Origin of the sequence: Bradyrhizobium sp. CCBAU 51765 (genome assembly GCF_015291725.1) — a bacterium.
Lineage (GTDB): Bacteria > Pseudomonadota > Alphaproteobacteria > Rhizobiales > Xanthobacteraceae > Bradyrhizobium > Bradyrhizobium liaoningense.
In genome coordinates, this window is sequence record NZ_CP030038.1 from 4090192 (window position 1) to 4997438 (window position 907247).

Annotated in this window: 865 protein-coding genes, 9 tRNA genes and 7 pseudogenes (2 of these 881 only partly in view); 393 read left to right on the top strand and 488 right to left on the bottom strand. The window is 64.6% G+C overall.

All coding sequences use genetic code 11. The features are described 5' to 3' along the window. The 8 genes from XH96_RS19660 to XH96_RS19695 all read right to left on the bottom strand — a co-directional run. Positions 1-122: the 5' portion of a hypothetical protein gene (locus XH96_RS19660; protein WP_194393880.1), read on the bottom strand. It extends 151 nt beyond the left edge of the window; the window shows 122 of its 273 coding nt (coding positions 1-122); it begins with the start codon at positions 120-122; its stop codon lies beyond the left edge, outside the window. Positions 123-136: 14 nt separating this feature from the next. Continuing rightward, positions 137-829, bottom strand: a complete 693-nt coding sequence (locus XH96_RS19665; protein WP_194393881.1) for a hypothetical protein — start codon at positions 827-829, stop codon at positions 137-139. A 450-nt stretch (positions 830-1279) separates the two neighbouring features. Continuing rightward, on the bottom strand, positions 1280-1561 hold the full coding sequence (locus XH96_RS19670; RefSeq protein WP_194393882.1) for a hypothetical protein: 282 nt from the start codon (positions 1559-1561) through the stop codon (positions 1280-1282). A 198-nt stretch (positions 1562-1759) separates the two neighbouring features. Further along, positions 1760-2233: a hypothetical protein gene (locus XH96_RS19675; protein WP_194393883.1), complete on the bottom strand. Its 474-nt coding sequence runs from the start codon at positions 2231-2233 to the stop codon at positions 1760-1762. A gap of 5 nt (positions 2234-2238) precedes the next feature. Continuing rightward, complete coding sequence (locus XH96_RS19680; RefSeq protein WP_194393884.1) at positions 2239-2634, bottom strand: hypothetical protein; 396 nt, start codon at positions 2632-2634, stop codon at positions 2239-2241. After that, positions 2631-3353, bottom strand: coding sequence for a hypothetical protein (locus tag XH96_RS19685; RefSeq protein WP_194393885.1), 723 nt, complete (start codon positions 3351-3353; stop codon positions 2631-2633). The genes XH96_RS19680 and XH96_RS19685 overlap by 4 nt, the downstream gene beginning before the upstream one ends. A 185-nt stretch (positions 3354-3538) precedes the next feature. After that, positions 3539-3937, bottom strand: coding sequence for a hypothetical protein (locus XH96_RS19690; protein ID WP_194393886.1), 399 nt, complete (start codon positions 3935-3937; stop codon positions 3539-3541). 377 nt (positions 3938-4314) lie between these two features. Then, complete coding sequence (locus XH96_RS19695) at positions 4315-4512, bottom strand: CopG family transcriptional regulator (protein ID WP_194393887.1); 198 nt, start codon at positions 4510-4512, stop codon at positions 4315-4317. Between the two features lie 85 nt (positions 4513-4597). Between XH96_RS19695 and XH96_RS19700 the strand changes: the two genes are divergently transcribed. Continuing rightward, entirely contained in the window at positions 4598-5302 is a 705-nt protein-coding gene (locus XH96_RS19700; RefSeq protein WP_194393888.1) for a hypothetical protein, read from the top strand. Beyond that, the gene (locus tag XH96_RS19705; RefSeq protein WP_194393889.1) at positions 5299-5784 is read left to right on the top strand and encodes a hypothetical protein; all 486 of its coding nucleotides are present in this window, start codon (positions 5299-5301) and stop codon (positions 5782-5784) included. The genes XH96_RS19700 and XH96_RS19705 overlap by 4 nt, the downstream gene beginning before the upstream one ends. A 249-nt stretch (positions 5785-6033) precedes the next feature. Here the strand turns inward: XH96_RS19705 and XH96_RS19710 are convergent, their stop codons facing one another. The 7 genes from XH96_RS19710 to XH96_RS19740 all read right to left on the bottom strand — a co-directional run bounded on the left by XH96_RS19710 (position 6034) and on the right by XH96_RS19740 (position 12627). Then, complete coding sequence (locus XH96_RS19710) at positions 6034-6360, bottom strand: hypothetical protein (RefSeq protein ID WP_246790136.1); 327 nt, start codon at positions 6358-6360, stop codon at positions 6034-6036. An 80-nt stretch (positions 6361-6440) separates the two neighbouring features. Then, positions 6441-6842 carry a hypothetical protein gene (locus XH96_RS19715; RefSeq protein ID WP_194393890.1) on the bottom strand — a complete coding sequence of 134 codons (402 nt, stop codon included), beginning with the start codon at positions 6840-6842 and terminating at the stop codon, positions 6441-6443. Between the two features lie 85 nt (positions 6843-6927). Continuing rightward, positions 6928-7278 carry an STAS-like domain-containing protein gene (locus tag XH96_RS19720; protein WP_210337896.1) on the bottom strand — a complete coding sequence of 117 codons (351 nt, stop codon included), beginning with the start codon at positions 7276-7278 and terminating at the stop codon, positions 6928-6930. Next, positions 7275-8330 (bottom strand): hypothetical protein, encoded by a 1056-nt coding sequence (locus XH96_RS19725; RefSeq protein WP_194393891.1) that lies wholly within the window; start codon positions 8328-8330, stop codon positions 7275-7277. The genes XH96_RS19720 and XH96_RS19725 overlap by 4 nt, the downstream gene beginning before the upstream one ends. Before the next feature lie 460 nt (positions 8331-8790). Then, positions 8791-8866 (bottom strand) — tRNA-Lys (locus tag XH96_RS19730). Positions 8867-9161: 295 nt separating this feature from the next. Beyond that, complete coding sequence (locus XH96_RS19735) at positions 9162-11828, bottom strand: glycosyltransferase (protein WP_194393892.1); 2667 nt, start codon at positions 11826-11828, stop codon at positions 9162-9164. 211 nt (positions 11829-12039) lie between these two features. Next, positions 12040-12627, bottom strand: coding sequence for a beta-1-3, beta-1-6-glucan biosynthesis protein (locus XH96_RS19740; protein WP_194393893.1), 588 nt, complete (start codon positions 12625-12627; stop codon positions 12040-12042). Positions 12628-12939: 312 nt separating this feature from the next. On the opposite strand from XH96_RS19740, the gene XH96_RS19745 reads away from it, so the two are divergent. After that, a complete protein-coding gene (locus XH96_RS19745) occupies positions 12940-14517 on the top strand; it encodes a beta-(1-6) glucans synthase (RefSeq protein ID WP_246790137.1) in 1578 nt (525 codons plus the stop codon). Here XH96_RS19745 and XH96_RS19750 read toward each other — a convergent pair. The 3 genes from XH96_RS19750 to XH96_RS19760 all read right to left on the bottom strand — a co-directional run bounded on the left by XH96_RS19750 (position 14477) and on the right by XH96_RS19760 (position 16935). Further along, a complete protein-coding gene (locus tag XH96_RS19750; protein ID WP_194393894.1) occupies positions 14477-14857 on the bottom strand; it encodes a hypothetical protein in 381 nt (126 codons plus the stop codon). The genes XH96_RS19745 and XH96_RS19750 overlap by 41 nt on opposite strands. A 95-nt stretch (positions 14858-14952) precedes the next feature. Then, the gene (locus tag XH96_RS19755; protein WP_028178747.1) at positions 14953-15393 is read right to left on the bottom strand and encodes an MgtC/SapB family protein; all 441 of its coding nucleotides are present in this window, start codon (positions 15391-15393) and stop codon (positions 14953-14955) included. A 135-nt stretch (positions 15394-15528) separates the two neighbouring features. Continuing rightward, on the bottom strand, positions 15529-16935 hold the full coding sequence (locus XH96_RS19760) for a hypothetical protein (protein WP_194393895.1): 1407 nt from the start codon (positions 16933-16935) through the stop codon (positions 15529-15531). A gap of 176 nt (positions 16936-17111) precedes the next feature. Here XH96_RS19760 and glmU point away from each other — a divergent pair, with 176 nt between their 5' ends. After that, positions 17112-18467: a bifunctional UDP-N-acetylglucosamine diphosphorylase/glucosamine-1-phosphate N-acetyltransferase GlmU gene (gene glmU, locus XH96_RS19765; RefSeq protein WP_194393896.1), complete on the top strand. Its 1356-nt coding sequence runs from the start codon at positions 17112-17114 to the stop codon at positions 18465-18467. Between the two features lie 129 nt (positions 18468-18596). Here the strand turns inward: glmU and XH96_RS19770 are convergent, their stop codons facing one another. Then, positions 18597-18815 (bottom strand): hypothetical protein, encoded by a 219-nt coding sequence (locus XH96_RS19770; protein ID WP_035673956.1) that lies wholly within the window; start codon positions 18813-18815, stop codon positions 18597-18599. A 220-nt stretch (positions 18816-19035) separates the two neighbouring features. Here XH96_RS19770 and glmS point away from each other — a divergent pair, with 220 nt between their 5' ends. From glmS to panE, 4 genes are all read left to right on the top strand, one after another. Beyond that, positions 19036-20862, top strand: a complete 1827-nt coding sequence (gene glmS / locus XH96_RS19775; RefSeq protein WP_194393897.1) for a glutamine--fructose-6-phosphate transaminase (isomerizing) — start codon at positions 19036-19038, stop codon at positions 20860-20862. Positions 20863-20951: 89 nt separating this feature from the next. Continuing rightward, positions 20952-21722, top strand: coding sequence for a DUF502 domain-containing protein (locus XH96_RS19780; protein ID WP_194393898.1), 771 nt, complete (start codon positions 20952-20954; stop codon positions 21720-21722). A 105-nt stretch (positions 21723-21827) separates the two neighbouring features. Further along, entirely contained in the window at positions 21828-22697 is an 870-nt protein-coding gene (locus XH96_RS19785) for an NAD(P)-dependent oxidoreductase (RefSeq protein ID WP_194393899.1), read from the top strand. A 233-nt stretch (positions 22698-22930) separates the two neighbouring features. Next, positions 22931-23860, top strand: coding sequence for a 2-dehydropantoate 2-reductase (gene panE / locus XH96_RS19790; RefSeq protein WP_194393900.1), 930 nt, complete (start codon positions 22931-22933; stop codon positions 23858-23860). On the opposite strand, the gene recG is transcribed toward panE, so the two are convergent. Continuing rightward, on the bottom strand, positions 23857-25965 hold the full coding sequence (gene recG / locus XH96_RS19795; protein ID WP_194393901.1) for an ATP-dependent DNA helicase RecG: 2109 nt from the start codon (positions 25963-25965) through the stop codon (positions 23857-23859). The two genes, panE and recG, sit on opposite strands and share 4 nt — an antisense overlap. 213 nt (positions 25966-26178) lie before the next feature. On the opposite strand from recG, the gene XH96_RS19800 reads away from it, so the two are divergent. The 5 genes from XH96_RS19800 (at position 26179) to XH96_RS19820 (ending at position 32229) form a co-directional block, all read left to right on the top strand. Continuing rightward, complete coding sequence (locus tag XH96_RS19800; RefSeq protein WP_194393902.1) at positions 26179-26466, top strand: succinate dehydrogenase assembly factor 2; 288 nt, start codon at positions 26179-26181, stop codon at positions 26464-26466. Further along, positions 26463-29981, top strand: a complete 3519-nt coding sequence (gene mfd / locus XH96_RS19805) for a transcription-repair coupling factor (protein ID WP_194393903.1) — start codon at positions 26463-26465, stop codon at positions 29979-29981. The genes XH96_RS19800 and mfd overlap by 4 nt, the downstream gene beginning before the upstream one ends. A gap of 247 nt (positions 29982-30228) precedes the next feature. After that, the gene (locus XH96_RS19810) at positions 30229-30438 is read left to right on the top strand and encodes a cold-shock protein (RefSeq protein ID WP_028178759.1); all 210 of its coding nucleotides are present in this window, start codon (positions 30229-30231) and stop codon (positions 30436-30438) included. 145 nt (positions 30439-30583) lie between these two features. Beyond that, on the top strand, positions 30584-31756 hold the full coding sequence (locus tag XH96_RS19815) for an acyl-CoA desaturase (RefSeq protein ID WP_194393904.1): 1173 nt from the start codon (positions 30584-30586) through the stop codon (positions 31754-31756). Positions 31757-31986: 230 nt separating this feature from the next. Beyond that, complete coding sequence (locus XH96_RS19820) at positions 31987-32229, top strand: hypothetical protein (RefSeq protein ID WP_194393905.1); 243 nt, start codon at positions 31987-31989, stop codon at positions 32227-32229. A 12-nt stretch (positions 32230-32241) separates the two neighbouring features. Here the strand turns inward: XH96_RS19820 and XH96_RS19825 are convergent, their stop codons facing one another. The 3 genes from XH96_RS19825 to XH96_RS19835 all read right to left on the bottom strand — a co-directional run bounded on the left by XH96_RS19825 (position 32242) and on the right by XH96_RS19835 (position 36902). Beyond that, positions 32242-33465 carry a GGDEF domain-containing protein gene (locus XH96_RS19825; protein ID WP_194393906.1) on the bottom strand — a complete coding sequence of 408 codons (1224 nt, stop codon included), beginning with the start codon at positions 33463-33465 and terminating at the stop codon, positions 32242-32244. Positions 33466-33550: 85 nt separating this feature from the next. Continuing rightward, a complete protein-coding gene (locus XH96_RS19830; protein WP_194393907.1) occupies positions 33551-35053 on the bottom strand; it encodes a class I adenylate-forming enzyme family protein in 1503 nt (500 codons plus the stop codon). A 4-nt stretch (positions 35054-35057) separates the two neighbouring features. After that, positions 35058-36902: an extracellular solute-binding protein gene (locus tag XH96_RS19835; protein ID WP_194394185.1), complete on the bottom strand. Its 1845-nt coding sequence runs from the start codon at positions 36900-36902 to the stop codon at positions 35058-35060. 259 nt (positions 36903-37161) lie between these two features. Here XH96_RS19835 and XH96_RS19840 point away from each other — a divergent pair, with 259 nt between their 5' ends. Continuing rightward, complete coding sequence (locus XH96_RS19840) at positions 37162-37968, top strand: invasion associated locus B family protein (RefSeq protein ID WP_194393908.1); 807 nt, start codon at positions 37162-37164, stop codon at positions 37966-37968. A 72-nt stretch (positions 37969-38040) separates the two neighbouring features. On the opposite strand, the gene hspQ is transcribed toward XH96_RS19840, so the two are convergent. Next, a complete protein-coding gene (gene hspQ, locus XH96_RS19845) occupies positions 38041-38373 on the bottom strand; it encodes a heat shock protein HspQ (RefSeq protein ID WP_061881708.1) in 333 nt (110 codons plus the stop codon). 106 nt (positions 38374-38479) lie between these two features. On the opposite strand from hspQ, the gene XH96_RS19850 reads away from it, so the two are divergent. Further along, the gene (locus tag XH96_RS19850; protein ID WP_194393909.1) at positions 38480-39433 is read left to right on the top strand and encodes an AEC family transporter; all 954 of its coding nucleotides are present in this window, start codon (positions 38480-38482) and stop codon (positions 39431-39433) included. A 6-nt stretch (positions 39434-39439) separates the two neighbouring features. Here XH96_RS19850 and XH96_RS19855 read toward each other — a convergent pair whose 3' ends face one another. Next, positions 39440-40624 carry a UbiH/UbiF family hydroxylase gene (locus tag XH96_RS19855; RefSeq protein WP_194393910.1) on the bottom strand — a complete coding sequence of 395 codons (1185 nt, stop codon included), beginning with the start codon at positions 40622-40624 and terminating at the stop codon, positions 39440-39442. Between the two features lie 87 nt (positions 40625-40711). Between XH96_RS19855 and pcsA the strand changes: the two genes are divergently transcribed. From pcsA to XH96_RS19870, 3 genes are all read left to right on the top strand, one after another. Further along, complete coding sequence (gene pcsA, locus XH96_RS19860; protein ID WP_194393911.1) at positions 40712-41491, top strand: phosphatidylcholine synthase; 780 nt, start codon at positions 40712-40714, stop codon at positions 41489-41491. Next, positions 41488-42222: a TerC family protein gene (locus tag XH96_RS19865; protein WP_194393912.1), complete on the top strand. Its 735-nt coding sequence runs from the start codon at positions 41488-41490 to the stop codon at positions 42220-42222. The genes pcsA and XH96_RS19865 overlap by 4 nt, the downstream gene beginning before the upstream one ends. Before the next feature lie 75 nt (positions 42223-42297). Continuing rightward, a complete protein-coding gene (locus XH96_RS19870) occupies positions 42298-43272 on the top strand; it encodes a quinone oxidoreductase (RefSeq protein WP_194394186.1) in 975 nt (324 codons plus the stop codon). A gap of 164 nt (positions 43273-43436) precedes the next feature. On the opposite strand, the gene XH96_RS19875 is transcribed toward XH96_RS19870, so the two are convergent. Both XH96_RS19875 and XH96_RS19880 read right to left on the bottom strand, forming a co-directional pair. Beyond that, positions 43437-44627, bottom strand: a complete 1191-nt coding sequence (locus XH96_RS19875) for an acetylornithine transaminase (RefSeq protein WP_194393913.1) — start codon at positions 44625-44627, stop codon at positions 43437-43439. Between the two features lie 268 nt (positions 44628-44895). Beyond that, entirely contained in the window at positions 44896-45534 is a 639-nt protein-coding gene (locus XH96_RS19880) for a hypothetical protein (RefSeq protein ID WP_194393914.1), read from the bottom strand. Between the two features lie 334 nt (positions 45535-45868). Between XH96_RS19880 and XH96_RS19885 the strand changes: the two genes are divergently transcribed. From XH96_RS19885 to XH96_RS19900, 4 genes are all read left to right on the top strand, one after another. Then, on the top strand, positions 45869-46816 hold the full coding sequence (locus XH96_RS19885; protein WP_194393915.1) for a hypothetical protein: 948 nt from the start codon (positions 45869-45871) through the stop codon (positions 46814-46816). Positions 46817-46974: 158 nt separating this feature from the next. Continuing rightward, positions 46975-47406: a MerR family transcriptional regulator gene (locus XH96_RS19890; RefSeq protein ID WP_194393916.1), complete on the top strand. Its 432-nt coding sequence runs from the start codon at positions 46975-46977 to the stop codon at positions 47404-47406. Further along, a complete protein-coding gene (locus XH96_RS19895; protein WP_194394187.1) occupies positions 47339-47758 on the top strand; it encodes a carboxymuconolactone decarboxylase family protein in 420 nt (139 codons plus the stop codon). The genes XH96_RS19890 and XH96_RS19895 overlap by 68 nt, the downstream gene beginning before the upstream one ends. Next, positions 47755-48576, top strand: coding sequence for a hypothetical protein (locus XH96_RS19900; RefSeq protein ID WP_210337897.1), 822 nt, complete (start codon positions 47755-47757; stop codon positions 48574-48576). Before XH96_RS19895 ends, XH96_RS19900 begins: the two co-directional genes overlap by 4 nt. 240 nt (positions 48577-48816) lie before the next feature. Here the strand turns inward: XH96_RS19900 and rimO are convergent, their stop codons facing one another. Next, the gene (gene rimO / locus XH96_RS19905; RefSeq protein WP_194393917.1) at positions 48817-50142 is read right to left on the bottom strand and encodes a 30S ribosomal protein S12 methylthiotransferase RimO; all 1326 of its coding nucleotides are present in this window, start codon (positions 50140-50142) and stop codon (positions 48817-48819) included. A gap of 110 nt (positions 50143-50252) precedes the next feature. Between rimO and XH96_RS19910 the strand changes: the two genes are divergently transcribed. The 5 genes from XH96_RS19910 to XH96_RS19930 all read left to right on the top strand — a co-directional run bounded on the left by XH96_RS19910 (position 50253) and on the right by XH96_RS19930 (position 56074). After that, positions 50253-50843, top strand: a complete 591-nt coding sequence (locus XH96_RS19910) for an ANTAR domain-containing response regulator (RefSeq protein ID WP_061881694.1) — start codon at positions 50253-50255, stop codon at positions 50841-50843. After that, the gene (locus XH96_RS19915; protein ID WP_194393918.1) at positions 50840-52003 is read left to right on the top strand and encodes a CmpA/NrtA family ABC transporter substrate-binding protein; all 1164 of its coding nucleotides are present in this window, start codon (positions 50840-50842) and stop codon (positions 52001-52003) included. The genes XH96_RS19910 and XH96_RS19915 overlap by 4 nt, the downstream gene beginning before the upstream one ends. A gap of 334 nt (positions 52004-52337) precedes the next feature. After that, the gene (locus XH96_RS19920; RefSeq protein ID WP_194393919.1) at positions 52338-54119 is read left to right on the top strand and encodes a NirA family protein; all 1782 of its coding nucleotides are present in this window, start codon (positions 52338-52340) and stop codon (positions 54117-54119) included. Next, a complete protein-coding gene (locus tag XH96_RS19925; protein WP_194393920.1) occupies positions 54116-55720 on the top strand; it encodes a sulfite reductase subunit alpha in 1605 nt (534 codons plus the stop codon). Before XH96_RS19920 ends, XH96_RS19925 begins: the two co-directional genes overlap by 4 nt. 201 nt (positions 55721-55921) lie before the next feature. Next, the gene (locus XH96_RS19930) at positions 55922-56074 is read left to right on the top strand and encodes a hypothetical protein (RefSeq protein ID WP_035677849.1); all 153 of its coding nucleotides are present in this window, start codon (positions 55922-55924) and stop codon (positions 56072-56074) included. 127 nt (positions 56075-56201) lie between these two features. Here XH96_RS19930 and XH96_RS19935 read toward each other — a convergent pair whose 3' ends face one another. Genes XH96_RS19935 through pxpB form a run of 3 tightly spaced genes read right to left on the bottom strand, consistent with a single transcriptional unit; the run spans position 56202 to position 58767 of the window. After that, positions 56202-56969, bottom strand: a complete 768-nt coding sequence (locus XH96_RS19935; protein ID WP_194393921.1) for a LamB/YcsF family protein — start codon at positions 56967-56969, stop codon at positions 56202-56204. Between the two features lie 32 nt (positions 56970-57001). Next, positions 57002-58039 carry a biotin-dependent carboxyltransferase family protein gene (locus XH96_RS19940; protein WP_194393922.1) on the bottom strand — a complete coding sequence of 346 codons (1038 nt, stop codon included), beginning with the start codon at positions 58037-58039 and terminating at the stop codon, positions 57002-57004. After that, positions 58036-58767, bottom strand: coding sequence for a 5-oxoprolinase subunit PxpB (gene pxpB / locus XH96_RS19945; protein ID WP_194393923.1), 732 nt, complete (start codon positions 58765-58767; stop codon positions 58036-58038). The genes XH96_RS19940 and pxpB overlap by 4 nt, the downstream gene beginning before the upstream one ends. Positions 58768-59026: 259 nt before the next feature. On the opposite strand from pxpB, the gene XH96_RS19950 reads away from it, so the two are divergent. Both XH96_RS19950 and XH96_RS19955 read left to right on the top strand, forming a co-directional pair. Beyond that, positions 59027-59725 (top strand): ribonuclease activity regulator RraA, encoded by a 699-nt coding sequence (locus XH96_RS19950; protein ID WP_027550912.1) that lies wholly within the window; start codon positions 59027-59029, stop codon positions 59723-59725. A gap of 24 nt (positions 59726-59749) precedes the next feature. Further along, the gene (locus XH96_RS19955) at positions 59750-60154 is read left to right on the top strand and encodes a cupin domain-containing protein (RefSeq protein ID WP_194393924.1); all 405 of its coding nucleotides are present in this window, start codon (positions 59750-59752) and stop codon (positions 60152-60154) included. 51 nt (positions 60155-60205) lie between these two features. Here the strand turns inward: XH96_RS19955 and XH96_RS19960 are convergent, their stop codons facing one another. After that, complete coding sequence (locus tag XH96_RS19960) at positions 60206-61075, bottom strand: DUF2147 domain-containing protein (RefSeq protein WP_194393925.1); 870 nt, start codon at positions 61073-61075, stop codon at positions 60206-60208. 411 nt (positions 61076-61486) lie between these two features. Between XH96_RS19960 and XH96_RS19965 the strand changes: the two genes are divergently transcribed. After that, positions 61487-62281, top strand: a complete 795-nt coding sequence (locus tag XH96_RS19965) for an alpha/beta hydrolase family protein (RefSeq protein ID WP_371740150.1) — start codon at positions 61487-61489, stop codon at positions 62279-62281. A gap of 28 nt (positions 62282-62309) precedes the next feature. Here XH96_RS19965 and XH96_RS19970 read toward each other — a convergent pair whose 3' ends face one another. Next, positions 62310-63092 carry a transporter substrate-binding domain-containing protein gene (locus XH96_RS19970; RefSeq protein ID WP_194393926.1) on the bottom strand — a complete coding sequence of 261 codons (783 nt, stop codon included), beginning with the start codon at positions 63090-63092 and terminating at the stop codon, positions 62310-62312. Positions 63093-63206: 114 nt separating this feature from the next. Here XH96_RS19970 and XH96_RS19975 point away from each other — a divergent pair, with 114 nt between their 5' ends. After that, positions 63207-63704 carry a DUF1993 family protein gene (locus XH96_RS19975; protein WP_194393927.1) on the top strand — a complete coding sequence of 166 codons (498 nt, stop codon included), beginning with the start codon at positions 63207-63209 and terminating at the stop codon, positions 63702-63704. 65 nt (positions 63705-63769) lie between these two features. Here XH96_RS19975 and XH96_RS19980 read toward each other — a convergent pair whose 3' ends face one another. The 6 genes from XH96_RS19980 to XH96_RS20005 all read right to left on the bottom strand — a co-directional run bounded on the left by XH96_RS19980 (position 63770) and on the right by XH96_RS20005 (position 69883). Continuing rightward, the gene (locus XH96_RS19980; protein WP_194393928.1) at positions 63770-64267 is read right to left on the bottom strand and encodes a hypothetical protein; all 498 of its coding nucleotides are present in this window, start codon (positions 64265-64267) and stop codon (positions 63770-63772) included. Between the two features lie 169 nt (positions 64268-64436). Next, on the bottom strand, positions 64437-65426 hold the full coding sequence (locus XH96_RS19985; protein WP_194393929.1) for a hydroxyacid dehydrogenase: 990 nt from the start codon (positions 65424-65426) through the stop codon (positions 64437-64439). 34 nt (positions 65427-65460) lie between these two features. Continuing rightward, the gene (locus XH96_RS19990) at positions 65461-66561 is read right to left on the bottom strand and encodes an ABC transporter ATP-binding protein (protein WP_194393930.1); all 1101 of its coding nucleotides are present in this window, start codon (positions 66559-66561) and stop codon (positions 65461-65463) included. 6 nt (positions 66562-66567) lie between these two features. Next, the gene (locus XH96_RS19995; protein ID WP_194393931.1) at positions 66568-67479 is read right to left on the bottom strand and encodes a carbohydrate ABC transporter permease; all 912 of its coding nucleotides are present in this window, start codon (positions 67477-67479) and stop codon (positions 66568-66570) included. Continuing rightward, positions 67479-68417 carry a carbohydrate ABC transporter permease gene (locus XH96_RS20000; protein WP_194393932.1) on the bottom strand — a complete coding sequence of 313 codons (939 nt, stop codon included), beginning with the start codon at positions 68415-68417 and terminating at the stop codon, positions 67479-67481. The genes XH96_RS19995 and XH96_RS20000 overlap by 1 nt, the downstream gene beginning before the upstream one ends. A gap of 125 nt (positions 68418-68542) precedes the next feature. Then, positions 68543-69883 carry an ABC transporter substrate-binding protein gene (locus XH96_RS20005; RefSeq protein WP_194393933.1) on the bottom strand — a complete coding sequence of 447 codons (1341 nt, stop codon included), beginning with the start codon at positions 69881-69883 and terminating at the stop codon, positions 68543-68545. A gap of 479 nt (positions 69884-70362) precedes the next feature. Between XH96_RS20005 and XH96_RS20010 the strand changes: the two genes are divergently transcribed. After that, a complete protein-coding gene (locus XH96_RS20010; RefSeq protein WP_194393934.1) occupies positions 70363-71145 on the top strand; it encodes a Spy/CpxP family protein refolding chaperone in 783 nt (260 codons plus the stop codon). A gap of 111 nt (positions 71146-71256) precedes the next feature. After that, entirely contained in the window at positions 71257-71634 is a 378-nt protein-coding gene (locus XH96_RS20015; RefSeq protein ID WP_194393935.1) for a response regulator, read from the top strand. Between the two features lie 44 nt (positions 71635-71678). On the opposite strand, the gene XH96_RS20020 is transcribed toward XH96_RS20015, so the two are convergent. Beyond that, complete coding sequence (locus XH96_RS20020) at positions 71679-71882, bottom strand: hypothetical protein (RefSeq protein WP_194393936.1); 204 nt, start codon at positions 71880-71882, stop codon at positions 71679-71681. A gap of 146 nt (positions 71883-72028) precedes the next feature. After that, positions 72029-73000, bottom strand: a complete 972-nt coding sequence (gene glk / locus XH96_RS20025; protein WP_194393937.1) for a glucokinase — start codon at positions 72998-73000, stop codon at positions 72029-72031. 266 nt (positions 73001-73266) lie between these two features. On the opposite strand from glk, the gene pncA reads away from it, so the two are divergent. The 16 genes from pncA (at position 73267) to XH96_RS20105 (ending at position 91139) form a co-directional block, all read left to right on the top strand. Further along, a complete protein-coding gene (gene pncA, locus XH96_RS20030; RefSeq protein WP_194393938.1) occupies positions 73267-73893 on the top strand; it encodes a bifunctional nicotinamidase/pyrazinamidase in 627 nt (208 codons plus the stop codon). A gap of 16 nt (positions 73894-73909) precedes the next feature. Beyond that, on the top strand, positions 73910-75025 hold the full coding sequence (locus tag XH96_RS20035; RefSeq protein WP_194393939.1) for an alpha/beta fold hydrolase: 1116 nt from the start codon (positions 73910-73912) through the stop codon (positions 75023-75025). A 150-nt stretch (positions 75026-75175) separates the two neighbouring features. Continuing rightward, positions 75176-77209 carry an NAD(+) synthase gene (locus tag XH96_RS20040; RefSeq protein ID WP_194393940.1) on the top strand — a complete coding sequence of 678 codons (2034 nt, stop codon included), beginning with the start codon at positions 75176-75178 and terminating at the stop codon, positions 77207-77209. A 36-nt stretch (positions 77210-77245) separates the two neighbouring features. Beyond that, the gene (locus XH96_RS20045) at positions 77246-77629 is read left to right on the top strand and encodes a GrlR family regulatory protein (protein ID WP_194393941.1); all 384 of its coding nucleotides are present in this window, start codon (positions 77246-77248) and stop codon (positions 77627-77629) included. Between the two features lie 102 nt (positions 77630-77731). After that, positions 77732-79000 (top strand): DUF1236 domain-containing protein, encoded by a 1269-nt coding sequence (locus tag XH96_RS20050; RefSeq protein WP_194393942.1) that lies wholly within the window; start codon positions 77732-77734, stop codon positions 78998-79000. A 453-nt stretch (positions 79001-79453) separates the two neighbouring features. Continuing rightward, positions 79454-80269, top strand: a complete 816-nt coding sequence (locus tag XH96_RS20055) for a sugar phosphate isomerase/epimerase (RefSeq protein WP_194393943.1) — start codon at positions 79454-79456, stop codon at positions 80267-80269. 29 nt (positions 80270-80298) lie between these two features. Next, positions 80299-81936, top strand: a complete 1638-nt coding sequence (locus XH96_RS20060; protein WP_194393944.1) for an ABC transporter substrate-binding protein — start codon at positions 80299-80301, stop codon at positions 81934-81936. A gap of 1 nt (position 81937) precedes the next feature. Further along, a complete protein-coding gene (locus XH96_RS20065) occupies positions 81938-82921 on the top strand; it encodes an ABC transporter ATP-binding protein (protein WP_194393945.1) in 984 nt (327 codons plus the stop codon). Beyond that, positions 82918-83904: an ABC transporter ATP-binding protein gene (locus tag XH96_RS20070; protein WP_194393946.1), complete on the top strand. Its 987-nt coding sequence runs from the start codon at positions 82918-82920 to the stop codon at positions 83902-83904. Before XH96_RS20065 ends, XH96_RS20070 begins: the two co-directional genes overlap by 4 nt. Next, positions 83904-84833 (top strand): ABC transporter permease, encoded by a 930-nt coding sequence (locus XH96_RS20075; RefSeq protein WP_194393947.1) that lies wholly within the window; start codon positions 83904-83906, stop codon positions 84831-84833. Before XH96_RS20070 ends, XH96_RS20075 begins: the two co-directional genes overlap by 1 nt. Further along, positions 84830-85690, top strand: coding sequence for an ABC transporter permease (locus XH96_RS20080; RefSeq protein WP_194393948.1), 861 nt, complete (start codon positions 84830-84832; stop codon positions 85688-85690). Before XH96_RS20075 ends, XH96_RS20080 begins: the two co-directional genes overlap by 4 nt. A 164-nt stretch (positions 85691-85854) precedes the next feature. Further along, positions 85855-87705 (top strand): dihydroxy-acid dehydratase, encoded by a 1851-nt coding sequence (gene ilvD, locus XH96_RS20085; protein ID WP_194393949.1) that lies wholly within the window; start codon positions 85855-85857, stop codon positions 87703-87705. Positions 87706-87876: 171 nt separating this feature from the next. After that, positions 87877-88251 carry a hypothetical protein gene (locus XH96_RS20090; RefSeq protein WP_194393950.1) on the top strand — a complete coding sequence of 125 codons (375 nt, stop codon included), beginning with the start codon at positions 87877-87879 and terminating at the stop codon, positions 88249-88251. A gap of 910 nt (positions 88252-89161) precedes the next feature. Beyond that, positions 89162-89776 (top strand): hypothetical protein, encoded by a 615-nt coding sequence (locus tag XH96_RS20095; RefSeq protein WP_194393951.1) that lies wholly within the window; start codon positions 89162-89164, stop codon positions 89774-89776. A 63-nt stretch (positions 89777-89839) separates the two neighbouring features. Continuing rightward, entirely contained in the window at positions 89840-90637 is a 798-nt protein-coding gene (locus XH96_RS20100; protein WP_194393952.1) for a PAN domain-containing protein, read from the top strand. 412 nt (positions 90638-91049) lie between these two features. Next, positions 91050-91139, top strand: a tRNA-Ser gene (locus XH96_RS20105). A 710-nt stretch (positions 91140-91849) separates the two neighbouring features. Here the strand turns inward: XH96_RS20105 and XH96_RS20110 are convergent. Next, positions 91850-92458, bottom strand: coding sequence for a hypothetical protein (locus XH96_RS20110; RefSeq protein WP_194393953.1), 609 nt, complete (start codon positions 92456-92458; stop codon positions 91850-91852). A gap of 67 nt (positions 92459-92525) precedes the next feature. Here XH96_RS20110 and XH96_RS20115 point away from each other — a divergent pair, with 67 nt between their 5' ends. From XH96_RS20115 to XH96_RS20135, 5 genes are all read left to right on the top strand, one after another. Beyond that, positions 92526-92762: a hypothetical protein gene (locus XH96_RS20115; RefSeq protein WP_194394436.1), complete on the top strand. Its 237-nt coding sequence runs from the start codon at positions 92526-92528 to the stop codon at positions 92760-92762. Between the two features lie 210 nt (positions 92763-92972). Beyond that, positions 92973-95006, top strand: a complete 2034-nt coding sequence (locus XH96_RS20120) for a VTT domain-containing protein (protein WP_194393954.1) — start codon at positions 92973-92975, stop codon at positions 95004-95006. Then, entirely contained in the window at positions 95006-95680 is a 675-nt protein-coding gene (locus XH96_RS20125; protein WP_194393955.1) for an endonuclease/exonuclease/phosphatase family protein, read from the top strand. Before XH96_RS20120 ends, XH96_RS20125 begins: the two co-directional genes overlap by 1 nt. A 226-nt stretch (positions 95681-95906) precedes the next feature. Next, positions 95907-96098 carry a hypothetical protein gene (locus XH96_RS20130; protein ID WP_061881641.1) on the top strand — a complete coding sequence of 64 codons (192 nt, stop codon included), beginning with the start codon at positions 95907-95909 and terminating at the stop codon, positions 96096-96098. Between the two features lie 368 nt (positions 96099-96466). Further along, a complete protein-coding gene (locus tag XH96_RS20135; RefSeq protein ID WP_194393956.1) occupies positions 96467-96784 on the top strand; it encodes a DUF1476 domain-containing protein in 318 nt (105 codons plus the stop codon). 17 nt (positions 96785-96801) lie between these two features. Here the strand turns inward: XH96_RS20135 and XH96_RS20140 are convergent, their stop codons facing one another. Then, entirely contained in the window at positions 96802-97275 is a 474-nt protein-coding gene (locus XH96_RS20140; protein ID WP_194394190.1) for a GNAT family N-acetyltransferase, read from the bottom strand. A 47-nt stretch (positions 97276-97322) separates the two neighbouring features. Further along, positions 97323-97901 carry a TIGR00645 family protein gene (locus tag XH96_RS20145; RefSeq protein WP_194393957.1) on the bottom strand — a complete coding sequence of 193 codons (579 nt, stop codon included), beginning with the start codon at positions 97899-97901 and terminating at the stop codon, positions 97323-97325. Between the two features lie 161 nt (positions 97902-98062). Here XH96_RS20145 and XH96_RS20150 point away from each other — a divergent pair, with 161 nt between their 5' ends. Next, positions 98063-98353 (top strand): hypothetical protein, encoded by a 291-nt coding sequence (locus XH96_RS20150; protein WP_194393958.1) that lies wholly within the window; start codon positions 98063-98065, stop codon positions 98351-98353. 31 nt (positions 98354-98384) lie between these two features. Here the strand turns inward: XH96_RS20150 and XH96_RS39650 are convergent, their stop codons facing one another. Further along, positions 98385-98513 (bottom strand): hypothetical protein, encoded by a 129-nt coding sequence (locus tag XH96_RS39650; protein ID WP_256439367.1) that lies wholly within the window; start codon positions 98511-98513, stop codon positions 98385-98387. A gap of 795 nt (positions 98514-99308) precedes the next feature. On the opposite strand from XH96_RS39650, the gene XH96_RS20155 reads away from it, so the two are divergent. Next, the gene (locus tag XH96_RS20155; protein ID WP_194393959.1) at positions 99309-100232 is read left to right on the top strand and encodes a septal ring lytic transglycosylase RlpA family protein; all 924 of its coding nucleotides are present in this window, start codon (positions 99309-99311) and stop codon (positions 100230-100232) included. Here XH96_RS20155 and XH96_RS20160 read toward each other — a convergent pair. Continuing rightward, complete coding sequence (locus XH96_RS20160; RefSeq protein WP_194393960.1) at positions 100226-101182, bottom strand: alpha/beta fold hydrolase; 957 nt, start codon at positions 101180-101182, stop codon at positions 100226-100228. The two genes, XH96_RS20155 and XH96_RS20160, sit on opposite strands and share 7 nt — an antisense overlap. Positions 101183-101336: 154 nt before the next feature. On the opposite strand from XH96_RS20160, the gene XH96_RS20165 reads away from it, so the two are divergent. The 9 genes from XH96_RS20165 (at position 101337) to XH96_RS20205 (ending at position 111153) form a co-directional block, all read left to right on the top strand. Continuing rightward, a complete protein-coding gene (locus tag XH96_RS20165; RefSeq protein WP_194393961.1) occupies positions 101337-102599 on the top strand; it encodes a D-alanyl-D-alanine carboxypeptidase family protein in 1263 nt (420 codons plus the stop codon). A 2-nt stretch (positions 102600-102601) separates the two neighbouring features. After that, positions 102602-103288 carry a dTMP kinase gene (gene tmk / locus XH96_RS20170; protein WP_131868692.1) on the top strand — a complete coding sequence of 229 codons (687 nt, stop codon included), beginning with the start codon at positions 102602-102604 and terminating at the stop codon, positions 103286-103288. After that, a complete protein-coding gene (locus XH96_RS20175) occupies positions 103285-104331 on the top strand; it encodes a DNA polymerase III subunit delta' (RefSeq protein WP_194393962.1) in 1047 nt (348 codons plus the stop codon). The genes tmk and XH96_RS20175 overlap by 4 nt, the downstream gene beginning before the upstream one ends. Before the next feature lie 110 nt (positions 104332-104441). Then, complete coding sequence (gene metG / locus XH96_RS20180) at positions 104442-106481, top strand: methionine--tRNA ligase (RefSeq protein ID WP_194393963.1); 2040 nt, start codon at positions 104442-104444, stop codon at positions 106479-106481. 10 nt (positions 106482-106491) lie between these two features. Then, positions 106492-107268, top strand: a complete 777-nt coding sequence (locus XH96_RS20185) for a TatD family hydrolase (RefSeq protein ID WP_194393964.1) — start codon at positions 106492-106494, stop codon at positions 107266-107268. Positions 107269-107281: 13 nt separating this feature from the next. Continuing rightward, a complete protein-coding gene (locus XH96_RS20190) occupies positions 107282-108079 on the top strand; it encodes an MBL fold metallo-hydrolase (RefSeq protein WP_194394191.1) in 798 nt (265 codons plus the stop codon). Between the two features lie 147 nt (positions 108080-108226). Continuing rightward, complete coding sequence (locus tag XH96_RS20195) at positions 108227-108820, top strand: TRAP transporter small permease (protein ID WP_194393965.1); 594 nt, start codon at positions 108227-108229, stop codon at positions 108818-108820. A gap of 2 nt (positions 108821-108822) precedes the next feature. Then, complete coding sequence (locus XH96_RS20200) at positions 108823-110136, top strand: TRAP transporter large permease (RefSeq protein ID WP_194393966.1); 1314 nt, start codon at positions 108823-108825, stop codon at positions 110134-110136. A gap of 39 nt (positions 110137-110175) precedes the next feature. Next, positions 110176-111153, top strand: a complete 978-nt coding sequence (locus XH96_RS20205) for a TRAP transporter substrate-binding protein (protein WP_194394192.1) — start codon at positions 110176-110178, stop codon at positions 111151-111153. A gap of 59 nt (positions 111154-111212) precedes the next feature. Here XH96_RS20205 and XH96_RS20210 read toward each other — a convergent pair whose 3' ends face one another. The 6 genes from XH96_RS20210 to XH96_RS20235 all read right to left on the bottom strand — a co-directional run bounded on the left by XH96_RS20210 (position 111213) and on the right by XH96_RS20235 (position 117033). Then, a complete protein-coding gene (locus tag XH96_RS20210; protein ID WP_194393967.1) occupies positions 111213-112874 on the bottom strand; it encodes an acyl-CoA synthetase in 1662 nt (553 codons plus the stop codon). Positions 112875-112895: 21 nt separating this feature from the next. After that, positions 112896-114785: a TRAP transporter large permease subunit gene (locus XH96_RS20215; protein ID WP_194393968.1), complete on the bottom strand. Its 1890-nt coding sequence runs from the start codon at positions 114783-114785 to the stop codon at positions 112896-112898. A gap of 15 nt (positions 114786-114800) precedes the next feature. Continuing rightward, positions 114801-115832: a TRAP transporter substrate-binding protein gene (locus XH96_RS20220; protein ID WP_194393969.1), complete on the bottom strand. Its 1032-nt coding sequence runs from the start codon at positions 115830-115832 to the stop codon at positions 114801-114803. A gap of 317 nt (positions 115833-116149) precedes the next feature. Continuing rightward, on the bottom strand, positions 116150-116557 hold the full coding sequence (locus XH96_RS20225) for an aconitase family protein (RefSeq protein WP_194393970.1): 408 nt from the start codon (positions 116555-116557) through the stop codon (positions 116150-116152). Then, a complete protein-coding gene (locus XH96_RS20230) occupies positions 116554-116772 on the bottom strand; it encodes a hypothetical protein (RefSeq protein ID WP_194393971.1) in 219 nt (72 codons plus the stop codon). Before XH96_RS20230 ends, XH96_RS20225 begins: the two co-directional genes overlap by 4 nt. A gap of 81 nt (positions 116773-116853) precedes the next feature. Then, on the bottom strand, positions 116854-117033 hold the full coding sequence (locus XH96_RS20235) for a hypothetical protein (RefSeq protein WP_194393972.1): 180 nt from the start codon (positions 117031-117033) through the stop codon (positions 116854-116856). A 291-nt stretch (positions 117034-117324) separates the two neighbouring features. Between XH96_RS20235 and XH96_RS20240 the strand changes: the two genes are divergently transcribed. Next, a complete protein-coding gene (locus tag XH96_RS20240) occupies positions 117325-120912 on the top strand; it encodes an AIDA repeat-containing protein (protein ID WP_246790172.1) in 3588 nt (1195 codons plus the stop codon). Between the two features lie 784 nt (positions 120913-121696). Here the strand turns inward: XH96_RS20240 and XH96_RS20245 are convergent. Together XH96_RS20245 and XH96_RS20250 are read right to left on the bottom strand one after the other, a co-directional pair. Beyond that, a complete protein-coding gene (locus XH96_RS20245; RefSeq protein ID WP_194387366.1) occupies positions 121697-122257 on the bottom strand; it encodes a hypothetical protein in 561 nt (186 codons plus the stop codon). A 21-nt stretch (positions 122258-122278) separates the two neighbouring features. Further along, positions 122279-124060, bottom strand: a complete 1782-nt coding sequence (locus tag XH96_RS20250; RefSeq protein WP_194387367.1) for a caspase family protein — start codon at positions 124058-124060, stop codon at positions 122279-122281. A gap of 190 nt (positions 124061-124250) precedes the next feature. On the opposite strand from XH96_RS20250, the gene XH96_RS20255 reads away from it, so the two are divergent. From XH96_RS20255 to XH96_RS20270, 4 genes are all read left to right on the top strand, one after another. Next, positions 124251-124961, top strand: a complete 711-nt coding sequence (locus XH96_RS20255) for an isoprenylcysteine carboxylmethyltransferase family protein (protein ID WP_194387368.1) — start codon at positions 124251-124253, stop codon at positions 124959-124961. 411 nt (positions 124962-125372) lie between these two features. Beyond that, positions 125373-127244 (top strand): caspase family protein, encoded by a 1872-nt coding sequence (locus XH96_RS20260; protein WP_194387369.1) that lies wholly within the window; start codon positions 125373-125375, stop codon positions 127242-127244. Positions 127245-127280: 36 nt separating this feature from the next. Continuing rightward, complete coding sequence (locus tag XH96_RS20265) at positions 127281-128291, top strand: hypothetical protein (protein ID WP_194387370.1); 1011 nt, start codon at positions 127281-127283, stop codon at positions 128289-128291. Between the two features lie 92 nt (positions 128292-128383). After that, positions 128384-129562, top strand: coding sequence for a hypothetical protein (locus XH96_RS20270; RefSeq protein WP_194387371.1), 1179 nt, complete (start codon positions 128384-128386; stop codon positions 129560-129562). Positions 129563-129578: 16 nt separating this feature from the next. Here the strand turns inward: XH96_RS20270 and XH96_RS20275 are convergent, their stop codons facing one another. From XH96_RS20275 to XH96_RS20285, 3 genes are all read right to left on the bottom strand, one after another. Beyond that, on the bottom strand, positions 129579-130241 hold the full coding sequence (locus XH96_RS20275) for a DUF4384 domain-containing protein (RefSeq protein WP_194387372.1): 663 nt from the start codon (positions 130239-130241) through the stop codon (positions 129579-129581). A gap of 18 nt (positions 130242-130259) precedes the next feature. Then, on the bottom strand, positions 130260-132050 hold the full coding sequence (locus XH96_RS20280; RefSeq protein ID WP_194394193.1) for a caspase family protein: 1791 nt from the start codon (positions 132048-132050) through the stop codon (positions 130260-130262). A gap of 140 nt (positions 132051-132190) precedes the next feature. Next, positions 132191-133924, bottom strand: coding sequence for a hypothetical protein (locus XH96_RS20285; RefSeq protein ID WP_194387373.1), 1734 nt, complete (start codon positions 133922-133924; stop codon positions 132191-132193). A gap of 159 nt (positions 133925-134083) precedes the next feature. Here XH96_RS20285 and XH96_RS20290 point away from each other — a divergent pair, with 159 nt between their 5' ends. Together XH96_RS20290 and XH96_RS20295 are read left to right on the top strand one after the other, a co-directional pair. Next, positions 134084-134365, top strand: coding sequence for a hypothetical protein (locus XH96_RS20290; protein ID WP_194387374.1), 282 nt, complete (start codon positions 134084-134086; stop codon positions 134363-134365). Between the two features lie 51 nt (positions 134366-134416). Next, complete coding sequence (locus XH96_RS20295) at positions 134417-135445, top strand: DUF4424 domain-containing protein (protein WP_246789684.1); 1029 nt, start codon at positions 134417-134419, stop codon at positions 135443-135445. A 7-nt stretch (positions 135446-135452) separates the two neighbouring features. Here the strand turns inward: XH96_RS20295 and XH96_RS20300 are convergent, their stop codons facing one another. From XH96_RS20300 to XH96_RS20340, 9 genes are read right to left on the bottom strand one after another with little or no spacing between them, the layout of a single operon-like run. Continuing rightward, positions 135453-137264, bottom strand: coding sequence for a serine/threonine-protein kinase (locus tag XH96_RS20300; protein ID WP_194387375.1), 1812 nt, complete (start codon positions 137262-137264; stop codon positions 135453-135455). Beyond that, positions 137261-138037 carry a PP2C family serine/threonine-protein phosphatase gene (locus tag XH96_RS20305; RefSeq protein ID WP_194387376.1) on the bottom strand — a complete coding sequence of 259 codons (777 nt, stop codon included), beginning with the start codon at positions 138035-138037 and terminating at the stop codon, positions 137261-137263. The genes XH96_RS20300 and XH96_RS20305 overlap by 4 nt, the downstream gene beginning before the upstream one ends. Before the next feature lie 6 nt (positions 138038-138043). Beyond that, complete coding sequence (tagF, locus tag XH96_RS20310; protein WP_194387377.1) at positions 138044-138745, bottom strand: type VI secretion system-associated protein TagF; 702 nt, start codon at positions 138743-138745, stop codon at positions 138044-138046. Next, positions 138742-142293 carry a type VI secretion system membrane subunit TssM gene (gene tssM, locus XH96_RS20315; protein ID WP_194387378.1) on the bottom strand — a complete coding sequence of 1184 codons (3552 nt, stop codon included), beginning with the start codon at positions 142291-142293 and terminating at the stop codon, positions 138742-138744. The genes tagF and tssM overlap by 4 nt, the downstream gene beginning before the upstream one ends. Positions 142294-142335: 42 nt before the next feature. Then, positions 142336-143868, bottom strand: coding sequence for a type VI secretion system protein TssL, long form (tssL, locus tag XH96_RS20320; RefSeq protein WP_194387379.1), 1533 nt, complete (start codon positions 143866-143868; stop codon positions 142336-142338). Further along, positions 143865-145202, bottom strand: a complete 1338-nt coding sequence (tssK, locus tag XH96_RS20325; RefSeq protein WP_026201979.1) for a type VI secretion system baseplate subunit TssK — start codon at positions 145200-145202, stop codon at positions 143865-143867. Before tssK ends, tssL begins: the two co-directional genes overlap by 4 nt. A gap of 47 nt (positions 145203-145249) precedes the next feature. Then, positions 145250-146626: a type VI secretion system-associated FHA domain protein TagH gene (gene tagH, locus XH96_RS20330; protein ID WP_194387380.1), complete on the bottom strand. Its 1377-nt coding sequence runs from the start codon at positions 146624-146626 to the stop codon at positions 145250-145252. 12 nt (positions 146627-146638) lie between these two features. Next, a complete protein-coding gene (locus XH96_RS20335; RefSeq protein WP_246789685.1) occupies positions 146639-147151 on the bottom strand; it encodes a hypothetical protein in 513 nt (170 codons plus the stop codon). A 56-nt stretch (positions 147152-147207) separates the two neighbouring features. After that, positions 147208-149076, bottom strand: a complete 1869-nt coding sequence (locus XH96_RS20340) for a type VI secretion system Vgr family protein (RefSeq protein ID WP_194387381.1) — start codon at positions 149074-149076, stop codon at positions 147208-147210. A 358-nt stretch (positions 149077-149434) separates the two neighbouring features. On the opposite strand from XH96_RS20340, the gene XH96_RS20345 reads away from it, so the two are divergent. From XH96_RS20345 to XH96_RS20385, 9 genes are all read left to right on the top strand, one after another. Continuing rightward, entirely contained in the window at positions 149435-150748 is a 1314-nt protein-coding gene (locus XH96_RS20345; RefSeq protein ID WP_194387382.1) for an ImpA family type VI secretion system protein, read from the top strand. Positions 150749-150871: 123 nt separating this feature from the next. Further along, positions 150872-151399, top strand: coding sequence for a type VI secretion system contractile sheath small subunit (tssB, locus tag XH96_RS20350; protein WP_028178526.1), 528 nt, complete (start codon positions 150872-150874; stop codon positions 151397-151399). A gap of 17 nt (positions 151400-151416) precedes the next feature. Further along, positions 151417-152919, top strand: a complete 1503-nt coding sequence (gene tssC, locus XH96_RS20355; RefSeq protein WP_194387383.1) for a type VI secretion system contractile sheath large subunit — start codon at positions 151417-151419, stop codon at positions 152917-152919. Positions 152920-152969: 50 nt separating this feature from the next. Further along, the gene (locus XH96_RS20360) at positions 152970-153455 is read left to right on the top strand and encodes a type VI secretion system tube protein Hcp (RefSeq protein ID WP_028178524.1); all 486 of its coding nucleotides are present in this window, start codon (positions 152970-152972) and stop codon (positions 153453-153455) included. A 182-nt stretch (positions 153456-153637) separates the two neighbouring features. After that, complete coding sequence (tssE, locus tag XH96_RS20365) at positions 153638-154186, top strand: type VI secretion system baseplate subunit TssE (protein WP_194394195.1); 549 nt, start codon at positions 153638-153640, stop codon at positions 154184-154186. 1 nt (position 154187) lies between these two features. Next, the gene (tssF, locus tag XH96_RS20370; protein ID WP_194387384.1) at positions 154188-156155 is read left to right on the top strand and encodes a type VI secretion system baseplate subunit TssF; all 1968 of its coding nucleotides are present in this window, start codon (positions 154188-154190) and stop codon (positions 156153-156155) included. After that, positions 156119-157183 carry a type VI secretion system baseplate subunit TssG gene (tssG, locus tag XH96_RS20375; protein WP_194387385.1) on the top strand — a complete coding sequence of 355 codons (1065 nt, stop codon included), beginning with the start codon at positions 156119-156121 and terminating at the stop codon, positions 157181-157183. The genes tssF and tssG overlap by 37 nt, the downstream gene beginning before the upstream one ends. A 97-nt stretch (positions 157184-157280) precedes the next feature. Next, positions 157281-159920, top strand: coding sequence for a type VI secretion system ATPase TssH (tssH, locus tag XH96_RS20380; protein WP_194387386.1), 2640 nt, complete (start codon positions 157281-157283; stop codon positions 159918-159920). Between the two features lie 5 nt (positions 159921-159925). Continuing rightward, on the top strand, positions 159926-161512 hold the full coding sequence (locus XH96_RS20385; protein WP_194387387.1) for a class I SAM-dependent methyltransferase: 1587 nt from the start codon (positions 159926-159928) through the stop codon (positions 161510-161512). Between the two features lie 236 nt (positions 161513-161748). On the opposite strand, the gene XH96_RS20390 is transcribed toward XH96_RS20385, so the two are convergent. From XH96_RS20390 to XH96_RS20420, 7 genes are all read right to left on the bottom strand, one after another. Beyond that, positions 161749-162978, bottom strand: coding sequence for a matrixin family metalloprotease (locus XH96_RS20390; protein WP_194387388.1), 1230 nt, complete (start codon positions 162976-162978; stop codon positions 161749-161751). Positions 162979-163141: 163 nt separating this feature from the next. Further along, positions 163142-164347, bottom strand: a complete 1206-nt coding sequence (locus XH96_RS20395) for a hypothetical protein (RefSeq protein WP_246789687.1) — start codon at positions 164345-164347, stop codon at positions 163142-163144. 122 nt (positions 164348-164469) lie between these two features. Next, entirely contained in the window at positions 164470-165498 is a 1029-nt protein-coding gene (locus XH96_RS20400) for a hypothetical protein (RefSeq protein WP_194387389.1), read from the bottom strand. An 81-nt stretch (positions 165499-165579) separates the two neighbouring features. After that, entirely contained in the window at positions 165580-166143 is a 564-nt protein-coding gene (locus XH96_RS20405) for a hypothetical protein (RefSeq protein WP_194387390.1), read from the bottom strand. A gap of 267 nt (positions 166144-166410) precedes the next feature. Continuing rightward, positions 166411-167226 carry a hypothetical protein gene (locus XH96_RS20410; protein ID WP_194387391.1) on the bottom strand — a complete coding sequence of 272 codons (816 nt, stop codon included), beginning with the start codon at positions 167224-167226 and terminating at the stop codon, positions 166411-166413. A gap of 85 nt (positions 167227-167311) precedes the next feature. Further along, positions 167312-168604 carry a siderophore utilization protein FsrB gene (gene fsrB / locus XH96_RS20415; RefSeq protein ID WP_194387392.1) on the bottom strand — a complete coding sequence of 431 codons (1293 nt, stop codon included), beginning with the start codon at positions 168602-168604 and terminating at the stop codon, positions 167312-167314. A gap of 220 nt (positions 168605-168824) precedes the next feature. Beyond that, on the bottom strand, positions 168825-169700 hold the full coding sequence (locus XH96_RS20420) for a helix-turn-helix domain-containing protein (RefSeq protein ID WP_246789688.1): 876 nt from the start codon (positions 169698-169700) through the stop codon (positions 168825-168827). A 256-nt stretch (positions 169701-169956) separates the two neighbouring features. On the opposite strand from XH96_RS20420, the gene XH96_RS20425 reads away from it, so the two are divergent. From XH96_RS20425 to XH96_RS20445, 5 genes are all read left to right on the top strand, one after another. After that, positions 169957-171177, top strand: a complete 1221-nt coding sequence (locus tag XH96_RS20425; protein ID WP_194387394.1) for an amino acid ABC transporter substrate-binding protein — start codon at positions 169957-169959, stop codon at positions 171175-171177. A 63-nt stretch (positions 171178-171240) separates the two neighbouring features. Next, a complete protein-coding gene (locus tag XH96_RS20430; protein WP_194387395.1) occupies positions 171241-172116 on the top strand; it encodes a branched-chain amino acid ABC transporter permease in 876 nt (291 codons plus the stop codon). Beyond that, complete coding sequence (locus tag XH96_RS20435; RefSeq protein WP_246789689.1) at positions 172113-173783, top strand: ATP-binding cassette domain-containing protein; 1671 nt, start codon at positions 172113-172115, stop codon at positions 173781-173783. Before XH96_RS20430 ends, XH96_RS20435 begins: the two co-directional genes overlap by 4 nt. Then, positions 173776-174507, top strand: coding sequence for an ABC transporter ATP-binding protein (locus XH96_RS20440; protein WP_194387396.1), 732 nt, complete (start codon positions 173776-173778; stop codon positions 174505-174507). Before XH96_RS20435 ends, XH96_RS20440 begins: the two co-directional genes overlap by 8 nt. A 35-nt stretch (positions 174508-174542) precedes the next feature. After that, positions 174543-175994: an aldehyde dehydrogenase gene (locus XH96_RS20445; RefSeq protein ID WP_194387397.1), complete on the top strand. Its 1452-nt coding sequence runs from the start codon at positions 174543-174545 to the stop codon at positions 175992-175994. A 53-nt stretch (positions 175995-176047) separates the two neighbouring features. Here XH96_RS20445 and XH96_RS20450 read toward each other — a convergent pair. The 3 genes and pseudogenes from XH96_RS20450 to XH96_RS20460 all read right to left on the bottom strand — a co-directional run. After that, positions 176048-176374: pseudogene (locus XH96_RS20450) on the bottom strand (TonB-dependent receptor domain-containing protein); the annotation flags it as partial. Between the two features lie 93 nt (positions 176375-176467). Further along, the gene (locus XH96_RS20455; RefSeq protein WP_194387398.1) at positions 176468-178462 is read right to left on the bottom strand and encodes a primary-amine oxidase; all 1995 of its coding nucleotides are present in this window, start codon (positions 178460-178462) and stop codon (positions 176468-176470) included. A gap of 15 nt (positions 178463-178477) precedes the next feature. Further along, a complete protein-coding gene (locus tag XH96_RS20460) occupies positions 178478-179674 on the bottom strand; it encodes a serine hydrolase (protein ID WP_194387399.1) in 1197 nt (398 codons plus the stop codon). Positions 179675-179851: 177 nt separating this feature from the next. Between XH96_RS20460 and XH96_RS20465 the strand changes: the two genes are divergently transcribed. Then, entirely contained in the window at positions 179852-180841 is a 990-nt protein-coding gene (locus tag XH96_RS20465; RefSeq protein WP_194387400.1) for a helix-turn-helix domain-containing protein, read from the top strand. 6 nt (positions 180842-180847) lie between these two features. Here XH96_RS20465 and XH96_RS20470 read toward each other — a convergent pair whose 3' ends face one another. From XH96_RS20470 to XH96_RS20480, 3 genes are all read right to left on the bottom strand, one after another. Further along, positions 180848-181513 (bottom strand): methionine ABC transporter permease, encoded by a 666-nt coding sequence (locus XH96_RS20470; protein ID WP_194387401.1) that lies wholly within the window; start codon positions 181511-181513, stop codon positions 180848-180850. Further along, positions 181503-182645 carry a methionine ABC transporter ATP-binding protein gene (locus XH96_RS20475; RefSeq protein ID WP_194387402.1) on the bottom strand — a complete coding sequence of 381 codons (1143 nt, stop codon included), beginning with the start codon at positions 182643-182645 and terminating at the stop codon, positions 181503-181505. The genes XH96_RS20470 and XH96_RS20475 overlap by 11 nt, the downstream gene beginning before the upstream one ends. A 242-nt stretch (positions 182646-182887) precedes the next feature. After that, a complete protein-coding gene (locus tag XH96_RS20480; RefSeq protein WP_194394198.1) occupies positions 182888-183694 on the bottom strand; it encodes an enoyl-CoA hydratase/isomerase family protein in 807 nt (268 codons plus the stop codon). A 119-nt stretch (positions 183695-183813) separates the two neighbouring features. On the opposite strand from XH96_RS20480, the gene nthA reads away from it, so the two are divergent. The 6 genes from nthA (at position 183814) to XH96_RS20510 (ending at position 187459) form a co-directional block, all read left to right on the top strand. Next, entirely contained in the window at positions 183814-184437 is a 624-nt protein-coding gene (nthA, locus tag XH96_RS20485; protein WP_194387403.1) for a nitrile hydratase subunit alpha, read from the top strand. Continuing rightward, positions 184434-185093 carry a nitrile hydratase subunit beta gene (nthB, locus tag XH96_RS20490; protein ID WP_194387404.1) on the top strand — a complete coding sequence of 220 codons (660 nt, stop codon included), beginning with the start codon at positions 184434-184436 and terminating at the stop codon, positions 185091-185093. Before nthA ends, nthB begins: the two co-directional genes overlap by 4 nt. After that, positions 185093-185470 (top strand): nitrile hydratase accessory protein, encoded by a 378-nt coding sequence (locus tag XH96_RS20495; RefSeq protein ID WP_028182021.1) that lies wholly within the window; start codon positions 185093-185095, stop codon positions 185468-185470. Before nthB ends, XH96_RS20495 begins: the two co-directional genes overlap by 1 nt. Before the next feature lie 218 nt (positions 185471-185688). Continuing rightward, positions 185689-186219: a hypothetical protein gene (locus XH96_RS20500; RefSeq protein ID WP_246789690.1), complete on the top strand. Its 531-nt coding sequence runs from the start codon at positions 185689-185691 to the stop codon at positions 186217-186219. Beyond that, a complete protein-coding gene (locus tag XH96_RS20505) occupies positions 186219-186812 on the top strand; it encodes a hypothetical protein (RefSeq protein ID WP_194387405.1) in 594 nt (197 codons plus the stop codon). Before XH96_RS20500 ends, XH96_RS20505 begins: the two co-directional genes overlap by 1 nt. Continuing rightward, positions 186809-187459 (top strand): hypothetical protein, encoded by a 651-nt coding sequence (locus XH96_RS20510; protein WP_194387406.1) that lies wholly within the window; start codon positions 186809-186811, stop codon positions 187457-187459. Before XH96_RS20505 ends, XH96_RS20510 begins: the two co-directional genes overlap by 4 nt. A 2-nt stretch (positions 187460-187461) precedes the next feature. On the opposite strand, the gene XH96_RS20515 is transcribed toward XH96_RS20510, so the two are convergent. From XH96_RS20515 to XH96_RS39190, 3 genes are read right to left on the bottom strand one after another with little or no spacing between them, the layout of a single operon-like run. Then, a complete protein-coding gene (locus XH96_RS20515; RefSeq protein WP_194387407.1) occupies positions 187462-188241 on the bottom strand; it encodes an ABC transporter ATP-binding protein in 780 nt (259 codons plus the stop codon). Then, positions 188238-189296, bottom strand: coding sequence for an iron ABC transporter permease (locus XH96_RS20520; protein WP_194387408.1), 1059 nt, complete (start codon positions 189294-189296; stop codon positions 188238-188240). Before XH96_RS20520 ends, XH96_RS20515 begins: the two co-directional genes overlap by 4 nt. After that, positions 189296-191038 (bottom strand): ABC transporter substrate-binding protein, encoded by a 1743-nt coding sequence (locus XH96_RS39190; protein ID WP_246789691.1) that lies wholly within the window; start codon positions 191036-191038, stop codon positions 189296-189298. The genes XH96_RS20520 and XH96_RS39190 overlap by 1 nt, the downstream gene beginning before the upstream one ends. On the opposite strand from XH96_RS39190, the gene XH96_RS20530 reads away from it, so the two are divergent. Continuing rightward, entirely contained in the window at positions 191037-193088 is a 2052-nt protein-coding gene (locus tag XH96_RS20530; protein ID WP_246789692.1) for a TonB-dependent receptor, read from the top strand. The two genes, XH96_RS39190 and XH96_RS20530, sit on opposite strands and share 2 nt — an antisense overlap. A gap of 6 nt (positions 193089-193094) precedes the next feature. Here XH96_RS20530 and queC read toward each other — a convergent pair whose 3' ends face one another. Further along, entirely contained in the window at positions 193095-193808 is a 714-nt protein-coding gene (gene queC / locus XH96_RS20535) for a 7-cyano-7-deazaguanine synthase QueC (protein WP_194387411.1), read from the bottom strand. Between the two features lie 126 nt (positions 193809-193934). On the opposite strand from queC, the gene mazG reads away from it, so the two are divergent. Beyond that, positions 193935-194789, top strand: coding sequence for a nucleoside triphosphate pyrophosphohydrolase (gene mazG, locus XH96_RS20540; protein ID WP_194387412.1), 855 nt, complete (start codon positions 193935-193937; stop codon positions 194787-194789). A 38-nt stretch (positions 194790-194827) separates the two neighbouring features. Here mazG and hflX read toward each other — a convergent pair whose 3' ends face one another. From hflX to XH96_RS20560, 4 genes are all read right to left on the bottom strand, one after another. Next, positions 194828-196207 (bottom strand): GTPase HflX, encoded by a 1380-nt coding sequence (gene hflX / locus XH96_RS20545; protein WP_194387413.1) that lies wholly within the window; start codon positions 196205-196207, stop codon positions 194828-194830. 11 nt (positions 196208-196218) lie between these two features. After that, a complete protein-coding gene (hfq, locus tag XH96_RS20550) occupies positions 196219-196467 on the bottom strand; it encodes an RNA chaperone Hfq (protein WP_007591126.1) in 249 nt (82 codons plus the stop codon). 302 nt (positions 196468-196769) lie between these two features. Further along, on the bottom strand, positions 196770-198140 hold the full coding sequence (locus tag XH96_RS20555; RefSeq protein WP_131868639.1) for a sigma-54 dependent transcriptional regulator: 1371 nt from the start codon (positions 198138-198140) through the stop codon (positions 196770-196772). Between the two features lie 17 nt (positions 198141-198157). Beyond that, positions 198158-200560: a PAS domain-containing sensor histidine kinase gene (locus XH96_RS20560; RefSeq protein WP_194387414.1), complete on the bottom strand. Its 2403-nt coding sequence runs from the start codon at positions 200558-200560 to the stop codon at positions 198158-198160. A gap of 173 nt (positions 200561-200733) precedes the next feature. Here XH96_RS20560 and XH96_RS20565 point away from each other — a divergent pair, with 173 nt between their 5' ends. After that, complete coding sequence (locus tag XH96_RS20565; protein WP_194387415.1) at positions 200734-200880, top strand: hypothetical protein; 147 nt, start codon at positions 200734-200736, stop codon at positions 200878-200880. Between the two features lie 168 nt (positions 200881-201048). Here the strand turns inward: XH96_RS20565 and ntrC are convergent, their stop codons facing one another. The 3 genes from ntrC to dusB are packed head-to-tail and all read right to left on the bottom strand — an operon-like array spanning position 201049 to position 204674. Beyond that, a complete protein-coding gene (gene ntrC, locus XH96_RS20570) occupies positions 201049-202491 on the bottom strand; it encodes a nitrogen regulation protein NR(I) (RefSeq protein ID WP_025036261.1) in 1443 nt (480 codons plus the stop codon). A gap of 9 nt (positions 202492-202500) precedes the next feature. After that, positions 202501-203676, bottom strand: a complete 1176-nt coding sequence (locus tag XH96_RS20575) for a nitrogen regulation protein NR(II) (protein WP_194387416.1) — start codon at positions 203674-203676, stop codon at positions 202501-202503. Beyond that, positions 203673-204674 (bottom strand): tRNA dihydrouridine synthase DusB, encoded by a 1002-nt coding sequence (gene dusB / locus XH96_RS20580; RefSeq protein WP_194394200.1) that lies wholly within the window; start codon positions 204672-204674, stop codon positions 203673-203675. Before dusB ends, XH96_RS20575 begins: the two co-directional genes overlap by 4 nt. 278 nt (positions 204675-204952) lie before the next feature. Between dusB and XH96_RS20585 the strand changes: the two genes are divergently transcribed. Together XH96_RS20585 and XH96_RS20590 are read left to right on the top strand one after the other, a co-directional pair. Continuing rightward, positions 204953-206149: a bifunctional 2-C-methyl-D-erythritol 4-phosphate cytidylyltransferase/2-C-methyl-D-erythritol 2,4-cyclodiphosphate synthase gene (locus XH96_RS20585; RefSeq protein WP_194387417.1), complete on the top strand. Its 1197-nt coding sequence runs from the start codon at positions 204953-204955 to the stop codon at positions 206147-206149. 3 nt (positions 206150-206152) lie between these two features. After that, positions 206153-206761 carry a CinA family protein gene (locus tag XH96_RS20590; protein WP_194387418.1) on the top strand — a complete coding sequence of 203 codons (609 nt, stop codon included), beginning with the start codon at positions 206153-206155 and terminating at the stop codon, positions 206759-206761. Between the two features lie 22 nt (positions 206762-206783). Here the strand turns inward: XH96_RS20590 and XH96_RS20595 are convergent, their stop codons facing one another. After that, positions 206784-207560 (bottom strand): mechanosensitive ion channel family protein, encoded by a 777-nt coding sequence (locus XH96_RS20595; protein ID WP_194387419.1) that lies wholly within the window; start codon positions 207558-207560, stop codon positions 206784-206786. 160 nt (positions 207561-207720) lie between these two features. Next, entirely contained in the window at positions 207721-207900 is a 180-nt protein-coding gene (locus XH96_RS20600) for a hypothetical protein (RefSeq protein ID WP_194387420.1), read from the bottom strand. Between the two features lie 1100 nt (positions 207901-209000). Here XH96_RS20600 and XH96_RS20605 point away from each other — a divergent pair. The 6 genes from XH96_RS20605 to XH96_RS20630 are packed head-to-tail and all read left to right on the top strand — an operon-like array spanning position 209001 to position 214045. After that, positions 209001-209612: a cytochrome c gene (locus tag XH96_RS20605; protein ID WP_371740173.1), complete on the top strand. Its 612-nt coding sequence runs from the start codon at positions 209001-209003 to the stop codon at positions 209610-209612. 8 nt (positions 209613-209620) lie between these two features. Further along, the gene (locus tag XH96_RS20610) at positions 209621-210862 is read left to right on the top strand and encodes a cytochrome c (protein ID WP_194387422.1); all 1242 of its coding nucleotides are present in this window, start codon (positions 209621-209623) and stop codon (positions 210860-210862) included. Positions 210863-210881: 19 nt separating this feature from the next. After that, entirely contained in the window at positions 210882-211058 is a 177-nt protein-coding gene (locus tag XH96_RS20615; protein WP_027542758.1) for a hypothetical protein, read from the top strand. Continuing rightward, on the top strand, positions 211055-211621 hold the full coding sequence (locus tag XH96_RS20620; RefSeq protein ID WP_194387423.1) for a cytochrome C oxidase subunit II: 567 nt from the start codon (positions 211055-211057) through the stop codon (positions 211619-211621). Before XH96_RS20615 ends, XH96_RS20620 begins: the two co-directional genes overlap by 4 nt. Next, positions 211608-213230 (top strand): b(o/a)3-type cytochrome-c oxidase subunit 1, encoded by a 1623-nt coding sequence (locus XH96_RS20625; RefSeq protein WP_194387424.1) that lies wholly within the window; start codon positions 211608-211610, stop codon positions 213228-213230. Before XH96_RS20620 ends, XH96_RS20625 begins: the two co-directional genes overlap by 14 nt. Then, entirely contained in the window at positions 213230-214045 is an 816-nt protein-coding gene (locus XH96_RS20630; RefSeq protein ID WP_194387425.1) for a c-type cytochrome, read from the top strand. The genes XH96_RS20625 and XH96_RS20630 overlap by 1 nt, the downstream gene beginning before the upstream one ends. Before the next feature lie 160 nt (positions 214046-214205). Here the strand turns inward: XH96_RS20630 and XH96_RS20635 are convergent, their stop codons facing one another. Beyond that, positions 214206-214688, bottom strand: coding sequence for a type II toxin-antitoxin system RatA family toxin (locus XH96_RS20635; RefSeq protein WP_131868627.1), 483 nt, complete (start codon positions 214686-214688; stop codon positions 214206-214208). 6 nt (positions 214689-214694) lie between these two features. Beyond that, positions 214695-215651 carry a lipoyl synthase gene (gene lipA / locus XH96_RS20640; RefSeq protein WP_194387426.1) on the bottom strand — a complete coding sequence of 319 codons (957 nt, stop codon included), beginning with the start codon at positions 215649-215651 and terminating at the stop codon, positions 214695-214697. Positions 215652-215781: 130 nt separating this feature from the next. Between lipA and XH96_RS20645 the strand changes: the two genes are divergently transcribed. Then, complete coding sequence (locus XH96_RS20645; RefSeq protein WP_194387427.1) at positions 215782-216384, top strand: DNA-3-methyladenine glycosylase; 603 nt, start codon at positions 215782-215784, stop codon at positions 216382-216384. A 110-nt stretch (positions 216385-216494) separates the two neighbouring features. Here the strand turns inward: XH96_RS20645 and XH96_RS20650 are convergent, their stop codons facing one another. The 11 genes from XH96_RS20650 to XH96_RS20700 form a co-directional block, all read right to left on the bottom strand. Then, a complete protein-coding gene (locus XH96_RS20650) occupies positions 216495-219371 on the bottom strand; it encodes a valine--tRNA ligase (protein WP_194387428.1) in 2877 nt (958 codons plus the stop codon). Between the two features lie 125 nt (positions 219372-219496). Beyond that, positions 219497-220267, bottom strand: a complete 771-nt coding sequence (locus XH96_RS20655; RefSeq protein ID WP_194387429.1) for a PopZ family protein — start codon at positions 220265-220267, stop codon at positions 219497-219499. Between the two features lie 302 nt (positions 220268-220569). Beyond that, a complete protein-coding gene (locus XH96_RS20660) occupies positions 220570-221955 on the bottom strand; it encodes a TolC family outer membrane protein (protein WP_194387430.1) in 1386 nt (461 codons plus the stop codon). Positions 221956-222158: 203 nt separating this feature from the next. Continuing rightward, positions 222159-222827 (bottom strand): protein-L-isoaspartate O-methyltransferase, encoded by a 669-nt coding sequence (locus XH96_RS20665; RefSeq protein WP_194387431.1) that lies wholly within the window; start codon positions 222825-222827, stop codon positions 222159-222161. A gap of 139 nt (positions 222828-222966) precedes the next feature. Further along, positions 222967-223146, bottom strand: a complete 180-nt coding sequence (locus tag XH96_RS20670) for a hypothetical protein (RefSeq protein WP_028176399.1) — start codon at positions 223144-223146, stop codon at positions 222967-222969. Between the two features lie 210 nt (positions 223147-223356). Next, positions 223357-223431, bottom strand: a tRNA-Asn gene (locus XH96_RS20675). 391 nt (positions 223432-223822) lie between these two features. Next, complete coding sequence (locus tag XH96_RS20680; protein ID WP_194387432.1) at positions 223823-224206, bottom strand: RidA family protein; 384 nt, start codon at positions 224204-224206, stop codon at positions 223823-223825. A gap of 13 nt (positions 224207-224219) precedes the next feature. Next, the gene (locus tag XH96_RS20685) at positions 224220-226550 is read right to left on the bottom strand and encodes an acetamidase/formamidase family protein (RefSeq protein WP_194387433.1); all 2331 of its coding nucleotides are present in this window, start codon (positions 226548-226550) and stop codon (positions 224220-224222) included. Positions 226551-226817: 267 nt separating this feature from the next. Continuing rightward, complete coding sequence (locus XH96_RS20690) at positions 226818-228059, bottom strand: acetamidase/formamidase family protein (protein WP_194387434.1); 1242 nt, start codon at positions 228057-228059, stop codon at positions 226818-226820. Between the two features lie 43 nt (positions 228060-228102). Further along, complete coding sequence (locus XH96_RS20695; RefSeq protein ID WP_194387435.1) at positions 228103-229725, bottom strand: amino acid ABC transporter permease/ATP-binding protein; 1623 nt, start codon at positions 229723-229725, stop codon at positions 228103-228105. Then, positions 229725-230645 carry an ABC transporter substrate-binding protein gene (locus tag XH96_RS20700; RefSeq protein WP_194387436.1) on the bottom strand — a complete coding sequence of 307 codons (921 nt, stop codon included), beginning with the start codon at positions 230643-230645 and terminating at the stop codon, positions 229725-229727. Before XH96_RS20700 ends, XH96_RS20695 begins: the two co-directional genes overlap by 1 nt. A gap of 846 nt (positions 230646-231491) precedes the next feature. Between XH96_RS20700 and XH96_RS20705 the strand changes: the two genes are divergently transcribed. Continuing rightward, positions 231492-231698 carry a hypothetical protein gene (locus tag XH96_RS20705; protein WP_194387437.1) on the top strand — a complete coding sequence of 69 codons (207 nt, stop codon included), beginning with the start codon at positions 231492-231494 and terminating at the stop codon, positions 231696-231698. Positions 231699-231776: 78 nt separating this feature from the next. Here XH96_RS20705 and XH96_RS20710 read toward each other — a convergent pair whose 3' ends face one another. The 7 genes from XH96_RS20710 to XH96_RS20740 all read right to left on the bottom strand — a co-directional run bounded on the left by XH96_RS20710 (position 231777) and on the right by XH96_RS20740 (position 242174). Then, on the bottom strand, positions 231777-231923 hold the full coding sequence (locus XH96_RS20710) for a hypothetical protein (protein WP_194387438.1): 147 nt from the start codon (positions 231921-231923) through the stop codon (positions 231777-231779). Positions 231924-232099: 176 nt separating this feature from the next. Beyond that, positions 232100-232173 (bottom strand) — tRNA-Cys (locus tag XH96_RS20715). 94 nt (positions 232174-232267) lie between these two features. Next, positions 232268-233002 (bottom strand): tRNA-uridine aminocarboxypropyltransferase, encoded by a 735-nt coding sequence (locus tag XH96_RS20720; protein ID WP_194387439.1) that lies wholly within the window; start codon positions 233000-233002, stop codon positions 232268-232270. A gap of 36 nt (positions 233003-233038) precedes the next feature. Beyond that, a complete protein-coding gene (locus XH96_RS20725; RefSeq protein ID WP_194387440.1) occupies positions 233039-236143 on the bottom strand; it encodes an efflux RND transporter permease subunit in 3105 nt (1034 codons plus the stop codon). After that, positions 236143-239292: an efflux RND transporter permease subunit gene (locus XH96_RS20730; protein ID WP_194387441.1), complete on the bottom strand. Its 3150-nt coding sequence runs from the start codon at positions 239290-239292 to the stop codon at positions 236143-236145. The genes XH96_RS20725 and XH96_RS20730 overlap by 1 nt, the downstream gene beginning before the upstream one ends. Positions 239293-239329: 37 nt before the next feature. Next, the gene (locus XH96_RS20735) at positions 239330-240733 is read right to left on the bottom strand and encodes an efflux RND transporter periplasmic adaptor subunit (protein WP_194387442.1); all 1404 of its coding nucleotides are present in this window, start codon (positions 240731-240733) and stop codon (positions 239330-239332) included. After that, positions 240723-242174: an efflux transporter outer membrane subunit gene (locus tag XH96_RS20740; protein ID WP_246789693.1), complete on the bottom strand. Its 1452-nt coding sequence runs from the start codon at positions 242172-242174 to the stop codon at positions 240723-240725. Before XH96_RS20740 ends, XH96_RS20735 begins: the two co-directional genes overlap by 11 nt. 758 nt (positions 242175-242932) lie before the next feature. Between XH96_RS20740 and XH96_RS20745 the strand changes: the two genes are divergently transcribed. Beyond that, the gene (locus XH96_RS20745) at positions 242933-243967 is read left to right on the top strand and encodes a cysteine synthase A (RefSeq protein ID WP_194387444.1); all 1035 of its coding nucleotides are present in this window, start codon (positions 242933-242935) and stop codon (positions 243965-243967) included. A gap of 50 nt (positions 243968-244017) precedes the next feature. Here XH96_RS20745 and XH96_RS20750 read toward each other — a convergent pair whose 3' ends face one another. The 6 genes from XH96_RS20750 to XH96_RS20775 all read right to left on the bottom strand — a co-directional run bounded on the left by XH96_RS20750 (position 244018) and on the right by XH96_RS20775 (position 253239). Further along, positions 244018-246261, bottom strand: coding sequence for a tetratricopeptide repeat protein (locus XH96_RS20750; RefSeq protein WP_246789694.1), 2244 nt, complete (start codon positions 246259-246261; stop codon positions 244018-244020). Between the two features lie 123 nt (positions 246262-246384). Further along, the gene (locus XH96_RS20755; RefSeq protein WP_194387445.1) at positions 246385-248625 is read right to left on the bottom strand and encodes a tetratricopeptide repeat protein; all 2241 of its coding nucleotides are present in this window, start codon (positions 248623-248625) and stop codon (positions 246385-246387) included. Positions 248626-248726: 101 nt separating this feature from the next. Beyond that, positions 248727-249464 carry an amino acid ABC transporter ATP-binding protein gene (locus XH96_RS20760; RefSeq protein ID WP_028176414.1) on the bottom strand — a complete coding sequence of 246 codons (738 nt, stop codon included), beginning with the start codon at positions 249462-249464 and terminating at the stop codon, positions 248727-248729. An 11-nt stretch (positions 249465-249475) separates the two neighbouring features. Beyond that, positions 249476-250996 carry an amino acid ABC transporter permease gene (locus XH96_RS20765; RefSeq protein ID WP_194387446.1) on the bottom strand — a complete coding sequence of 507 codons (1521 nt, stop codon included), beginning with the start codon at positions 250994-250996 and terminating at the stop codon, positions 249476-249478. Beyond that, positions 250993-252198, bottom strand: a complete 1206-nt coding sequence (locus XH96_RS20770; RefSeq protein WP_194387447.1) for an amino acid ABC transporter permease — start codon at positions 252196-252198, stop codon at positions 250993-250995. The genes XH96_RS20765 and XH96_RS20770 overlap by 4 nt, the downstream gene beginning before the upstream one ends. Before the next feature lie 24 nt (positions 252199-252222). Then, the gene (locus tag XH96_RS20775; RefSeq protein ID WP_061881546.1) at positions 252223-253239 is read right to left on the bottom strand and encodes an amino acid ABC transporter substrate-binding protein; all 1017 of its coding nucleotides are present in this window, start codon (positions 253237-253239) and stop codon (positions 252223-252225) included. A 395-nt stretch (positions 253240-253634) separates the two neighbouring features. Between XH96_RS20775 and metC the strand changes: the two genes are divergently transcribed. Together metC and XH96_RS20785 are read left to right on the top strand one after the other, a co-directional pair. After that, a complete protein-coding gene (gene metC, locus XH96_RS20780) occupies positions 253635-254822 on the top strand; it encodes a cystathionine beta-lyase (RefSeq protein WP_194387448.1) in 1188 nt (395 codons plus the stop codon). Between the two features lie 178 nt (positions 254823-255000). Continuing rightward, positions 255001-256692, top strand: a complete 1692-nt coding sequence (locus tag XH96_RS20785; RefSeq protein WP_194387449.1) for a Na/Pi cotransporter family protein — start codon at positions 255001-255003, stop codon at positions 256690-256692. Positions 256693-256694: 2 nt separating this feature from the next. Here XH96_RS20785 and XH96_RS20790 read toward each other — a convergent pair whose 3' ends face one another. The 6 genes from XH96_RS20790 to XH96_RS20815 form a co-directional block, all read right to left on the bottom strand. Next, positions 256695-257033 carry a lipid-A-disaccharide synthase N-terminal domain-containing protein gene (locus XH96_RS20790; protein ID WP_028176420.1) on the bottom strand — a complete coding sequence of 113 codons (339 nt, stop codon included), beginning with the start codon at positions 257031-257033 and terminating at the stop codon, positions 256695-256697. Then, positions 257030-257764: a glycosyltransferase family 2 protein gene (locus tag XH96_RS20795; RefSeq protein WP_194387450.1), complete on the bottom strand. Its 735-nt coding sequence runs from the start codon at positions 257762-257764 to the stop codon at positions 257030-257032. Before XH96_RS20795 ends, XH96_RS20790 begins: the two co-directional genes overlap by 4 nt. 65 nt (positions 257765-257829) lie before the next feature. Next, positions 257830-258675 (bottom strand): phosphatase PAP2 family protein, encoded by an 846-nt coding sequence (locus XH96_RS20800; protein ID WP_194387451.1) that lies wholly within the window; start codon positions 258673-258675, stop codon positions 257830-257832. A gap of 1 nt (position 258676) precedes the next feature. Further along, positions 258677-260419 carry a glycosyltransferase family 39 protein gene (locus XH96_RS20805; RefSeq protein ID WP_194387452.1) on the bottom strand — a complete coding sequence of 581 codons (1743 nt, stop codon included), beginning with the start codon at positions 260417-260419 and terminating at the stop codon, positions 258677-258679. A 50-nt stretch (positions 260420-260469) separates the two neighbouring features. Then, on the bottom strand, positions 260470-262578 hold the full coding sequence (gene pbpC / locus XH96_RS20810) for a penicillin-binding protein 1C (protein WP_194387453.1): 2109 nt from the start codon (positions 262576-262578) through the stop codon (positions 260470-260472). 95 nt (positions 262579-262673) lie between these two features. Next, a complete protein-coding gene (locus tag XH96_RS20815) occupies positions 262674-267878 on the bottom strand; it encodes an alpha-2-macroglobulin (RefSeq protein WP_194387454.1) in 5205 nt (1734 codons plus the stop codon). Between the two features lie 403 nt (positions 267879-268281). On the opposite strand from XH96_RS20815, the gene XH96_RS20820 reads away from it, so the two are divergent. After that, positions 268282-268358 (top strand) — tRNA-Arg (locus XH96_RS20820). Between the two features lie 213 nt (positions 268359-268571). Then, positions 268572-268790 carry a hypothetical protein gene (locus tag XH96_RS20825; protein ID WP_246789695.1) on the top strand — a complete coding sequence of 73 codons (219 nt, stop codon included), beginning with the start codon at positions 268572-268574 and terminating at the stop codon, positions 268788-268790. A 48-nt stretch (positions 268791-268838) separates the two neighbouring features. Here the strand turns inward: XH96_RS20825 and XH96_RS20830 are convergent, their stop codons facing one another. After that, positions 268839-270113, bottom strand: coding sequence for a hypothetical protein (locus XH96_RS20830; protein WP_194387456.1), 1275 nt, complete (start codon positions 270111-270113; stop codon positions 268839-268841). A gap of 113 nt (positions 270114-270226) precedes the next feature. On the opposite strand from XH96_RS20830, the gene XH96_RS20835 reads away from it, so the two are divergent. Further along, complete coding sequence (locus XH96_RS20835; RefSeq protein WP_028176428.1) at positions 270227-270454, top strand: DUF2171 domain-containing protein; 228 nt, start codon at positions 270227-270229, stop codon at positions 270452-270454. A 137-nt stretch (positions 270455-270591) separates the two neighbouring features. Here the strand turns inward: XH96_RS20835 and XH96_RS20840 are convergent, their stop codons facing one another. After that, the gene (locus XH96_RS20840) at positions 270592-270804 is read right to left on the bottom strand and encodes a hypothetical protein (RefSeq protein WP_061881515.1); all 213 of its coding nucleotides are present in this window, start codon (positions 270802-270804) and stop codon (positions 270592-270594) included. A 252-nt stretch (positions 270805-271056) separates the two neighbouring features. Between XH96_RS20840 and XH96_RS20845 the strand changes: the two genes are divergently transcribed. Further along, positions 271057-271251, top strand: coding sequence for a hypothetical protein (locus tag XH96_RS20845; RefSeq protein ID WP_194387457.1), 195 nt, complete (start codon positions 271057-271059; stop codon positions 271249-271251). Between the two features lie 109 nt (positions 271252-271360). Then, positions 271361-271522, top strand: a complete 162-nt coding sequence (locus XH96_RS20850) for a hypothetical protein (protein ID WP_028176431.1) — start codon at positions 271361-271363, stop codon at positions 271520-271522. A 419-nt stretch (positions 271523-271941) separates the two neighbouring features. Here the strand turns inward: XH96_RS20850 and XH96_RS20855 are convergent, their stop codons facing one another. The 3 genes from XH96_RS20855 to XH96_RS20865 all read right to left on the bottom strand — a co-directional run bounded on the left by XH96_RS20855 (position 271942) and on the right by XH96_RS20865 (position 273431). Further along, positions 271942-272697, bottom strand: a complete 756-nt coding sequence (locus XH96_RS20855; protein ID WP_194387458.1) for a hypothetical protein — start codon at positions 272695-272697, stop codon at positions 271942-271944. A gap of 182 nt (positions 272698-272879) precedes the next feature. Next, positions 272880-273116, bottom strand: coding sequence for a hypothetical protein (locus XH96_RS20860; RefSeq protein ID WP_194387459.1), 237 nt, complete (start codon positions 273114-273116; stop codon positions 272880-272882). Between the two features lie 78 nt (positions 273117-273194). Next, positions 273195-273431, bottom strand: coding sequence for a hypothetical protein (locus XH96_RS20865; protein WP_194387460.1), 237 nt, complete (start codon positions 273429-273431; stop codon positions 273195-273197). A 264-nt stretch (positions 273432-273695) separates the two neighbouring features. Here XH96_RS20865 and XH96_RS20870 point away from each other — a divergent pair, with 264 nt between their 5' ends. Continuing rightward, entirely contained in the window at positions 273696-274043 is a 348-nt protein-coding gene (locus tag XH96_RS20870) for a DUF6481 family protein (RefSeq protein WP_194387461.1), read from the top strand. A gap of 134 nt (positions 274044-274177) precedes the next feature. On the opposite strand, the gene XH96_RS20875 is transcribed toward XH96_RS20870, so the two are convergent. Next, entirely contained in the window at positions 274178-274423 is a 246-nt protein-coding gene (locus tag XH96_RS20875) for a pentapeptide MXKDX repeat protein (protein WP_028176436.1), read from the bottom strand. 315 nt (positions 274424-274738) lie between these two features. Between XH96_RS20875 and dctP the strand changes: the two genes are divergently transcribed. The 3 genes from dctP to XH96_RS20890 are packed head-to-tail and all read left to right on the top strand — an operon-like array spanning position 274739 to position 277667. Then, the gene (dctP, locus tag XH96_RS20880; RefSeq protein ID WP_194387462.1) at positions 274739-275761 is read left to right on the top strand and encodes a TRAP transporter substrate-binding protein DctP; all 1023 of its coding nucleotides are present in this window, start codon (positions 274739-274741) and stop codon (positions 275759-275761) included. Next, positions 275758-276312: a TRAP transporter small permease gene (locus XH96_RS20885; protein ID WP_028176438.1), complete on the top strand. Its 555-nt coding sequence runs from the start codon at positions 275758-275760 to the stop codon at positions 276310-276312. Before dctP ends, XH96_RS20885 begins: the two co-directional genes overlap by 4 nt. Continuing rightward, positions 276309-277667, top strand: a complete 1359-nt coding sequence (locus tag XH96_RS20890; RefSeq protein WP_061881506.1) for a TRAP transporter large permease — start codon at positions 276309-276311, stop codon at positions 277665-277667. The genes XH96_RS20885 and XH96_RS20890 overlap by 4 nt, the downstream gene beginning before the upstream one ends. 96 nt (positions 277668-277763) lie before the next feature. Here the strand turns inward: XH96_RS20890 and XH96_RS20895 are convergent, their stop codons facing one another. After that, on the bottom strand, positions 277764-278444 hold the full coding sequence (locus XH96_RS20895; RefSeq protein WP_194387463.1) for a GntR family transcriptional regulator: 681 nt from the start codon (positions 278442-278444) through the stop codon (positions 277764-277766). A gap of 231 nt (positions 278445-278675) precedes the next feature. Between XH96_RS20895 and XH96_RS20900 the strand changes: the two genes are divergently transcribed. The 4 genes from XH96_RS20900 to XH96_RS20915 all read left to right on the top strand — a co-directional run bounded on the left by XH96_RS20900 (position 278676) and on the right by XH96_RS20915 (position 282558). Further along, on the top strand, positions 278676-279284 hold the full coding sequence (locus XH96_RS20900; protein WP_194394202.1) for a TRAP transporter small permease: 609 nt from the start codon (positions 278676-278678) through the stop codon (positions 279282-279284). Continuing rightward, a complete protein-coding gene (locus XH96_RS20905; RefSeq protein WP_194387464.1) occupies positions 279284-280549 on the top strand; it encodes a TRAP transporter large permease in 1266 nt (421 codons plus the stop codon). The genes XH96_RS20900 and XH96_RS20905 overlap by 1 nt, the downstream gene beginning before the upstream one ends. A gap of 22 nt (positions 280550-280571) precedes the next feature. Continuing rightward, entirely contained in the window at positions 280572-281555 is a 984-nt protein-coding gene (locus XH96_RS20910) for a TRAP transporter substrate-binding protein (protein WP_194387465.1), read from the top strand. A gap of 76 nt (positions 281556-281631) precedes the next feature. Next, positions 281632-282558, top strand: a complete 927-nt coding sequence (locus XH96_RS20915; protein WP_194387466.1) for a dihydrodipicolinate synthase family protein — start codon at positions 281632-281634, stop codon at positions 282556-282558. Between the two features lie 103 nt (positions 282559-282661). Here XH96_RS20915 and XH96_RS20920 read toward each other — a convergent pair whose 3' ends face one another. From XH96_RS20920 to XH96_RS20935, 4 genes are read right to left on the bottom strand one after another with little or no spacing between them, the layout of a single operon-like run. After that, positions 282662-283573 (bottom strand): hydroxymethylglutaryl-CoA lyase, encoded by a 912-nt coding sequence (locus tag XH96_RS20920; RefSeq protein ID WP_194387467.1) that lies wholly within the window; start codon positions 283571-283573, stop codon positions 282662-282664. Position 283574: 1 nt separating this feature from the next. Further along, positions 283575-285578 (bottom strand): acetyl/propionyl/methylcrotonyl-CoA carboxylase subunit alpha, encoded by a 2004-nt coding sequence (locus XH96_RS20925; RefSeq protein ID WP_194387468.1) that lies wholly within the window; start codon positions 285576-285578, stop codon positions 283575-283577. A gap of 4 nt (positions 285579-285582) precedes the next feature. Continuing rightward, complete coding sequence (locus tag XH96_RS20930; protein ID WP_194387469.1) at positions 285583-287187, bottom strand: carboxyl transferase domain-containing protein; 1605 nt, start codon at positions 287185-287187, stop codon at positions 285583-285585. A gap of 23 nt (positions 287188-287210) precedes the next feature. Continuing rightward, positions 287211-288383 (bottom strand): isovaleryl-CoA dehydrogenase, encoded by a 1173-nt coding sequence (locus XH96_RS20935; RefSeq protein WP_194387470.1) that lies wholly within the window; start codon positions 288381-288383, stop codon positions 287211-287213. Between the two features lie 112 nt (positions 288384-288495). On the opposite strand from XH96_RS20935, the gene XH96_RS20940 reads away from it, so the two are divergent. Further along, positions 288496-289524: an AraC family transcriptional regulator gene (locus XH96_RS20940; protein ID WP_194387471.1), complete on the top strand. Its 1029-nt coding sequence runs from the start codon at positions 288496-288498 to the stop codon at positions 289522-289524. A gap of 94 nt (positions 289525-289618) precedes the next feature. Here XH96_RS20940 and XH96_RS20945 read toward each other — a convergent pair whose 3' ends face one another. From XH96_RS20945 to XH96_RS20955, 3 genes are all read right to left on the bottom strand, one after another. Then, the gene (locus XH96_RS20945; RefSeq protein ID WP_194387472.1) at positions 289619-289915 is read right to left on the bottom strand and encodes a DUF3551 domain-containing protein; all 297 of its coding nucleotides are present in this window, start codon (positions 289913-289915) and stop codon (positions 289619-289621) included. 218 nt (positions 289916-290133) lie between these two features. Next, the gene (locus XH96_RS20950) at positions 290134-290631 is read right to left on the bottom strand and encodes an Lrp/AsnC family transcriptional regulator (protein ID WP_194387473.1); all 498 of its coding nucleotides are present in this window, start codon (positions 290629-290631) and stop codon (positions 290134-290136) included. 303 nt (positions 290632-290934) lie between these two features. After that, positions 290935-291240, bottom strand: coding sequence for an ETC complex I subunit (locus XH96_RS20955; RefSeq protein WP_194387474.1), 306 nt, complete (start codon positions 291238-291240; stop codon positions 290935-290937). Positions 291241-291487: 247 nt separating this feature from the next. On the opposite strand from XH96_RS20955, the gene XH96_RS20960 reads away from it, so the two are divergent. Together XH96_RS20960 and XH96_RS20965 are read left to right on the top strand one after the other, a co-directional pair. Continuing rightward, positions 291488-292663: an OpgC domain-containing protein gene (locus tag XH96_RS20960; protein ID WP_194387475.1), complete on the top strand. Its 1176-nt coding sequence runs from the start codon at positions 291488-291490 to the stop codon at positions 292661-292663. A 162-nt stretch (positions 292664-292825) separates the two neighbouring features. Beyond that, positions 292826-293251, top strand: coding sequence for a translational machinery protein (locus XH96_RS20965; protein WP_194387476.1), 426 nt, complete (start codon positions 292826-292828; stop codon positions 293249-293251). A gap of 59 nt (positions 293252-293310) precedes the next feature. On the opposite strand, the gene XH96_RS20970 is transcribed toward XH96_RS20965, so the two are convergent. The 3 genes from XH96_RS20970 to XH96_RS39200 form a co-directional block, all read right to left on the bottom strand. Then, entirely contained in the window at positions 293311-293505 is a 195-nt protein-coding gene (locus tag XH96_RS20970; protein ID WP_194387477.1) for a hypothetical protein, read from the bottom strand. A 163-nt stretch (positions 293506-293668) separates the two neighbouring features. Then, positions 293669-293851 (bottom strand): hypothetical protein, encoded by a 183-nt coding sequence (locus XH96_RS20975; RefSeq protein ID WP_194394416.1) that lies wholly within the window; start codon positions 293849-293851, stop codon positions 293669-293671. A 433-nt stretch (positions 293852-294284) separates the two neighbouring features. Further along, a complete protein-coding gene (locus XH96_RS39200) occupies positions 294285-294482 on the bottom strand; it encodes a hypothetical protein (RefSeq protein ID WP_246789696.1) in 198 nt (65 codons plus the stop codon). Between XH96_RS39200 and XH96_RS39205 the strand changes: the two genes are divergently transcribed. Beyond that, a complete protein-coding gene (locus tag XH96_RS39205; RefSeq protein WP_246789697.1) occupies positions 294481-294888 on the top strand; it encodes a hypothetical protein in 408 nt (135 codons plus the stop codon). The two genes, XH96_RS39200 and XH96_RS39205, sit on opposite strands and share 2 nt — an antisense overlap. A 138-nt stretch (positions 294889-295026) precedes the next feature. Then, positions 295027-295188, top strand: coding sequence for an RNA-binding protein (locus XH96_RS20985; protein WP_246789698.1), 162 nt, complete (start codon positions 295027-295029; stop codon positions 295186-295188). A gap of 55 nt (positions 295189-295243) precedes the next feature. On the opposite strand, the gene XH96_RS20990 is transcribed toward XH96_RS20985, so the two are convergent. The 4 genes from XH96_RS20990 to XH96_RS21005 form a co-directional block, all read right to left on the bottom strand. Further along, positions 295244-295320: transfer RNA gene (locus XH96_RS20990), tRNA-Pro, on the bottom strand. A 116-nt stretch (positions 295321-295436) separates the two neighbouring features. Beyond that, entirely contained in the window at positions 295437-295922 is a 486-nt protein-coding gene (locus XH96_RS20995) for a DUF192 domain-containing protein (protein WP_194387479.1), read from the bottom strand. A gap of 116 nt (positions 295923-296038) precedes the next feature. After that, on the bottom strand, positions 296039-296701 hold the full coding sequence (locus XH96_RS21000) for a cold-shock protein (RefSeq protein ID WP_061881880.1): 663 nt from the start codon (positions 296699-296701) through the stop codon (positions 296039-296041). 200 nt (positions 296702-296901) lie between these two features. Continuing rightward, positions 296902-297663 carry an NAD-dependent protein deacetylase gene (locus XH96_RS21005; RefSeq protein WP_194387480.1) on the bottom strand — a complete coding sequence of 254 codons (762 nt, stop codon included), beginning with the start codon at positions 297661-297663 and terminating at the stop codon, positions 296902-296904. A 169-nt stretch (positions 297664-297832) separates the two neighbouring features. On the opposite strand from XH96_RS21005, the gene XH96_RS21010 reads away from it, so the two are divergent. Then, entirely contained in the window at positions 297833-298084 is a 252-nt protein-coding gene (locus XH96_RS21010; RefSeq protein ID WP_194394417.1) for a hypothetical protein, read from the top strand. A 79-nt stretch (positions 298085-298163) separates the two neighbouring features. Here XH96_RS21010 and XH96_RS21015 read toward each other — a convergent pair whose 3' ends face one another. Further along, complete coding sequence (locus XH96_RS21015) at positions 298164-298451, bottom strand: hypothetical protein (RefSeq protein WP_028176458.1); 288 nt, start codon at positions 298449-298451, stop codon at positions 298164-298166. A 196-nt stretch (positions 298452-298647) separates the two neighbouring features. Here XH96_RS21015 and XH96_RS21020 point away from each other — a divergent pair, with 196 nt between their 5' ends. Continuing rightward, complete coding sequence (locus XH96_RS21020; RefSeq protein ID WP_246789699.1) at positions 298648-298968, top strand: hypothetical protein; 321 nt, start codon at positions 298648-298650, stop codon at positions 298966-298968. 84 nt (positions 298969-299052) lie between these two features. Further along, complete coding sequence (locus XH96_RS39655; RefSeq protein ID WP_256439286.1) at positions 299053-299181, top strand: hypothetical protein; 129 nt, start codon at positions 299053-299055, stop codon at positions 299179-299181. Between the two features lie 124 nt (positions 299182-299305). Here XH96_RS39655 and XH96_RS21025 read toward each other — a convergent pair whose 3' ends face one another. The 3 genes from XH96_RS21025 to XH96_RS21030 form a co-directional block, all read right to left on the bottom strand. Next, positions 299306-299503 (bottom strand): hypothetical protein, encoded by a 198-nt coding sequence (locus XH96_RS21025; RefSeq protein WP_194387481.1) that lies wholly within the window; start codon positions 299501-299503, stop codon positions 299306-299308. 600 nt (positions 299504-300103) lie between these two features. After that, complete coding sequence (locus tag XH96_RS39660) at positions 300104-300238, bottom strand: hypothetical protein (RefSeq protein ID WP_256439287.1); 135 nt, start codon at positions 300236-300238, stop codon at positions 300104-300106. Positions 300239-300939: 701 nt separating this feature from the next. Next, positions 300940-301236, bottom strand: a complete 297-nt coding sequence (locus XH96_RS21030) for an HU family DNA-binding protein (protein WP_018323108.1) — start codon at positions 301234-301236, stop codon at positions 300940-300942. Positions 301237-301643: 407 nt separating this feature from the next. Between XH96_RS21030 and XH96_RS21035 the strand changes: the two genes are divergently transcribed. Further along, complete coding sequence (locus XH96_RS21035; RefSeq protein WP_194387482.1) at positions 301644-301946, top strand: hypothetical protein; 303 nt, start codon at positions 301644-301646, stop codon at positions 301944-301946. 958 nt (positions 301947-302904) lie between these two features. On the opposite strand, the gene XH96_RS21040 is transcribed toward XH96_RS21035, so the two are convergent. Further along, positions 302905-303132, bottom strand: coding sequence for a hypothetical protein (locus XH96_RS21040; RefSeq protein WP_028182153.1), 228 nt, complete (start codon positions 303130-303132; stop codon positions 302905-302907). Continuing rightward, positions 303126-303359 (bottom strand): hypothetical protein, encoded by a 234-nt coding sequence (locus XH96_RS21045; protein ID WP_194387483.1) that lies wholly within the window; start codon positions 303357-303359, stop codon positions 303126-303128. The genes XH96_RS21040 and XH96_RS21045 overlap by 7 nt, the downstream gene beginning before the upstream one ends. A gap of 89 nt (positions 303360-303448) precedes the next feature. On the opposite strand from XH96_RS21045, the pseudogene XH96_RS21050 reads away from it, so the two are divergent. Both XH96_RS21050 and XH96_RS21055 read left to right on the top strand, forming a co-directional pair. Further along, positions 303449-303652 (top strand): annotated as a pseudogene (locus XH96_RS21050) (DUF3072 domain-containing protein). A gap of 58 nt (positions 303653-303710) precedes the next feature. Next, complete coding sequence (locus tag XH96_RS21055) at positions 303711-303863, top strand: hypothetical protein (RefSeq protein WP_165935832.1); 153 nt, start codon at positions 303711-303713, stop codon at positions 303861-303863. A 146-nt stretch (positions 303864-304009) separates the two neighbouring features. Here the strand turns inward: XH96_RS21055 and XH96_RS21060 are convergent, their stop codons facing one another. From XH96_RS21060 to XH96_RS21070, 3 genes are all read right to left on the bottom strand, one after another. Next, positions 304010-304273: a hypothetical protein gene (locus XH96_RS21060; RefSeq protein WP_194387484.1), complete on the bottom strand. Its 264-nt coding sequence runs from the start codon at positions 304271-304273 to the stop codon at positions 304010-304012. Next, positions 304273-304473, bottom strand: a complete 201-nt coding sequence (locus XH96_RS21065; RefSeq protein ID WP_194387485.1) for a hypothetical protein — start codon at positions 304471-304473, stop codon at positions 304273-304275. Before XH96_RS21065 ends, XH96_RS21060 begins: the two co-directional genes overlap by 1 nt. A gap of 78 nt (positions 304474-304551) precedes the next feature. Beyond that, positions 304552-305226, bottom strand: coding sequence for a transposase (locus tag XH96_RS21070; RefSeq protein ID WP_194387486.1), 675 nt, complete (start codon positions 305224-305226; stop codon positions 304552-304554). Positions 305227-305552: 326 nt separating this feature from the next. On the opposite strand from XH96_RS21070, the gene XH96_RS21075 reads away from it, so the two are divergent. Then, a complete protein-coding gene (locus XH96_RS21075) occupies positions 305553-306317 on the top strand; it encodes an outer membrane protein (protein ID WP_194387487.1) in 765 nt (254 codons plus the stop codon). A gap of 524 nt (positions 306318-306841) precedes the next feature. Here XH96_RS21075 and XH96_RS21080 read toward each other — a convergent pair. Next, on the bottom strand, positions 306842-307045 hold the full coding sequence (locus tag XH96_RS21080) for a hypothetical protein (RefSeq protein ID WP_194387488.1): 204 nt from the start codon (positions 307043-307045) through the stop codon (positions 306842-306844). 605 nt (positions 307046-307650) lie between these two features. Between XH96_RS21080 and XH96_RS21085 the strand changes: the two genes are divergently transcribed. From XH96_RS21085 to XH96_RS21095, 3 genes are all read left to right on the top strand, one after another. Continuing rightward, complete coding sequence (locus XH96_RS21085; RefSeq protein ID WP_194387489.1) at positions 307651-308310, top strand: oxidoreductase; 660 nt, start codon at positions 307651-307653, stop codon at positions 308308-308310. Positions 308311-308561: 251 nt separating this feature from the next. Further along, positions 308562-309014, top strand: coding sequence for a VOC family protein (locus XH96_RS21090; protein WP_028177532.1), 453 nt, complete (start codon positions 308562-308564; stop codon positions 309012-309014). A 287-nt stretch (positions 309015-309301) separates the two neighbouring features. Next, positions 309302-309940, top strand: coding sequence for a glutathione S-transferase family protein (locus tag XH96_RS21095; RefSeq protein ID WP_194387490.1), 639 nt, complete (start codon positions 309302-309304; stop codon positions 309938-309940). A gap of 126 nt (positions 309941-310066) precedes the next feature. On the opposite strand, the gene XH96_RS21100 is transcribed toward XH96_RS21095, so the two are convergent. Genes XH96_RS21100 through XH96_RS21110 form a run of 3 tightly spaced genes read right to left on the bottom strand, consistent with a single transcriptional unit; the run spans position 310067 to position 310796 of the window. After that, the gene (locus XH96_RS21100; protein ID WP_035678397.1) at positions 310067-310234 is read right to left on the bottom strand and encodes a hypothetical protein; all 168 of its coding nucleotides are present in this window, start codon (positions 310232-310234) and stop codon (positions 310067-310069) included. Positions 310235-310239: 5 nt separating this feature from the next. Continuing rightward, positions 310240-310485, bottom strand: coding sequence for a hypothetical protein (locus tag XH96_RS21105; protein WP_194394204.1), 246 nt, complete (start codon positions 310483-310485; stop codon positions 310240-310242). A 56-nt stretch (positions 310486-310541) separates the two neighbouring features. Next, complete coding sequence (locus XH96_RS21110; RefSeq protein WP_194387491.1) at positions 310542-310796, bottom strand: PilZ domain-containing protein; 255 nt, start codon at positions 310794-310796, stop codon at positions 310542-310544. Between the two features lie 221 nt (positions 310797-311017). On the opposite strand from XH96_RS21110, the gene XH96_RS21115 reads away from it, so the two are divergent. From XH96_RS21115 to XH96_RS21145, 7 genes are all read left to right on the top strand, one after another. Beyond that, positions 311018-311092 (top strand) — tRNA-Glu (locus tag XH96_RS21115). A 119-nt stretch (positions 311093-311211) separates the two neighbouring features. Further along, complete coding sequence (locus XH96_RS21120; RefSeq protein ID WP_246789700.1) at positions 311212-311862, top strand: hypothetical protein; 651 nt, start codon at positions 311212-311214, stop codon at positions 311860-311862. A 174-nt stretch (positions 311863-312036) separates the two neighbouring features. Continuing rightward, positions 312037-312657 (top strand): PilZ domain-containing protein, encoded by a 621-nt coding sequence (locus XH96_RS21125; RefSeq protein ID WP_194387493.1) that lies wholly within the window; start codon positions 312037-312039, stop codon positions 312655-312657. Between the two features lie 103 nt (positions 312658-312760). Then, a complete protein-coding gene (locus XH96_RS21130; RefSeq protein ID WP_035675605.1) occupies positions 312761-313033 on the top strand; it encodes a hypothetical protein in 273 nt (90 codons plus the stop codon). A gap of 603 nt (positions 313034-313636) precedes the next feature. After that, complete coding sequence (locus XH96_RS21135; protein WP_028177540.1) at positions 313637-314677, top strand: PrsW family glutamic-type intramembrane protease; 1041 nt, start codon at positions 313637-313639, stop codon at positions 314675-314677. Between the two features lie 73 nt (positions 314678-314750). Continuing rightward, positions 314751-315329: an HdeD family acid-resistance protein gene (locus tag XH96_RS21140; RefSeq protein ID WP_194387494.1), complete on the top strand. Its 579-nt coding sequence runs from the start codon at positions 314751-314753 to the stop codon at positions 315327-315329. Between the two features lie 235 nt (positions 315330-315564). Next, the gene (locus XH96_RS21145; RefSeq protein ID WP_194387495.1) at positions 315565-316650 is read left to right on the top strand and encodes a 3-deoxy-7-phosphoheptulonate synthase; all 1086 of its coding nucleotides are present in this window, start codon (positions 315565-315567) and stop codon (positions 316648-316650) included. Between the two features lie 163 nt (positions 316651-316813). On the opposite strand, the gene XH96_RS21150 is transcribed toward XH96_RS21145, so the two are convergent. From XH96_RS21150 to epmA, 3 genes are read right to left on the bottom strand one after another with little or no spacing between them, the layout of a single operon-like run. Further along, positions 316814-317068: a hypothetical protein gene (locus tag XH96_RS21150; RefSeq protein WP_194387496.1), complete on the bottom strand. Its 255-nt coding sequence runs from the start codon at positions 317066-317068 to the stop codon at positions 316814-316816. 37 nt (positions 317069-317105) lie between these two features. Further along, complete coding sequence (locus XH96_RS21155; RefSeq protein ID WP_194387497.1) at positions 317106-318200, bottom strand: lysine-2,3-aminomutase-like protein; 1095 nt, start codon at positions 318198-318200, stop codon at positions 317106-317108. Then, positions 318197-319249 carry an EF-P lysine aminoacylase EpmA gene (gene epmA / locus XH96_RS21160; protein WP_194387498.1) on the bottom strand — a complete coding sequence of 351 codons (1053 nt, stop codon included), beginning with the start codon at positions 319247-319249 and terminating at the stop codon, positions 318197-318199. The genes XH96_RS21155 and epmA overlap by 4 nt, the downstream gene beginning before the upstream one ends. 162 nt (positions 319250-319411) lie before the next feature. On the opposite strand from epmA, the gene efp reads away from it, so the two are divergent. The 3 genes from efp (at position 319412) to XH96_RS21175 (ending at position 322695) form a co-directional block, all read left to right on the top strand. Next, on the top strand, positions 319412-319978 hold the full coding sequence (gene efp, locus XH96_RS21165) for an elongation factor P (RefSeq protein ID WP_028177546.1): 567 nt from the start codon (positions 319412-319414) through the stop codon (positions 319976-319978). Between the two features lie 44 nt (positions 319979-320022). Further along, positions 320023-321624 (top strand): M23 family peptidase, encoded by a 1602-nt coding sequence (locus tag XH96_RS21170; protein ID WP_194387499.1) that lies wholly within the window; start codon positions 320023-320025, stop codon positions 321622-321624. Between the two features lie 84 nt (positions 321625-321708). Beyond that, entirely contained in the window at positions 321709-322695 is a 987-nt protein-coding gene (locus XH96_RS21175) for a DUF808 domain-containing protein (protein WP_194387500.1), read from the top strand. Positions 322696-322722: 27 nt separating this feature from the next. Here XH96_RS21175 and XH96_RS21180 read toward each other — a convergent pair whose 3' ends face one another. Then, positions 322723-323226 (bottom strand): cupin domain-containing protein, encoded by a 504-nt coding sequence (locus XH96_RS21180; protein WP_194387501.1) that lies wholly within the window; start codon positions 323224-323226, stop codon positions 322723-322725. 21 nt (positions 323227-323247) lie between these two features. Then, complete coding sequence (locus XH96_RS21185; protein WP_194387502.1) at positions 323248-323727, bottom strand: carboxymuconolactone decarboxylase family protein; 480 nt, start codon at positions 323725-323727, stop codon at positions 323248-323250. Positions 323728-323781: 54 nt separating this feature from the next. Between XH96_RS21185 and XH96_RS21190 the strand changes: the two genes are divergently transcribed. Then, positions 323782-324309 (top strand): MarR family winged helix-turn-helix transcriptional regulator, encoded by a 528-nt coding sequence (locus XH96_RS21190; RefSeq protein ID WP_194387503.1) that lies wholly within the window; start codon positions 323782-323784, stop codon positions 324307-324309. Between the two features lie 47 nt (positions 324310-324356). Here XH96_RS21190 and XH96_RS21195 read toward each other — a convergent pair whose 3' ends face one another. Continuing rightward, the gene (locus XH96_RS21195) at positions 324357-324608 is read right to left on the bottom strand and encodes a hypothetical protein (protein WP_194387504.1); all 252 of its coding nucleotides are present in this window, start codon (positions 324606-324608) and stop codon (positions 324357-324359) included. 67 nt (positions 324609-324675) lie between these two features. Then, on the bottom strand, positions 324676-324933 hold the full coding sequence (locus tag XH96_RS21200) for a hypothetical protein (protein WP_028177553.1): 258 nt from the start codon (positions 324931-324933) through the stop codon (positions 324676-324678). A gap of 148 nt (positions 324934-325081) precedes the next feature. Between XH96_RS21200 and XH96_RS21205 the strand changes: the two genes are divergently transcribed. Next, the gene (locus tag XH96_RS21205) at positions 325082-326311 is read left to right on the top strand and encodes a lytic murein transglycosylase (RefSeq protein ID WP_194387505.1); all 1230 of its coding nucleotides are present in this window, start codon (positions 325082-325084) and stop codon (positions 326309-326311) included. 6 nt (positions 326312-326317) lie between these two features. Here the strand turns inward: XH96_RS21205 and XH96_RS21210 are convergent, their stop codons facing one another. The 3 genes from XH96_RS21210 to recJ form a co-directional block, all read right to left on the bottom strand. Beyond that, the gene (locus tag XH96_RS21210) at positions 326318-327115 is read right to left on the bottom strand and encodes an aldolase (RefSeq protein WP_194387506.1); all 798 of its coding nucleotides are present in this window, start codon (positions 327113-327115) and stop codon (positions 326318-326320) included. Between the two features lie 97 nt (positions 327116-327212). Beyond that, the gene (locus XH96_RS21215) at positions 327213-328022 is read right to left on the bottom strand and encodes an SDR family NAD(P)-dependent oxidoreductase (protein WP_194387507.1); all 810 of its coding nucleotides are present in this window, start codon (positions 328020-328022) and stop codon (positions 327213-327215) included. A gap of 90 nt (positions 328023-328112) precedes the next feature. After that, complete coding sequence (recJ, locus tag XH96_RS21220) at positions 328113-329954, bottom strand: single-stranded-DNA-specific exonuclease RecJ (protein WP_194387508.1); 1842 nt, start codon at positions 329952-329954, stop codon at positions 328113-328115. 287 nt (positions 329955-330241) lie between these two features. Between recJ and XH96_RS21225 the strand changes: the two genes are divergently transcribed. The 4 genes from XH96_RS21225 (at position 330242) to XH96_RS21240 (ending at position 334311) form a co-directional block, all read left to right on the top strand. Further along, on the top strand, positions 330242-331318 hold the full coding sequence (locus tag XH96_RS21225; RefSeq protein WP_194387509.1) for a methyl-accepting chemotaxis protein: 1077 nt from the start codon (positions 330242-330244) through the stop codon (positions 331316-331318). A 399-nt stretch (positions 331319-331717) separates the two neighbouring features. Continuing rightward, positions 331718-332461, top strand: coding sequence for an SDR family oxidoreductase (locus XH96_RS21230; RefSeq protein ID WP_194387510.1), 744 nt, complete (start codon positions 331718-331720; stop codon positions 332459-332461). A 50-nt stretch (positions 332462-332511) separates the two neighbouring features. Then, positions 332512-332940 carry a cupin domain-containing protein gene (locus tag XH96_RS21235; protein WP_194387511.1) on the top strand — a complete coding sequence of 143 codons (429 nt, stop codon included), beginning with the start codon at positions 332512-332514 and terminating at the stop codon, positions 332938-332940. 399 nt (positions 332941-333339) lie between these two features. Continuing rightward, complete coding sequence (locus XH96_RS21240; RefSeq protein WP_194387512.1) at positions 333340-334311, top strand: MBL fold metallo-hydrolase; 972 nt, start codon at positions 333340-333342, stop codon at positions 334309-334311. A 64-nt stretch (positions 334312-334375) separates the two neighbouring features. Here XH96_RS21240 and XH96_RS21245 read toward each other — a convergent pair whose 3' ends face one another. The 7 genes from XH96_RS21245 to XH96_RS21275 form a co-directional block, all read right to left on the bottom strand. Beyond that, positions 334376-334900 (bottom strand): DUF4269 domain-containing protein, encoded by a 525-nt coding sequence (locus XH96_RS21245; protein ID WP_194387513.1) that lies wholly within the window; start codon positions 334898-334900, stop codon positions 334376-334378. After that, a complete protein-coding gene (locus XH96_RS21250; protein ID WP_194387514.1) occupies positions 334881-335294 on the bottom strand; it encodes an ASCH domain-containing protein in 414 nt (137 codons plus the stop codon). Before XH96_RS21250 ends, XH96_RS21245 begins: the two co-directional genes overlap by 20 nt. A 61-nt stretch (positions 335295-335355) precedes the next feature. Continuing rightward, entirely contained in the window at positions 335356-336075 is a 720-nt protein-coding gene (locus XH96_RS21255; RefSeq protein WP_194387515.1) for a haloacid dehalogenase type II, read from the bottom strand. A gap of 151 nt (positions 336076-336226) precedes the next feature. Next, a complete protein-coding gene (glpX, locus tag XH96_RS21260; RefSeq protein WP_194387516.1) occupies positions 336227-337228 on the bottom strand; it encodes a class II fructose-bisphosphatase in 1002 nt (333 codons plus the stop codon). 80 nt (positions 337229-337308) lie between these two features. After that, positions 337309-338625, bottom strand: coding sequence for a homoserine dehydrogenase (locus XH96_RS21265; protein WP_194387517.1), 1317 nt, complete (start codon positions 338623-338625; stop codon positions 337309-337311). Between the two features lie 29 nt (positions 338626-338654). Beyond that, complete coding sequence (locus XH96_RS21270) at positions 338655-339875, bottom strand: LL-diaminopimelate aminotransferase (RefSeq protein ID WP_194387518.1); 1221 nt, start codon at positions 339873-339875, stop codon at positions 338655-338657. A gap of 213 nt (positions 339876-340088) precedes the next feature. After that, positions 340089-340364, bottom strand: coding sequence for a hypothetical protein (locus XH96_RS21275; RefSeq protein ID WP_194387519.1), 276 nt, complete (start codon positions 340362-340364; stop codon positions 340089-340091). Between the two features lie 253 nt (positions 340365-340617). On the opposite strand from XH96_RS21275, the gene XH96_RS21280 reads away from it, so the two are divergent. Together XH96_RS21280 and XH96_RS21285 are read left to right on the top strand one after the other, a co-directional pair. Then, positions 340618-342426 carry an alpha/beta hydrolase gene (locus XH96_RS21280; RefSeq protein WP_194387520.1) on the top strand — a complete coding sequence of 603 codons (1809 nt, stop codon included), beginning with the start codon at positions 340618-340620 and terminating at the stop codon, positions 342424-342426. A 62-nt stretch (positions 342427-342488) separates the two neighbouring features. Then, positions 342489-342887 (top strand): MAPEG family protein, encoded by a 399-nt coding sequence (locus XH96_RS21285; RefSeq protein WP_194387521.1) that lies wholly within the window; start codon positions 342489-342491, stop codon positions 342885-342887. 160 nt (positions 342888-343047) lie between these two features. On the opposite strand, the gene argC (XH96_RS21290) is transcribed toward XH96_RS21285, so the two are convergent. The 5 genes from argC (XH96_RS21290) to XH96_RS21310 form a co-directional block, all read right to left on the bottom strand. Further along, positions 343048-344094: an N-acetyl-gamma-glutamyl-phosphate reductase gene (gene argC / locus XH96_RS21290; RefSeq protein ID WP_194387522.1), complete on the bottom strand. Its 1047-nt coding sequence runs from the start codon at positions 344092-344094 to the stop codon at positions 343048-343050. Positions 344095-344193: 99 nt separating this feature from the next. Then, positions 344194-345192: an N-acetyl-gamma-glutamyl-phosphate reductase gene (gene argC, locus XH96_RS21295; RefSeq protein WP_194387523.1), complete on the bottom strand. Its 999-nt coding sequence runs from the start codon at positions 345190-345192 to the stop codon at positions 344194-344196. Then, positions 345189-345854: an FMN-binding negative transcriptional regulator gene (locus XH96_RS21300; RefSeq protein WP_194387524.1), complete on the bottom strand. Its 666-nt coding sequence runs from the start codon at positions 345852-345854 to the stop codon at positions 345189-345191. Before XH96_RS21300 ends, argC (XH96_RS21295) begins: the two co-directional genes overlap by 4 nt. A gap of 256 nt (positions 345855-346110) precedes the next feature. Continuing rightward, a complete protein-coding gene (locus XH96_RS21305; protein WP_246790175.1) occupies positions 346111-348741 on the bottom strand; it encodes a DUF3857 domain-containing protein in 2631 nt (876 codons plus the stop codon). 167 nt (positions 348742-348908) lie between these two features. After that, positions 348909-349439 carry a DedA family protein gene (locus XH96_RS21310; protein WP_194387525.1) on the bottom strand — a complete coding sequence of 177 codons (531 nt, stop codon included), beginning with the start codon at positions 349437-349439 and terminating at the stop codon, positions 348909-348911. 272 nt (positions 349440-349711) lie between these two features. On the opposite strand from XH96_RS21310, the gene parE reads away from it, so the two are divergent. The 4 genes from parE to XH96_RS21330 all read left to right on the top strand — a co-directional run bounded on the left by parE (position 349712) and on the right by XH96_RS21330 (position 354297). Then, on the top strand, positions 349712-351754 hold the full coding sequence (parE, locus tag XH96_RS21315) for a DNA topoisomerase IV subunit B (RefSeq protein ID WP_194387526.1): 2043 nt from the start codon (positions 349712-349714) through the stop codon (positions 351752-351754). Positions 351755-352228: 474 nt separating this feature from the next. Beyond that, positions 352229-353011 (top strand): outer membrane protein, encoded by a 783-nt coding sequence (locus XH96_RS21320; RefSeq protein WP_194387527.1) that lies wholly within the window; start codon positions 352229-352231, stop codon positions 353009-353011. A 308-nt stretch (positions 353012-353319) separates the two neighbouring features. Further along, a complete protein-coding gene (locus XH96_RS21325) occupies positions 353320-353505 on the top strand; it encodes a hypothetical protein (RefSeq protein ID WP_194387528.1) in 186 nt (61 codons plus the stop codon). A 21-nt stretch (positions 353506-353526) separates the two neighbouring features. Next, the gene (locus XH96_RS21330) at positions 353527-354297 is read left to right on the top strand and encodes an SDR family NAD(P)-dependent oxidoreductase (protein WP_194387529.1); all 771 of its coding nucleotides are present in this window, start codon (positions 353527-353529) and stop codon (positions 354295-354297) included. A gap of 111 nt (positions 354298-354408) precedes the next feature. Here the strand turns inward: XH96_RS21330 and XH96_RS21335 are convergent, their stop codons facing one another. From XH96_RS21335 to XH96_RS21350, 4 genes are all read right to left on the bottom strand, one after another. Further along, on the bottom strand, positions 354409-355176 hold the full coding sequence (locus XH96_RS21335) for an outer membrane protein (protein WP_194387530.1): 768 nt from the start codon (positions 355174-355176) through the stop codon (positions 354409-354411). Positions 355177-355353: 177 nt separating this feature from the next. Next, the gene (locus tag XH96_RS21340) at positions 355354-356601 is read right to left on the bottom strand and encodes an FAD-dependent oxidoreductase (RefSeq protein ID WP_194387531.1); all 1248 of its coding nucleotides are present in this window, start codon (positions 356599-356601) and stop codon (positions 355354-355356) included. A gap of 229 nt (positions 356602-356830) precedes the next feature. After that, positions 356831-357097, bottom strand: coding sequence for a hypothetical protein (locus tag XH96_RS21345; protein ID WP_246789701.1), 267 nt, complete (start codon positions 357095-357097; stop codon positions 356831-356833). Positions 357098-357140: 43 nt separating this feature from the next. Then, on the bottom strand, positions 357141-358655 hold the full coding sequence (locus XH96_RS21350) for a caspase family protein (protein WP_194387532.1): 1515 nt from the start codon (positions 358653-358655) through the stop codon (positions 357141-357143). Positions 358656-358845: 190 nt separating this feature from the next. Here XH96_RS21350 and XH96_RS21355 point away from each other — a divergent pair, with 190 nt between their 5' ends. The 3 genes from XH96_RS21355 (at position 358846) to XH96_RS21365 (ending at position 362876) form a co-directional block, all read left to right on the top strand. Continuing rightward, positions 358846-359826: a helix-turn-helix domain-containing protein gene (locus tag XH96_RS21355; protein WP_194387533.1), complete on the top strand. Its 981-nt coding sequence runs from the start codon at positions 358846-358848 to the stop codon at positions 359824-359826. 299 nt (positions 359827-360125) lie between these two features. Further along, positions 360126-361643, top strand: a complete 1518-nt coding sequence (locus XH96_RS21360; protein WP_194387534.1) for a DEAD/DEAH box helicase — start codon at positions 360126-360128, stop codon at positions 361641-361643. 165 nt (positions 361644-361808) lie between these two features. Continuing rightward, the gene (locus tag XH96_RS21365; RefSeq protein ID WP_194387535.1) at positions 361809-362876 is read left to right on the top strand and encodes a GGDEF domain-containing protein; all 1068 of its coding nucleotides are present in this window, start codon (positions 361809-361811) and stop codon (positions 362874-362876) included. A 60-nt stretch (positions 362877-362936) separates the two neighbouring features. Here the strand turns inward: XH96_RS21365 and XH96_RS21370 are convergent, their stop codons facing one another. The 9 genes from XH96_RS21370 to XH96_RS21410 all read right to left on the bottom strand — a co-directional run bounded on the left by XH96_RS21370 (position 362937) and on the right by XH96_RS21410 (position 371862). Then, positions 362937-363398, bottom strand: a complete 462-nt coding sequence (locus XH96_RS21370; RefSeq protein ID WP_194387536.1) for a TfoX/Sxy family protein — start codon at positions 363396-363398, stop codon at positions 362937-362939. A gap of 202 nt (positions 363399-363600) precedes the next feature. Next, entirely contained in the window at positions 363601-364011 is a 411-nt protein-coding gene (locus XH96_RS21375; RefSeq protein ID WP_082822077.1) for an iron-sulfur cluster assembly accessory protein, read from the bottom strand. A gap of 48 nt (positions 364012-364059) precedes the next feature. Beyond that, positions 364060-364431, bottom strand: a complete 372-nt coding sequence (locus XH96_RS21380) for an SUF system Fe-S cluster assembly protein (RefSeq protein WP_018641712.1) — start codon at positions 364429-364431, stop codon at positions 364060-364062. Further along, complete coding sequence (locus XH96_RS21385; RefSeq protein ID WP_194387537.1) at positions 364428-365675, bottom strand: cysteine desulfurase; 1248 nt, start codon at positions 365673-365675, stop codon at positions 364428-364430. Before XH96_RS21385 ends, XH96_RS21380 begins: the two co-directional genes overlap by 4 nt. Next, the gene (gene sufD, locus XH96_RS21390) at positions 365672-366976 is read right to left on the bottom strand and encodes a Fe-S cluster assembly protein SufD (protein ID WP_194387538.1); all 1305 of its coding nucleotides are present in this window, start codon (positions 366974-366976) and stop codon (positions 365672-365674) included. The genes XH96_RS21385 and sufD overlap by 4 nt, the downstream gene beginning before the upstream one ends. Before the next feature lie 11 nt (positions 366977-366987). After that, complete coding sequence (gene sufC, locus XH96_RS21395) at positions 366988-367737, bottom strand: Fe-S cluster assembly ATPase SufC (protein ID WP_035675958.1); 750 nt, start codon at positions 367735-367737, stop codon at positions 366988-366990. A gap of 132 nt (positions 367738-367869) precedes the next feature. Next, a complete protein-coding gene (gene sufB / locus XH96_RS21400) occupies positions 367870-369366 on the bottom strand; it encodes a Fe-S cluster assembly protein SufB (RefSeq protein WP_194387539.1) in 1497 nt (498 codons plus the stop codon). 114 nt (positions 369367-369480) lie between these two features. After that, positions 369481-370620, bottom strand: coding sequence for a cysteine desulfurase family protein (locus tag XH96_RS21405; protein ID WP_194387540.1), 1140 nt, complete (start codon positions 370618-370620; stop codon positions 369481-369483). Positions 370621-370668: 48 nt separating this feature from the next. After that, the gene (locus tag XH96_RS21410) at positions 370669-371862 is read right to left on the bottom strand and encodes an acyltransferase family protein (protein WP_194387541.1); all 1194 of its coding nucleotides are present in this window, start codon (positions 371860-371862) and stop codon (positions 370669-370671) included. 179 nt (positions 371863-372041) lie between these two features. Here XH96_RS21410 and XH96_RS21415 point away from each other — a divergent pair, with 179 nt between their 5' ends. Both XH96_RS21415 and XH96_RS21420 read left to right on the top strand, forming a co-directional pair. Continuing rightward, the gene (locus XH96_RS21415) at positions 372042-372890 is read left to right on the top strand and encodes a LytTR family DNA-binding domain-containing protein (protein WP_246789702.1); all 849 of its coding nucleotides are present in this window, start codon (positions 372042-372044) and stop codon (positions 372888-372890) included. A gap of 333 nt (positions 372891-373223) precedes the next feature. Beyond that, positions 373224-373871, top strand: coding sequence for an alpha/beta hydrolase (locus XH96_RS21420; protein WP_024337874.1), 648 nt, complete (start codon positions 373224-373226; stop codon positions 373869-373871). 64 nt (positions 373872-373935) lie between these two features. Here the strand turns inward: XH96_RS21420 and XH96_RS21425 are convergent, their stop codons facing one another. Beyond that, the gene (locus tag XH96_RS21425; RefSeq protein ID WP_194387543.1) at positions 373936-374613 is read right to left on the bottom strand and encodes a glutathione S-transferase family protein; all 678 of its coding nucleotides are present in this window, start codon (positions 374611-374613) and stop codon (positions 373936-373938) included. Between the two features lie 96 nt (positions 374614-374709). Next, complete coding sequence (locus tag XH96_RS21430; protein ID WP_194387544.1) at positions 374710-375813, bottom strand: anhydro-N-acetylmuramic acid kinase; 1104 nt, start codon at positions 375811-375813, stop codon at positions 374710-374712. A gap of 165 nt (positions 375814-375978) precedes the next feature. Between XH96_RS21430 and tyrS the strand changes: the two genes are divergently transcribed. From tyrS to XH96_RS21450, 4 genes are all read left to right on the top strand, one after another. Next, entirely contained in the window at positions 375979-377232 is a 1254-nt protein-coding gene (tyrS, locus tag XH96_RS21435) for a tyrosine--tRNA ligase (RefSeq protein WP_194387545.1), read from the top strand. Between the two features lie 56 nt (positions 377233-377288). Then, a complete protein-coding gene (locus XH96_RS21440; RefSeq protein WP_194394207.1) occupies positions 377289-378560 on the top strand; it encodes an MFS transporter in 1272 nt (423 codons plus the stop codon). Between the two features lie 218 nt (positions 378561-378778). After that, a complete protein-coding gene (locus XH96_RS21445) occupies positions 378779-379216 on the top strand; it encodes a DoxX family protein (RefSeq protein ID WP_194387546.1) in 438 nt (145 codons plus the stop codon). A 365-nt stretch (positions 379217-379581) separates the two neighbouring features. After that, on the top strand, positions 379582-381276 hold the full coding sequence (locus XH96_RS21450) for a methyl-accepting chemotaxis protein (protein ID WP_194387547.1): 1695 nt from the start codon (positions 379582-379584) through the stop codon (positions 381274-381276). 159 nt (positions 381277-381435) lie between these two features. On the opposite strand, the gene XH96_RS21455 is transcribed toward XH96_RS21450, so the two are convergent. Next, positions 381436-385245 carry a DUF3971 domain-containing protein gene (locus tag XH96_RS21455; RefSeq protein ID WP_194387548.1) on the bottom strand — a complete coding sequence of 1270 codons (3810 nt, stop codon included), beginning with the start codon at positions 385243-385245 and terminating at the stop codon, positions 381436-381438. Positions 385246-385440: 195 nt separating this feature from the next. On the opposite strand from XH96_RS21455, the gene XH96_RS21460 reads away from it, so the two are divergent. Both XH96_RS21460 and XH96_RS21465 read left to right on the top strand, forming a co-directional pair. Further along, the gene (locus XH96_RS21460; protein WP_194387549.1) at positions 385441-386130 is read left to right on the top strand and encodes a peroxiredoxin; all 690 of its coding nucleotides are present in this window, start codon (positions 385441-385443) and stop codon (positions 386128-386130) included. Positions 386131-386241: 111 nt separating this feature from the next. Then, positions 386242-387597 carry a M23 family metallopeptidase gene (locus tag XH96_RS21465; RefSeq protein WP_194387550.1) on the top strand — a complete coding sequence of 452 codons (1356 nt, stop codon included), beginning with the start codon at positions 386242-386244 and terminating at the stop codon, positions 387595-387597. Between the two features lie 32 nt (positions 387598-387629). On the opposite strand, the gene XH96_RS21470 is transcribed toward XH96_RS21465, so the two are convergent. Then, entirely contained in the window at positions 387630-388823 is a 1194-nt protein-coding gene (locus tag XH96_RS21470) for a DUF5666 domain-containing protein (protein ID WP_194387551.1), read from the bottom strand. Then, positions 388820-389698: a DUF6502 family protein gene (locus XH96_RS21475; protein ID WP_194387552.1), complete on the bottom strand. Its 879-nt coding sequence runs from the start codon at positions 389696-389698 to the stop codon at positions 388820-388822. The genes XH96_RS21470 and XH96_RS21475 overlap by 4 nt, the downstream gene beginning before the upstream one ends. 125 nt (positions 389699-389823) lie before the next feature. Between XH96_RS21475 and XH96_RS21480 the strand changes: the two genes are divergently transcribed. The 5 genes and pseudogenes from XH96_RS21480 to XH96_RS21500 form a co-directional block, all read left to right on the top strand. Continuing rightward, complete coding sequence (locus XH96_RS21480; protein ID WP_194387553.1) at positions 389824-389985, top strand: hypothetical protein; 162 nt, start codon at positions 389824-389826, stop codon at positions 389983-389985. 8 nt (positions 389986-389993) lie between these two features. After that, positions 389994-391922 carry a glycosyltransferase gene (locus XH96_RS21485; protein WP_194387554.1) on the top strand — a complete coding sequence of 643 codons (1929 nt, stop codon included), beginning with the start codon at positions 389994-389996 and terminating at the stop codon, positions 391920-391922. A 3-nt stretch (positions 391923-391925) separates the two neighbouring features. Then, positions 391926-392666, top strand: a complete 741-nt coding sequence (locus XH96_RS21490; RefSeq protein ID WP_194387555.1) for an ABC transporter ATP-binding protein — start codon at positions 391926-391928, stop codon at positions 392664-392666. Further along, positions 392663-394042 (top strand): glycosyltransferase family 1 protein, encoded by a 1380-nt coding sequence (locus XH96_RS21495; protein WP_194387556.1) that lies wholly within the window; start codon positions 392663-392665, stop codon positions 394040-394042. The genes XH96_RS21490 and XH96_RS21495 overlap by 4 nt, the downstream gene beginning before the upstream one ends. A gap of 11 nt (positions 394043-394053) precedes the next feature. Next, positions 394054-395313, top strand: a pseudogene (locus XH96_RS21500) (O-antigen ligase family protein); the annotation flags it as partial. Here XH96_RS21500 and XH96_RS21505 read toward each other — a convergent pair. The 5 genes from XH96_RS21505 to XH96_RS21525 form a co-directional block, all read right to left on the bottom strand. Continuing rightward, positions 395222-396229: a DMT family transporter gene (locus XH96_RS21505; protein WP_246789703.1), complete on the bottom strand. Its 1008-nt coding sequence runs from the start codon at positions 396227-396229 to the stop codon at positions 395222-395224. The pseudogene XH96_RS21500 and the gene XH96_RS21505 sit on opposite strands and share 92 nt — an antisense overlap. A 138-nt stretch (positions 396230-396367) precedes the next feature. Next, the gene (locus XH96_RS21510) at positions 396368-397246 is read right to left on the bottom strand and encodes an NAD(P)-dependent oxidoreductase (RefSeq protein WP_194387558.1); all 879 of its coding nucleotides are present in this window, start codon (positions 397244-397246) and stop codon (positions 396368-396370) included. 2 nt (positions 397247-397248) lie between these two features. Continuing rightward, positions 397249-398380, bottom strand: a protein-coding gene (gene prfB, locus XH96_RS21515; protein WP_194387559.1) for a peptide chain release factor 2 whose coding sequence is annotated in 2 segments (ribosomal slippage) — positions 397249-398310 and positions 398312-398380 — 1131 coding nt in all. Because the reading frame shifts where the segments join, the coding sequence is not laid out codon by codon here. Positions 398381-398491: 111 nt separating this feature from the next. Next, complete coding sequence (locus XH96_RS21520) at positions 398492-400993, bottom strand: penicillin-binding protein 1A (RefSeq protein WP_028177224.1); 2502 nt, start codon at positions 400991-400993, stop codon at positions 398492-398494. Positions 400994-401220: 227 nt separating this feature from the next. Further along, a complete protein-coding gene (locus tag XH96_RS21525) occupies positions 401221-402516 on the bottom strand; it encodes an N-acetylmuramoyl-L-alanine amidase (RefSeq protein WP_194387560.1) in 1296 nt (431 codons plus the stop codon). A 707-nt stretch (positions 402517-403223) separates the two neighbouring features. Between XH96_RS21525 and XH96_RS21530 the strand changes: the two genes are divergently transcribed. Together XH96_RS21530 and XH96_RS21535 are read left to right on the top strand one after the other, a co-directional pair. Continuing rightward, positions 403224-406358: an Rne/Rng family ribonuclease gene (locus XH96_RS21530; protein ID WP_194387561.1), complete on the top strand. Its 3135-nt coding sequence runs from the start codon at positions 403224-403226 to the stop codon at positions 406356-406358. Positions 406359-406421: 63 nt separating this feature from the next. Beyond that, positions 406422-407654: an FAD-binding oxidoreductase gene (locus XH96_RS21535; protein WP_194387562.1), complete on the top strand. Its 1233-nt coding sequence runs from the start codon at positions 406422-406424 to the stop codon at positions 407652-407654. Here the strand turns inward: XH96_RS21535 and XH96_RS21540 are convergent. The 4 genes from XH96_RS21540 to XH96_RS21555 form a co-directional block, all read right to left on the bottom strand. After that, a complete protein-coding gene (locus XH96_RS21540; RefSeq protein ID WP_194387563.1) occupies positions 407651-409735 on the bottom strand; it encodes a tetratricopeptide repeat protein in 2085 nt (694 codons plus the stop codon). The two genes, XH96_RS21535 and XH96_RS21540, sit on opposite strands and share 4 nt — an antisense overlap. Before the next feature lie 194 nt (positions 409736-409929). After that, positions 409930-411264, bottom strand: a complete 1335-nt coding sequence (locus XH96_RS21545; protein WP_194387564.1) for a dicarboxylate/amino acid:cation symporter — start codon at positions 411262-411264, stop codon at positions 409930-409932. Between the two features lie 82 nt (positions 411265-411346). Then, positions 411347-411904 carry a biotin transporter BioY gene (locus XH96_RS21550; protein WP_194394208.1) on the bottom strand — a complete coding sequence of 186 codons (558 nt, stop codon included), beginning with the start codon at positions 411902-411904 and terminating at the stop codon, positions 411347-411349. A 92-nt stretch (positions 411905-411996) separates the two neighbouring features. Beyond that, positions 411997-413184, bottom strand: a complete 1188-nt coding sequence (locus XH96_RS21555) for a pyridoxal phosphate-dependent aminotransferase (protein ID WP_194387565.1) — start codon at positions 413182-413184, stop codon at positions 411997-411999. 191 nt (positions 413185-413375) lie between these two features. On the opposite strand from XH96_RS21555, the gene XH96_RS21560 reads away from it, so the two are divergent. From XH96_RS21560 to aat, 10 genes are all read left to right on the top strand, one after another. Next, positions 413376-414776 carry a M48 family metalloprotease gene (locus tag XH96_RS21560; RefSeq protein WP_194387566.1) on the top strand — a complete coding sequence of 467 codons (1401 nt, stop codon included), beginning with the start codon at positions 413376-413378 and terminating at the stop codon, positions 414774-414776. Positions 414777-414874: 98 nt separating this feature from the next. Continuing rightward, positions 414875-415642 carry a DsbA family protein gene (locus tag XH96_RS21565; RefSeq protein WP_194387567.1) on the top strand — a complete coding sequence of 256 codons (768 nt, stop codon included), beginning with the start codon at positions 414875-414877 and terminating at the stop codon, positions 415640-415642. A gap of 223 nt (positions 415643-415865) precedes the next feature. Then, positions 415866-416738, top strand: coding sequence for a DUF1236 domain-containing protein (locus XH96_RS21570; protein WP_194387568.1), 873 nt, complete (start codon positions 415866-415868; stop codon positions 416736-416738). A 224-nt stretch (positions 416739-416962) separates the two neighbouring features. Then, positions 416963-417430, top strand: a complete 468-nt coding sequence (aroQ, locus tag XH96_RS21575) for a type II 3-dehydroquinate dehydratase (RefSeq protein ID WP_194387569.1) — start codon at positions 416963-416965, stop codon at positions 417428-417430. 35 nt (positions 417431-417465) lie between these two features. Next, positions 417466-417954 carry an acetyl-CoA carboxylase biotin carboxyl carrier protein gene (accB, locus tag XH96_RS21580; RefSeq protein ID WP_028177212.1) on the top strand — a complete coding sequence of 163 codons (489 nt, stop codon included), beginning with the start codon at positions 417466-417468 and terminating at the stop codon, positions 417952-417954. 83 nt (positions 417955-418037) lie between these two features. Next, positions 418038-419396 carry an acetyl-CoA carboxylase biotin carboxylase subunit gene (gene accC, locus XH96_RS21585; protein ID WP_194387570.1) on the top strand — a complete coding sequence of 453 codons (1359 nt, stop codon included), beginning with the start codon at positions 418038-418040 and terminating at the stop codon, positions 419394-419396. A gap of 105 nt (positions 419397-419501) precedes the next feature. Next, a complete protein-coding gene (locus XH96_RS21590; RefSeq protein ID WP_194387571.1) occupies positions 419502-421028 on the top strand; it encodes a CHASE3 domain-containing protein in 1527 nt (508 codons plus the stop codon). Continuing rightward, positions 421025-421465, top strand: coding sequence for a response regulator (locus XH96_RS21595; RefSeq protein ID WP_028177209.1), 441 nt, complete (start codon positions 421025-421027; stop codon positions 421463-421465). The genes XH96_RS21590 and XH96_RS21595 overlap by 4 nt, the downstream gene beginning before the upstream one ends. Continuing rightward, complete coding sequence (locus XH96_RS21600) at positions 421462-422565, top strand: sensor histidine kinase (protein WP_194387572.1); 1104 nt, start codon at positions 421462-421464, stop codon at positions 422563-422565. Before XH96_RS21595 ends, XH96_RS21600 begins: the two co-directional genes overlap by 4 nt. A 61-nt stretch (positions 422566-422626) precedes the next feature. Next, entirely contained in the window at positions 422627-423307 is a 681-nt protein-coding gene (gene aat, locus XH96_RS21605) for a leucyl/phenylalanyl-tRNA--protein transferase (RefSeq protein ID WP_194387573.1), read from the top strand. Positions 423308-423326: 19 nt separating this feature from the next. Here the strand turns inward: aat and XH96_RS21610 are convergent, their stop codons facing one another. Further along, positions 423327-424349: a DUF2155 domain-containing protein gene (locus XH96_RS21610; RefSeq protein WP_194387574.1), complete on the bottom strand. Its 1023-nt coding sequence runs from the start codon at positions 424347-424349 to the stop codon at positions 423327-423329. 201 nt (positions 424350-424550) lie between these two features. Here XH96_RS21610 and XH96_RS21615 point away from each other — a divergent pair, with 201 nt between their 5' ends. Genes XH96_RS21615 through XH96_RS21625 form a run of 3 tightly spaced genes read left to right on the top strand, consistent with a single transcriptional unit; the run spans position 424551 to position 426849 of the window. Further along, positions 424551-425498, top strand: coding sequence for an alpha/beta hydrolase (locus XH96_RS21615; RefSeq protein WP_194387575.1), 948 nt, complete (start codon positions 424551-424553; stop codon positions 425496-425498). Between the two features lie 10 nt (positions 425499-425508). Then, on the top strand, positions 425509-426567 hold the full coding sequence (locus XH96_RS21620) for a Na+-dependent transporter (RefSeq protein ID WP_246789704.1): 1059 nt from the start codon (positions 425509-425511) through the stop codon (positions 426565-426567). A gap of 27 nt (positions 426568-426594) precedes the next feature. Continuing rightward, positions 426595-426849, top strand: a complete 255-nt coding sequence (locus XH96_RS21625) for a PepSY domain-containing protein (RefSeq protein ID WP_131868455.1) — start codon at positions 426595-426597, stop codon at positions 426847-426849. A 103-nt stretch (positions 426850-426952) separates the two neighbouring features. Here the strand turns inward: XH96_RS21625 and XH96_RS21630 are convergent, their stop codons facing one another. From XH96_RS21630 to XH96_RS21655, 6 genes are all read right to left on the bottom strand, one after another. After that, positions 426953-427282: a cytochrome c gene (locus XH96_RS21630; RefSeq protein ID WP_194387576.1), complete on the bottom strand. Its 330-nt coding sequence runs from the start codon at positions 427280-427282 to the stop codon at positions 426953-426955. 10 nt (positions 427283-427292) lie between these two features. Continuing rightward, complete coding sequence (locus XH96_RS21635) at positions 427293-428534, bottom strand: molybdopterin-dependent oxidoreductase (RefSeq protein ID WP_210337754.1); 1242 nt, start codon at positions 428532-428534, stop codon at positions 427293-427295. Positions 428535-428579: 45 nt separating this feature from the next. After that, positions 428580-428807, bottom strand: coding sequence for a hypothetical protein (locus XH96_RS21640; protein ID WP_194387577.1), 228 nt, complete (start codon positions 428805-428807; stop codon positions 428580-428582). A gap of 213 nt (positions 428808-429020) precedes the next feature. After that, positions 429021-429911, bottom strand: coding sequence for a LysR family transcriptional regulator (locus XH96_RS21645; RefSeq protein WP_194387578.1), 891 nt, complete (start codon positions 429909-429911; stop codon positions 429021-429023). Positions 429912-429913: 2 nt separating this feature from the next. Continuing rightward, positions 429914-430972 carry a YeiH family protein gene (locus XH96_RS21650; protein ID WP_194387579.1) on the bottom strand — a complete coding sequence of 353 codons (1059 nt, stop codon included), beginning with the start codon at positions 430970-430972 and terminating at the stop codon, positions 429914-429916. Positions 430973-431206: 234 nt separating this feature from the next. Then, positions 431207-432145 (bottom strand): GlxA family transcriptional regulator, encoded by a 939-nt coding sequence (locus tag XH96_RS21655; RefSeq protein WP_194387580.1) that lies wholly within the window; start codon positions 432143-432145, stop codon positions 431207-431209. A 109-nt stretch (positions 432146-432254) separates the two neighbouring features. Here XH96_RS21655 and XH96_RS21660 point away from each other — a divergent pair, with 109 nt between their 5' ends. Then, positions 432255-432941, top strand: a complete 687-nt coding sequence (locus XH96_RS21660) for a DJ-1/PfpI family protein (protein WP_194387581.1) — start codon at positions 432255-432257, stop codon at positions 432939-432941. A gap of 423 nt (positions 432942-433364) precedes the next feature. Here the strand turns inward: XH96_RS21660 and XH96_RS21665 are convergent, their stop codons facing one another. Continuing rightward, on the bottom strand, positions 433365-433772 hold the full coding sequence (locus tag XH96_RS21665) for an NADH:ubiquinone oxidoreductase subunit NDUFA12 (RefSeq protein WP_194387582.1): 408 nt from the start codon (positions 433770-433772) through the stop codon (positions 433365-433367). Positions 433773-434015: 243 nt separating this feature from the next. On the opposite strand from XH96_RS21665, the gene XH96_RS21670 reads away from it, so the two are divergent. The 3 genes from XH96_RS21670 (at position 434016) to XH96_RS21680 (ending at position 437635) form a co-directional block, all read left to right on the top strand. Then, positions 434016-434732, top strand: coding sequence for a BA14K family protein (locus XH96_RS21670; protein WP_194387583.1), 717 nt, complete (start codon positions 434016-434018; stop codon positions 434730-434732). A gap of 246 nt (positions 434733-434978) precedes the next feature. Continuing rightward, positions 434979-435401: a response regulator gene (locus XH96_RS21675; RefSeq protein ID WP_131868447.1), complete on the top strand. Its 423-nt coding sequence runs from the start codon at positions 434979-434981 to the stop codon at positions 435399-435401. Beyond that, entirely contained in the window at positions 435398-437635 is a 2238-nt protein-coding gene (locus XH96_RS21680; protein WP_194387584.1) for a CHASE3 domain-containing protein, read from the top strand. Before XH96_RS21675 ends, XH96_RS21680 begins: the two co-directional genes overlap by 4 nt. A gap of 99 nt (positions 437636-437734) precedes the next feature. Here the strand turns inward: XH96_RS21680 and XH96_RS21685 are convergent, their stop codons facing one another. Further along, positions 437735-438631, bottom strand: coding sequence for a DMT family transporter (locus tag XH96_RS21685; RefSeq protein ID WP_194387585.1), 897 nt, complete (start codon positions 438629-438631; stop codon positions 437735-437737). Between the two features lie 806 nt (positions 438632-439437). Here XH96_RS21685 and XH96_RS21690 point away from each other — a divergent pair. Continuing rightward, a complete protein-coding gene (locus tag XH96_RS21690) occupies positions 439438-443208 on the top strand; it encodes a vitamin B12-dependent ribonucleotide reductase (RefSeq protein ID WP_194387586.1) in 3771 nt (1256 codons plus the stop codon). A 264-nt stretch (positions 443209-443472) separates the two neighbouring features. Next, positions 443473-443988, top strand: a complete 516-nt coding sequence (locus tag XH96_RS21695) for a ParB N-terminal domain-containing protein (RefSeq protein WP_194387587.1) — start codon at positions 443473-443475, stop codon at positions 443986-443988. Between the two features lie 325 nt (positions 443989-444313). On the opposite strand, the gene XH96_RS21700 is transcribed toward XH96_RS21695, so the two are convergent. Continuing rightward, positions 444314-444580: a DUF2312 domain-containing protein gene (locus tag XH96_RS21700; protein WP_194387588.1), complete on the bottom strand. Its 267-nt coding sequence runs from the start codon at positions 444578-444580 to the stop codon at positions 444314-444316. Between the two features lie 275 nt (positions 444581-444855). Between XH96_RS21700 and XH96_RS21705 the strand changes: the two genes are divergently transcribed. The 3 genes from XH96_RS21705 to XH96_RS21715 all read left to right on the top strand — a co-directional run bounded on the left by XH96_RS21705 (position 444856) and on the right by XH96_RS21715 (position 448553). Then, entirely contained in the window at positions 444856-446058 is a 1203-nt protein-coding gene (locus XH96_RS21705) for a calcium-binding protein (RefSeq protein WP_194387589.1), read from the top strand. 81 nt (positions 446059-446139) lie between these two features. Then, the gene (locus tag XH96_RS21710) at positions 446140-447345 is read left to right on the top strand and encodes a calcium-binding protein (protein ID WP_194387590.1); all 1206 of its coding nucleotides are present in this window, start codon (positions 446140-446142) and stop codon (positions 447343-447345) included. Positions 447346-447755: 410 nt separating this feature from the next. Then, complete coding sequence (locus tag XH96_RS21715; RefSeq protein ID WP_194387591.1) at positions 447756-448553, top strand: transglycosylase SLT domain-containing protein; 798 nt, start codon at positions 447756-447758, stop codon at positions 448551-448553. A gap of 136 nt (positions 448554-448689) precedes the next feature. Here the strand turns inward: XH96_RS21715 and XH96_RS21720 are convergent, their stop codons facing one another. The 6 genes from XH96_RS21720 to XH96_RS21745 all read right to left on the bottom strand — a co-directional run bounded on the left by XH96_RS21720 (position 448690) and on the right by XH96_RS21745 (position 452226). Then, positions 448690-448965 (bottom strand): hypothetical protein, encoded by a 276-nt coding sequence (locus XH96_RS21720; protein ID WP_194387592.1) that lies wholly within the window; start codon positions 448963-448965, stop codon positions 448690-448692. Positions 448966-449247: 282 nt separating this feature from the next. Next, on the bottom strand, positions 449248-449784 hold the full coding sequence (locus XH96_RS21725; RefSeq protein ID WP_194387593.1) for a helix-turn-helix domain-containing protein: 537 nt from the start codon (positions 449782-449784) through the stop codon (positions 449248-449250). 158 nt (positions 449785-449942) lie between these two features. After that, complete coding sequence (locus tag XH96_RS21730; RefSeq protein WP_194387594.1) at positions 449943-450620, bottom strand: cell envelope biogenesis protein TolA; 678 nt, start codon at positions 450618-450620, stop codon at positions 449943-449945. Positions 450621-450682: 62 nt separating this feature from the next. Beyond that, on the bottom strand, positions 450683-451087 hold the full coding sequence (locus tag XH96_RS21735; protein WP_194387595.1) for a VOC family protein: 405 nt from the start codon (positions 451085-451087) through the stop codon (positions 450683-450685). Between the two features lie 204 nt (positions 451088-451291). Further along, complete coding sequence (locus XH96_RS21740; protein WP_194387596.1) at positions 451292-451651, bottom strand: c-type cytochrome; 360 nt, start codon at positions 451649-451651, stop codon at positions 451292-451294. Between the two features lie 122 nt (positions 451652-451773). Next, positions 451774-452226 (bottom strand): pyridoxamine 5'-phosphate oxidase family protein, encoded by a 453-nt coding sequence (locus XH96_RS21745; protein ID WP_194387597.1) that lies wholly within the window; start codon positions 452224-452226, stop codon positions 451774-451776. 170 nt (positions 452227-452396) lie between these two features. Between XH96_RS21745 and XH96_RS21750 the strand changes: the two genes are divergently transcribed. Beyond that, entirely contained in the window at positions 452397-452570 is a 174-nt protein-coding gene (locus XH96_RS21750; RefSeq protein ID WP_018644642.1) for a hypothetical protein, read from the top strand. 110 nt (positions 452571-452680) lie between these two features. Further along, positions 452681-453031 carry a zinc ribbon domain-containing protein YjdM gene (locus XH96_RS21755; protein ID WP_028179780.1) on the top strand — a complete coding sequence of 117 codons (351 nt, stop codon included), beginning with the start codon at positions 452681-452683 and terminating at the stop codon, positions 453029-453031. 6 nt (positions 453032-453037) lie between these two features. Here XH96_RS21755 and XH96_RS21760 read toward each other — a convergent pair whose 3' ends face one another. The 3 genes from XH96_RS21760 to XH96_RS21770 all read right to left on the bottom strand — a co-directional run bounded on the left by XH96_RS21760 (position 453038) and on the right by XH96_RS21770 (position 454890). After that, a complete protein-coding gene (locus XH96_RS21760) occupies positions 453038-453958 on the bottom strand; it encodes a DMT family transporter (RefSeq protein WP_194387598.1) in 921 nt (306 codons plus the stop codon). A gap of 192 nt (positions 453959-454150) precedes the next feature. After that, on the bottom strand, positions 454151-454405 hold the full coding sequence (locus tag XH96_RS21765) for a hypothetical protein (RefSeq protein WP_194387599.1): 255 nt from the start codon (positions 454403-454405) through the stop codon (positions 454151-454153). A 320-nt stretch (positions 454406-454725) separates the two neighbouring features. Continuing rightward, complete coding sequence (locus XH96_RS21770) at positions 454726-454890, bottom strand: Flp family type IVb pilin (RefSeq protein ID WP_194394210.1); 165 nt, start codon at positions 454888-454890, stop codon at positions 454726-454728. Positions 454891-455227: 337 nt separating this feature from the next. Here XH96_RS21770 and XH96_RS21775 point away from each other — a divergent pair, with 337 nt between their 5' ends. Next, positions 455228-456526 (top strand): hypothetical protein, encoded by a 1299-nt coding sequence (locus tag XH96_RS21775; protein WP_194387600.1) that lies wholly within the window; start codon positions 455228-455230, stop codon positions 456524-456526. 8 nt (positions 456527-456534) lie between these two features. On the opposite strand, the gene pdxY is transcribed toward XH96_RS21775, so the two are convergent. After that, positions 456535-457353: a pyridoxal kinase gene (pdxY, locus tag XH96_RS21780; protein ID WP_194387601.1), complete on the bottom strand. Its 819-nt coding sequence runs from the start codon at positions 457351-457353 to the stop codon at positions 456535-456537. A 40-nt stretch (positions 457354-457393) separates the two neighbouring features. After that, positions 457394-458035: an FMN-binding negative transcriptional regulator gene (locus XH96_RS21785; protein ID WP_194387602.1), complete on the bottom strand. Its 642-nt coding sequence runs from the start codon at positions 458033-458035 to the stop codon at positions 457394-457396. Positions 458036-458427: 392 nt separating this feature from the next. Here XH96_RS21785 and XH96_RS21790 point away from each other — a divergent pair, with 392 nt between their 5' ends. Continuing rightward, positions 458428-458772: a multidrug efflux SMR transporter gene (locus XH96_RS21790; protein ID WP_194387603.1), complete on the top strand. Its 345-nt coding sequence runs from the start codon at positions 458428-458430 to the stop codon at positions 458770-458772. A 19-nt stretch (positions 458773-458791) separates the two neighbouring features. On the opposite strand, the gene XH96_RS21795 is transcribed toward XH96_RS21790, so the two are convergent. From XH96_RS21795 to XH96_RS21810, 4 genes are all read right to left on the bottom strand, one after another. Beyond that, entirely contained in the window at positions 458792-459112 is a 321-nt protein-coding gene (locus XH96_RS21795) for a hypothetical protein (protein ID WP_194387604.1), read from the bottom strand. A gap of 73 nt (positions 459113-459185) precedes the next feature. Further along, positions 459186-459392, bottom strand: a complete 207-nt coding sequence (locus tag XH96_RS21800) for a hypothetical protein (protein WP_194387605.1) — start codon at positions 459390-459392, stop codon at positions 459186-459188. Between the two features lie 131 nt (positions 459393-459523). Further along, the gene (locus tag XH96_RS21805) at positions 459524-459805 is read right to left on the bottom strand and encodes a hypothetical protein (RefSeq protein ID WP_028179792.1); all 282 of its coding nucleotides are present in this window, start codon (positions 459803-459805) and stop codon (positions 459524-459526) included. A gap of 127 nt (positions 459806-459932) precedes the next feature. Further along, positions 459933-461855: an FAD-binding monooxygenase gene (locus XH96_RS21810; protein WP_194387606.1), complete on the bottom strand. Its 1923-nt coding sequence runs from the start codon at positions 461853-461855 to the stop codon at positions 459933-459935. A 96-nt stretch (positions 461856-461951) separates the two neighbouring features. Here XH96_RS21810 and XH96_RS21815 point away from each other — a divergent pair, with 96 nt between their 5' ends. Then, on the top strand, positions 461952-462416 hold the full coding sequence (locus XH96_RS21815; RefSeq protein ID WP_061876627.1) for a MarR family winged helix-turn-helix transcriptional regulator: 465 nt from the start codon (positions 461952-461954) through the stop codon (positions 462414-462416). 117 nt (positions 462417-462533) lie between these two features. Then, entirely contained in the window at positions 462534-462962 is a 429-nt protein-coding gene (locus XH96_RS21820) for a hypothetical protein (protein ID WP_194387607.1), read from the top strand. A gap of 73 nt (positions 462963-463035) precedes the next feature. On the opposite strand, the gene XH96_RS21825 is transcribed toward XH96_RS21820, so the two are convergent. Beyond that, positions 463036-463632 carry a L,D-transpeptidase gene (locus XH96_RS21825; RefSeq protein ID WP_165935844.1) on the bottom strand — a complete coding sequence of 199 codons (597 nt, stop codon included), beginning with the start codon at positions 463630-463632 and terminating at the stop codon, positions 463036-463038. A gap of 345 nt (positions 463633-463977) precedes the next feature. Here XH96_RS21825 and XH96_RS21830 point away from each other — a divergent pair, with 345 nt between their 5' ends. After that, complete coding sequence (locus XH96_RS21830; protein ID WP_194387608.1) at positions 463978-465030, top strand: hypothetical protein; 1053 nt, start codon at positions 463978-463980, stop codon at positions 465028-465030. Between the two features lie 482 nt (positions 465031-465512). Then, complete coding sequence (locus XH96_RS21835; RefSeq protein WP_061021818.1) at positions 465513-465743, top strand: hypothetical protein; 231 nt, start codon at positions 465513-465515, stop codon at positions 465741-465743. Positions 465744-465838: 95 nt separating this feature from the next. Here XH96_RS21835 and XH96_RS21840 read toward each other — a convergent pair whose 3' ends face one another. Continuing rightward, positions 465839-466624: an SDR family NAD(P)-dependent oxidoreductase gene (locus tag XH96_RS21840; protein WP_194387609.1), complete on the bottom strand. Its 786-nt coding sequence runs from the start codon at positions 466622-466624 to the stop codon at positions 465839-465841. A 127-nt stretch (positions 466625-466751) separates the two neighbouring features. On the opposite strand from XH96_RS21840, the gene XH96_RS21845 reads away from it, so the two are divergent. Both XH96_RS21845 and XH96_RS21850 read left to right on the top strand, forming a co-directional pair. Further along, positions 466752-467144, top strand: coding sequence for a hypothetical protein (locus XH96_RS21845; protein WP_194387610.1), 393 nt, complete (start codon positions 466752-466754; stop codon positions 467142-467144). A 216-nt stretch (positions 467145-467360) separates the two neighbouring features. Beyond that, positions 467361-467609 carry a hypothetical protein gene (locus XH96_RS21850; RefSeq protein WP_194387611.1) on the top strand — a complete coding sequence of 83 codons (249 nt, stop codon included), beginning with the start codon at positions 467361-467363 and terminating at the stop codon, positions 467607-467609. Positions 467610-467630: 21 nt separating this feature from the next. On the opposite strand, the gene XH96_RS21855 is transcribed toward XH96_RS21850, so the two are convergent. The 5 genes from XH96_RS21855 to XH96_RS21875 form a co-directional block, all read right to left on the bottom strand. Continuing rightward, entirely contained in the window at positions 467631-467816 is a 186-nt protein-coding gene (locus XH96_RS21855) for a hypothetical protein (protein WP_035676245.1), read from the bottom strand. Between the two features lie 183 nt (positions 467817-467999). Further along, the gene (gene minE / locus XH96_RS21860) at positions 468000-468281 is read right to left on the bottom strand and encodes a cell division topological specificity factor MinE (protein ID WP_025035955.1); all 282 of its coding nucleotides are present in this window, start codon (positions 468279-468281) and stop codon (positions 468000-468002) included. Continuing rightward, entirely contained in the window at positions 468278-469093 is an 816-nt protein-coding gene (gene minD / locus XH96_RS21865; protein ID WP_194387612.1) for a septum site-determining protein MinD, read from the bottom strand. The genes minE and minD overlap by 4 nt, the downstream gene beginning before the upstream one ends. 21 nt (positions 469094-469114) lie before the next feature. Further along, positions 469115-469813 (bottom strand): septum site-determining protein MinC, encoded by a 699-nt coding sequence (gene minC / locus XH96_RS21870; RefSeq protein WP_194387613.1) that lies wholly within the window; start codon positions 469811-469813, stop codon positions 469115-469117. A 282-nt stretch (positions 469814-470095) separates the two neighbouring features. Next, a complete protein-coding gene (locus XH96_RS21875) occupies positions 470096-471112 on the bottom strand; it encodes an ABC transporter substrate-binding protein (protein WP_194387614.1) in 1017 nt (338 codons plus the stop codon). Positions 471113-471212: 100 nt separating this feature from the next. Here XH96_RS21875 and XH96_RS21880 point away from each other — a divergent pair, with 100 nt between their 5' ends. From XH96_RS21880 to XH96_RS21905, 6 genes are all read left to right on the top strand, one after another. Beyond that, positions 471213-471860 (top strand): TetR/AcrR family transcriptional regulator, encoded by a 648-nt coding sequence (locus XH96_RS21880; protein ID WP_028180814.1) that lies wholly within the window; start codon positions 471213-471215, stop codon positions 471858-471860. An 83-nt stretch (positions 471861-471943) separates the two neighbouring features. Continuing rightward, complete coding sequence (locus XH96_RS21885) at positions 471944-472714, top strand: ABC transporter permease (RefSeq protein WP_061876625.1); 771 nt, start codon at positions 471944-471946, stop codon at positions 472712-472714. Between the two features lie 20 nt (positions 472715-472734). Then, a complete protein-coding gene (locus XH96_RS21890) occupies positions 472735-473772 on the top strand; it encodes an NAD(P)-dependent oxidoreductase (RefSeq protein WP_194387615.1) in 1038 nt (345 codons plus the stop codon). Then, complete coding sequence (locus XH96_RS21895; protein ID WP_194387616.1) at positions 473759-474580, top strand: GNAT family N-acetyltransferase; 822 nt, start codon at positions 473759-473761, stop codon at positions 474578-474580. The genes XH96_RS21890 and XH96_RS21895 overlap by 14 nt, the downstream gene beginning before the upstream one ends. A 6-nt stretch (positions 474581-474586) precedes the next feature. Then, on the top strand, positions 474587-475642 hold the full coding sequence (locus XH96_RS21900; RefSeq protein ID WP_194387617.1) for a dihydrodipicolinate synthase family protein: 1056 nt from the start codon (positions 474587-474589) through the stop codon (positions 475640-475642). Next, positions 475630-476412, top strand: coding sequence for an ABC transporter ATP-binding protein (locus tag XH96_RS21905; RefSeq protein ID WP_194387618.1), 783 nt, complete (start codon positions 475630-475632; stop codon positions 476410-476412). The genes XH96_RS21900 and XH96_RS21905 overlap by 13 nt, the downstream gene beginning before the upstream one ends. A gap of 147 nt (positions 476413-476559) precedes the next feature. Here the strand turns inward: XH96_RS21905 and XH96_RS21910 are convergent, their stop codons facing one another. From XH96_RS21910 to XH96_RS21920, 3 genes are all read right to left on the bottom strand, one after another. Then, the gene (locus XH96_RS21910) at positions 476560-477651 is read right to left on the bottom strand and encodes a TRAP transporter substrate-binding protein (protein ID WP_194387619.1); all 1092 of its coding nucleotides are present in this window, start codon (positions 477649-477651) and stop codon (positions 476560-476562) included. 123 nt (positions 477652-477774) lie between these two features. Next, positions 477775-478032 (bottom strand): hypothetical protein, encoded by a 258-nt coding sequence (locus XH96_RS21915; RefSeq protein WP_024338019.1) that lies wholly within the window; start codon positions 478030-478032, stop codon positions 477775-477777. 65 nt (positions 478033-478097) lie between these two features. Continuing rightward, the gene (locus tag XH96_RS21920; RefSeq protein ID WP_194387620.1) at positions 478098-479117 is read right to left on the bottom strand and encodes a DUF2778 domain-containing protein; all 1020 of its coding nucleotides are present in this window, start codon (positions 479115-479117) and stop codon (positions 478098-478100) included. A 121-nt stretch (positions 479118-479238) separates the two neighbouring features. Between XH96_RS21920 and XH96_RS21925 the strand changes: the two genes are divergently transcribed. Then, positions 479239-479679 carry a DUF1810 domain-containing protein gene (locus XH96_RS21925; protein ID WP_194387621.1) on the top strand — a complete coding sequence of 147 codons (441 nt, stop codon included), beginning with the start codon at positions 479239-479241 and terminating at the stop codon, positions 479677-479679. A 92-nt stretch (positions 479680-479771) separates the two neighbouring features. After that, the gene (locus XH96_RS21930) at positions 479772-481853 is read left to right on the top strand and encodes a methyl-accepting chemotaxis protein (protein ID WP_194387622.1); all 2082 of its coding nucleotides are present in this window, start codon (positions 479772-479774) and stop codon (positions 481851-481853) included. A gap of 97 nt (positions 481854-481950) precedes the next feature. On the opposite strand, the gene XH96_RS21935 is transcribed toward XH96_RS21930, so the two are convergent. Continuing rightward, positions 481951-482541, bottom strand: coding sequence for an NADPH-dependent FMN reductase (locus XH96_RS21935; RefSeq protein WP_194387623.1), 591 nt, complete (start codon positions 482539-482541; stop codon positions 481951-481953). A gap of 50 nt (positions 482542-482591) precedes the next feature. After that, positions 482592-483539, bottom strand: a complete 948-nt coding sequence (locus tag XH96_RS21940; RefSeq protein ID WP_194387624.1) for a helix-turn-helix domain-containing protein — start codon at positions 483537-483539, stop codon at positions 482592-482594. Positions 483540-483839: 300 nt separating this feature from the next. Here XH96_RS21940 and XH96_RS21945 point away from each other — a divergent pair, with 300 nt between their 5' ends. From XH96_RS21945 to XH96_RS21955, 3 genes are read left to right on the top strand one after another with little or no spacing between them, the layout of a single operon-like run. Further along, a complete protein-coding gene (locus XH96_RS21945; RefSeq protein WP_194387625.1) occupies positions 483840-484949 on the top strand; it encodes a DUF2336 domain-containing protein in 1110 nt (369 codons plus the stop codon). Further along, positions 484946-485275, top strand: a complete 330-nt coding sequence (locus tag XH96_RS21950; protein WP_194387626.1) for a PilZ domain-containing protein — start codon at positions 484946-484948, stop codon at positions 485273-485275. The genes XH96_RS21945 and XH96_RS21950 overlap by 4 nt, the downstream gene beginning before the upstream one ends. A gap of 58 nt (positions 485276-485333) precedes the next feature. After that, complete coding sequence (locus XH96_RS21955; RefSeq protein WP_194387627.1) at positions 485334-486455, top strand: HD-GYP domain-containing protein; 1122 nt, start codon at positions 485334-485336, stop codon at positions 486453-486455. Between the two features lie 362 nt (positions 486456-486817). On the opposite strand, the gene XH96_RS21960 is transcribed toward XH96_RS21955, so the two are convergent. Beyond that, the gene (locus tag XH96_RS21960; protein ID WP_194387628.1) at positions 486818-487495 is read right to left on the bottom strand and encodes a nitroreductase; all 678 of its coding nucleotides are present in this window, start codon (positions 487493-487495) and stop codon (positions 486818-486820) included. 108 nt (positions 487496-487603) lie between these two features. On the opposite strand from XH96_RS21960, the gene XH96_RS21965 reads away from it, so the two are divergent. Beyond that, a complete protein-coding gene (locus XH96_RS21965; RefSeq protein WP_194387629.1) occupies positions 487604-488566 on the top strand; it encodes an alpha/beta hydrolase in 963 nt (320 codons plus the stop codon). A gap of 7 nt (positions 488567-488573) precedes the next feature. On the opposite strand, the gene XH96_RS21970 is transcribed toward XH96_RS21965, so the two are convergent. Next, entirely contained in the window at positions 488574-489038 is a 465-nt protein-coding gene (locus XH96_RS21970) for a cupin domain-containing protein (RefSeq protein ID WP_194387630.1), read from the bottom strand. Positions 489039-489239: 201 nt separating this feature from the next. On the opposite strand from XH96_RS21970, the gene XH96_RS21975 reads away from it, so the two are divergent. Beyond that, positions 489240-489488, top strand: coding sequence for a hypothetical protein (locus XH96_RS21975; RefSeq protein ID WP_194387631.1), 249 nt, complete (start codon positions 489240-489242; stop codon positions 489486-489488). A 252-nt stretch (positions 489489-489740) separates the two neighbouring features. Next, positions 489741-490832: a type II asparaginase gene (locus tag XH96_RS21980; RefSeq protein ID WP_210337756.1), complete on the top strand. Its 1092-nt coding sequence runs from the start codon at positions 489741-489743 to the stop codon at positions 490830-490832. 90 nt (positions 490833-490922) lie between these two features. On the opposite strand, the gene XH96_RS21985 is transcribed toward XH96_RS21980, so the two are convergent. The 3 genes from XH96_RS21985 to XH96_RS21995 form a co-directional block, all read right to left on the bottom strand. Continuing rightward, positions 490923-492545 carry an ABC-F family ATP-binding cassette domain-containing protein gene (locus XH96_RS21985; RefSeq protein ID WP_194387632.1) on the bottom strand — a complete coding sequence of 541 codons (1623 nt, stop codon included), beginning with the start codon at positions 492543-492545 and terminating at the stop codon, positions 490923-490925. A 181-nt stretch (positions 492546-492726) separates the two neighbouring features. Further along, entirely contained in the window at positions 492727-493080 is a 354-nt protein-coding gene (locus tag XH96_RS21990; protein ID WP_194387633.1) for a hypothetical protein, read from the bottom strand. Between the two features lie 77 nt (positions 493081-493157). Then, positions 493158-493412, bottom strand: coding sequence for a hypothetical protein (locus tag XH96_RS21995; protein WP_194387634.1), 255 nt, complete (start codon positions 493410-493412; stop codon positions 493158-493160). A 166-nt stretch (positions 493413-493578) separates the two neighbouring features. On the opposite strand from XH96_RS21995, the gene XH96_RS22000 reads away from it, so the two are divergent. Next, positions 493579-494310 carry a DUF3750 domain-containing protein gene (locus XH96_RS22000; RefSeq protein WP_194394212.1) on the top strand — a complete coding sequence of 244 codons (732 nt, stop codon included), beginning with the start codon at positions 493579-493581 and terminating at the stop codon, positions 494308-494310. Between the two features lie 80 nt (positions 494311-494390). On the opposite strand, the gene XH96_RS22005 is transcribed toward XH96_RS22000, so the two are convergent. The 6 genes from XH96_RS22005 to XH96_RS22030 all read right to left on the bottom strand — a co-directional run bounded on the left by XH96_RS22005 (position 494391) and on the right by XH96_RS22030 (position 499055). Further along, on the bottom strand, positions 494391-495095 hold the full coding sequence (locus XH96_RS22005; RefSeq protein ID WP_194387635.1) for a hypothetical protein: 705 nt from the start codon (positions 495093-495095) through the stop codon (positions 494391-494393). Positions 495096-495346: 251 nt separating this feature from the next. Continuing rightward, positions 495347-495496, bottom strand: coding sequence for a hypothetical protein (locus XH96_RS22010; protein ID WP_007609497.1), 150 nt, complete (start codon positions 495494-495496; stop codon positions 495347-495349). A gap of 72 nt (positions 495497-495568) precedes the next feature. Further along, a complete protein-coding gene (locus tag XH96_RS22015; RefSeq protein WP_194387636.1) occupies positions 495569-496390 on the bottom strand; it encodes a tetratricopeptide repeat protein in 822 nt (273 codons plus the stop codon). A 32-nt stretch (positions 496391-496422) separates the two neighbouring features. Then, on the bottom strand, positions 496423-497106 hold the full coding sequence (locus tag XH96_RS22020; RefSeq protein ID WP_194387637.1) for a substrate-binding domain-containing protein: 684 nt from the start codon (positions 497104-497106) through the stop codon (positions 496423-496425). A gap of 18 nt (positions 497107-497124) precedes the next feature. Beyond that, positions 497125-497826, bottom strand: a complete 702-nt coding sequence (locus XH96_RS22025; RefSeq protein WP_194387638.1) for a GrlR family regulatory protein — start codon at positions 497824-497826, stop codon at positions 497125-497127. A gap of 194 nt (positions 497827-498020) precedes the next feature. Next, positions 498021-499055, bottom strand: a complete 1035-nt coding sequence (locus tag XH96_RS22030; RefSeq protein ID WP_124158961.1) for a glutamine synthetase beta-grasp domain-containing protein — start codon at positions 499053-499055, stop codon at positions 498021-498023. A 543-nt stretch (positions 499056-499598) separates the two neighbouring features. Here XH96_RS22030 and XH96_RS22035 point away from each other — a divergent pair. After that, positions 499599-499802 carry a DUF2735 domain-containing protein gene (locus tag XH96_RS22035; protein ID WP_028181961.1) on the top strand — a complete coding sequence of 68 codons (204 nt, stop codon included), beginning with the start codon at positions 499599-499601 and terminating at the stop codon, positions 499800-499802. A gap of 113 nt (positions 499803-499915) precedes the next feature. Here XH96_RS22035 and XH96_RS22040 read toward each other — a convergent pair whose 3' ends face one another. Beyond that, complete coding sequence (locus tag XH96_RS22040; RefSeq protein ID WP_194387639.1) at positions 499916-500227, bottom strand: MliC family protein; 312 nt, start codon at positions 500225-500227, stop codon at positions 499916-499918. 70 nt (positions 500228-500297) lie between these two features. Here XH96_RS22040 and XH96_RS22045 point away from each other — a divergent pair, with 70 nt between their 5' ends. Beyond that, a complete protein-coding gene (locus XH96_RS22045; protein WP_194387640.1) occupies positions 500298-501041 on the top strand; it encodes a tyrosine-protein phosphatase in 744 nt (247 codons plus the stop codon). Here the strand turns inward: XH96_RS22045 and XH96_RS22050 are convergent, their stop codons facing one another. After that, positions 501042-501779: an SGNH/GDSL hydrolase family protein gene (locus tag XH96_RS22050; protein WP_194387641.1), complete on the bottom strand. Its 738-nt coding sequence runs from the start codon at positions 501777-501779 to the stop codon at positions 501042-501044. 119 nt (positions 501780-501898) lie between these two features. Here XH96_RS22050 and XH96_RS22055 point away from each other — a divergent pair, with 119 nt between their 5' ends. The 3 genes from XH96_RS22055 (at position 501899) to XH96_RS22065 (ending at position 503763) form a co-directional block, all read left to right on the top strand. Beyond that, positions 501899-502579: an SDR family oxidoreductase gene (locus XH96_RS22055; protein ID WP_194387642.1), complete on the top strand. Its 681-nt coding sequence runs from the start codon at positions 501899-501901 to the stop codon at positions 502577-502579. A gap of 96 nt (positions 502580-502675) precedes the next feature. After that, complete coding sequence (locus tag XH96_RS22060; RefSeq protein ID WP_194387643.1) at positions 502676-503362, top strand: DUF2161 domain-containing phosphodiesterase; 687 nt, start codon at positions 502676-502678, stop codon at positions 503360-503362. 95 nt (positions 503363-503457) lie between these two features. Beyond that, complete coding sequence (locus XH96_RS22065) at positions 503458-503763, top strand: hypothetical protein (RefSeq protein ID WP_028182079.1); 306 nt, start codon at positions 503458-503460, stop codon at positions 503761-503763. Between the two features lie 80 nt (positions 503764-503843). Here XH96_RS22065 and XH96_RS22070 read toward each other — a convergent pair whose 3' ends face one another. Continuing rightward, positions 503844-504449, bottom strand: coding sequence for a GNAT family N-acetyltransferase (locus tag XH96_RS22070; protein WP_194387644.1), 606 nt, complete (start codon positions 504447-504449; stop codon positions 503844-503846). A gap of 153 nt (positions 504450-504602) precedes the next feature. Next, the gene (locus XH96_RS22075) at positions 504603-505001 is read right to left on the bottom strand and encodes a PaaI family thioesterase (protein ID WP_028182077.1); all 399 of its coding nucleotides are present in this window, start codon (positions 504999-505001) and stop codon (positions 504603-504605) included. A 118-nt stretch (positions 505002-505119) separates the two neighbouring features. On the opposite strand from XH96_RS22075, the gene XH96_RS22080 reads away from it, so the two are divergent. The 3 genes from XH96_RS22080 (at position 505120) to XH96_RS22090 (ending at position 508224) form a co-directional block, all read left to right on the top strand. Continuing rightward, a complete protein-coding gene (locus XH96_RS22080) occupies positions 505120-505929 on the top strand; it encodes a cobalamin-binding protein (RefSeq protein WP_194387645.1) in 810 nt (269 codons plus the stop codon). Between the two features lie 325 nt (positions 505930-506254). Next, positions 506255-507673 carry an LLM class flavin-dependent oxidoreductase gene (locus XH96_RS22085; RefSeq protein WP_194387646.1) on the top strand — a complete coding sequence of 473 codons (1419 nt, stop codon included), beginning with the start codon at positions 506255-506257 and terminating at the stop codon, positions 507671-507673. Continuing rightward, positions 507670-508224 (top strand): flavin reductase family protein, encoded by a 555-nt coding sequence (locus tag XH96_RS22090; RefSeq protein WP_194387647.1) that lies wholly within the window; start codon positions 507670-507672, stop codon positions 508222-508224. Before XH96_RS22085 ends, XH96_RS22090 begins: the two co-directional genes overlap by 4 nt. Before the next feature lie 18 nt (positions 508225-508242). Here XH96_RS22090 and XH96_RS22095 read toward each other — a convergent pair whose 3' ends face one another. Next, positions 508243-509193: a helix-turn-helix domain-containing protein gene (locus tag XH96_RS22095; RefSeq protein WP_194387648.1), complete on the bottom strand. Its 951-nt coding sequence runs from the start codon at positions 509191-509193 to the stop codon at positions 508243-508245. A 258-nt stretch (positions 509194-509451) separates the two neighbouring features. Between XH96_RS22095 and XH96_RS22100 the strand changes: the two genes are divergently transcribed. Next, positions 509452-510705, top strand: coding sequence for an acyl-CoA dehydrogenase family protein (locus XH96_RS22100; protein ID WP_194387649.1), 1254 nt, complete (start codon positions 509452-509454; stop codon positions 510703-510705). A 39-nt stretch (positions 510706-510744) separates the two neighbouring features. Here the strand turns inward: XH96_RS22100 and kynU are convergent, their stop codons facing one another. The 5 genes from kynU to XH96_RS22125 all read right to left on the bottom strand — a co-directional run bounded on the left by kynU (position 510745) and on the right by XH96_RS22125 (position 515972). After that, positions 510745-511947 carry a kynureninase gene (kynU, locus tag XH96_RS22105; protein WP_194387650.1) on the bottom strand — a complete coding sequence of 401 codons (1203 nt, stop codon included), beginning with the start codon at positions 511945-511947 and terminating at the stop codon, positions 510745-510747. An 8-nt stretch (positions 511948-511955) separates the two neighbouring features. Next, positions 511956-512795 (bottom strand): tryptophan 2,3-dioxygenase, encoded by an 840-nt coding sequence (kynA, locus tag XH96_RS22110; RefSeq protein ID WP_028180727.1) that lies wholly within the window; start codon positions 512793-512795, stop codon positions 511956-511958. Between the two features lie 35 nt (positions 512796-512830). Next, positions 512831-513640: an alpha/beta hydrolase gene (locus tag XH96_RS22115; RefSeq protein WP_194387651.1), complete on the bottom strand. Its 810-nt coding sequence runs from the start codon at positions 513638-513640 to the stop codon at positions 512831-512833. A gap of 273 nt (positions 513641-513913) precedes the next feature. Next, the gene (locus tag XH96_RS22120) at positions 513914-515191 is read right to left on the bottom strand and encodes an ArgE/DapE family deacylase (protein ID WP_194387652.1); all 1278 of its coding nucleotides are present in this window, start codon (positions 515189-515191) and stop codon (positions 513914-513916) included. Positions 515192-515246: 55 nt separating this feature from the next. Further along, the gene (locus tag XH96_RS22125; protein ID WP_194387653.1) at positions 515247-515972 is read right to left on the bottom strand and encodes a pyridoxamine 5'-phosphate oxidase family protein; all 726 of its coding nucleotides are present in this window, start codon (positions 515970-515972) and stop codon (positions 515247-515249) included. 75 nt (positions 515973-516047) lie between these two features. Between XH96_RS22125 and XH96_RS22130 the strand changes: the two genes are divergently transcribed. After that, a complete protein-coding gene (locus XH96_RS22130; RefSeq protein ID WP_194387654.1) occupies positions 516048-517517 on the top strand; it encodes a PLP-dependent aminotransferase family protein in 1470 nt (489 codons plus the stop codon). Positions 517518-517584: 67 nt separating this feature from the next. Beyond that, positions 517585-517830, top strand: coding sequence for a DUF6719 family protein (locus XH96_RS22135; RefSeq protein WP_194387655.1), 246 nt, complete (start codon positions 517585-517587; stop codon positions 517828-517830). A gap of 12 nt (positions 517831-517842) precedes the next feature. On the opposite strand, the gene XH96_RS22140 is transcribed toward XH96_RS22135, so the two are convergent. Both XH96_RS22140 and XH96_RS22145 read right to left on the bottom strand, forming a co-directional pair. Continuing rightward, on the bottom strand, positions 517843-518205 hold the full coding sequence (locus XH96_RS22140) for a hypothetical protein (RefSeq protein ID WP_194387656.1): 363 nt from the start codon (positions 518203-518205) through the stop codon (positions 517843-517845). 32 nt (positions 518206-518237) lie between these two features. Beyond that, positions 518238-518402, bottom strand: coding sequence for a hypothetical protein (locus XH96_RS22145; protein ID WP_165936172.1), 165 nt, complete (start codon positions 518400-518402; stop codon positions 518238-518240). 411 nt (positions 518403-518813) lie between these two features. On the opposite strand from XH96_RS22145, the gene XH96_RS22150 reads away from it, so the two are divergent. Then, positions 518814-519008, top strand: coding sequence for a hypothetical protein (locus XH96_RS22150; protein WP_246789706.1), 195 nt, complete (start codon positions 518814-518816; stop codon positions 519006-519008). Between the two features lie 39 nt (positions 519009-519047). On the opposite strand, the gene XH96_RS22155 is transcribed toward XH96_RS22150, so the two are convergent. Both XH96_RS22155 and XH96_RS22160 read right to left on the bottom strand, forming a co-directional pair. Then, positions 519048-519996 (bottom strand): IS630 family transposase gene (locus XH96_RS22155; RefSeq protein ID WP_194394098.1). Its coding sequence is split into 2 segments (ribosomal slippage): positions 519048-519659 and positions 519661-519996, totalling 948 coding nucleotides; the frame shifts between segments, so codons are not numbered across the junction. 98 nt (positions 519997-520094) lie between these two features. Continuing rightward, positions 520095-520643, bottom strand: coding sequence for a CreA family protein (locus tag XH96_RS22160; protein WP_028180735.1), 549 nt, complete (start codon positions 520641-520643; stop codon positions 520095-520097). Positions 520644-520851: 208 nt separating this feature from the next. Here XH96_RS22160 and XH96_RS22165 point away from each other — a divergent pair, with 208 nt between their 5' ends. The 5 genes from XH96_RS22165 to XH96_RS22185 all read left to right on the top strand — a co-directional run bounded on the left by XH96_RS22165 (position 520852) and on the right by XH96_RS22185 (position 526427). Next, complete coding sequence (locus XH96_RS22165) at positions 520852-522384, top strand: L,D-transpeptidase (protein ID WP_194387657.1); 1533 nt, start codon at positions 520852-520854, stop codon at positions 522382-522384. Positions 522385-522472: 88 nt separating this feature from the next. Further along, complete coding sequence (locus XH96_RS22170) at positions 522473-523042, top strand: glutathione peroxidase (RefSeq protein WP_194387658.1); 570 nt, start codon at positions 522473-522475, stop codon at positions 523040-523042. 162 nt (positions 523043-523204) lie between these two features. Beyond that, on the top strand, positions 523205-524230 hold the full coding sequence (locus tag XH96_RS22175) for a polysaccharide deacetylase family protein (RefSeq protein WP_194387659.1): 1026 nt from the start codon (positions 523205-523207) through the stop codon (positions 524228-524230). Positions 524231-524237: 7 nt separating this feature from the next. Then, the gene (locus tag XH96_RS22180; RefSeq protein ID WP_194387660.1) at positions 524238-524789 is read left to right on the top strand and encodes a dihydrofolate reductase; all 552 of its coding nucleotides are present in this window, start codon (positions 524238-524240) and stop codon (positions 524787-524789) included. Positions 524790-525317: 528 nt separating this feature from the next. Further along, on the top strand, positions 525318-526427 hold the full coding sequence (locus XH96_RS22185) for a helix-turn-helix domain-containing protein (protein WP_194387661.1): 1110 nt from the start codon (positions 525318-525320) through the stop codon (positions 526425-526427). Between the two features lie 3 nt (positions 526428-526430). On the opposite strand, the gene XH96_RS22190 is transcribed toward XH96_RS22185, so the two are convergent. Beyond that, positions 526431-526883 carry a DoxX family membrane protein gene (locus tag XH96_RS22190; RefSeq protein WP_194387662.1) on the bottom strand — a complete coding sequence of 151 codons (453 nt, stop codon included), beginning with the start codon at positions 526881-526883 and terminating at the stop codon, positions 526431-526433. A 320-nt stretch (positions 526884-527203) separates the two neighbouring features. Further along, positions 527204-529513, bottom strand: coding sequence for an NADP-dependent malic enzyme (locus XH96_RS22195; RefSeq protein WP_194387663.1), 2310 nt, complete (start codon positions 529511-529513; stop codon positions 527204-527206). Positions 529514-529760: 247 nt separating this feature from the next. Here XH96_RS22195 and XH96_RS22200 point away from each other — a divergent pair, with 247 nt between their 5' ends. Next, positions 529761-531731, top strand: coding sequence for a hypothetical protein (locus tag XH96_RS22200; RefSeq protein WP_194387664.1), 1971 nt, complete (start codon positions 529761-529763; stop codon positions 531729-531731). A gap of 164 nt (positions 531732-531895) precedes the next feature. Here the strand turns inward: XH96_RS22200 and aspS are convergent, their stop codons facing one another. Continuing rightward, entirely contained in the window at positions 531896-533668 is a 1773-nt protein-coding gene (aspS, locus tag XH96_RS22205; protein ID WP_194387665.1) for an aspartate--tRNA ligase, read from the bottom strand. Between the two features lie 189 nt (positions 533669-533857). Between aspS and XH96_RS22210 the strand changes: the two genes are divergently transcribed. The 6 genes from XH96_RS22210 to rnd all read left to right on the top strand — a co-directional run bounded on the left by XH96_RS22210 (position 533858) and on the right by rnd (position 541296). Beyond that, complete coding sequence (locus XH96_RS22210) at positions 533858-535330, top strand: YdiU family protein (protein ID WP_194387666.1); 1473 nt, start codon at positions 533858-533860, stop codon at positions 535328-535330. Between the two features lie 247 nt (positions 535331-535577). Further along, positions 535578-536426, top strand: a complete 849-nt coding sequence (locus XH96_RS22215; protein WP_194387667.1) for a phosphodiesterase — start codon at positions 535578-535580, stop codon at positions 536424-536426. Position 536427: 1 nt separating this feature from the next. Continuing rightward, positions 536428-537378 (top strand): carbohydrate ABC transporter permease, encoded by a 951-nt coding sequence (locus tag XH96_RS22220; RefSeq protein ID WP_194387668.1) that lies wholly within the window; start codon positions 536428-536430, stop codon positions 537376-537378. After that, complete coding sequence (locus XH96_RS22225) at positions 537375-538244, top strand: carbohydrate ABC transporter permease (protein WP_194387669.1); 870 nt, start codon at positions 537375-537377, stop codon at positions 538242-538244. Before XH96_RS22220 ends, XH96_RS22225 begins: the two co-directional genes overlap by 4 nt. Positions 538245-538255: 11 nt before the next feature. Then, positions 538256-539587 carry an ABC transporter substrate-binding protein gene (locus XH96_RS22230; RefSeq protein ID WP_194387670.1) on the top strand — a complete coding sequence of 444 codons (1332 nt, stop codon included), beginning with the start codon at positions 538256-538258 and terminating at the stop codon, positions 539585-539587. 560 nt (positions 539588-540147) lie between these two features. Then, a complete protein-coding gene (rnd, locus tag XH96_RS22235) occupies positions 540148-541296 on the top strand; it encodes a ribonuclease D (protein WP_194387671.1) in 1149 nt (382 codons plus the stop codon). 163 nt (positions 541297-541459) lie between these two features. Here the strand turns inward: rnd and XH96_RS22240 are convergent, their stop codons facing one another. From XH96_RS22240 to XH96_RS22260, 5 genes are all read right to left on the bottom strand, one after another. Continuing rightward, positions 541460-542842: an aspartate aminotransferase family protein gene (locus XH96_RS22240; RefSeq protein ID WP_194387672.1), complete on the bottom strand. Its 1383-nt coding sequence runs from the start codon at positions 542840-542842 to the stop codon at positions 541460-541462. Between the two features lie 186 nt (positions 542843-543028). Beyond that, complete coding sequence (locus tag XH96_RS22245; RefSeq protein ID WP_162832002.1) at positions 543029-543199, bottom strand: hypothetical protein; 171 nt, start codon at positions 543197-543199, stop codon at positions 543029-543031. A gap of 30 nt (positions 543200-543229) precedes the next feature. After that, on the bottom strand, positions 543230-543793 hold the full coding sequence (locus tag XH96_RS22250) for an isochorismatase family protein (RefSeq protein WP_194387673.1): 564 nt from the start codon (positions 543791-543793) through the stop codon (positions 543230-543232). Positions 543794-543818: 25 nt separating this feature from the next. After that, positions 543819-544439: a GNAT family N-acetyltransferase gene (locus XH96_RS22255; RefSeq protein ID WP_194387674.1), complete on the bottom strand. Its 621-nt coding sequence runs from the start codon at positions 544437-544439 to the stop codon at positions 543819-543821. Then, positions 544426-545043 carry a hypothetical protein gene (locus XH96_RS22260; RefSeq protein WP_194387675.1) on the bottom strand — a complete coding sequence of 206 codons (618 nt, stop codon included), beginning with the start codon at positions 545041-545043 and terminating at the stop codon, positions 544426-544428. The genes XH96_RS22255 and XH96_RS22260 overlap by 14 nt, the downstream gene beginning before the upstream one ends. Before the next feature lie 71 nt (positions 545044-545114). Here XH96_RS22260 and XH96_RS22265 point away from each other — a divergent pair, with 71 nt between their 5' ends. Beyond that, entirely contained in the window at positions 545115-546155 is a 1041-nt protein-coding gene (locus XH96_RS22265) for a LysR family transcriptional regulator (protein WP_194387676.1), read from the top strand. Between the two features lie 18 nt (positions 546156-546173). On the opposite strand, the gene XH96_RS22270 is transcribed toward XH96_RS22265, so the two are convergent. Beyond that, positions 546174-547358 (bottom strand): autotransporter outer membrane beta-barrel domain-containing protein, encoded by a 1185-nt coding sequence (locus XH96_RS22270; protein WP_194387677.1) that lies wholly within the window; start codon positions 547356-547358, stop codon positions 546174-546176. A 381-nt stretch (positions 547359-547739) separates the two neighbouring features. Here XH96_RS22270 and XH96_RS22275 point away from each other — a divergent pair, with 381 nt between their 5' ends. Then, positions 547740-547946: a cold-shock protein gene (locus XH96_RS22275; RefSeq protein WP_028180514.1), complete on the top strand. Its 207-nt coding sequence runs from the start codon at positions 547740-547742 to the stop codon at positions 547944-547946. A gap of 91 nt (positions 547947-548037) precedes the next feature. On the opposite strand, the gene purN is transcribed toward XH96_RS22275, so the two are convergent. Both purN and purM read right to left on the bottom strand, forming a co-directional pair. Next, the gene (gene purN, locus XH96_RS22280) at positions 548038-548691 is read right to left on the bottom strand and encodes a phosphoribosylglycinamide formyltransferase (RefSeq protein ID WP_194387678.1); all 654 of its coding nucleotides are present in this window, start codon (positions 548689-548691) and stop codon (positions 548038-548040) included. Continuing rightward, positions 548691-549764, bottom strand: coding sequence for a phosphoribosylformylglycinamidine cyclo-ligase (gene purM / locus XH96_RS22285; protein WP_028180510.1), 1074 nt, complete (start codon positions 549762-549764; stop codon positions 548691-548693). Before purM ends, purN begins: the two co-directional genes overlap by 1 nt. Before the next feature lie 156 nt (positions 549765-549920). Here purM and XH96_RS22290 point away from each other — a divergent pair, with 156 nt between their 5' ends. The 4 genes from XH96_RS22290 to ppx all read left to right on the top strand — a co-directional run bounded on the left by XH96_RS22290 (position 549921) and on the right by ppx (position 555124). Continuing rightward, positions 549921-550463, top strand: coding sequence for a CDP-alcohol phosphatidyltransferase family protein (locus XH96_RS22290; RefSeq protein ID WP_028180509.1), 543 nt, complete (start codon positions 549921-549923; stop codon positions 550461-550463). A 122-nt stretch (positions 550464-550585) separates the two neighbouring features. Next, positions 550586-551263, top strand: a complete 678-nt coding sequence (locus XH96_RS22295) for a DnaA ATPase domain-containing protein (protein WP_194387679.1) — start codon at positions 550586-550588, stop codon at positions 551261-551263. Positions 551264-551416: 153 nt separating this feature from the next. Then, the gene (locus XH96_RS22300) at positions 551417-553606 is read left to right on the top strand and encodes an RNA degradosome polyphosphate kinase (RefSeq protein ID WP_194394214.1); all 2190 of its coding nucleotides are present in this window, start codon (positions 551417-551419) and stop codon (positions 553604-553606) included. 15 nt (positions 553607-553621) lie between these two features. Then, a complete protein-coding gene (gene ppx / locus XH96_RS22305; RefSeq protein WP_194387680.1) occupies positions 553622-555124 on the top strand; it encodes an exopolyphosphatase in 1503 nt (500 codons plus the stop codon). Between the two features lie 58 nt (positions 555125-555182). Here ppx and XH96_RS22310 read toward each other — a convergent pair whose 3' ends face one another. Genes XH96_RS22310 through XH96_RS22320 form a run of 3 tightly spaced genes read right to left on the bottom strand, consistent with a single transcriptional unit; the run spans position 555183 to position 557541 of the window. After that, the gene (locus tag XH96_RS22310) at positions 555183-556553 is read right to left on the bottom strand and encodes a sensor histidine kinase (protein WP_194387681.1); all 1371 of its coding nucleotides are present in this window, start codon (positions 556551-556553) and stop codon (positions 555183-555185) included. Next, a complete protein-coding gene (locus XH96_RS22315) occupies positions 556550-557215 on the bottom strand; it encodes a response regulator transcription factor (protein ID WP_194387682.1) in 666 nt (221 codons plus the stop codon). Before XH96_RS22315 ends, XH96_RS22310 begins: the two co-directional genes overlap by 4 nt. After that, complete coding sequence (locus XH96_RS22320; RefSeq protein WP_194394215.1) at positions 557215-557541, bottom strand: PepSY domain-containing protein; 327 nt, start codon at positions 557539-557541, stop codon at positions 557215-557217. The genes XH96_RS22315 and XH96_RS22320 overlap by 1 nt, the downstream gene beginning before the upstream one ends. Before the next feature lie 234 nt (positions 557542-557775). On the opposite strand from XH96_RS22320, the gene XH96_RS22325 reads away from it, so the two are divergent. The 5 genes from XH96_RS22325 to XH96_RS22345 all read left to right on the top strand — a co-directional run bounded on the left by XH96_RS22325 (position 557776) and on the right by XH96_RS22345 (position 563436). Beyond that, on the top strand, positions 557776-558054 hold the full coding sequence (locus XH96_RS22325; protein WP_194387683.1) for a PepSY domain-containing protein: 279 nt from the start codon (positions 557776-557778) through the stop codon (positions 558052-558054). An 11-nt stretch (positions 558055-558065) separates the two neighbouring features. After that, positions 558066-558629, top strand: a complete 564-nt coding sequence (locus XH96_RS22330; protein ID WP_194387684.1) for a cytochrome b/b6 domain-containing protein — start codon at positions 558066-558068, stop codon at positions 558627-558629. 383 nt (positions 558630-559012) lie between these two features. Beyond that, the gene (locus XH96_RS22335; protein ID WP_371739872.1) at positions 559013-560053 is read left to right on the top strand and encodes an efflux RND transporter periplasmic adaptor subunit; all 1041 of its coding nucleotides are present in this window, start codon (positions 559013-559015) and stop codon (positions 560051-560053) included. Further along, entirely contained in the window at positions 560054-563128 is a 3075-nt protein-coding gene (locus tag XH96_RS22340; protein ID WP_194387686.1) for an efflux RND transporter permease subunit, read from the top strand. Then, a complete protein-coding gene (locus tag XH96_RS22345) occupies positions 563125-563436 on the top strand; it encodes a DUF3240 family protein (RefSeq protein ID WP_194387687.1) in 312 nt (103 codons plus the stop codon). The genes XH96_RS22340 and XH96_RS22345 overlap by 4 nt, the downstream gene beginning before the upstream one ends. A 6-nt stretch (positions 563437-563442) precedes the next feature. Here XH96_RS22345 and XH96_RS22350 read toward each other — a convergent pair whose 3' ends face one another. The 3 genes from XH96_RS22350 to ndk form a co-directional block, all read right to left on the bottom strand. Beyond that, complete coding sequence (locus XH96_RS22350; RefSeq protein WP_371739873.1) at positions 563443-565779, bottom strand: TonB-dependent siderophore receptor; 2337 nt, start codon at positions 565777-565779, stop codon at positions 563443-563445. Positions 565780-566115: 336 nt separating this feature from the next. Then, positions 566116-566976 (bottom strand): TerC family protein, encoded by an 861-nt coding sequence (locus XH96_RS22355; protein WP_194387688.1) that lies wholly within the window; start codon positions 566974-566976, stop codon positions 566116-566118. Positions 566977-567020: 44 nt separating this feature from the next. Beyond that, positions 567021-567443: a nucleoside-diphosphate kinase gene (gene ndk, locus XH96_RS22360; protein WP_035670008.1), complete on the bottom strand. Its 423-nt coding sequence runs from the start codon at positions 567441-567443 to the stop codon at positions 567021-567023. A gap of 313 nt (positions 567444-567756) precedes the next feature. On the opposite strand from ndk, the gene XH96_RS22365 reads away from it, so the two are divergent. From XH96_RS22365 to XH96_RS22375, 3 genes are all read left to right on the top strand, one after another. Then, complete coding sequence (locus XH96_RS22365; RefSeq protein ID WP_028178706.1) at positions 567757-568011, top strand: hypothetical protein; 255 nt, start codon at positions 567757-567759, stop codon at positions 568009-568011. A gap of 212 nt (positions 568012-568223) precedes the next feature. Further along, positions 568224-568397 carry a hypothetical protein gene (locus XH96_RS22370; RefSeq protein ID WP_194387689.1) on the top strand — a complete coding sequence of 58 codons (174 nt, stop codon included), beginning with the start codon at positions 568224-568226 and terminating at the stop codon, positions 568395-568397. Positions 568398-568443: 46 nt separating this feature from the next. Continuing rightward, entirely contained in the window at positions 568444-570303 is a 1860-nt protein-coding gene (locus XH96_RS22375) for an ABC-F family ATP-binding cassette domain-containing protein (protein WP_194387690.1), read from the top strand. Positions 570304-570393: 90 nt separating this feature from the next. On the opposite strand, the gene XH96_RS22380 is transcribed toward XH96_RS22375, so the two are convergent. The 5 genes from XH96_RS22380 to XH96_RS22400 all read right to left on the bottom strand — a co-directional run bounded on the left by XH96_RS22380 (position 570394) and on the right by XH96_RS22400 (position 576110). Beyond that, entirely contained in the window at positions 570394-571362 is a 969-nt protein-coding gene (locus tag XH96_RS22380; protein ID WP_194387691.1) for a tripartite tricarboxylate transporter substrate-binding protein, read from the bottom strand. Positions 571363-571530: 168 nt separating this feature from the next. After that, positions 571531-572202, bottom strand: a complete 672-nt coding sequence (locus XH96_RS22385; protein WP_194387692.1) for a 3'-5' exonuclease — start codon at positions 572200-572202, stop codon at positions 571531-571533. A 1-nt stretch (position 572203) separates the two neighbouring features. Beyond that, positions 572204-574006 (bottom strand): putative nucleotidyltransferase substrate binding domain-containing protein, encoded by a 1803-nt coding sequence (locus tag XH96_RS22390; RefSeq protein WP_194387693.1) that lies wholly within the window; start codon positions 574004-574006, stop codon positions 572204-572206. Between the two features lie 113 nt (positions 574007-574119). Next, positions 574120-575811 carry a cation acetate symporter gene (locus XH96_RS22395; protein ID WP_194387694.1) on the bottom strand — a complete coding sequence of 564 codons (1692 nt, stop codon included), beginning with the start codon at positions 575809-575811 and terminating at the stop codon, positions 574120-574122. Further along, a complete protein-coding gene (locus XH96_RS22400; RefSeq protein WP_194387695.1) occupies positions 575808-576110 on the bottom strand; it encodes a DUF485 domain-containing protein in 303 nt (100 codons plus the stop codon). The genes XH96_RS22395 and XH96_RS22400 overlap by 4 nt, the downstream gene beginning before the upstream one ends. A gap of 99 nt (positions 576111-576209) precedes the next feature. On the opposite strand from XH96_RS22400, the gene XH96_RS22405 reads away from it, so the two are divergent. Together XH96_RS22405 and XH96_RS22410 are read left to right on the top strand one after the other, a co-directional pair. Next, positions 576210-576488, top strand: coding sequence for a hypothetical protein (locus XH96_RS22405; protein ID WP_194387696.1), 279 nt, complete (start codon positions 576210-576212; stop codon positions 576486-576488). 59 nt (positions 576489-576547) lie between these two features. Continuing rightward, positions 576548-577282 carry a class I SAM-dependent methyltransferase gene (locus XH96_RS22410; RefSeq protein ID WP_246789708.1) on the top strand — a complete coding sequence of 245 codons (735 nt, stop codon included), beginning with the start codon at positions 576548-576550 and terminating at the stop codon, positions 577280-577282. A 10-nt stretch (positions 577283-577292) separates the two neighbouring features. Here XH96_RS22410 and XH96_RS22415 read toward each other — a convergent pair whose 3' ends face one another. The 3 genes from XH96_RS22415 to XH96_RS22425 all read right to left on the bottom strand — a co-directional run bounded on the left by XH96_RS22415 (position 577293) and on the right by XH96_RS22425 (position 579905). Then, positions 577293-577781 carry a hypothetical protein gene (locus XH96_RS22415; protein ID WP_194394217.1) on the bottom strand — a complete coding sequence of 163 codons (489 nt, stop codon included), beginning with the start codon at positions 577779-577781 and terminating at the stop codon, positions 577293-577295. Between the two features lie 165 nt (positions 577782-577946). Further along, positions 577947-578399 carry a DNA polymerase III subunit chi gene (locus XH96_RS22420; RefSeq protein WP_061876475.1) on the bottom strand — a complete coding sequence of 151 codons (453 nt, stop codon included), beginning with the start codon at positions 578397-578399 and terminating at the stop codon, positions 577947-577949. A gap of 6 nt (positions 578400-578405) precedes the next feature. Beyond that, entirely contained in the window at positions 578406-579905 is a 1500-nt protein-coding gene (locus XH96_RS22425) for a leucyl aminopeptidase (protein WP_194387698.1), read from the bottom strand. A 338-nt stretch (positions 579906-580243) separates the two neighbouring features. Between XH96_RS22425 and lptF the strand changes: the two genes are divergently transcribed. The 9 genes from lptF (at position 580244) to XH96_RS22470 (ending at position 590241) form a co-directional block, all read left to right on the top strand. Beyond that, positions 580244-581413 (top strand): LPS export ABC transporter permease LptF, encoded by a 1170-nt coding sequence (lptF, locus tag XH96_RS22430; RefSeq protein WP_194387699.1) that lies wholly within the window; start codon positions 580244-580246, stop codon positions 581411-581413. Next, entirely contained in the window at positions 581410-582507 is a 1098-nt protein-coding gene (gene lptG / locus XH96_RS22435) for an LPS export ABC transporter permease LptG (protein ID WP_028178692.1), read from the top strand. Before lptF ends, lptG begins: the two co-directional genes overlap by 4 nt. Then, a complete protein-coding gene (locus XH96_RS22440; RefSeq protein ID WP_194387700.1) occupies positions 582507-584996 on the top strand; it encodes an LPS-assembly protein LptD in 2490 nt (829 codons plus the stop codon). The genes lptG and XH96_RS22440 overlap by 1 nt, the downstream gene beginning before the upstream one ends. A 61-nt stretch (positions 584997-585057) precedes the next feature. After that, positions 585058-585996 carry a SurA N-terminal domain-containing protein gene (locus tag XH96_RS22445; RefSeq protein ID WP_194387701.1) on the top strand — a complete coding sequence of 313 codons (939 nt, stop codon included), beginning with the start codon at positions 585058-585060 and terminating at the stop codon, positions 585994-585996. Then, positions 585996-587045 (top strand): 4-hydroxythreonine-4-phosphate dehydrogenase PdxA, encoded by a 1050-nt coding sequence (pdxA, locus tag XH96_RS22450; RefSeq protein ID WP_194387702.1) that lies wholly within the window; start codon positions 585996-585998, stop codon positions 587043-587045. The genes XH96_RS22445 and pdxA overlap by 1 nt, the downstream gene beginning before the upstream one ends. Then, a complete protein-coding gene (gene rsmA / locus XH96_RS22455) occupies positions 587045-587899 on the top strand; it encodes a 16S rRNA (adenine(1518)-N(6)/adenine(1519)-N(6))-dimethyltransferase RsmA (RefSeq protein WP_194387703.1) in 855 nt (284 codons plus the stop codon). The genes pdxA and rsmA overlap by 1 nt, the downstream gene beginning before the upstream one ends. A 25-nt stretch (positions 587900-587924) precedes the next feature. Then, the gene (locus tag XH96_RS22460) at positions 587925-588983 is read left to right on the top strand and encodes an alcohol dehydrogenase (protein ID WP_194387704.1); all 1059 of its coding nucleotides are present in this window, start codon (positions 587925-587927) and stop codon (positions 588981-588983) included. A gap of 75 nt (positions 588984-589058) precedes the next feature. Beyond that, the gene (locus XH96_RS22465) at positions 589059-589280 is read left to right on the top strand and encodes a hypothetical protein (protein ID WP_194387705.1); all 222 of its coding nucleotides are present in this window, start codon (positions 589059-589061) and stop codon (positions 589278-589280) included. Positions 589281-589521: 241 nt separating this feature from the next. Further along, positions 589522-590241 (top strand): Crp/Fnr family transcriptional regulator, encoded by a 720-nt coding sequence (locus XH96_RS22470; RefSeq protein ID WP_194387706.1) that lies wholly within the window; start codon positions 589522-589524, stop codon positions 590239-590241. A 115-nt stretch (positions 590242-590356) separates the two neighbouring features. Here XH96_RS22470 and XH96_RS22475 read toward each other — a convergent pair whose 3' ends face one another. After that, complete coding sequence (locus XH96_RS22475; RefSeq protein ID WP_194387707.1) at positions 590357-591094, bottom strand: Crp/Fnr family transcriptional regulator; 738 nt, start codon at positions 591092-591094, stop codon at positions 590357-590359. A gap of 157 nt (positions 591095-591251) precedes the next feature. On the opposite strand from XH96_RS22475, the gene XH96_RS22480 reads away from it, so the two are divergent. Further along, positions 591252-591491: a hypothetical protein gene (locus XH96_RS22480; protein WP_194387708.1), complete on the top strand. Its 240-nt coding sequence runs from the start codon at positions 591252-591254 to the stop codon at positions 591489-591491. Positions 591492-591508: 17 nt separating this feature from the next. Further along, positions 591509-592210 carry a Crp/Fnr family transcriptional regulator gene (locus tag XH96_RS22485; protein WP_194387709.1) on the top strand — a complete coding sequence of 234 codons (702 nt, stop codon included), beginning with the start codon at positions 591509-591511 and terminating at the stop codon, positions 592208-592210. A 20-nt stretch (positions 592211-592230) separates the two neighbouring features. Here XH96_RS22485 and XH96_RS22490 read toward each other — a convergent pair whose 3' ends face one another. Continuing rightward, the gene (locus XH96_RS22490) at positions 592231-592551 is read right to left on the bottom strand and encodes a low affinity iron permease family protein (protein ID WP_194387710.1); all 321 of its coding nucleotides are present in this window, start codon (positions 592549-592551) and stop codon (positions 592231-592233) included. Positions 592552-592618: 67 nt separating this feature from the next. Then, a complete protein-coding gene (locus tag XH96_RS22495; protein WP_194387711.1) occupies positions 592619-593233 on the bottom strand; it encodes a cupin in 615 nt (204 codons plus the stop codon). A gap of 456 nt (positions 593234-593689) precedes the next feature. Between XH96_RS22495 and XH96_RS22500 the strand changes: the two genes are divergently transcribed. Next, positions 593690-594607, top strand: coding sequence for an NADP-dependent oxidoreductase (locus XH96_RS22500; protein WP_194387712.1), 918 nt, complete (start codon positions 593690-593692; stop codon positions 594605-594607). Between the two features lie 184 nt (positions 594608-594791). On the opposite strand, the gene XH96_RS22505 is transcribed toward XH96_RS22500, so the two are convergent. Next, a complete protein-coding gene (locus tag XH96_RS22505) occupies positions 594792-595775 on the bottom strand; it encodes an ABC transporter substrate-binding protein (protein WP_194387713.1) in 984 nt (327 codons plus the stop codon). A 521-nt stretch (positions 595776-596296) separates the two neighbouring features. Between XH96_RS22505 and XH96_RS22510 the strand changes: the two genes are divergently transcribed. The 3 genes from XH96_RS22510 (at position 596297) to XH96_RS22520 (ending at position 599516) form a co-directional block, all read left to right on the top strand. Next, on the top strand, positions 596297-597643 hold the full coding sequence (locus XH96_RS22510) for a caspase family protein (protein WP_194387714.1): 1347 nt from the start codon (positions 596297-596299) through the stop codon (positions 597641-597643). A 28-nt stretch (positions 597644-597671) separates the two neighbouring features. Continuing rightward, positions 597672-598154 carry a hypothetical protein gene (locus XH96_RS22515; protein ID WP_194387715.1) on the top strand — a complete coding sequence of 161 codons (483 nt, stop codon included), beginning with the start codon at positions 597672-597674 and terminating at the stop codon, positions 598152-598154. 150 nt (positions 598155-598304) lie between these two features. Then, complete coding sequence (locus XH96_RS22520; protein WP_194387716.1) at positions 598305-599516, top strand: hypothetical protein; 1212 nt, start codon at positions 598305-598307, stop codon at positions 599514-599516. Here the strand turns inward: XH96_RS22520 and gmk are convergent. The 9 genes from gmk to XH96_RS22565 all read right to left on the bottom strand — a co-directional run bounded on the left by gmk (position 599449) and on the right by XH96_RS22565 (position 608242). Beyond that, complete coding sequence (gene gmk / locus XH96_RS22525) at positions 599449-600108, bottom strand: guanylate kinase (protein WP_194387717.1); 660 nt, start codon at positions 600106-600108, stop codon at positions 599449-599451. The genes XH96_RS22520 and gmk overlap by 68 nt on opposite strands. Positions 600109-600111: 3 nt before the next feature. After that, a complete protein-coding gene (locus XH96_RS22530) occupies positions 600112-600999 on the bottom strand; it encodes a YicC/YloC family endoribonuclease (RefSeq protein ID WP_194387718.1) in 888 nt (295 codons plus the stop codon). Positions 601000-601213: 214 nt separating this feature from the next. After that, positions 601214-602488: an endolytic transglycosylase MltG gene (gene mltG / locus XH96_RS22535; RefSeq protein ID WP_194387719.1), complete on the bottom strand. Its 1275-nt coding sequence runs from the start codon at positions 602486-602488 to the stop codon at positions 601214-601216. A 125-nt stretch (positions 602489-602613) separates the two neighbouring features. Next, positions 602614-603879 carry a beta-ketoacyl-ACP synthase II gene (gene fabF, locus XH96_RS22540; RefSeq protein ID WP_194387720.1) on the bottom strand — a complete coding sequence of 422 codons (1266 nt, stop codon included), beginning with the start codon at positions 603877-603879 and terminating at the stop codon, positions 602614-602616. Between the two features lie 107 nt (positions 603880-603986). Then, positions 603987-604226, bottom strand: a complete 240-nt coding sequence (locus XH96_RS22545; RefSeq protein WP_008551805.1) for an acyl carrier protein — start codon at positions 604224-604226, stop codon at positions 603987-603989. 309 nt (positions 604227-604535) lie between these two features. Further along, a complete protein-coding gene (gene fabG, locus XH96_RS22550; RefSeq protein ID WP_027574176.1) occupies positions 604536-605273 on the bottom strand; it encodes a 3-oxoacyl-[acyl-carrier-protein] reductase in 738 nt (245 codons plus the stop codon). Between the two features lie 102 nt (positions 605274-605375). Next, positions 605376-606335 (bottom strand): ACP S-malonyltransferase, encoded by a 960-nt coding sequence (fabD, locus tag XH96_RS22555; RefSeq protein ID WP_194387721.1) that lies wholly within the window; start codon positions 606333-606335, stop codon positions 605376-605378. A gap of 173 nt (positions 606336-606508) precedes the next feature. Beyond that, complete coding sequence (locus XH96_RS22560) at positions 606509-607534, bottom strand: fatty acid desaturase family protein (protein WP_194387722.1); 1026 nt, start codon at positions 607532-607534, stop codon at positions 606509-606511. 3 nt (positions 607535-607537) lie between these two features. Next, positions 607538-608242, bottom strand: coding sequence for a TetR/AcrR family transcriptional regulator C-terminal domain-containing protein (locus XH96_RS22565; protein ID WP_194387723.1), 705 nt, complete (start codon positions 608240-608242; stop codon positions 607538-607540). A gap of 343 nt (positions 608243-608585) precedes the next feature. Here XH96_RS22565 and rpsF point away from each other — a divergent pair, with 343 nt between their 5' ends. The 4 genes from rpsF to rplI all read left to right on the top strand — a co-directional run bounded on the left by rpsF (position 608586) and on the right by rplI (position 611060). Beyond that, positions 608586-609053 (top strand): 30S ribosomal protein S6, encoded by a 468-nt coding sequence (gene rpsF, locus XH96_RS22570; protein WP_024338128.1) that lies wholly within the window; start codon positions 608586-608588, stop codon positions 609051-609053. A 5-nt stretch (positions 609054-609058) separates the two neighbouring features. Further along, on the top strand, positions 609059-609298 hold the full coding sequence (rpsR, locus tag XH96_RS22575; protein ID WP_007592020.1) for a 30S ribosomal protein S18: 240 nt from the start codon (positions 609059-609061) through the stop codon (positions 609296-609298). Between the two features lie 133 nt (positions 609299-609431). Next, positions 609432-610412: a DUF2232 domain-containing protein gene (locus tag XH96_RS22580; protein ID WP_194387724.1), complete on the top strand. Its 981-nt coding sequence runs from the start codon at positions 609432-609434 to the stop codon at positions 610410-610412. 48 nt (positions 610413-610460) lie between these two features. Then, the gene (gene rplI, locus XH96_RS22585; RefSeq protein ID WP_194387725.1) at positions 610461-611060 is read left to right on the top strand and encodes a 50S ribosomal protein L9; all 600 of its coding nucleotides are present in this window, start codon (positions 610461-610463) and stop codon (positions 611058-611060) included. A 118-nt stretch (positions 611061-611178) separates the two neighbouring features. Here rplI and XH96_RS22590 read toward each other — a convergent pair whose 3' ends face one another. The 3 genes from XH96_RS22590 to XH96_RS22600 all read right to left on the bottom strand — a co-directional run bounded on the left by XH96_RS22590 (position 611179) and on the right by XH96_RS22600 (position 613309). Continuing rightward, the gene (locus XH96_RS22590) at positions 611179-611646 is read right to left on the bottom strand and encodes a PaaI family thioesterase (RefSeq protein WP_194387726.1); all 468 of its coding nucleotides are present in this window, start codon (positions 611644-611646) and stop codon (positions 611179-611181) included. 11 nt (positions 611647-611657) lie between these two features. Beyond that, the gene (locus tag XH96_RS22595; RefSeq protein ID WP_194387727.1) at positions 611658-612254 is read right to left on the bottom strand and encodes a TetR/AcrR family transcriptional regulator; all 597 of its coding nucleotides are present in this window, start codon (positions 612252-612254) and stop codon (positions 611658-611660) included. Between the two features lie 107 nt (positions 612255-612361). After that, positions 612362-613309 carry a hypothetical protein gene (locus tag XH96_RS22600; protein ID WP_194387728.1) on the bottom strand — a complete coding sequence of 316 codons (948 nt, stop codon included), beginning with the start codon at positions 613307-613309 and terminating at the stop codon, positions 612362-612364. Positions 613310-613585: 276 nt separating this feature from the next. Here XH96_RS22600 and XH96_RS22605 point away from each other — a divergent pair, with 276 nt between their 5' ends. Further along, entirely contained in the window at positions 613586-614836 is a 1251-nt protein-coding gene (locus XH96_RS22605) for a cyclopropane-fatty-acyl-phospholipid synthase family protein (protein ID WP_194387729.1), read from the top strand. Between the two features lie 10 nt (positions 614837-614846). On the opposite strand, the gene XH96_RS22610 is transcribed toward XH96_RS22605, so the two are convergent. Continuing rightward, entirely contained in the window at positions 614847-615053 is a 207-nt protein-coding gene (locus XH96_RS22610) for a transcriptional regulator (RefSeq protein ID WP_194387730.1), read from the bottom strand. Between the two features lie 545 nt (positions 615054-615598). Between XH96_RS22610 and XH96_RS22615 the strand changes: the two genes are divergently transcribed. Beyond that, a complete protein-coding gene (locus XH96_RS22615) occupies positions 615599-617110 on the top strand; it encodes a replicative DNA helicase (RefSeq protein ID WP_194387731.1) in 1512 nt (503 codons plus the stop codon). Positions 617111-617156: 46 nt separating this feature from the next. After that, positions 617157-618434 (top strand): alanine racemase, encoded by a 1278-nt coding sequence (gene alr, locus XH96_RS22620; RefSeq protein WP_194394218.1) that lies wholly within the window; start codon positions 617157-617159, stop codon positions 618432-618434. 146 nt (positions 618435-618580) lie between these two features. Here alr and XH96_RS22625 read toward each other — a convergent pair whose 3' ends face one another. Further along, positions 618581-618799 (bottom strand): cysteine rich repeat-containing protein, encoded by a 219-nt coding sequence (locus XH96_RS22625; RefSeq protein ID WP_194387732.1) that lies wholly within the window; start codon positions 618797-618799, stop codon positions 618581-618583. 40 nt (positions 618800-618839) lie between these two features. On the opposite strand from XH96_RS22625, the gene XH96_RS22630 reads away from it, so the two are divergent. Continuing rightward, the gene (locus XH96_RS22630) at positions 618840-619610 is read left to right on the top strand and encodes an exodeoxyribonuclease III (protein WP_194387733.1); all 771 of its coding nucleotides are present in this window, start codon (positions 618840-618842) and stop codon (positions 619608-619610) included. A 3-nt stretch (positions 619611-619613) separates the two neighbouring features. Here the strand turns inward: XH96_RS22630 and XH96_RS39665 are convergent, their stop codons facing one another. Beyond that, on the bottom strand, positions 619614-619745 hold the full coding sequence (locus tag XH96_RS39665) for a hypothetical protein (protein ID WP_256439292.1): 132 nt from the start codon (positions 619743-619745) through the stop codon (positions 619614-619616). Between the two features lie 132 nt (positions 619746-619877). Further along, entirely contained in the window at positions 619878-620654 is a 777-nt protein-coding gene (locus XH96_RS22635) for a potassium channel family protein (protein ID WP_194387734.1), read from the bottom strand. Between the two features lie 401 nt (positions 620655-621055). On the opposite strand from XH96_RS22635, the gene XH96_RS22640 reads away from it, so the two are divergent. Beyond that, positions 621056-621781 carry a sulfite exporter TauE/SafE family protein gene (locus XH96_RS22640; protein ID WP_194387735.1) on the top strand — a complete coding sequence of 242 codons (726 nt, stop codon included), beginning with the start codon at positions 621056-621058 and terminating at the stop codon, positions 621779-621781. Between the two features lie 11 nt (positions 621782-621792). Here XH96_RS22640 and XH96_RS22645 read toward each other — a convergent pair whose 3' ends face one another. Both XH96_RS22645 and XH96_RS22650 read right to left on the bottom strand, forming a co-directional pair. Next, entirely contained in the window at positions 621793-623844 is a 2052-nt protein-coding gene (locus XH96_RS22645) for a putative bifunctional diguanylate cyclase/phosphodiesterase (RefSeq protein ID WP_371739874.1), read from the bottom strand. A 17-nt stretch (positions 623845-623861) separates the two neighbouring features. Next, positions 623862-625010: an ABC transporter substrate-binding protein gene (locus XH96_RS22650; protein WP_371739875.1), complete on the bottom strand. Its 1149-nt coding sequence runs from the start codon at positions 625008-625010 to the stop codon at positions 623862-623864. A gap of 395 nt (positions 625011-625405) precedes the next feature. On the opposite strand from XH96_RS22650, the gene XH96_RS22655 reads away from it, so the two are divergent. The 6 genes from XH96_RS22655 (at position 625406) to XH96_RS22680 (ending at position 633089) form a co-directional block, all read left to right on the top strand. Then, positions 625406-626809: an adenylate/guanylate cyclase domain-containing protein gene (locus tag XH96_RS22655; protein WP_194387737.1), complete on the top strand. Its 1404-nt coding sequence runs from the start codon at positions 625406-625408 to the stop codon at positions 626807-626809. Between the two features lie 85 nt (positions 626810-626894). Continuing rightward, positions 626895-628340: a DNA repair protein RadA gene (radA, locus tag XH96_RS22660; protein ID WP_028178043.1), complete on the top strand. Its 1446-nt coding sequence runs from the start codon at positions 626895-626897 to the stop codon at positions 628338-628340. 167 nt (positions 628341-628507) lie between these two features. After that, positions 628508-629137 (top strand): CvpA family protein, encoded by a 630-nt coding sequence (locus XH96_RS22665; protein WP_061876699.1) that lies wholly within the window; start codon positions 628508-628510, stop codon positions 629135-629137. 28 nt (positions 629138-629165) lie between these two features. Then, on the top strand, positions 629166-630689 hold the full coding sequence (purF, locus tag XH96_RS22670; RefSeq protein WP_131871524.1) for an amidophosphoribosyltransferase: 1524 nt from the start codon (positions 629166-629168) through the stop codon (positions 630687-630689). 160 nt (positions 630690-630849) lie between these two features. After that, complete coding sequence (locus tag XH96_RS22675; RefSeq protein ID WP_194387738.1) at positions 630850-631590, top strand: SDR family NAD(P)-dependent oxidoreductase; 741 nt, start codon at positions 630850-630852, stop codon at positions 631588-631590. 272 nt (positions 631591-631862) lie between these two features. After that, entirely contained in the window at positions 631863-633089 is a 1227-nt protein-coding gene (locus XH96_RS22680; protein ID WP_194387739.1) for an ABC transporter substrate-binding protein, read from the top strand. Between the two features lie 103 nt (positions 633090-633192). Here the strand turns inward: XH96_RS22680 and der are convergent, their stop codons facing one another. The 7 genes from der to XH96_RS22715 all read right to left on the bottom strand — a co-directional run bounded on the left by der (position 633193) and on the right by XH96_RS22715 (position 640984). Continuing rightward, positions 633193-634578, bottom strand: coding sequence for a ribosome biogenesis GTPase Der (der, locus tag XH96_RS22685; protein ID WP_194387740.1), 1386 nt, complete (start codon positions 634576-634578; stop codon positions 633193-633195). A gap of 169 nt (positions 634579-634747) precedes the next feature. Next, positions 634748-635290: a hypothetical protein gene (locus tag XH96_RS22690; RefSeq protein ID WP_194387741.1), complete on the bottom strand. Its 543-nt coding sequence runs from the start codon at positions 635288-635290 to the stop codon at positions 634748-634750. A 32-nt stretch (positions 635291-635322) separates the two neighbouring features. Further along, positions 635323-635976: a tetratricopeptide repeat protein gene (locus XH96_RS22695; protein ID WP_194387742.1), complete on the bottom strand. Its 654-nt coding sequence runs from the start codon at positions 635974-635976 to the stop codon at positions 635323-635325. 167 nt (positions 635977-636143) lie between these two features. After that, positions 636144-637736: a class I adenylate-forming enzyme family protein gene (locus XH96_RS22700; RefSeq protein WP_194387743.1), complete on the bottom strand. Its 1593-nt coding sequence runs from the start codon at positions 637734-637736 to the stop codon at positions 636144-636146. Positions 637737-637809: 73 nt separating this feature from the next. Further along, complete coding sequence (locus XH96_RS22705) at positions 637810-638394, bottom strand: NnrU family protein (protein WP_194387744.1); 585 nt, start codon at positions 638392-638394, stop codon at positions 637810-637812. A gap of 310 nt (positions 638395-638704) precedes the next feature. Continuing rightward, the gene (locus XH96_RS22710; RefSeq protein ID WP_194387745.1) at positions 638705-639247 is read right to left on the bottom strand and encodes a hypothetical protein; all 543 of its coding nucleotides are present in this window, start codon (positions 639245-639247) and stop codon (positions 638705-638707) included. Positions 639248-639361: 114 nt separating this feature from the next. Beyond that, positions 639362-640984, bottom strand: a complete 1623-nt coding sequence (locus XH96_RS22715; RefSeq protein WP_131871515.1) for a peptide chain release factor 3 — start codon at positions 640982-640984, stop codon at positions 639362-639364. Between the two features lie 157 nt (positions 640985-641141). On the opposite strand from XH96_RS22715, the gene sugE reads away from it, so the two are divergent. Continuing rightward, positions 641142-641456: a quaternary ammonium compound efflux SMR transporter SugE gene (gene sugE, locus XH96_RS22720; RefSeq protein ID WP_194387746.1), complete on the top strand. Its 315-nt coding sequence runs from the start codon at positions 641142-641144 to the stop codon at positions 641454-641456. On the opposite strand, the gene XH96_RS22725 is transcribed toward sugE, so the two are convergent. From XH96_RS22725 to XH96_RS22755, 7 genes are all read right to left on the bottom strand, one after another. Next, entirely contained in the window at positions 641449-642456 is a 1008-nt protein-coding gene (locus tag XH96_RS22725) for an inorganic phosphate transporter (protein ID WP_194387747.1), read from the bottom strand. The two genes, sugE and XH96_RS22725, sit on opposite strands and share 8 nt — an antisense overlap. A gap of 70 nt (positions 642457-642526) precedes the next feature. Next, the gene (locus XH96_RS22730) at positions 642527-643171 is read right to left on the bottom strand and encodes a DUF47 domain-containing protein (RefSeq protein WP_028178030.1); all 645 of its coding nucleotides are present in this window, start codon (positions 643169-643171) and stop codon (positions 642527-642529) included. Between the two features lie 155 nt (positions 643172-643326). Next, a complete protein-coding gene (locus tag XH96_RS22735) occupies positions 643327-644295 on the bottom strand; it encodes a branched-chain amino acid ABC transporter permease (protein ID WP_028178029.1) in 969 nt (322 codons plus the stop codon). Position 644296: 1 nt separating this feature from the next. Then, a complete protein-coding gene (locus XH96_RS22740; RefSeq protein WP_028178028.1) occupies positions 644297-645160 on the bottom strand; it encodes a branched-chain amino acid ABC transporter permease in 864 nt (287 codons plus the stop codon). A gap of 72 nt (positions 645161-645232) precedes the next feature. Next, on the bottom strand, positions 645233-646456 hold the full coding sequence (locus XH96_RS22745) for an ABC transporter substrate-binding protein (protein ID WP_194387748.1): 1224 nt from the start codon (positions 646454-646456) through the stop codon (positions 645233-645235). Positions 646457-646568: 112 nt separating this feature from the next. After that, positions 646569-647315, bottom strand: a complete 747-nt coding sequence (locus XH96_RS22750; protein ID WP_194387749.1) for an ABC transporter ATP-binding protein — start codon at positions 647313-647315, stop codon at positions 646569-646571. Further along, positions 647308-648063, bottom strand: coding sequence for an ABC transporter ATP-binding protein (locus XH96_RS22755; RefSeq protein ID WP_131871509.1), 756 nt, complete (start codon positions 648061-648063; stop codon positions 647308-647310). Before XH96_RS22755 ends, XH96_RS22750 begins: the two co-directional genes overlap by 8 nt. Before the next feature lie 309 nt (positions 648064-648372). Here XH96_RS22755 and XH96_RS22760 point away from each other — a divergent pair, with 309 nt between their 5' ends. Further along, positions 648373-649053, top strand: a complete 681-nt coding sequence (locus XH96_RS22760) for a hypothetical protein (RefSeq protein ID WP_194387750.1) — start codon at positions 648373-648375, stop codon at positions 649051-649053. Positions 649054-649056: 3 nt separating this feature from the next. On the opposite strand, the gene XH96_RS22765 is transcribed toward XH96_RS22760, so the two are convergent. Beyond that, positions 649057-649416 (bottom strand): ArsC family reductase, encoded by a 360-nt coding sequence (locus XH96_RS22765; RefSeq protein WP_194387751.1) that lies wholly within the window; start codon positions 649414-649416, stop codon positions 649057-649059. A gap of 104 nt (positions 649417-649520) precedes the next feature. Between XH96_RS22765 and XH96_RS22770 the strand changes: the two genes are divergently transcribed. Next, a complete protein-coding gene (locus XH96_RS22770; RefSeq protein WP_194387752.1) occupies positions 649521-649892 on the top strand; it encodes a tRNA-binding protein in 372 nt (123 codons plus the stop codon). A gap of 2 nt (positions 649893-649894) precedes the next feature. Here the strand turns inward: XH96_RS22770 and XH96_RS22775 are convergent, their stop codons facing one another. From XH96_RS22775 to XH96_RS22790, 4 genes are all read right to left on the bottom strand, one after another. Next, positions 649895-650599, bottom strand: coding sequence for a glutathione S-transferase family protein (locus XH96_RS22775; RefSeq protein ID WP_194387753.1), 705 nt, complete (start codon positions 650597-650599; stop codon positions 649895-649897). A gap of 89 nt (positions 650600-650688) precedes the next feature. Continuing rightward, positions 650689-650835 carry a hypothetical protein gene (locus tag XH96_RS22780; RefSeq protein WP_194387754.1) on the bottom strand — a complete coding sequence of 49 codons (147 nt, stop codon included), beginning with the start codon at positions 650833-650835 and terminating at the stop codon, positions 650689-650691. 13 nt (positions 650836-650848) lie between these two features. Beyond that, positions 650849-651217, bottom strand: coding sequence for a hypothetical protein (locus XH96_RS22785; protein WP_194387755.1), 369 nt, complete (start codon positions 651215-651217; stop codon positions 650849-650851). Further along, a complete protein-coding gene (locus tag XH96_RS22790) occupies positions 651214-651879 on the bottom strand; it encodes a DUF429 domain-containing protein (RefSeq protein WP_194387756.1) in 666 nt (221 codons plus the stop codon). Before XH96_RS22790 ends, XH96_RS22785 begins: the two co-directional genes overlap by 4 nt. 970 nt (positions 651880-652849) lie before the next feature. On the opposite strand from XH96_RS22790, the gene XH96_RS22795 reads away from it, so the two are divergent. The 3 genes from XH96_RS22795 (at position 652850) to XH96_RS22805 (ending at position 655894) form a co-directional block, all read left to right on the top strand. Continuing rightward, a tRNA-Arg gene (locus tag XH96_RS22795) sits at positions 652850-653006 on the top strand. A gap of 108 nt (positions 653007-653114) precedes the next feature. Continuing rightward, positions 653115-654440, top strand: a complete 1326-nt coding sequence (locus XH96_RS22800; protein WP_194387757.1) for a TROVE domain-containing protein — start codon at positions 653115-653117, stop codon at positions 654438-654440. 113 nt (positions 654441-654553) lie between these two features. Beyond that, a complete protein-coding gene (locus XH96_RS22805; RefSeq protein ID WP_194387758.1) occupies positions 654554-655894 on the top strand; it encodes an RtcB family protein in 1341 nt (446 codons plus the stop codon). Between the two features lie 83 nt (positions 655895-655977). On the opposite strand, the gene XH96_RS22810 is transcribed toward XH96_RS22805, so the two are convergent. The 4 genes from XH96_RS22810 to XH96_RS22825 all read right to left on the bottom strand — a co-directional run bounded on the left by XH96_RS22810 (position 655978) and on the right by XH96_RS22825 (position 660147). Continuing rightward, positions 655978-657075, bottom strand: a complete 1098-nt coding sequence (locus tag XH96_RS22810; RefSeq protein ID WP_246789709.1) for a serine hydrolase — start codon at positions 657073-657075, stop codon at positions 655978-655980. 157 nt (positions 657076-657232) lie between these two features. Continuing rightward, positions 657233-657925 carry a GNAT family N-acetyltransferase gene (locus XH96_RS22815; RefSeq protein WP_194387759.1) on the bottom strand — a complete coding sequence of 231 codons (693 nt, stop codon included), beginning with the start codon at positions 657923-657925 and terminating at the stop codon, positions 657233-657235. Positions 657926-657929: 4 nt separating this feature from the next. Continuing rightward, on the bottom strand, positions 657930-658277 hold the full coding sequence (locus XH96_RS22820; protein ID WP_028178016.1) for a Lin0512 family protein: 348 nt from the start codon (positions 658275-658277) through the stop codon (positions 657930-657932). Positions 658278-658482: 205 nt separating this feature from the next. After that, complete coding sequence (locus tag XH96_RS22825; RefSeq protein ID WP_194387760.1) at positions 658483-660147, bottom strand: acetolactate synthase large subunit; 1665 nt, start codon at positions 660145-660147, stop codon at positions 658483-658485. A 218-nt stretch (positions 660148-660365) separates the two neighbouring features. On the opposite strand from XH96_RS22825, the gene XH96_RS22830 reads away from it, so the two are divergent. Together XH96_RS22830 and XH96_RS22835 are read left to right on the top strand one after the other, a co-directional pair. Next, entirely contained in the window at positions 660366-661238 is an 873-nt protein-coding gene (locus tag XH96_RS22830) for a bifunctional helix-turn-helix transcriptional regulator/GNAT family N-acetyltransferase (protein WP_194387761.1), read from the top strand. A 55-nt stretch (positions 661239-661293) separates the two neighbouring features. After that, complete coding sequence (locus XH96_RS22835; RefSeq protein ID WP_194387762.1) at positions 661294-661680, top strand: ester cyclase; 387 nt, start codon at positions 661294-661296, stop codon at positions 661678-661680. A gap of 21 nt (positions 661681-661701) precedes the next feature. On the opposite strand, the gene XH96_RS22840 is transcribed toward XH96_RS22835, so the two are convergent. From XH96_RS22840 to XH96_RS22850, 3 genes are all read right to left on the bottom strand, one after another. Beyond that, positions 661702-662922 (bottom strand): MFS transporter, encoded by a 1221-nt coding sequence (locus XH96_RS22840; protein ID WP_194387763.1) that lies wholly within the window; start codon positions 662920-662922, stop codon positions 661702-661704. 301 nt (positions 662923-663223) lie between these two features. After that, positions 663224-664207: an NAD(P)H-quinone oxidoreductase gene (locus tag XH96_RS22845; RefSeq protein WP_194387764.1), complete on the bottom strand. Its 984-nt coding sequence runs from the start codon at positions 664205-664207 to the stop codon at positions 663224-663226. Continuing rightward, positions 664204-664755: a hypothetical protein gene (locus XH96_RS22850; protein WP_194387765.1), complete on the bottom strand. Its 552-nt coding sequence runs from the start codon at positions 664753-664755 to the stop codon at positions 664204-664206. The genes XH96_RS22845 and XH96_RS22850 overlap by 4 nt, the downstream gene beginning before the upstream one ends. A gap of 123 nt (positions 664756-664878) precedes the next feature. Between XH96_RS22850 and XH96_RS22855 the strand changes: the two genes are divergently transcribed. Both XH96_RS22855 and XH96_RS22860 read left to right on the top strand, forming a co-directional pair. Then, positions 664879-665796 carry a LysR family transcriptional regulator gene (locus XH96_RS22855; protein ID WP_194387766.1) on the top strand — a complete coding sequence of 306 codons (918 nt, stop codon included), beginning with the start codon at positions 664879-664881 and terminating at the stop codon, positions 665794-665796. Between the two features lie 66 nt (positions 665797-665862). Beyond that, a complete protein-coding gene (locus XH96_RS22860) occupies positions 665863-666324 on the top strand; it encodes a cupin domain-containing protein (protein ID WP_194387767.1) in 462 nt (153 codons plus the stop codon). A gap of 18 nt (positions 666325-666342) precedes the next feature. Here the strand turns inward: XH96_RS22860 and XH96_RS22865 are convergent, their stop codons facing one another. Together XH96_RS22865 and XH96_RS22870 are read right to left on the bottom strand one after the other, a co-directional pair. Further along, positions 666343-666921 (bottom strand): DUF308 domain-containing protein, encoded by a 579-nt coding sequence (locus tag XH96_RS22865; protein WP_194387768.1) that lies wholly within the window; start codon positions 666919-666921, stop codon positions 666343-666345. 89 nt (positions 666922-667010) lie between these two features. Next, positions 667011-667595, bottom strand: a complete 585-nt coding sequence (locus XH96_RS22870; RefSeq protein WP_194387769.1) for a TetR/AcrR family transcriptional regulator — start codon at positions 667593-667595, stop codon at positions 667011-667013. Positions 667596-667675: 80 nt separating this feature from the next. Here XH96_RS22870 and XH96_RS22875 point away from each other — a divergent pair, with 80 nt between their 5' ends. Next, entirely contained in the window at positions 667676-668173 is a 498-nt protein-coding gene (locus XH96_RS22875; protein WP_194387770.1) for a peptide deformylase, read from the top strand. A 109-nt stretch (positions 668174-668282) separates the two neighbouring features. On the opposite strand, the gene XH96_RS22880 is transcribed toward XH96_RS22875, so the two are convergent. Further along, positions 668283-668936 carry a hydrolase gene (locus XH96_RS22880; protein WP_194387771.1) on the bottom strand — a complete coding sequence of 218 codons (654 nt, stop codon included), beginning with the start codon at positions 668934-668936 and terminating at the stop codon, positions 668283-668285. A 151-nt stretch (positions 668937-669087) separates the two neighbouring features. Here XH96_RS22880 and XH96_RS22885 point away from each other — a divergent pair, with 151 nt between their 5' ends. After that, the gene (locus tag XH96_RS22885; protein WP_194387772.1) at positions 669088-669969 is read left to right on the top strand and encodes a LysR family transcriptional regulator; all 882 of its coding nucleotides are present in this window, start codon (positions 669088-669090) and stop codon (positions 669967-669969) included. Between the two features lie 31 nt (positions 669970-670000). Here the strand turns inward: XH96_RS22885 and XH96_RS22890 are convergent, their stop codons facing one another. Together XH96_RS22890 and XH96_RS22895 are read right to left on the bottom strand one after the other, a co-directional pair. After that, positions 670001-670363, bottom strand: a complete 363-nt coding sequence (locus XH96_RS22890) for a helix-turn-helix transcriptional regulator (protein ID WP_194387773.1) — start codon at positions 670361-670363, stop codon at positions 670001-670003. Continuing rightward, on the bottom strand, positions 670363-671025 hold the full coding sequence (locus tag XH96_RS22895; protein WP_194387774.1) for an SRPBCC family protein: 663 nt from the start codon (positions 671023-671025) through the stop codon (positions 670363-670365). Before XH96_RS22895 ends, XH96_RS22890 begins: the two co-directional genes overlap by 1 nt. Positions 671026-671200: 175 nt before the next feature. Between XH96_RS22895 and XH96_RS22900 the strand changes: the two genes are divergently transcribed. Further along, positions 671201-671572, top strand: coding sequence for an AraC family ligand binding domain-containing protein (locus XH96_RS22900; RefSeq protein ID WP_194387775.1), 372 nt, complete (start codon positions 671201-671203; stop codon positions 671570-671572). A 54-nt stretch (positions 671573-671626) separates the two neighbouring features. Here XH96_RS22900 and XH96_RS22905 read toward each other — a convergent pair whose 3' ends face one another. The 4 genes from XH96_RS22905 to XH96_RS22920 form a co-directional block, all read right to left on the bottom strand. Next, the gene (locus XH96_RS22905) at positions 671627-672508 is read right to left on the bottom strand and encodes a GyrI-like domain-containing protein (RefSeq protein ID WP_194387776.1); all 882 of its coding nucleotides are present in this window, start codon (positions 672506-672508) and stop codon (positions 671627-671629) included. Positions 672509-672643: 135 nt separating this feature from the next. After that, positions 672644-673903 carry a serine hydrolase gene (locus XH96_RS22910; protein WP_194387777.1) on the bottom strand — a complete coding sequence of 420 codons (1260 nt, stop codon included), beginning with the start codon at positions 673901-673903 and terminating at the stop codon, positions 672644-672646. Positions 673904-674033: 130 nt separating this feature from the next. Next, complete coding sequence (locus XH96_RS22915) at positions 674034-675101, bottom strand: linear amide C-N hydrolase (RefSeq protein WP_194387778.1); 1068 nt, start codon at positions 675099-675101, stop codon at positions 674034-674036. Positions 675102-675228: 127 nt separating this feature from the next. After that, the gene (locus XH96_RS22920; protein ID WP_194387779.1) at positions 675229-675822 is read right to left on the bottom strand and encodes a TetR/AcrR family transcriptional regulator; all 594 of its coding nucleotides are present in this window, start codon (positions 675820-675822) and stop codon (positions 675229-675231) included. Between the two features lie 161 nt (positions 675823-675983). Here XH96_RS22920 and XH96_RS22925 point away from each other — a divergent pair, with 161 nt between their 5' ends. The 3 genes from XH96_RS22925 to XH96_RS22935 all read left to right on the top strand — a co-directional run bounded on the left by XH96_RS22925 (position 675984) and on the right by XH96_RS22935 (position 677491). Then, positions 675984-676382 (top strand): RidA family protein, encoded by a 399-nt coding sequence (locus XH96_RS22925; RefSeq protein WP_194387780.1) that lies wholly within the window; start codon positions 675984-675986, stop codon positions 676380-676382. 378 nt (positions 676383-676760) lie between these two features. Next, complete coding sequence (locus XH96_RS22930; protein WP_194387781.1) at positions 676761-677060, top strand: hypothetical protein; 300 nt, start codon at positions 676761-676763, stop codon at positions 677058-677060. Then, positions 677057-677491 (top strand): type II toxin-antitoxin system VapC family toxin, encoded by a 435-nt coding sequence (locus tag XH96_RS22935; RefSeq protein WP_194387782.1) that lies wholly within the window; start codon positions 677057-677059, stop codon positions 677489-677491. Before XH96_RS22930 ends, XH96_RS22935 begins: the two co-directional genes overlap by 4 nt. A gap of 56 nt (positions 677492-677547) precedes the next feature. Here the strand turns inward: XH96_RS22935 and XH96_RS22940 are convergent, their stop codons facing one another. The 5 genes from XH96_RS22940 to XH96_RS22960 all read right to left on the bottom strand — a co-directional run bounded on the left by XH96_RS22940 (position 677548) and on the right by XH96_RS22960 (position 681379). Continuing rightward, positions 677548-677988 carry a PIN domain-containing protein gene (locus XH96_RS22940; RefSeq protein ID WP_194387783.1) on the bottom strand — a complete coding sequence of 147 codons (441 nt, stop codon included), beginning with the start codon at positions 677986-677988 and terminating at the stop codon, positions 677548-677550. Continuing rightward, positions 677985-678269: a hypothetical protein gene (locus tag XH96_RS22945; protein ID WP_194387784.1), complete on the bottom strand. Its 285-nt coding sequence runs from the start codon at positions 678267-678269 to the stop codon at positions 677985-677987. Before XH96_RS22945 ends, XH96_RS22940 begins: the two co-directional genes overlap by 4 nt. A gap of 272 nt (positions 678270-678541) precedes the next feature. After that, a complete protein-coding gene (locus XH96_RS22950; RefSeq protein ID WP_194387785.1) occupies positions 678542-678871 on the bottom strand; it encodes a hypothetical protein in 330 nt (109 codons plus the stop codon). Between the two features lie 294 nt (positions 678872-679165). Beyond that, on the bottom strand, positions 679166-680764 hold the full coding sequence (gene guaA, locus XH96_RS22955; protein WP_194387786.1) for a glutamine-hydrolyzing GMP synthase: 1599 nt from the start codon (positions 680762-680764) through the stop codon (positions 679166-679168). A 162-nt stretch (positions 680765-680926) separates the two neighbouring features. Beyond that, complete coding sequence (locus XH96_RS22960; protein ID WP_194387787.1) at positions 680927-681379, bottom strand: helix-turn-helix domain-containing protein; 453 nt, start codon at positions 681377-681379, stop codon at positions 680927-680929. Positions 681380-681474: 95 nt separating this feature from the next. On the opposite strand from XH96_RS22960, the gene XH96_RS22965 reads away from it, so the two are divergent. The 3 genes from XH96_RS22965 to XH96_RS22975 all read left to right on the top strand — a co-directional run bounded on the left by XH96_RS22965 (position 681475) and on the right by XH96_RS22975 (position 683600). Further along, positions 681475-682737: an MFS transporter gene (locus tag XH96_RS22965; protein ID WP_194387788.1), complete on the top strand. Its 1263-nt coding sequence runs from the start codon at positions 681475-681477 to the stop codon at positions 682735-682737. A 60-nt stretch (positions 682738-682797) separates the two neighbouring features. Then, positions 682798-683130 carry a DHCW motif cupin fold protein gene (locus XH96_RS22970; RefSeq protein WP_194387789.1) on the top strand — a complete coding sequence of 111 codons (333 nt, stop codon included), beginning with the start codon at positions 682798-682800 and terminating at the stop codon, positions 683128-683130. Positions 683131-683390: 260 nt separating this feature from the next. Then, positions 683391-683600 carry a cold-shock protein gene (locus tag XH96_RS22975; RefSeq protein ID WP_015686739.1) on the top strand — a complete coding sequence of 70 codons (210 nt, stop codon included), beginning with the start codon at positions 683391-683393 and terminating at the stop codon, positions 683598-683600. Positions 683601-683751: 151 nt separating this feature from the next. Here XH96_RS22975 and XH96_RS22980 read toward each other — a convergent pair whose 3' ends face one another. Next, complete coding sequence (locus XH96_RS22980) at positions 683752-685053, bottom strand: RsmB/NOP family class I SAM-dependent RNA methyltransferase (protein WP_194387790.1); 1302 nt, start codon at positions 685051-685053, stop codon at positions 683752-683754. Positions 685054-685121: 68 nt separating this feature from the next. After that, entirely contained in the window at positions 685122-685544 is a 423-nt protein-coding gene (locus XH96_RS22985; RefSeq protein ID WP_194387791.1) for an MAPEG family protein, read from the bottom strand. 122 nt (positions 685545-685666) lie between these two features. Between XH96_RS22985 and XH96_RS39865 the strand changes: the two are divergent. Next, positions 685667-685762: pseudogene (locus tag XH96_RS39865) on the top strand (acriflavin resistance protein); the annotation flags it as partial. A gap of 69 nt (positions 685763-685831) precedes the next feature. Beyond that, entirely contained in the window at positions 685832-686674 is an 843-nt protein-coding gene (locus tag XH96_RS22990) for a metallophosphoesterase (protein WP_194387792.1), read from the top strand. 14 nt (positions 686675-686688) lie between these two features. On the opposite strand, the gene XH96_RS22995 is transcribed toward XH96_RS22990, so the two are convergent. The 3 genes from XH96_RS22995 to guaB form a co-directional block, all read right to left on the bottom strand. Beyond that, positions 686689-686985 carry a hypothetical protein gene (locus XH96_RS22995; protein WP_194387793.1) on the bottom strand — a complete coding sequence of 99 codons (297 nt, stop codon included), beginning with the start codon at positions 686983-686985 and terminating at the stop codon, positions 686689-686691. A gap of 150 nt (positions 686986-687135) precedes the next feature. Further along, positions 687136-688158, bottom strand: a complete 1023-nt coding sequence (locus tag XH96_RS23000; RefSeq protein WP_194387794.1) for an NADP-dependent oxidoreductase — start codon at positions 688156-688158, stop codon at positions 687136-687138. Between the two features lie 253 nt (positions 688159-688411). Further along, positions 688412-689905 (bottom strand): IMP dehydrogenase, encoded by a 1494-nt coding sequence (guaB, locus tag XH96_RS23005; protein WP_194387795.1) that lies wholly within the window; start codon positions 689903-689905, stop codon positions 688412-688414. 454 nt (positions 689906-690359) lie between these two features. Between guaB and XH96_RS23010 the strand changes: the two genes are divergently transcribed. Then, entirely contained in the window at positions 690360-691850 is a 1491-nt protein-coding gene (locus XH96_RS23010) for an MFS transporter (protein WP_194387796.1), read from the top strand. A 125-nt stretch (positions 691851-691975) separates the two neighbouring features. Here XH96_RS23010 and XH96_RS23015 read toward each other — a convergent pair whose 3' ends face one another. Together XH96_RS23015 and XH96_RS23020 are read right to left on the bottom strand one after the other, a co-directional pair. Beyond that, positions 691976-692674 (bottom strand): RlmE family RNA methyltransferase, encoded by a 699-nt coding sequence (locus XH96_RS23015; RefSeq protein WP_194387797.1) that lies wholly within the window; start codon positions 692672-692674, stop codon positions 691976-691978. A 2-nt stretch (positions 692675-692676) separates the two neighbouring features. Further along, on the bottom strand, positions 692677-693762 hold the full coding sequence (locus XH96_RS23020; protein ID WP_194387798.1) for a Ppx/GppA phosphatase family protein: 1086 nt from the start codon (positions 693760-693762) through the stop codon (positions 692677-692679). 209 nt (positions 693763-693971) lie between these two features. Here XH96_RS23020 and XH96_RS23025 point away from each other — a divergent pair, with 209 nt between their 5' ends. Next, positions 693972-696344 (top strand): xanthine dehydrogenase family protein molybdopterin-binding subunit, encoded by a 2373-nt coding sequence (locus XH96_RS23025; RefSeq protein WP_194387799.1) that lies wholly within the window; start codon positions 693972-693974, stop codon positions 696342-696344. Between the two features lie 129 nt (positions 696345-696473). Here XH96_RS23025 and XH96_RS23030 read toward each other — a convergent pair whose 3' ends face one another. Next, positions 696474-697274 carry a hypothetical protein gene (locus tag XH96_RS23030; RefSeq protein WP_194387800.1) on the bottom strand — a complete coding sequence of 267 codons (801 nt, stop codon included), beginning with the start codon at positions 697272-697274 and terminating at the stop codon, positions 696474-696476. Between the two features lie 104 nt (positions 697275-697378). Here XH96_RS23030 and XH96_RS23035 point away from each other — a divergent pair, with 104 nt between their 5' ends. From XH96_RS23035 to XH96_RS23045, 3 genes are all read left to right on the top strand, one after another. Then, on the top strand, positions 697379-697870 hold the full coding sequence (locus tag XH96_RS23035; RefSeq protein ID WP_194387801.1) for a YaiI/YqxD family protein: 492 nt from the start codon (positions 697379-697381) through the stop codon (positions 697868-697870). A gap of 2 nt (positions 697871-697872) precedes the next feature. Then, on the top strand, positions 697873-699684 hold the full coding sequence (locus XH96_RS23040) for an ABC-F family ATP-binding cassette domain-containing protein (RefSeq protein WP_194387802.1): 1812 nt from the start codon (positions 697873-697875) through the stop codon (positions 699682-699684). 112 nt (positions 699685-699796) lie between these two features. Next, complete coding sequence (locus XH96_RS23045; RefSeq protein ID WP_194387803.1) at positions 699797-700876, top strand: D-TA family PLP-dependent enzyme; 1080 nt, start codon at positions 699797-699799, stop codon at positions 700874-700876. A gap of 100 nt (positions 700877-700976) precedes the next feature. Here the strand turns inward: XH96_RS23045 and XH96_RS23050 are convergent, their stop codons facing one another. The 8 genes from XH96_RS23050 to XH96_RS23085 all read right to left on the bottom strand — a co-directional run bounded on the left by XH96_RS23050 (position 700977) and on the right by XH96_RS23085 (position 710475). Next, positions 700977-702218 (bottom strand): TIGR03862 family flavoprotein, encoded by a 1242-nt coding sequence (locus tag XH96_RS23050; RefSeq protein WP_194387804.1) that lies wholly within the window; start codon positions 702216-702218, stop codon positions 700977-700979. A 169-nt stretch (positions 702219-702387) separates the two neighbouring features. After that, positions 702388-703305 carry an SDR family NAD(P)-dependent oxidoreductase gene (locus tag XH96_RS23055; protein WP_131871457.1) on the bottom strand — a complete coding sequence of 306 codons (918 nt, stop codon included), beginning with the start codon at positions 703303-703305 and terminating at the stop codon, positions 702388-702390. Between the two features lie 230 nt (positions 703306-703535). Continuing rightward, entirely contained in the window at positions 703536-704015 is a 480-nt protein-coding gene (locus XH96_RS23060; RefSeq protein WP_131871456.1) for a MaoC family dehydratase, read from the bottom strand. Continuing rightward, positions 704016-705734: an AMP-binding protein gene (locus XH96_RS23065; RefSeq protein ID WP_194387805.1), complete on the bottom strand. Its 1719-nt coding sequence runs from the start codon at positions 705732-705734 to the stop codon at positions 704016-704018. Continuing rightward, positions 705734-706624 carry a 3-hydroxyisobutyrate dehydrogenase gene (gene mmsB, locus XH96_RS23070; RefSeq protein ID WP_194387806.1) on the bottom strand — a complete coding sequence of 297 codons (891 nt, stop codon included), beginning with the start codon at positions 706622-706624 and terminating at the stop codon, positions 705734-705736. Before mmsB ends, XH96_RS23065 begins: the two co-directional genes overlap by 1 nt. A gap of 25 nt (positions 706625-706649) precedes the next feature. Continuing rightward, a complete protein-coding gene (locus tag XH96_RS23075) occupies positions 706650-707717 on the bottom strand; it encodes an enoyl-CoA hydratase/isomerase family protein (protein ID WP_194387807.1) in 1068 nt (355 codons plus the stop codon). Beyond that, positions 707714-708859, bottom strand: a complete 1146-nt coding sequence (locus XH96_RS23080) for an isobutyryl-CoA dehydrogenase (RefSeq protein WP_194387808.1) — start codon at positions 708857-708859, stop codon at positions 707714-707716. The genes XH96_RS23075 and XH96_RS23080 overlap by 4 nt, the downstream gene beginning before the upstream one ends. Before the next feature lie 119 nt (positions 708860-708978). Beyond that, positions 708979-710475, bottom strand: a complete 1497-nt coding sequence (locus XH96_RS23085) for a CoA-acylating methylmalonate-semialdehyde dehydrogenase (RefSeq protein ID WP_194387809.1) — start codon at positions 710473-710475, stop codon at positions 708979-708981. 101 nt (positions 710476-710576) lie between these two features. On the opposite strand from XH96_RS23085, the gene XH96_RS23090 reads away from it, so the two are divergent. Then, on the top strand, positions 710577-711485 hold the full coding sequence (locus XH96_RS23090; RefSeq protein ID WP_194387810.1) for a LysR family transcriptional regulator: 909 nt from the start codon (positions 710577-710579) through the stop codon (positions 711483-711485). 132 nt (positions 711486-711617) lie between these two features. Here the strand turns inward: XH96_RS23090 and XH96_RS23095 are convergent, their stop codons facing one another. Both XH96_RS23095 and XH96_RS23100 read right to left on the bottom strand, forming a co-directional pair. Continuing rightward, positions 711618-712238 carry a TetR/AcrR family transcriptional regulator gene (locus XH96_RS23095; protein ID WP_194387811.1) on the bottom strand — a complete coding sequence of 207 codons (621 nt, stop codon included), beginning with the start codon at positions 712236-712238 and terminating at the stop codon, positions 711618-711620. 69 nt (positions 712239-712307) lie between these two features. After that, on the bottom strand, positions 712308-712835 hold the full coding sequence (locus XH96_RS23100) for a PaaI family thioesterase (protein WP_061876779.1): 528 nt from the start codon (positions 712833-712835) through the stop codon (positions 712308-712310). Positions 712836-712992: 157 nt separating this feature from the next. Here XH96_RS23100 and XH96_RS23105 point away from each other — a divergent pair, with 157 nt between their 5' ends. The 3 genes from XH96_RS23105 (at position 712993) to XH96_RS23115 (ending at position 716642) form a co-directional block, all read left to right on the top strand. Further along, complete coding sequence (locus XH96_RS23105; RefSeq protein WP_194387812.1) at positions 712993-713763, top strand: enoyl-CoA hydratase; 771 nt, start codon at positions 712993-712995, stop codon at positions 713761-713763. Positions 713764-714040: 277 nt separating this feature from the next. Beyond that, positions 714041-715237: an acetyl-CoA C-acyltransferase gene (locus tag XH96_RS23110; protein ID WP_194387813.1), complete on the top strand. Its 1197-nt coding sequence runs from the start codon at positions 714041-714043 to the stop codon at positions 715235-715237. Positions 715238-715352: 115 nt separating this feature from the next. Next, positions 715353-716642: an MFS transporter gene (locus XH96_RS23115; RefSeq protein ID WP_194387814.1), complete on the top strand. Its 1290-nt coding sequence runs from the start codon at positions 715353-715355 to the stop codon at positions 716640-716642. A 137-nt stretch (positions 716643-716779) separates the two neighbouring features. On the opposite strand, the gene XH96_RS23120 is transcribed toward XH96_RS23115, so the two are convergent. Then, entirely contained in the window at positions 716780-717274 is a 495-nt protein-coding gene (locus XH96_RS23120) for a hypothetical protein (RefSeq protein ID WP_194387815.1), read from the bottom strand. Positions 717275-717429: 155 nt separating this feature from the next. Between XH96_RS23120 and XH96_RS23125 the strand changes: the two genes are divergently transcribed. Further along, positions 717430-718899, top strand: a complete 1470-nt coding sequence (locus XH96_RS23125; protein ID WP_194387816.1) for an FAD-binding oxidoreductase — start codon at positions 717430-717432, stop codon at positions 718897-718899. 7 nt (positions 718900-718906) lie between these two features. Here the strand turns inward: XH96_RS23125 and XH96_RS23130 are convergent, their stop codons facing one another. From XH96_RS23130 to XH96_RS23140, 3 genes are read right to left on the bottom strand one after another with little or no spacing between them, the layout of a single operon-like run. Further along, a complete protein-coding gene (locus XH96_RS23130; protein WP_194387817.1) occupies positions 718907-719560 on the bottom strand; it encodes a TadE/TadG family type IV pilus assembly protein in 654 nt (217 codons plus the stop codon). Continuing rightward, positions 719560-720117, bottom strand: a complete 558-nt coding sequence (locus tag XH96_RS23135) for a TadE/TadG family type IV pilus assembly protein (protein WP_194387818.1) — start codon at positions 720115-720117, stop codon at positions 719560-719562. Before XH96_RS23135 ends, XH96_RS23130 begins: the two co-directional genes overlap by 1 nt. 9 nt (positions 720118-720126) lie before the next feature. After that, positions 720127-721554, bottom strand: a complete 1428-nt coding sequence (locus XH96_RS23140) for a TadE/TadG family type IV pilus assembly protein (RefSeq protein ID WP_194387819.1) — start codon at positions 721552-721554, stop codon at positions 720127-720129. A 512-nt stretch (positions 721555-722066) separates the two neighbouring features. On the opposite strand from XH96_RS23140, the gene XH96_RS23145 reads away from it, so the two are divergent. Beyond that, entirely contained in the window at positions 722067-722480 is a 414-nt protein-coding gene (locus XH96_RS23145) for an FAD-binding oxidoreductase (protein ID WP_246789710.1), read from the top strand. Here the strand turns inward: XH96_RS23145 and XH96_RS23150 are convergent. The 4 genes from XH96_RS23150 to XH96_RS23165 form a co-directional block, all read right to left on the bottom strand. Continuing rightward, positions 722452-723045, bottom strand: a complete 594-nt coding sequence (locus XH96_RS23150) for a hypothetical protein (RefSeq protein ID WP_194387820.1) — start codon at positions 723043-723045, stop codon at positions 722452-722454. The genes XH96_RS23145 and XH96_RS23150 overlap by 29 nt on opposite strands. 251 nt (positions 723046-723296) lie before the next feature. After that, positions 723297-724994 carry a GMC family oxidoreductase gene (locus XH96_RS23155; RefSeq protein ID WP_194387821.1) on the bottom strand — a complete coding sequence of 566 codons (1698 nt, stop codon included), beginning with the start codon at positions 724992-724994 and terminating at the stop codon, positions 723297-723299. A 92-nt stretch (positions 724995-725086) separates the two neighbouring features. Next, complete coding sequence (locus XH96_RS23160; RefSeq protein ID WP_194387822.1) at positions 725087-726646, bottom strand: acyl-CoA carboxylase subunit beta; 1560 nt, start codon at positions 726644-726646, stop codon at positions 725087-725089. Next, complete coding sequence (locus tag XH96_RS23165; RefSeq protein WP_194387823.1) at positions 726576-727550, bottom strand: IclR family transcriptional regulator; 975 nt, start codon at positions 727548-727550, stop codon at positions 726576-726578. Before XH96_RS23165 ends, XH96_RS23160 begins: the two co-directional genes overlap by 71 nt. Before the next feature lie 94 nt (positions 727551-727644). Between XH96_RS23165 and XH96_RS23170 the strand changes: the two genes are divergently transcribed. The 4 genes from XH96_RS23170 to glsA all read left to right on the top strand — a co-directional run bounded on the left by XH96_RS23170 (position 727645) and on the right by glsA (position 733391). Next, a complete protein-coding gene (locus tag XH96_RS23170) occupies positions 727645-727866 on the top strand; it encodes an acetyl-CoA carboxylase biotin carboxyl carrier protein subunit (protein ID WP_194387824.1) in 222 nt (73 codons plus the stop codon). A gap of 166 nt (positions 727867-728032) precedes the next feature. Further along, positions 728033-729199 carry a TAXI family TRAP transporter solute-binding subunit gene (locus XH96_RS23175; protein WP_194387825.1) on the top strand — a complete coding sequence of 389 codons (1167 nt, stop codon included), beginning with the start codon at positions 728033-728035 and terminating at the stop codon, positions 729197-729199. 247 nt (positions 729200-729446) lie between these two features. Next, positions 729447-731522 carry a TRAP transporter permease gene (locus tag XH96_RS23180; RefSeq protein ID WP_194387826.1) on the top strand — a complete coding sequence of 692 codons (2076 nt, stop codon included), beginning with the start codon at positions 729447-729449 and terminating at the stop codon, positions 731520-731522. A 21-nt stretch (positions 731523-731543) separates the two neighbouring features. Then, entirely contained in the window at positions 731544-733391 is a 1848-nt protein-coding gene (gene glsA, locus XH96_RS23185) for a glutaminase A (protein WP_194387827.1), read from the top strand. 124 nt (positions 733392-733515) lie between these two features. Here the strand turns inward: glsA and XH96_RS23190 are convergent, their stop codons facing one another. The 14 genes from XH96_RS23190 to XH96_RS23255 form a co-directional block, all read right to left on the bottom strand. Further along, complete coding sequence (locus tag XH96_RS23190) at positions 733516-733818, bottom strand: nucleoside triphosphate pyrophosphohydrolase family protein (RefSeq protein ID WP_061876794.1); 303 nt, start codon at positions 733816-733818, stop codon at positions 733516-733518. A gap of 26 nt (positions 733819-733844) precedes the next feature. After that, positions 733845-734372: a carboxymuconolactone decarboxylase family protein gene (locus XH96_RS23195; protein ID WP_131871432.1), complete on the bottom strand. Its 528-nt coding sequence runs from the start codon at positions 734370-734372 to the stop codon at positions 733845-733847. A gap of 484 nt (positions 734373-734856) precedes the next feature. After that, positions 734857-735216, bottom strand: coding sequence for a Zn-ribbon domain-containing OB-fold protein (locus XH96_RS23200; RefSeq protein ID WP_194387828.1), 360 nt, complete (start codon positions 735214-735216; stop codon positions 734857-734859). Further along, positions 735213-736349, bottom strand: a complete 1137-nt coding sequence (locus XH96_RS23205) for a thiolase family protein (RefSeq protein WP_194387829.1) — start codon at positions 736347-736349, stop codon at positions 735213-735215. Before XH96_RS23205 ends, XH96_RS23200 begins: the two co-directional genes overlap by 4 nt. A gap of 125 nt (positions 736350-736474) precedes the next feature. Further along, the gene (locus XH96_RS23210; RefSeq protein ID WP_194387830.1) at positions 736475-737674 is read right to left on the bottom strand and encodes a CaiB/BaiF CoA-transferase family protein; all 1200 of its coding nucleotides are present in this window, start codon (positions 737672-737674) and stop codon (positions 736475-736477) included. A gap of 129 nt (positions 737675-737803) precedes the next feature. Next, positions 737804-738010 (bottom strand): hypothetical protein, encoded by a 207-nt coding sequence (locus tag XH96_RS23215; protein ID WP_124158772.1) that lies wholly within the window; start codon positions 738008-738010, stop codon positions 737804-737806. A 122-nt stretch (positions 738011-738132) separates the two neighbouring features. Further along, entirely contained in the window at positions 738133-739302 is a 1170-nt protein-coding gene (locus XH96_RS23220; protein ID WP_194387831.1) for an acetyl-CoA acetyltransferase, read from the bottom strand. Between the two features lie 60 nt (positions 739303-739362). After that, a complete protein-coding gene (eda, locus tag XH96_RS23225) occupies positions 739363-740013 on the bottom strand; it encodes a bifunctional 4-hydroxy-2-oxoglutarate aldolase/2-dehydro-3-deoxy-phosphogluconate aldolase (protein WP_194387832.1) in 651 nt (216 codons plus the stop codon). Between the two features lie 10 nt (positions 740014-740023). Continuing rightward, entirely contained in the window at positions 740024-740992 is a 969-nt protein-coding gene (locus XH96_RS23230; RefSeq protein WP_194387833.1) for a sugar kinase, read from the bottom strand. 26 nt (positions 740993-741018) lie between these two features. Continuing rightward, positions 741019-742005 carry a D-erythronate dehydrogenase gene (denD, locus tag XH96_RS23235; protein WP_194387834.1) on the bottom strand — a complete coding sequence of 329 codons (987 nt, stop codon included), beginning with the start codon at positions 742003-742005 and terminating at the stop codon, positions 741019-741021. Positions 742006-742073: 68 nt separating this feature from the next. Next, positions 742074-742997, bottom strand: coding sequence for a carbohydrate ABC transporter permease (locus tag XH96_RS23240; protein ID WP_061876804.1), 924 nt, complete (start codon positions 742995-742997; stop codon positions 742074-742076). Continuing rightward, positions 742990-743907, bottom strand: a complete 918-nt coding sequence (locus XH96_RS23245) for a carbohydrate ABC transporter permease (RefSeq protein WP_194394220.1) — start codon at positions 743905-743907, stop codon at positions 742990-742992. The genes XH96_RS23240 and XH96_RS23245 overlap by 8 nt, the downstream gene beginning before the upstream one ends. Positions 743908-744007: 100 nt before the next feature. After that, positions 744008-745327 (bottom strand): ABC transporter substrate-binding protein, encoded by a 1320-nt coding sequence (locus XH96_RS23250; protein ID WP_194387835.1) that lies wholly within the window; start codon positions 745325-745327, stop codon positions 744008-744010. Positions 745328-745381: 54 nt separating this feature from the next. Beyond that, the gene (locus XH96_RS23255) at positions 745382-746449 is read right to left on the bottom strand and encodes an ABC transporter ATP-binding protein (protein ID WP_028179109.1); all 1068 of its coding nucleotides are present in this window, start codon (positions 746447-746449) and stop codon (positions 745382-745384) included. A 201-nt stretch (positions 746450-746650) separates the two neighbouring features. Here XH96_RS23255 and XH96_RS23260 point away from each other — a divergent pair, with 201 nt between their 5' ends. The 5 genes from XH96_RS23260 to XH96_RS23280 all read left to right on the top strand — a co-directional run bounded on the left by XH96_RS23260 (position 746651) and on the right by XH96_RS23280 (position 751703). Continuing rightward, positions 746651-747751: a LacI family DNA-binding transcriptional regulator gene (locus tag XH96_RS23260; protein WP_194387836.1), complete on the top strand. Its 1101-nt coding sequence runs from the start codon at positions 746651-746653 to the stop codon at positions 747749-747751. 121 nt (positions 747752-747872) lie between these two features. Beyond that, complete coding sequence (locus tag XH96_RS23265; RefSeq protein ID WP_194387837.1) at positions 747873-749702, top strand: IlvD/Edd family dehydratase; 1830 nt, start codon at positions 747873-747875, stop codon at positions 749700-749702. A 132-nt stretch (positions 749703-749834) separates the two neighbouring features. Continuing rightward, positions 749835-750566: an SDR family oxidoreductase gene (locus tag XH96_RS23270; RefSeq protein ID WP_194387838.1), complete on the top strand. Its 732-nt coding sequence runs from the start codon at positions 749835-749837 to the stop codon at positions 750564-750566. Between the two features lie 17 nt (positions 750567-750583). Beyond that, complete coding sequence (locus XH96_RS23275; protein WP_194387839.1) at positions 750584-751330, top strand: SDR family NAD(P)-dependent oxidoreductase; 747 nt, start codon at positions 750584-750586, stop codon at positions 751328-751330. After that, on the top strand, positions 751311-751703 hold the full coding sequence (locus XH96_RS23280; protein WP_194387840.1) for a hypothetical protein: 393 nt from the start codon (positions 751311-751313) through the stop codon (positions 751701-751703). Before XH96_RS23275 ends, XH96_RS23280 begins: the two co-directional genes overlap by 20 nt. A gap of 16 nt (positions 751704-751719) precedes the next feature. On the opposite strand, the gene XH96_RS23285 is transcribed toward XH96_RS23280, so the two are convergent. Continuing rightward, complete coding sequence (locus XH96_RS23285) at positions 751720-752601, bottom strand: DMT family transporter (RefSeq protein ID WP_194387841.1); 882 nt, start codon at positions 752599-752601, stop codon at positions 751720-751722. Positions 752602-752687: 86 nt separating this feature from the next. Between XH96_RS23285 and XH96_RS23290 the strand changes: the two genes are divergently transcribed. The 3 genes from XH96_RS23290 (at position 752688) to XH96_RS23300 (ending at position 754789) form a co-directional block, all read left to right on the top strand. Beyond that, positions 752688-753554 (top strand): LysR family transcriptional regulator, encoded by an 867-nt coding sequence (locus XH96_RS23290; RefSeq protein WP_194387842.1) that lies wholly within the window; start codon positions 752688-752690, stop codon positions 753552-753554. A 75-nt stretch (positions 753555-753629) separates the two neighbouring features. After that, positions 753630-754310: a site-2 protease family protein gene (locus tag XH96_RS23295; RefSeq protein WP_061876814.1), complete on the top strand. Its 681-nt coding sequence runs from the start codon at positions 753630-753632 to the stop codon at positions 754308-754310. 56 nt (positions 754311-754366) lie between these two features. Next, positions 754367-754789: a hypothetical protein gene (locus XH96_RS23300; RefSeq protein ID WP_035674567.1), complete on the top strand. Its 423-nt coding sequence runs from the start codon at positions 754367-754369 to the stop codon at positions 754787-754789. On the opposite strand, the gene XH96_RS23305 is transcribed toward XH96_RS23300, so the two are convergent. The 6 genes from XH96_RS23305 to XH96_RS23330 all read right to left on the bottom strand — a co-directional run bounded on the left by XH96_RS23305 (position 754777) and on the right by XH96_RS23330 (position 760556). Further along, positions 754777-755589 carry an energy transducer TonB gene (locus tag XH96_RS23305; RefSeq protein WP_194387843.1) on the bottom strand — a complete coding sequence of 271 codons (813 nt, stop codon included), beginning with the start codon at positions 755587-755589 and terminating at the stop codon, positions 754777-754779. The two genes, XH96_RS23300 and XH96_RS23305, sit on opposite strands and share 13 nt — an antisense overlap. A gap of 9 nt (positions 755590-755598) precedes the next feature. Then, a complete protein-coding gene (exbD, locus tag XH96_RS23310) occupies positions 755599-756057 on the bottom strand; it encodes a TonB system transport protein ExbD (protein ID WP_061876817.1) in 459 nt (152 codons plus the stop codon). Positions 756058-756060: 3 nt separating this feature from the next. Further along, positions 756061-757026: a tonB-system energizer ExbB gene (gene exbB, locus XH96_RS23315; protein ID WP_194387844.1), complete on the bottom strand. Its 966-nt coding sequence runs from the start codon at positions 757024-757026 to the stop codon at positions 756061-756063. Then, positions 757023-757712, bottom strand: a complete 690-nt coding sequence (locus XH96_RS23320) for a Fe2+-dependent dioxygenase (protein ID WP_194387845.1) — start codon at positions 757710-757712, stop codon at positions 757023-757025. Before XH96_RS23320 ends, exbB begins: the two co-directional genes overlap by 4 nt. A gap of 2 nt (positions 757713-757714) precedes the next feature. Continuing rightward, complete coding sequence (locus XH96_RS23325) at positions 757715-760114, bottom strand: TonB-dependent siderophore receptor (protein WP_194394221.1); 2400 nt, start codon at positions 760112-760114, stop codon at positions 757715-757717. A gap of 202 nt (positions 760115-760316) precedes the next feature. Continuing rightward, positions 760317-760556 carry a hypothetical protein gene (locus tag XH96_RS23330; protein ID WP_027571757.1) on the bottom strand — a complete coding sequence of 80 codons (240 nt, stop codon included), beginning with the start codon at positions 760554-760556 and terminating at the stop codon, positions 760317-760319. A gap of 379 nt (positions 760557-760935) precedes the next feature. Between XH96_RS23330 and XH96_RS23335 the strand changes: the two genes are divergently transcribed. The 3 genes from XH96_RS23335 (at position 760936) to XH96_RS23345 (ending at position 765879) form a co-directional block, all read left to right on the top strand. Then, positions 760936-762102: an efflux RND transporter periplasmic adaptor subunit gene (locus XH96_RS23335; RefSeq protein ID WP_194387846.1), complete on the top strand. Its 1167-nt coding sequence runs from the start codon at positions 760936-760938 to the stop codon at positions 762100-762102. After that, positions 762099-765245: a multidrug efflux RND transporter permease subunit gene (locus tag XH96_RS23340; RefSeq protein ID WP_194387847.1), complete on the top strand. Its 3147-nt coding sequence runs from the start codon at positions 762099-762101 to the stop codon at positions 765243-765245. The genes XH96_RS23335 and XH96_RS23340 overlap by 4 nt, the downstream gene beginning before the upstream one ends. Positions 765246-765309: 64 nt before the next feature. Beyond that, a complete protein-coding gene (locus tag XH96_RS23345; protein WP_194387848.1) occupies positions 765310-765879 on the top strand; it encodes an invasion associated locus B family protein in 570 nt (189 codons plus the stop codon). A gap of 139 nt (positions 765880-766018) precedes the next feature. On the opposite strand, the gene XH96_RS23350 is transcribed toward XH96_RS23345, so the two are convergent. Next, a complete protein-coding gene (locus XH96_RS23350; protein ID WP_194387849.1) occupies positions 766019-768307 on the bottom strand; it encodes an arylsulfatase in 2289 nt (762 codons plus the stop codon). Between the two features lie 108 nt (positions 768308-768415). Between XH96_RS23350 and XH96_RS23355 the strand changes: the two genes are divergently transcribed. Further along, on the top strand, positions 768416-769072 hold the full coding sequence (locus XH96_RS23355; protein ID WP_246789712.1) for a TetR/AcrR family transcriptional regulator: 657 nt from the start codon (positions 768416-768418) through the stop codon (positions 769070-769072). Positions 769073-769104: 32 nt separating this feature from the next. Here XH96_RS23355 and XH96_RS23360 read toward each other — a convergent pair whose 3' ends face one another. The 7 genes from XH96_RS23360 to XH96_RS23390 form a co-directional block, all read right to left on the bottom strand. Beyond that, positions 769105-769467 (bottom strand): DUF1428 domain-containing protein, encoded by a 363-nt coding sequence (locus tag XH96_RS23360; RefSeq protein WP_194387851.1) that lies wholly within the window; start codon positions 769465-769467, stop codon positions 769105-769107. Between the two features lie 165 nt (positions 769468-769632). Then, positions 769633-769706 (bottom strand) — tRNA-Gln (locus XH96_RS23365). 230 nt (positions 769707-769936) lie between these two features. Then, positions 769937-770839, bottom strand: a complete 903-nt coding sequence (gene rnz / locus XH96_RS23370) for a ribonuclease Z (protein ID WP_194394222.1) — start codon at positions 770837-770839, stop codon at positions 769937-769939. Positions 770840-770886: 47 nt separating this feature from the next. Then, positions 770887-771870 (bottom strand): antibiotic biosynthesis monooxygenase, encoded by a 984-nt coding sequence (locus XH96_RS23375; protein ID WP_194387852.1) that lies wholly within the window; start codon positions 771868-771870, stop codon positions 770887-770889. 11 nt (positions 771871-771881) lie between these two features. Next, the gene (guaD, locus tag XH96_RS23380) at positions 771882-773279 is read right to left on the bottom strand and encodes a guanine deaminase (protein WP_194387853.1); all 1398 of its coding nucleotides are present in this window, start codon (positions 773277-773279) and stop codon (positions 771882-771884) included. A 14-nt stretch (positions 773280-773293) separates the two neighbouring features. Beyond that, positions 773294-774511, bottom strand: coding sequence for a multidrug effflux MFS transporter (locus tag XH96_RS23385; protein ID WP_194387854.1), 1218 nt, complete (start codon positions 774509-774511; stop codon positions 773294-773296). A 394-nt stretch (positions 774512-774905) separates the two neighbouring features. After that, a complete protein-coding gene (locus tag XH96_RS23390; protein ID WP_194387855.1) occupies positions 774906-775679 on the bottom strand; it encodes an alpha/beta fold hydrolase in 774 nt (257 codons plus the stop codon). A 145-nt stretch (positions 775680-775824) separates the two neighbouring features. Here XH96_RS23390 and XH96_RS23395 point away from each other — a divergent pair, with 145 nt between their 5' ends. The 3 genes from XH96_RS23395 (at position 775825) to XH96_RS23405 (ending at position 779443) form a co-directional block, all read left to right on the top strand. Further along, on the top strand, positions 775825-776475 hold the full coding sequence (locus XH96_RS23395) for a GntR family transcriptional regulator (RefSeq protein WP_194394223.1): 651 nt from the start codon (positions 775825-775827) through the stop codon (positions 776473-776475). After that, positions 776472-778001 carry an aldehyde dehydrogenase gene (locus XH96_RS23400; RefSeq protein ID WP_194387856.1) on the top strand — a complete coding sequence of 510 codons (1530 nt, stop codon included), beginning with the start codon at positions 776472-776474 and terminating at the stop codon, positions 777999-778001. Before XH96_RS23395 ends, XH96_RS23400 begins: the two co-directional genes overlap by 4 nt. A 74-nt stretch (positions 778002-778075) precedes the next feature. Next, positions 778076-779443, top strand: a complete 1368-nt coding sequence (locus XH96_RS23405) for an MFS transporter (RefSeq protein ID WP_194387857.1) — start codon at positions 778076-778078, stop codon at positions 779441-779443. Between the two features lie 291 nt (positions 779444-779734). Here the strand turns inward: XH96_RS23405 and XH96_RS23410 are convergent, their stop codons facing one another. Beyond that, positions 779735-780340, bottom strand: a complete 606-nt coding sequence (locus XH96_RS23410; protein WP_194387858.1) for a TetR/AcrR family transcriptional regulator — start codon at positions 780338-780340, stop codon at positions 779735-779737. Between the two features lie 201 nt (positions 780341-780541). Between XH96_RS23410 and XH96_RS23415 the strand changes: the two genes are divergently transcribed. Both XH96_RS23415 and XH96_RS23420 read left to right on the top strand, forming a co-directional pair. Continuing rightward, positions 780542-781786 (top strand): efflux RND transporter periplasmic adaptor subunit, encoded by a 1245-nt coding sequence (locus XH96_RS23415; RefSeq protein ID WP_194387859.1) that lies wholly within the window; start codon positions 780542-780544, stop codon positions 781784-781786. 180 nt (positions 781787-781966) lie between these two features. Further along, positions 781967-785155: an efflux RND transporter permease subunit gene (locus tag XH96_RS23420; protein WP_194387860.1), complete on the top strand. Its 3189-nt coding sequence runs from the start codon at positions 781967-781969 to the stop codon at positions 785153-785155. A gap of 50 nt (positions 785156-785205) precedes the next feature. On the opposite strand, the gene XH96_RS23425 is transcribed toward XH96_RS23420, so the two are convergent. The 6 genes and pseudogenes from XH96_RS23425 to XH96_RS23450 form a co-directional block, all read right to left on the bottom strand. Beyond that, on the bottom strand, positions 785206-785703 hold the full coding sequence (locus XH96_RS23425) for a hypothetical protein (RefSeq protein ID WP_194387861.1): 498 nt from the start codon (positions 785701-785703) through the stop codon (positions 785206-785208). A 92-nt stretch (positions 785704-785795) separates the two neighbouring features. Beyond that, a pseudogene (locus XH96_RS23430) lies at positions 785796-786241 on the bottom strand (MaoC family dehydratase). Positions 786242-786628: 387 nt separating this feature from the next. Next, positions 786629-787051 (bottom strand): hypothetical protein, encoded by a 423-nt coding sequence (locus tag XH96_RS23435; protein WP_194387862.1) that lies wholly within the window; start codon positions 787049-787051, stop codon positions 786629-786631. Between the two features lie 12 nt (positions 787052-787063). Further along, complete coding sequence (locus tag XH96_RS23440) at positions 787064-787285, bottom strand: hypothetical protein (RefSeq protein ID WP_007592399.1); 222 nt, start codon at positions 787283-787285, stop codon at positions 787064-787066. Positions 787286-787486: 201 nt separating this feature from the next. Further along, on the bottom strand, positions 787487-788305 hold the full coding sequence (locus tag XH96_RS23445) for a lytic transglycosylase domain-containing protein (protein WP_194387863.1): 819 nt from the start codon (positions 788303-788305) through the stop codon (positions 787487-787489). 36 nt (positions 788306-788341) lie between these two features. Continuing rightward, positions 788342-790195 (bottom strand): NAD(P)/FAD-dependent oxidoreductase, encoded by a 1854-nt coding sequence (locus XH96_RS23450; protein WP_194387864.1) that lies wholly within the window; start codon positions 790193-790195, stop codon positions 788342-788344. Between the two features lie 177 nt (positions 790196-790372). On the opposite strand from XH96_RS23450, the gene XH96_RS23455 reads away from it, so the two are divergent. Together XH96_RS23455 and XH96_RS23460 are read left to right on the top strand one after the other, a co-directional pair. Continuing rightward, on the top strand, positions 790373-791998 hold the full coding sequence (locus XH96_RS23455; protein ID WP_194394224.1) for a long-chain fatty acid--CoA ligase: 1626 nt from the start codon (positions 790373-790375) through the stop codon (positions 791996-791998). A gap of 56 nt (positions 791999-792054) precedes the next feature. Continuing rightward, positions 792055-793266: an acyl-CoA dehydrogenase family protein gene (locus XH96_RS23460; protein ID WP_194387865.1), complete on the top strand. Its 1212-nt coding sequence runs from the start codon at positions 792055-792057 to the stop codon at positions 793264-793266. A 207-nt stretch (positions 793267-793473) separates the two neighbouring features. Here XH96_RS23460 and XH96_RS23465 read toward each other — a convergent pair whose 3' ends face one another. The 5 genes from XH96_RS23465 to XH96_RS23485 form a co-directional block, all read right to left on the bottom strand. Beyond that, positions 793474-794382: an amino acid ABC transporter substrate-binding protein gene (locus XH96_RS23465; protein ID WP_194387866.1), complete on the bottom strand. Its 909-nt coding sequence runs from the start codon at positions 794380-794382 to the stop codon at positions 793474-793476. Between the two features lie 137 nt (positions 794383-794519). Next, a complete protein-coding gene (locus XH96_RS23470) occupies positions 794520-795953 on the bottom strand; it encodes an amidohydrolase family protein (protein WP_194387867.1) in 1434 nt (477 codons plus the stop codon). 27 nt (positions 795954-795980) lie between these two features. Further along, a complete protein-coding gene (locus tag XH96_RS23475; RefSeq protein WP_194387868.1) occupies positions 795981-797006 on the bottom strand; it encodes an ABC transporter substrate-binding protein in 1026 nt (341 codons plus the stop codon). Positions 797007-797045: 39 nt separating this feature from the next. Then, positions 797046-797822, bottom strand: coding sequence for an ABC transporter permease (locus XH96_RS23480; protein ID WP_194387869.1), 777 nt, complete (start codon positions 797820-797822; stop codon positions 797046-797048). After that, complete coding sequence (locus tag XH96_RS23485; protein ID WP_246789713.1) at positions 797822-798679, bottom strand: ABC transporter ATP-binding protein; 858 nt, start codon at positions 798677-798679, stop codon at positions 797822-797824. Before XH96_RS23485 ends, XH96_RS23480 begins: the two co-directional genes overlap by 1 nt. Positions 798680-798875: 196 nt before the next feature. On the opposite strand from XH96_RS23485, the gene XH96_RS23490 reads away from it, so the two are divergent. Continuing rightward, complete coding sequence (locus XH96_RS23490) at positions 798876-799634, top strand: GntR family transcriptional regulator (RefSeq protein ID WP_194387871.1); 759 nt, start codon at positions 798876-798878, stop codon at positions 799632-799634. Here XH96_RS23490 and XH96_RS23495 read toward each other — a convergent pair. Beyond that, positions 799631-800047 (bottom strand): nuclear transport factor 2 family protein, encoded by a 417-nt coding sequence (locus tag XH96_RS23495; protein WP_194387872.1) that lies wholly within the window; start codon positions 800045-800047, stop codon positions 799631-799633. The two genes, XH96_RS23490 and XH96_RS23495, sit on opposite strands and share 4 nt — an antisense overlap. A gap of 149 nt (positions 800048-800196) precedes the next feature. On the opposite strand from XH96_RS23495, the gene XH96_RS23500 reads away from it, so the two are divergent. After that, entirely contained in the window at positions 800197-801438 is a 1242-nt protein-coding gene (locus XH96_RS23500; RefSeq protein ID WP_194387873.1) for an amidohydrolase family protein, read from the top strand. 234 nt (positions 801439-801672) lie between these two features. Continuing rightward, the gene (locus tag XH96_RS23505; RefSeq protein WP_194387874.1) at positions 801673-801978 is read left to right on the top strand and encodes a hypothetical protein; all 306 of its coding nucleotides are present in this window, start codon (positions 801673-801675) and stop codon (positions 801976-801978) included. Here the strand turns inward: XH96_RS23505 and XH96_RS23510 are convergent, their stop codons facing one another. The 6 genes from XH96_RS23510 to XH96_RS23535 are packed head-to-tail and all read right to left on the bottom strand — an operon-like array spanning position 801979 to position 806868. Next, on the bottom strand, positions 801979-802902 hold the full coding sequence (locus XH96_RS23510; protein WP_194387875.1) for a DUF1932 domain-containing protein: 924 nt from the start codon (positions 802900-802902) through the stop codon (positions 801979-801981). Continuing rightward, a complete protein-coding gene (locus tag XH96_RS23515; RefSeq protein ID WP_194387876.1) occupies positions 802902-803771 on the bottom strand; it encodes an ABC transporter substrate-binding protein in 870 nt (289 codons plus the stop codon). Before XH96_RS23515 ends, XH96_RS23510 begins: the two co-directional genes overlap by 1 nt. A 24-nt stretch (positions 803772-803795) precedes the next feature. Then, the gene (locus XH96_RS23520; RefSeq protein WP_194387877.1) at positions 803796-804479 is read right to left on the bottom strand and encodes a 4-carboxy-4-hydroxy-2-oxoadipate aldolase/oxaloacetate decarboxylase; all 684 of its coding nucleotides are present in this window, start codon (positions 804477-804479) and stop codon (positions 803796-803798) included. Then, on the bottom strand, positions 804476-805189 hold the full coding sequence (locus XH96_RS23525; RefSeq protein ID WP_194387878.1) for a PIG-L deacetylase family protein: 714 nt from the start codon (positions 805187-805189) through the stop codon (positions 804476-804478). Before XH96_RS23525 ends, XH96_RS23520 begins: the two co-directional genes overlap by 4 nt. Before the next feature lie 51 nt (positions 805190-805240). Continuing rightward, positions 805241-806125 carry an amidohydrolase gene (locus tag XH96_RS23530; RefSeq protein WP_194394225.1) on the bottom strand — a complete coding sequence of 295 codons (885 nt, stop codon included), beginning with the start codon at positions 806123-806125 and terminating at the stop codon, positions 805241-805243. A gap of 32 nt (positions 806126-806157) precedes the next feature. After that, entirely contained in the window at positions 806158-806868 is a 711-nt protein-coding gene (locus XH96_RS23535) for a TetR/AcrR family transcriptional regulator (RefSeq protein WP_194387879.1), read from the bottom strand. A 117-nt stretch (positions 806869-806985) separates the two neighbouring features. Between XH96_RS23535 and XH96_RS23540 the strand changes: the two genes are divergently transcribed. The 4 genes from XH96_RS23540 (at position 806986) to XH96_RS23555 (ending at position 809678) form a co-directional block, all read left to right on the top strand. Continuing rightward, positions 806986-807963, top strand: coding sequence for a tripartite tricarboxylate transporter substrate binding protein (locus XH96_RS23540; RefSeq protein ID WP_194387880.1), 978 nt, complete (start codon positions 806986-806988; stop codon positions 807961-807963). A gap of 43 nt (positions 807964-808006) precedes the next feature. Beyond that, entirely contained in the window at positions 808007-808150 is a 144-nt protein-coding gene (locus XH96_RS23545) for a hypothetical protein (protein ID WP_246789714.1), read from the top strand. Between the two features lie 252 nt (positions 808151-808402). Continuing rightward, positions 808403-808639 carry a MarR family winged helix-turn-helix transcriptional regulator gene (locus tag XH96_RS23550; protein ID WP_246789715.1) on the top strand — a complete coding sequence of 79 codons (237 nt, stop codon included), beginning with the start codon at positions 808403-808405 and terminating at the stop codon, positions 808637-808639. Between the two features lie 121 nt (positions 808640-808760). Further along, positions 808761-809678: a PepSY domain-containing protein gene (locus XH96_RS23555; protein ID WP_194387881.1), complete on the top strand. Its 918-nt coding sequence runs from the start codon at positions 808761-808763 to the stop codon at positions 809676-809678. Positions 809679-809699: 21 nt separating this feature from the next. Here XH96_RS23555 and XH96_RS23560 read toward each other — a convergent pair whose 3' ends face one another. Then, on the bottom strand, positions 809700-810839 hold the full coding sequence (locus XH96_RS23560; RefSeq protein ID WP_194394226.1) for a mechanosensitive ion channel family protein: 1140 nt from the start codon (positions 810837-810839) through the stop codon (positions 809700-809702). A 127-nt stretch (positions 810840-810966) separates the two neighbouring features. Between XH96_RS23560 and XH96_RS23565 the strand changes: the two genes are divergently transcribed. Further along, positions 810967-812217 (top strand): DUF763 domain-containing protein, encoded by a 1251-nt coding sequence (locus XH96_RS23565; protein ID WP_194387882.1) that lies wholly within the window; start codon positions 810967-810969, stop codon positions 812215-812217. Between the two features lie 33 nt (positions 812218-812250). On the opposite strand, the gene XH96_RS23570 is transcribed toward XH96_RS23565, so the two are convergent. The 5 genes from XH96_RS23570 to XH96_RS23590 all read right to left on the bottom strand — a co-directional run bounded on the left by XH96_RS23570 (position 812251) and on the right by XH96_RS23590 (position 815605). After that, positions 812251-812493 carry a hypothetical protein gene (locus tag XH96_RS23570; RefSeq protein WP_194387883.1) on the bottom strand — a complete coding sequence of 81 codons (243 nt, stop codon included), beginning with the start codon at positions 812491-812493 and terminating at the stop codon, positions 812251-812253. A gap of 224 nt (positions 812494-812717) precedes the next feature. Beyond that, positions 812718-812903: a hypothetical protein gene (locus XH96_RS23575; protein ID WP_061877672.1), complete on the bottom strand. Its 186-nt coding sequence runs from the start codon at positions 812901-812903 to the stop codon at positions 812718-812720. A gap of 143 nt (positions 812904-813046) precedes the next feature. After that, the gene (locus tag XH96_RS23580; RefSeq protein WP_194387884.1) at positions 813047-814312 is read right to left on the bottom strand and encodes a cytochrome P450; all 1266 of its coding nucleotides are present in this window, start codon (positions 814310-814312) and stop codon (positions 813047-813049) included. Positions 814313-814404: 92 nt separating this feature from the next. Further along, positions 814405-814725, bottom strand: a complete 321-nt coding sequence (locus tag XH96_RS23585) for a hypothetical protein (RefSeq protein ID WP_194387885.1) — start codon at positions 814723-814725, stop codon at positions 814405-814407. A 106-nt stretch (positions 814726-814831) separates the two neighbouring features. Then, entirely contained in the window at positions 814832-815605 is a 774-nt protein-coding gene (locus XH96_RS23590) for a ferredoxin--NADP reductase (RefSeq protein ID WP_194387886.1), read from the bottom strand. A 156-nt stretch (positions 815606-815761) separates the two neighbouring features. Here XH96_RS23590 and XH96_RS23595 point away from each other — a divergent pair, with 156 nt between their 5' ends. Then, the gene (locus tag XH96_RS23595) at positions 815762-816958 is read left to right on the top strand and encodes an amidohydrolase family protein (protein ID WP_028178544.1); all 1197 of its coding nucleotides are present in this window, start codon (positions 815762-815764) and stop codon (positions 816956-816958) included. 275 nt (positions 816959-817233) lie between these two features. On the opposite strand, the gene XH96_RS23600 is transcribed toward XH96_RS23595, so the two are convergent. From XH96_RS23600 to XH96_RS23635, 8 genes are all read right to left on the bottom strand, one after another. Continuing rightward, positions 817234-817701, bottom strand: coding sequence for a MarR family winged helix-turn-helix transcriptional regulator (locus tag XH96_RS23600; protein WP_194387887.1), 468 nt, complete (start codon positions 817699-817701; stop codon positions 817234-817236). 13 nt (positions 817702-817714) lie between these two features. Continuing rightward, positions 817715-818419 carry an ABC transporter ATP-binding protein gene (locus tag XH96_RS23605; RefSeq protein ID WP_027571698.1) on the bottom strand — a complete coding sequence of 235 codons (705 nt, stop codon included), beginning with the start codon at positions 818417-818419 and terminating at the stop codon, positions 817715-817717. After that, complete coding sequence (locus XH96_RS23610; protein WP_194387888.1) at positions 818416-819207, bottom strand: ABC transporter ATP-binding protein; 792 nt, start codon at positions 819205-819207, stop codon at positions 818416-818418. Before XH96_RS23610 ends, XH96_RS23605 begins: the two co-directional genes overlap by 4 nt. After that, positions 819204-821093, bottom strand: a complete 1890-nt coding sequence (locus XH96_RS23615; protein WP_194387889.1) for an ABC transporter permease — start codon at positions 821091-821093, stop codon at positions 819204-819206. Before XH96_RS23615 ends, XH96_RS23610 begins: the two co-directional genes overlap by 4 nt. A gap of 161 nt (positions 821094-821254) precedes the next feature. After that, the gene (locus XH96_RS23620; protein WP_194387890.1) at positions 821255-822457 is read right to left on the bottom strand and encodes an ABC transporter substrate-binding protein; all 1203 of its coding nucleotides are present in this window, start codon (positions 822455-822457) and stop codon (positions 821255-821257) included. Between the two features lie 80 nt (positions 822458-822537). After that, on the bottom strand, positions 822538-823122 hold the full coding sequence (locus XH96_RS23625; protein WP_024338309.1) for an amino acid synthesis family protein: 585 nt from the start codon (positions 823120-823122) through the stop codon (positions 822538-822540). Between the two features lie 26 nt (positions 823123-823148). Next, positions 823149-824045, bottom strand: coding sequence for a UPF0280 family protein (locus XH96_RS23630; RefSeq protein WP_194387891.1), 897 nt, complete (start codon positions 824043-824045; stop codon positions 823149-823151). Further along, complete coding sequence (locus XH96_RS23635; protein ID WP_194394227.1) at positions 824042-825499, bottom strand: 6-hydroxynicotinate reductase; 1458 nt, start codon at positions 825497-825499, stop codon at positions 824042-824044. Before XH96_RS23635 ends, XH96_RS23630 begins: the two co-directional genes overlap by 4 nt. A gap of 240 nt (positions 825500-825739) precedes the next feature. Here XH96_RS23635 and XH96_RS23640 point away from each other — a divergent pair, with 240 nt between their 5' ends. Together XH96_RS23640 and XH96_RS23645 are read left to right on the top strand one after the other, a co-directional pair. Continuing rightward, positions 825740-826222, top strand: coding sequence for a (2Fe-2S)-binding protein (locus tag XH96_RS23640; RefSeq protein ID WP_194387892.1), 483 nt, complete (start codon positions 825740-825742; stop codon positions 826220-826222). Continuing rightward, on the top strand, positions 826222-829752 hold the full coding sequence (locus tag XH96_RS23645) for a molybdopterin cofactor-binding domain-containing protein (RefSeq protein ID WP_194387893.1): 3531 nt from the start codon (positions 826222-826224) through the stop codon (positions 829750-829752). Before XH96_RS23640 ends, XH96_RS23645 begins: the two co-directional genes overlap by 1 nt. A 210-nt stretch (positions 829753-829962) precedes the next feature. Here XH96_RS23645 and XH96_RS23650 read toward each other — a convergent pair whose 3' ends face one another. Beyond that, entirely contained in the window at positions 829963-830928 is a 966-nt protein-coding gene (locus tag XH96_RS23650; protein WP_194387894.1) for a catechol 2,3-dioxygenase, read from the bottom strand. Between the two features lie 436 nt (positions 830929-831364). Here XH96_RS23650 and XH96_RS23655 point away from each other — a divergent pair, with 436 nt between their 5' ends. From XH96_RS23655 to XH96_RS23665, 3 genes are all read left to right on the top strand, one after another. Continuing rightward, positions 831365-833104 (top strand): ATP-binding protein, encoded by a 1740-nt coding sequence (locus tag XH96_RS23655; protein WP_194387895.1) that lies wholly within the window; start codon positions 831365-831367, stop codon positions 833102-833104. A gap of 137 nt (positions 833105-833241) precedes the next feature. Next, complete coding sequence (locus XH96_RS23660; protein ID WP_194387896.1) at positions 833242-833823, top strand: peroxidase-related enzyme; 582 nt, start codon at positions 833242-833244, stop codon at positions 833821-833823. Between the two features lie 10 nt (positions 833824-833833). Beyond that, positions 833834-834337, top strand: coding sequence for an MgtC/SapB family protein (locus tag XH96_RS23665; protein ID WP_194387897.1), 504 nt, complete (start codon positions 833834-833836; stop codon positions 834335-834337). A gap of 109 nt (positions 834338-834446) precedes the next feature. Here the strand turns inward: XH96_RS23665 and XH96_RS23670 are convergent, their stop codons facing one another. From XH96_RS23670 to XH96_RS23680, 3 genes are all read right to left on the bottom strand, one after another. Then, a complete protein-coding gene (locus XH96_RS23670; protein ID WP_165936397.1) occupies positions 834447-834614 on the bottom strand; it encodes a hypothetical protein in 168 nt (55 codons plus the stop codon). A 149-nt stretch (positions 834615-834763) separates the two neighbouring features. After that, positions 834764-834907, bottom strand: coding sequence for a hypothetical protein (locus XH96_RS23675; protein WP_194387898.1), 144 nt, complete (start codon positions 834905-834907; stop codon positions 834764-834766). A gap of 138 nt (positions 834908-835045) precedes the next feature. Then, the gene (locus XH96_RS23680) at positions 835046-835669 is read right to left on the bottom strand and encodes a ParB-like protein (protein ID WP_194387899.1); all 624 of its coding nucleotides are present in this window, start codon (positions 835667-835669) and stop codon (positions 835046-835048) included. Between the two features lie 318 nt (positions 835670-835987). Between XH96_RS23680 and XH96_RS23685 the strand changes: the two genes are divergently transcribed. The 6 genes from XH96_RS23685 (at position 835988) to XH96_RS23710 (ending at position 840774) form a co-directional block, all read left to right on the top strand. Further along, positions 835988-836329, top strand: coding sequence for a hypothetical protein (locus XH96_RS23685; protein WP_131874546.1), 342 nt, complete (start codon positions 835988-835990; stop codon positions 836327-836329). Positions 836330-836563: 234 nt separating this feature from the next. Beyond that, positions 836564-836851: an acyl carrier protein gene (locus XH96_RS23690; RefSeq protein WP_007592476.1), complete on the top strand. Its 288-nt coding sequence runs from the start codon at positions 836564-836566 to the stop codon at positions 836849-836851. Between the two features lie 10 nt (positions 836852-836861). Beyond that, positions 836862-837332, top strand: a complete 471-nt coding sequence (locus XH96_RS23695) for a 3-hydroxyacyl-ACP dehydratase FabZ family protein (RefSeq protein WP_194387900.1) — start codon at positions 836862-836864, stop codon at positions 837330-837332. After that, a complete protein-coding gene (locus XH96_RS23700) occupies positions 837329-838534 on the top strand; it encodes a beta-ketoacyl-ACP synthase (protein WP_194387901.1) in 1206 nt (401 codons plus the stop codon). The genes XH96_RS23695 and XH96_RS23700 overlap by 4 nt, the downstream gene beginning before the upstream one ends. 21 nt (positions 838535-838555) lie before the next feature. Continuing rightward, a complete protein-coding gene (locus XH96_RS23705) occupies positions 838556-839833 on the top strand; it encodes a beta-ketoacyl-ACP synthase (protein WP_028178562.1) in 1278 nt (425 codons plus the stop codon). Positions 839834-839841: 8 nt separating this feature from the next. Beyond that, complete coding sequence (locus XH96_RS23710; RefSeq protein ID WP_194387902.1) at positions 839842-840774, top strand: lipid A biosynthesis lauroyl acyltransferase; 933 nt, start codon at positions 839842-839844, stop codon at positions 840772-840774. 24 nt (positions 840775-840798) lie between these two features. Here the strand turns inward: XH96_RS23710 and XH96_RS23715 are convergent, their stop codons facing one another. The 7 genes from XH96_RS23715 to XH96_RS23745 form a co-directional block, all read right to left on the bottom strand. Beyond that, positions 840799-841911, bottom strand: coding sequence for a polyamine ABC transporter substrate-binding protein (locus tag XH96_RS23715; protein WP_194387903.1), 1113 nt, complete (start codon positions 841909-841911; stop codon positions 840799-840801). 2 nt (positions 841912-841913) lie between these two features. Continuing rightward, positions 841914-843092 (bottom strand): aminotransferase, encoded by a 1179-nt coding sequence (locus XH96_RS23720; RefSeq protein ID WP_194387904.1) that lies wholly within the window; start codon positions 843090-843092, stop codon positions 841914-841916. Between the two features lie 8 nt (positions 843093-843100). Further along, positions 843101-843427 carry a rhodanese-like domain-containing protein gene (locus XH96_RS23725; RefSeq protein WP_194387905.1) on the bottom strand — a complete coding sequence of 109 codons (327 nt, stop codon included), beginning with the start codon at positions 843425-843427 and terminating at the stop codon, positions 843101-843103. A 155-nt stretch (positions 843428-843582) separates the two neighbouring features. Next, on the bottom strand, positions 843583-845511 hold the full coding sequence (locus XH96_RS23730; RefSeq protein WP_194387906.1) for a potassium transporter Kup: 1929 nt from the start codon (positions 845509-845511) through the stop codon (positions 843583-843585). 140 nt (positions 845512-845651) lie between these two features. Further along, positions 845652-847553, bottom strand: coding sequence for a potassium transporter Kup (locus XH96_RS23735; protein ID WP_061877698.1), 1902 nt, complete (start codon positions 847551-847553; stop codon positions 845652-845654). 172 nt (positions 847554-847725) lie between these two features. Beyond that, complete coding sequence (locus XH96_RS23740; RefSeq protein WP_131874557.1) at positions 847726-848556, bottom strand: flagellar motor protein MotB; 831 nt, start codon at positions 848554-848556, stop codon at positions 847726-847728. Between the two features lie 23 nt (positions 848557-848579). Continuing rightward, on the bottom strand, positions 848580-849353 hold the full coding sequence (locus XH96_RS23745) for a motility protein A (protein WP_061877700.1): 774 nt from the start codon (positions 849351-849353) through the stop codon (positions 848580-848582). A gap of 303 nt (positions 849354-849656) precedes the next feature. Between XH96_RS23745 and XH96_RS23750 the strand changes: the two genes are divergently transcribed. Further along, on the top strand, positions 849657-849947 hold the full coding sequence (locus XH96_RS23750) for a hypothetical protein (RefSeq protein WP_028179974.1): 291 nt from the start codon (positions 849657-849659) through the stop codon (positions 849945-849947). Positions 849948-849963: 16 nt separating this feature from the next. Here XH96_RS23750 and XH96_RS23755 read toward each other — a convergent pair whose 3' ends face one another. The 4 genes from XH96_RS23755 to XH96_RS23770 form a co-directional block, all read right to left on the bottom strand. Further along, positions 849964-850683 carry an RraA family protein gene (locus XH96_RS23755; protein WP_194387907.1) on the bottom strand — a complete coding sequence of 240 codons (720 nt, stop codon included), beginning with the start codon at positions 850681-850683 and terminating at the stop codon, positions 849964-849966. 123 nt (positions 850684-850806) lie between these two features. Next, the gene (locus XH96_RS23760; RefSeq protein WP_194387908.1) at positions 850807-851688 is read right to left on the bottom strand and encodes a phosphatidylcholine/phosphatidylserine synthase; all 882 of its coding nucleotides are present in this window, start codon (positions 851686-851688) and stop codon (positions 850807-850809) included. Between the two features lie 79 nt (positions 851689-851767). Next, positions 851768-852466, bottom strand: coding sequence for a phosphatidylserine decarboxylase (locus tag XH96_RS23765; RefSeq protein WP_194387909.1), 699 nt, complete (start codon positions 852464-852466; stop codon positions 851768-851770). 78 nt (positions 852467-852544) lie between these two features. Next, complete coding sequence (locus XH96_RS23770; protein WP_194387910.1) at positions 852545-854503, bottom strand: ABC transporter ATP-binding protein/permease; 1959 nt, start codon at positions 854501-854503, stop codon at positions 852545-852547. Positions 854504-854705: 202 nt separating this feature from the next. Here XH96_RS23770 and XH96_RS23775 point away from each other — a divergent pair, with 202 nt between their 5' ends. After that, entirely contained in the window at positions 854706-855311 is a 606-nt protein-coding gene (locus XH96_RS23775; protein ID WP_028179969.1) for a TIGR00730 family Rossman fold protein, read from the top strand. A gap of 4 nt (positions 855312-855315) precedes the next feature. Here XH96_RS23775 and XH96_RS23780 read toward each other — a convergent pair whose 3' ends face one another. The 4 genes from XH96_RS23780 to cysS all read right to left on the bottom strand — a co-directional run bounded on the left by XH96_RS23780 (position 855316) and on the right by cysS (position 859596). Then, positions 855316-855693, bottom strand: a complete 378-nt coding sequence (locus XH96_RS23780; RefSeq protein ID WP_194387911.1) for a VOC family protein — start codon at positions 855691-855693, stop codon at positions 855316-855318. 130 nt (positions 855694-855823) lie between these two features. Beyond that, entirely contained in the window at positions 855824-857431 is a 1608-nt protein-coding gene (gene cimA / locus XH96_RS23785) for a citramalate synthase (RefSeq protein ID WP_194387912.1), read from the bottom strand. A 178-nt stretch (positions 857432-857609) separates the two neighbouring features. Next, the gene (locus XH96_RS23790) at positions 857610-858101 is read right to left on the bottom strand and encodes a GNAT family N-acetyltransferase (protein WP_194387913.1); all 492 of its coding nucleotides are present in this window, start codon (positions 858099-858101) and stop codon (positions 857610-857612) included. A gap of 115 nt (positions 858102-858216) precedes the next feature. After that, positions 858217-859596, bottom strand: a complete 1380-nt coding sequence (gene cysS, locus XH96_RS23795) for a cysteine--tRNA ligase (RefSeq protein ID WP_194387914.1) — start codon at positions 859594-859596, stop codon at positions 858217-858219. 289 nt (positions 859597-859885) lie between these two features. Between cysS and XH96_RS23800 the strand changes: the two genes are divergently transcribed. Together XH96_RS23800 and XH96_RS23805 are read left to right on the top strand one after the other, a co-directional pair. Then, entirely contained in the window at positions 859886-860191 is a 306-nt protein-coding gene (locus tag XH96_RS23800; protein ID WP_194387915.1) for a hypothetical protein, read from the top strand. A 142-nt stretch (positions 860192-860333) separates the two neighbouring features. Further along, positions 860334-861527 carry a DUF2865 domain-containing protein gene (locus XH96_RS23805; RefSeq protein WP_194387916.1) on the top strand — a complete coding sequence of 398 codons (1194 nt, stop codon included), beginning with the start codon at positions 860334-860336 and terminating at the stop codon, positions 861525-861527. A gap of 273 nt (positions 861528-861800) precedes the next feature. Here the strand turns inward: XH96_RS23805 and XH96_RS23810 are convergent, their stop codons facing one another. The 3 genes from XH96_RS23810 to XH96_RS23820 all read right to left on the bottom strand — a co-directional run bounded on the left by XH96_RS23810 (position 861801) and on the right by XH96_RS23820 (position 865426). Continuing rightward, positions 861801-863558: an NAD+ synthase gene (locus XH96_RS23810; RefSeq protein ID WP_194387917.1), complete on the bottom strand. Its 1758-nt coding sequence runs from the start codon at positions 863556-863558 to the stop codon at positions 861801-861803. A 121-nt stretch (positions 863559-863679) separates the two neighbouring features. Then, positions 863680-864033 (bottom strand): diacylglycerol kinase, encoded by a 354-nt coding sequence (locus XH96_RS23815; protein ID WP_194387918.1) that lies wholly within the window; start codon positions 864031-864033, stop codon positions 863680-863682. A 4-nt stretch (positions 864034-864037) separates the two neighbouring features. Continuing rightward, complete coding sequence (locus XH96_RS23820) at positions 864038-865426, bottom strand: class II 3-deoxy-7-phosphoheptulonate synthase (protein WP_194387919.1); 1389 nt, start codon at positions 865424-865426, stop codon at positions 864038-864040. 181 nt (positions 865427-865607) lie between these two features. Between XH96_RS23820 and XH96_RS39870 the strand changes: the two are divergent. After that, positions 865608-865697 (top strand): annotated as a pseudogene (locus XH96_RS39870) (alpha/beta hydrolase); the annotation flags it as partial. Between the two features lie 110 nt (positions 865698-865807). Here the strand turns inward: XH96_RS39870 and XH96_RS23825 are convergent. Together XH96_RS23825 and XH96_RS23830 are read right to left on the bottom strand one after the other, a co-directional pair. Next, on the bottom strand, positions 865808-866071 hold the full coding sequence (locus XH96_RS23825; protein ID WP_194387920.1) for a hypothetical protein: 264 nt from the start codon (positions 866069-866071) through the stop codon (positions 865808-865810). Between the two features lie 155 nt (positions 866072-866226). Next, positions 866227-867000 (bottom strand): response regulator transcription factor, encoded by a 774-nt coding sequence (locus XH96_RS23830; protein WP_194387921.1) that lies wholly within the window; start codon positions 866998-867000, stop codon positions 866227-866229. 391 nt (positions 867001-867391) lie between these two features. On the opposite strand from XH96_RS23830, the gene XH96_RS23835 reads away from it, so the two are divergent. The 5 genes from XH96_RS23835 to XH96_RS23855 are packed head-to-tail and all read left to right on the top strand — an operon-like array spanning position 867392 to position 871829. Beyond that, positions 867392-868624: an acyl-CoA dehydrogenase family protein gene (locus XH96_RS23835; RefSeq protein ID WP_194387922.1), complete on the top strand. Its 1233-nt coding sequence runs from the start codon at positions 867392-867394 to the stop codon at positions 868622-868624. A gap of 17 nt (positions 868625-868641) precedes the next feature. Then, the gene (locus XH96_RS23840; RefSeq protein ID WP_246789716.1) at positions 868642-869190 is read left to right on the top strand and encodes an NAD(P)H-dependent oxidoreductase; all 549 of its coding nucleotides are present in this window, start codon (positions 868642-868644) and stop codon (positions 869188-869190) included. Positions 869191-869244: 54 nt separating this feature from the next. Then, positions 869245-870045 carry an alpha/beta fold hydrolase gene (locus tag XH96_RS23845; protein WP_194387924.1) on the top strand — a complete coding sequence of 267 codons (801 nt, stop codon included), beginning with the start codon at positions 869245-869247 and terminating at the stop codon, positions 870043-870045. 21 nt (positions 870046-870066) lie between these two features. Further along, a complete protein-coding gene (locus XH96_RS23850) occupies positions 870067-870510 on the top strand; it encodes a cupin domain-containing protein (protein WP_035701455.1) in 444 nt (147 codons plus the stop codon). 41 nt (positions 870511-870551) lie between these two features. Continuing rightward, positions 870552-871829 carry a nitrate/nitrite transporter gene (locus XH96_RS23855; protein WP_246789717.1) on the top strand — a complete coding sequence of 426 codons (1278 nt, stop codon included), beginning with the start codon at positions 870552-870554 and terminating at the stop codon, positions 871827-871829. Between the two features lie 231 nt (positions 871830-872060). Here the strand turns inward: XH96_RS23855 and XH96_RS23860 are convergent, their stop codons facing one another. Genes XH96_RS23860 through XH96_RS23875 form a run of 4 tightly spaced genes read right to left on the bottom strand, consistent with a single transcriptional unit; the run spans position 872061 to position 874151 of the window. Then, complete coding sequence (locus tag XH96_RS23860; protein ID WP_194387925.1) at positions 872061-872645, bottom strand: TIGR00645 family protein; 585 nt, start codon at positions 872643-872645, stop codon at positions 872061-872063. A gap of 32 nt (positions 872646-872677) precedes the next feature. After that, complete coding sequence (locus XH96_RS23865) at positions 872678-873316, bottom strand: TerC family protein (RefSeq protein ID WP_131873298.1); 639 nt, start codon at positions 873314-873316, stop codon at positions 872678-872680. Further along, positions 873313-873675 (bottom strand): hypothetical protein, encoded by a 363-nt coding sequence (locus XH96_RS23870; RefSeq protein ID WP_028181516.1) that lies wholly within the window; start codon positions 873673-873675, stop codon positions 873313-873315. Before XH96_RS23870 ends, XH96_RS23865 begins: the two co-directional genes overlap by 4 nt. 2 nt (positions 873676-873677) lie before the next feature. Then, on the bottom strand, positions 873678-874151 hold the full coding sequence (locus tag XH96_RS23875) for a TerB family tellurite resistance protein (RefSeq protein WP_194387926.1): 474 nt from the start codon (positions 874149-874151) through the stop codon (positions 873678-873680). A 474-nt stretch (positions 874152-874625) separates the two neighbouring features. Between XH96_RS23875 and XH96_RS23880 the strand changes: the two genes are divergently transcribed. Next, complete coding sequence (locus XH96_RS23880; protein ID WP_194387927.1) at positions 874626-874811, top strand: hypothetical protein; 186 nt, start codon at positions 874626-874628, stop codon at positions 874809-874811. Between the two features lie 350 nt (positions 874812-875161). Then, complete coding sequence (locus XH96_RS23885; RefSeq protein ID WP_194387928.1) at positions 875162-876301, top strand: hypothetical protein; 1140 nt, start codon at positions 875162-875164, stop codon at positions 876299-876301. A gap of 3 nt (positions 876302-876304) precedes the next feature. On the opposite strand, the gene gor is transcribed toward XH96_RS23885, so the two are convergent. Genes gor through rpiA form a run of 3 tightly spaced genes read right to left on the bottom strand, consistent with a single transcriptional unit; the run spans position 876305 to position 879000 of the window. Next, complete coding sequence (gene gor / locus XH96_RS23890; RefSeq protein ID WP_194387929.1) at positions 876305-877693, bottom strand: glutathione-disulfide reductase; 1389 nt, start codon at positions 877691-877693, stop codon at positions 876305-876307. Positions 877694-877738: 45 nt separating this feature from the next. Further along, the gene (locus XH96_RS23895) at positions 877739-878284 is read right to left on the bottom strand and encodes a DUF2059 domain-containing protein (protein ID WP_194387930.1); all 546 of its coding nucleotides are present in this window, start codon (positions 878282-878284) and stop codon (positions 877739-877741) included. Next, positions 878281-879000 (bottom strand): ribose-5-phosphate isomerase RpiA, encoded by a 720-nt coding sequence (gene rpiA / locus XH96_RS23900; protein ID WP_194387931.1) that lies wholly within the window; start codon positions 878998-879000, stop codon positions 878281-878283. The genes XH96_RS23895 and rpiA overlap by 4 nt, the downstream gene beginning before the upstream one ends. Positions 879001-879155: 155 nt before the next feature. Here rpiA and XH96_RS23905 point away from each other — a divergent pair, with 155 nt between their 5' ends. From XH96_RS23905 to XH96_RS23925, 5 genes are all read left to right on the top strand, one after another. Further along, entirely contained in the window at positions 879156-879863 is a 708-nt protein-coding gene (locus XH96_RS23905) for an HAD family hydrolase (protein ID WP_194387932.1), read from the top strand. Positions 879864-880001: 138 nt separating this feature from the next. After that, entirely contained in the window at positions 880002-880472 is a 471-nt protein-coding gene (locus XH96_RS23910; RefSeq protein WP_194387933.1) for a hypothetical protein, read from the top strand. Positions 880473-880580: 108 nt separating this feature from the next. Further along, positions 880581-881615 (top strand): GTP 3',8-cyclase MoaA, encoded by a 1035-nt coding sequence (gene moaA, locus XH96_RS23915; RefSeq protein WP_194387934.1) that lies wholly within the window; start codon positions 880581-880583, stop codon positions 881613-881615. Between the two features lie 171 nt (positions 881616-881786). Then, entirely contained in the window at positions 881787-882368 is a 582-nt protein-coding gene (locus tag XH96_RS23920) for a TRAP transporter small permease subunit (protein ID WP_194387935.1), read from the top strand. Between the two features lie 26 nt (positions 882369-882394). Then, positions 882395-884050, top strand: coding sequence for a TRAP transporter large permease subunit (locus tag XH96_RS23925; protein ID WP_194387936.1), 1656 nt, complete (start codon positions 882395-882397; stop codon positions 884048-884050). A gap of 231 nt (positions 884051-884281) precedes the next feature. Here XH96_RS23925 and XH96_RS23930 read toward each other — a convergent pair whose 3' ends face one another. The 5 genes from XH96_RS23930 to XH96_RS23950 form a co-directional block, all read right to left on the bottom strand. Continuing rightward, positions 884282-885673 carry a HAMP domain-containing sensor histidine kinase gene (locus XH96_RS23930; protein ID WP_194387937.1) on the bottom strand — a complete coding sequence of 464 codons (1392 nt, stop codon included), beginning with the start codon at positions 885671-885673 and terminating at the stop codon, positions 884282-884284. 1 nt (position 885674) lies between these two features. Continuing rightward, positions 885675-886349: a response regulator transcription factor gene (locus XH96_RS23935; RefSeq protein ID WP_028179683.1), complete on the bottom strand. Its 675-nt coding sequence runs from the start codon at positions 886347-886349 to the stop codon at positions 885675-885677. Between the two features lie 203 nt (positions 886350-886552). Further along, positions 886553-889888, bottom strand: coding sequence for a CHAT domain-containing protein (locus XH96_RS23940; protein WP_194387938.1), 3336 nt, complete (start codon positions 889886-889888; stop codon positions 886553-886555). Between the two features lie 85 nt (positions 889889-889973). Beyond that, entirely contained in the window at positions 889974-891593 is a 1620-nt protein-coding gene (locus XH96_RS23945; RefSeq protein WP_194387939.1) for a hypothetical protein, read from the bottom strand. Between the two features lie 13 nt (positions 891594-891606). Next, positions 891607-892833: a CHAT domain-containing protein gene (locus XH96_RS23950; protein ID WP_194387940.1), complete on the bottom strand. Its 1227-nt coding sequence runs from the start codon at positions 892831-892833 to the stop codon at positions 891607-891609. Between the two features lie 400 nt (positions 892834-893233). On the opposite strand from XH96_RS23950, the pseudogene XH96_RS23955 reads away from it, so the two are divergent. Continuing rightward, positions 893234-893455 (top strand): annotated as a pseudogene (locus XH96_RS23955) (C4-dicarboxylate ABC transporter); the annotation flags it as partial. A 67-nt stretch (positions 893456-893522) separates the two neighbouring features. After that, positions 893523-893732, top strand: a complete 210-nt coding sequence (locus XH96_RS23960; protein WP_194387941.1) for a hypothetical protein — start codon at positions 893523-893525, stop codon at positions 893730-893732. 249 nt (positions 893733-893981) lie between these two features. Here the strand turns inward: XH96_RS23960 and XH96_RS23965 are convergent, their stop codons facing one another. Then, the gene (locus XH96_RS23965) at positions 893982-895772 is read right to left on the bottom strand and encodes an adenylate/guanylate cyclase domain-containing protein (protein WP_194387942.1); all 1791 of its coding nucleotides are present in this window, start codon (positions 895770-895772) and stop codon (positions 893982-893984) included. A 365-nt stretch (positions 895773-896137) separates the two neighbouring features. Between XH96_RS23965 and XH96_RS23970 the strand changes: the two genes are divergently transcribed. After that, on the top strand, positions 896138-896572 hold the full coding sequence (locus XH96_RS23970; protein WP_194387943.1) for a hypothetical protein: 435 nt from the start codon (positions 896138-896140) through the stop codon (positions 896570-896572). A gap of 160 nt (positions 896573-896732) precedes the next feature. Here the strand turns inward: XH96_RS23970 and XH96_RS39875 are convergent, their stop codons facing one another. Next, positions 896733-897065 (bottom strand): DUF952 domain-containing protein, encoded by a 333-nt coding sequence (locus tag XH96_RS39875; RefSeq protein WP_194394229.1) that lies wholly within the window; start codon positions 897063-897065, stop codon positions 896733-896735. Positions 897066-897120: 55 nt separating this feature from the next. After that, complete coding sequence (locus XH96_RS23980; protein ID WP_194387944.1) at positions 897121-897648, bottom strand: GNAT family N-acetyltransferase; 528 nt, start codon at positions 897646-897648, stop codon at positions 897121-897123. Between the two features lie 136 nt (positions 897649-897784). Here XH96_RS23980 and XH96_RS23985 point away from each other — a divergent pair, with 136 nt between their 5' ends. Both XH96_RS23985 and XH96_RS23990 read left to right on the top strand, forming a co-directional pair. Beyond that, the gene (locus tag XH96_RS23985; protein ID WP_194387945.1) at positions 897785-898165 is read left to right on the top strand and encodes a BlaI/MecI/CopY family transcriptional regulator; all 381 of its coding nucleotides are present in this window, start codon (positions 897785-897787) and stop codon (positions 898163-898165) included. Continuing rightward, complete coding sequence (locus XH96_RS23990; protein WP_194387946.1) at positions 898165-899796, top strand: M56 family metallopeptidase; 1632 nt, start codon at positions 898165-898167, stop codon at positions 899794-899796. Before XH96_RS23985 ends, XH96_RS23990 begins: the two co-directional genes overlap by 1 nt. Before the next feature lie 223 nt (positions 899797-900019). Here the strand turns inward: XH96_RS23990 and XH96_RS23995 are convergent, their stop codons facing one another. From XH96_RS23995 to XH96_RS24015, 5 genes are all read right to left on the bottom strand, one after another. Next, complete coding sequence (locus tag XH96_RS23995) at positions 900020-900370, bottom strand: hypothetical protein (RefSeq protein ID WP_194387947.1); 351 nt, start codon at positions 900368-900370, stop codon at positions 900020-900022. A gap of 262 nt (positions 900371-900632) precedes the next feature. Next, positions 900633-901721 (bottom strand): TRAP transporter substrate-binding protein, encoded by a 1089-nt coding sequence (locus tag XH96_RS24000; RefSeq protein WP_194387948.1) that lies wholly within the window; start codon positions 901719-901721, stop codon positions 900633-900635. 166 nt (positions 901722-901887) lie between these two features. After that, entirely contained in the window at positions 901888-902976 is a 1089-nt protein-coding gene (locus XH96_RS24005; RefSeq protein WP_194387949.1) for a TRAP transporter substrate-binding protein, read from the bottom strand. A 203-nt stretch (positions 902977-903179) separates the two neighbouring features. Further along, entirely contained in the window at positions 903180-904316 is a 1137-nt protein-coding gene (locus XH96_RS24010) for an Mrp/NBP35 family ATP-binding protein (RefSeq protein ID WP_194387950.1), read from the bottom strand. Between the two features lie 129 nt (positions 904317-904445). Beyond that, on the bottom strand, positions 904446-904883 hold the full coding sequence (locus tag XH96_RS24015; protein ID WP_194387951.1) for a VOC family protein: 438 nt from the start codon (positions 904881-904883) through the stop codon (positions 904446-904448). Positions 904884-905067: 184 nt separating this feature from the next. Between XH96_RS24015 and XH96_RS24020 the strand changes: the two genes are divergently transcribed. Next, positions 905068-905940: an NAD(P)-dependent oxidoreductase gene (locus XH96_RS24020; RefSeq protein ID WP_194387952.1), complete on the top strand. Its 873-nt coding sequence runs from the start codon at positions 905068-905070 to the stop codon at positions 905938-905940. Between the two features lie 230 nt (positions 905941-906170). Continuing rightward, on the top strand, positions 906171-907247 hold the 5' portion of the coding sequence (locus XH96_RS24025) for a sodium:proton antiporter (protein WP_194394230.1). It continues 324 nt past the right edge of the window; 1077 of the gene's 1401 nt are visible here — the first part of the coding sequence; its start codon is at positions 906171-906173; its stop codon lies off the right edge, out of view.

The following is a 907247-nucleotide window of genomic DNA, read 5'->3' on the forward strand; positions in this document are numbered from 1 at the left end:
AAAATCTGCCCATCAGCTAGGACTTCTTGTATCCAATGTCCGTCATCGCAGGCGCATGCAGGCGTGGTCGCGATAGCGCCCATGACTGCTACGGCGCAGAGCGGCACCAGCCTGATCTTCATTCGGAGTTTCTCCCTCAAGCTCCCGCCGGTCCTTGCGCGATGTCGATCACGTGCCGATCAGTGCCAACGGTAATGACGATAGTGTACGTTTTCGGTCGTCCGCTCTCACTTGCAACTGGTGGCGCCAGATGCAATTGCCCGCCGTACCATTCACCCGGCATCAAGGTGTTGTCCTTAATGACCGCTTGCTCCAATGCCGCCATGTTGCGCTGCCCCGTCTCGACAGTGGCGGCGATCATCGCTTCGTTTTGAGCGGCCGCATTGTTCTGCGCGATCACAGCCGCAGTGGGGCTGTAGAACGTTCCGGTGCGTCCGCTGGGGGTGGTGTAGCTGCCATGACCAGCGTTCGCGGCGCTGTAAGCGTTGGCACCCGCGGCCAAGCCGGTGAGGAGGGCGGCGGCAACCTGCCGGTTTCGCTCCTCTTGGACCAGCATCTCGTAGGTCACGACCTTCATCTCGAAATCAGAGCCTGCGGCGTGCTGGACAGCCTCGACTTGCCCGACGCGGAAGTCGACCGGCTGCTTGCCTAGATTGTTGATGCCGACGACAAACACCGGCCGTCCGTTCGCTTGCATTTGACGCGACGCTGGTCGTACCAGGACGAGCGAGCTCTTTTGTCTGGAGACGAGGGCGGGCTGCCCGTCTCGCATGAGGGCCTGCTGCTGCGGATTTGACGCTCGGAAAGAAACCGTCTCGCCGGTCGACATACAGCCGCCCAAGAGGGCGCAGAGCGCTAAAATACCCAAACTACGCATAGAGGATCCCCCGACCCGACAAGCGCATCAAAACGCAACTGTCGCGCGAGATCAAGGGCCGGCACCAGTTTCGAAATCGATCGCTGTTGAAGGTCAAGGCCCGTCCAGGGTGCTGGTCGGCGAGAGCCAACCCTTCCACCTTGAGGCACGTTACGCATGGCTCAGGACACAGCCGCCTTGCACGCGTGGGTTAGCGCGCGTGCGAACCGAGCAGCATGGCTCTGAGCTATGATCTACGATCCTTCTATCAGTCGGGAACAAGTGGCAATCTGGCGCATTCCTTCTTTGCTCCGGTGTACCCCAAGAGCCCCCCTGAAGTCGGAGCAGACCCCAACGGCCTCAGCTGCCGCCCAGCTGAGGCCGCCCCTTTTGTCCCGAAGGGTCACGGCAGGGCGGGGATGCTCAGAGGCGCTTCTGAGACGCAAATTGGGGTGGACTGCCGCTCGCGAAGTCCGGCCTGACATCGGCTCCACGGTTGCCGCATCCGCCGCACACGAAGCGCGGCTCGACATCAGACAGGCGAACATCGTTCGGCCAGCGATCAGCCGTCAGAGCAGTATGATGGCCGCAATGGCAGTAGACCAGGACGCCGCGCAGGCCCATCTGGCGCATATCGCCAAAGGTGATCTTCACGGGACGGCCGTCACCGTGCGTGGGCCTGTAGCGTCGAGGAGAACGAGGCATGCCGCCATCAAAGCGGCATCGTTAGTACCTCGCAAATTATCGATTCCTGGTGGCTCGGGACTCGCGCGAGCTACGGCCGCTAGTAGGTGTGGACAGACTGAAATCCCCCGGTCCGCTACCCGGGAATTTTCGAGCGTGCAGGGCATCAAGGGGGCCGCCTTCCTCGGTCGCCGACGAGGCGCCCTGAAATGCCTATTTTCATAGGGTCTGCGTGCGCCCTGCCGACGCTTGGGCTAGGGTGGTAGCCCGCAGCATGAATTTGCCCTTGAGGTGGCGGAGATCTTCCCCATATTGGGCGCCGGTCACGGAGTTGCCGGTTCCCGGGCCCTCGCTGCTGCGGTCGATGACCAGCAGGACCACGCCCAAGCCACGGAGAGCGACGCGATCGGCGCAGTGCGGATTGAGGTCGACCGGGCGGGGACCACCTAGACGGTCCCGGGAGCCACGCCTGAACGGCGAGAAGGGCGCCCGCAAGCCCCTCACGTCGTTGTCCGACAAGATCGAGGCGGCCCTACCGCCGCGGCGAGATGCGGGGAGAAGCGCCGGCGGATGATGGCCGAGCGCACCGGTTTTCGGATAGATGAACTTCGACCAAACGTTCCAGAGGAAGCCGGCCGCCGAAACCACTAAAGAAAAAACACCGATAATGAGAGCCCAGTCAGCAGTTTGCATGGGCTCTATCTGGGGTGAGGCCGCAGCTTCGAACTGGCATTGACTGGAAGATCGAAAAGGCCGCTTTCGGTTACGGATACTTGGGTGCTCATCAACGGGACTAGGCGAATCACGCGCCAAGCGGTTTCGGCGACGCTGAATTTCAGCCACGCGCCCGTCAGGAAAAAGAAGACGATCTTCGACCTTTCCAACGCTAGCCGCTCATGAGGCCGCGTTTTGAGCCGCCGCTCCATAGTGAGAGCTGCCCAACCGCCTTCGGCATCTAGTGCACTTATCCAGTCAACATCCTTCGTGTTTGCCGCAAACTTATTCCGTAAAGAAACGATTTTGTGCTCTGGAAAAATAGGCTGCAGGCAATCTGCGATGGTGAAACTGATGTTGTTATCGACCAACAGTTTCAAGCAACGAGCTTTCGTTCGAAACTCACTGCATCTCTAACTTCGGTGACCGAGACGTTGTAGAGGAATGCGACCTTTTTTGTAGACCCCTCGAGGCCAACAGCCCGCGCCAGCACTTCAGTCGGAACTCCGGTGCTACTGATCGGGCGGCCGAAAGCTCGTGCAGGATCGATTACGATCGAACGTCGCTGGATCCCTAAAGGAAACCAACGGGACACAGCGGATGCATCAAACTCGAGGTCCTTTAAGCTCGGTTCGACTATCGTGCGGAAGACGTTCTGGCGATGGCGGAGGTCGACGAGCTTAGGTTCGTCAAGACCCTCCGTAATCTCCAGGAAGATCGTCTTGCCGTCCGTTCTAAACCGTTGTGTTGAAAAAGGTCGATCGTCTTTCACTTCTTCCGCGGCTCGCTCATAGCAAGCGCGAATCGTCGGAAGGCCAATCCCGATGTCGCGGAAGGCCTTTACGAATCGAAGCTCGATCAAGTCGCGGAAACTGAGCTCCACCAGATTATTGTCATTTTGATAATCAGGACGCCAAAGCGGCTCGGAATGCCCCTCATGGTCTGGACCGAAGTCATAGCCCTGTAGCCATCTGACTACCGTGTTCCGTGAAATGTGCCGAGTAGCCGCCGTGCGACTGAAATTGAGCAGGCGAAGTGCCTCTGAGGCACTGTAAGCACCCCGACTAAGTGCATCTAGCTCTTGCTCTACTTTGGCCATGATAACTGTTTAGCCGATGTTTTACTCTCAGCAAAGTTCCATCTACATGAGGGATTGTCCAAGGAATCAGCCGCTCATCAATCCTTGACCCGGTTCGCCGAGCCTCATTTGCCCGTTGCGTATTCGTGCAGTCCGCTGTCGTTGTCGGTCTTCCGACTGACACACAATCAGGCCGACGCACTCTGTTATCTAAGCCATTCTCTCAGCCAGGCCTTCGCTTGATCAAGATACGTTCCTCCGCCAAACCGCTTCATCAGCGCCTGACACGCGGCCTTTCTGTTGTCGTAGGCCGAAATCCATTTCCGGTCGTCAACGTCGAGGCCGGCAACTCCAAACCTGTCCAGCTTCCGTAGCGCGTCGCCTTCAAAAACGTAGAGGACATAGGAGCCGTTGCTCTCGTAGACCCGGCAACTTTTCAAGTTTATGTCCGACCTAGTCTCCTGCGGGTTTTCACGGACCGCCGGGAAGCCTTGTGGAATGTATGATGTGTAATATGTGCTCTCGTTTTCATCTGCAGCACGAGCTTGAGCGACAATCAGGAGAGCGGTCAATGCGACCCCGTAGACCACCGCAAAATTAGGCATGAATTCCCCCCAATAAAGCCGCATCCAACCGCAACCGCAGGGTGAGCGCAAGGGACGAGGCTAGAAGGCGAGGCAAGACTATTTTTTCACGCCGCTATTTTAGCCGCCTCCCTTGCACCCATTGCGGTAGGGACGCGTTCACATCGAGTGTGAAAACGACTTCATCTCGGATGCGCCCGCGCGTCGCGGCGGCTCGGGGCGCGGTGTTTCAACATTGCGACTGCACTCTCCCTAGCAAAGCCAGCGATAAAGCCCCCAACCGGCCAGCAGCACGGCGGCAATCACAAACTCAATTCGCCGCGGGCGGCTCACTTGGTTCGCTTTGTCATCGCCGCGCCCGAGTAAGAGCGCTATGGGCGATGCCAACCCAGAACATCTCATGGGCGCTTTGCCTTCAGCCCGATCTCGACGAGGCGGCGGATGGCTTCGGAGCGGACCGTGCCGTTTGCTGCGCTCCATGCGTCGACTTCTGAAATCAGATTGGACGGCATCCGGACGACCACCTGCGGGTCCTTGCCGGTGGCCGGGCGCCCGCGCCTTTTTTTGGGCATTACCTTTATTGACTTTGCCATCATTTAGGCATTACCCTAAAAGCAAGCCGAGGGGAAGGTACCAGCTTCCGCCTCGGCTCTAACCCCGATCAAGAGAGGCAGTTACCCCATGACCGAAGCTGACCGCGTGCGTAGCACGCCACCCCTAAACTCGTCCTCAAACAATGTCGCCAGGGCGACAACCATTGATCCCGTCGAGACCTCATCTCGACGCCGATTCCTTGCCCAAGCTGCGGCTGTCACCGCTGGAGGTGTCGCTCTTGGACCGGCACTTCCGCTGCCCGGATCGGCCGCAGCCGCTGGACTGACTTCTAATCCGATCCTGGAGGCCGTTACGGGAGCGCCCTTGCAAGCGCCGACGCTGACCTTGGACAGCTCGCTCGCGAGCGACGAGCTTCGATCGGCTTGCAGAAAGGTGGATGACACGCACGAAACTCTGAAGGCCGCTTGGACTGAGTACCAGAGGGTACAAGAACTGGGGCGAGATTGGAATCGACAGCATCCGGCCCCGGACGGTAGCAGACGAGCCTACCGGAAATGGGAACGTCGCTGGTGCAAGCATCGTGATGAGGTGAACTTTGACGGCGCTCAGGCCGCATATTTTGAGGCGCGGACGGATTTTGAAAAGGCCAAGGTCGCCGTGGCGCTCGTAGATGCCCGCGACCTGAACGAATTGGCTCTCAAGGCGGCCGTCGCCTACGTGTACGAGGACCCGCGCGAGCGGCATTTGCGCAACCTTACCCCAACGATCGCAGCCTCGGTCGCTGTTGGGCTGGCGATCATGGTGGCCCGGGCGAAGGGAGCCTCGGCATGAGCCATCAACATCAGCAACATCTCGAAGAGATCGACCGAAGCCTCGCCGACATTCAGGTGATGGGACAAGTCGCGATGCGGTCGGCGCAGAATCTCCAGCAAGACGGTTCGGGTGGTTATCGTCTGCCAGAGCAAGAGACGTCTACACTGTTGTTCAGCGTTCACGATATCCTGGACCGGATCGGGAAACTGAGAGCCAACCTCGTGCCAGAGAATGAGGTGGGGCCGGACGCTGGGACGGTCGACGAGGCGGACATCCCCGAGGGCGGCATGAATACCCACCCGACCCCGAAAGATGATGTTCTCGACGGGATATGGTGCCTTGAGCGGATGACGCTCGTCGGGATTCGGTTGCTCGACGGCGCCTCTGTTTTTAAAGATGCAGAGGGCTTCGACGCCCTCTCGTTTTGCCTTCACGACCTGCTTGAGCGCATCCAAAAAATGGATCGCACCGCGAGGCAGATCCAAATGCCGGCGTCATAGGCCTGGGTCCGATTGAGACCAGCCCATATCCAAGTGAAAGGCCCGGACTAGCTCCGGGCTTTTTCATGAGCGCCGACGACGCAGGCCGGTCTGAAGTTGAGCGCGGATGATTGATTGCGAGATCGTCGGTCATGCCGGCCGGGCTTCCGCGGTCCTAATTTCATCCCAACACAACCATACAACCGCAAAAATCGCTTTTAGGTTGTTAGCAGGAACAAAGCTGGCACAAACTGCATTTGATCTGCCGCCTCAGTTGGCGGCCGCTTTCGCAAATTGCGGTGGCTTGCCGCTCTCGAAATCCGGCCTGACATCGGCTCCACGGTTGCCACAACCGGCACAGACAAAGCGCGGCTCGATATCGGAAAGCCGGACCTCATCAGCCCAGCGATCGGCCGGCAGCCGGAGGCTATGGCTGCACCGATAGTCGGGGCAAAAGACGAGGACGCCGCTCAGACCCATCTCGCGCATCTCACCGAACGTGATCTTGAGCGGCCGGCCGTCGGGGGTGCGTGGGCGTGTGGCGGCGGGCAGGGCGGGGGCATGGCGCCATCCAAGCGCCGCGCGATCGGGAGTCAAATTATCAATCCCTTGGGCCTCAAGACGCGCGCGCGAGCTACTGCGCGTCGTAGTCAGCTTCAGCCGAGTCTAAGCCCCCCTCAGACCTTCGGCGTCCACCATCTCGTAAAGGATGCGAGTCGCGACCGCCTGATTTCTACCACCAAAGCGCTTCCGGCATGTTGCGCCGCCGCGGCGGTCGACTGAGATGGGGCGCGATTGTGCACACCAAAATCACCGCCAGTCGCCTGTCTGACAAAGCTGCTTTCGAGGTCAACCAAGCGCTCGTCAGCAAGACCGAGGACGAACTTGCTGAGCGTGACGCGCATCGTCGCGATCCTGACCAGCCCTGAACTTATGCGAGCCTGCAAGACAGGTATTTTGGCGTCCGCCTGAGGCGTGATCCAGTACTCGCTGGCTAGATCAGCCAGTTTCGTGATCTCAGCACAAAGATCATCGATTCTTTTCTCGGCATGATCGAGACTCGCCTTCCAGCGGCTCACCCATATGCCGCTGAGAAGAGCCGAGAGTATTGCAGGGAGTATGATCTTCGTAACATCGAAGATCAGCGAGGGTTCGCTAGTTGCGCTAATGGGCGGCGGCCTTTAGGGCGTCGCGCAAATACGACTTCGCATCCTTGACGAAGCTAGCGTAAATCGGATCATTGGATCGGAGCTCTAAGTGGTCCGTAATTTCCCTCGGGGAAAAAAGCCCGGTCCGAACAAGGCCGCCAAAGGCTTCCTCAAGAAACGAAGACGAGTAGCTGAAGGCTCCGTCGAGGTCGACAACTAGCTTCTGCTTTTTCGAAATGGCATCGCGGAGTGCAGGCGCCAAAACCTGATCGCGGAATCGCTCGCCATTGAACGGCCCGTCCGCAGGGTAGCGGCCGGCCGGGGAGGCGGAATAATCGTTCGCGATGGACAGCATCTTGTCACTCATGGCTGAGCCTGATGGAGCAAAGCTTCCAGCTCCAGGTAGGTTCCCAAAAATGGGACGGCGTGCGTTTGTATCAGCTTGGAACCGTCGGCGCTATACGTGTAATCGCCGCACCGGCTCACGATCCTGAGACGCCCTTCCGGGCAACCTCGGATGATTTCGAGGATCTTAGGTAGGCCCTTTCCCCGAAAACTCAATCCCGTGGACGTGGCTAAGGTCATCGCAAGTTCGATAGCTTGGCCATCGTTAGCGGGATCTTGAGGGTCGAAGTTCAGTGAGAAATCGGACAGGAATTTCTCGATGATTTGGTTAAGGCCCCACTTCATCGGAAGCGCCCTCGGTATAGAGATGCCTTGATCCAAGATTGCCAAAGTGAGCTTGCCTGAGGCTTGGTCAACGGCACCCGTAAACCACCATTTTGGCACTGAGAAGGGATTGGCGGTCGGGTAAGCGTGGCTGCGTACATTTTCAACTGCATCCGTAACGGCGCTCGCGAGTTGCAATCTAAGCCCAGGGTCGCCGCCCATGCGATCAAACAACCGCCGGATCGCTTCATTAACAGGCGCCATATTGACTTCACTGCCGCTGACCATCTTCTCGATCATCAGCCCGCCGGTGCTCGCCGGCACGTCGACCCGCAGGCGTAGAAGATCGAAAAAACCGAGCTCCGCCAATGTTCCCTTTACGGAGGCGTCCCACTTATGAAGGTCGATCGTTGCGGGCGGATTTCCGGTGACCGAGCTGATGCGGTCGTATTCCGCAGCAAGCATCAGAGCTGCACCAGCGGATATGTGTTTGAGCGTGGTGAAGTCTCTGGAATTGCGGACCCAGCCGATCCTGGAACTCCTTGATTTGGTGGGCTGCTTGAGGGCTCCCGTGACGCGGCGCGACGTCCGAACACGCAACTCGGAGAGCATCCCGATCGTGTCGAGGTAGTTAGTATCCAAGCACATGACGGCTGGGATCTTGCCCACCCGATCGAGCCGCACGAGGCGCGTAGCGGTGGCAGTCGAAATCAGGTGCAGCGCCCCACTCGACCCCGGCCGGCGTTTCATGCCTTTTGTGGCTCGGTAAATCAGCCACCGATGGTAACGCGGGGTCAGCCGTCTCACGGATGCACGCCAATTGGTCCACGGGGCCCCCGACGGAGCCGATCAAAATTCTCGAAGCACTCGATTCGCGCGCCGCGTTGTACCGACGAGGGCGTAACGCCAAGTGGGCAAATCGGAGCGTGGGGGGGGGGAAGCCTTTGGGAAGATCCGACTCGGCCTATCGGCAAGGTTGCGGCGGGTGTTAGCTTCACGCGTTAGCGGGAGTCAATTGGCGGTTGGAAGGGCTACAGCTTTGAACGATCAGCACGACGTCGACGAACTCGCTGTCGCGTCGGCAGCGCACTCCCATCTCCAAGCTCAATGCTCGTCGACAGGGATTGCGGACACAGTGCTGACACGGACCCGGAGGCCATTTGGAGGGTCATCCGCGTGCCAGGCAACATATTGAAGAATTTGTGGTTTTTGGTGAGCGCGCTGGGGCTCGAACCCAGGACCCCGTGATTAAAAGTCACGTGCTCTACCGGCTGAGCTACGCGCTCCCATGGCCGCTGATGGCTTCGACAGAGATCGCCATCGTGCTCGGACATTCGAGAAGCATGTCTTGCCGCTGCGCTCTTAAGCTTGCGTCGCGGGGAAAAACCGGCTGTTTCCGGATCATGCTCTCGGCCCGCGCTGTGTAGGGGGAGTGGCCGCGGAGGTCAATAGTGCGGGTGGTTGCCGAAGTTCATGGCAGGAGCGAGGATTCGCTCGCTGCTTCCGCTGGTTAGGCCGGGAATCTCAACCTGATTGGCGGGCCGCCATCCACGCCGAACAGCGAGGATGGCCTCCTGCCTGTCAGTTCGTCTCGCGCCGCACCTCGCTCGGCACGGTTTGCGGCGCGCCGACGGGGGGCAGGGCGACCGGGCGGAGGCCGATCAGCTCGGCGGTGCGGATCGCGCTGTCGCGCCAGAACTGGAACGAGTTGATGCGGCTGAGCTCGAGGATGGCGATGGCGACCGCGGCGAGGAACGGCAGGCTCTGCAGCACCAGCACGCCGGCGAAGATGTAGATCTCGGTGATCTGCCGGAAGCTGTTGGAGGCGACCAGCACGCCGGCGCCGATCAGGAGCAGGGAGCCGATCACGGCTTCCCAGAATGCCTGGAACTCGATCGACATCCTGCTGAGGCCGCCCTTGGAGGTGCGGGCGAATGCGATGTGCTCGGTGATCAGGCCCTGCGCCACCGCGCGCGACACCGTCCACTGCACGCTCATCGCCGCGATCATCGCGCCCAGCATCTGGCCCGGCTTGATCGCGACGCGGGCGCGGTACATCGACAGGAAGTGCGCCAGCGAGACGACGAAGGCGCCGATGATCGGCAGCGTCAGGATCTTGTCGGGAATGGCGATGTCGGCAAAGGCGACGATCGGCACCCAGACGAGGTTGAGCAGCGCCACGACCACGCCGAGGCTTTCCGCGCCCAGCCAGTTCAGCCAGCCGAGGCCATATTCCCGCTTCTGGTCGGGCGTCAGCCGGCTCGCACCGGGCAGGAAGCGGCGCCAGTGCTTCTTGACGATCTGGAGGCCGCCATAGGCCCAGCGGTGCCGCTGCTTCTTGAAGGCCTCGTAGGTATCGGGCAGCAGGCCTGCGCCGTAGCGCGTGTTGGTGTAGTGGGTGACCCAGCCGAGCTCCTGGATCGCAAGGCCGAGATCGGAGTCCTCGCAGATCGTGTCGCTCGACCAGCCACCGGCCATGTCCATCGCGGCGCGGCGGATCAGGCACATCGTGCCGTGCACGATGATGGCGTTGGCCTCGTTGCGCTGGACCATGCCGATGTCGAAGAAGCCGGCATATTCGCCGTTCATGATGTAGTGCATGATCGACAGGTCGCCGTCGCGATGCTCCTGCGGCGCCTGCACGAGGCCGACGCGCGGATCGGCGAAGGCCGGCACGAGATCCCTAAGCCAGTCGGCCTCGACGACATAGTCGGCATCGAGGATGCCGATGATCTCGGCATCGGCGGCGGTGCGGTCCATCGCGATGCGCAGCGCGCCGGCCTTGAAGCCCTGCACCTTCTCGGCGTTGATGAACTTGAAGCGTTCACCGAGCGCGCGACAATGGTCCTGGATCGGCTGCCAGAAGGCGGGATCCGGCGTGTTGTTGATGATGACCACGCATTCGTAGTTCGGATAGTTCAGCCGCGACAGCGCATCCAGCGTCTGCTTAAGCATGTCGACCGGCTCGAAGTACGCCGGGATATGGATCGAGACCTTCGGATAATAACTCTCCGGCACGTTCTCGACCGGCTTGCTCTTGGTGAGAAGCCGCTGCGGCGGCCGGCCGAAGGCGACCGCGGCGATCTCGTCGATGCGCGCCATCGCGATGAGAACAAGGGGAACAAGGAGGATCATGCCGAGCGTCAGCGCGAAGGCCGAGCCAAAGATGAAGTAGTGGCTATTCCAGAAGGCGAACACGGTCGCGGCCCAGGCGCCGACGCCGTTGGCGGTCGCCGAGAGCAGGAAGGCCTGCTTCGCGGTCGCTTTCTGGATCCGCAGGATCGGCAGCGACAGCAGGATGCCGACCAGCAGCGCGATGCCCATCAGCTTCCAATAGTCGGGATTCTCCACCGGGCCGGTCCAGGCGAATTTCGGCTCGCGGCTGGCGTTGAGGATGCCCCAGTACGGACCGACGCCGCCTTCGAAGAACTTCCAGGGCTGATCGATGGCTTCGACGATGTTGTATTCCATACCGATGGCCTCGGCACGGGTGACGAAGTCGCGCAGGATCAGCGCCTGCTGGAACGGACCCGGGTCGGCGTTGCGCAGATTGTAGCCCTGGCTCGGCCAGCCGAACTCGGCGATCACGATGCGCTTGCCGGGGAACAGGTTGCGCAGCAGGTTGTAGCGGTCGACGGCCTGGTCCACCGCCTGGTCCGAGCGGAAGTTTTCCCAGTAGGGCAGCACGTGGGCGGCGATGAAATCGACGTTGGAGGCAAGGTCGGGATTGTCGCGCCAGATGTTCCAGATCTCGCCGGTGGTCACGGGCACGCGGACCGCGCCCTTCACCTTCTTGATCATGTCGATGAGGTCTTCGACCTTCTGCTCGCCGCGATAGATCACCTCGTTGCCGACGACGACGCCGACGACGTTGCTGTTCTTGCGGGCGAGCTCGATCGCGGCCTTGATCTCGCGCTCGTTGCGATCCTTGTCCTTGTCGATCCAGGCGCCGACGGTGACCTTGAGGCCGAACTCGGCCGCGATCGGCGGCACCAGTTCCACGCCGCCCGTGGACGAATAGAGGCGGATCGCGCGCGTCATGGTCGACAGCGTCTTCAAGTCGGCGCGGATTTTCTCGACGGTCGGAATGTTGTCGATGTCGGGGTGCGCCGAGCCTTCGAACGGCGCGTAGGAAACGCTCGGTAGCAGGCCCTTGAAGTCAGGCGCGGGTTCCTTGTCGCGCAAGACCCCCCAGACTCCTGCATGGAGCATAGACACGAGCAACAGAACGGCGGCGACAACGCGCATCGCGGCTAAACCAAAAGGGGCTGAGGTGGCAGGGAAGCGGATCCGACCCCTAGATCCGACCGAGTCCGCGGCAAAGGGAGCATACCTCTGCCGCGCGGTTTCACAACTGTCATGGCCTCATGTCCTTATGAGGGCATGCCTTTTGGGATGCGTGGCAGTGCCAACCGTCTCTATCGCCGATCGTTCCTGAACGGCAGCTGAAACGATCGCGCTATTTCGAGGGGGCCGGGGACGGGCTTGCCGCAGGCGAGGGGCTCGCGGCCGGCTGGGGTGCCGGGGAGTTGCCTGCGGCCGGCGCTGCCGGGGAGGCCGCGGCCGCCTGCTGCGGCTGCGCGTTCGGGTTGATCCAGCACGCGTGCACACGGCTGTCCAGGGTCTCGGCCACCTTCGGATCGATCTGGCCACCGAACCGGGTCAGGCAGCGGAACGCGGCCTGGATGTGGCCGCCGGGACAGCCGAAGCGGTCGTAGAGGTCGAGATGGCGGAACGCGGTATCGAGGTCGTCCCGCCACATCAGCCGCACCACGCGCCGGCCGAGCCAGACGCATTCGGGGTTGCCGGCCGGGCCGTTGATGACCTGCGCCGCTTCCGCGAACTCGTCGGTGCGGCGCTGATTCTGGGCTGCGTCCTTGGCGGCGTCGGCGGGCTGGGCGGCCGCCTTGCCCTGGTCAGGGGCCGGCGTGCCGCTCTGGGCGGAGGCGCCGCCGACACCGATCAGAGCGAGCAAGGAGGAGACGGCCAAGGTGGCGGCGAACTGCCGCAGGACCGCATTTCGTAACTCGAACACCCGTTGCCGCATGAATTCCCCAATATATCCGCTAACCGTCCGCGCCGAGACCTCGCGGACGCGCTAGCTGATGGCGTCCAAATGGGTCTCCAATGCGGCGGAAAATTCCCGTCGAATCCCATGACCTGTATTTCGAATTTTGTCCAGCAAAGTCACGATCCTAGCGCACGGTTGAAGGGCCGCAGCCAAATTCCGCAGGGTGAGGAGCGGGTCGGTCGCCTGTTACCCCTTGGCAGAAGGCGTGCGAGCAGGTAATCGACGGACCCTTCGCGGAGGACGGAACCGATTTCTCTTCGTACGCCACTGGCGCTTCTGCTCGTTTCATTGGGTGCGATCGCTGCCGTGTGGTGGTGGCTTGCCACGCCGATCACGCTCGCGCGCGCCCCGATCGACCCCGCCGACAAGGTCCAGTGCGTCTCCTACGCGCCGTTCCGCGGCGAGCAGTCGCCGCTGGACGCATGGACCCATATCGAGGCCGACCAGATCGAGCAGGACCTGCGCCAGCTCAGGCAGATCACCGACTGCATTCGTACCTATTCGATGGAAAACGGGCTCGATCAGGTGCCGGCGGTTGCCGCCAAGGTCGGCGGGCTGAAAGTGCTCCAGGGCATCTGGCTCTCCAGCAACCGCACCAAGAATTTCGAGCAGGCCGCGCTCGCCGTTCGCCTCACCAAGGAATTCCCCGACATCATCAGCGCGGTGATCGTCGGCAACGAGGTGCTGCTGCGCGGCGAGATGACGACGGCGGACCTCATCTCGATCATCCGCTCGGTGAAGGCGCAGGTCAGCGTGCCCGTCACCTATGCCGATGTCTGGGAATACTGGCTGAAGAACCGCGAGGTCTATGACGCCGTCGACTTCGTCACGATCCACATCCTGCCCTATTGGGAGGATTTCCCCGTCAGGGCGAAATTCGCTGCCGCCCATGTCGAGCAGATCCGCGAGCGCATGGTGGTGGCGTTTCCCGGCAAGGAGATCCTGATCGGCGAAACCGGCTGGCCGAGCGCGGGCCGCATGCGCGATGGCGCGTTGCCGTCACGCACCAACCAGGCGCGCGTCGTTTCGGAAATCCTCGGCCTTGCCAAGGCGCAGAAGTTCCGCGTCAATCTGATCGAGTCCTACGACCAGCCGTGGAAGCGCAAACTGGAAGGCACCGTCGGCGGCTATTGGGGCCTGTATGATTCGGTGCGACGAAACCTGAAATATCCGCCGGGACAGCCGATCAGCAATTTCCCGTACTGGAAATGGTACATGGGCGCGGGCATGGGCCTCAGCGTGCTGGTGTTCGCCGTCGCGCTCATCACGCTGCGCCGGCGGCCGTGGACGCCGCGCTTCTCGGCCTGGCTCGGCGTCGGCATCTCGGCGACGACGGCGGGCAGCCTGCTCGGTATCGGCATCGACAAGATGTACTACGAGAGCTACGGCATCGGCGGCTGGCTGCTGTGGGGCGCGCTGCTGCTCGCCGGCATCCTGTCGCCGATCTTCTGCGCGCAGGCGATGGTGATCGGCCGCAGCCTTCCGACCTTCCTCGATCTGCTCGGCCCGCGCGAGGGCCGGAAATGGTCGAAGCTCACCGCCGTGCTCGGCCTGACGCTGGCGGTCACGGCCGTGATCGCGGCGCAGACCGCGCTCGGCTTCGTGTTCGACCCGCGCTACAAGGATTTTCCCTACGCCGCGCTGACGATGGCGGTGGTGCCGTTTGCGCTGCTGATGCTGAACCGGCCCCAGATCGGCCAGCGTCCGATCGCCGAAGCGGTGTTCGCGGGCGTGCTGACGCTTTCGGCCGCCTATGTGCTGGTCAACGAGGGCCGCGACAATTGGCAGTCGCTGTGGACCTGCGCGATCTATCTGTTGTTCGCCCTTACGCTGTGGCGGGCGCGGGCCGAGCAAACCCAAGAATGAACAGCCCGATCGCAAGGCCGGACAACACGACGTTGTAGAGCACGATGCCGAGGCCGGCGGCGACGATGCCGACGGTGAGCAGCACGATCGACGGCCGCATCAGGTTCAGCGTCGCCACCACCAGCGCGACGATGCCGAACACCGAATTCTTGAACAGGACGGTCGCGACCGAACGCGCCTTGCAGATTGCGGTCTGCAGGCCGGCGTCGCAGGCAAGCGCGACCGTGGAGAGCTCGATGCCGAGATAGCGCAGGTAACTGGCATAGCCGACGGTGACGAAGCCGACGACGATCAGGAACTGCACCTGGTAGGGCGTGAGGCGGAAAGGCTTTTTTGTCATGGGCGCAATATGATCGGGATGGCGCGGGCAGGCAACAGGGCAGGCGATGTTTCCGCTGGTCCGATCCGGGCGGACGTGTCCTGCCGACGCCCGGATTACTTCAGCCCCAGCCGGCGCTCGACCCAGCCCAGCACGAACAGCACGAGCAACGTCACCGCGATGGCTGCTCCGACGAGCAGCCAGGCTCCCAGCGCGCAGGCAATGCCGAGGCCGGCCGCGATCCAGACCGTTGCGGCCGTGGTGAGGCCGTGGACCGTCTTCGCCTTGGCGTCGTGCAGGATGACGCCGGCCCCGATGAAGCCGACGCCGGTCAACACGCCGGCAACGACGCCCTGAATGACCCTGGAGATCGCATCCGGGTGGTCGCGCAGGTTCTGGAACTCGATCACGGAGATCGAAACCAGCGCGGAGCCGAGAGCCACCAGCGCCAGGGTTCGCATTCCCACCGGCTTGTCGTTCATGTCGCGATCGATGCCGATCAGCAGCCCTGTTCCGGCCGCGACGAGAAGCCTCAGGACATCATCCAGCTCGTTCATCGAAACCCACGAGTTCGGAAACGGACCGACATTTGGATTGCGGCGGACATGACTGCAAGCTTGCTGCGAAAGAGCGGCTCACGTCCAAGCGGCCGTTGGTCGCATGCCCGCAGCTTCCGTTCGGGGCGGAGGCGTTTACCGCCTGAAGAACGACGACAGCGTCGATCCCGCTGACGTCGATGCTGCCTCCGGTTTCGCCGGCGCCGGCGCGGGCTGCGCCGCGGGAGCGGGCGCGGGCTCCTCGCGCTTCGATCGTTTCGAGGAGTAGTTGCGGCGGCGCTGCGGCTTCTCGGGCTTTGCGCTCGGCGCCGCTTCGGCTTGCGGCACCGCGTCCTGATTCTTCTCCGGGCTCTTCTCTTGAACCCTGTCCTGGGCCTTCTCTTGCGCTTTATCTTGGCCCTTTTCCTGGCCCTTCTCTTGTCCCTTCTCCTGGCCGCCACGCATCGACAGGCGCTGACCGTCGAACACGGTGGTCTCGCAGGGACGGTCGTTCTCGGCGAGGCTCGCGCAGAATTTTGCGGCGACGGCGGCGTTGACCAGTGGGCCGGCCCCCAAGCGGAGCTGCATGCCGAGGCCGGTGGTGCCTTCCTTGATCATGATAATCGGCCGCAGCGCTGCGATCTCCGGATGGGACTTGGTCAGGCCGCGCCAGAGCGCGCGCAGGCCATCGATCGAGTTGGCGCCGCCGAGATCGATCGCAAAACGCGTCTGCTGAACCGCGATCGCAGGGGATTCGTTCTCGGCTGCTTCCGGCGGCCTTGCCGCTGCCGCGACGACCTCGGCGGGGGCGGGCGCCGGCTCGGCTTTTTTCTCGGCAGACTTCTCGGCAGACTCCGGTTGAACCAGTTTCGACACGGACGGATCCGGCGGCGCCATGAGTGACTTCGACGGCACCAGCGGAATGGCCGGCAGCGCCGAATTCATTGCCGGAGTCTGTTGCACGAGCGAGGCGGCGGCCGCGGTCTGCGGCGGTGGGCTCGGCGGCTCCTTCAGCGATTCCTTCGGAGCGTCCTTCTGAGAATCCTTCTGAGAATCCTTGGCGGCTTCGGTGCGCGGCTTGTCGTTCGCCGGAGTTGGACTAGAGGCGACCGGCGCGACGCTGGGAGCTGCGGGCGCCGGGTCCTGCGGCTTCGCGACCTGCTGCGGCATGGCGGTCTGCTTCGCAATGGCGCCGGTGACGGAATCGAGCCCTTGCTCCAGCACGGTGACGCGCGAATAGAGCCGGTCGCGATCGGTGTTCAGCGTCTCGACGGCGGCGGCGAGGCGGCGGGCCTCGTTCTGGCTCTCCCTGGTCAGCATCTGGAGCCGGTCGGCCTGGCGCGCGAGATCGGCGGCAGCAGCGTGGTCGCGCCGCCAGCCGAACTGGGCCTGGTTGGCCATCACCGCGATGACGACCGCGCCCACGGCCGCTACGCCCCACGAGCCCAGCCGCCACATCATGCGACGGTCGAACGCGCTTTCCTCCGCCAAAAGTCCGGAGAACAGCCCGCCGGTCTCCTTGGTGCCGAAGGCATCCGCCAGTCGGTCGGAATCCTTTGCCATGTACGTTAAGTGCCCAGCCCCGGTCCGGGCTTCCCCGAATCAATCAGGGAACATTAACAGGAAAAGCGCCTCGCACTTGAATTCCTGGCGTTTGCGGGGGTAGCAAGGCGATAGCCTTCCGAGGGCGCTCGCTGCCCGTTGCGCCAATTGATTCGGCCATAGCTGTCAGGATTTCGATGACCGCCCGTTCCAGCCTCACGATCGTGCTCGCCGCCGGTGAAGGCACGCGCATGCGATCGAGCCTGCCGAAGGTGCTGCATCCCGTGGCTTCGCAGACGCTGCTCGCCCACGTGCTCGCCGCCGCACCGAAGGGAGCCGGCACCTCGCTCGCGGTCGTGATCGGCCCCGATCACCAGGCGGTCGCGGATGAAGCGAAGCGCATCCGCCCCGACGTGCTCATCTTCGTGCAGAACGAACGCCTCGGCACCGCGCACGCGGTGCTGGCGGCGCGCGAAGCGATCGCGCGCGGCGTTGACGATCTCCTCATCGCCTTCGGCGACACGCCGCTGATCTCGGCCGAGACCTTTGCGCGGCTGCGCGCGCCGCTCGCCGGCGGCGCCGCGCTCGCCGCGCTCGGGTTTCGCGCCGCCGATCCGACCGGCTACGGCCGCTTCATCGTCGAGGGCGGCCGCCTGGTCGCGATCCGCGAACAGGCCGACGCCAGTGCGGATGAGCTCAGGATCGATCTGTGCAACGCCGGCGTGATGGCGATCGACGGCCGCCGCGCGCTCGACATCCTCGGGCAAATCGGCAATGCGAATTCCAAGGGCGAATATTATCTGACGGACGCAGTCGAAATCGTCCGCGAAAAGGGATGGGAGTCCGTCGTGATCGAGACCAGCGAGGACGAGGTGCGCGGCATCAACACCAAGGCGCAGCTCGCCGAAGCGGAAGGCGTGATCCAGGCGCGCTTGCGCAAGGCAGCGATGGAGGCCGGCGTCACACTGATCGCGCCGGAGACGGTTTATCTCTCCGCGGACACCGTGTTCGGCAAGGACGTGACCATCGAGCCGTTCGTGGTGATCGGCCCCGGTGTGTCGATCGCGGACGGCACCGTGATCCATTCCTTCTCGCATATCGTCGAGACCACGCTTGGCAAGAACGTCTCGATCGGCCCCTATGCGCGGCTTCGTCCCGGCACCTCGCTCGGCGACGGCGCACGCATCGGCAATTTCGTGGAGACCAAGGCGGCGACGCTGGAGGCTGGCGTCAAGGTCAACCATCTTTCCTACATCGGCGATGCCACCGTCGGCGCCAACTCCAACATCGGTGCCGGCACCATCACCTGCAACTACGACGGCTTCAAGAAGCACAAGACGGTGATCGGGCAGGGCGCATTCGTCGGCACCAACTCTTCGCTGGTCGCGCCGGTGACGATCGGCAAGGGCGCCTATATCGGTTCCGGCTCGGTGATCACGAAGGATGTACCCGACGACGCGATGGCGCTGGAGCGCAGCCAGCAGGTCATCAGGGAAGGCGGCGCGGCGCGCTATCGCGAGCTGAAGACGGGCGGCAAGAAGCCGGAGAAGTAAGCGGCCGCTATTCTATTGGGCCCGCTGGAAGCGGGCGTCTCGAAGGATGGCCGCGGGCTAGATGCGGGCCTTCATGGTTCGAGACGCACTTCGCGCTCCTCACCATGAGGGTCTCCTTCCGCTGCGGCGCTATTCGTCGTCGGCGAATTCGGAGAATATGGCGCGGGTCAGGCGCCAGCCGCGCGGCTTGGCGCGCTTCACCGGCTCGCCTTGCGAATGCTTGACGAAGACAGGCTTGCTTTCCTTGCCGCGCTGGGGAGGCGGCCAATGCGCGAGGTGCGTGCCCGTGGTCTCGCTGGCGCGGACGGACATCGATGACAGGCCTTTGCGGTCGGACGAGCCCTTCATGACCTTGTGTCTCCCGGGTCAATCGTTGGTCAAATCTGTTGACAACAAGTTAAGGCGCGCGGTTTAAGGCCGGCCAATTCGACGCAGGCGAAGCGCAGGGCGTACGGTGTGCTGTCTCAATCGGCAATAATTATTGAGTATCTGGTTCGCGGGGAACTTCGCTAAAAACTGAGCGCGTCGTTTAGGCGATTTTTCGACGATTTGGGGGATAGTGATCCGCATGTGCGGGATTGTCGGCATTCTCGGGCGCGAGCCGGTTGCAGAGCAATTGGTGGATTCGCTCAAACGTCTTGAATATCGCGGCTATGATTCCGCGGGCGTCGCCACGCTGGAAGGTGCGCACCTGGAGCGCCGCCGCGCCGAGGGCAAGCTGAAGAATTTGGAGAAGCGGCTCGAAGCCGAGCCTCTGAAGGGCACCACCGGGATCGGCCACACGCGCTGGGCCACCCACGGCAGGCCGACCGTCAACAATGCCCATCCGCACGCGACTGAGCGCGTCGCTGTCGTTCACAACGGCATCATCGAGAATTTCCGCGAGCTGCGCGAGGAGCTCGAGAAGAACGGCACGGTGTTCCACACCGAGACCGACACCGAGATCGTACTGCATCTCGTCGACGATCTGCTCGCACGCGGCAACAAGCCGGTCGAAGCCGTCAAGCTGACGCTGGCGCGGCTGCGCGGCGCCTTCGCGCTCGGTTTCATCTTCTCCGGCGACAACGACCTCATGATCGGGGCCCGCAACGGACCGCCGCTGGCGATCGGTTACGGCGACGGCGAGATGTATCTCGGCTCCGACGCCATCGCGCTCGGCCCGTTCACCGACACGATCAGCTATCTCGAAGATGGCGACTGGGTGGTGCTGACCCGCAAGAGCGCGACGATCTTCGACAAGGACGGCTACACCGTCCAGCGCGACAAGATCAGGCACGCCGCCTCGACCTCGCTGGTCGACAAGGCCAATTACCGCCACTTCATGGCAAAGGAGATCCACGAGCAGCCGGAAGTGGTCGGCCACACGCTGGCGCGCTACGTCGACATGGCGACCGAGCGCGTCGCGCTGCCGGTCAAGCTCCCGTTCGACCTCAAGACCATCCAGCGCATCAACATCACGGCGTGCGGCACCGCGAGCTATGCCGGCTTCGTCGCGAAGTACTGGTTCGAGCGCTTTGCGCGCGTGCCGGTCGAGGTCGATGTCGCCTCCGAATTCCGCTACCGCGAGGCGCCGTTGCGCAAGGGCGATCTCGCCATCTTCATCTCGCAGTCCGGCGAGACCGCCGACACCCTGGCCGCGCTGCGCTATGCCAAGGCGCAAGGCGTGCACACGGTTGCCGTCGTCAACGTGCCGACGTCTACGATCGCGCGCGAGAGCGAGACCGTGCTGCAAACGCTGGCGGGACCGGAGATCGGCGTCGCCTCGACCAAGGCTTTCACCTGCCAGCTCATGGTGCTGGCAAACCTTGCGATCGCAGCCGGCAAGGCGAGAGGCGAATTGTCCGACGAGGACGAGACCAGGCTGGTCCATGGCCTCGTCGAGGTCCCGCGCCTGATGGCAGACGCGCTCACCACCGAGCCCCAGATCGAGAAGCTCGCGCACCGGATCGCCAAGTCGCGCGACGTGCTCTATCTCGGCCGCGGCACCAGCTTTCCGCTGGCGCTCGAAGGCGCGCTGAAGCTGAAGGAGATCTCCTACATCCACGCCGAAGGCTATGCCGCCGGCGAGCTCAAGCACGGGCCGATCGCGCTGATCGACGAGACCATGCCGGTCGTGGTCATCGCGCCCCACGACAGGGTGTTCGAGAAGACGGTCTCCAACATGCAGGAGGTCGCCGCGCGCGGCGGCAACATCATCCTGATGACGGACGCCAAGGGTGCCGCGGAGGCGACCGTCGAGTCCCTCGTCACCATCGTCATGCCTGACATGGCGGCGGCTTTCACGCCGATGGTCTACGCCGTCCCCGTGCAGCTGCTTGCCTATCACACGGCTGTCGTCATGGGTACCGACGTCGACCAGCCGCGCAACCTCGCCAAATCGGTGACCGTGGAATAGGCAAAACGGACATCGGTCGGTCGCTTCGTGGTCTTCCAAAACCTGCTAGAAGACCCTAGCTTGTTGCTAGCGACCGACCTGGAACCCGAATGACCCCCCGCGACGACGCGCCTGCGCCTGTTGATCCCGTCCCGGAACCGCATACCGGCCTGATGGGCCGCTTCCGCAATTATTTCCTGACCGGCCTCGTCGTGACCGGGCCGATCGCGATCACGCTGTATCTGGTCTGGTGGTTCGTTACCTGGGTCGACGGCGTGGTGCGGCCCTTCGTGCCGCTGGCCTACCGGCCTGAAACCTATCTGCCCTACGTCATTCCCGGCTGGGGACTGGTCGTCGCATTCTTCACGCTGACGCTGGTCGGCTTCCTGGCGGCCAATCTGATCGGCCGGACGCTGGTCGATGTCGGCGAGACCTTGCTGGGCCGGATCCCGGCGGTGCGCGCCATCTATCGCGGCCTGAAGCAGGTGTTCGAGACGCTGTTCTCGGGCAAGGGCTCGAGCTTCCGCAAAGTCGGCCTCGTCGAGTTTCCCTCGCCGGGCATGTGGTCGATCGTGCTGATCTCGCAATCGCCGAACGAGGATATCGCGCGCAGCCTGCCGGGCCAGGAGGAGCACGTCTCGGTGTTCCTGCCGTGCTCGCCGAACCCGACCACCGGCTTCTTCTTCTATGTCCCGAAGAGCAAGATCATCGAGGTCGATCTCACCGCCGAGGATGCCGCGACCCTGATCATGTCGGCCGGCGTAGTGCAGCCGGGCTCGGCCCCCGATCCGAAGAAGGCGGCCGCGCTTGCCGGCGTGGCGAATGCCGCGCGTATCGCCAATGCCTCCAAGCTCCAGCCCGAACCTGCGAAGGCGGAGTAGGGCCATTCCGTCGCGGGATGGCCGCGTTCACGCAGGCGTTTTCGTCCTCTGCTATTCTCTGGTTGAACCCGAGCCTGTCGCCCGGAATTCGATCTGGAGTGCACGATGTCCGAAATGACGTCAAAGACCATTGCGATCCTCGCTCCCGGTGCCATGGGCAGCGCCGTGGCCCGCCGTCTCAGCGAGAACGGAGCGCGCGTGCTGACGTCGCTGAAGGGACGGAGCGAGGCGACCTTGAAGCGGGCCGTGGACGCCGGCATGGTCGGCGCCGAGGACGAGGCGATCGCCGGGGCCGATATCATCCTCTCGATCGTGCCGCCGGGCGAAGCCGTCGCGCTGGCCGAGCGCCTGGCGTCGCTGATCGTCCGGCGCGCAAAGAAGCCTGTTGTCGTCGACTGCAACGCCGTCAATGTCGATACGGTGCAAAGGATCGAGGAGATCATCGGCTCGGCGCAGGCGCCGTTCGTTGATGCCGGCATCATCGGCTTCCCGCCGCAGCCCGGCGGCAAGGGCCCGGCCTTCTACATGTCCGGCGAGCACGCCAAGGACGTCTCCGTGCTGAAGGACCTCGGCCTCGACGTGCGGATCGTCGAAGGCCCGGTGGGCGCGGCCTCTGCGCTCAAGATGTCCTACGCCGGTATCGTCAAGGGCCTCGCCGGCATCGGCTCGGCCATGGTGATTGCGGCCACGAAGGCCGGCGCGGCCGATGCGCTCCGCGACGAGCTCGCGCTGAGCCAGCCGGCGATCCTGGCGCGGCTCGAGGTCGCGCTGCCCGACATGATCCCGAAAGCGTATCGCTGGGTCGCGGAGATGCGGGAGATTTCCGGATTCCTCGGGCCCGATCACCCGGCCAGCCAGATCTATGAGGGCTTTGCGCGCTGGTTCGAGCATCTCGCGGGGGATGCGAAAGCTGAGGCGGTGGATGCGGAGCTGATGAAGGCCTTCGCGGCGAGCATCGCGCAGAAGAAGACCTAGTCGTCAGGAACTGCGGAAGCCGACTCCAGAAAGCCCTGGACGTCCCGGTCGCGTTTCAAGCGTACAACGTGTGCCGAACTCCATCCACATCGTCATTGCGAGCGAAGCGAAGCAATCCAGGATCTTCCCGTGGAGGGACTCTGGATTGCTTCGCTTCGCTCGCAATGACGGGGAGGAGACGGCGCGAGGCCCCTCTGTTACTATTCTGCGGAAGCAGGCGCATGGGAGTTCGAATGAGAGTGCTTGTGATCGGCGCGGGCGCGCTTGGCGGGTATTACGGAGCTTGCCTCGTCCGGGCAGGCCGCGACGTGACCTTCCTGGTGCGCGAGAAGCGGGCCGAGCAATTGCGGCGGAATGGATTGCAGGTCGTGAGCCCGCACGGCAACTTCGCGGTGCAGCCGAAGCTTCTTGCGGCTGACGACCTCAAGGAGGCGTTCGACATCGTGCTCGTCGGCGTGAAGGCCTACTCGCTCGGCGACGCGATGGGCCAGTTTGCGCCCGCCGTCGGCCCCGACACGATGATCCTGCCGATCCTGAACGGGTTGAAACATATCGACGCTCTCATCGGCAGGTTCGGCGCTGCTCGCGTCCTCGGCGGGCTCGCGAATGTCAGTGCCGGGCTCGATGCGGAGGGCCGGGTCGTTCAGTTCATGGCCAACCAGACGATCGTTTTCGGCGAGATCGAGGGGACGCTGAGCGAACGTGCACTCGCAGTGGAGACACTGCTCCAGGTCCCCGGCATCGACGTGCGTGCCAGCGAAGCGATCATGCAGGACATGTGGGAGAAGTTCGTGCAGCTCTCGACGCTCGCCGGCATCACCTGCCTGATGCGCGCGAGCATCGGAGACATCCTGGCCGTCCCCAACGGGGAGCAGTCGATTTTCCGTCTGTTTGCGGAGTGCTGCGCTGTTGCGACAGCTTCAGGCTTTGAGCCACGCGCGCCGTTCATCGAGTTTGACCGCAAGCTGTTCACCACCCTGGATTCGCCGCTGAAGGCCTCGATGCTGCGCGACATCGAGCGCGGCTCGATTACGGAGGCAGAGCACATCCTGGGCGATATGGCCAACCGCGCCCGTGTGCTCGGCATTGACACGCCGCTGCTGGATCTCGCCCGCGCGCATGTGGCGGCTTATGAGGTTGGGCGCCGAAGAGCGGCAGGCTAACCCGCTCCGATCAGCGGGATCGCTTCGTCCCGTTCATACAGATACAACAGGCAGCGCAGCGCCTCGCCGCGCTCGCCCTTGAGCTTGGGATCGTCCTTCAGGATCCGCAGCGCCTCGTCTCTGGCCTGGGCGATCAGCTGGCCGTGCACCTCCGGGCGCGCGATGCGATAGCCGGGCAGGCCGCTCTGGCGCACCCCGAGCACGTCGCCTTCGCCGCGCAGCTTCAAATCTTCCTCGGCGATGCGGAAGCCGTCGGTGGTCTCGCGGATCACTTTCAGCCGCGCCTTCGACATCTCGCCGAGCGGCTCGCCGTAGAGCAGAATGCAGGTCGAGGCTTCCGAGCCGCGTCCGATGCGGCCGCGCAGCTGGTGCAGCTGGGCAAGGCCAAAGCGCTCGGCGTTCTCGATCACCATGATGGTTGCGGCGGGCACGTCGACGCCGACCTCGACCACGGTGGTCGCGACAAGGAGTCCGATCTCGTGCGCGGCGAACTGGCCCATCACGCGATCCTTCTCGGTGCCCTTCATCTGGCCGTGAACGAGGCCGACACGCTCGCCGAAACGTTTTTGCAGGCTCTCGAAACGCTTGGTCGCGTTGGTCAGGTGCTCGGTGCCCTCGGCTTCGGATTCCTCGACCAGCGGGCAGATCCAGTAGACCAGCTTGCCGGTTTCGAGCGCGCGGCCGACACCGTCCATCACCTCACCGAGCCGGCTCATGGCCACGGCGCGGGTGTCGATCGGCTGGCGGCCGGCGGGCTTTTCGCGCAGTTCCGAGATGTCCATGTCGCCGAAATAGGTCAGCACCAGCGTGCGCGGGATCGGTGTGGCGCTGAGCACCAGCACGTCGACGGCTTCGCCCTTGGACGTCAGCGCGAGACGTTCGCGGACGCCAAAGCGATGCTGCTCGTCGACGATGGCGAGCGCGAGATCCCTGAAGATCACATCGTCCTGGATCAGCGCGTGGGTGCCGGCGAGGAGGTCGATCTCGCCCTCGGCAAGTTTTGTGATGATCTCGCGCCGCTCCTTGCCTTTCTCCCGGCCGGTGAGAATGGCAACGCGCATGCCGGCGCGCTCGGCGAGCGGGGCGATGGTCTTGATGTGCTGGCGGGCCAGGATCTCGGTCGGCGCCATCAGCGCGGCCTGCTTGCCGACTTCGGCGACGGCGGCGGCTGCGAGCAGCGCCACCACGGTTTTGCCCGAGCCAACGTCGCCCTGGAGCAGCCGCAGCATGCGCAACGGTTGCTTCAGGTCTTCGGCGATGGCCGCGGCGGCGCTGCGTTGCGAGGGCGTGAGCGCGTAAGGCAGGGCGTCGATGATCTTGTTGCGCAAATGTCCATCGCCGGCGTTGCGCACGCCGGCCGGGCGGCGCAATTGCGCTCGGATCAGGGCAAGCGCGAGCTGGCCGGCCAGCAGCTCGTCGAAGGCGAGGCGGGACCAGAACGGCTGGTCCGGCAGGATGTCCGTCAGCTCGACCGGCTGGTGCACGCGGGTGAGCGCTTCCGCGATGGGAGGGAAGTTGCAGCGCCGTATCACCTCCGGGCTGATCCATTCGGGCAGCGCCGGCAGCTTTTGCAGCGCCTGCGCGATCGCGCGGCGGAGCGAGCCGAGCGCGAGGCCTTCGGTCAGCGGATAGACAGGATCGATGCCGGAGAGCTTCGAGATCGCCTGCTCGTCGAGCACGCGATCGGGATGCACGATCTGCGGAATGCCGTCGTACATCTGCAGCGTGCCGGAGACGTAGCGCTTCTCCCCGACCGGCAGCAGCTTTTCGACATAGCCCGGCTTGGCGCGGAAGAACGTGAGCACGACATCGCCGGTGTCGTCGCTGGCGTAGACCAGATACGGCGCGCGCGCATTACGCGGCGGGGGCGGGCGGTGGCGATCGACGGTGATCTCCAGCGTCACCATGGTTCCGACGGCCGCGTCGCGGATCTTCGGCCGGGCCCGGCGGTCGATGACCTGGCTCGGCAGATGCAGCAGCAGGTCGACCAGCCGCGGCGTCTCGCTGCGGCTGAGCAGGTACTGCAGCAGCTTGTCCTGCTTCGGACCGACGCCGGGCAGGCTGGTCACGGGAGCAAACAGGGGATTGAGCAGGCTGGGGCGCATTCGGGGAATCTAGGATCGTTCCTCGCCGTCATGCCCGGCTTTATGCCGGGCATCCACGTCTTTTTTCAGCCCGGTGTGGATGGCCGGGCCTTCGCCTCGCCGAAGCGGCTTCGGCCGCGCAGGCGCAACAAAGGGCTGACACGGCCGCCTCGAATGGCTATATCACCCCGGCCCGGCACGTCCGGGCTTTCTGCGTTTGACTGGATTTGAGACATGACGGGAACGACACGATCGAGCGACGGGCTGGACGACCGCCGCAAGCGGCTTCTGTTCCGCTGCTGGCACCGCGGCACGCGCGAGATGGACCTGATCCTCGGCCGCTTCGCGGATGCCGAGATCGGCAACCTGTCCGACGCCGAGCTGGACGAACTCGAGCGCCTGCTCGAAGTCAACGATCCTGATCTCTATGCCGCCATCAGCGGCGACAAGGTGCTGCCAGCTGTCACCGGCGCGCTGTTTGCCCGCATCAAGGCGTTTCCGATCACGGACGGCAATCTATGAAGCATGGGATGAAGTCGCCGGCGGAGCTGCTCACGCCCGGCCGCGCGCTGACGCTTGCCAATGTCGCAGAGGGCGCGGAAGGGCTCGTCGTCTCCGATCTCGCCCGCGCCATTGCGGCGCGGCCGAAGAAGCCGGCGGTCAGCCTTGCCGTGGTCTGCCGCGACGGCGGGCGCATGCAGTCGCTCGAACGCGCGCTGAGATTCTTCGCGCCGGATCTGCCGGTGCTGACCTTTCCGGCCTGGGACTGCCAGCCCTATGACCGCGTCTCGCCGCATGGCGGCATCCTGGCACAGCGCCTGACCACGCTGGCCCGGCTGGCTCCTCTCACCGGCAGCGACAAGCCGCTGATCGTGCTGACGACCGTGAACGCCGTGGTGCAGCGCGTGCTCGCGCGCGAGCTCGTGGCGGCGCAGGCGCTGTCGGTCGCCCCCGGCAATGTCGTGCCGATGGACACCATCGTCGCCTGGCTCGAGCACAACGGCTACAACCGTTCCTCGACCGTGCGCGAGCCCGGCGAATACGCCGTGCGCGGCGGCATCCTCGATCTGTTTCCGGCCGGCCTCGAACAGCCTGTGAGGTTCGACTTCTTCGGCGACAGCCTGGAATCGATCCGGTCCTTCGATGCCGAGACCCAGCGCACGCTGCTCGACATGCGCTCGCTCGACCTCGTGCCGGTGTCCGAGTTCCAGCTCGTCACCGACACCATCCGTCGTTTCCGCATGGGCTATGTCGCCGAGTTCGGCGCGCCCGAGCGCGACGATGCGCTGTACGAGGCCGTCAGCGAAGGCCGCCGCCATCCCGGCATGGAACACTGGCTGCCGCTGTTCCAGGACCGGATGGACACGCTGTTCGACTATCTGCAAGGCGCTCCGATCGCGATCGAGCCGCAGGCTGAGGACGCCGTGCGCGAACGCTTCAAGCAGATCCTCGACTATTACGAGGCGAGGCGCGAGGCGATGGAGCATCCCGGCGGTGGCGCCATCTACAAGCCGCTGCCGCCCGATCGGCTCTATCTGACCGAGGAGGAATGGGGCAAGCGCCTCGGCGATATCCCGCTGGCGCGGCTGACGCCGTTCTCGGTGCCGACCGACGGCACAGGCGTGGTCGATGCCGGTGCGCGCAAGGGCCGCGACTTCGCCCCCGAGCGCAACGACAGCAATGTCAACGTGTTCGAAGCCGTCGTCGCGCATGTGATGGCCTTGCAGGCCCAGCGCAAGAAGGTCGTGATCGCGCTGTGGTCCGAAGGTTCGCGTGACCGCATGACGTCGATGCTGCGCGATCACAAGCTGACCCACACCACCAGCGTCAACAGCTGGCGCACGGTGCAGGCGACGCCGCGCAACGAGACCATGCTCGCCGTGCTCGGCCTCGAGAGCGGCTTCGAGACCGACGAGATCGCGCTCATCAGCGAGCAGGATATCCTCGGCGACCGCCTGGTGCGGCCGCGCAAGGCCAGCCGCAAGCTCGATAATTTCATCTCGGAGGTGACGAGCCTCAATGCCGGCGACATCGTCGTGCATGTCGATCACGGGATCGGCCGCTTCATCGGCCTGCAGACGCTCGACGTCGCCGGCGCGCCGCATGACTGTCTCGAACTGCATTACGCCGCCGAGACCAAGCTGTTTCTCCCCGTCGAGAACATCGAGCTGCTGTCGCGCTACGGCTCCGACCAGACCGACGTCGAGCTGGATCGACTGGGCGGCTCGGGCTGGCAGACCCGCAAGGCGAAGCTGAAGAACCGCATCCGCGAGATCGCGGGCGAGCTGATCAAGATCGCCGCCGAGCGCATGCTGCACGAGGCGCCGAAACTGCCGGTGCAGCAGGGCCTCTATGACGAGTTCTGCGCGCGCTTCCCCTATGACGAGACCGAGGACCAGCTCGGCGCCATCGAATCCACGCTGAAGGATCTCGAAAAGGGCCGGCCCATGGACCGGCTGATCTGCGGCGACGTCGGTTTCGGCAAGACCGAGGTCGCGCTGCGCGCCGCCTTTGCGGTGGCGCTGGACGGCAAGCAGGTTGCGGTGGTGGTGCCGACCACGCTGCTCGCCCGCCAGCACCACCGGACCTTCACCGAGCGGTTCAAGGGTTTCCCGGTCAACGTTGCCCAGGCCTCGCGCCTGATCCCCACGAAACAGCTCAACGAGGTCAAGAAGGGCCTCACCGACGGCTCCGTCGACATCGTCGTCGGCACCCATGCGCTGCTCGGCAAGGCGATCAAATTCCGCGATCTTGGCCTGCTCATCGTCGACGAGGAGCAGCATTTCGGCGTCAGCCACAAGGAGCGGCTGAAGGCGCTGCGCGCCGAGGTCCATGTGCTGACGCTGTCGGCGACGCCGATCCCGCGGACGCTGCAATTGGCGCTCACCGGCGTGCGCGAGCTCTCGATCATCGCCTCGCCCCCGGTCGACCGCCTCGCGGTCCGCACCTTCGTCGCCCCGCACGATCCTCTGATGATCCGCGAGGCGCTGCTGCGCGAGCGCTATCGCGGCGGCCAGGCGTTCTACGTCGTGCCGCGCATCGACGACCTCGCCGAGGTCAAGGACTTCCTCGACAAGAACGTGCCGGAGATGAAGGTCGCGGTCGCGCACGGCCAGATGCCGCCCGCCGTGATCGAGGACATCATGACCGCGTTCTACGACGGCAAGTTCGACATCCTGCTGTCGACCACCATCGTCGAGTCCGGCCTCGACATCCCCAACGCCAACACCCTGATCGTGCACCGCGCCGATATGTTCGGCCTGGCCCAGCTCTACCAGCTCCGCGGCCGTGTCGGCCGCTCGAAGCTGCGGGCCTATGCGCTATTCACGCTGCCGGCGCAGCAGAAGATCACCGCGCAGGCCGAGCGCCGGCTCACCGTGCTGCAATCGCTGGAGACGCTGGGCGCGGGCTTCCAGCTCGCTTCCCACGACCTCGATATCCGCGGCGCCGGCAATCTGCTCGGCGAGGAGCAGTCCGGCCACATCAAGGAGGTCGGCTTCGAGCTTTATCAATCGATGCTGGAGGAGGCGATCGTCAACCTCAAGGCCGGCGTCTCCGAGCCCGCTGCCGACCGCTGGTCGCCACAGATCACCATCGGCATGCCCGTGCTGATTCCGGACGACTATGTCAGCGATCTCTCGGTGCGGCTGTCGCTGTACCGGCGGCTTGCCGATCTCGACACCGAGGAGGAGATCGAGAACTTTGGCGCCGAGATGCGCGACCGCTTCGGCGTGCTGCCCGACGAGGTGCGTTATCTCTTCAAGGTCGCCGCGATCAAGGCGTTCTGCCGCAGGGCCAATGTCGAGAAGATCGATGCCGGTCCGAAGGGAGCCGTCATCGCCTTCCGCGACAATTCCTTCGCCTATCCCGATCGCCTCGTGACCTTCATCCGCAGCCACGGCCAGGCCGCCAAGGTGCGGCCCGACATGAAGGTTGTGTTCCTGCAGGACTGGGAAACCCCGGAAGAGCGCCTCGCCGGCACGACGGAGATCATGCGGCAGCTGGCACAGCTCGCCGAGAGCAAGAAGGCGGCGTAAGCGGCTACCTCAGCCAAGTGCGGCGCAGCGCGAACAGCGCACTGCACTTGGGCCCGAAGGGGGTGACATATCGTCACTTGCGGAATGACCAATAAATAGCCATGTTGAAACCTTCGAGTTTCGGCCGAACGACTTGGCCTCGCCGCTATTTGCGCGCCTGACTGATGACCCTCCCTCCAGATCTCGAATTCGCTGACCGCACTCCTGTGCGGCTCTAAAGACTTATCTATCTCAAAGGACGCTCCCCATGACGACGGGAACTGTGAAGTGGTTCAACAGCCAAAAGGGTTTCGGTTTCATTCAGCCGGACCAGGGAGGCCAGGATGTTTTCGTTCATATCAGCGCGGTTGAACGTGCCGGCATGAGTTCCCTCAACGAGGGTCAGAAGGTTTCCTTCGACGTCGTTGCAGACCGCCGGACCGGCAAGTCTGCTGCGGACAATCTGCGCGCCGCATAAGCTGCCGCAGCCGGCGCCTGTCGCTTTGACCATGGATGTATTGGGAGAGCTTCAGGTTCTTGCGACCCGCGACTGGTTTACCGGCCGCGGGCTTTTTGCACTGCAAGCGCGGTGGTCCGCCCGCCGCAACAGCTGAGGTTCGAGCGTGTCTGCGAATATCGAGTCAGATGAGGAACATGACGACGTCATGTATCCGCAGGTTCTGCCGTTCTTGTTGATTCACGTCGGATGTGTCGCGGCGATCTGGTCGGGTGTTTCGTGGCAGGCGGTCGGGCTTTGCGTCGCGCTGTATTGGCTGCGCATGTTTGCGATCACGGCCGGATATCACCGGTACTTCTCGCACCGGGCCTACGCGACGAGCCGGGTGTTCCAATTCGTCCTTGCCTTCCTTGCCCAGAGCAGCGCCCAGAAGAGCGTGCTGTGGTGGGCCGCCAAGCACCGCCATCATCACCTTCACTCGGACACTGCGCAGGATGTGCATTCGCCCCGGCACAAGGGCTTCCTCTACAGCCATGTCGGCTGGATCTTCTATCGGCAGCACGACGGGACCGACCTGCTGAAAGTGTCGGATCTGGCGTCGTATCCCGAGTTGATGTGGCTGCACAGGCTGGAGCTACTGCCGGCAGTTGTGCTCGCGGGGCTCTGCTTCCTCATCGGCGGCTGGTCCGGACTCGTGGTCGGATTCCTCTGGAGCACCGTGGTTCTGTATCACGCCACGTTCTGCATCAACTCGCTCGCACATGTTCATGGACGCAAACGGTATGTGACCGGCGACGACTCCCGCAACAACTGGCTGCTGGCCCTGCTGACGATGGGTGAGGGGTGGCACAACAACCATCATGCCTACCAGGCCAGCGCCCGGCAGGGATTCTACTGGTATGAGATCGATCTGACCTATTATGTTCTGGTGGCGATGTCCTGGCTCGGAATTGTCTGGGATCTGAAGACGCCACCCATGCAGGTTCTGCGCAACGAGCATCGCCTGGGATCGCGCGCGATAAGGCAAGCGGCCGAGCAGCTTGCCGGCCGCTTCAATCCCGAACACATCGCGTCAGCGATCAAGACATCGATTCATGAAACCGAATTGTCGCTGCGGGACGCGCTCCTTCTGTTGCAGCAGCGTGCCGACTTGCGTCTGCCCAGCGTGCCGACTCGCGACCAACTGCTGGCCGAAGCGCAGCGCATGTTCGCGAAGACGATCTCTCTGGAGGACATTGTCGACCGCGCCCACGAACTCCTGAGCGACTCCGTTAGCTTTCTCCTGGTCACTCCCGCCCAGCCGGTCCACGCGAAATCGACGGCGAATGGTGGCATTTAGGGCAGGTGATACCCATATAGCGGTATGACACATTGGCAGAAGTCCAGTCCGCGACAAGCACCCAGATCCAAGGCCGAACTCCGGGAGATGCTGACCGAAGCGGTCCGCAACACGCGCCCCGTCCGTGATCGAAACCAGGCGAAGGCGCCGACGATCGCCGAAGGCCCGTCTGTTTCCAGTCAGGCGCTCAAAGTCCTTCCGGCGGTTCGCTGACCGGGAGCAAGTGCTGCATGCGCAAGTTTCCCGATCCTACCGAACAAGAGCTGACCGAGGGCCCGCAAGCCGTGGCCTTCCAAATCGCGAATGGGAATAGGCGGCAGAACTGCGTCCTGCAAACGAACTTGCCGACCAAGATGCAGGCGCAGCGATATCTTCTCGCGAACTGGCCGGTCGTCGAGAGGATGGCCCGCGACGCTCTCGCGCTGGGGAAGGTCGAGAACGGCGAGATCAGGCTCGTGATGCCGTCGACGTAAGCGCATCGCGCTTCAGGATGCCGCCCGCGACGCATCCGCCGATAGCCGCGCCAGCAGCGACCGCGCCGTATCCGACGGGGACAGCGAATCCACGCTGACCACGGGATCGCTGCGCATCTCGTGCTTGCCATTGGACGTGTGCCGCATCACCGCCGACAGGCGGCGGGCGATCATGTGCGCCGTGCGGAAGTCGGTCTCCGCGAACACGACGATCACTGAACCGTCCTTTTGCGCCGCGCCGAAATCCATCTGCCGCATCAGGCGGCTGAGGATTCGCGCGGCATCGAGCTGGGCACGGGAATTGCCGGGATCGAAAGCGAAGCGCGCGACCGAGAGGCCGCCGCCGCGGGCGAGCGCCTGCTCGACCGCCTTGGCAAAATCGCGGGCAAAGGCCTCGACCGTGAGCAGGCCGCTGCGCGGATCGAGCCAGCCGCCCGCATCGATCGAGCGCAGCGTGCGGCTCAGCTGCGCTTCCATCGCGTGCTGGCGGATCAAGGGCAGCGCATTGGCGGCGACCTTCGCAGGCTCGCCGGCAATCAGCTCGAGATTGGGGAGATCATAAGTCTGCGTCAGCTGATGCGCGGTGAGGACCACCGGCAGGCTGCGGAAGCGGGTGTCCTCCGCGAGCACCGTGAGGAAGGCATCGGTCACGCGCGGAGTAAAACCTTCGGCCAGCACGACGCCGTCGAGGTCGCGGGTGTTGAGGTGTTTGGCGGCGGCCTCGATCGAGAGCGCGCCGACCACGCCGAAGCGCTCACCCAGCGCGACGGAGAGCGCGGGATAGGCTGCGCCGCGACCGATCAGGAGCACGGTGGCATCGCGTGCGGGATCGCCCTCCGGCAGCGCGAGCTTCGCTTCCGGCAGCCGACGCAGAACCGTTGCATGCAGTGTGCGCACGCGTAGCGCGGCACGAAGCCGCGCGATCAGGCGCTCGGGATTGCCTCCGCGCGAGGAGAAGGGCAGCGCGTTGTGCGGCAGCGTGCCCGCCGCATCCAGTGTCACGAAAGGCACGTAAGGCGATTGGTCGGCGATCTTCTTTGCGAGCGCCGTCACAGGCGGCTCGTGTTCGGCATGCATCGCAGCGAGAACCGCGGCCGGTTGCACCTCGTCGACCGCGCGCGCCGCGCTGGCCCAATCGGTGTCGACGACGGGAAAGAGCCGGGCCTCGTCCAGCGCGGCCACGAAGGCGGGGCGCTGGGCATCGGACACAAACAGGATCGGGCCCGCCTGGGACATCGACAAACTCTGATCACGCGACAGATGCCGCGCAGCCTAGTTCGGCCGCCTTAATGCAGTGTCAACGGAACGGGCAAAACTATGCCTAGACCGAGCCGGAGCGGTCGCGAAAGGCCTCGACCATCAGGGGGTTAAGCCCGAGCTCGCTGAGCGCTTCGCGGGCGCGGGCATTGTCCTGGGCGCGTCCCGCCAGCCGGTGACCCGAGAGGCGGTCGGGCAGCGCCGTGAGCAGGGCGCCCTGGCCGAGCCGGCGCGCCCATTCCTGGAGGTCGTTGGAGAGGAAACGGTAGCCGCCGACGGCCATGATGCCGGAGGGCGGCGCAGTGATGCAGATCGCGCCACTCGGTCGGTCGAGCCGCGCGGCGTAACCGGTGTCGACATAGTCGCGCGGCGGCTGCGCGGTCAGCGTCTCGCCGACCGGCTGCGGTGGGGCGTAGGCCGCGATCGGCACCATCGCGCCGCGCAGGCCGAGCGTGCCCTTCGGTGTCAGCAGGATTTCGCCGGCAATGGAGGAGCCCGACTGCTCGCGCGGGGCGCCGTGCGGTCCTGGCATGACCGGCACCGGCATGCCGTCCTCGCCGCGGCGGGTGCCGAACAGTCCGGCCTCGCCGAACAGATAGACGTCGGTCAGCGGCGCATGCGGCGCGATCCAGGCATCGCTCGTCGCGACCTGCTCGGGCGCACGCCACAGGCCGATGACGTTGCGCAACGAGGGCATCCGTGCCGCGAGGTCGGCATCACCGAGCCGCAACGCAAGCTGCGCCGGCGCAATCAGCACCTCGCATTCGTGCGCGTTGATCTGCTGCTCCAGCACCTCGTTCTCGAACGGGTGATGCAGCGCCAGCGTGCCACCCGAGAGCAGCCATACCGCGAGCGAGGAGGCGAGGCCCGCGAACGACATCGGGGCGAACGCCGCCATCACGGTCGCACCCTGCCTGATGTCGGCTTCCAGCGACATGGCGAGCCCCCCGGCGATCAGGCTGAAATGCGGCCGCGGCACCGGACGGAAGCCTTCGGCGGTGACGTCGAAGGAGATCATCGCCGCCTTGCGGCCGTCCTGGATCACGGCGCGCGTCAGGCCGGGCGGGCGGGCGAGGACGTCGTCGAGCGACGCCATGCCTTCCGGGAGGTCGGCGCCGAAGCCGCAGACGTGACGGATGGAGAAGGCTTCGGCGGCCGCATGCATCGCGAGGTCGGCATAGCTGACGCCGTCGACCGTGCTCATGGTGACGATGGCGCGTGCCGCGGTGCGGTTCAGCGCAGCAGTCAGTTCCGCATGCCGCCAGAGCAGCGGCAGCACCGCGACGACGAGGCCGGCGCGATGGGCCGCCAGCACGGTGAGCACGAACTCGACCGTATTCGGCAGCTGGATCGCGATGACGGAATTGGCCGGCAGGCCCGATTCGACGAAATGTGCCGACAGCGCCTCGATGGCCGTATCGGCCTCGGCATAGGTCATCCGCCGCGGCTGGTGCCCGGTCACGCGCGCCTTGTTGAGGGGATCGAGCAGAGCGAGCGCGTGCGGCTGCCGAATCAGCGTGCGCTGAAACAGCGTGTCGAGCGTCGGCGATATTGCTGGCTGGTTCACGGCGTCACTTTGCCTGATGAGCTTGCGGCTGCCCCTTCGCCCACCAGGTCTCCGGCAAATAGCCGGAGAGCGAGGTGGCCTTGGGCCGTTCTATCCGATTCCAGCGCGCGATCCATTGCTCCGATATGTTAAACAGCGGGATTGTGTAGAAGCCCGCGATCAGAGCGCGGTCGAGCGCCCGCACCGCCGGGACGAAGTCCGTATGTTCACGGGCCTCCAGCAGGGCGGCGATCATGGCATCCACCGCGGGATCCCTGGCGCCCATGTAGTTGCGCGTGCCGGGATTGTCCGCGGCAGCACTGCCCCAATAGAAATATTGCTCGTTGCCGGGCGAGAGCGACTGGTCCCAGCGGTTCTGGATCATGTCGAACTCGTAAGCGAGCCGGCGCTGGTCGAATTGCACGGGATCGACCGAGCGAACGGTCGGCTCGATGCCGGCGCGCTTGAGGTCGCGCTGGAAGGCGAGCGCGATGCGCTCCTGATCGCGGGTCGTCACCATGATCTCGAAGGTGAAGGGCGCCTTGGTCGCACGATTGCGCAGCACGGTGCCGTCGAGATCGTAGCCGGCCTCCGACAACAGCTTCAGCGCGGCGCGCAGCGTCGTGCGGTCGCGGCCCGATCCGTCGGTGACCGGCAGGCGATAACTGCCATCCATGATATCGGGCGGAATCCGTGCGGCGAACGGCTTGAGCAGCTCGCGTTCGCGTGCATCCGCCGGGCGGCCATAGGCCGACAGGTCCGAGCCGGCGAAATAGCCGGCAGCGCGCGAATAGAGCCCGAAGAAGTAATTGCGGTTGACCAGCTCGAAGTCGAACAGCAGCGTCAGGGCCTGGCGCACCCGGATGTCGGCGAAGATCGGGCGGCGGGTGTTGAACACCAGGAATTCGGAGGGCTGCGGCAAGCCGGGCTTGGCGGTGTCGCGGATCACGTCGCCGCTCCGTGCGGCCGGAAAATCGTAACCGTCGTGCCAGCGCAGCGGCTCGTGCTCGATGCGGAAATCGTAGAGCCCGCGCTTGAAGGCTTCGAACTGGCCGTTGGCCTCGCGAAAGTAATCGAGCCGGATCTCGTCGAAATTGTAGATCCCGCGGTTGATCGCGAGGTCGCGGCCCCAATAGTCGGGATTGCGGGTCAGCGTCACGCTGGCTCCGGGCTTCACGGCCGTGACCCGATAAGGGCCCGAGCCGACCGGCGCCGTCAGCGTGGTTTCCTCGAAGGCCGCGACGTCGATTGCGTGCTTCGGCAGGACCGGCATCAGGCCGAGAATCAACGGCAGCTCGCGGTCGTTGGCACCTGTGAGATCGAAGCGGACGGTGAGGGGATCGGGCGCCGTGGCCTTGGCAACTTTGGCGTAGTACTGCCGGTGGTTGGGGCGGCCGTGGTCGCGCAGCAGCTGCCAGGAGAACAGTACGTCCTCGGCCAGCACGGGTTTGCCGTCGGAGAAGCGGGCGCGCGGATCGAGGCGGAAGGTGACGAAGCTCCGTTCGTCGTCGGTTTCGACCGTCCTGGCGAGCAGGCCATAGAGCGTGAACGGCTCGTCATTGCCGCGGGCGAGCAGGCTCTCGACCACGTAGCTCCGCATCTGCTGCACGGCCAATCCTCTCACGATGAAGGGATTGAGGCTGTCGAAGGTTCCGAGAATCCCCCAGGTCAAGCGGCCGCCCTTGGGGGCGTCGGGGTTGGCGTAGGGCATGTGGGTGAAGTCGGCCGGCATCGCCGGCTTGCCGTGCATGGCGATGGCATGAGCCTCCTCGGCCCGGGCGGCGCCTGCCGAAAGTCCGGTGACCACAGCGAGGGCGACGACGCAGAGGCGGACGCCGAAGCCTTCGAGAAGGCGCTGGAACATGAACATCGGCACACGGTGATTCGACGACCGGCGGGACTGAATCCTATCACAGGGAATTTGGTGGGGCGTTGGCGCCAAGCCGGCCAAAGGCGGTTGTCGGCATTGATCTTTTCGTCGGCCACGTTAAAAGGCGGGCAATCGCGCAAGAGCGTCGAGCCCGTCACCTATCCGCCTCAATTGACGGGGAGAGAGCCGCGCCCAAGGCGGCCAGGTTCGGCGCTTCGGAGCGGTTCGGGCACTTCCCGTTCAGAAAGGGTTTTCCGCAATGAATTTCCGTTACTTGGCCGCGTCCGTCCGGCCGCGCGGGCGACTTCTCGCCCTGTTGACGGCGACGGCGTTGGCCATTCCGTTTGCCGCCGAGGCCCAGACCCCTGCGCCAGCCCCGGGCGCGCCCAAGGCGGCTCCGGCTCCGAAAGCGGCTCCCAAGGCTGCCCCCAAGGCGGCTCCGGCGCCCCAGGCCCAGGCACCAGCCCCGGGCGCTCCGGCGCAGCAGGGCGCGGCCCAGCCCGCTGACCAGCAAATCCAGCTGATCTACGCCCCCTGGACCAAGTTCTGCCTCAAGGGCCAGGACGCCAATGCCAAGCAGGTCTGCTTCACCGGCAAGGACGGCCGCATCGAGTCGGGCCAGCCGGTCATTGCCGCCGTCATCATCGAGCCGGAAGGCGAGCCCAAGAAGATCCTGCGCGTGACGCTGCCGCTCGGCATGCAGCTCGTGCACGGCACCCGCATCATCGTCGACAACAATGCGCCGCTGCAGAGCCCGTATGTGATCTGCTTCCAGAACGGCTGCATGTCCGACTACGAGGCCACGCCCGAGCTCATCAACAACATGAAGAAGGGCCAGAATCTCGTTGTCCAGGCGATCAATGCCAACGGCGCGCCGCTGACCCTGCCGCTGCCGCTCGCCGGCGAATTCCAGAAGGCCTATGACGGTCCGCCGACCGATCCGAAGGTGTTCGAGGAAACCCAGAAGAAGCTTCAGGAAGAGCTTCAGAAGAAGGCCGACGAGCAGCGCAAGAAGCTCGAGCAGCAGGGCGGCGCGCCCGGGGCACCTCCGACTGCGCAGAAGTAATCAGGCCAGATTCCGATATGAAAAAGGCGCTCGTTTCGAGCGCCTTTTTTGCTTGCCGCCCACCGGCGACGATCAGTTCAGCGATGAGTTGCGGGGGCGATAGCCGCCGGCCTTGTCCTTGATGAAGATCTCGGCGACCTGCGAATGCCGGACCGGCTCGCCGGAATCGTCCGGCAACAGGTTCTGCTCCGAGACATAGGCGACGTATTCCGATTCCGCGTTCTCCGCGAGCAGGTGATAGAACGGCTGGTCCTTGTTGGGCCGCACCTCCTCGGGGATCGACAGCCACCACTCCTCGGTGTTGTTGAATTCCGGATCGATGTCGAAGATTACCCCCCGGAACGAGAAGATCCGGTGGCGAACGACCTGTCCGATCTGGAATTTCGCGGTCCGCGCTTTAATCATTCCCCGTCGATAGACCAGGATTGTGGCCGATGCTAGTGCCCTCGTCTGGAATTAACCTTCGTTTCCGGGGCGGATAGCCCCCAAGCCTTCAGAAAACACTTCACCAATGGTCGATATCCTCAATCTGGCGTTGCCTTATTTTGGCTTGATCTTCGTCGGCTTCGCCTGCGGCAAGGTCAAATCCCTCCCGGAATCGGGCCTCGCCTGGATGAACTTCTTCCTGCTCTACGTGTCGCTGCCGGCGCTGCTGTTCGCGATCATGTCGAAAACACCGTTTTCGGAATTGAATAACCCGCCATTCCTGGTCGCGACCACGCTGTCGACGGTTGCCGCGTTCACGCTGGCGCTGGTCGTCGGCAAGGTCTTGGGCCGGCTGTCGCTGCGCGAGGCGACGCTCGCGGGTCTGTCCGGCGGCTACGGCAATATCGGCTATATGGGACCGGGTCTGGCGCTCGCGGTGCTGGGGCCGAAGGCGTCGGCGCCGACGGCGCTGATCTTCTGTTGCGACAGCATCTTCCTGTTCACGATCGTGCCGCTCTTGATCGAGCTCTCCGACCGTGACCATCCCTCGCTCGTGCACGCCTTTGGCGTCGTGCTGAAGCAGATCGTGCTCAACCCGCTGATCATGTCGGCCTGCTTCGGCGCGGCTGTGGCTGCGCTGCATATCGAGCTGCCGGTCGCGCTCGACCGCACCATCACCTTCCTCCAGAACGCAGCCGCTCCGACCGCACTGTTCGTGCTCGGTGTGACCGTGGCGCTGCGTCCGTTCGATCGGGTGCCGTGGGAAGTGCCTGCTGTGATCGCGGTCAAGCTCCTGATTCATCCGCTCGCAGCGTTCGGCCTGATGCTGGCGTTCGGTCCGTTCGCACAGCCCTGGGCGGCCACCGCCGTGCTGATGGCCTCGCTGCCGCCGGCGCTGAACGTGTTCGTGATCGCCCGGCAGAACAATGCCTGGATCGAATCCGCCTCCGTGGCAGTGCTGCTCGGCACCTTCGCCTCGGTGGTCACGCTGACCAGCGTGATGTGGTTGCTCCAGACGGGACGGCTGGCGTTTCCGTGAGGAGGCTTATCGCCGCCACGTCGGCGTCAGCCCCTCACGCATCGCAAATCGCCTGAGCGGGCCGATGGCGCCGAGCAGGTGCATGCCGACGGCGCGGACCGGCTGGAGCGGCAGAAAATCGTTGAGCAGGGAGCGGTTGGCGATGTCGATCGCAAAGGTGCGGCTCAAAATGTCCGGGCGCCGCGCACGGTCGTAGCGCCTGAGGATCTCGTCCGCGCCGGGATCCTGCCCCGAGGCGATGGCATCGTTCGCGAGCCGGGCAATGTCGGCGGCATCGCGCAGGCCGAGATTGAGGCCCTGGGCACCGATCGGCGGAACCACATGGGCGGCTTCGCCGACCAGCGCGATGCGATCGCGGCCGAAGGATTTCGGACGTTCGATCGCAAGCGGGAACAGGTTGCGCCCGGGCTCGACCGTCATGCGTCCCAGGATCGAATGCGACTGCTTCTCGATCGCGCCAGACAGCTCCTCATCGCTCAAGCCGCGAAGCCGCTCGGCTTCCGCCGGCGCCGAGACCCAGACGATGCTGGAGCGGTCGCCAGGCAGGGGGACGAACACGCAAGGCCCGTGCGGCGTGTGGAACTCGGTCGAGACATTGCGATGCGGCCGTGCGTGGCCGACGTTGAAGGTCAGGGCGGTCTGGCTCAGCTCGCGCCGCGTCACCTCGATGCCGGCGGCCTCGCGGCACAGCGAGTGCCGGCCGTCGGCACCGACCACCAGGCGGGCCGAGAGAAATTGTCCGGAGGCCGTGCGCACCGCGACGTCGTCGGCTTCGATGACGACGCTCTCGGCCTCGTCGTCGAAGCGGACGAGGTTGGGCAGCTCGCCCGCGCGCTCTTCCAGCGCCAGCATCAGCGAGCGGTTGTCGATGTTGTAGCCGAACGCGTCGAGTCCGATTTCGTGACAGGAGAATCGCACCTCCGGCGCGCGGAACAGCCGGCCGGTGTCGTCGACGAGGCGCATGACCTCGAGCGCGGCCGCCTTGTCCTTGCAGCGCGGCCAGACGTCGAGGCCTTCCAGGAGATCGACGGAGGCGCCCAGCAGCGCAGTGGTGCGATTGTCGGCGTAGGGCACGCGCCGTGCCACCAGCGCGGTCCGGGCACCCGCCTGCGCCAGTGCGATGGCCGCCGCAAGTCCCGCCGGTCCGCCGCCGATCACGGCCGTGTCATGGAGTGTCGATGCGTCTGTCATGGAACGACATTGGACACGGCCGGCGGCGAATTCAAGCCCACCTATATTTCCCTGATTTTATGGCGAATTGTGCGATCGTGCGCCGCAATGGCGGATGTGCAAACCGGTCCCATTCTGATAGCAGAAGCCATGGATAGCCAGCAGGATTCCCTGAAACCGAGACCGGCGATCCGCGCCGCGGCGCTCTCGGTGCACATCTTCACCGCGTTCGGCGCGGCGATCGCGCTATTGGCGATGCTGGAGGCCGTGCGCGAGCACTGGGCGGCGATGTTTCAGTGGCTGGGCGTCGCCCTCATCATCGATGCGATCGACGGGCCGATCGCGCGCCGGCTCGACGTCAAGAACGTACAGCCGAACTGGTCGGGTGACGTGCTCGATCTCGTGGTCGACTTCGTCACCTATGTCTTCGTGCCGGCCTACGCGATCGTGGCGAGCGGGCTGTTGCTGCCGGTCGCGGCTCCCTTGCTCGGCATCGCCATCATCGTCACCAGCGCACTTTATTTCGCCGATCTGCGCATGAAGGCCGACGACAACCATTTCCGCGGTTTCCCGGCGCTGTGGAACGCGGCGGCGTTCTACCTGTTCCTGTTGCACTGGCCGCCGCTCTGGTCGACGCTGCTGGTGGCCGCGCTCGTCGTGCTGACCTTCGTGCCGTTCCACGTGCTGCATCCGGTCCGCGTTGTGCGGCTGCGCTGGCTGACGATGTCGCTGATCGCGATCTGGGCGGTGCTGGGCATCTACACGCTGGCGATGGATTTCCGCGTCGGCACCGGCGTGACCATCGTGCTCTGCGCCATTGCGCTCTGGATCAGCTTCAGCGACGCCTTGATCCGCCTGGCGAGATCCTTGGCGAGATCCTTGGCGTGATGCACCTGTTGACCAGCCCGGAAGCCTGGGCCGCGCTGCTCACCTTGACGGCGCTCGAGATCGTGCTCGGCATCGACAACGTCATCTTCATCTCGGTGATCGTCTCGCGCATCCCGGAGCAGCAGGCGTACCGCGCCCGCCAGATCGGGCTGGCGCTGGCGCTGGTGTTCCGCATCCTCCTGCTCAGCGTGCTGGTCTGGCTGATCGGCCTGACTGAGCCGGTGCTCTCGTTTGCAAGTTACGACTTCTCCTGGCGCGACCTCATCCTGATCGGCGGCGGCCTGTTCCTGATCGCCAAGGCGACGCACGAGATTCACGCCGAGGTCGAGGCCGATGACGGCGAGGGCGACCACAAATCCGGCGCGAGCGCCTTCTTCTGGGTGATCGTCCAGATCATCGTCATCGATATCGTGTTCTCGCTGGACTCGATCATCACCGCGATCGGCATGGCGCAGGACATCGAGATCATGGTCGCGGCCGTCGTGATCGCATGCCTGATCATGTATATTTCGTCGGGCCCGGTGTCGCGATTCGTCGCGGAGCATCCGACCACGAAGATGCTGGCGCTGGCGTTCCTGGTGCTGATCGGCGTCGCGCTGGTCGCGGACGGATTGGCGTTTCATATTCCACGCGGCTACATCTATTTCGCGATTGCGTTTTCGGCGGCGGTGGAATTCTTCAACGTGCTGGCCAAGCGCAACCGCAGGAAGGCCGGCAAGTCGTCTGCTTGATCGTTGCGGCCGGCCCCGAGTTGACAAGGCTGGCGCGATGGCTTTCGCTCAGTCGCGAGAAGAGGAGGTCAAATGATGACCAAAGCCATCCGCGTGCACAAGGTCGGAGGCCCCGAGGCCCTGGTCTATGAGAGCGTCGACGTGCCGGCGCCTGGGCCGGGCGAGGTGCGCATCCGCCAGCATGCAGTCGGCCTCAACTTCATCGACGTCTATTACCGCACCGGCCTCTACAAGGCGCCGGGTCTGCCCTTCATCGCGGGCAACGAGGCCTCGGGCGAGGTCGTCGCGGTCGGGCCGGGCGTCACGAATTTTCATCCCGGCGATCGCGTCGCCTATTATTACAATCTCGGCGCCTATACCGGCGAGCGCAACATCCCCTGGGAGAAGCTGGTCAAGCTGCCCGACCACATCACCTACGAGCAGGGCGCCGTGCTGATGCTGAAGGGGCTGACGGTCTGGTATCTCCTGCACAAGACGTTCAAGGTCGAGCCGCATCACCGCGTGCTGATTCATGCAGCCGCCGGCGGCATCGGCCTGCTTGCCTGCCAATGGGCGAGGGCGCTCGGCGCGCATGTCATCGGCACGGTCGGCTCGCGCGAGAAGGCCGAGCTTGCGGAGGCCAATGGCTGCGATCACGTCATCCTCTACAACGAGGAGGATTTCGTCGCCCGCGTGAAGCAGATCAGCCGCAACGAGGGCTGCGACGTCGTCTATGACGGCGTCGGCAAGGCCACCTTTCCGGGTTCGCTGTCCTGCCTGAAACCGCGCGGCATGTTCGTCTCCTTCGGCAATGCCTCGGGTCCGGTGCCGCCATTCTCGATCGCCGAGCTGAACAATCACGGCTCGCTGTTCGCGACGCGGCCCAAGCTCAACGACTATGTCGGCACACGCAAGGAGCTGCTGGAGGGCGCCGACACGCTGTTCGCCGCCGTCATCAACGGCAAGCTGCACGTGCCGATCAACCACGCCTATGCGCTCAAGGACGCCGCCAAGGCGCATATCGATCTCGAAAGCCGCAAGACCACGGGGGCTTCGATCCTGAAGCCGTAGGGCTTCCCCATCATTCGCTGCCGTGTCCCGGACAAGCTGCAATGCGCGAGCATTGCAGCGCCGAGCCGAGACCCATATGCGGCACATGATGCGGAGAGATTGGCCCCGGCTCTGCAGCGCACCACCGCCGAAGGGGCGCTGCGCTGTGTCCGGGGCACGAGGCCCTACGCCACCCGCCGTGCCGCGCCGGCCTTGGTCAGGATGCCGTCGAGGCAATCGATCATCTCGGCGATCTCTGCCTTCGTGACGTTGAGTGCCGGCATGAAGCGCAGCGTGTCGAGCTGCGGTGCGTTCAGGAGCACGCCGGCCTCGAACGCCTGCGCGACGATGCCCGGCGCGATCGGCAGCTTGAGATCGAGCGCGAGCAAGAGCCCACGTCCGCGTACGCCGCCGAGCCCGTGCCGGGCCGAGACTTTCTGCAACTCGCTTTCGAGCAGGAGGCCTGTCTCGGTGACCGCCTTCAGGAAGTCGGGCTTGCTGACCTCCTCGAGCACCGCGAGCCCCGCCGCGCACATGATCGGGTTGCCGTTGAACGTGCCGCCCTGGTCGCCGTGCTCGAAGCAGGAGGCGCGCTCGGTCGCCAGCAGCGCGGCGAGGGGTACGCCGCCGCCGATGCCCTTGCCGAGGGTCATGATGTCGGGCGCAATCCCGGTGTGCTCGTAGTGGAAGAGCTTGCCGGTCCGACCCATGCCGGTCTGGATCTCGTCGAAGATCAGCAGCAGGCCGTGCGCCTCGGTGAGCGCGCGCAGCTCCTGCAGGAACTGGTCTGTCGCGGGCCACACGCCGGATTCCCCCTGGATCGGCTCGAGCATGATGGCGACGGTGTTGTCGTTGATCAGCTTCTCGACCGAGGCGATGTCGTTGAGCTTGGCCTTCTTGAAGCCCGCGACCTTCGGCTCGAACAGCGGCTCGAATGCCTTCTTGCCCGAGGCCGACATCGTCGCCAGCGTGCGGCCGTGGAAGCCGCCCTCGAAGCTGATGATCTCGAACGCGCCGCCCTTGTGCACGCTGCCAAATTTGCGCGCGAGCTTGATCGCGCCTTCATTGGCCTCCGCGCCGGAACTGGCAAAAAACACCTGATCGAAAGCACTGTTCTCGACGAGTGCCTGCGCGAGTTTGAGGCTCGGCTCGTTGTAGAAGGCCGGGCTCGGCGTCAGCAGCCGCCTGGCTTGCGCACCAAGCGCGTCAGCGACCGCGGGCGGGGAGTGCCCGAGGCAGTTCACGGCCCAGCCCTGCACGAAATCGAGATAGCGCTTGCGGCTGTCGTCCCAGAGGTAGGAGCCGGCGCCGCGGACGAACACGGCCTTGGGCCGTGCGGTGATGTCCATCAGCGCGTCATACGGATGCGTGGTCATGTCGATCTCCTCTGGAGGCGGGTGGAAAACGGGCGCAAAAAGCAGAAAGGCCGCACCTTGCGGGTGCGGCCTTCTCGAAGACTTGAGCTGAATTCTAGTGGTTCAGCGGCGTCGTCGGACATGGCGCACCCTCTCATCGTCGCGGGAGCGACGACGGAGCATTGCGGTGCGCTGGTTGGTCCGGTTGATCATGGGGCGCGGCAATACATGCGAATGCCGGGGCTTGTCAAGCGGGCGTTTTGCCGAATACCCGCCTGGCGTGCATCGGTCAGGTCAGGTGGGCGGCTTCCTCGGCATCCTCGTCGCCCCAATCCGCGTCCGCAATCGCGGCGTCGATGAATTCGCCGCGCATCAGCTTGAGCGGCGAATTCCAGTACAGCGCGATGTTGTGGAACGGGTCGGTCAGCACCTTGAACGCCCATACCAGGCCGGTCGTGAGGTCGCGCGTGACGAAGAGCTGGAGCATGCGCGCCAGTCCGCCGCCGATGCCGATCGCGAGCCAGAGCGTGCCGACGTGCCGGACGAAGTCGAGGCGCCCGGCCGGCGGATCGAACAGTCCGAACAGCGTCGGAAAGGCGAACAGCACAAGCGGCGCACTGCCCCAGACCAGCAGCAGCACGATCTTGCGGGTCTGGTTGTAGCCGACCTTGACCGCTTCCTTGTACTCGTTGCTGACGCCGTTGACGGCGTCATAGCCGTTCGGCTCGAAGAAGAAATGACCGGTCTGCCGCGTCAGCATCGCAAGCCAGCCGACGATGCCGGCGAGCGCGGGGTCTATGAACAGCAGCGCGTAGCAGCACAGGAAGATCACGGCGCTGAAGAGGTGCAGCGTCTGGTTGACGGTGCTCTGGTGGTAGAAGCGGTAATCGTCGAAGCGCTGTGTGCGCAGCATACCCGAGAGGCTCATCTTCGTTCCTCGCTCGCGTTGAAAGCGCGGGCAGAGTTAGGCCGAGTCCGTGACCTCTGCGTGAATGCACTATAGTGTCACAATACGCGCTCCGCAGGCAATTTCGCGCGTCGCGCCGCGGCGGCCGAGACGACGAAGCGTGCGAGCGAGGCGATGCGATCGCCGGCGCGCGCATAGTCCGCTCCCGATACCGCTGGTTTCCCGCCATTTCATTGTCGCCCCGCAGAAACCATCGCGTCGCTGGCGCGTTTGTGATCGAGATACGCGACTTGGTTCGAACCGGACCCACGGCGGCTCAGACCAAGAGGGCGGGACCAACAGACAGTTTGCAGCCTTGTCCGACACGCCTTATCCGATCGATCTCGACAGCATTCGCGGCGCATTTCCGCCGGGGATCGAGACGCCGCGGCTGCTGGTCGACTTCGCCGGCTGGCTCGAGGGACGTCCCTGGGGCAGCGTCGGTTGTTTTGCGCTGCAAGGCCAGTTCGCAGATCATGCGCCGATCGTCGACGGCAGTCCCCTGCGCGACAGGTTCTCGCTGTTCATGCGATTGCCCGACGGGTCGGCCGTCGGCGGCTGGTATGGTGCCGGTCTCGACCGCGACGATCCGCCGATCGTGGGACTGGGGTCGGAGGGCGACTACGAGCTGCTTGCACCGAGCCTCGATGCTTTGCTCGGCAAGCTCACATCGCAGGCCTTCGACCGCGCCTGGAGCGATCTGCGGCCGCGTGAGGATGTCGCGTGTCAGACGGTCGAGCTTGCGCAATGGCTCGCCGGGCAGCCGGCTGGCGACAAGTCGACATCTGAAGAAGGTGCGCCGGATCTGCCCGACTTCCGCGGCTTTGTCGAAAAGTGGAGCAGGGATCGCGAGGACTATTGGGCCAATCACCGCTTGATGGCCGAACTCGGCTGGCGGCTTGCCGCGCATCTGCCCAAGGGCAAGACTCCCTGGGACAAGACGCATTTCGAGGTCGCGATCGTCGGCAAGCAGTACGAGGCGCGCGTCCTGTCGCGCGGGCCGCAGCCGTTCGGGGAAGCCGCCTCGATCGAATCCCTGCTGCGCGATCTGCGCGAGGACATGCGCCGCGCGCAACCCGAGCTCGGGCTATGGTATGCGATGAAGTTCGGCCTCTATGCCGACGGCCGCGTCATGCCGAGCTTCGAATACGATGTGCGCCCGACCATCGACGGCGAGCCGGCGCTGCTATCCGAAGCGAAGGCTGATCTCGCCCGCGCTCCGCGCCCGGAACGCTGGGTGCCGAAATGGCTGGCGGCATCCTGAAGCTCGGAATCCCGCGATCCTGCCGCCCAGCCGGCGTGCCCCAAATCTTCTGCTGTCGCACCATCCTGACCTCGCGGGAACAGCACCTTCGATCCCCCTTGACTTAGAGTGCGCTCGAAGGGGTATCTGTGCGTGCGTCAGTACGAGAACGGGCACACATGAAGATCGGCGACCTCGCAAAACGAACCGGCTTGTCGACTCACACGTTGCGTTACTATGAGCGCATCGGGCTGCTGCCATACGCTGACCGGGATCGCTCCGGCCAGCGTGACTTTGACGCATCGATCCTCACATGGATCACATTCATTGGTCGCCTCAAGACCACGGGAATGCCGATCCGGGACATGTTGCGTTACGCGGCGCTTCGCGACGAAGGCGAAGCCACCGGGCCCGCCCGGCGGCAGATGCTGGAAATCCACCGGGAACAGGTTCGCACGCAGATTGCCGAACTCCAGGAATGCCTGCTCGTCCTTGATACCAAGATCGCCGGCTATGCCGGCGATGAACAGAGGACGAAAGAAAATGACGCACGCCCAAACACAAGCCGAAAGCCGCTTCGATCGCGGTCAGCGGGCCCTGTCACGCATTGACGGCGGTGCCGGCGAAAAGGTCATCGCCTCGCTCGCCGACATAGCTCCGGATTTCGCGCGATACGTGATCGAGTTTCCGTTCGGCGACATTTACTGCCGCCCCGACCTCGGGCTGCGCGATCGAGAGATCGCGACGATCGCCGCGCTGACGGCGCTCGGAAATGCTGCGCCTCAGCTCAAAGTGCATCTCGAGGCGGGTTTGAACGTCGGGTTGTCTCGCGACGAGATCGTGGAGATCATCATGCAGATGGCCGTCTATGCGGGCTTCCCGGCCGCGCTGAACGGGCTGTTCGCCGCCAAGGAGGTGTTCGCCGCCTATGACGTACGGCAGGCGTCGGGAGAAGCGGCATGACCAACCGGCTCCAAACATTCTTTCTGCTCGGCAGCCTTGGCATTGCAGCTTCCCTCACGTGCCTTGCCCCGGCGCCGGTCCGCGCCGAGCACCAGTCGCCGGTGAAACTGTGGGACGGTTTCAAGTCGCCGACCGGCATTGCCGTCGGCGCCGATGGAACGGTCTATGTGTCCAACTGGAGCGGCGACACTGTCGAGCGGATCACGCCGGATGGCGGTCGATCCGTGTTCGCCGCTGCAATTTCGTCACCGGCGGGCCTTGCCATTGGTGCGGACGGCAGCTTCTACATCTCCTCCTACTCTGACGACTATATCGAGCGCGTCGCACCAGACGGCACCCGCGCGCGCGTTGCCAAGGATCTTGCCATGCCGGCCGGTATCGCACTCAGCCGAAATGGCAGGCTGCTCGTCACGAACCGGTCGTCAGGCGAGATTCTCAGCATTGACGTCGCCAGCGGCGACCGCAGGGTCGTCGCGCGTTCGCTGTCCTTGCCGGTGGGCGTGGTGGAGATGGCGGACGGCAGTCTGGTTGCCACACAATATGGCGGACGGCTGACGCGCGTTCTTCCGGATGGCAAGACCCAAGAACTTGGCGAGAGCTTCGATCGGCCTGGCGTAGGCATCGTGGCAGACGGGGCCGATGCAGTCCTTGCGATCGACAACGGGGCTGGCGTGGTGCGTCGCGTGTCGTTTGGCGGCTTGTCGCGAGTGGTCGTGAACGGCCTCGATGGCAGCGCCGTCGCGCTCGGCCGGATGGCGAATGGTGATCTGCTCGTTGGAACCTGGGGCGTCGGCGCCGTGTATCGCGCAACCCCATAGTACGGCGCGCCTAGGGCTGAACGCGGGCCGGTGGAATGCCTGAGGCGCGCGGGTCTTGCCCGCGTGCCGCGGCCGGAACGCTGGAATGGCTGGTTTGATTGAGCTGTGGCTCCAGCGACGCTAGCCAGCGGCTGCGCTTGCGTGCGCTTATTCTCGATAGGCCGTCATGCCGGGTGTCAACGCGCGGCCGGGACAAGCCCGGCCATGACGTCGTGGCAGCATTGGTGTACGCGAGTTCCTTCAGAACCCCGCAACGCTACCGTGCAGGTCGTAGGCGTCCGCGCGCTCGATCTTTGCGGTGACGATCTCGCCGACGCGCAAGGGGCGGCGGCTGGTCAGATAGACCGCGCCGTCGATCTCCGGCGCGTCGGCCTTGGAGCGACCCTTTGCAACGGTCGGGCCGACCTCGTCGATGATGATCTGCTGGCGCGTGCCGACCTTGCGCTTCAGCCGGCGTGCCGAGATCTTCTGCTGGCGCGCCATCAGCGCGTTGTAGCGCTCCTGCTTGACCTCTTCCGGCACTGGATTCTCGATCGCGTTCGAGGTGGCGCCGGCGACCGGCTCGTATTTGAAGCAGCCGAGGCGGTCGATCTCGGCCTCATCCAGCCAGTCGAGCAGGTAAGCAAAGTCTGCATCGGTCTCGCCGGGGAAGCCGACGATGAAGGTCGAACGCAGAGCGAGATCGGGGCATTCCTCGCGCCAGCGCTTGATCCGCGCCAGCGTCTTGTCCTGTGCCGCCGGACGCTTCATCGCCTTCAGCACCTCGGGGCTCGCATGCTGGAACGGGATGTCGAGATAGGGCAGCACCTTGCCCTCGTTCATCAGCGCGATGACCTCGTCGACATGCGGGTAGGGGTAGACATATTGCAGGCGGACCCAAGCCCCGAGCTCGCCGAGCTCGCGCGCGAGGTCGAGGAATTTGGCGCGGACCTGGCGGTCCTTCCACGGGCTCTCGGCATATTTGAGATCGACGCCATAGGCCGAGGTGTCCTGCGAGATCACCAGGAGCTCCTTGACGCCGGCGCCGACCAGCCGCTCGGCCTCGCGCAGTACGTCATTGGCCGGGCGCGAGACCAGGTCGCCGCGCAGCTTCGGGATGATGCAGAAGGTGCAGCGGTTGTTGCAGCCCTCGGAGATCTTCAAATAGGCGTAGTGGCGCGGCGTCAGCTTGATGCCCTGCGGAGGCACCAGGTCGACATGCGGATTGTGCGCCGGTGGCAGCGCGCGGTGCACGGCGTCGAGCACGCTCTCATATTGCTGCGGGCCGGTGATGGAGAGCACGCCCGGATAGGCCTGCTCGATCGCTTCCGGTTCGGCGCCCATGCAGCCTGTCACGATCACCTTGCCGTTCTCGGCCATGGCCTCGCCGATCGCCGAGAGCGACTCCTGCTTGGCGCTGTCGAGGAAGCCGCAGGTGTTGACGATGACGATGTCGGCCCCGTCATGCTTGCGGGCGAGCTCGTAGCCCTCGGCGCGCAGGCGCGTGATGATGCGCTCGGAATCCACCAATGCCTTGGGACACCCGAGCGACACGAAGCTGACCTTGGGCGCAGCCGCCTGATCCATATCTGATCTGCCTGATTGACCGGCCTGAGCTAGTCCCAATTGCCCATAATTACAACCCTTTGCAGGGCGTTCCGGCGTGCTATGGATGAATCAGCTGCCGTGAGTGAGCCATGAGCGCCGAACAGTCGCCCAAAATCGTGATCGTCGACGAAAGCCCTGTCAGGGCCGCGATCCTCGAGGAAGGGTTGCGGGACGCCGGATTCACCCAGGTCGTCCATATCAGCGAAATGCAGAGCCTGCTCGCCCGTATTTATGCGGTCGACCCCGACATCATCCTCATCGACCTGGAGAACCCCAGCCGCGACGTGCTGGAGGCGATGTTCCAGGTCAGCCGCGCCGTGAAGCGGCCGATCGCCATGTTTGTGGACCAGAGCGATTCAGCCTCGATCCAGGCCTCGGTCGAGGCGGGGGTGTCCGCCTATATCGTCGACGGCCTGAAGAAGGAGCGCATCAAGCCGATCCTCGACCTCTGCGTGTCCCGCTTCAACGCCTTCGCCAAGCTCCAGGAAGAGCTGGAGCGGACCAAGTCGCAGCTCGAGGACCGCAAGGTCATCGAGCGCGCCAAGGGCATTCTGATGAAAGTGAAGGGCCTGACCGAGGACGAGGCCTATGTGCTGCTGCGCTCCACCGCGATGCGCGAGAAGAAGAAAATCGGCGAGATCGCGCAGTCGATCATCACCGCGTCGGAGATGCTGAAATGACCGTTCCCCTCCGCATCGGGTTCATTCCGCTGGTCGATGCCGCCGCGCTGATCGTCGCCGTCGACAAGGGATTTGCCGCAGCCGAGGGGCTCGACGTCGAACTGGTGCGCGAGGTCTCCTGGTCGAACGTGCGCGACAAGCTCAATATCGGCCTGTTCGACGCGGCGCATCTGCTGGCGCCGGTGGCGATCGCGTCCTCGCTCGGGCTCGGTCACGTCAAGGTGCCGATCGCCGCGCCCTTCAACCTCGGCATCAACGGCAATGCCATCACGGTGTCGCCGGCGCTCCATGCCGCACTGATGGAGGAGATCGACGGCGATCGGTTTGACCCGATGGCGACCGCGAAGGCGCTGGCGAAGGTCGTTGCCATCAGGCGCAAGGCAGGGGCCGAGCCGCTGACCTTCGGCATGACCTTCCCGTTCTCCACCCACAATTATCAATTGCGGTTCTGGATGGCCGCGGCGGGCGTCGATCCCGACGAGGACGTGCGCCTCGTGGTGCTGCCGCCGCCCTATATGGTCGACAGCCTCAAGAACGGCCATGTCGATGCATTCTGCGTCGGCGCGCCCTGGAACTCGGTCGCGGTCGATCTGGGCATCGGTCACATCCTGCATTTCGTCTCCGACATCCTGGTCCGTGCGGCGGAGAAGGTGCTAGCGGTCCGCCAGGCCTGGGCCGACAAGAATCCGGACGTGGTCGCAGCCCTGGTGCGCGCGGCCGTGAAAGCCGCCGAGTTCATCGAGCATCCCGAGAACCGCACGGAGGCGGCGCAGATCCTGGCCCAGCCGGAGCGGATCGGCGTCGATGCCGAGGTCATCCAGCGCACCCTCACCGGACGCCTCAAGATCTCGCCCGACGGCACCTTTCGCGAAAGCGGCCGCTACCTCCTCGTCGGGCGCGAAGGGGCAGGGCGCCCCGATCCGGTCCAGGCCGCCTGGCTCTATGCCCAGATGGTGCGCTGGGGGCAGACGGCCCTGACCCCGGACGGCGTCAAGACGGCAATGGCGGTGTTCAGGCCCGACCTTTACGACGCAGCCCTGGGCAGCACGGCGCCCGTCGAAGCTCCAGCGGCGTTCGGCGCCTTCGCCGGGCCTGTGTTCGATCCCGACAACATCCGGGGGCATCTGGAAGCCTTCGAGGTCGGGCGCTGGAAGGCCTGATTCGGATCTGCTTCGTTTTCGAGCACGTAAGTTCGTTGGCTAATGTTTGGGCTGACTGCTCGAATTTCGGGAGAGCTCTCGGACCAGTATTTTCCGAAGCGTGTCATAATCACCTGATATCAATAGGTTTTTTATTTCGATCGAGCTGGCACGCAACTTGAATCTTGCACTGCGGCCAGCTTGTCATAGGTGCCTGCTGAGCCAAGTCCCACAGCAACGAAGCTGAATGGACCGTCGGGTTGCGAAGCGGGCTCTTGTGCCGGCCGAGTTTCCCGCGGGTCGCACAATTTCCGTCGAAGCCACTTTGGTGGCCGCAGGAGCTTCGTTACCGACCATGAAAATCGAAACGCTCTCAGTCGACTTCACCGACGAGCAGAAACGCTATCTCGAAGGCTTCACCACCGGCTTGCAGATCAGCCGGGTGGGCCGCGGTCTCGGCGCGGGGGCCGGCAAGGCGAATGCCGAGCCGACCGGTCCCGACGCCGTGCACATCAAGGCGCAGGACAAGGTCATCGCGTCCGGCAAGAAGCTCGCCGACCAGGAGAAGTTCAAGCGCGACGAGCATCCCTTCGATGCCTATCCGCGGCTGCGCCAGCAGGCGCACGACAACGCGCCACCGAGCCCGGCTGACAATTTTCGCTGGCGCTATTACGGAATCTTCTACGTCGCGCCGACGCAGGACTCCTACATGTGCCGCCTGCGTATTCCGAACGGCATCATGAAGCACTGGCAGCTGGCTGGCCTTGCCGATCTCGCCGACGAGCTCTGCGGCCCGTACAGCCACGTCACGACGCGCGCCAACCTCCAGCTGCGCGAGATTCCACCGAAGAACGCGGTGAAGCTGATCGAGGGCATCCAGGACCTCGGCCTGTGCTCGCGCGGCTCCGGCGCCGACAACATCCGCAACGTGACGGGAACGCCGACGGCCGGCATCGATCCGCAGGAAATCATCGACACGCGGCCCTATGCGCGCGAATGGCACTACCACATCCTCAACGACCGCTCGCTCTACGGCCTGCCGCGCAAGTTCAACGTCGCCTTCGACGGCGCCGGCCGGATCGCGGTGCTGGAAGAGACCAACGACATCGCGTTCACGGCCTATGAGGTGAAGGACGGTTTCGGCGTCGAGCCGGGCGTCTGGTTCCGCCTCGGCCTCGGCGGCATCACCGGCCACAAGGACTTTGCAAAATATTCCGGCATCATCGTCAAGCCGGAGCAGGCGACGGCCGTCGCCGACGCCATCGTGCGCGTGTTCATCGACCATGGCGACCGCACCAACCGCAACAAGGCGCGGCTGAAATACGTGCTCGACGCCATGGGCCATGACGGCTTTCTCAAGCTCGTTGAGGAGCGGCTGAAGGCACCATTCACGCGCGTGCCGGAAGAGGCGTTCGCGCCGCGGCCCGCCGCGGATCGCATGGCGCATGTCGGCGTGCACAAGCAGAAGCAGGAGGGCATCAACTGGATCGGCGTCTCGCTGACCCTCGGCAAGCTCAGCTCCGACCAGATGCGCGGCCTCGCCAAGGTCGCGCGGGATCTCGGTGACGGCGAGATCCGCCTCACGGTCTGGCAGAACCTCTTGATCCCGGGCGTGCGCGACGAGAATGTCGAGCTTGCGGTCGCGGCGATCAAGCAGATCGGGCTCGCCGTGGAAGCCTCGCATATCCGCGCCGGCCTGATCGCCTGCACCGGCAATGCCGGCTGCCGCTTCGCCGCGGCGAACACCAAGCGCCATGCCGCCGAGATCGGCGACTGGTGCGAGCCGCGCGTCGCGATGGACAAGCCGGTCAACATCCACGTCACCGGCTGTCATCATTCCTGCGCGCAGCATTACATCAGCGACATCGGCTTGATCGGCGCGCGTGTGCCGGTCGGCGAGGAAGACACGGTCGAAGGCTATCACCTCTTCACCGGCGGCGGCTTTGGTCCCGACGCCGATGTCGGGCAGGAGGTCTATCACGACCTCAAGGCCGAGGACGCGCCGAAGACGGTCGAACGACTGCTCAAGGCCTATATCGCCCATCGCTCGTCTCCCGACGAAACCTTCCTGTCTTTTGTGCGCCGCCATGACGGCGAAACGCTGCGCAAGCTTGCCGATGCACAGGTGTCCGCATGAACCAGATCACCCCTCCGCCCAAGCTCGACATCATCCCACCCAGCGCGCCGTTCTCCGACGCGCAGCGCTCCTGGCTGAACGGCTTCTTCGCCGGCCTGCTTTCGCCCGACGTCGCAACTCCATTGTCGGCGGAGCAGGGCGCGGCCGTCATGCAAGCCGGTGACGGCGACGATGGCGAGGCGCCGTGGCACGACCAGACCATGCCGATTGCCGAGCGGATGAAGCTCGCCGAGGGACGACCCCTGCGCCGCAAGATGATGGCGGCGATGGCGCAGCAGGACTGCGGCCAGTGCGGCTACAATTGCCACGATTATTCGGAGGCGATCGCGGGCCGCAGCGAAGCGCGGCTCAACCTCTGCGTTCCCGGCGGCAAGGAAACCGCGCGGATGCTGAAGTCGCTGTACGAGGAGCTCGACAAGGCCCCGGTGGCCAAAGCGGCGGACAAGCCGGACGCGGCGGCACCCGCCGTGACCGTGACGATCGCAGAGCCAGGCCGTTCGCGCGACAACCCTGTGACCGCAACCTTCCTGTCACGCCGCCTTCTCAACAAGGGCAAGTCGGAGAAGGAGACCTATCACGTCGAGTTCGATCTCTCCGAGAGCAAGCTCGACTACGTCGTCGGCGATTCCTTCGGCGTGTTCGCGCGCAACGATGTCGGCCTCGTCGACCAGATCATCGCGCTGCTCGGCGCCTCCCACACGACGAGGGTCAATGGCAAGACGCTGCGCGAGGTGCTGATCGACGACGTCTCGCTGTCGCCGGCACCCGACACGCTGTTCGAGCTGATCTCCTTCATCACCGGCGGCGCGGCGCGCGAGAAGGCGCGGGCGCTGGCGCAGGGCGAGGATCCCGACGGCGATGCTGCCACCCTCGACGTCATGGCGGCGCTGCAGAAGTTTTCGGGCACGCGGCCGCACCCCGAAGCCTTCGTCGAGGCGCTGGAGCCGCTGCAGCCGCGGCTCTATTCGATCTCGTCCTCGCACAATGCCACGCCCGGAAGGCTGTCGCTGACGGTGGACTCCGTGCGCTACGTCGTCGGCAAGCGCAAGCGGCTCGGCGTCGCCTCGACCTTCCTCGGCGAGCGCATCAATGACGGCGACAAGCTCAAGGTCTACGTGCAGAAGGCGCACGGTTTCGGCCTGCCGCAGGACCCGAAGACGCCCATCATCATGATCGGCCCCGGCACCGGCATCGCGCCGTTCCGCGCCTTCCTGCTCGACCGCAAGGCGACCGGTGTACCCGGCAAGAACTGGCTGTTCTTCGGCCATCAGCGCAGCGATTGTGACTTCTTCTACCAGGACGAGCTCAACGCCATGAAGACATCGGGCGTGCTCACGCGCCTGTCGCTCGCCTGGTCGCGCGACGGCGAGAAGAAGTTCTATGTGCAGGACCGCATGCGCGAGGTCGGCCGCGAATTGTGGACCTGGCTTGCCGACGGCGCGCATTTCTACATCTGCGGCGATGCCAAGCGCATGGCCAAGGACGTCGAGCGCGCGCTGGTCGACATCGTCGCACAGTTCGGTGCGCGTTCGACCGACGAGGCCGTCAGTTTCGTCGCCGAGCTGAAGAAGACCGGCCGCTTCCAGGCGGATGTGTACTGACCGCTGCGCTCACTGTTATCCGAGCCGGTTCCGACTGGCTCGGATTTGAACGAATAAGATTCTCGGAACCTGGGCCCCAAGAGAATTTACGTCTGCGAGACGGCCGCCTCGGAGGAGGCGCATCGCTATTTTTGCCACCATCTTGCCTCCCGCCCTGGTTGATCCCTCATACTCCCGCAAATGGGGCGTTGGAGATCGACCATGCGCGAACTATCGGCGGAAGCCAGGCTGCACTTCTACGCGCGCTCGCTCTCGCGGCAGACCCGGGCGAACGCCCATCATCTGGCGCTCTACAGCGCGTTTGCGGTCATCGCGGCGATCGTGTTCGGCACGCTCTCAGTGCATCCGTTTTAGAGTTCTCGCAAGGTGGCAAAAGCGCGCTCTTCGCGCCGTGCCCATCAGCGCTCAACGATCTCAATCTTGATGGTGGGCAGGCTTCGCTTTGCCCACCCTACGCACTAATTCGCCCTACGAACAAGCCTCACCCGCGCTTGAACGGCGCAACCTCGATCCCTGCAGCCTTCAACGCCTGACGCACACCGCGCGCGATGTCGACGGCGCCGTGCGTGTCGCCGTGGATGCACACCGTGTCCGTGCGCATCTTGATGACCTTGCCGGTGACTGAGACGACCGCGCCGTCCTGCACCATCCGCACCACGCGGTCCGCGATGGCCTTGGCATCGTGCAACACCGCGCCGGGCTTCTTGCGCGAGACGAGGTTGCCGTCGTCCTCATAGGCGCGATCGGCGAACACCTCGTGCACCATCGGCAGATTGGCCGCCTCGCCGGCCTTCACCAGCTTGGAATTGGCGAGCACGACGAAGATCAGGCTGGGATCGACCGCCTTGATGCCGGCGGCAATCGCCTTCGCGGTCATGTCGTCCTCGCAGGCGACATTGGAGAGCGCACCATGCGCCTTCACATGCGTGACCTTGTGGCCGGCGGCGGTCGCGATCGCCTGCAGCGCGCCGATCTGGTAGGCGACGAGGTTCTCGATCTCGGAAGCCTTCAGGCCCGCGATCGGATGGCGGCCGAAGCCGTGCAGGTCGCGATAGCCGGGATGCGCGCCGACCGAGACGCCGCGCGCTTTCGCCAGCTCCACCGTCCGGCGCATGATGTCGGGGTCGCCGGCATGGAAGCCGCAGGCGACATTGACCGAGCTTGCGAGCTCGATCATCGCGGCGTCGTTGCCCATCTCCCACGCGCCGAAACCTTCGCCGAGATCGCAATTGAGATCGACTGTCTTCATGGGTGCTCTCCGCCTCTGGTCTTCGTTGTGGCTTACGGCTCGGCCGTGACCTGCCAGGTCCCGGCATCGACCGCGCTGACCGCATAGCCCGCCACGTTAGCATCGCTGAGCGCCGCGATGTTGAGCGCGACGGTGTCGGAGGAGCGCAGCCGATCGGGCAGGCTGCGGATCAACCGTGCAAACTTGCGCGCCTCGTCCTGCGCCTCGGCCATGCTGACGGCCTTGAAGCGGAACGCGGTTCCCGCCGAGGTCTGGGCGAGGCGGCCGACATCGGCCGTAATCACGGTTGCGATCTTCGGATAGCCGCCGGAGGTGCCGCGATCCATCATCAGTGCGATCGGCGCGCCGTTGCCGGGCACCTGGATGCTGCCGTTGACGGTGCCGTCGGAGACGATGTTGTGGCCGTGCAGATGCTTGATCGCGGGGCCTTCGAGCCGGTAGCCCATGCGGTCGGAAGTTGCCGAGATCTTCCACTCGCTGTTCAGGAACAGCGCCTTGTTGGCCTCGTCGAACTCGTCGTCCTGCGGGCCCAGCAGGACCCGGATCGGACCTGTCGCAGGCTTCGGCAATTCGATGCGTCGCTCCGGCGTACCGCTCGCAGCATCGACGCTGAACTCGTCGCCGGCCTGGAGCGGGCGCGGGTAGGGGCTGCCGAGGCCCGCGCGGGCATTGACTGCGAGACTGCCGAATACCAGCTCGCCCTTGATGCCGCCCTCGATCGCGAGATAGGTGAAGGCGCCGCCGCGGGCAAAACCGAGCGTCAGGGTCTCGCCGTCCTTCAGCGTCACCGATGTGTCCATCGCGACCGGGGTCCCGGCGATGTCCGCATTGCGCGGCGCGCCTGATATCGCGATGCGGACGGCGCCGTCGCGGGCAGTGAAGGAGGCGCCGAACGGGCCGATCTCCACGGCTGCCGCGAAAGGCTCGTTGCCGACCAGCGTGTTCGCCGCCGCGAGCGACAGGCGGTCCATCGCCCCGCTGACCGTCAAGCCGTAGCGCTGTGCGCCGAAACGGCCGCCATCCTGGACCGAGCTCGCAGGGCCGATGCTGGCGACGACCAGGCGGCTCATGCGTCCACCTGCTCGGCGACGATCTCGCCGGCTTCCGCGGCGCGGTCCAGGTCCGCGAACGTCTTGTGGTCGATGGCGAAGAACGTCACGCGATCGCCGGGCTCAGTGAGGAAGGTCGGATTGCGGTGGAGCTGATAGGTTCGCACCGGCGTGCGGCCGAGCAGATGCCAGCCGCTCGGCGCGGCGAGGCACTGGATCCCGGCCTGGATGCCGCCGATCGAGATCGTGCCGGCCGGCGTCAGCAGCCGCGGATTCTGCCGCCGCGACATGTGCAGCGATTTGTCGAGGCCGCTGAGATAGGACCAGCCCGGCGTGAAGCCGATCATGGCGACCTTGTAGTCGCCGCCCGCATGTCGGGCGATGATGTCGTCGGGCGTGGTGTTGAGCGCCTTCGCGACATCCTCGAGGTCGATGCCATGCTCGCCGCCATAGGCGACTGGAATGCGCCAGCGGCGCGCCTTGGTGACCGGCGGCAACGGCCGGGTGGCGATCGGGAGGATCTTTTCGCCGAGCGCGTCGAAACCGATCTTTTCGGGGTCGTAGTGCACCAGCAGCGAGCGATAGGTCGGCACGGTCTCGGTGATGCCGTCGATGGGGCTCGCTGCGAGCGCCTTGTCGAGCGCCAGCACGCGCTGGTTGGCGTCCTCGTCGATCGTGCGGCTGAACTCGACCGTGACGGCGCTGTCGCCACTGGGCAGAAGGCGGGGCGGGGGAAGCGTCGCGGCCATTGAGCTGTCGAAGAGCTGTCGAAATCGGACTTTTGGAAGTGCGCGGGCTCGACGTTGAGTTCCGCGTCACCCTGCTTCGCGTAAATGCGCCCGCAAGTCCAATAAATTAATGCAGGGGGAGCCGATAAAGCCTTGTTATCGCGTCGCATAACAGCTCGGCGGCCCTGCGTAATTGGGACCCTCTTGGCCCTTGACGCAAGGGCTGCGGCTCGCAAGATGCGCGCGTTCTTTCCCGCCTATCCGGAGCTCGTTCTCGTCCATGTCGCTGTCCCCCGAAGCCCGCAAGACCCTCGCCGGCATCACCACCGCCACGATCACCACGGTCCTGCTGAAAAAGGGGCTGCGCAATGTGTGGATGCGCGGAGCCCGGCCGCTCCGCCCGGGTCTGCCGCGCCTGGTGGGTCCGGCCTTCACCCTGCGCTTCGTGCCGGCGCGTGAGGATCTGGCGACGCCGGAATCCTGGTCGTCGCCGATCTCGACCCGCACCGCGATCGAGGCGATGCCGGAAGGATGCATCGCCGTGGTCGACGCCATGGGCATCACCGATGCCGGCATCTTCGGCGACATCCTGTGCGCGCGCATGGTCAAGCGCGGCGTCACCGCGCTGGTCACCGATGGCGTCGTGCGCGACGTCGAGGGCGTGCTCGGCACCAATCTTCCTGTATGGTGCGACGGCTATGCCGCGCCGCCTTCCGTTGCGGGCCTCACCTTCGTCGGCTGGGGCGAGCCGATCGGCTGCGGCGGCGTTGCCGTTTTCCCGAACGACATCGTCGTCGCCGATCAGGACGGCTGCGTCCTGATCCCGCAGGCGATGCTCGATCACGTCCTCGCCGAGGGCGTCGAGCAGGAGCGGATGGAGGCCTGGATCGTCAACGAGGTGAACAACGGCGCGGTGCTGCCGGGCCTCTACCCCATGAATGCCGAAACCAAGGCGCGCTACGCCGCGAGCAAGAAGTAACCGGGAAGAAGAGAGGTCATTTCGATGGAGATCACTGTTGCAGGCACGCGGCCGACCCGCCACGCGCCCAAGGAACACTTCACCGGCACTGTCTTGCAGGACCCCGTGATCATGGCGCCCGCGCCGGCACGGCTGAACTGCTCGCGCGTGTCGTTCGAGCCGGGCGCGCGCACCAACTGGCATCACCATCCGCTCGGGCAGACGCTTTACGTCATTTCCGGCGTCGGCCGCATCCAGGCCAAGGGCGGGCCGATCCGCGAGATCCGTCCCGGCGACACCGTCTGGATTCCGCCGGGCGAACTGCACTGGCACGGGGCATCGCCAACCAACGCCATGTGCCACATCGCCATGCAGGAAGCGCTCGACGGCGTCTACTCGACCTGGCTCGAGCCGGTCACCGACGCGGAGTACGGAGCCGCGATCGGCTAAATCTCTCGAGTCCCGGACCGGAATGACTCGGTATTGGAGCGTGCAAAAAACTCAGTTCACGCGGGTCCAGGTCTGGCCGCCGCAGAACATGCCGCCGAACGCGCAGCCCTGCACGCGCAGCCGGTCGGTGCCTTTCATCGCGATGGTGGAATCATAGGTCGAGCCGGAGTTTGGATCGAGGATGCGGCCGGACCATTTCTGGTCCTTGCCGGGCTTCATGTTGATCAGGACCTGCTCGCCGTTCTGGTTCGATCTGCTGTCGACCGAATAGCCGCAGAGATTGCTGCCGCATTGCTCGATGCGGACCTTGCCTTCCTTCTCTTCGGTCAGCCAGACGCCGAGCGGTGAATTGAGATCGCGCGTGGGCGCCGCTGCAGGAGCAGGCGGCGCGACGGCAGCCGCCTGGACGGGGGCGGTTGGCGGGGTCGGAGCGGGCGGCGCCGCAGCCACGGCCGGGGCCGGCGGCGGTGGCACGGCCGGAACTGCCTGCTGCGTGGCTGGTGCAGGCGCCGGAGGCGGCGCGGGCGGCGGCAGCACGGCAGTCTCGGCCGGCGCATTGCTGGCGGTTGCCGCCGGAGGCGGAGCAGGCGGTGCTGCTGCGGCGGGTGCAGCGGGCACAGGTGCCTGCGCAGCCGCGGGCGGTGGGGCGACGGGAGCGGGGGCGGGAGCTGGCGCGGCCGGCGTTTGGGGCTCGACCGTGGCCTGCTGCGGCGCCTGCTGGCCCGGGGCCGTCTCGTTCTTCTTGGCCTTCTTGGCCTTCTTGGCCTTGCTCTGGCCGGTGTTGTCGTAGACGCCGGGGATCTGCACCGTGCCGCGGTCCGGATCGATGCGGATGGTGCGCCCGCCATATTCGAACGTGTACTGCGCCTGCGCTGCGGTGCTCGCCAAAAGGAATGCGGCCGTGGCCAACAGCTTCCTCATTTCCGTCTCCTGAACAGGTGGTCCCCGGACCAACGCTTACGCGCCGGTTCGCTCGCAAAAAGTGATCTAGATCACTGTCGTTGGTGTAAGTCGTTCGCCGATAGTACCGGGTTCAATGACAGCAAAGTCAGCCTAGGGTTGGACACCCGCGGCGTCACCCCTAGACGGGGCGGGGAATGGACAGGTATAACCGCTATGGTTGAGAATATGTAGAAGCACACGTTGATGTCACGACCGAGGCTTGGCAGAGGAGTTCTGGCCGCAGTCTGCTGCCTCGTCGCGACGCTGGCGCAAGCGGCTGGGTTGAGCTTTCTCGAAGTGCCGGCCGATGCCCGTGGGCCAGCGCTCAGGGGGATGGTGTGGACACCGTGCGCGGCGCCGCAGTCTGAGGTCCCGCTGGGGGGCGGGGTCGTGGTTCCAGGCGTCAAGGATTGTCCGGTTTCGGGCAATCGGCTGCCGCTGATTGTCATCTCGCACGGGCGGCGCGGCTCGTTTTTGTCGCATAGTGACACCGCGGCTGCGTTGGCCGACGCCGGCTTCGTAGTTGCCACCGTCAACCATCCGGGCGACACCGCTAGGGACAGTAGCCGGACTGATGAATTCTCTGTGTTGGTCGAACGCCCCGCCGACATGAAGCGCCTCACGAATTTCATGCTCGGTGCCTGGAAGCAAGCTGCGGTACTGGACCCGCAGCAGGTCGGCCTGTTTGGATTTTCACGCGGTGCCTATACCGGTCTCGTGGTAATCGGCGGCAATCCCGATTTCGGCGCTCTGGCTGCGCTCTGCGAGGGGACCACAACGCCGAAATGTCGGGATATTCGCGAGGGCCGCCTGCCGACCGCGCCGGCGGTCCACGATCCTCGCGTGAGAGCCGCGATATTGGCGGATCCGCCCCTCTTTGAGGGCCTCTTCAGTCGTGAGCGCCTAGCCAACGTGACAATCCCACTGCTGCTGTGGCGTTCCGCGCTCGGTGGCGACGGCGTCGCGCCCGAAGCAATCGATTTGCTGGTACCGCTGCTACCCGTACGGCCCGACTATCGGACCGTGCCGAACTCCGCACATTTCTCCTTCATTACTCCATGTCCGCCCAAACTCGCAGAGATGGCGCCAATCCTGTGCACCGATCCGCCAGGCTTCGATCGCACCGCGTTTCACAACGAGTTCAATGCCGCGGCTGTCGCCTTTTTCCGCGCGCACTTGGAGTGACGACGGGCGCACGCCGCGAGTGCATCAGCTAGTCGAACCAGGCGGCGTAGATTTTCTTGTAGCTGCCGTCCTCCATGGAGATGTGCAGCCATTGGTCGACGAAGGCTTTCAGCGCCATGTCGCGCTGGAGCCAATAAGCCTTCTCGGAGAAGTCGAACGGCTTTTCGGGATGCACCGCGCAGAGCACGCCGGCATGCTGCTTCTGCTGGTAGCGGGTTTCGGACGCGTCGGTCATCATCAGGTCGGCGTTGCCCTTGGCAATTTCATCGAAGATCACGGTGTTGTCGGCGAAGACAGTGATCTCGGCATCCCTGATGTTGGCTCGCGCGAAGCGCTCGTTGGTGCCGCCGGGATTGACGATGATGCGGGTGCCCTTCTTGTCGATGTCGGGAAGCGTCTGGTATTTGCCGACATCGGAGCAGCGCGCGATCGGGGTCTTGCCCTCGCGCATGATCGGTGTGGAGAACAAGCCTTTCTTCTGCCGGTCGAGCGTCACCGAGACCCCGCCCATGGCGATGTCGAACTGGTCGGCCTCGAAATCCTTCATCAGCTTAGGCCACGCGGTGGGCACGAATTCGACCTTGACGCCGAGCGCCTTGCCGAGGGCCTGCGCCATGTCGACGTCGAAGCCGCTGAACTGCTGCGTGGTCTTGTCCAGATAGGTGAAGGGCTTGTAGTCGCCGGTCATGCCGATGCGGAGCGTGCCGCGGTTGACGATCTCGTCGAGGCGCGAGGGCACGGCCTGCTGTGCCTGCGCCGGGACATTCAGCAGCAACGCCACGGCCAAAGCCGTCCACAACCGAACGATCATCTCTTTTCCACCCATGCCCGAGCTGTCATTGTGCAGCCCTTGAGCGGTGGATTTAGACCAGATGCCCGTCGCTGGCGAGGCAGAATTGAAGGGAATCCAGAGGTGACGATCTCGATGTACGAGGCCTCAGTCGGCCTCTTCGTGCCTTATTTGCGCAACCTGTCAGCGCTGCTCGACAAGGGCGGCGCCCATGCGGAGGCCCGTAAGTTCAATCCGACGGTTCTGCTCGGCATGCGCCTTGCGCCGAACATGTACGATCTGGCGCAGCAGGTCGGCGAAGCCTGTCGTCATGCGGTGGTCGCGCCGGCCTTGCTGGCGCAGTGCGAGCCGGTGGCGCTGCCGGCCCTCGAGCACGACATGGCCGGTCTTCAGGCGCGCATCGCAACGTCCATCGAGTTCATCGAAAGCTTGCCGCGCGCGGAGATCGACGCGGCTGCGGAACGGAATGTCGTCTTCAGGTTAAAGAACGGGACCGAGCTGCCCTTCACCGGGCGGACGCTGCTGCTGACATTCAGCGTCCCGCAGTTCTTCTTTCACGTCACCACCGCCTACGACCTGTTGCGGCACGCCGGCGTCGAGCTGGTGAAGAAGGATTATCTCGGCAGGAAGTAGGGCCAGGCTCGATGGTCACCTCTCCATCGGGAGAGGTGACCGAGATGCCGGGCCACGGAAAACCCTTACGCTTCGCCCTTGCGCTCGTAGTCGGCGAGCGAACTTCGGCCGGCGATCTCGCTGCGCAGCTCTTCGAAGCGACGATGTGACTCGTCCTCCCGTTCGTCAACGAAGCGCACGGCGGCCTCGCTCGTCATCGGGCCGCTGACCACGGGGGCAGATTGCTCTCCGATGGTCTCATGGACGTAGAACTGGCCGTCATCGCCGCGATGGACCGTCCATTTGAGGCGGATCGCGACCATCGGACCGGGGCCAACCTTGCTGTAGCCATCCGCATCGATGTGCTCCGGCACCAGCGGCTGCTCGTCGATCATCGGATGCTCTTCGACAGCATGATGTTCTTCGACCGACGGCTCCTCAGCGACGACGACGATCTCGGTCTCCCGGATGGTTTCGGTTTCCCGGATGGTTTCGGTTTCACGAACGACGAGGACGGGCTCGGGGTGCTCCAGGATGCTGGCGATGGTGGCGAGCGCGTGGTCGGTCGGGTCGATCTCTGACAAGGGTTCATCCTCCAGCTCGACGCGGCCGGCCAGTCTGTCCCACTGCCGCCGCGGCGGGTCTTATTACGCGCGTTTGATTAAGGCTGAGTTGGGGCTCGATCTGCACCAAAATGGGACGCTTTCTGGCACTCCGAAGGCGGGCGCATCCGATGCCCGCCCGCAGTTCGGCTCAGCCCAGCACGTCCTGGTTGATCACGTTCTGCCTGATCGGATCGCCATCGAGCACACTCAGGATGTTACGCGCGGTCTGCTCGCTCATGCGCTGGACGGCTTCGACTGTCACGCCGGCGACATGCGGGGCGACGATGACGTTGGGCAGCGCGAACAGCGCGTTGCCGACCGGCGGCGGCTCGACCTCGAACACGTCGATGCCGGCGCCGGCGAGCTTGCCGGAGATCAGGGCGTCGTACAACGCAGCCTCCTTCACGATGCCGCCGCGCGCGGTGTTGATGAGGTAGGAGTTCGGCTTCATCCGCCCGATCCTGTCAGCATCGAACAGACCAACGGTTTCCGGCGTCTTCGGGCAGTGGATGGTGACGAAATCGGCGTTGGGGAGCGCCGCGTCGAGGCCGGTGACGGGCTCGCAGCCGGCGGCCTTGATTTCGGCGGCTTCCTTGTAGGGATCGTAGACCTGGACGTTCATTTCGAATGCCAGGCAGCGCTTGGCGGTGCGACTGCCGATGCGGCCGAAGCCGACGATCAGCACGGTCTTGCCGTAGAGGTCGAACGGCAGCATGCCGAGCCGGTCGGCCCATTTGCCGTCCCTGACACAGGCGTGCATCTCCTGCGCGCGCTTGGCCAGCGTCAGCATCATGAACAGCGCCGCTTCCGCGACTGAGGGCGAGTTCGCGCTGCCCGCGACCATCAGCGGCACCTTGCGGCGGGAGAGGGCGGGCACGTCGACGGCGTCGTAGCCGACGCCGATCCGGGTCACCACCTTCATGTCCCTGGCGGCTTCGAGCTCGGTCTCGCCGAAGGCCGTTGCGCCAAGGGCCACGCCGTGGACAGGGGCATGGCTCTTCAACAAGGCCTCGAAGTCCTTCGCCGAGATCAGGTTCGCAAACTCGACGAGCTCGATATCGTCCCGCCGGGTGAGGAGGGCGCGTGCACCTTGCGACAAAGTTTGTGTAACGAAAATCTTCTTCTTGTTGGTCCCCATCGTCCCCTGCCTGCGCGAGTTTCTTGTCCGGCCGTCACAAGACGACGCCGGTTGCCTCGTTTAGCAGGTGCATATTGTTGAGGTCCATCGCCAAACGCATGGGTGCCCCGTCCTTGGCGCCGGCATTGGGATTGACGCGGCCGCAGATCGGCGTGCCCTCGAGCCCGAAATAGACCAGCGTCTCCATCCCCATCGGCTCGGTGACGTCGAGCACGGTGTCGAAGGTCTCGACGCCGGGCTCCAGATGCGCGTGCGACTCGGTGAGATGCTCGGGCCGGAGCCCCAGCAGCAGCTTGTCGGTGCGCGGCAGCGCGTTGTAGCGCGCGGCGCGGGCCGGCGGCAGCGGGAAGGCGATGCGGTCGGTGAGGCGGATCTGGAGCCTGCCGCCGACATCCTCGAGACGGCACGGAATGAAGTTCATCGCCGGCGAGCCGATGAAGCCCGCGACGAAGCGCGTCGCCGGCTTGTGGTAGAGCTCGTTCGGCGTGCCGATCTGCTCGATCCGGCCCTTGTTCATCACCACCACGCGATCGGCCAGCGTCATCGCCTCGACCTGGTCGTGGGTGACGTAGACCGTGGTGGTGCGCACCTTCTGGTGCACTTTCTTGATCTCGATCCGCATCTGCACGCGGAGCTTGGCGTCGAGATTGGACAGCGGCTCGTCGAACAGGAAGACCTTCGGGTTGCGTACGATGGCCCGGCCCATCGCGACGCGCTGGCGCTGGCCGCCGGAGAGCTGCTTCGGCTTGCGGTCGATCAGGTCGGTGATGTCGAGGAGGCGCGCGGCCTCCGTCACCCGTGCCTTGATCTCGGCCTTGGGGTAGTGCTTCAGGCGCAGCCCGAACGACATGTTCTCGGCGACCGTCATGTGCGGATAGAGCGCGTAGTTCTGGAACACCATCGCGATGTCGCGGTCCTTTGGCGGCACGTCGTTGACGACGTCGCCGCCGATCATGATGTCGCCGTCGCTGATGTCCTCGAGGCCTGCGATCATGCGCAGCGTCGTCGACTTGCCGCAGCCGGAGGGGCCGACCAGCACGATGAACTCATGGTCGGCGATGTCGAGGTCGATGCCGCGCACGGCTTCGACATCGTCGTAACGCTTGACTACCTTCCGCAAAGCAACTTCAGCCATGAGCCATCAACCCTTTGTCGCGCCGGCGGTCAGGCCGGCAATGTAATAGTCCATCAGGAAGGCGTAGATGATCAGCGGCGGCGCAGCGCCCAGCAGCGCGCCGGTCATGATCTGTCCCCAGTTGAAGACGTCGCCCTTGATCAGCGTGGTGGTGATGCCGACCGGCAGCACGAGCTGATCGACAGACGTCGTGAACACCAGGGGATAGAGGAATTGCGCCCAGGACACGGTGAAGGCGAAGATGGTCGCTGCGATCAGCCCGGGCAGGGCGACCGGGATGAAGATCCGCGTCAGGGTCTGCAGCCAGGAGGCGCCGTCGATGAGAGCGGCCTCATCCAGCTCCTTCGGAATGGAGGCGAAATAGCCGATCATGATCCAGGTGCAGAACGGCACCGTCAGCGTCGGATAGATGAACAGCAGCACGTACCATCGGTTCAGCAGCGTGATGCCGGTCAGGTCCTGGACCATCGCCAGCATCTTGAACAGCGGTATGAACAACAGGCTGTCCGGAATGAGGTAGGTGAGGAAGACGCCGGTCGCCAGCGTCGTCGAGCCCCAGAACTTCATCCGCGCCAGTGCAAACGCCGCGGGAACGCTGATCAGCATGGTCACGAGGACGACTGCGAGCGAGACGATCGACGAATTCCAGAAGAAGCGCAGGAACTGGTTGGAGGTCAGGAGCTCGACATAGTTCGACAAGGTCGGGTGAAACACCCACCAGGGATTTGTCGCCGCCGATATTTCCGCGCTGCTCTTGAGCGAGGTGATCAGCATGTAGATCGGCGGCGTCAGGAAGAAGATCGCGAACAGCACCAGGAAGAAGTAGGACCAGCGCAACGCCCAGGCGCGGTCCCGGCTCATGCTGCCGTACTTGACCTTGCGCGACGGTCCGGCCTTGTCGATTGCAAGCGTGCTCATCAGGCTTCATTCCCGCGTTTGGAGACATCGCGCAGGATGAAAATCGCTGCGATGGCGAGGATCGGCACCATGAACAGCGAGACGCTGGCGCCAAGCGGAATGTCGCTGCCTTCGATGCCGACCTTGAAGGCCCAGGTGGCGAAGATATGCGTCTGGTCAAGCGGGCCACCCGAGGTCAGGATGCGGACGATGTCGAAATTGGCGAAGGTCACGATCAGCGAGAACAGCGCCGTGATCGCGATGATGTTCCGCATCATCGGCAGCGTGACATACCAGATCTTCTGCCACCAATTGGCGCCGTCGATCGCGGCGGCCTCGTAGAGCTGGTCCGGCACCGATTTCAACGCGGCCAGATACATGATCATGAAGAACGGCGCGCCGTACCAGACGTTGACGAGAATGACGGAAAAGCGAGCCCATACATTGTCGCCGAGCCAGTTGATCGGGCCGATGCCGAAGAATGAGAGCGTGTAGTTGAAGGCGCTGTAGGAGGGGTCGAACAGCCACAGCCACGCCAGCGTGCTCATCGCCGGCGGGATCACCCAGGGCACCAGCAGCATGCCGCGCCATTTGCGCTGCCCCTTGGCCGGAATGTTGTGTACGAAATGGGCGACGATGAATCCGATCAGCGCCTTGAAGAACACGGCCGTGACGGCAAAGATGCAGGATTGCTTCACCACCATCCAGAAGGTGTCGCGCTTGAACAGGAACAGGAAGTTGCCGAAGCCGACGAACTTCTGCATCGACTTGTTCAGGGTCGCGAGATGGACGGAGTAGACGGCGGGATAGAGCACCAGGAGCGCTATCAGCAGGATCAGCGGCAGCGTCAGGAAGAACGCGACCGTCGATTTTCGTCCCAGGACATTGCGAAGGCTGGCCGGCTTGCGCGCGCGCGCCGCACGGACCGCTTGACCTTGCTCAACGACGACATCGGCCATGGCGTAGCTTTCTCGGAAATTGTCGACTGGCGAAGCCGGCCCGATCGACCGGCTTCCTCGATTGGCGGCACGCGATGCGTGGCGGCTCACGCCTCAAGCGTGAACCGCCTGGCACACGCCCGGCATCAACTCCGCATGAAGCCCTCGCACTCGCCTTCGGCCCAGGCGAGCGTGGCCTCCATCTTTTCGCCCTGCGCATAGCGCAGCGCCATCTTGGTCAACGTCGCCTGGAAGTAGATCTGCTGCGCGATCTTGGGCGGCGCGGGAGATGCCGCGATCGACAGCGTCTGATGGTTGTTGGGGTTCGGATAGTGATACAGCGTCCCCTTCGGCGGCCCTTCCTCCGCCCAGGTCTTCAGCGTCGTCATGTTGGCGTAGGCGGGCAGATCGTAGCCGCCGCTCGCCGCGACGAACTTTTCGATCGATGACGGCTGCGACAGGTAGGTGAGGAGGCTCTTGGCCGCTTCCTTGTTCTTGCTGAAGCTCCAGAGGCCCCAGAAGTACGGCAGGTAGGGTGCGAACCGGCCCTTGGGCCCGGACGGCATGCCGTGCGTCCAGCACTGCTCGGCGATCTGCGGCGCGTCGCGCCTTGCGACCGCCCAGGCGCTCGGCGGATTCAGGATCATCGCGCCGCGGCCCGAGATCAGCCATTTGTTGTTCGAGGCATCGTCCCAGGACGGAGCGTCCGGCGGCAGGAAGGCGATCAGCTTCTTGTAGTATTCGAGCGCCTGACGAACGGCATCGGTCTTCACCGTGACGTCGCCCTTGGCGTTGACGAGCTCGGCACCGAACGACTGGAAGATCGCGCCTGCGGTGTCGACGCTGTCGGTGGTTTCGCCGAGGCCGATCCCGAATGGCACGCCGCCCTTGTGGCAGGCCTCGGCCGCCTTGAGGAAGGTCTCCAACGTCCAATTGTCCGCCTTTGCGGGCGCACCGACAGGGTACATCTCCTGCACGTCGATGCCGGCATGCTTCTTCATCAGATCGATGCGGGAGCAGGGTCCCTTGATCTGGCTTCCCGGGGTTGCGGGAACGGCGAGCCACTTGCCGCCGGCCTGACCGAGATATTTGACGGTGCCGTTGACCTCGCCGTTCTGCTTGATGAGCGGCTCCATGACGTCGTTCACCGGCTCGAGATTTTCAGCGTAGGCGTGCGGCCACCAGGTCGGCATCTGCAGGATGTCGTGACCGGATTTTGCCTGGGCCTCGGCTGCGACCGTAAGTTGGATCTTGTTGTTGTTGCTGGTGATGTAGTCGATCGAGACTTCGACCTTCTCTTTTTCGCCCCATGCTTTGACCATGGCGGTGGAGGCGTCGTTGGCATTCGGAACCCAATGGTCCCAGAAGCCGATCGAGAGCTTGCCGGCGGCGTAGGCGCCCCGGACGTAGGGCGCCGTGATCAGCGCCGCGGAGGACATTGCAGTGGCAGCCACAAATTGACGTCGCGTCAGTGTCTTGCGTGACATCTCGTTTCCTCGCCTGGGTGTTGTTGTTGGAGTTTCCTCTGAGAGATTTTTGAGTTTCTTGTTTTCGAATTTTCTTATTGATGCCGGCGGTCGACGTGAAAATTCACGCCGCCCGGGGCAAATTGGTAGCGCGATCAGATCATGATTGATGGCGTCTGTCGAGAAAGCCGAGCGGCTCCGCGTCTAAAACTAACGTTGGGCCCAAGACGCGCGTCGCTGCATGTCAGGGCCATGCGTCGAACGTGAACCGCGAACGCACATTTTGCGACGCACACAGCGCACAGACCAACCCGGAACGATCCGTTGCGCAATTACGCCGCAGTTTCGAATAAGCCTGCATAACCGCTTCGCGCGACAGACTTTTCCGGCGTGGACAGCACTCGGCTGTGTCTGGACCGCAAAGCGCTGGAAACGATAGAGTTCAGCTGGTGGTTTGCTTCCGCCCGCCAAGACCAATTGGATCGACGATGGAGACGAGAATGATCAATGCGGCGCCGCCAGCGCGGCCTTACCTGCGACGATGGCTCGCGCTGGGGTCCATGCTCGCGCTGTTGCTCGGTGCAGCGACTTGGGCGAATGCTCAGGGATTGGTCAAAGGGGTTCAGGAAGGCGCTGCGGCCGGGAACAAGGCCGCAGGTCCGGTCGGTGGCGTGCTCGGCGGCGCAATCGGCGGCGTGGTTGGCGTCTTCACGGGCGTGCTCGGCGTCGGCAATAACAACGGCGGCAATCCTCCGCCGGCCGCCAGGGAGTCCAGCAAGGACGCCAAGCAGCAAGGCGCAGCCAAGGACAAGGATGCCAAGAGTGCCAAGCCGGGTAAGGGCGCCAAGGCGACCAAAGAGGCGAAGAACGCGCCGCAAGACAAGGGCAAGGACGTCACGGTTCTCACCCAGCCCGGCACGCCGCAGCTGACCGCCGAACAGATCGTCGCCAACAGCGATTCCTACATCGAGCGGATCAAGACCCAGCTGAACCTCACGCCGGAACAGGAGAAGCACTGGTACGGCTTCTCGAGTGCGATGCACTACCTCGGGCATAATGGTGCAGAGCGGCTCAACTTGAGGGTTGCGCGGGCCAAGCGGGATCCGCCCGACGACATCATCGAGCAGATGCGCAACGAGGCCCAGTTCCTGATTGATCGCGCCGCCGACCAGCGCAACGTTGCCGACGCCGCCGAGCCGCTTTATTCGAGCCTCGACGACAAGCAGAAGCAGGTCTTCATTCAGGAGATGGTGCACCTCAGTCACGAGCGGGGACTGGACTGATCAAGTTGAATCGGTCCGGGCGCGGTTGAATTAACGGCGCCCGCCACGAATTCGTGAATCCTCCCCGCAATTCGGTTATGGTTAGCTTCGTAAGCTGACTGCGGGGTTGATATGGCGGACGGACTCTCCGTTTTCCTGGTCGAAGACGAGGCGTTGATCCGGATGATGATGGCCGACATGGTGGCGGAACTCGGCCACCACGTCGTCGCGGAAGCGGACAATGTGCGCGACGCCAGCGCCTTTGCCATGACCGCGCAATACGACATGGCCATCCTCGACATCAATCTCATGGGCGTCTACGTCGATCCCGTCGCCGACCTGATCGAACGTCGCGGAAAACCGTTTCTGTTCGCCACAGGCTACGGCCCGGAACTGCTGCCGTCCTTGCTCCGGCGCAGGCCGATCCTGCGCAAACCGATCGCTATGGATCAGCTCAAGGCGATGATCGATTCGATGTTTCCCGAGCCGTCAACCAAAACTCTGGGCTGACCGATCTCGCCCGACGCGCACGGCCACAAGGTGATTTTGCCGGCTCAGTTGCGACCGTTCCTCAGCACCCTGGCGATGGTGTGGGCCGTCATGGCTGCGCGATCCGACGCGCGCTGAGCAGCCAGCCGGTCGCGCGCCTTTTCCTCGATCAGGAGTTCGATCAGGGCCAGCCGCTTGTCTTCGCTGTCCGCTTCGCTCAGCAGACGGTGATAGCGGTGATAGTCGAAACCCAGATCCTGCTTACGCATGTCACGCCCCCCGCAACTACGCCACACACGGGGAGATTGTTTCGCATCTGAAACATGCACGCAAGCACGTTCCGGGCTGGAACCGGGCGCGTGCTGAATCATCTGTGAATTACTGGAACGCGCCGGCAGCGGAGCGTGATCGTCCGTCAATCCGCAGTGTGGTCGGCAAACATCTTCAGGCCGACGAAGCTCGCATCGGGCTTGATCACGAGCCTGGTCGGGATGTTGCGCAGATAATCCTGGAAGCGTCCCTTCGCTTCAAAGCGTGCCCGGAACGCGGAGGCCGCGAGGAACTCGCGAAAGCGCGGCACGATTCCGCCGGCGATATAGACGCCGCCGCGCGCGCCGAAGGTCACCGCGAGATTGCCGGCAACCGAGCCAAGGATGGCGCAAAACATCTCCAGCGTCGCGCGGCTGACGGGACAGCTGCCCTCAAGCGCAGCCTTGGTGATGGCAGCGGCATCGCGGTGCGGCACCTGTACGCCATCGATCTCGCCCAAGGCTTCATAGAGGTTCTGCAGTCCGGAGCCCGAGAGGGCGCCACGTTCGATGGAGACATGGCCTAGGCGCCGGCGCAAGCAGGCGATCACGCGTTCCTCGCGCTCATTCTCCGCCGGCAGGGTCGCATGTCCGGCCTCAGTGACGACGGCCAGTCGCGAACCATGGCGTTCGATCAGGCAGGAGACACCAAAGCCGGTTCCGGGCCCGACGACCAGCAACGGCTCTCCGGGCAGGCCATCGCCTCCGCCGAGCGGAATCAGATCGGCAGGCTGCAAGGCGGGCAGGGACCAGGCCACCACCTCGAAGTCGTTCAGCACATGCACGCTGTCGAAGCCGAGCGCGGGCTGCAGCTCGTTGCCGTCGATGACCCAGGGGCTGTTGGTCATGACGCAGCGGTTGTTGGTGACGGGACCCGCCACGGCCAGCACCGCTCTTTGGGGCTGCTCGCCGCCTGACCGGCCCGCCAGGACATCCGCGATGGCTTCTCGTACGGTCGGGAAGTCGGCGACCTTCACGTAGTCGATCGGTCCGGTCTGATCGTTCCGGTTCAGCGCAAATCGCGCATTTGTGCCGCCGATATCGGCGAGAAGAATGGTTCCTGACTTGCCGATGCCCATAGCCCTGCGGCTTCCGCGGCCTTGCGGCCCTCGGGAACCTTCGCCTCCGTTCCTGATCCGATCCGCAAACCGCGGACGGTCTGAGAATCCTCGCTTGGTTGTTCCTAGTCAACACGGACAAGGTCAAACCGTTGCATTCTAGGCAAATCCCGGCCGTCAGCCCGGTATCGCCGCACGCGGTCGGTGGTTGCTAAGCTGCGCCGGAAGATCGACATTGGGAAGGAGCGTCCGGCGCCGACGCCGGGCGGATCGAGTGGGGCCTTGCAATGAAGATTTCCGACCGTGACGTGTTGCTGGTGATCGACGTGCAGAACGACTTCTGTACCGGCGGAGCCCTCGCCGTTCCCAGTGGCGAGAAGGTCGTCCCTGCCATCAATCGGATCGCCCAAAAATTCGCCAATGTGGTGCTGACCCAGGACTGGCATCCGAGCGACCATGTCTCGTTCGCGTCGAACCATGCGGGCAAGCAGCCGTTCCAGGCCATCGAGCTCGACTACGGCACGCAGGTGCTATGGCCGGCGCATTGCGTGCAAGGCACGGCGGGCGCCGAATTTCATCGCGATCTCGACGTGACGCGGGCTGGCCTCGTGGTGCGCAAGGGCTTTCGCCGTGGCATCGATTCCTATTCGGCGCTGTTCGAGAACGACCATCGGACGCCGACAGGACTGCTCGGCTATTTGCGCGAACGCGAGCTGAAGACCGTCTTTGTCGCCGGTCTGGCGCTGGACTTCTGCGTTCGCTTCTCGGCGGAGGATGCGCGTAAGGCGGGGTTGGAGGTGGCCGTCATCGAGGATGCCTGCCGTGGCATCGATCTCGACGGCTCGGTGGCCGCGACACATCAAAGTTTCAGGGACCGCGGCATCGCTGTTGTCAGCCTCGAGGCGTTCCTGTGAGGATATAGAGGTAGCCATGGTGGAGAGGACCGCCAAACAGCCACGTGGACCAGGGCATGCCCCTGACGATCCACGGCTGTGGCCGTTTGCGGCGGCGCAGCTGGCCATGGATGCCTGCTTCTGGTGGCTGGAGCGCGGACCCGCGAAGCAGGGTGAGAGCAGCCTGCCATGGACGACGCCCAACAGCGTTGCCCTGGAGCTCGCAACGATGCAGCTGCGCGATTGCTCGCGGACCCGGTCCGGCCAGCCGGCGCTGGTCTGCGCCCCCTATGCGCTGCATCGGGCCCTGATCGCTGATTTCGCGCCAGGCCATAGCGTGGTGCAGTCGCTGCAAGAGGGCGGTGTCGACAGGGTCTATGTCACCGACTGGCGGTCGGCCACCCCGAGCATGCGCTATCTCTCGATCGACAGCTATCTCGCCGACCTCAACGTCGCCATCGACGAGATCGGTGCGCCGGTCGATCTCGTCGGCCTTTGCCAGGGCGGATGGCTGTCGCTGCTCTACGCGGCGCGCTTTCCAGCCAAGGTGCGGCGGCTGGTCCTGGTCGGTGCGCCCGTGGACTTGTCGATCGATTCCTCGCTTTCCCGCCTCGCCCGCAACGCGCCCGAGCTGGTCTACGACCAGCTCGTTTCGCGCGGCGGCGGCAATGTCAGCGGCGAGGAGATGTTGCACTTCTGGTCCAAGGCGCCGAGCCGCGACGATATCGTGGCGGCATTGCAGCGGGATCTCTCGGATGAGCAGGGCATCGCGCTGCTCGCGCGCTTCGACCGCTGGAACGCCGAGACGCTCAATCTGCCGGGCACTTACTATCTCGAGATCGTCAACGGGATTTTCCGGGAGAACCGGATTGCCGGGGACAGATTTGTCGCGCTCGGCCGCCCGATTCATCTGAAGGACGTCGTGGCGCCGATCTTCCTGCTCGCCGGGCTCGACGACGATGTGGTGCCTGCGACGCAAGCACTCGCCACCGCCGGGCTTGTCGGCACACCGCCAGCCTTCATTGCGGCGGCTTCCGAGCCGAGCAATCATCTTGGACTGTTCATGGGAGCGCGCACCCACGCGCATGTCTGGCGCCGGATCGCCGGATGGCTGCGCGACGATCTGCCCGGCGTGCTGGCCCGCAGCGCCTGAGCTCGCCGGGGCCGGGCGGGCCGCGCTGCAGGTCCGTTATGCATGCCGGCGGATGGCTCGCACGGGACCCGGTCGATGGGCTACATAGGATCCGGGGCTGAACGGCTTCGCCAGCGAAGAGATTGTAGAGATTTAAGGGTACGGCGCTCGATGACTTTCCACTCGATCTACGCTCACGGATTTGCGCGCGTGGCGGCCTGTGTCACCACGTCCCATGTCGCCGATCCCACGGCCAACGCCAAGGCTGTCCTGGCAGCGGCCGATGCCTGCCACGAGCAGTCGGCGGCGGTCGCGGTTTTCCCCGAGCTGTGCCTGTCTGGCTATGCGATCGAGGATCTGGTCAAGCAGGATCCGTTGCTCGATGCCGTCGAGCGCGGGCTCGCCGCGATCGTTGAAGCCTCCGCGGGGCTGATGACGGTCCTGATCGTCGGGGCGCCGCTACGCTTTGGTCATCGCATCTACAACTGCGCTGTCGTCATCCATCGCGGCAACGTCCTCGGCGTGGTGCCGAAATCTTACCTGCCGACCTACCGCGAGTTCTATGAGGGACGGCATTTCGCCTCCGGCGCCGGCATCGCCGGCGAGACGATCACCTTCGGCGGCCTGCAGGCCCCGTTCGGCGTGGATCTCCTGTTCGCCGCCGAGGACGTTCCGGGCCTCACTATCGGCGTCGAGATCTGCGAGGACATGTGGATCCCGGTGACGCCGGCTTCGGAGCTCGCGCTCGCGGGTGCGAGTGTTCTGATCAATCTTTCCGGGAGCCCGATCACGATCGGCCGTGCGCGCTCGCGCGCGCTGCTGTGCCAATCGACGTCGGCGCGCTGCCTCGCGGCCTACGTCTATTCGGCCGCCGGGGTTGGGGAATCGACCACGGATCTCGCCTGGGACGGCCAGACCTCGATCTTCGAGAACGGCGTGCTGCTGGCCGAGGGCGAGCGATTCCGCCAGGGCGGCCAGATCACGCTGGCCGACGTTGATCTCGACCTGCTCAGGCAGGAACGCGCCCTGATGGGAACGTTCGACGACAACCGCCGGCAGCGCGAGGCCTTCTACCGCAAAGTGACATTCGCGCTGAAGCCGCCAGCCGCTGACATCGGCTTCCTGCGCAAGGTCGAGCGCTTTCCGTTCGTGCCGAGCGACGAGAGCCTGCTCGAGCAGGACTGCTACGAGGCCTACAACATCCAGGTCGCCGGGCTGGTGCAGCGCATGCGCGCGACTGGTACCAAGCGCGTCGTGATCGGCGTATCCGGCGGGCTCGATTCCACCCATGCACTGATCGTGGCCGCCAAGGCGATCGATCTGCTCGGCCTGCCGCGCGAGAACATCCTGGCCTACACCATGCCGGGTTTTGCCACCGGCAGCGAGAGCAAGTCCCATGCGCTGGCACTGATGCAGGCGTTGCGGACGAGCTGGCAGGAGCTCGATATCCGCACCACCGCAACCCAGATGCTGAAGGACATCGGTCATCCCTTCGGCAAGGGCGAGAAGGTTTACGACGTCACCTTCGAGAACGTGCAGGCGGGCCTTCGGACCGATTACCTGTTCCGGCTCGCCAACCATCACGGCGGCATCGTCATCGGAACCGGCGATCTCTCCGAACTCGCGCTGGGTTGGTGCACCTATGGTGTCGGCGACCAGATGGCGCACTACAACGTCAATGCGGGCGTGCCGAAGACGCTGATCCAGCACCTGATCCGCTGGGTGATCGCATCCAGGCAGTTCAGCGACGACGTCAATCGGACACTTGGCTCGATCCTGGCCGCCGAAATATCGCCCGAGCTGGTGCCGGTGCAGCCCGGCGAGAAGCCGCAGAGCACGGAAGCGTCCGTCGGGCCTTACGAGCTGCAGGACTTCAACCTGTTCTACACGCTGCGCTTCGGCATGCGGCCGTCCAAGATCGCCTTCATGGCTTTCCAGGCGTGGAAGGACGTTGCCAAGGGCGAGTGGCCGCCAGCATTCCCGAATGATCGGCGCAAGGCCTATGATCTGCCGGAGATCTGCCGCTGGCTGGAAGTGTTCCTGCGCCGCTTCTTCGCGTTCAGCCAGTTCAAGCGCTCGGCCATGCCGAACGGGCCGAAGGTCTCGGCCGGGGGCTCGCTGTCGCCGCGCGGCGACTGGCGTGCGCCGTCGGATTCGAGTGCGGCCGCTTGGCTCGAGGATCTCGAAAGGAACGTGCCGGACTGATCGGCGCGGCCGATCGGCATTGTTGGGAGACGATCGATGTCGACCGGAGATGGGGCGCAAACGAGCGAGGAGGCCAAGGTCACCAACGGCCTCTACATCTTCGACATCGAAATGCGCGATGGCAAGCGCGGGCGGGCGAGAGGCGTGGTCGTGCTCTGCGACGGCCGCATCATGGGCGGCGACAGCTATTTTTATTACACCGGCAGTTACACCTTCCGGAACGGCAAGTGGCGTGGCGACTTGGTCGTCAACCAGCACACCGAGGCGGTCGGCAGGACGCTTGCATTCGGCGGCAGGGAGGTCACCTGCGGCTTTTCCGGCGACTATTTTCCCGGCGGTGCGGAAGTCGAAGGCATGGCACTGGTCGGCAAGACCAGCGTGACGTTCACGGCGCGACTGACTCTCAAGGATGCGATGTGAGCGCGGCCTGATCTGCTTACTAAACGCCACGTTCCTGCTCAGGAACCTTCGCTAGGACAGAACGTTCGCGTCTGTTGTTGCGAATTGTTGAGGAGAGGGACCATGCGTAAACACTTGATGCTATCGACTGCGGCCATCGGACTCATGCTCGCATCCGGTTTAGCCTACGCTCAGGCGCCGGGTGAGCGAAGGGACGAGCCGAAACGAACCGAGGAACCGGCGAAAGGCGCCGCGCCGCAGCGCGGTGGCCCCGCCCAAGGCGCTCAAGAGCGCGTTCAAGAACGTGCGCAGGGCGCTCAGGAGAGACTGCAGGGAGCGGGACGCGAGGACAAAGGCGGCGCGGCCAGGCGCGAGGCCGACGACGACAAGCGCCAGCCGCCCCCTTCTGCCGAGCGAGATCAACCGAAGGCGAAGGATCAGGCACGAGACGCTCGCGAACCTTCACGCGATCGCAACCGCGAGGCTGAGAGCGCGAAGCCGGGACGCGACAGCGGCAAGAGCAGCGCGGAGACGAAGCAGGACAAGTCAGCGCCGCAGAAATCAACGGCCGAGTCCGAGAAGTCCAGGACCGCTCCAACTGGCCAGCAGAACGAGCGCGCGGGAGCTGCGGCCAACCAGAACGAGCGCAACCAGGCTCAGCCGCCGCGCAATGCCGCCGAGCAACAGCAGCCAGCACAACAGACCAACCGGCCGACCACCGCGACGGATATGAGCCGGACGGCTCCGGCCGGCAATGCGCAGACCGCACCCGGCACATCGGGCACGCAGACCAATCAGGCCAATCAAGCCACCCAGACCAACACGCAGGTCAATCAGCAGGCCCAGGTGACGACCGAGAAGCAGGTGCGGATCTCCGAAACGATGAGCCGCACACGCCTCGCGCAGCCGGAGCGCAATCTGAACATTTCGATCCGGATCGGCGAGACGATTCCGCCGCGCGTGCGTCTCCACCGGCTGCCGCCCGAGATCGTCTCGATCGAGCCCGAATATCGGGACTACGAATATTTCGCAACGGACGACGAGGTGGTCATTGTCGAGCCCCGGACGCATCGCATCGTCAGCCAGGTGCCCCGCGATCCGTCGCGGGCGCGTGCACAAATGGGCGGCAGCGCCTCGTCGAGCATGGCGGCGGCCGGCGGAAGCCCTTTGAACTGCCAGATCATGCGGCGTGACGCCTCGGGCAATGTCGCCCAAGCGGAACCCTCGACCGTTGGCTCGACTGCGCGCACCGATTCCTTGAGCGTGACGGTCCAGATGCCCGACGGCGGCTCGTCCGCGCCGATCGCGCTCGGCGCTCCCGCGGGCAACATCGTGGTCGCAACGCAAGGGCAGGGCGACTGCACCGTGACGATCGAGCCGCAGACGCGCTGACTGCGACGACGCTGAAACGACAACGCGCCGCCCGGCAGAAACCAGCCGGGCGGCGCGATTGCGTTCGATGTCGAAAGTTTCGAGGTCCGGAGTGCCTAGGAGTCCGGACCTCGTCACCTTGCCCCAGCCTTAGATCCCCCGCCCCATGTGGTCCCCCAACCCCGAGGTGCGCGATCAGAAGGTGATGCCTCTTGAAGTGCCGCCGATCGATGTCGCGCGATGTACGCGAGATCTGGATAGGATTCAAATCCGGATCACTACGGACACGATCGAACTTGCTGCTGCGGGAATCTGCAGATGCCTGCATTGACGGCAGCACCGCTGCTCAACATCGTTGCTTGCAATGCGCAGGATGTCCACATCTCGTCAGCGCCGCCGAAGACACATTCACGGGCCTGTCATTGAACTGGTCTAGCGCTGCTCCCGTCATCGCCGACGGTCAAGGAGCAAGCCATGTCGAAGCCGGTGCTGGGCGCCGCATTGTCCATCAAATCGATCCCCGCGCATCGCGACTGGCTTCTCGAACGGCAGCGCGATCTCGAGATCCAGGATTTTTTCCGCGCCGATCTGCTCGACAGCGATTGGCGGAGCACGGCGGGCGAGATCAAGCAGATGCTTTCCGGCCATACCGGCCGGCTCGGCATCCACGGCCCGTTCTGGGGATTCAAGATCGACAGCCACGATCCGATGATCCGTCAGGCGGTGACCAAGCGCCTGCTTCAAGGGCTGGATGCCGCCGAGTTCCTCGGCGCGACGCAGATGGTGATCCACTCGCCGTTCACCACCTGGGATCACAACAATCTCGATCTCTATCCCGATAACCGCGGCAACATCGTCGAACGCGTCAAGGCGACGCTCGCCGAGGTGATTGCGCGCGCTGAAACCATCGGCTGCGAGATCGTCATCGAGAACATCGAGGACAAGGATCCGCGCGACCGTGTGCGCCTTGCCAGGGCGCTCGAAAGCAGCAAGGTCCGCGTCTCGCTCGACACCGGGCACGCCAACTACGCGCACATCTCCACCGGCGCGCCGCCGGTCGACTATTACGTCGAGACCGCCGGCGACATGCTCACGCACGTGCACCTCCAGGACACCGACGGCTTTGCCGACCGGCACTGGGCGCCGGGTGAAGGCAATATCCCGTGGGTGGCCGTGTTCCGCGCCCTTGGCCGCCTGACGTCAAATCCGCGGTTGATCCTCGAGCTCCGCAATCACGACGACGTCCGCGCCGGCGCCGCCCATCTCGCCGCGCTCGGCCTCGCCGAATAACCGTCATTACAAAGGGCAGGGTCATCATCATGAGCAAGCTTACCCGTCGCAGCATCCTGAAATCCGGCGGCGTTGCCGCGAGCACGCTGCTGCTCCCGCGCTTTGCGATCGCGCAAGGCGACAACCGTCCGTCGGTCACGATCGCCGTGCAGAAGGTCACCAACTCGAACGTGCTCGACGTGCTGCGCGAGCAGTCCAATGTCGGCGAGCGCGTATTCTTCTCCTCGGTCTGGGAAGGCCTGATCTCCAAGAACTGGCGTGGCAATCTCGAAGCCGTGCCCGGCCTTGCCACCGAATGGCGCCGCATCGACGATCAGACCGTCGAGGTGAAGCTGCGCCAGGGGGTCAAGTTCCACAATGGCGACGAGCTGACGGCGGACGACGTCGTCTTCACCTTCAGCCGCGAACGCATGTTCGGCGAGACCGAGGCCAAGAACCGATCCACCATCAAGGCGTTCGAGAAGGTCCCGACGCCGCGGCCGGGCAAAGAGCTGCCGCCGGATGTGCCGGCCGTCGCCCGCCGCATCTGGCCGGACCTCGTGCGCGTCGATGCCGTCGACAAGTACACCGTGCGCTTCTACAACGCGACGCCCGACGTCACCATCGAGGGCCGGCTGTCGCGCTACGGCTCCGACATCATGAACCGCCGCGCCTGGGATGAGTCCGCGAGCTATCTCGACTGGGCGCGCAAGCCGATCACCACCGGCCCCTACAAGGTCGTCGAGCTCAAGCCCGACGTCTCGCTCACGCTCGAAGCCCACGACGAATATTGGGGCGGCCGTCCGCCGCTCAAGCGCATCCGGTTCCTCGAAGTGCCTGAAGTCGCGAGCCGCATCAACGGCCTGTTGTCGGGCGAATACCAGTTCGCCTGCGATATCCCGCCGGACCAGATCGCCGGCATCGAGAAGAACGCCGCATTCGAAGTGCAGGGCGGCACCATCCTCAATCACCGCCTGACCGTGTTCGACAAGAATCATGCCGTGCTTGCCAATCCGCTTGTGCGGCGCGCGTTCACCCATGCGATCGACCGCCAGGCCATCGTCGACAGCCTGTGGGCCGGCCGCACGCGCGTGCCGAAGGGCCTGCAGTGGGAATTCTACGGTGACATGTTCAATGCCGACTGGAGCGTGCCCGCGTATGATCCCAAGCTTGCGCAGGATCTGCTCAAGCAGGCCAATTACAAGGGCGATCCGATTCCCTATCGCCTGCTCAACAATTACTACACCAACCAGGTCGCGACCGCGCAGATCCTGGTCGAGATGTGGAAGTCGGTCGGGCTCAACGTGCAGATCGAGACCAAGGAGAACTGGTCGCAGATCATGGAGCGTGGACCCGCGCGCGCCGTCCGCGACTGGTCGAACTCGGCCGCGTTCAACGATCCCGTATCCTCGCTGGTCGCCCAGCATGGGCCGAATGGCCAGCAGCAGCAGATCGGCGAATGGACCAATGTCGAGCTGAACAAGCTCTCGGAGTTCCTGGAGACCTCGACCGACCGCGCCGCGCGCAAGAAGGCGTTCCGCCGGATGCTGGAGATCGCCGAGCGCGAAGACCCCGCCTACACGGTGCTGCACCAGAACGCGACTTTCACCGCCAAGCCGAAATCGATCAAGTGGAAGGCATCTCCCGCCTTCGCGATGGATTTCCGCGTCGGCAATTTCGAGGCCTGACGTGCCGCAGCTGGTCAGCATTGCAGGCTTGAGCGTCGCCTTCGGCGGCGTGCCGGTCCTGCGCGGCGTCGATCTCGCCTTGGAGAAGGGCGAGGCTCTCGGCCTCGTCGGCGAGTCCGGGTCGGGCAAGTCGGTCACATGGCTCGGCGCGCTGGGCCTCCTGCCGCGCCATGCCCAGGTCTCCGGCTCGGTGCGGCTCGAGGGACGAGAGATCCTCGGCGCGTCGGCTGCCGAACTCGATCGCGTGCGGGGCGGACGCATTGCCATGATCTTCCAGGATCCGGCGAGCGCGCTCAACCCGGTGCTGACCATCCGCAAGCAACTCTGCGAAGCATTGGCCCTGCATCGTGATCTCCAAGGCAACGGCGTGAAGGCGGAAGCGCGCCGGCTGCTCGATCTCGTCGGCATTCCCGACGCAGGCCGGCGGCTCGAAGCCTATCCGCACGAATTCTCCGGCGGCCAGATCCAGCGCATCATGATCGCGATGGCGCTCGCCGGAAATCCCGATCTCCTGATCGCGGATGAACCGACGACGGCGCTCGATGCCACCATCCAGGCCCAGATCCTGGAGCTGCTCTCCACCGTCCGCCGCGAGCTCGGCATGGCGATGGTGCTGATCAGCCACGATCTCGGCGTCGTCGCCGAGAATTGCGACCGTGTTGCGGTGATGTATGCTGGCCGCATCGTCGAGCAGGCGCCCAGCAACCAGCTGTTCGCCGATCCCGTGCATCCCTATGCGCAAGGCCTCATCGGCGCGCTCCCGCCGCTCGATGGACCGCGTCGGCGTCTCACCGCCATTCCCGGGACGGTGCCTGATCCGGCGCACATGCCTGATGGCTGCGCCTTCGCGCCGCGCTGCACGCTGGCGGCCGAACCGTGCGGCCTTGCCGCTCCCAGCCTGGCGCCGATCGCGGATGACCGCAGCGTCGCCTGCATCCGCGCCGAGGCCTCGCGCCGCGCGCTGCTTGGGGTCGCGGCCGAATGAGTCCGCCGCTCGTCGAGGTGTCTGCGGTCTCGCGCAGCTATGCCATGCGTTCCGGAATGTTCGGCCGCAGCACGGCCGTGCACGCGGTCGATGGTGTGTCGCTCACGATCGCCAAGGGCGAGACGCTGGGGCTCGTCGGCGAGTCCGGCTCGGGCAAGTCGACCACGGGGCGTATCGTGCTCGGCCTCGAGCCGCCCGATGGAGGCGAGGTGCGCTTCCAGGGCAAGCCGATGGCTGCTCCCGGGACGGCCGCCTGGCGCGCGCAGCGGGCACGCATGCAGATGATCTTCCAGGATCCGCTCGGCGCGCTGGACCGGCGCCTGCCGGTGGCGACGCAAATCCGCGAGCCGCTGGACATTCATGGCCTCGGCACGCCCGCCGAGCGCGAGGATCGCGTCCGCGAGTTGCTGCGCGCCGTCGAGCTGACGCCGGCGCATGGTGCGCGCTATCCGGGCGCACTGTCCGGCGGCCAGCGCCAACGCATCGTGCTGGCGCGGGCGCTCGCCACCAAGCCTAATTTCTTGGTCTGCGACGAGCCGGTGAGCGCACTCGACGTCTCGATCCAGGCGCAGGTGGTGAACCTGCTCGCCGATCTGCAGGCCCAACTTTCGCTGACGCTGCTGTTCATCAGCCACGATCTGCGCGTCGTCAGGCAGATCAGCACTGTCGTTGCCGTGATGTATCTCGGCCGCATCGTCGAGATCGGCAGCGCCGACGACCTGTTCGCGCGGCCCGAGCATCCCTACACCCAGGCGCTGGTCTCCGCATCGCCGGCACCGGGCCGCCGCAGCGCCGGCCGCATCGTCCTGTCGGGCGATCCGCCGAACCCGGCGGCACGGCCGAGCGGCTGCGCCTTCCACCCGCGCTGCCCGCGCGCCATCGCGCGCTGTGCGAGCGAGGTGCCGGCACTCGCGGCCGTCGGCGGCAACAGGCAGGTCGCCTGTCATCTCGTCGCGGGCGCCGCGACACGGGACGCAGCCTGATGGGACGCTATTTCGCCATTCGGATCGGGCGCGCGGCGCTGACGATCGTGCTCGTCGTCACCTTCGCCTTCGTCGTGCTTCGCCTCTCCGGCGATCCCGCGCTGATGATTCTGGGGCCGGAGGCGCCGCCCGAGGTGCTGGCCGCCTTCCGCAAGGCCTGGGGCCTCGATGATCCCATCTGGTTCCAGTATCTCGATTACTTCGGCGCCATCGCCAAGGGCGAGCTCGGCCGCTCCATGCGCGATGGCCGGCCGGCGATCGAGCTGGTGCTGGAGCGGATTCCAGCAACGCTGGCGCTGACCTTGCCCGCCTTCTTCTTCAAGGTCGCACTCGGCGTTCCCGCCGGCATCTACGCCGCGCTGCATCGCGGCTCCGCGATCGACCGCGCCGTGATGATGACGGCGGTCGCCGGCTTCACGGTGCCGAGCTTCGTGCTGGCGCTGCTGCTGGTGCTGGTCTTTGCCGTGCAGCTCGGCTGGCTGCCGTCGGGCGGGCAGGACAGCTGGCGCCACGCCATCCTGCCGATCGCAACCCTTAGCCTTGGCGGCGCTGCGGTGCTGGCGCGCTTCACCCGCAGCGCGATGCTGGAGGTGCTGGGCCAGCCCTATATCCGGACCGCCTCGGCCAAGGGCGTGCCGTGGCGCAGGGTGGTGACGTCGCATGCGCTGCCGAATGCGGCGATCCCGACCGTCACCATTCTCGGCTTCATGGTGGGCACGCTGATCGCGGGCGCGGTCGTGGTCGAGAGCGTGTTCGCCTGGCCGGGGGTAGGGCGCCTGCTCGTGGTCGCCGTCGCCAATCGCGATCTCGCGGTCGTGCAGTGCATCCTGTTGTTGGTCGCGATGACCATGGTGACGTCCAACCTGATCGTCGACTTCGTCTACGGCTTCCTCGACCCGCGGCTGCGCACCAAGGGAGCGCACGCATGACCGACGCCACGTTGAAGGATACCGCCTTGCGGCGCCGCATCAGCCTGCCCGCCATCCCGGTCTCGGTCGCGCTCGCGGTCGGCTGGATCGTCGCGATGCTGGTGATCGCGGCATTCGCGGAAAAGATCGCGCCTTACGGCTTCACCCAGCTCGATCTGCGCAACCGGCTGGCGGCGCCCGGCAATGCCGCGCACTGGCTGGGCACCGATGAGCTCGGCCGGGACGTGCTGTCGCGGCTTCTGGTTTCCATCCGTATCTCGCTGCTGATCGCCTTCGGCGCCACCGCGATCTCGGCGATCGTCGGCACAACGCTGGGCTTCCTCGCCGCGCATTTCCGTGGCGCCGTGGAGCAGCTCGTGCTGATGCTGACCGACTTCCAGGCCAGCATGCCGTTCCTGATCATGGCGCTGGCCGTGCTCGCCTTCTTCGGCAATTCGCTGCCGCTCCTGATCGGCCTGATGGGCATGTTCGGCTGGGAGCGCTATGCTCGCATCGCGCGGGGCCTGGCCATCTCCGCCAATGCGCAAGGCTATGCGGCGGCGGTGCGCCAGCTGGGGGCGACGCCGTCGCGGATTTATCTCCGCCACATCCTGCCCAACATCGCCTCGACCCTGATCGTCTCGACCACGCTGGTCTTCCCCGAGGTGATCCTGATGGAATCCGGGCTGTCCTTCCTCGGCCTGGGCGTGCAGCCGCCAATGACCAGCCTCGGCAACATGGTCGGCTACGGCCGGGAATATCTGACCAGGGCGCCCTGGATCATGCTGGCGCCGGCCGCCACGATCGTCGTCACCACGCTGGCGGTCTCCGTGATCGGCGACTGGCTGCGCGACCGGCTCGATCCGACGCTGCAGTAAATGCTCCGTCATGGCCGCCTGTGCCCACGCGCCGGGAGCAGGGGAGCCCTGTCATGTCCAAGTTCCCGTTGCACCCGCCCATCCCGTGCGCTATCCGGCCGGAAAGGCCTGAGGCGGCTCCACATTTTCCCGCCCGGTCCCCAAACCCGAGGACGGAAACCGCCATGCCAGCCTATCGCTCCCGCACCACCACCCACGGCCGCAACATGGCGGGCGCCCGCGGCCTCTGGCGCGCCACGGGCATGAAGGACGCCGATTTCGGCAAGCCGATCATCGCGGTCGTCAACTCCTTCACCCAGTTCGTGCCCGGCCACGTGCACCTGAAGGACCTCGGCCAGCTCGTGGCCCGCGAGATCGAGCAGGCCGGCGGCGTTGCCAAGGAATTCAACACCATCGCGGTCGACGACGGCATCGCCATGGGGCACGACGGCATGCTCTACAGCCTGCCATCGCGCGAGCTGATCGCCGACAGCGTCGAGTACATGGCCAACGCGCACTGCGCCGACGGCCTCGTCTGCATCTCCAATTGCGACAAGATCACGCCCGGCATGCTGATGGCTGCGCTGCGCCTCAACATCCCCGCCGTGTTCGTCTCGGGCGGCCCGATGGAGGCCGGCAAGGTCAAGCTGCAGGGCAAGACCAAGGCCGTCGACCTCATCGATGCCATGGTCGCCGCGGCCGATTCCAAGGTCAGCGACGACGACGTCAAGGTGATCGAGCGCTCGGCGTGCCCGACCTGCGGCTCGTGCTCCGGCATGTTCACCGCCAACTCCATGAACTGCCTGACCGAGGCGCTGGGCCTCGCGCTGCCCGGCAACGGCTCGGTGGTCGCCACCCATGCCGACCGCAAGCGCCTGTTCGTCGAGGCCGGCCACACCATCGTCGATCTCGTCCGCCGTTACTACGAGCAGGACGACGCCAGCGTGCTTCCGCGCAACATCGCCAACTTCAAGGCGTTCGAGAACGCGATGACGCTCGACATCGCCATGGGCGGCTCGACCAACACCGTGCTGCATCTCCTGGCCGCGGCCCATGAAGGGCAGGTGGCGTTTACTATGCAGGACATCGACCGGCTGTCGCGCCGCGTGCCCGTGCTGTGCAAGGTCGCGCCGTCGGTCGCCGACGTGCATGTCGAGGACGTGCACCGTGCCGGCGGCATCATGGGCATCCTGGGCGAGCTCGATCGCGCCGGGCTGATCGATACCTCGGTCTCGACCGTGCACGCGCCGACCATGAACGAGGCGCTGGAGCGCTGGGACATCAAGCGCACCAAGAGCGAGGCGGTGCGGACCTTCTATCGCGCCTCGCCCGGCGGCATCCCGACGCAAGTCGCGTTCAGCCAGGAGCGCCGTTACGACGAGCTCGATGCCGACCGCGAGAAGGGCGTGGTGCGCGACCTCGCGCATGCCTTCAGCAAGGACGGCGGTCTTGCCGTGCTCTACGGCAACCTCGCGCAGGACGGCTGCATCGTGAAGACCGCCGGCGTCGACGCCTCGATCCTGAAATTCTCCGGCCCCGCGCGCGTGTTCGAAAGCCAGGACGCCGCGGTCGAAGGCATCCTGGGCGGCAAGGTCATCGCCGGCGAGGTCGTGGTCATCATCTACGAAGGCCCACGCGGCGGCCCCGGCATGCAGGAGATGCTGTATCCGACCAGCTACCTGAAATCGATGGGCCTCGGCAAAGCCTGCGCGCTCGTCACCGACGGACGCTTTTCCGGCGGCTCGTCCGGCCTGTCGATCGGCCATCTATCACCGGAAGCCGCCGAAGGCGGCAACATCGGCCTGGTCCGCACCGGCGACATCATCGCCATCGACATTCCAAACCGCAGCATCACGCTGGAGGTCTCCGACGAGGAGCTTGCCGGCCGCCGCGCGGCGGAAGAGGCGAAGGGCGATGCCGCCTGGCAGGCGACGGGCCGCAAGCGCAACGTCTCGACCGCGCTGCAGGCTTACGCTGCGCTCACCACCAGCGCCGCACGCGGCGCGGTGCGCGAGGTCAAGCGCCGCTCGAACTGAGCGCACGCCGCGTTTGCGCGGCACGCAGATGGTCAACGAGTTCTGAACGGCCGGCGAAAGCCGGCTGTTAGCATTAAGGATGCCTCGACGAAGTTCGGCAGCCGAGGATTTTGCGGCGTATACTGCGGCGACCTTCGCAAATCCATTTCGGGCAACTGGGGCACCGCTACAATGTCTCGTACTTTTGCTGTCGTTTTCTCCACGGCCGTGGCCGCGATCTCCTTGACGGGCGCAGCCTCTGCCGGCTGCTACAATTGCTACACCCCGCCGCCGTGCACCACCTGCTATCAGCAGCAATACGTGCCGCCGCAATACCGCACGGTCGACGAGACCGTGATGGTGTCGCCGGGCTCCGTGGTCGCGCACCGCACGCCGGCGCAGTACCGCACCGTGATGGTGCCGCAGACCGTGATGGTCGCGCCGCCTAGCGTCCAGTACGAGCGCATCCCCCCGCAATACGCCACGCGCCAGCGCGTCGAGATGGTCTCGCCGGGCTATTCCTACTACGCCCCGGTCCAGATGGGCTGCGCGTCCTGCGGCTACTGAGCCGACACGGAAGAGCATCACGCGGCGCTCCCTCGAGGGCGCCGTTTTCTTTTCCGGTGCTGCTTCAGAGCGCGAACAGGCAGAACTTCCGTGATCGCCGGCACAATCGGATCGTTGACACGGATACGCCCGATCCGCAGGCCGCGGAAACAGCAACGCCGCCTGCTTGAAATATGGCAGGCGGCGTTGCTCCAGCCCCAGGGAGGGAAATGCAAAATCCCCGGTTGAAGGTAGGTCTGCATGACGCGTGCCAAGGTTCATGTGCCAGCCTGGGACAGCCGTCGAGCCGCCAACCCGCTGCGAATTGCCGGTTGTTCGTGGGAGCTGCCGTATTTGGGGGATCTACGCACTGTTTCCATCGGCCGCTGGCGACGGCCGGATGTTGATCTGCCTCAATGCTGAGACGACGTGTTCAAGAACGGGATTGCCTCGCCTCGGCTGCTCGGCAACCGATCCAATCGGCTGCGAGGCGCCGCAGTGCCTCCTTGCCGACCTCATCAGTTGCGGCCGCCGTCTGGCGTGGACGGCCTCTGTGACTTCAGCGCCGTGCACAGCCATCAACAAGACGACGAGGTGCCGCTCACGCGGTGCACATTGATCGACATCAAGTTCAAGAGACGTATGTCTACTGGATTGAAAGCGTTGACATCTTGCAGCACGTCCTCGATTCGCAATCGACCGCAGATGCGTGTTGGCACGGCGGTCGGAAATCGCATTGAGGAAGGTGCAGCTTCTTCTCGCAGCAATGCGCGCTCTCCGCACTCCCGGTTTGCGAGTGTGGAAGGCTCTTGATTCTCAGTCGCGCGGAGGACTTTGATGCGTCGGTCGTCCAGCTGGTTTCGCTTGTTGTGCAATTGTTCCGGCATTCCAAGGAGGCCCCCCGGAGACGGCTGCGTGAGATTTGCCGCGCGTGAGAATCCATCGCCCGGATCTCGCCATCTACAGCCAGACCGAAGTAGCGTCCTTCGGGTGGGATCCGACCTGGAATAACCCGAATATCGTCACCAACGACTGGGGACCGTTCCATCTGATGGAAGCGGTCGAAGCGCGGATTGCCAACTATGGCGGGGTTGTCGGACTCGCGGTCGGCGCAATCGTGGGTGTGATTGCAGGGGTCGCGGTTGCTGCAGCGATTGGCTGCGAAACTCCGATCCTCTGCCTGCTGGCGCTCCTCGCTGCAATCATTGTAGCAATCGTCTGCGCGATCCTCGGCGCCATTGCGGGCGGGCATGCGGGCAAGGCCGCCGGCGAGGACGAGCCTGACGTATTCGAGGAGGCTGGAGCCTCCACGGTCGGAGAGCTGGTCACCTTTTGGGGCAATCTGGCGACCAGAAGATTTTCTGGTTTGTGGACGAGGCGGCTACTCACGGAATGGCAGCCACAACGCAGAGCAACCCGTACTGCTACTGCGAGATCGACGACGAACTCCCGGTGGGTGCCGACGGCGGCTGCTCCGAGATCTATTGAGCTGCCGACAACAACACGTGCCGCTGCTCGCGGTCGCGGACCTTTGCGGGCGGTTTGATCAATCTCAATGCGGGCGCACCCGGCCGGGCTACGAAACGGCATTCGTGTGGAGGCGGCTTCCATGACGCTGAGATCGAAGACCTTCGAATGGCAGCGAGTGTCACTCCTGGCCTTCGCCGCTGCGACCGCCGCCATCTCCAACGTTCGACCGGCGAAGGCGGATTACACCCGAAGCTGCACGGCCATTCTCGAGGTGCGTCCGTCAGGCACCAGCACCGCGCGCAAAGCCTATCGGTGGTCGGTGCGCAACACGGTCACGCATTACTACCAAGTCAATGAGGCACGGCGGGAGGCGCGGCGCGCGATCACCTCCTGCGTACGGGCCCATTGGGATGCTCGCGACGTCGCTGCCGTACCGTATGCTTGCCAATCGCACGACAGCCTCGAAGTCCAAGACTATCCCTTCGTGAATCTCCCGGAAAGGCTTCATACCGACCTCTGCGCCGCTCGCCCGACTGACTACGCCCAGGACGTCGATCTCGTGCTGTTCATCGAAGGCGAACGCGGCTGCGTGGTCGACGGCGGCAACATTAATCCCGCGACAAGGGTCAACATCGCGAGCGGCTATCACATAAGTTGTCCGGTGCCATCGGGCGAAGGATGGGCGTGCATCGGCGAGGACTGCCACGCACCCCTGCCAGGCATCCGCCTTCCGGGCCATGACATCAGCCACAGTGAGATTCCGGGTCAGGATTGGCGCCGCTGCCGCCAGCTGTGCCGGGACACGGCCGCCTGCCGTGCGTGGACCTGGCGGCGGGCGGGCAGTTCGGGAGCGGGCTCTGCCGAGAACTGTTTGCTCAAGAGTGCGGCGGGCGTGCGGGTTCGTGATAGCTGCTGCCATTCCGGGATGAGGGACTAGGCTTTTGGGCGACAATCGGCGCAACTTGAAGGCCAATCCCGTGGTGCTGGCTTATGCGCGGAAAGTCGCGACGTGCCCGGTGTCCGGTACTGATCTCGGAGACCATTCGCGTGCGCTGACATCTGGACTTGCGCTGCATACATCAGCGACCGAGCGGACGCCTTTGCTCCGTCGTCCAGGAAGAGAAGTCGCCCGCATTCACATGTCCGTTCCCAACCCACAGGTTTCGCCCGCTGCTTGCTTCGAGGAGTTTTGAAGCTGGACGACAAGATGTCGGGGACCCCGAACGCCTTGGGAGCGGGCATCCTCGGAGCTTGAGCATTGAGCATGTTGGGCTCAGATGATCGCAAATTCAGTTCGGTCGCCTTGCGTTCAACGCCGCCATTGGCTAAGTGCTCGATCCCGTTGACAGGGAAGGGTGGCCGAGTGGTTTAAGGCACCGGTCTTGAAAACCGGCGTGCCCGCAAGGGTACCGTGGGTTCGAATCCCACCCCTTCCGCCAAAAAATCAGCAAGATCAGGTGTTTGAGCTGAGCTCTACCTGCCGACGCACAAGTGAAGGTACAATCGTTTCGGTACGGCCATGACAGCGGTTGATATCGTCGCATGGCTTCTGCCGGTGGTGATGTGCTGTCAATCACATCAGGTTGGACTGGGTAAAACGAGCCCGCTTCATGGTCCACCATCAAGGCTACCACCGACCAGCATGCGCGTCTTGAGACGCGCAAGATGCCGTTCATCGGGTATTCAGCGCCTCCGTCATACGTTGTGCGGAGGGAGACGGATCATGATCATTAGTGTTGCCGCGGCTGCGCTCGCCTTTCACCTCGGGACCTCGGTGGCACAGGACATTTCACCCGAGATTCAGACTGTCCAATACCATGTCCCCGTGAGGCCGCCTCCGTGCGGCCACGGTTGGGATGTGAGCGCCCGTGACGGCATGTGCTATCCAAACGGGTACCTTCCTCCTCAAGAACAGGCTGCGCGGCAGTACTACTATCGCGGTGGTGGAGGTTACGGCAGATATCGTGTTCCCTGTGGTCACGGCGCAGACGTCGATGTTCGAGACGGTCAATGCTACCCCAACGGTACGGTCCCGCCGCAGTTTCAGCAGGGTCGACAGGGGTACTATGGCTACGACGACTATGAACGCCGCCCCAGACGCCGCTATTATTGAGAAACCGCGCCAGCGGTGAACTGGCGGGCCTCGACTTCAGCTCTTCGTATCAGCGCCCTTCAGCGCATTCCACGCGGCTTGGTTTGCTTGATCGAACGCCTTCCGGGATTCGGCAAGCGCGGCGCTCAGGACTGACCAGGATTCGCTGCCGGCCTGCTTCAGCTTCTGCAGACGTGCTTCCGCTTCGGACGCGTCGGACTTCATCTGCTTGAGTGCGGCATCGACGTCGGCGGTGCGCGCCGTAGTCACTTTGCCCGCTGCCTCGCGGAATTTGTCCGCCGCTTCGCGCCAGGCCTTGGCCTGTGCCGCCGCAACGTCCTTGAACGTGGCCTGCTGCTGCTCGAGCTGTTTGCCAGCGTCTTCGAAGAAGGTCTTCATTTGGGCTTCGAATCCAGCCCATTGCTTCTCGAGATCCGTCTTGGCACCGGCCCAAGCGGCTTCGCCCGCCTCCGCCTGGGTCTTGAGCTGGGCCTGAAACTCATCGCGACGCTTCTTCAGGTCGGACAGGAATTGATCGGTCTTGACCTTGGATTCAGTCTTGGCTTGGCCGGCCTTGACCTCGAAGGAAGCCAACGCGGCATCCATTTCGTCGATCCGCTCCTTGGCCCAGTTGAGGTAAAAATGCATGCTGCTCTGCTGTGACATGGCCGCCTCCGTTGACTTGCAAAATCAGAATTCCAGAGTTCGGGCTTGCTCGTATTGACCTGTCTCAATGACCTTGCGGTCTGAAGCGCTCGCGAATGGTGACGTACTTCTTCATACTGCAAAGGGGGAAAAGCGCGTCAGGAACGCTATCGAATTCGAGAGATTGGATCCCGACAGGAAGCTTCACAGCGGGCAACGCATGTTCTTCTTTTTCTCGAACCGGCTGGGATGTCTCGGCTCGCTGCTGATCTCCGGCTTGATCACTGTGGCGCTGCTGTTCCTGTTCGGGATACTCCGGTTTTGATCCTCAGCGCGTGGGTCCAAGGCTGCGCCCGCGCCGGAGGGACGGCAGAAGCTGGAAGGTCTGCCTTTGCGCTCCGAACCGCGATCGTGGGAACCCCTTGGGCATCCAACGCGTTTAGACGCGAATGCGAATTGCGAGGTCCAGCTGCTTCAGAGTTCATCGACCCTGATCCCCGGCAACACCGTCTGGCGGCGGTGCGAAGCGCGGCGTGTGGCGGTTCTGAACGATGCTGCCGCTTATTTCGCGGCCCTGCGGGAGACGCTGCTGGAGGCGCAAGATCTCGTCTATATCGTCGGGTGGGACATCCACAGTGAAACCCAGCTGGTCGGAGCTTCCGGACGAGCCGATGATGGCTTGCCGGAACAGCTCGGCCCGTTCCTGCGCGCGCTGGTTCAACGCCGGCCCGCCTTGCGCATCAACATTCTCGTCTGGGACTTCGTCTCCTTTTATGCCTCCGAAAGGGAGTGGAATTCCGCGGCAAAATTTACCGCCGGAACAGATGGCCGCGTCCGGTTTCATCTGGACTCCACGCTTCCGTTTGGTTCGGCCCAACACCAGAAGATCGTCTGTGTCGACGGTTCACTGGCGTTCGTCGGCGGGCTCGATCTGACGATCAGGCGCTGGGACACGAGTGACCATCGCGCCGATCACGCATTGCGCTGCGACCCCCAGGGGAAGCCATACCTGCCGTTTCATGACGTCCAATGCATGGTCGACGGGGATGCCGCAGTGTTGCTGTTCGAACTCGCGGAGGCACGCTGGCGTGCGGCAGGTCAACAGAGGCATGATCGGCGTGCGCTGAAGAGCGTTCGGTGGCCGACCAATGCGCCGGTCGAGGCCGAGCACTTGCCCGTCGGTATCGCCAGGACCGAGGTGGCCTGTCCAGCAGGTTCGACCATCAGGGAGGTCGAGCGTTCCCTGATTGCAGCGATCCGGTCTGCGACGAGCTTCATCTACATCGAAAATCAGTTCACCAGCGCCACCAGGATCGCCCGCGAATTGGCGGAGCAGATGCGTCGCGTGCCATCGCTTCGGGTTCTGGTGGTCGCTCCGAAGTTGCATTCCTCGTGGTTGGAATCCCAGGCCATGCAGAACGGCCGCGGCGCATTCATCGACTGCTTCGGTGCGGCTGGGGTCGCAGATCGCATTCGCTTTCTCTATCCGGTCTCACGCAGCGGAAATATGGAAGCTGCCGTGATGGTGCACAGCAAGCTCATGATCGTCGATAACAGGATATTGAGAATCGGCTCGGCTAACCTTAACAATCGGTCGATGGGGGCCGATAGCGAATGTGACCTCATTTTCGAGGCCGCATCCGAGGAGCATCGGGATTTCATCGCCTCGGTTCGCCATCGCTTGATCGCCCATTTCTGCGGTCTCGAAGAACAGACCCTCGCGCAAAATGAGGATCGGCTTCTTGCTCTCATCGACGACATGTCGAGAGGTGATGGGACGAAGACGCTGCGGAAAGTGGAGTCCTCGGGTTTGACCAGTACACTGGCCACGATGGTTCAGCCGGTGGCGGACCCTGAGGGGCCTCTTCATTTGGAGCGAGCGGCATCTCGCATGTGGACCACGAAGACGATAATCGGGATCATATCGATCGCCCTGGCGCTTCTTGGGCTGGCGCTGGCCTGGTCGTACACATCCTTGAGCGATTTCGCCGATGAAGGCCGCATTTCGACGCTCCTCTCTACCTATTCGCAATCCATCTGGGGACCATTCTTCGCGATCGCAGCGTTTGTCATCGGCGGACTGGTCGTGTTTCCGATTCTCGTCCTCATTGCCGCAACTGCGGCTGCACTCGGGCCATGGCTGGGTTTCTTCACTGCAATGGCTGGCGCCTTGCTCAGCGCCCTTGTCCTTTTCTCGATCGGACGGGTACTCGGCCGGGAACGCCTCCAGCATCTGCTTGGACGACGCGCAGCACGCATCCAGGAACGGATTGTAGGCAGAGGCATTCTGGCCGTCGTCGTCATCAGGATGATTCCCGTCGCGCCGTACTCGATCGTGAATGTCGTCGCCGGTGCGAGCACGTTGCCGCTTCGAGACTTCATGGTTGGAACGCTGCTGGGTATCACGCCCGGGATTCTCGCGATGGCTGTCCTGGGAGCTCAGATCGCAGATCTGGCCAGGAATGCGTCCTGGAGCAACGTTTTGCTGCTCGCACTGGCGTTTCTGGGCTGGCTCGGGTTCTGCGCGGGCGCACAATTCCTCGCGACCTGGCTCGCCGGGAGGCGCTGATGGCGCCGATGCGCTTCATGACATGGAATGTGCACGGCACGTTCAGTCTCAATCCGAAATTCAATCTGGAGGGTGTTTGCTCCATCATTCGCAAGTGGTCGCCGGATGTCGTCGCGCTCCAGGAGGTGGATTCCCGATCCCGGTCAGACGATCCGTTTGGGAAGCTCGCGAGTGTGGTCGGCGATCATCGCGTCCACGCCAAGTCGATCGTCACGGAGGACGGTGACTACGGTCAGATGCTCCTGAGCCGCTTTCCGTTCTCCGGCGTGCCGGAGATCGTCGACGTGTCGTATCGGGAGCGGGAGCCACGCAGAGCGATTGCCACGGGATTGCTGACGCCTCTTGGCGACGTCCGCGTGGTCGCGACTCATCTCGGCCTGAGTATCCACGAGCGTTATGCGCAGGCTCAGGCCCTGGTGAGCCTGGTGAAGCCTGGAAGAACTGTCGTCCTCGGCGATTTCAACGACTGGTTCTGGGTGAAATCGGTACGCCGCGTGCTCGCGCAGGCCTGCCCCAACCGTACGCGGCTGCGAACCTTCCCGGCGCGCTTACCCTTGCTTCGGCTCGACCGGATCTATGCAACGGGCGATAGCCGGTTCGGGAAAGTCTGGACCGACGACGAGGCGAGGGCCTATTCGGACCATTTGCCTGTGATCGCGGACATCGAGATCTGATCTGCCGGCGCCCGTTTCAATTCTCCTCTCGCCGTGAGGCCAAGAAGGGGAACCCGGTCAGACGATGGTCCGAGGGACGAACGGGCTCTTGCGCCCTTAAAAAAGCGTTGTCGCAGCAGGACTTATCTACTGTGCATGGGGTTGTTTTCGCAAATCTTCATGCATGAGCCTATGCCCTTCAACGGGACCATACGGAACTTTTGCCTTGCCGCCGCGTTCATTTGGCATGACTGAAGACCTTTCCTTTCGACGCAAACCCCTGACCCCCGAACAGCGCCAGGCGCGCGATGCGGCACGCCGGATCGAGGCCGAGAAGGCCATGCGCGACCATGAAGCAGCGCAGAAGGCGTTTTACGCCAACAAGGAACGGCTGAGGGCCGAGCGCTTGGCACGTGAGGCGGCGGCGCCAAAGGGCTGAGCGGACGCGCTTGCTGCCCGATCTTTGAAGCGTTTCTCCAGGCGGCCCTTTTGGCCGCTTGTGTCAGTTGGACACTCAGGGCCAGCTTCAGCGTCAGGACGGCCTCTGCCAAGGCCCGCGGCGCGCCGCTTCGGCCGCGCTGCGACAATCGTCGGCGACTTTCAGCAGTTCGTTTTCTACGCATCGCCAGCCTGGCCGGGTTGATTGGCCCGGGGGCGGTGCGTTCCGTCTACCCGCGTGCATCGGCAGGCTTGACGGCGTTCGGCTTCCGGGAGGAAGCTTCAAATGATCCCAAACTGACCTGAAGCACGGAGACCTTCGCTCCCAGCAAGTCCGATCCTCATCAGCGAACCAGAATGGAGCTGACCATGACCACGTTCGACAAGCGCGAGCAGGGCTTTGAAGCCAAATTCGCTCACGACGAGGAGTTCATGTTCAAAGCCGCCGCGCGGTCCAACAAGCTGCTCGGGCTGTGGGCCGCAGGCCAGCTCGGGCTCAGCGGCGATGCCGCGGCAAGCTACGCGACCGCGCTGGTGACGGACCATCTGGAGAGCCGGACGATCGACGATATCGTCGGCAAGGTGTCAGGCGATCTCGCAGACAAGGGCGTCGTGCGTGAGCAGGTCGCTCTTAAGCTTCAGGAGTATATGCACCAGGCCGTTCAGCAGCTCCAAGCAGAATCCTGAGCGTGTGCAACTGGCGCTCATAGCTCCATGTGGACGATTTCGATGGGCTCGCCGCCGAGCCCGTGAGAGAATTGCCCTCTGCCCGTGCTCCTGAATCCGTATCGTCGGTAGAATGCCTCGGCGTTGATTGTGGCTTCAAGACGGATCGGTCCGTCATGGCCGAGCCGCGCCTGGGCGACGCCGATGTCGAGCAGCCGCTGACCGAGCCCGGAACCGGCCGCTTCGGGCAGCACGAACAGACGGGTGACCTCGCCGGGCTCCGCATCGACGAAACCGACGACGATCCCGTTGCGAAGGCTGACGGTCATTCGCCCCCTGGCGATGAGATCCTCGTAGAACCGGGGTGTGCGGTCGCCCATCCAGTTCTCGATCTGGGCCTGCGAATAGCACCCACGCGACAGACCCGCGATCGAGGCTCTGGTGATGTTGTATACCGTTTCCGCATCGTCGGGACGGGCGGTTCTGAAAGACACCTCACTATCGGCTGGCATGAAACCTCTCAGGCAGGCGGTGGATTGCAGGCTGCGCGGGCGGTCCTTCACTCCACACTTTTGCGCATCCCGGACTCGCTGAGCTTGTCGACATAGGCAATGCCGATCGCCGAGACCACGAAGGTGAGGTGGATCAGCACCTGCCACATCACGCCGGTTTCGGTGAAGCCGGCGCGGTTGGAGCCGAGATTACCGGCCTCGATGAAGGTGCGGAGCAGTGCGATCGAGGAGATGCCGATGATGGCCATTGCGAGCTTGATTTTCAGGACGCTCGCATTGACGTGGCCGAGCCATTCCGGCTCGTCGGGATGGCCCTGGAGGTCGAGCCGCGAGACGAACGTCTCGTAGCCGCCGACGATGACCATCACGAGCAGGTTGGAGATCATCACGACGTCGATCAGTGCCAGCACGCTCATCATGACCTGCTGCTCGGTGAGGTCGAGGGCGTGCCAGGAGAGGTGCCAGAGCTCCTTGAGGAACAGCGCGATGTAGACGCATTGCGCCACGATCAGCCCGAGATAGAGCGGCAATTGCAGCCAGCGCGAGCCGAAGATGATCGTCGCCAGCAGGCCGAGCCGCGGCGAAGGCGGGCGGGGGCCAGTTCTGGTTTCGGGCTCAACCGACATTCAGGCTGCAATCTCGCATGGGACGATCTCGCCGTCATGTACCTCGACGAGATGGCCGGCGTAAGACGCGACGCGCCGGTGCCGCTTTCCATGGACAGTGCTGTTTCGTGCTACCTTGCCGACCGGCCGCCGGGTGACGGCCGGCGAGCTGGAGGTGGGAAGTGTCTCGGAGCAGCCTTTGCAAGTGGTCCGGCGCAGTTGCATGCGCGGGGGCCGTGCTGGTTGGCGCAGGCGGTGCCGAGGTCTCGGCGACGCCGCTGACGCCGTTTCGCTACGAGGCGCAGGCGCAGCGTCATTGCCCGCATGACAGGGTGGTCTGGCTCGACTTCAGGAAAGGCGTCTACTACCGCAAGGGTCAGAAGCGTTATGGCCAGGGATTCGAGGGCAGCTTCGTCTGCCAGAGCGAGGCCCGCGACGGCTTCTATCGCCGTTCACTGCTGGGTCTGCGCTGAGCCACGTGATCCAAGCTTGCCGACGCGCCGGCTATTTCTGCGCCGGCAGGTTGATCGGCACGTGCGGGCAGGTGCTGATGATCCGGGGACTTCCATCCGGACAGGTGCGGTCGCCGCGGATCAGGGATTCCAGAACCAGGAAGAATTTCTCGGCAAGCATCTGCGTCACCCTCGTTGGTGATGGCTCTCGCAATTGGTCGAGGCGCCGAACGCAGAAATTCAATCAACTGAATGGGAGCGGGACAGTGGCGCTTGCTGCGCCACGGTGGAGCTATGTTTGGAGATCGGAAGCAGGCCCCTCAGGCAAATGCCAGGGCCACGAGGCTCGAGCAGAGCAGCACCAGGCCGCCCGCGGTCAATGCCAGGAAACCATCGGATACGAGGTCATGGTTGCGCATGGGACACCTGCTGCTCTCGTCTACGATGCTCGGTCGGATCCATCAAAATCGTCCGAACGGGCCGCCTTGAAACTTGAAAGAGGTGACGCTTATCGCCCGCGCGAGTGCCTTTAGGCCCTCGTGCGGTAACCTTCGAACGCATGGGCCAGGAAGATCCCCGCGCTTACCAGACCCATCAGTGCCGAAACCGTCTCGATCATCGTTAAATTCCAATCCGCCCCTGCCAGCCGAGAAGACGCGTGCGGCCTTGCACAGTCAAAAGAATTTCGGTGAGCGCCGCGACAATGGGGGTGGGGTGAGGATTTGGCGCAACAGCTTGTCCAGCGGTGGCACAGAGCAGGGCGCCCAGGTTCCGTAGATCAGCGGGAGAAGCGAACCTGCCGTTTACCATGTCGGCGTGATCGCTGTGGGCTCCCCATTTCCGCCGTGTTCGGGTTGCGTTATCCTTACTACTTCCGACGCGGTGGTGGGCCGCCTTGGAATCACAGGACCGGATGGCGCTCTCCGTTACCAAAGCGGGTTGGGTACGCCTCCGGCGGAATGGTATTTTGGGGCGCATGGGGATCCGACGGTCAGATTCGGTTTTGCGGGCCGCGCGCGGTGTTGCGGCGGTCGCGACCTGCGTCGCGCTCGCCAATTGCGCCTCGTCCAACAAATTCGCCAGCCGCGTCGATCCGAAATACGGCGTGTCCTCGAGCCCCCGGGTGGTGGCCTGGGGCGAACCGGTCCCGAAGGGCGGCGGCACCTACCGTGTCGGCAAGCCCTATGTCGTGGCAGGCCGGACCTACGTGCCGGAGGAGGACGTCAACTACCGCGCCGAGGGCATGGCGTCCTGGTACGGCGACGATTTCCACGGCCGTTTGACCGCCAACGGCGAAGTGTTTGACATGACCTCGCTGACTGCGGCGCATCCGACCCTGCCGATGCCGTCTTACGCGCGGGTGACCAATATCTCGAACGGCAAATCGCTGATCGTCCGCGTCAATGATCGCGGGCCCTATCACGGCAATCGCCTCATCGACGTCTCGAACAAGGCTGCCGAACTCCTTGAATTCAAAGGCAATGGTGTCGCCAAGGTCCGCGTCGAATATGTCGGCCGGGCGCCGCTTGAAGGCTCCGACGACCGCCAGCTGATGGCCACCTTGCGCACCGGCGTTCCGGCACCGTCGCCCTCGATGGTCCGCGTCGCCTCGGCAAAGCCGTTCGTGCCGGAGCTGCCGTCATCGAGCCGCGGCTCCATCCGCGGCGAGGTCCCGATGCCGGAAGGACGCCCCTACAGTCTCGGCAACACCTCGGCCGACATGGCATCGCTCAATGCGACCTCGGAAATGTCGGCCTCGAGCCGCGGCCGGGGTCGAGCGCTCCAGAACGCCCGCGCGGTGTCCTATGACGAGGACCGCCGCGACCTCGCCGAGAGCGCGCGCTCATCGGATGGCGCCGCCGAGGCGCGCAACATCCTGAGCGGCCGCGGGCTCTACTGAGCCGCGCTCGCCGTCAGGAATTTCACCAGCGCCGCGTTCACCTCGTGGGGCCGCTCCTGCTGCACCCAATGGCCGGCGCCCTCGAGGATCAGCCTGCCCTTGAGATTGGGCAGCACCCGCTCGAGCTCGTTGACGCGCTTGGCGCCGATCAGGCCGGTGATCACCGCGTCTTTTGAGCCTGCGATGAAGAGGGAAGGCTGGTGGATCTGTGCGTCCTGCCAGGGCGCGGTCAGCTCCCAGTTGCGGTCGATGTTGCGGTACCAGTTCAGCCCGCCGCGGAAGCCGGACTTGCGGAAGGCTTCGGTGAAATAGGCCAGATCAGTCTCGCTGAGCCAGCCGGGCAGCGGCTCCTCGGCGCCCGCATGGCCGAGAAAGCCCTTGCCCTCCTGCACGAACATGGCCGCGGTCGGATCGGCGAGGCCGCGTCCGCCGAGCACGATGCGCATGGTGCGGGCGACGTCGCGCTCGAGCTCGGCCTCGGCGACGCCCGGTGTTTGGAAATACTGCCAATAGAAATTGGTCACGCCACCCTGGCGCAGCAAATCGAGCGGCCTGCCGCGCCCGCGGAACGGTGGCGGCACGCTGAGGCCCGCGACCGCCGTGAAGATGTCGGGCCGGAACAACGCCGCGTGCCAGGCGACCGGGGCACCCCAATCGTGGCCGACCACCATCGCCCTGGTCTCGCCGAGTGCCTGGACGAGGCCGACCACGTCGCCGACCGTATCGAAGATCGAATAGGCCGCAACATCAGGCGGCGCCGCGCTCTGGCCGTAGCCGCGCATGTCGGGCGCGACGACGTGAAAACCGGCCTCGGCGAGCGCGGGGATCTGGTGGCGCCAGGAGTAGGACAGTTCCGGCCAGCCATGACACAGAACCACCAACGGTCCCTGGCCGGCTTCGCGGACGAACAGCTCGACCCCGTTGGCCTTGATCATGCGGGTTGAGGACATTCGCTTTTCCGCCTTGTTTCAGGGGTTTGGTCGGGAAATATGAGATGCCACGATAGGGGCGCGAGGAGAATCGTGCAATCTCACGGGCAAGCATCCAACCGCGTGTTGTTCGCATCTGTTCCAACTGTTAGAACGCCTCCCTCAGGGCTTCGCCATGGCATTTCGTCTTCCTTTGCTTCGTCGCAACCGGCTCACCGCCGGCACGCTGGTGCGCGGGCTGATCGCTGCGGCCCTGGTGGCGGGGATCGGCTGGGGCGGGGCGCTCTATGCCGCCAACCAGAGCGTCCAGGGCGCCAAGAAGGCGGAAGAGGCCGGCTTCGATGGCGATGCCCCGACTGCGATCCTGATCGAAGCCTCCAGCGGCAGCGTGCTGTTCGAGAAGAACGCCGACGAGCTGCGCGCGCCCTCGAGCATGATGAAGCTGATGACCGCGGAGGTGGTCTTCAATGCGATCACGAAGGGCGACATCAAGCTGACGGACGAGTACCGGATCAGCGAGAATGCGTGGCGCCGGGGCGGTGCGCCCTCGGGCGGCTCGACCATGTTCGCGGCCATCAACAGCAAGGTCTCGGTCGACGATCTCCTGCACGGCGCGATCATCCAGAGCGGCAATGACGCCTGCATCGCGCTTGCCGAAGCCATGGCGGGCAATGAGCGGATCTTCGCGGCCGACTTCATGACCAAGCGTGCACGCGAACTTGGTCTCACCAAATCGACCTTCGCCAATTCGAACGGCTTGCCCGACCCCGGCAACAAGATGACGGTACGCGAGCTCGGCATGCTCGCGCGGCATATCATTCTCGACTTTCCCGACTTCTACAAACTGTTCGGCGAGAAGGAGTTCACCTGGAACAAGATCCGCCAGTTCAACCGCAATCCGCTGCTCAATTCGATGGAAGGCGCCGACGGCCTCAAGACCGGCTACACCAAGGAAGGCGGCTATGGCATGGTGGGCTCGGCCGTGCAGAACGGCACGCGGCTGATCGTCGTCGTCAATGGCCTCGAAGACCCCGAGGATCGCGCCACGGAAGCCAAGAAGATGCTGGAATGGGGCTTCCGCAATTTCGAGACCCGCACCCTGATCCCGGCCGAGCAGCCGGTCGGTTACGCCAAGGTGTTCGGCGGCGAGAGCCGCTCGGTCAAGCTCGTCGCCAGGACGCCGGTGAAGGTGATGGTGCACAAGAACGGCAGCGACAAGCTGATTGCGCGCATCGTCTATAGCGGTCCGGTGCGGGCGCCGATCGAGGCCGGTCAGCGGGTCGGCGTGGTCAGGGTCTGGCGCAGCGGCAACATCGCGGTCGAGACGCCGGTCTATGCGGCGGAAGCGATCGGAACCGGTTCGACCATGCGCCGCGCGATCGACGGTGCCAGCGAGCTCGTGATCGGCATGTTCCGCGCAGGCGCCGAGAAGCTCTGATCATGAGTGAGAGCGCGGTACAGCGGCCGTCCGGACGTGGACGCTTCATCACCTTTGAAGGCGGCGAGGGCGCGGGCAAGTCGACCCAGATCAAGAAGCTCGCTGACCGCCTCAAGGCGGCAAAGCTGCGCATCCGGGTCACGCGTGAGCCGGGCGGCTCGCCAGGCGCCGAGATCATGCGTCACCTGGTGCTGTCGGGCATGGGCAAGCTGCTCGGCCCCGAGGCAGAGACGCTGCTGTTTGCCGCCGCGCGCGATGACCATGTCCGCACCGTGATCCTGCCTGCGCTCAACCAGGGCACCTGGGTGCTGTGCGACCGCTTCGCCGACTCGACTCGGGCCTATCAGGGCAGCCTCGGCCGCGTTCCCGAGGGCCTGATCAACGCCATGCAAAGGGTCACGATCGGCGATCTCAAGCCTGATCTCACCATCATCCTCGATTTGCCGGTCGAGATTGGCCTGCAACGCGCTGCCGCGCGCCGCGGCAGCGGGACGCCTGACAGGTTCGAGGCCGAGAAGCTCAGCTTCCACGAGGGCCTCCGCGAAGCCTATCGCAAGATCGCGGCGGACGAGCCCGCGCGCTGCGTGCTGATCGACGCCAATTCCGATCCTGACACGGTCGCGGCCCGAATCTGGACGGCGCTGCGCGATCGTCTTCTTCCCACGCCGGCTTCGGTGATTTCGGCATGAGCCCGCGTCAGGCCGAGCGCGAAACCGCCATTCCCCATCCGCGTGAGACATCGTGGCTGTTCGGCCATCGAGAGGCCGAGGCCGCGCTGCTCGCGGCCTATCGCAGCGGGCGCATCCCACATGCCTGGCTGATCGGCGGGCCGCAAGGGATCGGCAAGGCAACGCTGGCCTATCGCATGGCGCGCTTCGTGCTCGCCCATTCTCAGCCGCTCGCGCCCGCCGTGCAGGGCGCCGAGAACCTTGCGATCGATCCTGACGACGCGGTCGCGCGGCAGGTGGCCGCCGGCTCGCATGGCGGCCTGCTGGCGCTGGAGCGAACCGTCAATGATCGCGGCGTGATGCGCACCGTGATCACCGTGGACGAGACGCGCGAGACGATCGCGTTCTTCGGCTCGACCGCGGCAGCCGAAGGCTGGCGCGTCTGCATCGTCGACACCGTCGATGAGCTCAATCCAAACGCGGCCAATGCGCTTCTGAAGATCCTCGAGGAGCCACCCCAGCAATCGCTGTTCCTTCTGGTGAGCCACGCGCCCGCGCGCGTGCTCGCCACGATCCAGTCACGCTGCCGCAAGCTGCGCCTGCGGCCGCTCACCACGGATGACGTGATCGCGGCCGCAGCTTCGGCGGCCGAGCTTGATCCGAACGATCCCGCGCTGCGCGAGGCGGCGGAAGCCTCCGAGGGCAGCGTCGCACGGGCGCTGACGCTGCTCGGCGGCGACGCCCTGAAACTTCAGCAGCGCACGGCGGCGCTGCTGGCGCGCCTGCCGCAGGTCGATCCGCGCGAATTGCACATGCTCGGCGATTCGCTCGGCACCAGCGACCGCGTCGCGCTTGCCGCCTTCATCGACGGCATCGACCGCTGGATCGCGGAGCGGCTGCATGCGGATGAGGCCAATGCCAACCAGAACCTGCCGCGCCTTGCGCGCCTAGCTGAGGTATGGGAAAAGATCGTCCGCGCCGCGCGCGACACCGAGACCTACAATCTGGAGCGCAAGCCCTTGGTCTTCTCGGTGTTTGGCTGGCTGGCGGACGCAACGCGCTAGAGCATGATCCGGAAAAGCGCGGAGCGGTTTTCCGAATAGATCATGCGCAAAACAACAACCTAACGCAGGTTCGTTTCCAGATTTCGGACAAGCCGGTAAAGGAATTCGTGGTGGCAACGCGAGCTAAGAAGACCGTCAAAGGCAAGAGCAGCAAGAAGAAGGCTGCCAAGAAGGCCGTGAAGAAAGCCGCTGGGAAGGCCGCTAAGGCGCGCGCGGCCAAAGCCGCCAAAGAGACCAAGAAGACCAAGAAGACCAAGAAGACCAAGAAGGCCGCTGCCAGGAAGGGCGTGACGAAGAGCGCTGCAAAGACGACGAAGAAGGCCGGCAAAAAGGCTGCGAAGGGGCAGGTCGTCGCCAAGAAGGCTTCTAAGAGATCAGCTGCCAACAAGCCGGCCAAGACTCCGGCAAAGGCTCCTGCCAAGACGCCGCCAAAGGCTCCGGCGAAGAAGGTCGCGAAGAAGGCGGCTGTACCTGCCGTGACCGCCGCGCCGTCTCCGGTCGTCACGCCGCCGAGGGCTGTGACGCCCAAGGCGTCGAAACCCAAGAGCCCGCGTGCACCGAAGCCGGTTGCTGCTCCACAGGTCGCCGCACCCGTTGCCGCTCCCGCGCGCGGCAACGTCTTCTACATCACGACCGCAATCGCCTATCCCAATGGCAGCCCGCATATCGGTCACGCCTATGAGGCGATCGCGACCGACGCGCTGGCGCGCTTTGCGCGGCTCGACGGCAAGGACGTGTTCTTCCTGACCGGCACCGACGAGCACGGTCAGAAGATGGTTCAGACTGCGGCCGGGGAGGGCATGTCCGCCGCCGCGCTCGCGACCCGCAATGCCGGCCGCTTCAAGGAGATGGACGAACGTCTGAACGTGTCGTTCGACCGCTTCATCCGCACCACCGAGGAGCAGCATCATCGCTCCAGCCAGGAGATCTGGCGGCGCATGGAAGCGAACGGCGACATCTATGCCGACACCTATTCGGGCTGGTACTCGGTCCGTGACGAGGCCTATTACGCCGAGGACGAGACGCGCGTGAACGACGACGGCGTGCGCTTGGGCCCGCAGGGTACGCCGGTCGAATGGGTCGAGGAGAAGAGCTATTTCTTCCGCCTGTCGGCGTACCAGGACAGGCTGCTCAAGCTCTACGCGGACCACCCTGATTTCATCGGTCCGGACTCCCGCAAGAACGAGGTGGTGAGCTTCGTCAGGGGCGGCCTGCGCGATCTCTCGATCTCGCGCACCACCTTCGATTGGGGCGTGAAGGTGCCGGGCGACGAAGGACACGTGATGTATGTCTGGGTCGACGCGCTGACCAATTACATCACCGGCGTCGGCTTCCCCGATGAGAGCGAAAGGAACTGGCGCTACTGGCCGGCCGACGTGCACATCATCGGCAAGGACATCATCCGCTTCCATGCGGTGTATTGGCCGGCCTTCCTTCTGTCGGCCGGCATCCCTCTGCCGAAGCGGGTCTATGCCCACGGCTTCCTGTTCAGCAGGGGCGAGAAGATGTCGAAGTCGGTCGGCAACGTCGTCGATCCCTTCAATCTCGCCGACCAGTACGGCGTCGACCAGATGCGCTATTTCTTCCTGCGCGAGGTGCCGTTCGGACAGGACGGCAACTACAATCACGAGGCCATCGTGGCGCGCATCAATGCCGATCTCGCCAACGACCTCGGCAACCTCGCCCAGCGCTCGCTCTCGATGATCGCCAAGCAGTTCGACGGCGTGCTGCCCGAGCCCGGGGACTTCAGCGACAACGACAAGGCGATTCTGGCAATGGCCGACGGCATGATCGCTGCGTCGCGCGAGGCCATGGCGACGCAGCAGATCCATCAATGGCTCAACGCCGTCTGGGCCGTGGTCGCAGAGGCCAACCGCTATTTCGCCGGCGAGGCGCCGTGGGCGCTCGCGAAGACGGATCCAGCCAGGCAGAAGACGGTGCTCTACGTCACCGCCGAAGTCGTGCGCCAGGTCGCGATCCTGGCTCAGCCCGCGATGCCGATCGCCTCAGGTAAGCTGCTCGACGGCCTCGGCATCCCCGAGACCGAGCGCAACTTCGCCATGCTCGGCGGCGCCAAGCGCATCGCACCGGGCTCGACGCTGCCGGCGCCGACGCCGGCGTTCCCGCGCTACGTCGAGCCGGCAGCCTGAAGGCGTCCGCATGTTGGTCGACAGTCATTGCCATCTGGATTTTCCGGACTTTGCGGAAGATCTCGACGGGATCGTGTCGCGGGCGAGAGCGGCCGGCATCACGCGTATGGTCACGATCTCGACGCGGGTGCGCCGGCTGAAGGATCTGCTCGCGATCGCCGAACGCTATGACGACGTCTATTGCTCGGTCGGCACCCATCCGCACAACGCGGACGAGGAGGACGGCATCGCGCCGGACGAGCTCGTTGCCCTGACGCAGCACCCCAAGGTCGTCGCGCTCGGCGAGGCCGGGCTCGACTATTTCTACGACAACGGCTCGCCGGAAGCGCAGGCGAGGGGCTTTCGCGCCCACATCGCCGCCGCCCGCGTCACCGGCCTGCCGCTGGTGATCCACACCCGCGAAGCCGACGAGGACTGCGCACGCATTCTGGAAGACGAGGTGGCAAAGGGATCGTTTCGCGCCGTGCTGCATTGTTACACGGGCGGACGCGAGCTGGCACTGAAGGCGGTGTCGCTCGGGCTCTATATCGGCTTCACGGGAATCCTGACCTTCAAGAAATCAGAGGCCTTGCGCGCGCTTGCGGCCGAGCTGCCATCGGACCGTATCCTGGTTGAAACGGACTCGCCTTATCTTGCGCCTGGCAAGTTTCGAGGCAAGCGCAATGAGCCGGCCTATGTCGTCGAGGTGGCAAAAGTGCTCGCCGAGACACGCGGCGTGTCGTTTGACGAGATCTCGCGCCAGACAAGCGAAAACTTCTTCCGTCTGTTCTCGAAGGTGAATGCTTGAGACTGGGGACCACATGACGTTGACGCTGACGATCCTGGGCTGCGGCTCCTCCGCCGGCGTGCCGCGCCCGGCGCTCGGCTGGGGCGCCTGTGATCCCAACAATCCCAAGAACCGCCGTCGCCGCTGCTCGCTGCTGGTCGAACGGACGTCCGAGCACGGCACGACACGCATCGTGATCGACACCTCGCCGGATCTGCGCGAGCAGTTGCTCTCGACCAATGTCGACCACATCGACGCAGTGTTCCTGACGCACGAGCACGCCGACCAGACCCACGGCATGGACGATCTACGCTCGGTCGTCATGCACATGCGTCGTCGTATCCCGACCTACTTCAACCAGTCGACCGCCAAGGACATCCTGTCGCGCTTCTCCTATTGCTTCATCTCGCCGGAGGGCAGCGACTACCCGCCGATCCTGACTCGGCATTCGATCGAGGCGGGCGAGAGCCAGACCATCCTGGGGAAGGGCGGCGCGGTGACGATGACAGCCTTCCTGGTGCAGCACGGCAATATTCCCGCGCTCGGCTATCGCATCGGGGATGCCGCCTACACGCCCGACCTCAACGACATCCCGCGCGAGAGCTGGGGCGCACTGGAAAATCTCGACCTCTGGATCGTCGATGGCCTGCGCTACACCAACCATGTCAGCCATTTCAGCATCAACGACGCGCTGTCGTGGATCGAGCGATTCAAGCCGAAGCGCGCGGTCATCACCAACATGACCGCCGACGTCGACTACGAGGTCATCCGTCAGTCGCTGCCGGCCGGCGTTGTGCCAGCCTATGACGGGCTGCGGCTGGAGACGCACTGAACCTGGGGTGGAAATTCTGGTGTCAGGCGGCATACTCCTTGCTTGCGCCCACCCCATCATGTTGATCTAACGTCTGAAAGACAGGCGTTGGACAGGGCGACATTCAGGTACGACCGGCACGGGTCGATTGAATCGCCTCGTGTGAGGATGGGGATTGCGTTGGCAGGGGACGATGTAGCGGCTCGGGGACCGGCGCGACGCGCTCTGGACCTGCTTTATCTCGGCGCGGGCTACGCCGCGGGCGTCTTTCTGGTCGCGATCTTCGCAATCATGATGGCCATGTCGGTCGGGCGCCAATTTGCGATCAACATTCCCGCCGGCGATGATTTCGCGTCCTGGTGCATGGCCGCGATGGCTTTCCTAGGGCTTGCGCACACCTTCAAGCGCGGAGAGATGATCCGCGTCGGCCTGCTGCTGGAGCGTCTGCACGGGCGGACCAAGCAGATCGCCGAGATCACGGCGCTCGGTATCGCCACCGCCTTCATCCTCTATTTCACCCGCTATGCCGTGCAGATGACCTACGACTCCTGGCGCTTCAACGATGTGGCGCAGGGCGTCGTCGCGCTCCCGCTCTGGATTCCGCAGCTCGGCTTTGCCGGGGGCCTTGCGATCCTGTCGATCGCGCTCATCGATGAAATGGTCAATGTCGTCGGCGGCGGCCGCCCAAGCTACGAGAAGGGCTCGCCGGATGAGACGCCGGACGAATTCATCGAGCGCATCTCCCAGGGCGGCGGAGGTTGACCATGGCCAATCTCGGCATGATCGAGCTGTCGTTCGTTCTGCTCGGCGTCATGATCCTGCTGCTGGGAAGCGGCGTGTGGATCGCGGTCTCGCTTGGACTTGTCGGCTTCGTGGCGATGGCGCTGACGACGAGCCTTCCGCTCGGCGCCGTGCTCGCCACCACCACCTGGAGCGCCAGCTCGTCGTGGACGCTGGCTGCGTTGCCGCTGTTCATCTGGATGGGCGAGATCCTCTTCCGCACCAAATTATCGGAAGAGATGTTCCGGGGGCTGTCGCCCTGGGTTCAGTGGCTGCCGGGACGCCTGACCCATGTCAACGTGATCGGCTGTGGCATCTTTGCTGCCGTGTCGGGCTCTTCGGCGGCGACCTGCGCGACGATCGGAAAAATCGCGCTGCCTGAGCTGGACAAGCGCGGCTACGACAAGAGCCTGAGTCTCGGATCGCTCGCGGGCGCGGGCACGCTCGGCCTCCTGATTCCGCCCTCGATCCCGATGGTGGTCTACGCGGTCACGGCGAACGTCTCCGTGCTACAGGTGTTTCTCGGCGGGTTCCTGCCGGGTGTGCTCGTGATGGTGCTCTATTCGGGCTACATCATCATCTGGTCGCTGCTCAATCCCAAGAAGGTTCCGCCGCGCGATCCGCCGATGCCGTTCCGGCAGAAGCTTCAGGAATCGGCGAAGCTCGCACCCTGCCTGCTCCTGATCCTGGCCGTGTTTCTTTCTCTCGTGCTGGGCTTTGCGACCGCCACGGAATGCGCCGCATGGGGCGTCACGGGCGCGCTGCTGCTGGCGTGGTGGAGCGGTACGCTCACGCGCAAGAATTTCCTCGAAAGCATCATGAGTGCGACGCGCCTGACCTGCATGATCATGCTGATCCTGGCGGGTGCGGCCTATACCACGGCTGCGATGGCCTATACGGGCATTCCCGCCGCGCTCGCCACCTGGGTCCAGGGTCAACAGCTCACGCCGGGCATGCTCGCGCTGTATCTGAGCATCATGTACATCATCCTGGGATGCCTGATCGACGGCATCTCGATGATCGTCCTGACCGCCGTCATCGTGCTGCCGATGGTCAGGCAGGCCGGGCTCGACCTGGTCTGGTTCGGCGTCTATCTCATCATTCACGTGGAAATGGCGCAGATCACGCCGCCGGTTGGATTCAATCTCTTCGTGCTCCAGAACATGAGCGGCCGTGATACGTTCACCGTTGCCCGGGCAGCGTTTCCGTTTTTCATCCTGCTGCTCGCGTCCGTGTTCATCATCACGGAGTATCCGCAGATCGTAATGTTCTTGCCCAAGCTCGCCTTCCCAGACTGAGCGTGCAAAGTGTTCAAATTGACTGTGAGGAGAAGCCCGATAATGTCCCGTTTAATCCGCGCATCCTTGATCGCCGGCGCCGTGCTCGCCGCGACGCCCGCCATGGCTCAGACCAAATGGAATCTGCCGGCGGCATATCCTGCCGACAATCCCCATTCCGAGAACCTCGTTGCGTTCGCCAAGGACGTCGAAGCCGCCACCTCCGGCAAGCTCCAGATCACGGTTCATCCGGGTGCCTCGCTGTTCAAGGCACCCGACATCAAGCGCGCGGTGGTGACCGGGCAGGCGCAGATGGGTGAGGTGCTGCTGTCGATCCACGAGAACGAGGATCCGCTCTTCGGCATCGACGTCGTGCCGTTCCTCGCGACCAGCTTCCCGGACGCGATGAAGCTGTATCAGGCCTCCAAGCCCTCGATCGTCAAGAAGCTCGATGCACAGGGTCTCAAGCTTCTGTTCGCCGTGCCGTGGGCGCCCCAGGGCGTCTATGTCAACAAGCCGCTAGCCTCGATCGAGGACATGAAGGGCCTGAAATGGCGGGCCTACAATGTCGGAACCGCGCGGATCGGCGAGCTGGTCGGCGCCCAGTCGGTCACGATCCAGGCGGCGGAATTGCCGCAGGCGCTGGCGACGGGCGTGGTGAACTCCTTCATGTCATCGGGCGGCACCGGCTACGATGCGAAGGCCTGGGAGTCGCTCAAATATTTCTATGACGTGCAGGCCTGGATTCCGAAGGACTACACCTTCGTCAACAAGGCCGCATTCGAGGCGCTCGACAAGCCGACCCAGGAGGCCATCCTCAAGGCCGCCGCGACCGCGGAGACCCGCGGTTGGAAAGCCTGGCAGGACAAGAGCACCTGGTACATCGACCAGCTCAAGGCGAAGGGCATGACGGTCGAGCCGCCAAGCCCGGCACTCAAGGCCGGCTTCCAGAAGATCGGCGAACAGCTCACGGCCGACTGGCTCAAGAAGGCCGGAGCCGACGGTCAGGCAGTGGTCGACGCCTACAGGAAGATGTGAAGACGGAGAGAGCTTCCGCTCGCCGTGCTCGCGCGGGCGGAAGGCTCTCCAGACGCCGTTCAGGCCGAGATCGCCTTCGCTGATCCGACCTCGTTGCGTAGCAGGAATTTCTGGATCTTGCCGGTCGAGGTCTTCGGGATGGGTCCGAACACGACCGCCTTCGGTGTCTTGAAGCCGCTCATATGCGAACGGCAGAAGGCGATGATGTCGGCCTCGCTGGCGCTGGCGCCGTCCTTCAATTCGACGAAGGCGCAGGGCACCTCACCCCATTTCGGATCGGGCTTGGCGACCACGGCTGCGAACAGCACGGCGGGGTGCTTGTAGAGGATGTCCTCGACCTCGACGGAGGAGATGTTCTCGCCGCCGGAAATGATGATGTCCTTGGAGCGGTCCTTGATGATGACGTAGCCATGCTCGTCGAGCACGCCGAGGTCGCCGGTGTGAAACCAGCCGCCTTCGAACGCTTCCTTGGTTGCCTTCTCGTTCTTGAGATACCCCTTCATCACGATGTTGCCGCGGAACATGACCTCGCCGATGGTCTCGCCGTCGCGCGGCACGTCCTGCATTGTCTGCGGGTTGATGACGGTGACGGCTTCCTCGAGCGGGTAGGGCACACCCTGCCGCCGCTTCATTCGAGCCCGCTCGGCCGCCGGGAGCTCGTCCCAGCCGGGCTGTTCGGCGCAGACGGAGGCGGGGCCGTAGACCTCGGTCAGGCCGTACACGTGTGTCAGCTTGATGCCGATGCTTTCGGCGCCCTCCAGCACCGCGACCGGCGGCGCAGCGCCGGCGATCAGGCCGACGACGCGGCGGGCCGCATTGCCGGTTGACGTTTCCTTGGGCGCATCGGGCGCGTTGATCAGCGTGTTGTAGACGATCGGCGCGCCGCACATGTGGGTGACGCCGTGCTGCTTGATCAGCTCGAAAATCTTCGTTGGCTCGACCTTGCGCAGGCAGACATTGATGCCGGCGGCGGCCGCGATGGTCCAGGGGAAGCACCAGCCGTTGCAGTGGAACATCGGCAGCGTCCAGAGATAGACCGGATGCTGGCCGAGATTGCCGGCGAGGATGTTGCTGACGGCGTTCAGGTACGCGCCGCGATGATGGGTGACGACGCCCTTGGGATTGCCCGTCGTGCCCGAGGTGTAGCTCAGCGCGATCGCGTCCCATTCATCACTCGGCCTGACCGCCACGAAGCCGGGATCGCCTTGCGCAACGGCTGCCTCATACTCGATCTCGCCGATGCGCGTGCCGCCCTTGAACGATGCGTCGTCGACGTCGACCACAAGCGGCTTGGGGCCCTTCATCTGCGCGAGCGCATCAGTGATCACGCTGGAGAATTCGGGGTCGACCAGGATGATCCTGGCGCCGCCATGGTCGAGCTGGAACGCGATGGAGGGCGCATCGAGGCGGATGTTGAGCGCGTTGAGCACGGCGCCGGTCATGGGCACGGCGAAATGCGCCTCGTTCATCGCCGGAATGTTAGGCAGCATCGCCGCAACGGTGTCGCCGACGCCGATGCCCTTGCCCGCCAGCCACGACGCAAATCGCCTGCAGCGTTCATAGGTCTGCACCCAGGTGAAGCTGCGGCCCTCATAGACGGTGCTGACGTGATCGGGATAGACGGCGGCGCTGCGCGCGATGAAGCTCAGCGGGCTCAGCGGCACATAGTTGGCGGGTGTCTTGTCGAGGCCGATATTGTACGGGTTCTGCCGCTCACTCATCGACACACTCCTCAAATCGCGTCAAAGAAATCCGATCGAGATCCAGGGGAAGATCGCGACGATGATCAGTCCCACCAGCAGCGCCAGCAGATAGCCCCAGATCGGCCTGATGCCCTCGGCCGGATCGACCCGTCCAATGGCGCAGGCCGCATAATAGCCGACGCCGAACGGCGGGGCGAATAGCCCGATACCCATGGCGAGAATGATCACCATGGCATAGTGCACCTCGTGCACGCCGACGGCGCGGGCGATCGGGAACAACAGCGGCCCGAACAGCACGATCGCCGGAATGCCCTCCAGCACGCTGCCGAGGATGACGAAGGCCAGGATCGAGACAGCGATGAAGGTCGCCGCTCCGCCGGGCAGCCCCGTCATGGCGGCCGCCAGCGAACGCGAGAAGCCTGATTGGGTCAGGCCCCAGGCCATGCCGGTCGCCGTGCCGATGATCAGGAGGATCGCACCCGACAGCGCCGCCGTCTCGACCAGCATCGGAAACAGCCGCCGCCAGTCGAAGCGGCGGTAGACGAGGAGGCCGACGAGGGCGCCATAGACGATGCCGATGGTGGAGACCTCGGTCGCGGTCGCGATGCCCTCGACCACGGCGTAGCGGATCACGAAAGGCAGCGCGAGCGCGGGCAGGGCGACGATGAAGGTCCTGCCGATCTCGGACGCCGTCGCGCGGCGGACGTGGCTCATGTCCTCGTGGCGGTAGCGCCACCACACCAGCATGCACAGCGTGATCGCGAGCACGACGCCGGGCAACAGGCCGCCTGTGAACAGGGCTGCGATCGAAACGCCGGTAACCGAGCCGATCGTGATCAGCACGAGGCTCGGCGGAATCGTCTCGGTCTGGGCGCCCGTCGCCGCAAGAAGCGCGACGAGGTCGCCAGGCTTGGCACCACGCTCTTTCATCTCGGGAAACAGCACGGGCGCGACGGCGGCCATGTCTGCGGCCTTGGCGCCGGAAATGCCGGAGACCAGGTACATCGCGCCGACCAGCACGTAATGCAGGCCGCCCCTGACATGGCCGAGCAGGCTCGCCAGGAACGCCACCATGGCCCGCGCCATGCCGGTCATCTCGATCAGGAGGCCGAGGAACACGAACAACGGCACCGAGAGCAGGATGAGGTGGCTCATGCCCTCGTCCATGCGCCCGACCAGCACCATGACCGGCGTGCGCGTGGCAAGCGCGAGATAGCCAAAGATCGCCAGGCCAAAGCCGAACGCAATGGGAACACCGGCAAAGACACAAAAGCCGGCAACGCCGACGAAGAAGATGACGAGGTTGAGATTGCCGAGCTGCCGCAGGAGCGGCTCCGCCAGCCAGAACAGGCCGATTACGGCAGCAACGGTGACGAAGGCCGTTGCGACCATCCGGTAATCGGCCGCGCGCAGCAGCCGCAGCAAGGCAAAGGCTGCCATGAGGCCGATACCGGTCGGCAGCGCGGCGGCGCGCCACATGTTGGAGATCTGGAGCGCCGGGGTGGTTATGTAGCTCTCTTCGTAGGCATAGTCGAAGGACGGCCAGACGATCAGCGCCAGGAACGCCAGCGCCGCGCAGGTTGCGACCAGATCGAGATAGGCCCGCATCGCAGGCCCGGCGCTCGCGACGATCGCGGTCATGCGCATGTGCTCGGAGCGGCGGAAGGCGACCGCCGCGCCCAGCATGGCCAGCCAAAGGAACAGGATCGAAGCGAGTTCGTCGGACCAGATCAGCGGCCGGTGCAGGCCGTAGCGCGCGACCACCCCGGCGAACAGGATCACGATTTCGGCGACGACGAGAATCGCCGCCGGGACTTCGACGAGGAGGCCGAGCACGCGCTCGGTCGAGCCCAGCAACGAAGGTCGGCGAGGGGACTGCACAGCCACCTCGCCCGTTACTTCGGTCACCTCGACCTCGAAATGAGCCATGACGGCCCCGACGCGTTACGACAGCTTGCCGACGGCCTTTTCCAGGAGGTCCCAGGCCTGATCGCCGTACTTGCCTTTCCACTCGGCATAGAAGCCGGCGGTGCGCAGCTTGTCGCGGAACGGCGCCACGGCCGGCTGGTTGAAGGTCAGACCCTTGCCCGCGAGCTCCTGCTGCAGGCTGGCATTCAGCTTGGCGGTGTCTTCGCGCTCCTTCACGGCCGCGGCGTTGATGTTCTTGGCGACGATGGCGCGCACGTCCTGCGGCAGCTTTTCCCAGGCCCTGCGGTTGGCCAGGAACCAGAAGCCGTCCCACATGTGGTTGGTCAATGAGCAGTACTTCTGCACCTCGTAGAGTTTTGCCGTCGAGATGATCGCGAGCGGGTTCTCCTGGCCCTCGACGATCTTGGTCTGCAGCGCGGAATAGACCTCGCTGAAATTGATCGAGGCGGGCGCCGCGTCGAGCGCCTTGAACATCGAGGTCCACAGCGGCGACACCGGCACGCGGATCTTGAAGCCCTTGAGGTCGTCCGGCCCGGTGATCGGCTTGGTCGACGACGTGGTCTGGCGGAAGCCGTTGTCCCAGATCCTGTCCATGACCTCGAGGCCGGCCTTCTTGATCTCGCTACGGACATGGGCGCCGAGATCGCCGTCCATGGCCTTCCAGACCGTGTCGTAGTCCGGGAACGCGAAGCCGATGCCGTTGATGGACGCCGCCGGCACCAGGGTCGACAGGATCAGTCCTGACAGCGTGAAGAACTCGACGCCGCCGGAGCGGATCTGGCTCAGCATGTCGGTGTCGGACCCGAGCTGGTTGTTCGGGAAGATCTGGAGGTCGAACTTGCCGCCGGTCTCGCTTTTGATCGCCGCAGCCATTTCCTTGGCGCGTACGTTCATCGGATGGGTGTCGGGCAGGTTGTTGGCATATTTGTAGGTGAACTCGGCGCTCTGGGCGCGGGCCACATGGGGCGCACTGAGGCCGCCCAGAGCCGCGGTCGCGGCGGAGGCCTTGAGAAGCGTGCGTCGGGAAAAGCGCGTCGAAAAGACCATGGGTCTGCTTCCTCGGAAGGTTTGTTGTTGTTCTGAGATGCAAACCTATACGGACGGTCGGTCTTCAGGTCATCTGCGATCTCGCGAGGCCTCGCTTATTGCAGCCGGATAACGTCACGGCAATATCGGCTTTCGGCACACGGGGCCTGACAAAAAGTGCGAAAACAACCCCATGCACAGTAGCCGTCAAGTGCTTTGGACGATGGTCGAGCGCAAGACCCGAAACGGCGCTGGAGCGAAGGTGCAATGAGAGGAATTTCACCTAAATATCTGATCCAATTGTATATATAGATATTCCATAATATACCTTATGCGAATTACGGATTAGGCGCGCAGCGTTGCCTGTCGACTTGGATTGGATCTGAGTCTTTCCGGCTGGGTTCGAGTTCCGGCCCGATGACGCGGACGATGCCTTGGCCGGATCGACCCACGTCGAACAGGCGGATGCCGGCCTCGGCCACGCCTTCGCGCAGCGACGCGATGGTGCGACTGCGACTCTCCGATGTCGCTGGCCGGCCTGGAGCAGTCGAGACGACGTGATCGAGCGTCGCGAAGCACAAATTCGGCTGCGCGAGCGGCCTGCTGCTCGCTCTCAGGCGCGCGAGCACGGGACCAGATCCATCGTGAAGCAGATGACGGTCGGCGTGCAGCAGCGAGAAGCCGTCACCGAGATCGGCGATTTCGTGCCCCTTCCATATCTTGTCGTACATCGTTCGCGCCTTCACGGCTCGATCTCCGTATTCACATCTGCGTCGGACAGAGCGCCGACATGGACGATCAGCCGCTCCGTGATCGTCCAAAGCTGCTCGCGCTCGGCTTCCGTCAGCAGCCTGAGCAAGGCGGCTTGGCGCTGCTGGACGAACGGTAGAATCTTGCGATAGGCGACATCGCCTGCCTCCGCAAAACAACTATCGGCGGATACGCGGAGATGGCCCCTCACCTCACCCCTCTCCCTGTAAGAACGGGGAGAGGCAGCAAGCACACTGACATCGCGACCTACCTGCAGTGCACGATGGCAATCTCACGGCCCGTTGGTGCGGCGCGCGGCCTTCGGCGCCTCGTCCTTCAGTTTCTCCAGCGCGTCGGGCATCATCTGTCCGAACGTCGAGCGACGTTGCGGCAAGCATTGCTGCAGGCCCGGAGCCATCACGCGACGGATCGGTGCGAAGGGCCTGCTCGCATGCTTCAATGCCGTGAGCATATCAGCTTCGCTGCTACCGCAGTTCCTCGGTCACGCTGCTGATCTATTCACCGAACAATATGCGTGCGTATACACGTCACGACTCTTACAGGAGGGATCGCGCGAGCATCCGCTCAAAACTTCTTAAACGATGTCTTGACAGACATTTTCAGACATCGCAGTTTTAGGTTGAATAGCCCGCGAATGTTTTTGCTTTTCCGTTTGGTTTGATCTTCCAGGCACCGAACGAGGAGCATTCAGATGACGGCTATTCCTCCCGCCAACGGCGTTACCCTGCGCGATGGCGACACGATGGACGTCACCGGTGGCGCATCCGTCGACAGGACGTGGATCCTGACCGGCGGCCTGCAGACAGTCGGCGGATCCTCCACGACAAGCACGGCAACCAACACCACCATCTTCGGCGGCGAGCAGGACGTCATCTCCAATGGCGTCGCCAGCTATACGAGCATCAGCGCGGGCGGCGTCCAACGTGTCACCGGCGAATTTGTCCACGAAGGTCCAACCCCCGGCACGGTCGATCACACGTCGATCGAGCGCGACGGCGAGCAGGACATCGATGGCGGCATCGCAACGGCGACGACCGTCAATTCCGAGGGCGTGCAGAACGTGACGAATGGCGGCAGCGCCAGCGGCACGGTCGTCCTTGCCGGCGGTATTCTCAGGGTTTCGGGTGAAACCGTCGAAACCGCGCCGGTGTTTCCGGAGCCGGTGATCCGAAGCGTCGCGACCGGTGCAATCATCAACTACCAGGGTGAATTCGACGTCACCGGCGGCGGGACCGCAGTGAACGCGATCGTTCATGGCGGCACCATGACCGTCTCGGGATCGATCCCGGATCCGTTCGCCGACGTCCCCGGCCAGCCGGCCGTCGACGCCAGCATGGCGACCGGCACCATCGTCGAAAATGGTGGAACCCTGACCGTCTCGGACGGAGCATTGGTATCCGGCACCATATTGCAAGAATTCGGTACGTTGAATGTTGATGCAGGCGGCACGGCAACCGGAACGACCATCAATGGTTACGCGACGATGGAACTGTTCGCCGGCGCGACAGCGACCAGCACGACCGTCAATCAAGGCGGCACTTTGATCGTGCTTGGCAACGCCGATTTTTCGGGGACGACATTCAACGCCGGCAGCGCTCTCGAGATCGGCGATGGCACGATCGAAAACGGATTTACCGTCGCGAACAGTTCGGCGCTCTACGTTTTGGACGGTGGCATCCTCACCGACGGTGTTGTCGCCGCAGGCGGAACGCTCGTCGCTGAAGCCGGCGCGACCCTTTCCCATACCACCTTCGAAAGTGGCGCGACGTTCATTATCGAATACGGCTACACGGAAGACGGCTTCACCGTGGCCGACGGCGTTCAGTTCAGGCTGAGCGGCGGCACAGCCACGAACACGACGATATCGACGGGCGGCAAGCAGCTCGTGGGCAGCGGCTTCGGCGACGGAGGCACTGCCACCAACACCGTCATCAATGGCGGCGAACAGGATGTCGGGTTCCTCGCCACCGCGAGCTACTCCACGATCAATGAGGGCGGCGTCCAGCATATTGCCGGCGTTTACCAACACTACGTGCCGGGTCCAGGTGAGGCCGATCACACTATCATCAACAATGGCGGCGAGCAGGACGTCGATGGCGGCATCGTTACGGCGACCACCGTCAACGCAGGCGGTGTCCAAAATCTCACCAATGGCGGCACCGCCCACGGCACCATTGTTGAATCGGGTGGCATCATCAACGCTTCGGGAGAGACGATCTACTATCCTCCGGGAGGCCCGTACGGCCAGGTCATCAGAAGCACGGTTGATTCGGCCGTTGTCGGCAGCGGCGGCGAATTGCACCTGTTCGGGGCCGGGATCGCCACCAACGTCACCATTAACGGCGGCGTGATGACGGTTTCGGGATCCATTCCGGATCCCACCGGCGACCCGAACGCACCGGCGGTCGATGCCAGCGTGGCGCGCGGAACAATCCTCAATTCCGGCAGCCTCTCCGTCTCCGACGACGGTATCGTTAATTCGACGACACTGAACGGCGGCCAGCTCGACGTGCTCGATCAGGGCACCGCGGACGCGTCGATTATCCATCTTGGCGCCACGGAGCTGGTCGAACCCGGCGGCACTGCCGGCGCCACCACGATCGCCGGCGGCACGCTCGATCTCAAGGCGGGCGCGATCTCCGACGACACCATCACCTTCTCCGGCCAGGGCACACTCAAGATCGAGCAGCAGCTGGTTTCGGGCTCATCGACCTTTGCAAGCCAGATCGCAGGCATCGCGCTCGGTGACCAGATCGATCTTTCCGGCCTGTCCTACACCAGCAGCGCAACGGCGACGCTCTCCGGCTCGACGCTCACGGTCAGCAACGGCACGGCCAGCGAGACCTTCAACCTGGCCGACACCTCGGTCACCGGTTTCGGCATCGCGAAAGACAGCTCCGGCGGCATTCTGCTGACGGCCGCGGCGCTGCCGACCATCACCGGAACCGTGTCGGGACAAACGACCAGCAACGAAGCCGCGATCAATCCGTTCTCCACCGTCACGATCACCGATCCGAATGCAGCCGCAACGGATAGTCTCATCATCACGCTGGCAGGCGCGGACGGCATCCTGTCCGGGGCAGGCTTGACCGCGCTCGGCAACGGAACCTACGAACTGGCAGCGACCAGCGCGGCCGACCTGACCGCCGAGTTGCACGCCCTCACCTTCGTGGCCGCGCCGCACGGCGACGGCAGCGTAACGACCACGTTCACGCTGACCGACACAAGCAGCGCCGGCCTGACCATCAGCGACGCCAACACATCCGTCATCGACACGCATCAATCCGCCCCGACGCCGATCGTCGGCCCGGCATCCGGCTATGCGACCATCGAGGGCACGACGGGCAACGACCTCATCCACGCCTACGGCATGTTCAACACCATCCACAATAATGGCGGCAACGACACGATCTATGCCGGAACGTATGGCACGGTCGATGTATCGAGCGGCGACAGCACCGTTCATCTGGAAGGGATCGTCAACCACGTCACCGGCGGCGACGGCAACAACACCGTGACGGGATCGACAGGCGCCACCACGATTGCGCTCGGCAATGGCAACGACACCATCGACGCCGCCGGATATGGCAACATCATCACGCTCGGCAACGGCAGCGATATTGTCCACCCCGGCGACGGCGCGAGCCGGATAACGGCCGGCGACGGCAACGACAAGGTGACGCTCTCAGGTTATGGCAACACGGTCACGCTCGGGCATGGCGACGATGCCGTCACGGGCGGAGACGGCACCAATACCGTCACGCTCGGCAACGGCGACAATACCGTCGATCTCGGCGGGACGGGAAACCAGATCACCGTCGGCTCGGGAACGAACACGATTACGGCCGGCAGCGGGCTGGCCACCATCGTTGCCGGCGCGGGCCACGATACGATCACGCTTGGCGGTGTCGCCAATCACGTGGTGCTCAACGAGTCCGAGGCGGAGGTGACGAACCAGGTCGGCCAGGACGTCATCACGGTCAATGGCGGATCGGACCAGTTCAACTTTTCCGGGTTCGACAATCAGGTGATCATCAATGGTGCGGCCCATGTCAGCATCAACGATCACGGCACCGGTCTGACCGTCTCGATCAACTCCAGCAACCAGATCGATACCATCTCTGGATTTGGCAATGACCCGAACGGCGTCGTTGAGCTTGCGAGCGGCATCGGCAACTACCACTCCGTCGCCGACATCATGGGCGCGCTCACCAGCGACGGGCACGGCGGGACCATGCTTGCGCTGGGAAGCGGTCCCAACGCGGGGTCTGTCGATTTCGTCGACACCGCGATCGCCCAATTGCACGCGTCGAACTTTCTGCTCGTGTAAGACCGCGCCGGGTCGCAAGAGCCGGAGGGTCTGGCCATCGGAGCCGCGAACCTGCACCAAAGAATTGCGGTGCGGAAACGCGGTGCATGCCTTCACGCCGTGCGTGGCCGAGCTACACCGCTTTCGGCTTTATGCTCTCCTTGCAAGGGGAGGAAGGTCGGCGGCCGTTTCTCGACGAACGCTGTCATTCCTTCCTGCCATTCGGCACCTCCGATTAGCGTGGTAAGCACTTCCCCGGCGACGGCGAGATGCACATTCATTCGCTCGACTAGTCACGCCGCACGGAGTTGCTACTGGACTCGGATGGAACAACGAAAATCGGATGGTTGACTCAGATGGAACCAACATTGACTCGTATCCAGCGCAAAATTCGTCTTTGAATCATTAGTTTTTTCGCCCCTCAGACTCAGGCTTAACCCGAACCGACATTGCCGCCGGTTGAAACTTCTCTCCTGATCCGAGTCTGTTTTCGGCTTTTGAGCCTGGCCCCTCTACAACGCACCGAGCCGCAGGCTTTCTCATTCGAGGAGGTTCGCCGGACGATAGGTCGTGTCTGCGCACCAACGCTCAAACACCGGAGGTGTCGACGGTCTCGTTCATCCTGAGTCGCCAGCGCCGAAAGCGGGCGCTGCGCCAACGGGTCGCTCGCGTATCCGCCACCGAGAAGATCCGGCCGTCTAGACTAATAGCCGCGCACGACCGTCAGTGCACGTGATCCTGGCGCTCGCGGGCGAATGTCAATTGCTGCCCTGCCCTCAGCGAGGATGGTCAAATCCGATGGCGTCTAACCGCCAAATCTCTTGACGAGCTTTGAGCCCTTGGCCGTTCTGATCTGCTGGCTGGTCAAATCGCTTCCCGCGCTCAATCCCTTCACCATGAGGTTCTTGACGCGCTGCGCGGCCTGCTTCTCGTTGGAATAGTCGATCTCGACGTGATCGAGCTCCATCAGATGGCCGAGTTCGTGCGCCCAGGCGCGTCCATTGGCGTGGTCATTGCCATACCACTGGACGAAGCTTGCGGGCTCGGGAGAGCCATTCGGGTATGAACCTCCGCCGGCGTTCAGACTTGCGATCGAATTGACCAGGAAGATGTGGACCGCATTGTCCGCGTCGTGCCGGGAAGCGAGAACGCCCAGCAGGACCTCATCGCTGCTGCGCCTGCTCGGCGCCATGTCGAGCGGCTTTTCCATTATGCAATCGCTGATCACGAAGGCGATCTTCGCCTTCGACCAGATCGTATTGACAACATCGAGCGCCTTCTTCGCTGTGTCGCAGTCCCATTGTGCAGGCTCGAGGACGCCCCTGTTTGCGAATGGGGTGACATAAAGTCTTAGCGGAATGGACATGCGCCGGGCTACCGAGCAATCTTACGGCAGGAAGAACGGTATGAAGCCGATGCCACCACCACCGCCGCCTCCTCCCGCGTTAGCCTCGGGCTTCGGCGGCCTTGCAGGCCGTGCCGGAGCTTCTTCGGGGTCCCTGTTCCTGCGCTCGAGCTTTGCGGTAGGTGTCGGACGGGCCCTGCGCTTCTCGCACTCATCGTCATTATTCAGGAAGTAGCCCGCGGCGCAGGTGATCTTGACGCACCGATCTCCATCGCGTTTCTGGCCGGATCCGCAAATTATCGGGCAAACCCGCGCCGATTTAAGCTTGATCGCGTCGAGCGCCTCAGGGCTCGCAGCCTTGGCATCGAACGTGGTGCCGGCATTCTTGTTGTACAACTCGAGCGAACGCCGTGAGGCCGTATCCCAGTCGCCATCGGCCGGTCCGCTAAAGCAACCGACCCGGCGCAACTCGGCTTGCACCGATTTTGCAAGCTCGGCCTTGGACGGCGGTGCCGGCGCGGGTGCCTGTGGAGCCGGCAGCGCGGCCACTTTCGTATCCGAGTTCGGGGGGGCCTCTTTCGACGGGTCGGACCCAGCCTGAGCGCCAATTCTCGCGACGGCTATTTCAGCTTCCCGGCGACGCTGCTCGGCCTGCGCGGCCAATTGTTGCGCGGTTTCCCTGGCCTTCTCCGCCTCGGCACGAGCGTCCTGCGCTGCTTTCAGGTCCGAGGCGGCCTTGGCGAGTTGTGTCTGCTGGGCACCCTGGTTGACGAGCCGCGCCTGCTCCTGCTCGGCCTGGCGCGCCTTTTCCGCTGCGGCCGCGCGCTTGTCTTCCGCATCGATCTTGGCGAGCTGCAGCTTGGCCAGATTTGCGTAGTAGCCGTCCGGATACTGGGCAAGGAAGTAGTTCAGCGCATCCTTGTTGCCGATCTGCAGCGCGAGCTCGTAATCGTGCCGAATTTCTGCACGCGCCGAGACCGGTGGAGTTGCAGGCAGCGGTGGCGGGGCCGGTTGAGGCGCTGCGGCGGCCGCTTCCTTGGCCGGTGCCGGCACGAGCGGTACATCATCGCCACCAAGCGTACCGTACACATACGGCTCCTGCTTGTTGCCGGTCGCCTTCATGACGTCGTCACGGACGAAGCCGAATACCCTGCGCAGGTCCATGCCCGGAGTAGCGATATATTTCACCAGTGCCGAGGCATAGGGACTGTTCCTGCTGCCACCGTCGGACGCCGTCGAGCCGGCCTTGGCAGCGAAAGCAACCAGCGTATTCGAGGTCGCCGGCTCGATCCTGGCGAGGCCCCGGCTGACAGCCCGCGAGCCGACCGTCCGCTTCATCTTGTCGGCGAAAGGATTGTTGCGGCAAGCGTCGAGGATCACGAGCCGCAGCTGCCGTGCCGGCTCGATCGCCAGCAGCACTCGCTCGAGCGAAAAGGCCTCGTCGTACACATCTGTATCGCGCTCGAGCGTCGCATCCGTGGGGATCAGGTAGTTCGTACCTTCGAGCTCGATCCCGTGGCCCGCGTAGTAGACGACGGCGACATCCGAGTCGCGCGCCACATCGGCAAAATCACGCAGCGCACGCCGCATCTCCGATGCCTGGAGATCCGTGCGGGTCTGGACGACGGTGAATCCCGCCCTCTTCAGCGTCTCCTCAACGATCGCAGCATCATTGGCTGGGTTGGCAAGCGCTGCGGCGTTCTTGTAGGCCGAGTTGCCGATGACGAGCGCGACACGGTTCGCAGCCCATGCCGGCTGACAGACGATCAGCGCAGCGAGAAGAAACAGGGTACGGCGCAATGCCACAGACCGGTGCAAATGCATGGCAGTACTACTTCTAGATTTTCTTCTTCCATCATTTGTGTCGTCACGACAGAAGCGGGTTCAATGCGATCTCATGATCCGGTTGTGGAACCCACAGGGATGGCATGACTGCGCTGGCTGGCCGGTCAATTGACCTCACCGCAAGCCTGCCGTCTAATGAGGCAGGTTTCGAACAGGCGAGATCACTCCCGTGACCGACGCGAAGCTCGATCAGGCGGGAACAGAGAAGGAGATTGCCGGGCGCGGCGGCAATGCCTTGTTGGATTGGACCGCCAGGGCAGTTGTCGTGATCATCTATGGCGGGTCTGCTCTGATGGGCGCCGCCAGCGTCCCTCACCTGCTTCCGCCGGACAATGTCCACGACGGGCTTGCCCTTGCGGCCAGAATTGCCAACATCCTGTTCCTCGGCCTCGTCGCGCTGACAACCATCACCCGGCTGGTGCCGATCATGAAATCGCAGGGCATCGAGACGCGGATCTCAGCCTTGCTGGGTACTTTTTTGAGCATCGTCCTCGCATTTCTTCCGAAGGCAGAACTCGGGCCCGTCTGGTCGGCTGTGTCCTCGACGTTGGTCTTGGTGGGTACCTCGCTCTGCATCGTGGTGCTCCGCTGGCTCGGCAGATCCTTCAGCATTCAAGCGGAGGCCAGGCGTCTTGTGACGGAAGGGCCTTATCGGATCGTCCGGCATCCTCTCTATCTCTGCGAGGGGATTGCCCTCGTCGGCGTAACACTCCAGGTCCTTTCACCGCTTGCCGTCCTGGTCGCCATCGTGATTGTGATGATCCAATGCCGGCGGATGATCAACGAAGAGCGGATCCTGAGGCGGGCATTTCCCGAATATGCCGCCTACCGCACCACAACTCCCTTTCTGATCCCCACGTGCCGCGCGATCGGCCGATAGGCCGGGGCCAGGCACCGGCCAGGGCGGTCGATCCGCAACGCCTGACACCACGCTTCACATCCGCTCGATCTGCAACCGGCGGAGTTCGATCCGAACCGACTTTCGGCCTTTTTCAGCGCTTCAGGCAAGCGATCCAACAGATCAGTAAAAGTAGATATATCAACGATTTACCTCAAGGAACCGGAGTGCGAAGAGCGCCGGCGGGACCGCTCGCCGGCCGCCAACAATCGTCCGAGGCCCTTGAACGCGTTCACTGGAATACGCGACCAACATCAGGAATGGATCGGGCTCGAGACTGTTCCTTGCACGAGCCAGGCGGTCGCCAGGAGCTATGAGTTTAGTCAGCATTCTGCGCGGCCATGCCAACTTCGTTGACGCTACCATTCTTCGGCTGATGTTGGACGTCGCGCCATGAGCAATTACACGCAGATCAAGTTGTACGCTCTTCTTCTCGCTGCCTCGCTGTTCCTGACGGCTCAGCCGGCTTTCGCGACAAAGCGCGTGGCCCTGGTGCTCGGCAATGCCACATATCAAAACGCTCCCCTGCTTCCCAACCCGGCCAACGACGCCGGCGCCATCGCTGCGACGTTGAGAGCCGCAGGGTTTGACGTGGTCGACTCGAGGCTCAACCTCGCAGCGACGGACATGAAGCGAGCCCTGAGGGATTTTGCAGATCAGGCGCGCGACGCTGACATCGCACTCGTCTACTACGCAGGCCACGGGATCGAGATCGACGGCACGAACTATCTGATCCCAACCGACGCCAGGCTTGAACGTGATACGGACATCTACGACGAGGCGTTCTCGCTCGACCGTGTCTTGATGGCGATCGAGCCTGCAAGGCAGCTACGGGTCGTGATCGTCGACGCGTGCCGCAACAATCCTTTTGCCGATACGATGAAGCGAACGGTCGCCTCGCGATCGATCAGCCGCGGGCTCGCCAGGGTCGAGCCAACGGTCTCCAATACGTTGATCGCCTTCGCCGCGAAGGCCGGGTTGACGGCGCTCGACGGCAACAGCCAGAACAGCCCGTACGCGGCCGCACTGGTCAAGTATATCGCAAAGCCGGGCCTCGACCTGCGCAGGGCCTTTGGGTTCGTCCGCGACGACGTCTTGCAAGCCACGGGCAACCGGCAGGAGCCTTACGTCTACGGCTCGTTGGGCGGCGAGGACGTTGCGCTCGTGCCTGCTCCAAAGACCGTGGAGCCCACGCCCGCGGCGGCCAACCCCCAGTCGGAGGTTCGCCGTGACTACGAACTGGCGCTGCAGCTCAACAACAAAGCCGCTCTGGGCGCATTCCTGACCCAGCATCCGGACGGATATTACGCAAGCCTCGCCAAGCTTCAGCTCAACCAGATCGAGGCGGAGGAGGCACGGGTTGCGGCGACCGAAAAGGCGCGCCAAGCCCAACAGCAGCAAGCCCGGCTTGCCTCCGAAGGCGCCCTGCGTGCAGAGCAGGAAAAGGCGGCCGCTGATCTGAAGGCTGCGGAGGACGCCCGCATTGCGGCCGAAAGAACAAAACTAGCTGCGCAACAGCAAGCGGCCGATGCCGAGCGGAATCGGACCACATCCGAGGGATCGATCAGCACCGCGCTCACTCGGAACAAGGCCGCCGTCGAGAATTCCACCACGGTGAGTCCGCCTCCAGCCGCATTGGCCGCTCAGAGTGACACAGACACGAAGGTCGCCGCTCTGAGCGCAGGGCCGCAGCAGGCCGATCCGACCAGGGTCGATATCCCCCAGGCCGATCTCGCCAGGTTGGTACAGAGCGAATTGAGCCGCGTCGGATGCTTCACCAGTGCCGTCGATGGCCAATGGAATGCCGCTTCGCAGCGCTCACTCTCGCTCTTCAACCGCCACGCGGGAACCAGGTTCGACGCGAAGCTTGCGAGTCTCGATGCACTTGACGCAATCAAGCTCAAATCGTCGCGGGTCTGTCCGCTGGTCTGTGAACGCGGCTACAAGGCTGATGGCGACCAGTGCAGCAAAATCACCTGCGCCGAGGGCTCGTTCCTCAATGACGACAATGAATGCGAGAAGCGGCGCGGCAAGAAGCCTGTTGCAAACCGCAATACAAGCGAGCGCCCGGCCCGCGCGGCCCGCGAGAGGTTCACGCCGGCTGCGGAGGCCCCCGCGCCACGGCGACAGGCGACTGCCAAGGGAAGCGGTGCCATCTATTGTGATCAGCATCTTTGCCGTCAGGTCAACCGTGGCTGCCGTCTCGAATACCGGGGCGGTGGAGGTCCCGGCGGCAACACTGGAAATGTCGAGGTCTGCAACTAGCGCCAAGCAAAAGAGGTGTCCGAAGGAGTGACCTGAGTGACAACCTGCGAGCTGGAGCAGAAAGATGTCGGCACCTTTCCGGGTGTGACGCTCTTCACGAAACGGCAGGCGCCCGGCATGAGGCCGACGGCGGTCTATCTTCCACCGAAGCACGCAACCGCCGCCACCAAGTTCGATCTCGTAATCTGGCTACACGGTTTCTATGTCAGGGATCATGAATACCTGTTCCGGAACGATCCTGCGCGTCTGCGCGAACAGGTCCGGGATTCGGGGAAGGATGTCGTGCTTGTCGCGCCATTCCTGGGCTACGAGTATTCCGTCGGTGACACCTTTGCCGGGAACTACAGCGTGAAGGATCTGGCTTCTGCCAAATGGGGCGAACGCTATCTGGACGAGATCCTCGGGGCGCTTGCCAAGTTCGTGGCGCCTGTTGCCAGCACCGGCAACGGCACCCGGAGCATACCCCAGCTCCAGGTCGGCAAGCTCATCATCGCCTGCCATTCCGGCGGAGGGAGCGGCATGCGCAACCTGGTCGGAAGCCTCGGAAAGTATCAGCCGAACCTGTCGGCCTGCTGGGGATTTGATTGCCTCTACGGCGCCAAAGCGCAACCTGACGACGCCACGTTCTGGTACCAATGGTTGTCGGGCCAGAGCACCTGCGCGCTCGAAATTGTCTATGGCCCGACCACCCTTTCGCAATCGGTGAAGCTGGACCTCGTCGGACGCGGACTCGCGACGCTCGACGGCAATCGCCCTCCGTCACAGCGCCCTGCTCTCAAAAACCTCACTGTGAGCGTGGGTCACTATGATGCATTTCCGGCCTTCGGGCAGATGGTCAGGGTCAATGATCTGGATCCGGCCTTTATCGACCGCTTCATGATCCCGCAGGTCGCCGACAAGCCTCCACTGGGCCACAAGCCGGCGTCGCGCAATGGAGAATTCCTCAAACAGGCGATTGCCAACGTTCGCGGCGCTTTCCCCTTTCCGAAGGACATTCACTACATGATTGCCCGCGGCGGTTTCTACAGCCGCCTGAGTAGGTTGTAGCGTCGCAAAGGCCCCTCCGGCGGGCACGAATACGCCACTCACCGGCTCGCTGCTTAACCTTGGCTGTGACAATGCAAGGAGACACGCAGGACATGACGGAACCACCTTTCGATCCGAACACCGCGCCGAGAGCGGGCAACTCGGCTCAGGACCGCGCCGCGATGCGGGCGGACATGAACAAGGTCGCGCTGAAGCTGCGCGAAGCCGGCATTCAGCTTTACGGATTCTACAAGATCCACGACCTCGTGCCGTACTGGAATCCGCTTGGCTTCGATTTCATGTGCGACAACTGGCGGCAACTGCTCGATGCCGCCGGCAAGGCACCGCGGCTAGGCTCCGACCAGATCAACATGCCGGGCTACGATCCGTGGCTGCAGGCCGGCGTCAAGAGCGTCGGCTTCACGCAGACCGGCAAGGCTCCGCACGTGCATCTCGACATTGCGATCGATCGGCCCGGGCTCTGCCGGATTTACATGCTGGAGAAGGACGAGGAGCGACGCCTCGACGCCCTGCGACGGGCCCGGGTGGTCACCGCGAGAGATACCGACGTATTCAGGAAGATCCACCGGCGGGTGGAGGGTCTCGGCATCGATCTCGACGATCACATCGGCTCGCACCTGGAGGCGGGGCGGCTCGTGCTCGATGGCATCAATTTCGTAGCCAAGGATCACAACCGTCTTCTCGATGCACTGACGAACCTGAAATATCCCGCCGGCAACAATGTCTTTTTTCGCGGAGAGAGATCCGGCCGCGGTCATTTCTTCGGCATGGCCTCATTCCTGGCCACCGACGGCATCGGCTTTCGGCAAATCTGGCAGACATTTCCGGAGGAAAGACCGATCGCAACACCAGATCCGCGTACCGGACCGGCGATGGATCCCAAGGCTTCCGGGCGGTTCGGCGATTCACCGAACCTGCCGGATCTCACCTCGGTGCACTGCGCCGTGTCGAACCGGATCTGCAACGTCCATATCGACGAGATGGGCTTCGTGGTCACGGACAGCAAAGGCACCATCATCGTCGACCCTGACGCGCTGCGGCACATCTTCGTCGAATTGCTCTGGAAGACCAACCTGCAGGGCAAACTGCCCTTCTGGGCGCTCGACAACGTCAATTTCATCATCCCGAGCTCGCCAAACGACTTTTCCCGCGTTGGAGTCAGCGTCGATATCGCGAAGTTCGGGCGTGTCAAGATTGCGCTCAACGGGAGCTGCTCGGCCGACGGCAAGATGGAAGCAGCCGGCACGCTCACGCTCGGGTTCAAATTCTGAGACAGCCGACAGCGGCTCACTTGATGGAATAGGTTTTGACGTCGAACGACCAATTGTTCGGCACCAGTTTTCCGTTGCTGCCGTCCGGCACACGCAGCTCCCTGGTCCACGCCGACAGGTAGCTCAACGTATCGGCTTGATCCTGTAGTTTGCGCGGGAGATCCGGCAAATCGAGCAATTGCACGCGCCGTTCACTCAGGATCGCAACCATGACGGCCGAGCCGGTCGGCGGTGCGACGACATATTCAAAGCCACGTTGCCGCCCTGCCGGGGTCGGCACAACAAATTGCACGCCGGGCTTGACGAGATTGATGTCGCGGCCGTCCGACTGCTCCAACAATTCGGGAGTCGGAAAGATCTGGGACATCCGTCCGTCCGCATCGACGTCCACCAGAATGAGATAGCCTGCCTTCTTCGCAGTCACGCCGAATGACACCTTGCCGCCAACGTTGACGGTCAGGCTGGGCAGGATCTCAAGGGACACACTTGCAGCATTGCTCTGTGCGGCGCCGGACTGTCCGCGCGTCGCCTGGATGCGCCAAGACCATGGTGCGCTCGCCAGGCTCGCATGTAGAGAGTCCGGCCGCAACGGCGCCGCGGGCGCGGCCCCGCTTCCCGCCAGCAGCAGGGCGAATGCGAAGCATACTCGTTTACGGCGGATCAGCTCCGATCGCCACATGGCTCACCCAAACAGATGTCAGGGAGCGCTGAAAAAGCCGATCGAGGCGATCCGCGCGTCCGCAGGCAGGTAGCGCTCGAGGTTCTTGATCAACTGCCCTGAGGCGCGTCGCCGATTGAGCTGAATCAGGACGGTCTCGAGATCGACCATGCGCCGCTGCGAGGTTACAGCAACGATCTGCTCGGCACCGAACGGCTCACCCACCCGGAGTGGCAGCCGCAAGTTCGACGATTTGGCCACCGCCGCATCCGTACCCACCGGGTACAACATCTGGATGGTACCGTCGCCGGATACATTGAACAGCAGCAATGCCCTTGAGGCCACGTCGGACAGTTCGACTTCGATGGTCTGACCAGCGCGCTGCTGTCGATCATCCGGCCAAATACGCATGATCTGCGGCGACCGGGTCGCCATTCGCTTGAGCTCGCGCATTGCTGCGGTGCGATCCACGACCGTCGGCAAATTGGCGACGTCCATCCCATAGGCGACGACATCGCCCCAGGCGATCACGTCATGAGAGACCGGGTCCCAGATCAGGTCGGGATTGTCCGTCGGTTGAACGGCCTGCACGGTGGCGTCCTTCGGCGTCACGCCGGCGAAATAGTTCATCTTGCCGTCGAGCGCCGCCAGACGGATCGGTGCCGTGAGACGGAGGGGCGCCGGTGCAGCGACGGTCGGGGCCGCAGCAGTCGGAGCGGCGACGGGCGCAACCGTATTGGGTGTAGCGGCCAGCGTCGGCAGCGCCGGAGCCTTGGTCGTCGCAGCCGGCGGGGCAGCCGCCTGTCCATCAGCAGCCTGACTGGAGGCCGTCCTCGCGGCCGGGCCCTGAATCAGCACCACGCCGCGCGTTAGCTCGAAGGCGACGGCGGTCTCCGGCGCCTGCGCCGGTGACGATATCGTGACGATGTTCTGGCGCTGGTCCGAGAGCTGATAGACCACCTGCCGGACATTGGCGAAGAGCTCCTTGAGCGTCACCTTGCCATCGCGATTGATGTCCGCGCCGCCCTCCACTGCCCGCGCCACCGCGTAGCTGAGAGCCCCGCGCAGCCCGTCGATCCCGGGAATCCGTACTTCGGGCGCCTTGGTGTAGCGATCGACAGCGGCGAGGAACGCCGTATGGTCGAGATCGAGCTCGGACTTCGGATCGTTGCTGTCCGATACCGGTTTCAATTCATCGACAAGCAACGTGTAGCGCGGCACCTGCCGGAAGCTCATCTCCGCAGCCCGCGGGTCGATATCCCGCACCATTCCGCCGCCATGGCAGGTATCCGCAACGAAGATCACCTTCGCGCCGCGCAGCTCGAGTTGCCGGATGAAATGGTTGAACTCACTCCCCAGAATGCGCTCGACGGACCCCTTCGGCGTTGTTTCGAAGCCGGGCAGCAGGAACACGTTCTCCATCCCATCGGGCTCCGAGCCCTTGACGCGCTCAGGCTCCTGGGTGCCGTGGCCGGCGATCGACAGGAACACGAGGTCGTTATTCTTTGTGCGCGTCACCAAGGCACTGATTTCACGCAAGACGCTCGCCCTGTCCGCTTGGGCATTGGTCAACTCGACGACATCGCTAACCCCCATCGTCTTCAGGCTGGATACGAGATCTCCAGCGTCAGCGACTGCGCCCTTCAGCTTTCGGACGTGCTGGTAATCGTCGATTCCGATCACGAGCGCGCGCACGGCCGCCCCATCGGGATTGCTGATCGCCAGTGCTTCCGCTGCCTGGGCGCGCTGCAGCGGCAGACCGATCACCGCAGCAAGCGCGATGGCGGCTGCGCAGTAGATCCTGTACTCAAATCCTCTGGACCTTCGCATCGTGATCCACCTCGATGTCATGCAGGCCGGTTCCCGAACCACGCCGCTCGGACGTGGCGGCGACACCTCGTCCGAACGTCCCGGGTCCAGCGTGCGAACAGCATTCGCTATCCATCTGTAGCGCCAGTGACACACATGGTTCAGCGCCTCTTGGTCGCGGTTTTCGCAGCCGCCGATTTGCGGCCCGTCGGCGCATCGGAGTCCTGGTAGGCGTCAGCCGAAACCGTTGTCTGGTCATCGGCGAAGGCGCGGAAGCGAACCGGAGTGTAGCCACGCGCAAGCAGGCTCGCCAACGGATAGATATTGCGGCAAACGCGTCCGTTGCAGCCGCCGGTCGAGGATTCCATCACCTCCGCCTTGCGATCCGGCGTGAACCGCAGGAACAACATCACATGGGAGCCGGGCTTGTTGAGTGCATCGCCGGGCTTCAACTCCCAGGGGTTCGTCACAGGCGCAGCGATCGCGGGAATGGCGGCGGTCGTGTAGTGGACCGAGAGTCCCCACGTGGCGCTGACGAACGCGGAGCAGTCGACGCCCGCCACATCCGGCCGCGGCGCGTTGCGGGTGCAGACATTCCCGGCCAACATGCCGCTCTCGATGCGCTGCCGGAAGTTTGCGAGCGAGCCGTGACAGCCCCAGCAATAGGGCACGCCGCGCACCTCCTGGTTTACCTTGCCCTGAAGGTACCATGGGCGGCGAATGCGGTTGAATCCGCTGCACTGGCTGTCCGGATCGTTGCCATAGTTCGCCTGCGTCAGCTTCCACTGCACGCCCTCGAACGCAAACGCGGTCTCGATCGCCTGCTGGCGATTTGACGGCCGCACCGCCGCTGTCGCATTGAACTTGCTATTGTTGTAGGGCTGCGCGGTTGCCGTCCGCGACGGCCGAGCGTCGATCACCGACGCGTTGCGCAGGGGGCGGAAGCCGACGCCAACCACATCGACACCGGTTGGCTTGGTTCGCAGGAAATAGACGTCGCCGTCACCCGAGATCGTGACGAACCGCCTCGTCAGCGGGGTGTTCTCGAGAGGCAACTCGTAGATTCCCTCGATCCGGCCGTTGGCGGCATAGCGCACGACGAAAGTGGATGCGTTCTTTCCCGATGGCGGAATGTCTTCGGCCAACACATAGAAGCGATCGCTATTGTCGATCTCGAGGAATTCGACCGTACCGAGCTGGTCACGCACGCGCAGGCCGAGCGCGCCAATGGTCTCATTGGTAACCATGGTCTGGATCTCGATCCGCACGCTGGAATTGCCCTTGTCCGGGATTATATCGGCGATGACCGAGCCCTTGCTGCGGGACGCGACGTACTGCCGGTCGGGCTGCCGGCCCGTTTTGACGACGGCCGCGCGGGTGTTCTGGTCGAGCAGCTCGGTCGCGCTGCCGGGTGGCTGCGATCCCATCTGGGCGAAGGCGGAGATGGCGACCTGGTCGTCCGTGCCGCGGCTCGAGACTTCCTCAAGTTGGATTTCGTCGCCACCGAGCCCCCGCGTGGACTGGTCTGGCGCCGCCTTCAACGTGCGGACGCCGCCGTCCCAAACCATGATGTCGCCGTTGTGAACGACGAGATCGGTCGGCTGTACGTCCCTCGGCATCTTGAGGACGTCAGGATCGGAATTCGGTTGCTTGGGATCGAACTGGAGAATGCGACCGTTGACCTGATCGAGCACGAACAGGTTGCCCTGCCCGTCGGCACTGAGCGCCTGGGGGCCTGCCAGTTCCACGTCCTCGCCGGCCGGGACGATGCCGACCATGGAGGCAGCCGAGCCGCCCGAAAAGCTCCGCACGACGGTGTCCTCGGCGTGCGTCCCGGTGGCGAAAATGCTCGCACCGGCGATGAAGACCCAGATCCAACTCGTTGGACGAAACATGTTCGCCTCGATGTGCCCGAACCGTTTGTCGCGCCAGATCGACTAATCCGAGATGCCGTTGATGCGGCGCGTCAATTAGTGGTGAGCAATCTCAATCGCGTTCAATTCTATCACCGGACGGTGATAGTCCGAATGTCTTCAGCTTGCGGTGCAAAAACCATGGCCAAGAATAGATTTGAGCAGGTCAACGAGATCCAGCCCGACGCCATTACGCTGGTCCTGAAACGCGACGTTGACGGCGCCACCGGATCGGTTGTGATGCCGGCTGCCAGCAGCGGCGGGCGGCTGTCCAATGACCAGGTCAGCGCCCCGCTGCCGGCTCAGGACGCCTTTCGTGGCGCGATCCGGCTGGCCAATGACGTGAAGCTCGCGATCGTGGTGTGCGATCCGGACGGCGTCTGGAAGCCCGAATGGGGCGATCTTTACCAGGCCCTCGACTGATTCATTGCCGGGCGGACCGGGCACATGTTGCGACGCCGTATGGAGACGAGCATGCTGAGCGGACCGCTGCCCCGCGCGTCGTTGCGGGTCCGAGCCTTGATGGTCGCGCTGTTGGTTGCGACCAACTGGCCGGCACGGGCCAACGACTCGGCCGCCGAATTGTCGATCGGGGGGCTCCAGTTCGTTCGTACCCGCGATGTGGCCATGGAGAGCGAGGACCTGCGTATCGCACTCGACAGGATCATCGTTCGCTATCAGTTTGCCAACGTCACCAACAAGCCGGTGACGCTGACTGTGGCCTTTCCGCTGCCCGACATCGACCTGTCGGAGGCCGATAACATCGCGCTGCCGTCGAACGACCCGGTGAACTTCGTCGACTTCGAGACCAGGATCGACGGCAGCCCAGCGCCGCTGACGATTGATCAGCGCGCCATGATTGGCGACAAGGATGTCAGCGCACTGCTCCGCCAGCTCAAGCTGCCGCTGTTGCCCATCGGCAGCCGCGAGATCCGCGTGACCGACCTCCCGGCAGCAACCCGAACCCGACTTGTGGACGAGGGGCTATTGATGCCTGCCGGAATGAGCGACAACGGCCGTCAGCAATATGCTCCAGGTTGGGTCACCAGGACGTCTGCCGTGCGCCAGCAGGTGTTTCCGCCCTCGCGCACCGTTGTCGTCGAACACCAATATCGGCCGAGCGTCGGCTCCAGTGCTGACACCATACTGCGCCCGGGCCTGCGCCGCAGCAACGCACTCGGCCCGGAAGTCGCGCGTTACCGGAAGGATTATTGCGTCACGGACGGGTTCCTTGCCGAGCTCGACAAGCGCGCCGGCGACGGCACGGCCAACACCGCCAAGCTGCAGGAGCGGCGCATTTCATACGTGCTCAAGACCGGCTCAAATTGGGCCGGGCCGATCCGGGCGTTCAAGCTGACCATCGACCCGGGTGGCAGCGACCGCATGGTCAGCTTCTGCCAGGGCCGGCTCAAGGCGCCCCCGCCCGGAAACACGCTTGAATATACGGCAAGCGATTACAAGCCGGATACCGACCTGAAGATCCTGGTGATCGGAAAATTCTGAGCGCCGATCAGTTCGTGAGCATCACGTAGCGCGCGGCCGCGGTGATCGTCACGTGGTTGCGCTGGGCGTCACTCAGCGCCTGCAGGAAGAACGTGTCGGCAGCGGTCGGCCGCGGCTGGCGCAACGAGTCCAGAACCTGCGGAGTCGCTACGGCCAAGATCAGCTGCGGACCGCTCGCGCGCGGGAGCGGGAGCGAAAACGACAGCGAGTCAATACCCGGCTTCAGAAGGTAAGACAGGCTCTGCACCTCACCGCGATCCGACACCACGAGCAATTCCACCACACGATTGGCGAAGTTCTCGATGGTGCCGTTGAGGGTTTCGCCAGCCTTCAATTCCGTCGCTGACAGGGTGACCCGCGGCACGCGCACCTGATCGCTTCCCACCTGGCTCAAGAACTTGACGGCCGGGCACTGGGCCTGGGTCACCTGCCTGACACCGACCGAAGCCTCAAATCCCTGGTCCCGCCGAAACGCCTTGTCGAACGTATCGAACGGGGCCGTCGAGGCGCCGAAGCCCTCGATCACGGCGGCGGTTTGACTGACCGCAACCGGCAAGATGAAGAAGCAATCGCCGCCGGAATATTGAGCTACATATTTGCGGATGCGCTCGGCTCGTCCCTGCCCCTCGGCTGGCGGAGTGGGCGTTACCGCCGGCGGTGGTGACAGCTTCACCGGCTCCCGGCGTCCGGGCTGTGGTGCAGAGGGCTCGACTTTCGGCGGCGACATTGTCCCCGCGAGTTTCGGAGGCGGCGGCAAGCCCGCCACGCCAGGCACCGACCAGACCAGCTTGTAGAAGGCATATCCGCCCCCGCCCAACATCAGCAGCACCGCCGCTGCGCTCGCATAGAGCCAGAGACTGCGCGGCCTCTTCTGCGCGGTTGAGGGCGCCCTGTCCTGCCAGGCCGGCGCCGCGCCTTCCGGCGGCGCCAGCGGATCGAAGCCGGACAGCGGCGCGGTGGATGTCTGGGGCGGACCTGTCGGCGTCCATTTGGCGACCTCCGCCATGGTCGCACGCAACGCCGGATCGGGCTGCAGCATCCGCTCCAGCAAAGGCCTTATGCGCATGTCGACCGCACCGAGATCGGGCACACGCCGGCGCTTCTCCACCAGTTGAAACTGGCTTCCGCCCATGTCGAGCTTCTGTCCGGTCAGCGCATGGAACAGCACGAGGCCGAAGCTGTAGACGTCGGATTTCGCCGTGATCTCGTTGCCGTACAGGCCGACCTGTTCCGGAGACGCGTAGTTGTCCTTGCCGGCGAAGCCCGAACCGATGATGGTCTTGTCACCCATCTGGGTCGATCGGGCGATGCCGAAATCGATGATCTTGGCGCGTCTCACATCGTCGAGCGGCACGATGATGTTGTCCGGGGAAACGTCGCGATGGATGATGCCGTGCTCGTGGGCGGCCTCCAGTCCCGATGCGACGCGCCGCATCAACTTGACCAGCGCCTCGAAAGTCAACGGCCCTTCGTCGAGCATGTTCGAGAGCGAACGGCCGTTCACGAACTCCATCGCGAGATACGGTCGCTGCAGCACGGGCTCCACGGTGAACAGGAAGTAGCGAACGATCGCGTCGTGCGGGAGGTTGTGAAGCGCCGCTGCCTCCCGCCGGAACAGCGCGAGCGCGGCCTCGTTGTCGACCATGTCGGGCAACAGCATTTTTACCGCAACCGGCGATCCGGTTTGAATCTCACGGCACTTGTAGACCTCACCCATGCCGCCCGCGCCGATCACCGCTTCGATCTCATAGATGCCGTTGAGGCGGGTGCCGGGCGGCACACCGCGGTAGCCCGACGGGAATGGATCGTTGACGGTCATGGTTGCGGCTCCAGATCCAGCGGCGATCTTGTCGGTTCAGAGGATCGCGGCACCAGCAGCCGCACAACCACAATCGTCACGTTGTCGAGCCCTCCCCGATCAAGAGCCAAAGCGAGCATGTCATCGCAAGCCGCCTGGGAGTGCCGCGTGATCGCGTGCTGCAGGATCTCGTCGTCCTGCACATGCTTGGTCAAGCCGTCGCTGCAGATCACGAAGATGTCTTCCGGCTCGGCCGGACCTGTCACGACTTCGAACTCCGGATCATCGGCGACGCCAACGGCCCGCGTAATGGCATTGCTCGGCCAGTCCTTGACGTCTTCGCGCGACACCGCGCCGCCGGCAATCAGTTCCTCCAGCTCGCTGTGATCATGCGATACCTGATTGATGCAGCCCCGGTTGACCAGGTAGACCCGGCTGTCGCCCGCCCATATGCAGGCATAATAGCCGTCGCGGACGAGCAGGACCGCCGCCGTGGTGCCGACGGTGGCACCCTGCCGTTCCTTGCTGAGCGACAGGATCTGCCGGTTCGCGTGGAACAGCCGCTCCTCGCACTGCGCCAGCAGGTCGGCGGCCGAGTCCGGCAAGCCGATCATGTCAAGCGACTGCACGACGATGCGGCTGGCGAGATCGCCGGCCTCGTGACCACCCATACCGTCGGCGACGGCCCACAGGCCGACATCGGTCCGGACCAGGCACGAATCTTCGTTTCGCGACCGCACCCGTCCGGCATGAGTGACGCTACCGACATCGAACAAGGAAGGGACGTGCACCATCGCGCGTCACCCCGTCCCGGATGCTGCACGGCCGAGATCGCCGGTCAGCAGTGTGGAATAGTGAAATGGATCCGGCAATCCGCGGCAAGCGAGCGCCATTGATGGAAAGCCTTCGCCACCCGCGGTCCACCAGAAACTTGCCGCAGCATAGATCTGCGGATTGGCCGCGGAAAGCGCGGCAAAAGACTTGGTGAATGCGTCAGCCGCCGAAACCGCTCCGACGGTCGTTGCGCCTAGTGCGATCATTTCCGATTCGTCGGCGATCGGCGCCTGCGGTCGCGGCACCGCGAGACGATCCAGGGCACCCGATATCTGCTCAAAGGTTGAAGTTTGATCCAGGGTCGAAAGCAGAAACGCCTCCGCCTGCCCGTACCATTCATCCTGAGGATCGACGCTCGGCGGCGGCAGTAAGGCGCCTTCGTCCGACACCGCATGCAGCGTCAATGGATAATACCGCCCCACCCCGTCGAGCGAAGGCATCATTGCCCCCGCCACCGTCGTGCCGCAGATGGCGGCGCCAAGCCAGAATCGCCAGACCGGTGCGGTCAGGAACGCCTGCTGCCAGCCCGGACCAAGCTGATGACGACTGGCCGACAGCGCAGACTGCACCCATGGCTCCCAGGCTTCCAGGAAGCTGCGCGGGGTGGCGATCGCGATGAAATCACGCTTCGCGCCGATCTTGCCGAATAGCCCACAACGCATGGTCATATTCCGGTCGGGCAGCGAAACTCGCGGAGCACCGACAGGTTGAGGGGATTACGCAACGACCCGGTCGAAATCTGATAGTTGAGCTCGCGCCCCGCGACGATGAAAGTCGCGCTGGCGGTTTCCGCTTTCACCACCAAGGATCCAGCCTCGAGCATCCGGAACAACGACCAGGGACCGATGCGCTCGAGCACGGATGGCGGCCCGATATCGTTGCTGACCGAAATTGCCGTCCGCGGCGACGGACCCGGCCAGAGGACGGTGGTCGGTGCGTTGCTCTGAGGCTGCGGCGGTGGTGGCGGAGGTTGCGGCCCGCCGAACATGGAGGAAGCCGTGGGCGGGCCCGGCGTGACCGGGCTGGTGATCGTCGTGCCGCCAATCTCGGTCTTGACCGTCACGCCCGGTCCAGATGCCCCGGGCGGCCGGATCGCGAACGATACCGCCGGCACGCCACCGCCGGTCTGGAAGAAGGCGTCGCGGACATAAGCCGCATTCTGGAACTGCTTCAGCGTGTCGGGCGAGAACGATCGGCCGACGGGACTCTCCTTCCGCCACGTCCAATCTGATCGCGACGTGTCGGCGTAAGACGCCAGGAACTGGGTGAAGAACTTGTCCATGACGCCGTTCGGACTGAAGAGCTTGGCGAAGTCGGCGAGTGGCACTTCCTGATTGCTGCCGCGGACGAACGGATACCGGTTGGTCACCGTCTGCTGGCAAACCGGCGTGACCTGATCGCGCAGCGCCTGCAGGATCTGTCCGGCAGTCGAGGCGGCAATGCTGCCTTCGAACTCTGCGGCGGCCGCGCGCAGCATGTCGGAGAACGGCGGCGGCATGCGCGAGGCATTGTTGCGCAGGGCCGCAACCTGGCTCTGAAGCGAAGCGGTCGCCTGCGCGGTCAGTTGCGGGTTCTCGATGATCAGCGTCAGATTCTGCGCGATGTCGTTCAGGTTGGCGATGGTCGAGTCGATCGGCCGGCGGGTGCTGTCGCCTTCCAGCACCGCATGATATGGTTTGAACTGTGCTTCGATCGTCGCCCCGAGTGGTCCATCCTGGGCGTTGGTGAACAGTGGTGGCGCGGCTATAGCAGGCGTGGCCGGGTTCGTCGCAGCGTTCGCCGGCTTCGGCCGCTCCTTGGTCAGTGTCGTCTCGTCGCGCACCGATTCCAGGATTTGCCGCATCGGTGAGGTCGGCGCGGAAACCGCCCTTAGCACCTCGTATTTCGGCTTGTCGGCAAGCAGTTTCTTCAGACGCAAGCTGCCCAGCGCGGTTCGCCAAGTCGTGACAAACTCGTTGGAATAGATGTTCACGAGGTCGCCGGCGAGGTTGTCGTACTGCTGGTCGATGGCCGACTGCTGGCCGGCATCGCCCAGAACCCAGCGTTCCTTCTTCATGCGCTCCGACAAACCCGGCAGCCGGGCGACGAAGTTCTGCTGGAAGCCGTTATACGTGAAGAACTGGGGCACCCGCACAGCGTCCAGAGGCTGCCCCGTCGTGGTTTCGAACACGACCGCCATGTCAGGACCGCCGCGGCGGGCGGCGATCCAGTCGCCTGCAGTCGATGAGCGAGCCTCGGATCTCAGGAATTCATAGGCGCGCTGCGACACGCTGAGGCGCGCGAGCGAATTCTGCGCCTGCTTGATCAGCCGGCCGTCCAGCTCGACAAGCGGGGGCTGCTCCGTCTCGAGGTCGAACATCGCCGTGAGGTTCTCATCGAGCAGGCGCCGTCCTTCTGCGTTGGTTGCGCCGGGATAGAGGTTGTCCTGCCAGTCGCGCTGCATCCAGGAGCGGATCAGATCGCGGTCCGGCGACTGCAGGCCGCCGAGCATCAGATAGACCTTCAGCGCCTCGTAGACGAACGCAGATTCGTTGATGCGCGCGTTGAGCTGCTCCTCCAAGCGATACAGCAGGCGTGGCCTGAACATGCGCTCGAGCGCCGCATGATAGGCCGCCTTGGCGGGCGACATCAGCCGGGCGTGCTGGCTGAGCCCGTAACGGGCCGACAGGGGCACCGACTCGTTGCGTGATCCGTAGCCCGCCGGGGCGTTGCGCAGCCGATAGAGCAGTGGCAACACCTTGTCGAGATCATGATCGTCGATCAGCGTCTGCTTGATGAGAGGCGCTCCGGCGGCTGCATATTCGTTGTCCGCCTGCACACTCTGCGCGATCAAGTCGGAATTGCGCTTGTAGCTGGTCAGCCATCCTGCGATCAGCCCGATCGAGACCAGACCGATCAAGGACAACGCTGCGGTTTTCAGAATCAGTGCGCGCCGCACCGCCGCACGGTCGGTCGAGACCCAGTCGGCCTCGCCGATGATGACCTTGGAAATGAGATCGGCGAGGAAATAGCTCTTGCCCGTCCCTGAATAGGATCCGGAACCGACCTCCTCCGCGCCGAACGTGCGCGCCAGCGACCCGATCAGTTGATCGATGGGCGTCCCCTGCTGCGTTCCCGAGGTGAAGTAGAATCCGCGCAGGTTCGCATTCACGTGGTAGCGCGTTGGCTCGAAGATCTGGTTGAGGAAGTCGTGGATCTGCGGCTTGAGCCGCGCCATCTGTGCCGGGAAGCCGAAAAGTTGCACGCGGTGCTGCGGTGTCGGCTCGTCCTGCAGGCGGTCGAGTGTCTCCTCGCTCAGGCGCTCCAGCAGACGGTCGAACTCGACTGGTATCTGTCCCACCAGATTCTTGGTCTTGTCAGCGGTTTGGAATGTCGCGCCCCAGACCTGGCGACGGCCGGCCTCGCCGAGATAGGCGAAATATTCGGTGAAGCCGGCAACGAGATCGGCCTTGGTAAATAGCGCGTAGACGGGGAAGCTGACCTTGAGCTTCTGATGCAGCTCGAGCAGGCGCATTCTGATGGCGTCGGCGTGAAGCGCGAGCTCCTGCTTCGGCAGCGTCAGCACGTCCTCGATGCTGATGGCGACCAGGACGCCGTTGATCGGCTGGCGTGACCGGCTCTTCTTGAGGATGTCGAGGAAGGACAGCCAGCTTTCCTTGTCGGCCTTGGCGTTGGAATCCTGGGTGGTATAGCGGCCGGCCGTATCGATCAGCACGGCCTCCTCGGTAAACCACCAATCGCAATAGCGGGTACCGCCGACCCCCGCGACCGCAGCCGGCGTCGCCCCGCGCGCGAGCGGAAATTTGAGCCCGGAATTGACCAGCGCAGTGGTCTTGCCGGCGCCGGGCGGGCCGATGATGACGTACCAGGGCAGATCGTAGAGATAGCTCGATTTGTTACCGCTGGCAGTCTTCAGCGTGGCGAGCGCATCCTTCATGCGCTCCTTGAGAACCGGCTCGTCGCTGACGGGCTGATCTGCCGCACTGATCCCGTCGGCGATCTCCTTGGCATTCTTGCGCCGCTTGAAGAAACTGAAGCCGGCGACGCCCGCCGCGGCCGTCATCAGCAGCAGAATCGCGATCTGGCGGATGATGTGGTTCTCGAGCGGATGCCAGTCGCCGAATGCAATGAAGGGACCTGCGAAATAGACCACGGCGCCGAGCGAGCTGAGCCCAACTCCGTAGAGAATGATGCGGATGATATCCTTGGCAAGCATTGATCGGTACCTGTCGCAAACCGCGTGAGCCGTGAAGCCTGCTTATTCGCTGCGTTCGATGAAGATCTCGACACGCCGGTTCTTGGCGCGTCCGTCAGGCGTCGAATTGGGTGCGATCGGCGCGTCCGCTCCCTTGCCTTCAACGTCGACGCGCGAACCATCGGTCAGGCCGGGCTTCAGCGCGGCGGCAACCGCCTTGGCGCGCTCGACCGACAGCTCGAAGTTCGAAGGGAAGCGCACGGTGCGGATCGGCGAGCTATCGGTGTGACCGACGACCCGGATTCGTCCCGGCTCCTTGTCGAGGGTTACTGCGACGCGGGCCGCAACCGGCTTGAAGCCGTCGAGGATGGTGGCCTGGCCTGACGAGAACAACGCGAGGTCACAGACCCTGATCACGATGAAGCTCGCGGTCTGGTCCGCGGTCATGGCACAGGCGGTGTTCTCCTTGGCGAGCGCATTGCGGATGCGCTGCAGCTGGGTGATACGGTCCGGCGGTGGCGGCGGAGGTGGTGGGGGCGGCGGTGCAATGACCTTGCGCTTGAGCTCGATCGGATCGCTGGGATGCAGCGCCAGAGCGACTTCGGCAGCGTTCTCCGCCCGGCCGGCCAGCAGCGTCCGCAGGACGAAATAGGACCCCGTCAATAGCGCGGCGGCCACGGCTGCCACCAGCCAGACCGGAACGCGGAGACGCTGCCGGCGACCGGCCAGCGCCTGCCCCCTCCAGTTGGGCGACAGGTCGCTCACCGTCTTGGGACGGACCCGGCGCAACAATTCGTAGAGGTTGCGCTGGATCACCTGCAGGTTCGCAAGCCCGCCTGCGGACGTGCGGTGGATGCCCTGGAAGCCGAGCGCGAGGCAGGCATGCTGCAGTTCGAGCACTGGATAGTTGATCAGCGGATCAACCTTCAAATGGTCGAGGATCTCGAAGAAACGGACACCACCCACACGCTCGCCGAAGAACCGGCTCAGCATGGAATATTGCGTCCAGACGTGGCGCTCATCGGTCGGGATGTGCTGCACGATATCGTCGGCGGTGGCGCACAGGATGTATTTCGCCGTGTTGGCCTGATGCTCGGAGATCCCCGCCGAACGGATATCCTTCTCGAAGAACTTGATCGCGTCGGCGACCTGCTCCATCAGACTTGCGAATGACGCACGCATGAGCGCCACGCGCAACCGGCCAAGCAGTTGCAGCAAAGGGCCGGCCGCACGCATCACCGGATTGGCGTTTGGCGCGACCAGATCGTCGACGCGCAACGGCGGTCCGGGCGGCAGCATCCCCTCTTGCACCGGTGCCTGCGCGGGTGTCGATATCCATTCCTCGGACGGCTGGCTGGTCGGCGCAGCGGCATAGCTCGGGCGCTGCGGAATGGGAGAAGAGGATGACGGCAAGGAAGGTGCGGGCGCGCCGGGAGACGGCACAGGTGACGGCGAATAGCTTGGACGTGCTGCGGGCCCCTCGCCCGCCGGAGGCTGAGCGGTGGGCGCCGGCGGCAACCTCCCGCCGGGATTGGGACGAATGATCGTCCGCTCGCCCCGACCGAAAGGATTGACCGGCTTGTCCCTGTCGCTCATGGCCTGTCTTCCAGGATAGCCCAAAGGTACAGCTCGAGCTCCGGCCAGTCGCCGGAGAAATGCATCCCGATCGAGGCCGCCGTGCTGAACTCAGGCCATAGCGGCGACTTGCGATCGAGATAGAAATAGACGTGATCGGTGATGGCCCGGATGTGCGGCGGCGGGGTCGGCAGGTGCACCAGCGTCAACCCTGGCAAGTTGGCGTGCACGATCTCGTTCATCTTGGTGTTCGGGCCGACCTTGAACAAATGCGGGAAGTCGTTCTGGATCTCGACGAGCGGCCGCCGTGCGGCGACCTCCAGCACCAGGGTCGCATTCCGGAACAGCGCCCGATCGCGGATCGGCGACACGAACGCATTCTGGGCGCGCTCGATGATCTCCAGGCGGATCGCCCGCCGGCCCAGCCGCGCGCTCAGGAAGTCCTGGATATCGCTCACCAGGGGTGTGAAGATATTCTCGAGATCGTCGTGATCGTACGCCGGATAATTGCGAGCACGACGTTCCGGTGTGGCAAACGTCGCAAGCTCACCGGCAAACCTCAGCAGCTCCTCGTACAGTCGTTCCGGATGAACGCTGCCCGAACGCTGGAAATGGGTCAGTACGGGAATGGTCCGGTTCAGCACCTGCAGCACCAGATAGTCGACGCTCTGCAACCCGCCCCCGGATGACGGATCGACTGCGTAACGTGCCAGCTCGTCGAGCTTGGTCTCGACCCAGCCGATGATGCGATTGAGCCAGCCGTCGATGATGGGATGCGCGGCGCAGACCAGCATCGGCGGCACGAACTTGTCGTCGAACAGGATGTTCTTGTCGCGCACTTCCAGAATGCGCGCGATGCCGAGTCCCATGTATCCCGGCTTGCTGGTCTTGCGCAGTTCGAACGACAACCGCGGATAAGCGATGTCGATCTCTTCCTCGATGCGCAGCGCCGAGGTCGAATCGATGAAGGTCTCGGACGTACGAACATAGCGACTGGCGCTGTCGGTGCGATCCTCATCAACCTCGCGGGTGTTTGGCGCTGCGATCGGCATCATCAGCCAGACGATCTGGCCGGCGGCGGAATCCGGCACCTCGATCGCTTCCGGAATCGGGCTGTCCGCGGGGATGTCGAACGGTGTTCCGTCCGGCATGACGCCGGACGCGTTGCGTACCGCGAACTTGCTCTGTTCGGTGAGGTCCTTGTCGATCTCGAGCTGGGCGAATCCCCAGGGGTATGGCGTTGTGTAGCGAACGCGCTTTTCCAGCAAATGTTCGATATAGCGATCGTTCTGCTGCAGATGGTGCGGCCGCAGAAACAGTCCTTCTGACCAGAAAACCTTGCTGTACCAAGACATTCCTACATCCACTCAGCAGCGTTTGGCGACCGCGTGGTCGCCGACAGTCACTTTGAGCCGCCCTTGTCGGCGCGGTCGTAATAGTCCGAAAAATGCAACATGAAAGTATCGATCGGCGCGCTATTGTCGCGGCCGAGATGCGCCTTCCAGCGCGTCAGGAATTCGTCCCAGAGTTTGCCCTTGTTCGAGCCGAACCAGGAGTTCGCGCCGCGCTGAAGCTCGAGCTCGCGCGCCATGAGCGTCGGATCGATGCCGGCGACGAGCTCGTGGACGGCGTGCTGCATCGCCATGTACGTCTTCAACTGATGCGATTTGAGGTCGCTGAAGCCCTGCGCGAAGGCTCGTTGCGCGTCGAGATAGCTGCGCGTCCGCGGCCCGAACAATATGCGCATGGCCTCTTCCGAAGTCGGCGAGAACTTCAGCGGGTTGTTCTCCACGGCCTGGACGGTCGTCTGGCTGGTACTGCGGGTCAGCTGCTTGGCCTGAGTTCGCGCCTGCAGCAGCGCCATCAGATTGTCCACGGTCATGCGCAAGATCGTGCCGAGCTGTTCGGCGAGCTCCGCGTCGGTCTTGTTGGCAAAGAAATTGTCCGGCAACCCCGCAGCACGTGCCACCAGCCGCGCGAACTCGGTGCCGCCGACCGGCTTGGCCGCGGCTGGCCCTTCGCCCGCCACTTGTGCCGGGCGGGACTGCTCAACGGGGGGCCGGGCCGGCGATGGCGGCGGCTGGACGGGCGCTGTTTCATCATCGGTCCACACCGATGGCCGGCGCGGGGTCGGCATGGCGGGTGGTGCCTCGACCAGTGCTCTCGGCGTCGCGACCGGGCCGGCAGCCCAGCTCATGTCGTCCTGCGCATCGGGCTGGTGCGGAGGCGTCGGCGATGGACGTCGAAACGGATCCACTCCCGGCGCCGGGACGCTCGCGGCCCAATCCAGAAACTCCGGATTGATCGGCCGCGCCGCCTCGCGTGGGTTCTTCAACTGCTGCGGATCGATCGGCGGCGGCACGTCGCGGTCGGCCGCCCAAAGCTCCTGGTACCCGGCAGGCTGCTGGACGGGAGAAGCGCGCGGTTGCGCCTCGCGGTCCGGGACGCGCCCGCCCGCCTCGTCCTCCAGTGAAACTCCGATGATGTAGTGGCCAATGGTAAGTCGATCGCCGTCGCGCAACCGGTGTGGTCCCCGGATGCGCTGGTCGGCGCCATTGAGAAAAGTGCCATTGGTCGAGACGTCATGCAGCCAATAGGCGCCCTCGCGAAAATGCACCTCGCAATGCTTTCCGGAAATCATCCGCGTCGGATCGGGCAACGTCCAGTCGAGGTGACGGTCCCGGCCAATATCGACCGACCGCCTGCCGGTGACCGAAAACGATACAGGGCCGCCGTCCGGAAGATTCGGTTCGTTCTCGATATTGAAGCGAAGCACCATCTCATCGTCTCGTCAGCGCGGAGGGCGCGGTTCGCCGCGTGCCAATTGAATACCATCCTCCAGGCATGCCGTCATTATCCGGTCCCGGGACTCGCGGGGCAGCCGGCAAAGGGCGATCAGCAGGGCCGCCCGCACCGCGCGTGCGGCTTGGTCGGGCTTGGCCTCGACCGGCGCAAATTCTGCCGGAACCACGCTTCCGCCGGACCATCCCGCCGCCAGCGCCAGCCAAGTCGCCGGCTGCTCGGGATCGTTGGCATTGCCGACCGCCAGCGCCTTGTTCCGGGATTGCTCGTCCGGCTGCCGGACCCAGGTCTCCACGAAATTCAGCGACCTGCTGTCGTTGGCGTCGAACTGGTCGAACATCCGTCGCAACGAGCGACATCCCCAGGCAACCGCCACGCGCCTGGGCAGCAGATAGGCGCAGAAAGAGACGGCTCCGTGCCAATTGCGCGCATCGGTGGCGTCCTGAAGGAAGTCCAGCGAAGGCTTGTCGACCTCGGCCTTGCCGACATCGTGGCGCGCCATCGGATAGGCCTGAAACAGATCCTGCACCGTAGCGAACCGAACCTGGCTCATAGCGGTCAGCCGACAAGAGTTGGCAGGCCGTGGGCGCCCAGCGGGCCCCCGGCTGCAAGTGCCATGGCACCCTGCGCCGTCATCGCGATAGTCGGCGCGTTGATGACGATACCCGCAGGGGTCAGGATGATCTGGCTGGGGCCAACCTGCAGGGTGATGTTGACGTTCGCCATGAGCGTGATGGTCAGGCCCGCAGTGACGGACTGATCCATCGTCATGGTGATATGCTGGCCGCCAAGCGCGATGTCGAGCTTGTCATTGCCGTTGACGAGTGTGGTCTTGCGGGTGTCACCACCGAGCGCGGCTTCGCCGATGGTCCGCGTCTCGGTGTCGCGGACCGTCACGTCGTGGTCCTTCTCGGCGTGCACCGTGATCTTCTCGGAGCCCTTCTTGTCCTCGAAGTTCCACTCGTTGTAGCCGCCGCCCCCCTTGGTGGAGTCCGATTTCAATCCCGCGATCGTCTTCTTGGACGGCAGATCGTAGGGCAGCTTGTATTCGTCGTTATACACCGTGCCGATCACCAGCGGCCGGTCCGGATCGCCTTCCAGGAATTCGACGACCACCTCCTGTCCGACGCGCGGAATGATCTGACCGCCCCATTTCTTGCCGGACCAGACCTGGGCGACGCGCAACCGGCAAGACCGCTTTTTCTTCCGGTCCCAGAAGAACCGGACATAGATTTCGCCGAGATTTTCGACGTCGATCTCCTCGCTGGAATTGTCGTCCTTGGTCACCACCTTTGCGGTCTGGACGCCGTTGATCCTCGGCTTCGGCGTCAGCATCGGTGCGCGGAACGGCCGATCGCTCGGCAGAAACTCGTAGCTGCCGAAATAGACGTGTTGGCCGGCGTCGCTCGGGCCGCCGGTGCGATAGGATTCGATCGAGAACGAATGGGTGGCTCGCACCACGAGATATTCGATGTTCTGCGAGTCCTTGTGGTGCTTTTCGAGCTTGGTCAGTCCGCCGGGGAACAGGTTGACCGCGTCGCCGTTGCCGCGCCGCCGCCGGTCCATGGCCTGTTCGGACTGAAGCTGGATCTTTGCGTAACGCTCGCCGTCGGATTTCTCCTTGAACTTGCCTGGATAGTCGTAGAACTCCATCTCCGATCGCGTGTAGTTCTCGTTACCCTTGGCGTCGCTGATCATCTGCGCGTTGGGCTTCTGGTAGTTATAGTCGTTGAGCTCGATCTTGCCGGTCCGAAACCGACGCTCCGAGACCCATTCGTAGATGTGTTGCTCGCCGCGCCGATCGGCTCCCGTCAGCGGAATGTAGGGTATCGTGGCAAGACCGTTGATCGGGCTGTGCGACGATTTGGAGTCCGCCAACACCAGCGTGTGTTTGCCGCCCTCGTGCTTGAAATAGTAGTAGATGCCGTGCTGTTCCATCAGCCGGCAAACGAAATTCAGATCGGTCTCCCGGTACTGAACGCAATATTCGAGCTTCGGACAGGAGCCCTCTTCGGTCAGCTTGGATTCATAGTCGGTGAAGCCGCGATCGTTGAAGACCTCCTTGATGATGTCGGGCGCCTTCTTGTCCTGCCAGATCCGGCAATCGGTGGTTCGCGACAACAGCCATAGCCAAGGCCTCAGTATGATCCGATAGCTGAAGTAGTCGTTCTTCACCCCCAGCCATTGGGCTTCCGTGAGAATGCCGCTGAACTCGCGTTCCTTTTCGTGCAGCTTGATGGTCAGCGTACATTGCTGACCGATCGCGCGGTCGAAGTCGAGATCGGCATCCTCGCTGAGACACTCGATGCGATATTCGAAGAGTTCGCTAAGTCCTTCCGAAGCCTCGTATCCGACGAAAACCAGAACGTCTTTGCCGAGAGGCGTCTTGAGCTCGCAGAGGCGGGTATCCTGGGTAAGCTGGCCCATGTGGGCGTTAACTCCCTCTTCGTCCGCGTGATCGGCAGAAGTGCCGACCAGGCGTCATGCAAGAACCACGGAAATCCCTTCTGCCGCTGACAGGGCCGGCAAGTCCGCCCCGAGGGTGGGTGGGTCTTCTGACGCGCCACGGCAGCCGTCCAAAGAACCACCTCGCCCCTCAAGTATAGTCGCCTCCAAGAGCTTGCCGGTTCACGCGAAACGGTCATGATCGTTTGGGGAATGAACCAGGGCCATCATGGATCTGACCTATCAAGGCAATCAGATCATGATCCTCCCCTGCCCGATCCGCTGGACAACACGGGCTTCGACAGAGGGGTGGATGGCTTAGAAGACGGACGATCCTCGCATGCTCGACGTCGCATCCCTCACCCAGGCCATAGCGGCCGATGATCCCTGCGGGCCGGACCTCGACGCCGCCGGCGACATCCAGTACCTCAATTTCTTCGCAGGTGCAGAATCCCTGCTGCCGATGTCGTATTTCGAGGTCGTCAACGCCAACGGAGAGCGCGGACGTTTCGATCCGAGGGCCGTCGATATCGCGGGCCAGTTTGAGGCCGTACGGCCCCTTCTGGCGCGCACCCGCGATCTGCGCCTGAACATGCTGCTGGCCAAGTTCGCCATCCTCAACCGGGATCTCGACGGCTTTCTGAATTGCCTGAAGGCGACCACCACACTGCTGAGGGATCAGTGGGAAGCGGTGCATCCGAGGGCCCAGGACGGCGACTATGCGCTTCGGGCCGTCACGGTCGAAGCGATCGACGTGTTTCCAACCGTGATCAACCCCCTCCAATTCCTTCCGCTGATCGAGAACCGCAGGCATGGCAGCATCAATTACCGGGCCTATCAGGTCGCCAAAGGCGAAATTGCCCCCGGCGATGCCGACGCGGGCGGCCCCGATCTAGCGACCATCGAGCGCATCATCGGCGATACCGATCTCGACACCCTCAAGGCCGTGAGTGCCAGGTGCTCGGCGGTCGCGGCCGAAATTTCAGGCCTCAAGGCGATCTGGCACGAAAAGTTGAACACGGGTCAACCCATCAGCCTCGATCGAGTCTCCGGAGTCGCAAACGGTATGGCCGCGTGGCTTGCGGGTCTTGTCACGGAGCGTGATCCGGCCGCAGTGGCCGCGCTACCGGACGATGCGGCACCGGTTGACGCGCAAGCGCCATTGGAAACGACCGGCGCGCTGGCTTCGTCAGCACAGGCCACCGCAGCACTTGCGGCCGTGGCGGACTATTTTTCCCGAATGGAACCGTCCAACCCGGCGCTGTTGCTGGTGCGCCAGGCGCAGGAAATGGTCGGCAAGTCATTCATCGAGGTGATGCGGATGCTGGTGCCCACCCACGTGGAGAGCGCCGCGATCAACATCGGGCGCGACAAGGTCTTCGACCTGCCGATCGAACGGATGGCGGAGCTCGCCATAACACCCTCATCCACGATCGAGAACGCATCTCAAGACGTTGTTTTCTGTGTAGAAAACAGAAATCAAGCTCTGGGCCTGCTGGCGAAGGTGGCGGCATTTTTCCGAGCCGCAGAGCCCTCCAGCCCGATCCCTTTTTTGGTCGATCGCGCGCGCGATCTCGCGCAGCGAGACTTCCTCAGCCTCCTGAACGACGTCCTGCCCGAGGGGACGCTCAAGACAATCGACAAATCGCATTGAACCCGCTTTTCGCTCGACGGCACTAACAGGACATAAGGAAGCTTGTCGACCGCGAGTTGAGCCGCCTTATCAGCCTGCGTCGCGCAAGTCGGTTTCCAAAGCGATTTTGTAGAGAGGGCAGCCATGGCTACGGACAGCGGTCAAAAATTCATTCGGCGAAACCGCGCACCGCGCGTGCACATCACCTACGAAGATCCCTACGACGCCGAGCGGCTGATCGAGCTGCCGTTTGTCATGGGCGTCCTCTCCGACCTATCCGGCAACAACGCCGGCGTTGAGAAGTCCAAGGTCGAGGAGCGCAAGTTCCTCGAGTTCGACATGGACAATTTCGACAACCGCATGGCGGCAATTCAGCCCGGCGTGACGACGCGCGTGGCCAATCGTCTGGGCGATGCGCCCGACGAGAAGATTTCTGTCGCCCTGCGCTTCAACAAGATGGCCGACTTCTCACCGGTGGCGGTCGCCCGGCAAGTTCCAGCCACGGCCAAGCTGCTGGAGGCCCGCGAACAGCTCGCCAACCTGCTGCGCTACATGGACGGCAAGGTGGCCGCCGAGGATCAGTTGAAGAAGCTTCTCAGCGATCCGCAACTGATGGCCGCGCTGCAGGAGCGCGCAGCCAGCCAGCCGACCGAACCCGACGTTGAGAAATAAGGGAAGGACTGGGGACCATGGCAAAAGAAGCTGGTCAGAAAGTAACCGTTACTCAGCTCGGGACCGTCGAGGCTGACGAGTTCGCGACCCTGCTGAAGCAAAGCTTCAAGCCTCGCACTGAACGCGCGGCGACCGAAGTCGAGAACGCGGTGTCAACGCTCGTCCAGGAAGCATTGAAGGACACCAGCGTCATCAAATCCGACGTCCTCGACACCATCGAGGAGATGATCGCGCGGATCGACCAGAAGCTCACCGCGCAGATGAATGAGATCCTCCACGCACCGGAGTTCCAGGCGATCGAAAGCGCCTGGCGCGGTTTGCATTACCTCGTCTTCAATTCCGAGACGGACGCCAATCTCAAAATTCGCGTGATGAACGTCTCCAAGAGCGAGCTCTATCGCAACCTCCGGCTTTACCCGGACGCCCGCTGGGATCAGAGCCCGCTGTTCAAGCAGGTCTACGAGTACGAATTTGGCCAGCTGGGTGGCGAGCCGTTCGGCTGCCTCATCGGAGACTACTACTTCAGCCATCTGCCCACCGACGTGCAGTTGATGCGCGATCTCAGCAAGATTGCCGGCGCGGCACACGCCCCCTTCTTCGCCGGGGCCGAGCCCACGCTGATGGGAATGGATTCGTGGACCGAACTGTCCAATCCACGCGACATCGGCAAGGTGTTCGACACGCCGGAATATGCGGCATGGAAGGGTCTGCGCGACCAGGATGACTCACGCTATCTCGGTCTGTGCATGCCGCGGGTACTGGGTCGCCTCCCCTACGGCGCCAAGTCCGAGCCTGTGGAGGAGTTCGCCTTCGAGGAAGAAACCGACGGGCATACCGGCGACAAATACGGCTGGATCAACGCCGCCTATGCGATGGCAGTCAATATCAACCGCGCCTTCAAGGAGTTCGGCTGGTGTACGCGCATCCGCGGCGTGCAGTCCGGCGGCGAGGTCATCAACCTGCCGACGCACACGTTCCCGACCGACGACGGCGGCGTCGACCTGAAATGCCCGACCGAGATCGCCATTAGCGATCGTCGCGAGCACGAACTTGCAAAGGCGGGCCTTATCCCGCTGATCCATCGCAAGAACACCGACAAGGCGGCCTTCATCGGTGCGCAGTCGCTCTACAAGCCGAAGAAGTATTTCGGCGAGAAAGGCGTGGATGCAACCGCGTCCGACAACCTATCGTCACGTCTGCCCTACATGTTCGCAGTGTCTCGCTTTGCGCACTATCTGAAGTGCATGGTTCGCGACAAGATCGGATCCATGAAGGAGAAGGATGAGCTGACGGTTTGGCTGCAGACCTGGATCAACGAATACGTTGATGCCAATCCGGCCCTGTCGTCAGAAGCTCAGAAAGCGCGCAAGCCGCTGGCCGCTGCGAAGGTTGAGGTCATAGCAAACGAGGAGAACCCGGGATACTACAACGCACGCTTCTTTCTCCGTCCCCACTTTCAACTTGAAGCGATGGACGTCGGCCTCAGCCTTGTCTCGCGCCTGCCAGGCCCGAGCTCCTGACGTCACGTCATCGCCACCGTCAATATCAAGAATTTTGAGAGGACTATGCTATGGCTGTCGATATTTTCTTGAAACTCGATCCGATCAAGGGCGAATCGAAGGACGACAAACATCCTGACGAAATCGATGTCTTGAGCTGGTCTTTCGGCGAAAGCCAGACCGGTACATTCCACAGCGGATCCGGCGGCGGCGCCGGCAAGGTCAGCGTCCAGGATCTCCACTTCACCCACTTCGTTGACAAGGCCACGCCGGAACTTTTCAAGGTCTGCGCGAACGGCAAGCACATTGACACCGCGATCCTCACCGTTCGCAAGGCCGGCGAGAATCCACTGGAATATCTCAAGATCGAGATGAAGCACGTTCTCGTCACCAGCGTGTCGACCGGCGGGTCGCACGGCGAAGAGCGTCTCACCGAAAACGTGAGTCTGAACTTCGCAAAGGTCAAGATGACTTACAAGTCTCAGACTGAGAAAGGCGCCGCCGGCGCGTCGCCGACCTTCGGCTGGGACGTTCCTGCCAACAAGGAATGGGCTTGATCTACGGATCCTCGTCTGGCGCCGGTTACCGATAGCGGAAACCGGTGCCATGCGATGCGATCCCGCCCGCACCTTTCGGGCTATCCCGGTTTTCGGGCTGGACGCTTGATCACGGCAGGTCACGCCGGACGCCAATTGCCGCCCCCGAAGCTGCATATGCGCCGGCCGACATGGGGACCGGAATGACGCTTACGCCAAAAAAGGATCGGCTTTCTCCTCCGCTCATGCTGGCCTTTCGTGCGGCTCACGAGGCACGTGATGCGCGCAAGGAGCTCAATCTGCGCGACCAGTCCGGTGAACGGATCATTGCAGGCCGGCGCAGCACGGGACGCCATCCGATCTCGGAAACATTGCTGCGGCGCGAGGTCTCCCATGACCTCGAAACACTCCTCAATACGATCGCTCTGGAATCGACGCTGGACATGACCGGCCGGGATTGCGTGCGGATGTCGATCCTGAACTATGGCTTTCCCGATATTGCCCATCGTTCGATCGACGAGGTCACGGACGATGAACTCAGCAACGCGCTGCGCGAGACCCTGACGACTTTTGAGCCGAGGCTCGATCGCAAGACAATCCGCGTCCGCCGCGACGGCTCGGTCGGCCCTGAGCAGCTCAAGCTGCGATTCATCGTTCACGCCGACATGAAAGCCGAACCGCTCAACGTTCCCGTGGAATTCGTCGCCGACGTCGAGCTCGACAGCGGCGATATTCAGATCAACCGACTTTAGCATGAACCGCGAATTCCTGGACTTCTACAATCGTGAACTGTCACTGCTGTACGAGCAGGCGGGAGACTTCGCCGAAGAATTCCCCGGAATCGCGGAACGCCTCGGCGGCCTGATCCGGGATCGCTCGGATCCGATGATCACCGGCCTGCTGGAGGGCGCCGCGTTTCTCGCCGCCCGCGTCCAGCTGAAGCTCAAGCACGAATTTCCGGAGTTCACCGCAAACCTGCTCGAACAGCTGGTTCCGAACTATCTTGCTCCGACTCCGTCGGCCATGCTGGTCGCGGCGCGGCCACCCTATGCCGATCCCGCGCTGCGCGACGGCAAGAAGATCGCGCGCGGCGCGTATTTCGACGCCACGTACCGCGAGAGAGAACGAAGCCTCGCCTGCCGATTTCGACTTTGCCGCGACATCGTGCTCTGGCCGTTCGACCTCAGCGGCGCCGAGTACTTTTCGACAGCCGGCGCACTGCAGGCACTCGGGATACCGGTCGGCGGCGATGTCATAGCGGGACTGAGACTGTCGTTGACCCACCGTACCGCGGCCCGGCTCGATGAGGAACCGCCCGACACCGAGGCCCGGTCCAAACCGGAAACCTGGTTTGCAGGCTGTCGCGTGGGCGAGCTCCCGATCTACCTCTCCGGCGCGGAGTCAGATTCCATCGCGCTCTACGAGCAATTGATCTCGAATTGCAGGGGTGTCTACTTCCGCCATCTCGACGACTTCGGCGATCCCGTGGTGACGCGTGCGCCGCTCGACTGCGTTCAACAGATCGGCTTCGATGAGAACGAGTCGCTGTTTCCCAACGATAATCGGATATTCCGAGGCTCGGAGCTGCTGCGGGAATATTTCGTATTTCCACGCAAGTTCCTTGGGGTGAACCTGACCGGACTTCGCAGCGTGATGCCGCGGCTGCGCAGCAAGTCGATCGACATCGTCTTCGCTTTCGATGAACACAATTCGCGGCTTGCCGCCGCGGTGCGTCCCGACAGCTTCAAGCTCTATACTGCGCCGGCGATCAATCTATTCGAGAAGACGAGCGATCGTATCCCCGTCAAATCGAATACCCACGAATACCACGTGGTGCCCGATCGTAGTCGCTATCTCGAATACGAACCGCACCAGGTGATCGAAGTCTACGCGCATCTTCCGGCGGAGAAGGACAAGCGGCTGGTGCGCCCGCTGTATTCGGCTGCCGTCAACCCGGCCAGCGGATCGGTCGAGGGTCTCTATTTCACCGTCCGCCGCCTGCCTCGACGCCGTACGATGGAGGAGAAGACGTATGGCTCATCGTCCGACTACACCGGGACCGACATGTTCCTGTCACTGCTCGAGCCCGGAGAGCTGAGCGGAGAAAACCCCGTTGCCGAACTCAGCGTCCGGGCACTGTGCTCCAATCGGCACCTCACGGAGCACCTGCCGGTAGGCCACGGCGGCGCCGACTTCCGCCTGCTGGATGATACGTCCCTCGATCTGGTGTGCGTCGCCGGTCCCACACGTCCACGGGAGCCGGTGGTGGCTCAGTTGCGCAGCCGCAGCGAGGTCGCCAATAGCGGAGTTGTCAGTTGGCGGCTGATCAACATGCTGAGCCTGAACTACCTCGGCCTTGTCGAGCGCGGCGGCGGCAAGAACGCCGGGGCGCTGCGCGAAATGCTGTCCTTGTTCGCCGACCAGTACGACGACGCCACGGAACGTAAGATCCGCGGCGTGCGTACGATCGAGAGCCGGCCGGTGGTGCGGCGGGTGCGAGAACGCACGGGTAGCGGCGGGGCGCGCGGGCTGGAGATCAGCGTCGTACTCGACGAGAAGGCTTTCGAGGGGAGCGGCGTGTTCTTGCTCGGAGCCGTACTGGAGCGATTCTTCGCCGACTATTCGGGCTTCAATACGTTTACCCAGACAGTCATCTCCACGCCGGAGCGCGGCGAGATCATGCGGTGGCAACCGCGCATGGGCACGCGGAGACCGTTGTGACGCTGATCGACCAGATGAAGTCCGAACCCTGGCGGTTCGATTTCTTCAATACGCTGCGCCAGCTGGAGCGAGCCAACCGGGATCGACCGCGGATCGGTGACAGCGCCGCTCGCCGCGAGGAGTATGTCGATCTCGGTCAGGTCCCCTATCTGGAGTTCCCCGCCTCCAATCTTGCAGCGGTCGACGACCAGGACGGCCGGCTCAGGATACTCGTCAAGTTTCTGGGTCTGCTCGGGCCGCAGGGTGCGCTGCCGCTTGCCACCACCGATGAAAGCCTCAGCTGGTGGCTGATGCGGGATGACGCTTTCCCGCGATTTCTCGACCTGCTCAACGGGCGCTTCCTGCAGTTGTTCTTTCGCGCCTGGGCCGATGCGCGGCCGATCGCGCAGCACGATCGGCCGGCAGAGGATCGCTTCATCGCCTATGTCGGTTCCTTCGCGGGCCTCGGCTCCGACGTCTTCGCCAATCGGGACACCGTACCGGACATGGCGAAGCTCGCATTCGCCGGGCTTATCGCCCCAAGGGCGAAATGCGCGTCACGGCTGACGCGGTTCCTGCAGGGGCTGTTCGATGTCAAAGTCGAGATCGACGAGTTTGTCGGGACCTGGCTCGCGTTCGACCCAAGTCACTGCAGCCGGATCGGGCAGGCCCATGCCAGCCTCGGTCGAGACGCTCTTCTCGGCTCACGAGTGTTCAGCGTCGAGGACAAGATCAGGGTTCGGGTCTTCGTCAAGAATTTTGCTCAATACGAGCAGTTTCTGCCGACTGAAAGCCGCAACTTGTCGGAGCCGCTGGCGGACGCCGTCTTCTTTTATATCGGCGACGAACTGGAGTGGGAGGTTGAACTCGCCATTCCAGCGGGAGAGGTCGCCCCGGTCAGACTCGGCCAGAGCGGACGACTTGGATGGACCACCTGGGTCTCACCGAACTGGACGTCCACGGAAGAATATCGCCGCGATGCCCGCTTTCAGCTTGGCGAGCGCTTGAGAGCCCGTCGGAGCAGCGCAGCGGATGCCGCGGCGATTTGAACCTATCGGCCGCCCCTGTCGTCCTAACATCATGGGATTCGAGGCAATTCCGCCAGGTGCGAGGCATCCGCGGAGCAATTGAGCAGGAGGAGCCGCCGTGACCGACATCAGCCTTGAAGCGGTAACCGGCAAACTGAACCGGGCTGGCTATGACGCCTTCATACAGGCTCTCCGCCACGCCAAGAGCGCCGGCAACCGCAACGTCGAGCTTGCGCACTGGCTCTTTCATATCCTGCAGCAGGACCGCACCGACCTCAGCCTCTCGGTCGACCATTACAACCTCGATCGGTCACGGTTGCTGTCGGACCTTGCTGGCGTCATCAACGGCTTCCGCAAGAACGAAACCGATATGCCGGGCGTCGCCAATCCGGTCATCGATCTTCTCGATCGCGGCTGGCACTACGCCACGCTCTTCTTCGGCGAAACCCAGATCCGCACTGGCCATCTGCTGGTGGCCGGGCTCAAGTCGAATGACATCCGTCGCACGCTGAACAACCTCTCCCAGGAATTTGCAAAGGTGAACGTCGACGCATTGGCCGCGGAGCGCCGCGCCGTCTGGGCCGGCTCCGACGAGGAGTCCATGCGTCCGATGGACGGCTCGGGGCTGGTCGGCGCCGGCGCGGAGGGCGCGGGTCAGGCGAGTCCCAAGGGGACGACGCCGCTCGACCGGTTCTCGCAGGATCTCACAGCCAAGGCCAAGTCGGGCGAGATGGACCCGATCCTGGGGCGGGACGAAGAGATCCGCCAGCTGATCGACGTTCTGATGCGGCGGCGGCAGAACAATCCGATCCTCACGGGTGAAGCCGGCGTCGGCAAGACGGCCGTGGTCGAAGGATTCGCCCAGCGAATTGCCGCCGGCGACGTGCCGCCACCGCTGCGCGGTGTCAGGCTCTGCGCACTCGACATCGGCCTGATGCAGGCCGGCGCCTCGATGAAGGGCGAATTCGAGCAGCGGCTGCGCTCGGTGATCGATGAGGTGCAGAGTTCACCGACCCCCATCATCCTGTTCATCGATGAAGCCCATACACTGATCGGCGCAGGCGGCGCAGCCGGCACCGGTGATGCAGCCAACCTCCTGAAGCCTCCCCTCGCCCGCGGCACGCTACGCACGATCGCCGCCACCACGTGGGCTGAGTATCGCCAGTACATCGAGAAGGATCCCGCGCTCACGCGGCGCTTCCAGCCGATCCAGATCGACGAGCCTGACGTCGAGACCTGCTGCGTGATGCTACGGGGCCTTCTCGGCCCGATGGAAAAGCACCACGGTGTTCGCATCTCCGATGCTGCAATCGTTGCAGCCGTCAACCTCTCGCACCGCTACATTCCCTCTAGACAGCTACCGGACAAGGCCGTCAGCCTGCTCGACACCGCTTCGGCCCGCGTGGCGATCAGCCAGAGCGCGACACCGGCCTTGATCGAGGATGCGCGCGTCGCGATCACCGCTCGCGAAGCTGAGAAATCGGCGCTGGTCAACGACAGCGACCTCGGCATCGAGGACACCGAGCGCGTTGCCGCGATCGACAGCGATATCGCAACACTGAAGGACAAGTTGACGAATCTCGAGGCCGACTGGGCCAAGGAGCAGGAGCTAGTCAAGGACATCCGCAGCATTCGTGACATCCTGTCCGAACCCAAGGAAGATCAGGATCCGGCCGCCAAGCGCGCGGAGCTGCGCGGCAAGTTCGAGACGCTGGAGGGCATCAATCCGGAAAAGCGGATGGTCTACGCCCATGTGGACCAGCAGTCGGTGGCGTCCGTGGTGTCCGACTGGACCGGCATCCCGGTCGGCCGGATGATGCGGGACGAGATCGAAACGGTGCTGAAGCTGCCGGAGATCCTCAACCGCCGTGTCGTCGGCCAGTCCCACGGCTTGACGATGATCGCCAAGCGAGTTGAGACCAGCCGTGCCAAGCTGGACAACCCGTCGAAACCGATCGGCGTGTTCATGCTGGCCGGACCGTCCGGGGTTGGTAAAACCGAAACCGCCCTGGCGCTCGCCGAAACCCTCTACGGCGGCGAGCAGAACATGATCACGATCAACATGTCGGAGTTCCAGGAGGCGCATACCGTCTCGACCCTCAAGGGAGCGCCTCCCGGCTATGTCGGGTATGGCGAAGGCGGCCGCCTCACGGAGGCCGTCCGGCGCAAGCCCTACAGTGTCATCCTGCTCGACGAGGTGGAGAAGGCCCATCCCGACGTCCACGAGATCTTCTTCCAGGTGTTCGACAAAGGAGTCATGGAGGACGGCAACGGGCGACGGATCGACTTCAAGAACACCTTGATCATCCTGACCACCAACGTCGGCACCGATCTGATCATGGGGCTTTCGCGCGATCCGAAGTATCGCAATGAGCCGGAAGAACTCGCCAAGATGCTGAGGCCGGAATTGCTCAAGGTATTTCCTGCCGCACTGCTCGGGCGCATCGTCTCGATCCCCTACTTCCCGCTCTCGGACGAGATGCTCGCCGGCATCGCCCGGCTGCAGCTCGACCGCATCGGACGGCGACTGCGCGACAATCACAACGCGGCCTTCAGCTACGACGATGCAGTCGTGGAGCACATCGTGTCACGCTGCAACGATCCGGATTCCGGCGGACGCATGATCGACAACATCATCACCAATACCCTGCTGCCGGAGCTGTCGCGCGAATTCCTCAGCAAATCGCTCGCCAAGGAAGAGATCAGGCAGACACGCGTCTCGATCGCGGACGACAAGTTCGCCTATTCGTGGAGCTGAGCGCGATGAACATTCAGTCGGAGCATCGCCATCCCGTTACCGGACCCACACCGTATGACGAGGTCTACTACCCCGGCCACGTCTACGGGCTCACCCACCCCAATCATCTCGCAACGATCGCCACCGTTTACGGCATGCAGCCTGCTCCGGTCGAGCATTGTCGGGTGCTGGAGCTCGGCTGCGGCGTTGGCGGCAACCTGTTGCCGATGGCCTTTCAATATCCGGACAGTGAATTCGTCGGCGTCGACCTGAGCGGCGTGACGATCGAGCGCGGCCAGCAGAATATCGCGACCTTGGGTCTGAGCAACATCAAGCTTCTGCACTGCGATATCATGAATGTCGACACAAGCTTCGGGAAGTTCGACTACATCATTGCGCACGGCGTTTACTCCTGGGTACCGCCCCACGTGCGCGAGAAGATGATGGCGATCTTCAAGCAGAATCTGGCGCCGCGCGGGGTCTGCTATGTCAGCTACAATGCGCACCCATTCTCGCATCTTCGCGACATGGTCCGCGACATGATGCGGTATCACACCCGCCGCCTCACCGGCATGAAGGAGAAGGTCGGACAGGCCCGTGCGATCCTGAAGTTCCTGAGCGAGGGCTCCAAGGCCAACACGGTGCACGGTGCGGTCATGCGGGACCAGTACAATCGTGTCCTCAAGGCTCCGGACGAATTGTTGTTTCACGACGACCTCGACGACGACGCAACCGCCTTCCTGCTGCACGAGGTCGCCGAGGATGCCGCCCGCCACGGCCTGCAGTATCTCGGCGATTCCCATTTCGCGCGCCGCTATCTCGCCGGCCATTCCGAGGAGGTCCGCGCCACGCTGCAGCGCTTCCCGGAGAGCGAGTTCATGGCGCGCGACCAGTATCAGGACTTTGTCGACGGAAACGGCTTCCGTCGTACCTTGTTCTGCCACGACGACGTTTCCCTCAACCGGCAGATCGACGTGGATTTCGTCAGGCGATATCACCTCTTGAGCACGACCAGCCCGCTCGATCCCGAGGCCTGCCTGACCGACGATTCCCCGATGGAGTTCGAGAACCACGACGGCAGCAGGATTACGGTGACCAATCCGATTCTGAAGGCCGCGCATTTGTGCCTCGGACGGGCCTGGCCGCGGGCGCTGTCATTCAGTGAGCTGCTGGATGGCGCGCGCGCGCTGCTGGACGGCCGCAGAGCCGATGATGACGAACGGGCATTGACGGATGCGATGTACATCCTGGCCTGCAGCGGCGAGGTCTCCTTCCTGGTCTCGCCGCCCTTCCTCTTGAAGGAAGTGACCGACCACCCGCAGGCGAGCTTGCTGGCCCGCAGGCAGTCGCAGACAGGTCCGCTGGTCACCAACCTGCTCCACCAGACGGTACAGTTGGAGGACGACCGCACGCGGCATTTCCTGCAACTTCTCGATGGTGCTCGTACCATCGACCAGATCACGGCCGAAATGACCGCAGCATTCGGGTCGACCATCCGGGTCGAACAAAAGGATAAGGACGGAAACCCCGCCGAGCCGCTGTTGCTGTCAACCCGAGAGAGCGTCGAACGCTCGCTTGCGATGGTTGGCAAGCTGGGCTTGTTGGTCGCGTGATGCGATAGCGATCCAACTCAAGACGACGGCGCCAGACCACCCCAGCGGACGACGAGACGCGCCTGACCTTCCGCGCTTGGAATTTTACCGGACACCACTTGATTTTTGCAGGCTTACCGAACGTGCCCCGTATTTAGCTGCCTTCGTCTGGCGATGTGCTACATCGCCTCCGTTCGCGCAGTTGAGCGTGATCTGACCGCCTTTAATACTGCTGCATCAAAGGTAGGCGTGCGTCGTCACGACGGGAGCTGGACCAAAGTCTCGCATGGGATGATTATATTGTTCGACTGTACGGTCGGGTTCATCAGGAATCCCGTATTGTTCTTTGTCGTGATGTGGCCCAGACCTAGCGCATGCCCGATCTCATGCGCGGGCACAATATTGGTGTTCACGCTTCCGGGCGTTGCGGGATTGAACCATAGCATCCGATTGCCGGGATCGCCGCGCCCGGCAACGTTCGAGTCTTCGTCATCGATGATTTGTGTTGAAATGAACATGGTGATCGCCGCACGATTGGTGACGAGCGACTTCAGATCGTCAAATCGCAACTCCTGTGCCGTGCTCAGCGGGCCGAAGCCGGAGCGGATACTGAGTTTCTTGTTCGGATCGATCGGCACTGCCCGGCCTTCGGTGGTCACGGCATCGACGATTCGGCTTGTGCCAGATGTGAACGTCAGGTTTGCCTGATTGTCGTAGATCCGACTGACGACGCTGGTAACGGCGCGCTGCGTAGCGATCATGAGGCCGTTGGCGAGCGTCGCCCGACCGAGATGAACCACGTCGATCGGAATCGAAGACGCCTTGCGCACCTGGAGGCGAACCGGGATCGGACCCCTCTGGCCTTCGACGATGACGCTCAAGTCGGCATCACCCTCCAAACGTCCGATTACCGTGACGGTGTCGCTCGTTCGTTCGAGGATTTCCACCTTAGGACTCTCGAGGGCAAATCCCACCGCGGCGCCATTTGTCCCTTTCAACTTCAGCTTCCGCGTCTTGCCGATCGGAACCATCTGGCGAACCGGCGCAAGGCCGTCGAATGCCGACCATTCGTCGCCGACCAGCCTGAGCTTTGCGGCGCTGAAGCCGCGCGCATCGCATGGTCCGAATATCGGACCGTCCGGCGTAATCGTCAGGTTCACGTCGAGCCCGCCGCCCTTGCGACGGTTGAACATCAGACGCATGCGCTTGATCGTATTCTTTTCAGGGTCGACGCGACCGTCGTGCAGCAGGCCAGTTTGGGTATTCTGAAACACGAGTATCGCTTCGATCACCGGCTCCATGGCTTCCGGCGTGTTGGTCAGATCGTTGATATCGAGCGTTCCATCGGCCCCGCCGTCCTGGGGCGCGATGCCGTTCAACAGCGTCTTGATCACGAAGATATCGTCCGGTTGGTTCGAACCCTTCAGGCCAACGGATTCCGCGATGGAGAAACCGATCACATTGACGGGTTTCAGGTTGATCACCATGATCCGCTCCGTCCGATAATCTCCGCGCTTTCCGATGGGTCTCATCGGGGCTAATGAGGTTCAAAGGGCACGGCAGCGATCGCGACGACTTCCCATTCTACCGTACCGTTCCCGCCTCTGACCAAACTGCGACATCAAACAGCATCGCATGCTGCCCGAGCCTTCAACTCGGTCCAGTCCAATGGGAAGGATTCGAGACGTACATCTTTCCTCGCGTCACGAAAGCGGACAATTCAAGTCCAATACCCAAAAGCGGCAAGTCAAGCACAATGACGCCCGAGCCCTTGGCTGCCTCGAGTCCTCCGTACAGCGTGTGAAGTGCATTTCTCACGTTCTGAAGTATTCCAACAGCCGTAAAGACGTTTCGCGCATTTAGCGTGGGCGCCACGTATTTACCGTTTTTCAAGCCATCGATGAAGTACCTGCTGTGATGGATGGATTGTAGTGCCGATTTCGAGATCAGCTTTTCGGTAAATGCGACATTGACGCCCCAGTCATTCAAGGATTCATGGTCCAACTCATATGGAACCCTGAACCCAAAGCCGATGACAGCAACGGCCCCTCCGCTGCCTCCAAGACCCAGTCCCCACCGACTGCTAACAATCTGGAGATCAAAGGTCTCCAAATCTCCCAAGTTCACGACGTACGCGGTCGTGCTCTCGACGCCGCCGATTAACAACTGCCCGCCAGACTTAACGCCGAAGCCGAGCCAACGCTTGAAGAATTTGCGTTCAGCCGGATAGTATTGAGGTCTCGTTTGAGGCGGCGGTGGTGGCGGTGGCGGCGGTGGGTTTGGCTTGTTCCAAACTGAGATGATGACACCACGCCAGGTCTCGTTTTCCACCCCATCCATTTCACCTGCATACATGGCCGCGCGTTCCCCTTTCGCCACCTCGAACGCGACTTTGAAATTGTTGGGCACTTGCTTGCGAAGCAAATCAACCACGGCCCGCAGCCTATTGTGCGACAATAGCATGTTGAAATCGTCGCTACCGGTACGACTTGCAAGTCCTATGATTGTAAGGCTTCCTCCGTCCCTTAATTTCGGAGCGACGACATTACTCAGCCAATTGGAATGTTCCGGCTTTATGGCGAACTTGCCGACGTCAAAATTGAATAACTTCGCCGCAATCGTATCCGATGCCTGCGATCCGTACTCCTGGATTTTCCCGGGTGATGCCATGTTGTTTATCTCACAACGGAGAGACCGACTGCGAAACGGGTAGAACTCGGATTGAAAGATCCGCCTATCAATTAATGGGTCGCTCTGGACGTTTTGGCGGTTCATCGTCGCCCTCGGATATCCCGTCAGGTACTTGAAGGAGCCATCGACACCGTCGAGGTAGGTGAAGGCGAAGCCATAGGACACTCCGTGGTTTTGAGCGGAACGAGCTACGCGGCGTTGGCTTCATCGCGATGTCGCAGCGAAGCCGTTCGGTATCGCCTGCAATCGCGAGAGGACCCCGCAGCTTCCATGCGATCTTGCGAGTGTTAGCCGGGGAAGTCGCGGAACTCCTTGACGAGATTGAACGGAATTTTCCACCCGGCGCCTCCCCCGCGCATCAGCATCTTGATGTCTTCCGCCCTGTTTTCCTTTCCGGTTTTCGGATCGGTCTCCAACGTGTGGCCCTGGCTGTCCCAAGGCTTGCTCGCGCTCTTCGAGTAGTAGCCGAGAAAGTGCCCGGCTTCATGGGCAGACGTGTTCGGCCCGCGTTGTGAGCTGATGAAGGCAAGGTCTAACGATCGAGCAAACGATCCATTGGGGAACGAGCCATTGGACCGAAGCTTATCGACGCAGAAAATGGTTAGATGGGCGCCCTTTACTTTGTGTTGGACGAAGAAGCTCTTCAGTTTCTCGACCTCGATCACATCGGGAAAGGCCGCCAGGCTCGCATCCTTCATGCCAGTGGCATTGGCGAGCTCCCGTTTGACGGCAGCCTGCGAGTCGTCGATCACCAGCGAGTCGCTTGGCACCCGCTCGAAACGGATGTTGGCCTGCGGCCTCCATATACTGTTCATCGTCAGCAATTCATCTTGCTCGTTGCAGGGCTTCTTGGCGTGAAACGCCGGAGCGCCGCCGATCCCTGGAACCATGACGTTGCGGAACGCCACCTTGATCTTGATTTCTGGCAGCACGGCCACATGGAGCCTGGCTTCGATCTTCCGGCCAGCCGACCGAGCCACGACCTCCAGGCCGGGAAAGCCAATCGGCTTGATCCGGCCATTGATTTCGAAGAACCGTGCATCGCCGTTGAAGGTGGCAGGAAGTGACGCCGCCCTGAGCTGCGGATCGATATCGGGTCCGGAGAAGGTATCTCTGGCTTGCACTATGCGTCTAAGGGTATCGGCGCCATCGATCTCCTTGATCCCGAGGGCATGGGGATTGGGATCGACTTTGAGCTTTCTTCCGGGGTCGATCAGCGCCACGATGTTGGAGCCCCCGAACGGCACCACCATGCCCGGCGGGCTGCGGCGCTCATCAACGCCGGAGCGGCGGAAGACCTCTTGAAAGGCGGCCATGTCTAGTTCTCCTATCCTCGTCCGGTCCGACAACGGGAAATTCGGGCCCGGAAATGAGAGCCTCCGTCATGTGGGAAGTGGCTAGATCGTCCCGCCGCCGGCAAAGATTTCGACGACCACGGCGCGATTGGCGGCCCTGTTCATCACGGTCGTGTTGTCCTTCAGATACTCGTAGTGTGAAGCGGGCTTGACGGAGAAGACGCGCGAGCGGGCGCTTGGGCCGAACAGGTGAAAGACGTTCCTGGCCCGGCCCGTGCGCAGAAAGACGTTGTTCCGTTCGCCCCCGGCGCTGTCGCTGTATCCGACGATCTGAAACTGCAACGACTTGTCGGTCTCGAAGCGGATGAGCTGCGCTGCCAACAGCGCATCGCGCTTGGCAATGTTCTTGAGATGCCGCCAGTCGACGCCGAAATCCCAGATGATGAGATATTGGCAGATGCCGGTCGGCGGGACCAGACTGACGTCCACACCGAGATGGCCGACCTCGGTGCGGGACGTTGCGACTTCATTGGCCACGTAGGGAAAGACGGCGGCGCTGTGAACCTTGGCGAGCGGCGAGCACTGCGGTTGCGTCGCCATATTCGGCATCTGTTCCACCGGGCCCGGCGGCGTGTATTGCGGCAGTGGCTGCGGCGCGCGTCCCATGGCCATTTCTCCCGTTGCTGGAGTGTCCTGCGCAAAGCCGAGCACTGGAGGGAGCCTCGGTTCCCACCACGGCTATGACTAGTAGTGACGCGAGCGGTCGGGAAAGTTCAAAGGCGAAGGTACGGGGCCTCGACAGTCATTCGGGGCGATGCACAGCATCGAGCTGTTGTTCCGGGCCAGCCCCAGCACGCCCACAGCGGCTGAGCCGGCCGCCTTGCCTGTGAAGGTCCCGGGCGGAGGATGCGCCAGACGCTCGAGCTGCGGCGGCTAGCGCAACGGCAGCAGATCCAGCTGGCTCTGCGCCTTCTTGACGGCGGCTGCGAACCAGCTCTGGGTTGGCGCTTCCCTGGCAAAGCACTTGGTGTAGGCGTCCATCGCCTGGTCTTCACGGGCCATGGCGTCCTGGGGGATCTTCCTGGCCATCATCTGCTTCCAGACCTTCTCGCAGGCCGGGATTTCAGCCGTCTTCACGGCGTCCGAGGTGGCGATGAAGAAGACCTTGTCGTCCTTGATGGCGACGACGTCGATTTCATGCGGTGGTGCCTTGAGGCCGCCATTGCCGCGCACGCCCAGCACGGCGACCGCGGTACTGGCGGATGCAGGCTTGGTGAGCGGCAGCTCGGCATATTTGGCGAAGGCCGCGTCCTGGATGGCGTAGTGGTAGAAGCGGTCCGACTTGAACGCGGCATCTCTCTCCTGCGGCATGCCGTCCTCGCGGTGCTCGCGCAGCCAGTGCTTGAGCAGCCCGGTCGTGGTCACCACGGCCTGCATCTTGTCGCTCTCGGAGGCGAAGCCGAGCCCGTCGAGATGGCCGAAGCCGACGTCGGTCCTGAACAGCGTATCGACGTTCGACTTGCCCTCGGTCGGCAGCCCCTTGATTGCCACAGGTCCCACCAGGCCGCGCAGCACGCCGGCCAGCTCCTTGAGCGTCGCATCGTGCTGCTTGTAGATCTCGTCGCTTTCCTTGGCTTTCGAGAATTTTTCGATGTAGCGATCGCGCAGGTCGAGATAGTGCTGCTCGGGCGCGGCCGCGTGGATCGGCGCAGCCAGGAGGAGCAGGCAGAGCAAGGCAAGCGATCTCATTGCAATCCGGAAGACTGGGAGCGGTCTCCAGACTTTGTGCCTGTGCCGGGCGGGAAGGTTCATCCGTCGGCGGAGTGCCGGAGCCCTACTCTGCCGGTGTCAGTTGCTGCCGGTTCAGGCGTATCGCGGCGGTCTCACGCACGCGAACGCGGGCGCGGCGCTTGCGCCACCAGATCACGACGCCGGTCACAGAGAGTGCCGCCACCACGAGGCCCATGATCGAGATCAGGATGCGGCCGAACAGCCCGACGATGCGGCCCGAATGCAGCGGGAATTGCGCCTGCACGAAGATGTCGGCGGCGGTGCCGACCCAAGGCAGTCGCTCGCCGATGGGGCGGCCGTCCTCGCTGTCGTAATAGAGTTGCGCCGGGCCGACGCCACCTGCGCCGTGGTCGTCGCCGGGGTGGAAGAAGGCGGCGGCATAGACGCCATGGGCCGGGCCGTAGTTGATCGAGCCGACCGGGGTCGTCCATCCGCGCGCCTTGCCGTCGGCCGCCGCGCGTGCGGCGATGTCGGCGAACGTCACCTTGGGCTCGATCGGATCGTCGAGATTGCGATAGGGCCGCTGCTCATAGGGTGTCGGCGTGTAGTTCGACACCATCTTCATCAGCGGCGAGAACACCTCGAAATAGAGGTTCAGCGAGAACGCCGTGAAGGCGATGACGAACAGCACGCCCCAGGTCCAGAGGCTGAAGGCGCGGTGGATGTCGAAATTGATCCGATAGGCGCTGCCCGAGGTCTTGATGGTCCAGGCCGGCGCCCAGCGCGCCCAGAAGCCGCGCTCGAGCTGGCGCGAGACCTCGGGCGCCCGCGCCGCCTTGGCGCGCCGCCGTGAAGGCAGCGTCAGATAGAATCCGACGAAGCAGTCGATGGTCCAGATGATGGCGATCACGCCAAGCACACGCATGCCCCAGCGGTCGCTGCCCCAGAATTCCGGGATGTGCATCGTGTAGTGCAGCTTGTAGAGGAACGAGACGAAGTTCTCCCGCGTGACGGGCCAGACCGCGCCCCAATAGCGGCGGCCAAGCTCGGCACCGGTGTTGGGATCGAGGAAGACCTGGTTGTAGTCGAGCGGGTAACGCTTGCCGGTCGCGGGGTCGATCCGCGGCATGACGAAGAACCATAGCGAGTGGCCCTCTTCCGGCGTCATGAAGAGGTAAACGACGCGCGCACGGGGATCGCGCTGCTCGATCATCCTGGCCAGTTCGATCGAGGGTATAGCCGGGCCTTTGGTCGAGACGTCGAACAGATGGCCGTTGAGGATGTCGTCGAGCTCGTGATCCCAGGAAATGATCGCGCCGGTGATGCCGGAGAAGAACAGGAAGGCGGCCGTCAGCAGTCCCGCCCAGCGATGCAGTTTGCCGAATGTCGCTCTCATCGCTCAGATCTCATTCACGCTGGCCCGGTCCCTCATGTGCCGGACCGCTATCGACTTTCGATTGGACTCACCGGCGGCAGGTCACCTCTCCGACCGCCTTCGGCCTAACGCAGGGGCCACTTCAGTGCGAGAGGCCCGACATTAGAATTTATCGAGACTGGGGAATGAGCTGCGCGACAAAGCGTCCATGCGTGATCAGCTGTCTGCGCAGCCGCGTGCGTTACGGCCAATCGGCAAAATTCAGCGTCGGCCTCGATCGCCCCGCTCTCGCGCGTGCCGCAACGCGCCGACGCCATTCGCCCGGTGCCTCGCCGGTGTGCTTGCGGAAGAAGCGGCTGAAATAGGCGGTGTCCGTGAAGCCCAGCGCGAATGCGATCTGCTTGACGGCGATGGTTCCAGCCTCCAGCCGCGCCGCCGCTTCCCTGACGAGGCGCTGCTGGATCAGCTCGCTCGGCGAGCGCCTCAGCTCGCGGCTGCACAGTGCGTGCAGGCGATCCGGCGTGGTGCCGAGCAGCCTGGCGTACTCGCTGACACGGAGGTGCTGTTGATAGCGCTCCTCAAGCAGCCTGCGGAACCGGCTCAGGATCTCGGTGCTGCTGCCCTCCTCGTTCCGGTTGCCGTCGCCGGCGAACAGGCGCCAGAAACGCAGCACGCACAGCGTCAGCTCCGCCGACATGATCGACGCTGCACCACTGCGTGCGGGCGAGGCGATCTCGGCGGCGATCGCCGCGATGGAACGCGCTATCGTGGCCGCGAGATCGGCCTCGACCTGCAACGCCAGGATGCCGCCTGCGCCCTCGAGCGCGAGATAGGCCGCCTCCGCTGATGGTGGGAGATAGCGATGCCATGTGCCGGCGCGCAACTGCAGCAGCTGCGCCGTCGTGCCTGCCAACACCTCCAGATAGTCGGCGGAGCCCGCCGGGAGCCAGACCATCGCGGGTCCGACCGTCCGCATGGTCTTGCCGGCCTGTCCGATCTCGGCGGTCCCGCCGCCGGGAAGGCAGAGCAGATGAATGAACGGACGGGCTGCTTTCGAGGTCAGCGTCCATCGCCGCGGGACGTAATGCGCTCCGATCAGCTCGGCGCCCACAGGCACAGCCCCACTCGGGACGATTGCCGGTGCCGGGTCTGGGCCCGCGACGCCTCGACGCACTTGGCGGTCAAGACCAGAAACGTCCAATCTTTCACCGGATTTGTCCATTGTGCGAGCAAAGCTTGGGATGCTTGCTAGGTCAAGTCCCGGTGGCGGCCGGCTCAAGGATGCCGCCCTAGAGAAAGTCGGGACCGAAGGGGAAACGACCACTCACATCGATGCCAACAATCGTTTGAGTGCAACAGGAGGGAGACACGATATGTTTTCGGCGAACCGTCGAACGTTGCTGCGCGTCGCTGGCCTTGCGGCTCTGGCCGGAACGCTCTCGACCTTTCCGTCCACGGCCGATGCGCAGGAGAAGATCCGGATCGGCTACGCGATTTCCAAGACCGGTCCTTATGCCGGCGGCGCTGGCATCACCACCCTCCCCAATTATGAGCTGTGGGTGAAGGACGTGAATGCCGCCGGCGGCATCAAGCTCGGCGACAAGAAGCTGCCGATCGAGGTGGTCGAATATGACGACCGCAGCAGCTCGGAAGAAGCCGTCAAGGCAATCGAGCGCCTCGCCAACCAGGACAAGGTCGATTTCATTCTTTCGCCGTGGGGCACGGGCCTCAACCTCGCGGTCGGCCCGACACTGAACCGTCTGGGCTATCCTCACCTCGCGGTCACGTCGGTGACCGACAAGGCGCCGGAGCTTGCCAAGCGCTGGTCGAACGCGACGTTCTGGCTCGGGACGTCGGCGCAGATATCCGAGGGGCTCGCCGACCTGCTCGGCAAGCTGAAGAGCGAAGGCAAGATCGGGGCGAAGATCGCGATGGTCAGCATCGCCGACCAGTTCGGCATCGAGCTATCCGCTGCGGGCCGCGAGGCCTTCAAGAAGCAGGGCTTCACGCTCGGCTATGACAAGACCTATCCGATGGGAACGCAGGATCTACAGCCTCTGTTGAAGGATGCGATCGCCTCGAACCCGGATGCGTTCATCGCCTTCAGCTATCCGCCGGATACGATCGCGCTGACCGAGCAGGCGCAGCTGTTGAAGTTCAACCCGAAGATCTTCTATGTCGGCGTCGGCACCGCGTTCCCGCTCTACAAGGGCAAGTTTGCCGCCAACAGCGACGGCGTGATGGGCATCGGCGGCTGGAATGCCGAGTCTCCGCAGCTGAAGGAGTATCTCGCGCGCCACAAGGCCGCCACCGGCAAGGAGCCGGATCGCTGGGCGAGCTCGATCACCTATGCGAGCCTGCAGGTGCTCCAGCAGGCGATCGAAAAGGTCGGCAAGCTCGATCGCACCGCTGTCGCGGCGGAAATCCGCGCGGGCACGTTCGAGACCATCATCGGCAAGGTCAAGCTGAAGGACGGGCTGCTCCAGGAGGTCTGGAGCGTCGGACAGTGGCAGAACGGCGAGTTCTACGCGCTCGCGCCGGCCTCGCTGCCGGGCGCACGTGCCGCGGTCGTGCCCAAGCCGCAGTGGCAGTAAGGCTGGCTGGCAGGCCTTGCGCCCGCGAGGCCTGCTGCCGTCCGCTCAAGGGGACGCCGTTCCATGTTGCTTGTCGACATCATCCTGCCGGGCCTCGTGCTCGGCGGCATGTACGCGCTGATCGCGCTCGGGCTGACGCTGCAGTATGGCGTGGCGCGGATCATGAACCTCTCCTATGGAGAGTCGCTGGTCGCAGCCGCCTTCGGCGCATTCTCGCTCTATAGCGGGCTTGGGTTGAGCCCGCTCGCGGCGCTGCTGCTGGCGGTCCCGATCGCGATGGCGCTGAACTGGCTGCTGTATCGCTTCCTGCTGGAACGGCTGATGCGGCGCGGCAAGGACCGGGGCGCACAAGAGATCGACAGCATCCTCGTCACCTTCGGCGTGCTGTTCGTGATCCAGGGCGCCATGCTGGTCGCCTTTGGCGGCCAGTACTACAGCTATGGCTATCTCTCCATTCCGCTGACGATCATGGGCTCGACGCTCGCCGTCAATCGGCTCGTCGCGCTGCTGTTCGCGGCCCTGGTCGGCGGCGCCGTTTATCTCTCCCTCACCCGCACCCGGATCGGCACGGCGGTACGTGCCATCGCAGTCGATGCCAACGCCGCGCGTCTCGTCGGCATCGACGTTGCGGCCCTGTCGGGGCTGGCGTTTGCCTTTGGCGGCGGCCTCGTCGCCGTCGGCGGCGTGCTGATCAGCATGTTCCTCACCTTCAATGCCGCGATGGGGGTGGTCTTCACCATGAAGGCACTGGTCGTCGTCATCATGGGCGGTGTCGGCAACGTCATCGGCGCGCTGGTCGCCGGGCTGCTGCTTGGTGTGGTCGAAACCGCGGTGGCTCGGCTGGTCGATCCCGGCCTGACGCTGGCTGCGACCTACGCGCTGTTTCTCGGCGTGCTCGTAATCAAGCCGACCGGCCTGTTCGGCAGGGCCGCGTCATGACGGGGCCCGTCCGAATTCTGCTGTGGTGCGCCGGCCTCGCCCTCGCCGCCTTTCTCGTCAGCTTTCCGCTCCATGCCAACGGCTATTATCTCGCGCTCGGCATCAGCGTGCTCTATTTCACGATCCTGGCGACCGCGTGGGCGATGTTTTCGGGCCCGACGCGCTACATCTCGCTTGCCACGGTCGCGTTCTTCGGGCTCGGCGCTTACACGGCTGCCGTGCTCGGCGAGACCATGCCCTGGCCGGTCGTGCTGCTGGCCGCCGCCGGCGTGGGCGCACTCACCGCCGCAATCACCGGCCTCTCCACGCTGCGGCTGTCCGGCATCTATTTCGTGATATTCTCCTTCGGCCTGGCCGAGCTGATCCGGCAGCTGGTGATCTGGTACGAGGTCAACATCCACAAATCGGTCGGCCGCTATCTCTTCAGTGCGGTGACGCAGGAGGTTCTCTACTGGCAGCTGCTGGGCTTGACCGCGGTCGTCTTCCTGGTGGGCTGGATGCTCGGACGCTCGCGCTACGGCCTGGCCCTGCGCGCCATCGGCGCCGACGAGACCGCGGCGAGCCATTCCGGCATCGATGCCACGCGGGTCAAGCTCGGCGTCTTCGTTCTGAGCGCGACCTTCATGGCGGTGACCGGCGCGGTCATGGCGCCACGCTGGACCTATATCGATCCGGCCATTGCGTTCAATCCGACCATCTCGTTCCAGGTCGTGATCATGGCCTTGCTGGGCGGCGCGGGCTCGCTGTTCGGGCCCGTGCTGGGCGTCATTCCCCTGGTCCTGCTGTTCGAGGTGCTGACCGCGACCCTGCCCAACCATTTCAGCATCGTGCTCGGCGTCATCTTCGTGTTCATCGTGATGGTGCTGCCGAACGGCGTGATCGGCCTGTTCGGGGTGGGCCGCTGGCGCGTTCCGGCCGGCGGTCCCGTCGCCGCGGCCGCCCGTGCGAGCGATGCACCGCTGCTCGCGGTCGACGGCGTCAGCAAATCGTTCAGCGGATTGCGCGCCGTCGACGGTGTCAGCTTCACGGTCACGCCGGGCGAGATCATCGGCATCATCGGCCCGAACGGATCCGGCAAGACGACGCTGCTGAATACGCTGTCCGGGGCGCTGCGACCCTCTTCGGGCACGATCCGTCTGGGCGGCACCGTCCTCAACGGCCTGCGCGCGCAACAGATCGCGCGCCTCGGCCTTGCGCGCACGTTCCAGCTGGTGCGCGTGATGCCGGACCTGACCGTGGCCGAAAACGTTGCGGCGGCGCGGCTGTTCTCGACGTCGAACGGCTCGGGTGCAACGGCAAGCGAGCTGCTGGACCTGGTCGGGCTCGGCAAGATGCAGGAAGCGCCGGCGAGCGAGCTGACCTATATCGACCAGAAGCGGCTCGAGCTTGCCCGCGCTCTGGCGCTGCAGCCGCGCCTCGTGCTGCTCGACGAATGGCTGGCGGGCCTCAATCCGAGCGAGCTCGAGACCGGCATCGCGCTGATCGCGAAATTGCGCGACCGCGGGCTCACCATCATCATGGTCGAGCATGTCATGGATGCGATCCGGGCGCTGTGCAGCCATTGCATCGTCATGAACGCCGGCAGCGTGATCGCGCGCGGCGCGCCGGAGGCCGTGTTGTCCGATCCAAAAGTCGTCGCAGCCTATCTCGGAGCCGACGATGCTTGAGGTCGCCGCCCTCTCCCACTTCTATGGCAAGCACCAGGCCCTCGCCGACATTGCGCTCGGTGTCGAGCAAGGCGAGATCGTCGCGATCCTCGGCGCCAACGGCGCCGGCAAGTCCACCTTGCTCAAGAGCATCGCCGGGCTGGTCAAGCCTGCTCAGGGCGCAACGATCCGGTTCGAGGGACATCACATTGGCGAACTGCCCGCCCATCTGATCGTGGAGCGCGGCATCGCGCTGGTGCCCGAAGGCCGCGGCGTGTTCGGCGATCTGACGGTTGCCGAGAATCTGCAACTCGGCGCTTATCCCGCCCGCGCCCGCGCAGGCGAGGCAGACCGGCTCGCGAGGATCCTGCGACTGTTCCCGCGGCTTGCCGAGCGTATGGCCCAGGCCGTTCGCACCATGAGCGGCGGCGAGCAGCAGATGGTGGCGATCGGCCGGGCGCTGATGTCGAACCCACTGCTGCTCTTGCTCGACGAGCCCTCGCTCGGCCTGTCGCCCCTGCTCAGCCGCGAGGTCTTCCGCGCGCTGGCGGAGATCCGCAGCAGCGGCCTCAGCGTGCTGCTGGTCGAGCAGAATGCGCGGGCCAGCCTCGACATCGCCGACCGTGTCTACCTGATCGAGTCCGGCCGCAACGCCGGCAGCGGACCTGCCAGTGCGATGAAGAACGATCCGGAGGTCCAGCGAGCCTATCTCGGCAAGGCGCGCGCGGCCCCGTCCCCACCATAATCACTCAACCCCGCCCGCAACCTCTGGAGTGCTTCATGAACGCGATCGACCTTCTCATCGGCGGCAAAGACCAGTCGGCCAGCCATCAGCGCACCTTCCAGCGCCACAACCCGATCTCCGGAGACGTCGCGACCATCGTGACGGCGGCGTCGATCGACGACGCGATGCGGGCCGCAGACGCTGCGGCTGCCGCCTTCCCGGCCTGGTCGCAGCTTGGTCCGTCCGAACGCCGCAAGCGGCTCAATGCGGCCGCCGACATCCTCGCGCGCCGGGCAGCGGAGTTCACCGCGCTGATGGTCGCCGAAACCGGCGCCACGGCGGGTTGGGCCGGCTTCAACGTGCATCTAGCCGAAGGCATGCTGCGCGAAGCCGCGGCCATGACGACGCAGATATCCGGCGAAGTCATTCCGACCGACAAGCCCGACAACCTCGCCATGGCGTTTCGCCAGCCGGTCGGCGTCGTGCTCGGCATCGCGCCGTGGAACGCCCCCGTGATCCTCGGCGTGCGCTCGGTCGCGACGCCGCTCGCCTGCGGCAACACCGTGGTGCTGAAGGCGTCCGAGATGAGCCCGGGCGTGCATCGGCTGATCGGAAGCTGCCTGGCGGAGGCCGGCCTCGGCGACGGCGTTGTCAATGTCGTGACCAACGCACCCGAAGATGCGCAGGCGGTGGTCGAGGCGCTGATCGCCCATCCTGCGATCCGCCGCGTCAACTTCACCGGCTCGACCCGCGTCGGCCGCCTCATCGCGCTGGCATGCGCAAAGCACCTGAAGCGCGCGCTGCTGGAGCTTGGCGGCAAGGCCCCGCTCGTGGTCCTCGACGATGCCGATCTCGACGCCGCCGTGAATGCGGCAGCGTTCGGCGCCTTCATGAACCAGGGGCAGATCTGCATGTCGACCGAGCGGATCGTCGTCGACGACAAGGTGGCGGACGCCTTCATCGCCAAGTTCGCCGCCAAGGCCAAGAGCCTTCCCTTCGGCGATCCCCGCAAGGGGAATGTGGTGCTCGGCTCGCTGGTCAGTGACGCCGCCTGCGAGCGCGTCCGGGGCCTGATCGACGATGCCGTCGCCAAGGGCGCCGTGCTCGCCGCCGGCGGTCACGGCAGCGGCACCATCATGCCCGCCACCATCGTCGATCATGTCACGCCGGCAATGCGGATCTATGGTGAGGAGAGCTTTGGTCCGGTCGTGACCGTGGTGCGCGTGAGCGGGATCGACGAGGCCGTGCGCGTGGCCAACGACACCGAATACGGCCTCTCCTCCGCCGTGTTCGGCCGCGACATCGCCCGTGCGCTCGGCGTTGCCAGGCGGATCGAGGCGGGCATCTGCCACGTCAACGCTCCGACCGTGCATGACGAGCCTCAGATGCCGTTCGGCGGCACCAAGGCGTCAGGCTACGGCCGCTTCGGCGGCAAGGCCGCCATCGACGAGTTCACCGAGCTGCGCTGGATCACCGTGCAGACCGGGCCGCGGCACTATCCGTTCTGACCGTTGGGAGGAACAGGTCCGGCCTCCAAGGCCGGACCGCCCTCGCGTCGTGCTCACCAGTGGTAGGTCAGCCTGGCGATGGCTTTCCGCCCTTCCGCGTAGAAGCAGCCCGACAGGCGGTAGCATGCGGCGACATAGCGGGTGTCGGCGAGATTGGTGACGTTCAGCGCCAGACGCCAATTGTCCCTGCTGTAGGCCAGCAGCGCGTCGGCCGCGCGGCCGGTGAAGGCCGACGCGTCCTACGCGACCGTCGTGTTGGCGATACCGTTATCGACCTGTGTGGTCACGAAATCCTGGCGGCCGCCAAGCTGGAACGAGAGCCGGCCGAGCTTGATCTGATCCTGCACATAGACGCCGACCTGGGACTGCTTGGCGCCCGTGCTCGGCGGTCCGCTCGGAATGCGACCGCATGCGATGGCTGCATCGCGCGATCAGCGCGGCGAGCCGAAGCCCAAGGCATAAGCCGCCGAATCTTACCCCGGGTCCGCATGACAACAGGTTGCGGCGGCGCACTTCTCGCCGGCCAGCACGCTGCGGCTGTTGCGGTCCGGTGGAATATCTCCGGCCGCATTGGCCGCGAAGAATCCGGTCGGCTTCAGCATGAAGCCGGCATATTCGACCGGCATGATCGGGAAGTCCTCGGGCTTGCAGACATGGGTGTGGCCGAAGGAGTGCCAGATCACGATGTCGGCATTCTCGATGTTTCTGTTCTGCGCGACATAGCGCGGCAGGCCGTCGCCGCCGGCGTGGACGTTGGGATAGTCGCCGCTGGCGTATTTCTCGTTGGCATCGAACGCAGTCACCCAGATGTGCTTGGTGGCAAAGCCGCCGCGCTTGCGCACATAGCTGCCCTCCTGCGCCAGCATCAGCGGGCTCGGATTGACCACGAGCTTATAGGCGGGAGCATTGCCGACCGAGTTGGTCTCGTTCGGATTGCTGATCTTCCAGAACCGGCCGGTCTCGCCATTGGCTATCGCCGCGGCGTCGCGCTCGCGTGACAGCACGCGCGTCGTGGTGGTGAAGGCGTTGCCATGGGGATTGTCGGACCCCCATGGCCGCGGCACGAACTCGTGCTCGGTGACGGTATTGCCGCCGCCGTCGAGATCCATGTGCAGGCGCACGTTGAAGAAGTGCTGATGCGTCGGTCCACCCAGTTGGTCATCGACCATGCCGCCCCATTTGTAAGTCTCGCCAGGCGGCACCGCGGCGGTCTGGATGATGCCGGTGAGCTTGGTCTCGAGCTGGATCGTGCCGTCCTGGTAGAGGTACCAGTAGAATCCGTAGTCGTAATTGCCGACCGTCGCGAAGAACGAGATCACGAGGCGCCGCGAGCGGCGAACCTCGAATAGGCCGTTGCGAAATTCGTAGTGTTTCCAAGCGATTCCGTAATCTTCCTCATGCATGCAGATGGCGTTCTGCATGACGAAGGGCTCGCCCTTGCTGTCGGCGGCCGGCACGTCGAAATAGTGGATGTTGCCAAGGCAGTCGCAGCCGAGTTCGAGCGCGTTGGCGAGCATGCCGAGGCCGTATTCGCCGGCATCGAACGCCGATTTCCAGAAATGGTTTTCGGTCGGATCGGCGTAAGGCACTACCATCTCAGTGACGCTGGCGCGGTGGATCAGCGACCGTTTGCGCGCGCCGTCCTGGTAGGCGAGCTGATGCAGCACCAGGCCCTCGCGCGGCGTGAAGCCGACGCGAAAGCTCCATTTCTGCCAATCGACTTTCCAGCCGTCGACGCGAAAGCTCGGCCCTTCGGGTTGCTCGATGTGCAGGGGCTTGATGTCCGTGCGCGGTTCTGCGACCTCATGCGCGCCGTAGTTCCGTTTCTTGCGCGGAATCGGCACGATCGGATCTGCATCCGTGAGATCGATGACCTTGCCGCCGATCAGATCGACCACGGCGACGACGCCCTCGATCGGGTGCGCATAACCGTTGTCCTGCAGATGCTCGCGGAAAAAGCTGACGGCGCGTACGATGCGGGCGCCGCGCTCGAATTCCATGTCGAAGAAGCCCGAGGAGAACGGGTCGACCTGAACGAGCTCGATGTCCCTATCGCTGAGCCCGCGCCGATGCATCGCAGCGCGCCAGCCGGGATCGGCCTTCACCACGGCCTCGCACTTGAAGAACTCTTCCAGCATCACCGGCGGCTGCCCATAGGGCACGTCGCGGTTGGGGAGGAGCTTCCGATCGACGATCTCGCCGCGGCCAAGATCGACGATGTGCTCGATGGCCTCGCCGGTCGCGATGTCAAGTGTCAGCACGAAGGCGCGGCGCCCTGCTCCGCCCGCGGCCAGTTCCTGCTTGGTCGGCTCTTCCAGCCGTACCGTCGGGAAGCGGCAGTGCTCCGGCGAGCTTGCGGCCGCACGCACCAGCGTGCAGGCCGCCGTGATCTCCTCAGTCGTCAGAGGATCGAGAGCATGCGCGTTGGCGGCATGGGCGGGCGATCGTGCCTTGGCGGGATCGAGCATGATGATGTCCAGAAGTCAGCGCGGGGCGAGATGTGCGGTGATGGCGCGGAAGGCAGCGAGCCAGCGATGGTCGAGCGGCACGTCCATCGCCTTCGGCTGCGTTGCGAGCTTGACGATGACCGTGTCGGAAGCCGAATCGATGTAGAGCCACTGGCCGTGGATGCCGATCCCGGCAAGGTCGTTGCGTGACGGATCGAGCGTGTACCATTTGCTGCGGTAGCGCGCACCCGGGAAGATATCGGCGAGGTCCCCCTCGGCCCAGGCCTCGGGATCGCCGTTCTCGTGGATGTCGTCGATCCACCAGCCCGGCACCACCTGCCGTCCCTCGACCACGCCGCGGCAGCGGATCATCTCGCCGAAGCGGATGAGATCGCGGGCAGTGACGGACAGACCGCCGGCGATGCGGCCCATGCCGTGGCTGTCGAGCGTGAGCGAGCCGTCCTCCTCCGCGCCCATCGGCTGCCAGAGATATTCGGAGAGGATGCGAGGGTAAGGCCTGCCACAGGCGCGCTCGCAGACCCAGCCGAGAACCTCCGTGTTGGTCGAGACGTAGTGGAACACCTTGCCGTGCGGCTTGCCGGTGCCGCACAGGGTCGTGAGATAGGCGCGCTGGTGGCTGGGCTCGACACCCGGTGGCGGCACATCCCAGCCCGAGGAGAAGCGGTAACGCGCGACGTCGCCGGCAGGGTCCTCGTAGTCTTCCTCGAACTTGATGGCGACGGCCATGTCGAGCACGTTGCGGACCGTACAGCTGCCGTAGACGGAATTCTCCAGCTCCGGCACGTAGCGCACCACCCTCGCCTCGGGATCGAGCAGCCCGCGTGCGGCGAGCACGCCGCAGAGCGTGCCGGCAACCGACTTGCTGATCGAGCAGATCAGATGCGGCGTTGTCGCGCTCATGCCGTCGCCATACCATTCGTGGATCAGCGTGCCCCGATGCATGACCAGCAGTGCATCGCCAAAGGTCTCACGTAGCGTGGCCTCGATTGTCGTCGGCTGGCCGTCCGGCGCTTTGAAGCCGAGCTTTGACAATTCGCGCGGCGCACATCGAATCGGCGTCGGCTGGGGCGAGCGGCGCACTTCCGCGGTGGGCAGCACTTCCCGGGTATGGGTGAAGCCCCAGCGGATGGCGGGAAAGCTGCGCCAATTGGCGCGCGTCACCTGAGCCTCGGGCGCGGGCGGGCTGCCGCGCATGACATCGGTCGGTCGCATCTCGATCCTCCGCAAGGCCATCCCGACTGCGCTGTCGGAACGGCTGGACGGAATCTGCACCGCGGCGCTGTCGGGCGTTATCGAGATCCGGCAATATTTTGCTGGACGCGGCCGTCCAGCGTGTCAGTCTTGGCACGTTTATTGTTAACTTTGCCTTGCAAATTTCGACGCATTATCATGGCCTTGAACGTAACTCCTCCGATTCAGGAATCGGCTGCCGGCCTGATCGAGGCGAGCAGCACGGATGTGGATGAGCACTGCGCCGCGCTCGGCCGCTGGCGGCTGCGCTACGACCAGATCAGCGCCGGCGCGTTTCGAGGCAGCTTCACCCAGCTCTCTCTGCCCCGGGTCGAGGTGTTCCGCGAAATTACCAGCCAGCAGGTCCGCCAATACGGTCAGCTCGGCGCCGACAGCTTTGGCATTGGTCTACCCTGGCGTGGTGACAGCGAGGTCAATTGCAACGGCGCCAGCGTTGCAGGCGCCCAGGTCATTGCCTGCGTCGACGCCGAGGTCGATATGTGCACGCCGAAGTCATTCGAGCTGCGCGGTGTCGTCGCCAGTTCGGCGCTGATCCGGGATCTCGCCGCCCGGCTCGAGATCGATCTGCCGCGCGCGGTCTGGCACCAATTGCGGGTGATCGAGATGGCGCAGGCGCCGGTCGCACGATTCCGAGCTCATCTTGAGGCCATTCACGAGGCCATCGCGACCGCGCCCGAACGGTTTGAAGATCCGGCCGTCCGGCAGGCGCTCGAAGACGCCCTCCTCGTCGAGATCATGGACATGCTGCCGACCGCACGCCCCACCGATCTCGGCCGCAGCGCAAACGCGCGCAAGCGTACCGTCGATCGCGCCCGCGAGCTGATGCACGGCAACGCCAACCATTCGCTGTCGCTGCTGGAGGTCTGCAAGGCGGTCGGCGCCAGTCCACGCAAGCTCGGCTATTGCTTCCAGGCGGTTTTGGGCACGAGCCCGATGCACTATTGGCGTGCGATGCGGCTGAACCGCGTACGGCGCGATCTGAAACGCGCCGGCGGCGCCGGAACATCCATTTACGACGTCGCCGTGCAGCACGGCTTCTGGCACTTCAGCCAGTTCTCGCTCGACTACAAGCGCCACTTCTCCGAGCTGCCCTCGGAGACGCTGCGGCGCGCGAGGCGTGCCGCGTGATCCGGTTCAGCGATGCCGCAGCCGGCGGTTGACCCGGCGCGCCAGGTAGTCGCCGGCGCTCTGGACCAGTTGCACCAGTGCGATCAGCACGACGACGACGGCCAGCATCATCTCCGGCATGAAGCGCTGGTAGCCGTAGCGGATGCCGAGATCGCCAAGCCCTCCGCCGCCGACCGCGCCCACCATCGCGGAATAGCCGAGCAGGCTGACCACGGCGAGCGTCAGCGCCAGCAACAGGCCGGGCAGCGCCTCGGGGATCAGCACCTTGAACACGATCTGGAGCGGCGAGGCCCCGAACGAGGACGCAGTCTCGATCAGGCCGCCGTCGACCTCGCGGATCGCGGCCTCGACGAGACGCGCGATGAAGGGCGTCGACGCAATCGTCAGCGGCACGATCGCGGCGCTCGATCCGATCGAGGTGCCGGCGATGAGGCGCGTGAACGGGATGATGGCGACGACGAGGATGATGAACGGCGTGGAACGCGTCGCGTTGACGACGATGCCGAGCACGCGATTGACGATGGGTGCCGCGAACAACTCGCCTTTGCGGCTGGTCGCGAGGAAGACGCCGAGCGGCAGGCCGAAGGCGGTGCCGAGCAGCGCGGCGATGCCCACCATGTACAGGCTCTCGAAGGTCGCCTGGATGATCAGGTTGATGAGTTCAGGCGACATAGCCGAGATGCTCCGCCGGGAATTGATGTCGAGACATAAAGGCCAGCGTTCGCGTCACCGCGTCCGCGCCGCTGGAAACACCGAGCGGGATACCGAGAACGAGCGAGCCGACATGCTGGCCGCCGACCTCGTCGATGCGCGCCGACAGCAGCGACACGTCGCGGCCGATTTCGCGCGCGAGCCGCGCCACCAGCGTGTCGCCGGCCCCCGCCCCGTCCACCTGGATGCGGATCACGGCGTGGCCGCCGGCCGAAGGCTCCGGCACGATCCGGCTCGCCAGCGACACTGGCAGGCTGTCGCCGATCGCCTCCGCCAGGAAGGACTGTGTGATGGGATGCTTCGGGTGGGTGAAGATGTCGGCGACATGGCCGCTCTCGACGACGTGTCCGGCGTCGAGCACGACGACCTCCTTGGCGAGCTGGCGCACCACGGACATTTCGTGGGTGATCAGAACGATGGTCACGCCGAGCTCGCGGTTGATGTTCGCGAGCAGATCGAGGATCGCGCGCGTGGTCTGCGGATCGAGCGCCGAGGTCGCCTCGTCCGACAAAAGCACGCTCGGCCGCGTCGCCAGCGCGCGGGCAATGCCGACGCGCTGTTTCTGGCCGCCGGAGAGCTCCGATGGATAGCGATCATGCTTGTCGGCGATGCCGACGAGCGCGAGCAGCTCCGTCACGCGGGCCTTGATGTCGGCCTTGGCCCAGCCGGCGATCTCGAGCGGCAGAGCGATGTTGTCGGCCGCGGTGCGCGACGACAGCAGGTTGAAGTGCTGGAAGATCATGCCAATCGAGCGCTGCGCCAACCGCAGCGCGCGGCCGGTCAGCGCCGAGATGTCGCGGCCGTCGACGATCACGCGGCCCGTGGTCGGCTTCTCCAGGCCGTTGATCAGCCGCACCAGACTAGACTTGCCCGCGCCGGAGCGGCCGATCACGCCGGTAATGGAACCGCGCGGAATTGCAAAGTCGATAGTCTGCAGCGCGTTGACGCCGGGCTTGCCGCGATAGGCCGGATAGGTTTTTGAGATGCCCTCGAAACGGACCATCGCGTCCACGGCAGGGGGAATCGCTTCAAGCCTTTCGATCGGCTGTCCGATTGCGAGCGATTGGTAGGCGTTCATGGAGACGGCCTTCATGCACAATAGTTCGCTTGCTCGCGCCGCTCATGGGCGGGCGGGAATCAGGTCGCATGGAGCGACGGGGATGAAATTGCGATGCCGGCCGGGTCACGCGCGCTGCACCGCAGCACGCACCATCGCCGTTTCCGGTCTTCCTTGCAATGTCAGATATTTGCGAGGAGTTGGACGAAGTTTTCCCAATCCGTCACGTGCAAAGAAAATTCATCTTCCGACGGGATCGTCGTCCTGCCGCTCCTGATCTACCGGCCCCTGAAGCGTGGCTTTCGGCGGGCCAGGAATGCTTCGACGCCCTCCTTGTGATCCTCGGTCAGGCTGGCGAGCGCGAACTGATCGACATCCATGTGGCTGGCGAGATCGTCAAGCGCGTGCGCGAGCCGGTTGACGGTCAGCTTGGTCATGGCGACCGAGAGCGGCGGCTGTGCGGCGACCTTGCGGGCAAGCTCCATGGCCGCATCGAAGGCATGGCCGGGGTCGGTCACCTGTTCCACCAGGCCCCATTCATAGGCCTCGTCCGCGCTGATGCGCTGGTCGGCCAATATGACCGCCTGCTTGGTGCGGGCCGGCCCCATCAGATGCAGCATGCGCGGGATGCTCTGCCAGCTCATGTTCATGCCGAGCCCGATCTCGGGCACCCGCAAATGCGCGTTGCGGCCCATGATGCGAAAGTCGAGCGCGACAGCGAGGGCGACCCCGCCGCCGACGCAGAAGCCCTCGATCGCCCCGATCGTGATTTGCTCCATCTCCTGCCAGGCGTGCGTCAGGCGCGGCCCGAGCTTGAGATGCCGCCGCAACGTGCCGAGATCCATCTCCTTGCGCGAACGTCCCTCCTCATCCTTGAGGTCGAAGCCGGCGCTGAACGCGCCCGAGCTGCCGGTCAAGACGACGACCGACGTCGCGGCGTCATCCTCGAAACTGCGCGCAGCCGCGGTCAGCTGCCGCAATGCCTCCGGCGAGAGTGCGTTGATGCCGTCGCCGCGGTCGAAACGGACCACCGCAATCCGGCCCTCGGGCCCAAGGCCCTTCTCGATCTTCACGTAGTCCGTCACCATCATCTCCACGCTGCTTTCGGCGATGTTAGCGCACAAATGTCGTCACGAATATGGGACCCGATCACGATGCAAGGAACACTCGACAGGCCTGGGCCATTGCGCATATCTTTGCTGCCATGAGCCACGATCACGACCATCACCACGATCATTCCGAGCTGTCGGAGACCGAGCTGCGCGTGCGCGCGCTCGAGACGATCCTGACCGAAAAAGGCTATGTCGAGCCCGCCGCGCTCGATGCCATCATCCAGGCCTACGAGACCAGGATCGGCCCTCATAACGGCGCGCGCGTCGTCGCCAAGGCCTGGACCGATCCGGCGTTCAAGAAGGCGCTGCTCGAGGATGGCAGCAAGGCGATCGGCACGCTCGGCTATGTCAGCCGCGTCGGCGACCATCTCGTCGTGGTCGAGAACACGCCTGAGCGGCACAACATGGTCGTGTGCACGCTGTGCTCCTGCTACCCCTGGGAAATGCTGGGACTGCCGCCGGTCTGGTACAAGGCTGCGCCCTACCGCTCCCGCGCCGTAAAGGATCCGCGCGGCGTGCTCGCCGATTTCGACGTCACCCTGCCCAAGGACATGGAAATCCGGGTGTGGGATTCGACCGCCGAAACGCGCTTCCTGGTGCTGCCGATGCGCCCTGCAGGCACGGAGGGTTGGACCGAGGAGCAGCTCGCCGAGATCGTCACCCGCGACTCCATGATCGGCACCGGCTTTCCGCGAATGCCTGGAGCCCCGTCATGAACGGCGTGCACGACATGGGCGGCATGGACGGGTTCGGCAAGGTCGAGCCCGAGCCCAACGAGCCGATGTTTCACGCGGATTGGGAAGCGCGTGTGCTTGCCATGGTACGCGCGATGGGCGCGGCCGGCGCCTTCAACATCGATACCTCGCGCTTCTACCGCGAGACGCTGCCGCCGCACGTCTATCTCGCGAGCTCCTACTACAAGAAATGGTTCCTCGGTCTTGAGGAGATGCTGATCGACAAGGGCTACCTCACCAGGGAGGAAGTCGCCGCCGGCCATGCGATGCAGCCCGCAAAAGCGCTCAAGCACGGCAAGTTCGATCTCGCGAACGTCGAACGCATCATGGTGCGCGGCAAGTTCGACCGCCCTGCGCCGGCGCCGGCGAAATTCAATATCGGCGACCGCGTGCGCGCGAAGAACATCCATCCGGCCACGCACACAAGGCTGCCGCGCTACGTGCGCGGCCATGTCGGCGTAATCGAGTTGAACCATGGCTGTCACGTGTTTCCGGACACGGCGGCGATGGAGCGCGGCGAGAATCCGCAATGGCTCTACACCGTGGTGTTCGAGGGCCGCGAACTCTGGGGCCCCGACGCTGATCCGACCACAAGTGTCTCGATCGACGCGTTCGAGCCCTATCTGGACCCGGCGTGATGAGCACGACGCTTGCTGCGGCCGCCACGGCGGCCATACCGAGCATTCCCCGCGATGACGACGGCCCGGTCTTCCGCGCCCCCTGGGAGGCGCATGCCTTTGCCATGGCGCTGACCCTGCACGAGCGCGGCGTGTTCACCTGGCCCGAATGGGCCGCCGCACTCGCCGACGAGATCAAGCGCGCGCAAGCGGCGGGCGATCCTGATACGGGCGAGACCTACTACCTGCACTGGCTGGCGACGCTGGAAGGCCTCGTGGCGCGCAAGGGCGTCGCATCGGCCGAAACCCTGCACCGCTATCGCGACGCCTGGGACCACGCCGCCGATCGCACCCCGCACGGCAAGCCGATCGAGCTGCGGCCGGAGGATTTCGGGTAGCTTGCGGCGATTGCGGGTCGAACTCCTCGTTGCCCAATCCATTCGGTGCGATGCTTCTAGCGGCGAGATGGATTCTCTCTGCTCCTTATTCATAGGACCGGAAGAGCCTCGCCGCCTGATCGCGCTTTGAACTGAATCTAAGTTTGGCTTGTTGACCTCGGGCAAAAGCGCGGGGTAACGCATGCGAGCTACCAGCCGCCTCGTCATGTGAGAACTCTGTGAACACGCCAGCAGGAAAAGAATCTGCGATCACCATCATGGCCGAGGAGGAGCCGGTCGAGATTGGTTTCCCCGTGGTGGCCGCCTACCATGGCCAATCCGCGCTTGCCATGGCCGCGATCGTATTCCAGGCGCAGCGGGCAGCGTTCGCCGTGCTGTCGCCCGAGAAAATTCCGGCGCGGCGCGACATCAGCATCGTGAGTGGACACCCGGGTCCGGGTGTGCGGGACGCGTTCGAAGTGATCACACGCGCCGTGACCCGCGGCGCCTATAGCGTAGACCGCTCGCTGCCCGACGCGAGACTTGTGCCTGGGCACGACATTTCCTACAGCTTTCGAATTACGCTCGGAGAGCGAACCGCCGAGATGGCGTTGCTGCCTGGGGTGTTGCCGGAGCGCTTTTTCGAGCTCGTCTTCGCCAAGGATCGCAGCACAGCACAGGAGCACGAGCTGAGTGCATTGAAGCGGTCCATCGCCGAGGACGTTCTGGCGAAGGAGCCAGGCGCTCTCTTCACCATGCGTGCGAGTTGATGACGAAGCCCGGACTTGCTCTCAGCTTCGGTTATGACGACGGGTCGCTGCGTGCCCTGGCGAACGTCAAAGCCGAGCTGCGGGACATCTATGCGCTGCCCGACATCGATCTGAACGATTTCAGTGTGCTGTTCGTGAGCATGCACAGCGACCAGCGTTTCCTGGCGGCCCGCGCCGGCCAGATCGAGGAATACCTTGTTCGCGGCGGTGTCGTCGTTGCGAACGGCCATCACGCCTATCCCTACCTACCGCGCATGGCAGGTTTCCACACCATCGACAATTACAAGCTGAGCGACATCACGGTGCTGCGCCTCGCCGCGCATCCCATCTGGCACGGCATTGACCCGCATGATCTGACTTTCCGCCGCGGCGTCTCCGGCTTCTACGGCCGGGTCTGGCACGACGCACCGCCGGATGCGCTGGTTATCCACGCCCTCGGCCAGCCGAACCTACCGCTCGACTTCATCTATCCGGTCGGTCGAGGTCACGTGCTGTTCCACGGCGGAAATGACCTCTGGACATTCGGCGGCGAGGACAAGCAGCTGGCGCCCCGGATCATGCAATGGGTCACAGAGGGACGAAACGTTCAATGAGCCTCGCGATCCTCGACGGCGGCACGTTTTATCACCACGCGGCCATTCACGGCCGGCGCTATCGAGCGCTGTTCGACAAGATCATCTACGCTCCCGAACTGACAGCGGATGCCTTGACCGACGTCACTTTCCTGATCGTGCCGGATCGCATCAATCCGAACGTTCTTCGTGCCAACCGCGATGTGCTGATCCAGTTTGCGAAAGCCGGGCACACGCTGGTCGTGTTCGGTGAGAATCGCGCCGACACGTGGCTGCCGGGTGTCACCTGGGCGGCACGGCCGACAAACTTCTGGTGGTGGCTCGACAAGACAGCGCATCCACCGCACCGCCTGTTGGCGCCCGACCATGAGTTTTTCCAGGCGGTGCCGTTCGAAAGCACGATATGGCACTTCCACGGTGTATTGACCCCGCCACCAGGGGCTCGGGCGCTGATCGACGTCCCGGCCGATCCTGAAGGCCGTGACAGTGGCGGAGCGCTGCTCTACGAGGATCGAGTCACCCTGCCCGGCCGGCTGCTGGTCTCGACACTGGATCCATTCTATCATCACGGCAGCAATTTCATGCCCGCAACCACGAAGTTCCTCGACGGCTTTCTGCCCTGGGCGAAGCGAAAGGCTGCGCCGCAAACCGATCGCGGCGGTCGCTGATCTCAGGGGACCAGAGGCTGATCCGGAGCCTTGCTCCGCAAGCCGTGCAACGGCACGATCGCCGAGGCCGTCTCCTCGTCCACATGAACATCCACGCGGCGCACCGGCACGCCATACATCCGAGCGAGATTGCCTTCGGTCAGCACCTCCCCGGTCGGACCGCAGACGTGAGTGCCGTTCCGCTGCATCAGCAAGGTCGTATCGGCGATACCGATTGCATGGTCCGGATGATGCGTCGTGAACAACACGGTGAGGCCCAAGGAGCTTGCGAGGCGCAGGAGCAGGCGAAGAACAACGCCCTGATTGGCCATGTCGAGCGTCGAGGCTGGCTCATCCAGCACGAGGACCCTGCAGTCGCTGGCCAGAGCGCGGGCCAGCAGGACGAGCTGCCGCTGCCCGCCGCTCAGCCGGTCGTAACGCTGCTCCGCGAGAGCCACCAGACCGACCTCCTCGAGCGACTCATATGCGCGTTCCCTGTCCTTGCGGCCCGGCGAACTGAACCTGCCGAGATAGCGGCTTCGTCCCATCAGAACCATATCGGCGGCACTGTAGGACTGATCGGCCGTCAATGCCTGCGGCACGAAACCCACATGGCCGTCGATGTCGATGATTCCTTCCTTGAGGGTCAATGTCCGGCTGATCGCGCGCAGCAAGGTTGTCTTGCCGCAGCCATTTGGCCCGAGGATTGCGGCGATCCGGGCCGAAGGAAAGGTGACGGACAGCTCGCGAAAGAGCCAGTGCTGGGATCCGTACCTGTGGCCTGCATTCTCGATGCGGATCATGCTGCGCCGCTCCTGGTGGTGCGCCGGAGGAGCAGCGCGAAGATCGGAGTGCCGATGAGCGCCGTGATGATCCCGACCGGAATCTCGGCCGGCGTGAGCGACCGCGCCAGCGTGTCCGCTGCAACCAGGAAGATGGCGCCCAGGAATGTCGAGACCGGCAGCAGCTGGCGGTTGTCCGCGCCTACGATCATGCGCGCAAGGTTGGGAATGATGAGACCGACCCAGCCGATCGTTCCGCTGACTGCAACTTGAGACGAGATCGCAAGACAGGCCGCGGCCAGAAGGATCAACCGATCGCGCCCCGGATTGACGCCCAGGGTTCGAGCTTCTTCATCTCCGAGCGAAAGAACGTTGACCCGCCACCTCATCCCGATGAGTACGGCGGCTGCGACCGCGGTGCAGACCGCAATCAAACCGCAGTGCAGCCACGTCGAAGGCGCGAAGCTGCCCAGCAGCCAGAACACGATGACCTGCAATGTCGTCTCGGGATCGGCCAGATAGGTCACAAGTCCGACCAGAGCGGTGCAGAACGCGCTGACGACCACGCCCGCAAGCACGAGCGTGAGGATGGGCGAGAGATTGTCACTGCGATGGAGCGCAAGCACGGCGACGAGCGCCAAGGCGGCACCTCCAAAAGCACCGATCTGGACGAGTGGCCCGAACCCGACCAGGAAGATGACGATGACGCCGCCGAGGGCAGCACCGGAGGAGGCTCCGATTGTCTGCGGGCCAACCAGCGGATTGCGGAAGATCGCCTGAAGCACTGCGCCACACAGAGACAGGCCTGCGCCTGCGATAGCGGCGGCGAGCACGCGCGGCAGCCTCACCGTTTCGACGACGACGGCTTCCGTGGTGGTCCACGTCGCTTTCACTGCGACCAGGTGCGACACGATGATCGACAGGACGGTGCCGAACGGGATTTGATACCGTCCCGATGCGATCGCCCACAAAAGGACGAGGATAAGGCCCGCTGCGAGCGCAAAATAAAGCAGGGCAAAGGATCTTTCACTCCGCGAGGGAAGACTCGCCGCCGATCCGGAGATAGCGCTTCCCATCAATGAGCCCGATAAGCTTCATAGCCGGCCGACCCGGCGTTGTCCTTGAGAAACAGGATCCCGTCTATCTCCTCATCCGTTGGACTGTAATTATAGAGAAAGCCGAACCAGCTCTTCACCGAGGTGCGAATGCTCTCCTGAGCACGTTCGGGATGCAGCAGACCGGCCAGCCAGAGCCAACCAAGTGCCGATTCGTGGCTCGGCGGATCCCAGCGATACCCCCCGAGAGGAACGCGGTACACGCGTCGAGCCTGAACGGCCTCGATGCCCTGCCAGCGCGGATCGCGATACAGATCCGACGGCATCGCCGGATCGAAATTTCCAAGCAGGATGACTTGCGGATTCCACGCGAGGATTTGCTCAATGGTGATGGTGCTGACCGAAGCGGTGCCGACCGCGTTCTGTCCGCCCGCCAGCTCAATGGCGAAATCCTGCGCCGTTCCTTTGCCGCTGACGCGCAGCATGTTCGTGACTCGATTGAAGTACAGCACGCGTGGTCGCTGCGTCGACGATAGATCGGCAAACCGCGACGTCAGCGACTGACGAGTCTCTTCCTGCTTTCGGAGCAATTCGCTCGCTCGGTCTTCCCTGCCCGCGATCTTACCCATCAACTTCACGTAGTCGACGTAGTTCTCGAACGAACCGACACGCATGCCGACGACGGGAATCCCGGTCCGGTCCAACGGCCCGATGATCTCGTTGTTGTTGGCCCATTGGAAAATCGCATCCGGCCGCAATGCGAGGATTGCCTCTACATTCGGAGCGAAATTGGAGGCATCTCCACCGGTCGTTATCGCCGTCTGGATCTGCCTGAGGCCAGGAAACAGCTTGCCGAAAATGCCATCCTGCATCGCGCGTGCGGCGTATTCGTTCATTCCGACGATCTTCCTGTCGCTCCCATCGATCGTCACGAAGGTCGATGGTGCCGGGATCGGAATGATGACCAGGCGTTCCGGCAGTCGGCTGAACGAGAGCTTGCGGTTGCGCTGGTCGGTCAGATCGATCGCGTTCGCAGCACTGAGCTCGCCGAAAGCGATCACAAGGATCGTGGCCAAGCCTAGTGCTGATCTTCCCCAATGCAACAGCGGCAGCATGAAATGCAAGAACCTCGTCGGCGCTGGGATTATCGACCCGGCGCTGCTGACCCGGCTACATAGTCCAATGGAAGGAAGATTCAAAAGCAAAATGCTCGTCGTGTGCCGCAGGTGTGGCTGTCCGAAATTAGAATCGATCGAAGGACGATGTGTCGTTCGATCGCGACGACGAGTTGTTGAATTTCGTGCGTCAAACGCTTGATTGATGAGCAGAGCATCCAGCGCAATTTGAATTGCTCGAAACTGGACTTCCGAAGATGGCACAAGAGATTGTCGCAAGATAAGACGCCTGAGGCTGGCTGAATGCTGAGGGATATCGTCGATGTTTTCGAGAACGATCGTTTCTGACTTTGGGAGAAATTCGCTTTTTTCGTCGACGTGGAGATTGAGTGTGGGGCTTGCTTGCGTGGCGGCCACGGCATCGAGCGTAGTCGCGGAAGCCCAGACGGCGGGTAGTTCATCACAACAATCAGTGCTGCCGACGGTGACGGTCGAGGCCGGAAAACAGTCGAAGCCTCGTCGCACGGCACGGCAGAATGAAGCGCGCGCGGCGCGACAAACGCAGTCGCAGGCTGTGCAGCCGGCACGAGGCCCGCAAACCGCGCAAACGGCTCCTGAAGGCACGAACAGCGATTCCCTGAAGCCCATGGGCGGCAGGCTGCCGCAAGCAGGAATTCCTCATCTTGCGGAGCAGAGCATCACGGTTGTTGACCGCGCCCAGATCGAGGCGACGTCGCCAACCGGCCTTCTCGATATTCTTGCTTCGGTCCCGGGCGTCTCGATCGCCCGCTCCGGTGGTATCGGCGGTCAGATCTACTTGCGAGGGTTCTCTTCGAACAGTTTCCGCTCGCCGATGTTCATCGACGGCGATCGCTTCCGCGGCCGCAATACACTGCAGCTCAATTATCTCGCGCCTGACGAGGTCGAGCGCGTCGAAGTGATCCGCGGTCCAGGCTCCGTCGTCTATGGCAGCGAGGCATTGACCGGACTGGTCAACGTCGTGACCCGCTCGTACACCGGTGATACGTCGGGGCCGTTCCGGTTTACGGGCGGCGGCTGGTCGGCTGGCTACGGCAGTGCCGCCAACTCGTTCAGCACCTATGATTGGGTGAAGGGCGCCGGACAAGGCTTCGATTTCATCGGCGGCTTTGCCGGACGATGGGGTGGCGACTATCAGACTTCGCTCGGAACGGTGCCGAACAGCGACTACCAGAGCGTTGGCGGCAACATCAAGCTCGGCTACACGCCCGACATCGGCCAGAGGCTCGAGCTTTCGCTGCGCTCCTACAGCGAGGTCGATGGGCGCGCCGGCGGCGTCGGCGGAGCGCCGGGCGCGCCGTATCTCCAGGTCCGGCAGGACCCCAATCAGGTGCATTCGGCGCGCATCGCCTATACCGGCGAACTCGACGGCCTGGTGAAGCACGTCGAGAGCTCCTTCTACGTCAACTATTTCGACACGAAGCTCTCGACGATCAACAACACCATCAACGCCGCGGGCATCACCACCCGAACCGTCAAATCCACCAGCCACGTCATAGGTCCCCTGGTGGTCGGCGGGCGCTCGCTGGCCGAGATTCCCTGGCTCAGTCCCTGGGGTGTAACGAAAACCACGGTCGGCCTCGACGGCTTCCGGGAAGCGCGGCCGGGCAGCGAATTGACGTCCGAGACCATCACCCGCAATGGGACGACGGGGATCGTGACGAGCGATGTGTTTTCGCCTTACACCAAGCAAGGCCCGGACACGACGCAATCCAACATCGGCACGTTCGTCCTGCATGAATGGAAGCCGGTCCAGCCGCTGACGCTCTCCGCTGGGGGCCGTTTCGACTGGTTCAACACGACCACCGACACCTCGCCGCTCGCATCCACCATTCCTGCAAATGTCAGAGCATTGTATGCGAGCAAGACCAACATGGATCAAACGGCTCCGACCGGAAGCCTTGGGTTCGTCTACGCCGTCCTGCCGAGCGTCGACTTGCTCGGCAACGTGGCGACCTCATTCCGTCAGCCGACGAACTCCGAGCTGTTTGCCGTGACGGCCACTCAGCTTCCCAATCCGGACCTGAAGCCGGAAACCGGCGTAACGTACGAAGGAGGCGCACGCTTTCATACGACCAATGCAGAGCTCAAGGTCACGGCGTTCGATACACACTACGAGAATTTCCTCCAAACGGTCGCAGTGACGCTCAACGGTGTCGGCGGATACACCCAGTCTCGGAACGTCGGCAAGGCCGAGGTGACCGGCGTCGAACTGGAGGCGCGCTGGCAGATGACGCCGTCTGTCAACCTGTTCACGAACTTCACCCAGTTGCGCGGTACCAACACGCTGACCGGAACGCCGCTGCCTTTTCTCGCCCCCTATCGCGGACGGGTGGGAATCCAATATGCGGACCCGGATGGTGCCTACTCGATCCTCGGCGTGATCGATTGGGCCGCCAGCAAGACCCGGATCGATCCGGCGCAGGAATATACGACCTCGGGCTACGCCATTCCCAAGCTCTATGCGACGCTTCAGCTCGGCAAGCTGGTATCGCCGCAACTCGGCGACACCAAGCTGATCCTCGGCTTGGAGAACATCTTCAACACAGCCTATGTCGATGCATCGACATTCGTGAATCGCTCATATCCGCGAAGCTTCACAAATCCCCTGGTGGAGACCGGCCGCAACATCTCGGTGAAAGTGCAGCACACCTTCTAGCCGGCATCATCTGCCCGCCGCGAACTCCTGCCACCCCTTCGCCCGCAGGCTGCACGCCGGGCACTCGCCGCAGCCATAGCCCCACTCGTGCTGCGCGCCGCGTTCGCCGAGATAGCAGGTGTGGGAGTGCTCGCGGATGAGATCGACGAGGCCGTCGCCGCCGAGGTCATGCGCGAGCTGCCAGGTCGCGGCCTTGTCGATCCACATCAAGGGGGTATGCAGCTCGAACTTTCTGGCCATGCCGAGTGAGAGCGCGGCCTGCATGGCGCGGATGGTCTCGTCGCGGCAATCGGGATAGCCGGAATAGTCGGTCTCGCACATGCCGCCGACGATGTGGCTGATCCCGCGTCGATAGGCCAGCGCTGCGGCGAAGGTCAGGAAGATGAGGTTACGGCCGGGCACGAACGTATTGGGCAGCCCGTCCGCACCCATCGCGATCGCGACGTCGCGCGTCAGGGCCGTTTCGGACACGGCCGCCAGCGTCGGGATCGACAGCGTGTGGCTCTCGCCGAGCCTTGCGGCCCAATCCGCGCTCAGCCCCTTGATGCCGTCGAACAACCGCTCGCGGCAGGCGAGCTCGATGGCATGGCGCTGGCCGTAGTCGAACCCCAGCGTCTCCACGCGGGCAAAGCGGCTGAGCGCCCAGGCCAGGCAGGTGGTGGAATCCTGGCCGCCGGAGAACAGCACCAGTGCGGTCTCGGATGAAAATGCGTCACTCATGGCCCGCGCTTTAGCATTGCGCGACCTACTCGCCAATCGGTGGAAATCGGCCTGTTCCGCCGTACCGGGCTGGGAACGCCGGCCCGGTTTTGGCATAAGGTTGCGGACCCAGGAGACTGCCCCGCAATGACCCCTTCCCGCGAGATTTCCCGCCTGATCGAGATCATGGCGGCGCTGCGCACGCCGGTCACCGGCTGCCCCTGGGACCTCGAGCAGGATTTTGCGACGATCGCGCCCTACACGATCGAGGAAGCCTATGAGGTGGTCGACGCCATCGCCCGCGGCGATCTCGACGATCTGCGCGAGGAGCTCGGCGATCTCCTGCTCCAGGTCGTGTACCACGCCCAGATGGCTTCGGAGCAGAAGGCGTTCGATTTTGGTGACGTCGTCGAAGCCATCACCCGCAAGATGATCCGCCGCCATCCCCATGTCTTCGCCGACAAGGACGGCAATCTCGCCTCCTCGCATGTCAAGGAGGTTTGGGATCGCATCAAAGCCGAGGAGAAAGCCGAACGCGCCGCACGCCGGCCGCCGGAAGAAGCGCCGTCGCACCAATCGCTGCTGTCGGGCGTGAAGGCCGGCCAGCCCGCGCTGACGCGGGCGATAGAGCTGCAGCGCAAGGCCTCCACCGTCGGCTTCGACTGGAACGACCCGCGCGCGGTCTTGCAGAAGATCCGCGAGGAAGCCGACGAGATCGAGGCGGCATTGGACCGCGACGACAAGCAGGAGATTGCGGAAGAGACCGGCGACCTGATGTTCGCCCTCGTCAACCTCGCCCGCCATGTCGACGCCGATCCGGAAAGCGCACTCCGCGTGACCAATGCGAAATTCGAGCGGCGCTTCGCCTATATCGAGCGGATGCTGGAGGCGCAGGGTCGAAGCCTCGAACAGGCGTCGCTGGCGGAGATGGACGCGCTGTGGAATGCGGCGAAGGGTAAGGAGAAGCTAGCCTCAGAGGGAGGCAAGGACGTGCGCCGCTAGCTCCGCTGTCGTCCCGGCGTTCGCCGGGACGACACCGGCTATGTGGCGTGATGCGGCACGGCGTCGAACCTGTTCACCACGATGTCCCGCTTGGTCGCGTCCACCCGTACGGTCATGTCGAAGCGGCCGTCGTGCAGCTCCTTCGACAGGACCTCGGCATTGCGGTGCAGCCAGCTGATGCCGGCACCGTCCGAGGCGTCGACGGAGAGATCGAGCGTGGTGCGTTTGGCGGCGAGGCGTTCCTCGATCGCGGCGAGCAGTGCATCGACTCCCTCGCCTGTCACGGCTGAAACCAGCATCGCCGGATGATCCTCCGGCCTGCGCGCGGCGATGTTCAGAAGCTCTTCGCGTTGCTCGGCATTGTACCGATCGATCTTGTTCCAGACTTCGATAATGCGGCCACTATCATCGGGGTTGATGCCGAGCTGACGCAGAACGGCATCGACGTCGCTCTGCTGCGCCTCAGCGTCTTCATGCGAGATGTCGCGGACATGCAGGATGACGTCGGCCTCCAGCACCTCCTCCAGCGTGGCGCGGAAGGCGGCGACGAGCTGGGTCGGCAGGTTGGAGATGAAGCCGACGGTGTCGGACAGCATCGCCTTGCCGCCATGCGGCAGGTTGAGCGCGCGCAAGGTGGGGTCGAGCGTCGCAAACAGCATGTCGGCCGCCTGCACGTCGGCGCGGGTCAGGCGGTTGAACAGCGTCGATTTGCCGGCATTGGTGTAGCCGACCAGCGCGACGACGCGATACGGTACGCGCTGGCGGCCGGCGCGATGCAGACGCCGTGTCGCCTGCACCTTTTTCAGCTCGCTCTCGAGCTTGGAGATGCGCTCCTGAATCAGGCGGCGGTCCGCCTCGATCTGCGTCTCGCCAGGACCGCCCATGAAGCCGAAACCGCCGCGCTGGCGTTCGAGATGGGTCCATGAGCGCACCAGGCGCGAGCGCTGGTAGTTGAGATGCGCCAGCTCGACCTGGAGCGAGCCCTCCCTGGTCTTGGCGCGGCGGCCGAAGATTTCCAGAATGAGCCCGGTCCGATCGAGCACCTTGGCGTGCAGCTCCTTTTCGAGATTGCGCTGCTGGATCGGCGCCAGCGCGCAATCCATCACCACGAGCTCGACATCGAGGCTCTTGACCAGACCGGCGATCTCCTCGACCTTGCCCTTGCCGATGTAGGTCGCTGGCCGGATCTCGCCGATCGGCGCGATGATGGCGTCGGCAACGACGAGATCGATCGCACGCGCGAGGCCCGTGGCTTCATCAAGCCGGGCCTCGGCGTCGCGTTGGACGTGTCTTTCCGATTGCGTGTCGGCACTGCCGGCGCGCACTCGCAAATAGGGGCCGATGACCAGCACCCGCCCCGTATTGGCCCCTGCCGACCGCGGACGGTCGGCATCCCCGTCGAAACTCCGGGGTTCCAATCAAATCACTCTCAAGCCGGCTGATCCTCGCCGCCTTCGAACAACTGGATGGGTGCGCCCGGCATGATGGTCGAGATCGCATGCTTGTAGACCAGCTGCGAGTGACCGTCGCGCCGCAGCAGCAAACAGAAATTGTCGAACCAGGTCACGATGCCCTGGAGCTTCACTCCGTTGACCAGAAAGATCGTCAGTGGCGTCTTGGTTTTGCGAACGTGATTAAGGAATGTGTCCTGTAGGTTTTGTGCGCGGTCTGCCGCCATTGTTTTTTTCTCGCTTTGAGTTTCTTTTTATTGCGCCGGTTGCGGCCCTCTTGTGACGTTCGGGGCCTCTCCCAGTTGCTGTCCCTCATGAGATCCCCCTCGGAAGGAACAGCGGTTCGATTAGAGGACAGGTCGGGATATTAGGCAAGCCGCTTCACGCGGCAGGCCACGCCCTATTGTCCCGGAAAACTACGGAAATCGATGATCTTACTCGCCTACTCCTGACGCCTGGCCGCGGGCTAGATTGTTGTTTTGACGCGTTTTCTTGACGCGAACCGGTCTCCACTCCGCTCGAAATCGCACTAGCCGACGCCGAGCGCTTTCAGCTTCCGATGCAGCGCCGAGCGTTCCATGCCAACGAACTCGGCCGTACGGGAAATATTTCCTGAAAAACGGCTGATCTGCGCAATTAGATAGTCGCGCTCGAACACTTCGCGCGCCTCACGCAGCGGCAAGCCCATGATGTGCTCGCCATTGTTGCTGGTCGGCATCGCCGGCACCATCGAGCCGACGTCCTGCGGCAACATGTCGGCCGTGATGATGACCTCCGGCCCCCCTGCCGCGAGAATCATCACCCTCTCGACGTTGTTGCGGAGCTGACGCACATTGCCGGGCCAAACATGGGATTGCAGCACCGCCATCGCGTCCTGCCCGATCTGGCGCTTGGGAAGGCCGCTGCCGGCGGAAATCTGCTCCATGAAATAGTCGATCAATTCCGGAATGTCCTCGCGCCGCTCCGACAGCGCGGGCACGCGGATCGGCACCACCGAGAGCCGGTGATAGAGGTCCTCGCGGAAACGGCCGGCCGCGATCTCCTCCTCCAGGTTGCGCGCGGTCGAGGAGATGATGCGCACGTCGACCTGCACCCTGGCGGTACCGCCGACGCGCTGGAACGACTGCTCCACCAGCACGCGCAAAATCTTGTTCTGGGTCTCGCGCGGCATGTCGGCGATCTCGTCGATGAACAACGTGCCGCCATGGGCTTCCTCGAGCGCACCAGGCTTGCGCGGCTGCTCGCCATTGGACTGCTCGATGCCGAACAGCTCGTGCTCCATGCGCTCGGGCGTGATCGCCGCCGCGTTGATCACCACGAAGGGACCGTCGGCGCGGCCCGAGGCCGTATGCAGCGTGCGAGCGGTCAATTCCTTGCCGGCGCCGGCGGGGCCGACGATCAGGATGCGGCTGTTGGCCTTCGCCGCACGCTCGATGGTCTGACGCAGCTGGTTCATGCTGGGCGAGCGGCCGACGAGCTGGCTCGCGCTCGGCGCGAGCTGCTTCAGCTCCTTGACCTCGCGCTTGAGTCGCGAGTTCTCCAGCGCTCTGGTCGCGACTAGGATCAGCCGGTCAGCCTTGAACGGCTTCTCGATGAAATCGTAGGCGCCGCGCTTGATCGCGGCGACCGCGGTCTCGATGTTGCCGTGGCCGGAGATCATCACGACCGGCAGATCAGCATTGTCCTTCTTGACCTGCTCCAGCAGCTGCAAGCCGTCGAGCTTGGAGCCTTGCAGCCAGATGTCGAGAAACACGAGATGCGGCCGCCGATTGGCAATCTCGGCGAGCGCCGTATCGCTGTCGCGTGCGGTCCGGGTCACGAACCCCTCGTCTTCGAGAATGCCCGCAACGAGATCCCGAATATCGGCCTCATCATCGACAATCAGAATTTCACTTGCCATGGATCGCGCCTGTGTTGTCAGCTGCCCGTTGAGGCTTCGATTTTCGTTGATTCATTGGTCTTTTCAGCCGGCTCTTTGGTTCCGGCAGGCGGCTCTTTTGTTTCCAGCTCGCTGCTGGATTTGTTCACGGATTCCGTGACCGCTGCCTTGTTTTCCGGCTTGGTTGCCTCGTTGGGCGCCGGCTCGGCGCCCCCGGATTTCGCGGGTTGCCCCGAGATCGCAAAGCGCATCCGCATCCAGGCGCCGCGCTGGCCTTCGCGGAAGTCGGAGGCGTCCTTCAGCTCGATCCGCCCGCCATGGTCCTCCAGCACGCGGCCGACGATGGCCAGCCCCAGGCCCGTGCCCTTGGCACGCGTGGTGACGTACGGCTCGAGCAGGCGCGAGCGCGCGACCTTCGGCAGGCCGATACCGTTGTCGATGACGTCGATCAGCACGTCGTCGCCCTCGCGCGACACCACGACGTCGATTCGGCCTTTGCCGAGCTCCTCGGGAGGAACCTGCTCGATTGCCTCGGTGGCGTTCTTGATGATGTTGGTGACCGCCTGGGAGATCAGCCGCCGGTCGAACTGGGCGCGGAGCGGATCGTCCTTGAACTCGGCCTCGATATCGATTTCGGGATGGGCGACCTTCATCAGGAACACCGCCTGCCGCACCGTGTCGGCGACGTCCTCGCCTTCCATGACCGGTTTGGGCATCCGCGCAAAGCGCGAGAACTCGTCGACCATGCGCCTGATGTCGTCGACCTGGCGCACGATGGTGTCGGTGCACTGGTCGAAGATCTGCTTGTCCTTGACCTCGGTGATGGACTTGCCGAACTTGCGGCGGATGCGCTCGGCGGAGAGCTGGATCGGCGTCAACGGATTCTTGATCTCGTGGGCGATGCGGCGCGCCACGTCGCCCCAGGCCGAGGTCCGTTGTGCCGAGACGAGTTCGGTGATGTCGTCGAGCGTGATGATGTAGCTGTCGTGCGGCTGGTTCTTCTCGGCGCTGACGCGGACCGACAGATTGCGCTCGGCACCGTCCCGGGTGATGGTGATCTGGCCCTGCACCAGGCGCTGGGTCCCCTCCCGCGCCGTCTTCATCATCTCGTCGAGCTCGGGCAGCACGTCCGAGAGCGGATGGCCCAGCGTCTCCGCTTCTGAGTGCCCGATCAGCTTCTCGGCCGAGCGGTTGAGGATGCCGACGCTGCCGGAAGCATCGACGCCGATGATGCCGGCGCTCGCCGAGGACAGCACGGCCTCGATGAAGCGGCGGCGGCTGTCGATGAGGTCGCTGGCATTGACCAGTTCGTCGCGCTGGCTGCGCAATTCCTGCGTCATCTTGTTGAAAGTCTCGCCCAGCTGGGCGAGATCGCCTTCCGACTGATGCACGGGCACCTTCACATGGAGGTCGCCGGTCGAGACCGTTTGCGCCGCGTTCATCAGCCGCCGGATCGGTGAGACGAGCGAGTTGGCGAAGTTGAGGCCGATCAGCACCGACGCCATCAGAATGGTCAGCGCGATCACCGCGAACATCAGCGCGAAGGCGACCTGGATGCCGAGGCGGCGTGACTCGATCTGGGCGTATTCGGCGACGCTGACTTCGGTCTGCTTGAGCTGATTGACGACGTTCGGATCGAGCGGACGGGCGACATAGAGGAAGGTGTCGTTGAAGGCGCGCAGGCGGATCACCGCGGCAACGAAGCTCGCGTCCGGCAGGACCGCGATCTCGGGTTCGTTCTCGTTGACGTTGCTCAGGAAGTCCGGCGCGGGCGGCGAATAAGCCAGCCGCATGCCGGTGTCAGCGGATTCCAGGATATTGGTGTTCTTGTCGATGATCATCGCGCCCGGCAAATTGCGCGAGGCGGCGCTCGCCGTCAGCATCTCCCGGAACGAGCGGCGATCCTGGTCGTAGAGCGGCCTTGCGTGCGCGATATCGTTGGCCATGCCTAGAATGTCGCCGCGGATCAGCTGCGCGTGGTCCTGCATATAGGCGCGCGCGATCGTCAGCGAGTTCTGGATCACCTCCCTGGTCGGGCCGGAGAACAACCGGTCGAGGCCGCGCTCGATGGTGACGTTGGCAACGACGGAGACGAGCACCGCCGGCAGCACCGCCACGATCGAGAACAGGCTGACGATCTGGACATGGAGGCGCGCCGCCGCCCTTCCCCGCCGCCGCGCCAGGATCAGCTGCCAGAGTTCCCTGACGATGATCCCCACCAGGAGCAGGATCGTCGCAGCGTTAATCAGGTAGAACGAGCGGACGACCTCGGGCGTCGGATCGATCCTGGTCAGGCCGGTCAGGACCAGGAAGGTCAGGAGGGCCGACAGCAGCGCCAGCGCGACGGCAAAGGGTGCCAGCCAGCGTCGCACCGACCAACGCCGGGGCTCCTCCGCTGGGGCCGTGTCAAAGTGTGCGGCCGAGGTATCTGCGCTGGTCATTCCGGCAATGGTGGTGATGAAAACGGGTCCGCGACGGGCGGATACTGATGTATTCGTACCACATTGTTGCCGAATTGCGACAATTCCGCGGCGTGACGCCCACGGCAGACCGGCGAAATCCACAGGCAGGCTAACCAGCGGGAACGGATTCCCGCCGCTGCGGCTTGTCCGAGATGGACAGGTTCTTTCTCGCGATCATGATTTCTGCCGTTCTGCTGCTGATCGTCGCCGCCGATCTGCTGGTCAACGGTCCCGGCCTGCAGGAGCCGATGGCGCACGTCGCGCGCGTCCTGCCGCCCACAGGTGCAATCATCAGGTGAATGTGTTCGCCGCCACCGGTGGCGGAAGGTCCCATTCTTGTGTGACCGCGGAACATTTCTGCCCGCTCCGACTTCTGCTCACCGCGTCAGCCACAACGGCCAGCGCGATCCGGACAGGCTCAGCTCCACCATGGTAGGGGGAGCTGAGCCACCGTCCGCTTCGAGAGACTAGCCCCCGCTCCGATAGACCTGGATGTCGAGATCCCGGATCTTCTTGCGCAACGTGTTGCGGTTGAGGCCGAGCAGGTCGGCGGCGCGGATCTGGTTGCCGCGAGTGGCGGCCAGCGCGGCCGTGAGCAGCGGCACCTCGATCTCCTTGAGAATGCGGTGATAGAGGCCGGGCGGCGGCACGCCGTTCGGAAAGCCCTGGAAGTGCGAGGATAGATACGCTTCCACGGCGCCGCCGAGATTATCGACGCCCTGCTGGACCGCGGCGCCCGGGCTGACCGAGGGCGGCGCCAGCTCGCCGTCGATGACGGAGGCCGTGATCACGTCCTGCGGATAGAGCGCGGCAAGGCGCCGGGCGAGATTTTCCAGCTCGCGCACGTTGCCGGGCCAGCGGTGCTGCTTCAGCCGCTCCAGCGCCAGCGTGTCGAGCTTCTTCGGCGGCAACCCATCCTTCTCGGCCAGCGTGAAGAAGTGCCGCACCAGATCCGGCAGATCCTCGATGCGCTCGCGCAAGGGCGGCAGCCGCAGCGGCACGACGTTGAGGCGGAAGAACAGATCTTCCCGGAACAGGCCCTGCTGGATCAGGACCCGCAGATCCTTGTTGGAGGCCGCGACGATGCGCACGTCGGTCTTGATCGGCGTGCGGCCGCCGACGGTGGTGTATTCGCCCTGCTGCAACACGCGCAGCAGGCGGGTCTGCGCCTCCATCGGCATGTCGCCGATCTCATCCAGAAACAGCGTGCCGCCCTCGGCCTGCTCGAACCGGCCGGAGGCGCGAGTGTTGGCGCCGGTGAAGGCCCCGCGCTCGTGCCCGAACAATTCGGACTCGATGAGATCGCGCGGGATCGCCGCCATGTTGACCGCGACGAAGGGGCCGTTGCGGCGCTTGCCGTAATCGTGCAGCGCCCGCGCCACCAGTTCCTTGCCGGTGCCGGACTCACCCGTGATCATCACAGTGAGGTCGGTCTGCATCAGGCGCGCCAGCACGCGGTAGATTTCCTGCATCGCCGGCGAGCGGCCGACCAGCGGGATCGCCTCCATCTCGGCATCTTCGTCCGGCGTCGAGGTCCGCTCCTTCGGCTCGGCGAGCGCGCGACCGACGATGGCGATCAGCTCCTTGAGATCGAAGGGCTTCGGCAGATATTCGTAGGCCCCGCGCTCGGAAGCGCGGATCGCCGTCATGAACGTGTTCTGCGCGCTCATGACGATGACGGGCAGATTCGGCCGCATCTTCTTGATCCGCGGCAGCAGGTCGAAAGCGTTCTCGTCCGGCATCACCACGTCGGTGATGACGAGGTCGCCCTCGCCCTGGCTGACCCAGCGCCACAGCGTTGCGGCATTGCCGGTCAGCCGCACCTCGTAACCGGCGCGGGACAGTGCCTGATTGAGAACGGTGCGGATGGCGGTATCGTCATCGGCTACGAGAATGCTACCTGCGGGCATCGTTGATCCTCATTTTGCCCCCTGTGACGCAGGCGACGAATTTCCGGCAGAGCCGTCGCGACTGCTTTGATCGGCATGTTTCACCGATGTGGAATACATCGGCATCAGCACGCGGAAGGTGGTCTTGCGCGGCTGAGATTCGCATTCGATGATGCCCCCGTGATCGCCGACGATCTTGGCGACCAGCGCCAGGCCGAGACCCGAGCCGGTCTGCTTGGTGGTCACGAAGGGATCGAACAGGTTGGGCAGAAGATCGTCCGGCACGCCTGGCCCGTTGTCCTTCACGCAGAATTCCAGCGGCAGGGATACCCTGGATTTTTGACCGGGGACTGACAGGCGCACGCCGGGGCGGAACGCGGTGGTGAGCTGGATCTCGGCGTCGGGAACGTCGATCAGGGCTTCGGCGGCGTTCTTCACGAGGTTGAGGAACACCTGAATCAGTTGATCCTGGTTCGCCAGCACCGGCGGCAGCGAGGGATCGTAGTCCTCGACGAAGCGGATGTTGCGGGCAAAGCCCGACTGCGCCAGCCGCTTCACGTGGTCGAGCACCGAATGGATGTTGACGGGGCCGCGCACCACGGGACGCTCGTCGCCGAACACCTCCATGCGGTCGACCAGCGTCACGATGCGGTCGGCCTCGTCGCAGATCAGCCGCGTCAGCATGCGGTCCTCGGACGAGGCCTGCTGTTCCAGAAGCTGCGCGGCGCCGCGGATGCCGGACAGCGGATTCTTGATCTCGTGCGCCAGCATCGCGGCGAGCGCGATCACCGAGCGCGCGGCGCTGCGATGGGTGAGCTGGCGGTCCATCTTGTCGGCAATGCTGCGCTCCTGGAGCATCACCACGATGTGGCCCGGCCGCTCCGTGAGAGGAGCCACGTGCAGATCGACCTGGCGATCGCCGCCCATGCGCGGCGTGCCGAGATCGACCTTGTATTCGTTGACCGGCGAATTCGACGAGCGCACCTGGTCGATCAGCGCCAGCAAGGGGCTGCCGAACGGCACCAGCTCCTTCAACGACTGCCGCTTCAGGAACTGCGTCGAGATCTCGAAGAAGGCTTCGGTTGCGATATTGGCGGCGACGATCTTGCCATCCGGCCCGATCATGAGCACGGGATTGGGCAAGGCGTCCAGGATCGCGTCGCTGTCGGACTGAAGCGGCCGACGATGTTCAGCGGCTGAGCTCATGCAGCAGCGCTCCATGCGAAGTCGTCGAAGGCGTCTTGTAGTGAATTGTGAACGAGGCGCGGATCCTCCGAGACCAGGATCTTTTGGCGCCAGGATTTCAGCTTCTCCGCCGGCGCACGGCTCACCTGCGCCGCGACGTCGAGTGCCCAGCTCAGATGCTTGCGGGCATGCCTCAGTCCGACGCGCAGGCCATAGAGCGCGCAGACGCCATCATAGAGCGTGCGGACATAATGCAGCTGCGTTTCGAGCGAGGGCATCGCTTCCTCGGCCCCGCCCTGCAGGCGGCGGCCGATCTGGCCGGGCAGCCAGGGCTGGCCCTGCGCACCACGGCCGATCATCACGGCATCGGCGCCCGAGGCCTCCAATGCTGCGAGCGCCTTCTCGTACGACGTAATGTCGCCGTTGACGACGAGCGGAATGGAGATGGCCTCGCGTACGGCGCGGATCGCGCCCCAATCGGCCTCGCCCTTGTAGAACTGGCAGCGGGTGCGCCCATGGACGGTGACGAGCCGGACTCCTGCGGCTTCCGCGCGCCGCGCCAGCTCCGGCGCGTTGCGCGTGCGGTCGTCCCAGCCGAGCCGCATCTTCAGCGTCACCGGCACCTTCACCGCCGCGATCGTCGCGTCGATCAGGCTGACGGCATGGTCGAGGTCGCGCATCAAGGCCGAGCCGGACTGGCCGCCGGTGACGTGGCGGGCCGGACAGCCCATGTTGATGTCGATGATATCGGCACCTTCAGCTTCGGCGATCCGGGCGCCTTCGGCCATCCAGTGCGTCTCGCAGCCGGCGAGCTGGACCACATGCGGGCCGATGCCTGTGGCTTCGCAGCGCAACCGGGACATCCGGTGGCCATTGGCGAGCTCATCGCTCGCGGTCATTTCGGACACGACCAGACCCGCTCCAAGCTCGGCGGCCAGCCGACGGACGGGCGAGTCAGTCACACCCGACATCGGTGCCAGGAAGACCGGGGTGGCGATATCAATATCGCCTATTTTCAACGGCTTAGAGCCGGATACTGCCGAGCCGGTCACAGGGGTCTCGTTGACTGTGCAGGGCCTCATCGCGCCTGCCATGATCTATCTTGCGCACAATTCTTGTGCAGTCAAGCGTCATGCCTACAGTTTAGACAGTTCTGCAAATCTTTCAAGTGCAGTGCAGCAAAATGCTGTTTCCCACAATCCGGGGAAACCCCCTTTTTTTGCGGGCCTGCCGTGCTAGAGGCATGCCGGCAATCCCCTCCCCGACTCCTTAATGAGCAACTGAGTAATTGAGTCCTATGGCGAAATCACAGCGCACCGCAGTCGTTCTCGTCGCAGCAGGGCGCGGACTGCGTGCGGGTGCCGGCGGGCCCAAGCAATATCGCGAGATTGGCGGTGCGCCGGTGATCTATCGCGCCATGGAGGCGTTCAGCCGCCACCCGGAGATATCGGCAGTGCAGCCGGTGGTAAACCCCGACGACAGCGCCATGTTCACCGCAGCGGTCGCAGGGCTGAGGCACGAGCCGCCGACCAATGGCGGCGCCACCCGTCAGGCTTCGGTGCTCGCCGGCCTCGAAGCGCTGGCGAAGCACAGGCCGGACATCGTGCTGATCCACGACGCCGCCCGCCCCTTCGTCTCGGCAGGCGTGATCTCGCGCGCGATCGAAGCGGCGGGCTGCACTGGCGCTGCGATCCCGGTCGTGCCCGTCACCGACACCATCAAGCTCACCGGTGAGGGCGGCAATGTCGAGGACACGCCGGACCGCGCGCGCCTCAGAATCGCGCAGACGCCGCAATCCTTTCGTTTCGACGTCATCCTCGAGGCGCATCGTCGCGCGGCGAAGGACGGTCGCTCTGATTTCACCGACGATGCCGCGATTGCCGAATGGGCGGGATTGACGGTCGCAACCTTTGAGGGCGATGTTGCCAACATGAAGCTCACCACTCCCGAGGATTTCGTGCGCGAGGAAGCGCGCCTGGCTGCCCTGCTCGGCGACATCAGGACCGGCACCGGCTACGACGTGCACGCCTTCGGCGAAGGCGACCATGTCATGATCTGCGGCGTGCGCGTGCCGCACACCAAGGGGTTCCTGGCCCATTCCGACGGCGATGTCGGCTTGCATGCGCTGGTCGACGCCATTCTCGGCGCGCTCGCCGACGGCGACATCGGCTCGCACTTCCCGCCGAGCGATGCGAAATGGAAGGGCGCCTCCTCCGACCAGTTCCTGAAATACGCCATCGAGCGCGTCGCCCAGCGCGGCGGCCGTGTCGCCAATCTCGAGGTGACGCTGATCTGCGAGCGGCCGAAGATCGGCCCCTTGCGCGACACCATGCGTGCGCGCATCGCCGAGATCTCCGGCGTCGACATCTCCCGCGTCGCAGTGAAGGCAACGACCAGCGAGCGCCTCGGCTTCACCGGGCGTGAGGAGGGCATCGCGGCCACCGCGAGCGCCACCATCCGCCTGCCGTTTAGCGACAAGACCTGGAGCGTCTAGGCCATGGGCGGCAGCGACGCACGCGCCCTCTCCCGCTCGCTGCTCGATCTGTGCCGGATGCGCAAGCTGACGATCGCGACTGCGGAATCCTGCACCGGCGGCTTGGTTGCCGGCGCACTGACCGACATCCCCGGCTCGTCTGACGTCATTGACCGCGGCTTCGTCACCTATTCCAACGACGCCAAGCGCGCGATGCTTGGCGTCGAAGCGAGCACGTTGACGAACTTCGGTGCGGTCAGCAAGGAGACCGCAACCGCAATGGCGATCGGCGCGCTGGAGCGCGCCGATGTCGATCTCGCCGTCGCCATCACCGGCATTGCCGGCCCCGGCGGCGCCACGCCCGGCAAGCCGGTCGGTCTCGTGCACTTCGCCGCCGCCGCGCGCGATGGCCGCATCATCCATCGCGAGCAGCGTTTTGGCGCGATCGGCCGCAGCGCCGTGCGCGCCCGCTCGGTGGTCGAGGCGCTGCGCATGCTGATGGAGCTCGCCCGCGGTCCGCAAGTCGCGGCCAAGCCGCAACGTGCCGCCGCAAGCCGCCTGCGCCCGCGGGTGACCCGCTCGCCGCGCCGGCATGCGGTGAAGCGCAGGCCGCCGCGTTCGCCGCGAGGCTGAAAGACCTGCGCCGCCGAAACGCCTACGCCGCGAGCAGCGCGCTGGCGTGGTCGAGCACGCACTGCCTGACCGCGTCCGCCTGTGACGGCTTGGCCTTCGCGCTGACCGTCAACTCCACGATCGGCGACGCCGGATTGGCGACATCGACCACTCTGGAGATGTTGACAGCAGGCGCAGCCTGATCGTCCATGCGGGAGTCATTGCGCAGCTCCGTCAGGATCCGATCGGCCAGCGCCGAAGCGGCACCGGCCGGGACCGGAAACGCCACTTTGACCTCGCCCGTGCCGGGATAGGCGCTGTGGTTGACGATCGCTGCACCCCACACCTGTCCGTTCGGCAGCAGGATTTGCGTGTTGTCGGCCGCGACGAGTTCGGTCATGAACAGCGACAGCGACCTCACCTTGCCCGCCTTGCCCGCGACCTCGACGTCGTCGCCGATGCGAAAGGGCCGGAACAACAGCAGCATCACGCCGGCAGCGAGATTGGAGAGCGTGCCCTGCAACGCCAGGCCGATGGCGAGAGATGTAGCGCCCAGCACGGCGACGAGGCTTGCGGTCTGGATGCCGAAGAGCTGCAGCACGGCGATGCCGACCACCGCGAGCACGCCATAGCGCGCAAGGCTACCCACGAACAACGTCACCAGCGGATCGACGCGATGCGTGACGCTCAGGACGCGCGTGACGAAACGCTGCATCGTGCCGGACAGGTACCAGCCGATGGCGAGCAGCAGGATCGCGTAGATCGCGTTCAGCCCATAGAGAACGAGCGAGGCTTTCAGCGTGTCGAAATTGACGGTCATGGCGGCTCCAACCAAGGCAATCGGTTAGAACTCGCTGTCGCGGAAAATGATCCCCTTCGGGGCTAGCCAATCGTCAAGCCTGACGCGGGATCGCATGGGTGGGAGCGACGTGAAACGCTGGCGCTGACCGGCCGGAATTCCAGGTTCATCGCGAGTCCCGTTACTGCGCCCCTCGCTCGACACGACAGATGACGGGGAGCTTTTGCTCGATCGCCTTCGCGAGCACCGTCCCCGTGGTCCGTCCGAGCTCTCTCGCGATGGTCGTGATCGGCTTGGTGCCTGCAAGCTCCCTGAGTCGGTTGAGGTCTTCCTCGCTCCACGATTGCTTCCAGCGCGCCATCTGTGCCCGTCCAGCTCCACGCCCCCGCGCCCGACTCATATTCTAGTTGAACACCTCAGAAAATACATCCCTTACAGGTGTACCGCTCGCGGGCAAGGGATGTTCCGCCGCTGCTCTACGTTTTGGCACGGACCGCACGGGTCGACCTTGGCCCGCACGAAGTATGACTGCCTGATCGTGCGCCAGAGGCTTGCGCGTGGCAGCCCATCCTTACCAGCCCTTGTGCTGCCTGTCGGGCAAGACACTCAGCCGGCAGGTCAATCCGCGCCGGCGAAAATATTCCGATTTACCGAATTTCGGAGTTTTCGTATCGATCCGCCACCCCATCCCGGTCAGAGGGGCGTATCGCGATCGTCACGACACGCGGGGTGAGCTGCGGTGGACGCAGGTGGGATCGGCGCGAGAGGCTTTCGCAGGGCGGGCGACCGTGAGCGACAGGTCTTCGTGCACACGACCGGTGCGGCCTGCGTACGGCAAAACCGTGTCGTCCTGGCGCCCGGGGTCTGTGCGCCAAGTCTTGCGGTCAAGTCTTGCGGTGATGTGGCGGCCCGACCGGGCGCGCGCATCAGTCATCGGCAAGGCGACGGGGGCAATAGTGCATCGCTCCCCGGGGAGAGCTCGGCATAAGCCGTCAAACCACTGCGCAGGGAAGGCCGGTTGTTGGGCTTCACCTGTATGCCGCTGTGCCGCCTCTTGTAGCGCAACCTTCGCACAGTGGACCGTGGGTGCCCGGCCGGCACCCGGTCTTCCCTGCGCCCTCTGACTGACGAGGGGGGCAAGATGCAGCAAAGCTCGGGCGAGACAAGCCGCGAAAGCGCAGGGTTGTGTCAGATTGTCAAAAAGCACGTAAGTTTTGTCGAATTTGATCGGGAGCGCACATGCGAAGGTCGCGACCAAACGTCATCGCGCGGGCCCGACCTTGCGCGGGAGCATATTGGCGCAATAATGCTCCGCTACTTTGTGATCCGGAATCAACCGATCCTGTTCTTTGGAGGGTGACGAGAGTGTTCGCTCGCACCATTGCTCTGGCCATCGCCATTGCCAACTTGGCCGCTTTTGATGGTGCGGCCGCACAAACGGCCAACCAGCCACCGGACACGATGGCGGCGCGGGTCGAAGCCTGCACGCCCTGCCACGGCAACAAGGGCGAAGGCACCAGCGATGTCTATTTCCCGCGCCTCGCGGGCAAGCCGGCTGGCTATCTCTACAACCAGCTCCTCGCCTTCCGCAGTGGCCGGCGCAAATATCCGCCGATGAATTATCTCCTGGAGTTTCTGCCCGATCCGTATCTGCAGGCGATGGCGGAGTATTTTGCCAACGAGCATCCGCCGCTGCCGCAGCCGGCGCCGAGCGAGGTCAGGAAGGACGTTCTCGCACAGGGCGAACAGCTCGCCAGCAGCGGTGATGCCAATCGCAACATTCCGGCATGCGTGAGCTGCCACGGCCCCGGCCTGACCGGCATGCAGCCAGGCATCCCCGGGCTGTTGGGCTTGCGCGCCGCCTATATCAGCGCACAGCTCGGCGCCTGGCGCTACGGCACCCGTACGGCCAAGTCGCCGGACTGCATGCAGCTCGTCGCCGGCCATCTCACCGAGGCCGACGTGACGGCCGTGGCCGCCTGGCTCGCGACGCGGCCTGCGCCCGCCAACCCGGCCCCCGTCCCGAAAGGCACCTATGCCCTGCCCTTCGGCTGCGGCAGCCAGCCCAACTGACGAGGCGGATGATGGTCTCGAAACTGTCGATCACGCTCTTTGCCATCGTCGCGCTTACGACAATTGCGCACGCGCAAGACAAGAGCAGCGATGTCATCGCGCGCGGCGAATATCTTGCCCGCGCCGGCGATTGCACGGCGTGCCACACCGCACCCGAGGGACGCCTGTTCGCCGGCGGCCGGCCTATGCCGACCCCGTTCGGCACGCTTTACACCTCCAACATCACGCCGGATCCCGACACGGGGATCGGCAAATGGAGCGCCGACGATTTCTACAAAACCATGCACAGCGGCCGCTTCCCAGACGGCGGGCTGATCTATCCAGCGATGCCGTTCGCGTCCTACACCAAGGTCACGCGCGCCGACAGCGACGCGATCTACGCCTATCTGCGCTCGATTCAGCCTGTGAACCAGAAGAATAAGCCGCACGAGCTGCGTTTCCCCTACGACAATCGCCAGCTCATCCTCGGCTGGCGCACGCTGTTCTTCACCGAGGGCGAGTTCAAGCCCGATCCGAAGAAATCCGCGGAATGGAATCGCGGCGCCTACCTTGTCGAGGGCCTCGGCCATTGCGGCATGTGCCACTCGCCCATCAACGCCCTCGGCGGCACCTCGCAATCGGAAGCCTTCAAGGGCGGCCTGATCCCGATGCAGAACTGGTACGCGCCGTCGCTCACGTCAAACCGCGAGGCGGGGCTCGGTGACTGGAGCATCAAGGACATCACGGACTTGCTGCAGACCGGCGTCTCCATGCGCGGTGTCGTCTACGGCCCGATGGCAGAGGTCGTACACAATAGCCTGCAATATCTGAACGACGAAGACACCAGGGCGATGGCGGTGTACCTCAAGAGCATTGCGGAGCCCTCGCCTCCACCGCCGGCAAGCTCGACGTTGCCGACCAGCGAGAGCAGCCTGCTGATCAGCCTCGGCAAGACCGTTTACGACAAGCACTGCGCCAGCTGTCACGGCACGCAGGGCGAAGGCAAGCCGCCGCACTGGCCGCCGCTCGCCAACAACCAGTCGATCGAGATGCAATCGGCGGTCAATCCGATCCGCATGGTGCTCAATGGCGGCTATCCGCCGGGCACCAAGGGCAATCCGATGCCTTACGGCATGCCGCCGTTCGCGGGGCTTCTGTCCGACAACGAGATCGCCGCCGTCGTTTCCTACATCCGCACCGCCTGGGGCAATCGCGGCACGCCGGTCTCGGCGCGCGAGGCCAACGAGCTGCGCTCCGCACCGCTGAACTGAGAGACGCCAGAGATCCGCCATGATCAATTCCGACCCGCCGACCAGTCCAGCCGCCGCCGACCAGGCCGTCGAAGAGGTCGTCGCGCAAGGCCCGTCCGGCGCGATCGTGCTCGCGGGCATCGCCACGGCCTGTGTGGTCGCGATGTGGCTCGCGTTCTATCTGTTCGTCTTCCTGCCACGTGGCTCGCTGCAATGAGCACAGAGGAATCCCATCACGACGGCGCCGAGGTCGCGGCCCGCGTCGAGCGGCGCTGGGCGACCATTTCCGTGATCATCATCGTCGCCATGGCGCTGCTCGCCGCATTTGCCGGCATCCATCGCGCGACCATGCCGCAGCCTCGCGTCGAGACCACCGATCCATCGCGGCTGCATCTCTCCGGCGAATTCGTCGAAAGCAATCTCGGTAGCGTGCTGGAAACCAATGGCAATGTGACCGTGCGTGCGATCGGCCAGCAATATTCCTTCACGCCGGCCTGCATCCTTGTGCCCGCGGACACGCCCATCACGCTCCGTGCCACCAGCGCCGATGTCGTGCACGGCATCCTGATCCAGGGCACCAACGTCAACACGATGCTCGTGCCGGGTTACATTTCCGAGCAGCCCATGCGCTTTGCGAGGACCGGCGACTATCTGATGCCCTGCCAGGAATTTTGCAGTTTCGGCCACGAGGGCATGTGGGGCAAGGTCAAGGTGATCGACAAGACCGAATTCGCCGATCGTGCGAAGGGTGGCGGGAGGCTGAGCTGTGTTGGTCAATAGGAAGCTCATCCTCGCCCATTTCTGGCTGGCCTTTGCCGTGTTCGGCATAGCGCTCACGCTCGGCGCCTGGCAGATGTTCATCCGCAGCCCGATCGGCACCTGGCTCTCCAATCCCGAGCTCTATTACCGCTCGCTGACCGCGCACGGCACAGTGATGGGCTACGTCTTCCCGACCCTGGTCGCGATGGGTTTTGGCTACGCCATCAGCGAGTCCGCGCTGGAGCAGCGTCTGGTCGGCGTGCGCTGGGCCTGGGCCGGATTCTGGCTGATCGTTGCCGGCAGCATCATGGCGGTGATCCCGATCGCGCTGGGCCGCGCCTCGGTGCTCTACACCTTCTATCCGCCACTGATCGGCAACGTCTTCTACTATCTCGGCGTCGTGCTGGTCGTGGTCGGCTCCTGGATCTGGGTCGCACTGATGTCGATCAACCTGCGCGTCTGGCGCAAGGCCCATCCCGGCGCGCCGGTGCCGCTGGCGATGTTCGCCAATGTCGCCGGCTCGTATTTGTGGGCCTGGACTGCGGTCGGTGCCGCGCTCGAGCTGTTGCTGCAGATCATTCCCGTCGCGGCGGGGCTGAAGACCACGATCGATGCCGGTCTCGCCCGCGTGTTCTTCTCCTGGACGCTGCACGCCATCGTCTATTTCTGGCTGATGCCGACCTACATCGCTTATTACACCATCGTGCCGCGCGCGATCGGCGGCCGCGTCTATTCCGACACCATGGCGCGGATCTCCTTCATCCTGTTCCTTGTGGTGGCGATGCCGATCGGCATGCACCACACCTTTGCCGATCCGCAAGTCGGTGCCGGCTTCAAGTTCATCCATTCGGCCTTCACGGCGCTGGTGACGTTGCCGACATTGCTGACGGTGTTCACGATCTGCGCCTCCGTCGAGATCGCCGCGCGCCTGCGCGGCGGGCGCGGCCTGTTCGGCTGGATCAGGGCCCTGCCCTGGGACAATCCGATGATGCTCGCGCTCGCCTTCTCCTTCGTCATGCTCGGCTTCGGCGGCGCCGGCGGCCTCATCAACATGAGCTATCAGCTCGATGCGTCCATCCACAACACGCAGTGGATCACCGGACATTTCCACCTGATCTTCGGCGGCGCCATCGTGATCATGTATTTCGCGATCGCCTATGATCTGTGGCCGCATCTGACCGGCCGCGAACTGATTGATCTCCGGCTGATCCGCACCCAGCTCTGGCTGTGGTTCGTCGGCATGATGATCACCACCTTCCCGTGGCACTGGGTCGGCATTTTGGGCATGCCGCGCCGCATGGCCTATTTCGACTTCGGCGATCCCGGGATCGCGCCGCAGGCGCTCTCCGTCACCCTTTCGGCGATCGGCGGCTTCATCCTGCTGGCATCGGGCATCCTCTTCCTGGTCATCCTGGCGCGCGGCATGCGCGCACCGCAGACTGACGCCGGTCCGTATCGCTTTGCGCTGGCCGTGCACCAGCCGGCGACGGTGCCGGTCGCGCTCAACACGCACGCGCTGTGGGTGGGGCTGATGATCGCGCTCACCCTCACCAATTACGGCTACCCGATCCTGACGCTGGCGCTGAACGAGGGCACCTCGGTGCCGGCCGTCTATGTGGGAGCGCAGTGATGACCGCGCGCGACCTCTTCACCTTCCGCAACAGGCATTTCACGGCAGCCGTCGGCATCACCGCCGCGATCCTCATCGTGACCGCGATCGGCGGCTTCATCGTGCTGCCTTTCGCCCAGCCCTGGGTCCAGTTCGCCAATGTCTGGGATGCGATCTGCAGCGCCGCCGGACTGCCGCAGCGGGCGGCGACGGTGGCGGCGCCGGAGCAGACCAGGCGCCTGTCCGAGGTCGTGCTCACCTCCTCCACGCTGGCGCGCCCGAACCAGGAGGCCATCGGCCGCGGCGCCACGCTGGCGCAACGCTGCGCCATCTGCCACGGCCCGACCGGCATCAGCCGCGCGGACTCGCCGAACCTCGCGGGTCAGTATGCGGCGGTGATCTACAAGGAGCTGCACGATTTCCGCTCCGGCGCGCGCACCAATGCCGTGATGTCGCCATTTGCAGTCAACCTGACCGACCAGGAGATTGCCGACCTGTCGATGTACTACGCCTATCTGCCGCGGCTGCCGGCCTACCACCCGACGCCGCAGCTGCCGAAACCCAACATCGTCATTTATGGCGCGCCGATGCGCGGAATCGCGCCCTGCGGCTCCTGCCATGGCAGCCTCGATAACAAGATCGGCAGCCCGTGGCTGGAGGGGCAGTCCGAGGCCTACATGAAGGCGCAGCTCCAGGCCTTCGCCTCCGGTGAACGGCGCAACGATATTAGCCAGCAGATGCGCAACATCGCGCGCGCGATGACGCCGCAGGAGATCGATCAGGCCGCGGCATACTACGCCTCGCAGCCGCCGGATGTGGTGAAGGCGGTGGACTGAGGAAGGTCTCGTGCCCCGGACGCAGCGCAGCGCTCCTTCAGCGGTGCGCTGCAGAGCCGGGGCCCATCGATCGAGTGAGGAGTCTGTCGCTATGGGTTCCGGCTCTGCGCAGCAACGCTAGTCTAAGGGCGTTGCAGCGCGTCTGGGACACGAGAGCTACCTACGTCGACGCCAGCTTCGGCCGGCCGTAGATCGCGTCTGCGCGCTTTTCAAACGCGGTGGAGAACCGCGCGAACGCGGCGTCGAACATCGAGCCCATCAGCATCGCCAGCATGCGGCTCCTGAACTCGTAGGCGAGAAAGAATCCGACGTCGCAAACGCCCTCACTCCCCTCTTGGCCCTTGGGCTCGAAGGTCCAGCGGTTTTCGAGGTTGCTGAAGGGACCTTGCAGATACTCGACCAGGATCTTCAGGTTGGCGCGATCGAGCGTCACGCGGCTGGTGAAGGATTCCTTGACCAGCTTGAACGACACCGTCATGTCGGCGACCAGCACCTCGGTGCCGTCCGGCTTGGCCATGCGCTGGCGGACCTTCAGCGCGCTGCACAGCGGCACGAATTCCGGGTAGCGCTCGACGTCGGCGACCAGATCGAACATCTCGGATGCGCTGTGATTGACACGGCGCTTGCTGGAAAAACGGGGCATATCGGTTCAGTGGGCGTTAGCTGCCCGCGCGGCCTTCAGTCTCGCAAAGTCCTCGCCGGCATGATGCGACGAGCGGGTCAGCGGGCTCGCCGACACCATCAGGTAGCCCTTGGTGTAGGCGACCTTCTCGTAAGACGAAAACTCGTCCGGCGGCACGTATCGCATCACGGCGTGGTGCTTGCGGGTCGGCTGGAGGTACTGGCCGATGGTCAGGAAGTCGACCTCTGCCGAACGCAGATCGTCCATCACCTGGAGCACCTCGTGGCGCTCCTCGCCGAGGCCCACCATGATGCCGGATTTGGTGAAGATGGTGGGATCGAGCTCCTTGACCCGCTGCAACAGCCGGATCGAATGGAAATAGCGCGCGCCGGGCCGCACCGTGAGATAGCGCGACGGCACCGTCTCGAGATTGTGGTTGAACACGTCGGGCTTCGCCGCGACCACGACCTCGAGGGCCCCCTCCTTGCGCAGGAAATCCGGCGTCAGAATCTCGATCGTGGTCGAGGGGCACGCGGCCCGGATCGCGCGGATGGTCTGGGCGAAGTGCTCGGCGCCGCCGTCGGCGAGGTCGTCGCGGTCGACGGAGGTGATGACGATATGAGCAAGGCCGAGCTTGGCCACCGCCTCGGCGACGTTCTGCGGTTCGGCCGCATCCAGCGCATTCGGCAGGCCGGTCTTGACGTTGCAGAAGGCGCAGGCGCGGGTGCAGGTATCACCCATGATCATGAAGGTCGCGTGCTTCTTGTCCCAGCACTCGCCGATGTTCGGGCAGCCCGCCTCCTCGCATACCGTGTGCAGACCGTTCGCCCGCACGATGTTGCGGGTGTCGGCATAGCCGCGGGTGTTGGGCGCGCGCACGCGGATCCAGTCCGGCTTCGGCGGCGAAGCGGAATCAGGCCGGTTCACCTTTTCGGGGTGGCGCGGGCGCAGCGGGTTCGAGATGGTATCGACAATAACGACCATGGGGTGTCCGGTCTGTTCAGGTCCTACCTAATCGGTCTGGCTGCCTGCCGCAACCCGGCTCGCGCCGCTTTAGGGAACATGGCAGATATGGGCAATATCCTGCTCTGTTCTCAGGCGATTCTCATCTCGAATGGCTCCAATCTCGAAGGCATCCACACCGCGGCTCGGCAAGCAGCTGAAGCGGACCTTTTTCGGCCGCAGCGTCCACGAGGTCGCCCCCGACCTGATCGGCGCGACCATGCTGGTCAATGGTGTCGGCGGGATCATCGTTGAGGTCGAGGCCTATCATCATACCGACCCGGCGGCACACTCCTATCGTGGGCCGACGCCGCGGAACCAAGTGATGTTCGGCCCGCCTGGCTTTGCCTATGTCTATCGCTCCTACGGCATCCACTGGTGCGTGAACTTCGTTTGCGAGGAGGAAGGCTCGGCCAGCGCCGTGCTGATCCGCGCACTGGAGCCGACGCACGGCCTGGCTGCGATGCGCCGGCGCCGGCATCTCCAGGATGCGCATACGCTGTGCTCAGGGCCGGGCAAGCTGACCGAAGCGCTCGGAATCACCATCGCGCACAACGCGCTGCCGCTGGACCGTCCGCCAATCGCTCTGCATGCGCGCACCGAGGATGTCGAGGTCGCGACCGGCATCCGCATCGGCATCACCAAGGCGGTCGAACTGCCCTGGCGCTACGGCGTCAAGGGCTCGAAGTTTCTGAGCAAGCCGTTTCCGAAGTGATCGTCATTCCGGGGCGATGCGAAGCATCGAACTCTGGTGCGCAATTGCGCACCTGAGAATCGCGAGATTCCGGGTCTGGTCCTGCGGACCATCCCGGAATGACTGAAACCTCACGACGCCTGCTTCAGCCGCTCCAGCGCCTCGAGCAGCTTGGCCTTGCGGGCCAGCGCGGCCTCGCGCTTTTCGCGCTCCTCCTCGACGACCTCCTCGGCCGCGTTGGCGACGAACTTCTCGTTCGCCAGCTTGGACTCGGCGCGCTTGATGTCGGCGTCGGCCTTGCCGATCTCCTTGTCCAGGCGCGTGCGCTCGGCAGCAACGTCGATCACGCCCTTCAGCGGCAGCGCAGCCACCTCGCCACGCACCAGCAACTGGACCGCCCCATCAGGCGCGCGATCGGCGAAGGAGATGTCGGACAGCCGCGCCATGCGCTTGATGACGTCGGTCCAGCGCGGCGCGCGCTCCCTGGTCTCGGCCGATGCGCCGGCGAGCACCAGCGCCGTCAGTGTCGCCGGCGGGATGTTCATCTCGGCGCGTACGGAGCGGATCTGGGTGACGAGGTCGATTACCCAGCCAATCTCGGCCTCGGCCGCGGGATCGGTGAAGTCGGCATGATCGAAGATCGGAAGCACCCAGGCCGGCGAAACGAGCGCATCGGTCGGCCCCGTCGTCGCCGCGAGCATCGCAAGCTGCTCCGGCGTCGGTTCGACCGGCTTCAGCGGCCACGGCGCCAATGCCAGCAGGCCCTCGCGCTTCGCCGTCACCTCCCACAGCTCCTCGGTGATGAAGGGCATGAAGGGGTGCAGCAGCTTCAGGATCTCATCGCGCGCCCAGGCGACCATGGCGCGGGTTTCGTCCTTGGCGGGACTATCCGGACCGAGCAGCACGGGCTTTGCAAGCTCGACATACCAGTCGCAATAGACGTTCCAGACGAAGCGATAGATACTGCCCGCAGCGTCGTTGAACCGATAGGCTTCGATCGCCTCGGTCACCTCACGCGTGGTGTGCGCCGTCTCATGCGCGATCCAGCGGTTCAGCGTCTCCTTCGCCTTCGCCGGCTCGAAGCCTTCAGGCACGGCGCAGTGGTTCATCTCGGCGAAGCGGCAGGCGTTCCAGAGCTTCGTCGCGAAATTGCGATAACCCTCGACGCGGCTGGTGGCGAGCTTGATGTCGCGCCCCTGCGCCGCCATCGCCGCCAGCGTGAAACGCAGCGCGTCGGCGCCGTATTCGTCGATCAGATTCAGGGGATCGATGACGTTGCCCCTCGACTTCGACATCTTGGCGCCCTTCTCGTCGCGGACGAGGGCGTGGATGTAGACGGTCGAGAACGGCACCTCCTTCATGAAGTGCAGGCCCATCATCATCATGCGGGCGACCCAGAAGAAGATGATGTCGAAGCCGGTCACAAGCGCGTTGGTCGGGTAATAGCGCTGCACCTCGGGCGTATCGTCGGGCCAGCCGAGCGTCGAGAACGGCCACAGCGCCGAGGAGAACCAGGTGTCGAGCACGTCCTCGTCGCGCGTGATGAAGCCTTCGCGCTTGTTGCGGTCGAGCGCCATCTCGCGCCCCTGCTCGACCGTGATGACTTCCTGCTCGACGTAGTAGCCGAGCGCGTGACTGACGGCCTCCTCCTCGGTCTCGGCCACGAACACCTTGCCGTCAGGTCCGTACCAGGCCGGGATCTGGTGGCCCCACCAGAGCTGCCGCGAGATGCACCAGGGCTGGATGTTCTCCATCCAGTCGAAATAGGTCTTTTCCCAGTTCTTCGGCACGAACGTCGTTTCGCCCGAACGTACCGCCGCGATCGCAGGTCTCGCCAGCGTCTTGGCGTCGACGTACCACTGGTCGGTCAGGTAGGGCTCGATCACGCTGTTGGAGCGATCGCCGTGCGGCACCATGTGGGTGTGCGGCTCGATCCGTTCGACGAAGCCGAACGATTCCAGGCGTTCGACGATGCGCTTGCGCGCGACGAAGCGGTCGACCTTGTGGAACTCCTCGGCGAACTGCGCGGCACCTTCAGGCAGGTCGCGCAGATAATCTTCGTTGTCGAGGAGATCGAGGCAACCTTCCCTGTCGAGCACGCTGATCCGGCGCAGGCCGTGGCGATTGCCGACTTCGAAATCGTTGAAGTCGTGCGCCGGCGTCACCTTCACCGCGCCAGAGCCCTTCTTCGGATCGGAGTACTCGTCGGCGACGATCGCAATCTTGCGGCCGACCAGCGGCAGGATGACGTTCTTGCCGATCAGCTTCTGATAGCGCTCATCCTCGGGATGCACGGCAACGCCGGTATCGCCGAGCATGGTCTCAGGGCGCGTGGTGGCGACCACGATGAAGCTCGAGGGATCCTCGGGGCTGAAATTTTTGCCCTCGATCGGGTAGCGCAGATACCAGAGGTGGCCCTTCACTTCCGTCTGCTGCACTTCGAGATCGGAGATCGCGGTGAGCAGCTTGGTGTCCCAGTTCACCAGCCGCTTGTCCTTGTAGATCAGTCCCTCGCGGTGCAGCTCGACGAACACCTTGACGACGGCTTTCGACAGGCCCTCGTCCATGGTGAAGCGCTCGCGCGACCAGTCGCAGGAGGCGCCGAGCCGCTTGAGCTGGTTGATGATGGTGTCGCCGCTCTCGGCCTTCCACCGCCAGACGCGCTCGAGGAATTTCTCGCGGCCCATCTCGCGGCGGCCGGGCTGCTGGCGCTCCATCAACTGCCGCTCGACCACCATCTGGGTGGCGATGCCGGCGTGATCGGTGCCGGGCTGCCACAGCACGTCGCGGCCGCGCATGCGCTCGAACCGGCACAGGATGTCCTGCAGCGTGTTGTTGAGGGCGTGGCCCATATGCAGCGAGCCCGTCACGTTCGGCGGCGGGATCACGATGGTGAAGGGCACGGCATCACGCCGGTCGGGGCGACCAGCCTTGAAGGCAAGGCTGTCCTCCCACACGACGGACATGCGGGTTTCAATATCGGCGGGCTGGTAATTTTTCTCGATCATGGGGCTGCTAGAAAGCCGCGCGAGGGGGCCAAGTCAACGAAAAGGTCAGCGCACGGGCTTCCGGCCCGGTCAACGAGCCCAATATGGCGTACGAGCGGGGCTATATCGGGGCCGCACGGCCCTTCTCAGCGGCCGCCGCGCGAGACTCGCTCGATTTCGGCCTTCACGATGCGTTCAACGAGGCCCGGCAGGTTGTCGTCGAGCCAGGACTTCAGCATCGGCCGCAGCATCTCCTTGACCAAATCCTCCAGCGTCCGTGCATTGCTGCTGAGCACCGTATGGGCCAGGGAATTGAAGGCGGATTCGACCGCGGAGACGGTCGATTGCGCGAGGATCGGCTGCTGCGGCGGCAGCGGCGGGGCGTCAAAGTCCACCGGCGCGTAGGCCGGCGGCGGCGTAAGCCGCGGCGGGGGCGACGATTCGGCGAATTCGAGATCGTCGCGCGGCTCGACCTTGCGGAAGCTGGGCGGCGGCGGAGGCGGTGTCGGATCCACCGCCATCTCGTCCGTCAATTCGAGTACGTCGGGTTCTGGTTCCGGCTCCGGCTCGGGAGCGCGGACCTCGGGCGCGGGTGTGGCGGCGTCGAGCCCCGCCAGCAGCGCGTCGATATCGTCCTGGTTGTTGGTGGCGTCCGCCGCGGGCGCGGGTGGCGGCGGCGGAGCCGGCTTCGCAACTGGCGGCGCCGGCTTCTCGGCAGCAGGTTTTGCGGGCGCGACCTTGGATGGCGGAATGTCGTTCATGGCCTGCGGCTTCGGCGGCGTCGCGGGGGCTGCGGCCTTCTCGGGCTTGGCGGCCTCAGCAGGCGGGGGCTTTGCCTCATCGTCGGCAATGATGCGCCGGATCGAGGCCAGAATCTCCTCCATCGAGGGTTCTGTGACCTTTGCAGGCTGCGTCATCTCCGACTCCACATCATCAACGCCCTCGCATGCGTTGTTTTACACCAAGCACGGCAGGATTGGCCGGTTCCGCAACGGGAGGCCCGTCATTTTCGCCGCGGCAGCCCGACTTGTCCCCAGATCACGGCTCAATGTGCAGCGGTGCGCCCTGCCCCCCGCACTCAAGCGTTACGCACACGACATCAACGCGGGCGAATCGACCCGCATCATCTTGGCAAGGCTATGTCAGGGATTTTGGCGATTGCAAGCAAAGCACCGGTCGACCTCGGCTATTCGCGAGGTCGACCGGATGATTTCGGGAATCAGCGCCCGTCGGGCGTACGCACGCCGGCCCAGCTGTCGCGTACCTGATGATAGTGAACGCTGGGGTCGTAGGTTGTGGTCCGCAGACCAAGCACCTGCGGCGACAAACGGCCGATGGTACTGAGGACCCTGTAGGAATTCACAACGCGATCATGCTGCGCGTTCACGAGATTGATGCGGGCGTTGACCAGCGCCTGCTGCGCATTGAGAACGTCGAGCGTGGTGCGCTGCCCGGCCTTTGCTTCCTCGCGCACACCGTTCAGCGCGATCTCGGATGCTGTCACCTGGGCTTGTGCGGACGTCACCTGCGCTTTGGATGCCTGGAGCAGGCCCCAGGCAGATGCGGTGTCGGCGCGAGCCTGGTCACGAGTCTGATCGAGCGTGAGACGCTGCTGGGCCAGCGACTCCTTGGATTGTCGGATCAGGGAATATTCGGAGCCGCCCGCGTAGAGCTGCCACGAAGCTTGCGCGACTGCGGAGGCGCTGAACGCCCTGTTTTGAATCAAGGACTGTTCGTTTGCCTGCTGGGCGGTCGCCTGCAAAGTGACCGTCGGCAGCAGCGCGCCTTCATTGATCTTCACGCTCATATAAGCGACGTCGATGCCGAACATCGCTGCTGTGACGGTCGGGTTCTCAGTAAGCGCAAGATCGATCGCTCTTGCCAGCGACGGCGGCAGCAAACGATCCACCGGCGAGCCGGGCGCAAGGTTGACAGGGTCGTTGCCGATCACACGGCGATAGGTCGCGCGCGTCGCCGTCAGCGTGGCCTCGGACTGCTGCTCCAGCGTTCGCCCTGCAGCCAACTGCGCTTCCGATTGCGCCACGTCAGTGCGAGTGACTTCGCCGACGTTGAAGCGGTCGCGGGTCTGCTTCAACGTCTGCTCGAGCACCCGGACGTTGCTCTTGTTGACCTCGACCGTCGCCGAATCGCGCAGATAATCCATGTACGTCTGCGCCGCCAAGAACAGGACACTCTGCTCGAGATTGCGCAGCCCCTCGCGCGCGCCGGAGACCTGATGCTCTGCGCCCCGAACCCGGTTGGCGGTTTGGTTGCCGTTGTACAGAGACTGCTGAATGGTAAGGGCGGAGCTGCGGGGGACGGTGGTCCCGTTGATTGGTGCGGTGCCCGGCGCGCTCAATATGTCCTGATATTGATAGCCGGCGCTCGCGGTCAGCGAAACTCTCGGGCGATATCCGGACAGTGCCTGAGGCACGTTTTCGTCGGTCACACGCACCTGGGCGCGCTGCGCGTTGAGTTGCGGATTGTCCTGATAGGCGCGCACCAGCGCGCCTTCCATGGTCTCCGCCAAGGCAGGCGTCGGCCCGGCAAGCGCCAGCAGCAGGACCGAAACCGCAGCTCCGGTGAAGAGCTTCACCCCATGCATCCCTTAAATTCCGTTCATCTAACGCCCACCCCGTGCCCACGAGGTGGGTTTACCGTCTACGAGGAGTCGTCGCCCCGCTGCAACATAGGACGGGGGCGAGCGCGACGGAACTACCTGAGGGTGGTTCTCAGCGGAAACTCTTCACGTGCAGCATCCCTGCCACACTTCTGATTCGGAACGGGATTTTGGCGGGCTTTGGCCCGTCAGAACACGAAGGCGGCGGCCCGTTCCAGCCCGGGAAGGACCGGGGCCGCGGCATCGAACAGGGCCCGATGGCCGAATTCACCGTGGGTACGGGTCACGATCATGGCCCGCGGCGGCCTGGATTCGGCCGACACCCCCACCAGACGCCCCCCCTCCTTCAGCTGCCCGAGCAGGGCTTCCGGCATCACCTCGGCCGCTCCGTTGAGGACGATGACGTCATAGGGAGCGGCAGAAGGCTCTCCTTCAGGGCATGCCGCCACCGCCACCCGGCAGGTGACATTGGCAAGCCCCAGGGCGGTGAAGGCGTCCTTGGCTTTCGTGGCCAAGGCCGAATCGCACTCGGTCGCGACGACCTGCCGCGCAAGCTTGGCGGTCAGCGCGGCGAGGTACCCCGTGGCGCAGCCGACGACCAGCACGCTGTCGCCCTCGCCGATTTCGGCGGCCTGAAGCAGCTTGCCGGTGAGCGCCGGCTTGATCAGGAACCGCTTGGCGCCGCCTTCGCTCACGTCGAGGTCGAGATCGAGATAGGCCAGCGCCTGCCGGGCGGCAGGCACGAAGGCCTCGCGCGGAACCGTGAGCATGGCATCGAGAACACGACGATCGGTGACGTCATTGGTGCGCACCTGGCCATCGACCATGTTCTGGCGCGCGGTCGAGAAACCGGACATTTGCAGACCCTGCAATGCGGACAATGCCGCGGAAGAAATTCGCGGCATCTTTGGAGCATGCTCGGTCAAAACGCAACATGGCCGTTGGCCCCGGGAGACCAAGGCTTCCGCAACTGCCCAATCGGAGGGTCGACCAGTCCTACTCGATCGCCACCGCGAGGCGGCCGATCAGAGCGGCGACCTCGTCCAGCCGTGCCGAATCCGGCGTCTCGACCGCGCGCGCCAGACGGGCGATGCATTCGTCGTCGCTGAGTTCGGGAACGTCGGCCGGCAGAATCGAGGGGGCCATGAGAGAACGGTCAGCCTGGATGTCTGGCATCGAATGAGCTCCGTAAATGTCCGGCGGGTCGATGCTCGATTCGAATTGAGTCGATTTGGCGCCGTCCACATGGCGCCACCGCGCCCGCGCGCACATCTGTTCAACCGTGATTCCACGCTGGATTACGGAGGCCGTGCTTCAAAGTCAGACGAAGAAGATCGCGCGCCGCATGAGGATGCGGGCATAAGCTACTGAGTTGTCAGTAGAATTTGGCTCCCCGGGCTGGATTCGAACCAGCGACCATCCGATTAACAGTCGGATGCTCTACCGCTGAGCTACCGAGGAAAAGGCGAACCGTTCGTTCGCGCGCGGCTGCGTATAACAAAGCCGCTTGCGCTTGCAAAGGACGAATTCGTCATCATCCGCAACGCGCCTTGAGGAAGGTCTGGAACGGTTCCTCCTTCAGGGACTTTCCGAGGATGGGTTCTGGATTGCTTGCGCAACGCTCGCAACGACGAAGCTCGAAGCAATGCCTTCTCTCCAGCGACGCAAATCTTCGGTTGCAGACACACGTGCGCTGCCTCGCGGCTTGTCTCGCCCGAGCTTTGCTGCATCTTGACACCCCTCGTCAGTCAGAGGGCGCAGGGAAGACCGGCTGCCGGCCGGGCACCCACGCTCCACTGTGCGAAGGTTGCGCTACTTGTAGTCCTGTTGGCGCCATCGAGGCTGCGGACGATCACGGCCGCCGGCACACCAGATCGATCTCGATCAGCGCGTCGTAGGCAAGCCCGGTCACGCCGACGCAGGTGCGGGCCGGCAGGCGGTCCGGTGCGAAGAACGTTCGGTAGGTCTCGTTCATGGCCGCATAGTCCTCCTTGAAGCGGGTCAGATACACGCGCGTCATCACGACGTGCTCGAGGCCGAGATCGAGGCCGGCAAGGACCACCTTCAAATTCTCCATCACCGCGCGGGTCTGCGCGACGATGCCCTCGGGCAGCACGCCCGGCGTCCGCGGCGTATCGGGCATCTGACCGGTCACGAAGACGAAGCCATCGGTTTCGACCGCATGGCTGAAAGGCGCGACCGGCTTCGGTCCGCCGCTGATCATGTGGAATTTCACTTGAGTGTCCTTGTTAAGATGCGTCCTGAAACAGGCGCTTGCTGAGGATGGCGTGCACGCCCCAATTGCCGTCGACCACCTGCGTCACGCCGAAATCGACGGCGGCCGACATCAGCGCGATCGCCTCGTCCTCGCTGAGGCCTTTGACGTTCATCAGGAAGCGCCTCATCTTGCGGAACGCGTCCTTCATGGCGAGGTCGAGCGAGGACTTGGCGTAGACCTCGCTCTGCCCCTGGGCGCCGAATTCCGCGAGATAGTTCGGGTGGCTGAAGCCTGTCAGCACCCAATCGGTCTCGGTCTCGATCAGGGGGTAAGAGAGATCGGCGAAGGGCTGGCCGGCGAGATCGGCCTTCTTGTGCAGGATCACCTCGAAGGTACCGGTCATCGAGCACTCGATTGCGGTGCCGCTGAGCTCGCCGTCGCCCTGCGCGGCATGGGGATCGCCGACCGACAGCAGTGCACCGGGAACCGAGACCGGAAGATACACGGCTGCCCCCTTCCCCAGCCGCCAATTGTCGAGATTGCCGCCGAAATAGGATGGCGGCACGGAATCGACGAAATCGACCTCGCGCGGCGCCACGGCGATCACGCCGAAATGCGGACGCAGGGGGATCTTGATGCCGTCGAGTACGCCATGGCGGCGCTTGTTCGTGACGGGTGCGACGGGAACGCCGGGGTAGTCGTAGGTGGTGTGCACGACGCCAAACGGATCGGTCTGCGGCTCCCAGCGGTAGGAATAGAGTGCACGGGCGTGCGGCACCTCGGCGTCGTCGAAAATCTCGTAGATGGTAACCGCTTCGCGCGGCTTCGGACCGCCGAGAAACTCGTTGTAGTGATAGCCCCACCACGCTGCGACCGAGGAGCCGAACACGCGGCCCGCATGGTTCGGATTGCGGCTCGTCCGCGGCACGATGTCGAGGATGCGCACCTCCAGCACATCACCTGGCTGGGCGTCCTTCACAGCGACGGGTCCGGTGCAGATGTGCACGCCAAAGCCCTCGCCGGCACCGCGGCCGAACACGCTGGCATCCATGGGCCCTGCGCCGCGGCGGTCGACGTTCTTCCTGTCCCGTGTCCAGCCGAACACGCTTTCGGCGGCGGCATCGCCGGCGATCATCAACTCGGGATCGTCGGAGGCGTGCTGCGTCAGCGTCTCGATGGTGATGGTGTCGCCCGAGGCAATCTCGATCTGCGGCGGCAGCGAGCGGCTGAAATAACCCCAATGGACGCGGCTGGCCTCGACCGGGAGATGGTGATGACGGCGTTCGGCGGTCGTGCGCGCCTCGGCGCCGGCGCAGGCGACGCTGCTGCGCGTCTCCACGCTCTGATGGACGCGAAGCTGCGCCAGTGCCTCCTGCGGCCAGCCGCGCTGGCCGGCGACGCCGTGCTGTGCCGTCGCGCGCTCGGCCTCCTGCTGGCGAAACTCGCGCGGCGGCAGGCCGAAGCGATGCCGGAAGGCGCGGCTGAAATGCGCGGAGTCGCCAAAACCGTAGGCGTAGGCGATCTCCGAGATCGAGCGATGCGCCTCGGTTGGGTTGGATAGATCGGCCCAGGCGCGCTGGAGGCGGCGCTCGCGAACGTAGTGGGTGAAATTGTCCCCGACCGTCTCGAACAGCTTTTGCAGGTAACGTTCGGAAATTCCCTCGGCCTGCGCGACGCGCGCCGGCACCAGATCGGGATCGTCGAGGCGACGCTCGATGGTCTGGCAGATCCGGTGCAGCAGCGCGGCCTGCGTCGCGCTCGATCCAGCATCGGAGGCCGAGGACGCCAGCTGATGCACCAGCGTCAGCAACAGATCGACGAAGGACTGCGCGACCGAATTCCATTCGGGATCGCTCAGGGTGTCGAGCGTCCGTGCAGTGGCATCGAGCAGACGGGAGAAGACGTCGGCAAAGCCGCTCGGCGGAACGACGCGGGGCCCGCCGAGCCGCGGCTTGCCCGACAGGCGACCGTGCAGCGCCTCCGATGTCACCGACAGCACGATGGCGCGCATGTCGCGCTGGAACACGATGCTCCAGTCGCCGCTGCGCGGCAGCAGCACGAGATGACCGACGGGAACGATACGATGACTGCCGGCGCTCTTCAGCACCATGCCGTCCTCGACCGGCATCAGTGCGACGGGAAGGTCCTCGCTTGCTCGTGAGAGCGGAACGACGCTCTGCGCACCCGCAGCCATGCGCGTCAGCGCGACACCGGCGGCGTGCCGGTGCGATGCGGTCGCGTGTCCGTCCAATACGCTGTGGCCACCCGCCGGCTGCAGGCCGACCGCGGCCAGCACGTCCCGCCAGGCTTCTGGGCGGTCGTCTTGCGCGTAGGACTCGCTCGTGAACGGGCGGAAGCTCATCGGATCGACCCAGATTGCAGTCGATCGAAGCAACCTCCGTGCCAGACGCACGCGATCGTCCGTCGCGGCAATGGGCCGCAAATAAGTTTCATTGGTCAAGCGTGCACCCGGGAATTGGACCGTTCTTCAAAGTGTGGAGGATGGCCCCTTGGTCATTCCGGGGCGCGCGCGAGCGCGAACCCGGAATCCATTGCGCAAAGGAGACGGTGGTGAAATGGATTCCAGGTTCGACGCGTTTCGTCGCCACGAATGACGAAGCAGGGAAATTCAGTCGCACCGGAAGATGTTCTTGCGGATCGTGCCGTGGACGCCCCAATTGGCATCGACCACCTGGGTGACGCCAAAATCTGCGCCGACCGACATCAGCGAGATCGCCTCGTCCTCGCTGAGGCGATGCACGGTCATCAGAAACCGGCGCAGCTTCCTGAACGCATCGCGCATCGCACGGTCGAGACTGCTGTGATTGGCAATCTCGGTTTGTGCATCGGCGCCGAGCGTGGCGAGATAGTTCGGATAGGTGAAACCGTAGAACGACCAGGCGTGGTCGGTCTCCAGCATCGGGTGGTCGAGGCCTTCGAGGCTGGTGCCGGCAAGGTCGGCCTTCTTGTGCAGGATGAACTCGAAATCGCCGGTCAGCGAGGTCTCGATCGCGGTGCCGCCGAGCTCGCTGTCGCCCTGCGCGGCATGGGGATCGCCGACCGAGAAATAGGCGCCGGGGACGGCAACCGGATAGAACATCCGCGCGCCTTTTCCGATACGCCAGTCGTCGATGTTGCCGCCGGTGTAGCTCGGCGGGATCGAGCTGACGAAATCGGCTTCCGATGGCGCGAGGCCCATCGTGCCGAAATGCAGTCGCGCCGGCACCTTCAGGCTGGAGAGGATGTTCTCGCGCTTCCTGATGGTGGCGTGATCGACGCGCACCCCGGGATAGTCGATGGTCGGGTGCACGATGCCGTCGGGGTCGGTCTGCGGCGTCCAGACGTAATTGTAGACCGCCTTCGCATAGGGTTCGCCGGAGGTGTCGAGCTCGAAGATGGTGACGACCTCGCGCGGCTTCGGCTCCTCGATCAGGTCGTGATAGTGAAAGCCCCAATTGGCTGCGACATTGGAGCCGAAGCAGCGGCCGGCATGGCAGGCGCTGCAGCTCGGCCGTGGCCGGACGTCGAGGATTCGCACTTCCAGGATGTCACCGGGCTCGGCGCCTTCGATTGCGACTGGTCCGGTGAGCAAATGCACGCCGATCCCCTCGCCTGCGCCGCGAATGAACGGGCCCTCCGTCGGGCCGGAGCCGCGGCGCGCGACAGCCTTGTGCTCGCGCGTCCACTGGAACACGCTCTCGGCGCCGGGATCGCCCTGGATCATGCGCTCGTAATCGTCATTGGCATGATGGGTCAGTGTCTCGATGGTGGCACGATCCCCGGAGCGCAGCGTCAGGGCCGGCGCGACTGTCTTGGAGAAATAGCCCCAGTGGACGGTTTTCGGCGAAACCGGCAGCGTCACATGCTTCATGAGGTGGCCTCTTCGGGAGTCTTGAACCTTGCGGATGCGCCGCTCATCGCACCGCCTCCGGAGTCTTGTCGGCTTCCATCACGCTGAGGAATCGCGCCGTCAGCGGATTGCGGGGATTGGAGAGCACCTCGTGCGCCGGCCCCTCCTCGATGATCGCGCCGCCACTCAGGAAGGCGACGCGGTCGGCGACCTCGTCGGCGAAACGGATCTGGTGCGTCGAGATGATCATGGTGAGGCCGTCGTCGATGGCGAGGCGGCGGATCACCTCAAGCACCTCGTTGACCAGCTCCGGATCGAGCGCCGAGGTCGGCTCGTCCAGCAGCAGCACGCTCGGGTTCGGCGCCAGCGCGCGGGCGATGGCGACGCGCTGCTGCTGGCCGCCGGACAGATGCCGCGGCAGGGCGTGGGCGCGATGCGAGAGCCCGACGCGGTCGAGCAGCTCGGCCGCGCGGCGGTCGGCGTCGATGCGGGTCATACCGTGAACCCAGCGCAGGGGACCGGCGATGTTCTCCTTCGCCGACAGATGCGCGAACAGATTGAACTGCTGGAACACCATGCCGACGCCGACGCTGGCGCGCTCATTGGCGATCGACCGCGGCGACAACGGCTTGCCATTCTCGCTGAAGCCGAGACGCCGGCCGCCGACGCGTACGGTGCCGGCGTCCCAGTTCTCGAGGTGGTTGATGCAGCGAAGCAGCGTGCTCTTGCCGGAGCCGCTGGGGCCGAGCAGCGCGACCACTTCGCCGACCCGCACCGTGAGGTCGAGACCGCCGAGCACCCTCTGCTGGCCATAGCTCTTGGTGAGGTCCTTCACTTCGACCGCGATATTGTTGCGCGCAATCGTCGCGGCGCGGCGGGCGCGCTCCTCGCGCGTCAGGGCCAGCGGTGGGGTGGCCGCGAGCTCTGCTGGCGCGGGCGCGGGATCGGCGACCGTCGCATCGGCGAGTTCGACCTTGGAGACCAGATCGACGCGGCGCCAGGGCAGATAATCGGCGAGCTTGCGCTCGCGGCGCGTGGTGCGGTCGAGATCGAGCCACCATTCGACGAAGAGCTGGATCGCGCTGATGGTCGCGGTCAGCACGAGATAGAGCAGACCCGAGGCGAAGAAGATCGAGAAGAAGTCGAAGGTCGAGGACGCCAGCTGCGTCGAGCGCAAGGTCAGCTCCTGCACCGCGACGACGGAGGCGAGCGAGGAATTCTTCAACGCACTCACCGCCTCGTTGCCGAAGGCCGGGATCATGGTGCGGATGGCCTGCGGCGCGATGATCCTGCGCATCAGCACTGACGGCGTCATGCCGAGGGCTTGCCCCGCCGTCAGCTGCCCGCGGTCGACACCGAGCACGCCGGCGCGCAGCATCTCCGCGATGAACGGCGCCTCGTTGCAGGCGAGCGCGAGGCCGGCGGCCAGCACCGCCGGCAGCTTGATGCCGATATGCGGCAGCGCGTCGTAGGCGAACACCATCTGGAGGATCAGCGGCGTGCCGCGGAAGATCACGGTATAGGCCCTGGCGATCGCCGCCAGGGGCCAGAAGCGGGAGAGCTGCATGCCGGCGAGGATCAATCCGAGGATCAATCCGCCGCCGAGCCCGAGGGCAGTCACCTCGAGGGTGACCTCGATGCCCGCGAGCAGATACGGCATGCTCAGGTAGTGAAGGAACAGCGACATCAGTCGGCCGTGAGAATTTCCGGCTCCATGAAGTTGTTCACATCGAGCCCATGCTTCTTCAGAAGCTCCATGTGTGTGCCGGCCTTCTGCACCTCGATCAGCGCGGCGAGCACGGCGTCGCGGAATTTCGGCTTGTTCTTGGGCACGGCGATGCCGACGGAATACGGGATCGTCACCGCGATCGCCTTCTCCAGCTTGTCCGGATAGGCTTTTACGGCGCTGTCGACGGTGTTGACGTCGTTGATGTAGGTGTCGGCGCGGCCGGCCAGGATCGCCTGAATGCAGTTGGCGTTGTTGTCGTAGAGCTGGATGGTCGGTTCGGGCTTGCCGGCCTTCTTGCACTCCGGGATCAACGCCTGGATCAGGGGCACCTCGACGTAGCCGGTGTTTTCGGCAGCAGCGGCGCCGCACAGCGACATGTTGATGCCGTTGATACCCTTCGGATTGCCCTTGGCGACCAGCACGCCGTCGAACACCTTCGAGTAGGTGATGAAGTCGGCGGCCTTGGCGCGCTCCTTGGTGGCGTAGATGTCGGAGATCACGATGTCGGCCTGTCCGGCGGCGAGCGTGGTGAGGAGCGCCGCGAACGTCACCGCCTTGTAGGTCAGCTTGAAGCCGAGACATTCGCCGATGGCTTCGCCGAGATCGATGTCGAAGCCGATATACTTGCTGGGATCCTTGGGATCGATGGTCTCATAGCCCGGCGTGTGCGGGTTGATGGCGTTGACGAGCGTCTTGCCCTTCCAGTCCGGATACTTTTCCTGAAGTGCGGCGCAGGCGGCGGGCGCTGCGGCCTGCGCGCTCAGCGGCGCGGCGGCGACGAGTCCGAAAGCGATGGCGGCGCCGAGCATAAGCTTGCGCCGTGGCAATGATGCGCGCGCAAATCCCCGCCGCGCCTGGGGCCCAACCAATTTCTCCATCTCGCCAGTTCCTCCGAATGTCATGGCGCCTGCCGTGATCCAGTGATCGGGCGGAAGCGTGCGGGAGTGCGCCGCGAAAAGCTTGTCCGCGGGCGTACAAAAAATTGGATGGAGTGCGCCCGGCGTTTGGGCAGACGGCTGCACAAAAACTGTTCGCAGGCCACGAAACGGTGCGGGGGCGGGATTTTCGAATTCGGGAGAACCAAATGATCCCGGCCGACGCAGCGAACTATCCGGTCAGACAATCATTTGGTGAGGTAATTTAACAGAGATGTGACATTTACCGATGGAGATATGGCGCCGGACAGAAGCATCTACGGTCGGCATCCGCAGCAAATCCACCGGCCCTCCACAGCCTGTCCGCAGCATATCCACAGGCTCACTGGGCCGGATTCGCGAGCCCGTACGAGGTGCTTGCTGCGCACAAACCCACAGGCCGCACGACTCAGCCGCCAGCCTGGTCGAACGCCGCGCGACGACAGGCTTCGCTGAGGCTGGACCGGTTGCGGCGCAAGCGGGCCGTGATGGCGCGGTCGTTGGGGATCTCGCCGGCGCGGAGGCGGTAAACGTCAGGGGTGCAGGCCCGTCGCTGCTCTGTCCTGCCTTGCCCGCCCGGCCTGCGGCGGGCGACTTTGGTGCGAAGAGCCAGGAGAAATAAGCCAGTGGGAATGTGATCTCTTTCACACCAACGAGGCCGTGGCGGCACGTAGGACTCGCGCGGGCCTTTTTCAGGAATCGCTAACCAATCGGGTCCCGATCGCCGGATCGTTAAAATGCGAGCGATCGGGTCAATCCGAAAACAAGCCGGCTTTGCGACATTGCCTCATCCGCGTTCCGGAGGGTGTGATGAGCGAAGCCGAATTCAACCTGCTGCTGGATGCCGTCCGGGACGTCATGGTCCTTGAAGATCAGGCTCCCGCGCCGGAGGAGGAATTCGTGCCCCGCTCGTGGAGTTTCGACGCGACGCCCAGGACGACTCCAAAGGCCGCCAATGACAACGAGGGCGCCTGGCCCCTCCTGCCCTTTCCCGACGGCTGGTATGCGGCCTGCTGAGGGCGCTTTCGCCTGACCGGATCCGGCCCCATCGCGGGCGCTTTGGCATTATCGAGCCCGGACCGGGCGCGACCACGATCAGCTCTTGACGCGTTCCTCGCCATCCTGCGGCGCCCGATCGGGTGCAGCCGGCGGAAAGATGCTGTCATAGATCGCGCGCGCCTCGGCAATGAGGCGGTTCCGCTCCAGCTCGGATTTCGGAATAAATCGGACGATTTCGCCCACGTGCTCTCCAGCTCCAGGGTTTTGGATGCGTCTCTTCGCAGATGCGAACTCTATGCCACAGGGCCTGAATCGCACCCCCGGGCAAACCCGGTGGCCAAGGCGCGCCAAGCCTCATCCGCGCGTTCGGCGGAACTCGCGGTGATGACAGTTTGCGTTGGGAAATCAGAAGGTTGCGATGGAGGCCACGACCAGAATTGAACTGGTGTACACGGTTTTGCAGACCGTTGCGTAACCACTCCGCCACGTGGCCCCGTAAGGGCGGAGCAATATAGGGGATGAAGCGTTTAGGCAACCGCCTTCGTCCGACTGTGGGAACGATGGCGCTCTTCCGATGTGGATCGAAGTCAGGCGCGTTTGCGACGCCGGAAGTCGCGTCGGCGGCCCTTCGGGGCCGGTTTGGGCGCCAATTCCGGCATCTCGGCCTGGACCTCGCGGTACCGGGTCAACAGCCGCTCAAAACTCGCATGCAGCGTGTCGGCGATGTCAGGACGCCGCTCGAGTCCGGCGAGAATCGTCGCCGCGGCCTCGATGGTCGAGAGCCCGTCGCTGCGCGGCTCGCGGCGCAGACGCCCGTAACGCGAGGGGTGCGCCGGATTGAGGATCACGCGCTGGCACTTGAGCATCCACGGATTGCGCCACCACAGCGCCTTGGCCTGGCTCCAGGTGCCGTCGAGCAGCACCACGCCCTCCAGCTTGCCAAGGATCGCGCGCTGGTTCTCGGCGACCTCACCCTTGCGGTTGAGCGCGACGATCTCGCCTTCGGCCTCGAGATCGACCGCCCGGGCCGAGCCGAGATAGAGCACGGCCCAGTGCGAGGCGTTCTCGACCGGCCGTCCCAGTGCCTTGGACAGGCTCGGCCAGGACAGGCCGACCCGCACCGTGGCATCGGCGAAATGCCTGGCAAGCAGCCGCGCGGTGCCGAGCGCCCTGTCCTGCTCCTGCGGATGCTGGAGGATCAGGAGCGACAGCCGGTTCTCGATCGGCGTAACACTGTCGCAGATGCACAGCGGCATCGGCTTCTGGCAGTGCGGGCATTCGGGAATGGGATCGGCAGCGGCCGTATCTGCTAGGTTCGACATGGGCGCGCTATACGCTTCGCGCGGAGCTTCAACAACCTATTCCGCCGGTGCCGCCAGCGGACGCGGCTCGGAACGGCGCCGCAGGCGGTCGATCAGGAGATAGATCACGGGCGTGGTGTAGAGCGTCAGGATCTGCGAGACGAACAGGCCGCCGATGATGGTGATGCCGAGCGGGCGGCGCAGCTCCGTGCCGGGGCCGGTCGCCACCACGAGCGGAATGCCGGCGAACAGCGCCGCCATGGTCGTCATCAGGATCGGGCGGAAGCGCGCCTGGCAGGCCTCGAAGATCGCCTCCGCCGAGGACAGGCCGCGCCGGCGTTCGGCGTCGAGCGCGAAATCCACCATCATGATGCCGTTCTTCTTGACGATGCCGATGAGCAGGATGATGCCGACGAAGGCGATCACCGTCAGCGGCGTGTTGGTGATCTGCAGGGCGAGCAGTGCGCCGAGTCCGGCCGAGGGCAGTGTCGAGATGATCGTGAGCGGATGGGCAAGGCTCTCGTAGAGCACCCCCAGCACGATATACATCGCGACCAGCGCGCCGAGGATCAGCAGCGGCTGGCGGCCGCTGGTCCTGGCGAAGTCCCCGGCATTGCCGTCGAAGCTGCCGCGAATGCCCTCGGGCATGTGCAGTTCCTCGACCGCGCGCTGGATGTTCTGCGTCGCGGCCTGCAACGGCACGTCCGGCAGCAGGTTGAACGACACCGTGGTCGAAGGGAACGACTGCGAGTGGTAGACCGCCAGCGCGGCGAGCCCGCGCGTCGCATGCACCACGGCCGAGAGCGGCACCTGGGCGTCGGCCGCGCCGGCGACATAGATGCGGTCGAGGTTGGAGGGATCGACCTGGAATTTCGGGTCGATCTCCAGCACGATCATGTATTGGTTGCGCTGGGTATAAATGATCGAGATCTGCCGCTGCGCGAACGCATTGTTGAGCGCGTTGTCGATGTCCTGAACCTTGACGCCGAGCGCCGAGGCTTTCTGGCGGTCGATGGAAAGCGTGAGCTGAAGCCCGCCAGGATCGCGATCGCTGGAGATGTCGGTGATGCCCTCCACGCTCTCCATGCGCTTGGCCACGATCGGCGCCCATTTCTGCAGCAGGCCGAGATCGGTGCTGGTCAGCGTGTACTGGTAATCGGAATCGCTCTGTCGCCCGCCGGCACGGACGTCCTGGGCGGCGAACATGAATAGCCGGATGCCGGGCACGGGGTATAGCGCGCGCCTGAGGCGGTCGATCACGACCTGCGTCGAGACGTGGTCGCGCTCCTCCGGCGGCTTCAGGCTGATGAACATGGTGCCGCGGTTCGAGGTCGCCCCGCCCGGTCCCCCGCCGCTGCCGACGGTCGAGCCGATGCCGGCGACAGCCGGATCCTTCATCACGATGTCGGCCAGCCGCTGCTGCAGGCCGAGCATCGACTGGAACGAGATGTCGGCCGAGGCGCGCGTCGCGCCGATGATGAAACCGGAATCGTCCGTCGGGAAATAGCCCTTGGGGACCTTGATGTAGAGAGTCACCGTGAGCGCGATGGTGGCGAAGAACACCAGCAGCGTCAGCAGCGGAAATTCCAGCACGGTACGCAAGGTGCGGGCGTAGAAGGCGACGAGGCGCGACAGCGAGCCTTCGACGACGCGGTCGAACAGGGTCGCGGTGCCTGACGTGGTCTGCCGGATGTAATGGGCGCAGATCATCGGCGTGACCGTGAGCGACACCAGCGTCGAGACCAGGATGGCGAAGGTCAGCGTCAGCGAGAACTCGCGCAGCAGCCGGCCGACGATGCCGTCCATGAAGATCAGCGGCGTGAACGCCGCGATCAGCGACAGGCTGATCGAGACCACCGTGAAGCCGATCTGCTTCGCGCCCTCTTGCGCCGCCCGGAACGGCCGCATGCCATGCTCGAGGTTGCGGTACATGTTCTCGATCATGACGATGGCGTCGTCGACCACGAAGCCGACGGAAATCGCCAGCGCCATCAGCGACAGATTGTCGATCGAGAAGCCCGCGACCCACATGCCGGCGCAGGTGCCGGCCAGCGCCAGCGGCACCGAGATGCCGGCCGCGATCGTCGGGGTCAGCCGTCGCAGGAACACGAACACCACGGCCATCACCAGGAACGCGGTCGCCAGCAGGGTCCACTGCATGTCCAGCACGCTGGCGCGGATCGTGCCGGTGCGGTCGACCAAAGTGGAGACCTCGACGCCGGCCGGTATCCACTGCTTCAGCGCGGGGATCAGCGCCTTCACCCTGTCGACGGTGTCGATGACGTTGGCATCACCCTGCTTGGTGATCTGGATCAGCACCGCCGGCTGCTTGTTGAACCAGGCGATCGAGCGGGCGTTGCGGACGGAATCCTCGATGTCGGCGACGTCCGAGAGCCGCACGAAATTGCCGTTGGAGCTCTTGATGATGATGTCGCGGAACTCTTTCGCGGTACGCATCTGCCGATTGAGCGCCAGCGTCTCGCTCTGACGCTCGCCTTCGAAAATGCCGACGGGACCGAGCGGGTTGGCGTTGATGATCGCGGTCCGGACGTCGTCGGTGGCGATCCCAGCGTTCGACAGCGCCACGGGGTTGAGCTGTACCCGCACGGCCGGCTGGTCGGCACCGGACACGGTGACGTCGCCGACGCCCGGCACCTGCGAGATGCGCTGCGCCAGCACGGTATCGGCGACGTCGTAGATCGCGCTTGCCGACAGCGTCTTCGAGGTCAGCGCCAGCACGAAAACCGGCGCGCCGGCCGTGTTCGCCTTGCGGAAGCGCGGCAGCGTCGGCAGGTCGCTCGGCAGGTCGACCATCGCGGCGTTGATCGCCGCCTGCACGTCGCGTGCGGCCTTGTCGATATTGCGGCCGATGTCGAACTGGAGCTGGATGCTGGTCGTGCCGAGGGTCGAGGTCGAGGTGATCTGGTTGATGCCGGCGATCTCGCCCAACCGCCGCTCCAGTGGCGATGCCACCGTGGCCGCCATCACGGAAGGATCGGCGCCGGGCCGGCTGGCCGAGACGAAGATGGCAGGAAAGTCGACGTTCGGGACCGAGGCGACGGGCAGGAAATGGTAGGCGACGACACCCAGCAGGAACAACCCGATCGACAGCAGCGTGGTCGCGACCGGCCGGCGGATGAAGGGCTCCGAGATCGATGCCATCACTGCATCCCCTCGGTCGCGCCGGCGACCGGCGGTCCGCCGGATTCGGCGGGCGGCAGCGCCTGCTCGAGGCGGCGGTTGATGCGGTCGAGCGCGAGATAGATCACGGGAGTGGTGTAGAGCGTCAGGAGCTGGCTGAGCAGCAGGCCGCCGATGATGGAGATGCCGAGCGGGAAGCGCAGCTCGGCGCCGGTGCCGCTCTCGATCGCGAGCGGCAGCGCGCCGAACAGCGCTGCCAGCGTCGTCATCATGATGGGACGAAAGCGCAGAAGACACGCCTGCACGATCGCCTCGTTCGGCGACATGCCCTGCCCGCGCTCGGCCTCCAGCGCGAAGTCGATCATCATGATCGCGTTCTTCTTGACGATGCCCATCAGGAGGATGATGCCGATCAGGCCGATCACCGAGAGATCCTGACCGCACAGCATCAGCGCCAGGATCGCGCCGACGCCGGCCGAGGGCAGCGTCGAGAGGATCGTGATCGGATGGATGTAGCTCTCATAGAGCACGCCAAGCACGATGTAGATGGTGATCACGGCGGCAAGCAGCAGCCAGGGCTGTCCGGCGAGCGCCTTGGCGAATTCGGCGGCATCGCCGGCATAGACGCCGACGATGCTGTTGGGCATGCCGATGCGGGTCTCGATCGTCTTCACCGCCTCGACGGCATCGCCGAGCGCCGCGCCCGGCGCGAGGTTGAAGCTGAGCGACACAGACGGGAACTGCGCCTGGTGCGAGATCGCGAGCGGCGCCGTTGTCCGCTTCAGCGTCGCCACCGCCGACAGCGGCACCTGCGCGTTCGGCGCGCCGACGGTGGTGCTGGCGGCGCCCGGCAGGTAGAGCTTCGACAGGATCGAGGGATCGCGCTGGTACATCGGCAGCGCCTCCAGCACCACGCGGTACTGGTTGGCCTGCCCGTAAATGGTCGATATCTGTCGCTGGGCGAAGGCGTCGTTGAGCGTGTCGGTGATGGCCTGAAGGCTGACGCCGAGCTGGCCGGCGCGGGTGCGGTCGACATCGAGCTGGGCCCGCAAGCCCCCTTCCTGCGCCTCGGAGGATACGTCCCGGAACAAGGGATCACGCCGCATCTCCGCGACCAGCTTGCGTGCCCATTCCGAGACCAGCGACGCATCGGTGCCGGTCAGCGTGTACTGGTATTGCGAGCGGCTCGACTGGGTCGAGATCTGCACGTCCTGCACCGGCTGGAAATAGACGGTCATGCCGGGGATGCCCGATACCCGCTCCTTCAGCCGGGCCACGACGCCCGTGATGTCGTCACGCCGCTCGCCGCGCGGCTTCAGGCTCATGACGAGCCGGCCGACATTGGTGGTCGGGTTGACCGAGCCCGCGCCGATCACCGAGACCACGCCGACCACGTCGGGGTCGGCCCTGATGGCGTCGGCCGCCTCGGCCTGCCGTCTCTTCATCTCGGCAATCGACACGTCGGGCCCGGCCTCCGTCACCGCCGTGATCGAGGCGGTGTCCTGCAGCGGCAGGAACCCCTTTGGCGCGACAACGTAGAGGACCAGGGTCGCAATCAGCGTGGCGAAGGTTACGACCAGCGTGGCGCGCTGGCGTTCCAGGACCCACAAAAGCGATCTGTGATAGCCATCGACCGTGCGGTCGATGAAGCGGCTGATCGCGGCCAGTCCCGGCACGGCCAGTTCCTCGTGCGCATGCTTGAGTAGGCGCGAGCACATCATCGGCGTCAGCGTCAACGAGACCACGGCCGAGGTCACGACCGCGATGGTCAGCGTCAACGCAAATTCCCGGAACATGCGCCCGACGAGACCCGACATGAACAGCAGCGGAATGAAGACCGCGATCAGCGACACCGTCAGCGAGATCACGGTGAAGCCGATCTCGCTCGCGCCCTTCAGCGAAGCCTCCATCGCACTGTCGCCGTTCTCCATGTGGCGGACGATGTTCTCGATCATGACGATGGCGTCGTCGACGACGAAGCCGGTTCCGATCGTGAGCGCCATCAGCGAGAGATTGTCGAGGCTGAAGCCGGCAAAATACATGATGCCGAAGCTCGTGATCAGCGACAGCGGCAGGGCGACGCCGGCAATCAGCGTGGCGCGCAGCGAGCGCAGGAACAGCAGCACGACCAGCGTCACCAGCACGACGGCAAGGATCAACGTAAACTGCACGTCGCGCACCGAGGCGCGGATGGTCACGGTGCGGTCGGAGACGATGGTGAGGTTGACGCCGGCAGGGATCGCGCGCTGGACCTTTGGAATCTCGGCGCGGATCTGGCTGACGACGTCGATGACGTTGGCGCCGGGCTGACGCTGGATGTCGATGATGACGGCTGGCGTGCCCTGGTACCAACCGCCGGTGCGGTCGTTCTCGAGGCCGTCGACGATCTGGGCGACGTCACCGATGGTGACGGGCGAGCCGTTGCGATAGGCGATGATGACCGGCCTGTAGGCGTCGGCGGCGGCGATCTGGTCGTTGGCCGCGATGATGTAGGATTGCTGCGCGCCGTCGAGCGAGCCTTTCGGCCCCGAGACATTGGCATTGGCGATCGCAGTGCGCAGATCTTCCATGGCGATGCCGTAGGCCGCGAGGCGCGCGAGATCAGCCTGGATGCGCACTGCCGGCTTCAGCCCGCCGAGCACCGAGACCCGTCCGACGCCCGAGATCTGGCTCAAACGTTGCGCCAGAATGGTGTCGGCGATGTCGCTCATCACGCGCAACGAGATCGTGTCGGAGCGCAGCGCCAGCGTCATCACCGGCGCATCCGCCGGGTTCACCTTGGCGTAGGTTGGCGGATAAGGCAGCGTCTTGGGCAGCACGCCGGCCGCGGCATTGATGGCGGCCTGCACGTCCTGGGTCGCGCCGTCGATATCGCGGTTGAGGTCGAACTGGAGCGAGATCTGGCTGACGCCGAACGAGCTGGTCGAGTTCATCGCCGACAGCGACGGGATCTGGCCGAGCTGCCGCTCCAGCGGCGCGGTGATCAGCGAGGCGATCACGTCGGGGCTGGCGCCCGGAAGCTGCGTCGTCACCTGCACGGTTGGGAAATCGACCTGCGGCAGCGCCGAGACCGGCAGCGCGAAATAGCCCAGCAGCCCGCCGATCAGGAGCGCGATGCCGAGCAGCGAGGTCGCGATCGGCCGTCGGATGAAGGGTTCGGAGACACCCATGGGAGCTGCCTGCCGCTTCAAGCGGCTGTTGTCGGGATCATGGCTGCTTCGCTCCACTTCCCGATGCTCCCGGCCCCGGTGCCGGCCCGGTCTGTCCCTTCTGGTCGCCTTCGCTGCTCTTCCGCTTGGCGCGGAACTCGCCGTCCTTGCCTTGCGAATCGTTCTGGCCGTCCTTCGCGCCTTCTTTGGCACCCTCCTTCTTCTGGGCGTCCGGCCCCCGCGAGCGCTTGCGCGGCGCGAGATCGGCCGACGGGGTCTGGTCGTCGCGGCCCACGATCACCTTGGAGCCATCGGACAGATTGGCAAAGCCCGTGGTGACGACCTTGTCGGTCGGCGAGAGGCCGCTGGCGATGACGGCGTCGTGCTCGTTCTGCTGGGTCACCGTCACGGGCTTGGCCGAGACGATGTTGTCCTCGCCGATGACGTAGCTGAAGGTCCCGATCGGACCGCGCTGCACCGCAGAGGTCGGCACCACCAGCGCCTGCGTCAGGGTCTCGACCTTGAGGCGGACATTGACGAACTGGCCAGGCCAAAGCTGGTAATGGGCGTTCGGAAATTCCGCCTTGAGCTTGAGCGTGCCGGTGGTCTGGTCGACCTGGTTGTCGATGCCGGTGAGCTTGCCGGTGTCGATCACGGTGATGCCGTCATTTCCGAACACGTCGACGGCGAGCGTGCCCTTTGCGGCGGCCGCGTTGACGCGCATGATCTGCTGCTGCGGGAGGCTGAACCACACCGCGATCGGCTGCAATTGCGTGATCACCACGAGACCCGTGGTGTCGGCGGCGTGGACGATGTTGCCCTGATCGACCTGGCGCAGGCCGGCCCGGCCCGAGATCGGCGCCACGATCTTGGTGTAGCTCAGCGTCGCGGCCGCGTTGTCGATCGCGGCCTGGTCGGCTTTCACCAGCGCCTCGGTCTGCGCCACCAGCGCGCGCTGGGTATCGGCCTGCTGCTTGGAGCCGGCATTGGAGGCGGCGAGCTGCTCGTAGCGGGCGAGATCGATGCGCTGATTGGCGAGCTGGGCCTCGTCCTGCGCCTTCTTGGCCACCGCCTGGTCGTATTGCGCCTGATAGATCGCCGGATCGATCTCGCCGAGCACGTCGCCCTTCTTGACGTCCTGGCCCTCCGTGAAGTTGACGGCGATCAGCTTGCCGTCGACCTGCGAGCGCACGGTCACGGTGTTGAGCGCGCGAATCGCCCCAACGCCGTCGAGATAAACTGGCACGTCCTGGATGCGCGGGCTCGCCGCCAGCACGGGCACCGGCAGATCTGGGCGCTGGTTGCGTTCGTTGGCCTGTTGCTGATGCGTGACGATCCAGCCGAGATAACCAAGGCCACCCAGGATCGCGAGCGTGATCAGGGTCATGACGAAGCCACGGCCGCGCGATTTTTTCGCCGTCCCCTCTTCCGCGCCTTGCTTCGTATCCGGCTTAAAGAGCATTGACCGGTTTCTCCATTCGCGGCTCCCAACCACCGCCGAGCGCCTGGTACAGGCTGACGATGGCGAGAAGCCGTGCGAGTTGCGCCTGCGACAGCACGTCTTCCGCCTGGAACAGGGTCAGCTGGGTGTTGAGCACGGTCACGATGTCGGCGGTGCCGGCGCGCAATTGCTGCTCCGACAGATCGAAGGCGCGGCGCGAGGCGGCCACGACGTCGCGCTGCAATTGCAGCCGGATCGTGGTCTGCTTGATCGAGAACAGCGCATTGTCGACGTCGGCAAAGGCCTGGACGATGGTCTTGCGGTAGGTCTGGAGCAGCTCGTCCTGGCGCGCCTTGGCAAATTCGAAATTGCCGAGGATCCGGCCGCCGTCGAAGATCGGCTGCGTGGCGCTGCCGACGAGCTGGAAGAAGGCCGCGTGCGGCTGGAACAGCGAGACCAGCGCCGAGCTCTGGTAACCGCCATTGCCGGTGAGCTGGATGGTCGGAAAGAACTGCGCGCGGGCATTGCCGATGTTCGCGGTGGCGGAGGCGAGCTGCGCCTCCTGCCGGCGGATATCCGGTCGCTGCGTCAGCAGCTCCGACGGCAGGCCGGGCGTCACGCGTGGGATCGCGATCCGGTCCAGCGAGCCGCCGAGCACGCGCACGCTCTCCGGCGGGCGCGAGACCAGCACGGCGAGCGCGTTGACGTTCTGGTCCAGCGTCTGGCGCAGCGGCGGCACCAGGGCCTTCTGGTTCGCCAGCACGCTTTCCTGCTGGGCGACGTCGAGATCGGTGCCGGTGCCGGCCCTGCGGCGCTCCCTGACCGCATCGAGGATGCGCTGCGCGCTCGCGATGTTGCGCTGTGAGGTCCTGATGCGGTCCTGCGAGGCCAGCACCTGGAAATAGGCGTTGGCGACCGCTGCGAGCGTGGTCAGCGCGACCGTGTCGCGATCGAAACGATTCGCGTTCGCGGTCTCCTCCGCCGTCTGCAGCGCGTCGCGGTTCTGGCCCCAGAAGTCGAGCTGATAGCTCGCGCTGAGCGAGGCCGAATAATTGACGACCTCGCGCCCGCCGATGGACAGACCGGAGGCGCTCGAACCCGAGGTGCGCGAATAGGTTTCCGACCCGGCTGTCGACAGGCTCGGCAGCAGCGCCGCGCCCGCCTGCCGCGCCTGCGCGTCGGCCTGGACGATGCGCGAGACGGCAGCGGCGATGTCGAGGTTGACGGTCTGCGCCTCCACCATCAGCTGCGTCAGCTCCGCTGAGCGGAAGCCGCGCCACCAATCCAGTGACGGCGGCACATCCCCTTTGCCGGCATATTTGTATTGCGCGGGAACATCGAGCGCGGGGTCGGGCAGATCCTGCGTCAGCACGCAGGCGCCTGAACCGGTGGAGAGGCTCAGCACCGCAAGCCAGCGCGCCGCACGACCCGTCCAGGACGCGGAGCGCAATGATCGCCACATGGCGATCGCCGGAACATGTTGTGTCACATCCACCCCCCGCCGGGCAGATCGAGCCGCCACCCCGCCGCGGGATTAGCCGATTCGCGGCAGGACAGTGGGGGGGCTTTCGGCAACTCGTTCACAGGCGATGCTTTCTGCGGAACCTCGAGCTTCATACTAGCCGGGCACGGAACAGGGGGACAGTGTCGCAGTTGCGAGATGCCCGTGCCAACGAGCGGGCGCGAAACTGACAGGAATACGAAAAGTGCCTGTCTCGCAGAGACTTCTCTCACTACGTGGCGTCGCGAAACGCGATCAAGCTTACCAAGATTTCATGTGATATTGCTGCCACACCGGCTGCTAAGCTTCAATTTGACTGCACACCAGCAGCTTCGGCCCAGTCGCGCCTTCCAAGCACATCACAAGACCGTCAATTTGCCGAAATCGATTCCGTCCATCGCGCCGACACTTCTTCGGCCTTCCACGCGCTGCCCACGCTCCTCAATTTCGACCCGTCTCGTCCCTGGAAAAAATTGGTCACAAGACCGCTCATGACGCGCGCTATCGTTTCGTCTCCCGACAGCATTCAGTGATTTCCTCCTACCGGTATCCCGCCTCGCGGCCGAGCGCGTCACCGCCGGTCTCGCCGCTCGGAATATCACTGTTTGGGCAGGCGTTTCGGTCCGGTTCGCCGCAGCGCAAAAGCCTTCCCCTTTGGCCTCCCAGGCACTAGGTTCTGGCCAAAGCTGATCCACCCCTTGCCAGTGATTTCCCCCGACATGACCATTCGAAACGACGTTGTCGAAGCCATCGGCAACACCCCGCTGATCAAGCTGAAGCGCGCCTCGGAACTGACCGGATGCACCATTCTCGGCAAGGCCGAGTTCATGAATCCGGGCCAGTCGGTCAAGGACCGCGCCGGCAAATGGATGATCCTGGAGGCTGAGAAGCGCGGCGAGCTCAAGCCCGGGGGTCTCGTGGTGGAAGCGACCGCCGGCAATACCGGCATCGGGCTCGCGGTCGTGGCGAGCGCGCGCGGCTACCGCACCCTGATCGTGATCCCGGAGACGCAGAGCCAGGAAAAGAAGGACTTTCTGAAGCTGTGCGGCGCCGAGCTGATCGAGGTGCCGGCCCTGCCCTATGCCAATCCCAACAACTACCAGCATGTCGGCCGGCGGCTCGCCAATGAGCTGCGCAAGACCGAGCCGAACGGCGTATTGTTCGCCGATCAGTGGAACAACCTCGACAATGCCAAGGCGCATTACGAATCCACCGGCCCCGAGATCTGGGAGCAGACCGGCGGCAAGGTCGACGGCTTCGTCTGCTCGGTCGGCAGCGGAGGCACGCTGGCCGGCGTCAGCCGCTATCTGAAAGAGAGGAGCAAGAACGTCCGCATCGCCTGCGCCGATCCGCACGGCGCCGGCATGTACGAATATTTCAGGACCGGTGAACCCAAGGCGACGCCCGGCGGCTCGATCACCGAGGGCATCGGCCTCAACCGCGCCACTGCGATCGTCGAGACAGCCAAGGTCGACGATACCCATCTCATTCCCGATGCCGAAGCCGTCAGCGCGATCTACGAGCTGCTGCAGCACGAAGGCCTGTGCCTCGGCGGCTCCACCGGCATCAACGTGGTCGGCGCGATCCGCCTTGCCAAGCAGCTCGGGCCCGGCAAGACGATCGTCACCGTGCTGTGCGATTCCGGCAGCCGCTATCTGTCAAAGCTGTTCAACGCGGACTTCATGCGCGCCAAGAACCTGCCGGTGCCGGAATGGCTGGAGAAGCGCAGCAACATTAAGCCACCCTTCGTGTGATCGTCGCAGAAAGGCGCACGTCGGCGACGTGCGCCCGCGGTTCGGCCCATTTATGCGACCTCGCCGCCTTCCAGGGCTGCGGCACAATAGTCGCGCCAGAACTGGCGATAGCCCGCCTCGACTTTGCGCGTGTAGATCTCGACGTTGCCGGCGGGCGAAGCTGCGATCCGGGCCGGCAGTTCCGTGCGCAGCTTCGCCAGATGGGCAGGCTGCGCCGCATATTTGCACGCGATCGCCGCATAGCCTTCGTCGTCCTCGGCGACCCAGTCATCGAGACCGACGGCCGCGACGATTGACCCGCCAGCGCGCGACGATGCGCCGTTGCCGAGCTTGGCGACGACCGGAACGCCCGCATAGAGCGACTCCCAGGTGCTGATGCCGCCGTTTTGCGGGAACGTATCAAGCGAGATGTCGACCTTCGCGAAGGCCAGCAGATGCTCGTGGCGCGAGGTCGAGCCCATGCAGGTGATATTCTCTGCGGCGATGTCGTGCGCCACGAACCGCGCCACCAGGCTGTCGCGCAGCAAGGGGTCGTCAAGCAGCCCGTGCTTGATGATGATCTTCGATCCGGTTACCTCGCGCATCACCTTCGACCACACAAGGATGGCTTCGTCCGAGATCTTGTAGATGCGGTTGAACACGCCGAAGGTCACATGGCCGTTGCGGAGCATGGGCAGCTCCGACGTCGGCACGTCCAGCACGGGCTCGATCGTGATCAGGCAGGGCAGATCGTGAACCTTCTCGGCCAGCAGATGGCGCGCCGATTGCGGAATGAAGACCGGATCGGCGAGCACGTAGTCCATGGTCTGCAGGCCGGTCCCCGTCGCATGTCCGAACCCCGTGACCTGGATGGGCGCGGGCTTCCGGGCAAAGACATGGAGCCTGTTGCCGGTCGTGTGGCCTGATACGTCGATCAGCACATCGACCTTGTCGGCCTGAATACGATCGGCCAGCTCGTCGTCCGAAAGCTGTCCGGCGTCGACCCAGACGTCCGCCAAAGGTTTGAAGCGTTCGGTCATCTCATCCGGCAACGGAAAGCAGGAATAGCAGATGATCTCGAACCTGGCGTGATCATGATGGCGCAGCACCGGCAGCAAGGTGAGCGCGGCCGAGTGGTTCCTGAATTCAGACGCGACATATCCGATCACGATCCGCCTGTCCGGATCGAGCTCCCGCGGCGCGAGCGTCCTTCGCGGCAAATTGGCACCGACCGCGTCCCACCAGGACTTTCGCGCCGCCTGCTGAACCGCAAAACCAGCCTCGGAAAGATAGTCCAGCAGGAAAATCTTGCGCTCGATGGCGTCCGCATAGTCCGGCCTGAGCTCCAGCGCCTTGTCGAGATGCTCGAGCGCCGTCGCGATGTCTCCCTGGCTCGCATGACACGACGCCAGCAGTGCCATGCCGATCTCGGAGCGCGGATTTTCCTCGAGCAGGGTCTTGACGGCCGAAATCGCCTTCGCCGTATTCCCCAGGAGAATGTTGACTTGCGCCTTCCCGCGCAGCGCCAGCTCGAGCGTGGGCGACTGCGCCAGCGCGGCATCGAAGTCCGCGGCGGCCTGCGGCAGCCGCGACAGATCGAAGTTGAGCCGTCCGCGCTGGGCCAGCATCCTCGCCGAATTGGGCTTGATCGCCAGTCCCGCCGCAAGCGCGGCTTCGGCCTCGTCGAAGTGCCGTAACTCGACGCTCAGCATCCCCTTGCCGGCGATCGCTTCGGCGTGACGCGGCTGAAACAACAGGGCGCGGTCGAAACTCTCCCTGGCTCGGTCGAACTGGCCCATCATCAGTTCGGCCATGCCGCGATTGCAGAACGCATCGGCATAGTCCGGCTTGAGCTTGATGGCGCGATCGTGCAGTTCGATGGCCTGCTCGGCGAGCTTCATGTGCAGCAGGGTATTGCCGAGGTTGGTCAGCGCGAGCGGGAAGTTCGGCTTCAGCGCGAGCGCCCTCTCCTGGCACCTGCGCGCATCGTCGAATTTCTTCAGGTCGAAGTACACGGTCGCGAGGTTGCTGTGGGCTTCGTGCGAACGCGGATCGAGCGCAATCGCGCGCTCGAGCAGCTGTTGCGCCTCTGCCAGGCGACGGCCGTCATGGGCGCACAGGCCGAGCAAATGCGTGGCATCGAAATGATCCGGAAGCGCCTTCAGGATCTCGCGGCAAAGCGCCTCGGTTTCCGCATATCGGCCCTGGCCATAGGCGCTCGCTGCGGCGGAGATGACGGCATCCGCCTGCTTCATCAGTTTCTTCTGCAATCGCGCGTTCTGGAATGCGCGGGCGCCGGCGCCGCTGCTCTGCAAGGTTGCTCTCCGAAGGATGGCCGCCCCGAGAGTCTAGCTGATTCGTCGTCAAGGCCGTCCGGTCGGCTGGAGCGGCGAGGCCCCCGTTGTTTCCCGGTGCTCAGGGCAAGACTGGCCCCCGGCCTACGCTACATCCCCGCCTTCCGGGGCCGCGGCGCAATAGTCGCGCCAGAACTGGCGATAGCCCGCCTCGACCTTGCGCGTGTAGGTCTCGACATTGCCGGCGTCCGAGGCTGCGATCCGGGCCGGCAACTCCGCGCGCAACTTCGTCAGATGGTCCGGCTGCGCCGCATATCTGCACGCGATCGCGGCATAGCCTTCGTCATCCTCGGCAACCCAGTCCTCCAGACCGACGGCTGAGAGGATCGACCCTCCGGCGCGCGACGAGGCGCCGCTCCCGAGCTTGGCGACGACGGGAACGCCAGCATAGAGCGATTCCCAGGTGCTGATGCCGCCGTTCTGCGGGAAGGTATCCAGCGAAATATCGACATCCGCAAAGGCCCGCAGATGCTCCTCGCGCGGGGTCGAGCCCATGCAGACAACGTTGTCTTCGGCGATACCCTGTTCGACGAACCGCGCAATCAGGCGGTCGCGCAGCATGGGATCGTCCAGCAATCCGTTCTTGATGATGATCTTCGATCCGGTTACCTCGCGCATCACCTTCGACCACACACCGATGGCCTCGTCCGAGATCTTGAAGATGCGGTTGAACACGCCGAAGGTCACATGGCCGTTGCGGAGCATGGGGAGCTCCGAAGGCTGCGCATCCAGGATGGGATCGATCGTGATCAGGCACGGCAGATCGTGAACCTTCTCAGCCAGCAGATGGCGCGCCGATGGCGGAATGAAGACCGGATCGGCGAGCACGTAGTCCATGGTCTGAAGGCCGGTCCCGGTGGCATGCCCGAAGCCCGTGACCTGGATTGGGGCCGGCTTGCGGGCGAAGACATGGAGCCTGCTGCCGGTCGTATGCCCCGACACGTCGATCAGAATATCGATCCCATCGGCCTGGATACGATCGGCCAGCTCGTCGTCCGAAAGCTGCGCAGCATCGACCCAGACGTCCGCGAGAGCTTTGAATCTCTCGGTCATCTCATCCTGCGACGGCCAGCAGGAATAGCAGACGATCTTGAAGCTGGCGTGATCATGATGGCGTAGCACCGGCAACAGCGAATACGCCGCCGAGTGGCGCCTGAATTCGGACGCGACATAGCCGATGACGATCCGCCTGTCCGGATCGAGCTTGCGCGGCGCAAGCGTCGTTCTCGGCAACTTGGCGCCGATCGCATCCCACCAGTATTTTCGGGCCGCCTGCTGGACTACGAAATCGGCCTGCGGCAGATAATCCAGCACGAAAATCTTGTATCCGATCGCCTCCGGAAAGTCCGGCGCGATCTCCAGCGCCGCATCGAGATGCGCGAGCGCCGTCGCGATGTCTCCCTGGTTCACGTGGCAAGCCGCAAGAAGCGCCAATCCCATCTCCGACCGCGGATTGACCTCGAGCAGCGTCTTGACGCCCGCCATCGCCCGCGCCGTGTTCCCCACGAGGATGTCGATTTGCGCCCTCCAGCACAGCGCGAGCTCGAGCCGTGGCGATTGCGTTAGCGCTGCATCGAGGTCCGCTGCCGCCTGCTCCAGCCGGGACAGGCTCAGATTGAGCCGTCCGCGCTGCAGCAGAATCCTGGGTGACCCTGGCTTGATCGCGAGCGCTGCGTCGAAGGCGGCGGCAGCCTCGTTGAAGTGCCTGAGTTCGAGGCTCACCATGCCCCTGCCGGCGATTGCCTCGGCATGGCGCGGCTGAAGCGACAGGGCGCGATCGAAGCTCTCCTTGGCACGCTCGAACTTGCCGGTCATCAGCTCCGCCATGCCGCGGTTGCAAAATGCATCGGCATAGTCCGGCTTCAGCCTGATCGCGCGGTCGTGCAGCCCGATCGCCTCTTCGCCGAGACCGATGTGCAGCAGCGTATTGCCGAGATTGGTCAGGGTGATCGGACAATTCGGCTTCAGCGCAATGGCCTTCTCCTGGCACGCGCGGGCGGCCTGAAATTTCTGGAGAGCGAAGTACACGGCCCCGAGATTGCCATGGGCGTCGGGCGAACGCGGGTCGAGCGCAATCGCGCGCTCGAGCAGGAATTCCGCCTCATCGAGCCGGCCACCGTCGAACGCGCGCAGGCCGAGCAGGTGCGTGGCGTGGAAATGATCCGGAACCTCTTTCAAAATCTCGCGGCAGAGTTCCTCGGCCTCGGCAGGTCTGCCCTGCCCGAGCGCCTCGACCGCGAAGGACATGACGGCGTCCGCCTGCTTCCTCAACTTCTTCTGCAATCGCGCGTTCTGGTATGCGCGCGCGCCGAGACTGCTCTGCAAGGTTTCTCTCCGGAGGATGGTCCGAAAAGAGACGAGCTGATTCGCATGGTGCCAAGCTTGCGGCGGCGATCAGACCGCCGAGGCCGCCGGGTTGCGAGGTCTCACCGCAGGATCTGGCTCAGGAACAGCTTGGTGCGGGCATGCCGTGGGGCGGCGAAGAACTCCCTCGGCGTATTGGCCTCAATGATCTGGCCGGCGTCCATGAACACGACGCGGTTGGCGACCTCGCGGGCAAAGCCCATCTCGTGGGTGACGACCAGCATGGTCATGCCCTCCTCGGCGAGGTCGACCATGGTGTCGAGGACCTCCTTGACCATCTCGGGGTCGAGCGCCGAGGTCGGCTCGTCGAACAGCATCACCTTCGGGTTCATGGTCAGCGCGCGGGCGATCGCGACGCGCTGCTGCTGGCCGCCGGACATCTGCCCCGGAAACTTGTTGGCCTGGTGCGGGATCTTGACCCGCTCCAGGAATTTCATCGCGGTCGCCTCGGCGTCCTTCTTGGGGATGTTGCGGACCCAGATCGGCGCCAGCGTGCAATTGTCGAGCACGGTCAGATGCGGGAACAGATTGAAGCTCTGGAACACCATGCCGACTTCGCGACGCACGGCATCGACATGCTTGAGGTTGGGGCCGAGCTCGATGCCGTCGACGACGATCTCGCCCTCCTGGAATTCCTCCAGCGCATTGATGCAGCGGATCAAGGTCGACTTGCCGGAGCCCGAGGGCCCGCAGATCACGATGCGCTCGCCCTTCGCGACCGCCAGGTCGATATCCCGCAGGACATGGAACTCGCCGTACCATTTGTTGAGGCCGGAAATCTTGACGATGGGGGCAGACATGGTGGCCTCGATCAGCTGCGGCGGTGGGCGTTGAGGCGGCGCTCGACGAACAGCGAGTAGCGCGACATTCCAAAGCAGAAGATGAAGTAGATGATCCCGGCGAAGGCGAAGCCGGTGAATGCGGTCGACGGCGTCGACCATTTCGGATCCGAGAATGAGGCGCGAAGCGAGCCCAGGAGGTCGAACAGTGCAACGATCGAGACCAGCGAGGTGTCCTTCAACAGCGAGATGAAGCTGTTGACGAGGTTCGGAATGACGTGACGCAGCGCCTGCGGCAGCACGATCAGCGAGGTCGTCTTCCACCACGACAGTCCGAGGGCGGCCGCCGCCTCGCTCTGCCCGCGCGGGATCGCAGCGAGCCCGCCGCGGACGTTCTCGGCCTGGTAGGCGCCGGTGAACAGCGCGATGCCGATCAGCGCCCGGACCAGGCCGTCGACGGTGAAATTGCCGGGCAGGAACAGGGGCAGCATGTAGGTGGCGAAGAACAGCACGGTGATCAGCGGCACACCGCGCCAGAACTCGATGAAGGCGATCGAGAAGATCCGGATCAAGGGAATGGTGGAGCGGCGGCCGAGCGCCAGCGCGATGCCGATCGGCAGCGAGGTGACGATGCCGGTGACGGAGACCACCAATGTCACCAGGAGGCCGCCCCATAGATTGGTCGTCACAACCGGCAATCCGCCGCGATCCAGGCCCATCAGCTTGATGACGATCGCGATGGCAATGAAGGTGGCGATGCTGGATGCCAGAGCCCGCCCGCCGGTGCGAATGCCGCCAGCAAGAAAGAACGCGATCAGGCTGACAATCGCGGCCGTAACGCCGAAATCGGCCCAGACCGGCTGCCCCATCACCTGGACATAGTCGCGCAGCCAGGTGAGCGGAAAGATCAGCCAGGAGATCGCCGTGCCGATCAGCACGATGAGGCTTCCGACAACCCACAGCAACGGTGCGATGGCGGACGTCTTGCTGAGGCTGAGGAGCGCCTGCCCGGCACCGATGATGCTCTCGTCGAACAGTTGCAGCAGGCCGGCCGTCCAGCTCAGGCCGAAGCCCTTGATGCCGCCGCCGTGCAGCAGGAAGAATGCGACCACAGGAAAGGCAACGAAGAACAGGCCCGCGTTCAGACCCTTCGCCGGCAGCCGCGGAACGAGCAGCGGAAGCAGCAGCACGACCGCGAGCACCATCGTGAGGTCAACCCGCCAGCGCTCCGCCTCGGGATAGAAGCCGTAGATCAGCTGCGGGAGTTTCGCCTGGATGTAGGGCCAGCAGGCGCCGACCGCAAAGCCGGCGTTCTCGGCGAGGCAGGCAGTGCGGTCCTGGCCGCTCCAGACCGCATCGACCATCAGGAACCTGACGGAGGGAACGATGGTGAACCAGAGCAGCAAGGCGCCCACGATCGTGAGCAGGATATTGGTCGGCGAGTTGAACAGGCGCGTACGCACCAGGCCGATGAAGCCCGTGGTCTTGACCGGCGCGGGACGCTCGGCGAGCAGGTCCTGGCGGACGAAGCTGCTTGAGGTGATATCGGTCATGCGCCGAGACTCCGACTGACGCGCCAACCGTAGACGCTCATGACGGCGCTGGTGAGCAGCGAGATCAGGAGATAGATGCCCATCGTCATCGCGATGATCTCGATCGCCTGCCCGGTCTGGCTCAGCGACGTGCCGGCGAACACTGACACCAGGTCGGGATAGCCGATCGCGACCGCCAGCGACGAGTTCTTGGTGAGATTGAGGTACTGGTTGGTCAGCGGCGGCACGATGACGCGCATGGCCTGCGGTATGACGATCAGGCGGAGCGTGGCGCCGCGGCTGAGGCCGAGCGAGGATCCCGCCTCCATCTGTCCCTTGTGAACGGACAGGATGCCGGCGCGCACGATCTCGGCGATGAAGGCGGCGGTATAGGTCGACAGCGCCACCGTCAATGCCACGAATTCCGGAATGATGCGTGAGCCGCCGGCGAAATTGAAGCCCTTGAGCTGCGGCAGCTCGAAGGTGAAGGGCAAGCCGAACACCAGCATCGTCGCGACTGGCAGCCCGAACAGCAGGCCCAGCACATAGGGCCAGATCCGGATCAGGCGCCCTTCCTGGAACAGCGCCCTTCGCGCATGGAAGCGCAGAGCCAGTGACGCCACGATGCCGAGCACCAGCATCGCCAGAAACGGCTCGAGGCCGCTCTCGCCGATCGGGCTCGGAATGACGAGACCGCGATTGCTGATGAAGGCGATGCCGAACAGGGAAATGCTCTGCCGCGGATTGGGCAGTGCCGCGAGCACCGCGAGGTACCAGAACAGGATCTGGAAAAGGAGCGGAAGGTTGCGGATGACCTCGACATAGAGCTCGCCGACGCGCGACAATAGCCAATTGGGCGACAGCCGGCACAGCGCGACGATGAAGCCGATCACGGTGGCGAAGACGATGCCCACCACCGAGACGACGAGCGTGTTCAGCAATCCGACCACGAACACGCGAAGGAACGTGTCCGAGCCGGTATAGGGGATCAGGGTCTGGTTGACGTCGAAGCCGGCATTGTTCCTGAGGAAGCCGAAGCCGGCGGCGATGTGCTGGTTCTCGAGGTTGGCGCGGGCATTGGAGACGATTTCATAGCCGATCCAGCCCAGGATCGCCGCGAAGGCAAACTGGACGGCAACGCCGTTCCAGCCTGCCTTGCCGCCCAGGATGCGCCGGATCTTCAGCGCAATCTGGGCCGGCGGTTTTCGGGCCTCGGTGCTCATGCCGTTGCCGGCCGATCGGGGCGATCAGCGGATCGGCGGCGCGTACTGAAGACCGCCCTTGTTCCAGAGATTGTTGAGACCGCGATTGATGGCGAGCGGCGAGCCCGCGCCGACGTTGCGGTCGAACACCTCGCCGTAATTGCCGACCGCCTTCACGATCCGCACCACCCAATCCTTGGTCAGGCCGAGCTGTTCGCCGAAATTGCCGTCGCTGCCGAGCACGCGCTTCAGTTCCGGATTTTCCAGCTTCGCCTTCTCGTCGACGTTCTTCGAGGTGACGCCGAGCTCTTCAGCGGTGATCATCGCAAACAGCGTCCATTTCACGATGTCGAACCACTGGTCGTCGCCGTGGCGCACCATCGGACCGAGCGGTTCCTTCGAGATGATCTCGGGCAGCACCATGTGGTCGTTGGGACTGGCGAGCTTCAGGCGATTGGCGTACAGGCCCGACTGGTCGGTGGTGAAGACGTCGCAACGGCCGGCTTCGTAGGCCTTGACGGTTTCGTCGTTGGTGGCGAACGCGATCACCTCGTACTTCATGTTGTTGGCCTTGAAGTAGTCGGCGAGATTCTGCTCGGTGGTGGTGCCGGTCTGCACGCAGACCGATGCGCTGTTGAGTTCGAGCGCCGAATTCACCTTGAGGGACTTCTTCACCATGAAGCCCTGCCCGTCATAATAGGTCACGCCGGTGAAATTGGCGCCGAGCGAGGTGTCGCGCGAGATGGTCCAGGTGGTGTTGCGCGAGAGCACGTCGATCTCGCCGGATTGCAGCGCCGTGAAGCGGTCCTTGGCGGACAGCGGCACGTACTTGACCTTGGTCGGATCGTTGAAGATCGCCCCCGCAATGGCGCGGCAGACGTCGACGTCGATGCCGGTCCAGTTGCCCTTGTCATCCGGAGAGGAGAAGCCGGGCAAGCCCTGACTGACGCCGCAGGACAGCATGCCCCGGTCCTTGACGGTCTTGAGCGTTTGCGCATCGGCGGCTTCGGCAGAGAGGCCGGCGGCGAGAGCAAGGGTGAGAGCCAGGGTTACGCGTTTCATGGGCTTTGGGCCTTTCAAGGTCGTCTCAAGATCAGGAATGCTGTCTGTGGGGTCATCTCTGCCAGGGCTAATCGTATCAGGGCTAGCCTTGCAAGAGTCATGCTGGAACACCTTGCCGAACACCCGCCGATCTCGGGAGGCCATACCTTAATCCCCGCCGCAGGCGCCCGCCATTACGGCTGTGGCGCAAGGTCCGGTCAGACATTGGATCGAAGGTCGCGGCAGGCCCCTCAACATGCGGCGACTGAATAGCACCTGCGCATCACAGAACGACTGGCCTGCCGGGTCAAGGGGTTGACGAGACTCTTCTGTGTTCTGTTATTAACGACGATGGCCTTTCGGCCCGCCCGCGGGCGCAACGCGCCCGGCGGAAACGCGATTTTGAAAGCAGACGCATGGATTCCTCGCACCCCCAGCAACAGCAGCACGCCGAGACCCGGCTGGTCACCTCCGGCCGCGACACCAAGGCGCAGAAGGGGTTCGTCAATCCGCCGGTGTTCCACGGCTCGACCGTGCTCTATCCGACCGCCGAGGACCTGCATGCCCATCGCGGCGAGTTCACCTATGGCCGCCACGGCACCCCGACGACCAGAGCGTTCCAGGACACGCTGATGGCGCTGGAGGGACCGCAATGCGCCGGCGTCGGCATCGTGCCGTCCGGGCTTTCGGCGATCTCCACCACCCTGCTCTCGGTACTGAAGACCGGCGACCATATTCTGGTTGTCGACAACGTCTACCGGCCTTCGCGCAATTTCTGCAACGGCATGCTGGCCCGCTATGGCGTCGAGACCACCTATTTCGATCCGCTGATCGGTGCGGGCATCGACAAGCTGTTCAAGCCCAACACGCGCGCAGTGCTGGTCGAGGCGCCGGGCTCGCAGTCGTTCGAGATGCCCGACATCCGCGCCATCGCCGAGGTCGCGCATGCCCGCGGCGCGCTCGTCATCGACGACAACACCTGGGCGACCCCGCTCTATCACCGCTCGCTCGAGCAGGGTGTCGACATCAGCATGCAGGCCGCCACCAAATATATCGGCGGCCATTCCGACATCATGTTCGGCACGATTTCCGCCAATGCCAAGGCTTGGCCGCAGATCATCGAGGGCATCCGCCTGCTCGGCGTCTGCGCGGGTCCTGACGACGTCTTCCTGGCGCTGCGCGGACTGCGCACGCTGTCGGTGCGATTGGCGCAGCATCATCGCTCCGGGCTCGACATGGCGCGCTGGCTCGCTGCCAGACCCGAGGTCGCGCGCGTGCTGCATCCGGGGCTCGAAACCGATCCCGGCCATGCGATCTGGAAGCGCGACTTCACCGGTGCGTCAGGGCTGTTCAGCATCGTGCTGAAGCCCGCGCCGCAGAAGGCGGTCGACACCATGCTCGATACGCTGAAGCTGTTCGGCATGGGCTTCTCCTGGGGCGGTTTCGAGAGCCTCGTGATCCCCTTCGATTGCGATGCCTATCGCACCGCGACCAAGTGGGCGCCCGGCGGCCCGACGCTGCGTCTCCACATCGGGCTCGAGAGCGTCGATGACCTCAAGGCCGATCTCGATCGCGGCTTCGCTGCCTTGAAAGCGGCAATGTGAGCCTGCTCGCGAGGCAACGCGCCTCGGGACACGGCAGCCACACTCCGGCGGACGCGCAATCGCGCGCCGCGGGAACGCGCCGCTGCCGCAAACGTTAACGCCGATGCGCCGACAAAGGGTTTGATCTGCTCCCGTTTGGCGCTAGCCTCGCCAATCGACTCCAATCCGGACACGGAGCATGGGAACGTTGGTTCTGCTCGATCTCATGGGCGGCGTTGCCCTGTTGCTGTGGGGCCTGCACATGGTCCACAGCGGCATTCTGCGCGCCTTCGGTCCCGACCTGCGGCGGCTGCTCGGCAAGGCGCTGAGCAATCGCGCCAGCGCATTCGCCGCCGGCCTCGGGCTCACCGCGCTGCTTCAGAGCAGCACGGCGACGGCGCTGATCACCTCCTCGTTCGCGGCCGAGGGCCTCGTCAGCCTCGCCGCTGCGCTCGCCATCATGTTGGGAGCCAATGTCGGCACGACGCTGATCGTGCAGGTGCTGTCGTTCAATATCGCAGCCGTTGCGCCGGTCCTGTTCGTACTCGGACTCGTCGCCTTCCGCTCCGGCCCGCGCTCGCGGATCAAGGACATCGGTCGCGTCTGCATCGGCCTCGGCCTGATGCTGCTCTCGCTGCACATCCTGCTCGACACGCTGGCGCCGGCGGAGAACGCGCCCGGCGTCCGCGTCGTGATGTCGGCCATCACCGGCGACCCGGTCCTGTGCATCGTCATCGCCGCCCTCGTCACCTGGACGGTGCATTCGAGCGTCGCCAGCGTGCTGCTGATCATGTCGCTGGCTTATTCGCAGTTCATCTCGCCCGATGCGGCGCTGGCGCTGGTGCTGGGGGCCAATCTCGGCAGCGCCATCAATCCCGTGTTCGAGGGCGCCAGGCGTGACGATCCCGCGAGCTATCGCCTGCCGGTCGGCAATCTCGTCAACCGCGTGGTCGGGATCGCGCTCGTCCTGCCCTTCCTGAGCGCGATCGCCGGGCACATGCATGCCTGGCAGCCCGATCTCGCCAAGATGACCGCGGCTTTCCACATTGCCTTCAACCTTGGCACGGCCGTCGTCTTCATCGGCCTGCTCGACACCATGTCGCGCCTGCTCACCCGCCTTTTGCCGGATCGCGTCCACGAGGCCGACCCGGCCCGGCCGCGCTATCTCGACGAGACCGCGCTGGAGACGCCGTCCCTGGCGCTCGCTGACGCCGCCCGCGAGACGTTGCGCATGGGCGATCTCGTCGAGGTGATGCTGCGCAAGGTGATGGCCGCGATGATGACCGGCGACCGTGCGCTGGTCGACCAGGTCTCCAAGATGGACAATCTCGTCGACGGTCTCGACGAGGCCATCAAGCTCTACGTGACCAAGCTGATGCGGGGCAGCCTCGACGAGACCGAAGGACGCCGCGCGATGGAGATCATCTCCTTCGCCATCAACCTCGAGCACATCGGCGACATCATCGACAAGAGCCTGAGCGAGCTCGCCACCAAGAAGATCAAGCGGCGCTTCCAGTTCTCGGCGGAAGGGGCCGACGAACTCGCCGCCTTCCACAAGCGCACGATGGACTCGCTGCGTATCGCGTTCGGCGTCTTCATGTCGGGGGACGCCAACGAGGCGCGCAAGCTGCTGGTGGAGAAAACTGCGCTGCGCAACACCGAGCTTGCCGCGACCGAGCGGCATCTCGACCGCCTGCGCGAAGGCCGCCCCGAAACCATCGAAACGACGTCGCTGCATCTGGACGTGCTGCGCGACCTGCGCCGCATCCACTCGCACATCTGCTCGGTCGCCTATCCCGTGCTCGACGCGGCCGGCGAGCCCTACCGCAGAACCGAGGCGGACACAGCCACCCTGCCCGCGTCAGGCACGGCGTCGGTACTGCCGCGATAAGATCAGCGATCCAGCGTCTTCGAAGCGCTGCCGCGGTTCTTCCAGATCAGCATGATGTTCCTGATGTAGATGACGGTCGCGAGCGACTGTCCGAGGATGATGACCGGCTCGCGCTTCACGACGCCGTAGACCAGCGTCATCAGCCCGCCGCCCATCGAGCAGAACCAGAACGCCATCGGCACCACGCTGTTGCCGGCGCGCTCGCTCGCGATCCACTGCACCAGGAAGCGCGCGGTGAAGAACAATTGCGCGACGAGCCCGAACGCGAGCCAGAAATCGAATTTGGCGACGAAGACGTCGTAGAGATAATTGCTCAGCGCCTGACCGTATTGAATGATCATGCGTTCACCTCGGTCACCTCAGGAGTCGGCTTCTTGCGGCGGATCAGCCACCACACTCCGGCGAGATCCATGATGCCGATCCACAGCCGGTCGAAGAAGCCGTAGTTCGATACGCCGGAGTGGCGCGGCCGGTCGATCACATCGACATAGGCGATCTCGTAGCCCTCGCGGCGCACCAGCGCCGGCAGGAAGCGATGCAGCCCGTCGAAATAAGGCAGCATCAGGAAGACGTCGCGCCGGAACGCCTTCAGTCCGCAGCCGGTGTCGCGCGTGCCGTCTTTCAGGATGGCGTTGCGAACGCCGTTCGCCACGCGCGACTGGAACTTCTTGAAGCCGGTGTCCTTGCGCCCGACCCGCTGGCCGGCGGCGAGCCCGACACGCAGGCTTTTCTCGACCGCCGCGATCAGGTCCGGCAGGAAGGCGGGATTGTTCTGGCCATCGCCGTCGAGCGTCGCCACGATGTCCCCGCGCGCCGCACGCACACCACTGCGCACGGCCGCCGATTGGCCGCCAGACCGCGCATGACGGAGCTGACGCAGATTGCTCCGCTGCTTCATGATCGCAGCAAGCCGCTCGCCGGTCGCATCGGTGGAGCCATCGTTGACGTAGATGATCTCATAGGCCCAGCGGCCATCGAGCGCCGCCCCGATCTCCGCGATCAGCGGCGCAATATTGTCGGCTTCGTTGCGCACGGGAACGACGATGGAAACCGAAGGCTGGGGCGTCGACAAAGGAGGCTCTTGGTTGGATTCGGGCCTGCGCCTTGGGAACCGGCGGTCCCGGCAGGCAGCCGCTTTTATGGGGCGGATGCCCCGTGGGCAACCCTTTTGAGGCGGCCCCGGGCCGCTCCCGGAAGAGGCACGATGGTGCCGTCGGCGCGGATGGCAAAGCCGAGCCGCCGGGCCGCGAACCAGTAACGCGCCGTCATGGCGCCAACCATTCCGACCAGGGCGCCGGCCACGACGTCGCTGGGGTGATGCGCGAGCAGCACCAGGCGCGTCAGCAGGATCACGATTGCGTAAGTGAACATGAACACGCGCAGGCGCGGCCACAGGGCCGAGACCGCAAACGCCAGGGCGAACGCGGCCACTGCATGTCCCGACGGCAGGCTGGCATAAGCCCCCGTTCCCTCGAACGGCACGAAATTGAATGGATTGGCCTTGCCGCCGACGAACGGGCGGCCGCGGCCGATAAGATATTTCAGGATCTCAGCGACAAGCGCCGACACGGCAACAGACAGAAATATGTATTGGAGCCGCGTGCCGAAGCCGAGCAGCACTGCGCGGCGAGTCCCGTGCAGCCCTGCCGCAACGAATGCCACAGCCACCAGCGCAGCCCCCAGCACGATCAGCAGATACTCGTCCTTGCCGAAATCGGTGAGGATGCGGATCGGCCACAGGGTTGGCGTGCCGCGCGGCGGCATCAGCTCGATCTCGGTCTGATCGAACCCGACCATCAGCACGATGACCAGCGCTGCGCCCGCCAAGCTGAGCCAGAGCGAGTGCCGCGCCAGCTTTCGGGCGGCCTCGGCCCGGCCCGAATGCGAGGGCGACCGCACGAGCTGCGTCAGCGCGCCCCGGGATACGGCGAGCAATTGTCGGGGATAGCCGGCACGCGGCGCAATGTCGGTCGGCGCCGGCATCCTACTCGGTGCCTTCCGAGCGGAAGATCGAGATCGAGATCGCGCGCCCTTGCGAGAAGTTGTAACCGTCGATGCGCGCGCCGACCTTGTAGCGCAGCCCGATCGCCTCGGCGCGCTGCACGAAGCTGCGCTCCGAACGCTGCTCGATCAGCGCGAAGCGGCAGCTGCCCTGCCGCAGGAAATCCGCCGCACCGGAGCCGTCGGTGAGCAGGGTCCGGGTCCCCACCAGGAAAACGAGGCTCGGCTCGTGATAACCGGCCGCAGCCGCCTTCGGTCCGACGCAGGTGACGTTGCGAAGCGCGCGCGCGATCTCGATGCTCGGAAACAGCGGCGTCAGCGACGGCAGGACGATGCCGTAGACCGTCACTGCCAGCATCAGGGCTGCGACCAGCGCGTTGAGCAGCGAGCGTTCGGCACGATTGTTGTCGTAGAGCCACCAGGCGAACAGGCCGAAGATCAGCGAGGCTGCGATGAACGGCCAGGCCACGAAGGCCGGCTGCCGCGTCAGCATCACCGACCCGACGACCGCGATGATCGAGGCGGCTGCGGGGATCGCGAACCACCAGGCCGAACCGCGCATCAACCAGGAACGCGACAGCACGCGCCGCTCCACCGCGCCTGCGGTGAGGATCGCGATCGCCGGATAGAGCGGCAGCACGTAATGCGGCAGCTTGGTCAGCACGGCCTCGAACACGATCCAAGACGGGATCAGCCAGGCCAGCAGGAACTGCGCGCCGGGCTCGCGCCGCGCCCGCCACACCGCGGGTGCCGCCATCGCCGCAAGCGGTGCGCCCGGCCAGAATGTGATCCAGAACAATGCGAGGTACAGTCCGGGCGGCGCGCCATGGGATTCCTGGGCGCCCAACTTGCTCAGCATGTCGCCGCCGACGGAATCGGCGAAGAAGGTCTCGCCCGCGCGCCAGAAGATCGCGACGAACCAGGGCAGCACCAGCACCAGCATCCACATCAGGCCCCAGACAGGCCGCAGCTTCCACAGCCAGGAGGCATCGCGATCCTGGATCGCAAGCACGACGATGGTCAGGCCTGCGAACATCAGGATCAGCGGGCCCTTGATCAGGACGCCGACAGCGAGCGCGGTCCAGAAGATCGCCGGCCAGCTCCAGGGCGGATGCGTCTCGTCCTCGGCGCGCTGCCAGGACAGATAGGCCCGCGCCATCGCGCCCATCGCGGCGACGACGCAGAGCAGCAGCACGGCATCGGTCTTCGCCAGCCGCGCCTCGACGCCGAGCAGCACCGAGGCGCACATCATCAGCGCCGCCAGCACCGCGGCGCGCCGCGTGATGAAGCCGAGCGCAGCCCAATAGGTCATGAGCACGGCGCCGATCGCGCCCATCAGCGACGGCAGCCGGTAGACCCAGATGCGCAATTCGGCCTTCGGCAGCTTGAGCATCGACGCAGCTTCGACAGTCGCCGATTGCAACCAGTAGATGCCGACCGGCTTCTTGTAGCGGACGTCCTCCTGAAAGCGGATATCGACGTAGTCGCCGCTCTCGACCATCTGCTTGGTGGCCTGGGCGAACCGCGCTTCGTCGCGATCGATCGGCGGGATGGTGAAGAAGCCCGGCAGAAACAGCAGCAGCGCGCACAGCACAAGGAAGCCGACCGCGCGTGGATGGCTGGCCGTGACGATGTCGAGCATGCGCACGAGTCCACTGCCCGGATTTGCGGGTGATTTCGACTCGCGGGGTGCTCCAAAACGGGGGCTTGGGTAGGTCTCGGCCATTGGTTCCGCTTACGCTGAAACCGCCATCGCCACAACCGCTTGAGGCAGGGTCATTGAATTCGAATGACGACTGTGTCCGCGGCGCCAGTGGCGTCGATCACGGTGACCCGGGCGAAGCCCGGGCCGGGCGGATCGATCAACCGCTGGCGGCGGCCGTCGATCTCGCCAAGCGCAGTGCCGTTAACCATGATCGTCATGGGCAGCACGCCGCCGGCGACCTTGACCGGCATGGCTGCATTCTCCCGGCCGCCTGATCGATCGACATCAATTCGCGAACCGTTGAGTGGAAACTGAATGTGCAGCGCCTGCTCGCTCCCGGTGCGCACCAGCTCCCCGACCGGGCGGAACCGCTTCAGGGGCAGCGGCAGTTTGGCGTTGCCCGCCACGAGGGTTCCCCTGGGCGCCTTCAGCAACGGGGCGAGCGTCTTGCCGGTCCTGGCAAAGGCGTCGAACAGGATCGGGGCGGCCGCGACGCGCCCGATCAGGCCGGGAACCGGGGCGCCGTCGGGCCGGCCGACCCAGACGCCGATGGTCATGCGGCCATCGAAGCCGACCGACCAGGCGTCGCGATAGCCGTAGGACGTGCCGGTCTTGAACGCGATCCGGTTGTGGGCAGCGTTCTCCGGCGGCGGCGTTCCCAGCAGCACGTTGCCGACCTGCCAGGCCGCGACCTGATCCAGCAGCCGGAGCGGCTCGCGGTCGTCCTGTTCGGTCACGACCTCACGCAGCGGCTTGGTGGTGCCGAGACGGGCGAAACCCGCATAGAGCTGGGCGAGGTCCTGGAGCGTCACGCCCACCCCGCCGAGCCCCATGGCGAGCCCTGGCGTCTCGTCCTTGGGCAGAACCAGGTTGCCGCCGGCCTGCCGCAACCGCGAGGTCAGGCGGCTGGAACCGACGCGGTCGAGCAGCACGATGGCCGGTACGTTCAGCGACAATTGCAGCGCCTTCCTCACCGGCACCGTGCCCTGGAAGGTCATGTCGAAATTCTCCGGCGCGTAGGAGCCGAAGCGGACCGGCCGGTCGTCGATCAGGCTGTCGGGATGCACAAAGCCGTCCTCGAAGGCGAGCCCGTAGATGAAGGGTTTCAGCGTCGAGCCCGGTGAGCGGACGGCGCGGGTCATGTCGACCTGCCCTGCCCGGCTCTCGTCAAAATAATTCGCCGAGCCGACACGCGCGAGCACGTCGCCGCTTTCGTTGTCGACGACGATGATCCCGACCGAGATGTTCGGCCCGAGCGCGATGGCGCGGTCGCGTGCCAGCGGCTCCAGCACCTTCTGCAGGTTCGCGTCCAGCGTGAGCTTGATGACCGGCGCGTTCTTGACCGTCGAAAGCGCGGTGTCCGAGGCATGCGGCGCCAGGATCGGCATCGGCTTGCGCAGCTTCGGTACGGGCACCGCCTTGGCCTGCCTGGCATCATCTGCGCTGACCACATGCTCCTCCACCATGCGGTCGAGCACGCGGTCGCGCGCCTTGCGTGCCGCGTCCGGATGGCGGTCGAGCCGGCGGGTTTCCGGCGATTGCGGCAACGCGACCAGCAGCGCGGCCTCCGCCAGCGACAGCCGCTTCGGCTCCTTGCCGAGATAGGCGATGGAAGCCGCGCGGATGCCTTCGAGATTGCCGCCGTAAGGCGCGAGCGCGAGATAGAGATCGAGGATCTGCTCCTTGCTCAGCGTCCGCTCCAGCTCGATCGCGCGCACGATCTGCCGCAGCTTGGCATGAAGCGAGCGCTGCCGCCGCGGCTCCATCAGCCGCGCAAGCTGCATGGTGATGGTCGAGCCGCCCGAGACGATGTGGCCGCGCGTTCCGAGCTGCAACGCCGCGCGCGCCAGCGCCAGCGGATCGAGGCCGTTGTGGGCGTAGAAGCGCTGGTCCTCATAGGCGAACAGCAGTTTCAGATAGGTCGGATCGACATTTGCCTTTGTCTCGACCGGCAGCCGCCAGCGTCCGTCCGCCATGGCATAGGCGCGCAGCAGCTTTCCGCTACGGTCGACGATGGTGGTGGAGACCTGGCGCGCTTCGTCGAGTGGCAACGGGCCGAGCGAGTAGACCCAGGCAACGAATCCGATGATGGCGAGGATGAAAGTGAGCGCGAGGGCGGAGAGGATGCGAAGCCCCCCGCCCCTTGCTCCGTCATGGCCGGGCTCGTCCCGGCCATCCACGTTTTTCGTCGCCGCGGCAAAGTCCGTGGATGCCCGGGACAAGCCCGGGCATGACGGCTGAGTTTGTGGAAGCGCCGCGCTACTCATTCCAGCACTCACTTCGCCGCCCGCACCTCGACCGTACCCGTGCCGGTCCGCCCATAGCGCGAAGGATTATACATATCCTCGACATAGGCCTGCGGCAGCACATATTTGCCGGGCGACACCGCGCGCACGACATAGGCGACGGTGAACACCGATTTGGAATCCGAGGCCCGGTCGACCGCCGCGGTGAAGCGGTCATCGCGGAACTCGGTATCCTCGGGCTCCTCGCCGTCCTCGATCCAGTCCAGCGTGCCGCTATCGCCGGAGGACACCAGCTTGGGATTGTCGATCTCCAGGCCCGCGGGCAGATAATCCGACACCATGATGTGGCCGTACTCGGGCTTGGCCTCGGTGATCCTCAGCACCACCGCAAAGCGCTGGTTCTGCTTGACCTTGCTGATATCGGCCGGCTTGCCGTCGAGCGTGAAATAGCTGCGCTCGATCTTGAAGCCGTTGGATGCGGCGGGCTCCGGCGTCACCGGCGAGCCCGACACCGAGACCACCGCCTGCACAGGCGCATCGCCGGTGTTGGTGATCTTCAGCGGCTTGCCGCTCAGCGTGTCCGCCTTGTAGCTACGGTAGAGCGCGGTCTTGACCGGCTGGCCGTCGACCTCGATCGAGAGGTTCTCCTTAGCGAGCGCCCGCGCCGCCAGCACCAGCCACGCATTCTCCTGCGTGGAGGTATAGGGCGTCAGTCCGCGCGCGGACTCGACCCGCGACACGGCCTGCGTCAACGTCGCCTTCGGCGCGTTACCTTCACTGGCGAGCGAGACAAGCGCTGCGGCATCGCGCAGCTGCGAACCGTAATCGGTGCGGCCGAACTCCAGCACCGGCTTGGGCGCGAGGCTGTCGAGCGCGGCAGCATAGACCCGCTCGGCGCGATTGCGGTCGCCGACCAGAGCAAGGGCTGCCGCAAGCTGCGACTTTGCGATCGGCGTCGCAAGGTTGTTCAGCTTGGTGTCGGCGAGATAGCGGAGATCGCCAATCGGCGCCGCGCCGTTGCGCGCCAGCACGTAGAGGCCATAGGCGAGATCGCGGCCGCCATCCTTCTCCGGCTCGTCGGCATTGACGACGGAGTTGCGGATGCGATCGAGCGCGTTCTTGAACAGCACGTCCGGCACCGCAAAGCCCTTTTCGCGGGCGCGGGTGAGGAAGTCGGTCACGTAAGCATCGAGCCAGGCATCGTCGCCGCCCGCCGACCACAGGCCGAACGAGCCGTTCGAGCCCTGGCGGGCCAGCAACCGCTCGATCGCGTCGCGGATGCGCTGGTCGACCTCGGTGTCCATGGCGAGATGCGCGCCGGCGGCGAGATCGTTGACATAGAGCAACGGCATGGCCCGGCTCGTGATCTGCTCCGAGCAGCCATAGGGATAGCGATCGAGCGCCTTGAGGATCGTCGCCGCATCGAGCGCGGTGGACAGGCTGGCCGAGACCGAGACGCTTCCGGTGCCCGGCACGAGGTCGGAGAACATGTCCGAGGTCAGCGTCAGGCTCTCGCCTTTCGCCAGGGTGCGGATCGAGCGCCGTGCCAGCACCTGCGTCGCCGCCTTGACGTCGAAGGCATAGTGGCGCGCCAGCGCGAGGCCATTCGGGCCCCGGATATCGACGTCGAGCGTCGCCTGCCCCGCCGCAGTCGCGTCGATCGCGAGCGAGAACGCGTTGCGCTGCTTGGCGGCAAGCTTCACGGTGGTCGCGGGATTGCCGGTCATCTTCACCGGGCCGCCCGTCTTCACGTTGATGACGTAGTCGCCAGCCTGGCCCTCGACATTGTCGATCTCGAGATTGACCGTGCCGTGGTCGCCGTTGAGCAGGAAGCGCGGCAGGGTCGTGGTCAGCACCACGGGATCGCGGATGACGACGTCGGTGTTGGCACGGCCGAGCTTCGTGGCGGTCCACGCCACCGCCATCACGCGCGCGGTGCCGGCGAACTCCGGAATGTCGAAGCTGACCTCGGCCGTGCCGTCGGCGGCGACCGTGACGATGCCCGAATAGAGGGCGAGCGGTTTTTGCGCGGGCGGTGAGCCCTGGAGTTCACCAGCGCCGGCGTCGCCGCCGGACTTGATCTGGCCGCGCGTGCCCGACATGCCGTCGATGAGTTGCCCGTAGAGATCGCGGATCTCCGCGCTCAGGCGGCGCTGGCCGAGATAGTAATCGTCCGGCGCCGGCGGCTTGTAATTGGTGAGGTTGAGGATGCCGACATCGACCGCGGCGATGACGACCTTGGCGTCCTCGCCCGGATTGAGCCCGTCGAGCTTGACCGGGATCTTCAGCGTGGAGTTCGGCCGGATCAGCGAAGGCGGCGTCAGCTTCACCTGCAGCGTCCGGGCCTGCTTGTCGATGCCGAACCATTTCAACCCGATCGCGCGGCCCGGCATGCGCAGGGCCGCCGCATCGAGCGGCCGGCGCAACGTCGCCACGACGTAGGCGCCGGTGCCCCAGTCCTTGCCGACCGGGAGCTTTACTTGCGCGGTGCCTTCCTTGACGTCGATGGTCTGCGTCGTCAGCAGGCGATCGCCGACCACGTTGACGGTCAGCTTGCCGGCGCTGCGGACGTTGACCGACACCGTCATGGTGTCACCCGAGGCGTATTGCGGCTTGTCGATCGAGGTCTCCAACAGGTCCGGCGTGTCGGCGCTGCCGTCGGAGTACCAGCCGACGTCGAACTGCACCGAGGTCACCGGGCCGTCCGCATCGTTCGATTTCACATCGAGCCTGTAACGACCGGGCTGGGGGCTGAGCGAGATGCGCGATGGCTTGTCAGCAGCGATCGTGACGTCGCCGTCGGCCACGCGCGAGGTCGACTTGACCGGCTCGTACTCCCAATAATTGTTCTGGCGGTACCATTGGTAGCGCGATTCCATCTTCAGGAGCTCATAGCGCAGCCCGTCGCGCGGCAGCGTCTTGCCCTCGGGTGAGACGAACACGATCTCGAACTCGGCCTTGTCGCCCTCGGCGACGTTCTTGTCGCCGAACAGCGGCTTCACGCCGATCATGGCGGTTGCCGGCGCGACCGGCAGCACCAGCTTGCGCTCGACGGCGCGGCCGCCGGTCTCGACCATGCGGATGAAGATCTGCGCCTCCTGCGGCCGGGTCGAGGCCGGCTGCTTGTCCAGCGTGACCGGGAAAGTCGCAACGCCGTTGGCGTCCGCCTCGGGCAGATTCTCGAGCGGCGTGCGCTCGTTCGAACTGGTCTCCTCGTCGTCGACGCCAAACTGGTAGCCGGCAAAGCCGGGGCGCTCGCTCGCCGGCGCAACCAGCATGTCGCCTTCGAGCTGGAGGCCGGAAGCCGGCGCGCCATAGAGGAAATGGCCGTCCGCCTTCAGCTCCACTGGAGCATTAGCTTTGATCAGCTTGTCCTTGGTCGACAAATCGAATTCGATCCGATCCGGGACGTAATCCTCGACCAGGAAGGTGGTCTCGCCGACGGACGATCCCTTCGGATCGGTGAAGGCGCGCACCCGCCACGTTCCGGTGGGAACGGCCGAGTTGAGGGGCACGGCCAGCGTGCGGCCGCCGGCGCCCTGGTCGGCCAGCACGGCACGGCGGAATTCGACGCCGTCGGGACGCTCGATCACGAGCGTCATCGGCCCGCCGGTGACGGCATTGCCCTGACCGTCACGCAACAGCGCGGTCAGATAGACGGTCTCGCTGGAGCGGTAGACGCCGCGCTCGGCATAAACGAACGCGTCGGCGCCGGCCGGCACCGCACGTCCCGAAACGCCACGGTCGGAAAGATCAAAGGCGGAGGACTTGAGGCTGAGGAAGGCATAGTCGGCCTTCTCGCCGGTCACGGTGAGCATCGCCGGCGACAGGCCGCCCTCGCCGCGCGCGAGCCCTGCTTCGAACAGCACGTGGCCGCTGTCGTCGGTCTTGCGGGTGGCCAAAATCTCGTTGTTGCGGGCAACCAGCCGCACCTCGGCCTTGCCGACCGGATCGGTCGAGGCCAGCGAGTTGACGAAGACATGGATGCCGTCATTGCCGGAATAGGCGGAGACGCCGAGGTCGGAAACGATGAACCATTGCGTCGCGAGCTGGGACTCGTCGTCCGAGCCCGGGCCCTTGGCCGCGGCGGTCATCACGTAGACACCGGGCTGCAGCTCGCCGAGCGCCTGGTCCACCGGGAATGCGGTGGTGACGTCCTGGTTCAGCGTCATCGCGGTCGCGAGTTCGCCGGACCAGACCTTGACGCCGCGCTGGTCGCCGAGATCGGAGAGCTGGTATGTCGACAGCGTCCTCTGGAAGTCGCTGTCGACCACCGTGTTGATCAGATTGCGGTCGCCGATCCGGAAGACGTTGATGTTGACCGCGGGCGTGTTGACGCTGACCACGGGAATGCCGCGCTGGCCGGTCCGCGGCAGCACATAGGCGCGGCTGGTGAAGCACACGAAGGGCTTGCGGTCGCGCACATAGATGTTGAACTCGGCCGATTTCGGCAGGCCCTCCTTCACCGTGGACGGCAGGCCCGCGCGCAGATTGATGTTGTAGCGCTCGCCGTGCTTCAGCCCGTCGACGCAGAGCTGCTTGCCTTCTGCCGACAGCGCCGGCTTGTCCTGCCCCGCCAGCGCCAGGAACGGCGCGAAGTCGGTACGCTTGGCAAGCTCTTCCGAGAACTGGAAGCAGGCGCGCGGGCTCGCCGAATCCGAGTCCACGGTGTAGTCGAGCAGCCGGAAGCCGTGCTCGTCGCGCATCTTCTCATATTGACCGCGGACGTCGGCGACCTCACGCATGTCGAGCGACAGCCGCAATGCATCCAGCGCCGGCCGCCACAGTTTTCGTTCGGCCAGCGACTTGCCGAGCACGGCGAGTGCGTCGGCCTCCTCGCCCGGGTTTCCGGCGCGCTGATAGGCGATGTAGGCCGCGGTCGAAGCACGCTCGAGCAGGAAGGTCTGCTCGCTCGAACTCTTGGGCGAGATCTGGAAGATGACCTTGGCAAGCCGCAGCCAGTTGCCGGCATCATCAGGCGTGGTGGCCGCGATCTGGCCGAGCACCGACAGCCCGTTGCGGTAATCATTGCGCCGGAAGGCGGCGTCGGCATCCGTGCGCAGCGTCGCGCTGGACTTGGCGACCGGCCCCGCCTCGCTCTTGATCTGGGCCTCCAGCTTGATCGCGGAATCGGCGAGATCGTCGCGTTTGAAGGCCTTGTCGGCGGCCTGCGCAGCGACAAGGCCGAGCGCCAGCGCGGCGCAGATCGTGACGGCGCGAACAAGACCGATCATGGATGGACTCCCGGAAATCGCGGACGAACGCCGCTTGTCGCAAGAAATGCGCGGAAAGGTGACGGCCTCAAGGCGATGGAACCAAATGTGCAAATCGTCGCAATCGCCATGTCAAGGCAAGCCCAGATGAGACCGATCAAGATACCGCCGCACACGCCGTCCTGATGGCGCAGCAATACCGGACCAGTCGACCAGCGGCGGTGTCCCGGAAGCTCCTCAGCGGTCCCGGCGATGTGATCCATCGTCCAGTCCGCTGCCGCTCAACCCGGCACCCTGACACGCCACTGTTCCACTTTGTCGCGGCATTGAGGAAAACGGTTCGGTTCAGGCTTGGCGAAACACCAGATTTTTCATATTGGCATGTTAGATGAACGGCCAGCCCCCAAACCGGGCGGCACAAAACGGTCCCGTAGCTCAACTGGATAGAGTAGCGGATTTCTACTCCGCGGGTTGCAGGTTCGAGTCCTGCCGGGATCGCCAGTCTTCGTCTTGCGCCGGCATCCATCGGCGCACTGCGCCGCTGGCGTGCAATGGACTGACGGGCGATACGACGCATAATCGCCGATCCATCGTCCTTCACGAATGCGTGGGTCATGCCGCTCCGGGCTTTCAACCGAGCACATCGGCCCTATCTATCCGCCGGGCGAAGTGTGCCCGAGAAGGATCCCGATGCCTCAACCCGAATGGACGAGAATGGCGATCGCATCTGCGGTTGCGATTGTCGCGATGTCGTACTTGGCGATTGACGCAGGCCTCGTGAACACCAATGTGATCACAAAGCCCATCAAGGTGGCGCAGGCATCGATCGTCGGCGCCGCGACGGGTCAGCATCACCTTGCCTTTGCCGTTCAGGAGTGGGCGCGTGGCGGCCACGAGAGGCCCGCCCTGGAGCACTGCCTGGCGGTCGATTGATGCGTGGCGCGCCTCGCGCGGCTGTCGCCGATGCCGCGCATTCAGCCTTCACCTCTGATGCGCCATCCACCACCGCGCAATGGCGGCGGCCAGATCATTCCAAAGCTCCGTCGGAAGATCCGGGACCGCCACCCGGACGCTATATTGGTCCGTGGTCGCATCGTGAAACCATTCGGTCGCCGCGAAATCGAAGCCGAAGCTGCCGGCGTGGCGGATGGGAAAACCCTCCCCGCGCAATTCGCTGCTCATGTCTTCGGCAGCCTGCCGCGCTGCCGCCTCGTTGAGCACCCGCTTTCCTCGGAGGGTCACGTACAGGCCGTGGGTGAAATGAAGCTCGGCCGAGAGCGACGGAAGCTTCGCAGCAAAATATCGAGCCGCGCCTCGGCCGTTGCGCAAAATCGCCGCGACACGCCTCTGTGTGAGGGCCCAGTACGCCGCGTTGCCTGCGAAGGGCGGGAAGTGCGCCGGCAACGCCGCGCCGCCGAACAGCCGCACCGCGTTTCGGGTTTCGAACGCGAGACGTGCCCATTCAACGCCCCCGGCCCGCCACTGCTGATGTTCGTTCCCTTGCACGAAAACGGCTGAGCCGAGCCGGCCATATTCCGCTCCGAGCGAATCGAGCTTGTTGTGGCTTCGCACCAACACCAGCGGGATTCCGTATCGCCGGGCCCATCTCAGGACACGCCTGATGCGGCCTGACCTGCCGGCGAAGCATGTCGTGTCGAAAACCAGGAGATCGAGGCCCGAGCCGTCACAGCGCAGCGCCGCCTCGAAAGCGCCGGCGAAGGAGCAGGAATCCAACAGAAGTATTCGCCGCGAGTTTGCCGGAGCAAACGCATCGCTCAGCGGCAGCTTCAAGGCCTCGAGCCGCAAATGCGGGACGAAGCCCCGGATCAGCTCCAGCGTCTCTCCATAGGAGCCTGGAAGCACCAGGACATCGGCCTTCTCGACGATTTGCGCGGAGGCGAGCAGCACGGCGGAGATCGCGGCCATGCCCGAGGCGGTATAGACCGCCGTGCTCGTGGAGCCGTAGTCGAGCTCATAGAACGAAGGACCGCGCACCGTGAGATCGGCCCTCTGGTAGTCGTAACTGAATGCGAACGGCCCGCTGGCGGGATCGGCCGTGTGCGACCAGGCTGTCTCCGTCGCCTTCCACTCCTGCAACTCGTGCTCCGCCCTCAGCGCAGCAGTGATCTGGAATTTGGACCTGACGACCTCGTCGACCGAACGCGGACACGGCAGATCGAACCGGCTTCTCAGGCAGTCATTCAACAGCCTGAGTTCCTCGTGCTTTCGCTCCAGATAGGCTTGAATGGTCTCCATGCGCGTCTTGACGGCTCCGATGGGACGTCAACGTCCGGAAGACGCCGTGGGTCCAACGCGCCCGCTGCAACGAACACGCGTCCTCGCAGTTGAATCCACACAAGGAGGACAGCATGGCTGACATCAGAGAGCACATGAAGATCATCGGCAAGGACGGCGCACATGTCGGCACCGTCGATCGCGTCGAGGGCAATCGCATCAAGTTGACGCGCAAGGACAGCCCGGAGGGTCACAAGGACCATCATCACTATATCGATACGAAATATGTCGGTGCCGTCGAAGGCGACATCGTCAAGCTGTCGGTGAATGCCGACGCCGTACCGAAGACGGAAGCTGCCTGAAACACTGCTGAAACACTGAGCCCCTTCGGGGGCTTTTTGTTTGTTCACGATCCGACTCCGCTTCGTTCGCAAAGCACGAATCGCGATCGCAAATTACGAGGCCGGGGATTCGTTAATGAGCGGTTTAGCCAGGTCGGTCATGCACTCACGAGCACGGGCCGCAGCCGATAGGCATCGATCGCGGCATTCGACAGCAACAGCCTGCGTCGCTCTCCGCGCAACATCATGCGGTCGATCCGGTTCAAGATGAAGCGGGCGGAATCCTTGTGCTCGCCCGTGAGCAGGCCGGACTGGTCGAGATATCGCCAGGCGATCTCGAAAGACTGTGCGCGTAGCTCGGGATCGGTCATAGCCGCACAACGCTGCCACGGAACGAATGTTCCTGCGCGCCAAGCGCGCGAGCCGAGCAGAGTTCAGCGCCGCCGATCGATGCGGAACGAACGCGCAATCAGCGCGTTGGGCATCCGACTCGAGTGGTGCCGACCTGCCAACCCCGGTCGGCTTTGAAGGACCCCGTGCTTGTCCCCCGAGCACGGGGTTTTTCTCATTCGGCCGCCCTATTCAATCCGAGCCATGTGGCTGGCTGTCGATGAGGAGTCGGCATGCTCATCGGGTGGATCGCGGGCGAGCTGATGCCACGCCAGGGCCAGCTGGATCAGCCGTTGCCGGTCGGCACCTTCGGCCTCCGCGGCCCGCTTCATTGCGGCCTCGGCTTCGTGCTGTGGATCGTACTCGGTGCACATGGGGCGACCCTAGCCGGTCATCTGGACAAGCCCATGGCAATTTCGTCCGTATGATTGCGGGGTGCTTTGAGGCCTCACGGACAGATCTGTGAACTACGTCACAGCCTGTCCCAGGCAATCTCCGCTAAACAGCGCTTCGACGCTTCTTGGATGAGGCCCGGTCATGACACGCAAAGCAGCCACGGAAGTCATCGTCCCGAAGCAGCGACATAGCTCCAACCTGCTTGGCATCGCGTATCTTGGCACCATCGGCGTGGTGATGGTGGCCTGGATCGGCAGCCTGGTCTGGGCCACGATGGCATTCTTCAGCTGGCTCGTGTCCTGACGCGCGAGGCGATTGAGCAGCTCTTCGCGCGCATAAGTTGCGGGCGGTCCGCGCGCCACGACGCTATCCGGGCAAGTGCGCCGCGGTTTTCTATCGCGACAAACGCGGAACGCGTTTGCGCGGGGATCATGCTGAAGCAAGATAACCTAGCGCATGACGTTTCATCCTCGTCCCATTGCGCTTCAGAACAGGCAAGACAGCGCCTGAGAGAGTTTGATCCCGCCGCACACGATCATGGCCCAAAGTGCCACGCTGATCTGGATGGCATCCAGCATGTCCCACATCCCCGCGAATCATCCGAACATTTTTCTTTTGAGACTTGCGTGAGGCGGCCGCCAGCGCCAGCGCTCATTTGAAGCCGGCGCACAAAAAAAGAGGCGGGCCTGGGCCCGCCTCCGCGCTCAATCCGCTTGAAAGACTCAGTAGCACGCCCGGGGATCGGCCTGCACATATTGGCCGTTCGGATAGCGGTAGTAGCAGGTGCCCTGCGCCCAGTAGTAGCCGGGCTGGGATGCAGCGGTGGCGCCGGCGATCGCGCCCGTCGCGCCGCCGAGAACCGCGCCCGCGGCGGCTCCTGTCGCGTTGCCCGAGATCAGGCCGCCCAGCACGCCGCCGACGATCGCGCCGCCGAGCGCGCTGGCGCCGGGATCAGCCGGTGGCGGAGGCGGAGGTGGTGGCGCGTAGGCGACGGGAGGCGGGGCATAGGCCACCGGCACGTCGTCGATATAGTCCTCCGAAATGTAGGCAGGCGGGCCAGCCATTCGCTGCGGATAATAATACCAGACGCCGCCAACGTCCCACCACCAGCCGGAGCGTCCGTTGCGGACCTCATGACGCCAGCGGCCGCCTTCCCAGGCGCGATTGCCGCGATAGGTGTGTCCGCCCCAGTCACGTTCCGGAGCGGGCCCGCGAGCGACGTGACGTCCCGGCGGCGGGCCGCCGGCACTGTGCCGACCGGGACCCGCATGGGGCTGGTCAGCGGGCCGGGCCGCCTGCTGCGGAGGACCTTTGCGCATGTTCTGATTGGGCGGGGGTGGCGCGCCCACGCCCTGGCGGCCTGGCGGCGGGCCGGCATCCCTCTGCGGCCTAGCATCCTGAGCCTGCGCCGATAGCGCAAGCAACGACACGGCCGAAACCATTGGAATGATGATCTTCATGCGTTTGGACGCACTCATGCGTGCTCGCCCCCTGCTCTCTCGATCGCCGTCATTCCAGCGCGATAGACGATTCGCTCGCGCCAAGCTTATGCCGGCCGACATAACTGACCTGCTTGATCGGCTAAGTCCCGTTACAAATGATTAAGATCACGGCAATTTTTGGCCTCAACGGGCTCCCAGCGGGCCGCGTTGAAGCGCCTCTAGCGAGCCGGCTCAATCACGTTGCAATTGGTTCGCCCCGACATCAGGCAATCCTGCATCTTGCTGGCTGCGGTGAGGTCCCGGGCAAGCCACCAGCCGACGCCAAGAATCACGATCGCGATGATCAATCCCGCGATCGCGCCGCGGCGGTCGTTCCCGGACTGGCGCTTGGGTCGACTGTTCGGGCGAGGATTCGGCTTCTCGCCGGGGTCGGGTTCGGATTTGGGCTTGGACATGGCCGCCTGGTCGCGCTGGCGAGCCGGCTTTATCACCTCTGCGGCGTCGCGTCACATTCGGATCGGCCTGCCCCGAATTCAGCCCCGGGGCGGCGGGGTCGCGTCCTTGCGTGAGGTTTCGATGGCCGGAATCGCCCGCTGGACCCGCGGTGCGCAGGTCGTGAGCACGAATGCAGTCCGGCTGCATTCCCAGTCCGCCCCCAGCACGGCACTGTCGACCGTCTGCGGGCGCGCGAACAGCACTGCGGCGCAGGTCACGCCTGCCAGGACGAAGGCGATTGCGAGCGCCTTCAGGCTCGGTCGGAAGGTCATCATGCCCGTGCTCCGTCTCGTTCCGGGCGGACGCTAGGCGTCGCGCTCGTGCTCCCTTATGAGGGACATCACAATTCAGCAGTTTTTCCGGGCTACGAGAGATCGTCGGGGGGCGATTTTTCGTTGACCTGATCGGCTGCGATTATGTGTGGCTTCGCGACGCGCGCCGATGTACACGCTACAGCGTCGCGTGGCGCCCGCTATGCCCAGCCGACGTACCAACAGGCACGAATGTAGGATCGAAAGCGAGGAAGACAAGGCTCGTAGATGAGTGGATTCAGGGAACCCGGCTTCACGGACCGGCAAAAGGCGGCGCAGGAAGCCCGCAAAAATCTTTTAAACAAATTCAAATCGCAACCGGGCCCCGACGATCCGGCGGTGCTCGCGCGCCGTGCTGAACGCGAGGCACTGGCGGCCAAGCGCGCCGAGGCGAAGGCTGCGCGCGAGGCGGAGAAGGCTGAGCAGAAGCGCCTCGAGGAAGAAGCCAAAGCGGCCGAAGCCGAGCGGATCGCGCGCGAGGCTCAGGAAGCCGCCGAGAGACTGGCTGCGCTCGAAGCCGAGCAAAAGGCCAAACGCGACGCGCGCTACGCCGCCCGCAAGGCGAAGCGCAAGTAACAAGCAAGGTGCGCTCGTAGCGCCCCATTGAACTTGAACCAAAGCACAGTTCCGGAGGCGGTCTCAGAGGCCGCCGCCGGAATTGGAGGGTGCGCGGCCTGCCCGAGGCAGGCGCTGCGCGAGGACGACGAAGATCAATTCTTCTTCATCATCCCGTCGTCTTTCTTCATGCCGTCCTTCGACATGTGGTCCTTCTTCATGCCGTCGTCCTTGGACATGGTGTCCTTCTTCATCATGCCGTCCTTGGACATCGTGTCTTTCTTCATCATGCCGTCATCCTTGCCCATCTTGTCCTGAGCAAAGGCGGCCGGGGCAAACGCGAGGCCGAGCGAGAGAGCGGCAGCCGAGAGGCCGAGCACGATGCGGGTGCGAATGGTCATGGTTCAACTTCCCTTCGAGATGGAGTTTGTCAGCGACGGACGCCGCTATTCAATCCAGACGGGTCGCCGGCCGGCGTTGTTACGCCGCCGCCGACAAATTTCGGTGAGCCTTCCCCTATTTCTCGTTCGACGTACTTCCGGACTCGTAACCAGGAAGTGTGCAGCGCAGCACGGCCAGCACTTGCCCGGACGTTCGGTCTCGAACTATCAGATGAGAGAATATCGGGTGAAAGACCGGCTAGGATGGGCCTGCCTGCCGGTCTGAAGGACTAGACCGAAATCACACAAACAAGAATCGTCCAAGGAAATCACGCCATGCTCACGCGCCGCCATCTGCTCGCGACCGCCGTCGCTGCGCCCGCCATCCTCCGCTTCGGCACCGGTACGGCGCACGCCGCGACCACGCTGAAGATCTCGCACCAGTTCCCGGGCGGCACCATCGACAAGGGCGATTTCCGCGACCGGCTCTGCCGCATGTTCGCAGCCGAGGTCAGCAAGCGCAGCAATGGCGACATCGCCGCCGAAATCTATCCAAATTCCTCGCTGATCAAGACCAACGCGCAGTTCTCCGCAATGCGCAAGGGCGCGCTCGACATCAGCCTCTATCCGATGCCCTATGCCGGCGGCGAGGTGCCGGAGACCAATATCGGCCTGATGCCGGGCCTCGTGACCACCTACGACCAGGGCCTGCGCTGGAAGAAGGAGCCGATCGGCAAGGCGCTGACCGATTTCCTCGCCGACAAGGGCATTATCCTGCTCACCTGGGTCTGGCAGGCCGGCGGCGTCGCCAGCCGCTCCAAGCCGATCGTCGCGCCCGAAGATGCCAAGGGCATGAAGGTGCGCGGCGGCTCGCGCGAGATGGACATGGTGCTTCAGACCGCCGGGGCCTCGGTGCTGTCGGTCCCCTCCAACGAAATCTACGCGGCGATGCAGACCGGCGCCTGCGATGCCGGCATCACCTCCTCGACCAGCCTGATCTCGTTCCGCCTCGAAGAGGTCGCGAAGTCCCTGACCTCGGGCGCGGGCGCCTCCTACTGGTTCATGCTCGAGCCCCTGATGATGTCGAAGGCGATCTTCGACAAGCTGCCGAAGAACCATCAAGACATTTTGCTCGCGGTCGGTACCGAGCTCGAAGCGTTCGGCCGCAAGGGTGCGCAGGACGACGACGTCGAGGTCGCCAAGGTCTACGAGAAGGCCGGCGCCAAGGTCTCCGCGCTCGACGCCGCGACCGTCGGCAAGTGGCGCGACATCGCCCGCGACACCGCCTGGAAGGACTACAGCGCCAAGACGGCGACCGCGGCAAACCTGCTCAAGCTCGCCATCGACGTCGCGGCATGAGTCACGGTCCGCTTCCGGACCGCGACGACAAGACGATCGCTGCCGCAGGGACCGGCCTTGCGCCAGCGATCGATCGCGGCCTCGCCGTCCTCAACAGCATCATCGTGGTGTTCGCGTCGATCGCGCTGGTCGCGGCCTGCACCATCCTGAGCTACAGCGTGCTCAGCCGCGCTCTGTTCAAGGCTGCCAATTACTGGCAGGACGAGGCTGCCGTGTTCCTGCTGGTCGGCGCGACCTTCATGACGGCGGCCTACGTGCAACAGAACCGCGGCCATATCGGCATCGAGGCCTTCGTCGGGCTGCTCTCGCCGCTGGCGAACCGGATCCGGCTCTGGCTGGTCGACGCCGCCACGTTCCTGTTCTGCGCCTTCTTCACCTGGAAATCCTGGACATTGGCCCATGAAGCCTATGTCGACGGCCAAGTCTCGAACTCGATGTGGTCGCCGCCGCTCGCCATTCCCTATTCGCTGATGGCGCTCGGGATGAGCCTGCTCTGCATCCAGATCCTCGTGCAGCTTGCGCTGCCATTCGTCGGAGCCAAGCGGCCATGAGCGTTTTCGGTATTGGCGTCGCTTACGGCATCGTGACGCTGCTGGTGATGTTCTCGGGCATGCCGATCGCGTTCGCGCTCGGCGCGGTCGCCGTCGTGTTCATGGGCATCTACATGCCCTCGGCCTCGCTCGATACGGTTACGCAGAACGTCTACGAGGAAATGGCCTCGATCACGCTGCTGTCGATTCCGCTCTTCATCCTGAAGGGCGCCGCGATCGGCAAATCGCGCGCTGGCCAGGACCTTTATTCAGCACTGCACGCCTGGCTGCACCGGGTCCCCGGCGGCCTCGGCGTCGCCAACGTCTTCGCCTGCGCGCTGTTCGCGGCGATGGCGGGCTCCTCGCCCGCGACCTGCTCGGCGATCGGCTCGGCCGGCATCCCCGAGATGCGCAAGCGCGGCTATTCCGGCGGCTTTGCCGCAGGGATCATCGCCGCCGGCGGCACGCTCGGCATCCTGCTTCCGCCCTCGATCACCATGATCCTGTTTGCGGTTGCGGCCGAAAAGTCGCTGGGGCGGCTGTTTCTGGCCGGCATCGGGCCTGGCCTGCTGCTGGTCACGCTGTTCGGCGCCTACGCCGTGATCCGCTTCCGGCAGGAATATGCCGCGGCCGAAGCGGCCTACAAGAACGGCGGACCGGAGGCTCCGATCCTGCAGCGTGACGAGTATACGCTCGCCGAGCGCTTCAGCGTACTTCCGCGCGTGATCCCGTTCGTGCTGCTGCTCACCGGTGTCATGATCGCGCTCTATGGCGGCTACGCCACGCCGTCGGAGACCGCGGGGCTCGGCGGCCTGCTCGCGCTGGCGCTGATCGCCGCGATCTACAGCGTGTGGCGGCCGAGCGACCTTGCCCCCATCATGAAATCGACGATCCGGGAATCGACCATGCTGATGATGATCATCGGCATGTCACTGCTCTATTCCTACGTAATGAGCTATCTGCACATCTCGCAATCGGTCGCCGAATCCATCGTCGCGATGCACCTGCCGCGCTGGGAGCTGTTGTTCGCGATCCTCGTCATGGTCGTCGTGCTCGGCTTCTTCCTGCCGCCGGTCTCGATCATTCTCATGACAGCGCCGATCATCCTGCCGCCACTCCGCGCCGCCAATTTCGACATCATCTGGTTCGGCGTGGTCATGACCATCGTGATGGAGATGGGGCTGATCCACCCGCCCGTCGGCCTCAACATCTTCGTCATCCGCAACGTCGCGCCGGACATTCCCCTGCGCGAGGTGATCTGGGGCACGCTGCCCTTCGTGCTCTTGATGATGCTCGCGGTGCTGCTGCTGTGCTTCGTGCCGGGGATCTCGACCTGGCTGCCGGATCTCGTGATGGGGCCGGACGGGAGCAGGTAGGCAAGCTATCGTAGGGTGGGCAAAGCGAAGCGTGCCCGCCAATCAAGATTGAGATCGTTGAGAGATGGTGGGCACGGCGCAAGAGCGCCTTTGCCCCTATTCGCTCTTCCGGCGCTGCTTCGGCGCGTTCGCCACGACCTGCAACAGGTCCTTGCGCACCGCCTCGATGTGCCGTTCCAGAAAGCGGCAGGCTTCCTCGACCTTCTCGGCGCGACAGAGCGCGATCAGATGGGCGTGCTCCTTTTCCGCCGTCCCCATCGCCTTGGTGTTGGAGAGCTGCAGACGCGTGTAGCGGTCGCTGGTCTGGAGCAGCGACAGTACGATCGCGCGCGTGCGGGGCTGCGGCGCGTGCACGTAGAGCGCCATATGGAAGTCGGCGTTGAGCTGGCCCCATTCGCTGACATTGCGCGCCTTGATCGCCTTTTCGAAGCTCTTGTGGATGTCGTCGAGCCCCTCGAAATCCTCCGCGCCGAAGCGTGGCGCCGACTGCGCCAGCAATCGCGGCTCCAGGATGCGGCGCAAGTCGAAGACGTCGTTGATCTCGTCCAGTGACAGCTCGGAGACGATGGCGCCCTTCTGCGGCACGATCCGCACCAGGCCTTCCGCCTCGAGCTGGAACAGCGCCTCTCGCACCGGGATGCGGCTGACGCCGTAAGCATCCCCGAGCGCGTCCTGGCGCAGCTGCGATCCGGCCGGATAGGTGCCGTCGAGGATCGCCTGCCGGAGCTGATCGACGATCGCAGCCGACAGGGTGCGATGCTTCAGAGGCTGTTTCATCTGACCTTCTGTTGTCCTTCCCGACTCGTACGACCGACGCGGTCCCTGTCTTGCATGCCGAGGTTCCCGGCAAAAGCCAGGTGCTCCAAAAGCAAGGTGCCCAGTAAAACCGCGGCCTGCCGCAGAAATGACCGCAAACTTCGTTTGACTCCCAAATTGTATAAATTATACATTTGCCAATCGCACGACAATTCTTCGGGAGTTGAGGCCTCTTTCATGATCGAGCAGACCATGCCGGCCACGCGCGCGCTCAGCCTCCGACGTACGGTCGTTCGGATGTCGGCCGGCCTGCTCGCGGTCGAGCGCCTCGCGCTGATGGGCCTGATGTACCTCCTCACCGGACTGATCCTGGTGAACGTCGTCACCCGCTACTCGCATTTCCCGATCTACTGGATCGACGAATCCGCGGTCTATTGCGTGGTCTGGCTGACCTTCGTCGGCGCCTCCGCGATGACGCGGCTGCGGCTCGACTTCGCGGTCACGATGCTGACGGAGCGGCTGTCGCCGCAGCACCAGAAGATCGCCAAGGTGATCTCGACCGGCCTCGTCGTCGTGTTCGGTGTCGCCCTGATCGTCACATGCGTGCTCTGGATGGACCCGGTTGGTCTCGCCCGCGCCGGCTTCGACGGGCGCAAGCTCGCCGCCGAAACCTTCAACTTCCTCTACACCGAGCGCACCCAGACGCTGAACTGGCCGACCTGGGTGCTCTATCTGACGCTGCCGATCTTCGCGGTGTCGATGACCATTCACGGCCTCGCCAACCTGCTGGAAGATCTCGAGCTGGTCCCGCGCACCGCGCCGAAAGGCTTTCAGCTCTCCGAGCTGGACGGGGTCAACTGATGATCACGTCAGCGGCCTTCATGGCGTTCATGCTGGTCGGCGTGCCGATCGGCCTGTGCCTGTGCCTTGCCGGCCTCGTCTACATCGCGGCATCCGGCAATCCGGTGCTGTTCCAGTCCTATCCGCTCCAGCTGTTCGGCGGCGTCGACAGCTACGGCCTGATCGCCATCCCGCTCTTCATCCTGATCGGCGAGATCATGAACGGCGGCGGCATCACGCGGCGCATCGTCGACATGGCGATGGCCTTCGTCGGCTCGCTCAAGGGCGGTCTCGCCTACGTCAACATCCTCGCCAACATGTTCATCTCCTCCATCCTGGGATCGGCGACGGCGCAGGTCGCGATCATGGCCCAGATCATGGTCCCCGAGATGGAGAAGAAGGGCTACGACAAGACCTTCGCAGCGGGGCTGACCGCCTATGGCGGCATGCTCGGCCCGATCATCCCGCCGTCGGTGATGTTCGTGGTCTACAGCGTGCTCGCGCAGGTGTCGGTCAGCGACATGCTGATCGCCGGCATCGTGCCGGGCGTCATTCTCACCGTGATGTTCTGCCTCGTCATCGCGCTGATGGGATACGTCTACAACTATCCCCGCGCGGACTACCAGACGCCGCGACAGCGCGTCATGACGATCCTGCGGACCTCGCCGACGCTGCTGATCCCGATCGTCATCGTCGGCACCATCCTTGGCGGCCTCGCCAACGCCACGGAATCGGCGGCGGTCGGCGCGGTCGCTGCAGCATTGGTCGGAAAATACTGGACCAGGGAGTTCCGGTTCTCGCAGCTGCCGCAGATGATGCTGCGCAGCGCCATCTATTCGGCGATCGTACTGTTCCTGGTCGCGGCCGCCGCCGTGTTCTCCTGGGTGCTGATCTTCGGCAAGGTGCCGCAGGAGACCGCCGCCTGGATCCAGACCGTCGCCAAGGACCCGGTCAGTTTCATGCTGATCTGCAACGTGATCCTGCTGGTGATCGGCACGGTGATCGACGGCATTCCTGGCCTGATCATGACCGTGCCGATCCTGCTGCCGGTGGCAACCGAAATCTATCACATCGACCCCCGGCAGTTCGGCGTCGTGGTGGTGATCAACCTGGTGCTCGGCCTGCTGTCGCCGCCCGTCGGGCTCTGCTTCTTCGTCGCGGCCGCCGTCACCGGCGCCAAGCCCGGCAAGATGTTCATGGTGACGCTGCCCTTCTTCGTCATCTCCTGCGTCCTCCTGGTGCTGCTCTCGCTCTATCCCTCGCTCTCGCTGATCCTCGTCAAATAGGCCATCCAATAGGAGCCCGACCATGTCGCTTTCACGCCGCCGCTTTCTCGCCGCCAGTGCCGCCGCCTCGGTGTTTGCCCCATCGCTGGCGCTCGCCCAGGCCAAGGAATTCCGCCTCGGCCTGATCACGCCCAATGGCCATTCCTGGAACAAGGCCGCGCTCAAATTCGGCGAGGATCTCAAGTCCGCAACCAACGGCCGCCTGACATTGACCGTGTTCCACTCCGGCCAGCTCGGCAACGAAACCGCGATGATGCAGCAATTGCAGTCCGGCGCGCTCGACATGGGCTTCATCCAGGCCGCCGAGCTCGGCTCGCGCGTGCCGCACATCGCCGCCATCAACGCGCCCTACATCGTCCGCTCGACGCCAGCGGTCGCGAAGTTCGTGCGGCATCCCGCGGCGGTGAAATTGTTCGACGTGCTGCCGCAGGAGACCGGAACGATCGGGCTCGGCTGGGGGATCACCGGCATGCGCGCGGTGTTCTCCTCCAAGGACCTGAATTCGCTCGCCGACATCAAGGGCATGAAGCTGCGCATCAACCCGACGCCGGTCTATCGTGATTTCTATTCCTCGCTGGGCGCCGCTCCGACGCCGATCCCGACGCCGCAGGTGTTCGACGCGATGGCCAACGGCCAGGTCGACGGCCTCGAGGCCGACCTCGAATTCTCCTGGAACCAGCGCTTCGATAAGGTGTCCAAGGTCATCCTGCAGATGAACGCCGTCTTCATGCCGATGGCGGCGGTCGTCTCCGGGCGGGTCTGGCAGACGCTGCCCGCGGCCGATCGCGAGCTGATCACCAAGACGATCAAGACGACGCTGGACGCGCAGATCGACGAGCTCGCCGGCAACGAACCCAAACTGATCGAGAACTTCAAGAACGCGCCGATCCCGATCCGCCAGGTCGATGCCAAGGACACCGAGGCCGTCATCGCCGAGTTCGACAAGATCTGGCTGCCGAAAGCCCCCGTCCTCGCCGAGCTGCGCAAGGTCGGCGCGACGCTCTGATCCCCACCCATCGCCCTCACGTCAATGCCCGGCGGATCGAACGATCCGCCGGCTCAATTCCAATCGGAGCCAAGCAATGAGCCCACGTATCTCCTGGGAAGGCGTCTTCCCGGCCGTCACCACGCAGTTCAACGACGATCTGTCGCTCAATATCGAGGCGACCGCCAGGGTCATGGACGGGCTGATCCGCGACGGCGTTTCCGGCCTGATCGTCTGCGGTTCGGTCGGTGAGAACACCTCGCTGGAGCGCAAGGAGAAGGTCGCAATCATGGAGACGGCAAAGTCGGTCGCGGCCGGCCGCGTGCCCGTGCTGTGCGGCATCGCCGAATTCACCACGGCCTTTGCGGTCGAGACCGCCAAAGAAGCCGCGCGCATCGGTATCGACGGCGTGATGGTGATGCCGGCGCTGGTCTATTCCTCCAAGCCGCACGAGACCGCCGCGCATTTCCGCGCCGTCGCCAGCGCCACCGACCTGCCGGTGATGCTCTACAACAATCCGCCGATCTACAAGAACGACGTCACCCCGGACATCCTGGTCTCGCTCGCCGATGTCGAGACCGTGGTCTGCTTCAAGGATTCCTCGGGTGACACGCGGCGCTTCATCGACACGCGCAACATGGTCGGTGATCGGTTCGTGCTGTTCGCGGGCCTCGACGACGTCATCGTCGAGAGCGTCGCCATGGGCGCCGTGGGCTGGGTCTCCGGCATGTCGAACGCCTTCCCGCGCGAGGGCGAGACGCTGTTCCGCCTCGCCAAGGCGGGGCGTTTCGCCGAGGCGATGCCGCTCTACGAATGGTTCATGCCGCTGCTGCACCTCGATGCACGCCCAGACCTCGTCCAGTGCATCAAGCTGTGCGAGCACATCATGGGCCGCGGCACCGCGCTGACCCGCCCGCCCCGCCTGGCGCTGCTGCCACAGGAGAAGGCCGAGGTCGAGGCCATGATGGCCAAGGCGCTCAAGAACCGGCCGCGCCTGCCGGATGTCGGGCTGAAGGCGGCCTGAAGTACGGTCTCGTAGGTGGGCAAAGCGCAGCGTGCCCACCACCTCTCTCGATCATGAAAAGATGGTGGGCACGGCGCGACGCGCCTTTGCCCATCCTACAAAACTAGGAAGCCGCCCGCTTCTTCTTCGCGTTCAGCGCGGTTGCCACACGGCTCACGGGCGGCTTGCCGAGCACGCCGCTCATCGCGTTGGTGGCCGCGAGCAGCTTGTCCATGTCGACGCCGGTCCTGATCCCCATGCCCTCGAGCATGTAGACGACATCCTCGGTCGCGACGTTTCCGGTCGCGCCCGGCGCATAGGGACAGCCGCCGAGGCCGCCGGCGGCGGCATCGATGACGCGGACGCCCTCTTCCATCCCGGCATAGAGATTGGCGAGCGCCTGGCCGTAGGTGTCGTGGAAATGCATCGCGAGCCTGGCGGGAGGAACGCTGGCACTGACCGCGCGCAGCATCTCCTTCGCCTTGGATGGCGTGCCGATCCCGATGGTGTCGCCGAGCGAGATTTCGTAGCAGCCGAGCTCGAACAGCGTGCTGGCGAGATCGGCGACCGCCTTCGGCTTGATCTCGCCGTCGAAGGGGCAACCGAGCACGCAGGAAATATAGCCGCGCACCTTCACGCCATCGGCCTTGGCGCGCGCCAGCACCGGCTTGAAGCGCTCGATCGACTCCGCGACCGTGCAGTTGATGTTGGCGCGCGAAAAACCTTCCGAGGCCGCCGCAAACACCGAGACCACTTCGGCGCCCGCGGCACGCGCGGCGTCATAGCCCTTCTCGTTCGGCACCAGCACGTGGAATTCGGCGCCCTTGATGTGGCTGACGCCGCGCAGCACGGTATCGGAGCTTGCCATCTGCGGGATCGCCTTCGGCGAGACGAAGGCGCCGACTTCGACCGTCTTGAGGCCGGCCACAACCAGCGCCTCGACGAAGGCGATGCGGGCCTCGACGCTGACGGGCGTCTTCTCGTTCTGGAGACCGTCGCGCGGCCCCATCTCGATGATGCGGACGGAATCGCTCATGTCACTCTCCGGAAGGCTCGACCACGGCGAGCTCGACGCCCTCCTGGACGATGTCGCCGACCTTGCACTTGATCGACTTCAGCACGCCGGCAAAGGGCGCACGCAGCGTCTGCTCCATCTTCATCACTTCCAGGGTCAGGATCGGCGCGCCCTTCTCGAGCCTCTCCCCCTCCACGGCGAGCACGGCGACGACCGTGCCCGGCAGGGGCGCTGCGATCTTGTCCTCGCCGGCCTGCTCCTCGCTCTCGCCGCCGAATGGATCGACCCAGTGAAGGTCGAAGCGGCCGTTGCGCGTGCGCAAGTAAAGCTCGTGGCCGTCGATCACGGCCGCAACCTGCGATTTGACGCCGTCCAGCGTCAGGTCGAAGCCGCCTTCCTTCGCCGTGGTCGTGAACGCCAGTTCGCGCTCGCCGACCACCAGCGTCGCGGGGCCACTCCCGTAATTCAGCGTGATCTTCTGCTCCGGCCCGTGCCCGACGCGGAAGGCAAAGCTGCGCTGGCGGCGGCCGACCGGCTGCCAGCCGAAGGTCTGCCAGGGCGAACCCGCCTGCGCGCGTGCGGCCTGTCGCTCGTCATTGAGGATCGCAGCCACCGCGGCGCAAAGCTCGAGCTCGCCGGGCGCCGGCGGAGCCTGCGTCAGCACCGCCAGCTCGCGCTCGATGAAGCCGGTGTCGATCGCATTCGTGCGCACCTTGGGATGCGTCATCAGCGCCGACAGGAACGGGATGTTCGTCACGATGCCGCGGACGTCGGACTCTTCCAGTCCCCGATTGAGCCGCTCGATCGCGACGTCCCGCGTCGGCGCCCAGGCGATCATCTTGGCCAGCATGGCGTCATAGTACGGCGACACGCTGTCGCCCTCGCGATACCCGGCGTCGATGCGCAAGCCCCCGGTTTCCGCCGGCAACCGCCAGGTCGAGATCCTGCCGACCGACGGCATGAAGTTCTTGGTGGGATTCTCCGCATAGACGCGCGCCTCGACGGCATGGCCGTTGAGCTTGATCTCGTCCTGCTTGAGCGGCAGCGCCTCGCCGAAGGCGACGCGGAGCTGCCACTCGACGAGGTCGATGCCGGTGATCAGCTCGGTGACGGGATGCTCGACCTGGAGGCGCGTGTTCATCTCGATGAAGAACACGTCCTTGCCGTCGGAGACGAACTCGATCGTGCCGGCGCCGACATAATTGACCGCTCCGGCCGCCTTTCGCGCGGCGGCGCAGACCGTCTCGCGCTGCGCGGCGTTGAGGGTCGGCGACGGCGCCTCCTCGATCACCTTCTGGTGCCGCCGCTGCAGCGTGCATTCGCGCTCGAACAGCGAGAGCAGATTGCCGTGGCTGTCGCCGATCACCTGCACCTCGATATGCCGGGGATTGTCGACATATTTTTCGATCAGCATGCGATCATCACCGAACGCGGCCAGAGCCTCGCGCTTGGCACTGACGATGGCGGGCCCAAGCTCGGCGGCCGATCGCACGATCCGCATGCCGCGGCCGCCGCCACCAGCGGAGGCCTTTACCAGGATGGGGAAACCGATCCTGTCCGCCGCCTTCGACAGCGTCGCCTCGTCCTGGGCCTCGCCGTGATAGCCAGGCACCAGCGGCACGCCGGCCTTTTCCATCAGCGCCTTCGAGCCGGACTTCGAGCCCATCGCATTCATCATCCCGGCGGTCGGACCGACGAAGACGAGCCCCGCTTCAAGGCAGGCCTGCGCGAACTCGGCGTTCTCCGACAGGAAGCCGTAGCCGGGATGCACGGCCTCCGCCCCGGTCTTCCGTGCGGCCTCGATCAGCCGCTCGACATTGAGATAGCTGTCGCGGGCCCGGGCAGGCCCGAGCAGCACGGCTTCATCCGCGAGCGCGACATGCATCGCGTCGCGGTCGGCCTCGGAATAGACAGCGACCGTGCGCAGGCCCATGGCGCGGGCGGTGTGGATGACGCGGCAGGCGATCTCGCCCCGGTTGGCGATCAGGAGCGTGCGAAAACGCCGGTAGAGCTTGGAGCGGTCCATCGCATCACATCCTGAACAGGCCGAATTTCGTCGGTTCGATCGGCGCATTCGATGCCGCCGAGAGGCCGAGGCCGAGCACGAGGCGGGTGTCGGCCGGGTCGATCACGCCGTCGTCCCAGAGGCGCGCGGTCGCATAATACGGGTGCCCCTGGCTCTCATACTGCGCACGGATCGGCTCGCGGAATTTGTCTTCCTCTTCCTTCGACCAGTTCTCGCCCTTGGCTTCGATGTTGTCGCGCCGGACCTGGCTCAGCACCATCGAGGCCTGCTCGCCGCCCATGACCGAGATGCGCGCGTTCGGCCACATCCAGAGGAAGCGCGGCGAGTAGGCGCGGCCGCACATGCCGTAATTGCCGGCACCGTAGGAGCCGCCGATCACGACGGTGAATTTCGGCACGGAGGCGGTTGCGACCGCCGTCACCAGCTTGGCGCCGTCGCGCGCGATGCCGCCGGCCTCGTATTTCTTGCCGACCATGAAGCCCGTGATGTTCTGCAGGAACACCAGGGGGATGCCGCGCTGGCAGCACAGCTCGATGAAATGCGCGCCCTTCAGCGAGCTCTCGCTGAACAGGATGCCGTTGTTGGCGATGATGCCGACCGGATAGCCCCAGATATGGGCGAAGCCGCACACCAGCGTCGTGCCGTAGAGCTTCTTGAACTCGTCGAACTCGGAGCCATCCACCACGCGCGCGATGATGTCGCGCACGTCGAACGGTTTTCTGCCGTCGACCGGCACCACGCCGTAGATCTCCTCCGCCGCGAACAGCGGCTCGCGAGGCGGATGCATGTTCAGGTTCGGCCGTGCCGACGGCTTCAGCGTGCCGACGATGCGCCGCGCGATACCGATCGCATGGGCATCGTTCTGGGCATAGTGATCGGTCACGCCGGACTGGCGCGAGTGCACGTCGGCACCGCCAAGCTCCTCGGCGCTCACGACCTCGCCGGTCGCGGCCTTCACCAGCGGCGGACCGCCGAGGAAGATGGTGCCCTGATTGCGCACGATGATGCTTTCGTCCGACATCGCCGGCACATAGGCGCCGCCTGCCGTGCAGGAACCCATCACGATCGCGATCTGCGGAATGCCTTGTGAGGACATCTGCGCCTGGTTGTAGAAGATGCGGCCGAAATGCCGCTCGTCCGGGAAGATCTCGTCCTGCAGCGGCAGGAAGGCGCCGCCGGAATCGACCATGTAGACGCAGGGAAGATTGTTCTGCCGCGCGATATCCTGCGCCCGCAGATGCTTCTTCACGGTCATGGGGTAATAGGTGCCGCCCTTGATGGTGGCGTCGTTGGCGACGATCACACATTCCCGACCAGAGATGCGCCCCACCCCCGTTACGACGCTCGCCGAATGCACGTCGCCGCCATAGAGGCCATAGGCCGCGAGCGGCGACAGCTCCAGGAACGAGGTGCCGGGATCGACCAGCAGATCGACGCGCTGGCGCGCCAGCATCTTGCCGCGCGCGGTGTGGCGGTTGCGCGAGACCTCGCCGCCGCCGCCGGCGACCTGGCTGAGCTTTTCGCGCAAGTCAGCGACGAGCGCGCGCATGGCCTCGGAGTTGCGCGCGAAATCGGATGAAGACGGATCGATGCTTGAATGAAGCGGCATGGTGATTCCGATGAGGTGTACGTTTAAGCCGTCTCGGCCATGAGCTCGCGACCGATCAGCATGCGGCGAACCTCCGAGGTGCCGGCGCCGATCTCGTACAGCTTGGCGTCGCGCCAGAGGCGCCCGACCGGGAATTCGCTGGTATAGCCGACCCCGCCGAGCGCCTGGATCGCCTCGCCCGCCATCCACGTCGCCTTCTCCGCGGAATAGAGGATCGCAGCCGCGGCATCCTTGCGCAAGCTGCGCGCGTGATCGGCGCGGTCGCAGGCGCGGCCCACGGCGTAGACATAGGCACGCGTGGCCTGCCAGGTCGAATACATGTCGGCGAGCTTGCCCTGCATCAGCTGGAAATCGCCGATCGGCTGGCCGAACTGCTTGCGTTCGTGCATGTAGGGCACCACGGCGTCCATGCACGCGGCCATGATTCCGAGCGGGCCGCCGGAGAGCACCGCGCGCTCATAATCCAGGCCGGACATCAGCACCTTGACGCCCTCGCCCACCTTGCCGAGCACGTTCTCCTTCGGGACCTCGCATTCGTCGAAGAACAGCGGATAGGTGTTGGAGCCGCGCATGCCGAGCTTGTCGAGATGCTGGCCGTGGGTGAAACCCTTGAAACCCTTCTCGATCAGGAAGGCGGTCATGCCGCGCGGGCCGGCGTCCGGGTCGGTCTTGGCGTAGACGACCAGCACGTCGGCATCGCCGCCATTGGTGATCCACATCTTGGAGCCGTTGAGCACGTAGCGGTCGCCGCGCTTGTCGGCGCGCAGCTTCATCGAGACGACGTCGGAGCCGGCGCCGGGCTCGGACATCGCGAGCGCGCCGACATACTCACCCGAGATCAGCTTGGGCAGATAGCGCTGGCGCTGCGCATCGTTGCCGTTGCGGCGGATCTGGTTGACGCACAGGTTGGAATGGGCGCCGTAGGACAGGCCCACGGCCGCCGAGCCGCGCGAAATCTCCTCCATCGCGACGATGTGGGCGAGATAGCCCATGTTCGAGCCGCCATATTGCTCAGGGGCGGTCATGCCGAGCAGGCCAAGGTCGCCAAGGCGCTTCCACAGGTCTGCAGGGAACAGGTTGGCCTTCTCGATCTCGGCCGCGCGCGGGGTGATCTCCGCCTCCACGAAGGCGCGGAGCGTGTCGCGCAGCATGCCGATGTCTTCGCCCAGATCGAAATCGATGCTCGGGATGTTCAAGGCGATTCCTCCGTATTTTGGGGTCCGAACCTAGCCCGGTCCCGGCCCTCTTGCAGTCGAAAAGGTTGCATTTTCCGCCAAACTTGGCGAGGATTTTCAGGAGGGATTTCCGATGCCTTTTCAAGCCGCCACCGCGATCCCGCGCCGCGCCGTCACCCCCGCCGCCTTCGTCCGCGGCGTGGTCGCCGCCTATGAGCGATACGGCCGCGATCCCGCGGAGGCATTGAACCGGGGCCAGGTCGCGCCGGACCTTGTCAATTCTCCGGATGGACGGGTCACTGCTGCCCAGTTCGAGGCGCTGGCGGGCCATGCCATGCGCGAGCTCGACGACGAAGCGCTCGGCTGGTTCTCGCGCCGACTGCCCTGGGGCACCTATGGCATGCTGTGCCGCGCCTCGATCACCGCGCCGACGCTGGAGGTCGCACTCAAGCGCTGGTGCCGGCATCACCGCCTGGTCACCGAAGACGTACTGCTCGATCTCGAGATTGGCGATGAGACCGCCGTCGTTTCGATCCGCGAGATGCATGATCTCGGGCTCTTCCGCGAGTTCTGCCTCGTGACCCTCTTCCGCTACGTGCTCGGCTTCTCGTGCTGGGCCGTAGATTCCCGGATCGCGCTCCGCGCGGCTGAATTCCCCTACCCGCAGCCCGGCCACGTCTCGGTCTATCCGACCATCTTCTGCCGGGCCATCCGCTTCGATGCGGACCGCGCCAGCATCGTCTTCGACAAGCACTATCTGTCGCTGCCGCTCACGCGCAGCGCGGCCGATCTCGACAACATGCTCGAGGGCGCGTTGCGGCTGACCGTGCTGCCCTACCGGCGCGACCGGCTGCTGGTCGAGCGCGTGCGCCGCCTGCTCCGCAATGCGCGCGGGCGCATTCTCGGCGCCGAGGACGTCGCGCGCGAGCTGGCGCTGTCCACCCGCACCATGCACCGGCGCCTGCGCGAGGAATCCACCTCGCTACGCGATCTCAAGGAAGAGACGAAGTTCGAGCTCGCCAAGCAGGAACTGATGCGCGGCCGCACGCCGATCAAGCGCATCGCGGAGATCGCCGGCTTCCGCAACGAAAAGAGCTTTTCGCGCGCCTTCCGCAGCTGGACCGGGACCTCCCCGCGCGAGTTTCGCGGCCGGTACCGGTAAGCGAGCGCGTGCGCTGCGTGGTCGTCATGAACTGCGGCCCCCGAGTTGGATCTCGGAGGCCGCAACGTCTCTGATCCGGTCTCGACTGGCGGCGTTAGTTCGAGTTGGTCTGGCCGCCCGGCCGGAGCTTGCGCGAGTGGGTCCGCTTCGGCTGCTGGGCGAACGCGTCGTTCGAAGCCCTCGCACCGCCGCTCTGCGAGCAGGTGCCGCCGATACCGCCCGCCGCGGCGCGGCACGCTTCCATCGTCGGATAGCCGCAGCCATGAGCGGCCTGCGCGCCGTTGGTGATGCAGAAGTCATCGGCCTTGGCAGCCGGTGCGGTCATCATGAGAAACGCGGATGCAAACAGCGTCACAGCGGATGCGACGAACGTCTTCGAAATCGATGTCATGGTGTCTTTCCTGCTTCAGGGTCCCACAAAAGAGGCCTCGGCATGCCAACACGCTGAGGGTTCGCACCTCGCATTTAGGCGCCGCAGGGGAACCGGCAATCACGGCTCAGCGCATTGCAGGGCTTCCCAAATCACATGTCACAGTTAGGTGAGTGACTCATGTACTTGGATTCGGATTATATGAAATTCTGGTTGGCCGCACGGGAGCATTTCCGATCTTATCCCGCCGGCGCCGCCGCGGCGGCGACCTCCTGCAACGGCAGCGGCACATCCTTGGCGACGCCGAGCACCGGGAAGCTGCGGACGTTCTTCACATCAGGCATCGCCGCGAAATGCAGGAGCTGCTGGCGCATGCTTTCGACGCTCGGCGCCACGCATTTCAGCAGATAGTCGGTGTCGCCCGAAATCCGCCAGCACTGCTGGATGCGCGGGATCGCTGATATCGAGCTCTCGAACGCCTCCAGCACCGGCTGGGCCTGGCTGCCGAGCTGGATCGAGACGAACGACACCACCTCATAACCGAGCCGCCGCTCGTCGATGACGGCGCGCACTGCCCGGATCACGCCGCGGCTGAACAACGATTTCAACCGCCGCAGGCAGTTCGGCGCGGACACGCCGACGCGCAGCGCCAGCTCGTTGTTGCGCACCCGCCCGTCCTGCTGCAGCTCGGATAAGATCTTCAGATCGACGCCGTCGAGCTGGTCACGCCCCGCCATACCCCGCCTCGCCATGAGCTCGTCACGCGAGGCAGCGAAGCACGTGGCGGAATTGATGCCAACCACCTTAGGCGTCCCCGAGGCTAAAAGCGTGGCGGGAAGCTTGCCTGCGGCCCATCCTTAGAGACGCCCGCCCCGGGGGGCCCTCAGGATGAGGTCACGCTTCGCGGCAAGATATCAGACCCTCATGGTGAGGAGCCCGTCAAAGCGGGCGTCTCGAACCATGCAGGCCGAGATCATGCGGCCAAAACGTGGATGCCGGGACAAGCCCGGGCAATGACGTGCCGAAGAGCTTGCCGAGGCTCAATGCGTCCAGGGCTCGCCGCGGCGGAACGAGAAATTGTCCGCATAGGCGACCGGCCGGCGAATCGATTCCTGGGGCTCGATGACCTGGTAGGCGATGCCCTTGCGCTCGCAATAGGCGACCGCCTCTTCCTTGCTGTGGAAGCGCAGCGTGATCTGCTGCTTCATGTCGCCGGACGACGTCCAGCCCATCAGCGGCTCGACCGCGCGCGGTTGCTCCGGCTCGTAATCGAGCTGCCATTCCTTGGTCTTGGACCGGCCGGATTGCATCGCGTTCTTGGCAGGCTTGAAAATGCGTGCGGTCATGGGTGGTCCGGGCCTCTTCGTCTTTTCGTTCGATTTCGATGCGTCACGGTGGCAGTTGGTGGAAACCTCAGGGATAGTATAGAGAAACCGATCGGGACTTGATCGGTGATTCCGGCCCCCGGCCCCTCGCCAACGGTATAGTCATTATGCTGCACCGTGACAATTCCGTACCTGCCCTCGGCGCCGGGATACCGCCCGGCGGCACTGCCTCATCAGCCTATCCGATCTCTTCGAGAGCTCCCGTCGCATGGCCTTCCTGAACATCAGTGCAACGCTTCCCGACAAGGGCCGCGATCTCCGGCTCGACCTGTTTCGCGGCGTCGCGAACTGGGCGATCTTTCTCGACCATATCCCCGACAACGTCGTGAACTGGATCACGACCCGCAACTACGGCTTTTCCGACGCGGCCGACCTGTTCGTCTTCATCTCCGGCTACACCGCCTCCTTCGTCTATGCGCGGATGATGCTGGAGCGCGGCTTCATCGTCGGCGCCACGCGGCTGACCAAGCGGGTCTGGCAGCTGTATGTCGCCCACATCATCCTGTTCGTGATCTACATCGCCTCGATCAGCTATCTGGCGTTGCGCTTCGGCGATTCCGAGATGATCAACGAGTTCAACGTTGCCGGCCTCGTCGACAACGCCACCGAGACGTTGCGCCAGGGCCTGTTCCTGCGCTTCAAGCCGCTCAATCTCGACGTGCTGCCGCTGTATATCGTGCTGATGGGCCTGTTTCCGCCGGTGCTATGGTTCATGCTGCGCAAACCCGACCTGACGATGGTCCTGTCGATCGTGCTGTGGCTGACCGCGCGCCATTACGGCCTGAACCTGACCGCCTACCCGGCCGGCCAGTGGTACTTCAACCCCTATTGCTGGCAGGTGCTGTTCGTGTTCGGCGCCTGGTGCGCGATGGGCGGTGCTCGGCGCTCGATGACGCTGATCAATTCGCCGATCACGCTGTGGGTCTGCCTCGGCTATCTCCTGTTCGCGCTGGTCATGACCATGGCCGGCCGCTTCCCCACCCTCGGCGGCATGTTCCCGGAATGGCTGTTCTCGGCCTTCAACCCGAATGACAAGACCAACCTTGCGCCGTACCGCTTCCTCCATTTCGTGGTGATCGTGATCCTGGTGATCCGCTTCGTGCCGAAGGAGTGGCCGGGGCTGGAGTGGAGGGTGTTCGATCCCTTGATCGTCTGCGGCCAGCAGTCGCTCGCCGTGTTCTGCGTCGGCGTGTTCCTGTCGTTCGTCGGCCATTTCGAACTGTCGATGAGCTCGGGCTCGCTGCTCGCGCAGATCTTCGTCAGCGTCGCCGGCATCGCGATCATGACGACGGTGGCCTATTACATCTCGTGGTCGAAGAAGCAGGACAAGCCGCTGAAGCCGCCACCGCCGAAGCCGGGGGCGGCCGCGACGAAGGCGGCCTGAGCGGGCGCCGCCTTCGGAGCGCGAAGCCTCCGTTGCCCCGCTTGTCGAGCCGGGATCGAATTGACTTGGGTCAACGGAGGCGGCGCCGTCCCGCATAATGTCGGCGCGACATGCGCCGCCGCGCCGACCGCGGCGGCCCCCTCTCGCACAAGGCCCGACCCCATGCCCTCTCATTTCCATGCCGTGATATGGATCGACCACTCGCAGGCCAGGATCTTCCATTTCGGCCTCGGCGGCTCCGACGAAATCACGCTGCATCCGCACCTGGCGACACGCCATCTTCATCACAAGGCCAATGCGATCGGCAGCGGCCATGCAGCTCCCGACAAGGCATTCTACACCGAGGTGACCAAAGCCCTCGCCGACGCCGGCGAGATCCTCATCATCGGTCCGGCGAGCGCGAAGACAGAGCTTGCCGGCCACATTCGCGCGAGCGCAGCCGATCTGGCCAAGCGGATCGTCGCGGTGGAAGCGGCCGATCATCCCTCGGACGCCGAGATCGTCGCCTATGCGAAGCGTCACTTCAAAATGCCGCTGCCGCGCGTGCAGACACCGGGCTCGGCGGCAGGCGAGCGGCACTCGGGTTAGGACTGCACGGCCTCAGCAGCCCGGGGCGCGATGATGTCTCGTCCCGGTCCCACCGCGCTTCAGGCCGCCTCTTCGCCGTCGAACTCGGTGAATTTCTTGTAGATCCAGTCGCGGCCGTCGCGGCGTCGCCAGACCTTGCCGACCACGAACTGCCCGTTGATGGAGCGTCGCGGCACGATCACTGTCCAGAGGTGCCAGATATCGGTCCAGCTGGACTGCGGACCAATGGTCTTGAGGTTGCTATCAAGAGACATGTGGCGGAACTCGCTGGCGCAGAACTCAACCGATGGGCGCCGCGGCGAACCGTGACCAGTGGTCGCACGGATCGAAGGCCGCCCATCGCGAGCCGGGACAGACCTGATAACAGCCACCCGGACAGCCGCAACAAACGCTCGCCTTTAACCTAACCGGTCAACCTTACTTCTTGGGATGAAGCGGCACGACCGGTTGTAAGCCGGCGCCGGGTTTTCTAGACTGCACGCGATTTGAGAACGAACGCTGTTTCAGGCGCACGGTGATTTTCCAGCTGACGTCGAACTTTGAAGCGATCTGACGTTTGGAAATCATCGACGCGCCGGGATGACAATAATGAAGCTGCAATGCGCATCTCTGCGCCTCGCGCTGCGAATGACGCCGCCTGCCGCGGTTGCGAAGACGCCGCCGCAGGAGCGGCCGAACGCCGCCAACGACAACGAGGCGATCTGGCCGCTGGTGCCGTTTCCACCCGGCTGGCACGCGTCGAGCTGACCGGCCCGGCCGGAAAAGCGCAACGCCGCGCAAGCGGAATATCATCGCTTGGCGGCGTCCGTTTAGGCATTGGGCGCTGAAATCCCCAACGCACATATGTCTGTCGCAACAGCCAAAGGTTCGATGAATCTTTGACAATTCTGCGCCGCGCGGCCCCTCACCAATGCCTTGAAAAATCGCGCAGAAGTCGTGTGGCGCAGACTATGAGCGCAAGGGCTTCAAGGGACTGGGACAGCCCCCTCGCAAACGACTCACGCGCAATATGCCGCCTGCCCTGCCTCGGCGATCAAGCCGACTGGGACGTGGCGCTGGCGCTGGAGGCGCTGCCGGACGCGTTCTGGGCATTTGTCGCGAGCGCGCCTTGCGCGTTGTAGGTCTGCCCGGACGAATTGCCCTGACTGCCTTGCGCGCTCGCGGAGGTCTCGACCTCTGTGGTGCCGTCGGAATAGGTGATGGTGGTGGTGGTGACGCCGTCGATAGTCATGGAGACCTCGCTGACGATGGTCTTGGCCGAGCCGCCGCCCGATCCCGAGCTTCCACTCGCCGATTGCGAGGACGATTCCGACGAGGTCGATGAGGCGGCCTCCGTCGACGAAGCCGCCGACGTCGAGGATGCCGCAGGCGACGACGCCGTTGCGGTCGAAGCGGACGTCGTTACGGCCGCGGTGGTAGATGCAATCGCGCTGATCGACATGGAGACCTCGCTCGAAAGAGACCTCGGGCACGGCGCCTGTTGCGCGCCCGATCCTCCCTTCAACGCACACACCCCCCAAAGCAGGCGCGGCGCTGCGAAAAAAACGGCCCGGCAGACATTTTGCGGGCTCGGCCGGAGCAACCAAACGCAGCACCGTGCGCTGCAGGTATTCCCGTCCATCGCGAGGCGTCCGTGAATATCAACGATCCGCGCGCGCCCGCCATGGATGGACGGTCATCTCGTGTCACGTCCGTGTGAGCAGGAGCGCGACCGGTGAATTTCCGCGATCGCGCCGAGACCAATGATGAGCAGGCCGCATGGCCGAGGGGGAGCAGTGAGCCAGATAGATACGACCGAGAAACTATCCGACGTCCCGGAGACCGGAAGCTCGCTGTTGCCGCTCTGCGGACTTGGCGTGGCGGGAATTGCAATGCTGGGCTGGATCTGCGCCCTCGCCTGGGGCGCTTGGCGGGTTGTTGACTGGCTGCTGTTCTGAGCGGAGTTGCGGTCGCAGCTCTGCGATCCCACGCCCCTGCGAGCCTTCTCGGGACTGGTCGGGGCAGCTGGATTCGAACCAACGACCTGCAGTACCCAAAACTGCCGCGCTACCAGGCTGCGCTATACCCCGAATGTCCGGCGAGCCCCGTCGATACACGCTTCCCAAGGCGCCAGCAAGCTTCCAGAAAGCGCCGGCAAGCTTCCCAAAGCGCCCCCAGCAAGGCCGGGCAATCGCCTCGCCCGCCCCTATTTGCTGCCGAACAGGGGGTGGCCGACGCGGTCACCGGGGCGGATGCCGTACTTCTGCGCCGTTCCCGCCACCACCTCCAGCACGGCCCGGGCCGGGCCCCGGGACGAGATGATCTTGGTCGACAGCGGCTCGGTGTTCTCGGCGATGCGCAGGATACGGCCGTCGGCGCGGATGAAGATCATGTCGAGCGACACGTACGTGTTCTTCATCCACATCGACACTTCCTGCTCGGGATTGAAGTCGAACAGCATGCCTTTGCCGTCCGCCAATTCCTTGCGGTACATTAGGCCGGTCTGTTTCTCCTCCTCGGTCGTCGCCATTTCCACCGAGAAAACCTGCACGCCGTTCTTGGTGACGATCTCGAGCGGCTGGAAGCTGGCGGCGCCGACGGGCGCGCTGGTGACGACACAGCCGATGATGACGAGGATGGCGGCAAGCCAGCCCTGCGCAGCGGACCAGACGGCCTTTCGATCAGAATTCATGGGGCTCTCGAGGCGTGGGGGACTGGGCAAGTCCTTACGCGGCAGCCATCGGAAAAGAAAGAGGCGCGCCGGCCAGCCGGCACGCCTCTGCTCACGATCGCGAGAATTGGTGGTGTTCAGTGCGACTGCAATCCCGGCGATCCGGTCTCGGGATGGATCTCGGCCGCCATCATGCCCTTGGAGCCGGGCCCGAAGCGGACCAGGACGTACTGGCCCGGCCTGAGTTCAGTCATGCCGAAGCGGCGCAGGGTCTCCATGTGCACGAAAATGTCGGGCGTGCCCTCGCCGCAGGTCAGGAAACCGAAGCCGCGCAGCCGGTTGAACCATTTGACCTGGGCCCGTTCCAGCCCGCTGGTCGGGGTGACCGTGACATGGGTGCGCGGCGGCAGCATCTGCGCCGGATGGATCGCCGTCGACTCGTCCATCGAGACCACGCGGAAGGCCTGGTAGCCCTTGGTGCGCTGAATGCACTCGACGACGATGCGGGCGCCTTCATAAGCGGTCTGGAAGCCGTCGCGCCTGAGCACGGTCACGTGCAGGAGGACGTCGGGCCATCCATTGTCGGGAACGATGAAGCCATAACCTTTGGAGGCATCGAACCATTTGATGACGCCATGGACCTCGACGAGATTGGCGCTGGCCTCACCGAGCCCGCTGAAGGGGCTGAGCCCGCTGTCGCGGCCGGCACCGCCGTGCTCGCCCGGCGTCATCCGCCCAGGCGATACCCCCTGCCCGGGAACTCCAAGCTTCTTGGACTCAAATCCGTCCGACGACCCCATAACCCCGGACCCCACAGTGCCATGCCATCCGCCACATTGGCGGCGCTCGAATCACGCGTCTTATGAAAATGTTCTCAACTCGACGCGACGCGAATCTTCCGACTCAAAAGATAACACTCCCGGTTGAGAGGCATAGACAAAAAAGAGATTCGCCGGAACCTATGAACAGCTTGCATCGCAGCGAATCAAATTGATTCGTCTCAATTGCCCACGAAGGGACCGAGCGTCTCGCCGATGTCGTGATGGATGACGAGGTCGGCGACGTCGTCCTGCTCGGTCGGCTCGCGGTTGATGATGACCAGACGTGCACCGGCGCGCTTGGCCATGAGCGGAAAGCCCGCGGCCGGCCAGACCACGAGCGAGGAACCGATCGCGATGAAGAGGTCGCAGGATTGCGACAGCGCGGTCGCGCGCTGCATTTCGTCGTCCGGCATCATCTGGCCGAAGGAGATCGTGGCGGTTTTCACCGGCTCGTCGCATGCCGTGCAATTGGGCGCCGCGCCATCGTCGTCGAAACGGCGCCTCACCCAGTCGAGCGGATAGGCCTGCCCACATCCGATGCAGCGCGCATAAGTGGTATTACCGTGAAGTTCAACCACGTGCTCGCTGGCGAAGCCCGAGGCCTGGTGCAGATTGTCGATGTTCTGGGTGATGACGGCGGGAACCTTGCCGGCGCGGTAGAGCGAGGCCAGCGCGCGATGGCCGCGGCCGGGCTTCGCTGCGGCAAACACCTGCTCCATCGCGAAGCGACGGCGCCAGGATTCGTTACGCGCCTCCGGGCTCGCAACGAATTCGTCGAACGGGATCGGACGGTTGCGCGTCCAAATTCCGCCCGGCGAGCGGAAGTCGGGAATGCCGCATTCGGTCGAGATGCCGGCGCCGGTGAACGGCACGATGGCCCTCGCCTCGGCGATCATGTCGCCGAGCCGCTCGACGCCGCTCTGAAGATCCGATGCGATCAATCGCGCCTCCCGACTCGTTTGGCCTGACAGCAATATGCACAAGCGACAAGATCGCTGACGTACTTATCAAGCGCGAACGCAACGCGCTCGGCAACTTTTTCTTCCGGCCTTTCGCTTATCACAATCCTGCAATGCCTCCTCCCCATTGACGCCCCATTCAGGAGCGCCAATGGATGTGTTGACGCGACTCAACGTGATTGCGGCGGCAGCGCTTGAGTTCAAATATGCACATACTCAGGTGTGGAGGGGATTTCACATGACCGAAGACGAAGAACGCAAAGCGCGCGAGCGCGATGAGATCGCCGCCCGGGTCGCCGCCTTCCGTGCTACGCAAGAGAAGTTCAAGCGCGAGCGCGAAGAATACTTCGTGTCGACGCTGGAGAACGCCCGCAAGGTGGAACGGCCATCGCTCTGGCCCTAGCATCGTCGCGCAGGCAAGCGCGAGGAATTGCGAATGAAAAAAGCCCGGAGCAACGCTCCGGGCTTTTCGCTATTGGCGGCTACCAATGGCGCCAGTGGTGATGGCGGTAGTATGGCCCGCCGCCGTAATAGGCGTACGGACCCGGCCCGTAATAATAGCTCGGGCCGCCATAATAGCCGTAACCGGGACCGTAATAGCCATACGGTCGGGAGGCTGCGACCGCGCCCGCGGTGATGGCGCCGGCGGCAAGACCGAACGCGAGGCCCGGGCCGATGCCGCGACCGCGCGCCTCGGCCGGCGCAGGCGCCGCGACGGCGGTCACGCCGACGGCCGCGATCGTGGCCAGAACTGCCAATGTCTTCTTCATGCTCCTCTCCTTCGTGTCTTGCGGGGATAACCGCGAGCGCCCGCGATGGTTGCGCAACCCGCGGAACCCCGGGGCTGTCAAAAAACGTTGATGCGAGAGGAACGAAATCGCCGGACGCGGATTGATTTGCCAAGTGCGGGAGCCTCCGCCATCCGGGTTGAGGCAACGGCACGAAGACCCCGTCAGTATCTCCGCGATGCTGGCGGGGTTTTTCAGTTTAAGGGGAAGCCAATGGCAGCAGAGCGCAATTGCTGCCAGCGGGGCGGACGATCGAGGAGGAATTTTTTTGCCATTATCCGCTTTGCTGGCCCGTATCCGCAAGTTGGTTCCCAGATCCGACGATGAGCACTACGACGAGATCGTCCGCAGCTTCGGTGTCGGCACCCTGCGCCCGCCGCCGACGCCGATGACCGACGGCGAGCTGGCGCGGGCGATCGCCGAGTTCCTGAAGGAGCAGCCGTCGAGCAAATCCGTCGCGGCCCTCGGCCGCCGGCTCGACCCCTCCTCTCCGGTCTGAGTTCCTTTCGGGAGCAGGGAACCAGGATTGCGCGCGGACGTTGAGTCCCCTCCTCACGCTGAGCGGAAGGAAAAGAGGTCCGACATGCCCGCGTGGCTCGAAGTCTTGCTCAACCTGTCCGGCTATGCCGGCTTCGTGGCGCTCGCCTCGCGCGGCGGCGCCGCTTGCCCGCAGGCGCCGGCCGACGATCGCATCTACGGCGACGAACGCTAAAGCATGATCCGGAAAAGTGCGCAGCGGTTTTCCCTCGCGACAAACGCGGAACGCGTTTGCGCGGAGATCATGCCCAAACAACAACCTGAAGCGCGATGACGATTGATCCCGATCGCATCGCGCTTTAGTTGGCGCGCGCCGCCTGGCCCGCCGTGCGCACCAGCCGGTCGGCCTTGACCGCCACGCGCGTGTCCTCGGCCTGCGGCCGCAGCGAGAAGCTGATCACGACGAAAGCGAGACAGAACAGCGTGCCGGCGACGGCGACGCGCCGGTAGGTGTACCGGTCGCCTTGGTAGAAGGACGGCGTCGAAAAAGGCGTCATGACAAATTGCTTCTTGGCAAATTCGCTTCTTGCTTCTTGCCAGACACCTACCCCACCCCGCGGCAAGCGCAACGCGATTGGGCTTTTAACCTAACCGAATAGGGTTATCGGCGTCCGCGCAAGCACTCGTTAGGCACATCGGAGGCGGCGCATCTGATGTCGGGACAGGCGAAAGACCCGGCCGACTTTGTTCCGGTTCGACTCCATTTCGTTCTCGAAGAACGAATCGGAATCGCAGAAATGGGTGCGGAGCAGTTCTTAACAAACACTTTGCGACATCGATCAGAGCAGTCCGCATCCATGGCGCTTTCCTCGCCTCGCGCTTTCGGAGAAGACACGCGCGGGGCCGGGCATCACTCCGTCTCTTTCCGACTGCGGGGCCACATCGCCGCCGCGAGGCGCGCCCCTGTTCTGCATCCGACTCCATTTCGTTCTCGAAGAACGAATCGGAGTCGAGAAAACCGGTGCGAAGCGAATCCTAACGATCGATGAAGGCGCGAACTCTCGCACCTTCGGCGGCAGAGCTCTTCGCCGGCGAATCGAGCGCGAGCGGATGGACCGCGATCACGCGCCCGGGTTGCCGCGTGTCGTCGACGCTGATCAAGCCGCCCGCTTCGTCTTCGCCTTGGAGAAGTATTCGAGGATCTGGATGCGGAGCTCTTCTGCGGCAGGCCCCTCGAGCTTCCTGAGTTCGTTCCAGAGCCTGATCACTTCGCGCTGTTTTTCGACAGTCATGAGTCACCTCCAAAAAAGTCTCCCAAGGCGACCCAAACTAGAACAAAAAGAGAACGAAAAGTCCAGCCCCCCTCCGGCTAAATTTCGCCGGCCTCGCGTTGAACCTTTTCTGAGCGGCATAGACTTATGGAAGCTGGGGATTTCAGCGCCCAGTCACACGGCAGCGCCGCCTGACGAACATACTCCGTCACCGCGGCGCTGTTGCTTTTTAGATTTTCAACCTTAAGTTTGAAATACGGTTGGCGGCCAGGCGCTGAAATCCCAACGCCGTCAGCCAAGAGAGCCCCGCGCGAAAGCGCGGGGCTTTTCTCTTGAAGTCGGTGATCTCTTAAAGTCGGCGACTTGGCGAGGCGCGCGGATTGCATGCCAGCGAAACGAAGCCTCGCCCTTGCGCATCGACCGGCCGCAATCCAGTGGGCCGGCAATGGCGCGGCGCAGCCGCCCCCCATGGAAGCCGGCATCGCGAGCTTCGTCATCGAGGGCCGATGATCTGCGAGGTCCGTGAGAACGAAACCCCTGCCGGTCTGCGCGGCTTTGCGGGAACCGCAGAGCCTGCCCGGCCAGAGCGACCGGCGCCCCCTATGGTTTGTCCTGATCGTCCGGTGATGTTCGAACGTCGCTTTCGCCGAGCACCACCTCTACAGCCATTGCTCGTCGCGCGGCCTTACGGCAGTGCCCGCCGCAACGATGTCGCTTGCGCCTCAGACGGCGTCCTTGGCGACCTTCAGCGGCGAGGCCTTGACCGATTTGCTCGCGGGCTTCGCCGCAAACTGCATCGGCTCCTTGGTGAAGGGATTGACGCCCATGCGCGCTTCGGTCGCCGGCTTGTTCACGACCGACATCTTCACGAAGCCGGGAATGACGAACTCACCGGACTCATTGAGCTCCTTGTAGCCGACCGTCGCCATGTACTCGATCACCGACTTCACGTCGTTCTTCGAAAGCTGCGTACCCTCGGCAATTGCATCGATCAATTGGGTCTTCGTCATCTTCGCCATGTCTGAATTCCTTTGAATGGGGGCGCGCGAGCAATTCCCGGAGAGGACGCGGCCGGACCGCGGGGGCGCGCTGCTGATTCATGCCAGAGGTCATGAAGTGTCCGGGCTTAGAACCCATCGAGGCCGAAAACGCAAGCACGGGTTCGCAGGGACTCCCGTCCTCCTGTGAACGATCCCCGCTCTCTTTTTGAACGATTCGGCGGCTGGCGCGTCTTAGGATTGAAGTCCCTGAGCCCCCACCAGAGAGCCCCGCTTCCCCCAGGCGGGGTTTCGCTGTCGGGACTCTTCTTGATCCGCCTGCTGTGTCACCTGCACGTGAAACCTGTGGCTCGGCCGGCGTTGTTGACACTTCGGTAACCTAACGCGGCCAAGCTTCAATCAGGTCTGTTGCGTTGGAGTATCCCACAGTGCTGGATTTTGACGAGCTGCGTGAACTCGCGGCTGATGTTCGTATTTTTGTCGAGGTCGCCGAAGACAAGGCCGAAGCGCTCAGGGCCGTCATCGCGGCTTATGACGTCGTGCTGGCGATCTTCCCCACTGAAGATGGCATGGGTCTCCACGTCATCAAGGGCCGCGAAATCCTGGACGGGATTGCGAAGTCGCGGACGCATGCGATGTACAGCCACACCGCGATCGCGGTTCCCGACCTCGCACATGCAGAAGCGCTCAAGTTCCTGACGACACCTGTCGACCACCGGATTGCGGCCTGAAGCACGATCCGGAGAAGTGCGCAGCGGTTCTCCCCTCGCGACAAACGCGGAACGCGTTTGCGCGGAGATCATGCTGAAACAACAACCTGAAGCGCGATGACGATTCATCCCGGTCGCATCGCGCCTTGGTCGCTGGTGCGAATGTGCCGGTCTCGCCGCGAGGCACGACCGACGAGGCGCGCGCCCGGCTCGCGAATGAAGCCATATGCGTTGGCCCGGCAAGTCCGGCTGTGGATTTTCTTTTGAACTTTCCGCCGGCTCGCGCGTCTTACAGTTGAAGCGTCCCCAAGCTTCACCCCCGACAGAGAACCCCGCTTCCCCCAGGCGGGGTTTTCGCTTTTTGGCGCGCTCGCGCTGCATCGGCTCGCCCGGAATTTCAAGCCTCTCTTTGCCGTTGACCCGGCTCCCCTCCCGAAGCACCTTTTCGGCGGGCAGGCTTTTGAGGAGGAGTTATGCCGAAAACCCTGGTGGAATTCAGAGCGCAGAACCTTCGTTTGCTGGAACGGCTTTGTCCCGATGACCCCAGATACATCCAGGCCTGGCTGAAGCAATTCGACGAGCAGAACGGGATTGCACCCGAAGCACGTCCAAAGTCGCGCAAAACGCGACGGATTTCTCCACCGAGAAAGGCCGCTTCACCCGGCCGGACCAGGTCAGCGTCCTCCTCCTCGGTCTCGCCACGCTGATCGCCGCAACGACGAGCGCGCATGTCTTCGCTCCTGTTGCCCATCGTAGCGGGAGCGCAGAAGACAGTGCGATGACGGCCACGCCTGCGCGCCGCCGCCCATCGCGTCTCTTCCAGCTTGCGGCCGCTCTTGGCGAACAGCTGCAACTGGGAGCACCGTCATCGCAATTCGAACCGTGCAGCTTGACGGCGCATCGCATCTCCAACGGGAGCGTCGACACCGGCGACGTGCCCCGATGCGATGCACGAGCAACGATACGAGGGCGCAGCCGATCACGGAATATCCGCGGCCTTCCGGCTGTCGCCGATTGAAACCGGCTTGTTCAAAAAATACTCGCGGTTGCCCGTCGCGGCCTCCGCGTACTGGTCGATGGCCACGATGATGGCCTGGACGTGGGCGTAGCACCACCCTTCCCGCGTCGCCTTTCTACGCACGTCCTCGAGCGCGGTCAGGAAGGGCGACAGCTCTCTCTCGTCGTCGAACCAGCGCCTGCTCACCATGTCCTCCCGCCGAGCACCCTGCCCTTGTTGTGATGCGGCTCTGCGCTCCTCAGCGCGTCACGCTGGGCGCACAGACTTTCAACCTTCGCCTCCATCCGCAACAGCAGCGCTTCGGCCGAGGCCGTCCCCGCGCCCGCCCGCTGCAGCTGGAGGATCTCCTTTCTCTGCCTGCCAATCTGGATGCGCATCCGTTCGATCTCCCGCCTGACAAAGTCCAGGTCCGGCATGTTCAGCCCTCGCGATTTGAATATGGCCAATGAGAACAAAAACGGAACGATGAGTCGAGTCCGGCGTTTGACGGAGAAGGAGATTTTCGATGGCGGACAACATCCGGAAGGAACCGAAGGATTGGGTTTCCGGGGACGACCCGATGACGGGAGCCCAGGGATGAGCCCAGGAATCCTATCTCAAGACCCTCGCCAGGCAGGCACATCAGGACCTGCCCGAGGAGGAACTGACCAGGGCCGAGGCCTCGGAGCTGATCGACGAGATGCGGCAAAAGGCCGGGCTGGAGCGGTGACCCGTATTCTTGCGGGAATCCGGAGCCATGTGTATGCAAACGAAATTGGGAATCGAAAATGCCTTATTTCGTTTGCGCCCGCGACGGAGCGGGCCAGATCATTTTGAAGCGCGACACCAGGGAAGCGGCCGAGAAGAAGGCCGCCGAGCTCCGCGACATGGGCTATTTCGAAGTCGAGATCGTCGCGAAGGGTGTCGAGAAGGCGGCGTGACGAAGCGGGCACGGTCAGCGGAGCCGGCCGTGCACGATCAAACACGCGCTGCGGCCTCGGCTGCTATCAGGGTCGAGCCAATCTGCCCGTGGTGCCCCAAAGCGCAGCAACCCTCGCAATCTTTCCCATCATGTGAAGCCAGCGCTTCATGCTTCCCTCAGCACCTTGAAGGCGCCGAGAATGACGAAAGCGCCCAGACCGTAGGTCAGTGCGTTCACGATCCAGGAGATGGCGATGCCGAGGAAGGTGGACCCTCCGATCGCCCCCCAGAAAAAATAAGCCGCGGTGATGCCCGGCCACTCCAGCGAGAGAAACGCGAAGTCGGTCAGCGGCTCCAGGACAAGGAGCACCGTCGAGATGAGCGCCCCGATGGCCAATGCGATGATGAGGCTCGCTTTCACGGAGTACATCACAATCCCAGCAGGCCGGCGATAACGGGAATGAGGAAATAGGCGACGATCCCGAGAAGGCCGCCCACGACAAAGCGTGCAGCACGGCCATGAATCTTCGTATCGAGCCACCCACAGATGGCCACCGCAGCCTGTCTCAGCCAGCCACCAACGAGGCACCTGACGAGGTCAAACAGGAGTTCTGCAACGAGTGCGGCCATGGCGGTTAGTCGGCGCCACCTCTGGTGGGGTTCAAGGGTGGAGGGAATGACCATTTCAGTTTATTCGGTGACAGTGCACTAAATACCCCCCTCCTCCACCGACGGCTTCGGCCCGCGCTTGGCGGGCTTGAGGACGCGCCCGGTCTGACGTTCGAGACGGCTGAGAAAGCGGCTGTCTCCAAGCGGCCGGCCGATGCTCTCGGCTGAACGCAGGGCGTCGAACAGATCGTCTTCCGGTTCGGTCGCCAGCAGATCGGCGAACTCCGGAAAACGATCGCGGATCGGCGCCAGCGCGGTTACGCCATCGTCCTTGCCGCGCAAATGCGCGCGCGTGCTCGACCAGCGCCAGTCCTGTGCCCGCGCTACCTGCCGCGCCCGCACCGGATTGAGCGACACGTAGCGCAGCGCCGCCGCGAGATGTTCTTCGTCCATGGCAACAGCGCCGAACCGGCCCTGCCAGAAATGACCGGTACGCTTACGTCGCGCGTGGATGATCCCGGCGTAGCTGCGGTGCACGCGCGAGAGCGCACGCCGCAGCCCGTCGGGATCGGACGGCACCAGGATCAGGTGCACGTGGTTCGGCATCAGGCACCAGGCCCACACCTCGACCCCGGCATCCCTGCAATTCGCCGCAAGCAGGTCGCGATACAGCGCATAATCGCCGTCCTCGAAGAACGTGCGCCCCCGGCCATTGCCGCGCTGGGTGACATGGTGGGGGTGACCGGGGATGACGACGCGAGCGAGACGAGCCATGCTGCATCATGGCCGTGAAAGCTGCCGGCGTCAAATTAAGTGCACTGTCACCGTAATTTCGTAATTTCGTGCGACAGACGCTGGAGCTAACCGTCGCTTTGGAGCTTTCGTTTCAAGATCGCCATCGAATGTGTCGCTCGGCGGCAACAGTTGGACGCGATGTGAATGTCTTCCTGCACTGAATTTCAGCTGTAATGGCGGGCGGCCCTTCCTGAAATCGAAGCGTAACATCAGCCCGTCAGGACGGTCTCTGGTCCTCGAACGTTCGCCGGCTAGAGCAAGTGTCATCGGGCGTCGGGACCGCAATCAACATGCAGGACGTCGTTATGCTCAAGAAACTGATCGTCGCTTTCGCTCTCATGAGCCTCCCGGGCCTCGCCGTCGCGGCGGACCTACCGGTTCGGTCTCAGATGCCGCTGAAAGCCCCTCCTCTGCAGCAGCAAGCGTTTTCGTGGACCGGCTTCTATATCGGCGGGAATATTGGCGGCGCGTTCGACAACTCCGACCGCGTCGACGTGACCGGTCTCGCGGGTCCCGGCTCACTCGACCTTCGCAGTAAGAGCGACGGCGTCACGGCGGGTGGCCAGTTCGGCTACAACTACGAGTTCTCGCTCGGCAATCTGAGCGGCATCGTGATCGGTGTCGAGGCCGATGCGGCCTACACCGATCTGTCGGGCAGCCTTCCTATTGCTGCCGGGCCAGGCGCCACGGTGAACCTCAACAGCCGGCTGGATTATCTCGGAACGATTCGCGGCCGGCTCGGCTACGCCTTTGACCGCCTCCTGGTCTACGGGACCGGCGGTTTTGCCTATGGCACCGTCGAACACAGCGCCGACTTGAATGGTGCCAACTTCGCGAACCTTAAGACCACCGAGACCGGCTTCACCTATGGCGGCGGCTTCGAATATGCGCTGCCCGTTGACGTGTGGCTTCACATGTCTAGCACCAGCGCCGTCACAGTGGGTGCCGAATATCTGCGCTACGAGCTTGATGACAACAGCTTAAATTTCGCGGTTGGAGCCACTGCTGCGTCGATCAAGCTCAAGGATGTTGGCAACCTCGCCCGGGCCCGGATCAACTATAAATTCTGATCGGCCGCGAACCTGGGTGCTGGTTCCAACCTGTCATCGTCGGTCCCGCAGGGCCTCGCCTTCGGCCAGTCCGATGACAAACACCGGCGGTCGATCTGGTGACCACGTCAGTTCAGAGGGCCACGGCGCCTGGATGCCGCGGCTCTCCTCAGCTACCGATGGTCTTGCGGTGGCCCTCAAGGTAGCCGCGCTCGGCCGGGGTTGGTCGGTCCATCCCCTCACATAGCACGGTGCCAGAAGGGATAGAGTGGGGAAGGACGACCGGCCTTCTCGATCCGCGCGGCCTGCTCGGGTTTGAGCACAAGATCGATTGAAGCGAGGTTCTCGGCAAGTTGCTCCTCGGTGCGCGCCCGAGCACGATTAGAGCCGATACCGGGACGATCACGCACATTACGGAGGCAGTGCACCAAATTTCCATTACGGTGACAGTGCACTAAATACCACCCTTCTCCACCGTCGGCTTCGGCCCGCGCTCGGCGGGCTTGAGGCCCCCCGTCTGACATTCCAAGGCGTTGAAGTGGTTCCTAGTTGTCGCACTTGCCGGGATTCGCGCTGCACCACCTGCTGACGGCAGCGCTGTCCCATCCCCTCGCCTTGTTGACCGAAACGCATTGCTCGTAGGTACAGGTCTTCGCCTTTGGCGCCTTTGGCGCCTTTGACGTCTTCTCCTGGGCCAGGGCAGGTAAGCCCACCATGGAAACAGCAATGGCGAGGGTGAGAGCACGCATAAAGTTTCTCCTGCCTAAACTATGAGTTGACCGAAATGATTTCGTTCTGACGTGACGTCTATGCGAGAACTTTTTTTCACGCAACCGACGCTTGTGTGACGTACGAAGGCCGGTAAGCTACCCCCTTTATTTTGGGGAGTTGTCATGAAGATACTCGGGTTGAGTTTGCTTGCTCTGCTTGCCGGCGTCGCACCAGCCGCAGCTCAGGTGGTCATGGATCAAGCACCCGCACGCGGAATGCTTGGTGCTGGACAAGTCGTCTATGTCAGGTGCGGACCTGGAATGGCTCGGAAGATCACAGGTGGCAGCGATGTGTCTGTAAGAGGCAGCGAGACGAAGACGCGCTCCGGTGGCTCCGGCCGTATCACCGGCCCCTGTGTGCCATTCAAGGGATGAGATGAAGCGCGCGGCTCACAGGCCCGCGCCCGCCCCCACGAGCAAAGCCGCAACCGTTTGTGACAGTGCTGGACTAAATAGGTGTCCGGCATCAAATATCGTCGTCCCGCACTGCGGGAGTTTAGTGCGCTGTCACGGACGACTCTCGGGCGCCACCTCCCCTGACTTTCAACAAGCGATCAGGCAATCAACGCAAAACGGCGGCTAGAATGAAAACCGCACTTGTCTTCGGCGCAACCGGCTTCATCGGCTCGCATTTGCTGCGCGACCTGTTGGACAGTCCCGACTATTCGCGGGTTGTGGCGGTAGCCCGTAAGCCGCTGGCGGTGAGCCATGCGAAGCTCACGGTGCTGATCGGCGATCTCGCGTCCCTGCCCGCACTCAAGCCGCAATTGGTTGCGGACGAGATCTTCATCGCGCTGGGGACGACGCGCAAGCACACCCCTGACGAGGCCGAGTACTACAAGATCGATCATGATTATCCGGTGCTGGCGGCCGAGATCGCCAGGGCGAACGGCGCGCGGTCGGTGTTTCTGGTCACGGCCGTTGGCGCCAACGCCACCTCCAGCGTGTTCTATCTCAGGACCAAGGGCGAGGTGGAGCGGGACATTCTCTCGCTCGATTTCGAGCACACGCATATCTTCCGCCCGTCGATGATCCTCGGCGCGCGCGACGAGGACCGCCCGCGCGAACGCCTCATCATCGCGATATGGGGCCTGCTCAATCCGCTGCTCGTCGGCCCGACCGACCGGTATCGCGGGCTCGCCGGCAACGACATCGCGCACGCCATCGCGAAAGCCGCGCGGCATCAAACGGAGAAGGTGCGAATCTATCATTGGAAAGAGATGACGGCACTGCTTCGAACGTGATGCGGTGCGTAGGATGGGTAGAGAGAAGCGAAACCCATCGCGGATCTTGCGTGACGAAAACATGATGGGTTTCGCAAGTGCTCAACCCATCCTACGAGCTGCTTCGAACGTGATGCAGTCCGAGCCGAACCGACCCTTCACGCACATTTGCCTCGGCCCCCTGCCCCTCCTCTCCTTTTCCTGCTATCTCCTTCTCCCGCCGGCCCCGCCGCCGACCCAAAACTCTCCACCCGTTCCAGGGAGCAACAACCATGCGATACCTCCACACCATGCTGCGCGTGCGCAATCTCGATGTCGCGCTGAAATTCTATGTCGATGCTTTCGGGCTGAAGGAGGTGCGGCGGATCGAGAACGACAAGGGGCGCTTCACGCTGGTGTTCCTGTGCTCGTCGGACGATCTCGAGGCGCTGAAGAAGCAGCCGCCGACGCGCGGCGCGCCGCTGGTCGAGCTCACCTACAATTGGGACGAGGAGACCTACGGCGAGGACCGCTTCTTCGGCCATCTCGCCTATGAGGTCGACGACATCTACGCCACCTGCGAGAAGCTGATGAAGGCCGGCGTCACCATCAACCGTCCCCCGCGCGACGGCAACATGGCCTTCGTCCGCTCGCCGGACCTGCACTCGATCGAGCTGCTGCAGAAGGGCGATCCGAAGCCGCCGCAGGAGCCGTGGGCGTCGATGCCGAACACCGGTCATTGGTAGGTCTGCGCGCGGGAACAAGCGCGCACGGCCCGCGTTCACCCTCCAGTGAGGCAATTGGAGGAGGATGCGATGGCGAGAGGGCTGTTGCTGTGGATGCTTGGCGTACCGATCCCGGTGATCATTCTGTTGTGGTTGTTCTTCGGCCGCTGACCACCAGGTTGAACTTTGCAATGAGAGCTCCGCCGCGTGCGGAGCTTTTTGCATGAGGGCGCGCCGCATTCGCGCATCGCTCGACGCGGCGAATTCCGCTATCACCCGCAGCTAGCGACAATGCGGGGAGACGCTTCATGCCTGAGACCAAGCCGACGATCTGGGGCCGCGCCAATTCGGTCAACGTGCAGAAGGTGCTGTGGTGCTGCACCGAGCTCGGCCTCGCTTACGAGCGCATCGATGCCGGCATGAGTTACGGCAGGACGCGCGAGGCCGAGTATCTCGCGATGAACCCCAATGCGCGGATCCCGACGCTGGTCGAGGGCGACTTCGTGCTGTGGGAGTCCAACTCGATCATGCGCTATCTCTGCCTCACGCATGGAAGCGGCACGCCGATCTACCCGGAGGCGCCGAAGCAGCGCGCCTCGGTCGACCGCTGGCTCGACTGGACGCTGTCGACCGTGCAGCCGGTCGACCGCCCGGTGTTCTGGGGCATCGTGCGCACGGCGCCCGCCGAACGCGACATGATCCAGGTGCAGCGCGATGCCGATGCCGCCGCCGAGGTCTGGGCCATCGCCGACCGCCTGCTCTCATCGCGCCGCTTCATCGAGGGCGATGCGTTCACGCTGGCCGACATCGCGATCGGGTCCTATGCGCGGCGCTGGCTCGGGGTCGAAGGCATCCGCCGGCCGGCGCAGCCACACCTCACCCGCTGGCTCGCCGAGCTCGGCAAACGGCCCGGATTTGCGCAATTCGTCGCACCGCCGATGTCGTGAGCGCCGGCAGGGTGCAAGCTGCGGCGATCGCGCGAAGAATCGTCGTGCCGGCGCAACCGTCCGGCGCCACGGCAGCGCTTGACGGCTACTGTGCATGGGGTTGTTTTCGCAGTTTTTGTTGTGGGCCTAGCGCCAGCCGCGCTCGACCAGCAGGACGGCGATGATGAGCACCAGCGTCACCACGGCGGTCGCCAGCCGGGCCGTCCAGCTCAGGCCGCGGCCGACCCACCACAGCAGCGCGCAATACATCATGATGGGAACGATGAGGTCGAGCCGCAGCAGGTCCGCCGGCATGGCCCTTAGCGCCTGACGCTGGTGTCGATGCTGATCGAGCCACCGACCTTCACGCAGGTCCCGGTGCCCTCGACCATGACGAAGCGCGGGCCGTAGGAGGCGCAGGAGCCCGCTCTTGCCTTTCCGGCGGCGCTTTTCAACGGCAGGGCATTGCCCGCTTGCTGCCGTTCGGCAGGCGCGAGGCGGAGGCTCTCGGCCGCGGCCGCAGACGTGGCCAGCAACGAGATCAGGATGAGGAGCGGCGTACGCATCGCCGCCTTGTAGCCCGGACCGGCGGGACGCGCCATCGGGGCGTTCGCGTCCGCGATCAGATGAACCTGACGCCGGCCGACTTGCCGCGGCGCCAGACCACCTGGCAGCTCCGCCCGGTGCGCGCGTCGCGCGCGAAGGCCATCCGGATCACGCCCGGAAGCTGGCTCGCGTCCTCGTCCAGCGTGATTCTCGCGCCCGTGTCGGAGATGTCCTGGACCAGGCAATGCCGCGCGGCGAAGCCGCCGTCGAGCGTGATCCAGGCGTGCTGCGACAGCAGCTTGCGGGCTGCGCGCTTTTTCGGCGGAGGCATTTGGAAAATCTCCCGCTCCAGCGCTACGCAGGGAACCCTAAGAAACCGTTGAAATCGCCCCCGATGCCCTCCCGGCCCGCGCTATCCACGGGCGCCAAAACCGTTCCCGAACGGCTTGCCCGGGAGCGCAAACGCCACTATACGTTCGCCCGCTGCAAGCCGCCGGGCGCTGTTCGGCCGGCCAGCGGCCGTGCCGCGGCAAGCGGCGGGGCCCTGCGTTTGCTCCCTTCGTCTATCGGTTAGGACGCCACCCTTTCACGGTGGAGAGAGCGGTTCGATTCCGCTAGGGAGCGCCAGCTGCGCTGGTGGCTCGCCAAAGGCGACAAATCCACCGCCGCGGCATGAACTCCCCGCCTCCGCCCTCCGACCAATCTCCGATCGGAACCGGTACAGGCCCATGGAGCCACGCGAGACCATGCCCAACAGCCATTCCGGCGCTGCCCCGCAGCCGCCGGCCTGGATGCATCGCGCGGCACCCCATGCGCCGGACCGGCGCGCCAGGATGCTCGCGCACATGACGCGCGCCAGATCGCTTCCGCAGCGCCTGGCCGCGGCTGCGCAGCCCAAGACGCAGCCCCGGACATCGTCGCCGCTCGCGGCGGGCATGACGATTTTCGGTGATGCCTGCGGCTACGCAATCCTGTTCGGCCTCATTGCGCTCCTGTTCCAGTCCAGCGTTCCTCTCTACCTCGGCGCGTTTCTCTTCCTGGGCGACGGCACGCGCATCGAAAACGCGCTCGGAGCGATCGGGATCAGATTCGTGCCCGATACGATCGGCCCCGAGATCGTCAAGGGCTCCGTGTTCTGGTTCGCCTGGATCGCGCTGCTCGTGTCCATGAGAAGCTCCGTCCCCGCCGTTCTCGCCGCGTGGATGCCACCGGCCGCCTCATGGTTTTGGATCGCCGGCATCGCTCTCGCGCTCGCCACTTTCGATGCGCTCGCCGCGCTGACGATCCGGCGCGCAGGTCCGTGGTTCAACTTGTCGATCAGGCCGGACGGCCTGGCCTGGACGACGATAAAGACCGTCCTTCTCGTCGGCGTGTTGGTGCTGCTCGGGCTGGTCTGAACGCCACAGATTCCGCAGCGACGATGTTGCGACCTTACGCCGCGAGCCATCACTCAACTCTGGTCTGCGCATTTACCGGAAATTTACCCCTGCTCATGAGTGCCGGTGTCAATTGCTTAGAGTTTGGCCGCTACGCGTGGAACTACGGGAATCATCCAAAACAGATCGGCGCTCATGTCCGTCGAAGAGTTCCTCCGGCAACGGGCAGTGGACGTTGCCGTGAGCGGCAGCTACTCGCTGCCTCGCTGGTACGATTGCGAGGGCAAGCTGCGCAGCTTCGCCTGCCGGACCAAGCGCGTCTCGCCCTTCCGCATGATCGTGGACGTGCCTGTCGTCGGCAAGGTCGGCGAGCGCGTGACCTCCTACTTCCAGGATTTCGGCGAATTCCAGTGCACCATCAGCGCGACGCTGAAGGCAGGCTTCCTGATGGAGCTCGACATGACGCGGGCGCGGCGCGCCTGGATGTCGGAAAAGCTGACCTGGCTCGAGAAGAAGCAGAAGGATGCCAGCGTTCGCGAGCTGCGGCGTGACGCGCGCTTCGTTCCGCAGGTCTCGCACACTGTCCTGACCCTCGCGGACGGGAGCGCTCATTCCTGCTTCATCATCGACGTCTCGACCGCTGGCGTCGCGGTGTCCTCCGAGTTCGATCCGCCAGTCGGAACCCCGCTTGCGGTCGGCGCCTGCGCCGGGCGGGTGATCCGCAAATTCGCGCATGGCTTTGCGGTCAAATTCGCCGAGAGGCAATCCCGGGACGACCTCGTCCGCCTGATCGTGCGCTCATCGCAGCCGGCCTGATCCACCGCATCGCTGCCCTATCGCGGCCAAAATGCGGTATCAGCCTATGTAGGTCTGTGCCTCGGGCCGGACGTCATGTGCAGACTTGCGCTCGGGGGACCGAATGGCAGTCGACAAGATCACAGCTGATAAAATCACGGTCGATAAGATCACTTGGGACAGGGTCGGCCGGGTCACCGAGCCCGGCCGCTACATGTACACGTTCGGCTGGCTCACCATCACCGCCGGCGATATCGAGATCTGGAAGCGATACCCGCAGGCCGCGTTCACCCTGCTGGCGCAACCGGCCGATCCGGACGCATCGATCGGCGAAGAATTCCACCTCGGCGCCTTCGACGTCGCTCCCGGCGCGCCGCCGCCGTTCACCACGCATTGAAGAACGACTTCGGGACCGCCGAGTCGCTGCCGCGCAAGCGGCATTTCCTGTCATGGACGGCTACGCCAGGCGCGGCCGGCGCGGGAACGTCTGGCATGTGCATTGCTTTATCCATCGCCATGATACACATCCCTGCCGACGATCAGGCTTTCCTGCTGGTGCTCATTGTCTTCTGCCTCGGCACGTGCCTGGTCCGTGCATTCTGGGAGCTGGAGCAGATGCGGTCACGCCGGATCGCAGGCCCGCCCCGCAGGCGCACAACGAAGCGGGACTAGGGCCACGGGCCGCCGCGCGCTGCCTTGGACAGGCCATCCCGCCCGCGAATCGGCTGCCGCGACAGGTGCGCAGTGAATCGAAGAAACCTGCGCATTTCCTTGATCTGGCTTGCCAATCCCGCCCCGACATCCGACGCACGGTCGCTGCCATGGATGACGAGCATTTTTTGTCATGCAATTGATTGCGCTTGTATTCTACTTCCTCCCGGGCGACGGGAATGAACGGCAGCTGTCGCCGGCGTTCAGCGAGCCGACAGCAGGCGCATGACACATGGTCGCATCGGCCCGACGTAGATAAGCGGATCAAGGGAACCTATTTTCGGCGCCAATGTACCTGATCGAAGCGCTCCCCACCGTCATTGGAACTGCGGCCATCGCCCCGGCGCTGCTGATGCTGTGGCTTGTCATTGCTGCTGAAGAGCGCCCTGGCCCGCCGGCCCAGGTCTGGACTGCCTTCCTGCTCGGCGCGGCCAGCATTTCTCTCCTGGGCCTTGCCCGCGCTCCCTTCGCCAAGATGGTCGCGGCCCCCGACGACCCCTGGGCGGCGCTGGCCATGCATTCGATCTTCGGCGTCGCGCTGCCTGAGGAGGCGGTCAAGGTGATCGCCATCGTGCTGATTTCGTCGACCAAGCGGCGGACCTTCTCCAATCCAATGGACACCGTGGTCTATGGCGCCGCGGTCGGCCTCGGCTTCGCCGCCTACGAGAACCTCGCCTATCTGGTCCAGCACGCGGAGATGTGGCGCTCGCTGGCCGCCCTGCGCAGCGTGCTGACCGTGCCCTTCCACGGCGCACTCGGCATCATCGCGGGCGCCTACCTGACGATCGCACGCGCAGGGACGGCACTGGGCGCGAACCGCCGCCATCGCGACTGGGCACGCCTCTCCAGCCGGCTATTGATCTTCGCCGCCCCGCTCGCGCTGCATTCGGCCTTCGACTTCCCGCTGCTGGCGCTCCAGCGCATGCCCGATCTCGATCCGACGCTCCGGATGTGGCTGGGCGCCGCGAGCCTCCTGGTCGGCTTCGGCTCGATTGCTTTCGCCATCCGCCTGGTCCGGCGCGTCGCGCGCCACCATGCGCCGCGGACCGATGTCGCGCGCGAGCGGCTCAGCCAGCTCCGCCGGATGTGGGCGCTGCTGCTGGCCGGCGGCGGCATCGGCTTTCTGGGGCTCGCCTTCGTGCTGACCTCGATCCATCACTGGCTGATCAATCCCGAGCGCAACCTGACGCTGGCGCTGATCCCGATTGGTTTCGTCTCGATCCTGCTCGGCCTCGCGCTTCTGATTGTCACGACGGCGATCTACATTCTCGGCCGCAACCGCATCCGCACCAGCGCGGAAGGCTTTTCGTCGGCGCCCGGCGGCGGCTGAGCCGCGCGATGGCAGGCGCGGTGCACACATACTAGATTGAGCGGCATGGGCTGCTGACGAGATCGAGGACTTCATGACATCGCCTGAGGAATTTTCACGGCTGCAATCCGCAATGAACCAGGCGGTCAAGACGCATTGGAAGGCCTTCCTGTTCGAGGGCATTCTGCTCGTGGTTCTCGGCATAGCCGCATTGGTCCTGCCGCCGCTCGCGAGTCTTGCGACGGCGATCTTCCTCGGCTGGATGTTTCTGATCGGCGGCATCGGCGGACTGATCGCGACCTACTGGGCGCGCAGCTCGCCAGGCTTCTGGTGGTCGCTGATCTCGGCCGCGCTGGCCGTCCTTACCGGTATGCTGCTGCTGGCCCGGCCGATGCAGGCCGTGCTGACGCTGACCATCGTGCTCGGCGCCTATTTCCTCGCCGAGGGCGTCGCCACCATCATGTACGCGCTGGAGCACCGCCGCGAGCTGAGCGGCCGCTGGTCGTGGCTCCTGGTCTCCGGTCTCGTCGACATCGCGATCTCGTTCATGGTGATCACGGGACTGCCAAGCTCGGCGGACTGGGCGATCGGCGTGCTCGTCGGCATCAACCTGCTGTTCGGCGGCGCCTCCCTGATTGGAATGGCCTTGGCCGCACGCAAGAACGACACCTGAGACACGCCCGTGGTCCTTGTGCCGTTTTGGGGGGTGACAACCCGCCAGCGGCAGGCTATATGGCCAGCCATGATCACCGTCGCCACCAGTTATTTTTGGTACTTTAGCTACGACAGCTCGCTGGCGGCGGGAGGATCGCGCTCAATCTGACACATTGCAGCAAACGTCCGAACAAGCCGCCAGACCTGGCGGCTTTTTTATTGGCCGGCAGGTTCTAAACAGACAGGAGCCCGCCGTGCTGAGCACGACCGACGATCTTCGTATCCGCGAACTGAAAGAACTGAGCACGCCGGCAGAGGTGATGCGGGAGGTCCCGCGCACGCTCACCGCGACGCGCGTGGTGATGGCCGCCCGCAATGCCATCCACGCCATCCTGAGCGGCCAGGACGACCGCCTGCTGGTCGTGGTCGGCCCCTGCTCGGTGCACGATCCCGAGGCCGCGCTCGACTACGCCGAGCGCCTTGCGCGCTTGCGCGAGGACCTTGCCGACCAGCTCGAGATCGTGATGCGGGTCTATTTCGAGAAGCCGCGGACCACCGTCGGCTGGAAGGGCCTGATCAACGACCCCAATCTCGACGGCAGCTTCGACATCAACAAGGGCCTGCGGCTGGCGCGCAACGTGCTGTCGGCCGTGAACAATCTCGGTCTGCCCGCCGGCACTGAATTCCTGGACATGACGACGCCGCAATACATCGCCGACCTCGTCTCCTGGGCGGCAATCGGCGCGCGCACGACCGAGAGCCAGATCCATCGCGAGCTGGCCTCGGGGCTGTCCTGCCCGGTCGGTTTCAAGAACGGCACCGACGGCAACGTGCGGATCGCCGCGGACGCGGTAAAGTCGGCCTCGCACCCGCATCATTTCATGGCGGTGACGAAGCTCGGCCGTTCGGCGATCGCCTCGACCGCGGGCAATGAGGACTGCCACATCATCCTGCGCGGCGGCAGCAGGCCCAATTACGACGCGGCAAGCGTTGCGGCCGCCTGCAACGAACTGACCAAATCCGGCGTCGCGCCGCTCGTGATGGTCGATGCAAGCCACGCCAATTCGAGCAAGAAGCCGGAGAACCAGCCGCTGGTGATGGCCGACGTCGCCGGTCAGATCTCGGGCGGCGAAAGCCGCATCATGGGCGCGATGATCGAGAGCAACATCGTCGCCGGTCGCCAGGACGTGGTGCCGGGCAAGCCGCTCACCTACGGCCAGAGCATCACCGACGGCTGCATCGACTGGCCGACCACGGCAGGCGCGCTCGAGCAGCTCGCCGACGCCGTCGAAATCCGTCGCAACACCCGGCACGCCGGGCGGCACGAACGATCGGCCTGAGAAATCACGAGGGCCAAAGCATGATCCGGAAAAGTGCGCAGCGGTTTTCCGAAAAGACCATGCTTCAACAACAACCTAAAGCGCGATGACGCTTCATCCTGATCGCATCGCGTTTCAGGTTGGCCCGCTCCTGACCTCTCCCCGACGGGGGAGGTCAAAGCGATCAGCAGCCGCGGCAGATGCTCTTGATCTTGCGATCGAGCTCCGCATCTTCCTTGTTCGCGGCGGTGTTCGGATCGCTCAGATTCTTCTCGCTCGGCACGTCAGCCGCACGCGGCTGGCGGTGACCAACGGGCGCCGGCCACACCGTTCCACGGCTTGCACCGGTGGAGGTCGATCCCTTCGAGCCGTTGGGCTGCGCAACCGCCGCGCCACAAAGCAAGACCACGAGCGATGCTGCCACCATGATCTTCTTCATTCTCAGTGCTCCATTCTCAAAACCGGCGCGCTCCCGCTCAGGTCTCGGGCGGGTAAAGATGAACGTCGCCGCAATAATCGACAATACGATAGCGCGTTTCGGCTCCCGCATCACCCGCATCGGGTGCGGTATTTTGCGGCGCCAGGACGTAACCTGGCCCCACCGGCGATTTGCCGGCGCCGCCGGGAATGTCGATGACATAGTCCGGCTGACACAGCCCTGACACCCGCCCGCGCAGCTGCCGCATCAGGTCCTGTCCCTCCGCCAGCGTCGTTCGCAGATGCGCGGTGCCCGGCGCGAGATCGCCGTGATGCAGATAGTAGGGCTTGATCCGGCATTCGACGAAAGCTCGCATCAAATCCGACAGAGCGGCGATGTTGTCATTGACGCCGCGCAACAGCACGGACTGGCTCACCAGGGGAACTCCCGCGTCGACGAGCCGTGCGCAGGCAGCACGCGCGGGCGCTGCCAGCTCGCGTGCGTGGTTGGCGTGCACTGCCAGCCAGGTGGTCGCGCCCGCGACCTTCAATGCCGCAACCATCTCCTCGCTGACGCGCGCGGGTTCGGCCACCGGTACGCGGGTGTGAAGACGGATGATCTTGACGTGATCGATCGCAGCCAGTTCGGCCATGATCTCGTTCATCCGCCGCGGCGACAGCATCAGGGGATCGCCACCGGTCAGAATCACTTCCCAGATCTCGTCGTGTGCCCGGATGTAGTCGATCGCCGCGCTATAGGCGCTGTCCGATAGCGCATTCTCCTTGCCGGGCCCCACCATCTCGCGGCGGAAGCAGAATCGGCAATAGACCGCGCAGACGTGAACGAGCTTGAACAACACGCGGTCGGGATAGCGATGCACGATTCCGGGAACTGGCGAATGCGGGTGGTCGCCGATCGGATCGGCATTCTCGCCCGGCCTCAGGTCCAGCTCGGCTGCGGTGGGAACGAATTGTCGCGCGATGGGATCGTCGGGATCGCTGGTGTCGATCAGCTCGATCAGCGACGGCGTGATCGCCACGGCATAGCGCGCGGCAACGCGTTCGAGCGCCGGCAGCGCCGCTGCGGGGGCAAGCCCCTCGGCGACGAGCTCGGCAGGCTCGCGCAGAGTGCGCACAAGGTTCGTCTTCGTCATCTCTCATCCGCAGGCGGTGTCCACACCACCTGATCAATCCGTGTTGCGCCGCTCGCCAGCATGACCAGCCGGTCGAAGCCGAGTGCGACACCACTCGCCTCCGGCATTGCGGCGACCGCGGCCAGAAAGTCCTCGTCGAGCGGATAGGCTTCGCCGTAGCGGCGCTGCTTCTCCGTCATCGATTCCGTAAAGCGTTCTCGCTGCTCCTCGGCATCGGTCAGTTCGCCAAAGCCGTTGGCGAGCTCGACGCCGCACGCATAAACCTCGAATCGCTCGGCGACCCTCGGATCGTCCGCCTTCACCCGTGCCAGCGCCGCCTCTGGAGATGGGTATTCAAACAGGATGGTCAAACGCCCCTGCCCGAGATGCGGCTCGACATGCTCGACCAGGACCTTGCTGAAGATGTCGGACCATGTGTCGTCCTCGGCTACACGGACCTTGCCGCGGGCCGCCGCGGCGAGCGCGTCACGGTTACCCTCGCCACCCGAAATTGTCGACAGCAGATCGATGCCGGCGAAGCGCTCGAAGGCACCCGCGACCGTCAGGAGCTCCGGCTCGGCGAAGGGATCGGCGGTCCTGCCGCGAAAAGAAAAGGTCCCAATGCCGGTCGCCTGCGCCGCACGGGCGATCACGACGACGCAATCGGCCATGATGGCATCATAGGGGGCACCCGCCCGGTACCATTCCAGCATGGTGAATTCGGGCAGATGCAGGTCGCCGCGCTCGCGGTCCCGGAACACCCGGGCGAATTCGAAAATCCGCGTCTCGCCCGCCGCCAGCAGCTTCTTGCAGGCGAATTCGGGCGAGGTCCGCAGGTATCGGCGGGCCCGGCTGCCGTCGGGCCGCATGATCTCGGTCCGGGGGGCATGCAGATGGGTCTCGTTGCCCGGGGAGACCTGAAGGACCGAGGTTTCGACTTCCATAAAGCCTTGTTCGGCGAAAAAGGCCCGTAAAGCTCCGGTCACCGCGCCCCTGGCCTGGAGGAACGGCCGCCGGTCGAGGTGCCTGCCGGGCGACCAGAACGGCGACATCGGCATGTCCCCAGCCATCAACCGACCGCTCCAGCCAGCAGCAAAGTGCTGGCATCCAACGGCAAAATCAGTATGTTGCGGCCCGAAACGGGCGCCGAGGTCCGATTTGAGGCCCCAAGTCCCCCATCAATTTGACCACGTCCTGGCCCCCGCCGGGCCAAGCAAGCAGGAAATACAACTTTGAGAGTCATCGCCAGTTCTATCCGCAAGGGCAACGTGATCGAGCAAGACGGCAAGCTTTATGTCGTCGTGAGCGCCGAGAACATCCATCCCGGCAAGGGCACCCCGGTCAGCCAGATCGAAATGCGCCGAATCTCGGACGGGGTAAAGATCTCCGAACGCTACAAGACCACCGACCAGGTCGAAAAGGCCACGATCGAAGAGCGCAACTACACCTATCTCTATGAGGATGGCGACGGCTACCACTTCATGAACCCTGAGACCTACGACCAGGTCCAGGTCTCGAAGGACGTCGTCGGCGACGCCGCCGCGTATCTCCAGGAGAGCATGACGGTCAAGCTGTCCATGCACGACACCAACCCGGTGTCGATCGCGCTGCCGCAGCGCGTGACGCTGGAAGTGGTCGATACCGAGCCCGTGACCAAGGGTCAGACCGCCTCCTCCTCCTACAAGCCCGCGGTTCTCTCCAACGGCGTGCGCACCACCGTGCCGCCGCACATCACGGTCGGCACCCGCGTGGTGGTGATGACCGAAGACGGCTCCTACGCCGAGCGCGCCAAGGACTAAGCGGGCAATCGAGGATCGGAACAGGTACCGCCGGGGGCGAGGCAGTGGACAGGAAGAATTTCCGCTTCGTCCCGCTTCTCCTCGCGTCGCTGTCGCTCCTCGCTGCCGCGCCGGTCGCAGCGGATGAATTCCGCGGCCCCTCGCTCACGGCCCTGCGCGTCGACTGGCGCGCAGCGCTCGACCAGCTCCGTGTCGAGATCAACAGTCGCCCGCAGATTGCGGGCGACTTCATCTTTGCACCCCGCCGTTCGGTGCCGCGCTACGATCCTCGCGCGATGCCCGCGCTGGTGCAGCTCAACGCGATCTCCTCGCGCTTCTTCACCGGTATCACCCGAAGTCCCGTACCCGTGCTGCTGCCGTTCGACGCTGCCGCGTACCTCGAGGCGCAGCGCAGCGGCGCGCCGGCGTCGCTCACGCTGTCGCGCTATCAGGCAGACTTCAATCCCGTCGACATGTTCGATGCCGGTCCGGCCGGCTACAGCGCGACCTTCTCGTTCGAGCCCGGCGCCGGCGAAGGTATGCCGAGCCGGGTATTCGCAAGGCCGGTCGAGGTGCAGATCACGGGCTCGGCGCTCGTCTACGACATCGCCGATCCAGCCGGCGGCAAGGGGGAGCCAGTCAAGCCGCTCGGGGCAACCTACCCGGACCTGCGCAAGTTCATCCGGGAAGGCTATGTGCGCTACGCTTTCACCCGCTTCGGCGTCGCCTATGTGGTGTCGATCCAGTGCCTCGACAGCATTGCCAAGCCGCGGCGGCTCGCCTGCAAGGAAGCCTATCCGGTCGCCGAGCGCTTCTTGAAGGCCCTGCGTATCGCTGGTGGCCAGCGCATGCGGCCGTTGATGGACATTGCCTCCAACGTCCTCGACCGTCCCGCGGGACGTTCACCGGACTTCAGCTACCGGCCGAGCGGCAACATCATCCCGAACACCGGCTACCGCAAGCAAGGCGGCCATCCCGATATGATGGCCTATGCCCAGATCCGCTTTCCCCTCGACAAGGCGCCCGCCTTCGTACGCTCGCAATCCTACGGCAGGCGCGACAAGAGCGAAGGTCCGACCGCCTATCCCTGGCGCGACAATTTCTGCGAGTCGCGCAGTTTCGAGGTGTGGCAATGTGGCGGAGGCTACGGCCACCAGGGCGAGGACATCCGTGCCGCAGACTGCCCGCCGCCCGGTGAAGGCCGCGAGCCCTGCGATCCCAAGCAGCGCGCCGTCGTCGCCGTGCGTGACGCGATCGTCATCCGCGGAGCCAAGGACCAGGCCGCGACACTTCAAGTCAACAGCCGCACCGAGCACATCCGTTTCCGCTACATGCATATGAACCCGCACGCGTTGAACGCCGATGGCGTGCTCAATGGCCGCATCGTCACCGAAGGCGAGAAGATCGGTGTGATCTCGAACTATCTCGACCATCCGGCCGGCACGTCGATGCACCTGCATTTCGATGTGCAGGTGTTCACACGCGACGGCTGGATCTGGGTCAGTCCCTACGTCACGCTGGTCTCGGCCTATGAGCGCCTGATCCGCGCCCGCGGCCGCGAAGTCGGCCCGGAGATCGCCGGCACGGCGCAGCCGGTCGCCCATGCGCTGCCCGAGGACGTGATCAAGCCGGACCTGCGCGAGGGATCGAGCGGCGAGGACAACTGACGGCTTGCTCGCTCCCGATGCCGGGCGGCGCAAGAGCGTGTCGTCGGGCAAACCCGCCGGCTCAATGAAGAAGGGACACGGTTCATGAGTGTCGGACTGATCGGTCTTCTCGACGATGTCGCGGCGATTGCAAAGGTGGCAGCAGCCTCGCTCGACGATGTGGCGAGTCAGGCCGCCAAGGCGGGCACGAAGGCGGCAGGCGTGGTCATCGACGACGCCGCCGTCACGCCGAACTACGTCATCGGCTTTGCCTCGAAACGCGAGCTGCCGATCGTCGGCAAGATTGCGGTCGGATCGCTGCGCAACAAATTGCTGATTCTGCTTCCCATTGCCCTGCTGCTTGGCTACTTCCTTCCCGCCGCGGTCACGCCGTTGCTGATGCTGGGCGGAGCCTTTCTCTGCTATGAGGGTGCCGAGAAGGTGCTCGAAGCCGTGCTGCCGCATCATGCGCACCACCATGAAGCTCAGCTGCAGCCGATTGCGTTGAATGCCCGGTCGGTCGAGGACGAGAAGGTCTCAAGCGCCATCAAGACGGACTTCATCCTGTCGGCGGAGATCATGGCGATCACGCTGGCGGCGCTCCCGGCTGGCAGCATCTGGACGCAGGCGCTGGTGCTGGCACTGGTCGGCCTCTTTATCACCGTTGGGGTCTATGGCGTGGTCGCCCTGATCGTGAAGGCGGACGACGTCGGCATGGCCCTTGCGCGCTATGACGGCACCTCGATCATCGGCAGCGGAATCCGCTTGCTTGGACGCGCGCTCGTCCGCGGCATGCCCATCTTCCTGGCGGTGCTGAGCACCATCGGCACCGCCGCCATGATATGGGTCGGCGGCGGCATCATCCTGCACGGCATCGAGAAATACGGCCCATCCGAGGTCGGCCACATGGTCCATGCCGCCACCGGGGCTGCCGCACACCTCTTTCCCTCCGTTGCGGGCGTCATCGAATGGTCGGTCGAGGCAGCCATCTCGGGCGTGCTTGGGCTGCTTGTCGGCGCACTTGCGATTCCGGCGGTCGAATACGGACTCGCACCGGCATGGAAACGGTTGAGGCGATCGCGATCGGCCTGAACATACGGTGGCGCATTGCGCGTGCAGCTACTCGATGAACGTCGTCAGTTGCGCGCCCTCGTCTGCGACGAACACAGCGATCAACTCCGCCGGCTCCGTCATACTGGCATTGGCCGAGACCAGATGCGTCGAACCCGGCGGCTCGAAGAAGGATTGGCCCACGGCGAACGTCTCGACCGGGCCACCGCCGAGCTGCGAGCGGATCTCCCCCTTGGTGATGTAGGCGGTGACGGATCCCGAGTGTCGGTGCGGCCGCGAAAATCCGCCGGGACCATAGGACACGCGCACGATGGTGACGCGCTTGCCCGGGACGTTCGGAAGCGCGTAGGACCCGATCGGCTCGACCTTGTCGAGCGGTGAGCTCTCCGCCGCCGTGGCGCAGAGCGGGACCAGCACTCCGGATACACTGTCGATCGCCACCGGCACCGCCTTGCCGATCGCAAGCGCGCAGGCGAGCCCTGCGACGACGGCGAGCGCCGTTGAACGTGACGGCATCGGGCGCGGCACGGCAGAAAAGCTGATGGCCGTCATCGTGACCTCCCCTTGTCCCCCTCAGGATGCAGCTGCAGCGGCTGCGACCGGCCGCTTTGCCGGCGTCCAGCGAAACGCCGCGCCGAAACGGTTCCAGACGTTGATCGAGGCGACCGCTGACGTCAGGTACGTCAGTTCCGTCTCGGAGAATTCGCCAGACGCTTCCGCGTAGACCTCCTCGCTGACGCCACCGGGCAGACAGGTCAGCGCCTCGGCCCAGGCCAACGCCGCACGCTCGCGCGGCGAAAAGATCGGCGCCTCGCGCCAGACCGCGACCAGATGAAGCTTGTCGACAGGAACGCCGATCCGTTCCGACAGCAGGACGTGGTGCTGCACACAGAAGGCGCAGCCGTTGATCTGCGAGGCGCGCAGCTTGACGAGCTCGAGCAGTTGCTTGTCGAGGCCTGCCTTGGCCGCTAGCTGACCCAGCGCAAGCACCAGATCATACGCGTCCGGCGCGATCCTCTTGAAATCCTCGTATTCGCTGCGGGCATGTGCCATTGCCGTTCACCTCGGGCTGTTATAAGTATACTTATATCTTATAAGAGCTCTTACATGACACGCAAGACCGCAGCCAGCACAAGATTGAAAAACGTGCGCAACGCACCCGCGCCTGCCGGCGACACCACGCGTGTTCCCGCTCCCGGCGAAGGCAAGCGCGGCGAGCAGGGCTATCTCGGCTATCTCCTGCGTCAGGCCCATGCCGCGGTTCGCCTGACGATGGAACGGACTCTCGCCGATCTCTGCGTGACGTCGCCGCAATTTGCGGTAATGACGATGCTCAACGCCTATCCGGGCTTGTCGGGGGCCGATGTCGCCCGCCTCACTTTCCTGACGCCCCAGACCGTCGGTGTGATCATTCGCAACCTCGAACGCGACGGCGCGATTGTGATGTCACCTCATCCCGTCCACGGCCGCATCCTGCAATGGACGCTGACGCCGCGCGGCGCGACGCTGTTGAACGCATGCCGGCAGCGTGTGCTTGAATTGGAGAAGCGCCTGGCTCGGGATTTGGATTCAAAGGCGGAAACCACGATCCGGCGCTGGCTTGCCGGAATCGCGAAGGATCTGCAAAGGGACTAGGCCACCGACATTCGCAGACGTTGGTTGCTGCCGCAGTAGCAGCGCGCCTATCCGCTCTTCAACGCGTTCTTGACCTCGCCGTCGGGCCAGGTCTCGTGCGCCGCGATCACTCGCACGCGGCTTTGGTCCGCGGCATTCACCAGCACGTGCGAACTCATCGGGTCACGGCTCTGCTCGAGACGCAAGTCGGTTTCCGGCTTCCAGCTCAGCGTGGTCGCGAGGTCGCCGGGGAAAATCTGCCACTGCGATCCGTCGTCGAGTTCGACGACGTGGCTTTCCGCATGCGTGCGTATCTTCATTCGACCCCGATTCGATTTGCCGATCGTGCGAAGGAAGGCCCCGGCGTCATGCCGGGACCCTGCTCCGTCAGTCGTTGTCGTGAATGACGGTCTTGCTGCGGTTGCCGAATTCATCTTCCTTCTTGATCACCGTGGTGCGGTCGGCGGGCTCGCGTTCCCTGATGACGGTGGTGCGGTCGTGGTCGCGGTCGCGCTCACGATATTCGTGCGACTGGCCGACCGTTACGCCTGCGCCGGCCGGGCCGACGTGAACGCCGACCTCGTCGGCGAACACAGGCGCTGCGACGGCGGTGACCATGGCTGCGACAAGCAGATATTTCCTCATCTTCTCCTCCTTCCCGGTGTGTGGAGGGAATGCGGGAGTGCGACACTTGTTCCGGTGGGAACCGCCGGCGCAATCAGGCAGAATTCCCACAGCGCCGCCGTTCCAGGAACCGACTCACACGCGCCATGTTTCCGGCTAGAATGCGCCCATGACGCACGCTGATTCCTCGCCTCGTCCAACTCGCCGCGCCCTGCTCCAATCGGCGTTCGGTGCAGCCGCCTTGCTCGCCGTCCCGACGCGCGCTCTCGCCGCGCCTCCGGGATTCGACGAATGGCGCGAGAGCTTTCGCGCCCGCGCGATTGCGAAAGGCATTTCAGCCGCGACATGGCAGCGCGCGATGGGGCGGGTCGAGCCGGACATGAGCGTGTTCAAGCAGATGCGCAACCAGCCGGAATTCAACGAACAGCTCTGGCAATACATCAACCGCCGCGTCTCCGACTGGCGCATCATCAACGGCAAGATCGCGCTGAAGAACAACGAGGCGCTGCTTGCGCGCGTCGAGCGCGATTTCGGCGTCGAACGCGGCACGCTGCTGGCGCTGTGGGGCGTCGAGTCCGCCTATGGCGATCCCCTGGTGCAGCAGAACCACATGAGGCCGGTGTTTCCCTCGCTGGCCGCGCTCGCCTGGAACGAGCCGCGCCGCAAGGCCTATTGGGAGACCGAGTTGATCAACGCGCTGCGCATCGTCGACAAGGGCTGGAGCACGCCCGAGGAGATGCGCGGCTCGTGGGCCGGCGCAATGGGGCATTCGCAATGGATGCCGGAGGTCTGGCTCAATGTCGGCATCGACTATGACGGCGACGGCAAAGTGTCGCCATTCGGCAAGCCCGACGACGCGCTGGGCTCGACGGCAAAGTATCTCGTCAACCGCGGCAAGTGGCATCGCGGCGAGCATTGGGGCTACGAGGTACGCGCGCCCGGCAGCATGAGCGGAAGCCGCACCTACGCGGCCTGGCAGGCGGCCGGCGTCACCCGCGCCGACGGCCAGCCGTTTCCGCAGCCGAACGCATCCGCGCAGATGTGGACGCCGGTTGCGGGCGGGCCGACCTTCCTGCTCGGGCCGAATTTCTATTCGGTGAAGAGCTATAACCCTTCCATGAACTATGCGCTGGCGATCTGCCATCTCGGCGACCGCTGCCTGGGAGCGCCACCCTTCATCCAGCCCTTCCCCGGCTCCGAGCGTGCGCTGACCCTGGCCGAAGTGCAAGAGATGCAGACGCGCCTGACCAAGGCCGGCTTCGATACCGGCGGTACCGACGGACGCGTCGGCAACGACACGATGAAGGCGGTCAAGGATTTCCAGCAGCGCGCCGGCATCACGCCGGCGGATGGCTATGGCGGGCTGAAGGTACTGGCGAAGCTGCGGCAGGGGTCGTAGCCGGCTTCAGTGCCGGTACTGCGGCTCCTCCGCGTCGAGTTGACGGCGGATGGCGGCGAGATGCAGCCGCGCGGATTCGGCATCGCCTTCGCGCATCTGCTTGTAGGTCGCGTCCGCAATCGCGGGATCGACCGGCAGTACCTTTCGCCCAGTCGACATCGCCAGCACCTGCACCTCGGCGGCGCGTTCGAGGTAGTAGAGATCGTCCCAGGCCTCCGCGATGGTCGGCGCCAGCACCATCACGCCGTGATGCTTCATGAAGACGATGTCGGCATCGCCGACGGCGGAGGCTATGCGTGCGCCTTCACGGTTGTCGAGTGCAAGGCCGTTGTACTCGCGATCCACCGCGGTGCGGCCATAGAATTTCAGCGCGGTCTGGCCGGCCCAGATCAGGGGATCGCCCTCGGTCATCGACAGCGCCGTGGCATAGGGCATGTGGGTATGGAAGGCGACCTTGGCGCGCGGCAGGCGCTTGTGCATCTCGGCATGGATGTAGAAGGCGGTCGCCTCCGGCACCCCCTCGCCGTCGAGCACGTTGCCATGGAAGTCGCAGATCAGGAGCTTCGACGCAGTCAGTTCGCGGAAGGCGTAGCCATAGGGATTGACGAGGAACAGATCATCATGGCCCGGCACCACGGCCGAGAAGTGGTTGCAGATGCCTTCCTCGAAACCGTTGCGCGCCGCCATGCGGAAGCAGGCGGCCAGATCCTCGCGCGCGGTGCGGATCGCGTCGGTCGCGAGGTCCGGCCGGTTGGAGCGGAATGGAGCGGGCGCGGGTGAGGACGCGTGAAGGCTGTGCGCCATGGCGAAGGACACCTCTGTCGGTCGGGATCTGTCAGCCTTGTACAGGGACTGGGCTTGCGCGTCAGCCCCTGCGAACCGCCACCCTGCCCTGCACCACTCAGGCCCGCCGCGGCACGCCGCCCGCGTTCATGCCGCCATCGATGACGAGCTCGCTGCCGGTGACGTAGCGCGAGGCATCGGAGGCCAGGTAAAGCACGCCGGAGGCGATCTCCGCGGCCTGGCCGGCGCGGCCGAGCGGCGTGACGACCTTGGCGCGCTCCTCCGGATCGATCGGGGCGTTCTGGCCGGCGCCGGTCGCCCCCGTCGGGATCTTGCCCCAGATCGGGGTATCGATGATGCCGGGGTGAACCGAGTTGACGCGGATGCCGTCGCCCGCCGCCGCGCACTCCATCGCGATCGATTTGGCGAACAACCGCACGCCGCCCTTGGTCGCCGAATAGGCCGACAATCCGGGCGAGCCGCGCAGGCCCGCCAGCGACGACATCATGACGATCGAGCCACCGCCGGTCTTGCGCATCAAGGGCAGGCAATGCTTGACCGAGAGGAATACGCCATCGAGATTGATCGCATTCTGCTTGCGCCAGTCAGAGAGCGTCATGTCGACGATCGAGGGCACGGCGATGCCGATGCCGGCGTTGGACACCATGATGTCGAGCCGGCCGTAGCGCTTCGCGATGTCGGCGACGACCTCCACCCACCGCTCCTCGCTGGTGACGTCCTGCTCCAGGAAGATCGCCTTGCCGCCGGCCTTGGTGACGCGCCTGGCGAGCTCCGGGCCGCGCAGCTCGTCGATATCGGTGATGACGACCGAGGCGCCTTCGCGCGCGAACAGCTCGACGATGGCCTCGCCAATGCCGGAAGCGCCGCCCGTCACCAGCGCGACCTTGCCCTCAACCTGCCCTGCCATGTTCACTCCCTTTTTTGTTGTTTGATCGCGTTATCTTTGCGCATGATCTCCGCGCAAACGCGTACCGCGTTTGTCGCGAGGGATCATGCGTCATCTAATCACGGATGGCCCCTGGTCCGGTAGCGCGACGTCGACGACGCGAAACTGCACGCGCTCGGCGCCCTGGTAGCGGTCGACCGAGAGCGAGCCCGCGACATGCAGCTGCTGGCCTCGATTGGCGAGCAGCGCATTGCCGAGCTTCTGGCCGACCGAACGGAACGCGATGCCGTTGACCAAGGCGCCGTCGCCCGACTTGAAGCGCAGGCGCAGATGCGCCTGGCCGACCTCGTCGGCGAACACGAGCTGGTGCGCCGGCAGTGCCAGCACGGGCTCCGGATTTCCGCTGCCGAAGGGACCGGCACGGTTGAGCGTCGCCGCAAGCTCCGGCGTCACAGCACGTGCGGAGATCGCTCCGTCGATATAGAGCTCGTTGACGTGGCGCGCCTCCGCGACATCGCGCGCCAGCGCGCTTTCGAGATAGGCGCGGAATTCGGCGAGCTTCTCTTTCCGCAGCGTGACGCCGGCGGCCATCGCATGCCCGCCGCCCTTGAGCAGGATGCCGTCGGCGACCGCCTGCCGCACTGCCTTGCCGAGATCGACGCCGGCGATCGAGCGGCCCGAGCCGGTGCCGATGCCGCCGGGCTCCAGCGCAATGGCAAAGGCAGGCCGCGAGAATTTCTCCTTCAGGCGGGAGGCGACGAGGCCGACCACGCCGGGATGCCAGCCTTCCGAAGCCGTGACGATCACGGCGAGCTTGTCCTCCAGCCCGATCGAGGCCAGTGCCTCGGCTTCGGCCTGGGCTTCGGCGGCCTGCTCGATGACGCGGCGCTCGCTGTTGAGACGATCGAGCTCCGCCGCGATCCGTGCCGCCTCGACGCTGTCGCCTTCCAGCAGCAGCCGCACGCCGAGATCGGCGCGGCCGATGCGGCCGCCGGCATTGACGCGCGGCCCCAGCATGAAGCCGAGATGCCAGGCCTCCGGCGGGCCGTTGAGCCGCGCCACGTCCATCAGTGCGGTATGCCCGACATGGTCGCGCCGCCGCATCGCGATCAGGCCCTTGGCCACGAAGGCGCGGTTGAGGCCGATCAGCGGCGCCACGTCGGCGACCGTGCCGAGCGCGACGTGATGCAGCATGCCGAGCAGATCCGGCTCCGGCATCTCGGAGGTCCAGAAGCCGCGCTGGCGCAGCTCTCGGTTGACGGCGACCAGCGTCACCAGCACGAGGCCGACGGCGGCGAGATGACCGAGGCCGGAGAGATCGTCGGGTCGGTTCGGATTGACCAGCGCATCGACTTCGGGAAGGTCGAGCCCGCATTGGTGGTGGTCGATCACGACCACGGACATGCCGAGACGTTTTGCTTCTGCGAGCGGCTCGATGCTGGTGGTGCCGCAATCGACGGTCACGAGCAGCGTCGCGCCCTTCGCTGCAAGCGTCCGCACCGCCTCGGTATTGGGGCCGTAGCCTTCGAATATCCGGTCGGGAATATGGATCAGCGGATCGAGCCCGCAATGGCGCAGGTGCCAGGCGAGCAGCGCCGCCGAGGTGGCGCCGTCGACGTCGTAGTCGCCGAAGATCGCGACCTTCTCGCCCCTCGCCGCGGCATCGGCGATCCGCTTGGCGGCGGCTTCCATCTCCGTCACGGTGAACGGGTCCGGCAGCAGCTTTCGGATGGTCGGATCGAGAAAGTCGGGCACCGCGTCGATGTCGATCCCGCGGCCGGCCAGCACCCGCGCCAGCAGCTCCGGCAGCCGGTGCCGCTGCACGATGGCGAGCGCCTGCGCCGCCCCGCGCCCGTCCAGCCGGTCGCGCCAGAGCTTGTCGGTCAGCGAACGCGCCACGCCCAGGAAAGCCTGGGGGGCTTCGACGGGCAAGGCGGTGGCGGGCGGCGTCATGGCGGATGCAACTTGTTGGGAGCTCGGGGTCCAGGCGATCACGCGGACGCACGGTTACTGGCTGTCCGAGGATTGGTCGGCAATCGGCCGGGATTTGCAACGGCCCGGACGCACAAAGCGGTGGATGGCCGCTCGGCCGGCCGGGGTGACTACCATTTAGGCATTCCGCCGAATAGCAAATTAAGCAGGCGTTAGGCGGAATCTTCGAAAAAGAATCGTATTCGATCTGTAAGTCGTTGTTCCCCGTTCATTGCAGATCAGGCCTCATTGCCAAGGGAAGCTCCCCGATGTCTGCTGCGCTGGGTCTGAAAGCCAAGCCGATTGCCCCCGAAGCTACGGACGATGATTCCGACATCTCCGCGCTGATCAACCGCCTCACTGCCGAGGTCAACCAGATCGCGATCGACAAGACCAAGTCGATCCAGCAGATCACCAATCAGATGAAAATGCTGGCGTTGAACGCGCTGATCGAGAGCTCGCGCGCAGGCGCACAAGGCGCGGGCTTTGCGGTGGTGGCGCAGGAGGTGCGCGGCGTCGGCCAGCAGGTCGAGACCATCGCGCGCGAGCTCGAAACCCAATTGACGAAACGCACCGGCGATCTCGTCTCCTCGATCGAGCGCATGAGCCAGCGTTCGCGCGGCGAGCGCATGGTCGACCTGTCGCTCAACGCCATCGAGCTGATCGACCGCAATCTCTACGAACGGACCTGCGACGTGCGCTGGTGGGCGACCGATTCCGCCGTGGTCGATTGCGCGGCCTCGCCTGGCGCTGCGGCCGTCTCCCATGCCTCGCAGCGCCTCGGCGTGATCCTCGGGGCCTACACGGTCTATCTCGACCTCTGGCTCTGCGATCTCGACGGCAACGTCATCGCCAACGGCCGCGCCGACCGCTTTCGCGTCGTCGGTCAGAACGTCGCCCATACCAGATGGTTTCGCGAGGCGCGGTCCTTGCGCACCGGCGACGACTATGTCGCCGGCGACGTCGAGAACCAGCCGCTGCTCGGCAACGCGCAGGTCGCGACCTATTGCGCCAGCGTCCGCGACGGCGGCCAGGCCAATGGCGCGCCGATCGGCGTGCTCGCCATCCATTTCGACTGGGAGCCGCAGGCCCGCGCCATCGTCCAGGGCGTGCGCGTCGGCGACAGCGACAAGGCCCGCGTGCTGCTGGTCGACTCGAATTTTCGCGTGATCGCGGCCTCCGACGGCCAGGGCATCCTCAGCGAGCGCATCTCGCTGTCGCTGGATGGCCAGCGTTCCGGCTTCTATCAGGACCGCTCCGGCACGATGGTCGCCTTCCATGCGACGCCCGGCTACGAGACCTATCGGGGCCTCGGCTGGTATGGCGTGATCGTCTGCGGGGCCTGAGGCGAACAGCGGCGGCTCGCGAGACCGATCGTTCTCGCCTGCCCGATCAAATCCTGGAAACAACCCCATGCACAGTAGCCCGAGGGTTGTTTTCATTGGTGTTTCTCAAGGGCTTCCCCGCCGTCTTGCCTCCGTCAAAACGCTTTGACATGTCGAGCAAAACACTGGCAATCTGTGATCATCGCAGGTTGTGTGCACGGCACGAGGGACTGATCCCTTCCGCTGCGATCTTGTGATATCGCAGCCCAGCTTCTGAAGCATTTTCCGGCAAGGCTCGCCCGTTACAGGCAAGAGCCTGCGCCATGGCTCGCATAGAGTCGCTTCGCATCACGTCGATCGACGTGACAGCGCGAGCTCCCCTGGTTCGTCTCGCGCTCCGACATACCGAGGAGACATGCCATGAAGATCGTCGTGATCGGCGGAACCGGCTTGATCGGATCGAAACTCGTCGCGAAGCTCAAACAGCAGGGCCACGAGGCGGTGGCAGCCTCGCCGAAATCAGGCGTGAACGCCGTGACCGGCGAAGGCCTTGCCGCGGCGCTGGCAGGCGCGGATGTCGTCGTCGATGTCGCCAACGCGCCGTCCTGGGAGCCGGCAGCCGTGCTCGAGTTCTTCCAGCGGTCGAGCACGAATCTCGGCGCGGCGGAGGCCGCAGCAGACGTGAAACATCACGTGGCGCTCTCTATCGTCGGTACCGACCGCGCGCCCGACAACGCCTATTTCCGTGCCAAGCTGGCGCAGGAAACCATCATCAAGTCCGCCTCGGTCCCCTACTCGATCGTGCGCGCCACCCAGTTCTTCGAATTTCTCGGGGCCATCGCCGAAACAGGGGTGATCGACGGCAAGATCGTCGTTCCCACGGCCCGGTTTCAGCCAATCGCGGCCGACGACGTCGTCGCTCGCCTCGCAGAGGTCGCAACGGGCAAGCCGCTCAACGGCACGATCGATATCGCCGGCCCTGAGAAGGCCCCCTTCAACGAATTCATCGCACGGCGCCTGAAGGCATCGGGCGATGTCCGCCCAGTGGTGGGGGATCCGAAGGCGCCCTATTACGGCGCCCTCATTGACGATAAGTCGCTAACCCCGCTCGGCGAGGCGCGGCTGGGGACAACGCCGCTCGCAACATGGCTCGCGAGCCTGTGAAGCTCCGCCAGACTCAATCACGATGGAAATGGCAAAGAAGGGGAAATCCCATGCGCAGATTGCTGATCGCAACCGCGGTTTATGCCGCATCTCTCCTGGCGGCCGATGCAACCGAGACCGCTGCCCCCTCGACCACCCCCTTGGCCAAGGTCACGATCGTCTTTGACCAGGCGCTGCCAAATGTTCCCGGCAAGAGCATGAAGGGCGTGCTGGTCGAGTACGGCCCCGGAGGCTCCTCGCCGGCCCACATTCACGCGCCGTCCGCCTTCATCTATGCCACGGTCCTCGAAGGAGCGATCCGCAGTCAGGTTAATGATGGCCCGGCCAAGGTCTTTCACAAGGGAGAGAACTTCTTTGAGAAGCCCGGCGACCGCCACGCCGTCAGCGCCAATGCCAGCGATAGCGAGCCCGCGAAGCTGCTTGCCGTCTTCGTGGTGGATACGACCGACAAGGAGCTGACGACGCCGATCGCGAAGTAGCACGGGGCCAACAGGCGGCCTTGCTGCTTCGAAGCCAGCATCGTTGCGACGCAGCCACAAAGGCCACATTCGCGTTGAAGGCATTCGCCGGCCGGCAGTCAGACTCTTTCCCGCGATCGCGCCGGCCAGGCGACCAGCAGACACAATCGCGACACAAACCTTGATTGCGCTACACCAGATCAGCTGAACCGTTCTGACGGCAAGAACGTTGGCGACGGCGTGCATGCCATGCGCCGGAATTGCCATACCAACCTGGACGAGCAGCGATTATCTCCCAACCAATTCCACTTGCTAGCTTGTCCAAACCAGCGCAGCATCGTGCGGTCGGCTCCAGGCCGTCGCAACGCGCAGACAATTGCGCAAGATAAGCAAGACAAAAGACTAAAGCGGAGGAAATGCATGACAATCGATGTCTCTCGTCGGTCCCTGCTCGCACTCGGGGCCGGCCTCGGCGCCAGCGCCTTGCTCGGCAGCAGCGCGATGGCGCGAGCGCCCAAGCTGGGCACCCAGACGCCGTACTGGCACCGCTTCATTCTCGGCGATGCCGAGGTGACGGTCGTATCCGACGGACCGCTGCCGCTCGGCGACCCCTCGGGGACCTTCACCGGCGTTCCCAAGGAAGAGGTGAAGAAGATGCTCGCCGACAATTTCCTGTCGCCGGACAATGTCGTGCTGGAGCAGAACTCGCCGATCGTGAACACCGGCGACAAGCTCATCCTGTTCGATACCGGCATGGGCAGCTCGAAGATGTTCGGCGCCAGCACCGGCCGGCAGCAGAAGAGCATGACCGAGGCCGGCATCAAGCCGGGCGACATCGACGCTGTCGTCTGCTCGCACGCCCATATCGACCACATCGGCGGCATCGTCGACGAAGGCGGCAAGCCGCTGTTTCCGAACGCGCAAGTCTACATCTCGCAGACCGATTTCGACTTCTGGACCGACGAGGGCAAGCTCGGCAGCGCGGCCAAGGACTTCGTCGTTCACGCCCGCAAGAACCTGCTGCCGGTGCGCGACCGCATCGTGTTCTTTAGGGACGGCCAGGAATTCCTGCCCGGCGTGCAGGCGATCGCCGCGCCCGGTCACACCGTCGGCCACACCATCTTCATGGTCTCGTCGGCGGGAAAGTCGTTCGCCTTCCTCGGCGACCTCTCGCACCATTCGGTGCTGCTGCTGGAGCGGCCGCGGATGGAGTTCTCCTATGATACCGATCCGAAGCAGGCGGCGGAGTCGCGCGTCAAGCTGCTGACGATGCTTGCGGCCAACAAGATCCCGGTGATGTCCTATCATTTCGCCTGGCCCGGCTACGGCCATGTCGCCAAAGCGGGTGACGGATTCCACTACTATCCTGAACCGATGAAGATGACGTTGTAGCGATCAGTTCAGGTCCGGGCGGCGCTCGCCGTCCGGACCGCCCCCTCGCTGGGCGAGGTGATTATTACAAGCGGTCGAGGCGCGATCGCAGCTGGGCGTCACTCTCACGGCCCAATGCAAGCAATCCATAGTAGGGGTCCCCTGCTATGCCGAGCACGGCAGCAAACGCAGGCTCCGTCTTCATTCCGCGCCCCCTGTGCCCCACCACCGCATTCCGCAGGCGTCCATCGTCGAGAGCCAGCAATCTGCGCTCGATCTCGAAGTGCTGCCATCCCTCCTGCTGATCGACCGGTCTCGGATCTCCGAACAGCTCAAAAGGCCAGCCGCCCCATTCGAAGCGGGCGACCACCGGCCGCCCGCTGGAGCGCCATTGGTAGAGAGCAAATCCGTCACAGGCGCCGTACTGTCGCCACACGAGCTCCGCGAAAGCGGCCGCGTCGCGTACCTGACACACGACATCGATGTCGCTTGTCGGCGTCGAAATTCCCAAGGGCAGCGTCCCAACCACGCGCGGATCGAATCCACTCAGCTCCCCGAGCAATCCCGAACTGCTGATCGCAGCTTCGTAGCTATCGATCCAGCTGGTCATCGCCGAGGACCTCGACCAGGCGAAAGCGCTCGCACATCAGCATCATGTCATCGCTATATCGTCCGAGCCTGCCGAAATAGTCTTGGTGGGCGCGGCGCCAAAAGGCCAGGCTCCGGTCACCTTCTCCCTCCTCATGCGCAAAGGCTGCGTCGACCTCGTTGAAGCGCCGATATGTCACGTCGATGGTTTCGATGACGCAGCGCGGCTCCGCTCGCCCGTCGAGCACGACCCAGCGCTCACCGGGTGTGGAGGTGTTCGGCTCGTCTTCGGTACTGCATGTCGCGGTCTTGATGCCCTTGATGACGAGTTCGACCAATTGGTCCGCCAGCGCCGAATTGTCCCCGAATGCAAATGTCCGGAGGTGTCGATAGCGCTCGGGGACCGGCTTGCTCATGGTCTTCCAGGCTTTCAGTCGCCTCGACGCCAGGCCACAGCGCATCGTTACGAAGCGCTGCCTAGCACCCCAATTTGTCGGCGATCCCGCCAAAATCCTTCGCGACGATGTCCCAGTTGCCGGTCGCCTCGAAGTCGACCTTCTGCAACGGCCCGTATTCAGTCGGCCGCGCCACGAACGCGGTCTTGAGCCCGTTCTTCTGCGCGGCCGCGAGATCGCCGTTGTGGGCGGCGACCATCATCACCTCCTCCGGCTTGAGGCAAAGCAGCCGCGCGGCGCCGAGATAGGTTTCCGGATCGGGCTTGTAGTGCTCGAACAGCTCGGCCGACAGGATGAGGTCCCACGGCAGCCCGGCGAACTTCGCCATGTTGGTGAGCAGCGCGACATTGCCGTTCGAGAGCGGCGCGATGACGAATTTGGTCTTGAGCCGGCCAAGGCCGGCGACGCCGTCGGGCCAGGCATGCAGGCGGTGCCAGCCCTTGGTGAGATAATCGAGATCGGCGTCCGTCAGACCTTTGATCGCGAACTTCTCGACCAGCTTCTCCAGCGAGCGGCGATGCAGATCATCCAGCATGACGTAGCCGCGCTCGGGATGCTGGCGCACGTCGTCCATCGAGGCCATGTACATGCCGCGCCAGCCGTCGACGAGCGCGGTCCAGTCGGCGGTGATGCCGCGGCCTTTCGCCCACCACATGAAGTCGGTGATCAGGCTGGTGCGCCAGTCGACGACGGTGCCGAACACGTCGAAGACGAGGGCTTTGACGGCGGAGAGATCGGACATGTACGCTTCCTCGTCTTCTTATCGTTGTCATTCCGGGGGCGCGTGGAGCGAGAACCCGGAATCCATTTCACACCGAACTCTGCCGCACGATGGCTTCCGGGCTCTCCGGACCGGCGTTGCGCGTCCCGTCGCCCTGGAATGACGGAGAGTGTTAGTCCAAATGGAACTTGGCCAGCTCGCGGTGCTCGGCCTTGATGTAGCGCACGGTGCCGGTGACGGAGCGCATCACCACCGTCTCGGTCTCGATCACGCCGTCCTTGCGGAACTTGACGCCTGACAGCAGCGAGCCCGTGGTGACGCCGGTGGCGGCGAACAGGCAGTCGCCGCGCGCCATGTCCTCGATGCCGTAGATCATCTTGGGGTCGTTGACGCCCATCTTGGCGGCGCGCTCGCGCTTCTCGTCGGAATCGAGGATGAGGCGGCACTGCATCTGGCCGCCGATGCAGCGCAGTGCCACGGCCGCGAGCACGCCTTCCGGCGCACCGCCGGTCCCAAGATACATGTCGACGCCGGTGTTGTCGGGGTCGGCGCAGTGGATCACGCCGGCGACGTCGCCGTCGGTGATCAGGCGCACGGCAGCGCCGGTCGAGCGCACGCCCGCGATGATGTCGGCATGGCGCGGCCGGTCGAGCACGAGCACCGTGATATGTTCCGGCTTGACGCCCTTGGCCTTGGCGAGGCGGCGGACATTGTCGGCCGGCGAAGCATCGAGGTCGACGACGCCCCTGTCGTAGCCGGGACCGATCGCGAGCTTCTGCATGTAGACGTCGGGCGCGTGCAGCAGCGTGCCGCCGTCGGCCATCGCCATCGTGGCGATCGAGCCCGGCATGTTCTTGGCGCACAGCGTGGTGCCTTCGAGCGGATCGACGGCGATGTCGACTTCGGGTCCGGCCTTGAGGCCGACCTGCTCGCCGATGTACAGCATCGGCGCCTCATCGCGCTCGCCCTCACCGATCACGATGGTACCCTGTATCGGCAGCTTGTTGAGCTCGCGCCGCATGGCGTCCACGGCGGCCTGGTCGGCCGCCTTCTCGTTGCCGTGCCCGCGCAACCGCGCCGACGACACCGCCGCCCGCTCCGTCACCCGCACGATCTCCAGCGTGAGAATGCGCTCGAGCAAGGCGTGCGGGGGGACTTCAATATGGGTCGACATCGGCTCACTCCTTCGAAACGTTTGGGCCGGAAATCTCCGTCCGCATCAACTCGTAACACCCACAGTTCGTTCGAACCGTGTCAGTTCTTCTCAATCCTGATGACCTGCGGCCGCCCGCTGATCACCTTGTCCTTCTGCACGGCGGCGAGCGCACGGCGCACGGCATCCTCGTGTGTGGCATAGGTGATCAGGATGACGGGCACCGGGACCGCCTTGCCGTCAGCCGGCGCAGCGCCGCCATTGGGATGACGCTGCACGATCGACTCGATCGAAATCTTCTGCTCGGCCAGTCGCGTCGCGATCGCGGCCGCGGTGCCGGGGAAATCGCGCGCGAGCAGGCGAATGTAATAGCCGCCCTCGTGGCGCTCCATCGGCGCCTTCTTGGTGTCGCGAAGCTGCGAGATTGGCCGGCCGAACGGATTGGCACGGATGCCGCGCGCAACGTCGGCGATGTCGGCGACGACGGCGGACGCGGTCGCAGCCCCCCCGGCGCCGGGACCGACCAGCGTGATCGGCGGAATGCCCTCGCCATCGATCGTGACCGCATTGGTGACGCCCATCACCTGTGCGATCGAGGATGATTTCGGCACCATGGTCGGATGCACGCGCTGCTCGATGCCCTTGGCGGTGCGGACCGCAACGCCGAGCAGCTTGACGCGGTAGCCAAGATCGGCCGCCGCCCGCAGATCTTCCGGCGCGATGGATGAGATGCCTTCGACATACACGGCACTTTGAGCAACTTTCGTGCCGAAGGCGAGGCTGGCGAGGATGGCGAGCTTCTGCGCGGTGTCGTGGCCATCGACGTCGAAGGACGGATCGGCCTCGGCATAGCCGAGCCGCTGTGCGTCCTTGAGGCATTCGGCGAAGGACAGCCCCTCCTGTTCCATCCGGGTCAGGATGTAGTTGCAGGTGCCGTTGAGGATGCCGTAGACGCGGTCGATGCCGGTTCCGGCGAGACCTTCGCGCAGCGTCTTGATGACAGGGATCGCCGCGCCGACCGCTGCCTCGAAATTCAGCGCGCCGCCGTGCTTTTCGGCCGCCTTGGCGAGCTTGAGGCCATGCTTGGCCAGCAGCGCCTTGTTGGCGGTGACCACCGACTTCCCGGCGCTCAGCGCGGCTTCCACGGCCGACAGCGCCGGATCGCCGGCGCCGCCCATCAGCTCGACGAAGCAGTCGACCTCGGGATGGGTGGCCAGCGCCATCGGATCCCTGGCCCATTCGACGCCGCGCAGGTCGACGCCGCGCCTCTTCGCCTTCGAGCGCGCAGTAACGGCGACGACGCGGATGCCGCGGCCGCTGCGGCCCGCGAGCACGCGCGCCTGCGTTTCGATCAAACGGACTACTTCGGCGCCCACGGTGCCGAGCCCCGCTATGCCCACTTTCAGGGGTGCAACCATGGTGTCTTAGAAAACCTGCCGAAGAGAACTCAACGCCGATTGGCGAGCGGAACGACGTTGTGCAACGTTTCGATGCCGCTTTCAAGGAAGCGGCGCACGCCGCGCGCGGCCTGCCTGATCCGTTGCTCGTTTTCCACCATGGCGATGCGGACATATCCTTCACCATGCTCGCCGAAGCCGACGCCGGGCGAGACCGCAACGCCGGATTTCTCCACCAACAGGGTCGCGAACTGCATGCTGCCGACGCTGCGGAAGGCTTCCGGCAGCGGCACCCAGGCGAACATCGAGGCCTCCGGCGCCGGGATCTCCCAGCCGGCGCGGCCGAACGATTCCACCAGCGCGTCGCGGCGCTTGCGGTAGGTGTCGCGCATCTCCTTGATGCAATCGTCCGGTCCGTTCAGCGCGGCGGTCGCGGCGACCTGGACCGGCGTGAACGCGCCGTAGTCGAGGTATGATTTGACGCGGGCGAGCGCTGCGATCACGCGCTCATTGCCGACCGCAAAGCCCATGCGCCAGCCGGCCATCGAATACGTCTTCGACATCGAGGTGAATTCGACGGCGACGTCCATCGCACCGGGCACCTGCAGCACCGAGGGCGGCGGGTTGTTCTCGTCGAAATAGACCTCGGCATAGGCGAGATCGGACAGGATCAGGATCTCGTGCTTCTTCGCGAAGGCGACGAGGTCCTTGTAGAAATCGAGGCTCGCGACATAGGCGGTCGGGTTCGAGGGATAGCACACGACCAGCGCCAGCGGCTTTGGAATCGAATGCACGATCGCCCGCTCCGCCGCCTCGAAGAATTGCGGCGTCGGCTCGGACGGCACCGAGCGGATCACACCGCCCGCCATCAAAAAGCCGAAGGCATGAATCGGATAGCTCGGGTTCGGACAGAGGATGACGTCGCCGGGCGCGGTGATCGCCTGCGCCACATTGGCAAAGCCTTCCTTCGAACCCAGCGTCGCCACCACCTGGGTTTCGGGATTGAGCTTCACGCCGAAACGGCGGGCGTAGTAGGCGGCCTGGGCCTTGCGCAGTCCGGCAATTCCGCGGGAGGCCGAGTAGCGGTCGGTGCGCGGCTTGCCCAGCGTCTCCTTCAGCTTCTCCAGCACATGCGCCGGCGCCGGCAGATCCGGATTGCCCATGCCGAGGTCGATGATGTCGGCGCCGGCGTTCCGCGCGGCTGCCTTGGCCCGGTTGACCTGTTCGAACACGTAAGGCGGCAGGCGGCGGATGCGGTAAAACTCTTCCATGGCTCTCTAGGGCTCCGGGCAACCGGTCAGGACAGAATCGACAGGCCACGAGGGCCATTTCAAAAGGCGCTCATGATCATCGCGAAAATCACTCAAAATCAAATACTTAGAGCAATCATCGACGACGAGGACTGAAGTCGTTCGCCCTGACTCCTGGCTGAACCGGAATCTTTTAGCACGGCGAGGCGGAGGCGCCAGCGATTACCTTGCGCCTCATTTGGCGTCCTTGGCGGCCACCGCCTGGCGATCGCGTGCCGCGGCGAGCTCGGCCTCGATCTTGGCGCGCTGCTCCGGCGGGATGACCGCCTCATCGCGATCCGGCGGCAGATCATGCACCGGCAGATAAGTGCCGGGCTCCCTGACATGCGACTGTCCATCCCCCGGCGTCAAATCCGCGAGCTGGCTCGAGCATCCGCCGAGGGCGAACGCCGCGAGCAGCAGCGCGCTGCAGATCGGCCGCGTCTTTTGCAGGTCCCATAACGCCAACACTTGGGAAATCCCCTACTCGTCCCAAAGCACGGCCCCGGGCAACCTTAACCCAAGACCGCGCCCAAGCTCAAACCATTGCTGCCCGAATGGTACGAGCGAAAATAGCCCCCTGCCCAACAAGACGAGCGGTGCGGCTCGATTGTGACGGAACCAAGAAGATTTGTCGCAGTGCAACACATCTTCGAGAGTGTTTAACGTCAAACATGCGAGCTTCGCGGTGACGAATACGGAATGAATCGTTACTGTTCTGCCCATGAGCATGGCCACAACCGACACGCCGAAACCCGGGACGAAGTTCGACGCGGAAGCCTTCGCGATGAATGTCGCGCGGGCGATGGAGAGCGGCGGCAAGGCGCTCGCCGCCTATCTCAAGCCGCGCGAGAGCGGCGAGGTGCAGGACCGCCCGCCGGCCGAGCTTGCCGAGGTCGTCAGGACCTTCACGTCGGTCGCCGAATACTGGCTGTCGGACACCTCGCGCTCCTCCGATCTGCAGACCAAGCTCGCGAAGGACTATCTCGACCTCTGGGGCTCGGCGGTGCGCCGCATGGCCGGTCAGGACGCCCAGCCCGCGATCACGCCCTCGCCGCGCGACAAGCGCTTTGCCGATCCGGAATGGAAGTCGAACCAGTTCTTCGACTTCGTCATGCAGCTCTATCTGCTCACGACCAAATGGGCGCAGGAGCTGGTGCGCGATGCCGAAGGGCTCGATCCGCAGACCCGCCGCAAGGCGGAGTTCTACGTCCAGCAGGTCATCAACGCATTGTCGCCGTCCAACTTCGTGCTGACCAATCCGGAGGTGCTGCGCGAGACGGTGGCGAGCAGCGGCGAGAACCTCGCGCGCGGCTTGAAGATGCTGGCCGAGGACATCGCGGCCGGCAAGGGCATGCTGAAGATCCGCCAGTCCGATCCGGACAATCTCGTCGTCGGCGTCAACATGGCAACGACGCCGGGCAAGGTGATCTACCAGAACGAGATCATGCAGCTGATCCAGTACGCTCCGACCACGGAGACGGTGCTGCGCACGCCGCTCCTGATCGTGCCGCCCTGGATCAACAAGTTCTACATCCTCGATCTGAAGCCGGAGAAATCCTACATCAAGTGGTGCGTCGATCAGGGCATCACCGTGTTCGTGATCTCATGGGTCAATCCCGACAAGCGGCTCGGCAACAAGAGCTGGGAAGCCTACATGAAGGAGGGCCCGCTCACGGCGATGGACGTGATCGAGAAGGTCACCGGCGAGATGAAGGTGCATACCGCCGGCTATTGCGTCGGCGGCACCATGCTCGCGACCACGCTCGCCTGGCTCGCCGAGAAGCGCCGCCAGCGCGTGTCGTCCGCGACGTTCTTCGCCGCCCAGATCGACTTCACCCATGCCGGCGATCTCCTCGTGTTCGTCGACGAGGAGCAGATCTCGGCGCTCGAGCAGGACATGAAGGCCGCCGGCGTGCTCGAAGGCTCGAAGATGGCGATGGCCTTCAACATGCTGCGCTCCAACGACCTGATCTGGTCTTATGTCGTCAGCAACTATCTGAAGGGCCAGCAGCCCAGCGCGTTCGACCTGTTGCACTGGAACTCGGACGCGACACGGATGACCGCAGCCAACCATTCCTATTACTTGCGCAATTGCTATCTGGAGAACCGGCTCTCCACCGGCACGATGGTGCTCGACAACACCCTGCTCGACCTCTCCAAGGTGAAGGTGCCCATCTACAATCTCGCCACCCGCGAGGACCACATCGCGCCGGCCGAATCGGTGTTGTACGGCTCGCAATTCTTCGGCGGGCCGGTGAAGTATGTGCTGTCCGGCTCGGGCCACATCGCCGGCGTGGTCAATCCGCCCGCCTCGAACAAGTACCAGTACTGGACCAACGACAACGTCAAGGACGTCAGTATCGCACAGTGGATGAAGGGCGCCGTGGAGCACAAGGGCTCGTGGTGGCCGGACTGGCGCCAATGGCTGGGCGAACTCGATCCCGAGGAAGTCCCGGCGCGTGCGGTCGGCAGCGATGCATTCCCACCGATCGAGGATGCGCCCGGCAGCTATGTCAGGGTTCGCGCATAGCGGAATCTCCCGCGCTTGTATAAGCTCGCTTGCAGCACCGCGACGACTGAGGGAACCGGACTATGACGCGCGAATTGTTCTGGCTGACACTGACGGTGATCCTGACCGGGATCCTCTGGATTCCCTACACCATCAACCGCTGCCAGGTTCGCGGGTTGAGCGGTGCCATGGCCAACCCCTCGCGCGGCGACAAGCCGCAGGCGGAGTGGGCGAACCGGCTGATGTTCGCGCATGACAACGCGGTCGAGAACCTCATCGTCTTCGCCCCGCTGGTTCTGATCCTGAACGCGATCGATTATTCCACGAAATGGACCGTGCTCGCCTGCGCCGTCTATTTCTGGGCTCGTGTCGCGCACACCATCGTCTATGCGCTCGGAATTCCGGTGTTCCGCACCCTCGCCTTCACCGTCGGCTTCCTCGCGCAGGCCGTGCTGGCGCTGGCGATCTTCAATATCGTCTAGAGATCAGGCCGCGACCTTGTGAACGACGAGATGCAGCATGTTGGCCGGCGTCTTGTCGAAACTCTGGATCACGTTGGTTTCGGCTGACGGCGTGATCCACAGACCTGCGCCAGCGTAAGTCGCCTCGAGCCATTCGCGCGGCGGATAGCCTGAAGGCTCGTCATGGGAACAGCGCGATCTGCTCCAGCCCCGTCGTCTCGGGCAGCCCGAACATCAGGTTCATGTTCTGGATCGCCTGCCCGGCCGACCCCTTCACCAGATTGTCGAGCGTGGAAATCACGATCGCCCGGTTCTTGATCCGGTCGGCGACGACGCCGATCTGCACATAGTTGGAGCCGCGCACATTCTGGGTCTGCGGCAGCACGCCCTTCCTGGCAACATGCACGAAGGGCTCGTTGGCATAAGCCTGCTCCAGCACAGCTCGCAGATCGTCCGGTGTCGCGCCGTTGAGCTTGACGTAGGACGTGCAGAGTTCGCCGCGCGCCATCGGAATAAGATGCGGCGTGAAGTTGATCGTCACCGCGGAACCGGCGGCGACGCCGATCTCCTGCTCGATCTCGGGCGCGTGCCGGTGGGTGCCGACCGAATAGGGCGACAGCCCCTCGCCCGCCTCGCTGAACAACGTGTTCTGTTTCAGCCCGCGGCCGGCGCCGGTGACGCCCGATTTCGCGTCGATGACGATGTCGTCGATGTCGATCAGTTTGGCTTTCGCAAGCGGCACCAGCGCGAGCAGCGCCGCCGTGGGATAGCAGCCGGGACAGGCGACCAGCCGCGCCGACGTGATCTCCTCGCGATAAAATTCGGTCAGGCCATAGACCGCTTCGGCCTGCAATTCGAGCGCCCGGTGCTCGTGGCCGTACCATTGCGCATAGGTGTTCTTGTCCCGCAGCCTGAAATCGGCGGACATGTCGAGGACCTTGATTTTGGGATTTGCCTTGAGGACCGCGGCGATGATTTCCTGCGTGGTGCCGTGCGGCAGACCACAGAACACCGCATCGAGCTTGCTCCAGTCGACCTTTTCCCATTCCACCAGTTTCGGCAGGTTCAGCATGAAGAAATGCGGAAACACGTCGCCCATCGACTTGCCGGCGTGGGTGTTGGCGGTGAGCGTGACGATCTCGGCATCCGGATGCCGCGCCAACAGGCGCACGGCATCGGCCCCGGTGTAACCGGAGGCGCCGAGAATGCCGACCTTCTTCGAGCTCATCACGCGTCCCTTCCAGGCGTCATTGGATCGTCTTGCCGGGGAGAACGTTGCAACGTCGCTTCCTCCACCGGGCTGGCCTCGCGAGCAACGCTCGATCAGCTACTTGTCGGCAAGGCCCAGCATCAGCCGCATGTTCTGCACGGCAGCGCCGGAGGCGCCCTTGCCGAGATTGTCGAGCCGGGCGACCAGCAGTGCCTGATGGTACTTGTCGTTGGCGAAGACGTAGAGCTCGAGCATGTTGGTCTCGTTGAGCGCCTCCGGTTCGAGCCGGCCGGCCTTGGTCGCCTCGTTCTGGAGCGGCATCACCTTGACGTATTTCGACCCGGCGTAACGCTTTGCCATCGCCGCCTGCAGGTCGGCGCCGCCAGGCTTGCCCGGCAGCGCGTCGAGCTGCAGCGGCACCGAGACCAGCATGCCTTGCCGGTAGTTGCCGACCGAGGGAATGAAGATCGGGCGCCGCGTCAGGTTGGAGTAGAGCTGCATCTCCGGCAGATGCTTGTGCTCGAAGCCGAGGCCGTAGAGCTCGAAGGCCGGCGCGCTGCCGTCCTCGAAGCTTGCGATCATCGACTTGCCGCCGCCGGAATAGCCGCTCACCGCGTTGACGGTGACGGGATAATCTGATGGCAGCAGGCCGGCATCGACGATCGGCCGCAGCAGCGCGATCGCGCCGGTTGGATAGCAGCCGGGATTGGAGACCTTCTTCGCCGCCCTGATCTTGCCGGCCTGGTCCGGCGTCAGCTCGGGAAAGCCGTAGGCCCAGTCCGGCGCGACCCGGTACGCTGTCGAGGCGTCCAGCACCTTCGGTGCCGAGGCGCCCATGCTGTCGACCAGCGCGACGGTCTCCTTCGCGGCATCGTCGGGCAGGCAGAGGATGACGAGGTCCACCTCCTCCATCAGCGCCTTCTTGGCCGCGGGATCCTTACGCTTGTCGTCGGCGATGGTCTTCACCACAACGTCGCTCTGGAGCTTGAGGCGCTCGTTGATGCCGAGGCCGGTGGTGCCGGAGCCGCCGTCGACGAAGACGGTCGCGGGCTTCCTGGCCGCGCTGGTGGTCGAGGCTTTCGTGGTCTCAGCGAGGCCGGTTTCAGAAAGGCTCATGGCGCGCTCCTTTCGAGCATGTTCGTATCGCCTGCGAAGATCTGCGGCCGGGTGTGCCGCATCAACCGTGAAATCTCTCTTGCGTCGGCGTCACCGGCGCCGAGCGCGTTCGCGACCGCTGCGAAATCGGCATCCGACTTGTGCTGGTTCAGCTTGAAGCTGCCCTCGACCTCTTCAACCGTCATGACCAGACCCACGATCGCCTTCTTCATCGCCTCGAACCGCCCGGCGGTCATCTTGCCCGACGTCCATGGCTTCTTCGGCAACAGCCAGCTCTCGAACTTTTCGCTGAGCGTGTCGACCTGCACCGACAGCTCGTCATCCGACAGCAGCCGCACCGGCCCGCTCAGATGCACCGACTGGTAGAGCCAGGTCGGCACCTGATCCGGCGAGACGTACCAGTCCGGCGATACATAGGCATCTGGGCCGTTGACTGCGAGCAGCCAGGACACAGCGCCATCCGCCAGCTTTAGCAGCGGATTGTGACGGGCCAGATGAAAGGCGGCCTGCGGCGTGCCGTCAGCGCCGTAAGGCAGATAGAACGGCAATGGCGAGGCGATGGGCTTGTGGCCGTCGAAGGCGCACATGGTCCCGAAGCCGCGTTCGTCGGCAAACTTCAGGCTCGCGGCGCGGTCCTGCTTGAAAAAGGGTGGCGTGTACATCGTGGTCTCCTGCTGGGCCTCCTAAGGGAGCCGCCGGATCAGATCGCGCTGACAGGAGAGAGAATGCCGCGGATCGGATCCAGCGGCAAAGACGATGATCTCAAACGCGATCGACCGCCCAAACCGCTAAGCTGCGGCGGCGGCGACGGGCGAACAGGATGGTCGCGGCGTTGATCATGGCGCGCGGCTATAAGGCCATATCGGCCCGACGTCAAGGTTCTGGAACCATCGGCGACCGTCAGATATTCGCTGCTGCCTACCAGCGGGCAAGGCCAAGGCGGTTGAAGACCGAGCCCCAAAAGGAACCGCCGCCACGAGTCAGCTCGTAAAGATGAGCGCCTGCTTGCTCGTTTCCGCGATCGGAGGCCTTGGTGTACCACTTGATCGCCTGCTGTGTATCCTTCGGCACACCGGTGCCGCTCTCATAGGCCCAGCCCAGATTGTATTGAGCCCAGCTGTCGTTCTGGTCGGCGGCCATGCGCAACAGGGATATGCCCTTGGCAAGATCCTGCGGCACGCCCTGGCCTTTGATGTGCATCAGGCCGAGGCTCATCTGCGCGTATGTGGAGCCCTGCTCCGCCGCCCGAGAAAACAGATCGAAAGCCACGGCAAGGTCCTGTGGAACACCCCGACCGTCCCGGTACATGGCGGCAAGGCGCATCTGGCTATAGGCCCTACCCTGCTCCGCTGCCTTGGCGTACCAATCTGCCGCCTGCTTCTCGTCGCGAACTTGCCCCGGACCCGCTTCCTGGAGGTACGCAAGCTGCTCCTGGCTATAGGGATCGCCTTGCTCGGCAGCCAGGCGAAACCATTTAACCGCCTCCCCGGCGTCGCGCTTGGTTCCGCTTCCGTCCCGATACATCGCCCCCACATGGGCCTGCGCGCGGGCATTGCCGATTTCGGCGAGCGGCTTCAACCGCTCCATCGCGCGTTCGAAATCGTGAGCGAGATATGCGTTCGCCCCGTCGGTGTAGTCGGCACTGACTTCGACCACCGAGGATGCCCCCTTTGGCGTGAGGCCGATCGGCCCGTAGCGGAAGTCGTCGAGCTTGTCGAACCCCTTCTCGATTTCCGCGCCAAACTCTGCCGGGCAGACGGGCGCATCAAGCGCCAAGCGAAGAACTGCGTTGGAGCGAATGGTCCGGCCATCCAGCACAATGGTGCCGCTCACATCGATCCGGCCGTGGACCATCCCGTAGCCCGTCCTGCCTTCAAACGTCGCCGAATAGGTGACTGGCGCCGGCTTCTCGTAGAAAAAGGTATTCTCGGGGACCGTGAGAGAGGCAACTTCGCGGTATTCCATCGGCCGGCAGACAAAGGGCCTCCCGTCGGTCTGGCGCGCGATCAACCGCAGAAACGATCGCCTCGGATCGGTCAAAGGCAACATCCTGACATGCGCGGGCCGATCAAGAGCGATGATCTTGCTGATCTGAAACGTCGACGTGATGGCATAGTCATCCGTCAATTCTCGCGGATTTGGATAGGTGTAGTCACCGGTTCCGGTCAGGCCCGCCTGCTCGATCAGTTTTCTGGCAGTCACGCGTCGGTCCGAATCATCCAATCCCTGGGCGAGCGCACGTCCCAGCTGGGCCCCGATGCCTGTACCGGACAGGATCGAGCGCACGTCGCGCTTCCCGTCCTTGCCAAGCACATAGTCTGTTTCCGCAGCCAGCCGAAAGCGCGTCGGGTCGGCCATGGGAATGCGTCCCAAGGTGCCCTTGTCGATATTGAGGACCGGTTTGCCCGCGAGTTCGGACGGCAGGGAGCCGAAGGCGAAGAGTGACGCGGTCGGATCGAGATATTGGTCGATCTCCGGGACATAGGCGATCGCGTGGTCGAAATTCGGCGTGGCTATTTCGGTGAGCGTGTACCTTGCCTGCGAGTTCACCGCGACCAGATTGGCTTCGATGCCCTGGGCAGCAAGCAGCGCCTTGAACAGCGTCGCATGCGCCTTGCAATCGCCGTAACGCGACGCAAGCACCGCAGAGGCAGGCTGCGAGGTCCAGCCGCCATCCTCGAGGCCAATTCCGACGTAGCGGATGTTGCGCGCCACCCAATTGTAGATGCGTTCAATCTTCACCCGCGAGCCGGTCGCCTCGCCGATGATCTCCCGCGAAAGTCGTGCAATCTTCTCGTCCGGTCGCGCCATGGGCGCGTTGCGGGCGTTCAGCGTCGCCGCGAAAGCGGCATAATCGGCAAACGTGCTCGCCTCGAAACGCGCGGCGTATGACAGAGTCTCATCGTCGATCTGCCCGGACCTCGGCGTGTCTTGTCGGAAGCGCACGCGGTGGATGATGCGATCGTTGCCCCTCTCTTCCCAGTGCTCGACATTGCGCAGTGCGATCCGCAGCGGCCTGGAAGCCGGCCCGTCCACGATCACCTCGAGCAATTCGGGCGGTTGGCTTGCCGGCTCGCTCCAGACGCGTGCGAACTCGCCTGGAAATCTCGCCTGCTTTGCCTTGTAAACAAGACGACCGCGGATGCTGTCGCCGGGAGCAACGTGCGGGAAGGCGATGATCCTATTGCGGACCTCGTCGAAATAGGGCGAAGAGGAATCTGTCGAAGCCGGTTGATCGCGAATGGCCCGCTCGTCGACCGCGACCGCGCTGCCATCGGCCTTGAGGGTAGCAAGCTCCGTTGACGACAATTCGTCGAAATAACTGTTGTACTGAAAACTCTGCTGCGCGATCGCCTCGGCGCCCTTCTCGTCGAGCGCCTTGATCTCGAACTCGAAGACCTCGTTGCTGAGACCGGCCTCATCGAACGTGATGGTGTGACGGGCGAGCGTTCGCCGCCAGCCCGGGTCGATCCAGCCGGGCCTCACATCCAGGCCGGATGATTCCGCGGCATACGATTTCATGCATGGCAACAGCAACAGCAACGACACCAGGAAGGTAGAATAAATTCGTACGATCATCTGTTGAGCGCTCGGCCAACCAATTCCGCAGCTCAACTAGCAGGCGAAACTTACCAGCAGCACCCTCAGAAAGGACGATTTTTAGATTTCCTTCTGCGCCGCGATCCGATCGGGCATGTACGCGATCACAAATGCGGTCAGATCACCCGCCAGATCCATTCCATGAGCTTGGCGAGCACGTCGCCGAACAGCAGGAGCACGGCGGACCAGATCAGGGCCGAGACGAAATTGGCGGCCTGGAAGCTCCAATAGGGCATCTCGAAGATACCGGCCGCAAGCGGCACGGAGGCGCGCAAGGGGCCGAAGAAGCGCCCGATGAAGATGCTAGGTATGCCCCAGTTGCGCACGAAAGCCTCGCCTCTGGGCAGCAGGTCCGGATAACGCGAGAGCGGCCACATCTGGGCAACCCTCTCCTTGTAGCGGTAGCCGAACCAGTAGGAGACCCAGTCGCCCAGCGCCGCGCCAAGGCCGCCGGCAATCCAGACCGGAAAGAAACTGATGCCGCTGGCCCCGATCAGCGCACCGATGGCCACCAGCGCGCCCCAGGCCGGAACCAGCAACGAGATGAACGCAAGCGACTCCCCGAAGGCGAGCAGAAACACGATCGGTGCCGCCCAGGCCTGGTGAACGCGCACGAAATCGGCCAGGGCGTGCGCAAACTGCTCCATCAAAAATAGCCTTCCGCCCCGTCTCAAGGTGCTGCTCGATGAAAAGGACTGGTAAGCCAAGGACTTGTGTGACATCAAGTCACAAAACCCGACATGACACTTGGCGAACCGTCAAATTGCCGGGAACTTGTGGGCCCTGCGGCGTAAAATCGCCGGGATTGGCTCCCAACCCACACCGCCAGCCCCGGCGCGGTAACCTTTCCAAGGCAGAAGTGGCATAGTCGGCCCAACCGATTCGCCGCCCCTGCGGCCCTCAAAACGCATCAAGATATATGTCCAAGCAGTTGAAGCCTAAAGCAAAAGACGACTTTTTCGGCGGCGACGAGCCGAAACCTCGTGCCGCCAAGGCGGCGCCGCGCGGAAGCGGCGGGGAAGCCGATTACACGGCCGCCGACATCGAGGTGCTCGAAGGGCTCGAACCGGTGCGGCGCCGGCCTGGCATGTATATCGGCGGCACCGACGAGAAGGCGCTGCATCATCTGTTCGCCGAAGTCATCGACAACTCAATGGACGAGGCGCTCGCCGGGCACGCGACCTTCATCGATGTCGATCTCAGCGCGGACGGGTTCCTGACCGTGACCGACAACGGCCGCGGCATCCCGGTCGATCCTCATCCAAAATTCCCGAAGAAGTCGGCGCTCGAAGTCATCATGTGCACGCTGCATTCGGGCGGCAAGTTCGACAGCAAGGTCTACGAGACCTCGGGCGGCCTGCACGGCGTCGGCATCTCCGTGGTGAACGCCCTCTCCTCGCGTCTCGAGGTCGAGGTCGCGCGCAGCCAGAAACTCTACCGCATGACGTTCGAGCGCGGCCACCCGAAGGGCAAGCTCGAGGACCTCGGCAAGATCAACAACCGCCGCGGCACGCGCGTGCGCTTCAAGCCCGATACCGATATTTTCGGCGCCAAGGCCGCGTTCAAGCCGCAGCGCCTGTTCAAGATGACGCGTTCGAAAGCGTATCTGTTCGGTGGCGTCGAGATCCGCTGGAACTGCGCGCCCGAGCTGCTCAAGGGCATCGAGGACGTGCCGGCCGAAGCGACGTTCCACTTCCCCGGCGGCCTGAAGGATTATCTCGCCGCGGCGATCCACGCCGACACGCTGGTGCATCCCGACATCTTCTCGGGCAAGTCGGGCCGCAACGGCGCGCATGGCGCCTGCGAATGGGCCGTGGCCTGGACCGCCGATGCCGACGGATTCCTCTCCTCCTACACCAACACCGTGCCGACGCCGGATGGCGGCACGCACGAATCCGGCCTGCGAAGCGCCCTTTTGCGCGGCCTGAAGGATCACGCCGAGCGCGTCGGTCAGGGCAAGCGCGCGGCCTCCGTCACCTCGGAAGACGTAATGGTCGGCGCCGCCGTGATGCTGTCGGTGTTCGTGCGCGAGCCGGAATTTCAGGGCCAGACCAAGGATCGCCTCGCCACTGCGGAGGCGCAGCGCATCGTCGAGCAGGCGATGAAGGATCCGTTCGACCATTGGCTGTCGGGCAATCCGAACATGGCCAACCGGCTGCTCGACTTCGTGATCGACCGCGCCGAAGAACGGCTGCGGCGGCGGCAAGAGAAAGAGACCGCGCGAAAAACCGCCGGCAAGAAGCTTCGCCTGCCCGGCAAGCTCGCCGACTGCACCGACGCCGGCACCGATGGCTCGGAGCTGTTCATCGTCGAGGGAGACTCGGCCGGCGGCAGCGCCAAGCAGGCGCGCGACCGCAAGACCCAGGCCGTGCTGCCCCTGCGCGGCAAGATCCTCAACGTCGCTTCCGCCGGCAAGGACAAGCTGACGGCGAACGCCCAGCTCGCCGACCTCGTGCAGGCGATCGGCTGCGGAACGCTGGCGCAATACCGCGAGGAGGATCTGCGCTACCAGCGCATCATCATCATGACCGACGCCGACGTCGACGGCGCGCACATCGCCTCGCTCCTGATCACCTTCTTCTACCGGCAGATGCCGCGGCTGATCGACGAGGGCCACCTCTTCCTCGCCGTGCCGCCGCTCTACAAGCTCACGCACGGCACCAAATCGGTCTATGCCCGCGACGACAAGCACAAGGACGAGCTGATCAAGTCCGCGTTCAACGCCAACGCCAAGGTCGAGGTGAACCGCTTCAAAGGTCTCGGCGAGATGATGCCGGCGCAGCTCAAGGAGACCACCATGGATCCGAGCAAGCGGACGCTGCTCAAGGTGGTCCTGCTCGCCGACGACCGCGACACCACCGCGGATTCCGTGGAGCGCCTGATGGGCACCAAGGCCGAGGCACGCTTCGCCTTCATCTCGGACAAGGCCGAATTTGCCAGCGAAGAGCTGTTGGACGTCTGAGGGATTGGTCCGTGCCGGGCGCGCCAGCTACAACCTCGGTGGCCCGGTGGTGGCGAAGCACTGCGCCGCCGCTTCTTCGAAAACCAGCCCCGGCCTCGGCCGGGGCTTTTTGCTTTTTGGCTCAAGTCGACCTCGGCGTGGACGACTCGCTTCGCGCCGGACCAGGCGACTCGGCCATCGACTCAGGAGCTCAAACGCCGAGCCAGGGTTGCCTCCATTTCGAACAAGGCCGGATTTACTAACGACAAGTTACCCGAAATCGAAGTTTTGTAGACCGAATAACATATTGAAAAATATGACATATTACGAATTTGAGCGACCGCCTTCGAAATACCCCAGCACCGGCGTTTTCCGGCAACTGTGCCTGCCCGGCAACAGCATTTCGGCGAGAACCGTCTATAGTCCGACCATCAGATGACACGAACTTCAGCGCGCTTGCGCCTGCTACGACAGACCAAGGTTGGGGATTTTAACATGAAGAAGACTCTACTCGCTCTGACCGCGGTTGCGGCGATGACCGGTTCGGCCTCGGCGGCTGACCTTGGCGCCCGTCCCTACGTGAAGGCCCCGATGCCTGCGCCCGTTGCCAACTGGACCGGCTTCTACGTGTTCGGCGGTGGCGGCGGCGGCCTTTCGAATGCCGACCAGAGCGTTGTCGACACCGGCACGGGCACCCCGCTGACGATCACCCAGCGCCAGGGCGGTTCGGGCTGGTTCGGCACCGTCGGCGCCGGCTACGACTGGCAGTTCAGCGGCACCTGGGTCGCTGGTGTGTTCGCCGACGGTCAGTTCGGCAGCATCCGCGCCACCATCCAGGATCCGACCCTCGGCATCACCGGCAACCAGAAGCTGGAAACCTCCTGGGCCGCGGGTGTTCGCCTCGGTTGGCTGGTCGCCCCGAACGTTCTCTCCTACGTCAACGGCGGTTACTCGGGCGCTCATTTCGGCCAGACCAACTTCACGACGCTGGGCGGCACTCCCGTGGGCGCCCATCTCAGCAGCTACGATCGGCATGGCTGGTTCGTGGGTGGCGGCGTCGAGAACAGCCTGAACATCTTCGGCATCACGTCGCCCGGCTGGTTCATGAAGACCGAGTATCGTTCGGCTTTCTACAGTGCCAAGACTCAGGACGAACTGCTCGACGGCAGCAACCTTCCGGTCGGCAACAGCATCCGCGCCAACAGCTGGAACCAGACGATCTCGACCTCGCTGGTCTATCGCTTCAACTGGACCGGCCCGGTCGTCGCGAAGTACTGATCCGATCTCACGATCAAACGTCAAAGCCCCGGCATCGCCGGGGCTTTTTCGTTTTGGGCCGAGCGGCCGAGGCTCGCCTGCAATGACTTGTACGGCGCGCCGCGCTCCGCTCGCCGACTCCCGGCGCGGCCGATCGCCAAGCCGCGAATTGCCTTTGCAGAGACACGCTTCCTCCCCCACCGGCAGCTTGCGCCGGTGCCGCCATTGTATCCACACCGAAGCTACGGTTAGTGTGCGCTCAAGCTTTCGCGGCGCGGCGATCCTTCATCGTCGCACCGCTGACAGGAGCGGACCGATGGGAGGAATCCATGCGCAGATTTCTGCTGGTCGCAGGCCTGCTTGCGACTGCCGTTGGGCTGCTCTGGATCGGACAGGGCACGGGCGCCGTTCCGTGGCCGCGATCGAGCTTCATGGTCAACCAGCTGCAATGGGCCGGCTATGGCGCAGCCCTGGCCGGCTTCGGGCTGGTGCTGATCTGGCAGAGTCATCAATGAGATAAACCAGGGAATGAAAGCATGACATCCAGCCGGTTCGATCTTCGCGGCAAGGTCGCGATCGTCACGGGAGGCAATGGTGGCATCGGCCTCGGCATGGCGCGCGGCCTTGCCGACGCCGGCGCTGACATCGCCGTGGTCGGACGCAACGAGGCCAAGTCCGCCGCCGCCGTGTCCGATCTCAGGCAGCGCGGCGTGAAGGCGATCGCCGTCGCCACCGACGTGACCGACAAGGCAGCGGTCGCTGCGATGATCGAGCGCGTCATCGGGGAGCTCGGCCGCATCGACGTGCTCATCAACAATGCCGGCATGAGCATCCGCAAGCCGCCGCACGAGCTCGAGCTCGACGAGTGGAACAAGGTGATCGACACCAACCTCACCAGCGCCTTTGTGTGCTCGAAGCTGGCCTACCCGGCGCTGAAGGCGTCCGGCAACGGCAAGGTGATCAACATCGGTTCGATGATGTCGATCTTCGGCGCGAGCTTCGCGACGGCCTATGCCGCAAGCAAGGGCGGCATCGTGCAGTACACCCGCGCCTGCGCCAACGCCTGGGCGCCCGACAACATCCAGGTCAACGCCATCCTGCCGGGCTGGATCGATACCGACCTCACCCGCGGCGCGCGGCAGCAGGTGTCGGGGCTGCACGAGCGCGTGCTTGCGCGCACGCCTGCGGGGCGTTGGGGCGACATCGACGACTTCGCCGGCATCGCCGTGTTCCTCGCCTCGCCCGCGTCGAACTTCGTCACGGGCACAGCGATCCCCGTCGACGGCGGCTTCTCGGTAATGGCCTGAGGCCGGGCGCGCCCGCAATCGAACGACGCAAAAAAGAAGCCCCGGACCAGGCCGGGGCTTTTGAAATCTGCAGTGCTTTTCTTGATCGTTGGTCGCGTTGCGTCGACGTGCTCAGTAGCGGCCGATGGTCGGCGCGTCGAACTTGTAGCTCGCGCGCACGACGGCCCATTGGATATCGCGCGGCTTGGCGTCGAAGGTGTAGTTACCCGAGGTGCCGCCGAGCTGATAGGTCTGGCTGCCAAAGGCAGCATAGTTGTATTCGAGGCCGACGATCCAGTTGCGGGTGACGCCATATTCCCAGCCCGCGCCGACGGTCCAGCCGTTGGCCCAGTGGGTCTGTTCGCCCGACCCCGTCGCCACACCGGCGGTGTCGGTCACCGAGAGACGGTTGTTCACGCCGGCATAGCCGCCCTTGAAGTAGAACAGGTTGTTCTGCACGGCGAAGCCGGCGCGACCGACGACGGTCGCGAGCACGTTGGCGCGCCAGGAGAACACGTCGTCCGCGGCGCCAAACACGTTGTTGACGACCGTGCCCTTGTTGTCGAGGCCGGAGATCGTCCCTTCAATGCCGAACACGTAGTTGTTGGCCTGCCAGTTGTAGCCGATCTGGGCGCCGCCCATGATGCCCGAGTTGCGCTGACGGAAGCCATCACCCGGCGAAAGATCGCCGAACGGCGCGCCGGTCCCGTTGTTGGTGAACTGCTCGTTGGTCCAGGCGCCACCGATATGGCCGCCGACATAGAAGCCGGTCCAGTTGAACAGCGGCTCGACATAGGCGGGCGCCTTCGTGTAGCGCGCACCGAGGTCGGCGGCGGAAGCCGCGCCGGTCGAAACCAGAGCCGTCGTGCAGGCGAAGGCGGCAATCAATTTATTACGCATGGTACACCCCGTGTCCTTTGATGGCGCACGGTCACACGCAGGTCTTACTCAAATTTGAATCAAGAAAGTTAAGACGCCGGATTGGCGCGCAGCGCGCCTTCAATCCGTTGGCGCTGTTGCTCGCGCGCAACGCTTGGCGCGCGATTTAACGCGGCATTATCCTTAGCGGCTCCTGCGTTACGGTGCCGGCGCGGCCCTCGAATGCACGTGCTCCGGCCGCACGCCGAGCGCAAGCAGGCGCGCCGGAATGCCCTGTAGCCACGGCAACGCGGTGACGAGGCGCACGACCAGCGGGACTTTGAGCGGCCGATCGCCGCCCTGCAAGGCGCCGCTGATGATGTTGTTCTGCACGATCACCTGCATGCGCTGCGTCATCTTCACCGGAAATTCGCGTCGGCGCCGCACGGCATCAAGCTCGTCCTCGGTCGGGCAGCCGCGCTGAAGCTTGTCCGCCAGCAGATTGGCGGTCGCGACCGCGTCCTGCACGGCGAGATTGACGCCGACGCCGCCGACCGGCGACATCGCATGCGCGGCGTCGCCGATGCACAGCAGGCCCGGCTGCGTCCAGCGCTTGAGGCGGTTGATTGCGACCGTGAGCAGCTTGATATCGTCAAAGCTCTTCACATCAGTGATGCCGGATCGAAGGATCGGCGCCATGCGCACGACGTCGTCGAGCAACGCCTGCAATCCCCTCGCCTTCACCGCCTCGTATTGTCCCTTGGCGATGACATAGGCGCATTGCCAATAGTCGCCGCGGTCGAAGGTGATCATCATCTTGCCGGGCTCGACCCGCGCGAACACGTTCTCGGTCTCGTCTGGTCTGCGGCCGGCGCGGAACCAGAGCACGTCCATCGGCGCGCCGATCTCCTCGACCTCGAGGCCGGCGCGCTCGCGCACGGTCGAATGCCGGCCGTCGCAGGCAATGGTGAGATCGGCCTCGATGTCGATGATGCCGTCAGGCGTCTTCGCCCGCACGCCGGCGACCGTCTCGCCGCGGCGGATCAGATCGACCGCCTCCGTGCTCATCATCACCTTGAGCGAGGCAAAGCGCTGCCCGGCCTCGCGCAGGAAGTTCAGGAAATCCCATTGCGGCATGAAGGCGATGAAGGGGTATTTGGTGTGGAGCCGGCTGAGATCGGCGATGCGCACCGGTGTGCCGCCGAACAAGCCGTCCATCTTCTGCAAGCGCTGATGCGGCAGCTTCAGGAAGCCGTCGATCAGGCCGAGCTCGTCCATCACCTGAAGCGTCGAGGGATGCACGGTGTCGCCGCGGAAGTCGCGGAAGAAATCCGCATGCTTCTCCAGCACCACCACGTCGATCCCGGCCCGCCCCAGCAGATAGCCGAGCATCATGCCCGCCGGCCCGCCGCCGACGACGCAGCAGCGGACCTTCATGGTCTGGTTTGGTGGTTGGTCGGACGTCATTGCCGCCGCGATTCAAGTATCGATCCAGATACGCCTGACGATACTAGCGCGATTCAGGCCAAAGTCTCAATTTGCAGGCGAGAGCGCACCGAGGCCAGTTTGCAGCAGCAAACTGCTGGTGCCGGTGCCAGGATTGAATTCTCGGATCATTGATGGTCCTTCCTGGTTTGACAGACAATCCAAGCGACCAATGAGTCGTTCTTTTCGTGGGGATCGACGTTCGCTTGCCTCAGGGCTTCGGCGACTTCCGTTCCCATGGACGCTTGCCGTCGGCGTCGCGATCCCAGGGGCGAGTGATCGGAGCGACCCTCTCAGCCTCGGCGGCCTTCGCACGTTCCGCTTGAACGCGTTCGCGGTCGGTGAGCGGCGGCGCCGTGGGAACAGGCGTCGTTTGGGCCAGAACCGGAAGCGTCGTAAGGAGCACGACGGTAATGAATTTTGTCATCCCCGGCTCTAGCACTTTCACCTTGGCCTGTCCCGATTTAAGTTCGTCCACTCCGTCAGGTGATCCCGTCACAGTCCGCCTGCCGAACAGCGCATCAATGATTGCTGCGGTTCGCGCTGCGAAAACTCTTGATCTCCGAGACGCTGCCGTCCCGGTAGGTCAGTTCCACCGAGACGGACTGCGTGCTTGGCGCGAGCTTCATGTAGAGCGGCATGCCGGCGGTGACCGCGCTGGGATCGCGCATGTCGCAAGGCGGCATCTTCAGCACCTGGTTGGGCACGGCGGTGTCGATGCCGATGCGCACCTCACGGATGGCGCAGCGGTAGGACACGAGATGCGTGTAGTAGACCAGGAGCCCGTTGAACTCGCGGAACGACAGCCAGCTCGTCGAGGTCATGTCGAGGATCTTGCGCTGGTCGCGGATCAAAGCGGCCTCGGGATCGAACCTGATCGGGAACGGTCCCTGCATCTCGCCGGACTGATCGACATAGCGGACCTCGATGGTGCCGGCCTGCGCATCAGGCGGCAGTTCGATCGACGGGTTCGGCATCCGCTTGCGCGTGCGCGGATCGAGCGTGTCGATGAATCCGGTCTCGCGGAAATCGCTCTTGCCGGCCATGCGCCAGGAAATGCCGAGCGTCGGATCGGCGAAGGAGAACGTAACGCTCCAACCGCCGTTGTGCCGCGAGAAGCTCGCGATCGGCGCGTTGAGGGTCTCCTCCTTGGGCATCTGCGGCACGGATACCGGCGGCAGCGCCGCGAGCTTCTGCTGCGGCGGGTCGTCGGACCGCGCGACGGCATCCTTGGCGAGGCCGCTGAGGAAGACGTCGTCGACCATCTGGTCGAAATAAACCGGCACCTGCCTGTGCTTGACCGTGTCGGCCATCTCGCTGACGGCACGGCGCGTGCGTTGCGCCACCTGTACCAGGTTCTCGCCAGGCTTGAGCAGCTCCTTGGCGAAGGTGCGCGTGAACACCGAATTGGGATTGGCGTCGTCGTTGGACAGGCGATCGAGCGCGGTCTGGCGGGGCCCCGCCGAGAACACCGAAAACACGCCCTCGGGCAGCTGCGTCATCGGCGCGAGCCCGCCGCCGCCGGCGACCGCGCGCGTGCCCTTGCGCTCGAACGGGTTGTTGCGGCAGGCGTCGAACACCAGGATCGAGGTCCGCGCCTTCTTGTTCTGAAGGCGCTCGACGATGCGGTCGGCCAGGATCGAGGCGTCGCGCACCAGCTCTTCCTGGCCTTCCGTCGCCGCCGGCACGTCGGTCGGCAGCAGATAGTTCTGGCCGGCGATCTCGAAACCGTGGCCGGCGTAGAAAAAGAACGCCGTGTCGCCGGGCTCGATTGCCTTGTCGAAGGCGAGCAGCGTCTCCGAGAATTGCTGCCGGCTCTGGTTCTCGGCGACCATCACCGAGAAGCCGAGCTGCTTCAGCGTGTCGCCCATGGTGCGGGCGTCGTTGACGGCCTTGAGCAGCTTCGGGACGTTCTTGTAATCATTGTTGCCGACGACGAGCGCGATGCGCTTCTCGGCATGGGCAGGCGCTGCGAAGCCGCTCAGGCTTGCCGCAAGACCAAGGGCCGCCAGAATTCCGAAAAGCCGACGCGTCATCGCAAAATTTCCCTGCAGAACGGCCCTACGCCGGTTCCTTCGAACAGCAATTCACGGGATCCCCTGCCGCTGTGTGATAGTCGGCCCAGAGGCAACGACGGTTCAAGGGCCCCGATTCCTCGATCTGCTATGGCAGATTGCGTTGGAATCTGGTTCTTCTTGGACGATTTCGCCGGAACTGAGGGCAGCCGTGTTTCACTGGTGTACGGACGAGGTGGAGCCACACGACCGTTTCGAGTATTGGCGCGAGGTGCGCGCCAAGGGATTGTTCGGCGTTACCGCCGAGCTCGAGCGCGAGCGGCGAACGAACTTCTTCGGCGAGTTCTCGCTGCGCCAGCTTGGCGGGGCCGGCCTCGTCGAACTGAAGGCCTCGCCCTACGCGGTCGAGCGCAGCGCGTCCGACATCGCCAACGCCCCGGGTGACGCAATCTGCGTCTACCAGCAGCTCGGCAGCGGCGGCTGGTTCGGCGGCATGCGCACAAGCGACTTTTCGATCGCCAACGGCAGCTTTGCCACCAGCCATACAGACCTGCCTTACTGCACGGCGCCACAGGGCGCCGGGGGCTTTCACCTGCGGATCCTGAAGATTCCCGTGAGCAGCATCCCGACGCAGGACAGGCGCATGCGCGAGCTTGCGCCCCGGACGTTCAACGATCCGACCCTGGCGCCCCTCCTCGCTGCCTGCTTTGCCGATCTCGGCGAGGTCGCCGCGGATGATGCTGCCACCGCGGATGCGTCCCCTCTCGTCCCGACCTCCCTGGTTCAAGCTTTGGCCCATCTGGCGCTGATCGAGCGCGGCATCGTGCGGCCCGGCAGCCGGCGCGGCCAGGCCGCGCTGCGAACGGCCCGCCTGTCGCAAGCCCGCCGCCTGATCGCTCGCCACCTTCAGGACCCCCATCTCGCGCCGGCCATGGTGGCCGACCTGCTCGGCGTCTCCGTGCGTCACCTGCACATGCTGTTCGAGACAGCCGAGAAGAGCTTCTCGCAGACCGTAACCGACGAGCGCCTGAAACAGAGCCGCCGCCTGATGCGCGAGGCGCCGGAGCGGCTGATCGCCGACATCGCGGCCTCCTGCGGCTTCGAGAGCCTGGCCACCTATTACCGGGTCTTCAACGCCGCCTATGGCATGGCGCCCGGCGACTTCCGGGCCAAGGCTTCGGATGGCCCTTAGCCCGTCGTTCGGCGCTTGCCGCCGGGACCGAGGGCAGAGCGGAAAATCCCAGCAGCGCCCGCGATTTGGGCAAAAACCTCAGGTTTTTTAGGGTCTTCCCGCGCCTGCTCCATTGACTTTGGCCAATTCCCCCCTATGTTCCAGTGCGACGCGGCTCAGATCGACGAGCGATTCCTGAGCCTTGCGCTTTGTTCGCGTGAGTCAGCACCCCCAGCTTCTTCGAGAGCGCGCCGTTTCGGGGTGGAACGCGACAGCCTTATTACCCTCGATTCCGAACGGCGGTTTCGACCAGAGGCTCAATGTCCTTTTCAAATCTCGGACTATCCGAAAAAGTCCTCGCCGCAGTGGCGGCCACCGGTTACACCAATCCCACCCCCATCCAGGAACAGGCGATCCCTCACGTCCTCGCACGCAAGGACGTGCTCGGCATCGCCCAGACCGGCACCGGCAAGACCGCGGCCTTCGTGCTGCCGATGCTCACCATCCTCGAGAAGGGCCGAGCCCGGGCGCGCATGCCGCGCACACTGATCCTCGAGCCGACCCGCGAACTTGCGGCCCAGGTGAAGGAAAACTTCGACCGCTACGGCGTCGGCCAGAAACTCAACGTCGCCCTCCTGATCGGCGGCGTCTCCTTCGGCGATCAGGATGCCAAGCTGATGCGCGGCGTCGACGTGCTGATCGCAACCCCCGGCCGCCTGCTCGATCACACCGAGCGCGGCGGCCTGCTGCTCACCGGTGTCGAGCTGCTCGTCATCGACGAAGCCGACCGCATGCTGGACATGGGCTTCATCCCCGACATCGAGCGCGTCTGCAAGCTGGTCCCGTTCACGCGGCAGACCCTGTTTTTCACCGCGACCATGCCGCCGGAAATCCGGCGCATCACTGAAGCCTTCCTGCACAATCCGCAGAAGATCGAGGTCTCCAGGCCCGCCACCACCGCCGTCACCGTCACGCAAGCCCAGGTGCCTGCCGGACGCGAGGCGCACGAGAAGCGCGAGCTGCTTCGCCGCCTGCTGCGGGAGGCCAAGGACCTCAAGAACGCGATCATCTTCTGCAATCGCAAGCGCGAGGTCGCCATCGTTCACAAGTCGCTTCAGAAGCACGGCTTCAGCGTCGGCGCGCTGCACGGCGACATGGACCAGTCGGCCCGCACGGCCGCGCTCGAACAATTCCGAAAGGGTGAGCTGCCGCTGCTCGTCGCTTCCGACGTCGCCGCCCGCGGCCTCGATATTCCCGAGGTCAGCCACGTCTTCAATTTCGACGTTCCCCATCACGCCGACGACTACGTTCATCGTATCGGCCGCACCGGCCGCGCCGGCCGCACCGGCACCGCGATCTCGATCGTGACACCACTCGACCAGAAGTCGATGGTGGCGATCGAAAAGCTGATCGGCCAGAGCATTCCGCGCGCCGAGGGCGATTACGAAGTCGCAGCCGAGGCATCCGATGCGAGCGAGCGTCCGCGCGAGCAGCGCGGCCGTGAACGTTCACGCGGCGGCCGCGGCAAGCCGCAGCAGCGCGGCCGCGACCGTGAGCGCAGCCACGAGACGCGCGACGCGCGAGGCGAGGCAAGGCACGCCTCCGAATCGAGGCCTCCTTCGGAGGCGCGACAGCCCGCCGAAACACGGCATCGGTCCGATGATAAGCGCCGGGCGGAGCCGCGTCACGAAGCGCGCCAGCAGGCCAACATCTCGCATGTCCCCTCGATCGGCCGTCCCGAACCGCGCCGCCAGCGCGAAGTCGACACCGAGCCGGGCGATCACTCGCATCTGCCGGCGTTTCTGCTGCGGCCGGTACGCTCGCCCGCCGGTGCCTGAAGCGCAACGCGCTCCAGATTCCGGTTGAGCAAACCCGCCGTACACCTTATTAGACGCCCTCGTGAACGTATATTTACGGGGCGTTCACGATCGTCCGTTAGCCTACGAACATAATTTAAGCATTGCTGCGGTCGGGGGCGCGCCGGCCGCTGTGGGGTATGTTCCGTGATCAAGGTGCTCGATGAACACGAACGCACGATGGCGTTCGCCGAGGTGGCGCTCGGTCAGATCCGATCGCTTCGGCAGACGGCAATTCCCCGCAACTACGAGATCTGGTACGTCTACGCTACCGGCTACAACGCGCCGCTCAACAAGATCATCAACGAGACGCTGGCGCGCAGCGGCAAGCTGACCGAAGCCGATCTCGAGCAGATCTACGAGACCTATCTCTCCCACATCAAGACCACCGACCGCATCGACAAGGTCGGCGCGCGCGTCATCGGCGAGATCGACGACGTGATGAAGGTCCTGGGCGACGCGCTCGGCATGACCAGCGCCTACGACGCCAACCTGTCGGGCGCGACCGAGAAACTATCGTCGGCCAAGAGCCGCGACCAGCTCAAGACGATCGTCGAGGCCCTGCTGCGCTCGACCAGCGAGATGCGCGAGACCAACAAGGCGCTGGAAGACCGGCTCACGCTGTCGAAAAACGAGATCAGCAATCTCCAGCAGAGCCTGGAAGCGATCCGCGCCGAGAGCCTGACCGATCCCCTCACCGGCCTCGGCAACCGCAAATATTTCGACCGCATGATCGGCATGGCCGTGCAGAACGCGCTCGCCTCGGGCGAGCCGCTGTCGCTGCTGCTGTTCGACATCGATCACTTCAAGTCGTTCAACGATTCCTACGGCCATCTCACCGGCGACCAGGTGCTGCGGCTCGTCGGCCTTTCGATGAAGCAGACCATCAAGGGCCAGGATATCACCGCACGCTATGGCGGCGAGGAATTCGCGGTCGTGCTGCCCAACACCGCACTGCGCCAGGCTCTCACCGTGGCCGACCACATCCGTCGCGCCGTGATGGCGAAGGAATTGAAGAAGAAGTCGACCGGCGAGATCCTCGGCCGCGTCACCATCTCCGTCGGCGTCTCCATGCTGAGGGAGGGCGACGACACCGACGCGCTGATCGAGCGTGCGGATGCCTGCCTCTACGCCGCCAAGCGCAATGGCCGCAACCGCGTGATCTGCGAAGCCGATCCGGAATACGCGGCCGAGACACCCAGCCGCGTGGCGTAGGTTTTCGCCGGGCTCCTGTAGGCGGGGGGCCCATAGGCGCGCAAGCCGTGCCTATCATCTCTATCCTGAACGGCGGGCACGCTTTGCTTTGCCCACGCTGCCAACCGCCTTCTTGGCGGTCTTCCTGGCCGGACGCTTCTTCGCAACGGGCTTCTTCGGCTCCACTTTCTTTGCCGCCGCCTTCTTCGCCTTCGGCCGCTTCTTCACCTTGGCGCGTTGGGCCGCGGCGAGGGCCGCCCTCGCCCATTGTGCAAGATCTGCGGAATCATCGAACAGGCGTGCCGGCAACTCCCAGTAGGAATTGACCACCACGGTCTTGGCGCGGGTCGAATACTGGAACGGCTTTGAGCCTTCGGCCTCGAAGTCCGGAATGGTCGTCTCGTCGGCGCGGAAGAACAGGCCGGCGCGCAAGGACAGCGCGAAATTGACGCCGTCGGCGGAGATGCCGTGGCCCGAGAACATCTTGCGGATGGTGACTGGGCCGAAATCAGCGAACAGATCGATCAGGAATTCGCGGTCCATCGCCGAACTGTCTCCCCAGCGTCGTCCCGGCCTTGTGCGCAATTGCGTACTGGCGCCAGGACCCATAACCACAGGGAGCAGTTTAGCGAAGACTGCCAATCGTGCCAGCGTTGGTACCGACACCGCCTATCATCGAGAGATCACGCGGTATGGGTCCCGGCGTTCGCCGGGACGACGGCAGCATGATTGGGGCGAGCTTGGCTTACCCGTCGATCTTGGCCGGCCGCAGCTCGACCGATTCGCCGCAGCCGCAGGCGGAGACCTGGTTGGGATTGTTGAAGACGAACTGCGCCTGCATCTTGTCGGCCTTGTAGTCCATCTCGGTGCCGAGCAGGAACAGCACGGCCTTGGGATCGACCAGTATCTTGACGCCCTTGTCCTCGACGACCTCGTCGGTCGGCCGGATCTCGTGGGCGTATTCGACCGTGTAGGACTGACCGGCACAGCCGCCATTCTTCACGCCGACGCGGAGACCTACGATCTCGGAATCTGCGCGCTGGGTCAGCTCGCTGATGCGCTGGGCGGCGGCGTCCGTCAGCCGCATCACCTGCGGGCGCGGCCGCCGTGGCTTCGGAGTGGATGCTGGTGTCGAGCCTGACGAAATTTGGGTCATATCAGTGATGTGGTCCGTTGCGACGCGAATTCAATGCCGGTGGTGGCGTCACCACATGTTGAGCACGAGCCGCGCCTCGTCGCTCATGCGTTCCGGCGACCACGGCGGCTCCCAGACGACCTTGACGTCGACCACGCCGACGCCAGGGACGCTGGCGACCGCGTTCTCCACCATGGTCGGCAGCTCGCCGGCGGCCGGACAGTTCGGCGTCGTCAGCGTCATCTGCACGTCGACGGAGCGGTCGTCCTTGATCTCAACCTTGTAGATCAGGCCGAGCTCGTAGATGTCGGCCGGGATTTCCGGGTCGAACACGGTCTTGAGCCCGGCAATGATCTCGCGGGTCAGCCGCTCGGTCTCCTCCGGCGGCAATGCCGAATGGGTCTCCATCGGATTGGCTTTGATTTCGGCCGTGTCACTCATGCGAACAAATCCCGCGCCTTCAGCAGCGCCTGTGCCAGATGATCGACTTCTTCCCGCGTATTATACATGCCGAACGAGGCCCGGCATGTCGCGGTCACGTTGAACCGCTCTAAAAGCGGCATCACGCAATGGGTGCCAGCGCGCACCGCGATGCCCTGGCGGTCGATCACGGTGGCGACGTCATGGGCGTGCGCGCCCTTGAGCTCGAACGAGATCACCGGGCCCTTGCCCCGCGCCGTGCCGATCAGCCGCAGCGAGTTGATCTCGCGCAGGCGTTCCTGGGCATAGGCGGTGAGATCGTGCTCGTGCGCGGCGATGCGCTCCTTGCCGATCGAATTGACATAGTCGATGGCGGCGCCAAGGCCGACAGCCTCGACGATGGGCGGGGTGCCGGCTTCGAACTTGTGGGGCGGGTCGCCGTAGGTGACGATGTCGCGCGAGACCTCGCGGATCATCTCGCCGCCGCCATTGTAGGGGCGCATCGCGACGAGGTGGTCGTACTTGGCCCAGAGCACGCCGATGCCGGTCGGGCCATACACCTTGTGACCGGTAAAGACGTAGAAATCGCAGCCGAGATCCTGGACGTCGACCGGCAGATGCACCGCGCCCTGGCTGCCGTCGACCAGCACCGGAATGCCGCGGGCGCGGGCGATTCTCACGACGTCCTTGACCGGGACGATGGTGCCGAGCGCATTCGACATCTGCGTGATCGCGACCAGCCTGGTCTTCGGCGTCAGCAGCTTCTCGAACTCGTCGATGAGGAAATTGCCCTCGTCGTCGACCGGCGCCCATTTGATCACGGCACCCTGGCGTTCCCTGAGGAAATGCCACGGCACGATGTTGGAGTGGTGCTCCATGATCGAGATGACGATCTCGTCGCCCTCTTTGATATTCGGGCCACCCCAGGACGACGCGACCAGGTTGATCGCCTCCGTCGCGTTGCGGGTGAAGATCACTTCTTCGGTTCGGGGGGCGTTGATGAACTGCGCCACCTTGGTGCGGCCGCCCTCATAGGCCTCGGTCGCGGCATTGGCGAGATAGTGCAGGCCGCGATGCACATTGGCGTATTCGCTCGTATAGGCCTGCGTCATGCGGTCGAGCACCGACTGCGGCTTCTGCGCCGAGGCGGCGTTGTCGAGATAGACCAGCTTCTTGCCGTAGACTTGCAAAGCGAGCGCCGGGAAATCCTGGCGCACGCGCGCGACGTCATAGGCGCCGTTCTTGACTGCCGGATGGGTGCTCATGACCGCCGCTCCAGCCAGCGCTCGGCCATGCCGATCACATGCTCGCGCAAACCATCGTCGGCGATCTGCTCGATCGCCTCGCCCACGAAGGCCTGGATCAGCAGCGCCTGGGCCTGCTTCTCCGGCAGGCCGCGCGCCTTGAGATAGAACAACAAGGTGTCATCCAGCGCGCCGGCGGTGGCGCCGTGGCCGCAGGAGACGTCGTCGGCGAAGATCTCGAGCTCGGGCTTGTTGTCCGCCTCGGCCTCGTCCGAGAGCAGCAGCGCGCGGGTCATCATCTTGCCGTCGGTCTTTTGCGCGTCGGGACGGACGATGATGCGGCCCTGGAACACCGAATGGGCGCGGTCGTCGATCACGGCGCGGAAGATCTCGCGGCTGACGCAGTTCGGCACGGCATGGTCGACCACCAGCGTGGTGTCACCATGCTCGGTCTTCTGCAACAGGTTCACGCCGTTGATGGAGAGCTCACTGCCCTCGCCCGCCAGCGTGATGAAGCCCTGCAAACGGCTGACCGCGGCGCCGCTGGTCATGTTGAAGAAATTGAGCTTGGTGTTGGCACCGACGGTGACGAACTGCGAGGTGATGTTCACCGCATCGGGCGCGTCGTCCATCAGGCGGATATGGGCGACGTCGGCGTCGTCGCCGACCGCGATAATGACGGCGTCATTGACCTGATAGGTCTTTGCGCCGGCCGCGACGAAACTCTCGATGATGGTGGCGCGGGCACCCTTCCCGACCTTCACCTGCGAGCGAGTGAAGACCGAGACCGACGCGGCGGTCGCCACATGGACGACCTGGACCGGCGCAGAGAGCTGCGCACCATCCGCAATCGACAGCACTACGCCGTCGGTCGCCAGCGCCGCATTCAGCGCGATTACGGCGTCGGTGGATACGGTCTTCAGGACGCCGGGATCCTTCTGCAGCGCCTCCCGCAGCGTCATGAGGCTCACTTCGGATGCGAGCGCCTTCACGTCGGAGAGCTCGGCCGCGAACACGCCGTCGACCAACACCAGCTTGCGGGCGCCTTCGATCGCATGCGCCTTCACCGCGTCCGAGGCGCGCTTCAGCGCGGCCGCATCGGGCGCGGCCGCCAGCGGCAGCACCTCGCCGACCAGCGCGCGCAGATCGGTATATTTCCATTCCTCGATCCGGCGGTGCGGCAGGCCGAGGCGCTCGTAGCTCTCGAACGCCTCGCGGCGCGCCGCGATCACATCAGGCGATGCCGACAAGCGGCCTTCGGCGCTGGCGAACAGGTCGCTCACCGCACGGCCGCCTCCGGTCTTTGCCACAGCAACGTTCATCTTCAAAATCCTTACGCGGCCTCGAACTGGGCGTAACCGGACGCCTCCAGCTCCAGCGCCAGCTCCTTGCCGCCGCTCTTCACGACGCGGCCTCTCGACATCACGTGCACGACGTCGGGCACGATGTAGTTGAGCAGCCGCTGATAGTGGGTGATCACGACCATCGCGCGCTTGGGCGAGCGCAGCGCATTGACGCCGTCGGCCGCAATGCGCAGCGCGTCGATGTCGAGGCCGGAATCCATCTCGTCGAGGATGCACAGGCTCGGCTCGAACAGCGCCATCTGCAGCACCTCGTTGCGCTTCTTCTCGCCGCCGGAGAATCCGACATTGACGCCGCGCTTGAGCATGTCCTGCGGGATGTTCAGCGACTTCGAGACTTCGCGGACCTTCTTGAGGAAGTCAGGCGTCGAATACTCGCTCTCGCCGCGCGCCTTGCGCTGCGCGTTCAGCGCGGTGCGCAGGAAGGTCATGGTGGCAACGCCGGGTATCTCGACCGGATACTGAAATGCCAGGAACACGCCCTTCGCGGCGCGCTCCTCCGGCGCCATCTCCAGGAGGTCCTCGCCCTTGAACAGGATCTGGCCGTCGGTAACTTCATAGCCGGGCTTGCCGGCGATGACGTGCGAGAGCGTCGACTTGCCGGAGCCATTCGGCCCCATGATCGCGTGCACCTCGCCTTCGTTCACGGTCAGCGTCAGCCCATGGAGGATCTCACGCTCCTCGACACGAACCTTGAGGTCTTTCACTTCAAGTAAAGCCATCATGTTTTTCCATCTATCCCCTCATCCTGAGGAGCGCCGCAAGGCGCGTCTCGAAGGATTGAGGCCAACAATCTTTCCGGTATCCATCCTTCGAGACGGCCGCTGCACGGCCTCCTCAGGATGAGGTCCGAGTTAGCCGACCGACCCTTCGAGCGAGATCGAGATCAGCTTCTGCGCTTCCACCGCGAATTCCATCGGCAGCTGCTGCAGCACGTCCTTGACGAAGCCGTTGACGACGAGGCCGACGGCCTCCTCCTGCGAAAGGCCGCGCTGGATGCAGTAGAACAGCACGTCCTCGGAGATCTTCGAGGTGGTCGCTTCGTGCTCGAACGTCGCCGAGGAGTTCTTCGCCTCGATGTACGGCACGGTGTGCGCGCCGCATTTGTCGCCGATCAGCAGCGAATCGCAGGCCGTGAAGTTGCGCGCCCCTAGCGCCTTGCGGTGCGCGGTGACGAGGCCGCGATAGGTGTTCTGCGACTTGCCGGCGGCGATGCCCTTGGAGATGATCCGGCTCGTCGTGTTCTTGCCGAGATGGATCATCTTGGTGCCGCTATCGACCTGCTGATAGCCGTTCGAGATCGCGATCGAGTAGAACTCGCCGCGCGAATTGTCGCCGCGCAGGATGCAGCTCGGATATTTCCAGGTGATCGCAGACCCGGTCTCGACCTGGGTCCAGGAGATCTTGGAATTGTTGCCGCGGCAGTCGCCACGCTTGGTGACGAAATTGTAGATGCCGCCCTTGCCTTCCGAATTGCCGGGATACCAGTTCTGCACCGTCGAATATTTGATCTCGGCGTCGTCGAGCGCGACGAGCTCGACCACGGCGGCGTGCAGCTGGTTCTCGTCGCGCTGCGGCGCGGTGCAGCCTTCGAGATAGGAGACGTAGGCGCCCTTGTCGGCGATGATCAGGGTGCGCTCGAACTGGCCGGTGTTGCGCTCGTTGATGCGGAAATAGGTCGACAGCTCCATCGGGCAGCGCACGCCCGGCGGCACGTAGACGAAAGAGCCGTCGGAGAACACCGCCGAGTTCAGCGTCGCGTAGAAATTGTCCGAAGTCGGAACCACCGATCCCAGATATTTCTGCACCAGTTCAGGATGCTCGCGGATCGCCTCCGAGATCGGCATGAAGATCACGCCGGCCTTCTTCAGCTCCGCCTTGAACGTGGTTGCCACCGAGACCGAATCGAACACGGCATCGACCGCGATCTTGCGGCGGGCCGGGTCTTCCTCGCCGGGCTTGGGCTCGACGCCTTCGAGCATGGCGACTTCCCGCAGGGGGATGCCGAGCTTCTCGTAGGTCTTCAGGATCTCCGGATCGATCTCGTCGAGCGAGGACACGGTCTTCTTCGGCTTCGGCGCCGCGTAATAATAGAGGTCCTGGAAGTCGATCTTGGGATAGTCGACGCGGGCCCAGGTCGGCTCCGTCATGGTCAGCCAGCGCCGATAGGCCTCCAGCCGCCATTGCAGCATCCAGGCGGGCTCGTTCTTCTTCTCGGAGATGAACTTGACGGTTTCTTCCGACAGACCCTTGGGGGCCTTGTCGGACTCGATCAGGGTCTCAAACCCATAACGATACTGGTCGACGTCGATGCGCTTCACGCGCTCGACCGTCTCTTGTACGGCTGGCATTCCATCCTCCGCTCGCGGTTTCAAGGACCGCGGTGGATCAAACTCGGTCGAGTATTACGATATTTCTCTGCGGAAAGCACGGGGCTTAGAACCGTTCGAGCCGTGTTTCGTCGCTTAGCCCTTAAGTAGGGTATTACCAAGCTTTCGCCAAGCCTCTAACGCCCTGTTGATGTGCTCAGGTTCCGTGGACCAGCCCAGACTGAGGCGCACCGCTCCCTGTGCGACCGCGGGGTCATAGCCCATGGCCGACAGGACGTGGGAGGGCTGGACCTTGCCGGAGGAGCAGGCGGAGCCGGAGGAGACGGCGATCCCCTCCAGGTCGAAGCCGATGACGGCGGTTTCGGCCTTCAAACCCGGCGCGGTGAAGAGCACGGTATTGGGTATCCGCTCCACGTCATCCGCAAAGACCGTCGCTCCGGCAACGCCACGAAGACCATTTTCCAAACGATCTCTGAGGGTTACCATTCGCTTCACATCCTCCGGCAGAGCCTGAAGCGTGGCCTTCACCGCCGCCCCGAAGCCGGCGATCCCCGCGACATTCTCGGTTCCGGCCCGACGGCTGAGCTCCTGCCCGCCGCCCCGCAGCACCGGCTCCAGGCCGACGATCCCCTCGGTCATCACCAACGCGCCGATCCCCTTGGGGCCGCCGATCTTGTGCGCAGAAAAGGTGGCAAGGTCTGCGCCTACCTTATTGATATCGAAATGGATTTTACCGAGTGCCTGGATCGCATCGACGTGCAGGAGCCCGCCGGCCCCATGGACGACGCTTGCGGCCTCAGCGACGGGCTGGAGCGCGCCGGTCTCGTTATTGGCGGCCATGATTGAAACCAAAGCTGGCGGACCGTCCTCGAGCTGTGCCTTCAGATCCGTGAGGTCGACCACGCCGGAGCGCGTGACCTGGATCAGGCCAATCCTGTCCGGCGGGAACCGGCCACCGGCCAGCACCGAGGCATGCTCGACCGCCGAGACCAGCAGCCGCTCGACGGGGCCTCCCGACGGCCCCCGCAGACCCGGCGAGAGCGCCAGCACATTGGCCTCGGTTCCAGCGGAGGTGAAAACGACGTTCCGCGGCAGCGCGCCGACCGCGGCCGCCAGCGCGGCGCGCGCCTCCTCGACCAACCGTCGCGCCTCCCGCCCTTCGGCATGGACCGATGACGGATTGCCGACGAGGTCATAGGCCGCAAGCATCGCCGCCCGGGCCTCGGGGCGCAGCGGCGTGGTCGCGTTCCAGTCGAGATAGACACGTGTCGGCATCTCGCCCTCTTAGCACCTTTTGCCAGCGGGCCAATCGGACGGAGCGTATCAGACCGGCTGGTGCTGCTCCGTCCTGAGAACCATCCGCGGCACCGCCCGCAATCCGAACAGCGGTCGCAGGCAGGCGATGCGCCGGACGATTTCATAGGTCGTCACACATGTGAGTGCGGTCCCAATGATGACGATGGACGCCTCGATTCCGGCCGGCATACCGGTGTCATGCAATTGATGGGCGATCACGATGATCGCGGTCTGATGGACGATGTAATACGGGAAGATCGCGTCGGTCAGATAGCGGCGCGCGGCGCCGTCGGCTGTGAAGTAGCGCCGCGCAAAGCCCAGCACGGCTACAATCGCGAGCCATTGGTAGCCACCATAGGCCGAGGCGGCGCCCCACTTCAGCGCCGGCGATGGCGCAAACAGACCGGCGCGAACCAGGATGAAGGCCGAGAAGCAGACGGCCGCAGCGACCAATGCCACCCAGCGCCGGGCCTCGACGTTGCGCCAGATTCCTTCCTGCTTCGCCAGCAGAAAGCCGATCAGAAAGGCCGTGGCGTGGTCCGCGTGGTTGTACCAGTCACCGAACAACGCATGCGTGGACGGGAAGGCCGGGAACAGCACCAGACGCCAGGCCACAAACAGCAGGCACGGCACGATCAGAAGCGATGGCCCCGCGAGCAAGACGGCCAGCTTGCGGCTGAGCCAGTCGGCGCCGGCCGGCCAAAGCGCGAGCACGCCGAGCAAGGCCATCGTGTAGACCCACAGATAGACCACGAACCAGAGATGGTTCCAGGTCGGCAACACGATGCAGGGGTTCGGACAGAACTGGGCCCCGAAGGCAAAATAGTGCCGGGTGTAGAAATCGAAAAAGCCGGCGGAATAGCCGAGTGTCTCGACGATCTGGAGGTAGGACTGCGGCGGCACGATAATGAGCATGCCGAAGATCAGCGGGATCAAGAGCCGCGCCGACCGCGCACCGGCCATCGAGGCAAGACTCGACTTGTCCAGCATGAAGCGCGTGGCAACCCCGGAGACCAGAAACAGAAGCGACAGCCGCCAAGGGTTGAGGAACAGCATCACCGGTTCCAGCCAGGTGAGCCGGTGCACGCTCTTGATGTGAAATCCCCAGGACACGTAGAGCATGCCGACGTGGTAGAAGATCAGCAGCCCAAAGGCTAAAATCCGCACCCAGTCCAGATCGATGCGCCTGTCCGAGCTTTGGAACTGCTGTGGTGTTGTCATGGTATTCTGCTCCTTGACGGGACGACGAACGCGGTTTCCGGGCCATGGCTGCTGACACCGAAAATGCTCCGCCGGCGGCGCACGTCGAGCCGGTTTGGGATCAGAATCGGACGCGGGGGGACGAGCCGTCCGCGGCCGGGACGAGTCGCGGGCCTTTTGGGACCAGCGGCGACCGGACGATGTTCGCCGCGATTGCGGCGGTTGCGCTCGCGACCGGAATCGTCAACGCGTTTTCGGGCGCTCAGGACGCCGCCTGGCGCGGCGACAGCTACGACATCGGCCGGCGGCTGTTCTGGGAGATGTCGAGCATTGCCGTCGTCCTGCTGCTGCTGCCGATGCTGGTGCTGGCGGTCCGCCGCATGCGCCGAACGCCCGGCCTTGCCGCCCGCGCAGTAATCGGGGCGATCACCCTGCTCGGCTTTTCGGCGCTCCACATCACCGGCATGGTCTGGGTGCGGAAGCTTGCGCTCTGGCTCGCCGGAGGCGCCTACGATTTCCGTTTTTCGCTTGCGACGGTCCTTTACGAATTCCGCAAGGATGCCGTGGCGGTCGTCCTGATCGCCGGCACGATCTGGCTGTTCGAAAGCCGCCGCGAGCTGAAGAGCGCCGTGGCCGCTCCGCCGACACCACCGCCCCCCCAACAGGCTTCATCGCCGGATGTGATCTGGCTGCGCGACGGTACGAGCCGCGTTCGCGTGATGCCGCACGACATCCTCTGGGTCGCGTCCGCCGGCAACTACATCGAATACAGCCTCGCCGACGGCACCCAGCACCTGATCCGGGGCACGCTGGCGGCCGCGGAAAGCGAGCTGGCGCGATTCTCCATCGTTCGCGTTCACCGGACCAGGCTTGCCAATCTCGACCGGGTGCACGGCGTGGACCTCAAGCCTTCCGGAGATTTCGAGCTCGCCTTCGACAACGGGCAGTCGCTCGGGGGCAGCCGACGTTACCGGCCGGCGGTCGCCTCGCTTGGAAGCCGAACCGCCTCCGGAATCAACATTGCCGATCGACCGGCGAAACAGTCGTGATTCCAATTGGTTGAGCGCTGCCCTCCGGCAGAGCGGCCGGCTTCTGCCGTTCTCCGGTTGACCTCGGGCAGGTCCCGATCAGGGGCAGGCTGAGATGACGCTGCCATGACTGACTAAGCTCTTGAGCCCATTGAGAGATGTCGAAGAAGCTTGCTTTTTGACCCTTGCCTCGTGTTAGAACGCGCGCGTCAGTTCACCTGCGCGCCACTCGCGCATCATCCGAGGGCGCGCCTCTCCACCCTCATTCGTGCTCCCGTCGGCCGCAACGCTGATGGAGCCACAGTCGGTTGATTGTGCAGGGATCACCTCCAAGGGACTCAATCAGAGACATCCATGCCTGAAGTCATTTTTACCGGCCCTGCGGGCCGTCTCGAAGGCCGCTATCACCCGGCCAAGCAGAAGAACGCGCCGATCGCGATGATCCTGCATCCGCATCCGCAGTTCCACGGCACGATGAACCATCAGATCGTGTACCAGTGCTACTACGCCTTCGCGCATCGCGGCTTCTCGGTGCTGCGCTTCAATTTCCGCGGCGTCGGCCGCAGCCAGGGTTCGTTCGACCACGGCACCGGCGAATTGTCTGATGCTGCCGCCGCGCTCGACTGGGCGCAGACCATCAATCCCGAAGCGCGCGCCTGCTGGGTCGCCGGCTTCTCCTTCGGCGCCTGGATCGGCATGCAGCTGCTGATGCGCCGCCCTGAGGTCGAAGGCTTCATCTCGATCGCGCCGCCCGCGAACCTCTATGACTTCTCGTTCCTCGCGCCCTGCCCGTCGTCGGGCCTGATCGTGCATGGCGAGAAGGACGCGGTGGTGCCGCCCAAGGACGTCAACACGCTGGTCGAGAAGCTGAAGACGCAGAAGGGCATCGTGATCGACCAGCAGATCATCCCTGGCGCCAACCATTTCTTCGACGCCAAGCTGGAGCCGCTGATGGAAACCATCACGGCGTATCTGGACATGCGTCTCGCCAACGTGCGGTGAAGGGTGCAGCTCAAGCCAGCTTGAGCGCGACGATCCCCATCAGCACGGCGACGTCGGCGTGCGCTCAGGCCGCAAGCTTGAGCAGATGCGCGTCGTGCCGCACGAGGAACGCGCGCAGCAATTGCGGATAGTCCGCGCCGACCGCGCTGCGCACGCTCGGACGTTTCGCGAGCTCGGCGCGCCACGCACGGACCTTCGGCACATCGCGGAAGATGCCGTGCTCGGTCAGTTCGTCGAACAGATCGAAATAGCGGAAGATCGGCGCGAACACGGCGTCGACGAGACTGAACGCGTCGCCGGCAAAGAATGGACCTGCGCCGAGCGCGGCTTCGACGCGCGCAAATTTCGCCGCGAGCGCCTGACGCTTGTTCTCGAACGTCGTCGGATCGGTCGTCGTCTCCAGGCCCCAGAGATCACCGAGGATCGCCGAGCCGAACTCCATCCAGGCACGGTGTTCGGCGCGTTTCAAAGCATCCGCCGGATGCAGCTTCGCACCCCCTTGCGTCTCCTCGATGTACTCGCAGATGACGTTGCTTTCGAACAGCGCGACCTCGCCCCTCTCGGTCGTCACCACCAGCACCGGCACCTTGCCGAGCGGCGACAGCTTCAAGAACCAGTCTGGCTTGCTGGCGAGATCGATGTCGATCCGCTCGAATGGCACGCCCTTCTCCTTCAGCGCGATCACGGCGCGCTGCACGTAGGGACAAAGCTTGTGGCTGATCAGTTTGAGCGAGGCGGTCATGGCGTGATCCCGGCGGTTAGATGCAGATGCATCCAATCTAGATGCATTTGCATAAACTCGTCAAGATCAATGCATCTGCATTGATTGGCCGCGATCTCAGGGCCGCGCCATGACCCCGCCGGTCATCGGCATCGGCACGCCCGTGGTGGACGGATAGGACAACGGCAGGCCCTTCAGGCCGCGGGCGGCGAGGAAGCCGAAGGCCTGCGCCTCGATGGCATCGGAGGCCCAGCCCAGCGTGTCGGCGGCCTCGACGGTCGCCGAACCCACCCGCTCCCGCAGCATCCGCAGCATGGTTAGGTTGCGGGCACCGCCGCCGCAGACGATCCAGTTCCGCGGTCGCCGCGGCAACAGTGGAATGATGCGGGCGATCGCGGCAGCGGTGAAGGCGGTCAGCGTCGCGGCACCATCGGCCGGCGCGACGTCGCCGAGCTTCAGGGCGGCAAAATCGTTGCGGTCGAGCGATTTCGGCGGCGGCAGCGCGAAGAAGGGCAGCTCCAGCGCCCGCGCGATCCACGCTTCATCCACCTTGCCGAGCGCTGCGAACTTTCCTTCCGCGTCGAACGCCTGGTTCATGGTGCGGTACATGAAATCGTCCAGCAGCGCATTGCCGGGGCCAGTGTCGCAAGCGATCAGCGTATCGTTGCCGTCGATATAGGTGATGTTGGAGACGCCGCCGATATTGACCACGACGATCGGCCCCTCGCGCTGCAGCGATTGGACGAGCGCCCGGTGGTAGACCGGCACGAAGGGCGCCCCCTGCCCGCCGGCCTCGACGTCGGCCGCGCGGAAATCATACATGACGGGAATATGGATCGCCTTGGCCAGTGCCGACCCATCGCCGATCTGCACCGTCAGCCGCTTCTCGGGCCGGTGCAGCACGGTCTGGCCGTGGAAGCCGACGATGTCGATGTCCTCCGGCCTCATGCGGTTCTGGGCGAGGAAGGCGGTGACCGCCTCGGCATGGGCCCGCGTCACCGCGCGCTCGGCATCGGCCAGAATGCCCGGGCGGGCGTCGCGTTGCTGCAGATGCACGGCCTCGCTCAGCGCCTGGCGCAGCAGGTTGCGCTCTGCCGGGCTGTAGGCCCGGTAGCCGGTCGGCCCGAACGCCTTCACCTGTTTTCCGTCGGTTTCGATCAGCGCGACATCCACCCCGTCCAGCGAGGTGCCGCTCATCAAACCGAGTGCCGTCAACATCATGGATCAGCGTCCTCAAGAGACCCGCCCTGGCCTGCCGATCTTGTGCCAGAGGGACACATCTTATAATGCCAACGCGCCAGGTGGCGGGCGGTCATCGGGTTCCCGCGGAAGACCCTTAAATTGCCCCCAAAACAGTAAACCAAGAATTGTCAGGCACGCCGACAGATGACTGCATTTAAATCGGATTTCCTCAATATCCTGCAGGAACGAGGATTCATCCACCAGTGCTCCGATTTCGAGGGGCTGGATGCGCTTGCCGCCAAGGGCGAAGCCATCGCCTATGTCGGCTACGATTGCACCGCCCGCTCGCTGCACATCGGCAATTACCTGACCATGATGATGCTGCACTGGCTCCAGCAGTCCGGCAACAAGCCGATCACGCTGATGGGCGGCGGTACCACCATGGTGGGCGACCCCTCCGGCAAGGACGAGACGCGCGCGATGCGCACCGTCGCCGAGATCGAGGCCAACAAGGAATCGATCCGCGGCGTGTTCGCAAAGGTGCTCCGCTATGGCGAGGGCAAGAGCGACGCCATCATGCTCGACAATGCGGAGTGGCTGACCAAGCTGAACTGGATCGAGATGCTGCGCGACGTCGGCCGGCACTTCTCGGTCAACCGCATGCTGACCATGGACTCCGTGCGGCTACGTCTCGAGCGCGAGCAGGAGATGAGCTTCATCGAGTTCAACTACATGGTCTGCCAGGCCTACGACTTCGTCGAGCTGGCCAAGCGCACCGGCTGCCGCCTCCAGATGGGCGGATCCGACCAATGGGGCAACATCATCATGGGCGTCGATCTCGGCCGCCGCATGGGCACCCACCAGCTGTTCGCGCTGACGACACCGCTGCTGACGACAGCGTCGGGCGCCAAGATGGGCAAGACCGCGCAAGGCGCGGTGTGGCTCAATGCCGACCAGTTCTCGCCGTATGATTTCTGGCAGTACTGGCGCAACACCGAGGACGCCGATGTCGGCAAGTTCCTGAAGCTGTTCACGACGCTGCCGATCGCCGAGATCAAGAAGCTCGAGGCGCTCGGCGGCTCGGAGATCAACGAAGCCAAGAAGGTGCTCGCGACCGAGGCGACCGCGCTGCTGCACGGCCGGGACGCCGCGAACGAAGCGGCGGAGACCGCGCGCCGCACCTTCGAGGAAGGTGCGCTCGCCGAAAGCCTGCCGACGGTGGAAATTCCGCGTGGCGAGCTCGACGCCGGCCTCGGCGTGCTCAACGCCTTCGTCAAGGCAGGCCTCGTTGCCTCCAACGGCGAAGCCCGACGGCAGATCAAGGGTGGCGGCCTGCGCGTCAACGACGCGCCGATTACCGACGAGAAGATGGCGCTGTCGACGGGCAATCTGACTCCGGAAGGCGTGATCAAGCTGTCCTTCGGCAAGAAGAAGCACGTGCTCATCAAGCCTGCATAGGCGTATGAGCTTTTCACTGCTTGTCAGGGCGCTCCGAAGCGCGCTCCCTGACGGCAATGGACCAGAACGCGACCAAGGAAACGAGCAAGGATAAGCACCGGGATGGCGTCGCAGCGACACCGCAAGGCGTCGCACGTATCGCGCTCACCGTGCTCGCACTCTGCTTCACGCTGGCCGTGCTGGGACGCGGGCTCGGCGACAGTTTTACGGTATTCCTGAAGCCGATCTCGGAAAGTTTTGGCTGGGACCGCGCGCAGATCGTATCGGTCTATTCACTCACCTGGCTCGCGAGCGGCCTCACCGCCCCCTTCGTCGGACGCCTGTTCGATCATTCCGGCCCGCGCATCGTCTATGCGCTTGGCCTGCTGCTGCTCGGCGCGGCCTTCCTGATCGCGGCGCACGCGCAGCATCTGTGGCAGTTCCAGCTCTCGATCGGCCTCTGCGTCGGCATCGGCATCGCCTTCATCGGCATCGTGCCGAACTCGATCCTGCTCGGCCGCTGGTTCGGGCCGCGCCTGCCAACCGCGATGTCGGTGGTGTATTCGGCGATGGGCGGCGGCGTGCTGGCGCTGCTGCCGGCCTCGCAGCTGCTGATCGATCACATCGGCTGGCGCGGCACCTACCAGCTGTTCGGCTTTGCCGCGCTCGGGCTGCTGGTGCCGCTGCTGCTCCTGCCCTGGCGCATGTTCGCGGCCGGCTCACCGCACGTCGCCAAGAAGAGCGATCCGGATTTCGTCGACAGCGGCTGGACGCTTGTGAGCGCGATGCGTCATCACGCCTTCTGGGCGCTGTTCTCGACCTTCTTCTTCACCGCGGTCGGCATGTATTCCATCGCGGCGCAGATCGTGGCCTATTTGATCGACGCCGGCTTTCCGCCGCTCCAGGCTGCGACCGCCTGGGGCTTCTCCGGCGTCGTGCTGGTGTTCGGCATGCTCGGCGTCTCCGCGCTCGACGGCCTGATCGGACGCCGGCCATCGGTGCTGCTCAGCTACGCGATCTCGATCCTCGGCATCGTTCTGCTCTGGCTGCTGCAGTACTATCCGAACGTCATCCTGCTCACCGGTTTCGTCGTCTGCTTCGGCAGCATGATGGGCTCCCGCGGGCCGCTGATCACCGCGACCGCGATGAAGATCTTTCGCGGCAAGCGCGTCGGCACCATCTTCGGCACCATCTCGATCGGAAGCGGCTTGGGCTCGGCCTTCGGCTCATGGAGCGGCGGTCTGATTCACGACGCAACGCACGGCTACAATCTCCTGCTGGTCTTCGCGCTTGCGAGCGTGATCCTCGGAATGATTCCATTCCTGATCGTCCCCGCCTTGCGGGAATAGGTCTCCCCGACGTAACCTGCATCCCTTGGCGTCACCGGGATATTACGTACGAGCCCGAGGCGAACGCGCAAAAATGACGGATCGCGCGCGGCTGAAAGGCCGGGCCTGCGGTGTTTTGTCCGACATGACAAAAATGTCAGCGCGGAATTGATCGTAGGTGGCTTGCGAGACGGAACTGAATACGGTCCAAGTCGCAGCATTGGATGGAGGGCAAACCAATGGACTTTCCTTATCTCTCTCGCTTTCAACCGGTTCTGCTGAGCCTGTTTCGCTTCGTCACCGGCCTGTTGCTGTTCCAGTACGGCGTCGCCAAGCTGTTCAAGTTTCCGGTGCTTCCCTACTTCGCCAACATTCCGCCGCTGATCTGGACGGCCGGTGCGATCGAGCTCGTGCTCGGCGCGCTCCTGATGCTCGGCCTGTTCACGCGGCTCACCGCGTTCATCCTCTCGGGTGAAATGGCCTTCGCCTACTTCATGGGCCACATGCTCAAGGGCGAGACGCCGGTGTTCCTGCCGCTGCTGAACGGCGGCACTGCAGCGATCCTGTTCTGCTTCGCCTGTCTCTATCTCTCGGCGGCCGGCGGCGGCTCGGTGAGCGTCGATGCCGCGATGGGCAAGGAGAGCGGCGCAGGCGGCGACGCCTATGCGCGGCGCTGACGCGCTTCGCCGGTTAACCTGAAAGTAAGACGGCACCGGCGGATCTGCCGGTGCCGGTCAGCGCGTCCCCAGCACGTTCCAGATGAGAACGAGGACCGCCACGAGCAGCACGGACATGATGATTCGGTGAACGAATCGATTCATGAGCGCTCCTGCGACGCAGGCTGACCGCCAAAGCGAATAACCAACTCTCTTCGGCATCCGGATTGGCCCGCACCGCCGCTTGTCGCCGAACCGGTTGCAGGCTTGCGCATACGGTTGCACCGCAGCGTTCGCGCGGCGCGGTTCTGCGCGCGCATGTTCACGTTTGGTAAGAACTTCCTGCTACCCATGCGAGCAATAACAATCATTCCGTAGGGGCTGTGATGAAGCTGCTGAGCCATTTGAAGATCCGCACCAAGCTTGCCAGCATGGTCTGCCTTGCGGCTCTCACAGTCACGGCCATCATCGGCGTATCGGCCGTGCTCAGCAAGAGCCGCATGATGGAGGACCGCGTCCAGCAGATGCGGACCGCCGTCGAGCTCCTCTACAACTACGCCCAGGCGCTTCAGGACGAAGCGACCGCCGGCAAGCTGACGCCGGCCGAGGCCAAGAGCCTGTTCCACCAGCGCGGCCGCCGCATGAACTTCAACGGCAACCAGGGCTATCCGGTGGTCTACAATCAGGATGGCTCCCTGGTCGTGAACGGCGCCAATCAGCAGCTCGAAGGCAAGATCACCGGTGCCAAGGATTCCAACGGCGTGCTGATCGCCGACGCCATCATCAAGGCCGGCAACGAGACCGCGCAGGGCGGCGTGACCTCCTATCTCTATCCCCGTCCCGGCCAGACCGAGCCGCTCCGCAAGACCGTGTTCGCGCGTAAATTCGCGCCCTGGAACGTGACGATCAGCTACGGCCTCTATGTCGACGACATCGATGCCGATGTGCGTGCCTTGACACTCGAGCTCGCCGCGATCGGCGTCGGCCTGATGCTGCTGATGGCGGCGCTGTCCTGGCTGATCGCCCGCGACGTGCTCGGCGCGCTCGACCGCCAGAAGAATCGCATGCAGGAGATTTCCGAAGGCGCCATCGACAAGCCGGTCGAGGAGACCGATCGCGGCGACGAGATCGGCCGCATGGCCGAGACTCTCGAAGTCCTGCGCCAAACGGCATTGACGGCCCGCACGCTCGAGGCCGAGCAGGCCGCCACCAAGACACGCAGCGAGCAGGAGAAGCGCGAGGCGCTGATTGCGCTTGCCGACCGCTTCGATGCCTCCGTCGGCCAGCTCGTCGGCCTGATGGCCTCCGGCTCCGGTGAGCTCGAGAATACCGCCAAGTCGATGTCCTCCACCGCCGAAGGCACCAACCGCCGCGCCTCCGTGGTCGGCTCCGCCGCCACTGAAGCCAGCCAACGTGTCCAGACTGTTGCCGCCGCCGCCGAGGAGCTCTCCTCCTCCATCACCGAGATCAGCCGTCAGGTCGCGCAATCGGCCGAGGTCACCGGCCGTGCCGTCGACAGTGCCCGCCGCACCGACACCATCGTGCGCGCATTGTCCGACGGCGCCCAGCAGATCGAGCACGTCGCCGAGCTGATCTCCAGCATCGCGGCCCAGACCAACCTGCTCGCGCTCAACGCCACCATCGAGGCGGCACGCGCCGGTGAAGCCGGCCGCGGCTTTGCCGTCGTCGCCTCCGAGGTGAAGTCGCTGGCGAGCCAGACTGCGGAAGCCACCCGCGAGATCGGCGACAAGATCGCCCAGATCCAGGGCGCGACCAAGGAAGCGGTGGACGCGATCGGCGGCATCACCGCCACCATCGAGGAGGTCAGCCGCATCGCGACCTCGATCGGTGCCGCCATCGAGGAGCAAGGCGCAGCCACCGCCGAGATCGCCCGCAGCGTCTCGCAGACCGCCGAGGCGACCAAGGAGGTCACCACCAATATCGGTGTCGTCTCCACCGCCGCCAACGAGACCGGCAACGCCGCCGGCATGGTGCTCGCTGCGGCCTCGAACCTCTCCAAGCAGGCCGAGCAGCTCTCCGGCGAAGTCGGGACCTTCCTGGCGGGCGTGCGCGCGGCATAACGCGCCACCCCAGACTCGAGACGTTTGGCGCGAAAGCGTCGCCACATTCGTCATGGCCGGGCTTGTCCCGGCCATCCACGTTTTTGGCCGCGCCGAAGCGGCTTCGGCCGCGCAGGCGGGACAAGCCCGGGCATGACGAGCACGTGGGAATGTGGGCGTTTATCGCCGCGCGAGGCTGCAACCGCTCGACAGCTGGCGCGTCGATCCCGTCGAGCCGTCGTTGGACTGCGACGGGAATTCGTCGAACGGCGAGTTCTGCTTGCCGGTGTTGAACTCGAAGATCTTCCGGAACAGGCCCGGCGCCATCGCCGAGATCGGGTTGACGCGCATCACCGGAGCCGCCGGGGTGCCGACGACCTCGTAGGTCACGCCGATCAGTCCCTCGTTGTTGCCGCCGCCGAGGAAGATGCCGAACAACGGGATCTGGCCGAAGATGTTGTTGACGCCGTACATCGGCACGAAGGTGCCGCTCATGCACACCTGGTTGCCGGGATAGTCGATCGAGCCCTCGATGGTGGCACCGATCATCGGCCCCTTGACCACGCCGTCGCGGACCGTGAGCGCACCGTTCTGCCGCGTGAACTCGGCGCGAAGCGCGCTGAAGGAGACGCCATTCCCGGTGCCGTTGGGCGCGCCGGCGGCAACGCGTTCGAGCTGCGCCTCGCCCTTCACGGTGAAGTCGCGGACATTGATCAGGCCCTCGCGCGCGGCGTTCGGCTCGGAGGTCGGCGGCTCCATCGCCACCACCATCTGGCCGCCGACCGCCTTGGTGTAGGTGTCGGTGAAGCGCAGCAGCGCGCCGGCATCGTTGGTCTGCAGATAGATCACCTCGCGGCTGCCCTGCGCGCGGCCGCCGCGCAGATCGGCTGCCACCGGTGTGTCGCGGCCGATCTTGCCGCTCAGCGTGAAGGCTTTGACGGCGCCGTTGCGTTTCGACATCTTGGCATCGACGCTGCGCATGGCCTCGCCGTTGAATCCGGCGACGGCACCGAGCTTCACGTCGATGTCGAAATCGACGTTCTTCAGCTTGCTCTTGCCGTCGTCCTTGGAATTGCCTGAGATCGTCGACTTCAGGAAACCGCGGCCGTCGAACACGTCGCCACGCATGGTGCCGCGCACCACGCCGTCCTGGCTGCGCTCCACTTTGAGCGACGCCTTGTCGCCGTCGGACGGCGCATATGTCGGGAAGTTGGCGTTCATGAGATCGCCGTTCGCGTCGATCTCGAGCGAGCCCTTGATCGAGGCTCCGCCACCGTCGATGACGATGTCCTCGAAACGCGTCGATTGCGCCGTCGGCACCACCTTGAAGCTCGCCTTGGCGGATTTGCCCTGCAGCTTGACCCAGCCGGGAAGGATGTTGTCGAGCTTGACTGAGGTCAGGTCGGCCTCGACGCCGAGCCTGGTCGTCTGATCCGTGCCACTTGCGATCTTGCCCGAGAGCTTGATCGGCAACGATCCGCTGACGGCGGGGCTCAGATCGAATCCCAGGCGCGCGCGGCTGGCATCGTCCAGCGTCGCCTGCAATCGGACGTCCGCGTCGCCCTCGGCCGGCTTGCGATAATCGAGCGAGGCCGCCTGCCCATTGATCTTGACGTCGCCCTTGACCTGATAGCCCTGGTTGTTGGCGACGATCTTCAGGTTGTTGGCCTCCAGCTTCTGGTTCATCACCAGCTTCTCGGCGGCAAAGCCGTTGAGGTCGGCGGTGACGGCATAGGTGGTGTCAGCCTTGGTCAGCTCGCCCTTGACCGGCATGCCGAGCTGGATGTTCGCCGAGAACGTCCCCTTGCTGGTGTTGGGATCGACCACAGTCGACGACAGATCGCTCAGCCGATCATTGGCGAGCATTTCGGCGGCCGCGGGCACCGGTCCGTCGACGCGAAACTTGGTTCGCGACGGGGACGGCTTGGGCGCCATGTCCGGCACCTCGAAGACGAAGTCGGAGATCGTGACCTTGCGCCCCGAAGGCGTATCCGCAACGCCCTGCCCGATGTTCACGGTCGCAGTGCGCCCGGTCACGCGCGCCTTCAAATCGGCATCGCGCACCACCGGCATGCCGTCCACGGGGCGGACCGCGACACCGCTCGCCACGATGTTGACCGACAGGCCGTCGTCCGGAATCGGCGGGCCCCTGCGCGGGAGGTTCTTCGTCGGCGAGTTGATGCCGATCTCGATGCGCTGGAGCGTACCGCGCTCGATCCGTTCGATCACCCATTCGCGCAGTTCGGGGACGATCAGCGTCGGCCACATCCGCTTCAAGGCGGAGGCCGACATCGGCGTTCCCGCAAAGCCCAGCGTCAGCCGCGGCTCGCCGGAATAGTCGATGGCACCGGTGCCGGCGACGCCGATCTCGCCATTGCTGATGTCGGCCTGCGTCAGCAAGAGGCGCTTGTGATCCGTGTCGAAGCGGAATCCGATCGCGATGCGGTTGAAGACGAGCGGCGGCTCGTTATCGATGCCGCCGAGCAGAATCGAACCGCCGCTGAAGCCGAGCTGCCAGTCGTTGGTGGTGCCGTTGGGCGGCTCGAGATGAGCCAGCAGCGTCAGGCGGTTCGCGCCGGAGAGAATCTTGAACGGAGCGACCAGCACGCGCCGGTTGGCGTCCCACTCGACATTGATCTCGGCCGAGTCGATTGCCATCGGATAGTCGGGCGTGTCGGTGTCGATGATGTTGCCGGCGCCGACGGCGAGCTTGCCGCGGAAGAAGGTCGGCACGCCGTCGCGGCCGAGCTCGCCCTTGAGTTCGCCGGTCAACGGCAGGTCGGCGGTATAGGTGAAGTCCTTCACCCGCAGCGCCAAGAGGATGTTGGAGGTCGAGACCTTGTCGGCCTTGATGTCGACGGAGCGCACGCCGTTCTCGGCGGGACCGATCGTGGCGCGCAGCATCCACGGGCGCGCGCCCTCCTCGCCGAGGCTGAGCGCGACGCCGCCGCGGCTCGGCCGGCGCAGGCTGAGCGTGATGTTCTCAAACGACCATTTGCTGCCGCGCTGCTGATCGTCGACGACCAGGTTGCCGTTCTTGAGACCGATCTCGTTGAGGTTCTGGCCGTCGAGGCCGGTCATGCTCAGACTGTCGAGCCAGTCGAGGCCTTGGAGAATGCCGCTCTGCGCTGTCGCCTGCGGGGCGGCTTGCGACACCTCCGGGCTCGCGGGCGCGGTCGCAAATGGCGGCGGCGGGACACCGCCACGCGGGAATGTCGGCGGCAGGCCGGCGTCCTTCTTGGACGCGACGCCGGTCGCGAGCGGCTTCGCGGTGTCGCCGGCCGACACGGTGACGGTGCCATCGGGCGCGATGCGGATCGCGAGCTCGGCATCGACGAGATTGAGGCTTTCGGCGCGCAGGTGCCCCATCAGGAGACCCGCGCCCGACAGCTTCACCTCGGCCTTCGGCGCGCTGGCGACGATGGCGTGATCGCGGTCGCGAACGATGATGTCCCGGATGCGGACGGCGATGCGGACCCGGCCGGCGCGCTCGATCTGGGTGCCGCCGATCTCAACCGTGTTGCCGTGGCCGATATTGTCCTCGATCGCGGCCGCCAGCCATGGCGTTGCGATATCCAGATTGATGGGACCGGCGCCGAGCCGCCACCACAGCGCGCCGAAACAGCCGACGAAGATGACGAACAGGGTGCCGAGAACCACCGCGACGCGCTTCAGCCAGCGACCACCACCCAGCCAGCGGCGCAGCCCGCCGGATCCGCCACCGAAGCGATGAAGGCCCGAACCGGAACGCGCCAGCAGCCGCCGCGCGCGATGGCCCGCCGCCGCTTCCTGATCCGGATCCCAGTCGGCGTCGTCCCATTCCTGCGGCTCATGTTGGCCGCCGCGCCGATCGAAATCCCGGTTGTAGTCCTGGGGCGACGTATTCCTTGCCATTGCTTCTCGATACAGGCGCCCGTCGTAGGATTGAGCGCCGCCGGGACCGCAGCCGGCCACGGGAAGCGATGCTCCCTGCGCCGGCACTGCCGCCATACCTCGTATATTCCTGCTGTTCGTCATTTCGCCCCGGGAGCGCGTTCAACGAGCAGTGGGGTGGTCGGTGGAATTCCTTGTAACCATACTCCGGCGTCGTCAGACTTGCCCAGCCGAGGGCGCGATTCCGGCGCGCCGGACGAGGGCTGCAATACCGCTTCGGTTGACCCGCCGAAAGCGTCGAAAGGAAGGCGTATGTCCAAGAAATCCCGAAAGAAATCGTCCAAAACGTCCTCCGGCAGTTCGACCGCCAAAAAGAAGACCGCGAAAACGCGGGCATCGACTCAAGCAACGTCCGCGAAAACACAGCGGACACCGGCAGGCAAATCAACCGGGAGCATAGCAAAAGCAGGATCGCATAAGACCGCGTCGGAACAGTTAAATTCATCCAGAACGGCGTCTCCGCCCGCTCAGGCGAAGTCCGGCCTCGCTGAGGGCCAGAAGGCCCCCGCCTTCCGCCTGCCCCGCGACGGCGGCGACGTGGTCACGCTGGCGGACTATGCCGGGCGAAAGCTCGTCCTGTTCTTCTATCCCCGGGCCGACACGCCTGGCTGCACCCGGGAGGCGATCGACTTCACCCGCCTGGCCGGCGCCTTCACCGCCGCCGGCACGGCCGTGCTCGGCATCTCTGCGGATCCGTTAAAGGCCCAGGAGAAGTTCCGCGACAAGCACAAGCTCGGCGTGCCCCTCATCTCGGATGAGAAACACGAGATGCTGGAGGCCTATGGCGCCTGGGGCCAAAAATCCATGTATGGCAAAAGCTTCCTGGGAATTCTTCGCACCACGATACTGATCGGTCCCGACGGCCGGGTGGCCCGGATCTGGCGCAATGTCCGGGTCGACGGCCATGCCGACGAGGTGCTGGAAGCGGCAAGAAGCCTTTAACCAGTCCGTCGAATTCGCCCGTTCCCATTTCCAGAAAATTAACCATGACCGGCCCAGATTGCTGCGGCAATTGAGCCGCAAGGAACACATCCGACCGGCGCGGGAGTGCCGATGTCGAAAAGTTCTGCCCAATACTCGCACTACCCCCAACATCATCCTCATGACCACGGACGCGTCCTCCATCGCCGTGCGGCCGCCCCGGCGGCGGTAACCGCGATTCCCCTGCCCGCCGCCGACGACGCCTACACCATCGTCCATGCCGGCAAGCAGGTTCGCTTTGGCCCTGTGGTATTCTGGATCGTGGTCGGCACCGTGGTGCTGCTCGGGCTGTGGTCGGCCGCGACGGCCACCTATTTTGCGTTCCGTGACGACGTCCTGACCCGGCTGATCGCCCGCCAGGCCGAGATGCAATATGCCTATGAGGACCGCATCGCCGAGCTGCGCGCCAAGGTCGACCGCGCCACCAGCCGCCAATTGCTCGACCAGGAACAGTTCGACCAGAAGCTCGACCAGATCATGAAGCGCCAAACGGCGCTGGAGTCCCGGGCCACGGCGCTCGGAGCCATGCCCGACGTGACCGGCTCGATTCCCCGCTCCGCCCCGCAGCGCGGCGATGCTAGCCAGGCCACGCCGAAGCCGTCGCCGATCAGCGACACCGTCATCTTCGTGGCGCCGCCGGACCGCGAAGCGCGCCTCGAATCGCGCGCCCCCGCCGTCGTGGCGCCGCCGACCAGCCAATTCGCCAGGAACAACGGTTTCGACAACGTACTGGCGCGACTCACGAACTCGCTCGACCAGGTCGAGCGGCGCCAGATGGCGGCGCTCAACGCCGTCGAGGAAAGCATGGATTCGCGCATGCGCCGCATGCGCGGCGTGGTCAGCGATCTCGGCCTGAACCTCGCCAGTCTCGAAGCCGCCGTGCCGCGCAGCGCAATGGGCGGGCCTTTCGTACCGGTCAAGTTGACGGCCAATGCCGGACCATTCGAGAAGCAGCTCTATCGCATCAACACCACGCGCGCCGAGATGGACCGTCTCAACCGCACGCTCGCGCTGGTGCCCTACCGCAAGCCTGTCATCGGCGAGGTCGAGTTCACCTCCGGCTTCGGCGTGCGCAGCGATCCTTTCCTGGGTCGGCCCGCGATGCACACCGGGCTCGACTTCCGCGCCGCCTCCGGCGATCCCGTTCGTGTCACCGCCAACGGCAAGGTGGTCTCGGCGGGCTGGTCCGGCGGCTATGGCCGCATGGTCGAGGTCGACCACGGCAACGGGCTGTCGACCCGCTACGGCCATCTCTCCGAGATCAATGTCAGGGTCGGCGAGATCGTGAAGATCGGCCAGGTCGTCGGACTCGTCGGCTCGACCGGCCGCTCCACCGGTCCGCATCTGCATTACGAGACCCGCATCGAGGGCGAAGCAGTCGATCCGCAAAAATTCCTGCGCGCCGGCGTCCGGCTCAGCGCGGGTTAGTCCCGCGCTTCTCTCCGTCCCGTAAGCGGCTTTTAGCGCCGGCCACCCATTCCGCCTCCGGGGCCGCCGAAGCCGCCACCACCCATTCCACCACCGGGTCCCATAGGACCGCCGGGCGCGCCCGGGCCGCCGGGCCCTGACGGGCCGCTCGGTCCTGTCGGCGCAGAGCCGGACGGCGCGCCGGGCCCCGCTCCTGGCGCAGGCGCGCCCGGTGCACCGGGCTGGCCGCCGCCAGAGATAGAGCCACGATCTGGATGCAGGATCGAGCCGCCCGACGAGCGTCCGGGATGCCCCGCTCCGCCGGGTGCCTGCCCCGGCGATCCCGGGAATTGCCCAATCGCCTGCGCCGAATCGAGCTGAAGCCCGCGCGACCTGTCGAACACGCCATTGACCACCATGCGCGCTTCACCGGCGGCTGGGCCGAAGCGCGAGCCGTCATGGGCGATGAGCCCGGAGCCGAGCTGGAGGTTCGCCCCCGCCCGCTGCACATAGGCTTCGATCGACAGGCGGCTGGCGCCGACGAGATCCGAAAAATCGTCGATTCGCGTGCGCGCCGCCTGCATCGCCCCCTGGCTCGCGCTGCCCTCGATCTGAACTCGCAGGCCGACCAACCGGGGATCGACGCCGTTCAGCTTCAACCCGCCGATTCGCAAGCCGTCCGGCCCGCGCTCGACCAGGCCCGTCACGCGTGCGACCGCATTGCGCCTCGGCTCGACCAGGCTTGCGACGATGACCGCGTCAGTCCGGCGCAAGCCGTAGACGGCGACTTGCGTACCCGTTCGGAGCTTGCTCGCCTTGTCACCGGCGAAGATCTTCTGGCCGAGCACCGTCAGCTCGTTACCCTTCACCTGCTCAATCGGACCGGAGACCTCGCTCGCGATCGTGATGTTGCGCGTGACGAGCGTGCCATCGACCTGACGGATCGCAACCACGCGCGCGAGTTGACCGATACGCAGCGCCCGAGGGCTGGCCGCCTCCCCGTCGATCCGGACCGGCACGTCGCTCGCGTAAGTGATGCGCTCGCCGTTGACGTAGATGCTGCCGAAACGCTGGATCACGCCGACGATGCCGGTGCCGCCGATGCCGTGATCATCACCGCGCTTGATCCCAGTGCCACCGATGCCCTGATCGGTGCCGCGCTTGACCTGTGCACGGGCGATAGCCGTGCCGGCGAGCCAGAATCCGGCCAGCAGCAGGCGACGGGAGATGACCGGCGGCCGGCTCATGAAGGACCACCTTCTTTGCCACGCGCCTTCGCTTCACCTTCCTCGTCGGCATCTTCGCTGTAGATGTAGGTGCCGAAATTCCAGCGGGCATTGCCGCCCTTGTCCTTGGCGAGCGCGCGGTTGGCCTCGCGGTTGGCGGTCTTCAGCGCGTCCATGGCGAGCTCGCGCGAGCGCGCTTCGAGCCGCCGCGCCAGCTTCGGCGAGATGTTGTTGTAGTGCACCGCGCGCTCGAGGAAGCGTGGCGCAGGCCCGGAGACGTTTTCCGCGGCGGCCGCGATATGGTCGTGCAGATTGCGGCCGAGATAATGCCATTTGCCGTCGTCCTCGCCGCTCGGCACGAAAGCGGCCTCGACCAACTCGATCTCGTCGGCCTCGTTGATGGTGACGAGCTTGCGGTCGATCCACTCGTCGAGCACCGCGCGTGGCCGCACGTCCTTGGTAACCGAGGCGACCAGTTGCTCGAACGAGGGCGCATCGTCCTCCGCCGTGCGCGGCAAAGCGAGCGGCTCGCCCCGGGCATCGGTGAACTCGGGCGCGGCGAGCCAGCGCGCGATCACCGCGCTGGTCAGCGACACTGCTGCCGGCGCCTCGTGCACGGGCGCGCCGGCGCCGCGCAGCCGCGCCACTTCCTTGCGATGGATGCCGGTGAGCAAGCTGACCCGGCTGTCGGTCTGCTCCTTTCCTTCCAGCGCGAAATCGTGCTCGGCGACGTTGACGAACAGTTCGCGCAGCAGCTGCGCCAATGCCGGAAAAGTCATGCCGCTTCGGATGCAGAGCCGCACGAGCGGGCGCAGCAGCCGCGCCAGCGGCGCGTGCAGCTTCGCGGCGGCATTCGGCTGCGGCGCGCCTGCTTTGGACCCGGTCTTGGCATTCATGTCTGAATTGTACCAATGCTACACGTGGGACACAATCCCACACTTTTTCGTGTTGCAATTGACGTGGTAAATTTTCCCACATATACGCGATACCACTGAGGGCGCGACATAGAGGGACTTTACCCATGGCTGACCGCTTGGTCCGCATTTCCAGTTCACCGCGTGCTGTGCCGGCTCCCGACCGGGGACACGGTACGATCGAGCCGATGCTGCCGGCGCTGATGCGCAGCGTCATCTTCATCTCGATGCTGGCCGCACCGTTCCTCGCCGCGCTTCTCGCAGGCTGACCGCCATCATGCATCACACCAGCGACAGCCCGCCCCGCCCGTCGGTGCTGCACATCTTCAAGGTATATTATCCCGACCTGTTCGGCGGCACGCTCACGGTGATCCGTGACATCTGCGCGAGCCTGAAGGATGCCTTCGCCTCCGCCGTGCTGGTCTGCTCGCAATCGGCCGAACGGCGCGAGATCGTCGTCAACGACGTCCCGGTCGAGCGCGTGCGCTCGTTCGGCAACATCCTGTCGCTGCCGGCCGCCCCGACCTATCCCTGGCGTCTGTGGCGCAGGATCGCCGAGCACGATCTGCTCGCGCTCCATGCCCCCTTCCCTCTCGCCGACCTCGTCTTCGCCTTCGGAATCGGCGCCAGGCGCCCACTGGTGGTGCACTGGCACGCCGACATCGTCACTCATGCCGGCCTGCGCTGGCTCGTCGAACCTTTGATGCGGCGAACGCTGCACCGCTCCAAGGCGATCATCGTCTCGGACCAGGCGCTGGTCGACAACACGCCGCTGCTGCGCGAATTCGAGGACAAATGCCACGTCGTGCCGTTCGGCATCGACACCACAAACTACGACGGGCCGAAGATCGATCCGCACCATGTCAACGATCGCGGCCGGCTCGTGCTGGCCTGCGGCCGGCTCGTGCCCTACAAGGGTTTCGACGTGCTGGTCCGCGCTGCAGCCGCGCACGATTTCGAGGTCTGGATCATCGGCGAGGGCATCGAGCGGCCGCGGCTCGAGCAGTTGATCCAGGAGCTCGGCCTTCATGACCGCGTCCGCCTGCTCGGCTCGGTCAACGATTGCGAACGCATCAAGCTGATGCGTCTCGCCGACGTCTTCGTGCTGCCGTCGGTGACCAATGCCGAGACCTTCGGCCTCGTCCAGCTCGAGGCCATGGCCGCCGGCCGCCCGGTCGTGAATACGGCGCTCGATACCGCGGTGCCGCGTGTCGCCCGCCACGGCATGGAGGCGATCACCGTGCCGCCCGGCGACGTCGCGAAGCTGGGTGAGGCTATCGATATGCTGATCCGCGATCCCGAGCGACGCCGTCGCATGGGGCTAGCAGCGCGCACGCGCGCCCTCACCCGCTACTCGACCACGGCCTTCAGGCAAGGCATGGAGACCGTCTACCGCGATGCCGTTGCCGTACCAAGCAAGGAACGATCCGCAACCGCGGAGCCACTTCAAGCGACCGCCTGGCTGGACTGCGTTCGGATCGCGGCGGCACTGGCCTGGTCGGACATGCGCCACCGTTACGTGCGTTCGTTGCTCGGTCCGTTCTGGATGTCGCTCCAGATGGCGATCGTGGTGGCGGTGCTGGGCTCGGTGATCGGCCAGATGTCGAACGACGACATGCTGTCGCGCCTGCCCATGCTGGCGCTGTCGATGACGGCCTGGACTTTCCTCAACAGCGTGGTGCTCGACGCCACCACGGCGCTCCAGAACTCCGCGAGCCTGATCCGCGACCGGGCGCTGCCGCCCGTCATCTTCCTGCTGCAATGCACGTTCCGCCAGGCGCTGTTCGCGCTCCATAACGCCAGCGTACCACTCGTCCTATGGCTCATTCTGTCCCGCCACGAGCTCTCCCACGCGCCGGCGGCGCTGCCGGGCCTCCTGGTGTTCGTGGTCTGCACCTTCGCCTTGAGCCTCGTTCTCGGTGCGATGGCAACACGCTATCGCGACCTCAAACCAATCATCGAGTCCACGTTGATGCTCGCCTTCCTCGCCTCGCCCATCATCTGGTCGTCGGAGATGATCAACCACCGCTCGACGGTGATGCGGATCAATCCACTCACGCATCTGTTCGCGGTGTGGCGCGAGCCACTGGCCGGCGGCCATGTCGACCCCGTCAGCATCGTCTATGTCCTCGTCGCGCTGACGCTCCTGATCGTTGCGAGCGTGCTGACGCTGCTCCACCTGCGCAGAGCCGCGTTCTGGATCTGATGCATGGTCTCGATCAGCTTGCGCAACGTCTGCCTCGACTATCCGGTCTATGGCGCCTACGACCATTCGCTGAAACGGCGGCTGCTCGGCCATCTCATCCGCGAGCCCGGCGAGATGCGGATCATCCGCGCCGTCGACGACGTCACCATCCAGGCTGAAGCCGGCGCCCGTATCGGACTTACCGGAGCCAACGGCTCCGGCAAGTCGACGCTGCTGCGGCTGATCGCCGGCGTCTATCCACCAAGTAGCGGCAGCGTCGCGATCCAGGGCAAAGTCGTGCCCCTGCTCGGCCTCAACGCCGGCGTCAACCTGGATTTCGTGGCCGAGGACAACATCGCGCTGCTGCTGCGGATCAGCGGCCGCAAGCCGACCCGCGGCGTGATCGATGAGATCTGGGCCTTCACCGAGCTGGAGACGCGCATGCAGCGGCTGCCGCTGCGGATGTTCTCCTCGGGCATGCTGATGCGGGTCCTGTTTGCGACCGCCACCGCCTTTCCGGCCGACATCCTCCTGCTCGACGAATGGCTCAGCGTGGTCGACGAGCACTTTGCCGAGAAGGCGCAGGCGCGGCTCCTCAAGCTCATGTCGCAGGCGGCGATCGTGATGATCGCCTCGCACGACCAGCCGCTGCTGCGCCGCACCTGCACCAGCATCATCAACCTCGATCACGGCCGCATCGCCTCGACCATCACGGTCAGCCCGCCGGCCCCCGACGCCTTCGAGCTCCGCGAGAAACGCGCATGAAGCACAACATACTCGTCATCTCCGAGTCGCTCGGACAACCCAATCACAGGCGCGGTATCTTCCACTTCACCCGGGAATTGGTACGTTCGCTCGCCTCGGAAGGCCACGAACTCACGCTGGTGGTGGAGACCACGAAGCGCTACCGCAAGCTCTGCCGGCGCGAGCGGCGTACCAGGCTGTTCGCGGCGCAATCGCGCAACATCGAGCTGCTTGCGCTTTATCGCTACCTCGACGAAATCAACGTGAGCGGGCCATTGACGCTCAGCGGCACGCGCCGCAAACTTGATTGGCTCCGCCGCAGGGCCGGCCTGCTGCTGTCGCGGGACAACACCGTCTGCCTCCTGCGCGCGATCGGCCTGCTCGGCCGGCCCACGCGCCTGATCGAGAACCGGCCCGCCGCGCTCGAATACATTCCGCCGGACCTGAGGCACCTCGAGCTGTTCGGCGAGTTTCAGCTCGAGCCCGGCTTCTTCAACTATCAGGACGCATCGGCCTTCTTCCTGCTGCCTCCGCCGCGGATCGACGCGCGCGATTACGACTTGATCGTCGTGGACACCCCGACACGGGTGGTGATCAGGCGCAAACCCGGCGCCAAGGTGATCTGCATCGTCCACGACCTGTTGCCGCTCACGGACCTCAAGCTCAGCGACATCGCCACGCGGCAGTTCCTGCCGCGAATCCGCACCAGCCTGCGCCAGGCCGACGAACTCGCCTTCGTTTCAAACTACAGCATGATGCGGTTCAGGGAACTGCTGCCGCAATTTGCGCACCTGCCGGCGCGGGTCGTGTATCCCCGCACCCGGTTCGACGCCCCGGATGTCCTGCACCTTCCAGCCCCGTCGGGGCGTCCGGGGCGGCCGAGCTTCGTCGTCATCGTCTCGAACGAGCCACGCAAGAACGTCGCCGCCGTCGTCCGCGCCTTCCGTAACGTTCCCCACGCCGATCTCGTCGTGATCGGCTATACCGGCGAGATCAGCCGGATGCGCAACCTCCCGCCCAACGTCCGCTTCGCCGGCTATGTCGACGAGCACGAGAAGGCGGCGCTGATCGCGGAAGCGCACGGCCTGATCATGCCGAGCCTCGCCGAAGGTTTCGGCGTGCCGATCATCGAGGCGCTGGCTGCGAACACGCCGGTGCTGTGCTCCGACATCGCCGTCTTCCGCGAGGTCGCGGGCGAGCTCGCCGACTATTTCGACCCGTTCTCCACGGAGGCGATCGCCGCCTCCGTCACCCGCGTCCTGGCGCGGCAGGAAGAGTGCCGCGGCCGGATTCGGGCGCAGCGCCACGAGCTCGCCGAACGCTTTGGCTACGAGACCCAGGCCCGGGATTTCCTCAGACATGAGACGCCCAGAGAAAGCCTGGTCGCAGCACAGTGAGCATCAGCCGCATGCCCGCTGAGCAAGCCGTATCGCCCCGTCCGGCCAGCCCGCCAACCGTGCGCAACCGGTCGCAGGCCCTGGGCCACTCCGACCGGCCGTTTCGTGCTGCCGACGTGTTCGTCATCCTGATCGCGGCATCGCTGCCCTGGTCGACCACCGCAACTTCGATCCTGGTCGGGTTCTGGCTGCTTGCGGTGACGCCGACCATCGCCTGGCGCGCCTATGCGCGCCAGCTTGCGCGGCCGGCGTTTGCCTTGCCCTTGGCGCTCCTGCTGCTCGCGCTTATTGGCACGCTGTGGTCAGAGGGTGCGTGGGCAGACCGGCTGCATGCGATCAAGCCGGTTGCAAAGCTCATGCTGATTCCGCCGCTGCTCTACCATTTCAGCCGGTCCGAGCGCGGCTTCCATGTCTGCATCGCCTTTCTCGCCTCCTGCGCGCTGCTTGCCGTGTTCTCCTGGATCGTGCTGCTCGATCCCGCCTGGAAGATCACCGCAACGGCGTCATCAGGCGTTCCCGTCAAGAACTACATCGACCAGAGCCAGGAGTTCACGCTCTGCGCCTCTGCGCTCGCGCTGCCTCTCTGGCGCGGCAGGCGCGCGGCGACAAGAGTCGTCTGCCTGGCCCTGATCCTGCTGTTCATCACCAACATGGTGTTCGTCGCCTCGGCCCGCACCGCCCTGCTCTGCATCGCGGTGCTGCTGGCGCTGTTCGCCTTGAGGCATTTGAGCCGGCGGGCGGCGCTGGTCCTGCTCGCAGGCACGGTCGCCGCAAGCCTGTTGGCCTGGACCACATCGTCCTATCTGCGCCAGCGCATCGACGACATCGCCGTCGAATACCGCCACGGCCACGAGGACATCAGCCGCGCCTCGACCGCGCAGCGGCTGACCTATTGGCGCAAGTCGCTCCATGCCTTTATCGAGGCGCCTCTGATCGGCCACGGCACCGGTTCGATCAAGCGCCAGTTCGAGCGCGCCGCCACCAGCGAAAGCGGACTCGATGCCGAGGTCGTGAGCAATCCGCACAACCAGACCCTCAACGTCGCGGTGCAGTGGGGCCTTCTGGGTGTCGTCCTGCTCTACGCCATGTGGATTGTGCATCTTCGCATGTTCGCGGGTGAAGGCTTCGCCGCCTGGATCGGCCTCGTGGTCGTCGTACAGAACATCGCGAGCTCGCTGCTCAATTCGCACCTGTTCGATTTTCATGAGGGCTGGATGTATGTGCTCGGCGTCGGCGTCGCCGGCGGCATGGTGCTGAAGGCCCAGGCCGGAGAAGCGACAGGGAGCCCGCGATTGCCGGCTTGGCTCGTCCGTCGATCACCAGCAGCGCGCTGCCGATGACGATCGCGCCCGCGATCTCGCGCATGGAGATCGGCTCATCCAGCACCAGCCACCCCAGCAGGATGGCGGTGACGGGAATGAGCAGCGTCACCAGCATGACATTGCTCGCGCCGGAGCGCCGCAGGATCTGGAAGAAGACGATGTAGGCGAGCGCCGTCGACAGGCCGGCGAGGCCGAGCACCGCAAGCCATGTCGTGACGCTCGGCATAGGAAGGCGCCAGGGCTGCTCCACCGCACCGGCGATGATCGCCATCATCACGGTCGATGCGATCAATTGAAACGTCGCCGTTCCAAGAGGCGGAGAATCCTTCAGCAGCCGCCGCGCCGCCAGTGCCGCAAAGCCATAACTCAACGCGCCGCCAAGGCAGAGCAGGATGCCGAGCCCCTGCCCCGGCCTTGCCTCGATGCCCCATCCGCGCAGGATGATCACGCCGAAGAGCCCCAGCGCCACGCCGGCCACGCGCCGCATCTGCAACGCTTCCTCACCAGCCACCGCCATCACGAGCACGGTGAACAGAGGCGTGGTCGCATTCAGGATCGAGGCCAGCCCGCTCGGAATGAAGGTCTGGCCGATCACGATCAGCGAGAACGGGATGGCGTTGTTGAGCAGCCCGATCGCGATGAACGGCCTCCAGCCAGTCGCTCCGATGGGAAAGCCGATGCCCTGCATGCGAAGCAGCGGCAGCAGAATAGCCGCGCCCAGCGCGACGCGCAGGAACACCAGCGTCAGCGGCGGCAATTCCCGCAAAGCCGCACCATTGAAGAAGAACGAACCGCCCCAGAGGATGGAGAGCACAGCGAGCAGCGACCAGTCTCTTGCGTCGATCCGGCTGTCGTTCGGGGGCATCGCGTCTCACCTTGGCGGCCAAGTCTGCCCGCCTAGACCGGCGCGATCGACAGCGCCACCCGAATTCCGATGAACAGAGGTTCACAAGACCGACGCGCAAAAATGAACCAGACGGTCGAAACTGCCCGCGTCGAGCAGCTACGGCGTCTTCGGCCGCGACACCAGCTCGATCATCCGGCCTTCGTCATCGTCGGGCATCGCATCTTTCGCCTGCGCGTAGGCCTCGACCGCGGCGCGGGCGACCAGCGGCTTGTCGGCCAAGAGACTTTCGGCGAGCTTCACGGCATAGGCGGCATCCTTGTGCCGCAGCGCCGCGGTGAAGGTCGCGCCGGAAAAATCGCGGGCGACCATGCGCCTGGAGTGACGCTGCACCTGGGGGCTCGCGGCGACGCCCGCCTGGATCGACTCCAGCACGAGGTTCATGTCGAGCCCGGCCTGTTCGGCGATCGCAAGTCCCTCGGCGAGACCGGCGATCTGGATCGCGCCCATGAGATTGTTGATGAGCTTGTAGACCGTGCCGGAACCGACCGGGCCGAAATGGCGGATGGTCGAGCCGATTGGCGTCAGAAAAGGCCGCGCACGCTCGAGATCGGCCGCATCGGCGCCGGCGAGCAGCGTCAGCTTCCCCGCCGCCGCCGCGTCCGGCAATCCCGTGACGGGGCAATCGATGTAGATCAGCCCGCGCGCGTTGAGCTCGCGGCCCATCTCGCGCGCATGGTCATGGGAAACGGTGGAGCATTCGATCGCGATGGTGCCGGCCTTCGCCGTCTTGGCCGCCCCCTTGGGCCCAAGCCAGACCGCGCGCGAGGCTTCGTCGTCGGCGACCATGGTCACGACCGCGGCGGAATCGATTGCCGCGTCCTCCGGCGAGGTCGCCCAATGCGCGCCGCGCGCGATCAGGTCTTCCGCCTTGGCCTTGCTGCGATTCCACAGCGTCACCGTGAAGCCGGCATCGAGATAGCGGCCGGCCATGCCGTGACCCATCCGCCCCAATCCGATGAAGGCGACACGGGGCATGGCTAGTCCACGTCCTCGATCTCGCCGGTCGTGGTGCCGAACGCGCGCTGCGCCAGCGTCGCGGCCATGAACTCGTCGAGCTCGCCGTCGAGCACGCCCGCGGTGTCGGAGGTCTGCACGCCCGTGCGCAGATCCTTCACCATCTGGTAGGGCTGCAGCACGTAGGAGCGGATCTGGTGGCCCCAGCCGATGTCGGTCTTGGCTGCCTGATCGGCGGCGGCCTTCTCCTCGCGCTTCTTCAGCTCCATCTCGTAGAGCCGCGCGCGCAGCATGTCCCAGGCCTGCGCCCGGTTCTTGTGCTGGGAGCGTCCGGCCTGGCAGACCACGGCAACACCGGTCGGAATGTGCGTCAGGCGCACTGCGGATTCGGTCTTGTTGACGTGCTGGCCGCCGGCGCCGCCGGAACGCATGGTGTCCACGCGGACATCAGATTCCTTGATGTCGATCTTGATGCTGTCGTCGATGACGGGGAAGACCTGCACGCTCGAGAACGAGGTGTGCCGCCGCGCGTTGGAATCGAACGGCGAGATACGCACCAGGCGATGCACGCCGGCTTCCGTCTTCAGCCAGCCATAGGCGTTGTGCCCGGAGACCTGGATCGTCGCGGATTTGATGCCGGCCTCTTCGCCCTCGGATTCTTCCAGGAACTCGACCTTGAAGCCGTGGTTTTCGGCCCAGCGCGTGTACATGCGCAGCAGCATCTGCGCCCAGTCCTGGCTCTCGGTGCCGCCGGCGCCGGCATGGACCTCGAGATAGGAGTCGAAGCGGTCGGCCTCGCCCGACAGCAGCGCCTCGAGCTCGCGTCGCGCCACTTCCTTCTTGAGGTTCTTCAGCGCAGCTTCGGCTTCCGCAACGACGCCGTCATCGCCCTCGGCCTCGCCGAGCTCGATCATGCCGATGTCGTCTTCGAGCTCCTGCTCGACCTTGCCGATGCCTGAGAGCGCATCCTCGAGCGAGGTGCGCTCCTGCATCAGCTTCTGGGCTTTCTGGGGATCGTTCCAGAGGTTGGGATCTTCTGCGAGCTTGTTCAGCTCAGCGAGGCGCGCCGTCGATTTCTCGACGTCAAAGATGCCTCCTCAGCAGCCCGACTGACTGCTTGATCTCTTCTACCAACCGTTCGATTTCGGCGCGCATGTCGTTCTCTGGTTTCGCGGAACTGTTTCCGCAAGCATGAGGTTGGGATGTAGCGGCGGTGGCTGCAAAGCGCAACCGCCGGAACTGCGATCGTCTGTCTTGTCCTGAGCCCTAGTACAGCCCGCCGGTGCCCGGCCGCATGAAGAAGCCGGAATCCGGCTGCTGCTGCTGCGACGCCGGCATGCGCCCGTCGGCGTCGGCGACACCGATGACCGAATAATTGTCCGGCGGGGCGGTGCCCGGCTTGAAGGCTTCGAGGATGGTCCCGCCGGTTTCTCCCGGGCCGGCGCGCATGCCGGTCTTGGCGACGACGCGGACCAGCTTGATGCCGGCCGGCACCTTGAACGGAACGGCCGGCTTGTCGGCGAGCGCAAGCTTGAGGAAATCGCGCGCGATCGGAGCCGCCAGATGGCCGCCGGTTGCGGCATTGCCCCGCCCCAGCGGACGCGGCTTGTCGTAGCCCATGTAGATGGCGACGGCGATATCGGGCGAGAAGCCGACGAACCAGGCGTCCTTGGCCTCGTTGGTGGTGCCGGTCTTGCCGGCGACGGGTTTGCCGACGTCCTTGATGACCGTGGCCGTACCGGCCTGCACCACGCCTTCCATCAGCTCGGTGATCTGATAGGCGGTCATGGAGTCCAGCACCTGCTCGCGGCGGTCGATCAGCTGCGGCTCGGGCTGGTTCTTCCAGCCGCCCGGCGCATCGCAGCCACGGCATTCGCGCTGGTCGTGCTTGAAGATGGTGTGGCCGTAGCGGTCCTGGATGCGGTCGATCAGCGTCGGCTTCACCCGGCGGCCGCCATTGGCGAGCATCGAGTAAGCCGTGACCATGCGCATCGCCGTGGTCTCGCCGGCGCCGAGCGCATAGGAGAGATAGTTCGGCAGCTCGTCATAGACGCCGAAACGACGGGCGTACTCGCCGATCAGGGGCATGCCGATGTCCTGCGCCAAGCGCACCGTCACGGTGTTGAGCGACTGCCGCAGCGCGTTGCGCAGCGTCACCGGTCCCTGGAACTTGCCCGAGGAGAAGTTTTCAGGCCGCCACACGCCGGCGCCCTGGCCCTGGTCGATCTCGATCGGCGCATCGAGCACGACGGTCGAGGGCGTATAGCCGTTGTCGAGCGCGGCCGAGTAGACGATCGGCTTGAACGACGAACCCGGCTGCCGATAGGCCTGCGTGGCGCGATTGAACTGGCTCTGGTCGAACGAGAAGCCGCCGACCATCGCGAGCACGCGGCCCGTCCAGGGATCCATCACCACCATGGCGCCGGAGACCTCCGGGATCTGGCGGAGCCGGTACTGGCCCTCGACGGGCTGGCCGTCCTTGTAGAGCGGATCGGCATAGATCACGTCGCCGGGCTGAAGCACCTGCGAGACCGCCGTCGGCGTCTTGCCCTTCGTGCCGCCCTGCAATGCCCGCGCCCAGCGCACGCCGTCGACCGTGACGATGCCGGTCTCGCGCTGCTTGCTGATGGCGCCGCCGAGTTCGCGGCTCGGCTGGAAGCCGATGCGCGCAGACTGGTCACTGGTCTCCAGCACCACCGCCATGCGCCATGGCGAGATGTCGGAGAGCGATTTGATCTCGGCGAGCTTCACGCCCCAGTCGCCCGAAACATCGAGCTTGCTCATGGCTCCGCGATAGCCCTGCTGCTCGTCGTAGTTCACGAGGCCGGCGACCATGGCCTTGCGCGCCATGACCTGGATCTTCGGATCGAGCGTGGTGCGAACCGACAGGCCGCCTTCATACAGCTTCTTCTCGCCGTAGCGTTCGAAGATGTCGCGGCGGACTTCCTCGGCGAAATATTCGCCGGCGAAGGTGTGGGCGCCGTTGGAGCGGCTGGTGACGGCCAGCGGCTCCTTGCGCGCCTTGTCGGCGTCGGCCTGCTTGATCCAGCCGTTCTCCAGCAGACGGTCGATCACATAATTGCGGCGCTCGATGGCGCGGTCGCGGTTGCGGACCGGATGCAGCGTCGCCGGCATCTTCGGCAGTGCCGCCAGATAGGACGCTTCCGCCACCGTCAGCTCGTTCACCGACTTGTCGAAATAGACCAGCGAGGCGGCCGCGATGCCATAGGCGCCGAGGCCCAGATAAATTTCGTTCAGGTACAGCTCGAGGATCTTGTCCTTCGAGTAGGTTTTCTCGATGCGCATCGCCAGCAAGGCTTCCTTGATCTTGCGGGCGAAGGAGACCTCGTTGGTGAGCAGGAAGTTCTTGGCGACCTGCTGGGTGATGGTGGACGCACCCTGCGGGCGGCGGTTGGAGCCGTAGTTCTGCAGATAAAGCAATCCGGCGCGCGCCATGCCGGTGTAGTCGATGCCGCCGTGCTCGTAGAAATTCTTGTCCTCGGCGGCCAGGAACGCGTTGATCACGAGCTTGGGCACGGCCTGGATCGGCAGATACAGCCGCCGCTCCTTGGCGTATTCGCCAAGCAGCGAACCGTCGACCGCATGCACGCGCGTCATCACCGGCGGCTCGTAATCCTGAAGCTGAGAGTAGTCCGGCAAGTCCTTGGAGAAATGCCAGATCAGGCCTGCCACGGCCCCGACACCGACAAGGAACACCACCGTTCCCGCGGCGAACAGGAAGCCCATGAACCGCACCAGCAAGCGCATTATCTGTTTATCCGTTCAAACTCTGGATCAGCCCAGTATCAGCCCCATGGCGCCCCAATGGCCGCCAACCTCACGTCGCGAATTCGCCGGCCTACGCAATCACATCAGTGCCGGACTTCCGACGCTTGCCGAGCAGGATTCTCGCCGATTCCGACCCCCTGCGGGGTTTTTATAGAGCGTCCGCTGTGGCCAAACTAGGGCCTTTGGGTCGGGCGGGATCAACCCATTCAGTTCGGAGTTCCGGCCGTGGCCATCCGCTTGGTCAGAAATCCGTCGATCGCCTGTGCCATCGAGCCCACGGCACGCGACCGCCACCCCTCGGAGACCAGGTGCTCGAGATCCCCCTTGTTGGAGACATAACCGATCTCGACCAGCACCGAGGGCACGTCGGGCGCCTTCAGCACCCGGAAGCCGGCGGACTTCAGGGGATGCTTGTGCATCCGCACCGTCGCCTTCATTTCACCCATCAAGAGGCGGGCGAAACGGTTTGAAAAGGTGCGGGTTTCCCTCTGCGTGAGGTCGATCAGGATATCGGCGACGTCGTTGGGCTCCTCCGCAAGGTTGAAGCCGGCGATCGCATCGGCCCGGTTCTCCGCATCCGCCAGCCGCTGGGCCTCGGCGTCGGACGCCTTATCTGAGAGCGTATAGATGGTCGCGCCCTGCGCATCGCCCTCGGCACGAGGCAGCGCATCGGCATGAATCGAGACGAACAAAGCGGCCTTTTGGTTGCGGGCGATCTTGGTCCGGTCATTGAGGGGGATGAAGGTGTCGTCGTCCCGCGTCATCACCACGCGGTATTTGCCGGCCTTTTCCAGCTTGTCGCGGAGCGCCAGACCAAAAGCGAGCACCAGGTTCTTCTCGCTCTCGCCCCCCGACTGCGTGCCGTTGTCGATGCCGCCATGGCCGGGATCAATCACGACCACCGGACGGCCGTCGGCCTTCTGCTGCGCGGCATCCGCGGTTGCCTTGGCGGGAACCGTGGCCGGCGGCGCCTCGGCGATCGCGGGCCGCAACTCGGGACGGTTTTCAGGAGGAAGCGATGCCACGAAGGCAGCGCGCTCGATCTCCTCCAGTTCGAGCACGAGCCGGGCCGGCTGGCCGTTGGCGGCTTCGACCACGTAGGAATTGGCGATCTTTGCCGGTCCCGTCAGGTCGAGCACGATTCGCGAGCCGCCGGGCATGACCAGCCCGTAGCGGAAAGCCTTGATCAGCCCCCGCCCCCCGCTTCCGGTGCCGGCGGGCAGCTGGAAATTGACTTGCGGCACGTCCACCACCACGCGGAACGGGTCGCCCAGCGTGGCGGTGCGGAAGGTAACGGTCCGGTCGAGGTCGAGGATGAAGCGGGTCTGCTTGCCGTCGCCGGCCAGCCGCGCGGCCGAGGCTACCGGAAAATTCGCTGCGGCAACAACGGGCTGCGGCTGACTTTCCGCAGCAATGAGGCGCGAAGAATCAGCACACGGCAATGCCGCGGTGCACAGCAACACGCCTCCCAGCAAAACCCGTCGACTTGTGCGGCTCGCCACCGATTCCGTGCCTCCGAGCTGCCCTCTTAACGCAATAGAACCACAGGGTTAATCGCTGCTTAATGACAGAAGCGCGAAACTCGCCGACTGTGACCGCCGTGCGACGCTTCCCTTGCACGGCTGGCTCATTCCTCGTATGTACGGAATGCTGACGGCCGATATTTCAGGTTGTGTCGCATTCAGCCTCCCGGCGCTGCGCCGGAACTCCCAAGATTTGGGGATTCCAGCGTTTTCCGCTTCCCTCTAAGACCAGCGCGGTGCGCGGCAGCGAGGTGGAGCGGGTCAGGCACCGGCGGTGGACGGTCTCGGGTTACCACTCATGTTACCGGGACGGTTCTGACGGCGGCGCAACCCATTAACCCGGTCCCTTGATCCCAAGGGAGCGGTTCGTGATCCCCAAGGCGAGCGCGCTCGCGCCGTGCCTGGCCAGCAGCAACTGATTGAAGGGCGGCCTCGCCGCCCAGTGTTTCATACGGGCCGACGCTTGATGCGCCAGACTGTGCCGACGAAATCTGAAGGACCATTCGCGACGCTGCGGAGTGACAATCCCGCGCGTCGCAACGGTCCTGAAGCTTCCGGTTCGGCAAGGCGCGAGAGACGGCGTTTCGGCCTTCCCCTCACCCCCGAATCAGGTGGACCGTCGCGTCACCCGGCGGCGCCATACGCGCCCACGGTTTATCGCGTCCGCCGCCGCCAAGAGTTAAGACATGCCCAACAAGATGTTGATCGATGCCACCCACCCGGAAGAGACCCGGGTCGTCGTGGTCCGCGGCAATCGCGTCGAAGAGTTTGATTTCGAAACCGCCCAACGCAAGCAACTGCGCGGGAATATCTACCTCGCCAAGGTCACAAGGGTCGAACCCTCGCTCCAGGCCGCCTTTGTTGAATATGGCGGCAATCGCCACGGCTTCCTCGCCTTCAGCGAAATCCATCCCGACTATTATCAGATCCCGGTCGCCGACCGGCAGGCGCTGATCGAGGCCGAGGAACAGGCCCATCGCGAGGCCGAGGAAGAGAGCGAGAACCGCTCGCACGGCCGCCGCCGTTCGCGCCACCGCAACGCCCGCCGCCGCGGTCATGGCGAGCGTGTGCGCAGCGACATCGTCGAAGGACTCGAGGTCGGCGCCGATCCCGCAGCCCAGCCCTCGGAGGGCGAGGCCCCGCACACGGAAGGCGCGCCGTACGAGGGCGAGCATCTGCACGCCGATGCCGAGCACCGCGGCGAGCACGAGGGCCACGATCACGACCACGATCAGGGCGAACATGCTCATGGCGAGCATGATCACGACGATCATCATGCCCATGATCACGATCACCAGCGCGATCATCACGACCACGATCACCACCACCATGATCATCACGACCATGATCATGCCGACGCGGCGCCCGCGCCTGTCGCGGCCGTCGGCGCCGAGCCCGTGGCCGAGGCCGTTGCCGAGCCCCAGGACACCCAAACCTTCGAAGCTCACGTTCCCCAAGCCCATGCGGAAGCTCTGGCTGAGGCCGTGACATCGGCTGCCGAGCCGGCCGATGCGATGTACGCCGACGGCGAGAATGCCGAGACGTCCGCCGAGGCTGCGGAAGCAACCAGCGAAGACGACGAAGACGATGACGAGGACGGCGAGGAAGCCGAAGAGGAAGTCGTCGAATCCGTCGGCGGCGACGACGTGCTGGAGGAAGTGCCGGAGCGCACCTTCCGTCCGCGCCGTCAGTACAAGATCCAAGAAGTCATCAAGCGGCGCCAGGTGATGCTGGTGCAGGTGGTCAAGGAGGAGCGCGGCAACAAGGGCGCGGCGCTGACGACCTACCTCTCGCTCGCCGGCCGCTATGCCGTGCTGATGCCCAACACCGCGCGCGGCGGCGGCATCAGCCGCAAGATCACCAGCGCGCAGGATCGTTCGCGCCTGAAGGAAGTGGTGCAGGATCTCGACGTGCCCGAGGGCATGGGCATCATCCTGCGCACGGCAGGCGCTTCCCGCACCAAGCCCGAGATCAAGCGCGACTTTGAATATCTGATCCGGATGTGGGAAACGGTGCGCGACCTCACGCTGAAGTCGCAGGCCCCGACCCTCGTCTACGAGGAAGGCTCGCTGATCAAGCGCTCGCTGCGCGATCTCTACAACAAGGAGATCGACGAGATTCAGGTCGCCGGCGAATCCGGCTACCGCGAAGCCCGCGATTTCATGAAGATGCTGATGCCCGCCAATGTCGGCGCGGTGAAGCAGTATCGCGACGGCCAGCCGCTGTTCTCGCGCATGGGCGTCGAGAGCCAGCTGGACGCGATGTTCTCGCCGACCGTGCAACTGCGCTCCGGCGGCTACATCGTGATCAACCAGACCGAAGCGCTGGTCTCGATCGACGTCAACTCCGGACGGTCGACGCGGGAGCACCATATCGAGGACACCGCGCTCAAGACCAATCTGGAGGCGGCCGAAGAGGTCGCCCGCCAGCTCCGGCTGCGCGACCTCGCCGGCCTGATCGTCATCGACTTCATCGACATGGACGAGAAGCGCAACAACCGCGCGGTCGAGCGCAAGCTGTCCGATTGCCTCCGGCAGGATCGCGCGCGCATCCAGGTCGGCCGCATCTCGCATTTCGGCCTGCTCGAGATGTCGCGCCAGCGCATCCGCGCCAGCGTGCTGGAGAGCTCGACCGATCCGTGCCCGCATTGCGGCGGCACCGGCCACGTCCGCTCGGTGTCTTCGGTGGCGCTGCAGCTGCTGCGCGGCCTCGAAGAGATCCTGATGAAGGGCGCGACCCACAATCTCGTGGTCCGCACCCGCACCGACGTCGCGCTCTACGTGCTGAACCACAAGCGTGGCCATCTGCGCGACCTCGAGAACAGCTTCAAGGTCACGCTGTCGGTCATCGCCGATCCCACCGTCAGCGGACCGCAGGCATATGTGATCGACCGCGGCGAGCAGGTGCATACGCTCGAAGCCGCCAAGGCGCTGCTCGCTGCGCAAGTGGCTGCGAGCCCGCCGCCACAGGCCGAAGAAGCCTATGACGACGAGGATGGCTTCGACCTGGAGACCGAATCCGAGGTCGAGACCGACGAGACCGAAGGTCTTGCCGACGAACAGGCTGCCGGCGAGGCAGCCTCCGAGCAGGACGGCCAGCGCCGCAAGCGCCGTCGCCGCCGGCGCGGCCGCGGTGGCCAGCGCGAGGGTGAGTTGCGCGAGGATACCGCCCCCACGCTTCCCGAAGCGGCCGCGATGGCCGGTGAAGGTGAAGACGATACCGAGTCCGAGCAGGACGGCGAGGACGGCGAGGAACAGGCAGCCCGTGGCGAGCAGCAGGGCAGCGGCGAGCGCCGGCGTCGTCGTGGTCGCCGCGGCGGACGCCGCCGTCGCGGTGGTGGCGAGGAAGGTCTCGCCGGCTCCATCGGCGACGAACTCGGCGCCAGTCAGCCGTCGGAGGCGACCGATGCGGTTGCCGATTTCGACGGCTTCGGCAGCGAGCCAGCGCCCTCCATCGCACAGGCCGAGCACATCGAGGCGGAGCACATCGCCGAGCCGCAAATCGTGCAGCCCGAACCGCGCGCCGAGGTCCGGACCGAGGCGCCGGCCCAGCCGGAGCCAGCTTCCGCCACGACGACGGCAACGTCAGAAGAGGAGTCCGCCAGCGACAAGGCCGCGCGGCGCCGCTCCACCGTCCGGGAAAAGGTGAGCTTCCTGCTGAACAGCCAGCCCGAGCCGGCAACGCCGGTGGCGCAGGTGACCGAAGAACCGATCGCCGCGCCCGCGCCGACACCCGAGCCTGCGCCGGAGCCGGCAAGCGAAACCCCGGCGGCCCCGCGCCGCGCCGGCTGGTGGTCGCGCCGCTTCGGCGGCGGCGAATAATAGGGACATCCATGAAACCGCCCGGCCAAACCGGGCGGTTTTTGGTTGGCGAGGTCAGTTTCGATGCGACGTGCAATAGTTCTCGGCGGCGGCATGGTCGGTGTGAGCGCGGCGCTGCACCTGCAGCAGCGCGGTTGGTCCGTCACGCTCGTCGACCGCAGGGAGCCGGGCCGCGAGACCAGCTACGGCAATGCCGGAATGATCCAGGCGGAAGCGGTGCGCCCCTATCCCATGCCGCGCGACCTCGCCTCGCTCTTGAAGATCGCGACCGGCCGCACCAACGACGTGCGCTACAGCCTCTCGTCCCTCCATCTCCACATCGAGCCCCTGCTCCGCTACTGGTGGCATTCGGCGCCGAAGCGGCATCGCGAGGCGATCGAGGCCTGGGCACGGCTGATCGCCTACGCGACGGCCGAGCACGACATCCTGATCCGCGAGGCGCATGCCGACAATCTCATCCGCCGTGCCGGCTACCGAGCGCTGTTTCGCGACCGCGCTTCACTGGATCTCTCGATCAAGGCCGCGGAAGAGGACCAGCGCGAATTCGGCGTGAACTTTCGCGTGCTGTCGGGCAGCGAACTTGCCAAGGCCGAGCCGATCCTGCGCGACGATCTCCCCGGCGCGATCCATTGGCTCGACACCTGGACCGTGTCGGATCCCGGCGCACTGGTCACCGCCTATGCCGACTTGTTCGAGCGCCTCGGCGGCACGATTGTGCTCGGTGATGCGCAGTCGCTGCAGCAGACCGCGACCGGCTGGTCGGTCGACACCGACAGCGGACGCCTCGATGCGCCCGACGCCGTCGTGACGCTCGGGCCGTGGTCGCCCGACCTCCTCCACAAATTCGGCTATCGCATCCCGCTGGTGCGCAAGCGCGGCTACCACATGCATTACAGCGGCGGCGCGTCGCTCGACCTGCCGCTGATCGACAAGTCCGGCGGCTACGCCATGGGTCCGATGGCCAAGGGCATTCGCATCACGACGGGAGCGGAGCTGACGGGGCCGGATGCGCTGGCAACGCCGGTGCAGCTCGCCAGCGCCGAAGCCTCGGCACGCGAGCTGATCGACCTCGGCAAGCGGGTCGAGCCGGACCCGTGGTTCGGCACTCGGCCCTGCACGCCCGACATGCTCCCGGTGCTCGGCCGCGCCCCGCGCCACCCCGGCCTCTGGATGAACTTCGGCCATGGTCATCAGGGCTTTACGCTGGGACCCGCGACCGGCCGCCTGCTCGCCGAGATCATGAGCGGCGAGACGCCGGCGGTCGATCCCACGCCATACCGGCCTGAGCGGTTCTAACTCCCTGCTTTCGCGGCGAGGACTGCGAGCGCGGCCGACAGGCGCATCAGCGGGTCGTCCCATTCGCGCGGCCTGCGCTGGCGGAACAGCCGCATGGTCGGATACCAGGGAGTGTCCTCGCGATCGCGCAGCCAGCGCCAGTCGAGCGCGTAAGGCGTGAGCATCCACACCGGACGGCCGAGCGCGCCGGCAAGATGCGCGACCGACGTGTCGACGGCGATGACGAGATCAAGCGACGCGACGGCCGCCGCCGTATCGGCGAAATCGCCGAGGGCGGGGGCAAGATCGACGATATCGCGGTTGAGAGCCGCGAGGACCGGACCATCGTCGGGGCGAGGCTCCTTTTGCAGGCTGTAGAGCTGCACGCCCGGCATCACCAGGCGCGGCAGCACGGCCTCGGCCGATAGCGAGCGCTGCCGGTCGCCCTTGTGCCTGATATTCCCAGCCCAGGCCACGCCGACCTTCAGGGCCGTCACGTCGGCGAGCGCAGCCCGCCAGCGCAGAAGTCTTGCGGGATCGACATGCAGATACGGAACGTCTGCCGGAATGGTGTCGAGCGTGGTGCCGAACACACGCGGCAGACTCATCAGCGGCAGTTGCAGGTCGAACGCCGGCAGCGGTTCGCCGCGCGGGATCACGGTTACATCGGGCAGCAATCGCAGCAGGGAGGCGAGTGCGGGCTGCACCTGGAGGACGGTATTTCCGCCCCTCGCCGTCACCATCGGCAGATAGCGCACGAAATGCAGGGCGTCGCCGAGCCCGTATTCGGCGAACAGCAGCAATGTGCGACCATCGAGCGGCTCCCCCTGCCATTCCGGCCCGCTGAATGTGGGGTCACCATCCGAGAGCGACTTGGATTTGCGCCGCCACCGATACGCTTCGAAGCCATTGGCGAAGTCACCGTTCATCAGCAGGAAGTGTGCGTGATTGTACTGGGCGAGCGGCTGCTCTGGATCGAGCGCAACCGCATGGCGCGAGACCGCGAGCGCCTCGTCGATCTCTCCGGCGTTGCGCAGCGCAACCGCCAGATTGGCATGGCCCTTGGCATAGCCGGGATCGGCGGCAACCGCACAGCGATGGGCAGCAACCGCGTCGGCGACGCGCTCCTGCTTTTCGAAGACGATGCCGAGATTGGTATAGGCCGGCGCGTGATCGGGCTTGAGCAACAGAGCGTGCTCACAGGATGCGATCGCGTCGTCGAGCGCGCCGAGCTCGGAGTAGCAGGCGCCGAGATTGGTTGCGATCACATGGTCCGCCGGATCGAGCGAAAACGTTCGTCTGTAGACCTCGGCGGCCTCGCGCAGCTGGCCATCCTCGTGCAGGAGGAGGCCGAGCAGGCGCAGCGCCGCTATGTTGTCCGGCCCCAGCGCGACGGCGCGGCGGTACTGCTCGATGGCGTCCCCGAGCAATCCCTGCCGATAGAGCGCCGCGCCAAGATTGCAGAGCAGCCCCGGATCATCCGGATCGGCGTCAAGGGCGCGACGATAGGCGGCCGCCGCCTCGCCCGGCCTGCCCTGGTCCGAAAGGACGTCGCCGAGATTGAGCCAGACGCCGCGATAAGCGGGATCGCGCGCAATCAGCGCGCGATAGGTCTCTTCGGCTTCGGCCAGTCGTCCCTGCTCGGCCAGCGCGACGCCGAGGTTGAAACACGCCCGCGTCAGATGCGCATCGAGCACAATCGCACGGCGATAGGCGACCTCGGCCTCGCCGAAACGCGCGAGCTCGCCGAGCGCCACGCCAAGCTTGTTGTGAAGGCCGGCGTCGTCCGGGCGCCGGCGGAGCGCCCGCTCGAACGCGGCCACGGCGCCCTCATGCTCGCCCTTCACCGCCAGCGCATCGCCCAGCGTGACCAGCGCCGGCGCGTGGTCGGGATCGATGTCGAAGAGGCGGCCAAGCAGCGCGGCGCCGTCGGCGGCGCGATCCGTAACGAAGGCGGCGACGGCGGCCAGATGCAGCGCCGGGACGTGATCCGGCTCAGCCCTCAGGACCTTCGCGCACAAGGCATCCGCCTGCTCCGGCCGGCCCGCCGCAAAATGCTCCGCCGCCTGCACCAAGATCGGATTCGCAGCCGCATTGCCCACGATAGCCCCACCCTTTCGAGATCCGAGATGCAGGTTGAACGCGCGAGGTCGAAAATTCCGTCAGTCCGCGCGCACGGCGCAATATCGAAATCGCCGGAGCCAGCGCCCAAAGAAAAAGGGCTGATCGAGGATATCGACCAGCCCAGTTACTTCAGGACCTGACGGCGCATGCGCCGCCGCAGGCGATCGCCGGGTCAGTCCGTCGTGATCGCCGTCTCCATGTCGGTCGGATCGATCTGCTTGGCGAGGTTGGCGTTGAGCTTGTCGCGGTCGAGCTCGCCTTCCCACCATGCCACGATCACGCAGGCGACGCCGTTGCCGCACAGATTGGTCAGCGCGCGGCACTCGCTCATGAACTTGTCGATGCCGAGCACGATCGCCATGCCCGGCACGAGGCGTGGATCGACCACGGCGAGCGTCGCCGCCAGCGTGATGAAACCCGCGCCGGTGATGCCGGAGGCGCCCTTCGAGGTCAGCATCGCCACGACCAGGATCGTGAGCTGCTGGCCGAAGGAAAGTTCGACGCCGAGCGCCTGCGCGATGAACAGGGTCGCCAGCGTCATGTAGATGTTGGTGCCGTCGAGGTTGAACGAGTAGCCCGTGGGCACCACGAGGCCGACCACCGACTTCGAGCAGCCGAGCCGCTCCAGCTTCTCCATGAGGGACGGCAGCGCGCTTTCCGAGGACGAGGTGCCGAGCACGATCAGCAGCTCGTCCTTGATGTAGGCCAGGAACTTGAAGATCGAGAAGCCGGCCATGCGCGCGATGAGGCCGAGCACGACGAACACGAACAGCGCCGCGGTGACATAGAACGTGGCGATGAGACCGAGCAGGTTGAGGATGGCGCCGGTGCCGAACTTGCCGATCGTATAGGCCATCGCACCGAACGCACCAATCGGCGCCGCGCGCATGACGATCGAAATGACACCGAACACCGCGTGCGCAGCATCGTCGATGAAGCTGCGAATCGTATGGCCGCGCTCGCCGAGGCTCATCAAAGCAAAGCCGAACAGCACCGCAAACAGCAGCACCTGCAGGATTTCGCCTTGCGCGAAGGCGCCGACCACCGTGTCGGGAATGATGTGCAGCACGAAGTCGACGGACCTCTGGCCGGCCGCCTGCTTGGCGTAGCCTGCGACGGCCGCCTCGTTCGCCGCCGCATTTCCGAAGCCGGAGCCCGGCTTGACGAGATTGCCGACGATGAGACCGATCACCAGCGCGAAGGTCGAGACGACCTCGAAATAGACCAGCGCCTTGACGCCGATGCGGCCGACCTTCTTGGCGTCCTGGATGTGGGCGATGCCGGAGACGACGGTGCAGAAGATGATCGGGGCGATCACCATCTTGATCAGCTTGATGAAGCCGTCGCCGAGCGCCTTGATCCATTCGTTGGTGGCGACCTGCGGCCACAGCCAGCCGACGATGGCACCGAGCACGATCGCGATCAGCACCTGGACGTAGAGGACCTTGTACCACGGCTTGGCGACGGGCGGCGCGACCGGCGCTCCCGCCATCGTTGTCGTCGTCATGGGTTCACTCCCCCTCAAAACACCAGGCCAGCCAAGATCAACTTGGCCGGCCCTGTCAATTGGAACTGCTGGTTGTAGCGCGTTACCCGCGGCGCTCGACGATCCGGCGCGCCGCCGGCATCAGGGCCGCGCCGAGCGCATTCTTGACCAGTGAGGCCGCAATGAACGGCGCGATGCCGACCTGCCAGGCCTTGGCGGCGCCGAGACCCAGGCCAAAAGCCAGCCAGCCGAAGCCGGCGGCCAGAATGGCGATATGGCCAACGGCCATCGCCGCAAACAGCAGCATCACGCTGCGATCCCAGCCGCGCTCGGCGAGCCAGCCGGTCACGAAGGCAGCCAGCACGAAACCGAACAGATAGCCCGCGGTCGGGCCGACCAGCGGCGCAATCCCACCCACGGGACCGGCGAACACCGGCAGCCCCATCGCACCCTCGGCGAGGTAGGCAATCATGGTTGCGCTGCCAAGCCGCCAGCCATAGGCGGCGCCGATCATCAGCACAACCAGCGTCTGCAGCGTCATCGGCACATACGGCAGCGGCAGGTTCACCTTGGCCGACAGCGCCATCAACGCGGTGCCGAGTGCAATCAGCACGACGGCAGGCAGCGCGCCGACGGCTTCGCCCGGCCGGGTCGGCCACATCAAAGCGGCGAGAGAAGAATGCGGTGCGGCGGCTGAAGGGGCGGAACGGTCTGACAAGTTGAACTCCGGAAGGCTGAAGAAAACTGGCGCAGTTATTTAAGCCACTCAGCAATCCGGTCAACTGCCTCTCGCATCTCATCGGGCGAGCGGGCATAGGAAAACCGTATGAATGAACGGCCGTGGATGGGATCGAAATCGACGCCGGGCGTTGCCGCCACGCGCGCCTGCTCCAGCATTTGCTTGGCGAACTCGAAGCTGTCCGAGGTGAAATCCGAGACGTCGGCGTAGAGATAGAAGGCGCCGTCTGCGGGCAGGAATCTCGTCAGTCCGGCCTTGGGCAATCCATCGATCAGGATACGCCGGTTTTCCTGATAGCCGTGCTTGATTTCCTCCATCTCGGCGGCGCCGTCGAAGGCAGCCTCTGCCGCGATCTGCGACAGCGACGGCACCGAGATCGAGAGGTTCTGTTGGAGCCGCTCGATCGGCCGCACCAGGATCTCGGGCACGACCATCCAGCCAACGCGCCAGCCCGTCATGCAAAAATACTTCGAGAACGAGTTGATCACGAGTGCGTGCTCGGACAGCGCCGCTGCCGTCACGGCTGGAAACGCGTAATCGAGCCCGTGATAGATCTCATCCGAGATGAAGCGGATGCCGGCGTCTTCCGCGGCCGCGATGAGGCCGGCGAGCGCTTCGCTGGACATCATCGTGCCCGTCGGATTGGCGGGGCTGCCGACCAGCACTCCCTTCAGCGGCGCCTTGCGATGGGCGGCGATGAGCGCCTCACCGGTCAGCGCGTGGCGCGTCTCGTTCGTGGTTTCGATCAGCACCGGCTCGCAGCCGAGCGCGGTGAGGATATGACGGTACGGTGGATAGCCCGGCACGGTCACGGCGACGCGATCGCCGGGCTCGAACATCGACAGGAAAGCCAAGATGAAGCCGCCGGAGGAGCCTGTGGTCACCACGATCCGTTCGGGGCTGACGTCGCAGCCATAGGTGTCGCGATAATGGCGCGCGATGCGCTCGCGCAGACCGGGGATGCCGAGCGCGGAGGTATAATCGATCCGCCCGGCCTCCAGCGCCGCATGGGCGGCGGCGATCGCGGTCCTGGGCGCGCCGGCCGCGGGCTGGCCGACCTCCATATGGATGACATGTCCGCCGGCGGCCTCGATTCGGGCCGCCGCCGCCATGACGTCCATCACCATGAACGGGGGAACATCGCTGCGGCGGGAGGGCTCGAGCCACTGCCCCAACCGGTTCCTCAAGGTCGCATCGTGCATCGATTTCTGCTATTCGCTGGCGGACCGGATCCGTCCGGTCCGGAAAACAGGGCCCTTGCGCCCCAGACTGGCCGCATTGTACGGCTCATAAAGGGCACGGCTCACAAGGGGCATATCGCGGATCCGGTCTGCCGCCAATCACCAAACCAATCACGAAACTGCTGACCAAGACCGTTTGACCAGACCGCTCGATGTTGCTCAGGATCGCATTGCGCCAGAAGGCCTCCGCTCTCACCGCCCTCGTCACGGCCGCGGCCATCGCGCTGACGCCGTTCTCGGTCGCGCGGGCACAGGCCAAAGGGCCGCCGGTGCTGCGCGACACCGAGACCGAGCAGCTGCTGCGCGAATACACCCGTCCGATCCTGCGCGTCGCGGGTCTGGAGAAGCAGAACATCCAGATGGTGATCATCAACGACGGCTCGTTCAACGCGTTCGTCGCGGACGGCCGCCGCATCTTCGTCAACTGGGGCGCGATCCTCCAGTCGGAGACGCCGAACCAGATCATCGGCGTGCTCGCGCACGAGACCGGACATCTGGCCGGCGGCCACCTGTCCAAGCTGCGCGAGCAGCTCGCCACGGCCCAGACCCAGATGATCATCGCGATGCTGCTCGGCGCCGGCGCAATCGCCGCCGGCAGCACCCGCAGCTCGAGCGCCGGCAACAACGGGCTGGCCAATGCCGGCGCGGCTGCGATCGCCGCTCCGCAGGAGATGATCCGCCGTACGCTGCTATCCTACCAGCGCCAGCAGGAGGAGAACGCCGACCGCGCCGGCGTGAAATTCCTGACTGCGACCCAGCAATCGCCGAAGGGCATGTACGAGACCTTCAAGCGCTTCACCAGCGAGAGCCTGTTCGCTTCGCGCGGCGCCGATCCCTATCTCCAGTCGCATCCGATGCCGGCCGAGCGCGTCGCCGCGCTCCAGGAATTCGCGGGCACCAGCCCATACTGGAACAAGAAGGACGATCCCGCGCTTCAGCTCCGGCACGACATGGTCCGCGCCAAGATATCAGCCTTCATGGAGCGGCCGGAGACGGTGTACCGCCGCTATCCCCAGACCAACGACAGCCTGCCGGCGCGCTATGCCCGCGCCATCAGCACCTATCTGCACGGGGATTTGCGCAGCGCGCTCACTCAGATCGACGCGCTGATCCAGGTTCAGCCGAACAACCCCTACTTCTACGAGGTGCGCGGCCAAGCGCTTTTGGAGAGCGGCAAGCCGGCGGAGGCGATCGCTCCCCTGCGCAAGGCAGCGCAGCTCTCGAACAACGCCCCCCTCATCGAGATGTTACTTGGGCAGGCTCTGGTTGGAACCGATAATAAAGCCTACACCGACGATGCCGTTCGGATTCTCCGCGCTGCGGTGGCCCGAGAGCCCGAGGCGGCGCTCGGTTATACCCAGCTCGCAATGGCCTATGGCCGGAAGGGAGACTACGCCGAGGCCGATCTCGCCTCGGCCCAGGCCGCTTACTTGCGCGGCGACAACAAGACCGCCCGCGAGCTTGCAACGCGCGCGAAAACCCGTTTCGCCATCGGCACGCCCGGATGGGTCAAGGCCGACGACATCGTGGCGGCGAAGCCGCCGCGCAACTGACGCAACTCGAACGACGCCCGATACCACGACGTCACGACACCGAGCTTAAGTCCGCCGGGACGTTTATCGAAACCTGCTTTGGATAAGAGGATTTACCTATGCCTTCGCTGCGCCTGCTTGCTCCCGCATTGTTCGCGCTCGCCATGTTCGGCGCAGCCGTGCCCGCGTCGGCCGACAGCTTCTCCGATGCCCAGCGCACCGACATCGAGACCATCATCAAGAACTACCTCGTCAGCCATCCCGAGGTGCTCGAGGAGGCCATGGCCGAGCTCAGCAAGCGTCAGGCCGCGGCCGAAACGCAGAAGCACGAGGCCAGCATCGCGCAGAACGCCGATGCCATCTTCAACTCGCCGCGCCAGGTCGTGCTCGGCAACAAGGACGGCGACGTCACCTTCGTCGAGTTCTTCGACTACAATTGCGGCTACTGCAAACGCGCGATGGACGACATGCTCACTCTCATGAAGAGCGATCCGAAGCTGAAGGTCGTGCTGAAGGAGTTTCCGGTGCTGAGCCAGGGTTCGGTCGAAGCGGCCCAGGTCGCAGTCGCAGTGCGCATGCAGGATCCCTCGGGCAAGAAGTATCTCGACTTCCACCAGAGACTGCTCGGCGGCCGGGGCGCTGCGGACAAGGCGCGCGCAATTCAGGCGGCGAAGGAAGCCGGCCTCGACACCGCTCGAATCGAGAAGGACATCGCCAGCCCCGAGGTGCGCGCCACCATCGAGGAGAACTTCAAGCTTGCCGAAGCGATGGGCATGAACGGCACGCCGAGCTACGTCATCGGCAAGCAGATCGTGATCGGCGCTGTCGGCGTCGAAGGCCTCAGGGAAAAGATCGGCATCGCCCGCTGCGGCAAGGCAACGTGCTAGAGGCGACTTGCTGATCGCGCCGTTCGCAACTCGTGCACGCAAAAGGGCCGGCTGAAGAGCCGGCCTTTTTTTCGCGCGCCCAACATTGGCGTCTTCGTGCAAAGTCATTCATCCAGCGTTCAACAAACAAATGCCGCGGAACAGTCGAAGTTCCGGAACAACTCAAATCTCCTTTCGTTGTCGGCGCGGGCAATGACGCAGGAAACACGTGAGGAGAATTTCGATGTTGAACCGCTTTATGATCTCGGTTGCCGCAGTTGCACTCGTCGCGGGGACCGGTTTGGCAAACGCACAGGGCAGCATGGGCCGCGACAGCGGTGGCGGCGCCGGTGGCTCGCAGCAGATGCAGCACTCGCAGCCCTCCGGCGGCGCCGCAGAGCGCGGCGGCTCGATGGGGCGCGATTCCATGAGCCATGACAAGGGCACCGTCGGCCAAGCCGGCGGCTCCAGCACGATGAAGTCCGATCGCGCCTCGGAAGACAAGTCCGGTGCGATGAAGGACGAGCGCCCGGGCGGCGCCATGAACAAGAACGCGGCTGAGGACAAGGCCGGTGGCACCAAGGGCCAGCGCACCGATGATCGCGCGCAGGGCCAGATGGACAAGTCCCAGCAGGACAAGTCCAAGAGCATGAGCCAGGACACCAGCAAGTCCGGCAGCAAGGACCAGAAGGACATGAAGGCTGAGGGCAGCAAGAGCGGCACCTCGACCAACAACGCCGAGAACCGGCCGGGCACCGGCACGACCACCAACCAGAATGCTCAGGGCCAGACCGGCACCAGCACGACCCAGAATGCTCAGGGCCAGAGCTCGACCACGGTCGGCCAGGCCGGCGCCGCTGCCAAGCTTTCGACCGAGCAGCGGACGCAGATCACGTCGGTGATCCGCGAGCAGCGCGTCGCTCCGGTGACGAACGTGAACTTCTCGATCTCGGTCGGCACCCGCATCCCGCGCGAGGGCATTACGCTGCACACCCTGCCGTCGCGGGTGGTGACCATTTATCCGGAGTGGCGGACCTACAGGTACGTCCTGGTCCGCGATGAGATCGTGATCATCAATCCGGACACCTACGAGATCGTGGCGGTCCTGAACGCTTGAGGCAGGATACCGGCAACCTTGGGGCGGGCAGCGATGCCCGCCCCTTTGCATTCGGCCCGCAGCCATGCTTCGGACTGGTTAACAAGCAATTTCCGTAGTTTCCGCACAGGTTTTTGCGCACTGGATGAGGTGCTTGAACCCGCCCCTGAGGCCCTTCGAGGCTTCCCCTCACGCGCTTTGTTACCTATAACCCGCCACGCCGAAGCACCTCTTCCGGGATTGGAATGGCCGAACCTGCAACCGACACGATCCTCGTCCTGAACGGGCCGAACCTCAACATGCTGGGGACGCGCGAGCCCGAAAAGTACGGTCATGCGACGCTGGCCGACGTCGAGGGGCTGTGCCGGGAGACAGCGGCGACCTTCGGCCTGACGGCCGACTGCCGGCAGTCCAACCGCGAAGGCGAGCTGATCGACTTCATCCATGAGGCGCACCGGCGCAAGATGAAGGGCATCGTCATCAATGCCGGCGGCTATTCCCACACCTCCATCGCGCTGCACGACGCACTGCTCGCGGTGCAGATCCCGACGGTCGAGGTGCACGTGACCAACATCCATGCCCGCGAGAGCTTTCGTCACCATTCCTACACCGCACGCGCGGCCTTCGCCTCGCTCTGCGGTTTCGGCATCGAGGGCTACCGCCTCGCCATTCAGGGCCTTGCCGCCAAGCTCGGCATCAAGCCCAACGCCTGACGCTCCCTTCCAACAGAACATTCGGATCAAACAACATGGCGCGCCAGCCAGACGACAAAGCAGCCGCAAAGTTTTCCAGCGAGGATTCGGCGCTCATCCGCGAGCTTGCCTTGCTGCTCGATGAGACCAGCCTGACCGAGATCGAGATCGAGCGGGCGGGGCTGCGCCTGCGCGTCGCCCGCAATATCAGCGTGGCCGCGACCATGCCGCTGCCGGTGGCAGCCGCTCCTGCGGCCATGACGGCGGCTGCAAGCGCGACCGCCACTGCCGCTTCCGATCTGTCGAAGCATCCCGGCGCCGTGACCTCGCCGATGGTCGGCACCGCCTATTGGGCGCCGGAGCCGGGCGCCAAGCCGTTCATCGAGGTCGGCACCAAGGTCTCGGTCGGCCAGACGCTGCTGATCATCGAAGCCATGAAGACGATGAACCAGATCCCTTCGCCGCGCGCCGGCACGGTGACGCAGATCCTGGTCGAGGATGGTCAGCCGGTCGAGTACGGCGAGCCGCTCGTCATCATCGAGTAAACGCGAATGGGGAGTGGCGAATAGCGAATGGTTTCACCTTTCCCTACTCGCTATTCGCCACTCGCCATTCGCTGCGGGACAACATGTTCGACAAGATCCTCATAGCCAATCGCGGCGAGATCGCCCTTCGCATCCTCAGGGCCTGCAAGGAGCTCGGGATCGCGACCGTCGCGGTGCACTCCACGGCCGACGCCGACGCCATGCATGTGCGGCTGTCGGACGAGAGCGTCTGCATCGGGCCGCCGTCGTCCAAGGACAGCTATCTCAACGTGCCCGCGCTGCTCGCGGCCTGCGAAATCACGGGCGCCGACGCCGTGCATCCCGGTTACGGCTTCCTCTCCGAGAACGCGCGTTTTGCGGAAATTCTCGCTGAGCACAATCTGCATTTCATCGGCCCGAAGGCCGAGCACATCCGCCTGATGGGCGACAAGATCGAGGCCAAGAAGACGGCGAAGCGCCTCGGCATTCCCGTGGTGCCCGGCTCCGATGGCGCGGTCGGCCCCGACGACGACGCGATGACGATCGCCAGGAAGATCGGCTTCCCGGTGCTGGTGAAGGCGGCGGCCGGCGGTGGCGGCCGCGGCATGAAGGTCGCGCACAGCGAGGCCGACCTCCAGCTGGCGCTGTCGACGGCGGCCAACGAGGCCAGGTCCGCCTTTGGCGATGCGTCCGTCTATCTGGAAAAATATCTCCAGAAGCCGCGCCACATCGAGATCCAGATCCTCGGCGACGGCCGCGGCGGCGCGATCCATCTCGGCGAGCGCGACTGCTCGCTGCAGCGCCGGCACCAGAAGGTGTGGGAGGAAGGCCCCTCACCCGTGCTCTCCGCCGCGGCGCGGGCCAGGATCGGCGAGACCTGCGCCAAAGCGATGCGCGAGATGAAATATCTCGGTGTCGGCACCATCGAGTTCCTGTTCGAGGACGGCGAGTTCTACTTCATCGAGATGAACACCCGCATCCAGGTCGAGCATCCCGTCACCGAGAGCATCACCGACATCGACCTCGTGCTGGAGCAGATCCGCATCGCCGCCGGCGGCGACCTGCCCGCCAGGCAGGACGAAATCCAGGTCATCGGCCACGCGATCGAGTGCCGCATCAATGCCGAGAACCCGCAGACTTTCCGCCCCTCGCCCGGCCGGATCCAGCAATATCATCCGCCCGGCGGCCTCGGGGTCCGGATCGATTCCGCCGTCTATCAGGGCTACACGATCCCGCCTTATTACGATTCGCTCGTCGGCAAGCTGATCGTGCACGGCAAGACCCGCGCCGAATGCCTGATGCGGCTGCGCCGGGCGCTGGACGAGATGGTGGTCGAAGGCATCGAGACCACGCTGCCGCTGTTCCGGGCGCTGGTGCGCGAAGACGACATTATCAACGGCGACTACCACATCCATTGGCTGGAGCAGTACCTCGCCGGCAAGCCGGAACCCGAAGCGAGTTAGTCCTCCTCTTGTGGAACCCTTTGGCCCCAATCGCGTTCTGGACGGTTGGGGCTAGTTCCAAAGGGGGCGTCTTGAATTCCATTGAACGCAGACAGGTGAATCGCCGTGACGGCTGAAGGCCAGCGACGGCGCACATTCTGGCAGATCCTGCTGTTCGCGGCGGGCCTTTTGGTGCTGACCGTGATCAGCGCCGGCTCCGTCTATCTCGTCAACAAGGCGCGGGAAGACAGCAAATGGGTGGTTCACACCATCGAGGTGGAGAACCAGGTCAACGCCCTGCTGCTAGAAGTCCGGCGCGCCGAGAGCGGCGCTCGCGGCTATCTCCTGACACAGGATGAGAATTTCAGGGTCGACCATGAAAAGGCCGTGGCGGCAATCATCCCCGCCCTCGACAAGCTGACGCGCCTGAGCGGCGACAATCCAGCGCAACGCCAGAACGTCGAGAAGCTGAGCGCGGCTATCGAAATCCGCCTCGGCCAGTTCGCGCAGGAAATGGTGTTCATCCGGCAGGGCCAGCCGGACAAGGCCGTGGCACTGGTGCGCGAGGCCGCGGCCCAGGACACCACGACGAGGATCACCACCGTCGCGAATGCGATGATCCAGGAGGAGGAGCGCCTGTTCCGCCTCCGCACTGCCAATTCCGACCGCAGCCAGACCCTCGCCGCGTCGATGACCGGCATCGGCTCCGGCCTCGTGGTGGTGCTGGCGATGCTCTCGATCTGGCTGGTGCGGCGGTCGGCCCGCGCCCGGGACGAAGCCGAAGCACGCCTGCGCGACGCCAACGTCAATCTGGAGGCCGTCGTCGACGAACGCACGGCAGACCTGCGTGAAGCCAACGACGAGATCCAGCGCTTTGCCTACATCGTCAGCCACGATCTGCGCTCGCCGCTCGTCAACATCATGGGCTTCACCAGCGAACTCGAGGAGCTCGGCGGCGACATCTTCCGCCGCATCAGCAGCCTCGCTCATGTCTCTGCGGAGGGAGCACCGCTGGCCCCCGCCGGGCCGGGCGAGATCGCGCTCGAGGGCGCCGACAAGCAGCTCTCGGAGGATTTTTCCGAAGCGCTCGCCTTTATCAAGACCTCGATCGCCAAGATGGACCGGCTGATCTCGGCCATCCTCAACCTCACGCGCGAGGGCCGGCGCGAATTCCAGCCGGTGAAGATCGACACGCGCGAGCTGATCGAGGCCATCGTCTCGACGCTGGCGCACCAGGCGGCCGAGGCGCAGGCCGAGATCCACCTCGAGCCCCTGCCAGACCTCGTGAGCGACCGCCTCGCCCTCGAGCAGATCTTCTCGAACCTGATCGACAATGCGATCAAGTATCTTAAGCCCGGCATGCCCGGTGAGATCAGAATCCGCGGGCGCACCAAGCTCGGCTACGCTATCTTCGAGATCAGCGACAACGGCCGCGGGATCGATCCGAAGGATCACCAGCGGATATTCGACCTGTTCCGCCGCGCGGGAACCCAGGACAAGCCCGGCCAGGGCATCGGTCTTGCGCATGTCCGTGCACTTGTGCGTCGCCTCGGCGGCACCATGTCGGTATCATCGGAACTGAACGCAGGCAGCACCTTCACGATCACGCTGCCGATCGCCTGGAATGTGAGCAACCGGAACACAGATCGATGACCCAGCCTGTCACCATCATCATGATCGAGGACGACGAGGGCCACGCCCGCCTGATCGAGCGCAATATCCGCCGCTCCGGCGTCAACAACGAGATCGTCTCCTTCCAGAACGGCACGGACGCGATGATGCACCTGTTTGGTGCAGATCGCTCCGGACTGGTCCAGAAGGGCAATGCGCTCTTGATCCTGCTCGATCTCAACCTCCCCGACATGACCGGGATCGACATCCTGAAGCAGATCAAGGAGAACAAATATCTGAAGGCCTCGCCCGTGGTGGTGCTGACCACCACCGACGATTCCCAGGAAATCAAGCGCTGCTACGAGCTCGGCTGCAACGTCTACATCACCAAGCCGGTCAATTACGAGAATTTCGCCAATGCCATCCGGCAGCTCGGGCTGTTCTTCTCGGTCATCCAGGTCCCGCCCGCCGCCACATGAACCAGCCCCCGCCGACACTGCTCTACATCGACGACGACGACGCGCTGGCGCGCCTTGTCGACCGCGGCCTGACGCGGCGCGGCTACAGGGTCGTTCACGCCGCGAGCGGCGAGGAAGGTCTCGAGCGCATCCGCCGCGCCGGGGCCGAAGGCGGCATCGATGTCGTTGCACTCGATCAGTACATGCCGGGCCTCGACGGGCTGGAGACGCTCGAGCAGATCATGGCGATCCCGGACGCACCGCCGGTCGTATTCGTCACCGCCTCGCAGGATTCCAGCATCGCGGTCACGGCGCTGAAGGCGGGTGCGGCCGACTATCTGGTGAAGGACGTCCAGGGCGACTTCATCCCGCTCCTCCACGTCGCCGCCGAAGGCGCGCTGCGCCAGGCCGCGCTGCAGAGGGCGCGCGAGGAAGCCGAAGCCGAGATCCATGCCTCGCGCGACCGCTACGCGGCGCTTGCCGCCGAACGCGAGCTCCTGCTGCGCGAGGTCAACCACCGTGTCGGCAATTCGCTCCAGATCATCGCCTCGTTGCTGCACCTTCAGGCGAGCTCCGCCGCGCAGGACGAGGTCAAGGCGGCACTGACCAATGCGATGGGCCGCGTCGCCGCGGTCGCGCAGGTGCACCGCCGCCTCTACACCTCGCAAGACCTCAAAAGCGTGGTCCTGAACCAGTATCTGGACTCGCTGCTCGAAGATCTCCGCCGCTCGGCCGAAGGCAACCGGATGTCGCGCCTGACGCTGAAGGCCGAGCCGATCGAGATCGATCCGGACCGCGCGGTCGCCGTCGGCATCATCGTCAACGAGCTGGTGATGAACGCGGTGAAATACGCCTATCCCGACGGCGCCGGCCCGATCCATGTCGAGCTGGTCTCGGAGGGCGACGACCTCCTGCTCTCGATCAGCGACGATGGCGTCGGCGACAACGTCAAGGCCGATCCGCGCTCCACCGGCATGGGCCAGCGCATCGTCGCCGCCATGGCCTCCAAGCTCGATGCCTCGGTCGAGCGCGATCCCGCGCATTCCGGAACCCGGATCGTGCTGAAGTTCGGCCGCGTGCCCGCAGCCCCCGGCAAGACCAGCACCGCCGCCGCGAGCTGAGCTCGCGCCGGGTTGCGCCACCCATCGCAACCGCATTGCGATCCTGCTATGATGGCAAACCATGACTTCGCGCGACTCCGCCCCGTCTGAAATCACGCCGGCCGTGCTGCTGCGCGCTTATGCCTGCGGCATCTTCCCGATGGCGGAAAGCGCCGATGATCCGACCCTGTTCTGGGTCGAGCCGGAATTGCGCGGCGTCATCCCGCTCGACGGTTTTCGCGTCACCTCGCGGCTCGCACGCACCGTTCGGTCCGACGCCTTTCGCGTGACCGTCAACACCGCCTTCAAGGCGACGATCGCCGGCTGCGCCGCGCCGCAGGCCGGACGCGAGGACACCTGGATCAACAAGCGCATCCGCGACCTCTATGGCGGCCTCTTCGAGCTCGGCCATTGCCACAGCGTCGAAGCCTGGCAGGGCGACGACCTCGTCGGCGGACTGTACGGCGTGAGCCTCGGACGGGCCTTCTTCGGCGAGAGCATGTTCCACACCGCGCGCGATGCCTCGAAGGTCGCGCTGGTGCATCTGGTCGCGCGGCTCATCTATGGCGGCTTCGAGTTGCTCGACACCCAATATGTCACCGAGCATCTGAAGAGCTTCGGCGCGGTCGAGATTTCGCGGCGACGCTATACCGCGCTGCTCGACAGGGCGCTGGCGGGCGAACCCGGCGACTTCCTGAGGCTCTCCGACGGCGAAGCGATCCCCGGCGCACGCGCGCTCGAGATCATCGCCTCGCGGCAATGATCGACAGCCTGGCTCGATCTTAGCGGCCGAATCCGGGGATACCGAACAGACCTGGCCGCTGCTCCGGCGGCGGCGGTGGCAGTGCCGGTTGCTGCTGCGGCGGTGGCGGCAAGGGCTGCGGCGGACGCTGCTGCACGGCCTGCTTGGGCGCAGCCTTCTTCTGCGCCGGCGGCGGAGCTGCCGGCTTGGTCGCAGGATCCGGTGCCGCGGTCGCAATGGTCTGCTGCGGCTCTTTGCAGTCGGTCAGCCAGATGTCGTAGATCGGATGCTCGACGCCGTGCAGGCCCGGGCTTGCCGCATACATCCAGCCCGAGAAGATGCGCTTCACCTCGCCCTGCAAGGTGATCTCGTCGACCTCGACGAAGGCGTCGGTGTTGGCGGCCTCCGTCGCCGGCCGCGTATAGCAGGCGTCGGTCTTGACCCTGAGCGCGCCGAACTGGACGGTCTCGCCGATCTCCTCGTCGAAATTGATGATGCGCCCGGTGATCTTGTCGAGGCCCGAGAAGGTCGCCTTCTTGTTCACGATCTTCTGGGCCGGGGGCTCGGTCACGACCTCATCGCCCGGCTGGAGGCTTGCCGGGGTCTGCGGGACCGAACCCGGCGCACCCTTCTGCTGGGGCTGGCGCTGACCAGGGACACCTTGCGGGCTGGGCGGCGCGATCGCCGTGGACGGCAGCTGGTTTGGCGGCGCCACGGTCGAACCGGGCGGCGGCGCCAGCGGCTGGCTCTCGACCGGCCCCGGCATCACGTTACCTTGGCGGCCCGGCGGTGGCGCCATCGGCCGCGACGGCAGCACGCGGCCCTGCGGCGGCAGCTCCGGTACCTCTTCGTCGTCCTCGGGGACCTGCGGCTGCGGCTGGCCGCGCGGAATGCTGCCGGGCGGCCGCAGCGGCGGCGGATCCGAAAAGATCGTGCCGATCTGCGCCTGGGCCGGTGTCGCGACGGTCAGCGCGGTGGCGGCCAGCAGTGCCGCAAGGCCTGTCAGGGAAAAGGTTTTGAACATCTCGCGCGGCTTCAACAGCGAATCGGGCTCGTTGGACATTTTATAGAGGATACCGCCGCTCGCAGGCCTCCGGTTAACACGGGGAATACGGCGGGGGAAGGGCGGCATCCCTGCCCTTCCCGGCGCGGTCTGGCCAGGCCAGCTCCCGGATGGGATAGTCACGAGCCCTCCCAGGGCCGAACGCGGGCGTTGCCCCGAAAATACCATCCAACGATAACCGGAAACTCCAAGGTCCCCTTCATGCCCGTTGTGCTCGATCCGGACGCCATCGCCGTCTACAAGGCCTTCCAGGAGGCCGGCCGCCCCGCCTACGAGACCCTGACCGCGGACGAAGCACGCGCCTATTATTCGCAGGCGCGGTTTGCCACCAATCCTGACGCGCCGGAGATCGCGCGCGTCGCACCGCTGGCGATCCCGGCACCGCACGGGACGATCCCGGCCCGCCTCTACGTGCCCAAGGAACCGCGCCAGCACGACGGCCTGTCTCCGGCGCTGGTGTTCTTCCATGGCGGCGGCTGGGTGATCGGCGATCTCGACTCCCACGACGTCGTCTGCCGCCAGCTCGCGGCCGAGGGCGCGCTGATCGTGATCTCGATCGACTACCGCCTCGCGCCCGAGCACAAGTTTCCTGCCGCCGCCGATGACGCGATCGCCGCGACCAAATGGATCGCCGCGCATGCGCGCAATCTCGGCGTCGACGCCTCGCGCCTGTCGATCGGCGGCGACAGCGCCGGCGGCAATCTCGCCGCGGTCGTGGCGCTCGCCGCGCGTGATGCTGGCGGCCCCGCGCTCGCGGGTCAGGTGTTGATCTATCCGGCGACCGATTTCGCCATGACGCACGGCTCCCACAGCGAGCCCGAGACCAGCGTGCTGCTGACCCATTCGGTGATCCGCTGGTTCCGCGACCACTACCTCAATGGCGCCGCCGACATCCACGACTGGCGCGCCTCGCCGGCGCGCGCGCAGAACCTTGCCGGCCTGCCCCCCGCCTACGTGTTGACCGCCGGCGCCGATCCCTTGCGCGACGAGGGCGACGAATATGCCGAGCGCCTCAGGCAGGCCGGCGTACCCGTGACCTACAAGCACTTCCCCGGCCAGTTCCACGGCTTCTTCACCATGGGCAAACTGTTGCGACAGGCGAACGTCGCCGTGAGCGAGATCGGCGTCTGGTTGAAGGGATTGGGCTGACCCCTCCCGCATGCCTTCCGTTCTTCAACCCATCCTCGCTCTTCCCTTGCGCGGACTGACATGGCTCGGCAGCCAGGGCACCCGCGCGGTCGCCGCCGTCGTCTTCATCGCGGTCGCGGTGCCGCCGCTCGGCGCGCTGCTGCGCCCCTATGTCACCGAGGCGATTTTCCTTCTGCTCTGCGTCTCGTTCATGCGGGTCGATCTGGCCGCGCTCTACGGCCATCTTCGCAGGCCGGCGCTGGTCGCGACGGCCACGGCCTGGACCACGATCGGCGTGCCGCTGATCGTCGGATTGATCGCCCATGCAACGGGACTGACGAGCCACTCGCCCGGCCTTGCTCTCGCGCTGATGCTGCAGGGCATGGCCTCGCCGATGATGGCCGCGCCGGCACTCGCCGCGCTGATGGGGCTCGATGCCACCCTGGTGCTGGTCACGCTGGTGACCTCGACCGCGCTCGTTCCCTTCACGGCGTCGATGTTCGCGGGCCTGTTCCTCGACGGAATGCTCAGCATCTCGCCGCTCACGCTCGGCCTGAAGCTGCTCGGCATTCTCGCCGCATCGCTGCTCGCCGCGACCGTCATCCGCTGGATCTTCGGCGCAAAGGCGATCCAGCGCCGGGAGCGGCCGATCGATGGCTTCAACATCATCATCCTGTTTGTGTTCGCGTCCGCAGTCATGGGGGATGTCGCGAGCGAGCTGGTGAGCCAGCCGGTGTTCACCATCGGCCTCGCGCTGCTGTCCTTCGCGATCTATTTCTCGCTGCTCGCGATCACCACGCTGTTGTTCCGCCGCATCGGCCATGAGCGCGCGCTTGCACTCGGGCTGATGGTGTCACAGCGTAATCTCGGCCTGATGCTGGCGGCGACGGCCGGCGCGCTGCCGCCGACCACCTGGCTCTATTTCGCGATGACCCAGTTCCCGATTCATCTTGCGCCATACATGCTGATGCCGATCGCGCGGCGCTTGACGGCACGCGCAGATGCGTCCGGCGGGGACAACAAGGCTGACGTTCACTCGTTTGCGTCGCACCGACGCAGTGGAGGAACATCAATTCATGGCCCCCGTTGAAGCCTCTCATCGAAGAGGAGGTTCGCGATGAAGTTTGCCGCAATTCTGGTTCTCGGCTCGCTCGCCGTGGGCTCGGCAGCGAGGGCCGATCAACCCGGACCCGACTGGATGCCGATGGAGCAAGTGAAAGCCAAAGTCATGGAGTCCGGCTATTCGGAGGTCACCAAGCTTGAAGCCGACGATGGCCAGTGGGAGGGCGAAGGCGTCAAGAACGGACAGAAGATGGAATTCCATGCCGACCCAAAGACCGGCGCAATCGTGCGCGAGAAGCCCGATCGATGAACACCGCCGAAGTCCGCTTCTCAGGCGGGAGATTCAGCGGTGGTCGCTTTGGAAGAATGTCCTGGTCTCTCCATTCGGCAGCGCTTGTCAGCGGCGCCGAGCCTCACTGGCCGCTTCCTTTGATCTTGGCAAGATAGTCGACGATCGCAGGCACGTCGCTGTCCTCGACGGGAGCTCCATAGACCTTGATCATCTTGTGCACCTCGGATTCCCAGGTGGACCTGGGCAAGGCCGGCTGGTTCAGCACCATGTCTGCCGAATGGCAAGCCAGGCAGTTGTTGTTGATGGCATCCGCTTCGGGTCCACCGGGAAACAGCGCGTCGCCCGCCGGAAGCTCCACGGTCGTGGAGGTGATTGCGGGGGCCGGCCACGCGGGCGTGGATGCCAGCAGAGCGGCGAACGAGGTGCCGACGACGAAGATGAGGTGACGCATGATGTTGCTCCTAGATCGCGGTGAGTTGGACCGTCTCGACGACGTTGCGCATGAAGCCGCTGGTGTTCCAGTTCGATGCTGCCGGCTGAATGTCGCCGGCGGTGTTCGTGCAGCGGACCATCAACGAATGGCCGCCCTTCGTCAGCTCTGGAATGTCCACCTGCCAGCGGCGGAAGCTGTACTTGCCGTGGTCCTCGCCAAGCGTCGCGGGTTGCCACGTCCGGCCATCATCCATCGATAGCTCGACCTTGGCGACGCCGGCATCTCCGCCGAACGCGATGCCGCGGATTGTTGCGACTGCGCCCGCCGGAAGCGATGCGCCGTCCGCGACGTTCGTGAAGAATGACCGTGGCACCATCCGGCTGATCGGAACCATCTTGACGCCGGTCTGGCCCGGCTTGATGTTGGCATGCGGCGTATCCGGGACGGTGTAGGCAGTCGCCATCCAGTAATTGTCGTCCTGGCGATCGAGAACCTCGATGTCGCTGAGCATCTTGACCCAATAGGTCGAATACCATCCCGGCACGATCAGCCGCAGCGGGAAGCCGTTGAGGAGCGGCAGTTGCTCGCCGTTCATGGCAAAGGCGATCATGACCTCGCCGTCACGGGCGTGATCGATATCGAGCGACTTGCGAAAGTCCGGTGCGTCGGGCACGACCGGCTCGTCCAGTCCGTTGAAGCGGACCTGGACTGCGCCCGGCTTGACGCCGGCGCGGTCCAGCACGTCCTTGAGCAGGACTCCCGTCCACTGCGCATTGCCCATCGCGCCATGCGCCCATTGCGCGCCGGGCACACGAGGCAGGAAGAACCCTCGCGAATTGCCCGAGCACTGGTTGACGGCGGCAAGCTCGACACGGGGCAATCTGAGCAGGTCGCCGATGGACAACGAGAGGGCTTGATTGACGTGACCGCGCACGGACAGTCTGAAGGCGTCCGCATCCACCGAGGTCGGTATCACCGCCCAGTGCCAGCGCACATAGAACTGGTCGTTGGGGGTGAACACGCCGCGGTCGAACACCTCCATCGGGGTTTCAAGCAGCGGCGGTCGCGTGCGCTGCAGGATCATGCTTCCCTTTTGCGGAAAGTCATGCGTGATCGGCCGATCACGCGGCTCGCCGGCGATCGGCAGCCGGATCGATTGATCGGCGCGGACCGATGAGCCGGCGAGCGTGAGGCCGGCAACCCCGAGGGCTTGAAGCATGGCGCGGCGGGACAATGCCGGAAAGCGTGCATGGTCGAAATGTTGGGACATCGAAGGCTCCTCAGGAATGGATTTGTGCTGGTTCAGGCCCGCGGCTCATCCGAGGATCAAGTCCGCGAGCGGATCTTCCACGGGCTGGCGAGGTTGCGCCTGCCGGATGTTCGGAAGATGCCTGTCGATCTGGCGAAGGCTTCGTTCCGGGTGAACGGCAACTCTGGGATCCGGCACGTGCACCGGGCTGCCGGCAAGCGCGGATGGCGCACCAAGCGTGCACGCGACGGCGAACAGGGCGATCGCAAGGAAGGCGCGACGCGAATGGGTCATTGTCGTTCTCCATCTCTGTATTTCCGGCACGCAATCCTCGAAGTGCCTGCCTGTGTCCAAAGAGGTAGACCTCGGCGCATCGGCAATCCAACGAGATGATCAGATCGTTCTGATCGCCGACTGCGATCGAATTCCGCAGGCGCTTGCACGCGCGCCGGCAAGACCTGGGTTCGATCGTTGCGGAATACATGCTACGGACGGGCGCAGCTCTGCCTATGATGCGGCGCCGGCAGCGATGCTGGACATCAGGGCGGCTTCCGCCTTGCTGATATGCCGCTCCTTGTGACGGAGCGCGTAGAACGAACGCTTGGCCAATTCGTCCTCGAGCCGGACCAGCCGTTTTGCGGCTATCGCCTTTTCGACCACGAGATCGGAGACGGCTGCAGCGCAGCCGCCCGCCTCGACCGCAGTCCGGATCGCCTCGTTCGAAGCCAGCTCGAGCTGCACCGTCAGGTCGGCAAGGCGCACCCCGCGCTTCTTCAGGGCTCGCTCGAACATGGCCCGCGTTCCGGAGCCCGGCTCGCGAAGAATCCACGGTGTCCTGGTCATCCAGTCGGCGGGCAGCTTCTTTTGGCTCGCCAGAGGATGCCGCGCACCCACGACGGCGACCAGCGCATCGCCGTCGACCCGGCGGGCGGACAACGCGGCGTCGTCAATGTCGCCCTCGACGAAGCCGACATCCGCCATGCCGTCGCGAACGTCGGTTGCGACCTGCTCGCTGTTGGCGATCCTGACGTTGATTTCGATGCCGGGATGGACGGCCTGAAACGCCAGCAACCTCATCGGAAGCCAATAGCTCCCGACCGTCTGGCTTGCCGCGATCACCAGTCGGCCGGCCTTGAGGCCGGCAAAATCGCGCAGGACCTGCTCGGCGGCGTGCGCACGCGCCAGCACCGCACGCGCTTCCCCGAGAAACGTGCGGCCCATATGCGTCAGAACGATGCCGCGCCCCACCCGATCGAACAGCTTGACCCCGTAGCGTCCTTCGAGCGCGGCGATTGCCGCGCTCGTGGCCGATTGTGTCAGATTCAATTCGTGGGCGGCCTGGGTGACGTGCTGCTTGTCGGCGACAGCGGCGAAGATCCGGAGCTGTTCGAGCGTCATGGTCATCCAACGAGTTTGATGAGGATCAGGCTGAAGCCTGCGATGAAGAGAAACGCGAGCCCGCCCAGCATAGCCGGACGCAGTCCCTCCGCGTACAATTTCGAGACGTCGGTCTCAAGGCCCATGGCCGCGAGCGCCATCGTGAGCAGGAACGTCGAGAGCGTGATCGTCGCGCTCCTGAGGCCCGCCGGAATGCACACGACACTGTTGAGTGCGGCTATCGCGACAAAGCCGATCGCGAACCAGGGGACGGGAGGCCTTGCCGACTTGCCGCCGGCCGGCAGCGCCGAAGCCCGGGTGACGACGCTCAGGGTCAGCACGACCGGCGCGAGCAGCATGACGCGGGCAAGCTTGGCAACAGTTGCCATTTCACCCGCCCGCTGGCTGTTCTGGAACGAGGCGGCAGCCACCTGGGCGATCTCGTGAATGGACGCGCCGCTCCAGAGGCCGTACGCGTCGGCATCGAGATGCAGGAGGCGAGGCAGCATGGGATAGACGAACATCGCAATCGAGCCGAAGACCGTGACGCACGCGATCGCATATGCGACGTCCTCGTCGGAGGCTTCGGTGACGCTGTTGGTCGCGACGACGGCTGACGCGCCGCAGATCGAGGTGCCCGCGGCGATCAGTCGAGCGAGCTTGCGTTCGACGCCCAGCGCACGCCCGGCTGCGAGCGTGAATCCGAACGTGGCAACGAGCGTGCTCGCGACGATGAGGATCCCCTTGGTGCCGACGCTGGCAAGCTGGGTCAGCGTGATCTGGAAGCCCAGGAGCACGATCGCGAGCCGAAGCAGCCGGCGCATGCTGAAGCTGATTCCAGCGCGGGCGAGAGCTGGCGTTCCGGCGAGGTTGCGCACGGCCATTCCGATCGCGATCGCCAGGATCATGGGGCTGAACGTCGCGACGGCAGGAATACTGCGCATCATGTTGGCGACCACGGCAACGGTCGCGGCCAGCGCGACGCCGGGGACGATTGCAAGGGCGGAGTCCCGATATGACAGGATGTTGTCGCGCATGACACGCGTGGCGGAGTATGGGCGCGAATTCTGAACGATGGTCATTGGCGTATCTCTGGGTATCGACGCTGGCGCAGCGAGGATCAGAGAATCCAATGAATTGATCCAACAGATTGTTTGAGTACAACCAATCGATAAAATCGATTTGTTCCGGTCTGACTACTGCAGGCCCTGGCCAGCCGATTGCGCAATGGGATGTCGCGCGCGAGCTGACATTTGCGCGATCTGACCGTCCCACCGAACTCCCAAGGCCAGTCGCGAACGAGGTCCGTAGAGCGCCTACCCGGCCCGCGCCGCGCGCCGCAGGGCCTGCGGCGGCTGGCCGAAGGCGCGGATGAAGGCGCGCCGCATCCGCTCGGGATCGCGGAAGCCGGTCGTTTCCGCAACGAGCTCGATCGCCTCGCGCGAGGACTGCACGCGCTCGCGCGCGACTTCGAGCCGCAGGCGCTCGATCGCCTTGGATGGCGTCGTGCCGGTCTCGGCGGCAAAGGCACGGGCAAAATGCCGAGCGCTCATGCCGGCGCGATCGGCGAGATCTTCCACCGTCAGCGGCGCGTCGAGATTTTCACGTGCCCAGGACAGCAGTGCGCCGAACCGCCCGTTCGGCGTCTTCAGCTCCAGCAGCGAGGAGAACTGTGACTGGCCGCCGCTGCGGCGGTGATAGAGCACGAGCTGGCGTGCGGTCTGCTGCGCGATCTCCTCGCCATGGTCCTCGGTGATCATCGCGAGCGCGAGATCGATGCCCGCGGAGATGCCTGCCGAGGTCCAGACATTGTCATCCTGGGTGAAGATCTGGTCCGGCTCGAATTTCACCTTGGGAAAGCGCGCGACGAAATCGCGCGTCCGCCCCCAATGCGTGGTGGCGCGGCGGCCGTCGAGAAGTCCCGCTTCGGCGAGCACATAGGCGCCCGAGCAAACGCTCGCGACCCGAACGCCACGCTTTGCCAGCCGCTGCAAGAAGGCCCGCGTGACCTCGCAGCGCGCGGCATCGGCAACGCCCACGCCGCCGGCCACCACCAGCGTCGTGATCGCGTTCGCCGCCTTGAAGTCGCGCGCCATCATCTCGACCCCGGATGAGCTGCGCACGAGCCCCGGCCTGACTGCCAGCACGCGGATGGCCGGCGTCTTGCCCGTACAACGCGCTGCGATCTCGAACGCCGAGATCGGGCCTGCCGCATCGAGCAGCTGGAAATCCGGGAAGATCAGGATGCCGATCATGGGCCAGCTCCTAAGCGACATGTCCGAAAGTGAGGGAATTAAGCCATTTCGGACGGGAGGGCACCATGACATCGTGCCGGCGTCAAGCTCGTAATTGGAGGATATTCCGATGTCGTCACCGCTCCAGATTGGTCTCTTGGTGTTTCCGCGCGTCACCCAGCTGGACTTCACCGGACCCCTGCAGGTGTTCGCCATGCTCCCCGGTGTAAAACTGCACCTGATCTGGAAGCGGATCGAACCGGTGCCGAGCGATTCCGTGATGACGCTGACGCCGACCACGACGTTTGCGGACTGCCCTCAACTCGACGTGATCTGCGTGCCCGGCGGCGGCGGCACCAACGACCTGCTCAACGACGAGGAGGTACTCGACTTCCTCCGCAGGCAGGCCGACGGCGCCAGATACGTCACCTCGGTCTGCACGGGATCGCTCGCGCTCGGCGCCGCCGGCCTGTTGAAGGGCTACCGCGCCGCCACGCATTGGAGCGCGATGGACATGCTCGCCCAGTTCGGGGCGACGCCGACAAAGACGCGCGTCTGCATCGATCGCAACCGCATCACTGGCGGCGGCGTCACCGCCGGCATCGATTTCGCCTTGACGCTGGTGTCGATCATGGTCGATCGCACGACGGCGGAAGCGATCCAGCTCCAGATGGAATACAATCCGGCCCCGCCGTTCAATTCCGGCTCGCCCGACACCGCTTCCGACGAGGTAAAGGCGTTGCTGAAGGAGCGCGGCGCGCAGAACCAGGCGCAGCGCCTGGAAGCGGTCAAGCGCGCGGCGGAGCGGGTGAACTAGACTCCGCTCTCGTGTCCCGGACGCGGTGCAGCGTGCAACGCTGCTGCGCTGCGTCCGGGGCACGTTGACCTTCGCGCCGATCTCCCAAAGAAAAAGGCCGCTCGGTTTCCCAAGCGGCCCTTCCTGTCTTACGGCGGCTGCACATTCACATCGGGCGATTTCGGAGCTTCCAGACCGGGGGCCTATCTCCCGATCGAGTCCTGGTCGGCGGCCGCTGCATCTCGGGACAGTCGCGAGCTGTTGCCCGAACCGAACGCGATGGTCTCCCATCACCGTAAGATGGGATCATTGAGCCGCATCGCCCGCGTCAATGCAACGCCGGCGCGAGCGGCATCCCCGCTGTTCCCGTTGTCCACAGCAGCGCGGAGCGGATGCATGTGCATCCGCTTCGAACGTTGGCGGTTCGCGAGTAGGCCCGAAAGGCTAGCCGGGCGTCCAGGGCTGGTAGTCGCCGGTCGCCTTCGGGCGCCGGCCGCTGGCAAGCGTCGAGCCGGAGGGACGATAGGCGTTCGGCGTGCCGGTGAGATTCGGCTGGTGCGGCTTTTCCCACTCGCGCGGCTGGTAGTTGGCCTCGGTCGGCGGCACGTCGACGACGTGATGAATCCAGCCATGCCAGGACGGCGGGATTCGGCTCGCTTCCGCGTAGCCGTTATAAATCACCCAGCGCCGCTCAAAACCGAGGGTGGGATCGATCGCCCCGCCGCGGGTGCGGTAGTAACGGTTGCCCTGCTCGTCCTGGCCGACCAGCTCCCCGTACCGCTTGGTCCAGAGCTGGGTGCCAAAAGTCTGGCCATTCCACCAGGTGAAGAACTTGAGGAAGAATTGTTTCATGCGGCAAGGGCCCTGCTTCGTCGGGTCCTGATGCCATCCGGGCAGCGAAATGTCCAGTTCGGCAGGTGCGTGGGTCTCCTCCGCAATCCCGCTACCGAGCAGGCCCCCGCCGCAAAGCGGTCGCGATTCATTCATGCCCGGTACAGCGGCCGCGCGTGAGGCTCCATTCGCGCGCAAACCGGCGTGATCCCCGGGAACCCCAGCGCTTTCATAGGGTTTGCTTTCCGGGAAAGGAGTTTAACTATGAACAGTCTGAAAATCTTGAGTGCCGCCGCGGCGGTGGCGCTGGTTGTTCCCTTTGCGACACCGAGCTTTGCCCAGCGTCCCGGAGTGGGCGGAGGCGGTGGCGGCGGCGCCCATATCGGCGGCGGTGGCGGCGGCGCTCACTTCGGTGGCGGCGCGCGCATGGGTGGCGGTGGCGGCGGCGCTGCGTTCCGCGGCGGTGGCGGCAATTTCGGGGCCGGTGCCGCGGTACGTCCCAGCGGAGGCGGTTTTGCCGCCGGCCCTGCAATGCGTCCGAGCGCAGGCAGTTTCGCGGCCGGCAGTCCGATGCGTCCGAGCGGCGACCGCTTCGTAGCCGGCGCGACGCCCCGTCAGTCCTTTTCGCCGTCCTTCAGCGGCACCCGCAGCGTCGCAACCGCGGGCAACTGGCACGATGGAGGCAACTGGAGCGGCCGTCACGGGCATCATCATCGTCGCGGCGGCTTCTGGCCGGGCTTTGCGACCGGCGTCGCAGTCGGCGGCATCGGCTCGTACGCCTATTATGGCGGCTACGGCGGCGGCTACGGCTATTACGATGATCCCTACTACTACGGCAGCTATTATGACGAACCGTCGGTTGCGGTGGTGCAGGATGGCGGCGGCGATTCCGCGGCCTACTGCGCGCAGCGCTTCAAATCGTACGACCCGGCTTCCGGCACCTATCTCGGGTACGACGGCCAGCGGCATCCCTGCCCGTAAGCAGAGCGCCAAGGCCTGAGGCTGAAGGCGCCGCAGCGATGCGGCGCCTTTCTCGCGGCCGGCGTATCCTCACCCGCTTCGATTTCCGTCCTGCTCGCCCGCCCGAGGACACCGACGGCCGGAGGCAAGCGGACCTATATGCACTGCGCCGTGCATATCCTTGGGGGCCCAATCCAAAATTGACCGGACACACGATTCGCGGATATCACCAAATGCAGTGGGGACTTCGATCACCTGGGAAGTGTCATGCCGCGCATTCTCGTGGTTGACGACGATCCGATGGTCGGCGCGACCATCGAGGTCCTCCTGCAACGTCAGGGCTTCGACGTCACGCTGGCCGACGGCGGCGAAACAGGACTGGCTGCGCTGGAATCGCAGCCCTTCGACGTGATGCTGGTTGACATCTTCATGCCGCATATGCGCGGCTTCGAATCCATCCGCATCTTTCACGAACGCGCGCCGACCACTCCGCTGATCGCGATGTCGGGCTACGCCTTCGCCTCATCCGCCTCGCCCTCTCCCGATTTTCTCCGCATGGCGCTGGAGCTTGGCGCAACGCGCTGCCTGCGCAAGCCGTTCACGCCGGAAGCGCTGATGACCACGATCCGGGAATGCCTCGCCGGCGCAGGCGAGAGCGCGCAGCCGAAGGACAAGAAAGAAGCCCCTTGATTCCAACGCAGCGCGTCATTTTCGGTGCTGGACTTGCCATCCTCCTGATCATCGCCGCGGCCTCGATCGCCCTCGACGTCAAGTCGCGTTCCGACGCGGCATGGGTCAACCATACCGTCCAGGTGCAGAAGAAGATCTCGGATCTGCGCGTGCTGCTGCGCCGTGCCGAGAGCGCTGCGCGCGGCTACGAGCTCTATCGCACCCCGGGCTTCAGCGATGAGTTTCAGGCGGTGCACGCCAGGATCGCGCCAGCCCTCGCCGACCTCAAGCGCGACGTGCGCGACAGTCCCGATCAGGTCGCGCTGCTGGAGGGCACCGAGCCGCTGGCGCTGCGCCGGATGGAGATCGCCGCCACAGCGATGCGCCTCCGTGCCGAAAACGACCAGGCCGGCATTGCCGCACTCAACAGCAGGGCCGAGGGCCGCGGCCTCATGGACACGGTGATGGCCAATCTCGACCACCTGAGCGCGGAGGAAGAGCGCCTGCTCGCCGAGCGATCCCGGGATTCGCGCCGCACCGGCATCGCACTGCTCGGTATCGACGTCGCCGGCGCCGTGCTGATCCTGCTCCTGGTCGCGCTGGTGATGCGCGAAAGCCGGCGCGCCACGGGTGAGCTCCAGAGCTCGCTCGAGCAAACGCAGGCCGCCAAGACGGCGCTCGAGGCGGCGGTGGCGGAGCGGACCGAGCACCTGGTCACCGCGCATGACGAGCTGCGCCTGTCGGTCAACGTGCTCCAGAGCACGTTTCGCAGCATGGCGGAGGCGGTGCTGGTCATCGACGACGAGGGCAATGTCCTTCTGTCCAATCCGGCCGCCGAGCGCATGCTGTTGCATCGCGCCGGCATGAATTTGAACAATCTGCGCGCGCTGTCCGATGTATTTCACGGCGACGGCGTCACGCCGCTCGAGGCCGACGAGCTGCCATCGACGCGCGTGCTGCGCGGCGAGCAATTCGAAGAGCTGGAGATGATCGTCCGCCCGCACAGCGGCGATCCTCCCCGCCATCTCATGATCAGCGGCCGGCCGATGCGGGACGGGCAAGGCGATGTCTCGGGCGCGGTGCTGGTCTATCACGATGCCACCACCTCGCGCGAGACGGAGCGGCAGCTGCACCAGTCGCAGAAGCTGGATGCGATCGGCAAGCTGACGGGCGGCGTCGCGCACGACTTCAACAACATGCTGACCGTCATCTCCGGCAACACCGAGACGCTGGTGGAGAGCCTGAAGGACCAGCCCGAGCTCCAGCGCACGGCACGGCTGATCGACGACGCCGCCGAGCGCTGCGCCGAGCTGATCCAGCATCTCTTGGCGTTTGCGCGCCGGCAGCCGCTCGAGCCGCGCAACGTCGAGATCAACGCCGCGATCGCGGACATCGCAAAGCTTCTGCGCCCCACCCTCGGCGAGCAGATCCAGATCGAGACCGTCTTGGAACAGGGGCCGATGACGACGCACATCGATCCGTCCAGGCTGACCAATGCGGTGCTCAACATGGCGATCAACGCCCGCGACGCCATGCCGAACGGCGGCAAGCTGCTGCTGGAAACCCACCGCGTCGTGCTGGACGAGGCCTATGCGCAGGCCAATGCCGACGTGACGCCCGGCCCCTATATCATGCTCGCGGTCAGCGATACCGGCACCGGCATGTCGGTGGAGACCCAGCACAAGGCGTTCGAGCCCTTCTTCACCACCAAGGAGGTCGGCAAGGGATCCGGCCTCGGCCTCTCCATGGTCTACGGCTTCGTCAAGCAGTCCGGCGGCCACATCAAGATCTACAGCGAGGAAGGCCACGGCACCACGATCAAGCTCTATCTGCCGCCGGGCGAAGGCACGGCGGAGGTGGCAGCCAGCATCGCGCCGCAGGCCGAAGGCGGCGCCGAGACCATCTTCGTGGTCGAGGACGACCCGCTGGTGCGCAACTTCGTCACCACCCAGCTCCAGAGCCTCGGCTACAAGACGGTGGCCGCGCCCGACGCCAAGTCCGCGCTGGAATTGATCGAGGCCGGCCAGAAGTTCGATCTGCTGTTCACCGACGTCGTCATCCCCGGCGGCATGAGCGGCCGCGAGCTCGCCGAAGAAGTGGCCAGACGCCGGCCGGGCGCGAGGGTGCTCTACACCTCCGGCTACACCGACAACGCGATCATTCATCAAGGCAAGCTCGACGACGGCGTGATGCTGCTGACCAAGCCCTACCGCCGCAACCAGCTCGCCGAGATGATCCGGAAGGCGCTGGGCTGAGATCGTAGGATGGGTAGAGCGCAGCGAAACCCGTCAATAAGAGCCGTCGTGGGATGATGGGTTTCGCTGCGCTCTACCCATCCTACAGACTGTCGCAATTCATCGCGTCGCCAGCACCACGGCGGCCAGCGTGAAGATCAGCGCCGCGATCTGCCCTGCCCCAAGCGGCTCGCCCAGCGCGATGGCCGAGGCCACGACGCCGATGACGGGCACCGCCATGGTGCCGATCGCGGCGACCGAGGCCGGCAGGCGCGCCAGCGCTGCGAACCAGCTGACATAGGCGATGCAGAACTGCCCGACGACCGAATAGACCAGAAGCCACCAGCCGAGCGACGTCACGTTGGACAAATGTGTGGTCTCGATCAGGAGGCCGACGATCGAGATCGGCAGGCAGCCGATCCCGATCTGCCAGGCCGCCGCCGAGAGCGGCGGCAGGTGAATCGGGTACTTCTTCGAGAGCACCGTGCCGAGGGCGAAGCCGAACGCACCGACGAGCACCATGATGATGCCCGGCAGCTTCGAAGCGCTGGCGGCAAAGCCGTTGCCGCCCATGATCGAGGCAAGCCCCGCGAAGGCCAGCACCAGCCCGAGCGTACGCAGGACCGTCGGCCGCTCGCCCAGCACCGGCCAGGCGATGATCGAAGCCCAGACCGGCATGGTGTAGGCGATCAGCGCCGCCTCGCTCGCCGGCAGCCAGAGCAGTGCGAGCCCCATCAGCACCATCCAGCCGGTGACGTTGAGCACGGCCGCGGTCAGCAGGCGCGGCCAGATCGCGCCCTCCACCCGCAGGCTTTGCCGGCGCATCACCGCGAGCAGCGCCAGCAGCACCGCCCCGAGCACGCCGGTGACCCCGCGCAGGGTCAGCGGCGGCAGCTCGGCCAGCAGGAATTTCGTCACCGGCCAGTTGAAGCCCCAGCCGATCGACGTGATCGCAAGGAACATCAAGCCGGCCGGGGCGATGCGCGGCGGCGCATCCCGGCGAGTCGAATCATGCATGTGGGCAATCCGGCAAAAACTTCTGGTCAGCTTGGCCCGGATTCGCGGGCCGAACCACCGTCCCGGCGGGCATGCCTGCCCTCACCTTCCGTAGGGCTACGTGAGTCCCCCTGGCGCAATCCCGGTCCGGAAAAATATACCTGCCCTGTGAACAGCGGGATGAAGCCTCCGCAGCTCACCGGATACGAATTTTTTCGGTTGGGAATCCCTGAGGACTCACTGATACTTGGCTCCACAACAGGCGCGGCGAAGACCCCTGTTATCCCCCACAATCCACCATATTTAGTATTTGATTCAGGAACTCGCACTAGTTCTTGACGGGCGCAACGGAGAGTCCTAGCTTTCGGTCCGTTCGGCGCGAGTGAGTTTGCGTCCCGCCGGCACTCCCCCAAAGGGTCTCGCAAATCTCAGCTCCGCCGGCCAGCCAAAGGCAGCGGGATGAGGGCTTGTCTGCCCTCGACATGCGGACTCCCGGGGGCGCCGGAACGGGCTGGCAACAGGCTCGGAAGGCAGACTTCACGGCGGTTTCGAAGTGACACCTGCGTGAAGTGAGAGAAGTAGCGGCGTTGTGGGGCGTTGAACGCATGTCGCGCACATCCCCTTGGGGGCGGATGGGTGTGGACGTGCCGGCGGGATGATCGATGCATGCATCGCCATCGCGCCGGGAAAAAACAGGGCCGGATCCACCGGCTGAACTGCGGAGCCCGAAGGCCGGACGGCCGGAAGGCGCCGCGAAACGAAATGTCGACCCGGCACGCCCTCAACGAGGGGCGGGACCGGTCAAAGATTAAGGACGGGGCAAGACCATGCGGATTGAGCGGCGCCACACCACTTCGGGACAGTCACCTTATGCGGGAATCGAATTCCGCCTGACCACGTCGGAGATTCGCAATCCCGACGGCTCGGTCGTGTTCAAGCTGGAGAATGTCGAGGTCCCGGCCGAGTGGTCGCAGGTCGCCTCCGACGTGCTCGCCCAGAAATATTTCCGCAAAGCGGGCGTTGCCGCGCGCCTGAAGAAGGTCGAGGAGGAATCCGTTCCCTCCTTCCTGTGGCGCTCCGTGCCCGACACCGAGGCCCTCGCCGCTCTCCCCGAGAAGGAGCGCTATGTCAGCGAGCTCTCGGCCAAGCAGGTGTTCGACCGCCTCGCCGGCTGCTGGACCTATTGGGGCTGGAAGGGCAAGTATTTCTCCTCCGACGAGGACGCCCAGACCTTCTACGACGAGCTCCGCTACATGCTCGCCAGGCAGATGGTCGCGCCGAACTCGCCGCAATGGTTCAACACCGGCCTGCACTGGGCCTATGGCATCGACGGCCCCGGCCAGGGCCATTATTACGTCGACCCCTTCACCGGCAAGCTGACCAAGTCCAAGTCGGCCTACGAGCATCCGCAGCCGCATGCCTGCTTCATCCAAGGCGTCGGTGACGACCTCGTCAACGAGGGCGGCATCATGGACCTCTGGGTCCGCGAGGCCCGCCTGTTCAAGTACGGCTCCGGCACCGGCTCCAACTTCTCGCGCCTGCGCGGCGAAGGCGAAAAGCTCTCCGGCGGCGGCCGCTCCTCCGGCCTGATGAGCTTCCTCAAGATCGGCGACCGCGCCGCGGGCGCGATCAAGTCGGGCGGCACCACGCGCCGCGCCGCCAAGATGGTCGTCGTCGACGTCGATCACCCCGACATCGAGACCTATATCGACTGGAAGGTGAAGGAGGAGCAGAAGGTCGCCGCCCTCGTCACGGGATCCAAGATCAACCAGAAGCACCTCAAGGCCGTGCTGAAGGCCTGCGTGAACTGCGAAGGCTCGGGCGACGATTGCTTCGACCCCGAGAAGAACCCCGCCCTGCGCCGCGAGATCAAGCTCGCGCGCCGCAGCCTCGTGCCCGACAACTACATCAAGCGCGTCATCCAGTTCGCCAAGCAGGGCTACAAGGACATCCAGTTCGACACCTACGACACCGACTGGGACAGCGAAGCCTACCTCACGGTCTCCGGCCAGAACTCCAACAACTCGGTTTCGCTGAGGGACGACTTCCTGCGCGCGGTCGAGACCGACGGCGACTGGAATCTCACCGCCCGCACCTCCAAGAAGGTGACGAAGACGCTGAAGGCGCGCGACCTCTGGGAGAAGATCGGCTACGCCGCCTGGGCCTCGGCCGACCCCGGCCTGCACTTCAACACCACGATGAACGACTGGCACACCTGCAAGGCGTCCGGCGACATCCGCGCCTCCAATCCGTGCTCGGAATACATGTTCCTGGACGACACGGCGTGCAACCTCGCCTCCGCCAACCTGCTGACGTTCTACAACACCGAGACCAAGCGCTTCGACGTCGAGGGCTACGAGCACCTCTGCCGGCTCTGGACCATCGTGCTGGAAATCTCCGTCATGATGGCGCAGTTCCCGTCCAAGGCGATCGCCGAGCTCTCCTACGAGTTCCGCACGCTCGGCCTCGGCTACGCCAATATCGGCGGCCTCCTGATGACCATGGGCCTGCCCTATGACTCGAAGGAAGGCCGCGCAATCGCCGGCGCGCTGACCGCGATCATGACCGGCATCACCTACAAGACCTCGGCGGAGATGGCCGCCGAGCTCGGCACCTTCCCCGGCTACAAGAAGAACGCGGCGCACATGCTGCGCGTGATCCGCAACCACCGCCGCGCCGCGCACGGCCAGTCCAACGGCTACGAGGCGCTCAGCGTCAACCCGGTGCCGATGGACCTGGTCTCCTGCCCGCAAGGAGACCTCGTCAGCCACGCGCAGGCGGCCTGGGATGCGGCGCTCGAGCTCGGCGAGAAGCACGGCTATCGCAACGCCCAGACCACGGTGATCGCGCCGACCGGCACGATCGGCCTCGTCATGGATTGCGACACCACCGGCATCGAGCCCGACTTCGCGCTGGTGAAGTTCAAGAAGCTCGCCGGCGGCGGCTACTTCAAGATCATCAACCGCGCCGTGCCCGCCGCGCTGCGCGCGCTCGGCTATCGCGAGAGCGAGATCGCCGAGATCGAGGCCTACGCCGTCGGCCACGGCTCGCTGGCGAATGCCCCCGGCATCAACGTCACCACGCTGAAGTCCAAGGGCTTCACGGATGAGGCGATCGCCAAGGTCGAGAAGGCGCTGCCGACCGCCTTCGACATCAAGTTCGCCTTCAACAAGTGGACCTTCGGCGAGGACTTCATCCGCGACCAGCTCGGCATCGGCGCCGAGGCGATCGCGGCGCCCGGCTTCGACCTGCTCCAGTCCGTCGGCTTCACCAAGCGCGAGATCGAGGCGGCCAACGTCCACATCTGCGGCGCGATGACGGTGGAAGGTGCCCCGCACCTCAAGGCCGAGCACTATCCGGTGTTCGACTGCGCCAATCCCTGCGGCAAGATCGGCAAGCGCTACCTGTCGGTCGAGAGCCACATCCGCATGATGGCGGCGGCGCAGCCCTTCATCTCGGGCGCGATCTCCAAGACCATCAACATGCCGAACGACGCCACGGTGGAGGACTGCAAGTCCGCCTACATGCTGTCGTGGAAGCTGGCCCTGAAGGCCAACGCGCTCTATCGCGACGGCTCCAAGCTCTCCCAGCCGCTCAACTCGCAGCTCATCAGCGACGACGAGGACGAGGACGATGCGGTCGAGACCCTCTACGAGAAGCCGATGGCCGCGCGCGCGGCCCAGGTCTCGGAGAAGATCGTCGAGAAGCTGGTCGAGCGCATCATCGTGATGCGCGAGCGTGAGAAGATGCCGGATCGCCGCAAGGGCTACACCCAGAAGGCGGTCGTCGGCGGACACAAGGTCTACTTGCGCACCGGCGAATATGACGACGGCCGTCTCGGCGAGATCTTCATCGACATGCACAAGGAAGGCGCGGCGCTCCGCTCCTTCATCAACAACTTCGCCATCGCGGTGTCGCTCGGCCTGCAATACGGCGTGCCGCTGGACGAATATGTCGACGCCTTCACCTTCACCCGCTTCGAGCCGGCGGGCCCCGTGCAGGGCAACGACAGCATCAAGTACGCCACCTCGATCCTCGACTACGTCTTCCGCGAGCTGGCGGTGAGCTACCTCAGCCGCTTCGACCTCGCCCACGTCGATCCCAACGAGACGGGTTTCGACGCGCTCGGCAAGGGCGTCGAGGAAGGCAAGGAGCCGGACGAGGACGGCGGCCACCACGCGACCAAGCTGGTCTCGCGCGGCCTCACCCGCTCCCGCACGGACAATTTGTTCGTGATGCGCGGCGGCTCGACCGCGGTCAGCCAAGGCAACGACAGCGCGCCCTCAGGCGGCAGCAAGGTCACGGCGATGGCCTCGCATGGCGCGAGCACCCGCCTCAGTGACGCCCTCGAAGGCGCCGTCGCCCTGAAGCAGGAAGTGAGCCACGACCTCTCGCCGACGGAGAAGCTCGAGCAGCTGCAGTGGAGCAAGGCCGGCACCGCGCAAACCCTCGTCCCCACCAAGGCCGAGCGCCGCGCCGAAGCCAAGGCCAAGGGCTACGAGGGCGAGATGTGCTCGGAGTGCGGCAACTTCACGCTGGTGCGGAATGGGACCTGCATGAAGTGCGATACGTGCGGAAGCACGACGGGGTGTTCGTGAGGGGGGAGTAACAAGCGACGCAGACCTAAGGGGCGGCCAAAAGGCCGCCCCTTATTGCATTGGACGATTCGATTGAGAGAAATAATCGCCGAACAGAGAACGATGCTCACAGCCCACTAAATTCACTCACCAGCGTTGCTCTCCAGCTTCGATGCTCATCGATACCCTGCCGAAAATTGCCCTTGCGGTCGAGCCCTTCCCTCCTAAGCTCCCACCCCCAACCGGCATATGTTCCGACGGGCCCGGTAGAAGCGGAGTCGAGTTATGCCCAAACCGGAAAGCTTCCCGATCGAGAAGATTTTCGTTCCCACGAAACTGAAGAAGACCCTCAAGCCCGAGACCGTCGGGGAGATCGCGGAAAGTATTCTGGAGATCGGACAACAGGCGCCCATTTCCGTTCGGCTCGACGGAGACCGCCTCGTTCTGGTCGAGGGACTGCATCGGTTAGAGGCCTGCAAGGCGCTCGGCGAGACGACCATTCTCGGCGTCCTGGTCCCGGCGGAGGTTGCTCAGCACAAGCCGCAGCTAGCCGAGCGCCCCGAAGTCGAGGCCGAGCGCATCAAGATGGCGCGATTGAAACAACTACGCCTCGAGAGGGAAGCCGCAGAGGCATCGACGGCTGCCTTGAAGAGCGTCGCCGCAACGCAATCATCGCGCAGCCGTCCGGCGAAAGGCGCCCGCGACAATCCGAAGGCATCACCGGGCCGGACTGCGAAAGCGGCGCCGAAAACATTGTCGGACTGGATCACGCAGCAAAAGGGCAGCGGCGGCCGCTATTGATGGCGGGGGTTTCAGTTCGTAGCTCGTAGGATGGGTAGAGCTCTTGCGAAACCCATCATTCCACAATGGCTATTGATGGGTTTCGCTTCGCTCTACCCATCCTACGCGCTTTGCGCGTCATTCCGGGGCGCGCCCGCTTGGTTGCGAGCCCGGAATCCATCGGGCGGCACGACGAGTGGCACAATGGATTTTCGGGCTCGCGCTTCGCGCGCCCCGGAATGACGGTGAGTTCCGCTGCGCTCCACCTCTTCGTGGTTGCCACCGCATGATGGCCGCAATCCTTTCGATCGCGGCCATCTCTCCCTCACCGATCAACCCGCTCGCTTCAAGCCGCCTTCGCCTGCTCCGGCGAGGCCGTCTCCATCGCGCGCATGTAGAGGTCGAGCAGGCTTTCGCGCTCGTCGCGCTCGTTCTTGTCTTCCTTGCGCAGCTTGATGATCTCCTTGAGGATCTTCACGTCGAAACCCTCGCCCTTGGCTTCCGAGAAGACTTCCTTCTTCTGTTCGCTCAACTCCTGCATTTCGCTGTCGAGGTTCTCGATCCGCTCGACGAAGGAACGGATCTTGCCGCCGGGAATGGTGATGTCGGACATGGTGCCTCTTTGCTGACTGAGGTCGTGAAAATGACCGCAAAGAAATGACCAATGTGTTAACCTCGCCGTCTTCACGGGACGCGCAAACTTGCCGTGGCGATCTCGACGAACGCCGCCGCGGTTCCATGCACGCCACCAAACTCTCTCCCGAATTCCTACAAATCTCTGCCATCTACCAAAGGTAGATTTCTCCCTGAAGCGTGGTCAACAACGCGACTTGCAAGAAACTCTGCAGGCGTCAGGCCCGCTTCCGACAATGAAATGGGAGCTACGCCATGCAGCATCTGCCGAACGACACCATCGACGTCAGCCTCGACCAGTTTGGTCAGATCGAGACCGTCTACGGAGACCCCGGCTTTCCCGCAGCCAGGGACGTCTGGGGCGGCAACGATACCGTGACGGCCACCGTCACGGAACTCAATACGCGCCTGACGATCTTCGGTGATGACCACACGATGCTGCTTGGTCACTCGCAGGGCGGCAATGACACGCTCATCGCCGACATCGGCGGCGGCTGGAACACCGGCCTCTTGGTCGGCGACACCCAATCGATGATCGATGACGCCAGGGGCGGCAACGACACTATCGTCGCGGATGCCCATGGCACGGTCTACACCACCGTCTCGGCCTTCGGCGATGTCGCGGGCGACATGTCGGGCAATGCCCAAGGCGGCAATGACGACATCACCGGCTCGATCGGGTGGCGCGGTGGCACCAACCTGTTCGCCGGCGATGCCGGCGGTTCCATGATCGACACCTCGCACGGCGGCAACGACACGCTCGATGTCAGCGTGCTCACCATCGACGGCGCGGCGACGGTCAGCGGCGACGCCATCGGTGCCCTGCGCGGCCTTGCGCAAGGCGGCAACGACAGTTTGACGGTCACGCTGAACGGCGACAGCCCCATATCCGGCGCATCCCTGTCGGGGGATTCGTCGACGTCCCTGATGGATTTTGCCCAGGGCGGCGACGATGTCCTCACCGTCCAGATCGACGGCCAGTACGCGGATGCCGCCTCGTCGCTGTTCGGCGACGCGCCGATCATGGCGGGTCATTCCCAGGGCGGCAACGATATCCTCGACGGCGGCGCCGGCCGGGACTTCATGTATGGCGATGCGCGGACCTATGAACCCGCATCGCCCGGCTCGATCACCGGCGGCATCGACACGCTGAACGGCGGAGCCGGCGACGACCAGTTGTGGGGCGGGGGAAACAGCGACCTCTTCGTCTTCAACACCGGTTCCGGCAACGACACGATCAACGACTTCGATCAGGGCAACAAGGCCGTCGGCAGCACCGCGGTGGAGCACGATCTGATCGACGTGCAGGACTACGGCTTTGCCGACTGGACGGCATTGTCGAGCCTGATCAGCGACAACACCGCCGGCGATGCCGTGATCCATCTGTCGGCCAATGATGCAATCACGCTGGACGGCGTCCAGGCGGCGAACCTGCATCCGACCGACTTCATCATCTGAGGAACTGAATCGAAAAGCCGCGATGTCGCTCCGTGGCGCATGGGGCGACATCGCAGATTGCAACGAAATGGGAGCTACGCCATGCGATATCTGCCGAACGACACCATCGACGTCCTGCTCGACCAGTTTGGTCAAATCGAAACCATCCACGGCGATCCGAATTTTCCGACCACCACGGATGCCTGGGGCGGCAACGACACCGTGACGGTCACCGTTACCCAGCCTGAAGTGGACGTCACGATCTTCGGCGAGGACGACACGACGCTGCATGGCCACTCCCGCGGCGGCAACGACACCCTGACCGTGACTGGCAGCTACGGCTGGAATGCCTTCCTCGTGGTCGGCGACGCCCGGGCGATGACCGACGACGCCAGGGGCGGCAACGACACGATCAGTGTCGGGGCCGACTCGCTTTATACCGACGTGCATGTTTTCGGGGATGTCGCCGGCGACATGTCCGGCAATTCGCACGGCGGCAGCGACACCATCACGAGCGCGGTGGGCTGGCGAAGCTACGACCACGTGTATGCCGGCGATGCCGGCGGTTCCATGACCGGCACGGCGCAGGGCGGCAATGACACGCTCGCAATCGATGTGGACACCCTGCAGGGCTTTGCGACAGCCAGCGGAGATGCCATCGGCTCCATCGGCGGCGATGCGCATGGCGGCAATGACAACATCACCTTCACCTTCGGCACCGAGGTCGCCATAACCGGCGGATTTGGCTACGGAGATTCGGTGACCTCGCTGACCGACAATGCCCGAGGGGGAGATGACATTCTCACGCTCGAATTCGATGGTGTCGACACCATCCAGTTTGCGCACCCGGAGCTCTACGGCGATGCGCGGACCATGTCCGGCAATGCCCAGGGCGGCAACGATATCCTCACCGGCGGGGCAACTTACGATCACCTCTATGGCGATGCCGCGAGCTATGCCCCTGCCACGCCCGGCTCGATTACCGGCGGAAGGGATATCCTCAACGGCGGCGCCGGCGATGACCAGCTTTCCGGCGGCGGCAACAGCGACACCTTCGTCTTCGATACCGGCTCCGGCAACGATCTCATCACCGATTTCGATCAGGGCAACAAGGCGGTCGGCAGCACCGCGACCGAGCACGACCTGATCAACGTGCAGGATTACGGGTTTGCGGACTGGGCGGCGTTGTCGAAACTGATCAGCGACAACACCGCTGGCGATGCCGTGATCCATCTGTCGGCGAACGACACCATCACGCTCGACGGCGTCCATGCGGCGAGCTTGCACGCGACCGACTTCCTGATCTGAGCGAGTTGCTCCAAGTCACCGTCTCGCTCCGCCTGCAGCGGGGCGAGACGTGGGCTACACCTTCGCCGACCCGACCCGCAAGAATCCCCTGGCCCCAGCGCAGTCGTATAAGGGAAGCGCACTCGCCTGCAGCCATCCTTCGAGACGCCCGCCTTGGCGGGCTCCTCAGGATGAGGGCGGAGCATGCGGCAGCAGTATCAGCGGGCGCGGTGCCGTTTAGCCTCATCCTGAGGAGACCGCTGGAAGCGGTCGTCTCGAAGGACGAGGCGCTTGTGCAGACCGTTCCAACACATCATATGCGATGGCCCTGCCCTCGGCCCGACGCTGGAACGAAGCGATTCCCATCCTGTAAGCTCTTTTCGCAGAGCGCAAAAAGTCCATTATCTCCGCAATTGCACGCTCACAACGCCATGGCAACGAAACGCAAGAGCCTCCCCTCCCGCCTTCGCAGCGTCCGGCGGAGCGCTCGGTGGGTTCGAAGGAGGTTCGCGCGCGCACCGCGGATGATCAGGATCGGAGGCAGCGTGGCGGTGCTGCTTGCGGCCGTCGCGCTTGTGAACATCGCCTATCAGTTGATCCGCAAGCCGACCGAGCTGTTCGTTCTCATCGGCAACGCCCTCGACAAGGAGCCGGCGGAGACCTGGACAAGCTACGGTCCGCTGTTCCGGAAAGCCTCCACCGCGACGATCACGCCGGAATTGCTGGCCGCGCTGGCGCAGGTCGAGAGTTCAGGCAATCCGGTGGCGCGCACCTATTGGCGCTGGCGATGGAGCTTCAATCCGCTGGCGATCTACCGGCCCGCCTCCAGCGCCGTCGGCCTGTTCCAGATGACCGACCCGGCCTTCGCGGAGGCCGCGCGGTTCTGCGTTCGCGGCAACGCGGTGACGCAGACCGGCTGCGGCTTCACCAGCTTCTACATCCGCGCGGTCCCGAGCCACGCCATCGAGCTGGCCTCGGTGTATCTCGACCGCCAAATGGCGCTGGTTCTCTCCCTCGCGGGCGATATCAAGGCAAGCGCGACGCAGAAGCAGGATCTGGCCGCCTTCATCCATCTCTGCGGCGCAGGTCCCGCCACGGCCTATGCGCGCCGCAAGTTTCAGATGCTCGCCGGCGAGCGCTGCGGCGATCACCTCGTCGCGGGTTATCTCGCCAGGGTCAACGCGATGAAGCGGCAGTTTCTGCGGCTTGCGGCGATTGAGGGCGGTTAGGCGTAGCCCGGCTCTACCACCAATACGGCCAGGCTGCAGGGTGGGCAAAGGCGCAAAGCGCCGTGCCCACCATCTCGTGCCGGAAACGCGTTGGTGGGCACGCTTCCGCTTTGCCCACCCCACGAAATGTCGGCCTTCACCACCAATACGGCCAGCGCCATCCCTCGTAGCGAACGTAGGACGGCACCAGCGGCGGACCGTAGGGATCGACCTTGTCGTCCTCGGGACGATAGCGATAGCGCGGAATGATGTTGTAGTCCCATGGCGTCGGCCGCAGCACGGGCGCCGTGACGATCAGCCGCTCCTGCGGTGCGCGAACCACTTGCTTCCGGGGCTTTGCGTCGACAGCCGATGTGGCGAGGCTCAGCACCAGGGCCGTTCCCAGCGCATAGGCGATGGTCATTTTCTTCATTGCGTTGGTCTCCTTCGCAGCGAGAGTGCAAAAGGATGCCGGGCAAGGCAAGCAAATTTCGCGCGAGATTTTTTCTGCGGCCATCCTTCGAGACGCCCGCTTTTGAGCGGGCTCCTCAGGATGAGGACGAAGTGCGCGGCAGCAGCTTCAGCGGGCGAATATCGTGCTTAGCCTCATCCTGAGGAGGCGCGTCAGCGCCGTCTCGAAGGACAAGGCGCGCGCTCCGGCATTTCAGCGCGCGCAATGCGAACGGACCGAGACCGGGCGACGGACCGTGACGCCCTACGCCGCATCCACCCCCTCGGGCACCGGCCCCGCAACCAGCCCGTCGAGACCGACCATCAGCAAATCCGCGATGTGCATCAGCTGGTACAACGGAATGTCCGCCTCGCCCTTCTCGGCCGATGCCACGAAGGCGGGCGTGACGCTGAGGCGCTCGGCGAGCTGGGCTTGCGTGTAGCCGCGCTTTTCGCGCGCGGCTTTGACGCGCGCGCCGATGCCGAGGCGGTGCCGGGACTGTTCCTCCGCGGTCATCATGGCGACCTGCTCGTCCACGCTGGCATAGCCGTCCGCGAACGCGCTCCCGATCAGCCGCTCCTTGCGCCAGGCAACGCGGCAGGCCTTGCGCAGGCCGCTCGCGAAAACCAGCGTGAACGCTTCGGCGACCCATAGCGAGGAGTTGAGTTGCAGTCGCGCGCCGGTGCCGGAGACGTCGCGAATCGTGCAGGGCAAGCTGACGGTGCTGCCGGTGCCGTTGTCGAATTCCACGATGCCGGTACGCAAGGTGTGATGCCTGACTGCGGCGCGATGATCGCTCATGACAGATCCCGTAATCCTGCGGCGGCGTCGCACGGCGTGTCCGACGCATCCGCAATCGCAGCGAGGATACCGCAGAATTTTGGCGCAACTCCTAAACGTCCGGCGGTTCGGCCGGGACTGGATGGCGTGGTAAAGGAATCCCTCCCGGCCCGCGCAAGCTACTCCCGCGCGCGACGTAGCGCCTGCTCCAGCTTCGTTCGCTGCTTGTCCCAGCGGCCCTGCTCGGCCTCGGCGCGCGCATCCAGCGCAGCCCGCTCCGCCTCGATCTCCTCGCTGCGCGATTCGTGCTCCCGCCTCGCTTTGTCCAGCGCCGCCTGCGCTGTCGCGACCGCCTTGTCCCGGCGCGCGCGCTCCCTGGCGCGGGCCGCCTCCTCTTTCCGGCGCTCGGCTTCGCGCCGCCGTTCCTCCTTCTCGAACGACACCGCGGCCTTGCGCGCGGCCTGATCGTCGATCTTGCGGGACGGTTTCCTTGCGGTCCTGGCTGTGCGCTTCCTGGATTTGCTCTCGGGCTTGCCCTTGGGCTTGCTCTTGAGCTTGCGTTCGGATTGGCCCTCGCCCTCGCCGAGATCGGTCGGCAGCTCTGCACTCTCGGTGAACGGGCCGTCCGAGCCGACCGGACGTCTGAGCACGACACCCGGCTTCGCCATGGTCGCCGCGACGATGTCGGGATCGTCGGTCTCCTTCGCGGCGCCCTGATGGAACAGGTTGGAGCTGGCGCCCCAGGCCTGCAGCGCCGCCTTCATCGAGGGCGCGGCGATCGCCTGATCGTAGAATCCGAGCGAGGTCTGGTAGGTCTTCAGCTTCCTCGTCGATCTGCTTTTCGCCTGCTTTGGCATGCCGCCCCGATTCTGGCTTCGCTGTCCGCTGGCGATCGTAGCAAGCGCAGCCCGGTCGCGAACTACGAACTCCCCAACAACGCGTCATACCCTCTCGCGCTGAACGCCAGCAGACAGAACCCGTGCCCGAACGGATCGGCCAGCATCGCGATCCGGCCATAGGGCGCATCGCGCGCCGGCGCCTCAAGGATCGCACCGGCAGCGAGCGCACGCGCCACGGCGGCATCGACATCGTCAACGACGACGTCGATATGCACGGGCGTCCAATGCCGCTCGTAACGGCGGCGGTCGCCGCCGGCGCCGATCGTGCCGGCCTGCTTGGTCAGCAGATACACCGGCGCCGGCCAGCCGTTGAGCTCGACGAAGTCGGCGCCGAAGCGGCGGCCGACCGTCAGGCCGAAGGCCTCGGTGTAGAAGGTCGTGGCTTTGGCGACGTCGGGGACGTCGATGTTGAGAAGGAAGGTCATGGCGGGCTCGTCGCGCGTTACGGGCGGAGGCTACGCATCGAGCGCCTCGACGTCGAGGGACTCCACCGTGACATCATGCGCCTGTTTTGCCCGACGGCACAACTAAAATTCGGTATTACGGAATTCAAGCCAGATCCCGAACGATTCCATGGCGATGTCTACTGTGCATGGGGTTGTTTTCGCAATTGTCGTCCGGCCGGGCCCTCAATCGCCCCTCAGGCTCAGGATATACGCCGAAAGCGCGTCGGCCTGCTCCGGCGAGATCACGAGGTTCGGCATGTTCTGGTGGCTGGTCCTCAAGAACACCTTGAGCGACAGCGCGGTGGTGCCGTTCCGGTCCGCGATGGCCTGGAAGCCCGGGGCCTCGTCGAACACTCCGATCATGTGCGGCTCGACGGCGTGACACGTCTGGCACCAGGCCCGCGCCAGGCGATGTCCTTCGGCGATCGCGCGCGAGCCGGACCTGGAGGCCCCCGCGGCGGTGTGGACGACGCTGAAGAGAAACAGCAGCGACAAGACGATCAGGATGACGATGCCGATGGAGATTCGAACAGTGTGCGACATGGCCTGACCTCACCGCGATTGAGTCATCGATGGAGCCTAGATTTGCAGGGAAAGGCCGGGTTGATCTGCGTCAAGGCGGGAGCGGATGACCGTTCGTCTTCGCAAGCTTGCCGCGCGCGTCATCAGCACGTCACGAGATCGGTGTGTCCGAAGCCCTTGGAGTAATCGAGCAGCGAGATCACCGTCGGCGTGAGGCGGATCAGCCGCACCTCGGATGGCTTCGGCACCGTCAGGCCCAGGGCCTTCTGCTCGGGATAGCGCGCCATCAGCAGCGCGATCGCCTTCTCGGCTTCGGCCGGATCGGTCACGGCCACCGCCCGCGCCGCCATGGACAGGCCGGTGATCTCCATCACTTCCGCCGGGTCGTCGTCGATCGCCAGCGAGACGCGGTCGTCCCGGGACAGGTTCTGCGCCTTCTGGCTGTCGATGCCGCAGAGGAAGTAGATGGTGAAGTCTACGTTGGCGTAGCCGACGGTCGTCACCTGCGGCCAGCCGTCCGGGCGGACGGTTGCGATCCGCATCGTTCGGTGCTGGTCCAGCAAGACCTGGATTTTTGCTCTGAGCGTGTCGTCCATCGCTCTGCCTCCGGTGATCATTTCGGCAAGAGGATACGACCCTCGCGCGCAATGCCGTTGACGCAGCTCAATCCCGCGCGGGCGACGTTGGCTCATTGATCATGCCGCTCGCCAGGATCACGGCGACCGCATAGGCTCAGCGCTCATCCGACGATTCAGGAGGCATCACCATGAACGGCAATCGCTACTACGGCGTCCGCGTCGAGGGCGCGAAATACGGCGTGGGCTTCGGCTCGGCGCTCGCCATCGCGATCTCCTACACCAACAACCATTCGATCCTGTGGGCGATCATCCACGGCATCCTGGGCTGGCTCTACGTGATCTTCGTCGCGCTGTTTCGGTGACATCGCACCGGCAGGCGAGGCCCTGCCCGTGCGGCTTGCAGCTTTTCCTTGCTTTCCCGGTTCCCGCCTCTACGGTCGCGCCGCGAACGAACCGTTGAGACGAGACAGACATGACCGACACGATGAAATGCCCGGCCTGCAGCTCCGAGCACGCCTATCAGGACCGCGATCTCTGGGTCTGCCCGGAATGCGGCCATGAATGGAGCGGCACGGCGGAAGCGGCCGCGGACACGGCGCAGGATGCCGGCGTGCGCGACGCCAACGGCAACGTGCTCGCCGACGGCGACAGCGTCATCGTGATCAAGGATCTCAAGATCAAGGGCTCGTCCTCGGTCGTCAAAGGCGGCACCAAGGTGCGCAACATCCGCCTGCAGGACGCCAGCGACGGCCACAACATCGCCTGCAAGATCGACGGCATCGGCGCGATGAATCTGAAGTCGGAGTTCGTGCGGAAGGCTTGAGATCCGCTAGCTTTGCCGCTGTGCCAGGTAGAACCCGCACAGCACCGTCACGAGCCCTGCCGTCTGCAACATCGTCGGCGGCTCGCCGAGCAACAGCCAGCCGGTGAGCAGCGTCAGCGCCGGCACGCAGGCCGGAAACACCGCGGCGCGGGCAACGCCGAGGCGCTGGACCGAGACGGCGTAGAGATAGAGCGCGGCGGGGCCGGCAAGCACGCCCTGCGCCAGCGCCTGGATCGCGTTCTCGGTCACGCCGATCGCCGCCATATGGGCAAAGCCGACGGTCGCAACGTAGACCGGCAACAGCAGCAGCGACAGCACGTTGATCACAAGTGCAGCCGACACGGCCGAGACGCGCCAGCGGCGCAACATCGCACCGAAGCCGGCGAACATGAATCCGGTGAGCACGAAGATCAGATCGCCCTGCACGCCGTCGGTCCCGATATGGCCGATCGATTCCGCGCCGATCACGCCGAGGCCGCCGACGATGACGATCGCGCCGGCAAGCCGCGAGGCGGAGATCCGCTCCTTCAGCACCACCGCCGCGAGCAGCAGGCCGCCCAGCGTCGCGCAAGAGGGCTGGATCACGCTGCCGTGGCCGAGCGGCACGAACAGGAAGCCGGTGTAGGAGATCAGCGACATCACGGGGCCGCCGAGCACCATCAGCACGAGGCCCCTGCTCCAGCCGATGCCGCAGAGATCGGAGATGCCCGCACGCGCGACCAGCGGCAGGAACACGATGCCCGACCAAACATAGCGATGCACCAGGAGATCGACCGGCGTGAAGCCGACCTTGAGGCCGTGCCGCGTGGCGGCAAAGCCGAGCGCCCAGAACAGCGCCGCGGCAAGGCCGCAGACCACGCCGAGCAGTGCCGGCGCTGCATCGTTCTTCTGAGTGAGAGCGTCAGCGCCGCTCGCCCGCTGATCCATGCATCAAGCGATATGTCGGCACGCTGAACCGCTCAACCCACGCGCTTGCAGGGCTGGCACGCAGACATCGCGACGATGCCGCGCAGGACCGTGATTGCCGCACGCGCAACGCGCATGCGGCTTCTTCGTGGCCGCACGAGGCGGTGAAATCTCGCGCTGCGCGAGGCCTATCTGTCTCAGGCGACCTCAGTCCTAGCGGGCCGTGCCCGTGGTGACGTCCGCGGTCGTCACCTTGCGGGGGCTGAGCACCTTCGCCTGGTGGACCGAGGCGACCGTGGCGGGCGCGGCGACCTGCTGCTCGACATGCGCGGCTCCGAGCACGCGCACCTGCAGCGGAGAAACCGGCAGGCCGTTGGCCTCATAGGTCGGCAGCTCGGCGGCGCCAGCGGCGGTGCCGCCCACGATGGTCAGGACGGCGGCGGCGATCGACAAAGTCTTCTTGTTCATGGTGATGCTCCGAGAGTGAGGGTCGGAGCCTATTTAGGCGCGTTTTGTTGCATTGCGACATGTCTTGCTGCATCGCAACAGCGCGCACGATGCATAGCGATATGCTCAATGCGTACAAGGTCTTGGACGAATCACGCTAACCGCGACGTGGCGCTTCCATGAGCGGTACTCTGCCACCGAGCACATTGCCCCAGCCATCGAAGAGATTAGGCCACGGTTCCATCCCCGCCGGGCCGACTGGCGCGGCGATCGTCTTCGGCCTCACCAAATGGTCCAGGTGATGATCGCGTCCGGGACACGAGAGAGAGGATGCAGGGACCTTATTTCAATGCTGTTGCCAGCGATTGCAGCTTTGCGACGAGATCGGTGCCGAGAGCGTAGATGACCTCGATGATGGCGAGCGCGATTCCAGCTGCGATCAGGCCGTATTCGATCGCGGTGGCGCCGGATTCATCGGCGACGAATGCGGCCAACATGCATTCAATTTCACAGGCGACGTCCTTTCAGCTTCTACCAAAGATTGCCGACACGAGAGAAATGCACGACCACAATCCAAGATTGCGTAAATGCAATCGCTGCAAGTTGACGACAATGCTGCATTTGCCGTCGTTTCACACTGGCGGCGTGGAACCCGCGTTGCAGCTCGGCAACACCCGCCTTGAAAAGCCCGTTCTCGCCTATTTGCGCCATTGCGCCGCCACACCGTCCCCCGAACAATCGACGAACTGCGTTGCCTTTCCGTGCAAGACTGTTTCGTCAACCGTTTGCATCATGACTGTTCGGACAAGATGGTTCGGACAGAACCGTTTGGAGGCAGGGATCATGAACGATCGGCGGTCTCTTCTGGTGGCGGTGTCGTGTCCCTCGGCCGTTCTCGCCGGCTGGCTGGTGTTGTCTCTCTCCGCCTATGCGCCTGCCCTCATCGAGAACAGCAGCGCCAATGTGGCTGCCGTCTCGCGCGCCAAGGATGTCAGTCGCCTCGAACTCGCCGACGTGCCGCGCGCTGCAACGATCGAGGACGGCATCGCCTTGACCGCCGACATCGCCGCCGCCGTCGCTGCGGCGCCTGCCCCGATGGCGACGTCGCAGGACACGCCGGAGGAGCATGCCTCAACCGTCCAGCTCGCTTCGGCCGACCCGACACTCATCCTGCCGACGGAGGCGGCGCCCGCACCGCAGATTGCGCCTGAACCGGAAGCCATCGTCAGCGAGGCTGATCCCGCGCCAGAGCCGGTCAAGCTCGCCTCCGCCGATCCCACCGAGATCGTCACGACGGACGTACTGTCACCTGCGGCGATCGCAAGCGGCCCCGCCACACCTGCGGCCAAGCCATCTCCGCCGGCCGACACCGTCGCCGTGCTCGACGAATGCTTCGTCATCGAGGCCTGCATCGACCGCTACCTCTGGGCGCTCTATCAGCGCACCGCCAAGGAGGACACGATCAAGGTTCAGGAGCGGCGCGCCGTCACCGTTAAGCGCAAGGGCAAGACGGTCACGGTGATGCGTAGCTTCACGAAGCTGGTCGATCAGGACTTCGCCTGGAAGGATCCGAAGGCGGCCGAGCGTGCCGGCATGTCGATGATGGACTACGTCATCGGCGGCATGGACAAGAGTTTCAAGAAGAAGCTGTTCCGCACGCTGCTCGCGGCCGAAGCCGCCGGCCTGTCGCCCGGCATCACCAGCGCATTCCGCGACGACTATCGCCAGTCGATCGCGAGCGGCCTCAAGGCTGCCTCCGACCGCTCCTATCACGGAGGCAGCACGCGCGGCGGCTATGGCCACGGCATGGCGGCCGACATCGTCAGCACCCAGGGCAACAACCGCGCGCAGCGCTGGGTCTCGACCGAGATCCTGTGGAAGTGGGTCGACGCCAACGGCAAGGCGTTCGGCATCGGCCGCCCCTATCTCGGCCGCGATCCGCCGCATGTCGGACCGATCGACGGGAAGGAATACATCTCGCGCCGCGGCGTTGCGACCGACAGCAAGGAAGCCGCGAACGTCAAGTCGAGGAAGACGCGGGCCGCCAGCGCCAAGCCGCCCAAGGCGCACGCGGCACGCGATCAGAAGAGCCCGGCCAAGCAGCAGAAGTCGGCGCAATCGGCTGTCAAGCCCGCGACCTGAACCGTCAATCAGGCATCGGGCCCGCGCGTCGGCAGCGGCACGAGCCGCATCTCGGCGGAGCCGGCGTCCTGCGTGCGCACCAGCACCGCGAAGATCGTGTCGACCGCAAGCCGCACGGCCGACTCCAGCGCTTCGCCCTTGGCCAGCTGCGCCGCGATCAGTCCGGTGAGGAGGTCGCCGGTGCCATAGGGGCGGATCGGCAGGCGCGGCGTCGCAAAGCGCGACAATCGCCCGTCGGCGCACAGGATCGTCTCCACCTGCCCCGCCGCCGTGTCAGTGAGCGTGCAGCCGGTGGCGACCACGTCGATGCGGCCCACTCCTGCCAGCGCGGAGCAGGCCGCGCGGAGGCCCTGGGCATCGGCAATGGTGAGACCGGAGAGCAGCTCGATCTCGAACTGGTTCGGCGTCGTGAGGTTCGCCGCCGGCAGCAACCGGTGCCGAACCACATCCAAGATGCCGTCCGCGACATAGACGCGGCCGTCGTCGCCGATCACGGGATCGCAGAGATAGACGAGCTTCGCATTCCGCGTGAGCGCCCGCTCGACGAAATCGGCGATCACGGCAGCATTGCCCGGCGAGCCCAGATAGCCGGTGACGAGCACCGCGGCTTCGTCCACCAGGCCGCGATCCTCGACGCCCTTCAGGAGATCGGCGACGAGATCGCTCTCCAGGACCCGCCCGCGCAGGCTCGGATAGAGCGGATGGTTTGACAGCAGCGTCGTCGGCACCGCCGCAACGTTCACGCCCTCCGCCTGCATGGCGTAGGCGGCCGCGCTGTTGCCGACATGGCCGTGGACCACCTGGCTCTGAATGGAGATGACGAGCATGAGGAAGGTCCGTAAGGTCAAACGTTGCGCGAGGCAAGCGTTACGGCATCTCGTATCCAAGCCCCTGCCGCAGCGCCTGCATCTTGCGCGCCAGCCGCCGGTGACCCGACTCCTGCGACCGCGCCAATCGGTCGGCGACCGCGACATGGTCAGCATCGCTCTTGTGCTGGTTGAGCTTGGCCTGCCCTTCGACCTCATCCACCACGAGATCGACGACGCGGATCGCAGCCAGCATGCTCTCGCGCTTGCCCGGCTCCATCTGCGCGAGGTCCCAGGGTTCTTTCGGTAGGCGCGCCTCGGAGACTGCGAGCAGCGCATCGCCGTGTCCGCGGTTCTGGTCGAGCCCGCGCAGATGGGCCACGCCCGACAGGTGCACCGCTTCGTAAAGCCAGGTCGAGACGTTGTCGCGTGAGGCATACCAGTCGTTGGAGACATAGGCATCGTCGCCGGTAACGATCAGCAGAAATCGTCTGCTGCCATCGGCCAGCGCCACAAGCGGATTTTTGGCGGTGAAGTGGATCTGCACGACAGTCTGCCCGCCGCGCTCGGTCAGCACGAATGGCACGTGCGAGGCTCGCGGCCCGCGCTCGTCCGCCGCCACGATCACGCCGAAGCCGCGAGATGCGGCAAATTCCAGCGCGCGCTGCGTCTCAATGCGGAACTGGGCGCGGAGAACGTGCATGGTGTGGGGACTCGATGAATGGATGACGAACGCGGCGAGGCTAACCCATAATCCCCCGAAATCTGAACAACAATCAACCTTCGAACGCTGCTGCCGGCAATTCCTCAGCGCCGCAACAACCTCGCAAGATAGGCGCAGAACATGTCGGCCATGGCGTCGGCATAGGCTGCGATCTATCTCGCGCGAAGGCGATCGTCGAGTTCGGTGCGGATCGATTGAAGCCACGTTCGACCGTCGCCGTGTCACGGAGCCGCTGCGCGATTCATCGCGCGGCGGCTTGGTCATCCGGGCCGACCGCGGAGCCTTTGCACCGCGCTCCAAGCTGTCGCAGGCACGTCACCCCCGCATGGTATGCGCCGTCATATGTCAGCCATCGTCGGCCTGGTCTCCGCATGAGCTCCCTCTTCAACGCCTATACGGCTCTTGCCCTCGCCATCGTGTTCGAGGTCACAGCGTCGGCGTTCCTGCAGCAGTCCGCGCAGTTCACCCGTCCCTGGCCGACGCTGGCGATGGTGCTGTTCTACGTCGCCTCGTTCTACGCGCTGTCGGTGGCGATCCGGGTCATCCCGTTGAGCATCGCCTATGCGATCTGGGGCGGGGTCGGCATCATCCTGACCGCCACCGTCTCCTTCGTGCTGTTCCGCCAGATCCTGGACGCCGCGGCCTTCGTCGGCATCGCGCTGATCGTGTCCGGGGTCGTGGTTATCAACCTGTTTTCGGAGACCACGGTGCGTTGATGCCCCGATGCCGGCGCGCCTACTGGCTCTGAACCGGCTTGGGCTGACGCGGCGCGGATCGAGGCGGCTTTGCGCCAGGCTTGGCCGCGCCCCGGGGCGGCGATTCATCGACCGAAACGAGATAGGCGGCGAGTGCCCTGGCCGAGTCGGCGCTGGTTGCGTAATGGTCCTTCAGGAACCAGGACAGCGTCAGGCTGAAGCGGCCTTTGGCGAGACCGCGCGGACTGCGATGGCAGGTCGCGCAGCCGTCAGCAAAGAGCTTCGCGGGCGATTTGCCGGCGTCGAGATTTTGCGCGGCCGCATCCGTCAACGTCAGCACGGTGGCGGCTACGACAGTCATCAGGGGCACAGTCAAGCCGCGCCGAGGTCGAAACAACGACGTCAAACTGTCGTCCCCTCGCCCCGTCTCGCGATCACGCCGCCGACTGCTGATCGAACTCGGGCGGCACGTAGGCCTTGCCGTCCTGGTCGGTGATGACGACCCGCCATCCCTCGCTCGCCCACACCTTTGCCTTCGCCACGATGACCAACCGGCTCTCGCGGGCGAAGCTGTACTTCTCGTTGTCGCGTTCTGCGACCATTTTGTAGGCCAATTCGCATCCCCTGGCGTCGCCCTGCACCCAGCCTTCTCGTGACAGCGGGTTTTGGCGGCAATTCGCCGGGAGCGTGGCAATTTGGTGCCATCCGCAGGCGGTATGGGCACGCCCCGTACCATCGGCAACGGAGCCGATCCTGCTGCGCCGGATCGGCGCTAATGCACGCGGATAACGTGGGGGCGGCCGAGATTGATCAGGCCCTGCACCGCCGAGAGGCGGTCATCGAGGGCTGCAATGGTGAGCAACAGATTGTTGCGGCGCTCGTCGAGCAAACCCATCTCGGCGCCGCTGAGCTTTGTGCTCGTCCGTTCCTTGTGGATCGCTTCGAGGGACTTGCGCAGTCCGGCAATCAACCCGGCAAGCTGCTGGGCCTCCTTGGTCATCGACCGCTTAGCGACATTCTGCTGACGGCGCGTCTCCGCCTGGCTCTGGCTCATTTCATCCTCCCGTGCCCCGCTGCCCCGAGTGGATGACTGCATCTTTGGATACACATGTTACGATCGATGAAATCTGGCCGCGAAGAACTTTCTTAAATTGTACGTGCAGGGAACTCGACTCCGGGCGTCAGATCACCTTCAGCATGAAGCGGTCGAAGTACGATGCAAGCCCGGCATAGTCGTCGAGCGGCAGCACATTCGCGACATACTGGTCGGGCCGCACCACGACCATGCAGCCGCGCTTTCGATCGATCCCTCGCATTGCGAAAACGTCGTGGCCGCCCTTGAGGTCCGGGCAGAACATCTTTTCGTAGTCGATCAGACCATAGCGGCCCTTGCGCGGGAGCAGCAGCGACGGCATCGCCGCGACGGCAAGCTGACGATGATCCTGCTGGAAGACGGCACGCAGGTCGATCACGCTGTCGACGTCGGCGCCAGCAGGCGTGTATCGCCGCAATGGTGATTCCCGAGCGTCGGTGAGGAAGCCGCACAGCGCGCGAATGGCCGAGCCGGCAGCCGCAGGATCCTCCGCAGGCGAAAACGCGTAGATGCGGAAACGGCCGTCGGCCTGCGCGGCGTGGCCGAGATGGACCGGCTTGGCGTCCGCCAGCCGGATCACCGGCGCCGAATGGAAGCGCTTGCCGATGACGAGGCCCTGCGCGAGGTGCTGATGCGAAGCCTCGCCGGTGAGCACCGATGGCCTGTAGTGCGTTGCCGTGCCCGCGGTATAGCGCCCATGCCTGACGAAATAGTCCTGCGTTTTGGCAGCATCGGCGCCGCCGGCCTTGGCGGCCGAGGCGAGAATCCCTGCCCATTCGCGGTCGAAATCGATCAGCTCTTTCGCGACCGCCTGGCGCTCCACCGAATAGGAATGCAGCAGGCCTGGGGCGCACCGGCTCCGGAGGACACCGGCGAGCTTCCAGCCGAGATTGAAGGCATCCTGCATCGAGACGTTCATGCCCTGCCCCGCCTTCGGGCTGTGCGTATGGCAGGCATCGCCGGCGATGAAGATGCGCGGCAGGCGCGCATCGGTGTCGGCGTCCGGCACGTCGTCGAACCTGTCGGTGAGGCGCTGGCCGATCTCGTAGACCGACCACCAGGCGATTTCCTTCACCTCGAGCGTATGCGGCTTCAGGATCCGCTGCGCCTTGGCGATCACGTCGGCGGCGGTGATGTTGCGGCTCGCAACGCGCTCGCCGACATCGAGTTTTGCGAGCTCGACATAGATGCGGACCATGTAGCCGCCTTCACGCGGAATGATCAGCAGGCTGCCGTCCCCGGCCGACTGGATCAGCGACTTGAAGCGGATGTCCGGGAAATCCGTCACCGCCAGCACGTCCATCACGCCCCAGGCGTGGTTGGCGGAATCGCCATGCAGCTCGCGCCCGATCGATTTGCGCACCGTGCTGCGTGCGCCGTCGCAGCCGACGACGTAGCGCGCCCTGATCGTCTCGACCTTGCCCTCGTGCGCGGCATCGACGCGTTCGAGGCGCACGGTCACGGCGTGATCGGCAGCATCGCCGGCAGGATCGACATGGAGATCAAGCACGCGTCGGCTATAATACGGCTCGAGCTTTGCCGGCGATCTGCGCATGACGTCGAGGAAACAGTCATGGATGCGCGCCTGGTTGAGGATGACGTGCGGGAATTCCGACAGCCCGTCCTCGACGTCCTGAACCCGGCCGCTGCGGGCGATCTTCTCCGGCATCCGCTCATCCGGCTTCCAGAACGTCGTTTCGTTGACCCAATAGGCCTCCTTCAGCACCCGCTCGCTGAAGCCATAGGCGTGGAACATCTCCATGGTGCGGCAGGCGATGCCGTCGGCCTGGCCGACCAGCAGCCGGCCCGGCTTCTGCTCGACGATGCAAGTCTTGATGTCAGGAAACTGCGCAAGCTGGGCGGCCAGCGTCAGGCCGGCAGGTCCGCAGCCGACGATGAGAACATCGACCTCGTCAGGCACGGCGCCCGTTGCGCCCGGTGCCTGAACGCGCTCGGCGGGATCGGCAATCTCGGGGTCGCCCGGCTGAAATCCATTCAGATGGAATTGCATGAGCACCTCTCCCGTCAAATTTCTGTTTGGATATTGCTCAGTATGCTGACGATCAGTATACTTGTCAACGACCTCGAAACCTCCGCGGAGACGTCGGTGAAAGACAACAACGACATGCCCGGGCATCTGGCGCGCCGCTTCCAGCAGATCGCGGTCGCGGTGTTCCTGGCCGAGGTCGAAGACGCCGGCTTCGATCTCACGCCGGTGCAGTACGCCGCGCTCGCGACCATCAAGGCCAATCCGGGACTCGACCAGGTGACGCTCGCCGGATTGATCGCCTATGATCGCACCACCATCACCGGCGTGATCGATCGCCTCGTACAGAAAGGCCTCGCGGAGCGCCGCCCCTCCAGCCGCGACCGCCGCGCGCGGGAGCTCCAAATCACCGATGAAGGCCGGCGCACGTTGCGCAAGATCACGCCAGCCGTCGAATCTGCGCAGCGCATCATGCTGGGTGGCCTCAGCGCGAAGGAGGGCGAGGAACTGATGCGGCTGCTGCGCAAGGCCATCGCCGCCGGCAACGAGCTCAGCCGCGCCCCGCAACGCGATGCGCAAATCTAACTCCGAACCACGTCCGAATTTGTCGCAGCGCACGAAACCAGGAACTAACCTTCGCCTGCTAAGCTCGGCCGCATTGGGCACTTAACGTGCGATTAACTTTGTGGGACGGAGTTCGGAATGTTCAGGTTCCTCGTTGTGGCGGCAGCCATGACGCTCTCGACCAGTCATGCGGTCGCAGGCGGCCACGGGGGCGGCGACCCTCCTTCGCCGAAGGTCGAGGCGCCGACGGCTCCAGCGAAGGTGATCCTGACCAAACAGGGCCCCAAGCTCGTCGATCTCAACGGCATGACGCTTTACATTTACGAGCGCGACACCACCGGAAAGTCCTCGAATTGCAACGGTAAGTGCACCGAGAGCTGGGTTCCGCTGGCCGCGACGGCCGACGCCAGGGCCGTCGGCGACTTCACCGTGATCAGCCGCGATGACGGCAGCAAGATGTGGGCCTACCGCTATCGTCCGCTCTACACGTCGCCCGCTGACAAGGCGCCGGGCGACGCCAACGGCAATGCCACGACGCTGCAATGGCGGATCGCGCGGCCCGAGTAGGAAAACGCATTCCGTCAGCGTCGCTGGCTCACCAACGCCCCTCTGCGACGGAACCGACCGATCGCACAGCCCCTCAGCTTCGCCAGCGCATGCCGGTCTCGGCCTGCGCGTTCTGCCCGGGCGGCAGCACCACGACCGTCGAATTGAGCTTTACCCGGTCGTAGAGATCGATGACGTCCTCATTGCGCATCCGGATGCAGCCGGACGAGATCGCCTGGCCGATATATTCGGGCTGATTGGTGCCGTGGATGCGGTAGAGCGTGTCCTTGTTGCCGACGTACAGATAGATGCCCCGCGCGCCGAGCGGATTGGCGGGACCGCCTGGAACGCGCGCCGGATAAGGGCCGAGCCGCGCCTGGATGTCCGCCGTCGGAACCCAGTCCGGCCATTCCGCCAGGCGACCGACCCGCGCGACGCCGGAGAACGCCATGGCTTCCTCGCCGACCGCAACGCCGTAACGGATCGCCTTGCCCTCGGGGAGGACGTAATAGAGATAGCGCGCATCGGTATCGACCAGGATCGTGCCCGGCTGTTCCTTGCGGTGGTAGTCCACGATATGGCGGAGATATTGCTCAGGCACCTTCGCCTGAGCGTACGGCGTATGCGCGAGCAACTGACGGTCGCGCGGCGTCATGCTCGCATCCGTCGATGGCGAGAGTGTCGTCTGCATGCAGCCGCCCAGCGGCAACAAGGCTGCGACGAACAAAACGAGTAGAGATCTTGGCACCGCCGGCCCCCCGATAGCGGATAGCAGCACCCCCAGCACCGCCACATATCGCCAAAACCGTGCTGAAAACAAGGCGGGAAAGGAACACGTGCGCGTGTTCGATTAACCGGGTTCCATCACCACAAACGGCAGAGGACCGTCGCATCATCTCCATCCCCTCGCCTTGCTTTGGTCAAACGCGGCTGGACTCGTGAGCCACGGGGCTCGGGATGGGCTCACCTCAACCGATCGGCGCCGCGCCAATGCGGACGACCTAGGCTTCAAACATCAGGCTTCAAAGGAGTTGCGATGCTCGCGACGCTGAATGCCAAGCAAATCGTCGATGAGATCGTGAAGGACACGGTCAAGGACAACGACCCCCACGACGCGGTTCAGATCTCTCCCGAGATCGTGCTGGCCTCGCGGTCCACAAGCGCGTCTCCTGCGCTGGCGCCGGAGATCGCGCCGCGTCCGGAGCCCAAGTTCACTCCGGAGCCCAAGCTCACTTTGGAGCCGAAGTTCACGCCGGAGCCGGCACGTGCGCCCGAGCCCACCATCAACGTCGTCTACGGAAAGCCCGCCGCGGCACCGTTCGTCGACACGGCTGTCCGCGTCACGTCCAGCGACGTTCCTGTCAGGCAGAAGCGATCCTCGGTCGGCAAGTGGCTGCGCGGTGCGTCCGTCGCGTTCCTGTTTGCCGGCGCCAGCGTGGCCGCCAGCATCGCCTGGGAGACGCACGGTGACACGGCAACACAAATGCTGGCCGAATGGACGCCGGCACTGACTTCGTTGCTGCCGGCGACCTCGTGGCTACCTGCGACGACGCAGACCGCTCCGGTCGCCGCCGCGCAGGCCCCACCGGCCGCAGTGGAAGCCACGGCAGATCAATCGGCCAGCCAACCTGCGCCGCCGCCCGCCGCTCAAATTGCCGCAGTCACGCCTGCCCCAACACTGCCCGTCGACACAACGCAGTCGGTGCAATCGATGACGCGCGATCTCACCGCGATGGCGCAGCAGATCGAGCAGCTCAAGGCCAGCATCGCCGAGCTGAAGGCCGGGCAGGAGCAGATGGCGCGCGAGATGGCGAAGCCGCCTGCACCGAAACCGGCAGCCGAAGCGAAGCCACCGGTCGATCCGCGCGCACGCGCCGCTGCGCTTCCGCCGCAGCCTGCCGCGCCTCCGGTTCGCAAGCCCAAGCCGGCCGTGGCACGGAACTACATGCCGGCCTCCTCGCCCGCACCGCTCGCGCCTCCGCCATCGCAGGCCGCCGCGGTCCCGCCGCCAGCTGCGCCGGCCACGACAACGCAAGCCGTTGCCGATGACGATGGACCTATCGTGCGCCCGCCAATGCCGCTGCGTTAGAGCATGATCCGGAAGAGCGTGTGTAGCGGTTTTCCGAAAAGACCACGCTCAAGACAACAACCTGAAGCGCGATGACGATGGCTCCTGATCTCATCGCGCTTCAGACGATGCCAGGCGACAGTTCGACGTCGCGATCTCGCGCACGCTGTCCGAGTCGATGTAATGCGTTGAGTCCGGGCGACTACGGGAAACGATGCCTTGCACGTCTTCCGATCAAGAGAAAAGGCCGTCGGGATCTATGCCGCCGGCCTTCTCGTGCAGCTGCCGGTTCCCGGAGCCCGGTTCTGCTGCGATTCCATGCCTCATGGTCGCGCGGACATATTTAATAAAATGTTAACACGCTCACAGGCTGCACATCATTTCTGCGCCATAAGCTCAGAGATTGCGCGGCTTGTTCATTCGGCAACTATCGACTCAGTGGTATCATCCGATGATGTGTTGAGACTTGCACTGAAGCTCAGATCGTCACACGGGGAATTCAGATGCCCTACTACTATTTCGATCTCGTGGTTGGTGGAGAGTTCAAGAACCAGGGGGGAATCATCCTCGAAGACATCGAGGTTGCCTCCGATCGCGCCGATCAACTGGCGTGCGAGCTGTCACAGGTGAAGCCGGAGCTGCAGCAGAAGGGTTGCGCGGTGCGGGTCACCGATCGCGATCACAACGAGCTCTATCGCACGCCGCTCGATCCGGTACCGGCCTGGCAGCGCTAAGCACAGCGCTTTCAAGCGAAGCGGATACCGGGTCGCGTTGAGAAACGCGTCAAACCAAGACGCCAAAGTTCGTTCCGATGGGATCGGAACGATCTTTACGCTTCAAGCGTCGGCGGCTCGAACCAGTTCGTCAGCGACAACCCACCGTCAACGACGAAGGCCGCGCCGGTGACGTAGGCGGAGAGCTTGTTCGACAGCACCGTGAGCGCCATCGGCACGAGGTCCTTGGCCTCGCCGAGACGCCCGAGCGGAATGTGGCGCGCCAGCGCGGGATCCGCGACGAATCCGCCGGCCGCGATCGCGCCGGGCACCAGTGCGTTGACGCGGATATCGTGGCGGCCAAATGTCTTGGCCAACTCCTTCACCAGCATCGCCATGGCCGCCTTCGCCGTCGAATAATGCGCCAGGTTGCGCGGGGTGCCCGCATGCAGCGAGGTCAGAAACAGGAACGAGCCCGGTCGTTTCGCCGCGATCAGCCGCTTTGCGAGTTCACGCCCCAGGTGAAAGCCGGCATCGAGATTGACGGCATGCATTTCCTGCCAGGTCCTGCGATCGACCGCGAGGGCATGATCGGCCTCCCGTCGCGGCGGCGAGGCGCTATGGACGAAATGGGTGACCTCGCCCAGCGCTGCGTGTGCGGCAGCGAGCAGTTCGTCGCAGGCCTCGAGCCTGGCGAGATCGCCGACCCAGGGCACGGCCAGAGCGGGCTGCTCGCTGGCGCTGATCGCGGCACGCACCCTCTCCGCGCTCACATCGGCGAACATGGTGCGGACGCCCTCACCGACCAAGCCCAGCGCGATCGCGCGGCCAATACCATTGCCCGCGCCGGTGACGAGCGCGGTGTCGCGTGCGGGATCGAACGGCGAACTGAACAGGCTCATGTTGTGCTCCGAGGCTGGGAGGCGGCAGGTTAGCCCACCGCCCGGACCGACGACAATCGCGCCGCGCGCCATTGCGGAGCGGCGCGCCGGGCGCTAGCCTCTCAAAAAAACGGAGGAGGTTCCAGGGATGCGCACCGGTTTTCTGATGACGGGCCTGTTGCTGCTGGCTGCGCCGGTCCAAGCTGGCGACGCGCCGCCGCGATCGACCTATGTGACGATGGTCTTGCAGGCCTTTGCCGCCAAGGTCGAGTGCCCCAACACGGACCTCGTCTATCAGGACCTCGTGCAGAGGGCGCAGCAGATGCACTTGCCCGACGGCACCACCGAGAAGGTGCGCAAAGCGATCGCCTGGATGCACACCGGCGGCAAGATGGGCGAGAAGCAGGACGATGACTTGATGGTTGAGGTCGCGGTCGCGACCCAGGCTACCGACCTGGACCAGCGCCGGCTCGGCATGCCCGGCTGGTGCGAAGCCCAAAAGACCAACCTCGCCGGCCTGATCCGCAGCAAGGGCGGCTAAAGCATGATCCGGAAAAGTGCGCAGCGGTTTTCCGAAAAGATCATGCTTGAACAACAACCTAAAGCGCGATGACGATTCATCCTAATCGCATCGCGCCATAGCGAGCCCTGGCTTTTCGCCGCATTAAGCACTCCGCGACGGAACCGCTGGCCCGGCCCAAAATCGTCACAATCCTCGAAAGCATGCGACCTCTTCGAATTCGAACAGGAGGTCCTCATGCGGAGTATCCATTTCGTTTTCGCCAGCGCGATTGCGGCGGCCGCGGTGCTGATCGCGCCCGCACAGGCGAGGAATGCCGACGCCCAGAAAGGCGAGGAAAAATCCACCCCGTCCTCATGCAGTGCCTATCAGCAGGCGCCGGACGGCTCGTGGGAGCCACTCCCCTGCAAGGCGACAGGCGAGCGCGGGCAGCCGCAGACACAGAACCGCACGTCGCCGCAAGGCAGCGATCGTGGGGAGCGTTGAAGGCGCCCGCGCTTACGAATGTCAGCTCTGATGCGGGCCGCGCATGATCTTCATGGCGTCCACGATGTGACGCCATTCCCTGGCCTCGTCGGTCTCGCCGCGGCCCTCGCAGGCCTGGGCCTGCTCGGCGGCTTTCGCAATCGCAGCAAGTCCGTGCTGTTCGAGCATCTGCCGGGCAACGGTATGAACCTGGACCTCGGACATCATGGGCGCTCTCCCGCTTGAGGGAACTGCGGTGCAGCGCACAACTGCCACCGCGGGTGTCTCACAACGATCGAGGCCCCGAGCTCGTTCCGTCCCGTCGATGTGAGCCCAAGACAAAGGCGGCCCGCCATGCCCGGCGGACCGCCTTCTCACCCACCCCAAACGGAAGTCTGCGGCCGCGTCCCCCTACGCGACAGCCACCTTCTTGCGTTCGAAATCGTTGGGGACCTCGATGTCGACCTCCAGGGTCGAGACCTCGTCGCCGCGCTCGAGCCGCACGATGACCTTGGTCGGATCCAGCGTCACATGCCTGGACACGACGGCGAGAATTTCCTCACGCAGCACGCCGAGCAGATCCGGCTGGCCACGCATCCCGCGCTCATGGGCAAGCAGGATCTGCAGCCGTTCGCGCGCGACGGGTGCCGAGGCCTTCTTACCGCGGAGAAGTCGAAGCAGACCCATGCTCATGCAGCCCTCCGTCGCAGCAAACGATCCATCAGACCTCTGCGCTCGGCAGGAACATGCATCGTCACGTTCTCGCCGCAGAGGCGCTTGGCCGCGTCCATATAGGCTCGCGCCGGCGCTCCATCCGCGTTCGACAAGGTCACGGGCGTGCCGACGTTGGACGCCTTCAACACGTCCTGGCTCTCGGGGATGATGCCGAGCAAGGGCGTGGCAAGGATCTCGAGGATGTCGTCGATGGTCAGCATCTCGCCGCGCGCAGCACGCGAGGGATCGTAGCGGGTGATGAGGATGTGCTTCTCGACGCGCTCGCCCTTCTCGGCCCGCACCGTCTTGGAATCGAGCATGCCGATGATGCGGTCGGAATCGCGCACCGAGGAAACTTCCGGATTGGTGACGATCACGGCCTCGTCGGCAAAGCGCATCGCCATGGAGGCGCCGCGCTCGATGCCGGCCGGGCTGTCGCAGATCACCCAGTCGAAACGGCCGCGCAGATCGTCGATGACCTTGCCGACGCCCTCTTCCGTCAACGCGTCCTTGTCGCGGGTTTGCGATGCCGGCAGCAGCCAGAGATTCTCCAGCCGCTTGTCGCGGATCAGTGCCTGCGGCAACTTCGCAACGCCCTGCACCACGTTGATGAGGTCGAACACCACGCGGCGTTCGGCGCCCATCACGAGGTCGAGATTGCGCAGGCCGACGTCGAAATCGACGACGACGACCTTGTCGCCACGTTGCGCGAGCGCTGCTCCCAGCGCGGCGGTCGTCGTGGTCTTGCCGACCCCGCCCTTGCCTGATGTCACGACCAGTACCTTACTCATCTGAAATGTCTCCTTTGCTGGTCAGTTCAGTGCTGTGATTCGCATGGTATTCCCCTGCAGCCAGGCCTGCGCCGGCTTGCCGCGCAAGGCCTCGTCGATGTCGTCGGCAGTCTGATAAAACCCATCGATTGCAAGCAATTCGGCTTCGATCTTCTGACAATAGATGCGCGCGCTGGTGTGACCGTTCACGCCTGCCATGGCGCGGCCGCGCAGCGCGCCGTAGACGTGGATGGAGCCGCCGGCAACGACCTCGGCGCCGGAGCCGACCGAGCCGAGAATGGTGACGTCGCCCTCCGGGAAGATCACGGTCTGGCCCGAGCGCACGGGGTTTTCGAGGAGCAACGAGGTCGGCTTGGGCTCGGCCTTCACCTCGGCCTTCTTCGGCGCGCTCGGCTCGACCACGCAGCTGCGCCCGCCCGACAAGAGCGGCGGCATGATGGGGGTCAGCCGGCCCTCCTCCACCCCTTCGATGCCGAGGACGCGAATGTTGCGGTCCTGAAGGCTGGTGAGCAGATGGCCGATGCCGGCCTGGCTGAGATCGACCGAGGACAGATCGATCACCACGGGCCGGCCGGCAAAGAAGCCCGGCGATCGCGCGATGGTGGCGTCGATCTCATGCAGCCAGTCCTGGACCGGAACCGTCGGCGTGAATACGAACGCCACATAGGAGCGCCCGCGCAGGCGCACCATTTGACGTTGGACTTTTGCTGCAGCCTCCATAGCGGCCGACTCGTTCCCTGTTATTGAATGGTTAACGATGCGGCGGATATGGTTAACGGCCGGTTAATTCTCCATGGAGTTACGTAGGCTGGGGGCTCGGGCTAGCTGGCGAGATGGGCGGGGCACGTTGGGCGGATGTTCTCGCCCAGCATAACGCTGTCATCGCCCGCGAAGGCGGGCGATCCAGTACTCCGAGACGGTTGTGGGTCAGTCGAAAGGCCGCGGCGTACTGGATGCCCCGGTCACGCCGGGGCATGACACCGCGCGTGGGGCAGGCGCCCCCTACTTCTTCACCTTGCTCGCATCCATCTTGATGCCGGGATCCAGCATCTTGGTCGTGAACGCCGTGGTCACGTCGAACGGCTTCTCCATGCCGAGATAGGTCTGGACCAGCTCGTAGTCCTTCTTCATCCGCTCGCCGTCGATCCAGCCGAGACCCTTGGTGGTCGTGAACTCATCCGTCATCAGGAATTTGATGCGCTCCCACTGGCGCTCCTGGTTGGCCCGGTCGAGCCCCGAGACCTGCTCGAGCAGCGCGTTCAGGCACGGAGCCACGTCGGCGACGCAGGCCGCAAAGGCTTTCTGCGTGACGCGCACGAAATCTTCGACGACCTTCGGGTTCTTCTGCAGATAAGCGCCGTTGACGATCAGGGAATTGCCGTAGGGGTTGAGCCCGATGTCCTTCCAGTTGACGTAGCCGAGATCGGGACCGAACTCGATGACCTTCAGGTCGTGCTCGTTGTAGAAGTCGCTGATGATATCGACGGTGTGGCTCTTCAGTGCAGCGATCTTGGCGGTCGGTCCGACATTGACGAAGCCGACGGAATCGGGCGCAAGCCCCGCCGCCTTGGCGAAGGCCGGCCACATCACGCGTGAGGCATCGCCGGGCGGGTTGCCGATCTTGTGCCCGGCGAAATCCTTCACGCCGTTCACGCCGTAGCTCTTCAGCCAATAGAAAGTCTGGCCGGTATTGGCATAGACGCTCATCACCGCAACCGTGTCGGCGCCCTTGCTCTTGGCCACCAGCATGGTGGCGAGATCGGCGACGCCGAAGGGCGAGCCGCCGGAGCCAACCTTGGCCGCGGAGACGCCGGAGCCCTTGCCGGTCTCGATGGTGAGGTCGATGCCCGCCTTCTCGTACCAGCCCTGCGCCTTGGCGTAATAATACGGCGAGTGGTCGGCCGTCGGCGTCCAGTTCAGGATCAGATTGACGGCCTCCCCCGCATGCGCGGGCATCGCCGTCGCACCGAGCGCCAGAGCCAACACCAGGGCCGAGCCCGCCGCCTGCAAACGCTTCATCGCATCTCTCCTCGTTGCCGCGACCCGGCTTGTCGCTCTCCCCTTGTGAGGATACCAATGCAACAAGCCCGCCCTCCACTTGTCAACTGTTTGGTTGGAAATGCCCGCAAAACGATCTGGCGACACCGTGCCGCAGCGCCGCGACCCCGTCGCCACCCGCAGGAAGCTCCTGACCGCGGCGCGCCAGGAATTCGCCCGGCACGGCTTTGCGGGCGCCCGCGTCGACGAGATCGCCGAGCGCGCCGGCGTCAACAAGCAGCTCGTCTACCACTATTTCGGCGACAAGGACGCGCTCTACCTTGCCGTGCTCGAATGGGTCTATGAGGACATCCGCGAGCAGGAGCGCAGGCTCAATCTCGAAGGCCTGCCGCCGGAGAAGGCGATCCGCAAGCTGATCGAGGCATCGTTCGATCACCTGGCAGCAAACCCTGATTTCATCGTGCTTCTGAACGACGAGAACCGCGGCGGCGCCCGTCATGTCCGCGGCTCGACCCGGCTGGAGGCGATGCACTCGCCGCTCGTCAAAAGCGTCTCCCACATCCTCAACGAGGGGGTGCGATCTGGCGTATTCCGCAAGGGGATCGATCCCGTCCAGCTCTACATCTCCATTGCGGGCCTCAGCTATTTCTTCTTCTCCAACACGCCGACGCTGTCGGCGATCTTCGGCAAAGACCTGTCGAGCCGGGCCCAGCGGCGCGCCCGCCGCCGGCACGTCGCCGACCTCGTGCTCCAGTCGCTCCGACCCTAATCAACCAACTGGTTGAAACTTCCCTCGAGTCCGGCTAGGCTCGCGAACCGCGGCAGGTGGCTGTCGGCAACAGGGAGCAGGCGGTGGCAGGAGACGGGGCACGCACCTCGCGCAGCTTTGCGATCATCCTGATCGTGCACCTCGCCGTGCTCGTGCTGTGGCAGGTCGCGGTCGACGCCTTCCAGGTCCCGAAATTCATCCTGCCCTCCCCGCTTGCGACAATCCAGACGTTGGGGACCACAGGCTATGCCTGGGGCGCCAACACGCTGGTGACGGCGGTCGAGATCCTCGGCGGCTTCGCGCTCGGCGCCTTCGTCGGCGTCGCGCTCGCCGTGATCTTCAGCTGGGCGCCGCTGCTCAGCCTCGTGCTGCTGCCGCTGTTCGTCACGCTGAACATGATTCCGAAAGTGGCGCTTGGCCCGCTCTTCATCGTCTGGTTCTCCTATGGCATCGTGCCGAACATCCTGATCGCCTTCAGCATCTGCTTCTTCCCGATCCTGCTCACCACCGCGCGCGGCCTGCGCGAGGTCGAGCCGGACCTGCTCGATCTCGTCAAATCGCTGCGCGGCTCGCGCTGGACTCTGTTCCGCAAGATCCAGCTGCCGGGATCGCTGCCCTACATCTTCTCCGGGATGAAGGTCGGCGCCATCCTCGCGGTCGCCGGTGCCATCGTCGGCGAGTTCATCGCCTCCGAGCGCGGGCTCGGCTACCTCATGATCCAGGTGCAGTCCTCGCTCGACACGCCCGCGATGGTGATGGCGGTCGTGCTGCTGACGCTGCTTGGTGTCGCTCTCTACGGCCTGGTCCTCGCCCTCGAACGCATGTTCGTGGTCGGCGATGCCAGGCAGACCTGAAGACCAAGGACGACGAATCCATGCTGCTCACCCGCCAGACGCTGCCGAAGACCATCCCTGACATCGCTGCGCTCGACGATCTCCTGTGCCGGCCGAGCCAGGCCCTGATCGACGACCTGAAGAAGGTCGAGGGCGACATCATGATCCTCGGCGTCGCCGGCAAGATGGGCCCGACCCTGGCAGGCCTTGCGAAGGCCGCCGCGCCGGATCGCCGTGTCATCGGCGTCGCCCGCTTCAGCGAAGCCGGCGTGAAGGACTGGCTGCACGCGCGCGGGATCGAAACGATCAACTGCGACCTGATGGACGAGAAGGCGATTGCAGCGCTGCCCAAGGCGCCGAACATCGTCTTCATGGCCGGCCGCAAGTTCGGCGCCGAGGGCGATCTGTCGCTGACCTGGGCGATGAACGCGCATGTCCCGGCGCTGGTCGCGCAGGCTTTCCCCTCCTCGCGCATCGTGGCGTTCTCGACCGGCTGCATCTATCCGTTCGTGCCCGTCGACGGCAAAGGCTCGAGCGAGGACATGGCGCCGAACCCGCCCGGCGAATACGCCCAGTCCTGCGTCGGCCGCGAGCGCATGTTCGAATATTTTTCGCACAAGTTCGGCACGCCGGGGCGCCTTTTCCGCCTCAACTACGCGATCGACATGCGCTATGGCGTGCTGCACGACATCGCGACGAAAGTGCTGACGGGCACGCCGATCGACGTCAGCCTCGGCCATGTCAACTTCATCTGGCAGGGCGATGCGTCCTCCCAGGCGCTGCGCTGCCTGGCGCATTGCACGACGCCGACCTCGCCGATCAACGTCAGCGGCCACGAGATCCTCGCGGTACGCGATCTCGCGGCAAAGTTCGGCGCAAGGTTCGGCCGCGCGCCGGTGCTAACGGGCAAGGAAGAGCCGACGGCGTGGCTGACCGACACGTCGAAGGCGGTCGAACTGTTCGGCCTGCCCGTCGTTGATACCGAGCAACTGATCGCCTGGACGGCGGACTGGGTCTCGCGCGCCATGCCGAGCCTCGGCAAGCCCACCAAATACGAGGTGCGCGATGGACGCTATTGACGGCCCGGCCGTCATCAAGCTCAGCGAGCAGGATGCGATCGCCGGGCTGGCGCTTTCGACGGAAGCGCACTGGAACCAGACCGAAGAGGACTGGCGCATCTTCCTGCGCGACGGAGTCGTGTTCGGCATCCGCGATGGCGCGCGACTGGTCGCAACCGCGGCCCTGTTGCCCTATTCCGGCAACAATGCGTGGATCAGCATGGTCCTGGTGACGGAAAGCCATCGCCGACGCGGTCTTGCCACGCGGCTTGTCGATGCCTGCCTCGAGGCGGCGCGCAAGGACGGGCTGACGTGCTGGCTCGATGCGACGCCCGACGGCGCCCGGGTCTATGGCCCGCTCGGCTTCACCCCGACCTCACAATTGCGCCGGCTGAAGCTGGTGAAATCCAGGTCCGTGTCCGGGCAAGCGCCGTCAACCGCAACGCTCGACGCGCTTTGCGATCGGGACCGGCGCGCGACCGGCCTCGACCGCACTGCCCTTCTCTCGGCGTTCGCACAGCGACCCGGCTCGCGCATCGTCACCGCGAACGGCGCCATCGCACTGGTGCGGGACGGGCGAGCCGCACGCCATATCGGCCCGTTGTTCGCCGATCACACCACAGCCGCGCTGGCCCTGGTTGGCGCGATTGCAGCATCGGAGACCAGCCCGCTCCTGATCGACGCCGTCGCATCGCAAAGCCAGTTCCTGGACGGGTTGACCGCGTCCGGCTGGACCATCGAACGCCCCTTCCAGCGGATGCGTCTCGGCCGCGCCACCGCCATGGCCGAGGAAATGCCATTTGCCGTCGCCGGCCCCGAATTCGGATAGGACATCATGCACCACAGCCAGATCAACAGCGACGTCCGCAAGCTGATCGCCGACGGCACCGTGCTGCCGGCGCATCCGCTCGCGCTCACCGCCGAGCGACAGCTCGACAAGACGCATCAGCGTGCGCTGACGCGCTACTACATCGACGCCGGCTCGGGCGGCCTTGCCGTCGGTGTGCACACCACGCAATTCGCGATCCGCGACGTCGGCCTCTACCGCCCCGTGCTCGAGCTCGCCGCAGAGACCGCAGCACACTGGACCAGGCGTCCGCTGGCGATGGTCGCAGGCCTTGCCGGCCCGACCAGCCAGGCGATCACCGAGGCCCGCACAGCACGCGACATCGGCTATCACGCCGGCCTGCTCAGCCTCGCCGCGATGAAGAACGCCTCCGAAGACGAGATCATCGCGCATTGCACCGCCGTGGCCGCCGAGATTCCGCTTGTTGGCTTCTACCTTCAGCCCGCCGTCGGCGGCGTCGTCCTGTCGAGCCGGTTCTGGCAGCGCTTCGCCTCGATCGACAACGTCATTGCGATCAAGATCGCACCGTTCAACCGCTACCGTACCCTCGATGTTCTGCGCGGCGTCGCAGCCGCCGGCGCGCTCGACCGCGTCGCGCTCTACACCGGCAATGACGACCACATCCTGCTCGACCTGATGCTGCCGTTCGATCTCCGCGACAAGGGCGTCACCACGCGCACCTATTTCAAGGGCGGCCTGCTCGGCCATTGGTCGGTCTGGACCGCGAGCGCCATCCAGCAGTTCGAACGCTGCAAGGCGGCGCGGCACAAGGACAGCGTGCCCGCCGACCTGCTCGCGCTCGATGCCCGCGTCACCGATTGCAACAGCGCGTTCTTCGACGTCGCCAACAATTTCCACGGCTGCATCGCCGGCTGCCACGAGGTCTTGCGGCGCCAGGGCCTGATGAAAGGTCTGTGGTGCCTCGATCCAAACGAGGATCTCAGCCCCGGCCAGAAGGAGGAGATCGACCGCGTCTGCCGCGAGCACGCCGACCTCAGCGACGATGCTTTCGTCGCCGCGAACCTGAACAAATGGCTGGCATGAGCCCAGAGCCCTTCATCAGCCTGCAAGGCGTCCGAAAGGTCTATCGCAGCGGCGGCGCCGAGTTTCTGGCGGTGTCCGACGTCACCATGGACGTGCAGGAAGGTGAACTCGTCTCGCTGGTCGGCCCGTCCGGCTGCGGCAAGACGACGGTGATGAAGATCCTGGCCGGCCTGCATGGCGCCGACGGCGGCACCGTGCGGATAGGCAATGCCAGGAGCCCGTTCGATCCGACCCGCGACATCGGCATGGTGTTCCAGCAGGCCCTGCTGCTGAAATGGCGGACCATCCTGGACAACGTGCTGCTGCCGGCCGAGATCGTCGGCCTGCCGATGAAGGCCGCCCGCGAGCGGGCGCGCGACCTGCTCAACCTCGTCGGGCTCTCCGGCTACGAGCAGAAATATCCGCAGCAGCTGTCCGGCGGCATGCAGCAGCGCACGGCGATCGCGCGCGCCTTCATCCACGATCCGAAACTGATCCTGATGGACGAGCCATTCGGCGCACTGGATGCGCTGACGCGCGAGCAGATGAATCTGGAGATGCTGCGGATCTGGCGCGAGAGCGGCAAGACCATCATCTTCGTCACACATTCGATCCAGGAAGCCGTCTTCCTGTCCTCGCATTGCGCCGTGCTGACGGCGGGCCCGGCGAAGATGGCCGACTATTTCGCGATCGACCTGCCCTTCCCGCGCGACCTTCCGCTGAAGACGACGGACGCATTCGGCGCCTATGCAAGGCGGATCTATGCGAAGCTGGGGCTGGGCGCAGCGTAAGTCGCCGCACAAATATTCTCGTAGGGTGGGCAAAGCGGAGCGTGCCCACCAATGCAAGTGAAGCACGTGAGGGTGGGCACGGCGCAAGTGCGCCTGTGCCCACCCTACCGGAGCGCGGCGCAATCGCAGCACCGCACTCCCTTCACGTCAACTCTTGTTGCGCATCTTGCTGAGCAGATAGTTGTCGTAGAAGTTCTCCGCGATCTGCGTATAGAAGAGCAGCTCCTTCATATACGCGTCGTGGCTCTCCTTGGTCCGCTTGAACAGGTCGCTCTTGACGGCGAGCTCGTTCAGATGGTCCTGGGTCGCGTTGTAGCAGGCCTCCAGCACCGGCTGCGGGAACGCCTTCAGCTCCGTGCCGCTCGCGATCAACCGCTTCAGCGCGGCCGGGTTCACGCTGTCGTATTTCTCGAGCATCCAGGCGCCGGCCGCCGCGCCCGCCTGGTTGACGATCGCCTGGTATTGCTTGGGCAGCGAATTCCACTTCTCGTCATTGACGATCATGTGCAGCATGGCGCCGCCTTCCCACCAGCCGGGGAAGTAGTAATATTTGGCGACCTTGTAGAAGCCGAGCTTCTCGTCGTCATAGGGACCGACGAACTCGACCGCGTCGATCGTGCCCTTCTCCAGCGCCGGATAGATATCGCCGCCGGCGATCTGCTGCGGGACAACCCCGAGCTTTGCCAGCACGTGGCCGCCCATGCCGGCGATGCGGAATTTGAGACCCTTGAGATCGTCGACGGTCTTGATCTCCTTGCGGAACCAGCCACCCATCTGGGTGCCGGAATTGCCGCACAGGATGGCGTGCGCCTTGAAGGGTTTGAGCGCCTCGTTGGTGAGGTCGGCGCCGCCACCGAAGTGCCACCACGACTCCTGATGGCGATGGTTCATGCCGAACGGCGCACCGGTGGCATAGGCCAGCGCCGGCTCCTTGCCGATGTAGAAATAGAGCGGCGTCTGAGCCATCTCCACCGATGCGGTGCTGACGGCATCGAGCGCCTGGAGGCCGGGCACGAGTTCGCCCGCCGAGAAGGTCTGGATCTGGAATTTGTTGTCGGTGGCCTCAGCGACGTATTTCGCGAAGGTCTGCGCCGTGCCGTAGATGGTGTCGAGCGATCTCGGAAAGCTCGAGGTCAGGCGCCATTTGATCTCGGGCGCGCTCTGCGCGATCGCGGGCGCAGCAACCAGCGTCGTCGCGCCGGCAACCGCGCCGCCCTGGATGAATGTACGGCGTTTCATGATGTGGACTCTCCCTGGAAGTAGCTTTCGAACATATGGGCTTTGTGACGACGGTCTTCGCGGACCGTTTGCCCGTTCCTATAGCGGAGTTCAAGTTGCGAGGAGAAGGCCCGTACGGAGCTCTCAGAGCAGCTTGGCGCTGACGAACAGCGCGCGCACGGCGTTGGTCGCCTGCACCGCCAGCATAGCGTTACCGGCGGCGCCTTCCAGGGCTGCGACTGCGTCCTCGTGCAGGGAGCGAAATTCCATCCACTCGACCGACTTGAAGTTGGTGAGGAATTGATAGGCCTGACCGACGGTCGCGATCGCCAACGTGTCACCGTTCAGCTTGATCTTGAACGTCGTGCGCAGCGGGGTTTCGGAACTTGATGGATCACTCATGGGCTGCTTCTGGGCGAGGACGGCTTAACGAAGAGGAAACGGCAGCCCCGCCGTCGCAGGCAAGGTCAGGAATTGGTGCTCGCGCGCTGCGAAGCGGTCGCCGTCCCGCGCAGGCTCGGCACCACGACCAGGCGGTTGAACTCGCCATTGTCGTAGGCCTTCAGGAAACGGTCATAGTCCTTGATCGAGACGCAACCGTTGGAATCGCCGCGCGGCCCGAGCAGGTAGTTGTGCGTGAGCAGACCGACGCGGCCAAGCGCACTGGTGCCCTCAGTCGGCGTCATGCGCAGCGCCCGGACGCCGTGGAACAACTTTTCGCGCGGCTTGAGGTCGTAGGTCGCCGGCGGCGTCGCGCCGACCATCCGCCGGTCGACGTGGTCGGGGTCGTCCATCAGCGCGCCCAGGCCGGAATGGGCCTCCAGCGCCACCCCGCTCGGCAGATAGACCGCCTTAGCCGAGATGTCGTAGACCGCGGTTCGCGAGTCGTAGCCGAGGGAAGCGAGATCGGGCGCCTTTGTCAGCAGCCCGCTATCCGGCGTCAACGAAGCCAGCTTGATCTTGTCAGTGAATCTTTCGAAGAAGTTGCGGTTGTCGGCCCTGGAACCGGTATCGGCATAGGCCTGGCTGGAGGCGATCTGGGCGGCCAGATCTGCCTGGACCGGACGCGAGCGCGGGATCGGGATGGCATCGGCACGCTGCGAGGGCCTCGCCTCTTCGGCTGCAGACTGTTCGTCATCGGACAGCATCGAGCGCCAGTCGTCGCCTTGAAGCTTCTGGGCGAGCATCGCCTTGGCATCTCGCAGCTTGAGCTGGACCGCATTCACGGCGGAGCGCTCGAGCGCCCGCAGGCCGAACTCGCGGGCCGGCGGGCTGCCGGCAGCCGACGCGAAACGGTCCTCGAACGAAGGAGCATTGGCCGGCGGCAACGCAGCGGAGACCAGCGGGGTCGAATCGCCAATATCGGAAACCCACGCGGCGACGCCAAGCGCCAGCGCGACCGCTGCCACAGACAGTAGAATCGTCTCGGCCCGCCCGACACGGCGGCGCGACAACTGCCTCTCGGCGTTTGCTGCGTCGGAAACCATCAGATCCCCAAAATCGACCCCCGGGGGTGCCCACCCCCACCCGGAGACTCTATACCAGCTACCACATTGGGAGCCAAAAGTTAGGCATAATCGCGGCCGGCAAACCTCCCAAAGGTATCCAATGACCGATCTCTTCGATCTCAACCGCTTTGTCCGGGCCCAGGACCCGGTCTATCGCGACGTCCAGGCCGAGCTGGCCCGGGGTCGAAAGCAGACTCACTGGATGTGGTTCATCTTCCCGCAGGTCGCAGGCCTCGGCTTCAGCGCCATGTCGCAGCGCTACGCCATCGGGTCCCGCGCGGAGGCGGAGGCCTATCTCGCCCATCCCGTCCTCGGGGCGCGCCTGATCGAATGCACGAGGCTCGTGCTCGCCGTCGAGGGCCGGACCATCAACGCGATCCTGGGCGCACCGGACGACGCCAAATTCCGCTCGTCAATGACTCTGTTCGGCGCGGTGTCCGACGAACCCGTCTTTGATCAGGCGATTGCCCGTTATTTTGCAGGTGAACGCGACGGCGCCACGCTTGAGATCCTGTCGAGGCTCGACCGCGCATCCGGCTGAATTGGCCGCCGGGGGCGTAACCCGAGATTAACACGGGCTATCTATCGTCTGTGCAAATTTAACTCTCGTCGCACGCCATTGCCGGACAGATCATGAAAATCGGTACGCTCCTGACCAGCGCCATTGTCTCGCTCTCGACCGTAGGCGGCGGCCTCGCCGTCTACGTCGCCGTGACCAAGTACCAGACCATGGAGCGGATCGGCGAAGCCGAGGGGCGGCTGGCGATTGTCCGCGCCGCCAGCGACATCCCGCGTTACCTCAATCCCGAGCGGGGCTTCTCCACCAACATCCTCTACGGCCCCGCCACTGTCGACCCCGCCCAGCTTGCCGAGCAGGACAGGCTGCGCAAGGCGACCGATGGCGCCCGCGACAGGATGAACGCGCTGCGCAAGGAGTTGCCCGGCTCGTTCGACGACGGCAACGCCATTGGCGGCAACATCGACGCCATCAACTCGAAGTTCACCGGACTACGCGAGGCGATCGACAAGGCCATCGCGGGGCCTGCAGACGCGCGCAAGGACGCGGCCCGCAAAGTCGTCGCCGACAATGCCGTGCTCAACGCCGATGTCACCGCGCTGCTGAACGAGCAGGTTCGCCGCATGGCGATTCTCAATGGCGATGCCTACCGCCAGGCCAATTACGCCAACATCGCCATGACCCTGCGCGACATCGGCGGCCTCAATGCAAGCGTGCACAAGAACCTCGTCGGCGGCAAGAAGGTCGCAACCGACGCCGAGAAGGCCGACGTCGCCCGCATGCAGGGCCGCAGCGACCAGATCGTGATGTCGCTGATGGAATTGCGCGGCCATCCGGCGACACCCGCCAATGTCGGCGCCGCACTGGAGACGATGAATTCGCGCTACGTCGAGGAATTCGGCCGCGAGCTCAAGCTGGTCAAGGACGGTGCCGTCAGCGGCAAGTATGAGCACGACGTCGACACCTACTACGCGGCGTCGCAAAAGGGTCTCGGCTCCATCATTCGCGTTCGCGATGCGCTCTATGACAACGCCGAGCATATCCTCGCCGGCGCTTCCTCTGCCGCGCGCACCAGCTTCATCATCGCGCTCGTCGGCCTCCTCGCCGTGCTGATGGCCAGCGCCGGCCTGATCGTGATGGTCCGCCGCCGCGTCTGCGCCCCGATCGTCGGCCTGACGAGCCGAATGTCGCGCCTGGCCGACGGCGACGTGGCCGGCGAGATCCCAGGCGCCGAGCGCTCCGATGAGATCGGCGCGATGGCCGCGGCGGTTCAGGTCTTCAAGGACAACATGATCCGGGCAGACCGGCTCGCCGCCGAAAAGCAGGCTGAGAACGACGGCAAGATGCGGCGCGCGCAGGCGCTCGACAGCCTCACGCGCGCCTTCGAGGCCAAGGTCACCGAGCTCGTCGGCGGACTGTCCCAGGCTTCGGCGACCATGGAAAGCACCGCGCAGTCGATGACCTCGACGGCGGCGCAGACCAACAGCCAGGCCGCGGTCGTCGCCGCCGCCTCCGAACAGACTTCGAGCAACGTGCAGACCGTCGCCAGCGCCACCGAAGAGCTGACCTCCTCGATCGCGGAGATTGGCCGTCAGGTCGCCCAAAGCACCGAGATCGCCGCCCGTGCCGTCGACAACGCGCGCCGCACCGGCGACACCGCCCGCGCGCTCGCCGAGGGCGCCCAGAAGATCGGTGACGTCGTCACGCTGATCCAGAGCATCGCCGAACAGACCAACCTGCTCGCGCTGAACGCGACCATCGAGGCCGCCCGCGCCGGCGATGCCGGCCGCGGCTTCGCCGTGGTCGCTTCCGAAGTGAAGTCGCTGGCCGGCCAGACCGCCAAGGCCACCACCGAGATCTCCGAGCAGATCACGGCGATCCAGACCGCAAGTGACGAGACAGTGGCCGCGATCCGCAACGTCGCCGACGTCATCGGCGAGATCGACCAGATCGGCACCGCGATTGCCGCTGCGATCGAGGAGCAGGGCTCGGCCACCAAGGAGATCGCCCGCAGCGTCCAGGAGGCCGCCCGCGGCACCCAGGAGGTCAACAGCAACATCTCCGGCGTGCAGCGCGCCGCCGACGACACGGGAGCTGCCGCGAGGGAGGTGCTGGGCGCCGCCGAGCAGCTCTCGAGCCAGTCGCGCGATCTCGCCGGACAGTTCGACCGCTTCCTCGGCGAGGTCAGGGCCGCTTAAGGCGTGATCGGGAAGAGCGCGCAGCGGTTTTCCGAAAAGCTCATGCTGAAACAACAACCTAAAGCGCAATGACGGTTCATCCCGGTCGCATCGCGCTTTAGTAAGGCGGCGCCTTCCGCGCCCGCTGCGCTTTCGCCGCCTCGATCCACCACAGGAGATCATCGGCAAAGCGGGGGAACGAGCGCTCCAGCGCCTTGCCGCCCTCGCCGATCGGTTCGGCGTCCGCGGACAATGTCTGCGCGATCGGGCCGACGCCGATGGTGCTCGACACCACCACCATCCCCATCTCCGACAGCGTGCCGTGCCAGGCCGTCGCCGCGCGCGCACCGGACAGTCGGCCGGCCGAATAGCTCACGATCGCGGCAGGTCGCCAGAACCACTCTTCCAGGAAGTGGTCGGTGAGATTCTTCAGGCCGGGCTGGATGCCCCAATTGTATTCGCCGGTGACGAAGACGAAGCCGTCGGCGCCACGGATCTGCCCGGCCAGCTTCTCCAGCGCCTCGGGCGCCGCACCCTTGGGATATTCCTTGTACATGCGGTCCAGCATCGGCAGGCCGATTGCCTTGGCGTCGATGAATTCGACCTCCTCACCGCGGCCGCGCAGCCGATCGACGACGAAATTCGCAAGGCGGATGCCCATGCGGTCGGAACGGTAGGAACCGTAGAGAACGAGAATGCGATTGCTCATGGGCGGACGGTAGCACGAAACCGGCATGCGTCCCTACTCGATTTGTCGGACTATCGTCCGCGACCGCGGCCCAGCGTCTGCGACGGCGACTCGCCGAACTGGACGCGGTAGCTTCTGGAGAAATCGCTGAGATGCCAGAAGCCAAACGCCAGCGCGACCGCCTTGACGCTATCGGCGCCGGCGAGCAGCTGCCGCCGCACCAGCCACAGCCGGCGCAGGCGCAAATAGCGGTGCAGGCTCATGCCCCGATAGCGGCGGACGACGTCGTGCATGGTGCGAACGGACAGCCCGAGCTTGCGCGCGACCTCATCGCTGTAGATCGGCTGCGACAAATCCTCGGTCAGCAGTGCGCGGATATCCTGAAACATCCTGAAATTCCGCTCGTCGTTGGGGCCGAGGGTCCAGCGGGCCGAGACGACGCTTTCGAAGGCCTCGTCGACGGCTCCGAGCAGGGACTCCTTCATCGCCGCGCCCTTCAACGAAAGCTCCGGCGCCTCGGCCGGGTCGGACGCCGCGGCCAGCACCTCACGAACCACGGTGCGCAGCCGGAACAAGCCGGCCGCCGAGACTTCAAAAATCTTGAAGCTCGAGAGCGTCGCCGGCCAGCCTCGGTCCCGCACCTCCGGCCTGAAAACCACCGAGGCGATTTGTCGCTGCACCTCCTCAACGGTGGTGTAGGCGGCGCCGCCGCTGCCAACGACCACGACCGGTCGGGTGCGCTGCGAGCCATTGAAGCGAACGGGCACGTCGAGGTCGTCCATCGTTAAGCCGATCGCCGTGCAGTTCTCGATCAGCTGCGCATCGACCATTCGCGGAAACGTCCGCGTCATATTCACGTCGCAGCCGGGCAACGACAGGATTGTCTGCTCAGCCGAAATCCTCCGTACGAAAGGCGTGAACTCGAAATTCAGCCCGCGTATCGCACTTCGAAATTCGTCGACGTCTGAAAAGCGAAAAGTGTTGAGTGCCAGTCTCGGCACATCGTCAATGCTGTTCATGAAAATATGAAACGCAACGTGGCGTAGACGTGCGTCCGGCCGCGACGCCGGTTCGTTTCCCCCTTCGGTTTTCCGCTACCTAGAAAGGATCAATCTTAACGTGTCCTGACAAATTGGCGAGGAGCCAGTTGAAAGAACAACCAGGCACGTCTGTCACTCGCCGAATTTCGATAGCGTTTCCCGCACGGTGATGGTGCCAGACTACCTGACCTTCGATAACTAAAATTCAAAATTAACGACTTTGAGGCGCAATAGCTCTCGTTTGATCGTCAAAGTTATTTCGAATTTCAGGCCCCTGCCATGACGGCAAATTCGCCTGCTGATGTTCTGGTCGAATTGGAGGACGCGGTCGCAACGTGTCCGCTGGACCGCTGCGCACGCATTCTTTCCGGCATCATGCAGCTGCTCACCAGCAGCCGCGACCGGCCTCAGGAATTGCTCGCCAATGTGGTCGACGGCGTTCTGCTGCGGCTGACGGAGCGGGTTGAGGCCAGTGCGCTGATCGAGCTCAGCACGGCAGTCGCCGAGCTCGCGGTGGCTCCGCAGAAGACCGTGCAGCGTCTCGCCTCGCACCACGATCCGAAGGTGGCGTGCCCCGTCTTGCTGAGATCGCGGTCACTGTCCACGGCCGATCTCAAGCGGATCGCGGCCTCGAGCGGCGAACGGCAGCAACGCGCGATCGCAGCCCGCGCACCGATCGATCCGCCGGTGATCGAGACGCTGATCGAAGGTGGCTTCCGCAGCGTCTGCATTGCGCTGATCGCCAATACGGAGGCACGATTCTCTGACGCCGCCTACGCCGCGCTGGTCGGGAAGTGCCTGACGGATGATGAGCTCACGAAGGCGCTGGCACTCAGGCCGGACACGCCAGACGCGATCATGCGGAAGTTGCTGTCGGCCTCACCGGCCCCGACATCCGGCACAGGGCCGAAGGCGACCGTCTCGCTTCAAGCGGTACCGGCCGCGCCGATCGTCCCCAAGCTGCCCTGCGCGGCCGCCTATGCCAGCGCACGGCCGGAGATCGTCGCGCTCAACCGCATCGGCAAACTCAACGATTCCACGGTGAACCGCTTCGCCATCCGCGGCGAGACCGCCAACCTCGTCACGGCCCTGTCGGTGCTTTCCGGGGCTCCCATCGAAATCGTCGAGCATGTCATGACCGACGACGATTGCGAGGGTCTCGTGATGGCCTGCCGTGCCTCGCGGCTGAACTGGCAGACCACGTTGGCTATCTTGGGCAATCGCTGCGGCAGAAGGCTTTCCTTCGCCGAGCGCGAACGCGCGCAGCACATTTTCGAGACACTGCTTCTGTCCACCAGCCAGTGGACGGTGCGTTGGGGGGAAATTGCCGCGAACGCCACGGAGAGCAGTCGGGAACATCGTGGCGCAAAGATGGGGATTAGCCGATGAAATTCGACGGTCGCAAAGCCTCTCGCGTAAAAATGGACCACAGGCAGCCGGTCAATCTCATGGGATCTGACGGCACCTGGCGACGCCGTTGCGTATTGCTGGATGTGTCGCAAAGCGGCGCCAAGATCGAGGTCGAGGGCACGCTCGACGTGCTCCAGGCCAAGGAGTTCTTCATGCTGCTGTCGTCGACCGGCCTCGCCTACCGGCGCTGCGAACTGGTCTGGATCGACGGCACCACGGCTGGGGTCCACTTCGTTACGGCTGACGGCAAGAAGAAGCCTGCAGGCGTACCAGCGCCTGCGCAGGCCGCGGCTCAGGGCAAATAGATTCGAGCATCCCACCTGGTGTTTGACATTCACACAGTCGAAGAGTGCAGGTCAGATCGTGCAGCACGCGCCAACAAGATCCCGCTCGGTCGATGGTGAGGGCGGCATCCGTCAGACGCGAACGGATCGCCCCTTCCTGCACGTGCTGGCGGACACGTCCGACAAGCTTTCGGGCGTCTGCTCGATCCTCGAAGAGAAATTCACCATTGCCGGCGAGCGGCTCGATGCCGATTCCAGGCTGTCGCAGACGCCGGCCGCCATCGTCATCCGCGCGGAGCTGCGCGACGTCGACAACATCGCCGCGATCAAGAAGCGGGCCAGCAAGCTGGCGAAGGCCAGGAAGCGCATCTTCCTGCTCGAGCACGCCTCCCACGTTTGCATCTCGCAAGCCTACGCGCTCGGGGCGACGCTGGTCCTTCCCGGCACAGTCAGCCGGACCAGGCTGCTGGCGGCGCTGGCCGATCCGGCCGACGGTCCATCCGCTTCGTCAGGCGACACGTCGCAACCGGACAACGCCGTCGAGACCGCGGCGACCGCGATTGCATCGATGTTCACGGCTGTGACCCTCGGCCAACCGCTCGACGTCGACGGCACCAAGGAAGCCGGTCGCCAGATTGCCGAGCGTATCACCCAGCATGGCCTGACGGAGTGGCTCATGACGGTGCGGCGCCACCACGAAGGAACCTATCAGCATTGCCTGCTCGTGACCGGTGTTGCCATCGACTTCGGACTAAGCCTCGGCGTCGGCAGGACCGACCTGGAACGTCTCTACTCGGCTGCCATGTTCCACGACATCGGCAAGGCACAGATACCGCTCGCCATCCTCGACAAGCCGGGCCGACTCGATGCCGCCGAACGCGCGCTGATCGAAACGCATCCGGCCGCCGGCTACGAGTTTCTCAAGGGGCATGACGGGATCTCGCCGGAGATACTCGATGCCGTCCGCCATCATCACGAATACCTCGACGGGAGCGGTTATCCCGACGCGCTCTGCGCCGAGAGCATTGGCGATATCGTGCGAATTCTGACGATCTCGGACATTTTCGCGGCGCTGATCGAGCACCGGCACTACAAGCCGACCATGCCGCGCGCGGAGGCCTACAATATCCTGTGTGGGATGAGCGGGAAACTGGAGAAGGCGCTGGTCCACTCATTCAAGCAGGTCGCGCTCACGCGGTGAGCGCGGCAGACCGTTCTCGAACGCAGCCTAATGAGTAGCGCGATGGCTGGCGCGGCGCGGGATGGATCGGCAGGCCAGCCCCTCGGCCAGCAACTTCATGTCCTCGTGCCGGCCGCTGCGTATCAGCCGGCCGAACTCTTCGGGTGTGAAAGGAAGACTTGGATCGTCATCGATCTTGTGCCGGGGTCGCGGACCGAAGAACCGTCGAACCAGGCTAGCCAGCCGCCGCATGTCAATTCCCTCGCGCCAGCAACAAACCTCTCAGTCCGCATATTGTTCCTCCTGCACCTTCGAGATTGCAAGAGGCCGCTTGGGACTCCGCACCAAAAATTTCCACCAGAGAATAATCTCCTCCGGCCGTACTAGTCGGCAAAACCCACGTAACGCACGAACTCGTCGTTGTGCTCGCGGTCCGAGCGAACCGCGTTCGCGGCAAAGCTGTCGTCGGGATAGCCCATCGCGACGCAGGTCATGATGACCTCGTCCTCCGGAATCCCGGCAACCTCGCGCACGATGTCGGAACGCATGATGCCCTGTCCGTTGATCACGGAGCCGAGGCCGCGGTCCCATGCCGCGAGCACGATGCCGTAGCAGAGCGCGCCGAGATCGAAATGGCAGACCGCGCCGGGATCGAGCACGCGGTCGTAGGTCAGGACCAGCGAGACCGGCGCGTCGAACTGGCGGAAACCACGCAACACCCAGTCCTGCCGCATCGGCTTGTCGTCGCGCGCGATTCCCATCGCGCCGAACAGCTTCTTGGCGATGTCGACCTGCCGCATGCGGTGCACACCCTGGTACTCGCCATGGCTGACGATGTCGCGCTGGACCTTGGCGCCGCCGACCATCTCCTCCATGTTGCGGCGGCGCACCTCTTCAAGCGGCGCGCCGGTGAGCACATGGACGTGCCAGGGCTGGGTGTTCATCGACGACGGCGCACGCTTGGCGCTGTCGATGATCGCCTCGATCACCGCGCGCGGCACGGGCTCGTTCCTGAAGCCGCGCACGCTGCGGCGCGACTGGACCAGCGTTTCGAATTCCACTCTTGAACCTCCCTGCCCGTTCGTCCGGCGTTGCGGCGCCGGTTGCCGACGCCGCGCGCAAAATCTATGCTGGCCCGCAAGCAAGACCAAGAATCCCGGAGGACCCTCATGGCCGCGTCGCTCGATCCCGTCATCGCCCAGATCATTCCGCTCATGCCGATGCGCGATCCCGCCACGATGACGCCACAGAGCGCCCGCGATTCCTTGCGCGCACTGGCTGCCTCGCGCGCGGCCATACCGCCTCCGCCCGTCGATACCGTGCAGGACATCAAGGTGAAAGGCGGCGCCGGGCCGCTCGATGCACGCGTCTATCGGGTCGGCCCTACGCCGGCACCGACCGTGGTGTTCTTTCACGGCGGCGGCTGGGTCGCGGGCGACCTCGAGACCCACGACCGGCAGGCGCGCAATCTCGCGATCGAGACCGGCGCGGTGGTCGTCTCCGTCGACTATCGCCGCCCGCCCGAGACGCGCTTTCCCGGCGCCTTCGAGGACGCCTTCGCCGCAGTCGGAGATGTCTTCAACCGCGTCGCGGAATTTGGCGGCGATGCAAAGCGCCTCGGCGTTGCCGGCGACAGCGCCGGCGGCAATCTCGCAGCCACCACCGCGATCGCCTGCCGCGATGCCGGCATCAAGCTCGCCGCGCAAATGCTGGTTTATCCCGTGACCGACGTTCTCGGCAGCTACGCGGACGCGCGCGAGAACGCGCGCTATCCCTCACGCACGGAGAACGCGGACGGCTACTTCCTCACGCGTGCCACGATGGAATGGTTTTGCGGCCACTATCTTGCCGATCCCGCTCACGCGACCGACTGGCGTGCCTCGCCGCTGCGCGCCGCATCGCTTGCCGGGTTGGCACCTGCGATCGTGACCACGGCCTGGTTCGATCCCCTGCGCGACGAGGGTGCGGCTTACGCGCGGGCGCTCGAGGCGGCCGGAGTCCGCGTCAAGCACCACGAGGGCCCCGGCCTGATCCACGGCTATTTCGGCATGGGCGACGCCTCGGACGTCGCACGCGCCGAAGCGCAGCGCGCGCGGGCCGACTTCAAGGCGTTGCTCGCGCGAGGCGCCTGAGGAGGTGCTAGCCGCGCGATGCCCGTTGCGCGCCGGTATGCCCCCAGGTCTCGTCCCAGTCCTGACCGGCGGCGTCGACGACGCGGCCATCGGCTTCGAAGAACTTGTTCGGCACCTGGAAGATCGCCAGGATCAAAGCGCCGTCCGGACACCAGGCGGCGTGGCGGCTGCCCGCCTCGCGCCAGATGAATTCGCCGGCCTTGCATGCGATGCCCTCGGCCGGGCCCTCCTTGTCGACGAGCGCGCCTTCGATCACCCAGCTCTGCTCGATGCCGACATGCTCGTGGTCGGGCAGCACCGATCCCGGCGCAAAGCGCATCAAGGCGGTCATCAGGCCCGTGCGGCGATCGAACAGCAGCGTCTTGGCCTCGCACCCCGGAAAGCGGGTCTTCTGCCAGTCCATGTCCTGGGGCCGAACCAGGTGGGAATGCCGATCGGCCAATCGTTCGCCCTTCGGGATCTTGGCGTCCATGACGATGCTCCATCCAGCTAAGCTGATCGAAGCTAGCAGGATCGCCCGCCGGGGTCAGCGAGCAGTGCAACAAGGATGGACGGCCGCCGACCGCGCCCGAAAAATCGGTACGTCGACCGGACGACGTCCGCTCATCCTGCTTGATTGCGCCATGATTCCCGGCTCCAATCTCCCGGCCATTTCTGGTTTCAGGAGACACCCATGATGAAGCGGATTTTCCTTGCAGCGATTGTTGCCGCCTTTGCAGCGGGCTCGGCATTCGCACAAGAGACCTGCGAGAGCAAAGCGATCGGCAAGGACGGCAAGCCCCTGGCGGGCGCCGCCAAGACCTCGTTCCTGAAGAAGTGCAAGGCGGATGCCTGCGCACCCAAGGCGGTCGGCTCCGACGGCAAGCCGCTTGCCGGCGCCGCCAAGAACAGCTTCATGAAGAAGTGCGAGACCGGCGCGTAAGCGCGCAGTCCATTCCCGGCTTTTCAGCAAGCCATCACAAATGAAATGCCGTCATGGCCGGGCAGAAGCGCGTCTTCGCGCAAGATGTCCCGGCCATTTGCTTTTTGTGCCTCCCCCCGCCAGTTTCCGACACGCGCCGAGCGCGTAAAGCAAACTCGCCGCGACCCTGGACAGAACGCATCGGCTGACAGATGATGCAGCGCTGAGCGAACCGGGTCGCATCGACGAGGCTTCCAGCAAAGGATGGGCGAGATGTTGCAGTTCCGCGTGCGTGATCACATGATGGCGACGATGAGCGTGCTCTTCGCGCTGCTCATGACCGTAGACGTCGCCGACGCAAGAGGCCCTGGCCTGCCCAACGTCATGGTTCTCGCAACCGGCGGCACGATCGCCGGCAGCGGGGCGAGCAGCACCACCGTCATCGGCTATACCGCCGCCACGGTGGGCATCGAGACCCTCTTGAACGCCGTCCCCGAGCTGAAAACGGTGGCCAACGTCAAGGGCGAGCAGGTCTTCCAGATCGCCAGCGAGAATATGAACAATGATTATTGGCTGAAGCTCGCCAAGCGGGTCAATACGCTGCTCGCGCAGGACGACGTGGACGGGATCGTGATCACGCACGGGACCGACACGATCGAGGAAACCAGCTATTTCCTGAATCTGGTCGTCAAGAGCAAGAAGCCTGTGGTCGTCGTCGGTGCGATGCGGCCATCGACCGCGATCAGCGCGGACGGCCCGATCAACCTCTTCAATGCGGTGATCCTCGCAGGCAGTGAAGAAGCCGTCGGCAAGGGCGTGCTCGTCGCCCTCAACGATCAGATCAACGCCGCGCGCGACGTCACCAAGAACAACACGTCCACCGCGGACACCTTTCGCACGCCTGAGCTCGGCTTTCTCGGCTACATGCAGGGCAACAAGCCATATTTCTATCGCCAATCGACCCGCCGGCACACGGCGGATTCGGAATTTGACGTGTCCAACCTCGATGTCCTGCCGCAGGTCGACATCGTCTACGGCTACGCCAACATGAACCGGGTCGCGATCGACGCCTTCGTCGCCGCCGGTGCCAAGGGGATCGTGCATGCCGGCGTGGGTGACGGCAGCCTGGCCCGCCCGGCGGTCGAGCCGGCGCTCGACGAAGCCCGCAAGAAAGGAGTCGTGATCGTTCGCAGCAGCCGTGTCGGCAACGGCATCGTCGCGCGGAACGGCGAGGCCAAGGACGATGAGCACGACTTCGTCGTCTCGGATACGCTCAATCCCCAGAAGGCGCGCATTTTGCTGATGCTGGCGTTGACCAAGACGACCGACACCAAGGACATTCAGCGGATGTTCTACGCCTATTAGAGCCTACTCGCGCTTGAAACGATAATCGAATTGCGGCGCCGGACGGCTTGATCAGGCCAACCGTCGGCGCCGGAAAATGGATCGGCGGGATCAGCTCCGCAGCCCCGGAGCCTCCTGCCCCGTGCGCGCGACATATTCCGTGTAGCCGCCGCCGTACTGATGAATCCCCTCCGGCGTCAGCTCCAGCACGCGGTTCGACAGGACGCTGAGGAAGTGGCGATCGTGCGAGACGAACAGCATGGTACCCTCGAAGTCCGACAGCGCCGCGATCAGCATCTCCTTGGTGGCGAGGTCGAGATGGTTGGTCGGCTCGTCCAGCACCAAAAAGTTCGGCGGATCGAACAGCATCTTGGCCATCACGAGGCGCGCCTTCTCGCCGCCCGAGAGGACGCGGCAGCGCTTCTCGACATCGTCGCCGGAGAAGCCGAAGCAGCCGGCGAGCGCGCGCAACGAGCCCTGCCCGGCGGTCGGAAATGCATATTCGAGTGACTCAAACACCGTCTGCTCGCCGTCGAGCAGGTCCATCGCGTGCTGGGCGAAGTAGCCCATCTTGACGCTGCCCCCGAGCGCCACCGTGCCCTGGTCCGGCTCGCTGGCGCCAGCGACCAGCTTGAGCAGCGTCGACTTGCCGGCGCCGTTGACGCCCATCACGCACCAGCGCTCCCTGCGGCGGATCATGAAGTCGAGCCCGTCATAGATGCGCTTTGAGCCATAGCCCTTGTGCACGTTCTTGAGCGCCACGACGTCCTCGCCCGAGCGCGGCGCCGGCAAAAAGTCGAACGCCACGCTCTGGCGACGGCGCGGCGGCTCGACCCGTTCGATCTTGTCGAGCTTCTTCACCCGGCTCTGCACCTGTGCTGCATGCGAGGCGCGCGCCTTGAAGCGCTCGATGAACTTGATCTCCTTGGCGAGCATCGCCTGCTGGCGCTCGAACTGGGCCTGCTGCTGCTTCTCGTTCTGCGCCCGCTGCTGCTCGTAGAACTCGTAATTGCCGGTGTAGGTGGTGAGCGAGCCGCTGTCGATCTCGATCACCTTGGAGATGACGCGGTTGATGAACTCGCGGTCATGCGAGGTCATCAGCAGCGTGCCTTCGTAATCGTGCAGGAATTTTTCCAGCCAGATCAGGCTTTCGAGATCGAGATGGTTGCTCGGCTCGTCGAGCAGCATCACGTCGGGACGCATCAGGAGAATACGGGCCAGCGCCACGCGCATCTTCCAGCCGCCCGAGAGTTTTCCGACGTCGCCGTCCATCATCTCCTGGCTGAAGCCGAGGCCGGACAGCGCTTCGCGCGCACGGCCATCGAGTGCATAGCCGTCCAGCTCCTCGAAACGATGCTGCACCTCGCCGTAGCGCGCAATGATCTCGTCCATCTGATCGGCCTTTTCAGGGTCGGCCATTGCGGCCTCGAGCTCGCGCAGCTCGGCCGCAACCTCGCTGACGGGGCCCGCGCCATCCATCACCTCGGCCACCGCGCTGCGGCCGCTCATCTCCCCGACGTCCTGGTTGAAATAGCCGATGGTGATGCCGCGATCGGTTGAGACCTGCCCCTCGTCGGGCAGCTCTTCGCCGGCGATCATCCGGAACAATGTGGTCTTGCCGGCGCCGTTTGGCCCGACGAGGCCGATCTTCTCGCCCTTGTTCAGGGCGGCGGAGGCTTCGATGAACAGGATCTGGTGGCCGGCTTGCTTGCTGACGTTGTCGAGGCGGATCATGAGGTCTTTATGGGGGATTTTTGCGTTGCAGCGTCATAGGCCATACGGGCTTCCAGGGGAAGCCCGGGACCAGCGCACCACCCGGGCCGCAAATCCGTCGTTCAAACCGCAGCTTTCGGGATTATAGCCCCCCGATGACCCACCTTTTGGTGGTCGAGCCGCCGCCCGGTCTTGACGATCGTCACTTCTTGAGGATGCCCGTATTGGTATTTCCGAGCTGCTGGATGGCAGCGTTTGCGGCGGGCGTGTTGTAGGTCGGTCGAGATCCACCGCCTTCCTGATCAGAAGGGGTAGCACCGGGTATTGCGCCCGTCGTTCTCCGGTTTTTTGCATTGAGCGTGTTGGGGCCTGGCGAGCCGCCAGTTCCGCTGAGCGTCGTCCCGTTCGACAGCGTCGAGCCACCCGCGCCGCTCGAACCAGCCGCGCTCGCGCCGCCGCCGGATGAAGAACCGCCTGAAGAGCCTCCCGAGCTTTGCGCCATGGAGACCGAAATGGTGCCCAGAAGAATGGTCACGACCGCCGCAAGAAGCCGCATTTGTCCTCTCCCTCGATCTGCCAGCCAGCTCCGAAACCGCTGGGGTCCCCGTGATGACGTCGCGTAGCGCGCAGCTCCTATCGACGGCGAGCGATCCATGCCCCGGCCAGAAAAGCAACAAGCAAGGACACTAAAGGCGCCTTCACTGTCACCTCGCGCATCTGGTCGGCCCATCGCTTCACCGAATCCGACGAGGGCGAGTGGAGCTGCGGGCTGAAAGCGCCTCTTTGCTCTCCGGAACCCGACCGCGGGCTTGAAGCCTGCTGTATGCCGCCCTGATCGTCCGTCAGCCCGGAGGCTTCCGTCATCGCCGCGGCTTCCTTCATGTCCATGAGCGCGCTCCAATGCTGGTGCGGAACAACGACTTGATCTCGGCTGCCCGTCCGGCTCTGCTGACAAGCGCGTCGGGAACCAATGGGAGCAGCTATGGCGGCGGCGTTCATGCGAACTATATGGTTTCGTCGAAGCCCCTGCCGTACCGCTCCCTTGAAGAAGCCCTTGCTCATCTTTCTGTTCCTCGTGGTCGCACCGCTTACCGCATCAGCGGCGAGATATTTCTGGCTGGGCGATGGGCGCCAGAATTGGCAAACAGCCGATCGGTCGAGCGCGGGACTTCTGGCCGCCGCGGCCGATCATCGCGAAGCCGTCGTACGGGTATTCGGGGCGAGAACGGTGAGATGGCGCAGCATCTTCGCAATTCACACCTGGATCGTCGTCAAGGAGAAGGATGCGGCGACCTACACCCGCTATGACTACACGGCGTGGGGCGAGCCGATCCGCACCAACGGCTTCGCTCCGGACGGGCGGTGGTTCGGCGCTGTGCCGGAAATCATCGTGGCCGTCGATGGAGCGCGCGCAGAGGCGCTGATCCCGAAAATCAGAGATGTGATCGAAAACTACAAGTTTCGATCCTATGGAGATTACAGCGTCTGGCCTGGTCCCAATTCGAATACCTTCGTGCAGGCCGCACTCGACTCCGTCCCTGAGCTCCGAGCCGTCCTGCCGCCGACCGCGATCGGCAAGGACTTCCCGTATTCCGGTAAATGGTTCGGCATCACGGCGTCCGGCACAGGCATCTATGCTTCACTTGCCGGATATATCGGCTTCACGATCGGCTGGGTCGAAGGCCTGGAGATCAATTTCTTCGGCGCCGTTCTCGGCGTCGACATCCGGCGCCCGGCGCTCAAGCTACCCGGCCTCGGCCGCGTTGGGGTCACCACCGGCCTGTAAGCACGGTTTCCGAATTGCCGGAGCCCCAGGCCCGTCACGCTCGGCCACGCGTGAGGCATCCTTGATTCCGGGAAACGGTCCTACGCCCGCCGCATCAGCTTCAGTGACGCCACCAGCCGCAGGCTGCGCTTGCCCGCGAGCGCGATGCCTTCGAGTTCGCCGCTGTCTTCCGTGCAAGTCCCGGAGAAGCCGATACCGACCTCGTAGCCGCCGAACACAGGGTTCTCGCCTTTCGCCGGCGTGTGCTCCTGGTTCAGCATCTCGCCCTTCCAGCGGCCGTCCGCTGAGGAATAGGAGCCGAGATAGTAGAAGAACGCATCGCCGCCGAGGATGCGGCCATCGATCAGGAGCATGACGCCGGACAGTCCGGCGTCGATCCCATCGAGCGCACGCAGGCCCATCCCATAGAGTCCGTTGGCGATGCCGCCCTGCCCGATCGTGCCGCGCGGCGGCAGCGCGCCATCATCAAGCCGCGTGAGATTCGCCCAGAAAGGAGCGCCCGGCATGGTGTCCGCGCCGCCTTCCAAACGAATCTGGTTGCCGTAGAGCCGGCCGCGCGCTGCGATCGAGGCGACATCCGCTCCCATCAGCGGCTTGTAGCTGGGGTCCAGATTGTGCCGCTCGGTGATGACCTGGGCGATGATCTCGCCGTCACGCTCGACGTAACTGCCAAGATGCGCAAAGCCCGAATTGCCGCCCAGCATCTTGCCGTCATGCAGGCACATGATGCTGCGGCCGAACCCGTCGTTGACGCCGTATTCAACCTTGTAGAGCCCGTCCAGCAATGTCCTGAATCCACAAATCGGAAAACAATTGTCGGCTACCTAGCATCGTCGCAGCACTGAAACCAGTGGCTTTTCCGCGCAGCACTGGCCACGGAACGCACGTCCACCACGATGCCATTATGCCCCTGTTTTGCCCGACGAGTCAAATCGACTTCGTAAAATCCGCATACGCATGATTTCAACGGTTTGGCTACTGTGCATGGGGTTGTTTTCGACTTTTGTCTCCGGCTCGCGGAAAAGGCCCTCACGCGTCAGTGACGTTTGAAGTACTGCACCTCGCGTTCGTGCTTCTCGGCGGCTGCACGACTCTTGAACGTACCGAGGTTGCGACGCTTGCCGGTCTTCGGATTCACCTTGCGTGAATAGAGGCGGTATTCGCCCGATGCCAGTTTGCGGATCATGATCGCGGCTCCGTTTTGTCCGGACGACAACGACGTACGCGCGAGCCGGGTTCCGTCGGGTCCCGGCTCTGCTCAGAAGCACAGCGTGGTGACGAGCTTGCCCTGCTTGTCCTTGATCGCATAGGGACAGCGAATGCGCTCCAGCGCCTTCTTCGCGTCCTCGTCGCCGAGCGCAGCGGCGCGCTCGTAATAGGCCTTCGCGGCGTCCTTGTCCTTAGGCCCGCCGCGGCCTTCCTGCGCGAAGGCGCCCATCCGCTCCAATGCGCCGGGATGGTTTTGTGCCGCCGCCTTCTCGAACAGCGCACGCGCCGCGACGTCGTCCTTCGCACCGCCCGTGCCTTCGGAGAGCATCAGGCCGAGCTGGTACTGCGCTTCCGCGTTGGTCTCGGCAGCCTTGCCGAGCAGCGCGCGCGCCTGCGCGGGATCGGCCGGCGCGGCGCCACCTGCGCCGCCGAGCGCGGCGAGATTGCTGACGCCACGGGGGTTGCCGGCCTGCGCCGCCTTCTCGAACAGCTTTCGCGCTTGCGCCTCGTCCTTGGCAATGCCCGCGCCGGTGGCATAGGCCACGCCGAGTTCGACCATGGCCGCGCTCGATCCCTTGTCGGCGGCCTTGCGCCAGGCTGCGATCGCCTCCGCCGTCTGCCGGTTGGCGGCATAGGCGCGGCCGAGCGCGAACATCGCGCGCCGCGAGGATGGCGCAGCCTGCCTGCAGAACCTGACCGCAGTTGCAATGTCGGAGGCCGCAATGTCCGCCACGCCCTTCACGTCGGCCGGCTTGTCGGGATCGCTGGGATCGGCGGCGACCCGGTCGCACAGAACGAGGTCGGCCGATTGCGCCTGCGCCGTCAGGGGCGCGGCGAGCGCGAACAGCATGGCAAGGAGGAAAGTCCGCATGGTCGTCACGTTGCGTCCCCGTCCCGGCAAATTCAAGGCTCGAGTCCTGATTGGCGCAGCACGGGCACGACATCAGGCGATGCCAGATAGCGCAGCAGCCGGTCGGCGGCGTCGGCATGTTTCGCATTCGCCATGCGGCCGGCGGAGAACACGGCCGGCGTCTGCAAATCGTGCGGAATCGGGCCGACGACCTCGATGCCGCCAACCTGCTTCAGCTCGCTGATCTGCTGCACGGCGAGGTCCGCCTCGCCGGTCACGAGCCGCTCCGCCGTCAATCCCTGCTCGACGATGGTGGCCCTGGCGTTGATCTCGGCCGCGATCCCCATCCGCAAGATCAGCTCGGCGAAGTACACGCCGCTCGCCCCCAGCCGCGAATAGGCGACGGACCGCGCTGCGAGCAGGGTCGTGCGCAGCGCCGCTTCGCTGCCGATGTCGGGGGGCGCCTGCCCGGCCCGCACGGCGATGCCGACGAAGGACCGCGCCAGATCGGCCGCGCTCTCGGCAATCACGCGCCCCTCGCCGATCATCTCGTCGAGCCCTTCGCGGGTGAGGATGACGAGGTCGGCGGCCTCACCCTCGTGCAACCGCTTCAGCAGCGCCAGGGTCGGCGCGAAATCGGCATCGACATGGATGCCGGTTGCAGTCTCGAAGGCCGAGGACAGGCTGCGCATCGCGCCCATCAGGCCGAGCGTCGAGAGCATGCGGACATTTTCCATGAACGGTTCCTGTCGCGATCAGGCGCGATGCATCAGCTTGAGCGCGGCGGTCAGGCGCAGGCTGCGCTTGCCGGCAAGCGCTGTCGCCTCGAGCACCGCCTGCTCCGTATCGTAGCTGCCGGAGAAGCCGATGCCGACCTCGTGGCCGCCGAAGATCGGATCGTCCTTGGCCGGCGTGTGCTCCTGGTTGAGAATCTGGCCCTTCCAGCGGCCGTTCGCGGCGGTGTAGCTGCCGAGATAGTGGAACGACGCATCGCCGCCGAGGATGCGGCCCTGGTTGAGCAGCATCACACCGGTGAGGCCTCCGTCGAGACCGTCGAGCATCCGCAGATGGATCGAGTAGAGACCGTCGACAATGCCGGCCTCGCCGACGCCGCCGGCGATCGGTACTTCGTCATCCGTGATCGGCGTCATCACCGACTGGAACGGCACACCGGGCAGCTCCTTCAGCTCGCCCTTGAAGCGATAGAGATCGCCGTCCGCCCAGCCCTTCGCGATCAAGGTCGCATCGTCCGTGCCCGCCATGGCGCGGTAGCTCGGATCCGGGTTATGGCGCACGGTGCTGATCACGACGTCCACGCCCTCGTCGGTCTTCACGTAGGTGCCGATATGCGCGAAGGCCGAATTGCCGCCGAGCATCTTGCCGTTGCCGGCATGCATCACGCTCCGGCCGATGGTATCGCCGAGCTGAAATCTCACCTTGTAGAAACCTTCAAACACCAGCCGTGCCCCGGCCCTGCGCGCATCCTGGAGCACTCTATCCCGGTTTCAGCGGCAATGGACAAGTTTCGCGGAGCCGCGGTCGGCAGACCCGGAAACGGCCGTCATTCAAATGCAAAAATCCGCCGGAGCCTTGCAGCTCCGGCGGATTGAGACCAACCCGGGCCAGCCCCCCAGCCCGGGCCGGGAGGATCTTAGGCCGCGGCCTTCTTGTCGGTCGGCACGGACGCGATCGTCTTCAGGATCTGCGAAGCGATCTGGTAGGGGTCGCCTTGCGAGTTCGGACGGCGGTCTTCCAGATAGCCCTTGTAGCCGTTGTTGACGAAGGAATGCGGAACGCGGATCGAGGCACCACGGTCTGCAACGCCGTAGCTGAACTTGTTCCACGGCGCGGTCTCGTGCTTGCCGGTCAGACGCTTGTCGTTGTCGGGGCCGTAGACGGCGATGTGGTCCATCAGGTTCTTGTCGAAGGCGGCCATCAGCGCCTCGAAATACTCCTTGCCGCCAACCGTCCGCATGTACTCGGTCGAGAAGTTGGCATGCATGCCCGAGCCGTTCCAGTCGGTATCGCCGAGTGGCTTGCAATGGAATTCGATGTCGATGCCGTACTTCTCGGTCAGGCGCAGCATCAGGTAGCGGGCCATCCACATTTCGTCAGCGGCCTTCTTGGAGCCCTTGCCGAAGATCTGGAATTCCCACTGGCCCTTTGCGACTTCCGCGTTGATGCCTTCATGGTTGATGCCGGCAGCGAGGCAGAGGTCGAGATGCTCTTCGACGATCTTGCGGGCGACGTCGCCGACGAACTTGTAGCCGACGCCGGTGTAGTACGGGCCCTGCGGCGCCGGATAACCGTATTCCGGAAAGCCGAGCGGACGGCCGTCCTTGTAGAAGAAGTATTCCTGCTCGAAGCCGAACCAGGCACCGGCGTCGTCCAGGATGGTGGCGCGCTTGTTGGACGGATGCGGGGTCTTGCCATCGGGCATCATGACTTCGCACATCACCAGCACGCCGTTGGTGCGCGCGCCGTCCGGGAACACCGCGACCGGCTTCAGCACGCAATCGGAGCTGTGGCCTTCGGCCTGCTGGGTGGAGGAGCCATCGAAGCCCCAGAGCGGAAGCTGCTCGAGCGTCGGGAACGACGCGAATTCCTTGATCTGAGTTTTGCCGCGCAAATTCGGAGTCGGCGTATATCCGTCGAGCCAGATGTACTCGAGCTTGTACTTGGTCATTGAGCCTCTCTGTAGATGATGCGAAAGGTTGGGGGCCTGGGAAGGCCCCCGCACGTTTTGTACCCGGCCATCATCGGCCGGCGCTTCCCAAGCATTTTACGTGCCAAAAAGCCGCAGTACGGGCGGTTTTCCACCGCGGCCGGCCTCCCCGCGTCGCCGGCGAACCCCTCACGGCACTGTGCGTCATAGCCGCGCACCTTCACGTGAAGCTGCACCGCAAAATCCCTCGGAAAACGCCCGATTCTGGAGCAGCGAGCATTGTCCCGTAAGTTGCCGACTAAACGCGCATCAACGTCCGGCAATTTTCGCAAACTATCCGCCCCCTGCCCCGCAACCTTCGGAATGGCCCATGCGTTGGTCAGAGGGATCGTGCCTTAGACGATGCAGAAGGCCATCTGCCCACAAATTGGGCGGAAACTGATTTTCTTTTCAGCACTTTCCAATCCGGGAAGGGCGGCCGATATGGGGATTTCAGTAACCACAATCGAACGAGTCGGGCGCACCATGGAGGGCCAAAGGCGCTTCGACCAAGGAGAAATCGCAATGATGAACAATGGTCTGAGTCACGGATCTGCGCAGATCTACCAATTCCCCGTCGGCGGCCGTGCAGCCCTCGGGGGACGCCGTTATGGCGAGACCCGCTTTCCTGCCGATCACGCCGCGCTGCCCTCGAACGTCTCGATCTGCAGCGACAGCTGGTATCACCAGGATGCGGTCGACGAAGCCAAGCCGAAATGGGATCGCTGATGCCTATCGTTGGTTTGAGACCGCCGCGCTCTCGCAGTCGCCCGGCGGCAGTTTGAAAAGGGTCGAAACAACGGCGTTTCGGCCCTTTTTGATTCCTGCCTGAACCATGGCGTTCAGATCACCGCGCAGGCCGTGACCGGCCGCTTCAGATGCTTGACCGTGGTGGTCCCGGCCTTCCCGATGGTCAGCGTGATACCCGCCCCCGAATAGCGCGCGCCGGAGACTGCCAGCCGCTTCGCGAGCGTTACGGGCTCGCCGTCGATCTGCAGAAAGGCGCGCTTGTCGCCATCATAAAAACCAACGATGAACTGTGTACCATCGGCACAGCGATAGGTCCGGACCGTCTGCGCATCGGCCTGCCGCGCGTGGCAAATTCCGCCCGCCAGCATGGTGACCGCCAAAAGAATGGCCTTGTGGCAGCCCATGATCGCCCCCTCTAGTAGCCCTCGAGAACGCCCGTCATGCGTCCAATGGAACATAACCCAAGCTGATCTCATGTCAGACTCCCCTGCCCGCCATCTCGCCCTGCAAGGCGCCAGCAATTTTCGCGATCTCGGCGGCTATCCGACCACCGATGGCCGCATCATGCGCTGGCGGCACATCTTCCGCTCCAATCATCTCGGCCAGCTCACCGCAGCCGACGTCGAGATCCTCCGCGCGCTGGGCGTCAGAAGCGCATTCGATTTCCGCGGCCTGGAGGAGCGCGCAGCCGGCATCTGCGTCGTGAACGAGATCACGGTGCATTCGCTGCCGATCGAGCCGACCGTCGTCGCCGCGCTGCGCGCCGAGCTCGCCCGGGGCACGCTCACCGCGCCCGTGGCGCTCGAGCTCATGCGCGAGTCCTATCGGAACTATGTTCGCCACAACACGCACTGCTTTCGCGCGCTGTTCGGCCATCTGCTGGAAGACCGTGCGCCGCTGGTGATCCACTGCACCGCCGGCAAGGACCGCACCGGCTTCGCCAGCGCGCTGATCCTGCATGCGCTGGGCGTGCCCGAGGACGTCATTGCCGAGGACTACCTCTTGACCAACCGCCACTACAGGCGCGACGTCTCAAACGTCTCCGATCTTCCGGCCGATGTTCTCGACGCAATCGGCAGCGTCGAGGCCTCGTATTTGGCAGCCGCTTTCGAGGCGGTCGGCAGCGAATATGGCGATCTCGAAACCTACTTGCGCGACGGGCTCAAGCTCGGCACGGCAGAACGAAACGCACTGAAAGCGCGCTATCTGCAGGCGTGATCAGGATTTCCATTCGGCAGGCAACCAACTCGCGGCGATCGTTGCATCAACGATCGAATTGCACAGCGCCCTGGACACCTGGAACGTGCTCCAGTCGCTTTGGTGGAGCTTGTCTCCATCCGTGGGATCAAGGAATTGCTCGAATGTCGCATTATTGTTCACGTGCCAATGCCGCATCAGAGCCCAGCGCTGAAATACGCTTATCTTCGCATCGTCCGCAATCCTGCGGATCTCCGAGACCATCTTTTCGGACAGCTCCGCCTTATCGTCGCGAAGCATGGCCGTCACATATTGCGGGTCGATCAGCACGACATCCATCGTGTGCTTGGCAAGCAGACCTACACCCTCGGCAATCTTGTCGACCACCTCGTTGAAATTGAATTCCTGCTTGCGAAAGACCGCGTTGGTTCCCACCTGCCAAAGCACGACAGTCGGTTTGTCATCGAAGATATCGGCGTCAAAGCGATCCACTTCCTGCGGCGCCTCTTCTCCGCCTTTGCCTCGATTCAAGACGTCGATCCGAACCTTCGGCAAATGCTCGGCGTAGCTCTGCCTTAGATACATCTCGAGGCGAGACGGATAAGGCACGACATCCGCGCGACCGGCGGTCGATGATGACCCCATTGCCACGATCCGAACCGGACCTTCCCTTCGCAACGCCTCGACGAAGTATCGCAGCGGTTGCTTCAATTTGATGATGTCTCTGGGAAAGTCCACTGCCGGCAGACTCTCGGACATATCGCCCCCTCCCGCCATCCAAGGTTGCAGCGACCATTCAGCCTTGAAGCCGCCGCCATTGCAAGTCCAATTCGGACCGCGCAATAGTCGGCGCAGTTTTCGACGGACGGAGAAGCACCGTGCAGGGAAAAGTCATCATCGTGACCGGCGCGCTCGGCGCACTCGGGAAGGTCGTTGCCGAGGCCGCGCAGTCGCGCGGCGCGCGGATCGCCGGCATCGATCACGCGCCCTCGCAACTGTCAGCGACGCCCGACCGCATCGAGATCGGCGGCGTCGACCTGTCCGACCCGGCGCAGGCAACGACGGCCGTTGAGACGGCGGCAAAGCATTTCGGCCGGCTCGATGCGCTGATCAACATTGCCGGCGGCTTCGCCTTCGAGACCATCGGCGACGGTGACATCAAGACGTGGCAGCGCATGCATGCGCTCAACGTGCTCACCGCGCTCAACGCCTCGCGCGCGGCGCTGCCGCACCTCGCCGCGTCCAAGGCCGGCCGCATCGTCAATATCGGTGCGATGGGCGCGCTCCAGGCGGGCAGCGGCATGGGGCCCTATGCGGCCTCGAAGGCCGGCGTGCATCGCCTCACCGAGGCGCTCGCCAACGAATGGAAAGGCAAGGTCACCGTGAATGCCGTGCTGCCCTCGATCATCGACACCGCGGCCAATCGCGCCGACATGCCGAAAGCCGATTTCTCCAAATGGGTGACGCCGCAGGAGCTCGCCGAGGTGATCCTGTTCCTCGCCAGCGACGCCGCGAGCGGCGTCACCGGTGCGCTGATTCCGGTCGGTGGACGGGTGTGATTGCGCTTTGATCGGATCGTCCGAACATCGGCTTGATTCAATCGGAGACGAGAAGGCACTAGACTAGCCGCAACTGATTCTCCGATCGGAACTGCCTTGGAAACCGCGCTATACCTGCCCGTCAAACGCTTCCTCGAAGAGCTTGGCTTCACGGTCAAGGGCGAGATCGGCGGCTGCGATCTCGTCGGTCTCAGCGCCGGCGATCCGCCGGTCGTGGTCATCGGCGAACTCAAGCTTGCCTTCAATCTCGAGCTGATCCTCCAGGCGGTCGACCGCGCGCCGGCCGGCGACGAGGTCTGGATCGCGGCGAAGATGTCGGTGCGCGGCAAGGGACGCGAGAGCGATGCGCGCTACCGCAATCTCTGCCGCCGTCTCGGCTTTGGCATGCTCGGGGTGACCGATCGCGGCCAGGTCGAGGTGCTGGTGAAACCGCCGACCGCTGCGCCGCGCCGGGAGCCAAAGGTGCGCTCGCGGCTCGTCGCCGAGCATCAGCGGCGCCAGGGCGATCCCGTGCTCGGCGGCAGCACCCGCGCACCGATCATGACGGCCTATCGGCAGCAGGCACTGGCCTGCGCGTCGGCGCTTGCCGAGGGCCCGAAGCCCGTGCGCGAGCTGCGCGAACGCTGTCCCGATGCCGGCAAGATCTTGCTTAACAATGTCTATGGCTGGTTCGAACGCACCGAGCGGGGAATTTACCGGCTCACCGAAGCCGGAGACGCAGCCCTGAAGCGCTGGCCTCAGCAACGGGTGGAGGTCGGCGCAGGTGCTGTGTCACCGCCATGACACCCGAACGGTGCATAGCTGAGCTGCCACGCCGATTTCATATTGCAATGCAACATTTGGGGCACTAGGTATCCCGGCATCAAAACGAGGCCGTTATGAGCGCAGACTGGAATACCAAATATGGCACGCGGCGCGTGCGCCACGATCCGCCCACCCTGGATGAGGCGATCTTCGCCGCCGTCGGCATCACCGACGATCAGGCGCAGCAGGCCGAGATCGCCGCAGCCTTGATGGGAATGCCGCTCGACGTCGTCCAGGCCGAGGTGAAGAAGCAGGCCCGCACCAACAGCCGCATCACTGCCACGCGCGTCATCGCCGGCGAACAGGGCGCGCAGCGCTCCGTGGTGGTCGAGCGCCGCGTCGTCCGCCGTTTCGGCAACGACAAGCGCACCGGCACCTGAGCGCTCATTTCACCACCCAGAATACAAAAGCGGACCGGCCATGCCGGTCCGCTTTTTGATTCGTGTCCGTTGCCTTCAGGCTATGCGGCGCGATTGCCGTACATGCTCGAGATCAGCTTCCAGCAAGTGCTGTTGAAGCTGAGAAGAGCGCGCCCGGCCGTGAACGGCGACGCCGCGAGATCGGCGAGTTCGGCCTCAGGCGTCCTCGCGAGGTCGATCGTACCGGTCGATTCGCCGTGGCGGAAAGCCAGATGCGCCCCGAACTTCCTGGCGAGCGCCCGCATCGCGTGGTTCTCGGCACCCGTGGTGATGCGCAGCTGCTTGTAGCCTTTCCAGCGCGCCTCCGCGATCAGGCGGCGGAACAGCACTGTGCCGACACCCTGGCGGCGCGCGGAAGCTTCCACGCTGAAGGCGACTTCGGGCAAACAATCATGCTCCGGCGGATGCAGCTCGGCCGCGCCGCGGACCACGCCATCGACGATGTAAGCCACGATCACGGTGCCGTCCTCGGCGCAGCGGGCGGCATAACGCTCGATGAAGCTGTCGTCGAGAAAGCCGTTGAAGCGGTCGTGTCGACTGCCGGCATCAAGCCTCAGCAGATGATCGCGCAAGAGCGGCAATTCTTCCTGCTGGATCAAGGTCCGCACATAGCCGGGAGCGGTGCGGACGGTCTCTTCAAGTACCACGTCAGAAACTCCTCTTGGTGTCCCTCGAGGAGGCGTTCGAATCCCTAGGCCTCCTATATTGTGCATCGCACCATAATTTTCAAGACGGAGACCTGCCCAAGTTAGAGGCAACGGGAGCGACTAATTCGTTAATAAAATCAAACTCCCGTAGTCTTACAGAACCAGCTGCGTCTGGGTCACTACGGCAACGAGTTTGCCATCCTCGGTTTCCAGCCGGGTGGTCCATATTTGGGTCCGCCGGCCACGATGAACCGGGGTGGCCGTGGCGATGACTGTGGTTCCCTCCTTGGCCCCACCGATGAAATTGGTCTTGCTCTCCAGCGTGGTCGTGCCCTTGGCGTCTTCGGGCAGGTTGATGACAGTCGCCGCCGCGCCGACGGAATCGGCCAGGGCCATCACCGCCCCGCCATGGATGGTGTGGTGAAGCGTGCATAGATCGGGCCGGACCGTCATCCGCGCCACCACGCGGTCCTTCTCGGCCTCGACGAACTCGACGCCCTTGAGCTCGGCGAACGGCATCTTCATCGCTTTAAGTTTCTCGAGCGGCGTCATCGGATGTCCTCCCAATTGCTTGTTGTCTCAGGGTGAATTGCTTCGCGCGGCAAAGCAATGACCTCCGAGGTAAGGGCGGTGCTGACATATGCGCCGCGTTCGCGCATATGCTCCCTCCATGCGCCACTTCCCACCCCGCCGCATCGTCTGCCTCACCGAAGAGACGGTCGAAACGCTTTATCTGCTCGGCGAGCAGGACCGTATCGTCGGCGTCTCCGGCTACGCCGTGCGCCCACCGCAGGTGCGGCGCGAGAAGCCACGGGTAGCGGCTTTCGTCTCCGCGGACATCCCGAAGATCCTGGCATTGGAGCCGGACCTCGTGCTGGCGTTCTCCGATCTCCAGGCCGGCATTGTCGCTGACCTCGTCCGCGCCGGCATCGATGTCCACGTCTTCAACCAGCGCGACATCGCCGGGATTCTGGCGATGATCCGCACGCTGGGTGCACTGGTTGGCGCCGCGGGGTGCGCGGAACACCTCGCACAAGGTTTCGAGCGGCGCCTTGCGGCGATCGCAGCAGCGCCCCGCCCCTCGCCGCGGCCAAAAGTCTATTTCGAGGAATGGGATGATCCGTTGATCTCGGGCATCGGCTGGGTCTCCGAGCTGATCGAGATCGCTGGGGGCGCGGATGTCTTCCCGGAACTGCGGCATCGGCCGGCGGCAAAGGATCGCATCGTTTCGACAGAGGCGGTGCGCGAGGCCGCACCTGACATCATCCTCGCCTCTTGGTGCGGCAAGAAGATCGCCCCTGCCCGTATCCGCGCGCGCGATGGCTGGAGCGACATCCCCGCCGTGCGCAACGGCCGCATCGTCGAGATCAAGTCCCCGATCATATTGCAGCCGGGACCGGCGGCACTGACGGACGGTCTCGAGGCAATCGTGACGGCGTTGTGGGGGACGCACTCGAGCCGGTCTACCCCGTCATCCTGAGATGTGAACTGGACAGTGTGAAGCGGCGTGCAGGGAGCCTCAAAGGATGAACGGCCCCGATGCCGCCGGGCTGTCGTCTTCGAGGCTCGCTCGCGCTGCTGCGCACCGAGACTCGCGCTTCAGGGTGACGGTCAGCGATTTGAAGCGTTCTGCTACTCGAGCGCGACATCGCGAGCACATCGAATTCAGTTCTCGAACGCCTCACACTCGGCTGCCCCCGCTATTCCTTCCCAGCACAAACGCCGGGCGCGCATAGGCAAGACGCCCGGTCGCCCCCTCGCTAGCGTCTGATCCGACGAACCCTTCGCACCCCAGAGGCTTTTCCATGCGCAATCGTCTGATCCTCAACTGCTTCTCAATGAACGTCGTCTCCCACATCTATCACGGACTCTGGCGTCACCCCGACAGCACGCAGATGCACTTCGACAAGCTCAGCACCTGGATCGAGCTGACCAAGCTCCTGGAGCAAGGCTGCTTCGACGCGCTGTTCCTCGCTGACGTCGTCGGCATCGATCCGGCCTACAAGGGATCGTGGGACACCTACATCAGGGAAGGCTTGCAGATCCCCTGCAACGATTCCGCTGCGCTTTCCGCGGTACTGATCGGCGTCACCGAAAATCTCGGCCTTACCTTTACCAGCTCCATCATGTCGGAGCACCCGTTCAGCTTTGCGCGCCGACTGTCGACGCTGGATCATCTCAGCAACGGGCGCATCGGCTGGAACATCGTCACCAGCGTCAGCCACAACGCCGCACAGAACTTCGGCTTCGACGAAATCATCCCACATGACGAGCGCTACCGCCGCGCCGACGAGTACATGGAAGTCGTCTACAAGCTCTGGGAAGGCTCATGGGACGAAGGCGCGGTGCTCGGCGACAGGGAGAACGGCGTCTATGCCGATGCCAGCAAGATCCATCGCATCTATCATTCTGGCGAACGCTACAGGGTGCTGGGGCCGCATCTCTGCTCTCCCTCCCCGCAGCGCACGCCGGTGCTGTACCAGGCCGGCGCCTCGCCGGTGGGCCAGTCCTTCGCTGCCCGCAATGCGGAAGGCACCTTCGTGCTCTATCCAACCATCGAAGGCGCACGCAAGGGCATCGCGGCGACCCGCGCCGTCGCGGAAGCGAACGGGCGGCGCCCGGAGGACCTGAAATTCATCCAGGGCTTCTCCTTCGTCGTGGGTGGCACCGAGGAAGAGGCCTGGCGCAAGTCCGATGAGATCGACAAGGGCGTGAGCTATGACGGACTTGCCGCACATATCAGCCGGGACATGGGCATCGACCTCGGCCTGCTCGACCGCGACATGCCGATCGACCAGGCCAACGTCGAGGGCCTGCGCGGATTCATCAGCATGTTCGAGGCCAGCAACCCCGGCAAGAAGGCGCGCGTCCAGGACCTCGCCTATGCGCTGTCCTACAACAGCCGCATCGTCGGTACGCCCGAGAGCATCGCCGACCAACTCGAAGCCTGGCAGGATGCGGGCGTCGACGGCATCAACATGATCTGCCAGTATTTTCCGGGCTCCTATCGCGACTTCATCGAACACGTCATCCCGGTGCTTCAGAAGCGCGGCCTTGCCCAGCGCGAATACGCACCGGGCACATTGCGCGAGAAAATGTTCCCCGGCAGCGGCGGCCGGCTGAACGACCGCCACCCCGCCGCGCGCTATCGCGGGGCCTTCAAGGGCGGCGGCGAGAAGAGCGCAGGCAGCACCGGCGTCAAGTGGCAGACGGAACGCGCATGATGAACGAGACTGTCATGGAGCATTCCGAGCCTGCCTTCGACGCCGAGCCTGCCTTCGACGCGATGTCGAGGGCCGACGCCTTCAAGTCGGGCATGCGAAGATTTGCCTCCGGCGTCGCGCTCATCACGAGCGCCGCCGCCGGACACCGCGCCGGGCTGGTTGCAACCGCGATCAGTTCGGTCAGCACAGCGCCACCAACCCTGCTGGTCTGCATCAACAGGAGCGCCTCGGCGCATGAGGTCATCGATCGGTCCGAAGTCTATGCCGTCAACCTGCTGGCCGCCGCCGACCTCGACCTTGTCGACGTCTTTTCAAAATCAGCGCGCCGCGCAGAGCGGTTCACGTCCGGCGATTGGCAGACGCAGATCACGGGCGCGCCCGTGCTGGCTTCGGCGATCGCCGCGTTCGACTGCAAGGTGGTGCAGCGGCTGGCCTACGAGACCCACACCATCTTCCTGGGCGAGGTCCTGCAGGTCCGAATCGCCGCGCAGGACGTCGATCCCCTGCTCTACATGGACAGCGCATTCAGGCGGCTGGAGCGGGCTGCCTGACAGGACGTCGGGGCGGTTTCATGCTCGCTCACTGCGATATTCCCGCGGCGTCTTTCCGAACCGCTGGCGAAATGTCCTGCTGAAATGCGAGAGGTCGTTGAAGCCCCAGCGCAAGGCGATCTCGGTCACCGTCTCGATATCCGCCTTCTGCTTCGCGAAATCCCTGGCGCAACGCTCGAGGCGCTGCTCCAGGACGAGGCGGCCGAACGAGCGACCGCCCTCCTCCAGGACCTTGTGCAGATAGCGCACGGAGATGCCGAAATGGGCGGCAACCTTAGCCGGTGCCAGCGCGGGATCGGCGACGTTCGCCTCGATGTAAGTGACCAGCGAGGCACATAGCGCCTGCCGCGCGGAGCCTCGCGCCATCTCCTGGGTCGCCTGCGTTGCACCGAGCGATATGGCCACGAGCTCGACCATGCTGCTGCTTAGTGTCGCGCCGGTCGGCGACAGGCCCTCCACATTGCGCACGATCGACTTGAGCAGATCGATGGCGACGGTACCAATCCCGCCATTGTCGGCGACGATCGTGGCCGTCGCCTTGTCGGGACTGCGCAGCAGCGGACGCAGCAGATGTCGCGGAATTCGGAACGAGTACTGTTCCCAATCGTCGCTGCAGTAGTCGTTCAGATAAGGCTCCGTCGAGTCCACGATCGAGAACTCGCCGGGATTGAGCAGCGCGGCACGACCGCCCTGCTGCATGCGGCATTGCCCCCGGAGCTGGAGATTGAGGAAATAGACTTCCGTCGGCATGCGGCTGATCTCGGAGCGCCCACGATAGATCTTCTGACGGCAGGAGGAGATGGTGGTGACGTTGATCGTCGAAAGCGGATGGGCGGTGACACGCCCTGCAAAGCCGCCCACCGCGGGTTCGCGCACCGGATTGAGCGCGATATAGGCCTCGCAGAGAACCTCTCTCCAATAGCTGAACTGATCCGGCTCGGGCAGATCGTTCGTGGTCCAGGTCTCCATGGCAAATCCTCGACACAGAGTGACGCTGGCATCTGAAAAAGCACTTTCCATGCCAGAACAGCGCCAGCACGCAGCACAAACATTCGGCAACGGATGAGACAGAACGACTGCCAGATACAGCTTGTTCACTGTCAGCATAAAGCCCGGACGCTGTCGGACAAGACCATCATTGCGCACGCGCATAGCCTCCCTCCCGTCAATCGGGGCGCGCCATGGGACGGCGCGTCGACACGTCTCGAGGTCTTGAGGAGGATAGCCATGCCTGTCGATTTCACGCTCAGCCCTGAGCAGGCCGCGCTTCGCGAAGGCGCGCGCAGCTTCGCCAACACGGTGCTGAAGGACGTTCGCGCGACGATCCGCCAGTACAGCAAGCCGGACGAGCGCTTCTATGCGACGCGGCCGTTTCACAAGAAGGCGGTCGAAGCCGGCTTCGTCAAGGGACTGTTTCCCAAGGAGGTTGGCGGCACCGACGTTCCCGCACTCGACTTCGCCATCGCCGCCGAAGAGCTGGCCGCGGTCGATGTCAACGTGCCCAGCACGCTGCTCGGGACCGGTCTCTGCGTCAAACCCATCGTGTTCTTCGGGACGGAGGCGCAGAAGAAGCGCTTCCTGCCTGACTTCATCGAGGATGGAACCCGGCTCGGCGCGCTCGCCTTCACCGAGGTGACGGGCGGCGCGAACTTCGATGCCGTCGATCCGCGCTACGGCGTGAAAACCTTCGCCAGGCGCGAGGGCGACGAGTGGGTGATCAACGGCGAAAAGCACTACACGACGAACGGGACCGGCTGGGACGGCAAGAACTGCCATCTGTATGCAGTCGTGTGCCGAACGGATCCCAACAAGGGCGCGCAGGAATCGCTAGCCGTCATCATGGTGCCGGGCAACCTGCCCGGCGTGCAGGTGACGGGAATACTGGATACGGCGGGACACCGGGCGACGATCTCGCCGCGAATGAAATTCGAGAACGTCCGCGTTCCCGCCGAAAACATCATCGGCAAGCCCGGCGACGGGATCAAGATCGTCTCCACCAACTTTGCCTGGACCGCTGCGCTGATCGGCGCCGCCTGCGTCGGCGTCATGCGAGCTGCCTTCGATCATGCCCTCGACTTCGCCAGGAATGATGCCCGCTCCGGGCCGCACCCCATCATCGACTATCCGACCGTTGGCTACATGCTGGCCGACATCAAAATGAAGATCGAGGCCTGCCGCTACCTGACCTGGAAGTCCTGCCATCAATACGATCTGTCGGGCGGAAAGGAGCACGAGCTCGCCGTGATGACGAAAGTGTTCTGCTCGGAGACCTGCGTGGACGTCGTCTACGACTGCATGCGCGTGGTCGGGGTCGACAGCTACACCGACATGCACCCGCTGGCAGAACTCATGAACGATGCGATGTGCTTCCCGCTCTATGACGGCGGCAACATGGGGGCTCGCCGTCGGCAGCTCCACAGCATCATCAAGGGCCCGTCCTACGACGCGCATTTCGCGCCTTACGGCACGTTCGGCGCATGAATGCGGGGAGGATCCGCCCGCGGTGCCGGTCCTCCCTGCTCACGTCACGGCGTTCACGACCTGATACTCCGGCCGGCGCCACACCTCGCCTGCGATCACATCCTCGATGATCTCGGCCGCCCTCACTATCTCGCTCTCGCCGATATACAGCGGCGTGAGGCCGAACCGCATGATGTCGGGCGCGCGGAAATCGCCGATGACGCCGCGCGCGATCAGGGCCTGCATCGCGGCGTAGCCGCCCTCGAATGCGAAGGAGACCTGCGAGCCGCGGCGCTCATGAGCGCGCGGGGTGACCAGGTTCAAAGACGGGCAGCGGCGCTCGACCTCGGCAATCAGGAGATCGCCGAGCGCCAGGGAGCGGGCGCGGACCTCGGCGAGGTCGACGCGGTCCCAGATGTCGAGCGAGGCTTCCAGCGCCGCCATGGCCAGCACCGGCGGCGTGCCAACGCGCATGCGTTCGACGCCGCCGGCGGCGGCATAGGCAAGCTCGAAGGCAAAGGGCTTGGCATGACCCATCCAGCCCGACAGCGCGGCGCGCGCAGTATCGGCGTGGCGTGGCGCGACGTAGAGAAAGGCCGGCGCGCCGGGGCCGGCATTGAGATATTTGTAGGTGCACCCTGCGGCGAAATCGGCGCCACAGCCGGCGAGATCGACCGGCAGCGCACCGGCCGAATGCGCGAGATCCCAGACGGTGACGATGCCGAGGGCGTGCGCTCTTGCGGTCAGCTTCGCCATGTCGTGGCGGCGGCCGGTGCGGTAGTCGACCTCGGTGATGTAGAGCACCGCGACCTCCTCCGATAACGCGGTCTCGATCTCCTCCGGCGCCACCAGGCGCAATTGATGGCCGCGCCCAAGCGTTTCGATCAGGCCCTCGGCCATGTAGAGGTCAGTCGGGAAGTTACCGGTATCCGATAGGATCACCTTGCGCGAGACGTTCATGTCGAGCGCGGCGGCGAGTGCCTGATAGACCTTGAGCGACAGCGTGTCTCCGACCATCACCGAGCCGGCTGCAGCACCGATCAACCGCGCGATGCGGTCGCCGACATGGCGCGGCTGGGCGTACCAGCCCGCGGTGTTCCAGGCGCGGATCAGCTCGTTGCCCCACTCGTCCGTGATGACGCGGCCAACCCGCTCGGCAACGCCCAGCGGCAGCGCCCCCAGCGAGTTGCCGTCGAGATAGATCACGCCGTCGGGCAAATGGAACAGCGCCCTGGTGTCGTCGTAGACGCGAAGCCGGGTCATGGACATCCCTACAGAATCGTGCGCACGCGCCAGAGTTCGGGAAATAGCTCGACCTCCAGCATGCGCTTGAGATAGCTGACGCCGCCAGTGCCGCCGGTGCCGCGCTTGAATCCGATGACGCGCTCGACCGTCGTCACGTGGTTGAAGCGCCAGCGGCGGAAATAGTCCTCGAAATCGACCAGCTTCTCGGCCAGTTCGTAGAGCATCCAGTGCGTCTCCGGCGCCTCGTAGACGATACGCCAGGCCTGCAGCACGCCTTCGTTGAAGCTGTGGGTCTCACGGACATCGCGCGCCAGCACCGCCGCAGGCATCTTGAGCCCGTTGCGGTCGGCGAGGCGCAACACCTCGTCATAGAGGCTTGGCGTCGCAAGTTCCGCTTCGAGCAGCTTGGTGGTCTCCGCATCGTGCGCGTGCGGCTTCAGCATGGCGTGATTGCGGTTGCCGAGCAGAAATTCGATCAGCCGGTATTGCCGCGACTGGAAGCCCGAGGATTGCCCGAGCTGCGAGCGGAAGCGGGTATATTCGCTGGGCGTCATCGTGCGCAGCACATCCCAGGCGCCGTTGAGCTGCTCGAAGATGCGCGACATCCGCGCCAGCATCTTCATGGCGGGCTGCACCTCGTCTTTCGCGATGGCCCGACGCGCGGCGCTGAGCTCGTGGATGGCAAGCCGCATCCAGAGCTCCGTGGTCTGATGCTGGATGATGAACAGCATCTCGTCATGCGCCTCCGACAGCGGGTGCTGCGCGCCGAGGATCGCATCCAGTGCAAGGTAGTCGCCGTAGGACATCCGCCGGGCGAAATCGGTCTCGGCGCCTTCGCTCGTAGGATCGTAGTCACTGGACGTCATGACAGGTCCTTTCGATCGATCTTCCCGGGCTTTGCTCAGTCGAGGCCGATCAGGCGGGCAGTGATCGGCGAGGATGGGTCCTTCAGCCCGTCGATCACGGTAAAATGGTTGAGGCCGGGATCGAGGACGAGGTGCGTCGGCACGTCGAAGCCGGTCCAGACATTGGCGATCAGATCGGACTGGCGGATGAATTCGGGCCGCTCGCTGCCGCCGACCCAGGCGGTCACCGGGGAATGCCCGCGCGGCAGATGCAGCGCCGCGCTTTCCAGCGTCGCCTCCTCCATCGTCATGCGCAGCGTCTCGTTCATCCTGGTCTTCAGCAGCGGACGCAGGTCGTGCAGGCCGCTGATCGAGAGCGTGCCGGCGATGCGGTTGTAGACGGCGGACTCGAGGCGCGTGTCGTCGCACAGCATGCGGGTGACGAGATGGCCTCCGGCGGAATGGCCGGCGAGCCGGATCGGTCCTGCGACGAGCGAGGCCGCCTTGGCGATCGCGGCGGCGATCTCGGCTGTGATGTCGGAGATGCGCGCAGCCGGCGCCAGCGTGTAGCTCGGCAGCGCCACGGTCCAGCCATGATGGCGCGCGCCTTCGGCGAGATCGGTCCAGGTCGATTTGTCGAAGCGCAGCCAGTAGCCGCCATGGACGAACACGACGAGGCCCTTGCTGTCGCCGTCGGGCAGGACCAGGTCGAGCTTGTGGCGCTCGCCGGCGCCATAGGCGATGTCGGAACGAAACTCTGTCAGTCCGGCGCGGTACGTCGCCGCCCGCTCCGCCCACAGCGCCGGCATCTTGTCCGCGCCCGCGATGTGGGCCGAATTGGCATAAGCGTCATCCCAATCGCGCATCGTGATTTCCTCGACGGACTTAAGGCCAGCAAGCCGGACACCAGTCTGCCACCGGCAAGGCCGCCCTCCTAGTCTTTATTTTAAGCTTAAAGGATTCAGCCACGCCCGAGTTTCGGGCAGCGGAGCGGCAAATATTCCCGCCATTCCCGCCTGAATGGGGATCTGATGGACCGCTTTCCTCATTGCAAGCGCGGCGACGCAATCCAGAATCTTGCCGCCGCGGCAGCCTGGATTGCTTCGTCGCTTCGCTCCTCGCCATGACGGCGGAAAGAGCTAGGCCTTCTCCACGCCGCACCATTCGGCAATGAACAGCGCCATCGCCTTGGTCGTCTTCTTCAGCGACTCCAGGTCGACGAACTCGTTGAAGCCATGCATCTCGCCTCCGCTGGCCCCGAAACACAGACTCGGAATGCCGTGATTGAGGCCGTAGAAGCGCGTGTCGGTGAGCGCGGTGAAGACGAGGTCCTCGACCGCGCCGCCATAGACGGCGCCGAAGGCCTTGCCGAACGCAGCTTCCGGCGCGGCGGCGTCGGTCAGCTCATAGCCTTCGGACAGGAAGCCAGACCATTCGATCTCCGGCGGATTGTTGGCCAGGAAGCGGTGGTTTCGCGCAGCAGCAGCAACGCAAGCCATGATCTCCTTCTGGTGATCGGCGATCGACCAGCCCGGCAATACCGCAATCCGGCAATCGACGTCGCACCAGGCCGGCACGCTCGAGGCCCAGTCGCCGCCCTTGATGATGCCGGGGTTGAAGTTGATGGGATGGTTGAGCGTCTTGAAGTGACGATCGGCCTTGGCGCGCTCGTTCCATTCGATCTCGAGCTTTTGCAATGCCTGGATCAGGTGATACGCCGCCATGATCGCGTTCGCGCCCGAACCTGCGAAGGCAACGTGGGTCGGATGCCCCTTCACGCGCAGGCGAAACCAGATCACGCCAACCTGCGAGCGCACCATCTTGCCGCCGGTCGGCTCCGGAATGAAGCAGGCGTCCGCACGATAGCCGCGCTGCAGCGTGGAAAGTGCGCCGACGCCGGTGCTCTCTTCCTCGATCACGGACTGGAAGTGGATCCGCGCCGTCGGCCTGAAGCCGGCGGCCTTGATCGCGTCCAGCGCATAGAGCGCACCGATCGTGCCCGACTTCATGTCGCAGGCGCCGCGGCCGAACATCTTGCCGTCCTTGATGACCGGCGAGAATGGCGGCGTATCCCACAATTCCAGCGGGCCGGCCGGCACCACGTCGCAGTGCCCCTGCAGGATCAGCGATTTACCGCCATTGGTCTGCGGACGGTAAGTGCCCACCACGGAACGTGCCTTCGAAAAATCGTGCTCGATCGGACCGAAGCCGCGCAGATCCTTCAGATCGTCGACATTGATGTGCCAATCGTCGACCTCGTAGCCGCGTTGCCGCAGGAGATCGCCGATCATGTCCTGGCACGGCCCCTCCGCCCCGCGGGTCGATGGGATCGCAACGAAATCGCGGGTGGTTGCAAGCTGAGCTTCGAAGCCGCTGTCGACGGCGTCAAGAATCCTCTGCTGCGTTTCGGCATTCATCAGGGCAACTCCAGGCATCTCAATGGTTCTCAAGGAGTGCGCAAACTAGCCGATTTCAGCCGTTCGGGTACTCCACAAAATAAGCATCCCGCAATGCATCTTCGAGCAGCCGGCCTTCGGAATAGCCATTCAGCGTCGCGGGCCGGCTCACACCGTCGAGCAGGCGCTGGCACGGCTCCGGAGCGCCGAGCACGGTGCGGACCGGAATGCGCTCCGCGTAGATCGGCAACGCATAGTCCTCGTCGTCGTCAGCGACACCCTTGGCCCGGATCTTAGCCGAGGCTTCCTCGATCTCCATCGCGATGAAGGAGGTTGCCTTGATCTCCTGCGCGGTGCTCTGCCGCAGGCCGGCGGTGCGATCCGGGAAGAAGCGGTCGACCATGGCGATCACCGCCCGCTCCTTCTCCTCGGGGTCGGTGACGAGATAGGCCGTGCCGAAGGCCATGACCGCGCGGTAATCGGCGGAATGGTTGAAGCCGCAGCGCGCCAGCACGAGGCTGTCGAGATGGGCGACCGTCAGGCAGACGCGCTCGCCCTTGCTCTGGTTGCGCAGCATGCGGCTGGCGCTCGAGCCGTGCCAGTAGAGCCTGGTGCCCTCGCGCCAGAAGAAAGTCGGCGTGCAATAGGGCTGGCCGTCGACCACATAGGAGACGTGGCACAGCATCGAGGCATCCAGGATGCGGTGGACCGTGGCGTGATCGTAGAAGCCTCGATCGTGCCGGCGCTTGACTTGGTTGCGCGCCGACGTCGGATAGGAATTTGAAGTCTCAGTCTGGCTCACGGCCGCTCCCGCTCGGATTGGAAGAATTCCAGCGCAGTTGTAGCGGGGCTTTTGGTCTGCGATAGTTCCAATTCCATGCGAAAAATTCCGACCAATTCCTCCGCGCCCGGCAAGACCGAGCTGCCCCTCGACCTCACGGGGCCGCACATCACGGCCGGCGCCTCCGCCGCGCACCGGCTCTATCAGGCGCTGTGCGAGACGATCGTCTCCGGCCTCATCAAGCCCGGCGAGCTGCTGCCGCCATCGCGGACGCTGGCCAGGCAGACCGGCTTCCGGCGCAACGCCGTCGTCACCGCGTATGAGCGTCTGATCGCCGACGGCTTTGCCGACGCAACCGTTGGCTCCGGAACGTTCGTCGCCGCACGAATCCCTGCGCGGATGGCCGAGCGGAACAAGCCGAAGGTGGTTGTCGAAACGCCCGGGCAAGGCGCGTTCGCGCTCGGCTGCACCCATATCGACGAGCGCGCGGTGCAGCGTTTTCGCGCCTTCGTCGGCCGCCGCATGCGTGCGTTCGGGGCCGAGCACCTGCATTATGGCGATCCCCGCGGCAGCCGCGAGCTCCGCGCGGCGATTGCCGATCATCTGCTGTCGGCGCGCGGCCTGCGCTGCGATCCCGATCAGATCATTCTGACGTCTGGCACGCTGCACGCGCTGCGCATCGTGCTGAGCGCGATCCTGAGGCCCAATGACCAGGTGTGGTGCGAGGACCCCGGCTATCCGGCCGCGCGAAAAACCATCGCGCATTGCGGCTATCGCGCGGTACCCGTCCCCGTCGACGAGCACGGCATGCGTGTCGCCAACGGCCGTATCGCGGCGCCTTCCGCGCGCGCAGCCTACGTCACACCGTCGCATCAATTTCCACTTGGCGTGCAGATGTCGATGCCGCGGCGGCTCGAGCTTCTGGATTGGGCAAGGCAGGCCGGCGCATTCGTGCTCGAGGACGATTACGACAGCGAGTTCCGCTATGACGGCGCACCGCTGATGTCGCTCGCCGGCATCGATCGGCTCCAGCGCGTGATCTACCTGGGCACGTTTGCCAAGACGCTGTTTCCGGGCCTGCGCATCGGCTATTGCGCCCTGCCCGAACGCCTGATCGCGGACGTGGCGGCAGCGCGCGCGGCACTCGACCGCTTTCCCGGCACGCTGATGGAAGGCGCTGTGGCCGACATGCTCAATTCGGGCGCCTTCGCCGCGAACCTGAAGCGCGTGCGAAAATTCTATCGCGAGGCGCGTGATGCGCTGGCCGAGACGCTGGAGGCGAGATCCGACGGCGTTCTATCCGTGCCGGTGCCATCCCACGGACTGCATCTTGTCGCCCGGTTCGATCCGTCGGTCGACCTGTCGGTGGCAGCGCAGGCCAAACGAGCGGCCTGCGTCGAGGGCTGGCTATTGGCCGACACCTATTCGCGCGCGCGTCCACTGCCCGGCTTCGTGCTGGGATTTTCGGGGCATGCAATTCCGCAACTCGTGGCCTCCGCCGACCGGCTCGCCCGGGAATCGCGCTCGGCCTTGCGCGCGAAAAGCAGATCGGGCCGGCGGGCGTAACCAGGCTTCACTATCAGAATCGCTGACCGGCCCCTACATTGCAGCCTCAATTCCGGGAGCTTCCGTCATGTCACTTCTTCGCACCGCCTGCTGTTCGCTCCTGATCGCCACCGCGCTTGCCTCGACGGCGCGTGCTGGCAGCGTCGGACGCGAGCAGGACATCGTCGATCTGAAGCTCGGGCAGCGTGTGCTGGTAGATGACGGAACCTGCCCCGCCGGTCAGGTCAAGGAGGTACGCGGCGCCAAAATGACGGACAAGGGTGTCTCGCGCACGAGCTCCTGCGTGCCGCGGCACGGGCCGAAATCGAAATGAACAGCTGAGAAGCTACTTCGCCGGATCGAACATGCACTGCAAGGTCGGCTTGGCGATCTTGGTGAAGGTCGGGCCGATCTCACCCTGCTTGGATACCGGCACCCAATCGGTCTCGATCGTCGGAACGCCGGTCTCGGTGATGCCGCGCAGCAGCGCCTCGCGCAGATCGCGGTCCTCGACGGCAGCGGCGGCATGGTCGTGGAGGCAGCTGCAAACCGCTTCCGGATGCTCCCAGCGCCCGAGCATGCGCGGCGCGCACTGGCGCACGAATTCGCTGCGTGGATCGGGCAGCCGGGAGGGTGTGCGAACCTGCGCCTGAACGGAACCGACCGTCAGAAGGGACATGAACGCCGCGGCGCAGAGACGAAGCAACATGATGGCCTTGCCGGCTGTTGTCTTGTGTGCGGTCAGAAGCGGGCGGCGACCACGATCGGCTGCGCCGGCGTGATGGTGACCGGCGAGCCGCTGTACTGGAAGGTGCCGACACCGGGGAGATTACCGTCAGGCGCCCCCGCGAACGAGGAGCCGGCGAGGACGAAACCGAAAGCAAGGATGAAGCTGAGGGCGCGCATGATCTTTTATCCCAATTCGGTGGCCGGCGGTGCGCCGTCGTCGTTGTGACGCTGATAACCATGGGCGGTTTCGCGCGTGATGCGCGAAAAGCTGAAAATGGTTTCGTCGCGGTGAGAATTGTTTCGTCCCGCCCGTGACGACGAAACAATTTTCGGAAAATGCCAGTCATTTCAGAGAGGTCAGGCTGCCGCTCAAAGTGGTCCGGCAAGTTCCGGCTCCAGCGCGGAAACGCACCCTGCACCGGCGCCGTCATGTTCCCGCCTCAAGCGCTTCATACGCATTTTACGTTTTTCTGCTGAACAGGGCAGCAATCGAGGGCAGGGTCGATCCTATTGAACCGGGCGCGGTTCGGCCGCGACCCAAGCCATCGAAACCGAGACGCCCGATGGATCGGGCGCGTTCACTGAGGAATGGCCACCATGATGGCGGGAAATCGCGCAACGCCGCGCGATGCGGATCCACCGAGGCATCGCGGAGATGAACCACCCGTTCGCGGCAGCGCCGGCGAAATGGCGCTGCAATCGAGCCGCGGCTTCGAGGCTGTACCGCAGAGTTTCGTGCGCCTGACCGGTTCGCATCTCGCGAAACCGGACGATCGTCTTTGAGCGAACGCAAGCGCGTCACCGAGTGAACGCTAGAGCGTTTCACATTTTGATTGAAGCATAACCGGCGCTTGCGAAGTAGTTGGCGCATTCGCGAGGCTGGATGTCCTGGACGAGGTGACCGATATGGCGCCAGGTATCCTCGATGGTGCGCTTCTGAGCTTGCCGCATCCAATGTTTGATCTTGGAGAAGGCCTGTTCGATCGGGTTGAGGTCGGGCGAGTATGGCGGCAGGTACCAGAGCCTGGCGCCGGCAGCCTTGATCATCTGCCTGATGGCTTTCGACTTGTGGCTTCCGAGATTGTCGAGAATGACGATGTCCCCCTCGCGCAGGGTTGGCAGGAGAAGGTGCTTCACATAAGCGCGGAAGCATTCGCCGTTGATGGGGCCGTCGAAGACGCAGGGTGCTGTGAGTTGGTCATGGCGGAGTGCGCCGAGGAATGTGAGGGTACGCCAATGCCCGTGCGGGGCGAAGCCACGCAGGCGTGCCCCTTTGGGGCCCCAGCCTCGCAAAGGGGCCATGTTGGTCTTGATCCAGGTCTCATCGATGAAGACGAGCCGACCCGGATCAAGTCCGGCCTGCCAGGATCGCCAACGCTGGCGCCTACGAGAGACGTCGGCGCGAGCCTGTTCGAGGGCGAACAATGTTTTTTTTGAACCGCAGCCCTTCCCGGCGTAGGAACAGCCAGACCGCGTTGTGTGAAACCTTGACCCCACGGGCTGCCAGTTCCGCCTTCAGGCCATGCAGCGTCAGATGCGGCGTCTGAGTGATCCGTTCGACGATGAAGGCGCGATGCGGATCAAGCACAGGCTTGCGGTGACCCCCCATCTTGCCAGGCGCTACCGAACCGGTCGCTCGATAACGCTGTGACCACTTCACAACTGACGAGACCGCAACGCCAAACCGTTCCGCCACAGATCGGCAGCTCTCACCTTTGGCAACAGCGGATACCGCGCGCTTGCGCAAATCGTTGGAAATTGGTCGCACCATCGGATGCTGGCCTCCAGCCCAGCCAGCATCTTGAATCATATTCGCCCCAGATCCGGAATCCCTTCCGATTCAATAAATTCGTGAACCGCTCTAGGGCGTCACTGAGTGAAGAACTCGCCACACTTCTGGACGTTTGTGTCCGCCGGTCCCCACGGCATGATCGGCACGGTCGAGGTCGAGTTCTTGGGCGACCCCTCGATCAGCCTGTCCGAATAGACCATGTAGACCAGCACGTTGCGCTTGGCGTCGCAACCGCGCACGATCTGCATCTTCTTGAAGAACAGCGAGCGCCGCTGGCGGAACATGTCGTCGCCCTGCTCCATCTTGTGCTTGAACCTGATCGGGGCGACCTGGCGGCAGGCGAGCGAGATGTCCGAGACCTCCTCGGCAAGGCCCAGCCACCCCTTGAAGCCCCCCTTCTCCGGCACCGTGAAATGACAGGCGACGCCCTCGACTTCCGGATCGTCGAGACCATAGGTCGCAAGCTTGTCGTTCGGGCTCATCCATTTGAACACGGTCGAGCGGCGGAAGATCAGATCGGGCTCGTCGGCGGCGGATGCCGACGCCATTGGTGCAGTCAGAGCCAGGAGGAATAAAGCGAGGCCTTTCAAGCGGATGCCTGAAAGACCGGGGAAACGAGATGACATGAAGCTCTCCGGTAACAAGTCCCCGCAATGTAGGAACGCGACAGCCCGACAGGAAGGCGACAGGCCGGCCGGCGCGGCCGCCGTTTACCGCTCCGTGAGGCTTTTCTGCTACGGCTTGGACAAAAGTAGCTGATCGCAGAACCACCCTGCTGGTGAACGCGTATCCCCTTTGCGAGACTAACGTCTGATTTGGATTGTGGATTCGAGGATGAACAGCGTGAGTGGGTCGGGTTCTTCCGCCAAGTCGGCGCGGCTTTGGCAGGTCGCCATTTTGACGGCGGCGGGTGCGATCGGCACGACCAGCCACGCGGACGCGGCGTTCTACTATTGGACGGATTATTCCGACGGCTCCTATTACGCCCGGCAGCGTCCCGAGCCACTGCGCCAGAAGCCGCAGAAGCGCCAAACAGTCGGCAAGAAAGAAATCGCCGAGAAGGAAGCCGGCACCAAGCCGCAGGGACCGCTCGTCATCGTCGTCTCGATCGACCGGCAGAAGGTGACGGTCTACGACAGCAAAGGCGCGTTCGCGGAATCCCCGGTCTCGACCGGCATGAAGGGCCATTCGACGCCGATGGGTGTGTTCAGCGTCATCCAGAAGCACAAATTCCATCGCTCCAACATCTATAGCGGCGCGCCGATGCCGTACATGCAGCGGATCACCTGGTCCGGCGTCGCCATGCATGCCGGCGTGTTGCCGGGTTACCCGGCCTCGCACGGCTGCATCCGCATGCCGACGTCGTTCGCGGTGAAGATGTGGAACTGGACCAGGATGGGCGCGCGCGTCATCGTCGCGCCCGGCGAGATGACGCCGCACAGCTTCTCGCATCCCCTGCTCGCGTCGGTGCGTGTGCCGCCGCAGCCCATGGCGAGCCTCGAGCCGCAGACTACCGTCGGCGAGAAGGGCGACAAGGGCGCCGCCGAAACCAAGCCCGCGGAGACGAAGACTGCAAGCGCCGACAGCGTGCTCGCGTTGCGTGCGTCCCTCGGCCATGCCGCGATGTCGGATGTGACCACGGGCAGCGCGCCCGCGCGCGAGGAAGCCGTCGCACCGGCCGATAAGGCAAGGACGGCCGAGGCATTCGGTACAATCAAGCCAGGTCACGACGACAAGCCCGCCAACAAGGTCGAGGCGGTCAAAGCCGAGCCGGTCAAGACGGAGGCGGTGGACTCTGCGAAGACGCCCAATGCGCCGGCCACGGCGCAAATGACTACTTCGCCTGACGCAAAGAAGGACGAGACCCGCGTTGCCGACCCGGCGCCAGCCGCAAAACCGGAAGCGCCCAAGCGGGCCGGCCAGATTGCCGTCTTCATCAGCCGCAAGGATTCCAAGCTCTATGTGCGGCAGAATTTTGCGCCGCTGTTCGAGGTGCCCGTCACGATCGCCGCGAGCGACCGGCCGCTCGGCACGCATGTCTTCACCGCCGAAGTTGACAAGGCCGACGCCAATTCGCTGCGCTGGTCGGTGGTGTCGCTGCCCGTCTCCGCCCGTTCCGCGGCACGCGTGGACGACAGCCGCCTCGCGCGCGGCCAGCGCGGCGCCGCCGTGATCCCCGTCGCCGTCAGGCCCGTGGTCACGCCGGACGGTCCGGCCGAGGCCCTCGACCGCATCTCGATCCCCGCGGAGACCATGGCGAGGATCAACGAGATGCTGACGTCCGGCGGCTCGATCATCGTCTCCGACCAGGGCATCAACCAGGGCGAGACCGGCGAAGGCACCGATTTCATCGTCCGCCTGTACTAGGCTTCGTCGCCCCGATAACGCGGTGTTGAGCAGTCCGGTCGTGCCGGCGGGGTAACATGCGGCCCGGATCATTTCGGGGGACGCCGTCATGATGAATCGCAGGACCATGCTCGTCGCAACGGTTGCAGGCGCGATCGCGCCGGCAGCACGCGCTTTCGCCGATGGCGGCATGAGCCGGATTTCGGCCTACGCCTTCTCCTTTCCCGCATTGTCAGGCGACGACATCCGCCTCGCCGCGTTCACCGGCAAACCGCTTCTGGTGGTGAACACTGCCTCGCTCTGTGGCTACACGCCGCAATATGCCGGCCTGCAAGAGCTATGGAACGAATTCCGCCCCCGCGGGCTCACCGTGATCGGCGTACCTTCCAACGACTTCGGGGCCCAGGAGCCCGGCGGCGCGAGCGAGATCACGGAGACCGCGCACCACCAATATGGTGTTACCTTCCCGGTTACGGCCAAGGCCGTGGTGCTCGGAGCGAAAGCGCATCCATTCTACAAATGGGCTGCCGAGGCGCGACCGAAGGAAGTTCCGAAGTGGAACTTCCACAAATACCTGATCGGCCGCGACGGCTATATCGCCGACGTCTTTGCGTCCGCGGTCGAACCGGCTGACACGCGGATCAAGACGGCCATTGCCAGGGCGCTGGCCGACAGTTGACGCAGGTGCGCCATCCGGCTGGGCACAAGTGTCGGGGTGGGTCAAACAGCCGTTGCAATGGCGATGCCGCACCATCTAGGCTAGGATCGTTTGGGGCGGGACGGTTTTGCCACAGGCGAAAAGCCGCGGCGGGACAACGGGGCCAATCTCGAGGACAACACCATGCGTGTGGCGGCAGGACTGATTCTGGCAGGCGCGATGTCGGTTGCGATGACCGGCGCAGCATGGTCGCAGACACCGGCCGCGAAGCCGGCAGCCGCGACGCAAGCCGCACCGGCGGCGACGCCGGTCGCGTCGGCGCCCGTGACGGCTCCGGCTGCCGCTCCCGCGACAGGCGCCGCGCCAGCAGGGTTCGTCAATCCGCCTCCGCCCAAGCAGCCGCCGCAGCCGGCGCGCGCGGCCTGCAACACGCCGGGCGCGCTCGGCGTCGCCCGCACCGTCGAGATCGATACCACGGGCGGTCCCGGCTTCGGCTTTGAGCATTTCAAGGAGCTCGACTTCCTGCGCGACAAGGAGGTGGTGCTGACCTTCGACGACGGCCCCTGGCCGCGCAACACGCCCGCAGTGCTGAAGGCGCTCGCCGACGAGTGCACCACCGGTATCTTCTTCTCCATCGGCAAGCACGCGACCTATGAGCCGGAAATCCTGAAGCAGGTCTACGCGGCCGGTCATACGGTCGGCGCCCACACCTGGTCGCACGCCAACCTCAACAACAAGAAGCTCACCGAAGCGCAGCGCAAGGACGAGATCGAGAAGGGCTTCAGCGCCGTGAGATGGGCGCTCGGTGGCATCTCGCCCTCGCCGTTCTTCCGTTTCCCGGCGCTCCAGCATCCGCCGGAGATGGTCACCTATCTCGGCAACCGCAATGTCGCGATCTTCTCCTGCGACATCGACTCGTTCGACTTCAAGGCCTCCAAGCCCGAGAAGGTGGTCGAGACCGTGATGAAGAAGCTCGATACCAAGGGCAAGGGCATCATCCTGATGCACGACTTCCAGAAGCACACTGCGGAGGCCCTGCCCGAGCTACTCAAGCGGCTGAAGGCCGGCGGCTACAAAGTGGTGGCGATGCGCGCCAAGTTCCCGGCATCGACACTGCCGGAATACGACCAGGAGCTGCTCAAGGACGCCAAGCTGCCGACGGTGAGCCAGCGCCCGGTCAATTCCGTGGTGACGACCGTTTCCGAATAGAAGGCCGTTGTCTTTCCGTATCGAAGGCTACGTCATCGTCTCGGCGGACGGCATGCTTGCCGACGCCGATCGCGTCATGCCCGACAGCCTGAAGTTCGAAGCCGACAAGCTGTTCTTCGAGCAGGCGCTCGATCGCGCCGCGCTGATCGTGCATGGCCGACACTCGCATGAGCAGCAGCCGAATTCGCCGAAGCGCAAGCGGCTGATCCTGACCCGCAAGATCAGGGACCTCACCGTCGACCCTGAGATGCCGAACGCGACGCTGTGGAATCCGCAGCACGCGAGCTTTGATGAGGCCTGCGCCTTCGCGGACGTCGCCTCCGGCATGATCGCCATCATCGGCGGTCCGCTCGTGTTCGACATGTTCATGGACCGCTACGACGCGTTCTGGCTGTCGGAAGCCCCGCATGTGTGGCTGCCCGGCGGCGAAGGCTGTTTCGGCGGCGTGCCGGCGCGGACGCCTCACGAGGTGCTGGCTTCGCACGGATTGAAGCCGGGCGCCCCGTACGTGCTCGACGCGGCACATGAGGTGACCGTGACGCCGTGGCGGCCAAAGTAGCCTCCCGGCATGGCCGGCCGGCTTTCGCTCACACCGGTAGGATGAGGCTCGGGCAAAAATTGAGGAACAACCCCATGCACAGTACCGGCATCACGATACCTTTTTGTATCTTACCGGTTCATCGAGCAAAATTGGCGCCGCCGCCGGCCAGCGCAAAGCCGGCTAGCATATTGGCCGAGGCCCGATAATCGGCCCCGACGGCGGTCATGGCGCTATAGCCAACGTCCGCGGCGCCGCGTCAATACGAGCTGACGATTGAGAAACACCGGATCAATAGACTGAGACAAAAACGCAAAACTGGACGGCCTGCATCGTGGCGGAAGACGCCGATTGGGTACTGCCTGCACCGAGACGTCCGCATTGGTACAGAAATGAGCCGCTTTCCCTCTGCGGGATAATCACCATATACGACGGGGCTCGGGTCTCTCCCGCCGAAGGCCTCCATGGCCCTCCGGAAATCCTTGCCATGATTGGCCCGGGCTGGCCGGTTCCGGCCTCAACGATGATCGAGACGCGACCACAGGCACCATGAACGACGACTGCACGACGACAGGTCCGACAGACGCCTCCGGGCTGACGGGCGATGCAGCCCCGATTTCGTCCCTGCTGCCGGCATTCGGCTTCACTGCCGATCGGATGGAGGCAGATGCGAACCTCGCCGCCTGGCGAGAATCGGTCGCCACGCTGTTCGACGTCGACGAACTCGCCGCCGACGAACCGGGCCCGTTTCGCGCCGACATCAGCTCCTACGCCATGGGCCCGCTGCTGATCGGGCTGAGCCGTGCCAGCGGCCAGCGTTTCCGCCGTACCCCCGAAACGATTGCGCGCAGCGGCGTCGACCACATCATTCTCCAGCTCTATCTCAAGGGTGGCTACGACGGCGTCGCCGGCACCCGGCCGATCCGTGTGCGCGCCGGCGACATCTGCCTGTTCGACCTCGCCCAGACGCTGGAGACCAAGGCGACGGCTTTCGAGAACATCACGCTGGTCGTGCCGCGCCCGATGTTCGGCACCCATCTCTTGCGGGTCGACGACCTGCACGGCCTGGTCCTGCCGGGCAGCAGCGTGATCGCAAGGCTGCTGGCCGGACATCTCACCGCTCTGGTCGAATTTGCGCCCCGCATGACGCTCGACGAATGCCAATCGGTGGTCGAGGGCACGGTTTCGCTGCTGGCCGCGTGCCTGCGCAACGAGCTCGAACGTGGCTACGCCGACCATACCGTCGCTGCGAGCCCGTCCTTGATGCGGATTCGGCAATATATCGAGGCTGGCCTTGCCAGCGAGGATCTGTCGGCCAATTCGATCGCGGCCCATTTCGGCCTGTCCCGGGCTTCACTGTACCGGTTGTTCGCGCCCGTCGGCGGCATCGCGGACTACATTCGCAGCCGTCGGCTGCACCGCGCGTTCTTCGATCTCGCCAATTCGGGCTCGCGTGGTCCGCGCATCAGCGAGGTCGCGCGGCGCTGGCAGCTCGGCACCGACGCGCATTTCACGCGCTCGTTCAAGGCAGCCTACGGCATTACGCCCCGCGCAGCGCGCGAGGCCGCATTGCTCGGCCTGCAGCACGGCACCGATGCAACGAGCAGCGCAACGATTTCCCGCTGGATGCGCGAGATCGCGCCCCCAAGGGCGCATTAATCGCTACACGTCGCCGTAGGCCGCCTCGGCCGGACGCGTGGCGCGGCCGTAGCCGATGATCATGCAGAGCGCGCCGATGATCGACAGGTTCTTGAGCGCGTCGACCAGCATCTTGGCGTTGTCCGGCGGGGTCTGGTTCCAGAAATCGTAGAACAGGACGGTCGCGACGGCGACGTAGATGATCAGCAGCATCGCAAAGAAGCGCGCGCCAAAATTCAGCGCGATCATCAGCCCTGCGATGACCTCGAGTCCGCCGACCGCGATCGCCAGCAGCTGCGGCGTCGTCATGGCCGTCGCCCCTTCGATCTGCGTGGCGTAAGGCGCGATGACATCGGGCACTACGAGCTTGGTGGCGATGAAATCCGCGGTCGCCTGGATGGCAAAGAGCTTGGTCGCGCCCGTGTAGATGAACAGAACGGCGAACAGGATTCGCCCGAAAGTCACGAACGCTGGCATGATCGGCCTCTTGGCAAAGCGCTACAGCACGGAACGCTTGCAGGGATTATGAAGAGTCGCGCGCCGGTTTACAAACGGGGAAATGGAGAAGTGCGAGGAATTCAAAAGGGAGCGGCGCTCCGTTCGGTTGGCGCTCCCTAGCGGAATCGAACCGAGAGCGGTGTGATCTGCCAAAACGCTCTCGACGTCATGGCCGGGCTTGTCCCGGCCATCCACGGCTTGCCTCGCGGGACGAAGAACGTGGATGCCCGGGACAAGCCCGGGCATGACGAGTTTGCGGAGCGAGCGCTTCCTAAAATATCTTGAGGGGTACGAAGCAACTACGTGAACAACGTCGGCTGCTGCCGGGCCGCGCGCTCCTGGGCTTCGACGACTGCAACAGCCGTCATGTTGAGGATGCCGCGCGCGGTCACCGACGGCGTCAGGATATGCGCGGGGTGCGCCGGGCCGACCAGGATCGGGCCGACGGGGAGCGCGTCCGCCAGCGACTTGATCATCTGGTAGGCGACGTTGGCGGTGTCGAGGGTCGGCATGATCAGGATGTTGGCCTCGCCCTCCAGCTTGGAGTGCGGCAACACCATCCTTCGCGCAGCGGCGGAGAGCGCGGTATCGCCCTGCATCTCGCCGTCGGCCTCGATCTCCGGATGCTTCTCCTTCAACAGCTGGGTCGCCCGCCGCATCTTGCGCGAGGATTCGGTGTCGTAGCTGCCGAAATCCGAGTGCGAGACGAAGGCGATCTTCGGCTTGATGTTGAAGCGCTGCACGTGGACCGCGGCGAGCGATGCGATCTCCGCGAGCTCTTCCGCGCTCGGGTTGGGCCGAACCTGCGTGTCGGCGATGAAGAAGGCGCCCTTGCTGGTGATCAGCAGCGCAAGCGCCGCGTAGTCGCTGATCCCCGGCGAGAAGCCGATGATCTCGCGGACATGGCGCAGATGGCTCATGTAGCGGCCCTCGACGCCGCAAAGCATGGCATCCGCCTCGCCACGCGTCACCGCGAGCGCGGCGATCACGGTGTTGTTGGTGCGCACAACCGTGCGGGCTGCATCCGGCGTGACGCCGCGGCGGCCAGCAACCTCGACATAGGACTGCACATAGGAGCGGTAGCGCGGATCGTCCTCGGGATTGACCAGGTCGAAGTCCTTGCCGGCGCGGATCGAGAGCCCGAAGCGCTTGATGCGCGCCTCCACCACCGAAGGACGGCCGACCAGGATCGGCCGGGCCAGGTTCTCCTCCAGCACGACTTGCGTCGCGCGGAGCACACGCTCGTCCTCGCCTTCGGCATAGATCACGCGCACCGGCTGGGTCTTGGCCTTGGCGAACATCGGCTTCATGACGAGGCCGGAGCGGAAGGCGAAGCGCTCCAGCAACGCGGTGTACTCGTCGAAATTGGTGATGGGGCGCGTTGCGACGCCCGACTCCATCGCCGCCTTGGCGACAGCCGGCGCGATGCGCAGAATCAGGCGCGGGTCGAACGGACTTGGGATCAGCGAGCCCGGGCCGAAGCCTTGGGTCTCGCCCGTGTCAAACCCCTGCGCGACGGCATCCGACGGCGCCTCGCGCGCGAGCTGCGCGATGGCTTCGACCGCGGCGTGCTTCATCTCCTCGTTGATGGCGGTGGCGCCGACGTCGAGCGCGCCGCGGAAGATGAAGGGAAAGCAGAGGACATTGTTGACCTGGTTCGGATAGTCCGAGCGGCCGGTGCAGATCATGGCGTCGGGGCGCGCCTTTCGCGCCTCTTCCGGCATGATCTCCGGCACGGGATTGGCAAGGGCCATGATCAAGGGCTTGTCGCCCATCGCCTTGGCCATCTCCGGCTTGAGCACGCCGGGTGCCGAGAGTCCGATGAAGATATCGGCGCCGCCGATGACGTCGGCGAGCGTGCGCTTGTCGGTCTTCTGCGCATAGACCGACTTCCAGCGGTCCATCGAGGTGTTGCGCCCCTCATGCACGAGACCGTCGATGTCGCAGACCCAGATGTTCTTCCGCTGCGCGCCCATCGAGACGAGCAAGTTCAGCGTGGCGAGCGCGGCCGCCCCTGCCCCCGAGGCCACGATCTTGACCTCCGACAGCTTCTTGCCGTTCAGCCTGAGGCCGTTGGTGATCGCCGCGGCGACGATGATGGCGGTGCCATGCTGGTCGTCATGGAAGACCGGGATCTTCATGCGCTCCTTCAAGCGCGTCTCGATCTCGAAGCATTCCGGTCCGCGGATGTCTTCCAGATTGATGCCGCCGAAGGTCGGCTCGAGCGCCGCCACCGTCTCGACCACACGGTCGATGGTGTCGGCGGCGATCTCGATGTCGAACACGTCGATGCCGGCGAATTTCTTGAACAGGACCGCCTTGCCTTCCATCACCGGCTTGGAGGCCAGCGGGCCGATATTGCCGAGGCCGAGCACCGCGGTGCCGTTGGAGACCACCGCGACCAGGTTGGCGCGGGTGGTGAGCGTGGCCGCCTCGGCCGGGTTCTTGGCGATCTCGGTGCAGGCGGCGGCAACGCCCGGAGAATAGGCCAGCGCGAGGTCGCGCTGGTTGGCAAGCGGCTTGCTTGCCTGGATCTCGAGCTTTCCGGGGCGCGGCAGACGATGATAGGCCAGCGCCGCCTGGTGGAGATCATCAGAATAGGACGACATGCGGAGTCTCGCCTCACGTTACCGGCATCAAAATGCATGATCCGGAGCTGCCGCCCAAGCGAAACGGTATTTCCGGGTCATGGAAACGGGATGAAGCACGCCGGGTGCCCCGGTGGCAACATCCGATTGCGCCCCCATCAACAGGGTGCGCAGTCAACTGTCTGAAAACCATAGCTTTCCCTGGACCGCGCGGCGTTTGCCGAATATGGCAGGTTGCGCGGTGCAGAGCGAGCAACTGGAGCTGGGAATGAAGCGAATCCTGATCGGCCTGAACGTGGCAGCCGTGCTCGGCGCCGGCGGATGGCTCGGCTTCAATCTCTACGTCCAGCACCGGGCCACCAGCGAGGTCGAGGCAGCCTTCGAGCAGATGCGCTCGGGCGGCGGCAAGGCCCGCCACGGCAAGATCACGTTCGAGCTCGCGACCCGGACGCTGACGATCGAGGACATCGCAGTCGATCCCGGCACCCCGTCGCAAGGGCACGTCAAGATCGGCGCCTTCAGGAGCACCGGCGTCCGCCAGACCGGCGAGACGCGCTTCGCTGCTGACGGCATCGACATCTCGGGCGTCGAGATTGGGTTGGACGAAGTCGGACCCGGCAAGCTGAAAGTGGCCTACAAGATCCCGCAGGTGACGCTGCGCGACTATGCGGGTCCCCTCCGCGTTCAAAGCGCGCCGGCATCGAGCTCCCTCAGCGACATGTACCGGTTCGTGCTCGACCAGTTCGCGAGCGTGACGGCCACGTCCGTGATGATGCCGTCCATCAACATCAGCTTCGACGCCGGCAGCAGCGTCGGCAGCGGTGAAGTGGTCTATTCCGGCCTCGCGCTGCAAAACCTCGGCCGCGGCAAGGTCGATGCAATGAAGACGGACCGCGCCACCTTCACGATCAACGTGACGCAGCCGGGCAAGGCGGACAAGCTGACTGGCGAGATCTCCAGCATCATCGTCAATGATTTCGACTCGACCCCGATCCTCGCCGCGCTCGATCCGCAGACGAGCGGTGACGACAGCTACCGCCGGGTCTACCGGCAAATCTCGAGCGGCCCTTATGTGCTCAGATCCGCGCTTGGCCTGCGTATGGATATCGACGGCTTCGCCATGGAAGACATCGACGTGCAGCCGTCGAAGCTCCATTTGTTCGAGATGTTTGCCATGCTGCCGCAGGACAAGTCGGCCCCGCCAACACAGGCGCAAACGCGCGAGCTGATGGAGAAGGTCGCCGGATTCTACGAGGGTATTCGCATCGGCAAGGCCGAGATCGGCAAGACCTCGATTGGCACACCGCAGGGAACAGGGAAGATCAACGCGATCCGCTACCGGCAGGACGAATTCGCGATCGAGGGCGTCGATGCACCCTCGCCGCAGGGGCAGTTCAAGATGGAGCGCTTCGCGCTCAAATCCTTCAGCATGCCGAACTTCATGCGCTGGGCCTCCGGTCTCAGCAATCCCGGGCAGCCGCCCTCGCCCGACCAGATGCTGGGCCTGTTCCGGGTGCTCGAAGGCGCCGAGGTCAAGGGCGTTGTCTCACCCTACAAGAACACGCGCCAATTCGTTACCATCGATACGATCAGCCTGAACTGGGGCCAGCTGGTCGGCTCGGTCCCCAGCAAGGCCAATCTGGTCGTGAAGATGGTCACGCCCACGGATACCGCCAATCCGGCGCTACGGCCGCTGATCATGGCGGGCGTCGACAAGCTCGCGATCGACCTTGATCTCGGTGCCGCCTGGACGGAATCGTCGGGCGCGTTCGCGCTCGCGCCGGCGAGCATCGAGCTCGGCGACCTTGCCAAGGCGCAAGCCCGCTTCGCGCTCGCCAATGTGCCGCGCGGCCTGTTCACCACGACCGACCCAGTGCACGCAATGAGTCAGGCGGCGCAGGTCGAGACCGGCGCGCTCGAATTCTCCTTGCGCGACGGCGGCGTCGTCGATCTCGTCGTGGCGCAGTTCTCGCGCATGCAGAATGTCAGCCGCGACGCCGCGCGCAACGCCATCGTCCAGACGATCCGGGCGCAGGGCGAGAGGATCGCGGCCTCCAATGCCGACGTGAGAATGGCGATCGATGCGCTGGCCGGCTTCGTGGAAACGTCGGGGCAGACACTGAGCATCAAGCTCACGCCCCGCGCCAAGGTCCCTCTGATGCAATTGATGCAGCTCTCGCAAGGCGACCCGGAGAGCGCGCTGGCGCAGTTCAGGATCGAGGCGTCGACGGGGCTGTAGGGAAGAGACAGGCGGCTCTCTCCTCCCGCGTCATTGCGAGGAGCTCTTGCGACGAAGCAATCCAGACTCGTTCCGCGGAAAGATTCTGGATTGCTTCGCTGCGCTCGCAATGACGCGGAGCAGAGAGCGCGCCTCTCCGTGCACGAGGAGAGGCGTTGCCTCACTCACTTCTGCGGCAGGTTCACCCGGATGTGCAGCTCGCGGAGCTGCTTGGTGGTGGCTTCCGAGGGCGCGCCCATCAGGAGGTCCATGGCCTGCTGGTTCATCGGGAACAGCGAGATCTCGCGCAGATTCGTGGTGCCGCACAGCAGCATCACGATGCGGTCGACACCCGCGGCCATGCCGCCATGCGGCGGCGCGCCGTACTGGAAGGCACGGTACATGCCGCCGAAGCGGTCGACCACTTCCTGCTCGCCGTAACCTGCGATCTCGAACGCCTTCACCATCGCTTCCGGCACGTGGTTGCGGATGCCGCCGGAGGCGATCTCGTAGCCGTTGCAGGTGATGTCGTACTGGAACGCCTTGATGGTCAGCGGGTCCTGGCCCTTCAGCGCCTCCAGGCCGCCCTGCGGCATCGAGAACGGGTTGTGCGAGAAGTCGACCTTCTTGTCGTCCTCGTTGTACTCGTACATCGGGAAGTCCACGATCCAGGCGAGTTCGAACCGCTCCTTGTCGGTGAGGTTCAACTCCTCGCCGACCTTGTTGCGGGCAAGGCCCGAAAACTTCCAGAACTTGTCGGGATCGCCGGCGACGAAGAAGGCGGCATCGCCCTCCTTCACGCCGAGTTGCGCGCGGATCGCGGCGGTGCGCTCAGGCCCGATATTGTTCGCAAGCGGGCCTGCGCCCTCACCGCCCTCGCGCCACATGATGTAGCCGAGACCGGGCTGGCCTTCGCCTTGCGCCCAGGAGTTCATGCGGTCGCAGAACGCGCGGCTGCCGCCGCCCGGTGCCGGGATCGCCCAGACCTGGTTCTTGGGATCCTCGAGCATGCGCGCGAACACCTTGAAGCCGGAGCCGCGGAAGTGCTCCGAGACGTCCTGCATCTCGATCGGGTTGCGCAGGTCCGGCTTGTCGCTGCCATATTTGCGCAGCGCCTCCGCAAACGGAATGCGGCGCCAATTCTTGCTCACCGGCTTGCCCTTGGCGAACTCCTCGAACACGCCGGTGATCACGGGCTCCATCGCCGCGAACACGTCTTCCTGCGTCACGAAGCTCAGCTCGACGTCGAGCTGGTAGAACTCGCCCGGCAGCCGGTCGGCGCGCGGGTCCTCGTCGCGGAAGCAGGGCGCGATCTGGAAATACCGATCAAAGCCCGACATCATCAAGAGCTGCTTGTACTGCTGCGGCGCCTGCGGCAGCGCGTAGAACTTGCCGGGATGGATGCGCGAGGGCACCAGGAAGTCGCGTGCGCCTTCCGGCGAGGACGCGGTCAGGATCGGCGTGTTGAACTCGAAGAAGCCCTGCCCCTCCATCCGCCGACGCATCGACTTGATGATCTCGACGCGCGTCATGATGTTCTGGTGCAGCTTCTCGCGACGCAGATCCAGGAAGCGATATTTGAGGCGGATGTCCTCCGGATATTCCTGGTCGCCGAACACCGGCAGCGGCAGGTCGCCGGCGGGGCCCAGCACCTCGATCTCGCTGACATAGACCTCGACCTTGCCGGTCGGCAGATCGTCATTGTCGGTACCATCGGGGCGGCGGCGGACCTTGCCGTCCATCTTGACCACGAATTCCGAGCGCAGCTTTTCGGCCAGCGAGAACGCCGGCGAGTCCGGGTCGACCACGCACTGGGTCAGCCCGTAATGGTCGCGCAGGTCGATGAACAGCACGCCGCCATGGTCGCGAACGCGATGGACCCAGCCCGAGAGGCGGATCGTCTCGCCGATGTTGCTCTCGCGGAGCGCGCCGCATGTATGTGACCGGTAGCGATGCATGGTCGTCCCAAAAATCAATGTCGGAGGATGCGAATCGAACGGCCTGTCATGGCCGGTCCGAAGTTGCGGCAGGGTTTACCTCGCTAGGACCAAGGCGGCAACCAAGGGAACGCCCTGTTTTGGGCTGGAAGTGCCCATTTTCAGGGGCCGAGCCTTTGCCATCAGGCGTTCCAGCCCTATCTTGAGCGTATGACGGTACATTTCCCCTTCCAGAACTCCTATTCGGCGCTGCCGGACAGCTTCTTCGCCCGCGTCGCACCGACCCCGGTCGCCGCGCCCCGGCTGATCAAGCTGAACCGGCCGCTGGCAATCCAGCTCGGGCTGGATCCGGACCTGCTGGAAACCCCTGAGGGTGCCGAGATCCTGGCCGGCAAGACGGTTCCGGCCGGGGCCGATCCCATCGCCATGGCCTATGCCGGTCACCAGTTCGGGCATTTCGTGCCCCAGCTCGGCGACGGCCGCGCCATCCTGCTCGGCGAGGTCATCGACAAGGACGGCGTCCGCCGCGACATCCAGCTCAAGGGCTCGGGCCCCACCCCGTTCTCCCGCCGCGGCGACGGCCGCGCCGCGCTGGGCCCGGTCCTGCGCGAGTACATCGTCAGCGAGGCGATGTACGCGCTCGGCATTCCGACCACGCGCTCGCTCGCCGCCGTTGTCACCGGCGAGCACGTCATCCGCGAGACCGCGCTGCCCGGCGCGGTGCTGACCCGCGTCGCCTCCAGCCATATCCGCGTCGGCACATTCCAGTTCTTCGCCGTCCGCCGCGACACCGAGGCGATCCGCCGGCTCGCCGATCACGTCATCACGCGCCACTATCCGGACCTTCTTCAAGCGGAGCGGCCGTATCACGATTTGCTTGCCGCCGTCGTCGCGCGCCAGGCCGAGCTCGTGGCGCGCTGGCTGCTGGTCGGCTTCATCCACGGCGTGATGAACACCGACAACTCATCGATCTCGGGCGAGACCATCGATTACGGCCCCTGCGCCTTCATGGACGCCTATAACCCCGCGCAGGTCTTCTCCTCGATCGACGAGATGGGCCGCTACGCCTACGCCAACCAGCCGCGCATCGCACTGTGGAATCTGACGCGCCTCGCCGAATGCCTGCTGCCGCTGTTCTCCGACGAGCAGGAGAAGGCGGTTGCGGAAGCCCAGGACATTCTCGGCGCCTTCTCCGACCAGTTCAGCACGGCCTATCAGGCCGGCCTGCGCAGGAAGGTCGGCCTGTTCACGGAGCGCGACGGCGACGAGGCGCTGATCCAGGATCTGCTGGATGCCATGGCGAAGAACCAGGCCGACTTCACCCTCACCTTCCGCAAGCTCGGTGACGCCGCGGCCGATGACGGCGCCGACGTGCGCGCGCAGTTCATGGAGCCCGCCGCCTTCGACGAATGGGCCGGCCGCTGGCGCGCGCGCATCGCGCTGGAGCCGCAAGGCGCCGTCGAACGGCAAGCCGCCATGCACGCGGTCAATCCGATCTTCATCCCGCGCAACCACCGCGTCGAAGCCGTGATCCAGGCCGCGGTGAACGACGACGATTTTGCGCCGTTCGAGGAATTGGTGAAGGTGCTGGAAAAGCCGTATCAGGACCAGCCGGAGTACGCGGCCTACGCCGATCCGCCGCTGCCGGACCAGCGGGTGCTGCAGACATTCTGCGGGACGTAGCAACAAACGCGGTACGTAGGGTGGATTAGCCCTCGGCTGCGCAAAGCGCAGTCCGCTGGCGCAATCCACCACTTCTCTCAACAAGCGGAAAGTAAGGAGGTGGATTACGCTTCGCTAATCCGCCCTACGACATCCTCGCTTGTGGACGCCGGAACCGCTGTCATCAAACTGAAACACACGCGCTCTAACCGCCTGTCAGGGTCGTCTTGCCGGAGGCGCCCGTCCTCCAAGAGTCCTGACAAGCGCCATGCCCTTCAAATTCATCCACATCACCGACACCCATCTCGCGAACCCCGGCTCGATGCTCTATGGCCTCGACCCGCGCGCCCGGGTGGATGCGGCGATCGCCGACATCAACAAGCATCAGTCCGACGCTGCGTTTGCGGTCGTGACCGGCGATCTCACCCATTGGGGCGAGGCTGAGTCCTACGCCAACTTCGCCGAGGCGATGGCCGCGCTGAAAATTCCCTACATCGCGATGGTCGGCAATCACGACAAGCGCGTCACCTGCCTCGACGCGCTGAAGGCCGCGCCGCGCGATTCCAACGGCTTCGTGCAGGGCACGCGCACCACCGAGCACGGCCTGTTCGTCTTCCTCGACACCCTGGACGAGACCAGCCATGCCGGCGAGATGTGCGCCAAGCGCCTCGACTGGCTGGCGAGCACGCTCGCGGCTGCGCCCGCGGACATGCCGCTCGTCGTGTTCATGCACCATCCGCCCTTCCCGGTCGGCGTGCACGCGATGGACGAGATCGGGCTGAAGCAGAGCGCGGAATTCGCCGAGGTGATCGCGCCTTATCGTGCGCGCATCCGCCATCTCTTCTTCGGCCATGTGCACCGGCCGATCTTCGGCAGCTGGGGCAGGATCCCGTTCTCGACCCTGCGCGGCACCAACCATCAGGTCTGGTTCGAGCTCGACCAGAGCGCGACGCACCTCGCCAGCCACGAGCCGCCGGCCTACGGCGTCGTGCTGATCGACGACGAGAATCTCGTCGTGCACAGCCACGACTTCCTCGACCAGAGTCTGCGCTTCCCCTTCGCGCCGCCGGCGGGAGTGGACGGCCGCGACTACGCGCTCAACTTCCGAGCGCCATGAGATGAGCCTCGCTGAACCCGCGGCTCTCCCGGTCGCGACTTCGGCGGCACCGCGTCTGCACGTCCTGAAGCGGTTCTCCAACCGCTTCAAAGCCTCGTTGCCCGCCTACCTGCTGCTGCTGCCCTCGCTGGTCTTCCTCGCGCTGTTCACCTATGGCGCGATGGGCCGCGTGCTCATCGATGCGCTCTATCAGCGCGCCACACCGAAGGCGCCGCTGCGCTTTGTCGGTCTCGACAATATCGCATCGGTGCTGGCGGATCCTGGCTTCACCGGCGCCGTCGTCAACAACCTGATCTACGCCGTGGGCACGGCGGTGCCGAGCATCGCCCTCGCGCTGCTGTTCGCGCTGGCGCTTGCGCGCACCCATGCCGTGAACAGCGCGCTGCGCGCCGCGCTGTTCCTGCCGGTGCTGATTCCGATGGTCGCGGCATCAGCGCTGTTCCTGTTCATCTTCCTGCCCAATGTCGGCCTGCTCGACTATTACATCGGCCGGCTGCTTCCGGTGCTGCCGAACTGGCTCGGCGACCCCGACATCGCGCTTTACGCGATCATGATCATCACGATCTGGAAGAACGCCGGCTATTACATGCTGTTCTTCCTCGCCGGCCTCCAGGCCGTGCCCGAGGACGTGATGGAAGCCGCGCATCTCGACGGCGCGGGCCCATATCAGCGCCTGCGCCATATCATCCTGCCGGAGCTCAAGCCCACCTTCCTGTTCGTCACCGTCATCGCGATCCTCAACGCGGTGACGCAGGTCGACCACGTCTTCGTCATGACCCAGGGCGGGCCGTCCAATTCGACCAGTCTGGTGCTGTTCTACATCTATCAGCAGGCGGTGGAGCACTACGACATCGGCAAGGCCTCGGCGGCGACGCTGCTGACGCTGGCAGCGCTGATGGGCCTCACCGCGCTCTCCTTCCGGACCATGGCGAACCGCGAGGGCGGGTCATGAAGCTGTTCGACCGCCTGTTCAGGGACGCCCCGCTCGCCACAAGGAGCGAGATCACGCCCAAGCTCGGCCTTCTGCTGACCGTGCTGCTTGCGATGGTCTGGCTCATCCCGTTCCTGTGGATGGTCGTGGCGACGCTGCGCCCGGCCTCCGACGGCATCAACGCCATGGCCGAGCTGATGCCGAGCCTGAAGCCGACGCTCGACAATGTCAGGGATGCCTGGGAGATCGGCGATTTCCCGCGCTACACCCTCAACACCACGATCATCTGCACCGGCATCCTGCTGGTGCAGTTCGTCACGATCACGCTGGCGGGCTTTGCCTTCGCCCGCCTCGACTTCGCCGGCAAGACGCCGATCTTCTACCTGTTCCTGATGCAGCTGATGCTGGTGCCGGTGCTGCTGATCGTGCCGAACCTGTCGCTGGTGGCGCAGCTCGGCCTCTACGACACGCTCGCCGGCGTGATGATGCCGTTCTTCGCCTCCGCCTTCGGCACCTTCCTGATGCGTCAGGCCTTCGAGGCTATCCCGACCGAGCTGGAGGACGCCGCCTTGATCGACGGCGCCAGCCTGCTCCAGCGCATCCGCCACATCTACGTGCCGCTGTCGATGCCGAGCTTCTCGGCGTTCGCCATCATCTCGGTGACCAGCCACTGGAACGACTTCCTGTGGCCGCTGATGGTGATCAATTCGCCGGACAAGCGTCCGCTCACGGTCGGCCTCTCGGTCTTCACCAAGACCGCCGAAGGCACGCAGGCCTGGGGCACCATCGCCGCGGGCACGCTGATGGTGATCGCGCCGCTGCTCGTCACCTTCCTGATCTTTCAGAAACGCTTCATCAGCTCTTTCGTCACCTCAGGCATCAAATAGGAGATTTTCCGATGCTGTTCTCCCGCAGGCTCATGCTCGGCCTTGCCATGGCCGGCACTTTGGCTGGCGCCCTCGCCGTCCCGGCGATGGCCGAAGGCCCGACCGAGATCGATCTGTTCTTCCCCGTTCCCGTCGACGGCAAGCTCGCCCGCGACATGGGCACCTTGATCAAGGAGTTCAACGAGACCCATCCCGGCGTCAAGGCGACCGCGGTCTACACCGGCTCCTATGACGATACGCTGATCAAGACGCGCGCCGCGATCAAGGCCGGCAAGCCGCCGGCTGCCGTGATCATGTCGGCGAACTTCCTGCTCGACATGCAGATCGAGAACGAGCTCACCAATCTCGACAGCCTGATCGCTGCGGACGGCACCACCAAGGAGAAGTTCCTGGGCCAGTTCTTCCCGGCGCTGCAGGGCAATGCCGTGATCAACCGCTCGGTCTACGGCGTGCCCTTCCACAATTCGACGCCGCTGCTCTACATCAACGCCGACAAGGCCAAGGAAGCCGGCCTTGATCCGAACAAGCCGCCGCAGACCTGGGCCGAGCTCACCGACTGGGCCAAGAAGCTTACCAAGCGCGAGGGCGACAAGGTGACCCAATGGGGCATCGCGATCCCCTGCGCCTACGACTATTGCGGCTGGATGATGGAAACGCTCACCATGAGCAATGGCGGGCGCTACTACAACGAGGAGTTCGGCGGCGAGGTCTATTATGACACGCCTTCGATGCTCGGTGCGCTCACCTGGTGGAACGACCTCGTCTACAAGCACAAGGTCCACGCGCCCGGCGCCACGCCCGGCCCTGCCGTCAGCACCTCCTTCATCTCCGGCAATGCCGCGATGATGATGCTCTCGACGGGCTCGTTGACCTATGTGCGTGACAACGCCAAGTTCGCCTACAAGGTCGCTTTCATCCCCCGCAACGTCCGCAACGCCGTGCCGATCGGCGGTGCCTCGCTGATCATGCCGGCAGGGCTCGATGCCGACAGGCAGAAGGCCGCCTGGACGCTGATCAAGTGGATGACCTCGCCGGAGAAGAGCGCCTGGTGGAGCCGCGCCACCGGCTATTTCGCGCCCAACATGGCCGCCTACAAGACGCCCGACATGGTCGAATTCCTGGGCAAGAACCCCGACGCCAAGACCGCCGTCGAGCAGCTCGACGTCGCCAAGCCGTGGTTTGCGACCTACAAGACCGTGCCGGTGCGCAAGACCCTCGAGGACGAGGTGATGCTGGTCCTCAACGGCAAGAAGCAGCCGAAGGAGGCCCTCGCCGCCGCCCAGAAGGCCGCCGACGAGACGCTCAAGCCGTACAACGCTGAGACGTCACTGAAGCTGCCGTAAGGCCGGCTTCGCGCCGAATGCGCGATCTCAAGGGTGGGCAAAGGCGCAAAGCGCCGTGCCCACCATTTCCATCTCAACTCTGTTGACCGATGGTGGGCGCGCTTCGCTTGGCTCACCCCACGCAGCTGAAGCTGCCGGAAGGCCGGCACACCTTATCGAGAGAACACATATCGACGTCCCGCCATGCGGGGCGCCGATATCGTTTTGGGGCAAAGCCAAATCTATTAACCCCCCGTCTACCATCATACCGCGCTCGTCGCCGGTAACCATTGGAATTAACAGACCCTCAACGTGCCACCGACAAATCTATCAATGTTTCTGGAGGTTTCGCCGTGGATCTGTTGGTTATCGAGTTCCTGGGACTGGCTCTGGTCGCCATGTGCCTCCTCGTGGTGGCGCTGCCCTGCGCGCGAAAATCCACGCAGCGGGTCCGCTACGAATAGGATTTTCGTCGGAAAAAGCCGCCTCCGGCCCAAAAGCAAGGCTCGAATTCGCTCAGAGCCCCTTGACATCACAGCACTTTCGGCAGAACGGCTGATACCACGTGTCATGGGCCGTTCATGGATTTGATTACCACCACCGCTGACCTCGCGGCTGCCTGCAGCCGGCTGGCCAAGCACCCCGTCATCACCGTCGATACCGAGTTTCTGCGCGAAACCACCTATTACCCGCTGCTGTGCGTGGTGCAGATGGCCAGCGCCGAGGAAGCTATTGTCATCGACACCCTGGCCGAGGGCATCGACCTCAAGCCGTTCTTCGAGCTGATGGCCAACGAGGGCGTGCTGAAGGTGTTTCACGCCGCCCGCCAGGACATCGAGATCATCTGGCACCAGGCCAATATCATCCCGCATCCGGTGTTCGACACCCAGGTTGCCGCGATGGTGCTCGGCTACGGCGACAGCATCGCCTACGACGCGCTGGTCGAGAAGGTCACCGGCCACCGTCCGGACAAGACCCACCGCTTCACCGACTGGTCGCGCCGGCCGCTGACCAAGGAGCAGATGCATTACGCGGTGTCCGACGTCACCCATCTGCGCGACGTGTTCGCCGCGCTCGACGCCGACCTGAAGAAGCGCCGCCGCAGCGAATGGGTCTCCATCGAGATGGAGGTCCTGACCTCCCCCCGCACCTATGATTTTCATCCCGAACGCGCCTGGGAGCGGCTGAAGACGCGGGTGCGCAAGCCCAAGGACCTCGCGGTGCTGATGGAGGTCGCGGCCTGGCGCGAGCAGGAGGCGCAGAGCCGCGACGTGCCGCGCGGCCGCGTGCTGCGCGACGAGGCGATCACCGACATCGCAACCCACGCGCCCACCACGCTGGAGAAGCTCGCGCATCTGCGCTCGGTGCCGAAGGGCTTCGAGAAATCCAAATGGGGCGCGGACATCGTCGCGGCGGTCGAGCGCGGGCTGGCGCGGGACTTTACCAAGCTGCCCAAGCTGGAAAAACCGCGCAACAATTCCAACGGCGCCGCCATCGTCGAGCTGCTGAAGGTGCTGCTGCGGATGACCGCCGAGCGCCATGCGGTCGCAAGCAAGGTCATCGCGACCGTCGACGATCTCGAAGAGATCGCGGCGGACGACGAAGCGGACGTACCAGCCTTGCGCGGCTGGCGCCGCGAGCTGTTCGGCGATGCCGCCTTGAAGCTCAAGCGCGGCGAGCTGGCGCTTGCGATCGAGAAAGGCCGCGTGATCGGGGTGCAGCGGGCGTAGCGGTCGGCACGATCAGCGCAATGCCAGCAGAACCAAACCCTCATCCTGAGGAGCGCGGAACGCGCGTCTCGAAGGATGAAGGCCCGGCTGGTGGCCTCGCCCTTCGAGACGCGCGCCAAGAGCGCGCTCCTCAGGGTGAGGGTCCACCATCTCCGATGCCGCCCTACGCCGGCGTCAGCTTCGCCACCTCGCCCTTCATGTCATTCAGCACGCCGGAGATCGCTCCGACCAGCTCGTCGATCTGGGCCTTGGTCGTGATCAGCGGCGGACAGATGGCGATGGCATCGAGCATGTTGCGCGAGATCACGCCGCGCTCCTGGAGCATGCGGCTGGCGATGCCACCGACCGCGCCCGGCGTCGCCGCTGCGGTCTTGCGTCCCTTGTCGAGCACGAGCTCGAGGGCTGCGATCATGCCGACGCCGCGGACCTCGCCGACCAGCGGATGGCTGACGAGCTCGCGTAAGCGGCCCTGCATGTAGCCGCCGAGCTCGGCGGCATGCGCGACCAAGCCACGCTCCTCGATGATCTTGAGGTTCTCCAGCGCAATCGCCGAGCCGACCGGATGGCCGCCCGCGGTGAAACCGTGGCCGAGCACGCCGATCTTGTTGCTCTCGTCCGCGATCGGCTCGAACATGCGGTCGTTCAGGATGATCGCCGACAGCGGAAAATAGCTCGAGGTGATCTGCTTGGAGACCACGATCGCGTCCGGCTTGATGCCATAGGTCTCGCAGCCGAACATCTTGCCGGTTCGGCCGAAGCCGCAGATCACCTCGTCAGCGACCAGCAGGATGTCGTACTTCTTCAACACCTTCTGAATCTTGTCCCAATAGGTCGCCGGCGGCACGATGACACCACCCGCCCCCATCACCGGCTCACCGAAGAAGGCGGCGATCGTGTCAGGCCCCTCCTTCTGGATCAGCGCATCGAGCTCCTCGGCGCGGCGCGTCGCGAAGTCTTCCTCGCTCTCGCCGGGGGCGCCGTCCTTGTAGAAATGCGGCGAGCCCGTGTGCAGGATGTTCGGCAGCGGCAGGTCGAACGAGCGGTGGTTGTTCGGAAGGCCGGTGAGGCTCGCGGAGGCAATGGTGACGCCGTGATAGGCACGCAGGCGGCTGATCACCTTCTTGCGCTGGGGCTGACCGAGCGCGTTGGAGCGATAGGCGATCAGCTTCAACACCGTGTCGTTCGCCTCAGAGCCGGAATTGGTGAAGAACACCTTGCTCATCGGCACCGGCGCGAGCGCGACCAGCTTCTCGGCGAGGTCGATCGAGGGCCCGTGCGATTTGGCGGAGAAGGTGTGGTAGAACGGCAGCGCCTGCATCTGCTTGTGCGCCGCCTCGACCAGCCGCTTCTCGTTGAAGCCGAGCCCGACGCTCCACAGGCCGGCCATCGCTTCGAAATAGCGCTTGCCCGTCGCGTCGAAGACATACGGCCCCTCGCCGCGCTCGATCACGAGGGGGCCAGCCTGCTGATGCGTGCGCGCGTTGGTGTAGGGATGGAGCTGATAGGCCACATCCCGGGCCTCTTGCGAATTGGGCAGCATGGACATTTGCGAAGATCCTTGAAAGCGTCACGTCGCAGGCAGAGCCGGCGTCATCACTTGATGGCAAGTACCTTGGCTATTGCGACAGCGCAGAACATGCAACGCCAATTCGTCGGCAGCAAACGCTCAGCAGCGATGCACAAAGCCGCATGTCACAAATCCGCACATGACAGAACCGCACTGGGGCAGCTCTCACGCCGCGCCGTCGTCGCCACCATCGTCGGCGGCGGCGCCGGCTTCCCTCACCTCCACTAGCGCCATCGAGAGCAAGTAGAGTGTCGTGGGCAGCCCAAGCCTGCGCGCCCTCTCGGCGGCACGCGACAGATCGCTCGCCAGCTCCTTGAGCTCCTCTCCCCGTGACAATCTCTCACCCCATCCGCCGGTTGCGGACGCCTACACCGCAACGGCGCCGCTGGTTCTGATCAGTTCGGCGCTGGACTGCATTGTAGCAAAATTTCCGATGACATTCACTACCGCATGCCTGTAGGCGGCGGCATCGTCCGCGCCCGGCTGCCGGCAGGCCGCGGCGTCAGTGACCACCTGGTAGCGATGGCTGCGATGAAACCCGTCGACGGCGGTGGCCAGGATGGTCTCGTCCAGGGAAAAGCCGGTCAGAATGCAGCGCGTGGTGCGGATACTGGACATGTAGTCTACAAACCGCGACGAGCTGTAGGCGGACGGCAGCGGGTGCTCGAACGTCATCTCCCCCGGCCGCGGCCTGGTTGCCGCGATCCAATCGGTCAGCCCGGATGCCGGATTGAACCAGGCCGCCTGCGCGATGCGCTTCAGATGCATGACCGGCCACAAATTGCTGCGCCACAGCGTGAGGAGTTCCAGGCAACGCGCCGTCACCGCATCGCCGTCGAGGACGACATGGCGACGGCCGGGGGTCAGATATTCGACCTGAAGATCCGCACAGACCAGTATCGGCGGATCATCATGCATGGAAGCCAGCATCTCGTTGCGCGCAGCTGCACCAGTTTCAACGGTCGGCCAATGCGAGGTCCCGCAGCGGTGAGGTCACCGCCCGCCCCGCAGAGGCATCAAGCACGCCCGGCCGGTCCCAATCGCCCTCGGGACGGATGATCACATAGGGATCGCTCTCCAGCGTGATGGCGTCCGGGCCCGGCTCGATCTCCAGCAACATTTCTGTGTAGGAGAAATCCGAGAACGTGATCTTGCGGTTGTGACCGAGCGGCTTGGCGCCGAAATGGGCCCAGAAATCGACCAGCCGGTCCTGCGCCTGGCCGTAGATCTTGCGAAAGCCCTTGCGCTTCACGTAGTCGACACTGGCCTGCACCAGCTTGAACGAGACGCGCGAGCGCCGATACTGGTGACGCACCGCGAGCCGCTCCACCTTGGCGAAATCGCCGAAGAACCGCACCCGCAGGCAGCCCGCAGGCTCGTTGCCGACGAAGCCGATGAAATGCGCGGCGACCATGTCGTTGCCGTCGAACTCCTCCTCGAACGGACAATCCTGCTCGGCGAGGTAGACCGCCGAGCGGATGGCGGTCACCAGCATGAGATCGTTCGGATCGCGCGCGAGGCGGATGGTGATGGCGCGGGAACAGGGCTTGGCGAGAGGAATCCTAGTACCGTGCATCTGCAAAGCTCCTTGATTGGATGATCGCGCCTGGCATGCGCATCGGCTGCCGATGCCAGGGACGCTCGTAGCACCAAAGGTCGGGTTGGAAGCTCGGGACAGGCGCAAAGCCCGTCGCCTTCATGATATCGCGTCCGGCCACCGTTGACGGCTGCGCATAGCAATCCGCGCCGCGAAACCTTATCTGCCGCACATGAGCCGCGGCCTTGCCGAGACCGGCGATGCCGCGCCCCGTCGCCGCGATCGCCCAGATGTAGATGGCCGCGACGTCTTCGTCCGCGGACGCGAGATGGCGCGTCTCGGGCGCGGTGAGGCAGATCTCGTCGAGCAGCAGCGCATCGTGTCCGCGATCATTGAGAAACAGGAAGGCCATGCCGCCGACGAGGCGGCCCTTCCGGCTGAACGTCAGGATGCTTTGAGGATCGAACGTGAAGTACCTCGCAAGCTCCGCTGCGCCGATCTGCACGCCCGGCACCAGCCGATGCGCCATATCCGAAAGCGCCGCAATTTCGGAGAATTGCGCACAGCGCACGTCGACATCCGGGCTCAGCGGCAAGGCATCGAAATCGTGCCTTGCGGCAAACGAGCCCCTTTCCATACTCATATCACGCCTCTATCGTTCGAGGCTTTCGTGCCCCGCTATGACGATGAGATTAGCGGTTGGGGATCAGGAGTATGCAGCAGTTATTGCACCGGGGTGCTGCGATGATGCAGCACCGTGAAGAAGCCCTGGATGCGTCCTGGGACGATTTGAAGCTGTTTTTAGCGTGCGCAAAATATAAAAGTTTCCGCAATGCGGCCGAAGAGCTCGGGCTCACCTCCACGACCTTGATGCGCCGCGTCGATCGGCTCGAAGAGAGGATCGGGTGCAAGCTGTTCCTGCGCGACCAGAGTGGACTCACGCTCAGCGATGAAGGCACCGCAATGATCGCCGACGTTGCGCATATGGAGCGTCATGCCTTCAACATCTTCCGCCGCGCCTCGCGATCGTCGAACGACACCTCGGGCACCGTGCGCGTCGCGGTGACGGAAGGCCCCGGGAATTTCTGGATCCTGCCGCGACTGATCGACTTCCAGAAGACCTACCGCAAGATCACGGTCGACCTGCGCTGCGCGATGGAGCAGGCCGACGTCGCGCGGCTCGAATCCGATATCGCGATCCAGCTCGAGCCGCCGACCAATCCCGATCTGATCGTCGCCAAGCTCGGCCGTCTCCACATCTATCCCTTCGTCTCCAAGGAGTACGAGACTCTCTACGGCGTGCCGACAACGCTCGCCGAATTGAAGAACCACCGCATCATCAAGCAGAGCGCGCCGCAGGTCGACGACGGCGCCTATGCCCGTGTGCTCGGGCTGAACTCGCTCGAGGGCATCGTCGGGATCAAGACCAATTCGTCGGTCGGCGTGCTCTATGCCGTCGAACGCGGCGCTGGCATCGGCTTCCTGCCGACGGTATCGATCGCACTCGGTGCGTCGCTCGTTGCCGTCGATCTCGGCGTCAGCCACCACGCCGATCTCTGGCTCACCTATCACAGGGAGTTCCGCACCTCCGAGCGTCACAAGGTTGTGGTCGACTGGCTGAAGAAGATCTTCGACGCCAGAACCTATCCCTGCTTCCGCGACGAGTTCATCCATCCGAACGCGCTGGTGCCGATGATGACGGCCGCGCGCGAGGGGTTTGGATTGGCGGGCTATGTCGCGGCAACGCCGACCTGAGCGCGGACGAGCTTCAGCTCACCATTTGTATTCGAAGCCGACGGTACCCTGGTGCAAGGTGAGCTCGTTGCGGAACTTGCCGTCGTAATTGACGTAAAGCCGTGCCACGTTGGTCAGGCTGAGCGAAGCCGAGGCACCGGCATCCGCGCCGTAGCGGCTCTCGCCGATGCCGGGGACCACGATGCTCTGGGCGCCCAGGCTGACCTGAATCGATCCCAGGTCCTGGTGGAAATTGTCGACGAGCTTGCCGTAGGCCGAGAGGTCCAGAATCTTCTGGTCGAAGATGAAGTAGCGGCCGATCTCTGCGCCGATCATCACGCGCGCGCGGGAGAGCGCCGTCGAGCCGACGCTGAGCGGATCGAGACCGCCGGATTCCTGGAACGCGGCACTGGTAGCGCGCACATATTCCAGCGCGCCCTTGGGCACGATGCGCATCTGGTCCCTGGTCCAGTAATAGCTGATCTCGGTCAGCGCGCCGTCGACCGCTGCGCGATAGCCCGCGGTCGCCAGGCCAAGACCGGTGTCGCGGCTGGACCGGACCTTGCCGAAACCATGCACCACGGCAAAGGCCCAGGTCCATGGACCCTTGTCGACCGAACCATTGAAGCCAAGCTGGGTCAGGTCGAGCGTGGCCGACTGGAGCGCGAGCGGCACGTCGATGTCGGTGTGGCTCTGGTCGATGGAGAAGCCGATGTTGACACCGGGCGCGAGCCGCGCGCCGAGGCCCGCGACGCCGCCAAACGTCCTGCGCTTGTCGCCGACGAAATCGCCCTGCGCCTCGGTGCGGACCGAGATGCCGTAGCCCTCGAACCAGGTACGGTAGCGCGGATCCTCCGTGCTCGCGGAGGCGCCGCCGCCGCCGGGATTGGTCCGGAACGACCGGTTGAAACCATTGGAGGCCTGGTTGCCCAGCCGCTCCAGAAATCCCGAGCCGAAATTGAGCATGCTGTTGCCGGCCGACTGATCGTAATTGGTCGCGGTCGGCATCGGGATCGGGGTCGGCGACGGTGTGGGCGTCGGCGTTGGTGTCGGGGTCGGAGTGGGTGTCGGACTCTGCGCGAGGACGGCTGTCGCGGCCGACATCGTTACGACCAGCGCAAGCGCGACGGCTGCAAAGGTCTTGGCGACCGCTGCCGCGATCCGGCGGACGCGGTCCAGCCCGATCGTCCGCCGTGTCCCGAACGGCTGCGAGGTGCAGCGCATGACGACTAAATCCCAAAGCAAAAGGCGGCCCGCAAAAATGCAACACGAGCGGCTCGCGCCGTGTGGCGATTTGTGCCGAACTGCAACGGAGGGTCAACCGGTTGGCCCGCTGTCTCCGAGGCTATTGCCCTCGATTGTGGTTCCGCGGCCACAGGTCGCAAATTGCAAACGACGGCGCCAACCCCGGTCTTGAAATTCGCACTCTGCTTGCTAGCGCGCGATTTTCATGTTGCAATATCGGACACAATCGGAATTGGCCGCTCTGCTGTGCGTTTCGCGACATTGAGACTCAAGACTCGAACAGGCTTCCGGAAAACCCGTTTGTGGCGTGGCACGCGAAAAGCGGTCGCGTCTTTTTTTATCTAGTGGAGGAGACTAGCGATGCCGCAAAAGGGCACCGTCAAATGGTTCAACCCGACCAAGGGCTATGGGTTCATCAAGCCGAACGGCAGCGACAAGGACGTGTTCGTCCATATCTCCGCCGTCGAGCGTGCTGGACTCTCCACCCTCAACGAGAACCAGGCGGTTGAATTCGACCTCGTGGAGAACCGCGGCAAGACATCCGCGGAGAACCTCAAGGTCTCCTGATTTCTCTCGAGCTTGACAAGCGAGAGATCATGACGTTGCCCCCGGCTCTGCCGGGGGATTTTGTATGCGGCAGGCGCAGCGAGATGTCGCTTCAGCGCACCACTGGCGCGATCAGAAAATTCTCCGACGCCGCGCTTCCGTCCGTCCTGCAGACATCACCTTCGATCCGGACCTTGCCGGTCGCGAGCAGCCGCAGCGCTTCGGGATAGATGCGGTGCTCGACTTCGAGGATGCGCTCCGACAGCGTATCCCCCGTATCGTGGTCGCTCACGGGCACCGCGCCCTGCATCACGATCGGGCCGGCATCGGTCTCGGGGATCACGAAATGCACCGTTGCGCCCGACAGCTTGACGCCGGCGCGCAAGGCCTGGCCGTGCGGGTCGAGGCCGGGGAACGACGGCAGCAGCGAGGGATGGATGTTGAGCATCCGCCCGTACCAGGCCCTGGTGAATTCCGCCGTGAACAGGCGCATGAAGCCGCCGAGACAGATCAGCTCGATGCCGTGCCGGTCGAGCGCTGCCTGCAGCACCTTCTCGAAGCCTGCGCGGTCCTTGCCGAACGGCTTGCTCTCGATCACCTCGGTCTTCACGCCGCTTGCCCTCGCCTTTTCGAGTCCGAGCGCATCGGGCTTGTTCGAGACGACGAGCGAGATCTCCGCCGGGAAATCCGGCGTGCTGGCTGCCCTGATCAGCGCGGCCATGTTGGAGCCGCGCCCGGAGATCAGGATGGCAACGCGGCGCTTCATCACAGCGCCAGATCGAGGTGGCCGTTATAGACGACGCGATGCTCGCCTTCGGCCGGGATCACGGTGCCGAGCTGCGCCACGGTCTCGCCGGCATCGGTGAAGACCTCGACGACCTCATCGACCTTGTCGGGCTCGACGATCGCGATCATGCCGATGCCGCAATTGAAGGTGCGCAGCATTTCCAGCTCGGCGATGCCGGCCTGCGCGGCCAGCCATTTGAACACCGGCAGGACCGGCAGGCGTGCCAGATCGATGCCGACGCCGAGATGCTTGGGCAGCACGCGCGGGATGTTGTCGGTGAAGCCGCCGCCGGTGATATGGGCGAGCCCCTTCACCGCGCCGGTTTCGCGGATCGCGCGCAGGCAGGATTTGACGTAGAGCCGCGTCGGCGTCAGCAGCGCGCCGCCGAGCGTCATCACGGGCGCGAACGGCGCCTGTGCCGCGAAGCCGAGACCGGATTGTTCCACGATCTTGCGCACCAGCGAGAAGCCGTTGGAATGCACGCCTGATGAAGCAAGACCGATCACGGCATCGCCTGCGGCGATGTCCTTGCGCGGCAGCAGCGTACCGCGCTCGGCAGCGCCGACGGCAAAGCCGCCGAGGTCATAATCGCCGTCCTTGTAGAGGCCGGGCATCTCCGCGGTCTCGCCGCCGATCAGGGCGCAGCCGGATTCGCGGCACCCCTCCGCAACGCCCGCGACGATCGCGGCGGTGGCCTCGGGGTCGAGCTTGCCGCAGGCGAAATAGTCCAGGAAAAACAGCGGCTCGGCGCCCTGCACCACCAAGTCGTTGACGCTCATGGCAACAAGGTCGATGCCGATGCCGCCATGCAGCCCGGTCTCGATCGCGATCTTGACCTTGGTGCCGACACCGTCGGTCGCGGCTACGAGGACCGGGTCCTTGAAGCCGGCAGCCTTGAGGTCGAACAGGCCGCCGAAGCCGCCGATCTCGGCGTCGGCGCCCGGCCGTGCGGTGGCGCGCACCATCGGCTTGATCAGGTCGACCAGGCGGTTGCCCGCGTCGATATCGACGCCTGAATCGGCGTAAGTGAGGCCGTTTTTGCGGTCGGTCATGCCCGATTTCCAGTGGGTTTGCGGCTGGTTACGTCGAATTCCGGGGACACGCAATGGCTCGCATGGCGCTCCTGCCTATACTATGTAGATATCAACCGGTTCAGCCTCCCGCGGGGGCCGGATTCGAGGTCAGACCGGGTGCCGGGAAGCGCTTTCGTGAGTATTCCGAACATCATTACGCTGGGCCGCATCATGCTGGTCCCGATCATCGTCTGGGCCATCGTGTCGAGCCAAATGGAGGTGGCGTTCGCCGTCTTCCTGATCGCCGGCATCAGCGATGCCGTGGACGGCTTTTTGGCCAAGCGCTTCAACATGACGAGCGAGCTCGGCGCCCTGCTCGATCCGCTCGCGGACAAGGCACTGCTGGTCTCGATCTACATGGCGCTCGGCATCTGGGGCGCGATTCCGCGCTGGATCGTGATCCTGGTGGTCTCGCGCGATATCATGATCGTCGCCGCCGTGATCGTATCCTGGCTGTTCGACCGGCCGGTCGAGATGAAGCCGTCGAAGGTGTCCAAGCTCAACACCGTGGCACAGGTGGCGTTCGCGGCGCTGGTGCTGGCGGCGCTTGCCTTCGGCTTCAAGCCGGCACCTTATGATATCATCCTGATGGGCCTCGTCACGATCTTCACGCTCTCCTCCGTGTCGCTCTATCTCGTCGAGTGGCTGCGGCACATGAGCACGATCGAGGCCAAATGAGCCGGGCTGCGGCCCCGCAAAAGGCCAAGTCTCGCAAGAACAAGTCTCACAAGATCCAGTCTCGCACGATCAAGTCGAACCTCTTCAAACGGGCCGGCGCGCCGGCATGGAGCAAAGCAAGCGTGGCAGGCCGCGTCCATCCCCGACAATTGGCGTTCGCGCTTCCGCATGCGGAGAGCCTCAGCCGGGACAACTTCCTCGAAGGCCCCGCCAATGCGGCCGGTCTCGGCCTGATCGACAGCTGGCCGGAATGGCCGAACCGGATCATGTGGCTGGCTGGCCCGGAAGGAAGCGGCAAGAGCCATCTCGCTGCGATCTGGGCCGAGGAAGCCGGCGCCCGCTCGACCACGGCCAATGCGCTGACCGCGGCAGGCGTTCCGGGCGCGCTCGCCACCGGCGCGCTGGTTGTCGAGGATCTCAAGGCCGGGGATTTTGACGAGCGTGCCCTCTTTCACCTGATGAACCTCGCCCGCGAGGACGGCGCCTACGTCCTCCTCACCGGACGCGAGGTGCCGGCCGCGCTGGAGATCGAGCTTCGCGACCTGCGCTCGCGTCTGCGGGCCGTTCCGGTGGTCGCGCTGCTGCCCCCCGACGACCAGCTCTTCCGCGGCCTGATCGTCAAATTCTGCGCCGACCGCCAGCTCACCGTGGACGAGAGCGTAGTCGGCTACCTCGCAACCCGCCTGGAGCGCTCCTCGGCCGCCGCCCGGCAGGCCGTGGAGCTGCTCGACAGCGAAGCCCTGCGGCTCGGCCGCCCCGTGACCCGGGCGCTCGCCGCCGAACTGCTCCGGGACCCCTGATCGACCCCATAGGCCCGACGCCTTGTGCAACGGCTTGACGCGGCGGAACGGCGGAACATCAATGTCATCGAAACGTCATCGCTGTAACACATGCTCCCCGGGGTTTTGCGCATAAGTCGCAAAGTGAGGCGAGACAGGATGGACCGACTTCTGATGGACTCTGCGCAAGCTATTGAAATTAAAGAAAAAGTCCCGGAAACCGAGGGCCTGCCGGCGATCGCATCCAGCCCCGAAAGGTTCATCAACCGCGAGCTGTCCTGGCTGCACTTCAACCGCCGCGTCCTGGAGGAATCGGTCAATCCCAGCCACCCCGTGCTGGAGCGGGTGCGGTTCCTGTCGATCTCGGCGAATAACCTCGACGAGTTCTTCATGGTCCGCGTCGCCGGCATCAAGGCCCAGGTGCGCGAGGGCATTGCCGAGCGCAGCCCGGACGGCCTGACGCCGTCGGAGCAGCTCGCGCTGATCAACCGCACCGTCTCCCAGCTCGCCTCGGACCAGCAGGCGATCTGGCGCGACCTGCGCAGCGCGCTGGCCGAGGTCGGCATCGTGCTGGTCGACGGCAAGGACGTCTCCAAGTCGGAACGGACCTGGATCGAGGACTATTTCCTCAACAACGTCTTCCCGCTGTTGACGCCGCTCGCGATCGATCCGGCCCACCCCTTCCCGTTCATTCCGAGCCTCGGCTTCACCATCGCGCTCCAGCTCACGCGCGCCGCCGACGGCAAGCAGATGAACGCGCTGATCCGCATGCCCGGCAAGATCGACCGCTTCATCCGCCTGCCCGCCGAGGGCACGGTGCGCCTGATCTCGCTGGAGCAGGCGACCGCCCTGTTCATCAACCGCCTGTTCCCCGGCTACAATCTGCACGGCCAGGGCTCCTTCCGGATCATCCGCGACTCCGAGCTCGAAATCGAGGAAGAGGCGGAGGACCTCGTCCGCCTGTTCGAGACCGCGCTGAAGCGCCGCCGGCGCGGATCCGTGATCCGGCTCGAGATCGACGCCAAGATGCCCGAGGAGCTGCGCAGCTTCGTGCAGCATGCGCTGTCGGCGGCCGACGACGAGGTGTTCCTGGTCGACGGCGTGCTCGCCATGAACGAGCTCTCCCAGCTCACCCGGCTCGACCGGCCTGACCTCGAATTCACCCCCTACGTGCCGCGCCACCCCGAGCGCGTGCGCGAGCATGGCGGCGACATCTTTGCCGCGATCCGGCAGAAGGACCTCGTCGTCCATCACCCCTACGAATCCTTCGACGTGGTGGTGCAGTTCCTCCAGCAGGCCGCACGCGACCCTGATGTCGTCGCGATCAAGCAGACGCTCTACCGCACCTCCAACAACTCGCCGATCGTGCGCGCGCTCGCGGAGGCGGCCGAAGCCGGCAAATCGGTCACGGCGTTGATCGAGCTGAAGGCGCGGTTCGACGAAGAAGCCAACATCCGCTGGGCGCGCGATCTCGAACGCGCCGGCGTGCAGGTCGTCTACGGCTTCCTCGAACTGAAGACGCACGCAAAACTCTCGATGGTGGTGCGCCGCGAGGGCGGCAGCCTCACGACTTACGTCCATACCGGCACCGGCAACTATCATCCGGTCACCGCGCGCATCTACACCGACCTCTCCTACTTTACCTCCGATCCGACCATCGGCCGCGATGCCGCGCGCGTGTTCAATTTCATCACCGGCTATGCCGCGCCCAGCGACCTCGAGAAGATGGCGGTGTCGCCGCTGACGCTGCGCAAGCGCATCATCGAGCACATTCAGGGCGAGACCGCGCATGCGCGGCACGGCCGGACCGGCGCGGTCTGGATGAAGATGAACGCGCTGGTCGACCCCGACATCATCGACGCGCTCTACGAGGCCTCCCAGGCCGGCGTCCAGGTCGAGCTCGTGGTGCGCGGCATCTGTTGCCTCAGGCCCGGAATCCCCGGCCTGTCGGAGAACATCCGGGTCAAGTCGATCATCGGGCGCTTCCTGGAACACGGCCGAATCTACTGCTTCGGCATGGGCCAGGGCCTGCCGAGCGCGAAAGCGGCTGTGTATATCTCGTCCGCCGACATGATGCCGCGCAACCTCGACCGCCGCGTCGAGGTGCTATGCCCGCTGCAAAATCCAACGGTGCATCAGCAGGTTCTCGAACAGATCATGGTCGCCAATCTGAAGGACAATGAGCAGAGCTGGCAGTTGTTGCCGGACGGGTCGTCAACGCGTATGAAGACCGCGAAGGGCGAGGAGCCTTTCAACGTCCACAACTACTTCATGACAAATCCGAGTCTGTCTGGCCGTGGAAAGTCGCTCAAGGAATCCTCGCCGCGTCGTCTCACGCGCCGGAACGAACGTCATCCATCCTGATCGGGGATCCGCGACGTGAAGCGGCCGCGCAAGCGCGGCTCGAGCGTCGCGGTTATCGACATCGGCTCCAACTCGGTCCGTCTCGTCGTCTACGAGGGACTGACGCGGAGCCTCATCCCGATCTTCAACGAGAAGACGCTGTGCGGCCTCGGGCGCGAGGTGCAGAGCACGGGTCTGCTCGCGCCCGACGCCGTCGACAAGGCGCTGACCTCGCTCAAGCGTTTCCGCGCATTGTGCCGCGTGATGCAGGTCGGGCGCGTGTTCGCGATTGCGACCGCGGCCTGCCGCGACGCCTCCAACGGCCCCGACTTCATCGCCAAGGCCGAGCGCATCTGCGCGGTGAAGATCGAGATCCTGTCAGGACCGCGCGAGGCGCGGCTGTCGGCGCTCGGCGTGATCTCCGGCATCCATCTTCCCGACGGCATCGTCGGTGACCTCGGCGGCGGCTCGCTCGAGCTGATCGACGTGCGCAGGAACAGCGTGCGCAGCGGCGTGACGCTGCCGCTCGGCGGTCTCGCGCTCCAGGACCTCGCACACAAATCGCTCAAGCGCGCCGATCGCATCGTGCGCGAGGAGCTCGACGAGTTGCCGCAGCTGACCGCGGGCCGCGGTCGCACTTTCTACGCCGTCGGCGGCACCTGGCGCGCGCTCGCGCGCATCCACATCATCCAGAGCGGCTATCCGCTCCAGGTGATGCACGGCTACTCGATTTCGGCCGCCGAGGCGCTCGACTTCTCCCGGCGTCTCCGGCGCCTCGCTGCCGCCGACATGCTCGCCGACATCGAGATCGTCGCCGATGCGCGGCGCCCGCTCCTCACCTATGCGGCGCTGGTGCTCGAGCACGTCATCCGCGTCGCAAAGCCGAAGAACATCGTGTTCTCGACCTTCGGTGTGCGCGAAGGCCTCCTGCACGAGAAGCTACCGGAGACCGAACGCAACAAGGACGGGCTGATATGCGCGGCCGAGGAGCTGAACCAGTTGCTGTCACGCTCGGCGAAACACGCCCGCGAGCTGATCGCCTGGACCGACCGCCTCGTGCGCGTCGTCAAGCTGCGCGAGACCGAAGAGGACCGCCGCCTGCGCCATACCGCATGCCTGCTGTCCGACATCGGCTGGCGCGTGCATCCCGACCATCGCGGCGAGCAGACGCTCAGCCTCGTCGTCAACGCCAATTTCGGCGCGATCACCCACACCGAGCGCGCCTTCGTCGGCCTGTCCGTGTTCTATCGCTATGCCGGCCTGAGCGAGGAAAACCAGCCGCCGACCACCATGCAGGAGCTGCTGACGCCGGCCCAGCTCGAACGCGCGCGCCTGCTGGGCGCTGCATTCCGCGTCGCCCACCTGATCTCGGCGGCGCGTCCGGGCGTCCTGCCCGCCACGCATTTCCGCAGCGAGGGCCGCAAATTGATGCTGGTGTTCGAGCACCGGCTCGGAGACCTCGTCGCCGACCGAGTCGGCAGCCGCTTCCGCCAGCTCGCCCGCCTGATCGGCCGTGCCGGCTCGATCGTGAGGCGCTGACGAACAGAAACAGCGCAACGCTGCCGGGGTTCGTCGGGTCGCGCAACGAGCAGGCTGGTCACACAACGAGGCGTCGGCTGTCCTGCGGCGCGACGATGGCTTTCAGTCCGCCAAGTTCGGAATCGGTGAGAACAAGCTGCCATCCATAGGCACTGAGCACGTCCTGAACGATCGCGAGGCCGAGGCCGGCCCCTTCGCCGCGCTCATCCAGCCTTACACCGCGCTCGAGCACGCGGGCGCGTTCAGCGGACGCGATTCCCGGGCCGTCGTCCTCGACCGAGATCGCCGGATTCGCGCTGGCATCGGCGCCAATGCGCACCTTGCGCGTGGCGTGCCGGGCGGCATTCTCCAGGAGATTGCCGAGCACTTCGGCCAGATCAGTGCGATCAAGCGGCACGCTCGGCTCGCCGGTTATGATGGTCTCGAATGCGAGTCGCTGGGCAGCCGGCGTGCGCGCCAGCGTGAGCACCAGGGATTCGACAAGCGGTCTGAGGGGCGTGGAAATACCGCCGCGCTGTCGCGCCGCCCCTCGCGCCCGGGCGCGTGCCAGTTCGCGGTCGACGTGACGGCTCATCGTATCGCCGACGGCTTCGATTGCCAGGGCGACGTCCCGCTCACCTCGCTGACGCAAACGCGCGACATCGGCAGCGAGTGCGGCAAGCGGCGTCTTCAGCCCATGTGCCAGGTCAGCGGCGCGGCTGCGCGAACGCTCGATCTCGCGTTCCTGGGCGTCGATCAGGCTGTTCACCTCTTCCACCAGAGGCTTCACCTCGGCAGGGACGTCGACGGGGAGATGCTTGCGTTGCCCGGAGCGGACGTCCGCGACGCCGCGGCGAAGTGCGTCGAGCGGACGTAAGCCCAGTCCGACCTGAATCGAGGTGGCCGCCGTCAGCACCAGCCCGAGCAGGCCGAGCGCCAGCGCCAGCTCCCTGGCGAATTGCGAGCCGGCGGCCGACACGCGGGCGAGATCGGCCGCCACAACGACGCGCACCGGCGCGCGGCGGTCGCCGACGGTGAGCAGCACGCGGCGCTCACTGACCAGGAGTCGCGTGTTCGCGGGCCCAGGGATAACGTGATGGTGCAATTCCCGAGGCGACGGCTCATCCTGCGGCAGCTCCAACGCCGCGTCCCACAGCGAACGCGAACGCAGCACCTGACCGGCGTCGTCCGATACCTGCCAGTACAAGCCCGAAAGAGGATCGGCAAAACGCGGATCGGCCGGCGGCCGGCCCACCACCAGCTTGCCCTGCGCATCGGCGTCGATACCCGCGACGAGTTGCTTCAGATAGATGTCGAGGTCGTCGCCGATGGTGCGCGTGACGTGGCGCTCGAACAGCAGCGTCAGCCCGGCGCCGGCAATGGTGAGCGCGATCAGGATAGCCACGAGTCCGCCAGCGACCAGTCGCAGCCGCAGCGAGCCCAAGCTCATGGCGGCGTCTCCGGTACCAGATAACCGAATCCGCGTCTGGTCTCGATCAGATCGGCACCGAGCTTCTTGCGCACTCGGCCGACCAGCACCTCGAGTGCGTTCGACTCGTGGTCCTCGCCGTGGCCATAGACGTTTTCGTCGAGCTCTTGCTGCGACACCACGCGGCCGCGATGATGCAAGAGAAAGGCGATCAGGCGGTATTCCAACGGTGACAACGCGACGGGTACGCCGCGCTGCGTCACCTTCATCTGACGCTCGTCGAGCTCGACATCGCCGGCGACAATCCGTGGGGATGAATGCCCCGCCGAGCGGCGCACGATCGAGCGCAGCCGCGCCAGCAATTCCTCCATGCGAAACGGCTTGGGCAGGTAGTCGTCGGCGCCCGCGTCGATACCATCGACGCGCTCGGCCCAGCTGCCGCGCGCCGTCAGGATCAGCACCGGCATCGACCGTCCGTTGGCGCGCCAGCGCTTGAGTACCGCCAGACCATCCATGCCCGGCAAGCCGAGATCGAGGACGACGGCACCGTAGTCCTCGGTGTCGCCGCGGAACCAAGCTTCTTCGCCGTTGCGAACGGTCTCGACCACATAGCCGGTCGCGCCTAGCGCCTTTTCCACATCGGCCGCGATTCGTCGGTCATCCTCCACAAGCAGCAGTCGCATCACTTCTCCTTGATGCGTTCGATCTCGCCGCTGCGCGCGTCCACGTACGCTTCGTAGAGGCGGCCCTTGTCGTCGACGAGGCGAAATTCATAGATCCAGCGACCGCGCTCACGCTCTATTTCGACGCCGGCAACCTCGCCCGGCAGCTTGCCACGGACGGATGCGAGGATGTCGGCGAGCGACTTGATTTCGCCTGCCTCGACCGCGCGGCGCACCGCGTCGGGCGCGCCTTTATCGTGGTCGCTTGCTGCCGCAGGCACCAGCGCGAGCAGAACTCCCGCCAGCAATGGCACCGCGAGGAATTCCAAGAAGCGAGATGGTTGCATGAATAGACTATGCCGTAACCGACCTGACAGGTCGCTGACGTGGATCAACGGCCCGGTCGGGGCGGCGGCCCGCTGCCACCGGCACTTTGGGGACCGGGCGCACGCTCCCCCATTGGTCGCCTGGCTGACAATTCACTGACATGGCCCAACAGGCGGCGGTCAGGGCTCTTCTGCCAATGTCCGCGCATTGCCTCGCCGCATGATGTGGCCAGGCCACACACACCGGAGAGAACCGTGCGCAAGATCACCATCTTCACTGCTGCCGCCGCCGCCCTGCTCGCAGCGGTCGCGACCGCTCATGCCGGCAGCCTCGGGCGTCCCTGCACTGCAGCCCCGGCGACCCGTTGGCTGCCGCTCGAAGAATTGCAGGCCAAGATCGAAGCCCAAGGCTACAAGGTTCAGAAGGCCAAGCTCAAGAACGCCTGTGGCGAACTCTATACGATCGACAAGTCTGGCCGCCGGGTCGAACTGTTCGTCGATCCGACCAGCGGCCAGATCGTCGGTCAGCTGTAAAGGGCGTCACCATGAGCGCCATCAACGACACAATCGAGGCCGGCGGCGGGAAACCGCCCGCCTCGATCAAGGTCTGGGATCCTTTCGTACGCGTGTTCCATTGGTCGCTGGCCGGGCTGTTTCTGCTCGCCTATGCGACGGGTGACGAGATCGAAAATGTCCATATCGCCGCCGGCTACACGATCACCGGCTTGCTCGGGCTGCGGATCCTGTGGGGCTTCGTGGGACCGCGCAATGCGCGCTTCAGCGACTTCGTGCGCTCGCCGCGCGCGGTGCTCGCCTACATGCGCGACGTGGCGCTGCTCAGGGCCCCACGCTATCTCGGCCACAATCCCGCCGGCGGCGCGATGGTCGTGGCGCTGATCGTCGCGCTGATCGTCACCTGCACCACCGGTTACGTGATGACGACGGGCTCCTTCTGGGGAGCAAAATGGGTCGAGGAGATACACGAGGCTTTCGCCAACCTCACGGTCGGCCTCGTCGTCGTCCATCTGCTTGGCGTTCTGGTGGCTAGCTTCGAACACAGCGAAAATCTGGTTAAGGCGATGATCACGGGAAGGAAGCGGCCATCGTAACCGGGTACGCGAAGTTCTCGCTATATCTCGACGAATCGGCTCCCGCTCCATCGCAGCGTTCGGCTCTGCCGCTCCCGTCCAGAACTTCAAGGAAGGCCAACCTGGCTTCTGCGGCTGCGAGGGAATTGAGCGACATCAACCGAAACGCTCAACGGACGGCAGGCGACTCTTCCAATTGGCTGTCTCGCTTGAGCCGCTTGAGGCAGATCAACTCATCAACGCGGTGGTGGAGTAGGCTAAACGTGCAATCGAACAGCACTTCGCTCGCCGGTGAGCGTGGGACATTCCTCATGCGAGTCCGCCACGAAACTCTCCTTCCCGCCTCTTCTCGGGGCGCGCTGGCTCGCATGCTCGTTGCAATTGCATGGAGCTTGTTTCCTTCCATGGCGATGGCTGAGGATGAGCTGAAGCTGAGCGAGGCTCAGGCGCGCAATCTCGGAGTGCGTGTGACCCACCCGGTCGCGATCCGGACCGATCTGACGCTGCCCTATCCCGTCAAGATCGTGATCCCCACACAGCAAATGTGGGTCGTCAGTGCGCCGGTGGCCGGCATGGTCGCCACTCTCCTCGTCGGGCGCGGTGACCGCACCTCGGCCGGCCAACCGCTCGTCACGCTGGAGAGCCCAAGTTTCGTCTCCCAGCAGCGCGACTACCTGCACGCGATCGCCCAGGAGCATCTCGCCAGCCAGCAGCTGAAGCGGAATGCCGATCTGTTCGAGGGCAAGGCCGTGCCGCAGCGCGTGCTGGAGGCCAGCCAGGCGGAAGCGCGCCAGGCCGCTCTCGTGGTCGCCGAGCGGCGTCAGATGCTGCATCTGAGCGGGATGTCCGACGAAGCCATTTCTCGGCTCGCCCAGCAAGCGGCGATCAGCGCGACGCTCACGGTCAATGCGCCGCAAACCGCATCCGTCGTCGAGGTCGCAGTGTCGCCGGGGCAGCGGCTCGAACAATCCGCGCCGCTCGTCAAGCTGGCGCGGCTCTCACCGCTATGGGCGGAAATCGCAGTTCCTGCAGCCAATATTCGCGCGATCCGCGCCGGCGCGAAAGTCGAGATCGAGGGCTATTCCACCCCCGGCAAGGTCGTGCTGGTCTCCGAGACCATCGACCCTGCCACCCAGACCATCCTGGTTCGCGCGGAAATCCCCAACGACGGAGAGCTGCATCCCGGTCAGACCACGGCCGCCCGCATCGGCTTTCTCTCCGCCGGCGAAAGCGCGTGGGAGATTCCCTATAGCGGGCTGGTGCGGCGGGGTGAACGGACCTCGGTGTTCATTGCCATAGCCGGTGGCTTCCGGCTGGTCCCGGTCAAGCTTGTTGCGGACGACCAGGACCATGTCGTGGTGTCCGGTCCAATCACGGAGCAGGACGAGATCGCGATCGGCGGCATCTCGGCGCTTCGCGGCATTCTCTCCGGCCTGGGGCAATAGATGCTCCGGCGCCTGGTTGCGTTCGCGCTTTCGCAGCGATTGTTCGTTCTGCTGAGTGTGCTGCTGCTGGTGGGCGCCGGCGCCGTCCTCCTGCCCGGCCTGCCGATCGACGCGTTTCCCGATGTCTCTCCGGTTCAGGTGAAGATCATCATGAAGGCGCCGGGCCTGACGCCCGAAGAGGTCGAGCAGCGCATCACGGTCCCCGTCGAGCTCGAACTGCTCGGATTGCCGCACAAGAAGGTCCTTCGTTCGACCACGAAATATGCACTGGCCGACATCACCGTCGATTTCGAGGACGGCACCGACATCTACTGGGCGCGCAACCAGGTATCGGAGCGGTTGTCGAACATCGCGCGTGATTTCCCCGAGGGGGTGAGCGGAGGACTTGCGCCGATCACGAGCCCCCTCGGCGAGATGTTCATGTTCACGATCGACAGTCCTGAGCTTTCGCTCGCCGAGCGCCGAACCTTGCTGGATTGGGTGATCCGTCCTGCGCTGCGAACGGTCCCCGGCGTTGCCGACGTCAATGCGCTCGGCGGTTACGTCCGCGCCTTCGAGATCGTCCCGCGTAACGATGCGCTCGCCGCGCGCGGCATCTCCTACGACCTGTTTCGCCGGGCCATCGAAGCCAATAGTCGCAACGACGGTGCCGGACGGGTCAACCAGGGCGAGGATAGCGCGTTGGTCCGGATCGAGGGAAGCATCCGATCGGTTGAAGACATCAAGGCGATTGTCGTTGACACCCGCGAGGGCGTGCCCATCATGGTCAACGACGTGGCGAGCGTCAAAGTCGGGACGCTGACTCGCTACGGCGCAGTCACGTCGGACGGCAGCGGCGAGACGGTCGAGGGCCTCGTCCTCGGCTTGCGCGGTGCCAACGCCGGTCAGGTCGTCCGCGACGTGCGCGCCCGGCTCGCGGAGCTGCAACCCTCGCTGCCGAAAAGCGTCTCCATCAACGTGTTCTATGACCGCAGCCACCTGGTCAACCGCGCGGTCGGCACCGTGGTGCGGGCGCTCGGCGAGGCGACCGCCCTCGTCATCGTTCTCCTGCTGCTTTTCCTCGGCAACTGGCGGGCCTCGCTGGTGATCGCTCTCAGCCTGCCGCTGGCCATCGTCTTCGCATTGATCGTCATGCGCGTGGTCGGGATGTCGGCCAACCTGATGAGCCTCGGCGGACTTGCGATCGCGATCGGCATGTTGATCGACGCGCTGGTCGTCGTGGTCGAGAACATCGTCGGCAATCTCGGCAAGCACGAACCGGGCAAAGCTGCTCCGCTGATCCACCTGGTGTACCGTTCGGTTTGCGAAGTCCTGGAACCGGTGGCCTCGGGCGTCCTCATCATCATCATCGTATTCATACCCCTGCTGACGCTGCAGGGATTGGAGGGGAAGCTGTTCATCCCGGTCGCGCTCGCAATCATCTTCGCGCTCACCGGTTCACTGCTGCTGGCGCTCACCGTGATCCCGGTCATGACCTCCTATGTGCTCAAGTCCGGGTCGCACGGCGATCCCATGCTGGTCCGTGCGGCGCAACGGGTCTACGCGCCTGCGTTGGACTGGGCCCTGAAGAACGAGCGCAAGGTGATGGCTGCGGCACTGATCGGCCTGGTCGCCGCGGGATTCGCCTATACCAGGCTCGGCAAGACCTTCATGCCGACGATGGACGAAGGCGATGTCATCGTCAGCGTGGAGACGTTGCCTTCCGTCAATCTCGACGAGTCGCTCGCCATGAATGCGAGGCTCCAGAAGGCACTTCTGGCCGTGCCTGACATTGCCGGCATCGTCGCGCGGACCGGGTCGGACGAGCTCGGCCTCGATCCCATGGGCCCCAACCAGACCGACACGTTCCTCGTGCTCAAGCCCGCTGCCGAGAGGCAGACCGATAATCGCGAGGCCCTGCTGCAGAAGCTCCGCGAGGTCCTGTCCGGCTTTCCGGGCATCTCGCTCAGCTTCACCCAACCCATCGACATGCGCGTGCAGGAGATGATCAGCGGCGTGCGTGGCGACGTCGCCGTGAAGATCTTCGGCCCCGACATCGCCAGGCTGAACGAGGCTGCGGCCAAGCTGTCGGCGATCCTGTCCAGCATCGACGGCGCCGAGGACGTCTACACCACGCTGAACGAAGGCGCTCAATATTACACGGTTTCGGTAAACCGCATGGAGGCCGGCCGCCTCGGCCTGACCGTGGATTCCATCGTCAACTCGCTCCGTACCCAGATCGAGGGCCGAACGATCGGGACGGCGCTCGAGGAGGGTCGCCGCACCCCCATTCTCGTCCGCGGCAGCGAGACGAACAGGGAGGCGCCGACGCTGCTGGCGAGCCTGCCGCTGACGCTCGCTTCCGGACAGCATGTCGCGCTGTCGCAGGTCGCGCGAATCCAGCGCGTGGACGGGCCGGTGAAGATCGACCGCGAAGACGGCGCGCGCATGAGCGTCGTTCGCGCCAACGTCCGCGGCCGCGACATGGTCGGATTCGTCGAAGCGGCCCGCCAGAAGGTTGCGACCGAACTTCCGCTCCCGAGCGGCTACCGGCTGACCTGGGGCGGGCAGTTCGAGAACCAGCAACGCGCCGCCGCGCGCCTGTCAATCGTGGTCCCGGTTGCGATCGGTCTCATCTTCCTGCTGCTCTTCACCACATTCGGGGCCATCCGGCAGGCCTTGCTGGTGCTGGTCAACATTCCCTTTGCCCTGATCGGAGGCGTCTTCGCACTGGTCCTGACGGGCGAGTATCTGTCGGTGCCGGCCTCGGTCGGATTCATCGCGCTGCTCGGCATCGCTGTCCTCAACGGCGTCGTTCTGGTGTCCTACTTCAATCAACTCCGGGCCCATGGCCTGAGCGAGGATCGCATCGTCGTCGAGGGTGCCATGCGCAGGCTTCGGCCGGTGCTGATGACCGCGAGCATCACGGCGCTCGGCTTGATCCCGCTGCTGTTCGCGTCCGGGCCGGGGTCCGAGGTGCAGCGGCCGCTCGCCGTCGTCGTGATCGGAGGGCTGATGTCCTCCACGCTGCTCACCCTGATTCTCCTGCCGATCCTGTATCGCCGCTACGGTGGAACGTCGAAGGTGGCGAAATGACCGATGGACCGGTCTGCCTCACGCTGATCGTACCGCATCAGCTCCGCGAGGAGGTGTTCGATTATCTCGCCGAACAGACCGACCTCGTTTCGGGATTCACCGCATCGCACGGCGCGGGTCACGGCGCGGACGTTCGATTGCGGACGGCCGCCGAACGCGTGAAGGGCCACGCCGATCAGACGGCGGTGCAGATGATCCTGGCGAGGAGCGATGCCGACAACTTGCTCGACCGGCTGCGGATCTCATTTGCCGGGACCAAGCTCGTCTATTGGAGCACGCCTGTGACGGAATTCGGCACCATCGAGTGAAGCACCTCAAAAATCCGTCGACATCGACAACAGCACAGTTCGCGGCGAGCCTTGCGCCAGTGCGGAGAAGCTCGCGACGCCAGCCCAGTAATTGGTGTCGAACACGTTCTGGACCAGGGCCCGGAGCGTGACCGGCCGGTTGTTGATGCGCGTGGCGTAGCGCGCACCAAGGTCGAGCCTTGTCCAGGCCGGAATGACCTGCGTGTTTGCGCCATCCAGATATTGATGCCCGGTATAGATAGCGTTTGCGACCAGCGTCAGTCCTGGCGCGAACGGGGTGTCCCATTCGGTGGACAGATTGGCCTGCACCTGGGGCACGCCGATCGGCGTCTTGCCGAAATTGGCGAGCGTGCTGGTCTTCGTCAGCTCCGCGTCGATCAGCGTCACGCCGCCGAGGACTCGAAGGCCCGGCTGAACTTCTCCGAACACGGTGAATTCCACGCCGCGATTGCGCTGCTCGGCATCCGCCCGGTAAATCTTGTCGAGGCCCAGCTGTCCCGACGGCTTGGTGATCTCGAACAGGCTGATCGTGGTGGCGAGCATGCCGAGATCGACCTTGACGCCTGCTTCCTTCTGCTTGCTGAAATAAGGCGCCAGGACCTCTCCTTGATTGCTCGCCGTCGTCGGAGCAACGTCGCCCTTGCTGAGCCCTTCGATGTAATTGGCGTACAGCGAAACGTGGCTCCAGGGCTTGACGACGACTCCGACCATCGGCGTGTACGCCGTCTGGTCGTAGGCGGAGGTCACGGCTCCCGTGATGGTGTTGTAGTTGTTCGACTTGACGCCCTGTTGCCTCACGCCGAGGGTCAGCTGAAGGCGCTCCTGGAAAACCGACATGGTGTCGGCCAGCGCAAGACCGGTCAGCTCGGTGTCCGACAGCTTCGGCACGGTCGCGGGAGCCGGAACGAGCTGCTGGGGACGAGCGATCGGCGCATAGATGTTGGACAGCACCGGCGTGCCGTTCACCGAGCCTCGCGAAACCTCATCAATATAATAGCTGCCCTGGAAGGTCACGGCGTGACTGATCGCTACGGTGTCGAACCGGGCGCGAAGGCCGGCGTCGGCCACGTTCCGGTCGATGTCGAATTTGAACCGTCCCGGCGTCGACGTGGTGTTGCCCGCCGCGTTCAGGATCGTCGGCGTCCCGAACAGACGATCGACCTGGGTCCTGCCACCGCCGGCATCAGCGAACACCGTCACGCTCTCAGTGACATCGTATTCGGCGCGCGCCAACAGCGAGTTGTCGTGAACCTTGGCCCATTCCCAGGACTGCGTGACATTGCGCCGCCCGACCGGCGCGGTCGGGACGGCGACGCCGGTTGCGACCAGGAACGGCCTCGTTGGTGCGTCGAACTTTTCCTCCTGATCGATGAAGTCGAGCGAGGCTCTGAATTTCTCGCCGCGATAGTCGAACGCCGCGGAGCCGACATGCGCCTCCCTGGTCTGGTTGTCCAGCGGCGTATCGCCATTGTGATAGCTGCCGTTGACGCGAATGCCGAATTCGCGGTTCTCGCCGAACCGCCGGCTCACGTCGACATGGGTGCCGAGCTGGGTGTTCGTCGCATAGTCGGTCGTGACCCGCGTGAGGTCGACGTCCCCTGCACGCTTCGGAACGATGTTGATGGTGCCGCCGACGCTGCTGTTTGGCGCCATGCCGTAAAGCAGCGCGGTCGGGCCCTTGATGATTTCGATGCGCTCGACGTAGTCGGTGAACACACGGTAGTTCGGCGCAACGCCATAGACGCCGTTGAAGGCAATCTCTCCGACATTCCCCTCGCCGATCGGAAAGCCGCGGATGAAGAAGGAGTCGAGGATGCCGCCGGCCTGGCCGGTGAAACGGACCGAAGGATCGTTGCTGACGACGTCGGCGACGGTAACGGCCTGCTGATCTTCGATCTTCTTCGCCGTGTAGCTCGTGATATTGAACGGCGTATCCATGAAATCCTTGTTGCCGAGCAAGCCGACCTGGCCTCCACGTGCCACCTGCCCGCCTGCGTAGGTCGGCGGCAGCGCGCCGGGCCTCGCAGCAGTGGGGGTCGCTTCCGCCTGCCGCTTGGCCCGATCATTCGCAGGCGCGCCGCGGCCCGCCCTGCGGCCTGGATTGGAGCGCGGGCGTGCGCGCGGCTTCGGCGCGTCTGCGGTGACGGTCACCGCCGGCAACGTGCTTCCCCCCGCCGCCTCAGGCGCGGCGCTCTGCGCGCTGGTGCCGTGCAGGACGCCGTCGCTGCACAAGGCAATGGAGACCACGGAAATCGCGAAGGCTCTCGGGCTGGCGCAGGTCAGAAGCGTCTTGATGCGAGCGGCAACAACGGCAACAGGACGACAAAGCACTTTCGACGACATCGCACCTTCCGATTTCATGAACATGAACGTCGGGGCGAGGTGCCGTGGGAACCTTCATCGAGTCAACGAAAGTACCCTTGAATCTCAGTAGTTTATAATAAGACAAGATCTAAATCGCGTGAGGGTTGCGCAGGGCGACTCTCCACGCAACGTCCGCGCGCACGACGCGAGCTCCCGCGAAGCGCGATGCACGCCGGTCATACGAACGCAACGATGGAGGGATTCGGGCGCCTGCGCCGAACCTGTGGCCGGTGATCGCCGACGCGGCACGCGTCTCGGTGATGTGGTCGCCTCTCATCGCTGGAGAGGAAGGCCACGCTGATCAGAGCCGCAGCGTCACTCCGCGGAGGCCTTGGCGTGGCGCTCGGAGGATTCGAGCGCTGCCTGGGTCAGGCTGCGTCGGCGCCAGATGTAGCCGACCACCAGCACGACCACGACGCCGAGCATGGCACAGAGATATTCGCCGCCTGCCCCGCCATGTCCGAACTGCGGCGGGATGCGCAGCGCGCCGAGCATGCTGTCCAGCGAGGTGCCCAGCGGTCCGTCGACCAGCGTGTGCAGCTTTGGCGCAACGCCCGGGTCGGTCGCGATCACCTCGCCCGCGACCCAGCCGAGCAGCGCAGCGCCAGCCCAGACCAGCACCGGCAGCTTTGCGAGCAGCGCCATGATCAGCGCGGCACCGGCGACGATCAGCGGCACGCTGATGGCGAGGCCGAGGATCAGGAGCGGCACGCTGCCATTGGCCGCGGCGGCGACCGCAATGACGTTGTCGAGACTCATGACGATGTCGGCGACCACGACGATCTGGATGGCGTGCCACAGATGCGAGGCGGACTCGACGTCGTCCTCGTCATCGTTTTCCGGCACCAGCAGCTTGGCCGCGATCACGACCAGCGCGAGACCACCGATGAGCTTGAGGTACGGCAGCCCCATCAGGGTGGCGACGATGCCGGTGAAGATGATTCGCAGCATCACCGCAGCGCCGGCGCCGAAGATCATGCCCCAGAGCCGGTGGCGCGGCGAGAGACCGCGGCAGGCGAGCGCAATCACCAGCGCGTTGTCGCCGGAGAGCAGGATGTTGATCCAGATGATCTTGCCGACCGCAATCCAGAAGGTCGGTTCGGCCATCTCGTTGCGGAACTGGGTGAAGAATGCCCCGATCGTTGCGGGATCGAAGATCTGCCAAAGCCAGTCCACAATCAGTCCTTTCGCCCGTCGTCCCTAACCTGTCGGCCGATGGATCAGCCGACGATCTCGTTGCCCGAGAAGAACTGCGCGATCTCGATCGCGGCCGTCTCCGGCGCATCCGAACCGTGCACCGAGTTCTCGCCGATCGACTTTGCGTAGAGCTTGCGGACGGTGCCCTCGGCAGCCTTGGCCGGATCGGTCGCGCCCATCACCTCGCGGTACTTGGCGATCGCGCCCTCGCCTTCCAGAACCTGAACCACCACCGGGCCGGAGGTCATGAACGCGACGAGTTCGCCGAAGAACGGGCGCGCCTTGTGGACGGCGTAGAAGGTCTCGGCCTGCTCCTTGGTCATGCGGATGCGCTTCTGCGCGACGATACGCAGGCCCGCCTTCTCGATCACGGCGTTGACCGCACCGGTCAGGTTACGCTCGGTCGCGTCGGGCTTGATGATCGAGAAAGTGCGTTCGATGGCCATAATGTTGTCCTTGGGAAGAAGAAAGCGGCGGTTCGGAGTTGCGGGGCTTATATCGGCGCCTTTGCCGGACGGCAAGCGACCCGCCGAAATGGCCCGCACAGGCGCTTGCCGCGGGGGCGGCTGCCGATTCCAGCATGGATGACAACGATTTCACCCAGATGAACCCAATCTGAAACCGCCGTCAGGGATCGGTTCAGCTTCACCGGCGTAAGGTCGGCCCCATCGAAACCGAAGCCTGATCACCAGGCGGATCGTTTCGGCGGCCTTTCCATCGGCGCGATAGCCCCGCGCCGGCAGTCTTTAGGAGATCACCATGTGGAGGAAACTTTCGCTTGCCGCCGTCGCCGCGGTTGCGCTGGGTGCCGCGCTGGCACCGACCTCGGCCTCCGCGCACTGGCACGGCGGCCGGGGCTGGCACGGCGGCGGCTGGCACCACGGCCACGGCTGGGGCGGACCGCGCTTCTACGCCGGCGGCCCCGTCTCCTACGGTTATGGCGGCTGCTATGTGCGCCGGCTGGTCCCGACCCCCTGGGGACCCCGCTGGCGGCTGATCAACCGCTGCTACTGAGCCCGTCAGCACCTTCCCGAGGGTACCCAAGCCCCCCGGGTACCTTCCAGGAGAAGCCCCGGCGCCCCCTCGCCGGGGCTTTGCCTTGAGCGGAAAAGACGCAGTTCATGCAATTTTTACGAGAATGCCCGGCACAGGCCGCCGCCGGCGAAACTATTTGGGCGGCAATGACTTGGTACCGCGTACTTACCTTGAGAGCACCGAACCCTGCAATGGCTGACCTCCTTGCCAATGACAGCGAACAGATCGACCGGCGCACCAGCCGCTCGATTTGCGATGCGGTGGGCGAGCGGCTGCAGCAGAGCCTCCGCCCCGAACCTCGCCTCCCGACACATCTCGAGCAGCTCCTCAACGAATTGAGGCAGCGCGAGCGGGAGCCGCACTGACGGAAAAACGAGTTGCGTTCGGCGCGCCTTGCGGTGACAAGGCCGCATGCTTGCGATCACCGATCTCTCCATCCGTCTCGCCGGACGCCTTTTGATCGACCAGAGTTCCGTGCAGATCACGCCCGGATCACGCGTCGGCCTGGTCGGGCGCAACGGCACCGGCAAGTCGACGCTGTTCAAGGTGATCCGCGGCGAGCTCGCGGCCGAGCACGGCTCGGTGACCCTTCCGCCGCGCTGGCGCATCGGCAGCCTCGCGCAGGAAGCGCCGAACGGCCCCGAAAGCCTCATCACGGTCGTGCTCAAGGCCGACCTCGAACGCGACGCGCTGCTGACCGAGGCCGAGCACGCGACCGATCCGCACCGCATCGCCGAGATCCAGACCCGGCTCGTGGACATCGACGCGCATTCGGCGCCGAGCCGCGCCGCCGCGATCCTCTCCGGCCTCGGCTTCTCCGCCGCCGACCAGCTCCGCCCCTGCGCGGAATTCTCCGGCGGCTGGCGCATGCGCGTCGCGCTCGCCGCCACGCTGTTCGCGGCCCCCGACCTTCTGCTGCTCGACGAGCCCACCAATTATCTCGACCTCGAAGGCACGCTGTGGCTGGAGGATCACCTCGCGCACTATCCACGCACGGTGATCGTGATCAGCCACGACCGCGACCTGCTGGAAAGCTCGGTCGACCAGATCCTGCATCTGGAGCGCGGCAAGCTCACGCTCTACAAGGGCATCTATTCCTCCTTCGAGGAGCAGCGCGCCGCGCGCGAGCTGCTCGACGCGAAGGCGGTCAAGCGCCAGGAGGCCGAACGTGCGCGCCTGCAGGCCTTCGTCGATCGCTTCAAGGCGAAAGCCTCCAAGGCGCGGCAGGCGCAGTCTCGTGTGAAGATGCTGGAGCGGCTGAAGCCGATCACGGCGCTGGTCACCGAGGACGTGCGCGAGATCAGCTTCCCCGCGCCGGAGAAGATCCTGTCGCCGCCGATCATCGCGGTCGACAACGCCTCGGTCGGCTACGATCCGGCAAGCCCGGTGCTGAACCGCGTCACCCTGCGCATCGACAATGACGACCGCATCGCGCTTCTCGGCGCCAACGGCAACGGCAAATCGACGCTGGTGAAACTGCTCGCCGGACGCCTTGCGCCGTTCTCGGGCAAGGTGACGCGCGCTGACAAGCTGTCGATCGCCTATTTCGCGCAGCACCAGCTCGACGAGCTCAACGAGGACGCCTCGGCCTACGACCACGTCCGCAAGCTGATGGGGGATGCGCCGGAGGCGAAGGTGCGCGCCCGCGCCGGCGCGATCGGCTTCTCCGGCAAGGCCGCCGACACCAGGGTCGGCAAATTGTCGGGCGGCGAGAAGGCGCGGCTGCTGCTGGGCCTTGCGACCTTCTTCGGCCCCAACATGATCATCCTGGACGAGCCGACCAACCATCTCGACATCGACAGCCGCGCCGCGCTTGCGGAGGCGATCAACGAATTCCCCGGCGCGGTGATCATGGTCTCGCACGACCGCTACCTGATCGAGGCCTGCGCCGATCGGCTCTGGATCGTCGCCGACCGCACCGTGACCAACTACGACGGCGACCTCGACGAATACCGCCGCCTGGTGCTGTCCGCGCGCAACGCGGAAGCCCCGCGCGAGCGCAGCGCCGCGAGCGAGAAGCCGCAGCGCGCAAGGTCGGACAATCGCGGCTCGCTGAAGAAGCGCATCGCGGAAGCAGAGGCCGAGATCGCCCGCGTCAGCGAGATCATCGCCAAGATCGACACTGCGCTCGCCCTGCCCGACATCTTTACGCGCGACCCCAAGCAGGCCGCGCAATTGTCGAAGGCCCGCGCCAATGCCGCCGACGCGCTGGCGCGCGCGGAGGAGCAATGGCTGGAGGCGAGCACGCAGTTCGACGAGGCGGCGGGGTAGATTCAAAACCTCGAAAACAACCCCATGCACCGTACGGGTAACAAATTACCTAACTACAAGTCATTGAACTGCATGTCCTTACAGGCTGGCTTAGTCCGCATACTGTCCCGCCGCCTTAATGATCGGCGCCCAGCGGTCGATCTCACTCGTCAGCATCGCGCCCAGCGCCTCGGGCGTCGCCTTGTCCTGCGGCACCGGCTCGGTGTTGATGTCGTTGAACCGGGCGATCAGCGCCGGATCCTTGAGTGCGGTCTGAAGCGCCGCGGTCAGCTTCTGAACGATCGCGGGCGGCGTGCCCTTGGGCGCATAGATCCCGTGCCAGACGCCGAGCTCGAAACCCTTGAGGCCGGCCTCGTCGGCCGTCGGCAGGTCGGGCAGGCTCTTCAGCCGCTCCTTGGTGGTGATCGCATAGGCCTTGACCTGCTTGGCCGTGATCGGCCCGGTGGTGTTGGTGGCCTGATCGCAGGTGAGATCGATCTGCTTGCCGAGCAGATCGTTCATGATCGGGCCGTTGCCCTTGTAGGGCACCGTGGTGAGCTGCTTCTGGATCGCGGTCATGAACAGCATGCCGCACAGATGCGAGGCCGCGCCAAGCCCGGCATTGGCGTAGGTCAGCTTGTCGCCCTGCTGCTGGGCGTAGGCGACCAGTTCCTTGAGCGTGTCGGCCGGGAAATCGGGACGCGCGATGATGGTCATCGGCGCGTTGGTCACGAGACCGATCGGCGCAAAGGCCGTCTTCGTATCATAGCTCAAGTTGCGGTAGAGCGTCGCGGCAGTCGAGATGCCGACATGATGGATCAGCAGCGTGTACCCGTCCGGCTGGGCGCGCGCGGCGCGGGTCGTGCCGATGGTGCCGCCGGCGCCGGTCGCGTTCTCGACGATGACCTGCTGTCCCAGGGATTTCGCCATACCCGCCGCGGTCAGCCGCGCGATGGTGTCGGTCGGCCCGCCGGCGGCGAACGGCACCAGCATGGTGATCGGCCTGGTCGGATAATCCTGGGCGATGGCCGCACCGAGCGGCAATAGCAGGGCCGATATGAGGGCAGTGAAGAACCGCATAGTCTCCTCCAGATTGTTGTTGGCGCCATCAAAGCGCATTCCGGGGCGCGGGGCCATCACGAAAGCGATTTCATCGGCAGTGTGGCGATCACGATCATGATCGCGCCGCCGACGCGCGAAAAGCGGGCTCTGAGCCGCAGGCTCGCGACGAGCTCTCTCTGGCACCGGTCATGCCCCGGTCGGATTGAAGACGGGGCTGGTCCGTTGGCGCGCGATGCGTACGCCGCGCCGGGTCAGGTCGCGCAATTGCACGAACATCATGGCGGTCATCAATGCGTCGTTGAAGGCATCATGCTGTCCGAGCGGCGGAATGCAGAGGTCGCGCAACATCGCGGCGAATGACAGATCGACCGTTGTGTTTGGCGGCGCGTCGCCGTATTTGCGGTCGTAGTAAAGCCGCGACACTTCGATGCGTTCGTTGGGCAGCTCAATGCCCACCAGCGGCAGGATGTACTTGTTCAGCATGGCGATGTCGAAATCGACATAATAGCCGATCAACGGGCGTGGCCCGATGAAGTGCAGAAAGCTCGGCAGCACCTTCCAGACGATCGGCGCCGCTTCGACGTCGGACCGGCGCAAGTGGTGAATTCTGATCGCCTCCGCCCCGAGCTCCCTGTCAGGGTGGACGATGGCTTCGAAACGCTCGCTGGTCAAAATCCGACTGCCGCGGATCTTGATCGCGGCAATCGCGACAACGTCGTCCGTTCGCACGTTCAGACCGGTGGTCTCGCAATCGATGACGACGAACTCGTCGTCAGGCGCACGGCCGAACATGAAGCGGTAGGATTGGTCGCTCAAGGTCGCCTGGTGCAACAGTCGCTTGATCGCGCGAGGCAGCATTCTAGAACATGCCGAGCTTGAAATGATGACCGACGATCTCGCGAAACTTCTTCACCACCTGGAGCGTATCACGCAGGAGGTGGCGTTCCATGCTGGACAGCTGCGCCGGCCGCACCAGTGTCCCCGATGCGCCGGCGGAGGCGGCCAGCTGGCCGTCGAGCCGAAGCATCAGCAGGAACCGGAAGGCCTGTTTCAGGTCGCGTCCAAAATCCGCTTGCAGCACGCCGAGCTCACATAGCCGCGAGATGCGCTTGTCAGTCGAAGTCTCCCGCAGCCCCTGTTCGAGCGCCAGGCTGCGAACGCCGTGCACGATCGGAAAGATGCCACCTTTCTTGAGGTCGAGCGCGTCTCCCGTCCCCTCGGACGTGATCAAATTGTTGAAGAGACCGATCGGCGTCTCGAACGCGTCAACCGCGCGCGCAAAGTGGGCCATGAACGCCTGCTCGCCCCGGGTCATATCGAGCAGCGCCGTCTTGGCGTCGTCCAGGAGTTGCTCATCGCCCGCGATCGCCTGCGCGTCATAGATGATGGCCACATTCATGTGCCCGGCCTGGTCGGGAAGCACGATCCAGCGACGCAGGTCTGCGAGATAGTCGGAGAGCGGCCTGGACCATGCCGGATTGCGCACCATGATGTCGCCGGGACAGGACGGAAAGCCGAAGCTCTCGAGAGCCTCGAAGAAGTCGTGACGGAACGCCTCCAGGATCTCGCCCTGCACCGGGCCGGCCAGGATGAGCCCGTTATCCTGATCGGTCCGTACGGTCTGCTCCCCCCGCCCCTCGCTTCCCATCACGATCAGACAGCTGCCGGTGCGCAGCTTGGCCGGCGCGAGCATGTCAAACAATCGCGACAGCAGGCGCCGGTTGAGATCGGAGACGATCTCCGCAATGACCTCCACCTTGACGCCTTGCCGCCGCAGCACGCGCGTTTGCGTCTCGATCTCGCGCGCTGCGGTGGCAAGATCCTGCCGGCTCGAGGCGCGATCGATGCGGCCGGCGGTGATCTGGGCGCTTCCGGCCAGAAATCCCAGAAGGTCGATCTCCTCCAGAATTCCGACGAATTCCTCATCCTCGCGCACGACAAGTCGCCGCTTGTTGTGCTTGGTCATCAGCAGGAGAGCCGAGGAGACGAAATCGTCACGTCGCAAGGACACGATATCGTAGTTCGCGAGCGTGCCCACCGGGGTCTGGATCGACTGGCGCCTCAGCACCACCGCCTTGGACAGGTTCATGCCCGTCACGATGCCGATCCGCTCGCCGTCCCGGACGAGCAGCGCATTGCTGTTGATCTCGCGCATCAGGTGACCGGCGGCTTCGATCGTGTCGCTTGCCGCCAGAAACACCGGCGGATGCAGGAACAATTCGCCGACCTTGGCGTGCATCAACGAGCCGTAGCGCTGCGCCTCCTCATCGTTGGCGAGCTCGTCCAGCTTCTGGGATATCTCGCGGTAAAAGAACGCGGCAAAGCGCGGATTTGCCTTGATCAGATCGAGGGCGACCTTCCTGGGGATCACATAGCAGAGCGTCTCGTCGCGGGCGAAGAACTGGTGGCCGCTATGATCGTAAACGAGCGCGCGACTGTCGAACGTGTCCTTGGGGCCGAGCAATGCGAGCAGGTCAACCTCGCTCCGCTCCTCGACGATGCCCTTGATCACGACATAGAGCGCCTCCGCCGGAACGTCCCGCCTGATGATCGCTTCTCCCGGACTGAAGTAGGCGATGTCGAGCACGGCCCGCAACGTCTCGGCTTCGTTGGGCGTCAGACGATCGAACGGCGGGTTGCTGATATCGAACGCCTTGGGCATTTCGACCTTTCGAAGATGCGACTGCCGAAGCCTCGACGCTTGATCATCGAACGCGTCGCACCGGCGAGGCCAACCGGCCCGCCGGTGCCGAGGCAACGTTCTTGGACCCTCGTTCAGTGAGCCGTCGCCGAAGCAGCTCCGATACCAGTCTGGGAGCGGACATATTGCGCATCGAAGCCATCGCGATCGACCGCGGCACGCTTGCTGCGATCCAGCATCGAGACCAGCCAGATCCCCGCGAAGGCGATGGCCATCGAGAACAGCGCCGGATTGTCCAGCTTGATCGGAGCCGATCCCTTGGCGAAGCCAAGCGTCGCCTCCCAGACGGCCGGCGAGAGCACCACACCGACAACCGCGCTGACGAGGCCCAGGAAGCCGCCGACCACCGCGCCCCGCGTCGTCAGGTCCTTCCAGAAGATCGACATCACCAGCACGGGGAAATTGCAGGAGGCCGCGATGGCGAAAGCAAGGCCGACCATGAAGGCGACGTTCTGGTTCTCGAACACGATGCCGAGGAAGATCGCGAGCACGCCAAGCACCAGGGTCGCGATCTTCGACACGCGGATCTCGTCCTGCTCATTCGCGTTCCCGCCCTTGATCACCATACCGTAGAGATCGTGGCTGATGGAGGACGCCCCCGCCAGAGCCAGGCCCGAGACGACGGCAAGGATCGTGGCAAAGGCAACGGCCGAAATGAAGCCAAGGAACAGATTGCCGCCCACGGCGTTCGCGAGGTGAATCGCCGCCATGTTGGAGCCGCCCTTGATCGCCGCGATTCCGCTCTTGGTCTTCTCGAGGATGCTCCCATCCAGGAACATCGCGTCGGTCGATACCAGCGTGATCGCGCCAAAGCCGATGATGAAGGTCAGGATGTAGAAGTAGCCGATGAAACCCGTGGCGTAGAACACCGACTTGCGGGCAGCCTGGGCATCCTTCACGGTGAAGAAGCGCATCAGGATGTGAGGCAGGCCCGCCGTTCCGAACATCAGCGCCAGGCCGAGCGAGACGGCCGAGAGCGGATTGGAGATCAGGGTGCCGGGCTCCATGATCGCGAGCTTCTTGGGATGCACTTCGGTGGCCTTGGTGAACAGGGCTTCGGGGCTGAACCCGAACTTGTAGAGGACGGCTCCGGCCATGAACGTCGCCCCCGAGAGCAACAGCACGGCCTTGATGATCTGCACCCACGTCGTCGCTTTCATGCCGCCGAACGTCACGTAGATCATCATCAGGCCGCCGACCAGGACGACTGCGATCCAGTAATCGAGACCGAACAACAGCTGGATCAGCTTGCCGGCCCCGACCATCTGCGCGATCAGGTAGAATGCAACAGTCACCAGCGAGCCGCACGCCGCCAGGATCCGGATCTCGGTCTGCCCCAGTCGAAACGACGTGACGTCGGCAAAAGTGAACTTTCCGAGATTGCGCAACTGCTCGGCGATCAGAAAGGTGACGATCGGCCATCCCACGAGCCAGCCGACCGAGTAGATCAGGCCGTCGTAGCCCGAGGTGTAGACGAGACCCGATATACCGAGGAACGACGCCGCCGACATGTAGTCGCCCGCGATCGCAAGTCCGTTCTGGAATCCCGTGATGCCGCCACCGGCCGAGTAGAAATCTGCAGCCGATGCGGTCCGTTTGGCGGCCCAATAGGTGATGGCGAGCGTCAGCGCGACGAACCCGACGAACATGCCGATCGCCGCCCAGTTGGTCGCCTGCTTCGAGCCGCCCTCGACGGCGCCGGCCGCGAGTGCGATGGTGGGCACGCTTGCGAGCAGAATTACCGATAGCCAGGCGAATCTCTTCACGAGCGGTTCTCCTCGACAATCTTGCGGATGAGTACGTCATAGCTGGAATTGGCCTGACGGACGTAGATGCCCGTCAGCACGAAGGCGAGCACGATGACGGACAGTCCGATCGGAATACCGATCGTCGTCACGCCGGTGCCCAGTGGTATTCCCAGAAACTTGGGAGCGTAGGCCACCAGCAGGATGAAGCCGAAATAGACGACAAGCATGATCGCCGACAGCAGCCAGCCCAGCGAGGAACGTCGGCGCACGAGTTCCTGGTAATTCGGATCGCGTTCAATCTTTGCGAGGTTGCTCATGTCAATGATCCCTGGATGGTCCTCTGAAATCTCTTGCCATGACGGCAGCCCCTTCTCTCGGGGACTATTCCAGCCTGCACTGACGGCCGACAGAGCTCCATGATCCAGATCAAGCTCGGTCAATCCCGTGCGATGTGTCTGCAGGCGGCGCGTCCGACGCGAGGCAGAGAGGCGATGGCTCGGGAACTATCGGCGCCTGCCGACCAAATGGCCCGTGTCGCTTCCGCGCATTTGGGATTAGGCTGGAATTTGCGTCAGCGCATCACGGATGACCCGGCTCCACGATCGAGGACGATCGGCATTTTCTGCCCAAGCAATTTCCAGCTCAAGCAATTTCCAGCCCAAGCGATCTGCAAGCAAGGGAATGATGAAGGATAGCTCAAATGTCGACACCCGAACCGATCAAGTTCACCGACGGCGCGGCTTACGAACGCTTCATGGCGCCCTGGAGCCGATCGGCCGGGGCACTTTTCCTGGATTGGCTGGCGCTGAGACCAGGTCTGTCGTGGGTCGACGTCGGCTGCGGAAACGGCGCGTTCACGGAGATGATCCTCGCAGGAGCTGCTCCCTCGCACGTGAGCGCGATCGATCCGTCCGAAGCTCAGATCGCAGCGGCACAGCAGCGGATATCGGCGAAGCAGGTCGAGCTTTCGGTTGGCGATGCGTTGGCGCTTCCCTACGACGATGCGCGCTTCGACGCGGCTATCATGGCGCTGGTGCTGTTTTTCGTGCCCGATCCCAAAAAAGGTGCGGCCGAATTGGCGCGCGTGACCAAGCCCGGCGGCATGGTCGCGTCCTACACCTGGGACATCACGCGCGGTGGCACGCCGACACAGCCCTTGTGGGAGGAACTGGATGCCATGGGCCAGCCGACGGCGCGTCCGCCGAGCGCGGATGTCTCGCGTTTTGCGGCCCTGAAGGCACTCTGGGCAGAGCTGGGCCTCCGCGATATCGAAACCCGCGAGCTCGTCGTCGAGCGGACGTTTGTGAACTTCGACGACTATTGGCTGTCGATGGTCGTGAGCAGTCCGACCGGCGTCGCGGGAAAGCTGTCCGATGCAGAGAGCGCCGAGTTGAAACGCCGGCTGCAGGACAGACTTCCGGCAAGCGCGACGGGAGCGATCACGGTCCACGCCTGGGCGACGGCGATCAAAGGGCGAAAAGCCGCGTGATGCGCGGCCCTTACGTCGCCGCCTTCTTCGCCTTCGGCTTGATCGCCCTCGGCACCGGCTGCGGCTCGGGATTGCCCTCGATCGAGGACAGACGTCCGGCGGTGAAGGTGTAGATGCCGGCGCGCGGGCCGGTGGTCCAGGTCACGACGGCGACGCGTCGGCCGACAGCGTCGGTGGACAGGTTGACGTTCGAAGGCGCGCCGATGCCGCGCACAACGTCGCACTCGGTATGCCCGAGCGCGACCGTGCCGCCCATCGGTGCGGGGGCCGTCGTCGACGCATTGGCGTCGGCGGGCCCGGGAGGCGGCGCCATGCCCGGACAGGCGCCGTCGGCGCTGACGAGGTCCTCGGCTCCCACCGGCTTGTCAGGCGTGAGCGGCGGCGATTCGATCGAGATGTTCTTGATGAAGAGACGGCCCGGCTTCTGGAACCATTCTGCGTCCTTCGACAGCAGATCGGTCCCCGAGCAGCCCGCAAGCAGCGGTGCTACGGCAGCCAACGCAATCATGAGCGAGCCGGGAAGCTTTTGATGTCGCACGATAAACTAATTCCCCGCCTGAAGGACCAGCCCTAAACGATTGTCCCAACATCCCTTTGCGGCACGAAGGTGGCCGAAGCCAGCATCGTTCACAAACTGCAAATTATCATTAATTGCTGACGGCCGCTAATTCCGCTTCTGCCACCGGCCCCGCTCGTCGGCCTGCCAGTAGGTGACATCAAATCCCCGCGCCTTGCAATCGGTCCAGGCCGCGCGGGCGAGCGCAAGCGCATCCGGATCGTCGCCGTCGAACAGCAGGACCATGCGCTCATAGCCCTGCGAGTCCTCCGGCAGCACGGCGTTGTCGATCAGGAAGCGGACATTGGCACCGTTGGGATTGCCCCCCTCGATCGCCAGCACGATGGGCTGATCGGCAACGTCGTTCACCCGCCATGTCGCGTGCGGCAGGAAGGAATCGTCGCGATAGGTCCACAAATGCGAATCGAGCGCATCGGCGCGTTCCTCCGAGCTCGACTGCACCACGACGCGCCAGCCGCGCTCGAGCGATTTCTCGAGAAGCGGCGGCAACACATTCTCCACCGTCATGTTTTGCAGATGGTAGAACAATACTTCAGTCATCTCGGGTCATTTGCGTTCGTAATGGTCGGAGACCAGGCGATCGAGCAGGCGGACGCCGTAACCGCTTCCCCAGCTCTGGTTGATGTCGGTCTTCGGTGCGCCCATGGCGGTGCCTGCGATGTCGAGATGCGCCCAGGGCGTGCCGTCGACGAATCGCTGGAGGAACTGCGCCGCAGTGATCGAGCCGCCATGGCGGCCGCCGGTGTTCTTCATGTCGGCAAACTGGGAATCGATCAGCTTGTCGTATTCGGGGCCGAGCGGCATCCGCCAGACCTTCTCCCCACTCTCGACGCCGGCCACGAGCAGCCGGTCGGCGAGTTCGTCATTGTTGGAGAACATGCCGGCGTGCTCGATGCCGAGCGCCACCATGATCGCGCCGGTCAGCGTCGCCAGGTCCACCATGAATTTCGGCTTCACCTTCTTGGCGACGTACCAGAGCACGTCGGCGAGCACGAGGCGGCCCTCCGCGTCGGTATTGATGATCTCGATGGTCTGACCGGACATCGAGGTGACGATGTCGCCCGGCCGCTGGGCGTTGCCGTCGGGCATGTTCTCGACGAGACCGATGGCGCCGACCACGTTGACCTTGGCCTTACGCGCAGCGAGCGCATGCATCAGGCCGACGACGCAGGCCGCGCCTCCCATGTCGCCCTTCATGTCCTCCATGCTGCCGGCCGGCTTGATCGAGATGCCGCCGGTGTCGAAACAGACGCCCTTGCCGACGAAAGCGACCGGCGCCTCGCCCTTCCTGGCCCCGTCCCAGCGCATGATCACGGTGCGGCTCGGCCGCGCCGAACCCTGGCCGACGCCGAGCAGCGCACCCATGCCGAGCTTCTGCATCGCCTTGACGTCGAGCACCTCGACCTTGACGCCAAGCTTGCGGAGCTGGCCGGCGCGGCGCGCGAATTCCTCGGGGAACAGCACGTTCGGCGGCTCGTTGACGAGGTCGCGCGCGATGATCACGCCGTCGATGACGTGGGCGGCCGAGGCAAACGCCTTCTTCGCAGCACCGGCATCGCCAACCGCAAGCGAGATGTCGGCACGCGTGCCGCCCTCCTCGCCCTCCTTCTTCTTCGTCTTGTAACGGTCGAACTTGTAGGTGCGTAAGCGAAGGCCCGAGGCGATCGCCACCGCCTGCTCGCTCGTCATCGCGCCGCCGGGCAGCTCCGCCATGATGGTCATGGCGCTGGTGCCGGAGGGCAGCTTGCTCGCGGCCACCCCGCCGAATTTGAGGAAATCGTTCGCCTTCAGGCCGGTCGCCTTGCCGGCGCCGATCACGATCAGCCGGGTCGCCTTCACGCCGTCCGGCGCCAGAATGTCGAGCGCGGCCGCGCTCTTGCCTCTGAAGGCGGCGGCGGCCGCCGCGCGCTTCACAAGATCGACAGCGCCCCCCAGTGCCTTGGCCGTCGCCGGGCCGAGCTTCAGGCCGTCATCGCAGAACACCACCAGGATGCCACGGGGGGCGGCAGACAAGGGGACAAAGCCGACCTTGATGGCATCGGACATGGGTAACTCCTTTAATGCATGAAACTTTTCGCCGTTCGGCGGTGCCGGTCCCAGCCGAAGCTGAACGGCGATTCACTGAGGCTTGCCCTACTATGGGCCAGCGGGCTGCCCGATGCCAAGCGCCGCCGTGGCCGCCCGGCCACAACCAGCGAAATATTAACCATATATTGAAGGTGCCACGGGGCAGCCATTTTGTTGACGGATCAAAGGGATGGTAGTGAGAAAGTGAACCACCGGAAGAGCTGATGGCCAACCTTGGGGATCCCCTGATCGGGGATTGGTTGGACAGCCGGAATTCTGGTCGACATCGGGGCTGATGGGGATTCGTGCGGTAGCGCATGGGGTCGATCGATAGGTATATTTTCCGCACGACGCTGGCGTCGTTTGCGCTCGTCCTGGTCAGCCTCACCGGCGTGATCTGGATTACGCAGGCGTTGCGCGGCATCGACCTGATGACGAGCCAGGGTCAGACCATCCTCACCTTCCTCGGCATCACCAGCCTGGTCATCCCGGCCCTGGTCCTGATCATCTCGCCGATCGCGCTGATGATCGCGATCTCGCATACGCTGAACAAGCTCGCGACCGATTCCGAGATCATCGTGATGAATGCCGCCGGCTTCTCGCCGTTCCGGCTGTTCTATCCATTCTTCTATGCCACCTGCGTGGTGGCGCTGCTGGTTGCCTTCATCGCGGCCTATCTCGCCCCCGACGGCATGCGGCGGATCAAGCAGTGGGACGCCGAGATCACCGCGGACGTGCTCACCAACATCCTCCAGCCCGGCCGCTTCGCCCAGCTCGACAAGAACCTGACGATCCGGATCCGCGAGCGCCTGCCCGGCGGCATCCTCGCCGGCATCTTCATCGACGACCGCCGCGATCCCAACGAGCGCGTCTCGATCGTGGCCGAGCATGGCGAGGTCGTGAAGAACGACACCGGCTCGTTCCTGGTGCTGGAGACCGGCAATCTCCAGCGCTTCGAGGCGGGCAAGCGCGATCCCGCGCTGGTGGCCTTCGGCCGCTACGGCTTCGACATGTCGAAGTTCTCGGGCCAGGGCCGCGACGTCACCCTCGGCATCCGCGAACGCTATCTCTGGGAGCTGTTCTCGCCGTCCGAGGACGATCCAGTCTACAAGCAGATTCCCGGCCAGTTCCGCTCGGCCCTGCACGACAGCATCCTGGCGCCAGTCTATCCCTTCGCCTTTGCGGTACTGACCTTCGCCTTCCTGGGCGCGCCTCGCACCACCCGCCAGAGCCGCAATTTCTCGATCGGCTCCTCGATCATCGCGGTGTTCGGCCTGCGCATGGCCGGCTTCGCCTGTTCGGTGATGGCGGTGAAATCTCCGGGCGCGGTGCTGGCCCAATACGCGATGGTCCTGGGCGCCATCGGCGTCGGGCTCTGGATGATTGTCGGCGGCTTCGTGGTCGAGCCGCCCCCTGGCCTGATGGAGGCCATCAACAGGTCGAACGCACGGATCGCGCGGCTGTTCGGACGCCCGGCCGCCGCATGAGCATGCTCACCAACACACTCGGGCGCTATTTCGCCGGCCGCTTCGTGGTGGCGGCACTCGGCGTGTTCGCCAGCATCTTCCTGCTGCTGGTGCTGGTCGACTACATCGAGATGGTGCGCAAGACCTCGGGCCTCGCCTCCGCCTCCGCGATCATGGTGGCCGAGACCTCGCTGTTCCGGGTGCCGCAACTGCTGGAGAAGCTGACGCCGTTCTGCATGCTGATCGGCGCCATGACCTGCTATCTCGCCCTCTCCCGCCGGCTCGAGCTCGTGGTGGCGCGCGCCGCCGGCATCTCCGCGTGGCAGTTCATCTCGCCGGCGCTCGGCAGCGCGCTCTTGATCGGGGTGATCGCCACCGTCGCCTACAATCCGATGTCGGCCAATTTGCGCGAAGCCTCCAAGCGCATGGAAGCCGAGCTGTTCGGCTCGGCGCCCGGCGGCGGCATCCAGGACGCCTCCGGCTTCTGGCTCAATCAGGTGACCAGCGACGGCCAGACGATCATCAATGCGGCGCGGAGCGAGCAGCAGGGCATCCGGCTCACGGGGCTCACGCTGTTCCGGTTTGACCCGGACCAGCACTTCAAGGAACGGGTCGAGGCGCGCGAGGCGACGCTCGAGGCCGGCCGTTGGCTGTTCAAGGGCGTCCGCCGCTTCTCGCTGGACGCGCCGCCGATCGAGCAGGCCAGCCTGGAGATTCCGACGACGCTGACCGAAGCGCAGGTCCGCAACAGCTTTTCCACACCCGAGACTGTGTCTTTTTGGCAACTACCGAGCTACATCCGCTCCTCCGAGAGCTCGGGCTTCGCGACAGCAGGTTACCGACTCCAGTATCAGAAGCTTCTGGCACAGCCGTTTTTGCTTGCGGCCATGGTGATGCTCGCGGCCTCCGTGTCGTTGCGCTTCTTCCGGATGGGCGGCGTGCAGAAGATGGTTTTGAGTGGCGTGGGCGCAGGCTTTCTGCTCTACGTTCTGTCGAAAGTAACTGAGGATTTGAGCAAGGCTGAGTTGATGCATCCGATCGCTGCGGCGTGGTTGCCCGTTGTGGTGGGCGGCCTCACCGGCTTTTTGGCCTTGCTCTATCAGGAGGACGGATAGTGACTGCCGTCCACCGAGGGCTCGTGTCTCGTTTGACGCGGCGCACATTGGTGCGTGCGGACGGGTGCGGCTGGTCCATTCGCAGGCTCATGCTCGCTGTCGCCGCTGCCGCCTCGCTCGGCGGGCTGATCGGCGCTGCCACTGTGGCGCCGGCCAGCGCCCAGAGCTTTACCTACAATCCGCTGCCGCCGCGTCCGAAGCCGCCGAGGGTCGCCAACGACAACCAGATGCTGGTTCAGGCGACCGAGGTCGACTACGACTACAACAATTCGCGCGTCTCCGCGGTCGGTAACGTCCAGCTGTTCTACAACGGCACCAGTGTCGAGGCCGACAGGGTCATCTACGATCAGAAGACCAAGCGGCTTCATGCCGAAGGCAACATCCGCATGACGGATGCCGACGGCAAGATCACCTATGCCGAGATCCTGGATCTCTCCGACGATTACCGCGACGGTTTCGTCGATTCGCTGCGCGTGGACACGGCCGACCAGACCCGCATGGCCGCGAGCCGCGCCGACCGCTCCAGCGGCAACTACACGGTGTTCGAGAACGGCGTCTACACGGCCTGCGCGCCGTGCAAGGACGATCCGAAGAAGCCGCCATTGTGGCAGGTCAAGGGTGCGCGCATCATCCACGACCAGCAGGAGAAGATGCTGTATTTCGAGACGGCGCAGCTCGAATTCTTTGGCGTGCCGCTCGCCTACATGCCCTATTTCTCGACGCCCGACCCGACCGTGAAGCGGAAGAGCGGCTTCCTGATACCGGGTTATATTTCCGGCACGGACAACACGGGCTATGGCGTCGAGGTTCCCTATTATTGGGCGATCGCGCCCGACATGGACGCAACCTTCACCCCGCGCTTCCTGTCGCGGCAAGGCGTGCTGCTGCAGGGCGAATTCCGGCAGCGCCTGATCGACGGCGCCTACCAGATCCGCGCGTACGGCATCAACCAGCTCGATCCCGGAGCGTTTGCCGGGCAGCCCGGCGACCGCGACTTCCGCGGCGCCATCGACACCAAGGGTCAGTTCGCATTGAACGACAAATGGGTCTGGGGCTGGGACGGCGTCCTGATGTCCGACTATTATTTCTTCTCGGACTACCGGCTCTATCAGTACCGCGACCCGCTCGGCTCGTTCCTGCTGCTGCCGACGGAAGCGCTGTCGCAGCTCTATTTGACCGGCGTCGGCAACCGCAGCTTCTTCGATGCGCGCACGATGTACTGGCTGAGCTATTCGGGCAACCAGAGCCAGGTGCCGATCGTCTATCCGGTGATCGACTACTCCAACGTGCTCAACTATCCGGTGTTCGGCGGCGAGTTCAGCTACAAGACCAATTTCGTCAACCTGTCGCGTGACGGGGCGGTGTTCGATCCGATCACGACGGTCGCCAACACCAGCAGCCTGTGCACCACGGCGTCGGCCGATCCGCTGGCCCGTACGCCCTCGCAGTGCCTGCTGCGCGGCTTCCCCGGCACCTACACCCGCCTCACGGCGGAGGCGCAGTGGCGCAAATCCTTCACCGATCCGCTCGGCCAGATCTGGACGCCGTTCGCCAGCCTGCGCGCCGACGCGATCAACTCCTCGGTCTCCAACCAGCCCGGCGTGTCGAACTACCTGCCCGTCGGCGACACCCAGGCGTTCCGCCTGATGCCGACCGTAGGCCTGGAGTACCGCTATCCGTTCATCAACATCCAGCCCTGGGGCTCGACAACCGTCGAGCCGATCGCGCAGATCATCATCCGCCCGAACGAGACCTATGCCGGCAAGCTGCCGAACGAGGACGCCCAGAGCATGGTGTTCGACGCCTCGAACCTGTTCAGCGTGGACAAGTTCTCCGGCTACGACCGCGTCGAGGGCGGCGGCCGTGCCAATGTCGGCGTGCAGTCCACCACGCAGTTCGACCAGGGCGGCGCCGTCAAGGTGCTGTTCGGCCAGTCCTACCAGCTGTTCGGCCTGAACTCCTTCGCGGTCCAGGACACCATCAATACCGGCCTGGATTCCGGCCTCGACAAGCCGCGATCCGATTACGTCACGAGCGCCAGCTATTCGCCCAACAGCACCTACACGTTCAGCGTCCGCTCCCGCATGGACGAGCAGACCTGGAACGTGCAGCGCTTCGAGGCGGAAGGCCGCGCCAACTTCAATCGCTGGTCGGTCAGCATGCTGTACGGAAACTACGCGGCCCAGCCCGAGCTCGGCTATCTGACCCGCCGCGAGGGCATCCTGACCACAGGCTCGCTGAAGATCGCGACCAACTGGGTGGTGTCGGGCTCGGCGCGCTGGGACCTCGAGGCCAACAAGATCAACCAGTATGTGGTCGGGGCCGGCTATGTCGACGATTGCTTCGTGCTGGCGGCGAACTATGTAACTTCGTATAGCTATTCCGCGGGCACCGCACCGCCCGTGCTGAGCCACGCGTTCATGTTCCAAATCGGCCTGCGCACGCTGGCGAACTCGTCGACGACCAGCAGTTCCACCGGCCTCCAGTGAACGGGTTTGAAGTGCCGGCCGCGTTTGCTCATCACGACGCGGCTGACATGCGAGCGACATCATGACGACCCCATTTCCTGTCTTCCGCCTCCTTCTCGCCCTCGGTGCCGGCCTGCTGCTGCTGACCGCCCTGCCCTCGCCGTCGCGCGCGCAGAACATCGTCGTCATGGTCAACGGCGATCCGATCACCGATTTCGACATCGAGCAGCGCTCCAAGCTGGACCAGCTGACGACGCAGAAGACCCCGAGCCGGCAGGAGGTCATCAACGAGCTGATCGACGACAAGGTGAAGCTCAAGGAGGGCAAGAAGTACGGTGTCGACCCCGGCGTGTCCGACATCAACCAATCCTATGAAGGCATGGCGCAGCGCATGCGCATCACGCCGGATCAGCTCACCAAGTCCCTCGAATCCAAGGGCGTCCGACCCGAGACCCTGAAGGGCCGCATGAAGGCCGAGATGGTCTGGACCAGCCTGGTGCGCGGCCGCTACAAGGAGCGCCTCCAGGTCGGCGAGCGCGACGTCGCGCAGGCCGTGCAGGCCCAGACCGGCGAGAAGCTCCAGGTCGAGGGCACCGAATACAAGATGCAGCCGATCGTGCTGATCGTGCCCCGCGGCTCGTCCGCAGCGTTCCTGGAAACACGGAAGAAGGAAGCCGAGACCTATCGCTCGCGCGTCGGAAGCTGCGAGGAGGCCAACTCGCTGTTCCGCTCAACGCCGAACGCCACCATCCGCGACAGCGTCACCAAGACCACCGCGGAGCTGCCCGAACCGCTGCGCAAGGTGCTCGACGACACCCCGATCGGCCACCTGACCGCGCCCGAGGTGACCAAGGCGGGCATCGAGATGGTGGTGCTGTGCTCGCGCAAGCCGACCATGATCGACACGCCGAAGAAGCGCGAGGTCCGCGAGAAGATGTACCAGGAGAAGTACGAGAAGACCCAGAAGGCCTATCTCGATGAGCTCCGCAAGGCCGCGATGATCGAATATCGCAACCGCTGATGGCCAACTCCCTCCTCGAGCCTTCCGCCAAGTCCGCAGCCGAGTCCGCAGCCAAGCCCCTTGCCCTGACCCTGGGAGAGCCCGCCGGCATCGGCCCCGACATCACGATCGCGGCCTGGCTCAGGCGTCGTGAGCTGAACCTGCCCGCCTTCTACCTGCTCGGCGACGAAGCGCTGATCGCGCAGCGCGCCAAGGCGCTCGGCGCCGATATCAGGATCGCCGCGGTGAGCCCCAACGAGGCCGCTTCCGCCTTCACTGATGCCCTGCCCGTGGTCGCGACCGGCGAGCGCGCGACCGCCGAGCCCGGCAAGCCCGACGCGTCGAGCGCGCCGGCCGCGCTCGCCTCGATCCGTCAGGCGGTCATTGACGTGCGCGCGGGTCGTGCCGACGCCGTCGTCACCAATCCGATCGCCAAGAGCGTGCTCTACCGCGCCGGCTTCCGCCATCCCGGCCACACCGAATTCCTCGCCGAGCTTGCCGCGGAGAACGGCCGCGTGCCGCAGCCGGTGATGATGCTGTGGTCGCCACAGCTCGCCGTGGTGCCCGTGACCATCCACGTCTCGATGCGCGATGCGCTGGGAGAGCTCACCAGCGCGCTGATCGTCTCGACCGTCCGCATCGTCGCCACCGAACTGAAATCCCGCTTCGGCATCGCAAAGCCGCGCATCGCGGTCTCCGGCCTCAATCCGCATGCCGGCGAAGACGGATCGCTCGGCCATGAGGAGCAGACCGTCATCGCCCCGGCGCTGAAGGTGCTGCGCAACGAGGGCATCGAAGCCACGGGCCCGCTGCCCGCCGACACCATGTTCCACGAGGCCGCGCGACAGACCTATGACTGCGCGGTCTGCATGTATCACGACCAGGCGCTGATCCCGATCAAGACGGTCGCCTTCGACGATGCCGTCAACGTCACCCTCGGCCTGCCCTTCATCCGCACCTCGCCCGATCACGGCACCGCCTTCGACATCGCCGGGACGGCCAAGGCCAATCCGGCCAGCCTGATCGCCGCGCTCAAGCTTGCGCGCCGCATGGCCGCTTCCCAAAGCTAATGGGCGCGATCGACGACCTCCCGCCGCTGCGCGAGGTCATTCGCGAGCATGCGCTGTCGGCCAGGAAATCGCTCGGCCAGAACTTCCTGCTCGACCTCAACCTCACCGCACGCATCGCGCGCGCGGCCGCGCCGCTGGACGAGGCGACCATCGTCGAGATCGGCCCCGGCCCCGGCGGGCTGACGCGGGCGCTCCTCGCGCTCGGCGCGCGGCGCGTCATCGCCATCGAGCATGACGAGCGCGCGATCCCCGCCTTGCAGGATATTTCGGCGCACTATCCCGGCCGGCTCGAGATCGTGCATGGCGACGCCATGACGTTCGATCCGCGCCCGCTGCTCTCGGGCGAACGCGCGAAAATCGTCGCCAACCTGCCCTACAACATCGCGACCCAGCTTCTCATCAACTGGCTCACCATCGAGCCCTGGCCGCCCTGGTACGAGATGATGGTCTTGATGTTCCAGCGCGAGGTCGGCGAACGCATCGTGGCGCGCGAGGACGAGGAGGCCTATGGCCGGCTCGGCGTGCTCGCCAACTGGCGCTGCGAGACCAGGATCCTGTTCGACATTGCGCCGTCCGCCTTCGTGCCGCCGCCGAAGGTCACCTCCTCCGTCGTGCGCCTGATACCGCGCGCAGAGCCGCTTCCATGTGACCGAAAACTGCTCGAGCAGGTTGCTGCCGCAGCCTTCGGGCAGCGCCGCAAGATGCTGCGGCAGAGCTTGAAATCACTGGGTGTTGATCCCACGCGGCTTGCGCAGGCAGCCGGCGTCGATGCGACGCGGCGCGCCGAGACCATTCCGATTTCAGGCTTTGTTGCCATGGCCCGTGAATTGGCCGATATACGCAGCGAAACGTGACAATCATAATTTCGGAGGAAGGAATATGGCGTTGATGCGTCGACAATCCCTGGTCAAGTTCGATGCGCCGCTGTGCGAGACCATCGTGGACACGCCCAAGCCGCAAGGCCGCGAGGTGCTGGTGCGCATCGAGCGCTGCGGCCTCTGCCATTCCGACCTGCACATCCAGGACGGCTATGCCGATCTCGGCGGCGGCAAGAAGCTCGACACCACGCGCGGCATGACGCTGCCCTTCACGCTCGGCCACGAGATCGCCGGCGTCGTCGACGAAGTCGGCCCGGACGTCGCGGCCAGCCTCGTCGGTGCCAAGAAAGCCGTCTTCCCCTGGATCGGCTGCGGCCAGTGCCGCGATTGCCTGACCGGCGACGAGAACCTCTGCGTCAAGCAGCGCTTCCTCGGCGTCTCCATCGACGGCGGCTTCGCCACCCACGTGCTTGTGCCCGACGCGAAATATCTGCTCGATTACGATCCCCTTCCCGTCAACCAGGCCGCGACCTTGATGTGCTCCGGCGTCACCGCCTACGGCGCGCTCAAGCGCCTGGTCGACCGTCCGCGCCAGCGCAACCTGCTGCTGATCGGCCTCGGCGGCGTCGGCATGATGGGCCTGTCGTTCGCGCAGGCGATGTTCAAGCAGCCGATCACGGTCGCCGACCTCTCGCCGGCCGCGCGCGAGACCGCACTCAAGAACGGCGCGGCCTTTGCCTATGACCCGGCCGAGTCTGACGTCATCAAGCGCATCCTCAAGGAGACCGAGGGCGGCTTCGACGAGATCGTGGATTTCGCCGGCAACGAGAAGTCGATGGCGTTCGCGGTGGCGGTCGCCGCGCGCGGCGGCAAGATCGTGGTCTCCGGCCTGATGGGCGGCCAGTTCACGCTGCCCATGGTGCAATGGGTCTACAAGCGCATGACCATCGAGGGTTTCATGGTGGGCACGCTCGCCGAAGCCCATGAGCTGATGGCTCTGGCGCGCGCCGGCAAGATCAAGCCGACGCCGATGCGCGAGGAGCCGATGGGCGACGTCCAGAAATGGATCGACGAACTGCGTGCCGGCAAGGTCGTCGGCCGCATCGTGCTGAAGAACTGACTCACGCGGCGGCGGGCCTGACCGAAGTCTCGCCCGCCGCACGGAACGCCTTCGGCCCGGCCGCGTTGGCTGCGCATGTCCATTCGCTGCACCGTCGAAAGCGCGTTTTTCATCGCCTGGAGCTGCCTGGAGACGAGCGGCGAGCTCGGTCCGCCGGACGAGAGCGCGAACTTCCTGCTCGACGCGATCGAGGCGCAGCTTCGAACCGGTGAGCGCCGGCAGTTGATCCTCGCCAACAGGGCGATCGACGCGTACCGCGCCGCGGCCGACGATCCTCGCTGCCGTCCAGCCCGCTGAAGCCCAGGGCAATCGCATTTGAATATTCCAGAGGTCGTCATGCCCGGCCATGACGCTGTGGAGACAGCCGGTGCCCATAGCCACATCTCATATGCGATTGCCCTGCGCCGAAGCCCGCGACGCTGTGCTCTAATTTTCCACGTCCGAACGTCCGTTGTGTGCACTTTGGAACCGTCGGTTCCGCCGCGGAAACGTAGGTTTCCCGCTGGCGCCGATTCCCGGCCCGCCAAGAGAACACATTGTGACCGGTCGGCCCCAGAACGATCTGCTCCGGCAGCTCAATCACCAGGATTTCGAACTGCTCGCGCCTCACCTCCAGCCGGTCGAACTCGAGGCGAGCCACATCCTACATCACGCCGGCGACGACGTCGCAGCGGTTCATTTCCCCTGCGGTCCCGCGCTCGTGTCCTTCGCGGTGCCGGTCGAGGACGATCGCGAGGTCGAAAGCCTCTTGGTGGGACATGAGGGTGCGGTGGGCATTGCCCCCGGCCGCACGGCTTCGCTCGCCTATTCGCGCATCGTCGTGAAGCTCGGCGGCACCCTGGTCCGGCTGCCGCTGCGCGCGCTCGAGCAGGCGCAGCAGAGGTCGGCCACGCTCCAGGAGGTCTTCTTGCGCTATGCCGACTGCCAGTTCGCGCAGCTGCTGCAGTCCGCGGCCTGCAACGCTGCGCATTCGATCGAGCAGCGCGCCGCCAAGTGGATCATGTCCACGCAGGAACATATCGGCGGAGCCGAGATCCCTCTCACCCACGAGCAGCTCGCCGGCATGCTCGGCGTCTCCCGCAGCTATGCCAGCCGTGTCATCCAGATGTTCAAGGCGAGGCGCATTCTCGCGACCCGCCGCGGCGCCATCCTGATCCTCGACGCATCGGCACTCGAAGCAAGAGCCTGCTGTTGCAACAACTGGGTGAACAAGTATTTCGACGAGGTGCAGGGCACAGCGGCAGCCGCCGAGGGCTAGACTAAAGCGTGATCCGAGAAAGTGCGCAGCGGTTTTCCGAAAAGATCGTGCTTAAACAACAACCGAAAGCGCGATGACGATTCATCCTGATCGCATCGCGCTATAGGCCTCCGTCTCACGCAAGCGGCGGCGACTGCCGCTTCAGGTGCAGATAGACCGGACTGAAATCTCCGAGCCGCTGCAACTCGCGCCATTTCAGCACGATCAGCTCCCCCTCGCGCAGATCCATGACGCCGCTTCGCCTGAGGTCGGCGAGCGTACGGTTGACCGTCGCGATCGCCATGCCCAGCGTCTCGCCGAGCTGAGCCAGGCTGATCGGCACGCGGCAGCGATTGCCGCGGACCAGATCCGCCGCGCGGGCGCGGTAGAACAGCTCGCAGAACAGGTGCGCCATGCGCGCCTGCATCGGCCGGGCGCTGTTGTTGGTGATGGCCTCGCGAAAGATCGCGGCGTCGAGCAGAGTCTCGCGCCACACGGCCAGCGCAAAGGTTGGCCGCCGCCGGAAGGCGATGAACAATTCGCGATGCGGGATGAAGGCGACTGAGGCCGGCCCCAGCGCGCTCAATCCGTGGTCCATCTGGTCGATGAACAGCCCTTGCGCATCCGGAAGGTCGCCGGTGAGATGGAACGCGAGGTACTGCCGCCGCCCGCTCCCGAGCAGGTGGTAGCGCGCGACCATGCCGGAGACGACCAGCACCGAATGTTCGGGTTCGTCGCCCTGACGGATGAAATCCTCGTTGGGCGCCAAATCGCGCAGCGAGAAGGTGAGCACCCGGATTTCCGCGATGTCCTCCTCTGCCAGAGCGGTATGCTCGGAAAGGTTCCGGATCAGTACGTCGTGGGCTTTTTCCATGGGGCCGCCAAAAATCGCGCCGGTTCTATCAAATGATACGTCCGACTTGCATTCAGCGGATTAGAACGCGCGTCGAGAGCACAGGTTGCTGACCGGTTTGCCACCGTACCAAGTCGCATCCAGCCCGCCCCCTCGACCGCGAACGAGCCGTCCCTTCATGAGCCCTACGACCATCCTGGAGCGCATCCGCAGGCTATTCACGTCAGGTGCGAGCGAGCACCTCGACAGCATCCGTGATGCTTTGCTCGCGGGCACGTTGAAAGAGCCGGTCCGGCCAATGTCCGATCAGGAACTCGCCCGCGCCATCCGCGAGTTCCGCTCCGCGCCGGTCTCCGACGGGACCCTCGCAAAACTCTCGCAGCGCTTCGTCGCGGCGTCGGTGCCGCGAGACGTCTGAAGCAGCACGCGAGGCTCATGCCGCATCCGAAGTTCATCGCGCGTCTCCAGGCGATCGAAGGCCTGTCCGAGGACGAACGCCGGCAGATCGCAGGCTTGCCGTCCACGCTGCGCCAAGTCGCGGACGGCGAGATCGTGCTGCGCCAGGGTGAGACCGCTTCACGCTGCGTCTTCGTCGTCAGCGGCTTCCTCTACCAGGCTCGCATCGTCGGCGATCGCAGCCAGATCCTCGCCTTCCACGTTCCCGGCGACATGCCGTGCCTGCACACGCTGCTGGTCTCGCCGCTGGATGCGGACCTCGTCGGGCTCGGCCCGACCATCGTCGGCACCGTCACGCACAGCCAGCTGCGCCAGCTTCTCGACGGCTCGATCCACCTGACGCGCGCTTTCTGGCGCGAGACGCTGATCGACGCGGCGATCTCGCGACAATGGATCGCGCGCCTCGGCGCGCAGGCAGCGCTGCCCAAGGTCGCGCATCTCATCTGCGAACTTGCCGCGAGGCTGGAGGTCGTCGGCCTTGTCAGGGACGGCAGTTTCCAGATTCCGATGACCCAGCGGCACGTTGCGGACGCCTGCGGGCTCTCGATCGTCCACGTCAATCGTACCATCCAGGAGCTGAGGCATCGTGGGCTGATTGCATGGGAGGGCAGCGAGATCGAGTTGCTGCAGCCCGACGAACTGCGCAAGCTTGCGGATTTCAGGCCTGATTATCTGCGATGAGCGCGGCGCCGCGCGAGGCGCTAGCTCGTACGTCGAATCTCCTCCCGCTGGGACTCGACCTCCTCGGCGTCTTCGTCGTCGACCGTCATGACGTGGTCGCGGCCGGCCACCTTGAGCAGCTCATCGAGCTTGGCGTGGATCGCCTGGGTGTCGCGGTGCTCGGCGCGCTGGATCACCAGCGTCATGCCCCATGTCGCCAGCGTCGCGAACGAGTGCCATTCGAGCCCGTTGCCCACCGTGATCCAGGCGATGCAGTAGACCAAATAAACGGCGAACGCGGCCGGGCGCGAGGTGGCGACGCCGATCTCGGTGAGCCAACCCTTTGACTTCGGAAGGGACATGTGCGGCAACTCGCGTAGGCCGCCGGCGTTCCCGCAGACGCTGAAGATGCGCTGGCCGGGTCGCCCTCTAGGATCGCGACGAATGCCGCCGCCAGTGTCCGAGCAGCGGACCGCCGGCCCCCAGCACAGGATCCGTCTTCGGCTTGCGGACCTTGGCGATGCGCTTGGTCGCGTCAGTCCGATCCCGCGTGTCGGTGCACTCGTCGTACGTGCCGTCCTGCGGGTAGGCTCCGACGACCAGAAAGTCCCGGCCGGACTCGATCAGCCGGTGTCCCGTGCCCGCGGGCAGGACCAGAACGTCACCAGCCTTCACATTCAGGATGCGACCCTTGATGCCGCCGCACTCGATTCTGGCCGTGCCGCGCGCCACGCCCATCACTTCATGGATCTGCGAATGGTAATGGACGAAATCGTACACGGTGTCGCGCCACGACCGGGCCCAGCCATTCGTGGCGAACAGCGTGTCGATGATGACCTCGGGCGGAAAACGCCGGCCCTTCAGCTTCACCGCCCCGCGATAAAGCAGCGCCGGAAGTTTCGGATTGTTCGGCACGATGCCATCGTCGCGAAAATGGATGGCTATCGGTTTCCGCGTCCGGACCAGCGCCCGCAGCGTCGCCGCATCGGGATGCTCCTCCACAAGCTTCCTGGCAAAGTTCTTGATCTGATCCTTGACCGGCATGCTTGCTCCTCGGTCGCGATTCAACGACGGCGGAGGCGAGAAGTTTCGGGGTGGAACGGGCCTGATCGGGAGCACGGACACGCTCCCCCACCCACGGGCTGAGCTCCCGGGCGAGCAGCAGTTTCGCTTGTACGAGAGTGACGTCGTAAGATGCGTCACGCCCATTTGGAGCAGCCGGCAAGAGCGGACGCGGAGGGCAACCCTCGCGCTTGGTACAGCCAGAATTCACAATCTTGGTACTGTTCTCGTGACGAGGCGCAACGCATCTATTCGCTAGTACCACGACCGCAGCGATCCCGATCGTCAGTCTTAGTTGGGAGCCCCGGTCAATGCAGACGAGCAGATCGCAGACACCGGACAACTCTGCCACGCCGCCTCGGCGTGTGGATAGCCGGGCGCGTTCGCACTCTCTGCCAACAGTTGCACCAAGAGACAAGGACCGAGGAGATAATTCCCATGAAGGCGATCGTCGTAACGGAACAGGCCGCGGGAACGGCCGGGTTGAAGCTGGTGAACCGGCGCGATCCGATGGCATCGATAAACGACGTCGTTGTTCAGGTTCATGCGTCCGGATTTGTTCCGACCGAACTCACGTGGCCCTCGACCTGGACCGATCGCCTTGAGCGTGACCGAACACCGTCGATCCCAGGACACGATCTGGCTGGAGTGGTTAGCGCTCTCGGATATGGCACTACAGGGTTATCGGTGGGGCAGCGGGTATTCGGCCTCACGGACTGGTATCGCGACGGCACGCTGGCCGAGTACGTGGCGGTTGAGGCACGCAACCTCGCGCCGCTGCCGGGTGACGTCGACTTCACTGTGGGCGCGAGCCTGCCGGTCTCGGGCCTGACCGCATGGCAAGGGCTGTTCCAGCACGGCCGTCTCAAGGCGGGGCAGAGCGTCCTGGCACACGGCGCGGCCGGCGCAGTCGGTTCGATGGTGACGCAACTCGCACGAGAGGCCGGCGCCTACGTCATCGGCACCGGACGCGCCGCCGACCGTCAGACGGTGCTCGACTTCGGCGCGCAGGAATTCGTCGACCTCGACAACGACGCCCTGAACGACGTCGGCAAGGTCGATCTGGTGTTCGATGTTATCGGCGGTGACATCCAGAAGCGATCCGTCGGCCTGCTTCGATCGGGAGGAACGCTGGTGTCTATCGTGGGGCCGGCCGAGGCACGGCCCGCCGACGGTCTGGCAGTCGACTTTGTCGTCGAGGCCGACCGGGCCCAACTGAGTGAGATCGTCCAGCGGGTGCGGGATGGACGACTGCGGACGAACATCGGGAATGTCTCGACTCTCGACGGCGCCGCTGCCGCCTTGAATCCGACGACGCGACGCAAGGGAAATACGATCATCCGCGTTCGCCCCTGAACGACGCACGCCCGTGGATGCACGCGGCCGGCCGGCGCTGTCCGGCCCGGCCGAATGTTGCCTATGATGTGGCCGACAGCGGGCCGAGTCGTCCACCCCTCGGACGTCAGCTTCGGCCTCAGTGAGCGGAATTCGTGGAGGGGGTTGCCGGTTCGCTGATGGCCAGAACCGAACTCCCGAAGCGTCACTCGATGACCTGGTCGGCCGTGGCCAGCAGCGAATGCGGAACGGTGAGACCGAGTGCTTTCGCGGTCTTCAGATTGATGACCAGCTTGAGACGAGTAGGCTGCTCTATGGGCAGATCGCCGGGCTTTGCGCCTTTCAGGATCCTGTCGACATAGCCGACCGCCCGCCGGAAATGATCGGGAAAATCCGGTCCATAGGAGAGCAGCAGGCCGTAAGGGACCTGTTCGGCGTTCGATGCAATTGTCGGCACCTTGTGCGCCATGGCCGAGGCGCCCACCTGCACCCGTTCATTGTACATCGGCGGCCCAACAGCAAACGCACCATCAAAGCTCTCGCGCGCAATGACCGAAAAGGCCGGGTCAATTTCATCCGCCGTCGTCACTTCGAACACTTTGATCAGACATCCCGCATCTCTCCCCGCTCTTTCGTTCGCGATGGCGGTGGGCTTGGAAGACGGCTCTCGCGGATCGAGCACGAGGGCCAGGCGGCTCAATTTCGGAACGATTTCCTTGAACAGCGCGAGCCGCTTGCCGGAGAGATCAACGGTCATCAGTGAGAGTCCGGTCACGTTGCCACCAGGACGCGCGAGGCTCTCGACGAGCCCCCTGCCGACCGGATCGGGGTCGGCGACAAGCACGATGGGGATCGTGCTGGTCGCTCGCTTGGCCTCCCTGGCGCCAAGTCCCGTCACAGCGACGATCACATCGACTTTGCCTTCCGCAAGTTCCTGCGCCATTGCGCGAAATCGTTCAGGTTGCTCGGCAGGAAAGCGGTGCTCCAGTTCGATATTCTTGCCGTCGAAGTAGCCAAGCTCCTGAAATGCCTTGGTCAGGACGACCAGATATTCCTCTTCCTGCTTGGCGTCGGCGGCATGCCAGAGAACACCGATGCGCGGGTTCGGTTTGCGTCGCTGCGCGCGCGAGGCTACTGGCCATGCTGCAGCAGTGCCTCCGAGAAGCGTGATGAATTCGCGGCGTTTCATTCGATCACCTCGCCACATTCCGGCTGAGCTGCGGACCGCATTGGAGTACGATCCAGACGACGTGAAACACAGGTTGCTACGAGCTGTCGCGAATGCTTCGCCCAGAACGCAAGCACCGCCTGATCATAGCCGTCGGCGGCACCGGCGAAAGGTAATGCTAGACGACATTTCTGCCTCCGCGCAATTGCGGTTGGCTACGCCGGATCTCGTCTCGGAAATGTCCTCAACGACGAAACCCTTGCACGCAACCAGGAGAACAGATCGCGCACTCTTTGTGAATGAACACCGGGGAGGATCTTTTCAGAAAGCACGATTGCCCTCCGAAGACCATGTCTGCTGCGGTCACAGGCGGCGGCCGAGGCGAACGCGTCCCCGCGTCCGGGTGACCGCCGATAGCCTATCGTCGCAGGCCAGTGTCCATGCGCCCCTTGGCCTCCATCGGGCCATCGCACGGCTTGTCGCACCGCTTTCCGTCCGAGCGCCGGGCTGGTAGGATGGCGCCATTATTTTGAGGCATTTTGATGCGCGCGAGGATTTTCAATCGCGTCCTGGGGTTAGCCGCGCTGGTCGCCGTCGTGCTCGCTGCCACGACGCTTCACGCATCGGCCGAGAAGCGCATCGCGCTCGTGGTCGGCAACTCCGCCTACAAGAACATCACCCCGCTCGACAACCCGTTGAGGGACGCGAGCCTGATGGCGGAGACGCTCGGCGCGCTCGGCTTCACGCTGGTCGGCGGACGCGCGCAGTTCGATCTCGACAAGGGCGCGATGGACCTTGCGGTGCAGAGCTTTGGCCGGCAGGTCCAGGGCGCCGACGTCGCGCTGTTCTATTATGCCGGCCACGGCGTGCAGGTGGCGGGCTCGAACTACCTCGTGCCCGTCGGCGCCAATCCGACCCGCGAGGCCGACGTCGATTTCCAGATGACCGATGTCAACCTCGTGCTGCGCCAGATGCAGGGCTCCGGCACGCGGCTCAACCTCGTGATCCTCGATGCGTGCCGCAACAACCCCTTTGGTTCACGCGGCCTGCGCGCCTCGGACGGCGGCCTGGCACAGATGCGTGCGCCCGAGGGCACGCTGATCTCCTACGCGACCCAGCCCGGCAACGTTGCCCAGGACGGCAGCGACGGCCACAGTCCCTATACCAAGGCGCTGGCGACCACGATCCGGGTCGCTGGCCTCGACGTGTTTCAGACCTTCAACCAGGTCGGCCTTGCCGTGAAACGCGCCACCGCAGGCGCGCAGCAGCCCTGGGTGTCGTCCTCGCCAATCGACGGCACGTTCTATTTCGTGCCGCCGACGCAAACCGCACCGCCGCAGGTCGCGGCGATGCAGCCCGATCCCCTGCCCGCGGAGCGCCTGCGCGCCGACCCCGACCGCGTGCCCTTGCGCGATGCGGCGCTGCTCAGCGAACTGAGCGAGCGGCTCTACGAGCTCAATTTCGATCCTGACACACCCGACGGCCTGACGCGCGCGATCACGAAACTCCAGCAGCGGATTTCGATGGCCGCGACCGGCGAAGCAACCGAAGGCCTCCTGCTGCGAATGCGCAAGATGGAGGATCTGAAGCCCTGGGGCTCGATCGTCTACGGGCCCGACGGCAGCAAATGGGGCATGTCGTGGAATCACGCCTCGCGGCGTGCCTCGGTCGCGGATGCGCGTGGCAATTGCGCCGGCGCCAAATGCCCGATCGAGCTCTCGTTCTACGGCCGAAGCTGCGGCGCCTTCGCCATCTCCGACAAGTCGTGGTCGCTGGTCCAGCGCGACAGCGTGCAGCGCGCCCGGGAGGCCGCGCTTGACGAATGCGGCAAGGCTGGCAAAGCTTGCCGCATTATCGGATCCGTCTGCGCCGACGGCTCCGGCCGCTGATACATTTTTTTATTTGGATTTTTCACTCATGCCTAACGCCGTCACCCGTACGACTGCCCTCACCTTTCTCCTCAACCTCGCCATCGCCTCGTCGGCCGCCTACGCGCAATCCGGCAGCGCCGGCGGCTCGATCGGCAATGATGAGAAGTCACTGTCGGGCTCGCGTTCGGAGCGCTCGGCCGAACCGGCTCCGTCCGCACGCCGGAGCAAGCCGGCCGAAGAGCCGCGCTCGTCGTCGCGACGAGGCGGTGGCGGAGGCTTCGACGGCGCCTGGATGGTCACCAGCATCGGCTGCGGCGGCTCGACCACCGGTGCGGTGGTCGTCACGTCCGGCCGCGTCATCGGCGAAGGCGTCAGCGGAACCGTCAGCCCGAGCGGCTCGGTCTCTACACGCGGACAAGGCCAGGGCGTAACCTTCACCGGCGCGGGCCGCCTCTCCGGCCGCAGCGGGTCCGGGACGTGGCGTCGCTCCGACGGCTGCGGCGGAACCTGGACTTCAGCCAAGCAGTAAGGCCGAGAAAGCCAGATATCGCGGCGGAACGATCGCGCCGCAAGCCCGATTCAAGCCACATCCTCTCCGGATTTGCGGCTCATTGCCACCCAACTCTTTGACGAGAAAGGGCTGGTTGAGAGTTGCGTCATGCGTAACCGGGAGACCAGGATGGGCAACCGAACCGCAAAATTCGTATCTGCGCTTATTGGCGGCATCATTGCCGGCGCACCGCTGGCTGCCCTGTCGCAGAACGCGCCGGCCCCGTCGAGCGCTGCCAGCACGGCTTCCGACTGCCTCGCAGCGCCAAAGGGCGCCGCGCCACAGGGACAGCACTGGTACTACCGCCTCGAACGCACCACCAAGCGGCAATGCTGGTACCTGCGTGCCGCCGGCGACAAGGACACCGCGAAAACCGCACAGACCGCGCAGGCTCCGAGCGATACGCCGACGGCAGATGCTCCGGCGCCGCAACAACACGCTGTGCAGGACGCGCGCGCCGAATATCCGACGCCGCGGAGCAGCACCGCCCCGAAGACACCGAACGCCCCCGCGCAGGCCGCCGCCGCAGCACCAGTCCAACAAGTCGCGGAGCAGACCGCTGACGGCAACGCGCAGCAACCCGCCGCCACCGCGCCCTGGCCCGATGTCTCCACAGCGTCCGCTCCGCCGGCGCCAACCGTCGTCGCAGCCCCCGCGCAGCCGGGCGCAAAGCCGTCGAAATCCCCGTCGCCGGTGGCGCTCGCTGCGGCAGACAGCACGACCGACAAGCCGACCGGCTCGCTCCAGACGCTGCTGCTCGTGATCGGCGGCGCGCTGGCGCTCGCCGGAATCCTCGGCAGCGTCATCTACCGCTTCGCCGGCGCGCGCGTCCGCGTCCAGTCCGCCGACCGTCACGGACATTGGCGCGATTGGGAGACACAGGACCAGGACGGAAGCCGTGCGCCCTGGCTCGCTTCAACGCCGGCCGACGCCCAGCCGCCGCACCCCATCGACTTCGATGCGGTACGTCCGCAGCCGAAACAACGAGGGACAAAACTCGCCGCGATCGGCCGCGAGATCGAGCTGATCGACGCGCGCAGGCAACGGGCCGCCGCCCCGGCCGAACCTGTCGCGATCAGAAGAGACAAGGTCGAGACGAAGGCGGTCGACAAGAAAAACGAGACCGTCGCCCCGGCTTCCCAGCTCACCGCCGCCGAAATCGGCGAGGAGCACGATGACGCGCCGGCAGGCCATGACGCCGATGCCGTCGACATCGATGTCATCACGACGATGCTGGAACAACTGGCGAAGGAAGGACCGCGCCTGTCGCGGCCTAACCTTGAAGCTGACCTTGCAAATTTCGCACGAAGCCTGCGAGGCCGATCCGCCGCTCGCGCTTGAGGCGTTCGGCCTTCAGGATCGACTGCACCTCGGCGAAGGCCTCGTCGATGTCGTGGTTGATCACGATGTAGTCGTACTCGGCCCAGTGGCTCATTTCGTGGCTGGCGCGGCTCATGCGCTTGCGGATCACCTCGTCGGAATCCTGTGCGCGCGAATGCAGGCGCTTCTCGAGATCGCTGGCCGAGGGCGGCAGGATGAAGACGCTGACGACGTCGGCACGCGCCTTCTCGCGTAGCTGCTGCGTACCTTGCCAGTCGATGTCGAACAGCACGTCCTGCCCGGCCGACAGTGCCGCTTCGACCGGCACGCGCGGCGTGCCGTAGCTGTTGTCGAACACGGTCGCCCATTCCAGCAGCTCGTCGCCCTTCACCATGGCGTCGAACCTGGCCTTGTCGACGAACAGATAGTCGCGCCCGTCGACCTCGCCGGGGCGCTTGGCGCGCGTGGTGGCGGAGACCGACATCCTGAGGCCCGGCATCCGCTCGATCAGGAGCCGGGACAGTGTCGTCTTGCCCGCGCCCGAGGGCGAGGACAGCACGAACATCAGTCCGCGCCGCTCGACACCGTCAGTTCCGTGACCGCCCGTCGTCATCGATCACTCCAGATTCTGGACCTGCTCGCGGAACTGCTCGACCACGTTCTTCATGGCCAGCCCCGTGTTGGTCAGCTCGATGTCGTTCGACTTCGAGCAGCAGGTGTTGACCTCGCGGTGAAACTCCTGCGCCAGGAAATCGAGCTTGCGTCCGATCGGGCCGCCCTTGCCGATCAGCTCACGCGCCTGCGCAATGTGGGAAGCGATGCGGTCGAGCTCCTCGCGGATGTCGGCCTTGGTGGCGATCAGGATCGCCTCCTGCATCAGGCGGTCGGAATCGAACCGGTCCGAGGTGTCGAGCAGGGCTGCAATCTGCTCGGCGAGCCTGGCCTTGATCGCCTCGGGCTTGCGGCCCGGCGCAGCTTCCGCCTTGCTCGCAAGCTGCTCGATCTCGTCGACACGCTGGGTCAGGATCTGCCCGAGCGAAATCCCCTCGCGCCTGCGCATCTCGACGAGGTCGGCAAGCGCCTTGTCGAAGGTTTCGGCCGCGGCGGCACGCGCGGCCTTGTCCTCCTCCTCGTCGCCCTCGGGCTCGGCGATCTCGACCACGCCCTTGATGGCGAGCAGGCCGTCGATGCTCGGCGCCACCGCGTCGACCTTGCCGGAGATCAGCGCGGCGGCCTTGAGGACCGCATTGAGCACGTCCTCGTTGATGCGGACCGTGGCGGCCGCATTGGTGCGCTTGACGTTGAGATTGGCGTAGACCGTTCCGCGCGACAGCAGCTCGCCGGCGTGCTTCTTGGCATGGGCCTCCAGCTCCTCGAAGCCCTGCGGCAGCCGCACCCTGAGGTCAAACCCCTTGGCGTTGACCGACTTCAATTCCCATTCAAACGTGTACGGCCCGCTCGCGCCGTGGCTTCGGGCAAAGCCGGTCATGGACGACAGCGCCATCGGTTCAGATTCTCCAGGAACACGGGATTCGCGAGGCTATCAAGCCACGCGAATCTTAAGACTATTTTGCGGGAAAGTGGAATCCGCAATGCCCGCAGGCAAGGCCCGCAAGTCTAAAGCGCGATGCGATTGGGATGAACCGTCATCGCGCTTTAGGTTGTTGTTTAAGCATGATCTTTTCGGAAAACCGCTGCGCACTTTTCCGGATCATGCTTTAGCGCTGGACCACCGGCGGAGAGGACTGCACCGCGCCCTGCCGGGCCGGCGCAGGATTGGCGGGACGAGTGGCCGGCGGTTTCTTCTGCTGGCTCGGCCGCGCCGGCGTGGTCGCGGTCGGCGTATCGGCGGCCGCCGGCGCGCTGCCCGCCGGCGGCTGCGCCTCCTCGGCCGGCTCGACCGTGTCGTTCTGGATCTGCTTTTCCATCGCGCGGAGCTTCGCGACGTTCTTCTGATGCGCGTCGTAGGTCTCGGTGAAGGCATGCCCGCCGGTGCCGTCCGCGACGAAATAGAGGTCGCGGGTGCGGGCCGGATTGGCGGCGGCCTCGAGCGAGGCCCGGCCCGGATTGGAGATCGGACCCGGCGGCAGGCCCTCGATCACATAGGTGTTGTAGGGCGAGGGCTGCGTGATCTCGCTGCGCTTGATCGGCCGGCCCAGCGTGCCCTTGCCGCCGACGAGGCCGTAGATGATCGTCGGATCGGACTGCAGCTTGATCCTCTGCTTCAATCGGTTGACGAACACCGCGGCGACCCGGCTGCGCTCGTCGGGCTTGCCGGTTTCCTTTTCGACGATGGACGCCAGCGTGACCAGCTGCTCCGGCGTCTTGACCGGAATGTCCGGACTGCGGCGCTCCCAGATCTCGGCCAGCACGCGCTTGTGCGCCTGCTGCATGCGCTGGACCACCTGCTCGCGCGGTGTGCCGCGCGGGAACTTGTAGGTCTCCGGCAACAGCGTGCCCTCGCGCGGCAGCTCGCGCACGCTGCCGGTGAAGATGTCGTTGTCGGACAGCCGCGCCACGATCTGCTCGGAGGTAAGACCTTCCGGAATCGTGACGGCGTGCTGCACCACCTTGCCCTCGACGATGGTGGCGATGACGTCGCGCAGCGACGCGTTCTTCTGGAACGAATACTCACCCGGCTTGAGGTCCGAACTCGCCTTCAACGCGGCGACGCTGGCGATGAACACCCAGGGATTGATGTCGGTCACCCCTTCCCTGTTCAGGGTCTCGGCGATGTCACGCTTGCCCGCGCGCTGCGGGATGTTGACGATCTTGTCCTCCGTGAGCGGCCCGGGTGCTTCGAGCAGCTGCCGGCCGTAATAATAGACGCCGCCGGCGCCGAGCATGGTGATCAGCAGAAGGGTGATGATGGCGTTGCCGACGATCACGAGCGGATTGCGCGCGCGGTCCGATCGCTTGGGCGGCGGCGGGAGCTGCTCGGGCTCGAGCGCTGCCCGCGGACTCCGGGGTGAAATGGGCGGCCTTTCACTCATCGAGACAACCTGAATCCTGCCGGTTCAATCGCGGCCGACAATCGCTTGCCCTGCCAAAATGCACGCGCCCACGTCCATGACTATCGCCGAATGCGGCAAAACGGTGGTTTCGTCTCAAACGCAAACTAACTGGCCAAGCGGCGGAAGATCACCGACGCATTGGTACCGCCAAAACCAAAAGAGTTCGATAACGCGACGTTGACCTCACGCTCCTTCGACTTGTGCGGCACGAGATCAATTGCAGTCTCGACCGAGGGATTGTCGAGGTTGATCGTTGGCGGCACGACGTTATCGCGAATCGCGAGAATCGCGAAGATCGCTTCGATCGCACCGGCTGCGCCGAGCAGATGGCCGGTCGACGACTTGGTCGAGGACATCGCAACCTTGGAGGCGGCATTGCCGAGCAGACGCTCGACCGCGCCGAGCTCGATCTCGTCGCCGAGCGGCGTCGAGGTGCCGTGCGCGTTGATGTAGTCGAGATCGGACGGCGTGAGGCCGGCGCGCTTCAGCGCCGCCAACATGCTGCGGAAGCCGCCATCGCCGTCGGGCGACGGCGAGGTGATGTGATAGGCGTCGCCCGAGAGGCCATAGCCGATCACCTCGGCGTAGATCCTGGCGCCGCGGCGCCTGGCGTGATCGAGCTCTTCCAGCACGAGGACGCCGGCGCCCTCGCCCATCACGAAACCATCGCGGTCCTTGTCATAGGGACGCGAGGCCTTCTCGGGTGTCTCGTTGAAACCGGTGGAGAGCGCGCGCGCGGCGTTGAAGCCGGCAATGCCGATGCGGCTGATCGGCGACTCGGCGCCGCCTGCGACCATCACATCGGCATCGCCGAGTGCGATCAGGCGGGCAGCATCGCCGACCGCGTGCGCGCCGGTCGAGCAGGCCGTGACCACGGCATGGTTCGGCCCCTTCAGCCCGTGCGCGATCGAGACGTAGCCGGAGGCGAGATTGATCAGGCGGCCCGGAATGAAGAACGGCGACACCCGGCGCGGTCCGCGCTCCTTCAGGAGGATGGCGGTTTCGGCAATGCCGTTGAGGCCGCCGATGCCGGACCCGATCATGGTGCCGGTCGCGCACTTGTCCTCTTCAGTCGCGGGATGCCAGTTGGCATCCTCGAGCGCCTGGCCGGCCGCGGCCATGCCGAAGATGATGAAGTCGTCGACCTTGCGCTGGTCCTTCGGCTCCATCCACGTGTCGGGATTGAAGCTGCCGTTGGTCCCGTCGCCGCGCACCACCGTGCAGGCGATCTTGGTCTGAAGATCGGAGACATCGAAGCTCTCGATCCTGCGCGCACCGCTTTCGCCGTTGAGGATCCGCTTCCAGGTCGGTTCGACGCCACAGCCGAGTGGCGAGACCATGCCGAGGCCTGTGACGACAACTCGCCTCATATCCGAAAACTCCGCATCGAAAGACTCACGGCCAATAACAAGAAACCGGCTGACCGCTGCGAAGCGGCCCGTCCGGTTTCAATGTTGTCCCCGCGAAAATGAAGAGCTTAGCTCTTCGCGTTCTTCTCGAGAAACTTCGTGGCGTCGCCGACGGTGAGAATCGTTTCCGCAGCGTCGTCCGGAATCTCGCAACCGAATTCCTCTTCGAACGCCATCACCAGCTCGACGGTATCCAGACTGTCGGCGCCGAGGTCGTCGATGAAGCTCGCGTTGTCGACAACCTTCTCGGGCTCAACACCAAGGTGTTCGACCACGATCTTCTTAACCCGCTCGCCAATGTCACTCATTGCTTAACCTCGTGTTGTTCCCTGTAGACCCGACCCCCCGGGACGATACGAGCCGTCGTGGTCGTTTGACTGCCTTCGCTTACGAACTTGATTTGGCCCATCCTAACCGATGCAGGCCCGGCGAACGACGGCCAAAGGCTCCGCATCGCCAATATACAGGGTTTCAAAAACCTGCAATGGCGTTCTTTGCCCATCCGTTGAAGGTCCGGTTATCATACTTCAATTGCCTTGACTACAAGCCTCATTTCGCTCCGGAAACGGCCGTTTGCCGCATCCGGCACCGCCTTGACGGCAGTGCGGCACGAGGCGTCAGATCATGGCCATGCCGCCGTTGACGTGGATGGTCTGCCCGGTGACATAGGATGCTTCGTTCGAACTCAGGTAGACCGCAGCTGCCGCAATGTCTTCGGGCGTCCCCAGGCGGGCAGCCGGAACCTTGGTTAGAATCGTTTCACGCTGCTTGTCGTTGAGCGCATCCGTCATCGGCGTCTTGATGAAGCCGGGCGCGATGCAGTTCGCGGTGACGCCACGCTTGGCGTATTCGGCACCCAGCGTCTTGATCATGCCGATCAGGCCTGCCTTCGACGCAGTATAATTGCCCTGCCCCGGATTGCCGGTGACACCGACCACGGAGGTGATGGCGATGATGCGGCCGAAGCGCTTGCGCATCATCAGCTTGGTCGCGGCGCGCGCCAGGCGGAAGGTCGCGGTCAGATTGACATTGATGACCTCGTCCCAGTCCTCGTCACGGAGTTGCACGAAGAGGTTGTCGCGCGTGATGCCCGCGTTGGCGACGAGAATGTCGACCTGGCCCATCGCAGCTTCTGCAGCCGGCACCAGCGCCTCGACCTCGTCGGCCTTGGAAAGATTGCAGGGCAGCACATGGGCGCGCTCGCCGAGCTTGCCCGCAAGCTCGTCCAGCACTTCCTTCCGCGTCCCCGATATCGCGACGGTGGCGCCCTGCGCGTGCAGCGCCTGCGCGATCGCGCCGCCGATGCCGCCGGTCGCGCCGGTGACGAGCGCCTTTCGGCCAGTCAGATCGAACATCGATAACTCCTCCAAAGCACGCCCCGGAAAAATGCGCAGCGGTTTTCCGGAAAGATCGTGCGTCAACTCGAGAACTCAAGCGCGGCGACCATTCATCGCGCTTCAAGCCTGCTTCGCAGCGGCCAATGCATCCCTGGCGGCGGCAATATCGTTCGGACCGCCGACCGCAACGCCCACGGCACCGTCCGCGATGCGCTTGACGAGACCTGTCAGCACCTTGCCGGCGCCGATCTCGAAGAAGCGGGTGACGCCCTGCCCGGCCATGTAAGCGACCGACTCGCGCCAGCGCACGGTGCCGGTGACCTGCTCGACCAGGCGGCGGCGGATCTCGTCGGGATCGGTGATGGCGCTCGCCAGCACGTTCGACACCAGCGGCGCGGCAGGCGACTTGATCGTGACCTTCGACAACGCCTCCGCCATGGCGTCCGCAGCAGGCTGCATCAGCTTGCAATGGAACGGCGCGGACACCGGCAGCAACATCGCGCGCTTGGCGCCCTTGGCCTTGGCGATCTCGACGGCGCGATCGACCGCGGCCTTGTCGCCCGAGACCACCACCTGCCCGCCGCCATTGTCGTTGGCGGCCTGGCAGACCTGCCCCTGCGCCGCCTCGCTGGCGACCTCCATGGCGGCTTCATAGTCGAGACCGAGCAGCGCGGCCATCGCGCCGGCGCCGACCGGGACGGCCTTTTGCATTGCGAGACCGCGCGTGCGAAGCAGACGGGCGGTATCCGAAACCGTCAGGCTGCCGGCCGCGGCCAGCGCCGAATATTCACCAAGCGAATGACCTGCGACGAAGGCAGCATCTCGTCCCACGGAAAAACCCGCCTCGGCCTCCAGGACGCGCAGCGTGGCGACGGACACCGCCATCAGCGCCGGCTGGGCGTTCTCGGTGAGCTGGAGGGTTTCGGCCGGACCTTCCCAGATGGTGGCCGTCAGCTTCTCGCCAAGCGCGGCATCGACCTCGTCGAACACGGCGCGCGCCACCGGAAAGGCGTCGGCCAGGGCCTTGCCCATGCCGACCGCCTGGGAACCCTGCCCAGGAAATGTGAATGCAGCCGTCATCGGCGCTCCCTGCTTGTCGGGCATGGTCCCTGCGAGAACCGGCAGCCGATTACGCACGGCCTTAGGCCATGGTTCCGGATCATGCTCCAAAGGGGGCCGTAGACACCGTCCGGGGCTGCACTGTCAAGCCGAGATGGAGGCTTCGACCAGCATTCAACGGGGAATGCGCCCCCTCAAAACCCGCCGGCGGTCTGGTTGGCATCGACGTCCGCCCCGGCCTGCGCGCGGCGCGCACTGTTGACGAGTTGCCCCGGCCGATCCTCGCGGTTCGGCCTGGCCGTCGCCAGCCGCAGCACCGCCGCGTAATTCGGCTGCACTTCCATGCGGCCGGCATATCGGCTCTCACTGAGGAGGCGATGCACCTTAGGCAGATTGTAGCAGGGCACGTAGAACAAGAGATGATGCTCGAGGTGATAGTTCACGTAGTACGGCGCGATGAACAGGCGCTCGAGGAGATTGGCATGCGTGGTGCGGGTATTGCGCAGGGGATCGCTGCTATCGGGGACGACGGCGTGCTCTGCAATGTTGCGAATGCGGGTGATGACCATCATCCAGGTCAGGAGCGGCACCAGCCATAGCAGCGGATAGGCCCACCACACGCCAGCCGCAGCGAGCGCCGCAAACATGATCGCGTTGACGATACATTGCGGGCCAAGCTTCTCCCAGAAATGCGCCGCACGCTGCCGCCACGGCCAGTCCCTTGGCCCGAGCGCGTTGAGCAGTTGCGCCTTGCGCTGCTGGTAGCCCGTCTGGCCGGTGATGTCGCGAATGAACTTGCGGCGATAGCTCAGCCTGGTGATCGGAAACGGCGCCGACAGCACGAGATCAGGGTCGTCCTCCTGCTGGGTGCGCGCATGATGCTGCAGGTGATAGCGCCGGTAGCTGCGCGTCTCCGCAAACAGCGGATAGGCGCAGAACCACTGGCTCAGCGCCAGATTGGTCTTCTCGTCGGCGGACAGGCAGCCATGTGCACCGTCATGCATCAGGATCGCAAGGCCGAGCTGGCGCGAGCCGATGATGGCGACGGCGAGCACGTAGGTGATCGGATTGGGCCACCACGCGACCAAGGCGATCGCTCCTGATATCAGCGCCCAGGCGTGCGCGATGAGCGCAACACCTTTCCATGTCGCGCGCTGGCGCACGTCGGCCAATTGATCGTCGGTCAGGAAATCGCGGGCACGCATGCGAAGCGCGGTCATGGCCTAACCCTCTCCATTCGAATCGCTGGATTCGCCTGCCTCCTCGACGAGACGCAGGCGCGCGGTGTCGCCGGTGGATCTCGCCTGCTCGCCCAGCAGGCGCAGCATCTCGGCGCAGAGCTCCTCGGGCGAACGGCCCATGGCATAGCCTTCGAGAATGACGCCGATGGCGACGGCCCAGAACCGCCGCGAGCTTTCGTCGGGCGCGCGCAGGGAGCGCCAGCCGTGCCGCGCCACCTGGCTCGCATAGGCGCGCGCGCCTTCGCCGTGCAGGCGCTCGATGGTCCGCTCCACCAACGGTGCGAGATCCTGACGACGACGCGTCAATGTCAGCGCTTCCGCGAAGAAAACGACCGAATCGCTCGCCGTGACCGTCGCGGTCAGCGCGTGGGTATATTCCCGCGGCGTGCGCGCCTTCAGGGCCGCCTGCTCGGTGGCGCGCGCCAGGTACAACAGATCGCGGCAGGCGCATTCGACGAACAGCGCCTCCTTGGTGCGGAAGTAATAGGTGATCTGGCTCGGGAACGCGTCCGCGGCAGCCGCGATGTCGGTGATTGCCGTGCCGGACAGCCCCCGCTCCCGAAACAGTGGGCTCGCGGCATCCAAGAGCAACGACCGCATTTTACGGCCGGCCGAGCGCGTCGCGCGCGCGGCGTGCTTGGGGTCACCTGCCGCCTCGAGCGGCCCGCGGGCCGAGCCTTCTGCCATGGAGGGTCCTCTTCGTCGATTTGTTTGTATGACATACAAACAAATTGGTCAAGCGGATATGGTATGGCAGGGTGGTCCGGTTTCGCCGGCGCGGGATCGGGGCCGAAACCTGCCCCCCCAAAACTTGCAAAGCCGGCCAAAATCCGTATAAGGCGCGCATCCGCAGACCCCGGCCGGGAGCTGAACGGACGGTCTCAGCAAATCATTCGTGATTTTGGTGTGGCAGGGCCAGTCGGCCCGTCGTCCCGTGTTTCCGCCTTCTGAGCTTCATCCCAGAGTCCTTTCCGAAGGTCTCTTAAGGGCTTGACGCCGGGCGATGCGCCAACATGAGGAAAGGACTTCCATGCCTCTTTACGAGCATGTTTTTCTTGCGCGCCAGGACGCGAGCCCGCAGCAGGTCGAAGAGCTGACTGCGCAGATGACCGGAATCGTCGAAGGCCTCGGCGGCAAGGTCACCAAGACCGAGAATTGGGGCGTACGCTCCCTCACCTACCGCATGAACAAGAACCGCAAGGCGCACTTCGTGCTGCTCAACATCGACGCGCCGTCCGCGGCGATCGCCGAGATCGAGCGCCAGGAGCGCATCAGCGAAGACGTGATCCGCTATCTCAGCGTCCGCGTCGAGGAGCTCGAGGAAGGCCCGTCCGCGATGATGCGCAAGGCCGATCGCGATCGCGAGCGTGACGATCGCGGCGGCGGCTTCCGCGGCGAGCGCGAAGGCGGCTTCCGGGGCGACCGCGAGGGCGGTTTCCGCGGCGATCGCGGTCCGCGCCGTCCGCGCGACGAAGCTGAAACCACGGATGGGGAGTAAGAATAATGGCTGAAGCTGGTGCACGTCGCCCGTTTTTCCGTCGTCGCAAGAGCTGCCCGTTCACGGGCGCCAATGCGCCGAAGATCGACTATAAGGACTCCAAGCTGCTGATGCGTTACGTCTCCGAGCGCGGCAAGATCGTGCCGAGCCGCATCACCGCGGTGTCCGCAAAGAAGCAGCGTGAACTCGCCCGCGCCATCAAGCGCGCGCGCTTCCTGGGCCTCCTGCCCTACGTCATTCGCTGATACGACCAATTCGACCGGCGGCCGCGGGCCGCCGGTCGTGACTTTTTCGAACTCATAAGGCTTCCGGGTCGTCCGGTCGCCGATGGTTGGGGCAAACGACGCCTCTAACCGCTCGAAGGGAGCGGGACAGCTGATGATGGCATTTGTACTCATTGCCCTGATCGCCGGCGCCGCGTCGGCCCTGATGTTCGCCTCGATCATCTCGGGCGCGATGATCTCGCTCGTCCTGTTCTATCTCGCACCGCTGCCGCTGATGGTCGCCGCGATCGGCTGGGGACCGCTTTGCGCCAGCCTCGGCGGCATTGCCGCCGCGATCGGCCTCGGCGCCCTGTTCGGCCTGCCCTACTGCATCGCCTTCGCCGTCACCGTCGCGTTGCCGGCCTGGTGGCTCGGCCATCTCGCCCTGCTCGGCCGGCCGGTGGGAAGTCTCGCGCCGGACGCCGCCTCCGCCAAATCGGCGCCGGCCCCCGAGATCGAGTGGTATCCGGTCGGCCGCCTCCTGCTCTGGATCGCAGGCTTCGCCACGCTGACCACGATGGCCGCCCTGCTCACGCTCGGCAGCGACGCCGAGACCATCACCGGCACGCTGCGGCGCGGGCTGATGCGCCTGCTCCGCACCACCGACCCGCAAACCTCGGGCGAAGCCAGCCAGTTCGTCGACGCGCTGGTGCGCATAGTCCCGGCCGGCGCCACGATCATCGCGATGATGACGCTGACTCTCAACCTCTGGCTCAGCGCCAAGGTGACCGCGACGTCGGGCCGGCTGCGCCGTCCCTGGCCGGATCTGATGGCGGCCGAGCTGCCGCCGATGACGCTAGTGGCGCTCTGCATCGCGCTCGCCTTCTGCTTCACCGGCGGGCTGCTTGCCATCGTCGCGCAGATCGCCACGGCCGCGCTGATGATGGCCTATGCGCTGACCGGTTTCGCCGTGCTGCATACGCTGACGCTCGCGCTGAAGAGCCGCACATTCTGGCTCGGCTCGACCTACGTCGTCGTCGTCGTGTTCGGGTGGCCCGTGCTCGCGATGGTCATCCTCGGTCTTGCGGATGCCGTGTTCGGCTTTCGCGAGCGCTTCCTGCGCGGCCGGCAGCCGCCCCCACTGCCAACGCCTTAAGTCACCCCGAAACTGAAACCTACAGAGCACTTCAAGAGGAGAACGAATATGGAAGTCATTTTGCTGGAACGCGTCAACAAGCTCGGACAGATGGGCGAAGTCGTGAAGGTTCGCGACGGCTATGCCCGCAATTTCCTGCTCAAGCGCGGCAAGGCGCTGCGCGCCACCGCCGACAACCGGGCCAAGTATGACGGCATGAAGGCCGAGCTCGAGGCCCGCAACCTCGCCTCGAAGGCCGAGGCGTCCAAGGTCGCCGAGAAGATCGAAGGCAAGAACATCATCGTGATCCGCCAGGCGTCGGAAGCCGGCCAGCTGTTCGGCTCGGTCAACGTGCGTGACATCGTCATCGCGTTCGAAGCCGATGGCGTTTCGCTGGCTCGCCCGCAGATCCAGCTCGATGCGCCGATCAAGACGATCGGCAAGCACACGATCACCGTCGCCGTTCACCCCGAGGTCGAGGTCGAGATCACCGTGACGGTCGCGCGCAGCCAGGACGAGGCCGAGCGCATCAACCGCGGCGAGGATATCTCGACCCGCAACGAGGACCGCGATGCGGCTGCCGAGGCGATCGCCGCCGCCGGCGAGTTCTTCGATCCGGACGCCCAGCACGACGAAGTCGAGCCGGCCCCGGCTGCGGAAGAGAAGTAAGCCACAAGCCGTCACTCCGGGATGGTCCGAAGGACCAGACCTCAGCTGCGCAATTGCGCACCTGAGGTCTCGCTTCGCGAGCCCCGGAATGACGGCAGTGGAGATCAGCCCGGTCGCCTCAGGCGGCCGGGCTTTTCATTTTGCCGGCGACGTCCTCGCTCAACATCGCGATCGAGGCCAGCGCGGTTGCCGTATGCTTCTCGACTCCGTCGCTGACGCAGAACACGTCGGCCGCAACCACAGCGACCTGTCGGCCCGGCTTGATCACCTTTGCCCGGCAGATCAGCTTTTCACCGACCGCTGGCGACAACAGGTTGAGCTTGTATTCGGCCGTCAGCGCCGCCTGGCCGCGCGAGGTCGCGGCCGCGATCGTCGTGGCGTTGTCGACGAGGAAGGCGGTCACGCCGCCATGGAAGAAGCCGTGCTGCTGAAGCAGTTCGGGCCGGCGCTCCACCGCGATGGTGCAGGTGCCGCGCGACAATTCGGAGAGCTCGGCGCCCACCAGGTTCATGAAACCCTGCCGGCCGACGTTGGCATGGATGCGTTCGGCAATTGGCGCGAATTCCGGATCAGCGTCGGCCCGCATGCGGTCTCTCCCTATTTCTTGTTGATGCGATCGAACGGCCTCAGCGCACGAATGGCGCAAGCGATCAGGGTGTCGGCCTCACTGCGCGGATCGGTGCGGTCGCGCCCCGACAGAAAGGCACGGCAGAAGATCTGCGCCGGACCGATCAGCTGGCTGACGAACATCACCGGCGTCATCGGCAGAAGCTCACCGCCTGCAACAAGCGGCGCCCGCCAGCGCTCGATGCCTTCGGCAAGCCGCGCGTTCTGCGCGCGCTGGGCATCGCGCACGTCCTCGCCCCATTCGCTGCGTGAGATCTCGAAGAGGTAGCGCGCCTCGCGCCGGCTGGTCGCGACCCAGTCGAGATGCGCCCGGATCAGGCGATCGATGCCCTGCTCCGCATCGGGCACGGGATCAAGCGCGGCCAGCACCGCGGCGTGATAGTGCCGCAAGACCTCCAGGAACAGCGCACCGGCGAGCTCCTTCTTCGAACCGAAGGCATGAAAGAAGCTGCCGTTGGAGGCGCGGGCCCGGGTGCGGATCGCGGCCACCGTCGCGGCTTCGAAGCCGACGCGGTCGAACACCAGCAGCCCGGCTGCCAACAGATCGTCTCGCACGCTCGCCGCCATCGACGCCTCCTAGAGTATCACTCTAGAGCAATACTCTAGTCGTGGTCAATGCGATGCGGAGGCCGCATCGAAAGCGGCCTCCGCATGTCGGTGAAAAGGTAGCGGATCTAGCGCGAGATCGGCGGTGCCGGCGGGCCGGACGACTGCGCCGGCGGGGCTGCAGCGGTCGCGGGCGGTGCCGGGTCCTGCTGCGGCCTGGCCGCCGGTTCGGGGCTTGCAGGCGCGGCCGGTTTGGAAGCGGCCTCGTCCGCCGGCTTGGACGACGCAGGTTCAGCGGGCTTTGCCGCGGCAGGTGCAGCCGGCGCCACCTGCGGGACCGGGTCGGGTCGCAGTGCCGGAGCTTCGCTGCCGCGCGTCTCGACCTTCGAGCTGTCCGGCCTGGCCTCAGCGGGCTTGTCGGATGCCTTGCCGCTGTCGGGCTCGGCCTTGGCGCTGTCGGGCTTGACGGACTCAGGCTTTGGCTCGCTCTTCTTGTCCTCGGTCGCCGGCGCGGCGGCATCGACCTTGGGGGCTTCCTCGGTGCCCGGCTTGGCGCGCCGCTTGCCTTTTCGCGGCTCGGGCGCTGCCTGTCCCTCCGGCGTCGCACCTTCCTCGGCGGGTCGCGCCGCGCGCTTCTGGCGCGCGCCCTCGGGGGCCGGAGCAGCACCCTCGCCCTCCGGCCTGGCGGCCTCCTGCGAGCGGTGGCGGCGGCCCTGATGCTCAGGCGACTGGCCCGGAGCGGTATTGGATTCCTTCTCCCTGGCGCCGTCCTTCTTGCCGTCCTTAGCCTGGTAGCGGGTGTCGGTGGCACCGTTGGAGACCAGGTAGGAGGCGAGGACGCCCGCCATGTCCGAGCTCGTTGTGTAGTGCTGGCGCAGGAATCCCGGCAACGAGCTCGGCGTGACGGACTTCAGGAGTCCGCGCGGGCTCTTGTGGCAGGCGTTGCAGGTCTGCGCGAAAAGCTGGGATGGGGTCTTGCCGGCCTCGAGGTTCGTCGCCTGCGCAAGAACGGTATCGGCCGCGCCGAAGCCGATCAGAAGCAATACCGTCGCGAGGCTGAGCGCTCGGCTCGACATTCCCATCATCTCCATTGAATTCCGCGAATGCAGCCGGCCTCCGGCGCAGCGGCGGTCACCTTTTAAACGATTGAGCTGCGAATGGAAGCAGGCTCCGCGCGCAAGGATGTGATTAAGCCATTTTCGAATATCGGCTTTGAATACAGCGCAATAGCGCAGCCGGAACCGCCTCGCTAGATTTGGATGCAAACGCATAGGAACCGCTGCGGCGCCTGGGCGTCAGATGTGAAGGCCGGGTTAGTCGCATCTTTCGGGTTCGCTCGAGAGGAAATGTCGATGGACCGTTTGTTGCACAGATTCCTGTCTCAATTCATCCGGCGCGGGTCGATGACGGTGACCAGCGCAAACGGATCGAAGTTCACCGTCGGCGACGGCTCCGGCGAGCCGGTCGCGGTGCGCTTCGTCACCGCCGACGCGGAGCGGAAGAGCCTCATCAATCCCGAGCTCGGGCTCGGCGAGGCCTATATGGACGGCGAGTTCGTGGTCGAGCGCGGCACCATCGCTGATGCCCTCGCGATCCTGCTCGATCAACCCGACCTATTGCCGCATTGGGCTAAACCGTGGTGGCACCTGCGCTACCTGACGCGGCACCTGAAGCAGTTCAATCCCCGCACCCGCGCCCGCCACAACGTCGCCCATCACTACGATCTCGACGGCCGGCTCTATTCGCTCTTTCTCGATGCCGACAAGCAATATAGCTGCGCCTATTTCGAAGCGCCCGAGATGCCGCTCGACGACGCGCAGCTTGCCAAGAAACGGCATATTGCGGCGAAGCTCCTCATCAAGGACGGCCAGCGCGTGCTCGACATCGGCTCCGGCTGGGGCGGCCTCGGGCTCTATCTCGCCGAGATCGCGGGCGCCGACCTCACCGGCATCACGCTGTCGACCGAGCAGTTGCAGGTCGCCAATACGCGCGCTGCCGAAAAGGGCCTGACGGACTCGGCCAGATTCCAGCTCCAGGATTATCGCGACATTGACGGTACTTTCGACCGCATCGTCTCGGTCGGCATGTTCGAACATGTCGGGGCAAGGTTCTACGACGCCTATTTTCAGCGCTGCGCCGAATTGCTGAGCGAGGACGGCGTCATGCTGCTGCACGCGATCGGCCGTTCGCAGGGCCCGGACTCGACCAATCCCTGGATCGCCAAATACATCTTCCCCGGCGGCTACATCCCCGCCCTGTCGGAGGTGCTGCCGGCGATCGAGCGGGCGGGCCTGCTGGTCTGCGACATCGAGATTCTGCGCCTGCACTATGCCGAGACGCTGAAGGCCTGGCGAGAGCGCTTCATGGCGCGGCGCGAGGAGGCGGTGCAGCTCTACGACGAGCGCTTCGCCCTGATGTGGGAGTTCTATCTGGCGGCCTGCGAGATGACGTTCCGCAAGCAAGCCATGATGAACTTCCAGATCCAGCTGACCCGTCGCCAGGGCGTTGTGCCGACGACCCGCGACTACATCCAGCGGGAGGAAGCCCGGCTGCGGGCACGTGAGGCCTCGGCCATGCCCAGGCTCAAGCTGGCAGGTGAATAGACCCCAGGTCCTAGTGACGCAGGGTCGACATCAGGGAGGTCCTGGAAGAGGCCGTCAGCGCCAGCTGCGCGCGCAGCTGCCGCAGGATCTCGGGTGCGACCGGCTGGCGACGGACGTCGGGCCGTTCCGCGTGCTCCATGGCCGCGATCAACCCGGACAGCCAAAGCCGGCTGCCAGCCTCGCTTCGCCAGTTCTGGTGCTGCCGTTCTGGCTGCATCGTTCGCCTCGCGTCCTGTTGGCGGGGGAATGGGACAATCCCCGGCCGGCCTGGCTGTTCCACATTATCCCCGAAAGAATCCGGGGAGATGTGATCTGCTTCACATAAGTCCGGTCGGGGCTGTCTTAGACCGTCGCTATGAGCAAAGAGACCCGAACCTCATTCGACGTGCCGGACGACCTCCGCACCGATTATGCCCTGATCGTCACCGGCGTCGGGGCCGCTCTGGTCGCGCTGGTCTACCTCCTGCTGGTCTGAACCGAGAGCCGAACGCGGCCAGCGTGCGTCATTTCGCGCGCTTTCAATACGTCTGCCCGCCAGTCGATAGGGTTCATGGGTTTCAGTATTTTTCGATGGCACGACCGCTGCCGCGCCGCGCGAGTTCCGCGGAAATCCGTCAAGCGCGGCGCACGCTGCGACTGCTAATCATCCACCATTTTAACTGAGCGGTTGATAGCGATCAGCTTTTGCTTCCGCTTTCCCCTGCGGCGGCGCTTTATCCCGGCCCCGCATCTGCCCAAGAAAATTGCTAAGCACCTCGGACCATGGCCCTGACTGATTCGAACGTTCTCAAACTCGCGCCCGATGCCGGGACTCCCGCCTATCGGAGCGCGCCGCACAATATCGAGGCGGAACAGAGCCTTCTGGGCGCGATCCTGGTCAACAACGATGCCTTCTACCGCGTCTCCGACTTCCTGGAGGCGAAGCATTTCTTCGAGCCGCTGCACCAGACGATCTTCGAGACCGCCGGCAGCCTGATCCGGATGGGCAAGATCGCGACGCCCGTCACGCTGAAGACGTTCCTGCCAGCCGATACCGATGTCGGCGGCATGACCATCGGACAATATCTGGCGCGGCTCGCCGCCGAAGCCACCACCATCATCAACGCCCAGGATTATGGCCGCACCGTCTACGACCTGTCGTTGCGGCGTGACCTGATCGGCATCGGCGAGGACATGGTCAACGTCGCCTACGACGCACCGGTCGACTTCCAGCCACGGGCGCAGATCGAGGACGCCGAGCGCAAGCTTTATGAACTCGCCGAATCCGGCCGCTATGACGGCGGCTTCCAGAAATTCTCGCAGGCGCTGGCGGTCGCGGTCGATCTCGCGGCCAAGGCGTTCCAACGCGACGGAAAGCTGTCGGGCATCTCGACGGGCATGCGCGACCTCGACACCAAGATGGGCGGCCTGCAGCACTCCGACCTCATCATCGTCGCGGGCCGTCCCGGCATGGGCAAGACCTCGCTCGCGACCAACATCGCCTACAATGTCGCACGAGCCTACGTTCCGGAACTCCAGGCCGACGGCACCACGAAGGCTGCCAATGGCGGCGTGATCGGCTTCTTCTCCTGCGAAATGTCGGCCGACCAGCTCGCCACACGTATCGTGGCCGAGCGCACCGGCGTTCCCTCCTCCCACATCCGCCGCGGCGGCATCTCGGAAGCCGATTTCGAGAAGATCCGGGAGGTCTCGATCGAGCTGCAATCGCTGCCGTTCTATGTCGACGCCACCGGCGGTCTGTCGATCGCGCAGCTGATGGCGCGGGCGCGCCGGCTGAAGCGCCAGAAGGGCCTCGATCTGCTCGTGATCGACTACATCCAGCTGCTCTCGGGCTCGAGCAAGCGCGCCAGTGACAGCCGCGTGCAGGAAATCACGGAGATCACCACCAGCCTGAAAGCGCTCGCCAAGGAGCTCAACGTTCCCGTGATCGCGCTGTCCCAGCTCTCACGCCAGGTCGAATCCCGCGACGACAAGCGACCGCAGCTCTCCGACTTGCGCGAATCCGGATCGATCGAGCAGGACGCCGACGTTGTGCTGTTCGTTTACCGCGAGGAATATTACCTCGCGATGAAGGAGCCCCGCCCAGGCACGCCTGAACACGAGAAGTGGCAACTCGACATGAGTCTTGCGCACGGAAAGGCCGAGGTCATCATCGGCAAGCAGCGCCACGGCCCGACCGGCACCGTCGATCTGGCGTTCGAAGCCTCGGTCACGCGGTTCGGCGATCTTGCGCCTGACAGCCAGCTGCCGGCTCGCAGCGACAACGACTACTGAGTTCCTTGAACCGGACCGGCCACTTGCGTAAAACGGCGCCATGACAATGGCGTCCGACCCGAAAACTATCTCGCAATCCGGTCTTCCCTCCGCAGAGGCCAATCAGGCTGCCGCGCTCGCGGCCTATGGCGGCGTGCTGACCGTCGATCTCGATGCGATTATCGCCAATTGGCGCAAGCTCGAGAAGACGGCGGTGCCGGCCGAATGCTCGGCGGTGATCAAGGCCGACGCCTATGGCTGCGGCGCCGAGCAGGTGTCACGGGCGCTGAGCAAAGCGGGCTGCAGGACCTTCTTCGTCGCCACCCTCGAGGAGGCGCGCAAAGTGCGCGCCGCTGTGCCGGAGCCCACGATCTACGTGCTCGGCGGCTATTTCCAGAACACCGGCGAGCACTACGCCAAGATCAATTGCCGTCCGGTGATCGGCGATCTGAACGAGCTCGCCGAATGGGACGTATTCTGCCGCCGCAGCGGCTGGACCGGGGGCGCGGCTGTTCACATCGACACCGGCATGAACCGGCTCGGCCTGACGCTTGCGGACGCGCAGGCCATCATCCCCCGCATCAACGCCGGCGATCACGGCATCACGCTGGTGATGAGCCATCTGGTCTCGGCCGAGCAGCTCAACAGCCCCATGAATGCCAAGCAGCTCGCGACCTTCCGCAGCATTGCCAGCGAGTTCACGGGCGTCCCGGCGGCCCTCGCGAATTCCTCCGGCATCTTCCTCGGTGCGCCATTCCAGTTCGACCTGGTCCGACCGGGCGCCGCGCTCTACGGCGTCAACCCGACGCCGGAGGCCGACAATCCCATGCAGCCGGTGGTCGAGCTCAAGGCGCGCATCGTGCAGATCCGCAATATCGAGCGCGGCGAGAGCGTGGGCTATGGCGGCACCTGGACCGCGCGGCGGCCGACGAAACTTGCGATCATCGCGGTCGGTTATGCCGACGGTTATTTCCGTGCCGCCAGCTCCAATGACGGCACCCGCGGCGCCGACGTCATCGTGGCCGGCAAGCGCTGCCCGATCGCGGGCCGCATCTCGATGGACCTGATCGCCATCGACATCACCGACCTGCCGCCGAACGCAGCGCGGCGCGGTCACATGGTGACGCTGCTCGGCGACGGCATCACCGTCGACGAACTCGCGCATCATTTCGGCACGATCGGCTACGAGGTGCTGACGAGCCTCGGCCACCGCTATGCGCGCGTCTACAAGGGCGGCGATGCGGTGGAGCCGCTGGCAAGGCCGGAGCCCGGGTCGAGTGCCGGGCAGCCGCCTTCCCCACCGCCGATCGAGCAGCCGGCGGCCCCGCCGTCGCTGCCGTCTTAGTCAATGCTCTCGTGCCCCCGGACGCAGCGCGATGCGCCGCACTTCGCGGCGTAGAGCGCTGCAGAGCCAGGTCCATATCTCAACAGTGCACTGTGTCGCCTTCTGTTGGGTCCCGGCTCGCGCTACGCGCGTCCGGGACACGAGACTTACTTCTTCCGGCTGTCCAGCGCCGCCTTGCAGGTGTCGCTGAGCTGGTCGCGCTTGCCGTTGAGGCAGGCGACAACGCGGCCGCCGCCCGGCGCGATGCCGGCGCAGAATTTGTCGTAGTCCGCCTTGCAGGCGCCGCGCGGATCGGACGATTGTGCCGATGCGCCTCCGGAGAACGCGGCGACGAGTGCGATGGCAACAAAGCTCAATTTGGACATTGTATCTCCGGTGACGGAAGGCAGGAGCCGGTAGCTCTACATGAAGATCGCGACATTCAACATCAACAACATCAACCGCCGCCTGCCCAATCTGTTGGCATGGATGCGTGTCGCAAAGCCCGATGTCGTCGCGCTTCAAGAGTTGAAGGCAAGTGATGGCGAATTTCCGGCGGCTGCGATCGAAAAGGCCGGCTACGGTGCGGTCTGGTGTGGACAGAGGACATGGAACGGCGTCGCCATCCTGGCCCGCAATGCCGAGCCCATTCTCACCCGCGACCGCTTGCCGGGAAAGCCTGGCGATCTCGAAGCCCGCTACATCGAAGCCGCCGTGCGCGGCATCATCGTCACCAGCATCTACCTGCCCAACGGCAATCCGCAGCCGGGGCCGAAATTCGACTACAAGCTCGACTGGTTCGCGCGGCTCAAGCGCCACGCCAAGGCGTTCATCAAGCAGGATCTGCCCGTGGTGCTCGCCGGCGACTACAACGTCGCGCCAACCGAGATCGACATCTATCCGACGCGGTCATGGGACAAGGACGCGCTGATCCAGCCGAAGAGCCGCGCGGCCTTTGCATCGCTGGTCGAACAAGGCTGGTGCGACGCGATCCGCGAGCTCCATCCAGGCGAGCGCATCTACACGTTCTGGGACTACAAGCGAAACCGCTGGCCGCGCGACGCAGGCCTGCGGCTCGATCATCTCCTGCTCAGCCCTGCCCTCGCCCCGCGCCTGGCAAAAGCCGGCGTCGACAAAAAGATCCGCGGCGAGGATGGCGCGAGCGATCACGCACCGGCATGGGTGCTGCTGCGGTGACCCTCACCACAGATTCCTGCCGTCGATCACGTTCACCGGCACGGCATCCAGATCGAAATCGTCGTAGCCGGCCCCTGCTGCCGACATGCTTTCAGCAGCGGGACGGTCAAAACAAAAAATGAAAAACAACCCCATGCACAGTAGCCGACCCCTGTCCGGCCAATGACTTACGGATATTCCGCAATACACGTTGATCCGTCGGGCAAAACACTGGCATGATGTCACCATCGAAAGACGTCCACCCGCATCGCCGGCAGTGAGAGCCCTTCAGGTTGCCCCTTCATCGGGAATATTGAGAATCTTGCCACAGGCCTTGCAATGCACCGCATCGGCGTCATGCCTCTGGAGCCCGCAAGCCGGACACGGAAATCGCACCTTGTTGGGACTGAGGAGCGCGCGGGCGAGATTGAAGAACAACGTTACGCCGAAAATCATGATTACGACGGTTATCAAGCGACCGACCGTGCCCGACAGGGTAATGTCGCCAAAGCCAGTCGTCGTCAGTGCCGTGACGGTGAAATACAGGGCGTCGGCATAGTTCCTGATCTCGTCGTTCCGGAACTTCTGCGTCTCGTAAACGATCCCGGTCATGACGAATATGAAGACTGCCAGGTTCGTGACGGCGAAGATGACCTCTTCGTTGCGACGAAAGAACGGAGAATCGATGCGCAATCTCACCAGCATCTGGTAGTCGCGAAGCAGCCCCAAGGTTCGCAGGATCCGGAGAAAACCGCCCGCCTCGCCGGCAAGCGGCGCCAGGAAGGATACGATCGCAACCATGTCGGCCCACGTTGCGATTTCGGTGAATTTTCGAAACGGATGCCGATCGACGAGGAGCCGTGCCGAGAAATCGGCAAGCAGCATGACGCCGAACAGGACATCGAGCGTTTCAATGATCTCGCTGGGCTGCAGGAACGAGGTTGCGATGATGAACAGCACCGTCACGATATCGAAGGCGAGCAGCGCATAGCGGAAGCGAACGCCGCTCGGCGTTGCCCCCTCGTAGAGGCGACGGACGTTGCTTCTGAGAGACGTGAGGGTCACGGCGTCATGATCGCGCTTTGCATGGATGATGGCAACTCGCAGAGCGCGCCGCAAGATCGGACCGAAATTCAGCCACGCCGGGGCCGAAGAGAGCGAAATTGATCTCGGGCACCGTCGTCTGGAGACTCGTTCCGCAGGGGACGCCCCGAGAATGGCAACGGAGCTCATCAGCCTCGCCGGCAACACCTTTGTCGGGGGCGTTTGCTTTGCCGGGGGGCGTTTGCGGCCATGCTCCGTGACGGCGTATCGCCGCAACGCGCGATTGTCGCCGCAGAGCCGCTTGCACCGAACGCCTCGGAGCCGGAGCTCAGACCGGCATGCGCAGCACAGGTTCCCTCGCTCGGCGCGAATCGCCGGTACCGCTGCCAGGGGCTAAACTCTCCCGATTCGTGGAGACTGTCTTGGCCTTTCTCTTCGTCCTCAGCGTCGGCCTCGTCGCCGGCACCATCTCCGGCATCGTCGGCACCGGCTCGTCGATCATGCTGATGCCGGTGCTGGTCTATGCCTATGGGCCGAAGGAGGCCGTGCCGATCATGGCGGTCGCCTCCGTGATGGCGAACTTCTCGCGGATCCTGGCCTGGTGGCGTGAGGTCGATTGGCGGGCCTGCGCGGCCTATTCGGTCACGGGCATTCCCGCCGCAGCGCTCGGTGCGCGGACGTTGCTGGCGCTGCCCTCGCATGTCGTCGATCTCGCCATCGGTATCTTCCTGATCGCGATGGTGCCGGTGCGGCACTGGCTGGCGCGGCATGACCTCAAGGCCAATCTCTGGCATCTGGCCGTCGGCGGCGCAGTCATCGGCTATCTCACCGGCATCGTGGTCTCGACCGGCCCGCTCAGCGTGCCGCTGTTCCTGTTCTACGGCCTCAGCAAGGGCGCCTTCCTCGCCACCGAAGCGGCCTCTTCGCTCGGCCTCTACTTCGCGAAATCAGTGACCTTCGAGCGTTTCGGTGCGCTGACGGGCGATGTGTTCATGAAGGGCCTGATCGCGGGCTCCTCGCTGATGTCAGGTGCCTTCATCGCAAAACGCTTCGTGCTGCATCTGAGGCCGGACGTGTTCCGCCTGGTGATGGACGCGATCATGATCGCAGCCGGCCTTTCGATGCTCTGGAGCGCGGCCCAGCCGTAAGACGGCCGCGTTCAGGCGGCGAATTCCGGCGCGATCGATGGGCTTCCGGTGGTGCCGCTTCTCGGCGCCGCCGGCTGGCTGTTGAGCCATTGCAACAGGACCTCGAGCGGCTGCGGCCGCTGATAGAGGAAGCCCTGCCCGAACCTCACGCCCATATCACGCATGGCCTCGGCCTGCTCGGCGCGCTCGATGCCTTCTGCGACCAGGGTCAGCCCCAACGTGTCGGCGAGCGAGGCGATCACGCCGACGATGGCCTTGTCCTCCGCGCTCTCGGGAATCTCCCGGATGAATGCCTTGTCGATCTTGACCTTGTCGAGCGGGAAGCGCCTGAGGTGAGCGAGCGAGCTGTAGCCGGTACCGAAATCGTCGAGCGCGATCGTGGCACCTAGGCGCCGCAGGCGGTGCAACGTCTCGGTGGCGCTGGCGATGTTGTTGATCAGCGATCCCTCGGTGATCTCGAGTTCGAGAGATGAGGCCGCAACGTCGAAGCGCGCACAGGTCGCGCGCAGCTCGGCGGCAAGCGAATGGTCGGCAAGCTCTGACGGCGGCAAATTGATCGCGATCCGGATCTGCGGCCTGCCGGCGGCGGCCAACCGTTGCAACGCACGGCAGGCATCGGTCAGAACGTAGCGAGTCAGCCGCGCATTGTTGCCGCTGCGCTCGATCAGCGGCAGAAATTCGCCGGGGCCGATCACGCCATGCTCAGGATGCCGCCAGCGGATCAGTGCTTCCAGTCCGACAACCTCGTGAGTCTCGAGATCGACCTGGCTCTGGTACCAAACCTCGAACTGCTCCTCGGCGAAGCCGGTGGGAATGGCCAACTCGAGATCCCTGCGGCGGCGATAGTCACGCTGAAGCGCCTCGTCCAGCACAGCGACCGTGCCGGGCGCCTTGCTCTTGGCATGATAGAGCGCGATGTCGGCGAGCGTCGGCAGATGCGACAGCTCCGGATCGTCGGCGCGGCGCACGGCAAGACCGATGCTCGCGCGCGGCACCACCAGCTTGTCGTGGAGGCGGATGGACTCGGAAATGGCGTCCAGCACCTGCTGAGCGAATGCGTACGCTGCCTGTTCGTGGCTCACCTCGGGACGAATGACGACGAACTCGTCGCCGCCGAGCCGTGCAACCCAGTCCTGCGCTTCGACCGCGCGACGAAGACGCTCCGAAATCTGAACCAGGAACTTGTCGCCGGCCTCGTGACCGAAGGTGTCGTTGACGCCCTTGAAGTCATCGAGATCGATGAAGCAGAACGCGACCAGCGTATCCGGCGAGCCTCCGTCCCGGCTCGCCACGGCCAGGCGCTCGGTCAGGGAGCGCCGGTTCGGCAGTCCCGTGAGCGGATCGTGCGTCGCCATGTGCCCGAGCCGGTCCAGCGCGCCTGACGTCGTGTGCTGCATGGCGTTGAAGGCGCGCGCGAGCTGGCCGAATTCGTTCGAGGACGTGACGTCCGCCGGATAGGCGCGGCCATCCTGCTTGCTGCGCTGAATCGCCGACATCATGGCTGCCAGCGGCCGGCCGATGAAGATGTTGGCGGAGATCCGCATGGCGATCAGGGTCGCAAACGTCGCGAGCAGGCCGACCACCAGCAGCAGCACCAGGCGGCTGCCCGCATCCGCGTACAGCGTCGCACGCGAATAGGCGATGGCGATGCGGCCGGCCTCAACGGCCATGTTGCCATTGCTGTAGTGGATCGGACGCGAGACTTCCGCGACCGCCTGGTCTTCGGCCCGCGCGACCACGCGGGCAATGGCGGCGCCGGTATCGTCATAGACCGCCGCCGCGGCGATGGTCTCGTCGTGCATGATCTCGTTGAGCACGCCGGTGACCTGGTCGTAACGCATCTTCCACAGCGGCTCGGCGATCAGCTCGGCCCGGCTCTCGGCGACGCGGGCGATGCGGGCGTCGAGCTGCCTGACCTGCGACCAGAAGCTGGATGCCTCGACGCCGGCGGAGGCGAGCAGCTGCACCAGCAGCAGAACGGGCACGGTGGCCCAGATCATCGCGTGGACGACCGAGCCCAGGCGTGCTGGCGCCGCCTGCTCGTCGCGATCCGGCTCGGTCATCGCCTCATCCTTCCGCATCAGTCCGCAACGCCTTCAGGAAGCGGCAGCGACGAGATGAGCGCATCGAGGGAGAAGTCATATTGGCCGCAGCGTCCGGCCTTCGCCCTGAACCGCGCAAAGTCGATCCGGTCGAACGCACGCGTCCTGATGAGGTCGCCAATCGAAGCGAGGTTGTCGCGCGTGATCGCCGACGTCTTGACCTCGACGCGGGGGGAAACGGCGGCGAAATCGCAGCCATCGGCATAATCGCGCAGGAGAACGATCGACCAGCCGCCGAGCAGGAAATGCCCGCCGTCGGTCAGGAGCAGACGACCCGCCTTGATCTCGCGCAGCGCGTCCTCCGACCAGTTGAGACCCACCACCTGGATGTTTCGACCGGGCACAAGGCCGGCAGCGATCGCCGCGCGGAGCGCGCCGAGCGCCATCGGATCGTTTCCGGCCCATATGCCGGCGGGCCGGATTCCCTTGCGAGAAGCCCAGCCCAGGTAATTCGCCGTGACCCGCTCGGCTTCCGACTGCGTCCAGTTGGCGAACAGCAGCCGGTCCACCACGACGTCAGGTGCGGCATCCACGGCCAGCTTGAGACCGGCGTTGCGGGCAATCGAGGCCGGTGTGATCTCGTCGCCGCCGATTCCGAGAATGTGGATCTTGCCGTCGGGGCTCTGCGATTTCTCGGCACGCGCCACCCCGATCAGCGCATTGGCCATCCGTGCACCCGCAGTCTGCAGATCGGTCGTGATGTCGCCGAGCCAGGTCTTGAGCTTCTCGCGCGGCGGTCCAAGGCGCGCCGCATCCTCGCCGATCAGCGTGTTCGAGAGCAGCAGCGTCTTGACGCCCGCAGCCTCGGCCGCCTCCAGGATCGGGACGGCGGCGGACTCCTCGTTCGACAGGATGAGGAAATCGGGCTTGTCGGGACGTGCCACCACGCCGAAGCCGAGCTCCTGCATGGTGCGGTAATTCCGCTCGCTGGTCAGCACCTCGACATGCGCGTCGAGCCTGCGGCCGGCCGCCTGCATGGTCTGCGCGACCATGTCCCAGTAGACCTCACCGGTCTTGCCGGGATTGACGAAGACGATGTCGAGGGGCTTGGCAAGGCTCCCGCCGGCATACGCGAAAATGCTGCAGGCCATGCCCGCAGCGAGCAATATTCGTCGGAATCTCGGCATTTCCGTTCCCACCCCGATCGGTTCCGAGGTTGGACGCGCGTCGGCTAACACTTTGCAAAATCAACCCGGCCACAGCGGCATAGAGCTAATGAAGGGTATATCTATCGTGTCGGATTGAGATAATCGAAGCGCCGGCCATCAGGCGTCCCTTCCGTGCCCTCAGCCATCCGAAACCCGCAACTCGCCATCCATCGGAAGGGCGGCGCGCGCGAGCGGCATCGCCCTCGCCGTCCCGCGCTGAACAAGCGGGCCGCCCGAATTTATCCGAAGGCCTGACCGCTGCCGCGTTTATCAGATATGACATCGCTGGCTGGCCGCGAGTTCTCAGGCGCGCCACCTTGATGGACGCTCCGTGCACGATCGCACGATCTGATGTTCGACCGGGGAGATGTGTCTTGAGCGCACTGGCGGAAGCGGCCGATATCACAGGTCTCCGAAGCAAAGCGGCCGGGCGAACCGACGGCCAACAAGACACCCTCAAATTCGCCGAAGCTGCCCTTGCCGACAGCAAGCGTGATGGCCTGCTGCTGGCCGTCCGGGCCCGCTGGGTCGCGCTCGCGGTTACTGCCGTTACCCTGTCGCTCATCAACCCGAACTGGGATGTCGCCTTTTACATCCTGATGCTTGGTTTCTTTGCCGTCATCGGCTGGGCGCAACTGAAGGTCGGCAAGGTCGGCCGTTCGCGTCCCGAACTTTTCCTTATATTTTGCGACCTGGCGCTATTGACCTTCCTTAGCGTCGTGCCCAATCCCTGGAGCAACGTTCACTGGCCGATCGGAATGCAATTCCGATTCGACAGCTTCATCTATTTCTTCATTTTCCTCGCCACTGCCACGCTCGCTTATTCCTGGCGAACGGTGCTCGCGATTGGCATGTGGACCGGAGCACTCTGGGCCGTCGCCGTCGGCTGGGCTTATCTGCAACCGGAGACCCATGCCGCGCTGTCGGAGCGCGTCAGGGAGGCGATCGGTGCGGATATTCGCATGTTCAACATCCTCGACCCCTCCTCGATTGGTTTCGGCGAGCGTTTCCAGCAAGTGATCGTATTCATCGTCGTCGCCGCCATCCTGGCGCTGGCGGTGCGCCGTTCCAATGCGCTCTTGATCAGTCATGCCGGACTCGAGCGCGAACGTGCCAACCTGGCGCGTTACTTCTCTCCCAATGTCGTCGACGAACTCTCCGGCAATGACGAGCCCCTCGCGAAGGTCCGCACGCAGGACGTCGCGGTGCTGTTCGCAGATATCGTGGGATTCACCGCCTATGCCGATGGACGCGACCCGCAGGACGTCATCGAGACGCTGCGGCAATTCCATGAGCGAATGGAACGGGAAGTGTTCCAGCACGGCGGAACGCTCGACAAATATCTGGGGGATGGACTCATGGCGACCTTCGGCACGCCGTTCGTCGGCGATTCCGATGCGCTGAACGCCTTGCGTTGCGCGAGGGGCATGATCGCCTCGATCGCCAAGTTGAACAGCGAGCGTAGCGATCGCAACGAACCGCCGATCCAGGTCAGCGTCGGCTTGCACTACGGGCAAGTGGTGCTGGGCGATATCGGCCTCAACCGGCTCGAATTCGCCGTGATCGGGACCACCGTGAATGCGGCGAGCCGCCTCGAAGCGCTGACCCGCGAATTCGGATGCGCTATCGTCGTCAGCGACGCGCTGGTACAACAGGCCCACGCCGAACCGAATCACTCCGGTACCGATTTCGCAGCGCTCGTCGAGCGGCCGGCACAGACCATTCGCGGCCTCGAGCGACCCGTCGGCATCTGGACATGCGCTGACGTCGGCCCTTGAAGCTTGCGGTGGATGCATCGGCACCCATCGCCCTTATTCGTGCTAAGAACTGCTCGCCCGCTACACCGAGACCGCTATTTCCCCCATGGCCAAGAGCACCCTCTCCTTCGTCTGCCAGAACTGCGGCGCAGCCTATAACCGCTGGCAGGGCAAGTGCGAATCCTGCGGCGAGTGGAATACGCTCGCGGAAGAAGACACCAGCGGCAGCGTGCCGGTGTCGATCCGCTCCAAACGCAAGGGCCGGACGTTTGCGCTGGAGAGCCTTGCCGGAAAAAGCCCGGATGCGCCGCGCCTGTCCTCAGGGATGACCGAGCTCGACCGCGTCACCGGCGGCGGCTTCGTCCGCGGCTCGGTGCTGCTGGTCGGCGGCGATCCCGGGATCGGCAAGTCGACGCTGCTGACGCAGGCGACCAGCCTGCTGGCGCGCGCCGGCCACCGCGTGGTCTACATCTCCGGCGAAGAGGCGGTGGCCCAGGTGCGCCTGCGCGCGGAGCGGCTCGGGCTGTCGGACGCGCCGGTCCAGCTCGCCGCCGAGACCTCGGTGGAGGACATCGTCTCGACGCTGTCGGAGGGCGCGGTGCCCCGGCTGATCGTGATCGATTCGATCCAGACCATGTGGACCGACACGGTGGAATCCGCGCCCGGGACCGTCACCCAGGTGCGCGCCTCGGCGCAGGCGCTGATCCGCTTTGCGAAGAAAACGGGGGCGGCCATCATCCTGGTCGGCCACGTCACCAAGGACGGCCAGATCGCAGGTCCCCGCGTGGTCGAGCACATGGTCGACGCGGTGATGTCGTTCGAGGGCGAAGGCTCGCAGCAATTCCGGATCCTGCGCGCCGTGAAGAACCGCTTCGGCCCGACCGACGAGATCGGCGTCTTCGAGATGACGGGCCTCGGGCTGCGCGAGGTCACCAACCCCTCCGAGCTGTTCCTGTCCGAGCGCGATCTCGGCACGCCCGGAACCGCAGTCTTTGCGGGCATCGAAGGCACGCGGCCCGTCCTGGTCGAATTGCAGGCGCTGGTGGCCCCGACCTCGCTCGGCACCCCGCGCCGCGCCGTGGTCGGCTGGGACCCGAGCCGGCTGTCGATGGTGCTGGCGGTGCTGGAGGCGCATTGCGGGGTCAAGCTGTCAGGCCATGATGTCTATCTAAACGTCGCTGGCGGCCTGCGCATCCACGAGCCCGCGGCCGACCTTGCCGCCGCGGCGGCGCTGGTGTCGTCCCTGGTTAATGCGCAGTTACCCACCGATGCCGTTTATTTCGGCGAGATCTCGCTCTCCGGCGTGGTGCGTCCGGTGGCGCAGACCCCGGCGCGGCTGAAGGAGGCCGCAAAACTCGGCTTCCAGCGCGCCGTGCTGCCCGAATCGGCACGCGGCGAGACCGGCGGCGATGCCGGATTGTCGCTGAATGCGGTGAACAGCCTGACGACATTGGTGGCCGAGATCGCCGCCCGCGGCTCCCGCCGAGGCGAATCGAACGCCCCGGCAGAGAAAAATGCCACACCGGCAAGATTCCGCCGCGGAGAGGGTTAGGTGGAGGTGACGTCCCCGGCCCCCGCCGCTATACAGCCGTCACAAAAGCAGCATGGGATTGCGTGGTTGCGGCCTTGCCGGGAACGCCGTCTGCCCCTCTTTTAAGGCAGCGGCCAAGCACCGATTCGCTGAGCACCTTTGAGAGTACGAGCGGACCAGACCAGCCGATGCCAGTAACACTCCTCGACCTGATCCTGCTCGGTGTGATGCTGATCTCGGGCCTGCTCGCGATGGTCCGCGGCTTCATGCGCGAAATCCTGTCGATTGCGGCCTGGGGCGCGGCGGCAATCGTGACCTTGTACTCGTTCTCGAAGCTGCTGCCGACCGCCAAGACCTATTTCAACAACGACACGGTCGCGAGCGTGGTCGTCGTCGCCGGTGTGTTCGTGGGCACCCTGGTCGTGGTCTCCGTGATCACGGTCCGGATCTCCGACATGATCCTGGATTCGCGGATCGGTGCGCTGGACCGCACCCTCGGCTTCCTGTTTGGCCTGGCTCGCGGCCTTTTGATCGTCGTGGTCGCTTTCCTGTTCTTCACCTGGCTGGTTCCGGACAAGCAGCGTCCGGACTGGGTCTCAGGGGCCAAGTCCCGCGTGGTGCTCCAGGGAACCGGGGACTGGCTGATGGCCCTCTTGCCTGACGACCCCGAGAACACCATCTTGAAGAGATTCAAGAAAAACAAACCAGATGATGACCAAGCTGAATCCGAGCAGCAGCCTTCGGGCAGTGGCGACGGATACAGTAAACCTGCTCGTGACAGCCTGAAAAAGCTGATCGAGAAACCTGCGGCGCGTTGATTGAGCCCTAAAGAGAGGCGCGGACGAGATGCGACACCCTGACCAGGACGCCCAACTTGATCTCGATCCCGACGCCGGTCCCGGCCCGGCCGCGCTGGAGCTTCAGGATGATCTGGAGGGGGATACGCTGCGCGAGGAATGCGGCGTGTTCGGCATCTACGGCCACCCCGATGCGGCCGCCATCACCGCGCTCGGCCTTCACGCCCTCCAGCACCGCGGCCAGGAGGCCGCCGGCATCGTCTCCTACGATGGCAGCCGCTTTCACTCGGAACGCCGCCTCGGCCTCGTCGGCGACACCTTCTCCCGCCGCGAGGTGATCGACCGCCTGCCCGGCAATGTCGCGGTCGGCCATGTCCGCTATTCCACCACCGGCGCCACCATCCTGCGCAACGTGCAGCCGCTGTTCGCCGAGCTCAATGCCGGCGGCCTCGCCGTCGCCCATAACGGCAACCTCACCAACGGCCTGACGCTGCGCCGCGAGCTGGTGCGGCATGGCGCGATGATGCAGTCGACCACCGACACCGAGGTGATCCTGCATCTGGTCGCGCGCTCCAAACGCGCTCGTTTCATCGAGCGCTATATCGACGCGCTGCGGGAGATCGAAGGCGCTTATGCGCTGGTCTCGCTGACCAACAAGAAGCTGGTCGGCGCGCGCGATCCGCGCGGCATTCGCCCGCTCGTGCTCGGCGATCTCGACGGCTGTCCGATCCTGACCTCCGAGACCTGCGCGCTCGACATCATCGGCGCGCGCTTCGTGCGCGACATCGAGCCCGGCGAAGTCATCGTGTTCGACGAGAACGGCCAGGACATCCACAAGCCGTTCCCGCCGATGGCACCGCGTCCCTGCATCTTCGAATACATCTACTTCTCCCGGCCGGATTCCATCGTCCACGGACGCTCGGTCTACGAGGTGCGCAAGGCCTTCGGTGCGCAGCTCGCGCGCGAGAGCCACGTGCCGATCGACGTCGTCGTGCCGGTGCCGGATTCCGGCGTGCCCGCTGCGGTCGGCTACAGCCAGCATTCCGGCGTGCCGTTCGAGCTCGGCATCATCCGCAACCATTATGTCGGCCGCACCTTCATCCAGCCGACGCAGGCGATCCGCGAATCCGGCGTGCGCATGAAGCATTCGGCCAACCGCGCCGCGATCGAGGGCAAGCGCATCATCCTGATCGACGACTCCCTGGTGCGCGGCACCACCTCGAAGAAGATCGTGCGCATGATGCGCGATGCCGGCGCCAAGGAAGTCCATTTCCGCCTCGCCTCGCCCCCGATCCTCTATCCCGACTATTACGGCATCGACCTGCCCGACCGCGGCGGCCTGCTCGCAGCGACGCATTCGCTGGAGGAGATGCGCGAGATCATCGGCGCCGACTCGCTCGCCTTCCTGTCGATCGACGGCATGTACCGCGCCATGGGCGAGCCCGGCCGCGACCCCGCCAACCCGAAATTCTCGGACCACTGCTTCACCGGCGCCTATCCGACCCACCTCACCGACCAGACCCAGACCGAGCCGCAACCGCGGCAACTCTCGCTGCTGGCCGAGGCGAGCTGACGGCGAAGCCGTCATCCCGGGGCGGTCCGTGAGGACCGAACCCGGGATCTCGACATGTTGCCTCAAACCTCTGGATTCCGGGTTCGACGCTTCGCATCGCCCCGGAATGACGGGATCATTGGGGCTTGTCCCGGCCATCCACGGCTGTAAAACCCCCGCCATGACAAGACCCCTCGCTGATCGCATCGCTCTCGTCACCGGCGCCTCGCGCGGCATCGGCTTCGCCGCGGCCAAGGCGCTGGCCAAGGCCGGCGCGCATATCGTTGCGGTGGCGCGCACGCAGGGCGGGCTGGAAGAGCTCGACGACGAGATCCGCAAGGACGGCGGCAGCGCCACCCTGGTGCCGCTCAACCTCACCGATTCCGACGGCATCGCGCGGCTGGGGGCCAGCCTGCACGAGCGCTACGGCAGGCTCGACATCCTCGTCGGCAATGCCGGCGTGCTCGGCCCGTCCTCGCCGCTCGGCCATATCGAGTTGAAGACGTTCAACGAGGTGATGGCGGTGAACGTCTCCGCGAACTTCCAGCTGATCCGCTGCATGGAGCCGCTGCTGAGACAGTCCGACGCCGGCCGCGCCGTGTTCGTCACCTCCGGCGCCGCCAGCAAGGCGACCGCCTATGTCGGCCCCTACGCGGCGTCCAAGGCCGCGCTGGAAACGCTGGCCCGCGCCTGGGCGCAGGAGACGGCGAATACGAAGCTGCGCGTCAATCTGTTCAATCCCGGCCCGGTCCGCACCCGCATGCGCGCAACGCTGATGCCGGGCGAGGACCCCGCGACGCTCGACACGCCCGAGCAGGTCGCCGAATTCATCGTGCCGATGTGTGGGCCTGACTGGACCGAGACCGGCAAGTTCTACGACTACAAGACCCGCACCGTGATGAGCTTCCGCGCGCCGGCCTGATGGACACCATGGCGATTGACGCCAAGGGTAACGTCTATACCGCCGAGGTCGACACCGGAAAGCGCATTCAGAAATTCAGGCTGGTATCGGGCGCGCTCAAATAGCGCCTCAACGCATCTTGCCCAATAGTTAACCGCCGGAGGACGCTAAGACGCAGCGTCATCCGGCTTTAGGTGCATTGCCGCCGGCCGCGGGACAGGTTAGAGCCATCAGCCGGAAACAAGGCTCCGTAAGAGAGCCGTCCGCATATTTGACATTGGAGGAGACCTTTCATGACGACGACGTTCGCACGCGGCTCCGCGGCCCTTCTGGCCTGCGCCGCTTTCGGTTTTGCCACATCCGCCTACGCCCAGGACAAGACCGTCAAGATCGGCGTGCTCAACGACATGTCGAGCCTCTACGCCGACATCGGCGGCCCGAATTCAGTCGCGGCGGTGAAGATGGCGGTCGAAGATTCCGGCCTCAAGGCCAAGGGCTGGACCATAGAGGTCCTCTCCGGCGACCACCAGAACAAGCCCGACATCGGCGTCAACATCGCCCGGCAATGGATCGATGCCGACAAGGTCGACGCCATCGCGGACACGCCGAGCTCCGGCGTTGCGCTCGCGGTGAGCAACCTCGTCAAGGAAAAGAACGCGGTGCTGCTCAATTCGGGCGCGGCCACCGCCGACCTCACCGGCAAGGCCTGCACGCCCAACACCGTCTCGTTCACTTACGATACCTACATGCTCGCCAACGGCACCGGCAAGGCGCTGACCAAGGCGGGCGGCGATAGCTGGTTCTTCCTCACCGCAGACTATGCCTTCGGCCATGCTCTGGAGCGTGATACCGGCGCGGTCGTCACGGCGACCGGCGGCAAGGTGCTCGGCGGCGTCAAGCACCCACTGAACACGGCGGACTTCTCCTCCTTCCTGCTCCAGGCGCAGTCCTCCAAGGCCAAGATCATCGGCCTCGCCAATGCGGGCGGCGACACCACCAACGCGATCAAGCAGGCCGCCGAATTCGGCATCGTCCAGGGCGGTCAGAAGCTCGCCGCCTTGCTGCTGTTCATCAACGACGTGCACTCGCTCGGCTTGAAGACCGCGCAGGGCCTGACCTTCACCGAGTCCTTCTATTGGGACCTCAACGACCAGACGCGCGAATGGTCGAAGCGCTTCCAGAAGGTCTCGCCCAAGGGCTCGATGCCCTCGATGACGGTTGCGGGCCTCTATGCCGAGATCCTGCATTACCTGAAGGCGATGGACGCGCTCGGCAGCAATCCGCATGACGGCGCCAAGGTCGTCGCCAAGATGAAGGAGCTGCCGACCGACGATCCGCTGTTCGGCAAGGGACCGCTGCGCGCCGACGGCCGCCGCCTCATCCCGGCCTATCTGTTCGAGGTGAAGAAGCCCGAGGAGTCGAAGGGCCCGTGGGACTATTACAAGCTGGTCGCCACCATCGCGCCTGAGGACGCGGCCAAGCCGCTCAAGGACAGCGATTGCCCGCTGGTGAAGAAGTGACCGCGTAGCGGTTACGCGACGTCACACACGTCATGCCCGGGTTCGTCCCGGGCATTGGCGTTTCAGACAGTCTTCGCCGCCTCCGCCTCGCCGGCACCGTCGCTCACGAGGGCCGCTTGCGCTTGTGCGCGAAAGGATTGGCTTTCTCGCGCAGGGTGATGCGTACCGGCGTGCCCGGCAGTTCGAAGGTCTCGCGCATGGAGTTGGTGAGGTAGCGCAAGTAGGATTGCGGCACCGCGTCCGCACGCGAGCAGAACAGCACGAAGCTCGGCGGGCGCGCCTTGTTCTGGGTGATGTAGTTCAGCTTCAGCCTGCGGCCGGACACCGCCGGCGGCGGATTGGCCTGGATCGCCTGCTCGAACCAGCGATTGAGCGCGGCCGTCGGCACGCGCCTGTTCCAGACCGCGTAGGCGTCCTGGATCGCCTGCATCAGGCGGTCGATGCCTTCGCCCATCAGGCCTGAGACGGCGACGATCGGCACGCCCTTGAGCTGCGGCAGCCAATGATCGGCATCGCGGCGCAGGCCCGAGATCGCGCCGCCGCCCTTGGTCTCCATCAGGTCCCATTTGTTGACAGCGAGCACGACCGCCCTGCCCTCGCGCTCGATGAGATCGGCGATGCGCAGATCCTGCTCCTCGAAGCGGTTCTGCGTGTCCATCATCAGCACGACGACCTCGGCAAAGCGCACCGCGCGCAGCGCGTCCGCGACCGAGAGCTTCTCCAGCTTCTCCTCGATCCGCGAACGCCGGCGCAGGCCTGCCGTGTCGAAGACGCGGAAATCGCGGCCCTTCCAGTTGATCTCGACCGCGATGGAATCGCGCGTGGTGCCGGCCTCCGGGCTCGTCAGCAGACGCTCCTCGCCGAGCAGATGATTGATCAGCGTCGACTTGCCGGCATTGGGCCGGCCGACGATGGCCACCCGGATCGGACGTGTCGCGGCCTCCTCCTCCGAGATCGGCGCGTCGTCCTCGCCGTCGTCGTCCTCGTCGACGGGCTCCGGCATCAGCTTGGCCAGCGCGTCATAGAGCTCGCCCATGCCCTCGCCATGCTCGGCCGAAATCTGGATGGGATCGCCGAGGCCGAGCGCAAAGGCCTCCATCGCGCCGGCATCGCCATGCTTGCCCTCGCTCTTGTTGGCGATCAGCAGCACCGGCTTGTTGGCCTTGCGGGCGAAATCGGCGAAGGCGCGATCGGTGGGCGTGAGACCGATGCGGGCATCGACGACGAAGAACAGCGCGTCGGCCTGCGCGATCGCGGTTTCGGTCTGCTCCTGCATGCGCGCGGTCAGCGAGCCCTTGGCGCCCTCGTCGAGGCCGGCAGTATCGATGATCGTGAACTGGAGGTCGCCGAGCCTGGCCTCGCCTTCGCGGCGGTCGCGGGTGACGCCCGGCACGTCATCGACGAGCGCGAGCTTCTGTCCGACCAGGCGGTTGAACAGCGTCGATTTGCCGACATTGGGCCGGCCGATGATGGCGATCGTGAAGGACATCGGTCATTCGTGCGCTGCCGGGGCTGCGCCTGTCAATGCAATGAAATTATTAAAGCACGATGAGGCTGGACTGAATCCTCACCGCACTTCAGGTTTGTTTGAGCATGAATTTTTCGGAAAACCGCTTCGCACTTTGCGCTAACGCGGCCCTCCAGGTCCGGATCATGGTCTATCGCGAGAAGCTGCCACTCGGCAGCGGCGCCGGGAAAGCGCTCTGCGATTGCTGCTGGGTGGTCTGGGCGGGTTGCGCCTGCTGGACGGGCTGATCCGGCGGCGGTGCGGTGGTGCGTTTGCGGACGATCTTGTGCTTGGGCGGCGGAGCGGCCGTGGGTGGCGCAGCCTCCGGCTGGGCCTCGCCGTCGATCTCGCCGGCGGGCGCTTCAGGCGGCGCTGCGGCTGACTGCCTCGTCTGCTTCGCCTTGGCACCCTTCGCGGGCCTGGCGGGTTCGGGCGGGGGTTCCGCGGGCAGAGCCGCAACGGCAGGCGCGTTCGGATCAGGCTGCTGCTGCGCGCCCTTGTACAGCTCCTTCGGCACGCCCTGCTCGAGGCCCGGCACGCCCTCCGGGAAGACCGGCTTGCGGTCGCCCGGCAGCTTCTTCTTGGTATCGAGGAAGTCGAGCATGTCGCTTGGATCGAAGCTGGAGCAGCCGCTCAGAACGCCCGTGAAGGCGATCAGGACGGCGGCTGCGATCAAGCGTGGCGTGCGGCGCATCTTGTGTCTCGTCTCAAGTCAGAGGGCCGGCATCAGCTCTTGGCGACGGGCGGCAGCAGGGCCTGGAGCGCCTCGGCGCGCGAGCGCAGGCCGGGCGGCGTTTCGCCGTCTCCGTCAATCGCGTCGAGCCATTTGCGGGCTGCGGTCAAGTCGTTGTTGCGCCAGGCCGACAATGCCAGCATCTCGCGGGCGCTGTGGCGGAAGGTCGACTTCGGCGCGGCGGACGCCTCCAGCCGCTGCTGCATGTCGGCGTAGCTGGCGCTGTCGAGCAGCAGGCCGGCGGCGCGGATCTTCGCCAGGTCCTGCCACTCCCCGCCGACGCTGCGATCGGCGGCAATGTCGTCATACATCTTCGCGGCGGCCTTGGGATCGCGGCTCGCGGCCTCGGCGGCAGCACGCAGCCGCGCCAGGGTGCGATAGCCGGACGGAGCCGTGGCGGCGAGCTCGGTGAAGGCCTTCTCGGCCTCAGCGTGCTTGTCCTGCTCGGACAGTTCGACGGCCTTCTCGAAAGCGGCGCCGGCCTCGGCGGCTTTCTTGCCCTCCAGATATTGGTAGCCGCGCCAGCCACCGACGGCGGCCACGACCAGCACCATCAGGGCGATGAAGACAATCGAATACTTGTCCCACAGCTTCTTGAGCTGTTCGCGACGTACTTCCTCGTCGACTTCGTCAAATAATTCAGACACTTATGCTAATCCCATGCCCGTCCGGGTGCGCGCGCCGAAGCGTCCGCGTCAGGAATCCCGTCCCCGCTTGGCGGCGAGGTACCCTAACGATATGGCGGTGGCAAGGCAAAGCGAGCCCGATCAAGGCGTTAACCACCCGGGAGAGCCCGGGATAGCCGCTGCGCGGCTCAAGCCCCCAGGAGCTCCCGCAGCTGCCGCTTCAGCACCTTGCCGTTGGCATTGCGCGGCAACGGGTCTGCCGTGATCGCCATGGTTTCGGGCACCTTGTAGTCCGACAGCCGCTCCGCGCACCAGGCCCGCAACTCGGTGTCCGCGACCGGGCTGCGCGTCACCACGACCGCGTGGACGCGCTCGCCCAGCACCGGGCAGGCCCTGGCGATGATCGCGCTCTCGACCACGGCGGGATGCCCCGCCAGCACGGATTCGACCTCGGCCGAATAGATCTTCAGGCCGCCACGGTTGATCATGTCCTTCTGCCGGTCGAACACGCGGACAAACCCCTCCGCGTCGACCGAGCCGAGATCGCCCGAGTGCCAGAACCCGCTGGTGAAGCTTTCGGCCGTGGCTTTGGGGTTATTCCAATAGCCCTTGATGACGGAGGCGCTCTGGATCCAGAGCTCGCCGATCTCGCCGTGAGGCAGTTCGCGCCCATCCGGATCCATCGCCACGATGCGCGCGCCGGGACACGGCAGGCCGACGCTGTCGATGTGGCTCGCCGTCAGCTCGCCCGGCATGATCGTCGATGGCGATGTCGTCTCGGTCGCGCCGTAGCAGTTCATCAGCTTCAGGCCGGGAATCTTCGCCTTGAGCTTCTCGATGGTCGCGACCGGCATCGGCGCGCCGCCAAAGCCGCCGATGCGCCAGCTCGACAGATCGTAGCTGTCGAAATCGGGCTGCAGCAGGCAGAGATTGTACATCGCCGGCACCATCACCGTGTAGGTGACGCGCTCGCGCGCGGCGAGCTTGAGGTAATCGGCGGCCTTGAACTCGGGCATGATGATCAGCGCGCCGCCACAGCGGATCATGGTGGTGATGTTGGCGACGACGCCGGTGACATGGCCGAGCGGCACCGCTGCGATCGAGCGATCGGTTTGCGTCAATTGCAGACAGGAGACGAAGACCATCGAGGAATGCACGATGTTGCAATGGGCCAGCATCGCGCCCTTCGGCTTGCCCGTGGTGCCCGAGGTGTAGAGGATCATCGCGGTGTCCTCCTCGCCGACCTCGACAGGCGCCGCCGCCGACGGGTTGTCGGCGAGCACCGCGAAACGCGACAGAGCCGGATCATCGTCGACGGCGATACGGTGCATCACATCGGGCACATCCTGCGCATCCGGCAGCCGCTCGGCGAGCGCCGCTTCGTGGATCAGGATCTTTGCGCCGCAATCGGTCAGCACATAAGCGATTTCCGGTTTCTGTTGGCGCGTGCCGAGCAGCACCGTCACCAGCCCCTCATGCGCGGCGGCAAACAGCAGCAGGGGAAACTCGACGCGGTTACCGAGCAGGATCGCGATGCGATCGCCGCGCTGCAATCCGAGCCTGCGAAATCCCTCTGCAATCCGTGCGGCCTGCTCCACGGCCTGCTGCCAGCTCAGGCGGACATTGCCCGCGATCAGCGCTTCACCGTCGGGATTGCGGGCGCAGGCTTCCGCGATCATCGCCCACAGGCTCGCCGGCCGATCCCGGAAGGCGGGCACGACCCGATCACCAAAACGCGCCTCGTATCGCATCGGCGGGAGCTGCGATTGTGACCAGTCCATCGGCGTGCCTCGGTGTTGTTGCTCTTGCTCCCTTCCGCGCATAGGCAAGGAGCTCCTGTCTTGTGCCGAACAGCTAGACGCCGATGACGGGAACACCGATCACGACGGGATGGAATGCGAACGCCAGCGCCAGATAGGCGATGATGCCGACCGCAACTGCGATCAGATCGTTGGTGATGCCGCCGACCGGAATCGGGGGGCCGCCGGCGTCGGTGCGATGCTTGAGCGAAATACGGTCATACACCGCCCAGCCCAGGAACGAGCCGAACAGGATGATGGAGCCGAGATCACCATTGGCGAGCAGGTGGGCGGCGGCCCACAGCTTGATGCCGGCCAGCATCGGGTGCTTCAGTGTCGCATAGATGCGGCCGCGCAGATATGACGCGACCACCAGGATGACCGCGGGCAGCATCAATGCGAGCGTGATGTGCTTCATGGCCTTCGGCGGATACCAGACGTCGATCCAGCCGGTGGCGCGATACTGGGCATAACCCCAGATGATCATCGCGAGCCCCGCCAGCGAGACCAGCGAATAGAGGATCTTGTAGGATCCCTCGCCAAGCCTTGCGATCGTCTCGGCGCGCATCTCGCGTTTGGTGGTGAACACATGCGCCGCAAAAAACAGCGCAAGCCCCAGGATCATGACCAGCAGACCCACGACATCCTCCCCTTTTGGCCACAGCCCCCGCCTCTGGGGTATCATCGATTGGCCGCCGCTCGCAACTCGCGTCCCTTATGGTGCAGGGCTATCGCATTTGAATTTTCGAGATGCCGTCATGGCCGGGCTTGTCCCGGGCATCCACGTTCTTAGTGCTGCGTAGAAAGACGTGGATGGCCGGGACAAGCCCGGCCATGACGACGTGGGGAGGCTCGGTGCCCATAGCCCACATCTCATATGCGATAGCCCTGCCTCATGGTGGGAGGAGCGAAAGCGCCGTGTCGATGAGGGATGGAAGGAGCCCTCGCGGTTACTTGCCAAGCTCGCGATTGTCGACGTAGCGGATCGCGATCGGCCTGCCCGCCAGCGCGCCGCCAAAGCCGCTGGTGAATTTCAGCGGCAGGCAGGCCTTCAACGATGCGTTGATGGCATTGAGATAGGTCGCGCGGGTGTCGGCGGGGACGCCCGCGGTCGCAAATGTCATGCGCGGCGGGCCAATCAGACCGCCCGATCGGTTGAGGCTGAACCGCACCGACATCTGCATGCCTGCCCGCGCCTGGTCAGCGGGAGGAGGTGACCAACACGAACGCAGCTCGGCGAAGAGATCGCCGATCGTATCAAGGTCATGATCGGGGCGCCGGTACTTCGCGATGTCGGCTTGCGATGGAACGCTTTCGACCGTGAGCTGGAGAGTCTCGCCGAATGGGAATGGAATTTCGGTGATGCAAGGTCCCTGAAAAGGCCCGCCGCACGGCTCGTACGAGAACAGCTCCTCTTCGAGAGGACGGCGCCACGCATCCGCCGATGACGGCAGGATTGTCACAAGGAGGAGTACAAGGAGAGAGCGCCACATGACCACGGACCACGGTACCCATCCCCATGGAAAGTGGCACCGGCCGCGCGCGTATCAAGCCTGCGCTCGTTCACATACGCGTTCAAATCCGCTCAGCGGAGGGACGCGGCTGCCCTACCCCTTCTTCTTGACGTCCTTGACGTTGCTGAACTCGATGCCCTCGGCGCGCTCCCTGGTGTAGCCGAGATAGAATTCGTTCCGGGCGAGATACACGGGATCGCCGTCGACGTCGTCGGCGATACTGGAGGTGTTGGCGGCGATGAAGGCGTCGAGCTTCTTGCGGTCCTCCGAGGAGACCCAGCGCGCGAGCTGAAATTCGCTGACCTCGAACTCGACCGGCAGCGAATACTCCGCCTCGAGCCGCGCCTTCAGCACGTCGAGCTGGAGCGCCCCGACCACGCCGACCAGCGCCGGCGCGCCGTCGCGCGGGCGGAACACCTGCACCACGCCCTCTTCCGACATCTGCTGCAGCGCTTCCTTCAGCTTCTTCGCCTTCATCGCGTCGGTGAGCCGGACGCGGCGGACGATTTCCGGAGCGAAGCTCGGCACGCCCACGAAGTTGAAATCCTCCCCTTCCGTCAGCGTATCGCCGATGCGTAGCGTGCCGTGGTTGGGAATACCGACGACGTCACCGGCGAAGGCTTCGTCCGCGACCGAGCGGTCCTGGGCGAAGAAGAATTGCGGGCTCGACAATGGCATGCTCTTGCCGGTGCGCACGAGCTTCGCCTTCATGCCGCGGCTGAGCTTGCCCGAGCACAGACGGGCGAAGGCGATGCGGTCGCGGTGGTTCGGATCCATGTTGGCCTGGATCTTGAACACGAAGGCGCTCATGCGCGGATCAGTGGCCTCGACCTTGCGCTGGTCGCTGTCCTGCGCACGCGGCTCGGGCGCAAACTTGCCGAGACCTTCCAGCAGGTCGCCGACGCCGAAATTGCGCAACGCGCTGCCGAAATAGACCGGCGTCAGATGGCCTTCGCGGAACGCCCCGAGCTCGAACGGTTTTGATGCCGCCGTGACGAGCTCGAGCTCGTCCTTCACGGCAGCGACGTCGAGATTGGCGTTGAGCTTGGCCAGCTCTTCGATCTCGATCTGCTGCGCCGCACCGGTCTTGGCGCCGCCGCCTTCGAGCAGGCGCACGCCGCCATTGACGACGTCGTAGGTGCCGAGGAAGTCGCGGCCGCGACCGACCGGCCAGGTCATCGGCGTGGTATCGAGCGCCAGCGTCTTCTCGATCTCGTCGAGCAGCTCGAAAACGTCGCGGCTCTCGCGGTCCATCTTGTTGATGAAGGTGATGATCGGGATGTCGCGCAAGCGACACACCTCGAACAGCTTCCGGGTGCGCGCCTCGATGCCCTTGGCGGCGTCGATCACCATCACGGCGGAATCGACCGCGGTGAGCGTGCGATAGGTGTCTTCCGAAAAGTCCTCGTGGCCCGGCGTGTCCAGGAGGTTGAACACGAGGCCTTCGAACTCGAAGGTCATCACCGAGGTCACGACCGAGATGCCGCGTTCGCGCTCGATCTTCATCCAGTCGGAACGCGTATTGCGCCGCTCGCCCTTGGCCTTGACCTGGCCGGCGAGATTGATGGCGCCGCCGAACAGCAGCAGCTTCTCGGTCAGCGTGGTCTTGCCGGCGTCAGGGTGGGAAATGATCGCAAAGGTCCGCCGCCGCGCCACTTCAGCGGCAAGCGGGGAACGGGCCGGCGATTCGGCTGTGGTGATGGCGATGTCGGACATGGCGGGAGCGTGTGGCAGGGAAAACGGGCCTGATCAAGCCTCATTTGGTGATTGCGGAGCCATTCGGCCAGCCCCATATCGGCTTCCGGGAAGGACGGCCTTCCGTTTCTCAGCACCTCAGCCGCGGGGACGACCCTGCCTGAAATGGAGGGTCGTCATGGCCTGGAGCATCCTGTTCGTCGCCGGCCTTCTCGAGATCACCTGGGCGATTGGCCTGAAATACACTGAGGGGTTTACCAGGCTTGTGCCGTCGGTGATCACCCTGGTTGCCATGGCCGGCAGCGTCATCCTGCTCGGATTTGCGCTCAAATCGCTCCCGGTCGGAACCGCCTACGCGGTCTGGACCGGCATCGGCGCGGTGGGCACTGCGACGCTCGGCATCGTCCTGTTCGGCGAGCCGGCAACGGCCATGCGCGTTGCCAGCATCGCCCTGATCGTCGCCGGAATCATCGGACTGAAGCTCGTCACCTGACGAAGATCTGGACCAGCCACCACGTCAGCGCCGCGACGATGGCTGAGGCCGGGATCGTGATCACCCAGGCATAGACGATCGAGCTCGCGACGTTCCAGCGCACCGCCGAGACGCGGCGGGCGGCGCCGACGCCGACGATGGCACCGGTGATGGTGTGGGTGGTCGAGACGGGAACTCCGAGATAGGTCGCCATGAACAGGGTCGCGGCGCCCCCCGTTTCGGCGCAAAAGCCCTGCATAGGCGTCAATTTCGTGATGCGCAGGCCCATGGTGCGGACGATGCGCCAGCCGCCCATCAGCGTGCCGAGCGCCATCGCCGCCTGGCAGGACAGCACCACCCAGAACGGCACCGAGAACTCGGTGCCGAGATGGCCCTGCGAATACAGCAGCACCGCGATGATGCCCATGGTTTTCTGCGCGTCGTTGCCGCCATGACCGAGCGAATAGAGCGAGGCGGAGGCGAATTGCAGGATGCGAAAGGCGCGATCGACCGCGAACGGCGTCGAGCGCACCGAGGCCCAGGAGACGATCGCCACCAGCATCATGGCGAGCAGGAAGCCGACCAGCGGCGACAGCACGATTGCCAGCACCGTCTTGGACAGGCCGCCCCAGACCGCGGCCGAGATCCCCGCCTTGGCCATGCCGCCGCCGACGAGGCCGCCGATCAACGCGTGCGACGACGAGGACGGGATGCCGAGCGCCCAGGTCACGAGGTTCCAGACGATCGCGCCGACCAGCGCTGCGAAGATCACCTGGGCGTCGACGACCGCGGGATCGATGATGCCGGTGCCGATGGTCTGGGCGACGTGCAGTCCGAACACCATGAAGGCGATGAAATTGAAGAAGGCGGCCCAGAACACCGCGAATTGCGGCCGCAGCACGCGGGTCGAGACGATGGTCGCGATCGAATTGGCGGCGTCGTGCAGGCCGTTCAGGAAGTCGAACAGCAGCGCGACGGCGATCAAGCCGACCAGGATGGGAAGACCCAACGCGGCATCCACGGCGAGGCCCTGCTTAAAGCTTGCGCATGATCTGAGCGGAAAACCGCTGCACACTTTTCCGGATCATGCGCTACACCTGCTCGATGACGATGCTGTTGATCTCGTTCGCGACGTCGTCGAAGCGATCGGCCACCTTCTCGAGATGATCGTAGATCTCGACGCCGACGATGAAGTCCATCGCATTGCCGTCGCGATGCTTCAGGAACAGCTCCTTCATGCCGATGTCGTGGAGATCGTCGACCCGGCCCTCCAGCTTGCCGAGTTCTTCGGTGATGGCGGTCAGCATGGCGACGTTCGGGCCGATCGACTGCATCAGCGGCAGCGCACGCCCGACCAGATTGGCGCATTCGATCAGGAGCCCGCCGATCTCGCGCATGGGCGGCTCGAAGGTGCGGACCTCGAACAGCATGACCGCCTTGGCCGTCTGCTGCATCTGGTCGATGGCATCGTCCAGCGACGTGATGAGGTTCTTGATGTCGCCGCGGTCGAACGGGGTGATGAAGGTGCGGCGCACCGCCGTCAGCACCTCACGGGTGATGTTGTCGGCGTCATTCTCGAACTGGTTGACGCGCTGGCAATAGACCGGCGTCTCCTCGCCCCCGTTGAGCATGCCCTGAAGCGCGATCGCGCCCTGGATCACAGTCTGGGCATGCCGGTCGAACAGGTCGAAGAACCGTTCTTCCTTGGGCAGGAACGCACGAAACCAACGCATCATGGGGATAGGCTACCGGTTGGAAATGGTCAGGCCCGGAGGGCTGTCATGAAACTGTCATAGACCATTTTCGATCCGCGCGCGTGTCATCTCACGCCCGCGGAGCCGGGTCATCCACCACTTTCACGCATCAATGAAATCGATGCAATATCAATCGTTTAAAGCGACCTGCGGAAGTAATGCGCGATTTCGCCGATGACGCCGCGGCGGAAGGTGAGCACGCAGACCACGAAGATCGCGCCCTGGATCACCGTCACCCACTGGCCGAAGCCTGCCAGATATTGCTGCATGGCAATGATCACGAAGGCGCCGACCACGGGCCCAAAGATGGTGCCGAGACCACCGACCAGCGTCATCAGCACGACTTCACCCGACATGGTCCAGTGCACGTCGGTGAGCGAGGCGTTCTGCGCCACGAACACCTTCAGCGAACCGGCAAAGCCCGCCAGCGTGCCCGACAGGACGAAGGCCAGGAACTTGTACTGGTCGGTGCGGTAGCCGAGCGAGATCGCCCGCGGCTCGTTCTCGCGGATCGCCTTCAGGACTTCGCCGAACGGCGAGTTGATGATCCGGAAGATCAGGAGGAAGCCGGCAAGGAAGCCCGCCAGCACGACGTAATAGAGCACCGTCGGCTTGGAGAGATCGAAGACGCCGAACATGTGCCCCTGCGGGATACCCTGGATGCCGTCCTCGCCGTGGGTGAATGGGGCCTGGAGATAGATGAAGTACAGGAGCTGCGACAGCGCCAGCGTGATCATCGAGAAATAGATGCCCTGGCGGCGGATCGAGATGTAGCCGGTGATGATCGACAGCACGAACGCCGCAGCGATGCCGACGAGGATGCCGAGCTCCGGCGGCAGCGCCCACACCTTCAGCGCATGCGCGCTGCAATAGCCCGCCGTGCCCAGGAACATCGCGTGGCCGAAGGACAGCAGCCCGCCGTAGCCGATCAAGAGATTGAAGGCGCAGGCGAGCAGCGCAAAGCACAGCGCCTGCATCACGAAGAAGGGATAGACGCCGGTGAACGGCACGGCCGCCAGCAGCAGCGCCATCAGCACGAACACGATCATCTCGTCGCGCATCGCGCGAGGGGTCACCGGCAGCGTGTCGTCCGTCAGGGTTGTCATCTCAGGCCGCCCTTCCCGTCAATCCCGTTGGCTTCACCAAGAGCACCAGCACCATCAGCACGAACACGACGGTGTTGGAGGCCTCGGGGTAGAAATACTTGGTCAGGCCCTCGATCACACCGAGCGCGAAGCCGGTGATGATGGAGCCCATGATCGATCCCATGCCGCCGATCACGACCACCGCGAACACGACGATGATGAGGTCGGCGCCCATCAGCGGCCGCACCTGGTTGATCGGCGCCGAGAGCACGCCGGCGAGCGCGGCAAGGCCGACGCCGAGACCGTAGGTCAGCGTGATCATGCGCGGCACGTTGATGCCGAAGGCGCGCACCAGAGTCGGATTCTCGGTGGCGGCGCGCAGGTAGGCGCCAAGCTGCGTCTTCTCGATCAGGAACCAGGTCGCAAGGCACACGACGAGAGAGAACACCACGACCCAGCCGCGATAGACGGGTAAGAACATGAAGCCGAGATTCATGCCGCCCTTGAGCTGGTCCGGAATGGCGTAAGGCAGGCCGGAGGAGCCGAAATAGTTCTGGAACACGCCCTGCACGATCAGCGCGATGCCGAAGGTGAGCAGCAGGCCGTAGAGATGATCGAGCCCGGTCAGCCATTGCAGCATGGTCCGCTCCAGGATCATGCCGAAGATGCCGACGATGATGGGCGCGAGCAGCAATGCCCACCAGTAGTTGATCCCGCCGAGGTTCAGCAGGAAATAGGCGACGAAGGCGCCCATCATGTAGAGCGCGCCATGGGCGAAATTGATGATGTTGAGCATGCCGAAGATCACGGCAAGCCCGAGACTGAGCAGCGCGTAGAACGAGCCGTTGATCAGTCCCACCAGTAGCTGAGCGTATAGAGCCTGCATCGATCCCGCACCCGGTCCCTTCGGCGTTCCCTGAAAGTCGCCCGCAGGCCTCGAGGCCTGCGGGCCGTTATCTTATTTCTTCAACAGCGCGCACTTGCTCTCGGACAGCGGCGTGAAAGCCTGGTCGCCCGGCACCGTGCCGACCAGCTTGTAGAAGTCCCATGGCCCCTTGGACTCCGAGGGCTTCTTGACCTCGAACAGATAGGCGTTGTGGATGGTGCGGCCGTTGGGCTGGATCTCGCCCTTGCCGAACAGGTCGTCCTCGGTCGGCATCGACTTCATCTTCTCGACGATCTTGACGCCGTCATGAGGATTGCCGCCGAGCGCTTCGAGGGCCTTGAGATAGTGGCGCACGCCGGCATAGACCCCGGCCTGCACCATGGTGGGCGGGGCATTGTTCTTCATCTTCTCGGCGAAGCGCTTGGAGAACGCCCGGGTCTTGTCGTTCATGTCCCAGTAGAACGTCTCGGTGAAATTGAGTCCCTGCGCCGTCTCGAGGCCGATCGCCTTGACGTCGGTGAGGAAGAGCAGGAGCGCCGCGAGCTTCTGGCCGCCCTTGCCGATGCCGAACTCGGCCGCCTGCTTGATCGCGTTGGTGGTGTCGCCGCCGGCATTGGCGAGGCCGATGATCTTGGCCTTGGAGGCCTGCGCCTGGAGCAGGAAGGAGGAGAAGTCCGGCGTGTTGAGCGGGTGCTTGACGCCGCCGAGCACCTTGCCTCCGTTGGCCGTGACGACCGCGCTGGTGTCGCGCTCGAGCGCCGCACCGAAGGCGTAGTCCGCGGTCAGGAAGAACCAGGTGTCGCCACCGGCCTTCACCAGCGCCTGGCCGGTGGTATGGGCCAGCATGTAGGTGTCGTAGGTCCAGTGCACGGTGTTGGGCGAGCACTGCGCGTTGCTGAGGTCGGATGTCGCCGCACCCGAATTGATGTAGACGCCGTTCTTTTCCTTGATCACGTTATTGACGGCGAGCGCCACGCCCGAGTTCGGCACGTCGACGATGACGTCGACCTTGTCGACGTCGAACCACTGCCGCGCGATCGCGGTGCCGATATCGGGCTTGTTCTGGTGATCGCCGGAGATCACGTCGATCTTCCAGCCCTTCGCGGCGAGGCCGGAATCCTCGACCGCCATCTGCGCGGCGAGCGTCGAGCCGGGGCCGCCGAGGTCGGCGTAGAGCCCGGACTGATCGGACAGCGCGCCGATCTTGACCGTCTTGTCCTGCGCCGACGCGACGCATGTTGCGGCGAAGGTGAGCGCGGTGGTCAGCAGCAATGACGCAATCGACCTGGTCTTCATGCAACTTCCTTTTTGAATTTTCTCGTTGGCAGTTCTTCAACTTCAGCACGGTCTCTTCGGAAAACCGCTACATACTTTGCGCTGACGCGGCGCTCCGGGTCCTGATCATGCTCTAGACACCCAAATAGGTGTGCAGCTTGTCCATGTTGGCGGCGAGCTCCGAGTTGGAAAATCCGTCAATGATCTTGCCGTGCTCGACCACGTAGTAGCGGTCGGCGACGGTGGATGCGAAGCGGAAGTTCTGCTCGACCAGGAGGATCGTGAAGCCCTCCTTCTTGAGCCGCGCAATGGTGTGACCGATCTGCTGGATGATGACGGGCGCAAGGCCCTCGGTCGGCTCGTCCAGCATCAGGAAGCTCGCGCCGGTGCGCAGGATGCGCGCGATCGCGAGCATCTGCTGCTCGCCGCCCGACAGCTTGGTGCCCTGGCTGCCCAGCCGCTCCTTCAGGTTCGGAAACAGATCGAAGATCTGGTCGAGCGGCAGTCCGCCCGCGCGGACGACCGGCGGCAACATCAAGTTCTCCCGTACGTCGAGGCTGGCGAATATGCCCCGCTCTTCCGGGCAGAACGCGATGCCCATCCGCGCGATCCTGTCGGAGGTTGCGCGGATGATCTCCTGGTTGTTGAACTTCACCGAGCCGGAGCGCTTGCCGATGATGCCCATGATCGACTTCAGCGTGGTCGTCTTGCCGGCGCCGTTACGCCCGAGCAAGGTGACGACCTCGCCCGCGTTCACGTCGAAGTTGATCCCGTGCAGGATGTGGGACTCGCCGTACCAGGCTTCGAGGTTGCGGACTTGGAGGATGGGTCCGCCGGTCGCGGCCCTGGCCGGGGCCTCGGCGATCGCAGTGTCAGGCATGACCGGCTCCCAGATAGGCTTCCTTGACGCGCTCGTCCTTGGTGAGCTCGGAATAATGGCCCTGCGCGAGCACCTGCCCGCGCGTCAGCACGGTGATGATGTCGGAGAGGTTGGCCACGACGCTCAAATTATGCTCGACCATGAGGATGGTGTATTTCGCCGAAATGCGCTTGATCAGCGCCGCGATCTTGTCGATGTCCTCGTGGCCCATGCCGGCCATCGGCTCGTCGAGCAGCATCATCTCTGGGTCGAGCGCAAGCGTCGTTGCTATCTCAAGTGCGCGCTTGCGCCCATAGGGCATCTCGACCGCCGGCGTGTTGGCAAACTCGCTGAGGCCGACATCGCTCAGCAGCTCGCGCGCGCGATCGTTGAAGCGGTTGAGCACGGACTTGGAGCGCCAGAAATCGAACGAAGAGCCGTGCTGGCGCTGAAGCGCGACACGGACGTTTTCCTGCGCGGTGAGATGCGGAAATACCGCCGAAATCTGGAACGAACGCACGAGGCCCATGCGGGCCACGTCGGCCGGCGCCATCGCCGTGATGTCCTGCCCCTTGTAGAGGATCTTTCCGGCTGACGGTTTGAGGAACTTGGTCAAGAGATTAAAGCAGGTCGTCTTGCCGGCCCCGTTCGGGCCGATCAACGCGTGAATGCTCCCACGGCGAACCTTGAGCGCAACGTCGCGGACGGCGAAGAAGCCCGCAAACTCCTTGGTCAAGCCTTCCGTTTCGAGAATGAACTCATCGGCCAAACAGATTTCCCCCTGCCCGCGCGAGGCGCGTGGCTGTCCTTGTTGCTTCGGCTGTCCGGAGGACTTGCAGCCCACCCGGAGCGCCGCCTCCGGGCGCGGAATATGCCGGAGGTGACGGGGGTTAGGCAAGGCGGAAAGCTGAGCAGGTCAGGCCTCCGGCTGGGATACAAATGCTCCCTTAGTCGGAGATGTCTGGATGTCGTGCCTGCCCGGCCTCCCGGTTCGCAAGGCACCGGCCATCAAGCCGTCGTTAACGGTCTTTCGTTCCGTGCGCCAGCCTTCATCGAAAATTTTCCCACAAGCGGGATCATGCGCGCGTCTTCACGTGCGGAGAATATTGCTTTGGATTTTGCAAATGCCGCTCCCTCCGTCGTCAAATCGATCCGGCAACGCGATCTCCTGAACACGTGGCTGCGACTTTATGCGCGCCAGCAGATCGCGCCGGCGATCTGGGAGTATCAGCCCGCGCGACTCGAGGAAGAGCTCTCGGATCTCATCTACTATACGGTCGAATTTTCGACGCCGACGCCGCGCCTCGTCATCCAGAGCGAGGGCACGCGCATCTCGCGTGCCTATGGACATACCGGCAAGGGCGTTCTGCTCGATGATTATGTCGGACCGCGGCTCGCCCCGTTCGTGATGCCGATCTATCATGAATGCGTCGCGCGCGGGCTGCCCGTCTACAGCGTCGCCAATGTCGAGGACATCTACGGGCGCATCGTCGCCTATGAACGGCTGCTGCTGCCCTTCCAGACCGACGGCAAGGTCTGTCACGTCATCGCGTCGATCAAGACCTTCTGCGAGGACGGCGGCTTCGAGATCAAGAACCTGATGCGCGGAAATGACGCGCTGCCGCGTCCAAAGCTACGCGCTGTGATCGATCGGGAGCTGTTTCATCGCACCCCTGCCCGCATCGCGCCTGCCGAGACGGTCGAGTTCTCCGACCAGCCGGGGCCCGGCATGACCGCCGAGACCATCGAGCTGAACTAGCGGTCAGCGCGCTTTGGCGCCGACCTCCTTGGCATAGACATCCGGCTTGAAGCCGACCAGCAGCTTGCTGCCGATTTCCAGCACCGGGCGCTTGATCATCGATGGTTGCGCTAGCATCAGTGCCAACGCCTTCTTCTCGCTCAAGCCTTCCTTGTCGGAGTCCGGGAGCTTCTTGAAGGTCGTCCCGGCGCGATTGAGCAGCGTCTCCCAGCCGACCTCGTCGCTCCACTGCTTGAGCTTGTCCTTCTCCACGCCCGCCGCCTTGTAGTCATGAAACTCGTAAGGCACGCCATGAGCATCGAGCCAGGCGCGGGCCTTCTTCATGGTGTCGCAGTTCTTGATGCCGTAGATGATGTTGGACAAGACGTTTCCTCGCGCATGCGTGATGCTTCGGTTGTGGCGTTGTACGAAACTCCGGTTCGCGCGACAATATTGCGGACCACCCCAACTCTCCGAGCAGACATCCCATGCACGTTACCCACAATCCCGCAGCTGCCGCCTCACCGACCATCGACTTCAACAGCTTCCTCGCGGTCGATGTCCGTGTCGGCACCATCGTCGACGCCAAGCCGTTTCCGGAGGCGCGCAAGCCGGCCTGGCGGCTGTGGATCGATTTCGGCCCCTCCATCGGCGTGCGCAAGAGCTCGGCCCAGATCACCGAAAACCACCCGCTCGATACCCTCGTTGGGCAACAGGTCGCGGCCGTCGTCAACTTCCCGCCGCGCCAGATCGGCCCGGTCGTGTCCGAGGTGCTGACCCTCGGCTTCCCCGATGCCAACGGCAAGGTCGTGCTGGTGCAGCCGAGCAGGCCCGTGCCGAACGGCGGGCGGCTGTTCTAGGATCACGGCCGCTTCGGAATGTTCAGCCCGCGTTGCACCGCCGGACGCGCCAGCCCGCGTTCGAGCCAGGCGCCGACCGCCCTGAACTGGCTGAACGCCACCAGATCGCCGGCGCCGTAGAACCCGATGAGATTCCGCACCCAGCCGAGCATGGAGATGTCGGCGATGGTGTAGTCGTCATCCATGAACCACCGCCGGCCGGAAAGATGCGTCTCCATCACACCGAGCAGGCGCGTGGACTCATTGACGTAACGCTCCAGCGGCCGCTTGTCCTCGAAATCCTTGCCGGCGAATTTGTGGAAGAAGCCGACCTGGCCGAACATCGGCCCGATGCCGCCCATCTGAAAGTGCACCCACTGGATGGTCTGGTAGCGGCGAGCGGGATCCTCCGGCAGAAGCTTGCCGGACTTCTCCGCGAGGTATTGCAGGATCGCTCCGGACTCGAACAGCGGCAGCGGCCTGCCCCCGGGACCGTTGGGATCGAGGATCGCCGGGATCTTGCCGTTCGGATTGAGCGAGAGAAACTCCGGCGTCTTCTGATCATCCTTGCCGAAATCGACCAGGTGGACTTCGTAGGGAAGTCCGATCTCCTCCAGCATGATCGAGACCTTGACGCCGTTTGGCGTCGGCAAGGAATAGAGCTGGAGCAGTTCGGGATGTTTCGCCGGCCAACGTTTGGTGATGGGAAAGGCGGACAGATCGGACATCGGGACCTTTGGTGCATGGACTGAGGCGTGCTCAATCTAGGCGAGGCGCCGTGCGGCGCAAGTCACACTTCGTCCCGGCAAACCTGCGCCTATGGCCGCAGCGTCGCCATCGCCACGATCGGGGTCATTGCCTCATGCTGCAGTCGATGCTCGATGAACCGTTCACCGGTGATCAACAGCAGGGCCGTAAAGGCGATCGCGAGCATCGCGGTCGCCAATTGGCACACGTCGTACATGGCATTTTGTCCCTCAACAGCCTATGGCGTAAAACGTCGGCTCCAGCGCCACGTTCCGAGGCGACATGAAAATATTGCTATTTTTTCCCGGATCGCGCTGCGAAGATATCGCGCTGTTCCGGCAGCCCGCGGAGGGACCAATGTCCCTCTCGAGCGTTGTCGCTGGATGAACATCGAGAAACGCGCTCTGCTCGATCACGCCGAACGCTGTCGCCGCGTCGCGAAGGGTCTCGCGCACAGCGGAGCCGCGCAACGGTTGCGAGCAATGGCCGACGAATACCAAGCGAGAGCAACAAGACTGAACGAGGGCGTCTCCTCGAATCCAGGCCGCAATAGTCGCAGCCACTTCGAAAACAATGGCGATCGGGAGGGCTGACTTCAAAAATTGATTTCCATCCGCAATCCGCGCGGATCGATCTCCTCTCCGCCGACACGTTGCGTGCTGTCGCGTGCAGCGACCGCGCAGGCGCACGCATCGATGAGATCGTCGCGGCCGATGCCGGTGCCGTGGCGAAGCGTCAGCCATCGTTCGATCCTGATGAAGCCCCGGTCTCTCAGCAGGGCGATACGCTGCTCGCGGCCTCGCAGCGACGTCTTCGGTTCAAGCCGGACCCGACCTGCGAGATTCCAGAAGATCAATTCCGGATGCGCTTCCCCCACCGTCTCCTGCCGCGCCGGCGTCATGACCTCGTCGACCTCTTTGATCTTGTCCCTGATATTCCAGAGCTGCGCCGACACACCCCTGCCCTTGCCCTCGTGCGTCCAATAGTGGCGATTGGCCGCCGCCATGTCGGGAAAGCCCCAGAGGTCTCTGCGCGCGCCAAGAAACACGGCAGGGCCGATCAGCTCGCGCGCACGCAGATCGCACGCACGATAGCCGCTCGGCTTCAATCCGATCGGCATGTCGATCATCGCACGCGCATGCGGCAGCGCGAGCAGACGCGTCAGGCCCGGCGAATAGTCGAAGCCGTGATCCCCACGGTCGTCGATCCAGGCCGCGACCCAGCCGAAGCGAAATCCGTCCAGCCCCAAATAGTTTGGCACGTCATGCGTCCGTCAATTTTCGTTTTCGCGCGCGTCTCGCTTGACATCCGCAAGTTGCGGGCGTATGTCCCGCGCCCTCGCAAGCACTTCCGTTTGCGACAGACACCATGAACCGAGCGATGTCATACCGCTACGAAAGAATTGTCCGCATGCCGAATAGCCCGAAGCTATTCGACATCGCATGCCCGGCTCATGGGAGCGATCTTGCCTGACAGCGAGATCGACCGTCCGCTTCTCACGGACCCTCCCGAGCCTGCCGCTCCGGAGGGTTTTTTGTTGCCCGCCGCGCGGCCCAACCGAACAACCCGGCAATGGCCGGAACGGGAGACCCGGATCCCGGGGCTCGCGCTGAGAAGGCGCGTGCCCAAGTGCGCGGGGCCTGCCGGAGGGAACGAGGCGATGAGCCGGACACCGATGGCAGAGCGAACCCAAAAGGGTTCGCAAAGTGCGGCGCGTCGACAGCGCCGCGATAGAATTTTCGTAACTTGGTTTGCCGCGAGCGATCGCGGCTCAACCGACGTTGGTGGTGAAGATGTCGGATACTTCTCCACACGGCACAGCGGGTATGCCTCCCGCCTTTGACACACGCACCGGGATGCGGCCTCGGAAAAGGTACGCACGCGGCCCGGCGCAGGATTCGTCCGTTGGGGACGGAGACTGTGTTGTCGTCACTGAAAGCCGATATCGCCCGTTCCCCAGCGTACCCATCAACGGCCGATGCGAAAGCACCGGCCTGGCGGTGGTGAAGATGTCTGTTACTTCGGTAGAGCGCCGTCCCGGCTTGCCGGGACGGAGGTCGCGGGTTCGAATCTCGCCGGCTGAAATGCCGTAGCTCAGTTCTTGCTCTTCGGAGCGGCAACAGCATCGCCCGTTCCCCGCCAACCCCTTCACGATCCGTGGTGAAGATTTCTGTTACTTCGCCTACCACGCGAGAGGTCGCGGGTTCGAATCCCGCCCGGTGTCCCATGCACCGGTAGCTCAGAGGATAGAGCGCTTTCCGGCAAGCTTCGGCTCGTCGGGTGCAGCAATCGCCCGTTCCCGGATCGTGTCCCCTTAGCCACCGCCGGTGGTGAAGAGCGCTGTTACTTCGGATCGCAATGTCGAAGGTTCGACTCCTTCCGGACGAAAGTCCGTAGCTCAGCGGTAGAGCATGTGACTTGCCCGCAAGGGCAGTACAGCCTCGCTTGTTCCCCGGCACCCGTTTCCATTGCTCATCAACCCAAGAGGAGGCCATCATGGTCAGGCTCAACAAGATCGTTCGCGCCTTCACGCGGGAGGGTGCGCGCGCAGTCCGCTTCACGCCCGAGATGGAGCTGAAGCGCGCGCTGATGAACTGCCTCCTGTGGGAGGACCAGTTCTACGAGGACGGCGTCGCGATCGCCGACCGTATCAAGGCCCTCGTGCCCAAGGTCGCGCCCGCGCGCGTCGCGCAGCTTGCGATCGAGGCGCGCGAGGTGATGAAGCTGCGGCACGCGCCGCTGCTCGTCATCCGCGAGATGGCCCGGAGCGAGAAGCACCGCGGCCTCGTCGCGGACACGCTCGCCCAGGTGATCCAGCGCCCCGACGAGATGACGGAGCTGCTCGCGATCTACTGGGCGGATGCGCTGGGGCCGATGCAGCAGCGCAAGCGTCAGCCGGTCTCGGCGCAGGTCAAGAAGGGTCTTGCCCGCGCGCTGACCAAGTTCGACGCCTACCAGCTCGCCAAGTGGGATCGCGACGGCGCGGTGCGGATCAGGGACGTGCTGTTCCTGGTCCACGCCAAGCCGAAAGACGCCGAGCAGGCCAAGGTGTGGAAGCAGCTCGTCGACGGCGAGCTCGCCTCCCCCGACACCTGGGAGGTCTCGCTGTCGGCCGGCCAGAACAAGCGCGAGACCTTCGAGCGGCTGATCGCCGAGCGAAAGCTCGGCGGCCTGGCGCTCTTGCGCAATCTGCGGCTGATGCAGAACGCGCAGGTCCCGCGCGAGACCATCGCAGGCGCGATCGAGGCGATGCGGACGGATCGTATCCTGCCCTATCGCTTCATCACGGCGGCGCGCTATGCGCCGGACTTCGAGCCCGAACTCGAAGCTGCGATGCTCAAGTCGATCAAGGACCATGTGCGGCTTCCGGGCCGGACGCGGCTTCTGATCGACGTGTCGGGCTCGATGTTCGCGACCCTCTCCGCGCAGTCGGAAATGACGCGCGCGGAGGCAGCGTGTGGCCTTGCCATCCTCGCGCGCGAGATCTGCGACGAGGTCGAGATCTTCACCTTCAGCAATGAAGTCGTGAAGGTTCCGCCCCGCCGCGGCTTCGCGCTCAGGGACGCGATCATCAACTCGCAGCCGCACGGCGGGACCTATCTCGGCAAGGCAGTGACGGAGATCGACCGCAAGGGCGATCGCCTTATCGTCTTCACCGACGAGCAGAGCCACGACCAGGTGCCCGAGCCCAGGGCGCGCGGCACCATGGTCAACGTGGCCTCGTATCAGCACGGTGTCGGTCACGGCGCCTGGACGCGCGTCAACGGCTTCTCGGAAGCCGTGGTCGCGTGGATCGCGGCGTCGGAGACGGCGTTGAACTGATGCGCAACGACAACGGCCCCGGACGCAGGACACTGCGCCCGGGGGCCTCAGAACTCTCTGAAATGATCCGCCCACCCGCTATGGTGGGAGCGGAATGACAAGGACCCACGACCATGCGACGACCCGATCCCTACATGGAACGCGCCCGCGAGCTCTGCCTCGCCGCCGGTGTCGATCCCGACTCGCGCGTCGGCGAAGGACGCGGCCAGCCGGCCTGGTGCCTGTACAAGGACGCTGCGCGCAAGGAGCATCTTGCCCGCGAGGCCAATGCGACCGCGAGCTCGATCGCCGCGTTCCGGACGCAGGATGCCCGCTTCCAGAATGCGCCGCTGAAGGTGTTCGGCCCGCATGAGGACGCCACGATCGCCCAGATGCGCAATTGCATGGCCATCGGCAACGTCGTCTCCGGCGTGATCTGCGCCGACGGCCATCTCGGCTATGCGCAGCCGGTCGGCGGGGTCATCGCCTATGAGAAGCAGATCAGCATCTCCGGCGTCGGCTTCGACATCGGCTGCGGCAACATGGCGGCTCGGCTCGACACGCGCTTCGACGACATCGCGGGGATCGCTCCCACGATCATCCGCGACGTCGCCAAGACGATCTCGTTCGGCGTCGGCCGTGCCAACGCGGAACGGGCCGAGCACGACCTGTTCGACGACGGCGATGCCTGGCGCGAAAGCGACATGGAATCCTACCGCCAGAAGGCGGTGGCCCAGCTCGGCACGGTCGGATCGGGCAACCACTATGTCGACCTCATGCGCGACGAGGAAGGCTTCGTCTGGATCGGCGTCCACTTCGGCAGCCGCGGCCTCGGACACACCTCCGCGACGCGCTACCTCAAGGCCGCCGGCGGAAAAGACGGCATGAACGTCCCGCCCGCCGTGGTCGACGAGGATAGCGAGCTCGGACGCCGCTACATCGCGGCGATGCAGCTCGCCGGGCGTTATGCCTATGCGGGCCGCGAGTGGGTCGTCGAGCGCGTCCGCCGGATCATCGGCGGCAGCGTCACCGAGAGCGTGCACAACCACCACAATTACGCCTGGCGTGAGACCCACGACGGCAAGGATTTGTGGGTGGTGCGCAAGGGCGCGACCCCGGCGTTTCCCGGCCAGAAGGGATTCGTCGGCGGCTCCATGGGCGACGATGCCGTCATTCTCGAAGGCGTCGACAGCCCGGAGGCCAAGGCCTCGCTCTACTCGACCGTGCACGGCGCCGGCCGCCTGTTCGGACGACGTGAGGCGAAGCGGCGCTTCTCGCGCGACGAGATGGACCGCTGGCTCAACGAGCGCGGCGTCACCTTGATCGGTGCCGACCTCGACGAGAGCCCGATGGCCTATCGCCGCCTACCGGACGTGCTGGCGCAGCACGCCGGCACCGTGACGGTGCTGCACACGCTGCGGCCGTTCGCCGTCGCCATGGCCGGCGAAGGCGAGTTCGATCCGTGGAAGGACTGAGGACAGCATCGCGAGCGGGAGGCAACGCCTTCCGCTCGCTTTGCTTGTCGCGGCAGAGCTCGATGACCGGGCCGCGTTTCGCGTCAGCCCGCGCCGACCGCCTGATAGGCCAGGCGCTTGAACTCGAAGAAGAACGGATTCCAGAAGCCCATGTAGCGCTGGGCCATCAGCACGCCGGCGGTATTGGCCTCAGGGCAAATCCACCAATGGGTGCCGGCAAGGCCGCCCCACTGGAATTCGCCGCTCGCGTTCGGCGGATCGAACGGTGTCGGCGCGAAGGTGACGGCGCCGCCGAGGCCGAATCCCTTGCCAGGGATCGGGCCGAGATTGGCGAAGCGGATGGTCTGCCCCGCGGGCAGCTGGTTCGTCATCATCTGCCGCAGCGTGTCCGGCTTCAGCAGCGTGTCCGAACCGGGCAGCAGAGCGCGGACCAGCGCCAGCATATCGGGTAAGGTCGAGACCAGACCGCCACCGCCCGACAGCCGCGGCAATTGCCGCCGATAGGCTTGCGGATAAGGCAGATGGTCCGCCCGGGTGAGGCCGGGCTTCATGGGATCGAGCACATCAGCGCCATTGTAGAGTGCAACCAGCCTGCCTTGCTGCGCCTCGGGAACGTGGAAGCCCGTATCGGTCATGCCGAGGGGATCGAAGATGCGCAACTTCAGAAACACATCGAGCGCCTGGCCGGAGACGACCTCCACGACACGGCCGAGCACGTCCGTCGCCACCGAATATTCCCAGGCCGTACCAGGGTGATAGGACAGCGGCAGCTCGGCCAGTTGTTCGATCAGGTCGGTTAGCGGCGTCAGCGGATTGAGCACGCGCGCCTCGTTGTAGCCTTTGAACAGCACCGTGCCGGGATCGAAGATGCCGTAGCTGAGACCGGAGGTATGGGTCAGGAGCTGGCGGATCGTGATCGGGCTCTTGGCCGGCTCGGCGTCCGACAGACTTGCCGCACCCTGCTTGAGCACCTTGCGATTGCCGAGCTGCGGCAGGAATTTCTCGATCGCATCATCGAGCCCGATGCGGCCTTCCTCCACCAGCAGCATGATCGCGCAGGTGACGAAGATCTTGGTGTTGGAAAACGCGCGGAAGATATGGTCGGGCCGCAGCGTCGTGTTCGCCTCACGGTCGGCAGAGCCGACGCATTGCTGGTCGACCACCTCGCGGCCGCGCAGCACCGCTCAGGATACGCCGGGAATGATCTCCTGATCGACGTAGCGTTGCATCGCCGTCCGTACGGCGGAAAAATCAGGTGTCCCGGCGTGCATGTATCCCCCAATTGTGCTTGGGATCGATATAGCGCGAATTGCCGGGATATGAAGCCCACCCTGCAGCTCATCCCTGCTTCATCAGCACGGTGACCTGCAGGCGGCGCCGAATCCGCATGCCCTGCCGCTGGTACAGCGCAATGGCAGACGTATTGCTCGAGAACACGTGCAGGAACGGAATTTCCCCGCGCGCCTCGATCTGGCGCGCGATGGCGGCGAGCAGCGCCTGTGCGTAACCGCGCCCGCGATGATCGGGATGCACGCAGACCGCTGTCATCTCGGTGAAATTTCCGGGCTTCATCCGCTCGCCGGCCATGGCGACCAGCTCGCCGCGCGCGCGAATGCCGAGGAAAGTGCCGAGCTGGTGCGTCCGCGCCGCGAACGGCCCGGGCTTGGTCAGCTCGGTCAGTGCCATCATGGCGGGAACGTCGGCCGCGCCCAGGCGGACGATCTCGGCATCGCGCAGCGAAGCGTCGGCGGGCGAGCCGATCATCTGCTCGCCGGGCTCGGCGAGCAGCACCTTGAAGCCGGTGGGAATTTCGACCGGCTCGAGCGTGAACAGCACCGCGACTTGCGAGCCCGACATGAGATCGCCGAGTGCCGCAAAACTTGCCACGGACATGTCGGCCATATCGGCAAACGGCGTCATGTCCACGGGATAGCGCAGAGCCCGCAGGCCGCCCTCAGCCAAGTGCCTCTGGCTGGTCGTCAGCGCGCTCCAGATCGGACGATCGAGCAGCGCCTCATCGCCGTCGGACATCGGCCTAGTCCTTGTCGAAGCTGACGATGACGGCGGCGTTGGCGATGAGAATGGGGTCGTTGGCCACTTCCGTAGCCGAGGGGATCTCCAGCCCGCCCTTGACCGCGGTCACGGTCACGGTGCCGTAAGGCAGCTCCCTGGCGACGGCTTCCTTGTCCACCGCCTCGGGGTTGGGCACGCCGATCGTGACGTCCACGAACATGTCGTTCGCGGTCTTGCCGATCATCCGAAAGAAGCCGAGGCTCGAATGCCTGATGGCATCGGAGACCGCACGCTTGGCCGCCTTGGTGGCGTCCCTGCCGTGGACGTCGACGCCCATGCCCATCTCGGTGACACAACGAACGCGGGTCATTTCATATTCCTGTGGTTGTTGGGTGAATGAGAGTGTCGGGGATCGGGGATCGCAACACAAGCGGTGATGAAGTTAGCAGGAGATCTCCGCCGAGACTTCCGTCATTGCGAGCGCAGCGAAGCAATCCAGAATCTTACGGCGGAGGCAGCCTGGATTGCTTCGCTGCGCTCGCAATGACGGTGTGGGAACCGTCTCGCCGCATCAATCAAGCCTTCGCCTTCTCATGCGCCCGCAGCTCGTCCACGAGCACGCGCACGTTCTCGGAGTAATTGATCGGGATCGAGACCAGGTGCACGCCGCCTTCCTTGAAGGCGGCCTCAAGCGTCGGGCCGAAGCTGTCGATGCTCTCGATGCGGTGGCCCTTGGCGCCATAAGCCCTCGCATAGAGGACGAAGTCGGGATTGCCAAAGGTCATGCCGTAGTCGGCAAAGTGATCGACGACCTGCTTCCAGCGGATCATGCCGTAGGCGTTGTCCTCCAGCACCAGCACGACCAGGTTGAGCTTGAGGCGGACCGCCGTCTCCATCTCCTGGCTGTTCATCATGAAGCCGCCGTCGCCGGCAACCGCAAGCACGCGGCGATCGGGATAGAGCATCGCGGCCATCATCGCCGACGGCAGGCCGGCGCCCATGGTCGCCAGCGCGTTGTCGAGCAGCAGCGTGTTGGCGACGCGCGTGCGGTAGTTGCGCGCAAACCAGATCTTGTACATGCCGTTGTCGAGCGCGACGATGCCGTTCTCGGGGATCACCTGGCGGATGTCGTGCACGATACGCTGCGGCGTCGGCGGCCAGCGCGCCTCGGTGGCCCGGTCGGCGATGTGATTCAGGATCTCTTCCCGCAACGGCAGCAGCGCCGCGGCCTGCGGCACTTTGCCTTCGAGCCGATCCGCCAGCAGCTCCAGGCTCGGGCCGACGTCCCCGACGACCTCGGCATCGGGGAAATAGACCTGTTCGACGCTCGCCGGCGTGTAGCTGACGTGAATGACCTTCGGGCCCGAGGGGCCCATGATGAAGGGCGGTTTCTCGATCGGATCGTGGCCGATCGCGACGATCAAATCGGCGGCATCGATCGCGTCATGGACGTAGTCGCGCTCCGACAGCGCGGCGGTCCCCATATAGAGATTGGTACCGCCGGGCACGGTCCCCTTCCCCATCTGCGTTGTGAAGAACGGAATGCCGGTCCGCCGCACGAAGCTTGCGATGCCGTGTGTCGACCGCGGCCGGCTGGTCGCGGCTCCCATCATCACCAGCGGGCGCCTTGCGGCCATGATCATCTCGGCGGCACGGTCGAGCGCGGCACGGTGGGCGACGGGGATTTCGATCGGATGGACGGGGACCACGGGAACGCCGGGCACTTCGTCGCCGGCAACGTCTTCGGGCAGTTCGAGATGCACCGGCCCGGGCCGCTCCTCCATCGCGACGCGGAAGGCATCGCGCACCACGGTCGGGATGCTGGAGGCGCTGACGATCTGCCGCGACAGCTTGGTCAGCGGCTTCATGGTCGCCACCACGTCCACGATCTGGAAGCGGGCCTGCCGGCTGCTCATGATCGGCTTCTGGCCGGTGATCAGGATCATCGGCATGGCGCCGAGATGCGCATAGGCGGCGCCCGTCGACAGGTTGAGAGCACCGGGGCCGAGCGTCGACAGACAAACGCCGGGCCTGCCGGTCAGGCGCCCATGCGTGGCAGCCATGAAGGCCGCGGCCTGCTCGTGACGGGTCAGGACCAGTTCGATCCTGGACGCGCGCAGCGATTCCACCAGGTCCAGGTTCTCTTCGCCGGGAATGCCGAAGATTCTGTCGACACCTTCGTTCTCCAGCGCCGCGACGAATAGATCCGATCCCTTAACCTTGCGTTCCTGCCCGCTCATGTCGTCTCCACTCGCTGTGCTGGTTCGTGAGGGTGTCACGGCAGCCTGGCGCATGGTAGCGGTCGCCCGCACAGGCACAAATCACAATGCATTCGTGATGGCGTGGAACTGTCTACAGGAGCTGCATGTCGAAGCGGTACGCCCGTTCGCGGGGCCCGAAATCCGCAGATCATCGAGCCGGATTGACAGACCCATATATCTGACTAAAGTCAGATATCATGCTCGATCCCGTTTCCCGCGTTCGCCGCTTCAATCGCGCAGTTACCTCCGCCGTCGGCGCGCTCGACACCTCGTTCCTGGGCCGTGGCCGGCCGCTCGGCGCAGCACGCGTGCTCAATGCGATCGGGCATGGCCGCTCCGACGTGGCGGAGATCCGTGATTATCTGGGCCTTGATTCCGGATTGATGAGCCGCCTCTTGCGCAGTCTTGAAGACGAAGGGCTGGTCGAGACCGAAGCGCATCAGGACGATGCGCGCCGGCGGGTCGCGACATTGACGCGGGCCGGCAAGCGCGAGTTCGCAGCCTACGAGGCGTTGTCCAACGCGCAGGCCGAGGGCCTCCTCACGCAGCATTCGCAACGCGATGCGCTGCTGGCGGCGATGGACCTGATCGCCTCGGCGCTGACGCGCGAGCGCGTAGCGCTGGACGAGATGGATCCCCGCTGCGAGGAAGCACGCTACTGCCTCGGCGAGTACTATGCCGAGCTCGGCCGCCGCTTCAGCCAGGGCTTCGACGTCTCGCTGTCGCGCGACCCCGACGCCAAGGACATGCGCCGCCCGCGCGGCAGCTTCATCGTCGCCATGTCGGACACGCTGCCGATCGGCTGCGTTGGATTGAAGGGAACCGACCACGGCTACGCCGAGATCAAGCGGCTGTGGGTGGCGCCTGCCGCGCGCGGATTGCGGCTCGGCCGCCGCCTGATGGATGTGGCCGAGAGCGCGGCGCGGGAACTCGGCATCACGCTGCTGCGGCTCGACACCAACAGCGCGCTTGCCGAAGCCGGTCAGCTCTATCGCAGCACAGGCTGGCGCGAGATCCCCCGCTTCAACGACGATCCCTATCCGGACCTCTTCTTCGAGAAGCGCCTCTGAGCCGGACCGGTTCGCGATGTCAGCGCGTTATGATCGAAACCCCAGGAGCTTCGATATGACGAGAGACGATCTTGCCGCGAACTACCGCGACTACATCACCTGCCTGAACCGGCGGGACTGGCCGTCCCTCGGACAGTTCGTGCATGACAAGGTTAACCACAACGCGCAGCCCCTCGGGCTGGCAGGCTATCGCGCGATGCTGGAACGGGACGTGCGAGAGATCCCGGACCTGCAATTCCACATCGAGATGCTGATCTCCGATCCTCCGCGCATCGCCGCCCGACTGAAGTTTGATTGCACGCCAGCCGGGACATTCATGGGTCTTGCGATCAATGGAAGGCGCGTGTCGTTCTGCGAGAACGTGTTCTACGAGTTTCATGACCGAAAGATACGGCAGGTCTGGTCGGTGATCGACAAGGCCGCGATCGAGGCGCAGCTCTGACGCCGCGCCTCGATCTCGAATTCACGCCGCCGCCGGCGCCGCCTCGCCTTGCGGCTTTGCGAACGGGCGGAACGTCATCGCCATCAGGAAGGCCCCTATGCCCATCGCCCAGGAGGCGATGTAGAGCCAGGCATAGCTGGAGAAGGCGTCGTAGATCAGGCCGCCCGCGAGCGGGCCGGTCGCCATGCCAAGGCTGCCGGCCATCGCCGTGCCGCCGATCACCGTGCCCATCATCTTGAGCGGGAAGTTTTCGCGGATCAGCACGGCATAGAGCGGCATGGTGCCGGCATAGATGAAGCCGAAGATGGCGCCGACCGCATAGAACGTCGTGAGCTGATGCGCGAAGACATAGGCGAGCGCGCCGAAAGCCTGCAGCAGCAGGCCCGAGACCAGCACGCGCTTGGCGCCGAAACGGTCGCCCATCAGGCCGAAGGCGATGCGGCCGCCGAGACCGGCAAAGCCTTCGATGCTGTAGATCGTCACCGCCGCGACCAGCGGAATGCCGCAGCTCACGGCATAGCTGACGGTGTGGATGATCGGGCCGGAATGGGTCGCGCAGCAGAAGAAGTTGGTGGCGAGCAGGATGAGGAATTGCGGCGAGCGCAGCGCCTCGCCCATCGACATCTCGTCCTGTGTAGCGCCCTCGCCTGCTTGTACCGCCGCGGCCTGCGCCAGCGCGGGCGGACGGCGCACCAGGAACGAAGCCGGGATCATGATGGCGCCCACCACCAGCGCGACGACCTGCAGCGAGGTGCGCCAGTCGTGGCCGGAGACGAGCCAGGCCGCCAACGGCGACATCGTCATCGGCGCCATGCCCATGCCGGCGGAGACCAGCGACACCGCGAGCCCGCGATTGGTGTCGAACCAACCGGTGACGGTCGCCATCATCGGCGCGAAGATGGCCGCACAGGCCGCTCCGACCAGGAGGCCGAACACGAACTGGAACACGATCAGCGACGTCGCATAACTTGCCGCGAACAGGCTGAGCGTCAGCACGACCGATCCCGTCAGCACGACCGGCAGCGGCCCGAACCGGTCGGACAGCGTGCCCCAGACCATGCTGGTGAAGGCCATCGCCAGAAAGCCGATCGTCATCGCGCTGGAGATGCCCGTTACCGACCAGCCGGTGTCCTTCGCGATCGGCTGCAGGAACACCGGCAGCGAAAACATGCCGCCGATCGCGACACAGCCGAGCACGCCGCCGGCGGCGACGATCACCCAGCGATAATTCGAAGAAGGCATTTCGGTCTCCGGTCAGGTCTGTCTCGCCTGGAAGACGAACGGGAACCGTGCCGACCGACAGGCTGATGCCATTTTTTGTCGCAGGGTTTCCCGACCCGAACAAAACACGAAAAACAACCCCATGCACAGTAGCGGGCCCTCGCGCGATCAATGACTTGCGAGGGCGGTGTTCGCAGCGGGGCCACGATTGACACGTCAGGCAAAACACCGGGACGATGGCACCGTCCCCGTGAGAGCATCGCGCTCAGATGAGCGGATTTGGGCGGCCCGTTCGTGCACATGGATGATATCCAGCCCGCGCTCAATCCACCACCAACACGACCTTTCCGAATCCTCCACCGCGCTCCACGCTGCGATGGGCGTCGGCGGCAAGTTCGAGCGGAAACACCCGGTCGACTAACGGTTTCAGCCTTCCCGACGCAAACAGCGGCAAGAACCCTTCAGCGAAACGACGGACCATCGCCCGCTTCTCGTCCATGCTTCGCGATTTCATGACGGTGCCCACCAATTGCAGGTGGTTGTGGAGCAGCAGATTGAGCGGAATCGAGGTGGCGTGCTTACCGCTCAAAATGCCGACTTGAACCAAAGTTCCGCCAGGCCGAAGGCTGCGAAGGTTGCGCGGCAGGTAATCGCCGCCGACGAAATCGATCACGACGTCAACGCCGCGATGATCGGTAAGCCTCGCGACGACACTTTCGAAATCGTCGGCACGATAGTCGATCACGGCGGCTGCGCCGATGCTGCCGACGGCCGCCAACCGCGAAGCGCTCGCCGTTGCGTAAACGGTGGCGCCGAGCGCATGGGCAACCTGCACGCAGGCGGAGCCCACTCCGCCCGCGGCACCGTGAACCAGGACGGTTTGACCTTGCCCGACGCCCGCAACATGTGAGACCGATTCGACGGCCGTGACGAATGATTCCATGATCGCCGCGCCCTCGACGAACGAGAGATTGCCTGGAATCCCGATGGCCATGCGACGGTCGACCCGGGCGAATTCGGCATACGCCCCCCCGCCGACGATTGCCATCACACGCTGCCCGATCGATACGTCGTCGACTTCGCTGCCGACGCCAACGACTTCACCGGCCAGTTCGAGGCCAAGCAGGGTGCTCTCGCCAAAGCCCTGGTTGCCGTAGGCGCCGTTTCGCTGGAGAATATCCGCGCGGTTGACGCCTGCCGCCTTCACACGCACCAGCAGGTCGTGGGGACGAACCTCCGGCCTCGGCACTTCGGCCAAGCGGAGAACCTCCGCCGGACCGAAGCCGTCATAGACGATGCCTTTCACTTTGCCTGCCCCTGTGTGTGGGCCTTGGCGCGCCGCGCGATGCTGGCGGCGAATAACGGCGTCTCGCGGCGATTGTGGTCGCTTCCGGCCGCTTGGCGGGCGTTGGCGGCGTCTTCGAAGGAAATGCCGTGCTTGTCCAGGAATGCCATGAAGACATCGGTCGGATGTGCCGTGACGCTGTTCGTATAGCGTGTGCGCCCGTCATCGATGGTTTCGGCCTTCAGTTCCCAGATCACGTTGACCTGGGTCCGGCCATTTGTCGTAAACACGTCCGAGATTGAATTCATCCGGCAGTAGGTCTTGCCGGCCTGTTCCGCGACGTAGTGTTGGATCACCAGCCCGGTGCCGATCTGCTCGACGTTGATCATCATGCGGCGTCCGTCGTCTGTGGTGCTAACGCCGGCCGCAATGTGATCGGGCGGGCAGCAGCGCAGATATTCGGCTTCGGAGAGCGTGAACAGCCATTCGGCGATGTCCACCCGGTCGAGCGGCATATCAATCACCGCGGTATAGGCCGATTGCGACAGGATGCGATCGAGAACCTTCATGATAATCTCCTTTCATTCAAGGGCTTGGGCCAGCAAGGCCCGCCTTCGAGAGAGGAGATACGGCCTTTGAGGATTGGTGATAATGAACGTTGAGCTCGAAACCCTTTTGCGAAAGGCGCAAAGATGAAAGACCCGCGTTTTGCGGAACATCTGGCCATCTATGTTGACGTGGTTCGTGGCGGGAGTTTCTCCAGCGCCGCACGTCATCGCGGTGTGACACCCTCATCCATCGTCAGGCAGATCGACGCGCTCGAGCACAGCGTCGGGGTGCCCCTGCTGGTGCGCTCGACACGCGCGCTCGCGGTGACCGACGCCGGAGAACGACTGTTCGAACGCGCGCAGCGGTTGCTCGACGACCTTGCCGACACGCACGCCGAGATCGCCGCTTTCGATGGTGCGGTCGCTGGTGTTCTTCGCCTTGCCTGCTTTCCCACCTTTGGCAAGCGCTACGTGATCCCTACCCTGGAAACGGTCATGCGGGATCATCCCGGCCTTACGGTCGAGCTCGATCTCACGGAGAGGCTCGCTGATCCCGTCCTGGAGCGGCTCGATGCAGTGATCCGGATCGGCGAACTCGCCGACAGCACTCTCATCGCGACCAAGCTGGCATCGCAGAACAGGATGCTGGTCGCCGCTCCTGCTTATCTCGATCGTCACGGCATACCGACCGAAACGAAAGACCTCGCCGGCCATCGACTAGTCGACAAATTGCACGGCGCCGACCTGCTGGGCTGGACGGACGTGCTTGGTCACCCGGCGGGCGCAGCGCCCGGGCCGCAAGCCGTGTTTCGGTGCGACGACTTCGAAGCGATGCGGCTCGCGGCACTCGCCGGCATCGGCATCGCATTCCTGGCAGACTGGGTTGTCGGAACGGACATACACGCCGGTTCATTGACACGAATCCTGCTCGACGACGAACGGTGGAATGAGGCAAAGGCCGGCGTGTATCTGTTGCGAGCTCTGGCCCAGCCGTCTGCCAAACTGACGATCCTGACTGCCGCGTTGCGGAATTCAATCGGGTCGCCGCCGGTGTGGGCGTAGCATCGACGCCAATTACATCATGACCACCCGCCCCATCGTCTGTCCCTGAATTCAGGAAATCCCTCCATGCCGAAGATCGACATTGCTGCCGTGCCGGCCCGGAAGGGCTCTGGCTATCCGGTGCCCTTCAACGCGCCTTGCGCCGAGCGCATTCGCAAGCGTCTCGGCGATGCCGGCGGTCTGAAGGATTTCGGCGTCAACCTGATGCGCCTGCCGCCGGGCGCGTGGTCGAGCCAGCGGCACTGGCATTCGCACGAGGACGAGTTCGTCTACATCCTCGAAGGCGAGGTGACGCTGATCGAGGATGGCGGTGAAACCGTGCTGCGCGCCGGCGATTGCGCGGCCTTCCCCAAGGCAAGCGGCAACGGCCATCACATGATCAACAGGTCGAATGCAACGGCTGCCTATCTCGAGGTCGGCTCGCGCTCGCAAGCCGACCTCATCACCTGCTCCGACATCGACATGATGAGCCCGGCATCCGACGGCCGCTTCCTGCACAAGGACGGCACACCCTATCCGGACGCGTGAAGCGTCGGGAGCAACGCCTCACATGGCCGCGCTGCGGCGCCACGTGCTGACGGTGAGCCAAACCGCCGAGACGAGGAAGTAGAGCGCGCCGACCGCAGCATATCCCGCGACGTTCGCGATCGATGGCACCGCGGGCATCGAGGCCTGGAAGATGAAGAAGCCGCCCGCCAGCGCCGACTGGCCGCCGCTGAGCACCATGGCCCATTGCGCACCGAAACGCTTCCAGCGGCGCACGGCCGTGCCGAGTTGCAGCAATCCGGACAGGATCGCCCAGGCCCCGAAGATTCCGAGCACCCAGTTCATGCTCACCTGCAAGGCCAGAATGACCGCGATGGCGGTCGCCAGGCTGACCAGCACGTTCAGGCCCTGCGTGCGGTTCTGGTTCAAGCCGCCGCTGGAGAGCGCGTCGAGATAATTGGCGGCAGCGTCCCAGGCCGGATAGGCGACGAGCAACGCCGCTGCGATCACCGCGGACGTCGGCGCGATCACGAACGCCGCGATGACCCAGGCGACGGAAAACGCGGCACGCAGGAAGTAGTATTGCTTCAGCCATTGCGCCTGGTCGGCCGCCTCCAAAGCGATCTCATGATCTTTCATTTGCCTTCTCCTTACCTACTAGTTGGTAGTTTGCATGCAACGCGGAAGCGCGGGGCCGCCCTGAGCGGAACAGGCCTGTGTCGACCTCGTCAGTGCCTGGTGGAAAGCCGGTCCAGCAGCGGCCGGATGATGGTTCCGAACATCTTTGGATCGCCATAAGCGCGCGCCGACAGCATCGCGCCGTGAACGGTCGCCATGAATCCCTCGGCCTCGACCCGCGCCGTGCTGGCGAGATGGAGCCGTCCCTGCCGCTTGCCGCGCTCCATGACCGATGCCAGCCAGGATGCCAGGAAACGGAAGTGCGCGCGGACTTCGAGCGCCACCTCCTCAGGCAGGATGGGAAGCTCGCTGGCCAGGAGCGCGCACACGCAGAAGGGAGCCGTCGCGTCCTTGATGCACGCCTCCCAATACCCCACGTAGTTTCTGAGCTGGTCGGCGGGGTCAGCGACATTCCGTTCGAGCGCCGACAATCCGGCCTGGGCCTCCTCGCGATAGCGCGACACGAGGGTGCGGACCAGATCGACCTTGCTGGCGAAATGGTGGTGGACGCTCGGCTTGCGGATACCCACGACATCGGCGATGTCGGCGTAACTGAAGCCATTATAGCCCCCCGCGATGATCAGCGTGCGGGCGCAGGCAAGAATGTCGTCGGCGGTCGAGGAAACGGTGCTCATGGAGCTTAGCTACCTTCCAGTAGGTAGGCAGTCAAGCCGGGGATGCTTCAATGATCCGTGAGTGAGTGGTAGGAGCCTGCATGACCATCCGCCCGATCGTGCGCTATCCGGACCGCCGGCTCGCGCTGCCGGCCCACCCCGTCAGCGCCTTCGACGAGTCCTTGCGCGACCTCGCGAACGACTTGCTCGAGACCATGCGTGCCGCGCCCGGCATCGGCATCACCGCGCCGCATATCGGCGTGCCCTTGCGGGTCGTGGTGCTGGAGCTCGACGCCAAGGACGGCGCGCGCACTTACGTCAATCCGGAGATCACGTGGGCCTCGCCCAAGATGATCCTGCACCGCGAGGGCAGCGTGTCGATGCCTGGGGTCAACGACGAGGTGCAGCGCCATGCGCGGGTGCGGATCAGCTTCCAGGATCTCGATGGCAATATGCAACATGAGGAATCGGACGGCTTGCGCGCAGTGTGCCACCAGCACGAGATCGATCAGCTCGACGGCATGTTCTGGCTCCAGCGGCTGTCGCGGCTGAAGCGCGAGCGGCTGGTGAAGAAGTTCGAGAAGTTGTCGAGATCTTGAGGGGATCAGCGAGGTGAATTCGCTATCCGCCCCAGCCGGGGGCTAGACGGATGGACTACGCCAGCGGCCTGCGCTCTTGCGCAGCCGCTGGCCCCCTCACACGCTCAGATCATCCCGCGTTGCCGGGTACGGGCGTGTTGAGCAGCTGCTGCTCCCACAGGTACGCGATGCCGCTACCGCCGGCATGTTGGGTGATCACCTTCGTCAGCGCGGCAGCTTGATCGGTTCGAGCCCAGTCGCGCTGCCATTCGGCCGCGAGCGCCAGCCAGGTCATCATGTTCACGCCCGCCGCGATCATGCGCTGGATTGCGACCTGGTGGGCCTCCACCGAAACGGCGCCAGAGGCGTCGGTGATCACCGTTACATCCCAGCCTTCGCCACGGGCTTGAATCGCCGGCATCGCAACGCAAACTTCGGTCCACAGGCCGGCAATGATGAGCTGCTTGCGGCCCGTTGCTTTGACCGCGTCCACCACCTTTCGATCCTCCCAGGTGTTGATGAACGTCCGGTCGATGACTTCCTGGCCGGGGAAAACGTCCGTGATCTGAGGGAAAAGGAGACCACCCCGTTCAGCGATCACCGTGGTCAGGATCGTGGGAACGCCGAAGGCTTTGGCGGCCTTCGCCAGACCGGCGGTGTTGTTGATCACCATCTGCGGTTCATGGCTGTTCACGTTCGCAAGCTGGTAAGGCTGATGGTCGATCAGAACGAGCACGGAGTCTTCGGGACGAAGAAGCGAAGCAAGGCCGTTACGAAAAGTCATCGTTGCATCCTTTACTGCCGTTGTGAGCGGCACTGGTATTTCGAAGACGTACGCCAGCAGCGACGTAGCCGACGCCCAGATTGGTGTTCCCGGACGCGACACGGTAGTCTCGCGGTGAGGTACACCGTGTCGCGGAACGAGGGACGCTGAATTGGATATTCAAGACATACGGACGTTCGTCGAAATCGCCGACGCCGGGGGAATCTCGTCCGCCGCGGCCCGGCTGGGCGTCGCCAAATCGATCGTCAGTCGTCGGCTGCTCCGGCTTGAAGCGGAGCTTGGCGTCCAACTGCTTGCAAGAACGACACGCGGGGCTGCTCTCACGGAAGCCGGCGTCACTTTCCGAGACCATGCCGCCAGAGTCAGCGCCGAGATCGACGCAGCGATGGAGGCAGTTCTACCCGCCGGAGACTTGCGCGGCCGCTTGCGAGTTGCAGTGCCGCTTTCTTTCGGCCCGATCCACTTCGCTCCCATCCTTGCGGAAATGGCCCGACGCCATCCCCATCTTCAGATCCAAACCTGCTACAGCGATCGGTTCGTCGATCTCATCGCAGAAGGATATGATTGCGCGATACGCGTTGGCTATCTTCAGGACTCCAATCTGATCGCAAGACGCGTCGGACCTGTCTATGGGAAGCTCGTCGCGAGCCCGGACTACATCAAGGCCCATGGGTCGCCTGAATCGCCTGAGGAACTCCTCGCCCATGAAGCCCTCATGCAGGGCACCGAAGTGTGGCAACTCATGGATGGCGACAAGATCCTCACGGTGCGTCCGCAGGGTCGTTTCAAGGCCGACAATGGCACAGCTCTGGTCTTCGCTGCGCTGGCAGGACTTGGGATCGCCTGTCTTCCCGACAGGCTCACCCATGAATACGTGGCCTCCGGCGCGCTTGTGCCGGTCATGACACGATATCCCCCGGCTCCGGCGGGTGCATATGTGATCCGCCCGCCGGGCCAGCATCCCGCACGGAAGATACGGGTCCTCACCGAGTTGCTGATCGAGTATTGCGAGCCGGCCCCGCAGCCCGCGTAACCTCGCTCCTCACGCCCAGTTCGCGATCACCTCAAGCTCTTTTCCCGCTCCTTTTGGTGAGCGGCGCGTTGCGACGCTCACGTTTGCCGCGCGCGATCTCGGTGGCCAGCGCGTCGAGCTTCGGCTCCCAGAAATTCCTGAACTGACCGATCCAGGCATCGACCGCTTGCAGCCCCGCCACGTCCACCGAATAGAGGCGCCTTTGCGCCTCCGCCCGAACGCTTGCAAACCCGCTCTCGCGCAGCACCTTGAGGTGCTGCGAGACGGCCGCCTGGGAGATGCCGAACTCGGCCCCGATCACTTCGACGACCTCGCCGGACGCCATCTCCTTGAGGCCGAGCAGCTCGAGGATGCGACGACGCACGGGATCGGCGAGGACTTCGAAGGCGTGCATCAGCTTCCTGTGCCCGGATGCGTGATGTCGGGCGGCATCTCGCCGCGATAGAACGCAATGGTGCGGTCCGAGCGCTGCTTCGCCGTGTCTGGATCGATCCCGCTCGCGACATGCGCCGCACGCCAATATTCGCCGCTTGCCGTCATGAAGTCCTTGCCCTCGGGCGAGACCATCCAGGCCTCGGCCGTCTCGTGGTCGACCGACGCCCCGGTCGCAAGATATCGCTCCAGTCCCGCAAGCGCGAGGTCCCAACCGATGCCCACCGCACCGGGGCCGAACTGATTCCAATGATCCTCGATGATCGCGGTGTGCTCAAGCGTCAGGCGCGCCTGGCTTCGTTCTGCCGACAGCTTGACGTCGATCCAGCTCGTCGCGCCACCGAACTCCCATGTCGCGGCGAAATGGGTCGGCGGCGTACAGGCCGTGATGGTGCCGCCCGCATTGCCCTTGACCTGATACCTTCCGCCGAGCTGGAGGTCTCCCTCGACCGGCGCGAACCAGCGCGGGATGCGCTCCCTGCTGGTCACGGCGTCCCAGAGATCGTCGAGGCCGGTGTCGTAGAGACGCGTCAGAGTCACCGCGCTGGCCGGCTTCCCGTCCTTCTCAAAGCTCCTCACCGAGCGCGTCACAAGTCCCAAGACTCTGGCGACGTCGATCTGCATTGCGTTTCTCCTTGCTTCCCTCAAGGAGGAATATCAATCGTTACTAATATAAGTCAACACTAATATTAAGCCGCGCCGCTGCGTCAAACCGCCTCGTGAGGCGATGCGAACAAAATGCCTGCCCAGGCGTCTATCGGTGCCCACCCCGCAAGCGCGCACAAGACGGAATGAATTCATGAAAGTTCGCAAATTCGCCATCTCCGACGCTTCGCTCGAGCGCTCGCCGGGACAGGACGGCGATATCTTCGTCGGCAACCTGGTCGACCAACGTCACGGCGGACCGATCACGATCGGCTTCGGGCGTTACGCACCGAACCAGACTCTCGAGGAGACGATGAGCGTCGACGATGTCATGATCGTCCTCGAGGGGAAGCTCTCGGTCACGAGCGACGGCGACACCGTCAGCGCGGGTCCCGGCGAGATCGTCTACATGCCGAAAGGTGAGACCGTCACCATCCGCTCGCACGAGCAAGGCGCTCTCACGGCCTACGTCACCTATCCGCACTGGCAGGAGGCGCATGAGGCGCGAGCTCGTGGCAACCGTTGATGTCACCTGCCCGCCCGCTGCGATCCAGCGAGACAGGGCCCGACCCAGAGACCGCTATTTCAGCGGGAGAAACAGTTCCGCGACGGTCTCGTGCTCAGGCACCTCCGGGAAGAAGCTCAGCCGCTGGCAATAGATCGGGAAGTCGCGCACTTCCTCGCCGCTGCCCGGCAGCCAGTCGCGATAGAAGTAGAGCGCGGCCGGCTCCAGATTGTCGGTGTAGCCGACGACACGCAGCACCGCGCAGCGTCCGCCTGGGATCTCGCCGGCCTTGATCCCGTCGCCATCAGCCGCGATCGGCTGCTCGGTGCCGACACAAAGATCCACGCTGTAATCGGCCGGGCGCGCAGGACGCCGCTCGGAACGCCAGACGTTGAAGGTCGGGTTTGTGCTGGGGTGCAGGCCCGCCGCCTTCCGCCACGCGATGAAGCGCTGGATGGTGGCGGGAAGCGTCGCCGGGTCGCCCCGATGCTCCATGATCGCCACCCTTGTGGTGGGCACATCGCGGATCGTCACGTCGTCAGTCGTGAAAGTTCTCTGCATGAGCTTGCTCCTCGCGATATCGAGAGGCCCGAAGGCCGCAAGCCACGGCTCCCACTCGGGAGAGTTCCGGAACGACGATGGCGATTGCCCGAACCGTTGCCGGAAGGCGCGGGCAAAGGCATCCGGTGCTTCGTAGCCGGCATCCATCGCAATGTCCGTGACGCTTTGGGCGTCGGCGAAGGCGAGCTGATGCGACGCGCGCTTCAGACGGGCCAGCTGGACGTAGCGGTGCACTGACAGCCCGAAGGTCGCCGTGAACTGCCGGTGGAAATGGAATTTCGAGAAGGCCGCAACAGCGCTCAAACTTTCCAGGTCCAGATCATCGTCGAGATGCCGGTCGATATGGTCCAGCACCCGACGCATCCGGGCCTGATAGTTTTGCATCGCCGCCTTCATCGTCCCTCCTCCGTGGCGGGGCTCATCTAGGCGTGAACGGCCGTGGCGTGCTCGACCGATCTTGCGGTTTTAGGCACACTGTCGTTGCCCGACTGGCCTGGGCGATGACAGCGAGTGCGTGACGGACGACGCGCCCTACCCGCGCGCCATCAGCGCCTTCGCCAGCGCCATATACGCCGGCAGCGTCACGGGGTCGTTGGCGGCGTTGCCCGCCATGGGGTGCGAGGCGTAACGGGCGATCACCATCTCGGCCCTGGGATCGATGTAGATGCCCTGGCCGTAGACGCCGCGCGCCATGTAGGCGCCGTGGGAGTTGTGGGTGACCCACCATTGATTGCGGTAGGACGCGCCCGGCAGCGTGGTGTAGCCGGCCGGCTTGAATTTCTCGGGGTCGCCGCCGCGCGCGATGTCCTCGACAACCGTTGAAGGCACGATCTGGCGGCCGTTGAAGCGGCCGTGATTGCGCATGGTTTCGCCGAAGCGGGCGAGATCGCGCAAAGTCGTGGAGAGACCGCCGCCGCCGCTCTCGGTGCCGATGCGGTCGACGTGATAATACGCGTCCTCCTCCGCGCCCATCGGCTGCCAGATCCGCTCGGACAAGAACTCCGACAGCGTCATGCCGCTGGCGCGCCGGATGATCCAGGCCAGCACGTCGGTGTTGACGGTCTTGTAGGCGAAGGCCTTGCCGTGCTCGCCCTGCTTCTTCTGCGCGATGAGGAAATCGAAGATGGTGGTCGGGCCGTCATAATCCGCCGGGATCGGCGCCATGCCGTTGGCGCGCCGCAGGCCCCACACGTCCGAATTCTTGTCGGTGTAGACCTCGGTGTAGAGAAGCCCCGTGGTCATATCCATGACCTCGTGCACGCGCGCGTCGCCGAACGCGCTCGCCTTCAGCTCCGGCACGTAGTCCGTCACCGGTGCCTGCGGATCGATCTTGCCCTCGGCGACCAGAATGCCGGCGAGCACGCCGGTGAACGACTTCGTCACCGACATCCCGATATGCGGCTTGTGCGGCTGCAGCGCGCCGAAATAGCGCTCATAGATCAGCCTGCCCCGATGCAGCACGGCGATGCCGTCGGTGTACGTCTCCTCCAGCATCTTTGCGAAGGTCATGGGCCGGCCGTCCATCGTGGTCGAGGCGACCGCGCCGATGTCGTGGTCCGCGCACGGCAGCACCGACGCAGGCCCTGCCCCGCGCCAGACGTTCACCGTCGGCACCAGCTGGCGGATGTTGCTCCATGCCCAGCGCAGTTCGGGGAAGCTGCGGAACGAGCCGTTCTGGAAGGTGATGGTGCGGTCGGGTGCCGGCGGGAAGCCGCGCATCCAGCCGAGGGTTTCGGGGTCGGTGGCGGCGGCAGTGGCGGATGACTGGCTGGCAGCAGTAGCGACGGACATGAAGGCGAGCTCCGGAGGGGACCATACGGATCACCTATCACGGGAGAACGTGACGGAGATCCGACGTTTGCGCCGGGGCGCTACGCACGATCCTATTGGCCCCGCTGCGACGCTTCGCAGCGGGTGCTGCTCACATGGGCGGGCCCAGGAACTTGAATGGCTCAGCCGCCTCGAATTTCGCCGTCGCATCGCCGGAGAAAATGCGCGACTGTTGGAGCCCCAGATCGAGCTTCTTCACTTTTCCCTTCTCAGGTGAGAAATCGATCGCCTTGAGATCCACCCAGAATATGTTCGGGGTCAGCACGGATTCGAAGAAGTACAGCTTGCGCTGATGGTCGGCGACGGTGCGCCACCGCGTCGAGGAAATGTTCGGCTGCTCCGGCGTTGAAATGCCGAACGGCACGGACACGTTGCGGATCACGCTGAAGACGCTGGCGACGGCGCGGTCGGGATCTTCATCTTTCGGAATCGCGTCGACGTAGAAGGACGCACGCACGAACCGGTCTGCCGCACGGTTCGTGCCCGGCAGCATCACCGTGCCGCCGATCTCCTTCCAATACTCGTTCAGCGCCAGTTGCTGTTCGAAGATCGGGGAATTCGTCATCACCTGGTACTTGCGGTCGTGATGGATGACCGGCCGGCCATTGATGTATTCGATGATCGCGCTGTCGCCCGTGGCATCCGAGAGAGACAGGTGAAGCGTGGTGAGCAATTTCTGTCCGGGCACGTTGTCGGTGACGATCGTGAAAGGATCGGTCTCGAGGACCGCAACCGCGTCCCGGACGGTGGCGAAATTGTCGAGCACGTATTGGGCCCAGGCGGCAATGGACAGGCCGGGCTTGCCGGAATCCAGCTTCGGGTATTCGGATTCGGTGAGCCAGAGGACGTTGGCGACCAGCCCTGCCTCGTTCATCCCGTCCGATGTCGAAACCTCGTAAGCGGAAGCAACAACGCTGCCGAACTTGGATTTCCATTTCAGCGAGTTCGGTCCGCCCTCTCCGCTGCGCGCCATGCCTCTCGGGAAGATCCAGAGATTGGTCGGCATCTCAAACCGCCAGTCCATCGACCGCGCCGTGACGACCTGGTTGTTGGCGCCGAGATAAACCAGCCGCGTACAGGCGAGCGAGAGCGATGGTGCAACGGCGATCACAGCCGCCATGCTCGCCAGGAAAATGCGCGATAGGGCCGGACTCTTCATTGTCATCGAACTCGCGATAGCTCTTGAACCGACAAGAGCACGCTACAAGCTTCGATGATCCGTCATCATGAGGTAAGTCAAACTGCGAGGTGCACGGAGCCAGCGTGCTTGTCCCCGGCGACTGAGGTCACACCGGTTTTGCAAGCAGCCCCGAAGCCAGGCAACGGAAGGCCTCGACAGCTTTCGGGAGAACCTTTTTGGGATCCTTGCTGGCCGCAATCCAGAGGGCGGCGTTGAGCGCGGCGCCGTTGAGAAGCCGCGCTGCGGCCTCGGTGTCCACCGGCCTCAGAATTCCCCGTGCAATCAGCCGCTCCACGGTCGCCTTGGTCGCCTGCAGGCAACTGTTCTGGCTCGGCCATTGCGATGGATCTCCCAGGACCGCCGGCCCGTCGAGCAGAACAATGCGCTGGACTTCGGGATCGAGCGCCATCTCGATATAGGCCGCGCCCTCGGCCAGCAGCCCCTCCCAGTCGTCTCCCGCCTGGCCGCCGATCTGCTGCGCACGCGAAGCCATCTCAGCGTCGATCTGGTGAACCACCGCAGCCAGCAGCCCACGCTTGTCCCCGAAATTGTGGTAAAGGGCCCCTCGCGTCAGACCGACATCGGCGGTCAACTCATCCATGGAGGCGGCAGAGTAGCCCTTCTCGGCAAAGGCCTTTCGCGCCGCCGCGATCAGCTTTGCGTGGTTCTCCTCCATCCTTTCGATGCGCCGCTTCGCCATCAATGGTCGCCCCGAGCTCACATACGCAGCGTATGTGAATTGACATACGCCACGTATGTCTGTATCTCACATACGCTCCGTATGTCAAAGGGCGACCGCGTGAACCTTGGTCGTTCGCGCTCGCTCCTTGCATGCCGGCAGCGATGAAAAGGAATCATGAGATGGCACAGCGAGAAGCGGTCTTTCCCGCCAACAGGCATGCACTTTACGAGGCCCATGGCTATTCGGCCGCGATCCGATCCGGCGACCTTCTCTTTGTCTCCGGGCAGGTCGGCAGCCGTTCCGATGGGACCCCCGAACCTGATTTCGGACGTCAGGTCCGATTGGCCTTCGACAACCTGCAGGCGACGCTGGAAGCCGCCGGCTGCTCCTTCGCCGATATCGTCGATGTGACGACGTTTCACACGGATCCCGAAAACCAGTTCGAGACCATCATGGCCGTCAAGAACCAGATCTTCAGCGCTCCGCCCTATCCCAACTGGACGGCGATCGGTGTGAACTGGCTTGCCGGCTTCGATTTCGAGATCAAGGTGATCGCTCGCATTCCCCAAGCGACATAGGCGTTGCTGTCGAAGCGGTTCGATGAGCTTCGGGCCGGCGCAGGCGCCTCGCTCCCATGTCGCGGTCGATCTCGCCGGCGGCGCGCTGATCGAACTGCTCAACGACACGCCGCACCCTCCGCGCCCATATCGCTGCTCTATCCACGCAGCCGCGCGTGCTTGCGTTTGTCGGCAGCATCGATGCCGGCCCGCCTCACGCCAGACATTCACAGTGTAGCGGCTCCGGATAAGTCTCCGAATTTCGTATCATGCGACACTATCCGGGACATCTCGCGTTTGTGCCGGGGTGCTGCGCGCCGATCGCGACCGGCACGCCGGCTCGCGCCAGTTGTAGTCTCCGGTTTTCCGGCTATATTACTGGAAATACCCGAGGACGGCATGGGAAACTCACAGAAGCGCGCCATCCAGAACTATCGGTCCCGCCTCAGTAAGCGCGGCTTGGCGCGTTTCGAAGTGCTCGGCCGGAATGCCGACCGCGATTTGATCCGTTCGCTCGCCAAACGGCTGTCGGAGGACACGCCAGAGGCCTTGGAGCTTCGCGCCACCGTGAGCAAATCGGTCGGAGGCCAGCCGCCCAAGCCGGGCGGCATCCTTGCCGCATTGCGTCGCTCCCCGCTCGTCGGAGCCGATCTCGACTTGTTTCGCCCCCGCGAAAAGAGCCGCAAGGTCGACCTGTGACGCGCTATCTCCTCGACACCAACATCATCAGCAACGTCGTCAAGCCGCGACCGTCGGAATCGCTGATGTCATGGATGTCGATGCAGCGCGACGAGGACCTGTTCATCGCCTCCTTGACCGTTGCGGAAATCCGCCGCGGCATTTTGGAGAAACAGCGAGGCAAGAAGCGCGATCTCCTCGACGTCTGGTTCTCAGGGCCTGAAGGACCGCAGGCGCTTTTTGCAGCCCGCATCCTGTCCTTCGACGACAAGGCGGGACTCGTCTGGGCGCGACTGATGGCCGAAGGCAAGACGACGGGCAAACCGCGAAACGCGCTCGACATGATCATCGCCGCCGTCGCCGCTGCGAACGACTGCGTGGTGGTGACGGACAACGAAAAGGATTTTGCCGGGATCACGGTCTTCAACCCGGTCCGAAGCGACACCCATTGATCTCGTTGTGTTGTCGCGATGGGTTTGGCTGCGCTCCACGCATCCTACGCGCTAGACTAGCGCGCGCCGGCTTCGGCAAGCCCCCGCATCAGGTTCGGCGTCGACCAGGTCGCAACGCCTGTTCCCGCGAAGTCGCGGTCTGTCGTCCAAACATCGGCCTCGACACTCCAGGCCAGCGCTAGCACGTGCGCGTCGCGCACTGAACCGTTGCGGCTCGGCACGGAGTCGCGAAGGAATTCTTCGCAGCGAACAAGATCAGGTTCGAGGGCGGCGACAGGGACAACCGTGAGCAACTCCGCGAGATCGTCGAGCACATCGAGCAGCTCCGGGCGCTTCAATCCGAGCTCGATCCGTCCGCGCGCTTCCTGGATGACGCGGTCCGTCGTGACCAGGATCGCGCCCGCGGCGGCTTTCAGCATTGCGCCGGAGCTTCGGCCCCGAGCGGCGGCAATCAGGATGGCCGCGTCGATGACGATCGTCGTCGACGGCAGTTTCACTTCGGCTTGCCCGTCAGGGCTTTCACGGTGGCGACGGACCAATCGACCGGATCGACATCGCCGAATGCGGCCAGCGCCGCGTCGTCCGCAGCCGCGTCGCGCCCCTTGGCGAGCTTCTCGGCGCGCCTCAACACCGCGGCCAAACGATCGGGATCGGCCGACTTGAGCGGGATCAGCAACCCCACCGTCCGCTCGCCCGACTTCACAGGCGTCGGCCCCGGCAGCGCCCCGATCGCCTCGCCGGAAATCTTCTGGAGATCGCGGATGCTGATGTGGGCCATGCGGATTACATACGACTATATGTAATCGATTGCAAGGTTTGCAGACTGGACAGGTTGTGTGGGTGGAGGAAAGCGATCCCCAATCAAGAATGGGTTCGCTGCGCTCTACCCATCCTAAGGTTTGTTACGCTCACGGGAGCGTTGGGCATCATAAGTGGGTTACCGAATAGCTAAGGTTCGGGATAAAGGAAATGCCCCACATCCGTTGGATCATCACTTGTGCTGTTTTCAGTGCAAGCTGAGTGTCCGTTGCGTTCGGCACATATTCCGACTTATGGACAATTGGCGATTTCCAACATCGCCGAGTCGAGCAGGAGGTAGAAGGTGTTTAGGAAATCGAGATATTCGCCCCACCTTCTTACGATGTCCTCAATCCGCCCAGGTTTGCTTTGCTCCTGATCTCCTTCCAAAGCCTCAATGCGGAGCATGATCCGGCCGTCCCTGCAGATTTTTATCTTGTAAGAACCCGTCTCACACGAAAAGACCTCTTTTGTCATTTGGTCACGATGCCAGCCTTCGCGCTCCCGACTTGAAAAGTCGGGTTCACTGCACGCCCAAAATGGCCGCGATGGATAAAAGGCAGTGAACTGGCCTGTTGTCACGGAGTGGCACTCCTTAATGCTGTTCAGCAGCTATTCAACTGACCCTTGGGGCCTGCGTATTGATTTGATGTCCGTCCGGCAGGCGCCGACCTCGCGCAGCGACAGATTATGCGGTACTCTAACCCGCCGGCTCTGGGTCATTCAGAGCGACAGCACTCACGTCCCGCCGCCCATTCAGGCGTAGCTCGCATCTAGAAAAATGGCTTCTGTGGGAAAAACCGCCGCATACATCTCCCATGCGGTCACCCACTTCGAGTGTTTTCGCCTAGACTAAGACAACTCAAGGGATTCTGATTACTCCCATTCAATCGTCCCGGGCGGCTTGCTCGTCACGTCGTACACTACCCGGTTCACGCCCTTCACCTCGTTGATGATGCGCGTGGCGGTCTCGCCCAGAAACTTCATGTCGAACTGGTAGAAGTCCGCGGTCATGCCGTCGGTGGAGGTGACGGCGCGCAGGCCCACGACGTAGTCGTAGGTGCGGCCGTCGCCCATGACGCCCACCGTCTTCACGGGAAGCAGCACGGCAAACGCCTGCCAGATCTCGTCGTAGAGACCGTGCTTCCTGATCTGGTCGATGTAGACAGCGTCCGCCTTGCGCAGGATGTCGAGCTTGTCCTTGGTGATCTCGCCGGGGCAGCGGATGGCGAGGCCCGGGCCCGGGAACGGGTGGCGCCCGACGAAGATTTCGGGAAGGCCCAGTTCACGGCCGAGCTTGCGCACCTCGTCCTTGAACAGCTCGCGCAGGGGCTCGACCAGCTTCATGTTCATGCGCTCAGGGAGACCGCCGACATTGTGGTGCGACTTGATGGTGACGGAAGGCCCGCCGGTGAAGGAGACGCTCTCGATCACGTCGGGGTAGAGCGTGCCTTGCGCCAGGAAGTCGGCGCCGCCGATCTTCTTGGCCTCGGCTTCGAACACCTCGATGAAGAGGCGGCCGATGGTCTTGCGCTTGGCTTCGGGATCGGTGACGCCTTCGAGCTCGCCCAAAAATTGCTTGGAGGCATCCACGTGCACGAGCGGGATGTTGTAGTGGTGGCGGAACAGGTCGACGACCTGCTCGGCCTCGTTGAGGCGCATCAAGCCGTGATCGACGAAGACGCAGGTGAGCTGGTCGCCGATGGCTTCGTGGATCAGCACGGCCGCGACCGCGGAATCGACGCCGCCGGAGAGGCCGCAGATCACCCTGCCCTTGCCGACCTGCGCGCGGATCTTGGCGATCTCCTCCTCGCGGAAGGCGCGCATGGTCCAGTCGCCGGTGAGGCCGGCGATCCTGCGCACGAAGTTGCGGATGAGCTTGGCGCCGTCGGGCGTGTGCACCACTTCGGGATGGAACATCAGGCCGTAATATTTGCGCGTCTCGTCCTGGATGATCGCAAACGGCGCGTTCGGCGACGTGCCGGCGACGGAGAAGCCCGGCGGCATCCTGGTGATGCGGTCGCCATGGCTCATCCAGACCTGGTTCTTGCTGCCTGACGACCAGACGTCCTCGAACAGCTTGCTCTCGGCCTTGACCTCGACATCGGCGCGTCCGAATTCGCGGTGATGACCGCCCTCGACCTCGCCGCCCAGCTGGGCTGCCATGGTCATCTGGCCGTAGCAGATGCCCATCACGGGCACGCCGGAGGCGAAGATCAATTGCGGCGCGCGGGGCGAGCCGGCCTCGTGCACGGACTCGGGGCCGCCGGAGAGGATCACCGCCTTCGGCTTCATCTCCTTGAAGGCCTCTTCGGCCTTGTTGAACGGCACGATCTCGCAATAGACGCCGTCCTCGCGCACGCGGCGCGCGATCAGCTGCGTCACCTGGCTGCCGAAGTCGACGATGAGAATCTTGTCGTGCGCCGAGGCCACCGAGGGCGTCGACGCGGAGCGGTCGTTCTGTGCTGCTGTCATGGCCAGCAGATACGCTGGCAGCGGGCGCGCCGCAACCGCGGACGCCGCGCGCCCACATGCTTCTTTGGGCATGGACAAGCGGATATAGGTCAGTAATCATGACCTATTATCGACCCACTCTGAAAAGGGTCGATCAGGGAGAACGCCGTCTGCGCCGCGCCATCAGCGCTTGCGCGCGCCGACCTTTCGCACCTTCGTGTCGGACCACGTCAGCGGCCGGCCGGTTCGCGACGGCAGCACCAGTGGCCCAACCGGCTGGCCTGTCTGGTCCACGAGGTCGGAATGCGCCTCGCCGCGCGCATAGAGATGCGCCTCGCCCCATTGGCGCAAACCGACGATGACAGGAAACAAGTCGCGTCCCCGCCTTGTCAGCGCGTATTCCTGATACGCGCTGCCGTCGGAAGCCGGAACCAGTTCGAGCACGTCGAGCTCGACCAGCTTGCGCAGGCGCGTGCTGAGCATGCCCTTGGCAATGCCGAGGTTCTTCTGGAAATCGCCGAACCGGCGCAGCCCGTCGAAAGCATCGCGCACGATCAGGAGCGACCACCAGTCTCCGATTGCATCGAGCGCGCGCGCCACCGGGCAGTCGGCCTCGGAAAAACCTGTCCGCTTCATGCTCCCGCTCCCATCTGGTTCTAAGATAAGACTGGACAGTGCCGGTCGCAACTGGTCCTATTATAAGACCAAAGGAACCGTACCGGAGATGACGAATGACCAGCGGCAACCTCACCAGGGGCAATCCGAGAACTAACGCCGGGACGGCCGGGCACGGGCTTTCTTCCGCTATGGCGCTGCTGCTCGCGCTGGCTTGCGGCCTCAGCGTCGCCAACATCTACTTCGCCCAGCCACTGCTCGACGCGATGGCCCAGGACCTCGGCATCGCTCCCGCAGCGATCGGCATGGTCGTGACCTTCACACAGATCGGCTACGCGTTCGGCCTGATCCTGATCGTGCCGCTCGGCGACCTCTGGGATCGCCGGCGACTGATCGCCGGCCAGATTGCACTGTCAGCGATCGGTCTCGTGGTCGTCGGCACCGCATCGCACACCACGGTCCTGCTCGCGGGACTGACGCTGGTCGGCGTGCTTGCCGTCGTCGTGCAAGTCCTGGTCGCCTTTGCCGCAACGCTCGCGACACCGGATGGCCGGGGCCGCGCCATCGGGACAGTGACCAGCGGCGTCGTCGGGGGAATCCTGCTCGCGCGTTTCGCCTCGGGCGCGCTGGCCGATATCGGCGGCTGGCGCACGGTCTACCTGGTCTCGGCCGGCCTCATGCTCGCCATGGCCGCCCTGCTGTTGCGCGTCCTGCCCCGCGGTCCGCATGCGGCCATGGCCGGCTCCTCGTATCTGTCGCTATTGCGCTCGACGGCGGCCCTGTTCGTCGAGGAGCCGATCCTGCGCCAGCGCGCCCTGTTTGCGTTCCTGATCTTTGCCGATCTCAACGTGTTCTGGACGTCGATCGTACTGCCGCTTTCGGCGCCCCCTTTCCTGCTGTCGCACACGACGATTGGACTGCTCGGGGTCGCCGGCTTCGCCGGAGCACTCGGCGCGCGCAATGCCGGCCGTCTCGCCGACCTCGGATGGGCCCAACGCACCACCGGACTGTCGCTGATGCTGATGCTCGCCGCCTGGGGCGCGATCGCCTGCCTGCAGGTCTCGCTCTGGTTCGTCGTCGCAGGCGTGATCATGCTGGATCTCGGGCTGCAGGCCGTGCATGTGACCAGCCAGAGCCTGATCGTCGCCGCCCGTCCCGACGCAGCGAGCAGGCTGGTCGGCGGCTACATGGTGTTCTACTCGATCGGCAGCGCGGCTGGCGGAATCGCGGCGACCATGGTGTACGCGATGATGGGGTGGAGCGGCGTTTGCATGCTGGGTTCCGGCATCAGCGCCGCCGCTCTGCTGGTCTGGGTCATCCATGCGAGCAGGATGCAAGAGGCGGCCGGCTGTGCGCTGACGCCCTCGCCGCCCAGGTAAAATGCACGGAAATCGGCATCGGCTAACAAGCGATGCACCCCATCAAGACAGGATCCTTCCATGAAACTCCCTACCTCCCCCTTTACCGTCACCGACTGGAGCCGGATCGAGGCGACCACGCATCCCGGCGAGAGCGGTGAGGCCAAGTGGCGCACGCTCAATATCGGCGATCTCCGGGTGCGGATGGTGGAATATTCGCCGGGCTATCTCGCCGATCATTGGTGCGATCGCGGCCACGTGCTCTACGTGCTGAAGGGCGAGCTCGACTCCGAGCTGCGCGACGGGCGAAAATTCAAGCTGACGGCCGGCATGAGCTACCAGGTCTCGGATTTCGGCGACGCCGCACACCGGTCCTCGACGGCCACCGGCGCCACGCTTTTCATCGTGGACTGATGCGCCCCGGGCGGTTTATTTGCACCGCAAAATAGCAAAGAGACGCGACATCCCGAGCCACGGGTGGTGCCTTGAAGTGGCCCCAAATTCTCGCTATATTGTGATCATCGATACTTGGCCGAACGACTGGGCCGCTTCGCTTCGTTACAGACGGGCGCGCACGCTTCAGATGACTTCTCCAAAAATCGACTGAACAGGATCATGGGCGCAGCGACGCGTACCGGTCCGCGTGCGTACCATCTCTAACAAAGGAAATACCCATGGCTATGGGCACCGTGAAGTGGTTCAACACCCAAAAGGGTTATGGTTTCATCCAGCCGGACGACGGCCAGAAGGACGTGTTCGTGCACATCAGCGCGGTCGAGCGCGCCGGCCTCTCCACCCTCAACGAGGGCCAGAAGGTCTCGTTCGACATCGTCGCCGACCGCCGCAGCGGCAAGTCGTCGGCTGACAATCTCCGCGTCGGCTAACGCCTGCGCATCGTTCTGACCACGGACGTACCGGCAGAACGCCAGAACAAGAAAGCCCCGCGACCGGGATCCGGTCCGCGGGGCTTTTGTTTGTCTCCCCGTCATTCCGGGGCGCCCGCAGGGCGCGCCGCGGAATGACGGCGGCGCGAGATCAGGCGCCCTTTTTCAGCACTGACACAAAAAATCCATCCGTTCCGGTCCGTCGCGGTGTCATCAGCCAGCCCTCCGGCGACTGGAGCGCAGCCTCGCCAAAAGCTTCCGCCTTGTCCCAGAGCACGCTCGCGGTCTGCTCGGGCGGCACCACCGCGAACTCGGGATGGCGCGCGACGAATGCCCTGACCTGCTCGCCGTTCTCCTCCGCCAGCACCGAGCAGGTGATGTAGGCGATGCGGCCGCCTGGCTTCACCAGCGGCACGGCGCGCGCGAGCACCTCGGCCTGGTCGCGCAGGCGGATCTCCAGCGCGCCCGAGCGCATGCGCCATTTGGCGTCGGGGTTGCGGCGCCAGGTACCGGTCCCCGTGCAGGGGGCGTCGATCACGACGAGGTCGGCCGAGGCGCGAATGTCCGCCAGCGGATCGGTCTCGCCCTTGGGCGTGCGAACGTCGGCATTGTGGACGCCGGCGCGCGACAGCCGCTCATGGATCGGCGCGAGCTGGCGCTTGTCGCGGTCGGTCGCGATCAGGCGGCCCTTGCCCTGCATCAGGGCGGCGAGCGCCAGCGTCTTGCCGCCGGCGCCGGCGCAGAGATCGATCACCTGCTCGCCGGGTTTTGCCGCGGTAAGCTGGGCCGCAAGCTGCGATCCTTCATCCTGCACTTCAATCGCGCCCTTGATGAAGTCCTCTTCCGCCTGGACGCCCAGGTTGCGCGCGTCGGCCGAAAGCTCGATGCGCAGGCCCGTTGCCGACCACGGCGTCGGTTTCGCATGAAGATGAGCAAGTGCACGCAGCACCTTGTCGCGATTGGATTTTAGCGTGTTGACGCGCAAATCCAGCGGCGCCCGGCTCGCCATCGCGGCGGCCTCCGCAGCACGGTCACCGCCGAAGACTTTTTCAAGGTGCGGATCAAGCCATTCGGGATAGTCGCCGGCCACGGCGGCAGGCGCGTCCTTCAGGGAGCGCGAGGCGAGCGCGGCCTGCTCGACCTCGGTCAGCGGCGCCGGCGCAAACCGGCTGCCGTCGAATAGCGCGGCCATGGTCGCCGTGTCCATATTGCGCTCGAGGCGGAGCATGCCGATCAGGCGCGCCCGCGCGGTATCGGAATCCATCAGGAACGCGCTCGAGGCGTAGCGGCGCAGCACGTCCCAGACGAGACCGGCGATCGCGGCGCGGTCGCCCGAGCCGGCGAAGCGGTGCGCGGTGCCCCACTCCTTCAGCGCCTTGGCCGCGGGCACGCGGTCCCTCTCGATGGTGTCGATCAGTTCGATGGCTGCGGACAGCCGGGCAGCGGGGGTCATTTGAATCTTTCAGTTTAGCGCATGATCTCATCGGAAAACCGCGATCCACTTTTCCGGATCATGTGCGATCAGATCAGCAGCAAGAGCTTCAGCGCGAAGTACATCCACATCGCCAGCAGCACCAGCACGCCGGCAAGCCAGACGGTGGAGCGCCGGCCCAGATCGTTCGAGGACACGAAGATCCCGGCATGGGCAAAGCGCGCCACGACGAACACCCAGGACATCAGCACGATGAAGAGATCGGCGCGGCGCAAAGGCAACGCCAGCGCGATCAGGACGTAGAACAGCACCGGCAGCTCGAACTGGTTGCGGTAGCAATTGGCGATTTGCGTGGCGCCCTTCGGCCAGTTCGGCTCGCCTAGCGCAATGTCGCGAATCCTGGTTTCGCCGGAGACCAGCGTCTTGCGGCGCGCGAAGACCATCCCGATCAGAAGCGCGAAGGTGAGAGCGACCTGCACGAAGACCGGCAGCAAAACCATTTGAACGGACATCGGAACTTTCCCGAGAGGCGAAATGCCGCCGACTGTCATTAGCCGCGACTTTTGCCGCTGACAATGAACGACTTGAACCGGCGTTCCCGGCCTTGCGACCAACCATCGACAGCTAAAGCGATTTCGGCCCCTGGCACCTCGCCGATCGCATCGCCTCGCCGCTCGCCGGCCCCGTCGCCCCGCAGGACGGCTACACCATCCGCTACCGCGTGCTTTAAACTTTGTTCGCTGCGATCCATGCCCGCGCCGTCATCGTTCCGACGCGCGACGACGGGTAGGATGATCGCATGCCCGAATTTCGCCTGACCCAGATTTCCGACACCCATCTCGGCCGGCGCTTTCCCGGCCTGATCGCCAACTTCCACTGCATCAGCGAGCATATCGACGCCGACAGGCCCGATCTCGTCGTCAACACCGGCGACGTCTCGTTCGACGGGCCGACCAGCCGCGACGACGCCGAATTCGCGAAAGGCCTGCATGACGCCCTGCCCGTCGCCTGCCGCTACCTGCCCGGCAATCACGACATCGGCGACAATCCGACCGCGATCGGGCCGGCGCCGAAGCCGCCGGTCAGCCCGGCTCACCGCCGGCAATTTTGCGACATCATCGGCGAAGACCATTGGTCGTTCGACGCCGCGGGCTGGCGCTTCATCGGCCTCAACTCGCTGGTGATGAATTCGGGACTCGGCTTCGAGGCCGAGCAGTTCGACTGGCTCGCCTCCGAACTGTCGCGCACGAACGGCAGGCCGGTCGCGCTGTTCCTGCACAAGCCGCTGTTTCTCAACCTGCCCGACGACCCCGAGACGCCGGAGACCTCGATCCGCTATGTGCCGCAGCCGGCGCGGGCGCGGCTGATCGAGATGTTCGGGACTATCGACCTGCGTCTCATCGCCAGCGGTCATGTGCACCAGCGCCGCGACTTCACCTCGCGCCACACCCGCCACGTCTGGGCGCCGTCGGCCGGTTTCGTCATCAACGATCAGCGCCAGGACCGGATCGCGATCAAGGAAGTCGGGCTCGTCGAATACCGCTTCCGGCCCGACAGTCTCGAGGTTCGTCACGTCCGCGCGGCGGGCCAGGTGGACGTCGACATCGAGGAGCTGCTCGTCCAGATGGGCGGCGAGCATTAGCTCGCGACCGGTTCTCAGGCGACGCTCTTGAGATCCTGCTGGATCGCGGCGAGCAGGGATTGCAGCGCCTCGCTGTTCACTGGCCTGGCCGCCGGATCACTGGCGGGCGGATGCCCGGCAGCTTGCCCAACCTTGACCGGACGCTTCGGGAATGGCGGCGGCACCGGCATCGCGGCCTGCGTGAAATCGCCCTCCTCGTCGACGTGGACGAACTTGCCATGGATGACGTCGTCGCGACGGCCCATGACGAACATGGTCGCCCAATAGGCGGCGGCCAGCACAATGACGCAGAAAATACCAATCTCTAACATCGCAGCACCTAAAATATCCGCGATGATTCAATGCCTTCGCCGGCTCGTCAATCAACCGGCACGCACACCTGCGGCTTTTGCGAGCAGGTGTGGCCGATCGGTGACTCTTTCTTAACCATTCCCGCCCCAACGGGGACCGGAAGCGGCGGCTCAGGCCTTGTCCGGCCCGACCCGCACCAGCTGCTTGCCGAAATTGGCGCCCTTCAGGAGGCCCATGAAGGCGCCGGGCGCACTCTCCAGGCCCTCGGTGACGAATTCCTTGTACTTGACCTTGCCGTCGCGAACCCAGGCGGACATGTCGCGCAGGAAGTCGCCATGGCGCGCGGCGAAGTCGGAAACGATGAAGCCGCGGAAGGTCAGCCGCTTGGTGAGGATGTTGCGCATCATCGCGCCGGCCCATTTCGGCGGCTTGGCCTCGGTGTCGTTGTAATGGGCGATGAGGCCGCAGACCGGCACGCGCGCGAACGGATTGAGCAGCGGGAACACAGCTTCGAACACGGCGCCGCCGACATTCTCGAAGTAGACGTCGATCCCCTTCGGGCAGGCATCCTTGAGCCTGGCGGCGAGATCGGGATCGCGGTGATCGATACAGGCATCGAAGCCGAGCTCCTTGACCACGTAGTCGCACTTGTCCTTGCCGCCGGCGATGCCGACCGCGCGTGCGCCCTTGATCCTGGCGATCTGGCCGACGGCCGAGCCGACCGCGCCGGAAGCACCGGCAACGACGACGGTCTCGCCGGGTTGCGGCTTGCCGATGTCGAGCAGGCCCGTGTAGGCCGTCATACCGGGCATGCCGAGCACGCCGATCGAGGTCGAGATCGGCCCGAGCTTGGGATCGACCTTGATCAGGCCCTTGCCGTTCGAGATCGCATGCGTCTGCCAGCCGGAGCGGATGCGCACGATGTCGCCGACCGCGAAATCGGGATTGTTGGAGGCTGCGACCTCGCTGACCGCCTCGCCTTCCATCACCCCGCCGATCGGCACCGGTGCAGCGTAGGACGGCCCCTCGCTCATGCGCCCGCGCATATAGGGATCGAGCGACAGCCAGATCGTGCGCAGCAGGACTTCACCTGGTCCGGGTGTCGGAACGGCAAATTCCTCCAGGCGAAAATCAGACGGCTTGGGTTCGCCGACGGGACGTGCGGCGAGAACGATGCGTTTGCCTTGGGACATGACTTCCTCCGGATTGCTTTGTCGGCGCGAGCGAAGCGGAGGGAGAGAAGCGCGTCAATATAAAAGCGATGGAGCGGTTATGCAGAGACGTGCACAGCTCTCGTGTCCCGGACGCGCTGCGACGTGAAACGTTGCTGCGCCAGGGCCGGGACCCAGAACGCAACACGGCAGGACGCGGAGGCGTGGGCGGCCCCGGCTCTGCAGCGCATCACCGAAGAGGTGCCACGCTGCGTCCGGGGCACGAGGCCGGCGGCTAACCCCCGCCCGGATAGTTCGGGCTCTCGCGCGTGATCGTCACGTCGTGGACGTGGCTTTCGCGCAGGCCGGCGCCGGTGATGCGGACGAACTGGGCCTTCTCGTGCAGCTCCTTCATGTCGCGTGCGCCGACATAGCCCATCGCAGCGCGCAGGCCGCCGGCAAGCTGGTGCATGACGTGGCCGACCGCACCCTTGTAGGGCACCTGGCCCTCGATGCCTTCGGGCACGAGCTTGAGCGTGTCCTTGATGTCCTGCTGGAAATAGCGGTCGGCCGATCCGCGCGCCATCGCGCCGACCGAGCCCATGCCGCGATAGGCCTTGTAGGAGCGGCCTTGCCACAAGAACACTTCTCCGGGCGTCTCGTCGGTGCCGGCGAGCAGCGAGCCCACCATGGCGATGTCGGCACCGGCGGCAAGCGCCTTCGCAAGGTCGCCGGAGTATTTGATGCCGCCGTCGGCGATGACCGGGATGTCGGACTTCTTCGCCGCTTCCACCGCATCCATGATCGCGGTGAGCTGGGGCACGCCGACGCCGGCGACGATGCGGGTGGTGCAGATCGAGCCCGGGCCGATGCCGACCTTGATGCAATCCGCGCCCGCGTCGATCAGCGCCTGCGCGCCCTCGGTGGTGGCGACGTTGCCGGCGACGACCTGCACCGAGTTGGACAGACGCTTGATGCGGTTCACCGCGTGCAGCACGTGACGGGAATGGCCATGCGCGGTATCGACGACGACGAGGTCGACGCCGGCATCGATCAGGCGCTCGGTGCGCTCGAAGCCGGTATCGCCGACGGTGGTGGCCGCGGCGACGCGAAGGCGCCCTTGCGCGTCCTTGCAGGCGAGCGGATGGGCGACCGCCTTCTCCATGTCCTTCACGGTGATGAGGCCGACGCAGCGATATTGCTCGTCGACGACGAGCAGCTTCTCGATGCGGTGCTGGTGCAGCATCCGCCGCGCCTCGTCCTGGCTGACATTCTCACGGACCGTGACGAGGTTTTCGTGCGTCATCAGCTCGGAGATCTTTTGCTGGCGGTTGGTCGCAAACCTCACGTCACGGTTGGTGAGAATGCCGACCAGCTTGCCGGGCGTGGACTTGCCCGCGCCGGTGACGACGGGAATGCCGGAGATGCCGTGATCGCTCATCAGCTTCAGCGCGTCGTCGAGCGTGGCCTCGGGGCTGATGGTGAGCGGGTTCACCACCATGCCGGACTCGTAGCGCTTGACCTGCCGCACCTGGGCGGCTTGTCCTTCGGGATCGAAATTGCGGTGAATGACGCCGAGGCCGCCGGACTGCGCCATGGCGATCGCCATGCGGGCCTCGGTGACCGTGTCCATGGCGGAGGCCATGATCGGAATATTGAGCGGAATGGCGCGGGTGACGCGGGAACGGATGTCGACCTCGCCCGGCATGACGTCGGACAGGCCCGGCTTCAACAGCACGTCGTCGAACGTAAGGGCTTCGCGGATGCCTTGAAGTTGCACCGTGGCCATCTGCCAACTCCTTCCTGCGGCCCTGCCGCAAATGCTTATGGATGAGCGCCGCCCTCGGCGTACCTTGCGGCATCGCCGGAGAATCGGAGCCCATCGGTGGGGTTGACGCGGGTCGATAGCACGGCCGCGTGACGAATCAAAGCAATTCGGGCCGCCGGCCAGCCATGCACAGGCATTTTACGTAAATTCGGCGGGGATAGCCCGCGCGCGGCCCACCCGCTGCCATTCCGGGGCGCGACGACATCGCGAACCCGGAATCCATCCCACAGCGGTCCCGCGGCCCAATGGCTTCCGGGCTCGCGCCAAGCGGCGCGCCCCGGGATGACGGAGACGCAGGGTCACACCGTTGTTACGCGGGACTTAGGTGCCATGCGCCGATCCGCAATGGTCTCCGCCTGGTGGCGATGATAAGCCGCAACTCCGTCCTTCCTTCCGATTTCATTACCAATCCGTCATGGTCGACAAGCAACGCGTCATTCCACTGATCGTGGCCACTGCTCTCTTCATGGAGAACATGGACTCGACGGTGATCGCCACCTCGCTGCCGGCGATCGCGGCCGACATCGGCACCAGCCCGCTGACGCTGAAGCTCGCGATCACCTCCTATCTGCTGTCGCTGGCGGTATTCATTCCGGCGAGCGGCTGGACCGCCGACCGGTTCGGCGCACGCATGGTGTTCGCGATCGCGGTCGGGGTGTTCATGGTCGGCTCGGTCGGCTGCGCGCTCTCGACCTCGGTCACCGACTTCGTCTTCGCGCGCATCCTGCAAGGCATGGGCGGCGCGATGATGACGCCGGTCGGACGCCTCGTGCTGCTGCGCTCGGTCGACAAAAGTGCGCTGGTCAATGCCATGGCCTGGGTGACGGTCCCTGCCCTCATAGGCCCGGTGATCGGCCCGCCGCTCGGCGGCTTCATCACCACCTACGCGTCCTGGCACTGGATCTTCCTGATCAACATCCCGATCGGGCTGCTCGGCATCTTCATGGCCTTGCGCTTCATCGACCCGATCAAGAGCGAGGAACGCGAGCCGTTCGATCTCTACGGCATGGTGCTCGCTGGGCTGGGACTCGCAGGCATCGCCTTCGGCCTGTCGGTTGCCGGCCTCAATCTGCTGCCATGGAGCACCGTTGCCGCGCTGGTCGCGGGCGGCGCGATCTCGATGACGCTCTACGTCATGCATGCCCGGCGTACGGGATCGCCGGTGCTGGATTTCTCGCTTCTGAAGCTGCCGACGCTGCGCGCGGCCGTGCTCGGCGGCTTCCTGTTCCGCCTCGGCATCGGCGCGCTGCCGTTCCTGCTGCCGCTCTTGATGCAGATCGGCTTCGGGCTGACGCCGTTCCATTCCGGCCTCGTCACCTTCGCCTCCTCGCTCGGCGCGATGGGCATGAAGACGCTGGCCGCCCGCATCATCCGCACCTTCGGCTTCCGCAACCTGATGACGGTGAACGCGATCGTCAGCGCGTTCTTCCTCGGCGTCTGCGCGCTGTTCACGGTGTCGACGCCGCTGCTGATCATTATGGTCATCCTGGTGGTCGGCGGCTTCTTCCGCTCGCTGGAGTTCACCGCGATCAACACGGTCGCCTATGCCGAGGTCGAGACCGCGCAGATGAGCCGCGCCACCACCCTCGTCAGCGTCAACCAGCAGCTCGCGATCTCGGCCGGCGTCGCCGTCGGCGCGGCCTGTGTCGAGACGACGATGTGGTTCAGCCATGTCAGCGAGCTCAACGCCACCGTGTTCGCGCCCGCCTTCGTCGTGGTCGCGCTGACCTCGGCCGCGTCGAGCTGGTTCTTCTGGCAGATGCCCGCCGACGCCGGCAACGAGATCTCCGGCCGCAAGGCCGTGGAAATCGCCAGCCGCAAGGGCGCGGGCAAAGGCGCGGCAAAGGCCGCCGTCAAGGCGGCGAGCGAGGATACGCAGGACGTGCGGGACCAGCGGCTGGGGTAAACCTCCGCGATCATTCCGGGGCGATGCGCAGCATCGAACCCGGAATCTATCACCCCCAGAACGTGTTGAGAGATGGATTCCGGTTTCGTCTCTTCGAGGCGCCCCAGAATGACGGGAGTACGCGGCTACGCCGTTCCCCCGCCGCGAAACCCCGTCGCCAGCACGTAGCGCTCGGAGGAATCCTGCCGGCTCGCGGCGGGCTTGACGTGGCGCACCGTGGCGAAGTCGCGCTTGAGCTGGGCGAGCAGTTCGGCATCGGCGCCGCTCTGGAACGTCTTTGCGAGGAACGTGCCGCCGGGCTTGAGCACGTCGCAGGCAAAAGCAGCGGCCGTCTCGACCAGGCCGACGATGCGGAGCTGGTCGGTCTTGCGGTGGCCGGTGGTGTTGGCGGCCATGTCGGACATCACGACGTCGGCCTTGCCGCCCAGCATTGCCGTGAGCTTCTCCGGCGCGTCATTGTCCATGAAGTCGAGCTGCGCAAAATCGACGCCGGGGATCTCGGGCATCTCCAGCAGATCGATCGCGACGACCTTGCCCTTGCCTTCCGTCGAGCCGACGCGCTTGGCGGCGATCTGGCTCCAGCCGCCGGGCGCGGCGCCGAGGTCGACCACGGCCATGCCGGGTTTCAACAGCCGATACTTGTCATCGATCTCCAAAAGCTTGAACGCCGCGCGCGAGCGATAACCTGCCGCCTTGGCCTTCGCGACATAGGGATCGTTGAGCTGCCGCTCCAGCCAGAGCTTGGACGACAATTTGCGCTTGCCGCCGGTCTTGACCTTGGTCTTGACTTGGACGTGCAAGCGGCCGGTGGTGTCCTTGGCCATACTCACCAGCTCCTGAGCGCGCCGTCCTCGCGCATCATCTCGACCAGCATGCCTTCGCGCAGGCCCCGGTCGGCGACGCGCAGGCGCGGCAGCGGAAAGGCGCGGCGGATGGCATCGAGGATGGCGCAGCCGGCCAGCACGAGGTCGGCGCGCTCGACGCTGATGCAGCTGTTGTTCGCGCGCTCCTCGTAGCTCATGCCGAGCAGCCTGCTGATGGTCGCGGTGATATCCGCATCGTTCATCCAGATGCTGTCGATACGGCGGCGGTCATAGCGCGGCAGGTTGAGGTGGATGCCGGCGAGCGTCGTCACCGTGCCGGACGTGCCGAGCAGGTGCATGTCGGTGAGATCGCTGCCGTGCTCCTCCGCGAACGGGGTGACATGGCTTGCGACCTCGCGCTCCATCGCGGCATAGATCCCGGGCGTCACGTCGCGGCCGCCGAACTGCTCGGCGAGCGTGACCACACCGTACGGGATCGACATCCAGGCCTTGATGCGCGGCTGCGGATTTGCGGGATCGCGCTCGATCCGCACCAGTTCGGTCGAGCCGCCGCCGATGTCGAACAGGATCGCACCGCGTCCTCTGGGGTCGACCAGCGGCGAGCAGCCGAGCACGGCGAGAGAAGCCTCGGTCTCGCGGTCGATCACCTCGAGCTCGATCCCGGTCTCGGCCGCGACGCGGCTGCGGAAGCCCTCCGCGTTCGAGGCGGCGCGGCAGGCTTCGGTCGCGATCAGCCGCAGCCGCCGCGCCTTCCGCAGGTTGATCTTGTCGCGGCAAATGCTGAGCGCCGCGATGGCGCGCTCGATCGCGGCCTCGCTGATGCACCCGGTCGCGGAGACGCCCTCGCCGAGCCGGATGATGCGTGAGAAGGAATCGACCACGCGAAAGCCGTCGTGGGTCGGACAGGCGATCAGCAGCCTGCAATTGTTGGTGCCGAGGTCCAGCGCCGCATAGACGCCGGCTCCCGGCGCTTGCGCGCCAATGGCCGGATCGGCGGCCAACGCCACCGCCGCCATCGACCCCTCCAGCTCGCCGTGCGGCCCATGTTGGCTTACATGGCCGTCGCGTAGCCGCGTGTGGTCATTCATACAAATTGTCTTTCCGCGGCCGGTCGGGCCGGTCTGGAATTGATTTTTCGCCTGAAACATTAGCAGCGCGGCAGGCCTGCGCAACAACGCATCACATGGGACCATGCCCATTCGTGCGTTGTCGTGAACGGGGTGGTGGGTTATCTGAGGAGAGTCCGGTCTCCCGCTGCCGCGAAAATGCGCAAATGCCGGCTTTTCAGGTCAATTCCATGCAAGAACACACCAAATCGTCCACGCTCGAGAACGCTATTGCACTGCAAAAATATGGCGTCGGGCAACCGGTCCGCCGCAAGGAGGACGACACGCTGGTGCGCGGCAAGGGCCGCTACACCGACGATTTCAACCTGCCCGGCCAGGCCTATGCCGTGATCGTCCGCTCCACCCATGCCCATGGCATCATCCGCGGCATCAACAGCGAGGCTGCCAAGGCGATGCCGGGCGTGCTGGGGGTGTGGACCGGCAAGGATCTCGATGCCGCCGGTTATGGCCCCTTCACCTGCGGCCTGCCGCTGAAGAGCCGTGACGGCTCGCCCCTGCTCCAGACCAACCGCCAGCCGCTCGCGACCGACAAGGTCCGCTTCGTCGGCGATCCCGTCGCCTTCGTGGTGGCGGAGACGCTGGCGCAGGCGCGCGACGCCGCCGAGGCGGTCGAGCTCGATATCGAGCCGCTGCCCGCGGTGACCGATCCCGAGGAAGCCGCCAAGCCTGGCGCGCCGCAGCTTTACGACCACATCCCTGATAACGTCGCGCTCGACTACCATTATGGCGACATGGACAAGGTCAACGCGGCCTTTGCCAGTGCCGCCCATGTCACAAAGCTCGACATCGAGAACACCCGCGTCGCCGTGGTCTCGATGGAGCCGCGTGTTGGCCTTGCCTCCTACGACAAGAAGTCCGAGCGCTACACGCTTCAGGTGCCGACGCAGGGTGTCGCCGGCAACCGCGCCAATCTCGCCAGGAACCTCAACGTGCCGAATGACAAGGTGCGCATCCTGACCGCCAATGTCGGCGGTTCCTTCGGCATGAAGAACGTCAACTATCCCGAATACATGTGCATCCTGTATGCGGCCAAGGCGCTGGGACGTCCGGTGAAGTGGCTTGACGAGCGCTCCACCAGCTTCCTCTCCGACAGCCACGGCCGTGCGCAGAAGATCCACGCCGAGCTCGCGCTCGACGCCGAGGGGCATTTCCTCGCGGCCAAGCTGTCCGGCTACGGCAATCTCGGCGCCTACATCACCGGCGTCGCGCCGGGCCCGCTCTCGCTCAACACGGGCAAGAATTTCTCCAGCGTCTATCGCACGCCGCTGATGGCGGTCGACATCAAGACGGTGCTGACCAACACCACGTTGATGGGCGCCTATCGCGGCGCCGGCCGGCCCGAGGCGAACTACTACATGGAGCGGTTGATCGACCGCGCCGCCGACGAGATGGGCATCAACCGGCTGACCTTGCGCAGGCGCAACTTCATCAAGCCGAACCAGATTCCGTTCCCGGCCTCCTCCGGCGTCACCTATGACAGCGGCGACTTCCAGGCCGTGTTCAACAAGGCGCTCGAGATTTCCGACCACGAGAATTTCGCCAAGCGCAAGAAGGAGAGCAGGAAGGCCGGCAAGCTGCGCGGCATAGCGGTCGGCTCCTATCTCGAGGTCACGGCGCCGCCGAGCCCCGAGCTCGGCAAGATCGTATTCGATCCCGACGGCACCGTGCAGCTCATCACCGGAACGCTCGATTACGGCCAGGGCCATGCCACGCCGTTCGCGCAGGTGCTGAGCGCGCAGCTCGGCGTTCCCTTCGAGAACATCAAGCTGGTGCAGGGCGACAGCGACATCGTGCACACCGGCAACGGCACCGGCGGCTCGCGCTCGATCATGGCGAGCGGCCAGGCCATCGTGGGCGCCGCCCAGCTCGTCATCGAGAAAGGCAAGCGCGCCGCGGCGCATATGCTGGAGGCGTCCGAAGCCGACATCGAATTCGAAGGTGGCAGGTTCACGATTGCAGGCACCGATCGCAGCATCGACATCATGGAGCTCGCCAAGAAGCTGCACGACGGCAAGATGCCGGAGGGCGTGCCTGAGACGCTCGATGTCGATCACACCAGCGAGCCGATCGCCTCGGCCTTCCCGAACGGCTGCCACGTCGCCGAGGTCGAGATCGATCCGGAGACCGGCGTGACGCAGATCGTGCGCTACAGCGCGGTCAACGATTTCGGCACGGTGATCAATCCGATGCTGGTCGCGGGCCAGCTTCATGGCGGCGTCGTCCAGGGCATCGGCCAGGCGCTGATGGAGCACGTCCGCTACGACGAGAGCGGCCAGCCGATCACGGGCTCGCTGATGGACTACGCCCTGCCCCGCGCCGAGGACGTGCCGAACATGGCGGTCGGCGACCACCCGGTGCCGGCCACGACCAACCCGCTCGGCAGCAAGGGCTGCGGCGAAGCCGGCTGCGCCGGCAGCCTGTCCACGGTGGTGAACGCGGTGATCGATGCGCTCTCGGAGTACGGCATCAAGCACATCGACATGCCGCTGACCCCGGAGCGCGTGTGGCGTGCGATCCAGGAGGCGCAGGCCAAGGCGGCGTAAGGGCTGCGTTTTTTCGGTCGTCATGGCCGGGCTTGTCCCGGCCATCCACGCCTTACCACGAGGCATGAAGAACGTGGATGCCCGGGACAAGCCCGGGCATGACGATGTGGCGATGGTGTGCCCCGTTCCCTACGCCGCCGCCTGCTCGCGCGGCTGGTAGATTGCGGTGTGCTGGCAGTGCGCGAGCGGCGTCGTGCCGTTGGCGACGACCAGCGCGTCGAGTTCGACGAAGCGGTGGCCTTTCTTCTCGTAGTTCGCGGTGACTTTTGCGCGCGCGGAGATCTCGTCACCGACGCGCGCGGCTGACAGCAGCTGCATGCGGCTGCCGACGTGAATCCAGGGCCCCAGAATGGTGTTGTCGACGAGGACGCGGTTCATGACGCGCTGGATCAGGCCGGGATGACCGAGGTCCTCGCGCGTGAAGATCGGGTCGATCTCCCTGATGTCGGCGAGATAGTCATTGGCGTCCTGCCCGGCCCAGCGTCGGGGCGTCGTGCCGAGCCATTTGCCTGTTTCGAACGTCGCGGGGCTGACCGGCTTTCGCTCGGCGACCGCGGGGACCTCGACATAATCGCTCAAGGACACCGCAGGCGCCTTCGCCGGCAGCGAGGCCGTCCCGGTGGCGCAAAGCTCGGTGCGGCTGAACACCTCGATCGTAAGCAGGCCGTTGTGCTCGGTGGCATCAACGTCGGCGGTTTCGCCGTCATAGACCGGCTTGATGAAGCGGGCCTCGACCAGTCCGCGCGACAGGAAATCGTGTCCCCAGCGCGCGATCGGCACGTGCATCATGTAGGCGAACACGTCGACGCCGGGGACCAGTCCGCCGGAAAAGCCGAAGCGGCGTGCCACATTGTCGTCGTGCATCTTGTTTTCGGACTGCTTGGCGGTGTTGTAAGCCTCGACGCGGTAGGTTTCGAGCCGGTTCGGCATGGGCATCTTCCCTGTTTTCTTGTTGTTCGGGAGCGATCGTAGGGCCTGAGGAACCAGGGTCAATCCCCTCGCCTTTGGGGCCCGAATAGGGTACCACGCGGCGAATGACTGACACCCCCACCCGCATCTATGTCGACGCCGACGCCTGTCCGGTGAAGGACGAGATCTACCGTGTCGCGCTCCGGCACGGCGTGCCCGTGAGCGTCGTTGCCGGCAATTTCATTCGCGTGCCGCAGGACCCCTTGATCGAGCGCATCGCCGCGGGTGCCGGCATGGACGCAGCGGACGACTGGATCGCGGAGCGCGCCAGGCCCGGCGACGTCGTCGTGACGTCGGACATTCCGCTGGCGAGCCGGTGCGTGAAGGCGGGCGCCGACGTGATCGCGCCGAATGGAAAACCCTTCACCGAAGAATCGATCGGGATGACGCTGGCAGTGCGCAATCTCATGACGGATCTGCGCTCGGCCGGCGAGGTCACCGGCGGCCCGCGATCGTTCGCGCCGCGCGACCGCTCCGCCTTCCTTTCGGCGCTCGACCAGACGCTGCGCCGGATCGCCCGCCGCCGCGCCGATGCGGCAGCAACGAGTCAGGGCTGACCATGGCGCCGCCGCTGATCCAGTTGAAAGACATCAGGCTGACCTTCGGCGGCACGCCGCTGTTGTCAGGCGTGGAGCTCAACGTCGCGCCATCCGAGCGCGTCTGCCTGATCGGCCGCAACGGCTCCGGCAAATCAACACTGCTCAAGATCGCAGCCGGCCTGGTCGAGCCCGACTCCGGCACGCGTTTCGTGCAGCCGGGCGCCACGGTTCGCTACCTGCCGCAGGAGCCGGACTTCGGTGACCACAAGACCACGCTCGCCTATGTCGAGTCCGGCCTCGCCCCCGGCGACGATCCTTACCAGGCGCGCTATCTGCTGGAGCAGCTCGGGCTGACCGGCAACGAGGACCCGCACAATCTCTCCGGCGGCGAGGCCCGCCGCGCGGCGCTGGCGTATGTGCTCGCGCCCTCGCCCGACATCCTGCTGCTGGACGAGCCCACCAACCATCTCGATCTCTCCACCATCGAGTGGCTGGAAAAGGAGCTGGACAGCCGCCGCAGCGCGCTGGTGATCATCAGCCACGACCGCCGCTTCCTCACCAATCTGTCACGCTCGACCGCCTGGCTCGACCGCGGCAGGATCAAGCAGATCGATCGCGGCTTTGCCTCGTTCGAGACCTGGCGCGATGAGGTGCTGGCGGAAGAGGAGCGCGACCAGCACAAGCTCGACCGCAAGATCGTCGACGAGGAGCACTGGCTTCGCCACGGCGTCTCCGGACGGCGCAAGCGCAACGTCAAGCGGCTCGCCAATCTGCATGCCCTGCGCGACCAGCGCCGCAACTATCGCGGCACCGCCGGCAGCGCCAATCTCGCGGCGGCCGAAGCCGAGCAATCCGGCAAGCTGGTGATCGAGGCGAAGGGCATCACCAAGGCCTATGGCGAGCGCAAGATCGTCGAGAACTTTTCGACCCGCATCCAGCGTGGCGACCGGCTCGGCATCATCGGCCCGAACGGCGCCGGCAAGACCACGCTGGTCAATCTGCTCACCGGCGGCATGCAGCCGGATTCCGGTACGATACGTCTCGGCGCCAATCTGGAGGTAGCGACGCTCGACCAGCACCGCGAAAGCCTCGATCCCAAATCGACGCTGGCGGAGGCCCTGACCGGCGGCCGCGGCGATCAAATCATGGTCGGCGGCAAGCCCAAGCACGTCGTCGGCTACATGAAGGACTTCCTGTTCGCGCAGGAGCAGCGCGGCACGCCGGTGGAGGTGCTCTCCGGCGGCGAGCGCGGCCGGCTGATGCTGGCGCGCGCACTGGCAAAGCCGTCGAACCTCCTGGTGCTGGACGAGCCGACCAACGATCTCGATCTCGAAACCCTCGACGTGCTGGAGGAGATGCTCGGCGATTACGAAGGCACGGTGATCCTGATCAGCCATGACCGCGATTTTCTCGACCGCGTCGTCACCTCCGTGATCGCGCCCGAAGGCAACGGCAAGTGGGTCGAATATGCCGGCGGCTACAGCGACATGCTGGCGCAACGCGGCGCCGACCTGAAGCGCGAGACGGCGAAGGCGCAAGCCCCGGCGGAGAAGAAAGAGGAACGCTCCGCTGCTCCAGCTTCGGCGCCGAAGCGGAAGCTGAGCTTCAACGAGAAGCACGCGCTGGAAACGCTGCCGAAGAAGATGGAGACGTTGCAGGCAGATATTGCAAAACTGCAGCGCGTGCTCGACGATCCCGATCTCTACACTAGGGATCGCAGGAAATTCGACGACACCTCCGCCGCGATCGCCAAGGCGCATGAAGAACTGTCCTCCGCCGAAGAGCGCTGGCTCGAACTCGAAATGCTCCGCGAAGAGATTGAACAAGCTTGAATCGTAGGATGGGTAGAGCGCAGCGAAACCCATCGATAGCTACCCGGTTGCTGCGAATGATGGGTTTCGCTGCGCTCTACCCATCCTACAGGACCGAACATAGAGACATCACATGACCACTCCCCTCGCCGCAAAAATCGCCCGCGAATACGGCACGCCCTGCGCCGTGATCGACATGGATCGGGTCGAGCGCAACATCGCGCGCATCCAGAAGGCCTGCGACGACGCCGGCATCGCCAACCGCCCGCACATCAAGACGCACAAGAACCCGACCATCGCCAGGATGCAGGTCGCGGCCGGCGCCAAGGGCATCACCTGCCAGAAGCTCGGCGAAGCCGAGATCATGGCCAATGCCGGCATCGACGACATCCTGATCAGCTACAATCTGCTCGGCGAAGAGAAGATGGCGCGCCTCGGCGCGCTGCAGGCGAAGGCCAACATGACGGTAGCGGCCGACAATTCGACCGTCGTCGCCGGGTTGCCCAAGGCAGCCGCAGCATCGGGCCGCCCGCTTTCGGTCGTCGTCGAATGCGACACCGGCCGCAAGCGTGCGGGTGTCGAAACGCCGGCCGAGGCGATCGCGCTGGCGCGTGAGATCGCAGCCTCCAAGGGACTCGCGTTCGCCGGCTTCATGCTGTATCCGACCGAGGCCGGCTGGGCTGAGGCACAGAAATTCTATGACGAGGCGCTGGCCGGCGCGCGCGCGCACGGGCTCGACGCCAAGATCGTCTCGACCGGCGGCACGCCGAACCTGGTCAACATCGGCAAGCTCAAGGGCGGCACCGAGCATCGCTTCGGCACCTATATCTACAATGACCGCATGCAGGTCGCCGCCGGCGTCGCCGGCTGGGACGATTGCGCGCTGCACATCTATTCGACCGTGGTGAGCCGTGCCGCGCCCGAGCGCGGCATTCTCGACGCCGGCTCGAAGACGCTGACGTCGGATACCGGCGGCCTCGACGGCCACGGCCTGATCCTGGAGCATCCCGAGGCCAAGATCGCGAAATTCGCCGAGGAGCACGGCTTCCTCGACCTCTCCCGCAGCAACACGCGGCCGAATGTCGGCGACGTCGTCCGCATCGTGCCGAACCATGTCTGCGTCGTCGTCAACATGATGGACGAAGTGGTGATGGTGCGCGGCGAGGAGATCATCGGCACGCTGCCAGTCGCGGCGCGGGGGAAGCTGCGGTAGGGAGCACATTGCCGTAGGGTGGGCAAAGCGAGCGTGCCCACGACTTTCTCGCAGTGCCTGGAAAAGATGGTGGGCACGGCGCTTCGCGCCTTTGCCCACCCTACGATTTCTGCAATTGGACGACCCAGCCCAGCGCGCCCCTGCCCGCCGCAGCCCCCGTCGCGAATGACGCCTGGAGCAGGTAGCCGCCCGTTGGCGCCTCCCAATCCAGCATCTCGCCGGCGGCGAACACGCCCGGCAGCTTGCGCAGCATGAAGTGCTCGTCCAGCTCGTCGAACGTTATTCCGCCTGCCGTCGAGATCGCCCGATCGATCGGCGCTGTGCCGGTGAGCCGAACCGGGATTGCGTTGATCAGGCGCGCGAGTTCGGCCGGTGAGAACGACGCCAGCGGCCGGCCGGACGCGATGGCGGCCTCCTGCATCAGGCCGATGCCGACCGGCGACAATTGCGCCGCCTTGCGCAGGAAGTTTGCCAGCGATTGCTTGCCGCGCGTGCCCGACAGGCGCGTTGTCAGGTCTGCGACGGCAAGGTCCGGCCGCAGCGCGATCGTCAGCATCGCGTGCCCGAGATCCAGCACCGCCTCGCGCAGCTCGGCCGAGAGCGCGTAGATCGCACCGCCTTCGATGCCGCCACGCGTGATCATCGCTTCGCCGCGCACCGTGTGCGCGCCGATCGTCAGCATCACGCCCTTGAGCGGCTGGCCCTCGAAACGGTCGCGGAACACTTTGGACCACGCGACCATAAAGCCGGAATTGGCCGGCCGGAGCTTCGAGACGGCAATGCCCCTTGCGGCGAGAAGATCGACCCAGTCGCCGTCCGATCCGAGCCGCGGCCAGCTTGCCCCGCCAAGGGCGAGCACCACTGCCCTGGCCTCGATCGACCGTTCGCCGTCGCCGGTGCGAAACAGCAACCGGCCGTGCTCGTCCCAGCCGATCCAGCGATGACGAAACGCAAACCGCACGCCGCCAGCATCGAGCCGCCGCAGCCAGGCGCGCAGCAAGGGCGAGGCCTTGAACGCTTTCGGAAACACCCGCCCGCTGGTGCCGACGAAGGTCGGCTCGCCCAGCGCCTCGCTCCAGGCCCGCAGCGCATCCGGCGGGAACGCCTCGATCGCCGCTTGCAGCTTCGGTGCCGCCTCGCGATAGCGCGCCATGAATTGCGTCAGCGGCTCGCTGTGGGTAAGATTGAGCCCGCCGCGGCCGGCCATCAGGAATTTGCGACCTGCGGACGGCATGGCGTCATAGACGGTGACGCGGGCGCCGCCCTGCGCAAGTACCTCCGCCGCCGTCAGCCCGGCGGGGCCGGCGCCGATGACGGCGATGTGGTTGTCCGTTGAGGTCATGGTCCGAATTTTAGAGCACGCCGGTTCTACGGAACAGGTCGTCATGCCCGGGCTTGTCCCGGACATCCACGAGAGCCTCGCAAGAACGTCATGGCCGGGACAAGCCCGGCCATGACGATGAGTACGGTTCCGGGCTCGCTGCTTGCGACGCGCCGGAATGACAGTCCGGCTAGAGCTTGATCCCCGCTCTTGCCGCGGCCTGCGCCACGTACTTCTGCGTCTGCTCGAACGCGCCCGTCAGCGCCTTGGCCTTCGACATGTCGCTGATCTCCGCGAAATGCGCGGCGACCGCGTCCGGCGTCCATTCGGACTCCGGCAGGTTGATGCCTTCGCTCTCGAGAATCTTGATCACCGCGAAGGAGCCGGCGCCGGCGCCCATGATGGTGCGGGTCGGCGCGTCCTCGCTGAGCATGTACTCGACCGCCGGCGTGATCGCGTTCGGCTTCATCAGTTGCAGCGCCTGCGGCGGCAGCAGCTCTTCGGTCATGCGGGTCGCCGCGGTCGGCGAGATGATGTTGACGCGGATGTCGTTCTTGCGGCCCTCTTCCGCGAGCACGTTCATCAGGCCCACCATGCCGGATTTCGCCGCGCCGTAATTGGCCTGGCCGAAATTGCCGTAAAGGCCGGACGACGAGGTGGTCAGCACGATGCGGCCGTAGTTGCGGTCGCGCATGCCGGCCCAGGCCGCCTTGCAGCAATAGAAGGTGCCGACGAGATGCACGTCGAGCACCTTCTGGAAATCGGCCGCTTCCATCTTGCCGAACGACTTGTCGCGCAGGATGCCGGCATTGGCACACAGGAGATCGACGCTGCCCCATTCCTTGGTGGCGCGCTCGACCATGGCGGTGACCTGCTCGAAATTCGACACGTCCGCGCCGTCGGCCATCGCGGTGCCGCCGGCCTTGCGGATCTCCTCGACAACGGATTCGGCCGGCGACAGCGAGCCGCCGGTGCCATCGCGCGCGCCGCCGAAATCGTTGACCACGACCTTGGCGCCGCGGCTGGCCAATCCCAGCGCGTGAGCCTTGCCAAGACCATTGCCCGCGCCGGTGACGATAGCGACGCGTCCGTCGAACCTGATTGCCATAGTGCTTCCTTTCTTCCTTCTCCCCTTGTGGGAGAAGGTGGCGCGCAAGCGCCGGATGAGGGGTCTGTCTCGGCAGGCGAGTCCGCGGAGAGATACCCCTCACCCGGCTTCGCGTTCCGCGAAGCCACCCTCTCCCACAGGGGGAGAGGGTAAGAGCGCTCCGCGGGGGATTTGGTCAGCTTTTGAGCAGCGATAAATGGCCGGGTCAAGCCCGGCCATGGCGGGCGGAGTTACTCGAAATAGATCAGCCCGAGCCAATCCGCGACCAGCGCGGGCTTGTCCTCGCCTTCGATCTCGACCGTGACGTTGGTGCGGGACTGCAACTCATTGGGCTTGCGCAGCTTGGCCTCCGTCAGCACGAAGCGGCCGCGAACGCGCTTGCCCGAGCGGACCGGGGAGATGAAGCGCAGCTTGTCAAAGCCGTAGTTCACGCCCATCGTGGTGCCCGCGATCACCGGCATCACCTCGTAGGACATGATCGACATCAGCGACATCGTCAGGAAGCCGTGCGCAATCGTCGTGCCGAACGCGGTCTCTTTCTTCGCGCGTTCCGGATCGACATGGATGAACTGGTGATCCTCGATCACGTCGGCATAGGTGTCGATGCGGGGCTGATCGATCAGGTGCCACGAGGACACGCCGATCTCCTTGCCGACCATGGCTTGATAGGCCTGAAGCGTAATCGGCGGCTTCTTCCAGACTTCGTTCACTTAGGTCTCGCTCCGTGTCTTTGCCAGCTCCGGAAACTCCTCCTCGCGGAATTCCCGGCCGCGCAGTGGATCGTCGCGATCATTGTCGCGTTCCAGCCGTCGTAGCTGGACGCGACGGATTTTTCCAGAGATCGTCTTCGGCAGCTCGGTGACGATTTCGAGACGGCGAATGCGCTTGAATGGTGCGAGGCGCGCATGGAGATGTTTGAAGATGGAGAACGCGGTCTCGGGCGAACGCTCCGCGCCCGACGTCAGCAGCACGAAGGCCTTGGGAATGGCGAGCCGGATCGGATCCGGACTCGGCACCACCGCGGCTTCCGCGACCAGCTCATGCTCCAGCAGCACGCTCTCGAGCTCGAACGGACTGATGCGGTAATCCGACGACTTGAACACGTCATCGGAGCGGCCGACGAAGGTGAGATAGCCCTCGTCGTCTTCGAACACGACATCGCCGCTGCGATAGAGCTCGCCTTCGGCGCCAGACAGCTTGCCGTCGTCGCTTTGATAGCCCTGCATCAGGCCGGCCGGGCGCTCAGTTCCGAGCACCAGCGTGACCTCGCCTTCCTTGGCCGGGTTCCCGTCGGCGTCGCTGATCTGCACGCGATAGCCCGGCAGCGGCCGACCCATCGAGCCGACCTTGATCTTCTGGCCCGGCGAGTTGCCGGCGAGCGCCGTGGTTTCGGTCTGCCCGTATCCGTCACGGATGGTAAGTCCCCAGGCCGCCCGCACCTGATCAATCACTTCAGGGTTCAGCGGTTCGCCGGCGCCGCAAACCTCGCGCAAGGCCACCTTGAACGATGCAAGGTTCTCCTGGATGAACAGCCGCCATACCGTGGGCGGCGCACACAGCGTGGTGACGCCGCAGCGGCCGATGGTGGCGAGCAGCGCCTTGGCATCGAAGCGCGGCTGGTTCACCACGAACACGGTCGCGCCCGCATTCCACGGCGCGAAGAAGCAGCTCCAGGCGTGCTTGGCCCAACCGGGCGATGAGATGTTGAGGTGAACGTCTCCGGGCTTCAGCCCGATCCAGTACATCGTCGAGAGATGGCCGACCGGATAGCTGCGCTGGCTGTGCCGGACCAGCTTTGGTTTCGCCGTCGTGCCCGAGGTGAAATAGAGCAGCATCGGGTCGTCGGCGTTGGTCGGACCATCAGGCGCGAAGCTCTCCGAGGCTTTCGCCGCCTCGTCATAGGCCAGCCAGCCGTTGGAAGCCGCGCCGACCACGATGCGGACGACACTCTCGGCGCCAAGGCTCGCGAATTTTGTGACCTGATCCTCGGCGGCGACCACCGCTTTCGCCTTGCCGCGATCGAGCCGGTCGCGAAGTTCGTCAGCGGTGAGCAGCGTCGTCGCTGGAATCACGACGACGCCGAGCTTCATCGCCGCCAGCATCGTCTCCCACAGCGGAACCACGTTGCCGAGCAACAGCAAAAGGTGGTCGCCGCGCTTGAGGCCCTGCGCGCGGAGGAAGTTGGCGACCTGGTTCGAGCGCTTCGAGAGCGCCGCGAACGACAGTTTTGTCTGCTTGTCCTGTGCGGCATCGACAATCCAGAGCGCGGGGCGGTCCTTGCTGTCAGCATTTGCCGCCAGTTCGGCGTCGAACCAGTCGAGCGCCCAGTTGAAGGGAACCGGATCGGGCCAGCGGAATCCCTTGACCGCCGCCTCGTATTCCGTGCGGTGCTTTAGCAGAAACGCGCGCGCTTCCTGGAATGTCGTCATCAAGCTTTCCCGGCCAAACTCCTAACGTGCTTGATAATTCCGGAAAAATCCACCCCGCCCTGCCCGGCTGCGTCGAAAGACTGATAGATCTCCTGCGCATGCTTGCCGAGCGGCGTCGCCGCGCCCGCAGCCTTCGCGGCGTCCTGCGCCAGCGTCAGATCCTTCACCATCAGCGCAGAAGCAAAGCCTGGCTTATAGTCGTTGTTTGCCGGCGAGGTCGGCACCGGCCCCGGCACCGGGCAATAGGTCGTCAGCGACCAGCACTGGCCGGACGAGGTCGAGGCGACGTCGAACAGCGCCTGGTGCGAGAGCCCGAGCTTTTCGCCGAGCGCGAAGGCCTCGCTCACCGCGATCATGGAAATGCCGAGGATCATGTTGTTGCAGATCTTGGCCGCCTGGCCGGCGCCGGCGCCGCCGCAATGCACGATCTTCTTGCCCATGTTTTCGAGGACCGGCTTGGCGGCTGCGAACGCCCTCTCCTCGCCGCCGCACATGAAGGTGAGCGTCGCGCCCTTGGCGCCGCCGGTCCCGCCGGAAACCGGTGCATCGACCGAGAGCACGCCGTGCTTGGCGGCCAGCGCATGCGCCTGCCGCGCGCTTTCGACGTCGATGGTGGAGCTATCGATGATCAGCGCGCCCTTGGTCATGGCTGGAACGACCTCGTTCCAGACGCCGAGCACGTGCTTGCCTGCGGGGAGCATCGTGACGACGACATCGGCGCCCTTCACCGCGCCCGCGGCGCTTTCGGCAATGCCGGCGCCGTCGGCCTTGGCCTGATTGCGGGAGGCCTCGACGAGGTCGAACGCCACCACCTTGTGGCCGGCCTTGACCAGATTGGCGGCCATCGGGCCACCCATGTTGCCGAGACCGATGAATGCGATCGTGGCCATTGTCGTTTCCTCCGCTGTAGCGTTGTTAGTTGAACTTCAGCTCATCGGCGCCGATCTCGGCGAGATACGGCGAAAGCATCTCCGGCGTCACATCCTCGATCCGCGGCGGCGACCAGGTCGGGTTGCGGTCCTTGTCGATCACGGCGGCGCGGACGCCCTCGCGGAAATCGTCGCTGCGGAAGACTTCGAGCGCGGCGCGGTATTCGCGCACAAGGCACTCTTCCAGGCTCGACGATCCGCGCGCGAGGCGTAGCAGTTTCAAAGTCACCACCATGCCGCGCGGCGATTTCTCGTTGAGCGTCTTCAGCGTCGCCTGCGCGAACTCGGAGCCGTCGCGCTTCAAGGCCGCAAAGATGTCTTCCATGCGGTCGAAGCCGAACAGAGCGTCGATGGCCGCCTGCTTTGCGGTCACTGGCCCGGCCGTCTCGCCCGTCGCAAAGCCATTGATGAGCTTGCTGACGTCGGCTGCGGTCGCGTCCTGACCAAGCTTGGTCAGCGCCTCGCGCAGCTCCGGCCATTTGGCCGCCGGCACCACGGCATCCGCGAACTTGGCGTGGATGGCGTCCGGCCCATTCATGGTCTGCCCGGTCAGGCCGAAATACGTGCCGATCTCGCCAGGCGAGCGCGACAACAACCAGGTGCCGCCGACGTCGGGGAAGAAGCCGAGCCCGACTTCGGGCATCGCAAGCTTGGTGCGGTCGGTGACGACGCGGTGGCTGGCATGGCCGGAGAGGCCGACGCCGCCCCCCATGACGAGACCGTCCATGAACGCGACGTACGGCTTCGGATATTTCGCGATCCGCGCATTCATGACGTATTCCTGGCGCCAGAACCGCGCGCCGAGATCGCCGCCCTCGCGCGAGCTCTCCCAAAGGCCGCGAATGTCGCCGCCGGCGCAGAGGCCCCGCTCGCCGGAGCCTTCCAGGATGATCAACCCGACTTCGGGATCGGTTTCGAACCGGTCCAGCGCCGCATCGATGCCGATGGACATCTCCAAGGTCATGGCATTGATCGCCTTTGGGCGGTTGAGCCGGATCACTCCCGCTGCGCCCTCGCGGCGAACGATGAGGTCGCCCTCCTCCGCCGAACTCATCGTGCGCCCTCGATCAGCTTGCGCGCTACGATGAGCCGCATGATTTCGTTGGTGCCTTCGAGGATCTGGTGCACGCGCAAGTCGCGCACGATCTTCTCGATGCCGTATTCGCTGAGATAGCCGTAGCCGCCGTGCAGCTGGAGCGCGTGGTTGGCGACCTCGAAGCCGACGTCGGTGCCGAAACGCTTGGCCATCGCGCACAGCATGGTGGCGTCGGGGTCCTTGCGGTCCAGCGCGGCCGCGGCACGCCACAGGAAGGTGCGCGCGGCCTCGAGTTCGATCGCCATGTCGGCGAGGCGGAATTGCAGGGCCTGGAACTCGTCGAGGCGTTTCCCGAATGCCTTGCGCTCCTTCATGTAGGTGCGCGCCTTGTCGAGCGCGGTCTGCGCGCCACCGAGCGAGCATGCCGTGATGTTGAGGCGGCCGCCGTCGAGACCGGCCATCGCGATCTTGAAACCGACGCCCTCCTCGCCGAGCCGATTGGCCGCCGGCACTCGGGCGTTCTCGAATATCACCGCGCGGGTCGGCTGCGCGTTCCAGCCCATCTTGCGCTCATTGGCACCAAAGGAGACGCCCGGCGTCTTGCCGTCGATGACGAGGGTCGAGATGCCGCCGGGACCATCGCCGCCGGTGCGGACCATCGCGACCAGAACGTCGGTGCCGCCGGCGCCTGAGATGAATTGCTTCTGGCCGTTGAGGACGTAGTGGTCGCCGTCGCGTACCGCACGGGTGCGCAAGCTGGCCGCATCCGAGCCGGCGCCAGGCTCGGTCAGGCAGTAGCTCGCGATCAGCTCCATGGTGCAAAGCCTTGGCAACCATGTGTGGCGCTGGGTGTCGCTGCCAAAGGCATCGATCATCCAGCTCGCCATGTTGTGGATGGAGATGAAGGCCGAGGTCGTCGGGCAGCCCGTCGCCAACGCCTCGAAGATCAGCGCCGCGTCGAACCGCGTCATGGCGGAACCGCCGACATCGTCGCGGATATAGATGCCGCCCATACCGAGCGTGGCAGCCTCGCGCATGACGTCAACGGGAAAGTGCTTCTCCTCGTCCCAGCGCAGCGCATGCGGCGCGATCTTTTCGGCCGCAAACGCCAGCGCCATGTCGCGCACTGCGATCTGATCCTCGTTCAGAGCGAACTGCATGCTGGGCTGCTCGTTTTTCTCGTCCTTGCGAGGAGCGAAGCGACGAAGCAATCCAGTGTGTCCGAGGAGAAAGTCTGGATTGCTTCGCTGCGCTCGCAATGACGGGCTGGGCTACAGCCTTACTTCATCAGCGGGATCGAGAACTCCGCCCCCTCCTTGACGCCGGACGGCCAGCGCGAGGTCACCGTCTTGGTCTTGGTGTAGAAGCGGATCGAGTCCGGGCCGTGCTGGTTGAGATCGCCGAAGCCGGACTTCTTCCAGCCGCCGAAGGTGTAATAGGCGATCGGCACCGGGATCGGCACGTTGATGCCGACCATGCCGACGTTCACCTTGGCCGCGAAGTCGCGCGCGGCGTCGCCGTCGCGCGTGAAGATGGCAACGCCGTTGCCATAGTCATGATCCGACGGCAGCGCCAGCGCTTCCTTGTAATCGTGCGCGCGCACGACCGAGAGCACGGGACCGAAGATCTCTTCCTTGTAGATCCGCATGTCCTTGGTGACGTTGTCGAACAGCGAACCGCCGAGATAGAAGCCGTTCTCGTAGCCCTGCATCTTGAAGCCGCGGCCGTCGACGGCGAGCGTCGCGCCTTCCTTGATGCCGATGTCGATATAGCCCTTGACCTTCTCGACCGCCTCGCGCGTGACCAGCGGACCGTAGTCGGCCGACGGATCAATCGAGGTGCCGATCTTGAGCGACTCGACGCGCGGGATCAGCTTCTCCATCAGGCGGTCGGCGGTGGACTTGCCGACGGGCACTGCGACCGAGACCGCCATGCAGCGTTCGCCGGCCGAGCCGTAGCCTGCGCCGATCAGCGCGTCGACGGCCTGGTCCATGTCGGCGTCGGGCATGATGATGGCGTGGTTCTTGGCGCCGCCGAAGCACTGGCAACGCTTGCCGGTCTGCGCGGCGCGCTCGTAGATGTACTGCGCGATCGGAGTCGAGCCGACGAAGCCGATGGCCTTGATGTCGGGATCGTCGAGGATGGCGTCGACCGCCTCCTTGTCGCCGTTGACGACGTTGAGGATGCCGGCCGGCAGGCCCGCTTCCATCATGAGTTCAGCGAGCAGCATCGGCACGCCGGGGTCGCGCTCCGACGGCTTCAGGATGAAGGCGTTGCCGCAGGCGATCGCCGGCGCAAACTTCCACATCGGGATCATCGCCGGGAAATTGAACGGCGTGATGCCCGCGACGACGCCGAGCGGCTGTCGCATCGAATAGATGTCGATGCCGGGGCCGGCTCCTTCCGTGTACTCGCCCTTCATCAGATGCGGAATGCCGCAGGCGAATTCCGCGACCTCAAGGCCGCGCTGGATGTCGCCCTTGGCGTCCGGCACGGTCTTGCCGTGCTCGCGCGCGAGCAATTCGGCGAGCTTGTCGTAATCGCGCTGGACTAGCTCCACGAATTTCATCATGACGCGGGCGCGGCGCTGCGGATTGGTTGCGGCCCATTCGGGCTGTGCCGCGCGCGCGTTCTCGACGGCGGCGCGGACTTCGGCCTTGGACGCCAGCGCGACCTTGGCCTGGACGTCACCGGTCATCGGCTCGAAAACGTCGGCAGTGCGGCCCGAGGTGCCCCTGACCTCCTTGCCACCGATGAAATGTCCGATTGAACGCATGGGATGATCTCCTTAGGCCGAGCGTGGTCGCTTTGACAAATCCTATCGACCTGCATTTTATAGGATTCAAGTCTGAGATAATGCACCATAGATGTGCGAAAATGCTGGATCAAGGCGCTATCGACTGGGACGACTTTCGCTTCGTGCTGGCCATCGTGCGGGGCGGCTCGGTCTCGGCTGCGGCAAAACAGCTGGGCGTCGACCATGCCACGGTGATCCGCCGCGTCGATCGGCTGGAAAAGCACCTTTCAGCCAAGCTGTTCGACCGGCGCAAGACCGGCTATCTCCTCACCGAGGCCGGCCAGCGGGTTGCCGACAGCGCCGAAGCGATGGAATCGACCATCGTCGCCAACCAGGAGCAGGTCGGCGGCTCCGTGGCGCGGCTGACCGGCACCGTACGTATCGGTGCCCCTGATGGCTTCGGCACCGCCTTCCTGGCGCCCCGGCTCGCCCCCTTCGCCGACCGCTATCCCGATCTCGATCTGCAACTTGTAGCTACTGCGCGGCTGTTCAGTCTCTCCAAGCGCGAGGCCGATATCGCCATCAGCCTGACCATGCCGAAGGAAGGCCGCATCGTCGGCCGCAAGCTGCTCGACTACCGCCTCGGGCTCTATGCCGCGCCAGCCTATCTCGACCGCTTTCCCAGGATCTCGTCACGGCAAGACCTGCCGCAGCACCGCTTCGTCGGCTACATCGAGGAGCTGCTGTTCACGCCGGAGCTCGACTATCTGCCGCAGGTGTCGCCGCGGATTTCCGCGCGCTTTCGCAGCGCCAATCTGATCGCTCAGCTCAATGCTACGCTCTCAGGCTTCGGCATTGCGGTGCTCCCGCATTTCATGGCGAGCGACCATCCGCAGCTTGTCGCAGTGTTGCCGGACGACATCTCGATCATGCGGACATTCTGGATGCTGATGCACGCCGACAGCAAGGACCTCGCGCGGATCAGGGCGGTGGCGGATTACATCAGCGAGATCGTCGAGCGCGAGCGGACGCTGTTTGCGGGGCGGTAGCGATGGTCGCGTAGGGTGGGCAAAGCCGCGAGGCGCGCAAAGCGCGGCTCGTGGCGTGCCCACCATATCAGCCGCAATCGTGGAAAGATGGTGGGCACGGCGCAAGGGCGCCCTTGCCCACCCTACCGAACCTCAATTCTGCTTCACTTTCTTCGCTGCTGCGACCTTCGGTTCACGCTTCGCTCCCTCGAGCGCGCTATCCCGGCCTGCCTTCAGCACCTCGTCCGACAATTCGTTCGAGCCGGCGATGCGCGCCAGCAGCATGGTGCCGACCATGGTCGCCAGCGTCGCGATCGCCTGCTTGCGCGCGGCCTTGCGCGGCATGTTCGGCATATAGTCGGTCATCATCTCGATCATCTGGTCGAGCTTGCCGGCAAAGGCCTTGCGTGTCTTCGGGCTCTCGCGGGCGATCTCGGCGCCCAGCGCGGGAACCGAGCAGCCATGGCCGGGATTGTCGCGATGCAGCGTGGACAGATAGCTTTCCGCGATCAGCGCCAGGCGCTTTTCAGGAGCGGCTTCGCCGGTGAGCTTGCGCCAGTGCTCCATCGAGCGGTCCATGGCATAGCCAAAGGCCTCGATCACCAGCGCCTCGCGGGAATCGAAATGCGCGTAGAAGCCGCCATGGGTCAGGCCCGCCTCCTTCATGAGATCGGCGACGCCGATGCCATGGGCACCCTTCTCGCGCAGCCGCACGGAGGCCTTCTTCACGATGCGGTCGTGGGTTTCCTGCTTGTGTTCCGGGGAATAGCGCATGCGGATCTCATTGGATGTCGAGAGTCATTTCATAGCACGCAAATGCCGGGATCGGTGCATTAATTCACGTTAAGTTACGCCGATCATGGAAAAGGTTGCAGTTGCATGGACCGCCAGGGCCCCCTTGCCGTCGCGGACAAAGCCCTCGGTGTAGCTGGTCTGGCGTCCCAGCTTGATCACCTTGCCTTCGGCCGAGATCAGCCCGGAGCGAACCGACAGCGGACGCAGATAGGTCAGCTTCAGATCGAGGGTCACCGAGCTTTGCCCGGCCTCGAGCCGGGTCGAAATCGCACATCCCATGGCCGTATCGAGCAGCGCCGCTGCGGTCGCGCCGTGGAGAAGACCGATGGTGTTTTCGAGATCTTCGCGCGGCTCCAGTTCCATGACGATCCGGCCCGGCTCGACAACGGCCATGATGAACCCGATCAGCTTCGCAAAAGGCGGCGGCGGCAACCGGCCGTCGCGAATGCCGAGCATGGCGTCCATGCCCGACAGGCCCATCGCCGCTTTCGCGACCGGCGCCGGCACCTGCCAGTCCACCACGCGCTCACGCCGCTGCGCCGGCGAAAACAGGGCGATTTGATCGATGTCGGTCATGGCCACCTCATTGAATGACATACGTCATACTATGCCACGGACTTCGCGCTGGCAACTCGGTCTCATGGGCCCCGCTTGACAAGCCGGCCGTTTCGGCCCGGAAGTGATCCCGACCAGTGCGCCTCGCACGCGTCCACGAAACCTTCGAGATGCCCCGATGGAAATGCTCAACAACCACTGCGGCGTGACGCGCGATGCGCGCGGCGTCGTTCATGTCGCGATCTGCAACGCCGGCCCGCTCAACATTCTCGGCTCGCCCGTCACCGAGGCCGTGCGCGAAGGCCTCCAGCAGATCGCGTCCGACCGCAGCATTCGGGTCGTGGTGCTGCGCGGCCAGAGCGAGAAGAGCATGATCGGCGGCGCGGACATCAAGGAGATGGCCAAGCTCGACCAGAAATCCGCCGAAACCTTCATCAGCCGCCTGCGCGATCTCTGCGAGGCGGTGCGCCAATTCCCTGCCCCGGTGATCGCGCGGATGCCCGGCTGGTGTCTCGGCGGCGGGCTCGAAGTGGCGGCGGCCTGCGACTTCCGCATTGCCGCGCATGATGCGCATTTCGGCATGCCGGAGGTGCGCGTCGGCATCCCCTCGGTGATCCATGCCGCTCTCTTGCCGCGCCTGATCGGCTGGGCCCGCGCGCGCTGGCTGGTGATGACGGCGGAGAACATCGACGCCCCGACCGCGCTGGCCTGGGGACTGATCGACAAGGTCGCGCCGGAGGGCGAACTCGATGCCGTGATCGAGCACACCGTGAAGGCGCTGCTCGAATGCGGCCCCGAGGCGCTGCGATCGCAGAAGGCACTGCTGCGGCAATGGGAGGAACTGCCGCTGACGGAGTCGGTGAATTTGAGCGTCAAGGTATTCGGCGAGTCGTTTTTGACGGACGAGCCGACACGGCTGATGGGCGCGTTTGTGAACCGGAAGCGGTAAAAGCTGGAAAGCGCCAAGCGCATTCGAAAGACAGTGTCATGCCCCGCCTAGCGCGCAATTGCGCACGGGGGCGGGGCATCCAGTACGCCGCGGCTTCTCGGTTCTGGCCGCACCGCCTCTGGAATACTGGATCGCCCGCCTTCGCGGGCGATGACAGTGTGCGGTGAGCAAATCTCATCCGAGCCACGACATTTTCTCATCCCCGGCGCGGTTGCATTTTTTGCGTCGCATCATATGATGACCGTAATCTTACCCGCCATCGCAGGGAGTTCTCGTCATGGCCGAAGCCGCCGATCCCGTCGTCATCGTCTCCGCCGCCCGCACCCCGCTCGGCCGCTTCATGGGCGAATTGTCGCCGCTGGCCGCCCACAAGCTCGGATCGCACGTGATCGGCGCGGCGCTGGAGCGCGCCAAGCTCACCCCCGAAAAGATCGACGAGGTCTTCATGGGCTGCGTGCTTCCGGCCGGACAAGGCCAGGCACCGGCGCGCCAGGCGGCGCGTGGCGCGGGTCTGCCCGATGCCACCGGCGCCACCACGGTGAACAAGGTCTGCGGCTCCGGCATGAAGGCGACCATGCTGGCGCACGACATCATCCGCGCGGGCTCGGCCGAGATCGTCGTCTCCGGCGGCATGGAGAGCATGAGCAACGCGCCGTATCTGCTCGCCAAGGCGCGCGGCGGCTATCGCGTCGGCCATGACCGCATCATCGACCACATGATGATGGACGGGCTCGAGGACGCCTACGAGACCGGCCGCTCGATGGGTGATTTCGGCGAGGCCACGGCTGAGGCCTATCAGTTCACCCGCAAGGACCAGGACGCCTATGCCATGGAGACGCTCAGCCGCGCCCGCAAGGCCGTCGAGGGCGGCGCGTTCAAGGCGGAGATCGCGCCGATCACGCTGACCGAGAAGGCCGGCCCGCGCGTCATCGCCAATGACGAGCATCCGCTGAAGGTCGATCCCGCCAAGATTCCCGGATTGAAGCCGGCGTTCCGCGCCAACGGCACCATCACGCCGGCGGCCTCCTCCGCCAATGCCGACGGCGCCGCTGCGCTCGTGCTGACGAAGCGCTCGCTCGCCGATCGGGGCGGCCTGCCTGTTCTTGCCGAGATCAAGGGCCATGCGACTCACAGCCAGGAGCCGCAATGGTTCACCACGGCGCCGATTCCGGCGATCCGCAAGCTGCTCGACAAGGTCGGCTGGGCTGCCTCCGATGTCGACCTGTTCGAGATCAACGAGGCGTTCGCCGTGGTCGCGATGGCTGCGCAACGCGATCTCGGCATTCCCCGCGAAAAGCTCAACATCAACGGCGGCGCCTGTGCGCTCGGACACCCGATCGGCGCCACCGGCGCGCGGCTGATCGTGACGCTGCTGCATGCGCTCGAAGCGCAGAACCTCAGACGCGGGATCGCCGCGCTCTGCATCGGCGGCGGCGAAGCCACGGCCATCGCAGTGGAGCGTCCGGCGCACTAGCCGTCCGCAATGGCCGAAATCAAGGGAAGTCTGTCATTTCAGACTTTCCTCGCCTGTGCCAGAATGTAACGATGACGCGGGTCTCCCGGGGCTCGCAAACCAAGATTGAGGCCCAATGATCTCGAACTGGCTCGCGGCAGCGCTTTCCCGCCGCAACATTCACTACGGCTGGGTGATGGTCGGCGTGACCTTCCTCGCCGCGCTGATCAGCGCTGGCACGGTCGGCGCCCCCGGCGTGTTCATCGTGCCGCTGCAGAAGGAGTTCGGCTGGAGCACGGCGGAGATCTCCTCCGCACTGTCGATCCGCTTCATCCTGTTCGGGCTGATGGCCCCGTTTGCGGCCGCCCTGCTCAACCGCTACGGCCTGCGCAACGTGACGCTGGTCGCGCAGCTGATCGTGGTCTCGGCGCTCGTGCTCTCGCTGGGTATGACCGAGGTCTGGCAGCTCATCGCGCTGTGGGGCGTGGTGATCGGGATCGGCACGGGCATGACCGCCCTGGTGCTCGGCGCGACGATTGCCACGCGCTGGTTCGCAGCAAGACGCGGCCTCGTCGTCGGCATCATGACCGCGAGCGTCGCCACCGGCCAGCTCGTGTTCCTGCCGCTGCTGGCAAGCCTCACCGACCATTACGGCTGGCGGCTCGCACTCGGCTTCGTCTGCATCGCGCTCGGCGTGTCCGCGGTCGCCGTGCTGCTGGTGATGCGCGACCGGCCGGGCGACGTCGGCCTGCGCCCGTTCGGCGATGAAGGTACCGAGCCCCTGCCCGCCCCGCCGGTCAGCCACGGCACGATCACCGGCGTTGCGCTGGGCACGTTGCGCGATGCCTCGAAATCGACGGCGTTCTGGATCCTGTTCGCGACCTTCTTCGTCTGCGGCGCTTCGACCAACGGCCTCGTCCAGGTGCACCTGATCCCGATGTGCCTCGATTTCGGCATCCCGCAGGTTCAGGCCGCGAGCCTGCTGGCCGCGATGGGCATCTTCGACTTCTTCGGCACCATCATGTCGGGCTGGCTGTCGGACCGCTACGACAATCGCTGGCTCCTGTTCTGGTACTACGGCCTGCGCGGGCTCTCGCTGATCTTCCTGCCCTTCAGCGACTTCTCGTTCTACGGCCTCTCCGTCTTCGCGATGTTTTATGGTCTCGACTGGATCGCCACAGTGCCGCCGACCGTGCGGATCACCGCGCAGAAGTTCGGACCGGAGCGCGCCAATCTGGTGTTCGGCTGGATCTTCGCCGGCCATCAGCTCGGCGCGGGCGCCGCAGCGTTCGGTGCCGGCTTCTCGCGGACGGTGTATGAGAGCTACCTGCCTGCGTTCTTCATTGCCGGCGCGCTGTGCGTGTTCGCCGCGCTGATCGTGCTGGCGCTGTCGCGGCAGCCCAGGCCGCAGCCCGCGATGGCGTAGTATCCGATCGTGCTGGTGACGCCGAATACGGCGGCGTCACCAATCCGCTCGAGCCGGTGAACCCCTCGAGCACCCGGCGCGCCGAAACGAAGAGCGGTTGCCGTGTATGGAAGATTGTGACGGCACGAGGATCGGCGTCACTTCGAATCCTTGTTCAATTCGATTGCGACCTCCGACATCCAGGACCCCGGCGCCTCCATCAGGAAGGATTGACGATTGCTCTTGGTCTGGATCGTCACCAGCGCGGCCACCGTGTTTCCCTCGATTCGCGCCTCGATCAGGCCGTCCTTGTTCGTGCCGTAGACCTTGCCGCCCTGTCGATATTCGCTCTCGAACCAGTTGCCGGAAAGCTCCGTCCCGCTCTGCTCGATGTTCGCGGACAGGACCATCTTGTACGCATCGCTTGCGCAGCGCAGATCGAGTGTCAGCGACCGTCCCGGCCTGGTGACATTGTATGCCACTTTGCAGCGGACCTTCTCACGCGGACCATCCGACGGCTTCATCGTACCGATACCCGACCATGCGCCGGCCAGGCTGTCGAACACCGGCTCTGCGCACAGCGGGCTGATGCCGATAAGAACGAGGCAGGCCGCGCCGATGCCGATGCGCGCCGCCGGAAACTTCAATATCATTCTGCCGATCCTGATTTGTAAAGTCTGGGCGCGTCCTAAGCCCCAACAGCCGCGGGATGTTGACGAAGCTGTTTAGAAATGTTGCAAAGATTGCCTGAACGTTGCCGGGATCGGCACATCGAGTACACGCCAAGATGTACCCCAGGGGAAACAAAATGCCGGCTCCGTCGTCCGCACCCATCATCCCGACCACTCCTGTGACCGCCGAGATGCGCGATGCGTTGCGCGCGATCGTCGGCGAGAAGGGATTTATCGAGGACGAGCACGGCAAGCAGCCGTTCGTGACGGATTGGCGGGGACTCCTGGTCGGCGGGGCCGGCGCCGTCGTTCGTCCCGGCAGCACCGAAGAAGTGTCGAAAGTGGTCAGGCTTTGCCACGCGCACGGCGTCGCGATCGTGCCGCAGGGCGGCAACACCGGCCTGATGGGTGGGGCCACGCCCTGGCCGGCGCACACCGGCATCGTGCTGTCGCTCGGCCGCATGAATCGCGTGCTGGATGTCGACCCCGTCGGCTATTCGATGACGGTCGAGGCGGGCTGCGTGCTGCAGACGCTGCAGGAGACCGCCAGCAAGCACGACAGGTTCCTGCCGCTCAGCCTCGGCGCCCAGGGCTCGTGCATGATCGGCGGCAATCTCTCGACCAACGCCGGCGGCGTGCAGGTGCTGCGCTACGGCAACGCCCGCAATCTCGTGCTGGGACTCGAAGTCGTCCTGCCCAGCGGTGACGTCTGGGACGGATTGCGTGCGCTCAAGAAGGACAATACGGGCTACGACCTCAAGCACCTGTTCATGGGCGCCGAAGGCACGCTGGGCATCATCACCAAGGCCGTGCTCAAGCTGTGGCCGGCGCCAAAGGACGTCAGCACCGCGTGGCTGGCGATCCGGGATCCACGCGCGGCGCTGGAGATCCTGTCCGAAGCCCATAGCGCCTCCGAGGACAATGTCGGCTCCTGCGAGCTGATGAGCCGCGCCGCCATCGACATGGTGCTGCGCCACATTCCCGGCACCCAGGATCCGCTCAAGGCGGACACGCCATGGTATCTCCTGCTCGAATGGTCGTCTGCGCGCCCACGCCGGGATGGGACCGAGGGCATGTCCGAGAAGCTGGAGCAATTCCTTGCCGACCAGCTCGAGGCCGGCCGCGTGCTCGACGCCGCGATCGCTCATACGGTCGGCCAGTCGCGCAACATGTGGCGGATCCGGGAGGGTGTGGCCGAGGCCTCCCGGGCCGAAGGTCCGGGACTGAGCTACGACGTGTCGGTGGCGATCTCCAGGATCCCGGACTTCATCGACAAGGGGACCAGGGCCGTGATCGACATCCTCCCGACCATCCGCCCCTACCCCCTGGGTCACATCGGCGACGGCAATCTGCATTTCTCGTTCATGGGGCCGGTCGGCATGGATCAGCAGACACTGACCCAATACAAGGGCGCCATCACGCGGGCCGTGAACGACCTCATCACGTCCATGGGCGGATCGATCTCGGCGGAGCACGGCATCGGCATCGACAAGCTCGACGAGCTCAGTCACTACCGGTCGAAGACCGAGCTCGACATCATGCGCACCATCAAGCGCGCGCTCGATCCGCAGAACATCATGAACCCGGGCAAGGTTCTGCGCCTGTGACTGTCGATCAACAGGTCTTCTTCTGCAAATGCTCGACGCAGGTGCAGGTCTTGGTCGCCGGATATTTCACGTCGTAATAGGGAAAGCTCGAGGTGGCCGGGCTGTTGGTCGAGCAGCGGGGGAACAGATAGTAGCTGTCGGACAGCTTCACTGTGCCGGCGATGGTGAAGCCGAGGTTGGGCGCATAATCATAGGTCACCTCGCTCAGCACGAGCGAGATGTTGGCGTTGGTGGTACCGCTCGGCCCCGTGAACTTCGACAAGGTCATCGGGGTACCCTTCTGTCTCGCGCCCGTCGAGCTGGTCGACGTGCTCCATTGCACCGTCGCATTGCCGTTGCTGTCGGTCGACACGCCCGAAACCGTGATCGTCATCAAGGAGGTGCTGCCGCTCTTGGTCGGATAGGGAGCCATGATGGCGCTCGCAGCCGCGAGAATGCCGTCCATCTGAGACGAGGTGACGGCCGTGTTCTGCGTGACCATGTCGGCAACACTGTGCGCGGTCGCGCTGACCTTGACGTTCATGGCAAGCCCGTTGCCGAGCTCGACGCCGCCGACATAGAGCACCAGCATGAACGGCACCACAATGGCGAACTCCGTCGCTGCAACGGCGCGGTCATCGGCCAACAGGTGCCGGGCGCGAGATGACAGGGCGGAGATCATCAGGAGCCTCCTGGCTCGTTCTGGAACGCGGCGGACGACATGATCAGCCGGTTGCCGTTGCTGAGGTTCGAGAGATTGAAGCCGAGCGGCCCGAGCACGACCGGCCAGACATACATGACGCGGAGCACGACGATATCGCCGGTATCGCCGGGGTCGTATTGCCAGGTATTGGTGACCTTGCCCGAACTGTCGAAGGTCAGGGTCGGCATTCCCGTGTTCGCGGACGTCCACGAGGTCGCCACCTGCATGTCGACCATGAGGCCGCTGCAATTGAACAGGATCACGATCTGCTCGCAGACCTTCTGCTTGAACGCCGCCTGCGTCATCTGGGCGGATTGAACCTGTCCGGTCATGACGAGGCGCGCCGACTGGCGCACGATGGTTTCGAGCGTCTGCTGGGCGAAGAAAACGAGGAACGTCTGGATCAGCGCAATGATGAGCGCGAGGAACGGCGCAGCGACCAGCGCGAATTCCACAGCCGTCGCGCCTCTCTTGTCCCGAGCGAAGGCGGCACAGCGATTGCGGCGTCTCATGGTCGTTGCGGCGGGGCCCGTCATGGCTCTTCTCTACTTCACGAGGCTGGCCGTGCTGGATGCGACCTTGAGGAACAGGTTGGTCAGCGCCTCGGAAATGTCGCCGCCAGTCTGAACACTCGCGTACAGACCGGGCGAGGCGCATGATTGCAGCCGTTGCGCGATCGTGCCCGTCGATGAGGACGGATTATTGAATTGCGCGATACGGCTGTTGTACCAGCTGTCGGTCGGCAATTGCAGATACTCGGTGTAGAGCACCGCGATGCGAATGCCGCGGTTCTTGATCGTCGTGCAGATCGTCGTATTGAGCGGCTGCTGGCATCGCACGGTCGTGCTGCTACCCGTCGGGAGCGGATAGGTGGCGGCCGCGTCGCAGGTACCGGGCTTGGGCATCAGCTTGTCTTCGACGCCGTCGGTAACGAGGAAGACCACCTCCTGCGGTGTATCGTTCGCCTGGTTGGTCCCGGTGCCGGGATTGGGCATGATGGTGTTGACTCCCGTGAGCCCGCCCGAGATATCCGTGCCGTAGTCGGTCGTGTAGACGCAGTTGCCACTGCTGTTGACAATGATGCAGTTCTGGTGGTCGACCTTCATCAGCTGAATGTTGGCGATCTTCGTGGCGGCGGTGTCCGGGGTGGTCAGCGTTTGAATCGTGTTGAGGGCGTAGTCGAAGGTATAGATGGCGGCTTTGTACGTCGTATTGTTGAGCGCGGCCATGCACTGCATCACGCCTCCCGACACACTCGACTGCGGGCACGTCCAGGGCCCCTTCAGCAACTGTGTAACGGCATTCTGCACGAGGTCGATGCGCAGCGTGATGTTGTTGTTGCGCGCGATGGTGAGGTTATCCTTAGTCGACGAGGTGGCGCCGCTGTCTTTCTGAGGGTTCGTCTCATGACAGGCGAACGCGCAGTTCTTCGAACCGCTAGGCTGATTCTTCGTGGCCGTAATCATGTTGTTGATGTCGGTCTGAGTCGCTGCGATCGCCATCGACGGAGAGTCATCCAACAACAGGTAGAAGTTCATGTTGGGCGCGCTGGACGCCCGCGCCGTGGCGGATCCGTTGACCTGCCAGGTCTGCTTGCCGAGAACACCGGGGAAATTGTTGATGGACTGCGCGGTGTAGGACACCGTGATCGTGCGGGCGAGACCGGTATCAGTGACGGTGACAGTCGGCGTCGGGACCGAAGACAGGCCGGGAAGATTCGCCTTCGCTGCGAAGACCGCTTCCGCGGTCGCCTTGACGACGGCGGTGTCGGTCTGCGTCAACATCGCCGGCCGCACGGCTGCGATCGCGGCGGCGTCGGCGGCGGCGTTCAACTGCTCGCGCTTACGCAAAGCCAATGTGTAGTCGAGCGTCATGCCCAAAAGAAAGATGGTCGGAACCATCATGAGCGCGAAGATGATGGCGACGTTGGCCTTCCGATCACTCCCGAAACGGAGCACTGCGCGGCGGAGCATGACCTACATCCTGATTGCCGTCGTTACGGCAAAAAACTTCCCTGAAATCTCGTGATGGGAGAGGCCGCAGCATTGCTGCGATCGCCCCCACATCGCGGGCTGCAATATGGATTTGGCCTTCTTAATCAACACTTACGGGCGATCGACAAACATGGACCGCAACAAAGTGCGATGTATCGTATTGAGAAAGCATCATTAACGTGGCTTAAACGCGATTGCAGAGATCGACGGTTAACGGGATCATGCGCAAGGTGCCGGCGGGTACACGACGTGCACCGGCAGACGAAGAGCGCGTCAAGCGCGCCTGGCGCGGGCGGCGGCTCAAACGAGACCGCCGAAAACGCCCCCTAGAACAGCTGTCGATGCAAAAAACGCCCTGCTTGCCGGGCTTTCCGGGCCAAGAACCCTATTGCCGTTAGAATCCACGGCGCAAACGTGGAAAATACCCTAGGCAAATGCCGGCTGCCGGTCCGCCCGAACTCATCATTCCAACCGCTCCGCGAACCGCCCGAATGCGCGATTCACCGCGCGCGATCATCGGGCAGAAGGGCCTGATCGAGGACGAGCATGGTAAACAGCCGTTCGTAACGGATTGGCGGGGATTGCTGGTCGGCGGTGCCGGCGCCGCCGTTCGTCCCGGCAGTACCGAGGACGTGTCGAACGTGGTCCGGCCCTGCCATGAGCACGGCGTCGCGGTCGTACCACAGGGTGGCAACACCGGGGTCACGCCCTGGCCTACGCACACCGGCATCGTGCTGTCGCTGGGCCGCATGAACCGCGTGCTGGATGTCGACCCCGTCGGCTACGCGATGACGCGCCAAGAATTGGTGCAGCGTGGAAGGGCCGCAAAGATGTTGCGACCCTCCGTGGTTTTGTCGAGCGTGGTGTTAGCTGTCCTCAAGCCACCGAACCGCCACGGGGATTGACGATCGTATACCCTCGCAGTGAACGTGCGTGGATTCGCGTCGCGCGCCCGCCCGAGTTGGCGTCATAGGCCATCCAGACGTCGCCCCCGAGGTGCTGCTCCAGCACGAAGACGTGTCCTCGTCGCGCAGCAACCATTCCTGGTGCGGGTGATGTCCGCGGAAAGCGCAGCCAGTTGGCCGCAAGATTCAATTCCGGCACGATCCGGCCAAACACGCGCAGCGCCGCGCCGCAGCCGCAGAAGGACGAGGGACAACCGGCCGGACGGCCACCGACAATCCGAGCGCCGGAGACACCGGAGACGGTCGCCGACGTGGCCGTGCCCCCCGCATCAGTCACCGTCAGTTGCGTCGAGCGGTAGGCTTGCAGCGAGGACCTGGAAACCGGTGAAGATCTGGAAGCTGACAAGGATCGCGAAGTCCGCTCGCGTCGCGTCTGCGAATACGAGAAGTCGCAGGGCATGGTGACATTGCATTCAGGAGCTTGGTGGATGCGATAAGGACGGGCTTCCGAAGCAACAGAACCGAGGACAATGAAGAGGCACGCAGAAAATACTCGCTTGAACATTGCAAGGACTCCAAATGAGAGACCCTGCCCCGGATCATGAGAAACAAATACAGTTTGGCTGAAATGGGACTAAAGGCCGGCTGAAAACCGACTGCATTGCGCGACACGGCCGGCAATCGTCATAGCCTACACGTAGCGACCGAGATGATTAACTCGCGGCGCACGAATGCCCGCTCAGCGGGTCAATCTTGCTGCATGCAATCAGGTCAGATTCGCATTTGGAGCGTTGCGAATGCAAAACCCGCTGCCGCTCACTGCATCATCGCGGCCGCGATCTTCTCCGCCGACATCAGGACCGGAAAGTTGGTGTTGGCGCACGGCACCACCGGGAAGATCGAGGCGTCGACGACGCGCAGGCCCTGCACGCCCCTGACCCGGCCCTGGCTGTCGACCACCGCCATGGGATCGTCGGCCCTGCCCATGCGGCAAGAGCAGGACGCGTGCCACACGCCGATGGTCGCCTTGCGCACGAAAGCTTCCAGCGCCTCGTCGTCGTTCATCACCTGGTCGAAGGTGAAGCCTTCCACCACGAAATTGTCGATCATGTAATGACGCAGCGCCGCCGGCCCGTCCATCAGCGCCGCGGCGATCGTGGTGAGAATCTTGTTCCTGGTGTTGACCACGCCGATCTTGCGGACCTTGTCGGTGTAGGCAGCCGGGAACGGCTTGTCCGTCACCTTCCTGACGACGTCGCTCATTTGAATGGCCGCCATCTTGCGGAAGCCGCTCATCAGGCGGTCGAGATCGCGCCGGTCGGACAGCAGGTTGAACTCGACGATCGGCTCCGCGGCAGGATCGCGCGAGGCCAGCTTGACCTGTCCGGTCTCGGAATAGGTCTTGTTGACGAAGGTCAGGAGCGAGCCGATCTGTTCACCGACCGCGTGCCAGGCCGACTTGGAGAGCAGGACCACGAACATGTCGCCTTTCGGCACGCCGGCAAGACCCGAGGAATAGCGCAGGCCGAGCTGCATGTGGCGCCTGGTGTGCCCGTTCATGCGGGCGCCGCGGCGGACGAAGGACGACAACGAGATCGAGGGATGATCCATCAGGCGCTGGCCGACGCCCGGCAGCCCCATCAGCACGGGAATCCCCAAATCCTTGAGGTGACCGACCGGACCGATGCCGGCGCGAAGCAGATGCGCCGGCGAATGAATGGCTCCGCTGGAGAGGATGATCTCGCGGCCCCGGAATTCCTGCTCGTGTCCGTCGACGATAGCCTTCACGCCGACGCATTGCGTGCCTTCAAACAAAAGCTCGCGCACCTGCGTGTTGGTGGAGAGGGTGAGATTGGCGCGCTTGCGGGTGTCGCGATCGAGATAGCCCATCGCGGCGGAGACGCGCTGCTCGGCCTGGTTGGAATGCGTCACCGGAAAATAGCCGTCGACGAACTCGCCATTCTGGTCGGGCACGAATTGATGCCCGGCCTGCTGGAAGGCCTGCGCGAAAGCCTGCGAATGCTGCGTCCAATGCTCCCGCGGGATACGGCGCACCGGGATCCGGCCGTCCTTGCCGTGATACGGTCCGTCGAAGTCGAGGTCGCGCTCGACCTTCTTGAAGAAGGGCAGAACGTCGTTCCAGCTCCACCCCTCGGCGCCCCGCGCCTCCCATTCATCGTAATCGGTCGGCGCGCCGCGATTGGCCATCTGGCCGTTGATCGACGAGCCGCCGCCCAGCACGCGCGCCTGTTCGTATTTGCGTAACGGGGGACGCGATTCGTTCGGATTGTTGTGACTGACGACCTGCGTCGTGACCTTGAGCTCGGTCCAGTGAAAGCGCGGATCGAAATAGGCCGTGCCGGGATAGCTGTCCCTGATCTCGGCCGGCTCGTTGCCGGGCGGAGTGTCCTGTCCGGCCTCGCACAGCAGGACCTTGTTGGCGCTTCTTGCGGAGAGCCGGTGGGCCAGCACGGACCCGGCCGAGCCGCCGCCCACGATGATGAAGTCGTACACGATTGGCGCTTCCTCTTGTTCTCTTCGTCGGAGCGTCGCGCGTTATTGAGTTTCTGGATTGCTCTGCGACGCTCGCAATGACATCCGCTGCCCTATGGCCGGATCGAAAAGTTCTCCGGCGGCCCCGGCTTGCGCAAGGGCTCCGCCAGCCGGGCGAACTCGCACAGCAGCGACCGCGTCTTCCTGGGATCGATGATCTCCTCGACCCAGAATTTTTCGGCCGAGCGGAACGGCGAGCGCAGCCTGTTGAGCCGTTCCTCGATCTCCTTTAGCTTCGCCGCTTTGTCTTCCGCCGCGTCGATGTCGGCGCGGTAGGCGGCTTCGATGCCGCCTTCGAGCGGGAGCGAGCCCCAATAGGCCGACGGCCAGGCGTAGCGGATCGAGAAGCGGTCGGCGGGCTGATGCACGACGCCGGCGACGCCGAAGGCGTTGCGCAGGATCACGGTGCACCAGGGCACCGTGGTCTGGTTGACGGCTGCCATGGCGCGCACGCCGTGGCGGATGGTGGCCGCCTTCTCGGCGTCGAGGCCGATCATGAAGCCGGGGCAGTCCATGAGATAGACGATCGGCAGATGGAAGGTTTCAGCAAAATCGACCCAGCGCACCACTTTCTGGCAGGCATCGGCCGTCCAGGAGCCGCCATAGTGAAAGCTGTCGCTGGCCAGCAGCAGCACCGCCCTGCCCTCGAGCCGGGCGAGACCGACAATGATCGGCTTGCCGAAATTCCTGGCAACCTCGAAGAACGAGCCCCTGTCGACGACGGACTCGATGATCGGCCGCATCTTGTAGACCTGCTTGCGGTTGCGCGGCACCGCATTCATCAGCGCTTCGTCGCCGCGCTCCGGATTGTCGGTGCAGGGCAAGGTCGGCGGCAGCTCGTAGACCGACGATGGCAGATAGGACAGGAAACGCCGCGCGCAGGCAAAGGCCTCCTCCTCGGTGTCGACGGCATGATCGACCGCGCCGGCGCGGGTCTGTATGTCGGCGCCGCCGAGCTCCTCCTTCGTGAGATCCTGCCCCAGCGCCTTCACCACCGGCGGCCCGGCGACGAACATCGCGGATTTCCGGGTCATGATGGAATAGTGGCTGGCGGCAAGACGCGCCGCACCCAGGCCCGCCACCGAGCCGAGGCCGAGGGCGACCACCGGCACGCGCGACAGATTTTCCGTCGTGAAGCGATACCAGCGCGTGCCGCCGATGCCGCCGGGCAGGTTCGCCGCCCCCTTGGTCTCGATGGTCTTGACCGAGCCACCGCCGCCGGAGCCCTCGATGATGCGGACGATGGGCAGGCGGAAGTCGTGCGCCATCTCCTCCGCCATCAGCGGCTTTGCGGAGATCGATGCATCGGCCGAGCCGCCACGCACCGTGAAATCGTCGCCGACCACGACGACGGTGCGGTCGTCAACGCGCGCGCGGCCGAACACGCAGTTGGCCGGCGTCAGTTTCTGCAGCTCGCCGCTGGAATCGTACTCACCGATGCCGGAGACGGCACCGATCTCGTGAAAGCTGCCCTTGTCGATCAGCTTGTCGATACGCTCCCGAACAGTCAGCCGGCCCTGGTCATGCTGTCGCTTGACCTTGTCAACGCCGCCCATCTCCCGCGCGAAGGCTTCGCGCCGGGCGAGCTCGTCGAGTTCCGGCTTCCAGTTCATTCACTCCCTCCGAATTGATCGGCTTGTTATTGTTGTGCACGGCCATGGCGACCGGCTTACGCGAAATACGGTTGCTGAAGGCGTCGCCCTCCGCGCCTTCCATCAGGCTGCCGAGCGAGCGGCCAAGCTCCAGCATCAGCGGAGCGACTTCGGCATGCAGACGCTGCTCGTCATACATCGCAGCCAGGAGGCCGATCGTGATGACGACGAAGGTCTGGTATTGCGGCGACCAGATCGGCACCGCGAGGCCGTTGATGTGCGGGCTCCACAGGCCGCAGGCAACGACATAGCCACGCTCGCGCAACGACTGCCTATTGGCCTCGATGCGAGGTTTGAGAATCTTCGCAGCCTCGGGCGCTTCGCGCTCCATCTCAGCAATGAAGGCATCGCCGACTTCCGGCGATAATGCCGCCGTGTAGGCTGCGCCTGCCGCGGTCGAGGCCATCGCGATGCGGCTGCCGGTGCCCTCGTGCAAGCCGAGTGCAGAGGGCGAGCGCGCGAACTGGAGATAGACGAGATGGAAGCGATCGGGGACGACGAAGCCGACGGTGCCCGGCAATTGCTCGGCCACTTCCTGCAGCCGCTGCCGGATCATGCTGCGCAGCTGTGCGCCCTTCATCATCGAGGCGCTCATCGCCACCGCGCTCGGGCCGATGCGATATTTCTGATCGCGCGGCAGATAGACGAGCTGGCCCATGCGGGTCAGCGTGTGCGTGAGCCGCGACACCGTCGAACGCGGCAGACCGCAGCGGTTTGAAATCTCGAGATTGCCGAGCCTGCTATCGTGGCCCTCGAAACATCTCAACACGTCGAACGCGCGCGAGACCACCTGGATGACATCACCTTCGCCGGCATCGCCAGCGAGCGCGCCTTGCCTACTCAACCGCTCCGAACGTCGTCCCATGTTCCCTACCGCCTGTTCCGCTCTGCGGAATTAAATTCCACTTGCAGACGACGCTACCTCAGGCATTTTGCGACGACAACAAAAAGGCGATGGCATGCCAGAAATTAAGATCGTCACGGAGATCGCGGGACGCATCTGCGCAACTCCCGTGCAAGTTGGAGGAACCGTTGCGGATGGCGATGACGTTGTAGTTGTCGAAGCAATGAAGATGGAGATTCCCGTGCCCTCGCCCGCGAGCGGCACAATCACATCGCTTCTGGTGAAGCTCGACGACGTGGTTGCCGAGGGACAGGCGATCGCGATCGTCGCGAACTGACAGTATTCTCCGCGATTTCCGCGACAATCTGTCAGGCTCATTCCCGAATGCTCGGTACGACGTTGCCATCGCTTGATTGCGGTGACATGATCTGTTGCAAACAAAACGTTGTTTCAAACAAAGAAAGAAAACCCTCGCAAGCAAGCGAGGATCATTGGAGGGAAACATGCTTCGTGGGCTGCTCGTGCTCGCGCCTGCCTTGGTAGCGGGCATTTCTTTTGCGTCTACACGCTATTCGTTCGCCGAGGACATCAAGCTGCCGGCGACATTGACCTTCACGGCCTATGACACCGGAACCGCCGGCTTCAACATCGCGGTCGGCGTCGGCAAGATGATGAAGGACAAGTACGGCACCGACGTGCGCGTGCTCCCCGCAGGCAACGACGTCGCCCGCCTCGCGCCATTGCGCGCCAAGCGCGCGGCCTCATCGGCGATGGGATCGGGCACCTACTTCGCGCAAGAAGGTGTGTTCGAGTTCGGCTCTAAGGAATGGGGACCGCAGCCGCTGCAGACCCTGCTCTCGACCGTCGACTGCAATTGCGCCTCGCTCGGGGTCGCCGCCGACACCGGCGTGAAGGAGCTGAAGGACCTCAAGGGCAAGCGCGTCGGCTTCGTGGTCGGCTCGCCCGCGCTGAACCAGAACTCGCTCGCGGTGCTCGCCTTCGCCGGGCTGACGCAGAAGGACGTCAAGCCCGTCGAGTTCGCCAGCTACGGCGCGATGTGGAAGGGCCTCATCAACAACGATGTCGATGCCGCCTTCGGCACCACCATCACCGGCCCTGCCAAGGAGGCCGAGACCTCGCCGCGCGGCCTGATCTGGCCGCCCCTGCCCGCCAACGACAAGGAGGGCTGGGTGCGCATGCAGAAGGTCGGCTCGTTCTTCTTCCCGCAGCTTGCGACCTGCGGCGCCGGCATCTCGCCGCAAAAGCCGGTCGAGCTCGGCAACTATCCCTACCCGATCTTCGTCGCCTACGCCTCGCAACCGGCCGACCAGGTCTATGCGATCACCAAGGCGATGATCGTCAATTACGACGCCTACAAGGATTCGGCGCCCGGTGCCGGCGGTCTCGCCGCCGATCGCCAGACCAAGAACTGGGTGGTGCCGGTCCATCCCGGCGCGGTGAAGGCGCTGAAGGAAGCCGGGCAATGGAGCGACTCGCAGGAGGCGCACAACAACAAGCTGATCAAGCGCCAGGAGGTGCTGGCGGCCGCGTGGGGCGATTTTGGCAAGTCCAACCCGCCGTCCGACGACAAGGCTTTCCTCGACGGCTGGATGAAGGCCCGCGCGGCGGCGCTTGCCAAAGCCGGCATGCCGAATGGTTTCGAGGAATAGAGCGCAATGTTGTTGGGCTTGATGGCTGAGCCGCGAGAAGTGCGCTCCCTCTCCCGCTTGCGGGAGAGGGTTGGGGAAAGGGTGTCTCTGCAATGGGACAATCCCCCGGAGGAGAAAGCCCTCACCCGCGCCTTCGGCGCGACCTCTCCCGCAAGCGGGAGAGGTTAAGCGAGTTCGCGGCCGCCCTCGATTCAACCAACGGCCTCTCTGCTTTAGTCGCTAGTTAGCTAGCCCACGCGCGGGATCGATGATGTCTTCTTCCACCACCACCGCCCCGCAAGACGAGGCCAAGCGGATCGTGTTCGACGATCCGCATGGCGCCGCCGGCAACATGCAGGAGGCGGAGGTCACGCGCGTGCGCGCACTTCGCGGCCCCTGGCGCTGGGCACTGGTGGCAGCGACCGCGGCGACGATCCTGCTCTGCATCAATCAGCAATTCTCGCTGCGCTTCTTCATCGGCTACACCCAGCTCAACACGGAGTATTTCTACCTCCTGATCGCCTTGATGCTGCCCTTCACCTTCCTGATCTTTCCCGGCACGGGGCGTGCCCCGCTCGATCGCATTCCCTGGTACGACCTCGTCCTGTTCCTCGCGACCTTCGCGGCGGCGCTCGTGCTGATGTCGAACGTGCGCAAGGCGGCGGAAGCCGGCTGGGAATTTGGCGGCGCGCCGACGGGCGTCATCGCCGCCGGCCTCGTGATGTGGGCGATGCTGATGGAGGCGCTGCGACGCACCGGCGGCTGGAGCCTGCTGCTGAGCGTCTTGCCCTTCACGGTCTATCCGCTGTTTGCCGAAGCCGGCTGGCTCGGTCCGTTCCGCGGCACGCAATCGACCCTGGAGCAGGCGACCGCCTATCACGTGCTGTCGGGCGAAAGCCTGCTCGGCATTCCCATCCAGGCCTTTGCCGACACCGTCATCGGCTTCCTCGTATTCGGCACCGCGCTGATGATGACCGGGGCCGGAAAATTCTTCATCAACCTCGCCTTCGCGCTGTGCGGCACCTTCCGTGGCGGCGCGGCGAAAGTCTGCATCTTCGCCAGCGGCCTGCTCGGCATGATGTCGGGCTCGATCATCTCCAACGTGCTGACCGCCGGCACCATGACCATCCCCGTCATGAAGAAAAGCGGCTTTCGCGCCTCCTATGCTGCCGCGATCGAGGCCTGCGCCTCCACAGGCGCGGTGCTGGCGCCGCCGGTGATGGGCGCCACGGCCTTCGTGATCGCGCAGTTCCTCAATGTCAGCTACGCCGACGTCGCAATCGCCGCCATCATCCCCGCCGTGCTGTATTATGTCGGCCTGTTCATGCAAGTCGACGCCTATGCAGCCCGCCACAAGCTGAAGGGCATTCCGCGCGCCGAGCTGCCGCGGATCATGGATACGATCAAGGACGGGTGGTACTACGTTTTCGTCATCGCGCTCCTGATCGTGATGCTGCTCTACTTCAAGCGCGAGAGCCACGCGCCGTTCTATGCAACCGCGCTGCTGCTGGTCCTCAACCAGTTCTTCTCCAAGGACACGCGCTGGACGTTGGCGACGATCGGCAAATTCCTCGAGGTGAACGGACGCACCTTCGTGGAGCTCGTCGGCATCCTCGCCGGCTGCGGCCTGCTGATCGGCGCGTTTTCGATGACCGGCGTCGTCTCGAGCCTTGCCAACGACCTCCTGCACATCGCCGGCGACAATCCCTTCCTGCTGCTGGCGATGTGCGCGCTCACCAGCCTCATTCTCGGCCTCGGGCTGACGACGACGGCCTGCTACATCTTCCTCGCCATCCTGGTCGCGCCGGCGCTGGAGAAGCTCGGTCTCAACCGCATGGCCGTGCACATGTTCATCTTCTACTGGGGCATGCTGTCGTCGATCACGCCGCCGGTTGCGATCGCCTCCTTCGCGGCCGCAGGCATCGCCGGCTCGCCGGCGATGAAGACGGGCTGGGAATCGATGTGGGTCGGCAGCATCATCTATTTCCTGCCGTTCTTCTTCGTGCTCAATCCGGCGCTGGTGCTGCAAGGGCCGAGCCCCTATCTCGCCGGCCTCGGCCTGATGGGGCTCGCCGCCTTCGGAACGCTGTTCATCTGCGGCGGCATCCAGGGCTACCAGCCCTTCGTCGGCGACCTCCGCGGGGCCGGCGCGCTGGAATGGCCCATTCGCGTGCTGCTCGTGATCGGCGGCTTCGTGGTGGCGACCCCCGGCGGCGGGATCATGCCGCTGTCACAGATGCAGGTGACCTTGCTGGGCCTCGCGATCCTGCTGCCGACGATCTTGATCGCGCTTCTTCTGGTCCGACGCCAGCCTGTGATGCCGGACGGGTTGCGCGTGCCTTAATTGCGTTGCACAAGTGCGGCGATGAAGCCGCACCTGCCCGCCGCCTCCGCCTGGACCCGCTCAAAACCGCCTTTGCTGCGGTTCCTGGACAATTGCCTCAGCGAATTCTCCGCCGAGACCTCGGGCCATGTCGCCGACTACATTCCCGAGCTCGGCAAGGCCGACCCTGCCTATTTCGGCATCAGCCTCGCCACACTGGACGGCCATGTCTATGAAGTGGGCGACAGCCGGGTGCCCTTCACCATCCAATCGATGTCAAAACCCTTCGTGTTCGCTCTGGCGCTGGACCTGCTCGGCGCCGGGACGGTCGAGAGCGCGATCGGCGTCGAGCCATCGGGCGATCCCTTCAACTCGATCCGGCTCAATTCCGACAACCATCCGTTCAACCCGATGGTCAATGCCGGCGCGATCGCCTGCACCGGGCTGATCTACGACAGCAAGGGCGTGGAGGCCTTCGAGCAGATTCGCACTGCGCTCAGCCGCTTTGCCGGACGCGACCTCGCGCTCGACGAGGCCGTCTATGCTTCCGAAAGCCAGACCGGCGACCGCAACCGCGCCATCGGCTATCTGCTGAAGACCAATGCGGTCATCTCGGACAATGTCGCCGGTGTCCTCGACGTCTATTTCCGGCAATGCGCCGTGCTGGTCACCGCGCGTGACATCGCGGTGATGGCGGCCACGCTCGCCAATCGCGGCGTCAATCCTGTCACGGGCGAGCAGGTGCTGAGCGCTTACGCGATCTCGCGCACGCTCTCGGTGATGACGTCGTCGGGCATGTACGACTATGCCGGCGAGTGGATCTACCGCATCGGCATTCCCGCCAAGAGCGGCGTCGGTGGCGGCATCCTGGCCGCCCTGCCCGCTCGCCTCGGACTCGGCAGCTATTCACCGCGCCTCGACAAGCACGGCAACAGCGTGCGCGGCATCAAGGTGTGCGAGGCGCTGTCCTCACATTACGATCTTCACATGCTCAACCGCAGCGACGACGCGCGCAACGCCGTCATCGCGGACTACGACATCGGCAAGAGCCCGTCGCGTCGCGTACGCCGCCCGCAGGAGCGCGAGATCTTGGCGGCGCACGAACAGGAGGTGCGGATCATCGAGCTGGTCGGCACGCTGTCGCTGTCCGCGGTCGACTACGTCTCGCGGCGCCTTGCCGGCCGGCCGCGGCCGCAATTCGTAATCTTCGATCTGCACCGCGTGACCTCGACCACGCGTGCCGGCGCGCGGCTGGTCGCCGAAGCGTTCGAGGAGCTTGCGGCGCTGAACGTGACCGTCGTGCTGTCAGGCGTCAGGCGTGCCTCCAAGGAATGGAACACGTTGCGTGAATGGACCGCCGAGCTGAAGAACGTCCGCGACTTCTACCTGCTCGACACCGCGATCGAATGGGCCGAAGACCAGATCGTGTATCGCTACGGCGGCTCGATCGATTTTCACGAGACCACGGAGCTCGCCGAGCAGCCACTGCTGACGGGGCTGAGCGAGGAAGAGCTGACGGATCTCGCCTCGCTCTGCACCGTCAGGACCTATCAGTCCGGCGCGAAGATTCTCACGACCGGCGATCCTGCGGATGCCCTGTACTTCCTGCGCAGCGGCGCGGTGCACGTCACCTTGCCCGACGGCATCAGGCTCGCGACGCTCACCGCCGGCATGGCATTCGGCGAGATGGCACTGCTGGAGGCAACGCGTTCTGCCGACGTGTCAGCCGACATGGCGGCAACCGCATGCGAGGTGTCGCTGAAGGATTTCGAACGCTTCCGCAAGCAGCATCCACGCGCCAGCGAATGCATCATGCGCAACCTCGCCCAGCTGCTGGCCGACCGCCTGATCGTCGCCAACGCGAAGGTGGATATTCTGACGTCGACGTAATGAGCGCCGACGCTGTTCCACAAGAAGTCGTCATGCCCGGGCTTGTCCCGGGCTTCGTACTGCTTGGCAAGACGTGGATGGCCGGGACAAGCCCGGCCATGACGCCGGACTTCCCAGCTCAAGCTTACCGGCTCGCCGCTTCGCTGATACGTCGCTTGATCTTGGCGGCACTGGCATCGAGCAGCGCGGATGGCTGCTGGCCGGTGGCGGCGCACAGGCAGGCCCAGTAGTAGACGACATCGCCGAGCTCTTCGACGAGACCCGCCTTGTCGAGCCAATCGTCGCGCAAGAGCTTCTTGATGTGGTCGGCGACCTCGCCGGATTCACCGGCAAGGCCAAGACCGAGATAGGACAACCGCTCGTTGGACGGATGCTCGTCGACTTTGGCAACGCCAGCGGCCCAAGCCGCATATTCATCGATCGTCATCGGCTTCCCTCGCCGCTTCAGTCTGATCAGCCCACCACTTCAGTGACCGGCTGGAGGTCGATCTCGAAGGTCTCCAGGAATTTCGAGGTCATGATGTAGAAGCCGACCGAGAGCTGCAATTCGACCAGAGCGGCCGGCGTCAGCTTCGACGCGATCGCCTTGAACGTCGCGTCCGTCGGCTTCTTCAGCTTCACGACCTCGTCGGTAAAGGCGAGCGCGGCGCGCTGCACCTCATTGAAGCAGGACGCCGCCTGCCAGTTCTCGAGCGCCTCGTTCTGCTCGTCGGTGACGCCGACATTCTTGCCGATGCGCTTATGCGCGACGATCTCGTACGGCGCCTCACACAAGATGCCGGTGCGGGTGATCGCGAGCTCGCGTACGATCGGGTCGAGCTCGCCCTTGTGCCTGATAGCGCCCCCCAAGCGGCAGTACTGCTCGAAGTAGCTCGGCGAGTGCGCCATCATGCGGAAGATGTTGGCATGACGGTTCTTGTCGAGGATTTCGCGGGTGCGGTCGGATGCCTTGGACGGGTCGCTGTACTGAATGCGGGCCATGATTTTCCTGAAGTTTTCCCTGAGCTTTTGATGCTTTTTGTCGTTGCGGGGATAAGTTCCCACAGACTCTATTCGCGGGCGGACGCAGGAGCAACATCATCGAGTCAAATTGCCGCCGCATTGCTGATCGACCCTGAGACAGTCGATATTCGCCGCGTGGGGACAAATCGCGGTGAGTACTCGCAAGTGGGGTGTTCCGAGTAAAAAACAATTGGCCGTCGGGTGCGCTAGCCGCGCAACGATGAGTCATGCCCAAGTCTAGGGAGAGAACGGCATGAAGGAAGCCACCAAGGGGGCGGCCTCGGGAGCGCTCGCGCATATGCTGGCGGTGACAGCGATGCTCGTCATCGCCAGCATCTTGTTCTACGGGCGTTAGTTCGAGTTTTAGCGTTTTCGTCATTCCGGGGTGGCCCTCGCACAGGCCAAGCCCAGAATACCCGTTCCAGGCTCGGTCGTATGACCGCCCCCGAATGACGGATCCCCGCTATTTGCTCTTGGTAAAGTACGGCACCAACTTTCCCGCAAAGGGCTTGAAGCTCGCGACGACCGAATCGCCGATGGCGAGATCGTTCGCGCCGTGCGCCATCATGCGAAATCCCTCGACGCAATCGACCAGCAGGATGTTGTAGGGCACGTGCGCGCGCGTCTCGGGTGTTGCCGCGCGGCAGACCAATGAGGTCGCGTAGACCCTGCCCTTGCCGCTGGCGCGCTGCTCGCGCGGATCAGGTGCGCCGCAGGCCGCGCAGAAGGCGCGGTGGAAATACTGCACATGGCCGCACGCGTCACAGGCCTGAAACGTGATCGCCTCTTCGCCCTTGGTCCAGTCCGCGAGACGCTCGCTCATCGCACCCGCTCCAGGAACATACTCACGTGGGACGACAGCACGCCGCCGTCGCCGTGCAGCAGCGCAATCGAGGCATCGCGCACCTGCCGATTCGTCGCCCGGCCCGTCATCTGCAAATGCGCCTCGACCAGATGCGCCATGGCGCCGCCGACGCCGCAATGGCCGTAGCTGAGCAGACCGCCATGGGTGTTGAGCGGCATGGCGCCGTCGCGGCCGAAATGGCCGGCGCGGACGCGCGCGGCCGCCTCGCCGCGGCCGGCAAGGCCAAGGTCTTCAAGCAGCATCGCAAGCGTGATGGTGAAGCTGTCGTAGAGCGCGGCGTAACGCACGTCGGAGATGGCAAGGCCTGTCGCCTGCCTGGCGTGCGCGATGGAGATCTCGGCACCGAGCTCGCTGAGGCCAGGCGCGGCCGTGACATGCTGATGGGTATGCGCCTGGGCGCAGCCGCGGATGCGCACACCCGCGTCCCCTGTCTGCTCGCGGCTGACGACGAACGCCGCACCGCCGTCGGAGACCGGGCAGCAGTCGAGCAGCTTGAGCGGCATCGCCACCGGCTTGGAGGCCATGACGTCGGCGATCGTGATGGGATCGTGAAATTGCGCGCCGGGATGGGTGCAGGCGTGGCCGCGCATCAGCACCGCGAACTCGGCGAGGTCCTCTTCGGTCACGCCATATTCGTGCATGTAGCGGTTTGCGACGAGGCCGTAATAGGCGGGAATGGTCGGGCCGAGCGGCACCTCGTAGTCGGGATGGCCGACCTGCGCCAGCGCCTGGATCGAGGCATCGCGGCTCTGTCCGGTGAGGCGGTTCTCGCCGGCGACGACGAGCACGTGGCGCACGACGCCTGCGTCGACGAGCTGGTGCGCGAGCATCGTCATCGCGAGTCCTGTGGCGCCACCGACCTGCACGGCATGGGCGTAAGACGGACGAATCCCGAAATGCTCGGCAAAGACGGTGGCGAGCATGATGTGCGGGGAAACGGTGGAGTAGCCGCAAAGGATGCCGTCGATGTCCGAGCGCGTCAGCCCGGCATCGTCGAGCGCGGCTTGGGCGGCCTTGCTCATCAGGTCGAGCGAGGACGAGCCTTCGTGCTTGCCGAACGGCGTGAGGCCGACGCCGGTGATGAAGCTCATACTCTCTCCCCCTCGTCATTCCGGGGCGGTCCGCAGGACCGAACCCGGAATCTCGAGATTCCGGGTTCGATGCTGACGCATCGCCCCGGAATGACGGATGAGAGATTGCGCGCCATCACTCCTCCCTACTCCGGCGCGTCACGCGTGACGCCGTCGCGCACCATGGCGGCGATCTCGTCCTGGGAGTAGCCGATCTCGCGCAGGATCTCCGCTCCATGCTCGTTGAGCCGCGGCGCCAGGCGCACCGGCTCGGCCTCGGTCTCGGACCAGGTCGCCGTCACCTTCATGCTGCGAATCGGACCTTCGGTCGGATGCGTGACCACCGGAAAAAAACCTGTCGCCTCCAGATGCTCGTCGTGCAGGATCGAGGCGAGGTCGTGCATCGGCATGACCGGCACGTCGGCCCTGGTGAGCAGGTCGATCCACTCGGCCGTGGTGCGCGTCTCGAAGATGCGCGCAAGCTCGGCGTAGACCACATCGATGTTGGCGGCGCGGCCCGCGAAGGTCGCGAATTTGGGATCGGCGCGCAGATCGTCGCGCCCGGTCGCCTTGAAGAAGTTCTCCCATTGCTTGTCGTTGTAGACGATGACGCTGAGATAGCCGTCCGAAGTCTTGTAGGGCCTGCGGTCGCGCGAGAGGTGGCGGGCATAGCCGCCCTTGTCGAGCGGCGGCTCGAAGGTGAGCCCGCCCATGTGATCGCCCATGACGAAGCCGGCCATAGTCTCAAACATCGGGATGTCGACGCGCTGGCCGCGGCCGGTACGGTCGCGGTGCACGAGGCTCGCGCAGATCGCCCCGACGGCGGTGAGGCCGACGATGCGATCGACCAGCGCATTCGGCACGTAGCGCGGCACGCCGTCGCCGGTCTGCGCCATCAGAGCCGGAAGGGCCGTCGCGCCCTGGATTAGATCGTCATAGGCGGGCTTTGCGGCATAGGGCCCATCCTGGCCGAAGCCGAACACGCCGGCATAGACCAGGCGCGGGTTGATGGCGGACACGACATCGTAGCCGAGCTGAAGCCGCGCCATGGCCTGCGGGCGGACGTTGTAGACCAGGACATCGGCGTCCTTCAGCAGCCGCAGCACGGCCTCGCGGCCGGCGGGCTTTTTCAGGTCGAGGCAGATCGAACGCTTGCTGCGGTTGGTGTTGAGAAACACCGGGCCCATGCCGGCGTGTCGCATCGGGCCGATCAGGCGGGTGACGTCGCCGTCCAGCGACTCCACCTTGATGACATCAGCTCCGTAATCGCCGAGCATCTGGGTCGCATAAGGACCCATCAACACGGTGGTCATGTCGATGACCTTGATGCCCTTCAGAGGCCCCATCGTTCGCTCCCGATTGCGCGAGGCTCAAGACGCGGCCCGCGAATTCGGTCCAGCTAACGGCAGCGCCGCCGCTCGCGCAAGGGCGGGCGGCGTATGGCGGCATGCGCAGCGCGGCGGCGATATCGGCCGCTATTTCTTCTGGCGGGATTCCCGGATCTTCAGGAGCCGGTCGAGCTCTTCGTTCTGCTGGCTGATCCGGTCGGCGATGCGCGACTCGTTCTGCTCGCCCGAGGCGGCAGCTGCCTGCTCGATGAGCTGGCGGATATTGTCCTCGAGGATCGCGATGCGGTCGTTCAGCGCGTCCATCGACAGCGAGTCTTCGTAGTCATTGCTCATGATGCATTCCCTGCCAATCAATCAGGTGCGTAGGGTGGGCAAAGCGAAGCGTGCCCACCATGATCTAGCGCAAGGAAATTGGTGGGCACGGCGCTTACGCGCCTTTGCCCACCCTACTAGACCTACTTCAGCGGCTCCAACACGGAAACGTAGTTGGCGACGGCCGCACCGCCCATGTTGAAGATGCCGCCGAGCTTGACGTTCTTGAGCTGCATGCCATCGGGGGCCTGCCCCGCAAGCTGCATCGCGGTCATCACATGCATCGAGACGCCGGTGGCGCCGATCGGATGGCCCTTGGCTTTCAGGCCGCCGGAGGGATTGACCGGCAGTTTGCCGTCCTTGAGCGTCCAGCCTTCCTTGATGGCGCGGGCGCCCTGCCCCTTCGGCGTCAGGCCCATCGCTTCATACTCGATCAGCTCGGCGACCGTGAAGCAGTCATGGGTCTCGACGAAGGAGAGATCGGACAGCGTCACGCCCGCTTTCTCCAGGGCGCGCTGCCAGGCGACCGTGCAGCCCTCGAACTGGAGGATGTCGCGCTTGCTCATCGGCAGGAAGTCCTGGGCGTGCGCGGTGGCGCGGAAGCCGATCGACTTGCTCATGCCCTTGGCGGTCTCGGCATCGGCCAGCACCAGCGCCGCGGCGCCATCGGAGACCAGCGAACAATCGGTGCGCTTCAAGGGGCCTGCGACGTAGGGGTTCTTCTCGCTCTCGGCGCGGCAGAAGTCGAAGCCAAAGTCCTTGCGCATCTGGGCGAAGGGATTGGCGACGCCGTTCTTGTGGTTCTTGGCCGCGATCAGCGCCAGCGCATCTGACTGGTCGCCATATTTCTGGAAATAGGAACTGGCGATCTTGCCGAACACGCCCGCGAAGCCGCCGACGGTGTCGCCGTCCTCGGGCAGGTAGGACGCCTTGAGCAGGTTCTTGCCGATCTCGGCGCTAGGCGTGCGCGTCATCTGCTCGACGCCGACGACCAGGACGATCTTGGCGGCCCCTGCGGCAATCGCGCGCAGGCCCTGGTGAACGGCGGCGGAGCCGGTGGCGCAGGCGTTCTCGACGCGGGTCGCCGGCTTGAAGCGCAGCTTCGGGTCGGCCTGGAGCACCAGCGAGGCGGTAAAGTCCTGCGGGGAGAAGCCGGCGTTGAAATGGCCGAGCACGATCTCGTCGACGTCGCCGGCCGAAATGCCGGCATCCGCCAGCGCTTCGTTGGCCACGCGGGTGACGAGGCTTTCGACGGTTTCGGTGTCGAACTTGCCGAACGGCGTATGCGCCCATCCGACGATGCTGGCGGTCATGATGTTCTCTCCCTGGGGATCTCTTCCTGAGCTAAGTCTTAGCCCAGAGATGGCAAGACTTCACGCGGCTTTCAGGGCCTGGACGGTGCGCTGGCAGATGGCAGTTATGCCGGCCCAGTTCCCGGCCCGGATTTCCGCCGTCGGGCACAGCCAGGAGCCGCCGACCGCAACCACATTGGGCTCCGCCAGCCAGCTCGCCGCATTGGCCTCGCCGACGCCACCGGTGGGGCAGAACCGCACGTTCGGGAACGGCCCGCCGAGGGCGCGCAGGCCCTTGATGCCGCCAGCCTGCTCGGCCGGGAAGAACTTTGCGACGTCGAAGCCGTAGGACAGCGCCATCATCAGCTCGGAGGCTGTGGCAATGCCCGGCGCGAACGGCAAGGAGCTGTCGGTTGCGGCCTTCAGCAGATCGGGTGTCAGGCCCGGGCTGATGCCGAACGCAACACCGAGCTTCTCGACGCGGGTGAAGTCGGCCGGATTGAGAATCGTGCCGATGCCGACGACCGCCTCGGGCACCTCGGCCATCATCGCCCTCGCGGCTTCGATCGCGACGGGGGTGCGCAGGGTCACCTCCAGCGTGCGGACGCCGCCGGCAACCAGCGCACGGGCCAGCGGCACCGCATCCTGGATGCGCTCGATGGTGAGGACGGGAATGACGGTCGCCGCCTTGAACAGCGCGACGAGGTGATTTTGTTGGGCGCTCGTGGTCATAGGTCTCGATTCATTTGGTCGCCTGGCGAGAGGCCGCCGGCCGGTGCCGCTTCTTCGGGGGCATGGCATAGCCCGGAATGATGGCGCCGGGATAGCAGATCACGAGGCTGGCGAGGCGATGTCCGGCCTGGGCGGCCTCGACCGGACCGGAACCGGCGAGCCGCGCCGCGATATAGGCCGCGGCGAAGCTGTCGCCGGCGGCGGTGGTGTCGACGACCGGTTTCGTCATGGGTTCGGCGCGAACCTCGCTGGTCCCGCCGGGAAAGCGCAGCAGGCTGACGGGCTCGGCGAGCCGGAACACCAGCTCCGGGCTCGGGATACGCGCCATCAGCTGGTCGTGGCTCTCGCCGGGATACAGCGCGAGCAGGTCCTCGGTCGAGGTCAGCACGATGTCGGCGGTCGCGAAGGCTGCGGCAAAGACCTCGCGGGCGACGTCGCGATCCGGCCAGCCGCGTGCGCGAAAATTGGTGTCGAACACGAACCGGGTGCCGAGCAGGCGCGCCCGCTTGATCGCCGCGAACAGCCGCTCGCGTCCGGGAGCGTCGTAGATCGAGAGCGTGATCGCGGAAAGATAGACGACGTCGTAGCTCATCAGCGAGTTGAGAATCTCGTCCGTCTCCGGCAGGCTCATCAGCTGCCGCGCCGCCGCGCTGTCACGCCAGTGGAAGAACTGGCGCTCGCCCTTCGCGTCCAGCTGGATCATATAGAGGCCGGGCAGCTTGCCCGCCAGCCGCACGACCCGCCGCGTGCCGACGCCCTCCGCATTCCAGGCAGCGATCATCTCATCGCTGAGACCGTCATCGCCGAGCGCGGTGAGATAGTCGACCTTGATCTCGAGTCGCGCCAGATAGACGGCGGTGTTGAGGGTATCACCGCCGAAACCGCGTGAATACAGGCCGCCCCCCTGCCCGGCGGACGCGCCTCCTTGCGCCTGCCTGAGCTCGACCATGCATTCGCCGATGCAGGCAACGCTCGCCATCACTAGGGCCCGCTCAGTCAGAGATCTCAGGCGACGAAATTGCCGCCGAGCTCGTCTTCGATGTGAATGCGGATGATGTCGTCGAAAGTCTTCTCGGCCGTAGTGAAGCCGAGCTCGCGCGCACGCTTCGGGTCGAAATTGCGCGGCCAGCCGCCGACGATACCGACGATGAAGGGGTCCGGCTCACGCTTGATGCGGGCGGCGACCTTCTCGCCGGCAACCCGCTTCAAGGCGGCGATCTGCTCGCCGACCGTGGCCGACAGGCCCGGCATGGTCAGATTGCGGCGCGGGCCGACGGTGGCAAGATCCATGGTGCCGGCGTGAAGCAGGAAGCCGACGGCCGAGCGCGGCGTGGCGTGCCAGTGGCGGACGTCCTCGGACACCGGCAGGATCGCTTCCTTGCCGGCGAGCGGCTCGCGAAGGATGTTGGAGAAGAAGCCCGATGCGGCCTTGTTGGGCAGGCCGGGGCGGATGCAGATGGTCGGCAGGCGGATGCCGATGCCGTCGAGGAAACCGCGGCGCGAATAGTCCGCGAGCAGCAATTCGCCAATCGCCTTCTGGGTGCCGTAGCTGAGCAGCGGGGTGTGGAAGAACTCGTCGCCGATCGCATCCGGAAACGGGGCACCGAACACCGCGATCGAGGACGTAAAGACGACGCGCGGCTTGTAGCCGCCGCCGACGAGCCTGATCGCGTCGAGCAGCATCCGCGTGCCGTCGAGATTGATCCGGTAGCCCTTGTCGAAATCCAGCTCGGCTTCGCCCGAGACGATCGCAGCAAGATGGAAGATCACGTCGGGGCGGTCGGCGATCAACTTCTCGGCCGCGCCCGGCACGGCGAAATCGCCCGACACGGTCTCGACGGGAAAACCGGCCTTCTCCGGCTTCTTGGGTTCGACCACGTCATGCATGGTCAATTTCGTGATATCGCTCTTGCCGAGCCGGCCGTCGCGCAACAGCCGTTCACAGAGTTTGCGGCCGACCATGCCGGCGGCGCCCAGAACCAGAATGTGCAAGAGCCTACTCCTTCTTACTTATTGGCAGAAGCGCACCGCTCCTGATGCGCCCCCGGCAAGCCCCGCGATCATTCCTTCACGGCGCCGGTCATCGCCGACACATAATGCTCCACGAAGAAGGCGTAAAGGATCACGAGCGGCAGCGAACCGGCCAGGGCTCCGGCCATCAGCGAGCCCCAGCGGTAGATGTCACCGTCCACGAACTCGTTGACGATCGCGACCGGCACCGTCTTGTTGCTGGTCGACTGCAGGAAGGTCAACGCATAGATGAACTCGTTCCAGCACAGCGTGAAGCAGAAGATGAAGGCCGAGATCAGGCCGGGAATCGCGAGCGGCACCACGATCTTGACCAGAATCTGCCAGCGGCTCGCCCCGTCGATCAGCGCGCACTCCTCGAGCTCGAAGGGGATGGTCTTGAAGTAGCCCATCAACAGCCAGGTCGAGAACGGGATCAGGATCGTCGGATAGGTCAGGATCAGCGCCAGCGGCGAGTCGAACAGACCGTACTGGTACACGACGGTGGCGAGCGGAATGAACAGGATCGACGGCGGCACGAGATAGGCGAGGAAGATCAGTCCCCCGACGAGATTGGCGCCCTTGTAGCGCAACCGCACGATGGCGTAGGCCGCGAACACCGATGCGACGATCGAGAGCACCGTGGCGCAGATCGCCACGTACATTGTGTTCCAGAGCCAATGCGGATAGTAGCTCTCGAACAGCAGCTTGTGGAAGTGCTTGAACGTCGGATTCCAGGTCCAGAACGGATTGTACTTGTCGAGATCGAGCAATTGCTCGTCCGGCTTCACCGAGGTCAGCGCCATCCAGTAGAACGGAAACAGCAGGACCACGACGATGATCGTGAGCGGCAGATAGAGCGTCACGAGCCTGCGCGGAACCGACTGCAGGTAGCTCATGCCCTCGCTGTTGTCGACGCGCGACGGCGCCGATATGACCGACTTGAGATCGACTTTCGAGGCAGGAAGGTCAGTCATTGCTCTCTCCCTGCTGCCACTTGCGGCGCTGCAGGCCGAACCAGGACACCATGATCGCAGCGAGCAGGAACGGGATCATGGCGCTGGAGATCGCCGCGCCCTCGCCGAGCTGCCCGGCGATGATCGCCCGCTGATAGGACAGCGTGGCCATCAGGTGGGTGGCATTGACCGGACCGCCACGCGTCATCGCCCAGATCAGCTGGAAGTCGGTGAAGGTGAAGAGCACTGAAAACGTCATCACGACGGCGATGATCGGAGTCAGCAGCGGATAGGTGATGTAGCGGAAATTCTGCCACCGCGTGGCGCCGTCGAGCGTTGCCGCCTCATAGAGCGAGGGCGAGACGGTTTGCAGGCCCGCGAGCAGCGTGATCGCCACGAACGGAACGCCGCGCCAGACATTGGCGAAGATCACGCAGATCCGCGCCCAGGTGGTGTCGCCGAGGAAATTGATGTTTTGGTTGATCAGGCCGAGGTGTTTGAGCGACCAGGAGATGATCGAGAATTGCGAGTCGAAGATCCACCAGAAGGCGAGTGCCGAGAGCACGGTCGGAACGATGAAGGGGATGAGCACCATCGCGCGCAGCATCGCCTTGAACGGCATGTGCTCGTTGAGCAGCAGCGCGAGATAGAGTCCGATCGCGAATTTGAAGGCACTTGCGACGAAGGTGTAGAGCAGCGTGTTGAATACGGACAGCCAGAAGATGGAGTCGTCCCAGAGCCACTCGTAGTTCTCGGTGGCGATGAAGTGCCCGACCCTGCCGATGCGCGTGTCCGTGAACGACAGCCAGATCCCGAGCCCGAGCGGATAGGCCAGGAAGAAGATCAGGAACGCCATGGCCGGCACCATGAACCAGAAGCCGAGCCAGTTGCGATTGTATTTGAGCTGGGTCCAGGCGCTCGCCTCGCTCATCTGAGGCTTGGCCCGGGGAATTGCGACATCAGCCATGCCCGATATCCCTGATCGAAATGTTGACGAGCGGGCGGCCGGACGGCCGCCCGCTCCGTGACCGTCAGCGATAGATGCGCTTCAGCTGGCGCTCGGCGTCCGCCATCGCGCCCTTCGTATCCTTGGCGCCGGTGCAGTAGTTGGCGAACATGTCGACGACGATGAAATCGGCGATTGCGGTCGCCGCCTTCTCGCCGACCGTGCCGATACCGGACGCCGGCAGCGTCCGCTTGGACGCCTGCGCGAACACGGCGTTCTTGGGATCCGCCGTCCAGATCGGCGCCGACTCATAGGCGTTCAAGGTCTGCGTCAGATAGCCCTGCGCGCCATCCAGCCACTTCTCGTAGTTCTCCTTCTCCAGCATGAAGGCAACGAAGGCCTTCGCCGCGTTCGGGTATTTGGTGAAGTTGAAGGCGAGGATCGGCAGCGCGAGCTGCAGCTCGGTCGGCTTGCCGACCGGTCCGACCGGCCAGAGCGCGTGATAGGTGTCCGCGGCAAGCTCCTTCTTGCTCGCGTCGGTCTTGGCGGCGACATAGATCGAGATGCCGTTCGCCGTGCAATAGAGCTCGCCGGCGAGGAACGCCTTGTTGTTGGAGGAATCGTTCCAGGACGCCGTGCCCGGGATGAAGCTCTCGTACAGCCCCTTGCAGTACTCCAGCGCCTTCGCCGTCTCCGGCGAGTTGATGATGATCTTGTCGTTCTGGTCGACCGTGTAGGCGCCGTGCCCCCACAGCACCCAGTGCAGCCAGGAATTGCCATCACCCGATGCGTGCCCGAGCGCGAAGCCGGCCGGCGTGTTGTTGGCCTTCAGGGCCTTGCACATCTCGAGGAAGCCGGGGAAATCCTTCGGGAATTCCTTGAAGCCCGCCTTCTCGAGCGCCGACTTGCGGTACGTCATGTAACCGCCGTTGGTCGCGACGGGAATGCCGAGCCAGTCGTTGCCCTGCTTGCAGGTCTTGGCGGCCGCATCGGTCCAGCCGCCGTATTTCTGGCCGAGATAATCGGCAACGTCGTTCATCTTCAGCACTTTGGTGGGGAACAGCTGCGGCAGCGTGTGCAAGCCCCAGGCAAGATCGAGCCCGGAGCCGGTATTGGCCGCAACCGAGGCCTTCGGCTGCACGTCCTCGAAGGATTCGCTGAACACGTTCATCTCGGTGCCGGTCGCGGCCTTGAACGCCGCCACCATCGCGTTGAACGCATCGTCCTCCTGCGGCACGAAGCGCTTCCACCGCATCACGGTGAGCTTGGCGCCGGGCTCGGCCTTCCAGGGCGCGCTCTGCGCCCAGGCCTTGGCGAAGTCGAACAGTGCCGGCCCGGTCAGCATGCCGGTCGCAGCCAGTGCCGTTCCGCCTTGAAGCAGAGTCCGGCGGGTAAAGTCTTGCATGTGGTCCTCCCTGTGATGCTTTTTTTATCGTCTTATGCTTCGTGGTCTGATGCGCTAGGCGTTCATGCGCTTGCCTGTCGCATCGTCGAACAGATGAACCAGCGACGGGTCGGGCTTCAGCCGCACCTTGTCGCCCGGGTTGAACTGGTGACGCTCGCGGAAGACCGCGACGACCTGCTCGCCGCCGACCTTGGCGAACACCTGCGTCTCCGAGCCGGTCGGCTCGACCACGATGATCTCGGCCTCGGCGCCGTCATCGGCGATGGTGAAATGCTCCGGCCGCACGCCGTAGACTGCGGGCCGGCCGTCCGAGCCCGCCGGTGCGGTCTTGAGCGGCAGCTTGACGCCGTTCGGCCCCTCGAAGGTGGCAACGCCGTTGACGCGAACATGCCCCTTGAGGAAGTTCATCGCGGGCGAGCCGATGAAGCCCGCGACGAACTGGTTGTCGGGCTTGTCGTAAAGCTCGAGCGGCGTGCCCATCTGCTCGACGATGCCATCATGCATGACGACGATCTTGTCGGCCATGGTCATGGCCTCGATCTGGTCGTGGGTGACGTAGACGGTCGTCGTCTTCAGGCGCTGGTGCAGCTCCTTGATCTCGGTGCGCATGGCGACGCGCAGCTTGGCATCCAGGTTCGACAGCGGCTCGTCGAACAGGAAGACCTGCGGATCGCGCACGATGGCGCGACCCATGGCGACGCGCTGGCGCTGGCCGCCGGAGAGTTGGCGCGGGTAGCGGTCGAGCAGCGGCGACAGCGCGAGGATCTCGGCGGCGCGCTTGACGCGCTTGTTGATCTCGTCCGAGCTGGCATTACGCAGCTTCAGCGAGAAGCCCATGTTCTCGGCCACCGTCATGTGCGGATAGAGCGCGTAGTTCTGGAACACCATCGCAATGTCCCGCTCCTTGGGCTGGACATTGTTGACGACGCGGTCGCCGATCGAGATCGTGCCGGAGGTGATGTTCTCGAGACCGGCGAGCATGCGCAGAAGCGTCGACTTGCCGCAGCCGGAAGGGCCAACCAGGACGACGAACTGGCCATCCTCGATCGGAATCGTCACGCCGTGCAGGACTTCAAAATTGCCGAACGATTTCCGCACGTCGCGGATTTGCACAGACGACATCTAGCTCCCTCCTCGAAAGTCCACGACGCCTCTCGCGCCGCGACCGTCTTGTTTTTCAGACTTCACCGAACGAAGCCCGATCTTAGCGGGCGACATTGTCGGTAGTTTGTGCGGTTTTGGCAATTTGTCTTTGGTTAGTCGTTGCTGGTAGCGCTGTCAACGTTCCTTTGTTTGCAGGACTGACTGTGTTAAGAGCAGCAAATGGGTCGAAAACGCACCAAGTCAGGCAAAATCCGGCTGGCCGAAGTCGCCGAGCTCGCCGGCGTCAGCCCGATTACCGCGTCCCGCTTCTTTCGCAATCCGGAGGCCCTGTCGGTCGCCAAGCGGACGCGGGTCGAGAGCGCCGCCAAGGAGCTCGGCTATGTGCCCAACCTTGCCGCACGCGCGCTGGCCTCGCAACGCACCGAAGTCATCGGTGTATTGATCCCCTCCCTCACCAATAACGTGTTCTCGGACGTGCTGCGCGGCATCTATGACGCGTCAGAGGGCAGCCGTTACTCGATCCAGTTGTCCAACACGCGCTACAGCATTCTCCAGGAAGAGAAGTTGCTGCGCCTGTTTCTGGCGCAGAAGCCGGCCGGGCTGATCGTCACCGGCATCGACCAGACCGCCGAGTCCCGCGCGATGCTGGAGGCCGCGGACTGCCCGATCGTGCAGATCATGGAGATCGGGCCGGATCCGGTCGACATGATGATCGGCTTTTCGCACTATGATGCAGCACGCGCGGCGGTTGCGCACCTGTTCGAGCAAGGTCACCGCAGGATCGGCTTCGTCGGTGCGCGCATGGACCCGCGGGTGCAGCGGCGGCTGGACGGATATGTCTCGGCCATGAAGGACGCCGGACTGTTCGAGCAGCGCCTCGTCGTCACGACGGCCACGCCGACGTCGGTGACGCTCGGCGGAGCCCTGTTCACCGATCTCCTGGCGCGGGAGCCCGACATCGATGCGGTATTCTGCGCCAATGACGACCTTGCGCTCGGCGTGCTGTTCGAATGCCGGCGCCGGGAGATTGCAGTCCCCGGGCAGATCGCGATCGTCGGCTTCAACGACCTCGAATTCATGGCCTCCGCCGTCCCGACCCTCACCAGCATCCGCACCAACCGCTACGAGATGGGAAAGACGGCCGCCACCATGCTGATCAACGCGATCGAAGGGCGGCGCCCGGAGCAGCCGGTGCTCGATCTCGGCTTCAAGGTGATCGAGCGTCAAAGCTCGTTGGCACGACGTTCGGACAGCAGGCCAGCCGTTTCCGGCGCAGGCGCAGCGAACAAAATGATAGCGTTACCAAGTAGCCACGACTAGTATTCTGACTCGTGAGGAAACGACCCCAGCCGGGAACGCAGATCATCGCTCGCGCCGTTGGCATCGCACATGCCGACACCATGAGACGGACGCCGGTGCGTTTGCATTGCAGGAGAAACCAATGACAAAGAAACCAACCAATGGGCATGCCGCGGGCAGCAACGGTTCTCGCCGCCACCTTCGCTCGCAGGAATGGTTCAACAACCCGCACAATCCGGGCATGACCGCGCTCTACATGGAGCGGTACCTGAATTACGGCCTCACCCGTGCTGAGTTGCAGTCGGGCAAGCCGATCATCGGCATCGCCCAGACCGGCAACGATCTCTCTCCCTGCAACCGCCACCACATCGAGCTTGCCCATCGCGTCCGCGAGGGCATCCGCGAAGCCGGCGGCATCGCGATGGAATTCCCGACCCACCCGATCCAGGAGACCGGCAAGCGCCCGACCGCGGCGCTCGACCGCAACCTCGCCTATCTCGGCCTGGTCGAGGTCCTCTACGGCTATCCGCTCGACGGCGTCGTGCTCACCACCGGCTGCGACAAGACCACGCCGGCCTGCATGATGGCGGCGGCCACCGTGAACCTGCCCGCGATCGTGCTGTCGGGCGGACCGATGCTCAACGGCTGGCACAATGGCGAGCGCACCGGCTCCGGCACCATCGTATGGAAATCGCGCGAGCGGCTCGCGGCCGGCGAGATCGACTACGAGGAGTTCATGGAGATCGTGGCCTCCTCGGCGCCCTCGGTCGGCCATTGCAACACGATGGGCACCGCCTCGACCATGAACGGGCTTGCCGAAGCGCTCGGCTTCTCGCTGCCGGGCTGTGCGGCGATCCCCGCCCCCTATCGCGAGCGCGGCCAGATCGCCTACGAGACGGGAAAACGTATCGTCGAGATGGTCTGGGAGGACCTGAAACCCTCGGACATCCTAACCCGCAAGGCGTTCGAGAACTGCATCGTGATCAATTCGGCCATCGGCGGCTCGACGAACGCGCCGATCCACATCAACGCCCTGGCCCGCCACATCGGCGTCGAGCTCTCGATCGAGGACTGGCAGAAAGTCGGCCACGACGTTCCCCTGCTCGTCAACATGCAGCCGGCCGGCTTCTATCTCGGCGAGGAATTCCACCGCGCCGGCGGCGTGCCGGCGGTGGTGCGGGAGCTGATGAAGCACAAGCGCATTCATGAGGACGCGGTCACGGTCAACGGCCGCGGCATCGGCGAGAATTGCAAGAATGCGCCGGAGCCCGACAACGACGTGATCTGGGCTTACGACAAGCCGCTGGTGAAGGATGCCGGCTTCCTGGTGCTGAAGGGCAACCTGTTCGATTCCGCGATCATGAAGACCAGCGTGATCTCCAAGGAATTCCGCGACCGCTACCTCAACAACCCGAAGGACCTCAACGCCTTCGAGGGCCGCGCCATCGTGTTCGAGGGCCCGGAGGATTATCACGAGCGGATCGACGATCCCTCACTCGACATCGACGAGCGCTGTGTGCTGTTCATCCGTGGCACCGGGCCGATCGGCTATCCCGGTGGCGCCGAGGTCGTGAACATGCAGCCGCCGGCAGCGCTGATCAAACGAGGCATCCTGTCCCTGCCCTGCATCGGCGACGGGCGGCAGTCCGGCACCTCGGGCTCGCCCTCCATCCTCAATGCTTCGCCGGAAGCCGCCGCCAATGGCGGTCTCGCGATCCTGAAGACCGGAGACAAGGTGCGTATCGACCTCAACAAGGGCAGCGCCAACATCATGATCTCGGACGAGGAGCTGAAGAAGCGCCATGCCGAGCTCAGGGCCAATGGCGGCTTCAAGCATCCGCCGAACCAGACGCCCTGGCAGGAGATCTACCGCAACACCGTCGGCCAGCAGTCGACCGGCGCCTGCATGGAGCTTGCCACGCGTTATCAGAACGTCGCCGGCACGTTTGGCGTGGCGCGGGACAACCACTAGGAAAGACTGTCATTCCGGGATGCGCTGCAAGGCGCAGGCCCGGAATCCATATTCCCGATCGTGGTTATGGATTCCGGGCTCGCGACTGTGTCGCGCCCCGGAATGACGAGCGACAATTCAAAGGAGAACAACATGGCAGACCGCCTCAAGGGCAAGCGCGCCGTCGTCACGGCTGCTGCGGCAGGCATTGGGCGCGCATGCGCCATCGCATTCGCGCGCGAAGGCGCAACCGTGATCGCCACCGACATCAACGAGGCCGGAATCGCGAGCCTGACCAAGGAAGGCATCGCCGAGGTCGCCAGGCTCGACGTCCGCAACACCGCCGACGTCAACACCTTTGCCAAGCGCGTTGGCAAGATCGACATTCTGCTCAACGCGGCGGGCTTCGTCCACCACGGCACCATCCTGGAATGCTCGGAAGAGGATTTCGACTTTTCGTTCGACCTCAACGTCAAATCGATGCACCGGACCATCAAGGCGTTCCTGCCCGACATGCTAGCGGGCGGCGGCGGCAGCATCGTCAACATCTCCTCCTGCGCGGCGCTGCGGCCGCCGGCCAATCGCTATGTCTACAGCGCGTCGAAGGCGGCGGTATCGCTGCTGACGCGCGCGGTCGCGCTCGACTTCATCACCAAGGGCATCCGCTGCAACTCGATCTGCCCCGGTACCGTCGAGACCCCTTCGATGCTCGACCGCGCCGCCGCGCAAGGACCGCAGGGCAAGGAGATGTTCATCTCCCGCCAGAAGATGGGCCGGCTCGGCACCGCCGAGGAGATCGCGTCCATGGCGGTCTATCTCGGCAGCGACGAGAGCGCCTTCACCACCGGCGTCGATCTGGTCGTCGACGGCGGCTACATGCTCTGACGCTCGGGAGCAATCTCATGAACAAGATCGATCTCAACGGCCGCGTCGCTATCGTCACGGGCGGCGCGCAGGGCTTTGGCCGCGCCATCACCGAGCGCTTCGTCGCCTCAGGCGCCAAGGTCGCGATCTGGGATTTCGACGCCGCACTCGCCGAGAAGACGGCAAAGGAGATTGGCGGCGAAACGAAAGTCTTCAAGATCGACGTCACCGACACCGCGGCCGTCGAGCAGGCGCGCGATGCGACGCTGGCCGCCTTCGGCAGGATGGACATTCTCGTCAACAATGCCGGCATCGCCGGCGTCAACAAGCCGGTCTGGGAGATGGATCTGGAGGAATGGCGCAAGGTGCTGCGCATCAACCTCGACGGGCCCTTCATCGTGAGCAAGGCGATCGTGCCCGTGATGCTCAAGCAGAAATACGGGCGCATCGTGAACATCGCCTCCATTGCCGGCAAGGAAGGCAATCCGAACGCGGCGCACTATTCGGCGTCCAAGGCCGGACTGATCGCGCTGACGAAATCGCTCGGCAAGGAGCTCGCCGCGCACGACATCCTCGTCAACGCGGTGACGCCGGCGGCGGCGAAGACCGCGATCTTCGATCAGATGACGCAGCAGCACATCGACTTCATGCTATCGAAGATCCCGAAGGGGCGCTTCGTGCTGGTGGAGGAGCTCGCCGCGATGGTGGCCTGGCTCGCATCCGAGGATTGCGCGTTCTCGACCGGCGCGGTGTTCGACATCTCCGGTGGACGCGCGACCTATTGAGAAGCGCCATGATCCGGGAAGGTGGCTGCCGGTGCGGCGCGCGCGGTTCGGGGCGCAGGACGAGCCGCTCAACGTCCGCATTTGCCACTGCGATGAGGAGAGCTTGATGGAGTTCTATTGGGAAGCCAAGGACGACAAGTGGTTCCTGCGTCCCGCCGTCGAGGCGCCAGAGCAGGCTCCTGTCACCGTCGAGCAGGAGAATTGGTATTGGCTCGTGAAGATCGGTGGTCGTCCTCTCAATTTCCGCTTCACGGGTCTGATAGGAGCGAGGCAAAGCGCTTGGGAGTACGTCAAGCGCTACAGTCACATGCACTATGGCATCAAGTCGGTCACGCTGCGGTCGATCGAGGAGCCTCAGCGATCAGCTTCCTGATGACCATCGAGCTTGTTCATCGCCTGCCTTTGCCCGCGGTCGTCGCGATCCAGATCCCGGCAAACACCGCGACGATTCCGGCCGCCAGATTCCAGCGCAGCGGCTCGTTCAACAGCCAGGCCCCGACCAGCGATGCCGTGACCGGATTGACCGTCACCGAGATCGCGACGCGCGTCGGCGTCGTCCGCTCCAGCGCGAAGGCCCAGAGATAGAAGGTCAGCGCTGCGCCGAAGGCACCCAGATAAAGGGCTCCCAGCCACTGCGGCATCCCGAAGCCCGCGACGGGCGCAAAACTGCCGCGGATAGACGAGAGCACGATGAGGCAGGCCGCGCCGGCCGCCATGCTCATGGTGGTAAAGGCGATCGGACTGGAGCGCCGGATCAGCGGCTTCGACCAGATGCCGTACAGCGCCATGCACAGTGCAGCCGCCATCATCAGGAGATCGCCGCGCCAGGCGCCCGACGGGGCTGATGTCAGATCGGACAGAAGCGCCACAGCAACGCCAAGCGTCGCGATCACGACACCGACCGATTTGCGCCAGGTCAGGGCTTCGGCGCCGAGCGCAGCCCCGATCACGAGCGACAGCAAAGGAAGCGTCGACAACGCAAGCGCGCCGCGCGCTGCGGTCGTGAAGATCAGCGACGCATTGAACAGGATCGGAAACAGCGCGAAGAACAGGATGCCGAGCGCGACGGCCGCAGCCCAGTCCCCTCGCTTCGGGCAGCGATCGCCGCGCAGCAGCGCGAGCGGCAGCAACAGGAGAAAGCCGATGCCGAATCGGAACGAGCCGATCGCGAGCGGATCGATGCTCCCCACGAGATAGCGCGTGGCACCGATGGACGTCCCGCCCAGCGCGCTCGACAACACGGCGGCAAAAACGCCAAGAACCTCGCCCACGATTCCTCCCGATGGCTTTCGGGTAGCATAGGAGACGCGCCGAAACGGGGAATGGAATTTCCGTCATGCCAGGATAAGTTTTCGTCATGACCACGTCCGATCTCGACCCCGACCTTCTGAGGGCCTTCCTCGCCGTTGCCGATCATCGGTCGTTCACGCGCGCGGCCGCGATCCTCAACCGCACCCAATCGGCGGTGAGCGTCCAGATCAGGCGCCTCGAAGAGCGGCTGAACGTCAGGCTGTTTCACCGCACGAGGCCGGGCGTGGCACTGAGCGCGGCCGGTCACGAGCTCCTCGTCTATGCAAGGCGGCTTCTCGACCTCAATGCAGAAGCGGTCGACGCGCTCCGCCCGCGCAAGCGCGATGCCGTGGTCCGCCTCGGCGTGATGGACGATTACGGCACGATCGTCATTCCGCCATTGCTGGCGCATTTTGCCAGAGGTCGTCCGGAGATCCGGGTCGAGATCGAGACGGGGCTGACGGCGACGATGCCGGCCCGGCTCGGCGAAGACTACGACCTCGTCATCGCCATGCATCCGGAACGAAGCGGCAATGGCGAGCTGCTGAGACGCGAGCAGGCGGTCTGGGCCGCAGCCGCGTCATATTCAGCCAGGCCACAGCGCCCCACGCTGCCCGTCGCACTCTACCCGCCGGGCTGCCTGCTCCGCGAGTGGGCCACTGAGGCCCTCGATGCCGCTGGTCGTCCCTGGCGGCTCGCCTTCGTCAGCCGGACGCTTGCAGCGGTGGAAGCGATCGCGGCGCAGGGCCTCGCGATCACGGTCGTGAAGGCTGGCACCCTGCCCCCTCGCCTGCGCGTTCTGTCCGAGCGCGACGGCCTGCCGCCGCTACCGGCGGCGGACATCCGCCTCCACCGCGCGCGCAACCTGTCGCGTCCGGCGACACTGCTGGCGGATCATTTGCAGCGGGCAATTTCGGAATCGGGCACCATATAACAGTAGATCGTAAAGGGTTGTGGCCCTATACGGCGTGCCTTGCAAAGCGCGCGTGCGAACCGGAACGGACGAGCCGTGAACATCTCCTTCTATGATCTTTCCGTCTGGGTGCTGCCGCTGGTGCTCGCGATCACCTTTCATGAGGCCGCGCACGCCTTCGTCGCGGACCGGCTCGGGGATAATACGGCCTCGCAGCTCGGCCGCGTCAGCTTCAACCCGCTTCGGCATATCGATCCGTTCGGCACCCTGATCCTGCCCGCGATGCTGCTATTCGCGCATTCGCCATTCCTGTTCGGCTATGCCAAGCCGGTGCCGGTGAACTTCCGCAAGCTGAACAACCCCAGGCTCGACATGGTCTGGGTGGCGCTGGCTGGGCCCGTCACCAACATCCTGCTGGCGCTGGCCGCGGCCCTCGCCTTCCATGCCCTGCCCCTGGTGCCCGCGAGCTCGGCGAAATGGGTCGCGGACAACCTCAAGAATGCCCTCGTGATCAACGCGATCCTGGCTGTGTTCAACATGATGCCGATTCCGCCGCTCGACGGCGGGCGCGTTGCGGTCGGGCTGCTGCCGCGCCCCCTCGCCGCGCCGCTGTCCCGGCTCGAGCCGTTCGGTATGCTGATCCTGATCGGCCTGTTGATCCTGCTGCCGCTTGCGGGTTCGCAGTTCGGTCTAAATCTTGATGTTATTTCAGCAATACTGCGAACGTTGACCGGTTATGTGATTCAGGCTGTTCTGTTCTTGACCGGCAACGTTTAGTTGAACAGAACACCCACGCCGAAGGGCCAGAGGCCGACTTGGTCAAAGCTGCCGATATGCTGATCGCGCGACGCGCCGACACCCGCGCCCGCGCCGATTTTGCCACCTGGAACATGATGGCCAAGCTCAACGGGGCGTCCGCACTGCCACCGGAGGCCCAGGAGTTCCTCGCCAGCTACAGGAACCTGCTGACGCAGATGAGCGAGAACGAGGCCAGCGAGGCCACCATCGGCGCGATCTACAGGGCCTATTATGTCGAGATGGGCGGCGCCGGATCGCCACCCGACGTCCGCACCCGTCCGCCTGAACCAGCGGCGGACAATGTTACCGCCTTCCGCCGGCCGGCGCCGAAACCGAAGAAGGCCGCGTCCTTCGGAGCGGCGGCGTTCGCCGGAAGCCAGAAACGGCCGCTCCCGGTAGCGCTGATCTTTGCGTGCCTGGTCGTGGTCTATGTCGGGATCCGGCTCTACTGGCGCTGAGCCGTCTTTTTCTTCTTCGCGTCCGCCGGAGTGAAGATGATGTCGACCGTACGTTCGAACCGGTCCTCGGTCAGTCCGGCGGGCGGCAGCGGGATGGGATCGGACTTGCGGACGATCGACACCGCCGCCGCATCGTAGGCTGCGTCCCCCGACGACTCCACGACATCCACCGACAGCACGTTGCCCTTCCGGTTGATGGCGAAGCTCACCTTGACCTTCTGGTTATTGGGCACTTTGCCGTCCGGATTGACCTTGTGCAGCGCCAGATGCGCGCTGATCTTGCGGTTCCAATCGGCCGTCAGCTTCAGGATGTCCTTGCCGATACCGATGACGGGCGCCAGTGCCTTCTCGGCCTCGCGCGCATCCTCCTCGAGCGTCTGCCGCGCGGTGGCAACCGATTTCGGCGAGGCTTCGGCGGCCGGAGTCTCGATCGCCTGAATCTTCGGATCGTCCTCCGTCGGTTTCTTCGCGTTGTTCTCGGTCACGACGCGGTCGGGATCCTCGACCTCCTGAGACCGATCCTTTGGAAGCTCCGTCTCCTTGGTCTCGGCCTTCTGCTCGGGGAGCGCCTGCTGTTCCTGCATCGCTTCGCTGTCGGGTCCGGGCGGCAGATCGGTCTCGGGCGCCTTGGGCGATGCCATCTCGACGGCGAACTCTGCACCGTTGGCACCAAGGCCGTCGCCGTCGTCATCAGCCTGCAGATGCGCCAGCGCGAGCGCAGCACCACCCAGATGCAGCGCGAGCGCCGCGACCGCCGCGAGGATCCAGAGCTTCCGGGATGGCCTGACTTCGTCCGACATGGCGGGCCTCTAAGGCTGAGCAGCGCCTGGCGCAGGCGCCCCAGGCGCGCCTTCCAGCGCGACCAGTTTGACCCGCGTATAGCCGCCTGAGCGCAAGAGCTCCATAACTCCCATCAATTCGCCATACGGCACCGAACGATCGGCGCGCAGGAACACATACTTATCCTTGCTCATGTCGGACAGGCCGTCGAGGGTCCCGATCAACTCCGCCCGGTGAACCGGGTTCTCTCCGATCGCGAGCGTCAGATCGGGCTTGATGCTCAGATAGGTCGGCTTGTCCGGCTTCTTCTGCGGCGTCGCGCTCGACGTCGGCAGATCGATCGGCAAGTCGACCGTGGAGAGCGGCGCTGCAACCATGAAGATGATCAGCAGTACCAGGATGACGTCGATGAACGGCGTGACGTTGATGTCATGCGTCTCCGAGAAATCGTCGTCTTCGCCGTCGTTGTCTGCGAGCGAAACACCCATGGTTCACTCCGCTGCGCGCGAATGCACGCTGCCGTGGCTGCGGTCGAGATCGCGCGAGAGCAGCCGTCCCGCCGCGCCTGAGGCGCGGCTGACGAGCTCGAGATAGCCCTTCGTCACGCGCGAAAAATGGTTGTAGATGATGACGGCGGGAATGGCGGCGACGAGGCCGATCGCGGTGGCGAGCAGCGCTTCGGCAATGCCGGGCGCGACCACGGCGAGGTTCGTGGTCTGCGACTTCGAGATGCCGATGAAGCTGTTCATGATGCCCCAGACCGTGCCGAACAGGCCCACGAAGGGCGAGGTCGAGCCGATTGTCGCAAGCAAGCCCATGCCGATCCGGATGCGCCGCTGTTCGGCGCGCACGATCTCGGAAAAGCTGGAGGCCGCGCGCTCCTTGATGCCGGCATCGCTGGACAAGCCGGCCGACATCCGCGCCTCACGCAGCGCTGCCGCCAGGAAGGACGGCAGGATGCCCTGCTTGGTGCCGAGGGCCATCTGCGCTTCGGCGAGCGAGCGCGCCTCCGCAATCTTCTTCAGCGCCGACCGGAGCCTGGTAGATGCGACCGACAGCTCGATCGACTTGGCAATGAAGACGGTCCAAGTCATCAGCGAGGCGAAGGCGAGCCCGATCATCACCGCCTTCACGATGACGTCCGCCGACATGAACATCACCCAAGGCGACAATTCCTTCATGGCCGGCGCGATGGCGGCCGCATCGGGCTTTGCGGTTGTCGAAACGGCGGCCGCGGGAGGCGCCGTGGGAGCGGCTGGCGTCGACGCCGAAGGCTCCTGGGTTGCGGGCGCAGAGGCTCCTGGCGCCACCGCGGTCGGGCCGGCCTGGGCCGGCTGAGCCACGGATTGCGCCGGTGCCGGGGGGCTTTGTGTCTGGGCAGAAACGGGGGATGCGAGCCAGGCGGCCGCCAGCAACAAAGCTGCGGCAAGGCTTGCTTGGAAGGACATGGTCTTCATACTTCGGCCCAGTAGCGAATGAGGTTGTGATAGATACCCGTCAATTTGACCGTTTCGGGATCGTCACGCCCGAGCCGTTCCACCAGCGCCTGTATCGCGGTGTCGAGGTCAAAGATCATGCTCCGAGCTTGATCGTCCCGTATCATGCTCTGAAGCCAGAAGAAAGACGCAACCCGCGTTCCCCTGGTCACGGGGGTGACCAGATGGAGGCTGGTCGAGGGATAGAGCACGCAGTCCCCGGCTGGCAACTTGACCTCGTGCGAACCATAGGTGTCCTCGATCACAAGTTCGCCACCGTCATAATCTTCCGGCTCGGCGAGGAACAGCGTGACCGACAGGTCGGTGCGGATGCGAAGGCCGGTCAGGCGATCGCCGCGGATCGCATTGTCGACGTGCAGGCCGAAATGATGGCCGCTGCTCGCCGCATAGCGGTTGAACAGCGGCGGGAAGATCTGCAGCGGGATCGCCGCCGCAACAAAGCGCGGGTTCGAGGTCAGTGCCGAGATGATGCGGTTGCCGAGCTTGCGCGCGACCTCGCTATCCGGCGGCAATTGCTCGTTGCGCTTGACCATCGCCGACTGCGCGCCGGCGGTGGAGCGACCGTCCTCCCAGTCGCTGGCGTCCATGATGCGGCGGAAATCCGCCACATCATCCTTGCTGAGAACGCCAGGCAGGCAGGTCAACATGATCAGAACTTCGCTGTCGTCACGACGTAGAATGCCCGCCCCGGCGCGACCGCCACGAACGGAACGTTGCTGCGATAGAACGAGTCGTAATAGAGCTTGTTGGTCAGGTTCTGCGCGTAGAGCTTCATGGTCCAGTTCTGGTCGATCTTCTTCTCGACGAACGCATCGAAACGCCAATAGCTCGGCAGCTCGTTGGTGTTGGCCGCGAACGTGCCGCCATAGACCTTCGAACGGTACACCGCCTGGCCGCCAAGCTCCCAACCGCCATCGAACTTGTACTTGGTGAGCATGCTGAAGGACTGGTGGGCGATGTTGGCAAGCTGCAGCCCGAGATTCGAGGCGACGCCGCTCTGCGTGACCTTCGACTGCATCAGGACCAGGCCGCCGAAGATGCTCCAGCGGTCGGTGATCTTGCCTTCCGCTTCGATGTCGATGCCTTGGATCCTGTAGGCAGCACCCGATGTGAGCAGGTTGTTGACGGTCTCGCGCGCATTGTCCTTGGTGGTTTGGAACAGCGCACCGGTCACCAGCAAGTGGCGATCCGCAAGCTCCCATTTGGTGCCGAGCTCGATCGCCTTGTTGCGCTCGGGCCCGAGCAGGATGGTCGAGTTGGGGGGAACGCCGCCGTATTCGGTGCCGGTCGCGTCCAGCTCCGACCCGAACGGATTGGCCGACGTCGCATAGGCTGCATAGACGCTGCCGATCGACATCGGCTTGTAAACCAAGCCGACGTTGTAGTTCACGAGATCGGAGTTCTGCTTCACATAGTTCGGGCTATTATTCGAGGCACTCTGGCTGTAGCCGTCGTAGCGCACGCCGCCGTTGACGATGATGGTGTCCTGCCAGTTCGCGGTGTCCATGACGTACACGCTGCTGGTGTTGACGCCATAGCGGGTCGGATTTCCTTGCAGGGACGGCGTACCGAAGGGAATATTGGTGTATTGCGGGGAGTAGAGATTGACGTTCTGGACGGCGCCGTTGCTCGTGAAGGCGGAGCCGGACAGTTCCGACGCGAGACCGGCATAGCGGTCGATCGAGATATTCTCGTTCGAATATTCGACGCCGAACACCGCCGTGTGCTTGACCCCGCCGGTGTCGAGCTTGAACGTGGCCTCGTTCTGGTTGGCCCATACGTCGACGTTCTGGTAGCGGCTCTGCGCGCTCGCCGTCGTGGTCCAGAGCAGCGGATTCGGGCTGGTCGTATTCGGATTCTGCGGCAGCGTGCCGATGTAGTTGAGCAGCGAATGCTCGCCGCGCACCTTGCTGGTCAGGGTGATGGCCTCGTTGACCTTGTACTCGATGGTGCCGGTGCCGAAATCCTGCCGCGCGGTCTGGAAGTCGCGGTTGAGGAAGCCGTACCAGTTCTCACGCGGAATGCCCGCCGAGGTCACCGGCACATTGCCCTGCTTGTAGTAGGGCACGCCGAAATCGGGATAGCCGCTGAGATCTGTATGGACGTAGTTCGTCGTGATCTTGATGTCGTTGGTCGGGGTGTACTTGGTTGAGATGAAGCTGCCCCAGCGATTGTCGGTGACGTAGTTGCGTCCGGCGACGTTGGCGTCCTGGAACAGGCCGCCCGTGCGCACCGAGAAGGTCGGATCGATGACCTGGTTCACGTCGAGCGTGACGCGCTTGGTCATGTCGGTTCCGAACTCGCTGTCCATCCGCTTGAAGTTGACGTCGCCCGCCTGCTTGGTGACGATGTTGATGGCGCCGCCGGCGGTGCCGCGGCCGGCATAGGAGGATGCCGGTCCGCGCAGAATCTCGATCTGCTCGGTGAAGAAGTTCTCGCGGATCGAGACCGCGGGATCGCGGATGCCGTCGATGAAGACGTCGTTGCGCGCGTCGAAGCCGCGGATGAAGAAGCGGTCGCCGAACGCGTTGCCGCCCTCGCCCGAACCGAGTGTCACGCCCGCGGTCGAGCGCCCGATCTCCTTCAGCGTCGTGGCGTTCTTGTCCTCGAGCACTTCCTTGCTGAGCACCGTGATGCTCTTCGGCGTGTTCAGCATCTTCTCGGGAAACTTGCCCGAGGCCTGCACGTGATCGACCTTGTAGGGCGCCGCCGGATCGGCATAGGGATTGGCGTCGGCAGGGCCTGACGGCGTGACGGGAGCCGTCTGCTGCGCCTGCTGCCGCTGCGCGGCGCGGCGAAGCGCGTTGCGGGCGCGGACCTGCTCGGGCGAAGGCTTCGAGGCCGCCGGACGCGGACGCTCGACCGGCGCATCGACCGTCACCGGCGGCAGGCTTGACTGCTGCGCTTGCGCGCCGCCCGATACCGACGCCACCGCGATCAAGCTTGCAACGGCCGAAGCCTTCTTGCCGGAAACGCCCGCGAACCTCTCATCCACCAGATCGAACGCTGCGACCGAACGCAACGACTTCGGTGCGACCACCTGCCCCATTACCAAACGCCCCATATTCCTGTTCGTTCATTCCCTTCGACGAACGATGGCTGTTGGTATCGGCCACAAAATAGCGGGTCAATGCGAGCAGCTCGCGAGAACCCTTGAATCAATCCAGATCAAAGCGATTCTAAACTGCAGTTTGAAATCGTTCTAAGTTGAGATTGGACTCGTTCTAAAGACAACGCAGAAGACGTTCCTCTCAGTCGCTGCTCGGCGGCTTCATCAGCGAGAACAATTCGTCGACCGTCTTCTGCGCAACGGCGCGCACGCGATCGGTGCTGTCCATGCCGGCGATGTTGACGCCGTTCACGACGGCTTTGATCTCATCGCGAAAGTCGGTGAGGAAGCGCAAGGGATCGCGCTGCTCGTTGGCGACACGCGCGATCAATCCCGTGATCAAAATCTGACACGCGATCAGCTTGCCGTTCAGCTCGTCCATCCTGCGCTCCATTCATGGAGGCGCCGATATGAACGATGCCGAAATCCCTGACAACCGAAACGGCCTACGCGCGATTTAGAACCGTTCTCGTGACTGATCCGAACCAGGACTCAGCGCGGCGCCATTCGGCCCGAGCACACCGCTATCGGTGCTGCGCAAGAGGTGACACGCCGATCGGTCGCGGCCGGAAAAATGCAGCTCTGCACAACGCGGCGCCAGAGCACTGCCCAGGGGGTGCAAAGCTTTCCAATTGTTTAGGTTTCCGAACCGATAGTGCTGTTTACACTGGAACTTGGCGTGTATTATACAAGCGCGCTGGAACCGTATGATTGGCCCCATAATTCGTAAGCGTAGGGCACAAGAGCCGACACGAGACGATATGAAAAAGTCCCGGCCGATCCTCTGGATTTTGATCATCGCGGCCGTGGCCTCCGCAGGTTACTATGGATGGCAGAGATTTGGCTCGGCCGGACAGACCCAGACAGCCCAGAAGGCGGCGCCCCGCCCGACAGCTATTCCCGTCAGCGTCGCGCCGGTCCAGAAGACCGACTTCCCGGTCTACCTGACCGGTCTCGGCACGGTTCAGGGCTTCAACACCGTCCAGGTCCGCAGCCGGGTCGACGGCCAGATCATCAGGCTCGAGTTCAGAGAGGGCCAGATCGTCCAGCAGGGCGACCTTCTGGTCTCGATCGATCCCCGGCCCTACCAAGCCGCGCTTGACCAAGCCAAGGCCAAGAAGGCGCAGGACGAGGCAAACCTCGCCAACGCCAATCTTGAGCTCCAGCGCGCCGTGAAGCTCGGCGAATTCGCGACAACACAGCGGGTGGATACCCAGCGCTCCACCGTCGCCCAGCTAACCGCTCAGATCGCCGCCGACGAGGCCGCGATCGCCAACGCCCAGACCCAGCTCGACTACACGCAGATCAAGGCACCGATCACAGGTGTCGCGGGGCTCCGCCAGGTCGATATCGGCAACATCGTCAACGCCTCGACCCAGACGGGCATCGTCATGATCTCGCAGGTCGAACCGATCGCCGTGATCTTCACCGCTCCGGAAGACCAGCTCCCCTATATCACCGAAGGCCAGAAGGCCGGCGCGCTGAAGGTGATCGCCTTCACGACCGACGGCAAGAAGACGCTGGCCGAGGGCAAGCTCGCGGTCATCAACAACCAGGTCGACACGACCAGTGGAACGATCCGTCTCAAGGCGGTGTTCGACAACAAGGACCACGCGCTGTGGCCGGGCCAGTCGGTTTCGACGCGGCTCCTGGTGCGGACGCTGAAGGATGCGACCGTTGTTCCTGATGACGCGGTCCAGCATTCCACCAACGGCCTCTACGCCTATACGGTCAATCAGGACAACAAGGCCGAGGTTCACAAGGTCAAGGTCAGCTATGGCATCGACGGACGTTCGGTCATCGAGGAAGGCTTGAGCCCGGGCCAGCAGGTGATCGTCGGCGGCCAGTTCAAGGTCCAGCCCGGAAGCCTCGTATCGACGGCAGTGGCAAGCTCCGATCCGGCCCAGAGCAAGGTACGACAGGAATGACCGAAGGGGGGATTTCGGCACCTTTCATCCGTTATCCCATCGGCACCTCGCTGCTGATGGCGGGGATCCTCTTCGTCGGTCTCGTCGCCTATCCGCTGCTTCCGGTTGCGCCGTTGCCGCAGGTGGACTTTCCGACCATCCAGATCACCGCCAACCTGCCCGGCGGCAGCCCCGAGACGATGGCCTCCTCGGTGGCGCAGCCGCTGGAGCGGCAGTTCGCCCAGATTCCCGGCATCGCTCAGATGACCTCGACGAGCTATCTGGGCACGGCGTCGATCACCATCCAGTTCGACCTCAACCGCAACATCGATGGCGCCGCGAATGACGTGCAGGGCGCAATCAACGCTGCCAGCGGCCAGTTGCCCAAAAACCTGCCCTCGCCACCGACCTACCGCAAGGTCAACCCGGCCGACGCGCCGATCCTGCTATTGTCGGCGACATCAGAGACGCTGCCGCTGACCAGCGTCAGCGACGCGGTTGACGCCCAGCTTGCTCAGCAGATCAGCCAGCTGTCGGGCGTCGCCCAGGTCTTCATCGGCGGCCAGCAGAAACCCTCGATCCGCATCCAGGTCGACCCGGCGAAGCTCGTCGCCAAGGGCCTGTCGCTGGAGGACGTGCGCAGCCAGATCGCGATCACCACGGTCGACAGCCCCAAGGGCAACATCGACGGCGAAAAACGCGCCTACACGATCTACGCCAACGACCAGCTCACCCAGTCGAAGGACTGGAACGACGTCATCATCGCCTATCGCAACGGCGGTCCGTTGCGGATTCGCGACATCGGCCGAGCGGTCAGCGCCGCTGAAGACGCCAAGCAGGCGGCCTGGGCCAATGGCAAGCGCGGCGTCTTCCTGGTGATCTTCAAGCAGCCCGGCGCCAACGTCATCGAGACCGTGGACCGGATCAAGGCGACCCTGCCCCGCCTCGTGGCGGCGATCCCGCCCGCGATCAAGATCGAGCTCATCAGCGACAGAACCACCACCATCCGCGCCGCGGTCGAGGACGTCCAATTCACGCTGCTGCTGACCATCGCGCTCGTGGTCATGGTGATCTTCATTTTCCTGCGCAGCTTCTGGGCGACGGTCATTCCTACCGTCACGGTTCCGCTGGCGCTGCTGGGCGCGTGCGCCCTGATGTGGCCGGTCGGCTATTCGCTCGACAATCTGTCGCTGATGGCACTCACCATTGCGGTCGGTTTCGTGGTCGACGACGCCATCGTGATGCTCGAGAACATCACCCGCTACATCGAGGAAGGCGACTCGCCGATGGAGGCCGCCTTCAAGGGCTCCAAGGAAATCGGCTTCACCATCGTCTCGATCAGCATCTCGCTGGTCGCGGTGCTGATCCCGCTGCTCCTGATGGGCGGCATCATCGGGCGTCTGTTCCGCGAATTCGCCGTGGTGCTGGCGATGACCATCTTCGTTTCGATGTTCGTGTCGCTGACCCTGACGCCGATGATGGCCTCGCGCTTCCTGCGCGCCCATGGCGAGGTGCAGCACGGCCGCTTCTATCAATGGAGCGAGCGCGCCTTCGACGCCATGCTGCGCGGCTACGAATATGTGCTCGATCACGCCCTCGCCTGGCGGCGCACCACGCTTGCGATTTTCTTCGTCACGCTCGGACTGTCGATCTACCTGTTCGTCCTGATCCCGAAGGGCTTCTTCCCGCAGCAGGACGTCGGCCTGATCACCGCCACCTCGGAAGCCTCGCAGGACATTTCGTTCAAGGAGATGACCCGGCGCCAGGAGGAGCTCGGCAAGATCATCATGGCCGATCCCGACGTTGCCAGCGTTGCCATGTCGATCGGCGGCAGCGGCCGCGCCGGCAACAACGGCAACCTGTTCATCACGCTGAAACCTCGCGATCAGCGCGAGGCCTCAGCTCAGCAGATCATCGCGCGGCTGCGTCCGCAGTTCGACAAGGTCGAGGGCGCCCGGCTTTACATGCAGGCGGCCCAGGACGTGCGGCTCGGCGGCCGGCCGACGCGCACGCAGTTCGAATTCACGCTGCAGGACGCCAATCTTGACGAGCTCAACGAATGGGCGCCCAAGATCCTCGCCAAAATGCAGACCCTGCCGGAGTTGCGCGACGTCGCGACCGACCAGCAGACGCAGGGCACAACGGTGCAGCTCAAGATCAACCGCGACACCGCCGCCCGCTACGGCATCCAGCCGCAGCTGATCGACGACACGCTCTATGACGCCTTCGGACAGCGGCAGGTCACGCAGTATTTCACCCAGCTCAACACCTACAAGGTCATTCTCGAAATCCTGCCGGAGATGCAGGGCAATCTCGACAGCTTGAACAAGCTCTATCTGAAATCGCCGTTGACCGGCGACCAGGTGCCGCTGTCGACCTTCGCAACCTGGACCACCGACCCGGTCCGCCCGCTCTCGATCAGCCATCAAGGCCAGTTCCCATCGATCACGATCAGCTTCAACCTGGCGCAAGGCGTGGCGCTCGGCCAGGCCACGGAGGCGGTGCAGCGCGCAATGGCCGATCTCGGCGCACCGCCGACGCTGAACTCCAGCTTCCAGGGCACCGCGCAGGCGTTCCAGCAGTCGCTCGGCACCGTGCCGCTCTTGATCCTCGCCGCCCTCGTCGTGGTCTACCTGATCCTCGGCATTCTCTACGAGAGCTACATCCACCCGATCACGATCCTGTCGACGCTGCCCTCGGCCGGCGTCGGCGCGCTCGCAATCCTGATGGCGGCGGGTTTCGACTTCAGCCTGATCGCGCTGATCGGCATCATCCTGCTGATCGGCATCGTGAAGAAGAACGGCATCATGATGGTCGATTTCGCGATCGCCGCCGAGCGCGACGAGCACAAGACGCCGGAGGAATCGATTCGTCAGGCCGCGTTGTTGCGTTTCCGCCCGATCATGATGACGACGATGGCCGCGCTTCTGGGCGGCGTGCCCTTGATGCTCGGTCACGGCACCGGCGCCGAGATCCGTCAGCCGCTCGGCTACGCCATGGTCGGCGGCCTGATCGTCAGCCAGGCGCTGACGCTGTTCACCACGCCGGTGGTTTATCTCTATCTCGACAAGCTCAACAACTGGTTCGCCACCTGGGGCCGTTCGGGCGACGGCGAAGGCGACGAGGCCCCCGAGCACGGCAGCGTCAAGGAAGCCGCCGAGTAAGCTTGCACTGCGGCTTCCGCGACGCTACAGCGAGGCGCCCGTTTCACGCCAGCGCAGTTTCGCCATGCTCATGCAATCCAGACTTGTCGCCCTTGCCGCAGCTGTCTTGTTGTCAATTGGCGCTGCGCAGGCCCAGCAGGGCGCCAAGAGGAACACCGCGCCCCCCGCCCCGGCCACACAGCCTGCGCCTGCCCCGACGCAAGCACAGGCGGACGGCACTCCCGGGCAGTCCGGCTGGATCGTCCGCTGCACCAGCGCCAGCCGCGATGCGCCGCTCGAATGCGCGATGGAGCAGAACGCGGTGCTGACCAAGACCGGCCAGACCGTCCTTCTGGTCAACATCCGCATCGCGCCCGATACCCGCACGCCCGTGGCGCTGCTGCAATTGCCGCTTGGCCTCAACCTTCCCATCGGTGCCAAGCTCCAGGTCGACGAGGGCAAGACGGTCGATCTCCAGATCCAGACCTGCGAGAACCGCGGCTGCTACGCCTCGATCCCGGTCACGCCGGACCTGCTCGCCGCCTTGCGGTCAGGCAAGCAGCTGAAGGTCTCCTTCCAGAACATGGCCAAGGAGACGATCGCGATCCCGATGCCGCTGGGCGATTTCTCGGCCGCTTACGACAAGATCAAGTAAGGGCACACTGTCATCGCCCGCCTTGTGCGCAATTGCGCACTGGGGCGGGCGATCCAGTGTTCCAGAAGCGGCGGTGATTGAGCCGAGAGGCCGCTGCGTACTGGATGCCCGGCCTTCGCGGGCATGACGCCGGTTTCCGCTATTGCCGCGCCATCTGCGCGTTGCCGACAGCATCGCCATCGAGCTTCTGGTCGTCGTGCATCGTGACCGTGACCCGCAGCAGACGTCCCTCGTACTCGAACGGCGCCTCGTAGTCCGACACCGGGCTGCCACGGTCGCGCCCGATGTCGAGGCCGGACCACGAGATCAAGGTGTGGAAGCCAAGCTGGGTCTGGAGCGAACCTGCCGGCTCGCCGTCGATCAGCAGCGTGTATTCCGAGACACCCGTGCGCGCGCCCTTCGCGGGCGGCTCCTTGCGCACGAGCCGTTCGACGTGAACGCCGAGACGCCGCGCGCCCGGCGGCACCTTGCGGTCCGACCGCACGATCTGGTGGCTGCCGCCGATGTTGAGATCGTGCACGAGATGGCTGCCCTTGACGTAGAGGCTGTAGCCCGACGTCGCATCGCCGTGTGAGATCAGCACGCCGTCTGCGCCCGCCTCGCCGATCTCGACATGCGCCTCGATCGTGTAGCTGCGGCTGCGCACATCGGGCGCCACGTCGGTGGGCACATGCCCCATCCCGGCGTGGAAAACGAAGCGGCGGCGCGCGCCGTGGAAGCGCGCGGCATTCTCCGCAAAGCGCGGCCCGAAGCGGTCGTCGAGCGGCAGGACCTTGTGCTTCTCGGCTTCTTCCCACCATGCCGCGACCATCCGGGCAAGGCGCTCTGGCTCCTTGGCCGCGAGGTCGTCGGTCTCGGAGAAGTCCGCGTCGAGATGGAACAGCTCCCATTTGTCGTTCTCGAACGGCGTGCCCGACGGATGAAAGGCGACGGCCTTCCATCCGTCATGCCAGAACCCGCGATGGCCGAACATCTCGAAATATTGCGGCGAGCCCTTGGAGGGAGCCGACGCCTCCGTGATCGAGCGCGCAAAGCTCTCGCCTTCCAGCGGCATTTGCTGGCAGCCCGCGATGGTCGCGGGCGCCTCGATGCCGATCAGCTCCAGCAGCGTCGGCGTAAGGTCGCAGGCATGGACGAACTGGTGCCGCAGCTCGCCTCGGCTTGCGATCCTCTTTGGCCAGTTGATCACGAAGGGATCGCGGATGCCGCCGCCATGGGTGTTCTGCTTGTAGCGGCGCAGCGGCGTGTTCGAGGCCATCGCCCAGCCATGCGGGAAATTGCTGTGCGTGTCGGGCCCGCCGATGTCGTCGATGCGGCTGAGCTTTTCAGCGACCGGCTCCGGCTTGAAGTTGAACGGTCCCATTGCGTTGACGAATCCGAGCGGCCCACCCTCCTGGCTCGCGCCATTGTCGGACATCACGATGATCACGGTGTTGTCGCGGATACCGGCCGTCTCCAGGAACGAGACGAGGCGGGCAAGATGCCGATCGGAATGGTCGAGCATGCCGGCGAAGGCCGCTTGCAGCCGCGTGAAGACGCGGCGCTCGTCGGCCGAATGCTCCTCCCAGGCCTTGACGCCGTCATTGCGCGCCGGCATCCGCGTTGCCTCCGGCACCAGCCCCATGGCTTTCTGGCGCGCCAGCCGCTGCTCGCGCTCGACGTCCCAGCCGTGCGCGAAGGCGGCATCGTAGCTCATGATGATCTCCGCCGGCGCCTGATGCGGCGCGTGACAGGCGCCGAGCGCGACCCAGGTGAGCCAGGGGACATCCGGACGGTCGGCATGGTGATCGCCGATGAACCGGATGGTCTGGTCGATCAGATCTTCGGTCAGATGATAGCCGTCGGCATAGGTGCCGGGCGCATCGATATGCGTGTTGTCGGAGACGAGCTCCGGCGCATATTGATCAGTCTCGGCATCGAGAAAGCCGTAGAAGCGATCAAAACCGCGTCCGAGCGGCCAGCCGTCGAACGGACCGGTGGCGCCGCTCTCGGTCAGCGGCGTGACATGCCATTTGCCGACCATGTAGTTGCGGTAGCCGTGCACGCGCAGCATCTCGGCGAGCGTCCCCGCTTCGCGCGCGATCTTGCCGCGATAACCGGGATAACCGGAATCGAAATTGGCAAGGCATCCAACGCCGACCGAATGGTGGTTGCGCCCGGTGAGCAGCGCCGCGCGCGTGGTCGAGCACATGGCCGAGGTGTGGAAGCCACTGTAACGCAGGCCCTCTGCGGCGAGCTTGTCGATGGTCGGCGTCCTGATCGCCGAGCCGTAGCAGCCGAAATCGGAGAAGCCGACATCGTCGAACAGCACCACCAGGATGTTCGGCGCACCCTCGGGCGGCTTCACGGCCTCCGGCCACCAGGGTTTCGAGTCCGCGACCGTCTTGCCGACGGTCCCGCGGAACGGCGCGGTGCTGCCTGCGCTCATCTGCTCCTCCCTGTTCGATGCCCGGCGGACGCGGTTGACCCGCAGCTTGCCCGGAGCTAAAACTATAATCATAATTATGATTATGAACCACGCCGCATGCAAGCACAGATGAGGCCACGTCCAGAGCCCGAGCTTCGCGACTTCGACCTGCCCGGCGTCACCCCATCGCGGCAGAAGCGCAGCCGCGAGACGACGCTGGCGCTGCTGCGCGCCGGTGCCGACATGCTGCGGACGCGCAGTCTTGCCGAGCTCTCGATCGAGGGGCTCTGCGCCGAGGTCGGTGCCACCGTCGGCGCCTTCTACAGCCGTTTCGAGAGCAAGGAGGCCTATTTCAACGCGCTGACGGCGCTGGCCGCACGCGACGGCGAGCAGCGGCTGGGCGAGATCAGGCGACCGTCATCGGACACAAATCTCGACCAGCTCTGTCAAATCATCGTCAGCGGCATTGTGGCCTGGATGCGCGGCCATGAGGGCGTGCTGCGCGCCGCGCTCCAGCATGACGACACCCGCCCGGACAAATGGACGCCATTCAAGGCGCTCGCCCAGGCAACCACGATGCGCGCCACCCCTCTCCTGCTGCCGGCGATGGGCAGAGGCCGCAAAGCGGCAAAAACCCGCGCCATCGCCTTCGGCTTCCAGGTCGTGCTGGGCACGCTGGTGAACGCGATTCTCAATGATCCCGGGCCGGTGTCGCTTGCGTCGAAAGAGATGGAGACGCGGCTCGCCGGCTGCCTTTCGCTGTTGCTCCAGGCGGAGGTCGGTTAACCCGCCGCGAGATAGGCCTTCCGCCCCTGCTCTCAGCCAACGATGTCGTTCGCCCGGAGCAGCGTCGTGAAGCCGCCATAGATCATGCGCTTGCCATCGAACGGCATGCCCTCGAACTTCATCCGCGGGTCCTCCATCACCTTCTTGTTGATGGCATCGCGGGTCTCCCGGTCGCGGTAGACGATCCAGGAGAACACCACGACCTCGTCCTCTTTCGCCATCACCGCACGCGGAAACGAGGTGAGCTCCCCATAGGGAACGTCGTCGCCGATGCATTCGACATAATCGAGCGCGCCGTGCTCCATCCAGATCGCGCAGGCGGTCGCCGCCAGCGCCTTGTAGGCCTCGAGCTTGTCTTTCGGCACGGCGAGAACGAAACCATCGACATAGGGCATTACGGATCTCCTTGGGTTGCACGGCCCAAGGACGATACTGCGCGCGGCGATCCGACCCGGAAACGCGAATGCGAGATGAGGCAAAGCGTCGCGAGCAGCGACGCGGCCGATCAACTGGCCGTCCTGGCCGGGATTGGAACTATGTCTTGGAAAAGTGCGGGGAGCTGGCTGGGGAACCTGGATTCGAACCAAGACAAACAGAGTCAGAGTCTGTTGTGCTACCGTTACACCATTCCCCACCGAAGCGCTTGAAATCACTAAGCTTTCTTCGGAAGTCCTGCGAGACTGGCTGAAGTTTCTGCAAATCAGCGCTCGCAGGCCGCTCATATAGCCGCGCTGACCTTCGGGGTCCAGTCCTTCTGTGAACATCGTCGCGTGTTCTCGCTGCGTTCGCGCTCGAGCGAAACGTCTGGCTGCTCTCCTCAGCCGGTCTTGGCGTCAACCGTGGCCAAGCCTCGCGGCGGGCAGTTCAGACGAGGATGCGATCGAAGTCCGCGGCGATCCGGGTGCTCGGGAAGATCTTTGCGGCCTCGGCGAGTATCTCCTCGTCTTCGTAGCGCCCCGACAGATGCGTCAGCACGAGCTGCCCGACGTTGTTCGTGGCCGCAAGGGAAGCCGCTTCTGCCGCGGTGAGGTGGCCATAATTCCGCGCGATCGGCGCGTCGCGATCGAGAAACGTCGCCTCGATCACCAGCATGTCGGCGTCGGCAACGTATTGCGACAGCCCCTCGGTGGTCTCGGTGTCGCCGATCACGACGAGCTTCCTGCCGCCGCTCGGCGGACCGAGGACGTCTTCCGGGTCGACGGTTCGGTTGGCAAGCACGATCGGCCGGCCCGCGGCCAATTCGCCGCGCAAGGGACCGTCGGGGACACCAAGCGCTATGAGCCGGTCGAACTGAAGGCGACGGCGCGCGGGGCTCTGGAACACGAAACCAAAACTGTCGGTGTCGCGATGGCGAACCGGAAAACAGTCGATCGTGAATTCGCCGGCGTCGATGACCCGTCCTTCGGTCAGCGGCGCGAACGCGACCGGGATCGGCGCTCTGCCCGCGCCCCACAGGCCTGCGAGCATTCGGATGACGATGTCGAGCGTTCCTTCCCCGCCGTGAATTGTCATCACGTCGGAGGTCTGCTGCAAGCCCAGCGTCGAGAACAGGCCGGGGATGCCGAGCATGTGATCGAGATGCGCGTGCGTCAGCAGCATGCGGTCGAGCCGCCGAAAGCCGGCGCCGCTGCGCAACAACTGGCGCTGCGTGCCCTCGCCGCAATCAATCAGGACACGCTTGCCTGCGGCCTCCACGAGGAGCGCCGGATGGTTGCGCTCGGCCGAGGGAACGCTGGCAGAGGTCCCGAGAAATGTCAGGGCGAACATGGTCGTCACGAGCCCAGAAGGTGGTTGAGGCCGCCCGTCCGGCAGGCTCACCGTCCCCAATGCCACGCGAGCAGCAGCGCGTACAGGGCCATCGACGCGACGTAGAGCGCGGCAAGCAGTGCGTAGCCCGCGAACTGGCGGCCGAGCGTCACCTTCGGCGTCACCCACCAGTCGAGCGCCCTGAAGGCGGCGGGCACCAGCCACCAGCCGAGCAGTTGGGTGCTGACGAGATTGCCGACGAACAGCGACAGCCAGACCGGCACGCCATGACTGTCGATCAGCGGCCGGCTGATGAAATAGCCCCAGAGATAGACCACGGGATAGAGCACCAGCAGGACGATGAGATTGCTCTTCCAGATCAGCCCCGGACTTTGTTCCGGAGCCGGAGTCTTGCCGGCCGGAAACCAGAAATTGAATCCATAGCTTGCCCGCTTCACGTTCATGCCGGCATTGAAGCGCTCGCCCTCCTTCAGCAGCGTCTGCCGCAAGGGCGAGTCGAGCCACGCATTGAGGTTGGCATCAGAGTCGAACGACAGGATGATGATCCATTCGTCGTGCAGGCCCGGAATCGGCCGCTCGATCTTGTGGCGCAGGAAACCCTTGAACTCGGCCTCCGCCGCCTGGATGCGCTGCTGCCATTTCAGGAACGCATCCTCGAGCCCATCGGGGACTTTGAACGAGATGACGGCCGAGACCGCGCTGTCACGCTGAACGCCGGTGTCGGGCAGGATGTGGACGTCCTCCGAACCGACGAAGAAGCGCTGCACTTCCGCGATGAGTCGTGCCCGCACATCGCTCTGGAGCCAGGCGCGTGCAGCGGAGGGGTTGGCGAAACGCAGGATCGTCACCCAGTCCACATGCGCCGGCGGTTGCGGCGGCACCACCTCCTGGCCGAGAAAGCCGGGCCACGCCTCCAGCACCTCGCCGACCTCGCCGTTCCAGCGTGCGAACGCAGCAAAGCCATCGTCGGCAATGCGGCGTTGGATGACGAGGGCGACCGGCTGGCCGGCCGCGTCGGAGGATGCGCTCATGAGCTGCCGCCTCAGCTCTTCTTGTAGAGACGCTTGCCCATCACCCAGGTCTCGTCGACGCAGCGATCGTCGCCGACCATCATGACGGCAAACAGCATGCTCGCGGCCTCATCCATCGTACGCGGGCTCCCGCCATCGGCGATCAGCGACTGATGCCACGCTTGCGCGGCCTGCCCGCCGTTCGGATCGAGGGCGACAAAATCGGCTTCCTTGCCCGGCTCGAAATTGCCGAGCTTGTCGTCGATGTAGAGACCTTCGGCGCCGCCGAGCGTGATCGACCAGAAGCCGCGATAGGGCGAGAGCTTGTTGCGCTCGGCCTCGGCAAGGTCCTTCCGCGTGGGATCGATGCTGCCGTCGAGCAGCGTGTTGTTGCACATGCCAACCTTGTAGGCGTCGTCGAGCACGGAGATCATCGAGAAGCGGTTGCCGCCGCCGACGTCGGTGCCGAACGACATCTTGACGCGATGCTCCGGATCGGTGGCGCGGCCGAGCCGGAACAAGCCGCTGCCGAGGAACAGGTTCGAGCACGGGCAGAACACCACCGCGGCGCCCTTCTTCGACATGCGGCGGAATTCGTTGTTGGAGAGATAGACGCCGTGGCCGCCGGAGAACTTTGGACCGACCAGGTCGAACTTCTCGTAGACGCCGAGATAGTCCTGACAGTCCGGATGCTCGACCAGCACGCCGCTGCATTCGGCCGGGTTCTCGGAGATGTGCGTGTTGACCCAGCAGTCCGGGTGCTCGTGCTTGAGGCGCTGACACGCTCTCAGCAATTCCGGCGAGGCACCGAAGGCAAAGCGCGGCGTGATGGCGTAGAGGTTGCGGCCCTTGTTGTGGTACTGCGCAATCAGCCGCTTGCTGTCGCGATAGAAATTGTCGGGGGTATCGATGAAATCGGCCGGCGCGTTGCGATCGATCCCGGTGAGGCCCGCGATGACGCGCATGTTGCGTCTGCTCGCTTCCTCGAACAGCTCTTCGGTCGAGACCGGCGAGGAGCTGGTGAAGGCTTGGCATGTGGTGGTACCGGCGGCCAGCAATGCGTCAAGAAAACGCTTCACACCCTCGCGCGCGTAGTTGCGATCCCGGTATTTGAGCTCTTCCGGATAGACCCACTTCTGCAGCCACGGCAGCAACTGCTCGCCATAAGCCCCCAACACGCGGGTCTGCGGCAGATGGATGTGGCCGTCGATGAAGCCCGGAACGATGATGCGATCCTTGATGTGGGTGATCTCGACGCCCGGATGCGCGGCGGCGGTCTTGTCATAAGGGCCGAACGCCTTGATCACGCCGTCGGTGACGACCATCAGGCCATCCTGGTGAAAGCGCGCCGCGGCCTGCTCGTTGCCGACGTGCTTCCAGGGATCGTCGACGAAGTCGAAGAACGTGCCGCGAATAGCAACGGTGGTCATGATTGGTTCCTTCCTTAAGTCTGTGTCGAGTGGCGCGCCGATGGCAGCGAGATCGCGAGCAACGTTCCGGCGACGGCGCAGAGGCCGAGATAGAGCCATCCGAGCGGCGCCTGCGTCGCCTCCGGCAGCACCGCCGCGATCGCCATGGCGCCGCTCACCGCGAGATAGCAGAGTGCGCTGATCAGGCCGCCGATCAGGCCGTGGTCGCGCTCGAACAGGCCGAGCGCCATGCCGTACATCATCGGGCACAGCACGCCGCAGCCGCCGAGCACCAGGGCGCCGCCGATCGTGATCGACGCAAAATCGAGGCCGACGAGCATGCCGGTCGCGGTCAGGACCACAGCGCCGGCGAGAAACAGCGCGAAGGCGCCGAAGCCCATCGCGCGGGCCGGCATGAAGCGTGCGAAATGCGCGCAGCCGAGCTCGCCGGCGAGATTGACGCCGCCCAGGCCGAGCGCGACGAGGCCGTAGATGGCCGCCGAATAGCCGAGGCCGGTCTGGTAGAAGAACGGCGCGACGACACCGAACGCCAGCTGCGCGCTGGCGGCAGCGGCGAAGACCAGCACGAAAGCCAGGAAGCCGCGACGAACGAGCGCCTCGCGCAGGATACCGGCAGTGCGGCGCGGATCGAACGGCGCACGCCGTTCCGCTGGCAACGTTTCAGGCAGAAGAAATACGACGATCGTGGCAACGATCGCCGCGGCGATCGCAATAACCACGAAGACACCGCGCCACGAAGTCAGCTCGACGATGAATCCGCCGGCCGCCGGCGCAAGCACGGGCGCCAATCCCCAGGCGGCTCCTAGCAGTCCCGAAATCGCAGTGAGCTCACGGCCGCGGAAGCAATCGGCGGCGACTGCATAGGCGACGACGAGACAGGTGCAGCCGCCGATGCCTTGCAGGAAGCGCAAGCCAAGCAGCAGCGAGGCGCTGGTCGCCAGCGCACAGGCGATGCTCATCGCGATCAGCACCGACAGCCCTGCGAGCAGGACGTTGCGGCGGCCGAGGGTGTCCGAGGCGATGCCGACCGGCACCAGCGCGAGACTCATGCCGAGCATGTAGGCGGTGACGGTGTTCTGCATCGACGCTGCGTCGGCGGCGAGATCCACCACCATCTGCGGCAGACCTGGCGTATAGGCGTCGAGCGGAATCTGGCTGAACGGCACGACGCATAGCAGGATCGGCACGATCCCACCCTTCGCGCGACCAGCGTCCGAAGCAACTGCGGTCATGACTTACGCCCCTCGATGTCCGCGGATCCCATCTTTTCGTGCGCGCAATGAGAGGCGACGATGCAGGTTGCGGATATTGACGCGCGGAGCGTGCCAGAACTGTGTATAAAAACTCTTAGGAGGTCCCGTCGCGATACGGATTCAGACGGCTGATGCCGTGACCGCGGAGCGCGCCGACAAAAAACGCGAAAACAACCCCATGCAAAGTAGAAATCACTGAAGAATTTCGTCCGCCGCGACTCTTGCCCCGTCGGCACGAAGGTTTGACTCGTCGGGCAAAACAGGCGCAGAATTACAACATCGCCAATTGCGAGTTCGTCGTTGCACCGACGCCATTAACCGCTCGGTAGGCATCGCCGCTTCCGATACGCGGCTGGCTCTGGCCGGGCGAAGGTCAGAGCAAGAATCCCTCGAGAGCACCGAGAAACTGCCGCGGCGATTGAAGCTGCGGCACGTGCGCGCATCCTGGAATGATCTTGAGCTCAGCGTGCGGCAACCCGGCAGCCAGTTCGCGCGACATCGGCGGAGGCGTCGCTTCATCGTGCTCGCCGACCAGGACGAGCACCGGCACATTCACTGCGGCAAGCTCGGTGCGGAGGTCGAGGCCTGCCAATGCCTCGCATGCGGCACGAAACACGTCGGGATCCGTCCGCAGAAATGCGGCGCGACGATCCTGCATCAGGCCAGGGTGCCGCTCCTGAAACTCGGGCGCGAACAGGCGCCGCATCGCGACGTCAGTGATGGCCTCCAGCCCCTTTGCCCGGGACACCTTCGCCATGTTGCGAAATGCCTCGCGTCCGGGCTCCGAAAAGGCCGCGCCGCAATCAGCGAGAACAAGCCGGCTGGCGATCTTCGGATGCAGGATCGCCATCTGCAGGGCGACGAAGCCGCCATAGCCATTGCCGAGCACGATCGACGGCGCGCCGCCCGCGGCTTCCCGCACAGCCTCTGCCATCCGGTCCGCGACAGCAGCAAGTCCGCCCTCGACCGTGCGTGAGCGGCCGAACCCGGGCAGCTCCGGCACGATGGTCTGAAACGATCCCGCAAGCTCCGGCACGATCGCATCGAAGCTGGCCCGATCCGATAGCAGCGAATGGAAAAGAAACAGCGGCGGCCCCTCGCCCGATTGCGCGGCGTTGACGGTCCCGTTGGCAAGAAGCCTGTCCATATTCGGTCTTTCCCTAGCTTCGTCGGTGGCTGGCATGCCCCGGAGGCCCTTGATTGATAAATCAACTGTCAGGGAATTCAAGCATTTGGCTCTTGACGTGAAATATCAGGATTGTCAGATTATGGCCAACGAGGTCCAAAGAATCATGCTTTTGCGCGAAAATATCTACGATCTTCTCAGAGCTGATATTTTAGCTTGCCGCCTTACGCCGGGCGATGAAATGCGCGAGCAAGATCTTGCCGAGCGCTATTCGGTGAGCCGGCAGCCGGTTCGGGATGCGCTTCTGCGGCTCCAGCGCGAGCACCTCGTGACGGTGCAGCCGCGCCAGGGCTACCGAGTGACGCCGATCTCGCTTTCCGATGCCCGCGACCTCCTGCGCTTCCGACTCGCACTGGAGCCGGCCTGCGTCGCAGAGGCGATCGAAAGCGCACCCGACAGCGTCTTGAAATCGCTCGACGAATTCCGCCGCTTCTCGGGCAATCACGAGGACTTCATCGCCTACAATCGCGGCTTCCACACTGCGCTGGCCCATGCCTCCGGCAATCGCCGCATGGCGACGGCGCTGTGCGACCTGATCGGCCAGGCCGACCGGCTGGTCCGCGTCAGCATTTCCAACCTGAAGGGCCACGACCCCGCAAAGCTCGTCGCAGAGCACGTCGCACTGATCGACGCCATGCAGCAGCGCGAAACGCGCACCGCGGCGCGCATCATCAAGGCCCACATCGGGGACACCGAAAAACGCGTTCTGCCGGCGCTCAAGCGCAACGCCGTCATCGTCGAAGAGAGGTCATCATGAACGTTCCCTCGAAACCCGCGTCGATCGACGTCGAAACCCACGGCAATTTCATCGATGGACGGGAAGTCGAAGCCGGAAACGGCGCGACGCTGGACGTCCGCAATCCCGCGACCGGCGATGTCATTGCCCGCATTCCCAATTCAACCGCTGAGGATATCGACCGCGCCATGAAGAGCGCGCGCGCCGCGTTCGAAGGCAAGGCCTGGGGCGGCATGGACACCCGCGCCAGGGCCAGACTGGTCAACAAGCTCGCCGATGCGTTCGAGGCCAATCTCGACAGCCTGTATCGGCTGGAAACTCTCAACAACGGCCGCCCGGTGAACGAGACCCGCGCCCAGCTCTCCCGCCTGCCCGATTTCTTCCGCTACTTTGCGGGCCTCGCGCTATCGCGCCGTGACTCCGTGATCCCCGTCGAAGGCGCCTATCTGAACTACACGCTCCGCACGCCGATCGGCATCGTCGCCAATTGCACCCCGTTCAATCACCCCCTGATGATCCTGTGCAAGTCGCTCGCCGTGGTGCTGGCGACCGGGTGTGTCACCGTGGTGAAGCCGTCCGAATACACGCCGCTGACGACCTTGAAGCTCGCACAGATCTTCACCGAGGCGGGCCTGCCGCCCGGCGTCTTCAATATCGTGCTCGGCCTCGGCCCGAGCGCCGGCAAGATGCTGGCCGAGCACGGCGACATCAACAAGCTGGTCCTGACCGGCGGCACCGAGGCCGGCCGCATCGCCGGCAGTGCCGCCGCAAAAGTGTTCGCGCATCAGACCATGGAGCTTGGCGGCAAGACGCCGGTGATGGTGTTCGACGATTTCGACGTCGACCGCGCCGTCAATTATGCCGCCTTCGGCGCATTCATCGGCGCCGGACAGACCTGCGTCTGCGCCTCGCGCCACATCGTCCAGGCCTCGATCTACGACGAGTTCGTGGAGAAGCTGCAGGCCAAGACCCGCACGATCCGCGTCGGCGATCCCTTCGATCCCAGCACCCAGATGGGCCCCGTGATCTCGGCCAAGCAGCGCGACCGCGTTCTCGCCTATGCGGGCTATGGTCACGCCGACGGCGCGCGTCTCGTCACCGGCGGCGTTGCCGCCAAGGTGCCGGGCCATGACAACGGCTATTTCGTCGAGCCGACGGTCTTCGCCGACGTCAAATCCGACATGCGCATCTTCCAGGAGGAAGTGTTCGGTCCCTTCACCTCGGTGACACCGTTCAAGGACGAGGCCGATGCGCTCCGGCTCGCCAACGACTCCCCGTTTGGCCTCGCCGCAGCGATCCGTACCCGCGACGTCGCCCGCGCTCACCGTGTCGCCGCCGCGGTCAAGGCCGGCATCGTCTGGATCAACGATCATCACCGGCTCGACCCGGCCTCGCCCTGGGGCGGCGTCGACGATTCCGGTATCGGCCGCGAATGCGGCGCCGAAAGCTTCAACGACCATTTCAACACCAAGAGCGTGATGGTCGCGACGCACGAGCAGCCGTTCGACTGGTATCGCGACACGGCCAATCAGAAGCGGCTGAACTAGCAGATCTGCACCCGGCCGACCGCTCATAGAAGGCGGGCCGCATCAACCAGAATGACAGTCAAGGGAGAGCGTCAATGTCGACATCGGTAAACGCAGGCAGCCGTCTCGATCGGCTGCCGATCGGGCCATTCCATCGCCGCATCATGCTGCTGATCGGCATCGGAATGTTCTTCGACGGTTTCGACATCTACATTGCCGGGACGGTGCTCAGCGTCACGCTGAAATCAGGCTTTTCGACGCTCGCTCAGAACGCGGCCTTCATCTCCGCAACGTTCGTCGGCATGATGCTGGGGTCGTTCGGCACCGGCTTCCTCGGCGACCGCCATGGGCGCCGCTTCACCTATCAGTTCAATCTGCTCCTTTTTGGCATCGCTTCCCTTGCCGCGGCATTCGCGCCGAACATGGCCTTCCTGATCGCCTGCCGCTTCGTGATGGGCGTCGGCCTCGGAGCCGAGAACGTCGTCGGCTATTCGACGATGACGGAGTTCGTGCCCGCCCGCACCCGCGGCAAATGGCTCGGCCTCACCGCCGTATGCGTCGTGACGGGCCTGCCAGCGGCACTCTTGATCGCATCCGTGCTCGTTCCGCAGTTCGGCTGGCGCTCGATGTTCGTGCTCGGCGGCATCGGCGCGCTCGTCGTCTGGTACATGCGCAAGTCGCTGCCGGAATCCCCGCGCTGGCTCGAAGCCGTGGGACGCACCGCCGAGGCGGAAGCGTTGATGCAGGCGATCGAGAAGGAAGCGGCGCAAGGACAGCCCTTGCCTGCTCCGGCGCCCGCGTCACCCGCTCCGGTCGCTCCCGATCTCGGCACGTTGTTCACTGCGCCCTTGCTGTCGCGGATGATCGTCGGCGCCATCTGCCTGATCACGATCAACACCCTGCTCTATGGCTTCGTGACCTGGCTGCCCGTGTTCTTCGTCAAGCAGGGCCTGTCGGTCGCGACATCGTTCGGCTATTCGCTGCTGATGGCGCTCGGCGCGCCGATCGGCGCGGCCATCGGTGCATTGACCGCCGACCGCTGGGGCCGCAAGCCAACGATCATCGGCGCGTCGCTGATCTCGGTGGCGCTCGGCATCCTCTATCCCATGATCTCCGATCCGATCCTGCTGCCGGCCGTGGGCTTCGCGCTGACGGTGCCGATTTACGTCCTGGTCGCACTCCTGTTCGGCATCTACATTCCAGAGCTGTTTCCGACCGAGGTCCGGCTGCGTGCGTCAGGCATCGTCAACACGCTGGGGCGCGGCGCCACGATCGTCACGCCGTTCCTGGTCGTGTCGCTGTTCGAGTCGCGCGGCATGGCAGGCGTCATGGCCCTGATGATCGGCTTGCTCGTGGTGCAGATCGTCACGGTCTGGGTACTCGGCATCGAGCCCCGACATCGCAGTCTCGAAGAGCTCAAGGCCGAAGAGGCTGCCGCGCCGGTCCTCAAGGAAGCGTCCTGAGAGGCTGATGGACGAGCGCGGCCTGCATGGTTCGAGACGCCCGCTTGCGGCGGGCTCCTCACCATGAGGGTCTGACATCTGGCTCCATAACGCCACCTCATCCGCAGGGCCTTCCGTAGGCGTGCGTCGCGAAGGACAGGGCTGCAGGCAAGCTTGCCGCCCCGACCGATGGGCAGATCTGCGAGATAGAGCGTTTTCGAGCGAAGTGGACACCGGTTCGCGTCAAGAAAACGCGTCAAAACAAGAATCTAGAGCCCCGTTCCGATTCCATCGGAACGGAAAAGGCTCTAGCTACGTCTTGTCGGCCGATTGCGCTTCCACCGCCTGCACCGCGACGCTCGCGACCTGCCGCAGCGCTTCGCGGTCCGCGCCTGAGGACGCCATCACGCCCATGCCGACGGAGACGGCCGAGACATAACGCGCGAGCGCGGCGGGGTCGGATGTTGGCTTGAGATCACCTTCGGCCTTGGCGCGAACGAAACGGTCGCGGAGCTGGTCCTCGTTCTGGGCGCGGCGCGCGGCCAATTCGAAAGGGACGTTCTCGGAGCCGCTGCCGCAGGCGATGCCGCCTTGCACCAGCAGGCAGCCGGGCGGATTGGCGGGATCGGTCTGCTTGTCGGCGATGCCCATCAACATCCGCTCGGCCACGGCGCGGGCGGTGGGCGCTGCCACCACCTCCTCCATCCAGATGTTGCGCAGCTTGGTGTAGCGGTCGAGCGCGGCCTTCAGCAGGCCCTCCTTGTTGCCGAAGCAGGCGTAGAGACTGGGCGGGTTGATGCCCATGGCCTCGGTGAGCTGGGCAATTGTCGCGCCCTCATAGCCATGGCGCCAAAACACTTCCATCGCCTGGTCCAACGCCAGTTCGGCGTCGAATTCGCGGGGGCGTCCCATGCCCATGTGCCTGTCTCCTCGGAATTCGCGTTCTGCAGAAGGCTTAACGTCGAATCCTAACTATTTGTTCTAATTCTACTTTCCCAAGGGCCTTCCAATTCCTGCGGTATGCCGCTACAATTTTCTTAGTGAATGGTACATAAGTATCTTGCACTGCGGTATCCAGCTCCACATCTGTAGTGAACACTACATATCTGGAGCGCGCAAATGCCCCCCTCCCAAAACACCTCTCGCACCGGCCGTTTCCGCCGCCTTCTGGGCGGCGTCGCCATCGTGGGCGCCCTCGCCGCGGCCGGCTCGATTGCGACCGGCCGCTATTTTCACGCGGCGCAAGCGACGGCACCGGCCGCCGCGGCCGAACAAGCCGTTTCCGTCACCGTCGCGATGATCGAGCCACGGCAGACCGTGCTGTGGGACGACTTCTCCGGCCGGCTGGAGGCCATCCACCGCGTCGAGCTCCGTCCGCGCGTTGCGGGTGCGATCCTGTCGGCGAACTTCACCGAAGGGGCGCTGGTGAAGGCCGGCGACGTGCTGTTCAAGATTGATCCCGCCCCTTATGCGGCCGAGGTCGACAAGGCCGCAGCCCAGCTCGAGGCTGCGAAAGCGCGCGTCGTCTTCACCCAGAGCGAGCTCGAGCGCGGTGCGCAGCTCGTCGGCAACGCCGTGGTGACGCGCCGCGACTACGACCAGCGCGACAACGCCAACCGCGAAGCCATCGCCAACGTGAAGGCGGCCGAGGCGACGCTCCAGACCGCAAAGCTCAATCTCGACTACACCGAGGTGCGTGCCCCCGTAGACGGCCGCGTCGGCAAGATCGAGGTCACGGTTGGCAATCTCGTCGCCGCCGGCACCGCGTCCCCGGTCTTGACTTCGCTGGTCTCGATCAATCCGATCTACGCCTCGTTCGATGCGGATGAAGAGGTCGTGCTGCGCGCGCTGAACTCGATCGCGGATGCCTCCGGCAGGCGCGGCGAGCTCGACCAGATCCCGGTCGAGATGACCACGTCGGGCGACCTGTCCGCGAAGGGCCACATCCAGCTCATCGACAACCAGGTCAACGGCCAGAGCGGCACCATCCGTGTCCGCGCTGTCTTCCGCAACGAGGACGGGCGCCTCATCCCCGGCCAGTTCGCCCGCGTGCGCATGGGCCAGCCGAAGCAGCAGGCACTGGTGATGATCGACGAGCGCGCGATCGGCACCGACCAGGACAAGAAGTTCGTGATGGCGGTCGGCGACGACAACCGCGCCGTCTACCGGTCCGTCACGCTCGGCGGCACCGTCGACGGGCTTCGCATCGTCACCTCGGGTCTGAAGTCCGGCGACCGCATCGTCGTGAACGGACTACAGCGCGTGCGCCCCGGTGCCCTGCTCAAGACGGAGGTCGCGGCAATGGGTGCGCGCGGGCAGCAAGCGGCCTCCAACCACGGCAACCAGGACGTGGTGCAACGCTAAGTCATTCCGGGACGCGACGCAGTCGTGAACTCCGGTGCGCAATTGCGCACCTGAGAATCTCGAGACTACGAAGCTCCGGTCATCTCACCCTTGGATTCCGGGTTCGCGCGCGATGCGCGCACCCCGGAATGACGGTGAAGCGGTCGGAGACAGGGAAGATATTGCCCAGGGGCAAAGCCAATGAATCTCTCGAAGCTTTTCATCGACCGTCCGATCTTCGCCGGTGTCCTGTCGGTGCTGATCTTCCTGGCGGGCCTGATCTCGCTGTTCGCGATGCCGATCTCGGAATACCCGGACGTGGTGCCGCCCTCGGTCGTGGTGCGCGCGACCTATCCCGGCGCCAATCCCAAGGTGATCGCGGAGACGGTGGCAACCCCGATCGAGGAGCAGATCAACGGCGTCGAGAACATGCTCTACATGTCGAGCCAGGCGACCACCGACGGCGGGATGACGCTGACGGTGACGTTCCGGCTCGGCACCGATCCCGACAAGGCGACGCAGCTGGTGCAGAACCGCGTGCAGCAGGCCGAGCCGCGCCTGCCGGCCGTGGTGCGCCAGCTCGGCATCATCACCAAGAAGTCGTCGCCTGACCTCACCATGGTCGTGCACCTGCTGTCGCCGAACGGCCGCTACGACATGACGTATCTGCGCAACTATGCGGTGCTCAACGTCAAGGACCGGCTGGCGCGGATCGACGGCGTCGGCGACGTCCAGCTTTATGGCGCCGGCGACTATTCGATGCGGGTCTGGGTCGATCCTCAGAAGGCCGCCGAGCACGGCCTGACCGCGAGCGACATCGTGCGCGCGATCCAGGCGCAGAACGTCGAGGCCGCCGCCGGCGTGGTCGGCTCCTCCCCGAACGTCAAGGGGATCGACCTGCAATTGTCGATCAATGCGGAAGGCCGGCTCGCGAACGAGGAGCAGTTCGGCGACATCGTGGTCAAAACCGGCGCACGCGGCGAGGTCGTACGCTTGCGCGACGTCGCGCGCGTCGAGCTTGGCGCCTCCGAATACGGCCTGCGCTCGCTGCTCGACAACAAGCAGGCGGTGGCGATCCCGATCTTCCAGGCGCCCGGCTCCAACGCGCTGCAGATTTCCGACAACGTTCGCGCCACCATGGCCGAGATCAAGAAGAACATGCCCGAGGGCGTGTCCTACCAGATCGTCTACGACCCCACCCAGTTCGTGCGCTCCTCGATCGAAGCCGTCATCCACACGCTGCTGGAGGCCATCGCCCTCGTCGTGCTGGTGGTGATCCTGTTCCTCCAGACCTGGCGCGCCTCGATCATCCCGCTCCTGGCCGTGCCGGTGTCGATCGTCGGCACGTTCGCGGTGATGCACGTGTTCGGCTTCTCCATCAACGCGCTGAGCCTGTTCGGCCTGGTGCTCGCGATCGGCATCGTCGTCGACGATGCCATCGTCGTGGTCGAGAATGTCGAGCGCAACATCGAGGGCGGGCTGTCGCCGCGGGATGCAACGTACCAGGCTATGCGCGAGGTGTCGGGTCCGATCATCGCGATCGCCATGGTGCTGATCGCAGTATTCGTGCCGCTGGCCTTCATCTCCGGCCTCACCGGGCAGTTCTACAAGCAGTTCGCGCTGACGATCGCGATCTCGACCGTGATCTCGGCCGTCAACTCGCTGACGCTGTCGCCGGCGCTGTCGGCGCTGCTGCTCAAGGGCCATAACGAGCCGAAGGACAAGCTGACGCTGGTCATGGAAAAGAGCCTCGGCTGGTTCTTCCGCGGCTTCAACAAGGCCTTCACGCGCTCCTCCGAGAGCTACAGCGGCAGCGTTGGCAAGGTGATCTCGGGCAAGGCCGCCGTGATGGGCCTCTACGTGGTCCTCGTCGGTATCACAGCCCTCTTGTTCCAGCAGGTGCCGAGCGGCTTCGTGCCGGGACAGGACAAGCAGTACCTGGTCGGCTTTGCCCGTCTGCCCGATGGCGCGACGCTCGACCGGACGGAAGAAGTCATCCGCAAGATGAGCGACATCGCGCTGACCCAGTCTGGCGTCGAGAGCTCGGTGGCATTCCCGGGGCTGTCGATCTCCGGCTTCACCAACTCGTCCAACGCCGGCATCGTGTTCTCGACGCTGAAGCCGTTCGACGAACGCAAGGATCCCTCGCTCAGCGGTCCCGCCATCGCGGCCGAACTGAACAAGAAGTACGCGGGCATCCAGGAAGCCTTCATCGCCATGTTCCCGCCGCCGCCGGTCAACGGTCTCGGCACCATCGGCGGCTTCAAGCTGCAGATCGAGGACCGCGCCGGTCTCGGCTATGACGCCTTGAACGAAGCGACGAACGCATTCATGGCTGCGATGCAGAAGGCGCCCGAGATCGCCGGCGTGTTCTCGAGCTTCCAGGTCAACGTGCCCCAGCTGTTCGCCGACATCGACCGCACCAAGGCGCTTCAGCTTGGCGTACCCGTGACCGAGGTGTTCAACACGCTCCAGATTTACCTGGGCTCCTACTACGTCAACGACTTCAACAAGTTCGGCCGCACCTATTCCGTTCGGGTTCAAGCCGACGCGCCGTTCCGCGCGCGCGCCGACGACATCAGGCAGTTGAAGGTGCGCTCGTCCTCGGGCGACATGGTGCCGCTGTCCGCGCTGCTCACGATCCGCCAGAGCGCGGGTCCGGAGCGCGCGATCCGCTACAACGGCTTCCTGTCCTCGGACATCAACGCGGCGGCCGCGCCCGGCTTTTCATCAGGCCAGGCGCAGGAGGCGGCGACGCGGATCGCCGCAGAGGTGCTGCCGCCAGGCTTTGCCTTCGAATGGACCGACCTGACCTATCAGGAGTTCATCGCCGGCAATTCCGGCATCTGGGTGTTCCCGCTGGCGATCCTGTTGGTGTTCCTGGTGCTGGCCGCGCTCTATGAGAGCCTGACCCTGCCGCTCTCGATCATCATGATCGTGCCGATGGGCCTCCTGGCAGCGATGTTCGGCGTCTGGATCTCCAAGGGCGACAACAACGTCTTCACCCAGATCGGCTTGATCGTGCTGGTCGGCCTCTCCGCCAAGAACGCGATCCTGATCGTCGAATTCGCGCGGGAGCTCGAATTCGCCGGCCGCACGCCGATCCGGGCCGCGATCGAGGCGAGCCGGCTGCGGCTGCGTCCGATCCTGATGACGTCGATGGCGTTCATCATGGGCGTCCTGCCGCTGGTGCTCTCGACCGGCGCCGGTTCGGAAATGCGGCGAGCCATGGGCGTTGCCGTGTTCTCCGGCATGATCGGCGTCACGGTGTTCGGCCTGTTCCTGACGCCGGTGTTCTACGTGCTGCTCAGAACCGTCACGGGCATGAAGCCGCTGATCCACCACGGCAGCGACATCAGCGCGGCGCCGGTCCAGGGTCCTGCCGAGTGAACCGCGTCCCGCCGCGGCACGCCCCGGCGGGACCAACAAGATCGGATCGATCATTTCCGGTTCTCTTCGCAGAATTTCAGCGCCGCCAGCGCCTCGCCGGCACGCGGGATCTGCATCTCGATGCTGTCGTCCTCGTCGTCCTCGAAATCGAGCGTAAGGCGCTTGGCCTTCGCGAGCCGATCCATGATCGATTGGTCGTAGACGAAGATGCCGCGCACGGTGGTCTTGTCCATGACCTCCCACTTGGCCTTCTTCATGATGTCGGCGTCATCGGTGCCGAGGTCGGCCCGGAGGACCTCGCCGGCCCTATCCCATTCCCAACCATCGTAGATCATCACGATCACGATCGCCTGCTCGGAATAGGTGATCACGATGACGTAGTCGCGGTTCTCGTCATCCTTGTCCTTGTAGCCGCGGCTCGCATTGCAGTGCGTGTCCTGCGCGCGCCTCTCGATGGTCCAGTCGCCGACTTTGGATTGTTGCGCAAGGGAGGGGCCGGCGCTCAAGATGCCTGCAAGCAATGCAGCACCGCGACTGAATCGATTCATGTCGGCCTCCAGCACGCTGCCCCGTGCTGAGATGACCACCTCTGCCGGCGCCCCGCAAGGATTTCGGTCGCCTCACGGACCGCGGCTGTGCCCTACCCCCGCCGTGGCACGATCGCGATCGGAGTAAAGGTGTAAACCTCCTCGCCGTTCTGGTTGAGCATGGTCCATTTCACCAGCGCTATACCCTGCGGCTTCGACTTAGACGGCGTCAGGCTCATGACCTCGCCGACCAGATGCAGCCGGTCGTCGGGGCGCACCGGCATCGTCCAGCGCAGGCCGTCGACACCGGCGCCAATCAGCGGATGCGGGCCGAACGGGCGGTCTGGATTGCGAGGTTCATGGCGATCGCGGCGGTGTGCCATCCTGAGGCGGCAAGCCCCTTGAACAGGGTCGTCTTGGCGGCCTCGTGATCGAGATGCATCGGCTGCGGATCGAACTCGGCGGCAAAGCGCTTGATGTCGGCCTCGGTGACCACAACTTCGGGGGACTTGAACCGCATTCCGACGGTGAGATCGTCGAACCACTCGACCTGCGCCATGATTTTGCCTCGCAGTATGATGCACCGCCTGGAAGAAGCGGCCTGAAGGGCTTGGGCAATGACGGGATATAGCGGGCCCGCATCGCGTAAACCAGCGCCGGGTTCCGCGCGAAACCCCTTTCCCGATGCGACGAAACACGCCTGAAACAGATCGCAGGTTAAGTGGTTGTCAAAATAAGTACAGGGACGGCCACCATGCAATTCATCCTCGACCTGATCTACGAATACTCCTGCTGCCAGAACCTCGTCGCCCAGCCGCTACGGGAGGACGAACTATGATCGAGCTGATCTCAGCCCTGCTCGCCCTTTGCAGCATCGGCGTCTTCGCGGCGCATGCGCTGGACGCCTACCGCTCCACGCATTACTGACGCCTCGGCCTTCCCGGCGCTAGAAGGGCCGCCGGTAGAAATGCTCGGAATGCGTTGCCGGCGGAAACCGGTTGGCGAGCGCAAGCGCTCCCTTCTCATCCGTCTCGAGCGCGATCTTCTGCGCCAGCATCACGTCGCCCGGCACCAGGAAGCCTGACGGAACGAAGCACCAACCCATCGTCGCGCGCCCTTCGCCGTCGATCTCATGCACATTGGCGGCCGTGCCATAGTGGATACGATAGATTCTGCCGGTGTCGCAGCCGACGACGTCGAAATACCGGTGCTGCTCGAACTGAACGCGCTGCGCCGGCGACAGCCATTCGGCCAGCAGCCGGCGGCCGCGCGCGTCCGGCGTGTTCTCGCCGAAGAAGCGGCGGTAGAGTTCACGCAGCGCATGCAGACGCGCACGCGCCGGCGCGCGGAGCCAAACTGCCGCGATCATGGGCAGCTCAGATCAACCGCCGACCAGGCGGGGATAGAACAGCGTTTCCTGCGCGGTCGGGTCGAACGATCGGATCCGGGTAACTTCGCCGGGCCCGGTTCGAAGAGCGGCGGTGAAGCCGGCTCCGGTCAGCTCCCGAAAGCGCCGTTCGGCTCGCGCCAGCGCTTCGGCATTGCCAGGATCAAACTCGTGGCGCGTGTCGCCAGTTTGGTCCATCACGATCTGGGTAGCCATGTTGAGTCTCCTCATGCCCAGCCCTGAACTCGATCAAAGCAAACGTCGTGCCGTCAGTTCCAGTTGGCAACAACTTTCTCGTGCCGGCGCATCACTCCTTGCTGAGCAGCCCAAAACGAGACGAGATCGTCATCGCGTTCTAGGCTGTTGTTTAAGCATGATCTTTTCGGAAAACAGCTGCACACTCCTCCGGATCATGCTTCAGCGCGAGGCGGCGGCGCCTCCGCCCTCGTCGATCTGCCGGCCCATCAGCGCGATTGCCTTCTGATAGACGCCTGCAGCATTCCAAGCCTCGATCGCGGCAAAATTCGGCTCGCCGGGCTGGTACCCGGCTCCCGCGCGCCAGCCATGGGCCTTGAGGAAATTCGCGGTCGAGCTCAGCGCATTGGCGGCAACTTCGAGATTGCCGGTGCCGTAGGCCAGAATGCTCTTGGGCATGAACTGGGTCTGACCGACCTCGCCATGCATGGAGCCGCGCGTTGATCCCGACAGCGTACCGCGGTCGATCAGCTTCAAGGCAGCATAGAGCTGGTCGGTGAAGAATTCGGGCCGGCGGCAGTCATAGGCAAGGGTCGCGATCGACGACAGCATATTCTGATTGCCGCGCTGGCTGCCGAAGCCGGTCTCCATGCCCCAGATCGCGATCAAGGGTCCGGGCGGGACACCATAGCGCTGCTCGATCGAGGCGAACAAGGCGGCATGCGACTGCTTGAGCTGCCGTCCCTTGGCAACGATGGTGGTGGCGCCGCGCTTGGCGAGGAACTGATCGAGCGTCAGCGAAAAGCTGCGCTGGCCGCGGTCGGCCGCGATGGTGGCGCTGGCATAGTTCGTCTGCATCAGGGCCGAGAGTGCGGTGGGGCCGACGCCCTTGCCCTGCGCCTCCGCGCTGAATTCGCGTTTCCAGGCCTCGAAACCCGCCGGCGAGCTGCCGCATTGCGCAGCCTCGACGGAAGATGCCAGGCAACCGAGCAGCGTCATTGCGCCAAAAACCGCTCCCGCAACAGCCCTGCCCCTGATCATACCAATCTCCGTCCTGTACCGCTCGGCGGCGCCATCTTAACCGGTGGAACGCGCCGACTCCATGGCCGGATCATAGGACAATTCGAGGCCTTCCAGATTGCCCTCCTTGCGCCATTTGTCGAGCAGCCGCAGGAATGCCATCGGCCCGCGCCAATATTGGCTGTTTCTTGCCGCGATCGGATCGAACACGCCTTCGTTGTTGTAGTAGCCCGGCGTGCATTCGGCGAGATAGGTCTGCCGGCCTAGCGCGGCCCTGACCACCTCGTCGACCCAGGCGTTCTCGGCGGCAAGCGTCGGCTCCAGGGTGCGCGCCTTACGGTCTCGGGCCTCCTTGATGACATAGGCGATGTGCCGCGATTGCTCGTCGATAATGTGCGGAAAATTGGCGCTCTGTCCGGCCTGCACCGTTACGATCAGGAAGCAGTTCGGGAAGCCGCGGCTGTAGAAGCCGTGCAGCGTCTTGACGCCGTCGCGCCACCGCTCGGACAGGCTCATGCCGTCGCGGCCATACATCTCGAAGCCCATGCGGCGCGCGTAATCGGTGCCGACCTCAAAGCCGCTGGCATAGATCAGGCAGTCGAGCTCATAGGCCTTGCCGTCGACGACGACGGCATTCTCCGTGATGCGCTCGACGCCCTGCCCTTTGGTGTCGACGAGATGCACGTTGGGGCGATTGAAGGTATCGAGATATTCGTCGTGGAAGCACGGCCGCTTGCAGAATGCCTTGTACCAGGGCTTGAGCGCGGCCGCGGTCGCCTCGTCCTCGACCACCGCGTCGACGCGGGCGCGGATCTCCTCCATCTTGCGGTAATCGGCCTGCTCGATCACCTTCAGCGCCTCGTCCATCGAGGTCACCGGCTGGGGCTGACGACGCGGTGCCAGCAGGATCTCGCCGAGCAGGCCAGTCCAGCCGTCCTGCACCAGATCCTGTTCGAACGGCTCGCCCGAAATCACGGCCGTAAAATTGTCCATGCGTTCGCGCTGCCAGCCTGGCTTGAGGCTCTGCGCCCAGCTCTGATCCGTCGGACGGTCGTCGCGAACGCCGATCGCAGACGGCGTGCGCTGGAACACATAAAGCTCCTTCGCCGAACGGCCGAGATGCGGCACGCATTGCACGGCGGTGGCGCCGGTGCCGATGATGCCGACGCGCTTGTCGGCGAGACCGGTCAGGCCACCGTCCGCATCGCCGCCGGTGTAGCCGTAATCCCAGCGGCTGGTGTGAAAGCTGTGGCCCTTGAACGTCTCGATGCCGGGAATGCCCGGCAGCTTCGGGCGGCTCAGCGGACCTCCGGCCAGAATGACGAAGCGCGCACGGATGCGATCGCCCCGATCGGTCTCGACCAGCCAGCGTGCCTCCTTCTCCTGCCATGTCATCCGCGAGATGACGGTCTGAAACAGCGCGCGCTCATAGAGCCCGAAATGACGGCCGATGCGGCGCGAATGCTCGTAGATCTCGGGTGCCCGTGCGTATTTGCGCACCGGCATGTAGCCGGTCTCTTCCAGGAGCGGCAGATAGATGTAGCTCTCGGTGTCGCAGGCGGCGCCGGGATAACGATTCCAGTACCAGGTGCCGCCGAAGTCGGCGGCCTTTTCCACGATACGAAAATCCTCGATGCCGGCATCGCGCAACCGCGCACCACACAACAGACCGCCGAAGCCGCCACCGACGATGAGCACTTCTGTCGCTTCGTTGACGGCGGCGCGCGCAAATCCGGGATCGGCCCAGGGGTCGTCGAGATAGCGACCGAATTCGCCTGCGACTTCGACATACTGCGCCTTGCCCTCGGCGCGCAGACGACGGTCGCGCTCGTCGCGGTAGCGGGCACGGAGCGCGGAAACATCCACCGTAGATGCGCCGGTTGTGCCGGTCTTGTGTCTTTCCGCTGACATTCATCTCCTCCACCGCGAACGCTGCTTCGCCGGCAGCTCACCTCACGTTAGCTCTGAAAAAGTGCCGCATGCAATCATGCTCGCTGTTTTTTGCGTGAACGCCGCGTGACGTTCCGCTAACCTCGCGCGCAATCACAAGCCTGCGCCATGCAACGACGCGGCGATCTGGAGGAGACCATGCAGGGATTGATGATGGACATGCCGCTTCTGATCAGCGGCCTGATCCAGTATGCGGCCGACTATCACGGCGAAGCCGAGGTCGTCGCGCGCGAGATCGAGGGCGACATCCATCGCTACACCTATGCCGACGCCCATCCCCGCATCAAGCGCATGGCGCTGGCGCTCAAGCGGCTCGGCATGAATCCCGGCGACCGCGTCGGCACGCTGGCCTGGAACACCCATCGCCATTTCGAAATGTTCTACGCGGCGCCGGGCATGGGCTACGTGCTGCACACCGTCAACCCGCGGCTATTTCCCGAACAGCTCGTCTACATCATCAATCATGCCGAAGACCGTCTGTTGTTCATCGACCGCGCCACGCTGCCGCTCGTCGAGGCGATCGCGCCACAGCTCAAGACGATCGAGGCCTATGTCGTGATGTCCTCGCGCGAGCGCATGCCCGAGACGAAGCTCGCGAACGTCCATTGTTACGAAGAACTTCTGGACAAGGAGAACGAGGCCGGCTTCGCCTGGCCGGAGTTCGACGAGAAGTCCGCCTCGACCATCTGCTACACGTCGGGCACGACCGGCAATCCCAAGGGCGTGATCTATTCGCACCGCGCCGCGATCCTGCAGACCATGACCTGCTGCAATTTCGACTTCCTGCCGGGGCATGTCGAAGGCGTGCGCGAGGTGATGATGCCGATGGCGCCGCTGTTCCACGGCAATGGCTGGAACATGCCGTTCACCGCGCCCTATACCGGCTCCAAGCTGGTACTGCCCGGCCGCAACTACGAGCCGGACAAGCTCTATGAATTGCTGGAAGGCGAGAAGGTCACACTCTCGGCGGGCGTGCCGAGCTTCTGGCTGATCCTGCTCGACTGGCTCGGCCGCACCGGCAACAAGTTCTCCACGTTGCGCGCAACGTTGTCGTCCGGCTCGGCGCCGCCGCGCGCGATGGTCGAGAAGCTGAAGCGCGACTATGGCATCGACTATATCCAGGCCTGGGGCATGACCGAGGCCCTGGGCTGCTCGATGCCGGGCTTGCGGCCCGGCTCGGAGCACCTCAGCGAGACGGAGAAATTCGACCGACGCCAAGTCTCGGGACGCGCCTGCTTCGGCACCGCGTTGCGCATCGTCGATGATGCCGGCAACGAGTTGCCGCGCGACGGCAAGACCGTCGGTCATCTGCGCGCCCGAGGCCCCTGGGTCGCTTCCGGCTACATGAAGCTGGAGGAAGGCCTCGACCGCGACGGCTGGCTGATCACCGGCGACATGGCGGTAATCGACCCGCAGGGTCACGTGACGTTGACCGACCGCTCCAAGGACGTGATCAAGTCCGGCGGCGAATGGATCTCGTCGATTCAGCTCGAGGACATCGCCTTGTCTCACCCCGATGTGCTGCAAGCCGCCGTCGTCGCGATCGCGCACGAAAAATGGCAGGAGCGTCCCCTGCTCCTCGTCGTCCGCAAGAAGGGCGCGACCGTCGACGGCAAGACGCTGCTCGACCATATGCGCCCAAAGATCGCGAGCTGGTGGATGCCGGACGCGGTGGAATTCCTGGACGAATTCCCGATGACCGGCACCGGCAAGGTGCTGAAGTCGGCGCTGCGCGAGAAGTTCAGGGAATACCGCGTCGCGTGACGCGACGCATGTTCGCGCGGAAAGTCCGCGCCCGCCCTCGATCCAGGAGACGAACGATGCTCTACCCGATGTCACCCAAAGTCATCGAGCTCAAGCGCAAGCTCGAAAGCTTCATGGACCGGCACATCTATCCGAACGAGGAGCGCTTCTATCGCGAGGCCGAGGAGCTCGGGCCGTGGAAGGTCTATCCCGTCGTCGAGGAGCTGAAGCCGCTGGCGCGCGCCGAGGGACTCTGGAATCTGTTCCTGCCGGAGTCCGGTCACGGCGCGGGTCTTTCCAATCTCGAATATGCCCCGCTCTGCGAGGTGATGGGGCGCTCGCACCTCGCGCCCGAGGTGTTCAACTGCTCGGCGCCCGACACCGGCAACATGGAGGTGCTGGAGCGCTACGGCACCGAGAAGGACAAGGAGCGCTGGCTGAAGCCACTGCTCGCGGGCGAGATCCGCTCCTGCTTCGCCATGACCGAGCCGGCGGTCGCATCGTCCGATGCGACCAACATCGAGAGCTCGATCGTGCGCGACGGCGATCATTACGTCATCAACGGCCGCAAATGGTACACGACGAATGCGACCGACCCGCGCTGCAAGATCTGCATCTTCATGGGCAAGACCGATCCCGACAATCCTGACCGCCACAAGCAGCAATCCATGATCCTGGTACCGATGGATACGCAAGGCATCGAGGTGAAGCGTCCCCTGCCCGTGTTCGGCTTCTACGGCGTGCCCGACCGCGCCTCCGAAGTGGTGTTCACCAATGTGCGCGTGCCCAAGGAAAACATGCTGCTCGGCGAGGGCCGCGGTTTCGAGATCGCACAGGGCCGCCTCGGGCCCGGCCGCATTCATCACTGCATGCGCCTGATCGGCCTCGCCGAACGCACGCTGGAGAAGATGTGCCGCCGCGTGCGCAGCCGGGTCGCCTTCGGCAAGCCGGTCTCGGAGCAGACGGTGACGCAGGAGCGCATCGCGGAAGCCCGCATCATGATCGAGCAGGCTCGGCTGCTGACGCTCAATGCGGCCCACGCGATGGACACGGTCGGCAACAAGGTGGCGAAGGCCGAGATCGCCATGATCAAGGTTGCCGTGCCCAACATGGCCTGCCAGATCATCGACTGGGCCATTCAGGCCCATGGCGGCGGCGGGACCTCGAACGATTTCGGCTTGACCCAGGCCTACGCCACCGCGCGGCTGCTGCGTCTTGCGGATGGGCCGGATGAGGTTCACCGGAACCAGATCGCACGGTTCGAGCTGAAGAAATATTCGAACGCGTAAAGCGGTGCCACTTCCCTTCTCCCCTTGTGGGAGAAGGTGGCGCGAAGCGCCGGATGAGGGGTTCTCCCCCCTTGCAGGACCGTTCGTAAGGATAGAGACCCCTCACCCAAGTGAGTTCGTATCGACTAGCGGAGCTGCCCTCTCCCACAAGGGGAGAGGGCGCAATAACATGCAGCGCGGTCGCAATCAGCGTTCGGCGACCTCGCCTCAATTCACTACATAGACATCAGGATCGGCGCTGGAGCTCGGTTTCTTGAAGGCGTTGCGCAGGGCCGAAGACATCGGGACGTTGTAATTGAGGCCATTCGGCGGGGTCGGCGATTGCAGCCACTTCTTGTAGAGCACCTCGATCTCCGGGCTTGCATAGAGCTCCGCTGTTGCGCGGTCGGCGAGCGCCTTGAATGGCGCATCCTCCCGCCGCAGCATGATGCCGTACGGCTCCGGCTTGGAGAACGCCTCCTCGCTGATCATGTAGAGTTGCGGCTCCTTCGACCGCGCGATGGCGACGGCGAGCTGCACGTCGTCGAGCGCGTAGGCCTGAGCGCGGTCGGTTTCCAACAACAGGAAGGCCTCGGCCTGGTCCTTGGCCGGCATCACGTTGATGCCGAGATTGCGCTCGGTGTTGACCTTGGCGAGCTGCGTCAGGTTAACCGATCCCGCCACCGCCGTGACCGCCTTGCCCTTGAGATCGTCGATCGTGTTGATCCTGGCGGCCTTCTTGGCCGCGAACCGCGTCGCGCTGAGGAAATGCGTGTTGGTGAAGGCGACCTGCTTCTGTCGGTCGGCATTGTTGGTGGTCGCCGAGCAATGCAGATCGAGCGTGCCGTTGACCATCAAGGGGATCCGGTTCGACGAGGTCACGGCGAGCGTGTCGACGGCGATGTCGGGCATGCCGAGCTGCTTCTTCACGGCGTCCACGATCCTGAGGCAGATGTCCATGGCAAAGCCGACCGGCTTCTGGTTACCGTCCAGATAACTGAACGGGACCGAGGCCTCCTGGTAGCCCAGCGTGATCTTCTTGGTGTCCTTGATCTTCTGGAGCGTGCCCGAGAGGTCTTCGGCTGACGCTGCGCCGGCGAGACTACTCAGGGCCAGGAAAAGAACGGGTAGACGCATCGGCTGCTCCTCAATGGGGTCGTCGACCTTGTCGCGACGGAATCGCGGAGGTGATAACCGACGCATGCAGCGCCCGCCAGACGGGGCAGCGACTACCAGCTATCGCACTTTTCAATACTGGCCGAACGGGAGCCGTTTCACTGGCACGTCAGCTGCTGTTCGAACCAGCCGCTCAACCGCTCCGCCAGGGGCGGCCACATCCGCTGGAAGTTCGCGAGCTTGCCCACGCCGGTCCGATACAGCGCCCGCAATTCCTGCTCGATGGCCGGCAGATCAACGCCGGAACAGACCCCGTCCCTCACGATCGTCTTGCCGGCGACGACGACCTCCTTCACCAGGGATGCATTGCCGCGCGCAAACAGCAACGCCATGGGGTCTACCGGCATGATCCGGTCGCGGTCGAGCCGGTCGAGATCGATCACGACGTAGTCAGCGGGGTTTCCGGTACCGAGCTCGCCGCTCCCGGACGCGCCGGTGGCGCGGCGCCCGTTGCGGATGGCGAGCGAGAACATCTCGGCCGGCGTCCACGTCTGCCTGAAGCCGAGGCCGCCATGGGCCATCTGCACCAGCCGCATCTCGCGCAGGATGTCGTCGTCCTCGTCGAGCGCCAGCCCGTCGACTCCGACTGCGATGGCGCAGCCGCATTCGTGCGCAGCGGTAATCGGAGCGAGTCCCGAACGCAGATGCATGTTCGAGCTGAAATTGGTGACGATGCGGGTACCGGAGGCCGCGATCATCTCAAGCTCATCTTGGCGGGCGTGGATGCAGTGCGCCAGCGTCAGCCGCTCGGAGAGGAAGCCAACGTCGCGAAGCCAGCGCACCATGTCCGGAAAACTCTGATCGGCCCAGGCGCGCTGGTACACTGTTTCCAGGAGATGCATGTGAATGCGGCGGCCGGTCCGCGCCGAATTCTCCGCCACCGCTTCCAGCAGCGGCTTCGAGCACCATTGCACGCCGGCAGGCCCGAGCTGCACGTCCACCATCGGACCGGCGATGGCCGCGGCTATGGCGTCCGTGAGTTCAATATACGCCTTCGGCGGTATCGGGGCGCGAACGAACAGCTCCTCGACGGTCTTGCGATCATGGCCGGAGAGACCCGAGAGCACCGGCTCGGCATCACCATAGACGATCGGATTCTGGTCGCGCACCGCCATCGCGAACGCGATGCGGATGCCGACGTCGGACGCAGCCTTCGCGATCGCTTTCGCCTCGTCGACCAGGGGCATCGTCCCGCTCGGGCGTGTGTAGTGCACCATCATCGCCGCGCAGCCGGCCCTGGCGGAACGCGCCAATGCGGAGGCCGCGGTCAGATAGGGATCAACAGGTGTGCCCAGCGCGGTGCGCAGGATCCAGCTCTCCAGGGGCATGCCGACCGCGCCGAAGGACGATGCGGTGGCACGGGCGTGGTCATGGGCGTTGACGAAGGCCGGAATGACGAAGGAACGTGGCCCGGGCCCCGCTCCTTCCGCGATTTCGGTGATGACGCCGCCATCGTGCCGCAGCACGACATTGTCGCAGACACCGAGGCCAGGGCCACGGAACAGGCTCGTTGCCGAAATCTCCGTGGCCATGGCCGTCGCTCCAAGACCCGTTGAAGATCAATTGGCCGTATACACCAGCTCCCGCTCGGCGCGGGGCGGCAGGAACTCGCGCGAGAACACCTCCGCCGGCGTCGGCGTCCGGGCGAGCTGATAGCCCTCGACCACGATGCCGATGGCGCGTGTCATGCGGTCATCCTTGATGTCGCCGATGCCGATCTCCTTCATCTCCGGCGAGACGATCAGCTTCTCGAAGGAATATTGCAGCCGGCGCTTCTCGACGTCGGCGTTGATGAGGTTGTCGTAGTTCGTCGCAGCCTTCATGCCGGCGTTCTGGTCCTTGGCAACCGCGATCGCACCCTTGTTGATGGCGCGCACCAAACCCGCGACGGCCTTCGGGTTCGAGGCGATCAGCTTGCGGGAGACCATCACGCCGTTGGAATAGAGATCGAGGCCGTACTCACCGAACGAGAACCATTTGAAATCCTTGTCCGGATCCTGGCGGTTCAGCACCAGGTTGAAATAGCTGGTGATGTTGAAGACGAGGGCCGCGTCAATGTCGCCCTTGATCAGCATCGGCTCCTGCAGGTTCGGCGCCATGTTGGAGATCTTGATCTTCTCGCCGTCGAGACCGTTCTTGCGCGTGAACACCGGCAGGAGGCGCGTCGTCGGCGTGCCCTGCGCGCCGCCGAGCGTGTGGCCTTCGAAATCCTTGATGGTGTTGATGCCGCTGGTCTTCTTGGCGACGATCGCGAACGGCGGCTGGTTCCACATCATGTAGACCATGACGGGCGCTTCCTGCGGCTTGGTCGCGGCGTTCTGGATGATGGCGTTGACGTCGCCGAAGCCGGCGTCATAGGCGCCGGACATCACGCGCGTGACGGTGGCGCCGGAGCCCTCGCCCTGGTCGATGACGACGTTGAGGCCTTCCTCCTTGAAGAAGCCGTTGTCCTTGGCATAGAAGAACGCCGCGTCGCTGCCCTGGGTCTTCCAGCCCAGCGTGAACTTGATCATGGTTTCCTGCGCCGTGGCGGCTCCCGCGGATAGCGCCAATCCCACCAGCGCCGCACTCAACTTCCTCAACATCGAGACCTCCTCAGCTTCGTTGCGTGACGGTTCAAGAATTCAGGTAGCGATCACGTCGTTCTTGCGCGTCGCCCAGCCGGTGACCCGACCCTCGATCAGCGAGAACACGACGTAGAGTGCGACGCCGAGCCCGGCGAGCACGAACAGGCCGGCGAACACCAGCGGCACGTTGAAATTGGAGGACGCGGTCATCATGACGTTGCCGATGCCGCGGTTGGAGGCGACGGTCTCCGACAGCACCGCGCCGACGAAAGCGTATGAGATCGCGACCTTCAGCGAGGCGAAGAAGAAGGGCATGGTCCTGGGCAGGCCGACGTTCCAGAGGATGTCGAGCTTGCTGGCGCCGAGCGCCTTCAGCACGTCCTCGAGCTCGGGCTCGGTGGTCGCAAGGCCGGTGGCGATATTCACGACGATCGGGAAGAAGCAGATCGACAGCGCGGTCAGCACCGCCGGCACCGTGCCGGAGCCGAACCACAGCACGAAGATCGGCACCACCGCGACCTTGGGGATGGAAGAGAAGCCGATCAACAACGGATAGCAGGTGTCATAGGCCGTCTTCGACACGCCGATGATGGCGCCGAGGGCGACGCCGAGCGCGACGCCGAGGACGAAGCCGAACATGGTGGTCGCCAGCGTCTGCACGATGTGCGGCCACAGCACCGGGAAGCGCTGGTACAACGTCAAGAACACCTGCGAGGGTCGCGGCAGCACGAGATCCGACATGCCGGTCATCAGGCAGAACAGCTCCCAGGCGACGAAGAACAACACGATCAGCCCCGCCGACCACGCCTTCTGCCTGATATCGATCCCGAACATCAGCCTGTCCCCTGCTCAGCCGCGCTGCGCGCATCCTCGATGAAGGTCCGCAGCTTCTGGTTCAGCGCGACGAATTCCGGCTCGAAGGTCATGGCGACGGTGCGCGGGCGCGCAAACTCGACGCGGCTGTCGTCGAGGATGCGGCCGGGGCGCGCGCTCATCACGCAGATGCGGCTGGCGAGAAAGCCGGCCTCGCGCAGATCGTGGGTGACCAGCAGCACCGTCGGCTTGTGCATCATCCAGAGGTTCTGCAGGATCGCCCATAGCTCTTCGCGGGTGAACTGGTCGAGCGCGCCGAACGGCTCATCCAGCAGCAACATGCGCGGTTCGTGGATCAGGGCGCGGCAGAGATTGGCGCGCTGGAGCATGCCGCCGGAGAGCTGCCAGGGATAACGGCTGCCAAAACCCTTGAGACCGACCTGCTCCAGCAGCGCGTTGGCCTTGTCGCGAAATTCGGTCTTGCGCAGCTTCCGGAAACTCGAGCGGAACGGCTCGACGATCTTCAGCGGCAGCATGATGTTCCGCTCGATCGTCATCCACGGCAGCATGGTCGGATTCTGAAAGGCCATGCCGACCCGCATCGCGCGCGCCGCGACTTCGCGGCCACCCACGATGACGACGCCGCTTGTCGGCTGCACGAGGCCGCTGACGAGACGCAGAATGGTCGATTTGCCGCATCCTGACGGGCCGACCAGTGCGACAAACTCGCCGTCGGCGATCTTCAGCGTGGTCTTCGACAGGGCGGGCACGGCGCGGTCGCCACGCCCGAAGGTCACGGAGGCCTCGGACAGTTCGATGGCCGTGGCGGCGGCGCCTTCGGGAACGGGCTGGCCGTCAAACTGGGCGTTGGGTTGCATGCGCATCACAGCCAAAGTGCATGCAAGCTAGGTGCCAGCATGCCGTCCCCGCAAAATCAATGATTTGCCAGATGCCCTCGGCGAACGGCCGGAGTCGATTTAGGCAATCTGGACATCAAACTGCATGCAATTGGAGCGCCGGATCGCTGCAAGGCCGTGCTAAAGAGAGGCTTCGACCCATCCCAAGGATTCGCCGATGGCGGCGCGCGCGAGCAGCAAGACTTCTGAATCGTCGGACAAGGTCAGCGTGATCTGCCGCGCGCTCCGGCGCGCGATCATCGAACAGGCGCTGGAGCCCGGCGCAAAGCTGCCGGAGGATGCGCTCGGTGAGCGTTTCGGCGTCAGCCGCACCATTGCCCGCCATGCACTGGGCCAACTCGCCGCGGAAGGTCTCGTCGAGCTGCGCCGCAACCGGATCGCGGTGGTGGCGACGCCGAGCTGGCAGGAGGCGCGCGATGCCTTCGACATCCGCATCGAGCTTGAACGGCTCGTCGTGCGCCAGCTCGCGGGCAAGCTGACCAAGGTGCAGATCGCCGAGCTGAACGGCCATGTCGACGCCGAGGATCGCGCGCGCGGCGGCACCGATGCGGTGTCGATCCGGCTCGCCACCGAATTCCACATCCTGCTCGCGCACATGACGAACAGTCCGATCCTGGTGCGCTATGTCAGCGAGGTCGCCTATCGCTGCTGCCTGACGCTGTCGCTCTACAGCCGGCCGCATTCCAGCGAATGTGCCATCAACGAGCACCGCGCCATCATCGCCGCGCTCGCCAAGGGCGACGAGGCCAAGGTGATGGAGCTGATGCACCATCACCTGGATTCCGTGGCCAATCGCGCGCTGGTGGCCCCCGCTCCGCAGCGCGGCCGCGATCTGCTCGATATCCTCGCGCCCTATGCCGACGAGGTGACGAGCGATCGCGTCGTCAAGCTGCCGAAAATCGCGCGGAGGGGCTAAGCCTCGATGCCGCGCTGAACCAGGATCCGCTCGGCGCTGTCGTTCCACACGTCCATCTTCACGATCTGCCCGCCCTTCACCACGAAGCGATCGACATAGCGATTGCCCTCGAATGGCGTGCCGTCCATCCATTCGCCGTAGAGCGTGCCGACGCTGTAGACGACGGTCTCGTCCGCACCGGGGCAGACATCAAAGCGGTCCATCTTCTTCTTCACCCAGCGATAGCGCCTGGCGTTGAAGCCGGTCGGCCCGCGCGGATGGTCGAACGCGCGCCCCCCGGTGAACGTGATCACCGTGCCCGGCTTCATATAGGCCGCCGCGGCATCGGGATCGGGGATCATCGACGCCGTGAGATAGGCTTCGACGATCTCGGCGTCGGTCATCGAACGTTCGGCTGGTGCGGGGGCGGACATGGCGGGGTTCTCCAGGCGGCAGATATCTTACGATCTGCTAGCCAAAGTGCATGCACATTTTTTGAACAGTGTCGCGGCATAAGTGCACACAATCTGGAGCTGCCTGTTCCTCCAGCTTCGGCTAGGTTGCCAAGGCTGAATCCGACGCCATGGCCATCGAGACCGCCTTCGACCTGATCTTCCGCAACGCGCTGTTGCGCTCATCCGCCGCACCCGTCGATATCGGCGTGAACGGCGGCCGCATCGCCGCGATCGAGCCGAAGCTGACCTGCGAGGCCGCCGAGGTCGACGTCGACGGCCGCCTCGCCCTGCCCGGCTTCGTCGATACCCACATCCATCTCGACAAGGCCTGCCTGCTCGGCCGCTGCGGGCACGATCACGGCAGCGTCTCGGAAGCGATCCGCGCCGTCGCCGGGATGAAGAAGGATTTCACCGTCGAGGACGTTTACGCGCGCGGCGCAAGAGTGCTCGAACGCGCCATCGTGCACGGCACCACGCGCATGCGCACGCATGTCGAGATTGACCCGCGCATCGGCTTGCGCGGATTCGAGGCGATCAAGTCGCTCAAGCGCGACTACGCCTGGGCGGTCGACCTCGAGCTCTGTGTCTTCCCGCAGGAGGGCCTGACCAACGATCCCGGAGCCGAGGAACTGCTGATCGAGGCGCTGCGCAACGGCGGCGAGGCCATCGGCGGCTGTCCCTACATGGACACCGACCCGAACGCGCATCTCTCGCGCATCTTCGATCTCGCTGAGGAATTCGACGTCGACGTCGACCTTCATCTCGACTTCGATCTCGACCCCTCCTGGTGGCACCTCGACGAGGTCTGCCGCCAGACCGAGCGGCGCAACTACGGAGGACGCGTGGCGATCGGCCACGCTACGAAGCTGTCGGCTTTGCCGCCGGAGCCGCTCAAAGCCGCCACCGCGCAGCTGGCAAGAGCCGGCGTTGCCGTCACCGTGCTGCCCGCGACCGATCTCTATCTGATGGGGCGCGAGGCCACCCACAACGCGCCGCGCGGGCTGACACTCGCCCACAAGCTTGCGGGCGACGGCATCGTGTGCTCGGTCGCGACCAACAACGTGCTCAATCCCTTCACGCCGTTCGGCGACGCCTCGCTGCTGCGGATGGCAAATTTCTACGCCAATGTCGCGCACGCCTCGGTGAGCGATTTCGACACCTGCCTCGATCTGGTGACCGAGCTGCCGGCCCGGCTGATGAACCTTGACGATTACGGCATCAAGGTCGGCAATCCCGCCGACCTCATCGTGCTCGATACGCAAGACAGCCGCTTCGCTATCGCCGAGTTGCCCGATGTCCTGATGGGCTTCAAAGGTGGCCGGCAGACCTTTGCGCGGCAGCGGCCCACCCTGTTCACTCCCGGGAGCTGAGAGCGGTTCCGCTCATATCCCGAACATCGCGCGATGCCTGCACGCGGGCGTTCCGAGTCGGTCATCACGACGTCGGGACACTTGCCTGACCATGGAGTTTTATTTTACCGCCGGGTGAGCCCACCCGAGTTCGGTAGAATCCCGGACCGTAGCCAAAACGCATTGCGGGACCGGCGAGGCCGAGAATAACTACGATCCGCACTGACGACCTGCATTCAGTGGGAAAGTATCAGTATGTTCAGCGCATTCAGCAGCATCGATTGTGAACCGCCCACCGATACGGCGGTGAAGCGGCTCGACGGCATCGGCCACGTTCTCTCGGCTCTCGATATCTCGGCGATCCAGACGCAGGACGACATGAACCGCACGATCTGGACGCTCGATGCCGCCAGCAAGTGCGTTCGCGCCGTGCTGGCGGAGTTCCGCACGCAGCCGGTGACGGAGCAGTTCGTCCGCAAGTCCAGAAATCTGATCGACCTGATCGAACGCACCCGTGATCAGGTCGAGAGTTTTCAGACCGGCGGCGCAGCCATGAGCTGACTACTTGGTGCGCTTGATCTTCGCGAGGATCCGGTCGGCCTCGATCCGCCAATCCGCGCTGCGGGCGAAGTCTTTCGTACCCCTGGAGCCGAACAGCCCTTCGTCGGCGAGATCAGCCACCCAGGCCTGCCTTTCGGCAGTGCCTTGCGCGGACCATGGCGTCAAACCCGCCTCGCGCACGGTTTCAGCGACCTCACGCACCTCCTCGGCGCGGCGACGGCCGTGCTCGATCACGCGCTGGAAGAAATAGGCGCCCTGTTTCTCCCAATTGATGCCTGGAAACGTCTCCGCGAGCGAGGCCAGCACCGCGTCCTCGACGCCATAGGCGCGCGCGGTGGTGAAGCTTTCGATGACCATGGCTTCCAAGCCCTTGATCATGATGCTGCGGCACATCTTCACCGCAGAGGATACGCCAAGGCTGTCGCTCGCAACTTTCGCGGCAAAACCGATCGCGTTCAACAGCGGCTCCAGCTCCCTCGCACCGGGCCCGCCGAGCAGCAGCGGCACCTTGATGCGATAGGGCGGCACCGAGGTCATCACCGCGCCCTCGACATAGCGCCCGGCTGCGCCGTCGATCAGGGCGGCGGCGCGCTGCTTGGCGCCCGGCGATGCCGAATTGAAATCGAGAAACCAGGTGCCCTGATTGATCGCCGCCGCGCAGGCCTTTGCGACCGGAACGGCCTGGCTGGCGGTGACCGCGGAGACAATGAAATCGCATTTCGCGGTCAGCTCGGCGTGCGAATCCGCGAGCGCCACACCGAACTTCGCCGCATGCTCCTTCAGCAAGGCGCCCTGCTCGCTTCCGAGCTTGATATCATAGGCTGACACCTTGATATCCTGCTGGCGCAAATCCTCGGCCAGGATCCGCCCGACCTCGCCATACCCGACCAGCCCGATCTGCCAGCGCCTGGGATCACCTGCCATCAGTTCAGTCCCCGTGTCGTCTCGTCGAAGAGATCCTCGACCGCATAGCGGCGCGGAATCAGCGCCTGTTGGAATGCGTAGTCGATGATCAGCTCCAGCGGCTTTCTGTTTGCCTCGATCCCGAACGGAATGAGGTCGGGCGTCGTCGCAGGCCCTGCCCGCTCCTTGCTCCGCTTGAGCAGATCATAGACGCCCGCGACCACGTCGGGCCGCGATTTCGCGAGCTTCTCAGTCACGACCACGAGATGGTTGACCGGCACGACGCCACGACGGGCGTACCATTTGGCGGCCTCGGCGGCGGGATCAGGGAATAGCGGCTTCAGCTTGGGATTATCGGAGGTCTCGCCGAGCACGGCATCGAGCTCGCCGTCGAGCAGCATCTGGAGGACCTTCTTGTCCTTCGGCGCACGCTCGGTGGTGTCGACATATTCGGCCACGTGCGGATCCTCGAAGGTCACCCAGCGGATCCTGTCGAGATCGACGCCGTAGTCGTTGGCGAGGATGCCCCTGATCCAGGCGCCCGTCGTGGTCGTGAAGGAGCGGATACCGACACGCTTGCCTTCGAGATCGGTCGGCCCGAGCGTCCCCCTTTCAGGATTGTAGAGCGCGTAAGAATGCTGGAAGCGCCCGAGCATTGTCGCTGGCAGCAATACCAGCGGCTTGCCGTGCGCCTTCGCCATCAGGTAGGTGACGATCGCCATCTCGCAGACGTCGAAGGCCTGCTCGCGCACCATCGGCTTGAACGCCGTGTTGGTCGGCGTGTACGTGATGAAGTCCAGATCGAACAGATCAGAGCGGAGCTCGCCGCTCTTCACCGCCTGGACATGAGGGTGGCTGCCGAGAACGGCTTTCAGCTTGAGACGATCCATCCGCCCGCTCCGCTTTCCGTCGCTTCAGACGTCCTCGGGATTGTCGACATACACCAGTCCGGCCTTCGTCAGCGCCTCGCGCATCCCGTACATGTCGAGACCGAGTTCGCCCGAGGCGAGCCGCTTGCGCTTGCCGCCCTCGTCCGCGTTGCGCTTCTTCGCCTTCTCGGCCACCTCGGCCGCATAACGCTTCGGTACCACCACCACGCCGTCGTCATCGGCCACGATGATATCGCCGGGATCGACATTGACGCCGGCGCAGACCACGGGAACGTTGACCGAGCCGAGCGTGGCCTTAACCGTGCCCTTGGCCGATACCGCGCGTGACCACACCGGAAAGCGCATCTCGTGCAGCGCTTTGACGTCGCGACAGCCGGCGTCGATGATCAACCCCTGGACGCCGCGCGCCTGCAGGGACGTCGCAAGCAGCTCGCCGAACATGCCATCGGTGTTGTCAGTGGTGCAGCCGACGACGAGGATGTCGCCCTTTCTGCATTGCTCGACCGCGACATGGATCATCCAGTTGTCGCCGGGCTGCGCCAGCACCGTCACCGCCGGTCCGGCGATCGAGGCGCCCGCCCAGACCGGACGCAAGTAGGGCTTCATCAGGCCGATGCGGCCATAGGCCTCGTGCACGGTTGAGACACCGTATTCTGCCATCCCGGCGGGATCGGCGCGCTTGATGTTGCAAACGACGACCGGCTTCATGCCAATTCCTCGGCGACGGTCGGAAACAAGCGCTGATAGGCCTCGCCATAGGTCATGGGCACGCCGGTGTTGCGGCTGCCCTGGATGCCGCGGTTGAGCGCGACGCGCTCGTAATAGCCCCAGAGATGCTTCTGCGCGGCGAGGATCTGGAACGCCTCGTACTTCTCCCTCCAGACCTCGTCGATCTTGAGGAGGAGGTCCGGCTTGTAGTTGCACTGCTCCGGCTGGTGCGGCTCGAACAGGAACACCGGCGGCGCGGAATATTTGTACTGCGCGCCGGGCTTGTGGCCCATCGCCTGCGCGACCACGCGCGTCTCCTGCGCGAAATGCGCCGCATTCGGATGGTCGAAATTATAGGGATCTTCCAGCGCGTGCGTCAGCACGAAGCTCGGATTGAGCTCGCGGTAGATGTCGACCATGCGGTCGAAATGCGCCTCGGTGAGCTTGAGCGGATAATCACCGCAGTCGAAGAACTCGATCTCGGCACCCAGCAGCTTTGCGGCCCGCTCCGCCTCGTCCTTGCGGCCGGCCTTGACCGATTCAAGCGTCGCGCCTTTCTCCTTCCAGGCGAACTGGCTCTCGCCGCGCTCGCCGAACGACAGGCAGACGATCTTCATGCGATAGCCCTTCTTCGCATGCAGCGCGATGGCGCCGCCGGCGCGCCAGACGAAATCGCCGGGATGGGCGGTGATCACGAGACCTGTTTTCATGGGACGAACTCCCTTCTTTCGTTTGTAGGCATTATATTGATCGGAGCCCCTTCATTGGTCGAAGCCAAACAGGCGCGCGGGATTGTCGACCAGAACCTTCTGCTGGAACTCCGGCTCCGGCGCGAACAGCGGGATCAGATCGACGAGGTCGCCGTCATTCGGCATCACCTTGACGTTGGGATGCGGCCAGTCCGTGCCCCAGATAACGCGATCCGGCGCGGTCTCGACGATCTTTCGCGCGAACGGCACCGCATCCGTGAACGGCGGACCGGCCGAGGACACCCGCTCCGAGCCGCAGATCTTGACCCAGCACTTCTCGTCGCGCTGCATCAGCTCGATCAGGATCCTGAACGGCAATTGATCGAGCCCGTCGGCAGCCTTCACCCGCCCCATATGGTCGATGGTGTAGCTCAGCGGCAGCCTTGTCAGCATGTCGGCATATTCCGGCAGGTCGATCGCATCGAAGTGCAGATCGACGTGCCAGCCGAGCGGCGTGACCATCGCGACGATGCGGTCGAACACGCGCTTGTCGGGAACACCGCCGAGATGGCGCACGAAGTTGAAGCGGCAGCCCCGGAAGCCGCCGTCGTGCAGCACGCGGAGCCCGCGTTCGGTGATGGTATCGTCGATATTGGCGACGGCACGGTAGGCGCCGCTGCTCTGCGCGATGGCATCCAGCGCGACCGTATTGTCGGTGCCGTGCACGCTGGCATTGACGATGACGGCGCGCTCGACGCCGAGCTTGGCGTGCAGCGCGCGAAAATCCTCCAGCGGCGCGTCAGGCGGCGTGTAGGAGCGATCCGGCGCGTAAGGATATTTCGCGCCGGGCCCGAAGATGTGGCAATGCGCGTCGCAGGACAGCTTCGGCAGCTTGAACTTCGGCGTGCGCGTGTTTGGATCGGGCGGCGGAATGGTCGGCGTGTACATCATCGTCATCAGGTGAGCCCGCCGCAGCGAGACCGCTTGCTTCAAGTCTTGCTGCTGACGACCGGCCGCCGCCGCGCCGGCGCAGCTTGATCGAGCGCGGGTGCCTGGAATGCGGCGACCGTGGCCTGCACCAATTGCTCGATGGCCCCTGCGGCATCGCTGCCGTCCGCCTCGCCGCGCGACAGGCGCGAAACGCGCTCCGGCGTCACCAGCGAATAATAGAGCGCACCGAGCAGAAAGTGGCTGCGCCAGACGATGTCCGTACGCGGAATGTGCGGCAGGCTCTCGTGGATCGCATCGATGAAGGCGTGGCTGGTGTCGTCGAAGGTCTGCGCGATGATCTTTCGCGCGACCTCGTTGCCCTCCGCCGACATCACCGCGCGCAGCCGCGTGAAGCGCGCGCCGCCGCCCGCGAGATCGCTGCCCGAGGTGAAGGCCGGCACCACATAGGCGCGCACGATCGCCTCCAGCCGGTCCTGGAGATCGCGCACGCGCCTGGCGGCGGCAAGCAGCTCGGAACGGCGCAGGTTCATCGGCCCGCAATGGCGGCGGTAGATCTCCAGCAGCAACCCGTCCTTGGTCCTGAAATGATATGTCACGCTGCCCGGATTGGCCCCGGCGGCATGCGCGATATCTCGCACCGAGACGGCATTGAAGCCGTTGGTGGCGAACAGCTCCTCGGCCGCGGCGAGGATCGCCTCGCGCATGTTCGGCTTGCGGGCTGTTTCCCTGCTGGTGGGCTTGCGTATCATGTGATTTGTACTATCGTACAAAAGATCAGGTCTCGTCAACAAAAACGATGGCAGGGTACAGTCGGCCTGGAAAGAGCGCCGCTGGAACGCGAACGCCGCCTATGGAGTGCTGGGAATATGTTGGATTTAAACAAGAAGATCGGCCGCCTGCTGCTGGGCGCCACATTGCTGCTGGCAGCGGGTGCAGCTCAAGCCGACAGCTATCCGAGCAAGCCGGTCCACATCCTGGTGCCCTATGCAGCGGGCGGAGCAGTCGACGTGCTCGCGCGCACGCTGGGCCAGGCGCTGGCGAAGACCTGGGGGCAGCAGCCCGTGATCGACAATCGTCCCGGCGCAGGCGGCATCGTCGCCTCGCAAACGCTGACCAAGTCCGCGCCTGACGGTTACACGTTGATCCTGGTCGCGAGCGGCCATCCGCTCAACCAGTTCATCTATCCAAGCGTCCCCTACGACACATTCAAGGATTTCACCGCGATCACCGAAGTCGCTTCGTCTCCGCTCGCGATCGTGGTGGCCAAGGACAGCCCTTACAAGACGCTCGGCGATCTCCTCGCCGCCGCCAAGAAGGAGCCGGACAAGCTCTCCTACGGCATGTCCGGCAACGGCACCTCGGCGCATCTTGCAGGCGAGCTGCTGAAATACATGTCCGGCACCAAGATCGTCGCGATCCCCTACAAGGGCGGCGCACCGGCGCTGACAGCCGTGATCGCCGGCGAGATCCCGCTCAGCATCAATCCGCTTGCCGAAGCGATCGGCCAGCTCGAGGGCGGCCCGGTGCGCGCGCTGGCGGTGACCTCCGCCGAACGCGCGAAGGCGCTGCCGGATGTTCCGACCATCGCCGAGGCCGGCGTGCCCGGCTACGACGTCTCGGTCTGGTGGGGCGTGCTTGGCCCGGCAAACATGCCGCCGGAGATCGTGTCCAAGCTCGAAGCCGATCTGAAGGCCGCGCTGCAGGATCCCGGCGTGCTATCGACGCTCAGCAAGATCGGGGCAGCGCCGGTCGGCTCCTCCGCCAAGGAGTTCGACGCCTACATGCACGCCGAGGCGACCAAATGGGAGCCGGTGCTGAAGGCCGCCAACATCCGCGCGCAGTGAGGCGATTCCCATGAGGACCTGACGGCAATTGGGGCTGGAGCACATGGCGATCGCGATTCCTCGCGGGCGCGAGGACGCGCTTCCCCTGCTCACCCGCTTCGTGATGGAAGAGCAGTCATCCGGCGCGCTGGACACGATCCAGCAGCGAGCGGGCCTGCGCGGCGTGAGCAAGGCGACGCGCGAGTAGGCCCTATTTCGTGGCCGGCTCCGCGGACCGCCAGACGATTTCCGGTGGATCGCGGAAGGCGAAACGGACGAGATGCCGCTCGACGATCCCCCTCGACCTGCACGAGGAGATCCGCGTTCTCGGCCTCGACCTTCAGCGTGAGCCTGTCGCCTACGGCTTGCAGCCGGCACGTCCCCACCGAAAACGGGATGGTGCCCTGCTCTGGCGTGGACTTACCCGGCCATCCTGATCTCGTCGGGCGGACTGACCAAGGTGCTCAATTCCCTGCAGAAGCGCGGCTTCATCACGCGGGCGGAAGGCACGGCCGACAAGCGCAGCAAGCCGGTGCGGCTGACGGCCAAGGGCCGCACGCTCGCCGAGCGGGTCATGGCCGACGTTCTCAAGCACGGCGACAAAATGATCCTCGGCGGCCTCTCCGATTCCGACATCGAACGCGCAACGCGGCTGCTGCACAAATTGCTGGCGGCGCTCGAACCTGCGAACGGTTAGCATTCGCTTGCGATACTGCGCTGAATCCGTTTGCTGCAAATCAACGCAACAACATGGACAAAGCGTCATTTGTCTTCGGCGCCGCGTTGGGCGACCAAAGCGGCGTCGCCGGAGACAGAACATGAGCAAGCCCCTGCTGCTGACACTGCATCGCTGGATCACGCTGGTCTTTGCCCTGCCCTTGCTCGCGATCATCGCCACCGGACTGATCCTCTCGTTCGAACCTCTCATGCAAGTCAGTGGCACCAGCGGTCCTGCTATTGATGCAGCGCGCGTCGTCGAGCTGGTGAAGCGATATGATCAGGAAGGTAAGGCGCGCGGGCTTTCGATCAATGCCGCGAGCCAGCTCATGACGTTGCAAGGCACCGGTACCCCGGCGATTGATCTCGCAACCGGCGAGCCTGCCGCCGCAGGCTCCAGCCTCCCCGGTCTCATGCTGTGGGCCCGCATCAACCATGAACGGTTGCTCGGCCAGGGATGGCTGGTGACGAGCTCGACCATTGCCATGGTCACGCTGATGGTGCTCGGCATCATCATGGGACTGCCGCGGCTGCGCAATACGCTCTCCGGATGGCACAAGGGCACCGCGTGGTTCACGCTGCCGTTGATCCTGCTCAGCCCGCTGACCGGCCTGTGCCTGGCGTTCGGCCTGACGTTTCAGAACGGAGCCACTCCCGCCGGCGGCGGACGTCCAATTGCCCTTCCCGAGGCTGTTCGCATGGTCGCGGACCAGCACGATCTCACCCACGTGATCTCAATCGGCACGCGCGGCGGCCGCGTGATGGCGCGGATCTACGAGGGTGGCGAGCTGCGCGCCTACACCATCAATGCGAGCGGTGTTACGGCACTGCCGCGGAACTGGCCGCGCCTGATCCACGAGGGAAACTGGTCGGCCCTGATCGCCTCGCCGCTCAATGTCGTCACCTCGGTCGCGCTTCTGACGCTGCTATCGACGGGGCTCTTGATCTGGGCCCGGCGGAAGCTGCGCAAGCCGCGCCCACGCGCCGGCGGACAAGCCGCCGTGGCGGGCGCTGCCTAGCGTCGTCCCGCCACCGCTCAACTAATTCCGTGCACTCGCGCGCCTCGGCTCCGGCGGAGTGGAACGCAGGAAGTCAGCATCATCGTCGCCAGACGGGATCAGGATCGCGCGTTCGCGCGGCAGCGCCGCCGGCATCTCGTCCCGGATGAAAGCCACGAGCTTCTCCCTGATCTCGCAGCGGAGGTCCCAGGACTGCGGTGCATTCCTGGCGCTGACCAGCGCCCGAAGCTCGATGGTGCGCGCGTCGGCATCGATCACCTGGAGATTGACCACTTCGCCGTCCCACAGCTTTGACTGCTTCACCGCCTGCTCCAGCCAGCTCCTGATGCGTTGGACGTCGGCACGATAGTCGACATGGAGCGCGATCACGCCGATGAGGGAAGCGGTATCGCGCGTCCAGTTCTGGAACGGCTTTTCGATGAAGTAGGACAACGGCACCACCATGCGGCGCCAGTCCCACAGCCGGATCACGACATAGGTCGAGGCGATGTCCTCGACCCAGCCCCATTCGTTCTCGATGATCACGGCGTCCTCGATGCGGATCGGCTGGGTGATCGCGATCTGCAGGCCCGCGATCAGATTGCTCAGCAGCGGGCGGGCGGCGAGACCGACGATGATACCGGCCGCGCCCGCGGAGGCGAACAGGCTGACGCCGTATTGCCGGACCGAATCGAACGTCATCAGCGCGGCAGAGATCGTGATGACGACGATGATGGTGTCGGTGACGCGCTTGAACACGCGCACTTGCGTGACGTGCTTGCGTGCGACGAAATTCTCGGTGACGTCGCGAAAGTTCTGGAGATAGCGCGCAGCACTCATGTCGACGATCCGGATCGAGATCCAGCCGATCAGCGCGATGAAGGCCACGACGAACAGCCGCATCAGCGGCGTGCGGATCGCGTCGTCCAGCGGTGCGAGCGGCAGCACCAGTGCGACGGCAGCGAGACAGAGCGCGAGTTGGGCGGGGCCCGCAGTCCGATCGATGAACACGCTCAGAAGGGGAAAGCGGGTGCCGAACGCGCGGCCAAGCAGCCATATGGCGACCCGATAGACCAACAAGGCGAGCAGGATCGCGCCGGCAACGAGGCTGAGGCCAATGAACCATTGGGGTATCCAGCCGAACATCCTGTCGATGTCGGCCATGAGAGCCTGCCAATTCATTGCCGTCCCCGTCATTGCATGCGCACCAGCGCGCTCAACGCCTTCCCGGCCGGCTTGGCTCCCCCGTTCAGTGCAACGCAGCATCCCGCTGATGCAACCGTCGCCGAATTGCACTAGATTGAACCGCATGACTCGACGAACCGGCAGCGCCGATCTCCCTCTTCACACCGGACGGGTTCCGCCGTGGCTGGCAAGTCGCATGTCGTCGCTGGGAGCGATCGTCACCCAGGCGATCGTGCATCATTACGGCCGCGATGCGTTCCTCCAACGGCTGTCGCATCCGTTCTGGTTCCAGTCGTTCGGCGCCGTGATGGGGATGGACTGGCACTCTTCCGGCATCACCACCTCCGTGATCGGCGCGCTGAAGCGCGGGCTCGGACCGCTGCAGGACGAGCTTGGGATTTACGTCTGTGGCGGCAGGGGCCAGCATTCGCGCAGGACGCCGGACGAGCTGTTGCAGCTCGGCGACCGCGTCGGATTCGACGGCGCCAGACTGACCCGTGCCAGCCGCCTGGTGGCCAAGGTCGACAGCGCCGCGGTCCAGGACGGCTTCGACCTTTACCTGCACGGCTTCTTCGTGACGGCCGACGGCAAATGGACGGTGGTGCAGCAGGGCATGAACGGCGACAAGCGGCAGGCGCGACGCTATCACTGGCATTCCGAGGCGCTGAAGAGCTTTGTCGATGCGCCGCACAGCGCCATCGACGGGCCGCAGCAGGGGGAGATCGTCAATCTCACCGATCATCGCGCCGACATTTCCCGGACGGCGCAGCTCGAACTACTCTGCGATCTCGGTCCCGATCGCATCGTCTCCGAATTCGAACGGCTCATCGGGACCGAGTCCACGCCGGCGCAAGGCACGCTGCCGCATCTGATCATGCCCGCCCATCACGACGTCAGGCCCAAGGACGTGTTCGCGCGCCGCCTGCACGGTACGCTGGCTGCCGCAGCCGAGCGGGGCCCGGTCGATTTCCCGGAGCTGCTGCTGACGCCGGGCGTCGGCGCGCGCACCGTGCGCTCGCTCGCGATGGTCGCGGAGGTCGTGCACGGCGCACCCTATCGCTTCAGGGATCCCGCGCGTTTCTCGCTCGCCCATGGCGGCAAGGACCGACATCCCTACCCCGTTCCGATCAAGGTCTATGACGAGACCATCCGGGTGCTGAAGGGCGCGATCCAGAACGCGAAGCTCGGACGCGAGGAAGAGATGCATGCGATCAAGCGTCTGGACGACCAGGCGCGGCGGCTGGAGCGGACCGTGCGCGGCCCTTCGGTCGAGACCTTCATCGCCACTGAGCGTGCGGCCTCCCCGGATCTCGATGGACGTTCGGTGTTCGGCTGGGAACGCGATCTTGCGCCCACAGGAAAGCGGACCGGCTGAACACCGGTCCGCAAGTTGGCGGGAGGAACGATCTCAGGCCTCGTCAGCGTCCGGCGTCCCGTCGAGCCGGTTCGCGGCGTGGTCCTGATATTGTTCAGTCTGAATGGACTTGCCGTCCATGCCACGAATGTCCGAATGCTGTTTCTTGTCGCGGTTGGACAGCACCATGTTGTCGCCGATCATATCCTTGGGTATGTCGGTCAGTCCGCCGGTGCCGTCGCCCTTGCCATGCATGCCCGATCTGAAATGCGTCTTGCTGCCATGCCCACTTGGCATTTGTCTCTCCTCTCGCAGTGACCTTCCCAAGACGTCGTGCTTCTAGCGCGCCGGCGTCGGTTTCGGCTTGTGCCCGCTCTGACCGGGATCGTTGCTTGTTGTGATCGCTCCCCGGCGGCTTCTTAACCTCCAATCGCCCTGGCGTTCTCATGCGGCGCCTCGGGTCCGCCCTGACGGATGCTGTTCGGGGTCGTGGTGGATGTCGACATGGGATGTCGTCCTCCTCAACGATCTTGCTGGTAGCCTTGATTGGTAGTGTTCTGCTTGATGTTGCCCTGCTGTCCCTGCTGGTCGGGATTTTGAGCACGCTGCTGGCCGTGTGGCGCCTGATCGGCGGACGTTTGCTTGCTGTCGCCAGTTCCCTTGCGGCTCTGATTGTCCGGCGGAACAGGTGGCATCCTGCTGGTCATGATCTTGTCTCCCGTTAAGACGTCGATCTGCGACATGCACGGCCAAGGAATTCGTAGCCGCGCGTCCAGGAGACAACAGGTCCAGCGGCACACCGTTCCTGACTGATCGCGCGCGGCAAAGATTTTCCGAAGGGACGCTGATCTCAGCTCGCCGCGGTGAGGGAACGCTCGAGGCTCGCCCCCGCCCGCCCCGGTGTTCCACGGCTCTCCGTGGTGACGGGAAGTTTCGCGATCGCGCGCAAGCCCGGCCGCCTGCGCCAATGGACCTCGGCAGGATCGACGGCAAGACCGAGTTTCGGCCATCGCACGAACAGCGCTTCCAGCGCGCAGGCCGCCTCGATGCGCGCAAGCTGATGGCCGAGGCAGAAATGGATTCCAGTGCCGAATGAAATATGGCGGTTCGGCTTGCGCTCGAGATCGAGGCGCTCGGGACGATCGTGCACCGCCGGATCCATGTTCGCAGCGGCAAGCATCACCATGACGCGGTCGCCCTTCTTCAAGCGCACGCCTTCGACCTCGACGTCGCGGCGCACATAGCGAGGCTTGGAGAATTGCACCGGCGACACGAAGCGCAGGAACTCCTCCACCGCAAGCCCGACGCGGCTCCAGTCCTGTTCCAGCCAGTCACGCAAGCCGGGATTCCTGAGGAGCTCATGCACCGAACCGCTAATGAGATGAGTGGTCGTCTCGGATCCCGCCGCGAGCAGCAGAAACACCATCGAGACCATCTCGCCCGGCGTGATCTGACCGCCTTCGCGCTCGACCTGGACCAGTTCGGCAATCAGGCCCTCGCCGCCTTGCACGCGTGCAACCTGCAACTGCCGTTCGAGGTAGGCTCGCATCTTGCGGAACGCGAACAGCAAGCGGAAGAAGCTGACGACATTCGTCAGCGAGGACATCTCGTTGGCCCAGGCGATGAACTTCGGGCGATCGGCCGGCGGCAGGCCCAGGAGTTCCGAGACCACCGCGAGCGGCAGGATGCGCGCGTAGCGCTGGACGAGATCGGCCGGGCTTCCCGCTGCGAACAGTTCGTCCGCAAGCGTGTCGGCGATGGCACGGATGCGCGGCTCCATCGCAACGATCGCGCGGCGGCGAAACGCCTCGTCCACGATGCTGCGCAGCCGCGTGTGATCCGGCTCGTCCATCGTCAGCATGTTGTTGGCGATGGTCCTGACGTATCTCGGCATCCACCAGCGCAGACCCGCGACGTCGCCGTCCTCCTTGCGCAGCGTGAAGGTCGCGCCGTCCTTCAGCACCTGCGCTGTCGCATCATGGGTCGTGGTGATCCAGACATCGCCGACGATTGGGAATCGCGTCGCAACCACCGGGCCGGACATGCGCAACGTCGCGATGGCCCTGGGCGGATCGCGGAAAAAAACCTCGCTGGTAAAATCGAGGCGCACAGTCATGGAATCACCGGACCGATTGCTGGCGTTTCACCCAGATGGTGCGCGGCGCGGCCCGTGCAAGGGTCGCCTCGTCGATCGTCGACGAGAGGCGTCTATCCGCGCCCGGGCGAACGCTGGCCGGTCTTGCGCTGCTGGGTGTAGGCGTCCCAATGGCTCCAGCTGGCATTGCTGAGGCTCTGCAGGTCGGTTGCGAGCGGACGGCGCGTGCGCTTATCGTGATCGGCGATCACGCGCTCCGACTGTGCGATCTTCCGCTTGAGTTCCGCGATCGACTTTGGGGGCTGCCCATCCCGCTTCGACGAGGCGATCTCGCCCATCGTGAAGCGCGCGGTCTCCAGCGCCCTCAACTCGGCGCGGTTCTTCTTCAACTGAACCCGGTGCCAGGCGATGTTGCTGTCGCTGTCCGCAACCATGTGGGAACTCCGTTGATTCGCTCCCACAGTGTATCAAGCGCCGAATCGGCGCCGCAACGGGCCCCACGCGGCGAAAATACGGTCTTATCGCGCGGGAATTGCGAGATTACCGCTCGGCGAAGGCCTTTTCGACCACGAATTGGGCCGGCTCGCCGTGATTGCCCTCGGCGAAGCCGCGTTCACCCAGGAGCACGCGGGTGTCCGCGACCAGCGCCGGGCTGCCGCAGATCATGACGCGGTCATGCGCGGCTTCCAGCACCGGCAGGCCGATGTCGGTGAACAGCTTGCCCGACGTGATGAGGTCCGTGATGCGGCCTCGGTTGCGGAAGGGATCGCGGGTCACGGTCGGGTAGTAGATCAGCTGATTGCGAATGTACTCGCCGAGCAGCTCGTCCTTCGGCAGATGCTCGGTGATCATCTCGCCATAGGCGAGCTCCTTGACGTGGCGGCAGCCGTGCAGCAGCACAACCTTCTCGAACCGCTCATAGGTCTCGGGGTCCTTGATCACGCTCAGGAACGGCGCGAGGCCGGTGCCGGTGCCGATCAAATAGAGGTTGCGCCCGTCTTCCAGGTTGTCGATGACCAGTGTGCCCGTGGCCTTGCGGCTGACGATGATCTCGTCGCCTTCCTTCAAATGCTGGAGACGCGAGGTCAGCGGGCCGTCCGGGACCTTGATCGAGAAGAACTCCAGCGTGTCCTCGTAATTGGCGCTGGCGACGCTGTAGGCCCGCAGCAGCGGCTTCTCGCCGACCTTGAGGCCAATCATGGTGAATTCGCCGTTGCGGAAGCGGAAGGTCGGGCTGCGGGTGGTCTTGAACGAGAACAGCGTGTCGGTCCAGTGGTGGACGCTCAAAACGCTTTCCTGATTGAAATTGCTCATCTCACCTTCCCTGTCGCGTCAATGCGGTTCCGAGGCCGGCAGCTATGCGTCGTTTGTACACGATCATTCGTATACTAATGAATAATCCTGCTTGATCCCGCGGTCAAGGCTGCCCAAGATCGAAAGCGTTGCAGTTAGGAATAAGGAGCCCTTTCCATGGCGCATGACGCACCCCAGGCCACCGGACCCTCGAAGCTCGTGATCCGGAACATCGGCCTGATCCTGTCCGGCGCTTTGGAAAAGCCGATCCTGGACGGCGACACCATCGTCGCCGAGAACGGCAAGATCACCGCGATCGGCCGCTTCAAGGACTGCAACGTCGAAGGCGCAACCACCATCGTCGATGCCCAGGGCACCACGGTGGCGCCGGGCCTGATCGACAGTCACGTCCACCCCGTCGCGGGCGACTGGACGCCGCGCCAGAACCAGATCAACTGGATCGACAGCTACCTCCATGGCGGCGTCACCACCATGATCTCCGCCGGCGAAGTTCACATGCCCGGCCGCCCCCGCGACGTCGTCGGCCTCAAGGCGATGGCCGTGTTCGCCCAGCGCGCGTTCTGGACCTTGCGTCCCGGCGGCGTGAAGGTTCACGCCGGCGCGCCGGTGATCGAATGCGAGATGGTCGAGGAAGACTTCAAGGAGATGGCGGCCAACGGCGTCAAGCTGCTCGGCGAGGTCGGCCTCGGCGGCGTCAAGGACGGCCCGACAGCGCGGAAGATGGTCGGCTGGGCGCGCAAATACGGCATCCAGAGCACGATCCACACCGGTGGCCCCTCGATCCCAGGCTCCGGCCTGATCGACAAGGACGTGGTGCTGGAAGCCGACACCGACGTGGTCGGCCACATCAACGGCGGCCACACCGCACTGCCCGATGACCAGATCCGCTGCATCTGCGAGGGCTGCAAGCGCGGCCTCGAGCTCGTGCACAACGGCAATGAGCGCTCGGCCTTGTTCACGCTGCGCACCGCGCGCGAGATGGGCGACCTGCATCGCGTCATCCTCGGCACCGATGCGCCCGCCGGCTCGGGTGTGCAGCCACTCGGCATTCTGCGCATGGTCTCGATGCTGTCCTCGCTCGGCGATCTGCCGGCCGAGATTGCGTTCTGTCTTGCCACCGGCAACACTGCGCGGATGCGGCAGCTCGATTGCGGCCTGATCGAAGTCGGCCGTTCCGCCGATTTCGTCATCATGGACAAGGCTCAGCACTCGCCCGGCAAGAACATCCTGGAGAGCGTGCAGCTCGGCGACCTCCCCGGCATCGGCATGACCATCATCGACGGCATCGTGCGAACGCAACGCAGCCGCAACACCCCGCCGGCGGGAAAGGTGCCGGAGGTGGTGGCGAAGTAGGCTTGGACGAAAGCCAGACCCGTCATCCTGAGGTGCGAGCACGCGGCGCGATGGCACCGTGTGCGAGCCTCGAAGGATGAACGGCCAAGATGCAGCCGGGCCGTCGCCCTTCGAGGGCCGCTGAAGAAGCGGCCACCTCAGGGGTGACGGTGAGAGAGCAGAGCTCACCGCTCCTGTAGGGTGGGCAAAGCGAAGCGTGCCCACCATTCTTTCTCCAGCCGCAGAAATAGTGGGCACGGCGCTCGCGCGCCTTTGCCCGCCTTACGAGACCGACATCACCGCAGCTTGTTCAACAGCGCCATCAGCGTCTCGCGCTCCCTCGCGTCGAGCGGCGCCAGCGTCTCGCGCGTGATCGCCAGCGCATTGGGGGCCAGCTTCTCCGCAAGCTGCTGACCCGCGCGCGTCAGGCTGACCAGGAGCCGCCGCCCGTCGTCGGGATCCTGGCTGGTCTCGGTCAGGCCGCGCGCGGTGAGGCGATCGATCACGCCCTTGATGGTGGCGACGTCCATCGCCGTCAGCCGCCCGAGCTGGTTCTGCGAGCATGGCCCGGTCTCGGCCAGTTTCGACAATGCCGCCCATTGCGTCGGCGTCAGATTGGTGCCGATGTCGCGGGCGAAGATCGAGCTGTGACGCTGCCAGACCTGGCGCAGGATGAAACCGACCTGCTCGTCGAGCACGTAAGGCGGCCTGTTAAACGCTTTGGCCGGTTTGACGTTCTTCTTCGCCGTCACGCTTCTCGCCATCCGTTCCCCGCTCTCACAACGACAGATGCGCGTCGCGGATATCCGGACGCGCGTCGAGCTCGGCCATGGTGCCGCCGAAGCAGATCCGGCCGCGCTCGATGATGTAGGCGCGGTCAGAGATCAATCGCGCGAAATGCAGGTTCTGCTCGGAAACGACGATGCTGACGCCCTCCTTCTTCATGGTCAGGATGGCATCGACCATCTGCTCCACGATCTTCGGCGACAGGCCTTCCGAGGGCTCGTCGAGCAGCACCAGCGAGGGATTGCCCATCAGCGTGCGCGCGATGGTGAGCATCTGCTGCTCGCCGCCGCTCATGCGGCCGCCGGGACGGTTCTTCATCTCGCCCAGATTTGGAAACAGCGCGAACAGTTTCTCGCGCGTCCAGTGCGGCGCGTTCGGGCGCTTCGGCTGGCGGCCGACCTCGAGGTTTTCCTCGACTGTCAGGTCAGTGAAGATGCGCCGCTCCTCCGGAACGTAGCCGAGCCCCTCGCGCACGATCTCGTGTGTCGGCTTCGCCGAGACATCCTTGCCCTCGAACATGATGCGGCCGGAGCGCTGGGCGACGAGGCCGACGATCGAGCGGAACGTCGTCGACTTGCCGGCGCCGTTGCGTCCCAGCAATGCCACGACCTCACCCTCACCGACCTCGAAGCCGATGTCGAACAGGATATGCGCAGGGCCATAATGGCTGTTGAGGTCTTGCACCGTGAGCTTCATGCCGATGTTCCCTCGCGGTGGCGGGCATCGTAGACGAGGCCCTCGCCGAGATAGACCGCCTGCACCTGCGGATTGCCACGCACCTCCGCCGGCGAACCTTCGGCGATCAACGTCCCGCGATTGAGCACGATGATGCGGTCGGCATGCTCGAACACCACGTCCATGTCGTGCTCGGTGAAGAGCACGCCGATCGACTTCTCCCGCGCGATGCTCGCGGTCAGCCGCATCAGATCGACGCGCTCGCGCGGGGCCATGCCGGCGGTCGGCTCGTCCATCAACAGCAGCTTCGGCTGGTTGGCGAGCGCGACCGCAAGCTCGAGCCGCTTGAGGTCGCCATAGGCGAGCTCGCCGCAGGGACGGTCCGCGTAGCCACCCATGCCGACCAGTTCGAGCAGGCGGCCGGCCTCGCCGCGGTCGAACTTCGGCGCCGAGCCCCAGAGGTTGTAGAGCTGCTTCTCATGCGAAATCAGCGCGACCTGGACGTTCTCACGCACGGTCATGGTGGCGAAGGTCGCGGTGATCTGGAACGTGCGCCCGACGCCGAGCCGCCAGACCTCACGCGGCTTCCTGCCCGTGATCTCTTCGCCGAGCAGGCGGACATGGCCGCTGTCAGGCTTGTTCTGGCCGTTGAGCATGTCGAAGCAGGTGCTTTTTCCCGCGCCGTTCGGACCGATCAGCGCCAGGATCTCGCCGGCACGCAGCGAGAACGAGACGCCGCGCACCGCATGGATGCCGCCATAAGACTTGGTCAGGCCTTCGACCGCGAGAAGTGGGGGTGTGGCACTCATTCGGCAGACTCGATCGGCTTGGCAAGCAAGGGAGAGCCCGGCGGCGAAGACTTTCGCCGGCGCTGCGCCAGCATCTCGAGCATGCCGACGATGCCCTTCGGGAAAACGACGACGATCAGCATGATGAAGCCGCCGAGCACGAGCTTCGACAGATCGGTCTGGCTCACCAGCCAGATGTTCAAGGCCTTGTAGACGATGGCCCCGATCACCGCACCGGACACCGTCTCGACGCCGCCGAGCAGCACCATGACCAGCGCGTCGACCGACAGCGAGATGCCGAGATTGTCGGGGAAGACGCTGCCCTTGAGGTAGGCGAACAGCGCCCCGCCGATGCCGGCGGTCGTGCCGGCGATCACGAAAGCGGTCCACTGGATCCGCTTGGCATTGATGCCGACCGCTTCGCTGCGAAGAAGCGAGTCGCGCGTTGCACGGAGCGCGTAACCGAACGGCGAGAACACCATGGCCCGCAACGCGACGGTCACCAGCGCCGCGACGCCGAGCGCAAGCCAGTAGAAATGCGACGGGCTCGCCGCCCAGCTCGACGGCCAGAGACCCAGAATGCCATTGTCGCCGCCGGTCACGCTCACCCATTGGAACGCGATCGACCACACGATCTGCGCGAAGGCGAGCGTCAGCATCGCGAAATAGACGCCGGAGAGCTGCACCGCGAAGAAGCCGAACACGGCGGCGCCCATGCAGCCGAGCAGCGGGCCAAGCAACAGACACACGATCATCGGCAGCCCCGCCATTTTGGCGAGGAAGGCGATGCCGTAGGCGCCGAGCCCGAAATAGGCGGCATGGCCGAAGGACGCGAGGCCGCCGACCGACATCAGGAAGTGCAGGCTGACCGCGAAGATCACGAAGATTGCGATCTCCGAGCCCACGGTGAGCAGATAATTGCCCGCGAACAGCGGCAGCATCGCTGCGACGACGAGCGCAGCAACCGCCGCCAGCCGTTCGTTCGACGTCAGCGGCCGCCAGGGATTGACGGTGAGGCCAGGCGTCTTTCGCGCAGCCGCCTCCGGCTTGCCGAACAGGCCCCAGGGTCGCACGATCAGCACCACCGCCATCACCAGGAAGACCAGAATGATGGAGATCTTCGGGAAGATCAGGATGCCGAAGGCATTCAGCTCCGAGACCAGCACGGCCGCGACGAAGGCACCGACGATGCTGCCGAGGCCGCCGATCACGACCACGACGAACACCTCGACGATGATGCGCAGATCCATGGCGTGATGCACGGCATCGCGCGGGATCTGAAGCGCGCCGCCGAGGGCTGCGAGGAAGACGCCGACCGCGAACACCGACGTGAACAGCCATTTCTGATTGACGCCGAGCGCCGCGACCATGTCGCGGTCCTGCGTCGCCGCGCGCACAAGCACGCCCCATCGCGTGCGCTGGAACAGCAACCAGAGAATGCCGAGCACGACCGGGCCAAGCACGATCAGGAACAGATCATAGCTCGGAATGTTCTGGCCGAAGAAATCGATGGCACCCCTGAAGCCCGGCGCGCGGCGGCCGACGAGATCGTCGGGCCCCCAGATCAGGACCACGAGGTCCTCGACCATCAAGGTCAGGCCGAAGGTCGCGAGCAGCTGGAACAGTTCGGGCGCGTGATAGATGCGGCGGAGCAGCACCATCTCGACGATCACGCCGATCATCGCCACGGCCAGCGCGGCCAGCACGATGCTGCCCCAGAACCCAAACGCACCCGAAAGCCGCTCGGTGAGCGTGAAGGCGATGTAGGCGCCGATCATGTAGAAGGCGCCATGCGCGAAATTCACGATCCGGGTCACGCCGAAGATGATCGACAGGCCCGAGGCCACCAGAAACAGCGACGCTGCGCTGGCGAGACCGGTCAGAAACTGTACGACATAAAAAGCCATCGGCGGTCCGGGTTAAGTGAAATCGTAGGATGGGTTAGCCCTGCAGATGCGCAGAGCGCATCTGCTCGGCGTAACCCACCACCTCTTCTCGTATGGCTCCGAAAGTGGTGGGTTACGCCAAGCGATCTGCGCTCGGCTAACCCACCCTACGGCAGCGGAGATCAATCCTTCGGCCGCAGCTTCGCGACTTCGGCATCGCTGGGCAGATAGTCCGCGCCTTTCTTATAGGACGAATCCACCATCACGCCCTTGCCGTCCTTCAGCGCGGTCTTGCCGACATAGGCACCGAGCGTCGATTGGTGGTCGATCTTGCGGAAGGTGATCTCGCCGAACGGTGACGGCATGGACAGCCCTTCCGCCGCGGCGATCAGCTTCTCCGGATCGGTCGAGCCCGCTTTCGCGAGAATGGCGGCCGCCGACTTGATGGTCTGGTAGCCGACGATCGAGCCGAGACGCGGATAGTCGTTATACTTGGCTTGGTAGGCCTTCAGGAACGCGTCATGCTCGGGCGTCTTGATCGAGTACCAGGGATAGCCGGTGACGATCCAGCCCTCCGGCGTCTCGTCCTTGAGCGGGTCGAGATACTCGGGCTCGCCCGTGAGGAACGAGACGACCTCGCGTCCCTTGAACAGACCGCGGGTGTTGCCTTCGCGCACGAGCTTCACAAGGTCGGCGCCGAAGGTGACGTTGAGGATCGCTTCGGGATTGGCGGCAGCCACCGCCTGCACCACGGGACCTGCGTCGATCTTGCCCTGCGGCGGCCACTGTTCGTCGACCCACTGGATGTCGGGACGCTTCTCCGACATCAGCTTCTTGAACACGGCGACCGCCGACTGGCCGTATTCGTAGTTCGGCGCGATCGTGGCCCAGCGCTTGGCCGGCAGCTTCGCCGCCGCCTCGACCAGCATCGCCGCCTGCATGTAGTTGGAAGGACGCAGGCGGAAGGTGTACTTGTTGCCCTTGGACCAGGTGATGGCGTCCGTCAGCGGCTCGGCCGCGAGGAAGAACACCTTCTTCTGGTTGGCGAAGTCGCTGACCGCAAGGCCGATGTTGGACAGGAAGGTGCCTGCGAGCATCGCAACGCCCTCGCTCGAGACGAGCTCGTTGGCCGCGGTCTGCGCGTCGGCCGGCTTGCCGCCATCATCCTTGGAAATGACGACGAGCTTCTTGCCGTTGATGCCGCCGGCCGCATTGATCTCCTCGACCGCAAGCTGCCAGCCCTTGCGATAGGGCTCGGTGAAGGCCGGCAGCAGCGAATAGCTGTTGATCTCGCCGATCTTGATGTCCTGCGCCAGGGCCGAATGAGCCATGCCGCCCGCCAAAAGCGCGAAGGCCGCGCCCACAAAATAGTTTCTCGCTCGCATCCCAACCTCCAGTTTTGAACTCTCTACGTCTTCAGCGTAATCGTGTCGGGGAAGCTGTGCCCGCCTCCCCGGTTCAAACCCTATCTCAGACCGTCTTCGCCCTTGATCTCCGCAACCGTGAGCCCACCGACGCGCGGCAGCGGACGGCCGCTGTCGGTGACGGCGACCGCGACCATGATCTCGTTGGCGCGCGGCGCATCGTTGATCTGCACTTCCATGCCGTCGAAGTGACTGCGCACGAAGGCAGCATCCTTGTGCCCGAGCGGAATGTCCAGCGTCGTGCCCGGGCCGCTACGCTTCTTCGAGGACGGGATCAGAGCTGCGCCCTTGCCCAGCACCTTGCGCACCGGCGCGCCCATCTTGGGGTGGAGGATTGCGGCGGCATGCTCCAGCTCGCCGTTCTCGCCGACGGCGGCGGCTTTGCCATAGCTCTGCGCCTTGGCGCCATCGATGCCGAGCGCAGCCACCGCGCGCTTCGACAAGAGCTCACCCAGCTCCTCGCCGATCGCGATCAGCGGCGACAGATCCTCGACATATTTTCCGGCGAACGGATTCTCGATGACGGCAATCGCAGCCGCACGCCGGGTCGGCGGCGACACCTGCCGGCCCATCTCCATCTGCGTCTCTTCGACGACGGTGACGATCTTGCGAATGATCGCGCTCATGATTGTGTCCTCAGGTTCTTCCCTGTTCAGGCATGAACCGCGTTCTCCAGCGTAACCGGGCGCGATCGCTGCCGCTCAATATCTTTCGGTCCGATGACAAGCATATCACCACAAAGCTGCAACACGGCACCCTCGATCAGTCCGCGATCGAACAATTGCCGTGCACGTTCTGCGCCAGATTCGAGTGCGGCAGCGATCTCATCGAGAGACAGCTCGCCGACATCGCGGGTGACGAGGCGCGCGCCCAGATCGCTGTCGGGCTGAAGCTCGGTCGCAGGCCTCCGGATGATGGCGGGATGCCCGGGCAGGTCGACGGCATTCGCGATCACCGTCGCCGCCGCATCGGCCTGCGCTGCGGTCGCCGCCAGCACCGTCACGGCATCGGCGATGCCGAGCGAAAAGCTGCGGCCGTGGCGTCCGCTGGTCGCGACGCCACGCGACGGATCATTCGCATCGATCCTCATCGTCCGCATCACACCGTCGCGGTCGGGCCGATCCATCAGTCCGACCGAAAAATGCGTGCCTTCAGCGAGATGAAGCGCGATGTCGCCACCATTGTTGACGTAAGCCCGATCGAGCGTCGCAACGCGCAGCATCGCCCCCAGAATCTCCTCGGCCACGCTGCCTGCAACAGCCGCCATCGGCGTGATGAAGCAATCGGCGGCATAGGGCGCGACAGCGGCGTGCATACGACGCGCGACGGCGCCGGTCAGCGAAGTCCGCGTCGCAGCATCCGCACGCAACTCAGTCAGTTCCGCGCATAGCTCGTCGAGAAGCCCGGTGAACCGGCGCGCCGCAGCCTCATAGGCCGCGCGCACCTCGTCCGCACGTCCCCTCGCCTCCACGATCAGATCAATCGGTCCATCCTGCAAATGCAGCCGCCGGCCATCAGACAGCAATGCGATTTGCGGGCGCCTCGTCATGTCCGGCGCCCCGGAATCGGGTGATGCCATGGCAACTGGCGGACATCGTCGCCGTTCTGAACCTCGGAGAGCGGCTTCACGTAGTCCATGTGGCCGCCGAGCGCGGCATAGTCGGACAGCGTCATCGTGAACTCGATCGGCGCGACCAGCGCCGGCGTCGGCACATAGCCGAACGCGCCTGACGGCATCTGCGTCACGTCGACCATGTAGGTGATGCCGCCGCCGGGCCAGACATAGACCGGCGCGCCGCCGCTGGTGACGCGCGTCAGCGCATCCTTCACCGAACGCGTCAGTCGCACCGGATTGTCGGTGACACCGGCACGCAGTGAGCCGCCGGCGCCAGCCATGAACAGCACCGTGCACAGCGCCGGCTCGCAGTTTTCCTGGATCCGCTCGACCGAGAATCTCAACTCGGCCGGCATCTCGGTCTCGATCGGCTTCAAGGCTTCGTCGAGCACGTAATACGACGAATGCTCGCCCGTGGTGGAGACCATCAGCATGGTCAGACCGGGCTTCGCTTCCTTGGCATCGAACGGCCCGAGGATCGACAAGGGATCGGAAATGTTGGTGCCGCCCCAGCCCGTGCCGGGATCGGCGACCTGGAAATAGCGGCCGGGCGTGGAGCGCCGTCCCTTCATCTTGATGCCGGTGTCGGCGATGTCGAGAAGCTTGCCGGCCTGATGCTCCGAGAGCACCCCGGTGATGTGGTCGTCGACCACGACCACCTCGTCGACCTTGCCGTGCCATTGCTTGGCGAACATGCCGATCGTCGCCGAGCCGCAGCCGACGCGCATGCGCTCTTCTTTCATGCCGTTGACGATCGGCGGCTGCCCGGCCTGCACCACCACGGTGGCGCCACCGTCAATGGTGAGCTCGACCGCCTTGCAGTTAGCAAGGTCCATCAGCGTGTCGCAGGTGACGCGGCCTTCCTTCTTGGAGCCCCCGGTGAGATGATGCACGCCGCCGAGCGACAGCATCTGCGAGCCATATTCGCTGGTCGTGACGTGGCCAACCGCCTCGCCCTGCGCGCGAACGGTCGCGGTCTCCGGACCAAGATAACGATCGGTGTCGATCTTCACCTTGATCCCGCAATAGGAGAAGATGCCCTCGGTGACCACGGTCACCATGTCGACCCCGTCGACCTCAGCGGCGACGATGAACGGCGCCGGCTTGTAGTCGGGATAGGTCGTGCCCGCACCGATCGCGGTCACGAAGGTCGAGGGTTCGTGGACGATCTTGCCGTCCCAGTCTTCGGTGCGACTGAAGGGAACGAGCTTGCCGCCATGCGAGACCGTACGCTCCAGGATCACGTGCGGATCGACACGGACGAGCTTGCCGTCGTGATTGGCGTAGCGGTCGCAGGCACCCGCTGCGCCCGGCTTGATGTAGCACATCACCGGACAAGCATCGCAGCGGATCTTGTCGATGACGGCGCTCGTCGTTTCAATCACCATGTCGGAGCCGGTGGCCACTGCGGTTATCGTTCGTACACGAACAATGTTGCGCGCGGTCCCCTGGCGCTGTCAAGCGGCGGTGCAACGCAAAAGATGCGGCTGCCGCATAAAACCTCATTTGCCTATCGGCTCTGTCCACAAAGAAGGCAACCACGCTGCAGTGCGGGATGCACCGCTTGCACGTTTGTGTACAAACGGTATCGTTCGCCGCCGTAGAGTTACGCGCGCTTGGGAACGAGGATGACGAAGACACCGATCCGCCTCACCGTGAACGGCAGGATCCACGAAATCACGGCGGAGCGCCAGACGCCGCTGCTCTATGTGTTGCGCAACGAGCTCGCGCTCAATGGCCCAAAATATGGTTGCGGCCTCGGCGAATGTGGCACCTGTACTGTCCTGATCGACGGCGCGGCGGCACGCTCCTGTGTGATTCCGGTGAGCGGCTGCGCCGGCCGCGACATCGTGACGCTCGAAGGCCTCGGCACCCGCGACAAGCCCGATGTGGTGCAACAGGCCTTCATCGACGAGCAGGCCGCACAATGCGGCTATTGCCTCAACGGCATGATCATGACCACCAAGGCGCTGCTCGCGATCAACCCGCGGCCGAGCGAGCAACAGGCGCTGGCGGCGCTGCGCTACAATCTCTGCCGCTGCGGCACCCATGTCGAGATCCTGCGCGCGGTGATGCGGGCATCCGGCCAGCTCGTCGAGGCCGCGGACTGATGGCCTCCCCTGTTTCGAACGGAGCTGAGCGGCCATCGGGTTCGCTCGTCGTCGCCCGCACCGTGGACGAGGTCACATCCGAGACCTTCGTCCGCATCACCGCGGACGGAGCGGTCACGGCCTATAACGGCCATGTCGATCTCGGCACCGGCATCCGCACCGCCCTTGGCCAGATCGTCGCCGAGGAGCTCGACGTTTCCTTTGCGCGCGTCGTGGTCGTGCTCGGCGACACGTCGGTGGTGCCGAACCAGGGCGCGACGATCGCCAGCGAGACCATCCAGATCACCGCGGTGCCCCTGCGCAAGGCCGCGGCGCAGGCGAGGCACTTCCTGATCGCGCGCGCGTCCGAGCGGCTGGAGCTGCCGGCCTCCGAGTTACGGATCGAGGATGGCCTCGTGCGCGGGAACGACAACCGCAGCGTCAGTTATGGCGAGCTGATCGGCGGCGAAGAGATCCGGCTCGAGCTTGCCGACGACGTCGCGGTCAAACCTGTCGGCGACTACGCGATCGTCGGCCAGTCGACGCCGCGCGTGGATCTGCCCGCCAAGGCCACGGGCGAGCTGACCTTCGTCCACGACATCCGCGTGCCGGGCATGCTGCACGGCCGCGTGGTGCGGCCGCCCTATGCCGGCGTCGATGCCGGACCGTTCGTCGGCACCAGCCTGCTCGCGGTCGATGAATCCTCGGTACGCGACATTCCCGGCCTGATCGCGGTGGTGCACATCGGCGATTTCGTCGGCGTTGTCGCCGAGCGCGAGGAGAATGCGATCCGTGCGGCAGAGCATCTCGAAGTGAGCTGGAAGCCGACGCCCGCCCTCACCGACCTTGCCGATGTCGAGACCGCGCTGCGCGCCAATCCGTCGACGCCGCGCACGCTGATCGACAAGGGCGAGGTCGACAAGGCGATATCGGGCGCGGCCAAGCCGATGCAGCGCACTTATGTCTGGCCGTATCAAATGCACGCTTCGATCGGCCCATCCTGTGCCGTCGCCGACTACAGGGACGGCAATATCCGCGTCTGGTCGGGCACTCAGAACCCGCACGTGCTGCGCAGCGATCTTGCGCTGCTGATCGAACGTCCCGAGAGCGAGATCGAGGTGATCCGGCTCGAAGCCGCCGGCTGCTACGGCCGCAACTGCGCCGACGACGTCACCGCCGATGCGCTGCTGCTGTCGCGCGCCGTTGGCCGGCCCGTTCGCGTGCAATTGACACGCGAGCAGGAGCACGCCTGGGAGCCCAAAGGCACCGCGCAGCTCATCGACGTCAACGGCGGGCTCGATGCCGACGGCGGCATTGCCGGTTACGATCTCACAACGCGCTATCCCTCGAACACCGCGCCGACTCTGGCGCTGCTGCTGACCGGCCGCATCTCGCCCGATCCGGCCGTGCTTCAGATGGGCGACCGCACCGCGATCCCGCCCTACGATTACGACCACATGCGCGTCGTCGCCCACGACATGCCCCCGATCGTGCGCGCCTCATGGTTCCGCGGCGTCTCGGCACTGCCGAACACCTTCGCGCATGAATCCTATATCGACGAGGCCGCGACCGAGGCCGGCGTCGACCCGATCGAATACCGCCTGCGCTATTTGAAAGACCAGCGCGCCGTCGATCTCGTCAATGCAGTCGCCGAACGCGCGGGCTGGACGCCGCGGCCGGTCCGTGAGGAGAAAGACGGCGAGGTCGTGCACGGGCGCGGCTTTGCCTACGCGCTTTATGTCCACAGCAAGTTTCCCGGCTATGGCGCGGCGTGGTCGGCCTGGGTCGCCGACGTCGCGGTGAACAAGACGACGGGCGATGTCAGCGTCACGCGCGTCGTCGCGGGACAGGACTCCGGCCTGATGATCAATCCGGACGGCGTGCGCCACCAGATCCATGGCAACGTCATCCAGTCCACCAGCCGCGCGCTGATGGAGGAAGTGTCGTTCGAGCGCGGCGCGGTGGCGGCACGCGAATGGGGCGCCTATCCCATCATTCCCTTCCCCGACGTGCCCAAGATCGACGTCCTGATGCTGCCGCGTCAGGATCAGCCACCGCTCGGCGTCGGCGAATCCGCCTCGGTGCCGAGCGCGGCGGCGATCGCCAACGCGATCTTCGATGCCACCGGCGTGCGCTTTCGCGAGCCGCCGTTCACGCCTGAACGCATCCTGAAAGGGCTGCACGGTGATGCACCGGCGACACCACAGGCCCTGCCCCCTCCCGCGGCGTCGCAGCCGGCCCGCATCTGGCAAAACCCGTTCGCAAAGCGTGCCGGCCTCTTCGCGACCATTGCGGCTTTCTGCACCGCCGCAATCGGCGTCGGCGCGGCGCTGCTGCCGGGCCGCGCGATTGCACCCATCGCGCGCCCCGACGCGTCGGTCTATTCCGCGGCGACGATCGCGCGCGGAGAGGTGCTCGCGGCGCTCGGCAATTGCGCGGAGTGCCACACCTCGACCGGCGGCGCGCTCAACGCCGGCGGCCGCGCGCTTGAAACGCCGTTCGGCACGATCTACGCGACCAACATCACGCCCGACGTCGAGACCGGCATCGGCGCCTGGTCCTATCCAGCCTTCGAGCGCGCCATGCGTGACGGGCTGCACCGTGATGGGCGGCAGCTCTATCCGGCCTTTCCCTACACGCATTTTGCGAAGACCAGCGACGCGGACATGCAGGCACTCTATGCCTACCTGATGGCCCGGCCCGCGGTGCGCGCGACGACGCCGGCGAATGCGCTCGCCTTCCCGTTCAATCTCCGCCCGCTGCTCGCGGGCTGGAACGCGCTGTTCCACCAGACGCGCGAGTTCAAGCCCGATCCCGCCAAGTCCGAGCTCTGGAATCGCGGCGCCTATCTGGTCGAGAGCCTCGGCCATTGCAGCGCCTGTCATTCGCCGCGCAACGCGATCGGCGCCGAGCAGCGCGAAGCCTATCTCGCCGGCGGCTTTGCCGAGGGCTGGGAGGCACCGGCGCTGACCTCAGTCTCGCAGGCACCGATCCCGTGGAGCGAGGATGAGCTTTTCGCTTATTTGCGCACCGGCCATTCGCGCTATCACGGCGTGGCGGCCGGCCCGATGGCGCCGATCGTCCGGGACCTCAAGGCCCTGCCCGACCAGGACATCCGTGCGATGGCGGTCTATCTCAACTCGTTCAACGACGCCGCGACCGACCGGCAGGCGCAGGATGCGCTCGCGGCAAAGCTCGAGAGCGCAACCCAGGTCACCGTTGCCTCTTCCACCGGCGCGCGGTTGTACCTGGGCGCCTGCGCCGTCTGCCACGAGGTCGGCGGCCTACCGCTGTTCGGCACTCGCCCCTCGCTCGCGCTGAACAGCAACCTGCACAGCGGAACGGCGGACAATCTGGTCCAGGTGATCCTGCATGGGATCGCCGAACCGGTCACAAGCGATCTCGGCTACATGCCCGCCTTCAAGGGCAGCATGAGCGACGCGCAGGTCGAGGAGCTCGTGACGTTTTTGCGCAAGCAGTTCGCACCCGACAAGCCGGCCTGGACCGGCGTGCGCGAGACGATCGCGCGGCTGCGCACATCGGCGCACTGAGATAAAGATCAAGGGCGTGGCTGGAAGCTCGCCTGCTGCTATCCTTCGAGACGCCCGCCTGCGGCGGGCCCTCAGGATGAGGACGGAGTGCGTGGCAGCCATTCAATGAAGCAAAGGTCGCTGCTTAGCCTCATCCTGAGGAGATCGCGAAGCGGTCGTCTCGAAGAACGAGGCGTTTGCTCAGCCCCCGCCCAGCTCGCATGCTTTAACTCACCCGTGCTTCACCTCGACCGGCGGCGTGCCGTGGGTGTGGAACGACTCGATCGTCTTCAATCCCCAGGCCTGGCCCTTCTTGCGCTCCTCCTCGGTCCACACGATCGGCTTCCAATCGGGCGCGAGGATGAGGCGCGCGCCGGCATTGGCGACCTCGACGCGGTTGCCGCCGGGCTCGTAGACGTAGAGGAAGAAAGTCTGCTGGATCGCGTGCTTGTGCGGGCCGGTCTCGATGTGCACGCCGTTCTCCAGGAAGATGTCGGCGGCGCGCAGAATCTCCTCGCGGCTGTCGAGTGCGTAGGTGACGTGGTGGAAGCGGCCGGGCACGCCGGAATGGTCGAGCGAATAGGCGAAGTCGTAGCTCTTGTTCGACATCGTCAGCCACATCGCCGCTTCCCGGCCGTCATTGAGCACGATCTGCTCGGTGAGACGGCAGCCGAGATAGGTCTCGAAGAACTCGCGGTTGGCCTTGATGTCGACGGCGAGGCAGTTGAGATGGTCGAGGCGGCGGACATTGACGCCGCGGGCCGGAAAGCGCTGCGCCTGGTTCTTCAGCGCTGGCTTGAGCTCCGGCGGCGCCTGATACCATTCGGTCTCGTAATAGAGCTCGACGATATGGCCGTCGGGATCGCGGCAGCGGAAGGTCGGCCCCTGCCCCATGTCGCCGTCGATCCAGCCGATGTCGAAGCCGGATCCTTTCAGCGCGGCAACGCGGCGCTCCAGCGCCTGCTGGCTGCGCGCGCGCAGCGCCATGTGGCCCATCCCTGACGTCTTCGAGGCCGTGAGCTTGAGCGAATAGCGCTCGTAGTCGTCCCAGCCACGCAAGTAGACCGACTCGCCTTGTCGTCCGCTGACGGTCATGCCCATGACATCGACGAAGAATTTCAGGCTTTCGTCAGGCTTCGGCGTCAGCAGCTCCATGTGGCCGAGATGGGCGAGATCGAGGATTGGTTCGGGCTGCATGATTTCCTCCCAGGGACGTCGCTACGATCCGCCGGACCGGACGGCGCCATTGAACGCGGGGCACAACGACGCGCGCCCCGCACGGCACCGGTGGCAGCGATTTCATTTGTACTAATGTACAAATGATTAGGTCCCGTCAACAAATCAAGCCGCCATGCCCCCCGCAAATGACGGCCCGGCAGGGCCGGCTGGGTCTTCCAAACGGGCGGTCGCCCGCCTGAATGGTAAAGTCTTCCTTAAGGCCGGCTCGACGCACCGGCCTGGAAAAGCAGCAGTTTCCCGGCGATTCCGCCCATGAGTATGCATCAGGACCAAACCTGTTGGCCGAACTGCCGCGGATTTAACGGAGCGGGCGCGCCCGGCGCTTAACCCTTTGTCCAGCGACGGCCGCGCATAGTCCGGTGCAAATCCCTCGCTCTGGCCAGGTTCATTCATCGTGACATCCTTTGGACGCGTGATTTCGGTTCGCGGATCGCTCGCCCGGGTCGGGTTGTTGGCGGCAAGCCAAATGCCGATCTCGGAGGTTCGGGCGACCGTCGGCCGTTTCGTCAGCATTCGCTGCGCCAGCTCCGTCATCGTTGCGATGATCACCGAGGTCTCCTGCGAGAACCTGTCGAGCTCCGACGGCTACATCGCCATCGCCTCGGTCGACCTGCTCGGCGAGATCCTCAACGCTGCGGACAAGGCCAAATTCCAGCGCGGCGTCACCAACTATCCGACCATCGGCGATGCCGTCGACCTGATCACCAGCCAGGAGCTGCGCACGATCTACGCGCCGACCGGGTCGGATCAGATCAACGTGGGTTTCCTCCAGCAGGATCGCTCCGTCGTCGCCTATGTCGACGTCGAGGAAATGCTGTCCAAGCATTTTGCGGTGCTGGGGTCGACCGGCGTCGGCAAATCGACCGGCGTCTCGCTCCTGCTCAACGAGATCCTGAAGGCGCGACCGAACCTGCGCATCTTCCTGCTCGACGTGCACAACGAATATGGCCGCTGCTTCGGCGACCGCGCGCTGGTGCTCAACCCGCGGAACCTGAAGCTGCCGTTCTGGCTGTTCAACTTCGAGGAAATCGTCGACGTGCTGTTCGGCGGCCGCGCCGGCGTGCCCGAGGAGCTCGACATCCTCGCCGAGGTGATCCCGCTGGCCAAGGGCGTCTACACCCAGTACCAGAACGCCGACCGCATCGGCCTCAAGCGCATCGATCCCAAGCAGATCGGCTACACGATCGACACGCCGGTGCCCTATCGCCTGGTCGACCTGCTGTCGCTGATCGATGAGCGCATGGGCAAGCTCGAAAACCGCTCCTCGCGCATCATCTATCACAAGCTGATCTCGCGCATCGAGGCGGTGCGCAACGACCCGCGCTACGCCTTCATGTTCGACAACGCCAATGTCGGCGGCGACACCATGGCCGAGGTGATCAGCCATCTGTTCCGCCTGCCCGCCAACGGCAAGCCGATGACAGTGATGCAGCTCGCCGGCTTCCCGGCCGAAGTCATCGATTCCGTCGTCTCGGTGCTGTGCCGCATGGCCTTCGACTTCGGCCTGTGGAGCGACGGCGTCTCGCCCTTGCTGTTCGTCTGCGAGGAAGCGCATCGCTATGCGTCCGCCGACCGCAACGTCGGTTTCGGGCCGACCCGCAAGGCGGTGTCGCGCATCGCCAAGGAGGGTCGCAAATACGGCGTCTATCTCGGCCTCATCACCCAGCGCCCGGCCGAGCTCGACGCCACCATCATCTCCCAGTGCAACACGCTGTTCACGATGCGCCTTGCCAACGACCGCGACCAGGCCTTGCTGCGCGCCGCAGTGTCGGACGCAGCCGCGAACCTGCTCTCCTTCGTGCCGTCCCTCGGCACGCGTGAAGTGCTAGCCTTCGGCGAAGGCGTCGCCCTGCCGACGCGCCTGCGCTTCAAGGAGGTGCCTCCGCACCAATTGCCGCGCGGCGAGGCCACCATCAGCAGCGTGCCGTCCGTCACCTCCGGCCACGACATGCATTTCGTCAGCGCCGTGCTCGAGCGCTGGCGCGGCGCCACCTCGCAGCGCGACGTGCCGAACGACCCCGTGTTCTCGGCGCCGCCGGCGAAGACGATGTCCAGCGTCGAAGCCCCGATGCTGCAACCGTCGATGGGCCTCGATCCGGACCGCTTCTCGCTGTTGAAGAAGCCGCTGCGGTAGCACATCTCTCGTGTCCCGGACGCGCCCGCAGCGTGCAACGCCGCTGCGCCGCGTCCGGGGCACGAGACCTTGCGACGCCTCTGGAGCGTCTCGCCCGCATCGACTATGGTTCCCGCCTCAAGCCGGAATCCACGCCCATGACAAAGACCGCCGCGCAACGCTTCCCCGCACCCGCCCTCGATACGCTGCCCGAGGACATCCGCACGCGACTTCTCGCCGTGCAGGAGAAGAGCGGTTTCGTGCCGAACGTGTTCCTGACGCTGGCCTATCGTCCCGACGAGTTCCGCGCCTTCTTCGCCTATCACGACGCACTGATGGAGAAGGACGGCGGCCTCACCAAGGCCGAGCGCGAGATGATCGTGGTGGCGACTTCGGCGGCGAACCAGTGCCAATATTGCGTGATCGCCCACGGCGCGATCCTGCGCATCCGCGCCAAGAACCCGCTGATTGCCGATCAGGTCGCGGTGAACTACCGCAAGGCCGACATCAGCCCGCGGCAGAAGGCGATGCTCGACTTCGCGATGAAGGTCTCGACTGACGCGCAGCGGATTTCCGAGGACGATTTCGCCATGCTCCAACCGCACGGCTTCAGCGACGACGACATCTGGGACATCGCCGCGATCGCCGCCTTCTTCGCATTGTCGAACCGGCTGGCGAACTTCACCGGCATGCGCCCGAACGAGGAGTTCTACCTGATGGGACGACTGCCGAAGACATGACGGGCAAGACATGACCGAGCTGGACTGGCCCGAAATCCTGCTGCGCCTCGGCGCGGCGACGCTCGCCGGCGGCGCGATCGGCCTCAACCGCGACCTGCACGGCAAGCCGATCGGGCTGAAGACGCTCGGCATCGTCGGGCTCTCCACGGCAACGGTCGTGCTGCTCGCAGTCCAGTTCGCCGAGCCCGGCAGGATGACCGATGCGACGAGCCGCGTGATCCAGGGCATCCTGACCGGCATCGGCTTTCTCGGTGCCGGAGTCATCGTCCACGAGAGCGACCGCTTTCGCGTGCGGGGCCTGACCAGCGCGGCCTGCACCTTTCTCGCCGCCTGTCTCGGCATTGCCTGCGGCGCCGGACAATGGAAGATCGTCCTGCTCGCGCTGGCTGTCGCCTTCGTGCTGCTCACGATCGGCCGCCGCATCGAGCGCTGGCTGCATCGCGCGCTCGGCGGCAAAGAGGATCCGCACCGGCCGGAGACCACGCCGCCTGCGGGTCCCCGCACTAGCGGCTAGTGATCATACGCCGCGCAATCGCCTCGGAGGCGAGCGCGTGCAAGGCTCCATCGAATCGAAGGGTTCTGGCGAGCACTGCATCTGCCGCAACCCGATCGCCTGCTGCCGCTCACGTCTTCCGCCGCAGGCTCCAGAGACTTCCAGCGCCCAGAATGGCGGTCACGAGCAGAATCGCAACGAAGGTCTGGATGATCGTGAAGTTCAGGGCATCGCGCGCAACGAACAGCGCGGTGACCGCGCCGGCGATGACGAAGAGGATGCGAAAGATGATGCTCATGGCCATGTCTCCAGTCGGCATGACCTGGAGCCCACCTCGCCCTCGACATCGGGACGCAATGCTGCTTCGGCAATCATGCAGGCGGACCATAGCCGCCGGCCGCCGCCGCAAATTTGCGGAAGATCAAGCGTGTCCGGGCCGCCAAGCCGCTAGCGTTTTGTCATCAACTCGAGCGCCGGGGCAAAACGATCGGCAAATGACAATGTCTTGGCGTGGTGAACTGCGGCAAACGATGCCGAAATCCCTGCTGAGGCGACGGCGAGCAAGGCAATGGCAAGAACAAGACGGCGCATTCCGGCCTCCTGTGTAAGCTCGATACCCCAAAGAGATGGGGTGGCCCTGTTTCAGGACCGCTTCATGGAGACGGGAAAGTGATTTCGCTCAAGCGACCGTGATGTGGCGCGGCGGGTGGTGCCGCTGGCGCCACGGCCCTAATCATCGTCCGCCGGACCGCACCAGCCGGGCAGATAGACGGCATTCTTGCTTCTGGCCGCGGCCATCGCCTTCTCGATCGCCCTGTCGAAATCGGACTCCACCACCTTGCGCGAGACCTGTCGGCGGAGGAAATCGGCCCACAGAAATTCGGAGAACGGCGTGGTGTCTTTGGCGAAGCCGCCCATGCGGCGCAATTCGCCGGCAAGGCTGCGAAACGGATCGTCCTTGAGGTCGGCGACCGATTTCGGCAGGTCGCGAAACGATCGCCGCTCGCCCTTGGCGTCGTAGGGATAGGCCCAGCGCTTGTTGTCCATGACGCCCCAGAAGGCCTTGCGCTCGACCATCCTGAGGTCGCCGACGATGGTCACCAACACCTCCTTGACGCCTTCATCGTGCAGCGCGCGGCCGAGATGATGGTGATCGATCACGTAGTAGCGCGAATCGGGGCCATAGACGACGGGGATCATGTGCTTGCCGAGCAGATCAGCCTGCTTCTTCTCGTCGTGCTCGCGCCAGCGCTTGCGCTTCTCCCTGACCTCGCGCATGCCGACCGTCATCTGCGTCGGCCGGAGCGACAGGATCGGGACAGGATGCACTCGCGGCTCGCGCGTATTGGTCATGATCGATAGGTCCTCGGATGGTCCGGCTTCCCGCGACTATGCCATGGGCCCCGCGGCGACAAAATGCGTTCGGAAAGGACGCCGAGATCACAAGTCGGTACTGGCGGGACGGAGGGACGAACTCCGTGGCCGTTGCGATCCCTGTCGTTGCGGCGCAACCCGCGCCACCACCACGACGGCCGGTTCCCGGAGAGCTCCACACCGGCCCATGCACAAATAGTGCAAATGAACAAATGCACGCGAGCATTGAGAAGATTTTCTGCAACGCGCGCGTCACGTATGCTATCTAAATCGCTGCTTCGGAGTGATCCCCGCCCCATGAACAACCAGCGGCCCATAAGCTCGGATGACGAGCACCGGGTGCTCCAGTTCAGGCCGCGCACCTCGCCTCCCACGGCGGCCCAGCGCGGCAACGGCACCGTACAACCGTTGCGCGTCGCTCCCGATCGGCTGGACCTGTCGCGCTACGAGCGGCCCCGCGCCGAACCCGACAATTTCCGCCAGCGCATGCTTGCCAACATCGCGGCGCTGGCCTTCACCATCGCGCTGACCGCGATCGGGATCTGGCTCGCGGTTAGCATCGCCGACCTGCGCCGGACCCAGGATTGCGTGCTGATGGGTCGCCGCGACTGCGTCAAGATCACGACGCCGCATATTTAGGGGCCGGCCCGCCGCTGGCCGTCCGGCGGAAGGGTCCCGGTGGCATCCCCAAGCCTGTCCCTTTGCGATCCCCTTGGCCTGCCCGGCTCCATTGAACTCGGGGCGGCGCTCCGATATACGGGCTTTCGACCCGGCCAGAGGGGGGGTTGAGGGCGTCATTCGGGGCGCGATGCCCACCCACCGTGCCACTCTGGACAATCTGACAAATACCCGCAATATATCAAAGGCTTAGTGATGTCTTCCACATTCGATCAGGTCGCCACGATCATCGCTGAAACCTGCGACATCCCGCGCGACACGATCACGCCGGATAGCCACGCCATCGATGACCTCGGCATCGACAGCCTCGATTTTCTGGACATCGCGTTCGCGATCGACAAGCAGTTCGGCATCAAGCTGCCGCTGGAGAAGTGGACTCAGGAGGTCAACGACGGCAAGGCGACCACCGAGCAGTATTTCGTGCTGAAGAACCTGTGCGCCCGCATCGACGAACTGGTTGCGGCCAAGGGCGCGAGCGCCTAAGGGCGCAGTCATGCAACTCGAATACTTCCACATGATCGACCGCATCGTCGACCTCAAGGTCGATGAGAAGACGATCGTCGTCGAAGCGCAGGTCCCGAAGGAAAGCACCATCTTCGAGGGGCACTTCCCGGGTTATCCCTTGATGCCCGGCGTGCTCCTGATCGAATCGATGGCGCAGGCCTCGGGCTGGCTTCAGCTCGGCGTATTCAGGTTCGAGCGTATGCCGATCCTGGCCGCCGTGAAGGAGGCCAAGGTCCGCGGCTCGGTCTTCCCCGGCGATCTCATGAGCATCGAAGCGCGCCTCACCCATGAAGGCTCCGGCTATGCGATGACCGAAGCCAAGATCAGAGTCGGCGGCAAGCTGCGCGCCAATTCGGCGCTCACCTTCACGCTGATCCCCTTCCCCAATGCGGATATGCGCTCGCACATGGACGCGATCGCCAAGCGCGTCGGATTTCCGCAACAGGCCGTATCGACATGATTGACACTCCCGCTTCGAAGCCTGGCCAGACCGAGGTCTGGATCACCGGCATTGGCCTTGCGACCTCGCTCGGCGAGGGTCTGGACGCCAACTGGGCCGCGCTTCAGGAGAAGCGAATCAATGTCGACGAGAAGGGCTTTGCGCCCTACATCGTGCATCCGCTGATGCCCGTTGTCCTCGACAGCCAGATCCCGAAGAAGGGCGACCAGCGCCAGATGGAAGCCTGGCAGCGCATCGGCACCTACGCCGCAGGTCTTGCGCTCGATTCCGCCGGTATCAAGGGCAACAAGGACATCCTGTCGAAGATCGACATGGTCGTCGCCGCCGGCGGCGGAGAGCGCGATCTCAACGTCGACAGCGGCGTGCTGACGGCCGAGGCCAAGGGCGCCAACGCGCCCGGCTTCCTCAACGAGCGCTTGATGAGCGATCTCAGGCCGACGCTGTTTTTGGCCCAGCTCTCCAACCTGCTCGCCGGAAACATCGCCATCGTGCACGGCCTGGGAGGCACTTCGCGCACCTTCATGGGCGAAGAGGTCGCCGGCGCCGATGCCGCCCGCATTGCGCTTGCGCGCATCGCCTCGGGCGAAAGTGACATCGCGCTGGTCGGCGGCTCGCACAATGGCGAGCGCAAGGACCTGTTGGTCCTCTACGAATTCGGCGACTTCAACCTCAAGAACAGGTTCGCTCCCGTATGGGCGCGCAAGGACCACGCCGGCTTCGCGCTCGGCTCCGCCGGCGCCTTCCTGGTGCTGGAATCGAAGACGCATGCGCAAGCGCGCGGCGCAAAGCCGTTCGCCAAATTGTCCAGCGTCGTCGCGGACCTCGCCAAACGCAAGCGGCCCGGCGACATGGCCGCGACGCTGGAGAAGCTGTGGGCCAAGCTGCCGAAGCGCGAGGGCAAGGGCGCCATCATCACCGGAGCGACCGGTGCGGAGCCCGCGACCTCGGAAGAGCGCGGCTTCCTGAAGAGCCATGCCGACTTTCCGGTGCGCTCGACCGGCACGGCGTTCGGCCACGCCATGGAGACGCAATTCCCGCTCGGAATTGCGCTCGCTGCGCTGTCGATCTCGCGTGGTGCACTGTTCCCGCCGAACGATTCGACCGGCACCGAGATTGAAATGCAGGGTGCGCCCACCCAGATTGTGGTGGTGGGAGCTGGACACTGGCGCGGCGAAGGCATGGCGCTGGTCGAGGCAGTTTAGTTAGCTCAAGCGGGGATCGACATGACTGCAGCACGCGACAAATTCGGGCGCCCCGTCGTCGTCGTCACCGGCATGGGCATCTTGACGTCGCTCGGTGCCGGCAAGACCGACAATTGGGCGAAGCTCGTCGCCGGCGAATCCGGTATCCGCACCATCACGCGTTTTCCGATCGACGGCCTGAAGACCACGATGGCGGGCACGGTCGATTTCGTCAGCGTCGATCCGTTCTCCTCCACCGCCCTGTCCGAACGGATGGCCGAGATCGCGACGCAGGAAGCGCTGGAGCAGGCCGGCATCGGCGCCAAGGCCGATTTCCCCGGTCCCCTTTTTCTTGCCGTTGCGCCGGTCGAGGTGGAATGGCCGCAGCGTCGCGAACTGGGTCGCGCCGTCGGCCAGCTCGACATCAATTATGACGATCTGCTGCGCATTTCCGGCGGCGGCAAGTACAGCGCCTACCATCACCGCTTCATGTTCGGCTCGGTCGCCGCATCTCTCGCCGAGACGTTCGGCACCAAGGGGTCGCCGATCTCGCTGTCCACGGCCTGCGCCTCGGGTGCGACCTCGATCCAGCTCGGCGTCGAGGCGATCCGCCGCGGCGAGACCGATGCCGCGCTGTGCGTCGCGACCGACGGCACCGTGAACCCGGAAGCGCTGGTGCGCTTCTCGCTGCTGTCGGCGCTGTCGACCCAGAACGATCCGCCGCAGGCGGCCTCCCGCCCCTTCTCCAAGAACCGCGATGGTTTTGTGATGGCCGAAGGCGCCGGCGCACTGGTGCTCGAAAGCTACGAGGCGGCGACTGCGCGCGGCGCGAAGATCCTCGGCGTGATTGCCGGATGCGGCGAGCTCACCGATTCCTTCCATCGCACCCGCTCCTCGCCCGACGGCAAGCCGATCATCGGCTGCATGAACAAGACGCTGGCCGATGCCGGGATGACGCCGGACCAGATCGACCACATCAACGCGCACGGTACCTCGACACCCGAAAACGACAAGATGGAGTTCAACACGACATCAGCCGTATTCGGCGAGCTCGCGCAGAAGATTCCGGTCACCTCCAACAAGTCGATGGTCGGCCACACCATCTCGGCCGCCGGTGGGGTGGAGGCGATCTTCTCGCTGCTGACGCTCGAGCATCAGCGCATTCCGCCGACGATCAACTACGACAATCCTGATCCCGCGATCCTGTTCAACGTCGTCGGCAACAAGGCGCGCGACGCCCGCGTGACCGCGGTGATGTCGAATTCGTTCGGCTTCGGCGGTCAGAACGCCTCGCTGATCCTGACCCGCGAACCGGTCTGACCGGACGCATGTCGCTGCGTCCTGCGAGCATGAAGGCCCGCGCGCGGGAAGCCGCCAAGTCGCTCGGCGGAAGCCTGATCGGCGCGGCGACGGTCGCGATGCTGCGCACCACGCGCTATTTCGATCCGGTCAAGACCTCGGACTTCTTCGCGCGCACCGTGAAGCTGATCGGCCCGCGCCTGCGCGAGCACCGCATCGGCCGCGCCAATCTCACCGCCGCCTTTCCGGAGAAATCGCCGGAGGAGATCGACCGGATCCTGATGGGCGTCTGGGACAATCTCGGCCGCGTCGGCGCCGAGTTCGCCCATATCGACCACGTCTGGGATTACGATCGCGATGGCCCGGAGAAGAGTCGAATGGAGATCTCCCCGCGCAGCATCGAGCTGTTCGACCAGATCCGCGACGACGGCAAGCCGGCGCTGATCTTCGCCGCGCACCTTGCGAACTGGGAATTGCCCGCGCTCGCCGCCGTCGCGCATGGACTGGAAACGGCGATTCTCTATCGCCGCCCGAACATCGCCTCGGCCGACCGCATCATCCAGGAGATGCGCCAGGTCAACATGGGCACGCTGATCCCGGCCGGCCGCGACGCGCCGCTGCGGCTCGCGCAGGCGCTCAAGGACGGCAAGCATGTCGCCATGCTGATCGACCAGTATCTCACCGCCGGCGTCGAGGTCACCTTCTTCGGCCGCAAGACCCGCGCCAACCCGATGCTGGCGCGCCTCTTGCGCCAGGTCGAATGCCCGATCCACGGCGTCCGCATCATCCGCCTGCCCGACGGCCGCTTCCGCGGCGAGCTGACCGAAGAGATCCAGCCGGTGCGCGATGCTGATGGCAAGATCGACATCCAGGGCACCACGCAGGCGATCACGAGCGTCGTGGAAGGCTGGGTGCGCGAGCATCCCGAGCAGTGGCTGTGGCTGCATCGCAGGTGGCGGTAGCTCGCCGTCTGACGGGTGCCTTCTCTACCGCCCCGTCTTCACCTTGGTCCACAGCCGATTGATCACCCGCTGGGTCGCCGGCTCGCGCGCCGTGATGACGAACAGTTTTGCGAGCGTCGCCTCGTCCGGATAGATGTTCTTGTCGCCTAGGATCTTCGGGTCGACCACCTTCTGGCTGGCGAGATTGCCGCTCGCGTAGGACAGGAAGTCCGAGTTCTTTGCGGCAACCTCGGGGCGGTAGAGGTAGTTGATCAGCTCGTAGGCTTCCTTGACGTTCTTGGCATCCGCGGGGATCGCGAGATTGTCGAAGAACATCTGCGCCCCCTCCTTCGGAATGGCATAGCCGATCTCGATGCCACTCTTGGCTTCGGCCGCGCGGGCGCGGGCCTGCATGATGTCGCCGGACCAGCCGACCACGAAGCAGATCTCGCCGGTGGCAAGTGCGCTCAAATATTCGGACGAGTGGAACTTGCGCACGAAGGGACGGACTTTCGCGACGGCCTCGGCGGCCTTCTCGAGGTCCGCCTGCTTGGTCGAGTTCGGATCGAGCCCGAGCCAGCTCAGCGCCGCCGGAAAGATGTCGTCGGCGGAGTCGAGCATGTGCACGCCGCAATCTTTGAATTTGGCCAGGTTCTCCGGCTTGAAGACGATGTCCCAGCTGTCGATCTTCGCGTCCGGGCCGAGGATCTGCTTCACCTTGGCGACGTTGTAGCCGACGCCCGTCGTGCCCCACATGTAGTTGGCGGCGTAGACGTTGCCGGGATCGTAGATGCCGAGACGCTGCGTCACCACCGGCCAGGCATTGCTGAGGTTCGGCAGCTTCGACTTGTCGAGCTTCTGGAAGATGTTGGCCTTGATCTGACGCTGGAGGAAATACGCCGTGGGCACCACGACGTCGTAGCCGGACTTGCCGGCCATCAGGCGCGTCTCCAGGGTCTCGTTGGCATCGAAGGTGTCGTAGACCACCTTGATGCCGGTCTCCCTGGTGAAGGCCTCCAGGACACCCGGCGCCATGTAGTTGGACCAGTTGTAGAAGTTGACGACCCGCTCCTCGGCGCCGGCGGGCGCGGAGAGCAACGTCAGCGCTGCGGCGAATGCAAAACCAAGGCAAAGCTTGGCGCGGCCGACGTTCGTCATCCCTACCTCTTGCGCCCGCGCACCGCGTCCGACAGCCGTTCCAGCGCGGTGTCGAGCGTCTGGTCCTTCTTGGCAAAGCAGAACCGCACCACCGAAGTGACCGGATCCTGCTCGTAGAAGGCCGAGACCGGGATCGCCGCAACCTTGTAGTCTTTCACGATGCGCCAGCAGAATTCCGTGTCGCTCTCGTTGAGCCCGAGCGGTGACAGATCCACGGTGAGGAAGTAGGTGCCTTGCGACTTCAGTACGGGGAACCCGAGGCTCTCCAGCCCCCTGGTCAGGCGGTCCCTGCTCCGCGTCAGATCCTTGCGCATCGACAGGAAGTAGTCGTCGGACTTGCCGAGGCCGTAGGCGACGGCGGCCTGCAGGTTCGGCGCGGTGGTGAAGGTCAGGAACTGGTGCACCTTGGCGGCGACGCGCAGCAAGGGCGGTGCGGCGCAGACGAAGCCGATCTTCCAGCCGGTCAGCGAGAAGATCTTGCCGGCCGAGCCGACCTTGATTGTGCGCTCGCGCATGCCGGGAATGGTGATGAGCGGGACGTGCTTGTGCTCGTCGAAGGTGACGTGCTCCCAGACCTCGTCGCAGATCGCGATGACGTCGAACTCCTGGCAATAGCGCGCCAGCAGCTCGAGGTCTTCGCGCGGATAGACCACCGCGGACGGATTCAAGGGATTGTTGAACAGCACCGCCTTGGTCTTTGAATTGAAGACGCTTTTCAGCATGTCCTCATTCAGCCGCCAGTGCGGCGGCTCGAGACGGACCAGGCGCGGAATGCCGCCCGCCTGGCGGATGATGGGCAAATAGGAATCATAGACCGGCTGGAAGCAGACCACCTCGTCGCCGGGCTGGACCACCGCGAGGATCGCCGAGGTCAGCGCCTCGGTGCCGCCCGAGGTGACCATCACTTCGCTCATCGGATCGAGCGCAAGGCCGTGCCAGTGGCCATAATGGGTCGCGATTGCCTGGCGCAACTCCGGCAGGCCCATCATCGACGGGTACTGGTTGTAGCCGTTCAGCGAGGCCTCGGCCGCGGCGCGGCGGATGTCCTCCGGGCCGGGATCGTCGGGAAAGCCCTGGCCGAGATTGATGGCGTTGTTGTCGCGCGCGGCCTGCGACATCGCCTCGAAGATGGTGACGGGAAGGTCGGCAAAGACCTTGTTCAGGGACGAGCTTTTGGACATCGGGCCGATCAGCCGCCGACCTTGCTGGGGAGCCCCGCCGCCTTCCAGCCCAGCATGCCGCCGGCCAGATGCTTGTTGTAAGGAAGGCCCGCCGCCTGCGCCGCCAGCGAGGCCGTCACGGAGCGTTTTCCCGAGCGGCAGGCGAACACGACCTCCTTGCCGGCGGGATCGGGAATCGCCTTGGGATCGAAGGTCGAGAGCGGCACCACGACGCCGTAGGGATAGGCCTCGGCTTGAACCTCGTTCGGTTCGCGAACGTCGACGAGCAGATAGCGCCCTTCCGCGATACCCTTGGAAACCTCGTCCGGGGTCAGATCCTGTACTTGATTCGCCACATCATCCTCCAACGTCGCAGGCGCATGCCGGGCGACCCGGCCGGCGGCAACCTCGCCTCTCGGGAGGCGAAAATCAAGCGCTACAAAGGCTTGAGCCGCGCGGCGCAAGTTAAAGCTAAATCGCAGCGGCTTGAAGTCTGCTGCGAATCCCCGCCCTAGATGGTCACCTGCGTGCCGACCTCGACAACGCGGCCGGACGGGATCTGGAAATAGTCGGTGGCGTCGTTGGCGGAGCGGCTGAGCGAGATGAACAGCCGGTCCTGCCACCGCGGCATGCCGGAATGGACGGCGGGCTTCAGCGCCCGGCGCGACAGGAAGAACGAGGTCGACATGATGTCGAACTGCCAGCCCAGCTTGCGGGCGATCGCCAGCGCCTTCGGCACGTTGGGCGATTCCATGAAGCCGAACTTCAGCGTCACCTTGGAGAAGGTCGGTGAGATCTGCTCCAGCCTGACGCGCTCGGACGGATCGATGCGCGGGGTCTGCGCGGTCTCGATGGTGAGAATGACGTTCTTCTCGTGCAGCACCTTGTAGTGCTTCAGGCTGTGCATCAGCGCGGTCGGCGCGCTGATTGGGTCCGAGGTGAGGAATACCGCGGTTCCCGGCACGCGCTGGGGCGGCCGCTTCTCCAGCATGGCGACGAGGTCGGCGAGCGGGAACTCGAGCTTGCGCGACTTCTCGAACAAGAGCCGGCTGCCGCGCCGCCACGTGTACATCAGGATGATCATGAGCGCGCCAAGCGCCAGCGGCACCCAGCCGCCCTCGAACACCTTGAGCAGGTTGGCGGAGAGGAAGGTCAGGTCGAGGAACAGGAATGGCGCAATGAGAGCGGCGGCGGCGAATGGCGACCACCGCCAGACCTTCCAGATCACGACAAAGCCCATCATGGCCGTGACCACCATGGTGCCGGTGACCGAGATGCCGTAGGCCGAGGCCAGGGCGCTGGAGGAGCGGAACATGAGCACCAGCAGCACCACCGCAACCAAAAGCAATTGGTTGATGCGCGGGATGAAGATCTGGCCGGAATGGGCTTCCGACGTATGGCGAATTTCAAAGCGCGGCAGCAGGCCGAGCTGGATCGCCTGCCGCGTCAGCGAATAGGCGCCGGTGATGACCGCCTGGCTTGCGATCACGGTCGCCATGGTCGCCAGCACGACCATGCAGCCGCGGACAAAACCTTGCGGAAAGAGCTGGAAGAACGGGCTGACGATCGCGCCGGGATCGGCGAGCACCAGCGCCCCCTGCCCCAGATAGTTCAGCGCCAGCGACGGCAGCACGATGAACAGCCAGGCGGTCTGGATCGGCCGCTTGCCGAAATGGCCGAGGTCGGCATAGAGCGCCTCGGCGCCGGTCACGGCCAGGAACACCGCGCCCAGCGTCACGAAGCCGATCAGGCCGTGATGGAGCATGAAGGACACGGCATAGAGCGGGTTCAGCGCGTACAGCACCTGCGGCTGCTCGATGATCGGATGGATCGCCGCCAGCGCGAGCACCGCGAACCAGACACACATGATCGGGCCGAAAAAGGCGGCAACGCGCGCCGTGCCGCGGGACTGCACCGCGAACAGAGCGACCAGGATCACCACGGTCAGCGGAACGATGTAAGGCTCGAACTTCAGAGTGACGTCCTTCATGCCTTCGATCGCCGACAGCACCGAGAGGGCCGGCGTAATCACGGCATCGCCGTAAAACAACGCTCCGGAAATGATGCCGAGCAGCGCGATGGTCGTGCTGCCGGCGCCCACCGCGCGCTGGGCCAGCGCCATCAGCGCCAGCGTGCCGCCCTCGCCGTTGTTGTCGGCGCGGAGCAGGATCACGACATATTTGAGCGTCACCACGATGATGAGCGCCCACAGGATCAGGGAGAGCACACCGAGCACGGCCGCAGCCGTCGGCAGGCCGTCGTGCCCGGAAGCCGCCGTCACCGCCTCGCGGAACGCGTAGAGCGGACTGGTGCCGATATCGCCATAGACGACGCCGATGCTGCCGAGCGTCAGCGCACCGAAACCGGCGGTGGTGTGGGCCTCACCATGCCCATTGACCGCCGCCGTTTCCGGGGCGGTAATCGCTGCGTCGTTTGTCATGGGAGAGCCCAGTGGCCTCTAAAAATGCTTCACTGCACAACGGCGGAGGAGCGCGCGGCTTATAGTCCTGCGCTGTCAGCATAGCCTAGCCCGTTTTCGGGCCCTGGTCATGCAAATCTGCATGACTCGCATAGTTGCGGTTAGATGGTGACTTGGGTTCCGACTTCAACCACCCGCCCGGTGGGAATCTGGAAATAGTCGGTGGCGTCATTGGCGGACCGGCTGAGCGCGATGAATAAATGGTCCTGCCACAGCGGCATGCCCGATTGCGCCGAGGCCTTCAGCGATCTCCGCGACACGAAGAACGACGTCGACATGATGTCGAACTGCCAGCCCTGTTTGCGCGCGATGGCGAGCGCCTTCGGCACGTTCGGCTGCTCCATATAACCGAAGCGCAGACGGACCTTGGAGAACTTGTCGCTGATCTTCTCCATCCTGAACCGCTCCGACAGATCGACCCGCGGCGTATGCGCGGTCTCGATGGTCAGGATGACGTTGTGCTCGTGCAGCACCTTGTTGTGCTTGAGATTGTGCAGCAGCGCGGTCGGCACGAAGGCGGGATCGCTGGTGAGGAACACCGCCGTGCCCTTGACGATATGCGGCGGCCGCTTCTCCAGGCTGCGGATCAGATCGTCCAGCGGCACCTCGATCCGTCGCGTCTTCTGGATCAGAATTGCGGAGCCCTTGCGCCAGGTCCAGATCGTCCCTGCCATGACGACGCCGAACAGCAGCGGCACCCAGGCGCCTTCGAGCAGCTTGAGCAGGTTGGCGCTGAAGAAGCTCAAATCGACGATGACGAAGGGGACGATCACGGCCGCGGCCGTCGCCGCACGCCAGTTCCACAACTTCCAGATCACGACGAAGCCCATGATGCCGTCGGCGACCATGGTGGTGGAGACCGCAATGCCGTAGGCAGAGGCCAGATTGCTGGGGGTGTGGAACAGCAGCACCAGCAGCATCACGCCGATCAGCAGCAGGCGGTTCACGCGCGGCAGATAGATCTGGCCCGCGTGGGATTCGGAGGTGTAACGCACCTCGAAACGCGGCAGCAGCCCGAGCTGTACAGCCTGGTAGACCAGCGAATAGGCGCCGGTGATCACCGCCTGGCTCGCGATCACGGTTGCGGCAGTCGCAAGTCCGACCAGCGGCAGCACCAGGCTCTCGGGCACCATGCGATAAAAGGAGTGTTCGATCGCGCTGGGATCGGACAGCACCAGTGCGCCCTGCCCGAAATAGTTGATCAGAAGCGCGGGCAGCACGAAGAACATCCAGGCCGACTGGATCGGCTTGCGGCCGAAATGGCCGAGATCGGCATAAAGCGCCTCGCCGCCCGTCACCGCCAGGAACACGGCGCCGAGTGTCACGAGGCCGATCACGCCGTGCGACAGCACGAACTGCACCGCATAATAGGGATTGATCGCCGCCAGCACGGAAGGGTCGTCGGCGATGTGGACGGCCCCCATCACGGCGATGACGGTGAACCAGACCACCATCACCGGCCCGAAGGCCGAGGCGACCAATGCGGTTCCCTTGCTCTGGACAGCGAACAGCAGCACCAGGATGAGGACGGTGAGCGGCACGACATAGTGCTCGAGCGCGGGGGTCGCGAGTTTGAGGCCCTGAACCGCCGAGAGGACCGAGATCGCCGGCGTGATCATGGAATCGCCGATGAACATGGAGGCGCCGACCACACCGAGCGCGAGCAGGACCCAGCTCCGCCGCCCGAGCGCGCGCTGGCCGAGGGCCATCAGCGAGAGCGTGCCGCCCTCCCCGTTGTTGTCGGCGCGCAGCAGCAGCAGGACGTATTTGGCGGTGACGACGATCAGCAGCGCCCACAGGATCAGCGAGAGCACGCCCAGCACGATGACCCGCGAGACCGGCTCGCCGTGGGCCGCGCCCTTGACGGCCTCGTGAAATGCGTAAAGCGGCGAGGTGCCGATATCCCCGAAGACGACGCCGATGCTCCCGAGCGTAAGGGCCCAAAAGCCTGATGTGACCGGCTGCCCGTCCTGGGTCTCGGTCGATGTGATGCTCGCCGTCATGGGGGTGAGAAACGCTTCGTCCCTGAATTTGATCCGGCGCCTATTGACGCTTCCGTCGCGCCTGTCAATCGGTCCAGCACCATAGCAGGCGCCGCGGCAGAAGCTGTGACGCCGTGGCAACGTTCATCGCCAGAGCGACGACATGCCTCAGGTAGAATGGTAGCGCAAGGGGTTACGGCTTCAGATTCGGCGGCAGCGGCGGATCTTCACGCATCAGGGTGATGGTCACCCGACGGTTGGCCGCGAGCGAGGGATCGTCCGGAAACAGGGGCTGGGTATCCGCCTTGCCCGAGACGGCGAAAATATGCGACGGCGGCAGACCTTCGCGTTCAAGGATCTGGCGCACGGCGTTGGCGCGGTCGGCCGACAGATCGAAGGCGCCGTAGTCGCTGCGGGTCGGTACAAATCCTGCCGCGGTGTGGCCGGCGATGGATACGCGCAGCGGCGTGGCCTTGAGCGGAATCGCAAGCTTCTCGATCAGACGCCGGGTACGGTCATAGGGCACCTTGGAGCCGTCGGCGAACATCGAGCGGCCGTCCTGGTCGACGATCTCCAGGTTGAGGCCCTGCTTGGTCTCCTCGAACATGATGTGCTTGGACATCTCGGTCAGTTCCGGCATGTCCTGCAACGCCTGGCGCAGCGAGGCCGCGGCCAGCGCGAAATTGCGGTCGACCTTGATCTTCGCGCCGGACGTCTTGTCGCGGTCTTCCTGGTCCGGCGTCGGCGTGTTGGAGGCATCCTCGGGCTGGATGTGGTCGACATTCTTCAGCCGCGGACGGGTCGGCAGGCCGTCGGACTCGACGATGCCGGAGTAGCGCGCTTCGCTCTGAACACCGAACGCCTCGCGCATCGAGCCCGCGACGATCTTCAGCTTGTTGGCGTCCTGCGTGGAGAACGCAACCAGCATCACGAAAAACGCCAGCAGCAGCGCCATCAGGTCGGCGAAGGTCACGAACCAGCCGTGACCGCCGCCGTGAGCATCGCCGCGCTTCTTCTTGGCCATCTCTCAAATCCCGGCGCGCGGCCTTACGCCGGCACCGGCTCTCCCTCGGTGTGACGATGCTTCTCAGGCAGATAGGCCAGCAGCATTTCGCGCACGAGCGTCGGGCTCTTGGAATCGCGGATCATCAGGATGCCGTCGATGATCAAGGTGCGGTTCGTTTCTTCGTCGAGCAGCTTGCCATGCAGCTTGTCGGCGATCGGCAAACAGATCAGGTTGGCGACAACCGCGCCATACAGCGTCGCCAGCAGGGCGGTGGCCATGAACGGGCCGAGCTTGGAAGGGTCCGACATGTTGGAGAACATCTGCACCATGCCGAGCAGCGTGCCGATCATGCCGAACGCCGGAGCGCAGTCGCCGACGGCGCGATAGATCTTGCTGCCTTCGTCGAGATGCATCAGGAAATTGTCGCGGTCGCGCTCCAGATTGTCGCGAATGAAATCGAGGTCGTAGCCGTCGGCGACGTAGCGGATACCCTTGGCGAGGAACGGCTCGTCGGTCTCGACCTTTTCCAGTCCGACCGGGCCCTGCTTGCGAGCGATTTCCGCGATGCGGGCGAGTTCGTCGACGAGATCGTGAGCCGAAAGGCGGCTTAGGGTGAAGGCAAACTTTGCGCCGAGCGGCACGCCGTGGATCATCGCGGACAATGGAAAGCGGATCATCGTTGCGGCGAACGAACCGCCGAAGATGACGATCACGGCGTGGATGTCGTAAAACATCCCGAAGCTGCCGCCCATCAAGATCAGCGTCGACACAACAGTGGCGCCCGCGGCCAGGCCGACAAGTGTTGCGATATCCATTATCGACTCCAACGCGTACGCGACAACGGCCGTCCTGGCCGCTGGTGCGGCCCGACCCCGAACCGCACCGGAAACCCTAGAGCGCCGCCCTTAAAGCCGCGTAAAGGTTAAGTCCGGACAGTGTGCTGCATGCCACAGCGCCCGCTGCGATTGACGTCCGGCGACAGGAACTTCAACACTTCGCTAACCATTGGCGGGGCGCGCCACGCCGCCACATCGGCTGCGGCCCTCCGCCACATCGTGACCAGGGATCGATTGGTGTCTGATACTGGCGCGGCATGCTCGATTGCGGGAGCCATCGCCATGTTGACGCTGTTCGGTCTTCTCACCGCGCTGCCCGCGGTGCTGGCGCTCCACCTGCTGGAGCCGGAACTCGTCCTGCCGGCTTTCAGCCTCGTGCTCTTTGCCGAGGCCGCCTTCGCGGTGATGGCAGCGCGCTTGATTCACCTCCCGGACAATGCGGAGGGTATCACGCTATGGGACCTTGCCGGCGGCTTCACCCTGATCGGATGCGCCGCCGCAGTGTTCGGCGAGCCGGATCAGGCGGTCCTGTTTCTGACGGAACAAGGCGACCCACGGCCATCACGGCCGTAGGTCATTCGATTGCCGTCTAGTGAATCTCCGCCGAGCGCTTCAGCGCGGCCTTCAGCTTCTCCAGCGAGAAGTCGGGGCTGCGGGCGATCTCCAGGATCGGCGTCTCGCGGCGGCCGCACAGTTCCGCGGCTTCCGGCAGCTTTGCCGCGACGTCGAGCGGGATCACGATGGCACCGTGCCGGTCGGCGTGGATGAGATCATCGGACTTCACGGTCATGCCGGCGACGCGCACTTCGCCGCCAAAGCTTTCCGCATGCACCCAGGCATGCGACGGGCCGATCGAGCCGGCCAGCGCCTGGAAGCCCGGGGCCCATTGCGGGATGTCGCGGATCGAGCCGTCGGTGATGACGCCGAGGCAGCCGAGCGCCTTGTGCACGTTGCTCTGCACCTCGCCCCAGAATGCGCCGTAGCCGACATCGGGGCCGTCGATGTCCTGGATCACCGAGATCCGCGGGCCATGGCCGGTGCCGACATATTCGTAATAGTCGATGCGGCGCTTCGACTGTTCCTCGGCCGGGAGCGACGATTTCAGCACCGAGCGGATCGCAACCGTGCGGGCGTAGCCGACGATCGGCGGCAGGTCGGGGAACGGACAGACCAGCGGTTTCGTGGTGTAGCCGATCAGGCGCCGCTCGGGCGCCACGATCTCCATGGCATTGCAGATCGTCGGCGTGTCATAACGGCCCAGCGCCTCGATGACGGAAGCGGGCAGCGGCCCGGTCGCGGAATTGGTCACGGCGTTCTCTCCCAGATTGGCGGCGGCTGATTGCGCGATGCCGCCGGCACAGGGGCGATATAGCCGAGATCGGGCCTCCACCCAACTCAGGCAGGCCTCATGGCAGATATCCGCGAGGAGCGCTCAGTGCAGACGTCCGGGCCGGTCGTCCTCGTGCGCCGGCTCCGACAGATTCGACAGCGTCGGCGCCGAAGTCGGTGACGGGACCTCGCCACCCGCCGGCGCGGCAGCTTCCATCGCGCGCGCCTGATCGCGATAGGATTTGTAGCCGAGCGGCAGGCAGAGCAGATAGAGCACCGTGCCGATCGACAGCACGTGCCAGGGATAGGCGATCAAGAGCGCGATGAAGACGATCACGGCGACGAACGCCGGCAGCACCAGCTCCGGCGGCACGCGCATGCGCTTGGTCTTGCCCGAGAACACCGGCAGGCGCGACACCATCAGAAACGCGATCAGAAGCGTATAGGCCGCCGTCACCGCCGCAGGGATCCGGCCAAGCTCGAGGAACGCGATGTAGATCGGCAGCAGCACCGTGATGGCGCCGGCGGGCGCCGGCACGCCGGTGAAGAAATTGGCCGCGAAGGCCGGCTTGTTCGGATCATCCATGGTGGCGTTGAAGCGCGCCAGCCGCAGGCCGCCGGAGATCGCGAACACCATCGCGGCGATCCAGCCGGCATTGCCGAGCTCGTGCAGCTGCCAGAAGTACAGCATCAGGCCGGGCGCCACCCCGAAATTGACGAAATCGGCGAGGCTGTCGAGTTCGGCGCCGAACTTGGACTGGCCCTTGATCATGCGCGCGATGCGGCCGTCGATGCCGTCGAGCGCGGCCGCGAACACGATGGCGTAGACGGCGAGCGTCATCCGCCCCTCGATCGACAGCCGGATCGAGGTCAGGCCGGCGCAGATCGCCAGCAGCGTGATGACGTTGGGCACCAGCATCCGCACCGGGATCGGTCGAAACCGCCGGCGGCGCACATCGGGATCTTTGAAGTCATAGGGCGTCATTGCTCACCTCGAGGCGAGATATAGCAAGCCGCGCCCCCCTCCGCCATTGCGGCGGAAGGCCCACAAGCACGACTATTGGTCAATTGGCGCGGTAGGCGCGGCTTGGGTCTTCGCTGGCAAGGTCGGCCAGGATCGTCTCTCCGGCGATCGCGGTCTGCCCTTCGGAGACCAGCGCCCTGGTGCCCACGGGCAAATAGACGTCGAGGCGGGAGCCGAAGCGGATCAGGCCGAAGCGCTCGCCGGCACCGATCGCCTGCCCTTCCTTGACGAAGCAGACGATGCGCTTGGCGACGAGGCCGGCGATCTGAACCACGCCGATCCGCGCCGTCGGCGTCGTGATGACCAGCGAGTTGCGCTCATTGTCCTCGCTCGCCTTGTCGAGCTCGGCGTTGATGAAGAGGCCGGGCCGATAGGCGATGCGATCCACCCTGCCCGCCACGGGCGCGCGGTTCACGTGGCAGTTGAACACGCTCATGAACACCGAAATGCGCGGCAGCGGCCGGTCGCCGAGCCCGAGCTCGGCCGGGGGCAGCGCCATGGTGATCATCGAAACGCGGCCGTCGGCGGGCGACACCACCAGCCCGTCACGCACGGGCGTCACGCGGACGGGGTCGCGGAAGAACAGCGCGCACCACACGGTCAGGATCGTGCCGATCCACCCCAGCGGCGACCACAGCCAGAACAGGACCAGGCTTGCGAGCGCGAAGCCACCGATGAAGGGATAGCCCTCCTTGTGGATCGGCGGGATCTGGCGCTGGATCGAATCGAGAATGGACATCGCTATCTGCCGCTCGGGGTTAATGGCACGGGTCGTCGCGCGCGCTTGTTTAGGCCAGAGTTGGGACCGGAGACAAGGTCAGTCGACCGCCGCAGGCGTCGTCAGGATGTCATCGACCGGCGGCGGCTCCCGGTTGGGCGCCGCGCTGGTGTCGGCCATCTTGGCCAGTTTCTCGCGTGCCGCCTCGGCCTCGCGCTGCCTGTTCCACATGCTGGCATAGAGGCCGCCCTGCGCGAGCAGTTTGGCGTGGGTGCCACGCTCGGCGATGCGGCCCTGGTCGAGCACGATGATCTCGTCGGCGCCGACGATGGTCGAAAGCCGGTGCGCGATCACCAGCGAGGTGCGGTTCTTCGCCACGCGCTCGAGCGCACCCTGGATCTCGTGCTCGGTGTGGGTGTCGAGCGCCGAGGTCGCTTCGTCCAGCACCAGGATCGGCGGCGCCTTGAGCACCGTGCGCGCGATCGCGACGCGCTGCTTCTCGCCGCCCGACAGCTTCAGGCCGCGCTCGCCGACCTGGGTCTCGTAACCCTTCGGCGCCATGCGGATGAAATGGTCGATCTGCGCAAGGCGCGCCGCCTCCTCGACCTCGGTATCGGTCGCATCCCAGCGGCCGTAGCGGATGTTGTAGCGGATGGTGTCGTTGAACAGCACGGTGTCTTGCGGCACCATGCCGATCGATGCCCGCAAGCTCGCCTGCGTGACGTCGCGGATGTCCTGGCCGTCGATCAGGATCTTGCCGCCGGAGACGTCATACAGGCGGAACAGCAGCCGCGAGATGGTCGACTTGCCTGCGCCCGACGGGCCGACGATGGCGACGGTCTTCCCGGCCGGCACCTCGAAGCTGATGCCTTTCAGGATCGGGCGCGCCGGCTCGTAGGCAAAGCGCACGTCCTCGAAGCGCACGATGCCCGCGGAGATGACCAGCGGCTTCGCGCCAGGCGCATCCTTGATCTCGGCCTCGCGGCCCAGCACATTGAACATCTTCTCGATGTCGATGATCGCCTGCTTGATCTCGCGATAGACCATGCCCATGAAGTTCAGGGGCTGGTAGAGCTGGATCATCATGGCGTTGACCAGCACGAAATCGCCGACGGTGTTGGTGCCGTTGCGCACGCCGATCGCGCACATCAGCATGGTCGCGGTCAGGCCCAGCGTGAAGATCACTGCCTGGCCGGTGTTGAGCACCGCGAGCGACGTATAGGTGCGGACGCTCGCCTCCTCGTAGCGCTCCACCGATTTGTCGTAGCGCTGCGCCTCACGCGCCTCGGCGCTGAAATATTTGACGGTCTCGTAGTTGAGCAGCGAGTCGATCGCCTTGGTGTTCGCCTCGGTGTCGGAATCGTTCATCTTGCGGCGGATGCCGATCCGCCACTCGGTCGCGATGTAGGTGTAGTACATGTAGAGCGCGACCGTGATCAGGGTCACGACCACGTAACGCCAGTCGAACTGCCAGAGCAGCACCGCCAGCAGCAGCGTGACCTCGACGATGGTCGGGATCAGCTGCAGGATCACCATGCGCACGATGACCTCGATGCCCTCGCGGCCGCGCTCGAGCACGCGCGTCAGGCCGCCGGTCTTGCGCTCGAGGTGAAAGCGCAGCGACAGCTCGTGCATGTGAATGAAGGTGATGGTGGCGAGCTTGCGCACCGCATGCATGGCGACGCGGGCGAAGATGCCGTCGCGCCATTGCGTCAGCACCGCCATCAGGATGCGCATCACGCCATAGCTTGCAGTCAGCAGCAATGGCGAGGCGATCACCCAGAGATGCCAGTTATCGGGCTGCACCGGCGCGGTGTTGGCGCCGGTCAGCGCATCCGTCGCCCATTTGAAGCTGAACGGCACGGCCAGCGTGATCAGCTTGGCGGCGAGCAGCAGCACCAGCGACCAGACCACCCGCATCTTCAAATCGGAGCGATCGCCCGGCCAGATATAGGGCCACAGATGCGCCAGCGTGCCCATCAGCGTGGCCCCGGCCTGCGGTCCTCCGGCGGGAGGATCAGGAACGTCGGCGCCGTCGAGCGATTGAGGTTGGACCATCAAGAAACCTGAAAAGCCCGCCGGATGCGGGCGAAACTGCGATTAACGATTTTCGTCCGTCATATAGAGCCTTCCCGATGCCCGCGCACCCCGCCAGATGGCGAATCTTTGATTGTTTATCGTCATTTACCGGTAGATTCCCGGGAGTATCAAATCACCGATTGGGCTTGACGCCTGTTCGTTGCAATGCATCATGGCACCAATGAGCACGATCAAAACCGTCTGCGTCTATTGCGGCTCCGGCCCAGGAACCAATCCCCGCTTCGCCGAAGGCGCCAAGGCGTTCGGCAAGGCGCTCGCCGAAAACAACATCCGATTGGTCTATGGCGGCGGCTCGCTCGGTCTGATGGGTGCGGTCGCGACCTCCGTGCTCGACCACGGCGGCACCGTCACCGGCATCATTCCCGACTTCCTGCGGATGCGCGAGAACGCGCTGACGCGGGTGCAGGAGATGATCGTCACTCCCGACATGCACGAGCGCAAGCGCCTGATGTTCGAACGCTCCGACGCCTTCGTGGCGCTGCCGGGCGGCGTCGGCACGCTGGAGGAGCTGGTCGAGCAGATGACCTGGAAGCAGCTCGGCCGTCACGCCAAGCCGGTGCTGCTCGCCAACATCGACAATTTCTGGGAGCCGCTGTTCTCGCTGCTGTCGCACATGCGTCAGACCGAGTTCATCCGCGCGGGCCTTTCGATCGACGTCCTCAAGGCCGATCGCGTCGAGGACATTCTGCCGAAGCTGAAGGCGGCAGTTGCCCAGCTGGCCGAAGCGGAAAAGCAGCTCGCCCCGGAAATGGCGCGCAAGCTGTAAGGCTCTACTCCGCCGGAAACGTCACCGCCTCGATCCGGTTGCCGTCGGGATCGGTGATGAAGGCTGCGTAATAGCGCACGCGGTCGTGCGGGCGGATGCCGGGCGCGCCGTCGGAGCCACCGCCGGCCGACAGCGCTGCGGCGTGAAACGCATCCACTTCGCTCGTCGTCTTCGCCCGCAGGCAGATGTGCACGCCGCTCTCCGGCGGCACACGCCGCATGCCTTCGCGCAAGTTGATCCAGAACTCCGGATAGGCCTTGCCAAAACCGACCGTGCGCGGCCGCGTGACGAGACGCGTGAGGCCGAGCGATGCGAGCGTCGTCTCGTAGAACTTTGCGGCGCGTTCGAGATCGCTGACCCCGACGGAGATGTGGTCGATCATTGGTTCGCTCCCCCTCTCTTCCCCGTCATTGCGAGGCGCGAGGCGACGAAGCAATCCAGACTGTTTCCGCGGACGACTCCGGATTGCTTCGCTTCGCTCGCAATGACGACTGGTTACGCACCGCCGTCCCTTACGCCGGCGCTCCCGACTTCACGAGCTTGTAGATCACCGAATCCATCAACGCCTGGAAGGAGGCGTCGATGATGTTCGGGGAGACGCCGACCGTGGTCCAGCGGTCGCCGTTCTCGTCCTCGCTCTCGATCAGAACGCGCGTGACCGCGCCGGTGCCGCCGTTGAGGATACGGACGCGATAGTCGATCAGCTTCAACCCCTCGATGTATTTCTGGTACTTGCCGAGGTCCTTGCGCAGGGCAACGTCGAGCGCATTGACGGGGCCGTTGCCTTCGGCCGCCGAGATCAGATGCTCGCCGGCGACGTCGACCTTGACCACCGCGAGCGCCACCGTGACGCGTTCCCCCAGCGCGTTGTAGCGTTGCTCGACATTGACGTCGAACTGCTCGACCTCGAAATAATGCGGCACCTTGCCGAGCGTGCGGCGCGCCAGGAGCTCGAACGAGGCATTGGCAGATTCATAGGCGTAGCCCGCTGCCTCGCGCGCCTTCAACTCCTCGACGAGGCGCGTCAGCTTCGGATCGCTCTTCTCGTAAGGGATGCCGGCGCGATCGAGCTCGGCGATGACATTGGAGCGGCCGGCCTGGTCGGACACCAACACCTTGCGGTGGTTGCCGACCAGCTCCGGCAACACGTGCTCGTAGGTCTGCGGATCCTTCAGCACGGCGGAGGCATGGATGCCGGTCTTGGTGACGAAGGCGCTCTCGCCGACGTAAGGAGCATGCCGGTTCGGCACGCGGTTGAGCATGTCGTCGAGCGTGCGCGAGACCTTGACGAGCGTCGCCAGCTTCTCCGCGGTGACGCCGATCTCGAAGGCGTCGGCAAACCCCGTCTTCAATTTCAGCGTTGGGATCAGCGAGCAGAGATTGGCATTGCCGCAGCGCTCGCCGAGACCGTTCAGCGTGCCCTGGATCTGCCGCGCGCCGGCGCGCACCGCGGCCAGCGAATTGGCCACCGCCTGCTCGGTGTCGTTGTGGGCGTGGATGCCGACATGATCACCGGGAATGTGCTTCGTCACCTCGGCGACAATGGCCTCGATCTCGTTCGGCATGGTGCCGCCGTTGGTGTCGCACAGCACCACCCAGCGCGCGCCGGCCTCATAAGCCGCCTTGGCGCAGGCCAGCGCGAAGCTCGGGTCCTCCTTGTAGCCGTCGAAGAAATGTTCGCAGTCGAGCATCACCTCGCGGCCGGCGGCCTTCGCGGCGGCGACGCTGTCGCGGATCGAGGCGAGGTTCTCCTCCTTCGTCGTCTCCAGCGCGACGCGCACCTGATAGGCCGAGGATTTTGCCACGAAGCAGATCGCGTCCGCCTTCGCCTCCAGCAGCCCGGCGACGCCGGGGTCGTTGGAGACCGAGCGCCCTGACCGGCGCGTCATGCCGAACGCAGTAAAGCGCGCATGATTGAGCTTCGGCTTGGCCGCGAAGAATTCGCTGTCGAGCGGATTGGCGCCGGGATAGCCGCCCTCGACATAGTCGATGCCGAGATCGTCGAGCATCGCCGCGATGACCTGCTTGTCTTCAAGCGTGAAATCGACGCCGTTGGTCTGCGCCCCGTCGCGCAGCGTGGTGTCGAACAGATAGAGGCGCTCCTTCTTTGCCGAGTTCATCGCGAGCGTCCGTTCTTGTTGCCTCCCCCCTTGTGGGGGAGGTCGGCGTCACGCAGTGACGCCGGGAGGGGGGTGCCACACGGGCGGTCTGAGCGCGAGGCCACCCCCCTCCCCAACCCTGCCCCACAAGGGGGAAGAGAGCGGAGAGAGGCTCGCGCTTGGTGAACAAGCTGCTTGCTCATTGCACCGCTCCGAGCGTCTTCTTCATCGTGGTGTTGGCGAGCCACTCGTCGTTGATGGTGACGCTGTTGCGCTGCTGGGCTGTGTAGCCGCGCTTGGCGAAGAAGCCCTGCGCGTTGTCGCTGGCATCGACCGAGAGACTCGTCGCGCCGCGGCTGCCTGCGAGCTTCTCCAGCGCGTCCACCAGCATGGTCGCGATGCCCTGCCCGGCCACTGCCGGATGGACATAGAGCATGCGGATGTGATCGTTGCCGCGCAACGAGGCAAAGCCGACCGGCGAGCCCTCGAGCGTCGCGATCAGCGTCAGGTCGGCCGCAAGCCGCTTGCCGAACTCTTCGTCTTCGGCCGCCTCCATCCAGGCTTCCTGCTGCGCCTCGCTATAGTCATCGCCGGTCAGCTCCTCGATGCTGGCGGTGAAGATCGCGGCGAGCACCGGCAAGTCGTCAGGCAGGAAGGGCCTCAGGGCGGGCTTCGGCAAACTCTGTCCCATCGTCTTCACCACATCCCATAGAGCTTGAGCACCAGCGCCAGGGCGCCGGCAAGCAGCGCGATCTTCAGCGCGATGTAATAGAGCCAGTGCCGCGGGAAAGGCGTGTCGGGCCGCTTCATCGCGCGATCTCCCAGGTCGTGCCTTCCTTGGAGTCCTTGATCGCAACGCCCATCGCGGCGAGCAGATCGCGGATACGGTCGGATTCCCTGAAGTCCTTGCGGCTACGGGCGGCCGTCCGCTCCGCGATCAGGCGCTCGATTTCCGTGGCATCGACGCCGCTCGCCTGCTGCTTGCGCCCCTCCCACTGCGCCGCGCTCTCGGCCAGGAATCCGAGCAGCCGCAACGAGCCCGACAATGCAGCGGCATCGCCACGCAGGCCGTGCAGGGCCGTGATCGCCTGCGGCGTGTTGAGGTCATCGAGCAGCGGCTCGATCACGGATGCGGCCGGCGCTGTGGGCGCGACATCGGCGGCGACGCGATACCAGTCATCGAGCGTCTTGGCGCTCTCCTCCAGCGACTTCATGGTCCAGTCGATCGGCGAACGATACTGCGTCTTCAGCATGTTCAGCCGAAGCACCTCGCCCGGCCAGTCCGCCAGCAGCTCATGGATGGTGATGAAGTTGCCGAGACTCTTCGACATCTTCTCGCCCTCCACCTGGAGGAAGCCATTGTGCATCCAAATGTTCGCCATGCGCTCGCTGTGGAAGGCGCAGCAGGTCTGCGCCACCTCGTTCTCGTGATGCGGAAACACGAGATCGATGCCGCCGCCGTGAATGTCGAAATGCTCGCCGAGATGCTTCCAGGCCATGGCCGAGCACTCGATATGCCAGCCGGGGCGCCCCTGCGCGGCGATACCGGCCGGCGAAGGCCATGAGGGCTCGCCGGGCTTGGACGGCTTCCACAACACGAAGTCGGTGCTATCCTTCTTGTAGGGCGCGACATCGACGCGGGCGCCGGCGATCATCTCGTCCAGCGAGCGATTGGACAGCGCGCCGTAGCGCGGCAGCACCGAATTGGCGGCGTTCATCGCCTGCGGCGAGAACAGCACATGGTCCTCGGCGACGTAGGCAAAGCCACCGGCGACCAGCCTCTCGATGATCTCGCGCATCTCGCCGATATGCTCGGTCGCACGCGGCTCGACGGTCGGCCGCAAGCAGCCAAGCGCATCGACGTCGGCATGAAACTGCTCTCCGGTCTGTTCGGTGACCTTGCGAATGGCCTCGTTCAGCGGCAGGCCGGGGAAATCCCGCGCGGCGCGGTCGTTGATCTTGTCGTCGACGTCGGTGATGTTGCGGACATATTTGACATGCGCTTCGCCGTAGAGGTGGCGCAGCAGCCGAAACAGCACGTCGAACACGATCACCGGCCGCGCATTGCCGATATGGGCGAAGTCATAGACGGTCGGTCCGCAGACATACATGCGGACGTTGTTCGCATCGAGCGGCACAAAGGTCCGCTTTTCCCGGCTCAGCGTATCGTAAAGACGCAATTCCATGGCAACCCATCCCTCTCGGCCGGGCGTCCAAGGCTCTCAATGCATTTGAGAAAAGACGGCTCCAGCCAGCGAATCGCTAGCTCGTAATCTCGCGGCAAATGGCGCAGATGGCGAGGAGACCGTTCATGGGCGACATATGGGCTATGAGGCGGCCCCACGTCAAGAGAGCCGCGAAAACGCCGTTTTATCTCCGCAAAGGGCGCGGCTCGCCCTGATGGTTCACGATCCCCTAACCATTTGAGGCCATTCTGGAACCGGCGGTTCCTTCTTTTTTTGCCCCGGTATTTTCATGCGATCTGCACGCGCGCTCATTTTCAGCGCCTCCATCCTTGCGGCATCCAGCGCGTTCGCCGAGACCCGCGTCTTCATCATCGCCAACCAGGCGGATGGCCATGGCAGCGGCCAGTGCCTGGCCAGGGGCGAGCCATGCGGCGCCTCCGTCGCGCGCACCTATTGCCAGTCACGAGATTTTGCAAAGGCATCGAGCTATCGCCGGGTCGATCCCGACGAAATTACCGGCTCTGTCCCCAAAACTGGCGCAAACTGCTCTCAAGGCCGTTGCGACGAATATGTCGCAATCACCTGCCAGCGCTGAATTCGCTCGGAGCTGGCGGACCTTAGGCCCAATCATTGGCCCTTGAAACGACGTGACGATGCCGCGGGAAGCGGCTATTGGAGGGCGCGCTTCGGCCCCCAAAGTCACTTGGAACGTCACATTGGGCCGTGACCTCGCTAGAATGGCGGATATGCCTGAATTGTTGTCCCTGCCCCGTGCCCGCTTCTCCCTTGCCTGCACCGTGCTCCTGAGCGCGGTCGTGCTCGCCACCGGCGCTTTCGCGCAGCAGGCCGGACCGCCCGGGCAGCCGCCTCAGCCCGGCCAGAACGGGCTGGGACCGAACCCGATGTGCGTGCGGCTGGAAGGCCAGCTCGTCGCGCTCGATCGTGGCGGCGGCGGTGACCCCGCGCGCGAGGAGCAGATCCGCCGCTATCAGGATTCCCAGGCCAAGCAGCAGGCCGAGCTCGACCGCGTCACCATGCAGGCCAAGCGCATGGGCTGCGATTCCTCCGGCTTCTTCTCGCTGTTCAACGGCCAGTCGGCGCAATGCGGCCCGGTCAACACCCAGATCCAGCAGATGCGCGCCAATCTGGACCAGATCACCGTCAATCTCGAGCGGCTGCGCGGCGGCGGTCCCGGCGGCTCCAGCCCGGAGCGCGACAACCAGCGCCGCTCGGTGTTGATGGCGCTGGCGCAGAACAATTGCGGCCCGCAATATGCCAATGCCGCGCAGTCGCAAGGCGGCGGCAACTTCCTGACCAATCTGTTCGGCGGCGGCAACAACCCGAACAATCCGCAAGCCATGCCGCCCTCCGATCTCGGGCCGCAATCTGGCACCTACCGCACCGTGTGCGTGCGCACCTGCGACGGCGCCTATTTCCCGATCTCGTTTGCGACGGTGCCGGCGCGCTTCCCCGACGACGAGAAGACCTGCAAGGCGCTGTGCCCGGCTGCCGAAGCCGTGCTCTACACCCATCGCAATCCCGGTGAGGATATGAATTCGGCGGTCTCGATCGGCGGCCAGCCCTACACCGCGCTACCGACCGCCTTCAAATTCCGCAGCGAGTTCAACCCGTCCTGCTCCTGCAAGGCGGCGGGTCAGACCTGGGCGGATGCGCTGAAATCGGCCGACGACAAGGCTGCGGCCGAGCAGCAGGGCGATATCATCGTCACCGAAGAGAGCGCCAGGAAGATGCAGCAGCAACGGCTCAACAGGGGCACGCCTGCGAGCGCGAAGAAGGGCGCAGCTCCCGCGCCGACGACGGCGAATGCGCCGGCTGCGGCACCGCCGGCGGATACAGGCACGGCGACGGGCTCCGAGAACAAGCCGATCCGCTCGGTCGGCCCGACCTTCCTGCCGCAGCAGCAGAAGTAAGGTGTCCCTTCCCTTCTCCCCTTGTTGTGGGAGAAGGTGGCATAGGCGGCCTGCGGCCGCCGTTCTTAAGAAACGCCGAAGCGAAGCTTCGGCTATGGCGCCGGATGAGGGGTTCTATCCGCGCTCACTTACGTACATGAGAGTACGCGGATAGAACCCCTCACCCGATTGAGTTCGTTTCGACGGCGGTGCTGCCCTCTCCCGCAAGGGGCGAGGGCACATTAACGTCCATCTCGCTCGCGGGTGCGGGAGAAATGGTCGGAACGCCTGCTCTCACCCCTCGAACGCGTCGATCGATGCCTTGCTCCCGCGCGACACCAAGGTCTCGTCCGCCGCCGGCAACGGCTCGCCCTTGTCGCGAAACCGGTTGGTGATCGGATAGCGGCGGTCGCGGCCGAAGTTCCTCGCTGTCACCTTCACGCCGGGTGCAGCCTGGCGGCGCTTGTATTCGGCGACGTTGAGGAGATGGTCGATGCGGGTGACGACCTCGCGGTCGAAGCCGGCGGCGATGATCTGGTCCAGCGGCTGTTCGCGCTCAACCAGGCGCTCCAGGATGGCATCGAGCACGTCATAGGGCGGCAGCAAATCCTGGTCGGTCTGGTTCTCGCGCAGCTCCGCGGTCGGCGGGCGCGTGATGATGTCGGGCGGAATGACCTCGCCCGCAGGGCCGAGCGCGCCTTCCGGCTTCCAGCCGTTGCGCAGGCTTGCGAGGCGAAACACCTGCGTCTTGTAGATGTCCTTGATCGGGTTGAAGCCGCCATTCATGTCGCCATAGAGCGTGGCATAGCCGACCGACATTTCCGACTTGTTGCCTGTGGTCACCACCATCAGGCCTGTCTTGTTGGAGATCGCCATCAGCAGCGTGCCGCGGGTGCGGGCCTGGAGATTTTCCTCGGTGATGTCGGGCGGCAGGTTCTTGAAAATGCCGGACAGGATGGTCTCGAAGCCGTTCACAGCCTCGGCGATCGGCAAAACCTCGTAGCGGATGCCGAGATGGCCGGCGAGCTCGCCGGCATCGGCGATCGAGTGTGCGGCCGTGTAGCGATAAGGCAGCATCACGCCATGCACCTGGTCGGCACCGAGCGCGTCGACCGCGATCGCCGCGCACAGGGCGGAATCGATGCCGCCGGAAATCCCGAGCAGCACGCCGGGAAAGCCGTTCTTGGTGACATAGTCGCGCAAGCCCAGCACGCAGGCAGCGTAGTCGGCCTCGTCGCCCTCGGGCAGTTCGGCGATCGGGCCCGTGCAGCGCCAGTCGTCGCCGTTACGGGTGAAGCGCAGCGTGACGACGCTCTCCTCGAAGGCCGGCAATTGCGCCGCAAGCGAGAGATCGCCGTTGAGCGCGAAGGAGGCGCCGTCGAACACCAGCTCGTCCTGGCCGCAGACCTGGTTCAGATAGACCAGCGGGAGGCCGCTCTCGGTGACGCGCGCGACCGCGACCGACAGGCGCACGTCGTTCTTGTCCCGGGCATAGGGCGAGCCGTTCGGCACGAGGATGATCTCGGCGCCGGTCTCCGCCAGCGTCTCGACCACGTTCTCGTAATCCTCGGACTCCTCCAGCCAGATGTCCTCGCAGATCGGCACGCCGATGCGCACGCCGCGCACGGTGACGGGACCGGCGGCAGGGCCGCGCGCAAACAGCCGCTTCTCGTCGAACACGCCGTAGTTCGGCAGGTTGCACTTGAAGCGCAGGCTCGCGATGCGGCCGCCGTCGAGCAGCGCGCAGGCATTGTAGAGCCTGCCCTCCTCGACCCAGGGCGTGCCGACCAGCATGGCCGGACCACCGTCCGCGGTCTCGCGCGCGAGGCTTTCGATCGCGGCGCGGCAGGCGGCCTGGAAGGCCGGCTTCTGCACCAGGTCTTCCGGCGGATAGCCAGCGATGAACAATTCCGGAAACAGCACGAGATCGGCGCCATCGGACTTGGCCTGCGCACGCGCGGCACGCGCCTTGGCGGCATTGCCCTCGATATCGCCCATGGTCGGGTTGAGCTGGGCGAGCGTGACCGCGAATTCATTGAGACGTTCGGTCATCGAGCTCTCTCCGGCGCCTCTCCCGAAGCAGGGCAATTGCTGTCTCCCGAAGGGAGAGGTCGAATTGCATCGAAAATGAAGAGGCCTCGGACATCCGCGCGCAATGGATCTTCTCCGGAAGCTACAGGAACCCCAATCGCTCGATGATGGCGATGATCCAGAACGCGCCTGCCATCAGCAGCGCAACGCCGACCGCGGCCGAGCCCATGTCCTTGACCCGCCCGATCTGCTTGTCGTGATCCAGGGTCAGCCGGTCGGCGAGCTTCTCGATCGCGGTGTTGAGCAGCTCGACCACCAGCACGAATGCGACGGAACACACCAGCTCGACCGCGCGCATCGCGGTCGCGCCGATGAACCAGGCGAGTGGCACCGCCAGCAGGAGCGCAAAGATCTCCTCGCGGACGGCCTGCTCCGATCGGAACGCAAAGGCCAGACCGTTCCGGGAATTGATCGTGGCCTTCCAGATCCGCAGCAAGGTTTCAGAGCCCCGCTGCGGCCGGAATCGGCTGGGCCTTGCCGACGCGCTCCTGCTTGAGGAGCTCCGCGACCAGGAAAGCCATGTCGATGGATTGCTCTGCATTGAGACGGGGATCGCAGACCGTGTGGTAGCGGTCGTTGAGGTCCTCGTCCGTAATCGCGCGGGCGCCGCCGAGACACTCGGTGACGTTCTGGCCGGTCATCTCCAGATGCACGCCGCCGGCGTGGGTGCCTTCGGCCGCGTGGATCGCGAAGAACGACTTCACCTCGGACAGGATGCGGTCGAACGGCCGCGTCTTGTAGCCCGACGTGGAGGTGATGGTGTTGCCGTGCATGGGATCGCACGACCAGACCACGACCCGGCCCTCGCGCTTCACGGCGCGGATCATGTTCGGCAGGTGCTCGCCGATCTTGTCCGAGCCGAAGCGGCCGATCAGCGTCAACCGGCCCGGCTCGTTGTCGGGATTGAGCACGTCGATCAGCTTCAAGAGCTCGTCGGCCTTCAGCGAGGGGCCGCATTTGAGCCCGATCGGGTTCTTGATGCCGCGGAAATACTCGACATGGCCGTGATCGAGCTGACGGGTGCGGTCGCCGATCCAGATCATGTGGCCCGAGGTCGCGTACCAGTCGCCGGTCGTGGAATCGACGCGGGTCATGGCCTGCTCGTAGCCGAGCAGCAGCGCCTCGTGGCTGGTGTAGAAATCGGTGGCCCGCAGCTCGGGATGGCTTTCGAGATCGAGGCCGCAGGCGCGCATGAAGTTGAGCGCGTCCGAGATGCGGTCGGCCAGCTCCTTGTAGCGGCGGGACTGCGGACTATCCTTGAGGAAGCCGAGCATCCATTGATGCACGCTGCCGAGATTGGCGAAGCCGCCGGTGGCGAAGGCGCGGAGCAGGTTCAGCGTCGCCGCGGATTGGCGATAGGCCATCAGCTGGCGCTGCGGATCCGGCATGCGCGCTTCCTTCGTGAAGGCGATGTCGTTGACGATGTCGCCGCGATAGCTCGGCAGCTCGACGCCGTTCATCTTCTCGGTCGGCGACGAGCGCGGCTTGGCGAACTGGCCGGCGATGCGGCCGACCTTCACCACCGGCACCGCGCCGGCATAGGTCAGCACGACCGCCATCTGCAGCAGCACGCGGAAGAAGTCGCGGATGTTGTTGGCGCCGTGCTCGGCAAAGCTCTCGGCGCAGTCGCCGCCCTGGAGCAGGAAGGCTTCGCCCGCCGCAACGCGCGCAAGCGCCTTCTTCAGATTGCGCGCCTCGCCGGCGAACACCAGCGGCGGAAAGGTCGCAAGCTGGGCCTCGACGTCGGCCAAAGCCTTGGCGTCGGGATAGTCGGGCACCTGTAGCACCGGCTTGCTGCGCCAGGACTCGGGCGTCCACCGCTCGGACATCGCAATCTCTCCGTGAAGCAAAAAGCACAACCTGATCTAGGGGTTGCGAGGGCCGCCTTATACACAGGCTGGCTTCCGACCGCCAGTTGTAAATCCATTTCGCAGCGCAAACCCTTGCGGGCAAAGCCGAATTCGAATCTGGTCGGGGCCGGCAAAGAAACCGGCAGGACACTGATCGCCCATGGACGCGGCACTGGACGACGTTTTCATCGACGAGATCAGCTTCCCCGCGACCGACGGCTATGCGCTGACCGGCACCCTGTTCCTGCCGGCGAGGATCTGCCCAAGGGCGTCTTCCTGCAATGGGCCGAATGGGTCTCGAGCCCGCGCCATCTGTGTGGCGCGGCGTCGCCGAATGGATACAGGGAGAATGAGGCTGCGTTATCGGATGATCGTCGTCAGAGACGAGTAGCGCCTGTTCGGCTTGGCTTCGCCCGGCGCGAACTGTGCGAAAGCGTCGCTGACGCGCACCGCCGGCGGCGTGTCACCGGCGAAGCGGAATTCCATCGGCCGCGGCGCGTAGAAGCTGGCGCGGTAATATGCGTCGTCGAAACGCGTCTCGCCGACGCCGAACAATGCGTCGCAGACGAACAGGAGCGCGTAGACTCCCGCGACCGCTGCGATGATCTCCCTGAGAATTGACATGCCGATGCCCTGCCCTGTTGCGGGCAGGATGCAGATCGGTTCCAAAATCGAAGTTTAAGGCTGCGCGGATCTTGTCCGTTGGGTTTGCCGCCGCTGTACGGATAACAGACAATTTTATCGATCCGGAGGCCGAACGCCCGCTGCAGTCGGCGGCTCTACTGCCGCGCGCTCAGAAGGCAGGCCGCAAGTTCGGTCCGGTTGTGCACGCCGAACCGGCGGCACAGATTGGCGACGTGCTCCTTCACGGTCTGGTCGGATATCCCCATTTCGCGGGCAATCTCCTTGTTGGTCTGGCCGCGGCAAACCCTGATGGCGACATCGGCCGAGCGCGGCGGCAGCGATGCCGACAGCGTCCCGGCCGCCCCGGGATGACGGCTCGGGCTACGGTGGGTTTCAATCTCGCCCGCATTCATCATGTTGGTCAGCGCCAGCGAGCCGGCGCGGCATAGCATCTCCATGCGCAGTCGTGCGCGCGGCGTATAGGGTGCGCCCGTCTCCGTCGTCGCAGTGAAGAGCACGCCAATGATCTTCTGGCCACACCAGAGTGGCCCGCCCATATTGTAGGCGAAGCCCCATTCATGCAGCATCTCGAAGGTCGGGCTATGTCGCCAATGCTGCGGGCCGATCACGGTTTCGCCGTCGACCGCGCAGCCGCGGGTCATGATGCAGTCGAGCACCGGGTCGTGCTTCCAGAAGCCGGCCTTGTAATTGTCGAGCAGGCCGTCGGCGACGTAGCGGCTGTAGACCAGGGCAGGCTCGAGCCCGTCGAGCAGGTAGAGGCCGACGGTCGGCGATCCCGTGAGTTCGGTGATTGCTGAGCAACAGGCCACGCCAAGCGCACGCACCGAACGGCTCTCGGCGATCGACATCAAACGATCCGCCAGCCGGCCTTCGGGCAGACCGTCAAACTGCTCCTGCTTGGCCCTCACCGCCACTCCTCGCGCGACGTGCGCCTATTAGGATTTGTTATAGGCTTAAAATTTCTTCTTCGCCTGTTCTCCGGTCAAGCGAAAAGAAGCGGCAGAACCGTGGTTCTTCGGCTCAGCTTTGCGGCACAGCAGCAACGGCGATCCCCCCATGATGGGGGATTGCCGGTCTGCCCGCTTCATCCCTAGCATTTGGCCATCGTGATCGCGTGAGGATCATCACGCGATTCCGACGGGGACACGTCACCATCGCGAGCTGCCTGCTCACCCGTGCGCCAACCGCCTTGGCACGCGACGGCGGAGCTTTGCCGACGGAGGACGCCGTCCCCCGCCGGTCCCGATCCTCCCCGCCGATCGCACGGCGGAGCAACAGCTTGACGTGGAGATACCGACCATGAGCCTTTCCATGCAACGCGCCGCCAGGCCCTCCACGACGCCATCAGTGGCCGAGTTCCACGCGCGCCTTGACGCCGTGCTGCCACTGGTCGAGTCCCGCGCGGCCGAGGCCGAGGCGCAGGGCTATCTCACCGACGACGTCGTCGCCGCGCTTCGCAAGGCCGGCATCTACACCATGCTGTTTCCCCGCGAGGTCGGTGGCGCCGAACTTCTGCCCTACGACGCCATGACCGTGATCGAGCGCCTTGCCTACACGCATGCGTCCGCCGGATGGTGTGCCATCGGCAACAACATGGAAGGCACGACGCTCGCCATCTACGTCGAGGACGAGGGCATCAAGAAGGTCTTCGCAAAAGGCGCCGACATCACCATCGCCGGCAACGGCGTCCCGCGGGGCTTCGCCCGTCCGGTCGATGGCGGCTACATGATCCGCGGCAACTGGGCCTATGGCAGCGGCATCCAGCATGCCGAATGGGTTCATTCCGGCTGCTTCGTCACCGACGCCTCCGGCAAGGACATGGTGTTCGGTCCCAACGGACAGCCCAAGATCGTCGTCACCCATCATCCGCGGGCGACCATCAAGCTGATGGGCAATTGGGACGTGCTCGGCCTGCGCGCCACCGGAAGCTTCGACTACACGCTCAGCGAGGGCGACGAGCTGTTCGTGCCGACACACATGACCTACGATTTCGACATCGGCGCGCCACGTCGCGGCGGCGTGCAGGGCGCGCTGGGGCTCGCGGGCTATAGCGCCTGGGCGCACTCGAGCTGGGCGGTCGGAGTCGGCCGCCGCATGCTCGACGAACTCGTGAAGGTCATCGTCCCGCGCCAGGATCCCTTCGGCAAGTCGTGCGAGAGCGCCAGCTTCAAGTTCCAGTTCGCGCAGGCCGAGGCTCGTTTTCGCGCGGCATGTGCGCTGGTGCACGAAACCTGGAAGGAGGTCTCCGAGACCTGCGCCGGCGGCGAAAGTCCCTCGCTGGCGCAAATGACAATGATCAAGCTGTCGCTGCGGCACATCCACGACGTCCTGTCCGACGTCTCGACCTTCGCGCACCGGGCAGCCCGAGGTGCCTCGCTGCACAACACGCCGATGCAGCGCTTCTATCGCGACATCCACTCAGGCACCCAGCACATCCTGATGGCCGACCAGATCGTCGAGGAATGCGGCCGTGCGCTGCTCGGCCTTCCCGGGCCCGGCGCGCAATGGACTGTGTTCGGGGTGACTGGCTGAGCGCGCGGGAGGTCGGCGTGAACGGATCCCGCATCGTTGGCTTCTGCGGCAGCAGCTGGCGCCCGGCAAAGTCGCGCGTGCTTGTTGAAGCCGTTGCGGCCGATCTCCTGGCGCAACACGCGCTCAAGACCGACATCCTCGACCTCGTCGATGCCGGCCAGGGCATCGCCGCGTTTACGCGCAACGGGCTCGACGGGCGCGCGCGCGACCTCGTCGAGGCGATCGAGCAGGCGGATGGCCTGGTGATCGGTTGCCCGGTGTTCCAGGGCTCGTATCCCGGCCTGTTCAAGCATGTCTTTGACCTGATCAAGCCCGGCGTGCTGCGCAATCGCCCGGTGCTGCTGACAGCGGTCGGCGGCGGGCTGCGCCACTCGCTGGTGGTCGAGCATCAGCTCCGTCCGTTGTTCGGGTTCTTCGAGGCCTGCACGGTGTCGACCGCGATCTATGCGAGCAGCGACGAACTGGCGCCGGGCGGCCCCTTGGCGCCGATGATTGCCGCCCGCCTTGCCAACGCCGTGGAGCAATTCGCAGCGCTTGTCGGCAACCGCCGAGCCAAGGCCGCATGACCCCTCTTCCGCTGCGGTGCCCAGACAGGCTGCCTTCAACCGGAGACATCCATCATGCTTGAGACCGTCAAACCCTCGCCCGACCTCACCGGCTTTGCTCGCGCGGAATACGACATCAACGGCGTGCGCACCGTCGTTCACAGCATCGGAAGCGGCCCCCCGCTGGTGTTCCTGCACGGGACCGGAACGTTTACCGGCTTTGAGATGGCGCGCGACTGGGCGAAGCGGCACACCGTCATCATTCCCTATCAGGCCGGTTTCGGCGACTCCGGCGATGCAGCCTGGATCGATACGATCGAGGATCATGTCCTCCAGACCACGGACTTGCTCGACAAGCTGGGACTGGCGACGTTCGATCTTGCCGGATTTTCGCTCGGCGGGTGGCTCGCCGCCGAGCTCGCCATCCGCCAGCCGCATCGCGTCCGCAAGCTGGTGCTGGTCGCGCCCGCCGGCCTCGTGGTTGCGAGCGCGCCGGCCCCCGGCCTGTTCGAGATCGCGCCACAGGATTTGCCGGCCTATCTCGCGCACGATCCGTCAAACGCGCTGCGTTACTTTCCCAAGGCGCCAGATCCTGCGTTCGACGCCCGCCTCGGGCGCGAGGTGACGGGCTTCGCCAAGCTGATCCGCAGCGATCCGCAGGGCAATCCAAAGCTCGCGCACTGGCTGCACCGGATCACGATGCCGACGCTGGTCTTGTGGGGCGCCGCGGATCGCCTGCGCCCAACGGCGCAGGCCGAGGCCTGGAAGGCCGGGCTGCCCCACGCGCGCGTAACGCTGGTGCCGGACACGGGACATCTGGTGTTCGAGGAAACGCCCTCAGCCGCGCATCACGTCACCGATTTCCTAGCCGAGTAGCTCAGACAGAAGGACACCACCATGATCGAGATGCCTCCGGGCGTTACCCCCGCCAAAGACGGCTTTGGCAACATCGTATGGAACATTCTGGGCCAGACATACACGCTGAAGCAGCACTCCGAGGCGTCGATGGCTTGGCATGCCGTGTTTCCCGACGGCACCTTCGTGCCGCCGCACGTTCATCCGACCCAGGACGAATTCGTCTACGTACTGAGCGGCCGTTACGATCTCTGGCTTGACGGGAAGGACCTGGTGGCGACCGCCGGGGACCTCGTGCGCATGCCCAAGGGCATTCCCCACGGCATCTTCAACAAGTCCGGCGAAACCGCGACCAGCCTGTTCTGGGTTGCGCCGACGCGATCGCTCAAGGAGCTGTTCGAGCGCATCCACAACCTGCCCGATCCGCAGGAAGTCGTTCGGCGTGCCGCCGAGCACGAGGTCAATTTCCTGCCGCCCCCGGCCTGATGCTCGTCTCCCGCCGAAAGCTCAAACCGCGAGGATCGATCATGACGATCAACTGGACCACCATTTCCGAGAGCGACCGCCGACGGATTGCCGTCTGGCAAAAGTGCATGCTGGCGCTCGCCATCTTCTGCGAGATATTCCTCGCGGCCGACTGGTACGCCTTCGCGGCCGTGTTGCCGTTCGTTTCCGAGAGCCTGAAACTCAATCCCGCCGAGGCCGGTCTGGCGCAGGGCATCTTCGCATTGACCTATGGCATCGGGATGATGGTGTGGTCACCGGTGAGCCGCTCGATGACGGCGCGCAACATGCTGCTGATCGGACTTGCCGGCACCGGTCTCGGGATGATGCTTCAGGTGTTCGTCCAGACCTACACCCAGCTTGTGCTGCTGCGACTCCTGATCGGCTTCTTCGATGCCGGCATTTTCATCGGCAACATGAAGCTGATCTTCGGCTGGTTTCCGCAGAGCCGGCGCGGGTCGGTGGTCGGAATCATCCTTGCGGCCTACAGCCTCGCCATCACCCTCGATTTTGCACTTGGCATTCCCCTGACCATTGCGACCGGATGGCGGACCTTCTTCGCGGTACTGGCGATCGGCACCCTGATCGTCGCTGCGATTAACGCCCTCGTCGTTCGCAATGGCCCGAGCGAGATCGGCATCGTCGACTTCACCTGGGGGAACGAGACGCCTCAGAAGCACCTGCCGCTTGGCGAAATCTTCCGCTCGAAATGGATCGCAGTCGGTGGCTTCGGCATCGTGGCCTGCACCTTCGCAATCGCCGGCACGGCGACCTGGGTGGTGCCCGCCTTTATCGCCGTGCAGCACATGCCGCCGGAAGCCGGCGCCGTGATCGGCACCGTGATGGGGCTCTCGCAGGTCCTGTTCCTGGTGATCGGCGGCTACATGTCCGACCGGCTCGGCAAGCCGTTCATGATCAAGCTCACCGCGGGGCTCGCCTTCCTGACCGCACTGATGTTCCTCTGGAGCGTCGTTACGCCGATGCCGTTCGGTGTGCTGGTGCTGTTCGCAGCCCTCAGCGGCGTCGCGCTGCTCGGCGGCGGCGCGATCTTCGCACTGCTCAGCGAAAAATACTCCGACGCGCTCGCACCGGCGGCGATCGGCTATGCGGAGGTGTTCGGCATCTTGTCGGCTTTCGTGGCGCCCTGGATGATGGGAGCCATCATCAACGCCTCTTCCGGCGCGTTCACCGGGGCCTTCGTCGCCTTCGCGGTGGTCGAGTTGATCATCGTCGGCCTTCTGCTGATCCTCGCCCGCGAAGACGTCAGGCAGGGTGCGGTCGTCGGCAGCCCGGCGGAATGAATACGCTCTCCACAGAGCGGAGGCGACGGCATCCCGCGAGCTCCGCGGACAGAAACCATGAACGGACGCCGGCCATCTCCCGTCAGAAGGCTGGATGGTCGTTCAAAGCAAACATCACCCGCTCATCGGCGGCTTGTGATCCCTCGCGCGGAGCTGCAAGACGACGTTCGGCAAGGCTCCGCCGATACGGTGGCGGGGCCGCGGCCTCAAGGCGCGGCCCCATTCGCGGGCTCAGCCGTGGCCAGCCTCCTTGCGATGGCCGCTCTCGCTGAGGCGGTCGACCCAGGCGATGCCGATCGCCGAGATGATGAAGGTCATGTGGATCAGGACCTGCCACATCACGCCGCTCTCGGTGAAATTGCTGCGGTTGGTGCCGAGATTACCGGCCTCGATGAAGGTCCTGAGCAGCGAGATCGAGGAAATGCCGATGATCGCCATCGCGAGCTTGATCTTGAGCACGCTGGCATTGACGTGACCGAGCCATTCCGGCTCGTCAGGATGGCCGCTGAGGTTCAGCCGGGAAACGAAAGTCTCGTATCCGCCCACGATCACCATGATCAGAAGGTTCGAGATCATGACGACGTCGATCAGCCCGAGCACGACCAGCATGATCTGCTGCTCGCTGGCGTCGAACGAGTGCAGGACCAGGTGCCAGAGCTCCTTCAGGAACAACAGCACATAGACGGCCTGCGCGACGATGAGGCCGACATAGAGCGGCAATTGCAGCCAGCGCGAGCCGAAGATCAGCTTCGGTAGCAGGCCGACCGGCGGCAGCGGCGTGGCCGGCGCCGAAGGTGCTTTGGGTTCAGACGTCATGGATCGCTCCGGATTGCAGACAGGAATGCGCCTCAGAGACTCGCGATGACAGGCGCGAGCTCGAGCGAGCCCCGATAGATCATCTCGAAGGCGACGTAAATGATGATGGCGAGGCCGACATAGGCGACCCAGCGCTGCTTCTGGAGCACGCGGCCGAGCAGATCGGCGGCGACCCCCATCATCGCGACGGACAGCAACAGGCCGAAGGCGAGGATGTAGGGATGCTCGCGCGCGGCACCCGCGACCGCGAGCACATTGTCGAGCGACATCGAGACGTCGGCGGCGACGATCTGCACCGCCGCCTGGCCGAAGGTCTTTCGCTGTGCCGGCGCGGCATCCGCGCCGCCGCCATGGCTGAACGCGAGCTGCTCCGAATGCGTGGCCTGCTCGCGCAACTCGCGCCACATCTTCCAGCAGACCCAGAGCAGCAGCACGCCGCCGGCGAGCAGCAGTCCGATGACCTGCAGGAGCTGGGTCGCAACACCGGCGAAGACGATGCGCAGCACGGTGGCGGCGGCGATGCCGACGATGATGGCGCGGCGGCGCTGCTGAGCCGGCAGGCCCGCCGCGGCGAGGCCGATGACGACGGCGTTGTCGCCGGCGAGCACGAGATCGATCAGGACGACCTGAAACAGCGCGGTCAGCGCCTCGGCGGTGATGAATTCAGTCATGTTTGATCATTTTTCGATGTCGACGGATCGAGCCAATGCGGCTTGCGGCGCTCGATCCAGTCGAAGACCTTCGAACGGGAGGAGCGCAGCGCCGGCACGTCCTCGGCGAGCAGCGCGAGGCCGAGCGGCAGCATCCAGACGCCGAGCAGCGGCAGGAAGGAGAGCACGCCGCCGGCGACCAGCAGCGTGCCCGAGGGGATCCTGACCCAGCGGCTGGACGGCTTGAGCAGATAGGTGAAGGTGTCGCCCATGCGCCCCGGCAGGCGGTCGACGAGCTTGGCCAGCCGCGGGTCTCCACCGGCGATCTCGCCGGTGGTGCCCACGGCTTCGGTGGTGCGCTCGTCCGAAACTGTGCTCATGCTTACTCCTTCAGGGCGGCCTGGAGCGTGGCGTCCGATGCACTGGGCACGACCGGCTTCGCGCGCGGCAGCACCAGCGTCAGCAAGCGCAACAACTTGATCGCCTGGACTTCGTGGGGATGGACGTCCTCATCTGCGGCAGCAACGCGCTCCGACAGCTCCATCAAATGGGACGAGAGCGGCAGATTCGAAACCGGCCGCAGCGTGTCGATCACGACGTTGGCAAAATCCGGCTCCTCGAGCCGTTCGGCGAGTTCATCGAACATCGCATAGAGCCGTTCGTCTGGAATGTGCGGCGCCAGCTTGCGGTCCCTGATGAAACGGATCACCTCGTCGCGCTCGACCGGCGAGACGCGCCGGTCGGCAACCGCAACCAGCGCGCCCACGATCACCAACGCGACCGCCGCCTGCTCGTTCAGGCTCGTCGGCTCCGTGATCTCGATTTCCATCGGATTTGAAGTTCGGGCGTCAGACATCGTAGCTCCCTTAACTTGAAATGGCCGCACGGAGCTGCGATCGGGACGAATAGTCGGAGAGAACGAACAAAGGCCCGACGATCGGCCGATCCATCGCATTCGCGCGGGACAGGTCATCCGACATCACGAGGTTTGCCGACATGGTCGGCGTCCTCGCCAGAGGGGCCCGGATTCTTGTTCTGCTCAGAGATAAAGGCGGCTCTGTCGGAATCAAGGCAACATGACTGCGACCAGCCGCCGCATCGGTTCCATAGCGATGGACCGCGTCCGGGGCGCGCTGCAACGCTCTTCGCGTTCTGGCGCAGAGCCCGGGAGGCGATACGCTCCCCTGTCGCGCAAGCGGCGACGACATCGCAACCGTGTCACGATTGATCGCTACATCTATCATCTCGGGAACGAGCCGCCGCCATAGCGCTCGCGCAAGCCTCGGCAGCGAAGATGTCGCCCTTGAATCCGATGAGCGCGGAGAAGCGCATGAATCGCACCACATCCTGCGCCGGCTGCGGCCATGCGCTTGTCCCGATGCTGACGGCCAAAGGCCGCGTGGAACCGAGCTGCCTCTGGTGTGAAGGCCTCGACGCCCGCGCGCTGGACATGGCGAAGTGGGCGGATAGCCCGTTCGGCAAGCCCGAGCGGAGCGTCCGTCAGTCGTTCGAATGAACGGCTTGAGACACTGAGCCGCCGGGCATTTGCCCGTCGCCGCGAGCTTGCACGGCTGCATGCCCCTGCAGGACCTGCCGACAAATTAGACAAGATAGGTCGCTCCACCGAACTTGCGGACCTGCGCGGAAAGGTCATGCAGGTTGGCGAACCCGTGGTCTAACCTTTGGTGCGATCTCGCTTTTCTTGCGCGGCGCCCGCGGACGGCGAGCCTGTGCGCGCATTGCGCGCCGACTGGCCCAAAATTCGCAAGACAGCATCTGGCCCAATTCCCTGCCCGCCCACGATAGAGAGCGGATAAGTTGCGTGCGCCCAGCTCCGGGATGGACGGCCCCATATCGGAGAATGCCATGAACGTGCATGCTGCCGGAGATCTCAAATTCACCGGTCTCACCCATCCGAACGGCGCGCGGCTGCGTCTCAACGACCAGGACTTCGTGGCGATCGATCGCGACCGGGATGCGAAGTTCGAGGCGACGTACCGGCCGCAGGCCCTCTACAACCGCGCCGACGAAGGCTTTCACGCCAACAACGAGACCTTCCTGCTGCACGAGGTCGCGACCAATCTGCCGATCTACCGGCCCGACACCGGCCCCACCGATTTCCATCTGCATCTGCCGCCGGGCGGCTTTCAGCTCGTGCTGGTCACCTCGGGCGCGTTCACCTTCGACTATGACGGGCGCTTCTACAATGTCGGCCCCGGCGCGGTGATGCTGCAAAGCGCGATCGTCCACCGCCAGCTGTTCTACACCTGGTCGGGATTGTCGACCGAAGAGAACCTGAAGACGCCGCAGACCGTGGTGCCCGATCCGATCTCGATGGGCTATTCGGGCAAATTCCTCGAAGCCTTCATCACCGATCCGACGACGTTTCCGAACCCGACGATCGTCGGTCCGGACCAGATCAACGAGGCCGAGACGCCGCGCGTGGCCTGGAGCCACCCTCTGCACGACCGGCCGGCCGATGCCGGCTTCTGGCTCCAGGATCCCCTGGCGCTGGATGCACTGTTCAGGCCGCTCACCGATGGCTCGGTCAAATCGGCCATGCCGGTCCACGTGCGCGATATCGGCATCGAGATTCCGAGCGGCCATCTCGTCGCTGGCCACATCATCGCAACCGACCCACGCGGTCAGTCGCTGCTGCCGAAGAGCACGTCGACCGCCGCCGACGCGAGCTGTTTCGCCAAGGGCGAGGTCGTGATCTATCGCGTCATTCGCGGCAATGCCGAGTTCAAGAGAAAGACCGGCGAGAGCTTCGAACTGTCCGCCGGCGACGTGGTGACGGCGAGCAAGGATTCCATCAGCCTTACGGGCGTCGGCGAAAACACCCAGGTGCTGCGGCTCGGCCTGCTCAAGGGCATGAACGAGCTGCGCAGCTGGACGCCGACGCAGCGTGACGAGATCGACGGCCTCGCCGGCCGGATCATCACGCACAAGGACATCCGTCCCCTGCGCACCGAAGGCAAGCCCGTCGGGTATCTGTACGGCTGAAAGCTACTCCGCCGCCTGACGCACGTGGCGCGCGGTCGGCGTGCGCATCGTGACGAGCTCTTCGGCCGCGGTCGGATGCAGCGCGATGGTCGCGTCGAAATCGGCCTTGGTCGCCTTCATCTTCACCGCGATCGCGACGGCTTGCGTGATCTCGGCGGCGGCATCGCCGACGATGTGGCAGCCGAGCACGCGATCAGTCGCGCCATCGACGACGAGCTTCATCAGCACGCGGGTATCGCGGCCCGACATCGTCGCCTTGATGGGGCGGAACGTCGTCTTGTAGATGTCGACGTGGTTGAATTGCGCGCGCGCCTCGGTTTCCGTCAGGCCAACCGTGCCGACCTCCGGCTGCGAGAACACGGCCGTCGGGATGTTGGCGTGATCGACCCTGACCTCGCGCTTGCCGAACACGGTGTCGGCAAAGGCATGGCCCTCGCGGATCGCGACCGGCGTCAGGTTGAAGCGGTGCGTGACGTCGCCGATCGCATAGATGCTGTCGACCGAGCTCCTGGAGAAATGGTCGACGGCGATGCCGCCATTGTTCGGGTTGATGGCGACGCCGGCCTTCTCCAGCCCGAGATTGGCGACGTTGGGATGGCGGCCGATGGCGAACATCACCTGGTCGGAGCCGATGCTCGATCCGTTCGACAGATGGGTGGTGAAGCTCTCGCCGTGGCGATCGACCTTGGTCACCGTGCAGCCGGTGAGAATGGTGATGCCCTGCTTCTCCATCTCGGCACGAACATGGGTCCGGACATCCTCGTCAAAGCCGCGAAGAATGTTGTCGCCGCGATAGATCACGGTGACGTCGGAGCCGAAGCCGGCGAAGATGCCGGCGAACTCCAGCGCGATGTAGCCGCCGCCCTGGATCACGATCCGCTTCGGCAGCTCCTTCAGGTGGAACGCCTCGTTGGAGGAGATCACATGCTCGATGCCGGGAATCGCGGCGCCATGGTTGGGCGCGCCGCCGGTGGCGATCAGGATGTATTTTGCGGTGATCTTCCTGTCGTTCTCGAGCAGGCGGACGGTGTGCTCGTCCTCGATCACCGCGCGGCTCTTGACGATCTGCGCGCCCGACTTCTCGACGTTCGTCGTGTAGGCCGCCTCCAGCCGCGCGATCTCCTTGTCCTTGTTGGCGATCAGCGTCGGCCAGTCGAAGCTGGCCGGCGGAACGGTCCAGCCGAAACCCGCGGCGTCCTCGAGGTCCTGACGAAAATGCGATCCGATCACGAACAGCTTCTTCGGCACACAACCGCGGATCACGCAGGTGCCGCCCATGCGATACTCTTCCGCGATCATCACGCGGGCGCCGTGCCCGGCCGCGATGCGGGCGGCACGCACGCCGCCCGAACCACCACCGATGACGAAGAGGTCGACGTCGAATTCAGCCATGGTCCACTCCACCTCTTTCAACAATCTCTGATCAGATAGGATCGATCAGATCTCCTTGCCACGCTTGCGCATCTCGGCGCGGAAGGCGCCCATCACGGTGTCGGCGAAGTTCTGGGCCCAGGAGTTCATGAAGGCCATGCTGAGCCCGATGGCGCGCGGCTCGGCCTCGATCAGCTTCTTGCCCAGCGGCGACTTGTAGAAGGTGACGAGATCCTTCAGCTCCTGCTCGGTGAACTCGCTGGCATAGATCTGGGCCATGCCTTCGCCGATCTCGTTCTGGCGGCCGTTGAGCTGCTGGGCCACGATCGGGGCGACCTCGTTGAGATCCTTCTGGTAGTTGAGGTTCTGCTGGATCAGCGCGATCTTGGTCTTCTCGACGACGCCGGGCACGGCACCGGCGTACATCGCGGTGGCGTTCTTGATCTGCAGGATCTCCCTGGCCGCTGCGATCGCGGCCGGCGATGCCTTCGGCTGGGCCGGTGCGGCGGCAGCCTTTGGCTGGGCCGGCTGCTGCGCCACCGCCGGGGCGGCCGAAAGCGCCAATCCCGCGGCAAGGGTTGCGGCCGGCAAGAATTTCAACACGTTCTTCATTCCAGGTCTCCTTTCGGCTTGCGCCGTTCAATCACGCGAATTCCTTCGCCGCCCGCCAGAACGGCCGAGCTGGCCAAGCCGATGAACAAACCATGCTCGACCACCCCGGGGATGGCGCTCAACGCCTTGGCGAGACCGGGGGGATTCACAATACGTCCGAGCTGGGCATCGACGATCCAGTGGCCGCCATCGGTGACGAAAACGTGGCCGCCCTTGTCCTTGCGGACCGCCATTTGCCCGGAAACGCCGCATTCGGCAAATGCCTTTTCGATCGCGCGGCGCGTCGCTCCGAGCCCGAACGGGATAACCTCGACCGGCAGCGGAAACTTGCCGAGCGTCGGCACCCATTTGGTGTCGTCCGCAATCACGATCATGCGATCCGAGGCGGCCGCCACGATCTTCTCGCGCAGCAGCGCACCGCCGCCGCCCTTGATCAGATTGAGCTCGGGGTCGATCTCGTCGGCGCCGTCGACGGTGATGTCGAGATGGTCGATCTCATCCAACGTCGTCAGCGGCACTCCGCAACGTTCCGCATCAGCGCGCGTGGCTTCGGAGGTCGGTACGCCGATCACCTTGAGCCCGGCGGCGACGCGCTCGCCGAGCAGCTCGACGAAATGTTTGGCTGTCGAGCCGGTGCCGAGCCCGAGCTGCATGCCGTCGCGCACCTCCTCGAGGGCGCGCGCAGCAGCCTGCCGCTTCAACTGGTCCATGTTCACGTGTGCGCCCGCCCTGGATTCGGAGGATGAGCCGCCGATCGCGGCCGCTTTCGGCGGCCTATGTAGCCTCGTTTTCCTCGCGGGAACAGGCCTATAAGGTGATCTTATGGGCCCGCCCCTTGCGCGGATGCGACCGGGCCGGTAGCGCTTGGACCATGACCTCCTTCAAAGGGACTTGCCCTCACACCATCGTCTTCGATCTCGACGGCACGCTTGTGGATACGGCGCCCGACCTGATCACCGCGCTGAACTACGTGCTCGACCGCGAAGGCCTGCCGCCCGTGCCGATGGCCTCCGCCCGCAACATGATCGGCGCCGGTGCCCGCAAGCTGATCGAGCGCGGGCTGGAGGCCGAGGGCCGCACCGTCACCCCCAAAGACATGGACCGGATGACTGCGGATTTCATTGCCTATTACGCCGACCATATCGCGGTCGAATCCCGCCCCTTTGAGGGGCTCGAGGCCGCACTCGACCAGTTCGAGGCACGAGGCCATCGCCTTGCGGTCTGCACCAACAAGCTGGAATGGCTGTCGAAGCGGCTGCTCGACCAGCTCGACCTCAGCCGCCGTTTCGCGGCGATCTGCGGGGCGGACACTTTTGGCGTCCAGAAGCCCGATCCGACCATTTTCCGCGAGACCGTGGCGCGGGCCGGCGGAGACGTGAAGGCCAGCATCATGGTCGGCGATGCCGGCACTGACGTCGGGGTCGCCCGGCGCGCCGGAGTGCCCGTGATCGGGGTCAGCTTCGGCTACACCGACGTGCCGATCGCCGAATTGAAGCCGGACCGGCTGATCCATCACATGCGCGATCTGCCGGCGGCCGCCATCAGCCTGATGACGACTTCACCCGTCGTAACTAGCTGATACAACTAGATTATTCTCGCGACGCCCTGCGTTAACCATCAACTACCTATGCACCGCGCGCCAATTGCCTGCCCCAAACGACACTCCTAAGGTCGCGCCGGGGATGTGGCGGTTCGTCGCAATAGAAGTGGATGGTTCATGCGTCGTGTGATCGCGATTGCGTTAGCGGGAGCGAGCCTCGGTGGCTGCTCCTCGATGTCCTGGGACATGTTCAAATCAGCACCGCCGACCGTCCAGGTCAGGCTCGAATCCAATCCGCCCGGTGCTGACGCCACCACCTCACTCGGTCAGGGCTGCAAGACCCCCTGCTCGGTCTCGGTTCCCGCACCCGATGCGCCTTTCACGGTCGCTTTCGCCCTGCCCAAGTACCAGCCGGCGAGCGTCCCGGTGAATGTGGTCAAGAATCCCGGCGATTTCACCACACCCGCCTCCGTCACCACCGATCCGAATCCGGTGTTTGCGGAACTCCAGCCGGCGGTGCCGCCGAAACCGGTCCGCAAGCCGCACCGGCCGAAGAAGCCCAAACCAGCCGCGCCCGCCGCAGCACCGGCCGATGCAGCGCCCGTAGCGGCCTCGCCGTTCCCCGATCCGAATGCGGACAAGCGCTGATCTGCCGATACCACCGGATTGTCCTAGCCGCGTCCGATGCTTAGATTGCTTTCTCAGCACCGCTGAAGCAAAGGTGCGCCCGTCGCCGTAAGTGACAAGGCATTTGGTATGAACGGACTTTCTGCGAGCCCCCGTGCCGCGCTGTCGGGCGCGATGACCGATCCGTTCGGGCGGACCATCAGCTATCTGCGTGTGTCGGTCACCGACCGCTGCGATCTGCGCTGCTTCTACTGCATGTCGGAAGACATGACGTTCCTGCCCAAGGCGGACCTCCTGACGCTGGAGGAACTCGACCGGCTCTGCACGGCCTTCATCGCCAAGGGCGTGAAGAAGCTGCGGCTCACCGGCGGCGAGCCGCTGGTCCGCCGCAACGTGATGACGCTGGTGCGCTCGCTGTCGCGGCATCTTTCGAGCGGTGCATTGAACGAGCTGACACTGACCACCAACGGCACCCAGCTTGCAAAGCACGCGCACGAGCTCGCCGATTGCGGCGTCCGCCGCATCAACATCTCCCTCGACACGCTTGACCCCAGGAAGTTTCGCGAGATCACCCGCTGGGGCGAGATCGACAAGGTGCTCGAGGGGATCGAGGCCGCGCGCGCCGCAGGGCTTGCGGTGAAGATCAACGCCGTCGCCCTGAAGAACCTCAACGAGGACGAGCTGCCCGAACTGATGCGCTGGGCTCACGGCAAGGGCATGGGCCTGACGCTGATCGAGGTCATGCCGATGGGTGAGATCGGATCGGGACGGATCGACCAGTATCTGCCCCTGTCGCTGGTGCGCGCCCGCCTCGCCCAGCAATTCACGCTGACGGATCTGCCCGAGAGCACCGGCGGTCCGGCCCGCTATGTCAGCGTCGCCGAGACCGGCGGCAAGCTCGGTTTCATCACGCCGATGACCCATAATTTCTGCGAATCCTGCAACCGAGTGCGCATCACCTGCACGGGGACGCTGCACACCTGCCTCGGCCACGAGGATGCCTCCGATCTGCGCAAACCTCTGCGTGCATCGAGCGATGATCTGCTGCTTGCGGATGCGATCGACCGCGCCATCGGGCTGAAGCCCAAGGGGCACGATTTCATTATCGACCGCCGCCACGACCGCCCCAGCGTGTCCAGGCATATGAGCGTCACCGGCGGCTGACACCGTCGGATTACGGGCCTTATTCCCCTTAACTACCAACAAACTTCCAATTGACTGCCGGCACGCCCGCTGGTTTGGTGCCTGCTGCCTCAAGCCGTTGCGGCGAGACAAGCCGCGCGCCGCGTCGGCGTAATCAACACGGCTGGGGTGAAATCGGGGGAGGACCTATCGTTGCAAGCGCTCCTTAAGCTGAGCCAAGGGATCGACGCGTTCACACGCTGGACGGGCAAGCGCCTCGCGTGGCTGATCGTGCTCGCCGTGATCATCTCGGCGGTCAATGCAATCATCCGCAAGACGTTCGATACGTCCTCGAATTCATGGCTCGAGCTGCAATGGGTGCTGTTCAGCATCGTCTTCCTGCTCTGCTCGCCCTGGACGCTGCTCGACAACGAGCACATCCGCATCGACATCGTGAACAACGCGCTGCCCAAGACCGTCCGCAACTGGATTGACGTGGTCGGTCACCTGTTCTTCCTCATTCCGCTGTGCATCGTGATGATCATCACCGGAGTGCCGTTCTTCCAGCGCTCCTTCCACATCAACGAGCAATCCGGCAATGCCGGCGGGCTGCCGCAATGGCCCGCCAAATCCCTGATCATGATCGGGTTCGCTTTCCTCCTCGTGCAAGGCATCTCCGAACTGATCAAGCGAATTGCGGTCATGCGCGGGCTGATCCCCGATCCGCATGAATCCCAAGTGTCGGCGCTGGAGGCGGAAGTCGAGCATCTCGTCGAAGCGATCGAGAAGAAGTAGCCGTTGGCGACGGTGTAGGGGGAATCATGACCGCATTCATCATCGCCAATATGGCGCCCATCATGTTCGCGTCGCTGGTCGTCGTGCTGCTGCTCGGCTATCCCGCGGCATTCTCGCTCGGCGCCGTCGGCCTGTTCTACGCAGTGATCGGCGTCGAGCTCGGCCAATTCCATCCCGACTTCCTGCAGGCGCTTCCGGAGCGCGTCTACGGCGTGATGAACAACGACACGCTGCTCGCCATTCCCTTCTTCACCTTCATGGGACTGGTGCTGGAGCGGTCGGGGATGGCCGAGGACCTGCTCGACACCATCGGCCAATTGTTCGGTACCATCCGCGGCGGCCTTGCCTATGCGGTGATCTTCGTCGGCGCGCTGCTCGCGGCGACGACGGGCGTGGTCGCGGCGTCCGTGATCTCGATGGGTCTGATCTCGCTGCCGATCATGCTGCGCTACGGCTATGACCGTCGCGTGGCGGCCGGCGTCATCGCCGCATCCGGCACGCTCGCGCAGATCATTCCGCCCTCGCTCGTCCTGATCGTGATGGCCGACCAGCTCGGCAAGTCGGTCGGCGACATGTACGAAGGCGCCTTCATTCCGGGCCTCGTACTCGCCGGCCTCTACGCCCTCTACGCCTTCCTGGTCAGCATGATCTTCCCGAAGGCCGCGCCGGGCCTGCCGAAGGAGGCCATCGGCTTCCGCGAGGGTGACGGCAGCCGCGGCCTGGTCTCGCTCGGCATGCTGTTCCTCGCGAGCTGCGTGTTCGGATGGTTCATGATGCGCAATTCCGAGACGCATGGCGCCGATTACGTCGTGCTCAGCATGTTCTATGGCATCGTCTTCGCGTTCGCTGTCGCCGTGGTGAACTGGCTGATCGACAAGCTGACCGGTTTCCGTTTCCTGTCCAAGATGGCACAGCAGACGACCTTCGTCATGGTGCCGCCGCTGTTCCTGATCTTCCTGGTGCTGGGCACGATCTTCATCGGTATCGCGACTCCGACCGAGGGCGGCGCGATGGGTGCCGCCGGCGCCCTCCTCCTCGGCGCCGCGAAGCGGCGGCTGAGCTGGGACCTGATCCGGCAGGCCACGGAATCGACCGCCAAGCTGTCGGCGTTCGTCGTGTTCATCCTGGTCGGCGCCCGCGTGTTCTCGCTCACATTCTACGGCGTCAACGGCCACGTCTGGGTCGAGCACCTCTTGACCTCCCTGCCCGGCGGCCAGGTCGGCTTCCTGATCTTCGTCAACGCGCTCGTGTTCGTACTGGCCTTCTTCCTCGACTTCTTCGAGCTCGCCTTCATCGTGATCCCGCTGCTCGGACCTGCCGCCGAGCACCTCGGCATCGACCTGATCTGGTTCGGCGTCATTCTCGGCGTCAACATGCAGACCTCGTTCATGCATCCGCCGTTCGGCTTCGCGCTGTTCTATCTGCGATCGGTCGCACCGAAGGAGCGATACACCGATCGCCTCACCGGCAAGCGGATGGATCCCGTCACCACGGGCCAGATCTATTGGGGCGCGGTCCCATTCGTCGTCATCCAGATCATCATGGTCGGTCTGGTGATCGCATTCCCCGCGATGGTGATGCACTACAAGGGCGTCCAGTCGAACATCGACCCCTCTACGATCAAGATCGAGGTGCCGCAGATCGACCTGCCGCCGCTGGATCTCGGCCCGCCGCAGAAGTAAGGCGCGGATGGCGCGACTGCTGCCCTCTTACCCTCCCCTGGAGGGCAGGGCTATCGCATATAGGCGATCTCGCCTGTGGCCATCCTTCGAGACGCCCGCCGTTGGCGGGCCCTCAGGATGAGGACCGAGGTCGTGGCCGACCGTTTCAACGAGCACGGATGCTGTTTAGCCTCATCCTGAGGAGACCGCGCAGCGGTCGTCTCGAAGGACGAGGCGTGGCACCGGCCGCCGCTACAACTCAGATGCGATCCCCTGCCCTCCAGGGGAGGGTGAAGAGGCCACCTCGTTCGCCAACCTGAACCGCAGCGTGAACTCCGCGCCGCCGCCGGGGAGGTTTGCCACCGCAACCATGGCCGCGTGATCGTCCGCCACCGCGCGCACGATCGAGAGCCCCAGGCCTGCGCCGTCGCTGCGCCGGCGGTCGGCGCGCCAGAAGCGCTGGAAGATCAGCTCGCGCTCGGCTTCCGCGATGCCCGGGCCGCAATCGCGCACGCGCACCGAACCGTCGTCGCGCACCTCGACCTCGACGCAGGTGTCCTTCGCGGTGAACTTGATGGCGTTTTCGGCGAGGTTGAAGATCGCACGCTGAAGCATCTCCGAGTTACCGTGGATCCTGACCGGCGCGTCAGTCCCCTTCAGGGCGATGTCCTTGTGCTGCGCGATCGCGAACGGGGCGATCGAACCGACCACCTCGGCGCAGACCGCGCGCAAATCCGCGGTCTCCCCGGGATCGAGCACCAATGTGTCGAGCTCGGCGATCTCCAGCAACTGGGCGACGAGGCGGCTCATGGCCTCGATGTCGGCAAGCAGCGCCTGCCGTGCGGCGCGGTCGTCGAGCGTCTCGATCCGGGTGCGCAGGATCGCGAGCGGCGTGCGCAGCTGATGCGCGGCGTCCGCCGTGAACTGCCGCTGCACGCGAAAGCCGCCCTCGAGGCGATCGAGCGCCTGGTTCACGGCGGTGACCAGCGGCATGATCTCGCGCGGGATCTGCGCCGTCGGCAGGCGGATATCAGTACGCGCCGGACCGATATTGCTGGCCTCCTCCGAGGCCCTCCACAGCGGCGCAATCGCGCGGCGGAAGATGATGATGTCGGTGGCAAGCAGGACCAGGAGGATCGGGATGGTGATCCACCCCACCCGCCGGAAGAAATTCGAGACGATGTCGTCGATGATGACGTCGCGGTGCGCGAGGTCCTCGGCAACCTGGATGCGGAGCGTCTTGCCGGCAATATCGCGGGTGACGCCTGCGCCGGAGATCGTGTCGGAGAAGCGTGATGCGGCCGCAGCGGCTGAGCGACGGTGCGAGGAGAACAGCAGCCGGCCGTCGGCATCGCGGATGTCGAACTGGTAGCGGCCATAAGCGTCCGAATAGAGGCCCTTCAGGCTGTCGGGCAGGTTGAAGCTCAACGTGCCGTCCGGCTGCGCGACGATACGCTCCGCCAGCACCTCGGCCTGCGCGCGCATGGCGTCCCGATGCAGCTGGTCGATCTCGGAATTGAGCAGCCAGAACAGCACCAGAGGCAAGAAGATCGCGACCACCGCGACCGCGACGATGTGCAGGAACACGATGCGCGAGATCAGCGATTTGAACGTGAGCGATCTGGCATGGCCCCCGGCGGGCACGTTATTTCTCCGCGGTCATGAGATAGCCGACGCCCCGGATGGTGTGGATCACCACCCTGGCGCCGTGTTCGGCCAGCTGCTTGCGCAGCCGCGAGACGTAGACTTCTACCGCGTTGGAGGCGACCTCGCCTTCGAGCCCGAAGATGTGGTCCTCGACGTTCTTCTTCGGCACCACCCGCCCCTGTCGGCGCAGCAGGATCTCGAGCACCGAGCTCTCGCGCGCGGAGATGATCCGCGGCTGGTCGTCGATGAAGATCTGGCGGCTCTCGGTGTCGTAGACGAGATTGGCGAGACTGAGCGAGCGGCCCAGCAGCTGGCCGGGCCGGCGCAGGATGGCCTCCAGCCGCGCCACCAGCTCCTCCATCGCAAACGGCTTTGCGAGATAGTCGTCGGCGCCGCTGCGCAGGCCGGTCACGCGGTCCTGCAACCCGCCGCGGGCTGTCAGCACCAGGACCGGCAGCGGCTCCATCTGCCGGCGCAGCTCGCGCAGCACCGACAGGCCGTCGTCGTCGGGCAGGCCGAGGTCGAGGATCATTGCGGCATAGTTGACGCTGCTCACCGCCTCGCGCGCCTCGGCCGCGCTGCCGACGATGTCGCTCTCATAGCCGGCTGCAGCCAGCCCGGCAGCAACGAGCCGTGACAGCTCGGCATTGTCCTCGACGATCAGAAGGCGCATCGATATTCCGGTGTCACGGCACGGCTCGCGCCGAAATCTTCGCCGCTCTTTTCCAGCATTCCGGACGGCTGGGCCAGCGAAAAAATGCGCAATGAGCCGATCGCCGCGATGTCAGGCTCGTGTAAGCCGATCGGACCCGCCCTCACGAGGCCTGGAACGGCGGGCCGGCATCCGGCCGCTGGCTCGAATACTCCCTGCTCGATCTAGGTGTCGCCTTCGACGCGCGCAAACGGATTGCCGTAAACGGAATAGGCCAGCCAGGTCAGTTCCTTCCGGCTTTTGGCGGCCTCACGAGCCGTTCGGACCGCTTCCACCAGCACGTTTCCGTCCTTGAGCGAGCGATAGAACGCCTCGGCAAAAGTGTAGGCGAGCTTGTCGTCCACCGACCAGAGCGCTCCGACCAGCGCGCCCGCGCCGAGTTCGGAATACGGCCGCAGGAATGCATCGACAAAACCGGCGACACCTCCGCCGATACCGCGCCCCGAGCGCCCGGTCTGGCAGGCATTGATGAAAATGGTTGGCCTCGGTCCGCTTTCCGCGAAGCGGGCAAAAGCCTTGACCTGATCCGCCGATAGCGAATCCTGCGCAAAGCCGCCGTCCACCGTGGAGCCCGTCATCAACAGGTCGGCCGTCATGACCGCCCGCTGCGCCGCCTCGCCGTGGCAGGCAAAGTGCAGAACGTCGCACTCCCTTGCATCGTGCTGGAGGAAGTCCGTCACCGAGATGCTGTCGGCCGGGACCTCGCGGGGATGGCCGAACAGCTTGGCCAGCATCTCGCGTTCGGCACCGGCGCCTTCGAGCTGCAGGGCGGGATCGAGATAGGCCGGGATCACATAGTTGACGCGATCGCTGCGCATCGCAAGGTTCGGACCGGGCCATGGCGTGCTGTGCAGCCAGCGGACCAGCCCCCATTCGGCGAGGAATCCCTTGCCGGCCCGTCCGGACTTCCGATCATTGATGTACAGCAGCTCCCAGGGAATGAACGGCTCCTCCGAGATGACCTGGATCGCGCGGATCGCCTCGCGATGGGTCCACAACGCCTCGCGGACCTTGTCCGGCAACAACTCGTTCGCCATGACAATTCCGTTTGCCTGGAGGCGCGCCAGGAACTGGTCATACAACCGGTTGGTCGCGAGCCAGGACGTCTCGATGCCCTTGAATATCTCCGCAACGTAGACGTCGCGGGAGAACCCCCCGGGAAGGGTGCGCGATTCCGAAACTGCGATGTTGGGGTCGACGCAGGCAAGGTCGAAGCGCAGCGTCACCTTGCCGCTCTCCACGATCTCGTAGATCCTCAGCACCGCCGGCTCGTTCGGGCGTGCCGCCATGGCCAGCCCGACCTGGCTCCGGCGCAAGGTCTTGCTGTCTGCATCGACGAATACGGGAGCTAGGGTGAAGGACGCCAGAATGCGCGGACCCTGCCGCGCTTCGACGAGGATGTCCGCTGCGCCCTCTGCGGTACCTTCCACGACGAACCGCAGCGCCTCCGCCCGTCGTTCCCGCGGCGTGTCGATCTCTGCGCTGGATTCGCCGAGGACCCGGCAGTTCCTGCGCGCGATGACTTCAACAACGATGGCGCGGGACGCGTCGACGTTGACCGGAGTATCCGAGGCGCTGGACGTTTGTGTTTCCGCAGCCTGGATCCTCTCGCGCGAAACCGTGACGAACAACGGGACCGGCTTCCTGGGCGGCGGATGAGACTCGATCTCTGCCGCAAAATAGCAGGCAGCGGTTCTTGGATCAGGTGAAGGTGCCAAGGGCGCCATCTCGGCCGCGACAGACGCCTGGCTCGGCACGGGCGATACAGCCGCAGGAGCCGCACGTGTTGGCACTCGTCGCAGCGTCGTTGTGTCCGACATCGAGTCGGCTTCGAGGCTCTCCAGATGGGGAGAGGGCAGAACCGCCCCCAGCGAGTGGTCACCGCGGGGCGCGGCTCTCCGCGTCGCCCGGCGCGATCCTGTCCGCTGCAGGTCAAATTGCTCGCCGAGGCGAGCTGCGCCAACACCCAGCCATTCACTCAATTTCAACGGAACGACATCCGTCGCAAAGTAAGTGGTGTGAAATACGTCGTCCGTATTGCCGAAGGCAAAGGTCGCGTCGCTGGCGAGGCGCGAGCCGCGGGTCCCGAACGAGGTCATCGACGAGGTATCCACCACCAGATCGTTGTCGAGCCGGAACAGGCGATTTGTCACGCGATCGGCAATGAACTCGGCGAACTCCCTCGTCACCCCCTTGCTGGGTTCGACCTGCGCGACGAAATTCGACGTGATCGCATAATAGGTCGCGAGCTTGTCGAGAGGACCGGCCGCCCCGTTCAACTCCCTGACGAGATCACTCGTGGGCCGCATCGCGGCAAGTCCGGGCACTCTCTGCTCGTCGATGGCGACTTCCGAAAACGCCTGGACGAAGCGACCGACAGTCTTGATCCCCTGCGCCACGATGGGGCTCAACGCAGCCCCGCCCGCCAAGTATGAAATCGCACGGACGCCGGCCATGATCCCGTTGGTGTAGAGATCGATCATCGCCGCCCAGTTCTCGGGCTCGGCAAGATGCGTCCCGGCGTTCGTGCAGCCGACAAAGATGGCCTTGCCGAGCCGGATGTCCGGTCGTTGCTCCGCAAGCCGGTTTTCCACCACGCGATAGACAAGCCCGCCGCGGCTGTGGACGACCGCGTCGATCGACGACCCCTCCGGGATTCCCAGCGCCTGCAACGCCGCAACGAGAGCGGCTGCATTCTGGCCCGGCGTTGCGGTCAGCGTCTTGTGGTCGAAGCCGAGCACGGCGTCGTAGTGCTGGCTGGCCCTCGAAAGAAATGCCTGCCCGCTTTCGGAAGCGGCAAGCTGCGCGAAGCCAGCCGCGGTCGATGAGAACGTGCCGTGCACCATGAGCAGGATCTTGAGCGGGCGATCTTGCGGCAAGGAAGGCCGCTCGGATCGCGACGGGATCCAGGCTGACGGATCGAGCCCGGTCATCGTCACGATCCCCTCCTCCCGGTCTCCCTCGAGATAATCGGTCGCCGCATCGATGGCCGTTCTGGCGACGAACTTCAGCACATAGGCGCGGACCGGATCGATCAACTTGTCGGAGACCCAGTCGAGAACAGGGCCACGCCTGCCACGTGCCGTGGAGCGGGTGCCGCTCGTTTCGGCCGTCAACGGGAACACCAGGACTTGCCTGCCGCCGCGCTGACGCGATGGACGGGCAACCTGCTGCGGGTAGCTCCAGGCATAGACGCCACCTGCGCCTTCGATCAGCACCATCGCCCGTTCGGACGGGCCGACCTCGACCTCGATCTGCGTCGGCGTCTGCGCGTCCCGTCGCAGGGCGCGCGTGCCGGGGCGCGTCGGCGCCATTTCAACTTCGGCCGCGATCGTGAAGTCGGACGCCGACAGCGCCCTCTTGAGGTCATCTGTGCCCCTCGTCTGACTGGCGGTCGCGCGGCGCAATCCCCGGCGGGAAGCGCCGTCCTGAACCACCCTGACCTCGACATCGTCGGGACTTTGAACCACGATCCCGCTTGCTATCTCGATTGCAGCCATGTCCTTCCCCCTGTGCAGATGCGTTCTTCGTTACGTCCTTCCATGCCACGGGGCGCACGTCGCGCGCCCTTCCGACAGCGCGAGGTCAAGGCTTGACAGTCGACTGCGACGCAGGCGCGGCCCAGCCGAGCAGATTGCCATCGAGCGCCGACGACTTCCGGATCATCTTGTTGGATTCGATGTAGGCTTCCGCCGTCGAGGGCACGAGATATCCGACCACGAAGCCGAGAATTCCGAAGGACGCGACGATGCCGGCGTACCACGACAACGGGATGGTCGGCATTTCCAGACCATAGGCCCTGGTCACCAATACGAAGCTGACGAGAAGGCTGAACATCAGCGACGCCATGACCACCGCATGGGCCGCGCCGTCCTTCAGTCTCGCCTCGTGATAATCCAGCCGATCCGCCCTCAGCCGCACGTCGAGAAGAATGCTCAGGACCAGCGTGTTGACCAGGAAGATCAGGGAGAACAGCGAGCTCGCCGCAAACGGATGATTCTTCGCCAGCCAGCCTTCAGCGATCGGAATCGTGCTGTAGGTCAACCATAGTATGAAATTGCCCGCCAGATACGAGCACGCCCCAAAGACCACGTAAGAGCTCCAGGGCAACGCGTACAGCGAGGGGCGCGCGAAATTCGTCGCGGCCTTCGGATAGATCGCAAAGAAAATCGAGACCGTCAGCGCCACCGCGTGTGCCAGGGACGAGAGGCCTCCGGCCAGCGAACCAACCGCAAACTTCCTCGGCAGGTCGAGGAAGAACAGCGGCGCGACAGAGACCGCGAAGTCGAGGACGAAGATCGTCACCAGGGGTGCAAACGGCAATGGCTGGGGCAGAACGGTCTGATACCCGAAGCTGGATATCAGCTCCGTCCGGGAATCGCGCCTGTCGACGACCGACAAGGTCGCCTCGGCCAGACGACGCTGGTATGCGACCCGCAAATCCTCACACTCTTCCGCGATGAAGTCGGAGATCTCGAGCACCAGCTCCCGCGCGTCGACATCCGACACCATGATGTCTTCCGTCAGCAGGAGGGCCCGCGCCGACCGTCGCAGCATTCGCCGATACTGCCTCTCCAGCTCGTCAAACGCGGCTTTCCGCGCGCGGAAGAACTTCTCGAAGCGCGGGTTGCCGCGCAGTTCGACGAAACTGGTGTGAAGCGACGCAACCTGCATGATCATGGCCGTCGCGCCGACGGCAAGCACTTCGTCATCCTGATTGAGCGCTTTCTCGATCAGCCTCGCGGGAACGCCATATCCTTCGAGCTCGCGCTGCAACTCCGGCTTTGCCCGCTCCGTCACCCGGATGGGCGAACGCGCGATGGCCACGATGACGGTCTCCACGGCCTGCGGGTAGCGCGCCAGCGTCTGCATCATGGTTCTCAGAAGCCCGATCACCCGAGATAGAATCGGCAGGTGCGGCGCCAGCACCATGAATGCGATCGTCGCCGGTACGGAAACGAGCAGGCCGGCGCCGCGTCCGGGATAGAGTTGATTGGTCAGCCAGCGGATTTGGATGACCATGAACACGTAGAAGACCACGGCGATCGTGACGTAGGCGAGGACCGCGAAATAATAGCGGTCGCGCATCACGGCATAGCGGATCTCCACGGTTTCGAAAGGAGCGTGAAAGTCGATCGCGCTGACGATGCAGATCGCGATCGCACCGAGGCCGAGAGCAACGACGGACGGGTCAAAGCCGTACATTGATGAACATCCGCTAGGGTCCAGCCCGGTCCACGAAAATTTCACCGTCGAGGCCGCGCATGTAGAGAACCGGAGAAATCCATTCGGCGAAGTGGCGCGCCTTCAATTCGGCCCTCGTATGCGCCAGGGCGGCCTGAATCGATACGTTGTCGGCGAGATACGTGTAGAACGTATCGGCGAACGCGAGCCCCATGTTGTCGCTGATCTCGAACTGCATGGCGATCACCGCAGGGACGCCGCCCTGAATGAGCTCGGCAGCGGTGCTCGAGAACAGGGGACCGTCGGATTGCGCCCCGCTGCAGGAGTTCAGAACGACGAGGCTCGGCGTTTGGCCGGGCTGGGTAAGGAACACTTTCAACGTGTCGGCATACAGCCGAGTCCCGCTCGATCCGCCCTCTTCCTGCACCACGATGAAGCCCATCTGCCGATCCGGATCGTGTCCGCCGTGACCGATGAAGTGAAACAGATCCCACCGTTTGCCATCATCTCCCCTCAGGAAGCGACGGTTGAGATCGCGCGCCTTTGCCGAAGGAATCCAGGACAGCTTCAGTCTCTTGCCGTCGTTCAATTCGTGAAGCGCCCTCTTGATCGCGACCTGCTCGGCGTCGACCTCGATCTCATCCAGCGGGAATCCGTTCAGAACCTTGACCCTCGCCGCCATGCCAAGCACCCGTATCGGCCTTGCCGCGCTCATCCGACGTTCTTCGCCATAGTCGTCGACAGCGCGCGTGAACGGTGTGCTCTGGGAGGTCGTCACATAGATGCGGTTCTTCCTGTCGTACATCGTTTCCCAGGGCACGTAGGCGAGCGCGGGATCGCTGACTCGCAGGCGGATCAGGAACGGCTCGTCGTCTCTTCGCGCCGCCTGGAAGCATTCCTGATAGAGTTCGAGGATCTTTCGCTGAAAGATGAAGTCGAAGAGTTGCGAACCGATTTCCTGGACAATTCGCTCGTCCGATCCCGAAGTCAGAGCTCCGGCAGCATCACGGATGGCGGGTCTTGCTTCATTGCCGCCATTTGCCGCGGCCGCATCCGGGTTTCGCGGGCGCAGCGCGGCCTCGGCGCTGCGCGCGGCAGGGCTCTGGAGAATCGCTTCCTGCAGTGGTCTCAGGTTCTGGCGAAAACTCGGCTTGAGCTTCTCGACCTCGATCTCGCGGCTCGACGAGTTGTATTCCGCAACGATGCGGCAATGGTCTTCGCCACAATCTTCAATGGTCAGATTGAAAACGACCTTCGCCACGACACAATCCTCAGCCGCGCACTGTCAGCGCAAAAGGCGCCTTGCAAGAAAGTCCCTGGCGGCCAGCAAGGCCCACACGGCATATGGCGGGCGTCGTGCCGCGGCATTCCCGCGCTCCGCACCTGAGAAGCGGTGGCCGCAACCCGTAATTTTGGCAGCCGGCGTTCTGCCGGCCCAGGACGCACACCCCGAGTTCGGGCGGCCTTTCGTCTTGACCTGCGCGGCCCTGCTCGCAGCGGCGCACCGCACGGCATCGGTCGGCGCAATCAAGGAAAGCTCGCTAGCTTCCCGGAATTTCTAGCGAATTTCTCTCGACGTGACTGTGAACCGCTTCACACCTCTCGCTTTGGTGATCACTGTGAAGGACCGGCCGCGACTCCATCGGCCGGCGCAGCACCGACAGGGTGTGGCGCCGAAGGAGGTCAAGAGTTCAGACATCAACTTGGGCGCAATGCCGTGGATCGGCCTGCAGGCGATCATGGTTGCAGTCGGCATTGCATTCCCCATAACGGTGACTGGGCTGCTCGACGCGCCCATGAAAGTGGACCTGGACAAGATCAAGATCGAGATCCCGGACATCGCGCTGCCACCGCCACTCGATTTCGGTCAGCCGAAGAATTGATCCGCGGAACATACGCTTTTGCACGCGGTTGAATCCAGGGCTGGGGATCAGTGCCTGGAGGAGCCCGATGCCTTACTTCGCTTCTGGCCAAGACCAAGACTTCCGTATCTGCAAGGTGCTCGCCGACGTCTTTTGCGCGATCTTGCTCGGCACCTTTTCCATCATCTTTTTCGGCTGGCTCGGCGGCATTGTCGCCTTCGCTATCCTCGAGGCCGGTCTGCTCGGACTCGATTGGCTCATGCCAACCACGAAAGACGCGGCCGGCGTCGTTCGCTGACGGCGGCTGGACCAACCTAGGCTGCCGCTAAAGCATGATCCAGAACAGTGCGCAGCGGTTTTCCGGAAAGATCATGCGATGACGATTCATCCAAATCTCATCGCACTTTAGTCTGGCCTGATAAGTGCTCCTGAAAGGCTGTTCTCAGTTCGGCCAGGGCGATCCTCATAAGAGCGAGTCGACTCTTGAGGGCCGAGCGGAAATCTTCCGATCGGTTAGAGCATTACTGCTGATGACCCATCCGCGACATTACCCCTCTGGCACCCCGGCCAGACGCATGCCCTGAATGACGCGCCTGGTTTGCTCGCGAAACGTGGGATCGTCGCTAAATGGAACACCCTTCAAGCGACGAATGGTGAGAGTTGGACTAAGCGCAAGCGCTTTGTTCGTACAAGCCCGCGCCTCATCCAGTTTTCCGAGATGGGCAAGCGCAGCGGCGAGGTTCAAATGCGCTATGGGATTGTTCGGGTTACTATTCAGACCTCGACGAAACCATACAACTGCTTCGGCGTCGGCTCCTAGTAGCAATTTGCTGAAACCGACCCAACTCATCCATCGATGTGTACCTTCATCACGGGGAGACAAGCGCATTGCCTTGTGCACATGTGCCTCTGTTTCTTCGGCGCGCCCGATAAAGGGTTGGGCGCAACCGATGAAAGCATGGGCCTCCGCCAAATTCGGGTTTAGAGCCAACGCATGCTCGCATTCCGCGATGCCTTCCATCGCGCGTTTGGTACACCATAAGACAGAACCCAAAAACGCGTGAGCAAGGGCATGCTGCGGTGCCAAGGACACCGCCTTGTTCAAGGCCGCCTCGGCCGCGGCAAAGAGCGCGTCCGGGTTGTCGGCGAGAAGAAAGCCAGCGCTTGTCACATCGACAGCTCCGATGCCCACCAGCGCCTCCACGTTGTCTGGATCAAGCTCTAAGGCACGTTCGAAAAAGCTTCGTGCCTGCGTCATGTGGGCTGGGGTAACACCTTTGTTCCAACGAGCCATACCCTGGAAATACAAGTCGAGGGCGCTCGGGTGCAATGAGTGTTCCGATCGCCTCGCCTCAGCGGCGATAAGTTGAGCATTCAGCGTGTTGGCCAGCCGCGACACGATTTCATCCTGCATATCGAAGAGGTCGGCGATTTGCTTATCGAAGCGCTCGGCCCACAAGTGATTACCGGTTTTGGCGTCAATCAGTTGCACGTTGACCCGAAGCCGGTTGCCGCTGCGCTGCACGGAGCCTTCGAGTACGTAGCGGACGTTCAACTCGCGGCCGATCTGTTTAAGGTCAAGGGCCTTGCCTTTGTATGTAAAGGCGGTGTGTCGGCCAATCACAAAGGAGCTGGAGATGCGCGACAAGTCTGTCGTTAGGCTTTCGGTTACACCATCGACGAAATAGTCTTGCTCGGGATTGCCGCCTAGATTGACGAAGGGCAGAACGACCATAGAAAGACGAGGCGATGAAAGCAGCCCTAGACGCGCGCGTTCAACCTGTATCGGTGCGCTACGTCCATCCCAGGCCACGACATAGGTCCGCACCGGACGGTCGATATTCTTAAGGTTCTGCTCCCCTAGATCGGCGAACTCAACGCCAACCTTGCCCTGCACTTGATCGTGCGCAGAAGCCGAGATGCAGATACCGCCCGGGTCCGCCATGCTCTCAAGGCGTGCCGCAATGTTAACGCCGTCTCCAAAAATGTCATGCGGCTCGACTATGACATCGCCGATGTTGATCCCTACCCGGAAAGCAATACGCTCACCTTCAGCTTCTGCCCTTGTGAGTTCTTTGGTACGGGCCTGGAACTGGACCGCAGATCGAACTGCTTCGACTGCGCTCGGAAATTCCGCCAAGAACCCGTCGCCGGTGTTCTTCACGATGCGGCCGCCATATTCGGCAATCGTTGGCACAACAACGTCCGCCAGGAGCGCTGTCAGTTTGGCGTGCGTCGCCTCTTCGTCATTGTGCATGAGCCGCGAATAGCCAGCCACGTCGGCGGCCAATATCGCCGACAACCTGCGCTCGACCCGGACTGGTCGCTCTTGCACCATGGCTCGCAATCCAACCCACAGCACACTGTACGACGGATCAGGCGGCAGTGCCAAACGCGTTTTGACGGGATGCCTGCCCAGGCTGACGTCCGTTATTGGCCCGTGACGCACCTTCGCTCCGAGGGCTGTAAAGTCGGCTCTCGGGAGGTGAGCCGACCGGCGTTATGCGAGCGGCCGTAGGCAGCCTCTGACCCGAAGCGGACCTCGCTACCCCTTGACGGATGGTAGTCGTCCTGCCCCAAACTGGGGTGGAAACAACGTTCCTTGGGATGGGCCGAATGCTAACAGTTGTTGATGCAGAAATGTTGGTCCGACAGCATTTGGGTGACACCCCTAGAGCCAATCACTCGCGGGTGGTGGCCCACATGATGCGGACGCTTGCGCCGGGCTTTTCCGCTTCTGCTGAGCTTTGGGAAGTCGTTGGCCTGTGCCATGATCTCGATTATTTTCACACATCGGGCAACTGGAGCCAGCACGGTCTGCTGACGGTTCGCTGGCTTGGAGACAACATCCCCGCTGAGGCTCAAGATGCAATCGCTGCGCACGATCATCGCACAGGCGTGCAGGCTAATACGACGCTCGCCGACATGCTGAAGATGGCGGATGCTGTTGCCATTATCGATGAGAGATTAGGACGCGGCGCGACTTTGGGTACGGACCGCGCGGAACCTTACGCGGCGCTGCGCCGCCAGCTCGGCGATCGCTCCTACTTGAACGATATCGTTGAGAGATATTCAGAGAGGCACGCAATTTCCTTTAATCGCATCGTCGAGATCGTTGCCGCCACACCGAAGCAATAGTGGCTGTCTCCGATGCAACGATGGCAGTACATCATGTCCACCTGGCCCGTAGGTGACTTCCGCTACTGGCCTCGCACCGTCCGCTTTCGAGAGCCGAGCGGAATAGCATCGTGGAGCTGCCCAGGGCAGTCTTTGACCGGAACCCGACATCTTTTGATGGCTACCTAAGGCGTGGCGGTAGCCCGAACGTTCCGTCTGCATTTGGTTCAAATGGCTCGACGGCAACAACAGCGCTTGAGTTAAGAGGACCGTATATATGTGGGTACAGTTTCCCATTGCCCGCGTCTTCATACCGAATAGGCGCGATCACACGATCCGGATCGATGACCAACAGTATGAGACCGCGCTGGCCGCGAAATAGGTAATCCGCGACTTCAACGACCTGATCGGGCGTTGAGCAGTGAATGAAGCCCTCGCTCTCCAACGACGGACAGCGATACTCGCTGTGGTTAGCTTCTGCCCACAACGCGGATGAACAGATGTGAAAGATCACCGATTGCTGCAAGGTTACTCTCCGCGCAGGACCAACGTAACGACCAAAAAAGCGATCAGCGAAACTCTCGATCGAGCAGGCCCATAATCACATCATCGTGCCAGTAGCCGTTTACCCATGCTGCCTCTCGCTCATGACCTTCGATAACGAACCCGCACTTCTGGTAAGCGCGTATGGCTCTCAAATTGTAAGCAAGTACTCGCACCGATATACGATGCAGTTTCAGCTGCTCGAAGGCAAACCGCAGGACGAGGCGCATGGCCTCAGTTCCGATGCCTCGCCCTAGGCACTGCGGATCAAGAATGCCCACGGCGAACGATGCGCGCCGATCCTGCATATCAATACGGTCTAACCGGGTTTCGCCGATCACCCTTGATCCATGTTCAATCACCCATGCAAACGGATGACTCGATAGCCGTTCAACCACCGCATCAGCGGCCTCCCGAGTCATGGCGCGATAGGTGTCGCGGCTACCTCCAAACATTTCGTGTATTTCTGGATCAGCCTGGAGCGCGAAAAAGCCGTCGTGATCGGCGGGACGAACCCTTCTGATTGTGACGTTCGGACCTGAAAGAGTCGGCACGACTTACTGCATGGGCCCTAGTCTATCTTTGGAATGGGCCCGTGTCGCCTGTTGACCCAGAGCTGACTTTGCAAATCGTTGGACTCCGTTGCGGTTGTGTGTTACAGACTGTAACGTTATCGCGGGTCGCAATAAGATGGATGACGATCTACCGGAGCTCGGCGAGCTTGAGCGAGCGGTTATGCTGCTAGTTTGGGCTCATGCGCCGATCAGTGCAGAATCGGTACGGGAGCGGCTGGGCCGACCGCTAAAGGAATCTACCGTGCGCACTGTGCTGCGCAGGCTTGAAGAAAAAGGCTTCGTCGCGCACGAGGTGGAGGGGCGAACGTTTTTGTTTCGTCCCGTTGAAGATCGCCGGAAAGTGGCCGCAAAGGCGGTTCGGCGTATCGCCGCATGGTTCTGCAACGGCTCGATCGAGGATGTGCTCGTTGGTATTGTAGACGCCAAAATGCTGAACAAGAAGCAGCTCGAGCTACTGTCGCAAAAAATTGCCCAAGCAAAGAGTGAGAGGAAGTGATGTTGGCGATCCTCATTGAAGCCGCGATCCGTTCATCCATCCTGATCGCGTCGCTCTGGATTGGATTGAAGGCGCTGCGAGTGAGCAATCCGCACATCTTAATGTCGGTATGGCGGTTGGTAGTGCTCGTTTCTCTTACGTCCCTCCTTCTGGTCGGCCGACCGATCTTCACTTTGGGAGCGGACATTTCGCCTGCTCTTGTCGTTCTGGGAGGAAATTACTCGATCTCCTCTTACTCCTCAGACTTCGTCCCCGTTCCCGTCACGCCGCATGGCGGAGTCCCGCAGCACTTCAATTGGAGCGTGCTTGCTGCCACGATCTATCTGTTGGTTGCTGGCTGCCTTCTGCTGCGCTTGGTGACTGGCGTCGCGCTCAGTTGGTGGCTGCGGATATCGGCTCATCCCATCCACGAGGATTGGACCATGGGCAGGGACGTGCGTTCGAGCCCTGAGATCAAGGCGCCCGGGACGTTCGGCTCAACGATTCTCCTGCCTGCGCATTACGGCACCTGGGATACTCTGGACCGGCGTGCAATTATGGCTCACGAGGAATCGCATGTGCGTCGAGGCGATTTCTACCTTCTGTTGCTGGCGGCGATAAACAGAACCGTTTTTTGGTTCAATCCTCTGGCCTGGTGGCTCAATAGCCAGATCGTCTATCTAGCGGAAGTCAGAGGCGACGCTTCGGCGATTGAAGATATCGAAGATCGCATACGCTATGCTGAGCTTCTTGTCGGGCTTGGACGTGGACCGCGTGGCTCAATCAGCCTGGCAATGGCGAGATCCGAAACTGTCAAGCGACGGGTTGAACAGCTTCTGGCGGAAACGTGTCTGCCAAGAAGGATCGACTGGAAGACACGCGCGGCGATCTTCGCGTGCATTCTGCCGCTGGCGGCCATCTCGACCGGCGTGGTGGCGCAGGCACCCTCGTCTCCAAAAGCGGACAGTAACGCCACGACATTCGATCCCGACGCGATCGCACAACGCGCGCATGAGCAGGCGCGCCCGCGTACAGAGGTCACCATCGATTCGAAGGTACTCGACAATTACGTTGGCTATTATCTGCTGGCGGAGCAGGTCTTTCACTTCACGCGGGAAGACGATCTATTCTTCTCGCAACTCCCTGGCCAGCCGCGTGTGCAATTGTATCCCGAGAGTTCAACCAAATTCTTTGCCAAGGTCGTCCACGCCCAGATTTCCTTCGTCTTGGACCCGCAGGGGCGAGCCACTGCGCTGATCCTGCATCAGGGCGGCCAGGAGCAATCCGCGAAACGAATCGACAAGTCTGAGGCAGACCGCGTAACCGAACAGCTCGCAAAGCGGATAAAAGACCGCATCGCGCAGCCGGGAAGTGAAGCGGCGCTTCGTCATACCATCGAATCTCTTCAGGCTGCACAGCCGAACTACGACGAGATGATGCCAGCATTGGCCGGGCTCACGCGCCATCACCTGCCGAACCTCAAACGTTCCCTGGAAGAGTTGGGGCAACTGCAATCGATTTCCTTTAGAGGGGTCGGTAGCAGTGGCTGGGATGTCTACGAGGTGCGCTTCGCGAATGGTTTATCGATCTGGAGGATATTCCTGGCGCCAGAGGGAAAAATAAGTGGACTCCTGCTTCAGACCGGACCCTAGGCAGTTGCCATGCGGGCAATTGCGGTAAGCGGCTCGGTACGTAGTGCCATCCGATAACAACAGGCGGAAGGAGATCGGGAGGCGACCCGACCGCTGAGCGGGAGAGATGTCCGGATTTGGCCCATCGGCGACCTGCGGCGACGTCCCGCTTTTGTACCGTTGTTCAGGGGTGAGCGGACATCTGGAGCGCCCAAACCAAACACCTGATTTATGAGTACACGCCCTAGTCTGGCCTGATACGGCACTCTTGAAAGGCTGTTCTCAGTTCGGCCAGTTGGTCGCTTGTCGCTCCCAACTCCGCGTCGGCGCGACTTGCAGCTAAATCCATGTAGCCGATCGGCTGATCGAACTGGCTCGCCGTGAAGTCGTACCTCCGGCCCTCGATCCGATTGTAGAAATGGTCGCCGGCCGGCAGAGGCGTCTTCAGCAAGTCACCGCCGAAGAGGTCGTGAACGAGCAGCGCAGTGACGTTGCATTGGCCGGCCGCGGGATTGCTCGCGGTCCATCGGCTGGCCGTCGCCAGCGACCATGCCTTGCGCAATGCGCTTTGAACCTGATCGGAATCGAAGCTCATCGGCTTCCCCGGGCCCGGCACCGAACCGAAAGTTCGGATTATTCGATTGTGGAATTCTACCACTGTCTTGCCCGACGCATCAAGCGAATTCGGCAATTCCGCAGAAGCGTATGATGACGCCGCCAAGTCATTGATAAAGCTGTCCCCGCCTACTGTGCATGGGGTTGTTTTCCATGTTTTTGTTTGGACGCCCTCCGGAACGCTGCAACGACGGCGCCCCGGAGCCTTCGCTCCGGGGCGCTGCCTGCGACGGATAGTGCAATCAGCTCTGCGAGCGCCGCGCCATGAAGATGTCGTAGCCGACCTCGGCAACCTGGAACCAGGCGTAGCCGTCGCTCGTGAACTTGGCGAGCGAGTCGTTCACCTTCTTGAAGTTGGGGTTGGTCGCAGCGACTTCGGCGTGCAGCTCCTTGGCGGCCTTGTAGCAGGCATCCATGATCGAGGGCGAGAAGGCATGCAGCTTGGTGCCGCCCGCGAGCAGCTTCTTCAGCGCCAGCGGATTGGCGTTGTCGTAGCGCGCCATCATGTAGTTGTTGGCGTAATGGCCGGCCTGCTCCAGCACGCTCTGGTAATATTTCGGCAGCGCGTTCCACTTGTCGAGGTTGACGAAGGCCATCAGCATCGGCCCGCCTTCCCACCAGCCGGGATAATAGTAGTGCGGCGCGATCTTGTAGAAGCCGAGCTTCTCGTCGTCATAGGGGCCGACCCATTCGGCGGCATCGATGGTGCCCTTCTCCAGCGCGGGATAGATATCGCCGCCGGCGAGCTGCTGCGGCACCACGCCGAGCTTCTGGAGCACACGGCCGGTGAAGCCGCCGATGCGGAACTTCATGCCCTTGAGATCCTCGGGCGTGTTCACCTCTTTCCTGAACCAGCCACCCATCTGGCAGCCGGTGTTGCCCGCGAGCAGCGAGACGACGTTGTAGCTCTTGTAGAACTCGTTGAGAACGTCGCGGCCGCCGCCGAGCATGTACCAGGCCTGGTTGATCCGCATGTTGGGGCCGAACGGCACGGCCGAGCCGAAGGTGAAGGTCGGGTCCTTGCCAAAATAATAGTAGGACGCCGTGTGGCCGATTTCGCAGGTGCCGTTCTGCACGGCGTCGAGCACCTGGAGGCCCGGCACGATCTCGCCGGCCGCGAAGATCTGGATCTGGAATTTGTTGTCGGTCGCCTCCGCGACCATCTTGCACATCATCTCGGCGCCGCCAAACAGCGTGTCGAGCGATTTCGGCCAGCTCGTCGGCATGCGCCATTTGATTTCCGGCATCGACTGCGCGATCGCGGGAGCCGCGAGCGTGGCGGCGCCGGCCGCACCAAGTCCTGTGACCTTGATGAAGTCTCTTCTCTTCATGATTTCCTGCCCTGATGTACCAGTGATTGTGGGCCTTCTTGTCGAGGCTTGCCGCAAGCATGGCGCAAGCCGCGCCCGAATGCCATCCCGATCGCACTGCGGCAAAGAAAAAGCCCGGCCTCGCGAGCGAGGCCGGGCGATTTGGTCCTGCGACTTAAGCCGCGGATCAGCCGCGTGTGCGCGAGCGGATCATGAAGCTGTCGTAGGTATATTCGGCGACCTGCCACCACAGATATTCGTCGGAGCGGTAGGCCTGCATGGCGTCGATCGACTTCTTGAAGTCGGCGTTCTTGGCCGAGATCTCGGCCCACAGCTCGTTGGTCGACTTGAGGCAGGCTTCCAGCACTTCGTTGGTGAACGGACGAAGCTGTGTGCCGCCGGCGACCAGCCGCTTCAGCGCGGCCGGGTTCTGCATGTCGTAGCGCGCAGCCATCCAGGCGTTGGCGTTGGCCGTCGCGTTGGTGAGGATGGCCTGGTAGTTCTTCGGCAGCGCATTGAACTTTTCCAGGTTGGCGAAGGCATGGACGGTCGGACCGCCCTCCCAGAAGCCCGGATAGTAGTAGTACTTGGCGACCTTAGCGAAGCCGAGCTTCTCGTCATCGTAGGGGCCGACCCATTCGGCCGCGTCGATGGTGCCCTTCTCCAGCGCCGGATAGATGTCGCCGCCGGCGAGCTGCTGCGGCACCACGCCGACCTTCTGAAGCACCTGGCCGGCGATGCCGCCGATGCGCATCTTGAGGCCGGACAGGTCGGCAACGGTTTTGATCTCCTTGCGGAACCAGCCGCCCATCTGGGTACCGGTGTTGCCGCAGGGGAAGCCGATCACGTTCGACTTCTTGAAGAACTCGTTGGCGAGCTCGTTGCCGCCGCCCTGATAGAGCCACGAATTCTGCTGGCGCGCATTGAGGCCGAACGGCACCGAGGCGAAGATCGCAAAGGTCGGGTCCTTGCCGACGTAGTAGTAGGAGACGGTGTGGCACATGTCGACGGTGCCGTTTGAGGTCGCATCGAGCGCCTGGAGGCCGGGGACGATTTCGCCGGCGGCGAACACCTGGATCTGGAACTTGTTGTCAGTCATCTCGGCGACGTACTTCGCCACCTGTTCGGCGCCGCCATAGATGGTGTCGAGCGACTTCGGGAAGCTCGAAGTCAGGCGCCACTTCACCTCGGGCGAGGACTGCGCGATCGCCGGCGAGGCCACTGCGGTCGCCGCCGCGCCTGCTGCCGACACTTTCAGAAAATCACGACGCTTCATCTTCAGGTCTCTCCTTGCTGGGGCGTTTCCCCTTGACTTCTCTTATGCCGCCGCTCATCCCGGCGACGCGTCGATGTCGCGTCGAACCGAAGGGCCTTGACTGCCGTGCGCCTTTAACACGGACCGCGCGGTTACGGAACGCGACAATGGCATGACGGGGCTCTACAAAAGTCGCATGTCCCAGGGGCCCGCAGCCGGCCGGTTCAGGCTGCGGCAATGACGCCCTTCAGCTGGTCCCGGACCTGCCCTGCGATGGCGCGGTAGATCGCCGCATGAGGGCCGTCCGGCTCGCTGTCGACCACGGGATTACCGGCATCCGAAGTGGCACGAATCGCCATGTGCAGGGGGATCTCGCCCAGGAATGGCACCTTGAGCTTTTCGGCCTCATGCCGCGCCCCGCCGTGGCCGAAAATGTCCGACTTGGTCCCGCAATGCGGGCACTGGAAGTAGCTCATATTCTCGACGATGCCGAGGACGGGCACGTTGACCTTCTGGAACATGGCAAGCCCCCGCCGCGCGTCGATCAGGGACAGGTCCTGCGGGGTCGAGACGATCACGGCGCCCTTGAGCGGCACGTTCTGGGCCAGCGTGAGCTGGGCATCGCCGGTGCCCGGTGGCATGTCGACGACCAGCACGTCGAGCTTGCCCCATTCGACGTCGCGTAGCATCTGCGTCACGGCCGACATCACCATGGGACCGCGCCAGATCATCGCGGTCTCTTCCTCGACCAGGAAGCCGATCGACATGATGGCGAGGCCGAAACGCCGAAGCGGAATCATCTTGCGTTCGCCGTTCAGCTCCGGCTTGTCGCGCAGGCCCGTCAGGCGCGGCACCGAGGGGCCGTAGATATCGGCATCGAGCAGCCCGACCTTGAGGCCGAGGTCGCGCAGGCCCAGCGCCAGATTGAGCGCCGTGGTCGACTTGCCGACACCGCCCTTGCCGGAGGCGACTGCAATCACGGCGGCAACGCCCGGGATTTCCGATTGCCGCGCCATCGGCGACTGGCCGCCCTGCGGCGGCTTGTGGGCATGGGCCGGTTGCACGCCGGGCGTGCCGCGGCTCGGCTGCGGCGGTGGCGGTGGCGCGGAGCCCGGCTTGCGCTCGGCGGTCAGCGCCACCATGACAGTGGTGACGCCGGGGATGGCCCGCACCGCGGCCTCCGCTTCGGCCCGGATGGATTCCCACGCCCTTGCCTCGGCGGCATCGACATTGATCGAGAAGAACACCTTGCCGTCGGACGCGCTGATCGCGCTCAGTACATTGGCATGGGTGAGCGCGACCCCGCGGGGCGACTTGACCCTGGCGAGGCTGTCGAGAACCTGTTGCTGCGTCACGCTCAAAGCGCATCTCCTGAACGGAGCATGATCCGGACCCGGAGGACGGCGCCAGCGCAAAGTGTGAAGCGGTCTTCCGACAAGATCATGCTCAAGGCTTTAGGATGCCCCATTAGAGCGGAAACGCCCAAAAGGCTACTGCCTGCCGATATCGTCAGCCTTTTCGGCGGGCGCCGCCCCCTGCTCGCTGGCGGCCTCGTAATTCAGCTCGATCATGACCCCATTGGGGTCGTGGACGAAGATCTGCCAGAGATCGCCGCCGGGCACCTGGCGGGCCTCGAACTTCATCCCCTTGGATGCCAGCCGCTGTTTCATGCCGTCAAAGCCGCGACTGACGAAGGCGACGTGGTGGACGACGCCGGAATCCGGCTTTTGTGGCTCGGCGGTCGCAGAAATGTCGACGAGGTGCACCACCGGTTTACCCTCGCTGTACATCCAGGCGCCGGGGAAGGCGAAATTGGGCCGTGCGCCTTTTTCCAGGCCCAGCACGTCCGCGTAGAAGCGAACGGTCTCGGCCAGATTCCGGGTCCTGATGTTGAAATGATCGAGGACGCCAACGCTCACGCCGCCCATGCTCTCACTCCCTTTTTTGAGGTTCTTGGGTCCGCCATCCTAGCACAGGGGGCCGCCAAACGAAGCCGTTGCCCTCCGGCCTCAAGGGTTTATGGTGCGCCTCCAATCCGCCCTCACCGCGGAACCCAGGCGCCCCTCGCCTGGCAAGAACCGTAAAACCCAAACTACGGACAAGGTACCACAGATGGCTAAAGTCGCTTTCCTCGGTCTCGGCGTGATGGGCTTCCCCATGGCCGGACACCTCGTGAAAAAAGGGGGCCATGAGGTCACCGTCTACAACCGCACCGCGGCGAAGGCGAAGGAATGGGCGGACAAGTTCGGTGGCAAGACCGCACCGACCCCGAAGGCCGCCGCCGAAGACCAGGATTTCGTGATGTGCTGCGTCGGCAACGACAACGATCTGCGCGCGGTCACGATCGGCCCCGACGGCGCGTTCGCCGGCATGAAGAAAGGGGCGACCTTCGTCGACCACACCACCGCCTCCGCCGAGGTCGCGCGTGAGCTGGACGCGGCCGCCACCAAGGCCGGCTTCAAATTCGTCGACGCCCCAGTCTCCGGCGGCCAGGCGGGCGCCGAGAACGGCGTGCTGACGGTGATGTGCGGAGGCGCGCAGGACGCATATTCGGGCGCCGAGCCGATCATCACAGGGGCCTATGCCCGGATGTGCAAACTGCTCGGGCCCGCCGGAAGCGGCCAGCTGACGAAGATGGTCAACCAGATCTGCATCGCCGGTCTGGTGCAGGGTCTCTCCGAGGGCATCCACTTCGCCAAGAAGAGCGGCCTCGACGTCGCCGCAGTGATCGAGACCATCTCGAAAGGGGCCGCGCAATCCTGGCAGATGGAGAACCGCTACAAGACCATGAACGAGGGCAAGTACGATTTCGGCTTCGCGGTCGAATGGATGCGCAAGGACCTCTCGATCTCGCTGGCCGAGGCCCGTCGCAACGGCGCCAGCCTGCCTGTCACCGCGCTGGTCGACCAATTCTACGCCGAAGTCGAGAAGATGGGCGGCAAGCGCTGGGATACGTCGAGCCTGCTCGCACGCCTGCAACGCTGAGGCCCTGTTGCGGCCTCTTCCAGGGCCGCGCAGCATCGTACTTCGTCGCGACTCCGGCCGCGACGACGTCAAAAGCGCGCAAACCGAAACAATCATAAACTTCTGGGGGAGCCTTGCTTAGCGTGATCGCCGCCATCCTCGTTGTCGCCTGCGTCGGCGTCGCGCTGGAGCTCCGACCCGGCTTCGCCGGGATCGCCGCGGGTGGTGCCTGCCGGCGGGGATCCCGTCTGATGGTTCGCCTGCTCCCGGTCGCGCTCCTGATCCTGGTTGCATCACCGTCGCAGGCGCTCGCCGCATCGCTCGACGGGGCGAGCATTCGCCCGCAATGGGCGCTCCCCTTCGCCGGCATGCTGCTGTCGATCGCGATATTTCCACTCGCAGCGCCTCACTTCTGGGAGCACCACCAGGGCAAGATTGCCGCGATGTGGGCCGCCCTGATCGTGCTGCCGCTTGCCGCCTGGTACGGCCCGCTTCCAACCATCCAGGCACTCGTCCATACCGCGCTGCTCGAATACGTCCCCTTCATTCTGCTGCTCCTCGCTCTGTTCACCGTGGCCGGCGGCATCGTGGTGCGCGGCAATCTTCACGGCTCCCCGGTACTGAATACGCTGCTGCTCGCTCTGGGCACCCTGATTGCGAGCATCATCGGCACGACCGGCGCCTCAATGGTCATGATCCGGCCGGTCATCCGCGCCAATGACGACCGGCGGCACAACGCGCACGTCGTCATCTTCTTCATCTTTCTGGTGTCCAACATCGGCGGCTCGCTCTCTCCCCTGGGAGATCCGCCGTTGTTCCTGGGGTTCCTGCGCGGCGTGGACTTCTTCTGGACGACGACGCACCTGTTCCCCCAGACCACGTTCGTGGCCTGGATTCTGCTCGCCCTGTTCTTTTGCATCGACACTTATCTTTATCGCAAGGAAGGCCGCGTCAAACCGGACCCGACTCCGGACAATCCCTTGCGGATCAGCGGCGGCCTCAACTTCGCTCTGATGGGGGTCATCATTGCTGCGATCCTCTTGAGCGCCAAGCTCGACCTCGGCGGATTTGAGGTTCTCGGCACGCACCTCCAGCTGCAGAATCTTCTGCGCGATGCCGTCATGATCGGCGTCGTGTTTGCATCTCTTGCCGTCACGCCGAAGGAGGACCACGACGCGAACGGCTTCTCTTGGGGCCCCATGATCGAAGTGGCCAAGCTGTTCGCCGCCATCTTCATCACCATCATTCCCGTGCTTGCGATCCTCAACGCCGGCAAATCCGGCGCGTTTGCCTCGGTCGTGAACATGGTCACCAACGTCGACGGCACG

What these genes read in the sequence shown, in the direction of transcription:
- XH96_RS22195 (WP_194387663.1), bottom strand. Translation starts at nt 529,513, where the DNA reads ATGTCGTCCTATTCTGATGATCTCCACCAGGCGGCGCTGGCCTATCAT.
- XH96_RS20520 (WP_194387408.1), bottom strand. Translation starts at nt 189,296, where the DNA reads ATGGGAAGCGCTATCTCCGGATCGGCGGCGAGTCTTCCCTCGCGGAGT.
- XH96_RS23590 (WP_194387886.1), bottom strand. Translation starts at nt 815,605, where the DNA reads ATGAGCAATTTCAATCAGGAAAGCGTTTTGAGCGTCCACCACTGGACC.
- XH96_RS20865 (WP_194387460.1), bottom strand. Translation starts at nt 273,431, where the DNA reads ATGATGACCTTCCGACCGAGCCTGAAGGCGCTCGCAATCGCCTTCGTC.
- XH96_RS19665 (WP_194393881.1), bottom strand. Translation starts at nt 829, where the DNA reads ATGTCGACCGGCGAGACGGTTTCTTTCCGAGCGTCAAATCCGCAGCAG.
- XH96_RS23360 (WP_194387851.1), bottom strand. Translation starts at nt 769,467, where the DNA reads ATGCCCTATGTCGATGGTTTCGTTCTCGCCGTGCCGAAAGACAAGCTC.
- XH96_RS23855 (WP_246789717.1), top strand. Translation starts at nt 870,552, where the DNA reads ATGACGATCAACTGGACCACCATTTCCGAGAGCGACCGCCGACGGATT.
- XH96_RS19990 (WP_194393930.1), bottom strand. Translation starts at nt 66,561, where the DNA reads ATGGCTGAAGTTGCTTTGCGGAAGGTAGTCAAGCGTTACGACGATGTC.
- XH96_RS22890 (WP_194387773.1), bottom strand. Translation starts at nt 670,363, where the DNA reads ATGCACGCCTTCGAAGTCCTCGCCGATCCCGTGCGTCGTCGCATCCTC.
- XH96_RS39655 (WP_256439286.1), top strand. Translation starts at nt 299,053, where the DNA reads ATGCCCGCGTGGCTCGAAGTCTTGCTCAACCTGTCCGGCTATGCCGGC.
- XH96_RS23490 (WP_194387871.1), top strand. Translation starts at nt 798,876, where the DNA reads ATGGCGGCGCGCGCGAGCAGCAAGACTTCTGAATCGTCGGACAAGGTC.
- moaA (WP_194387934.1), top strand. Translation starts at nt 880,581, where the DNA reads ATGAACGGACTTTCTGCGAGCCCCCGTGCCGCGCTGTCGGGCGCGATG.
- XH96_RS19915 (WP_194393918.1), top strand. Translation starts at nt 50,840, where the DNA reads ATGACCGTTCCCCTCCGCATCGGGTTCATTCCGCTGGTCGATGCCGCC.
- tmk (WP_131868692.1), top strand. Translation starts at nt 102,602, where the DNA reads ATGAGTGAGAGCGCGGTACAGCGGCCGTCCGGACGTGGACGCTTCATC.
- XH96_RS22090 (WP_194387647.1), top strand. Translation starts at nt 507,670, where the DNA reads ATGATGAACGAGACTGTCATGGAGCATTCCGAGCCTGCCTTCGACGCC.
- XH96_RS23090 (WP_194387810.1), top strand. Translation starts at nt 710,577, where the DNA reads ATGCTGGATCAAGGCGCTATCGACTGGGACGACTTTCGCTTCGTGCTG.
- XH96_RS23585 (WP_194387885.1), bottom strand. Translation starts at nt 814,725, where the DNA reads ATGGTTGCGGACAGCGACAGCAACATCGCCTGGCACCGGGTTCAGTTG.
- XH96_RS20445 (WP_194387397.1), top strand. Translation starts at nt 174,543, where the DNA reads ATGAACGCGATCGACCTTCTCATCGGCGGCAAAGACCAGTCGGCCAGC.
- XH96_RS23540 (WP_194387880.1), top strand. Translation starts at nt 806,986, where the DNA reads ATGTTGGATTTAAACAAGAAGATCGGCCGCCTGCTGCTGGGCGCCACA.
- lptG (WP_028178692.1), top strand. Translation starts at nt 581,410, where the DNA reads ATGAGCATGCTCACCAACACACTCGGGCGCTATTTCGCCGGCCGCTTC.
- XH96_RS23610 (WP_194387888.1), bottom strand. Translation starts at nt 819,207, where the DNA reads ATGAGTGCCACACCCCCACTTCTCGCGGTCGAAGGCCTGACCAAGTCT.
- XH96_RS23255 (WP_028179109.1), bottom strand. Translation starts at nt 746,449, where the DNA reads ATGTCGTCTGTGCAAATCCGCGACGTGCGGAAATCGTTCGGCAATTTT.
- XH96_RS21245 (WP_194387513.1), bottom strand. Translation starts at nt 334,900, where the DNA reads ATGACCAGCTGGATCGATAGCTACGAAGCTGCGATCAGCAGTTCGGGA.
- XH96_RS21660 (WP_194387581.1), top strand. Translation starts at nt 432,255, where the DNA reads ATGTCGTCACCGCTCCAGATTGGTCTCTTGGTGTTTCCGCGCGTCACC.
- XH96_RS22610 (WP_194387730.1), bottom strand. Translation starts at nt 615,053, where the DNA reads ATGCAGCCAGAACGGCAGCACCAGAACTGGCGAAGCGAGGCTGGCAGC.
- XH96_RS23215 (WP_124158772.1), bottom strand. Translation starts at nt 738,010, where the DNA reads ATGAGCAATGACTACGAAGACTCGCTGTCGATGGACGCGCTGAACGAC.
- XH96_RS23355 (WP_246789712.1), top strand. Translation starts at nt 768,416, where the DNA reads ATGAGGCCACGTCCAGAGCCCGAGCTTCGCGACTTCGACCTGCCCGGC.
- XH96_RS20250 (WP_194387367.1), bottom strand. Translation starts at nt 124,060, where the DNA reads ATGCATTTGCACCGGTCTGTGGCATTGCGCCGTACCCTGTTTCTTCTC.
- XH96_RS21610 (WP_194387574.1), bottom strand. Translation starts at nt 424,349, where the DNA reads ATGTCCAACGAGCCCGATTCGCTGTTGAAGCCGCGCGAGATGTTCAAA.
- XH96_RS22350 (WP_371739873.1), bottom strand. Translation starts at nt 565,779, where the DNA reads ATGTCGTCGAAAGTGCTTTGTCGTCCTGTTGCCGTTGTTGCCGCTCGC.
- XH96_RS22460 (WP_194387704.1), top strand. Translation starts at nt 587,925, where the DNA reads ATGGCGTTGATGCGTCGACAATCCCTGGTCAAGTTCGATGCGCCGCTG.
- XH96_RS21460 (WP_194387549.1), top strand. Translation starts at nt 385,441, where the DNA reads ATGTCCAAGAAATCCCGAAAGAAATCGTCCAAAACGTCCTCCGGCAGT.
- XH96_RS19740 (WP_194393893.1), bottom strand. Translation starts at nt 12,627, where the DNA reads ATGCGGCAACGGGTGTTCGAGTTACGAAATGCGGTCCTGCGGCAGTTC.
- XH96_RS20850 (WP_028176431.1), top strand. Translation starts at nt 271,361, where the DNA reads ATGACACGCAAAGCAGCCACGGAAGTCATCGTCCCGAAGCAGCGACAT.
- XH96_RS23135 (WP_194387818.1), bottom strand. Translation starts at nt 720,117, where the DNA reads ATGACGGGCCCCGCCGCAACGACCATGAGACGCCGCAATCGCTGTGCC.
- XH96_RS20175 (WP_194393962.1), top strand. Translation starts at nt 103,285, where the DNA reads ATGAGCCCGCGTCAGGCCGAGCGCGAAACCGCCATTCCCCATCCGCGT.
- XH96_RS20165 (WP_194393961.1), top strand. Translation starts at nt 101,337, where the DNA reads ATGGCATTTCGTCTTCCTTTGCTTCGTCGCAACCGGCTCACCGCCGGC.
- XH96_RS23730 (WP_194387906.1), bottom strand. Translation starts at nt 845,511, where the DNA reads ATGACAAACGACGCAGCGATTACCGCCCCGGAAACGGCGGCGGTCAAT.
- XH96_RS20050 (WP_194393942.1), top strand. Translation starts at nt 77,732, where the DNA reads ATGCGTAAACACTTGATGCTATCGACTGCGGCCATCGGACTCATGCTC.
- XH96_RS23450 (WP_194387864.1), bottom strand. Translation starts at nt 790,195, where the DNA reads ATGTCAGCGGAAAGACACAAGACCGGCACAACCGGCGCATCTACGGTG.
- lptF (WP_194387699.1), top strand. Translation starts at nt 580,244, where the DNA reads ATGGGGTCGATCGATAGGTATATTTTCCGCACGACGCTGGCGTCGTTT.
- XH96_RS22915 (WP_194387778.1), bottom strand. Translation starts at nt 675,101, where the DNA reads ATGAAGAGTCCGGCCCTATCGCGCATTTTCCTGGCGAGCATGGCGGCT.
- XH96_RS22130 (WP_194387654.1), top strand. Translation starts at nt 516,048, where the DNA reads ATGCGAAAAATTCCGACCAATTCCTCCGCGCCCGGCAAGACCGAGCTG.
- XH96_RS21675 (WP_131868447.1), top strand. Translation starts at nt 434,979, where the DNA reads ATGCCGCGCATTCTCGTGGTTGACGACGATCCGATGGTCGGCGCGACC.
- XH96_RS23970 (WP_194387943.1), top strand. Translation starts at nt 896,138, where the DNA reads ATGATGCGGACGCTTGCGCCGGGCTTTTCCGCTTCTGCTGAGCTTTGG.
- XH96_RS21765 (WP_194387599.1), bottom strand. Translation starts at nt 454,405, where the DNA reads ATGAACAAGAAGACTTTGTCGATCGCCGCCGCCGTCCTGACCATCGTG.
- XH96_RS21735 (WP_194387595.1), bottom strand. Translation starts at nt 451,087, where the DNA reads ATGACCTTCCTTCTCAACATCGACGTCCCCGACGTCGCCAAAGCCACG.
- XH96_RS20505 (WP_194387405.1), top strand. Translation starts at nt 186,219, where the DNA reads ATGACGAAGCCCGGACTTGCTCTCAGCTTCGGTTATGACGACGGGTCG.
- XH96_RS22730 (WP_028178030.1), bottom strand. Translation starts at nt 643,171, where the DNA reads ATGATGCGTTGGTTTCGTGCGTTCCTGCCCAAGGAAGAACGGTTCTTC.
- XH96_RS22830 (WP_194387761.1), top strand. Translation starts at nt 660,366, where the DNA reads ATGCTCGATCCCGTTTCCCGCGTTCGCCGCTTCAATCGCGCAGTTACC.
- XH96_RS21625 (WP_131868455.1), top strand. Translation starts at nt 426,595, where the DNA reads ATGAAGTTTGCCGCAATTCTGGTTCTCGGCTCGCTCGCCGTGGGCTCG.
- tssM (WP_194387378.1), bottom strand. Translation starts at nt 142,293, where the DNA reads ATGCTTGCCAAGGATATCATCCGCATCATTCTCTACGGAGTTGGGCTC.
- XH96_RS23420 (WP_194387860.1), top strand. Translation starts at nt 781,967, where the DNA reads ATGAATCTCTCGAAGCTTTTCATCGACCGTCCGATCTTCGCCGGTGTC.
- aspS (WP_194387665.1), bottom strand. Translation starts at nt 533,668, where the DNA reads ATGCATCGCTACCGGTCACATACATGCGGCGCGCTCCGCGAGAGCAAC.
- XH96_RS23555 (WP_194387881.1), top strand. Translation starts at nt 808,761, where the DNA reads ATGAGCAAGCCCCTGCTGCTGACACTGCATCGCTGGATCACGCTGGTC.
- XH96_RS19985 (WP_194393929.1), bottom strand. Translation starts at nt 65,426, where the DNA reads ATGGGGACCAACAAGAAGAAGATTTTCGTTACACAAACTTTGTCGCAA.
- XH96_RS23995 (WP_194387947.1), bottom strand. Translation starts at nt 900,370, where the DNA reads ATGAGCTTCGATTCCGATCAGGTTCAAAGCGCATTGCGCAAGGCATGG.
- XH96_RS21720 (WP_194387592.1), bottom strand. Translation starts at nt 448,965, where the DNA reads ATGAAGAAAATGACCATCGCCTATGCGCTGGGAACGGCCCTGGTGCTG.
- XH96_RS22740 (WP_028178028.1), bottom strand. Translation starts at nt 645,160, where the DNA reads ATGCAGGCTCTATACGCTCAGCTACTGGTGGGACTGATCAACGGCTCG.
- XH96_RS20305 (WP_194387376.1), bottom strand. Translation starts at nt 138,037, where the DNA reads ATGGTGCACGTCCCTTCCTTGTTCGATGTCGGTAGCGTCACTCATGCC.
- XH96_RS22645 (WP_371739874.1), bottom strand. Translation starts at nt 623,844, where the DNA reads ATGACCGAGCCGGATCGCGACGAGCAGGCGGCGCCAGCACGCCTGGGC.
- XH96_RS21650 (WP_194387579.1), bottom strand. Translation starts at nt 430,972, where the DNA reads ATGACCATCGTTCAGAATTCGCGCCCATACTCCGCCACGCGTGTCATG.
- XH96_RS20770 (WP_194387447.1), bottom strand. Translation starts at nt 252,198, where the DNA reads ATGAGCACCGAGGCCCGAAAACCGCCGGCCCAGATTGCGCTGAAGATC.
- XH96_RS23195 (WP_131871432.1), bottom strand. Translation starts at nt 734,372, where the DNA reads ATGGCCCGCATTCAGTACAGCGACCCGTCCAAGGCATCCGACCGCACC.
- XH96_RS23845 (WP_194387924.1), top strand. Translation starts at nt 869,245, where the DNA reads ATGCTTGAGACCGTCAAACCCTCGCCCGACCTCACCGGCTTTGCTCGC.
- XH96_RS20045 (WP_194393941.1), top strand. Translation starts at nt 77,246, where the DNA reads ATGTCGACCGGAGATGGGGCGCAAACGAGCGAGGAGGCCAAGGTCACC.
- XH96_RS20735 (WP_194387442.1), bottom strand. Translation starts at nt 240,733, where the DNA reads ATGCTCTTTAAGCCGGATACGAAGCAAGGCGCGGAAGAGGGGACGGCG.
- XH96_RS19675 (WP_194393883.1), bottom strand. Translation starts at nt 2,233, where the DNA reads ATGCAAACTGCTGACTGGGCTCTCATTATCGGTGTTTTTTCTTTAGTG.
- XH96_RS20345 (WP_194387382.1), top strand. Translation starts at nt 149,435, where the DNA reads ATGCTCGACGTCGCATCCCTCACCCAGGCCATAGCGGCCGATGATCCC.
- XH96_RS23800 (WP_194387915.1), top strand. Translation starts at nt 859,886, where the DNA reads ATGCGATCTGCACGCGCGCTCATTTTCAGCGCCTCCATCCTTGCGGCA.
- XH96_RS22020 (WP_194387637.1), bottom strand. Translation starts at nt 497,106, where the DNA reads ATGGAAAATGTCCGCATGCTCTCGACGCTCGGCCTGATGGGCGCGATG.
- XH96_RS22475 (WP_194387707.1), bottom strand. Translation starts at nt 591,094, where the DNA reads ATGGAAAAAGCCCACGACGTACTGATCCGGAACCTTTCCGAGCATACC.
- XH96_RS21985 (WP_194387632.1), bottom strand. Translation starts at nt 492,545, where the DNA reads ATGATCCGCCTCGACAACGTCAGCAAGCAAGCCGGCCACCAGATCCTG.
- XH96_RS23205 (WP_194387829.1), bottom strand. Translation starts at nt 736,349, where the DNA reads ATGAGCTTCATCACCGGCGTCGGCCTCACGCCGTTCGGCAAGCACGAA.
- XH96_RS21630 (WP_194387576.1), bottom strand. Translation starts at nt 427,282, where the DNA reads ATGCGTCACCTCATCTTCGTCGTCGGCACCTCGTTCGCCGCTCTGCTG.
- XH96_RS20845 (WP_194387457.1), top strand. Translation starts at nt 271,057, where the DNA reads ATGCTCATCGGGTGGATCGCGGGCGAGCTGATGCCACGCCAGGGCCAG.
- XH96_RS23765 (WP_194387909.1), bottom strand. Translation starts at nt 852,466, where the DNA reads ATGTCCATTCTCGATTCGATCCAGCGCCAGATCCCGCCGATCCACAAG.
- XH96_RS19725 (WP_194393891.1), bottom strand. Translation starts at nt 8,330, where the DNA reads ATGAAACGCCGGCCGGGGTCGAGTGGGGCGCTGCACCTGATTTCGACT.
- XH96_RS23850 (WP_035701455.1), top strand. Translation starts at nt 870,067, where the DNA reads ATGATCGAGATGCCTCCGGGCGTTACCCCCGCCAAAGACGGCTTTGGC.
- XH96_RS23990 (WP_194387946.1), top strand. Translation starts at nt 898,165, where the DNA reads ATGTTGGCGATCCTCATTGAAGCCGCGATCCGTTCATCCATCCTGATC.
- XH96_RS21465 (WP_194387550.1), top strand. Translation starts at nt 386,242, where the DNA reads ATGTCGAAAAGTTCTGCCCAATACTCGCACTACCCCCAACATCATCCT.
- XH96_RS19880 (WP_194393914.1), bottom strand. Translation starts at nt 45,534, where the DNA reads ATGAGCCTCTCGGGTATGCTGCGCACACAGCGCTTCGACGATTACCGC.
- XH96_RS23760 (WP_194387908.1), bottom strand. Translation starts at nt 851,688, where the DNA reads ATGACGCCCTATGACTTCAAAGATCCCGATGTGCGCCGCCGGCGGTTT.
- XH96_RS22210 (WP_194387666.1), top strand. Translation starts at nt 533,858, where the DNA reads ATGACGGTACATTTCCCCTTCCAGAACTCCTATTCGGCGCTGCCGGAC.
- XH96_RS20785 (WP_194387449.1), top strand. Translation starts at nt 255,001, where the DNA reads ATGGGAACGTTGGTTCTGCTCGATCTCATGGGCGGCGTTGCCCTGTTG.
- XH96_RS20895 (WP_194387463.1), bottom strand. Translation starts at nt 278,444, where the DNA reads ATGAAACAGCCTCTGAAGCATCGCACCCTGTCGGCTGCGATCGTCGAT.
- XH96_RS19930 (WP_035677849.1), top strand. Translation starts at nt 55,922, where the DNA reads ATGCGCGAACTATCGGCGGAAGCCAGGCTGCACTTCTACGCGCGCTCG.
- XH96_RS20090 (WP_194393950.1), top strand. Translation starts at nt 87,877, where the DNA reads ATGTCTCGTACTTTTGCTGTCGTTTTCTCCACGGCCGTGGCCGCGATC.
- XH96_RS23470 (WP_194387867.1), bottom strand. Translation starts at nt 795,953, where the DNA reads ATGGCCACGGAGATTTCGGCAACGAGCCTGTTCCGTGGCCCTGGCCTC.
- nthA (WP_194387403.1), top strand. Translation starts at nt 183,814, where the DNA reads ATGAGCCACGATCACGACCATCACCACGATCATTCCGAGCTGTCGGAG.
- XH96_RS21380 (WP_018641712.1), bottom strand. Translation starts at nt 364,431, where the DNA reads ATGAGTGACACGGCCGAAATCAAAGCCAATCCGATGGAGACCCATTCG.
- nthB (WP_194387404.1), top strand. Translation starts at nt 184,434, where the DNA reads ATGAACGGCGTGCACGACATGGGCGGCATGGACGGGTTCGGCAAGGTC.
- XH96_RS19705 (WP_194393889.1), top strand. Translation starts at nt 5,299, where the DNA reads ATGAGCCATCAACATCAGCAACATCTCGAAGAGATCGACCGAAGCCTC.
- XH96_RS22625 (WP_194387732.1), bottom strand. Translation starts at nt 618,799, where the DNA reads ATGTCCAAATTGAGCTTTGTTGCCATCGCACTCGTCGCCGCGTTCTCC.
- XH96_RS23410 (WP_194387858.1), bottom strand. Translation starts at nt 780,340, where the DNA reads ATGGGCATGGGACGCCCCCGCGAATTCGACGCCGAACTGGCGTTGGAC.
- XH96_RS21595 (WP_028177209.1), top strand. Translation starts at nt 421,025, where the DNA reads ATGACCCAGCCTGTCACCATCATCATGATCGAGGACGACGAGGGCCAC.
- XH96_RS23635 (WP_194394227.1), bottom strand. Translation starts at nt 825,499, where the DNA reads ATGGTGATTGAAACGACGAGCGCCGTCATCGACAAGATCCGCTGCGAT.
- XH96_RS20605 (WP_371740173.1), top strand. Translation starts at nt 209,001, where the DNA reads ATGGCGGCGCGGGTCGAAGCCTGCACGCCCTGCCACGGCAACAAGGGC.
- XH96_RS19960 (WP_194393925.1), bottom strand. Translation starts at nt 61,075, where the DNA reads ATGAGGAAGCTGTTGGCCACGGCCGCATTCCTTTTGGCGAGCACCGCA.
- minC (WP_194387613.1), bottom strand. Translation starts at nt 469,813, where the DNA reads ATGGAGGCTGCAGCAAAAGTCCAACGTCAAATGGTGCGCCTGCGCGGG.
- minD (WP_194387612.1), bottom strand. Translation starts at nt 469,093, where the DNA reads ATGAGTAAGGTACTGGTCGTGACATCAGGCAAGGGCGGGGTCGGCAAG.
- XH96_RS20600 (WP_194387420.1), bottom strand. Translation starts at nt 207,900, where the DNA reads ATGGCGCGCTGGAAGCAATCGTGGAGCGAGGAAGACCTCAACCGACTC.
- XH96_RS21755 (WP_028179780.1), top strand. Translation starts at nt 452,681, where the DNA reads ATGACCGACACGATGAAATGCCCGGCCTGCAGCTCCGAGCACGCCTAT.
- XH96_RS19760 (WP_194393895.1), bottom strand. Translation starts at nt 16,935, where the DNA reads ATGGCAAAGGATTCCGACCGACTGGCGGATGCCTTCGGCACCAAGGAG.
- XH96_RS23870 (WP_028181516.1), bottom strand. Translation starts at nt 873,675, where the DNA reads ATGAGCACAGTTTCGGACGAGCGCACCACCGAAGCCGTGGGCACCACC.
- XH96_RS20130 (WP_061881641.1), top strand. Translation starts at nt 95,907, where the DNA reads ATGACTGAAGACCTTTCCTTTCGACGCAAACCCCTGACCCCCGAACAG.
- XH96_RS21030 (WP_018323108.1), bottom strand. Translation starts at nt 301,236, where the DNA reads ATGGCGAAGATGACGAAGACCCAATTGATCGATGCAATTGCCGAGGGT.
- XH96_RS20475 (WP_194387402.1), bottom strand. Translation starts at nt 182,645, where the DNA reads ATGAAGGCCGTCTCCATGAACGCCTACCAATCGCTCGCAATCGGACAG.
- XH96_RS20460 (WP_194387399.1), bottom strand. Translation starts at nt 179,674, where the DNA reads ATGCGACCGACCGATGTCATGCGCGGCAGCCCGCCCGCGCCCGAGGCT.
- XH96_RS19925 (WP_194393920.1), top strand. Translation starts at nt 54,116, where the DNA reads ATGAACCAGATCACCCCTCCGCCCAAGCTCGACATCATCCCACCCAGC.
- XH96_RS22035 (WP_028181961.1), top strand. Translation starts at nt 499,599, where the DNA reads ATGATGAACAATGGTCTGAGTCACGGATCTGCGCAGATCTACCAATTC.
- XH96_RS22190 (WP_194387662.1), bottom strand. Translation starts at nt 526,883, where the DNA reads ATGCCAGCGTTCGTGACTTTCGGGCGAATCCTGTTCGCCGTTCTGTTC.
- XH96_RS23750 (WP_028179974.1), top strand. Translation starts at nt 849,657, where the DNA reads ATGTTGACGCTGTTCGGTCTTCTCACCGCGCTGCCCGCGGTGCTGGCG.
- XH96_RS19770 (WP_035673956.1), bottom strand. Translation starts at nt 18,815, where the DNA reads ATGAAGGGCTCGTCCGACCGCAAAGGCCTGTCATCGATGTCCGTCCGC.
- XH96_RS23805 (WP_194387916.1), top strand. Translation starts at nt 860,334, where the DNA reads ATGGCGGATATGCCTGAATTGTTGTCCCTGCCCCGTGCCCGCTTCTCC.
- XH96_RS21280 (WP_194387520.1), top strand. Translation starts at nt 340,618, where the DNA reads ATGAGCATGGCCACAACCGACACGCCGAAACCCGGGACGAAGTTCGAC.
- XH96_RS21535 (WP_194387562.1), top strand. Translation starts at nt 406,422, where the DNA reads ATGCGACGTGCAATAGTTCTCGGCGGCGGCATGGTCGGTGTGAGCGCG.
- glsA (WP_194387827.1), top strand. Translation starts at nt 731,544, where the DNA reads ATGAAGCCGCACCTGCCCGCCGCCTCCGCCTGGACCCGCTCAAAACCG.
- XH96_RS21935 (WP_194387623.1), bottom strand. Translation starts at nt 482,541, where the DNA reads ATGAGCAATCGCATTCTCGTTCTCTACGGTTCCTACCGTTCCGACCGC.
- XH96_RS21235 (WP_194387511.1), top strand. Translation starts at nt 332,512, where the DNA reads ATGCGCAGATTGCTGATCGCAACCGCGGTTTATGCCGCATCTCTCCTG.
- dctP (WP_194387462.1), top strand. Translation starts at nt 274,739, where the DNA reads ATGCTCACGCGCCGCCATCTGCTCGCGACCGCCGTCGCTGCGCCCGCC.
- XH96_RS23305 (WP_194387843.1), bottom strand. Translation starts at nt 755,589, where the DNA reads ATGTCGGACGAAGTCAGGCCATCCCGGAAGCTCTGGATCCTCGCGGCG.
- XH96_RS20855 (WP_194387458.1), bottom strand. Translation starts at nt 272,697, where the DNA reads ATGAGTGCGTCCAAACGCATGAAGATCATCATTCCAATGGTTTCGGCC.
- XH96_RS21430 (WP_194387544.1), bottom strand. Translation starts at nt 375,813, where the DNA reads ATGATGTTGACGGCACTCGGTTTGATGAGCGGCACCTCGCTGGACGGG.
- XH96_RS23720 (WP_194387904.1), bottom strand. Translation starts at nt 843,092, where the DNA reads ATGTCCAAAAGCTCGTCCCTGAACAAGGTCTTTGCCGACCTTCCCGTC.
- XH96_RS19800 (WP_194393902.1), top strand. Translation starts at nt 26,179, where the DNA reads ATGACGGGAACGACACGATCGAGCGACGGGCTGGACGACCGCCGCAAG.
- XH96_RS20830 (WP_194387456.1), bottom strand. Translation starts at nt 270,113, where the DNA reads ATGGAGACCATTCAAGCCTATCTGGAGCGAAAGCACGAGGAACTCAGG.
- XH96_RS21225 (WP_194387509.1), top strand. Translation starts at nt 330,242, where the DNA reads ATGTCTGCTGCGCTGGGTCTGAAAGCCAAGCCGATTGCCCCCGAAGCT.
- der (WP_194387740.1), bottom strand. Translation starts at nt 634,578, where the DNA reads ATGTCCTTCACGATCGCCATCATCGGCCGGCCCAATGTCGGCAAATCG.
- XH96_RS22910 (WP_194387777.1), bottom strand. Translation starts at nt 673,903, where the DNA reads ATGTCCGTCGCTACTGCTGCCAGCCAGTCATCCGCCACTGCCGCCGCC.
- XH96_RS21890 (WP_194387615.1), top strand. Translation starts at nt 472,735, where the DNA reads ATGCTGCTCACCCGCCAGACGCTGCCGAAGACCATCCCTGACATCGCT.
- XH96_RS21710 (WP_194387590.1), top strand. Translation starts at nt 446,140, where the DNA reads ATGCGATATCTGCCGAACGACACCATCGACGTCCTGCTCGACCAGTTT.
- XH96_RS21530 (WP_194387561.1), top strand. Translation starts at nt 403,224, where the DNA reads ATGCCCAACAAGATGTTGATCGATGCCACCCACCCGGAAGAGACCCGG.
- XH96_RS21615 (WP_194387575.1), top strand. Translation starts at nt 424,551, where the DNA reads ATGCCCGTTGTGCTCGATCCGGACGCCATCGCCGTCTACAAGGCCTTC.
- XH96_RS23390 (WP_194387855.1), bottom strand. Translation starts at nt 775,679, where the DNA reads ATGGACAGGCTTCTTGCCAACGGGACCGTCAACGCCGCGCAATCGGGC.
- XH96_RS20470 (WP_194387401.1), bottom strand. Translation starts at nt 181,513, where the DNA reads ATGTCGCCTGAACTCATCAACCTGATCATCCAGGCGACCTTCGAGAGC.
- XH96_RS22185 (WP_194387661.1), top strand. Translation starts at nt 525,318, where the DNA reads ATGAACGACGACTGCACGACGACAGGTCCGACAGACGCCTCCGGGCTG.
- XH96_RS22340 (WP_194387686.1), top strand. Translation starts at nt 560,054, where the DNA reads ATGCTCCGGCGCCTGGTTGCGTTCGCGCTTTCGCAGCGATTGTTCGTT.
- XH96_RS19975 (WP_194393927.1), top strand. Translation starts at nt 63,207, where the DNA reads ATGTACGAGGCCTCAGTCGGCCTCTTCGTGCCTTATTTGCGCAACCTG.
- XH96_RS21095 (WP_194387490.1), top strand. Translation starts at nt 309,302, where the DNA reads ATGCCTGAGACCAAGCCGACGATCTGGGGCCGCGCCAATTCGGTCAAC.
- XH96_RS21140 (WP_194387494.1), top strand. Translation starts at nt 314,751, where the DNA reads ATGACATCGCCTGAGGAATTTTCACGGCTGCAATCCGCAATGAACCAG.
- XH96_RS22690 (WP_194387741.1), bottom strand. Translation starts at nt 635,290, where the DNA reads ATGCGCCGCACGCCACGCTTGATCGCAGCCGCCGTCCTGATCGCCTTC.
- XH96_RS22485 (WP_194387709.1), top strand. Translation starts at nt 591,509, where the DNA reads ATGCCGCATCCGAAGTTCATCGCGCGTCTCCAGGCGATCGAAGGCCTG.
- XH96_RS22775 (WP_194387753.1), bottom strand. Translation starts at nt 650,599, where the DNA reads ATGTCCGATCTGTCCGCCTTTCCCATCACCAAACGTTGGCCGGCGAAA.
- XH96_RS22990 (WP_194387792.1), top strand. Translation starts at nt 685,832, where the DNA reads ATGCCCGAATTTCGCCTGACCCAGATTTCCGACACCCATCTCGGCCGG.
- XH96_RS21745 (WP_194387597.1), bottom strand. Translation starts at nt 452,226, where the DNA reads ATGGACGACACGCTCAGAGCAAAAATCCAGGTCTTGCTGGACCAGCAC.
- XH96_RS22010 (WP_007609497.1), bottom strand. Translation starts at nt 495,496, where the DNA reads ATGATCCGCAAACTGGCATCGGGCGAATACCGCCTCTATTCACGCAAG.
- XH96_RS23880 (WP_194387927.1), top strand. Translation starts at nt 874,626, where the DNA reads ATGAATCGCACCACATCCTGCGCCGGCTGCGGCCATGCGCTTGTCCCG.
- XH96_RS21875 (WP_194387614.1), bottom strand. Translation starts at nt 471,112, where the DNA reads ATGAAGCGTTTGCAGGCGGCGGGCTCGGCCCTGGTGTTGGCTCTGGCG.
- XH96_RS21715 (WP_194387591.1), top strand. Translation starts at nt 447,756, where the DNA reads ATGGCAACGAAACGCAAGAGCCTCCCCTCCCGCCTTCGCAGCGTCCGG.
- XH96_RS20815 (WP_194387454.1), bottom strand. Translation starts at nt 267,878, where the DNA reads ATGATCGGTCTTGTTCGCGCCGTCACGATCTGCGCCGCGCTGGCGCTC.
- XH96_RS21545 (WP_194387564.1), bottom strand. Translation starts at nt 411,264, where the DNA reads ATGACGACGACAACGATGGCGGGAGCGCCGGTCGCGCCGCCCGTCGCC.
- XH96_RS23010 (WP_194387796.1), top strand. Translation starts at nt 690,360, where the DNA reads ATGGTCGACAAGCAACGCGTCATTCCACTGATCGTGGCCACTGCTCTC.
- XH96_RS20910 (WP_194387465.1), top strand. Translation starts at nt 280,572, where the DNA reads ATGTCGCTTTCACGCCGCCGCTTTCTCGCCGCCAGTGCCGCCGCCTCG.
- XH96_RS21690 (WP_194387586.1), top strand. Translation starts at nt 439,438, where the DNA reads ATGCGGATTGAGCGGCGCCACACCACTTCGGGACAGTCACCTTATGCG.
- XH96_RS23165 (WP_194387823.1), bottom strand. Translation starts at nt 727,550, where the DNA reads ATGGGACGACGTTCGGAGCGGTTGAGTAGGCAAGGCGCGCTCGCTGGC.
- XH96_RS22595 (WP_194387727.1), bottom strand. Translation starts at nt 612,254, where the DNA reads ATGGCGGCGAGCGTGCGAGACGATCTGTTGGCAGCCGGGCTGCTGGTG.
- XH96_RS23190 (WP_061876794.1), bottom strand. Translation starts at nt 733,818, where the DNA reads ATGACGATCGATGAATATGCGGCTTGGGCCGCTGGCGTTGCCAAAGTC.
- XH96_RS23625 (WP_024338309.1), bottom strand. Translation starts at nt 823,122, where the DNA reads ATGAGCGCGATCATTCGCAAGATCGTCACCGTCGTCGAAGAGACGCAG.
- XH96_RS23675 (WP_194387898.1), bottom strand. Translation starts at nt 834,907, where the DNA reads ATGCGCCGTCTTGTTCTTGCCATTGCCTTGCTCGCCGTCGCCTCAGCA.
- rsmA (WP_194387703.1), top strand. Translation starts at nt 587,045, where the DNA reads ATGGGCGCGATCGACGACCTCCCGCCGCTGCGCGAGGTCATTCGCGAG.
- XH96_RS19900 (WP_210337897.1), top strand. Translation starts at nt 47,755, where the DNA reads ATGACCAACCGGCTCCAAACATTCTTTCTGCTCGGCAGCCTTGGCATT.
- XH96_RS21215 (WP_194387507.1), bottom strand. Translation starts at nt 328,022, where the DNA reads ATGGCAGGGCAGGTTGAGGGCAAGGTCGCGCTGGTGACGGGCGGCGCT.
- XH96_RS23790 (WP_194387913.1), bottom strand. Translation starts at nt 858,101, where the DNA reads ATGGGACAGAGTTTGCCGAAGCCCGCCCTGAGGCCCTTCCTGCCTGAC.
- parE (WP_194387526.1), top strand. Translation starts at nt 349,712, where the DNA reads ATGTCCAAGCAGTTGAAGCCTAAAGCAAAAGACGACTTTTTCGGCGGC.
- XH96_RS19685 (WP_194393885.1), bottom strand. Translation starts at nt 3,353, where the DNA reads ATGGCCAAAGTAGAGCAAGAGCTAGATGCACTTAGTCGGGGTGCTTAC.
- rpsF (WP_024338128.1), top strand. Translation starts at nt 608,586, where the DNA reads ATGCCTCTTTACGAGCATGTTTTTCTTGCGCGCCAGGACGCGAGCCCG.
- XH96_RS22145 (WP_165936172.1), bottom strand. Translation starts at nt 518,402, where the DNA reads ATGCGCGCCCTCAGCTTCATCCTTGCTTTCGGTTTCGTCCTCGCCGGC.
- XH96_RS21310 (WP_194387525.1), bottom strand. Translation starts at nt 349,439, where the DNA reads ATGGAGCAGTTTGCGCACGCCCTGGCCGATTTCGTGCGCGTTCACCAG.
- XH96_RS19970 (WP_194393926.1), bottom strand. Translation starts at nt 63,092, where the DNA reads ATGATCGTTCGGTTGTGGACGGCTTTGGCCGTGGCGTTGCTGCTGAAT.
- XH96_RS20195 (WP_194393965.1), top strand. Translation starts at nt 108,227, where the DNA reads ATGGGGATTGCGTTGGCAGGGGACGATGTAGCGGCTCGGGGACCGGCG.
- XH96_RS20775 (WP_061881546.1), bottom strand. Translation starts at nt 253,239, where the DNA reads ATGAAACGCGTAACCCTGGCTCTCACCCTTGCTCTCGCCGCCGGCCTC.
- XH96_RS21620 (WP_246789704.1), top strand. Translation starts at nt 425,509, where the DNA reads ATGCCTTCCGTTCTTCAACCCATCCTCGCTCTTCCCTTGCGCGGACTG.
- XH96_RS23230 (WP_194387833.1), bottom strand. Translation starts at nt 740,992, where the DNA reads ATGGCGAGCGTTGCCTGCATCGGCGAATGCATGGTCGAGCTCAGGCAG.
- XH96_RS23895 (WP_194387930.1), bottom strand. Translation starts at nt 878,284, where the DNA reads ATGAAGAACGTGTTGAAATTCTTGCCGGCCGCAACCCTTGCCGCGGGA.
- XH96_RS23335 (WP_194387846.1), top strand. Translation starts at nt 760,936, where the DNA reads ATGAAAAAGTCCCGGCCGATCCTCTGGATTTTGATCATCGCGGCCGTG.
- gmk (WP_194387717.1), bottom strand. Translation starts at nt 600,108, where the DNA reads ATGACGACGGGCGGTCACGGAACTGACGGTGTCGAGCGGCGCGGACTG.
- XH96_RS23690 (WP_007592476.1), top strand. Translation starts at nt 836,564, where the DNA reads ATGTCTTCCACATTCGATCAGGTCGCCACGATCATCGCTGAAACCTGC.
- XH96_RS24020 (WP_194387952.1), top strand. Translation starts at nt 905,068, where the DNA reads ATGGCTAAAGTCGCTTTCCTCGGTCTCGGCGTGATGGGCTTCCCCATG.
- XH96_RS20610 (WP_194387422.1), top strand. Translation starts at nt 209,621, where the DNA reads ATGATGGTCTCGAAACTGTCGATCACGCTCTTTGCCATCGTCGCGCTT.
- XH96_RS20400 (WP_194387389.1), bottom strand. Translation starts at nt 165,498, where the DNA reads ATGGCCGCCTTTCAAGAGGTCTTCCGCCGCTCCGGCGTTGATGAGCGC.
- XH96_RS23875 (WP_194387926.1), bottom strand. Translation starts at nt 874,151, where the DNA reads ATGTCTGACGCCCGAACTTCAAATCCGATGGAAATCGAGATCACGGAG.
- XH96_RS22030 (WP_124158961.1), bottom strand. Translation starts at nt 499,055, where the DNA reads ATGACCAAGTACAAGCTCGAGTACATCTGGCTCGACGGATATACGCCG.
- cimA (WP_194387912.1), bottom strand. Translation starts at nt 857,431, where the DNA reads ATGAACTCGGCAAAGAAGGAGCGCCTCTATCTGTTCGACACCACGCTG.
- XH96_RS21520 (WP_028177224.1), bottom strand. Translation starts at nt 400,993, where the DNA reads ATGCGCTTGCTGGTGCGGTTCATGGGCTTCCTGTTCGCCGCGGGAACG.
- metC (WP_194387448.1), top strand. Translation starts at nt 253,635, where the DNA reads ATGGATTCCTCGCACCCCCAGCAACAGCAGCACGCCGAGACCCGGCTG.
- XH96_RS23100 (WP_061876779.1), bottom strand. Translation starts at nt 712,835, where the DNA reads ATGACCGACATCGATCAAATCGCCCTGTTTTCGCCGGCGCAGCGGCGT.
- XH96_RS21175 (WP_194387500.1), top strand. Translation starts at nt 321,709, where the DNA reads ATGAGTGTCGGACTGATCGGTCTTCTCGACGATGTCGCGGCGATTGCA.
- XH96_RS19850 (WP_194393909.1), top strand. Translation starts at nt 38,480, where the DNA reads ATGGTCGATATCCTCAATCTGGCGTTGCCTTATTTTGGCTTGATCTTC.
- XH96_RS21475 (WP_194387552.1), bottom strand. Translation starts at nt 389,698, where the DNA reads ATGAATGCCAAGACCGGGTCCAAAGCAGGCGCGCCGCAGCCGAATGCC.
- XH96_RS23125 (WP_194387816.1), top strand. Translation starts at nt 717,430, where the DNA reads ATGCCGGCTCCGTCGTCCGCACCCATCATCCCGACCACTCCTGTGACC.
- XH96_RS23865 (WP_131873298.1), bottom strand. Translation starts at nt 873,316, where the DNA reads ATGACTGAATTCATCACCGCCGAGGCGCTGACCGCGCTGTTTCAGGTC.
- XH96_RS22265 (WP_194387676.1), top strand. Translation starts at nt 545,115, where the DNA reads ATGCAGCAGTTATTGCACCGGGGTGCTGCGATGATGCAGCACCGTGAA.
- XH96_RS39665 (WP_256439292.1), bottom strand. Translation starts at nt 619,745, where the DNA reads ATGGGGTTGTTTTTCATTTTTTGTTTTGACCGTCCCGCTGCTGAAAGC.
- XH96_RS19995 (WP_194393931.1), bottom strand. Translation starts at nt 67,479, where the DNA reads ATGAGCACGCTTGCAATCGACAAGGCCGGACCGTCGCGCAAGGTCAAG.
- XH96_RS23565 (WP_194387882.1), top strand. Translation starts at nt 810,967, where the DNA reads ATGACTCGACGAACCGGCAGCGCCGATCTCCCTCTTCACACCGGACGG.
- pdxA (WP_194387702.1), top strand. Translation starts at nt 585,996, where the DNA reads ATGGCCAACTCCCTCCTCGAGCCTTCCGCCAAGTCCGCAGCCGAGTCC.
- XH96_RS20020 (WP_194393936.1), bottom strand. Translation starts at nt 71,882, where the DNA reads ATGCGTAAGCAGGATCTGGGTTTCGACTATCACCGCTATCACCGTCTG.
- XH96_RS22515 (WP_194387715.1), top strand. Translation starts at nt 597,672, where the DNA reads ATGCCTAACGCCGTCACCCGTACGACTGCCCTCACCTTTCTCCTCAAC.
- rpsR (WP_007592020.1), top strand. Translation starts at nt 609,059, where the DNA reads ATGGCTGAAGCTGGTGCACGTCGCCCGTTTTTCCGTCGTCGCAAGAGC.
- XH96_RS22815 (WP_194387759.1), bottom strand. Translation starts at nt 657,925, where the DNA reads ATGTCCGACGGCGATGAGGCGCTGCTCGATCGTCCGATCTGGAGCGCG.
- XH96_RS23220 (WP_194387831.1), bottom strand. Translation starts at nt 739,302, where the DNA reads ATGACCGCCAGCATCGTCGGATGGGCGCATACGCCGTTCGGCAAGTTC.
- XH96_RS23650 (WP_194387894.1), bottom strand. Translation starts at nt 830,928, where the DNA reads ATGCAGCCCGAACCAATCCTCGATCTCGCCCATCTCGGCCACATGGAG.
- XH96_RS22100 (WP_194387649.1), top strand. Translation starts at nt 509,452, where the DNA reads ATGCCTGTCGATTTCACGCTCAGCCCTGAGCAGGCCGCGCTTCGCGAA.
- XH96_RS23035 (WP_194387801.1), top strand. Translation starts at nt 697,379, where the DNA reads ATGACTGACACCCCCACCCGCATCTATGTCGACGCCGACGCCTGTCCG.
- XH96_RS22345 (WP_194387687.1), top strand. Translation starts at nt 563,125, where the DNA reads ATGACCGATGGACCGGTCTGCCTCACGCTGATCGTACCGCATCAGCTC.
- XH96_RS22490 (WP_194387710.1), bottom strand. Translation starts at nt 592,551, where the DNA reads ATGTCCCTTCCGAAGTCAAAGGGTTGGCTCACCGAGATCGGCGTCGCC.
- minE (WP_025035955.1), bottom strand. Translation starts at nt 468,281, where the DNA reads ATGAGCATGGGTCTGCTTCGACTTCTCCGCGGTAAGAAGGCCTCGGCA.
- XH96_RS21480 (WP_194387553.1), top strand. Translation starts at nt 389,824, where the DNA reads ATGGCTGACCGCTTGGTCCGCATTTCCAGTTCACCGCGTGCTGTGCCG.
- XH96_RS22825 (WP_194387760.1), bottom strand. Translation starts at nt 660,147, where the DNA reads ATGAGCGGGCAGGAACGCAAGGTTAAGGGATCGGATCTATTCGTCGCG.
- pcsA (WP_194393911.1), top strand. Translation starts at nt 40,712, where the DNA reads ATGGCGGATGTGCAAACCGGTCCCATTCTGATAGCAGAAGCCATGGAT.
- XH96_RS20650 (WP_194387428.1), bottom strand. Translation starts at nt 219,371, where the DNA reads ATGATCGAGAAAAATTACCAGCCCGCCGATATTGAAACCCGCATGTCC.
- XH96_RS20515 (WP_194387407.1), bottom strand. Translation starts at nt 188,241, where the DNA reads ATGATCCGCATCGAGAATGCAGGCCACAGGTACGGATCCCAGCACTGG.
- XH96_RS21805 (WP_028179792.1), bottom strand. Translation starts at nt 459,805, where the DNA reads ATGAGCCAGAGCCAGGCGGAGACGCGCCGTCAGCAGAATGTCGCTAAG.
- XH96_RS20585 (WP_194387417.1), top strand. Translation starts at nt 204,953, where the DNA reads ATGGCGAAATCACAGCGCACCGCAGTCGTTCTCGTCGCAGCAGGGCGC.
- XH96_RS21135 (WP_028177540.1), top strand. Translation starts at nt 313,637, where the DNA reads ATGTACCTGATCGAAGCGCTCCCCACCGTCATTGGAACTGCGGCCATC.
- XH96_RS20560 (WP_194387414.1), bottom strand. Translation starts at nt 200,560, where the DNA reads ATGACCAGCGCAGATACCTCGGCCGCACACTTTGACACGGCCCCAGCG.
- XH96_RS20885 (WP_028176438.1), top strand. Translation starts at nt 275,758, where the DNA reads ATGAGTCACGGTCCGCTTCCGGACCGCGACGACAAGACGATCGCTGCC.
- XH96_RS21725 (WP_194387593.1), bottom strand. Translation starts at nt 449,784, where the DNA reads ATGAGCGATCATCGCGCCGCAGTCAGGCATCACACCTTGCGTACCGGC.
- XH96_RS20730 (WP_194387441.1), bottom strand. Translation starts at nt 239,292, where the DNA reads ATGGGTGTCTCCGAACCCTTCATCCGACGGCCGATCGCGACCTCGCTG.
- XH96_RS22870 (WP_194387769.1), bottom strand. Translation starts at nt 667,595, where the DNA reads ATGAGCACCGTTTCCTCGACCGCCGACGACATTCTTGCCTGCGCCCGC.
- XH96_RS20070 (WP_194393946.1), top strand. Translation starts at nt 82,918, where the DNA reads ATGAGTCCGCCGCTCGTCGAGGTGTCTGCGGTCTCGCGCAGCTATGCC.
- mmsB (WP_194387806.1), bottom strand. Translation starts at nt 706,624, where the DNA reads ATGGCCACGATCGCATTCATCGGTCTCGGCAACATGGGTGGCCCGATG.
- XH96_RS23570 (WP_194387883.1), bottom strand. Translation starts at nt 812,493, where the DNA reads ATGCCAAGTGGGCATGGCAGCAAGACGCATTTCAGATCGGGCATGCAT.
- XH96_RS23925 (WP_194387936.1), top strand. Translation starts at nt 882,395, where the DNA reads ATGACCGCATTCATCATCGCCAATATGGCGCCCATCATGTTCGCGTCG.
- purM (WP_028180510.1), bottom strand. Translation starts at nt 549,764, where the DNA reads ATGACCGACCGCAAAAACGGCCTCACTTACGCCGATTCAGGCGTCGAT.
- XH96_RS21410 (WP_194387541.1), bottom strand. Translation starts at nt 371,862, where the DNA reads ATGACAACACCACAGCAGTTCCAAAGCTCGGACAGGCGCATCGATCTG.
- XH96_RS21120 (WP_246789700.1), top strand. Translation starts at nt 311,212, where the DNA reads ATGCCCAACAGCCATTCCGGCGCTGCCCCGCAGCCGCCGGCCTGGATG.
- XH96_RS23200 (WP_194387828.1), bottom strand. Translation starts at nt 735,216, where the DNA reads ATGAGCGAGCGTCTCGCGGACTGGACCAAGGGCGAAGAGGCGATCACG.
- tssK (WP_026201979.1), bottom strand. Translation starts at nt 145,202, where the DNA reads ATGTCTTGGTACAGCAAGGTTTTCTGGTCAGAAGGACTGTTTCTGCGG.
- XH96_RS22530 (WP_194387718.1), bottom strand. Translation starts at nt 600,999, where the DNA reads ATGGCGCTGTCGTCCATGACCGGCTTTGCCCGAAGCCACGGCGCGAGC.
- XH96_RS22930 (WP_194387781.1), top strand. Translation starts at nt 676,761, where the DNA reads ATGGGAAACTCACAGAAGCGCGCCATCCAGAACTATCGGTCCCGCCTC.
- XH96_RS20960 (WP_194387475.1), top strand. Translation starts at nt 291,488, where the DNA reads ATGGCCTTCCTGAACATCAGTGCAACGCTTCCCGACAAGGGCCGCGAT.
- XH96_RS23615 (WP_194387889.1), bottom strand. Translation starts at nt 821,093, where the DNA reads ATGGCTTTTTATGTCGTACAGTTTCTGACCGGTCTCGCCAGCGCAGCG.
- XH96_RS23820 (WP_194387919.1), bottom strand. Translation starts at nt 865,426, where the DNA reads ATGTCCGAGCGGTGGACGCCCGAGTCCTGGCGCAGCAAGCCGGTGCTA.
- XH96_RS22630 (WP_194387733.1), top strand. Translation starts at nt 618,840, where the DNA reads ATGAAGATCGCGACATTCAACATCAACAACATCAACCGCCGCCTGCCC.
- XH96_RS21775 (WP_194387600.1), top strand. Translation starts at nt 455,228, where the DNA reads ATGAACGATCGGCGGTCTCTTCTGGTGGCGGTGTCGTGTCCCTCGGCC.
- XH96_RS21240 (WP_194387512.1), top strand. Translation starts at nt 333,340, where the DNA reads ATGACAATCGATGTCTCTCGTCGGTCCCTGCTCGCACTCGGGGCCGGC.
- XH96_RS20670 (WP_028176399.1), bottom strand. Translation starts at nt 223,146, where the DNA reads ATGCCAGACATCCAGGCTGACCGTTCTCTCATGGCCCCCTCGATTCTG.
- XH96_RS22140 (WP_194387656.1), bottom strand. Translation starts at nt 518,205, where the DNA reads ATGTTGCTTCGTCTCTGCGCCGCGGCGTTCATGTCCCTTCTGACGGTC.
- XH96_RS22895 (WP_194387774.1), bottom strand. Translation starts at nt 671,025, where the DNA reads ATGCAGATCGACGTCGCCAGAGTCTTGGGACTTGTGACGCGCTCGGTG.
- XH96_RS23455 (WP_194394224.1), top strand. Translation starts at nt 790,373, where the DNA reads ATGCAGGGATTGATGATGGACATGCCGCTTCTGATCAGCGGCCTGATC.
- XH96_RS22400 (WP_194387695.1), bottom strand. Translation starts at nt 576,110, where the DNA reads ATGAGCAACCTCGCAAAGATTGAACGCGATCCGAATTACCAGGAACTC.
- XH96_RS20240 (WP_246790172.1), top strand. Translation starts at nt 117,325, where the DNA reads ATGGACGTCACCGGTGGCGCATCCGTCGACAGGACGTGGATCCTGACC.
- XH96_RS19870 (WP_194394186.1), top strand. Translation starts at nt 42,298, where the DNA reads ATGACCAAAGCCATCCGCGTGCACAAGGTCGGAGGCCCCGAGGCCCTG.
- radA (WP_028178043.1), top strand. Translation starts at nt 626,895, where the DNA reads ATGGCCAAGAGCACCCTCTCCTTCGTCTGCCAGAACTGCGGCGCAGCC.
- XH96_RS22860 (WP_194387767.1), top strand. Translation starts at nt 665,863, where the DNA reads ATGCCGAAGATCGACATTGCTGCCGTGCCGGCCCGGAAGGGCTCTGGC.
- XH96_RS20825 (WP_246789695.1), top strand. Translation starts at nt 268,572, where the DNA reads ATGGCGATCGCATCTGCGGTTGCGATTGTCGCGATGTCGTACTTGGCG.
- XH96_RS22560 (WP_194387722.1), bottom strand. Translation starts at nt 607,534, where the DNA reads ATGACCGCGCTTCGCATGCGTGCCCGCGATTTCCTGACCGACGATCAA.
- gor (WP_194387929.1), bottom strand. Translation starts at nt 877,693, where the DNA reads ATGGCTGAATTCGACGTCGACCTCTTCGTCATCGGTGGTGGTTCGGGC.
- XH96_RS23465 (WP_194387866.1), bottom strand. Translation starts at nt 794,382, where the DNA reads ATGCGTCTACCCGTTCTTTTCCTGGCCCTGAGTAGTCTCGCCGGCGCA.
- XH96_RS23525 (WP_194387878.1), bottom strand. Translation starts at nt 805,189, where the DNA reads ATGAAAACAGGTCTCGTGATCACCGCCCATCCCGGCGATTTCGTCTGG.
- XH96_RS23445 (WP_194387863.1), bottom strand. Translation starts at nt 788,305, where the DNA reads ATGATCAGGGGCAGGGCTGTTGCGGGAGCGGTTTTTGGCGCAATGACG.
- XH96_RS21895 (WP_194387616.1), top strand. Translation starts at nt 473,759, where the DNA reads ATGGACGCTATTGACGGCCCGGCCGTCATCAAGCTCAGCGAGCAGGAT.
- XH96_RS20720 (WP_194387439.1), bottom strand. Translation starts at nt 233,002, where the DNA reads ATGTCGAACCTAGCAGATACGGCCGCTGCCGATCCCATTCCCGAATGC.
- XH96_RS23940 (WP_194387938.1), bottom strand. Translation starts at nt 889,888, where the DNA reads ATGGCTGCAATCGAGATAGCAAGCGGGATCGTGGTTCAAAGTCCCGAC.
- XH96_RS20005 (WP_194393933.1), bottom strand. Translation starts at nt 69,883, where the DNA reads ATGTCACGCAAGACACTGACGCGACGTCAATTTGTGGCTGCCACTGCA.
- XH96_RS21505 (WP_246789703.1), bottom strand. Translation starts at nt 396,229, where the DNA reads ATGCCCCCGAACGACAGCCGGATCGACGCAAGAGACTGGTCGCTGCTC.
- XH96_RS22865 (WP_194387768.1), bottom strand. Translation starts at nt 666,921, where the DNA reads ATGAAAGATCATGAGATCGCTTTGGAGGCGGCCGACCAGGCGCAATGG.
- XH96_RS20035 (WP_194393939.1), top strand. Translation starts at nt 73,910, where the DNA reads ATGGTGGAGAGGACCGCCAAACAGCCACGTGGACCAGGGCATGCCCCT.
- XH96_RS21445 (WP_194387546.1), top strand. Translation starts at nt 378,779, where the DNA reads ATGGACTTTCCTTATCTCTCTCGCTTTCAACCGGTTCTGCTGAGCCTG.
- XH96_RS21655 (WP_194387580.1), bottom strand. Translation starts at nt 432,145, where the DNA reads ATGATCGGCATCCTGATCTTCCCGGATTTCCAGCTGCTCGATGCGGCA.
- XH96_RS20210 (WP_194393967.1), bottom strand. Translation starts at nt 112,874, where the DNA reads ATGAGTGAGCGGCAGAACCCGTACAATATCGGCCTCGACAAGACACCC.
- XH96_RS23415 (WP_194387859.1), top strand. Translation starts at nt 780,542, where the DNA reads ATGCCCCCCTCCCAAAACACCTCTCGCACCGGCCGTTTCCGCCGCCTT.
- XH96_RS20660 (WP_194387430.1), bottom strand. Translation starts at nt 221,955, where the DNA reads ATGCATGGGGTGAAGCTCTTCACCGGAGCTGCGGTTTCGGTCCTGCTG.
- XH96_RS20645 (WP_194387427.1), top strand. Translation starts at nt 215,782, where the DNA reads ATGGCTCCAATCTCGAAGGCATCCACACCGCGGCTCGGCAAGCAGCTG.
- fabF (WP_194387720.1), bottom strand. Translation starts at nt 603,879, where the DNA reads ATGAGGCGAGTTGTCGTCACAGGCCTCGGCATGGTCTCGCCACTCGGC.
- XH96_RS23240 (WP_061876804.1), bottom strand. Translation starts at nt 742,997, where the DNA reads ATGACTGACCTTCCTGCCTCGAAAGTCGATCTCAAGTCGGTCATATCG.
- XH96_RS22980 (WP_194387790.1), bottom strand. Translation starts at nt 685,053, where the DNA reads ATGACCCCCGCTGCCCGGCTGTCCGCAGCCATCGAACTGATCGACACC.
- XH96_RS23400 (WP_194387856.1), top strand. Translation starts at nt 776,472, where the DNA reads ATGAACGTTCCCTCGAAACCCGCGTCGATCGACGTCGAAACCCACGGC.
- XH96_RS21555 (WP_194387565.1), bottom strand. Translation starts at nt 413,184, where the DNA reads ATGCACGATGCGACCTTGAGGAACCGGTTGGGGCAGTGGCTCGAGCCC.
- XH96_RS22600 (WP_194387728.1), bottom strand. Translation starts at nt 613,309, where the DNA reads ATGTCGAGCCGAGCGCTCAGCCTCGCGACGGTATTGCTTCTGATCGGC.
- XH96_RS23405 (WP_194387857.1), top strand. Translation starts at nt 778,076, where the DNA reads ATGTCGACATCGGTAAACGCAGGCAGCCGTCTCGATCGGCTGCCGATC.
- XH96_RS22975 (WP_015686739.1), top strand. Translation starts at nt 683,391, where the DNA reads ATGGCTATGGGCACCGTGAAGTGGTTCAACACCCAAAAGGGTTATGGT.
- XH96_RS21490 (WP_194387555.1), top strand. Translation starts at nt 391,926, where the DNA reads ATGGTCTCGATCAGCTTGCGCAACGTCTGCCTCGACTATCCGGTCTAT.
- XH96_RS23180 (WP_194387826.1), top strand. Translation starts at nt 729,447, where the DNA reads ATGATGTCTTCTTCCACCACCACCGCCCCGCAAGACGAGGCCAAGCGG.
- XH96_RS20835 (WP_028176428.1), top strand. Translation starts at nt 270,227, where the DNA reads ATGGCTGACATCAGAGAGCACATGAAGATCATCGGCAAGGACGGCGCA.
- XH96_RS22650 (WP_371739875.1), bottom strand. Translation starts at nt 625,010, where the DNA reads ATGCCGAGATTCCGACGAATATTGCTCGCTGCGGGCATGGCCTGCAGC.
- XH96_RS23210 (WP_194387830.1), bottom strand. Translation starts at nt 737,674, where the DNA reads ATGGGGCCTCTGAAGGGCATCAAGGTCATCGACATGACCACCGTGTTG.
- XH96_RS22375 (WP_194387690.1), top strand. Translation starts at nt 568,444, where the DNA reads ATGCTTGCGATCACCGATCTCTCCATCCGTCTCGCCGGACGCCTTTTG.
- XH96_RS22700 (WP_194387743.1), bottom strand. Translation starts at nt 637,736, where the DNA reads ATGGACTGGTCACAATCGCAGCTCCCGCCGATGCGATACGAGGCGCGT.
- lipA (WP_194387426.1), bottom strand. Translation starts at nt 215,651, where the DNA reads ATGGTCGTTATTGTCGATACCATCTCGAACCCGCTGCGCCCGCGCCAC.
- XH96_RS23475 (WP_194387868.1), bottom strand. Translation starts at nt 797,006, where the DNA reads ATGTTGAGGAAGTTGAGTGCGGCGCTGGTGGGATTGGCGCTATCCGCG.
- XH96_RS21850 (WP_194387611.1), top strand. Translation starts at nt 467,361, where the DNA reads ATGCGGAGTATCCATTTCGTTTTCGCCAGCGCGATTGCGGCGGCCGCG.
- rplI (WP_194387725.1), top strand. Translation starts at nt 610,461, where the DNA reads ATGGAAGTCATTTTGCTGGAACGCGTCAACAAGCTCGGACAGATGGGC.
- XH96_RS20155 (WP_194393959.1), top strand. Translation starts at nt 99,309, where the DNA reads ATGGGGATCCGACGGTCAGATTCGGTTTTGCGGGCCGCGCGCGGTGTT.
- XH96_RS22760 (WP_194387750.1), top strand. Translation starts at nt 648,373, where the DNA reads ATGCGCGCGTCTTCACGTGCGGAGAATATTGCTTTGGATTTTGCAAAT.
- XH96_RS23015 (WP_194387797.1), bottom strand. Translation starts at nt 692,674, where the DNA reads ATGGCCAAGGACACCACCGGCCGCTTGCACGTCCAAGTCAAGACCAAG.
- XH96_RS23860 (WP_194387925.1), bottom strand. Translation starts at nt 872,645, where the DNA reads ATGACGTCTGAACCCAAAGCACCTTCGGCGCCGGCCACGCCGCTGCCG.
- XH96_RS22380 (WP_194387691.1), bottom strand. Translation starts at nt 571,362, where the DNA reads ATGCGGTTCTTCACTGCCCTCATATCGGCCCTGCTATTGCCGCTCGGT.
- tagF (WP_194387377.1), bottom strand. Translation starts at nt 138,745, where the DNA reads ATGACCATGCGTTGTGGGCTATTCGGCAAGATCGGCGCGAAGCGTGAT.
- XH96_RS19940 (WP_194393922.1), bottom strand. Translation starts at nt 58,039, where the DNA reads ATGAGCCGCCTGGTCGTCGCCAGCATCGGCCCTGCGAGCTCGGTCCAG.
- XH96_RS20465 (WP_194387400.1), top strand. Translation starts at nt 179,852, where the DNA reads ATGGCCTTGAACGTAACTCCTCCGATTCAGGAATCGGCTGCCGGCCTG.
- ntrC (WP_025036261.1), bottom strand. Translation starts at nt 202,491, where the DNA reads ATGCCCGCAGGTAGCATTCTCGTAGCCGATGACGATACCGCCATCCGC.
- XH96_RS21570 (WP_194387568.1), top strand. Translation starts at nt 415,866, where the DNA reads ATGTTGAACCGCTTTATGATCTCGGTTGCCGCAGTTGCACTCGTCGCG.
- XH96_RS21835 (WP_061021818.1), top strand. Translation starts at nt 465,513, where the DNA reads ATGCCCTACTACTATTTCGATCTCGTGGTTGGTGGAGAGTTCAAGAAC.
- XH96_RS22215 (WP_194387667.1), top strand. Translation starts at nt 535,578, where the DNA reads ATGCCCTTCAAATTCATCCACATCACCGACACCCATCTCGCGAACCCC.
- XH96_RS22800 (WP_194387757.1), top strand. Translation starts at nt 653,115, where the DNA reads ATGGTCAGGCTCAACAAGATCGTTCGCGCCTTCACGCGGGAGGGTGCG.
- XH96_RS19700 (WP_194393888.1), top strand. Translation starts at nt 4,598, where the DNA reads ATGACCGAAGCTGACCGCGTGCGTAGCACGCCACCCCTAAACTCGTCC.
- XH96_RS20340 (WP_194387381.1), bottom strand. Translation starts at nt 149,076, where the DNA reads ATGGGCCAGCTTACCCAGGATACCCGCCTCTGCGAGCTCAAGACGCCT.
- XH96_RS21200 (WP_028177553.1), bottom strand. Translation starts at nt 324,933, where the DNA reads ATGAGGAAATATCTGCTTGTCGCAGCCATGGTCACCGCCGTCGCAGCG.
- XH96_RS22805 (WP_194387758.1), top strand. Translation starts at nt 654,554, where the DNA reads ATGCGACGACCCGATCCCTACATGGAACGCGCCCGCGAGCTCTGCCTC.
- XH96_RS21330 (WP_194387529.1), top strand. Translation starts at nt 353,527, where the DNA reads ATGACATCCAGCCGGTTCGATCTTCGCGGCAAGGTCGCGATCGTCACG.
- XH96_RS21880 (WP_028180814.1), top strand. Translation starts at nt 471,213, where the DNA reads ATGCCCGCAAAACGATCTGGCGACACCGTGCCGCAGCGCCGCGACCCC.
- XH96_RS22015 (WP_194387636.1), bottom strand. Translation starts at nt 496,390, where the DNA reads ATGCGGACTTTCCTCCTTGCCATGCTGTTCGCGCTCGCCGCGCCCCTG.
- XH96_RS21750 (WP_018644642.1), top strand. Translation starts at nt 452,397, where the DNA reads ATGAACGGCAATCGCTACTACGGCGTCCGCGTCGAGGGCGCGAAATAC.
- XH96_RS20360 (WP_028178524.1), top strand. Translation starts at nt 152,970, where the DNA reads ATGGCTGTCGATATTTTCTTGAAACTCGATCCGATCAAGGGCGAATCG.
- XH96_RS23340 (WP_194387847.1), top strand. Translation starts at nt 762,099, where the DNA reads ATGACCGAAGGGGGGATTTCGGCACCTTTCATCCGTTATCCCATCGGC.
- XH96_RS22300 (WP_194394214.1), top strand. Translation starts at nt 551,417, where the DNA reads ATGGACTCTGCGCAAGCTATTGAAATTAAAGAAAAAGTCCCGGAAACC.
- XH96_RS19720 (WP_210337896.1), bottom strand. Translation starts at nt 7,278, where the DNA reads ATGAGTGACAAGATGCTGTCCATCGCGAACGATTATTCCGCCTCCCCG.
- aroQ (WP_194387569.1), top strand. Translation starts at nt 416,963, where the DNA reads ATGGCCGAACCTGCAACCGACACGATCCTCGTCCTGAACGGGCCGAAC.
- XH96_RS21980 (WP_210337756.1), top strand. Translation starts at nt 489,741, where the DNA reads ATGTTGCAGTTCCGCGTGCGTGATCACATGATGGCGACGATGAGCGTG.
- glpX (WP_194387516.1), bottom strand. Translation starts at nt 337,228, where the DNA reads ATGTCGACCCATATTGAAGTCCCCCCGCACGCCTTGCTCGAGCGCATT.
- recJ (WP_194387508.1), bottom strand. Translation starts at nt 329,954, where the DNA reads ATGACGCCGCCCGCCACCGCCTTGCCCGTCGAAGCCCCCCAGGCTTTC.
- XH96_RS23260 (WP_194387836.1), top strand. Translation starts at nt 746,651, where the DNA reads ATGGGTCGAAAACGCACCAAGTCAGGCAAAATCCGGCTGGCCGAAGTC.
- XH96_RS22135 (WP_194387655.1), top strand. Translation starts at nt 517,585, where the DNA reads ATGTCACTTCTTCGCACCGCCTGCTGTTCGCTCCTGATCGCCACCGCG.
- XH96_RS20160 (WP_194393960.1), bottom strand. Translation starts at nt 101,182, where the DNA reads ATGTCCTCAACCCGCATGATCAAGGCCAACGGGGTCGAGCTGTTCGTC.
- XH96_RS20185 (WP_194393964.1), top strand. Translation starts at nt 106,492, where the DNA reads ATGTTGGTCGACAGTCATTGCCATCTGGATTTTCCGGACTTTGCGGAA.
- XH96_RS20110 (WP_194393953.1), bottom strand. Translation starts at nt 92,458, where the DNA reads ATGTCACAGCAGAGCAGCATGCATTTTTACCTCAACTGGGCCAAGGAG.
- XH96_RS20925 (WP_194387468.1), bottom strand. Translation starts at nt 285,578, where the DNA reads ATGGACCGCTCCAAGCTCTACCGGCGTTTTCGCACGCTCCTGATCGCC.
- XH96_RS21965 (WP_194387629.1), top strand. Translation starts at nt 487,604, where the DNA reads ATGGCCGCGTCGCTCGATCCCGTCATCGCCCAGATCATTCCGCTCATG.
- XH96_RS20760 (WP_028176414.1), bottom strand. Translation starts at nt 249,464, where the DNA reads ATGTCTGCCCCCATCGTCAAGATTTCCGGCCTCAACAAATGGTACGGC.
- XH96_RS24005 (WP_194387949.1), bottom strand. Translation starts at nt 902,976, where the DNA reads ATGAAGCGTCGTGATTTTCTGAAAGTGTCGGCAGCAGGCGCGGCGGCG.
- XH96_RS23505 (WP_194387874.1), top strand. Translation starts at nt 801,673, where the DNA reads ATGTTCAGCGCATTCAGCAGCATCGATTGTGAACCGCCCACCGATACG.
- mfd (WP_194393903.1), top strand. Translation starts at nt 26,463, where the DNA reads ATGAAGCATGGGATGAAGTCGCCGGCGGAGCTGCTCACGCCCGGCCGC.
- XH96_RS20115 (WP_194394436.1), top strand. Translation starts at nt 92,526, where the DNA reads ATGACCTTGCGGTCTGAAGCGCTCGCGAATGGTGACGTACTTCTTCAT.
- XH96_RS20430 (WP_194387395.1), top strand. Translation starts at nt 171,241, where the DNA reads ATGTTGCTTGTCGACATCATCCTGCCGGGCCTCGTGCTCGGCGGCATG.
- XH96_RS23935 (WP_028179683.1), bottom strand. Translation starts at nt 886,349, where the DNA reads ATGCGCCTTCTGATCGTCGAGGACAATGCCGAGCTGTCACGGCTCGTT.
- XH96_RS22565 (WP_194387723.1), bottom strand. Translation starts at nt 608,242, where the DNA reads ATGGCAGAAGGCTCGGCCCGCGGGCCGCTCGAGGCGGCAGGTGACCCC.
- XH96_RS23700 (WP_194387901.1), top strand. Translation starts at nt 837,329, where the DNA reads ATGATTGACACTCCCGCTTCGAAGCCTGGCCAGACCGAGGTCTGGATC.
- tssB (WP_028178526.1), top strand. Translation starts at nt 150,872, where the DNA reads ATGGCTACGGACAGCGGTCAAAAATTCATTCGGCGAAACCGCGCACCG.
- XH96_RS23695 (WP_194387900.1), top strand. Translation starts at nt 836,862, where the DNA reads ATGCAACTCGAATACTTCCACATGATCGACCGCATCGTCGACCTCAAG.
- XH96_RS22500 (WP_194387712.1), top strand. Translation starts at nt 593,690, where the DNA reads ATGAAGGCGATCGTCGTAACGGAACAGGCCGCGGGAACGGCCGGGTTG.
- XH96_RS22510 (WP_194387714.1), top strand. Translation starts at nt 596,297, where the DNA reads ATGCGCGCGAGGATTTTCAATCGCGTCCTGGGGTTAGCCGCGCTGGTC.
- XH96_RS20690 (WP_194387434.1), bottom strand. Translation starts at nt 228,059, where the DNA reads ATGAAGCATGTGACGCTGCCGGTTTCGCCGAAAACCGTCCACTGGGGC.
- XH96_RS23745 (WP_061877700.1), bottom strand. Translation starts at nt 849,353, where the DNA reads ATGGATATCGCAACACTTGTCGGCCTGGCCGCGGGCGCCACTGTTGTG.
- XH96_RS23290 (WP_194387842.1), top strand. Translation starts at nt 752,688, where the DNA reads ATGACCACGTCCGATCTCGACCCCGACCTTCTGAGGGCCTTCCTCGCC.
- XH96_RS21125 (WP_194387493.1), top strand. Translation starts at nt 312,037, where the DNA reads ATGTCCGTCGAAGAGTTCCTCCGGCAACGGGCAGTGGACGTTGCCGTG.
- XH96_RS21055 (WP_165935832.1), top strand. Translation starts at nt 303,711, where the DNA reads ATGCCTTATTTCGTTTGCGCCCGCGACGGAGCGGGCCAGATCATTTTG.
- XH96_RS22310 (WP_194387681.1), bottom strand. Translation starts at nt 556,553, where the DNA reads ATGAGCTTGGGCTCGCTGCGGCTGCGACTGGTCGCTGGCGGACTCGTG.
- XH96_RS23065 (WP_194387805.1), bottom strand. Translation starts at nt 705,734, where the DNA reads ATGACGACATTCCAGGAAGCGCGCGCGTTTCTGCTAAAGCACCGCACG.
- XH96_RS22520 (WP_194387716.1), top strand. Translation starts at nt 598,305, where the DNA reads ATGGGCAACCGAACCGCAAAATTCGTATCTGCGCTTATTGGCGGCATC.
- XH96_RS21415 (WP_246789702.1), top strand. Translation starts at nt 372,042, where the DNA reads ATGTTCGCCGCGATTGCGGCGGTTGCGCTCGCGACCGGAATCGTCAAC.
- fabD (WP_194387721.1), bottom strand. Translation starts at nt 606,335, where the DNA reads ATGACGGCTGCATTCACATTTCCTGGGCAGGGTTCCCAGGCGGTCGGC.
- XH96_RS20630 (WP_194387425.1), top strand. Translation starts at nt 213,230, where the DNA reads ATGACCGCGCGCGACCTCTTCACCTTCCGCAACAGGCATTTCACGGCA.
- XH96_RS23670 (WP_165936397.1), bottom strand. Translation starts at nt 834,614, where the DNA reads ATGAGCATCATCTTTCGCATCCTCTTCGTCATCGCCGGCGCGGTCACC.
- XH96_RS20385 (WP_194387387.1), top strand. Translation starts at nt 159,926, where the DNA reads ATGAACATTCAGTCGGAGCATCGCCATCCCGTTACCGGACCCACACCG.
- tssC (WP_194387383.1), top strand. Translation starts at nt 151,417, where the DNA reads ATGGCAAAAGAAGCTGGTCAGAAAGTAACCGTTACTCAGCTCGGGACC.
- XH96_RS20890 (WP_061881506.1), top strand. Translation starts at nt 276,309, where the DNA reads ATGAGCGTTTTCGGTATTGGCGTCGCTTACGGCATCGTGACGCTGCTG.
- kynA (WP_028180727.1), bottom strand. Translation starts at nt 512,795, where the DNA reads ATGACGTCCAGTGACTACGATCCTACGAGCGAAGGCGCCGAGACCGAT.
- XH96_RS21085 (WP_194387489.1), top strand. Translation starts at nt 307,651, where the DNA reads ATGAAAACCGCACTTGTCTTCGGCGCAACCGGCTTCATCGGCTCGCAT.
- XH96_RS21210 (WP_194387506.1), bottom strand. Translation starts at nt 327,115, where the DNA reads ATGGCGCACAGCCTTCACGCGTCCTCACCCGCGCCCGCTCCATTCCGC.
- XH96_RS22750 (WP_194387749.1), bottom strand. Translation starts at nt 647,315, where the DNA reads ATGCCTGACACTGCGATCGCCGAGGCCCCGGCCAGGGCCGCGACCGGC.
- XH96_RS22050 (WP_194387641.1), bottom strand. Translation starts at nt 501,779, where the DNA reads ATGTCCGAGAGTCTGCCGGCAGTGGACTTTCCCAGAGACATCATCAAA.
- XH96_RS20705 (WP_194387437.1), top strand. Translation starts at nt 231,492, where the DNA reads ATGAGCGAAGCCGAATTCAACCTGCTGCTGGATGCCGTCCGGGACGTC.
- XH96_RS21945 (WP_194387625.1), top strand. Translation starts at nt 483,840, where the DNA reads ATGACGGCAAATTCGCCTGCTGATGTTCTGGTCGAATTGGAGGACGCG.
- XH96_RS20075 (WP_194393947.1), top strand. Translation starts at nt 83,904, where the DNA reads ATGGGACGCTATTTCGCCATTCGGATCGGGCGCGCGGCGCTGACGATC.
- XH96_RS21470 (WP_194387551.1), bottom strand. Translation starts at nt 388,823, where the DNA reads ATGAGCCGGCCGCCGGTCATCTCCCGTCGCCTGCTGCTGGCCGGATTC.
- XH96_RS21375 (WP_082822077.1), bottom strand. Translation starts at nt 364,011, where the DNA reads ATGACCCAAATTTCGTCAGGCTCGACACCAGCATCCACTCCGAAGCCA.
- XH96_RS22840 (WP_194387763.1), bottom strand. Translation starts at nt 662,922, where the DNA reads ATGCCTTCTTCGAATTATCGCTGGGTGATCGTCGCCGCCGGCGGCGTG.
- XH96_RS20745 (WP_194387444.1), top strand. Translation starts at nt 242,933, where the DNA reads ATGACCATTCGAAACGACGTTGTCGAAGCCATCGGCAACACCCCGCTG.
- mazG (WP_194387412.1), top strand. Translation starts at nt 193,935, where the DNA reads ATGACCCCTTCCCGCGAGATTTCCCGCCTGATCGAGATCATGGCGGCG.
- XH96_RS22275 (WP_028180514.1), top strand. Translation starts at nt 547,740, where the DNA reads ATGCCGCAAAAGGGCACCGTCAAATGGTTCAACCCGACCAAGGGCTAT.
- XH96_RS21100 (WP_035678397.1), bottom strand. Translation starts at nt 310,234, where the DNA reads ATGCCGGCGGACCTGCTGCGGCTCGACCTCATCGTTCCCATCATGATG.
- XH96_RS23885 (WP_194387928.1), top strand. Translation starts at nt 875,162, where the DNA reads ATGAACGTGCATGCTGCCGGAGATCTCAAATTCACCGGTCTCACCCAT.
- XH96_RS21015 (WP_028176458.1), bottom strand. Translation starts at nt 298,451, where the DNA reads ATGAAGAAGACATTGGCAGTTCTGGCCACGATCGCGGCCGTCGGCGTG.
- XH96_RS22425 (WP_194387698.1), bottom strand. Translation starts at nt 579,905, where the DNA reads ATGTCCGATGCCATCAAGGTCGGCTTTGTCCCCTTGTCTGCCGCCCCC.
- XH96_RS20555 (WP_131868639.1), bottom strand. Translation starts at nt 198,140, where the DNA reads ATGGCAAGTGAAATTCTGATTGTCGATGATGAGGCCGATATTCGGGAT.
- XH96_RS21155 (WP_194387497.1), bottom strand. Translation starts at nt 318,200, where the DNA reads ATGACGAAGACGAACCTTGTGCGCACTCTGCGCGAGCCTGCCGAGCTC.
- XH96_RS39650 (WP_256439367.1), bottom strand. Translation starts at nt 98,513, where the DNA reads ATGCTTGCCGAGAAATTCTTCCTGGTTCTGGAATCCCTGATCCGCGGC.
- XH96_RS20970 (WP_194387477.1), bottom strand. Translation starts at nt 293,505, where the DNA reads ATGTCTCTTGATAGCAACCTCAAGACCATTGGTCCGCAGTCCAGCTGG.
- XH96_RS22390 (WP_194387693.1), bottom strand. Translation starts at nt 574,006, where the DNA reads ATGCCCAAGGCGTTCGATATCAGCAACCCGCCGTTCGATCGTCTGACG.
- XH96_RS20080 (WP_194393948.1), top strand. Translation starts at nt 84,830, where the DNA reads ATGACCGACGCCACGTTGAAGGATACCGCCTTGCGGCGCCGCATCAGC.
- XH96_RS20655 (WP_194387429.1), bottom strand. Translation starts at nt 220,267, where the DNA reads ATGACGCAGCCTGCAAAGGTCACAGAACCCTCGATGGAGGAGATTCTG.
- accB (WP_028177212.1), top strand. Translation starts at nt 417,466, where the DNA reads ATGGCGCGCCAGCCAGACGACAAAGCAGCCGCAAAGTTTTCCAGCGAG.
- XH96_RS20280 (WP_194394193.1), bottom strand. Translation starts at nt 132,050, where the DNA reads ATGCGAAGGTCCAGAGGATTTGAGTACAGGATCTACTGCGCAGCCGCC.
- XH96_RS21970 (WP_194387630.1), bottom strand. Translation starts at nt 489,038, where the DNA reads ATGGACGCCAAGATCCCGAAGGGCGAACGATTGGCCGATCGGCATTCC.
- XH96_RS22160 (WP_028180735.1), bottom strand. Translation starts at nt 520,643, where the DNA reads ATGTCATCTCGTTTCCCCGGTCTTTCAGGCATCCGCTTGAAAGGCCTC.
- XH96_RS23770 (WP_194387910.1), bottom strand. Translation starts at nt 854,503, where the DNA reads ATGGTCCAACCTCAATCGCTCGACGGCGCCGACGTTCCTGATCCTCCC.
- glmS (WP_194393897.1), top strand. Translation starts at nt 19,036, where the DNA reads ATGTGCGGGATTGTCGGCATTCTCGGGCGCGAGCCGGTTGCAGAGCAA.
- XH96_RS21820 (WP_194387607.1), top strand. Translation starts at nt 462,534, where the DNA reads ATGTTCAGGTTCCTCGTTGTGGCGGCAGCCATGACGCTCTCGACCAGT.
- XH96_RS23905 (WP_194387932.1), top strand. Translation starts at nt 879,156, where the DNA reads ATGACCTCCTTCAAAGGGACTTGCCCTCACACCATCGTCTTCGATCTC.
- XH96_RS21810 (WP_194387606.1), bottom strand. Translation starts at nt 461,855, where the DNA reads ATGCAATTCCATCTGAATGGATTTCAGCCGGGCGACCCCGAGATTGCC.
- XH96_RS39205 (WP_246789697.1), top strand. Translation starts at nt 294,481, where the DNA reads ATGGAGACCTCGCTGACGATGGTCTTGGCCGAGCCGCCGCCCGATCCC.
- XH96_RS19810 (WP_028178759.1), top strand. Translation starts at nt 30,229, where the DNA reads ATGACGACGGGAACTGTGAAGTGGTTCAACAGCCAAAAGGGTTTCGGT.
- XH96_RS23085 (WP_194387809.1), bottom strand. Translation starts at nt 710,475, where the DNA reads ATGCGTTCAATCGGACATTTCATCGGTGGCAAGGAGGTCAGGGGCACC.
- mltG (WP_194387719.1), bottom strand. Translation starts at nt 602,488, where the DNA reads ATGAGTGAAAGGCCGCCCATTTCACCCCGGAGTCCGCGGGCAGCGCTC.
- XH96_RS23115 (WP_194387814.1), top strand. Translation starts at nt 715,353, where the DNA reads ATGATCTCGAACTGGCTCGCGGCAGCGCTTTCCCGCCGCAACATTCAC.
- XH96_RS23105 (WP_194387812.1), top strand. Translation starts at nt 712,993, where the DNA reads ATGGAAATGCTCAACAACCACTGCGGCGTGACGCGCGATGCGCGCGGC.
- XH96_RS21185 (WP_194387502.1), bottom strand. Translation starts at nt 323,727, where the DNA reads ATGGCACATGCCCGCAGCGAATACGAGGATTTCAAGAGGATCGCGCCG.
- XH96_RS20100 (WP_194393952.1), top strand. Translation starts at nt 89,840, where the DNA reads ATGACGCTGAGATCGAAGACCTTCGAATGGCAGCGAGTGTCACTCCTG.
- XH96_RS20685 (WP_194387433.1), bottom strand. Translation starts at nt 226,550, where the DNA reads ATGAGCTTCCGCCCGTTCACGAGCGAGTCCTACGCGCAAGACGACCGC.
- XH96_RS21320 (WP_194387527.1), top strand. Translation starts at nt 352,229, where the DNA reads ATGAAGAAGACTCTACTCGCTCTGACCGCGGTTGCGGCGATGACCGGT.
- XH96_RS21740 (WP_194387596.1), bottom strand. Translation starts at nt 451,651, where the DNA reads ATGTCGCACACTGTTCGAATCTCCATCGGCATCGTCATCCTGATCGTC.
- XH96_RS21925 (WP_194387621.1), top strand. Translation starts at nt 479,239, where the DNA reads ATGACCGATCTCTTCGATCTCAACCGCTTTGTCCGGGCCCAGGACCCG.
- XH96_RS20940 (WP_194387471.1), top strand. Translation starts at nt 288,496, where the DNA reads ATGCCTTTTCAAGCCGCCACCGCGATCCCGCGCCGCGCCGTCACCCCC.
- XH96_RS23810 (WP_194387917.1), bottom strand. Translation starts at nt 863,558, where the DNA reads ATGACCGAACGTCTCAATGAATTCGCGGTCACGCTCGCCCAGCTCAAC.
- XH96_RS20290 (WP_194387374.1), top strand. Translation starts at nt 134,084, where the DNA reads ATGGCCAAGAATAGATTTGAGCAGGTCAACGAGATCCAGCCCGACGCC.
- XH96_RS21080 (WP_194387488.1), bottom strand. Translation starts at nt 307,045, where the DNA reads ATGCGTGCTCTCACCCTCGCCATTGCTGTTTCCATGGTGGGCTTACCT.
- XH96_RS20700 (WP_194387436.1), bottom strand. Translation starts at nt 230,645, where the DNA reads ATGGAGAAATTGGTTGGGCCCCAGGCGCGGCGGGGATTTGCGCGCGCA.
- XH96_RS20860 (WP_194387459.1), bottom strand. Translation starts at nt 273,116, where the DNA reads ATGTCCAAGCCCAAATCCGAACCCGACCCCGGCGAGAAGCCGAATCCT.
- XH96_RS21110 (WP_194387491.1), bottom strand. Translation starts at nt 310,796, where the DNA reads ATGCCTCCGCCGAAAAAGCGCGCAGCCCGCAAGCTGCTGTCGCAGCAC.
- XH96_RS23245 (WP_194394220.1), bottom strand. Translation starts at nt 743,907, where the DNA reads ATGAGCGAGGCGAGCGCCTGGACCCAGCTCAAATACAATCGCAACTGG.
- XH96_RS20010 (WP_194393934.1), top strand. Translation starts at nt 70,363, where the DNA reads ATGATCAATGCGGCGCCGCCAGCGCGGCCTTACCTGCGACGATGGCTC.
- XH96_RS20015 (WP_194393935.1), top strand. Translation starts at nt 71,257, where the DNA reads ATGGCGGACGGACTCTCCGTTTTCCTGGTCGAAGACGAGGCGTTGATC.
- XH96_RS23145 (WP_246789710.1), top strand. Translation starts at nt 722,067, where the DNA reads ATGCGCGATTCACCGCGCGCGATCATCGGGCAGAAGGGCCTGATCGAG.
- XH96_RS23685 (WP_131874546.1), top strand. Translation starts at nt 835,988, where the DNA reads ATGAACAACCAGCGGCCCATAAGCTCGGATGACGAGCACCGGGTGCTC.
- XH96_RS22780 (WP_194387754.1), bottom strand. Translation starts at nt 650,835, where the DNA reads ATGTACGACGTGTGCCAATTGGCGACCGCGATGCTCGCGATCGCCTTT.
- XH96_RS22225 (WP_194387669.1), top strand. Translation starts at nt 537,375, where the DNA reads ATGAAGCTGTTCGACCGCCTGTTCAGGGACGCCCCGCTCGCCACAAGG.
- purF (WP_131871524.1), top strand. Translation starts at nt 629,166, where the DNA reads ATGCGACACCCTGACCAGGACGCCCAACTTGATCTCGATCCCGACGCC.
- XH96_RS20285 (WP_194387373.1), bottom strand. Translation starts at nt 133,924, where the DNA reads ATGTTTCGTCCAACGAGTTGGATCTGGGTCTTCATCGCCGGTGCGAGC.
- fabG (WP_027574176.1), bottom strand. Translation starts at nt 605,273, where the DNA reads ATGTTCGATCTGACTGGCCGAAAGGCGCTCGTCACCGGCGCGACCGGC.
- XH96_RS22995 (WP_194387793.1), bottom strand. Translation starts at nt 686,985, where the DNA reads ATGTTAGAGATTGGTATTTTCTGCGTCATTGTGCTGGCCGCCGCCTAT.
- XH96_RS20905 (WP_194387464.1), top strand. Translation starts at nt 279,284, where the DNA reads ATGATCACGTCAGCGGCCTTCATGGCGTTCATGCTGGTCGGCGTGCCG.
- tyrS (WP_194387545.1), top strand. Translation starts at nt 375,979, where the DNA reads ATGACTGCATTTAAATCGGATTTCCTCAATATCCTGCAGGAACGAGGA.
- XH96_RS21600 (WP_194387572.1), top strand. Translation starts at nt 421,462, where the DNA reads ATGAACCAGCCCCCGCCGACACTGCTCTACATCGACGACGACGACGCG.
- XH96_RS20295 (WP_246789684.1), top strand. Translation starts at nt 134,417, where the DNA reads ATGCTGAGCGGACCGCTGCCCCGCGCGTCGTTGCGGGTCCGAGCCTTG.
- XH96_RS19935 (WP_194393921.1), bottom strand. Translation starts at nt 56,969, where the DNA reads ATGAAGACAGTCGATCTCAATTGCGATCTCGGCGAAGGTTTCGGCGCG.
- XH96_RS23030 (WP_194387800.1), bottom strand. Translation starts at nt 697,274, where the DNA reads ATGCCGAACCGGCTCGAAACCTACCGCGTCGAGGCTTACAACACCGCC.
- XH96_RS22875 (WP_194387770.1), top strand. Translation starts at nt 667,676, where the DNA reads ATGACCATCCGCCCGATCGTGCGCTATCCGGACCGCCGGCTCGCGCTG.
- XH96_RS23735 (WP_061877698.1), bottom strand. Translation starts at nt 847,553, where the DNA reads ATGACGGCGAGCATCACATCGACCGAGACCCAGGACGGGCAGCCGGTC.
- XH96_RS21950 (WP_194387626.1), top strand. Translation starts at nt 484,946, where the DNA reads ATGAAATTCGACGGTCGCAAAGCCTCTCGCGTAAAAATGGACCACAGG.
- XH96_RS20950 (WP_194387473.1), bottom strand. Translation starts at nt 290,631, where the DNA reads ATGGCGGGGCGTGACCAGCTCGACGGCGTCGATCTGAAGATCTTATCC.
- XH96_RS21495 (WP_194387556.1), top strand. Translation starts at nt 392,663, where the DNA reads ATGAAGCACAACATACTCGTCATCTCCGAGTCGCTCGGACAACCCAAT.
- XH96_RS21285 (WP_194387521.1), top strand. Translation starts at nt 342,489, where the DNA reads ATGACGCGCGAATTGTTCTGGCTGACACTGACGGTGATCCTGACCGGG.
- XH96_RS21450 (WP_194387547.1), top strand. Translation starts at nt 379,582, where the DNA reads ATGAAGCTGCTGAGCCATTTGAAGATCCGCACCAAGCTTGCCAGCATG.
- sugE (WP_194387746.1), top strand. Translation starts at nt 641,142, where the DNA reads ATGGCCTGGAGCATCCTGTTCGTCGCCGGCCTTCTCGAGATCACCTGG.
- XH96_RS23330 (WP_027571757.1), bottom strand. Translation starts at nt 760,556, where the DNA reads ATGGACGAGCTGAACGGCAAGCTGATCGCGTGTCAGATTTTGATCACG.
- XH96_RS22855 (WP_194387766.1), top strand. Translation starts at nt 664,879, where the DNA reads ATGAAAGACCCGCGTTTTGCGGAACATCTGGCCATCTATGTTGACGTG.
- XH96_RS21205 (WP_194387505.1), top strand. Translation starts at nt 325,082, where the DNA reads ATGACGCACGCTGATTCCTCGCCTCGTCCAACTCGCCGCGCCCTGCTC.
- exbD (WP_061876817.1), bottom strand. Translation starts at nt 756,057, where the DNA reads ATGGGTGTTTCGCTCGCAGACAACGACGGCGAAGACGACGATTTCTCG.
- XH96_RS23495 (WP_194387872.1), bottom strand. Translation starts at nt 800,047, where the DNA reads ATGTCCGCCCCCGCACCAGCCGAACGTTCGATGACCGACGCCGAGATC.
- XH96_RS20575 (WP_194387416.1), bottom strand. Translation starts at nt 203,676, where the DNA reads ATGAGCTCAGCCGCTGAACATCGTCGGCCGCTTCAGTCCGACAGCGAC.
- XH96_RS22835 (WP_194387762.1), top strand. Translation starts at nt 661,294, where the DNA reads ATGACGAGAGACGATCTTGCCGCGAACTACCGCGACTACATCACCTGC.
- exbB (WP_194387844.1), bottom strand. Translation starts at nt 757,026, where the DNA reads ATGAAGACCATGTCCTTCCAAGCAAGCCTTGCCGCAGCTTTGTTGCTG.
- XH96_RS22220 (WP_194387668.1), top strand. Translation starts at nt 536,428, where the DNA reads ATGAGCCTCGCTGAACCCGCGGCTCTCCCGGTCGCGACTTCGGCGGCA.
- XH96_RS22960 (WP_194387787.1), bottom strand. Translation starts at nt 681,379, where the DNA reads ATGAAGCGGACAGGTTTTTCCGAGGCCGACTGCCCGGTGGCGCGCGCG.
- XH96_RS23140 (WP_194387819.1), bottom strand. Translation starts at nt 721,554, where the DNA reads ATGCTCCGCCGCGCAGTGCTCCGTTTCGGGAGTGATCGGAAGGCCAAC.
- XH96_RS23000 (WP_194387794.1), bottom strand. Translation starts at nt 688,158, where the DNA reads ATGTCCCAAGGCAAACGCATCGTTCTCGCCGCACGTCCCGTCGGCGAA.
- purN (WP_194387678.1), bottom strand. Translation starts at nt 548,691, where the DNA reads ATGAAGCGCCGCGTTGCCATCCTGATCTCCGGGCGCGGCTCCAACATG.
- XH96_RS19840 (WP_194393908.1), top strand. Translation starts at nt 37,162, where the DNA reads ATGAATTTCCGTTACTTGGCCGCGTCCGTCCGGCCGCGCGGGCGACTT.
- XH96_RS21840 (WP_194387609.1), bottom strand. Translation starts at nt 466,624, where the DNA reads ATGAGCCTGTTCAGTTCGCCGTTCGATCCCGCACGCGACACCGCGCTC.
- XH96_RS23250 (WP_194387835.1), bottom strand. Translation starts at nt 745,327, where the DNA reads ATGCAAGACTTTACCCGCCGGACTCTGCTTCAAGGCGGAACGGCACTG.
- XH96_RS21705 (WP_194387589.1), top strand. Translation starts at nt 444,856, where the DNA reads ATGCAGCATCTGCCGAACGACACCATCGACGTCAGCCTCGACCAGTTT.
- XH96_RS20235 (WP_194393972.1), bottom strand. Translation starts at nt 117,033, where the DNA reads ATGCTCACGGCATTGAAGCATGCGAGCAGGCCCTTCGCACCGATCCGT.
- XH96_RS20200 (WP_194393966.1), top strand. Translation starts at nt 108,823, where the DNA reads ATGGCCAATCTCGGCATGATCGAGCTGTCGTTCGTTCTGCTCGGCGTC.
- XH96_RS21940 (WP_194387624.1), bottom strand. Translation starts at nt 483,539, where the DNA reads ATGAACAGCATTGACGATGTGCCGAGACTGGCACTCAACACTTTTCGC.
- XH96_RS22680 (WP_194387739.1), top strand. Translation starts at nt 631,863, where the DNA reads ATGACGACGACGTTCGCACGCGGCTCCGCGGCCCTTCTGGCCTGCGCC.
- XH96_RS21255 (WP_194387515.1), bottom strand. Translation starts at nt 336,075, where the DNA reads ATGTCCGATCTCTCCGCCGTCAAAGCCCTCGTCTTCGACGTGTTCGGC.
- hspQ (WP_061881708.1), bottom strand. Translation starts at nt 38,373, where the DNA reads ATGATTAAAGCGCGGACCGCGAAATTCCAGATCGGACAGGTCGTTCGC.
- XH96_RS21695 (WP_194387587.1), top strand. Translation starts at nt 443,473, where the DNA reads ATGCCCAAACCGGAAAGCTTCCCGATCGAGAAGATTTTCGTTCCCACG.
- XH96_RS23275 (WP_194387839.1), top strand. Translation starts at nt 750,584, where the DNA reads ATGAACAAGATCGATCTCAACGGCCGCGTCGCTATCGTCACGGGCGGC.
- tssL (WP_194387379.1), bottom strand. Translation starts at nt 143,868, where the DNA reads ATGAGCGACAGGGACAAGCCGGTCAATCCTTTCGGTCGGGGCGAGCGG.
- XH96_RS20040 (WP_194393940.1), top strand. Translation starts at nt 75,176, where the DNA reads ATGACTTTCCACTCGATCTACGCTCACGGATTTGCGCGCGTGGCGGCC.
- aat (WP_194387573.1), top strand. Translation starts at nt 422,627, where the DNA reads ATGACTTCGCGCGACTCCGCCCCGTCTGAAATCACGCCGGCCGTGCTG.
- XH96_RS22465 (WP_194387705.1), top strand. Translation starts at nt 589,059, where the DNA reads ATGTCCATTCGCTGCACCGTCGAAAGCGCGTTTTTCATCGCCTGGAGC.
- XH96_RS20635 (WP_131868627.1), bottom strand. Translation starts at nt 214,688, where the DNA reads ATGCCCCGTTTTTCCAGCAAGCGCCGTGTCAATCACAGCGCATCCGAG.
- guaD (WP_194387853.1), bottom strand. Translation starts at nt 773,279, where the DNA reads ATGACCACCGTTGCTATTCGCGGCACGTTCTTCGACTTCGTCGACGAT.
- rnz (WP_194394222.1), bottom strand. Translation starts at nt 770,839, where the DNA reads ATGTTCGCCCTGACATTTCTCGGGACCTCTGCCAGCGTTCCCTCGGCC.
- XH96_RS19820 (WP_194393905.1), top strand. Translation starts at nt 31,987, where the DNA reads ATGCGCAAGTTTCCCGATCCTACCGAACAAGAGCTGACCGAGGGCCCG.
- XH96_RS21565 (WP_194387567.1), top strand. Translation starts at nt 414,875, where the DNA reads ATGCCTTCGCTGCGCCTGCTTGCTCCCGCATTGTTCGCGCTCGCCATG.
- XH96_RS20955 (WP_194387474.1), bottom strand. Translation starts at nt 291,240, where the DNA reads ATGACCGCACGCATTTTCAAGCCTGCCAAGAACGCGATGCAATCCGGC.
- XH96_RS22590 (WP_194387726.1), bottom strand. Translation starts at nt 611,646, where the DNA reads ATGCGGGCCGACGCTGATCCGGAATTCGCGCCAATTGCCGAACGCATC.
- XH96_RS21915 (WP_024338019.1), bottom strand. Translation starts at nt 478,032, where the DNA reads ATGAGTGATCCATCAAGTTCCGAAACCCCGCTGCGCACGACGTTCAAG.
- XH96_RS21090 (WP_028177532.1), top strand. Translation starts at nt 308,562, where the DNA reads ATGCGATACCTCCACACCATGCTGCGCGTGCGCAATCTCGATGTCGCG.
- XH96_RS21270 (WP_194387518.1), bottom strand. Translation starts at nt 339,875, where the DNA reads ATGGAAGAGTTTTACCGCATCCGCCGCCTGCCGCCTTACGTGTTCGAA.
- XH96_RS22495 (WP_194387711.1), bottom strand. Translation starts at nt 593,233, where the DNA reads ATGCCGGTCAAGGATCAGATCAAGAACTTTGCCAGGAAGCTTGTGGAG.
- XH96_RS22985 (WP_194387791.1), bottom strand. Translation starts at nt 685,544, where the DNA reads ATGTCCGTTCAAATGGTTTTGCTGCCGGTCTTCGTGCAGGTCGCTCTC.
- XH96_RS23965 (WP_194387942.1), bottom strand. Translation starts at nt 895,772, where the DNA reads ATGGTGCAAGAGCGACCAGTCCGGGTCGAGCGCAGGTTGTCGGCGATA.
- XH96_RS23775 (WP_028179969.1), top strand. Translation starts at nt 854,706, where the DNA reads ATGAGCACGATCAAAACCGTCTGCGTCTATTGCGGCTCCGGCCCAGGA.
- XH96_RS20215 (WP_194393968.1), bottom strand. Translation starts at nt 114,785, where the DNA reads ATGGCTCATTTCGAGGTCGAGGTGACCGAAGTAACGGGCGAGGTGGCT.
- XH96_RS22170 (WP_194387658.1), top strand. Translation starts at nt 522,473, where the DNA reads ATGATGAATCGCAGGACCATGCTCGTCGCAACGGTTGCAGGCGCGATC.
- XH96_RS23575 (WP_061877672.1), bottom strand. Translation starts at nt 812,903, where the DNA reads ATGACCAGCAGGATGCCACCTGTTCCGCCGGACAATCAGAGCCGCAAG.
- XH96_RS22200 (WP_194387664.1), top strand. Translation starts at nt 529,761, where the DNA reads ATGAAGCGAATCCTGATCGGCCTGAACGTGGCAGCCGTGCTCGGCGCC.
- XH96_RS21700 (WP_194387588.1), bottom strand. Translation starts at nt 444,580, where the DNA reads ATGTCCGACATCACCATTCCCGGCGGCAAGATCCGTTCCTTCGTCGAG.
- XH96_RS23375 (WP_194387852.1), bottom strand. Translation starts at nt 771,870, where the DNA reads ATGAGCGCATCCTCCGACGCGGCCGGCCAGCCGGTCGCCCTCGTCATC.
- XH96_RS21785 (WP_194387602.1), bottom strand. Translation starts at nt 458,035, where the DNA reads ATGCACGTTCTCCGCGCCCAGTTCCGCATTGAGACGCAGCGCGCGCTG.
- XH96_RS20220 (WP_194393969.1), bottom strand. Translation starts at nt 115,832, where the DNA reads ATGGTCTTTTCGACGCGCTTTTCCCGACGCACGCTTCTCAAGGCCTCC.
- XH96_RS23120 (WP_194387815.1), bottom strand. Translation starts at nt 717,274, where the DNA reads ATGATATTGAAGTTTCCGGCGGCGCGCATCGGCATCGGCGCGGCCTGC.
- XH96_RS19695 (WP_194393887.1), bottom strand. Translation starts at nt 4,512, where the DNA reads ATGATGGCAAAGTCAATAAAGGTAATGCCCAAAAAAAGGCGCGGGCGC.
- XH96_RS23130 (WP_194387817.1), bottom strand. Translation starts at nt 719,560, where the DNA reads ATGATCTCCGCCCTGTCATCTCGCGCCCGGCACCTGTTGGCCGATGAC.
- XH96_RS22420 (WP_061876475.1), bottom strand. Translation starts at nt 578,399, where the DNA reads ATGACTGAAGTATTGTTCTACCATCTGCAAAACATGACGGTGGAGAAT.
- XH96_RS23435 (WP_194387862.1), bottom strand. Translation starts at nt 787,051, where the DNA reads ATGATCGCGGCAGTTTGGCTCCGCGCGCCGGCGCGTGCGCGTCTGCAT.
- alr (WP_194394218.1), top strand. Translation starts at nt 617,157, where the DNA reads ATGGCGTCCGACCCGAAAACTATCTCGCAATCCGGTCTTCCCTCCGCA.
- XH96_RS21250 (WP_194387514.1), bottom strand. Translation starts at nt 335,294, where the DNA reads ATGAGCAAGCCGGTCCCCGAGCGCTATCGACACCTCCGGACATTTGCA.
- XH96_RS23545 (WP_246789714.1), top strand. Translation starts at nt 808,007, where the DNA reads ATGGCGATCGCGATTCCTCGCGGGCGCGAGGACGCGCTTCCCCTGCTC.
- XH96_RS22370 (WP_194387689.1), top strand. Translation starts at nt 568,224, where the DNA reads ATGGCTGACCTCCTTGCCAATGACAGCGAACAGATCGACCGGCGCACC.
- XH96_RS23055 (WP_131871457.1), bottom strand. Translation starts at nt 703,305, where the DNA reads ATGGCAATCAGGTTCGACGGACGCGTCGCTATCGTCACCGGCGCGGGC.
- XH96_RS24000 (WP_194387948.1), bottom strand. Translation starts at nt 901,721, where the DNA reads ATGAAGAGAAGAGACTTCATCAAGGTCACAGGACTTGGTGCGGCCGGC.
- XH96_RS22905 (WP_194387776.1), bottom strand. Translation starts at nt 672,508, where the DNA reads ATGAAGGCGGCGATGCAAAACTATCAGGCCCGGATGCGTCGGGTGCTG.
- XH96_RS20590 (WP_194387418.1), top strand. Translation starts at nt 206,153, where the DNA reads ATGGGCGGCAGCGACGCACGCGCCCTCTCCCGCTCGCTGCTCGATCTG.
- XH96_RS23510 (WP_194387875.1), bottom strand. Translation starts at nt 802,902, where the DNA reads ATGGCAGGTGATCCCAGGCGCTGGCAGATCGGGCTGGTCGGGTATGGC.
- XH96_RS20565 (WP_194387415.1), top strand. Translation starts at nt 200,734, where the DNA reads ATGGACAGGTTCTTTCTCGCGATCATGATTTCTGCCGTTCTGCTGCTG.
- XH96_RS23520 (WP_194387877.1), bottom strand. Translation starts at nt 804,479, where the DNA reads ATGAAGCCGGTCGTCGTTTGCAACATCAAGCGCGCCGATCCCGCCGGG.
- XH96_RS22330 (WP_194387684.1), top strand. Translation starts at nt 558,066, where the DNA reads ATGAGCGCCATCAACGACACAATCGAGGCCGGCGGCGGGAAACCGCCC.
- queC (WP_194387411.1), bottom strand. Translation starts at nt 193,808, where the DNA reads ATGAGTGACGCATTTTCATCCGAGACCGCACTGGTGCTGTTCTCCGGC.
- XH96_RS20765 (WP_194387446.1), bottom strand. Translation starts at nt 250,996, where the DNA reads ATGACCGATATCACCTCAAGCAGCTTCGTCCGCCAGGACCTGCTCGCC.
- pncA (WP_194393938.1), top strand. Translation starts at nt 73,267, where the DNA reads ATGAAGATTTCCGACCGTGACGTGTTGCTGGTGATCGACGTGCAGAAC.
- accC (WP_194387570.1), top strand. Translation starts at nt 418,038, where the DNA reads ATGTTCGACAAGATCCTCATAGCCAATCGCGGCGAGATCGCCCTTCGC.
- XH96_RS19825 (WP_194393906.1), bottom strand. Translation starts at nt 33,465, where the DNA reads ATGTCCCAGGCGGGCCCGATCCTGTTTGTGTCCGATGCCCAGCGCCCC.
- XH96_RS23150 (WP_194387820.1), bottom strand. Translation starts at nt 723,045, where the DNA reads ATGTTCAAGCGAGTATTTTCTGCGTGCCTCTTCATTGTCCTCGGTTCT.
- XH96_RS21130 (WP_035675605.1), top strand. Translation starts at nt 312,761, where the DNA reads ATGGCAGTCGACAAGATCACAGCTGATAAAATCACGGTCGATAAGATC.
- XH96_RS22255 (WP_194387674.1), bottom strand. Translation starts at nt 544,439, where the DNA reads ATGCACGGTACTAGGATTCCTCTCGCCAAGCCCTGTTCCCGCGCCATC.
- XH96_RS21640 (WP_194387577.1), bottom strand. Translation starts at nt 428,807, where the DNA reads ATGACCCATTCGCGTCGCGCCTTCCTTGCGATCGCCCTGTTCGCCGTC.
- XH96_RS21425 (WP_194387543.1), bottom strand. Translation starts at nt 374,613, where the DNA reads ATGACCGCCTCGCTCAAACTGATCAGCCACAAGCTTTGTCCCTACGTG.
- XH96_RS22095 (WP_194387648.1), bottom strand. Translation starts at nt 509,193, where the DNA reads ATGGAGACCTGGACCACGAACGATCTGCCCGAGCCGGATCAGTTCAGC.
- XH96_RS23630 (WP_194387891.1), bottom strand. Translation starts at nt 824,045, where the DNA reads ATGACGAGGCGCCCGCAAATCGCATTGCTGTCTGATGGCCGGCGGCTG.
- XH96_RS22315 (WP_194387682.1), bottom strand. Translation starts at nt 557,215, where the DNA reads ATGCGACTGCTGCTTGTGGAGGATGACCGACGAATCGCGGCCGATGTG.
- XH96_RS23300 (WP_035674567.1), top strand. Translation starts at nt 754,367, where the DNA reads ATGCTGATCGCGCGACGCGCCGACACCCGCGCCCGCGCCGATTTTGCC.
- XH96_RS19735 (WP_194393892.1), bottom strand. Translation starts at nt 11,828, where the DNA reads ATGCGCGTTGTCGCCGCCGTTCTGTTGCTCGTGTCTATGCTCCATGCA.
- glk (WP_194393937.1), bottom strand. Translation starts at nt 73,000, where the DNA reads ATGGGCATCGGCAAGTCAGGAACCATTCTTCTCGCCGATATCGGCGGC.
- XH96_RS21105 (WP_194394204.1), bottom strand. Translation starts at nt 310,485, where the DNA reads ATGCGTACGCCGCTCCTCATCCTGATCTCGTTGCTGGCCACGTCTGCG.
- XH96_RS20455 (WP_194387398.1), bottom strand. Translation starts at nt 178,462, where the DNA reads ATGCTCGATCCCGCCAAGGCACGATCGCCCGCCCATGCCGCCAACGCG.
- XH96_RS22150 (WP_246789706.1), top strand. Translation starts at nt 518,814, where the DNA reads ATGGCCACCATGATGGCGGGAAATCGCGCAACGCCGCGCGATGCGGAT.
- XH96_RS21195 (WP_194387504.1), bottom strand. Translation starts at nt 324,608, where the DNA reads ATGAAGATACGCACGCATGCGGAAAGCCACGTCGTCGAACTCGACGAC.
- XH96_RS22250 (WP_194387673.1), bottom strand. Translation starts at nt 543,793, where the DNA reads ATGCTGGCTTCCATGCATGATGATCCGCCGATACTGGTCTGTGCGGAT.
- XH96_RS22230 (WP_194387670.1), top strand. Translation starts at nt 538,256, where the DNA reads ATGCTGTTCTCCCGCAGGCTCATGCTCGGCCTTGCCATGGCCGGCACT.
- XH96_RS23395 (WP_194394223.1), top strand. Translation starts at nt 775,825, where the DNA reads ATGCTTTTGCGCGAAAATATCTACGATCTTCTCAGAGCTGATATTTTA.
- XH96_RS23910 (WP_194387933.1), top strand. Translation starts at nt 880,002, where the DNA reads ATGCGTCGTGTGATCGCGATTGCGTTAGCGGGAGCGAGCCTCGGTGGC.
- XH96_RS20800 (WP_194387451.1), bottom strand. Translation starts at nt 258,675, where the DNA reads ATGCCGGCGCCGACCGACATTGCGCCGCGTGCCGGCTATCCCCGACAA.
- XH96_RS21230 (WP_194387510.1), top strand. Translation starts at nt 331,718, where the DNA reads ATGAAGATCGTCGTGATCGGCGGAACCGGCTTGATCGGATCGAAACTC.
- XH96_RS23350 (WP_194387849.1), bottom strand. Translation starts at nt 768,307, where the DNA reads ATGAGCGCAGGCAGCACCGCGCCGTTCCGCGGGACCGTCGGCAAGACG.
- XH96_RS23515 (WP_194387876.1), bottom strand. Translation starts at nt 803,771, where the DNA reads ATGGATCGTCTCAAGCTGAAAGCCGTTCTCGGCAGCCACCCTCATGTC.
- XH96_RS22120 (WP_194387652.1), bottom strand. Translation starts at nt 515,191, where the DNA reads ATGAATGCCGAAACGCAGCAGAGGATTCTTGACGCCGTCGACAGCGGC.
- XH96_RS20965 (WP_194387476.1), top strand. Translation starts at nt 292,826, where the DNA reads ATGCCCTCTCATTTCCATGCCGTGATATGGATCGACCACTCGCAGGCC.
- XH96_RS20055 (WP_194393943.1), top strand. Translation starts at nt 79,454, where the DNA reads ATGTCGAAGCCGGTGCTGGGCGCCGCATTGTCCATCAAATCGATCCCC.
- XH96_RS22240 (WP_194387672.1), bottom strand. Translation starts at nt 542,842, where the DNA reads ATGTCCATGCTGCCCAATTCGCAAGAGGCCCGGGATGTGGCCTATCAG.
- XH96_RS19890 (WP_194393916.1), top strand. Translation starts at nt 46,975, where the DNA reads ATGAAGATCGGCGACCTCGCAAAACGAACCGGCTTGTCGACTCACACG.
- rnd (WP_194387671.1), top strand. Translation starts at nt 540,148, where the DNA reads ATGGATTTGATTACCACCACCGCTGACCTCGCGGCTGCCTGCAGCCGG.
- guaB (WP_194387795.1), bottom strand. Translation starts at nt 689,905, where the DNA reads ATGGCCACGGTGCAACTTCAAGGCATCCGCGAAGCCCTTACGTTCGAC.
- XH96_RS21995 (WP_194387634.1), bottom strand. Translation starts at nt 493,412, where the DNA reads ATGGACATGAAGGAAGCCGCGGCGATGACGGAAGCCTCCGGGCTGACG.
- pdxY (WP_194387601.1), bottom strand. Translation starts at nt 457,353, where the DNA reads ATGCTCGTCATCTCCATTCAGAGCCAGGTGGTCCACGGCCATGTCGGC.
- XH96_RS19920 (WP_194393919.1), top strand. Translation starts at nt 52,338, where the DNA reads ATGAAAATCGAAACGCTCTCAGTCGACTTCACCGACGAGCAGAAACGC.
- XH96_RS20870 (WP_194387461.1), top strand. Translation starts at nt 273,696, where the DNA reads ATGAGTGGATTCAGGGAACCCGGCTTCACGGACCGGCAAAAGGCGGCG.
- XH96_RS23595 (WP_028178544.1), top strand. Translation starts at nt 815,762, where the DNA reads ATGGCGCATGACGCACCCCAGGCCACCGGACCCTCGAAGCTCGTGATC.
- XH96_RS20245 (WP_194387366.1), bottom strand. Translation starts at nt 122,257, where the DNA reads ATGTCCATTCCGCTAAGACTTTATGTCACCCCATTCGCAAACAGGGGC.
- XH96_RS20740 (WP_246789693.1), bottom strand. Translation starts at nt 242,174, where the DNA reads ATGTGGCGATCATTGCGCTCCGCGTCCTGGACGGGTCGTGCGGCGCGC.
- XH96_RS20060 (WP_194393944.1), top strand. Translation starts at nt 80,299, where the DNA reads ATGAGCAAGCTTACCCGTCGCAGCATCCTGAAATCCGGCGGCGTTGCC.
- XH96_RS23640 (WP_194387892.1), top strand. Translation starts at nt 825,740, where the DNA reads ATGACGAAGACACCGATCCGCCTCACCGTGAACGGCAGGATCCACGAA.
- XH96_RS23560 (WP_194394226.1), bottom strand. Translation starts at nt 810,839, where the DNA reads ATGAATTGGCAGGCTCTCATGGCCGACATCGACAGGATGTTCGGCTGG.
- XH96_RS21440 (WP_194394207.1), top strand. Translation starts at nt 377,289, where the DNA reads ATGGACCAGAACGCGACCAAGGAAACGAGCAAGGATAAGCACCGGGAT.
- XH96_RS19670 (WP_194393882.1), bottom strand. Translation starts at nt 1,561, where the DNA reads ATGCCTCGTTCTCCTCGACGCTACAGGCCCACGCACGGTGACGGCCGT.
- tssE (WP_194394195.1), top strand. Translation starts at nt 153,638, where the DNA reads ATGACGCTTACGCCAAAAAAGGATCGGCTTTCTCCTCCGCTCATGCTG.
- XH96_RS20300 (WP_194387375.1), bottom strand. Translation starts at nt 137,264, where the DNA reads ATGACCGTCAACGATCCATTCCCGTCGGGCTACCGCGGTGTGCCGCCC.
- XH96_RS22580 (WP_194387724.1), top strand. Translation starts at nt 609,432, where the DNA reads ATGATGGCATTTGTACTCATTGCCCTGATCGCCGGCGCCGCGTCGGCC.
- XH96_RS21325 (WP_194387528.1), top strand. Translation starts at nt 353,320, where the DNA reads ATGCGCAGATTTCTGCTGGTCGCAGGCCTGCTTGCGACTGCCGTTGGG.
- XH96_RS21455 (WP_194387548.1), bottom strand. Translation starts at nt 385,245, where the DNA reads ATGGCGGCAGTGCCGGCGCAGGGAGCATCGCTTCCCGTGGCCGGCTGC.
- XH96_RS22080 (WP_194387645.1), top strand. Translation starts at nt 505,120, where the DNA reads ATGCGCCACTTCCCACCCCGCCGCATCGTCTGCCTCACCGAAGAGACG.
- cysS (WP_194387914.1), bottom strand. Translation starts at nt 859,596, where the DNA reads ATGGAATTGCGTCTTTACGATACGCTGAGCCGGGAAAAGCGGACCTTT.
- XH96_RS21045 (WP_194387483.1), bottom strand. Translation starts at nt 303,359, where the DNA reads ATGCCGGACCTGGACTTTGTCAGGCGGGAGATCGAACGGATGCGCATC.
- XH96_RS22260 (WP_194387675.1), bottom strand. Translation starts at nt 545,043, where the DNA reads ATGAGTATGGAAAGGGGCTCGTTTGCCGCAAGGCACGATTTCGATGCC.
- XH96_RS20335 (WP_246789685.1), bottom strand. Translation starts at nt 147,151, where the DNA reads ATGGCGCGCCACGATGTCGGCAAGGCCGAGGTCGACAAGCCTTCGCTG.
- XH96_RS20140 (WP_194394190.1), bottom strand. Translation starts at nt 97,275, where the DNA reads ATGCCAGCCGATAGTGAGGTGTCTTTCAGAACCGCCCGTCCCGACGAT.
- ilvD (WP_194393949.1), top strand. Translation starts at nt 85,855, where the DNA reads ATGCCAGCCTATCGCTCCCGCACCACCACCCACGGCCGCAACATGGCG.
- XH96_RS19785 (WP_194393899.1), top strand. Translation starts at nt 21,828, where the DNA reads ATGTCCGAAATGACGTCAAAGACCATTGCGATCCTCGCTCCCGGTGCC.
- XH96_RS23835 (WP_194387922.1), top strand. Translation starts at nt 867,392, where the DNA reads ATGAGCCTTTCCATGCAACGCGCCGCCAGGCCCTCCACGACGCCATCA.
- XH96_RS21910 (WP_194387619.1), bottom strand. Translation starts at nt 477,651, where the DNA reads ATGAAACGCCGTACATTCATCCAGGGCGGCGCGGTTGCCGGCGCGACG.
- XH96_RS24015 (WP_194387951.1), bottom strand. Translation starts at nt 904,883, where the DNA reads ATGGGCGGCGTGAGCGTTGGCGTCCTCGATCATTTCAACATCAGGACC.
- XH96_RS21385 (WP_194387537.1), bottom strand. Translation starts at nt 365,675, where the DNA reads ATGAGCACCCATCCGGCAGTCAAGAACGGCGCCTATGACGTCGCGCGC.
- XH96_RS21075 (WP_194387487.1), top strand. Translation starts at nt 305,553, where the DNA reads ATGCTCAAGAAACTGATCGTCGCTTTCGCTCTCATGAGCCTCCCGGGC.
- XH96_RS21550 (WP_194394208.1), bottom strand. Translation starts at nt 411,904, where the DNA reads ATGTGGCCGACCCGGCCGGGCGAAGCCGTCGGCGCGCTGCCTGCCGTC.
- XH96_RS20790 (WP_028176420.1), bottom strand. Translation starts at nt 257,033, where the DNA reads ATGATCATTCAATACGGTCAGGCGCTGAGCAATTATCTCTACGACGTC.
- XH96_RS23095 (WP_194387811.1), bottom strand. Translation starts at nt 712,238, where the DNA reads ATGCGCTATTCCCCGGAACACAAGCAGGAAACCCACGACCGCATCGTG.
- XH96_RS22165 (WP_194387657.1), top strand. Translation starts at nt 520,852, where the DNA reads ATGAACAGCGTGAGTGGGTCGGGTTCTTCCGCCAAGTCGGCGCGGCTT.
- XH96_RS19690 (WP_194393886.1), bottom strand. Translation starts at nt 3,937, where the DNA reads ATGCCTAATTTTGCGGTGGTCTACGGGGTCGCATTGACCGCTCTCCTG.
- XH96_RS21420 (WP_024337874.1), top strand. Translation starts at nt 373,224, where the DNA reads ATGCCTGAAGTCATTTTTACCGGCCCTGCGGGCCGTCTCGAAGGCCGC.
- XH96_RS23080 (WP_194387808.1), bottom strand. Translation starts at nt 708,859, where the DNA reads ATGCAGTTCGCTCTGAACGAGGATCAGATCGCAGTGCGCGACATGGCG.
- XH96_RS19910 (WP_061881694.1), top strand. Translation starts at nt 50,253, where the DNA reads ATGAGCGCCGAACAGTCGCCCAAAATCGTGATCGTCGACGAAAGCCCT.
- XH96_RS21730 (WP_194387594.1), bottom strand. Translation starts at nt 450,620, where the DNA reads ATGCCAAAGCAGGCGAAAAGCAGATCGACGAGGAAGCTGAAGACCTAC.
- XH96_RS20000 (WP_194393932.1), bottom strand. Translation starts at nt 68,417, where the DNA reads ATGGCCGATGTCGTCGTTGAGCAAGGTCAAGCGGTCCGTGCGGCGCGC.
- tagH (WP_194387380.1), bottom strand. Translation starts at nt 146,626, where the DNA reads ATGGTGCTTCGCTTCAATATCGAGAACGAACCGAATCTTCCGGACGGC.
- XH96_RS20190 (WP_194394191.1), top strand. Translation starts at nt 107,282, where the DNA reads ATGACGTTGACGCTGACGATCCTGGGCTGCGGCTCCTCCGCCGGCGTG.
- XH96_RS20275 (WP_194387372.1), bottom strand. Translation starts at nt 130,241, where the DNA reads ATGTGGCGATCGGAGCTGATCCGCCGTAAACGAGTATGCTTCGCATTC.
- argC (WP_194387522.1), bottom strand. Translation starts at nt 344,094, where the DNA reads ATGAGCTCGAAGAAGGTCGGCATTCTCGGCGCCTCCGGTTACACCGGG.
- XH96_RS23660 (WP_194387896.1), top strand. Translation starts at nt 833,242, where the DNA reads ATGACAAAGACCGCCGCGCAACGCTTCCCCGCACCCGCCCTCGATACG.
- XH96_RS22065 (WP_028182079.1), top strand. Translation starts at nt 503,458, where the DNA reads ATGAGCGCAGACTGGAATACCAAATATGGCACGCGGCGCGTGCGCCAC.
- XH96_RS23265 (WP_194387837.1), top strand. Translation starts at nt 747,873, where the DNA reads ATGACAAAGAAACCAACCAATGGGCATGCCGCGGGCAGCAACGGTTCT.
- XH96_RS20875 (WP_028176436.1), bottom strand. Translation starts at nt 274,423, where the DNA reads ATGACCATTCGCACCCGCATCGTGCTCGGCCTCTCGGCTGCCGCTCTC.
- XH96_RS20510 (WP_194387406.1), top strand. Translation starts at nt 186,809, where the DNA reads ATGAGCCTCGCGATCCTCGACGGCGGCACGTTTTATCACCACGCGGCC.
- XH96_RS23075 (WP_194387807.1), bottom strand. Translation starts at nt 707,717, where the DNA reads ATGAGTTCGGCGGAGGAGGGCGACCTCATCGTTCGCCGCGAGGGCGCA.
- XH96_RS22505 (WP_194387713.1), bottom strand. Translation starts at nt 595,775, where the DNA reads ATGAAACGCCGCGAATTCATCACGCTTCTCGGAGGCACTGCTGCAGCA.
- XH96_RS20920 (WP_194387467.1), bottom strand. Translation starts at nt 283,573, where the DNA reads ATGAGCGATTCCGTCCGCATCATCGAGATGGGGCCGCGCGACGGTCTC.
- XH96_RS22900 (WP_194387775.1), top strand. Translation starts at nt 671,201, where the DNA reads ATGAAAGTTCGCAAATTCGCCATCTCCGACGCTTCGCTCGAGCGCTCG.
- XH96_RS23500 (WP_194387873.1), top strand. Translation starts at nt 800,197, where the DNA reads ATGGCCATCGAGACCGCCTTCGACCTGATCTTCCGCAACGCGCTGTTG.
- XH96_RS21560 (WP_194387566.1), top strand. Translation starts at nt 413,376, where the DNA reads ATGTTGCTCAGGATCGCATTGCGCCAGAAGGCCTCCGCTCTCACCGCC.
- XH96_RS19950 (WP_027550912.1), top strand. Translation starts at nt 59,027, where the DNA reads ATGTCGCTGTCCCCCGAAGCCCGCAAGACCCTCGCCGGCATCACCACC.
- XH96_RS23705 (WP_028178562.1), top strand. Translation starts at nt 838,556, where the DNA reads ATGACTGCAGCACGCGACAAATTCGGGCGCCCCGTCGTCGTCGTCACC.
- XH96_RS21830 (WP_194387608.1), top strand. Translation starts at nt 463,978, where the DNA reads ATGCTCGCGACGCTGAATGCCAAGCAAATCGTCGATGAGATCGTGAAG.
- XH96_RS23020 (WP_194387798.1), bottom strand. Translation starts at nt 693,762, where the DNA reads ATGAATGACCACACGCGGCTACGCGACGGCCATGTAAGCCAACATGGG.
- XH96_RS22925 (WP_194387780.1), top strand. Translation starts at nt 675,984, where the DNA reads ATGGCACAGCGAGAAGCGGTCTTTCCCGCCAACAGGCATGCACTTTAC.
- XH96_RS19835 (WP_194394185.1), bottom strand. Translation starts at nt 36,902, where the DNA reads ATGTTCATGTTCCAGCGCCTTCTCGAAGGCTTCGGCGTCCGCCTCTGC.
- XH96_RS23960 (WP_194387941.1), top strand. Translation starts at nt 893,523, where the DNA reads ATGCCTTACTTCGCTTCTGGCCAAGACCAAGACTTCCGTATCTGCAAG.
- XH96_RS23780 (WP_194387911.1), bottom strand. Translation starts at nt 855,693, where the DNA reads ATGATCGACCACATCTCCGTCGGGGTCAGCGATCTCGAACGCGCCGCA.
- guaA (WP_194387786.1), bottom strand. Translation starts at nt 680,764, where the DNA reads ATGACAGCAGCACAGAACGACCGCTCCGCGTCGACGCCCTCGGTGGCC.
- sufD (WP_194387538.1), bottom strand. Translation starts at nt 366,976, where the DNA reads ATGAACGTTGCTGTGGCAAAGACCGGAGGCGGCCGTGCGGTGAGCGAC.
- XH96_RS23715 (WP_194387903.1), bottom strand. Translation starts at nt 841,911, where the DNA reads ATGACGAACGTCGGCCGCGCCAAGCTTTGCCTTGGTTTTGCATTCGCC.
- XH96_RS23040 (WP_194387802.1), top strand. Translation starts at nt 697,873, where the DNA reads ATGGCGCCGCCGCTGATCCAGTTGAAAGACATCAGGCTGACCTTCGGC.
- XH96_RS21040 (WP_028182153.1), bottom strand. Translation starts at nt 303,132, where the DNA reads ATGGTGAGCAGGCGCTGGTTCGACGACGAGAGAGAGCTGTCGCCCTTC.
- XH96_RS22945 (WP_194387784.1), bottom strand. Translation starts at nt 678,269, where the DNA reads ATGGCCCACATCAGCATCCGCGATCTCCAGAAGATTTCCGGCGAGGCG.
- XH96_RS20410 (WP_194387391.1), bottom strand. Translation starts at nt 167,226, where the DNA reads ATGAGATCGCTTGCCTTGCTCTGCCTGCTCCTCCTGGCTGCGCCGATC.
- XH96_RS21335 (WP_194387530.1), bottom strand. Translation starts at nt 355,176, where the DNA reads ATGCGTAATAAATTGATTGCCGCCTTCGCCTGCACGACGGCTCTGGTT.
- XH96_RS21845 (WP_194387610.1), top strand. Translation starts at nt 466,752, where the DNA reads ATGCGCACCGGTTTTCTGATGACGGGCCTGTTGCTGCTGGCTGCGCCG.
- XH96_RS21010 (WP_194394417.1), top strand. Translation starts at nt 297,833, where the DNA reads ATGGATGTGTTGACGCGACTCAACGTGATTGCGGCGGCAGCGCTTGAG.
- XH96_RS21900 (WP_194387617.1), top strand. Translation starts at nt 474,587, where the DNA reads ATGCACCACAGCCAGATCAACAGCGACGTCCGCAAGCTGATCGCCGAC.
- fsrB (WP_194387392.1), bottom strand. Translation starts at nt 168,604, where the DNA reads ATGAGAGCGACATTCGGCAAACTGCATCGCTGGGCGGGACTGCTGACG.
- XH96_RS21150 (WP_194387496.1), bottom strand. Translation starts at nt 317,068, where the DNA reads ATGAAGAAGATCATGGTGGCAGCATCGCTCGTGGTCTTGCTTTGTGGC.
- XH96_RS23580 (WP_194387884.1), bottom strand. Translation starts at nt 814,312, where the DNA reads ATGACTGTGCGCCTCGATTTTACCAGCGAGGTTTTTTTCCGCGATCCG.
- XH96_RS23945 (WP_194387939.1), bottom strand. Translation starts at nt 891,593, where the DNA reads ATGTACGGCTTTGACCCGTCCGTCGTTGCTCTCGGCCTCGGTGCGATC.
- XH96_RS21360 (WP_194387534.1), top strand. Translation starts at nt 360,126, where the DNA reads ATGTCCTTTTCAAATCTCGGACTATCCGAAAAAGTCCTCGCCGCAGTG.
- XH96_RS23050 (WP_194387804.1), bottom strand. Translation starts at nt 702,218, where the DNA reads ATGACCTCAACGGACAACCACATCGCCGTCATCGGCGCCGGCCCCGCC.
- XH96_RS19750 (WP_194393894.1), bottom strand. Translation starts at nt 14,857, where the DNA reads ATGACAAAAAAGCCTTTCCGCCTCACGCCCTACCAGGTGCAGTTCCTG.
- XH96_RS23425 (WP_194387861.1), bottom strand. Translation starts at nt 785,703, where the DNA reads ATGAATCGATTCAGTCGCGGTGCTGCATTGCTTGCAGGCATCTTGAGC.
- XH96_RS22970 (WP_194387789.1), top strand. Translation starts at nt 682,798, where the DNA reads ATGAAACTCCCTACCTCCCCCTTTACCGTCACCGACTGGAGCCGGATC.
- XH96_RS22770 (WP_194387752.1), top strand. Translation starts at nt 649,521, where the DNA reads ATGCACGTTACCCACAATCCCGCAGCTGCCGCCTCACCGACCATCGAC.
- XH96_RS22735 (WP_028178029.1), bottom strand. Translation starts at nt 644,295, where the DNA reads ATGACAACCCTGACGGACGACACGCTGCCGGTGACCCCTCGCGCGATG.
- XH96_RS23530 (WP_194394225.1), bottom strand. Translation starts at nt 806,125, where the DNA reads ATGACGATGATGTACACGCCGACCATTCCGCCGCCCGATCCAAACACG.
- XH96_RS23385 (WP_194387854.1), bottom strand. Translation starts at nt 774,511, where the DNA reads ATGACCGCAGTTGCTTCGGACGCTGGTCGCGCGAAGGGTGGGATCGTG.
- XH96_RS23605 (WP_027571698.1), bottom strand. Translation starts at nt 818,419, where the DNA reads ATGAAGCTCACGGTGCAAGACCTCAACAGCCATTATGGCCCTGCGCAT.
- XH96_RS21685 (WP_194387585.1), bottom strand. Translation starts at nt 438,631, where the DNA reads ATGCATGATTCGACTCGCCGGGATGCGCCGCCGCGCATCGCCCCGGCC.
- XH96_RS23740 (WP_131874557.1), bottom strand. Translation starts at nt 848,556, where the DNA reads ATGGCCAAGAAGAAGCGCGGCGATGCTCACGGCGGCGGTCACGGCTGG.
- XH96_RS20390 (WP_194387388.1), bottom strand. Translation starts at nt 162,978, where the DNA reads ATGGTGATCAACCTGAAACCCGTCAATGTGATCGGTTTCTCCATCGCG.
- XH96_RS22405 (WP_194387696.1), top strand. Translation starts at nt 576,210, where the DNA reads ATGATCCAGATCAAGCTCGGTCAATCCCGTGCGATGTGTCTGCAGGCG.
- XH96_RS22715 (WP_131871515.1), bottom strand. Translation starts at nt 640,984, where the DNA reads ATGTCCGACATCGCCATCACCACAGCCGAATCGCCGGCCCGTTCCCCG.
- XH96_RS22965 (WP_194387788.1), top strand. Translation starts at nt 681,475, where the DNA reads ATGACCAGCGGCAACCTCACCAGGGGCAATCCGAGAACTAACGCCGGG.
- XH96_RS21340 (WP_194387531.1), bottom strand. Translation starts at nt 356,601, where the DNA reads ATGACGTCCGACCAACCACCAAACCAGACCATGAAGGTCCGCTGCTGC.
- XH96_RS19895 (WP_194394187.1), top strand. Translation starts at nt 47,339, where the DNA reads ATGACGCACGCCCAAACACAAGCCGAAAGCCGCTTCGATCGCGGTCAG.
- XH96_RS21060 (WP_194387484.1), bottom strand. Translation starts at nt 304,273, where the DNA reads ATGTACTCCGTGAAAGCGAGCCTCATCATCGCATTGGCCATCGGGGCG.
- panE (WP_194393900.1), top strand. Translation starts at nt 22,931, where the DNA reads ATGAGAGTGCTTGTGATCGGCGCGGGCGCGCTTGGCGGGTATTACGGA.
- XH96_RS21855 (WP_035676245.1), bottom strand. Translation starts at nt 467,816, where the DNA reads ATGATGTCCGAGGTCCAGGTTCATACCGTTGCCCGGCAGATGCTCGAA.
- XH96_RS22320 (WP_194394215.1), bottom strand. Translation starts at nt 557,541, where the DNA reads ATGCAACCATCTCGCTTCTTGGAATTCCTCGCGGTGCCATTGCTGGCG.
- XH96_RS20595 (WP_194387419.1), bottom strand. Translation starts at nt 207,560, where the DNA reads ATGACCGTCAATTTCGACACGCTGAAAGCCTCGCTCGTTCTCTATGGG.
- argC (WP_194387523.1), bottom strand. Translation starts at nt 345,192, where the DNA reads ATGAGCCTTTCTGAAACCGGCCTCGCTGAGACCACGAAAGCCTCGACC.
- XH96_RS23665 (WP_194387897.1), top strand. Translation starts at nt 833,834, where the DNA reads ATGACCGAGCTGGACTGGCCCGAAATCCTGCTGCGCCTCGGCGCGGCG.
- XH96_RS21265 (WP_194387517.1), bottom strand. Translation starts at nt 338,625, where the DNA reads ATGGTTGCACCCCTGAAAGTGGGCATAGCGGGGCTCGGCACCGTGGGC.
- XH96_RS20915 (WP_194387466.1), top strand. Translation starts at nt 281,632, where the DNA reads ATGAGCCCACGTATCTCCTGGGAAGGCGTCTTCCCGGCCGTCACCACG.
- sufC (WP_035675958.1), bottom strand. Translation starts at nt 367,737, where the DNA reads ATGGCTTTACTTGAAGTGAAAGACCTCAAGGTTCGTGTCGAGGAGCGT.
- XH96_RS39660 (WP_256439287.1), bottom strand. Translation starts at nt 300,238, where the DNA reads ATGACTGTCGAAAAACAGCGCGAAGTGATCAGGCTCTGGAACGAACTC.
- XH96_RS21350 (WP_194387532.1), bottom strand. Translation starts at nt 358,655, where the DNA reads ATGACGCGTCGGCTTTTCGGAATTCTGGCGGCCCTTGGTCTTGCGGCA.
- XH96_RS22665 (WP_061876699.1), top strand. Translation starts at nt 628,508, where the DNA reads ATGCCAGTAACACTCCTCGACCTGATCCTGCTCGGTGTGATGCTGATC.
- XH96_RS22115 (WP_194387651.1), bottom strand. Translation starts at nt 513,640, where the DNA reads ATGCGCGATTGGGATGACGCTTATGCCAATTCGGCCCACATCGCGGGC.
- XH96_RS23460 (WP_194387865.1), top strand. Translation starts at nt 792,055, where the DNA reads ATGCTCTACCCGATGTCACCCAAAGTCATCGAGCTCAAGCGCAAGCTC.
- XH96_RS20900 (WP_194394202.1), top strand. Translation starts at nt 278,676, where the DNA reads ATGCCGGCCACGCGCGCGCTCAGCCTCCGACGTACGGTCGTTCGGATG.
- XH96_RS23600 (WP_194387887.1), bottom strand. Translation starts at nt 817,701, where the DNA reads ATGGCGAGAAGCGTGACGGCGAAGAAGAACGTCAAACCGGCCAAAGCG.
- XH96_RS20145 (WP_194393957.1), bottom strand. Translation starts at nt 97,901, where the DNA reads ATGTCGGTTGAGCCCGAAACCAGAACTGGCCCCCGCCCGCCTTCGCCG.
- tssF (WP_194387384.1), top strand. Translation starts at nt 154,188, where the DNA reads ATGAACCGCGAATTCCTGGACTTCTACAATCGTGAACTGTCACTGCTG.
- XH96_RS20495 (WP_028182021.1), top strand. Translation starts at nt 185,093, where the DNA reads ATGAGCACGACGCTTGCTGCGGCCGCCACGGCGGCCATACCGAGCATT.
- XH96_RS21990 (WP_194387633.1), bottom strand. Translation starts at nt 493,080, where the DNA reads ATGCGGCTTCTTGCGGCGGTCGTGACCATTCTTCTGGGCACCATTTCG.
- XH96_RS23480 (WP_194387869.1), bottom strand. Translation starts at nt 797,822, where the DNA reads ATGTTCGGGATCGATATCAGGCAGAAGGCGTGGTCGGCGGGGCTGATC.
- XH96_RS21485 (WP_194387554.1), top strand. Translation starts at nt 389,994, where the DNA reads ATGCATCACACCAGCGACAGCCCGCCCCGCCCGTCGGTGCTGCACATC.
- XH96_RS19780 (WP_194393898.1), top strand. Translation starts at nt 20,952, where the DNA reads ATGACCCCCCGCGACGACGCGCCTGCGCCTGTTGATCCCGTCCCGGAA.
- kynU (WP_194387650.1), bottom strand. Translation starts at nt 511,947, where the DNA reads ATGACCCGGCTTCGCGTCTACGACGACACCAGGGCGCTGTTCCATTTG.
- XH96_RS21825 (WP_165935844.1), bottom strand. Translation starts at nt 463,632, where the DNA reads ATGCAGACGACACTCTCGCCATCGACGGATGCGAGCATGACGCCGCGC.
- XH96_RS22710 (WP_194387745.1), bottom strand. Translation starts at nt 639,247, where the DNA reads ATGTGGCGCTCTCTCCTTGTACTCCTCCTTGTGACAATCCTGCCGTCA.
- XH96_RS22385 (WP_194387692.1), bottom strand. Translation starts at nt 572,202, where the DNA reads ATGCTGCCTCGCGCGATCAAGCGACTGTTGCACCAGGCGACCTTGAGC.
- XH96_RS21635 (WP_210337754.1), bottom strand. Translation starts at nt 428,534, where the DNA reads ATGTCCCAACATTTCGACCATGCACGCTTTCCGGCATTGTCCCGCCGC.
- XH96_RS20695 (WP_194387435.1), bottom strand. Translation starts at nt 229,725, where the DNA reads ATGTCGCTGTTCCTTCACTACCTGAGCATGCCGTATCTGCTCGCGGGC.
- XH96_RS21905 (WP_194387618.1), top strand. Translation starts at nt 475,630, where the DNA reads ATGGCTGGCATGAGCCCAGAGCCCTTCATCAGCCTGCAAGGCGTCCGA.
- XH96_RS20440 (WP_194387396.1), top strand. Translation starts at nt 173,776, where the DNA reads ATGCTTGAGGTCGCCGCCCTCTCCCACTTCTATGGCAAGCACCAGGCC.
- XH96_RS23320 (WP_194387845.1), bottom strand. Translation starts at nt 757,712, where the DNA reads ATGTTGACCTGCCTGCCTGGCGTTCTCAGCAAGGATGATGTGGCGGAT.
- XH96_RS21190 (WP_194387503.1), top strand. Translation starts at nt 323,782, where the DNA reads ATGACACGCAAGACCGCAGCCAGCACAAGATTGAAAAACGTGCGCAAC.
- XH96_RS23825 (WP_194387920.1), bottom strand. Translation starts at nt 866,071, where the DNA reads ATGTCAATTCTCAGGGAGATCATCGCAGCGGTCGCGGGAGTCTACGCG.
- sufB (WP_194387539.1), bottom strand. Translation starts at nt 369,366, where the DNA reads ATGCCAGCCGTACAAGAGACGGTCGAGCGCGTGAAGCGCATCGACGTC.
- XH96_RS21510 (WP_194387558.1), bottom strand. Translation starts at nt 397,246, where the DNA reads ATGCCCCGTGTCGCCTTCATCGGATTGGGGCGGATGGGTCACGGCATG.
- XH96_RS20125 (WP_194393955.1), top strand. Translation starts at nt 95,006, where the DNA reads ATGGCGCCGATGCGCTTCATGACATGGAATGTGCACGGCACGTTCAGT.
- XH96_RS22410 (WP_246789708.1), top strand. Translation starts at nt 576,548, where the DNA reads ATGGCGCCCTGGAGCCGATCGGCCGGGGCACTTTTCCTGGATTGGCTG.
- XH96_RS19875 (WP_194393913.1), bottom strand. Translation starts at nt 44,627, where the DNA reads ATGACCACGCATCCGTATGACGCGCTGATGGACATCACCGCACGGCCC.
- XH96_RS21645 (WP_194387578.1), bottom strand. Translation starts at nt 429,911, where the DNA reads ATGACGCTCGAACAGCTCCGGATCTTCGCCGCTGTCGCCGACAAGCAG.
- XH96_RS22675 (WP_194387738.1), top strand. Translation starts at nt 630,850, where the DNA reads ATGACAAGACCCCTCGCTGATCGCATCGCTCTCGTCACCGGCGCCTCG.
- XH96_RS23025 (WP_194387799.1), top strand. Translation starts at nt 693,972, where the DNA reads ATGCAAGAACACACCAAATCGTCCACGCTCGAGAACGCTATTGCACTG.
- XH96_RS20435 (WP_246789689.1), top strand. Translation starts at nt 172,113, where the DNA reads ATGACGGGGCCCGTCCGAATTCTGCTGTGGTGCGCCGGCCTCGCCCTC.
- XH96_RS20270 (WP_194387371.1), top strand. Translation starts at nt 128,384, where the DNA reads ATGACGGAACCACCTTTCGATCCGAACACCGCGCCGAGAGCGGGCAAC.
- XH96_RS23680 (WP_194387899.1), bottom strand. Translation starts at nt 835,669, where the DNA reads ATGACCAATACGCGCGAGCCGCGAGTGCATCCTGTCCCGATCCTGTCG.
- XH96_RS20995 (WP_194387479.1), bottom strand. Translation starts at nt 295,922, where the DNA reads ATGAATTCTGATCGAAAGGCCGTCTGGTCCGCTGCGCAGGGCTGGCTT.
- XH96_RS23485 (WP_246789713.1), bottom strand. Translation starts at nt 798,679, where the DNA reads ATGCAACCCAACGCCCAGTTTGACGGCCAGCCCGTTCCCGAAGGCGCC.
- XH96_RS23160 (WP_194387822.1), bottom strand. Translation starts at nt 726,646, where the DNA reads ATGAACTGGAAGCCGGAACTCGACGAGCTCGCCCGGCGCGAAGCCTTC.
- XH96_RS22445 (WP_194387701.1), top strand. Translation starts at nt 585,058, where the DNA reads ATGACGACCCCATTTCCTGTCTTCCGCCTCCTTCTCGCCCTCGGTGCC.
- XH96_RS23645 (WP_194387893.1), top strand. Translation starts at nt 826,222, where the DNA reads ATGGCCTCCCCTGTTTCGAACGGAGCTGAGCGGCCATCGGGTTCGCTC.
- XH96_RS20530 (WP_246789692.1), top strand. Translation starts at nt 191,037, where the DNA reads ATGGGCGGCAGGCTGCCGCAAGCAGGAATTCCTCATCTTGCGGAGCAG.
- XH96_RS22820 (WP_028178016.1), bottom strand. Translation starts at nt 658,277, where the DNA reads ATGACCCGCGTTCGTTGTGTCACCGAGATGGGCATGGGCGTCGACGTC.
- XH96_RS22545 (WP_008551805.1), bottom strand. Translation starts at nt 604,226, where the DNA reads ATGAGTGACATTGGCGAGCGGGTTAAGAAGATCGTGGTCGAACACCTT.
- XH96_RS20805 (WP_194387452.1), bottom strand. Translation starts at nt 260,419, where the DNA reads ATGGCCGAGACCTACCCAAGCCCCCGTTTTGGAGCACCCCGCGAGTCG.
- XH96_RS20620 (WP_194387423.1), top strand. Translation starts at nt 211,055, where the DNA reads ATGAGCACAGAGGAATCCCATCACGACGGCGCCGAGGTCGCGGCCCGC.
- XH96_RS22850 (WP_194387765.1), bottom strand. Translation starts at nt 664,755, where the DNA reads ATGAAGGTTCTCGATCGCATCCTGTCGCAATCGGCCTATACCGCGGTG.
- XH96_RS21370 (WP_194387536.1), bottom strand. Translation starts at nt 363,398, where the DNA reads ATGGACCGCGAATTCCTGATCGATCTGTTCGCTGATTTCGGCCCAGTC.
- XH96_RS22745 (WP_194387748.1), bottom strand. Translation starts at nt 646,456, where the DNA reads ATGAAGACCAGGTCGATTGCGTCATTGCTGCTGACCACCGCGCTCACC.
- XH96_RS22175 (WP_194387659.1), top strand. Translation starts at nt 523,205, where the DNA reads ATGCGTGTGGCGGCAGGACTGATTCTGGCAGGCGCGATGTCGGTTGCG.
- XH96_RS23345 (WP_194387848.1), top strand. Translation starts at nt 765,310, where the DNA reads ATGCTCATGCAATCCAGACTTGTCGCCCTTGCCGCAGCTGTCTTGTTG.
- eda (WP_194387832.1), bottom strand. Translation starts at nt 740,013, where the DNA reads ATGACCACGAGCGCCCAACAAAATCACCTCGTCGCGCTGTTCAAGGCG.
- XH96_RS20260 (WP_194387369.1), top strand. Translation starts at nt 125,373, where the DNA reads ATGAGCAATTACACGCAGATCAAGTTGTACGCTCTTCTTCTCGCTGCC.
- XH96_RS22880 (WP_194387771.1), bottom strand. Translation starts at nt 668,936, where the DNA reads ATGACTTTTCGTAACGGCCTTGCTTCGCTTCTTCGTCCCGAAGACTCC.
- XH96_RS22365 (WP_028178706.1), top strand. Translation starts at nt 567,757, where the DNA reads ATGTGGAGGAAACTTTCGCTTGCCGCCGTCGCCGCGGTTGCGCTGGGT.
- XH96_RS22920 (WP_194387779.1), bottom strand. Translation starts at nt 675,822, where the DNA reads ATGGCGAAGCGGCGCATCGAAAGGATGGAGGAGAACCACGCAAAGCTG.
- XH96_RS21975 (WP_194387631.1), top strand. Translation starts at nt 489,240, where the DNA reads ATGATGAAGCGGATTTTCCTTGCAGCGATTGTTGCCGCCTTTGCAGCG.
- XH96_RS20135 (WP_194393956.1), top strand. Translation starts at nt 96,467, where the DNA reads ATGACCACGTTCGACAAGCGCGAGCAGGGCTTTGAAGCCAAATTCGCT.
- XH96_RS21405 (WP_194387540.1), bottom strand. Translation starts at nt 370,620, where the DNA reads ATGCCGACACGTGTCTATCTCGACTGGAACGCGACCACGCCGCTGCGC.
- pxpB (WP_194393923.1), bottom strand. Translation starts at nt 58,767, where the DNA reads ATGGCCGCGACGCTTCCCCCGCCCCGCCTTCTGCCCAGTGGCGACAGC.
- XH96_RS20665 (WP_194387431.1), bottom strand. Translation starts at nt 222,827, where the DNA reads ATGTCCGGTTTCTCGACCGCGCGCCAGAACATGGTCGATGGCCAGGTG.
- XH96_RS20405 (WP_194387390.1), bottom strand. Translation starts at nt 166,143, where the DNA reads ATGGGACGCGCGCCGCAGCCACTGCCGCAATACACGCCGCCGGGCCCG.
- XH96_RS23325 (WP_194394221.1), bottom strand. Translation starts at nt 760,114, where the DNA reads ATGGGGCAGGTGGTCGCACCGAAGTCGTTGCGTTCGGTCGCAGCGTTC.
- XH96_RS21795 (WP_194387604.1), bottom strand. Translation starts at nt 459,112, where the DNA reads ATGACTGTCGTAGCCGCCACCGTGCTGACGTTGACGGATGCGGCCGCG.
- XH96_RS21670 (WP_194387583.1), top strand. Translation starts at nt 434,016, where the DNA reads ATGAACAGTCTGAAAATCTTGAGTGCCGCCGCGGCGGTGGCGCTGGTT.
- XH96_RS22270 (WP_194387677.1), bottom strand. Translation starts at nt 547,358, where the DNA reads ATGCGCTGCACCTCGCAGCCGTTCGGGACACGGCGGACGATCGGGCTG.
- XH96_RS23045 (WP_194387803.1), top strand. Translation starts at nt 699,797, where the DNA reads ATGACCACTCCCCTCGCCGCAAAAATCGCCCGCGAATACGGCACGCCC.
- ndk (WP_035670008.1), bottom strand. Translation starts at nt 567,443, where the DNA reads ATGGCCATCGAACGCACTTTCTCGATCATCAAGCCCGACGCGACCGAG.
- XH96_RS23710 (WP_194387902.1), top strand. Translation starts at nt 839,842, where the DNA reads ATGTCGCTGCGTCCTGCGAGCATGAAGGCCCGCGCGCGGGAAGCCGCC.
- XH96_RS21300 (WP_194387524.1), bottom strand. Translation starts at nt 345,854, where the DNA reads ATGTACACGCCACCCTTTTTCAAGCAGGACCGCGCCGCGAGCCTGAAG.
- XH96_RS23175 (WP_194387825.1), top strand. Translation starts at nt 728,033, where the DNA reads ATGCTTCGTGGGCTGCTCGTGCTCGCGCCTGCCTTGGTAGCGGGCATT.
- XH96_RS22615 (WP_194387731.1), top strand. Translation starts at nt 615,599, where the DNA reads ATGGCCCTGACTGATTCGAACGTTCTCAAACTCGCGCCCGATGCCGGG.
- XH96_RS21790 (WP_194387603.1), top strand. Translation starts at nt 458,428, where the DNA reads ATGAGCTCCCTCTTCAACGCCTATACGGCTCTTGCCCTCGCCATCGTG.
- recG (WP_194393901.1), bottom strand. Translation starts at nt 25,965, where the DNA reads ATGCGCCCCAGCCTGCTCAATCCCCTGTTTGCTCCCGTGACCAGCCTG.
- XH96_RS39190 (WP_246789691.1), bottom strand. Translation starts at nt 191,038, where the DNA reads ATGGGCTTCAGGGAATCGCTGTTCGTGCCTTCAGGAGCCGTTTGCGCG.
- XH96_RS19755 (WP_028178747.1), bottom strand. Translation starts at nt 15,393, where the DNA reads ATGAACGAGCTGGATGATGTCCTGAGGCTTCTCGTCGCGGCCGGAACA.
- hfq (WP_007591126.1), bottom strand. Translation starts at nt 196,467, where the DNA reads ATGGCGGCAGACCGCGCACAAAACCTACAGGACACATTCCTTAATCAC.
- XH96_RS23170 (WP_194387824.1), top strand. Translation starts at nt 727,645, where the DNA reads ATGCCAGAAATTAAGATCGTCACGGAGATCGCGGGACGCATCTGCGCA.
- XH96_RS21760 (WP_194387598.1), bottom strand. Translation starts at nt 453,958, where the DNA reads ATGGATCAGCGGGCGAGCGGCGCTGACGCTCTCACTCAGAAGAACGAT.
- XH96_RS21930 (WP_194387622.1), top strand. Translation starts at nt 479,772, where the DNA reads ATGAAAATCGGTACGCTCCTGACCAGCGCCATTGTCTCGCTCTCGACC.
- XH96_RS22480 (WP_194387708.1), top strand. Translation starts at nt 591,252, where the DNA reads ATGAGCCCTACGACCATCCTGGAGCGCATCCGCAGGCTATTCACGTCA.
- XH96_RS21070 (WP_194387486.1), bottom strand. Translation starts at nt 305,226, where the DNA reads ATGGCTCGTCTCGCTCGCGTCGTCATCCCCGGTCACCCCCACCATGTC.
- XH96_RS20945 (WP_194387472.1), bottom strand. Translation starts at nt 289,915, where the DNA reads ATGACATCGATTTCGAAGACGTTCGTCGCATCCGCTGTGACGCTGTTT.
- XH96_RS20725 (WP_194387440.1), bottom strand. Translation starts at nt 236,143, where the DNA reads ATGGCATCGATCTCGGAGCCCTTCATCCGCCGGCCGGTCGCGACCACG.
- XH96_RS23270 (WP_194387838.1), top strand. Translation starts at nt 749,835, where the DNA reads ATGGCAGACCGCCTCAAGGGCAAGCGCGCCGTCGTCACGGCTGCTGCG.
- XH96_RS21020 (WP_246789699.1), top strand. Translation starts at nt 298,648, where the DNA reads ATGCTGGCGGGGTTTTTCAGTTTAAGGGGAAGCCAATGGCAGCAGAGC.
- XH96_RS23535 (WP_194387879.1), bottom strand. Translation starts at nt 806,868, where the DNA reads ATGATACGCAAGCCCACCAGCAGGGAAACAGCCCGCAAGCCGAACATG.
- XH96_RS22040 (WP_194387639.1), bottom strand. Translation starts at nt 500,227, where the DNA reads ATGGGCTGCCACAAGGCCATTCTTTTGGCGGTCACCATGCTGGCGGGC.
- XH96_RS20930 (WP_194387469.1), bottom strand. Translation starts at nt 287,187, where the DNA reads ATGCCGCTTCATTCAAGCATCGATCCGTCTTCATCCGATTTCGCGCGC.
- rimO (WP_194393917.1), bottom strand. Translation starts at nt 50,142, where the DNA reads ATGGATCAGGCGGCTGCGCCCAAGGTCAGCTTCGTGTCGCTCGGGTGT.
- XH96_RS22075 (WP_028182077.1), bottom strand. Translation starts at nt 505,001, where the DNA reads ATGACGCCGCTCGAGAAACTTAAAGCGATGAAGATGCCGTTCGCCGAG.
- XH96_RS20425 (WP_194387394.1), top strand. Translation starts at nt 169,957, where the DNA reads ATGTTTTCGGCGAACCGTCGAACGTTGCTGCGCGTCGCTGGCCTTGCG.
- XH96_RS20840 (WP_061881515.1), bottom strand. Translation starts at nt 270,804, where the DNA reads ATGACCGATCCCGAGCTACGCGCACAGTCTTTCGAGATCGCCTGGCGA.
- XH96_RS22335 (WP_371739872.1), top strand. Translation starts at nt 559,013, where the DNA reads ATGGCGATGGCTGAGGATGAGCTGAAGCTGAGCGAGGCTCAGGCGCGC.
- XH96_RS21920 (WP_194387620.1), bottom strand. Translation starts at nt 479,117, where the DNA reads ATGGTTTCCGACGCAGCAAACGCCGAGAGGCAGTTGTCGCGCCGCCGT.
- XH96_RS19855 (WP_194393910.1), bottom strand. Translation starts at nt 40,624, where the DNA reads ATGACAGACGCATCGACACTCCATGACACGGCCGTGATCGGCGGCGGA.
- XH96_RS19955 (WP_194393924.1), top strand. Translation starts at nt 59,750, where the DNA reads ATGGAGATCACTGTTGCAGGCACGCGGCCGACCCGCCACGCGCCCAAG.
- XH96_RS21065 (WP_194387485.1), bottom strand. Translation starts at nt 304,473, where the DNA reads ATGGCCGCACTCGTTGCAGAACTCCTGTTTGACCTCGTCAGGTGCCTC.
- XH96_RS22045 (WP_194387640.1), top strand. Translation starts at nt 500,298, where the DNA reads ATGTCAGACTCCCCTGCCCGCCATCTCGCCCTGCAAGGCGCCAGCAAT.
- epmA (WP_194387498.1), bottom strand. Translation starts at nt 319,249, where the DNA reads ATGGCTGGGGACATGCCGATGTCGCCGTTCTGGTCGCCCGGCAGGCAC.
- XH96_RS23440 (WP_007592399.1), bottom strand. Translation starts at nt 787,285, where the DNA reads ATGGCTACCCAGATCGTGATGGACCAAACTGGCGACACGCGCCACGAG.
- XH96_RS39200 (WP_246789696.1), bottom strand. Translation starts at nt 294,482, where the DNA reads ATGACTATCGACGGCGTCACCACCACCACCATCACCTATTCCGACGGC.
- XH96_RS21180 (WP_194387501.1), bottom strand. Translation starts at nt 323,226, where the DNA reads ATGACGGCCATCAGCTTTTCTGCCGTGCCGCGCCCGATGCCGTCACGT.
- XH96_RS23985 (WP_194387945.1), top strand. Translation starts at nt 897,785, where the DNA reads ATGGATGACGATCTACCGGAGCTCGGCGAGCTTGAGCGAGCGGTTATG.
- XH96_RS22085 (WP_194387646.1), top strand. Translation starts at nt 506,255, where the DNA reads ATGCGCAATCGTCTGATCCTCAACTGCTTCTCAATGAACGTCGTCTCC.
- glmU (WP_194393896.1), top strand. Translation starts at nt 17,112, where the DNA reads ATGACCGCCCGTTCCAGCCTCACGATCGTGCTCGCCGCCGGTGAAGGC.
- XH96_RS23110 (WP_194387813.1), top strand. Translation starts at nt 714,041, where the DNA reads ATGGCCGAAGCCGCCGATCCCGTCGTCATCGTCTCCGCCGCCCGCACC.
- XH96_RS22605 (WP_194387729.1), top strand. Translation starts at nt 613,586, where the DNA reads ATGGACCGTTTGTTGCACAGATTCCTGTCTCAATTCATCCGGCGCGGG.
- XH96_RS21025 (WP_194387481.1), bottom strand. Translation starts at nt 299,503, where the DNA reads ATGACGCCTTTTTCGACGCCGTCCTTCTACCAAGGCGACCGGTACACC.
- XH96_RS21000 (WP_061881880.1), bottom strand. Translation starts at nt 296,701, where the DNA reads ATGGGGTCGTCGGACGGATTTGAGTCCAAGAAGCTTGGAGTTCCCGGG.
- XH96_RS23620 (WP_194387890.1), bottom strand. Translation starts at nt 822,457, where the DNA reads ATGCGAGCGAGAAACTATTTTGTGGGCGCGGCCTTCGCGCTTTTGGCG.
- XH96_RS21665 (WP_194387582.1), bottom strand. Translation starts at nt 433,772, where the DNA reads ATGAAACAATTCTTCCTCAAGTTCTTCACCTGGTGGAATGGCCAGACT.
- XH96_RS20615 (WP_027542758.1), top strand. Translation starts at nt 210,882, where the DNA reads ATGATCAATTCCGACCCGCCGACCAGTCCAGCCGCCGCCGACCAGGCC.